Here is a 733,844-nt window from a genome sequence, read left to right as displayed (position 1 = left end):
TAGGCCGGGTGTGTAAGCGCAGCGATGCGTTGAGCTAACCGGTACTAATGACCCGTGAGGCTTAACCTTACAACGCCAGAGGCGTTTTTGAGAGAAAGATTTTCAGCTTGTTAACCGGATACAGTTGTGTCCTGCGGACTGAAGTCCGAAGGATTTTGCGCTGAGGCAAGGCGGCAACCGGGCGATACGAAGGAGCATACTGAAGTATGTGACGGAGTAGCGCGAGGGCGGCCAACGCAGCATCAGCACAAAAGACACAGGACAGAGCACAAAGAATTTGCCTGGCGGCTTTAGCGCGGTGGTCCCACCTGACCCCATGCCGAACTCAGAAGTGAAACGCCGTAGCGCCGATGGTAGTGTGGGGTCTCCCCATGCGAGAGTAGGGAACTGCCAGGCATCAAATTCGTTCCTTTTCCCCTGACAAGGAAAATGACAGGAACAGACGGCCATCAGCCAGTTGCTGACAGCTGTGAAAGAATCGGTGGAGCGGTAGTTCAGTTGGTTAGAATACCTGCCTGTCACGCAGGGGGTCGCGGGTTCGAGCCCCGTCCGTTCCGCCACTTAATTGGAAAGCCCTGACTTAACGGTCAGGGCTTTTTCCATTGCAGCAAATTCAACACGCAAAAATACACCGCGCTGATTCTCTTCGATCTCCCGGATCATTTTAACGATCGCTAATTCTTTGAATCTGAAGCGATAATCCTGCAATCGATCCCACTCTTCCCAATTGTGTGCGGGCAGATCCCGATCAGGCCTGCCCCTGTAGACATCAGGTACGCCACGGTTGCTCAGCTGTCCACTCACTCAGAAAATCGATAAAAGCGCGCACACGCTGGCTTACGCCAATATCACTGTAGTAAACAGCATGGAAGGGCATCTCGACCGGCAGACGCTGATCGGCCAACACTTCCACCAGTTTTCCCTCAGCAACTTCACGATCGATCATATAGTCCGACAGGCAGGCAATACCATTACCGGTAAGACAGAGCTGCTTAATCGTCTCTCCGCTGTTAGAGGAGATAGCCCAGCTAATATCATAGAGTTCGCCGCTTTCACGGGAGACGGGCCAGCGATTGAGTCGTGGGGAATCATCAAAGCCAAGACAGTGGTGGTTATCCAGCTCAGCCACCGTTTGCGGTGTGCCATGCTCACGGAGATAGGCGGGGGAAGCAACCATCTTGCGAAAGCTCCTGAACAGCAGCCGGGCGCGCAGCGTTGAGTCGGTCAGATTGCCGGCGCGAATGGCGATATCCACTTTCCGCTCAATCAGATTGATAAAACTCTCTGAGGAGATCAAAGAAAGAGTCACGTCAGGATAGCGCAGACGAAAGGGTTTAATCATCGGCATCAGCAAATGCAGAATCACCGGCGTCGCGGCATCAACGCGCAGTAGTCCTTTAGGCGCCTGTAAACTCTCGATCAAATCGCTTTCTGCCGTGGTCATCTCCTGCAAAAAACGTTGAACATGGCGAAAATAGCGTTCGCCCTCCTGAGTAAGCGCCAGCTGCCGTGTTGTGCGGGTCAGCAGGGCAATACCCAGCTTGCTCTCCAGCTTTTTAACTGTCCTGCTGACGGCAGAGTTAGCCATTTTCAGCTGTTCAGCAGCGCGACTGAAACTTCCACTTTCTACAACGCTGACAAACACTTTTAGTTCATCAGAAGATGCCTTCATTCTTCCTCCCTGCAGTCACATGGCCATTAAGCCAGTTTATGACTGATAATGCTGTTATAACCAGTACAGGAGCCGTTAACGATGACATCGGGGATGTCACCGCCTGATCTGCCTCGTTTTGCTTAGCGAACTTAAAAGGGCTGCTTTATTCTGGAAAAGGTGATGAATTCTGACATTCACCTGCATCCATTGAAACCCCGGTCTAAAATCCCTATAACAGACAGGTGTTAACTGTATTTTGAATCATCAGCCAGGCGGGAAAGTGCGCAAAAAAACTTATGCAATGCGATATGTAGCAGGACAACCAGTGGAACAGATCTTTCCACCTGGCGCGATGCTCCATCTCGGTCAGGCACTGCCACCCGGCGCCCCCTTGCCCGCGCACCCAAACCTCAAAGTTCTGGTGTGGAACATCTTTAAGCAGCAACGCGCAGACTGGATGTCGGTACTGGAAGGATTTGGTAAAGATGCGCACCTGGTATTACTGCAGGAAGCGCAGACCACACCAGAACTGGTGGAGTTTGCCACCAGTAATTATCTTGCTGCCGATCAGGTACCTGCCTTTGTGCTGCCTCAGCATCCCTCTGGGGTGATGACGCTCGCCTCTGCGCACCCGGTCTATTGCTGCCCGTTACGTGAGCGTGAGCCTCTGCTGAGGCTGTCAAAATCGGCACTGGTCACGGCGTATCCGCTGCCCACGGGTGAAATGCTGATGGTCGTGAACATCCATGCGGTAAATTTCAGCCTGGGCGTCGACGTCTACAGTAAACAGCTGGGGCCAATCGGGGAGCAGATCATGCATCACCAGGGGCCGGTGATTATGGCCGGGGATTTCAATGCCTGGAGCCGTCAGCGTATCAATGCCCTCTACCGTTTTGCACAGCGAATGAAGCTGGAAGAGGTGATGTTCACTGCCGATCACCGCCGTAAAGCCTTTGGTCGCCCGCTGGATTTCGTCTTCTATCGCGATCTCAGGGTGAGTGAGGCATCCGTACTGGTGACGCGCGCGTCCGACCATAACCCCTTACTGGTGGAGTTCAGTTCAGGAAGCTAGTCCGGTGCATTAAGCGAGCCTGCAGAAGGGGAGGGAAGTCCGGCAGATGAGTAAACGATGGCGGATGAATAAAAGAAAAAGGCTGACAAATGTCAGCCTTTTCAACGTATCAGGTATCAGGTGTTGCGTTATTATTCACAAACAGCGTTAAGTTATCGCCGGGTTGAATATCTTTCGCACTGTCCAGCACACTGTTCCAGCGCATCACGTCTTTGATATTAACGCCGTGATGACGGGCAATACTGTCAAGAGAATCACCCTTACGAACACGATAGGTGATGCTGTTGCCGTTATCAGCCAGTCGGGTGCCATTCGAACCAATGGTCAGAGTCTGACCCGGTCGGATATCAGCACCGCGCAGGTTGTTATCCTGCTTCAGTGTCGAGACGCTAACGCCAAGTTTTGAGGCGATACCAGAGAGCGTATCACCCCGTCGCACTTTGTACCCGCCACTCGCACTGGCTTTCGCAAGCTGAGTAGGTTGTACCGCTGCGATGTCACCGGAAGCCAGTGAGTTACGCAGTTTCGCGACGTTCGACTTCGGCACCATAATATAGTGTGGGCCGTTTGGCGCTGTTGCACCGCCTTTGTAACCGGTATTGAAGCTCTTCAGTTTCGTGAGCGACATACCCGCCATTTCGGCAGCCTGCGTCAGCTGTATCTGCTGACCCACTTCCACTCGCGCCAGAGCACGACTTTCATTAGGTGTCGGCAGTTTGATACCGTAACGCTTGTTATTTTTGAGCAGTTCACTCAGAGCTAACATTTTAGGCACATACACGGTCGTTTCGCGTGGCAGCGATAAATGCCAGAAGTCAGTCGGCTTACCGCGCGCCTTGTTCTGCTTTATCGCTTTGAGTACACGTCCTTCACCACTGTTGTACGCTGCGATGGTTAATAACCAGTCGCCGTCAAACATGGTGTTAAGACGCTGCATCATATCCAGCGCAACTTTCGTGGATGCGACCACATCACGTCGCCCATCGTAATACTGGTTCTGTTTCAAACCATAGTTTCGACCTGTTGCAGCAACAATCTGCCAGATACCAGCGGCATTGGCGGATGAAGTTGCCCGGGGGTCAAAAGCGCTCTCCACTATGGGTAGCAGTACCAGTTCCATCGGCATTTTACGTTTCTGTATCTGCTCGACTATCCAGTACATGTACGGCTCTGCCCGTAATGTTACATCGTGGAGATAGCTCTTATTTTTTAAAAATTTACTTTTTTGTTCGCGGATTGCCGGGTTTTCCGGAATCCCCATCTTCAACTCGTCACTAATGAAACTCCAGAGATCTGCGTCTGCTGCGAGGCCAGTTCCATCTTCCTGCCATCGCGGCGACAAAAACTCGTCTCCGTACTTTCCATTTTCACCTTGACCAGCTGAAGACAGACTCTGTGCATGCTGTACCGGGATATTGGCATCGTTCCTGGACGCCTGACATCCTACCAGCAAGACTGAGGCGAGTAAGATCGCTTTAGCCTTCATGTGTGTGTCAATAGTTCGCTTAAAAGACGAGCAACTATACGTGACGACTTTTCACAACACAACCCGAAAAATCAAAAAGCGTCTTTCTTCTCGCGTAGAACGGCAAATGAACGCCATACGGGTTCATCAGTAACGTTAACGTTTAATGCCCTTTGTAAATCAACATCTTGCGTGCGAAGAAATAAATTTATTGTCCGTTCGTGCGCCAGTTTTGTGGGCAAACTAATGCCATTTTCAGCGCGTAAGTCCTTAATTTTCTGATATTCGGCCGTTATTTGTGGGTCATGGGGCAGAATAGCCGCAGCAAACTTCAGATTGGATAAAGTATATTCATGTGCGCAGCAGACTAATGTTTCACCTGGAAGCTGGTTAAGCTTTTGAAAGGAATCATACATCTGCTCTGCCGTGCCCTCAAAAAGGCGTCCGCAGCCGCCCGAAAAGAGTGTGTCACCGCAGAAAAGATAAGGTGAGCTGTAATATGAGATATGTCCTAAAGTGTGACCAGGGGTATGGATCACCTCAAACGTCAGGCCCAGTACCGTGACCTTATCGCCTTCGCTGACGATGGTTCTGGCCCCTTTAGCCGCAGTTTCCTGGGGACCATAGACCTCAAGCTGAGGGAAATGCTCGCACAGTGTTTTCACTCCGCCTGTGTGGTCGTTATGGTGGTGAGTCAGCAGAATAGCGACCGGCTGCCAGCCGTTGGAGGCCATTTTTTCTAACACCGGTTGGGCTTCGCCGGGATCGACAATCAGGCATTTACCGTCATCATCAGTCAGCGTCCAGATGTAGTTGTCCTGCAACGCAGGAATACTGGTAAGATTCATCATCACCTCTCGCAGGTCGTAGGAAAAGGAAGAGCGTAAAGCATGAAGCCCGCTAAATCACGCCAGATTCTGAACGCACCGCTGTCATGGCGCGATATGCCGTGGGGAGATTATTTCCGCGACGCGCTAACGCAGCAGCTTCAGCCTTACCTTGGAAAGCTTTATGGCTTTCATATGCTTAAGCTTGGCAACCTCAGCGCAGAAATCAACACCGAAAACTGTGCTATTTCACATCAGGTCAATGTTGGCAGGGAAGGTGATCTGTTACAGGTGCTGGCTGACCCGATGCAACTGCCGTTTGAGTCGAAGTCGATCGATGCCTGTTTGCTGGCCCATACGCTCGCCTGGAGCCAGGATCCTCACCGGGTGTTACGTGAAGTAGATAGGGTGTTAATTGATGATGGCTGGATGATTATCAGCGGCTTCAATCCATTCAGCCTGCTCGGCGTGAGTAAGATGGTGCCGGGCCTGAACCGCAAAGCCCCCTGGAGCGGACGGATGTTCAGCCAGGTGCGGTTAGTCGACTGGCTGGGACTGTTGAATTATGAGGTAGTCTATCGCACCCGCTTTCAGGTGCTGCCGTGGCATCGGCAGGGCGGAAAACTGATAAGCGCCCACTTACCGGCGCTGGGCTGTCTGAATATTGTGGTGGCACGTAAACGCACCTTCCCGCTGCTGCCGACCCGGGCTAAGAAGAGTATGAGCACCAGCAAGATCCGCCAGACGGTCAATGCCACACGCCAGTTCCGGCAGGCAGAGGATCAGGATTCGGTTTTATAACCGATATCCTCAAAAGCGGGATTTTCAGCTGCGCTGCGGGCCAGCACGTCGCAGCGCTCATTTTCCGGATGTCCGGCATGGCCTTTAACCCACTCCCACTGAATCTTATGGGTGCTGAGTGCTAAGTCGAGACGCTGCCAGAGATCGACATTCTTCACCGGCTTTTTGTCGGCGGTTTTCCAGCCACGCTTTTTCCAGTTATGGATCCAGCTGGTAATTCCCTGACGCACATACTGACTGTCGGTACTGAGCACCACATCGCACGGCTGAGTCAGCGCTTCCAGTGAGACAATCGCCGCCATCAGCTCCATCCGGTTATTGGTGGTAAGGTGATAGCCCGCGCTGAAGGTTTTCTCATGCTGACCGTAGCGTAAAATCGCCCCATAACCGCCGGGACCGGGATTTCCAAGACAGGATCCATCGGTGAATATTTCTACCTGTTTGCGCATCTCTGGTAGACTTCCTCTCAAAAACGCTAAGTCTGACATAAAACGGGTCTTATGAGCACTGCAAATAACCGCCAGATCGTTCTCGATACTGAAACCACCGGCATGAACATGATCGGGGTACATTATGAGGGGCACCGCATCATTGAGATTGGTGCGGTAGAGGTGATCAACCGTCGCCTGACCGGTAACAATTTCCATATGTATCTCAAGCCCGATCGGCTGGTCGATCCCGAAGCCTTTGGCGTACACGGCATTGCCGATGAGTTCCTGGCCGACAAGCCTGCCTTCAGCGAGATTGCCGATGAGTTTCTCGACTACATTCGCGGTGCTGAATTAGTGATCCATAACGCCCCGTTTGATATCGGCTTTATGGACTACGAGTTTGCAAAGCTGAACCGCGGCATTGAGAAAACCGAAACCTTCTGCAAAATCACCGACAGTCTGGCGCTGGCGCGCCGTATGTTTCCCGGCAAGCGCAACAGCCTTGATGCGCTTTGCTCGCGTTACGAAATAGACAACAGCAAACGAACCCTGCACGGCGCACTGCTCGATGCCGAGATTCTGGCTGAAGTCTTCCTGACGATGACCGGCGGACAGACTTCACTCTCCTTTTTATCGGAAAGTGAAAGCGCCCGACAGGCGCAGGGAGAGAGCATCCAGCGCATCGTGCGTCCCACCTCTGCACTGCGCGTGGTCACGGCCAGCGATGAAGAAGTGGTTGCCCATGAGTCACGTCTGGATCTGGTGATGAAAAAGGGTGGCAGCTGCCTGTGGCGCGGCTGAATTACGCATTTTTGTGGATAAAATCAACGGCAAGCTGAAAAAAACAGCAAACGATTTGTTCGCCTGGAAAAAGCGTTGACGTCGCAACAGGCTGCCATTACTATGCGCCTCGTTCCCGACGGGGAACAAAGCGCGGGGCGGTAGTTCAGTTGGTTAGAATACCTGCCTGTCACGCAGGGGGTCGCGGGTTCGAGCCCCGTCCGTTCCGCCAATCTCTTTAAAAAAGCCGATTCAGAAATGAATCGGCTTTTTGCTGTCTGCTATTCAGCGGTGGCCTGGTTCTTCTGCGGCATCACCTCGCCTTGCCAGCGGGCACCATCCTCCGCCTCACGATCTTCACGGGCGATAAAGCGATAGCAACCTGCCGCCAGACCGGCGCCAATAAACCAGCTGAAATTCGCCACCTGATGCAGGGAAGGGATAAAGCTAATCACCAGGCAAATCGCCACCGATGGCAGCAGCGCGCCAATCGCTTTAGGGTTAAAGCCACCGCGATACCAGTAACGGCCTGCTGGCGTATCGTTAAACAGATCGTCGACCGAGATACGTCCACGTTTAATCAGATAGAAATCGGTCAGCAGAATCCCGAACAGCGGCCCGATAAACGATCCCAGCACATCCAGCGTATAGTGAATCAGCTCAGGAGACTGGAACAGATTCCACGGCGTTAACAGCACCGACCCCACCGCGGCGATCATCCCGCCGGTACGGAAACTGATTTTCTGCGGTGAACAGTTGGAGAAGTCAAAAGCGGGCGAGACGAAGTTCGCCACGATATTGATGCCGATGGTAGCGGTAATCATGGTCAGCAATCCAATCGCGACCGCCAGATCGTTGCCGACCATGCTTACGGTTTCGATGGGATCGGTAATCATTTTGCCAAACAGCGACTGGGTGCCCGACACAATCACTACCGTCACCACCGAGAACAGCAGAAAGTTAAACGGCAGTCCCCAGCGGTTGCCGCGACGGATCTCTGACATGCTTTTGCCGTAGCGTGAAAAGTCACCGAAGTTCAGCAGCGGTCCGGAGAAGTAAGAGACCACCAGCGCCGTCGCTGTAATCATCTGCCACGTCTGCTCGCCTGCGGTCAGCGATTTGCTGGCGAGAGTAAACGAGATCCCATCGAAGCCGGTCTTGTATACAATCCAGCCCGCCAGCGCCACCATCACCACATAGACCGCCGGTCCGGCGACATCAATAAACCGTTTGATGGCGTTCATGCCATGCCAGAACACCATCGCCTGCAGTAACCACATAATGCCGAAGCAGCACCAGCCCAGCAGCGACAGACCAAGCCAGTGCGGCACGGTCATCGACGTCAGTGACGGCGCGAACTTCAGCAGCACTAGCATCAGCGCATTCGCCGCGAGATAGGTCTGGATGCCATACCAGGCGAACGCGATCAGGCCGCGTATCACCGCCGGGATATTGGCACCAAACACCCCAAACGCCTGACGGCAGATCACCGCATAGGGGACGCCCGCCATCTGGCTCGGTTTCGCCACCAGATTCGCACAGATTTGCACGATGCAGATCCCCGCCAGCAGGCAGAGCAGCACCTGCCAGCTGGCTAATCCCAGCGTGAAGAAGCTGGCGGCCACCACATAGCCGCCCATGCTGTGCACATCCGACATCCAGAAAGAAAAAATATTGTACCACGACCAGTTCTGATCGCGAGTCGGTGCCAGGTCGTCGTTACAGAGTCGTGGGCTGTAACGGGCGTTGGCTTCAGAGGCCGTACTGGCCACCGTTGATTGATTTGGCATGAAACCTGCTCCTCTACCCGAGAGTGGAATGAATAATCTGGTAAGGCGGTATTGCAGGATCCAGGCCAGATCTCTTTTCTTGTATACAATATTTATTTTTCACGTATACGATATGTGGCGTACAGCAAGCGACCGGAGCGGGTAATGACGAGTAAAACAGGACAGCGAGACGCCACCAGGCTGCAGGATAAAGATGAAGGGATTTACCAGGCATTGATGAACGCCATTGTTGAGCATCAGCTGCCGCCGGGCAGTAAATTGCCGGAAGAGGCGCTTTCCGGGGTCTTTGGCGTGAGCCGCACCGGCATCCGCAAAGTGCTGCAACGCCTCGCGGCGGTGCAAATGGTCACTCTGACGCCCAAACGTGGTGCGCAGGTCTCCACACCCGGCGTTGAAGAGGCGCGGGATATCTTCTCAACCCGCAGTTTAATGGAGTGCGCTAATCTGCCAGTGGTCCTGGCCCATTTGCAGCCCCCGCATCTGGTGGCGCTGGAGCAGCTCATCGCGCAGGAGAATCAGGCGCACGCCGATCATGATGGCCCGGCAGCCATCCGGCTGTCAGCGGCCTTTCATATTCAGTTGCAGGCGATCTCCGGGAATCAGGTGCTCACCGGCATGGTGACCAGCCTGACGCAGCGCTCATCACTGGTGATTGCCGCCTATGGCGCACCCTGGCAGCGTGGCTGCCGCTGTGACGATCATGCGAATCTGCTTCAGTTACTGCGTGCACGTGCGCTGCAGCCGCTGACGCAGGCGCTACAGCATCACTTTGAGCACATCGTCTCCAGCCTGCACTTTGAGCGCAGCGGGGAAACGCTGCCCGACTTTTCCCGACTGTTTGCCGCAGGCTCTGGAGCTGCCTCATGAGCCTGATTCAGGTTATTAACCCTAATACCAGCCCGGCGATGACCGAAACTATCGGTCAGGCCGCGCGTGCGGTCGCCGCACCGGGCACCGAAATTCTGGCTGTTTCACCGTCGCAGGGCGTGCCTTCCATTGAAGGGCACTTCGATGAGGCGATCGCCGCCATCGGCGTACTGGAGCAGATTAAACTGGGCAGAGCGCAGGGCGTCAGCGGCCACGTCATTGCCTGCTTTGGCGATCCGGGTTTGCTGGCGGCACGCGAGCTGGCCAGCGGACCGGTGATCGGCATCGCGGAAGCGGCGATGCATACGGCCACGCTGCTGGCGACGCGTTTCTCCATTGTCACCACGCTGCCGCGCACCCTGGTGATTGCGCGTCATCTGCTGCAGCAGTATGGCTTTACCCATCACTGTGCCGCACTGCATGCCATCGATCTGCCGGTACTGGCGCTGGAAGATGGCAGCGGCCTGGCGCAGGAAAAAGTGCGGCAGCGCTGCATTCAGGCGAAGCGGGAAGATGGCAGCGGGGCGATTGTGCTGGGCTGTGGCGGAATGGCGACGCTGGCCGGGGAGCTGACCCGGGAGCTCGGCCTGCCGGTGATCGATGGCGTCAGCGCGGCGGTGAAGATGGTGGAGTCGCTGGTGGCGCTTGGTTTTGGCACCAGCAAACATGGAGATCTGGCCTGGCCTTTGCAGAAACCTCTCTCAGGTGCGTTTCAGCATCTAAACTAACGGAACTTTCCCGAATCAAAACAGGTGGAGTGATGACTGACGCTGCAGAGAAGAAAGAGTACAGCTTTAACAAAAACTATCCGCGCGATTTAATCGGTTATGGCGCTCATCCGCCGCACGCCGCCTGGCCCAACAACGCCCGTGTGGCGGTGCAGTTTGTTCTGAACTACGAAGAGGGCGCAGAAAACAGCGTGCTGCACGGCGATACCGGCTCAGAGCAGTTCCTCTCCGACATCATCGGGGCAGCCAGCTATCCCGATCGCCACATGTCGATGGAGTCGCTGTATGAGTACGGCTCACGCGCCGGTTTCTGGCGTATCCACAACGAATTCCAGAAACGCGGTCTGCCGTTAACGGTTTTCGGCGTGGCGATGGCGCTGGCGCGTCATCCGGAAGTCGTCGAAGCGATTAAACAGGCTGACTACGATGTGGTCAGTCACGGCTGGCGCTGGATCCACTATCAGGGCATGGATGCAAAAACCGAACGCCAGCATATGCAGCAGGCGGTCGATGTGCTGGTTGATCTGTTTGGTAAAGCGCCGACCGGCTGGTACACCGGCCGCGACAGCCCGAATACCCGTCGGCTGGTGGTGGAGCAGGGCGGTTTTAGCTATGACAGTGACTACTACGGCGACGATCTGCCTTTCTGGACCCAGGTCACCTGTCAGGATGGAACGGTTAAACCGCACCTGATTATCCCCTATACCCTGGAGTGCAATGACATGCGCTTTGCCTCGCCGCAGGGATTTAATACCGCGGAACAGTTCTTTACCTATCTGCGCGACAGCTTCGATGTGCTGTATGAAGAGGGCGAAACCGCACCGAAGATGATGTCGATCGGTATGCATTGCCGCCTGCTGGGTCGTCCTGGCAAATTCCGCGCGCTGCAGAATTTTCTCGATCACATCCAGCAGCATGAGGATGTCTGGATCTGCACCCGTCAGCAGATCGCTGACCACTGGATCAACACGCACCCGGCACCTTAAGCCGGTTCCGGCGCTCGCCCCGCGTTGATCGGGCGAAGCGCCGGACGATGTCAGCTCATCAGGCTGACCTGCGCCGCCACGATGCACCAGCCGTGGGGCATACGTACCCAGGTCTGCTGCTGACGGCCAATTTTATCGCTGCCGGTGCGGGTAAATTCGGTGCTGCAGACCGCATAATCCTCGCCAAAGGTGGTGATCACGGTGTTTCGCAGCGTCCGGTTCAGCCCGGCTGAAGGACGCGCGGCGCGGAAGGCACGAATCTCATCAATGCCATACAGATTCTCACCCGCGCCGAGGCGCACGGTTCGCGGGTCGTGCCAGAACAACGCATCCAGTTCGGCCACGTCATTGCTGACCAGCGCCTGCTCGTAGCGGTAAAACTGCGCCGTCACCTCGGTGACTACCTGCGGTAAATTAATCTCTCTGTTCATCAGGCTCCAGCCATATTGATTTGCGGTATCGTAATGCCGCGTTGTTCCAGTGCCCAGGCGGCACGTAACACCGCCTCTTCATTAAATGGACGGGCGATAAGCTGTAATCCAATCGGCAGACCGCTTCGGGTCGCCAGCGGCACGGTACAGACCGGCAATCCCAGGAAGGAGATCGGCTGCGTCAGCATACCCATGCTCGCCTTAGCGGGCAGCGATTCCCCCTGAATCGACAGGGTCTGCTGACCGATGGTGATCGCGCTGCAGGGTGTCGCCGGCGCTATCAGCACATCAAACCGATCAAAAAGCGGCAACACCTGCTGCTGGAAATGGCGGCGGAAACGCTGCGCCTGCACGTACCAGGCACCTGGCATCATGGCACCGGCCAGCAGACGCTCGCGTGAATTAGGTTCAAACTGCTCAGGCGTCTGGCGCAGGGCGGGCAGATAGTGATTGCCGCCTTCTGCCGCGGTCATGATAAACGCCGCCGAGCGTGCCAGCTCAGCGTCCGGCATCAGCACCTCTTCCTGTGCATCAAGTGCTGCCGCGACCACCGCGACGGCAGCGCGGGCATCCTCATCGCACCAGCGGGCAAAAAAGCCACCCAGTACGCCGCAGCGCAAGGCTTCGCTGCCCTGTGACAGCCCCGGTAGCGTCGCGGCCAGCGGGCGATCGGCCTGAAACGCATCGGTGTGGTCTGCGCCCTGCAACAGATCATATACCAGCGCCAGGTCTTCAACCCGCCGCGCCAGAGGACCGATGTGATCGAGGCTGGCGACAAACGGATGGCTGCCGCTGCGTGACAACCGGCCAAAGGTCGGCTTAAGACCAAAAATACCGCACAGCGACGCGGGCACCCGAATCGAGCCGTTGGTGTCGGTGCCCAGTGAAAAGTGGACCAGACCGGCGGCCACGGCAGCCGCCGAACCGCCTGACGAGCCGCCAGCCACGCGGCTGAGATCGCGCGGATTGTGCGTCGCGCCGTAGTGGCTGTTTTCGGTGGTAAAACCATACGCGTAGGCATCCATGTTCAGCATGCCAGACAGCAGCGCACCAGAGCGACGCAGTTTATCGACAGCAAACGCATCTGCACGTGCCGCCGGCCGGTCGCTGAACAGGCTGGCACCGGCCAGGGTAGTGTGACCCGCCACATCAAACAGGTTTTTTACCGCATACGGGATGCCCGTCAGCGGTGGCAGGGTTTCGCCGCGCTGCCGCTGCGCATCAACATCCGCCGCTTCTTTTAACATGCGCGGCCCGGTCACTTCCGTCCAGGCATTCAGCGCCGGATTATGCTGCTCAACCGCCTGCAGCGTGCGCTTTGCCACTTCCAGCGCACTGATTTCACCCTGCTGAATCGCCCGCTGCAGGGTCTGAATCGAAACGTCACCTAATCTCATGCCTGGTATACTCCTGCCACTTCAAGCCGGTCATCCAGCGGAAACGCCATCAGCGGCGCGGCCATCTCCGCGATACGCGACAGCTGGATCAGCAGTTCAGCGCGGCGGGCGTCATCCAGTTCCAGTTGCAGTATCTGCTCCATATGGCCGATGTAGCTGGCCCAGTCGTGTTGATTCATGATTCGCTCCTGTTAAAAACCGGCGGCGCTGCCGTTACTGCGTGGATCGCTTGCGCCCTCAAACATGCCGTTGCTGTGGCGCACAATGGCGCCCGCATGGCCCACGGATTCGCTGAAGTCCGGCAGCAGCTCCACCTCATGTCCCCACAGACGCAGCATCAATACCGTTTCGTCGTCAAAACGGCCTTCCAGTTTCAGCGAGTCTGATGATTGCCCCCAGGTCCGGCCCAGCAGCCAGCGCGGCGCACTGACTGCCTGTTGTAACGGCAAGCCCTGAATCACATGGCGGGTAAAAATCGCCGCCTGAGTCTGCGGCTGTCCATCCCCACCCATCGCGCCATACACCAGCGTCCGGCCATCTTTCAGCCGTGCGGCGGCGGGATTCAGGGTATGAAACGGTTGCTTACCGGGTGCCAGGGCCAGCAGATGGTCAGGATCGAGGCTGAAAGCGGCGCCGCGGTTCTGCCAGGTGATACCCGTGCCGGGCAGCACCACACCACTGCCAAATTCGTGATAAATGCTCTGAATAAAGGAGACGGCCAGGCCGCTGCTGTCCATCACGCCCATCCAGACCGTATCGCCCGGCCCGCGTCCGTTTCCCCATGCCGCCGCCTCTCCATCGGTGATCTGGCTGGCGAGTGTGGCAAGGTGATCGCTGTCCAGCAGCGCCTGCAAATCTTCCGTGACGTGACGCGGATCGGTGATGTGTTTGTCGCGCAGTGCAAACGCTTTTTTGGTGGCTTCCACGATACGGTGCACCGTCTGCGCATCGTCAGCCTCCGCCATCTCCAGCCGATCGGTGATGCCCAGGATCGCCAGCGACACCATGCCCTGCGTTGGCGGGGTGATATTCCAGATGTCACCTTCGCTGTGGGAGAGATGCAGCGGCGTCGTGCGGCGGGCGCGATGCTGCTGCAGATCGGCCAGCGTCACCGGCATGCCCAGCGTGGCCATCTCATCGGCCATATGGTGAGCCAGCGTGCCGCGATAAAAGCTGTCGAGCCCCTCTTCAGTAAGCTGGCTGAGGGTGTTTGCCAGGGCGGGCTGGGTAAAACGGCTGCCTGGCTGCGGCACGTTGCCGTCAGGCATAAAGGTGGCGCTGAAGCCGGGCTGATGCTGCAATTCACTGCGGAACGTCGCGGTGGCGGCGCTCTGTGAGGCAGTCACCGGAATACCGTCGGCGGCGTAGCGAATCGCATCGCGCAGCAGACGTGCCAGCGGCAGCGGTGGGGTGCCCATCTCAGCCGAGAGATTCAGTGCCTCCTGCCAGCCGCTGACCGTACCGGCCACGGTCAGCGCCGCTTTCGGCCCGCGATGCGGAATCTTAGGGTGATCGGCGTAGAAATCGTGATGAGCCAGCGAACCGGCTGCGCCGCTGGCGTCGATAGCGACAGGATCGCCGCCGGGCGGCAGAATCAGCCAGAAACCATCACCGCCCAGTCCATTCATATGCGGGTAGACCACGGCGATGGTCGCGGCAGCGGCCACCATCGCTTCAATGGCATTACCGCCATCACGCAGTACCGCGAGCGCGCTTTCACTCGCCAGATGGTGTGGCGTCACCGCCATCCCCTGCGGGGCCATATTGCTTTGAATCATCTTTTTCTCGTTATCCGGGTGACAGAACCGATAACAAAGCAAGAGCTGTTCCAGTTTTCACCCTGAGCTGACAATGCGCCGGTTAACCTGGCGCAAATTGTGCTAGCTTCTGCTGAAACAAAAGTTACAGGACGGGTTATGAAACAGCTTGATGAACGACTCAGGAGTCACTATCCCCAGCTCTCCCCGCAGGAGCAGCGTATTGCCGACTTCGTGTTTGACCACTTCGATGACCTGATCAGCTACAACAGTGCCGAGCTGGCGCGGCTCAGTGGCGTGTCGAAAGCCACGGTCAGCCGGCTGTTTAAGCGTCTGGGCTATGAAAAATACAAGGATATGCGTGATGAGTTACGCATCCTGCGCCAGAGCGGCATGCCGCTGACCGATAATCGTGATGCGGTGCAGGGCAATACGCTGCTGGCGCGACACTACAAGCAGGAGATGGCTAACCTGACGCAGTGGGTGAACAGTCTGGATGCCCGGCACTTTAATGAGGTTATCCAGCAGCTGGCGCAGGCAAAACGCGTCTTTATCATCGGCATGCGCAACGCCTATCCGGTGGCACTGCATCTGCGACAGCAGCTGGTGCAGGCGCGTTCGCAGGTACATATCCTGCCTCAGCCGGGCCAGACGCTGGCTGAGGAGCTGGTGGATATTACGCCGGAGGATATGGTGGTCGTGATGGCCTTCCGTCGTCGTCCCCGCATCATTCGCCCGCTGATGCAGCAGTTGCAGGATGCCGGTATCCCGCTGCTGGCGCTGTGTGAGCCGCAGGCGCAGACGGTGATTGCGCTGGCGCGCTGGCAGCTCTGTACGCCGCTGGACAGCGTTTCCGCCTTCGACAGTTATGGCTCCGCCATGAGTCTGGTTAACCTGATTGCCAATGCACTGCTGCATGAAATGCTGGCACAGGGACGCCAGCGCATTCATCAGATCGCCGACCTTTACCAGCAGTTTGATGAGCTGGAGCACCGCTAAAAGGCACCGTTTTGGTGCTTTGCCCCATTTCAGAACAGACCTTCCCCCGGCGTAGTCGTCCCGATTACGCCAGATTTCAGCTGAAGCTTTGCCGCTTAACCCTTTTTCTGTGGCCGTCAGGATTGGCACATTAGTTGCAGATTGCATCTCAAAGAATCTTTTGTTTCACGTTAATCTCACCGGGGTGCATAATGAAAAAAGTTTTGATGGCGGTTGCGACAGCGGCATTACTGATGGCACAAGCGGGAAGCGCGCTGGCCGATCAACTGCAGGACATCCAGAAACGCGGCGTCATTCGCATCGCCGTGCCGCAGGATTTCCCGCCGTTTGGCTCGGTTGGCACCGATCTGCAGCCGCAGGGGTATGACATCGACACGGCCAGATACCTGGCAAAACAGATGAAACTTAAGTTGCAGCTGGTGCCGGTCAGCAGTGCCAACCGCGTGCCTTATCTGCAAACCGACAAGGTCGACCTGGTGATCTCCAGCATGGGTAAAAATGCCGAGCGGGAAAAAGTGATCGACTTCACCCGCGCCTATGCGCCGTTCTTCCTGGGCGTATTCGGGCCGAAAGGCGATGAAATCAAAGCGGCGTCTGCCCTGAGCGGCAAATCGATTGGCGTAACACGCGGTGCGGTAGAGGACATGGTGCTCAGTGACGTTGCGCCGAAAGATGCACAGGTGAAACGCTACGAAGATAACAACACTACCTTGTCTGCGTATCTCTCCGGTCAGGTGCAGTATGTGGCGACCGGCAACCTGGTGGTCGCCGCCATTGCCCGCCAGAATCCGGCCAAAGCGCCGGTGGCGCAGTTTATGCTGAAAGATTCTCCCTGCTATATCGGCCTGAAGAAAGATCAGCCGGCACTGAAAGCGAAAGTGAATGCGCTGATTGAGCAGGGCATCAAAGATGGCACCCTGAATAAACTGTCAGAAGAGTGGCTGAAAGCGCCGCTGCCCGCCAACCTCGGCACCTGAGGAAAGATTCATGACCGGGCAACTTAACTTTCCCGCCCTGTGGCCCTACTGGCCGGAGCTGCTCTCCGGTCTTTGGGTCACCGTTCAGCTGACGGTGCTGGCGACCACCGGTGGTGTGGCGCTGGGCATTGCGGGCGCCGCGCTGCGCAGTGGCAGACCCAGCTGGATGAGCCGCCTGTGGGGCATCTATGTCGAGCTGATCCGCAACACGCCGTTTGTGGTGCAACTGTTCTTTATCGTTTTCGGTCTGCCTGCGCTGGGGCTGAAACTCACTGCTGGCGAGGCGGCGCTGCTGGCGATGCTGATCAACCTCGGGGCGTATAGCACCGAGATTATTCGTGCCGGAATACAGGTGACACCCAAAGGGCAGTGGGAAGCGGGACGAGTGCTGGGATTAACCCGCAGCCAGACGTTTCTGCGGGTGGTCTTGCCGCCCGCGCTGCAGCGCATTTATCCGGCACTGGTAAGCCAGTGCATCATCGTGATGCTGGGTTCGTCGGTGGTGTCGCAGGTCTCCTACGAGGAGCTGACCTTCGCCGCCAACCTGATCCAGTCGCGCACCTTCTTAAGTTTTGAGGTCTATCTGGTGACCACGCTGATCTACCTGGCGTTGTCGATTGCGATGCGCCATCTGCTGCTGGCGATTGGCCGTAAATGGTTTGGAGTGCAGCCATCATGATGACGACCTTTACCGACTGGGACATCCTGCGCAACCTGCTGCTGGCGGCACGCTGGACCCTGTTGCTGTCGCTGGTGGCCTTTGTCGGCGGCACGCTGGTGACGCTGCCGCTGCTGTTTATGCGCCTGCTGCAACGCAAATGGTTAACGCGGCTGGTACGCGGTTACACCGCGCTGTTTCAGGGCACGCCGCTGCTGATGCAGCTGTTTCTGGCGTTTTTCGGTGTCGGCCTGTTCGGCATTGATGTTGCACCCTGGACGGCGGCCTCGCTGGCGCTGACCTTCTACACCAGCGCCTTTCTGATCGATATCTGGTACGGCAGCATCCGCGCCCTGCCAAAAGGCCAGTGGGAAGCGTCGCGCTGTCTCGGCCTGACCTTTGGTCAGACGTTGTGGCGGGTCATTGCGCCGCAGGCGATCCGCATCGGTATTGCCCCGACGGTGGGGTTTGCTGTCCAGGTGATCAAGGGCACCGCGCTGGCGTCAATTATCGGGTTCATCGAGCTGACCAAGGCGGGCACCATTCTGAACAACGTGACCTATCAGCCGTTTAAAGTCTTTGGGCTGGTGGCGCTGGGCTACTTCCTGATGTGTTATCCGCTGTCTCGCTACAGCCAGTATCTGGAGAAAAAATTCAATGCCGCTCATCACCATTAATCAGGTGCAAAAATATTACGGCGACAACCATGTGTTGAAAGGCGTGGATCTGGATATCGACATGGGCGAGGTGATCTCAATCATCGGTCGCAGCGGATCGGGCAAAAGCACGCTGCTGCGCTGCATGAACGGGCTGGAAGGCTATCAGGAGGGCAGCATCAAGCTCGGCGGTATGACGATTACCGATCGCGACTCGCAGGCGCGTGAAATCAGCCGCTCGGTCGGGATGGTGTTTCAGAGCTTCAATCTGTTCCCGCACATGACGGCACTGGAGAACGTGATGCTGGCGCCGCGCCGGGTGCTGAAAAAAAGCGAGGCCGAGTGCCGGGCGCTGGCGGCGCAGATGCTGGAGAAGGTCGGGCTGGGCGAGCGTCTCAACTACTATCCTGCCAGCCTCTCCGGCGGTCAGCAGCAGCGCGTGGCGATCGCCCGTGCACTGGCGATGACGCCGAAAGTTTTACTCTGTGATGAGATCACCTCCGCGCTCGATCCCGAGCTGGTGGGCGAAGTGCTCAAAGTTCTGGAGCAGCTGGCGTCAGAAGGGATGACGCTGATCCTCGTCACGCATGAAATGAGCTTCGCCCGCGACGTGGGCGATCGTGTGGTCTTTATGCATCAGGGGCGCGTCTGGGAGCAGGGCGACAGTAAGACGCTGTTTGCTCAGCCGCAGTCACCGGAGCTGAAGCAGTTTATCTCTTCGGTTCGCCTCTGATTCTGAAAAAGGAAATTACGATGGATATCAATCACTACCCACAACTTAACCCGCCACAGCGTCTGCTGATGGGGCCAGGACCGATCAATGCCGATCCACGCGTGCTGCGCGCCATGTCGAGTCAGTTGCTGGGGCAGTACGATCCCGCGATGACCCACTACATGAATGAAGTGATGGCGCTCTATCGCGGCGTGTTTCGCACAGAGAACCGCTGGACACTGCTGATTGACGGCACCTCCCGCGCCGGTATCGAATCGATTCTGCTGTCATCGATCCGGCCTGGCGACAAAGTGCTGGTACCGGTGTTTGGCCGCTTTGGTCATCTGCTGTGCGAAATTGCCCGCCGCTGTCGGGCGGAAGTGCACACCATTGAAGTGCCGTGGGGCGAAGTCTTTACTCCCGACCAGATTGAAGATGCGATCAAAAAAGTGCGGCCGCGCCTGCTGCTGACCGTGCAGGGCGACACCTCAACCACCATGCTGCAGCCGCTTGAGCAACTGGGTGCGATCTGCAAACAGTATGGCGTACTGTTCTACACCGATTCCACCGCGTCGCTGGCGGGTAACGCGCTGGAAACGGACGCCTGGGGACTCGATGCCGTATCCGCGGGGATGCAGAAATGCCTGGGCGGTCCATCGGGTACCTCGCCGATCACGCTGAGTGCAGAGATGGAAGCGGTGATCCGCAAACGCAAATGCGTAGAGCAGGGGATCCGCACCGAGGCGCATCAGGATGGCGAAGAGGAGATGATCTACTCCAACTATTTTGATCTCGGCATGATCATGGATTACTGGGGGCCGGAGCGGCTCAACCACCATACCGAAGCGACCAGTGCGCTGTTTGGCGCGCGCGAGTGCGCCCGGCTGATCCTGCAGGAGGGGCTGGACAACGGCATCGCCCGCCACAAGCTGCACGGTGAAGCATTGCTAAAAGGCATTCAGGGGATGGGGCTGGAGACCTTCGGCGACCTGAAACACAAAATGAACAACGTGCTGGGCGTGATGATCCCGTCTGGCGTAAACGGCGATCAGGTGCGCAAGCTGATGCTGGAAGATTTCGGCATTGAGATTGGCACCTCGTTTGGCCCGCTGCATGGCAAGGTGTGGCGCATCGGCACCATGGGCTACAACGCGCGTAAAGATTGCGTGATGCAGACTCTCTCCGCGCTGGAAACGGTGCTGACCTATGTCGGCTATCGCACGCCGCAGGGTGCCGCGGCGCAGGCCGCCTGGGATCACTACGGGAGCCACGCATGATGATGAGCGCCAGCGAAGCCCAGGCCGCTGCACAGCGCGTTATGGCGCGCTGCGATGCGCTGGCGGCGATCAGCGAAACGGCCGAGGGGCTGACCCGCGTCTACCTCTCACCCGAACATCTGCGCGCCAACGCCTGTGTCGGTGAGTGGATGCAGGCGGCGGGGATGCAGGTGTGGCAGGATGAAGTGGGCAATATCTGTGGGCGCTACGAGGCGGCAGAAGCGGGTGCACCCGCGTTACTGCTTGGTTCGCATCTCGACACGGTGCGCAACGCCGGTCGCTATGACGGCATGCTGGGCGTGCTCAGCGCCATTGAAACCGTACAGTGGCTTAACGAAAATCAGCGCCGCTTACCGCTGGCGATTGAAGTCATTGGCTTTGGTGACGAAGAGGGCACCCGTTTTGGCATTACGCTGCTCGGCAGTCGTGGCATTACCGGCAGCTGGCCGCAAAGCTGGGTGACGCATCCTGACGGCAACGGCATTACCGTGGCGCAGGCGATGGCGGATGTCGGGCTCGACAGCGACAGGATCGCATCTGCGGCGCGGCGGGTTGAGGATATCGTCGGTTATCTTGAGCTGCACATCGAGCAGGGCCCCTGCCTGGAGCAGGAGGATCTGGCGCTCGGTGTGGTCACGGCCATCAACGGTGCGCGCCGCCTCAACTGCCGTTTCACCGGTGAAGCGGGCCATGCGGGCACGGTGCCGATGACCCACCGCAAAGATGCGCTGGCTGCTGCTGCCGAGTGGATGGTGTTTATTGAGCAGACCACCCGTGAGCAGGATCCGCAACTGGTGGCTACCGTCGGTACGATTAACTGCGCGCCGGGAGCGGTCAATGTAATCCCTGGCGAGGTATCGCTGTCGCTGGACGTGCGCGGTCCGCTGGACAACCCGCTGGAGACACTGCTCTCCAGTCTGTTAACCCAGGCGGAGGCGATTGCGCTGCGGCGTGGACTCCGCTTTGAGTCGAACGAATATTATCGCATCGGTGCCACCGCCTGTGACTCCGCGCTGCAACAGGCGCTGAGTCATGCGGTGGAAACGGTGCAGGGGCGCAGCCTGTCACTGCCGAGCGGTGCGGGGCACGACGCCATCGCTATCGCTGAACGCTGGCCGGTCGGCATGCTATTTGTGCGTAACCATCGCGGTATCAGCCACCATCCGGCAGAGTCCGTGGCGGTGGCTGATGTGGCGCCCGCGCTGCAGGCTTATTTACAGGCGGTCTCGCTGATTGCTGAACGGAGCTGAACATGGAATTAGCCGCATTTAATCAGCTGTCGGCTGATGAGGCGCAGGCGGCCATCCGGCATTGTGTTGCCATTCCGCACTGGCAGCAGTCGCTGGTGGCGGCGCGGCCTTTTGACACCCTGGATGCGCTACGGGCAACCGCCGATGCGCTGGCCCGCCAGTGGCAGCGGCCTGAGCTGGAGGCCGCACTGTCGGCGCATCCCCGCATTGGCGAACGCGCGAACGGTGCGGATAAAGAAGCGGCACTTTCACGGGGAGAGCAGTCCGCCATGCAGCAGGCCGACAGCGCTTTGCAGCAGGCAATGCAGCAGGGGAATCAGGCGTATGAAACGCGTTTTGGCCGGGTGTTTCTGATTCGCGCTAAAGGGCGCAGCGGCGAGCAGATGCTGGCAGAGTTGCAGCGTCGGTTGCAGAATAGCGATCCTGCCGAGCAGCAGGAGGCGCTGGATCAGCTGCGTGAAATTACCCTGTTACGCCTGAAGGAGACGATTCAATGAGTACTGTTACTACCCATATTCTGGACACGGCGCTGGGCAAACCGGCCAGCGGTGTAGCGATTTCACTTGAGCAGAACAGCCCGGAAGGGTGGTTTCCGGTTTCACAGGGTGAAACCGACAGCGACGGGCGTCTGAAAGATCTCACGCCCGAGCCGCTGACGCCGGGCCACTACCGTTTAACGGCAGAAATCGGCGACTATTTTGCTGCCGCCGGTCGGGATGCACTCTACGTCAGCGCGCAGATCGATTTTATGATTGCCGAAGCGGGCAGCCATTTTCACCTGCCGTTTCTGATTTCGCCCTGGTCCTGGTCAACCTATCGCGGCAGTTAATGGGCGGTCTGACTTCCCGCCCGCCATTCACAGCGAAAAGCGATCCGCATCCTGCCAGGCCGGGAAGCGCTCGCGATAAGCATTCAGTGCGTCCAGCGACAGCTCTGCGTCCAGCCTGGCGCGCTGGTGCGGCTCAGCCCCACTGAGGATCTCACCCTGCGGTGAAATAATCTGGCTGTCGCCGCTGTATTCATGCTGATTGCCGTCGCTGCCGACGCGGTTACAGCCTGCCACATAAGCCTGATTTTCAATTGCCCGCGCCAGCAGCAGTGCCTGCCAGTGCAGTGCACGCGGTGCAGGCCAGTTGGCGACATAGAGCGCCAGATCGTAATCGTTGCGGTTGCGCGAGAAGACCGGGAAACGCAGGTCGTAACAGATTTGCGGCAGGATGCGCCAGCCGCGCCACTCAAACACCTGACGCTGTTCGCCAGGCAGATAGTGGTGATGCTCGTCCGCCATGCGGAACAGATGGCGCTTGTCATACTGATGCAGCGTGCCGTCCGGCTCCACCAGCAGGAAGCGGTTTACCGCGCCGTGTTCGGTCTGAATCGCCGCACTGCCGCCGACCAGGGCATCGTTGCGACGGGCATGCTGATGCAGCCACTCCACCACCTGCGCCTGTGGCAGCGAGCTTTTCGCCGCTTCCATTGCAAAGCCGGTGGTAAACATCTCTGGCAGTAAAATCAGATCGCGCCCAGTGAGTCCATCCAGTTGCTCGTCAAAATGGCGCAGGTTGGCCTCGCCATCCATCCAGCTCAGCGTCTCCTGCAGTAACGTGATTTTCAAAGCTGACATAAGCGCTCCGCGGCGGCATCTAATGTCGCCGGCTGTTTGGCAAAACAGAGGCGGATCAGTTTATGAGGAAAGGGATCGGCGCAGAACACCGACAGAGGAATCGCGGCAACGCCCACTTCGCGGGTCAGCCACTGGCAGAAACTGACATCATCCAGATCGGAGATGGCGCTGTAATCGACCAGCAAAAAGTAGGTGCCTTCGCAGGGGAGTACCTTAAAGCGGCTGCTGCTTAGCGCCGTTGCCAGCCGATCGCGGCGGTCGCGATAAAACGCCGGCAGCTCAAGATAGTGCTCCGGATGCTCACGCAGCATATCGGCAATCGCCAGCTGCGCCGGTGTATTCACGGAGAAAGTCAGATACTGATGCACCTTGCGCAGTTCAGCGCTGATCGCGGCAGGGGCAATGCAGTAGCCCACTTTCCAGCCGGTCATATGGAAGGTCTTACCAAACGACGACACCGCGAGAGCACGCTGGCGCAGTTCGGGATGTGCCAGCACGCTGGCGTGGCCTGCCTGATCGAAGCAGATGTGCTCATAGACTTCGTCGCTCAGCACATAGACCGGCCGCGCAGCAATCGCCTGCCACAGCGCGGCGAAATCCTGCTGCTGCCAGACGGTGGCGGAAGGATTGTGCGGCGTATTCAGGATCACCAGCCGGGTTTTATCACTCAGCAGGGCAGCAAACGCCTGCCAGTCCACCCGGAAAGCGGGCGGCTGCAGCGTAATGCGTTTCATCACGCCGCCCGACAACTCTACCGCAGGCGCATAGCTGTCGTAGCTGGGATCAAAGCAGATCACTTCATCGCCCGGCCGCACCAGCGCGGTAATCGCCGCATAGAGCGCTTCGGTTGCGCCTGCCGTCACCGTAATCTCTGTTTCGACATCAGGACGATAGTCATAGAGCCGCGCGGTTTTCTCTGCAATCGCCTCACGTAACGGCAGCGCACCGGTCATCGGCGCATACTGGTTCGCGCCCTGGCTGACGTGATACGCCAGCCGCTGCTGCAGATAGTCCGGGCCGCTAAAATCAGGAAAGCCCTGAGAGAGATTGATAGCGTTATGCTGCTGCGCCAGCGCACTCATCTGGCTGAAAATGGTGGTGCCGAGCAAAGGGAGTTTACTCTCGGGGATCAGGTTGTGCTGCGTCATGATGTCAGGCCTTAAGCGCGAAGATTGATGCGGTGTCACCCGGTGTTTGTGCCACTATAAACAGGATGATAGTATTTGGCAATCAAGACGCTTAGATGGCTAAATGCGTCATGCTCCACACCTCAGCTTCGTTAGCTTCGTTTGCTTACCCCGGTCACTGACAAGTGTCAGCTCCCGGGGATGCGCGCACTTGCTGCCTTGCTGAGATGCGGATCATCTGGCAGGACCCGGAGAGTATGGTTCAGCAGTCGGGCACGTTTGCTAACTGTTTAAGATTTTCAACCTGTTGTAATTTTATAGCCATTATCGTTATCTGGGCTGAGCCACCCGAGATCACATTTCACCGCAAGGAACTTTTATGTCGCAGAGTCTTCCATTAGATCAGCTGGTCGCCGCCTGTCACTGGATTGGCGAGAAAGGCTGGGCACCGGCCACCGGCGGAAATATGTCGGTGCGCCGCGATGAACATGTCTGCCTGCTGAGTGAATCGGGCAAAGATAAAGGCACGCTGACGCGGGATGACTTTATCGAGGTCGATATTGCCACCAGCCAGTCGCTCTCTGGCCGTAAGCCGTCGGCAGAAACCGGTCTGCACACGATGATCTATCGACTCTTTCCCGAGGCGGGCGCGGTGCTGCATACTCACACCGTGAATGCGACGGTCCTGTCGCGGGTGGAGCAGGGCGCGGCGCTGCTGCTGCACGGCTATGAGATGCAAAAATCATTGAGCGGCCAGCACACCCATCTGGATACGCTCGCCATTCCTGTGTTCGACAACAGCCAGGACATTGCGGCGCTGGCGTCAGAAATTGAAGATTACGCCGCCCGCTTTCCGCTGCGTTACGGCTTTCTGCTGCGCGGTCACGGCTTAACCTGCTGGGGCCGGGATGTCAGCGAAGCACGCCGTCATCTGGAAGGTCTGGAATTTTTATTTGAATGTGAACGTCAACGTCGCCTGCTGGAGAGAGCATGATTCGCGCCATTGTTACGGATATCGAAGGCACCACCAGCGATATCCGTTTTGTACATAACATCCTGTTTCCCTACGCCCGCCAGCATCTGGCGAGTTTTTTGCGTGAAAATGCGCATCAGCCCGAGGTCGCCGCAGCGCTGCAGTCGGTACGTGAGGAGGCTGGTCAGCCGCAGGCCGACCTGGATGCGGTGACAGAGATTCTGCTGGGGTTTATGGACCAGGATCGCAAATCAACGGGCCTGAAAGCGCTGCAGGGCATGATCTGGCGCGATGGCTATGTTAACGGCAGTTTTACCGGCCATCTCTATCCTGACGTCCTGCCAGCACTGACCCGCTGGAAGGCGCAGGGCATTGAACTGTATGTATATTCCTCCGGCTCGGTTGCGGCGCAGAAATTGTTATTTGGCTACAGCGACGAAGGTGATATTACTGACCTCTTCAGCGGCTATTTTGATACGCACGTGGGTGCCAAACGCGAAGTCGCAGCCTATCGCGCTATCGCCGCTGAAATTGGTCAGCCAGCGGAGCAGCTGCTGTTTCTCTCCGATATTCATCAGGAGCTGGATGCCGCCGCTGAGGCGGGCTGGCAGACGCTGCAACTACTGCGTGGCGATGCGGACGGCGAGAGCCGCCATCGTCAGGTGACGGATTTTTCCCAGATTAACCCGGAGTCAATTTAGGATGAGCGCACTGACTATTTTTACCGACCGCGAAGCCAGCCAGCCGGTGTGGCACAGCACCGACGCGGAAGAGATTCGTGAACGCCTGAGCACCAAAGGCGTCCGTTTTGAGCGCTGGGAAGCCGATCGCGATCTGGGTGAAAATCCGGATCCCGAAACGGTGATCAACGCCTATCAGCATGCGATCGATCGGCTGGTGGCAGAGAAGGGCTATCAGAGCTGGGATGTGATCAGCATGCGCGCCGATAATCCCCAGAAAACCGTGCTGCGCGAGAAGTTCCTCTCTGAACATACACACGGCGAAGATGAGGTGCGTTTCTTTGTTGAGGGTGCCGGACTCTTTTGTCTGCACCTGGATGGCGAGATCCTGCAGATCCTCTGCGAAAAAAACGATCTGATCTCGGTACCAGCGGGAACACCACACTGGTTTGATATGGGATCGTCACCGCACTTCACGGCTATCCGTATTTTCGATAATCAGGAAGGCTGGGTAGCGAACTTTACCGGCGATAAGATTGCGGATGCCTATCCGCGTCTGGCGTAAACCGCCCGTCGTTTTCGCAAGGCGTTTGCCGCTCACGGTAAACGCCTTGCAGACCGTTATTGTGGCTGGAAAATGCCACCCTGAACCTGGTCAGGCGTGACTACCCCGGTGTCCAGTACCCAGCCGCTGATCAGGGTGGCGGGCGTGACATCAAACGCCGGGTTATAGACCTTCGCCGCTTCCGGCGCCCACTGCACGCTGCCAAAACTGCCGGCAACGCCCGTTACTTCACTGGCGGCGCGCTGCTCAATAGGAATCGCTGCGCCGTCCGGACAGCAGCGATCCAGCGTGGTATGCGGGGCCGCCACGTAAAACGGAATCTGATGATAATGGGCCAGCACCGCCAGGCTGTAGGTGCCGATTTTATTCGCCACATCGCCGTTGGCGGCAATGCGGTCAGCGCCTACCCATACGGCATCGACCTCTCCACGGGCCATCAGGCTGGCGGCCATGGAATCGGTAATCAGGGTGTAAGGAATCGCCAGCTCGCCCAGCTCCCAGGCGGTTAACCGGCCGCCCTGTAACAGCGGACGGGTTTCATCAACCCAGACATTCTTAATCAGCCCCTGCTGATGGGCGCGGGCAATCACGCCAAGGGCGGTGCCCACACCGGCGGTGGCGAGTCCGCCGGTATTACAGTGGGTCAGCAGCTGGCTGCCGGGTTTCACCCGCGTACAACCCGCGTCAGCAATGGCGTCACACAGCTGCTTATCTTCCTGCACCAGTCGCCAGGCTTCTTCTGCCAGCGCGGGGGCAAAGTCCGGCTGCGCCAGCGCCAGTTTCATCCGGTCCAGATTGTTCATCAGATTGACCGCGGTAGGGCGGGCGGCGCGCAGGGTCTCCAGTGCCTGCGCCAGTTCAGCGCGCGTCTGCCCCTGTTCTGCCAGCAACGCCAGCAGCAGCGAGGCGGAAAGGCCGATCAGCGGCGCACCGCGCACCCGCAGCGCATGAATATGTTCAATCAGCTGGGGCACGCTGTGCGCGGACAGCCAGTTCTTTTGCTGCGGCAGTGCCTGCTGATCCAGAATCCAGAGCTGATTGTCACGAACCTGTAAGCTGGTGGTTTGAAGTGTCTGCATTGTGGGTGAAATCCATGTTGCGTTAATGATACCTATTGTGCCAACATGCTGAACGGATGTATAGACGTCTGAACGGCTTATTACACCCAGGTTATCCCCCTTCGATTGATGAGGAACAGGCAATGTCGCAATACCGTACCTTTACTGCTGCTGATGCTGTGGAATATGCCCGACAATTTGGCGGCGTGGACAATCCTGCCGCGCTGAGCAGCGCAGAAGAGATTGGTGATGGCAACCTCAACCTGGTGTTTAAAATTTATGACGATCAGGGCAACAGCCGGGTAGTGGTCAAGCAGGCGCTGCCCTATGTGCGCTGTGTGGGTGAGTCCTGGCCGCTGACGCTGGATCGGGCGCGGCTGGAAGCGCAGACCCTGGTCGAACACTACAAATATTGTCCGCAGCACACGGTGAAGATCACCCATTACGATGCGGAGCTGGCGGTGATGGTAATGGAAGATCTCTCCAGTCATCGCATCTGGCGCGGCGAGCTGGTGAAGGGCGCTTACTACCCGGAAGCGGCTCAGCAGTTAGGCGACTATCTGGCACAAACCCTGTTTCATACCTCCGATTTCATCCTGCATCCGCACCAGAAAAAAGCGGAAGTGGCGCGTTTCATTAATCCGGAAATGTGTGAAATCACCGAAGATCTTTTCTTTAACGATCCCTATACCGACCATGAGCGCAATAGCTATCCCGAAGCGCTTGAACCGCTGGTCGCCAGCCTGCGTAATGACGATGCACTGCGGATTGCGGTGGGCGGCCTCAAGCATCGCTTCTTTGCCCACGCTGAAGCGCTGCTGCATGGTGATATTCACAGCGGATCGATTTTCGTTGCTGATGGCAGCCTGAAAGCGATTGATGCGGAATTCGGCTATTTTGGCCCCATCGGTTTTGATGTCGGCACCGCCATTGGCAACCTGCTGATTAACTACTGTGGCCTGCCGGGTCTGCTGCCACCGCGTGAGGCCGTCGATGCACGCGAGCAGCGCCTCAGCGATGTGCACACCCTCTGGACCACTTTTGCCTCGGGCTTTCTGGCACTGGCGGCTGAGAAAACCCGTGATGAGGCGCTGGCTTATCCAGGCTATGCGGAGGCGTTTCTGCGTAAAGTATGGGCCGATACCATCGGTTACTGCGGCACCGAACTGATTCGCCGCACGGTGGGGATGTCACACGTGGCGGATATGAAGCTGATTGCCGATCCGGCGATGCGAACCGACTGCATCCGTAATGCAATTAATCTGGGACGCACGCTAATTCTGGCGGCCGATCATGTAGAAGATGTGGATGCGCTGATTGCCCGCATCCGTCAGGCAGGATAAAAAAGCCGAGGTGATGTTTGATGCCAGTCAGTTAAGCGACAGGTGATAACGCAGTCTGGTGCCGCTCAGGGGCTGGCGGTCCTCGCGCCGCTGCGCGGTTCCTTCACTTCATTCGCCTGCCTGACGGACCGTCGGGGATGGCACATCCTGTGCCGCCCCGCCTTTCGCCCGCGTCCTGCGGGCTCTCCTGGCAGACTCATTCTGTTCAGCGCTGCGGATTGCCTGCCCCTGCCCGCCACCGGCCTGCTCTGAAACTTCAGTGTGTATTGTTAAAAAGGGCACGAGAGTGGAGGCCTGCGCGCCTCTGCTGCTGAAAGGGCTATCCGCAGCGCTGAGGCGTGACGGTGGGCCAGAAGTCCACGCCGGGAAGCGTGGACAGGTCGGGGCCGGCCAGGGAGGGCCGATCCCCGAACGGTTCGTCGGCACGACGTCAAAGCCGAAGGTACCGCGTGAGCGGCGCGAGGACGGCCCGGCAGCAGCAGAGGTGCGCTGGCCCGCACTGCGGCTCGTTCGCCCGGAAAAAAAGCTGCCACGTTTGACCGTGACAGCCTTTACAAATCTAATCTTAACTGTTCAGCATTACGACGTGATGTCGGCTTTCCTCTTCTGACCCTATTCCCTGCGCTTTGGGCTTAATTATTGCGGTCAGATTTCCCCTGAGCCGGTGCTGCAGAGCAACGCTAAACCTATGCCGCCTCACTCGCCCGCGACGCAGCCTGAGGGGCTTTCTCTGGCACCGGTACTGCCAGCGCATCCGCCTCAAACTCATCGACGTTAATCGAACGCAGGCGGCTGGCCTCAGCACGCTGCAACACTTCAGCCTCTTTAGCATCAATCCAGCCCTGCTCCAGCGCGCGCTTCGCCAGCGCATCCAGCCGGGTAAAAGAGAGGTGCTGCTTCGTCTGTTTGCACAGCCTGTCATGGATCACTTCTGCCGCCATCACATCCTGCAACGCCTGTTCCAGCTGACCGGCAGGGTTGTGCTCGCTGGGCGTCAGGTACATGCCACGGCCCAGACGGCTGCGGGTAGCTGACGGCTGTTGCAGCAGTTTTGCCAGCTGATGGTCCAGACGGTCAGACGGAGCAGGGCAGTGATGACCGCCTGCAAAAATAGTCATCCGCAATGCGCCCGCGACCAGACGGTTCGGGAAGTTACGCAGCAGATCGTCCATCGCGACTTCCGCCTGATGTAACGCATCCTGCACGCCCCAGTGCACCAGCGGCAGATCGGCTTCGTTGCGGCCTTCATCGTCATAGCGTTTCAGCGTCGCCGAAGCGAGATAGAGCTGGCTCAGCACATCGCCCAGACGCGCCGAGATACGCTCACGACGTTTCAGGCTGCCGCCCAGCACCGCCATCGACACATCAGAGAGCAACGCCAGGTTGGCACTGATGCGGTTCAGATGCTGATAGTAACGACGGGTGCCATCGCGGGTCGGGGTGGCGCTGGTGCGTCCGGCGGTTAAGCCCAGCCACAGGCTGCGCATGGTGCTGCTGCCGACATGACCGATGTGGCTGAACAGCGCCTGATCAAACGCGTTAACATCGTTGCTGGCTGCTGCCGCCATCTCCTGCAGTACATAAGGATGGCAGCGAATCGCACCCTGTCCGAAGATAATCATGCTGCGGGTCAGAATATTAGCGCCTTCTACCGTGATGGCGATAGGCGCACCCTGATAGGCGCGGGCCAGGAAGTTGCTGTTACCCAGCATAATGCCTTTACCGCCGGCAATATCCATGGCGTCGATGATGGCGCGCTGACCGCGATGGGTGCAGTGATATTTCACAATCGCCGACAGCACTGCCGGTTTTTCACCCTGCATAATACCGGCGGTAATCAGCGTGGCCGCCGCATCCATCACGTAGGCGTTACCGGCAATGCGCGCCAGCGGCTCTTCAATTCCTTCCATCTTACCGATTGAGACGCGGAACTGACGACGGATATGGGCATAGGCGCCTGTCGCCAGCGCCACACTTTTCAGGCTGCCGGTTGAGTTCGATGGCAGCGTAATGCCGCGACCCACAGACAGACACTCCACCAGCATCCGCCAGCCCTGACCGGCCATTTGTGGGCCGCCGATAATATAGTCAATCGGTACAAAGATATTATTGCCGCGTGTCGGCCCGTTCTGGAACGGCACGTTAAGCGGGAAGTGGCGATGGCCAATCTCCACGCCGGGCGTGTTGGTCGGGATCAGCGCACAGGTAATGCCAGGATTTTCGTTATCGCTGAGCAGATGATCCGGGTCGGAGAGTTTAAATGCCAGCCCCAGCACGGTGGCGATCGGCGCCAGCGTAATATAGCGCTTGTTCCAGGTCAGCCGCATGCCCAGCACCTGCTGACCCTGCCACTCGCCCATGCAGACCACGCCGGTATCGGGGATGGCTCCGGCATCTGAGCCCGCTTCCGGACTGGTCAGCGCAAAGCAGGGGATCTCATCGCCGCGTGCCAGCCGGGGTAAATAGTGATTTTTCTGCTCTTCAGTGCCGTAGTGTTGCAGCAGTTCGCCCGGACCTAATGAGTTAGGCACGCCCACGGTAATCGCCAGAATCCCGGAGACGCCCGACAGTTTTTGCAGCACGCAGGCCTGCGCATAGGCGGAGAAATCGAGTCCGCCATACTCTTTTTTGATAATCATCGCGAAGAAACGATGCTCTTTCAGATAAGCCCACAGTTCCGGCGGCATATCGGCCAGCTCATGGGTGATCTGGAAATCGTTGGCCATGCGGCACGCTTCTTCAACCGGACCATTGAGAAAAGCCTGCTCGTCGGCAGTCAGGCGCGGCTGCGGATAGTTGTGCAGCTTCTGCCAGTCTGGTTTGCCCTGAAACAGATCGCCTTCCCACCAGGTGGTGCCCGCATCGATCGCTTCTTTTTCGGTGCGTGACATCGGCGGCATCACCTGCTGGAAGCGCTGAAACATCGGCTTTGAAAACAGGCTGCGGCGCAGTGACGGCAGGTTGAACGGCAGCAGGATGATCGCCAGCGGCAACAGTAACCATGGCGTCCAGAGGTGAGCAAAAGCCATCGCAGCAGTCCACAGCAGCAGAATCGCGCTGCTGAGCCGCAACGACAGGCGGTGATAGAACAGGGCGCCAATCAGCGCCACCGTGGCAAGTATCGAGACAACCATCATAATGAACCGCTCCAAGTAGTAAGAGGTCTGACCTGTTATGTAGAGAGGTTTAGAGCAGTTGGGTTGATTTATCAATTTGTTTACATCGCAATTACAACCTGCCTCACAAAAACCGATTTCTGTCCATTTTTGCATCACCCGCTGCAGTGATAATCGCCGCCACTGCCTGGCCAGCCATGGCATGACGCTTTGCGCTGACCGGCCATTCCGTTAAACTTGCTGCGATTAACCTCTCCTAAAAAAGGACATCCCTATGTACCAGGACATTATCCGCTCTGAGCTTAATGAAGCTGCTGATACGCTGAATAAATTCCTCAGCGACGAGGCCAATATCCATGCGATCCAGCGTGCGGCGGTGCTGCTGGCTGACAGCTTTAAGGCGGGCGGCAAGGTGCTTTCCTGCGGTAACGGCGGTTCACATTGCGATGCGATGCATTTCGCTGAAGAGCTGACCGGTCGCTACCGCGAAAATCGTCCTGGCTATCCGGCGATTGCCATCTCTGATGTCAGCCATCTCTCCTGCGTCAGTAATGATTTTGGTTATGACTATGTCTTTTCACGCTATGTGGAAGCGGTAGGGCGTCCGGGCGATGTGCTGCTGGGCCTCTCAACTTCCGGTAACTCTGCCAATATCATTAAAGCGATTGAAGCTGCCCGTGCGCAGGGGATGAAAGTGATCACCCTGACCGGTAAAGATGGCGGTAAGATGGCAGGCAGTGCCGACATTGAAATCCGGGTGCCACACTTTGGTTATGCCGATCGCATCCAGGAGATCCACATTAAAGTGATCCACATCCTGATGCTGCTGATCGAAAAAGAGATGGTGAAGTAACTGCGCTGGCCTCCCGCCTGACGGGAGGCCGCTTACTCTAAGGCGGTGGCTATGTGCGAATTGCTCGGGATGAGCGCCAATGTTCCCACGGATATCTGTTTCAGCTTTACCGGTCTGGTTCAGCGTGGCGGTGGAACCGGGCCTCACAAAGATGGCTGGGGCATTACCTTCTACGAAGATAAAGGTTGTCGTACGTTTAAAGATCCGCTGCCGAGCTTTAACTCGCCGATTGCGCGTCTGGTGCAGGAGTATCCGATCAAATCGCATTCGGTGGTGGCGCACATCCGCCAGGCGAATCGCGGGCAGGTGTCGCTGGAAAATACCCACCCGTTTACCCGTGAGTTGTGGGGCCGTAACTGGACCTATGCGCACAACGGGCAGCTCAGGGGCTATCGGCAGCTGGAGACTGGCACATTCCGGCCGGTGGGCGAAACGGACAGTGAGAAGGCGTTCTGCTGGATCCTGCATCAGCTGGCGACGCGCTATCCGCGTACACCCGGCAACTGGCCTGCTGTATTTCGTTTTATCGGGGAGCTTGCCGGCACGTTGCGGCAGAAGGGCGTGTTTAACATGCTGCTGTCAGACGGCCGTTATCTGATGGCCTTTTGCTCCACCAATCTTTACTGGATCACCCGTCGCGCACCCTTTGGCCGGGCGCAGTTACTGGATCAGGATGTGGAGGTCGATTTTCAGCAGCACACCACGCCGCATGACGTGGTGACGGTGATTGCTACGCAGCCACTGACGGCCAATGAAACCTGGCAGCGGATCGTGCCAGGTGAATGGGCGTTATTCTGCCTTGGAGAGCGCCAGGAATGAACGTGAAGCGGCTTCGGGACTGGCTAAAACCGGTGCCGGGCTGCTGTTCATCACATATTTACCGCTGGCGACATTAACCATCGGCGGCTGATGATATTTAGCAAAGTAAGCGTATCCCGGCTGCAGCTGCTGCCAGAAACTGGCATAGGTGGAGTAGCGGTGACGCTGCATATTGCTGTCGGTCATGCGGAATGGATAGATGCTGATGCTGATATCCTGCTGGCCGTTACGCAGTGCGGCATTCACATAGGTAAAAATCTCATCCATATAGGCGTTAGTCATGGCATAGCAGCCAATCGACTTACAGTCGCCATGAATCATCAGGTAATTGCCGCTGTAGCCCTGATTACGATCGTACTGATTCGGAAAGCCGATGTTGATCGCGCGATAAAACCGGCTATCCGGCTTCAGCTGATTCAGCTTCACGTTGTAAAAACCTTCCGGGCTTTTGAAATCGCCTTCACGGCGTTTCGGGCCAAGGCCGCCAGAAAAGTTACAGATGCGGTAGGTGTCCAGCAGGCGGTATTCGTTACCGATTTTGCCGTAGAGTTCGAGCGTGCGTTCTTCCTTGAAGATCTGGATATAGACCGGGGTGCCAAGTAACTGCTTCTTTAATTCTTTGCTGACCGGTGCCGTTGAGACGGGTTCGGGTGTCATTGCCATGCTGAGGGCTGGCAGTAAAATCATCGCAAACAGGAGTGCGATTTTGCCCATGCTGTGTGTACCTTGAGGTGAAGAGAACATGACGCAAAATGTGCGTCTCTGTTTGCATTATCGGAACTGTCCGCTACCGCAGCGCAACATTAAACATTGTCTGTTTTTTTAGCAAGACGGCGTCAGCCAAATTCGCGATTTACTGAAAGATATTCGGCCAGAAATTTGTAAACTTTAATCGTCAGCGCGACAAATATTGCAGTTACCCCTGCCAACTGTATACTTATCCAGTGCCGGAGGGGGTATGCGTAAAATCATTCATGTCGATATGGACTGCTTCTATGCCGCGGTGGAGATGCGTGATAATCCCCAGCTGCGCGACATCCCGATAGCCATTGGTGGCAGCCGCGAGCGTCGCGGCGTGATCAGCACCGCCAACTATCCGGCGCGCAAATTTGGCGTGCGCAGCGCGATGCCAACCGGCATGGCCCTCAAGTTATGCCCGCATCTGCGTCTGCTGCCAGGACGCTTTGACGCCTATAAAGAAGCCTCCGCGCAGATCCGCGACATCTTTACCCGTTATACGCCGCTGATTGAACCGCTCTCCCTTGATGAAGCTTACCTGGATGTCACCGACAGCCCCCACTGTCACGGCTCTGCCACGCTGATGGCGCAGGCGATCCGTGCCACCATCTACCGTGAAACCGGGCTTACCGCCTCAGCGGGCATCGCCCCGATTAAATTTCTGGCGAAGATCGCCTCTGACCTCAATAAGCCGGACGGGCAGTTCGTGATTACCCCGCCGGAGATGTCCGGTTTTCTGCTGACCCTGCCGCTGGCGAAGATCCCTGGCGTCGGCAAGGTCTCGGCCAAAAAGCTGGAAGAGATGGGGCTGGTAACCTGTGGCGACGTGCAGAAGGCAGACTTAGCGCTGCTGTTAAAGCGCTTTGGCAAGTTTGGCCGGGTGCTGTGGGAGCGCAGCAATGGCATTGATGACCGCAGCGTGATCGTTGAGCGCGAGCGTAAATCGCTGGGGGTTGAACGGACGCTGGCGGAAGATATCAGCGACTGGGATGCCTGCCTGGAAATTATCGATTTTCTCTACGCCGAACTGGAACGCCGGCTGACGCAGATCCGACCTGACAAGCAGGTGGCGCGACAGGGCGTCAAACTGAAGTTCAGTGATTTTCAGCAGACGACCCAGGAGCATATCTGGCCGGTGCTGAATAAAGAGGACATGATTGCCATCGCCCGTAAAACCTGGGATGAGCGTCGTGCCGGGCGCGGCGTGCGGCTGGTGGGATTACATGTGACTATGGTGGATCCCCAGCTGGAGCGTCAGCTGCTGCTGGGTCTGTAACCGTCAGCCTCACCGACCGGCAAGGCTGACATCCGATTACTTCTTATATTTCGCCGCCAGGGTCGCAAACCACGGGGCAACGAAATCCTCATTGCTGCCCCAGCCCGGAATGATCTTGTTCAGTGACGCGACGTTCACCGCGCCAGGCTGGCTGTTAAGCTGCTGCTGAGAGATCGATGCCGCTTTAAACTGATAAGTCGCTGGCGTCTCTTCACCGGCAATTTTCTTCGCCACCAGACGCATATTCACCGCGCCAATAGTTTTAGGATCCACCGCTACCGTCTGCACCCACGGGCTGTTTTTCTCGCGCATCAGCTGCAAATCCTGGTTCGAAACATCAATGCTGTAGAGCTTGATCTCGGTACGGCCATTCTCCTGCAGCGCTTTGTAAGCGCCCTGGCTGAAGGCGTCCCAGGCACCCCAGATGGCGTCGATTTTGCCTTTCGGGTATTTCGCCAGAATCGCGCCAATTTTATTGGCGGTGTCGCCCTGAACGTCAGTTGAAACCGCACCAATCGACTCAAGCTGATGAATGCCCGGATTCTCTTTCAGCAGTTTTTCATACACCACCTGACGGCGTTCCATCGGCGGGAAACCGGCAACCCATAGCTTGACGATGTTCGCCTTGCCGTTGAAATCATGGATGAGCTGGCCCAGCGACAGCTGCGCCAGTGAAGCGTCATCCTGCGCGGTGACGGTCACGCCCGGGATCGGGCTATCCACCGGCGTATCAAACACCGACAGCTTAATGCCTGCATCGGCAATGCGCTTCACCAGTCCGCTGGCGTAGGGCGCTTTACCGTGCGACAGCACGATGCCGTCATATTTCTGGCTGATCGCCTGATTCACGAAATCCTGGAAGCGCGCATCGTCGCCGTTGCTGAGGAAGGTGCTGACCTTGAAGCCAAGCTGGCGACCCTGCTGAATGGCACCGGCAACAAACTGGGTGGTGTTGTCATCGGAGCCGAGATTGCGGATCACCGCAATACGGATCGGGCCATCATGACTGGCGATAGCCGCAGGCACCGGCGTGACGGTATCCGCGAAGGCGGCGCTGGCGTTCAGCAGGCTCAGGGCCAGCAGCGAGAGTGTTATTTTTTGCATTGTTATCAACTCCGGTAAACGCGCCTCAGCGGCGCTGGATATAGGTGATCGCCAGTGCTAAAGCCAGCACCAGCCCTTTAATAATGTCCATGGCGTAGTAGGGAACAGAGAGCATCACCAGACCGTTCTGCAGCACGCCGAGGATCACCGCACCGACCAGCGTGCCCAGCGCATTCGGCTTGCCGGAGCCCGCCAGTGAGAAGCCGATCCACGCCGCAGCGACCGCGTCCATCAGGTAGCCGCTCCCGGCATTAACCTGCGAGGAGCCGATACGCGAGGCGAGCAGAATGCCGCCCAGACCGGCCAGCAGTGAGGCGATCACATAAGCCAGCACCCGATAGCGGGTGGTGCGGATGCCGGAGAGGCGCGCCGCTTCCGGATTGCCGCCCAGCGCATACATCCGGCGACCATGTTTAGTCAGTGAGAGCGCCAGCTGCGCGGCGACGGTGACGACCAGCATGATGATGACGATGGTGGGCACCTGGCCGAGCAGGCCAAACGCCGCCGGAATGGTGCCTTCCGCCATATCACCGCTCGGCAGCACCATGTTCTCGGTGATCGATCCGCCAAAGCTGTAGGTCATCGCCACCCCCTGAATCACAAACAGTGTCGCCAGCGTTGCCAGCATGTCGGGGATGCGCAGGATCACAATCAGAAAGGCGTTAAACAGCCCGACCAGGGTGCAGAGCGCCAGGGTGAGCAGGATGGCGGTGGTAGTGCCGAAGCCGTACCAGACAAACAGAGAAATCACCAGCGCATTGGCCAGCGAGGCGGTCGATCCGACCGACAGATCAAAGCCGCCAACGGTCAGCGAGATCGAGACGCCGATCGCAATCACCGTGACAATGGCAATTGAGCGCAGAATATTGATGATGTTGTTGGGTTCAAGGAAGCTGTCGGAGGCGAGACCAAAGGCGGCGATCAGGACCACCACCGTGAGCAACATGCCCCATTTATAGAGAAAGTCGAACAACTGGTGACGCCACGGCGAGGCTGTCAGATTCAGGCTGGTTTCTTTGCTGCTCACGCAGGGGTTCCTCCGGTGGAATAGAGCAAAAGCGTCTCTTCGGTGACGTCGCGTGCAGCCAGCTCGGCCACAATGCGTCCATCCCAGAGCACGCAAATCCGGTCGCATAAACCGACCAGTTCAGAAAACTCTCCCGACGCGTAAATGATGCCTTTCCCATCGCGCGCCAGGTTATCGATCAGGGTGAAGAGTTCGGTTTTGGCTTTGATATCGACGCCTTTCGTCGGCTCATCGAAAATCAGCACGTCGGCGTTGTTGCGCAGCCATTTGCCTATCGCCACTTTCTGCTGATTGCCGCCGGAGAGACGGCGCAGCGTCTGTGCCGGACCGGTGGTGCGCACCTGCAATTGCTGGATAACCTGCTCCGCCCAGCGCCATGCCTGGCGATGACCAAACAGGCTCCAGCGCGAAAAGCTGTCGTCTGCGCTGACGCTGAGGTTCATTGCCACCGACTCATCAATAAAGATCCCCTCTTTGCGCCGCTCCTCCGGCACCAGCGCCATGCGGCGACTGACGGAGTCATGCGGCGAACGGGGCTGCCACGGCTGGCCATGCAGTTCACCGCGACTGACGCGGCTTTTGCTGGCACCAAACAGCGCCTTACAGAGTTCGGTTTTACCGGCACCGGCCAGGCCTGCAATGCCCAGAATTTCCCCTTTGTGCAATCGTAGCGAGATATCCTGCAGCAGTTGCTCATCATGAAGACCGTCAATCGCCAGCAGCAGCGGCTGAGCCTGCCGCGCACGGCGTGCCGGGAAGATATCGGTGAGCTGATGGCCCAGCATCTTCTCCACGATCTGCTCACCGCTCAGTGCCGCCATCGGGCCGGTTTCGATCAACCGGCCATCACGCAGCACCGTCAGCTGGTCACAGATTGCTTTCAGTTCATGGATGCGGTGAGAGATAAACACCACGCCGATGCCGCTGGCCTGCAGGCGACGCACCACAGCAAACAGCCGCTCACTTTCATGCTGATCCAGCGGGGCAGTGGGTTCATCCAGAATCAGAAAGCGGCAGTGGTGCGACAGCGCGCGCGCCAGCAGAATTTGCTGCTTTTCAGCCAGGGTGCAGCGCTCCACCAGCCGGTTGACGTCCAGCGCCACGTCGAGCTGAGCCAGCAGCGCCCGCGCCTGACGCCGAACCTCGCCCCAGCGATAGCGGTGGCCAGGCTCTGCCAGCCGATCCAGCAGAATGTTTTCCGCGACGCTGAGCTGCGGCACCAGCGCCACGTCCACTTCCTGCTGAACCAGATGGATACCCAGCCGTTTCGCATCACGCGGCGTACGGATGGAGACCGGCTCACCATCCAGCAGGATCTCGCCGCTGTAGTGGCTGTGCGCACCGGAAAGGATCGCCATCAGTGTTGACTTGCCCGCGCCGTTAGCGCCGGTCAGAGCATGTACTGAATGGCCGTCACTGCGGAAATCCACCGACGATAGCGCGGCAAACCCGCCAAAAGCGATGGAGATGTTACGCATCTCAAGGCAGTTTAACCCTGGCATGTCATTACTCTCCTGAAGAATCACTGGCCGCATTTTTTCCTGAACCTTCAGGCGCGGCAACAGCCGAAAGCGCATAAGCTAGCACGAAATCTTATTAGCCATCCAGACATCCGGACATAATGGCGGCTGTGACCAGCGAAGCGCGGGAAAGCGGCGGAATAACGGGGTAAAGGACGGAAAAGGCAGCGAATTATGCTGGAGGAAAGTCACAGGCATAAAAAAACCAGGCCGGAGCCTGGTTTACTTTTTTTGTGACAGAATTACTTTTCTGGCACCACATTCAGCAGGGTGGTCAGCAGTTTCCAGTAAAGGCCAACGCTTTCGATGTGAACCTGCTCATCCGGCGAGTGCGGCCCGGTGATGGTCGGCCCAATCGATACCATATCCATCTCCGGATACGGTTTTTTGAACAGACCACACTCCAGACCGGCGTGGATCACCTGAATGTTCGGGGTCTTATCAAACAGCGCGATATAGGTCTGACGGGTCAGCGCCATAATGGCGGAGTCCGCATCAGGCTGCCAGCCTGGGTAGCCGCCTTTCGCTTTGGTCTGTGCACCGGCCAGCTGGCCCAGTGAGGTCAGCATCTGCACCACATAATCGCGGCCGGTGTCGATCAGCGAACGGATCAGGCAGTTGATCTCTGCATGATCGGCTTCCATGGTCACCACACCGATATTCAGTGAGGTTTCTACTACGCCTTTCGCCACGTCGGAGTTGCGGATCACACCGTTTGGCATGCTGTTGAGCAGGTTCAGGAAGCGATCGCGGCTGTCAGCGTTCAGAGCATCACCCTGATGCGCCAGCGGCTCAGTGACCAGGGCGATGTTCGGCTCTTTGATGCCGTGCTCATTTTTGATGGCGCTCAGGAAGTGCGCCGCCGCTGATTTCAGCGCATCCGCTTTGTGGCTCTCGACCGCCACGGTAACGAAGGCTTCACGCGGGATCGCGTTGCGCAGCGTACCGCCGCTGAAGGCCAGCAGACGCAGATCCAGTTCAGCAGCGTGTGCCGCCAGGAAGCGCGCCAGCAGTTTGTTGGCGTTGCCGAGGCCCATATGAATATCGGCACCGGAGTGACCGCCACGCAGGCCTTTCAGCGTCAGCTTCAGGGTCTGGAATTCAGCAGGCACCGCTTCACGGGTCAGCGGCAGGGTGGTGACGAAGTCGATACCGCCCGCGCAGCCCATGTAGATCTCACCTTCTTCTTCGGAGTCGGTGTTGATCAGGATTTCTGCCTGCAGCCAGTTGGGTTGCAGACCGAATGCGCCATCCATACCGGTCTCTTCAGTCATGGTCAGCAGCACTTCCAGCGGGCCATGCGTCAGGCTGTTGTCAGCCAGTACTGCCAGCGCAGAAGCCATACCGATGCCGTTGTCCGCGCCCAGCGTGGTGCCGCGCGCTTTCACCCACTCGCCGTCAACCCAGGGCTGAATCGGATCTTTGGTGAAGTCATGAACGGTGTCGTTATTTTTCTGCGGCACCATATCCAGATGCGCCTGTAGCGCAACCGGGGTACGGTTTTCCATGCCTGCGGTGGCGGGCTTACGAATCAGGATGTTGCCGACCTGATCGCGCTCACACCAGAAGCCTTGCTCTTTGGCCCAGCCGACGATGTAACTCGCCAGCGCTTCTTCGTGAAAAGAGGGATGGGGAATAGAGCAGATCTTAGCGAAAATATCCCACAGCGGCTGTGGAGAGAGTTGAGACAATTCAGACACGACAGGTCTCCTGTGTCAGTGTACCGGCGAGGCCGGACATCGCGAGTTTCCAGTGAAAAATCGCCGTCAGAGAATCTGACGAGCCAGGCCCGAGAATATCACTGTTTTCTACCGGGTGCGCTCTCAGACGCGCTAAAAAGCCGCAACCAGTGCGCGGGTGCTGGTTTTTAGTGCGTCAACTCCTTATAATCTCGCGCAACCTTTTCCCCGTTGCACATTTTTACGCCACCTCGGTTGGCTGGGATTTCTATTCTATGAGCGAAAAATACGTCGTTACCTGGGACATGCTTCAGATTCATGCCCGTAAACTGGCCCAGCGCCTGCTTCCTGTTGAACAGTGGAAAGGCATTATCGCGGTGAGCCGCGGCGGTCTGGTACCGGCTTCGCTGCTGGCACGTGAACTGGGTATCCGCTACGTCGATACCGTCTGCATCTCCAGCTATGACCACGATCATCAGCGCGAAATGAAAGTTCTGAAGCGCGCAGAAGGCGACGGTGAAGGCTTTATCGTGATCGATGACCTGGTAGATACCGGCGGCACCGCCCAGGCGATTCGCGAGATGTACCCGAAAGCGCGTTTCTGCACCATTTTCGCTAAACCGGCCGGTCGCTCACTGGTTGATGATTATATTGTCGATATTCCGCAGGATACCTGGATCGAGCAGCCGTGGGATATGGGTGTGGTCTACATCCCGCCGATTGTTAAAAACTGATTGATACACATCAGACAACGCCCGGTTTTCCGGGCGTTGTGCTTTCTGTGCCTCGCAGCCCGAATTGCCGTACAGTACACTTAGCCATCGCCGTTTCTGTTGCAGGAGAAGTGAGTATGTCGAGCAAAAATCTCAGCGAGGAGTTGTTCAAACCGCGCTTTAAACATCCTGAAACCTCATCCCTGGTTCGCCGCCACCATCATGCTACTTCGGATGTCCACTCAGCCCTGGATGGTGACAGCCAGCGTGGCTGGTATCGTATGCTGAATAAGCTGATGTGGACATGGCGTGGCCTGACGCCGCAGGAGATCAGCGAAGTGCTGGCTCGGATTGCCATCAGCAATGTTGAACATACGGATGAGACGCTGCTCGACACTGTAATCGGTTTTCGCGGCGGCAACTGGCATTTCGAATGGTGTAAACAGGCGGGTATCTGGCAGCAGAAAGCGCTGGAGGCCACCGACGACAGCGAGGCGGGCGACTACTGGCTGCACGCGGCGCATCTCTACAGCGTTGCGGCCTATCCCTATATAAAAGGGGATGAGCTGGCCGACCAGGCGCAGACGCTGGCGAACCGCGCCTATGAAGAGGCGACTCAACGCCTGCCGGGCGAGCTGAAACCGCTGACGTTCGCCATTCAGGGTGGCAGCCCGGTTAACGGCTTTCTGCACATGCCGCCTGACGTTGAAGCGCCTTATCCCACCGTGCTGTTCTGTGGCGCGCTCGACTCATTACAGAGCGATCACTATCGCCTGTTCCATGATTACCTTGCACCGCGCGGCATCGCCATGCTGACCATTGATGTGCCGTCGGTAGGCAACTCGGTGAAATGGACGCTGAGTCAGGACACCAGCTTTCTGCATCAGCAGGTGCTGCGCGATCTGAAAAACGTGCCCTGGATCGACCATACCCGCGTGGCGGCGTTTGGTTATCGCTTTGGCGCTAACGTGGCCGTACGACTGGCCTATCTGGAATCGCAGCGGCTGCGTGGGGTCGCCTGTCTTGGCCCGATTGTGCATGCGCTGCTGACGCAGACAGCGTTGCAGGATGAGATCCCGGATATGTATATGGATATGCTGGCGAGCCGGCTGGGCATGGCAACCGCTTCTGACAGTGCGCTGCGTACCGAACTCAATCGATATTCGCTGAAAACTCAGGGATTGCTGGGCCGCCGGACGCCGACACCCATGCTGTCGGGCTACTGGCAAAACGATCTTTTCAGCCCGGAAGAGGAGAGCAAGCTGATCGCTAACTCTTCGTCAGATGGCAAAGCGTTGCTGATTCCGGTGAAGCCGATGATGGCCAGTTTCGACAAGGCGCTGAATGAAATTTGCGACTGGCTGGAGAAGCGTTTAAAAAGGTAACTGGCAAAATTTACAGTATTTGCTACAACTAGTAGCGGAATTCTTCCGGGCTGCCGTTAAGCGAAACATGACATCCCCTGGCCGTCCGGAAAATCAAGGCTGTATAGCGGTCAAAATCTATGGAGATTCAGCATGACGTTACCAAGTGGTCATCCCCGCAGTCGCCTGCTTAAGCGCTTTACGGAGCTTGGGCCTTATATTCGCGATGGGAAATGTGGCGAAACCCGGTTCTTTTTCGACTGCCTGGCTGCCTGCGTTAATGTGAAACCGGCACCGGAACTGCGTGAGTTCTGGGGCTGGTGGATGGAGCTGGAAGCGCAGGCTGACCACTTTACCTATGTCTACCATATCGGTCTGTTCGATAAAGAGGGTGACTGGTCGGTGGCAACCATCAAAGGCAAAGAGAATACGGCGCGCGTGGAAGAGACCTTACGGAATTTCCATACCCGTCTGAAAGCGATGCTGAAAGAGTTCGAGCTGGATCTGATTCCGGCCAGCGATTTCGATGAGAAACCGGTGAAGCTGAGCGCCTGATTGGGTGTTTAGAGATTAAAGGGTGAGTTAAAACGCTTGCCCACAAACTGCTGACAAATCTCAAGTAGGGTGAATCTGGCAGCAACGAATAAGCTCAACACGCAGGGAACATGGGCAGAAGAGGAAAGCGTCCCGCGCCAGGGACAAAAACGCCGGGAGCGTTTTTGAACAACGCAAAGCGTTGGCCCGGCAACGGGCGCACCTCAGGGATGAGGTGCGTAATCGCGCGGGCCGAGCCTGTCAAGGATGACGGATTTTGCGTCTTTCCGATCTGACCGTGTTCCCTGCGCCAGCTCGATCTCATAGCAGAGCGGGCCAGATGCTGTTAACAAGCAAAGGGCGCGTTGAAAAACGTGCCCTTTTTCATGCTCACACATTCTGTAGCTTATGCTGTGCGGCATTAGCCTGAAATCAGAACTGGTAAGTCACACCCATCGCGACCACGTCATCGTTGTTAATCGACAGCGCGTTGTCATCATCCAGCTGGTTGATTTTGTAATCAACGAAGGCGGACATATTTTTGTTGAAGTAGTAGGTCGCGCCCACGTCGATATATTTCACCAGATCCGCATCGCCGATACCGTTTTCGATATCTTTGCCTTTGGTCTGTACATAGCCAATGGAAGGACGCAGGCCGAAATCAAACTGATACTGCGCCACCAGTTCGATGTTCTGCGCTTTGTTGGCTGCGCCCGCGACGGTAGCACCGGTGTTACGGTTGGTGCCGCTGATTGGTGTCATGTTGCGGGTATCGGTATAGATCGCCGCCAGGTAGACGCTGTTGGCATCATACTTCACGCCTGCACCCCAGGAATCCGCACGGTCACCGCCGCCATAGGCGCGTGCCTGCTGCTGGTTGGTACGGTCAGAAGAGGTGATGGCACTCATCAGGCTCACACCGGAATCACCCAGGGCATAGCCCAGTGAGGCGCCGTAGCCGTCGCCATTCTGACGGTTGATGTCGGTGCGGGTGTTGGCGCTGGTGGCGTCGTTTTTACCCTGATACTGCAACGCAAACTTCAGCCCATCGACCAGACCAAAGAAGTTGTTGTTGCGGTAAGTCGCCACACCGGTTGCACGCTGAGTCATAAAGTTATCGGAACGGGCTGTACCGTCACCGCCGAATTCCGGGAACACGTCGGTCCAGGCCTCAACGTCATACAGCACACCGTAGTTACGACCGTAATCGACCGAACCATACTGCGAGAATTTCAGACCAGCAAACCCAAGGCGGGTTTTGTTGCCATTGTTGGCGTCGCTGCCTTCGGAGTTATTGACGTTGTACTGATATTCCCACTGACCATAACCGGTCATCAGGTCGTTAATCTGTGTCTGACCCTTAAAGCCGATACGGGTATAGGACTTGTCTCCATCCTGGCTGGCATTATCGCTGATGTAGTGCTCAGCTTTAACTTTGCCGTATAAGTCCAGTTTGTTGCCATCTTTGTTATAGATTTCGGCAGCCTGCGCGGCGGATGCCAGCGTCAGCGTGGAGAGGATCATGGCCAGTGTGCTTTTCTTCATTTGCTATCAATCCCAATGTGAACGCCGTAAAAAAATGAAAGTTTTTGTAAAGCACGGACTTTTTACCCGTCGGCGATGAAGTTTTTATGACACTTTTCATGATTTCTTGTTAACCCTGAACTTTTGGTCTACGTCCTTGTCCGCGTAAATTCATGCTTTTCCCCTGCTGGCTGTTGGCTTCCTTATCGACTCCTGTTAAAACGTCCTTTCGTAAAAATTTTTCACTACGGCAGGAAATATGAGTGGCAGTCAGACCTTAGTGGTCAAGTTGGGTACCAGCGTTCTCACCGGCGGCTCCCGCCGGCTGAATCGGGCGCACATGGTGGAACTGGTTCGTCAGTGTGCGCAGCAGCACGCGGCGGGCCACCGCATTGTGATTGTGACCTCTGGCGCGATGGCCGCCGGACGCGAACATCTGGGTTACCCCGAACTGCCACCCACCATCGCCTCAAAGCAGCTGCTGGCTGCGGTGGGGCAGAGCCGTCTGATTCAGCTGTGGGAACAGCTGTTCTCAATCTACGGTATCCATATTGGTCAGATGTTGCTGACCCGTGCCGACATGGAAGATCGCGAGCGCTTCCTGAATGCCCGCGACACGCTGCGCGCACTGCTGGATAACCACATTGTGCCGGTGATCAATGAGAACGATGCCGTTGCCACCGCTGAAATCAAAGTGGGTGACAACGACAATCTCTCGGCACTGGCGGCGATGCTCGGCGGTGCCGACAAGCTGCTGCTGCTGACCGACCAGCAGGGACTGTTCACCGCCGATCCGCGTAACAATCCTGAGGCTGAGCTGATCAGTGATGTCCATGTGATTGATGATGCGTTGCGTGCCCTGGCGGGCGACAGCGTATCGGGTCTCGGCACCGGTGGCATGTCGACCAAGCTTCAGGCGGCGGATGTCGCCTGCCGCGCCGGTATCGATGTGATCATCGCCTCAGGCAGCCGCAGCGGCGTGATCAGCGATGTTATTGACGGCAAGCCGGTCGGTACGCGCTTTCATGCGCAGCAATCGCCGCTGGAAAATCGTAAACGCTGGATTTTCGGTGCGCCTCCGGCAGGTGAACTCACCGTCGATGATGGTGCGCTGGCAGCAATTATTGAACGCGGCAGTTCGCTGCTGCCGAAAGGGATCCGTGCTATCCAGGGGAATTTCTCGCGTGGGGAAGTGATCCGTATCCGCAGTTTGCAGGGCAGGGATATCGCGCATGGTGTTTCACGCTACAACAGCGACGCGATGCGGATGATTGCCGGTCATCACAGCCAGCAGATCAGCGAAATCCTGGGCTATGAATATGGCCCGGTGGCGGTTCACCGCGACGACATGATCGTCAGTTAAGGAGCGGACAATGCTAGAAGAGATGGGAAAAGCGGCGCGCGCCGCAGCTTACACCGTGGCCGATCTGTCGACTGCAGAGAAAAATCAGGTTCTGATGACCATTGCCGACCGTCTGGAGGCGGAAAGCGCAGACATTCTGGCGGCCAATGAGCTGGATTTAGCCGATGCGCGTCAGAACGGTATGAGCGCCGCGCTGCTGGACCGGCTGACACTCAATCCGCAACGCCTCGGCAGCATCGCCAGCGATGTGCGCCAGGTCTGCCAGCTGGCCGATCCGGTTGGACAGCTAATTGACGGCGGTCAGCTCGACAGCGGGCTGCGCATTGAGCGTCGTCGCGTGCCGCTGGGCGTGGTGGCCGTAATCTACGAGGCGCGTCCCAATGTCACGGTGGACGTCGCCACTCTGTGCCTGAAAACCGGCAACGCCGCCATTCTGCGCGGCGGTAAAGAGACCTGGCGCACCAATGCGGCCACCGTCCGGGTGATCCAGAACGCGCTGAAACAGCACGGTCTGCCTGCGGCGATCGTTCAGGCGATCGAAAATCCGGATCGCGAGCTGGTGAATCAGCTACTGAAGCTGGATCGCTACGTCGATATGCTGATCCCGCGTGGCGGAGCCGGGCTGCACAAGCTGTGCCGGGAAAACTCCACTATTCCGGTGATCACCGGCGGCATCGGCGTTTGTCATATCTATATTGATGAGACGATGGAGATCGAACCTGCACTTGATCTGATCGTCAACGCCAAGAAACAGCGTCCCAGCGCCTGTAACTCACTGGAGACGCTGCTGGTGGATCAGGCGATTGCCGATCGTTTCCTGCCCGCCTTCAGCGCGCGTATGGCACAGGAAGCGATTGCGCTGCATGCTGACAGCAACGTGCTGGCGCAGCTGCAGCAAGGCCCGGCATCGGTCACGCAGGTGAATCCGCAGCAGTACAATGATGAGTGGCTGTCGCTGGATCTTAACGTCAAATTAGTGGCGGATATGGATGAGGCGATCGATCACATCCGTACGCACGGCACGCAGCACTCGGATGCCATCCTGACCCGTAATACCCGCAACGCCGCGCGTTTTGTCCGTCAGGTCGACTCCTCAGCGGTCTATGTCAACGCAAGCACCCGCTTCACCGATGGCGGACAGTTTGGCCTGGGTGCCGAAGTGGCGGTCAGTACCCAGAAACTGCATGCCCGTGGCCCGATGGGATTAGAGGCGCTGACGACCTATAAATGGATAGCATGGGGCGACGATACGCTCCGGCCATAACTGCCATAATTTTTAACAAAGCGGGAGTCTTTCAGAGACTCCCGTTTTTTTTAGCTCCATTTTCCGGTCCAGTGAAAGATAGAGCTTTCTGCGCATCAGCTTAATTTCCGTTCCGATCTCGTCACTACTGGCCATTATTCTGGCTGATATTCACGCAATTTTTTACGGAACATTCCTGAAAGCCGGGGCTGTACGCGGCCTGAGGCAATATTTTTTGTCCAGCCGCGGGCTGAAGCGGATAATGATTATCAGGAGTGCTTGATAAAGCGGTTAGGTAGTAAACGAGCGGTAATATAAAATGAACTGGTAGCAATAATGAAAATAACATCCAGTATCTCTTCTATGGCTGATTATTAACTAATGGTTAAAAAAGAAAGTACAAGACAAGCTTTCACCGCCAGGCTGATAGCGGCCTGTGAGAGTGCCGGCATTGCCGGACATGGACGAAACAAACAGGTTGCCAGGGCTCTGCAGCAGCAAGGCTGTAAGATTTCAACGCCGGGAGTGTGGAAGTGGTTTAACGCGCAGTCAGTGCCGGATGGCGGCAATTTACTGGCTCTCAGCCATCTGCTGGGCGTCAGGGTTGAGTGGCTGCAATACGGTATGGAACAACCTGCTGAACCGGTGACGCTAAGTGCGCTCACCGGTCAGAAGAATGTGTTTCGGATTGATAGCCTCGACATTGGTCAGCGAAGTGCTGCAGGCCTGCCCGCGCGTGATGAGTTTGTCGAGACTATCCAGGCGATCGAATATGGTCTGGATGAGGCGCGGGTGCTGTTCAACGGGCGCCCGGCGGAAAACATCCGGTTAATCGCTATCAACAGTGACTCCATGGCTGACACCTTTGCGCCGCGCGATCAGCTGTTTGTGGATATCAGCGTGCGGATGTTCGACGGCGACGGCATCTATATTTTCACCCTCGATGAGCAGCTCTATCTCAAGCGCCTGCAGCTGCAGCATAAGAAAATCGCTGTAATATCAGATAATAAGCGTTATGAAACCTGGTATCTCAATCATGATGACGTCACCAGCCTGAAGGTACTGGCCAAAGTGATCATGAGCCAGGCGCGACATTATCAAATCCTCGGTTAAGGCCACTTCTGCCGGTTTTTTCAGGAAGGCTGAAAAAAAAATAATCGGCATAAATTCATAAATTTAACCAGCGGTAAATAAAAAATTAACCAACAGTGTTTGATAAAGCATAAGAACCTGTTAATAATTTGGATATGGATGAACGAAGCAGTTCTTTCAGGGACGAGCCGCTCTTAAACAATTGAGGCGCTGCACAAGCGCGAATCATACCACCACAAAGTTAGTGAACTTTGGGATGGGGTGGATGCGCAAAATGCAGCGTCGTCAGATGCCGTTTATTTCCCCTCGCTTACTTTCCACCTGACTGCTGATGCAGCCGGGCGGCAAGCGTGCGACCGTGATACGCGACATTCGGGCCCGTTCGGTTCGCCGAAAGCTCGCGCCTGCCACCCCATCGCCAAAGACTCATTCACAGGAGGAGTTATGGCGATAATTCACTATGGCAAAAGCGTTTTTATAGGCAACGCACGTACTCGTCGCCACCGGCGGCGCCAACCTCTCAGCAGCCTGACACAGAGCATCGACGAGGCCCTGAACTTCCCAACTGAAACACCCACCCTGAGACGTGCAGAGCAAATCTGCCAGCGTCAGGTCGCCCCGCGCGTTGACCGCGCAATTACTGCACCCCGCGTCACCAGTCAGGAAACACCCAGTTTCGACAATTGCTGTCTTCCGCACGTTCATCTCTACGCCGTGAGCTGAAACGCGCAGAAAACGCATTTTTCCGTTCCGGCTAACTCTTCGCTTTCTCCAGTTCTCACTGGGCGCAATTTGCTGAATTACTGTTCAGTTTTGCTGCAGGGTCAGTAAGGCCTTCTGCTGCGCCGTGCTGAGAAATGATCAGCGAGCGTTATGTATTTCTTTTCACAAGGCTGAGTTGCTTTAACCCGTCATTGAGGAGTCGTTATGAGCCAGATAATCGCAGTACTGAATTTTGAAGAGGGGTATGTCGACACGCCTTATCTCGACACGCTGGGCTTTCCCACGGTGGCCGGCGGCATTCGAATTGGACCCAAGGGGGCGTCTCTGAGTAATTACGCTTTCCGCGTGCCACGGCGCGTCGGTGATGTCTGGAAGCAGTGCATTCTTGAAAACAAAATTCAGGAGATGCAGGGCAGGGAGCTGCTGCGTAATGCGCTGGCGAAGTGCAACGACGCCCGCACCGACGTGCTGCTGAGCATGGCTTATCAGCTGGGCGTCGAGGGCGTCCTGCAGTTCAAAAACATGCTCAGCGCGATCGTGGCTGAACAGTTTAATGATGCGGCTGACGCGATGATGAACAGCCTCTGGGCCCGTCAGACGCCGGGCCGCGCCAGACGTCACGCGGAGATGATGCGCAGCGGAACCTATGCGGTTTACAGGGGGTTGCTATGAGATGGCTCATGTTTCTCACCGCCGTGCTGACGGCAATCATCATTCTGCTGCTGCTGCAGCGCTTTACCACCCTCCAGTTTGTCTCTCATGCCCGTCTGCTTTTCAAAACCTGGTCTGTCTGGCTTGCGTCGCTGGGTTCCATGCTCAGCGCCTGGGCGCAGTCGTTTCCTTCGGCCGCCGTTGATGCCTGGAGCGCACTGCCCGAAGACGTTAAAGCGATTCTGCCGCACAACTACCTCGGGCTGGTGGGCGCCTTCATGGTGGCGATGGGGGTGATTGCACAATTTGTTCGTCAGAAAAACCTGCTCAATGCGAAGGAGCAGTCTGAAGGAGCGAAGCCATGACTCTGATTACCACCTTACTGGGCGGCAGCTGGCACTGGATCGCCGCGCTGGCTGCGGTCATCGCGGCGCTGGGCGCCAGTTATTTCGGCGGCAAGAAAATCGGCAAAGTGCAGCAAAAAGCGCGTTCTGACGTCGATAACGCGCAACAGGAGGCGTCCCGCGTCACCGCGGTAGCGCAACAGCAACAACATAACCGCGAGGAGGCTAACCGTGTGGCGACTGACAACCATAGCCTTGATGACGCTGCTGCTCGCGACAAGCTGCAGCAGTCGAAATACCACAAACCCTGAGCCGGTGGCGATCACCGACTCTGCCTGCGTACTTTTTTCCCCTCTTTATACCTACGGCGATGACGCGCAAAAAATGGACGTTCGTACGGTGCGCGCCATCAACACCCACAACGACATGTGGGACTCCCTTTGCGGCCATCCGGCTGTGGCTAAGTAGTGCGCTGATTTCAGCGCGATATCTCTATGATCCTGAGGAGGATTCTATGATCGAAGTTAACTCTTTTGCTGAACTGCGTACCACTGTTCCACCAAAATCAGGTGAAGTCGCGAGCCTTAAACGCTATTACGATAAGGACTCCAGCTTCCGTGGCGGCGCAGACTTTGTCGGTTTTCTCAGCACCACTCCGCTGAAAGATGATGGCGGTACGGTGGCGGTGGGTAACGGTTTCTACTGGAAGCGCACCATCAACGATCCCGCCGAAGTGAACATTCTGCACTTTGGCGCGAAAGGGGATGGCGTGACCGATGACACTGAAGCCTTTAAGCGGATGCTGGCATGGACACAATCCTACAACGCCTACGCGAAAGCGATTCCGGTGCGTTTTCCGGGGGGCCGCTTCCTGATTTCACCCATCGATATCAGCGATACGGAGTTGTCGTTTTTTGGTCTGGCAGGCGATGATATCGAGCTCGGCTCGGCACCGCGTACCACCATTGTTTCTGATAAAAGCGCGAAAACCGTGTTTAAGGTTAATGCGCGTCGAATCGTCATTAAAGGCATCTGCTGGCATGGACAGGCTAACGCCGGGACTGTCGACACCACGGCCAAAGTCACCGTCACGCCTGAACAGTGCAGTAACACGCAGCCGTTCTTTGAAAATACCATTGTCGGAGGCCAGATCGTCAATATCTTCTGCTTCAAGGCGCAAAGTACCGGGGGAACCGTCTTTAAGCTGCAGGATACGCTCGACAGTAAGTTCGATCAGATTTACAGCTCCAATACCTTTTCACGGGTGTTTGATGTCGGCTGGTCAAACACACCGAAGGGGAACTGGGACCACTCAACCGCCATTGAGCTGTGTAATGCCAACTTCCAGTCGGGCTATGGCGACGCGACGCTCTATATGCCACGCGTCACACAGGGGCTCATGCGTAACGTCTGGATTGAGCACACGACTAACCCAGGAGATCTGTCGGATGGCGGCTGGAACATCGAAACGCTCAACATTGAAGATTGCGGCACGCCGCTCAATCTCAATAATGCCCGCGTGGTGATGCGTCATATCAACCTGCAGGCGGGGGCGAAAATCACCAATGATCTGGCCGGAAGTAAGTGGTTATCGACCTTCGAATATGGCTATCGTCGGGATGAGAACTACGGCACGTTCATGACCGGTTCGCTGCGTGCCGGCTACTACAGCGGCTATAAAGTGGTGAACAACACTGATACCGACAACTGGTATCGGCTGGGGCAGCTCTATTTCCCGGCGCCTAACCAGCAATGGGTAATGGAGCTGATCGGGAAAGCGGATGCGACCACGCCCTCCGGCACCGCCGGTTCGCCGGTTAATGTGGTGGGCACCGGTAAAACCCTGATCAACCTCCAGCGACTGGAGACGGTCTGGGCCGATGCTTACCATATGGGGCAGCCTTCCGTGCTGGACATTCGTTATGGCCGGGTAGGGACCACCTATGCCGTAATCTGGGTCAAGCTGAGAGCGAACAGCGGCGAGACCATGTTCAACCTGAAGACGACCGGTCCGACCCGCTTCGATACCGGTTCCTGCTCGCTGTTCCAGGCTGATATGTCGGTGGTTACGGACATCACCAAAATCAGCAACCTGAAACCCGCTGCACGTTTTGGCATGCACAACGGGCTGGCGGGCATCGGGGCCAACGAAAAAGGGGTGGTTACGCTGGCTACTGCTGCGGGTACGCCGACTAATAAGACCGCTCCGACCGGTTTTGTGCTGATCAATATCAACGGCGTTGACCGTAAGGTTCCTTACTACGATTGATGATCGGCATGTTTTGGGCGAGGCTCCGGCCTCGCCCTTTTTTGATCTGACATTATCTCCGCTTCTTTTTACGTCGCCGGGAAAGTCACAGTTGCATTGTGAAGCCAGACAGTCTCCCTGACACAGCCTTTCGCCTTCATCCTCGTCAGCGGGCTGATTGCGATTAATTTGAATTACGGCTTGCGTCACTTTAAGAAGTGTGGCCTAATGAATCGTCGGTTTGATTAACAGACACTATCAAAGTAAGTAACCAAAGCAGTTCTCATCTCTAAGTTTGTCGCGAGACATCCCTTCTTTTTGAGTCTTCTCTTACGTTCTGATTAAAATCTGTTCTCAGGCCATTATGTATGCCGGAAGGCTCGATATATTAAGGATTTAAGCATGTCTAACAAAATTCGCGGTACCGTTAAGTGGTTTAACGCAGAGAAAGGCTTCGGTTTCATTTCTCCTGCAGACGGCAGCAAAGATGTATTCGTACATTTCTCTGCAATCCAGGGCACCGATTTCCGTTCATTAGATGAAGGTCAGCAAGTTGAATTCACAGTAGAAAATGGCGCCAAAGGCCCAGCTGCTGCGAACGTTGTTGGTCTCTAAGGACTGAAAATTACTTTTAAATGTCCTCACTGTAGTGGCTCACAGTTTCGTACATCACATTTTGATGTTACAAGAGCCAACCCGCATGGAGCGAAATGCATTTTCTGCAAATCTGTCGTGGTTCAGGTGAACCTGGCAAGGATTGCAATTCAGAGCCAGCTTCGCGCCCTCTGATTAAGGCTAGTGAGCTTTATAGCGTTGTTGCATTTACAGTAATAAAAGGCTGCCTCTGGCAGCCTTTTTTGTTTCTGCGTTACCTCCTTCTTAAACCTCAAACCTCAAACCTTTGCCTCTTTACCTTCCTGTTTACTTTCACTTTCCCTGTTTAACTTTTACCGCTAACCGCTAACCGCTAACCGCTAACCGCTAACCGCTTCCCGCTCTGTTGCCTGTAACCTATCCGCCCTTATCGTCACCATTCTTAAACTGGCCCGCCGAAGCAGGCCGTTGAGAGGGATTAACGCAGTACGGGTTGCAGTGAGAGCTTGCCGGTATTAAACACGCTCATCGCCTGTGCCATACGCTCTGCCTGATCCTGCAGCGCTTGTGAGGCGGCTGACGCTTCCTGTACCAGCGCGGCGTTCTGCTGCGTCACCGCTTCCATCTGGGTAATCGCCTGATTGATTTCATTGATGCCGCTGCTCTGCTCGCTGCTGGCAATGGTGATTTCGCTCATGATGTTTGCCACGCTCTGCACGCTGTTCACCACTTCGCCGATAGTTGAACCGGCGTGTGTCACCAGCTTGCTACCTTCATCGACTTTAGCGACGGAATCTTCAATCAGTACCTTAATCTCTTTGGCCGCTGAGGCTGAGCGCTGCGCCAGATTACGCACCTCACTCGCCACCACCGCAAAGCCACGACCCTGTTCACCCGCGCGTGCCGCTTCAACCGCGGCGTTGAGGGAGAGAATATTGGTCTGGAAGGCGATGGAGTCGATAACGCTGATGATATCGACAATTTTTCGTGAGGAGAGGGCGATCGCTTCCATCTTCTCAATGACCTGCTCCATTACCACGCCACCTTCACGCGCCACGCTGGAAGTGGTTGAAACCAGGTGATTGGCTTCACGCGCGTTGTCGGCATTGTGTTTCACGGTCGACGTCATCTGCTCCATGGCAGAGGCGGTCTCTTCCAGCGAACTGGCCTGCTGTTCGGTTCGGGTCGAAAGATCAAGGTTCCCGCTGGAGATCTGATTAGAGGCCACCGCAATAGTGTCGGAGCCGGTACGCACTTCGGTCACAATCGACAGCAGATTATCGTTCATCCGTTGCAGCGCCTGCATCAGGACGCCGGTTTCATCGCGTGAGGTCACCTGCATCTGTGAACTCAGATCGCCTGCGGCAACGCGTTCAGCAACGTCAACCGCTGCAACCAGCGGACGCACAATAGAACGGGTCAGGAAGTAGCCCAGCAGAATAGACGCCAGAATCGCCAGCGCGGAGAAAATCAGCGTAATGGAGATAGCCGACTGACCATTTTCCACAATACCCTGACCTTCACTGCGCAGCTGTGCGTCCTGAGAGTTGGCAAAATCCACGGCATCCTGAAGGAATTTGTTCTGGGTGGCGGTCATCGATTTCAGGACATAGGTGCTGGCAGCCTCAAAATCGCCCGCCTTCACCAGGGTGATCAGCTCTGCTTTAACTTTCTCAAAAGCCTGGGAAGAGGCCAGCAGACCGGCGATCTTTTTCTTGCCGACCGGCGTGACCTGAATATCTTCGATCCTTTTCATTGCGCTGTTGGTGCGTTGCGTGGCTTCATCCAGCTGACCATAACGCTTCACATTCATTTCCGGACGTGTCGTATCGATCACCATGCCGCGCAGGTATTTGATCTGATCGTTGACGCCATCGCGCACATCAAATGCCAGTCGTACTTTCACATAACGATCGTCAACGATCGAGGCGATCGCCGTATTAATGCTGTTAATCCTGGTTATGGATGTCACGCCAATCACTATCAGTAACGTCACAATAATACCGAAGGCTGCTGCGAGCCGCATTCCCACCTTCATATTCTTGATACTGAACATGTTCTCTTCCCCGTTTTATTATTAATCAATTTGTTAGCAAAACTCAGGTTTCCTGCTGTTGTGCGCAGTGCCTTGCTGATGTCTGTGGTCACAGCCGCAGGCAAAAAGGTGATCTCGCGCATACTGTTATCGGAGCACGAAGTTGTACCTTTAATAATTTTTAAGTAATAACGCCGGGTGAATAAATAGTCAGTAAAAATCATCAGAAATGGTTAAGTAATAACCAGAGGAAATTCAGACAAAAAAAAGGGCTGTCAGCAGTGATGCTGACAGCCCGATCCAGACAAGGATGAATGGATTCAGAAAACTAAGAAGTAGAGGCCTGTCCAGAACGCGACGCTTAATGTGACGGCGCTAATCCAGGCCAGCTGGCGTAAACGGCCACGCAGCACCTTTTGACGGGAAGGCGTAGCAGGTGCAGGCGTAACGGGTAAAGTTTCAATGTGCATAGTCGGTTCCTGATCAGGTCAGCCATTCCGCTGGCTAAAAAGTAAAAGCGTGCCGGGCATTCTTAGCGGCCCGCATTCGCTTAGCGGGCAGTGTCGAGAACGTTGAAAATCACGTCTGACAGCTCATTCAACTCAAACTTCGCCACATAACCGTCGGCACCCACTTTGCGCACATGATCTTCGTTGGCGCTGCCAGAGAGTGAGGAGTGAATGACGACCGGCAGAGCCTTGAGGATCGGGTCACGCTTGATGTTGCGGGTCAGCGTAAAACCATCCATCTCTGGCATTTCCAGATCGGTCAGCACCAGGGCGATTTTGTCGTGAATCGATTCGCCGGCAGCCTGCGCTTCCTGGCTCATCAATTTAATTTTTTCCCAGGCATCCAGACCGGTGTTAAACATCAGCGCCGGAATGCCCATACTCTTCAGACCCTGCTCCAGCAGCTGACGCGCGACTTTGGAATCTTCTGCCACAATCGCCACCGCACCTGGGCGGTAGTTGAAGGCACGCGGTCTGGCCGCTTCCGGTTCGACGCCGCGCACCGATGGGATGATGTCATACAGGATTTGCTCAACGTCCAGCACCATCGCCAGCTCGTTGCTCTGCTTGTCACTGTCCAGGCAGGCGATGCTGGTAATGTTGCGGCCGCCGATACCGGCTTCGGCGGTATGCACCTGGCTCCAGTCGAGACGCACAATGTTCTCAACTGACTCCACGGCAAACGCCTGGGTGTTACGGGCATACTCGGTAACCAGCAGCAGGTTAAGACCGGTTTCCGGCACACAACCCGCCACGGCAGGCAGGTCGATGACCGGAATGAACTGGCCACGAATACTTGCCATACCCAGCAGCGGCGAACGCATGCCTGCGGCTTTGGTGATAGTTGGCATCGGCACAATTTCACGCAGCTTGAAGACGTTAATGCCAAACAGTTCAGACTTGCCTTTCAGCTGATCGGAACCTAAGCGAAACAGCAGCAGCTCAAACTTGTTCGATAACGCGAGGTTCGCTCTCTCATCGATCTCTTTCTGAAAATTATCCATGGTTGCCTCTGCATTAACGCAGCTGGTGAAATAGGGTGTGAACAGGTTATCGGCAGCAAACGGAAAAAGGTGAGAAGAGAAGGGTGAAATAAAACGGACGCCAATTAATGTGCCAGGATTAACCCTGAAGGTTCAACATGGACACCTTTCCAATAAAGGAGTGTGAAATGAAAAAAGTGATTTTGGCGTCGTTGCTGGTGATGATGAGTGCGGGTGTTTCGGCCGAAGAGGGCGGATACAAAGCGGGCGATACGCCACCACCGCAACACAAGCAGGATGCCGGCTATAAAGGTTCAGAAGATACCGGTCAGACGCATATTGATCAGATCCGCGATTTCCGTCAGGGCGGATATGTGACGCTGGAAGGTTACATCCTGAAGAAAGAGCAGGGCGAACGGTATCAGTTCCGTGACAACACCGGCACCTTACCGATTATCGCGCCGAAGAAGACCTTTGATGGTAAAACCTACACCGCAGAAGACAAAGTACGCGTCAGTGGCAAGGTACAGGGCAAAGGGGATAAAACCACGCTGCATGTGACCCAAATCGAAGAGCCGTAACAAACCGGGCGAGATAATCTTCTCGCCCGTTTTATTTAGTCCTTCAGCAGAATCGCCCGGCAGGTTTTGCCTTTGATTTTGCCCTGCTTGAGTTTAACCAGCGCATTTTTGGCCTGATTCGCCTCAATCGCCACGTAGGCGTGGGTCGGCGTCAGGACAATTTTGCCGATCTGCTCGGCACGATAACCCGCTTCACCCGTCAGCGCGCCCAGAATATCTCCCGGACGTATCTTGGCTTTACGGCCACCATCAATGCATAAGGTCATCATAGCTGCAGGCAGCGGCTTGCTGCTGCCCTTTTTCAGCGTGCTGGCAGAGACCCACGGCAGCTTCTGCTGCAGGAAATCTTCCAGCGCATGCGCGCGAGCCATCTCATCGGCAGCAACCAGGCTGACCGCGACGCCATGTTCGCCCGCACGCGCCGTACGACCAATACGGTGCAGGTGAATTTCAGGGTCCCAGGCGAGCTGATAGTTAACCACCATCGCCAGCGATTTGATGTCGAGTCCGCGTGCAGCGACGTCGGTGGCGACCAGCACGCGACCACTGCCGTTAGCGAAGCGGATCAGCACGCGTTCACGATCGCGCTGCTCCAGATCGCCATGCAAGGGCAGGGCGCTGATATCACGCGCGTTAAGCGCCGCGGCGACATCATCACATTCACGTTTGGTGTTGCAGAAGACCACACAGGATGAGGGCTGGCGATCGCTGAGCAGAGCTATCAGCAGACCCAGTTTTTCATTGTGGCTGGCTTCGAAAAACTGCTGATCGATTGAAGGCAGTTCGCTGACATCTTCTGTCACCACGCTCAGTGCATCACGCTGAAAGCGGGTGCTGATAGCCGTAATGCCGTCTGGCCAGGTGGCGGAAAAGAGCAGCGTCTGGCGCGAGGTGGGCGTCGCTTCAATGATCGTTTCCATATCATTCAGGAAACCCATCTCCAGCATCCGATCGGCTTCATCCAGTACCAGCGTGCTGAGCTGGTCCAGCTTGAGGTTTTCGCGGTTAATGTGGTCGAGGATACGACCCGGCGTGCCGACCACGATATGGGGCGGATGCACCAGCGAATCACGCTGTGCGCTCATCGGCTGTCCTCCACACAGAGTGAGAACTTTGATGTTGCGGGTGAAGCGCGCCAGCTGGCGCAGCACATTGCCTACCTGATCCGCCAGTTCACGGGTCGGACAGAGAATGAGTGCCTGGGTCTGAAAGCGGGCGCTGTCGATATGGTGCAGTAAACCAATACCAAAGGCAGCCGTTTTACCGCTGCCGGTTTTCGCCTGCGCGCGCACGTCGCGTCCCTGCAGAATGGCGGGCAGCGTAGCGGCCTGCACGGGCGTCATGCTGGTGTAGCCCATCTCGCGCAGGTTTTCGAGCTGGCTGTCGGGAAGCGAATTGAGGGTAGAAAAAGCGGTCACGGGCGCGGCCTCTGAGGCTGAAAGTGTAGGGCATTATTGCGGGGCAAGTCTGGCAGAAAGCACGCCTGACAGCAACGGGAACCTCGATGGTTAGCAGTATGAAACTATATCTGTCAGAGGGCTTAGGAATAGACTGAAGTTTACGGGAAAAAGGTGGTTTATTTTTATAGATTAACCCCGACTCAATATGATTGTTCCAGGATGACGATCCTTTGAGGCCAGTGGTTATTTGATAAGTAGCCGTTTTTAAATATTTATTTCATTGTTAATCAGATAAATCCTTAACTACTACTCCAGTAATAGAATTAATCATTAAAAAATATCACCACTGGTGCCGATAAAAATCCTGAGCTAATTGCTTTATATTTAGCGCGCCATATTCCTGGTACAACGACCGGTAGAGGGTATTTGCATTGAGTAATCGCATCCAGGGACCACATGAAAATGTGCTTAAAATAGTAGGCCGCGCCGTACTGACACTGCATGTTCATGGAGAGAGCTTATCGGCTGATAAGATCGCTTCGATGATTGCGTGTTATGCGGAAGATGAGCCCTGTGATCAGGAAGATCGTCGCTTATACGCGCTGGCAATGGAACTAATGTCGAATGATAAATGGGCCAAAAGCGCGTAACCCGCACTCCGCTCAGGTAAATGCAGAGCCTCCCTTGTGGAGGCTCTGTTGTTTTTGGGGGGAGTGGGTTTGCGTTGTGGGGCAGGTACTGGCTCCCGGCGCTTTAGGTAAGGTGGTCGTCTGTAACCGGGCCGGAGCCAGCTCGATCTCTCCGCATTTGCTGAGAAGGCTCAGCGCGGTCGATTACGCACCTCATCCCTGAGGTGCGCCCGTAGCCGGGCCAACGCTTTGCGTCGTTCAAAAACGCTCCCGGCGTTTTTGTCCGTGGCCCGTGATGCTTTGCTACAGGCATATGCTCCCTTCGCTTCACGTCCGGCAGATGCTTCCCGTTTCAGGACCGTCGCTGCTGGTAAACCACGGGTACTGAGAATCTATCAGCAATAAACAAGCTTAAAGCGCAGGGAAGCCGGTCAGAAGAGGAAAGCGTCCCGCGCCAGGGACGGCGCGGGCCGAGCGGCCATGGATGGCTTAAGCGCCTTTCCGATCTGACCGGTTTCCCTGAGCCGGCTCGATCTCTCCGCATTTGCTGAGAAGGCTCAGCATGGTCGATTACACACCTCATCCCTGAGGTGCGCCCGTAGCCGGGCCAACGCGTTGCGTTGTTCAAAAACGCTCCCGGCGTTTTTGTCCGCAGCCCTGCTGTTTCAGGCCGGGGCCAGCGCAAACACTGGTTTACCGCGTGAGAAGGTCGCGACGACTGGCGAAATTCGTGCCACGGCTTCGGCGGAACAGCTCGCCGCCACCAGCATCATGCTCGCTTCATCGCCCGGTACTGGCCACTGGCGGTCACCCTGGGCTGTCAGCGGCAGCCGATCGTCTGTGGCGATCGCCAGCGCCCGCGACAGCGAGAACTCATCCGATCCCCGATAGAGCTGCGCATAGAGATTCGCTTTTTCCAGCATGCTCCCGGTGCCAAACGGTGACCAGTGATCGATAACGCTGTCGGTGCCGGTCATCACCTTCACGCCCGCTGCCTGTAATTGCGGAATCGGCATGGTCAGCTTGCCGATCGGCAGCGTAGAGGCGACGCTGAACTGCTGCTCCGCCAGCCCTGCGATCATCTTATCCAGCGTACTGCCGGACAGGGTCGCCAGCGCAAAACCGTGGCTCAGCGTCACTTTGCCCTTCAGCGCTGGATTCTTTGCCACGGTGTCAATCATGTACTGAATCGCCGCCACGCCAGCAGGTGAGGTTTCATGCAGATGTATATCCACGCCGCGCTGATAGTCGAGCGCAATCTGGAACATCGCATCCAGTGACTTCTCCATGGCACCATCGACATTGGTGGGGTCCAGGCCGCCGACATACTCAACGCCGTGCTGCATCGCCTCGCGCATCAGCCCATCAACCTGCGAGTGCAGCAGGCCGTGCTGTGGAAAGGCCACAATCTCGCAGGGAAAGGCGGGGTGACGGGCTAATGCCGCCTGCAGATGCTCCAGACTTTGCAGGCCGCTGACCGGATCGATATTGCAATGGCTGCGGGCGCGGGTGGTGCCTTTGGCGTGCAGCAGAGCGATCAACCCTTCGGCGCGCGCCTGAGAGTGCGGCAGCAGTTGCGGAATCAGCACCTGTTCACGCGCAATCATGTCCATGATGGTTTTGCCCTGACGGGGACGCGGAGCCTGCCACGGGCCGCCGTAGAAGGTTTTATCAAGGTGGATATGCATATCCTGGGTGGCGGGCAGCAGCAGGGCATCCTGTGCATCCCACGACGGCAGGGTGCTGTCACCCTGACCCGCGGGTGTCAGCTGGTCAATTTTACCGTCGCGCACGCTGATGTCGTAACGCCCGGTCCGGGTCGCAACGATCTCATCATCCTCACGGATAAAGCCCTCCTCCAGCCGCACATTGCGCAGCAGATAGTGATCCTGCCGGGGCAGGGCGGCGGGCTGGTCGGGATTGATGGAGGACAAAGGTGATGGCGTGGCGGCACTGGCCTGGCCGAGACCGGCGGCCAGCAAGCCGCCTGCGGCGGTCCATCGGACGCCCTGCCCAAGGAAATCACGGCGGCTCGGCGAAGAGGAAATAGGCATCAGAGGCTCCTGCAAAGTGAACAAGGTCTTAATCTGACAAACGACGCTTCACCCTGCTGCGTTATTTTCCACTGACGACTATTCGATATCTCACTGCCAGCGCAGCTGGCTGAAGGTTGCCAGGGATTCCGCCAGCTCGCGCTGCAGCGGATCCTGCGGATGACGACAGAACAGCGCCAGTTCGAAGGTATCAATCACCGGCAGACCCTGTTCCGGGCCCAGTACACGATGTTGCGGCAGGCGGCAGCTGGCGGGCAGTAATGTCAGCCCCAGACCCTGCGCACTGGCGGCGGCCAGCGCGACCAGGCTGGCGCTGCTGTAACTAATGCGCCAGCTACGGCCCAGTGCGTCGAGCGTCTGACACACCTCATCGCGATAGAGCCCCTGCTGGGGAAACAGAACCAGCGGTACCGGCGTCTGCTCAAAGCAGGGCCACTCTGCGCTATCGAGCCACAGCAGGGGTTCAGGACGCGACGCCAGCGGACGCTCGCCAGCGGGCTGTTTAATCAGCATGATATCGAGCTCTTCACGCTGCCAGGCGCGACGCAGCTCCACCTGCATGCCGCTCATCACGTCCAGCCGAAGTTGCGGATGGTCGCGACTGAAGTGCGCCAGCAGACCGGCCGTGGGCGCCGCGAAATCTTCCGGCACGCCAAGACGCAGCACACCGTCGCGCCACTGGTCACTTAGCACATCGTGCGCTTCCCCATTCAGGGCGATAATCCGCCGGGCGTAGCCTAAAAGCTTCTCGCCCTCTTCGGTTATCTGCACCTGATGCGAGGAGCGGTTCAGCAGCTCTTTGCCGACCATCTCCTCCAGCCGTCGCACCTGCTGGCTGACGGTGGATTGCGACAGGTGCACCCGGTCAGCGGCGCGGGTAAAGCTGGCGGTTTCGCACACCGCGACAAAGCTGAGCAGCTGTTGCGGAGTAAACATTGGCTGACGATTCATATTTCCACTACCTGGCAGAGTAATATTTCATTTCCAGATAGTAGCGACTGCTGCCAGGCTGGCAACTTTTAACTGTGTGGATCTCAGATGAAGAGAGAGAACAACCTGCTGCTGGCGGCGCTGGTGCTGGCCGGGCTCAATATGCGACCGCTGATGACCTCGGTTAGTCCGTTACTCGGCGAGCTGAGGCAGAGCATCGGTCTGTCGCCGCTGGCGGCATCGCTGTTGCCTGCGGTGCCGATGATGATGATGGGTGCCATTGCGTTAGTCAGCGCCCCGCTGATGCAGCGCTTTGCGGTACGTAAACTGCTGCTGGGTGGCCTGTTGCTGCTGTTGCTGGCGCTGGTGAGTCGGCTGTTTGTGGCTGACGGAGGCTGGCTGGTACTGAGTACTGTGCCGGGAGGGGCGGGCATTGGCATTGTGCAGATGGCGATGCCGGGATTGATCCGTCAGCGATTTGGCAGCCGCAGTGCCGGCGTGACCGGACTGTGGGCAGCGGCGCTGATGGGCGGCGGTGGGATTGGCGCGGCGATCTCGCCGTGGCTGAATGGGCAGCTTGGCTGGCAGGGCGCGCTGAGCAGCTGGGCGCTGCCGGTGGTGCTGGCCATCCTGCTTTGGCTGTTTATCACCACCCCACGTGCAACCCGGACAGAGGCCGCCGCTCTGCCTTCGCTGTGGCGGAAAACCCGCGCCTGGATGCTGGCGTTGAGCTTCGGTCTGGTGAACGGCGGATATGCCATCTGTGTCGCCTGGCTGCCCGATTTTTATCATCAACTCGGCTGGAGCGCACAGGCGGGCGGGTCACTGCTTGGCATGATGATCGGCTGTCAGGTCACGGGTGCGCTGCTGCTGCCCTTGCTGGCGCGGGGCCGCGATCGCCGTCCGCTGCTGCTGCTGACACTGGCGATGCAGTTCAGCGGCATGCTCGGTTTCCTGTTTGCGCCACAACTGGCACCGTGGCTCTGGGCGGGGATTGCGGGCTTCGGGCTGGGCGGGGCATTTCCGCTGGCGCTGGTGCTGGCGCTGGATCATCTGGAGCAGCCGCAGGCTGGCGCGCGGCTGGTGGCTTTTATGCAGGGCGTCGGCTTTATTATCGCGGGCAGCATGCCGTTTATCGCCGGGCAGTTGCATGCGCTCACCGGTCACTTCACCAGCGTCTGGTTATTGCAGGCGGCGGTCACGCTGCTGTTAATCGTGCTAAATCTGCGTTTCCATCCGCGCAGCTATCAGCACGCCTTTCCGGAGGTGAATCGCTGATTTTGGTCCGACCAATACCGGCAATATTTTTCTCTGGTTCACACTCCGGGAAAATTCGCGCATCTTCTGTTGCCATAGGTTAACAATGCGTTAACTATCTGTTGCCATAAGCCCCGACAGAGCGGTTTGGTCTGACCAATCCGGGGCAGATGGCACCAGCGCTGCGGCTGCGTGCCACGTCACCTTTTCCTCTGGAGATACTGGCATGCAGATCTGGCAACAAAACTACGATCCGCTGGGTAATATCTGGCTTTCAAGCCTGATCGCACTGATCCCGATTCTCTTTTTCTTCTTTGCGCTGATTAAGCTGAAGATGAAAGGCTACCTGGCGGCCACCACCACCGTGGTGCTGGCGCTGCTGGTGGCGCTGTTTCTCTATCAGATGCCGGTTGCACAGGCGCTGGCCGCCGTGGTGTATGGCTTTCTCTATGGCTTGTGGCCGATTGCCTGGATTATTGTCGCCGCGGTGTTCGTCTACAAGATCTCAGTCAAAACCGGCCAGTTCGACATTATCCGCGCCTCTATCCTGTCGATTACTCCCGATCAGCGTCTGCAGATGCTGATTGTCGGCTTCTCGTTCGGGGCGTTTCTGGAAGGGGCTGCGGGCTTTGGTGCGCCGGTGGCGATTACCGCCGCGCTGCTGGTGGGACTCGGCTTTAATCCGCTCTACGCCGCCGGGCTCTGCCTGATTGTGAACACCGCGCCGGTGGCCTTTGGCGCGATGGGCATCCCGATTATTGTGGCGGGGCAGGTGACCGGGCTGGACAGTTTTGCCATCGGCCAGATGGCCGGACGCCAGCTGCCGCTGCTGACCCTGATTGTGCTGTTCTGGATTATGGCGATCATGGATGGCTGGCGCGGAGTGAAAGAGACCTGGCCGGCGGTGGTCGTGGCAGGGGGATCGTTTGCCATTGCCCAGTTCCTCAGCTCCAACTTCCTGGGTCCGGAGCTGCCCGATATTATCTCGTCGCTCGCCTCGCTGATTTCGCTGACGCTGTTCCTGCGGGTCTGGAAGCCGGTTCGCATCTTCCGCTTTGCCGATGCAGAGGCGAAACAGGGCGATCCGTTGCTGCCACCGCAGAAGTATCGGCTGGGGCAGGTGATCCGCGCCTGGATGCCGTTCCTGTTTCTCACCGCCACCGTCACGCTCTGGAGTATCCCGCCGTTTAAAGCGCTGTTCGCCAAAGGCGGCGCGCTCTATGAGTGGGTGCTGGCTATGCCGGTGCCGATGCTGAATGAGCTGGTGGCGCGGATGCCGCCCGTGGTCGGCACTGCAACCCCTTATCCGGCCATCTTTAAGCTGGATCTGGTGTCCGCCACCGGCACCGCCATTTTAATTGCGGCGATCATGGCGATGATTTTCCTGCGCATGAAGCCAAAGGCAGCATTGCAGACTTTTGGTGAAACGCTGAAAGAGCTGGCGCTGCCGATCTACTCTATCGGGATGGTACTGGCCTTTGCCTTTATCTCGAATTACTCCGGGCTGTCTGCGACGCTGGCACTGGCGCTGGCGCACACCGGCCACGCTTTTACCTTCTTCTCACCGTTCCTGGGCTGGCTGGGCGTCTTCCTGACCGGATCAGACACCTCATCGAATGCGCTGTTTGCTGCTTTACAGGCCACGACCGCGCAGCAGATTGGCGTCTCCGATATTCTGCTGGTGGCGGCCAACACCACCGGTGGCGTGACCGGTAAGATGATCTCGCCGCAGTCGATCGCTATCGCCTGTGCGGCGGTCGGGCTGGTGGGTAAAGAGTCCGACCTGTTCCGGTTTACCGTTAAACACAGCCTGATTTTCACCTGTATGGTCGGTGTGATAACCACGCTTCAGGCCTACGTCTTCCCCTGGATGATCCCATGAGCAGCAATGCCGATCCGCTGGTGACGCGCCTGCGGGCCTATATCACCGAACATCAGCTCGAGCCGGGCATGCGCCTGCCCGCCGAGCGGCAGCTCTCTGCGGAGCTTGGCGTCTCGCGCTCCTCGCTGCGTGAAGCCATACAACAGTTGATCAGCAACGGCATGCTGATTAGCCGACGCGGCGGCGGCACCTGGATCCGTCAGCAGCTGGCGCCCTGGTCGGAACAGCGCATCGTCGAGCCGATTCGCCAGCTACTGCGCGACGATCCCGACTACCGCTACGACATTCTGGAAGCGCGCCATGCCATCGAGGCCAGCACCGCCTGGCACGCCGCACTGCGCGCCACCGACGCCGACAAAGAGAAGCTGCAGTACGCTTTCGACGCCACCCTGAAGCTGAAAGAGAGTGACGATCCCGATCTCGCCGCCCAGGCGGATGTGCGCTTCCATCTGGCGATTGCTGAGGCGTCGCACAACGTAGTGCTGTTGCAGACCATGCGTGGTTTTTTTGAGCTGCTGCAATCGTCGGTAATGCAGAGCCGTCAGCGCATGTATACCCAGCCCGCGATTTTCGCCCGCCTGACTGAACAGCATCAGGCGCTGCTCGATGCGATCCTCACTGGCGATGCCGACGCTGCGCGCCAGGCGGCGATGCAGCATCTGGGATTCGTGCACACCACCATGAAAAGCCTGCATGAAGATGAAGCGCGTCAGGCGCGCATCACCCGCTTACCGGATAACGACACACGCAACCCAAAGGAATCTGACTGATGATTATCTCCGCTGCCAGTGACTATCGCGCGGCCGCGCAACGTATCCTGCCGCCGTTCCTGTTTCACTATCTTGATGGCGGTGCCTATGCCGAGCACACCCTGCGTCGCAACGTAGAGGATCTCTCGGATGTGGCGCTGCGCCAGCGCATTCTGAAAAATATGTCGGAACTGAGTCTTGAAACCAAACTGTTCAATGAAACCCTGTCGATGCCGGTTGCGCTGGCACCGGTCGGCCTGTGCGGCATGTATGCCCGCCGGGGTGAAGTGCAGGCGGCGCGCGCGGCAGACCTGAAAGGCATTCCGTTTACCCTGTCGACGGTCTCGGTCTGCCCGATCGAAGAGGTGGCCCCGCAGATTAAGCGCCCCATGTGGTTCCAGCTCTATGTGCTGCGTGACCGCGGCTTTATGCGCAATGCGCTGGAGCGCGCCAAAGCCGCCGGTTGCTCCACGCTGGTGTTTACCGTGGATATGCCCACGCCGGGCGCGCGCTATCGCGATGCGCACTCCGGGATGAGCGGCAATCACGCGGCGCTGCGTCGTTACTGGCAGGCGGTCACCCATCCACAGTGGGCGCTGGATGTGGGTCTGCAGGGGCGCCCCCACGATCTGGGGAATATCTCCACGTATCTGGGCAAGCCTACCGGGCTGGAAGATTACATCGGCTGGCTGGCGAATAATTTCGATCCCTCTATCTCGTGGCGCGATCTGGAGTGGATCCGCGAGTTCTGGGATGGGCCGATGGTAATCAAGGGCATTCTCGATCCGGAAGATGCGCGTGATGCGGTGCGCTTTGGCGCCGATGGCATCGTGGTCTCTAATCACGGCGGACGCCAGCTGGATGGCGTGCTCTCCTCGGCGCGTGCGCTACCGGCCATTGCCGATGCGGTAAAAGGTGACATCGCCATTCTGGCGGACAGTGGCATTCGCAACGGGCTGGATGTGGTGCGGATGATTGCGCTGGGCGCAGACAGCGTGCTGCTGGGACGGGCATTTATTTATGCGCTGGCAACCCACGGTCAGCGCGGCGTAGAAATCCTGCTGACGCTGATTGAAAAAGAGATGCGCGTTGCCATGACCCTGACCGGCGCGAAGTCGATCGGTGAAATTACCCGCGATTCGCTGGTGCAGGCGGAAGCGTTACTGGCACCGCAGAGCACACCGCCACGTCCCCGCGCGGTGAGTTGAGCCTGCGAAAATGAATGTATTGTCTATACTTAGCTTCTTTACCAACAGGAGGAACGACATGACCATTCATAAGAAAGGTTCGGCGCATTGGGAAGGCGATATCAAAGGCAAAGGCACCGTCAGCACCGAGAGCGGCGTGCTGAGCCAGCAGCCTTATGGCTTTAACACCCGTTTTGAAGGCGGCAAAGGCACCAACCCGGAAGAACTGATTGGTGCAGCGCATGCAGCCTGTTTCTCTATGGCGCTGTCGCTGATGCTGGGCAACGCGGGTCATCCGCCGGAAAGCATTGATACCACGGCCGACGTGTCGCTGGACAAAAAAGGCGATGGCTTTGCTATTACCAAAGTGGCACTGACCAGCACCATCTCTCTGCCAGGCATTGATGAGTCGACCTTCGACGAGATCATCAATAAAGCCAAAGCGGGCTGCCCGGTTTCTCAGGTACTGAACGCGGAAATTACGCTGGATTACACCCTGAACAACTGATGCCGGTAACGGGTCGCCTTTTGGCGGCCCGGGCGTTATGCTATGCCTCACCGGTCCTGTTGCTGACCGGAACAGATGCGCCTTCTGGCGCATCTTCGCTTTCTGACCAGAGGAAACTGAGGTGACGAGATACCGGGCAGCCAAAAAGTACTGGAAGATGGTGCTGGTTCTGTTGTGCATCTGTGGCGCGCTGCTGCTGATTCGCTGGGCTGCCATGATCTGGGCCTGAACAGATGAAGGGGATTGGCCGCCACACGCTGGGCATATTATTAATGGTGATTATTGTGCTGGAAGCGGTTCACTATCTGCTTACTGCCTCATGGCTGCCGTGGCGATAAACGCGCTCAGACAAAGGCATCCTCGCGCCTTTTAGCCCGCACATCGCTGCGCGCAATGCGATAAGCCTTGCGCGGATCGCCCACCACAAACTCAAAGGTTGGCGTGTAGTAAAATGGCAGCCAGCCGCCATAGCTGCTCTCCCACTCCCAACGGACGGGGCAGGGCCACAGAATGCCATCATACAAAAGATAGTAAACCCAGCGTCCACCAGGACGACGGGGGCGTGATGTTTTCATGGGATTCACAACGATAATGGTTAACAACAGCTTATATTTTGTACGCTAAAGCGTCAGCTTGCAACGTTACAGCCCTGCTTTATTGAACCTGGCCCTGAATTAGCGATGTACTTCGCCGCACAGCAGTACCACATTCGGTCTGACTTTATGAATGCGGTTCGCCATCGTTTCACAGTCGACCTTCGTCGGATAGATGCGCTCTGATACCGGCAGCGCCTCGCAGGCATCGTAGCCGCATGCGCTCACTAACAACACAAATCCTATCAACATAGATCCTCTCCTTTACACGGTCTGGTGGTCCGGACTGTGGTGCTTTTTATCCCTTTTTAACATCCAGTATAGACAAACGTGCCGGGGCGGCATTGTCAGTGTGAGCTATGGTCCGCCAGCCAGGGTGTGATGCGGCGGCCTGTAAGGTGTGTCAGAAGGGGCGGGCCTGGCGCTAGCCTGCGAAATACCAGGCGGGCAGCAGCGCAATCAGGTTATTCAGCGTGTGCAGGAAGATGGGCAGCGCCAGACTGTTACTCCGCAGCCGGGCGTAACAGAGCAGTAGCGAAAACAGCGTCAGGGCGATAAGGGTCTGCCAGTGCACATACTGCGTATGCATCACCGCAAACAGCAGTGAGGTCAGCAGCATACAGGCAAAGCGGCTCCGTGGCGCCCACAGCAGAAAGCCCTGCAACAGAAAACCGCGGAACAGCACCTCTTCAAACACCGGTGCGAGCAGCACGGCGGTGAGCAGCAGGATCAGCAGCGAATTACGTCCCTGCTGGGCCTGCATCACCAGCCATCCTTCCGGCTGCATGAACTGCATTTGTGCGGCCATCAGAACAAATAGCGCGCCAGTAAACAGCAGAGTTTGCAGCGTGCAGAGTTCACCCAGCGGCAGGTCTGTACGGCGCTGGCAGTAAAAGCGGTAAAGCGGATAGATAACAGCAAATTCAAACAGGCAGAGCACCGGCACCAGCAGGCCGTCATTACGCAGCACGCTGTAATTAGGGAACAGCGTGATCAGCATGGTAACCAGGTAATAGACCACAAAGCTGCCGACGTAGAACAGCGTCAGTGTCACTCTGTCGGAATTGGTATTCATAGGCGACTCTGCCAGCGAAGGTTAGCGCATAGTAGCAATGCACCAGATCGCTGTCGAGTCAGCCTGTAACACAATATTTAAGCGCAAAATGTTAACCGCAGACTAAACACCCGCGCGCGTGAGCCGATAACTGAGGAAACTAATCTGGTCAGCACTGCATGTTGTATTGCAGGCCCGTCATCTCAAACTCTGACTGTGTAGTGAGCACTCTTAATGACTTCTAACCCTCCGGCGCCACCCTCGCCTCCATTCAGTCATGCCGCTGAAGACCGCACTGTCCGCTTTACGCGGCGCAGCCTGCGCACGCTTTCGCTGCTGCTGTTTGGCGTGCTGGTGCTCTCGATGCTGATGGTGCTGACAATTGCGCAGCGGCAAAACAGCGTATCGGTTGAGCATGACCAGTTGCTGATGCAGCAGGCGTGGAAAAATCGTCAGGAGGCGATGGTCACGGATATCCGGGACTATGCGTTCTGGGGCGAAGCCTGGCGCAATCTCCATGTCAGGGTCAACAAAGTCTGGGCTTATGACGAAGAGAACTTTGGTCCGGGCCTCTACGAAGAGTATCACTATGAGGGCGTATTCGTGGTCGACGGCAACGGTCACACCACGTACAGCGTCATTAATGGGCAGCTGGTGGATACGCCGCTGGAAGCCTGGCTGGGAAAAGAGACCCCAGCGCTAATTGCGGCGGCACGTCAGCGCAACGACGCGGCGATAACCCGTGATGCACTGATTAATCATCTGCCCGCCATTGTGGTTGCCGCCCCCATCGGCAGCGGCAAACTGACGAATATGCCGCCGATGGCGGGGCCAGCGTCAGTCATGGTGTTTGTGAATCTTTTCACCCCTGCCAAATTACAGGCGCTGGGCGCCACGCTGGATGTGCGCGAACTGCGCCTGCCCGTCAGTGCAGGGGATGCCCTGCGTGAACCGCGGATGGTGCAACCGTTACCCGGCGGCGATCTGATTGTGCTGCGCTGGACGCCAAAGATGCCTGGCATGGGCCTGGTCTGGTTTCTGTTGCCACTGCTGATGCTCATGGCGATCATCATAGGCATAATCACCCATCGCGTCAGCCGCCATGCGCTCTCTAATGCGATTCTTTCTGACCGGCGCTTTGCCCTGCTGGCGATCAGTCAGCAGGAGCTGGCCAACAGCGAAGCGCGGTTTCGCGATCTCGCTGAGGCAGCGTCAGACTGGATCTGGGAAACGGACGAAGAGGGTCGCCTCATCTACCTGTCAGCGCGCTTTCAAACCGTGACCGGCCACGATATTACACACTGGCTGGGCCGTCACATCGATCACCTCCTGACGCATCCCAGCCATTCGCTGGTCGCCTGGCTGCAGCGTCAGGAGGAGGAGGGGCAACAGATGCCACTGCGCTGTCAGTTTATGTCGGCGCACGGCAACCGCCGTATCGGCCAGCTGGTCGCGAAAACAATCTGGCATGAGGCGCGACGTATCGGGTTTCGCGGCACGGTATCGGACATCACTCAGAGCATGGAAGCCGAGGCGCGCATTCATTTTTTGTCGCGTCACGACGTCTTAACCGGCCTGTCGAACCGCGTACAGCTGCAGGAGTTTCTGACGCTACACCTAGAGCTGCCTGATGGCGCTGCGCCGCTGACGCTGATTACCCTCGATCTCGATCAGTTCAGGCCGATTAATGAAACCTGGGGCCATGCGGCGGGCGATGAGGTGCTGAGCCAGATAGCGCAGCGTCTGAAGCGCTGTATCGGCCCGCAGGAGCTGGTGGCGCGGCTGAGTGGCGATGAGTTTGTGCTGGTATTGCGTGAAACGAACCGTGAGCGGGTCGATCAGCGTTGCGCACAGCTGGTGCACGAGGTTCAGCAGCCCATCAGCACCGGCCAGCATGTTCACTATCTCACCGTCAGCATGGGGATTGCGTGTGTACCGCAGGATGCCAGCCATCCGGAAGCGCTGCTGCAAATGGCGGATATCGCGCTGAATGAAGCGCGCGAAGCGGGACGCAATCAGTGGGTCTGGTATGCCAATGAGATGGCCAGTCAGCGTGAGGATAAGCGTGAAATGGCGCGGCGGATTGAGAAAGCGCTGAAGAACAATGAATTTCGCCTGCACTACCAGCCCCGCTATCAACTGCTGACGGGTCAGCTGGCAGGTGCTGAGGCGCTGATTCGCTGGCAGATTGCGCCGGATGAGTGGATTACCCCCGATCACTTTATTCCGCTGGCGGAAGAGAGCGGTCTCATCGCCACCATCAGCGACTGGGTGTTGATGCGCGCGTGTGAGGATGCGCTGGGATGGGGGGGCGATCGCTATGTTTCGGTTAATATTTCGCCCATGGAGTTCCGCACCAGCGATTTAGTGCAGCGGGTTGCGGATGTGCTGGCGAAAAGTGGCCTGCCGGCTACGCGGCTGGAGCTGGAGATCACGGAGAACGTGACCTTTGAACATCCGCAGCATGCGCTGGAGGTGATGCAGGGTTTACGGTCACTCGGGGTAAGGTTAACCGTTGATGATTTCGGCACCGGCTATGCGGCCCTGGGCTACCTGAAGACCTTCCCGTTTAATGGGCTGAAGATCGATCGCTCCTGGATGAAAGATTTCCCGGAGTCGCAGCAGGCACAATCGGTGGTCGCGGGGATTATTGCGCTGGCACGCGCCTTTGCCCTGACAATTACGGCTGAAGGGATTGAGACAGAAGCGCAGCTGAATCAGCTTAAACAGCTTTCGTGCGAAGAGGGGCAAGGCTACTTCCTCGGTCGACCGATGCCGCTGGCTGCATTCAGTACGCTTCTGGAAAGAACCGCGCAGAACCAGGCTGAACCCGTTTAACGGACTTTGACCGCCACGGCGGTCATCAGCATTGCGCAGACGACAAAAATAATCAGTTCCATCATGACCTCCACAGGACTAAGACTATTCTTAATATTGTAGTTTCCTGGAGTGCTTTTTTTAGGCAATGAGTGCGATTAATCTTAAAAAATGATCGGTGCCGCGACCCGTTTAATGCTGCTGTAACAACTTTACTTTTTAGGGGTTCAGGTCAGCAGGTGCGCTTTGCTACTCTTGGGGCAGGGTTTTACACGTCCAACAGGAGAATAAACGTGAAATTTTATGGAAAAGGGCTGCTGGTAGTGGGGCTGTTTGCATTAACCGCCTGTCAATCTGCCTCTAAGCCCGATACCGCCAGTGTGGCGCAGGATCCGGAAGCTGACCGCTGTGGTGCCTCTCAGTATCAGAATTATGTCGGTAAACCGTTAACCGCGCTGCAGGGTCAGCACTTCGAACAGAAGGTCCGCGCCATTCCCTATAATTCTGCCGTCACCATGGACTTCAACCTTAATCGGCTGAACTTCCTGGCTGACAAAAATGGCAATATCAGCTCAGTTTATTGTGGTTAACGGCAAAGATGTCATAGGTTTGTCATAACGGCAGGCGAGGATAGCAGCGCGTTTAAGAAACTTCCTCGTCACACAATAGATAGTGCTCGTCTTGTTTATTCCCGCCCCGGCGGGAATTTTTTTAGCGGCTTCGGGCCGTAACAGGAGCAGAGAAGATGAAACGCATAATCGGGGCACTTCTGCCCGCATTGTTACTCAGCAGCACACTGGCGCAGGCTTCCAGTGAAGAGGCCTGGCAAAAGAGCCGTCAGGTGATGGTGCAGGCCTGCATTAACGCCAGTCATCTGAGCAAAGTAAAGGTGCTGGGCGAGGCGATCGAGTATGACGACAACACGGGCTACAGCGCACTGTTGCTGGAAGGACGCTATCCCCAGCCGCAGATGAAAAATAAGCGTGGACGGGAGCTGTGCCTGTTTCAGCGCAGCAGCGGACGGGCCAGTATCAGCGAAGCGGATAAATTGCGTTGGGTGAAGTAGGTGGTGGGTTTACGCCTCCGGCTGCGTGTCGATTAACTGCGCCAGCAGGGTGCGATAACGCTGCAACTGCGTCTCGTCGCCTTCCACTTCCAGTTTATCGATAACCCGTGCAATAAGGGCTTTATTGGTGGCGGGTTCTCCCGCTTCCATTATTTCACGCAGAATCACCGCCAGCAGATCGGACTCAGGCGGTATTCGCCAGTCCGGGCTGTTAAAATAGTCGCTGATAGCACGGCTGGCGCTGTCAGGTTGTACTCTCATTACCCACCTCCGCTAAAACAAGACTCCCTCCCTTACACCTGAGCATAAGGGCGTATAACCATGAAATAAGCTGGTTCGCCTCAGCGTAGCCGGACGGTCTGCACCGTTTTTTGCGGAGGATGTCGCGCCGATTAAAAAGATTGCTATACCGCCGCGGCTGGCGGTTTTTTAAACATAGAAGCGGGGTGAAGAGTTGTCAGTAACAGAATGACATATTTTTCTATATTGACGGGGCGGGTCAGGGAAGATTGCGTCCGGCCAGACCATCGCCCGCGTGCTTCGCGCTAAAAACCCGGCGGGCTGGAAAATTTGCGCCGGTGATTGCGCTGAATCAAAGAGGAATCCGGTCTTTTGCCATTTGTGCCATGTTTTGTCGGTCACGCTGAGAATAGCCGCGTTAGACTGAGCATTCCCTCTCTTTAAAATATCTGCTCATGCCACGCACTATAGAACCCTGGAAGATAAACCTGATCTCGGTCTGGTTTGGCTGCTTTTTTACCGGCCTGGCCATCAGTCAGATCATCCCGTTTCTGCCGCTCTACCTTGAGCAGCTTGGCGTAACCGGTGGCGAATCACTGAGCCTCTGGTCGGGTCTTACCTTCAGTATCACCTTTTTGGTTTCGGCGGCCGTAGCCCCGCTGTGGGGCAGTCTTGCCGATCGTAAAGGCCGTAAGCTGATGCTGCTGCGCGCCGCTTTTGGCATGGGCGTGGTAATTCTGCTACAGGCTTTTGTCACCGAAGCCTGGCAGTTGCTGCTGCTGCGTGCCCTGATGGGGCTGACCTCCGGATATATTCCCAACGCCATGGCGCTGGTGGCCGCTCAGGTGCCGCGTGAACGCAGCGGCTGGGCGCTGAGCTGTGTCTCAACCGGCCAGATTGGCGGGGTGATTCTGGGACCGATGCTGGGCGGGCTGCTGGCAGACTGGGTCGGTTTGCGTACGGTGTTTATTGTCACCGCAGCGCTGCTGATGGTCAGCTTTCTGGTGACGCTGTTCCTGATCAAGGAGACCGGTTACACCCCGGTGAGTAAAAAGGAGAAGCTCAGCGGACGCGAGGTTTTCCGCTCGCTGGATAATCCAAAACTGATGCTCTGCCTCTTTTTCACCACCATGGTGATCCAGATGTGCAACGGATCGGTGAACCCGATCCTGACGCTCTTTGTGCGGGAACTGGCACCCACCGCTGAGAATATCGCTTTTCTTAGCGGGGTCATTGCCGCGCTGCCTGGCGTCTCTGCACTGCTGGCCGCGCCTCGTCTGGGACGACTCGGCGATCGCATCGGCACGCAACGTATCCTGCTGGCAACGATGGTCATCTCGCTGCTGCTGTTTATCGCCATGTCGTTTGTCACCAGCACGACACAGCTGGGGGTATTACGTTTTCTGCTGGGCTTTGCCGATGGCGCGATGATGCCCGCGGTGCAGACGCTGCTGGTGCGTCACTCGCGTGACAACATCACCGGCCGGATCTTCGGCTACAACCAGTCCTTTATGTATCTCGGCAATGTCGCGGGTCCGCTGCTGGGCGCCGCGGTGTCGGCGGTGGCCGGTTTCCGCTGGGTCTTTTTTGCCACCGCCGTGGTCGTGCTGATTAACGTGCTGTTTCTGAAGCGCTTTTACCGGCGTCCGAAGACAGCGCTGCCCGCGTCGGCTGGCAAATCGTCAGTTCAGCCTGCCAGCGCTGCTGAGTCAGTAAAAACTCAGGACTGACGCTGGGGCTCCAGGAGTCATCGCCGCCGACACCCATGTGGCAGGCATCCAGATGCAGCCAGCAGCCCGCTTCCGGACGCAGATGGTGGCGGTGTGATGCCTCCCGCAACTGCTCCAGGCTGAAACGGCTCAGTGAGAAAGCGAAATCGCCGCTGACCTGCCAGCTGCCGCTGTCGAGCTGACGGGTGCCGCAGCGCAGACCGTTCTCACCCGGGAAAACATAAGGCGTTGAGAGCTGATCCAGCGGCAGCTCCCAGCGGGAAAACTGCGCGGCCAGCTGGCGATCGGGATAGTTTTCATGCGGACCCAGGCCGAGCCAGCTCACCTGTTGTGGTATCTGCGTCAGCTCACAGCGTAATCCGATGCGCGCGGGCGGCGGCAATCCACGCGACTGCTCAACGGAAAGCTGCAACTGCAACTCACCCTGCGCATTGATCAGATAACGTTTACGGCTGATAAAGGCGATCTGGCCATGGGCGAGCCAGCTGTGCAGCGTCTCAATCTGCACCGCCTGTGGCAACGCATTCGCCGTCATCGACACCAGCTGGCTGCTCATCTGGTCATAACCCGCTGCTTTCCAGCGCTCGACCCAGGCATTGGGATCAACCCGTTCCGCTTCGCTGGTGCCGATGTCATTGTCCAGCGGGGCGCGAATAAAGCAGTCCTGAAGCGGTGAAAGCAGTGTGGGCTGTTCATCCACAAACCACTGCGTCAGTTCGCCGCTGTGGCGTGAAAAATGCCAGCGTTGCTGCTGATGGGTGATGACAATCTCACGGGTATCATCGTGCAGGCCCGGTGCGTGGCCGCTCTCCGGCTTTGATGGCAGCGCCAGCGATGAGGGCAGCGCCCATTGGTGCCAGGCGACACGCCAGCCAGCGGTGCTCCATTGGGTCGGTTGAATCTGATGAACCGCGACGTTCAGCCAGCATTCGCCCTGTAATGCTGGCGGTGACGGCAGCGTGATCCGCTGCTGGCCCTGTGGAACGATATCCAGCGGCACTTCTCCTTCCGTTACTACACGACCCGCCTGTTCGATGCGCCAGCGCAGCACTTCGTTGTCACTGTGGCGGAACAGATAGTCGCTGCTGACCGTAAAGCTCAGCGGATCGCCGGGATCGACGGCAAACTGCCAGAACTGCTGGGCGCACTGCGCCTCATAAAGCGCCGGATGCGGCGTGCGATCGGCAAATACCAGCCCGTTCATACAGAACTGACGATCGTTGGGTTTATCGCCAAAATCGCCGCCGTAGGCCTGCCAGGGTTCGCCCTGATCGTCATAGCGGGTCAGGCTCTGATCAACCCAGTCCCAGACGAAGCCGCCCTGCAGACGCGGAAACTGGCGGAAGGCCTGCCAGTACTTAGCAAAACCGCCAAAGCTGTTGCCCATGGCATGCGCGTACTCACACAGGATCAGCGGACGCGTCTCACCCGGCAGACCGATCCACTTTTTCAGCGACCATTTCGGCACCGCCGGGAAGGGCTGATCTTCATCAACCCTGGCATACATCGGGCAGATGATATCGGTAGCAGCGGTATCCGCACCGCCGCCTTCATACTGAACCGGACGGGTTGGATCGCTGCTTTTTACCCAGCGGTAGAGCGCATCGTGTGTGGCACCATGTCCTGACTCATTGCCCAGCGACCAGATAATAATGCTGCAGTGATTACGATCGCGCTGCACCATGCGCGTCACGCGTTCGCTATAGGCGGCAAACCAGCGGGGATCATCGGAGAGCCGGTTCATCGGCTGCATGCCGTGGGTTTCGATATTGGCCTCATCCACCACATAAAGCCCATACTGATCGCACAACCGGTACCAGAGCGGATGATTAGGATAGTGTGAACAGCGCACCGCATTAAAATTGTGCTGCTTCATCAGCTCGATGTCGCGGCGCATCGTCGCCTCATCCACCACCTGACCGCGCTCCGGATGATGTTCATGACGGTTGGTGCCGCGGATCAGCAGCGGCTTGCCGTTCAGACAGAGCAGTCCGTTGTCGATGGTGACCTGACGGAAGCCGACATCATAGGCTTCCACCTCGATCAGCTGTTGATTCTCATCCAGCAGCGCCAGCGTGGCGCGATAGAGGTGGGGTGTTTCGGCACTCCACAGCGCAGGCTGTTCCACCGGCAGGCTGAGCAGGGCGCGTTCGGGATAGTGACCCCGCTCGTCAATAATGGCACTGCCCAGCGGCTGCTGACATTGAGCAATCTGCTGGTCACCCTGCCACAGCGTCAGGCGCAGCTGATAGCGCGAGCTGACGTCAGCTGGCAGAGCAACACGGACCCGGGCACGCAATTCGGCACGGTAAAACTCCGGGCTGAGCCGGGTTTCCAGCTGAACATCGGCCAGATGCACCTGCGGTTTATGCAATAACGTGACGTCACGGAAAATACCGCTCATTCGCCACATATCCTGATCTTCCAGATAACTGCCGTCGCTCCAGCGCAGCACCATTACTGCCAGCCGGTTTTTGCCCGGCCGCAGATAAGGCGTCAGGTCGAATTCAGCGGGCAGACGACTGTCCTGAGAGTAGCCAATCCAGTGTCCGTTGCACCACAGGTGAAAGGCCGAGTTTACGCCGTCAAAAATGATGCGTGTCTGCCCATTATCCAGCCAGGCTGCGTCAGTGCTGAATGTGAGCGAGTAACATCCGGTTGGATTCTCTGTGGGTACCAGCGGAGGATTGACCGGAATCGGATACTGCACGTTGGTATAAATGGGGGCATCGAAGCCGTGCATCTGCCAGTTGGCCGGAACCGGAAGGGTCGTAGTGTCCGGCAGATCCTGCAGTAACCAGCTGGCCGGGACCGCTTCAGGCTGCGTAAAATAACGGAAACCCCACTCTCCGTTGAGGCTCTGCAGTGACGCCGAGGGGCTGTCATCCCGCGCGGCTGCTTCATCTCGCCAACTGGCGAATGGCGGGTGCGCATCCAGCCGATGCAGCGAGGTCACGACCGGATTTTCCCAGTCGCGCCGGGAGAGGATGTCACTGAAAGCAGCCTGAGAGAGAGTCATGTTTATATCCTGTAAATGTAATGCGCTCACAATGCGCAAAATTACGCCGCCTGTAAAGTGTTCACCCTCCCGATTTGCACAAATAATTTGTGCTGTAATCCAGCCGGGATGTTGAGATTGTGCCGCCTTAATGGTGGTAAATCGTTAAGCCTGGTCAGCAAAGATGAATAGTCGCCGGATGCGGAAGAATCTCACTTGTCGCCATGCAGGTGGCTCCATACACTCAGCCCGATTTCATCACCCTGAGGTAGATATGGTACGAATCTTTAAGCTGGCTGCCGTTGTGGCATTGGTTACTGCATTAAGCGGATGTATTTTCCCGCCTCCAGTCGACGGTGGCGGTGGCTGGGGCGGACACGGCGGCGGACCAGGCCGCGGATTTGTCGATCCTCGCTAAGCAAAAGACCGATTTCGGGCGGGCGAAACGTTTGACCATAGCGTTGATTGCAGGGAAAACGTTTCGCTCGCAAGGTTAGCCGGAATCGTCTGAGCAGACGGTGAGGAATGCGGGCTAACTCACTGAAAAAAGTAGCGGTTACCCTCTGTTTTTTTAGCCAGCGTGGTGATAATTTCAGCTTTTCTCCACCGCTGAGATAACAGCATGAAAAACCTGATTGCTGAATTGCTGGTAAAGCTGGCTGAAAAAGAGGCGACAGCCAAAGAGCAGATGGCGCAAATCGAAGCGCTGGAGATTGTTGTTACCGCGCTGGTTCGCAAGCTGGAGCCGCAACAACATCTGGCTATAACCACCAGTATTGAGACCGCAATAGACAATGTGGCCGATGCCGGAGATGAAAATGCGCAACTGCTGCGCAATTACATCGAAAAGTTACTCCGCCATCCTCGTCAGTAACAATCCCAGTGCCAGACTGGAATGGGATCTTCACATCACTTTGACCTGAAACATTTTCCGCTTTGCTTATTCGCTGCCAGAATAACAAAGGACAATCCACTGTGGAGATAACAAGATGAAAGTCGGTTTAATGGCGATGATGATGGCGGGCCTGCTGGTCAGTGGACTGGCCGGTGCGGCGGAAAAGACCCCGCAGCAGGAGAAGATGACGATGTGTAACCAGCATGCTAAATCACAGGATCTTAAAGGGGATGCGCGCAAAACCTTTATGAGTGAATGCCTGAAAAAGGATAGCAAGCTGTCGCAGATGTCACCGCAGCAGATGAAAATGAAAAGCTGTAACGGCGAAGCTGGTGATAAAAAACTGGCGGGCGATGCGCGTAAAACCTTTATGAGCCAGTGCCTGAAAAAAAGCTGATTATCCCCACGGCCACGCAGGTGGCCGCTTCTCCTTCCCGCGCAATGCTGATTAAATTCCCTTCTATAACAGCATGTTAACCTTCTGATAAGCATTCATCGCCAGGCTTCCCGGTTCTTTTGCCACACTTACTGTTTGTGGGGATTTGCGCAGCACTCTGTTTTGCCGCGCAGCACAAGACAAGAACCGTTAAAGGAGCCATGTCGTGAACTATCAATTTACCGTCGACCTGAACGATCTGCCCCAGCGCCAGCCGGTTAAAAAAACGCTCGGCGAGGTGGAAGTGTTGCTGATCCGCGAAGGCGACAATGTACGTGCTTATCAGGCGAAATGCCCGCACGCAGGCGCGCCGCTGGAGCAGGGCGCGATTTGCGGCGATCGGCTGGTCTGTCCTTGGCACAAAGCCGCGTTTAATCTGGCCAGTGGAAAAATGTGTGAACCGCTGGCGTTAGCCGATCTCAAACAGTATCCGCTGCGCATTGAAGAGGGCCGGGTGCTGGTGAATCCGAAAGCGATGTCCGCCGCGGCGCCGATTGGCAGTGGGGCAGAAGCACCGGTCTATGTGGTGCTCGGTGGTGGGGCGGCGGGCAGCGCGGCGCTGTGGCGTCTGCGCCATGAAGGCTTCAAAGGCCGCGTGATTCTGGTTGAGCGGGAAGCGGATGCGCCTTACGACCGCACCGCGCTGACCAAATTTGTGCCGTCGGGCAAAATGGATATCAGCGAGGTGCCGCAGCTGCTGAAAGCGGATGTGATGGATCACGTTGAACGACTTCAGGCTACCGTGAGCCGCCTGGATGCCCAGCAGCAACGGCTGATCTTTGAGGATGGCGAGACGCTCGCCTTCGACAAACTGCTGATAGCCAGCGGCGCGACGCCAGTCCGCCCCGATTTGCCGGGCAGCGATCTCGATGGGGTCCATCTGCTGCGCAGCAAAGCGCAGACCGATGAGCTGCTTCAGGCGGTGGATGCCAGCCATAAAATCGTGATTATCGGCAACAGTTTTATCGGCACCGAACTGGCGTCGGCGCTGCGTAATCGTGACATTGACGTGACGATAATCGCCCGACAGGCGTTGCCCTTTGCTAAACAGTTTGGCGATCAGATTGGCCGCTATTTCTATCAGCTGCATGAGCAGAACGGCGTGAAGTGGGTGCAGGGCGAGATCGAAGCCTTACAGGGCGACCAGCGGGTGAGTGGCGTGCAGCTCAAGGGCGGACGGTTGCTGGACGCGACGGTGGTGCTGTTTGCCACCGGGGTTAAACCGGCTACCGACTTTATCCACGATCTCCCGCTGGCAGAGGATGGCAGCCTGCAGGCGGATGAGCAGTTGCGGGTCGCTGACAATATCTGGGTGGCGGGAGATATCGCCACGTATCCGTCGGCGCAGGGGCCGCTGCGCATTGAACACTATCGCGTCGCGCATCAGCAGGGACAAACCGCCGCATGGAATATGCTGGACCAGACCGTCGCGTTTGATCGTGTGCCGTTCTTCTGGACTACGCAGTATGGCACCCGTTATGAGTATCTGGGCCATGCCAAAGAATGGGATTCATTCCAGCTGCTCGGCTCGCTGGAGGATAAAAAGTTTATGGCGTTTTATGGCCAGCAGGGGAGGCTGGCGGCAATCTGCTCATGCGGCATGTATACGCTGACCGCTGAGCTGGTGGAGCGGATGCAGCAGCCGATGACGTTTGCCGACGCGGTGGCGCTCTGTCAGGAACAGATCCGTTAATATCTGTTAAGCTGGAGGCAAGGCGGGCCAGCGTGCGGGGCCGCCTTGCGCAACAACACTCACTCTGTTAGCTGCGGCTCAGTTTCTCTGACTTCGCCATGCACTGCAGCATCGCTTCCATCACCGCCGAGCGCATGCCTTTCTCTTCCAGCACTTTCACCGCTTCGATGGTGGTGCCGCCCGGAGAGCAGACCATATCTTTGAGTTCAGCCGGATGTTTTCCGGTGGTCAGCACCATCTGCGCCGCCCCTTTCACCGCCTGTGCAGCAAACTGATAGGCCTGAGCGCGTGGCATGCCGCCCAGTACGGCCGCATCGGCCATCGCTTCGATAAACATAAACACGTAGGCCGGCGCAGAACCGCTGACGCCGACCACGGAGTGAATCAGATATTCATCCACCACGGCCGCTTTGCCGAAGCTCTCAAAAATCGCTATCACCTCGTCGATTTCCGCCTGCTCAACCAGCACGTTGGGCGTGACCGAGGTCATGCCTTCGCTGACCAGCGAGGGAGTATTCGGCATCGCACGGACAATTTTACGATCGTAACCCAGCACCGATGAGAGCGAATCGAGCGTCACCCCAGCCGCAATCGACACCACCAGCGCCTCTTTTTTCAGGCTGCCTGTCAGCTCTTTTAAGACTTTCAGAATGACATTGGGTTTGACCGCGCCGAACAGGATGTCCACTTCACGCGCCAGCGCTTCAGCGCTCTCTGCTGCGTTGATGCCATACTGCTCTGCCATCGCCTGGTTGGTCTCTGCTTTGCGATCGTAAACGAAGATATCAGACGGGGCGATTTTGCCGCTGTTGACCAGTCCGCCGATAATGGCTTTAGCCATATTTCCCCCGCCGATAAACCCGATTTTCTTTGCCAGCATCGCCATCTCCTTAGGACATTATTCGTTTTTCTCAGTGAGCTAGCTTACTTCAGCCAGCCTGAATAACAAGTCAGCAGGGCGCAGGCTGGAAAGCACGCCGCAAATAAAATTTGCCATTTAAGGGGAACCCGGCAAGATCTTACTCTTCTCTGACTGTAAGGAATCATGATGTTTATCTGGGTCGATGCCGATGCCTGTCCGAATGTAATCAAAGAGGTGCTCTACCGCGCAGCCGACCGCACCGCAACTACCATCACTTTTGTGGCGAACCAGTTTCTGCGTGTGCCGCCCTCACCGTATCTGCGCACCCTGCAGGTGCCTGCCGGATTTGATGTGGCGGACAATGAGATCGTCAGACGTTGTCAGCCAGGCGATCTGGTGATCACCGCCGATATCCCGCTGGCAGCAGAGGTGATTGAGAAGGGTGCGGCGGCGCTGAATCCGCGCGGCGAGCGTTACTCACCGGCGACGATACGTGAACGCCTGACGATGCGGGATTTTATGGATACCCTGCGGTCAAGCGGCGTGCAGACCGGCGGCCCCGCGGCGATGAGTCCGCGAGACCGCCAGCAGTTTGCAAATGAGCTGGATAGCTGGCTCACCCAGCAGAAACGCTGAAGTTAAACGAAGCTATCGTCGTCGTAATCGTTGCCGCCAAAATCATTGAGATCGCTGTTGTCGGCATAATTACTGTCCCAGCCTGTATTCTGGTCGAGGAAGGCGTTGTCGTTACCGCCGTTAAAGGTATCGGCATTGTCATCGCCACCGTTGAAGGTGTTGAGATTGTCATTCACATCGGGCAGGGGTGGCTCATTGATGATATTCACAATCTCTTCCGGCTGTGAATGGTGGAACATGCTGGTCAGCATATCGGCCATCACCACACCGCCCGCCACACCCACAGCTGTCTGCAGTGCGCCGCCGAGGAAACCGGTGCCGCGTGGTGCAGGCGCTTGTGCAGGCGCATATTGCGGCTGAGCCGGTTGCTGTGGCGCACTGTTCCACGGTGACGATTGCTGTTGCTGCTGCACAGGCGGCTGCTGACGCGAACCGCTGCCAAACAGCCCGGACAGAAAGCCGCCGCTGCTCTGTGCAGGTTGCTGCTGCTGTTGCTGGGCCAGCTGGCTTTCCAGCGCCGATACTTTCTCATTGAGTTTTTTCAGCGCCGCTTCCTGAATCAGGATCGCCTGCGCCATGTAGTAAGGCGCGCCCGGCTGCGCCTGCAGATGCTGGTTAATCAGTTGTTCGGCAGCGGCATCGCGTGCCACGGTCTGGCTTTCAGCCTGTTTCAGACGGCTGAACAGCCCTTCGATCAGTTGTTGTTCTTCGCGTTGCATGATGACTCTCCTGTGGCGATTGTTACCAGTATATGTGGGCGCCAGCGTGAAAAGTAAAATCGGGGCAGTAAGCAAATATTGCCGACGCATTTTAGCCGCTCTTTTGCGGAGTTTTTATCGCTCTGTTACGGCCCTGATGCACAAAACGTGCATGCATTTCCCCTTGAAAACACAAAGATTGTCGCTGTTCAGGGGACGAAAATGCGTAAATCGTGCCTGACAGGTAGAGGCCATAATAATTTCCAGTTATTATGCGTCGCATTAATAAGCTCACCATGCAGCCGCATCGCGCGGTCAGGCGGAGGAACGGCCCTGATGTCACTACCCATCTTTTTGATTGGCGCTCGCGGTTGCGGCAAAACCACGGTCGGCGAGGCGTTGTCGCGGGCGCTGGGCTACGCCTTTACGGATACCGATCACCATCTGCAACTCAGCACGCAGCGGAGCGTGACGGAGATTGTGGCGGAGGAAGGCTGGGAAGGTTTCCGCGCCCGTGAAACGGAATCGCTCAAAGCGGTAACGGCACCCGGAACCGTCATTGCCACCGGCGGCGGCATGATTCTGGCTGAAGAGAACTGTCGTTTTATGCAGGAGCAGGGCCAGGTGATCTGGCTTAGCGCGTCCCCCGAGGTGCTGGCAGAGCGGCTGGAAAGTGAACCTGAAGCGGCCCAGCGTCCGACCTTAACCGGCCGTCCGATTGCTGATGAGATGAGTGATGTGCTGCGTGAACGTGCGCATCTCTATCAGGCTGCGGCCCATCATCAGGTAAATGCGATGCAATCGCCCGAGTGCGTGGTAGAGGAAATTCTGCTGTCACTCTCTCTGGCGCGCGCCAGCTAACCCTCAGATTTTTCCCGCTTTGATCCCGCTTCAGACGGCATTGTCTATACTTATCCTATGACAGGCAGCGGCCTGTCCTGTGGAATGTTATTCAGACAAGAGGGACACAGTATGCCGACCAGACCACCGTATCCACGTGAAGCGAAAGTTGTGCCAGTTGAAAAGGGCACTGAAGGTAATAAAGTAACCTCTTACGAATTGCGTGCTGATCATCCCAAACCGAATTCATTAATCAGTGAGCACGAAACGGAAGAAGAAGCGCGTGACGCTAAAGCGCGCTACGAAGACGTTGAAAAAGAGTAAAGCTTCACTGCTGGCAGGGACGCCAGCCTGTTACACCGGATAACTGCTTATTACTGACCCGCCTGACGCTGTGCCTGAACCACGCCTCTTTTTACTCCTACCTGCAGTCGATCGGGTTATTTAAGAAGCGAAATTGACGCAGATTTACTGTCGAATGCTCTCTGCGTATGCTTCTGTTCTGCACTCTCCTTGTCTCACCAGATAAAGCCCCGCTAATCATTTTTATCCCCTTATTTTCTCTGCTGCCGATCTCTGTGTGAGTCAAATTGTCGCTTGACCGATTCAGCGCCACGCTTTATTTTCATCAAACCAACAGAGGAACTTAGTTCCATATAGTGGAACACGTAACATGACCACACTTGAAAATGCTGCCGCCGTACTTCGATTGTTTCAGCACAAAGGTGTGACGCAGGGGCATGTTGGTCTCTCATTCAGTGAGGTGGTTGAGGCGTTAAACCTGCCAAAAAGCACCGTTTCGCGTCTGCTGGCCACCATGGAAAGTCAGGGGCTGCTGGAGCGGAATGCGGATACGCGCGGTTATCACATTGGTCGCGTATTGCTGGCTGCCGCCGGACATTATCTTTCGGCACCGCTGGTTGACAGCGTTTCAGCGGCGATGGTCAGGCTGGCTGCGAAGACCGGCTGCATGGGTTACGTGTCGAAGCTCGACGGGCGGGAAGTATTAGTGATGCGTATGTTTCATGGGCGTCACTTTACGCAGATGGTCACGCCGCCGGGCAGTCGGATGCCGGCTGCCGCGACCTCAACCGGCCGGGCGCTGTTAGCGCAGTTAAGTGATGAAGAGGTGCTGGCGCGCTTCCATGATCAATGGCAGGTCGCATCAGCGAACTCGCCGCAAAGTCCTGAGGCACTCTGTGCCAGACTGGCTGAGATCCGCCAGCAGGGTTGGTCACTGGCCCGAAATGAATCGCTGCCAGGCATCAGCTCGCTGTCAGTTATTGTTCATAACAAACATCATGGCGAAACGGTGGCACTCTGCCTGTCGTTTCCGTCTATGGAGTCTGAACCGGGTTTCCCGTCAGAGCTCCTTGAAGCATTACGCGCAACGGCCACTGAGATGACCGAAAAATATGGCGCGTAACTTCACACCGTTTTTATCGGCGTAGTACTTTCGCCACACCAGGGAAAACAAAGGCCTTCGGGCCTTTTTCTTTCAATCTGATCGCCACGCTTTACGCAGCACTCCGGTTGCCTGTGTCCGTCTCTCATTGCCTCCTGTATCGGTTCAGCATGCGGAGGGACGACCATCTGCAGTGGCTGTTGCAATCTCTGTGCGCATCAGAGCAGTGAAACTGATAACCGGCGTAAACCGGCCAGCAGGCGGGTAGACGTTATTTCATTTCTTCTGGACAAGGACTGGCGGGGACGTATGGAACGGGTAAATCCGATTAAGCACGTTGGCGTGGCACTGGTTTTAATTCTTCTTTCCATCGCGGGTGCCATTATTGGCATTCAGCTGATTACCACCATTGGCGTAACGCCTAACACCTCTATTATCGGCGCGCTGTTTGCCATGTTGCTGGCGCGTATTCCGCTGCAGGCATTTCGCCGTTATCGTTCAATTGAAATCCAGAACCTGGCGCAGACCGCCATCTCTTCAGCCACCTTTGGGGCGGCGAACAGTCTGTTGATGCCGATTGCCGTGCCCTGGGCGCTGGGTGAACCGCAACTGGTCCTGCCGCTGTTCTGTGGCGTCAGCGCCGCGATGCTGCTGGATGCCTGGCTGCTCTATCGGCTGTTTGATACCCGCGTCTTTCCGGCCAGTAATGCCTGGCCACCGGGCGTTGCGGCAGCAGAAGCGATCAAAGCGGGTGATAAAGGCGGACGCCAGGCGTGGCTGCTGGTGCTGGGCATCGTGGGTGGCGTCGTCGGTGCCATGCTGAAGATCCCGATGTCCGCCTTCGGCACCGCGTTTATCGGCAATATCTGGGCGCTGTCGATGCTCGGCATCGGTTTTCTGCTGCGTGCCTATGCGCAGCCGGTGGCCGGTATTGATATTAATGCGCTCTATATTCCGCATGGCGTGATGGTCGGTGCCGGTCTGGTAGCGCTGATTCAGGTCGTGATGGTGATTCGCAGCCGCAAAAATGATGCGCTGGTGGTAAGCCGCAATGGCAATGAGGTGCAGCGGGCGCTGGGTTTCGGCAGCGTGGGTTACATCGTGATTTCGGCGCTGCTGGCGCTGGCGGGCGGCCTGTGGAGTGAGATGGGCATCGCGATGCTGCTGCTGTTTGTTCTTTATGCCGCGTTTGCTGCTTTCGCCCATGAACTGATTGTCGGCATTGCCGCTATGCACTCCGGCTGGTTCCCGGCCTTTGCCGTGGCGCTGATTACGCTGATTATCGGCATTCTGATCGGCTTCCCACCGCTGGCGCTCTGCCTGCTGTGCGGCTTTACCGCCGCCACCGGTCCGGCGTTCGCCGATATGGGTTATGACCTGAAGGCAGGCTTTATCCTGCGCGGCAACGGTGCCGATCTGCAGCAGGAGCTCTGGGGACGTCGTATTCAGCTCATCGCAGCTATGATCGCCTTTGTTGTGTCGATTCCGCTGGTCTGGTACGCCCATACCTTCTTCTTTGCTGACAACCTGCTGCCGCCTGTAGCGCGGGTGTATGCCAAAACCATTCAGGCGGGTGCTGAGCCAGGTATCGCCGGTAATCTGCTGATGTGGGCGATTCCGGGTGCGATTATTCAGTTGATCGGCGGGCCGAAACGCCAGCTGGGCGTGCTGCTCGCCACCGGTTTATTAATTAATAACGCCATGGCGGGCTGGGCAGTAGTGGTGGGGATCGCCTTACGCATCATAATCATCCGGATCTGGGGCGAGCGGGGCCGGTCGCCTATGGAGGTGATGGCGGCAGGCTTTATTGCCGGTGATGCCCTCTACAGCTTCTTTCATTCGCTGTTTGCCAGCAGCAGCAAGAAATAAAAGGATAAAGCATGAGTTTGCAGCAGACCCTGGCGGTTTTTGAGTTACTGGATAGCGCCCACATTGACGGACAGCAGGTGGTGGATCTCTTCGCGGCGTATCCTGATGTTGATGCCCGCTTTACCCGTGTCTCCGGTCCCAAAGGCCGCACCGATTTTGTGCGCATTGATATTCCGGGGACGCAGGGCAAATCAGGCGGCGGCAGTGCACCGACGCTGGGGATTATTGGTCGCCTTGGTGGCATCGGCGCTCGTCCTGGTCGTATCGGCATGGTGTCAGATGCGGATGGCGCGATCGCGGCCGTTGCCAGCGCGCTTAAACTGGCGCAGATGCAGAGCAAAGGCGACAGGCTCGATGGCGACGTCATCATTACCACCCATATCTGCCCGGATGCGCCAACGCGGCCGCATCTGCCGGTCGATTTCATGGACTCGCCGATTGACGATGTCACCATGAATGATAATGAAGTGGTGGCGGGTGTGGATGCGATTCTGTCAATCGACACCACCAAAGGTAACCGCATTATCAACCACAAAGGCTTTGCCCTGTCGCCGACGGTGAAAGAGGGCTACATCCTGCGGGTTTCGGAGGATCTGCTGCGCATCATGGAGATGACCAGCGGCCGTCCGGCGGTGACCTTTCCCATCACCACGCAGGATATTACACCTTACGGCAATGGGGTTTATCACCTCAACAGCATTCTGCAACCTTCTACCGCCACGGATGTGCCGGTGGTGGGGGTGGCGATCACCGCCGAGTCGGTGGTGCCGGGCTGCGGAACCGGCGCCAGCCATGAAGTGGACATTGCGGCAGCGGCGAAGTTTGCCATTGAGGTGGCCAAGGAGTTTGGTCGTGGAACCTGTCACTTCTACGACGCCGAAGAGTATGCGCGGCTGATTTCACTCTATGGCAGCCTGGCGCATCTGCGTCACCGGAATCACTAAGATGACGAAACCACTGGTAACGCTGACTATCGGCCAGTCTCCGCGCAGCGATATTCTGCCGCTGCTGCGGCAGCATCTGCCGGATGCGCTGACCGATCACGCCGGTTTACTGGATGGACTCAGCGCGGCAGAGATTGCCGCACGCTTCGCGCCAGCAGCGGGCGACCGGGTTCTGGTGTCGCGGCTGCAGAGTGGCGAACAGGTGCGGCTGGCGGCCTCGAAAGTGGAGCAGGGATTGCAGCGCAAAATCAGTGCGCTGGAGCAGGCGGGCTATGTGACCATTCTGCTGCTCTGCACCGGTGAATTCAGCCGGCTCCGCACCCAGCGTGCGCTACTGCTGGAGCCGGATCGCCTGATTCCACCGCTCATCTGCGCCATGGTGCAGCAGCAGCGGGTCGGCATTGTCGTGCCGGTTGAGGAGCAGATTGTTGAGCAGGCAGGTAAGTGGCAGCAACTGCCCGCGCAGCCCTGCTTTGCGGTCGCCAGTCCCTATCAGGGCGATCAGGCAACCTTCGCCGATGCTGCAAACAGTCTGAAAGCGCAGGGCGCAGCGCTGGTGGTGCTCGACTGTATGGGTTATCACCAGCAGCATCGGATAGGGTTACAGCAGCGGCTGGGCGTACCGGTTCTGCTCTCTAATCAGCTGGTGGCGCGCCTGGCGGCGGAGTTGCTTCCCTGAGTGAAGAGATCACAAACGGCCATCATTTCGCGTGACAGATCAGCGGGTTCCCTTCTACACTGCCAGACACACAACATGTGCTCTGGAGAACTATTATGCTCAACGTTAGTGAGTATTTTGACGGAAAAGTTAAGTCTATCGGTTTTGACAGTGCGAGCACCGGACGTGCCAGCGTGGGCGTAATGGCTGAAGGCGAATACACATTCGGTACCGGCCAGCCGGAGGAGATGACCGTGGTCAGCGGCTCGCTTAAGGTATTACTGCCAGGTGAAACCGAGTGGAAATGGTTTGAAGCGGGTTCGGTGTTTAACGTGCCGGGTCACAGCGAATTTCATCTGCAGGTTGGCGAGCCAAGTTCCTATCTCTGCCGTTACCTGAAAGATTAAAAACATGGCCGCTTAGCGGTAATGCTGGTCAGTTAAGATTAGATTTGTAAAGGCTGTCACGGTCAAACGTGGCAGCTTTTTTGTCAGGGCGAGCGTGCCGCAGTGCGGGCCAGCGCACCTCTGCTGCTGCCGGGCCGTCCTCGCGCCGCTCACGCGGTACCTTCGGCTTTGACGTCGTGCCGACGAACCGTTCGGGGATCGGCCCTCCCTGGCCGGCCCCGAACTGTCCACGCTTCCCGGCGTGGACTTCTGGCCCACCGTCACGCCTCAGCGCTGCGGATAGCCCTTTCAGCAGCAGAGGCGCTCAGGCCTCCACTCTCGTGCCCTTTTTAACAATACACACTGAAGTTTCAGAGCAGGCCGGTGGCGGGCAGGGGCAGGCAATCCGCAGCGCTGAACAGAATGAGTCTGCCAGGAGAGCCCGCAGGACGCGGGCGAAAGGCGGGGCGGCACAGGATGTGCCATCCCCGCCGGTCCGTCAGGCAGAGAAATGGAGTGAAGGAACCGCGCAGCGGCGCGAGGACCGCCAGCCCCTGCCCGGCACCAGACTGCGGTATCACCTGTCGTTTAACTGACTGACATTACCGCTTAGCGGTCCTTTTTTTGGCGAATATCGTCTGTCAGGATGATTCTGCCGGTGACTGATTAACGCTGGGCTTCGCCGCCGAGCGCTTCTACCAGATTGCTGGTCAGTGCGGCCAGTTCGCTGGTCATCAGAATAAAGTCCGCATCAAAGCGCTGTGCAAAATCTTCGCGGTCAATATCGTCGTTCTGGTCGCGCAGCGTGTCGCTGAACTTCAGACGCTTCACTGAACCATCATCGGCCAGCACGAACTGAATGCGCTCCTGCCAGTCGAGCGCCAGTTTGGTTACCAGCTTGCCCGCTTCGATGTGGTTGGCGATCTCATCGCACACCAGATCCTGTTTCTTGCAGCGGATAACGCCGCCATCTTCCAGCAGCGCTTTCAGCTCCGCTTCATCCATCAGGGCGAATCCGGCAGGCAGCTCGCCTGAACGTACCCATTCTGTCAGGGTCAGTTCAATCGGGCTTTCCAGCGTCAGCGGCACCACCGGCAGTGAGCCCAGGCTTTTGCGCAGTAGCGCCAGGGTATCTTCCGCTTTTTTTGCGCTGGCACAGTCAACCATAATCAGGTTGTTGACCGTGTCGATCCACAGGTAGGTCTGGCTGAAACGGCTGAAGGCGCGCGGCAGCAGGCTGTGCAGCACTTCATCTTTCAGCGAATCTTTTTCGGTCTTTTTGAGCTTGCGGCTCTGCTCAGATTCCAGCTTGTCGATTTTCGCTTCCAGCGCCTGTTTCACCACCGGCGAAGGCAGGATTTTCTCTTCTTTGCGGGCGCAAATCACAATCTGGCCTTTGTTTTCATGGGTCAGCGCATCGCTGCGGTTGCCCATCGGCGAGACCCAGCCGGTCTTGCTCATATCCTGACTGCCACACGGTGAAAACGTGAAGGCGTCGAGCTGCTTTTCCATCTCATCTGCGGACAGCGGAATGTCACGATTCAGACGATAAACCATCATATTTTTAAACCACAACATCGGGATTCCTTACCGTGGCGCGATCGGGCGCACAAGTCTGCGAGAGTCAGCGCGCATGATAGCGAAACATCGGAGTGGTTTCATTGCCTTTCCGGCAGACGCCTTTTACTGTATCTCTCACCTGAACGAATAACGAGGACGTAATCTTGCGCATAGGCATAGATCTGGGTGGCACCAAGACAGAAGTGATCGCATTGTCGGATAAGGGAGAGGAGCTGTTCCGCCACCGGGTGAATACCCCGCGTGATGACTATCAGGCAACGGTGCAGGCGATTGTCGATCTGGTCACGCTGGCGGAGCAGAAAACCGGCGAAACCGGCACGGTCGGCCTCGGTATTCCCGGCACGCTTTCGCCCTACAGTAAGCGGGTAAAAAATGCCAACTCCACCTGGCTCAACGGTCAGCCGCTGGATAAAGATCTGGCGCAGGCGCTGAACCGGGAAGTGCGTATCGCCAACGACGCCAACTGCCTGGCGGTGTCGGAAGCGATCGACGGTGCCGGTGCCGGACAGTCGCTGGTGTTTGCCGTGATCATCGGCACCGGATCGGGCGCCGGTGTGGCGATCAACGGTGAGTCGCGTATCGGGGGCAACGGCAATGCCGGTGAGTGGGGCCACAATCCGCTGCCGTGGATGGATGAGGATGAGCTGCGCTACCGTCAGGAAGTGCCCTGTTATTGCGGTCAGCAGGGCTGCATAGAGACCTTTGTTTCAGGCACCGGTTTTGGTATCGACTATCAGCGGCTGAGCGGCGTGCATCGCAAAGGTGCGGAGATCGTCTCGCTGCTGGCGCAGCAGGATCCGATCGCCGAACTGGCGATGAGCCGCTATGAGCTGCGGCTGGCAAAATCGCTGGCGCAGGTGGTGAACCTGATCGATCCCGATGTGATTGTACTGGGCGGTGGGATGAGCAATGTGGATCGTCTCTATCAGACCGTGCCGGTGCTGATGAAGAAGTGGGTATTTGGCGGGGAGTGTGAAACGCCGGTGCTGAAGGCGCAGCATGGCGACTCCAGCGGCGTACGCGGTGCGGCGTGGCTCTGGCCGCTTAACGGCTGAGTTACCCGAGCATCCGCTGACGATTCAGCGCCAGAGAGACCCGGCGCTGAATCGTTAACCCAAGGCACTCACCCGCGCCGCTTTTATTCGCCGACCAGCATACTGTCCTGCGGCGCCCGATCGCGCTGCGCTTTGGTGGCGAGGAAGTAGAGATAGCCTGCCAGCATGATGGCGAAAAACAGCGCGCCAATCACCGGATTAAACCACAGCATCGCCAGCAGACAGACTACCGACAGCAGCAGGGCGATGCCCGGAACAATCGGATAGCCCGGCGCGCGGAAACTGCGGACCATCTCCGGCGCGCTGCGGCGCAATTTAAACAGACTTAGCATACTCATGATGTACATCACAATCGCGCCAAATACCGCCATGGTGATCATCGCCGCCGTCAGCGTCATCCCCTGCAGATTAATCACGCCATCGCTGTAAATTGCCGCGATACCCAGCACGCCGCCGAGAATAATCGCCCGATGCGGGGTCTGGAAACGCGACAGTTTGGCCAGAGAAGGCGGCAGATAGCCCGCGCGTGCCAGGGCAAAAAACTGCCGTGAATAGCCGAGGATGATGCCGTGGAAGCTGGCAATCAGGCCAAACAGTCCAATCCACACCAGCATATGCATCCAGTTAGAGTGTTCGCCGACAATCATTTTCATCGCCTGCGGCAGCGGATCGTTAATGTCGGCAAGTTTGCGCCAGTCGCCCGCGCCGCCCGCCATCAGCATCACACCTATCGCCAGCACCACCAGCGTCAGAATTCCGCTGATGTAGGCGCGGGGAATGGTCCGGGTCGGATCTTTCGCCTCTTCGGCCGCCATCGCCGTGCCTTCAATGGCCAGGAAAAACCAGATGGCAAAAGGAATGGCGGCGAAAATCCCGGAGAAGGCGGGCAGTCCGAAGCTGTCACTGCCTGCCCAGCCGTGCGCGGCGAAGTTCGCCAGGCTGAAGCCGGGTGAAACCACACCCATAAACACCAGCAGTTCAATCACCGCCAGCACCGTCACAACCAGTTCAAACATCGCCGCCAGTTTTACGCCGAGAATATTCAGCGTCATAAACACCAGGTAAGCCCCGACCGCCGCAGTCTTCGGGTTCAGTTCGGGATACTGCACGTTGAGATAAGCCCCAATCGCCATGGCAATCGCCGGTGGCGCAAAGACAAACTCAATCAGCGTCGCCAGACCGGCAATCAGTCCGCCGGTTTCGCCAAAGGCGCGGCGACTATAGGCAAATGGCCCGCCTGCATGGGGGATCGCGGTGGTCAGTTCGGTGAAGCTAAAAATAAAGCAGGTATAGAGCGTGGCGATCAACGCGGTGGTGACCAGAAATCCCAGCGTGCCCGCCACGGCCCAGCCGTAACTCCAGCCAAAATATTCGCCTGAAATGACCAGGCCAACCGCAATCCCCCACAGATGCAGGGTGCCCAGAGTGGGCTTGAGTCTGTTTGTCATACTGTTATCCCCGTCGTTGTTGGCTTCGCGCGGCGTTACACCGCCATTACGCTACAGTAAGGGGATAATGCCGTTGCATTACTCGCCACGACTTGACGCGGGCGCAGTGACTTCTGTCCTCCACGGTCAACTCACAGGCAACAACCGGGCCAGCTGCACGCTGCGGTCAACTTTGTCTCTTCCGGAGTCAAGCAGCTCACCTTCTGGCAACGCATGCTGAGATAACGCAAGTGACAAGGAGCCGGACTGATGAGCGCTAAACAATATGACAACCTGACTGATTCCCAACTTACCCTGATGGCACAGCAGGCACTGGCCTGTTATCCCGCCGCGCTGCAGGGCCAGCTCAGCCTGCTGTGCCGCTCAGAGAACGCCACGTTTCTGCTGCAGGCGGCAGGCCGGCGTTATGCGCTGCGGCTGCATCGCGGCGATTATCATCAAAAAGCGGACATCGTCAGCGAACTGCTGTGGCTTGATGCACTGCGCGAAACCGGCATCATGGTGCCGGAAGCGGTGCCGGACAAAGAGGGCGAAACCGTGCTGACGCTGCGGCTGCCGGAGGGCGGTGAACGCTACGTGGTGCTGTTTCACTGGATCGACGGAGAGATGCCGACCACCGACGTCGATCCCCGCGCTTTTCAGCAGCTCGGCCAGATCACCGCGCGGCTGCATCAGCACAGTAAACAGTGGCAGCCGCCTGCGGGTTTCCAGCGCATCATCTGGGATCACCACACCATGACCAGCGCAGAGAGTCACTGGGGACGCTGGCAGGATGCGCCGGATCTGAATCCTGCCGATCACGGCGTGGTAGAGCAGGCGATAAGCCAGGTCGGCGCGGCGATGACGCAGTTCGGTAAAGGATCGGATCGCTATGGCCTGATCCACGCCGATCTGCGGCTGACCAATCTGCTGCTGCACAAGGGCGAAACGCGGGTGATCGATTTCGATGACTGCGGGATAGGCTGGTATCTGCACGATCTGGCGGCGGCGATCAGTTTTGTTGAGCATCATCCGCGCGCGCCAGAGTGGATCGATCACTGGATCCGCGGCTATGAGCAGGTGGCGCATATCAGCGATGCGGAGATGGCCATGCTGCCCGCGCTGTTAATCCAGCGTCGTATCCAGCTCACCGCGTGGGTGGGATCACATGCCGAAACCGAAATGGCGCGCAGCCTGGGATCGGCGTGGGCCAGCCACTCGGTCCGCCTCTGCCGCCGTTATCTGGAAGGTGAGCAGCTGCCGGTCGGCGTCTGATGCACCAGCGGCGGGCGTCGCTGCGCCGCCGCAGTGCCCTGCGCGTAACCTGCACGCCGCCCGGACAGCCCGCAGGCGGAGCGTCGGGCATCAGGGACCTGGTATGGAAATTGCTCGGATAGAAGTGACGGGTGATCCACCTGAATTCTGACTGAGGCGACCATGAATCCGACACTGATAAAGCCCGATGCGTTTGCGGCCTGCTCGGCAGCGGCGGGGGCAGGCAATCACGGCGTGCTGGCAGCAGCGGCGACTGGCTTAAGCGACTTTATTCATACCCAGGGCGGCGATGTTGATCGCATCTTCGGCATCAGCGGCATCGATCCGGAGCGCCTGGCCAGTCCGACGCTCAGCCTGGGGCTGGTTAACTACTGTCGGGTGCTGGAAGAGGCGGCGCGTCACTCCGGTTTTGATAACTTCGGTTTGCACTACGGCAGGCAGTTTAAACCGCAGTCATTAGGCCTGATCGGCTACATCGGTTTGTGCTCCGCCACGCTGGAACAGGCGCTGCATAATGTGGTCAACGCATTTCCCTGGCATCAGCACGACACCTTAACCCGGCTGGTGGATAAGGGAGAGTGCTGGCGGCTGGATTATCAGGTGCGACATGGCGCGATCCTGTCGCGCCGTCAGGATGCGGAGCTGACGCTGGGGATGTTTATGAATCTGATCCGCCACGTGGCGGGCAGACACTGGGCACCGCGCGAAGTCCACTTTGAACATCCGCGTCCCGGCCAGTGGCACGATCACTGCAAAGTGTTTGATGCCCCGGTCTGGTTCGATCAGCCGTTTAATTCACTGGTGATCCCCAAACGCGATCTGCAGCGCGCCATGCCGGAGAGCGATCCGATCCTGTTAATGGTGATGCAGGATGCGATCCGACGGCTTAACCGTGTGACGTCACAGCAGAGCATGATTGAGCAGGCGCGTTCGCAGGTTAATTTATCGCTGATGCAGGGTGAGCCGGTGCTGGAAGAGGTGGCGGATAAGCTCGGACTGTCGAGCTGGTCACTGCAGCGGCGGCTGCGCGAAGAGGGCAGCAGCTTTACCGCGCTGGTCGATCAGGTGCGCTGCGAAATGGCGACACACTATTTGCAGCAGAAGCAGCTGCCCATCTCTGAGATGGCGCTGCTGCTGGGCTACTCGGAAGTCAGCGCGTTTTCACGCGCGTTTCGTCGCTGGTTTGGCATCAGTCCGCGCCAGTGGCGTCAGGAAGGTCTGGCCAGCTAACCGCGCGGCGCAAAGCCGAACCACGCCGGTTGTCCAGGCTCCGGCGGCGGCGGCAGATCGCGGGTCTGCGCGACCAGTTGCCAGGCGCGCAGGCAGAGCGCTTCATCACCCTGCGTCTGGGTCACCGCATAATGTCTGCTGTGTGGTTGCCACTCCATCCGTACCAGACATTGCTGACCGGCGTAACGCGCCGCATCGCTGAACTGCCGGTTCAGTACTGGCTGCATTTGATTAGTCCAGTGACAGGATTGGCTGTCAGGATCTTTCGACGGCTGACAGAGGTTTGCCACGCTATCCCGTTGCTTTTCCACAGGATGCTGACAGGCGCTGAGCGATATTGCAATAATCACTCCCGGCAACATTCTCATCGTTATATTAATTAAATTCATTTAACTGGCCAACTTTCCTTAAAGATCTTCCGGTCTGCTGCCGACAGTCTACAGACCGGCATCATGAATGCTATGGCATTACTCCGACTGTCGATAGAACCAGAATTTACCGCCCTGGCGCCCGCTATCCCTGCGGCAGTTCCAGCTGGCTGTAACCCAGCCCATTCATCTTGCGTACTTTAATCTGAACCGGAATGCGCTCTTTCATCGCTTCCACGTGGCTGATCACCCCAATGGTTTTGCCACTGGCGTTGAGTGCATCGAGTGCGTCCAGCGCGGTGTCGAGCGTCTGCGCATCCAGCGTGCCAAAACCCTCATCCAGAAACAGCGATTCGATGCGCGTTTTGTGGCTGACCAGATCCGACAACGCCAGCGCCAGCGCCAGACTCACCAGGAAGCTCTCACCACCCGACAGCGTGCGGGTATCGCGCGCCGCATCGGCCTGCCAGGTATCGACCACATCCAGCTCCAGCAGATCCTGCGCCCGTCGCTGCAGCAGATAGCGGCCATGCAGCCGATCGAGCTGACGGTTAGCCAGGGCCACCAGGTGATCCAGCGTTAAGCCCTGGGCGAAGCGCCGGAATTTATCGCCGCTGGCGGAGCCAATCAGATCGTTGAGCAGGCTCCACTGCGCCAGCGTCACACCATCCTGTTCAATCTGCGTCATCAGGCTTTGCTGGCGCACACGAAGGCTGGCATCGCTGTGCAGCTGCTGCTGAATCTGACCCTGCTGGCTGGCGTTGTCGCGCAGTGTCAGCCGTAACTGCTCCAGCTGTTGCGCCAGCGCCTCGGCGGATTCCGGCATCGCAGCGGGTTTCGCCTGCTGATGGAGACTGAGCCGTTGGCGCAGATCCGCCAGTCGCGCCTGCTGCTGCTGGCATTGCTGATCGAGCTGCTGCAACTGCTGACGCAGTTGCACTGCGGTCTGCTCATCCAGCAGCGCCGCGCGCAGGCTGGCTTCATCCGCAAATCCGGCGCTCTCCAGTGCCTGCTGCAGCGCGCTTTCCGCCTCTGCCAGTTTGCTATTGAGCGTCTGCCGCTGATTTTCCAGCCCCGAAAGCTCACCCTGCAGGCGACTGACCTCGGCCTGCGCCTGTTGCAGGGCAGTGAGCTGCTGTGCCAGTTGTTCATCAGCCTGCTGAACGCGGGCCTGTATCTGCTGACGGGCGTGGGTGACCTCGCGGTCGCCAAACAGCGCGAGACGCTGCTGGCGCATCTCGCTGAGCTGCGTCTGGCGCTGGTTTTGCTGCTGCTGACGAGTGGTGAGCTGCTGCTGCTCCAGTTCTGCCTGCTGTTGCAGGGCAGTGAGCTGGGTTTCCCCCTTTAACAGCTGCGGTTGCAGGTTTGCTAGCAACCGCTCACTTTCCTGCCAGCGCTCCCAGCGCCGCTGCTGTTCTGTCAGCCACGCATCGCGATGGGCGGCGTCGGGCAGGGCAAGGTTGTGTGCACTGAACTGCTGCTCCAGACGACTCTGCAATTGCGCCATGGCCTGCTGTTCCTGCTGCTGACGCTGTTGCAGCGCATCCAGCGCCTGTTGCAGGCTGGACAGCGACTGCTGCGCCAGCTGTTCTGCCTGCAAATGCTGCTGCCAGGCCTGTGACTGCTGAAGATAGTAATCTTTTGCGGCCTGACGCGCCTGTTCTGCGGCTTCCTGCGCCTGTCGCTGTTGCTCAAGCTGGCTTTCACGCTCGCTTTGCTGCTGCTCCCACGCGGTTAAGGCATCCCGATCGGCGAGCGGGAAGGTAAGTGCCAGCTCACTGCTCAGCGCCTGCCATTGCTGCTCAAGCCGATCGAGCTGTTGCTGCATCTCCGCGATCTCATCGCGCAGGGTCTGCTGCTGCACGGCTGACTGTTTCAGCTGTTCGCTTTTTGCCGTGCCCGCTTCGCGCAATGCCTCGGTTTGTTGTTGCAGTGCAGCCCGGCGCTGCTGGTTAGCACTTACTTCCAGCGTGCTGTAGGCCTCAACGGCGGGATGCGTGCAGGAGCCGCACAGCGGACAGGGCTGATCGACGGCGAGCCGGGCGCGGTAATCGCTGAGATCGACAATCTGCTGCTCCAGCGCGCAGATTTTTTCGACATCATCCAGCTGCTGTTTCTCGCGTTTCCACGTCTCGCGCAGCGCCTGGAGTTCCGCTTCACTTTGCTGATGCGCTTTTGCGAGCGCGATAAGCCGCTGCTGGCGCTGGTCCAGCTGCTGGTGCAGCGGCTGCCACTGGGTTGAAAGCAGCAGCAGTTGCTGACGAGCCGGACGGCTGTTCTGCAACTGGCTTAATGCCTGACGCAGTGCGGCAGGCGAATGCTGTTCCTGTAGCGAAGTTAGTACTTGCTCCGCCTGCGAGAGCGCCTGGCGGGCCTGTTGCTCCGCCTGCTGGCGCGGGAGCGCCTGTTCTGCCTGCTGCTGCTGTTCCGCCTGCTGGGTAGCGATCTGTCGCTGCTGCTGCTCGCGCTGTTGCGCCAGTCCGGCCAGGGTCGCTTCACGCTGCGCCAGCAGGGCAAAGTTCTCCTGCCACACCGGCAGCGAAGCGCCCCATTGGGCGAGATCGGCAAGCTGCTGGCGTAACTGATGCTGTTCGGCAATCGCCTGCTGCCATGTCTCAACCTGGCGCTTCTGCTCTGCCAGGCTGGCCTGTGTCTGATCAGCATGCTGCTGCTGTCGGGCATTTTCCTGCTGCTGCTCCGCAAGCTGCTGCTGCAGTGCGCTGATCCGCTGATCCAGCGGCAGCACCTGTTCTGTCAGCAGACTTTCCTGCTGCTGCTGTTCCTGCAGCGCCTGCTGGCGGGCACTCTGGGTGGCCGCGTAGTGCTGCTGATGCTGCTGCTGTTGGGTCTGCGCCTGCTGCTGCGCCGCCGTGAGTTGCTGACAGCGGCTCACGACCTGCTGCTGTTCGGTGCGTAACGCGTCGCGCTGCTGCAGTTTTACCCGCAGCTTTTCAGCCGGTTCGCTGCGTGCCAGCCGCTGACGATCGGCCTCTGCCGCCTGGGATGCAGCCTGGGCCTGCTGCAGCGCGACGTCAGCCTGCGCATCTTCCTGCTGTAACTGCTGCGCCTGCTGTTGCCACTGCTGCTGTTGCTGCGCCTGCTGATAGTGCGCGCTGAGCTGCTGTTCCGCATCGGTCAGATCGGTGAGCTGCTGTTGCAGCGCGGCGCGTGCGTCGCTATCCAGCAGCGCCATCGCTCCCGCCTGGCTGCGCAGCAGATCCAGCTGGGTTTTTGCCTCTTTGTGGCGCTCGTAGATGGCGGCGGAAATCAGACCGTAAATTTCGGTGCCGGTCAGCTCCTCAAGCAGTTCCGCGCGCTCACTGGCTTTGGCGTTGAGAAAGGCGGCGAACTGGCCCTGTGACAGCATCATCGAGCGGGTAAACCTTTCAAAATCTAGCCCGGAGAGGGTTTCGATCAGCTTCAGCTTGTCACCGACTTTATCGGCAACAATAGTGTTGTCAGCGCAGCGTGCCAGCTCAACGCGCGGCGCCTGAAGTTTGCCGTCAGCAGTGCCGCGCGCGCGGTTCTGGCTCCAGAAGGCGCGCCAGGCTTCTCCTTTGATCTCAAACTCCACCTCGGCCAGACATTCGGCACAGTCGCGGGTCATCAGCGCATTCTGGCTCTGTGAAATTGCGCCCAGGCGCGGAGTCTGGTGATAGAGCGCCAGGCAGATGGCGTCCAGCAGGGTGGTTTTACCGGCGCCGGTGGCACCGGTAATGGCGAACAGGCCGTTGCTGGCGAAAGGTTCGGCGCGAAAATCGATGAACCATTCACCGCGCAGGGCATTGAGGTTTTTGAACCGTAGCGTGAGGATCTTCATTGGGTCTCTTCCATGGCGGCCAGCGTCTGGCGGAACAGGGTGGTCATCTCGGCGATTTGCGCCGGTTGCAGCTCCTCATCCAGCGCCAGCCGGCGGGCAAAGACCTCCTCCACCTTCAGCTCACTCAGGGTTTCGTTGTCGAGCCGCGCCAGGCTCTGTTGCCGCTGTTCACGGCTGCGGCGGAGCAACAGGACTTCGACCGGCAGCGTGGCGGTCAGGGTTTCTACCTGACGCTGCAGATCGCTGAGGTACTCCTGGGTGGTGACTTCGATGTCGAGCCAGGTCGGCTTCTCCTGCTCTGCCGTGCTGAAGGCATTTAACTGTTCTGCAATCTGCGCCAGCGATCCTTTCAGCACCTGCATCGGCTGCGCCTGTGGCACCACCAGCGGCGTGACTGATTGCAGGCCGCTGGTGGTGAGTTCCAGCAGGAAGACGCTTTTTTCTGTGCCCAGCTCATCAAAGCTCAGCGGAATCGGTGAGCCGCTGTAGCGGATATGCTCGCTGCCCGCGACGCGCTGAGCGCGATGAATATGCCCCAGTGCGATATAGTCAGCCGCGGGAAACGCGCTGGCCGGGAAGGCATCCAGCGTCCCGATATAGATGTCGCGCACTGAATCGCTCTGGCTGACGCCGACGGTGGTGAGATGGCCGGTGGCGATAATCGGCAGTGCATGGCCCAGCGCCTGGGCGGCGGTGAATCGCTGCTGATAGTGGTGGGCGATCGCTTCCAGCAGCGAGGTCTGCTTGTCGCGTCCCGACTGACCTGCCCGGCTGCGCAGGATATCGCGCGGCCGCAGATAGGGAATCGCACACAGCAGCGCGCCCGGCTGGCCCTGGCGGGTGTTGAGCAGCAGCACATCATCCTTCTCCTGCGGGGTGGCGATCACCCGGGTATTGAGGCAGGCGAGCAGCTCACGCGACTCATTCAGCGTGGCAACGGAATCGTGGTTTCCCGCCAGCACAATCAACTGACAGCCGCTGGGCTGCAGCGCCACCACAAAGCGGTTGAACATTTCGCGGGCGTAGCTGGGCGGTGTACCGGTATCAAACAGATCGCCTGCGATGATCAACGCATCCACCTGATGCTGTTCAATCTGGATCAACAGCCAGTCGAGAAATGCCTGATGTTCGGCTGCCCGACTTTTGTTGTAGAAGAACTGCCCCAGATGCCAGTCCGCAGTATGAATGATGCGCATGATGAGTCCCTGCCGTTGTGATTCGCCCGGCGATTATACTGGCTCTGCGGCCAAAGCAAAAAATTGTCGCTGCGCTGTCATAAATGATTACCAGTGAGGTTACAGGCAGGTTATGTTTTTCATAAAAGTGTCACAAATCTGACGCATAATGGCGCCGCGAATCTCAGTGACATCCGTCATAATCAGCAGGAGTAATAATGGCTAAGCGCATTTTGGTTGTGGAGGATGAAGCCCCCATCCGTGAAATGTTGTGTTTTGTTCTGGAGCAGAACGACTATCAGCCAATCGAGGCGGAAGATTATGACAGCGCCGTTGGCAAGCTGATTGAACCCTGGCCCGATCTGATTTTGCTGGACTGGATGTTACCCGGTGGCAGCGGTATTCAGTTTATCAAACATCTGAAACGCGAGGCGATGACACGCGATATCCCGGTGATGATGCTCACCGCGCGCGGCGAAGAGGAGGATCGGGTGCGCGGCCTGGAAGTGGGTGCCGATGATTACATTACCAAGCCCTTTTCACCTAAAGAGCTGATGGCGAGGATCAAAGCGGTGATGCGCCGTATTTCGCCGATGGCCGTGGAAGAGGTGATTGAGATGCAGGGGCTGAGTCTGGACCCCTCCTCACATCGCGTGATGTCCGAAACCACGCCGCTGGAGATGGGGCCTACCGAATATAAGCTGCTGCACTTCTTTATGACCCACCCGGAACGCGTTTACAGCCGCGAACAGCTGCTGAACCACGTCTGGGGCACCAATGTGTATGTGGAAGATCGTACTGTCGATGTTCACATCCGCCGTTTACGTAAAGCGCTGGAAGTGTCCGGCCACGATCGCATGGTACAAACCGTTCGCGGAACAGGGTATCGTTTCTCTGCCCGCTACTAAACGGAGCCTTTACCGTGCTGGAACGCCTCTCCTGGAAGAGATTACTGACAGAACTGCTGCTGGTCTGTCTGCCCGCAGTGCTGCTGGGCCTGCTGTTCGGCGGTCTGCCCTGGTGGCTGCTGCTGAGCGTGCTGACGGTGCTGTTGTGGCATTTTCACAATCTGATGCGGCTGTCGCACTGGCTGTGGCTGGACCGCACCATGACGCCACCGGCCGGGCGTGCCAGCTGGGAACCGCTGTTTTATGGTCTTTACCAGATGCAGCTCCGCAACCGGCGGCGGCGGCGTGAACTGGGCAATCTGATTAAGCGTTTCCGCAGCGGTGCCGAGTCGCTGCCGGATGCGGTGATCCTGACCACCGAAGAGGGCACCATTTTCTGGTGTAACGGCCTGGCGCAGCAGCACCTGGGTCTGCGCTGGCCGGAAGATAATGGCCAGAACATCCTCAATCTGCTCCGTTATCCGGAGTTCTCGCGCTATCTTCGCCAGCGTGATTTCGACAAGCCGCTGACGCTGGTGCTGAACAACAAACTTCATATGGAGTTCCGCGTCATGCCCTACAGCGAAGGGCAGTGGCTGCTGGTGGCGCGTGATGTCACGCAGATGCATCAGCTGGAAGGGGCGCGCCGCAACTTCTTTGCCAACGTCAGCCATGAATTGCGCACACCGCTCACGGTGCTGCAGGGCTATCTGGAGATGATGAACGACTCGGTGATGAGCGAGCCTTCGCGCAGCAAAGCGCTGCACACCATGTCGGAGCAGACGCGCCGCATGGACAGCCTGGTCAAACAGCTGCTGACGCTGTCGCGCATTGAAGCCGCGCCCGCAATCGATCTGAAAGAGAAGGTCGATGTGCCGGTGATGCTGAAACTGCTGCAGCATGAGGCGGCAACGCTGAGTGGCGGCCGTCACGACATCCATTTCCATACCGATCCCCATCTGAAAGTGTTCGGCAACGATGAACAGCTGCGCAGCGCCATCTCCAATCTGGTTTACAACGCGGTAAACCACACACCGGATGGCACGCGAATTGATATCAGCTGGCTGCGCGGCAAACAGGGGGCTATCTTCCGGGTGTGCGACAACGGGCCGGGCATCGCCTCAGAACATATTCCGCGTCTTACCGAGCGTTTCTACCGGGTCGATAAAGCGCGTTCGCGTGCGACCGGCGGCAGCGGGCTGGGGCTGGCGATAGTGAAACATGCTCTGAGCCACCATAACGCCCGGCTCGATATCACCAGCGTGCCGCACAAGGAGACCTGTTTTACCTTTACGCTGCCAGCGAGGTTGATTGTCAGCAGCGTGATGCAGGAGAATGCCGTTCATTAATCGCTGCCGGATCTCCCTGATGCGCATCCTTCTTTTGTTGATCGTTACTCTGCTGCCGGGCCTGGCACTGGCCCAGCCCGGCGCGCTCTCCGGCAATCTCAGCAGCGTCGGATCGGATACGCTGGGTTATCTGATGACGCTGTGGGGCGAGGATTTCAGTCGCCAGGCGCCGGGCGTCAATGTCCAGGTTCAGGCCTCCGGATCTTCTACTGCGCCGACCGCGCTGGCGGCGGGTGCAGCACAACTCGGTCCGATGAGCCGCCCGATGCAGGCAGATGAACGCCAGGCCTTTGAGGCGCGCTACGGTTATCCGCCGCTGGCGGTTCCGGTGGCTATGGATGCGCTGGTGGTAGTGGTGAATCAGCGCAATCCGCTGCAGCAGATTGAACCGCGAAAGCTCGATGCCATCTTCTCGATTACCCGTCTGTGTGGCGCACACAGCGTGCCGCTGCGCTGGGGCGATCTCGGCTTAACCGGCGCGCAGTGGAGCAAACGGCCAATTCAGCGCTATGGACGTAACTCCGCCTCCGGCACATGGGGTTTCTTCAAGCAGCAGGCGCTGTGCAAAGGTGATTTTCGCAGCGACGTGGCGGAGTTTCCCGGCTCGGCCGCAGTGGTGCAGGCGGTGGCCGGTAATTCTCGCAGCATCGGCTACGCCAGTTTTGGCTTTCATCTCAGCGGCGTAAAAATGCTGGCGGTGATGAATGATCAGGGGCAGGCGATTACCCCGGATGCCGAGGCCATCCGCAGTGGCCGTTATCCCTGGGCGCGCCCGCTCTATCTCTATGTGAATAAAGCGCCCGGCAAACCTTTGCCGCCGCTGGTGGCCGCGTTTCTGGAGCAGGTACTTTCGGCGCAGGGACAGCGGCGGGTCAGCGAAGCGGGCTATCTGCCGCTCTCTGACAGTCAGATGACGCAGGCGCGCGCCGCGCTGCGCTAATCCCCCGAACGTGAATTTTTTTCATCATCACTGAATTTTCTTCAGTTGCAGAAGAAAGCCGCCCATGCCACTCTGTGTTCAGACATGTAGCCATCCAGATGGCTATTTATATCAGGATGTAACTATTTCCTGCCGTCATTACCGGCAGGGGAGACAGGAGTGATCATGCAAAGAGAAACCGCCCCGTTCCGTGCCGATACCGTTGGCAGCTTTCTGCGTCCCGCCGCCATTAAGCAGGCGCGCGAACAGTTTGCAGCCGGAGAGATCGATGCGGCGGCCCTGCGTCAGGTTGAAGATGAGGCGATTCGCGATGTGGTGGCGAAACAGCGGGAAAACGGTCTGAAAGTGGTCACTGATGGCGAGTTTCGTCGCGGCTGGTGGCACTTCGACTTCTTCTATGGCCTGAATGGCGTAGAGCGCTATGAAGCGGAGCAGGGCATTCAGTTTAATGGCGTGCAGACCAAAGCGCATGGCGTGAAAGTGGTGAGCAAACTCGGTTTCCCGGCGGATCATCCGATGCTGGCGCATTTCCGCTTCCTGCAGAGTATTGCCGGTGATGCGGTGCCGAAGATGACCATTCCCAGCCCCAGCGTGCTGCACTTCCGTGGTGGCCGCAAGGTGATCGACGCGGAAGTCTATCCCGATCTGGCAGACTACTTCGACGATCTGGCGCAGACCTACAAAGCAGCTATTCAGGCGTTTTATGACGCGGGCTGCCGCTATCTGCAACTGGATGATACCGTCTGGGCTTACCTCTGTTCTGAGGATCAGAAGCGCGATATCCGGGCGCGTGGCGACGATCCTGACCAGCTGGCACAGACTTATGCTCAGGTGTTGAATAAAGCGCTGGAAGGTAAACCTGCCGATCTGACCGTGGGTCTGCATGTCTGTCGCGGCAACTTCCGCTCAACCTGGATCTCTGAAGGCGGCTATGGGCCGGTCGCAGAAATCCTGTTCGGCAGCGTCAACGTGGATGCCTTCTTCCTGGAGTATGACAACGCCCGTTCCGGCGGTTTTGAACCACTGCGTTACATTAAGCCAGGTCATCAGCAGGTGGTGCTGGGCCTCATCACCACGAAAGTGGGTGAACTGGAAGATCCGGCGCAGGTGAAAACCCGGCTGGAAGAGGCGGCGCAGTATGTCAGTCTGGATCAGATCTGCCTCAGTCCGCAGTGTGGTTTTGCCTCAACCGAAGAGGGCAACAGCCTGACCGAGGCGCAGCAGTGGCAGAAGATTCGCTTAGTGGTCGATATCGCGAATCAGGTCTGGTAGTGCTGTAACGTTGTGCAGACAGGCGCGTAAAACGCGCCTTTTGTGTATCTTCAGGCCCGTTTATGCGGGGATTTCTCGCGCTCTGTCTATTGTTTAGGCACATCATCTTGTGTGCCTGCTGCAAAAATTAACGCTATCCACTGCCTTTTGAAAAAATGGCGGCATAACCTTCTGGTTTTCCGATCCCGTATTGCCTTTCACCGCTATAAACGTTTTACTTAGCGCCGTTGTCGATCCATCCCTCTGTGAACAGAATAAAAGCAGCTCAAATCACCTGTGCTTTACCCTGCGACGAGCATAATGCGCTGACATTGTCAGCCTGGTCGCGGTTTACACGCAGCGAGGGGACAACACTAACCCAACTTCCACCGCAACATCAGTGACAGGCCGTATGACACATCGTTTAACTTCGAAGGACATTCTCGCGCTGGGCTTTATGACATTCGCCCTGTTTGTTGGCGCGGGCAACATCATTTTCCCGCCCATGGTCGGTATTCAGTCTGGCGAACACGTCTGGACTGCCGCGATTGGTTTTCTGATTACCGCAGTCGGTCTGCCCGTGATGACCGTGATCGCGCTGGCCCGCGTCGGCGGCGGCGTGGATGCACTCAGCACCCCGATTGGCAAGGTCGCTGGCATCGTGCTGGCCACCGTTTGCTATCTGGCTGTCGGGCCGCTGTTTGCCACACCGCGTACGGCAACGGTCTCGTTTGAGATGGGTATTGCCCCGCTGACCGGTGATGGCGCGCTGCCGCTGTTTATCTATAGCCTGATTTACTTCACGCTGGTGATTGGCGTATCGCTCTATCCCGGCAAGCTACTCGACACGGTAGGGCACTTCCTTGCGCCATTAAAAATTATTGCGCTGACCGTGCTGGGCGTTGCTGCCCTGGTGTGGCCTGCTGGCGGCACGGTTCCGGCTACCGCTGATTATCAGCGTGCGGCCTTCTCCAGCGGTTTCGTCAATGGCTATCTGACCATGGATACGCTGGGCGCGCTGGTATTTGGTATCGTGATTGTCAACGCCGCCCGTTCGCGTGGCGTCGATAATGCCGCGCTGCTGACCCGTTATACCGTGCTGGCAGGGTTAATCGCCGGTCTGGGCCTGACGCTGGTCTACCTCTGCCTGTTTAAGCTGGGCGCGGGCAGCGGTGCGCTGGTGGATCAAAACGCTAACGGCGCAGCGATTCTGCACGCGTATGTTCAGCACACCTTTGGCAACATGGGCAGCTTCTTCCTTGCCGCGCTGATCTTCGTCGCCTGTATGGTGACCGCCGTAGGCCTGACCTGTGCCTGTGCGGAATTTTTTGCGCAATACCTGCCGTTATCGTATAAAACGCTGGTGTTTATTCTGGGTCTGTTCTCCATGGTGGTGTCGAATCTCGGCCTGAGCCACCTGATTCAGATCTCCATCCCGGTACTGACGGCAATTTATCCGCCCTGTATCGTGCTGGTGGTGCTGAGTTTCACTCTCAACTGGTGGAATAAGAGCAGCCGGATTATCGCGCCAGCCATGTTAATCAGCTTGCTGTTCGGTATTGTTGATGCGATTAAAACCACCGGGTTTAAAGATTTGCTGCCCGCTTTCAGTCAGAATTTGCCGCTGGCCGATCAGGGTCTCGCCTGGTTGCCGCCGTCGTTGGTGATGCTGCTGATTGCCGCTGTTGTTGATCGGGTGAAAGGGCCGGAACAGGTGACCGTTCACTCGTAGCAGAGAGCACTGATTTTTCTTTAACCACGGGCCTGCCCGTGGTTTTTTCATTTCACAGGTACAGGTTGTTATGCAAGAAACCAACAAGCTCAAACGCGGACTGAGCACGCGCCACATCCGCTTTATGGCGCTGGGATCGGCGATTGGCACCGGGCTGTTCTACGGTTCCGCTGACGCGATAAAAATGGCCGGACCGAGCGTGCTGCTCGCCTATATCATCGGCGGGGCAGTGGCTTACATCATCATGCGCGCACTGGGTGAGATGTCCGTTAACAATCCTCAGGCCAGCTCCTTCTCACGTTACGCGCAGGACTATCTTGGGCCGATGGCAGGCTACATCACCGGCTGGACGTACTGTTTTGAAATCCTGATTGTGGCGATTGCGGATGTCACGGCGTTCGGCATCTATATGGGCGTCTGGTTCCCTGAGGTGCCTCACTGGATTTGGGTGCTGAGCGTGGTGCTGATCATCGGTGCCGTCAATCTGATGAGCGTGAAGGTGTTCGGCGAAGTGGAGTTCTGGTTCTCCTTCTTCAAAGTCGCCACCATTATCGTGATGATTCTGGCCGGTTTCGGCATGATCATCTGGGGGCTCGGCAACGGCGGCCAGCCGACCGGCATCCACAATCTCTGGACTAACGGCGGCTTCTTTGCGCACGGCGTAGTCGGTATGCTGCTGTCGCTGCAGATGGTGATGTTTGCCTATGGTGGCATCGAAATCATCGGTATCACCGCCGGTGAAGCGAAAGATCCGGAGAAGTCGATTCCGCGCGCCATCAACTCGGTGCCGTGGCGCATTCTGGTGTTCTACGTCGGCACGCTGTTTGTGATTATGTCGATCTACCCGTGGAATCAGGTAGGAACTTCGGGCAGCCCGTTTGTGCTGACCTTCCAGCATCTGGGCATTGCGGCGGCCGCCTCTATCCTCAATTTTGTGGTGCTGACCGCGTCACTCTCGGCGATTAACAGCGATGTGTTTGGCGTAGGCCGCATGCTGCACGGGATGGCGCAGCAGGGACATGCGCCGAAGGTCTTTATGAAGGTCTCTTCGCGCGGGATTCCGTGGGTGACGGTGGTGGTGATGATGTTCGCCATGCTGATTGCGGTTTATCTCAACTACCTGATGCCGGAAAAAGTCTTCCTGGTGATCGCCTCGCTGGCGACCTTTGCAACGGTGTGGGTCTGGATCATGATTCTGCTGTCGCAGATCGCGTTCCGTCGCAAAATTGGCAAAGAGGCTGCCAGTAAGCTGCAGTTTGCGCTGCCAGGCGGCAGCTGGACTGCTGGCGTCGGCGTAGCCTTCCTCTGCTTTATTATCGGTCTGATTGGCTATTTCCCCGATACCCGCATTTCCCTCTATGTCGGTATGGTGTGGATAGTGGTGCTGCTGCTGGGCTATAAGCTGGTTCGTAAAGTCCGCTAAGGATGTTTTCCATGCTGGCTGGAGTGAGACTGTTGAAGCCCGGCTGCAGATAATGCTGCGGCTGGGGCTGTTTTTTTGGCCTCCCTGATCGGGTTTTGTCTGAAGGCGTTCGTCAGCGCCCGGAGGGGAATTCTGGCCGCGAGCCTGGCCACTGGCGCAGGGGAGTGAAAGTAATGGTCATCGGGCGTTAGCGGGACTATCGTTCAGGCGCGCAGACGGGCGTAACCGGCCGTCCATCTGTAGTGATCGATATCGATGTGGCGCTTATGACAGTCAATCCGCGCTTTATTTCGCTGGATTGACGCCTGCAAATGCGTCTCAGGCTCTATTCGTATCAACAATAATGCTGATTTACTAATTGCCTGACCGCCCCTATCTTGTTAACTGTCCGTGCCAGCATTAATTCGGCAACACAAATAACAAGTCATTCAGGGACAAACCATGTTCAACAAGCCCTCACTAAAGAGTCTGCTGTGCCTGCACTCTGTGTGCTGCATACTCCTTACAGCAATTCTGCTTTCCACAGTGACCGGCTTTGTGCTGAGGAACCAGGCAGAACAACGTCTCCTTGAATCCAGCACGGCATATGCACGTAAACTGGCCAACACTGCCGATAACATGTTCCGGACGGCCCAGAAGGAACTGGCTTTCAGCGCCGCACAGATAACCAGCTACAGGGATTTGCAGGTTCTGCAGCATGAAACCGACAGGCTACGTCTGCAGTCAGACATGTTCAGTTCCGTGCTGGCCCTGTCGCCCGAGGGGCGGGTCGTGGCCGCTTCTCCCTTAAATTTCATTCCATCCGGTACGTCGCTGAGTGTGGCGTCCGGGCAGCTGGAGGCCGTAAAAAAAGGCCCTTTTGTTTCTGACCCACTCACCCCCTATACGGGAAACTATCTCGTCTTTTTGTCGAACCCGGTCTATTCGCCGTCAGGCGAATATCTGGGGTATCTGGCAGGCTCAATCTATCTGACCAGGAGCAGTATGCTGAGCCGTCTTCTGAACCAGCACTTCTATGCTGATAAGACGACTGTCAGCATTGTTTCCGATACCGGTGAAGTGGTTTACTCCGCGGATGAGGCTCTGACCGGAAAAAGCATCAACCTGAGTGCGGATCTGTCGGCGCAACTGAAACAGAAAAAATATGGCGCAGTGAAAACCCTGTTTAATCAACAGAGTTGCCTGCTGGGTTATTCGGACGTTGTGAAAACGAACTGGCATGTATTCGTCTGCGTTTCATCTGACGTGACGAGCGCAATTCTCAACCGCATCGTAAGTGATGTGATCCTCTACGGGCTGGTGCTGGCGCTTCTGTTGGTCGTTGTGAGTCTTTACATCTCCGCCAGAATTTCACAGCCACTCGAAAATCTGGCCCGCCTGACCAGCTCAGGCGCGATCGGGCGATTATCAGGAAAAATGGACGGAATTAAAACGTGGTACAAAGAAGCTGACAGGCTAAAAAAAGCATTTCAGGCTTATTCAGCAGCCATCGATAAAACATTTTCTATACTGCGCGATGATGCTCTGACGGATCATCTGACGAAATTACACAACCGGCGGGGCTTCGATCAACTCACGGCACCTTTTGTCGGGGGACAGGGTTCACACAGCCTGGCTCTGTTTGATATCGACCACTTTAAACAGGTTAATGATCAGTTCGGACACGATACAGGGGACGAGGTACTGGTGGCCGTATCAGATCTATTAAAAAAAGGATGCCGTACTCAGGACATCATCTGCCGGTTTGGCGGTGAAGAGTTTGTCATTTTTTTTCCAGACACAACGCTGACCGAAGCCGGATTGGTTGTAAACCGTATACGTGAAAACATTGCAAACGCGCAGTTTCCCGCAGTGAAGCACATTACGATTTCAGCAGGCGTTTGTGAGCTCGCTCACGATGGCGATGACAGAGAAAAAGCGCTGGTTGTGGCAGACCACCTTCTGTACAGGGCCAAGCATGAAGGCCGGAACCGGGTGGTGACCCAGGCACATTCGGTTCACTCACCCTGAGGTACGTTTTTATGATCCGCTTCAGTCGAATGCAGAGTCCGCGTGTAGTTACCCGTCAGCCTGGCCGTTAATTGCTTCTCTCACAGATGAAAAGCGGTGTGTTTTCGGCATAAAAAATCCAGGCATCTTTACCATAAGGCCTGATCTTGAGTACCAGCGGCATATTGTTATCTGTAAAAAAGTCGGGTAACCATTTCTTCTGATCGGAAAGGCTCATCGTCATCTGAGGGGAGTTCATGATCAGCTCAGACCTGAAGTAGTAAAAAAATTGGTTCTGTAAGTATGAAAATGAAATCGTTTTACTCAGATAAGATTTTGTTTCATTTTTATCATATAAGATCCCAGACATTGAAAGAACGCCTTTTCCGTCAAGAAGGGTTTGCGTAATAAGTAAGTCCATCCGGTCCTGCTTCCATTGATAGGACACATCAGCTGTACAAGAAATGGTGTTTTCACCGTTCCTGCTGAATGGCGCGAAAGAATAGATGACAATGCACAAGATAATCAGGAGGATAACTTTAATCATTATTCAGTTTCTTCACAAAGTAATACGAACGGCAATTTGCTCTGACATGTCCATTCAACGGATGCTCGCAGTTAAAATAAGAAAGACTGTCTGCATGTTTGAATGCGGTAAGGTAGATATAAGGTGCTATACTGCAATTTAATTTCATCTCATCAACCTGTTCCTTCACCTCATCCTTTATCAGCCACCCATCCGCATTATTGAAGATTATGCAGCCTTTGTAGTTAGTGCTGTAAATAAACACAGTGTCATTATGATTCGGTCCGGATCTGAAATATAAAAAAGACGAAAAAAAAAGTGCCAAAAAAAGCATAAAGGTTGCGATCATCATTTTTTTTGACTTAAAAAAAGCTGAAAAAAACGGATGTTGTGTCAGGGGTGAATATGAAGAAATCTTGTTTTCAGAATCTGATTTTTGCTCATTCTGAGTATTCCTCATTCTTTCATCAGGGAGGCTGTGCTCTGGCATTTCATTGCCGCCGGCGGAGAGAGAGTGGGCACTTTCCGACTCAGTGCTGACAGATGTAAAGGAAAAAAGACTTTCTCTCTCAACGGTTGTCTGTGGAGAAAGGAGAAACCCCTTCCGCGGCATGGTCCGGATGATATCTTCCTGAAGACCGGCTTTATTCAGCGCGCGTCTCAGCGCCGAGATATTCTGATAAAGAGTCGTTGAGGCCGGTTCCGTACCAAACCGACGCCATACATAGTCATAGAACTGTTGATGTGTGACAAGTTGCCCTACATTATCAATGAGAAGTTCCAGACACAGTGATGCGGATGCGCTGATAACCGCCGGGTTGCCCCTGCCGGTAATTCTTTTTTTATCCGGTTCAAATATCAGAAAACTGTTAAGAGTGATTTTTCTGCTCAAAGCATTCTCCACCAGTGAAAGAAATAAAGACCCCGCATAAAACATACGGCTAATGCGCAGGTGAAAGTTTTGTGAAATAGAAAAATTGTAAGCCTGAAGCTAATCAGATCAGTTTAAATAAGTATATCACATCTTTTTATTGCAAATTTATTTTTATGTTTTGCATGATTTTTTATGTGGGTACTGCAAGTAACTCATTGTTTTTTATGAATATAATATTGAATATAAAATTCATATAAATTTAAACAAGATTAGAGAAATTCAAAGGTGTGTTTATCTCACTTCGCTCGTAAGATGCTTTCGCTGGCTTAATTGTGTCTATGGATTTAAGTGCCCTGACAGTATTAACCATGTTGGATTTTCTCTCTCCTGGTTTATTTACTCAGGCATCAGTCAGCATGTCTATTAACAGAAAAAAATTTCAAGGAGTACTGGAATGTTTAAAAAAACTTTATTGACCGGGTTCGTTGCCCTGACCGCATTATCGGCCAGCAGTGTATATGCAGCACAGGAAAACAGTATCCGCTTCAAAGGTGAAGTTTCTGCCCAGACGTGTAACGTCAGCGTCAACGATTCAACTTCAGCTGCACCTGTTATCTTGCTGCAGACGGCAAAGGTCAGCGATCTTTCCGCGACGGGGAATACGTCTACACCCACAAATTTCAGCATGAAGCTGACAGGATGTACGGATCCTAAAACAGCGACTCAGGACATTAAAATTCATTTTGCATCATCCAATGTTGATGCTTCCGGTAACCTGAAAAATATTGCAACTGACTCTCCGGCAAGTAACGTCGCGATTCAGTTACTGGACCCTGACAATAATGTCATTGATTTAAAATCAGGCGAAGCAACTGCTAAGGCATTCTCGCTCAATCCGAATGAAACCAGCGGAGAAGCACAGTATACCGCTCGGTATATTGCTACCGGTGGGGCTGCAACAGCCGGTAAGGTTGAAGCGACCGTTCAGTACGCTATCAGTTATCTTTAAAAACTGCGCCCCGCGTTTTCGCGGGGCTGGAATAAATTATGAAACTTGTGACTTATCTGAAAATAATTTCAGTTTTCTTTTTTTTAATCAGTGGCGTAACTCAGGCTGCGGTAGTCATGAATGCTTCGCGTATTGTGATGGCGGGTACGCTTGAGAAGACCATTATGTTTGATAACACCAGTGACAATCCGTTTATTGTTCAGGTTGAATCGGATAATAAAGACAAACCAGATTTTGTTGCCGTGCCGCCTGTTTTTAAAATTAAAGAGAAAGGGGGGCAGACGGTAAAAGTTAAACTGTTATCCAGTGAGTTGCCTCAGAATAGAGAGTCGCTCTTTTATCTGGACTTTACTCAGATTCCGGGCGTCAGGAAAAATGAAAATGACGATGACCGGCTGAATATCATCATCCGGAGTCGGCTGAAAGTTATTTACAGACCGGCTGCAGTCAATGCTTTTTCTTCGAAAGATGAAAATAAAGTTTCATACCGATTGCAGGGAGAAGCTTTAGTGATCAGCAACAAATCGCCGAATATTCTATCCATCAGAGATATCAGCAATGGAAAGCGGATCCTGGCAGAAAAATTGACGCTATTGCCGGGTGACGATTATTCCGCAGTCCTCAAGGGCGATCGTCTTAGTGGTCCGCTTAATGCGGTGATGATCAATGATTATGGCACGCCAGTAAATTTCCTGATTAAAGATAAATGATGTGATGTTGTTACGAAAATGAAAATCAGAATTTATTACCTGCTTATTTCTCTCTGCTCGTTTTCTATTTATGCGGAAGAATATGAATTCAGCCCCGCCATGCTCAGTGCGGGCGGCCTGAGCGATATTTCCGCATTGTCAGGAGAAGACACATTTTATAACCCCGGTGAATATGACGTTTCTGTTTACATAAACGATAAATTATTTTCAAAAAAGTCGCTGACTTTTGAACGGAAAGGTAAGTCGCTGACGCCGTTATTTACAGGTGAGTTTATCAACAGTTTACCTCTTAAAAAGAAGCCAGAAGCCCTGGTTAATGACAGAAAATACGCGCTTGAAGCTGTTCTGCCGGAGGTAAAGACTTCGCCCGACCTTTCTTCTCTGCGGGTAAACATTACTGTGCCTCAGTCTCTGCTGGTATACCGTCCGGATGATTATATTCCCTCAAGTGAGTTTGAGGCAGGCAGTACCGCCTTATTTTCGAATTACACGGTCAACCAGTATGAGTCACATAGCACCCATACAGGCGGAGTGAGTTCGACGTATGTTGGACTTAGCAGCGGCTTTAACGCAGGAAAGTGGCAGTTCCGGCAGCAGGGGAATTTCAACCGTAACCGTTTTGGGTCCAGATGGCACTCCTCACGCCTGTACGCCAGTCGGGGCTTGCCGTCACTGCGAAGTGAGCTGCTGCTAGGCCAGCTCAGTTCGGGCTCTGATGCATTCAGCGGGCTCGGTTTTACCGGTGTAAGTCTCAGGACCGATAACCGCGTGTTACCCCCTTCCATGGTTCAGTATGCGCCGACGGTGAGAGGTACAGCGAGAACCAATGCGAAAGTCGAAGTCTTTCAAAAAAAATACAAAATCTATGAGACGACTGTTCCACCGGGTAACTTCAGAATTGATGACCTGGCACCGGCTTTCTACGGTGGAGACCTCAATGTCAGGGTGACGGAAAGTGACGGAAGCCTCACTGAGTATTCAGTACCTTACTCTACACTACCGGGTTCCGTCCGCCCCGGACGCCTGGACTATAGCTTTTCAGCCGGCGAGATCAATGATTACAGCCGTGACAACCAGTTTACCGAGCTTTCCGTCAAGTATGGCGTTTCTAATGCGGTAACGGCAAACAGCGGGTTACGTATCGGCAGTGGTTATCAGGCGGCCAGCGGTGGGGCCATCTATTCTTCGTCACTCGGTGCATTCGGTTCTTCTGCAACCTGGTCCAATGCGCGACTCAGAAATGGCAGCGCCACGCAGGGGTGGATGGTGAATACCGAGTACAGTAAAACGCTGGGTCCGGTTGGCACCACCATCAGTTTTGCCGGCTACCGGTATTCCACCCGTGGCTACCGGGATCTTCAGGATATCGTTGCCCTGAACAACTCGGACACCCCGCTGTCGTCGGTGGAGGGGGGAACGTACATGCAAAAAAACCGTCTTCAGCTCAATGTCAGCCAACCGCTAGGTTCACTGGGCAGCATTTACGTTTCCGGCTCATCGCAAAATTACTATGACGGACGAAACAAAGACACCTCTTATCAGGTGGGATACAACACGGCATTGCCTTACGGCATTCACATGGATTTCAGTATTTCCAGACAGTACCGCACCCGGATTTCTGACGCGCAGAGATGGGGAGTACCTGACGAAAAACGGCACAAGGAATATTACAAAGACACCCAGTTTGCGCTGAATTTTTCTGTGCCTATCGGGCGTGATACCCGTAATACAACCCTGTCTGCGTCATACATCAATAGTAATAGTGAACACAGCTACCAGACCTCGCTGTCCGGCAGCGCAGGTAAAGACAACACGACCCAGTGGGGTGTGAATTACAGTCGCGACCGCTCAGGAAACAGTTCGGGTCTGAATCTGGCGACCATTCTGCCCAAAGCCAACGTGAGTGGAACGGTCTCAAAATCTCCGGGAAACTGGCAGGCATCCGGTTCGATGAGCGGTGCCATCGCGTTGCACAGTGGCGGGATCACACTGGGGCATACCGTGAGTAACACGTTTGCCATTGTGGAAGCAAAAGGGGCAGAGGGCGCCACGGTACTCAATGGCCAGAACATTAAAATCGACAGTTCAGGTTATGCAATCGTTCCTTCGCTGATGCCTTACAGACGTAACAACATCAACCTTGATGCGCCGGAAGGGGCATCCGCGGATGTCGATATTATTGACAGCCAGCACGTTGTGACGCCATACGCGGGTTCCGTCAACCGGGTGGTCTTCAAAACGCGCCAGGGCATACCGGTCATGATGCAGCTCAGGCGGGCGAATGGCAGCTATGTCCCCCTGGGGTCAGATATTTTCGATTCCGGTGTAAATAACGTTGCAACGGTAAGCCAGGCCGGTAATACCTATCTGCGGCTGGAAAACCGTCAGACACTGACCGCCCGGTGGGGCAGCGCGCCCGATGAACAGTGCACCATCCGTTATACGCCTGTAGATACTCAGTCCACGAAAGCGCTGAATTATATTACCGCAGTCTGTCAATAAGGCCTTATGCATGAAAAAGTATGCAGTCATTTTTTCCCTGCCGATCGTGGCGTTTTTTACATCGTCAGCCTTCGCCACATGCCAGCCTGTCTATAAAGCCAGACAGGGCGATGACAGTAAAGGCGGTGTGCCTCTGATTTTTGGTTCAATAAAACTTCAGCCCGCGGAGTTTATGCCAACTGGACTGATTGGCTCCACTACGGCCACGGTAGGGCAGGCTCAATCCTTGCCTGAAGGGGAGAACCAGCTGTTATACACCTGTGATCTTGCCGATCAGGGACAGACCTATGAGTATTTTGCCACTAACGGCGACAGTAACGTGGGGGGCAATATCAGCGCGGGAGAGGGCGTCTATCAGACCTATTTTCCTTTTATCGGCATCAAACTGATTCGTGACAGTGACGGTAAGGTGTTCTCAAGGTACTGGCAGCATTCACCAATTGAAGGGCACCGGGAGGGTAACAAGCTCAACTTTTATGCCCGTGACTTCAGCGGTGTGACGGCAGAAATTTACCGCTTACCATCCACAATGAGAGGAGGCGATCCGGTTGCGCATTGGGGATGTAATGGCCCTGCGGATGATTCCGCCAGCGGTATTGCATATACCTGTCCCCAGCCCAACGGCTATACGGTTTTTGTCGGGCCGGGCTGGAACGACAAAAAAAATATCACTATCCCAGGTGCTGACAGTAACACGAACTGGGACGGGTTCAGTAACTGGAACTGGATTGGCTTTGGGATGCAATACTCTACGGCAAACACGTTCGTGCAAACGCCCTGGGGATGTCGCGTCTACAGCTATACAAATCCTGTCATTTTACCGCCAGTCACTGTCACTGCGTTGAAGTCTGATTTTGAAACAATAGGTAAGGACTTTACTGTAACCTATCGGTGCGGTGGAGCGCTCGTTAATGGCTTTATCAACCGGAATGCAGGTGTTGGACCTGATAAAATTTCGGTCGCATTCAGCACTGATCATCCTATGTCCGGGAACAACGTTTTGTGGTCACGTTATGCGTTATCGGATAATTATGGACAGGATGGATATGCGTCAAACGTCGGCATAGGTGTGTCTGTTGCCGGTAAGACGGTCGGATTTATAACCAACGCATACACTAATGATTATACAAAAGGCTGGTTTTCTCTTCTGGATGGGGAAATCTCGCGTTCTCAAAATACCCCCACTCAGGTAGATATCACGTCTCAGTATTTCGCATTCTATGGCATCGTTGACCCCGCAAAACCTGTCACGCCTGGGAAAATAGATGCGACGGCGCATATTATTGTGAGGTACTGGTGATGAGATATTTTTTATATTGGGTGAGTTTTATTTTTCTGTTTAATGCGGCGGAACTCCATGCCACGATTATGCCGTTGCAGGACAGGGTGCTGTTCAGCAGCAAGGACAGCGGCAGGCGCCTGCTCATCGTCAACAACGACAGTCAGGCGCCGGTGTTACTTCAGAGCTGGGTTGATGATGGAAGCGCCGGCGATATTAATAAAGAAAAAAATTACCCTTTTGCTATTATTCCAGCAGTCGCCAGGATGACACCGGGTAAAATTCTGAACCTTAAGATACTGCCGACGGAAAAAATACTTGATTTACCCCGTGATCGTGAGTCCGTATTCTGGATAAATCTCTATGAAATTCCGGGTGTCAAATCTTCTCAGCAGGAGAAAACGGCCAATAAAATAGAAGTCGGATTAAACACCCAGCTGAGAATTACCTATCGGCCTTTCAATAGCAGTATGGACATTAACAGTATTGGCGGCGCTATAAACGTCCGCATTGCCGACAACGGTCATTCACTCGAGCTGAGTAATCCTACGCCCTATTTTGTGACGCCTGTTTCATTAAAAGTTACGTCATTGGCTGGAGAGCAGTCACTAAAACTGGGCATGGACAGAATGATTGCTCCTTATGAAAATAAAGGTTTTAGTTTGCCTGAAGTAATAAAAAATAAAAAAATGACCGTTGAATACACGCTGGTCGATGACGTCGGAAAAGAGGCCGTTTTCACTAAAAACCTGAATTAGTTTTCACCTTATATACGCTGGTTCCAGACTGGCAGAATAACGCTGTTTACAGCTTTTACAACATTATTTAATCCGTTTTAAGCAATGGAGGAACTGTGACGTTTATGGATAATACCCAACGCTGCATGTCATTTACTGAGAATGAAGTCGCTGTCACCTGGTTCTTTATGACCGGCATGACCCTGAAGCAGATAGCCGAATGGTTAGGGCTGACTGAGAAGTCCGTTAGTTATTACAAAAGAAGGGTGATGAGGAAAATAGGAGTAAAAAACAATAATGAATTTATTATGTGGTATCTGGGGAATCGATCGATATATCAGGACAGTGCCGCGGAATTCAGTATTCTGCGCAGAAGTGTTCCTGACTCCCGTAATCAGCAGGTAAGGGATTAACAGGTTGATTTTAAGGAGGCAATTAAATTCAACCTTACTATTTTCCAGGCCGGGTATGTAGCTTCAGGCGAGAGCGCGTGTGGGTACATGGGCACAGGGGGAGAAGACAGAAAGAGAGAAATAAAAAACGGCGAAACCAGTCGCCGAAATACTCAAGAATTACAGGAAAATAGTTAATAAAGGGATGATTGACGGGTCTATCGTAAAACAAAACGAGTGGCGCTGATAGTCAGGCGATTTAAATAAGAAAAGGTCGGAATGGCGTTAATTAACAGCGGTTAACATTATTCAGGCCGCGTTGATGCTGCGGCCTGAATTTGATTAGCCACAGACTCAGGGCAATATAACCGAAACCGGCAGCACAGCGCTGTTATCCAGCTTTTTTCGTAGCTGAGTCAGCGTGGATTGATAAGGGCAGAGCAGGCCGACATCGGTGATTCTGCAGTCATGCTGATGCCACTCCTGACGTAATAACGGATGTTTATCATCAATCGGTTGCAGCTGACGAATCCCATCCAGACTCTGCGCCTGGAAATAGAGCCGCAAAAAACGTTCGCCGCTGTGGGTGTCGCGCCAGCGCTCCAGCACCAGACTACTGCCCGGTGGAATGTTGCCGCGTGAATAGCCTGGCAACTGCCAGCTAAAGCCCATCAGGGTGCGCACCATCGCAATATTGGTGTCATGTGCCACCAGAATCAGCCAGCGGCCCGGCGCGCTATCGGAAGCAATCGCCTCCAGCAGGGCGTTGAGCAATATTGAGCCACGGCGCTGTGCCTGATAGAGCACGTCGTTGCTAAGATCGTAGTTTGCGCTCAGCAGCGGCAGCAGCGTGGTGATCTGTGCGGCCGAGGTGATGTGTCCCCAGGCGAGCTGGTCCAACGGCAGGTTTTCGCTGTAGCCCAGTCGCAGCGTCTCCACCATGCTTGCCATCACACTCAGCCCGTAAACGTATGTGTTGCCGTTACGGGTTTGCCGGAACGACCAGGGCGCATCAAAGAGGGGGCAGTCAGTCGCGGGCGGGCAGACGGCGGCTTTCAGCTGCTGAATGGCGGGTTGCAACTGCTGTTGCAGCCGCGCCAGATCGCCCGCTTTCTGCTGCTTAGCCGCCAGCTCCTGAGCAGGATCGCTCTGGGTGATCGTCAGCTTTTCACTCTGAAACAGGGGATCGACTTCGCCCGCTACGTGATGCACCGGCACGCCGCAGCCGGGAAAGGCCCCGTCAGTCAGCGCTGCGGCCGTGGCACGGGTGCGCTGCAGCGGACTGGCGCGCACGTAGACCTGTGCCGCATCAGGACAGCCCGCGCCCAGCAGGCCGAGCTGGCGATAGTGCTCGCCTTGCCAGCGTCCTTTATTGACCACCGCGCTGTAGCCATGACCGGTCAGCTCACCATCGGCGGTGGTCCACTGCGTCCAGGGTTGCTGGCTGGCGGCTTCAATCTCTTTACGATTGCCGGGGGTGGGCGGACGGACACCGTGACGGCTCAGTTCGACCACTTTCTCCAGCTGGTAATCCGCCGCCTGTGACACCGGACTTAACAGCCAGAGAGAACAGAGGATCAGCGCGCAGCGGTACAGGCCTGGCAGCGTCATTTACTCCTCCAGCGCGCGATTATCGGTCAGCGCTTTGATTTTTGGATAAAGAGTCGCATTGGCCAGCAACACCGGGTTGCCGTTTTTGAGTCCTTCGTTGCGCAGATAATCATTAGTAACGCCGCCCGCTTCGCGCATCAGGACGATGCCCGGCAGACTATCCCAGGGATGCATATGCGCTTCATAGTAGCCAATCAGTCGCCCGGCGGCCGCCCAGGCGCTGGTCAGCGCGCCAGAACCGATGCGGATAAACATGCCACCCTGTTCAGTTAAGCCGCTAATCAGGCGCGAGACGCTTTCGGCAGGGGTGCGACTGGAGTTGCTGATGCCGAGCAAACCCTCGTTGAGATGCGTCGCGCTATGAACCTGCAAACGGCTCTCATTAACCCACGCACCCTGACCTGCTCGTGCGTGAAACAGCTCCTGATGATTGGGATCGCAGACCACGCCGATCACTGGTTCGCCGTCACAGACCACCGCCAGCGAGACGCACCAGTTAGGCAGGCCGTTGACGAAGCAGGCGGTGCCGTCGATGGGATCGACCACCCAGATAAAGGGCGCGCCCTGAACCTCACCGCCGCTCTCTTCGCCATAGACAGCATCGTCAGGAAAGCGCTCAGCGATTAATGTCTTAATCAATGCCTCAACGTTACGATCAGCCTCGCTGACCACGTCCTGCAAATCCCTTTTGTGTTCCACCACCAGTGTCTGACGCTGCTGATACCACGAATAAGCCCGGCTGGCCGCCGCACGGGCGATGTCGCAGGCGTAACGGTAACGCGCGTCAATTTCAGAATGCGAAGCGGATGACATCTTTTCCTCTTATGTCTTTTGGTCAAAACGAACGGAAGGCACGCCTGAACAGGCGGTCTGGCTGTGATATTTACTTAACTATTGTTAAGAAAGGCTTCATTAAGCCGCAGATAGGCAGCAATGGCAAGATGATGCGGGGGTCGGGTTAGGCGCTTTCCCGGCGGACGAAAGCTGGCGTCCGCCAGCCCGGCAGCAGAGGATCGTGTTTTACAGGGTTCTGCTGGTCGCCAGCGCCATTAAACGCGGATAAAAAACAAAAAACAGCGCTTCCAGCTGATCATAGTGTTGCGTGAAATCGTGGTAGGAGTCGCGCAGGGCCGCCAGGCGTGGACGGCGGCTGGCCATGCCGTGCAGCACCCGCTCCAGCCGCGCGGGCTGGGCATAATGCTCAAACCAGCGCTCGCGCCACATCACCGCGTTGAGTTCCTGAAACTCGATGGGGGTGTCTGTCAGTTGCGGCATGATCTCGCGCTCGGCGGCGGCAGAAAAGTGCACCAGGGTCTGGCCGGGCGTGAAGTGCTGCCAGTGCCGGGCCAGAAAATGGTCCCAGATGACGTCCAGCGTAATGGGTGCCACGCGATAGGTTTCGGCACGGAATAGCTGACGGGCGCTGCGCACTTCCGGCAGCGCATCGGTCATCACATCGAGACGACGGTGCATCAGAATGCCGTCCGCGACGGGCGCAGACCAGTGCTGGTGCGGGTTGCCACGCACAAAATCGGCCATTAAATTGCCGAGTAAGGAGCTGTCGGCCAGCTTAGCCAGATGGAGATGAGCAAGAAAGTTCATGCCGCATTATAGGCTGAACTGCCTTTGCGCAGCCAGTTGTTCAGAATTGGTCGATTTTCCGCTAAACTGTGCCGCCTGTTTTTGCCTGAGAAAGAACTCTTTCATGCGTGTCGCCGATTTTGCTTTTGAACTGCCCGAATCCCTGATTGCTCACTATCCCCAGGCGCAGCGCAGCGGCTGTCGTCTGCTGTCGCTCGATGGTCCCAGCGGGACGCTGTCGCACGGTGTGTTCACCGACGTGCTGGATAAGCTGAATCCGGGCGATCTGCTGGTGTTCAATAACACCCGTGTGATTCCGGCGCGCGTCTTTGGCCGCAAAGCCAGTGGCGGCAAAATCGAGATGCTGGTGGAGCGGATGCTTGACGACAAGCGTGTGCTGGCCCATGTGCGCGCCTCGAAAGCGCCGAAGCCGGGAGCAGAACTGCTGCTGGGCGAAGACGAGAGCGTCAAAGCGACGATGGTGGCGCGTCACGATGCGCTGTTTGAGATTGTGTTTGATGATGAGCGCGCGGTGCTCGACATCCTCAACAGCGTTGGCCATATGCCTCTGCCGCCTTATATCGACCGTCCGGATGAAGAGGCGGATCGCGAGCTCTATCAGACAGTTTACAGCGCCCGTCCGGGTGCCGTTGCGGCACCGACCGCCGGTCTGCATTTTGATGAACCGCTGCTGCAGGCGCTGAAAGAGAAGGGCATTGAGATGGCGTTTGTGACGCTGCATGTCGGTGCAGGAACCTTCCAGCCGGTGCGCGTCGACACCATCGAAGAGCATCACATGCATGCTGAATATGCCGAAGTGCCGCAGGAGGTTGTTGATGCGGTGCTGGCCTGTAAAGCACGCGGCAATAAAGTAGTCGCTGTCGGCACCACCTCTGTCCGTTCGCTGGAGAGCGCCGCCAAAGCGAGTCAGGATGCCCTGATTGCGCCGTTCTTCGACGATACCCAGATTTTTATCTATCCGGGCTATGAGTATCAGGTGATCGATGCGCTGATCACCAACTTCCATCTGCCCGAATCGACTCTGATTATGCTGGTCTCGGCGTTTGCCGGTTATCAGCACACCATGGCCGCGTACCGCGCAGCCGTGGCTGAGCAATATCGTTTCTTCAGTTATGGTGACGCGATGTTTATCAGCAAAAATCCGCAGGCGCCGCTGGAAAAAGTGGGCGACTGATTTATTAACCGATAGCCGGAATCGACTGAGAGCGACTGAAGGTTATCTGCATCGGACTGTTTCTCCGATGGAGGCTTTGTGAAATTTGAACTTGATACCACAGATGGGCGCGCACGCCGTGGCCGTCTGATTTTTGATCGCGGTGTGGTGGAAACCCCTGCGTTTATGCCTGTTGGCACCTATGGCACCGTTAAAGGCATGACGCCGGAAGAAGTGCAGGAGACCGGCGCGCAGATCATTCTGGGCAATACCTTCCACCTCTGGCTGCGTCCGGGTCAGGAGATCATGAAACTGCATGGCGATCTGCATGACTTTATGCAGTGGAAAGGGCCGATCCTGACCGACTCCGGCGGCTTCCAGGTCTTCAGCCTGGGCGACATCCGTAAAATCACCGAAGCGGGCGTGCATTTCCGTAACCCGATCAACGGCGACCCGATCTTCCTCGATCCGGAAAAATCGATGGAGATTCAGTATGACCTCGGTTCCGACATCGTGATGATTTTCGATGAATGTACGCCCTATCCGGCGGACTGGGACTACGCCAAACGCTCGATGGAGATGTCGCTGCGCTGGGCGCAACGCAGTCGTGACCGTTTTGACAGCCTGGGCAATAAAAATGCGCTATTTGGCATTATTCAGGGCTCGGTTTACGAAGATTTACGAGATGTCTCGGTGAAAGGTCTGGTAGAGATTGGCTTTGATGGGTACGCTGTGGGCGGCCTGGCGGTGGGTGAGCCTAAGCAGGACATGCACCGTATTCTTGAGCACGTCTGTCCGCAGCTTCCGCAGGATAAACCGCGTTATCTGATGGGTGTCGGCAAGCCAGAAGATCTGGTTGAGGGCGTCCGTCGCGGCGTCGATATGTTTGACTGCGTGATGCCGACCCGTAATGCCCGAAATGGTCATCTGTTTGTGACCGAGGGTGTGGTGAAAATCCGCAACGCCAGATACAAAGATGACACTGCGCCACTGGATGCGGAGTGTGATTGTTACACCTGTCGCAATTATAGCCGCGCCTACTTGTATCATCTCGACCGTTGTAACGAAATACTGGGCGCGCGTCTGAACACTATCCACAATTTGCGCTATTACCAGCGCCTGATGGCAGGTTTACGCCAGGCCATCGAAGAGGGTAAATTAGAGCGCTTTGTAAACGAGTTCTACCAACGGACGGGCAAAGAAGTTCCGCCTTTAACGTCTGATAATTCATCAATGAGGGAAATTTAATGAGCTTTTTCATTTCTGACGCCGTGGCCGCAGCAGGCGCACCGTCTCAGGGAAGTCCGTATTCTCTGGTGATCATGCTGGTGGTGTTTGGTCTGATTTTCTATTTCATGATCCTGCGTCCGCAGCAGAAACGTGCGAAAGAGCACAAGAAGCTGATGGATTCCATCTCTAAGGGTGATGAAGTGCTGACCAGCGGTGGCCTTGTAGGCCGCGTAACAAAAGTCTCTGACACGGGCTACGTAGCTATCGCGCTGAATGACACCAATGAAGTCGTCATTAAACGTGATTTCGTCGCCGCCGTGCTGCCTAAAGGCACTATCAAGGCGCTGTAATTCTTTCTTCCCTAAGGGAACTGCCGTGTTAAATCGTTATCCTTTGTGGAAGTACGTGATGCTGGTCGTCGTGATTCTCGTCGGCCTGCTCTATGCGCTTCCCAACCTGTATGGTGAGGATCCGGCCGTTCAAATCACTGGTGCGCGCGGAAGCGCCGCCAGTGAGCAGACGTTGGATCAAATTCAGTCCGCATTAAAACAAGACAATATCCAGAGCAAATCTGTTGCGCTGGAAAATGGTGCGATTACCGCGCGCTTCAATAATACGGATGTGCAGTTACGCGCCCGTGAAGCGATCATGAAAGCGCTGGGTGAAAACTACGTTGTTGCGCTGAACCTCGCGCCAGCCACGCCTCGCTGGCTGTCGATGCTGTCAGCAGAACCGATGAAACTCGGTCTCGATCTGCGTGGTGGTGTGCACTTCCTGATGGAAGTGGACATGGACACCGCACTCGGCAAACTGCAGGAGCAGAATGCTGACTCGCTGCGTAGCGACCTGCGCACCAAAAGTATCCCTTACACCACCGTCAACAAAATCGCGAACTACGGCGTGGAAATTCGTTTCCGTGACGCAGCCAGCCGCGATGCGGCGATCTCCTGGCTGACCTCGCGTCATCAGGATCTGGTGATCAACAGCAGCGGCAGCGATGCCCTGCGTGCCACCATGAGCGATGCTCGTCTCAGCGAAGCGCGTGAATATGCGGTTCAGCAGAACATTACTATTCTGCGTAACCGTGTGAACCAGCTGGGCGTGGCTGAACCGCTGGTACAGCGTCAGGGTTCCGATCGCATCGTAGTTGAGCTGCCGGGTATTCAGGATACGGCACGCGCTAAAGAGATTCTGGGTGCAACGGCGACGCTGGAATTCCGTCTGGTAAACACCAGCGTGGATCCAACCGTAGCGGCCAGTGGTCGTGTACCGGGTGACTCTGAAGTTAAAGACATGCGTGATGGCCAGCCGGTGGTGCTCTACAAGCGGGTGATCCTGACCGGTGACCATATCACCGACTCGACTTCCAGCATGGATGAGTACAACCAGCCACAGGTGAACATTTCACTGGATGGCGCAGGCGGTAACATCATGTCGAACTTCACCAAGGACAACATCGGCAAGCCGATGGCGACTCTGTTTGTGGAGTACAAAGACAGTGGTAAGAAAGATGCCAACGGCCGTTCAATTCTGGTGAAACAGGAAGAGGTGATTAACGTCGCCAACATCCAGTCTCGTCTGGGGAACAGCTTCCGCATCACCGGTATCAACAACCCGAACGAAGCGCGTCAGCTCTCGCTGCTGCTACGTGCCGGTGCGTTGATTGCGCCCATCCAGATTGTGGAAGAGCGTACTATCGGGCCGACCATGGGTCAGCAGAATATTACTCAGGGTCTGGAAGCCTGCCTGTGGGGTCTGCTTGCGTCGATCCTGTTTATGGTGGTGTTCTACAAGAAGTTTGGTCTGATAGCGACCAGCGCGCTGCTGGTTAACCTGGTGCTGATTGTCGGCATTATGTCGCTGTTGCCGGGTGCGACCCTGACCATGCCGGGTATTGCCGGTATCGTGTTAACGCTGGCGGTGGCGGTGGATGCCAACGTGCTGATTAACGAACGTATTAAAGAAGAGCTGCGTAACGGGCGCTCGGTTCAGCAGGCAATTCATGAGGGCTATAAAGGCGCCTTCTCCAGTATTGTCGATGCGAACGTGACCACCCTGATCAAAGTTATCATTCTTTATGCAGTCGGCACCGGTTCGATCAAAGGCTTTGCTATTACCACAGCAATTGGTATCGCAACCTCAATGTTCACCGCGATTGTCGGTACCCGTGCCATTGTTAACCTGGTTTACGGTGGCAAACGCATCAACAAGCTGTCTATCTGAGGAGTGCGTTGTGGCACAGGAATATAACATTGAGCAGTTGAACCACGGGCGTAAAGTCGTCGACTTTATGCGCTGGGATAAGCTGGCCTTCATCATTTCGGGACTGCTGATTCTCGCCGCGATTGCTATCGTGGGTGTGCGTGGTTTTAACTGGGGCCTCGATTTCACCGGTGGTACGGTGATTGAGATCGCGCTGGAAAAACCGGCCGATCTTGAAGTCCTGCGTGGTGATCTGGTGAAAGCGGGCTTTGACGAGCCGCTGGTGCAGAACTTTGGCAGCAGCCGTGACGTCATGGTGCGTATGGCACCGGTTACCGGCCCGGCGGGCACCGAGTTAGGCAATAAAGTGGTGTCGGTGATTAACCAGACCACCCAGCAGAATGCTACCGTTAAGCGCATTGAGTTCGTGGGTCCGAGTGTGGGCAGCGACCTGGCGCAGGCGGGTGCGATGGCGCTGTTGTCCGCGCTGATTGCGATTCTGATCTACATCGGTTTTCGCTTTGAGTGGCGTCTGGCGCTGGGTACCGTGCTGGCGCTGGCGCATGACGTGATCATCACCTGCGGCCTGCTGGCGCTGTTCCGCATTGAAATCGACCTGACGATTGTTGCCTCACTGATGTCGGTGATTGGCTACTCGCTTAACGATAAAATCGTGGTGTCGGACCGTATTCGTGAAAACTTCCGCAAGATCCGTCGCGGCAGCTCTTACGATATTACTAACGTGTCACTGACCCAGACGTTAAGCCGTACGCTGATTACCTCGCTGACCACGCTGGCGATGATCCTCATCCTCTTCGTGTTTGGTGGTGCGCTGCTGAAAGGCTTCTCACTGACCATGCTGATTGGTGTGACGATTGGTACGATTTCATCAATTTATGTCTCTTCGGCGCTGGCGCTGAAGCTGGGCATGAAGCGTGAACATATGCTGGTGCAGAAAGTCGAGAAAGAGGGCGCCGATCAGCCTTCTATCCTGCCTTAATCGCCGCAGAGAAATAAAAACGGGCAGCCATGTGGCTGCCCGTTTTTTTTTGCACCTGTGATCAGATCAGGGTGCAGCAGGGGAGGTCTGGGCAGGTGCGTCGCCGGTGACGTTATGCACGCGGACATAACCTGATTGATCCGGCGTGAGGCCGCTGAGTCGCAGCGGTATGCTCACCGAATGCTGGGGCAGCAGCGAGGCAGGCACCGCTATCGTCTGACTCAGACTGCCGTTACTCAGTGGTTTACCGGTTGCCGAATCGAGTTCGCCCCAGTTCACCGTAGCGTGCAGGGCGGGCAAGGGGCGATCGTCCATTGAGCGTACCGTCAGGGTTGTCCGCGAGCCGCTGGCTTCAGCGGTGACAGGCGAGAGCGACAGTCGCAGCGTGCCGAGCTGGGTTTGCAGTGCCACCGGCGTGTTCGCCTGCGGGATCAGCCACGCGCCTTGCTGCGAATGGCTGTTTAACTGCCCCTGAATCTCCAGCGCGCTGGCCTGCGTGGTCAGGTGCTGCATCTGCTGATTAAGCTGACTCACTTCCTGATGCAGCTCTCTGACCTGCGGGTTGCTGGCGCTACTGCTGCAACCGCTCAGCGTCACCAGAGAGAGCGCCACCGGAACCCAAACCATCCTGCTCATAAGTTATCCTTGTCCGTTATTTTGGAATACGTAAAACCTGGCCAGGATAGATCTTATCAGGATGAGAGAGCATTGGCTTATTCGCTTCGAAAATCTTGTTGTATTCGTTGGCATTTCCATAAACCTGTTTGGAAATTGCGCTCAGCGTGTCGCCTTTTTTCACGGTGTAAAGTTCTGACTCGGCCGCGCTGTCTGTCACGGTCACCTTATCTTCCACTTTGGTGATGCCTGCAACGTTACCGGCTGCGATCAGAATCTTCTCTTTCAGCTCCTGGGAAAGGCCATCGCCCGTCACGGTCACGGTATCGCCGTTGACCTTCACATCCACTTTGTCGCTGTCGGGTAACCCGAGCTTGTTGATGTGATCCTGCAGCTTTTTATTCTGGTCATCGCCGCCATTCACGGCATCCCATAATTTTTCACCGGCTTCTTTCACAAAATTAAACAGACCCATACAACCTCCAGTGTGTTAGTGGATATACGCCGTCTTTCGGCTCTATAAGCGTAGACCCTTTTGCCGTCGCTGATATTTAACATCATTTATGCTGTGCGTGGTGGCACAGGAAAGGCACGGAAGAGATTTTGTTGATTCGCAGTTCGCGTTACACTGTCTGGCCCATCTCTCTCGCGTCAGGAAACGTCATGCATTGCCCATTCTGCTCCGCTGTGGACACCAAAGTGATTGATTCTCGTCTGGTTAGTGAAGGCTCTTCGGTGCGCCGCCGCCGCCAGTGTCTGATGTGTCATGAGCGTTTTACCACCTTCGAGGTGGCGGAACTGGTGATGCCACGCGTGGTGAAAAGCAATGACGTGCGCGAACCCTTTAATGAAGACAAAATGGCCAGCGGGATGATGAAAGCGCTTGAGAAGCGTCCGGTCAGCGCCGATGCGGTTGAAAGCGCCGTAAACCATATTAAAACCCAGCTGCGTGCCACCGGTGAACGTGAGATCCCCAGTAAGCTGATTGGCAATCTGGTGATGGATGAGCTGAAGAAGCTCGATAAAGTCGCCTACATCCGCTTTGCCTCGGTTTACCGCAGCTTTGAAGACATTCGTGATTTTGGCGAAGAGATCGCCCGGTTACAGGATTAAACCATGGATGAACTTTATATGGCGCGTGCGCTGGAACTGGCGCGACGCGGCCGCTTTACGACGATGCCGAACCCCAATGTGGGCTGCGTGATTGTGCGCGATGGCGAGGTGGTCGGTGAGGGCTGGCATCAGCGCGCCGGTGAACCGCATGCTGAAGTCCACGCCCTGCGCATGGCGGGCGAGAAAGCGCGTGGCGCAACCGCCTATGTCACGCTGGAGCCCTGCAGCCATCATGGCCGTACGCCACCCTGCTGTGATGCGCTGATCGCCGCTGGCGTTACCCGTGTCGTGGCCGCCATGCAGGATCCGAATCCGCAGGTAGCGGGGCGCGGACTGCACCGTCTGCATCAGGCGGGCATTGAGGTCAGCCACGGTCTGATGATGCCGGAAGCGGAGGCGCTGAATCGCGGTTTCCTCAAACGCATGCGCACTGGCTTCCCCTGGATCCAGCTCAAGCTGGGTGCCTCACTGGATGGCAGAACGGCAATGGCCAGCGGCGAAAGTCAGTGGATAACCTCGCCGGCTGCCCGTCGTGATGTGCAGCGCCTGCGTGCGCAGAGCGCCGCCATTCTCAGCAGCAGCGCCACGGTGCTGGCGGACGATCCTTCCCTGACGGTACGCTGGTCTGAACTCAATGCGGAGAGCCAGGCACTGCTTGATGAGCAGCAACTGCGTCAGCCGGTGCGGGTGATTATCGACAGCCAGAATCGCGTGACGCCGCAGCATCGGCTCATTGAGCAGCCAGGCGAAACCTGGCTGATGCGTCATCAGCCCGATCAGCAGAGCTGGCCCGCTGACGTGACGCAAATCGCTGTTCCGCTGCGCGAACAACAGCTGGACCTGGTGGCGATGATGATGCTGCTGGGACAGCGACAGATTAACAGCGTCTGGGTTGAAGCGGGCGCAACGCTGGCCGGTGCCCTGTTGCAGGCCGGACTGGTCGATGAACTGATTGTTTATCTGGCGCCTAAGCTATTAGGTCATGAAGGACGCGGGCTGTGTCAGCTGCCGGGACTGAGCCAGCTGGCTGACGCACCTGCCTTCCGTTTCAGTGATGTCCGCCAGGTCGGTGACGATTTACGCCTGACCCTGACACCACAATAACACGGTCGGAAAAGCGAGAGCACGCCGCCCAAGAGTATGATAGAATCCGCCCCCCTGCGCGGGGCCAACCAAACCCCTGAAAGGATAAGTATGAAAGTTATCGAAGCTGCTGTTGCAACGCCTGAGGCCAATGTTGCCATCGTTATCGCGCGTTTTAACAACTTCATTAATGACAGCCTGCTGGATGGCGCAGTTGACGCCCTGAAACGTATCGGCCAGGTCAAAGATGACAATATCACCGTAGTCTGGGTGCCTGGTGCATACGAACTGCCTCTGGCAGCACGCGCGCTGGCCAACACCGGCAAATATGATGCGATTATCGCACTCGGTACGGTTATTCGTGGTGGCACTGCGCACTTCGAATATGTGGCGGGTGAAGCCAGCTCCGGTATCGCCAGCGTTGCCATGAACAGCGAGATTCCTGTCGCGTTTGGCGTGCTGACCACTGAAAGCATCGAGCAGGCCATTGAGCGTGCCGGCACCAAAGCGGGTAACAAAGGTGCTGAAGCGGCTCTGACTGCGCTCGAAATGATCAACGTATTGAAAGCCATTAAAGCCTGATTTTTGTAAGGGGAATTTTGTGAAACCTGCTGCTCGTCGTCGCGCCCGTGAGTGCGCTGTTCAGGCGCTTTACTCCTGGCAGTTGTCGAATAACGACATTGCCGATGTGGAATACCAGTTTCTGGCGGAACAGGACGTCAAAGACGTCGACATTACCTACTTCCGCGAACTGCTGTCCGGTGTGGCGACCAACAGTGCGTATCTGGATGGACTGATGAAGCCCTATCTGTCGCGTCAGCTCGAAGAGCTGGGCCAGGTAGAAAAAGCTATCCTGCGCATCTCGCTGTATGAGCTGAGCAAACGTAATGATGTGCCTTATAAAGTGGCCATCAACGAAGGGATTGAGCTGGCGAAAGTCTTCGGTGCCGAAGACAGTCATAAATTTGTTAACGGCGTGCTTGATAAAGCCGGTCCACAAATTCGACCCAATCGCAAATAAACAAAAAGGCCGGCTTGCCGGCCTTTTTTCATGAAGGGTTAAGCGGAACGCAATTATGTCTTGTGGTGAATTTGAACTCATCGCACGCTACTTCAACCGCAGAACACGCAGCCGCCGTGATGTCGAACTCGGCATCGGTGACGATTGTGCGTTACTTAGCGTGCCGGAAAAACAGACGCTGGCGATCAGCACCGATACCCTGGTCGCGGGTGTGCACTTCTTACGGGATATCCATCCTGCCGATCTGGGTTACAAAGCCCTGGCTGTGAATCTCAGCGACCTTGCTGCCATGGGCGCCGACCCTGCGTGGCTGACACTGGCCTTAACGCTGCCGCAGGTCGATGAGAGCTGGCTCTCTGCCTTCAGCGAAAGCCTGTTTGAACTGCTGGAATATTACGACATGCAGCTGGTCGGCGGCGACACCACCCGTGGCCCGCTGAGCCTGACGCTGGCGATTCACGGTCTGGTGCCGCAGGGCCGTGCCCTGAAACGTTCAGGCGCGAAGCCGGGTGACTGGATTTACGTGACCGGTACGCTGGGTGACAGCGCGGCGGGCCTGGCGCTGCTGCAACATCACTGCCGCATCAGCGATCCGGCGGTGCATGAAGCGCTGATTAAACGTCATCTGCGTCCTATGCCGCGCATTCTGCAGGGCCAGGCGCTGCGTTCGCTGGCCTCCTCAGCGGTGGATCTTTCCGACGGCCTGATTTCCGATCTCGGCCACGTGCTGAAAGCCAGCGGCTGTGGCGCACGGCTTAATCTGGATGCGTTGCCCCTTTCGGCTGCGCTGCGCGACCATTTCGACCCTGAGCAGGTCCTGCGCTGGGCGCTGAGTGGCGGAGAAGATTACGAACTCTGCTTTACGGTGCCCGAGGTCAATCGCGGCGCGCTCGATGTGGCGCTGGGTCACCTGGGCGTGCCCTATACCTGCATCGGACAGATGGCGCCGGAGTCGGAAGGCTTAACGCTGCTGGATAATGGCAAGCCCGCCACATTCCGTCATAAAGGGTTTGATCACTTTGATGCTAAATAACGACGTGGCGAAGAGTCGCCTGCGGATGAGCAATCCCTGGCATCTGCTGGCGACCGGTTTCGGCAGCGGATTAAGCCCGGTCGTGCCTGGCACCATGGGATCGCTGGCGGCCATTCCGTTCTGGTGGCTGATGACCTATCTGCCGCAGGATCTCTATTCGCTGGTGGTGCTGGTCGGTATCTGCGTTGGCGTCTATCTCTGCCATCGCACCGCTAAAGATATGGGCGTACACGATCACGGCAGTATTGTCTGGGATGAGTTTATCGGCATGTGGATCACGCTGATGGCGATTCCGGTCAACAGCTGGCAATGGGTTCTGGGTGGCTTTGTGCTGTTCCGTATTCTTGATATGTGGAAGCCGTGGCCGATTCGCTGGTTTGACCGCAATGTGCATGGCGGCATGGGCATTATGGTGGATGACATTATTGCTGGCGTGATTTCCGCTGCCATGCTGTATGGCTTTGGGGTCTGGCTGGCAGGTTAACTGCCAGGGCTCATCACACCGCGACAGAAGGTGACGCCCGGGCAGGTCGTCTCCTTCTCTGATTTTATTCGAATCCTACCGGCTGATGCGGCTGATAGACCTCTTCCAGCAGTGCAACTTCCTCGTCACTCAGCGTGACATCCACCGCCTTCACCAGATCCTCAAACTGCTCAGCACGCGACGCACCAATAATCGGTGCCGTGACGGCAGGCTTGCTCAGCAGCCAGGCCAGAGCCACCTGCGCCCGCGTTACACCTTTATCTTCCGCCACCTGCGCCAGCCGCTCTGCAATCACAGCATCATTCTCTTCGGTATTGTCATAGAGCGACGCCATCACTTTGTCAGAGGCGGAACGCGCGGTATTTTCCCCCCACGGGCGGGTCAGCTTACCGCGTGCCAGCGGACTCCACGGCAGCACGGCAATCTGCTCTTGCAGGCAGAGCGGATGCATTTCACGCTCCTCTTCGCGCTGAATCAGGTTGTACTGATCCTGCATGCTGACAAAGCGATGCCAGCCCTGTTCCGACTGCATCTGCAACGCCTGAGCAAACTGACTGGCGTGCATCGACGAGGCACCGATATAACGTGCTTTGCCAGACTGCACGACTTCATGCAGCGCTTCCAGTGTCTCTTCCAGCGGCGTCTCATAATCCCAGCGGTGAATCTGCAGCAGGTCGACATACTCCATGCCGAGACGCTGCAGGCTGTCATCAATGGATTGCAGAATATTCTTGCGCGACAATCCCTGTGACAGATTGGTCAGCGGGAAATAGACTTTGGTGGCGACCACGATCTCTTCACGGCGGGCAAAGTCTTTCAGCGCCCGGCCCAGGATCTCTTCGCTGCTGCCATCTGAATAGCTGTTGGCGGTATCGAAAAAGTTGATCCCCGCGTTCAGCGCCTGCTGGATCAGCGGACGGCTGCTCGCTTCCGGCAGCGTCCAGGCATGGTTGCCGCGCGTGGGTTCGCCATAAGTCATGCAGCCAAGACAGAGACGCGACACCTGTAGATCGGTGGTACCCAGTTGAATCGTTTTCATGGTGGAGGCTCCTGCGAAAGTGCAAAGGTCTTAGCATAGCAGGATGTTGCGCTCCCCGAGGGGGGAGCGCAGAGAGGGGAGGTTACTGCGCCAGCCAGTGGGCGATCTGCTGCTGAATGCCCTCCGCGTCCAGCAGATAGTCATGACGCACTTCATCCTGCGTCCCCTGCGGGATGAACTCATCAGGCAGACCGATGTTCAGCACCGGAACAGCCAGACGTTTCGCCATGACAAACTCATTGACGCCACTGCCGGCGCCGCCTTTGATGGCGCCTTCTTCCAGCGTAATCAGCGAGTCGTGCGTGGCGGCGAGCTCGGCGATCAGCGCCTCATCCAGCGGCTTCACAAAGCGCATATCGACCAGAGTCGCATTCAGCGCTTCCGCCGTGGCGGCTGCTTCCGGCAACAGGGTGCCGAAATTCAGAATCGCCAGCTTTTCACCCTGACGTTTCACCACGGCTTTACCCAGCGGCAGGCTCTGCAGCGGTGCCAGTGGCGTGCCGACACCGGTGCCGCGCGGATAGCGCACTGCACTTGGACCATCCTGATAGTGATAGCCGGTGTAGAGCATCTGCCGACACTCATTTTCATCGCTGGGGGTCATGATCACCATATCCGGCACGCAGCGCAGATAGGCGAGATCAAACGCGCCCTGGTGAGTCTGACCATCCGCGCCAACAATACCACCGCGATCGATAGCAAACAGGACCGGCAGTTTCTGGATGGCGACGTCATGGATCAGCTGATCGTAGGCGCGCTGCAGGAAGGTGGAGTAGATAGCAACAATCGGTTTATAGCCGCCAATCGCCATACCGGCAGCGAAGGTCACGGCGTGCTGCTCGGCAATCGCCACATCGAAATATTGTTTCGGAAATTCGCGTGAGAAGGCCACCATGCCGGAGCCTTCGCGCATTGCTGGCGTAATCGCCATCAGTTTCGGATCGTCGGCGGCCATTTCGCACAGCCAGTTACCGAAGATTTTAGAGTAGCTCGGCAGGCCTTCTGCGCTTTTTGGCAGTTCGCCAATCGCAGGATCAAATTTAGGCACGGCGTGCCAGGCAATCGGATCTTCCTCTGCCGGGGCGTAGCCTTTGCCTTTCTTCGTCATGATATGCAGGAACTGCGGCCCTTTCAGGCTGCGCATGTTGCTCAGCGTATTGACCAGCGTCAGCACATCGTGCCCATCTACCGGGCCGATATAATTAAAGCCCAGCTCTTCGAACAGCGTGCCCGGCACGACCATGCCTTTGAGATGCTCTTCGGTGCGTCTTACCAGCTCTTTAATCGGTGGCAGGCTGGTCAGCACACGCTTGCTGCCTTCGCGCAGTCGCGCGTAGGTTTTACCCGACAGGATCTGCGCCAGACGGTTATTCAGCGCGCCGACGTTTTCGGAGATCGACATCTCGTTGTCGTTGAGGATCACCAGCATGTCCGGCTTAATATCACCGGCGTGGTTCATCGCCTCAAACGCCATGCCAGCGGTGATGGCGCCATCGCCAATAATACAGGCGGTGCGACGACCCTGACCTTCACGTTCTGCCGCCGCGGCCATGCCGAGACCGGCACTGATGGAGGTTGACGAGTGACCGACGCTCAATACGTCATATTCACTTTCGCCGCGCCATGGAAACGGGTGTACGCCATTTTTCTGACGAATCGTACCGATGCGATCGCGGCGACCGGTCAGAATTTTATGGGGATAAGCCTGATGACCCACATCCCATACCAGATGGTCAAAGGGGGTGTTATAGACATAATGCAGCGCAACCGTCAGTTCGACCACGCCCAGACCCGACGCAAAATGGCCGCTGGAGCGGCTTACACTGTCTAACAGATACTGACGCAGTTCATCACAGAGCGCAGGCAACTTCTCTTTCGGCAGGGCGCGCAGCTCCTGAACCGTGTTTGCCAGCGCCAGTGTCGGGTATTTAGCAATATCAAAACTCATCAGAGACTCATTATGGAAGTTATTTGTCGCGTTCAATTATGAAGCTCGCCAGCGCCTGCAGTGCTGTAGTGTTATAAGAGTGCGCAGCGAGCATTTCTAACGTATCAAGTGCTTCCTGATACAAATCCCGCGCTTTAGCTTGGGCATTTTCAAGGCCTAACAGTGAAGGATAGGTGCTTTTTCCCAGATGCTGATCGGCACCCTGGCGTTTTCCGATCACCGCTGTGTCACCGATCACATCCAGAATGTCGTCCTGCACCTGAAACGCGAGACCAATGGCCTCTGCATAGCGGTCGAGCAGCGGCAGGGCTTCACGGCCAGCATCACCCGCCGTTAAGGCGCCTAATCGTACCGCTGAACGGATCAGCGCGCCGGTTTTATGACGATGGATCTGCTCCAGCTGGTCCAGATCCACAGATTTACCTTCCGCCGCTAAATCAAGCGCCTGTCCGCCACACATGCCGGCCACGCCGCTGGCTTTCGCCAGTTCAGAGAGCATCATCAGACGATATTCAGCGCTGACACCGGGCATTGCTTCGTCGGCCAGAATTGAAAAGGCCAGCGTCTGCAGGGCGTCGCCCGCCAGAATCGCGGTATCTTCGCCATATTTAATGTGACAGGTTGGCTGCCCGCGACGCAGTGCGTCGTCGTCCATTGCGGGGAGATCGTCATGAATCAGAGAGTACGCATGAATGCATTCAACCGCGGCGGCGGGGGCATCCAGACTCGCCGGGTCGGCGTGGAGCATTTCGCCGGTAGCGTAGACCAGAAAAGGACGCAGGCGTTTACCGCCTAATAATGCCCCATAATGCATGGCATTCACCAGAGGAGAACTCTGAAAAGGAAGTGGCTCTATAAAACGCGTCAGCGCGGCGTTAACCTGCTGCTGATACGCGTCGAGTAATCGGGCGAAATCCATTAGCTGTTTTCCGGCGTGAAAGCAGTGAGGTCGGCATCTTTATCATCGTTCAGCAGAATACGGACCCGCTGTTCAGCCTGCTGCAGCGTCTGCTGGCCAGTCCGCGCCAGCTGCACGCCGCGCTCAAATTCGTTCAGGGCTTCTTCCAGCGGCAGTTCACCACTTTCCAGACGGCTGACAATCTGCTCCAGCTGCTGCAATGACGTTTCAAAGCTGGCTGGCTGTTCGGCTTTTTTCGGCATATTTCGTGTCGACTCACGGTTGGGACATTATCTCGCAATCGGTCATGGTAGCTGAGACCCTATGATTAGCAAAATAATCAATGCGGCGGCTGATGAAGAAGCAGTCACCTGACAAAGGTGATATACTCCCGCGCCTCGGATGCGGTTGCGCCTTGCAGCCCGCAATTTTGTGATTTTACCAGCTAAGTGCTGCCTGTTTTAGCACTTATTTGCCCAACGAAGCTGTGTCGCCGCCATGAAGTTTATCATCAAGTTATTTCCTGAAATCACCATCAAGAGTCCGTCGGTGCGTTTGCGCTTTATCAAGATTCTTGCCAGCAATATCCGCAACGTCCTGAAAACCGTTAGCGACGAAATCGCCGTTGTGCGTCACTGGGATCACATTGAAGTGCGTTCGAAAAATCCGGTGCTGCGGGACATTATTCCCGATGAGCTGACGCGCATTCCGGGGATTCATCACGTTTTAGCGGTTGAAGATCGTGAGTACACCGATATTCATCACATCTTTGAACAGACTTTAGTGCAGTATCGCGACAGCCTTGAAGGGAAGAGCTTCTGCGTGCGTGTTAAGCGTCGTGGTAAGCATAGCTTCAGTTCACAGGATGTGGAGCGCTATGTTGGCGGTGGTCTGAATCAGCATATTGAAAGCGCCCGCGTACAGCTTAAAAACCCGGACGTGACGGTGAATCTTGAAGTTGAAGAGAATCGTCTGACGCTGGTGACTGCGCGCTACGAAGGTCTGGGCGGTTTCCCGATCGGCACGCAGGAAGATGTGCTGTCGCTGATTTCCGGTGGCTTTGACTCCGGCGTCTCCAGCTATATGCTGCTGCGTCGCGGCAGCCGCGTACATTACTGCTTCTTTAATCTTGGCGGTGCCGCCCATGAGATTGGCGTCCGTCAGGTTGCGCACTATCTGTGGAATCGTTTTGGTCGTTCACACCGCGTGCGGTTCGTGGCGATCAATTTTGAGCCGGTAGTGGGTGAGATCCTCGAAAAAGTGGATGACGGTCAGATGGGTGTGGTGCTGAAGCGCATGATGGTGCGTGCCGCCTCGTCGATTGCTGAGCGCTACGGCGTGCAGGCGCTGGTTACCGGTGAAGCGGTGGGTCAGGTGTCGAGCCAGACGCTGACCAACCTGCGCCTGATTGATAACGCCTCTGATACGCTGATTCTGCGTCCGCTGATCTCTCATGACAAAGAGCACATCATCAGGATTGCCCGTGAGATTGGCACCGAAGATTTCGCCAGCACCATGCCGGAATATTGCGGTGTCATCTCAAAAAGCCCGACCGTGAAAGCGGTGAAAGAGAAGATCGAGGCTGAAGAGCAGAATTTCGACTTCACGATTCTGGATCGGGTCATTGAAGAGGCGACCAACGTCGATATCCGTACCATCGCTGAGCAGACAGAAGAGGAGGTGGTTGAAGTTGAGACTGTCGCCCTGCTGAGCGAGAACGACGTGGTGCTGGATATCCGCTCTATTGATGAGCAGGAAGAGAAGCCTCTGGCACTGAAAGCTACGGAGGTGAAGTCGCTGCCGTTCTACAAACTCAGTACGCAGTTTGGCGATCTCGATCAGAACCGGACCTGGTTGCTCTACTGCGATCGTGGTGTGATGAGCCGTCTGCAGGCACTCTATCTGCATGAGCAGGGCTTTAAAAACGTGAAAGTCTACCGCCCGTAGTGACGCCTCAGAGCCAGTCAGCGCCTGTTCAGGTCTGACTGGCTGCATTGTCTTAAAACAGATTGTTCAACTCAGCGTGTTTACGCCTGATAGTCATAAATGCCGGGAGCAAGCACCAGCTGTGCGGCCACTTCGCGCGCCATCTCTTTTCCCACCAGCAGATCGATCAGCTTTAGCGCAAAATCCATTGCCGTGCCTGGCCCCTGGCTGGTCAGCAGATTGACGCGGGGATCCCAGACCACACGCCGCTCCATCCACTTGTCTGACGGAATGGTCTCTTTTAAGCCGGGAAAGCCAGTCATGTTACCGACCGGGAAGAGATCGTGGGGGATGAGTACCGTGCCTGCTGCTGCGCAGATAGCGGCGACGATCCTTTCATTGAGGTGAAACTGGCGTACCGTTTCGACTAACAGCGGACTGTCACGGAAGGTTTCGGCGCCTTTCAGGCCGCCGGGCAGGACGATGGCGGCGAAATCATTGTCGGCGACTTCAACCAGCGTCACGTCAGCCAGCAGACGAACACCGCGTGAGCAGACGATCTCCCGGTTGCCGTCGCTTTCGACGCTGGCGGTGACGACGTTCAGCCCGGCCCGTACCAGCAGGTCGATGGTGGTGACGGCTTCGGTTTCTTCACTGCCATGTGCCAGGCAAACCAGCACTGATGCGTTCGCGGTCATAATGGGACTCCTTGCGTTTTACAATGTCATACAGACGGGTATTCTCCGTCAGCACCAGGCCGTGCGTCCGGGCGCGGCGCAGCAGAAAACCGCTGATATAGTCGATTTCGGTAAGACGCTGGGCGCGTATGTCCTGCAGCATCGAAGAGGTGTTGGCCGCGGTGCTTTCAATCACGTCGAAGATGATGTCCTGCAGGCTTTCGCTGGCAACGTTCTGACCTTCGCGCTCCATGACCCAGCTGATCTCTTCGCACAGTTGCGCGATCTGCTCCGGATAAGCGCGCAGGGCACCGTTCTGGCACTCATACTCCACGCTAAGCGGATTGATGATGCAGTTCACTGCCAGCTTGCGCCAGCAGGCCGCCCGGATGTTGTCATGCCAGGCGACATCAGGCAGGGCATGATGCAGGATATCGGCGAGATCGCTGTAAGCGGCGCTTTTGCGGTTACCGGGGCCGATGTGGGTAATGCCACTGGCGATGTGTTTAATAACGGTGCCGTCGCGCATCGCCGCATGGGTGGTGACGCCGCGCAGCAGCGGCTGAGTCAGCCCTTTCAGCTCTTCCAGCGTCCCCATGCCGTTGTGCAGCAGGAGCACCGGGCAGTTTTCTGGCAGCACGCTTTCCAGGTTTTTCACCGCGGGCGAGACCTGCGGGGCTTTGAGCGTAACCAGCAGCAGCTGGCTTTCTGCCAGAAACAGCGGATCGTTGGCGATAAACGTGCGGTTCGAAATGTTACCCTGTGGATCAATCACATTGGCTGAACAGTAGGGCTGCGGCACCCGCAACCATCCCTGCACCTCATGTCCCTGGCGGGCAAGGGTTGTCATCCAGATCTGACCCAGAGCGCCGCAACCTAACACGGTAATTTTCATGCTGCCTCCCGCTGGCGGGCTATCCATCTATTATTTACTGTCACACTGTCATTATAGCGTTGTGTGCAGCCTGATTTTATTTAGCACCTTAAGACGCGTATTATGCATGTCACTTTAGCGTCAGGAGAAGAAGAGATGCCATCTTTCGATATCGTTTCAGAAGTCGATCTGCAGGAAATTCGCAATGCGGTGGAAAATGCCAACCGTGAAGTGTCTACCCGCTTCGATTTCCGCAACGTGAGCGCCGAGTTTGAGCTCAACGAAAAGAATGAAACCATCAAAATCACCAGCGAGTCCGATTTTCAGGTTAAGCAGCTGGTGGATATTTTGCGTGAGAAGTTACTGAAGCGCGGGATTGAAGGCGGTGCTTTAGAGGTGCCGGAAGAGATTGAGCACAGCGGCAAAAGCTGGGCGGTCGATGCCAAACTGAAAAAAGGCATTGAAAGCGACGTGGCGAAGAAGCTGGTGAAGCTGATCAAAGACAGCAAGCTGAAAGTGCAGACCCAGATTCAGGGTGAAGCATTGCGTGTAACCGGCAAAGCGCGTGATGATTTGCAGGGTGCGATGGCAATCGTGCGCGGCAGCAATCTGGGGCAGCCATTCCAGTTTAAAAACTTCCGCGATTAAGCGGGGGCCGGCTGAATTTCAGCATGAATGCAGTGATAAAAACCCGGCTAAGGCCGGGTTTTTTGTTGTTGAGTTTGGGTGGGCTTCTGTCGCTTTAAACAAGTCGAAATTCTGGAGAGAGTTGGGAGCTGTAGGGCGTCTGTGCGATCGCGCGCTTGCTCAGGGAGCCTGTGCCTTTCGCAAAGACGCAAAAGCGCCATCCATGGCGGCTCAGCGCGGGCGATTACGCACCTCATCCCTGAGGTGCGCCCGTAGCCGGGCCAACGCGTTGCGTTGTTCAAAAACGCTCCCGGCGTTTTTGTCCCTGGCCCGCGATGCTTTGCTACAGGCACAGGCTCCCATCGCCTTGGATTTATGAGTTGTCTGTAAGAAGGCTTGTGCCGAGTTTGGCGCGGTTGAGCCTATGCTGGCCCCCTTGCTTTGAGTTTATAAGCTGTCTGAAACCAGGATTGAGTTGGATTTGAGTCTATTAACAGATTCAAATCCTGGGGGAACTTAGCAGCAACTCAAAAGCTCAGGGGCGCAGGGAACACGGTCAGAGGAGGAAAGCGTCCCGCGCCAGGGACGGCGCGGGCCGAGCGTGCCATGGATGGCGGCTTTTGCGACTTTCCGATCTGACCGTGTTCCCTGAGCCAGCTCGATCCTGAAGCGAAACGAGCTGACGTTATCACTAAACTTTTTAAGCTAACAACTACCCAGCAGAGCTTCCAGCTCAGGGCGGCTGGTAACCTTGCTATCAATTTTGATGTAGGCGCTTTTCTCTTCGGGCACGATAAACACAGAGTTAACGCCCGGCTGCGCTTTCAGGCGCTGCTCCAGATTCGGCACGGCCAGTGCGGCATCACTCAGCACGATGCGCAGGCTGCTGACATAAGGCGGTTCCTGCATTGTCATGCTGACAAACAGCCAGGCTGCGGCCACCATCGCGCCAACCAGGAATACGGTCTGCGCATCGAAATGACCAAATACCCAGCCACCCATGCTGCCGCCAACGGCCACGCCCAGGAACTGGCTGGTGGAGTAGATCCCCATCGCCGTGCCTTTGTAGCCCGCAGGCGACTCTTTACTGATCAGCGAAGGCAGAATCGCTTCCATCAGGTTGAAGGCGAAGAAGAAGAGCTGAACTCCCACCACCAGCGTCCAGAAATGTCCTTCCGCGCCCCACAATACGATCTCGGCAATGACAATCATCCCGACGCAGCCGACAAAGACACGCTTCATGCGGCGCTTCACTTCGGCATAAATGATAAAGGGTACTACGCCGGCAAAAGCGATCAGCATGGTGGAGAGATAGACTTTCCAGTGTTCGGGAGCCGGGAAGCCTGCCTGTTCAAACTGCCCCGGCAACGCGACAAAGCTCGACATCAGCAGGACGTGCAGGCAGAAAATACCGATATTAAGCTTCACCAGACGTGGGTTAGCCAGCACTTTGCGGAAGCTGCCTTTAACCATGCCTGATTCACGGTTCAGAACATGATGGGAGGCCGATGGCACCACCAGCAGAGTGATCACGATACCCAGCGACGCCAGAATCGCAATCATCCAGAACAGCGCATGCAGGCCCAGTGCGTGAGTAACAATCGGGCCGACCACCATGGCGATCGCGAAGGTAACGCCAAAACTGATGCCGATAAACGCCATCGCTTTGGTGCGGTTCTGCTCACGGGTTAAATCGGATAACAGCGCCATCACGGCAGCGGCAATCGCGCCTGAGCCCTGAAGTGCACGGCCCAGAATAATGCCCCAGATGGAGTCGGTGCAGGCAGCAATAATACTGCCCAGGACAAACAGCAACAGTCCGCCAACGATCAGCGGCTTACGCCCGATGCGATCGGAGAGCAGACCAAAAGGAATCTGAAATATCGCCTGGGCAAGGCCATAAATGCCGATTGCCAGGCCAATTAAGGTTTCACTCGCGCCCTGTAATGCCATGCCATAAGTGGTCAGTACCGGCAGGACCATAAACATTCCCAGCATGCGCAGGGAAAAGACCGTACCGAGGCCCCATGTGGCGCGCAGCTCCACCGGAGTCATTTTATTATCGTTCATTCCAACCTCTGTTAATGTGCTGCATTTATTCTAGGGGGCGGGGCAGGGCGGGTAAAACAATAGTTTTTAAGCAGTGGTAACAAAAAGAAAGGGCGCGAAAATCGCGCCCTTTTCATGCTGTATCGGTGCCGGTTACCAGACGTAAGTCAGCAGGTCCTTCGAGGCCGGAGCCATCGAATCCACCGACATCATCACGCTCAGTGCGGTGATGGTCACGATAGAGAAGACAAACAGTTTACGCGCCCAGACACGGTCATCAGCGGTTTTATAACCCGATAACGCCATGCCCAGCCACCAGACGCTGACCGCAGCAGCCACCACCAGATATTTGTAGCCCGCGTAGCCTCCCAGCGTCAGCATCAGCGTGGCAATCATAAACGCCAGGATATAGAGCGTAATATGATTTTTAGCCACGGAAATGCCTTTCACCACCGGCAGAACCGGGATGTTCGCTGCCTGGTAATCTTTAAAGCGGAAGATGGCAATCGCGTACGAATGCGGCATCTGCCACAGGCTAAAGATCGCCAGCAGGATTAATGCGCCAGCATCAAACTGGTTAGAGACCGCGCAGTAGCCGATAACCGGCGGCGCAGCACCCGACAGACTGCCAATCAGCGTACCGTAAACGGAATTACGCTTCATGTAGAGACTGTAGATGCCCACGTACACCACGAAGCCCATCACCGCCAGCCACATGGCCAGCGGATTAGCACCGAAGTAGAGCAACGCAAAGCCAGCAATACCCAGCACAGTGGCATAAACCAGGCTTACTTTCGCGGAGATGAGGCCTTTTACCAGCACCCGATTCCTGGTTCTCTCCATCTTGATGTCAATGTCGCGGTCGATCACGTTGTTAAACACACAACCCGATGCAACCACCAGTGACACGCCCACCAGGGTGATGAGAAACAGGGCGTAATCCGTGTTGCCTTTGGAAGCCAACAGAAATCCGCCGATCACAGAAATTAAATTCCCGAAAATAATTCCTGGTTTTGTAACTTGCAGGTATTGCTTAAACATTACGCGTGACTCTTTAGTGAGGCATCATGTTGTAGTTGAGGTTCCACATGATCCACAGTGAGCCTACTACGACAATCAGGATGATGATGGCCGAGAAGACAATGGCTACCATGTTCCAGCCACCCTCAGATTTGCTGTCTAAGTGCAGGAAGTAGACCAGGTGAACCAGCACTTGAATCACCGCACATACCAGAACAACACCAAGGATAGTACCGTGAGATGCACTGCCATCCATTACCATCCAGAACGGGATCGCCGTCAGGATGATAGAGAGGATGAAGCCGATCATGTAGGACTTCACGCTACCGTGTGAAGCGCCATGTTCGTTAACAGAATGACTCATTACATGGCTCCCATCAGGTAAACAACGGTGAAGACGCAAATCCAGACCACGTCCAGGAAGTGCCAGAACAGGCTCAGACACATGATACGGGTGCGGTTAGTCGCGTTCAGGCCACGTTTGGAAATCTGGAACATCAGAACCAGCATCCAGATCAGACCTGAGGTCACGTGCAGACCGTGGGTACCGACCAGCGTAAAGAAGCCAGACAGGAAGCCACTGCGATCCGGACCAAAGCCTTCAGCAATCAGGTGATGGAATTCATAGATTTCCATCCCGATGAAGCCCAGACCGAACAGGAAGGTCAGCGCCAGCCAGCCGATAACGGCACCTTTTTGCTCCTTGTTCATGGAGATAACAGCCATGCCGTAAGTGATCGAACTCAACAGCAGCAGGGCGGTTTCTACCAGAACAAACGGCAGCTCAAAGATATCTTTACCTGCCGGGCCACCGGCAGTGTTGTTGACCATGACAGCATAGGTCGCAAACAGGGTTGCGAAGATAATGCAGTCACTCATCAGGTAGATCCAGAAGCCAAAGACTTTATTGGCTCCTGCATCGTGATGCCCATGCTCCGCATGGGCGTCGTGGTGATGTTTAATCAGAGTTTCAGTTGACATTATTTCAGACCTGCTTTGCTGATTTCGTCAAAGTGCTGGTTCTCAATCTTCTGAACTTCGGCAACTGGAACGTAGTAATCCACGTCTTCGTCGAAGCTCTTCACGATCCAGGAAACGATCATGCCGAGGAATGAAACACCCGCCAGCCACCAGATATGCCAGATCAGCGCGAAACCCATTACCGTTGCAAATGCGCAGATGATAATTGCGGCACCGCTGTTTTTCGGCATATGAATCTCTTCATAAGATTCCGGCTGTTTGTACGCTTCGCCTTTCTCTTTCATTTCCCAGAAAGCGTCACGCTCATGCACATGCGGGATGACAGCAAAGTTATAGAACGGTGGTGGTGAAGAGGTTGCCCACTCCAGCGTACGACCGCCCCATGGGTCACCCGTCACATCACGGTTCTGATCGCGGTCACGTACCGAGACGTAGAACATGGTCAGCTGACACAGAATACCCAGCGCAATCAGACCGGCACCGCCCGCAGCTACCACCAGTAAGGTGTGGAACTGTGGATCGATATCCTGGCTCAGACGACGTGTCATACCCATGAAGCCCAGTGCGTACAGCGGCATAAAGGCAACGAAGAAGCCAATGATCCAGAACCAGAATGCGCGCTTGCCCCAGGTTTCATTCAGGGTGAAGCCAAATGCTTTCGGGAACCAGTAGGTCACGCCCGCCATACAACCGAACACCACACCACCGATGATAACGTTATGGAAGTGTGCAATCAGGAACAGGCTGTTGTGCAGAATAAAGTCAGCACCCGGAACGGCCAGCAGTACGCCGGTCATACCCCCTACAGAGAAGGTTACCAGGAAGCCAACGGTCCACAGCATGGCAGAGTGCATCTGAATGCGGCCCTGATACATGGTGAACAGCCAGTTAAAGATTTTAACCCCGGTCGGAATCGCGATGATCATCGTCATGATACCGAAGAAGGCGTTAACGTTGGCACCCGCACCCATGGTGAAGAAGTGGTGCAACCAGACGATAAACGACAGCACGGTAATGGCGATGGTCGCCCACACCAGTGAGGTATAACCAAACAGACGTTTTTTGGAGAAGGTCGCGGTAATTTCTGCGAACACACCAAACACCGGCAGTACCAGGATATACACTTCCGGATGGCCCCAGACCCAGATCAGGTTGACGTACATCATCATGTTCCCGCCCATTTCATTGGTGAAGAAATGGAAGCCGAGATAACGATCAAGGGTCAACAGCGCCAGGGTCACGGTCAGAACCGGGAACGCAGCGATGATCAGGACGTTGGTGCACAGCGCGGTCCAGGTAAATACCGGCATTTTGAACAGGCTCATGCCCGGTGCACGCATCTTCAGGATGGTCACGAAGAAGTTAATACCGGTTAAGGTCGTACCAATACCTGAAAGCTGAAGGCTCCAGATCCAGTAATCGACCCCGACCCCGGGACTGTACTCCGCGCCGGAGAGCGGCGGATAAGCCAGCCAGCCGGTCTGTGCGAACTCGCCCACACCCAGAGACAGGTTAACCAGGATCACACCGACCGCAGTAAACCAGAAGCTCAGGTTGTTCAGGAACGGGAACGCAACGTCACGTGCACCAATCTGCAACGGAACCGCGATGTTCATCAGGCCAACCACAAACGGCATCGCCACGAAGAAGATCATAATCACGCCATGCGCGGTAAAGATCTGGTCGTAGTGGTGCGGTGGCAGAATGCCCGCTTCACCGGCCGAAGCCATAACCTGCTGGGTACGCATCATAATGGCATCAGCGAAACCACGAATCAGCATGACGAACGCCATGATGATGTACATGATACCCAGGCGTTTGTGGTCGACTGACGTCAGCCATTCAGACCACAGATATTTCCACTTACCAAAATAGGTGAGCGCAGCAACCAGCGCTGCACCACCTATCAGGATAGCGGCAACCGTAACCATGATAATCGGCTCATGGTACGGCACTGCATCAAGTGTTAATTTTCCGAACATCGTATTATTCCTCGGCTCCCGCGGAAGCGGCGTGACTCATGTCCATACCTTCATGTTTTGGCATGTCCATTTTCCCGTGGCTCATCTTGAACTTGTCGATGACTTGCATGAACAGTTTCGGATCAGCTGAAGAGAAATATTCCACCGGGTGATTTTCGCTTGGCACAGCCACTTTCTCGAAATCATCCATGGTGTTCAGCGTGTTAGGGGCTGCTTTAACTTTAGCCACCCACTGCTGGAATTCCGCATCGTCTTTGGTTGCAATGGCTTTAAACTTCATTCCAGAGAAACCACGACCACTGAAGTTCGCAGAGATACCGTCGAAAATTCCCGGCTCATTTGCAATCAGATGCAGCTTGGTCTGCATACCAGCCATCGCATAAATCTGGCTGCCGAGCGTTGGGATGAAGAAAGAGTTCATGACGGAGTTAGACGTGATTTTGAAGTTCACCGGAGTATTTGCCGGGAAGGCAATCTGGTTCACGGTCGCAATACCCTGTTCCGGGTAAATGAACAACCATTTCCAGTCCAGTGCAACCACATCGATCTCAACCGGTTTCACATCAGATTGCAGCGGTTTGCTGGGCTCCAGTGCGTGGGTTGATTTCCAGGTCAGCACGCTGAGGAAGAGAATGATCAGGATCGGAATGGTCCAGACCACGGCTTCCACTTTGTTAGAGTGTGACCAGTTAGGGCTGTACTTCGCATTCGTGTTGGACGCCCGATATTTCCAGGCAAACACCACGGCCATCAGGACTGCGGGGATGACGACGATCAACATCAGGCCAAAGGCAGTCAGTATCAGCGAACGTTGCTCCAGTGCAATCTGTCCTTTGGGATTTAACAATGCACTATCGCAGCCACTCATTAATAAAGTGCCTGCAATTAATGACAAAATCCCCAAACTTTTATTGTATTTACTGAGTCTCATTTAACGACCTCAATGACAAAGGGCTCTATTGTCGTTTAAGTGTGCGCGCATTTTACGGGAAGGTTTATGCAGTGTAAACCAGCTTAAGGATGTGTCAGATACGTGTTGACACCTTTTGCTAAGGGTGTCACAGATGTTGCGCCAGGTGACAAATAATTAACGCAGACAAGCAGTTGGCATCAATATAACAAAAACCAATGGAAGTAACCGTAAAAAAATCAGGGAAAGGAATAACCCTTACTTTTAACTCCCAAATATTTAACAAGTCTGCATCATTTGCGCGATGAAATTTAACTAAAGTAATTGCTCACCGGTTTTTAGTATTTCCGCTACGCCTCCTCAGGTCATATTGTTATTTTTAAAAAATAACACGCGATGATAAATGGCGGCGACTTATCGGGGTGTCATAAAATAAGCCGCAGCCCGTAAACCTATCGATTTCACTTAAGCATCTGATGCAGGCAACGCAGGGGGTCTCTTCAGCGCCCGATAGTCCAGCAACACTCCCGAAAGCACCGCCAGCAGGGAGAGTGTTATACCCAGTTCAAACAGGCGGGTAAGCAGCGGTGTCAGCGCCGTCACGCCCAACGCATTCAGTGCCAGAGCCACCAGCCAGAGCGCCAGCACGCCGCATCCGGCTGCAAACAGACGATTAGTCCAGCGATAGCCATGAGGATAGTAGCTACGTGTCAGAAAATTGCCACTTTGCTCGACCTGATTCAATGTTTGTCGGCAAAAAGCCAGCAGCACCAGGCCTGGCAGACCCGCCATCACCGTGAAAGCATAAAAGGTCGGCCAGCCCCAGAGTTCCACCAGCCACCCCGCCGCCGGGCCAACATAGACCCGACCCACCGCTGAGAGCGCCGACAACAGTGCGAACTGGGTAGCGGAGAACGACTTATTGCACAGCGTCATTAACAGCGCCACAAAGGCCGCGGTGCCCATGCCGCCACAGAGATTTTCAACAAAGACCGCGCTGGCCATGCTCCACAACTGTTTATCGGTCACCGCCAGCAGCCAGTAACCAAAGTTCGAGACAGCCTGCAGCAGACCGAAAATCATTAGCGCCCGGAACAGGCTCAGACGCTGCATCAGTACGCCGCCATAGAGCGCGCCAATAATGGTCGCCAGCAGACCCAGCGTCTTGTTGACCAGACCGACGTCACCGGCGTTGAAGCCCACGCCGCGAATCAAAAAAGTGGTGGTCAGCGAGGCGGCAAACGCATCGCCCAGCTTGTAAAGAATAATCAGGGTAATCAGCAGCCAGGCGTTGTTGCGCTGAAAGAAATCTTTTAGTGGATCGACCACCGCCTGACGCAGTGAATGGGGTGTGGAGATACGGGTATCTGGCTCGCTCGCCACCAGCGTGGCGATAATGCCCGGCACCATCATCAGCGCCATCAGCCAGTAGGTTGCCTGCCAGCCGAGGTAGCGGTCAGCCAGCCACAACGCCAGCCCGCCGGAAATCAGCATTGCCAGTCGATACCCCAGCACGGTAATCGCCGCACCGCTGCCACGCTCTTCAGGCGGCAGGATGTCCGTTTTCCATGCGTCAAAAACGATGTCCTGTGAGGCGGAGCAGAAGGCAATCAGCACGGCCAACGCGGCCATCAGGGTAAGATCGCGTCCCGGTTGCAGAAATCCCATCGCGATTATCCCGCCAACCAGCGCCAGCTGACTGACCAGTAACCAGCCGCGACGCCGGCCCAGAAACGGCGGCGTATAGCGGTCCATCATCGGTGACCAGAGAAACTTAAAGACATAGGCCTGGCCGACCAGCGAAAAGAAGCCGATGGTTTTCAGGTCGACATTTTCCACCGTCATCCACGCCTGCAACGTGCCCGATGTCAGGGCCAGCGGCAGTCCGGAAGCAAAACCAAGAAGCAGCAATACGGCGGCGTTTTTCTGGCTGAAGAGGCGAAGATAGTGGTTCATGCGGATCCTGCAGATAACAAAAAGCCCTGCGCAAGGCAGGGCAGAGGAGAGACTGAATTAACGGGCGTTCTGCTTGATGAAGTCGTTGACGCTGGTGTCCTGAGCCATATCCGCGATCACATCGCTCATAGTGGCGTTCACCGCGTTGGTAATCTTCTGGTTATTGGCGTTGAACGCGCCTTCTACGCTGTAAGTCTGGCGGTAGTTTTTAACCTGTTTGTTGCCGTTTTTCGCTGTTGCGATAATAGAGATGTCCGCTTTGGTGGTGATGCTGTAGCGCACATTGCCCTGAGTGACGTCGGCATAGAGGTTGTTCACCACAATCTGCAGATCGACCGCGCCATTAGGACCAATCATATAGCCGCGTGCTGTCATCTGCTTCTCCAGCACTTCCTGCAGCAGGAAGCGCAGGTCACGCGATGACGTTAAGGTCACTAACTGACCATCACGGTTTACTTTTGCCAGCGCCTGATCTTTACGCTGGTCGGCACCGTTGATGCTGACAGTCACGCCCATCAGGCCTGGGTCCTGCTGCGGTAACTGAATTTTAGGCTGGATAGTCAGGGTATTATTGCTGGTTGCACAGCCGGCTAAAATGAACGCAGCCAACAGTGGGAATAACAGTTTTTTCAACATACTTTTTCTCGTTGGTGTCAGGGGGTTGGTTTGCAAAAACTGCGGTCATCATAGCATTGCCCGGCAGTGAAAAAAGCCCTGTTGCCGGGGAAATTGTGTCTGAAACCGTTTTAAGCCTCTTCTCTGACAGGTCGGTTTGCTGTTCGTTTCAGCTGCGTTATTATGCGTGCCGGAAGCGGCCTGACATAAAATGCAATATTTAGCGTCGGCTTGCGGGTAAGCGCACTAAAAGCGACTAATATTGAATGAGATGGGGCACTGCGCTCGCCATTGAGGAGTAATAGCCATGATCCGCGAACAAATAGAAGAAAAGCTGCGTGTGGCGTTTCAGCCAGCTCATCTGGAAGTGCACGACGAAAGTTACCGGCACAATGTTCCTGCCGGATCGGAAAGTCACTTCAAAGTGGTCATCGTGAGCGACTGCTTTGCAGGCCAGCGCTTTCTGGCGCGTCATCGCCTGATTTATGGCGAACTGGCCGCTGAGTTAGCGGGCAGCGTACACGCCTTAGCCCTGCATACTTACACCCTGAAAGAGTGGGAAGGGTTGCAGGATACCGTACTGGCTTCGCCTAACTGTCGTGGTGCCGGAACACTCGCCTGATCTCCCTTCTCTGAAACGGCCTGCGGGCCGTTTTTTCTATTATTTAGCGAAAAACGCGATCCCTGGCTCAAAAAAGCAGCAAACCTGCTGAAAAGTGGTGAGTTAGCATCCTCGACTCATTCCAGCGATGCCGCTATAATGCTGCGTCTATTTTTCCGGAATGTCTTCGGGACGCTTCTGGTAACAGGGATCAGGTTCTCTTCACGGAAGCCGTCCCGGTTGTTGGATACGGCGCATTTCACTATGTGTGGTGTCTGAAGTTGACCGAGCACGTGATTTTTTGAGGTAACAAGATGCAAGTTTCTGTAGAAACCACTCAGGGCCTGGGCCGTCGCATTACGATTACTGTCGCTGCTGACAGCATCGAAAGCGCTGTAAAAAAAGAACTGGTTGACGTTGCCAGGAAAGTTCGCATCGATGGTTTCCGTAAAGGCAAAGTGCCGATGAACATCGTGGCACAGCGTTACGGCGCTTCTGTCCGTCAGGACGTGCTGGGCGAGCTGATGACGCGCAACTTTGTTGACGCCATCATCAAAGAAAAAATTAATCCGGCTGGCGCACCGAACTACGTGCCAGGCGAATACAAAGAAGGTCAGGATTTCACCTACGCGGTTGAATTCGAAGTCTATCCGGAAGTTGAGCTGAAAGGCCTGGAAAACATCGAAGTCGAAAAACCTGTCGTTGAAGTAACTGATGCTGACGTTGATACCATGCTGGACACTCTGCGCAAGCAGCAGGCCAACTGGATCGAAAGCGACGCTGCAGCAGGTCCGGAAGATCGTGCCACTATCGATTTCAACGGTTCTGTGGACGGTGAAGAGTTCGAAGGCGGCAAAGCCTCTGATTTCGTTCTGGCCATGGGCCAGGGCCGCATGATCCCAGGCTTTGAAGAAGGCGTTGTGGGTCACAAAGCGGGCGAAACTTTCACTATCGACGTGAAATTCCCGGACGACTACCACGCAGAAAACCTGAAAGGGAAAGATGCGAAGTTCGAGATCGTGCTGAAGAAAGTTGAAACGCGCGAACTGCCAGAGCTGACTGAAGAGTTCATCAAACGTTTCGGCGTTGAAGATGGTTCAGTTGCCGGTCTGCGTACTGAAGTGCGTAAGAACATGGATCGCGAGCTGAAAGGCGCTATCCGTAATCGCATCAAAACTCAGGCAATCGACGGTCTGGTTGAAGCGAACGAAATCGACGTGCCAGCTGCGCTGGTTGACAGCGAAATCGACGTTCTGCGTCGTCAGGCTGCACAGCGTTTCGGTGGCAACGAACAGCAGGCGCTGGAACTGCCACGCGAACTGTTCGAAGAGCAGGCTAAACGCCGTGTGGTTGTCGGTCTGCTGCTGGGCGAAGTGATTCGTACCCACGAGCTGAAAGCTGACGAAGCGCGCGTAAGCACCATGATCGAAGAGATGGCTTCTGCGTATGAAGATCCGCAGGAAGTGATCGAGTTCTACAGCAAGAATAACGAGCTGATGAACAATATGCGCAACGTTGCGCTGGAAGAGCAAGCGGTTGAAGCGGTCCTGGCGAAAGCTAAAGTGACCGAGAAAGAGACCAACTTCCAGGATCTGATGAATCAGACCGCTCAGGCCTGATCACGCATTTAACCGTCTGTGCTAAGCCCGTGACTGCAAAGTCGCGGGCTTTTTTGTGTTTTGCGTCCGGATAGCCACTCTTCGCCGCTATTTGTTTAATAAACAGGCGAATTATTCACGCATCGCTTTTTCCGGGTTAGCGAACAGGGAAAAGATTGTTATGCTTGAAACATGCGTGCAGCATCCCCAGATACAGGGAGTATGCAGAAATAAGAGTGAGGCTGGCTGATTAACCGTCCTGAAGGTGTCGGAAAAAGGCGCGGCGTGGAGTTTCCCGCGCGTCTTACGTAGAATCGGTACAGAATGTTGCCAATGAAATTTATCCAGGAGACGGTAATGTCATACAGTGGCGATCGTGAATATACAGCACCGCACAATGCGCTGGTGCCAATGGTGGTTGAACAAACTTCGCGTGGTGAGCGTTCTTACGACATCTACTCCCGTCTGCTTAAAGAGCGCGTCATTTTTCTGACTGGCCAGGTCGAAGACCACATGGCTAATCTGATTGTGGCGCAGATGCTGTTTCTGGAAGCTGAAAACCCGGAAAAAGATATCTATCTCTACATTAACTCGCCAGGCGGTGTCATCACGGCCGGTATGTCGATCTACGACACCATGAAATTTATCAAACCGGATGTCAGCACTATCTGTATGGGTCAGGCCTGTTCTATGGGTGCTTTCCTGCTGACGGCGGGGACCAAAGGCAAACGTTTCTGTCTGCCAAACTCACGTGTGATGATCCACCAGCCGCTGGGCGGTTATCAGGGTCAGGCGTCAGACATCGAGATCCATGCGCGCGAAATCCTTAAAGTTAAGCAGCGTATGAATGAGCTGATGGCTGAGCACACCGGTAAAACGCTGGAAGAAATTGAGCGTGACACCGAGCGTGACCGTTTCCTCTCTGCAAATGAAGCGGTAGAGTATGGATTAGTCGATTCAATTCTGACGCATCGCCAATAAGACCCGACTTACCGTTGTCCCTGGTCTATAGTTAACAGGACAACGGTACTATTATGGGTTGAATGAATTTCGGCCGTCTCTGCACGGCCTGAGCCGTACGCGGGTATGGCCTGAGAACAAGAAGAGGTTAACTGATGACAGATAAGCGCAAAGACGGTTCAGGAAAGTTGCTGTACTGCTCTTTTTGCGGCAAAAGCCAGCATGAAGTGCGAAAGCTGATTGCCGGGCCGTCAGTGTATATCTGCGATGAGTGTGTTGACCTGTGCAACGACATCATTCGCGAAGAGATTAAGGAAGTTGCCCCGCATCGTGAACGTAGTGCGTTGCCAACCCCACATGAAATTCGCCATCACCTCGATGATTATGTCATCGGTCAGGAAAGAGCGAAGAAAGTGCTGGCGGTTGCGGTTTACAACCACTACAAGCGTCTGCGCAACGGCGATACCAGCAATGGTATCGAGCTGGGCAAAAGCAACATTCTGCTGATTGGCCCGACCGGTAGTGGTAAAACGCTGCTGGCAGAAACGCTGGCACGCTTGCTGGATGTGCCGTTTACCATGGCTGATGCCACCACGCTGACTGAAGCCGGTTACGTGGGTGAAGATGTTGAAAACATCATCCAGAAACTGCTGCAGAAATGCGACTACGACGTACAGAAAGCACAGCGCGGCATCGTTTACATCGATGAAATCGACAAAATCTCACGTAAGTCTGATAACCCGTCGATTACCCGTGACGTGTCAGGCGAAGGCGTACAGCAGGCACTGCTTAAACTGATTGAAGGCACCGTGGCTGCCGTTCCCCCGCAGGGTGGACGTAAGCATCCGCAACAGGAATTTTTGCAGGTTGATACCTCTAAAATTCTGTTTATCTGCGGCGGCGCATTTGCCGGCCTGGACAAAGTGATTGCCCAGCGTGTTGAAACCGGATCCGGTATCGGCTTCGGCGCGACTGTGAAAGGGAAATCGCAGAAAGCCAGCGAAGGCGAACTGCTTGCGCAGTGTGAACCAGAAGATTTGATCAAATTTGGTCTGATCCCTGAGTTCATCGGTCGTCTGCCTGTTGTTGCGACCCTGAGCGAGCTGAGCGAAGAAGCGCTGATTCAGATTCTGCGTGAGCCTAAGAACGCCCTGACCAAACAGTACCAGGCGCTGTTTAACCTGGAAGGCGTTGAGCTGGAGTTCCGTGACGAGGCGTTAACCGCCATTGCTAAGAAAGCGATGTCACGTAAAACCGGTGCACGTGGTCTGCGTTCAATTGTAGAAGGTGCGTTACTGGAAACGATGTATGACCTGCCTTCCATGGACGACGTGGAAAAAGTAGTGATTGATGAATCAGTTATTGAAGGTCAGTCTGAGCCCATGTTGATCTACGGTAAGCATGAAGCCCAGGCATCTGGCGAATAATTAAACAGATCGTCCATCTTGTCGTAATAAAAAAGGGGAAAATGTTTCCCCTTTTGCTTTTCTCGCCTCTGTGACGTTGAATGTCGGACAATCATCCCCATATACTCAGATACCTGTGGGTTTAACTGCATACCTGCCTGATGCGGTTCCCATCACCTGGCGGACATTAAACAAAGAGAGAGCTCTATGAATCCTGAGCGTTCTGAACGCATTGAAATCCCCGTGTTGCCGCTGCGCGACGTGGTGGTTTATCCGCACATGGTAATTCCGTTGTTTGTTGGCCGGGAAAAATCAATTCGGTGCCTTGAAGCCGCAATGGATCATGATAAAAAAATCATGCTGGTCGCACAGAAAGAGGCTTCAACGGATGAACCTGGCATTAACGATCTCTTCTCAGTAGGGACCGTTGCATCAGTATTACAAATGCTGAAACTGCCGGATGGCACCGTCAAAGTCCTGGTCGAAGGTTTACAGCGCGCCCACATTACGACGCTGGCCGATAACGGTGACCATTTTGTGGCACAAGCTGAATATCTGGTTTCGCCAGAGATCGAAGAGCGCGAGCAGGAAGTGCTGGTGCGCACGGCGATCAATCAGTTTGAAGGCTACATCAAACTCAACAAAAAGATCCCACCCGAGGTTTTAACCTCGCTGAACAACATTGACGATGCGGCCCGCCTTGCCGACACCGTCGCAGCACATATGCCACTGAAGCTGGCAGACAAACAGTCTGTGCTGGAGATGTCCGACGTCAACGAACGTCTGGAATATCTGATGGCGATGATGGAATCTGAAATCGATCTGCTGCAGGTTGAGAAGCGCATTCGCAACCGTGTTAAGAAGCAGATGGAGAAGAGCCAGCGCGAGTACTATCTGAATGAGCAGATGAAGGCGATTCAGAAAGAGCTGGGCGAGATGGACGACGCGCCCGACGAGTACGAAGCGTTAAAACGCAAAATCGACGCGGCAAAAATGCCGGAAGAAGCGCGCGAGAAAGCGGAAGCTGAGCTGCAGAAGCTGAAGATGATGTCCCCGATGTCCGCTGAAGCAACCGTGGTTCGCGGCTATATCGACTGGATGGTGCAGGTTCCGTGGAACGCGCGCAGCAAAGTGAAGAAAGATCTGCGTAAAGCGCAGGAGACGCTGGATACCGACCATTACGGGCTGGAGCGCGTGAAGGATCGTATTCTTGAGTATCTTGCGGTTCAGAGTCGCGTCAGCAAAATCAAAGGGCCGATTCTGTGCCTGGTCGGACCGCCAGGGGTAGGTAAAACCTCTCTCGGTCAGTCGATCGCCAAAGCGACCGGACGCAAATATGTGCGTATGGCGCTGGGTGGCGTGCGTGATGAAGCTGAAATCCGCGGTCACCGTCGTACTTACATCGGCTCTATGCCGGGTAAATTAATCCAGAAAATGGCGAAAGTCGGGGTTAAAAACCCACTGTTCCTGCTGGATGAAATCGACAAAATGTCCTCTGACATGCGCGGCGATCCGGCTTCAGCGCTGCTGGAAGTGCTTGATCCTGAGCAGAACATTGCGTTCAACGACCACTATCTGGAAGTCGACTATGACCTTTCTGATGTGATGTTCGTTGCTACATCGAACTCAATGAACATCCCGGCACCGCTGCTGGACCGTATGGAAGTAATTCGTCTGTCGGGTTACACCGAAGATGAAAAACTGAACATCGCTAAGCAGCATCTGCTGACCAAGCAGATTGAGCGCAATGCCCTGAAAGCCAATGAAATTACGGTTGAAGACAGCGCGATTGTGGGCATTATCCGTTACTACACCCGTGAAGCCGGTGTGCGTAGCCTTGAGCGTGAGCTGTCGAAATTGTGCCGTAAAGCGGTGAAATCACTGCTGATGGACAAGACGAAAAAGCACATCAACATCAATGGCGAAAACCTCAAGGATTTCCTGGGCGTTCAGCGCTTCGACTACGGTCGTGCGGACAGCGAAAACCGTGTGGGTCAGGTAACGGGTCTGGCATGGACGGAAGTGGGTGGCGATCTGCTGACCATCGAAACCGCCTGCGTACCAGGTAAAGGCAAGCTGACTTACACCGGTTCTCTGGGTGAAGTGATGCAGGAGTCGATTCAGGCTGCGCTGACCGTGGTGCGTGCCCGTGCCGAGAAGCTGGGCATCAATGGTGACTTCTACGAAAAACGTGATATTCACGTTCACGTCCCTGAAGGCGCTACGCCGAAAGATGGTCCAAGTGCCGGTATCGCCATGTGTACTGCGCTGGTCTCCTGTCTGACCGGTAACCCGGTGCGGGCGGATGTGGCGATGACCGGTGAGATCACCCTGCGTGGTCAGGTGCTGCCGATTGGCGGGCTGAAAGAGAAACTGCTGGCAGCGCACCGTGGTGGCATTAAAACCGTGCTGATCCCTGACGACAACAAGCGCGACCTGGAAGAGATTCCACAGAACGTGATTGCCGATCTGGAGATTCATCCGGTGAAACGCATTGAAGAGGTGCTGAATCTGGCACTGGAAAATGCGCCATACGGTATGCAGGTCGTAACAGCAAAATAGTGATTAACGGCAAAAACCGTTAAAAAGCGGAGCTGGCAAGGCAATTGGCGCTTGCCAGCTTTTTTTTGTGCCGTTAATTTAGGTGGCTGCCGACGCGACGTTCTCAGAGAAATTCCGTTGTTTCGGCTCCACAGGCTTGATATAACTTGCTGCGCGTTCGCACCCTGCCGGATGCAGGGTACGATGTGAAATAATAAAAGAGGGGATGAAGAGAGTGAATAAGTCACAATTGATCGACAAAATTGCTGCCGATGCTGATATTTCTAAAGCTGCAGCGGGACGTGTTTTAGATGCATTTATGGGCTCAGTTTCAGATGCGCTGAAAGACGGTGATGAAGTGGCTCTGGTAGGTTTCGGCACATTCTCTGTGCGTGACCGCGCTGCACGTACTGGCCGCAACCCGCAAACCGGTAAAGAGATCACCATCCCGGCCGGTAAAGTACCAGGCTTCCGTGCTGGTAAAGCATTGAAAGACGCTGTCAATTAATAACAACGAATAGATTCATTGACGCATTTTCTTCAGTGGATTAGAGGACGATTAACCCGTTCTCATGTAACATACGGGCACATCAATCAGATGTGCCTTTTTTGTTTTAACCGGTGAGAATCGGGCCGTAAGATGGACCTGGACCGGATTGAGACTGCCAGCTAAGCCAGCAGTTGCGTGAGTCGCCAGCCAATGGCGAATTGCGACCGAGCTTTACATTCACACTACAGCGGAGTGTTGCCATACCATGATGGACAATTTACGCGCGGCGTCGAACCATGTCGTGCTCAAGATTATTTTGGGGCTGATTATCCTCTCCTTTGTGCTGACGGGCGTTGGCAACTATCTGATTGGCGGTAATAACGACTATGCGGCCAAAGTTAACGGCCAGGAGATTAGCCGGGGACAGCTGGAGCAGGCGTTCAACAGCGAGCGCAGTCGTCAGCAGCAGATGCTGGGCGATCAGTTCTCACAGCTGGCCAGCAACGATGGCTACATGCAGCAGATTCGGCAGCAGGCGCTGTCGCAGCTAATCGATCAGGCGCTGCTTGATAGCTACATCAAAGATCTCCACCTCAGCATCAGCGACGATCAGGTGAAGCAGGCTATCTTCAATCAGCAGGCTTTTCAGACCAACGGTAAATTCGACAATGCCAAATATCTGAGTCTGATCAGCAATATGGGCTTCAGCGCCGACCAGTATGCCGAAGCGTTGCGTAAGCAGCTCTCCAATCAACAGCTGATCAATGCCGTGGCTAACACCGACTTCACGCTGAAAGGCGAAGCCAGCAAACTGGTGGACCTGGTTTCACAGCAGCGTGAGATTCGTCAGGCGACGCTGGACGTCAATGCACTGGCGGCGAAGCAGGCCGTTACTGACGACGAAATCAGTCAGTATTATCAGCAGCATAAAACCAGCTTTATGGCACCAGAGCAGTTCCGTGTCAGCTACCTCCTGATGGATGCAGCCAGCATGCAGCAGGATGCCAGCGAGGCCGATATTCAGGCCTGGTACGACCAGCATAAAGCGGACTATTCGCAGCCACAGCGTACGCGCTACAGCGTCATTCAGACCAAAACTGAAGCCGATGCCAGTGCGGTCCTGGCGCAGCTGAAAGCGGGTGCCAGCTTCGCTGACGTGGCAAAAGCCAAATCCATTGACCCGATCTCGGCGCGTAAGGGCGGCGATATGGGCTGGCTGGAACCCTCTACGACGCCGGATGAGCTGAAAAATGCCGGTCTGACTGAGAAAGGCCAGATGTCAGGCGTGATCAAATCTTCAGTGGGCTTCCTGGTGGTTCGTCTTGACGATATTCAGCCAGAGCAGGTTAAGCCACTGGATGAAGTGCGCAGCGCCATTGCAGCGAAAGTGAAGCAGGAGAAGGGCGTTGATGCCTTCTACAAAGTGCAACAGAAAGTCAGCGAAGCGGCCAGCAATGACAATGAGTCACTGGCGGGTGCAGAGCAGGCTTCTGGTCTGAAAGCGAAAGAGACTGGCTGGTTCAGTCAGGATACGCTGCCAGATGAGCTTAACTTTGATGCGGTGAAGCAGGCGATCTTTAATGGCGGTCTGGTCGGGCAAAACGGCGCGCCGGGCAACAACTCCGATATCATCACTGTCGATGGCGACCGTGCCTTTGTGCTGCGTATCAGTGAGCATAAACCGGAAGCGGTAAAACCGCTTGAGCAGGTTAAGGCGCAGATCACTGACACGCTTAAGCATGATAAAGCGACGCAGCAGGCGAAAGCTCAGGCCGATAAGCTGCTGGCCGATCTCAAAGCCGGTAAGCAGGATGCGCTGACTGCCGCAGGTCTGACGCTGAGCGCCAGCAAGACCGTTGATCGCAATGCGCAGGATCCGGTGGCACAGACTGCCTTTAACCTGCCTCAGCCTGCGGAAAATAAACCTTCCTGGGGTGTCAGCGAAGATATGCAGGGCAATGTGGTACTGGTGGCGGTTGATAAAGTTAAAACCGGCAGCATGCCGCAGGCGCAGATTGACGAAATGGTCAAAGGCGTCACGCAGAATAATGCGCAGCTGGCGTTTGAAGCATTACTGCAAAACCTGCGTAAAGAGGCCAAAATTAAGTACGGCGCTGCCGCACAAATGCAGTAAGCCTCGCAGAAACTGCGCAACGACTGTAACAATCAAAGGCCGCATTCGCGGCCTTTTCCATTTCTGAAATCCCGCTTTTGAGCCTTGTGTGCAGTAGTGCCACTCTGTCGCTGCTGTTTACACACAAGGAGAAACACAGCATGGCTAAACCTAAACTCGTTGCCTTTTATCTTTCACTCGCGCTGGGCGGCGCACTCTGTCACAGCAGCGTCTCTGCGGCACCTGAACCTGTCAGCGCAGCCGTCACGCAGAGCTCACATCCTGCGTCGAAGCCGGAAGCCGCCGCGCAGCCACAGCAGGAGCAGGTCAGCATCAATGAAGCAACAGCCGAACAGCTCTCTGCCGTTATGAATGGGGTGGGGCTGAAAAAGGCGCAGGCAATTGTGAGCTATCGCGAACAGTACGGACCGTTTAGCGCAATTCAGCAACTCAGTGAAGTGCCGGGCATCGGCAATGCGTTGATAGAGCGAAATGCGGCCCGGCTGAAATTGTGAAGCAGTACACATCTGTGATGCTTAACCCACGATAGACAGGCGACTCTGCTAAAGTGAACAGGTCCAACCAGTTAATTCACAGCAGCAGGAGAGCATGATCATGCAGACCACCATAAAAGTGCGCGGCTATCATCTGGATGTCTATCAGCACGTCAATAATGCGCGCTATCTTGAGTTTCTGGAGGAGGCGCGCTGGGAATGGCTGGAAGAGGTGGAAGCATTCCACTGGTTGCAGGAACAGAAACTGGCTTTTGTGGTGGTAAACATCAACATCAACTACCGTCGCCCGGCCGTGCTGGGCGACGTACTGACTATCGACAGTGAGATCACGCAGTTGAATGGCAAAAGCGGCATTATTGCGCAGCGGGTTTTGCTGGCAGGGCAGGAGACCGTGGTGGCGGATGCCGCACTCACTTTTGTCTGTATTGATTTACGGACTCAGAAGGCGGTTGCGCTGGAAGGGGAGTTGCGCGAGCGACTGATGCGTCTGATGGCATGAGTCGATAAAAAGGCGGCAACCCGGATTCTCTGCCGCCACGTCAGACACTCTTAGTTAAGACCGCTTTTTGCTTTCATTGCCGCCATTACGCCAGCACGATCGTTGAGATAACCCTGCAGGCCATTGGCCCGTAAATGACAGGCTGCACACTCACCACATCCATCACCTTTCACGCCGTTATAGCAGGTCAGCGTCTGCTCGCGTACCAGCGCAAGCTGCTGCCAGTAATCCGCCAGCGCCCAGGTTTCCGCTTTATTGAGCCACATCAGCGGCGTCTCAAAACGAACATCGCGCGCCATGCCCAGCGACACCGCATGGTTCAGCGCTTTGACAAACTCATCGCGGCAATCGGGATAGCCGGAGAAATCGGTCTCACAGACACCAGTGATCACCGCTTCCGCTTCGACCTGATAAGCGTAAACCGAGGCCAGCGTCAGAAAGAGAATATTGCGTCCCGGCACAAACGTACTGGGTAATCCACTGGCCTCGGGATTATAAGCCGGCACCGGAATGTTATCCCGCGTCAGGCTGCTGACGGCGAGTTCGTTCAGCATGGTGACATCCAGCACTTTATGCGCGCGCGCGCCCAATTTAATCGCCAGGTCGCGGGCCACATCGATCTCTTCCCGATGGCGTTGTCCATAGTCGAAAGTGACGCAATGAACGTCATCATATTGCTGTAATGCCTGAATCAGGCAGGTAGTGGAGTCTTGTCCACCGCTGAAAACTACAACAGCGCGTTTCATGGTGTTTTCCTGATAATTAATTTTGCGCTTATGGTAATGCCTCAGTCCGCCGCTGAACAGCTGCATGGCAGATCAATGGGCGGCGGGATCCATGCGCGGCTGAAATCGAACCAGCCCAGCGTATTCAGTTCAATCCCTTCAACGCCCGGCGGCGCGTAGATTTGATAGCGATAATTGAACAGTGGCAGCAGGATGCCGCCCGTCATCAGCTGATGATAAAGCTGATGCAGCGAGCGGGCACGGGTTTCGTCGTCAGCAATTTGCTGGATAGCCAGCAGTTGCGCCTGAATCTCTTCGCCCTGCAGTGTGGGCCACAGCGGCCGCCATAGCGGGTCAGTCTGTAACCAGCTGGCCAGCGTAAAGACCGGCGCATCACCAATCAGTCTGTCGCCCATCACGATATCCGCCTCATCAAGCGGGTCGATGCCGTGCCAGTTTTTTACCGGATGAAAAACTACCTTCAGGGTGCAGCCGTGCTGTTTTAACAGTGCAACCAGCGCCTGTGACATCTGATGCAGCTCAACCGGCAACTGATAATGCAGCGTCAGGGTTGCCGGTAAGGGAACCCTGACAGCATCAATCAGCGGCACACTCCAGCCAGGTAACAACTCTTTACTGGGAGTGATGAGTCCCTCATCCAGAGGCAACCGGCTGACAATGCCGCTTTGCTGGATCAGCTGGAAAAGCGTGCACGCCTGATCAGGGGTAAATCCGGCTCGCGGCCGGCAGACCAGATAACAGAAGCCGAGGCTGATACTGCTGCTGACCGGTTGCAGCGTCCTGAGCTCTGTGGCATCGCCTATCGCAATCTGCACCGGATGACGACAGCTGCTGCCGAGAGCGGGATCAAACAGCTGAGGGGTAATCCAGTACTCCACCGCCTGCAGCAGAGGACGCTGCAGATGCCAGCGCGCGTGACTTTCAATCCTGACCAGTTCGGTGCTGAAGTGCCTGAGTTTCCACGGCCCGCTGCCCGTGGCGGGATCGATGGGATGGGGCAGCAGGCACAACAAGTGGGCGAGCCGATGGGGCAGCCAGAAATCAGGGCGTCGCAGTACGAAACGCACCGCAAGCGGATGGGGCGCATCCACGCTGACCACATCGGCCAGCAACACACTGACGCGCCTATCTCGCAACAGCTGGTGGAACTGCGCCACCAGTTGTGCGGCCTGCAGAGGCTCGTCGTTGTGCCACATCAGCTGAGGCCGTAACCAGAATAACCAGCCAGATGACGCCTCGTCATATTGCCAGTGATGCGCCAGATCGCCGACCGGCTCATCCTGCTCAAAGCGGGTCAGACCGGAATAGATCTGGCGAGCCAGGTGCTGTTCGGCCCGACCAGTAATCTGGCGCGGCTCTGTGCTCTCCATCGGACGATAGTAGGGGATGCGCAGAACCGGCGTATCGTTCTGCCACTGTCCACCCATTAATGGCCGCAGCATATTGATCAGCCTTTCCGGCGGCAGATCCAGCAGCTGCAAGGCCTCAGCGGCGTCTCCGGCGTCGAGCTGTTGTTGCAGCAACTGCTGCCGTAATTGTTCAGGTGAGCGCAGAAACACTATTTGTCCCTGTTTGCCACGGCCTGGCTCGCCGCGCCAGCTGAGCCAGCCTGCATGCTGCCACTGTGACAGCAACGTGCGCAGATGACGCTCGCTGCAGATACAGTGGCGGGCCATCTCCGCCACGCAGGTTTGCTGTGGGGCGCCCTGACTCTGCTGCCACAGACGCTGGAACTGATTAAGACGGTTAAGCTGGCGCATGTTAAACCCGGAACAGTTTTTTAAAAGTATTCACTATTAGTTCCGCAATTAACAGGCAATAGTGGAGTTCATCTTTCAGCAGGAGGTAAATCATGGTGCGTTTAGCCGCGTTCGATATGGATGGCACATTATTGCTGCCGGATCATCAGCTGGGTCAGCAGACGCTGGATAGCCTGCAGGCGTTGCATCTGCGTGGCGTTAATCTGGCGCTAGCGACGGGCCGCCATCTGCTGGAGATGCAGATCTTACGGGAAAAAATGACACTGCCCGCGTGGCTGATTACCGGTAATGGCACTCGTGTACACGACAGGCAGGGCAATCTGATCTTTGCGCGTGATCTGCCCTCTGCGGTCGCCGAAGAGGTGATCCACCGCCGCTGGGATACGCCCGCCACCCTGCATGTTTTCAACGATCAGGGGTGGTTTACCGATCACCCACAGCCTGAACTGCTGGTGGCCCATCAGATCAGCGGATTTGGCTATCAGCTGTGCGATCTTAAAAGGTTGCCCGCGCATCAGGTGACAAAAATCTGCTTTATCGATCAGCATCAGCGCCTCTGTCAGCTAAAAACAGAGCTGGATGCCGCACTGGGCGAGCAGGCTAACATCTGCTTCTCTGCTGTGGATTGTCTGGAGGTGTTACCCGCCAGCTGCAATAAAGGCAGCGCGCTGGCACTGTTATGTGACCATCTGTCGCTGACCATGGCGGAGTGTATGGCGTTTGGTGATGCGATGAACGATCGCGAGATGCTGGCGCAGGCCGGACAGGGTTTTATCATGGGCAATGCGATGGCGCAGCTGAAAGCCGCGCTACCGCATCTGCCGGTATTAGGGCATTGCGAGACACAGGCGGTGTCTCACTATTTAAATCACTGGCTGGCAACACCCGACCTCGCGTATTCCCCCGAATGCTGAGGATTGCCGTGAACCGGACAGGATGTCCGGTTTTTTATTCCAGCTCGCGCTGCCATGGCGTGATATCGCCAATATGTTTTGCCACCCACTCAGGCTGATAGTAGCTATCGGGATAACGTTCGCCGCTGTCGCACAGCAGTGTCACCAGTGCTCCCTGCTGATTCGCTGCCCGTAAGCGTTTTGCCACCTGCATCATGCCCCAGAAATTGGTGCCGGTAGAGGCGCCAGGCTTGCGTCCCAGAATCTTTTCCAGTTTCAGCATGGCGGCCAGCGTTGCACCATCCGGCACTTTGATCATTTCGTCGATCACGTCAGGCATAAACGACGGCTCCACTCGCGGACGGCCAATTCCTTCGATCATGCTGCCGCGCGCGCTGGTCAGGGTGGCATCACGCTTCTGCCAGTAATCAAAAAACACCGAATGCTGCGGATCAACCACCAGTAGTTTAGTTTCCAGTCCCTGATAACGGATATAGCGGCCCAGCGTGGCTGAGGTGCCGCCGGTGCCCGCACTCATGATTATCGTATGGGGAATCGGATAAGGTTCATGCTCCATCTGACGGAAAATGCTCTCTGCAATATTGTTATTGCCGCGCCAGTCGGTGGCACGTTCAGCATAGGTAAACTGATCCATAAAATGGCCATTGAGCTCCCGCGCCAGCCGTTCAGATTCAGCATAGAGCTGGCAGGGATCTTCAACAAAATGGCACTGTCCGCCATAAAAAGTGATCTGCTCAATTTTACGCTTCGCTGTGCTCGCCGGCATCACCGCAATAAAGGGCAGACCCAGCAGCCTTGCGAAGTACGCCTCAGAAACGGCAGTGCTGCCTGACGAGGCTTCGATAATCGGCGTATCCTGTTTAATCCAGCCGTTGGAGAGGCCGTAGAGGAACAGGGATCGTGCCAGCCGGTGTTTAAGACTGCCACTGGGATGGGTACTTTCATCTTTCAGATAGAACCAGATACCGGGAAAGTCCGCCAGATCGAAACGGATCAAATGGGTCTCAGCCGATCGTTGAAAATCAGCGTTAATTTCGTTGATAGCGTGGCGAATCCAGCAGGTGTGCATCTCAGGCGTCCGGTAAAAAAGTGATGCGGCTATTTTATGGCACGTGCAGGAAAAAGAGATTGCACAATTACCGCTAAAATGGCGGTAATGGAGAAAATGATTCTCCCGGAGCCGCGAATGTTAGATAAAACTGACCTTAAATTGCTCTCACTGCTGCAGCATGACTGCACGCTGTCGCTGCAGGCGCTGGCGGATGCCGTCAACCTCACCACCACACCCTGCTGGAAGCGCCTGAAAAAGCTTGAAGATGATGGCATTATTCGCGCACGGGTGGCGTTGCTGGATGGAGATAAAATCGGACTGTCACTGACGGCGTTTATGTTTGTTAAAACGCAGCAGCACAGCCGCGACTGGTATCAGGCATTTGTCTCGGTGGTGAGCAGCATGCCGGAGGTAATGGCCTTTTACCGTATGGCAGGCGAGTATGATTACCTGCTGCGCATTCAGGTGGCCGACATGAAAAGCTATGATGCTTTCTACAAGCGAGTAGTGAATGGGGTGCCCGGCCTGATTGATGTGACATCCAGCTTCGCCATGGAAGAGATTAAATACACCACGGCTTTACCTGTCGCCCCCTGAGGGCCTGAGATTGAGAGCAGCGTTGTGCGATTATTCAGTCAATTAAGTTGGTATTTTCTGCGGGAGTGGCGGCGCTATCTGGGCGCGGTCCTCCTGCTGATTGTTATTGCTATTCTGCAGCTGCTGCCACCGCATGTGGTCGGGGTGATTGTCGATGGCGTGACGCGTGACAACATGAGCACCAGCCGCATCATGATGTGGATTGGGATCATGCTGGCAACGGCGGTGGTGGTCTATCTGCTGCGCTATGTCTGGCGCGTGCTGCTGTTTGGTGCCTCCTACCAGCTGGCGGTTGAGCTGCGCGAAGATTTCTATCGCCAGCTGAGTCGTCAGCAACCGGCATTTTATCTGCGTCACCGCACCGGCGACCTGATTGCGCGCGCCACCAACGACGTGGATCGGGTGGTGTTTGCGGCCGGAGAAGGGGTTCTGACGCTGGTCGACTCGCTGGTCATGGGCTGCGTGGTGCTGCTGGTAATGAGCACGCAGATCAGCTGGCAGCTGACGCTGCTTGCGCTGGTGCCGATGCCCATTATGGCCATCGTGATCCATCGCTACGGTAATCAACTGCACCATCGCTTTAAGCTGGCACAGGCCGCCTTCTCCAGTCTCAACGATCAGACGCAGGAGAGCCTGACCAGCATCCGGATGATTAAATCCTTTGGCCTTGAACAGCATCAGTCGCAGCAATTTTCCGATATCGCCCGCGATACCGGTGAAAAAAACCTGCGCGTGGCGCGGGTCGATGCCCGTTTCGACCCCACTATCTATATCGCTATCGGCTTCTCAAACCTGCTGGCGATTGGTGGCGGCAGCTGGCTGGTCTGGCATGGAGAGATGACGCTGGGGCAGCTCACCAGCTTTGTGATGTATCTCGGCCTGATGATCTGGCCGATGCTGGCGCTGGCGTGGATGTTTAATATTGTTGAACGCGGCAGCGCCGCCTGGAGCCGCATCGGCGCGCTGCTGGCGGAAGCGCCAGCGGTGGAAGATGGCGATAAGTCACTGCCATCTGAACCGGGCACGCTGCAGGTCGCGATTCGTGCCTTTAACTATCCGGCCAGCGTGGGTCCGGTCTTAAGCGATGTCAGCTTCCAGCTGAAACCCGGCGAGATGCTGGGGCTGTGCGGACCAACCGGCAGTGGCAAAAGTACGCTGCTTAGCCTGATTCAGCGCCACTTTGATATTCAGCAGGGCGACATCCGTTATCACCAGATCCCGCTGCCGCAGTTGCGGCTGGATAGCTGGCGCAGCCGTCTGGCCGTGGTCAGCCAGACACCGTTCCTGTTCTCAGACAGCGTGGCGAACAATATTGCGCTGGGGAAACCGGGCGCAACCCAGCAGGAGATTGAGCATGCCGCCACGCTGGCCTGCGTTCATGACGATATCCTGCGTCTGCCGCAGGGCTATGAAACGGAAGTCGGGGAGCGCGGTGTGATGCTGTCGGGTGGACAGAAGCAGCGTCTTTCGATTGCCCGGGCGCTGCTGCTGAATGCGGAAATCCTGATTCTGGACGACGCGCTTTCTGCGGTGGATGGCCGTACCGAACACGAAATCCTGCATAACCTGCGCATCTGGGGGCAGGGACGCACGCTGATTATCAGCGCGCACCGCTTATCGGCACTGACGGAAGCCAGTGAAATCCTGGTCCTGCAGCAGGGCAGAGTGGCGCAGCGGGGTGACCACGACGCCCTGACCGGCAGTGCTGGCTGGTATCGGGACATGTACCGTTACCAGCAACTGGAAGCGGCGCTGGATGATGATGAAAATGAGAAAGGAGTGCCGCATGGCTAAGTCTGCACGCTTGTGGCCTACCCTGAAGCGTCTGCTGAGCTACGGTAAGCCGTGGCGTAAATCCCTGTCGCTGGCGGTAGGGATGCTGTGGATCGCTGCCGCGGCGGAAGTGACCGGACCGGTGCTGGTCAGCTATTTTATCGACAACCTGGTGGCGAAACATCAGATGCCCTGGGGAGTGGTCGCCGGACTGGTGGTCAGTTTTATCCTGCTACAGCTGCTGGCCGCCGGGCTGCACTACTGGCAGGCGCTGTTGTTTAACCGAGCCGCTATCGGCGTGGTACAGCGGTTACGCAGTGACGTGATGAATGCCGCACTCTGTCAGCCGCTGAGTGCCTTTGATACCCAGCCGGTCGGGCAGATTATTTCACGCGTGACTAACGACACCGAAGTGATCCGCGATCTCTACGTCACGGTGGTTTCAACCGTGTTGCGCAGTGCCGCACTGGTCGGCGCCATGATGGTGGCGATGTTCAGCCTTGACTGGCGCATGGCGCTGGTGGCGATGATGATCTTCCCGCTGGTACTGGTGGTGATGTTCATCTATCAGCGTTACAGCACGCCCATTGCCCGTCGGGTTCGCAGCTATCTGGCAGACATCAATAATGGCTTTAACGAAGTGATCAGCGGTATGAGCGTGATCCAGCAGTTTCGTCAGCAGGCGCGATTTGGTGAGCGAATGGGCGAAGCGAGCCGCTCTCACTATCTGGCGCGAATGGAAACGCTGCGTCTGGATGGTTTTCTGCTGCGTCCGCTGTTGAGCCTGTTTTCAGCGATGGTGTTGTGTGGGCTGCTGATCCTGTTTAGTTTCTCGATGCCTGGCGTGTTTGAAGTGGGGGTACTCTATGCCTTTATTACCTATCTGGGGCGTCTGAATGAGCCGCTGATTGAGCTGACCACTCAGCAATCAATGCTGCAGCAGGCGGTAGTTTCAGGTGAGCGTATTTTCGAACTGATGGATGCTGCACAGCAGCAGTATGGTGCCGATCAGCAACCGCTGGCTTCAGGTCGTATCACCCTGAACAATCTGAGCTTTGCCTACCGTGAAAACCGCGATGTGCTCAGTGATATCAATCTTGAGGTTGCCCCACGCGAGTTTGTGGCGCTGGTGGGACATACCGGCAGCGGTAAAAGCACGCTGGCGAACCTGTTAATGGGTTACTACCCGGTAACGCGTGGCGAGATCCGCATTGATGATCGACCCATCAGCAACCTGAGCCATGCCGTGCTGCGGCGCGGTATCGCGATGGTGCAGCAGGATCCGGTGGTGCTGGCCGATACGCTGCTGGCGAATGTGCGGCTGGGACGCGACATCAGCGAAGAGGCCGTCTGGACGGTGCTGGAACAGGTGCAGCTGGCTCCGCTGGCGCATGCGTTGCCGGAGGGAATACATACCCGGCTGGGCGAGCAGGGCAATAATCTGTCGGTCGGGCAGAAACAGCTGCTGGCACTGGCCCGGGTGCTGGTTGATTTGCCGCAGATACTGATCCTCGACGAAGCGACGGCCAATATTGATTCCGGCACCGAGCAGGCTATTCAGCAGACGCTTGAGACGCTGCGCCAGCACAGCACGCTGGTGGTGATTGCTCACCGCCTCTCAACGATTATTGAAGCAGACAAGATTCTTGTGCTGCATCGTGGTCGTGTGGTTGAGCAGGGTACGCATCAGCAACTGCTGGCGATGCAGGGACGTTACTGGCAGATGTATCAGCTGCAGCAGGCAGGTGAAGATCTGGTATCGGGCGTCGCTGTAACAACTGAAGGCTGAGTTGCACCTTTTTTGCGCACCTTTATCAGATTAATCTGTATAAATGCACTCCTTTGACGCCTGAAGCACCAAAGGAGTGCAGCCCTCCGCTGCAATTTCCCCTGTACGGCCTCTCTGTTTCCCATCCTCTTTAAAGCATCCCTTGTCGCGTCTCGCCTGAACAACGTATTACCGTCATTTTCACACTCTGGCACAGGCTTTGCTTATATCCCTGCGTGTCCGTAAACGTTACCTATTTACTCGCTGGAGGGGATCCAATGAAGCTGGTTACCGTCGTAATTAAGCCATTCAAGCTGGAGGATGTACGTGAAGCTTTATCCTCTATCGGCATTCAGGGACTGACCGTCTCCGAAGTGAAAGGTTTTGGCCGTCAGAAGGGCCATGCAGAGCTTTATCGTGGCGCAGAGTACAGCGTGAACTTCCTGCCTAAGGTCAAAATTGATATCGCTATTGCCGACGATCAGTTAGACGAAGTGGTGGATGTCATCAGTAAAGCGGCTTACACCGGCAAAATTGGCGACGGTAAAATTTTCGTAGCTGAACTGCAGCGCGTCATCCGTATTCGTACCGGCGAGACCGACGAAGCCGCTCTGTAATAAAGACTCAGTACTGTGATGGGATGGAATAAAAATGAATAAAATTTTCGCTAAGTTGGGCCTCACCAGCCTGGCACTGTTACCCTCACTCGCAATGGCTGCGCCTGCCGTTGCGGACAAGGCTGATAACGCATTTATGATGATTTGCACCGCGCTGGTGCTGTTTATGTCAATTCCAGGTATCGCGCTGTTTTACGGTGGTTTGATTCGCGGTAAAAACGTGCTGTCGATGCTGACCCAGGTTGCCGTCACCTTCTCACTGGTCTGCGTATTGTGGATGGTTTACGGCTATTCACTGGCGTTCAGTGAAGGCAACGCATTCTTTGGCAGCTTTAACTGGGTGATGCTGAAAAACATTCAGCTGACCGCCGTCATGGGCAGCTTCTATCAATATATTCATGTCGCGTTCCAGGCCTCGTTTGCCTGTATCACGGTGGGCCTGATTGTTGGTGCTATCGCAGAACGCATCCGTTTCTCTGCCGTACTGATTTTTGTCGGCGTCTGGCTGACCCTGGCTTACCTGCCTATTGCACACATGGTGTGGGCTGGCGGTTTCCTGGCACAGGATGGCGCGCTGGACTTTGCTGGCGGCACCGTGGTGCATATTAACGCCGCTGTCGCCGGTCTGGTGGGCGCTTATCTGGTGGGCAAACGTGCCGGCTTTGGTAAAGAGGCCTTCAAACCACACAACCTGCCAATGGTATTCACCGGCACCGCCATTCTGTATGTCGGCTGGTTCGGTTTCAACGCCGGTTCTGCTTCTGCAGCAAACGAAATCGCGGCGCTGGCCTTCCTGAACACCGTTGTCGCCACAGCGGGCGCCGTGTTGTCATGGACCTTTGGCGAGTGGGCGGTACGTGGTAAGCCTTCGCTGCTGGGTGCCTGTTCAGGCTTTATTGCCGGATTAGTAGCGATTACGCCTGCCTGTGGTTACGTCGGCGTCGGCGGTGCATTAATCATCGGCCTGGTCGGCGGACTGGCGGGACTGTGGGGCGTGACCACCCTGAAAAAATGGCTGCGCGTGGATGATCCCTGCGATGTGTTCGGCGTGCATGGCGTGTGCGGCATTGTCGGCTGTATCCTGACTGGCGTGTTTGCCTCCTCTTCACTGGGCGGCGTAGGCTACGCAGAGGGGGTCACCATGGGCCATCAGGTCTGGGTACAGCTCTTCAGCGTGGGCCTGACTATCGTCTGGTCGGGCGTTGTCGCCTTCATCGGCTTCAAGCTGGCTGATTTGATTGTCGGTCTGCGCGTTCCGGAAGAGCATGAGCGTGAAGGTCTGGATGTAAACAGCCACGGCGAGAATGCTTACAACCAGTAACGGATGGGCAGTGAAAAGATCAACCGGGGGCGAGTAATCGCCCCCTTTTTTTATTCGCTGCGCTGACGCATCACCCCTTCCTGAACCGTTGAGGCCACCAGCACACCCTGCTGATTGTAGAACTCGCCCCGGACAAAACCCCGTGCGCCTGACGCCGAAGTACTGACCACGCTATAGAGCAGCCATTCACTGAAGTCGAACGGGCGGTGGAACCACATTGAGTGGTCGATAGTGGCGACCTGCATGTCCGGCTCTAAAAAGCCTTTGCCGTGCGGCTGGAGCGCGACCGGCAGGAAATTGAGATCGGAAGCATAGCCGAGCAGATACTGATGGATACGCAAATCGTCGGGCAGTGGGCCGGTGGCACGGATCCAGACCTGGCGCTCCGGCTTATCCACATGGCCCCGGAGAGGATTGTGAATCTGTACCGGGCGGATCTCCAGCGGACGCTCAGCAATGAATTTTTCACGTAGCTTTTCTGGCAGCAGATGCGCCATTTTCTGCGCCATCGCCTGTTCAGTTAACAGATTCTCTGGCCCCGCCACCTGTGGCATCGGATTCTGATGTTCAAAGCCGCTTTCCGGTGACTGGAACGAGGCGGTCATATAAAAAATCGGCTGCCCATTCTGAATGGCACTGACCCGCCGGGCACTGAAACTTTTGCCATCACGCAACGTTTCAACATCATAAATAATCGCTTTCTGACTATCGCCGGGCCGCAAAAAATAGCTGTGAAAAGAGTGAATAATGCGATCTTCCGCCACGGTTTGCTTTGCGGCATACAGCGCCTGACCCACCACCTGACCGCCAAACACCTGACGAAGGCCAATATCTTCGCTCTGGCCGCGATATAAACCCTCTTCCAGTTTTTCCAGATTTAATAAATTCAGCAGATTTTGCAGTGCCTGACTCATGGCGCATTCCTCAATATAGTGACCTGCTCAGTGTGAAAGATCGGACCAGTTGACGTCAATCAGACTTTCTACATTGTCGGTGCCAGGCAAAATTTCATTTTTGTGCCAACATTAAGGACATACGGCGAGTGAAGCGCTGTAAGCAGGATTCGCTGCCGACAATCATTTTGATCAAATGGAGACGACATCAATGAAACTCAGGCATGTGTTCAGTGGAGTAGTTATGGCGGTTGCTGTTGTAGGATGCGCCGACAAGAGTAAACCCGTGCCAACGCCAACTCTGGGTTCTGCAGTTGCAGGACAGACGGCGGCGATTGCGCAGCCTAACGTAAGTGGTTCAGTCTTTATCCGCCAGCGCATTGCGCTGCCGCCGGATGCGGTATTAACCGTGACGCTCTCTGATGCGTCCGTCGCCGATGCACCATCAAAAGTGCTGTCGCAGCGCGTGGTGCGAACCGAAGGCAAACAGGCACCGTTCCAGTTCGTGCTGCCGTTTAACCCAGCCGACATCAAGCCTGATGCACGCATTCTGTTAAGCGCAGCCATCTCAATCGACGGTAAGCTGGCCTTTATCACTGAAGGCGTGAAGCCGGTGATTAACCAGGGTGGCACCAAAGCAGAGCTGCTGCTGGTACCGGTACCGTCTATGGCGATGCCAACCCAGCCGGGCGCAGCGACCACCGTTCCTTCGACCTCACCGACTCAGGTGACGCCGTCTGCTGCGGTTCCTGCTCCAACCCGTCTGTAAACTCTTTTCGGGGCGACATAGTCGCCCTTTTTTCCCTGTCTAAACTCGCCAGCGATAAGTCTCGAGATCGAGCTGTCCGTCGTCACTCACCTCTATGCCTTCCGCCTCCAGTGCATCCCGCTGCCGCAACAGACGGTCACCCTGAAGAGAAATTGTGCCGTGTCGGTTTACGACGCGATGCCAGGGAAGGGTAGTGCCCTCGGGTAAGCGGCTCAGCACGCCACCGACCTGACGCGCCGCGCGCGGAGAACCGGCCAGTAGCGCCACATCGCCATAGGTGGTGACGCGGCCAGCCGGAATAGCGGCAACAATTTGCCAGATGCGTTGCTGGAAAGTGTCTGGCTGATTCATGTACTTATTTCATCAGGAAAAAGGGTTTTAACTTTAGCACGGGGAAAAGGCGGAGAAAGCGTAAAAGCGGTGGTTGTTCAAGAAAACAACGGTTGTCCCGACTACGCTTGCAATTGCCACCTCCTTCCCAGATAATGCCCCCGCTCTCGTAAAGAGGGCTTGTCAATGGGGGCCCTGTTGGTTCTCCCGCAATGCTAGCTTGTGAACTCGGTCAGATCCGGAAGGAAGCAGCCGTAGCAGGTGACGCGTGTGCCGGGATGTAGCTGGCAGGGCCCCCACCACTTTGTCCCTTCGATATTCTCCCCCTAAGCTGCAGACAGGCAAAACCCGCCTGGGCCGATCCTTTGCCGGCAGGCAGGATTATCCGGTACTTTATTGGGGTAAAACTGAGCTGTAAGCGATCAGATTAACGGACAAATTTCCATACTGAACCCGGGACTTTATCGTAGAGCTTGTTCATCGTCAGTTCCGCCAGGCGATGGTCAGCTGCTGAGTAAAATACCGCTAATTCATCTTCCGGTAATTCATACTTATTTTTTTCAATCACCCTTTCCAGGGTATCAAGAGAGCGGCAGCGCCGCAGTCGCATCAAATAATCGGTTTTAGTCAGGGTTTTGTTCATAAATAAACCGTTCTCATGTCTTTACTATAATGAATGGCTCGGTTGCTGGAGAAAAGCGCACTCTTCAGTGAACAGATTAAATAAGCGTTTTGCTGAACGTTGCCACCGCTGAAGATCCGGACTATTGACACCATAATTGCTGAATAGCATAAAAGTATCATCAAGATATTCATCGATTTGCGAAATCAGCGCTTCATCTTCAACGTGCTTAATTTTGTAATTCATGGTGAAAGAGGCGATATGCTCAATCAAATCGTTAAGCTGTAGATTGCTTTCAGAAGTGGGATCATTAACCCAGCCATGATGACTGTCGGTTAATGTTGCCATGCTGTCGTCAAACAGACTCTCACAAAGGTATTTAAGCTGGGCAATATCATGCCGTTTCGGTGAGTATTCGTCCATCTTTTTCCCCTCCATAGCTAGCACAGTTGCCGCAGGGCGGCGAGAGAAGATCACGCGGCCAGGAAGCGATTATTCGGGCAGTTATTAAACGGGATACCTTAAAGATAGTGTAAAACCATTAGTTCTGCTCACCTCCATTACTAAATATTACAATTCATCGCCAGGGGAGGGTTGCTCATTGTCGATCACATCAAACTCAAGTGCACCGGGCTTAATGTGAAAGTTTACCTGTTCTGACTGCGTCACGGTTTCATTTAGATCCAGGCAGGGACTAAATAAATTCCAGTCAAAATCGTAAAGTAATTTAAAACTATTCAGATCCTGGTATTCAACCGAAATGATTTTTAAACTGCCTGGAACTAACCGGGCATTTTGTGAGTACCAGCGTAAATCCCCTACCAGCAAATCGGTTATTTTGAGAATATTCCGCTGAACAATCTCTGCTATTTTTGCGCAGTCCGATTCACCCGCGGCAATATCACATTCAATGCGTGACAGCATATCTGTTCCACTTATAACCGTTAATAAACCTATCATTGGTTTTCTGCAACTGGTTTGCAAGTCAGTTGAGCACAAAACTCTCAGTTTCTGAGATTTGCCAGACGCAGCCGCAGGCCTTACCGCCAGCGCGGGTCTGCCAGTGTGTGCAGCTGATATTTATCTTTTGATACACAATCCCACATTCAACAGAGAGCAACATCAGGTATCTTTACTGTTATGTTATAACATTATGGTGAAGTAATGCGTCAGAGTGGACTACTTATGTCACTGGGCGGGCGGCTGGGAGTAGTACTGCTATTTATCACGCTGCTTGCTGTGGCAATAAAATGGGGGATCAGCACATGATCCTGTTTAACGCACTTCGCGCGGGCTACCAGGGACAGGTTGTGACCCCGGCTATTACCGGCCAGCTCGCAGCAGGCTCGATGACTGCGCTGGTCGGCGCGAACGGTAGCGGCAAATCAACCCTGTTAAAAACCATTGCTGGCTTACTGCCACCGATAGCCGGGCGCTGCGAGCTGCAGGTTGCACGCCGGGATATCGGCTGGTTGCCGCAGCGCACCGAACTTGAGACCCGCTTTCCCCTGACGGTATTTGAACTGGTCTCTATTGGCTGCTGGCCACGCTGCGGCTGGTTTGGCGGCATTAACCGGATACTGCGTCGGGAGATCTGGCAGGCGCTGGAAGCGGTTCAGATGAGTGATTATGCGGATGCGCAGCCCGCGACGTTATCCGGTGGACAACTGCAGCGGGTATTGTTTGCGCGGCTGATGCTGCAGCGCAGCCAGCTCTGGCTTCTGGATGAGCCATTTAACGGCATTGACAGCCAGACGGTGACGCTACTGATGTCGATCCTTGAGCAGCAACAGCAGGCCGGAACAACCCTGCTGGTGGTGCTGCACGATCGTCCGCTGGTGGCGCGCTACTTCAGTAACGTGATGTCGATGGATGAACGTGAGGTTAACTGCACCTGCCTGCCTGCTTCCTCTCTGGGGAGTCGTGCGCCGTGACCCTGATTCAACCCTTTATTGAGTTTGGTTTTATGCGACGCGCGCTGGTGGCCTGTCTGGCGCTGGCCGTCAGCGCCACGCCGCTCGGGGTATTCCTCTCCCTGCGACGTATGAGCCTGATTGGCGATGCCTTATCACACGCGGTGCTGCCCGGTGCCGCCATTGGCTATCTGATCTCCGGATTGTCACTGGTCGCGATGGGTGTTGGCGGCCTGATCGCTGGTTTAGCCGTGGCGCTGCTCTCTGGCGCGGTCAGTCGCTACACGCCGCTGAAAGAGGATGCCAGTTTTGCCGGGTTCTATCTGGGTTCACTGGCGCTGGGCGTCACGCTGGTTTCATTACGCGGCTCAAGTGTGGATCTGCTGCACGTTCTGTTTGGCTCGCTGCTGGCTGTAGACAACGCAGCGCTGTTGCTGGTGGGCGGCATCGCTGCCTTTACGCTGATTCTGCTGGCGGTGATCTATCGTCCGCTGGTCATCGATGCATTTGACGGCGACTTCCTGCGTGCGCAGGGAAAATGGAGCGCGCCGCTGGTGCATGGTCTGTTTTTAATGCTGGTGGTGCTGAATCTGGTGGCGGGTTTTCAGGTGCTGGGCACCCTGATGTCAGTGGGTTTAATGATGTTGCCCGCCGCCAGCGCCCGCTTCTGGAGTCGCCATCTCGCCGCGATGCTGGTTATCGCCATTTTCATGGCAATGATTTCGTCGCTGGCCGGGCTGATGCTCTCCTGGCACTTCTCATTGCCGGCGGGTCCCGCTGTGGTGCTGAGCGCCGCCATGCTGTTTTTTTTCTCCATTCTTACAGGGCCGTGCGGCGGAATTTTACGCCGCCATTAATCTTAAGGGGTATCTATGAAAAAATTACCGGTTAGCCTGGCGCTCGCTGCGCTGTTTGCCACGCCTCTGGCGATGGCCAAAACGGTGGATGTCGTGGCGAGCTTTACCGTGCTGGCTGACATCGCTAAGCAGGTCGGCGGCGATCATGTAAAGGTTAAAAGCCTGGTGGGGCCGAATGGCGATCCTCATACTTTTGAACCGACACCGCAGGACAGTCAGGCGCTGGCGAAGGCCGATGTGGTGTTTGTCAGCGGACTGGGACTGGAAGGGTGGATGGATCGGCTGGTCAGCGCCTCAGGGTATCGCGGTCAGCCCGTTGTCGCCTCAACCGGTGTCACCACTCGCAGCATGGAGGAGGAGGGTAAAACCGTTACCGATCCTCACGCCTGGAACAGCATGCAGAACGGCGTTATCTACGCGACCAACGTGATGAATGCGCTGGTCAAAGCCGATCCTGAAGATGCTCCGGCCATTCGTCAGCGTGGACAGAATTACATTCAGCAACTGCAGGCGCTGGATCGCTGGGCAAAAACCGCCTTTGACGCTGTGCCAGCCGATAAGCGTAAAGTGCTGACCAGTCATGATGCGTTTGGTTACTTTGGACAGCGATATGGCGTGACTTTCCTGGCGCCGGTAGGGTTCTCTACTGAGGCGGAAGCGAGTGCCAGCAACGTGGGTAATTTAATCACCCAGCTGAAGCAGCAGCACATCAACCGCTATTTCATCGAGAACCAGACCGACCCGCGTCTGGTAAAACAGATTGCCAGCGCCACCGGGGCTGAGCCGGGTGGTGAGCTCTACCCGGAAGCGTTATCCACGGCCTCTGGCCCGGCAGCCACCTATCAGGCGGCTTTTAAACACAACGTGAATGCGATGCTGAAGAGCATGCACTAAGCATAAAAAAGGCCGGGCAAGCCCGGCCAGTCATCACGACACAAACTAGCGTTTTTTCTTTCTTCCCTGAACTGCTTTAAACCGCGGGTTCGATTTACAGATCACGTAAATACGGCCTTTGCGGCGGACCACTTTACAATCCCGATGGCGATTTTTTGCTGAACGCAGCGAGCTTAATACCTGCATGATCCTCTCCTCTATTTCTTTCCAAGAAAGCGCCCGAAACGCTGGTTAAAGCGCGCGGTGCTGCCCTCTTTGGCAAAATCTTTCTGTTTGCCGGTGTAAAACACATGTGAGGCAGACGACACATCCAGGGTGACGTAGGGCAGCGTTTCGCCTTCGAACTCCACGGTGCGATCGGTTTTGATGGTTGATCCGATTTTGAACCAGACATCAGCCGATGTGTCATGGAAGACCACGTGACGATAGTGAGGATGAATATTCGCTTTCATAATGCACACCTATGTAATGTTATACTATAACAATATTATGCGATGCACAGGCCAGGATTGCAACTGTCCGTGAGACAGGAAAAGCAAAGGGTCAGGAAGTGAGAAGGGCTGAATCGCAGGCATAAAAAAAGGCCGCTTGCGCGGCCTCAGATGATTTACAGCTTAGTGAGTCTGGTTATGCTCAACCGGATGACTGTTCGCTGACTCTTCTTTTTTCTTGCCAAAGCGGCGGCGTACCACCACAAAGAAGACAGGAACGAAGAAGATCGCCAGTATGGTCGCGGTGACCATACCACCGATAACACCGGTACCTACGGCGTTTTGCGAACCGGAACCGGCACCGGTACTGATCGCCAGCGGCAGTACCCCGAGAATAAACGCCAGTGACGTCATCAGGATAGGACGCAGACGCATACGGCACGCTTCCAGCGCAGCTTCAATCAGCCCTTTACCCTCTTTATCCATCAAATCTTTAGCAAATTCGACGATAAGGATGGCGTTCTTGGTGGAGAGGCCGATGGTTGTCAGTAACCCCACTACGAAGTAGACGTCATTACTCAGGCCACGCAGGGTGGTAAAGATCAGTGCACCAATGACCCCGAGCGGGACAACCAGCATAACCGAGAATGGAATCGACCAGCTCTCGTACAGTGCGGCGAGACACAGGAAGACCACAATCAGCGAGATAGCATAGAGCGCAGGGGCCTGGTTGCCTGACAAGCGTTCCTGATAGGACATACCGGTCCAGTCATAGCCGATACCGGCAGGCAGTTTCGCCGCCAGCTCTTCCATCAGGTCCATTGCCGCACCCGAGCTTTTGCCTGGCGCAGCCTGTCCCAGGATTTCCATCGCAGGCAGACCGTTGTAACGCTCAAGGCGCGGTGAACCATATTGCCATTTCGCTGACGAGAAGGCAGAGAAGGGCACCATGGTTCCGCTGCTGTTGCGCACGTACCATTTACCAATGTCGTCCGGCAGCATGCGGGCGTCCGCTTTACCCATGACGTAAACTTTCTTCACGCGACCGCGGTCAATGAAGTCATTGACGTAGGAACCGCCCCAGGAAGCTGCCAGCGTGGTGTTGATATCACTCAGTGATACGCCCAGCGCCTGTGCTTTCTCCTGATCGATCGTCAGCTTGTACTGCGGCGTATCTTCCATCCCGTTAGGACGGACGCCAACCAGCGTATCAGGATGCTGGGCAATCATGCCGAACAGCTGATTACGCGCTTCCGTCAGCTTATCGTGGCCAAGGTTATTCTGGTCGATCAGCTCAAAGTCGAAGCCGGTCGCGTTACCCAGTTCAATAATGGCTGGCAGGTTGAAAGGAATGACCATTGCATCTTTGATCGCGCCCAGCGCCTGCATGGCACGGCCAGCAATCGCCGGTACTTTCATGTCGCTGCCGGTACGCTCATCCCACGGCTTGAGACTGACGAAGGCGATACCGGTGTTCTGTCCACGACCGGCAAAGCCGAAGCCGTTAACGGTAAACACCGATTTAACCGTGTCTTTCTCCTGGGTCAGGAAGTAATCCGTCACCTGATCCAGCACTTTCTGCGTACGTTCCTGGGTTGCACCAGCAGGCAGCTGCGCCTGAGCCAGCAGCAGACCCTGATCCTCTTCCGGTAAGAATGAAGAGGGCAGGCGCACAAACAGAAACGCCATACCGACCACGATCACCAGATAGATCACCATATAGCGACCCGTACTGCGAACCATGTGACCCACACCATCCACATAGTGGTTGGTGCTTTTGTCGAACATGCGGTTGAACCAGCCGAAGAAACCGGTGGTTTTACCGTGCTCGCCTTTTTTAATCGGTTTCAGCATGGTGGCACAGAGTGCCGGCGTCAGAATAAAGGCGACCAGCACCGACAGCGCCATTGCCGAAACGATAGTGATGGAGAACTGACGGTAGATAACACCGGTCGAACCACCAAAGAACGCCATCGGAATAAATACGGCAGCCAGCACCAGCGCGATACCGACCAGTGCGCCCTGGATCTGCTCCATAGAACGCTTAGTCGCTTCTTTTGGCGGTAATCCCTCTTCCGCCATTACGCGCTCAACGTTCTCGACCACCACGATGGCGTCATCCACCAGCAAGCCGATGGCCAGCACCATCCCGAACATCGTCAGGGTGTTTATCGAATAGCCAAAAGCGCTGATAACGGCAAACGTACCCAGCAATACCACAGGGACCGCGATGGTAGGAATGAGCGTGGCGCGGAAGTTCTGCAGAAACAGATACATGACCAGGAACACCAGCACGATCGCTTCGATCAGCGTTTTCACCACTTCGAAAATCGAGATCTTAACGAAAGGCGTGGTGTCATACGGATAGACCACTTTCAAACCGGCCGGGAACGTCGGCTGCAATTTGGCCAGTTCTTCTTTCACCGCATTGGCGGTATCCAGCGCATTCGCACCGGTGGCCAGCTTGATACCGATACCGGATGCAGGCTTGCCGTTATAACGGGCAACAATTTCGTAGTTTTCCGCGCCAAGTTCAATCCTTGCCACATCACGCAGACGAACCTGAGAACCATCTTCATTCACTTTCAGCAGGATTTTGCCGAATTCATCGGTAGAGGTGAGACGGGTTTGCGCAATGATCGAGGCGTTAAGCTGCTGTCCCGGAACCGGAGGCGTACCGCCCAACTGACCGGCAGCAACCTGGGTGTTCTGCGTATTCAGGGCGCTGATAACATCAACCGGCGTCAGGTTGTAGTTGTTCAGCTTGTGCGGATCCATCCAGATACGCATCGCGTACTGCGCACCAAATACCTGGGTATCACCCACGCCTTTGGTACGGCTGATCGGGTCTTTGATGGACGATGAAATAAAGTCAGAAATATCATTCTGCGTCATATTGTCATCGTCGCTGATGAAGCCCGCTACCATCAGGAAGCTACTGGAAGATTTCTTAACCTGAATCCCCTGTTGCTGTACTTCCTGCGGTAACAGCGGCGTCGCCAGCTGCAGTTTGTTCTGCACCTGAACCTGCGCGATATCGGCATCTGTTCCTGACTCAAAGGAGATCGTCAGGGTCAGCGTACCGGATGAGTCGCTGCTTGAGGACATATACATCAGTCCATCAATGCCGTTCATATTTTGTTCGATGACCTGGGTCACCGAGTCCTGCAGCGTTTTAGCATCTGCACCAGGGTAGGTGGCCTGAATCTCAATCGCCGGCGGTGCAACATTGGGATATTGCTCAATCGGAAGTTTGAGAATCGATAGCGCACCGACCAGCATAATGATGATGGCGAGCACCCACGCAAAGATGGGCCGATCGATAAAGAACTTAGCCATGAATCAACGGCTCCTGTTATGACGATGACTTGTCAGACTGCGGCTTTGAATCGGGTGCCGCTTTCGCATCGTCTGAGACTTCTTGTGGGGTAACCTGTGCGCCCGGCTTGGCTCGCTGCAGACCCGTGCTGATCACACGTTCACCCGCTTTAACACCGTCGGTGACTAACCACTTGTCGCCAATCGCCTGAGAGGTGGTGACCTGACGAGCTTCCACTTTGTTATCTGCACCTACCACCATGACCGTTGCCTGACCCGTTGGGGTACGGGCTACCGCCTGTTGCGGAACCAGCAACGCATTAGGATTGGTACCTTCATCCAGACGAGCGCGAACAAACATGCCCGGTAACAGCGCATGGTTCGGGTTCGGGACAATGGCGCGCAGGGTGATAGAACCCGTGGTTTCATCAACGGTAACGTCAGAGAACTCCAGCGTACCTGTCTGTGGATAGCTGTTGCCGTTCTGCATCAGCAGGGTCACGTTGGCTTTGCCATCGTTCTGCTTCAGCTGACCCGACTCCAGTTCTGAACGTAAGCGCATGAAATCTTCGCTCGACTGGGTAACGTCGACATACATCGGGTCAAGTTGCTGCACAGTGGCCAGGGCGGTGGTTTGTGCGTTTTGTACCAGCGCACCTTCCGTTACTGACGATTTGCCGATGCGGCCACTGATAGGCGAGGTGACTTTGGTATAAGCCAGGTTAATGCGGGCCGTTTCTACATTGGCTTTTGCTACCTGAACCGCAGCATCGTTTTGCGCGGCCGTGGCAACGGCGGTGTCGTAATCCTGCTGACTGATATATTTGGTGCCGAGTAAAGGCTTATAACGTTTGACGGTCAGCTGAGCGATGCGTGCATTGGCCTGCGCCTGAGTTAAGTCACCTTTGGCGCTGTCATAGGCGGCCTGATAGGTAGCAGGATCGATCTGATAAAGAGACTGACCCGCTTTGACATCGCTGCCTTCAACAAAGTTACGCTTCAGAATGATACCGGAAACCTGCGGACGGACTTCGGCGACACGATATGCCGAGGTGCGGCCAGGTAATTCAGTCGAGATTTTCAGGGGTTCAGTTTTCAGTGTTACAACCCCCACTGCTGGCGGTTGCTGGGCGGCTTGTTCGGATTTATTGTTGTCACATCCTGTTAACAAAAAGCTGCCTGATAGCATCAGGACGGCCGCCAGAGGCGATAATCCTCTGATTTTATTCATAAATAAACCTCTAGTGTCCGATATCAATTGGTCAATGGATCACAAACTGAAAAACCCATTGCTGTGTCAAGTCGCAGGTCATGCTATGGTACATACATTCGCAAATGTATGTAAACTTACCTGTTTGTAAAAAAAGCCCCTTATGGCACGAAAAACCAAAGCGCAAGCACTTGAAACGCGACATCAAATTCTTGATGCCGCCATTGTTCTGTTTTCGCAGCAGGGCGTTTCAGCCACTTCTCTGGCGGATATTGCAACCGCTGCCAGCGTCACGCGAGGGGCCATCTACTGGCACTTCAAAAATAAAGCCGATGTATTACATGAAATATGGCTTCGTTGTGATGCTGGTCTGGACGATGTGGAACTTGAGTATCAGACAAAATACCCTGGCGATCCACTCTCTGTGTTGCGAGCGATGCTGGTCTATATCTTTGACGCGACAGCAAAGGATCCGCAGCGCCGCGCCTTGATGGAGATCATTTTCCACAAATGTGAATTTGTGGGCGAAATGTCGGCGCTGAAGAATATGCAGCAGAGCTTACTGCTGGAGTGCTACGACAAAATTGAAGATGTGCTGCGCCAGTGTATCGAAGCCGGACAACTTCCGGGCAGTCTCAGCACGCGTCAGGCCGCTCTTATCCTGCGCGGTTACGTCAACGGTATGATGGAAAGCTGGCTGTTTGCGCCGGACAGTTTTGATTTAGCCGGAGACGCGCCGACGCTGGTCAATGCCTTTATCGATATGCTGCGCCTCAGTCCGACGCTGACTGCCCACCACTAAGCCGATGGGCGATCACGCTTGTTTTCGAAATCGCGCTGCACCATGGCCAGCGCTGAGAGCACGGTTTCTACCGGCAGTTGATGCTCTTCCAGTAGTTGAATCAGATCAACTGCCAGTTTGACGTCGTCAGGGGCATTTTCCAGTGACATCTCTTCTCCTAAATACGTAGTCGGGCCGCGACCAGCAGCATCACTAATGCACCGAGAATCGCCATGCCCAGTGCGCCAATATGCAGCGTTGCCAGGGTGCCCAGTTCAAAATAGGTGGAGATATAGCCGCCAATCAGTGCACCGATCATCGACAGCGTCAGGGTAGCAACCAGGCCGCCCGGTGGTCCCGGCATCAGCAGACGCTTCAGCAACCCCAGCAGTAAACCGCTTAACAGCCACACAAGTAAAGCCATGGTTCTTCTCCGCGCCGAATCACACCCAGTATAGGAGCGCTTTTGTCACGCTGCGCTTTATTCGCTGCCGCGCAACGAAGAGGCCCATTCGACAGAGCGAATCGCCTGCCGACAGCGTGCCAGTCGCTGCTCTAACGTTTCCAGATCCTGTTTCAGCTGATGCTGTACCGCCAGCGTTTCGGCCAGCGCCAGGCGCTGCTCACGCTGATCGATCATTGCCAGTAAACGCCGTTCAAATTCACGGTACTCCTGATATTTTGCGGCGCGTGGGTTCCTGATGGGCTGTTCGCGTCGGGTACGCAGCTGTTGCGTACTCGCCTCGCGTTGCAGGGCGGCAATCTGATCGACCAGGCGTTCAGCCAGCCACGCACTACGGGCCAGATCGTGGCTGCTGTCGCAGAGCCGGGCAAAATTCTGTTCCACTTCCAGCAGGTAATCAGCCAGCCGCGTGCCTTTGGTGCGAAACAGCTGAGTATCAAAACGTGGCAGACGGCAAACCCCATCTGAATGGCAGGCGAGTTCCTGCCGCAGGGCGATAAGGAGCTGTTGCAGACGCTGTTGTATGGCGATCGCACTCATCGCGTCACGCTCAATTGTGCTAACGTACGCTGATGAGGAAAGAGTTGGGCGGCATTCATGCAACGCATTCTGTTATTAACCCTCGGCTGGCTGGCGATTGTGCTGGGGACGCTGGGCATTGTATTACCTTTATTACCTACCACGCCATTCATGCTGCTGGCGGCCTGGTGTTTTGCCCGTTCATCGCCGCGTTTTCATCACTGGCTGCTGTGGAAATCGCCATTTGGCCGCTATCTGCGTCACTGGCAGCAGCATCGCGCGATGCCGCCAGGGGCTAAAGTACGCGCTATCTGCCTGATCGTCGCCACCTTTAGTCTCTCACTCTTCCTGGTGCATCAGCTCTGGGTACGCATCATGCTGCTGATCATGCTGGCGGCGCTGCTGCTGTTTATGTGGCGTATTCCGGTGGTGGCAGAAGCAGCGGACGCACCGCCGCCGCCGCGATAAAGTTGCATTTAGCCGGTCATTTGCTTAGATTTGGGCGTCTTCGTGCGTGGCTTCCCTTTGTGAATTGACTTCCGCTGAGCCTGTTATCAGGTATTAGCGCTTTTGAAGCTGCGCGAAACAGAATTTTTTACCAGGCGTATCATTATGACCGACACTGCGCAGCAGCTTGAATTCATTAAAAACAGCATTAAAAGCATTCCCGATTATCCTAAGCCAGGCATCCTGTTCCGCGATGTCACCAGCCTGCTGGAAGATCCCAAAGCCTATGCCGCTTCGATTGCGCTGCTGGTTGAGCGTTACCGTAATAAAGGCATCACTAAGGTGGTGGGGACGGAAGCGCGTGGTTTCCTGTTTGGTGCACCGGTGGCGTTAGGCCTCGGCGTCGGTTTTGTTCCGGTGCGTAAGCCCGGCAAACTGCCCCGTGAAGTCTACAGCGAATCCTATGAGCTGGAGTACGGCACCGATAAGCTGGAATTGCACAAAGATGCCATCCAGCCAGGCGATCTGGTGCTGGTGGTTGACGACCTGCTGGCGACCGGCGGGACGATTGAAGCGACCGTTAAACTGATTCGTCGTGCAGGTGGTGAAGTTAAAGACGCGGCTTTCATTATTAATCTGTTCGATCTGACCGGAGAAACGCGTCTTAATGCCATGGGCGTTGAGAGCTACAGCCTGGTTAAATTCCCCGGCCACTAAGCCACTCTTTCGGCCTTGCCACCCGGCGAGGCCGTCACGCCTTCGGCGTCAAGATAACGAGTGCCAGCCAAAAGCGTAGCTGATAGACTACTGCAATCTTATACAGGGGTTGCAGAGCGTCTGCGCTCATCTTTCCATCCAACTTCGTCGAACTCCACATGAGCTATCAGGTACTTGCGCGAAAATGGCGTCCCCAGGCTTTTGCTGATGTTGTCGGTCAGGAACATGTTCTGACGGCGCTGGCGAATGGATTGTCTCTGGGACGCATCCATCATGCTTATCTCTTCTCCGGCACCCGCGGAGTAGGGAAAACCACTATTGCGCGTCTGCTGGCCAAAGGCCTTAACTGCGAAACCGGTATCACTGCCACCCCCTGTGGTCAGTGTGATAACTGCCGTGAAATTGAGCAGGGCCGCTTTGTCGATCTGATTGAGATTGACGCCGCATCGCGTACCAAAGTTGAAGATACCCGCGATCTGCTCGACAACGTGCAGTACGCCCCGGCGCGTGGCCGCTTCAAAGTCTATCTGATCGATGAAGTGCATATGCTGTCGCGTCACAGCTTCAATGCGCTGTTAAAGACGCTGGAAGAGCCCCCTTCACACGTTAAATTCCTGCTGGCGACCACCGATCCGCAGAAACTGCCGGTGACCATTCTCTCGCGCTGCCTGCAGTTCCACCTCAAAGCGCTGGATGTCGATCAAATCCGTCAGCAGCTTGAGCATGTTCTGAAGCAGGAACAGATTGAGAGTGAAACCCGGGCGCTGCAGCTGCTGGCGCGGGCTGCCGATGGCAGTATGCGCGATGCGCTGAGCCTTACCGACCAGGCCATCGCCATGGGGCAGGGCGCGGTGACCAGCAGTACGGTCAGCGTCATGCTCGGCACGCTGGATGATGAACAGCCGCTGGGGCTGCTGGAAGCGCTGGTCGACGGTGACGGTCAGCAGGTGATGAATCTGTTGAGCCAGGCCGCGTCACGGGGTGTGGAATGGGAAGCGCTGCTGGTAGAAATGCTGCGCCTGCTGCACCAGATTGCGATGGTGCAACTGCTGCCGACCTCGCTTAATGACGATGATGAGAGTAACGCCCTTCGCTTGCGTGAACTGGCGCGGGTGGTGCCGCCCGCCGATCTGCAACTCTATTATCAGACTCTGTTGATGGGCCGCAAGGATCTGCCGATTGCGCCCGATCGTCGCATGGGTGTGGAGATGACGCTGCTGCGTGCACTGGCGTTTCATCCTAAAGCTGCCGTAGCTGAACCCATTGCGCGTCCCGCATTAACTCAGCAGACGGCGCCTGTCGCCCCTGCGCAGACATCACCGGCAGCATCCGGGCCATCGCCGTTAGCACGGCAACCGGCAGCACAGCCAGCCTCACCGTCACCTGCCGCTGCGCCGCCGTCGCACACCGCGTCGCCCGTCGCGCAGCAGACTCAACAGCAGATGCCGGAGCAGACGCAGCAGCAGGTTGCTGCTCAGCCGCAGATGGCCGCGCCCGATGCTGCACCGCAGCATTCGCCGTCGCCAGATGTCACACCTGACACCGCACTCTCCAGTTCCACCAGTCAGCTCCTGCAGGCGCGCACTCAGTTGTTGCGTCAGGGAGCGAACAAGCCAAAAAAGCGTGAGCCGGCAGCGCCAGGTGCGCGGCCGGCCAACTCCGCGCTGGAGCGGCTGGCCTCGGTCACCGAGCGCAGTCAGCAGCGTATCCGCGATCGCGAGCCTGCCGCCCCGGTAAAAGAGGAAGCGTACCGCTGGAAAGCGGTTAATCAGCCGGTGGAAGTGGCGGAGCCGGTGGCGACGCCAAAGGCCTTGCGTTCTGCGCTGGAGCATGAGAAAACCCCTGAGCTGGCGGCGCGTCTGGCCGAAGAAGCGCAGCAGCGCGATCCCTGGGCCGCAGAGATTGCGATCCTGCCGCTGCCGAAACTGGTGCAGCAGCTGGCGTTAAATGCCTGGAAAGAGACCACCGAAACTGGGGTCTGCCTGCATTTGCGTAGCAGCCAGCGTCACCTTAATTCACCGTCGGCGCAGCAGGTATTAAGCGATGCGCTGAGTCAGCATGCCGGGCAGAGAGTTGAACTCTCGGTAGTTGAAGACGATAATTCATCGGTGTTGACGCCACTTGAATGGCGTCAGGCCATTTACGAAGAGAAACTGGCGCAGGCGCGTCAGTCGATCACCTGTGATACCCACATCCAGACGCTGCAGCGCTTTTTTGATGCCGATCTGGATGAGGAGAGTATCCGACCTGTTTGAACACGCTGCTGCTATCTTAACGATAGCGTTGTAGCCTCAGCTGAGAGAGAAAACTATGTTTGGTGGTAAAGGCGGATTGGGCAACCTGATGAAACAGGCCCAGCAGATGCAGGACAAAATGGCCAAGGTTCAGGAAGAGATTGCCGCGATTGAAGTGACCGGTGAGTCTGGTGCTGGCCTGGTAAAAGTCACCATTAACGGCGCGCACAACTGCCGTCGCGTGGAAGTCGATCCCAGCCTGCTGGAAGATGACAAAGATATGCTGGAAGATCTGATTGCAGCCGCGTTCAACGATGCGGCACGTCGCATTGATGAAACCCAGAAAGAGAAGATGGCTTCTGTCTCTTCAGGCATGCAGCTGCCACCAGGCTTTAAGATGCCGTTCTGATGCAAACCAGTCCACTGCTTGAATCTTTGATGGAGTCGCTGCGCTGTCTGCCTGGCGTTGGGCCGAAGTCGGCGCAGCGCATGGCGTTTCAGCTGCTGCAGCGCGATCGCAGCGGTGGCATGCGGCTGGCGCAGGCGCTGACCCGGGCGATGTCGGAGATCGGACACTGCGCCGATTGCCGGACATTTACCGAGCAGGAAATTTGCACCATCTGCGCCAATCCACGGCGTCAGCAGAATGGTCAAATCTGCGTGGTGGAAAGCCCGGCGGATATTCACGCCATTGAGCAAACCGGCCAGTTTGGCGGTCGCTACTTTGTGCTGATGGGACATCTCTCGCCGCTCGACGGCATCGGTCCGGCTGATATTGGCCTGGATCGTCTGGAGCAGCGACTGGAGAGTGAAACCCTGCAGGAAGTGATCCTCGCCACCAACCCAACGGTGGAAGGCGAGGCGACCGCGAACTACATCGCGGAACTCTGTGGTCAGTATGGCGTCGACGCCAGCCGTATCGCGCACGGCGTACCGGTGGGCGGTGAGCTGGAGATGGTTGATGGCACCACGCTGTCCCATTCACTGGCGGGCCGCCAGAAGTTTAAATTTTAATCACTTGCCGGTGTTGTGACAGACACCGGCTTGAAAATCTCCCTGTCACCCCCACATCAACCTCAACGTTTGTTCAACCTGTTTTGTTGAGGTAGCAATGACCATGAAAGGACAAGAGACCCGTGGCTTTCAGTCGGAAGTAAAACAACTTCTGCACCTGATGATCCATTCTCTCTATTCAAACAAAGAAATTTTCCTGCGTGAGCTGATCTCCAACGCCTCGGATGCGGCAGACAAACTGCGCTTCCGTGCCCTGTCAGATTCCAGCCTGTATGAAGGTGATGGCGAGCTGCACGTTCGTCTCTCTGTTGATAAGGACAACCGTACCATTACGCTCAGCGACAACGGTATCGGTATGCGTCGCGATGAGGTCATTGAGAACCTCGGGACTATCGCCAAGTCAGGCACCAAATCTTTCCTTGAATCCCTGGGCTCCGATCAGGCGAAAGATAGCCAGCTGATTGGTCAGTTCGGTGTCGGTTTCTATTCTGCATTCATCGTGGCGGATAAAGTCACTGTGCGTACCCGTGCCGCGGGCGCGTCAGCCGAAGAAGGCGTGTTCTGGGAATCCGCAGGCGAGGGCGAATATACCCTGGCTGAAATTGAGAAAGCCGATCGCGGTACCGAGATCACCCTGCATCTGCGCGAAGGCGAGGATGAGTTCCTGGATGCATGGCGCGTGCGCAACATCATCAGCAAATATTCCGATCACATCGCACTGCCGGTTGAGATCGAAAGCAAAGATGAAGAAGGCGAAGGGACACACTGGGAGAAGATTAACAAAGCCCAGGCGCTGTGGACCCGCAACAAATCTGAGATCAGCGACGAAGAGTACAACGAGTTCTACAAGCATATCGCCCACGATTACAGCGATCCGGTCGCCTGGAGCCACAATCGGGTGGAAGGTAAGCAGGAATATACCAGCCTGCTCTACATTCCGGCGCGTGCGCCATTCGATATGTGGAACCGCGATCAGAAACATGGCCTGAAACTCTACGTGCAGCGCGTCTTTATCATGGATGACGCTGAGCAGTTTATGCCGAACTATCTGCGCTTTGTGCGTGGCCTGATTGACTCCAACGATCTGCCGCTGAACGTCTCCCGTGAGATCCTGCAGGATAGCCGCGTGACCCAGAGTCTGCGCGCCGCGCTGACGAAGCGTACCCTGCAGATGCTGGAAAAACTGGCAAAAGATGACAACGAGAAATACCAGACCTTCTGGAATGAGTTTGGTCTGGTGCTGAAAGAGGGCCCGGCGGAAGATCACGCTAACCAGGAGACGATCGCTAAGCTGCTGCGTTTCGCCACCACTCAGAGCGAAGGTTCGGCACAGACCATTTCGCTGGAAGATTACGTCAGCCGCATGGTGGAAGGTCAGGAGAAGATTTACTACATCACCGCTGACAGCTATGCCGCCGCGAAGAGCAGCCCGCATCTGGAACTGTTCCGCAAAAAAGGCATTGAGGTGCTGCTGCTCTCCGATCGCATCGACGAATGGATGATGAGCTATCTCACTGAGTTCGATGGTAAAACCTTCCAGTCAGTCAGCAAAGCGGATGAATCGCTGAGCAAGCTGGCGGATGAAGAGACCGAAGAGCAGAAAGAGGCGGAAAAAGCGCTGGAGCCTTTTGTTGAGCGGGTGAAAACTCTGCTGGGCGAACGTGTGAAAGAGGTGCGTCTGACGCATCGCCTGACCGATACTCCGGCGATTGTCACCACCGACGCCAACGAGATGACCACGCAGATGGCGAAGCTGTTTGCCGCGGCCGGACAGGAAGTGCCGGAAGTGAAGTACCTGTTCGAAATCAACCCGGATCATCCGCTGGTGAAACGTGTTGCGGATACGCAGGATGAAGCACGCTTCGGTGAGTGGATTGAGCTGCTGCTGGATCAGGCCTTGCTGGCCGAGCGCGGCACGCTGGACGATCCTAACCAGTTTATCCGCCGCATGAACCAGTTGCTGACCGCATAACGGCAACAGGCCGGTGGTTTTCACCGGCCTCAGACGGCTGATAAAGCCACAGCATCAAGCCGGTGACCCTCACCGGCTTTTTTTATGGTTTTGCGGCATCCTGCAGCCAGTCGCGAAACAGGCTGATCTCCGTATCGTGCCGACGGCTCTGTTTTGTCATCATCCATGTGGCCCGCTCGACGCGTACAAAGCCAAGCGGCGCAAGCAGCGTGCCATCCTCCAGCTCTTTGCGTACCAGCAAACGCGGTGCCATCAGGACGCCAAGACCACTTCGTGCAGCCTGAATCCCCAGTGTCAGACTCTCAAAATGCTTTCCGCCGTTAAAGCGGCCGCTGACCCCTGCTTTGTCCGCCCACTCTGACCAGGCGTGCAGCCGGGTATCCGCATGCAGCAGGGGCATCGCGGCCAGATCCTCGCCGACCCGCAGTTGCGAAGCAAAGTGAGGTGCGCAGAGCGGTCCAATCTCATCCTCGCTGACCAGCGTGGCGTCTATGTCAGATTCAGGTGGCTCGCCGTGACTGAGGATCAGCACATCCACATGTTCGCTGCGCAGTTGCGAGATCTGCGTCAGCGGCTGGAAGTGAACTTCAATCTCCGGATAGCGTTGATAAAAGCTGGCGATACGGGGGATCAGCCATTGCGACAAAAAGCTGGGGGCGCAGGAGACCCGAATCTGCTGAAGCAGCCCGGTACGAATGCTTTCGCAGCTGCTGCGCAACTCACTGAACGCCTGCTGACAGCTCAGCAGCAGACGTTCACCGTGTGAGGTCAGTTTCACGCGGCCATGGCTGCGGACAAAAAGTGGTTTGCCCATCCAGCTCTCCAGCTGGCGAATCTGATGGCTGATGGCGCTGTGCGTAACATGCAGATGTTCAGCCGCCACGCTAAAACTGCTGTGTAAGGCTGCCTGGTGAAAATAGTGCAGCGCTCTCAGTGGCGGCAGTCCGTTCATCCTCTTCCCCTGTGCAAAAATCTAACAGGGATTGTCAATTTATATCATTTTAAAGTCCAGCCGCATTGACCTACTCTGTAGGGCAAATTCTGGCGGGTTGACTCAGCCTTATATCTGTGATTTTTCAGGGTATTCCGCCTCGCTTAACCAGCGTTCACGCCGCACACTCCCCGAAGCGAGACAACCATGGCACACCGCTCTTTATCCTCTGAAACTTCAGCAGAGGCGCGCCATCGGTTACGCCTGGCGCTCTCACGTTTTTACCGGCTGGAGCAGTTCGATCTCTTCTTCGCGCCCTCGCTGCATGTGGCGCAGGTCCTTCTTTCTCAGCTCTTTCTGCGGCAGGAGCAGGCGCGCAATCAGCACCGTTACGCCTCGCACTTTCCGGTAACCGAACTCAACATCCTGCCAGCAGTTCCGCTGATCGCGGGCAGCATCATGCTGGTACCGCATGTCGAATTGCCCAATGGCCGCGTGCGTCCGCTGCGGGATTGCCAGAACCAGGGTGTGACGGAGGCGAGCGAGAGTTTTGCCAGCGTGCTGCATCAGAAACTGATCGACGAAGCCCATCTGTTTGTCACCCGACTGGATCGCCACGCTGAGATCTGCAGCGATCTGGTGCTGGTGGCGTTGCGGACCCATGACTTCAGTACGCTGGTGCGCAGCGAACTGCGGCTTTTCGAACAGGGGCTGACCCTGACCGCCACGCATGAGGCACTGCGCCGCTTCGACGATCCGCACTGGCGGCCTTACAATGCCGCCACCGTCGATGCGCTCTCCCTGTCAGACCCGCTGCCGCTGAACTCCTGCCATCAGCCCGGTTTGCCGTTTGCCAGCTTTAATGTCCCGGCCTCCGTGATCACATCGCTTTCAGATGCGGAAGATGTGGTGAAATGGCCGCAGCAGGCGCGGCTGCTGCTGAATGCTAACGTGCGCGGCAGCGGCAAAAAAAGCGTGAATATGACCCATCATCTGAGCCGACGACTGCAATTCCTGCTCGGCTCAGGCGGTAAATCTGAAAAAGCGTCCGGCAGGCCAGGCGGGTAGGGGGCAGGGCCAAAAAGCAGCTCAGGTCGCCCTGCGCGATCCGCGCCCTTCCTTGTGATGAGCGGGTCATAATGGTATGTTCTTTCGCTTCTAAGATAGATCAATGCGATTCGCAAGGGGATTTACGCAATGCGTATTATTCTGCTCGGAGCTCCGGGCGCAGGTAAGGGGACTCAGGCCCAATTCATCATGGAGAAGTATGGCATTCCGCAAATCTCCACCGGCGACATGTTGCGTGCAGCAGTAAAAGCAGGCAGCGAGCTGGGCAACCAGGCGAAAGCCATTATGGATGCTGGCAAACTGGTGACCGATGAGCTGGTGATTGCGCTGGTCAAAGAGCGTATCACCCAGGAAGACTGCAAAAACGGTTTCCTGCTGGACGGTTTCCCGCGCACCATTCCTCAGGCAGATGCAATGAAAGAGGCCGGGATCACCGTTGATCACGTGCTGGAGTTCGCCGTACCGGATGAACTGATCGTTGAGCGTATCGTGGGCCGTCGCGTTCACACGCCATCAGGCCGCGTTTATCACGTCACTTTTAATCCACCGAAAGTGGAAGGCAAAGATGATGTGACCGGCGAAGAGCTGACCATGCGTAAAGACGATCAGGAAGAGACCGTGCGTAAGCGCCTGGTGGAATATCATCAGATGACCGCGCCGCTGATTGCTTACTACAGCAAAGAAGCGGAAGCGGGCAACACTGCCTATCACAAAATCGACGGCACCCGTAAGGTGACCGAAGTCAGTGCCGAGCTGGCTAAGATCCTGGGCTAAGTTCACAGGGGCCGGTATTACTGGCCCCTTTTGCAGTAATCGCTTTTACCTCCCACTAATTCCGCTACAATTTCCCCGTTTTCACGCATCCCCGTTGTTATCAAGGAACTCAAATGAGGCAAGATAAGGCCGGCGTGTTATTGGTTAATTTAGGTACGCCAGACGCGCCCACCACACCTGCAGTTAAACGCTATCTGAAACAGTTTTTAAGCGATCCGCGCGTGGTCGATGCGCCGCGCTGGCTCTGGTGGCCGGTTCTCAATGCCGTTATTCTGCCGTTTCGCTCGCCGCGCGTCTCTAAGCTCTACTCATCGGTCTGGATGGAAGGCGGTTCACCGCTGCTGGTTTACAGCATGCGTCAGCGCGATGCGCTGGCGGCACGGGTCGATATGCCCGTCGAGGTGGGCATGAGCTACGGTAATCCCAGCCTGAAAAGCGCGGTTGATAAGCTAATGGCGCAGGGCGTGACCCGCCTGATTGTGCTGCCGCTCTATCCACAATTCTCCTGCTCCACCGTGGCGGCAGTGTGGGATGGCCTGACCGCGGTATTCAAAGATTACCGCTCGCTGCCTGATGTGCAGTTTATCCGCGACTACGCCGAACATCCGGCCTATATCGCCGCGCTGAAAGCGACGGTGGAGCGATCCTTTGAGCGGCACGGTCAGCCCGATCTGCTGGTATTATCCTTCCACGGCATTCCGCAGCGTTTTGCTAACGAAGGCGATGACTACCCGCAGCGCTGTGCGGATACCACGGCGGCCCTGGTCAAAGCACTTGGCCTGCGTGACGATCAGTACATGATGACCTTTCAGTCGCGTTTTGGTCGTGAGCCGTGGCTGATGCCCTACACCGATAAAACCATGGAAAGCCTGCCCGCTAAAGGGATCAAACATGTTCAGGTGATGAGCCCGGGCTTCTCGTCAGACTGCCTGGAGACGCTGGAAGAGATCAGTGGTGAAAACTGCGAAATCTTCATGCATGCCGGGGGTGAGAAGTTTGAGTATATCCCTGCGCTGAACGCCGATGAGGCGCATATCGACATGATGGTGCAACTGGTCGACGCACGCCGTTAAAGCGCAGGCGGAGAGTGTGATATCATTCTCTGCCTGTTTTTCCAGACGGCACCTCCCGATGAAATTTCCCGGCAAACGCAAATCCAAACACTACTTTCCTGTCAGCGCACGCGATCCCCTGTTACAGCCCGCCCAGCACGATGTTGATGCAGGCAGCTGGGTGGTGGGTATCGACCAGACGCTGGTGGATATCGAAGCCAAAGTCGATGACGCTTTTCTCGCACGTTATGGCCTGAGTGCCGGGCACTCGCTGGTTATCGATAATGCCGTCGCGGAAGCGTTGTACAACGAGCTGATGCAGGAAGCGCTGATCACCCATCAGTTTGCTGGTGGCACCATCGGTAACACGCTGCATAATTTCTCGGTGCTGGCCGATGACCGCTCCGTGCTGCTGGGCGTCATGTGCAATAACATCCAGATTGGCGGCTACGCCTATCGCTATCTCTGTAACACCTCAAGCCGGGTCGATCTTAACTATCTGCAGGGCGTGGATGGCGCCATTGGACGCTGCTTTACGCTGATTGGCGAACATGGCGAGCGAACCTTTGCTATCAGCCCCGGCCAGATGAACCAGCTGCATCCGGATAACGTACCGGAAGAGGTGATCGCCGGAGCCTCTGCGCTGGTACTGACCTCCTATCTGGTGCGCTGTGCCGAAGGTGAACCGATGCCACAGGCAACGTTACGGGCGATTGAGTATGCCAAACGCCACAACGTGCCGGTGGTGCTGACGCTGGGCACCAAACATGTGATTGGCGACAATCCTCAGTTCTGGCGCGATTTCCTGCGCGAGCATGTCAGCATCGTGGCGATGAATGAAGAGGAAGCGCTGGCGCTGACCGGCGAAAGCGATCCGCTGCTCGCCGCCAATATGGCGCTGGACTGGGTCGATCTGGTGCTGTGTACTGCTGGCCCGATTGGGCTCTATATGGCGGGTTACACCGAAGAAGAGTTCAAACGCAAAACCAACCATCCGCTGCTGCCTGGCGCGATTGCTGAATTCAACCAGTATGAGTTCAGCCGGGTGATGCGCCAGCAGGATTGCCAGCAGCCGCTGCGCATTTTCTCGCACATCGCGCCTTATATGGGCGGACCGGAAAAGATCATGAACACCAACGGCGCCGGAGATGGTGCGCTGGCGGCGTTACTGCATGACATCACCGCCAACAACTATCACAGCCTGAATGTGCCGAACTCCAGCAAACATGCGCGTCCTTACCTGACCTACTCATCGCTGGCGCAGGTATGTAAATATGCCAACCGCGTCAGCTACCAGGTGCTGAATCAGCATTCGCCGCGTCTGACCCGCGGCCTGCCGGAGCGGGAAGACAGTCTGGAAGAGTCTTACTGGGATCGGTAAAGCTGGCAGCTGCCGCGCATAAAAAAGCCCTTCTGAAGAGAAGGGCCTTAGAAGACTGGCAACGTCTGGCTCGGTTAGCGATGAGATCGAGCCTGCTCAGGGAACACGGTCAGATCGGAAAGTCGCTTAAGGCATCCCTGGCCAACGCATTGCGTTGTTCAAAAACGCTCCCGGCGTTTTTAGTACGCACCTCATCCCTGAGGTGCGCCCGTAGCCGGGCCAACGCTTCGCGTTGTTCAAAAACGCTCCCGGCGTTTTTGTCCGGGCGGCGGGACGCTTTCCTCTTCTGCCCGTGTTCCCTGCGTGTTGAGTTTATTCGTTGCGGTAAAATTCACCCTGATTTTGATAGATCAGTAGGCTGCCAGGTTTTGCTTAACACGAATCAGCGCACGACATCGCAGGGCTGTAAATCTTCGCCCTGGGTCATCTCATCCTGCAGTATTTGCAGCATACTGCTGGCAATCTCACGTTCACCCATCACCACACGGGTGGCACCCCGTTCCATGATGTACTCGACTTCATCGTCATAGTGGGCGCGGGCGATAATCTCGATATTCTGATGTTTTTCACGCGCGGCTGTGACTACTTCACCCGCTTCATAGCCATTCGGAATAGTCAGTAACAACCAGCGGGCGCAGTCGAGTCGGGCCAGTTCCATCGTGTCAGCGCGGGCTGCATTACCCAGCACCGCCTTAATACCGCGCTCGCGCAGCGCTTCAACACGGGCGCGGGAGTTTTCAACTACCACCAGCGGAACATTGGCTTCAAGCAGCTTCTGACCAATCAGACTGCCCACCCGGCCGTAACCCACAATCACCGCGTGATTGCAGAAATCCACCGGGATCTGCTTCTCTTCTTCAATCGCCTCTTCCAGCGTCTGCTCTTCCATCGTCTCCGTTTTCGCCAGGAAACGCTCCAGCAGGGTAAACAGGATCGGATTAAGCATAATCGACAGGATGGCGGCGGCCAGCACCAGGTTGCGGCCCTCGTCAGTCAGCAGGCCCAGCGAGATACCCAGACCGGCCAGAATAAAGGCGAATTCACCAATCTGCGCCAGACTAACCGAAATGGTCAACGCTGTACGACGTGAATGGCCGAGCAGCGATACCAGCAGCCAGGCGGCGACCGATTTACCCACCACAATAATCACCAGCGCGCCCAGCACTGCCAGCGGCTGCGTCACCAGAATCGACGGGTCAAACAGCATGCCGACCGAGACAAAGAACAGCACGGCAAAGGCATCACGCAGCGGCAGCGTATCGCGCGCGGCGCGGTGGCTCAGTTCCGACTCGTTCAGCACCATACCGGCAAAGAAAGCGCCCAGCGCAAACGAAACATCAAAGAATTCAACAGCACCAAAGGCGATGCCCAGCGCCAGCGCTAATACCGCCAGAGTAAACAGCTCACGCGAGCCGGTGGCGGCGCTGCGGGCGAGGATCCAGGGGACGGCACGCCGTCCCACCACCATCATCAGCACCATAAAGGCGGCGACTTTGCCGATGGTCCACAGCAGGTCCCAGGCCAGCAGTCCGGCACTGGCGTTGCCCTGTTCCATCATGCCGGCAATCGCAGGCAGCAGCACCAGTGTCAGCACCATCACCAGATCTTCAACAATCAGCCAGCCAATCGCAATCTGCCCGCGCTGGCTATCGATCAGTTGCCGCTCTTCAAGCGCGCGCAGTAACACCACGGTACTGGCGGTAGAAAGGCAGAGACCAAACACCAGGCCGGTCATCCACGACCATCCCATTGTCCACGATAAGCCCATTCCCAGTAACGTCGCGACCGCGATCTGTGCGATGGCACCGGGAATGGCTATCGACTTTACCGACATGAGATCTTTCATGGAGAAGTGCAGGCCGACACCAAACATCAGCAGAATCACGCCGAGTTCTGCCAGTTCAGGGGCCAGATTGGTATCGGCAACAAAGCCGGGGGTAAAAGGGCCAGCCAGCACGCCTGCCATCAGGTAGCCAACCAGGGGCGAAATACGCAGGCGGTTTGCCAGCATCCCAAGGAGAAATGCCAGAACCAGTGCTCCGACAATGGTAGTGATCAACGGTGTGGTGTGATGCATGCCTGTCTCCTTGTATACAAATGTATCCGCTTGTAACAAATGAGTTTAAAACAAAATCTATTCTTTCGCTGAGCAATTTGCGGGAATACCCTAAAAAAGCAGGAAAAAAAGTCAAATGCACAATCGAAAGGGTGTTTTTGTTCATTATCCATAATATTGGCTGATTTGACGGTTTAAAGCGGTCCGGGTAAATAAAAATTAGCATCCCTAAATGCCGTGGGTATGACACAAATAAGGGTTAAATGCGCGCACAGACAGGGTAAAGCCCGTCAGCGGCACTTTTGCAGGGGTATACAACTGGTTAACATCAGGCCTGGCTACCCGTTCTGGCTTATCCGGAACAAACCAGTCTGACGCGGGCACGGCCTTACGGCTATTGTCATGCTCAGCAAAAGCGGTCCGGAGATAAAAAGAGCGGCAGACAGAGACAGGCGAATGTGCGTTGGCCTTGAGTTCGCCGGGGGAATGTGCGACACAGTGGGGCAAACCGGCAGAAAATCGGGCCAGACGGCAAATTAAGGAGAATCACAGTGTTGTTATCTAAATGGACAGGGGCGGGCGTGGCACTACTGGTGGCCCTGATGCCGCTGTTTTCACAGGCCGCCCAGGCCGATCGCACCTATCGTTTCAGCCTGCTGCACACCAATGATGAGCATGGTCATTTCTGGTTTACTGAGCAGGGTGAATATGGTCTGGCGGCGCAGAAAACCTTAATGGATACGATGCGCTACGATGTGCAGTCCAGAGGCGGCGGCGCATTGATTCTCTCTGCCGGTGATGTGAACACGGGCGTACCGGAGTCCGATGAGCTGGACGCTGAACCCGATTTTCGCGCGATGAACCTGATTGGCTATGATGCCATGGCGCTGGGCAACCATGAGTTCGACAAGCCCATCGCGGTCCTGCGCAAGCAGGAGAAGTGGGCGCGATTCCCGCTGCTCGCCGCCAACGTTTATCAGAAAAGTACCGGTCAGCGCCTGTTTAAGCCCTGGGCGGTATTCAATCGTCTCGGGCTGAAAATTGCGGTGGTCGGGCTGATCACCCCGGACACGGCGAAACTTGCCAATCCGGCGGGCCTGACGGATACCGAATTCCGCGATCCGATTGCGGAGGCGGAGAAGGCGGTTGCCGAACTGCGCGCCACAGAGAAGCCGGACGTGATTGTCGCGCTGACCCACCTTGGTCATTATGACGACGGTAAGCATGGCAGCAATGGCATTGATGACGTCACCCTGGCGCGCAGCCTGCCTGCCGGCACCATCGATCTGATTGTGGGTGGTCATTCGCATGATGCGGTCTGCATGGAAAAAGAGAACGTCAGCGTCAAAAATTATCAGCCGGGCCAGCCCTGCAAACCCGATCAGCAGAACGGGATCTGGATAATGCAGGCGGATAAATGGGGCAAATATGTCGGACGTGGTGACTTCACCTTCCGTAACGGGCAGGTGACGCTGGAGGCTTATCAGCTGGTGCCGGTCAACCTTAAACATCAGATAAAGAACGCGGATGGCAGCGAAACCTGGCTCACCTGGCAGGAAGAGATCCCGAAAAACACCGCCATGATGAAACTGCTGATGCCATTCCAGAAACGGGCTGAGGCGAAGTTAACCGTGAATGTCGGCAGCGCCGACGGCAGCTTCAGCGGTGAAAAAGAGCAGGTTCGCTTTGAGCAGACGAATCTTGGCCAGCTGATTCTGCGCGCACAGATGGCGCACACCAAAGCCGATTTTGCGGTGATGAGCGGCGGTGGTATTCGCACCTCGCTGAAATCGGGCAAGCTGAGCTGGCGTGACCTGCTGCAGGTCCAGCCGTTTGGCAATCAGGTGGTCTCGGTCAGCCTGACCGGGGCGGAGATCAAAAAATATCTGGATGTGGTCGCCAATATTCAGCCTGACTCAGGCGGCTACGCCCAGTTTGCCGGTATCAGCCTGACCGCAGACGGTAAACATGTCAGCGACGTCAGCATTAACGGTAAACCGCTGCAGGATGCGCAGCATTATCGCATGGCAACCAACAGCTTCAATGCGGCTGGCGGCGACGGTTATCCGCGTCTGGATAATCATGCGGGTTATCTCAACAGCGGGGCAGTCGATGCGCAGGTGTTGCGTGACTGGATCAAGACGCACTCGCCGGTCAAAGCCAGCGACTATCAGCCGAAAGGGCAGATTGTGCATCTGACCGATGAGCAGATCCGGGCGCGGGATGAAGCTGCGGAAAAAGCGCGGAAGCGTAACTATCCAAAAATGATCCTGGCGTGGATCTGGCCGTGGGGGAATGAAACAGCCGCCACGCATTGAACTGACCGGGAGGCGCTTGCGCCTCCCGTTTTTCTTACGCCCGGCAGGGGTGACGTCTGATCCAGCGCTCGCGCAGTTTGTCCCACACCCAGTTGTAGGCCATGGTGTAGGGCAGGAAGAAGAGGAAAAAGGCCACTTCGACCAGGAAAGCCTGACCCAGAGAGATATCCAGCATCCAGGCGGCAATGGGCAGACCAATCAGGATAAATCCACCTTCAAACCCCAGCGCATGTAATACACGCACGCCCGGGCTACGTTTCTGGCCTGGCGCATAGAGGCGATCAAATCCGCTGTTGTAAATCATGTTCCATAGCATCGCGACCGTAGAGAGCATAATCGCCAGCGATCCCATCTGAAACAGCGGTTTATTCATTGCCCATGCCGCCAGCGGCGAAACGGTGAGAATCGCCAGTGTTTCAAAGCAGACAGCATGAAGAATACGTTCTTTAAGTGAGCGGGTACGCATTGTGAGTTCTCCTTCAATAATGCGGCGCATTTTCACACGTCGGAATGCTAAGATAAAATGAACACCTATCGAAAAAAGCGATGGTTCAGATGCGTTACTCCCCGGAATCCCTTGAGGCTTTTATGCAGACTGTGGCGAGCGGTTCTTTCTCTGCCGCTGCGCGCGCGCTGGGTAAAAGTCAGTCCACCATCAGCGCGGCGGTAGCCAGTCTTGAAGACGATCTCGGTTTTGCGCTGTTTGAACGGGCAGGTCGTCAGCCGGTCCTCACCGAGCAGGGACGCCGCGTTATTCCTCAGGTTCAGCAGATCCTGGCGGCCAGCGAGCGGCTGGATGCGCTGGCGATACGTCTGTCGCAGGGCGTTGAACCCCGGCTCAGTTTTGCCATGTCAGACTTCTGGCAAACCGATCATCACGAGCATCTGCTCAGACAATTTGATGCCCGTTATCCGGAGATTGAACTGGAGGTCATGATTGCCGAGGATGGTGATGTGCTGGATCTGCTGCAGGCCGGACGGGTACATCTGGGCGTGGTGCGGGCACAGCCCAATCTGCCGGTGGATATTGCCGTGGCGCGACTGCAGGTGGAAGCGCAGATGGCGGTCTTTTTACATCGCGATCATCCGCTGGCTCAGCTTAAGACCCTGAGCGAAAGCGAGCTGGAAGGGGTTCGTCACCTGCGATTAAATACCTGGGTTGAGGCATCTGAACCCGCGCCAATGGGGCGCATCTGGTCGGCACCGACCTATCTGTTACTGCTGGAGATGGCGGAGCAGGGATTTGGCTGGACGATTCTGCCGCGCTGGCTGGTGAAACAGTTTGGTCATGGCGTTCTGAAAGAGTTGTCGATGCCGGGCTGGCCGCAGCATATCGCCATTGAGGTGGTCTGGTCACGCCGTACGCCGCCCGGTCCGGCGGGTCGCTGGATGATCGATCAGCTCTGCGCCCAGCCTCGGGTTTAGTCGTGGCGGGCGATATCCGCAAACGGAGCGTCCAGCAGTCGTGAAAGATCCCGGGGAGCCAGTTCGATATCCAGTCCACGCTTGCCGCCTGAGATAAACATGGCGTCAAACGCGCTGGCTGAGTGGTCGATCACCGTAGGCAGCCGTTTTTTCTGGCCCAGCGGACTGATGCCGCCCACCAGATAGCCCGTGACCCTCTGCGCCAGCTGTGGGTCGGCCATATCCGCTTTCTTCGCGCCCAGCGCTTTTGCCACTTTCTTGAGATCCAGTTGCGTAGATACCGGCGTAATCGCCACTGCCAGCTGTTTCGCCTCGCCATTCAGCGCCACCAGCAGCGTCTTATAGACCTGGCGCGCATCCAGATTGAGTTTACGTACCGCTTCGTCACCAAAATGGGTTTCGCTGCTGTCATGCTCATAGGGATGCAGGGTGAAGCTGACTTTTTGTTTTTCCAGCAATTTTACGGCGGGCGTCATACAGGTTCCTTACTAAGAATAATCTTATTACGCAGAATCGTGGAAAAAGGTGGCGAAACTTTGTTCTTTGAGTGAAAATTAGCCGCGCGCCAGCAATCTGATTGCTGAGCGATAACCAAAATCATAAACAAATTCCTCTTTGACGGGCCGATAATATTATCGGCTCTCTTTTTTTCAGGGCTTCTTCAGCATCTCAGGCAGGTTATCTTCGCCGTAGAGATGCAGAGCACCGACCGCTACCACATAGTTTCCTGCTGATAATCCCTGAAGCCGGTCACACCACTGCGCATTTCGCTGACCGATCAACGTATCATTCAGCGCCTGGCTGAAGGTGGCGGACAGGGTGATTTCCGGCTGGCGTGGCGGCGTATCGAGCCACCAGCTCACCATCATCTGCAGCAGGCGCGCATTGGTGTGCCAGTGCAGCAGCGTATCCTGCAACAACGCCATGCCGTCATCCGGCAGCGCAGTCAGCAGGGCGATCTGCGCCTCTGCGCCTTCCAGTTCAATCACCGGTTTGTTCAGACCTTTCGCGGCCTGCAACAGCTGATAATCGATGCCGTAGTCAGGTCGCAATCCCAGCCTTTGTGCCTGCTGCGCCTGTAACATCAGCGCCACCTGCCAGGCGGGCAGATTATCAAACAGGCTCAGATTGAGGCTCATCTCCTGACAGAGTGCAGTGAGCGTTTGCATCGCGTGGCTATCCAGCCGGGTGGAGAGCGCAGGACGATCGCCGTGGTGATCAAAGGGTGAACCACCCTGAGTAATATCCGCTTCCACAATCAGTGCATCCGCCTGCTGCAACTGACGCAGCAGACGGGCGGGCAACGGCTGCATGTCGCGCGTCCCCATGTGGATGCTGCCGACCAGATGCAGTTGACGATCGCCAAGCCGGACATCCATCGCAGGCCAGCGGTAACTGGCGGGAAAAAGTTGGCTGATAAAGCCGCGCAGTGAGCGCCAGATGTTGCCTGTCATTCCCGGTCCTTTGCGATTCAAAACCCCATGCTAGCGACTTCAGCGCGCGAAAAACAGCGCTGAAACGGCGATTACTCGCGCGGTGGCCGGTAACGCAGCAGGCGGTTAGCATTGCTGACCACGGTAATGGAGGAGAGCGCCATCGCTGCACCCGCCACAATCGGGCTGAGCAGGGTACCGGTCAGCGGATAGAGCACACCCGCTGCCACCGGAATGCCGATGCTGTTATAGATAAATGCCCCAAACAGATTCTGCCGGATATTGCGCAGCGTCGCGGAAGAGAGCGCTAACGCGTCCGCCACGCTGTTCAGGTCGGCACGCATCAACGTGATGCCCGCGGTTTCCACCGCCACATCGCTGCCGCCACCCATGGCAATGCCCACATCGGCCTGCGCCAGTGCGGGCGCGTCATTGATGCCATCACCCACCATCGCGACGCGACGGCCCTGCTGCTGTAAGTGTTCAATTGCAGCTGCTTTACCTTCCGGCATCACGCCCGCAATCACTTCATCAATACCGACCTCGGCAGCAATGGCGCGCGCGGTATTTTCATGATCGCCGGTCAGCATAATGAGGCGATAACCCTGCTGATGCAGTCGCTTCAGAGCTGCGCCGCTTTCCGGTCGAAGCTGATCGCGCAGCGCGATAAGCCCGGTTAGCTGGCCCTGCTCAGCCAGTAACACCGGCGTTGCACCCTGTTGCGTCAGCCGCGCAATCTCTGCTTCCGCCGCCTGGTAATCGACGCCGTTATCCTGCATCAGCGCGGCATTACCCAGCAGCAGCGTTCTGCCATTCATACTACCGCTGACCCCTTTGCCGCGTATTGTACGAAATTGCGCTAACAGAGGCGGCTGGGTCAGTTTCGCTTCGGCGACAATCGCTTTCGCCAGTGGATGACCCGAGGAGAACTCCAGCGCAGCTGCTGTCGCTAACACTGATTCACGGGTGGCATCGCCCCAGACCTGCACGTCACTGACCTGCGGCTTGCCGGAAGTAAGTGTGCCGGTTTTATCAAACACCAGGGTGTCGATTTGACTGGCGCGCTGCAAGGCATCGGCGTCGCGCACCAGCACCCCCAGCTCGGCGGCGCGGCCAACACCGGCAATAATCGACATCGGCGTCGCCAGGCCCAGCGCACAAGGACAGGCGATAATCAGCACGGTTGTCGCGATCACCAGCATGTAGGCAATTTGTGGCTGCGGTCCGAACAGATACCACACTGCGCCGCTGAGCAGTGCGATCAATACCACCACCGGGACAAAAACGGCGGAGATGCGATCCGCCAGACGGCCCACATCCGGTTTACTGCTCTGTGCCTGACGCACCAGCCGGATAATGCGCGACAGGGTGGTGTGATTGCCCGTCGCCCGGGCAATAAATTCTACCGAGCCATCCTGCACCAGGGTGCCGGCAAAGATGGCTGCGCCCGGGGTCTTGCTTTGCGGCACCGCTTCGCCGGTCAGCATCGCTTCATCAAACCAGGCTTCACCGGTAGCGATCTCGCCATCGACCGGCACCCGATCGCCGGTGACCAGCCGCAGCGTCATGCCGGGCTGCACTTCGCTGACCGGAATCAGCCTGTCGCCCTGTTGATCAACCTGCCGCGCCTGGGCTGGCGTCAGATCCAGCAATCTTTCCAGCGCTTTAGAAGATCGCTGGCGCGCCCGCTGCTCCAGGGCATGCCCCAGATTGATCAGGCCCAGGATCATGACGCTGGCTTCGAAATAGAGATGGCGCGCCTGTGGCGGGAAAAAGTCGGGCCACAGCACCACGCTAAAGGAGTAAATCCAGGCGGCGCCTGTGCCGAGTGCCACCAGCGTATCCATGGTGGCGCTGCCATTGCGTAAACTGCGCCAGGCACTGCGATAAAAATGGCTGCCGGTGACGATCATGACCAGCAGAGTCACGATGCCCAGCGTCAGCCAGACGCCGTGGTTGTGGTCGGTGAGCATCATGTTGTCGCCCACCATGCCCCAGATCATCAGCGGCAGGCCAAACGCCAGGGCGACAGCAGCCTGCCAGCTGAAACGCCGCATCGCGCTGCGGGCGCTGAGCTGCTGCTTCTCTCGTCGCTCCTGCTCGTCATCCACCACCTGTGCGCCGTAACCCGCGGCATCGACGGCCGCTACCAGCTGCTGCGGATCAGCGTCGCCCAGCACCAGCGCACTGCGTTCGCCGAGATTGACGCGCGCCTGGCTGACGCCTGCGACCTGCTGCAGCGCTTTTTCCACCCGGCTCACGCAACTGGCGCAGGTCATGCCCTCAATCAGCAGCATATGGGTGGGGAGGGTAGTTTCTGCCGGACGGGAAGCAGTCTCCGTTGTCAGCGCCTCCGGCGGCGGCTCTGATGCTGTCAACGGTTCAGACTTTGGGGAAGCGTCCGCGGTTTTCAGCGTCGCGTTATAACCCGCCTGCTCCACGGTGGCGATTAGCGCGGCCGCATCTGCGTGACCGGAAACCTGCGCTTCCTGTTGAGTCACGTCGGCCTGGTCAACATCATCGCGTTGTTCCAGTGCCTCTTTGACACGTTTGACACAGTGGCCGCAGGACAAGCCGTCCAGTGCCAGAGAAATAGTGTGTGACATAATCAACTCCTTCTGTAATCCCATTTGACCGATTGGTCATTTTCGATTCATGCTTAAGCATAAACCTTCCATCAAGGGGAAGGTCAAGGGGACGAAAATGAACATCAGCGATGTGGCAAAAAAGACCGGACTGACCAGCAAGGCGATTCGTTTTTACGAAGAGAAGGGGGTGGTGACGCCGCCGTTGCGCAGTGAAAATGGCTACCGCAGCTACAATGGACACCATCTTGAGGAGCTCAACCTGTTACGTCAGGCGCGACAGGTTGGCTTCACGCTGGATGAGTGTCGTGAGCTGGTGGCGCTGTTTAACAATCCGTCGCGCCACAGTGCCGATGTAAAAGCCCGTACTCTGCAGAAAGCGGAGGAGATTGCGGCGCATATTGAAGAGCTGCATGTCATGCGCGCTCGCCTGCTGGCGCTGGCAGAGGCCTGTCCCGGCGATGACGGCGCCGAATGTCCTATTATCAACAATCTGGCCGGGTGCTGCGGTCAGCGTGGCTGAATACGCAGCGTAATCCCCTCAATGCCGGTTACGACCACTGCTGTGCCCGCAGGCAGATCCTGCTCCGCCTCAACCCGCCAGCTGCTGTCCCCGATCCGCACATGGCCGGTGCGGTTATGCAGTGCGGTATCCAGCGTCAGCTGCAACCCGATCATCTGACTGCCGCGCTGGTTCAGGGCATTGGGTTTCTGACGCGCTTCACGGTGGCGCATCCAGCGATACCACAAAAAGACGCAGATCAGCGTCAGCACGGCAAACAGAGAGCCCTGCGCCGTCCAGCTCACCGGCACAAACCACTCAATGAGGCCGACGATGACCGCCGCCAGCCCGCTCCAGAGCAGGTAACCGCTGGTGCCCAGCATCTCAGCCGCCAGCAGTAACCCACCCAGCGTCAGCCAGAACCAGTGCGGATGCGCGATAATATCGACCAGCATCAGCGTTTCGACTCAGTGCGTGATTCCTTCAGCAGTTCACCGATGCCCGCAATCGAACCCAGCAGACTGCTCGCCTCCAGCGGCATCATCACCACTTTGCTGTTATTAGCTTCACCGATTTTTTGCAGCGCATCGGTATATTTCTGCGCCACAAAGTAGTTAATGGCCTGAATATCACCTGATGCGATCGCTTCCGAGACCATCTTAGTGGCGTTAGCTTCCGCTTCAGCCTGACGTTCGCGCGCTTCTGCCTGCAGGAACGCCGAGGTCCGTTCACCTTCTGCTTTGAGGATTTGCGACTGCTTATCCCCTTCAGCGCGCAGGATCGCCGCCTGTCGCACCCCTTCGGCTGTCAGAATATCGGCGCGTTTAGTTCGCTCCGCTTTCATCTGCGCATTCATCGCGCCAATCAGCTCCTGCGGCGGACGCACATCGCGGATCTCGATGCGGGTGATCTTGACGCCCCACGGATTGGTCGCTTCATCCACGATATGCAGCAGGCGGGTGTTGATGCTGTCGCGCTGTGACAGCATTTCGTCCAGCTCCATGCTGCCAAGCACGGTACGCATATTGGTCATGGTCAGGTTAAGAATCGCCTGCTCAAGATTGCTGACTTCATACGCGGCACGCGCGGGATCAACGACCTGAATAAAGCAGACCGCATCGATGGTGACGTTGGCATTGTCTTTAGAGATGATCTCCTGCGAGGGAATATCCAGTACCTGTTCCATCATGTTGATCTTACGACCGACACGATCCATGAACGGCACCACCAGGCTTAATCCTGGCTGCAGGGTGCGGGTATAACGGCCAAAGCGCTCAACCGTCCATTGAAAACCTTGTGGCACGATCTTGACGGTGGCCCAGACCGCCACCAGCGCCAGAATAATCAGGGCAGGAATTACAGTTATCATACAACCTCCGCGTTGTCAGATTAACGGGCCGAGTCGCTTCGGCCCGGGGTGCTGCCGCTTAGTAGAGCAGGGAATAGAGCTGACGACGATAACGCGCGGCAAGTGCATCGCCGGTGCCCAGCGCCGCCAGAATCTCCTGCAGCATTTTACGCGCCTGGCCATCAGCGGCATTAAGATCGGATTTCAGGAAGCTGAACAGCAGTTCCAGTGCTTCTTCATTACGACCCACCTGATGGAGCTGTAACGAGAGTTTAGCAGCCAGCCCGGCGTTAGTCGGGTCAGCCTCCAGCTGGGATTGCAGCTGCTGAATCTCCGGCGTATCCGCTGCCTGTTTCAGCAGATCGATCTGCGCCATCAGGCTCTGATAGCGGGTATCCTGATCCTGCAATGGCACCACTTTCAGCACCGCTTCCGCTTCATCGCTGCGGTTCAGGGTAATCAGTACGTCAGCCAGCAGGAAACCGATCTCGCTGGACTGGTTGCTCAGCTGCCACGCATCCTTTAACAGTGGCAGCGCCTCCAGCGGTTTACCTTCCTGCATCAGCGCCATCGCCTGCTGCGCTTTCAGCTCTTCTTCGCGCGGCAGGACTTTTTCCAGCAGGGCGCGGATCGCTTCTTCCGGCTGTGGACCCTGGAAGCCATCAACCGGCTGACCATCCTGGAACAGATAGACGGTCGGGATTGAACGCAGACCAAACTGCGACGCCACCCTTTGCTCTTTGTCGCAATCCAGTTTTGCGAGAATAAACTGACCCGCGTACTCCTGCGCAAGGCGCTCCAGCACAGGCGTCAGATCCTGACAGTGCTGGCTGCGCTCAGACCAGAAGTAGAACAGCACCGGCAGCTGCATCGACTGCTCAAGGGTCTGCTGCAGGTTAGATTCGTTGATGTCGATGATAGAAGCTTGTGGTGACATGGATAAGTCTCTTTGCAAAAAGTGTTCTAAGAATATGGGGCCAACTGGCCCGGCTTCAAGCGCTATTGCGCATGGCTGATTAATGGCTGCGCAAAATGCGATCCAGCATCCAGCCGGGCAGTAACCGTTTTAGCAGGCTCATTATGTGTGCGACCAGTGTCACCGGATAGCGTAAACGCGGATGTTTACTCTCGAGTGCATGACGAAGTTTAGGCAGAATGGCTTCCGGTGGCAGGGTAAAACGTGCCGCGATGCCGGGGTTACGCACCGGGTTATGCTGTTCGCCCTGCGTCACATTGTCGGTAAAACGGGTCTGAATCGGACCCGGTTCAATCAGGCTGACCCGAATACCGCGGCTGCGCACCTCAAGCCGCAATGCATCGCTCCAGGCTTCCAGCGCATATTTACTGGCGGCATAGGCACCCCGGCCTGGCGTGGAGATCAGCCCCAGCACCGAGCTGGTATTAATAATGCGGCCATCGCCGCTGGCCTGCAACGCGGGCAACAGACGCAGTGTCAGCTGATGGACGCCGAAAAAGTTGCTGGAAAACTGCTGTTCCAGCTGCTGGCGGGAGAGAGTGTGCAGCGGGCCATAGAGTCCAAATCCGGCGTTGTTAAACAGCGCCGTCAGACGGTTATCGCAGAGCGCGAGCACTGTGTCGGCGGCCTGATCCACACTTTGCGGATCGTCGAGATCCAGTTGCAGCCCGGTAAAGCCCAGTGTTTCCATGCGGGCGACATCCTCTGCTTTACGGCAGGCGGCGATCACCCGGTAGCCCCGCGCCAGTAAATCGTGAGCGGCAACCAGGCCAATACCGCTGGAACAACCTGTAATCAGAATGTTTTTTTGCACAAATTCATCCCCTTCGAATCTCATGTTTTTTTAATAAGCTGTTATTTCTTCTGCATGTATACCTGATTGCAATGAGTCAGCATTTCACGTTTCTCTTTTATCTTCCTCCTGATTTACCAGGAGTCTGCCGTGAAAAATGAGTGATTACGATAACATCTTAATAATGATCAGACCCAGACCGGGCATAAAGTCTCTGCCATTTTGATGTTACTGGTTTTGCTTACATCATCTGGCGAAATGACAGATCTGGCGTGGCACAGGAGGAAATTCTGGCTGGCGGGTAAACTCAAGAAATCGTCTGGAAGCACTCATGAACTTTAGTTATTATTCGTACAGATTCAGGACCGCAGGGATGATATATGGACATTAAACAGGCTGCACTGGGAATTCTCGATGGGATATCTTCCATACCAAATACAGCTTACATGGGTATGGTCAGAAGTTGGGAGGGGAGCGGACTCGCAGGGCAGAGTGCTAAACAAAGAAATCAGGCTGAGACGGAGCGTTTTTTCTATATGCTCAAAAGCCTGGGTAATGCTGAGTCACCTTTACGCAGACTAATTACTCTTGTTTTCACCTGGTTTTATCAAAAGCTTGATGATGAAGGAAAGGAGGCTGTTAACAATAAATTGGGGTACGGCGCTGGAAGCATTGCAGGACGAACAGCCGGGCAAATTACATTGGCACAGACAACAGCAAGTATGATGTTGCGTCGGTTGGCTATTGACGAGGCATACAGGCATTTCATCCGATTCAGTGCTTCAGCCTCTCTAAACGTGGTGATGTTACAGGGGATAATTGAAGAGTCAGCAAGAGCGTCAAGAAGGATGAAAAACAAATATCCGGCTACGCACGCCAGGGTATCAAAAGAGAATTTAGATATGGTTTATTTCCTCGTTGAACGACAATTAGAGCCTTACCTTGTGTTCATCGAAGGACATCCTATTAATTGTAAAGGAATACAAGATGAAATTTGTAAAATCGTTAATGTCCCACGCAATTGAAGGAACCATTACCTTTTTGTCTGTGATTTTTGCTATGGGTTCTTTTTTCTGGTTTGAAAGCACATGGCTGAAACTTACCGGGTGTATCGGAGCATTAATAGTTGGCTATGTGATTTCATACGGAGCGGCGAAAATCAGAGGTGGCTGAACCTGAATTGCTGCTGTGATTTTGCAGCTATTAATAATTTTGCAGCTACTAATAATTGAGTTGAGTAGTTCTGGCTCAATGTTTTATTTAATGGTGAGATCGTTTTGTACTAACCTGCCACCAGAACGCCACAGACGCCCGCTGCGCCACACAAAAGCGCGGTCATCACACTTGATAACCCTATATAGATCATCCTCACAGCGCGGCACATGTAAAGCCGCTGTCACCACTTTGCCGCCAATAACAAAAAAACCGATATTAAATTATTGATTTAAATAATTTATTATATGCGGCAAAGTGCTTTTTCATTTCTTTACCCTTTTTGCGCATCCAGGCGCGCTACGGCTGCTTAACTAAGGGGGCCAGGTCTTTTGCCATTAACTGGGCGATAAAAGGCTGGGCATCAGGATTAGGATGAATGCCATCCTGCTGCATCCACTCGGGTTTCAGATAAACCTGTTCCATGAAAAAGGGCACCAGAGGAATGTTATGCTGCTGCGCTAATCCGGGATAGATGCCGCTGAACGCTTCGGTGTAGCGGCGGCCATAGTTGGCAGGCAGACGAATCTGCATCAGCAGCGGCTTCGCATTGGCGGCTTTAACATCGTCGATAACTTTACTCAGATTCTGCGCGATAGCGTCGGGCGGGAAACCGCGCAAACCATCGTTACCGCCCAATTCGATTAACACCCATTGCGGCTGATGCTGTTTTAATAGTGCGGGCAGGCGCGCCAGCCCCTGTGCAGCCGTATCACCGCTGATACTGGCGTTGATCACTTTAGGTTTTTGCTGCCACTGCTTATCGAGCAGGCTGGGCCATGCCGCGGTGGCAGACATGCGATAGCCCGCACTCAGGCTGTCGCCCAGTACCATCAGCGTATCTGCAGCAGCAAGACGCGACACCAGCAGAAGAATCAATAACAGGAAGGGATAATGCCAGCGGAAAACATTGTTGAAGTTCATCATCTTACTAAGTCCGTCGGTCAGGGAGAGCATCAGTTAACCATCCTTACCGGAGTTGAGTTGGTTGTCAAACCAGCTGAGACCATTGCGCTGATTGGCGAATCCGGTTCCGGCAAGTCAACCCTGCTCGGAATTCTGGCCGGGCTGGACGATGGCAGCAGCGGCGAAGTCCATCTGCTGGGGCAGCCACTGCACCAGATGAACGAAGAGCAGCGTGCGGCCCTGCGTGCCCGGCAGGTCGGCTTTGTATTCCAGTCATTTATGCTGGTGCCAACCCTGAATGCCCAGGAGAACGTGCAGCTGCCTTCGCTGCTGCGCGGCGACAGCGACCGTCAGAGCCGTGAACAGGCGAGAGAGCTTCTGACGCTGCTCGGACTGGGTGAACGTCTGCATCATCTGCCCGCCCAGCTTTCAGGCGGCGAGCAGCAGCGCGTGGCGCTGGCCCGCGCCTTCAGTGGCCGTCCTGGTCTGCTGTTTGCCGATGAACCGACCGGCAATCTCGATCGTAAAACCGGTGACCGCATTGCCGATCTGCTGTTTTCCCTTAACCGCGACTTCGCCACCACGCTGATTCTGGTGACGCATGACGAGCAACTGGCGGCGCGCTGCGATCGTCGCCTGCGGCTGCGCGACGGTAAATTGTGGGAGGAGCAATGATCTGGCGCTGGTTCTGGCGCGAGTGGCGTTCGCCCTCGCTGCTGATTGTCTGGCTGGCCCTGACGCTGGCGGTCGCCTGCGTGCTGGCGCTGGGGTCGATCAGCGATCGCATGGAAAAAGGGCTGAATCAGCAGAGCCGTGATTTTATGGCCGGCGACCGTACGCTGCGCAGCAGTGATGCAGCGCCAGAAGCCTGGCTGGCAAAAGCGGCTGAAACCGGTCTGACGGTGAGCCGTCAGCTGACCTTTATGACCATGACCTTTGCCGATCAGTCACCGCAGCTTGCCTCAGTAAAAGCGGTGGACGATCGCTACCCGATGTTTGGCACGCTGCAGACGCAGCCACCGGGGCTGAGGCCGCAGGCGGGTACTGCGCTGGCGGCACCGCGCCTGATGGCGCTGCTGAACCTGAAAGTGGGCGACACGCTGGAAGTGGGTGACACCCAGCTGCGCATCAGCGGCGAGGTGATCCAGGAGCCGGATGGCGGCTTTAACCCGTTTGAGATGGCGCCGCGTCTGCTGATCAATCTGGCGGATGCCGCCAAAACCGGTGCGATTCAGCCAGGCAGTCGCATCACCTGGCGCTATAAGTTTACCGGTAATCCCGATCAGCTGGCCAGCTATGACCGCTGGATTGAACCGCAGCTGAAGGCGGACCAGCGCTGGATCAGCGTAGAGAACTCGGAAGATGCACTGGGCCGTTCGATGCAGCGCGCGCAGCAGTTCCTGCTGCTCTCGGCCTTGCTGACGCTGATGCTGGCGATTGCGGCCGTGGCGGTCGCCATGAGCCACTATTGCCGCAGCCGCTACGATCTGGTGGCGGTGCTGAAAACCCTGGGTGCGACGCACGGCGCGTTGCAGCGGCTGATCATCGGTCAGTGGCTGGCGGTACTGCTGCTGGCGGCGATTGCCGGTGGCCTGGTGGGGCAGGGCGTTGAAGCGATCCTGATGGCGATGCTGAAACCCGTGCTGCCTGCCAGCTTACCGGCGGCCAGCGTCTGGCCATGGATCTGGGCGGTGGGATCGCTGTTTGTGATTTCGCTGCTGGTGGGTCTGCGTCCCTATCGTCTGCTGCTGGCGACGCAGCCGCTGCGGGTGTTGCGGCGCGATGCGGTGGCGAACCTCTGGCCGCTGAAGATCTATATTCCGGTGATGATTGCTGTTGTGGTGACGCTGTTAGCGCTGCTGGTTGGCGGCAGTAAAATGCTCTGGGCGCTGCTGGCGGGTGTGGTGGTGCTGGCGGGATTGCTGGCACTACTCGGCTGGGGAACCCTGCTGCTGCTGCGTCGGCTGGTAGTGCGCAACCTGGCGTTACGACTGGCGATCAACCGGCTGCTGCGCCAGCCCGGCATGACGCTGAGCCAGCTTGCGGCCTTTTCGCTGTCGTTCATGCTGCTGGCGCTGCTGCTGGTAATGCGTGGCGATCTGCTGGATCGCTGGCAGCAGCAGTTACCGGCGGATAGCCCGAACTTCTTCCTGCTGAACATGACGGCAGATCAGGTGCCGCAGGTGCGTGATTTCCTGCAGTCGCATCAGATCACGCCCGGGACCTTTTACCCGATTGCGCGGGTACGGCTCAGTGAACTCAACGGTAAACCGGCCGATCCGAAGCTGGATAATGCCCTGAACCGTGAACTCAACCTGACGGAACTGGCCGATCGCCCGGATCATAATCCGCTGGTGGCAGGCAACTGGCCACCCAAAGCGGGTGAAGTGTCGATGGAAGTGGAGCTGGCCGATCGGCTGGGGCTGAAGCTCGGTGATACCCTGACGTTCGATGGCGATACGCAGACCTTCAGCGCGCGCATTACCAGCTTGCGTAAAGTGGACTGGGAAAGCCTGAAGCCGAACTTCTTCTTTATCTTCCCGCCGGGCGCGCTCGACAGCCAGCCGCAGACCTGGCTCACCAGCTTCCGCATGGAGGCGAATCCTGTTCTGCTGGCGCAGCTTAACCGTGCTTTTCCAGCGCTGAGTCTGCTGGATATCGGCAGCATAATGCGGCAGATCGGCCAGGTGCTGGCGCAGGTCAGCCAGGCACTGGAGATCATGGTGGTGCTGGTGACCGCCTGTGGCGTGCTGCTGCTGCTGGCGCAGATTCAGGTTGGTATGCGTCAGCGGCGTCAGGAGCTGGTGGTCTATCGCACGCTGGGTGCCGGTAAACGCCTGCTGCGCACGACGCTGTGGTGTGAGTTTGCGCTGCTCGGCGTGGTCTCCGGCGTGGCGGCGGCGATGGGGGCAGAAGCGGCGTTATGGGGATTACAGACAAAGATTTTCGATTTCCCTTGGCAGCCTGACTGGACCCTGTGGCTAGCGCTGCCGTTGTGTGGCGCGCTGCTGTTATCGCTGTGCGGTGGCTGGCTGGGGATCCGATTACTGAAAGGGAAGGCGCTGTTCAGGAAGTTTGATGCGGCGTGAGGGAGTGTAGGCATAAGGCTGCACTAAGCCCGCCTTTGACCTTCATCCAGATCGCACCCATCACCAGCAAGCGGGTAACGGGAAACGAAGAGCAAAGCGTCACGCGCCAGGGATGGCGCGTGCCGAGCTGGCAGGGATGCCGTTTTTGCGTCTTTGCGATCGTTTCCCGTTACCGGCGTCTCCCTCTGACTTAAAGGCGACTGCTCAATCGCTCTAAGCTGCCTGGTAAAGCCATCATCAGACTCAGGTGCGGGAAACTACAGCTTTTCAACCGCCCAGGCGATGCCGCTGGCGTACGCTTCCGGTAGCTGCGGCACCAGCGCGTTAAGGGCAGCACTGAGCCGTTCTGTATCGCTGTCGGTCAGATTCAGATGGCCCACTTTACGACCCGGACGCACCTCTTTGTCATACCAGTGCAGATGCACCAGCGGCTGCTGCAGCCAGCTCAGATTCACGTCGGTGCCAATCAGATTGACCATCGCCGACGGCGCAAACACCACCGGCTGCGGCAATGCCAGGCCAAGAATGGCGCGCAGATGCAGCTCAAACTGGCTGATCGACGCACCGTTCTGCGTCCAGTGCCCACTGTTATGGACGCGCGGCGCCAGCTCATTGATCAGCAATCCCTCTGGCGTAATGAAACACTCCATCGCCATTACGCCGACGTAATTCAGTTCCTGCATGATCGCACTCAACATCGCTTCGGCCTGCTGCTGCTGTGTCTGATCCGCCTGCGGCAGCGCAACGCTGGTGCGCAGAATGCCATCCTGATGCAGGTTATGCGTCAGCGGATAGAACACTACCTGGCCATCGTGACCGCGCGCCCCCACCAGTGAGACTTCACCGGAAAAGTTGATGCCCTGCTCAACGATGCATTCGCCGTAGCACGCCTCCGGCAGGGTGTGAGTCTCATCGGCACGCAGACGCCACTGACCCCGGCCGTCGTAACCGCCGGTGCGGCTTTTCACAATCGCTAACTCGCCCAGCGAGTCGAACACCGCTGGCCATTCGCTTTTATCCGCCAGCAACTGCCACGGCGCGGTGGCCAGTCCCAGCTGATCCAGCAGCTGTTTCTGCGTCAGACGATCCGCCAGACGCGGAAAGATATCGCGGTTAACAAAGGCCGGATGGCTGGCCAGCTCACGCGTCAGCGCCGTCTCCGGCCAGCGTTCGATTTCGGCGGTGATCACGCTGTCGGCGATAGGGAGCGCGGTGGGATCGGCATCCAGGCCCACCGGATACACCGCGATGCCCAGGGGTTCACCCGCCTGACGCAGCATACGACCTAACTGGCCGTTGCCCAGTACGCAAACCGGCTTCATGCATCCACCCGCGGATCGGGATGGTTCAGCACCTCATCGGTCTGGCTCTGACGCCAGGTGGTCAGGCGTAACGCCAGCGCACTGTCATGCAGCGCCAGAATCTGCGCCGCCAGCAGCGCGGCATTGGCTGCGCCCGCCTTGCCAATCGCCAGCGTACCGACCGGAATACCGCGCGGCATCTGCACAATCGAATAGAGGCTATCGACGCCGCTCAGTGCTGCGCTCTGCACCGGCACACCCAGCACCGGCACCAGCGTTTTTGCCGCCAGCATACCCGGCAGATGTGCCGCGCCACCTGCGCCAGCAATAATCACCTGAAGACCCTTGTCGGCTGCCGTTTCGGCGAAGCTGAACAGTTTATCCGGGGTGCGGTGCGCAGAGACCACTTCAACATCAAAAGGGACGTCCAGGCTGGAGAGGATTTCAGCGGCGAACTGCATGGTGGCCCAGTCACTTCTGGAACCCATAACAATGGCGATGCGGGCCGGGGCGTTGGATGACATGGGGTCAACTCCTGTGAATGAACAAACAGACCTGGCCGGGCGGACAGGTTTTGAAGGGCACCGAGAATAGCATGAGAAGCACGCAAGGAAAACGGTTGCGTCGGGCTTAAGGTCGTGGATTTAACCGCAGATTAAAAGTCGAAATGGATAAGCTGAATGCCACTGGCGTCGAGCTGGATCATGGAACCCCGGCTGTGCCAGGCACCCAGCACTGCGCGTTGCGCCGTTTCACCCTGCAGGCTCAGCGTATGAATCGCCGGGCGATGAGTGTGACCGTGGATTAACAGCGGCACCTGCTGACGCAGCATAGTGGCGACGACTGCTTCCTGATTCACATCCATGATGGTCTGGGATTTATGCTGGTTGGCCTGTTTACTGTCGGCGCGCATCCGGGCAGCAATGCGTTTACGGATCCACAACGGCAACGCGAGAAACAGCCGCTGGATCCAGGGATTATGCACTTTGGCCCGAAAACGCAGGTAACCCGCATCGTCGGTACAGAGCGTATCGCCGTGCATGATCAGCAACCGATGGCCGTAGAGCGTCAGCACCTGCTCTTCCGGCAGCAGCGTCATGCCGCAGGCCTGCGCGAAGCGTCGGCCAATCAGGAAGTCGCGATTGCCATGGATAAAGTAAACCGGAACCGGCAGGGCGCGCAGGGCGCGGGCCACCTGCTGATGCAGCGCATTGGGATCGTCGTCGCCAATCCAGGCTTCAAACAGATCGCCGAGAATATAGAGCGCGTCGCAGTGGGGCGCTTCGCGCTGTAAAAAATGCAGAAAACCGGCGGTAATCGCCGGTTCTTCCTGACACAGATGGAGATCTGCGATAAACAGCGTGCGCGACATTACTCGCTGACGGTCACTTTCTGGATAACGACGTCGTCTTTTGGCACATCCTGGTGCATGCCGCTGCGGCCGGTAGAGACCGCTTTGATCTTCTCGACCACATCCATACCTTCAACCACTTCAGCGAATACGCAGTAGCCCCAGCCCTGAACGCTTTCGTCACGGAAGTTCAGGAAGTCGTTGTCAGCTACGTTGATGAAAAACTGTGCGGTCGCAGAGTGCGGCGCAGAGGTACGTGCCATTGCCAGCGTACCTTTGGTGTTTTTCAGGCCATTGCTGGCTTCGTTCTGAATTTCGTCTTTAGTTTCTTTCTGCTTCATGCCCGGCTCGAAGCCGCCGCCCTGAATCATAAAGCCGTTGATTACGCGGTGGAAAATGGTGTTGTCGTAAAAACCTTCACGGCAGTAATCCAGGAAGTTCTTTACGGTTGCCGGCGCTTTATCATCGAAAGTTTTGATTACGATATCGCCATGGTTCGTCTGGAAAGTTACCATTTTTGTCGTCCTGTAAAGGTTGTCATCAGTTGCTGAGGTCGCTCTGTCGATGGGCGTCCCCCTTTTTGTCGACCGTTCTTATATCATAATTTCCAATGACGCGTCAGCAGCGCGGCGCAGTTGGCTTGCTTTGCGTCGCGCGAGCGATAAAAATACGGCACAATGTCTGGATACTTAAAAGTGCCAACCACACGCGAAAACGGAACCGTTCAATGCTTAAGATTTATAACACCCTGAGTCGACAGAAAGAGGAATTCAAACCCATTCATGCCGGTAAAATCGGGATGTATGTTTGCGGCATCACGGTGTATGACCTCTGTCACATTGGTCATGGGCGGACGTTCGTGGCGTTTGACGTGGTGGCGCGCTACCTGCGTTACCTCGGTTATCAGCTTAATTATGTACGTAACATCACCGACATTGATGACAAAATCATCAGGCGCGCCAACGAAAACGGCGAGAGCATCGAAACCCTGACTAACCGCATGATTGGCGAGATGCACAACGACTTCGCTGCGCTGGGGATTCTGCCGCCCGATGAGGAGCCGCGCGCTACCCGTCACATCGCTGAGATTATCGAGCTGGTGGAAACATTGATCGCTCGCGGTCACGCTTATGTGGCGGACAATGGCGACGTGATGTTCGATGTGCTCAGCGACACCGATTACGGCGCGCTGTCGCGTCAGGATCTGGAGCAGTTGCAGGCGGGCGCGCGTGTTGAAGTCGCCGACGTGAAGCGCAACCCGATGGACTTCGTGCTGTGGAAAATGTCCAAAGCGGATGAGCCAGCCTGGTCATCGCCGTGGGGCAACGGTCGTCCCGGCTGGCACATCGAGTGCTCGGCAATGAACTGCAAACAGCTGGGCACCCATTTCGATATCCACGGCGGCGGCTCAGACCTGATGTTCCCGCACCATGAAAATGAAATCGCCCAGTCGAGCTGCGCCCATGACGGTCCTTACGTCAACTACTGGATGCACTCCGGCATGGTGATGGTTGATCGCGAGAAGATGTCCAAATCGCTCGGTAACTTCTTCACCGTGCGTGACGTGCTGCAACATTATGATGCGGAGACGGTGCGTTACTTCCTGATGTCCGGTCACTATCGCAGCCAGCTTAACTACGGCGAAGATAACCTGAATCAGGCGCGTGCGGCGCTGGAGCGTCTCTATACGGCACTGCGTCACACCGACAGCAGCGTGCCTGCCCACGGCGGCGAAGCGTTTGAAGCGCGGTTCCGCAGCGCAATGGATGATGATTTCAACACCCCGGAAGCCTATTCGGTGCTGTTCGACATGGCGCGTGAAGTGAACCGCCTGAAAAGTGAAGATGGCGCTTCAGCGCACGGGCTGGCGTCGAAGCTGCGCGAGATGGCCAACGTGCTGGGCATTCTGCAGCAGGACCCTGAGTTGTTCCTGCAAAGCGGCGCGCAGGTCAATGACGAAGAGGTTGCCGAGATTGAGCACTGGGTGAAAGCCCGTGCCGATGCGCGCGCCGCCAAAGCCTGGGCGGAAGCGGACATCGCGCGCGACAAGCTTAACGCGCTGGGTGTCATCGTCGAGGATGGGCCACAGGGCTCCAGCTGGCGTCGAAAATAAACCGGAGAGGGCGAGCAATCGCCCTTTTTTATTATGGCGATTGAACAGATTCAGATCCGCGGCTTCCGCTCGATACGTAACCTGACGCTGTCGCTGCAGCAGCTGAATGTGGTGAGCGGTCCTAACGGCTGCGGTAAATCCAACCTCTACAAAGCGGTGCGGCTGCTGCATGAGGCGGCCAGCGGTCGCCTGGCACTGGCGCTGGCTGAAGAAGGCGGCATTCAGAAAGCGATGTGGGCGGGCGGCTTACGCCGGGGCGATCGCCGACACGATCCAAAGCGCCTGGAGCTGGCCGTGGTGATGGATGACATGGATTACCAGCTGGAGATTGGCTTTCCCGAGCCGCTGGTGACCAGCCTGTTTAATCTCGATCCGCTGGTGAAGCAGGAGCGACTCTGGCTGAGCGGTCAGCAGCGCCGTCCTTCCGCCTGTATTATGCAGCGCGAAAATCAGACTGCCTTTCTGCACAACGTTGAGGGCGAGCGCGTCGCCTATCCGGCGGTGCTGCATCCCGAAGAGTCGCTGTTTGGTCAGCTTGGCGAACCGCATCGCTATCCGGAGCTTTCGCAGTTGCGCGAACGTCTGCAGCAGTGGCGCTTTTACCATGAGTTTGCGGTCTGGCCTGGCTCACCGATACGGGCACCGCAGATTGGCGTGCGTGCGCCGGTGCTGAGCCATGATGGCAGCAATCTGGCGGCGGCCTGGGCGACCATTGTTGAGCGTGGTCATTCCGAACTCCTGTCTGAGGTGATGGAACAGGCGTTTCCCGACAGCCAGTTTGATGTCGATGTGCAGAATGGCCGTTTCCAGATGCTGATGTCGCGCCAGGGCATTCTGCGTCCGCTGGAGAGCGCCGAGTTTTCTGATGGCACGCTGCGGTTTCTCTGTCTGGTTGTCGCACTGCTCAGCCCGCGTCCGCCTGCCTTTATGGCACTGAATGAGCCGGAAAACAGCCTGCATGAAGATCTGTTGCCTGCGCTGGCGCGCTTAATCGCCGAAGCCAGCGAGTTCAGTCAGCTCTGGATCACCAGCCATTCACCCCGGCTCGCGACGTTGATAGCGCAGCATACGGCGGTGAATCATATTGCACTGGAACAGCGGGAAGGGGAGACATGCGTAAAGGGGGATGAGCGGGTGTAACAGCGTCCCCGCAGGGACGCCCGGAAATTACTCGACCACAGTAATGCGGAAACCCGCGAATTCCACGGTCTGACCGGCTACGATTTTGCAGCGCTTGCGGGTTTCTACCGCACCGTTGACCTTCACTTCACCCTCGGCAATCACGACTTTCGCCTGTGCGCCGCTCTGAACCCAGCCTTCCAGTTTCAGCAGGTCACACAGATCGACGTGCGGGAATTTACCCAGTGAAAAACTTGTCATTTAAACCACCTCTTTATCATGAAACTCTTCGCACGCCTGCAGCGTGTTTTGAATCAGTGTTGCTACTGTCATTGGACCCACACCGCCCGGCACCGGGGTAATGTAGGAGGCGCGCTCGGATGCACTGTCAAAATCAACATCGCCCACCACTTTGCCGCTCTCCAGCCGGTTAATGCCCACGTCGATGACGATGGCGCCCGGTTTGATCCAGTCACCCGGAATAAACCCTGGCTTACCCACTGCAACGACCAGCAGATCGGCATGCTCAACGTGATGGCGCAGATCTTTGGTAAAGCGATGGGTGACGGTCGTGGTGCAGCCCGCCAGCAGCAGTTCCATGCTCATCGGACGACCAACAATGTTGGATGCGCCAACCACCACGGCATTCAGACCGTAGGTGTCAATATTGTAGCGCTCCAGCAGCGTCACGATACCGCGTGGCGTGCAGGGACGCAGGGTTGGCGCACGCTGACACAAACGACCGACGTTATAGGGGTGGAATCCATCGACATCTTTATCAGGCGTGATGCGCTCCAGCACTTTGACATTATCAATGCCGGCTGGCAGTGGCAGCTGCACCAGGATGCCATCGATTTCGTCGTCCTGATTGAGCGCATCAATCAGCTCCAGCAGCTCAGCTTCGCGGGTCGTGGCAGGCAGATCGTAGGAGCGGGAGTGGAAACCGACTTCTTCACAGGCGCGGCGTTTGCTGGCCACGTAGATCTGTGATGCCGGGTTTTCACCCACCAGAACCACTGCCAGACCCGGCGCGCGTTTTCCGGCGGCCAGACGCTGCTTCACTTTTTCCGCAACCTCAACGCGCACCTGCTGCGCAATCGTTTTACCGTCAATAATTTTTGCTGCCATCAGAGAGGAAATCCACTGTGTTGTGTTGAATCGGGGAAGGGGGGTATTTTGTCAGAAGCGCGGCGCGCTGTCAGTTACAGTTTCAGCCGCGTATGTGCTTTCCGGCTTTTTCGTCGCGACGAGTGCCAGCCTGCATGCGTATGATATCTGCAGGACAATCCGGGGACGATGTAATGATTTGGATAATGCTTGCTACTCTGGCGGTGGTGTTTGTCGCTGGATTTCAGCTGCTCACCGCTGGCTCACGCCATGCCGCTCAGCGGCTCAGCAAACGGCTGCAGCTGCCACCGGTACAGGTGGAATCAATGATCTCTATGATGGGGAAAGAGGCGGCGAAAGAGTTTACCGACTATCTCAGCAAGGATAATGAAACGCACCTGCATAATGGCGCAGCGGTACTGCTGATCTGGCAGGTGTTCATTGTTGACGGCAGTGAGGAGAATAGCCAGCGCTGGCATGCGATTCTCAGTCGAGCCGGTTTTCCACCGCTTATTAGCCGCCAGCAGCTGCTGCTCGCGCTGGGCTTTCTGCGCCAGCTGGAGCCGGACATCCAGGCGCTGCATGCACTTCGTGAGCAATACAATGCGCGTTTCACATCACAAGGGATTGAGCTGGAAGGAGAATTTACCGACAACAGTAAACTCGTGTCGCTCAGCGAATGGCGCAGGCGTCACTGACGCCAATTGGTCATTACCGCAGCACTTCGCTGCGGAGAAACGGCAAAAACGTTGACGTACCCGCTTCCCGACGTATAATCCGTGCCATCTCCATGCGCCCTTAGCTCAGTTGGATAGAGCACCGGCCTTCTAAGCCGTAGGTCACAGGTTCGAATCCTGTAGGGCGTACCAAATAAAATCAACGAGTTATCACCTCCCTCCGACTACCAGATTTTCCACATGGGACAGATTTGGGACACGACTGCCAAAAATCGCATCAATTTGCCGTGCATGCTCCGTTAAATGGTTAGGTGCAAGGTGCCCATATCGCTGGACCATTTCAATGCTTTCCCAGCCGCCCATTTCCTGCAGTGCAGATAATGGAACACCGGCCTGAATTAGCCAGCTTGCCCAGGTATGCCGCAAGTCGTGAAACCTGAAGTCCTCAATGCCAGATCGTTTCAGTGCTGCGCGCCACGCAGTGTTTGAATCGACTCGCATCTTCCTGACGCTTGCCGTAGTCGTGCCGTCATTCCTCTTCACCGATTCGGTGTGAACAAATACCCAATTGTGGTGCCGGCCGATTTGTCGTCTCAGGACTGATTCAGCCAGGTCATTCAGCGCTACGCCAATAGCTCTGCCTGACTTACTTTCTTCCGGGTATATCCACGCCACTTTCCGCTGCAGGTCAATCTGCTACCACTTCAGGTCAACGATGTTTGAGCGGCGCAATCCTGTTGCCAGTGCAAACTCTACGGTAGACTTGAGCGGCTCAGGACACTCATCAATCAGTCGCCTTGCCTCAGCGGGTTCGAGCCACCGTACCCGCTTATTTCTTTCCTGCGGCACTTTGATAACCGGCGACTTCTCGCCCCACTTCCACTCACGTTCTGCTGCGCGCATCAGCGCCTTCATTAATGCCAGGTGCTTTGCCCTGGTGGAGGTGGAAACGGCAGTCGGTTTGTACTCCCCGATATCCAGTCCTGTCTTCGCCATCGATACGGCGCGCTGGTCCCATCTCTCCTTTGCCTTACGGTTGGTCATCCTGCTGACCGCGGCGTAAATCTTCGCCTCGCTGATATCCTTCAGCAATACCCCCTCAAAATGCATGAGCCAGAATCCGATCCGGCCCTTATCAGCATCGAGTGATTTCTTGTGCGCTTTCTCTTCCAGCCAGCGCAGGCATGCTTCTTCAAACGTCACGTCAGGGAAATCACCCAGCCGCTCTATTCGCCATAACACAGCCTTTCGCCGGTCGTGAAGCTCCTGTGCTTGCTTTCGGTCCTCTGTGTCACGATATTCCTTAATGCGCTTCCCGCCTGGAGTCGTGTAGCTCCCATACCAGATGGTACCTCTGCGGAAGATCGACATGATTTATTCTTCTCATGTGCAAGCCGGACACAAGCGGCGCTGGCCTTCCTGGTATGCTGTGGCGTAGTTGGCTGGCAGGCATATAGAGGGACGCTATCTGATGTCACATTCGGCCTCTTTTTTGGTTTCGCCACTGCGGGTTATATCGGGGCAAAGAAAATCGCCTCAGACAAAGACATCAACGAGCAGAAAATTGACGCTGGTATTGATCCGGAGAAAAAGTGATGACGACTATCGAGATGATCATCAGCGGCATTGGCGTTCTGATTGCTCTGGTTGCTGGAGCATTCGGTATTGGTCATTCCAAAGGGAAGACTAAAGCTGAAACGGCCGCCACAGAGCGAGAAACCAAATCCGCCATCGAGTCACAGCAGGCAGTAACAAGACGCCAGCAAGACACCATCAAATGAGCTGCAGATGTACAGGATACTGTTTCTCGCATGCCTGGTAGCGCTGTTGACGGCGAGCTGCTCCGTGACTGGACCCGCAAGGACTGAGGTGATTGATACATCCTGTAACTGGGTGAAGCCAATTATTCTGACAAGGGCTGACCTACTGGCTTTGGATGACGCCACAAAGCAGGCCATCCTGACCCCACAACAAGACGTGGAAAGCCAACTGCGGAACTGTGACCCAATGAGTGGGTACTCAATCTACAACATCCTCTCTGATGCCTGCATCGGCGCGCTGGTAATGACCTGGATAGGTTATGGATTTACCTGCGGCAGGAGCGGCGACACCGCACCGAATTAAGCCGCATGCAGCAGCGGATCATCACCGAAGTGAAGAACAGCCTTAGAAAGTAGCCTTTACTAAGCTCATCGCTAGTAGTGCTCTAGCCAGCAGAAGCAAACTTAAAAAATTTAGTGCAGCCTGTCATTTTTAATGGGTTGAATTGAGTGGTCACATTAGCCATTATCCTAATTCGTTACCTCTGAGGATAAAAAATGGCTACTCCACTGGACGAAGCATCGAAGCAAATATTAGGGACTCTTTTTGCAGAGTTTACCGAAAAAGATTATGGCGCAGAAGATTTAAAGAAAGGCTATGAAGGTCCTAGGATTGAGTTGGTTGCTACGGCTGTATGTAATTCAGAAGAAGTCACTAAAGTTGATTTTGAGATCGCCTTTTCTGATTTAGAAAAGCAGGGATACATTAAAACAGGTCCAATGGCAGTTTATGATAATGATCCCAACTCTGGCGTGATCATTATCGGTATGTATAGCAAAAAAGAATACGTTTACCTTACAGAGAAGGGCTACAAGTCAGCTAGGCAGCCGCCTAACAAGCCGAGAAACGTGCAAAGGGTGGTGACCAATATTCACATCAGCGGCGGCGAGATAGGCAACTTACAATTAGCATCAGGTGAGACTGTCACTCAGACAATGAATAACACTGTTGACGGTAGTAATGACGTAGTAATGAAGCTCATTCAAATATTGGAACAGCAAGGAAAGCCTGTAACTCAAGAGCAGATAAGTGATGTAAAAGCAGCAGTTAGCCAGGCAGAAGAAGGGAATGCGGGGTCTGCGAGGCAACTATTGACTAAGGCATTCGGTTCGATGTGGGAATCAGCAAATCAAGTAGCATGGCCTCTTGTTGCCGAAATAGTTAAAAAAAGTATGGGCTTTTAAAAAGCCAATAATAAACATAGGGTCGCTGATGCGGCCCTTTATATTGGGGTGAATATGGCAACACCAGATTGGGAGGCCATCGAATCAGCTTACCGGGCTGGTTTGATGTCTATCCGCGAAATAGCTTCACAGCATGGTATTACTCACGGCGCGATAAACAAGCGCGCAAAACGTGACGGATGGGAGCGCGACCTCAAGGCGAAGGTAAAAGCCAAGGCAGATGCGCTGGTATCCAAATGTGAAGTATCCAAGCAGGTATCCACTGAAACGGCTAACCACACTGGCCTCTTTTCGTATCTAATTCTTTAAGTGCATTTCTGAAGGCGCTATTAGCTTTTCCGGTGAGCGAAATGGCTTCTCTAATGGATTTTTCTTGTATTTCTACATCGTCATTACTGTTGATGGAAGAGTTTAACGCAGCGCCGATGTCGTAAGACAAATTGGAAAGCTTATCCGGCGCGTATGCGGCCATATCTATGGCGGCCGATGCCAAAGGTTGCGCTAAATTCCTTAAAATCTCGTTATTGCGATGCCTCATATCCGGAGAGTATGAAAAGTGAATCCAGGCTTTCAAAAACGTAGAATATTTTTCCCTTAAGTTTTCCTCTTGATGATCTATGCGAATTATGCAGGCGTTTTTATATGAAATGTTTGCCTGCTGATAATTGCCTAACCATCCAAATATTGCCGTTACCGCTGCCCCAGCTAAAGCACATAGAACAGGGAATATAGAAGTAATAAATACCGATTTCGACTTAGTAGACATGATCCCTCCATTAAAAAACACAAAGTTAACATTTTTTATATCCAACCTATAGCTGGCCGGGCCAGCACACATCCATTCAGGAGAATGTATGCCACTTAAGTATCAGCTTACCGCTGAGGAATACGCACAGCTCGATGAGGTCAAACAGGCGTTTTACGCGCTGCAGGGTGATGTCTATATCTGCCAGATTGACGGCTTACCTCAGCCTGAAGATGTTAGTGGACTGAAGCGCAAGAACGAAGAATTGCTAGCAGAGAAGCGAGCCAGCGATGAGCGCTGCCGCGCTGCAAAAGAAGAGGCGCGCCGCAAGGAAGAAGAGCGCCTGGCTGCTGAAGGTAATTTCCAGCAGCTGTACGAAAGCTTTCAGACTAAAACAGCGGAATGGGAGCAGCGTTACAGCCAACTGGAGCAGTCTATTCATCAGCGCGACATCAACCTGGGGGCCACGCGAATTGCCACGGCGATTGCAGACGGCGATTCGGCAGGTGTAGAAGGTGGCGTCGGAAATGGTGTGCTTACGGCAGAGCTCACGTGCAGAAACCTCGGCTTCGGCCTCGCGGAGAATACTGATGATCTGTTCATCGGAAAAACGCTTCTTCATGGGGATGTCCTCATGTGGCTTATGAAGACATTACTAACTTCGCGGTGTGTTAATTAACGGGGAGCAGGTTAATGTCTCTCAGGATTGAATGAAAATAACGAGCATAGTTGAAATTTTTTAATTAACCTAACTTGTTAGATACAAAAGTGTTGATTGGTGGTTTTTGTCATAATTAGTATTTGATGTTGATATTGATAACATTAAAAAATAATTCAAAAAAGTCACAAAAGAAGACGAAATATACTCTGCTTTTGTTAGTGAAGGTGATGAGGTTGTTAAAGAATAATATAACTTAAAAATTATAAAGTAGGCTGTCTTTCCTAAGGTCGCCCGTTTTAACTATGATTCCGGCTGATGAAAATATACATTTTTATTTTAGTGCTACTCTACCGTCTGAATTCTGGATGTAAGTTTTATCTCCTATATTTATAAATGTTTTTCCATTAACGCTCCCTCTTATAATTAATGCTATGCTGTTATATACACATTTCTTATGCTCGCCATTAGTATCATCAAAGCAGGTATAGTCATCAATTGAACCATCTCTGGTTCCTGTTGGTAACTTTTCATAACCATCGAAGTTCATGATGATAACAGTGAAGTTATCTGGGGTATTGATAATATGATATTTATTCTGAAGCGAATCTTTGTTTTCTAACCACCATTTTAGTTTTCCTTCTGTAGTCATCGGTAAATGTTCTACAAAAACTGCACCATTATCAACTCTGACTATTTTTGCTGGTCTTACAGCAATCCATATGCAATATACTGATATTAACAAAATCAGAACTGCTCCAATCCTTTTGTATTTAAACATTGGTTTCTCCTGTCAATGTTATAGTTGCTCCGGAATTTGTGAAAAATGGCTTTTGAGCTAAATGCTTAGCCCTCTGTAGAACGAACCATATTCTAAAGAAACTAATTGAGTTGAATTTAGCTTTTAAGATATCTTCTTTATCTAAGCCAAAATGGTCTTGTGCTCTGTATTTGATAGTCGCAGTATATTTATTGCCCTGGAAGGTCAGGCTTTCTATAGAAATTTCTGTGCTGTTTATGTCATGGACGGTAATGCCCATGCCATTGACAAAATCTTTCCATCTTGTGTATTTTGGTAAACGACTTTTAGATAATACATTTGAAAAATGTTCTTTCGTCAATTGTGACTTATTAAAATCAAATTGCTCGATAGTGTTTTTAATTATGGATAATGTGCTATCGATAGAGTTGTCACTCAAAATGAGATTTCTGTAGGCATTATCCATAAACGGATGCTGAAAATCATTTCCATTACTACGTTGCATGTGATTGAAAAGATTTATGATCAAGCCCTGGTATGGTCCTCGGAAAGAAAAGGCATAGGACTGAGAGCGTAGCTCATCATATAACAACGCAATGGCTTTTTCTCTACTAACTGGCTGTATAGAATTAGTAGCAGGATGCTGATAGGAGGGACCAAAAGTAGTCCAGTCGATGAAAGTTGATACTTGCCCGAGATGATAATGCTTTTTCAGTATATCAGCATCCATGTCGCCACTTTGCATGTCATCAGCATTTCTGTCATTGAATCTTTTTTTTGTAGTGAAGATGATAAGTTTTTTGTCGATTCCTTTCATTCAAAATCAATCCCTTTCAGTCAAATGATTAAGTATTATACATTTTCTATTTGTGAGGTAAATTAAGAATTTTATTAATATTTACTATGTTCAGAGTCATTTACGCCCACATAATCATGCAGTGATGAACCTTGAATATCAAGGCGTTCAGCCAGGTTAATTTATTCGGATGTCTATTAGCATCTATTGAAAGTCACACTCATCTGGTGTGCAATCCCGTTCTGATCTGCTTCCCTCTAACCGGCACCATAGGCCACCGCGGGTTCAGCCCCTTGAGGTACTTGTGGATACCGTCGATGAACAGCGTCTTGAATGTCGCTTCGTTATCGTTGGTTAGCTTTGCGATATAGCCAGACACCGATAAAGGCCAGCAGAGCAGAAAGCACCGCCTTAAGTGCAATCACTGTGAATTCGAAACTATCCATAGCGCCTTCACCATCACCGCTAATGTGGCCTTCTACCAGGGATCTGATGATGCTTTCAGGTATGAGAAACCAGGTTGCGGAGAAGATTATAATAAATATCAGTATTTTCATCGCACTACACACTTTGTGAAATCAGGAACATCAATGCGGCCGTATGCTGGTAATCCTCCTTTCATAAAGCCACGTCCCATTCTTACGGCTCCTTGATAGCAGCCCTGATATCCCTTCCGACTAACGAGTCTATTGGTTATCCCTTCTGTACAGCGCCCACTCCTCGATGCGCTCTCCGCCTGGCAGAGTACAGTAACCTGATTCACCATCCGCGCCCTTCACTATGTCCAGCTTGCCGCCCATCTTTTCACAATACACAGAGGCTGGGTTAGCCATGCCCACAGCGTGTTGTCTGTCATTATGGGGTACACAGGCTGTGAGTAATAAAATGGTCGCTGCGATTGTAATTGTTTTCATTTTTAACCTTATCTGAAGAGATTGATGAGGGTTAATCGTTATATCCACGCTGCTTCATCTCGCGCTGGTTTTTCTGTTTAATTAAACGGCTATTGTGACCCTGTGTAGCCATTGAAATCAGATCATAACCTGGGCTTAATCCCGCCAGTTAGTGTGGATTTATACATACATCGTGTTCATTAAGTGCATCACCTCTATCCCTTACCTTTGGGATCGCATCTCATCAGGTTACAGCCAGAGCTGCGTTGGCCCCATCAACCGGCTTTCAGCAGCTGCATTGCTGGCCGCTTATTCGTCAGCTGTAACAGGCGCATTGATAGAGCACTTAAGGAGGGGCAGCCATCGCGGGATTAACGGGTTACACCACAGCAATGACAGTAGCCTAGACAATTTCATCGGGCGGTACCGGTGCCGCCCATGTAAAGAGGAGGGTTAGCATGGCTCAGGTACACTGTGCTATATTTTGCTCGTATCGCAACGGCATTCAGGATGAATCAGATGAGCGAATTTGAGCAAGAACTCTATAATAACGGCTTCTCCGATAAAGAGATCGGTAAACTCAAAAGTATTATAAAAAAAGACGAGTCAAAAAAAGATACACTTCAAAGCCTCGTGATTGATCTAAGTAAACGCTTCTGGGGCGGAGTCATTGCTCTTATTATTTTGATGCTTATTGGGCTGGGTGGCATTTTCAATGCAGATGCTTCAAATGCTATTCCATATATTGTTGTTCTGACGTTTGCATTTCTTGTGATCTATTTTGTTACACCTCTCAACCTAGCATGGAAATCATATAAATTTACCAGAGAATGTAAGCGCTAATTTTTATCCAAAGTTAGTTATCTGATTCCTGTTTCTGGCACTTATTTATAGTAGTACGATCCTTACAGGAACATAGTGTGTACATCGATAATCTGTATTTTTCGATAACAATCTGATAATAAACATTTAATAATTCTTCAGAAATCATTCCAATCTATAGATTATCTGTAATCTCATTATAAAAGGCGATTAAAACGGGGGAGCGCTACGCTAGCGGGGCAAAAGATCCTTTAAATATAGAAACGCGGATAATTATTGCCAGCAATACTGATCTGCCGCTCCCCAACCAGAAGCGGCATCCTTTTACCTCAACGCCACTAACCCGCAACCACACCCGACAAAGCCAGAACCTGCTTCTGTTTCCTGGCGGGCAGCTTATTCAGCTGCGCTAACGCGTTAACCAGCTGCTCATCGACCGGCTCTGGTGGTTTGACCGTCAGCACAATACGGCCCGCCGTGACTTTTACTTCTACTTCGGTGCCGGTGGTAAATCCGGCGGCAGCCAGCCACTGGCCTTTCATGATAATCGACGGAATACGCGCGTAACTGGGATACCGGCTGGCGTAACTCACCGTTAATTTGCGCTGGGAAGCGGAAGGGGCTTCTGAATTTAAACCAACTGCATTACACTCTGACTCAGTCATGATCTCTATTCTCACTCAATAGTGGTTGTGATTAGCGATACAGGAGTGCTCCAACACCTCTGTATCGCGCTAAATACCTGTACATATAATCAACTATTGCAGGAAAAGTCCAGCTGAAAATCGATGTAAATCAGTGACTTTAATCATCTGATAAACAGCGAATTTTACGATAACGATCTCAAAAAAATGCAATTAACTGAAAGCAATCGCCGTTCGGAATATACGAAAGAAAACAGGCGAGATCTCGTCATAAATATCTGCCATTAGCCGCATCCAGTAAGCCCGCTATCAGTAACAGGTGCTTAACCCGCAGTGTGCTTAAGCAGAAAGTCGATTAACGTTTTTACTCTTTTCGTTTTACCCGCGCTTTTAGGATAATAGAGATAAACCGGCGGATAAGTTTTCCAGTAACGCTCCATCACCGGAATAAAAGCCTCTTTATCCGGCTGTAAATTATGAACCGGTTCAAACAGTCGCCCGATACCCAGCCCGTTGCGAATGCCATCAGCCATCACCTCAATATCATTACTCATCAACTGACCCGGCATCTCAACGGTCAGCTGTTCGCCATGATGATCCAGAATCAGCGGCAGAATACGATTATTGGTGATAAACCGGTAACCGATAAGCCGGTGCTGATGCAGGTCAGACGGAGACTCTGGAATACCGAACGCTGCCAGATAGGCAGAAGAGGCATACAAACCTTCGCGAAACGGCTTCATCAGCGGTCGCGCCACCACGCCACCTTCCAGAATGTCGCCAAACCGGATCCCCAAATCAAAGCGTTCATCAATGATGTTCACGGTGCCATCGTATACCGAAATTTCCAGCTGAATACCGGGATATTGCTGGCAGAAAGCGGCCATCGCAGGTTTCAGCACCAGCAGATAAGCAAAGCGCGAAAGGGTGATTCTGACCAGTCCCGACGGTTCCTGATTCTGGTCACGGATGCTTTCCAGCGATTTTTCCAGCGAGGCTACCGCTGCTGAGGTTTGTTCCAGCAGCTGCTGTCCGGCATCGGTCAGCTCAATCCGGCGCGTGGTTCGCACAAATAGCGGATGACCGATGTGCGCTTCAAGCAGCTTCAGCGCCTTACTGACAGAGGGGGGAGTAATCTCCAGTTTGCGAGCAGCCGATGAAATATTTCCTTCGCGGGCAATGCTCTGGAAGATGCGTATCTGATTATAGATGGCGTTGTTCACGGGATAATCCTGACACAATCGGGCTGCTTATTATTAGCCGCAGGCTAAATATCTTTGAGTCAATAGTGGCCTAATCTTCACTAAATCGCGAGCATATACTCCTTATCAGTTCCCCCTGGCCGTGAATCTCAGGAGATTGATATGCGAATTTTGTGTCTGGATAAACCCGCGCCCGAAGCCACGCTGGAAAAGTATCACCCTCATCTGACTGCCGAAGCTTTCCATGCCTGGAGTCTGTATAAATCCGGTGCGCTACGCGATATTTACTACCGACAGGATCGACCCGGCGTCGCGATTTTCCTTGAATGCGACTCGGTGGAACGGGCCCAAAGCCTGCTGGCTGACTTTCCGCTGGCAAAAGCCGGTCTGCTGAGTTTTGACTGCATCCCGTTAGGTGCATTCACCAACTGGGAAAGCCTGTTCGCTGCGGAGTATAAGCCTCAGCAAGAGGGCGCCACCCAATGATCAGTCGCAAACCGCTACCGTGTGTTGTCACCAGTCATCCGACAGGTGTCAGGCAGGCGGCGCAGTAAAAACGCCGCGTGAAGCGCTAACGGCAGGAAAGGCGGATGCCGTAGCGAGTGGATTTGATTAAACGGTGCCGGACGGCAAAAAGTACCCAGCGCGTGATGGCATCGCCAACGCCTTGCCATCTGTTAAAAAAAGATGATTAAAAACTGAAAATGAAAAATATATTAATTATTTCCGGTCATCCTGACCTGAGCCATTCGGTCGGTAATGCTACCATTCTTAATGAAGTCGCTTCTGCGCTGCCTGATGCTGAAATCCGTCGTCTGGATGCACTTTATCCGGACAACAACATCAATGTCAGCGCCGAACAGGATGCACTGCTGAAGGCAGATATTATCGTCTGGCAATTTCCCTTCTCATGGTATTCGCTGCCAGGGCTCATGAAGTTATGGCTGGATGACGTATTTGTTCATGGGTTTGCGCACGGATCGACGGCCAGACTCGGCGGTAAAAAACTGATCCTCTCCTTCACCACTGGCGCACCGCAGGCGTTATACGCGGCAGATGGCGTCTTTGGTCATCAGCTGGAGGATTATCTGATTCAGTTTGAAACCACCGCCCGGCTCTGCAATCTGGAGATGCAGAAACCGGTTTATACCTGCGGGATAAGCTATGCCAGTCGTAATGAAACTATTATCACGCAGCAAATTGCTGCAGCAAAGCAACACGCGTCGCAACTCATTGCTCAGCTCAATACGGAACTCACAACGGCTTAATAGCCAGATGAAACAGAAATCGCGCCGGTTAATGCACCGAATGAATCGCAAATCACCTCATCCGATAATTAAGGCAGACCGTGAACAATATTACCGCTCTGACTCTGACTCTGCTGATGGCCGGCCCGGCATCGGCAGCCGCTTTAACAGAACCCACAAATCGTGTCATTAATCTGCATGAAATGGAAATTAAGGCCGGGAAAAACGGACAGTACGATGAAGTTGCCAGAGATAATATTACCCGTTCGCTGGCAGAGCAACCAGGTACGCTGGCGATGTATTCACTGAAACATAAAGAAAATGCTCATCAGGCTTATATGATTGAAATTTATGCGAGTGAAGAGGCATACCAGCAACATCTCAGTTCAGAGCCGTACCGGTCTTTTATTACACGCGCACCTGATCTTATCGGCCAGAAAAAGAGCACTGTGCTGGAGGCGCAGTTTCTGGGTGATAAACCCTTCGTACAGAATAAAGAAACCATCAATAACCTGGTGATTGTTGACGTGAAACCGGCCGATCAGCAGGCATTCCGCGATATTGTGCTGCCTGAAATGGCAGAGTCACTGAAGGTGGAACCGGGCGTACTGGCGATGTATGCCGCGACCGATGCAAAAAACAGATATCGCTGGTTCTTCTATGAAATCTACGCCAGTGACGCCGCCTATCAGCAACACCGCGAAACGCCCCATTTTCGCGACTATATCCGGCTGACAGCTGAGATGACCGACCGCAAAGAGGCGATCCCCGTGGTGCCAGCTCTGCTGAAAAACCGTGGCGCTCTTAATGCTTTTGTTAACTGACCTTTACCAGGAAGCTGATCAGAGGATGAAAAAAGTGATTGCCGCCGCCGCGATCTCCATGATGCTGGCCGACCTGGCCGCTGCTGAACCCAAAAGAGGTGAAACTATGTTGAACGTCAATCCATCCAGCCTTTCGGTTGCCGACATTGAGTCCGTCTCTCCCGCACTGGCTCGTTTCGGACGTGAAGCGATAACCGATGATCTCTGGAAACGCGACGCACTTTCGATCCGTGACCGCAGTATCGTCACGCTTGCCATTCTCATCGCCCGCAACCAGCCTGCTGAGTTACAACATTACGCCGGTGTGGCGCTCGATAGTGGCGTTACGCCTGCTGAAGTCTCCGAAATTATCACTCACCTGGCGTTCTATTCCGGCTGGCCTAATGCGATGTCCGCAATTGCGGTGACCAAAAATGTGTTTCAGGCGCGAGGCATTGGTGCCGATCAACTGGCCGAAGCCTCTCCGGCACTGCTGCCACTGAATCAGACAGCAGAACAGCAGCGTTCTGCAACGGTGGAGAAAAATGTGGGGCCGATCTCGCCCGGGCTGGTCAGATTCACCGCCGATCCGCTGTTTCTCAATCTGTGGCAGCGGCCAGCGCTACAGCCTCGTGACAGAAGTCTGGTGACGGTCAGCGCACTGATTGCTTCGGGACAAAGTGCGCAAATTAGCTACCATCTCAACCGGGCGATGGACAACGGATTGACGGCTGAAGAAGCGGGCGAGATTATCACTCAGGCCGCGTTCTATGCTGGCTGGCCAAATGCCTTTTCAGCGGTTCCGGTGGTGGGGGAAGTGCTGCGGGATCGCGCAGCAAAACAGGAATAACCCGCAGCGGGTGAGGAGCTCAGGTTTTACTTCACCCGCCGTTTCTTATGCCCGCCGGATACCGACAGAGATCCGGCAAAGTGCTGCGCCATTCTGGTGGTTTTTTCCCTCCCGGCGCAATGCCATGATGACCGCTCTAAACCTTCCACTTACGACCACCCGCCACCGGGCATAAAAACAGGGAGCACCGCGTCATGGAAAGTAAAAATCTGACAGATATTGCTGAAGACGTTTCAGGCGGTGTGAAATATAAAGCAGTAATAAATTAAAGATGGGCAGGGCAGGAGGCGGAAATTACATTGCGGAATAAATAAAATAAGCCGTGGCGGGCGCCACGGCTAATGTTTTATGCAGACTGCCACTCACTTTCAACATCCGCTTTGGCTTTAGAAAGGATGACTTTATTATCATCAACTTCTTTCACCCAGCTGAATGGAATAATGTGGTGTTTGCCGCCCGCTTCAGGATCGCTTTTCGCCAGCTTAATTTTGTCGTCGCCTTCGAAGTGGTCGACAATCCCGACATGTTCGCCATTCACATCAACAACCTGCGCGTGATCTAAAATTTCTGATTTATCTACCATGGTGGCTTAATCCTTATATTTAATGAGTTCAGTTGCCCTCAGACAAAACAAGCCTGGTTGTTAAATGCTGTTTTCGCCAGGGGATTAACAAAATGAAATAGTTCAGTGAACTGGACCTGGTCGCAGTTATTTATTTCCGGCAAGAGAATAAAGGGTATATAAGCGAAACCGCAAACAGAGTCGGAGTATCTGCAGCCATGGGTCTGCTGACCTCACTGCCTGCCACATCGGCATCATCAGATTTGCCGCAATCGTCTGCCGCCTGTTCACCAATCAACGCTAAGATAATCAGGTCAATCGCCACGCCGCAGATCGGCCAGCACGCGGGCGGTTTAACTTACCCAAAGGAGTGCCTATGACAGCAGTCAGTTCCATTACCACTGAAGGTGGCGTCTGGATTAATCAGCCGCCGGTACACAGCCTGGATGGCGATACGCTGAGGTTCGAAACCGCGCTGAACAGCGATTTCTGGCAGCGTACCTGGTACGGCTTCGAACGGCACAGCGGCCACGCTTTTGGCTTCTGGGTGGAACACAACTTTACCGTTCAGGTGCAGGTAAGGGCGGATTTCAGTCAGCTCTACGATCAGGCCGGGCTGTTTATTCAGGATAACGAAACGCACTGGGTTAAGGCGGGCATTGAGTTTAACGATGACCAGCCCGCCATTGGCAGCGTGGTGACGCGCGAGTTTTCCGACTGGTCTACCGGTGTGTTTCCCGGCGATGCGCGCCAGTTCTGGCTGCGCGCCACGCTGGAAAACGCGGCCTTAAGAATTCAGTACTCTACCGACGGCGTGAACTGGCCGCTGTTACGGCTCTGCCCGTGGCCCGGTCAGGCGCGGCGGTTTGTCGGAGTGATGGGCTGCTCGCCTGAACGTGAAGGGCTGGCGATGAGTTTTACGGACTTCGCTATTACTCCACCGCTCGGCAAAGCACTGCACGATCTCTCCTGAGCCAGGCGGCGCATTGCATATCGTCGCAGAATCGGCTTAATTGTCAGGTCAGAATTTGCGGTGACGCGTCGCCCGTGCAAGACGACGCCTTTACAGGGAAAGCTATGCGTTGCGCCACCTCGTTTATCCCGCTGCTGGTCATCAGTTGCTGCGCCGGATGGACACAGCAGGCCACTGCCGATACCGTCTGGCTGAATAATGGCGATCGGCTGACCGGCACGATTCGTTATCTCAGCGACGGCAAGCTGGCGATAGAGACACACTACGCCGGTACCGTCACGCTGGACTGGAGTGCGGTCAGTACGCTTGCCAGCGAGAATCCGGTGAATGTCGAAAACAAAAAGACCGGCGAACATTATCAGGTGCGGCTCTCCTCATCCGATCCCGGCTATGTCTGGGTGGAACGCAACGAGCAGGAGCAGCAGGTTTCGCTGCGGCGCATTGATGAGTTTATGAAAGCCAAAGTCCGCAGCGATCAGCTCGCCTGGACCGGCAACATCGATGCGGGCGTGAAAGTCAAAAAAGCCTCGACCAAAACTGACGACTACAGCTTCGCGCTCAACACGAAACTGAACCAGGGAAAATGGCGTCACGATATCGGTGCGACCTACAATCGCGAGCAGGAAAACGAGAACATCAATACCGATAACTACAGCCTGCGCTACGCCTTTGACTATCTGGTCAGAGAGCAGTTCTTCTGGCAGACCCGCGCCACCTACAAGCGCGACTGGGTGGAGAATCTGTCACGTCAGGCGCTAATCGGCACCGGTCCGGGTTATCAGTTGTGGGATACCGAACTGAGCGCGTTTTCACTCTCGGTGCTGGGTGGTGCCTTTGAGTATGGCTACAGCGATGACCGGGAAGAGCGGCACTTTGGCGGTTCGCTGCGCTGGAACTATCAGCGCTATCTGCTGGGCAAGTCGGTCACGCTTTACAGCAATGGCGATGTTGGCCATTCGCTGGATGATGACGGCGTATTTATGCTGGATGCTGAAGTCGGGCTGCGCTACAGCCTGACTTCGTGGTCAACGCTGCACGTTGGCTATCACCGTAATCTGGTCAGCGGCATACCCGATACCCTGAACGAAGGCATTTTCTCCACCGGATTAGGGCTGAAGTGGTAAGCCGCTGATCGAACAGCGTCGCAGCAAATCCTTACGGTTTTTATCCGGTTACAGGCGCGGGATTGGCTAAGCTGCATGTATTGTCACAACGGGAAAGCAGAAGATGATCGTAAGCAGCAGGGTGTATCGTCCGGGATGCGCGGGCGAAGAGGTCGAAGTCGATGATATCAGTGAAGTGATCAAAGAGCCTGAGGCGTTTATCTGGCTCGGGTTGTGGCAGCCAGACGCTGAGTTTATGGCGAAGATTAAAGAGGAGTTCGGCCTTCATGAACTGGCGGTTGAGGATGCACTCAATGCCCATCAGCGACCTAAAATTGAACATTATGGCGAATCGCTGTTTATCGTGGTGAAAACGGTGTGCGCTAAGGATGACAGCTGCGAACTGGGCGAAACGCATCTTTTTGTCGGAAAAAACTTCCTGATCAGCATCCGTCACGGTGCCTCTGAAAGCTACACCCCGGTGCGGCAGCGGGCGGCTGAAAACCCGGCGCTGCTGAAGTTTGGTCCCGCTTATCCGCTCTACTGCCTGCTCGATTTTATTGTTGATCGCTATGCCGAGCTCTCTACCTCGCTGAATGAACGGGTCGGACAGATGGAGAACGATCTCTTCACCAGTGAATTTGATCGCAAGTCGGTGCAGTCGGTCTACACCGTGCGGCGTCATCTGCTGAAACTGCGCAATGCGGCGCTGCCCGTGGAGGAGATCTGCAATCAGCTGATCCACCTGCATGAAGATCTGATTCCGCGCCCGCTGCGCGCCTATATCCGTGACGTGCAGGATCACGCCCGCCATGTCGTCACCGACGCGGAAGATATGCGCGAAATGCTGACCAGCGCCATGCAGGTCAATCTGGCGCTGGTGACGGTGCAGCAGAATGAAGTGGTGAAAAAGCTGGCAGGCTGGGGTGCGATCCTGGTGATCCCGACCGTGGTCTTCAGTATGTATGGCATGAACTTCGAGCATATGCCGGAGCTGAAGTCGCTGTATGGCTATCCGCTGGCGGTGGGGCTGACCCTACTGGCCTGCGGCGGGCTGTGGGCCAAACTGCGTCGCTCCGGCTGGCTGTAAACGGCAGGATGCGGTGCCAGATTGTCCCGCTGAAAAGGTCACGACCCGCCAGATAGTGAACTGATACTGTCTGGCTATGCTTAACGCAGCGTGCAGTTTTTGTTCCTGAGCCAACAGTGTGTGAGGTCACGGTGAAAAAAGAGGATAGCAGCGGTCAGGCAGTACCGATTCAGGAAAACCTCCGCTGGATACGCCTTGAATGTCTGATTCAGCGTATCGGTGAATACGTCCTGATTGCGCTGGTGATTCTGGGTGCGTGCGGACTCTTTTCCAAAGGCGTGCTGAGTAACGGCAGCGCCCGCTCGCCGGACGGGACCATCCAGGTGGAGTATGAACGGTTTGGCCGGGTTGAGAGCAATATGGATATGCGCATTCGCTACAACGCACCGGTAACCGATCGCTTTACCGTTACGATTGGCGGTGGTGCCCTGGATAACCTGCAAATCCAGACGCTGCAGCCTCAACCGCTGGAGGCGGTGACGATTGGCAGCGATCTGCGGCTGACCTTTTCGGCCCGCAACACCGGACCGGATCACGCGATCTGGCTTGGCCTGCAGCCGCGCAATGCGGGCCGCATTCACGTCACTATTCATGGTGACGGCCATGCTCCGGCCCGTTTTACCCAATGGATTTATCCCTGACAGAGGCGCTTTATGGAAACGGTATTACGTGCCGCAGCGATCTACCTGGTGCTGATGGTCGTGTTCAAAATTGCCGGCAGACGCACTCTGTTGCAGATGACCTCTTTCGATCTGATTCTGCTATTGATCATCAGTGAAGCAACTCAGCAGGCGCTGCTGGGCGACGATTTTTCTGTTACCGGCGCGGCGCTGACTATTATCACGCTGGTAGCGATTGATATTGTGCTGGGCAAACTGAAAAGTCGCTTTCCGGTGGTGGAGCAGGTGATCGATGGCGGCCCGGTGATCCTGGTCGAGAATGGTAATCTGCTGACTGACCGCATGAAGATGACCGGCATCAGTCCTGATGATGTGCTGGAAGCGGCGCGCTCCGGGCAGGGTCTGGAGCGATTTGATCAGATTAAATATGCGGTGCTGGAGGTTAACGGCCATATCTCGATTATTCCCAGAGCCGATAAAGAGTCCTGAGGGGCGTTCGCCCTGACAGGAGAGCGCCCGTGCCGGAGCCGCGCAGGTTACACACGCCTGAGATATCCTCATCCCCTTGCTGCAGCAGGCCTTGGATGCATTACAGATCCTCATTGCGTCACGCTGCGCTTGTTATGCCGCTTCCCTTGTAATCCTGTCGATTTCGTTCAGACTGAGTATTCCACTCATGCTTTATCATCAGAGCTGGCCTGACTATCAATCAGCGTTATGCTTTTACAGTCAGGATTAAATGAATGAATTTACGCGATTTACCTTCTACCCGGTTACCGGCTGGCATATTGGTCCCCTGAACACTCATCAGGCACTGGTAGTGAAATTCGGTTATATCGATCCCGATGCCCCGCGTGAAAAGGGCCCGCAGGAGACCCTGTTTCTGGGTCTGACCCTCGACATGGCGAAAAAGCTGGTCGCCAATCTTTCCGAACACATCGACTACGCTGAAAAAAAGAGCACCCAGCACTAGTTTCTCACCGCGATCGGTACCGCGCCCACCGTCGGGCTATTTTGCTGCGCTGTCGCCCGGTGCATAAACCCGCAGTGCACTGGCGATCAGGCGAAAATGCGCGGGTGTCTGACCGATAATCTCACCATCTGCATTGATGTAATGGGGACGGCGCGTCTCAATCGTCAGCTCCGTGGCGCTGAATGCCCGCACGTTACGCCAGCGACCGTGAGTGCCGCGCCGCAGAAAGGGCAGCAGCGCAATGAGCTGCCAGCTATGCTGCAGCTCCAGACTGTAGACATCCAGTAACCCATCGTCCGGAGCGGCACGCTGTTCCACTGTCATGCCGCCCCCATAAAAGCGTCCATTGCCCACCGACACCTGAACCGTTTTGATCGGCGTCCGATGGCCCTGATGCACCAGCGTAGCGCTGAAGGGACGGCTCTGCCGCAGCACCCGCAAAGCCGCCAGGGCATAACCGCCCACTCCCCAGCGTTTTTTCGATTCCGCCGTGAGGTTGCGCGCCAGTTCCACCGAAAAGCCGATGCTGGAGACGTTCAGAAACAGGTGCTGATTCACTTCACCCAGGTCCACTGCGCGCAGCTGCCCGTCAGCGATAATCTTTATCGCGGACTCCAGGCTGGCAGGAATGCCCAGCGTGCGGGCAAAATCATTGGCGGTGCCCAGCGGTAAAATGCCCAGCGGCAGGCCGGTCTGCATCAGCCCCGGCGCGGCCGCATTAAGCGTGCCGTCGCCACCGCCGACGATCACCGCATCAACGCGATGGGCATACGCCGCGATTAATTCGCTGTAGCTGCGGGTATTATCTCCGGCCGGTTGCAGCAGGGTGAACCCGGCCTGAGCCAGCAGCGACTGTGCGCGGCTGGCCTCAGCGCGTCCTTTGCGCGAGCGCTGATTAATCAGCAGCAGGGCAGTTTTCTCCTGTTGAGACATACTTTTGCGTTATCCCGATGTCAAAATGGCTGTAACGAGACGGCAAGTACAGCACTGGCCTGACCGGTGAACAACCCTGCTTGCGCTACTTTACGTAACCTGTTGAGTGCCATAAGCGGCGATAAAGATCGTCTACACTGCTAAGGGTCAGATCCACACTGAGGAGTTGCGATGACAGAACACGAATTCAGAAAATTGTTAGCCGAACAGGGTTTTGACGAGCCTCTGTTGATTGAGCGTGCAGCCGCCGCCCAGCTTGATAATCACGTACATCCCTTTGAAGCACTGGCACTGATTCTGAGTGGTGACATCACCATCAGTACCGAACAGGGCGATACCACCTATCATCCCGGTGAGACATTTCATCTGCAGCCCAATGAACTCCATCGTGAGGCGTTCGGGTCGCAGGGCGTACGCTATCTGGCGGGACGTAAATATGAGTGACTGGCAATCAGCATGAAGGTTTCTGACGACCTGTTTACCCGGCTGTCACGCTCGCCGTTCCGTCAGCGCTTTCGTCTGGGACGCGCGGAATATGATTATGCGAGCAGCAAAGGCGAGCCGGTATTGCGCCAGCACGCCGCTGAGTTTGTGGCACAGCGGCTGGCGCCTGCGCAGCCTGAAAATGATGGCAAGCAGACGCCGATGCGCGGCCACCCGGTGTTTATCGCTCAGCACGCCACCGCAACCTGCTGTCGTGGCTGTCTGAGTAAGTGGCACAACATCGGACAGCACCAGCCGCTGAGCGCGGAGCAGCAGACCTATATAGTGACGGTGTTGCTGCAGTGGATCACCCATCAGATGCAGCAGCCTGCACCGCCTGCTCGCGTCAGCCGAAGCCAGCCGAAACCGGACAACGATCCGCAACTCGCACTTTGGTAATGGACGAAAAAGCTACAACCGGCGGCTTTTTCTGGTGAAAACTGGCCCTTTTTCATTCCTGGTTTATTCTTAAATCTTTCCTGGGAACACTATGCCAGGATTAAAACCTACACGGCAACGATTCATACAGAGGGAATTATGAAGAAATCAATTATTGCACTGTCTGCTATTTTGCTGGCCTCGCCGGTATTTGCTGCTACCACTACAGATAACACCGTTGCGGAAGCGCATAAAGGCGCCGATACCGCGAAGGAAAAACTGCATCAGACCCAGAACGAAGGCAAAGAGCTGAAGCTGAAGTCTGAGCATGCCGCTGAAGGCAAAAGCGATACCACCGGCAGTAAAATCACCGAAGGTACGCAGAAAGGCTGGCACAAAACCAAAGAAGGCACTGAGAAAGGCTGGGATAAAACCAAGCAGGGTGCTGAAGATCTGAAAAACAAAGCGACTAACTAATTCGCGGCTGTTCTCAGGTTAAAAAAAGAACCCACCGAAAGGTGGGTTTTTTTTATGGTTGGGAAATTCTGGCTTTGGATTGCTGCTGGATCGAGCCTGCTCAGGGTACTGGGTCAGATCGGAAAGACGCAAAGGCCGTCGTCCATGACATGCTCGGCCCGCGCCGTCCTGGCGCGGGACGCTTTCCTCTTCTGACCCAGAACCCTGCGCGTTGTGAGCTTATTCATTGCTGTCAGAGTAAAACTGATTCAACCAGGTAAGCTGTCTGTAACCCACTGAAAAGTAGGTTTTTTATGGTTGACTCAGATTACGCTTTCTTTTCCGCTGTTTCTTTCTCCGAGGCGGCTAACGCCGCGACTTTCCTTTCCGTCTCTGCAGCCGCATCGGCGGAGGCCGCCGCCGCTTCAGCCGCAGCCTCTGCCGCGGTATCAGACTGTTTCTTGCCTTCTTCGATAAACTCTTCGTCGATGGCTTCGATGTTTTCGCGGTTATCGCGTCCGGAGAGCAGGTTCCAGCAGGCGATAAACAGGGCGGCAATCACCGGACCGATAACAAAACCGTTGATGCCGTAAATCTCCATGCCGCCCAGCGTGGCGATCAGAATCAGATAGTCAGGCATTTTGGTGTCTTTGCCGACCAGCAGCGGACGCAGGATGTTATCCACCAGTCCGACGATCACTACGAAGAAGCCCACCAGGAACAGCCCTTTCCACAGTGCACCGGTGGCGAAGAAGAAGATCGCCGCAGGCACCCAGATAATGGCGGAACCGACTGCCGGAATAAGAGAGAGGAAGGCCATCAGTGCGCCCCATAGCAGGCTACCGTCTATACCGGTAAACCAGAATGCCAGCCCACCGAGAATACCCTGAACAATACCGACCACCACCGTGCCTTTCACCGTCGCGCGCGCCACGGCCGCAAACTTCACCATCAGGTGATGCTTCACGTAGGTTGAGAGCGGCAGCGCTTCCAGGATCAGATGCACCAGATAGGAGCCATCTTTCAGCAGGAAGAACAGCAGATAAAGCATCACGCCAAAGCCGACGGTGAAGCTGAACGTCCCTTTACCGATGATAAAGGCGCTGCCTGCCACATACTGACCGCCCTTAAGGGCAAACGAGGAGAGCTTCTGCTGAATCTGTTCGGCGTTATCCAGGTTGTTTTCAGCCAGATAATGTTTTGCCCAGCGCGGCAGATGCTGCAACAGATCGGCGAAGACCGCCGGGAACTGCGCCGAATTGGTCTGCAGTTTGTGATAGACCGCGTTGGTTTCGACCACCAGCGATGAGGCGATAATAGCCAGCGGCGTGAACACAATCAGACAGATACAGAGCAGGGTAATCAACGCGGCCAGGCCATTGCGTTCGCCCATTCGGACCCGCAGATACGTTTTCAGCGGATGGAAAATCACCGCCAGAATCGCCGCCCATAAAATCGGCGAGAAATAGGGCGAAAGCACCTCGAAAAAACCGAGGGTGGCGATAGCCAGAATCAAAATGAAAAACCCGATGTTCAATCCTTTAAAACGCATGGAAAAACCTCATCTCGAACAACTCTGATAAACCCGACGCGCGAATTTTCTGTGTCTGGCTTTGCTTATGCGGCGGCCTCGTCACTGATTATCGGTCAGGCTTTGCTTTTTAAACGCTGCTGATGACAGCATCATGCTGGCTAACTCTTTGAAAGGTCTGGCAGAAGTGATGAACGGGCAATGTGCGTTCGCTGCGTGACTTCCTATAGGTAACACGCTGCAACTGACAGCAGCGCGCTGAATCCTACATTAGCGTAGCGGTTTCGACCATTATTGGTAGGTCAGAGACTCATGATCCCGGGGGATGCTGCCGATAACAGTATTAACTGGATAAAAAACAGGCAATGAAAAATGAGTAAACAGAGCGTCTTAATCGTGCTGCTGACGCTGGTATTAAGCGGCTGCGCCACCAAGCAGTATCCGCAGGCATCCGCGGTCACCCCGGAAGAGACGGCGATGCTGAATTGCAGCGCGCTGGATCAGGAGCTGGTGAAAGCGCACAGCGTGCAGAGTGATATTGAGCAGACCGGCCAGTTCGATGCACTGACCGTGCTGGGCTTTGTCGGGGATTTCGGGCTGGGCAATGGCATTGCGAAATACAATGCCAGCCAGAAGGCGGAGCGGCGACTGACGCAGTTACAGTCGCTGAAAGCCGCGAAGTGCAGCCAGCGGCTTTCGTAGCGACTGCGCCGGGTCAGCCGAGCGTCCGTTCGCTGACATGCTGCAGCCGGACATTTTCGGCGGCGCGTTTACCGGCAAGGAAGGCGTGATCCGAGTTGTAATATTCCCACTCGCTGTAGCGGCCTGACAGATGAATGTCCTGGGTCAGCAGCCACTGGCGGATCAGCGCCACGTTAGCGCTGCGCGCATGGTCATAGACCACGTAGGCGTAAGGCATATCGACCTCTGAGGCGCAGAGCAGCGGATCGTCCGCGGTGATCATGCCAACTCTGATGCAATCCTGACGGCAGCGCTCAATCAGCGCATCCCCCGCCAGCGGCAGCGGGTTGGCCGCGTTATAGGTGATTTCGCAGGTTAAGCCGAAACCGCCCGGCGGGTTGCAGTGCGGACTCGCATTGCCCTGCACAAAGATGCGATGAAACAGCGTATCGCCAGGATAGTAAATCCAGTGCTTTTCGGTCAGGTCAGCGCGGCCAATCCCCAGATTAACGCAGCGCACCGAGACAAACTGCAACTGCTGCGCCGCCCATTGCACACTCTCCGGCACCTCATCGCCCATCAGTTTAATCAGCTCCGGCAGCGGCATGGTGCTGATTAATTGCTCATAACGGTAGTGGCGACCATCCGCCAGCAGCGCGACGTGCGCCTGCGGGTAGAGGCGGGTCAGGGTGGCGTCAGTTTCCAGCGTACATTTCAGGTGCGGCAAAAAGCCGGACATCAGCGCCTGGAAGCCACCGCGCAGCGGATAGCCGAAACGGGCATTGGGGCCAACCGGTTTCGCCAGCGGTTGCAGTGCGCCATCAATGATCTGCGCCAGATCGGGCAGCGGTACGCGTCCGCCCAGCCATGAAGTTTCCATATCGGTCAGCGGCACCTTCCACAGTTTCTGGTTGTAGGGCAGGGCAAAGTGACGCGCGATGCCTTTGCCCCAGGTGCGCATAATGAAGTGCTGGAAATCCTCTTCGCCTTCCACCACGCCTGTGCTGCTGCCCTCATCGGGGATCGCGCCATCTGCGCAGCAGTCCCGCCGTGCCCGCGCCCGATCCAGTGGCACCGCGGCGGCGGCCGTTTCGCCATAACGCGCCTCGATAGCGCCCAGCACGCACTCTTTTACCACCTCGACCGGCAAGCCGTGCAGCGCGGACTGGAAGGGATAGCGGGTATAAACGCCGTCGCTGTAGACCCAGGCTTCACGCGCCTGCCAGTGCAGGTTGTCGCCCAGCAACATCTCATACAGCTGCAAGACGTAGGGATCCTGCGAGAACATAATGTGACCGGCATAGTCGAAGGTAAAACCCTGATCGTCAATCGAGCGGCACCAGCCGCCAGGCGTGGCATTTTTCTCCAGCAACACTGCGCCTTCGCCATAGTGATAACCGGCGCTCAGCCCGGTTGGCCCGGCTCCGATAATCAGGCAGGGCACGGCTTCACTCTCCAGCATCAATGGGGTTAACGGCGTGATATTCGCCTGCGCGCTGCCCTGGCTAGCCGACCTTATTGCGGGCTGACGCTGCGTCAGCGCCTGCTGGATCAGTCCATGAATCTGTTCAGCGGTGCGATCCCATGAGGTGGCATCGACCTTTGCCTGCATCCGTCCCGCCAGCGCCAGCCGTTCTGCGGCACCAATCGCCATTGCCTGTTCACAGGCGGCAATAAATTCCGCGTGGCTCTCTGCCACCGCCACTTCCTCTGCGTAATGCCGCGCTACGTCAATAATCGCGGTACTGACAATCGGCAGCTGCGCCGCCATATACTCCAGCACCTTGGTCGGTGAGATGTAGCGCGTCGAGGCATTGATGGCAAACGGCATCAGACAGACATCCCAGCCCGCCAGAAACTGTGGCAGCGCCTGATAGGGCTGCTGGCCGAGCCAGTGAATATTGTCGCGCTGCGGCAGGCTGGCGGGATCAATTTTTACCACCGGGCCAACCATAATGATCTGCCATTCGGGGTGGCTGTCCGCCAGCGCCGCAATCAGCGGCAGGTCTATGCGCTCATCCAGCACGCCGTAATAGCCAAGACGCTGTGCCGGAATCGCATCCTGCATCGGATGACGATTGCTGCGATCGCGCGCCTGCTCAAAATGAATAGCATCAACGCTGCTGGGAAAGCAGTAAACCTGAGGATGTTTGTCACGCTTCGCTTCATAGAGGCTGGTGCCGCCGGTAAAGACCAGATCGGCGCGGGTCATCAGCGCGGATTCGCGCTGCTGTAGCTGGCGCGGTGCATTCTGAAAAGCGGAAAGCTCATCCATGCAGTCGTAAATCACCAGTGACGGATCAAAAGGGGTCAGCAACGGCAGCGCCATCGGCGTATAGAACCAGATCAGCGGCTGTTCATCTTCCTCCAGCAGCGGCGTCAGCAGCAGCAGCAGCGAGGCGATCTGGCTGTCGTGGAAACCAGGCGCGTCGCTGTCGGTATGCGGCTGGATCACCGTGATGTTAGCGGCAGGCGAGCTCTGATGCAGGCCCTGTGGCCCCGCCTGCCAGACCGGCTCTTCGACAAACAGCACGCGATAGTGCTGTGCCAGTCGTGTCAGTAGCTGCTGCGGACGCTGAAAAACAAATCCCCAGCGTAAATGGCTGAAAACAATGAGAACAGGTGGTTTCATAGGGTGCTCCTGACAGGGGTGTTTTGAGGAGTGGATGTGCTGCAAAAAGCGCTGCGCCTGACGTAATGCGTCGGCATAAGGCTGCTGTAGCTGGCGGGCATAGGGATCGGCCCCCAGCAGATCGAGATCCCACAAACCGCTGCGGGTCCAGAAAGTCGTCTCCTCCCATAAGGGACGATCGAGGATCGGATAGAGGCAGATGCCGTGCAGCTCAACGCCTGCCAGTTGCGCCTGCGCAACCTGCGCGGCGATCTCAAGGATCCAGCTTCCGCGTCCGCTGCCGACGTGGCTGGTTTCCGCCAGCAGCAGTGGCCGCTGATAACGCTGCCAGACCTGCTGCAGCATCCGATGCAGCGGCAGGCGTCGGCTGTCGCCCAGATGCCAGTAAAGCCGCCGGTTTGATCCCTGCTCCCACTGATTGTCGTGGTAGTAATTCACGCCAATCAGATCGAGATAGCGTGGGGCGCCGCCCAGTTCCGGGTTAAGCCTGCCGCTCAGCATGTCCCACGCCTGAAACTGGGTGTCACACATCTCACGTGCCAGCACATCGCTGGCCGGATCGGCGGGATCGGGCACGATATGGATCAGTGGATCACAGTGCAGCAGACGGGCTCGCGGATCGGCCAGCCAGATGGCATCACAGGCTGCCAGCGTAGCGCGCACCAGCTGCTGCTTGGCGGCATCCGCCCGATCCGCCTCAGCGATCGCCTCACAGGTGAACAGCCCTACCGAGATACCCCAGCTGACAAAGGAGATCTCATTCATCGGAGAGTAGACTGGCGCCTGCTGATACCAGGGGGCCAGGAAGCGGGCCAGTGCGCCACAGAAGGCGGCGAAACGGCTGACAAAGTCGTGGTCAAACAGGCTGACGCCAGCGGGCCAGCCGTAGTGGCAGATTGTCCAGCTCAGCTGAATGCCCTGCTGCTCTGCGGCCTGCATCCGGGCCGCGACCGTCGAGAAGTCATAGCGGCCATCGTGCTCACATAACCGCCAGCCGACGCTTTCGCGCACTGTGCGAATGGAAAAGGGGGCCAGCGCGGCATAATCTTCTGCTGCACGCGCCTGATGCTGGTTAAGATCGTTCATCGACAGCGCAAGGCCGGCAGGATTGATATGATCGGCACCTTCGTAGCCGGCCTGCCAGAAACTGGAAAAGGGCGTCATGGCATCTCCCGAAAAAAAGCAACACGCTTCCCGCTGACGAGCCGTCGTGAAACGGGTCAGGGCGTCAGGGTATGCATTGCAGACTGATCGATCTGACCACTCTGAACGGACGGGCGATCCATGCCATAAGCCACAGACACTGAGTTGCAGGCATCAGGGCCTGTCGCGGTGTGGACGAGTGAGATAGCAGGTATAGGCCAGTGACGCTATCGGCAGAAAAAGGCTGGCTTCTCTGGATGTTGAAAGGTTTTGCGGAAGCCTTACTGGAAAGTATAGGCAGTAAGGTTTTGTTCGCAATTTATTGAAGTAAAAGAAAAAAGCGCAGCGGTAAAAATTATCCAGCCAGAAACAGGAAGTTTTAGCATGCGGTTTTGCGAACGGCCCGATAAGCGCAGCGTGAATAGTGTCAGCGCCATTTTCAGCTTTGTTAACCTTTTCCTCAACATGCAGAGAGGTCAGACTCGCCCACTTTCGCGTTACAGCTTCGCTTGCCTTTTGGCGGGCTGGCGACAAGATTTACTTATCACTGGCCTGAATCTGCGGGTCATCAACGGGTGATGCGACGATGCGCGCCCCCTAAAACAGGATGTTTTACAGACTATGTTCTCATTCGACTGGCACCGTTTCTTACTTAACGATCAACCGGCCACCTTTTTGTTTGAGGTGGTGGTACGGGTCATGATCGCTTATCTGGTGGTGTTCACCTTTCTGAAAGTCTCAGGACGACGCGGCGTGCGCCAGCTGTCGTTGTTCGAGTTGGTGGTGATCCTGACGCTGGGTTCCGCGTCCGGTGATGTGACATTTTACGATGATGTGCCGGTGCTGCCGGTCATTATGGTGTTTGTAGTCCTGCTGGCGCTCTACCGCTTCACGACCTGGCTGACGGCGCACAGCCCGCGCTTTTCACGGCTTATTCAGGGCGACGTGATTACCCTGATTAAAGAGGGATTGTATGTGCTGGAGAGTCTGGATCGACTGAATATTTCCGAAGATGAGTTTTATATGGAGTTGCGCCAGAGTGGTGTGGAGCATCTGGGGCAGATCCGGCTGGCGCTGGTGGAGGTCGATGGTCAGCTCAGCCTCTATTTCTACGATGACGATGAGATGCGCGCCGGGTTAAGCGTACTGCCCCCAGAGCACCGGCAGGATTACAGCACTGTGCCGGTCAGCGCGCTCTATGCCTGCACCCATTGCGGCCAGACGCAGATCATTGAGGCTGAGCAGCAGGCTGTCTGCCCGCGCTGTCAGCGACAGCGCTGGTCCGCGGCACTGACCGTGCGTCGTTTGCATTAATCGCCAGCATCCGCTCCGCGTTCAGGACTTGTGGCGTTTGCATCAGCCGGGTTAACGTCGGCGAAGCAGGCGCTGAGCGGGCGCTTTTGCTGTCCCCCGGCAGCGAAATTATCCGCACTTAGCCAGGCACTCAGGGCGCGCTGAACATCCGGCCATTCACGGTCAATAATTGATAGCCAGTCGGTATCGCGATTACGCTGTTTACGTGTCATCACCTGACGAAAACGGCCCTCAAAGCGGAACCCCAGCCGTTCTGCTGCGCGTCGTGATGCGATATTGGTTGAATCACAGCGCCACGCCACTCGCCGATAGCCGAGCGAGAAAGCCTGTTGCAGCAGCAGATAAATCGCCTCGCTGCCAATGACACTGCGCTGCATCAGCGGCGACCAGGTGACGTGACCGATTTCAACAGTGCCGTGTCCCGGCTCAATGCTGGCGAAGCAGACCACGCCGCAGGGCTGCTGATTTGGCGAGCAGACCGTGAAGGACACCAGGGCCTCATCCGCCACTTTATCCGCAATCCAGTGCTGCATCCGCGGCAGAGAGGCGGGCCGCTCTGCGCTCAGCCAGGTCCAGTCGCGATCATCCGGTGCCAGCATAAATGCCTGCAATAGCGGTTCTGCATGATCGATGCTTAGCGGCAGGAGAAGGCAGTGCTGACCCGTGAGTGGCATACAGGGTGGTCTGGTGACCGGTTGCCAGTCGGGCAGAGCCTCACCGACCGGCTGATCAAACTGATTGAGGTTCAATAGCATTCTCCTGAAAGAAAACGGACGGTTAGCCGGGAAACTTATGATGCCGGGCTGACGGACTATCCTGAACCGCGGTTAAACCCGTCGCAGCTTGTTCCCGCTTACCACATAACTTTGCCTGTTACTGACAGAAAATGAAAACCCTTCGGGCAGCATAGCGGCACCATTACCAAAGAGGTGTGCGTATGAAAGTGAGGCTGGCCAGTGCATTACTGTTTTTGCTGTTATCGTTTGGCGCGTTTTCACAACAGGTGATCAGCGAAAGTCATCCCCATTCACGCAGTGCGCGATGGCTGGAGCAGGGCAGTCAGGTTGATACGGCGGATTCGCCGGATGAACATCTGCTGGAGAGGCGGGAGTGGCGAAGCAGCCTGCAACGCAAGCCGTTCTGAGATGAGCTCCCCGGCGGAGAATAGCCGGGGAGCCAGGGGTTAAGCGTTTCAGACCCATTGTGAAATTATATTGTGGCCTGTGTCGCTGCCATGCCAGGCACCAGAATCACCTTGCGGCACTCCTCTTCGCGTTTGGCGAAAATATCGTAGCCACGCGCAGCATCTTCCAGCGGCAGATGGTGGGTCACAATCTCTTCCGGCGTCAGATGACCCTGTTCGATCAGCTTCAGCAGGTCGGGCAGATAAGCGTGTACGTGGGTCTGTCCCATCTTAAAGGTCAGCCCTTTGTCAAAGGCGTCACCAAACAGGAAGCCGTGAATGAATCCGGCATAGACGCCCGGCACGCTGACGATACCGCCACGCCTTACTGCGGCAATACACTGACGCAACGCTTTACCGCTGCTGCCTTCCAGTTTGAGATTGGTGAGCACGGTTTCGGTCATGCTGCCTTTTGCCTCGAATCCTACTGCATCAATCACTGCATCCACACCGCGATTTCCGGTGCTGTGTTCGATAATCCAGCCGGCCGGGTCATCGATCTCATCGAAGTTAATCGGGATAACACCGTAGCGCTCACGGGCAAAGTTTAAGCGGTAGTTGTTGTGGTCGATCATGTAGATCTGTTCGGCACCCTGCTGTCGGGCGCAGGCGGCACTGAGCAGGCCAACCGGTCCGGCACCGAAAATCGCCAGGCTGGAGCCGGGTTTCACCTCGGCGTTTTTCACCGCCTGCCACGCGGTGGGCAGAATGTCTGACAGGAACAGCACTTTCTCATCTGACAGCACCGACGGCACTTTAAACGGGCCGGTATTGGCTTTCGGCACCCGGACATATTCCGCCTGTCCACCAGGCACACCGCCATAGAGTTTGCTGAAACCAAACAGGGCCGCGGGCGGCGTGATGTTTTTCCGGTTCAGGATGGCACCCCGTCCGCTGTTGGTATTTTCACAGGCAGCATACTGGCTCATCAGGCAGAAAAAACAGTCGCCACAGGCGATAACAAACGGGATCACCACCCGATCGCCTTTGGCCACGGCGGTCACTGCGCTGCCTGCTTCAACCACTTCGCCCATAAACTCATGACCAAAGATATCTCCGTGCCCGGTACCGGGGATTTTGCCGCGGTAAAGGTGCAGGTCTGAACCGCAAATAGCGGTGGCGGTCACACGCAGAATAATGTCATCTGCGGCTTCCAGACCCGGATCGGGCACGTTATCGACGCTGACTTTATGGGGGCCGTGATAAGTTAATGCTTTCATCTGTTCATCTCCTGATGATTAGGGACGGCGGCCAGACCAGAAGGCATGGCCACGCACGGGAAAGACTCAGGAAACCTGAAATCGAAACCTGCCTGAAGTGTAGTAATCCTTTAAGGAGTAAGCAGAGCGGTGCAGCCGGCTGGTCAGTTTCAGCCGGGCTGACAGGGCGGCTGCACCTGCGTTGTGGCGACCGTCACGGCTCGGGTGTCGGGTTGCCAGAGAGCGAGGTCGGCAAACGCACGACGATAAACCGTGTCGATTTGTGCCGGAACCTGTTCGATGTAGTGCCAGGCATGCTCACGCGTTTCACCGGTGAGCTGCTGCAGATAGTGCCGCGCGTCGTCCAGCGTCGGGATCTGGCCTTCGACACCCGCCATGCGGGCAGGCAGACCGGTCCAGATCAGACCTTCTATGCCTTTGGTCTTAGCCCACTCTGCCAGTGGTCCCGCTGAGGTCGCTGTCACCGTCATCATCCCGATGCCATCGATACGGCTGTCCGGAATGGCTTCACGGAGGCGCAATGCGCCGCAGGCGCTCTCAAGTGAGGCGGTATTCAGCCAGGCCCAGTACACCGGCACCGGGCTGGCGTTAAGGCAGATCGCGGTCGACAGCTCGCCGCCGTCAGCGATGCGCACAAACTCAATCGGTAGCTCAGGACCATCATGATGCCACTGACTGGCCACCGGCAGTGCGCCAGCTTTCCAGATTAACGATCCCCATCCGAGGCAGGCAATTTTCATTCTCTTCTCCTGTGCACCTGTCGGCGTGATCGCGACAGAATCTGTTTAAGCGTAGCCCGTTGCGCTGAACCGTTACAGGGATCACCTTTTTAGGGGCGGTAAAACCGCCACAAAGATGGCATGATCGCCGCGCATTCACTTTGCACAACCTGACGATTTTTTCAGCAATCCATGCGTGTTTTTCTGCACGGCTTGAACTTTTATCGTCAGGTAGTGTAAAAAGTGGCGCACGCAATCGATTACCTATGCACGGACGGGTCAGCATCACGTTGACTGATCCGGTTGCAGCTGAGGCGCAGAGTGGGGCGGACATTTGCCTGCCTGGCGGCTCAGGTTACTGGCGGCTTTTAAAACGGAAGATCTGATGAAAACCACGCAAACTGGCACGCTGGGCGCGCTTGAGAGTGACGTCGATACGGGATGGCGTAAAACCGACACCATGTGGATGCTGGGTTTATACGGCACGGCGATTGGGGCGGGTGTGCTATTCCTGCCTATCAATGCTGGCGTCGGCGGGCTGATCCCGCTGATCATCATGGCGATACTGGCGTTTCCGCTGACCTTTTTTGCGCACCGCGCCCTGACCCGATTCGTTCTCTCCGGTAAAAATCCGGCCGGGGATATCACCGAGGTGGTCGAGGAGCATTTTGGTGTTGGTGCGGGCAAGCTGATTACGCTGCTCTATTTCTTCGCTATCTACCCGATTCTGCTGATGTACAGCGTAGCGATCACCAACACGGTTGAGAGCCTGATGGTGAATCAGCTCGGCCTGGTGCCGCCACCGCGTGTGCTGCTGTCGCTGCTGCTGATTGTCGGACTGATGACCATTGTGCGTTTCGGCGAGAAGATGATTGTCAAAGCGATGAGCGTGCTGGTTTATCCCTTTGTGGCGGTGCTGATGCTGATGGCCTGCTATCTGATCCCGCACTGGCACGGCGCTGTGCTTTCGACCCTGAACGTTCAGCCCGCGGGCAGCAGCCTGTGGATGACGCTGTGGCTGGCGATTCCGGTGATGGTCTTCTCCTTTAATCACTCGCCGATTATCTCCTCATTCGCGCTGGCAAAGCGGGAAGAGTATGGCGATGCCGCAGAGAAAAAGTGTTCGCGCATTCTGGCCTGCTCGCACCTGATGATGGTGGTGACGGTGATGTTCTTTGTCTTCAGCTGCGTGCTGAGCCTGTCGCCTGAAGATTTACACGCCGCCAAGGCGCAGAACATCACCATTCTTTCCTATCTGGCGAACCATTTTAAGGTGCCGATGATCGCCTGGCTGGGACCGCTGATTGCCATTGTGGCGATCACGAAATCGTTTCTCGGTCACTATCTTGGTGCGCGCGAAGGATTTAACGGCATGGTTAATAAGGCGCTGCGCAGTCGCGGCAAAACCATCGCGCCCGCCAGACTGAATCGCCTGACTGGACTCTTTATGCTGCTGACGACCTGGCTGGTGGCAACGCTGGATCCCAATATTCTCGGCATGATTGAGACGCTTGGCGGGCCGGTCATTGCGATGATTCTGTTCCTGATGCCGATGTACGCTATCCAGAAGGTACCCGCGATGCGGAAGTACAGCGGTCACATCAGCAATCTGTTTGTCGTGCTGATCGGACTGATTGCCATCTCCGCAATCTTCTATTCGCTGGTGAAGTAACACTTAGCGCAACAGGCGCATCTCAATCCCCCTGGGATGCGCCTGCCATTCTGCCCGCCCTTCGCCATTCTCTCTATGCACCTCCACGTATTCAGCGATATCGCTCCCTGATTTAAGCCCGCTGCCGCGTTGTTAATGCCGCCTCTCAGACGCATCTGGTTAGCAATAGTTACATTTGGTACTTATCAGCATGGTAGAGTTAACGCGAATAATTATTATTCCCTAAAAGGACAGGAGAAAAATGAAAATCGGGATAGTTGCTGCCACCACACTTTTACTGTCAACCACCTGTGCGGCTACCACCTATCCGGTCACGGTGACCGATATGGATGGTCAGAAAATTACGCTGCAAAAAGAGCCGCAGCATGTGATTTTACAGGATGGGCGTGACGTGATGGCGCTGGCATTACTGGATCGCCAGAACCCGTTTCAGCGTGTCGTTGCCTGGAACAACCTGCCGAAAAAGCAGGATACCCAGACCTGGGACCTGCTGAAGCAGCGCTGGCCGCAGGCGGCATCGATTGTTGATATGGGCTTTAACGATCAGGGGCAGGTCAATCTGGAGAGCGTGCTGGCGAAGCAGCCCGATCTGATGATTGCGCAGCTGCGCGCCAAACCGGCCCTGACGCAGTCAGGCGTGCTCGCCACCCTGAAAAATCTCCATATCCCGGTGCTGTTCCTTGATGTTGAACTTCATCCGAAAGAGAACACCCTGAAGAGCGTGAAAGTGCTGGGCACCGTTCTGAATCGCGAAGCCGAGGCGAAAGCTTACGCCGATTTTTACCAGCAGCGCTGGCAGATGCTTCAGCAGAAGATTGCGCAGGTGCCGCACAAGCCAACCGTGTTTATTGAACCGATTGCCGGTAACAGCGACAACTGCTGCTTTACACACGGTCATAACGGCTGGGGCGCGCTGGTGGAAGCGGTCGGTGGCAAGAATATCGGTTCTGCACTGCTGCCCGGCAGCTCAGGATTTGTGTCGCTGGAGAAGATTATCGCCATGAAGCCGGACGTCTATATCATGACCGGCTCTAAACGCCCGAACAGTAACGTGCTGCCGTTTGGTTACGGTGCCAGTCAGACCGACGTGACCGCCACCTTTAACCGCCTGCAGAGCCGCACCGGTCTGGAGCAGATCGAACCGGTGAAACAGAAACGGGTGTATGGCGTTTATCACCATTTTTATAATCACCCTTACAACATTATCGGCATGGAAATTCTGGCAAAAGATCTCTATCCGGGAGTGTTCCGCGATCTGGACCCGACGGCTGATTACCACCACATCGTGACGCACTTTACCGGGTTACCGGATGCGCCAGTGATCCTCAGCACGCCATAACCGCAAAAATGTCAGGGTGCGTTTCAGCATCCTGACTTTTCATCGGCCATCATCCGTCAACCAGAGCGTGATTTTCAGACAGCGCAGGTTGCCCGGTTAACCTCTGGATTGCGTCAGCAACGTTGTCATCGCATGTCCTGTGTTAAGAAAGCGCTAAGCAAGCGTAATAGTGTGTAAGTTACCGGATTTTAAGACTTTTACAGATGTCTCCCGCCACAATTATTGCCATGATGCCGATCAACGGTGCCTGAACAGCCGTTATTTTCGGAGGCAGTATCATGAAAAAAACAACATTAACGCTTATCGCTTCACTTTTAACATGCAGCACACTCTTTTCTCAGGCCTCACGGGCAGACGATCGTGATGACGCGCACCGCAAGCCTGTGCCGCATCAGAACGGTGACCGTCGTGCTGACAATCGCGGTTCTGACCAGAATCAGGAGCGTGGCAACAACCGTCATGACAGCGTCAATCATCGCCCGGATCAGGACAACAACGGTCGGGGCAGAGAGGCACGTAATGACCGCGATCATTTCGCCTGGCAGGGACACGACTTCCGTCGCGGGCATCCTGTCCCGCAGGCGTACCGCGGCGACCATTACCGCGTAGCCGACTGGCATGAGCGCGGTCTGCGTGAACCACCGCGCGGTTATCACTGGGCAAACATCGACGGCAACTATGTGCTGATTGCTGCTGCAACCGGGGTAATTACCGCGCTGGTGCTGAACAGCGCCCTGAACTGATCCCCAGGGGATGGCTGCGGCCATCCCTCTTTCTTTCCGTTTTGCTGCGCCAGCGGCTATCCTGACACTCCACGCTGAAAATTCCCTGTGTAAGGAGTCATGATGACGACGGTTAAGATGGTTGCGGTAGATATGGATGGCACCTTTCTGGACGATAACAAGCAGTACAATCGATCCCGCTTTCTCGACTGCTATCAGCAACTCACCGCCCGTGACATCAAATTTGTGGTGGCCAGCGGCAATCAGTATTACCAGCTCAAATCCTTCTTCCCGGAGATCGCCAGCGATATCGCCTTTGTAGCCGAAAACGGCGCATGGATTATCGATCGTGATGAGGAACTGTTTTGCGGTGCCTTTGAACGCCGCGATGTTGACGCGGTGATCGATACCCTGCAAAACGGCGACTATCCGGGTCTGCGTTACCTGCTGTGTGGCCGGGAGAGCGCCTGGTACTTCGACGGCATGGAAGAGAACTGGCTGAAGAAGATGCGCCATTACTGTCACCGGCTGAAGCCGATTCATCATCTGGATGAGGTACAGCATGACCGGCTGTTTAAGTTCGCGCTGAATCTCTCTGATGACTATATCGAGCCACTGATGGCGGATATTGAACGTCTGCATCAGGGGCGGGTGGCAGCGACCTCAAGCGGTCACGGCTCGGTGGATTTGATCGTGCCGGGGAATCATAAAGCGCACGGTCTGGATCTGCTGGCACAACGCTGGGGGATCGCGCACGACCAGGTGCTGGCCTTTGGTGATGGCGGTAACGATCTGGAGATGCTCAGACAGTCTGGCTTCAGTTTTGCCATGGACAACGCGCCACAGCGGGTGAAACAGGCGGCACGCTATGCCGCGCCTTCTAACAACGAGCAGGGCGTGCTGCAGGTGATTGAGCAGATGCTGGCAGGTGAGGGGCCTTTTAGCGCCATGCAGGCTTAGCCGTCTGGCGCTGCGATTAAGCCAGGGCGGTTAGCGCCGTGATTCAGCCAGCCGCCTGGCTCAGAGAGCGGGTGCAACAGGATAGCGCTGAGGAGCAGCAAAGCCGGGCGATGCTGGCAGGCCCGGTTGTGCCTGGTCAGTGAAGGCGGGCAACGCGGCTCCTGATCACGCCGTGATTTCCCAGGCCTGCGCGATCATCATCTGCATCTGCTCGCGGCTGTAATTCACCAGCGAATTTTTGCTGTTGGCTCGCGCCAGAATCCACTCCACCTCGGCGCGGCTCAGTGAAGGGCCATCCTGCCAGAACGGCGTGATCGCCTGCTGCTGCAGCCACTGTTTCAGAAACTGCGCCGGTGAGTCCGTGGTTTCGCTAAAGAGCTGCGGGTGCAGTTCCGCCATCAGCTTACGCTGCAGAGGCTGTTCGTTGTCGGACAACAGATCCAGGAACGGAAACAGCAGACGTCCGCACACTTCACCGTGATGGAACGGCTTTATCGCGCCCAGTTCCCCTGCAATACCGTGGATTACCCCCAGACCCGCACTGCTGAGACTGACACCGCCCAGCCACGACGCCATCATCATCGCTTCCCGTGCCGCGTCGCCAGCAGCATCCTCACGATTAAGTGCAGGCCAGGCCTGAACAAACTGACGCAGGCCGGTCAGCGCCAGCTGTCGGGTAAAGAGGTTGCCTTTGCCGGAGAGATACGCTTCGAACAGGTGGGTAAACGCATCAATACCGCAGGTTGCCAGCACCCGGTCAGGCGCACCTTTCAGCAGATCGGCATCGAGAATTGCCACCTCCGGCACAAAGACCGGGTGACGCAGTGACGCTTTTATCTGAATGTCACGCTGGTCAGTCACCACCGCATTTTGCGTCACTTCACTGCCGGTGCCGGCAGTGGTCGGAATAGCAATCAGCGGCAATGTGATGGGCTGAACCGCGGTGTCACCCACTTTTTCCAGATAGCGGGCGGTTGGCAATGGGTGTTGTACCATCGCACTAAACGCTTTCGCCGCATCCAGCACGCTCCCGCCGCCAATCGCGACGACCCGATCGACATGACCGCGCCAGCGCGCAACCCAGCCATCAATCTCGGCGGGTGAGGCTTCATGACTGACAATTTCATAGCCAATAATATGATCGTTGAGTCCGGCTTTTAGCCGGGCATATGCGGGGCCTTGCAGAAAAGATTGTCCACAAAACAGCAGAGTAGGCTGTGACCGGGCGGCCAGCAGCGGCACCAGTTTATCCAGGCTGCCCCGGCCAAAGAGGGTTCGTTGATTACTGTACAGCTCACTCAGGTTCTCACTCACCAGCGCATCCTTTTTACATTTCGCTAAAATCTGAGTGTAACGAAAAGCAAGGCGCCGGGACTGGCAAACTTTCTGATAACGCATTGGCAAAAAGTTGATCACCTTCGCAAAACAGAAATTCACCCCCGACGGGGTGGTGCTTTCCTGCTGATGTTACCCTTAACATGTTATCGGTAACAGCGTTTGTCGGGATGTGTAAACATCTTACAGCGCACTGTTTTGTAGCCCTCAGGGGATCATGATAATAAACCGACACTGAATGATGTTCAGTGCACAAGGTGGAGAAAAGCTATGCCATTACTCTATGTGGCGATTGGCGTCGCGTTACTGCTGCTGCTGATGATTCGCTTTAAGCTTAATGGATTTATCGCGCTGATCCTGGTGGCGCTGGCGGTCGGTGTGATGCAGGGCATGCCGGTTAATAAAGTGATTACCTCAATCAAAGCGGGCGTGGGTGGCACACTGGGCAGCCTGGCGCTGATCATGGGCTTTGGTGCCATGCTCGGTAAATTGCTGGCCGACTGCGGCGGTGCGCAGCGTATTGCCACCACCCTGATTGAAAAATTCGGCACTAAGCATATTCAGTGGGCGCTGGTGCTGACCGGTTTTATCGTCGGATTTGCGCTGTTCTATGAAGTCGGCTTTGTACTGATGCTGCCACTAGTGTTCAGCGTTGCGGCGTCGGCACGTGTGCCGCTGCTCTATGTCGGGGTGCCGATGGCGGCTGCCCTGTCAGTGACGCACGGCTTTCTTCCGCCGCATCCTGGCCCGACCGCAATCGCGACGCTGTTTAACGCTGACATGGGTAAAACGCTGCTGTTTGGTACGCTGCTGGGTATTCCTACGGTGATTCTGGCGGGTCCGGTCTACGCCCGCTTCCTGAAAGGCATCGACAAACCGATTCCTGAGGGTCTCTATAACCCGAAAACCTTTACCGAGGCGGAAATGCCTGGGTTTGGCGTCAGCGTCTGGACGGCACTGGTACCTGTGGTGCTGATGGCGCTGCGTGCGGTGGCAGAGATGCTGCTGCCTAAAGGCCATGTGCTGCTGCCCTATGCGGAGTTCTTTGGCGACCCGGTGATGGCGACACTGATTGCGGTGCTGATTGCAATCTTCACCTTTGGACTGAATCGCGGTCGCACGATGGAACAGGTCATGGATACCCTGACCGACTCGATCAAAATCATCGCCATGATGTTGTTGATCATCGGCGGTGGCGGTGCCTTCAAACAGGTGCTGGTGGACAGCGGCGTGGATAAATACATTGCCAGCATGATGCATTCTACTCAGCTGTCGCCAATCTTTATGGCCTGGTCGATTGCCGCGGTGCTGCGTATTGCTCTGGGTTCTGCCACGGTAGCGGCCATTACCGCCGGGGGAATTGTGGCACCGCTGATTGTTACCAGCGGCGCCAGCCCGGAACTGATGGTCATCGCCGTAGGGTCCGGCAGCGTGATCTTCTCGCACGTTAATGACCCGGGCTTCTGGCTGTTCAAAGAGTATTTCAACCTGACGATTGGCGAAACCATCCGCTCCTGGTCGGCGCTGGAAACCATTATTTCGGTCTGTGGTCTGGTGGGTTGCCTGCTGCTCTCCTGGGCGATTTAACCTCTGGCCGCTGGCAAGCCTGCCAGCGGCTCTCTGCTTTCGCGTCTCTCCCGCTGCCTCTTTGAGCTTTGAACATCCCGTCGCGCTTGCTGCCCCTGTTGCCGGTTAAACCGGGATGTGCGGGACAGACAGCATAAAAAAGGCCGCAAGGTGCGGCCTGACAGAGAAGATTCAGTCTGAATCTGCCACGTTAATGAGGCGGTTCAAAACCGGCTTTCACCATCTGTTCCCGCAGCGCGTGTGCAATGTCACGGTTGCCACCGGTAACGGGGTAGATAACGTTATTCACCACATCATCAAGGTAGTGCTCGTCAAACTCCTGCAGAGAGAGCTGCGTGCCGCCTTCATCGTTGATGGCGAAAGTCCCTTTGATGTGGTTACCGCTGTTTTTTGCCTTGAGGCTGTAGCGGCCCATGCTGGTATTAATCGTGCTCATAAGATCTCCTCGCGACTCATTTTCAATCTCATCACTCTTGAGGCCTGCCTTGCCGCCTAAATTTTAGCCAGGAGTGTTCTGTAAAACGAAGAAAGAGAGCCGTTAAAAAGTGGTGTTGCGATCGTTATCTCAGAATTTAAATAAAGCTCAGGGTTGATGAACTTATGACCAGTTGAGCCGTAAGTGAAGCGGCAGGGCGCATTTTCCTGTCTATAATGCTTACAGGAAAAGTGTTTAATTGGTGAGGGGAAAGGAAATGAAAATTATTCTGTGGATTATTGCGATCATTTTTATCGTGGGATTACTGACCCTGACAGGGGTGTTCAAACTGATTTTCTGATATCTGTTAACGCTTAAGCAACAGCGGGCACCTAATCAGGTGCCCGCAATGTTTTCTGGCTGGCCGACAGAGCGTCTGTAATGGGATCCATCGGCGTATTGGGCAGCAGATCCTGTGAGCCCAGAGGTTTCTTACAGTATGCGCAGCAGGCACCATGAAAGTTTCGCTGGCCCTCGCGGTAATCAGTAAAAACGAATCGGGCGCTTCCACATTGACCGCAACGTATCTTCATCACCATCCTGTGTCTCCCCCTCCTTTTACTCAGCATTAACGGATGCCTGTGCCTGACCGGTTAAGCGGACTTTATCTATTGCGCGGCAATATTATTTCGCACTGCGATAAGAAAAGTAGTTTCTTATGCTTTTGATTGTTTGTTGCCAAATGCGCATCCGGCCACTAAAAAGCATTTCATTGATCCAGATCAGTGTTTATTAGTTGTTGGCTAAAATATCCGCGAATAGCCTGCCATGACTGATGATAATGGCATAGCCGACTCATTTTTTTTGGCGAGGGAGCGGGATCTGCGCCAGTGAATTTAAGATTTATCGTACAATAAATAGCCACTGGCAGGACGCAGGCCTGAAAAAGCAGAAAAACGGGTTTAAGGTCATGGGACTTACCGTCCGGATGATAGAAAAAAATTGACCTTTTACCGGCGTAAACGTCATTAAGAACAGGAATATATCTTAATCAGATTTTTCTTTTAAACGTCAGTAACGTAACCGCTTAAAATTAAAAAGGGTTTCGTTTCCAGCAGGTTAGCGACCGATACCTGCTCTGCGCCTGATACGCGTTGAGCGATGTTTCGCAAGTCGAAAAGCAGGAAAGTGTGATGGATGTACAGAATGTCGATATTTATCACTTTTTCATCAAATCATGCTGGACAAATCCCTCAGCAATTGCTGTACTAGACCCCGACACAGTTTAGTGTCCATTTTTCATGTAAAGGTAATATAGATGTCTAAGATCAAAGGTAACGTTAAGTGGTTTAATGAATCTAAAGGATTCGGTTTCATTACTCCTGAAGATGGCAGCAAAGATGTATTCGTACATTTCTCTGCAATCCAGAGCAACGGCTTCAAAACTCTGGCTGAAGGTCAGCGCGTAGAGTTTGAAATCACCGACGGCGCTAAAGGCCCATCTGCTGCTAACGTTATCAGTCTGTAAGTTAACAGTCAGAATTCTAAAAACCCGCCTTATGGCGGGTTTTTTTATGGCTGTAATCTGCGCTTCATCCCCCCTGTCGTACTCTCACTCTCGGCGTGTTGCCGCACAAACTGCGCGGCGGTTCACACTAAATAACCGTAACATATTTATAACAACCCGATATGCAGCTTTTTGGCTTGCGACGCTATATAACTGTGCGACAGAACCCGGTGAGTGAGGAGGCAGGATGAACATACGTCAGGCAGAGTTGAAAGACAGTTTTGCGTTGAGTGCATTACTGAGCGAGTTAGGCTACGGCGGCACTGAAAGCTTCATTGAACAGCGCCTGGCGCAGTTATGCAGCGATCCCAGTGAAGCGCTGTTGGTGGCTGAACATGGCAGTCAGGTGCTGGGGTTTCTCTCCTTACATTTTATTCCTCAGCTGGCGCTGGCCGGTGATTTCGCCCGCATCAGCTATTTCTGCATTGCAGAAGGTGAGCGCAGTAAAGGCGTCGGCCAGCAGCTGATTCAGCATGCTGAAATGCTGGCGGCTCGTCGTGGCTGCGATCGCATGGAAGTCCATTGCCATCAGTCACGTCTCAAGGCGAACCAGTTCTACGCCCGTGAAGGCTATGTTGAATCCCCCTGTTATCTCATCAAAGATCTGCAAGCGAGTTAAATTCCCGTCCGCTGGCGATGACCAGCGCCCCGGCAATCATCTCCCGCTGTTCATCCCTGAGGCTGGCGATACTGACGCGAATAAATTGGGTTGGGCCGAGCCGACAGCGCTCGCCTGGCACGACCGCAATACCGCGGGCAGCCAGCGTGATCATGGCAAACTGCTCTGAAGTCACCGGAATATAGAGGCTTAATCCGTCGCGAAGCGGCAGATCAAGCCCACGCTGTGCCAGCGCCGCGAGCAACGCTTCACGCCGTTGCCGGTAGGTCGCGCGTGCGGTGGCGATCTGCCGTTGCGTTTCCTCATCCTCCAGCAGCCACGCCACCGCATCCTGCAGAATGCGGCTGGTCCAGCTGACGCCAAAATTTCGCCATGACTGAATGCGCCTGACCATCTCCGAGGTGGCAGAGAGCACTGCCAGCCGCAGGTCCGGTCCATAGGCTTTGGAAAACGAACGGACGTGCAGCGTGCGTTCAGGAAAGATTGAACCCAGGCTCCAGCTCGCCTCCGCGGAGAGATCGCCAATACCATCATCCTCAACGATCAGTGTGTTGCTCTGTTGCAGAACCTGCGCCATTGCCTGACGTCGCGCCGGGCTGATGCTGTTCCCGGTGGCCGAGTGGGTGCGGGGCTGATAGATCAACATTACCGGTGCCTGCTCCAGCAGAAGAGAAAGAACCTCTGGCAGCGGGCCTTGATCATCACACGCCAGCGGCAGAATCTCTGCGCCGACGTTATCCAGTATATCGAGCAGCCGGGTCGCGGTCGGATCTTCAATAATCACGCGGTCTCCCGGCGAGACCAGGGTTTGCACCAGCAGATTCATCGCGTCAAAACCGCCATCTGTCGCCAGAAACGCCTCTGCAGCATAGGGCCAGCGCGGCGCGATCGCCTGAAGCAGCGGCGCGGAAATCGCCTCACGGGTGTAGCTGTTGAGCTGCGGTGAGTGCAGGGCCGCCTGCAGCGCACGCTGCAGGTCAGGCAGCAGGGCGGGGTCGGGCGCGGCGAGGGTCAGATCGGCGCGGATGTTATCACCGTAGTTGCCGATCTTCTCAAAGCGAATCGGACGCGGCATCACCGTATTACTACTGACCCAGACACCACTGCGCCCCTTGCCCGCCAGCACTTTCTGCTTTCTTAGTTGCGCCCAGGCAGCAGAAACGGTTGCCGGGCTGACACCCAGCTGCTCCGCTATCTCCCGCACCGCAGGCATCTGCATACCTGTCGCGATCTGTCCGTCACGAATCAGCGCGGAGGCTGCCTGTGCAATGCCTTTCACTGAAGGCGATTTTATCTGGCTGCAAAACCAGTTGAGGTCGACGCTCTCTGTCATAAGAAAATACTTTGTTCAGTAACAAATTAATGATTGTTCAGGTAAGTATTCCGGATCTAGTATCAAATTCAAGCACTATTTTATGCCCCGTCCCGACGGTGCAGCGTAAACGGAGAGATCATGGCAAGGCTACTCATCAGACTGGCGGTACGCGACTGGGACTACTTCACCCCGCTGGCGCTGGGCGATATCAGACCAGAAGGTTTTGAACTGCAGATCGACCGCGTCGGCACACTTGTGAATGATCTGGCGACCAGCCCCGACTATGACGCGGGCGAAGTCTCCTTCAGCCGCTATGCTCAGGGCCGGGCCAGAGGAGACGAAACACTGCTTGGCCTGCCACACTTCCTGATGCGCGGCTTCCGCCAGCGCTGCATTATCACCAGCAGCAGCAGCCCCATCACCACGCCTGCGCAGCTGAAAGGTAAGAGAATCGGCGTCACCGGCTGGCAGGATTCGGGCAATACCTGGACACGCACGGTGCTGCGTGAAGCAGGCGTCGAAATCGATGATGTGTTCTGGTATGCCGGTCGTCTTACTGCCGATCATCCGATTGTCGATCGGCTGGCGGGATTTGGCCGCCCGGGCCGCATTGAACCCGCGCCTGACGAACGACCGCTGATAGAGATGCTGCAGGCGGGTGAGCTGGATGCCATCTTCACGCCATTTATGCCGGAGGGCTTTTTCCTGCCGGGTTCAGGATTACGGCAGCTACAGACCGATTTTTATCAGGCGGAACGGGACTACTTTAATCGTGTCGGCTATGTGCCAGGCATCCACATTCTGGCGCTGAAACCGGCACTGGCGGCGGAGCATCCGTGGCTACCAGCGGCGTTAAGTGAGGTCATCGATCGCTCTTACCGGCTGTGGATGCAGAAAAGAGAGAAATATGCCGACACCACGCCGTGGCTGCTGGACGATTTGCGACGCACTGCGCAGGAATTGCCCGCTGACTGGAATCAGAATGGTTTTAGCGTTAACAGAAAGATGATTGCGGACTTTGGTCGCGAGCTCTATGAGCAAGGGCTGACTCACCAGGTACTGACGCCGGAAGCAATGTTTCCGGCCGCTGCGGGAGAAGAGAAATGATGAAAGTAGCACTGGGACAATTTGCGGTGAGCCGCGAATGGCAGGAGAACGCCCGTATCTGTCTGGACTTAATGCAGCGGGCAGCAGAAGGTGGCGCCGATCTGCTGGTACTGCCGGAAGGGGTGCTGGCACGTGATATAGCCGACCCCGATTTAGTGCTGAAGGCGGCGCAGCCGCTGGATGGTCCTTTTCTGAGCCAGCTGCTGGCCGCCAGCAAGCACACTGCGCTGACCACCATGATGAGCATTCACGTTCCCACCGGCGAGCAAAAAGCGCTCAACGTGCTGGTAGCGATCCGCAACGGTGAGATCATCGCCGCCTATGAAAAGCTGCATCTGTACGATGCCTTTGCGATGCAGGAGTCGCAGCGGGTCAATCCCGGCCACGTCATTCCGCCGCTGATTGAGGTCGCGGGTATGAAAGTCGGATTAATGACCTGCTATGACGTGCGCTTCCCGGAGCTGGCGCGTCGGCTGGTGCTGGATGGTGCAGAGGTGCTGGTGCTGCCTGCCGCCTGGGTTAAAGGTCCGCTGAAAGAGATGCACTGGGAACTGCTGACCCGCGCCCGCGCGCTGGAGAACACCTGCTATATGGTGGCGGTGGGGGAGTGCGGCCCGCGCAATATCGGCAACAGCCTGGTGGTCGATCCGCTGGGCGTAGCGGTGGCGAATGCGGCGGAATCGCCGGCGCTGCTGTTTGCCGATCTCGATCCTGAGCGCGTCGCCTATGCCCGCCGGGTTCTGCCGGTACTGGAAAACCGGCGCTTTGCCCGTCCCGAACTCAACTGATCCGCTGAACCAGGAATCCATTATGACGAAGAGAGCAACCGCCTTAATCGTGGCGCTGGGGCTGACTGCATCCCTGGCGCAGGCTGCCGACGCTATTCCGGTGCAAAAAGTTGACCAGGCCCTGCATGACAGGCTGCCGGATGAGATCAAAAAATCGGGCAAAATGATTTCAGTGAATAACGGTTCATTTCCGCCCTATGAAATTGTGAATGGCCCGCACTCAATGGAGGGCGCGTCGGCCGAATTAACGACTGCACTGGCACAACTGCTGGGTGTGAAGATCGAGCATGCGACGGTGAGTGGTTTATCGGGCGTACTCACCGGCATCAATGCGGGTCGTTATCAGCTGGCAATTGGGCCGATTGGTGATTATCCGGACCGTCAGCAGAAAGTGGATTTCATCGATTTTGTGCAGGAGTTCGTGGTGTTCGGCGTGCAGAAGGGCAATCCGGCCAGAATCAATCAGCTGGACGACACCTGCGGCAAGCGCATTGCTGTCATGGCCGCTGGCTCTGCGGAACAGGTTATCCGTAAGCAGTCAGCCCGGTGTGTGGCCGACGGGAAACCGGCCGTGACGGTGCAGGCCTTTACCGATCAGCCTTCATCAATTCTGGCGGTACGCTCTAAACGCTCCGATGCGTTCTTCTCATCACAGGCGCCGCTGACTTACTTTGTTAATCAGGCGAAAGGGCAGCTTGAGCTAGCGGGCAAAGGGCAGAAAAACGGCTTTGGCGATATTTTCCAGGGCACGGTGGTGCCGAAAGGCTCGCCGCTGGGTCAGGTGGTGCTGGATGCCTACAAAGAGCTGTATCAGAACGGGACGTATGCGGCCATCATGAAAAAGTGGCAGCTTGAGGGCAACATGACCACCGCACCCGGACTGAATCTGGCGAAAGAGGCCAGCAAATGAGCCCGCCGCGCCATCTGCACAGCGGTGACAGAGGCGAGGCACAGCTGCGCGACGTGGCGTTCGCTCGCAGCGCCCCCACTTACGGACGCTGGATCAGCTGGATTTTAGTGCTGGTGATCGGCACCAATCTGTTGTGGCTGGTGGCGACCAACCCTAACTTTGAATGGCAGGTGGTGCTCAAGTGGTTTACTGAAGGATCCGTGCTCAAAGGGTTGCAGGTCACTCTGGGGCTGACAGTGGTGTCGATGGTGCTCGGCACGCTGCTCGGTCTGCTGCTGGGCGTCTGGCGGCTCTCTGAGAACCGGTTGCTGCGCGGCATTGCCGGACTCTATATCTGGTTCTTTCGTGGCACGCCGCTGCTGGTACAGCTGATCTTCTGGTACAACCTTTCTACGCTGTTTCCGGCGCTGTCGCTGACGCTGCCGTGGACCGATATCACGCTGGCTAGCTGGAATACCAACGATCTGATAACCCCGCTGACGGCCGCTATTGCCGGGCTGGCGCTGAATGAAGCGGCCTATATGGCGGAAATTATTCGCGCCGGTCTGCTGTCGGTGGATAACGGTCAGGTAGAGACTACCCAGGCCTTTGGCATGAGTCGTTCACGGGCGCTGCGGCGCATCATCATTCCGCAGGCGATGCGATCGATTATTCCGCCTACCGGCAACCAGTTGATCAGCATGATCAAGGCGACGTCGCTGGTCAGCGTGATCGCAATGGGCGATCTGCTCTATTCGGTGCAGGCGATCTACAACCGTACCTTCGAGATCATCCCGATGCTGATGGTGGCGGTGATCTGGTATCTGCTGATCACCTCGATCCTCAATCTGGGCCAGTCCGCCATCGAGCGTTACTACGCGCGTGGCACTCGTCGGGTGGCCAGCGCCCCCAGACGCGCCACCATCGCGGCTAACGTGCAACCCCAGCAGGAGGAGCAATGAGTCAGCGTGAACCCCTGGTCTGCGCCCGCAACGTGCAGAAGAATTACGGCGACAATCAGGTTCTGAAAGGGATCGATCTGGATGTCTGGCCCGGTGAAGTAGTGGTGATCCTCGGGCCATCTGGTTCCGGTAAATCCACGTTTCTGCGCTGCATCAATCATCTTGAAGAGATGAACGCCGGATCGATTCGGGTCGGCGATGAGCAGATCGGGTATGTACTTAAAGGGCATGTGCTGCACCGGTTGTCGCCACGCCAGATCGCCCGTCAGCGTCAGAAAATTGGCATGGTGTTTCAGCAGTTCAATCTCTACCCCCATATGACCGTGCTGCAGAACATCACTGAAGCGCCCATCGGCGTGCATAAATTCCCGCGTCAGGAGGCGATGGCCCATGCCCGATCGCTGCTGGCGACGGTGGGGTTAAGCGATAAAGCGGACGCCTGGCCACGTCACCTCTCGGGCGGACAGCAACAGCGTGTGGCGATTGCGCGGGCGCTGGCGATTAAGCCGCAGCTGATGCTGTTTGATGAGCCGACCTCCGCGCTCGATCCGGAACTGGTGGGCGAAGTGCTGGCGACCATGCGTGCCCTGGCCGACCAGGGATTAACGATGATTGTGGTGACTCATGAGATTAGCTTTGCGCGGGAAGCCGCCGATCGCGTGGTTTTTATGGATGGGGGGGTGGTGGTGGAGCAGGGCACGCCTGAAGAGGTGATCGCGAATCCACAGCATCCGCGCACCCAGGCGTTCCTGAGTCGCTTCATCTGAGATCTTACTCTGTTACAGATTCCAGTTGTCGCCGCAGGCAAACTGCGCGTAAATATCAGTCACCGTGATTCGATAAAGTTGAAAGGTTAAATATGGAAGGTATCAGTATTGCCAAGCTGCTGATTATCGGTGCGCTTATCGTACTGCTTTTTGGTACCAACAAGTTGCGCTCACTGGGTGGCGATCTGGGCTCCGCAATCAAGGGCTTTAAAAAAGCCATGAAAGATGAAGATACCAGCGCAACCCGAACTGCGGCTGAAGACGTGCCGGCAGAACGCGTCGTTCATAAAGATTAATCGGTTATTTGCTGCAAATAACTGTTACTTTTTATTTCAGGCACAGATAAAAAAACCAGACTGGAGACAGTCTGGTTTTTTGTTTTTCGGGCTTTCTAAAGCAAAAGCGTGCTTATTTCACTTCTTCGCCTTTGGCCTGCATATCCGCATGATAGGAAGAACGGACAAACGGACCGCACGCGGCATGGGTAAAGCCCATTGCCATCGCTTCTTCTTTCATCTCATCGAACTCAGCCGGGCTGACGTAGCGCTGAACCGGCAGGTGGTGGCGGCTCGGCTGCAGATACTGGCCCAGCGTCAGCATGGTGACACCGTGGCGACGCAGATCGCGCATCACCTCAACGATTTCGGCATTGGTTTCGCCCAGGCCCACCATCAGACCCGATTTTGTCGGGATGTGAGGATGCGCCTCTTTGAAACGTTCAAGCAGCTTCAGTGACCACTCGTAGTTCGCGCCCGGACGCACCTGGCGGTAGACTCGCGGTACGTTTTCCAGATTGTGGTTAAACACATCCGGTGGCGTCGCGGTAAGAATCTCCAGCGCGCGATCCATACGGCCACGGAAGTCCGGCACCAGCGTTTCGATTTTGATCGTCGGATTTTTTTCGCGAATCGCGCTGATGCAGTCGGCAAAGTGCTGTGCGCCACCATCACGCAAATCATCGCGGTCAACCGAGGTGATCACCACGTAGCGCAGGCCCATATCGGCAATCGTCTGCGCCAGTTTAGCGGGTTCGTTAGCGTCAGGGGCATTGGGGCGGCCATGTGCCACATCGCAGAACGGACAACGACGGGTACAGATTGCGCCAAGGATCATAAAGGTGGCGGTGCCGTGGTTGAAGCATTCGGCGAGGTTAGGACAGGATGCCTCTTCACAGACTGAGTGCAGCCCGTTTTTACGCATCGCGGCCTTAATGCCCTGAATACGACTGGAGTCAGCTGGCAGCTTGATTTTCATCCATTCCGGCTTACGCAACATCTCCTGCCGTTCAACAGCCACGGTTTTCACCGGGATCAGCGCCATTTTGTCTGCGTCACGATATTTGACGCCGCGTTCCATCTGAATTGGTTTACTCATAAATCAGCAGGTTCCGGTCGGATTGCGATTTGAAAGCGTTCCCACTCAAACCGGGAAGGCTGCTTTCAACTTTATTTGAAAAAAGTGCAAAAATTATATCATCACATCGCCTGCGAAGCAGCCACAGTCAGCGCGGATAAGTTACATATTTGTAAATTCGCATTCTGCGTTAAGGTTTAACAGGGAGATCCCCTGAAATCCATTCAACATTTTCATAACCTGACAGCCGCGCAAACGCGCTGACCAGCGGAGAGTGTACCTGCTCCGTCGTCACCTCTGGCTGGAAATTTTTCAACTGGGTCATGCTCATGCCGGCGTAACCACAGGGATTGATGCGCAGGAAGGGCGACAAATCCATAGCAACATTCAGCGCCAGACCGTGAAACGAGCAGCCTTTACGGATGCGTAATCCCAGTGAACAGATCTTCTCTTCCCCGACGTAGACGCCAGGTGCATCAGCACGGGCGCGGGCGCTGACGCCAAACTCTGCCAGGGTGGCGATAACCGTCTCTTCCAGAATGGTCACCAGCTGGCGTACGCCGAGCTTACGGCGTTTTACATCGATCAGGACGTACATCACCTGCTGTCCTGGCCCGTGATAGGTGACCTGACCCCCACGGTCACTCTGCACCACCGGGATCTCGCCTGGCATCAGCAGATGCTCTGCTTTGCCCGCCTGACCCTGAGTAAAGACCGGAGGATGTTCAACCAGCCAGATTTCATCACGACTCTGGTCGTTGCGCTGGTCGGTATAGTGATGCATGGCGTCGGAGACAGATTGCCAGTCGCGCAGACCTGACTGGCGGACAAGAAGAGTTTCAACTGACAAAACGAAAGCCCGCTAAAGGAAATAACGCTGAGGATAACGTCGGCAAACCGTCAGGCAGAGGCGCCTTGCCGACCCGTAAATTACAGTACCATCCGCACAATTTCGATGTTGCCCAGCTCTTCGTACAGGCGTTCTACCTGCTCGATGTGGGTGGCGGTGATAGTGATGTTGACGGAGTGATAGTTGCCTTTGCTGCTCGGCTTAACTTCAGGGCTGTAGTCGCCTGGCGCATGGCGTTGCACCACTTCAACCACTTGATCAACCAGCTCCGGTTGTGCCAGACCCATTACTTTGTAGGTAAATGGGGTAGGAAATTCGAGCAGCTCATTCAGTTTGGTTTTCATATTAACTCCGGTGCATAAAAAACAGGCTCCCGCCTGAGCGGGAGCAACATAATATCGTGTAATGGGGGCGAAGGGGTGATTTTTCAATCACCCGCCACGCTTAACCGAACCAGTGATGGAACATCAGCTTGATGTAATCAACGATACGGCCAAAGAAACCTCCTTCAGAGATCTCGTTCAGCACCACCAGTGGACGCTGTTCGATAGTCTTGCCATCCAGCTGGAAGTTGATGCTGCCGACCACCTGATTTTTCTTCAGTGGTGCATGCAGTTCCGTGTTGGTCAGCACATAGCTGGCTTTCAGATCTTTCATGCGGCCACGTGGGATGGTCAGGTAAGCATCTTTTTCCACGCCCAGCTGCACACGGTCGTTATCGCCGAACCAGACTGGCTCAGAGGCGAACTCTTTGCCCGCTTTCAGTGGCGCCACGGTTTCAAAGAAACGGAAGCCCCAGGTCAGCAGTTTCTTACTCTCGGTCTCACGGCCTTTATAGGTATGACCGCCCATCACAGCAGAAATCAGGCGCATCTGGCCTTCAGTCGCAGACGCCACCAGGTTGTAACCGGCTGAGTTGGTATGACCGGTTTTGATGCCGTCCACATTCAGGTTGGTATCCCACAGCAGACCGTTACGGTTCATCTGACGGATATTATTGAAGGTGAACTCTTTCTCTTTATAGACAGCATACTCTTCCGGCACGTCACGGATCAGCGCCTGACCGATCAACGCCATATCGCGCGCGGAGCTGTACTGACCTTCCGCGTCCAGACCATGAACGGTCTGGAAGTGGGTATTCTGCAGGCCAATCGCTTTGACGTAATTGTTCATCAGATTAACGAACGCATCCTGGCTGCCAGCGACATAGTCAGCCATCGCAACACAGGCATCGTTACCGGACTGCAGCACAATCCCACGGGTCAGCTGAGAGACCGGCACGCGGTCGCCTGGCTTCAGGAACATCAGCGAGGAGCCTTTGAACACCGGGTTGCCGGTCGCCCAGGCATCCGGGCCGACGGTGACCATATCGTCCTGATGAATTTTACCCGCTTTAACGGCCTGACCAATGACATAGCTGGTCATCATCTTGGTCAGACTGGCAGGATCGCGGCGTGCATCGGCATTTTTCTCTGCCAGCACTTTGCCTGAGTTGTAGTCGATAAGGACGTACGCTTCGGCATCAATGTCCGGCACGCCCGGAATCATGGTCTTGAGATTGACGTCATCAGCAATAGCAGCATGGCTGAGAGAGAAAGCGATCAGTGATCCCACTGTCAGGCGTTTCAGCAAACGAGATGATTTCAGCGTGTTCATGTGTAGGACTACAACATCCGTGAGTTTGAGGTTGAAAATGTCACTCATCATACCCAATGCCAGATTAACTGGCACCGGACGTGATGATTGGGTTGTTAGCAGACGTAACGTGCAGCTGTCTGACAAACGGTTCAGCGACGCGTGTTAGTAATAAATGAGGCGGCCTGGCCTTCACTGCTCAGACGCTGTTGCAGCGCAGCCGCTTCGGCGCGGGAGGCGTAACCGCCGAGCTGAACGCGATACACATTGTTGCCCGCGTCTTCTACCTTACCGGGCACGCCATAACGCTGGCTCAGGCTTTTCATCATCTGCTGGGCACGCGCCGGGTCATTCAGCGCACCGACCTGCACCACATATCCGTCGGCACCACCACTGCTGGCTGCAGGCGCGGCGCTGGCTGCTGCGGGAGCAGCATTGCTGACTGCCGGTGCGGAACTGGCGGGTGCGGCGGCTGGCGGTTCATTACCTTCCAGTACGCCGGTTGCTAATGGCTGGGGTGCACCAAGAAAGCCGCTGCTCTGCACCGGCGCGCCCATGTTGTCACCGCTTTGCAGCGTACTGTTGCTGATGGCCTCAACATTTTGCGCAGGCGGCTCTGAGGGGGCTGCGCTGCCGCCGTTCATCACCGCGCCACCACTCAGGTCCGGACGGGCAGGCAGAGAGTAGCTCTGTTTTGCCACGACGGTCCCGATGGTGCCGGGGCCAGAGAGCGTGCCGTCTGGGGCGACCTTGATGTAATCAACCCGCACGCGCGAATTGTTGGAGATATTCAGGCGGTCACCGGCAGCCCGCGACAGGTCGATAATGCGTCCTGGCGTGTAAGGGCCGCGATCGTTAACGCGCACCACAATCTGACGGCCATTCGCGATATTGGTCACGCGCACATAGCTCGGCAGCGGCAGAGTAGGGTGGGCCGCGGTCAGCGCATCAGGATCGTAGGCTTCGCCGGTGGCGGTGCGGTTGCCCTGCGCCTCTTCACCGTACCAGGTGGCCAGGCCGACTTCACTGTAGTTCGACGGATCTTTGATGACGCGATAATTTTTGCCGTTCACGCTGTAATCCTGGCTGGTGCCCGGATTGATCGGCTCATAACGTGGCTCAACGCCTGGAATCTCCACCACCGGTCCATTGTAAGCCGGTTGCGGCGGCGCCGTATTTTGGGATTCCGGCGTGGTACAGGCCGCCAGAACCAGTGATGCCAGTGCAACGCCAAGCCATTCCTTACGCATCTGCAGCCTCTTAGACACTTTTAGATAACATTTTTCGGTGAGTGTGGATCGACATCACAATGCCAAATCCCGCCATAAGCACGATAAGCGCGGAGCCGCCATAACTGACCAGCGGCAGCGGCACGCCAACTACCGGTAAGATACCACTAACCATGCCAATGTTAACGAAAACATAAACGAATAAAATCAGCATTAAACCGCCCGCCATTACCCGGCCAAAGGTGGTCTGCGCCCGGGCTGCCACCACCAATCCCCGCATGATCAGCAGCAGATAAAGGGCCAGCAGCAGCAGCACGCCAACCAGGCCTAACTCTTCGGCCAGAACCGCAAAGATAAAGTCAGTATGACGTTCCGGCAAAAACTCCAGCTGAGACTGGGTGCCCTGCAGCCAGCCTTTACCGCGCAGGCCTCCTGAGCCAATAGCAATTTTCGACTGGATAATGTGATAACCCGCACCCAGCGGGTCCGTTTCCGGGTCGAGCAGCATCATCACGCGGTCACGCTGATAATCGTGCATCAGGAAAAACCACAAAATCGGGATAAAGGCGGCGACCAGCAACACGGCTACGCCAATCAGTTTCCAGCTCATACCCGAGAGGAACAACACAAACAAGCCGGAGGCGGCAATCAGAATCGAGGTGCCGAGATCGGGCTGTGCCGCCACCAGCAGGGTGGGCAGGAAGATCAGAATCAGCGCAATGCCGGTATTTTTCAGCGTTGGCGGACAGACATCGCGGTTAATAAAGCGCGCCACCATCAAAGGCACCGCTATCTTGGCAATCTCAGAGGGCTGAAAACGCACAAAGCCGAGATCGAGCCAGCGTTGAGCGCCTTTACTGATCTGCCCAAAGGCATCCACCGCCACCAGCAGAATGACACAGACAATATAAAGATAGGGCGCCCAGCCTTCATAGACGCGCGGCGGTACCTGCGCCAGCACAATCATGATGACCAGCCCCATCGCGATCTGACCGAGTTTACGCTCCATCATGCCGGGGTCCTGACCACTGGCGCTCCAGATCACCACAGCGCTGTAGGTCAGCAGGCCGAGAATGATCAGCATAAACAGCGGATCGATGTGGATGCGCATCCAGATCGAACGTTTCTGCGGACTATCTTGCATCGACATGTTTATTCACCTTCATAACCGGGCGGCACAGGAGCGGCGTCCGGCAGGACTGTATTGTTATCACCCAACATAATGTGATCCAGAATCTGGCGCATGACGGTGCCGACAGCCGGACCGGCGCCACCATTTTCCAGGATAATGGTCACGGCGACCCGAGGTTTGTCATAAGGGGCAAACGCGGTCATTAATTTATGGTCGCGTAATCGTTCAGCAATTTTATGGGCGTTATAGGTTTCGTTCTCTTTCAGGCCAAAGACCTGAGCCGTACCGGACTTGGCGGCGATTTTATAGGGCGCATCGGCGAAGCTCTTGTGCGCGGTGCCGTTGGGCCGGTTCGCCACGCCATACATGCCATCTTTGGCAATTTCCCAGTAGCCGGAATGGATATCACCAATCGGGGCTTCAGGCGGCTGGCGATAGGGCACCAGGGTGCGGCCTTCGCGGGTGGCGCGCAGCATATGCGGCACCTTGACGACGCCGTCGTTGATCAGAATCATCATCGCTTTGTTCATCTGCAACGGCGTAGCGGTCCAGTAACCCTGTCCGATCCCCACCGGAATGGTATCGCCCTGATACCACGGCTTTTTAAAGCGTCTCTGTTTCCAGTCACGGGTCGGCATGTTACCGGCGCTCTCCTGCGGTAAATCGATGCCGGTACGGCTGCCGTAACCAAATTTATTCATCCACTCCGACAAACGGTCGATGCCCATGTCATAGGCAACCTGATAGAAGAAGGTGTCGGCAGACTCTTCCAGCGCTTTGGTGACGTTCAGACGCCCGTGGCCCCATTTTTTCCAGTCGCGGAAGCGTTTTTCTGAACCAGGAAGTTGCCACCAGCCAGGATCAAACAGGCTGGTATTACGGTTAATCACGCCAGCACTCAGGGCAGAGACCGCCACATAAGGTTTAACCGTCGAAGCCGGTGGATAGGCAGCCTGAATCGCACGGTTATAGAGCGGACGGTTTTCATCTTCCAGCAGGCCGCGGTAATCCTTACTGGAAATACCGTCGACAAACATGTTGGCGTCATAGCTGGGCGTTGAGACCATGGCGAGGATTTCGCCGGTGCGTGGATCGCTGACCACGACGGCCGCGCGACTGCCCGCCAGCAGGGTCTCGACATATTGCTGCAGTTTGAGATCGATAGTCAGATAGATATCACGGCCTGCCTGAGGGGACTCCTCATGCAGCTGGCGAATGACCCGGCCACGGTTGTTGACCTCAACCTCTTCAAAGCCGGTTTTGCCGTGCAGCAAATTTTCGTAATAGGCTTCAATGCCCAGCTTACCGATGTCGTGCGTCGCGGCGTAGTTAGGCCATATGCCCTCTTTGTCGAGGCGTGCAACGTCACGATCGTTGATTTTTGAGACGTAGCCGACCACATGCGTCAGTGTGGCACCGTAAGGGTAGTAGCGGCGCTGGTAACCTTTAACTTCCACGCCGGGGAAGCGGTACTGATTGACCGCAAAGCGCGCGACCTGCACGTCATTCAGACCGGTTTTAACCGGGATAGAGGTGAACCGACGCGAGCGTTTACGCTCTTTCTGGAAGTTTTCGAGGTCGTCGTCAGTCAGCTCAAGAATCGGGCGTAAGTTTTCCAGGGTCTGTTGCAGATTATCAACTTTTTCCGGAACCAGTTCTGCCTGATAAATAGTGCGGTTCAGCGCCAGCGGCGTGCCGGTACGATCGTAAATTATGCCGCGGCTGGGGGCCACAGGCACCAGTTTGATACGGTTCTGGTTGGAGCGGGTGCTGTAATCATCAAAGCGAAGGATCTGCAGGTGGTAAAGGTTAACCACCAGTACTGAAGAGAGCAGTAAGATACCGACGAAGGCGATAAAGGCCCGACGGACAAAGAGTTTCTGTTCGGCGCTGTAATCGCGAAAGGCGTTGCTTTGTAATTTCATCCGCTACTTGTCATGTCTGATGTGGGCTGATCGGTCATTCACGATGATAAGGATGATTTGTCGTTATGCTCCAGGCCCGATACAGACTTTCGGCTACCAGCACGCGCACCAGCGGATGGGGCAACGTCAATGCTGACAGTGACCAGCTCTGCTCTGCCGCCGCTTTACAGGCGGGGGCCAGGCCTTCAGGCCCGCCAATCAGCAGGCTGACATCGCGACCATCCAGCTTCCAGCGTTCAATCTGCTGTGCCAGCTGCGGGGTTTCCCACGGATGACCAGGAATATCCAGCGTGACGATGCGATTGCCTTTGCCGACCGCCGCTAACATCGCTTCACCCTCTTTTTCAAGAATGCGTTTGATATCAGCATTTTTACCGCGTTTACCTGCGGTCACTTCGGTCAGCTCAAGCGGCATATCTTTCGGGAAGCGGCGCAGATATTCCATAAAACCGGTCTGCACCCAGTCAGGCATTTTCGTGCCGACGGCAACAAGTTGCAGTTTCACCGATTAGCCCCAGAGTTTTTCCAGCTCATACAGCTGGCGACTCTCTTCCTGCATCACATGCACGATGACATCACCCAGATCGACCACGACCCAGTCTGCCGCGCTTTTACCTTCAATGCCTAATGGCATCAGGCCTGCTAAACGCGACTCCTGCTCTACGTGTTCTGCGATCGAAGTCACATGACGCGTGGAGGTGCCGGTGCAGATGATCATGAAATCGGTGATGCTGGATTTGCCCTGAACGTCGATGGTGACAATGTCCTGGCCTTTGAGATCATCAATCTTATCAATAACGAACTCTTGGAGTGCTTTACCTTGCAAAAGGTTCCCCTTGGAATCTGGTGGTAACGAGCCGGCTGTAAGCCCGGAGAGTGCAGCCAAAAAATTAAGCGGCGTAGTATAGCATGCCCGGATCAGTCGCGATATAAGCCTTCGCGGTCGATATAATCGATAACCGCAGCGGGCAACAGATCGTCGCAGGGCTGATTCTGGTGGCGACGGCGGCGAATTTCCGTGGCCGAAATGTCATAGAGAGGGGTGTCCGCCAGCCAGATATGGCCTGCGGGCTGCTGATGCAGCTGCCGGATATCCTGAGCGAGGTGTTGCTCAAGCCAGCGCTGCATGTCAGGCGAGTCGAACCGGGTCGGATAGCCGGGGCGCTGGCACACCAGCAGATGGCAGAGTGACAGCAGATCCTGCCAGCGATGCCATTTTGATAAGCTCAGCAATGAATCCTGACCAATAATAAATCCCAGCGGCTGCTCTGCACCGCGTTCGGTGCGCCAGGCTTCCAGGGTGGTCACGGTCCAGGACGGCGTGTCGCGTTCCAGCTCGCGGGTATCGATCTCAAACAGCGGCAGGTCGCGGATAGCGCAGCGCAGCATAGCAACCCGCTGAGCAGCGCTGGCTTCCGGTTGCGGACGATGCGGCGGCACATTGTTGGGCAGCAGCGTCACACGCTGCAGGCCGGTCTGTTGCGCCAGCACTTCGACCGGGCGCAGATGGCCAAAATGAATCGGATCAAAGGTGCCGCCAAACAGTGCGTGTAACTCAGACATGGGCAAAGCTCGTCGGAAAAGCACGACTGCTGAGCAGCAGCGTCAGGGTCTGTAACTGCGGCCACACCGGCTGTCCATAATCCTGCTTCAGGGTGATTTCAATCTGACTCAGCAGATGAATGGCGCGTTGCAGACGCGTGGCATCCACTCGTTGCAGCGCGTCGGTAAACAGCGCACGGCGATTCTGCCAGATGCGCTGCTGATCCATCAGCGTACGCAGCGGCTGCGCTGTCTGGTGGCGTTGCAGATGCAGCAGCGTCAGCAGATCACGCTGCAGCGTACGCAGCAGTATCACCACTTCGCTCTCTTCTTTCTCCAGCTGATGCAGAATATGCAGGGCGCGGCGGCTTTTTCCCGCCAGCAGGGCATCCACCCAGTGGAAAGGAGTAAAGTGCGCGGCATCACTGACCGCCTCTTCAACCCGGGGCAGGGTCAGCTTGCCGTCGGGCCACTGCAGCGAGAGCCGCTCCAGCGCCTGCGCCAGCGCCAGCAGATTGCCTTCGTAGCAGTAACACAACAGTTGCACGGCCGCGTCATCTACCGATAACTTCAGCGCCTTAGCACGATTAACGACCCAGCGTGGCAGTTGCGCCTGTTCAGGCGTCTGACAGGGCACCAGTACCGCAGAGGCGGACAACGCTTTAAACCAGGCGCTGTTTTCCTGCGCTTTGGTCAGCTTCGCCATCCGGCAGATCAGCAGAATATCGGCGTGCAGCAACTGCGACAGCTTAACCAGCTGTTCTGCCATCGCGGCGTTGGGGCCATTATCGGGGAATTGCAGCGTCATGGTCTGACGCTGAGCAAACAGACTCAGTGACTGGCAACTGACAAACAGGCTCTCCCAGTCAGTCTGTGCATCCAGCGTAAAACTAAAATGTTCTTCGAATCCCTGCGCGGTTGCGGCGACGCGAATCGCATCTGAACTTTCCTGCAGCAGCAGCGGTTCGTTACCGGCTAACAAATAACAGGCGCGCAGCCCCTCACGGAGCTGCGCGCTGAGTTGCTCAGGATAAATCCTGATCATTGCAGGCTGGTAGCAGAGGAAGTGGGCGCTTCCTGTGAACCCTGACCCGGCACCGGAATCACTGACGCCGGTAAGGTCTCTTTGCTGTTGATCTGCGCGGCGTGTACCGTCAGCAGTTTACGTACCAGCTGCTCAGCAGCACGCTGACGCATCTCCTGCGTAATCAGATCCTGCTCGGCATCTTTTGCCAGCGCAGCGTTAGGGTTATCGAAGAACGAGCGATAAACCGTGGTGCTGATAGGATAGATACCTTTGCCCGGCAGCAGCACCTGTGCGGTGAGGGTCATCACCAACTGATACTCGGCAGTGGTGCCGCTGATAAAGACCGAAGCCGTGTTACGGCCCGAGGATTCAGGCCCCAGGCGCAGCGTTGGAATATCGGTGCGATTCTGTTTGCTGTCTTCAACAATTTTGACATCGTTGATACGCAGCTGCTGACGCACAGTACGCGCCAGCGGCCCATAAGGATCGCCGGTTGAAACAATCAGGGTTTTCAGTTCGCTGGGCACCTGAGTGGTGCCGCGCGGATGAAAACCACAGCCAGCGGTGATCACCACCGCCAGCATGACAAACAGCCTGATAATCGGATGTCGCACAGTTCCTCCTGAACTTAACCTACGACCAGGTTAAGCAGTTTGCCCGGTACATAAATGACTTTACGGATAGTCACGCCGTCCAGATACTTCGCTACCAGATGCTCCTGCGCAGCGCGTGCCTGAACCTGTTCCTGTGTTGCATCGGCTGGCACGGTGATTTTACCGCGCACTTTACCGTTAACCTGAACCACTACCAGCAGCGAATCTTCAACCATAGCGGCTTCATCCGCAACCGGCCAGCTCGCTTCATCGATAGTGCCTTCGCCACCCAGCGTCTGCCACAGAACATAGCAGGCGTGCGGGGTAAACGGATAGAGCAGACGGACGATGGCCAGCAGCGCTTCCTGCATCAGGGCGCGATCCTGCTCGCTTTCCTGCGGGGCGCGTGCCAGTTTGTTCATCAGCTCCATGATCGCCGCAATGGCGGTGTTGAAAGTCTGACGACGGCCAATATCATCTGCCACTTTGGCGATGGTTTTGTGCAGATCGCGACGCAGCGATTTCTGCTCGTCATTCAGGCTCTCCACATCCAGTGCCACGGTCGCACCTTTCTGTGTGTGCTCGAAGACCAGCTTCCAGACACGTTTCAGGAAGCGGTTCGCCCCTTCAACGCCCGACTCCTGCCACTCCAGCGTCATATCCGCCGGTGAAGCAAACATCATAAACAGACGCACGGTATCCGCGCCGTAACGCTCAACCATCAGCTGTGGGTCGATGCCGTTGTTTTTCGACTTCGACATTTTGCTCATGCCCGCGTAGATCACTTCGCGGCCCTGCGTGTCTGTGGCTTTAACAATGCGGCCTTTCTCATCCCGCTCAACCTCAACGTCAACCGGTGAAACCCAGTTACGCTCGCCGTTGGCACCAAGGTAGTAGAAGGCGTCAGCCAGCACCATGCCCTGGCACAGCAGACGTTTGGCTGGCTCATTGGAGTTCACCAGGCCCGCGTCACGCAGCAGCTTGTGGAAGAAGCGGAAATACATCAGGTGCATGATGGCGTGTTCAATACCGCCCACATACTGATCGACCGGCAGCCAGTAGTTTGCCGCTGCCGGATCCAGCATGCCTTCCTTGTAGCTGGCGCAGGTATAACGCGCGTAGTACCAGGAAGACTCCATGAAGGTGTCAAAGGTGTCGGTTTCACGCAGGGCAGGCTGGCCGTTTACCGTGGTTTTAGCCCACTCCGGATCCGCTTTGATTGGGCTGGTAATGCCATCCATCACCACATCTTCCGGCAGGATCACCGGCAGCTGGTCTTCTGGTGCAGGCATGACGGTGCCATCTTCCAGCGTCACCATCGGGATAGGGGCACCCCAGTAGCGCTGACGGGAGACACCCCAGTCGCGCAGGCGGTAGTTCACTTTACGCACGCCCACGCCTTTTGCCGCCAGCAAATCCGCGATGGCGTTAAAACCGGTGGCGTGATCCATGCCGTTAAACTCACCTGAGTTGAACAGCGCACCTTTGTCAGTCATCGCCGCGATGCTGACATCAGGAATGGAACCATCCAGATTCAGGATGACCGGCTTAATCGGCAGATCATATTTAGTGGCAAACTCCCAGTCGCGCTGATCGTGCGCCGGAACCGCCATCACAGCGCCGGTGCCATATTCCATCAGTACGAAGTTGGCAACCCAGACCGGGATAAGCTCGCCGGTCAGTGGATGAACAACAGACAGGCCGGTCGCCATGCCTTTCTTCTCCATGGTCGCCATATCGGCTTCGGCCACTTTGGTATTGCGGCATTCAGCGATAAAGTCAGCCAGCGCCGGATTATTGACCGACGCCTGGGTCGCCAGCGGATGGCCTGCGGCAACAGCAACATAGGTTGCGCCGATAAAGGTATCCGGGCGGGTGGTGTAGACAGTGACCTTCTCTTCGCTGTCAGCCACATCGAAGGTGATTTCGACACCTTCAGAGCGGCCAATCCAGTTACGCTGCATGGTTTTGACCTGCTCAGGCCACTCTTCCAGCGTATCCAGATCGTTTAGCAGCTCCTCCGCATAATCGGTGATTTTGATAAACCACTGCGGGATCTCTTTACGCTCAACTTTGGTGTCGCAGCGCCAGCAGCAGCCGTCAATCACCTGCTCGTTCGCCAGCACCGTCTGATCGTTCGGGCACCAGTTCACGGCAGAGGTCTTTTTATAGACCAGGCCTTTTTCATACAGTTTGGTAAAGAACCACTGTTCCCAGCGATAGTACTCTGGCTGGCAGGTTGCCAGTTCACGACTCCAGTCATAGCCAAAGCCCAGCAGTTTGAGCTGGTTTTTCATGTAGGCGATATTGTCGTAAGTCCACGGGGCCGGAGCGGTGTTGTTTTTCACCGCAGCGCCTTCCGCAGGCAGGCCGAAAGCATCCCAGCCAATCGGCTGTAGTACGTTTTTGCCGAGCATACGCTGATAACGCGCGATTACGTCGCCGATGGTGTAGTTACGAACGTGGCCCATGTGCAGGCGGCCAGAAGGATAGGGCAACATGGAGAGGCAATAGTATTTCTCTTTACCTTCCTGCTCAGTCACTTTAAACGTTTCGTTTTCATCCCAGTGCTGCTGCACACGGGATTCAATTTCTTCCGGGCGGTATTGCTCTTGCATGGCTGCCTGTGGTCCTTTATGAAAAACATTTTTCTGGCTCTAAGATCCGCATAGCATACCCATAAGGCCGCGTATCAACAACACTTCCCACTTTTGCCGGCACGATTTCTGCCGAAAGCGTCAGAGCCTTCACCCTTTTGTAATTCACTGTACAGACGACACGGCAAAAGCAACATTACGACTAAACTTAGTTCAGCGAGGGTCTGCATAAAGGAGAACAAAATGAATAAAGTGGCTCAGGAATATCGCGAGTCGTTAGCCGTATTGACCGAACGTCTTCGTCAGGGCGATCGTAACCTTGATGAGCTGATTGCCGGGCGACGAAGCCAGTTGCTGGTGCGTGATGATATGACGGAACAGGAGATTGACCAGGCGCTCAGCTCAGTGCGCCGTGATCTGGGCGAGTTTGCACGCAGCTACACCGATGTGGAAGAACCGCTGGCGGACTCACTGTTTATGCGCATCATCCGCGAGAGCGTCTGGAAAGAGCTGGCGGATATCACCGATAAAAGTCAGCTGGAGTGGCGAGAGGTCTTCCAGGATCTGCATCATCACGGGGTTTATCAGAGCGGGGAAGTGGTGGGGCTGGGCAATCTGGTCTGTGAGAAATGCCAGTTCACCCGGGCAATCTACACGCCTGAAACGCTGTCACGTTGTCCGGAATGCGGCAACGATCAGTTCCAGCGTCAGCCGTTTGAACCCTGATAGTGCGGCGTAGCTAAATGAAGCGGGCCACCCTGGGTGACCCGCCTGTTCGTCAGGTTTAGTGCAGGATTTTTGCGAGGAAATCTTTAGCGCGCTCAGACTGTGGGTTATTAAAGAAGTCATCTTTGTTGGTGTCTTCGATAATTTTCCCTTCATCCATAAAGATCACGCGATTGGCAACCTTACGGGCGAAGCCCATCTCATGGGTCACCACCATCATCGTCATCCCTTCCTGTGCCAGTTCAACCATCACATCCAGCACTTCGTTGATCATTTCCGGATCCAGCGCGGAGGTGGGTTCATCAAACAGCATCGCGATAGGGTCCATGCAGAGCGCTCGCGCAATCGCCACACGCTGCTGCTGACCGCCTGAGAGCTGGCCGGGAAACTTCTCAGCATGGGCGGAAAGACCCACACGCTTCAGCAGCTTCAGCCCTTTATCGCGGGCTGCCGCTTTGTCGCGCTTCAGCACTTTTACCTGCGCCAGAACCAGGTTGTTGATAATGCTCAGATGCGGAAACAGCTCGAAGTGCTGGAACACCATCCCGACCTGGCTGCGAAGCTGCGCAAGATTAGTCTTTTTGTTATTCACCTCGGTGCCGTTCACCGCAATCACGCCCTGCTGAATCGGCTCAAGGCCGTTCACCGTTTTGATCAGCGTTGATTTACCGGAGCCGGACGGGCCGCACACCACCACCACTTCACCGGTTTTGACGTCGGTTGAGCAGTCGGTCAGCACCTGAAAGTGACCATACCACTTAGAAACATTTTTCAGGCTAATCATTTAAACCGTCCTTTTTCTTTTTAGATAGCTGACCAACAGCGATGCGCTCAGGCTGATAACGAAGTAGACCAGACCTGCAAACAGAACCATTTCAACCTGGGTGCCATCACGCTCACCAATGGTGGACGCGGTACGGAAGAAGTCCGCCAGGCTTAAGACATAAACCAGCGAGGTATCCTGGAACAGCACGATACCCTGCGTCAGTAACAGCGGAACCATGGCGCGAAACGCCTGTGGCAGGATGATCAGTCGCATTGCCTGCCACTGCGTCATGCCCAGCGCCAGAGCCGCACTGCCCTGTCCACGCGAGATACTGATGATGCCGGCGCGAATAATTTCAGAGTAGTACGCCGCTTCGAACAGCGAAAAGGCGACCATGGCTGAAATCAGTCGGATATCCGTTTTGGGCGACAGGCCCAGCACCTGCTGCAGAAAACTCGGCACGACCAGATAGAACCACAGCAGCACCATGACCAGCGGCACTGAGCGGAACAGGTTGACGTAAATTTTAGCGAACCAGCTGATAGGCTTAAACGTCGACAGGCGCATCACCGCCAGCAGAGTGCCCCACAGGATGCCGAAGACCACGGCGGTAATCGTGATCTTAAAGGTGATCACTAAGCCATTAAGCAGATAGGGCAGGCTGGGTGTAATCGAACTCCAGTCAAACTCGTACATTACTTGCCTCCCGCATTGCCTGGCAGCCGGACTTTGCGCTCGACCAGACTCATCAACAACATAATCACCAGGTTAATCGCAACGTAGGCCAGCGTAATGGCGGTAAAGGATTCATAGGCGTGGGCAGAATAGTCGAGCAGTTTGCCCGCCTGCGCCGCCATATCGACCAGACCAATGGTGGAGGCGATAGCGGAGTTCTTCACCAGGTTCAGCATTTCCGAGGTCATCGGCGGCACAATCACGCGATACGCATTCGGCAGCAGCACATAGCGATAGGTCTGCGGCAGGGTTAAGCCCATCGCCAGACCGGCATTCTTCTGTCCACTCGGCAGTGACTGAATCGCTGCGCGCACCTGCTCGCAGACGCGGGCGGCGGTAAACAGGCCAAGACAGATCATCGAGGAGAGGAAGAACTGAATGTTGGGATCCAGCTCAGACTTAAACCACATGCCAAGCTTTTCGCCCACCAGCTCGGGCGCCACCAGATACCAGAAGAAGAACTGGACGATCAGTGGGATGTTACGAAACAGTTCGACATAGCAGGTGCCAATGGTCGACAGCAGGCGATTAGGCACGGTGCGCAGAATGCCGAAAAATGAACCCACGCAGAAGGCGATAATCCAGGCGCAGCAGGAGACGGCAATTGTCACCTGAAAACCGGACCACAGCCAGCCGAGGTAGGTCGTGTTACCGAACGGGGCCTGTTCGAGGAATATGCCCCAGTTCCAATCGATACCCATAACGAGCTCCGGAAAAAAAGGGTAGCTAAGCTACCCTGAAGATTGATGAACGGCGTTTTATTTCCTGACTCAGGGGAACGACCCGTGTCAGTCTGTCTGTCCATGCCGCGGTTTCAGCAATCGAGAGGGCAGCCAGGCCGCCCTTGTTATACCCGTCGTCTTTCAGGCTGCATTTTTGTTGGCTACATTCACTCACCCGAATAACTTACCGGAGTAGGCTCATCGGGAGTCATTTTTCTGCTGCCTCAATGCAATCTGAAATCCATTGGGTATTTTTTTGTTAATTCAGTGCTTTATCATTTGGTGTTTTGAACAGCGCTTTCATGTCATCAGAGAGCTCAAAGTTCATGTTCAGGTTCTTTGGTGGAATCGGCTGTTTGAACCAGGTGTCGAACCATTTTTCTGCCTGGCCAGAGGTCTGGGCTTTAGCAATGGTTTCATCCACCAGCGCTTTGAACTGCGGATCATCTTTACGCAGCATGCAGCCATAGGCTTCTTTTGACTGTGGCGTGCCCAGAATTTCCCAGTTGTCCGGCTTTTTGGCTTTGGCGCGTTCGCCTGCCAGCAGGGCATCATCCATCATAAAGGCCACGGCACGACCGGTTTCCAGCGTACGGAAGGAGTCACCGTGATCTTTTGCGCTGATGATGCGCAGATCCAGTTTCTGTTCGTCGTTGAGTTTGTGCAGCAGCACTTCAGAGGTGGTACCTGAGGTCACCACTACGGTTTTGCCTTTCAGGTCAGCGAAATCTTTGATCGGGCCATCTTTCTTCACCAGCAGACGGGTGCCGATAACAAAAATAGTGTCTGAGAAGGCGGCCTGTTTCTGGCGCTCAAGGTTATTGGTGGTCGAGCCACACTCATAATCGTAGGTGCCGTTTTGCAGCAGCGGAATACGGTTTTGTGAGGTGATCGGGATCATTTTGACCTGCAGATCAGGCTTGTTCAGCTTTGCTTTAATCGCTTCAACGATGGCGTTTGAGTAAGCCTGTGAGTAGCCGACGACTTTTTGCTGGTTGTCATAATAAGAAAAGGGAACTGATGATTCGCGATGCCCGACCACAATGACGCCATTGTCATTGATCTTCTTCAGGGTGCCGCTGAGATCTTCCGCCTGGGCCGCTCCCGCCGCTGCGCTGATCAGCAGAAGAGATAATGCCACTTTGCGTAGTTGCATGTTCCAACTCCTTCGTATGAAAAAGGCACAGGATATAACCTGCGCTGATTATGATGTTGTGTCTGTTTTCTGCTGCGTTTCTGCTCATTCTGCGGTTTAAACGGGCGCAGAAGAGTCATTAACATAGCGGATTGTTAACGCAATGAAACAAAAAAGTTTCTTTTTTGCGAGGTGATACGCACCAAAAAAAGGCAATTTTTTCACCCTGCGCGTTAATGGTGCAGCAGCGTCAATTGTTTTGGTGCAATCCGCCCGGCATCAGCGCCTGCAATCAGCCTGTTTGCGAAAAGCAGTGAAACATTTTGCAATCATCGTGCCAGAAAGAGGTAATGGGTTAGAAAGACAGCAGAGTGTGCGGCGTGGGGAGTGAAAAAAACCGGAGAGTCACCATGAAAAAGGCGAAGCACGTGCTTCGCCTTCAGTGAGCACAGGAGGGGAGGTTATCGACGACGGCGCAGGAGTGCTATCACCGCCGCCAGCAGCGTCAGTGACCACACTGGCCAGATGCCAGCCCGCGCATACGGGGTTTCTCCCTGCGTTGGCGTAACCTTGCTGGTCAGCACATCGCGGGTAAACTGCGGCAGCATGGCTTCCACATCACCACTGGCATTGACCACCGCCGTCACACCATTATTGGTGCTGCGCAACAGCGGACGTCCCAGTTCCAGCGCACGCATCCTCGCCATCTGGAAGTGCTGCCATGGGCCGATAGAGTGACCAAACCAGGCATCGTTCGAAACGGTCAACAGGAAGTTGGTGTCGGGATGGAAGTTGGCCCGCACCTGTTCACCCAGCACGATCTCATAACAGATGGCGCTGGTCAGGTTATAGCCCGCCACGCTGAGTTGCGGCTGGAGGTAGTTGCCACGACTGAATGCCGACATCGGCAGATCGAAGAACGGGGCCAGCGGACGCAGCAGATCGGCCAGCGGCACAAATTCGCCAAACGGCACCAGGTGATTCTTCTGGTAACGATTGCCGCTGAAGTAGTTGTACGGCGCTTTACCGCCCAGCACGATTACGGTGTTGTAATCGTGATATCGGTTCTGCTCCAGCCGGGAGTCCACAATGCCGGTGATCAGCGAACTGCCGCGCTCACGCAGTTCGTCATCCAGCGAACGCAGGAACGGCTGCTGATTACTCTCCAGATCGGTAATTGCCGATTCAGGCCAGATAATAATCGGCGCTTTGCCCATCAGCGGCTGACTCAGACCGTTGTATATGCGCAGGGTAGTGAGCAGCTGCTGCGGATCCCACTTCATCGATTGCGGGATGTTTCCCTGCACCAGCGCCACCTCGACGGCCCGCTCGGGCATCGGCTGAACCCACTGGATGTAGCGCAACGGCCATGGCAATGCCAGCAGCAGCAGCGCTGCTACCAGACTTCTGACGTTGCGCTGTTGCAGGGCATAAGCCAGCAGGCCAGCCACCACCATCAGCAGGAAGGTCAGCGTCTCTACGCCCGCCAGTGGGGCCAGGCCTTTTAACGGGCCATCGATCTGGCTGTAACCAAACTGCAGCCACGGAAAGCCGGTCAGCACCCAGCCGCGCAGGAACTCGGTGATCTGCCACAATGCCGGTGCCGCCAGCGCCAGGCGCCACAGCGTCGTTCGCGGCCAGATGCGATTCAGTACGCCGGCAAACAGCGCCGGGTAGATCGCCAGATAAGCCGCCAGCAGCGCTACGATAAAGACATTGACCGGGCCAGGCATGCCGCCAAAGGTGGCGACACTGACATAAACCCAGTTGATGCCACTGCCGAACAGACCTAAACCCCAGACAAACCCAATGGCGCTGGCCTGCGGGCTGGAGCGGTTAAGAGTCAACAGCTGTAAACCACACAGCGAGAGCAGTGCAGCGGGCCAGAAATCGTAGGGAGAAAAGGCGAGGGTGCCAAGTGCACCCGTTATTAAAGCCAGCAGCAGGCGAACCCGCTGACGCGGGTAGAGTGAGGCTAAAGCCATAGACTTATTCGTCTTCCAGTTGAGGTTGTGGCGAATTTTCCGGAATAGTCACGTGAACCTGGATGATGCGGCGGCTGTCAGCCATCGCCACCTTGAACTGGTAACCCTCAATCTCGATGCTTTCACCGCGAGCGGGCAGATGACCGAAGCCCTGCATCACCAGACCACCAATGGTGTCGACTTCATCGTCGCTGAACTGGGTGCCAAACACCTCGTTGAAATCTTCAATGGCGGTCAGTGCGCGCACCGTAAAGGTGTGACGGTTGAGCTGACGGATATCACGATCTTCTTCGTCGTCATACTCATCTTCAATTTCACCGACGATCAGCTCCAGGATGTCTTCAATGGTCACCAGACCGGAGACACCGCCAAACTCATCAATGACGATCGCCATGTGGTAACGCTGGGAGCGGAACTCTTTCAGCATCCGGTCGACACGCTTACTTTCAGGCACAACCACCGCAGGACGCAGCACTTTCTCAATGCTGAAAGGCTCAGATTCGCTGCTCATAAACGGCAGCAGATCTTTCGCCATCAGAATCCCTTCCACATGATCTTTATCTTCGCTGATCACCGGGAAACGAGAATGGGCGGATTCGATGATGACATCCAGACACTCTTCGAGGCTCTGATTACGTTTCAGGGTGATCATTTGCGAGCGCGGGATCATGATGTCACGCACGCGCTGCTCCGCAATATCCAGTACCCCTTCGAGCATGTCGCGGGTGTCCTGGTCAATCAGCTCTTTGTTATTCGAGTCGCGGATCAGCTCCAGTAGCTCATCACGGCTTTTTGGTTCACCGTGAAAGAGTTGGTTGATCAACAGGGAGAAAAATCCCTTTTTACTACTGGGTGCATCGCTGTTTTGAGAATGGTCGTCGCTCATGGCGGTTTTTATAGATCTCTCTGGTGAGGAATAGGTGCTGTCAGTAGCCTGTACTGACAGCAGGATTGACTGAATTCAGGATTCAGGCGTCTTCTTTCTCCGAAATGTACGGATCAGGATACCCAAGAGCAAGCATTATCTCGGTCTCCAGCCCTTCCATCTCGTCTGCTTCGTCGTCTTCAATATGGTCGTAACCCAGCAGATGCAGCGTGCCGTGTACCACCATATGTGCCCAGTGGGCTTCAGCGCTTTTACCCTGTTCAGCGGCTTCCTGCTCAACGACCTGGCGGCAGATGATCAGATCGCCCAGCAGCGGCAGCTCAATGCCTGGCGGTGCTTCAAACGGGAAAGAGAGGACGTTGGTCGGCTTGTCTTTGCCGCGATAAGTCAGATTAAGCTCATGACTCTCAGCTTCATCAACCAGACGCACCGTAACTTCGCTTTCCGGCTGAAAAGGGGTGACAGCCGCTGACAGCCAGCGATGAAACTGGCTTTCATCAGGCAGGTCAGCGGTGTTGTCACAGGCGACCTGCAGGTCGAGAATCACCTCGCTCATTTGCTCTCCTGCGTGGCGCTCTGTGCAGCCAGTGCTTCACGTTTACGCTCTTCGGCCTGCTGGTCACGACGGGTCTGATCGGCCGCTTCCCAGGCTTCATAGGCAGTGACAATGCGGGCAACTACCGGATGGCGCACCACATCTTCGCTGTGGAAGAAGTTGAAGCTGATCTCTTCAACGTCCGCCAGCACCTCAATGGCATGACGCAGGCCTGACTTGACGTGACGCGGCAGGTCAATCTGGGTAACGTCGCCGGTAATCACCGCTTTAGAGTTAAAGCCGATACGCGTCAGGAACATCTTCATCTGCTCGATGGTGGTGTTCTGGCTCTCATCAAGAATGATAAACGCATCGTTCAGGGTACGACCACGCATGTAGGCCAGCGGGGCGACTTCAATGACGTTGCGCTCCATCAGCTTTTCCACCCGCTCGAAGCCGAGCATTTCGAACAGCGCATCGTAGAGCGGACGCAGATAAGGGTCGACTTTCTGGCTCAGATCGCCTGGCAGAAAGCCCAGCTTTTCACCCGCTTCGACGGCAGGGCGGGTCAGCATGATGCGGCGAATCTCCTGACGCTCCAGCGCATCCACTGCCGCGGCTACCGCCAGATAGGTTTTACCGGTACCAGCCGGGCCGACACCAAAGGTGATATCGTGGTCGAGCACATTAGCGATGTACTGGGCCTGGTTTGGAGTGCGCGGCTTGATCACACCGCGTTTGGTCTTGATATTGACCGCTTTACCATACTCCGGCACGCTCTCAGCGGTTTGCTCCAGTACCCGGCTCTCTTTGATCGCCAGGTGAATCTGATCAGGCTCGATATCCGGGATGTCGCCACGCACAGGCGCGGTATCGACATAGAGGGTTTTCAGAATATCTGCTGCGGCATTCACGCAAAGTGGACGTCCTGACAGCTTAAAAACGTTGTCGCGACGATTGATCTCAATGCCCAGACGACGTTCAAGCTGTTTTACATTATCGTCGAAAGGCCCACACAGGCTCATCAGACGACGGTTATCAGCCGGTTCAAGGGCGATTTCACGAGTTTCGATATTCAAACGAATCCTTTGGGTCACTCAGGGCCAGTTATGGGATGTGTCTGACGCACCGTTAAACTTAACCGGATGCACCATAACGAAATTATTTATGCCGTAACGCCTGGGCGCAAGCTTATGGAGAGATATTTGGGCGACACTTTCAGAAAGCAAGTGGTGCAAAGTGAAATTGGCGACAACGCGATGCGCGCTGCCGCACAGTAAAGCGGGCATCACGGCTGGAACAGACTCACGCCGATTTCATTTTCTTTACGGGTACGGGCGATCACGGACGCCGGGCTTTCCGCCATGCGCAGCCCCATCTCTTCTTCAGTACGCACCAGTTTGCCGCGCAGCGAGTTGGTGTAGACATCGACAATTTCAACATCCACAAAGCGGCCGATCATTTCAGGCGAGCCTTCGAAATTTACTACGCGGTTATTTTCGGTGCGGCCAGAGACTTCCATCACGTTCTTGCGGGAGATGCCTTCCACCAGAATACGCTGCACTGTGCCCACCATGCGGCGACTGATCGCCTGCGCCTGCTGGTTAATGCGGTCCTGCAGGATCCACAGACGCTGCTTTTTCTCCTCTTCGCTGACATCATCCGGCAGGTCAGCGGCGGGCGTGCCGGGACGGGCAGAGTAGATAAAGCTGAAGCTGACGTCGAAATTGATCTCGGCGATAAGCTTCATGGTCTGCTCGAAATCCTGCTGAGTTTCGCCGGGGAAACCAATGATGAAGTCAGAGCTGATCTCAATATCCGGGCGCGCCGCGCGCAGCTTGCGGATAATCGCCTTATACTCCAGCGCGGTATGAGCACGCTTCATCAGCGTCAGAATACGGTCTGATCCACTCTGAACCGGCAGGTGCAGGAAGCTCACCAGTTCCGGCGTATCGCGGTAGACCTCGATAATGTCATCGGTGAACTCAATCGGGTGGCTGGTGGTGAAGCGAATGCGGTCGATACCGTCGATGGCGGCGACCAGGCGCAGCAGCTCAGCGAAGGTACAGATTTCACCATCAAAGGTGGCACCACGATAGGCGTTAACGTTCTGGCCAAGCAGGTTAACTTCACGCACGCCCTGCGCCGCCAGCTGAGCGATCTCCAGCAGAATGTCATCGCTCGGACGGCTCACTTCCTCGCCACGGGTGTAAGGCACCACGCAGAAAGTACAATATTTGTTGCAGCCTTCCATGATGGAGACAAAGGCCGTCGGGCCGTCTGCGCGCGGTTCCGGCAGGCGATCAAATTTCTCGATTTCCGGGAAGCTGATGTCGACCACCGGGCTTTTGGTGCCGCGCACGGTGTTGATCATCTCCGGCAGGCGGTGCAGTGTCTGCGGACCAAAAACGATATCCACGCAGGGCGCACGCTGGCGGATATGATCCCCTTCCTGCGACGCCACGCAGCCGCCCACGCCGATAATCACATCCGGGTTGCGCTCTTTGAGTTTTCTCCAGCGTCCCAGCAGGTGGAATACTTTCTCCTGCGCTTTCTCACGAATAGAACAGGTGTTAAGCAGCAGAATATCCGCCTCTTCAGGAACCTCGGTCAGCGTATAGCCGTGCGTACTGTTCAGCAGATCAGACATCTTGGATGAATCATACTCATTCATCTGACATCCCCAGGTTTTGATATGCAGTTTTTTTGTCATCGCGCTAACCATTGATTCAGTGCAGTGAAGTGCGGGGCGCGTATTGTAATGCTTTGATGCTGTTGTGACCAGCCTCAGGGCTTTTCTGCCAGCAATCCGGTTTTCCGGTACACTTTGCTTTATTCAGACCCGTGTTGCGCAGGCTGGCGGGAATAAGAGAGGGACATAAGCAATGCAGGATAATCAGTTTGATGTAGTGATTGTTGGCGGTGGCATGGTCGGTGCGGCGCTGGCCTGTGGACTGACGCAGCAACATTTTCGCGTTGCGGTCATTGAGCGTGCCGAACCCGCGCCTTTTGATGCCGACAGCGATCCCGATCTGCGAATTTCGGCGATTGGGTCATCCTCGGTGGGGTTGCTGAAGCAGCTCAACGTCTGGCCACGGGTAGAGGCGATGCGCAGCGCGCCCTATCGCAGGCTGGAAACCTGGGAGTGGCAGACGGCGCAGGTGAGTTTTGATGCGGCCTCGCTGGGGCTGCCCGAGCTGGGCTTTATGGTCGAGAACAGCGTTCTTCAGCGGGCGCTATGGGAGGAGATGCAGTCGCTGGGCGTGACCTGCTATTGCCCGGCCACACTGGAGAACCTGCAGCCAGAAAATGGCGGCTGGCGCATCGACCTCAACGACGGCGTTGCCTTACACGCCCGCCTGGTGGTTGGGGCTGATGGCGCGAACTCTCAGGTGCGACAGATGGCCGGGATCGGTATTCATGGCTGGAGCTATGCGCAATCCTGTTTACTGATCAGCGTGACCTGCGAACATCCGGCAGGCGATGCGACCTGGCAGCACTTTACGCCTCAGGGACCGCGCGCCTTTTTACCGCTGTATGGCAACCGGGCCTCGCTGGTCTGGTATGACGCGCCTGCAAGAGTCCGCCAGCTACAGGCGATGCCGATGGCCCAGCTGGAAAAAGAGATAGCCAGCCACTTCCCGGCGCGGCTGGGACGTTTTAAAGCCTATGCGGCTGGCGGCTTCCCGCTGGTACGGCGTCACGCTTCACGGTATGTCCTGCCAGGACTGGCGCTGGTCGGTGATGCCGCGCATACCATTAATCCGCTGGCCGGGCAGGGCGTGAATCTGGGCTATCGCGATATTGATGCGTTGATTAATGTGCTGGTCAGCGCACGCGGTGCGGCGGAGGATTGGGCATCCGAGCGCGTATTGCAGCGCTATCACCGGCAACGTCGTAAAGACAATATGCTGATGCAGGGCGGCATGGATCTGTTCTATTTTGCCTTCAGCAATCAGCTGGCACCGCTGCGGTTTGCACGTAATCTCGGATTGATTGCCGCCGAACATTCCGGGGTACTGAAGCGGCAGGTATTGCGCTACGCGCTGGGGTTATAGCAGATTGCGCATGTTGGCTCGCCATACGGCGGGCCTGCAATCAGGAAATCAGGAAATCAGGAAGGGGAACGACAAAAACAACAAAGCCCGCAAAAGCGGGCCAGGTTGTGCAATTTGGCTGGGGTGCAGGGATTCGAACCCCGGAATGCTGGTATCAGAAACCAGTGCCTTACCGCTTGGCGACACCCCAATAATGGTGTTTTTCAAATTGTCTTTTGTATGGCTGGGGTGCAGGGATTCGAACCCCGGAATGCTGGTATCAGAAACCAGTGCCTTACCGCTTGGCGACACCCCAATTATATGGTGGCTACGACGGGAATCGAACCTGTGACCCCAGCATTATGAGTGCTGTGCTCTAACCAGCTGAGCTACGTAGCCAAATTGTACTGCATTTCAATGATGGCTGGGATACCTGGATTCGAACCAGGGAATGCCGGTATCAAAAACCGGTGCCTTACCGCTTGGCGATATCCCATTCGTCCGTTCTCAGCCTCGAGAATCATCGAAATTGGCTGGGATACCTGGATTCGAACCAGGGAATGCCGGTATCAAAAACCGGTGCCTTACCGCTTGGCGATATCCCATCCACGCTGCCGAATAATGAAATGGTGCGGGAGGCGAGACTTGAACTCGCACACCTTGCGGCGCCAGAACCTAAATCTGGTGCGTCTACCAATTTCGCCACTCCCGCAAAAAAAGATGGTGGCTACGACGGGAATCGAACCTGTGACCCCAGCATTATGAGTGCTGTGCTCTAACCAGCTGAGCTACGTAGCCATCTTTTTTTCGCGTTACCTTCATCGGCGTTGCGGGGCGCATTATGCGGAGTTGACCAGACAGCGTCAACAATTTTTTTACCGTTTTTTGCCAGATAATCGCTGTTTGACTGGCTTATAACCAGCCTGGGTGTTTATTCGGCAATTTTTCAGTGAATACAACGCTAATCGTAAAAAAAATGGGCCACAACGGGCCCATTCTGGTTGCTTTCAGCCGGCTTATTTATAGGCTGACTGATGCACACCCACGGCACGACCAGAGGGATCATCCATGTTTTTAAACGCTTCATCCCATTCAATCGCTTTGGCAGAAGAACAGGCGACCGATGGACCGCCAGGCACACACTCTGCCGCGCTCGCCAACGGGAACAGCTCTTCAAAGATCTCACGATAGAGATAGGCTTCTTTCGAACCCGGCGTGTTGAACGGGAAGCGGAAGTGAGCGGTAGCCAGCTGCTGATCGCTGATTTGCTTCGCAGCCACTTCTTTCAGTGAGTCGATCCAGCTGTAACCCACGCCATCCGAGAACTGCTCTTTCTGACGCCACGCCACGCTCTCCGGCAGGTAAGAGGAGAAACATTCACGCAGAATGTGCTTCTCCATTTTACCGTTGCTGCCGCACATTTTATCGGCCGGGTTGATTCGCATCGCCACATCCAGGAATTTTTTATCCAGGAACGGTACGCGGGCTTCAACGCCCCAGGCGGACATCGCTTTGTTGGCACGGGCGCAGTCGAACATATGCAGCGCCTGCAGTTTACGTACGTTTTCTTCGTGGAACTCTTTGGCGTTTGGCGCCTTGTGGAAATAGAGATAGCCGCCGAAGACTTCATCTGCGCCTTCGCCCGACAGCACCATCTTAATGCCCATCGCTTTAATTTTACGCGACATTAAGTACATTGGCGTAGAGGCACGAATGGTGGTGACGTCATAGGTTTCAATGTGATAAATCACATCGCGAATGGCATCCAGACCTTCCTGCACGGTGAAATGAATTTCATGGTGTACGGTGCCCAGATGCTCCGCCACCGATTTCGCCGCTTTTAAGTCGGGTGAACCTTCCAGTCCTACCGCGAAGGAGTGCAGCTGTGGCCACCACGCATCACTTTTATCCTGATCTTCAACCCGCTTCGCCGCGTAACGCTTGGTCACGGCTGAAATGATGGAAGAGTCCAGACCGCCTGACAGCAGCACGCCGTAAGGCACATCTGACATCAGGTGGCTTTTCACGGACTCTTCCAGCGCATGTTTCAGGCCAGCGGCGTCGGTGGTGTTGTGCTCAACGTTTTTATATTCCATCCAGTCGCGCTGCCAGTAACGGCGGATCTCGCCATCGGTGCTGGAGAGGTAGCTTCCCGGCGGGAACTCTTTGATTGAACGGCAGGCAGGTACCAGCGCTTTCATTTCTGAAGCAACAAACAGGTTGCCATGCTCATCGTTACCCATATAGAGCGGGATGATGCCGATGTGGTCGCGACCAATCAGGTACGTTTTTTTAACGGTGTCATAGAGGATAAAGGCGAACATGCCTTCCAGCTCATCAAGGAAATCGACACCTTTCTCCTGATAGAGCGCCAGAATCACTTCACAGTCAGAACCGGTCTGAAACGCGTAGCGATCGCTGAGTTCAGCGCGCAGTGCCTGATGGTTATAAATTTCGCCGTTAACTGCCAGTACGTGGGTGTGATCGGCGTTGTACAGCGGCTGTGCGCCATTGTTAACGTCAACAATTGAGAGACGTTCATGCGCCAGAATAGCATGGTCATCGGCGTAGACGCCTGACCAGTCCGGGCCGCGATGACGCATTAAGCGTGAACATTCCAGCGCTTTTTTGCGCAGCTCAACAGGATCGGTTTTCAGATCCAGCACACCAAAAATTGAACACATAACTGACTCCTGAGCTCACCTTACGGCGATGTTATCTTTTGCGTTTGTCCGGCAGCCTGATGCTGCGTGATACATAAGAAAATGCGCTATTTGGTGCATTCAATGCAAGAGGAATCGTGATTTACTGATAAAAAGATTGCTTGCATGGCAATAAAATTGAATAAACGATAATTTTAATGCCGTTTCGTTGATGGATCAGCAATAAAATAGCTTTTGTGAGCAGAAATCAGGCAGTAAAAGTGGGATATATAGCGCAAAAAGAGGTGACGCATCACAGATTAGCCGGATGCGTCATAAGAGAAATGAATCAGAACAGGTCGATATCGGCCACAGAAGGGTAGATCCAGTCCGGACGGAACGGCATGGCATCGATATCACTCAGCGTCGAGACGCCGGAGAGCACCAGCACAGTCTCCAGACCCGCCTGAAAACCGGCCAGAATATCGGTTCGCAGATTGTCGCCGACAATCACGGTCTCTTCCGAGTGGGCCTGCATTTTGTTCAGCGCGGCGCGCATGATGTAGGGGCTGGGCTTGCCGACAACAAACGGGCGACGGCCTGATATCTTCTCAATACCCGCACAGAGTGCACCACAGGCAGGAATAAAACCGCGCGCATGGGTATCCGGATTGGTGGCGATAAAGCGAGCGCCATTAGCCACGAAGAAGGCCGCTTTATGCATCATGTCCCAGTTAAACGAGCGCGTCTCTCCGACAATGACAAAATCGGGATTCACATCGGTAATGGTAAAGCCCGCTTTGTAGAGTTCATGAATCAGTGCGCCCTCACCAATCACATACGCCTTTTTGCCCTCCTGACGGCGCAGGAAGTCGGCGGTTGCCATTGCGGAGGTATAGAAAACGGAGTCGGGCACCTCGACACCGGCCGAGGCAAAGCGGTTTGCCAGATCCTGCTCGGTTTGCGAGGGATAGTTCGTCAGCACCACCAGCGGCATCTCTTTGGCCAGAATGCGCTGTAAAAACTCCTGTGCGCCGGGAACGGCCGTGTTGTCGTGCATCAGCACGCCATCGATATCACAAATTACGCTTTTAATGGTCATAGTCAGATCCGATATGGCCCGCCACAGCAGCGGGTTAGCTTAGTCTTCCAGAAGATGTTGCAGCAGAATGCCGTTAAGCATGGCACGTTTAGCGAGCGCAAAGGCGCCAATAGCGGAACGATGATCCAGGGTGGAACGCACGACCGGCAGATTTTTACGGAAGGCCTCTAATGCCTGAGTATTAATGCAGCCCTCAATCGCGGGCAGCAGCACTTTTTCTGCTTCAGTGATCTCACCCGCCAGCACCACTTTTTGCGGATTAAACAGGTTGATCGCAATCGCAATAGCTTTGCCAAGATAACGGCCAACGTGCTCAACCACTTCGCAGGCCAGTGCATCACCCTGATTGGCCGCTTTGCAGATGTGGGATATCTGGCACGCCTCCAGCGTCAGTACGCTGGGATAGCCCTGATTCAGCAGATGGCGTACCCGATTTTCAATGGCGCCGTTGGCGGCAATGGTTTCAAGGCAGCCAAAGTTGCCGCAGTGACAGCGCTCGCCAAGCGGGTCGACCTGAATATGGCCGATCTCGCCAACGTTGCCGTTGCTGCCGAGAAAAATATGGCCGTTGGCAATAATGCCGGCGCCCGTGCCACGGTGTAAACGCACCAGAATCGAGTCAGCACAGTCGCGGCTTGCACCGAAATAGTGCTCGGCCAGCGCCAGGCTGCGAATATCATGACCCACAAAACTGGTAACGTTAAAACGTTTTTTCAGACTGGCGACCAGCGGCCAGCGGCTGACAGAGATGTGTGGCATATAGCGGATCACGCCGTTAATCGGATCGACCAGACCTGGCAGGATCACTGAAATCGCGATCAGCTCGCGAATTTTACGCTGGTGCTGCTCAATGAAGCTGCTGATGGCGTTAAACAGCGCATGTTCCAGCGTCTCCTGAGTGCGTTCCGGCAGCGCATAATCTTCCTGCGCCAGCGATTTACCGCTGAGGTCAAACAGAGTCAGGGTGGCGTCGTTGCGTCCGAGGCGGACGCCGATGGTATGGAAATGGCGGGTTTCAGTGATAATGGAGATGGCGCGGCGACCACCGGTAGACGCCTGCTGGTCTACCTCTTTGATCAAGCCGCGCTCAATCAACTGACGGGTAATTTTGGTGACGCTGGCGGGCGCGAGCTGGCTAAGTTCGGCAATCTGAATGCGCGATATCGGCCCCTGTTGATCAATCAGCCGGTAAACCGCTGCACTATTGAGTTGCTTAACAAGATCGACATTTCCTATTTGTGACTGGCCGCCAGTGGTCATTCAGTGCTTACTCGCTCAGGACGTCGTCTCCGTTGACAAACGTCTTTATGATTTTAAAGTCGCGCGTAAACACAGTCAGGTTCGCGATTTTTCCTGCTTCGATCGAGCCTGACTGCCTTTCCACGCCCATCGCCCGTGCCGGGTAGAGTGTTGCCATGCGCAACGCTTCGTCCAGTGCGATCCCTGCATGCTCAACGCTGTTTTGTACCGCTTCAATCATCGTCAGGGCAGAACCACTTAATGTGCCGTTTTCGTCGACACAGAGCCCATCGCGATAATAGATTGTTTTGCCTGCAAAAATGAACTCGCTTATGTCCGCGCCAGCCGGTGCAGTGGCATCCGTGACCAGCACCAGTTTGTCGCCTTTGATGCGTTTTGCATTGCGCACGTTAGCGTAATGTACATGTAAACCGTCCGCAATAATGCCGCAGTATACATCAGGCGAATCAAACAGCGCACCGATAAGCCCGGGTTCACGTCCGGCAAAGGTGGGCATGGCGTTGTAGAGGTGCGTCGCGAAACTCACACCAGCAGAAAAGCCCGCTTTAGCCTCTTCATAGGTCGCATTCGAGTGACCGGCTGAGACAATAATCCCGGCATCAGTCAATTGACGAATCACATCGCTACCCGCATTTTCAGGGGCAAGCGTGACTTTGGTGATGACGTCCGCGTTGTCACACAGGTACTGCACCATCGCCGCATCCGGCAGGCGGATCAGCGCCGGATCGTGGGTGCCTTTTTTCGCTTTGCTCAGCCAGGGCCCTTCCAGATGCAGACCCAGCGCCTGATTCTGATGTTTCTGCAGGTAGGCGCGCATGGTTTCAATCGCCCGCTTCATCAGGGCGTCGCTGCTGGTTATCAGCGTTGGTAAAAAGCTGGTGCAGCCAGACTTTTCATTGGCGCGCTGCATCGTTTCCAGCGTTTCAATGCTGAGCGCCTCAAGGCTGTCGTTGAATTGCACGCCACCGCAGCCATTGAGCTGGAGATCGATAAAGCCTGGCGCAATATTCGCCCCTGCCATATCCCGCTGCTCCATATCCGCCGGGAGCGCTTCACGCGGACAGACGCGCGCAATACGCCCATCGGCAACCACCACCGCGTGATTATCCAGAACCTCATGGCCACTGTAGATTCGACCGTTAACTAATGCGTACATCTTTCTTCTCCCGTCCTGGCCTGCTGTCACTCAGAGTAACAGCAGGGCATGACAATGTTCTGTTACACGCCTTTCATATTTTCCGCTTCCATTTCGCGGAAATATTTCACGGTTTTCACTTTCAGTTCCATGGTGGCCGGCTCATCGCACACTACCACCGATTTCGCGTGCAGCTGCAGGCAGCTGATGGTCCACATATGATTAACGTTGCCTTCAACCGCCGCCTGTAATGCCTGCGCTTTAACATGGCCGGTAACCAGAATCATCACTTCCTCTGCATCCAGCAGCGTACCGACGCCGACCGTCAGCGCATATTTAGGCACCTGATCAACGTCACCGTTAAAGAAGCGGGAGTTCGCCACGCGGGTGTCATGGGTCAGGGTTTTAATGCGGGTACGGGAAGCGAGAGAGGAAGCCGGTTCGTTAAAGGCGATATGACCGTCGTTGCCAACGCCGCCCATGAACAGGTGAATTTTACCCAGCGCGCGAATTTTCTCTTCGTACTGACGACATTCTGCGTCAATATCGGGGGCATTACCATTCAGCAGGTTGATATTTTCCGGTTGAATATCAACGTGATCGAAGAAATTTCGATACATGAAGCTGTGATAGCTCTCAGGATGCTCTTTTGGCAGGCCAACATATTCATCCATATTGAATGTCACGACGTTTTTAAAACTGACCTGGCCCGCTTTGTGCATATCAATCAGGTGTTTGTACGCTTCCAGTGGTGTACCGCCGGTTGGCAGCCCCAGGACAAAAGGTTTATCCGCCGTCGGGTTAAACGCATTGATACGATTAACAATATGTCGGGCGGCCCATTTTCCCACCTGGGTTGGTGTCGCTAAAGGAATCAGTCTCATGTTTCACCTCAATTGAAAATAGAAAGGGGATGGCTAAGCCGTTGCGTGAGTCACCAATCTGAACAGATGATTCATTGTCGCCATGGCCAGCGCATAATTCAATATTTCGGATCATAAAATAAGTTTACGGTCATAGCCAGATGTTGCCGTATGAAACGATGTTTTTTAGTGATAAAAATCACATTTACCAGGCTTTTAATTTGCGAGGCGAATTAATTTATCATTACACTTCGCTGCGTGATATGAAGTGTATTAACGATCTTTGCAGCTGACATAACAACATTAAGCAGCGCAAAGCGACAAGTCAGGCTCATAGGGGGAAGGGGATATGTTAGGTTACTTACAAAAGGTGGGGCGCGCACTGATGGTGCCGGTAGCAACCCTGCCAGCAGCAGCGATATTAATGGGCGTGGGCTACTGGATCGATCCAGACAGCTGGGGCGCAGGTAATGCGCTGGCGGCATTGCTGATCAAGTCGGGTGCTGCCATCATTGAAAACATGTCAGTGCTGTTTGCGATTGGTGTCGCGTATGGCATGTCGAAAGATAAAGATGGTGCGGCAGCCCTGACCGGCTTTGTGGGATTCCTGGTAGTCACCACGCTCTGCTCACCGGCCGCGGTGGCGATGATACAGAAGATGCCGGTTGACCAGGTGCCTGTGGCGTTTGGCAAAATTAATAACCAGTTTGTCGGTATTCTGGTCGGTATCCTGTCGGCGGAGGTCTATAACCGCTTCAGCCACGTCGAGCTGCCGAAAGCACTCTCCTTCTTCAGCGGACGGCGACTGGTGCCGATTCTGGTCTCGTTCCTGATGATCCTGGTCGCCTTTATCCTGATGTATATCTGGCCGGTTATCTTTAACGGTCTGGTGGGCTTTGGTGAACATATCCAGAAGCTCGGCTCTGCCGGTGCCGGTATCTACGCCTTCTTTAACCGCCTGCTGATTCCGGTCGGTCTGCATCACGCCCTGAACTCGGTGTTCTGGTTCGATGTTGCGGGCATTAATGACATTCCTAAATTCCTTGGCGGTGCACAGTCACTGGCTGATGGCTCGGCAACTGTCGGCATCACCGGTCGTTATCAGGCGGGCTTCTTCCCGATCATGATGTTTGGTCTGCCGGGTGCTGCGCTGGCTATCTACCACTGTGCACGTCCTGAGAACCGCGTCAAAGTGGGTAGTATCATGCTGGCCGCGGCGTTTGCTGCCTTCTTTACGGGTATTACCGAACCGCTGGAGTTCTCCTTCATGTTCGTGGCACCCGTGCTTTATCTGATCCACGCCGTCCTGACCGGTATTTCTGTCTTCATCGCTGCCAGCATGCACTGGATTGCCGGATTTGGTTTCAGCGCCGGGCTGGTGGATATGGTGCTGTCGACCCGTAATCCGCTGGCGACACACTGGTACATGCTGATCCCGCAGGGTCTGGTCTTCTTCGTTATCTATTATGTGGTGTTCCGCTTTACCATCAAAAAATTCAACCTGATGACGCCGGGCCGCGAGCTGGCGGTTGATGGTGATGAAACTGATGGTTATGACGTTAACGTTGATAAAACGGATAACGGTGAAAGTGCCACAGAGTCACTGGCGCGCCGTTACATTGGGGCGATTGGTGGTTCAGCTAACTTAACCAGCATCGATGCCTGTATCACCCGTCTGCGTCTTAACGTGAATGACTCGGCGCAGGTGAATGAGGCGGTTGCTAAGCGTCTTGGCGCGTCCGGTGTGATCCGTCTTAACAAACAGAGCGTGCAGATCATCGTGGGTACCCAGGCAGAAAGCATCGCTTCGGCCATGAAAAAAGTGCTGACCAAAGGTCCGGTCGCTGCAGCGGCTACCAGCAGTGCGCCGGCCGAGCCGGATGTTAAACCGCAGGCGGTGCTGAACAGTGAGAAGCAGGTCATCGCCACGCTGCTGGCGCCGGTCAGCGGTGAAGTCGTGGCGCTGGATGATGTGCCGGATGAAGCCTTTGCCAGCAAAGCGGTGGGTGACGGTCTGGCGATCAAGCCCAGCGACAAATGGGTAGTGGCACCGATTGCCGGTACGCTGGTGAAAATCTTTAACACCAACCACGCCTTCTGTCTGGAAACCGACAATGGCGTGGAGATTGTGGTGCACATGGGGCTGGATACCGTGGCGCTGGAAGGTAAAGGCTTCACCCGTCTGGTTGAAGAGGGGGCCAGCGTGGTCGCCGGTCAGCGAGTACTGGAGATGGACCTTGAATTCCTTAACGCCAATGCCCGCTCAATGGTGAGTCCGGTCGTGGTCAGCAACAGCGACGATTTCGCCGGTCTGACTTTACTGGCACAGGGTCAGGTAATAGCAGGGGAAACCCCGCTGTATGAAGTGAAAGGCTAATCCCCGCAACAGAACCCCACAGGCAGGAAGCGATTCCTGCCTTTTTTGTTTTAAAGGCTTAACAAACGGTTGTTTCCCTCAGACGCTTTGTGGATCATACTCCGTTACTTCGTGGTACAAATCACCCGTTATTCGTATTGAGGATTTTTGAGATGAGTGAGGCTGAAGCCCGCCCAACTAACTTTATTCGTCAGATCATTGACGAAGATTTGGCGAGCGGTAAGCACAGCAGCGTGCATACCCGTTTTCCGCCGGAGCCCAATGGCTATCTGCATATTGGTCATGCGAAATCGATCTGTCTGAATTTTGGCATCGCCCAGGATTATCAGGGGCAATGCAACCTGCGTTTCGACGATACCAATCCGGTTAAAGAGGATATGGAATTCGTTGAATCCATCAAGCGTGACGTTCAGTGGCTGGGTTTTGAGTGGAGCGGTGAGGTCTGTTACTCATCAAACTATTTCGATCAGCTCTACAACTATGCCATCGAGCTGATTTCCAAAGGACTGGCCTACGTTGATGAACTGAGTCCGGATGAGATTCGTGAATATCGCGGCACCCTGAAAGAGCCGGGTAAAAACAGCCCTTATCGCGATCGCAGCGTGGAAGAGAATCTGGCGCTGTTTGAGAAGATGCGAAACGGTGAGTTTGCCGAAGGCACCGCCTGTCTGCGCGCCAAAATCGACATGGCCTCTAATTTCATCGTGATGCGCGATCCGGTGCTTTACCGCATCAAGTTCGCGGAACACCACCAGACCGGCAATAAGTGGTGCATCTACCCGATGTATGACTTTACCCACTGCATCTCCGATGCGCTGGAAGGCATTACGCACTCGCTCTGTACGCTGGAGTTTCAGGACAACCGCCGTCTCTATGACTGGGTGCTGGACAACATCACAATTCCGGTTCATCCGCGTCAGTATGAATTCTCGCGCCTGAATCTGGAGTATGCGGTGATGTCGAAACGTAAACTCACTCAGCTGGTGACCGAGAAGCACGTAGAAGGGTGGGACGATCCGCGCATGCTGACCGTTTCAGGTCTGCGTCGTCGTGGTTACACCGCCGCTTCTATCCGTGAGTTCTGCCGTCGTATTGGCGTGACTAAGCAAGATAACATCGTGGAGATGGCTTCGCTGGAGTCCTGTATCCGTGATGATCTTAACGAGAATGCGCCCCGCGCCATGGCGGTTTTAGATCCGCTTAAAGTGGTGATCGAAAACCTGCCAGCAGGCCATAGCGAAATCGTCACCATGCCAAATCATCCGGGTAAACCGGAGATGGGCACGCGTGAAGTGCCGTTCTGCCGCGAGATCTGGATCGATCGCGCGGATTTCCGTGAAGAGGCGAACAAACAATATAAGCGTCTGGTGCTGGGCAAAGAAGTCCGCCTGCGTAACGCCTATGTGATTCGTGCTGAGCGGGTCGCCAAAGATGAAGCGGGCAACATTACCTGCATCTACTGCACCAGCGATGTTGATACGCTGAGCAAAGATCCAGCCGATGGCCGCAAAGTCAAAGGCGTGATTCACTGGGTTTCTGCGGATCACGCGCAGCCAGCTGAGTTCCGTCTGTATGATCGTCTGTTCAGTGTGCCAAACCCGGCTGCTGCAGAGGATTTCCTGGCGGTCATTAATCCTGAGTCACTGACCATCAAAAACGGCTTTGTTGAACCCAGCCTGCGCGATGTGGAACCGACAACACCGTTTCAGTTTGAACGTGAAGGTTATTTCTGCGCCGACAGCGTTTACTCGAAACCGACGCAACTGGTGTTTAACCGCACCGTCGGTCTTCGTGATACCTGGACCAAAACGGGCGAATAAATTTTTTGGGGCTGACCTCATAAAATGACAAAAGGGCGATTTATCGCCCTTTTTTATTGCCCCGATTTTTACCATCGCCGACGTTTATTCTGCACTAACCACAACCGGTTCAATACCGCCTTGTGGGAGTAATCTGAGTTTAAAAAAATTAATCAATTTCAGGATGTGAATTGTCAGCTTTCAGGTAGGCTATCCGCTCTCAGAGGTTGCAAAGCGGGTTACAGAAGGAAAAAAAATGACAGTTCTCGCCCAGGAAGCCAAACACAGTGTCGTCGTTTTACATCAGCTCATTGAACGTATTTTTAATCAGCCAGCCGGATCTGACGACAGTTTCCAGCTGCTGATGTCCTATTTTCATCCTGAATTTCGCATGGTGACCCCACAGGGCAAAGAGTACAATCTGAACGAGGTCGAGGATCTTTTCCAGCAGTTACAAGGGCAGCGGGAAGGGATGCGCATTGCCACCTGTGAACATGTCATTCTCTCTCATCATGAAAAAGAGATCGTCGTACAGTATCGCGAAATGCAGATGATGAACGGCAATAACCAGAGCCGCATTTCGCTGGCCATTCTGGATTGCAGCAGCTCCATTCCACGCTGGCGCTATCTGCAGGAGACGCTGGTCGCGTGAGGTGAGGGCAGAAAACAGACGAAAAAAAACCGGTGAATTCACCGGTTTTTTTATTTCAGGCCGCGCCAGCGTTACTGGTCGTGCAGCGTTTCGTCTTCACGGCAATCGCCCAGCGTACAGTGTCCATAGAGATAGAGGCTGTGGTTGGTCAGCTTGATGCCATGGCGGGTCGCGATTTCACGCTGACGCGTTTCAATCGATTCGTCGCTGAACTCGATAACCTTGCCGCAATCCAGGCAGATCAGGTGATCGTGGTGATGCTGCTGCGTCAGTTCGAAGACAGACTTGCCGCCTTCAAAGTTGTGACGAGTCACAATACCGGCATCATCAAACTGGTTCAGAACACGGTAAACGGTCGCCAGGCCAATCTCTTCGCCAATGTCGATCAGGCGTTTATACAAATCTTCCGCACTGACGTGATGGCACTCAGGTTCCTGAAGCACTTCCAGAATTTTCAGTCTGGGCAGCGTTACTTTCAGGCCAGCCTTCTTTAATGCGGTGTTGTTGTCAGTCATGCGGATTTTGTCCTGTTACTAATATTCACTTTTGTGGCTTATCGCCTTGAATGTCGATCTGTGCTCATTCTCATTTGCGTCTCATTATAGAACTGAAGCGATGAAATGAAAACCAGAGGGCGTGTCTGAATCATCATGGGCTATTGGGGATTCGTCACCGGGCCGGGGAAGATTCTGACAGAGGTCTGTTAGCACATCACTTAGTCTTGCCGCCTGAGAAAATAAGCGGAAGATCGATGCGGGTATTCTACAGATTAAACGGAGAAAGTTAAAAAAATGTGGCTATTATTTCTATAGGCATTTTCATTGCCTCAATGTGAGCTGGCGCTCACATTGAGGCGGGCAGGATCAGGCTTCGATGATCTCTTTCAGCTGCAGTTCATCAAAAATCTGCTTAACCCACTGGTCAACACGCTGGCTGGTCAGCTCAGGCTGGCGATCTTCGTCAATGGCCAGACCCAGGAAGTGGGTATCATCGGCCAGGCCTTTCGAAGCTTCGAAGTGATAGCCTTCAGTTGGCCAGTGTCCGACAATCACGGCACCGTGCGGTTCGATAATGTCGCGAATCGTGCCCATGGCATCACAGAAATACTCTGCGTAATCTTCCTGGTCGCCACAGCCAAACAGCGCAACCAGCTTGCCGTTAAAATCGATCTCTTCCAGCGTCGGGAAAAAGTCATCCCAGTCGCACTGCGCTTCGCCGTAGTACCAGGTCGGAATACCCAGCAGCAGGATATCAAACGCTTCCAGATCTTCTTTTGTGCTTTTTGCGATGTCATGGACTTCTGCAACATCTGTACCCAGCTGTTTCTGGATCATTTTTGCAATGTTTTCGGTATTGCCGGTATCGCTGCCGAAGAAGATGCCTACGAGTGCCATGAGTAAAATAACCTCTTAAATCCTGATGATGAGATGTGTGCCGCAGCACATTTCAGCGAATAATAGCAGACGAGAGAAAACCGGTGAACGGTTAAAGCCCCGACATTTGCCTCTGCGTGCGATTTGCCCGCATTAATCCAGTTTGAGCTGTGCCAGTAGCATCTGTTCAATCAGTTCGCTACGGCTGAGATTGCGCTGTTCTGCCAGCGTATTGAGTGCATCGACGGCGTCACTGTTCATTTTCAGTTCGACACGACGAAGCCCGCGTCCTTTGTCACGTTTCAGTTGATTGCGCTTGTTAATGCGCAGCTGTTCATCACGCGAAAGCGGACTGGTTTTGGGTCGACCAGGGCGGCGCTCATCAGCAAAGAGATCGAGCGTCGTGCGGTCAGTCTGTTCTTTTGCCATGGCTTAGTAAAACTGAATGGGGGCGGGCGCCAGACACTCACCGCGCAAATTATAAATTATTGGCCATTGCCGCAGCAAAACTGACCCGCGGCAAAATTTTAGCGCGCCATCATACTTCACGCTTACGCCGGACGCCAATCCTAAACCTTTGCCGCCATCTATTTGCTTTTAAAGCGCAAAAAAGCGACGGACACTGCGCAAAACGGCATCGGGTTTCTCTGCATGAACCCAGTGTCCTGCGCCACCGATCACATGCGCCTGAGCGGCCGGGAACTGCTGCAGCAACGCATCGCGATAGCTGTTATCCAGATAGCTGGAGTCGCCGCCGCGAATAAACAGCGCCGGGTGATTCCAGGCGGGAACCGGCTGCCAGCCAGATATTGTGGTGTAGTTATCCCACAGCACCGGAACGTTGAAGCGCCACTCCCCCTCCTGGAAGGATTTCAGCAGGAACTGGATCACCCCTTCTTCCTCGATCAGCGTTCGCATGACCTTCGCCGCCTCGCTGCGGGATGAGACGCCCGCATCGGTGACGGCACGAATGGCGGCAAATATCTGGTCATGACGGCGCGTCTGGTAATCCACCGGGGCGATATCGATCATCACCAGGCGCTCAATGCGTTCCGGCACCAGCGCGCTCATGGTCATGGCGATTTTACCGCCCATCGAGTGTCCGATCACCGCGACGCGATCAATGCCATGTGCATCCAGTGTTTCGACCATATCCTGCGCCATTACAGCGTAGTTCATCTCGTCAGATCGTGGTGAAAGTCCGTGGTTGCGGACATCTACCTGCAGCAACGGACCGGCATCTTTCAGCCCGCGCGCCAGCACGCCAAGGTTATCGAGACTGCCAAACAGACCGTGAATAAGCAGGATGGGCAGAGAATCAGCAGGGGATTGTTCAGTTTGCAGACGGGCGTTCAAAATCATAGCAAAGTTCTTAAGTTTGAGACCTGAGCTTAGGTTATCATGGTTTCACCTTTTCAGGCGCGCCGGTTCCGGCGGCATTAGGACATATTCTGACTTTTGCCCGTAAACCGTTTGATTGCTAACAACCCGCCTGACTTTAACTTTATAATCCTGATGTTAGAACCCACACACCCTTTGAATTGCCTGACTATACTCAGAGCTTTTCAGGAAACAGGTGGTTCTGTCATGAGAAAGAACCGTACGGAATAAGATGAAAACGATCGAAGTTGACGAAGAGCTCTACCGTTATATTGCCAGCCACACGCAACACATTGGTGAAAGCGCATCCGACATTCTGCGTCGTATGCTGAAGTTCACGGCCGGTCAGACTGCACCCGCTTCGCCTGCACAGCCAGCCTCAAAAGATGCAGCGAAAGAGTCCCAGCCTGCGTCTGTGGGTTCGCGCCCGCAGGATCGTGTCCGCGCGGTGCGCGAGCTGCTGCTTTCCGATGAATATGCGGAGCAGAAGCGGGCGGTGAATCGCTTTATGCTTATCTTGTCAACGCTCTATCGTCTTGATACCGCAGCCTTTGCTGAAGCTACTGCATCTCTGCAGGGCCGCACCCGCGTCTATTTTGCAGGTGATGAGCATACGCTGTTGCAGAATGGCACCCATACTAAGCCGAAGCATGTGCCCGGCACGCCGTACTGGGTGATCACCAACACCAATACTGGTCGTAAATGCAGCATGATCGAACACATCATGCTCTCGATGCAGTTCCCTGCGGAACTGACCGAGAAAGTTTGCGGCACCATTTAAAACTTAAGCGTCAGGGAGCAGCGCCAATGGCCAATCACCCACGTGCCGGGCAACCCGCCCAGCAGAGCGATTTGATTAACGTTGCACAATTAACGTCACAATATTATGTCCTGCAGCCCGATGTGGCGAACCCGGAACATGCGGTGAAATTTGGCACTTCCGGCCATCGCGGCAGTGCAGGGCGTCAAAGCTTCAACGAGATGCACATTCTGGCGATCGCTCAGGCGATTGCCGAAGAGCGTAAAAAGAATGGTATCACCGGGCCTTGCTACGTCGGTAAAGACACCCATGCGCTGTCTGAACCCGCCATCCTGTCTGTTCTGGAAGTGCTGACGGCGAACGGCGTTGATGTGATTGTGCAGCAGGATAATGGCTATACGCCGACCCCTGCGATCTCGAATGCGATTCTTGAGCACAACAAAGCGGGTGGCGCGCTGGCTGACGGCATCGTGATTACGCCGTCGCATAACCCACCAGAAGATGGCGGCATCAAGTACAACCCACCTAACGGCGGACCTGCTGATACTAACGTTACCAAAGTGGTGGAAGATCGTGCCAATCAGCTGATCAAAGATGGCCTGAAAGAGGTGAAACGTCTGCCGCTGGAGCAGGCGATGGCCAGCGGTCATGTGGTCGAGAAAGATCTGATCCAGCCTTATGTTGAAGGTCTGGCAGAGATTATCGACTTCCAGGCGATTCAGAAAGCGGGCCTGAAGCTGGGTGTGGATCCACTGGGTGGTTCCGGTATTGCTTACTGGCAGCGTATTGCTGAGCACTACAAGCTGGATCTGACGCTGGTGAATGACGCGGTCGATCAGACCTTCCGCTTTATGCATCTGGATAAAGATGGCGTGGTCCGCATGGACTGCTCGTCTGAAAGCGCAATGGCAGGCCTGCTGGCTTACCGTGACAAGTTCGATCTGGCGTTCGGCAACGATCCCGATTATGACCGTCACGGCATTGTGACCCCAGCGGGTCTGATGAATCCAAACCACTATCTGGCGGTGGCGATCAACTATCTGTTCCAGCACCGCCCACAGTGGGGTCAGGATGTTGCCGTGGGTAAAACCCTGGTCTCCAGCGCCATGATTGACCGTGTGGTCAACGACATTGGTCGCAAGCTGGTGGAAGTGCCGGTTGGTTTCAAATGGTTTGTTGATGGTCTGTATGACGGCAGCCTCGGTTTCGGTGGCGAAGAGAGCGCAGGCGCTTCATTCCTGCGTTTCGACGGTACGCCGTGGTCTACGGACAAAGATGGCATCATCATGTGTCTGCTGGCCGCTGAAATTACTGCAGTGACCGGTAAAAACCCGCAGCAGCACTATGACGAACTGGCAACGCGCTTTGGCGCACCAAGCTACAACCGTCTGCAGGCATCAGCCACCTCAGCGCAGAAAGCCGCGCTGTCGAAGCTGTCACCGGAGATGGTCAGCGCTGATACCCTGGCGGGTGATCCTATCACCGCTCGTCTGACTGCCGCGCCAGGTAATGGTGCATCTATCGGCGGTCTGAAAGTGATGACGGAGAATGGCTGGTTTGCTGCCCGTCCTTCAGGCACCGAAGACGCTTACAAAATCTACTGTGAAAGCTTCCTGGGCGCTGAACACCGCGCGCAGATTGAGAAAGAAGCCGTTGAGATTGTCAGCGAAGTGCTGAAAAACGCCTGATTAGTCGGGCAGATGAAAGATACGCTCGGTACCATTAAGGTTGCTGGTAAAGTCCAACCCGGCTAGCTGTTGGATCGTGCCAGCACAGGAAACAGGATCAGATCGGAAAGACGCAAAAGATGTCATCCATGACAGCTCGGCCCGCGCCATCCATGGCGCGGGACGCTTTCCTCCTCTGACCCTGTTCCCTGCGCCTCGGGGTTTATCCGTTGCGGTCAGTATTTGCTCAGATTTGAGTTTGTTTGCAGTCATGAAAGGCGCCTCTGGCGCCTTTTTTTATGGCATAAAGCGATAGCCGATCCCGGTTTCCGTCAGCAGATGAGCCGGTTGTGTCGGATTGGCTTCCAGCTTCTGGCGCAGATGTCCCATATAGATGCGCAGATAGTGGCTGTGCTCAACCGCATTGGGTCCCCAGACCTGGCTCAGCAACTGCCGCTGCGTCAGCACCTTGCCGGCATTGTTAAGCAGAATACTCAACAGACGAAATTCAATCGGGGTAAGGTGAATCTCGCTGCTGCCGCGCTGTACCCGTCGTGCGGCGAAATCGACGCTGACGTCGGCGAACGTCACCCTGGCATCCGGCTGCTGGCCACTATGACGACGCAGCGCAACCCGGACGCGCGCCAGCAGTTCGCCAATGCCAAAGGGTTTAGTCAGATAGTCATCTGCCCCCGCATCCAGTGCGGCGATCTTATCCTGCTCATCGCTGCGCGCTGACAGCACAATCACCGGTATGGCGCTCCACTGGCGCAGGTCACGAATGAAATCGGTGCCATCTCCATCCGGCAGACCCAGATCCAGGATCACTAAGTCCGGCTTGCGGGTCGCCGCTTCAATCAGTCCGCGTTGCAGTGTATCGGCATCAAACACCTTAAGGGCTTCATTTTCCAGCGCCAGCCGGACAAAGCGCCGGATCTCTTTTTCATCTTCAACGATCAAAACCGTGGTCACGCAATACCTGCCTTGAGTGGGGACCGAAGCGCTACTTTATCAACATTTTATGCTGGCGTCCGCGACCATAATCTGTCGGCCCTTTCAACGCTAACGCAACCAGGCGGTAACCTTTTTGTAACTTAATTACAGGTTAATTCTTAAACAGCAAAAATAGCGGCAAATAAGTGGTCAGATGAGTAGTAAAATTACACAACCTGGCGTAAAGTTGAACACAGATCACATTCACACTATTTCACTTACCGGGAGGAGAAACCATGTATCGGGCTTATCCACGTTATAAAATTATTGCGCGACGTACGCTGGTGGTTCTTCTCGGCGTACTGGCGCTTCCTGTTATGCTGTTTCGACAGGATCGGGCACGTTTCTACAGCTATCTGCACCGCGTCTGGTGTAAGACCAGCGCCAAGCCGGTCTGGCTGGCGCAGGCTGAAGCGGGTGGTGGCGCGTTCTGGTGATTTCCCCTGCCGCAAAACAGGCCTGGTCAACTGACCGGGCTTTTTTTTGCGTTTTTTCTGAGAATAAGCGATCCGGAATCCCGTTTTAACCCTTTATTCCTGACCATTTTACGCTACACTTAAACCTCTACAAGATTTCGGAGGTTGTACAAGTATGAGCAACAAAATCCCCGTTGGAATCAGTGCATGCCTGCTCGGCGACCGCGTCAGATTTGATGGTGGGCATAAGCGTCTTACTTTTGCGACCGACGATCTCACCCCATTTGTCCGTTTTGAGCCCATCTGCCCTGAGATGGCGATTGGTCTGCCAACGCCGCGCCCGGCATTGCGTCTGGTGAAGCAGGGCGATGATGAGCTGCATCTCTGCTTCAGCAAAGATGGCGGAGAAGAGGTTACGACGCAGATGCGTGACTGGTCTGCTGAGCGGGTAAAATCGCTGCATCACCTCTGTGGCTATATCCTCTGCGCCAAATCACCCAGTTGTGGCATGGAGCGGGTGCGGGTCTATGAGCCCGATAACAACAATAACCGCAAAGCAGGCACCGGTATTTTTACTGAATTCCTGCAGCGCGAGATGCCCTGGCTGCCGCTGGAAGAAGATGGTCGTCTGCACGATCCCGCCCTGCGTGAGAACTTTATCGGTCGTGTCTGCGCGCTGCATGAATTTAATCAGATGTGGGAAAGCGGTCTGACCCGGCATGGACTGATCGCCTTCCACAGCCGTTACAAGCTGATGATGCTGGCGCATTCGCAGGAGAAATACCGCGAGCTGGGACCCTTTGTCGCCTCCATGAGCCAGTGGGAGTCGCTGGACGCCTTTGCCTTTGAATACCGCAATCGCATGATGGAACTGATGTCACGTCCCGCCTCACGTCGCAATCACACCAATGTGCTGATGCATGTGCAGGGCTACTTCCGCACGCATCTGAGTTCACCGCAGCGCCAGGAGCTGGCAACGCTGATTGACCGCTATCGTCAGGGCACACAACCGCTGCTGGTGCCGATTACCATTCTCAAACACTACATGGCGGAGTACCCGCACCCGTGGCTGGCCCAGCAACGCTATTTCGATCCCTATCCCGAAGCCTTGTGCTTACGCTACGGACAGTAATACAGGAGGAGTATGACCACCCATCTGGTCTGGCTGCGTAACGATTTACGCGTCAATGACAATCTGGCGCTGCACGCCGCCTGCCGCGACAGCGATGCAAAAGTGATTGCGCTCTACCTTGCCACGCCAGCACAGTGGCAGCAGCATGACATGTCACCGAAGCAGGCGGCGTTTATCCACGCCAGTCTGTTGCAGGTGCAGCGTGCGCTGGCGGAGCGGGGCATTGAACTGCACTACCAGGCGTGTCACGCCTTCAGCGACAGTATTGATGCGCTGCTGCAGTTCTGCGCTAAGCAGCAGGTCGATCAGCTCTTCTACAATTACCAGTATGAAGTTAATGAACGCCAGCGCGATGCGGAGGCTGAAAAGCGTCTCGACGACGCGGGCGTGATTTGCCAGGGCTTTGATGACAGCCTGTTGCTGCCGCCCGGCAGTGTGCAGAGCGGCGATCGCTCGATGTATAAGGTGTTTACCCCGTTCAGCAAAGCCTTTGTCCGCCGCTTGCAGCAGGGGCTGCCTGAGTGCGTGCCTGCGCCGAAAGCGCGCGAAGGCGCACCGCTGAAAGCTACCCCGATTCCCGCCTTTGACTATCCAACCGAAGCCTTTAATCAGGATCTGTTTCCGCCAGGCGAAGCGGCGGCATTGAAGCGGTTGCGCCATTTCGCCACGCAACCGGTTATCGACTATCCCGCTAAGCGCGACCTTCCGGCGCTGGACGCCACCAGCCGTCTGTCGGTTTATCTGGCGACCGGCGTACTGTCGCCACGTCAGTGCCTGCATCGCGTGCTGCATGAACATCCCGATGCGCTGGACAACAGCCGCGCGTTCACCTGGCTGAACGAGCTGATCTGGCGTGAATTCTACCGTCATCTGCTGGTTGCCTGGCCGGCGCTGTGCCGACACAAGCCGTTTATCGACTGGACGCGAAACGTTGAATGGCAGCGTAACGACGCACATTTCGACGCGTGGAAAGCGGGTAAAACCGGCTATCCGATTGTCGATGCCGCAATGCGTCAGATGAAGGCGCTGGGCTGGATGCACAACCGCTTACGGATGATCACCGCCAGTTTCCTGGTCAAAGATCTGCTGATCGACTGGCGTGAAGGTGAACGCTATTTCATGCAGCAGCTGATTGATGGTGACCTGGCTGCGAACAACGGCGGCTGGCAGTGGGCGGCCTCGACCGGCACGGATGCGGCGCCCTATTTCCGCATCTTTAACCCGACCACGCAGGGCGAGCGCTTCGATGAGAAGGGGGATTTTATCCGTCACTATCTGCCTGAACTGGCCGGGGTCCCTGACAGTGATATTCACCAGCCCCATGTCTGGGCGGAGAAGCATCATAAGAAACTCGATTATCCGGCACCAATCGTGGATCATAAGGTGGCACGTAAAAAGACATTAGACGCCTTTGAGCGCGCCAAGAGCGCAGCCTGAGGCCTCGAAGGAGCCTGAATGAACCATTACGAATTAGAGACGCTGATCAATCAGCAACTCGATAGCCACAGTTTCAGCGATTACGCCCCCAACGGTTTGCAGGTTGAGGGACGCAGCGAGATCAAAACGATTATCACCGGCGTCACTGCCTGTCAGGCGCTGCTGGATGAGGCGGTGGCGCGTCAGGCCGATGCGATTATTGTCCATCATGGCTATTTCTGGAAAAGTGAACCGGCCGCGATTAAAGGTATGAAGCGCCGTCGTCTGCGGACCCTGCTGGCCAACGATATCAATCTCTATGGCTGGCACCTGCCGCTCGACGCGCATCCTGAATTAGGCAACAACGCCCAGCTGGCGAAACTGCTGGATATCGAAGTGCGCGGCGAAGTGATGCCGCTGGTGTTCTGGGGTGAGCTGGCTGAGCCCCTGTCCGGCGAGCAGCTGGCCCGCCGAATTGGTGAGCGGCTGGGACGTGAACCGCTGCATTGTGGTGACAACGCGCCAGCGCTGATCCGTCGCATTGCCTGGTGCAGCGGGGGCGGGCAGGGCTTTATCGACCAGGCGGCGGCGGCGGGCGTCGATGCCTTTATCACCGGTGAAGTCTCTGAACAGACTATTCACAGCGCGCGTGAGCAGGGGCTGCATTTCTTTGCCGCAGGCCATCACGCCACCGAGCGCGGCGGCGTAAAAGCGCTGGGCGACTGGCTGGCGCAACACCACGATCTTGATGTGACCTTCATCGATATCCCCAATCCTGCCTGACACTCTCCCTTGTCCTGCGCGCCTGCGCAGGACCTAAATCTGTTGACACATCCCTGTCACTTTCGCATAACTGTTTGCTTTACGTAGATAAGCAATGGGCTGCACCGGGCATCCGGTCAGGTCGGCCAGGCGCGATCTCAACTGAGCGGGAGGTAGCTGTTGCAACGAGCACGGTGTTATTTATTGGGTGAACGCGCTGTCGTGCTGGAGCTGGAACCGCCGATCTCACTGGAGAGCCAGCAACGAATCTGGGGACTGAATCAGCGACTGCACGACTATGCCAGCGTGCTGGAGGTGATCCCCGGCATGAACAACATCACCCTGATCCTGCGTGATCCCCAGCAGAGCGCGCTGGACGCAATAGAGCGGCTTCAGCGCTGGTGGGAAGAGAGTGAAGCGCAGTTGCAGGAGTCGCGTCAGGTGGAGATCCCGGTGATCTATGGCGGCGAGTCTGGCCCCGATCTGACGGTGGTGGCGGAACACGCCGCGCTGACGCCCCGTCAGGTGGTTGAGCTGCACAGCAGCAGTGACTATGTGGTCTTTTTTATCGGCTTTCAGCCCGGTTTTCCCTATCTGGGCGGACTGGATCCGCGCCTGCACATCCCGCGGCGTGCTGAGCCCAGGGTTGCAGTGCCCGCCGGCTCGGTAGGCATCGGCGGCAGCCAGACCGGCGTCTATCCGCTGGCTTCGCCCGGCGGCTGGCAGCTGATTGGCCAGACGCGCACCGCGCTGTTTGATCCCCTGCAGCAACCGCCCACGCTGCTCCGTCCCGGTGACAGGGTTCGCTTTGTGCCGCAACAGGAGGGCGTATGTTAAACATTCTGCGAGCCGGCCTGGCCGCCACTATTCAGGATGCGGGCCGTTACGGCTGGCGTCAGTATGGCATCAGCCCTGGCGGTGTGCTGGATCATCCCGCGATGTTCACTGCCAATGTGCTGGTGGGCAATGACCCCGACAGCGCGGTGCTGGAGATGGTGCTCGGCCAGTTCAAAGCGGAGTTTACCCGCGATGGCTGGTTTGCGCTGACCGGCGCAGGCTGCCATGCGGAGCTTGACGGCCAGCCGGTCTGGACGGGCTGGCGCACGCCGGTGAAACGGGGGCAGCTCCTGTCACTGGCGATGCCGCAGCGCGGTATGCGCAGCTATCTGGCAGTGCAGGGCGGTTTTGATATCCCCGCGATGCTCGGCTCTGCCAGCACCGATCTAAAAGCAAAATTTGGCGGATTTCAGGGGCGAGCCTTGCAGGATGGCGATCAGCTCCCGCTGGGTAAACCGACCCGCACGTTTGACCGTAAAGTCGGGGTGCGGCAACTGCTGTGGGGCAACCGCATCCGCGCACTACCTGGCCCGGAGTATCACGAGTTCAGCCGCGAAGCGCAGCAGGCGTTCTGGCGCACCGCATGGAAACTCAGCCCGCAAAGTAACCGGATGGGATACCGGCTTGAGGGACGCAAGCTTGAGCGCGAGAGCCCGCGCGAGCTGCTGTCACACGGCGTGATGCCAGGTGTGATTCAGGTGCCGCCGAACGGACAGCCTATCGTGCTGATGGCGGATGCCCAGACCACCGGCGGCTATCCGCGCATCGCCTCGGTTATCGAAGCCGATCTCTATCACCTGGCACAAATCCGGCTGGGTGAGCCGATTCATTTTATTCACTGCACCCTGCCGGAAGCGATGCTGGCACGTCAGCATCAGCAACGCGCACTGGACCAGATGAAGTGGGGACTCAATGAAAATTGATTTAAACGCCGACCTGGGCGAGGGCTGCGCCAGCGATCAGGCGCTGCTGCAACTGGTGAGTTCCGCCAACATCGCCTGTGGCTTTCACGCAGGTGATGCGCAGACCATGCTGCAGTCGGTGCGCTGGGCACAGGCATCCGGCGTCGCGATTGGTGCACATCCCGCTTTTCCCGATCGGGAGAACTTTGGCCGCAGCGCCATGCAGCTGCCGCCGGAAACGGTCTACGCCCAGATGATCTACCAGATTGGTGCGCTGAAAAGTCTGGCGGAAAGCGAAGGTGCGCGGCTGCTTCATGTTAAACCGCATGGCATGCTCTACAACCAGGCTGCGGCCGATCCGGTGCTGGCGGACGCCATTGCCCGCGCCATCAGGGCGGTCGACAGCCAGCTGATTGTGGTGGGACTGGCTAACAGCGAATCGATTCGTGCGGCGGCGCACTACGGCTTACGCACGCGGGAAGAGGTGTTCGCCGACCGTGGCTATCTCAGTAGCGGTGCGCTGGTGCCGCGCAGCGAGCCGGGCGCGCTGATTGAAGATGAACAGCAGGCTATCAGTCAGACGCTGACGATGGTGCAGCAGGGCAAAGTAAAAAGTATCACCGGAGAATGGGTTGCGGTGAATGCACAGACCGTCTGCTTACATGGCGACGGCGCGCACGCCCTGCAATTTGCACAGCGGTTGCGTGATGCGTTTGCCGATCAGCAGATTCGTGTCACCAGCAACTGAATAACCACACTTAGCCCGGCGTATGCCGGGTTTTTCAACTCTGAGGGAAATCCATGGATAGTGCAGTAAATCTCTGGCCATTACTGGGCATCGCCGCCATCGTCGTCGGCTTCCTGTTACGGTTCAATCCGGTGCTGGTGGTGATTGTCGCCGGGTTTGTGACCGGTCTGGCCGCGATGATGCCGCTGGCGGACATTCTGGAAAAGCTCGGGGCGGGTTTTCTTAACACCCGCAACCTGCCGCTGATCCTGCTGCTGCCGCTGGCGGTCATTGGCCTGCTGGAGCGTCACGGACTGAAAGAGCGGGCGCAGGCGTGGATTGCACAGATCAAAACGGCAACCGCCGGACGGCTGCTGATCGTCTACCTGTTTGTGCGCGAAATCACCGCCGCGCTGGGGTTAACCAGTCTCGGCGGACATCCGCAGATGGTGCGTCCGTTGCTGGCACCGATGGCGGAAGGAGCAACTGAAAGCCGCTATGGCGAGATCTCACCTGAGCTGCGCCATCGGCTGCGCGCGATGTCAGCGGCGACCGATAATGTCGGCCTCTTCTTTGGTGAGGATATCTTCGTGGCGTTTGGCGCAATTATCTTTATGCATAACTTTATGCAGGAGTCCGCCGGGATTCAGACCGAACCGCTGCACATCGCCTTATGGGGCATTCCGACTGCCGTCGCCGCGTTCCTGATCCACTCGGCACGTCTGGTACGGCTGGATCGGCAACTGGCGCGAGAGCTGCAGCAGCTGAACCGTCAGGCGCTGAAAGCCAAAGGAGGTGAGTAATGTTCCAGCAACAATATCTGATGTGGCTGGCGGGCATTATCCTGCTGGTAGTGGCGGTGCTTTCCTGGCGTGACAGCGCGAATCCACGTCGCTTTACCACCGGACTGTTCTGGGCTTTGTATGGCCTGGTTTTTCTGGTCGGTGACTGGACGACGCAACTGATGAGCGCCTGGATGGGTTCAGATGCGGCGGGCACCCGTATGCTGCACATCGGCATCGGTGTCATTGTGGTGGTGATGGCGCTGATTGCCGGGTTTGGCGGTGTCAGGCTGGGTCGCTATCATCAGCGCAGCGATGAAGAGAAACAGGCCAGTGCGCTGCGTCTGCGCAATAAACTGTTTCTGCCTGCACTGTCGATTCCGGTCGTGACCGTGGTCGGTGTGCTGGCGTTTAACCATATTCCCGGTTTGCAGGATGCGGTGTTCGGCCCCGGTAACCACGCTACGCTGGTGACGCTGTTTTCAATGATGGTCGGCTGTGTGATTGGCTGGCTGGTGGCGTTAAAACTGACCCACGAGAAACCGGTGCAGTCGATGCAGGAGACCCGTCGCCTGCTGGATTCGATTGGCTGGGCTTTTATCCTGCCGCAGATCCTCGCCACCCTGGGACTGCTGTTTACCAGCGCGGGCGTGGGCAGCGCCATTTCGCATCTGACAGAAACCTGGCTGGCGGTAGATAATCGCTTTGTCGCGGTCACCGTCTATGCCGTCGGGATGGCGCTGTTAACCATGATCATGGGTAATGCTTTTGCGGCGTTTCCGATAATCACCGCAGGCGTCGGCATCCCGATTCTGGTGTTGCAGCACGGCGGAAACCCGGCAGTGATGGCGGCAATTGGTATGTTCTCCGGCTACTGCGGTACGCTGATGACGCCGATGGCGGCCAACTTCAATATCGTCCCGGCAGCGCTGCTGGAACTGCCCGATCGTAACGCGGTGATCAAGGCTCAGATTCCGACCGGTGTGCTACTGTTAATCGTTAATATTTTCCTGCTCTATTTCCTGATGTTCCTGTGAGGTTGCATGAAAACTGTCCTGATGACCGCCTTTGAACCTTTTGGCGGTGAAACGATTAACCCTTCATGGGAAGCGGTGCGCGCACTGGAAGGTAAACAGATTAGCGGGGCGACGATAGTGATCCGCCAGTTGCCGGTGGTATTCAGCGACGTACTCAGGGTGTTGAATCAGGCGCTGGAAGAGGTGAAACCGGATGCGATTCTGTCGGTGGGGCAGGCGGGCGGCCGTAGCGACATTACCGTTGAACGTATTGGTATTAATGTCGATGACGCCCGTATCCCGGACAACGCCGGTCATCAGCCGGTGGATGAGCCCGTTGTAGCAGGTGGCCCGGCAGCCTATTTTTCCCGTCTGCCCATCAAAGCGATTGTGGCGGCGGTGCGTGAAGCGGGGATCCCCGCTTCAGTGTCGCAAACGGCGGGCACCTTTACCTGTAACCGCGTAATGTACGGCCTGCTGCACTGGCTTGAGCAGCATGACAGTCCGGTGCGGGGAGGCTTTATCCATATTCCTTATCTGCCTGAACAGGCGGCGCAGCATCCGGGCGCACCGAGCATGGCGCTGGCGTCCATTATTCAGGCGCTGGAAATTGCGGTAAAGGTCACGCTGGAGACCGGCGAGGATATCAGACAGGCTGGCGGCGCTACCCATTAAGAGGATGAACGATGCCTGAAGGACCGGAAATTCGCCGCGTGGCGGATAAACTTGAAGACGCCATTGTGGGTCAGCCGTTAACGGAAGCGTGGTTCGCGTTTCCTCAGCTCAAAACCTATGAACCGGCATTGATTGGTGAGCAGGTTAATGCGATTGAGACGCGGGGTAAAGCGCTGCTGACTCATTTCAGCAATGGCCTGACGCTCTACAGCCATAACCAGCTTTATGGTGTCTGGCGCATTGTAAAACCTGACACCGAACTGAATTCCACCCGTCAGTTGCGGGTGCGACTGGCGACGGCGGGCAAAGCGATTCTGCTCTACAGCGCCTCTGATATTGAGCTGCTTAATGCGGATACGCTGGCGGCACATCCGTTTCTTAATCGTATCGGACCGGATGTGCTGAACAGCGCGCTGACAGTGGAAGAGGTGAAAGAGCGGCTGCTGTCACCCCGTTTCCGGCGGCGGCAGTTCAGTGGTCTGTTGCTGGATCAGGCTTTTCTGGCCGGGCTGGGAAACTACCTGCGTGCCGAAATTCTCTGGCTGGCACAGTTGCTGCCAAATCATCGGGCGCAGGATCTCAGTAACGATCAGCTGACTGCTTTCAGCGAAGCGCTGCTTTCAGTGCCGCGCCATGCCTATCGGATGCGTGGAACCATGAAGAAATATCATGAGGAAGCGGCGTTTCAGTTTGAGGTGTTTCATCGACAGGGCAAAAAATGCCGGCGCTGCGGCACTGTGATTGAGAAGGGCACGCTCTCATCACGGCCTTTTTACTGGTGTCCGGGTTGTCAGAGATAGGGGCGACCGCATTGGCGAACAAAACAGGAAAAGGTTCTTACTGCAAACAGCTGACAAACTCGAATCCGGGTGAGTCCAGCCGCTACGAAGAAGTCTGACGCGCAGGGAATACGGTCAGAGGAGGAAAGCGTCCCGCGCCATGGACAAAAACGCCGGGAGCGTTTTTGAACAATGCAACGCGTTGGCCCGGCAACGGGCGCACCTCAGGGATGAGGTGCGTAATCGCGCGGGCCGAGCGGCCATGGATGGTTTAAGCGACTTTCCGATCTGACCGTGTTCTCTGCGCAGGCGCGGTATCACAGCCAACCGCCCCCGGCTTTAAAGCAACATCAGGCGGAGATCCCTCTCCGCTATCCACTGAGCCTTACTTTTTCAGCTGTGAGCTGAATTCGCGCTCGGTATAACCGGTGTAGAGCTGACGTGGACGGGCAATCTTCATGCCTTCGTCGTGCATCTCTTTCCAGTGTGCAATCCAGCCAACGGTACGGGCCATCGCGAAGATCACCGTAAACATGGAGGATGGAATACCCATCGCTTTCAGGATAATACCGGAGTAGAAGTCCACGTTTGGATAGAGTTTACGCTCGATGAAGTACGGGTCGTTCAGCGCAATGTGTTCCAGCTCCATCGCCACTTCCAGCAGGTCATCCTTCATACCCAGCTCATTCAGGACTTCATGGCAGGTATCGCGCATCACGGTCGCGCGTGGATCGTAGTTTTTGTAAACGCGGTGACCAAAGCCCATCAGACGGAAGGAGTCATTTTTGTCTTTGGCGCGTTTAACAAATTCCGGAATATGCTCAACGGTGCTGATCTCTTCCAGCATACGCAGGGTCGCTTCGTTGGCACCACCGTGCGCCGGTCCCCACAGGGAGGCGATCCCGGCGGCGATACAGGCAAACGGATTCGCGCCGCTTGAACCAGCGGTACGAACGGTAGAGGTTGAGGCGTTCTGCTCATGGTCAGCATGCAGGATCAGGATGCGGTCCATGGCGCGTTCCAGCACCGGATTCACTTTGTACTCTTCGCACGGCGTGGCAAACATCATGTGCAGGAAGTTACCCGCATAGGAGAGATCGTTGCGCGGATAGACAAACGGCTGGCCGATAGAATATTTGTAACACATCGCTGCCATGGTCGGCATTTTAGAAAGCAAACGGAACGCTGCGATTTCGCGGTGGCGCTCAATGTTTACATCCAGCGAATCGTGGTAAAACGCAGCCAGTGCACCAGTGACACCGCACATTACCGCCATCGGATGCGAATCGCGACGGAAGCCGTGGAACAGGCGGGTAATCTGCTCATGAATCATGGTGTGGCGGGTAACCGTGGTACGGAACTCATCAAACTGTTTCTGGTTTGGTGCTTCGCCGTTCAGCAGGATGTAGCAGACTTCCAGATAGTTAGAGTGGGTCGCCAGCTCAGAAATAGGGAAACCACGGTGCAGCAGGATACCTTCATCCCCATCGATAAAGGTGATTGCAGATTCGCAGGACGCGGTAGACGTAAAACCGGGATCGAAGGTGAACAGGCCACTTGAACCCAGAGTGCGGACATCAACGACATCCTGGCCCAGCGTACCTTTCAGCACGTCCAGTTCAATAGATGTTCCATCTTGCAGGGTTAGCGTTACTTTTTTATCTGTCATTTTCGTCTCCATAGCGCCTTATGTAGGTAAGGATCTTTAGACACCTGAAACGCGTTCATGTTGCGGTTGGCAAAACTACACAGTATCACTCTGCGGGGGTAAAACGGGTGCAGGGTACAGAGTGAGCGGCGCGTTCCCAGCGGGAACCGGTGAGCCATGGACATGCTGCATATCGCGGTTGTTAAAGATCCGGTCAGGACATAACTTCTTGGTAACCAATAACCTGATGCTTTTTAATGCTCATTATCGCAATGTTACATAACTTGCGCTTAGGGGAAAGTGTATCCCCATAACTTTTGCGCATCATAGGAATTTACAGGCTTAGTTTGTAACTGAATTGTTGAACTATTGTCAAATCAGATAATTAAAATTGTATCAATTGTGAAAATCGTGAGTAGGATCACTGTTCCACCTAAAATATACCAAAGAGTTTGTAGGGGAATTGTAATCAGAATGTGATCCTCCTATACTCCAGGCAGGTCTCCGGAACACCCTGACACCAGGAGCCACCCAGCGTTTACTACCGCGTCAATTAACACTGGATGTTGCTTTTTTGGTGACGGTTAAAGTCTGCCACGCGTTGTGATTAGACTCCGCCTCAGGTCCGGAGGAAGCAAAATAAAAAAGAGCTGTGTGGGCAAAACCGTGAAAAAACAAAGACCTGTCAACTTGGATCTCTCGACGATCCGGTTTCCCGTTACTGCAATATCGTCCATTCTTCACCGCGTCTCCGGCGTAATCACATTGGTTGCCATTGGCATCCTGCTGTGGCTGCTCGGTCTCTCTCTCTCCTCTCCTGAAGGTTTCCAGCACGCTGCGTCCATCATGGATGGCTTCTTCGCGAAGTTCATTATGTGGGGCATCTTAACGGCGCTGGCCTATCACGCGGTGAGCGGGATTCGTCATATGTTGATGGATTTTGGTTATCTGGCCGAAACGCTGCAGGTTGGTAAGCGTTCCGCTCATATGACTTTTGTGATCACTGTCGTGCTGGCAATTCTGGCGGGAGTCCTCGTATGGTAAGCAATGCATCCGCATTGGGTCGCAACGGCATTCAGGACTGGCTGCTGCTGCGGGCAACTGCAATTCTCATTACGCTCTACATCGTCTACATCCTCGGTTTCGTGGTGATGACAGACACGCTGACTTATGACCTGTGGCGTGGCTTCTTCGCTTCCGCATTCACCAAAGTGTTCACGCTGCTGACGCTGTTCTCCATTCTGATCCACGGCTGGATTGGCATGTGGCAGGTGTTAACAGACTACGTTAAATCACTGCCAACCCGCTTGTTGTTGCAGTTTGTGATTGTCGTGGCGCTGTTGTGGTATGCGATTTATGGATTTGTTGTGGTGTGGGGTGTGTAAATGAGTTTGCCAATCAGAGAGTTCGATGCCGTGGTAATCGGCGCAGGTGGCGCAGGAATGCGAGCCGCACTGCAAATCTCCCAGGGCGGCCAGAGCTGTGCCCTGTTATCTAAAGTTTTCCCGACCCGTTCCCACACCGTATCTGCGCAGGGTGGTATTACCGTTGCGCTGGGTAATACCCATGAAGATAACTGGGAATGGCACATGTACGACACCGTCAAAGGTTCCGACTATATCGGCGACCAGGACGCGATTGAATATATGTGTAAAACCGGACCGGAAGCGATTCTGGAACTGGAACACATGGGTCTGCCTTTCTCGCGTCTGGAAGATGGTCGTGTCTATCAGCGTCCGTTTGGTGGCCAGTCAAAGAATTTCGGTGGCGAGCAGGCGGCGCGTACGGCGGCTGCGGCTGACCGTACCGGTCACGCATTGCTGCACACCCTTTATCAGCAGAACCTGAAAAACAAAACCACTATCTTCTCTGAGTGGTATGCACTGGATCTGGTGAAAAACGCCGATGGCGCAGTCGTGGGTTGTACCGCTATCTGCATCGAAACCGGCGAAACCGTTTATTTCAAAGCGAAAGCGACCATTCTGGCCACCGGCGGCGCGGGCCGTATCTACCAGTCCACCACCAATGCACACATCAACACCGGTGACGGCGTAGGTATGGCACTGCGTGCGGGCGTACCGGTGCAGGATATGGAGATGTGGCAGTTCCACCCAACCGGTATCGCCGGTGCGGGCGTGCTGGTCACCGAGGGCTGCCGTGGTGAAGGCGGCTATCTGCTGAACAAACATGGCGAACGCTTCATGGAGCGTTATGCGCCGAACGCCAAAGATCTGGCGGGCCGCGACGTGGTGGCGCGCTCAATGATGATTGAAATCCGTGAAGGTCGCGGCTGTGATGGCCCGTGGGGTCCACATCTCAAACTGAAACTGGATCATCTGGGTAAAGAGGTGCTTGAGTCACGTCTGCCTGGCATCCTTGAGCTGTCACGCACCTTTGCGCACGCCGATCCGATTAAAGAGCCGATTCCGGTCATTCCGACCTGCCACTACATGATGGGCGGCATTCCGACCAAAGTGACCGGCCAGGCACTGCGCGTCAATGAGCAGGGCGAAGATGTAGTGATTCCTGGCCTGTTCGCCGTCGGTGAAATCGCCTGTGTATCGGTGCATGGTGCCAACCGTCTGGGCGGTAACTCACTGCTCGACCTGGTGGTCTTTGGCCGTGCAGCGGGTCTGCATCTGCTGGCGAGTATTCAGGAGCAGGGCGACCTGCGTGATGCCACAGAAGATGAGATCGCCGGGGCGATGGCGCGTTTCAACCGCTGGGAAAACAACACCACGGGTGAAGATCCGGTTGAGATTCGTAAAGCGCTGCAACGCTGCATGCAGAATAACTTCTCGGTATTCCGTGAAGGCGAAGCGATGGCACAGGGTCTGGAAGAGCTGAAAGAGATTCGCCAGCGCCTGAAGTCAGCGCGTCTGGATGACCGCTCACCGGATTTCAACACCCAGCGTATTGAGTGCCTGGAGCTGGATAACCTGATGGAGACGGCCTTTGCCACGGCGGTAGCGGCTAACTATCGCACCGAAAGCCGCGGTGCGCACAGTCGCTTCGACTTCCCGGATCGTGATGATGAAAACTGGCTGTGCCACAGTCTTTATGTCCCGGAAACCGAAAGCATGACGCGCCGTGAGGTGAACATGCAGCCGAAACTGCGCGCGGCCTTCCCGCCGAAAGTGCGTACCTACTAATTTCGGAGACGATCATGAGACTCGAGTTTTCAATTTATCGCTACAATCCGGACGTCGATGACAAACCGCGCATGCAGGATTACACCCTGGAAGCGGAAGATGGTCGCGACATGATGCTGCTGGACGCACTGATTCGCCTGAAAGAGAAAGATCCGACCCTGGCGTTTCGTCGCTCCTGTCGTGAAGGCGTCTGCGGTTCCGATGGCCTGAACATGAACGGTAAAAACGGACTGGCCTGCATTACGCCCGTCTCGGCGCTGGGCAACGGCAAACAGAAAATTGTTATCCGTCCGCTGCCAGGTTTACCGGTGGTGCGTGACCTGGTTGTAGACATGAGCCAGTTTTATGCACAGTATGAGAAAATTAAGCCTTTCCTGTTGAATAATGGGGAAAATCCGCCAGCTCGTGAACATCTGCAGTCGCCGGATGAGCGTGAACACCTGGATGGCCTGTACGAATGTATACTCTGTGCCTGCTGCTCAACCTCATGCCCATCATTCTGGTGGAATCCTGAGAAGTTCATCGGTCCTGCTGGCCTGCTGGCCGCGTACCGCTTCCTGATTGACAGCCGCGACACCGAAACCGAGGCGCGTCTCGACAATCTGAATGATGCTTTCAGCGTATTCCGCTGCCATAGCATCATGAACTGTGTGAGCGTATGTCCGAAAGGGCTGAACCCGACGCGCGCCATCGGCCATATCAAGTCGATGCTGCTGCAGCGCGGCGCATAAGCAGTTTCTGCCGGGAACCTCAGGTTCCCGGTGTTTTACGGAAGCCTCTGTAAGCGCGGTGATTACCACGTTTACAAAGGTTCCCTTACGGGCCACGCGCGCTGCGCAAAGTGCTCGTATCGCTGAACTCACTACGGCAAACCGCGAAAGCGGCAACAAATGAAACCTCAAAAAAGCATAGCAATGCTTAAGGGATCACAATGCAGAACAGCGCGATGAAGCCCTGGCTGGACTCTTCCTGGCTGGCCGGCGCGAATCAGTCTTACATAGAGCAGCTCTATGAGGATTTCCTGACCGATCCTGACTCTGTCGATGCAGTGTGGCGCTCGATGTTCCAGCAGTTACCGGGCACCGGAATGAAACCTGAGCAGTTTCACTCCACCACACGTGAGTACTTCCGTCGCCTGGCGAAAGACGCATCTCGTTACACCTCATCTGTCTCCGATCCTGAAACCAACTCCAAGCAAGTAAAAGTGCTGCAGCTGATTAACGCGTTTCGTTTCCGCGGTCATCAGCACGCCAATCTTGACCCGCTTGGTCTGTGGAAACAGGACCGGGTAGCCGATCTCGATCCCGCTTTTCACGATCTGACCGAGGCCGATTTTCAGGAAAGCTTTAACGTCGGCTCTTTTGCCATTGGCAAAGAGACCATGAAGCTGGCCGAACTGTTCGAGGCGCTGACTCAGACTTACTGCGGCTCGATCGGTGCAGAATATATGCACATCAACAACACTGATGAGAAACGCTGGATTCAGCAGCGCCTTGAGTCAGTCGCGGGCCGTGCAGCCTTCAGCAATGAAGAGAAAAAAGGTTTCCTGAAAGAGCTGACCGCGGCCGAAGGGCTGGAAAAATATCTCGGAGCGAAATTCCCGGGTGCCAAACGCTTCTCGCTGGAAGGCGGCGATGCACTGGTTCCGATGCTGCGCGAAATGATCCGTCATGCCGGTAAGAGCGGAACCCGTGAAGTCGTATTGGGTATGGCGCACCGTGGCCGTCTCAACGTGCTGATCAACGTGCTGGGTAAAAAGCCACAGGATCTGTTCGACGAGTTCGCCGGTAAGCACAAAGAGCATCTGGGCACCGGTGACGTGAAGTACCACATGGGCTTCTCGTCTGACGTGGAAACCGAAGGCGGCCTGGTTCACCTGGCGCTGGCGTTTAACCCGTCGCACCTGGAGATCGTCAGCCCGGTAGTCATGGGTTCAGTACGTGCCCGTCTGGATCGTCTGGATGAGCCAGCCAGCAATAAAGTCTTACCGATCACCATTCATGGTGATGCGGCCGTGATTGGCCAGGGCGTGGTTCAGGAAACTCTGAACATGTCACAGGCGCGCGGTTATGAAGTGGGCGGTACCGTTCGCATCGTCATCAACAACCAGGTTGGCTTCACCACATCCAACCCGAAAGATGCGCGTTCTACCCCTTACTGCACCGATATCGGCAAAATGGTGCTGGCACCGATTTTCCACGTCAATGCTGACGATCCGGAAGCGGTCGCGTTTGTGACCCGTCTGGCGCTCGACTATCGCAACACCTTTAAGCGTGATGTGTTTATCGATCTGGTCTGCTATCGCCGTCATGGTCACAACGAGGCGGATGAGCCAAGTGCGACCCAGCCGCTGATGTACCAGAAAATCAAAAAACACCCGACGCCGCGTAAAATCTATGCCGACCGTCTGGAAGGTGAAGCCATTGCCACGCAGGAAGATGCGACCGAAATGGTCAATCTCTACCGTGACGCGCTGGATGCGGGTGAGTGCGTGGTGCCGGAATGGCGTCCAATGAGTCTGCACTCCTTTACCTGGTCACCTTACCTGAATCATGAGTGGGATGAACCTTACCCGGCTCAGGTCGACATGAAACGTCTGAAGGAGCTGGCGCTGCGTATCAGCCAGGTGCCTGAAGAGGTGGAAGTGCAGTCGCGTGTTGCCAAAATTTACAACGACCGTCGCCTGATGGCTGAAGGCGAGAAAGCCTTTGACTGGGGCGGCGCGGAAAACCTGGCATATGCCACGCTGGTTGATGAAGGCATTCCGGTGCGTCTGTCGGGTGAAGATACCGGTCGCGGAACCTTCTTCCATCGTCACGCGGTAGTCCATAACCAGGCGAACGGCTCAACCTATACCCCTCTGCACCACGTGCACAGCGGACAGGGTCAGTTCAAAGTGTGGGACTCCGTGCTGTCAGAAGAGGCGGTGCTGGCCTTTGAATATGGTTATGCCACCGCAGAGCCGCGCATCCTGACCATCTGGGAAGCGCAGTTTGGTGACTTCGCCAACGGCGCACAGGTTGTTATCGACCAGTTCATCAGCTCCGGTGAGCAGAAATGGGGCCGGATGTGTGGCCTGGTGATGCTGCTGCCGCACGGTTATGAAGGTCAGGGGCCAGAGCACTCCTCTGCGCGCCTGGAGCGTTATCTGCAACTCTGCGCTGAGCAGAACATGCAGGTCTGCGTGCCGTCTACCCCTGCGCAGGTTTACCATATGCTGCGTCGTCAGGCGCTGCGCGGTATGCGCCGTCCGCTGATTGTGATGTCGCCGAAATCACTGCTGCGTCATCCGCTGGCTATCTCCACGCTGGATGAACTGGCTAATGGCAGCTTCCAGCCTGCGATTGGCGAAGTCGATGATCTGGATCCGCAGGGCGTGAAACGCGTCGTGCTGTGCTCCGGTAAAGTCTATTACGACCTGCTGGAGCAGCGTCGTAAAAATGAGCAGACCGATGTGGCTATCGTGCGCATCGAGCAGCTCTATCCGTTCCCGCATCACGCGGTACAGGAAGCATTAAAAGCGTATGCTCACGTGCAGGATTTTGTCTGGTGTCAGGAAGAGCCACTGAATCAGGGCGCCTGGTATTGCAGTCAGCATCATTTCCGTGAAGTTGTGCCGTTTGGTGCCACCTTACGTTATGCAGGCCGCCCGGCATCCGCCTCACCGGCCGTGGGTTACATGTCCGTACACCAACAACAGCAGCAAGACCTGGTTAATGACGCGCTGAACGTTAATTAATTAAAAGGAAAGATAATGAGTAGCGTAGATATTCTCGTTCCCGACCTGCCTGAATCGGTTGCCGATGCCTCTGTGGCAACCTGGCATAAAAAACCAGGCGATGCAGTCACTCGCGATGAAGTGCTGGTCGAAATCGAAACTGACAAAGTTGTACTGGAAGTGCCAGCCTCTGCGGACGGTATCCTGGAAGCCGTTCTGGAAGAAGAGGGCGCCACCGTCACTTCCCGCCAGATCCTGGGTCGTCTGAAAGAGGGCAACAGCGCCGGTAAAGAGAGCAGCGCGAAGTCTGAAAGCAAAGAGTCTACCCCGGCTCAGCGTCAGACTGCGTCACTGGAAGAAGAGAGCAACGATGCGCTCAGCCCGGCTATCCGCCGTCTGATTGCAGAGCACAATCTTGATGCCTCGCAGATCAAAGGCAGCGGTGTCGGCGGTCGTCTGACCCGTGAAGATGTTGAAAAACATCTGGCCAACAAACCGCAGGCTGCCAAAGCCGCTGCGCCAGCTGCTGATGCGGCCGCCGCGCAGCAGCCAGTGGCTAACCGCAGCGAAAAACGCGTGCCGATGACCCGTCTGCGTAAGCGTGTTGCCGAGCGTCTGCTGGAAGCGAAGAACAGCACCGCGATGCTGACCACCTTCAACGAAATCAACATGAAGCCCATCATGGATCTGCGTAAGCAGTATGGTGAGGCCTTCGAGAAGCGTCACGGTGTACGTCTGGGCTTTATGTCCTTCTACATCAAAGCGGTTGTTGAAGCGCTGAAACGCTATCCGGAAGTGAATGCTTCTATCGATGGTGAAGATGTGGTTTACCACAACTACTTCGACGTCAGCATTGCGGTCTCTACGCCACGTGGTCTGGTTACACCGGTCCTGCGTGATGTTGATGCGCTGAGCATGGCGGACATCGAGAAGAAAATCAAAGAGCTGGCAGTGAAAGGCCGTGACGGCAAGCTGACAGTTGAGGATCTGACCGGCGGTAACTTTACCATTACCAACGGCGGCGTCTTTGGTTCACTGATGTCCACCCCGATCATCAACCCACCGCAGAGCGCCATCCTGGGCATGCACGCCATCAAAGATCGCCCGATGGCGGTCAATGGTCAGGTTGTGGTGCTGCCGATGATGTATCTGGCGCTCTCCTACGACCACCGTCTGATCGATGGCCGTGAATCAGTTGGTTATCTGGTTGCAGTGAAAGAGATGCTGGAAGATCCGGCGCGCCTGCTGCTGGATGTCTGATTTTCACCGGGCGCGCCTTGCCGCGCGCCCAACCTCATTACTCTTTTCAGACCTGAATGGATAGAACATCATGAACTTACACGAATACCAGGCGAAACAACTGTTTGCACGGTATGGCATGCCGGCACCAACGGGTTACGCCTGTACTACACCACGTGAAGCGGAAGAAGCAGCCTCTAAAATTGGCGCAGGCCCGTGGGTAGTTAAATGTCAGGTTCATGCCGGTGGCCGCGGTAAAGCGGGCGGTGTGAAAGTGGTTAACAGCAAAGAAGAGATTCGTGCTTTTGCTGAAAACTGGCTGGGCAAACGCCTGGTTACCTATCAGACAGACGCAAACGGCCAGCCGGTAAACCAGATTCTGGTTGAAGCGGCGACCGATATCGATCAGGAGCTCTATCTGGGCGCTGTGGTCGATCGCGCAACACGTCGCGTAATTTTCATGGCCTCAACTGAAGGCGGCGTGGAAATTGAAAAAGTGGCGGAAGAGACCCCGCACCTGATCCACAAAATGGCGCTGGATCCACTGACTGGCCCGCAGCCTTATCAGGGCCGTGAGCTGGCGTTCAAACTTGGCCTGACCGGCAAGCTGGTTGGCCAGTTCACCAAGATCTTCATGGGCCTGGCGACACTGTTCCTGGAGCGCGATCTGGCGATGGTTGAGATCAACCCGCTGGTGATCACCAAACAGGGCGACCTGATCTGCCTGGATGGCAAACTGGGTGCCGATGGCAATGCCCTGTTCCGTCAGCCAGAGCTGCGCGAAATGCGCGATCCAAGCCAGGAAGATCCGCGTGAAGCCCATGCGACACAGTGGGAACTGAACTATGTTGCGCTGGAAGGCAACATCGGTTGTATGGTTAACGGCGCAGGTCTGGCGATGGGCACCATGGACATCGTTAAACACCACGGCGGTCAACCGGCCAACTTCCTTGATGTCGGCGGCGGCGCAACCAAAGAGCGCGTGACCGAAGCCTTTAAAATCATCCTGTCTGACGATGCGGTTAAAGCCGTATTCGTTAACATCTTCGGCGGCATCGTACGCTGCGACCTGATTGCCGACGGCATCATCGGCGCAGTCGCTGAAGTGGGTGTGAACGTGCCAGTTGTGGTACGTCTGGAAGGTAACAACGCCGAGCTGGGCGCCCAGAAACTGGCGGACAGCGGTCTGAACATCATTGCAGCAACCAGCCTGACAGACGCCGCACAGCGTGTTGTTGCTGCCGCGGAGGGTAAATAATGTCCATTCTGATCGACAAAAACACCAAAGTCATTTGCCAGGGTTTCACCGGTGGCCAGGGGACTTTCCATTCTGAGCAGGCGCTGGCATACGGCACCCAACTGGTTGGCGGCGTGACGCCAGGCAAAGGTGGCACGACCCATCTCGGCCTGCCGGTGTTCAACACCGTTCGCGAAGCGGTAGAAGCAACCGGCGCGACCGCCACTGTGATCTACGTTCCGGCTCCTTTCTGTAAAGATGGCATCCTGGAAGCAATCGACGCGGGCATCAAACTGATCATCACCATCACCGAAGGCATCCCGACCCTGGATATGCTGACCGTGAAAGTGAAGCTGGATGAAGCAGGCGTGCGGATGATCGGTCCAAACTGCCCAGGCGTTATCACCCCAGGCGAATGTAAAATCGGCATCATGCCGGGCCACATTCACCAGCCGGGCCGCGTCGGTATCGTGTCACGTTCAGGCACCCTGACCTATGAAGCGGTTAAGCAGACCACGGATATCGGCTACGGCCAGTCAACCTGCGTTGGCATCGGTGGTGACCCGATCCCAGGCTCTAACTTCATCGACATCCTGAAAATGTTCCAGGATGATCCACAGACTGAAGTTATCGTGATGATCGGTGAGATCGGCGGTAGCGCAGAAGAAGAAGCTGCAGCCTTCATTAAAGAGCACGTGACCAAGCCGGTTGTAGGCTACATTGCTGGCGTCACCGCGCCAAAAGGCAAGCGTATGGGCCATGCTGGCGCCATCATTGCCGGTGGTAAAGGTACAGCAGATGAGAAATTTGCTGCGCTGGAAGCGGCAGGCGTGAAAACTGTCCGCAGCCTGGCGGATATCGGTGACGCAGTTAAAGCCGTATTACCTGCTAAATAAGTCAGCGTCATCTGAGACTAAGCCACCTTCGGGTGGCTTTTTTTATGCCTGTAAATGAGAGCTATAACGCAGGAAGCTAAAGAGAAGAGTGCGCGGTTAAATAACCGGTCTGCGGCTCATCACGTTAAGGAAAAGTGTCAAAGGTAAATTATTTCTTCGCGCTTTATTTCATTACTGACATCTCATTAACAAGAAACCTACCTGACTCTATCTGGAAACTTAATGCGTTAATCCAGATCAATTAATCGCGACTTATATCCAACTATATCTCTGGCAAAGCGCAACGCTAAGGGCGTAAATTGCGCTGCATCAATCCAGCCTTTTACACAAATTTTCAAACGTCTGCTCAACCCGGGATAACACCCGCTTTCCTCCTGTTAAAGCACGCGTTAACGAAAGCGCTGATTGACAATTTTCTGAGCTGCTTCATTCGCTACTCGCCTGTTCGGGCAGCTCACAGACCTGTTCTGCGGGTAATAAAAAACTGGAATCAATAAACAGTCGTTGCTGACTCTGATTGCGTTCGATCTGTTCGCGCGCGTGACGGAGACAAAGCGAGGAGCAAGGAGTCCTTATGTTAGATATCGTCGAGCTGTCGCGGTTACAGTTTGCCTTAACGGCGATGTACCATTTTCTGTTCGTCCCTTTAACGCTGGGTATGGCGTTCTTGCTGGCGATCATGGAAACGGTATATGTCCTGAGCGGCAAACAAATCTATAAAGATATGACGAAGTTCTGGGGCAAGTTATTCGGTATTAACTTTGCGCTGGGTGTCGCCACCGGCCTGACCATGGAATTTCAGTTCGGGACTAACTGGTCATATTACTCTCACTACGTTGGCGATATCTTCGGCGCGCCGCTCGCCATCGAAGGTCTGATGGCGTTCTTCCTGGAATCCACCTTTGTTGGCCTGTTCTTTTTTGGCTGGGATCGCCTGGGCAAAGTGCAGCACCTCGCCGTCACCTGGCTGGTGGCGCTAGGCTCAAACATGTCGGCGCTGTGGATTCTGGTGGCTAACGGCTGGATGCAGAATCCGATCGCCTCTGAGTTCAACTTCGAAACCATGCGCATGGAGATGGTCAGCTTCTCAGAGCTGGTGCTGAACCCGGTCGCGCAGGTGAAATTCGTTCACACCGTGGCAGCCGGTTACACCACCGGTGCAATGTTTATTATGGGCATCAGCGCCTGGTACATGCTGAAAGGTCGTGACTTCGCCTTTGCTAAACGCTCGTTCGCTATCGCAGCCAGCTTTGGCATGGCGGCGGTGCTGTCAGTCATCGTTCTTGGCGATGAGTCAGGTTACGAAATGGGTGACGTGCAGAAAACCAAACTGGCCGCTATCGAAGCGGAGTGGGAAACCCAGCCGGCACCGGCGTCGTTTACCCTGTTTGGCCTGCCCGATCAGGCAACTCAGGAGAACCGATACGCAGTACAGATCCCCTGGCTGCTGGGCCTGATCGCCACCCGATCTACCGATACGCCGGTAACCGGCCTGAAAGATCTGATGGCACAGCATGAAGTGCGCATCCGCAACGGCATGAAAGCCTATGCCCTGCTGAATGAGCTGCGCGGTGGCAGCCAGGATCCGGCGGTGCGTGACGCGTTCAACAGTCACAAACAGGATCTCGGCTACGGTCTGCTGCTGAAGCGTTATACCGACAACGTGGCTGATGCAACCGAAGCGCAGATTAAACAGGCGACGCAGGACTCTATCCCGCGTGTCGCCCCGCTCTATTTTGCCTTCCGCATCATGGTGCTGTGTGGCGTACTGCTGCTGGGCATTATCGCGCTGGCGTTCTGGAGCGTACTGCGTAACCGCATCGGCAAAAATCGCTGGTTACTGAAAGCGGCGCTGTTTGGTATTCCGCTGCCGTGGATCGCTATCGAATCAGGCTGGTTTGTGGCGGAGTATGGTCGTCAGCCCTGGGCTATCGGTGAAGTTCTGCCGACTGCGGTAGCCAACTCCTCCCTGACCGTTGGCGATCTGCTGTTCTCCATGATCCTGATCTGCGGACTCTACACAATGTTCCTGGTGGCTGAGATGTACCTGATGTTCAAATTCGCCCGCCTTGGGCCGAGCAGCCTGAAAACCGGGCGTTATCATCATGAGCAGATCACGGCAATCACCCAGCCGGTACAGGGATAAGGAGAGCGACTATGTTTGATTATGAAGTTCTGCGCTTTGTCTGGTGGCTGTTGATTGGCGTGCTGCTGATTGGCTTTGCCGTCGCAGATGGTTTTGATATGGGTGTCGGGATGCTGACACGCATTCTGGGCCGGAATGATACTGAACGTCGTATCATGATTAACAGTATCGCCCCACACTGGGACGGTAACCAGGTCTGGCTGATCACCGCAGGTGGCGCGCTGTTTGCCGCCTGGCCGATGGTTTACGCGGCAGCCTTCTCTGGCTTCTACGTGGCGATGATTCTGGTGCTCGCGTCGCTGTTCTTCCGTCCGGTTGGCTTCGATTACCGTTCGAAGATTGAAGACAATCGCTGGCGCGGTGCCTGGGATTGGGGGATTTTCATTGGCAGCTTCGTGCCGCCGCTGGTGATCGGCGTAGCGTTTGGCAACCTGTTACAGGGCGTGCCGTTCCATGCCGATGAGTATCTGCGCCTGTTCTATACCGGTAACTTCTTCCAGCTGCTGAATCCGTTTGGTCTGCTGGCAGGTGTGGTCAGTGTGGCGATGATTCTGGCGCAGGGTGCAACCTATCTGCAGATGCGCACTACCGGCGAACTGCATCTGCGTTCACGCACCGCAGCACAACTTGCCGCCCTGGTGATGATGGTCTGCTTTATCCTGGCGGGCGTCTGGGTGAAATATGGTATCGATGGTTATGTGGTGACCAGCACCATGGATCACTTCGCTGCTTCTAACCCACTGGGCAAAACCGTGGTGCGCGAAGCGGGTGCCTGGATGGTCAACTTCCAGAACCATCCTGTGCTGTGGCTGTTCCCGCTGCTGGGCGCTGTGCTGCCGCTGCTGACCATACTCTGCTCGCGGGTTGAGAAGGGCGCCTGGGCGTTCCTGTTCTCCTCACTGACGCTGGCCTGCGTCATCATGACAGCCGGCATTGCAATGTTCCCGTTCATCATGCCATCCAGCACGGTGCCGGGTATGAGCCTGACCATGTGGGACGCAACGTCCAGCCTGCTGACGCTGCAAACCATGACCGTTGCCGCCGCTATCTTTGTGCCGATCATTCTGGCCTACACCACCTGGTGCTACTGGAAGATGTTTGGTCGTATCACCAAAGAGCATATTGAAAGCAACAGTCACTCACTCTATTAATTAAGGAGACGTCGCATGTGGTATTTTGCCTGGATTCTCGGCACGTTGCTGGCCTGTGCCTTTGGTATCGTGACCGCGCTGGCGATTGAGCACATTGAAGCGCAGGATGAGCCTCACTGATGCGAACGCTAATTCGGATGCTGTATGATCTGATGGATAAGGGCCCGTTACGGGCCCTTTCACTGCTGCTGGCGCTGCTGACCGCAGGCGGCGTGATGTGGGATCCGACACGCTTTGCCAATCAGGCAGGCCAGTTACCGGCTCTGCAGGGGCTGGTGCTGATCTGGGCGGTCTGCAGTGGGGTAATCCACGGTGTGGGCTTCCGGCCAAAGCAAACCCGATGGCAGGCGCTGTTTGCCCCGTTACCCGCCATGCTGGTGCTATTTATTGCGCTTTACCGTTTTTATCTTTAAGACCCCGCCTCATCGGCGCTGTCAGTGAATTTTTGTCAGCGTCTGGTCAATTAATCTCCCTGAAATCGTTCCGTTTGTTACGGAGCGATAATTATTTTCGCCTGGCTCTGACGAGCCATTCCCAACCCCAATTCTCTTGCGTATAGTAACAACGTTTAAAACGAGGCCGGGATGTAGAGTGAGTACAACGCTGTTTCGCTGGCCGGTTCGGGTCTACTACGAAGATACTGATGCCGGTGGTGTGGTTTATCACGCCAGCTATATCGCTTTTTATGAACGAGCACGTACTGAAATGTTGCGACAGCACCATTTCAATCAGCAGACGCTGTTAGAACAGCAGATCGCTTTTGTGGTACGGCGTATATCGGTGGACTATCTGGCGGCGGCGCGTCTTGATGACCTTCTGGAGATCCAGAGCGAGGTCACATCAATGACACGGGCTACCATGACGTTCACTCAGCGTATCGTGAATACTGAAGGCAAAGTGCTCAATGAGGCAGAAGTCCTGATTGCCTGCATTAACCCACATCTAATGAAGCCGATTGCGCTTCCCAAGTCTATTGTCGCGGAGTTCAAGCAGTGACTGACATGAACATTCTTGATTTGTTCCTGAAGGCGAGCCTTCTGGTCAAACTTATCATGTTGATTTTGATCGGCTTTTCTATTGCCTCCTGGGCCATCATTATTCAGCGCACACGTATTCTGAATGCGGCGGGAAGAGAAGCGGAGGCGTTTGAAGACAAATTCTGGTCCGGCATCGAACTCTCGCGCCTCTATCAGGAGAGCCAGGAGCGCCGGGAAGAACTGGGCGGTTCGGAGCAGATTTTCTATTCCGGCTTTAAAGAGTTCGCCCGCCTGCATCGCGCCAACAGCCATGCGCCGGAAGCGGTCATTGATGGTGCGAGCCGTGCGATGCGCATCTCGATGAACCGTGAGCTGGAAGCGCTGGAAAACCACATTCCATTCCTCGGCACCGTCGGTTCTATCAGCCCTTATATCGGACTGTTCGGCACCGTCTGGGGGATCATGCACGCCTTTATCGCACTGGGTGCCGTGAAGCAGGCAACCCTGCAGATGGTTGCACCGGGTATCGCTGAAGCGTTGATTGCGACCGCTATCGGTCTGTTTGCCGCGATTCCGGCGGTGATGGCGTACAACCGTCTGAACCAGCGCGTGAACAAACTGGAGCAGGGCTACGACAACTTCATGGAAGAGTTCACTGCCATTCTGCATCGCCAGGCTTTCTCCAGCGATAGCGCTAAGTAAATAGAGGTTAATGATGGCCAGAGTACGTGGTCGCAAACGCCGCGACCTGAAGTCGGAAATCAACATCGTTCCGCTACTGGACGTCCTGTTGGTGCTGTTGCTGATCTTCATGGCAACGGCGCCCATTATTACCCAGAGCGTGGAAGTGGATCTGCCTGATGCGACCGATTCGAAAACCGTTGCCAGCGATGATAATCCGCCGGTGATTGTCGAAGTAGCGGGCGTGGGTCAGTACAGCCTGGTCGTGGATCACGATCGTATGGATCAACTTCCACCAGAGCAGGTCATCAGCGAAGCGCAGCGTCGACTGGAAGCGAATCCTAAGACGGTCTTTTTGATCGGGGGCGCGAAAGAGGTGCCTTACGATGAAATTATTAAAGCGCTCAACCTGCTGCACCAGGCGGGTGTTAAATCTGTCGGTTTGATGACGCAGCCGATTTAAAATCGAACCGTTTTTTGGGAACCGAGTGTGTCGAAGGCAACCGAGCAAAACGAGAAGTTAAAGCGCGCGATAATCATTTCGGTGATTCTGCATATCGTGCTGATCGCGCTGCTGATTTGGAGCTCGTTTAATGAGCACATTGACGCCAGCAGTGCGGGTGGCGGAGGCAGTGATATTGATGCAGTGATGGTCGATCCCGGTGCCGTCGTGAGTCAATACAATCGTCAGCAGAACCAGCAAAGTGACAGCCAGCGGGCTGAGCAGCAGCGTAAAAAGCAGGCGCAGCAGCAGGCTGAAGAGCTGCAACAGAAACAGGCTGCTGAACAGCAGCGTCTGAAAGCGCTGGAAAAAGAGCGTTTAGCCGCGCAGGAAACCGCGAAAGAAGAGGCGAAACAGCAGGCTGAGCAGCAGAAAGCTGCCGAAGACGCTGCTAAGCAGGCGCAGGAGCAGCAAAAAACGGCGGAAGCGGCGGCTACCAAAGCCAAAGCGGATGCAAAAGCTCAGGCAGATGCGCAGGCAAAAGCCGCGGCTGAGCAGGCGAAACAGGCCGCAGCCGAAGCAAAGAAGCAGGCTGATCAGCAGGCGAAAGCCGCCGCTGCCGCTGCTGCAAAAGAGAAAGCCGTTGCGGAAGCGAAGGCGAAATCTGAAGCAGATGCAAAAGCCGCGGCTGAGGCCAAAGTGAAAGCGGCGGCGGATGCCAAAGCCAAAGCGGCTGAAGAGGCTAAAGAAAAAGCAGCTGAGGCCAAAGCAAAAGCCGCAGAGGCAGCGAAAGAGAAAGCCGCAGAAGCCGCAAAAGAGAAAGCGGAAGCAGCTAAAGAGGCCGCCAAAGAGAAGGCGGAAGTTGCCGCGAAAGCGAAAGCCGATGCCGCGGCGAAAGCCAAAGCCGATGCTGCCGCAAAGGCCAAAGCGGATGCTAAAGCCAAAGCCGCCGCCGATGCGGCCAACGACAGCGATGTCGATGATTTGCTGGGTGGACTCGCTTCCGGTAAAAATGCACCGAAAAGCGGCACCTCTGGCGGCGCAGCAGGGCAGGGAAACCAGAAGAAAGCGGGTGCATCAGGCGCGGAAATCAACTCCTACATGGGTCAGGTTGTGAGTGCGATTCAGAGCCGATTCTATGATGCGGATCTGTATCGCGGAAAAACCTGTGATTTGCGGATTAAACTTGCGCCTGATGGCTTGTTGATTGATGTTAAGTCAGAGGGTGGCGATCCCGCGCTCTGTCAGGCCGCGATTGCTGCCGCAAAACAGGCACGTATTCCGAAGCCGCCTTCGCAGGCGGTCTACGAAGTGTTTAAAAACGCCCCAATGCGTTTTAAACCGCAATAATGCAGTAACGGGCGGCAAGTTGATCTATGTTTAGCGTGCCGTACTTAAGTTGTACTCGTGGTTTCCAGGAACAGTGCCAATTATCGTGGACTGAGGTTCAGATAAGGGAGATAAAATGAAGCAAGCTCTTCGCGTTACGTTAGGCTTTTTTATCCTGCTGTGGGCAGCCATGCTGCATGCAGAAGTTCGAATTGAGATCACCCAGGGTGTCAACACTGCGCGCCCGATTGGCGTGGTGCCGTTTAAATGGGCCGGTGCTGGCGCAGCGCCGGAAGATATCGGCGGCATCGTTGCAGCTGACCTGCGCAACAGTGGCAAATTTAATCCACTGGATCGCTCGCGTCTGCCACAGCAGCCTGCCAGCGCGCAGGAAGTTCAGCCTGCCGCGTGGAGTGCACTCGGCATTGATGCCGTGGTCGTCGGTCAGGTCGCGTCTAACCCGGATGGCAGCTATCAGGTTTCGTACCAGTTGGTCGACACCGGCGGTGCTCCCGGTACCGTGCTGGCTCAAAACAGTTATAAAGTGACGAAGCAGTGGCTGCGTTATGCCGCTCATACGGCCAGTGACGAAACGTTCCTGAAGCTGACCGGCATCAAGGGCGCTTTCCGTACCCGTATCGCCTATGTGGTGCAGACCAACGGCGGCCAGTTCCCGTATGAGCTGCGCGTTGCTGACTACGATGGTTACAACCAGTTTGTTGTGCACCGTTCACCACAGCCGCTGATGTCGCCAGCCTGGTCTCCGGATGGCAGCAAAGTCGCTTACGTGACCTTTGAAAGCGGCAAATCTGCGCTGGTGGTACAGACGCTGTCGAACGGTGCTATCCGTCAGATCGCCTCCTATCCACGTCACAACGGTGCCCCAGCGTTCTCGCCGGATGGCTCTAAACTGGCGTTCGCGCTCTCTAAAACCGGCAGCCTGAACCTCTATGTGATGGATCTGGCCTCAGGTCAGACGCGTCAGATTACCGATGGTCGCTATAACAGCACCGAACCAACCTGGTTCCCGGACAGCCAGACGCTGGCTTACACCTCCGATCAGGCTGGTGCTCCACAAATCTACAAAGTCGGACTTAACGGTGGCGCGCCACAACGTATTACCTGGGAAGGCGGTCAGAACCAGGATTCGGATGTTGCGACAGATGGTAAGTCTATGGTGATGATTAGCACCAACGGTGGTGCTCAACACGTCGCCAAACAGGATCTGGAAACGGGAGCCGTTCAAACGTTAACGGACACGTTCCTGGATGAAACGCCGAGCCTGGCACCCAATGGCACAATGGTAATCTACAGCTCTACTCAGGGTATGGGTTCCGTGTTGCAGTTGGTTTCTACCGACGGCCGTTTCAAAGCGCGTCTTCCGGCAACTGATGGACAGGTAAAATTTCCTGCCTGGTCGCCGTATCTGTAATGTCTGACAGTTCAGACATCACAAACAATAAACAATAATGGGATTTTGAAATGCAACTGAACAAAGTGCTGAAGGGTTTGATGCTGGCTCTGCCGGTTCTGGCAGTAGCGGCTTGTAGCTCACACAAGAACAACAACAATGACCAGACTGGCATGGGCGCTGATGGCGGCGCTTACGGTGCAAATTCTGGCATGAACGGCAACGGCGGCAACATGTCTTCTGACGAGCAGGCTCGTCTGCAGATGCAGCAGCTGCAGCAGAACAACATCGTGTACTTCGGCCTGGACAAGTATGACGTTCAGTCTGATTACGCACAGATGCTGGATCAGCATGCAACCTTCCTGCGCAGCAACCCGTCATACAAAGTGACCATCGAAGGTCATGCGGATGAGCGCGGTACGCCGGAATACAACATCGCCCTGGGCGAACGTCGTGCTAACGCGGTTAAAATGTACCTGCAGGGCAAAGGCGTGTCGGCTGATCAGATGTCTATCGTATCTTACGGTAAAGAGAAGCCAGCCGTTCTGGGTCATGACGAAGCAGCGTATTCTAAAAACCGTCGTGCCGTTCTGGTCTACTAAGAGAATCACATGGTTAGTAACTTCAGACATCACCTGTTGAGTCTGTCGTTACTGATTGGCGTAGCGGCCCCCTGGGCCGCTAATGCCCAAGCGTCAATCAGTAGCGTTGGCTCCGGCTCGGTCGAAGACCGTGTCACCACTCTTGAACGAATTTCTAATGCCCAGGCTCAGCTGATGCAGCAATTGCAGCAGCAGATGAGCGATAACCAGCGTGATATCGATGCGCTGCGTGGGCAAATCCAGCAAAACACGTATCAGTTGAATCAGGTGGTTGAGCGGCAGAAGCAGCTTTACCAGCAGATTGACAGCCTGAGCAGTGCCAGCACCAGCGGCGGTCAGCAGGCAGCGGGCAGTAATGCCGCAGCGGATACCGGCGCAGCAGCAACCGCAGGCGCGGCAGCATCAACGGATAGCGCACCTGCTCAGACCGGTGACGCTAACAGCGATTACAATGCGGCTGTGGCGCTGATTCTGGAGAAGAAACAGTATGATCAGGCGATTAGCGCGCTCCAGGCGTGGGTAAAACGTTACCCGGATTCGACCTATCAGCCGAACGCCAATTACTGGCTGGGACAGCTGAACTATAACAAAGGCAAAAAGGACGACGCGGCTTACTATTACGCCACGGTAGTGAAAAACTATCCGAAGTCGCCGAAAGCTGCAGAAGCGTTGTTGAAAGTGGGCGTCATCATGCAGGAGAAAAAAGACACAGCGAAAGCTAAAGCGGTCTTCCAGCAGGTGATCAAACTTTATCCAGACACCGAATCTGCTAAGCAGGCGCAAAAACGTCTGACCAGTCTGTAATCTGTACGGTTCAGGCCAGATATCGTGTGATTTCTGGTCTTGCCGTATGAAAGGTAAGCAACTGAAGCATTTAGCAGAAATAAGAGTTGCGCTACCCCGCTAAATCAGTAATATATGCCGCCGTTGCCGGGACACATTGCAAAGTGTCTGGTAAGCCTGAAGATGGGTCGTTAGCTCAGTTGGTAGAGCAGTTGACTTTTAATCAATTGGTCGCAGGTTCGAATCCTGCACGACCCACCATCTTCCTCAGACGCGCTTTTACCGCGCAGTTTTAAGAAGAACACTTCAGCATTGCTTCACAACCTAAGATGGGTCGTTAGCTCAGTTGGTAGAGCAGTTGACTTTTAATCAATTGGTCGCAGGTTCGAATCCTGCACGACCCACCATCTTATCTCAGCCGCCTGGCGTGTTGAACGGTTGTAAGCCCCCAGCGGGTCGTTAGCTCAGTTGGTAGAGCAGTTGACTTTTAATCAATTGGTCGCAGGTTCGAATCCTGCACGACCCACCAATTAAGAAAAAAGCGCCCTCAGGGCGCTTTTTTTGTTTATGCGGCACGGCGTTCCCCGTGCAGGGTGAGAACCTGCAGCAGGTTCGACTGAATCGCCAGGCGATTCAGGCTGATGCGACAGCATCACCCGAAGGGCGAGGCCCCGGATGGGCCGAGGCAATCCTGCACGACCCACCAATTAAGAAAAAAGCGCCCTCAGGGCGCTTTTTTTGTTTCTGCGGTATCTGATTACTTTTTCAAAGCAAAACGTGATTGGTTTTTGAAGTTGTGAGCAAACTCCGGCCCGTTCCGCTGTGAGATCGAGCCTGCGCAGAGAACAGGGTCAGATCGGAAAGACGCCAAAGCCAATCCATGACATGCTCGGCCCGCGCGATTACGCACCTCATCCCTGAGGTGCGCCCGTAGCCGGGCCAACGCGTTGCGTTGTTCAAAAACGCTCCCGGCGTTTTTGTCCCAGGCGCGGGACGCTTTCCTCTTCTGACCCTGTTCCCTGCGCGTTGAGCTTTTTCGTTGCGGTCAGATTCAGTCGGGTGCGAGTTTGTAAGCAGTCTGGAAGAGGCTCTGCATTTTTAGTTTCTGCGATACCGACTATGCAGGTCAGGGCAGACTATCTGCATCCTTACATCAACCGTCACGGCTTTTTCTTTGCCTTTGCCACTGCCAGGCTCTCCCAGATATGCATCACTGCATAGCTGCGCCAGGGACGCCACGACTGCGATCGCGCCTCCGCTTCTTTCGATGACATGCCGCCCAGGTTATTCCGGATGGCAATATCCTCTTTGGGAAAGGCATCCGGCCAGCGCAGGGCGCGCATCGCGATGTAGTGCGCGGTCCAGGGACCAATACCCGGCAGGCTGACCAGTTTTTTGATGACCTCGTCTGGCGCCTGAGCGGCACTGAGACGCAAATCTCCGCTGGCGCAGGCATTTGCAAAGGCGATGATGGCGCGGGAGCGGGCGGCACTGACAATCCCCATCGGCGCGACATCGTCTACCGTCAGTCCGGCGATGCGTTCAGGATGGGCGGTGTAGCGGGTCAGATCGGCGAACGGCGTCTCACAGGGTTCGCCAAAGGCGGCGGCAAAACGGCTGCTGACCGTGGTGGCCGCTTTGACCGTCACCTGCTGGCCGATAATGGCGCGCACGCCCAGCTCAAAGGCGTCGAATGCGCCAGGCACACGCAGACCCGGATGCGAGATCAGGCTGGGTGCCAGCAGTGGGTCCTGCGCCAGACAGGCGGCGATACGCTGCGGCTGTGCGTCGAGATCGAACAGATCGCGCAGACGGCGCAGCAGCAGAGGCAGAACCGGCGTCAGCGAGGTGGAGAGCGTCACCTGCAACGCATTCTTTTGCGGCAGATGCGAAACAGAAACCCAGCCCCGGCAGCGACCCAGCACCACAGTGCGTCGCCAGCTGCCATCTTCCACCGCCTCGACCTCTTTCATCAGATGCGTCTGCAAAAACCAGAGCATCGCCGCCCAGTCGTAGGGAGGGCGATAGGCCAGCCGCAGCGTCACGCGGTCGCCGGGCTGCGCGCACTGAGTGCCCGTATCGTCCCTGCGCAGCGCGCCTGGCGTCATGCGGTAACGCGCCTGGAAGACATCATTAAAGCGCCGCAGGCTGCCAAAGCCGCTGGCATAGGCAACGTCAATAATCGGCAGCCGGGTTTCGGTCAGCAGCTGTTTAGCCAGCAGCATGCGCCGCGTCTGCTTCAGTTCCAGCGGCGAGACACCCAGCTCCTGCTGCACGATACGGCGCAGCTGACGCAGGCTGATACCGAATTCAGCGGCAATCGCCTCCAGTCCTTCACGTTCCTCCAGCATGCCTTCCTCGATACGCTGAACCAGCCGCTCTGCCACACGATGCGGCTGATCAACCGGCGCATTACCGGGTGCCAGTTCGGGCCGACAGCGCAGGCAGGGGCGAAAGCGGGCTTTCTCCGCCGCTTCGGCGCTGCTGAAGAAAAGGCAGTTCTTCTGCATCGGCGCTTTGACCGGGCAGACCGGACGACAATAGATACCGGTTGAGGTCACGCCAACAAAGAAAACGCCGTCAAAGCGGGTATCACGAGAGGTCAGCGCCTGATAGGCAATGTCGGGATCGAGCATGGCAGTTCTCCGGTAAATAAGCGCAGCCTACACCGGTGAATCCCGGCAGACTGGCTGTTTTCGGACAGCACAACAGTTTATCGCCATGACCGAAAACAGCCAGTCAGGCTGATGAAAAGTGCGATAATAGGCGACAGAACCGTGACGGGAGAATCACCATGTACTACTTCAAACCGATAGTCACCCCGGTGGGTGAACTGAAACTGGTCGCCAGCGATAGCGGCCTGGCGGGTATTTTGTGGGAAAACGACGATCCAAAACGCACCCGGTTTTTGCCGCAAACGCGCGATGACGATCATCCCATTCTGATCGAAACTGAGCGTCAGCTCAGCGAATACTTCACCGGTGCTCGTCGCTGCTTTGAGCTGACGCTCGATTTTGTCGGCACTGAGTTTCAGAAAAAAGTCTGGCAGGCGCTGGTGGCTATCCCGTTTGGTGAGACGCGCAGCTACAGCCAGATTGCGCGGGAGATCGGCCATCCGCTGGCGGTGCGTGCCGTCGGGGCGGCCAATGGGCGTAATCCGCTCTCAATTGTCGCACCGTGCCACCGCGTGATTGGAGCCAACGGCAAGCTGACCGGCTTTGCGGGCGGACTGGATATCAAAGCCTTTCTGCTGGCACTGGAAGCGCCGCAAAAACCGCTGGTACTGGCAGATGAAACGCAGCCCGGCAGGGTCGGCGCTGTGATGCAGACAGAATAAATATCGCACGACACAGCCAGGCTTTTCCGCTATCTTGTTTAGCATATAAAACACGATGGCGGATTCTACGCCATAAGTCGCCGGAACAGGCGATTTTCGTTAATTAGACAAAACGAGAGCTGTGTCATGAGTGTGATGTTCGATCCAGAAAGCGCCGTTTATCCCTTTCCGCCCAAACCCGCTCGCCTGAGTGACGACGAGAAGGCGTTCTACCGTGAGAAAATTAAAGCGCTGCTGAAGGCGCGAAACGCGGTGATGGTGGCGCACTACTACACCGATCCGGAAATTCAGGCGCTGGCAGAAGAGACAGGCGGCTGCGTTTCCGACTCGCTGGAGATGGCACGCTTTGGCAGCAACCATTCGGCGACGACACTGCTGGTGGCGGGCGTGCGCTTTATGGGGGAAACCGCCAAAATCCTCAGCCCGGAGAAAACCGTACTGATGCCGACGCTGCAGGCGGAGTGCTCACTGGATCTCGGCTGCCCGATTGAAGAGTTTAACGCCTTTTGCGACGCCCATCCCGATCGCACCGTGGTGGTCTACGCCAATACCTCGGCGGCGGTAAAAGCGCGGGCCGACTGGGTGGTGACTTCTAGCATTGCGGTCGAGTTGATTGAGCACCTCGACAGTCTGGGCGAAAAAATTATCTGGGCGCCGGATCGCCATCTTGGCCGCTACGTTACCCAAAAATCGGGCGCGGACGTGCTCTGCTGGCAGGGCGCGTGCATTGTGCACGACGAGTTCAAAACCCAGGCGCTGCAGCGTATGAAAGCGCTCTATCCCGACGCGGCAGTGCTGGTGCATCCTGAGTCACCGCAGGCGATTGTCGATCTGGCCGATGCGGTCGGCTCGACCAGCCAGCTGATTCAGGCCGCCAAATCCCTGCCACATCCGCAGATGATTGTGGCGACCGATCGCGGCATCTTCTACAAAATGCAGCAGGCGGTGCCGGATAAAGAGCTGCTTGAAGCGCCGACCGCCGGTGAAGGTGCCACCTGCCGCAGCTGTGCTCACTGTCCCTGGATGGCGATGAACGGCCTTAAAGCCATCGCAGAGGCGCTGGAGTCGGGTGGGGTGGAACATGAAATTCAGGTGGATGAGACGCTGCGTGAGGCGGCGTTACTGCCGCTTAATCGCATGCTATCCTTTGCAGCGGAACTTAAACTCAACGTGAAGGGAAACGCGTAAGCGTTTTCCGGACAGGTGCTCAGCATGGACTTCTTCAGCACACATAATATTCTGGTTCACATTCCTCTGGGTGCCGGAGGCTACGATCTCTCATGGATTGAGGCTATCGGCACGCTGGCGGGCTTACTCTGCATCTGGTTTGCCAGCCTGGAAAAAATCATCAACTATCCCTTTGGCCTGATTAACGTCACGCTGTTTGCGGTGATTTTCTTTCAGATCCAGCTCTACGCCAGCCTGCTGCTGCAGCTCTTCTTTTTTGCCGCCAATATCTACGGCTGGTACGCCTGGAGTCGGCAAACCTCCGATCATCAGGCGGCGCTGAAAATCCGCTGGCTGCCGCTGCCTAAGGCGCTGGCCTGGACGGCGGGCTGTGTGATTGCGATTGCGCTGATGACCCTCTATATCGATCCGGTGTTTGCGCTGTTAACCCGTGCGGCCGTCACGCTGATGAACGGCGTTGGCCTGTCGGTGGCGATGCCCGCGCTGCAGCCGGATGCGTTCCCGTTCTGGGACTCCTGCATGATGGTGTTGTCGATTGCGGCGATGGTGCTGATGACGCGCAAATATGTTGAGAACTGGCTGCTGTGGGTCATCATCAACGTGATTAGCGTGATGATTTTTGCCCGTCAGGGCGTCTATGCGATGTCGCTGGAGTATGTGATTCTGACGCTGATTGCGCTGAACGGCTCGCGCATGTGGATCCGCAGCGCGCGGCAACAGGGTTCCCGCGCGCTGTCGGCTCAGTGAGTGTGCGCTTCGCCTTTAGCGTGAGCATGCTCATGGTCGTGTGAATGGCTGTGATCATGGCCGGTGGCGGCAGCGCCGCTTAAGCCGAGTTCACACTCGGCACCGGCACAGGGCTGATACTCCATCTGCACGGTCGCATGCGCAATCTGATAGTGCTGGCGCAGATAGTCGTGGATACGATGCAGCAGCGCATCGTGATCGTAAGGCGGGATCACCTGCGCATGCAGCGTCAGCAGCGGCTTTTCGCCCACCTGCCACAGATGCACATGGTGAACATTGCGCACCTCTGCGATGTTCAGGGTGAGATCACGTATCAGCCGGTTCACATCCAGCGAACGCGGCGCCCCTTCCAGTAACTCCTGCAGACTCTCACGCAGCAGCGCCCAGGCGCTGCGCAGCACCAGCAGTGACACCAGCAACGACAGAATCGGATCGATTGGGGTCCAGCCGGTCAGCATAATAATCACCGCCGCGACAATCGCACCCACCGAGCCAAGCAGGTCGCCCATCACATGCAGCGCCGCGGCCCGCACGTTGAGATTCTTCTCTTCGCTGCCGTGATGCAGCAGCCAGAACGACAGAATATTGGCCAGCAGGCCGCCAATAGCAATCCCCAGCATCAGGCCGCCGGTCACCGGTTGCGGGTCGGCAAAGCGGCGCACCGCCTCCCAGACGATCAGTGCGGTAATGCCCAGCAGCGCAATGGCGTTAACAAATGCGGCCAGCGTGGTCAGACGCAGCAGGCCAAAGGTGTGGCGTGCATTGGGTTTACGGCGCGAGAACTGCACCGCCAGCAGCGCCATCAGCAGCGCTGCGGCATCGGTCAGCATATGCCCGGCGTCCGCCAGCAACGCCAGTGAACCCGAGAGCCAGCCGCCAATCACTTCAGCCACCATAAAGACAACGGTCACCCCGAAGGCGGCCGCCAGACGCGTGCGATTACTATCCTGCCCGCTATGAGTGTGGGTATGTGCCATAAGATTCCAGTTTTTTCAGTAACCTGTTTGCTAATAATATCAGTAATTGCCACGTCTCAGACGTGTCCTGATGCTGTTTTGCCTGCTCCGCCAGTTGCTGGCTGAGCTGTGCGCCATGCTCCAGCCCCACCAGTAACCAGCTTCCTTTCATCCGGTGCGCCGCTTCGGCGAACGGCATCCACGCCTCGCGCTCGCGTGCTTCGCGCATCACGGCCAGATCCTGCGTCACCGTGTTGTGCAGCGTCTGGCTCAGACGGCGGAGGAATTTCTCATTCTGCTGCGCCAGTTGCCACAGATTATCATCCAGCGCCGCCAGCGGATCTTCCTGCCACTCTGCCAGCAGCGCGCTGAGATCGGCTAACTGCACCGGTTTTATTATTACCCGCTCCCGCGCCTCCAGCGGTCGTGACAGCAGCTGGGCATCCGCGGAGCAGAGCACCCGCATCGCCTGACGCTTCCGCTGACGGTCACGCCGCCGCAATATCCGCAACAGCAGTGTGCCGTCAGGCCGCGGCATCATCTGGTCGATAAACAGCAGGTCATAAGGCTGCTGCGCATCGGCCTGCAGCAGCGCGCGTCCCTGCTCAAAGATGTCAGCCTGAATCGCAAAACGCGACAGCTGCTGCTGCATCACCAGCAGATTGGTCGGATGGTCATCGACAATCGCCACCCGCAGCGGTGGAAGGTCGGGCAGGGCGGTTTCATCCACGTGGTTTGCTGGTGCGCAGACCGCCAGTGGCAGCGTCACGGTGACCTGGGTGCCGTGACCGGGTTCAGAGGCGAGCCGGATGTCGCCGCCCATCCGCTGCACCATTTCCCGGCAGATAAACAGCCCCAGGCCGCTGCCCTGCACTGAAACCGATTTACCGGACGGTGCCTGATACCAGGGATCAAACAGCTTCTGCTGTTCCTCTGGCGGAATACCGCTGCCGCTGTCGCTCACCGTCAGAATCAGCTGTTGTTGCTGTGCGGCCAGCGTCAGGCGAATCGCGCCGTGGCGGGTAAATTTCAGCGCATTGGTCATCAGGTTGTTGACCACCTGCTGCAGGCGATCGGCATCGATCATCACGGCATCAGGCAGCGGCGTCAGCGCATCGACGATCAGATGCGGGCCGTCTTCGCGCATTAACGGGTGATAAAAGTGCTGCTGCTGATTGAGCCACTGCGCCAGCGCCAGCGGACGGGGCGCCAGGGTAAAACTGTTGCTCTCGATGCGCGCATGATCCTGCAGATCATTCAGCAACGTCAGCAGCGACTGCGCACTGCTGTGCAGCAGCGTCAGGTTCTGGCTGCTGTGCTGCTGCTTCTCCAGCTCCAGCAGTCCGAGGATCGCCTGCATCGGCGTGCGCAGCTCATGGCTGACGGTCGCCAGGAACTGGCTCTTCATCGCATTGGCGTGCTCAGCCTGTTCACGCTGCTGACGCTCCCGGCGCTGTTGCCAGTAGCGGCGCGCCAGCAGCAACAGCAGCAGCGCAATGGCCGCACCTGCCACCGCCAGCACCATCATCGGCAGCGAACGCATCACCATCACGCTGCCGGGCTGTGGCGGGGTTGACCAGCTGTCGCGCATCTGACTCTGTGTGTCAGCCGGGATCTGCTGCAGCGCGCGATCCAGCAGGGTGCGCAGCACCGGCTGGTCAGGCGTCACACCCAGCGCGATCGGCCAGGCGATGTCGCTGGCGGCAAAGGCGAGATGGATGCGCGCATCATCGCGGCTGGCGATACGCCAGCGGGCGGAGAGCACGTTATCCACCAGCGCATCGATCTGCCCCTTTGCCAGCGCGTCATAGAGGCTATTACGATCGGCAAACTGCTGCGGCTGCAGATCCGCAGGCAGCAGACGCAGCGCCAGGTCATCCTGCAACACGCCGACCCGCTTGCCGCGCAGGTCGCGCCAGTGCGCCAGCGTATCGGGCTGCAGGCTGTAGATGCCCCACAGTGCGCGCCACACCGGCAGCGAGGTGCTCTGCATCGCATCGCCGTTCAGCGGCTGCATCAGCTGCAGCATCGCCTGCTGCTTACCGATCAGCGTGTTCGCCTGACGCGGATTGCTGACCCACACCGGTTCAAACTGCAGGCCGGTGCTCTGAGCTATCGCTTTCAGCAAATCCACGCCATAGCCTCTGGCGGTCCCGCTGGCATCGCGATAACTCCAGGGATAGTTGTCCGGTTCGGCGGTGTAAGTAATACGCGGATGATCGGCAATCCAGGCGCGTTCAGTGGGGCTGAGCATCAGGGTCTGCGTATCCTGATAGCGCGGCAGGGTACTGCTCCAGCGCGCCTGCAGCGTGTTCATCAGTTCTGCTGGCAACTGACGCAGGCTCTGATTAATCCAGCTGATAAGCTCCGGATCGCGGGAGACCGCGCGCAGGTTGAGCTGTCCGGCCTCGATGTGTGAGGCGATCTGATAAATCTGGCCCTGTTGCAGCTGGCTCAGCAGAAAACCGGCGCTGGTCTCATCCGCCACCACATAATCATTCTGCTGATTCAGCAGGGTATAGAGCGCTTGCAGATCACTGCTGTAGCGTCGCCAGCTGTGGCGGGCCGCCAGCGCAGGCGGCAGTTGTGCCAGCGTGCTTTCGCTGATCGCCAGTTGGGCATTCTGGCTGTTAAACATCACGGCACGCTGGTTTTGCTGATTGCGGTAGACCCGAAGCGGGCTGCTGTACCAGTTATCGCTGCTCAGCGCGCCGGCTGGCAGGGGAGAAATCCACATGCCAAGCGCAAAATCGATCTGGCCGCTGTTCAGCGCCTGCATCAGATGCGGCTGATCGCTGTAGAGGTTGAGGCTGAACTGCGCGCCAGTCAGCTGGCGCAGGGCGGAAAGATAGTCAGCATTGATGCCATACAGGTCGTTGCCGATGCGCATCGCCCAGGGGGCGTGGTTCTCTTCCAGCAGGCCAACACGCAGAATTTTGCCCTGCATGGTTTCCGCGTGTGTCACCGGCAGCATCATCGGCAGATTGATGCTGCTCACCGGACGCACCTCAGCCAGAACGGAGCCGCACAGCAACAGCAGCATCAGCAGGAGAGTTCTCACTGCTGCGCCTTCCACAGGTCAGCCAGTTCCACCACCGAACGGGCGCCGGTTTTTTCCAGAATGTTCTTTTTATGGGTGCTGACCGTTTTATTACTGATGTGCAGCTGGGCGGCGATTTGCAGATTGGACAGGCCGCTGGCCAGCAGCGCCAGAATCTGACGCTCTTTCTGGGTCAGCGGGAGTTCCGGCTCATCATCCATCACCGGAAACGCCGTCTGACCGCCCAGCACCGCCAGGATAGCGCTAAGCAGCTGCGCCATGCGCTGGCTCTTCACCACATAACCGGCGGCACCCAGCGCCTGGGCACGACGCACATAGTGGCGGGTCTGCTGAGCAGAGTAGATCAATACCGGACAGTCGGGGCGATGGATCTTCAGGCGACGCAGGAACTCCAGCCCATCGCTATCCGGCAGGCCAATATCCAGCACGATGATGTCCAGTGGCTGCTGAAGCAGGGGACGGGCGGCTTTTTCACTGCTGGCAGAGAGGAGCTGAACCGGAATAGGCGACTGGCTCAGAGCGGCTTCAAGTGCCACTTCAACCAGCGGATGATCGTCAATCAGAAGCAAAACGGCCATGAAGGATTTCCTGTAAAATTCACAGGATTAGCATAGCGGAAGAGTGGGACAGAGGGGAGAAAAACCAGGAGAGCGTCAGCTCTCCTGGCTAAACAGAATTACTGGGTGGTGCCGTCGGTTTTGGTATCTACGTCACCGCCGCCCACTTTAGTCTGAACTTTTTTATTGATGTTCGGACATTTACCATCTTTACACTGGGCGTTCTGGTCCATTTCGTTAGCAGACATATTACCATGGCTGGTGGTGCTGCCAGACGTTGCAGGATTGGTATCGTTGCCAGTGTTATTAATTTTGCTGTTATCGACATTATTTGGCGGCAGATTCTCTTTCGCTCCGCCCGCTGCTGCACCTGCACTGGCTGCCTGATTCGATGTACCGTTATTGCTGCTGCTGTCTGCAGCCAGTACCGCACCGCTGCTCAGTGTCATTGCTGCTGTCAAAAAGAGTAAGGCAAACTTTTTCATCATTATGCTCCCGTTAATAAATGAAGATGCTTTAAGCCCAGAGGTGCAATTTCGGGTAAGAAAATCCCTGACGAAATATAATTCGCCGGTTGGCTTAAACAGGGTGATTTAATTTTGTAAGCGGGACGTTCCTCAGTGCTTACCATTAAAAAGTCTAGTCGCTAACCTGATTAATGCAAATATCACCCGCACATTTAACCCGCAGCGGGAATTTACACCCCAGGCGCTTCGGGCTACATTGGGCAGGTTGTGTCCGGCGGGCGCCGGGCCAGAAATAATATGGAATCAGTATGAATTACCAGAACGATGACTTACGCATCAAAGAGATTAAAGAGCTGTTACCTCCGGTTGCGCTGCTCGAAAAATTCCCGGCGACCGATCGTGCTGCACAGACCGTTTCACAGGCCCGTCAGGCGATTCATCAGATCCTGCAGGGCAAGGACGATCGCCTGCTGGTGGTGATCGGCCCCTGCTCAATTCATGACACTGAAGCGGCAAAAGAGTATGCCGACCGCCTGCTGGCGCTGCGTGATGAGCTGAAAGGCGAGCTGGAAGTGGTGATGCGGGTCTATTTTGAAAAGCCGCGCACCACGGTGGGCTGGAAAGGGCTGATCAACGATCCCTACATGGATAACAGCTACCAGCTCAACGACGGTCTGCGTCTGGCGCGTAAACTGCTGCTGGATATTAACGACAGCGGCTTACCGGCGGCGGGCGAGTTTCTGGATATGATTACCCCGCAATATGTGGCTGACCTGATGAGCTGGGGCGCGATTGGCGCGCGCACCACGGAATCCCAGGTACACCGTGAGCTGGCGTCCGGTCTCTCCTGTCCGGTCGGCTTCAAAAACGGCACCGATGGCACCATTAAGGTGGCGATCGATGCCATCAACGCGGCGGGATCGCCGCACTGTTTCCTGTCTGTGACGAAGTATGGTCACTCCGCCATTGTGGAAACCAGCGGCAACGGTGACTGCCATATCATTCTGCGCGGCGGCAAAGAGCCGAACTATAGTGCGCAGCATGTTGCAGAGGTCAAAGAGGGCCTGGCAAAAGCGGGTCTGCCACAGCAGGTGATGATCGATTTCAGCCACGCCAACAGCAGCAAGCAGTTCCAGCGTCAGATGGTTGTGGCAGACGATGTCTCACAGCAGCTGATTAATGGTGAGCAGGCGATTGTCGGTGTGATGATTGAGAGTCATCTGGTGGAGGGCAACCAGAGCCTGGAGAGCGGCGAGCCGCTGGTCTATGGCAAAAGCGTCACCGACGCCTGTATCGGCTGGGAAGATACCGACAAGGTGCTGCGTCAGCTGGCAGCAGCGGTTAAACAGCGCCGCGGTTGAGTGGGATAACTGACAAGGTCTGACCCGGTTCGCGTTGAGGATTGTGCCTCTGACCGTATTCCCTGCGCTTTGAGCCAATCAGTTGTTGCCTGGCTCATTGATCTCTTTATTCTGACAACGAACACAGTGCACAGCGTCCGTGCGCGCAGCCCAATAAAAAAAGGCCAGACTTTCGTCTGGCCTTTTTGCATTTCAGCGAGAAATTACTTCGCTTTACCCTGATTCGCAACGGCTGCAGCTTTCGCGGCAATCTCGTCCTGGTCGCCCAGGTAGTAGCGTTTCAGCGGTTTGAAGTTTTCATCGAACTCATAGACCAGCGGTACGCCGGTAGGGATGTTCAGTTCGAGGATTTCATCTTCGCTCAGGTTATCCAGATATTTCACCAGCGCACGCAGTGAGTTGCCGTGTGCGGCAATGATCACTTTCTCACCGCTTTTGATGCGCGGCAGAATGGTGTCGTTCCAGTAAGGGATAACGCGGTCGATGGTCAGCGCCAGGCTTTCGGTGGTTGGCAGCTGCTCTGGGGTCAGTTTCGCGTAACGCGGATCATGGCCCGGGAAGCGCTCATCTGAACGATCCAGCTCTGGCGGAGTAACGGCAAAGCCGCGACGCCACTGCTTAACCTGCTCATCACCATATTTGGCAGCGGTTTCCGCTTTATCCAGACCCTGCAGCGCACCGTAGTGACGCTCGTTCAGACGCCAGGTTTTCTCAACCGGCAGCCAGGCCTGATCCAGCTCATCCAGCACATTCCACAGCGTGTGAATGGCACGCTTCAGTACTGAGGTGTAAGCGAAATCGAAAACAAAGCCCTCTTTTTTCAGCAGCTGACCTGCTGATTTGGCTTCGCCACGACCTTTCTCAGAAAGGTCAACATCATACCAACCGGTAAAGCGGTTTTCGTTGTTCCACTGGCTTTCGCCGTGTCGCACCAGAACCAGCTTAGTTACAGCCATAGCTTAACTCCTTAATACTGTGATGTTTCTGTGAGATTGGAAACCTGCTGCTGCCCGCCTGACACGCGAGCTGATTGCGCCATACCATAACGGAAAAGCGGGCAGCGCGTAAGCCTGTGTGTGACGCACTGCGCGTTTTTCAGCCGGAGGCTCAGCGTGGCGTGAAGCGATAACGCGTCACGGATTCCCAGCGATCTCCCGGCTGCAGCCAGCAATCAGGCTGAGGCCATTCATCATGATTAGGCGAATCCGGTAAAAATTCGCTCTCCAGCGCAATACCCTGAAATGCAGTATAGCTCGCCTGTTCACGGGCACGGGTGCCCGCCAGGTAGTTGCCGGAGTAGAACTGCAACGCCGGTGCCGAAGTGGTCACGCTGAGCTGCAGTCTGCCATCTTCCGACCAGAGTTCTGCCGCAGGCTGAGTGTCGTCGCCTGCGCTGTTGAGCAGAAACGCATGGTCATAGCCCTTCACCGCTCGCTGGTCGTCGTCTGCCAGAAACTCCTGTGCCACGACTTTGGCCTCGCGGAAATCAAAACTGGTTCCGACAACCTCTTTCAGCGGCGCATTCGGGATGCCTTCGCTGTCGACCGGCAGATAATGGTCGGCGTGCAGTTGTAAGCGATGCTGGCGGGCGTCGCCATGATGCGCATCAAGGTTAAAGTAGGCGTGGTTAGTCAGATTGACCGGGCAGGGCTGATCGCAGCGCGCTTCATAGCTAATGCTCAGGCAGTTCTGGTCATCCAGCTGATAGCGCAGATCGGCAATCAGATTGCCGGGATAGCCCTGATCGCCATCGGGCGAATCAATGCGGTAGTGCACCTCGCTGTCAGACTGGCTGACAATCTGCCAGCGGCGCTTATCAAAGCCTTCCGGTCCGCCATGCAGCTGATGTGCGCCCTGGTTCGGCACCAGCTGGCGGTTCAGTTTATTCAGTTTTGCCCCGGCGATGCGGTTAGCGTAGCGGCCGACCGTCGCGCCCAGATAGGCATCCTGATGCAGATAGTCAGAGGGCGTGGTGCAGCCGAGCAGCGCTTCACGCACCGTGCCATCCTGCATCGGCACGCGGGCGGAGAGCCAGGTCGCGCCCCAGTCCATAAAGGTTGCCAGCATGCCGTTGGCATTGCGCAGCACCGTTATGCGCCACGGCTGACCGTCGGGCGCATGGGAGTTGACGTCGTTCAGCATTGGCCAGCTCCTTCAGAGGCTTTGCAGACGTAGAAGGTCTCTTTGATGCCGGTTGCTGCTTCATACTGCTCCGCTACGGCGGCTTTGACCTGATCGACCAGATCCAGTGGCATCAGCGCGACGATACAGCCACCAAAGCCGCCGCCGGTCATACGCACGCCGCCGCGCTCACCGATCTGCGCTTTCACGATCTCTACCAGGGTATCGATCGGTGGCACGGTGATCTCGAAGTCGTCACGCATCGAGGCGTGAGATTCGGCCATCAGCTGGCCCATACGGGTCAGGTCGCCCTGCGTCAGCGCATCGGCTGCTTCCAGGGTGCGGGCGTTCTCGGTCAGAACGTGACGCACGCGTTTTGCCACCTGCGGGTCGAGCTGCGCCTGTGCCGCTTCAAACTCGACCAGTTCAACGTCACGCAGTGCCTTCTTATTGAAGAAACGCGCGCCCGCTTCACACTGCTCACGACGCGTGTTGTATTCGCTGCCAACCAGGGTACGACGGAAGTTGGAGTTGATGATCACCACCGCGATATCTTCCGGCATCGACACCGGACGCGTGCCCAGCGTGCGGCAGTCGAGCAGCATGGCGTGATCTTTCCGGCCCAGCGCGGAGATCAACTGGTCCATGATGCCGCAGTTACAGCCGACGAACTGGTTTTCCGCTTCCTGACCATTCACGGCAATGGCGGCGCCATCCAGCGGCAGATTATAGAGCTGCTGCACCACGGTGCCGACCGCCACTTCCAGCGACGCAGATGAGCTGAGGCCCGCGCCCTGAGGCACGTTGCCGCTGATCACCATATCGATACCGCCGAAATCGGCATGTCGCTGCTGCAGATGTTTCACCACGCCGCGCACATAGTTGGCCCACATCGGTTCCTGCAGGCTGACGATCTCTTCATCGAGAGAGAATGTGTCCTGCGCATTTTCATAATCCGCCGCGACCACCCGAATCTGGCGATCGTCACGGCGGGCACAGGCAATCACCGTCTGGTAATCGATGGCGCACGGCAGCACGAAGCCGTCGTTATAGTCGGTATGCTCGCCAATCAGGTTAACGCGGCCCGGTGCCTGAATGGTATGCGTAGCGGCGTAACCGAAGGTGTCAGAGAAAAGCTGCTGCGTGATGGTTTTTAAGCTCATTGTTGTGCCTCACGGAAGTGAACGTCGCTGACAGAACGCAGACGTTCCGCCGCCTGTTCCGCCGTTAAATCGCGTTGGGTTTCGGCCAGCATTTCATAGCCAACCATAAATTTACGCACCGTTGCTGAGCGCAGCAGCGGCGGATAGAAGTGAGCATGCAACTGCCAGTGATCGTTGGCTTCGCCGTTAAACGGCGCGCCATGCCAGCCCATGGAGTAGGGGAATGAGCACTGGAACAGGTTGTCGTAGCGGCTGGTCAGCAGCTTCAGCGCCAGCGCCAGGTCGGTACGCTGCGCCTCATTGAGGTCGGTAATTCGTTTGACGTGCGCTTTCGGCAGCAGCAGGGTTTCAAACGGCCAGGCGGCCCACCACGGCACCACCGCCAGCCAGTGATCGGTTTCCACCACGGTGCGGCTGCCATCCTGCTGTTCGCGAGCCAGATAATCGACCAGCATCGGCGAGCCATGTTTAGCGAAATAGTCGCGCTGATGATCATCTTCACGCTGCGCTTCATTCGGCAGGAAGCTGTTGGCCCAGATCTGACCATGGGGATGCGGGTTGGAGCAGCCCATAGCCGCGCCTTTGTTCTCAAACACCTGCACCCACGGATAGTGCTGACCCAGATCGGCGGTCTCTGCCTGCCAGGTACGCACCACCTCTTCCAGTGCGTTCAGCGACATCTCTGGCAGGGTTTTGCTGTGATCGGGCGAGAAGCAGATGACCCGACTGGTGCCGCGTGCGCTTTCACAACGCATCAGGATATCGTCGCTCTCGGGCGCGTCTGGCGTGTCGGTCATCAGCGCAGCAAAGTCATTGGTAAAGACGTAGGTGCCCGAATAGTCCGGGTTTTTGTCGCCGGTGATGCGGGTGTTTCCGGCACACAGGAAGCAGTCCGGATCGTGCGCCGGTAACGTATTGACCGCCGGGGTTTCCTGCGCGCCTTGCCACGGACGTTTGGCCCGATGAGGTGAAACTAAAATCCATTGATCAATCAGTGGATTGTAACGGCGATGCGGGTGATCGACCGGGTTGAATTTTTCCATGTTAGATCCTGGTAAGCGTCAAAAGCCAAAGAGGCATTGGTAAAAAGTAGCACATCAGCGCGCCCGAAAGCGTGATCAAGTCTGGATAAATGGTATCGTTTACACAAGCTGAATATTCTTATTTCGTGGCATTGTGTGCGGATGTATAGCGTGAAAGGTGATAGGGAATGGTAGCGCTTACACAAGGGCGCTTTAAAACGCCGCAGCAGCGGCGTGGGGTGACGCGTTACATGAGCCTTAGTGCAGGGTTTCCTGCTGATAGTGATAGCCGCCGTCATGGGCGATAAAGCTCAGGCGATGTGTAATGCAGGCGGGCGCATCTTCCGCGTGATGCGAAACAAACAGCAGCTGAGTCCGTCCCTCGCCAATCAGCACATCGACAAAGCGCCGCACCAGCTGGCGGTTAATCGGGTCGAGCCCCTGTAGTGGCTCATCCAGTATCAGCAGCGTCGGATGCTTAACCAGCGCGCGGGCAATCAGCACCAGCCGCTGCTGTCCCCATGAGAGCGAGTGGAACGGCGCATCGGCCTGTCCGTTATCCATCCCCAGCAGTGCCAGCCACTGCTGCGCCAGCGCTTTTTGCCGGTCAGAAGCCGCCTGATAGAGACCAATAGAGTCGAAGAAGCCCGACAGGATCACCGTGCGCACATTGGTGCTGACGCGGTAATCGAGATGCAGGCTGCTGCTGACATAGCCAATATGCTGCTTGATATCCCAGATGGTTTCACCACTGCCGCGACGGCGGCCAAACAGGGTTAAATCATTGCTGTAGCCCTGAGGATGATCGCCGGTCACCAGGCTGAGCAGGGTCGATTTTCCGGCGCCGTTCGGGCCGGTAATCTGCCAGTGCTCGCCGGCGTTGACCTGCCAGTTCAGCCCCTGAATTACTGGCTTATCGTTATACGAGACGGTGCCGTTGCGCAGGATAACGCGCGGCGCATCATCCGCCAGCGATGGCAGCTGATCCGGCGCATCCGCCTCAGGTAACGCCATTCCCATCAGCTGTTCACTGTGTGCCAACTGCGCCACCAGCGCTTCCGTTAAAATGGCCTGGCGTGGCCCGCTGTGGGTGAGGGTGCACTCCGCCAGCACGCCAACCTGCTGAATGAAATCGGGAATATCGTCAAAGCGATTGAGCACCAGCACCAGGGTAAATGTCGGTTGCTGCAGGCCGCGCAGCGTGTCGGTCAGGCTGGCGCGCGACGCCACATCCAGCCCGTCAAACGGTTCATCCAGAATCAGCAAATCGGGCTGGTTCATCAATGCCTGACAGAGCAGTGTTTTGCGGGTTTCGCCGGTAGAGAGATATTTGAAGCGGCGTGAAAGCAGCGCTTCGATGCCGAACTGCTGTGCCAGCTGCTCGCAGCGCTCGGGCTGCTGCACCTCCGCCTGAATCACCTCTGCCACGGTCAGGCCGGTATCCTCTTCACCTTCGCTGAGCATATCGGTGTTGTTGCGCTGCCACTCCTGCGCCACCAGGGTTTGTAGCTGCTCCAGCGACAGCCGGACCGGCCGTCTGAAGTCGCTGCTGACTGAACCGGCCAGCGGCGGCAGTTCTCCAGAGAGTGCGCGCGCCAGTGATGATTTGCCGCTGCCGTTGGCTCCGACAAACGCCCAGCTTTCGCCGCGCTGCAGTTCCACCTGATTCAGGCTCAGTATCCGGGTATCGCTAAGACGAAATGTGCCTTGCGAAATGTGCAATGAAGCCATGTTCTGTTCCATTTTTTGCATCGTGTCACTGAGTTGTAACCATTGCCCGTAATGAAGTCAAATCAACGGCTAGAGCAGGGTGGCGACGATGGCGTGTTCCGCATTGAAACTGGCGATCACGGCGTCGCCGGGCTGCAGCCTAAGTTGCTGCAGCTGATCTTTGCTCAGGGTCGCGCACAGGGTTTCGCCGCTGGCGAGCTTCATCAGCACTTCACTCATCTGCTCGCCGGGTTCGATGGCACTGACCGTCGCTGCCAGCTGATTGTCATCCTGTGCGGCGTCACGACTGATGCGGATCCACGGCGCCTTGATCAGCACCAGCACCTCTTTACCGGCGGCCAGTTGCAGGCGATCGGCGCTGCGCTGGGTCAGCGCCACATTAAGCTGCGTGACGCCATCGGCCAGTTGAATCAGCAGATGCTGGACCACCTGCTGCGCATCGTTACTGACGACAGTGCCAAACAGCTGGTTACGGGCGCTGGTCTGCAGAGAGAAACGGGCGATGGCCGCCAGCAGACTGTCGAGCGGTAACGTATCCTGCTGCAGCGCATCAAAGGCTTTCTGCTGGATCTGCTCCATCAGTTGGAACAGCTGAATCAGGCGTTCACCGTAGCGGGTGAGCGTTGCACCGCCGCCGCCTTTGCCACCGGTGGCCCGCTCCACCAGCGTTTCATCCGCCATCTGGTTCATCTCATTAATCGCATCCCAGGCACTTTTGTAGCTGATACCGGCCAGCTTCGCACCCTGACTGATCGACCCGGTCTGCTGTACGCGTTTCAGCAGCTCAATACGTCGCGGATCGGCAAACAGTTTCTGTTGTAAACGGATATGAAGGGACAGTTCGGCTTCCATGACAGCTCCGGCAAAGGGTTAAGGCGAAGGCCGATGATAGCGGCGTTTTGTGACCAAAGTAAAAGCACGAAAAGGGCTGCGCAAAATTTTGCTGACCCGTTACAATCTCTTTTTTGTTAGCAGAGTGAGACTCTCCATGCTGGAATTACTTAAAAGCCTCGCCGTTGCCATACTGATGGTGCCTGTCGTGATGGCGCTGATGCTGGGCATGATTTATGGCCTGGGTGAAGTGTTTAACGTCATCTCTAAAATTGGTCATCGCGAAAAATCCTCAGCCCGTTCGCACAATTAATTGCTGCCACGCCCGCCATCTGCGCGGGCGTGGTCGTTTTTATCTCTCCTGATTTAACCTTTTGTTCCCCCTGCCGATAATTTACTGAACCTCACTGACATTGCGCTATATTATCCGCTACACAACGAATAGCCGGAGAAAATCATGTCATTTAAACACTATCGCTGGGGCGTCGCGGCCCTGATCACCGTTTCGCTGGCCGGGCAGGCTGTGGCCGCCGACAACATCACTGTGTTTGCTGCGGCTTCACTGACCAACGCGATGCAGGATATTGCCAGCCGTTACAAGCAGGAAAAGGGGGTGACGGTGGTCTCTTCGTTTGCCTCCTCTTCAACGCTGGCGCGCCAGATTGAGCAGGGTGCTCCTGCCGATCTCTTTATCTCTGCCGATCAGCAGTGGATGGATGATGCGGTGGCGAAAAAAAGTGTGATTATCAGTAGCCGCTATACCCTGCTGGGCAACGATCTGGTATTGATTGCGCCACGCAGTGCCGCCGCGAAAGCGGTGACGCTGGACCCGCAGACTGACTGGAAAACCTTGCTGCACGGTGAGCGTCTGGCAGTCGGCGATCCGGACCACGTTCCTGCGGGCATCTACGCCAAAGAAGCGCTGCAAAAGCTGGGTGCCTGGGAAGGCGTTGCGCCTTCGTTAGCGCCAGCCAATAATGTGCGGGCAGCGCTGGCGCTGGTCGAGCGTAATGAAACGCCCTATGGCATTGTCTACGGGTCCGACGCGGTCGCCAGCGACAAAGTGCAGGTCGTCGGGCATTTTCCGGCAACCAGCCATAAACCCGTAGAATATCCGATGGCGATCGTGAACGATCACGACAACGCTGCCGTTAAAGCGTTTTATGATTATCTGAAAGGGCCTCAGGCCGTGGCTATCTTTAAACATTACGGATTCACACCGACGAAATGATACTCAGCGATCCCGAATGGCAGGCGGTACTGCTTAGCCTTAAAGTCTCTGGCATAGCCGTGATAGGCAGTCTGCCGTTTGGCATCCTGCTGGCCTGGATTCTGGTGCGCTGCCGTTTTCCTGGTAAAGCGCTGCTCGACAGCCTGATTCACCTGCCGCTGGTGCTGCCACCGGTGGTGGTGGGTTATCTGCTGCTGATTAGCCTTGGGCGGCGCGGCATCATAGGCGAAAAGCTTTATGACTGGTTCGGCTTCAGCTTTGCTTTCAGCTGGCGGGGTGCCGCACTGGCCTCTGCTGTGATCGCTTTTCCATTGATGGTGCGCGCCATCCGGCTGGCGCTGGAGGCGGTGGATTGCCGGCTGGAGCAGGCGGCGCGCACGCTGGGCGCCGGACGCTGGCGGGTCTTTTTCACCATTACGCTCCCGCTGACGTTGCCAGGCGTGATCGTCGGTACGGTGCTGGCGTTTGCCCGATCGCTGGGCGAGTTCGGCGCCACCATCACCTTTGTGTCCAATATTCCCGGCGAGACGCGCACGCTGCCGCTGGCGATGTTTACCCTGATAGAGACACCGGGTGCGGAAGGGGCGGCGGCACGGCTCTGCGTCATCGCGATCGTGCTGGCGCTGGCGTCACTGCTGGCGTCGGAATGGCTGGCACGTGCAGGCCGTAAGCGGATGGGAAACTGATGCTATCACTCAACATTATGCAGCAGCAGGGCGATCACGTGCTGGAGGTCGACCTGCAGATCCCGGCCAAAGGGATCACCGCTATTTTCGGCGTGTCAGGTGCCGGAAAAACCTCCCTGATCAACGCGATCAGCGGGCTGACCCAGCCGCAGCGGGGACGGATCCAGCTGCACGATCGCCTGCTGTTTGATGCAGAGCAGAAGATTGCGCTGCCGCCGGAAAAACGGCGTATCGGTTATGTATTCCAGGATGCGCGGCTGTTCCCGCACTATCGGGTTCGTGGCAACCTGCAATATGGTATGGCACCTAAGATGAAAGCGCAGTTCGACAGTCTGGTCTCTCTGCTGGGTCTGGAGGCGCTGCTGCCGCGCTTTCCGCTATCGCTGTCGGGCGGGGAAAAGCAGCGGGTCGCGATTGGCCGTGCGCTGCTGACCGCACCGGATATGCTGCTGCTGGATGAGCCGCTGGCGTCACTGGATCTACCACGCAAACGTGAACTGATGCCCTATCTGCAAAAGCTGGCGAAGCAGGTTGATATTCCGATGCTCTACGTTTCGCACAGTCTGGAGGAGATCCTGCAGCTGGCTGATAACGTGCTGGTGCTGGATGCGGGCAAGGTCAAAGCTTTTGGTCCGCTGGAGCGGGTCTGGAGCAGCAGCGCGATGCGGCCCTGGCTGCCGGTGAGTGAATTGACCAGCGTGCTGCGGGTGCAGGTGCTGGAACAGCATCCCGACTATCCGATGACCGCGCTGTCGCTGGGCGATCAGCACATCTGGGTCAGCCGGGTGAATCAGCCGGTTAAAACTCCGCTGCGTATTCGCATTGCCTCGGCCGATGTCTCGCTGGCGCTGCAACCGCCGCAACACAGCTCGATCCGCAACATTTTACCGGCACAGGTGGTGGAATTGCTGGAGGTCGGGGACCAGGTTGAGGTAAAGCTGCGCATCGGCATCAGCGAACTCTGGGCGCGCATCACGCCGTGGGCGCGGGATGAGCTGGGCATCCGGCCGGATCAGTGGCTTTATGCCCAGATCAAAAGCGTCTCGGTGACGCCCTGATTACAACACGTACTGATAGAGGGTATCGGCAATACCGGTTTCAAGGTTGGTGCCGATCACCATTTTCGCCCGCGCTTTGATCGCCTCATCGGCATTACCCATCGCCACGCCCAGTCCGGCCGTTTCCAGCATGCTGAGATCGTTATAGTTATCACCGAACGCGATCACATCGGACATACTCAGCCCCAGTGATTCAACCCACTGCGCCAGTCGTTTGCCTTTGCTGTTGCCGCCTTTGGCGATATCCACCTGATCGTGCCACGACCATTCGCAGGCCAGTCCCAGTTCCGCTTCCACCCTGGTGGCGAACTGCTGCAGTTCCGGAATGTTGTTGTGCGACAGGGCAAACTTCCAGATCGAACCGGCGTCGCGTGCCGCCTGGGCTAAGTCGGGCACCTGGCGGAACAGTGGACGCTGGTGGGCGGGCAGCGATTCGGCCCACTTCAGGGTGCGCATCACGTGGCCGGTCGGGGTCTGATAGAGCATCGCATCATCCACGTAGAGCAACCCGTGAATCTGCTGCTGATTCAGCATCTCAATCACCTGCAACGCCAGCTGCGGGTCGAGGGGATCGGACGCCAGCACCTTTTTCGCCTGGTAATCATACAAATAGGTGCCATTACAGCAGATTGCGGGTGTATCCAGCTGTAACGCCTGATAAAAAGGGTGGATAGCGCAGTGATGGCGTCCGGTCACGATAGCGACATGAACGCCCGCCTGGCGTGCCTGATTTAGCGCTTCGATTGACTGCGGCAGAATCGTTTTGGCTGGGGTCAGCAGCGTGCCGTCGAGGTCGAGGGCAATTACACGGTAGTTCATTAATCCTCTCGTTTTTCCTGGTTTGCAGGTGCTGAAGTCTACACCTCACCACGGCCTGGAGACAAAAAACAGGGCACAAATGATCCCAGCGCAGGGCAATAAAACAGGCTACAGTGATTCACAGATCATGATCAGGCAGCAAAAAAGGAGAATGCATGAAACAAGTTGTCTACACCGCCAGTCCCGAGAGCCAGCAGATCCACGTCTGGCAGATGAATGATGAGGGCGGGCTGACGTTGCTTCAGGTGACCGATGTCGCCGGCCAGGTTCAGCCGATGGTGGTGAGTCCGAACCGCGATTTTCTCTATGTCGGTGTGCGTCCCAATTTCCGCGTGCTGGCGTTTCGCATTGCCGCCGATGGCACGCTGACCGAAGCGGGTCAGGCGCCGTTGCCCGGCAGTCCGACTCACATTTCCACCGATCGCCAGGGCAGGTTCCTGTTCTGCGGCTCCTACAATGATGCCTGCGTCAGCGTCAGCCCGATTGGCGATGACGGCATTCCGCAGGCCCCGCTGCAGGTGATCAGCGGACTGGATGGTTGTCACTCGGCCAACATCGATAATGACAACAAGACGCTCTACGTGCCGGCTCTGAAGCAGGATCGTATCTGTCTGTTTACGCTGGGCGAAGATGGTCAGCTGACGCCGCGTAAACAGACGCAGGTCACGACGGTAGAAGGCGCTGGCCCGCGTCATATGCAGTTCCATCCGGGCGGCCAGTATGCTTACTGCGTGAATGAGCTCGACAGCACGGTTGAGGTGTGGGCATTAAATACGGGCGAAGGCGAAGCAGAAAGCGTTCAGACGCTGGATATGATGCCGCCTGACTTCAGCGGTACGCGCTGGGCAGCCGATATTCATCTGACGCCGGATGGCCGTTTCCTCTATGCCTGCGATCGCACCAGCAGCACGCTGGCAGTCTTCAGCGTCAGCGACCTGGGCGATGAGCTGACCCTGGAAGGGTTCCAGCCGACGGAAACGCAGCCGCGCGGATTTAACATCGATCACAGCGGACGCTATCTGGTAGCGGCGGGACAGAAATCTCATCACATCGAAGTTTATGCGATTACCGAACCGAAAGGGCTGTTAAAGCCGCTGGGACGTTATGCGGTGGGGCAGGGCCCGATGTGGGTTGTGATTCATCAGTTACAGGCGTAACCCGCTACGAAAAACGCCTCTCCTGTCAGGGAGAGGTATGAGATAGTTGACGAAGTCTGCCGCAGCCCAGCTGTGAGATCGAGCAGACACAGGGAACGGCGTCAGATCGGAAAGACGCAAAAACCGCCATCCATGGCACGCTCTGCCCCCGCGATTACGCACCTCATCCCTGAGGTGCGCCCGTAGCCGGGCCAACGCTTTGCGTTGTTCAAAAACGCTCCCGGCGTTTTTGTCCCTGGGCGTGGGACGCTTTCCTCTTCTGACGCCGTTCCCTGCGTTTTGAGCTAATACGTTGCTGCCAGGTCACCCAGCCTTGGGTTTGCCAGTAGTCTGGCGTGATGAATTACTGATAATTCACGGTCAGCGAGGCGCTCGCCAGTGCGTGGAAATGTACATTAAAGCCGACCATTGCGCCACTGGCGCCTTCATCTACTTCAATCGTCTCCACATCCAGCGCATGCACGGTGAAAATGTAGCGATGGGTTTCGCCCTGTGGCGGCGCCGCGCCACCGTAGCCCGCCTGACCGAAATCGGTACGGGTCTGGATTGCGCCTGCTGGCAGTGACGCTTTGCCGGAACCGGCACCCTGCGGCAGTGACGTCGTGCTGGCCGGAATATTCGCTACCACCCAGTGCCACCAGCCGGAACCGGTCGGGGCATCAGGATCGTAGCAGGTCACTACAAAACTTTTGGTGCCTTCCGGTACCGCTTCCCAGGCAAGATGGGGAGAGATATTCTCGCCCTGATAACCCATGCCGTTGAAAACATGTTTTTCAGGCATCTTCTCGCCGTCATTAAAATCCTGACTAAAAACGCGCATCACATCTCCTTAATTGTCGATGAATAGCCTGTCATCATAACTAAAAGTGTCGCCAGTGCCAGCGGTCAGCCCGCTTCAGGCGGCAAAATGTTGAGAATGCTCCAGCGCGCCGCCAATCGCCTGCACCAGCCTGCTCAGCGCCTGCGGCGTGATGATGTAGGGTGGCATCAGGTAGATCAGCCGGCCAAAAGGCCGGATCCAGACGCCCTGTTCAACAAAGAACTGCTGCAGCGCCGCCATATTAACCGCCTGATGGGTTTCCACTACGCCAATCGCGCCCAGCACGCGCACATCGGCCACCTGCGGTGAACTGCGCAGCGGCAGTAGCTCAGCCCGTAACTGCTGTTCGATCGCCGCCACCTGGCGCTGCCAGTGACCTTCCGCCAGCATGGTCAGGCTCTCCGCCGCGACCGCGCAGGCCAGCGGATTGCCCATAAAGGTCGGGCCATGCATAAAGCAGCCCGCCGCGCTGCGACTGATGGTGTCCGCGACCTCGCGGGTAGTCAGAGTCGCCGCCAGCGTCATCATGCCACCGGTCAGCGCTTTGCCGACGCAGAGAATATCCGGGGTAATGCCCGCATGCTCGCAGGCGAAGAGTTTGCCGGTACGGCCAAACCCGGTGGCGATCTCATCTGCAATCAATAGCACGCCATAGCGATCACAGGCTTCCCGTACCTGCTGCAGATAGCGCGGATGGTAGAAACGCATGCCGCCCGCACCCTGCACAATTGGCTCCAGAATCACCGCTGCCAGTTGCCGGTGATGCTGTTCTATCAGCCTGGCGAAATCATCGAAATCAGGCTGGTGCCATTCATCATCAAAGCCGCAGGCCGGGGCCGCCGCAAAGTGATGCTCGGGCAGATAGCCGCGCCACAGGCTGTGCATCGAGTTCTCGGGATCGCACACCGACATCGCTGCAAAGGTATCGCCGTGATAGCCGCGTTTCAGCGTCAGGAACTGCTGACGCGTCTCGCCACGCCCCAGCCAGTACTGCAGCGCCATCTTCATCGACACTTCCACCGCCACCGAGCCTGAATCGGCCAGGAAGACGCACTCCAGCGCCTCAGGCGTCATCGCCACCAGCTGACGGCAGAGCGCCACCGCCGCAGGATGGGTAATGCCGCCAAACATCACGTGCGACATCTGTGTGACCTGCTCTGTCAGCGCCCGGTTCAGGCGCGGATGGTTGTAACCGTGGATCGCCGCCCACCACGAGGACATCCCATCCACCAGCTCACGGCCATCGGCCAGTTGCAGCTGAAAACCCTGTGCGGCGACCACCGGGTAGCAGGGCAGCGGATCCTGCATCGAGGTGTAGGGATGCCAGATATGCTGGCGGTCAAAGCGGGCATCGTCTGAGGAGAAAACGGGGATAGTCATCGGAGTTGTAAACCAAAATAAAAAAATATAGTTTACAAGTATAACCCTGCTTTTCGTCGGGATGACACCCTTTTTGGAGTAAGTAATGGCTCAACGCTGGACAATTGCACAGGCGCAAGCGCTGTTTGATCAACCTTTTCTTGAACTGATGTTTAAAGCGCAGCAGGTGCATCGGCAGCACTTCGATCCGCGCCAGGTGCAGGTCAGTACCCTGCTGTCGATTAAAACCGGCGCCTGTCCGGAAGATTGTAAATACTGCCCACAGAGCGCGCGCTACAAGACCGGCCTGGAGTCGGAGCGGCTGATGGAAGTGGAAGAGGTGCTGACCTCAGCGCGTCAGGCCAAAGCCGCCGGTTCAACCCGTTTCTGCATGGGTGCCGCGTGGAAAAATCCGCACGAGCGCGATATGCCCTATCTGGAGAAGATGGTGGAAGGCGTGAAGGCGATGGGAATGGAAACCTGCATGACGCTGGGCACGCTCAGCGACCACCAGGCGCAGCGACTGGCGGGCGCGGGTCTCGATTTCTACAACCATAACCTCGACACCTCACCGGAATTCTACGGCTCCATCATCACCACCCGCAGCTATCAGGAACGTCTGGATACGCTGGGCAAAGTGCGCGACGCCGGCATCAAAGTCTGTTCGGGTGGCATTGTCGGCCTGGGCGAAACCGTTAACGACCGCGCCGGTCTGCTGGTGCAGTTAGCCAACCTGCCAACGCCGCCGGAGAGTGTACCGATCAATATGCTGGTGAAGGTCAAAGGCACGCCGTTGGCGGATAACGATGATGTGGAACCGTTCGATTTTATCCGCACCATCGCGGTGGCGCGCATCATGATGCCGACCTCTCATGTGCGCCTCTCAGCGGGCCGTGAGCAGATGAGCGAGCAGACCCAGGCGATGTGCTTTATGGCCGGGGCGAACTCGATTTTCTACGGCTGCAAACTGCTGACCACGCCGAATCCGGAAGAGGATAAAGACCGCGTGCTGTTCCGCAAGCTGGGTCTTAACCCGGAGCATACTCACACGCAGCACGGCGATCAGCAGCAGGAGCAGCAACTCAGCGAGCAGCTATTCCATGCCGACACTGAACAGTTCTACAACGCGGCGCTGTAATGGGCTGGCAGCAACGTATCCGTCAGGCGCTGACGCAGCGCCGGGCGGCCGATGGCTGGCGGCAGCGACGGGTGATCGATCAGCAATCGACCCGCACGCTGCACAGCGGCGGCCGCAGCTATCTCCACTTCTCCAGCAATGATTATCTCGGCTTAACCCAGCATCCGGCGGTGATTGCGGGCTGGCAACAGGGCGCGGCGCAGGCGGGCGCAGGTGCCGGTGCTTCAGGGCATGTCACCGGTTATCACCGTCAGCACGCCGATCTTGAGGCGCAGCTGGCCGACTGGCTCGGCTACGACCGTGCGCTGCTGTTTATCTCTGGCTTTGCGGCCAATCAGGCGGTCATTCATCTGCTGGGCGAGAAAAACGATCGCATCCTGGCCGATAAACTCAGCCACGCCTCGCTGCTCGACGCCGCCAGCCATAGTCCGGCACAGCTACGACGTTTCCATCACAACGCGCCGGAGAGCCTGGCAGCCCGGCTCGCCTCTCCCTGTGAGGGCGAAACGCTGGTGGTGACGGAAGGTATTTTCAGCATGGATGGCGACAGTGCGCCGCTGGCCGCCCTGGCGCAACAGACGCGCCAGGCAGAGGGCTGGCTGCTGGTGGATGATGCGCACGGCATTGGCGTGGTGGGTGAGCAGGGGCGCGGCAGCTGCTGGCAGCAGGGCGTTAAACCGGAACTGCTGGTGGTCACCTTTGGTAAAGCCTTTGGCGTCAGCGGTGCCGCGCTGCTGTGCGACGCAGCCACCGCCGACTATTTCCTGCAGTTCAGCCGACATCTGATCTACTCCACCGCGATGCCCGCGGCGCAGGCGAGCGCGCTGCAGGCGGCGCTGCGTGAAGTTCAGCAGGGCGATGCCCTGCGGCAGCAACTGCAGCAGAACATTGGCCATTTCCGGCGCGGTGCGGCCTCGCTGCCGTGGCAACTGATGGACTCCGGCAGCGCGATTCAGCCGCTGCTGGTGGGCGAAAATGGTGATGCGATGGCGCTCTCCCAGCGGCTGGCTGAGGCGGGCTGCTGGGTCAGCGCGATCCGGCCACCGACCGTGCCGCCGGGGACGGCCCGGCTGCGCATCACCCTGACCGCGGCTCATCGCCCCGAGGATATTGACCGGTTACTGGAGGCGCTGCATGACGCTGCGGGTTGACAAACAGGCGGTGGCACGCGCCTTTGGCCGGGCGGCCAGCCATTACGATGCCCATGCTGCGCTGCAACGCCTCAGCGGCGATGCCCTGCTTGCACTGGCGCCCGCACAGAGCGGTCTGCAGCTGCTGGATGCCGGTTGCGGCACCGGCTGGTACAGCAGGCTGTGGCGCGAACGTGGCAAACAGGTGACGGCGCTGGATCTCTCTCCGCAGATGCTGCAACAGGCGCGGGACAATGACGCGGCGCAGCACTATCTGGCCGGTGATATCGACGCGCTGCCGCTGGCGGATAACACGATTGACCTGGTGTGGAGCAACCTGGCGGTGCAGTGGAGCGAGGATCTGCCCGGCGCGCTGAGCCAGTTCCGGCGGGTGCTGCGGCCCGATGGCACGCTGCTGTTTTCCACTCTGGGCGACGGTTCGCTGCAGGAGGTTCATGAAGCCTGGTCCCATCTGGATGCGCTGCCTCACGCCAACCGCTTTCTCAGCGAGCCACAGATTGCGGCGGCTTGCCACGCAGAGCACCTGCGCTGTACCTCAGAGGTGGTGACCCTGCATTTTCCCGATGCGCTCAGCGCCATGCGCTCCCTGAAGGGGATTGGCGCGACCCATCTGCACCAGGGGCGTGACGGGCAGGTATTAACCCGACAACGGCTCAACCAGTTAGAGGCGCACTGGCCGCGCGATCGGCACGGCTATCGCCTGAGTTACCATTTAATCTATGGAGTAAGTGCATCATGAAACGCCTGTTTATCACTGGCACCGACACCGAGGTCGGTAAAACCGTGGCCAGCGGCGGGCTGCTGCAGGCGGCCGCCGCAGCGGGCTATCGCTGTGCGGGCTATAAGCCGGTTGCCTCAGGCTGTGAGATGACACCAGAGGGCATCCGTAACAGCGATGCGCTGGCGCTGCAGCGCTACAGCAGCGTGCCGTTAACCTATCAGCAGGTCAATCCGCTGGCGTTTCTTGAGCCGACATCGCCGCACATCGTCAGCGCCGAAGAGGGCAGGCCGATTACCCATCTGGCGCTGTCGGCGGGTCTGGCGGCGCTGCAACCGCTGGCTGACTGGATTCTGGTAGAGGGCGCGGGCGGCTGGTACACCCCATTGTCGGAGACGCACACTTATGCGGACTGGGTGGTCAGCGAAAAGCTGCCCGTGATTCTGGTGGTGGGGATTAAGCTCGGCTGCATCAATCACGCCATGCTCACCGCTGACGCGGTGCGGGCAAGCGGCCTGCCGCTGGTGGGCTGGATCGCCAACACCGTCGAACCACCGGGTAAACGCTATCAGGAGTATCTCACCAGCCTGAAAAACAGGTTACCTGCGCCCTGTCTGGGCACCATCCCGTTTCTCACCGATGCGGCGCAGCAGGCGTCCTGTGGTCACTACCTGACGCTGCCCGAGTAACCGCCTGGCCTGGCTATTTTATTTGTCGTGCTGAATCCGGGCAGTGCTCACCATTTTCGCGCGCTGTGTACACGCTCCGGTGGTTCTGCGCGCTCCGTCTCCAGCCTGCCTGCAACACTTACGCCCGGTGGGGCAGGCGCTGAGTGTCAGGCTACCGTCAGCCATTTATCGACGGTGTGGTCATCGAGCTGTTCCATGCTGCCCTGCGCCACATTGCGGCCGCGGTGCAGCAGCAGGAAATAGTCCGCCACGCGACGGATCAGCGACAGGCGCTGCTCCAGCAGCAGGATGGTCAGCCCGTAGTCGAGGTTAAGCCGACGGATCAGATTGCCCATCTCCTCTTCCAGCCACGGCGACATCCCGTCGGTCGGCTCATCCAGAATCAGCAGTTTGGGCTGCAGCACCAGCGCGCGCGCCAGGGCCAGCTGTTGCTGCTGATCGATCGGCAGATCGCCGCTGCGCTGCTGGCGCAGAGAGTAGAGCGCCGGGAAGAGGTCGAACACCATTTCGGGAATGGCGCGATGCCGATCACGCTGGCTGGCACCCGCCAGCAGGGCAATCAGCAGATTATCTTCCACGCTCATCTGGGTAAAAATATGGCGGCCCTGCGGCACATAGCCAATCCCCATCTGCGCCCGCTGTTCAGCCGGTTGCAGCAGCAGATTTTCCGGCGGCGAGCCATCCTCTTTCCAGGAGATAGAGCCGCTGTTAATTGGCAATCTGCCCATGATGCAGTTTACCAGCGTGGTTTTACCCATGCCAGGTCGGCCCAGAATGCCGGTGCAGGTGCCAGGCGACAGATCCAGGTCCACATCCCACAGAATATGGTTTTGACCGTAAAATTGATTTACCGAACGTAAACTCAGCATCTGACACTCTCCTTCCCGATCGTTAGCCTGATTGCTTCCGCGCTCTGTCGTCTGGCAAACAAGTCATCAGCAACGGCAGCCTCGCCATTGCAGCACAGTGCGCGTTTCGCGCGGTGACGCCACTGAACTCCTGCAATTCCCAGGCCAGATCTAAAAACGGCCCTGTTTCCTGCCGGAGCGCCGCGTGTCAGGGAAGAAAGGTGAGAAAAACTTATCAATTCCCCACGGTGACCACGCGCCTGCACTTTTGCAGTGCCCTGGAGCGCTGTTTCTGGTGCAGACGTACTGTAACGTGGCAGGAAGTCCGATTAAGAATCTTAGTATGAGGCGTGCAAATTTGCGTACGGCACCCGGTGACAGATTAAAATTGCAGAATAATCGGTCAGCAGGCAACGCGAAATTTAACGCAAAAAAAATTATTTTCACGGTAGTGAGAAGGCAGGGAAAAATTATACACAGCTGATGGCGTCGGGGCTGCCATCACTTATCCACCATTCCTGTGGATAACCTTGTGCATTAGGTAATGAAAACCAGTTGGAAGCGAGGAAATACGCGGCCTGGTAACATAATGACGAGAATCTGGCCTCATAGCCTTATGTCAGTAAAATCAGTTGTTTATCAAAAAACAAGCCTGAGAATTATCTGTCAGGTAACCGTACTGTAATTTTGTGACACTCTATTGACAAATGTTAAATCAGATCCCTTCCTGGGGATAACATTGCGCAACAAGCTGAGCGATAACGCTGCCAGCCTGCAGGGACATCAGGTGCCATCCTGCTGGCGTTAACATTGCACCAATACTGTTTTTATATCCAGTATTATTTTCTGGCAAAATCACCATAGCAGAGTAAAATAAGTGCCTGCCCGCCGACTTCTCCAGCAGGAACTGCATTCATGAGCAAAGCCTTTAAATTGAACTCCGCCTTTAAACCTTCGGGCGACCAGCCTGAGGCGATACGTCGCCTGGAAGAGGGGCTGGAGGATGGACTGGCCCATCAGACCTTATTAGGCGTAACCGGCTCCGGTAAAACGTTTACCGTCGCCAACGTGATTGCCGACCTCAACCGTCCGACCATGGTGCTGGCACCCAACAAGACGCTGGCCGCCCAGCTCTATGGCGAGATGAAAGAGTTTTTCCCGGATAACGCCGTCGAGTTTTTCGTCTCTTACTACGACTACTACCAGCCTGAAGCCTATGTGCCGAGCTCCGACACCTTTATCGAAAAGGATGCGTCGGTGAACGAACATATCGAACAGATGCGTCTGTCGGCCACCAAGGCGCTGCTGGAACGGCGCGATGTCATTGTGGTGGCGTCGGTTTCGGCTATCTACGGTCTGGGCGATCCCGATCTCTATCTGAAAATGATGCTGCACCTGACCCGCGGCATGATTATCGATCAGCGCAGTATTCTGCGCCGTCTGTCAGAGCTGCAGTACACCCGCAACGACCAGGCGTTCCAGCGCGGCACCTTCCGGGTGCGCGGCGAAGTGATCGATATCTTCCCGGCGGAGTCGGACGATATTGCGCTGCGCGTCGAGCTGTTTGACGAAGAGGTTGAGCGTCTGTCGCTGTTTGACCCGCTGACCGGCCAGATCGATTCGGTCGTGCCGCGCTTTACCATCTACCCCAAGACGCACTACGTCACGCCGCGTGAGCGTATTCTGCAGGCGATGGAAGATATCAAAGTCGAGCTGGCGGACCGCCGCCGGGTGCTGCTGGAGAACAATAAGCTGCTGGAAGAGCAGCGCATTACCCAGCGTACCCAGTTTGACCTGGAGATGATGAGCGAGCTGGGCTACTGCTCCGGCATCGAGAACTACTCACGCTACCTCTCCGCACGCGGACCGGGCGAAGCGCCGCCGACGCTGTTTGACTATCTGCCCGCCGACGGCCTGCTGGTGGTGGATGAGTCGCACGTGACCATTCCGCAGATTGGCGGCATGTATAAAGGCGACCGGGCGCGTAAAGAGACGCTGGTGGAGTATGGCTTCCGCCTGCCGTCGGCGCTGGATAACCGTCCGATGAAGTTTGAAGAGTTTGAGGCACTGGCCCCGCAAACCATCTATGTTTCGGCGACGCCGGGCAAATATGAGCTGGAAAAGTCGGGCGACGAAGTGATCGATCAGGTGGTGCGTCCTACCGGTCTGCTGGATCCGATCATCGAAGTGCGTCCGGTCGGTACCCAGGTCGACGATCTGCTGTCAGAAATCCGTCAGCGCGTGGCGATCAACGAACGTGTACTGGTGACGGTGCTGACCAAACGCATGGCGGAAGATCTCACCGAATATCTGTCTGAGCATGGTGAGAAGGTGCGTTATCTGCACTCCGATATCGACACGGTAGAGCGTATGGAGATTATCCGCGACTTACGTCTGGGCGAGTTTGATGTGCTGGTGGGCATTAACTTACTGCGTGAGGGGCTGGATATGCCGGAAGTGTCGCTGGTGGCGATTCTCGATGCGGATAAAGAGGGCTTCCTGCGCTCCGAACGCTCGCTGATTCAGACCATTGGCCGTGCGGCGCGTAACATCAACGGTAAGGCGATTCTCTACGGGGATAAAATCACGCCGTCGATGGCGCGCGCCATTGAAGAGACCGAGCGCCGCCGTGAGAAACAGCAGCTGCACAACGAAGAGAATGGCATCGTGCCGCAGGGCCTGAATAAGAAGATCACCGATATTCTGGAACTGGGCAAAAACGTGGTGAAAACCCGCGGCAAAGCGAAACCAGCCCGTCCTGGCGAAGCCCAGGCGCTGGCCGATTTCCAGCTGTTAACGCCGCAGGCTCTGCAGAAGAAGATCCACGAGCTGGAAGGGCAGATGCAGCAGCATGCGCAGAACCTGGAGTTCGAACAGGCGGCCAACGTGCGCGATCAGCTGCATGAACTGCGAACGCTGTTTATTGCGGCCTCGTAGCGCCGTTAAAGCCTTGAATGGCGTGTTCCAGCGCCACCCGTAACAGCTGGCGGTCGTGACGATATTGGATATCGGCGGCCTCCAGCGGTTCACGGACAATCAGCCGGTTTTCAATGCCACGGGTGTCCACCGCCGGGCTGACGACCAGCGCATCAATCACCCGCTTGCCGATATAACGCTCCATCATCTGCAGCTTATCAGCCACTGAGAGACTGGCGGCGGCAGGACTCAGCTCGCGGCCCAGATTGCCGATAAAAACCATAGTGGCAGGCGTGCGACGCAAGGCCTGCGCCATCTCTTCCATCAGCAGAATCGGCATCAGGCTGGTGTAAAAGCTGCCGGGTCCAATCAGGATCAGATCCGCTTCACCAATCGCCTGCAGCGCTTCCCGCGTTGGCTGGACGTTGGGATGCAGCATCAGCTCCTGCGGCGGCTGCTTCATCTCGTCAATTGCGGTTTCGCCATAAACCATGTTGCCTTCAACATCCATCGCCACCAAATCCACCGGCTGCTCCGACATCGGGATTAAAAAGGCGTCGACCTTCAGCAGGTTACGGATAATGTTGATCGCTTCCAGCGGACGAACGCTGAGATGATCCAGCGCCCGCAGCATCAGATTACCCAGGTTGTGTCCGGCCAGTTCGCCATTACCGGCAAAACGGTACTCAAACATCGCCGAGGCGACGCTGGGTTCTGCAATCAGCTGGTTAAGGCAGTTACGCATATCGCCCCAGGCGATGCCGCCTTCTGAGCGACGAATACGGCCGGTTGATCCGCCGTTGTCGGTGGTGGTGACGATGCCGGTGAGACGCGAGCCCAGCGAGGAAAGGGCAGACATGACGCGGCCTAAACCGTGTCCGCCTCCCAGTGCCACAACGCGATCAAGATCGGCCAGTGTGCGATTCATACTTCTCCTTAATATCCCTTCGCGTGGCGTGGCTCTAATCGCTAAGCCCGCGCGGATGACTTACGTCAAAATCTGGATCGCATTTTAACGTATCCTGTCGCGAAAATGCGGTGAAAATTCGATATGTATAAGAATATATAGCGAAAACAGCAAATGGAAGAGTGACGAAAATCACGCTACCATCATGCTTACCGCGCTGATCAACGGGTCAGCGTACACTCAAGCCTGAATGCCTACGTCTGCGGATAGGGGGTTCAGGCCGTAGCCATCGAGCTGCCAGGGTGCAGGAAGAAATGACTGCATCTCCCAATCTGGAAAGGTGTTCTGGTGTCACAATTTACTGATGCATACGCGCGTAAGTTCTATTACCTGCGCCTGTCGGTCACGGATGTCTGTAATTTCCGCTGTACCTACTGTCTTCCTGACGGCTACAAGCCGCAGGGAATTCGTAACAAAAGCTTTCTCTCGCTGGATGAAATCCGCCGCGTCACGCGGGCCTTTGCCGCTGCCGGAACGGAAAAAGTGCGGCTGACCGGCGGTGAGCCATCGCTGCGCCGCGATTTCACCGACATCATTGCGGCGGTGCGCGAAAACGCCTCCATTCGCCAGATCGCGGTAACCACCAATGGCTACCGGCTGGCACGTGACGTGAAACAGTGGCGTGACGCGGGGTTAACCGCACTCAACGTCAGCGTCGACAGCCTGGATGCCCGTCAGTTTCACGCCATTACCGGTCAGGATAAATTCCATCAGGTCATGAGCGGTATTGATGCTGCCCTCGACGCCGGTTTTCGCCAGGTCAAAGTCAACAGCGTGCTGATGCGCGATCTCAACAGCCGTAATCTGGCTACGTTCCTCGACTGGATCCGCACCCGTCCGATTCAGCTGCGCTTTATCGAACTGATGGAGACCGGCGACGGCGGCACGCTGTTCCGCGATCAGCACGTTTCCGGCATGGTCATCCGCGATCAGCTGATCGCCCAGGGCTGGCAGCGTCGGGAGAGCGGACGCAGCGACGGCCCGGCGCAGGTCTTTTACCATCCCGATTATGTCGGCGAGATTGGTCTGATCATGCCCTACGCCAAAGATTTCTGTGCCAGCTGCAACCGTCTGCGCGTTTCGGCGCACGGTAATCTGCACCTTTGCCTGTTTGGTGACGGCGGTGTGCCGCTGCGCGATCTGCTGGCGTCAGACGACCAGCAGGCCGAACTGCAGGCGCGCATCGCCAGCAGCCTGGGGCAGAAAAAGCAGACGCACTTTCTGCATCAGGGCAACACCGGCATCACACAGAATCTCTCTTACATTGGCGGCTAATTTCAGGAGGCAGTATGGGTAAACCAGCCAGCGAATTTCAGGCAGTGCAGATTGCGGTGATGACCGTGTCAGATCGTCGCGATGCCAGTGACGATACCTCCGGCGACTATCTGCGCGAAGCCGCAGTGGAAGCGGGGCATGAGGTGGTCGATCACGCCATCGTGCCGGATAATCTCTATCGTATTCGCGCCACCGTGTCGCGCTGGATCGCCAGTGAAGATGTTCAGGTCGTGATTATTAATGGCGGAACCGGCTTTAACCTGAAAAACAGCACGCCGGAAGCGCTGCTGCCGCTGTTCGACCGCGAGATTGATGGATTTGGCGAACTGTTCCGGATGATCTCCTATGAAGAGATTGGCGGTTCGACATTGCAGTCTCGCGCGATTGCCGGTCTGGCTAATCAGACGCTGATCCTGGCCGTGCCGGGTTCCACCAGCGCCTGCCGCACCGCCTGGGAACGCATTATCGCTGACCAGCTTGATGCGCGCACCGCGCCCTGTAATTTTGTCTCACATCTCAAGAAACGGTAAGTATGTCTCAACTCACACACATTAACGCCGCGGGCGAAGCGCACATGGTGGATGTCTCCGCCAAGGCGGAAACCGTGCGCGAAGCGCGGGCAGAAGTGCTGGTGCTGATGCAGCCGGAAACGCTGCAGATGATTATCGAAGGCAGTCACCACAAAGGGGATGTCTTTGCCACCGCGCGCATCGCCGGTATTCAGGCGGCGAAACGCACCTGGGAACTGATTCCGCTCTGTCATCCGCTGATGCTGAGCAAAGTGGAAGTGAACCTGGAGGCTGAACCGGACCACAGCCGGGTCCGCATCACCACGCTCTGTCGCCTGACCGGCAAAACCGGCGTGGAGATGGAAGCGCTGACGGCCGCGTCGGTTGCCGCGCTCACCATCTACGACATGTGCAAAGCGGTGCAGAAAGATATCGTTATCGATCAGCTGCGGTTAATCAGCAAGAGCGGTGGCAAAAGCGGCGATTTCCAGGCGGTCGCGCATGATTAAGGTGCTGTTTTTCGCCCAGGTACGTGAGCTGACCGGCACCTCATCGCTTGAGGTCGGTGCTGATTATACGGATGTGGCCGCGCTGCGCAGTGCGCTGGCAGATCGCGATGACCGCTGGGCGCTGGCGCTCGAGTCGGGCAAGCTGCTGGCGGCGGTGAATCAGATGCTGGTACCGATGAGTCATCCGCTGCACGCCGGTGATGAAGTGGCCTTCTTCCCGCCCGTGACCGGAGGCTAAGATGGAAACGCAGATTCGCGTCGGCCCCGCGCCCTTTGATATGGCGGAAGCGTATCGCTGGCTGGCGGCCTGTGATGAAGATGGTGCGGTAGTGACCTTTACCGGCAAAGTCCGTAACCACAATCTGGGCAACGACGTCGCGGCACTGACGCTGGAGCACTATCCCGGCATGACCGAAAAAGCGCTGCAGGAGATTGTTGATGCGGCGCGCGAACGCTGGCCGCTGCAGCGCGTCACGGTGATCCATCGCGTGGGCGAACTGTTTCCCGGCGATGAAATCGTGCTGGTGGGCGTGACCAGTGCCCATCGTGGCAGCGCCTTTTCCGCTGCAGAGTTCATCATGGATTACCTGAAAACCCGCGCGCCGTTCTGGAAGCGAGAAGCGACAGAGCAGGGCGATCGCTGGGTGGATGCCCGCGACAGCGACCACCAGGCGGCTCAGCGCTGGGACTAAGCTGCATTAACGGCTTAGCGGGCAGAAGTGTCTGCGCCCGCTGAGCCGTTAACCGCAGACACGCCGCGGCCCGCATCCCCGGACATCACGACGCTTAGCGCGGGATTAAGGCTGCTTTAGCTGCTCAGCCGCCCCAAACCCGGTCTGACCGTGGCTGTGTTCGCCGCCGCCGGCGGTGCGCTTCAGCTGGATGACCTGGCCCTGTTGCCAGGCATTGGCACCTGCCGCGGCAGGATGCGCCACGATATCCGCACGCTGGGCGCGGATTTTTTTGCTGTCGACGTCAAAACGACGATCGCGGTCCGCCAGCAGTCGCGAGTCCATCTGACCATCCTCCGTAAAGCCCATCATCAGCGCCGGAATGCCGATCGGCAGCGTTTTGTCGCGATCGGTATGCCAGGTGTGCCAGGTTTTCCCGTAGGTGTTCACAATGCGCTTCATCAGGGCGTGGTCGGCGGCTTCCGGTAAGCCTGGTGCAATCAGCGTGCCCGATTTCACCTCATACTGATGGCTGTGCCAGAGCTTCTTCTCTTCGGGCGGCAGGGTGTTAAACAGCCGTTCGCTGATAATGTACTCCACGCCCATCAGCCGTGCATCGCGCGTGTTGCCGTCGTAAATCACCGCCTGCATCACATCGTCGTTCAGCACGGTGACATAGTGGTGCGCCTCCATCTGACCGTTCTTATCGCCGTTATAAAAATGGAATCCGTCAAGATAGGTGTTGATGGCGTCGATGGGCGGACGTGACTGCATCACGCTGGCGCCGGTCTCCAGCACCTTAAGCGAGGAGGAGGTGGGGGCGCCCGGAGATTTTACCTGGGCAGGCGTATTATTGGCGCCGCAGCCGGTTAATAACAGGCTGAACGCCGCAACAGGCCAGAGTTTAAACATCGTAAGTTCCTTTAACGGTAAAAAAGATAACCTTAGTTCAGTTCTCGCCTGCCTGTGAAACTCTGGCAATGGTAGAGTAGAGCTTTGGTTCATTCTGAGGACAGGCATGTCATCCACCCCGATTCTGCAACGTCTGACACTGGTCGCCGCACTGGTGCTGGCAGGTTGTAGCAGCAAGAAAACCCCTGAGGCGCCGGTGCGGCAGCCTGAAGATGTCAAAGCGCAGATCCAGCGGCTGCTGCCGTCGCACGTCAGCAATAAAGCGGCGTGGAGCGACGATATCTACACCACCTTCCGCACTCAGCAGATCGATCCCAGCGCCAGCAACCTCTGCGCGGTGATCGCCGTGGCGGATCAGGAGAGCAACTTCAGCGCCGAGGCCGCCGTGCCGGGTCTGCCAAAAATCGCCTGGGGCGAGATCAATCGCCGTGCGGCGCAGGTGCACGTTCCGGCATTCCTGGTGCGTACCGCGCTGCAGATCAAATCGCCCACCGGTGAAAGCTACGCCGCCCGGCTGGACAAAGTGCGCAGTGAGAAAGAGCTGAGCGCTATTTTCGATGACCTGATCGATATGGTGCCGATGGGCCAGACGCTGTTTGGTAATCTCAATCCAATCCACACCGGCGGGCCGATGCAGGTCAGCATTGCGTTTGCCGAAGCGCATGCCAAAGGCTACCCGTGGCCGATCGATGGCACCATCCGGCGTGAAGTCTTTACCCGTCATGGCGGGATCTACTTCGGGACGATGCACCTGCTCGGCTATCCGGCTGACTACAGCCAGCCGCTCTACCGCTTTGCCGACTACAATGCGGGCTGGTATGCCAGCCGCAATGCGGCCTTCCAGGCGGCGGTGTCGCGCGCCACCGGCATGAAGCTGGCGCTGGATGGCGATCTGATTCTTTATGGATCGGATGCGGCGGGCGGCACCGAACTGGCGGTGCGCACGCTGTCGAAGCAGATCGATATGAGCAACAGTGACATTCGCCGCGATCTGGAGAAAGGGGAGAAAGCGTCGTTCAGCGACAGCGAACTCTGGAAACAGGTCTTTACCCTGGCGGATAAAATGGCGGGTAGAAAGTTACCGCGTGAAATGCTGCCGGGCATCAAGCTGGAAAGCCCGAAAATTACCCGTAATCTCACCACGGCGTGGTTTGCGCAGCGTGTCGACAGCCGTTATCAGCAGTGCCTGTCGCGACGTTAAGCGGCATGTTGTGGCGCAGTTGAGCTGAGCTGTGCCACACTTAGAGCCAGTTCCGGGCGACTTTTATTGTTATTCTGGCCCTGAACTGTGCGCATCCTCATAAGGCCGTATGAGCCCGTGGCGGTTGTGTCGCGCTGTCGCTGGCCCAACGGGCTGAAACAGAAACAACGTATGCCTGCCAGACCAGGTTATTCATCCGGTTCCCTGTGTGGGGCCGGTCCTAATCCGTTTAACAAGAGGTGCATCATGGACCGATATCCACGAAATGATTCCATCGTTCAATCCGCATCTCGCGGTTTACAAGCCTATATGGCGCAGGTCTATGGCTGGATGACCTGCGGTCTGTTACTGACGGCGTTTGTCTCCTGGTACGCTGCGCGCACGCCAGCGATCATGGAGCTGGTGTTTGCTAACCGCATCACCTTCTTCGGACTGATTATCGTGCAGCTGGGGCTGGTCTTCTTCCTGTCAGGCATGGTGCATCGCCTGAGCGGGGCCGTGGCAACCGGGCTGTTTATGCTCTACTCGGCGCTGACCGGCCTGACCATGGCGAGTATCTTCCTGGTTTACACTAACTCCTCGATCGCCAGCACCTTCTTTATCACGGCGGGGATGTTTGGCGCGATGAGCTTCTACGGCTATACCACCAAACGCGATCTCAGCCGTTTTGGCAGCCTGCTGTTTATGGCGCTGATTGGCATCGTGCTGGCGTCGCTGGTGAACTTCTGGCTGAAAAGCCCGGCGCTGATGTGGGCGATTACCTACATCGGGGTGGTGGTGTTTGTGGGGTTAACGGCCTATGACACGCAGAAGCTGAAAAATATCGGTGAGCAGATCGATGCCCGCGATACGGAAAACCTGCGTCGCTACTCGATTATGGGCGCACTGACGCTGTATCTCGACTTTATCAACCTGTTCCTGATGCTGCTGCGGATTTTCGGCAACCGCCGTTAAGCCTGAGGGAGTAGCGGGGGAGGCGCACTGTCTGCGCCTCCCCTTTTTTATTACGACTTCTGCAACTTCTGCTCGTTCTTCTGACGCAGATGCTTCGCCCGACTCTCCAGCCCCAGATAGAGCACCAGCGCTAACAGCAGCGGCAGGATAAAGTAGAGCACGCGATAAGCCAGCAGCGCCGCAATGATAGTGCCATGCGAAGCGTGCTGACCGCTGAGTAAGGCCAGGAAGACCGCTTCCAGTACGCCAATGCCCGCCGGAATATGAATGATTACCCCGGCAATACTGCTGATCAGCAGCACGCCCAGCACCATCGGATAACCGACGTCTCGTCCCAGCAGCAGCCAGATAATCGCCCCCATCACCATCCAGTTGGCACAGGAAACCGCAAATTGCAGCAGCGCCATGCGCAGCGAGGGCAGCTGCAGCGTCTGGCCTTTTACCGTCCAGCGACGCTGCTTTGAGAAGGCACAGGCCCAGAGGTAGACCGCCACCAGCACCAGCAGAGCGCCACCAATCAGCCGCAGGGTGGTTTCACCAATAAACCAGCCGCTGGGGATCGACACCATGCCCGCACTGAATACCACGCCCGCCAGCAGAATATAGCCCAGCCAGTTAGTGGCGATGCTCAGAGAGAAGATGCGGGTGATGGTGCCGCTATCCAGCCCTAACCGTGAATAGAGCCGGTAGCGCATCGCGACGCCACCCACCCAGGTGCTCAGCGTCAGGTTGAAGGCGTAACAGATAAACGACACCAGCATCACCTGCCGCTTCGCCAGCTTATGGCCGCAGTAAGCGCGTCCAATCAGGTCATAGCAGCCATATACCAGGTAACTCAGCACCACCAGTCCGGCGGCGGTCAGTACCACAAAGCGGTTGTAGTTAACGATGACGTCATAAACATCTTCCCAGTTCACTTTGCGGGCATAGACCACCAGCAGAACCACCACCGCGATGAAAAAGAGTACGGTGAGGATTTTTTTCGCCAGTTGCCAGCGTGGATGTTTTTTTGCCATCAGGATTTTGCTCCCGGGTTATCAGTTTCAACGCGATCCTGCGTCTCCATTTCAGGCTGTACCGGCTCACCCACCTGGGCCAGCAGCGGCGTATGCGCCGGCAGCCAGCCAGCGATGGCCGGGAAATGGCGCAGGAAGTGGAATACCACCACGCTTTTACTCAGTTGCCACCAGTTGCGCGGCGGTAAGCGATCTTCCTGCACGCGCTGGCAATCGTTGGCCAGCAGCGCTTCCAGGTTATCACGCAGCGTCTGGTTAAACGGTCTGTCGTGGATGATCAGATTGGCTTCAAGGTTAAGTGACAGGCTAAGCGGATCGAGATTGCTGGAGCCGACGGTGGCCCAGTAGTCGTCTTTTACCGCGATCTTGCCGTGCAGCGGGCGACGGATATATTCGTAAACTTCAACGCCGCCATCGACCAGATAGTTGTAGAGCAGCTCCGCGCCCACTTTCACAATCGGCATATCCGGTTCGCCCTGCACAATCAGTCGCACCCGGACGCCACGCTGCGCGGCGTTGCGCATCTCACGCAGCAGCCGGTAACCCGGGAAGAAGTAGGCATTGGCGATAATCACATCCCGCTTCGCCTCACGCAGCATCTCCAGGTAGTGGACTTCGATGTCGTCACGATGCTCGTCGTTATCGCGATAAACATAGAGCACCTGAGCATCGCCTGGCGTGGCGTTGACCGCCGGACGATGAGAGCGCGATCCCCACCAGCGGCGGGTATTCTGTTCGCTGCCAATCGCCTGTTGCAGATAGCGGGCGATGTCACCCACCACCGGGCCTTTGACCTGTACCGCATAATCCTGTTTCGCTTCCGGGCCATAATCCGTGTTGTGCTCGGCCGAGAAGTTAATGCCGCCCACAAAGGCCACCACGTCATCCACCACCACGGTTTTGCGGTGCAGGCGGCGGAAAACGTTGGTGCGCATCCCCATCACCAGCGGACGCGGATCGTAATAGATGAAACGCACGCCAGCGCTGGTCAGGCTGTTAACAAATTTGTCGGAGAGTTCGGCAGAGCCATAACCATCGACCATCACTTCGACCCGCACGCCGCGCTGGGCTGCCGCCAGCAGTTCGCGGTGCAGGGCGTTGCCCACGTCATCCTCAAACAGAATAAAGGTTTCGATTAATACCGTACGTTCCGCCCGCTGAATGGCGCCAAAGACCCGCGGGAAAAACGCTTCGCCATTTTCCAGCAACAGCAGCCGGTTGCCTTCCTGCCAGCTAAAATTCATAGGTGAATCTCCACCGCCAGCGGCGCATGGTCGGAAAGATGGGACCAGGGCTTGCGCGGCAGCGCCCACGGATGACTGACGGTGGCGTTGCGGACATAGATGCGGTCGAGCCGCAGGATCGGGAAGCGCGCCGGGAAGGTGCGCGCCGGGCGTCCGGTTTTCATACTGAATACCTCTTTCAGGCCTGCGCCATGTTTCAGAATGGAGTTAGCGCGTCGCTGCCAGTCGTTGAAATCGCCCGCCACCACCACCGGCGCGTCGGGCGGCAGTGAGTTAACCATTTCACATATTTTCTTCATCTGCGCGTGACGATGGGCCACTTTCAGACCCAGATGAACGCAGATGACATGCAGCGTGCCGTGCGGCTCGGGCAGGGCGATCTGGCAGTGCAGCATGCCGCGATTTTCACTGCCCGCCACCGAGATATCCCGGTTCTCATAGTCGGCGATCGGGAAGCGAGACAGCACCGCATTGCCGTGATGCCCCTCCGGATAGACCGCATTACGCCCATAGGCGAAATCGTTCCATATGGTGTCGGCCAGAAACTCATAATGAGGAGAATCGGGCCACTCCTCATGGTTAATGGAGTGGATGGCATGCGTGCCCATCACCTCCTGCAGAAAGACCACATCCGCCTCCGTTGCGCGAACGGCGTCGCGTAATTCGGGCAGGATGAAGCGGCGATTGAAAGGGGCGAAACCCTTATGTGTATTGATCGTCAGGACTTTTATTGAAAATCCTTGCTTGTTTTGTGGCATACTCGCGACGCACTCCTTTTCATCATCAATAGAATCAAAGTGTAGTCTTTGTCACAAATGGGTGGTGAAAGAGGGCGAAAATTAGGGCGTTATCCGAAAATTGTTTTACATTGAGGAAATCGTTTCCGGCTTGTGCCGGTAGCACTTGGGCGACCTGTTGGGTCTGCCAGGAGAACTGAATGAAATGGTCTAATCGTATTCAAATTATCACGGGTCAAACGTTGTTGCATATTGCTATGCATCTGCTGGTGATCGCTGCACTGATCTGGGGCTGGAAGCACAAAGCGCTGGTTGATGTCTGCAGTACGCTGGTGGCGATGTACGCACTGGTTTTTGTTGCCATGCTGGTGACACAGCGCATTGCCCGTTTACGTACTCTCGGCGATTATCTTGAAGAAGCGACCACCACTTACTACTTTGGCGCCGCCATGATGACACTGTTCCTGGTGTCGCGGATTTACCACAACAACCTGCTGCTGGCGTGTCTCGGCGTAGTGATGTTGCTGGGTCCGGCGCTGGTCTCGCTGCTGGTGAAAGAGCCACCGCGACGAATCGAAAACAAACGTAGTTAAGTTGAAGGCCACCGGAAGGTGGCCTTCCTGTTTTCAGGCGGTTAAGTTGTGTCAGGAAATGTGAGCTATCTCGCACACTTCTCTTAAAGCTGTTACACTCGCCCGCTTACGCATCGTAGTTTGCGCCCTTTTCACGCGTCAGCCCTGGCTGGCGTCACTATCCCTCTGAAAACTACACCGTGAATCACGGTCAGAGCGGACCGGAGTAAATCACTTAATGTCTTTTGACTCTCTCGGCCTGAGTGCCGATATTTTGCGCGCGGTCGCCGAACAAGGCTACAGCGAACCCACACCTATCCAGCGCCAGGCGATTCCTGTTGTGCTGGCAGGCCGCGATCTGCTGGCGAGCGCCCAGACCGGCACCGGCAAAACAGCCGGCTTTACCTTACCGATGTTACAAAAACTCTCTGCCACTGCCACGCCCATCCGCGGTCGTCGCCCGGTGCGCGCCCTGATCCTGACCCCAACCCGTGAGCTCGCGGCGCAGGTCGGCGAAAACGTCAGCGACTACAGCAAATATCTCTCGCTGCGTTCCATGGTGGTGTTTGGTGGCGTCAGCATCAATCCACAGATGGTAAAACTGCGTGGCGGCGTCGATATCCTGGTGGCAACGCCTGGACGCCTGCTGGATCTGGCACAACAGAATGCGGTTGACCTGTCACAGGTCGAAATTCTGGTGCTGGATGAAGCGGACCGTATGCTGGATATGGGCTTTATCCACGACATCCGTCGCGTACTGGCGCGTCTGCCGGCCAAACGTCAGAACCTGCTGTTCTCTGCCACCTTCTCTGATGAGATCAAAGGCCTGGCTGAGAAACTGCTGACCAACCCGGAAATGATTGAAGTGGCTCGCCGCAACACCGCCTCCGAGCAGGTCGCGCAGCAGGTGGCTTTCGTTGATAAGAAGCGTAAGCGTGAATTGTTGTCTCAGCTGATTGGCGAAGGCAACTGGCAGCAGGTGCTGGTCTTCACCCGGACCAAACACGGCGCGAACCACCTTGCCGAGCAGCTGGGTAAAGATGGTATCTCCGCTGCCGCGATCCACGGCAACAAGAGCCAGGGTGCACGTACCCGTGCGCTGGCCGACTTTAAGTCAGGCGGAATTCGCGTCCTGGTTGCCACCGATATCGCGGCCCGTGGCCTGGATATCGAAGAGCTGCCACACGTCGTGAACTATGAGCTGCCTAACGTCGCCGAAGATTACGTTCACCGCATTGGTCGTACCGGCCGTGCGGCGGCAACCGGTGTCGCACTGTCACTGGTCTGCGTCGATGAGCATAAACTGCTGCGTGATATCGAACGTCTGCTGAAGCGTGAAATCCCGCGTCTGGCCGTTGAGGGTTATGAACCCGATCCGAGCATCAAAGCGGAGCCGATCATCAACGGTCGTCAGCAGCAGTCTCGCGGCGGTGCAGGCGGCGGTGGCGGCGGCCGTGGTCGCAGCCAGGGCGGACAGGGTGCAGGCGCATCGCGCTCATCTTCATCCGGCGAAAAGCGTCCTCAGGCGCGTCGTCAGAGCCAGGCCGCTCCTCAGGGCGATAGGCCCGCAGCCCGTCCGCGTCGTCCGGCAGCAGCGAAGCGTACCGGAAACGTCTGAGTATGAGGGTTTTACTGGCACCGATGGAGGGCGTGCTGGATTCACTGGTGCGCCAGCTGTTATCGGAAGTAAACGACTACGATCTCTGCATCACTGAGTTTTTGCGCGTGGTCGATCAACTGCTGCCGGTAAAATCTTTCTACCGTCTCTGCCCCGAACTGCATAACGCCAGCCGCACGCCTTCCGGCACGCGGGTGCGTATGCAGCTGCTGGGGCAGCATCCCGAATGGTTAGCCGAAAACGCCGCACGTGCGGTGGAACTGGGCTCATGGGGTGTGGATCTCAACTGTGGTTGTCCTTCTAAACTGGTCAACGGCAGCGGAGGCGGCGCAACTCTTCTTAAAGATCCCGATCTGATCTATCGCGGCGCGAAAGCGATGCGTGAAGCGGTGCCTGAAGATTTGCCGGTAACGGTAAAAGTTCGGCTCGGCTGGGACTCCAGCGCCCGCAGTCTGGAGATTGCCGATGCGGTGCAACAGGCCGGTGCCAGCGAGCTGGCGGTGCATGGACGAACCAAAGAAGAGGGCTACCGTGCAGAGGCGATTAACTGGCAGGCGATTGGCGACATTCGTCAGCGGCTGCGCATTCCGGTGATTGCCAATGGCGAAATCTGGGACTGGCAAAGCGCGCAACACTGTATGGCGGTAACCGGCTGCGATGCGGTGATGATTGGCCGTGGCGCACTGAACATCCCCAACCTGAGCCGGGTAGTGAAATATAACGAACCGCCGATGGCCTGGCCTGATGTGGTGCGGTTATTACAGAAATACAGCCGGCTGGAAAAGCAGGGCGATACCGGCCTCTACCACGTGGCGCGTATCAAACAGTGGCTCGGTTATCTGCGTAAAGCCTATGGCGAAGCCGATGGCTTATTCAGCGAAATCCGTGCGTTAAAATCGTCGGGCGACATTGCACAGGCGATTGATCGTCACGCGCATGTTCATGGTTTGTGATAAAAAATCAGGCGACCCTTTAGCGGCCTGACGGTATAGTGGGAAAAATTTCCTGGACCCCTTGCCTGCTATGTCTGACTCCGCTGTGTTGAGCAACAGCCAGCTCAACAAACGAATCCTCTCCGTTATTATCTTCACCTTCTTCTGCTATCTCTCTGTCGGACTGCCGCTGGCCGTGCTGCCAGGCTTCGTCAAAAATCATCTTGGCTTCAGCTCCTTTATCGCCGGACTGATTATCAGCATTCAATACTTTGCGACGCTGCTCAGCCGTCCGCAGTCGGGCCGTCTGGCCGATCGCCTTGGGCCAAAGCGGGTGGTGATGCTGGGACTGCTCTGCTGCGGCATGAGCGGGGTGCTGACTATCGTGGCCGCACTGCTGAGCGGCTGGCCGTGGCTGAGTCTGGCGCTGCTGGCCATCGGGCGGTTGTTTCTCGGCGTGGGTGAAAGCTTCAGCAGCACCGGCTCAACCCTGTGGGGCATGAACATCGTCGGGCCAATGCAGACCGCGCGCGTGATCTCCTGGAACGGTGTTGCGACCTATCTGGCAATGGCCGTCGGTGCACCGCTGGGCGTGCTGCTGAACAGTGAATTTGGTATGAGTGGATTTGCCGGGCTGATTGCGCTGATGGGCGTGGCGGGCTATCTGATGGCCAGCCGCAAACCGGCGGTGACGGTCAGTGTGGGCGAGCGCATTCCGTTTCACCGCGTCTTCTCCCGCGTCTGGCTCTATGGCCTGGCGCTGGGCTTCGGCACCATCGGTTTTGGCGTTATCGCCACCTTTATCACCCTCTATTTTGCCAGCCGTGACTGGCAGGGCGCGGCCTATGCGCTGACGCTGTTCAGCCTGGGTTTTGTGCTGGTGCGTCTGGGGTTTGGTCGCTTTATTACCCGTTTCGGCGGGCTGCGCGTGTCGCTCTTCTCTTTCCTGCTGGAGTGCCTGGGACTGCTGATTATCTGGCAGGCGGACAGCGCCTGGCTGGTAGGGGCGGGCGCATTCCTCACCGGCAGCGGATTTTCGCTGGTCTTTCCGGCGCTGGGCGTTGAGGCGGTTAAACGGGTTGAGCGTCAGGATCAGGGCTCTGCGCTGGGCACCTATTCCGCTTTTCTCGATCTGGGCCTGGGCTTAACCGGCCCGGTGGCGGGATTGCTTATCGGACACTGGGGGATGCAGTCAGTCTATCTGGCGGCGGCGTTGATGGTGCTGGGAGCGCTGCTGATTACCCTGCGGCTTTACTGGCAGCAGCGGCTTATCGCCTGAATGACGATAAGCCGTAGACCGTTAAAAATGGCTGAACGCCCAGTAGAGCAGGGCAGAGAGCAGAATAGATACCGGCAGCGTTAAAATCCAGGCGACGGCCAGGTTACGCAGCGTCGAGAGCTGCAAGCCGGAACGGTTCGCCGCCATAGTGCCCGCTACGCCGGATGAGAGCACGTGAGTGGTGGAAACCGGTAAACCGAAACCGTCTGCCGCGCCAATGGTCATCATCGCCACCAGTTCGGCGCTGGCGCCCTGGGCATAGCTCAGATGGGTTTTACCGATTCGTTCTCCCACTGTGACCACAATCCGGCGCCAGCCGACCATGGTGCCCAGTCCCAGCGCAATCGCCACCACCACTTTCACCCACATCGGAATAAAGCGGGTGGCGCTGTCGAGTTCCGTTTTCACAGCCTTGAGATTGCGTTCCGTCTCCTGCGGCAGTCTGACCTCGGCGCTCTGCAGATGCTTGATCGATTCTGACGCCAGATACATCTGGTTGCGGGTATTGGTCACCGCCTGAGCTGGAATGTTTTCCATTGAACCGTAACGACGAATCTCATCACCGACTTCGCGCAGCGTCATCGCCAGCGCGGGCAGCACGTCGGGATTCATGCTGTTGCTGCCAACAAAGCCAGTCAGTACCTCACGGGCCGGAGGAGGGTTCGCCGAAGCGGGTTGCAGTTGCAGCAGTTGATGGGCGGTCACTTCGTTCAGCGCCGCGACGCGCGGGATCTGATCGGGTGGCAGCGATCGGTTCAGGGCGTAGGCGATCGGCATGGTGCCCACCAGGATCAGCATAATCAGCCCCATCCCTTTCTGACCATCGTTGGAGCCGTGCGCAAACGACACGCCGGTACAGGTCAGGATCAGCAGGCCGCGGATCCAGACCGGTGGCGGCTGATTGCTTTCCGGCGCCTGATAAAGCTGGCGATTGCGGATAAACAGTTTCATCACCCACAGCAGCAGCCCGGCGCAGACAAAGCCGACCACCGGCGACAGCAGTAGTGCATAGCCGACCTTCAGTGCCTGATCCCAGTCAACCCCGCTCAGACCGCTGCGTCCGTGCAGCATCGCATTGGCAACGCCGACGCCGATGATCGAGCCGATCAGCGTATGGGACGACGACGACGGTAGCCCTAAATACCAGGTGCCCAGGTTCCAGATAATCGCTGAGAAGAGCAGCGCATAGACCATGGCAAACCCGCTGCCGCTGCTGGCCTGCAGGATCAACTCCACCGGCAGCAGTGAGATAATGCCAAACGCCACCACGCCGCTGGAGAGCAGCACACCCAGAAAGTTACAGAAACCGGACCAGACCACCGCGACGCCGGGCGTCAGCGAATGGGTGTAGATCACGGTCGCCACGGCATTGGCGGTATCGTGAAAGCCATTCACGAACTCAAAGCCGAGCGCAATCAGCAGAGCCAGCCCCAGCAGAAAGAACGGCAGATAGCTGGTGACCGGCATATTGGTCTCTTCAACATCGCTGACCAGATTGAGGCCAGCGAACGCCAGTCCGGCAACCAGCAGAATAAAGAACAGCGGTTTACTGAAACGGCTATTTTTGCCGTTGAAATCGGGGCGACCTCGGGCTGATGAGGAGGAGAGACTGTTTTCGCTCATGGTGTACCTCTGGTGGCTGATGCCGGATGCTGATTTGCACCGGGTCAACGCAGTGTGATACGCGCTTTATATGACAGATTAATGATCGTCGGACGGGGCATTCTGAGCGGAGTGCGGGGAAAAACGCGGAAACGCAGGCAATAAAAAAGCCAGCGACAGGCGCTGGCTTCTGCAAGCAGGGCGGCAATTACGAGCTGGTATTGGCCGCGGCTGCAGGGGCTGCTGGTGTTACCGGAGCGGCCGGTGAGGCTGGCTCAGTGGCCGGCTGCTGTGGCTGCGCGGCATCACTGTTTGCACCCTGAGAGGTGACTGGCGTCATTGGCTCTTCCTGTGGCACAGCCTGCGGGTTTTCCGGCATCGGAACTGGCGCAGTCTGGATGTTGTTCTCCACGCCGTTCACTTTTACTGGCATACCGGTACGGCCCTGAATCGCGCCATTAACCTGATCCTGATTGACGCTGGCATCAACCAGAACTTTGCTCACCGCCTGATTCAGCGTAATCGGCACCAGCTCACGCGAGTTGAACTGCTCTTCGGTGGTCGACAGCGGGTTATGCACTTCTACATACCGTGAACCGTCTGGCTCCACGGTCGCTTTTACCGGCTGATCAACGAACTGTACGCGCGTACCGACCGGCACGTTCTGATACAGCCATTTGATATCGTCAGCGCGCAGACGCACACAACCATGGCTCACGCGCAGGCCGATACCGAAGTTGGCGTTGGTGCCGTGAATCGCATAGAGGCGACCGATATAGAGCGCATACAGGCCCATCGGGTTGTCCGGGCCTGGCGGGAAGACCGCTGGCAGGGTTTCACCGCGCGCCGCGTAATCCGCATGCATGCCTTTGGTTGGCGTCCAGGTCGGGCCATCTTTTTTACGTTCTACCGCTGTGGTCCAGTTAATCGGGGTATCTTTACCCAGTTCACCGATACCAATAGGCAACACCACCACGGTTTTGCTGCCTTTCGGATAGTAGTAAAGACGCATCTCCGCGCTGTTAATCACAATGCCTTCACGCGGTGCGTCCGGCAGGATCAGCTGCTGTGGGATGATCATTTTGCTGCCAGCCTTAGGCAGATAAACGTCAACGCCCGGATTGGCTTCCAGCATATTGCTGAGGCCCATCTGGTACTGCGCCGCAAAAGCTTCCAGCGGCAGTTTGCTGTCTTCAGGGACAGTAATTTCGATATTTTCGCCGATCAGACGACTGTTGGCCGGCGGTAACGGGTAAACCACAGCAAAGGCTGACTGGCTGAAGGCCGCCAGAGCCAGTGCGATTGAAGCGAAAGCGCGAATGATTTTCATATTTTACAATTCTTTATCGCCATATTTCAGGCTGTTCAGTGTGTCGAATTCATGCTGGCCAATGTGACCTGCTGCGCATTATATGTTCATTAATCTGACGTTGTGAATCGGGATTTTAACCTGCCTGCAATACTTTACGTAAATTCACCGCGGATGTTAGCGCATTTCCGGAAAGCAGGGCGCTAAAAATGGGGCTTTCCGGGCTTATCGCTGACTAAGGTTGCCACTGTGTTTGTTCGCCGCTGAGTTTGCGGTTCAGGAAAAAGGCGGCACTGATTAACGCCAGATGGGTCAGCGCCTGCGGCGTGTTGCCCAGCGCATGGCCGTGGCTGTCAAACTCCTCCGCGTAGAGGCCCAGTGGATTGGCGTAGCTCAGCAACTTTTCAAATTCAAAATGCGCTTCCTGAATCCGGCCCGCGCGCGCCAGACACTCGACATACCAGAAGGAGCAGGCTCCGAACGACCCTTCTGAGCCTTTCAGGCCATCGGCGGGCGTCTCATGCGTATTGTAACGGCGCACCATACCGTCGCTGACCAGATTGGTTTTGATCGCATCCAGCGTGGCAATCCAGTCCGGGTCGGTGGCTCCCACAAAACGCACCAGCGGCATCAGCAGCATTGAGGCGTCGAGATGCTCGCCATGACGGGTCGAAGAGAAGTGACCCCGCTCACTGTTCCAGAAGTTAGCCCAGATATCCTCGCGGATCTCCCGGCGCGCCCGATCCCAGCGTTCATAAGGCATCGGCAGCGATCGCTTCATGCCCAGACGCAGCGCGCGATCCATCGCCACCCAGCACATCAGACGCGAGTGCAGGAAATGTTCCGGTTCACCGCGCATCTCCCAGATACCGGCATCGGGCTGATCCCAGTTATCACACAGCCAGTCGATCATTTTGACGACATGTTCCCAGCCGCGCTGGGAGATCGCCTCACCATATTTATTGGCCAGATAGACCGCATCCATCAGCTCGCCATAGATGTCGAGCTGGGTCTGCTGCCAGGCGTCATTGCCGATGCGCACCGGACGGGAGTCGGCATAGCCGGAGAGATTCAGCAGCTCCATCTCGTGCAGTTCGGTGCCGCTGTCCAGCCGGTACATGACCTGCAGGCGCATCTCATCGTGATGGCTGTTTTCAACGCAGCGACCAACCCAGTGGGTAAAGTGTTTGGCTTCATCGATATAGCCCAGCCGCATCAGGGCATACATGCTGAACGAGGCGTCACGGATCCAGGAGGCGCGATAGTCCCAGTTGCGTTCACCGCCCAGCTCTTCGGGCAGGCCAAAGGTCGCTGCCGCCGCAATAGAGCCGTGCTGATGTGAGGTCAGCAGTTTGAGGACCAGCGCCGAACGCTGCACCATTTCGCGCCAGCGTCCCTGATAGTTACTGTGGGCGCTCCAGCGTCGCCAGTAGTTCAGCGTCTCTTCAAAGCAGTGTTCGGTGGTCAGCGCTTCGATATGCGCATCATCCACGCTGCCAAATTCAAACTGCGCATGTTCACCGGGTTGTAACGTGAAGAGGGCGGTCGCGCTCTCATCCTCCAGCGTCATCGCCACGCTGGCGGCGAGGCGCAGCGACGGCTGGCCCTCGGCATGAAAATCGATACAGCCGTTGTGCGCCTCTGCACGGGTCTGCGCCCGGGCGTAGTCGTGACGCGGTGAACAGCGCAGGCTAAAGGTCGCGCTGCCGCGAACCATTTTGACCCGCCGGATCAGACGCGGCAGCTTGTCCTTGTCATCACAAATCGGCATGTAGTCGGTGATCTCCGCCACGCCTTCATCATCCAGCCAGCGGGTCTGCAGGATGTTGGTATCGGGCAGGTAGAGCTGCTGACGTCGCGCATTGGGCCAGTCCGGGGCCAGGGAGAAAAGCCCGGCATCATCGCTGTCGAGCAGGGCGGCAAAGACCGACGGGCTGTCGAGTTCCGGCCAGCAGAGATAATCAATGGTGCCATCATTCGCGACCAGTGCGCAGGTGCGCAAATCTCCGATCACGCCATGGTCTTCAATCTTACGTTTTACCTTACTCATCCTCATCTCCCTGTCAGTGTCCATCCTAACTATAGCTGAGCCATCTGATGCGGCTTCGTTTGGGCACAGATGGTTAACGTACGGTTGAATGAGGCAGGGAAGGGGTGAGGGCGGGTGAGACATGGGAAATCGCCAGCAGGGTCGCCTGGCGCTGCTCAGCGTCGGCGACCCTTACCACCGGTCAGCTCACTCTCATAGACGATGGCGTCTGCTGGCGAATCCGTGGTTCATTTATTCCTGATCGGCACGACGATTGTGCCAGCGGCGGATCACCCAGCGCAGCGCAAAGGCGAATACCACTGCGCCGACCAGCCACAGCAGATGCTTCAGATGCTGGTCGAGTTTATGCAGCCACGGCGCGATGATGCCGCCCGCGAAATAACCCAGGGTGACAAAGATCAGCGCCCAGATGGCCGCCCCGATGACGTTAAGAATAAAAAATTTCATCGGATTAAGGCGGCTGGCCCCGATGATGATTGGGCCAATCAGTCGAAAGCCATACATAAAGCGCACGCCAATCACAAACAGGCTGGGACGGCGTTTAATCAGGCGGTTCGCCTTGACCACTTTATCCTGATGCTTTTTAAAGCGGCGCAGGATCTGTGTGCCCCAGCGGCGACCGACCCAGTAGAGCAGTTGATCGCCGACAATACCGCCACCCATTGCGGCCAGCACCACTCCCACGTAATGCAGCAGCCCCTCATGCGCGGCGACGCCGCCCAGCAACGTAAATGTTTCCCCCTCGGCGATACAGCCAATAAAAAGTGCCAGATAACCGTACTGCGTAATTAATGCGTTGATATCCAGATGCAAAATGACCCTCCCTGTTCAGTGACTGTTTCTTCAAGTCTATACGCGATTTGGCTTCGCTTCCGCCCGTGCCTCATGGGTCCGTTTATTTATGCTGTTTTTTTGTCCGATCACCACGAAAGTTTCGCTGCCGTTTATACTTGAGAGGACGCTGCCCCCAAAGACGGATGCATCATCGGGCGGCCCACTGCATCAGAGGAGTGAATCTATGAATCATGTCTGGGGTCTGCTGGCGCATCCGAATCAGGAAATGCGTCATATCAAGCAAGAGAATGAGAGCGTATCGCACCATTACACCCACCATGTTCTGCTGATGGCGGCGATTCCGGTGATCTGCGCCTTTATCGGTACAACTCAGCTGGGCTGGAATCTGGGCGAGGGGCAATATGTGCAACTCAACCTATTGACCGGGATTGGGCTTGGCATTCTGTTCTATCTGATTATTCTGGGTGGCGTCGCGGTAATGGGACGCGTGATTCACTGGATGGCACGTGATTATCCGCAGCGCCCCGGCGTACAGCGCTGTACGGTGTTTGCGGGCTATGTGGCCACGCCGCTGTTTCTCAGCGGGCTGGTGGCACTCTATCCGCTGGTCTGGCTCTGCGTGCTGGCGGGCGCCCTGGCGCTGCTCTACACCGGCTATCTGCTCTATATCGGTATTCCACTGTTTCTTAATATCGACCGCGAAGAGAGTCTGCGTTTTTCCGGTTCAACGCTGGCCATCGGCGTGCTGGTATTTGAAGTATTACTGGCATTAACCGTGGTGCTGTGGGGATATGGACCGCATCTGTTCTGACCGACCGCTGCCGCCGCTCTGGCGGCAGTTCTCTTTTTACGCCCGGAAACACTCTCACCAGGAAATTTCTTAACCTTACGGGTATGATATCGCCGCCAGCCCGCGCTCCGACCTCACTGAAGCGGGCGGCCTGTGTCGGTCTGACACAGTACATATTCATAACCGGGTTTTTTCTACGATGCCTGCAAAAATTCGTTCTACCCTGCTTTCGCTGGCGCTGCTCGTTTCAGGGCAGATTGTTTCACTGCCGGCGCAGGCGACGACGTCGCTGTCGCAACTGGCGCCGATTGCTCAGCCGCAGATCGCCTCTGGCAGTGCGATGATTGTCGATCTCACGACCAATAAAGTGCTGTTTTCAAGCCACCCTGATCGGGTCAGGCCCATTGCCTCCATCACCAAGCTGATGACTGCTATGGTGGTGCTGGATGCGCATCTGCCGATGAACGAGATGATAACCGTCGATGTCAGCCAGACGCCGGAAATGCGGGGTGTATTCTCACGCGTTAAGCTCAACAGCCAGATCAGCCGCCGGAATATGCTGCTGCTGGCGCTGATGTCCTCGGAAAACCGCGCCGCCGCCAGCCTGGCTCATGCTTATCCGGGCGGCTATAACGCCTTTATCCGGGCGATGAACGCGAAAGCGCGGTCACTGGGCATGAAACAGACCCGCTACGTGGAGCCAACCGGCCTGTCGACGCAAAACGTCTCCAGCGCGCAGGATCTGGTTAAATTACTCAAAGCGACGCGGGAATATCCGCTGCTTGGTGCGCTCAGCACCACTAAAGAGGAGACGGCGGTGTTTGCCCATCCGAGCTATGCGCTGCCGTTCCGCAACACCAACCATCTGGTCTATAAAGATGACTGGCATATTCAGCTAACCAAAACCGGTTACACCGATGAGGCTGGCCACTGCCTGGTGATGCGCACCATGATTAATAATCGTCCGGTGGCGCTGGTGGTGCTGGATGCCTTTGGCAAATATACCCACTTCGCCGACGCTAACCGTCTGCGCAGCTGGATTGAGACCGGTAAAGCGGCGCCGGTGCCGGCTGCCGCACTGGCCTATAAAAAACAGAAGTCGGGCCAGGTTGCCAGTAATGGGGCCAGCAGCGCCGACGTTGAGTAGAATATAGCCGGTGTGACGCGCTGCGGACACTGGCATTACCTGCAGGCTGAGCGGGTATCCGGGATGATGCAGGCAGAGGCGTACAGCGATTTTCACGCTTCTGTCTGCACCGAATTAGCCCGAAAAATGCCCGTTATTCCTATATTGCCATCCCTTGCAAAGCCCTACACTACGCGCGACTGGCGAGGGAAGATCGCCTGATTTAAGCTGCCGGAATCTTACTCATATGTTTAAGCTACGATCCTTTTTTGCATTGTTAATGCTGGCGCTGGTGGCGTTTGCCCCGGCGCTGACGCTGGCCGCGGATGATAAGGCCACTGCTGCTCAGGAACAGGATGCGCCGCCGAAGCTGAATGCTGCGGTTGAACTGCCGAAAATGCAGAAGATCCTCGATAAAATCAAAAGTCAGGTCTCCGTTGATGCTGGCGAAAACAAGCTGACTCAGCTGAATGAAATGGCGCTTGAGCTCTCGGGCAGTGCCGACACGCTGGGCCAGGCGCTGCTCCCCGATCGCCAGCAACTGGAAGCCCAGTTGCAGGTTCTGGGGCCGGCACCTAAAGCCGACAGCGGCGTAAAAGAGACGTCGGAAGTCACGCGCAAGCGTAACGCGCTGGAGAGTCAGAAAAGCAAACTCGACGACCAGATCAAACAGGCCGAAGGCATTAAAAATGGCGCGCTGATGCTCTCCTCGCAGATTGTTAACCTGCGCCGCGATCAGCTGAAAAGCCAGCTGGCGCTGAACTCCGGCACCATTCTGGGGCCGCGCTTCTGGTCACCACTGCTCAATAGTCAGGATCTGGATGGCGAGAAAATCGGTGAATTCCTGCAGGAGTTGCAGGACACCGCGGCACTCTCATGGGAGCCAGGCTGGCGCGTGGGCAGTGTCTTCTGGCTGCTGGCTGCGATGCTGGTGATGACGGCTGGCCGTCGTTACAGCGAAGAGTTTCTGGCCTGGATCAGCATTCACAAACTGCCGGAAGGGAAGCTGCGCCGCAGTTTCCTGGCGGCAGCGATAGCCCTGACCACCCTGGTGGCTGTCGTCCTCACCTTTAACTTTATCGCCCTGGCCTTTACCCGCCGTGATGAGGTTTCTGAAAACGTTCAGGACTTTGTGGATCAACTGGTTCGGCTCAGTGTCTTTTGTGGCCTGATTGCCGGACTGGGACGCGCTTTCCTCTCTACCCGCCGACCCAGCTGGCGGTTACCGACCATCTCCAATGAAGTGGCGATGGCGTTAAAACCGTTTCCACCGATTACCGCCGTGCTGGTCTTTATCTTCCAGACGGTCGAAGCGTTTAACTACAGCGTCGGCACCAGCCTGAATACCACCATTTTTGCCAACGGGCTGACGGCACTGCTGATTGGTACTACCGCGCTGGCGATCAGCATGCGCACCAACCGGGTTCGTCGCCGTATGACCCAGGCGGGCACACCACCAGAGGCTCGTTCTACGCTGGTCGGACTGATCCAGATGGGCCTGACGCTGACCGGCATCGCCATTCTGGTGTCGCTGCTCATCGGTTACGTCACGCTGGCGCGCTTCCTGAGTTATGAAGTGATCTGGTGCGGCCTGCTGTTTGGTTCGTTCTACTTCCTCAGTCATCTGCTCAACGATGGCTGTGAGAGCCTGTTCTCGACCAGTAACGCAACCGGTCGCCGCATTCAGAGTTCGCTTAACATCAATGAGCGTCATCTGCAGCAAACGGCTACGTTGCTGACGGCCATCGGTAAAACCTTCCTGGTGCTGGTTGTGGCGCTGGCGCTGGTCAACGGGACCTTTGCCTCTTCAACGCCGATTGAACTGCTGCAAAAAGTGATTGAGTTCTGGGGCGGTAAAGGGCTTGAATCCCTGAATATCGTCCCGGCGCATATGGTGAATGCGATTATCTGCCTGATCGTCGGCATCTATGTGCTGCGAACGGTGCGCCGCTGGCTCGACACTGATTTCCTGCCGAAAACCACCATGGATGTGGGCATGCGGGTGTCGCTGGTGACGCTGTTCAGCAACATCGGTTATGTACTGGTCATCCTGCTGACGTTGTCGATCATGGGTCTGCAGTGGAATAAGCTGGCCTGGATCGTCAGTGCCTTGTCGGTAGGTATCGGTTTTGGCTTACAGGAGATTGTGAAGAACTTTATCTCGGGGCTGATTCTGTTGACCGAGCGGCCAGTGAAGGTTGGCGATCTGGTGAGCATTAGCGGTATCGAAGGGGATATCCGCCGGATTAACGTGCGCGCCACCGAGATCCAGCTGGGCGATAAATCCACGGTGATTGTGCCGAACTCGCAGTTTATCTCGCAGAACGTGCGAAATGCCACCATGGGTAATGCGCAGGGGGTGGTCACGATTACGCTGACGTTCCCGCTCGACATCGATCCGGCGAAAGTGCGCGATATCCTGCTGGAGGTCTACAACGAAAATGAACGCATTCTGGAGACGCCAGAGCCATCCGTTTCGTTTAAAGATCTGACTCAGCAGGGAATTATACTGAGCGTCACCGGTAACGTGGCGGGTCAGCGCCAGATCGCAGGGGCGAAGAGCGATCTGCTGTTCGATATTCTGACGCGTCTGCGTAAAGAGGGCATTCTGCTCTCCACACCGCAAACCATGATTATCGAGCGCCGTCAGCAGATGGCGGGTGCGGAGCCGGTCCCCGAAGAGAAGCTGGTTTAGGTGTGAAAGGGCCGACTGCTGTCTAATGCTGATCAGTTAAGATCAGATTTGTAAAGGCTGCCACGGTCAAACGTGGCAGCCTTTTTTTCTGGGCGAGCGAGCAGCAGCGGCGCTCAGGCCTTCACTATCGTGCCCTTTTTAACAATACACACTGAAGTTTCAGAGCAGGCTGGGGCCGGGCAGGGGCAGGTAATCCGCAGCGCTGAACAGAATGAGTCTGCCAGGAGAGCCCGCAGGACGCGGGCGAAAGGCGGGGCGGCACAGGATGTGCCATCCCCGGCGGTCCGTCAGGCAGGCGAATGAAGTGAAGGAACCGCGCAGCGGCGCGAGGACCGCCAGCCCCTGCCCGGCACCAGACTGCGTTATCCCCTGTCGCTTAACTGACTGCCATTAGACTTCTGTCGGCCTTTTTCATATTCAAACGCTGGCTTCTCAGCCCGTTCACACTTCGCTTTCTACAGGGATTCAACGCGGCTGGTGTGCTGCCCGTCTCGGCTCACCGAGCGAATTGCCACCGCACCGCTGACCTGCGGCGGTCTGGTGGCATCGTAGCGCTGCCAGTTTGTGCCGTTGTCCAGGCTGTACTCCAGCGTAACGCCCGGTAAGGCCACGTTCATCGACAGGATGCCATCAACGATTCTGGCTCCCGGCACCGGCAGGCGATAATCGATGCCCGCCTTATCCAGCTTCGCCAGTTCCCGCTGTCCCAGCAGATTGGCAAATCGCTGCCAGTCATTCAGACGCGCCTGCTGATCGACCAGATGGGTTTTGCCACCCGCATACTCCTGACCCGCCTTGTAATCCTGCTCCCAGCTGGCGCGGTGCCAGCTTCGTTCCGCTACTGCAAACAGGCGAGGGTAGATCATGTGCTCCATTTGAGCATCAGTGCGCACCGTTTCGCTCCACAGCTGGGCCGAAATGCCGTAAGCACCGCTCCAGGGCTTCTCTGATTTGGCGCTGAAAAAGTTGCCATCGCGATCCACCGAGGTTTCAGCATTCTGCGGCAGGTTATCCGGCGCGAAGCCAAAGATTTTGCGCTCGTCGTTGAAGCGCGTGCCCCAGTAATAGCCGCGTTCCAGCGGGTTAACTTCATACGGAAAATCCAGATAGAGATAGTCGGGGCTGGAGATCACCACGTCGTAGCCTTTCTGTGACCAGTCGCTGGCTGTGTCAAAACCGCCCCAATAGAGGGTGTCCCAGAAGTTGACCGCGACGCGCGGTGTGGCAAAGGCTGCTGAATCTTTGGCATGTTTTAAACCATCCTGCCAGGCCTGCATTTTGCCAATACCGTGTCGGTTAACGATGTCACTGACGGTCAGGGCAAAGTAGCTCGGCAGGTGCGCCAGATCGTCCACTTTGCCGCTCTTCACCAGCGCCTGACAAACCTGCGATTTCGCCCACGGCAGATCTTCTTTACTCCAGTCGCGCAGACCGGTGCCCGGTTTAGGGTCGCGTTTATCCGAGTAGCCAGCACCCAGCCGGATATTCTTCGCTTCGTCACCGCCAAAATGCCAGACGCCGAGCGGCTGTCCCGCTTCCCGGTGCATCGCCTGAACTTCACCGATCACTTTATCGACAAACCGCTGTGAACCCGCAATGCAGGGATTGAGATAGCTGGTGCGATCATAGAGCTGCACCGAGGTGGTATTGGAGTCGTCGGTGGGATCGATCAGGCGATACGCACTGGCCTGTTCAGACTGTCCCTCCTTCATCAGCCGCTGATAGCGCGCTTCCATGGCGATGACGGCGGCACGGGCATGGGCGGGCATATCAATTTCCGGGATCACCTGGATGTGACGGGCCTGGGCATACTTCACAATCTCGATGTAGTCGGCACGACTGAAATAGCCGCTGCCGTTGTTATCGCTGAACGGACCGGAACCGAGCTGCGGCAGCAGGCAGCGCTGTTCGCTCAGGTCATGGCAGCGTTTAGCCCCCACGTCAGTCAATTCCGGTAAGCCGGGAATCTCAATCCGCCAGCCCTCATCATCACTGAGGTGAAAGTGGAAGCGGTTCATCTTCCATGCCGCCATCTGATCAAGCAGCCGCATCACTGCCTGCTTAGTGTGAAAGTTGCGGGCAACGTCAAGAAACGCGCCGCGATAGGCAAAGCGTGGCGCATCATGGGCTTCCAGCGTGGCAATACGCGGCGCGCCTTCGGTGGGTATCAGCGAGAGAATCGACATCAGACCGTAGAACGCACCGGCAGCATCGTAGCCCACCACAATGGCACGGCGTGGGGTGATATCCAGATCGTATGCGCCCGGTTTAGCCTGTTTGCCGCTGAAGTGACCCGGTTTGATCTGCGTCCTGATGGCAAATCCATCAGGATCTTCTTTCAGACCAAGCAGGGTCAGACGCTGCTTTACCGCCTCACCGGTTTCACGGGTCAACCCGGTCAGAGACAGACTGACGCCACGGCTGAGATCGGCATCCTGCGGACGAAGTTTCACCTCAAGCGGCGTGGGTGTGATTTGACCGCGCAGCGCGGAAGCGGGCAGGGTGGCAACATCGCTGTTTTTATCAAACCGGCTGGCGGGTTGCATCAGGATATTCCGGTCATCGGCACTGCGTCGCCAGTTATCCCCCAACGGCAACACAAACTGGCTGGGATCTTCATGATCGGTGCTGGCAATAATTTTGGGGGTGGCCTGCCCGGACGTCACATACCAGCGCGGCATCACATCCGTGGCAAACAGCTGCCAGTATTCGTTAACGATCGGAATCTGCACCGATTCGCCCGCGCCAATGCCGGTGAACTTCTCAGTCGGCTCCAGCCGGGTCAGGTCGCCGACCAGATGGGTCATTTTAAACTGTTCGTTATCGACCCGCAGCGTCTGGTGGACGTTGCTCATGTAGATTGCCCAGTGTTTATCGGTCAGGGCTGGGCCGTTATTGGTCAGGGTAATGGTGGCGCGATTGCAGGCGGCATAGTCGGCACCCAGCGCGGCGCAGTCGGTGCCATGCAGGGCGGCCTGATTATCGTTCACCTGATAAGTGACGCCAAACTGGCTGATCTGATTCACCACCTGCTGCGCTGACGAGCTGGCGTGGCCTGTGGCTGCAGCGCCCAGCAGAGTGAGCGCGATAAGGCTTAACTTAAACATATTGATTCATCCTTGCTGCTGAAGAGATATCCGGGAGTCTGCAGGGCGTCAGAACAGTGTAAACGGCACGATAACCATAAATTTGATGTCCTTCTCGTCCTGAAAAATGTTGCCGTAACCGCCGCTGTAACTGGGCAGATTGCTGTGATTGTCGTAGCGGGTGTAATGCAGTTTAAACAGGGTATCTTTGGCGCGCCCCTGCTGGATTTGATAGATCAGATCAAGGTTCCAGGCGGACTCTTTCAGCCGCTGGCTCTGGTCAACGGTGGGCAGCGTGGCGGGTCTGGCATCCCAGCCCCAGACGTACGATGCGCCTACTTTCCATCCCGCCAGCTGCCACGGCGTTAAGTCGAGCATCGCCCCGGCAAAGATCGCTTTTTCGCCATTGGCGTTCCAGTCGGAACGGGCATCCCACCAGATATCCAGTCGTCCATTGGAGCTGGCGTAGCCTGGCGTCATGCGCTGCAGGAAGAAGCCCTGATTCCCCTCTGCTTTGACCCAGCTACCTTCGAGTCGCAGATCAACCGGGCCGACGGTATAGCCGACCGTGATCGCCTGTAACCAGGCCAGGCCGTCATAGACATCACGGGGATTGGCGGCACCGCCCGCTACTTTGTCGTGCGCCCCGTAAAACTGATAGCTGGTGTAGAGTGCATTGCCGCCGGGCGTGGCTGACCACGAGGCTTTGGCAAAATATTGATCCATATAATCCGCCGCCTGGCCAAATGCGCCCTCAAGCACCAGGTTATTTTTGAAGTCATATTTCATACCGAACGAATGCAGGTAGCTGACAGATGTTTTGCCATCAGCCTGGCGAAAATTATATAAATCACGATACCAGGGCGCTTTATATTTGTCGCTCCACATCCAGGAGAGTGATAATGCACCGGCCTGCTGGAAATCATACAGCGCACCGACTTCGACGCCGCGATAGGTTCCGGGTAAGAAACTCCAGTGTGGCGCAATAATTGTCTGGCCGGTTGGCTGAATATAACCGGCACGCAACCAGTAATCGTTATATTTTAATTTCAGTGCGGCTTTATAAACAGAAGCACCGCCGCTGTCGCCATTCCACTTTTCATCCCAGCGGGTACGCGCCTTACTGAAGCCAATTTCATTGGGTGCGGCGGGGCCGCTGTTGGAAAGCTCAGCAGCACCGAAAATCGCGAGGTCCAGACCAATCCACTCTCCGGCATAGCCGGACTGATAGTCGAGATTACTGTTGAGCGAGGCATGATGTAAATTAGCCCGATACTGCCCCTGATATTCACTGGCGGGATTGGTGTCTCTGCGATCTCGCTGACGCTGCCAGTAAAAAACATTACCTTTAAGCGATGAGTCCTCAATAAATCCGCTGGCGTAAGCCGGTGATGAACTTATTGCAGTTAACGCTATTAATGCGGTGGCTATTTCAACTAACGCTAATGCGTAATTAATTTTTCGCATGATTATTCCTCCCTGAATGCAATCCGGATAATTAAGCAGAATATTATTATTGTGGCGTTAATCTATTTTTCGCGACGCGAATTATCAATTGGCAGCGTGGTGATTTGTGAACTATTGCGCAGAACCCGATGAGATAAAATAAAGCAGGTGCAATATGGGAGGGGAGATTAATTTTCTGATGAAAATGTTAGCTATTGGCAGGACTGTTGCAATGGGAAGCTGGTGGTGCGAACGGGCCTCCCGGTTGTATGACAATCAGCCTGCTCAGATAAGCAGGCTAATCCATAAGGCGATTAAACCTGCTTCACCGCCCATCCCTTTTGCTTACTGGTTTTGCCAATCCCAGGATTGAAGCTGTTGGTGGGATCGAGCTGGCGATAGAACGCCGCCAGCTGCGGTTTGGCCTGATAAAGATGTCCGACGTTATGTTCAGCGGGATATTCCGCGCCCCGCGCCTGAAGAATCTCCAGCATCTGCGCTTTGAGCGCATGCACATCGACGCCTTTTCTGACGATGTAATCCTGATGAAACACATGACAGAAGAAGTGACCATAGTAGAGACGATGGCTCAGCGAGGCGCGGATCTCATCGGGCAGGGTTTCGAACCAGTCCGCATCGTTACGACGCAGGGCGATATCCAGCGCCAGAATGTCCTCGACCTCATCAGAATGCACCGCGTGGTAGCGCACCGCCGCACCCGCCGCTGCGAAGCGATGCAGAAAGGCGTGCGCACCTTCTTTGCCTTCACACTCGAAGAATTCGCCACCGCCTTCACGGAAGTAGTCGCGCAGATAGTTACGCGCTTCCGCCACGCCGTCGCCAGACATCTTCAGCATCAGATGGTGTTCATATTTATCGCGATACTGCTTCATGCGTTTCGGCAGATGCGCCGGGAACAGTTTACTCAGGCGCTGCAACAGGCGATCGCTGAAGTGCGGTTTAACGAAGGAGAGTTTGCTCAGCCAGGCATCAACCCGCCCCTTCAGCGTGAAAAACAGCGGCATCTTGTCGGTGCCCAGCTTGTCGATCATCAGGAAGGTATCTTTGCCGTAGACTTCCGCAATGTCATAGATGTCGCGGTGCATATATTCGCCCGCCACCGGCAGATGGGTGAAATGCGCCAGCATGTGACGGCGGATATCGCTGAGAACGCCGGGTTCGTTGGTGCCGATGTAAAACACCTGCTGCTGCGGTTCGCTGGCGAAGGTATCGAGTCGCACCGCGAAGACCGCCAGTTTCCCGGCACAACCGGATGCTTCAAACAGGCGACGCGCATCGGCGTTATAGCGGGCGGGCGTATCCGCATCTACTTCACGAACCCGGTCGGCATATTCATGATCGGATGCGTGACGGCCATCGTGCTGCACATCCTTGGGCTGCCAGCGGTCGTCATCCAGCCGCCCCAGAATCTCTTCCGGTGACGTCCCAAGATCGATACCGAGATGGTTCACCAGCTTCAGTTTTCCCTGCGCATCAATCTGGGCAAACAGCGCCATTTCACTGTAGGCCGGTCCGCGCTTTATCAGCGATCCGCCGGAGTTATTACAGATGCCGCCCAGCACCGAGGCACCAATACAGGAGGAGCCAATAACCGAGTGGGGTTCACGCCCCAGCGGCTTCAGCGCTTTTTCCAGCTGATAGAGTGTGCTGCCGGGGAACGCCAGCACCTGCTGGCCTTCGTCGATCAGCTGAAGCTTGTCCAGCCGCAGGGTGCTGACAATCACCAGCGGACGATCGTAATCGTCGCCATGCGGCGTCGAGCCTTCGGTCAGGCCGGTATTCGCCGCCTGCATCAGGATAATGACATCGGCATTCACCAGCGTTTGCAGTACCCGCCAGAGCTCCAGCAGCGTACCAGGAAACGCCACCGCCAGCGCCTCGCCTTCGCCGGAGCGAAAGCCTTTGCGATAGCGCGCGGTCTGTTCAGGTTCAGTCAGCAGATGGGTAGGGCCGACCAGGCGGCGCAGGTCAGAAAGCAGGGCAGAGGTTTGTATCATGAGCAATTCCCTTGTCTTATCAGTGCGTCCTAACTGTAGCACGTCAACTCACCTCAACGCAGTGTGACAGCGGCAGCTACCTGCTATTCTCATCTTGTGGCACACTGCCGCCTGTTTATTCGATATTGCGCAGTTACTTAAGAGAACCCAACCTGATGAAATGGATTTACTCTGTTAGTCTCGCTGTCTCCCTCGCGATGCAACCGGCATTGGCTGAGACAGTGCCAGGTAACCACCCGATGACCGAACAGGCGCGGGATGCCTTCGTCAACCAACTGCTTAAAAAAATGACGCTGGACGAGAAGATCGGCCAGCTGCGTTTAATCAGCGTCGGACCTGATAATCCGAAAGAAGTGATTCGCGACATGATTCAGAAGAGTCAGGTTGGCGCGATTTTTAATACCGTAACCCGTCAGGATATCCGCGCGATGCAGGATCAGGCGATGCAGCTCAGCCGCCTGAAGATCCCGCTGTTTTTCGCCTACGACGTTATTCATGGTCAGCGCACCATTTTCCCGATTCCTTTGGCGCTGGCGTCGAGCTGGGATCTGGATGCGGTGAAAGAGGTGGGGCGTGTCTCTGCCTATGAAGCGGCCGACGATGGCCTGAACATGACCTGGGCGCCGATGGTGGATGTCAGCCGTGAACCGCGCTGGGGCCGTGGCTCTGAAGGTTTCGGTGAGGATACGTATCTCACCAGCGAAATGGGTCGCAGCATGGTGCAGTCGATGCAGGGCAAAAGTGCTGCCGATCGCTACAGCGTGATGACCAGCGTGAAGCACTTCGCGCTCTACGGCGCAGTGGAAGGCGGACGCGATTACAACACCGTGGACATGAGCCCGCAGCGCATGTTTCAGGACTATCTGCCGCCCTATAAAGCCTCACTGGATGCCGGCAGCGGCGGCGTGATGGTGGCGCTGAACTCGATCAATGGCGTACCCGCCACGGCGGACAGCTGGCTGCTGAAAGATCTGCTGCGCGATAAGTGGAAGTTCAAAGGCATCACCATCAGCGACCACGGCGCAATTAAAGAGCTGATCAAACATGGCGTCGCCAGCGATCCGCAGGAAGCGGTGCGCATCGCCCTGAAGTCGGGTGTCGATATGAGCATGAGCGACGAATATTACAGCAAGTATCTGCCCGCTCTGGTGAAGAGCGGCGACGTCACCATGGCGGAGATTGACGATGCGGCGCGCCATGTGCTCAACGTCAAATATGACATGGGCCTGTTTAACGATCCCTACAGCCATTTAGGTCCGAAAGAGAGCGATCCGCAGGACACCAATTCGGAAAGCCGTCTGCACCGGGCTGAAGCGCGCGACGTCGCGCGTAAAAGCATCGTGTTGCTGAAAAACCGCCTGGAAACGCTGCCGCTGAAAAAATCGGGCACCATTGCCCTGATTGGTCCGCTGGCAGACAGCCAGCGCGACATTATGGGCAGCTGGTCCGCCGCTGGCGTGGCGAAGCAATCCGTTTCGCTGCTGCAGGGCATGCGCAATGCCACCGAAGGCAAGGCTACGCTGCTCTATGAGAAGGGCGCCAACGTCACCGACAACAAAGGGATTCAGGACTTCCTGAACCTCTATGAGCAGGCGGTTTCCGTGGATACGCGTTCACCGCAGCAGTTGATTGATGACGCGGTCGCCAAAGCGAAACAGGCCGATGTGGTAGTTGCCGCCGTGGGCGAAGCGCAGGGTATGGCGCACGAAGCCTCCAGCCGCAGCGACCTGGTGATCCCGCCGAGCCAGCAGAAGCTGTTAGCGGCACTGAAAGCCACCGGTAAGCCGCTGGTGATTGTGCTGATGAACGGACGCCCGCTGTCAGTGGTGAATGAAGATCGGATGGCCGATGCGATGCTGGAAACCTGGTTCAGCGGCACCGAAGGCGGCAACGCCATCGCCGATGTGCTGTTCGGCGACTACAACCCGTCGGGCAAGCTGCCGGTTTCCTTCCCGCGTTCAGTGGGTCAGATTCCGATCTACTACAACCATCTGCCAACCGGTCGTCCTTACAACTTTGCTAAGCCGAACAAATACACCTCGCACTACTACGACGCGGCTAACGGTCCACTCTATCCGTTTGGTTACGGCCTGAGCTACACCACTTTCACCGTGTCGCCGGTAAAAATGTCCTCACCGACCATGCCGCGTAACGGCAGCATTGAAGCCAGCGTGACCGTGACCAACAGCGGTAAACGCGATGGCGCGACGGTGGTACAGATGTACCTCAACGATCCGGTCGCTTCCATCAGTCGTCCGGTGCAGGAGCTGCGTGGCTTTAAGCGCATCATGCTGAAAGCAGGCGAGTCGCAAACCGTGACCTTTAAAATTGACGTGGATGCGCTGAAGTTCTGGAACCAGCAGATGCAGCATGTTGCAGAGCCCGGCAAATTCAACGTGATGATTGGACTCGATTCCGTTCGTACCGAGGATGGGCAGTTCAACTATTTATAACCGTCAGCCTTTCCCCTGACGTCAGGGGAAGGTGATGCGGCGCGTCGTTAGCGTCCTGCTACGGCGCGCCGCGTCATATCCACTATCAGAGCCATCATGATTAATCTGCGTGACCGCATTCAGCAGCAGGTATTCCGCCTTAACGGCCTGTCGATGAATGAATTTGATCTCTCTCAACCGCCTGGCGATCCCGGCCTGTTTGGCCCGGACAGCGTGATCTGGCGCGTCCACGGTGACTTCACCTCCATGATGTGCGGCGGGATCAGCGCGCTGCTGTTGCAGATGCTGCATCCGGCGGCACTGGCGGGCGTCTGGGATCACTCTAATTTCCGTGAAGATATGATGGGCCGCCTGCGGCGCACCAGTCAGTTTATCGCGGTGACCACCTACGGTAATTCGCAGGATGCACAGACGCTGATTGACCGGGTGAAACGCATTCACCTGAAAGTCAGCGGCGTTGATAGCGAAGGCAAACCCTATGCCGCCAGCGATCCGCATCTGCTGACCTGGGTGCATGTGGCGGAGACCAGCCGTTTTCTGGCCGCCCATCTGCGCTACAAAAATCCACACCTCAGCCGCGCCGGGCAGGATCAGTACTATCAGGAAGCGGCGCAGATTGCCGAAGCGCTGGGGGCGGAGAAGGTACCGAAAAGCGTTGTTGATGTTGCGGATTATCTGCAACAGATGCGTTCAGAGCTGCGCTTTGATCATCGCACTGCCGAAGTGACGCGATTGCTGATGAATGCTCCCGCACCCAGCTGGCAGGCAAAACCGGTGATGAAAATCATGCTGAAGTCAGGGTTCGGGCTGATGCCAGCCTGGGCGCAGGCAATGTCCGGTACGGAGATCGGCCGCTTTCAGCAGGCAATCATTGACCGGAAGATTAATGCGATAGCGGTGGGGTTAAGGTGGTCAATTCAGCGCGGAGCCTGGTATCGGGCGATGGTGCGGATGGGAAGGGATGTGGGGTGAGATGTTCACTGGTAAAAGGGTGGATTGCTTTAGCGCATAAAGGATTACTCAACCGCAGTGTTAGATATCGGGGCCTGGGCAGGTGCTTTTGTGCAGACGTTAACTTATTGGGGGTTAGTTACAACAGGCTGATTGGGGCAGATACTAACATCCGTTTTGTGCCAGCGACGGAAGTTGCCGCATGAGAGACATACGCGTATATAATTGCGGTAGAATGAATGCACATTTTATGGATGAAAGGTGAAGCACCATGAAAGTTAGTGAGGCAGATTTGCTAAAGTCGGGTTTTACTGATGCTGATTTGAAAAAAATTAAAAATAACCTTGAAAGCTATGGCGGTACTCTGGGGGAAGCCGTAGCGGATTTAAAAAACAGATTCAGGGTGCTGTTATGGATTATTTCTGGCTGCACGTTAGTCTTTATATTTCTTCTGTGTTTCTCCACTAAAACATATATTTTAGGCGGAGGCCTGTCTCTGCTAATCGGGGTAGTCATAGTGACGTTTATTCAACCGCCAATGCTGGCCTGGAAGTCATGGCGTTACTGCCGGTTGAATAAAGAGTTAGCGTGATTGCTCGTTTAGGCTGAGTAAATCAAATATCACTTTAGCTTTAACACCCCAGCCAACGATTTTCATGGTCAGCTTCGGACGGCTCATAGTGTCAACTTTACGGAAGTAATCACGGGGCATCCATCTGAACAGCCGCCATGCGCCAGGCTTTCTCGCCAGCCCCCTAATGCTGTAAATATCGGCAGTAAGCGTTACCGTATTATAAAAAGCCAGTCCTGACTCTGGCTTAAAACCCATAAATTCAGCAGCTTGCATTGCACCATCGGCAAACATGCCTTCTGTGTTCTCGCCAGAGAGGCGCGGAATGAGTTCTTTAGACAGCCCATTAAGCCCGTCCATAACGAGAACGGCACCGGCCAGTGCGCCGAGTGGCGTCATTGTCGATATCATCAAAGCACCGCCGACAACAGCAAAACCTGAAATTACAACATGAACAGCGGAAATCATGTAACCCACAATTTTGTTGTTTTCACGCACAAACTCCACTTTGGCGTAGAGTTCTGCTGTCTTTGAACGCAGCAATTGTCCCTGCTCTTCAAGATTTTCTGTCTCTGACCTAAGGTGCTTAACGCACTTCATGCATTCTTCATCAGATTTTGCCTGCCGGGCGGCGGCGAACTGCCGGTCAATAACCGATTTTATTTCCTGGACAAACTGCATCCGGGTTAGCCCATCCCTGAGATAGAAAGCTGACAACCTGTTAGCTGTATCGATAAGTTTCCTGGCTTCAAGGTTGACCATTGTTTCAGCCCAGGCTTTATTCCTCCCGCCTGAGCGCATTATTTCAAGCAATGCTGCGTCCATTTTTTATCTCCCTATACATTACATCATCGATAATACTCTCTGATTATCAGCTGTAAACAACTAAAGGCCGCTCCATTGGTAATCAGCGATGCCATAATAATAAGCAGCAGGCGACTACTCAAGCGATCGCCAGGATAAGCTGATCAATTGCGTCTGCAGCAAATGACTATAAATGGGTTAAAGATTTATACAGTCGGCCAGAAATGTAATTAACGGTTAAGGTAAAAAGGATATTTAATAAACACCGTTATGCTGAATTAAACATACGATTCTGGAATGGCTTGCCCACTTCTCCTGAGTGTCCTCAATATGAGTATTTATTCCGAACTTACGCTCCTCGCTCATAGTGGTCTCTGATACTAACAACGGCCACTCTTCCAAAGCGCAGCACTTCACCAAAAACCCTCACCACACCTCCAACTCCCACACTTTGAGACTATTACCCTTGTCTCAGATAGCCGCAGCCAGGATCCTGCTCTATTCTCGGGGAAAATGGATTCCTCCAGGCTTTGTCGAGGCACTATGACGTACAAATCCCTGATTGCTGAAGTCCACAATCAGCAGCGCACCCTGACCGCTATTGTCGAACAGGATGAGCGCACTGCCTATTTTTACATCTGGCCAACCGACCTGTTCCGCAGCCAGTATGCGGTACGCGGCTGCTGGCTACGAAACCTGCTGCCGGCACCGGCGCAGGAAGATCGCGAGGCGATGGAGCAGGGCATTGCGCCGCTGCTCAGCGCCGAGTATTGCCGTAATCTGGAAGCGGAACCCGCGCTGGATCCGGCGGGTCTGCAGGTGCTGTGGGAGCCGAGCGATGATGGCGCGGCGCTGTGGTATTACGGCCAGCTGCTGGCGGTGATCCCCGGCTGGAGCCTCTATCAGGAGAAGCAGGTGAGCTTCTCCGCGGGCTGCATCAAAAAGAACCGGCTGACGGCACCGCTGGGATCGGCATCAACCAATGACTACTACGCCCGTGCAGAGCATCAGCGTCAGTTCTGGCGCGAATGGCACGACGGCAGCGAGTGGGATAAGGTGCAGAACGATCTGATGGCCTGCTATCAGGCGCGCTTTGGCGAGTCAGTGAAGTATTACGCTATCGATCAGGGCAGCTGGCCGCCGATGGCAATCTCCCAGCACTGGCATCAGGGCGTCTGGTATTTCCTGACCATCGGCATGAGCATCCGGCCGATGCCGCAGGTCGATTATCTGTTTGATGAACTGGCACCGCAGTATCGCCGCATTGAACTCGGCATGGCGGTTGACGGTGAAGTCATGACCGAAGGCAACGCGGTGCAGATGGCCAGCGCGCTGGCGGAATTCGTGCATCTGCCGTGGGCGCGACTGACCTGGCTGGGTGAGGGCCATACGCTGGCGTCGGAAGTGGCACCCGTTGGCTTTGAAAGCTTCCTGCTGGCCAATGAGCTGGCAACCGAACAGGCGCAGTTCTCGCTGCCAAAACGCGACGGCGATCGCCCGACTCTGCTCTGGACTACGCCGATTACTGAAACGGAACGGCAGTTCGCGCAGGCGGATGAACATGGTGGTCAGAAGTTACGTGAATTGTTAACGGCGGATGGCAATAATCACATCTTCCGCCCGCGCCAGCAGGTCGTCAGTTCAGAAGAGTAGGCCAGCAATAATGCGCCTGTTCGCCCATTCCCCGGCGCCCGCCGGGGATGTGATAGTTTCTATGTGAAATTAAATTTTTACAAAAATCAAACATTTCTCAAATATGTGATCCTGCTCATCTCAAGTTCCCGCTTGCCGCGCCGTTAAACCCGATCAGGCAATCGCGCCGCACCAGGTTCAGGGGAACGAAGATGTTTAAAACAACACAATCCCGCTTCACCGCAACAATGATCGCGTTCTTTGTTGCGCTTTTACTCGTTACAGTCTGGGTTATTAATCAGTTTGTCGCGCCACAGCTGGTCGATAGCGAAAGCCGTCTGGTTCGCTATCAGGTGGATTCGCTGGCTTCCGGTATCGTTGAACAGATGAACCGCGTTCAGGCCCAGCAGCGCGCCATTACCGAAGCCGCATCCGTCATGGACAGCGCCACCATCGACACCCTGTTACCGACGCTGGTTAACCAGTATCAGGACAGCAATGTGTTTGGTGGCGGGATCTGGCCACTGCCAAATCGTCGTGACCCGGCCAAAGAGAAGGACAGCAGCTTCTTTGCCCGTAATGCCAGCAATGACTTGCAGGTGAACACCTACTGGAACTCCGACGCGGCTGACAAATACTGGGAGCAACCCTGGTACAAAGATGGCATGGCTGCTCCTAAAGGCCAGTGTGCCTGGGCAAAAGCCTATCAGGATGCCGCCAGCCCGCAGCCGCGCACCAACTGCGCTATGGCCATCTACAAGAACGGCACGGCCTGGGGTGTCGCCACCATCGACGTGACGCTGGGGTTCTTTAACCAGCTGGCGAAGCAGATGGGTGAAACCATTCAGGGCAACGTCCTGATCGTCGAAGCCGATGGTAAAGTCGTGGGCAATGGTGCACTGGTGAATGCCGCACCGAAGCTGGAGAACCTGGCTGACGTGCAGATGCCGATGGCAGCACCGCTGAAAACGCTGCTTAACGGTGTTGGCAATCAGCCGCTGGAAACCACCTATGACAGCAGTGAAGGCGAGCAGACGCTGTTCGTGCAGGCCATTCCAGGCAGCCCGTGGTATCTCGCCAGCAGCCTGCCAACCAGCCTGCTGAAAGCGCAGTCGCATAACATGCTGACCCGCCTGGGTCTGGTGCAGATCCCTCTGGCGGTGATCCTGCTGCTGGTGTCGCTGGGCTTTGTCCGCGCCATGATGAAACGTCTTAACGTGCTGAACAGCAATATCGAAGCACTGTCGACCGGTGGTGCCGATCTGACTCAGCGTCTGCCAGCCAGCAACAGCCCGGAGTTCAACGCCGTCGCGCAGAGCTTTAACCAGTTCATCAGCTATCTGCAGGGGCTGCTCCAGCAGGTGGGCGACAGCGCGCTGGCGATCACCGCCGCGTCGCGGGAAATTGCCAGCGGCAACGCTAATCTCTCCTCCCGTACCGAAGATCAGGCCAGTTCGATTGTAGAAACGGCCGCGTCGATGGAGCAACTGACCGGCACCGTGCGTCAGAACGCCGATAACGCCACCCACGCTAACCAGCTGGCAGGCGATGCCTCGCAGGTGGCCGCACGTGGCACCGAAGTGGTCCGTCAGGTGGTGACCACCATGGGCGAGATTCATCACTCATCCCGTAAAGTGGTCGATATCATCAGCGTGATCGACAGCATCGCATTCCAGACCAATATCCTGGCGCTGAACGCCGCAGTAGAAGCCGCACGGGCCGGTGAACAGGGTCGCGGTTTTGCGGTGGTGGCATCAGAAGTGCGCAACCTGGCACAGCGTTCAGCCAACTCGGCGCGTGAGATTAAAAAGTTAATCGAAGAGTCGGTGGCGAACATCGATACCGGCAGCGCGCTGGTCGAGCAGGCGGGTCAGACCATGGATGAGCTGATGAAGGGCGTGAGCAGTGTGACAACGCTGATGAGTGAAATCATGTCAGCCAGCCGCGAACAGAGCCTGGGCATCGAACAGGTTAACGTTGCGATTACCCAGTTGGATGGCACCACACAGCAGAACGCCGTGCTGGTGGAGCAGGTTTCTGCTGCCGCGCAGGCGATGGAATCGCAGAGCACCCAGCTTGAGCGGGTGGTTCAGAGCTTCCGACTGTAATCCCTCTCCAGGCCAGCCTTGCTGGCCTGATTTTCTCCCTGCTTCATCCGCTTATCTCCGCCTGACCCGGGTAAAAAATCCTCGATGATCCGCCCAAACCGATAATTCTGTGCCAGAATAGTTGGGAATAATCTCAAGGAAACGCCATGTCTGCTATTGAAGTTATCCTCGTTGACCACCTCGATCGTCCCACCGGCAAGATGGAAAAGCTGGAAGTGCATGAAAAAGGATTACTGCACCGCGCGGTGACGGTCTACGTCTTCAATTCCCGGCAGGAGCTGTTGCTACAACGGCGTGCCAGCGATAAATATCATTGTGGTGGCTTGTGGAGTAATACCTGCTGTGGTCATCCTTATCCCCATGAATCAACCCGCGACGCCGCCGAGCGCCGCCTGCGTGAAGAGATGGGGATGGTGGTGACGCTGACGCCGGTGTTTGAGCTGAGCTACAACCTGAAACTGAGCAATGGCCTGACTGAACATGAGTATGGTCACGTCTTCTTTGCCGTCTGCGACAGCCTGCCGCAGCTGAATCCGCAGGAAGCGGATGCCTGGGATTATCGCCCGATGGCGCTGATTGAGCAGCAGATGCAGCAGCAGCCACAGCAGTTCACACCGTGGTTTTTGCATACCTTCCCGCGCATCCCGGACTATCTGGAGCAGTTTCCTTTCCCGGAAGTCACCGCATAAAAAAACCGCACTAAGGTGCGGTTTCAATGCTGGCCGGAGAAGTCGGGCCGGGGTAAACAATGCGCCAGGGTTATAAGCCCGTTTGCTCCCTGAGCCGGCGCGCTATCCACGTCCTGACCATTGATTATCGCTGCAGCTCGAAATCTTCCGCATCCACATCATAACCCGACGGTTCCCAGCGGATCGCCAGCAGCGCCAGCAGGCCCGCCAGTGGTGCCAGGAAGATCACCCAGAACACGCCGGTGCCCAGCGCCGCGACCAGCACCGGAAACAGAAACAGCGAAACGGTAGAGCTGCCGCGCATCAGCGTCTGGTTAAAGCCGACACCCACGCCGCGCAGCGACGTCGGATAGCTCAGCGACGCAAAAGTCATGGTATGCGAACCCGGCCCGAATCCCTGTCCAAACAGGAATAGCGCCAGCATGCCGATCGCCAGCGCGGCTTCCTGACCGCCTTCCGGACGACCAATCAGCGCCAGCCCGAGCAGCGCCACGCACTGACAGGCATAACCCGCCACCGACATCTTCCACGCCCCGAGGCGCGGCACCAGCCGCACTGCCAGTATCCCGCCGACAAAGGCAAACAGCAGATTCAGCGCCAGCGACACCAGAATGGTGGTAAGCATTGACTGGGCAAAGAAGCTGGAGATGATCACCGGCAAGCCAAACGCCACCGCGTTATAAGCAAAAGATGAGGCAATGGAAGTGATGGTCGCCAGCAATGTACGGCGGCGATAAACGCCCTGTAACAACGCACCATAGTTACGCCAGCTCGCCTTGCGCACCGGCGTAGCAGGCGTCAGCGCGACGTCGGGCGCCACCTGGGCATTAATACTCCACGCACTGCGTAAAATCGCCGCGGCACCTTTCAGGTCGCCCTGATTCGCCGCCCAAACCGGGGATTCGCTCATGTAACGGCTACGGATGGCGATGATGATAATCGCCGGAACGGCACCAAAACCAAGGATTAGACGCCAGAGCCAGTCGGTGTGGCTTTCGGGTAACACGGCATAGAGCAGCAGCACCAGCAGATAAGAGATACTGATTGCCGCATACCAGGTTGGGCACCACATCGCCACGCTAGCCGCTTTATTTCCCTTGCCACGCAGTCTGGAAAACTCCGCCAGAAACGCCATCGCCACCGGCAGATCGATTCCGACTCCCAGGCCCATCACAAAACGCGCGCCGGCCAGCACATACTCATTGGGGGCAAACGCACAGGCGATAGCCGCCACCACGAAAAAGAACATATCGGCCATAAACACCCGATAACGGCCAATTTTATCCGTGAGATAGCCGCCGATCAGTGCGCCGATAATGGCCCCGAAGGTGATTGCCGAGGCGACCATGCCGGTGCCGGTCGGGGTGAGATTAAATTCGCGCGTGATGTCTTTGATGCCAAAGGCCAGCGCACCCAGGTCGTAGGCGTCAAGGAAGACGCCCCCCAGCGCAATCGCCACCACAATGCGGGCATTATTACGGGCGCTGTCGCCACTGTTCACTAATCGGGAGACGTCAGCTGCGCTGCGGATCCACTGTGTTTCGCCACCGGGCGAACTCCCTGCTGTTGCCACGTGGGCGGAAGAGGTCAGGTCGGACATGATGTTGTGCGTCTTTTATTATAAAAACAGATTTCGGAGAATAGCCGTTTAGACGCCCAGACGTAAATTCATTTAGGTTATATGAGATGAATTTATAATCTCAAATCGTTATCAATTTGCGATAAAGTCAGCTGCATCGCCGCTGCGCCAGGCTACGCTATTAGGGCAGATAATTTCCGCTGCACGCCTTGCCAGCCTCCCGCAGAGTGGCAGGAGGGCAGCCTGAACGCGCAGGCGCACAACGCCTTGTTAATCATCACGCACGAACAAAACGTAAAAACAACACACTGCGATAAGGAAAAAGCCATGGTCAGAATTCGGGGTTGGATGGGCGTCAGCGCTTTGCTGCTCAGCATGGGGATAGCACAGGCGGCGGACCCGGTGCGGGTCGGCTCAAAAATTGATACCGAAGGATCGCTGCTGGGCAATGTGATTCTTCAGGTGCTGGAAAAGCATGGGGTAAAAACCGTCAATAAAATTCAGCTCGGCACCACGCAGGTGGTGCGCGGTGCCATCACGGCGGGCGAACTTGATATCTATCCGGAATATACCGGCAACGGTGCATTTTTCTTCAATGATGAGAAAGACAGCGCCTGGAAAAATGCCACCGAAGGCTACGAGAAAGTGAAGAAGCTGGATGCGGAGAAAAACCATCTGGTCTGGCTGACGCCCGCTCCGGCTAATAACACCTGGACCATCGCTGTGCGAAAAGATCTGGCTGAAAAAAATCAGCTCAACTCTCTGGCGGACCTCAGCGCCTGGCTGAAAAAAGGCGGCACCTTCAAACTGGCGGCCTCAGCAGAATTTATTGAACGCAGCGATGCCTTACCCGCCTTTGAAAAAGCCTATGGCTTTGATCTCAAGCAGGACCAGCTGCTGTCACTGGCTGGCGGCGATACCGCTGTTACCATCAGCGCAGCGGCACAGCAGACTTCCGGCGTAAACGCGGCGATGGCGTACGGCACCGACGGTCCGGTAGCGGCATTAGGTCTGCAGACGCTCAGCGATCCTAAAGGGGTTCAGCCGATTTATGCGCCGACGCCAGTGATCCGTGAATCGGTACTCAAAGCCTATCCACAGATTGCAGAGTGGCTGAAGCCGGTGTTCAGCGCGCTTGACGAGAAGACGCTGCAACAGCTCAACGCCAGAATCGCGGTCGACGGTCAGGATGCCAGCAGCGTAGCGACCGAATGGCTGCAGCAGAAAAAGCTGCTGTAACCGATGCAGATATCGCGGGAAGCGATACGCCGTCCGGTTGAGCAGCCGGTGGCACTGCTGCTGCTGACGCTGCTGACTCTGGCGCTGGTGGCATTGCCGTTTCTGAACTTCGCCCCGAACCGCCTGGTGGCGGGTGAACCGCTGATGGGCTGGCAGATTAGCCGCTTCGGGCTGTTGCTGCTGCCGCTGGTGACGCTGTGGCTGCTGCTGTGGCGGCATCCGACCCGCATCACGCTGATGCTGGCGCTGCTGGCGGCAGAACTGATGCTGGCGGCGATTATCTGGCTCAGCGGTCATCAGGCCACTTTACTCAGCCAGCAGGGCAGCCGACTGGCGCGCACCAGCTTTGCCAGCGGATTGTGGTGCAGCGGCGCGCTGATTCTGCTGCTGATCACCGATCAGGTGCGGCAACTGACCCGCCATCGGCTGGCACAGCTGCTGCTCAATCTGCAGGTCTGGCTGTTGCCGCTGCTGCTGCTGTTCAGTGGCCAGCTCAGCGATCTCTCCCTGCTGAAAGAGTATGCCAACCGCCACGCGGTGTTTGATGCCGCGCTGAGCCGTCATCTCACCCTGCTGGCGGGAACGGTGCTGCCTGCGCTGATGATTGCGCTGCCGCTGGGCGTCACGCTGTTCCGGCGGCCTGGCTGGCAGGGTGGGGTGTTCGGCGTGCTGAATGTGATTCAGACTGTTCCCTCGGTGGCGCTGTTTGGTCTGCTAATTGCGCCGCTGGCCGGACTGGCTCAGCAGTTTCCGTGGCTCGGCGACTGGGGCATCAGCGGCATTGGGATGGCTCCGGCGCTGATCGCGCTGGTGCTTTACGCCCTGTTGCCGCTGGTGCGCAGCGTGGTGGTGGGGCTGCAACAGGTGCCGCACGAGGTGCGTGAGAGTGCACGTGGCGTCGGCATGAGTGGCTGGCAGCAGTTTATTGCGGTGGATGTGCCGCTGGCGCTGCCGGTCTGGCTGGCGGGCCTGCGGGTAGTGGTGGTGCAGACGCTGGGCATGGCGGTGGTTGCGGCGCTGATTGGCGCGGGCGGCTTTGGCGCGATTATTTTCCAGGGACTGCTAAGCAGTGCGCTTGATTTGGTGTTGCTGGGTGTGATCCCGGTGATTGCGCTGGCGGTGGTCATCGATGCGCTGTTCCGCCTGCTGATCTCACTGCTGGAGAGAAAAGATGATTGAGTTTGACGGCGTTTCCCGCGCGTTTAACGGTAAAGCGGCGGTGAAAGATCTGTCGTTACAGGTGGCGAAAGGGGAATTTTGCGTGCTGCTTGGCACCTCCGGTTCGGGCAAATCGACCACCCTGAAGATGATCAACCGGCTGGTGGAGTTTGACAGTGGTGAAATCCGCTTTGCCGGAGAGTCGATTCGTCAGCTCGATGCCCGCACGCTGCGGCGGCGCATGGGCTACGCGATCCAGTCGATTGGCCTGTTCCCGCACTGGACGGTGCGGAAGAATATCGCCACGGTGCCAGTGCTGCTGGGCTGGCCCCGGGCACAGGTCAATGAACGTATCACGGCGCTGCTGGCGCTGCTGAATCTCGATGCGCAGCTGCTGGACCGCTATCCGCATCAGCTCTCGGGTGGGCAGCAGCAGCGCATCGGCGTGGCGCGGGCGCTGGCGGCGGATCCGGAAGTGTTACTGATGGATGAGCCGTTTGGTGCACTCGATCCGGTGACGCGCGGGGTGCTGCAACAGGAGATGTTGCGCATTCATCAACTGTCGGGCCGCACCATCGTGCTGGTGACGCATGACATCGACGAAGCGCTGACGCTGGCAGACCGTATTGTGCTGATGGATAACGGCGAGATTGTTCAGCAGGGCAGGCCGGTGGAGCTGCTGACCCAGCCGAAAAATGATTTTGTGCGCGACTTCTTTGGCCGCAGCGAAATGGGAGTACGGCTGCTGTCGCTGGAGCAGGTCGGTAATGCCGTGCGGCGCGGCGAGTGGCTGCCGGGCGAACCGATAGCTGCGGCACTGACGCTGCGCGATGCCCTGTCGCAGTTTATCGCCCGGCGTACCGATAAACTGCCGGTCATTGACGATCAGCAGCGGCCGCTGGGCGTGCTCCACTTTGGCGATCTGCTGCAACTGCGCGAGGATTTAACATGCGCAGGCTAAGGGATCCGCTGCTGTGGCTGGTGCTGTTCTACGGCGCGCTGCTGACCCTGATGCCTTACAGCGGGCCGCTGTTTCACCGCTGGTTTCCCGAACTGGCGCGGCCTCTCTATCAGCAGGAGAGCTTCTGGCAGCTGACGCTGGCGCATCTGTTTCTGGTGATCACCGCCAGCCTGCTGGCGATTGTGATTGGCATTGGCAGTGGTGTGCTGGTGACGCGGCGGGCGGGGCGGGCCTTCCGGCCGCTGATGGAAACCATTGTGGCGGCAGGGCAGACGATTCCGCCTGTGGCGGTGCTGGCGATTGCGGTGCCGGTGATGGGATTTGGGGCCTGGCCCGCAGTCGTGGCGCTGCTGCTCTACGGATTGCTGCCGATTTTACAGGGGACGCTGGCGGGTATTGATAGCGTACCGGCCAGCAGTCGGGAGATCGCCATCGGGGTCGGCATGAGTAGCTGGCAACGGCTGTGGCAGATTGAGCTGGCGCTGGCTGCGCCGGTCATCATCGCCGGGATACGCACCTCGGTGATCATCAACATCGGCACCGCTGCCATCGCCTCGACGGTCGGCGCGAAAAGTCTGGGATCGCCGGTGATTATCGGCTTAAGCGGCTTTAATACAGCCTATGTCATTCAGGGGGCATTACTGGTGGCGCTGCTGGCGATAGTCAGCGATCGCCTGTTTGAACGCCTGCAGCGCTGGCTTAGCGTGAGTGAACGATGAGAGAGTATCCCACCAGCATCAGTCCGCCGGTGCCGCCTGCCGCCATAATAAAAAACAGCGTGGCGAAGAAAGCTTTTTTACAGTTCATGGGTAAAACCTGAGCTCGTTAACAGTGAGGCGGGGATAATAGCGCGCGCAAGGCAGCAGGCAAAGTGCCCGGCGTGCGTTTTTGTTATCAGGCGGGATCGTGCAACCGCACGGCATAGCCCTGTTCCTGCCAGTGTGACAGCTGTTCCTGCTGGCGGCGGGTCAGTTTTTTACCGGTAAAGACAAACATATTCATGCCGGGAAAGAGTTCAGGACGCGGTAAATCCAGCGGTTCTGCCAGCACATCAATCCGCCAGCCATGCTGCGACAGACGCCAGCCTTCCAGCCAGATGCGGGTACGATCGTCGATACCCCAGCCAATAATCAGCGCATCTTTACCCGATTTTTTGCGGCTGCCGGTCAGGCAGAACGCGACATAATCGATCAGCAAACCATCCAGCAGACTGCACATGGTGCGGGCGGTGTTCTGATCCAGACTCAGCTTCTGGCGCACCGGCATAAAAACATGATCGATCAGCGCATCAATCGGATGTTCGCGACCAATCGCGGCAATTTTATTACGAAGTTTAGCGGGTCTGACGTGACGCAGGACGCTGATCAGCTCATCCTGGAGTGTGGTCCAGCCGTCATGGGCATCAACATCGCCACCTTCCAGCAGTGCCTTAACTTTACCGACCGGCACGCCGCTTTCAATCCAGCGCATGATCTCTTCGATGCGATGAACATCCTCTTCGTCAAACTGACGATGTCCGCCTTCGGTACGTTGCGGCTTCAGTAAGCCATAACGACGCTGCCAGGCGCGCAGGGTGACTGGGTTTATGCCACAGCGCTCGGCGACGTCACCGATACTGTATAAGGTCATAAATTCCTCTTTCGATTGGTCTGAGTGCAATTACCATAACGAAGCCGACTAAGTTGTACAATACATTTCTCGATGTACAACTTGACTGATACGCCGTTTCTCCGTTATATCTCATAAAAGAGAATTTTTCCCAAATATGAGAAATCACCATGTCAGAGCTGAATACGGAGCAACGACTGGCGGTGAGGCTGGCAGAATTACGCCTGCAACGCGGCTGGTCGCTGGATGAACTTGCTGTCGCAACGGGCATCAGTCGTGCGTCATTATCGCGCATTGAGCGAAGCGAGACCAGCCCTACTGCTGCGCTGCTTAACCGTCTGTGTGTTGCCTACGGATTAACGATGTCGCGCCTGCTCAGTGAAGTGGAGGAGGAGTCCAGTTTGCTGATCAGAGATGACCAGCAGCCCGTGTGGCAGGATGAATCCAGCGGATTTATTCGCCGGAATGTCTCACCCCCTGCGCTTCATTTCCGATGCGAACTGATTGAGGGCAAATTACGGCCTGGTGCACGTATAGATTACGATGCGCCACCCATTCAGGGTCTGGAGCAGCATATCTGGCTACGCGAGGGCGGCCTCATCGTCACGATGGGGGCGCAGCAGTGGGCGCTGAAGCCCGGTGATTGCTTACGTTTTCATCTGGTCGGGAAATCGGCTTTTGAGGCGCACCTGACTGACGGCGCGCGCTATTTACTGGTGGTGGCGAAACCATGATCGATTACACAATACTTCGCGCCGACGAAGCGCAACCGCAATTGGATGAACTCACGGCGGTGCTGCAGGCCTGTGTGGCAGACGGCGCCAGCGTCGGTTTTATTGATGCTGAAGACGAAGAGGTGATAACGCGATTCTGGCAGCAGCGGATCGCCGGTCTGGCAGACGGCGACAGCGAACTATTCGTTGCGCGGCAGCACGGTCGCATCGTGGGCACGGTCATTCTCAGTGGCAGCGCGATGCCTAATGGCCGACACCGGGCGGAGATCAGCAAACTGCTGGTGCATCCGCAGGCGCGCCGTCAGGGCATCGCGCGTGAGCTGATGCAGCGCGCTGAGCAGCAGGCCCGTGCGCAGGGCAAAACGCTGCTGGTGCTGGATACGCGCAGCGGCGATGTCGCCAGCGATCTCTATCGCTCGCTGGGCTGGCAGGTAGCGGGGTCGATCCCGTTTTATGCCGAATCCACCGCAGGCGTGCTGGATGCCACCACCTATATGTACAAAGTGCTGGCGTAGCCAGCCGCTAGCTCATGCGGCTGGCCTTTCTTCGTGCCGGACCGGCCCGGGTTGACGGGCTGCCCGCACGACCCTGAAACGGGCAACTGCTGAAATTTACGACGTCGCACGAAAAATTCGGCGCGAAAGCTGACGCCAACAGGATACTGTGTAAAAATACAGGCCATATTTTCGGTGTGGTAACGCAAATCATGGCCCTGACAGCCGCAGTAAAAAGCCAGATAGCGCAGTGGTATAAAGCGCTTCAGCAGCAGGTGCCTGATTTCATCCCGCGTGCGCCGCAGCGCCAGATGATCGCCGAAGTGGCGAAGTGCCTGGCGGGCGACGATTCGCGCCATCTGGCGGTTGAAGCGCCAACCGGCGTGGGCAAAACCCTCTCTTATCTGATCCCGGGCATCGCCGCCAGCCGCGCCCAGGAGAAGCGGCTGGTGATCAGCACCGCCAACGTGGCGCTGCAGGATCAAATCTTCACCAAAGATCTGCCGCTGCTGAAAAAAATCATTCCCGATCTCACCTTTACCGCCGCCTTTGGTCGCGGGCGCTATGTCTGTCCGCGTAATCTGGCGGCGATGGCGGCTGATGACGATGAGCAGGGCGATCTGCTGCTTTATCTGGACGATGACGCCGTCAGCAGCACTAAAGAGGAGCAGACGCAGTGTGGCCGGTTGCAGAAATCGCTGGATCGCTATCAGTGGGACGGCCTGCGCGATCACAGCGACGAGAACGTCAGCGACAGCCTGTGGCAGCGGCTCTCCACCGACAAAGCGAGCTGCCTTGGCGCACACTGTCGCTGGTATCGTGAATGCCCGTTCTTTGTGGCGCGGCGCGAAATCGAGCAGGTGGATGTAGTGGTGGCGAACCATGCGCTGGTCATGGCCGCAATGGAGAATGAGTCGGTGCTGCCACCGGCAAAAAACCTGATGCTGGTACTGGATGAAGGGCATCACCTGCCGGAAGTGGCCCGCGATGCGCTGGAGATGAGCGCCGACATCACGCCGGGCTGGAGCAGCCTGCAGCTTGACCTCTTTATCAAGCTGGTAGAGAGCATTATGACGCAGATGCGGCCAAAATCGCCGCCGCCGCTGGCTAACCCGGAGCGGCTGAAAGCGCACTGCGATGAGCTGCGCGAACTGCTGACGATTACCGCTCAGGCGCTGAATCCGCTGCTGCCACCGCATAACCAGCCGGGCGAATTCCGCTTTGTGCTGGGCGCGTTGCCGCAGGAGCTGCTGGATCTCTGCGCCCGGCTCTTTAAGCTCAGCGATGCGCTGCGCGGCCTGAGTGAAGGTTTGATTAATGCGCTGAGCGAGCAGACCGGCAAGGTGGATGTGGTGCGACTGCATCGCAATCTGCTGCAGCTCAATCGCCAGTTTGGCTGGTTCGAATCGGTCAGCAAACTGTGGCGGCTGGCGGCGATGGAAAAAGCCTCTGGCGCGCCGGTGTCAAAGTGGATCACCCGCGAGCTGCGTGAAGGTCAGGCGCACCTGCTGTTTCACTGCGCTGGCATCCGCGTCAGCGACCAGCTGGAGAAGATGCTGTGGCGTAAAATTCCGCACGTGGTTGTGACCTCCGCCACGCTGCGATCGCTTAACAGTTTCAACCGCCTGCAGGAGATGTCGGGACTCAGCGAGAAGGCGGGCGACCGCTTTGTGGCGCTGGACTCCCCGTTTAACCACGTGGAGCAGGGCAAGCTGGTGATCCCGCAGATGCGCTATGAGCCGCTGATGACGCACGAAGCGGAGCATATCGCGGAGATGGCCGGTTTCTTCCGGCAGCAGATGGCGGAGAAAAAGCACAAAGGCGTGCTGGTGCTGTTTGCCAGCAACCGGGCGATGCAGCAGTTTGTCGCCTGTCTGCCCGACCTGCGCCTCTCAATGCTGGTTCAGGGCGATCAGCCGCGCAGCCGCCTGGTCGATCTGCATCGTCAGCGCGTCGCCAAAGGGGAAACCAGCATCCTGATTGGCCTGCAGTCGTTTGCCGAAGGGCTGGATCTTAAAGGCGATCTGCTGAGTCAGGTGCATATCCATAAAATCGCTTTTCCCCCGGTAGACAGTCCGGTAATTTTGACCGAAGGCGAGTGGCTGAAAAGCCTGAAACGCTATCCGTTTGAGGTGCAGAGCTTACCCAGCGCCTCTTTTACCCTGATTCAACAGGTCGGACGCCTGATTCGCAGCCATCAATGTTATGGCGAAATCGTCATTTACGACCGCCGTCTGCTGAGCAAATCTTACGGCAGCCGGCTGTTAGCGGCGCTGCCGATCTTCCCGATTGAGCAGCCGGAAACGCCAGAGCCGGCAGCGATACCGGCCACCGTGGTGCCAAAAAACACGGTGCGTAAACGACGTCCCACGCGGCGCTGAGCCGCGCACTTAACCGGAAGCGAGTGATGGAACTGAATAAAATCATTAAAGAGATTGGTCGCGGTAAAAATCATGCCCGCGATATCGACTTTGATACTGCCGTGGCGCTCTATGGCGCGATGCTGGCGGGCGAGGTGCCGGACCTGGAGCTGGGCGGCATTCTGATTGCGCTGCGTATTAAAGGCGAAGGCGAAGCGGAAATGCGCGGCTTTTATCAGGCGATGCAGGCGCAGATGATGCAACTGCAGGCGCCGGAAAACCGCCCGATGCCGGTTGTGATCCCCAGCTACAACGGAGCGCGTCGGCAGGGCAATCTCACGCCGTTGCTGGCGCTGTTGCTGGTAAAACTTGGCTTCCCGGTGCTGGTGCATGGCGTCAGCGACGACGCGACGCGCATCACCAGTGAAGCGGTGTTTGCCGCGCTGGGTATTACCCCCGTCACCACCGCAGAGGCGGCGCAGGCAAAACTCGATCAGGGCGAACTCGCCTTTATCACCATCGATCATCTCTGCCCGCCAATGGCGAAACAGCTGTCGCTGCGCTGGCGAATGGGCGTGCGTAACAGCGCGCATACGCTGGCAAAACTGGCGACCCCGTTTGCCGAACGTGCGGCGCTGCGTCTGTCGAGCGTGTCGCATCCGGAGTATGTGCCGCGTGTGGCGAAATTCTTCAGTGACATCGATGCGCCTGCGATACTGCTCAATGGCACCGAAGGGGAGGTCTATGCCAATCCACAGCGCTGCCCGGCGATCAGCATGATTCAGGGCGCAGGCGCGGAAGCGGAAGTGTGGGTTGAGCGTCAGCCCGAAGTGGCCGTTGAACTGCCGGCCGATAAGACGGCAGAGGTAACCGCGCGCTGGATTGAGCAGGTGCTGAATCAGCAGCGGCCGGTGCCCGCATCACTGCGACTGCAGCTCGCCTGCTGCCTGCGCGCCAGCGGCCAGTGCGACTCGCTGGCGGCGGCAGAGCAGCAGATCCTCGCCGCCGGTTACTGACTCAGGCTGCTGGCAGCGCCTGTTCAACCAGGTTCTGCCAGAAAGTAATGCCAATTGGCAGCAGCGCGTCGTTGAAGTCATAGCGGGCGTTGTGCAGCGGGGCGGAAGGCGTGTCGCCATCCGCGCCCAGCCAGAAGTAAGCACCCGGACAGGCCTCCATCATGCAGGCAAAATCTTCAGACGCCATCGACGGATTAACCTGCCACTGAACCTGTTCGGCCCCCAGCGTCGCCAGCGCCACCTCGCGTACCTGCTCAGCCGGGGCCGCATGGTTGGCGGTCACCGGATAGCCCGGTAACCACTCAATCTCACCGCTGACGCCAAACGGACGTGGCAGGGTAGCGACAAACTCATCAATCAGCCCGCGCACTTTTTCGCGCACGCTGGTCTGCAGGCAGCGCACCGTGCCGCGCAGCACAATCTGTTCCGGGATCACGTTGATCGCTTCGCCACCGTGGATCTGCGTCACGCTGACCACCGCCGAGGCGAGCGGCGAGAGGCGACGTGACGGAATCGTCTGCAGCGCCAGAATCAGCTCAGCCGCCACCACCATTGGATCGGCACCGCTTTCCGGCATCGCCGCGTGGCAGCTTTTGCCGTGCAGGGTAATCTCAAACGAATCCAGCGACGCCATCATGGCGCCAGGGTTAACCGCCAGTGACCCCAGCGGCAGGCCCGGCCAGTTGTGCATCGCATAGATCGCATCCATCGGGAAGCGCTGGAACAGTCCCTCTTCCACCATTTTGCGCGCACCGCCCAGGTTCTCTTCGGCAGGCTGAAAAATGAAATGTACCGTGCCGCTGAACTGGCGTGTGGTGGCCAGCTGTCGGGCGGCGGCCAGCAGAATGGCGCTGTGACCGTCGTGCCCGCAGGCGTGCATCACGCCAGGGGTGGCGGAGCGCCATTCAGTGTCGCCTTTTTCCGTAATCGGCAGCGCATCCATATCCGCACGCAGCCCGATAACCGGGCCGGGACCGTTTTCCAGCGTGCCGAGCACGCCGGTGCCCGCCAGACCACGAAACACCTGCAATCCCGCCCGCTCTAACTCATCAGCGATAAACTGGCTGGTTTGCTGTTCCTGGTAACCTAATTCGGGGTGGCGATGAAACTCACGGCGCCAGCGCAGGGCATCTTCAAGCAGGGCAGGGGAAAGGGTCATGCAGAGTCGCGCTCCATACAGAATGAGAAGATTTCACTTTAGAGGTCGGGTGGCGCTGCGTCTATCGCCGGCAGGACGAAATCTGGCTATAGGCTAAATCAAAATGGAATAAGTAATAAGGAAGTGATGTCCGGGCAGGGCTTCAGAAGGGAAAAACGCGAAGAAAACGGGGCAAGTCGCTGCCCGCCCCGTTCAGCGTATTACTTCTGCATCGGCAGGTTCAGTTCATGCTCTGCCGCGCAACTTTGTGCCAGCTCATAACCCGCGTCGGCATGACGCATCACGCCGGTGGCCGGGTCATTCCACAACACCCGACCCAGACGCGCATCCGCCTCTTTGCTGCCATCACAGACAATCACCATACCGGCGTGCTGCGAGAAGCCCATACCGACACCGCCGCCATGATGCAGGCTGACCCAGGTCGCGCCGCCTGCGGTATTCAGCAGCGCGTTGAGCAGCGGCCAGTCTGAGATCGCATCCGAGCCATCCTTCATCGCTTCGGTTTCACGGTTAGGTGAGGCAACCGAGCCGCAGTCGAGATGGTCGCGGCCAATCACCACCGGCGCTTTCAGCTCGCCGTTGCGCACCATTTCATTGAACGCCAGACCGGCAAGATGCCGTTCGCCCAGTCCCAGCCAGCAGATACGTGCTGGTAGTCCCTGGAAGGCGATGCGCTCCTGCGCCATATCCAGCCAGCGATGCAGCGTTTTGTGGTGCGGAAACAGTTCTTTGAGTTTTGCGTCGGTCTTGTAGATATCTTCCGGATCGCCGGACAGCGCCACCCAGCGGAACGGGCCTTTTCCTTCGCAGAACAGCGGACGGATGTAGGCCGGTACAAAGCCAGGGAAGTCGAAGGCGTTGCTGACACCCTCATCCAGCGCGACCTGACGGATATTGTTGCCGTAGTCCACGGTCGGGATGCCCATATGACAGAAGTCGAGCATTGCCTGCACGTGGACCGCCATTGAGGCACGCGCCGCTTTCTCCACTGCCTTCGGCTGTGAGACGCGTTCCTGCTGCCAGCGCGCCAGATCCCAGCCAGCCGGCAGATAGCCATTAATTGGATCGTGTGCCGAGGTCTGATCGGTCACGATGTCCGGTTTTGGCCCGCCCGCCCGGGCGCGTTTCACCAGCTCCGGCAGGATCTCGGCGGCATTGCCCAGCAGCCCGACCGAAATCGCTTTTTTCGCCGCGGTCGCTTCGCTGATTAACGCCAGCGCTTCATCCAGCGTGGTGGCTTTGTAATCTACATAGCGGGTACGCAGGCGGAAATCGATGCGCGACTCCTGACACTCAATCGCCAGCACACAGGCCCCGGCCAGAACGCCCGCCAGCGGTTGCGCGCCGCCCATGCCGCCCAGCCCGGCGGTGAGGATCCAGCGTCCGCTGAGGTCGTTGTTGTAGTGCTGACGTCCCGCTTCCACGAAGGTTTCGTAGGTGCCCTGCACGATGCCCTGCGCGCCGATATAGATCCAGGAACCGGCGGTCATCTGGCCGTACATCATCAGGCCCGCTTTATCCAGCTCATGGAAGTGATCCCAGGTCGCCCAGTGCGGCACCAGATTGGAGTTCGCCAGCAGCACGCGGGGTGCATCCGCGTGGGTGCGGAAAATGCCGACCGGCTTGCCGCTCTGGATCAGCAGGGTTTCATCCGGCTGCAGTGCCCGCAGCGAACGCAGGATCTGCTCGAAGCACTCCCAGTTACGCGCCGCCTTACCGATGCCGCCATAAACCACCAGATCTTCCGGCCGCTCGGCAACATCGGGATCGAGGTTGTTCTGAATCATGCGGTAAGCGGCTTCAATCAGCCAGTTTGCGCAGTGCAGCGTAGTACCGTGAGGCGCGCGAATTTCACGTGCCACAGCCTGAGAAAGAGTTTCGCTCATGAAAGATTCCTTAATTCAAGAAGTTGGGCGCATGCTCGGCAGCAGCGCGGTCAATGCCTGAGGCCAGTCAGTGCGGCTTGCCCACTGACGCATTGCCTCGATATCGGGAGCCAGCAGACGATCCTCCTCAAGGAAGGCGACCCGCTCGCGAATGGTGTCGATGGCCTGCTCAATCAGCGCAGAGCTTTTCAGCGGCCGGTTGAATTCAATGCCCTGTGCGGCGGCCATCGCCTCAATGCCGACTACCGCGGCGCTGTTAAAGCACATGCTGCCGAGGCGGCGGGCGGCGTAGGTTGCCATCGAGACGTGATCTTCCTGATTAGCGGAGGTCGGCAGGCTGTCGACGCTGCCCGGATGGGCCAGCGATTTGTTCTCAGAGGCCAGGGCTGCGGCGGTCACCTGGGCGATCATAAAGCCGGAGTTCACGCCGCCGTCGCGCACCAGGAAGGGCGGCAGGCCCGACAAGCCGCTGTCCAGCAGCAGCGCCAGCCGCCGCTCGGAGATGGCCCCGACTTCGGCAATCGCCAGCGCCAGGATGTCCGCAGCAAAAGCCACCGGCTCGGCGTGGAAGTTGCCGCCGGAGATCACATCGCCGCTGTCGCTGAACACCAGCGGGTTGTCAGAGGCCGCGTTCGCTTCGATTTCCAGAATCCGCGCGGCGTGGCTGAAGTTGTCCAGGCAGGCACCCATCACCTGTGGCACGCAGCGGATGGAGTAGGGATCCTGAACGCGGCCGCAATGCGTATGCGACAGCACTATTTCACTGCCCTCAATCAGGGTGCTGACGGCAGCGGCGACCGCAATCTGACCATGCTGACCGCGCGCCTGATGGATACGGGCGTCGAACGGTTTTAGCGAGCCTTTAATCGCCTCCAGCGACAGCGCACCGGCCATCAGACCAGCGGCAAACAGGTTTTCACCCTCAAACAGGCCGCGCAGCGCCAGCGCAGTTGAGACCTGGGTGCCGTTAAGCAGCGCCAGTCCCTCTTTCGGGCCGAGTACAAACGGCGACAGACCTACGCTTGCCAGGCCTTCGGTTGCCGGGATCAACTCACCCCTGAGCCGGACCTGACCTTCGCCCAGCAGCATCAGGGACATGTGCGCCAGCGGCGCCAGATCGCCGGAGGCACCGACCGAGCCTTTTTCCGGGATGCAGGGCATGACACCCGCATTGAACAGCGCCAGCAGCGCCTCAACCAGTTCGATTCGCACGCCAGAGTGACCGCGTGCCAGGCTGATGATTTTGGTGGCGACCACCAGGCGGGTAACATTGTCGGGCAGCAGATCGCCCAGCCCGACGCTGTGTGACAGCACCAGATTACGCTGCAGATCCGCCAGCCGGCTGGCCGGGATTTGCGTCTGCGCCAGCTTGCCGAAGCCGGTATTAATGCCATATACCACGTTGCCAGAGGCGACAATCGCATCCACGGTCTGCTGCGCCGCCGCAATTGCCTGACGCGCGGGCTCATCAAGCGTCAGCGTGACGTTTCCCTGATAGATAGCGCGTAATGTGGCGAGGTCCACCTCGCCTGGCACCAGGCGCAAAACCTGAAACGAACCTGACATAGTCTACTCCTGTCTATACAAGTGTGCTGGTGTGGCTAAACTGCTCTCCTTGCCCTGATCCAGCGGAATAATACGAGTGAAACATAAGCGTTAATTCTTGTCTATGCTTGTCTATACAATCAAAGAGAGCAAGCAAGTGCCGTGCCAGGCCGATCACAAAAATCGATTGCCCGTCCGCTGCGGGTTGACTATTTAGCGCTACTCAGAGGCTGCACCATCAGGATGCGCAGGCTGCACCATTGGGGAACCGCGCAGCGTACTGGATGTATATACATTCACACGGTGAGACAGTAAACTTAGGGGACTTTCAGCATAAGGAACAGCAAATGGTTGAGCATACGGCACTGGCACAACTGGCGGCGGCAATGAGCGATGAGCCTGCCCCGATTTATCAGCGGGTGAAGCAGGCCATCGTCAGCCAGATCCGTGAAGGGTTGTGGAAAGCGAATCAGCGTGTGCCATCAGAAAGTGAACTGGTTAATGAACTGGGCGTCAGCCGCATGACCATTAACCGGGCGCTGCGTGAACTCACCAGCGAAGGCTTTCTGGTGCGGATGCAGGGCGTTGGAACCTTCGTGGCGGAGATGAAAGGCTACACCGCCATGCTGGAGGTGCATAATATCGCCGATGAGATCGCTCAGCGCGGCCATCAGCACAGCTGCAAAATCCTCGCCTTCGGCCAGGACAAAGCCGATCCTGAGCAGGCGGCGGTGCTGGGACTGACCACCGGGCAGACGCTCTATCATTCGCTGATTGTGCATTACGAAAATGACCTGCCGGTGCAGCTGGAGGACCGTCTGGTCAATCCGCTGGTCGCACCCGATTACCTGACGCAGGATTATCAGCAGATGACGCCTTACACCTATCTGATGCGCGTCGCGCCGCTGACGGCGGGCGAGCACATTGTTGAAGCGGTGTTGCCCGATGCGCGTCAGCGTAAACATCTGTCGGTGGATGAGCACGAACCCTGCCTGCTGATTCGCCGTCAGACCTGGAGCGACACTAAAATCGTGACCTATGCGCGGCTGCTCTATCCCGGCTCACGTTACAAATTACTGGGCCGCTTCAGAGGACACGGTTAAGACGGGTAAACAGCAGCCGGGCATCGGTATCGCACGGGCTGAGTGCTGTTTCTTCATCGACCCACCACGCGCCCTGCTGCGCAGTCAGCCGTTCCCCGTCAGCCGTCTGCCAGGCGCCAGCCAGCACCCAGGCAACGCCATGCAGAGTGCTGACCGGCGTGGTCACCATCTCCACCGCTGCCTGCCATTCCCCGCGCCGCGTCATAATATTAAAATCTTCGCTGACGCTGCCCTGCAGCTTTGCCGTTAAGGCGAGTTCGCCGGCAAACGCCCAGGGCTGCTGAGGCGTCAGTAAGTGCTGCACGCCCGGCGCGGTCAGCAACACCGGATCGCCATGCAGCAGGGTAATCACCCGGTCAATGTCAGGAAAGGCTGAGAAGGGACCATCCTGCGCCAGCGTCGCAATGCTGGCGCGCCAGCCGAAGCGCTCCGCGCCGGGTGGAAAGCTGATGATTTCGCGGGTTTCGCCGCCGCCGTTGCGCCAGCGGCTGACCGCCAGCTCCGCGTACGTGAACCGGGCGATCATCGCAGCGCCTCCATCGCCTGAGCAAAGCGGGCGGCACACGCCGTCTGGTGCGGATGCACCCCATCTTCTACCACGGCTTTACCCGCCACATAAACGTCCCGAATCTGATCGCGCTGCCCGGCAAAGAGCCAGCGGTTGAGGACGGCGTGCGACCCGACGCTGCCGAGCCACGCCTCATCCCGCAGCACCAGCCAGTCGGCACGTTGTCCCACCGCCAGCGTGCCCTGCTGAATGCCACACGCCTGCGCACCGCCCGCTGCTGCCTGTTGCCACAGCAGATCGCCTACCGACGGCTGGCCGGGCAGGGTAATCCGGTTGCGGCGCTGGTCGCGCAGTCGCTGAGCATACTCCAGCCAGCGCAGCTCTTCCTGGGCGCTCAGCGAGACGTGACTGTCAGAGCCGATGCCCCAGCGTCCGCCCTGCGCGATGTACTCCACTGCCGGAAAGATGCCGTCACCGAGGTTGGCTTCGGTGGTCGGGCAGAGACCCGCCACTGCGCCACTGCGGGCGAGACGCGCCAGCTCACTCTCATCCAGATGGGTGGCGTGGATCAGGCACCAGCGCGCATCCACCTCAAAGCGGTTCAGCAGCCAGGCCACCGGACGCTCGCCGCTCCACGCCAGCGAGTCATTCACCTCTTTCTGCTGTTCAGCCACATGGATATGTACCGGCAGTGTCAGATCACTGGCCGCCAGCACGTCCTGCATCTGGCTTTCACTCACCGCCCGCAGTGAATGGAAACAGAGGCCACGGTTCAGCAGTGGCCTTTGCTGCTGCCACGTATCAAGCCGCGCCTGCTGTTGCAGATAGCGGTCGGTCTGCTGGATAAAACGCTTCTGACCCGCCGACGCTGGCTGGCTGCCGAAGCCGCTGTAGCTGTAGAGCACCGGCAGCAGCGTCTGGCCGATACCGGCGATCTCCGCCGCTTCAATCAGCTGTTGCAGCATCGCATCATCACTGTAGGGCGCACCCTGTGTGTCGTGGTGCAGGTAGTGAAACTCTGCCACCTGGGTGTAGCCGCCTTTCAGCATCTCGATGTAGAGCAGGGCGGCAATATCGCCCACCTGTTGCGGCGTCAGGCGCTGCACCATGCGGTACATCAGATCCCGCCACGTCCAGAAACTGTCCTGAGGATCGCCCGCTACTTCAGCCAGACCCGCCATGGCACGCTGGAAGGCGTGCGAGTGCAGGTTGGCGATTGCCGGGATCACCTCGCCGTTGAGCCGGATAGCCTGATCAGCGTGGCTATCCGGAGTAATAGAGTCGATAAAACCGGCCTGATTGACCGTGATACGCACCTGCTGCTGCCAGCCCTCCGCCAGCAGGGCACGCGAGGCAAAAAAAGTCGCCATGGTTGATCCTCATCGGATGTGGTTGTATATACATATACATACTTTGAGGCACAGTGTAAACGGCGGAGGCATGAGGTAACGATGGCAGAAGAGATGCGCGTAGAGACGGTGTGGACCGGGGCTGACCTGGTCACCATGCGTGACGGAAAGTACCATCTTATCCCGCAGGGGGCGCTGGTGGTGCGGGCGGGCAGGCTGGTGTGGGTCGGGCCGCAGGCGGAGATGCCCGCGTTCGTCGCCGATCAGCATCATCATCTGCCGGGCGGCATCGTGACCCCGGGGCTGGTGGATTGTCATACTCACCTGGTGTTTGGCGGCGACCGCAGCCAGGAGTTTGAACAGCGCCTGAATGGCGTCAGCTATGCAGAGATTGCCGCGCAGGGCGGTGGCATCCTCTCAACCGTGCGCGCTACCCGCGCCGCCACTGAAGAGGAACTGGTGGCATCGGCTCGCTGGCGGCTAAACCGCCTGCTGGCCGAGGGCGTCACCACCGTGGAGATCAAGTCTGGCTATGGCCTGGATGAAGAGAGCGAACTGCGGATGCTGCGGGCGATTCGTCAGCTGGGAGAGAGCGTAGCCGCTGACGTCCGTGCCACCTGTCTGGCGGCACATGCTTTTCCGCCGGAGTTTAAGCACGACCCGGATGGCTGGGTCGATATCATCTGCGAACGGCTGCTGCCGCAGGTGCAGGCACTGGGACTGGCGGATGCGGTGGATGCGTTCTGCGAGCATCTCGCCTTTTCACCGCAGCAGGTGGCGCGGGTGTTTGACCGTGCAGTGGCGCTTGGCATGCCGGTGAAACTGCATGCGGAGCAGCTCTCGGCGTCAGGTGGCGCAGCACTGGCGGCGCGCTATGGGGCGCTCTCTGCCGACCACCTTGAATATGCCACCGAGGAGGATGCCATAGCGATGGCACAGCATGGCACCGTGGCGGTGCTGCTGCCTGGTGCATTTTATCTGCTGCGGGAGACGCAGCGTCCGCCGGTGGATCTCTTCCGGCGCTATGGCGTGCCGATGGCGCTGGCCAGCGATGCCAATCCCGGCACCTCGCCTGCGCTGTCGCTGCGTCTGATGCTTAATATGGGCTGTACCCTGTTTGGCATGACGCCGGAAGAGGCGCTGGCGGGCGTCACGCTGTGGGGGGCAAAAGCGCTGGGGCTGGCTGACAGTCACGGCTCGCTGGAGGCGGGAAAAGTGGCGAACTTCGTTCACTGGCCGCTGGCCCGTCCGGCAGAACTGGTTTACTGGCTGGGTGGTGAACTGCCCTGTACCGTTATCTATCGTGGAGAACCGCAATGAACCCTTTCCATTTTACCCAGGGCAGTCTGCCGCTGCTGGTCAGCATTCCCCACGCCGGTACCGAGCTGACGCCCGACGTGGAAGCCGGACTGAGTGAGGCCGCGCGCGGCTTACCCGACACCGACTGGCATATTCCCCTGCTGTATGATTTTGTGCGTGATCTCGGGGCCAGCGTGTTAATCGGCCGCTACTCCCGCTTTGTGGTCGATCTCAATCGCCCGCCCGATAACCAGCCGCTCTACACCAGCGCCACCACCGGCCTGTTCCCGGAAACCCTGTTCGACGGTACACCGACCTTTGCACCAGGCAAAACACCCGACGACACGGCGCGTCAGGGCTACATCGATCAGATCTGGCAGCCCTATCATCAGCAGATTCAACAGGAGCTGGCGCGGCTCAAAGCGCAGCATGGCTATGCGCTGCTGTTTGATGCCCACTCTATCGCCAGTGAAATTCCCCGCCTGTTTGACGGCCGTCTGCCCGATATCAACATCGGCACCAACGACGGCGCAAGCTGCACGCCTGCAATGAGTGCGGCGCTGGAGGCCGTGTGCGCGGCGCAGAACGACTACAGCTGGGTGATTAACGGGCGCTTTAAAGGCGGTTACATCACCCGTGCCTACGGTCAGCCGCAGCAGCAGATTGAGGCGGTCCAGCTGGAGCTGGCGCAGCTCAACTATATGGATGAAACCCCACCTTACGCCTGGCAGCAGGCGCGTGCCGCCCGGTTGCAGAACGTGCTTAAGGCACTGATCCACGCCATGCTGGCGCAGGCTAAATCGCAATAAAACTCACCAGAGCGATGCGCCACTCCGGTGCATCGCTGCCCTGATTGGGTGCAGCGTCAGGCAGGTCGCCTGCCCGCTCCCAGACTCCCGCCGCCTTTTTCCGCCTCTGCAGAGCTGGCATAACCTTTGCTTGGTTGTATGTACAAGTGCAGCAGCACCGCCATCTGCGTAATAAATTCTGTCTGGCTCACAAAACGATAAAGCCGGCAATGAACTGCGCTGCGTTAACTTGTATATACATGACATATCATCCTGTGAAATTTATGTTAAATCTCGTCAGGGCGATCACCAGGCCGCTACTTTCAGGAGAACCGTATGACGCACCCTCTGACTCTTCGTCGTTTATGTCTCACTACGCTGGTTTCCAGCCTGCTGCTCTGTGGCGTCAGCGCCCAGGCCAAAGAGTGGAAGTCGATCACCATTGCCACCGAAGGCAGTTATGAACCCTGGAACCTCACCCTGCCAGGCGGCAAGCTGGGCGGTTTTGAACCGGAGCTGATGGCCGATCTCTGCCAGCGCATGGCGATACAGTGCAAGCTGGTGGTGCAGAACTGGGATGGAATGATCGCCGGTCTGAATGCCGGAAAATATGACGTGATCATGGATGCAATTGTGATCACCCCCGATCGCAAGAAAGTGATCAATTTCACCGTGCCCTACGCCTCAACGCCCGCCACCTTCATCACGGTGAAAGGGTCGTTGCTGCCTGCCGACAGTAAGATCATCAAACTCACCGACGATGAGAAAACCGTGGAGCCTGCCATCGCACCCCTGAAAGCGGCGCTGAAGGGCAAAACCATCGGTATCGCCTCCGGCACCGTCTACACGCCGTTTATCGACAAGTACTTCAAAGAGGTGGCGGATGTGCGGGAATACACCAGCTCAGCCGATGCGATCCTCGATTTGCAGGCGGGGCGAATTGACGCAGTGTTTGACGATGTGACCTTTGCGCAGTCGATGCTGGCGCGACCGGATAACCGTAACCTCAGCTTTAGCGGTCCGCAGCTGGGCGGCCCAATCTGGGGTGAGGGCGAGGCGATGGGCGTGCGCATGGCAGACAACGATCTGAAAGCCCGGCTGGATCAGGCGATCAAAGCCGCGCTGGCCGATGGCACAGTGAAAAAGCTGAGCGAGAAGTGGTTCAAAACTGACGTCACACCCTGAGTGAGGTAACTGATGATAAGCCTGCTGAGTTTTGGCCCGGAGGGCTGGGGACGGTTGATTCTGAGTGCCACGCTGACGACGTTGCTGCTCTCATTTGCCGCGCTGCTGGTCGGTGCGGTAGTGGGATCGGGCGTCGCCGCTGCGAAGTTATCCACGCACCGCGCGGTGCGCTGGGCAGGGGAAGGCTACTCGGTGATCTTTCGTGGCATTCCTGAGCTGCTGGTGATCTACCTGTTCTACTTCGGCGGATCGGGATTGATCACGCAGATCGGACAACTGTTTGGCGCGGACGGGTTTATCGAAGCGCCGCCGTTTCTGATCGGGGCGCTGGCCATCGGGCTTATTTCCGGCTCTTACCAGGCGGAAGTCTATCGTGCCGCACGGCTGGCCCTGGCGAAAGGGGAGATCGAAGCCGCTGTCGCTATTGGTATGCCGCGCTGGCGCATCCGGCAACGCATCCTGCTGCCGCAGGTAGCGCGCTATGCGCTGCCCGGCCTGTCAAACGTCTGGCAGATGAGCCTGAAAGACTCGGCGCTGGTGTCAGTGACCGGCATTGTCGAGCTGATGCGGGCCAGCCAGATTGCGGCCGGCTCCACCCGTGATTACTTCTCCTTTTATCTGGTGGGCGGTGCCTGTTATCTGCTGCTGACGCTGCTGTCGAACCGCGCCTTTCTGCGGGCTGAATCCCGTCTTGGTCGCGCCTGGCAAAGCCGCACCGCTGCACAGCATTAAGGAGATTTATGATCGATTTCGCGTTCCTCACTGACACCTTCCTGAAACTCAGCGCCGCGTTGCCGGTTACGCTGGGCCTGTTTATCAGCGCCTTCCTGTGCGGCGGCGTGCTGGCGGTGGGTATTCTGGCGCTACGCATGAGCCGCTGGCGTCTGCTGAGTGCTTTTGCCCGTGGCTACATTCTGGTGTTTCGCGGCTCGCCGCTGATGATCCAGCTGTTTCTGATCTACTACGGTCTGGGGCAGTTTGGTGTGATCCGGCACAGTCTCTTCTGGCCGTTTCTGCGTGAGCCCTTTACCTGTGCGGTGCTGGCACTGTCGCTCTGCACCGCCGCCTACACCGCGGAGATCCTGCGCGGCGCGCTGCTGACTGTGCCGCCCGGTCAGGTGGAGGCGGGGATGGCGTGCGGCATGTCGCGCGGGCTGCTGCTGCGGCGCATTATCGCGCCGGTGATGCTGCGTTATGCGCTGCCCGCTTACTCCACCGAGGCGATTCTGCTGGTGAAGTCGACCGCGCTGGCCAGTCTGGTCACGGTCTGGGATGTCACCGGGGTGGCGCAGCAGATTATCCAGCGTACTTACCGCACCATGGAGGTGTTTCTCTGTGCGGCGGCGATCTACCTGATCCTCAACTTCATCATTGTGCAACTCTATGCCCTGCTGGAGCGGCGCCTGACGCCGGTTCATAAACCGGAAAAAAAGCCGTTACCGGCCGCTAAGCCGATTCCTGGAGGAAAATAAACATGTCTGAACTGCCACCCGTCACGCTGTCGGCCAGCGATATCCATAAATCCTTTGGCGCCATGGAGGTGCTAAAAGGCATCTCGCTGCAGGCGCACCAGGGCGATGTTATCTCAATACTCGGTGCCAGCGGCTCGGGAAAAAGTACGCTGCTGCGCTGCATTAATCTGCTTGAGACGCCTGATGCGGGCGTGGTCAGCGTGGGCGGTGAAACCATTGAGATGAAGCGCCACGCCCGGGGACACCAGCTGGCGGCTAATCCGCGTCAGATTGAGCGGCTGCGCTCCCGGCTCGGCATGGTGTTTCAGAGCTTTAACCTCTGGTCGCACCTGACCGTGCTGCAGAATGTCATTGAAGGGCCGCACTACGTCCTCAAGCGCGATAAAAAAGCCTGTATTGCCCAGGCGGAACAGCTGCTGGATCGGGTCGGTCTGCTGAATCGCAAAGATTTCTATCCCGCCCAGCTTTCAGGCGGTCAGCAGCAGCGGGTGGCGATCGCCCGGGCGCTGGCAATGGACCCGGAGGTGATGCTGTTTGATGAGCCAACTTCGGCACTCGATCCGGAACTGGTAGGCGAGGTGCTGAAGGTCATGCGCAGCCTGGCGGAAGAGGGCCGCACCATGCTGGTGGTGACCCATGAGATGGGTTTTGCCCGCAACGTCTCTAACCGGGTGGTGTTTATGCATCAGGGCACTATTGATTGTCAGGGCACGCCAGAGGCGATGTTTGGCGAGGCGGGATCGGCGCGCTTTAAGCAGTTTATCTCCAGTCATCATCAGGTGGAGCCGGTGGTATGAGCGACGTAATACGTCAGACGCTGGTCTGGGGCGATGGCCCGCTGAGATGGCAGGCGCTGGTGCAGGTCGCCCGGCACGGCGCCACCCTGACGCTGAGCGACAGTGCCTGGCAGCGAATTGCGCAGAGCCGTGAAATCGTCGGTAATATCGTGGCGGCGGGGCAGGTGGCTTACGGCATCAATACCGGGCTGGGGGCGTTGTGCAACATCACCCTGTCTGAAGATGAACTGAGCCAGTTGTCGCGCAATACCCTGCTGAGCCATGCCTGTGGCGTCGGGCCGGTGCTGGCAAAACCCGAGGTCCGCGCCATTCTGTGCGCTGCGATTGCGAACTACAGCCACGGCAAATCGGGTGTTTCAGTGGCGCTGGTGCAACAGCTGCTGGCGCTGCTAAACCTACAGATTACCCCACAGGTACCGTCGCAGGGATCGGTGGGGTATCTGACCCACATGGCGCATATCGGCCTGGCGCTGATTGGCATCGGCGAGGTGGAGTGGAAGGGCGAAATCGTTCCGGCGCAGCAGGCGCTGGCCCAGGCGGGATTAGCCCCTTACCGGCCTGGTGCCAAAGAGGGGCTGAGCCTGGTCAACGGCACGCCCTGCATGACCGGCTTAGCCTGTCTGGCGCTGGACGATGCCGAACGGCTGCTGGACTGGGCAGACGTCACCGGTGCGATGAGCTTTGAGGCGCTGCGCGGTCAGCTGGTGGCGTTTGACCCTGAGGTGCTGGCGCTGAAGGCCAGCCCGGGGATTCAGCGCAGTGGCGAACGCCTGCGCCAGTTGCTGAGTGACAGCCCGCTGCTGAAAGCCAGCGTTGGCATCCGGACTCAGGATGCACTCAGTCTGCGCTCGATGCCGCAGGTGCACGGCGCCTGTCGCGATCAGTTTAGTCACGCTGTCCGTCAGGTGGAGAACGAACTCAACGCCTGTACCGACAATCCGCTGGTGCTTGGGACGCCGCAGGCCTGGCGCGTGGTGTCACAGTCCAATCCGCATGGCGAGTCGGTGGCAATGGCCTGCGACCTGCTGGCGATTGCGATGGCGGAGCTGGGCAGCATCGCCGAGCGACGGCTTGATCGGCTGGTGAATCCGCTGGTCAGCGGCCTGCCACCGTTTCTGGTGGCCGAGCCGGGCGTCAATTCCGGCATGATGATTGCGCAGTACGTGGCGGCATCACTCTGCGCGGAGAACCGTCAGCTGGCGCAGCCTGCGGTGCTTGATAACTATGTCACTTCAGGATTACAGGAGGATCATCTGAGCCTCGGCACCGGCTCGGCGCTGAAGCTGCTGAAACTGGTCAGCAATGTTGATCACATTATCGCGATTGAGTATCTGCTGGCGGCGCAGGCGCTGGAGTTTCACGGTGAGTCACAGCTGGCAGCAGGCACGCGGCGCGCCTGGCAGCATTTGCGGCAGGTTGTTGAGCGCTGGCAGCAGGATCGCTGGCTGGCACCCGACATCGCCTGCGCGGTAGCTCAGATTAAAGCGCACCGGGCCGATGCGCTTGTGGGGTGAGGATTACCTGCGGCGTGCGTCCGGACGGACTAAATCAAAACGTTGCGCTTCGCTGATGCCGTAATAGGCGCTGGGGCCGCCCGCGCGCAGAATCGGCTCGGCTTTAGCGGTCTGATAAATGCCCTCTTCCAGCAGCGATTCATCGATGTGAATCGCCACCGCTTCCCCCAGCACCAGCCAGCTGTCGATCAGATTGCCGCTGGCATCCTGCAGCTGAATCAGTTGCGTCAGGCGGCACTCGAAGTTGACCGGGCTCTCTGCCACCAGACTGGCGCTGACCTGTGAAGCCGCCAGCGGCGTTAAACCGGCAAAGGCGAACTCATCCTGATCGGCAGGCAGCGAGGCGGAACTTTCGTTCATCGCTTCCGCCAGCGGACGCGTCGCCAGGTTCCAGACAAACTCTTTGGTCTCAGCAATATTTCTCACGCTGTCTTTCCAGCCACTACTGGCGAAACCGATAATCGGTGGATGATAGTTGAAACAGTTAAAGAAGCTGTAAGGTGCCAGATTGTGCTGGCCGCTGCTGCTCACTGAGCTAATCCAGCCGATCGGGCGCGGCCCGATAATGGCGTTCAGCGGATCGTGCGGCAGACCGTGACCAGCACGGGGTTGATAGGAATAGCGTTTCCGGGTCATAACTTCTCCAGCAGGGAATTTTATTTATCTTAGCCCGACAGCATCGCCCGACGGAATCGGAAAGAGGTAAGCGGATGGTGCGGGTTTATTTTCCGCCGCCTACAGCGTATTGTACGCGCGCCTGAATAATTGAGAGAACGTATGAAAAAGTCAGCCAGCACGTCGCCCTTCCACGCCCGCAATCGCCATCAGGGCGAATACGATTTTGCCGCGTTAACCGCTGCCCATCCGCCGCTGAAAGCCAAAGTCCGGCCCAATGGGTATGGCGTGCAGTCCGTGGATTTCGCGGACCCGGAGGCGGTGATGCTGCTGAACCAGGCGCTGATCAAACTATTTTACGACATCGACTGGCAGCTGGCTCCCGGCTCACTCTGCCCGCCCGTGCCGGGACGCGCCGATTATCTGCACTACCTTGCCGATCTGCTGGCGCTGGATAACAACGGCGTGATCCCAACGGCGGACGTTCTGGATGTCGGCTGCGGTGCAAACTGCATCTATCCGCTGATTGGCGCGGCAGAATATGGCTGGCGCTTTACCGGCACCGAAGTCGATGAAGCCGCCATCAAAGCCGCTAACCGCATTGTTGCGGCCAATCCGCGCCTGACGCGCCAGATCCGTCTGCGTCGTCAGAAAAACAGCGATGCAGTGCTGGCTGGTGTGGTCAGTAAAACTGAATTTTTCAGTGCAGTAATGTGTAATCCGCCGTTCCACGCGTCGGCGGAAGAAGCGGTATCGGGATCGCAGCGTAAGGTCCGCAATCTCGGACTGGATAAGAGTGCGCCGCTCAACTTTGGCGGCCAGCACAATGAGCTGTGGTATCCCGGTGGCGAAAAAGGTTTTATCGGCAAGATGATCGCCGAGAGCGTGGCGTTTAGTCGTCAGATCGGCTGGTTTACCTCGCTGGTGTCGCGCAAAGAGAACTTACCGGCGCTGGAAAAACAGCTGCAGGCGCTCGACGTGGCGGAGATGCGCGTGGTTAATATGGCGCAGGGTCAGAAGCAGAGTCGCTTCCTGGCGTGGAGTTTTATGCCTGCCGCCCAGCGCACTAAACTACTGAGTCGCCTGGGGAACTGAGGTGTCGCTTTACATGGGTAACAGGTGTATCTGTGGGCGAAGAGTAAAATAGAACGGGCCGCGATGCGGCCCGTTTTGATTGTTGACAACGCCCGACTCGGTGGAGGTAAGACCGAGCTGGCACAGGGAACCCGGTCAGATCGGAAAGACGCAAAGGCTGTCATCCATGACACGCTCGGCCCGCGCCGTCCCTGGCGCGGGACGCTTTCCTCTTCTGACCGGGTTCCCTGTGCTTCGGGTTTATTCGTTGCTGCCAGATTTACCCTGGTTTGGATTGTCATCAGTTTTAACGGGCCGCTTAGCGGCCCATTTTGATCAGGAGACGTGCTGCAGGAATTCGCGCAGACGCTCGCTCGGTGGGTTGCTGATCAGGCTGTCGGGATCGCCATCTTCCGCAATCCGGCCTTTATCGATAAAGATCAGCCGTGAGGCCACCTTCTGTGCGAAGCCTACTTCGTGCGTCACAATCACCATCGTCATGCCTTCTTCCGCCAGATCCTGCATCACCTTCAGCACTTCGTGACGCAGTTCCGGGTCGAGCGCTGAGGTTGGCTCATCAAACAGCATCATTTTCGGCTTAACTGCCAGTGCACGGGCAATCGCCACGCGCTGCTGCTGGCCGCCGGAAAGCTCAGACGGAAAGTGGTGCGCGCGCTCGGCGAGGCCCACTTTGCCCAGCAACTCACGCGCCAGCTGGCGTGCCGCCTCTTTGCTGGCACCGCGCACACGGATAGGACCAAAGGCGACGTTATCCAGCGCACTCATCTGTGGGAACAGATGAAACTGCTGAAACACCATGCCCGCTTCCTGACGAATCAGGCGGTCATCGACTTTCGGATCATTGACGCGCAGGCCATCGACAATCAGTTCGCCACTGGTGATCTCTTCCAGCTTGTTAATACAGCGCAGCAGGGTTGATTTACCGGAACCGGATGGGCCGATAATCACCACCACTTCGCCCTGGTTAATCTTCAGGTCAATATTGTGCAGCACCTGGGTCTGGCCAAAATGTTTGGAGACATCTTTAAATTCAATCACAGGATTTTCACCCTTTTCTCAATGCGGCGCAGCACAAAGCTCAACACCAGCGTAATAACCAGATAGATAATCGCGACGGCGCTCCAGATTTCCAGCGCGCGGAAGTTACCGGCAATAATCTCCTGACCCTGACGGGTCAGTTCAGCCACACCAATAACGATAAACAGCGAAGTATCTTTGATGCTGACAATCCACTGGTTGCCCAGCGGTGGCAGCATGCGGCGCAGCGCCAGCGGCATAATCACGTAGCGCAGCGTCTCGCGGCTCGATAGGCCAAGCGCCAGTCCGGCTTCGCGGAAGCCCTTGTTGATCGACAGCACGGCACCACGGGTAATCTCGGCAATGTAAGCGCCGGAGTTAATCATGATGGTCACCACCGCCGCGCTGAAGGGATCAATGCGCAGGTCGGGGAACGCCATCGGCAAAGCAAAATAGATAAACATCACCTGCACCACGATAGGGGTGCCGCGAATGATTTCGATAAACACCAGTGCGATGTTATTGGTGATCCAGCCACCGTAAGCGCGGGCAAAGCCCGCTACCAGGCCGATGAAGAGGCCGCCAACCAGTCCAATAATTGAGATAATTAAGGTCAGTTTAGCGCCTTCAAGCAGCGCCGGCATGGCGGGCCAGATGACGCTCCAGTCAAACTCCATGGTGTCACTCCAGATATGTTGCGATGGAAAAAAGCAGGGAAAAAGTTTCCCTGCTGAAATCAGATAACGGTCAAATTATTATTTAGGTTCGGTGCCGAACCATTTTTTATAGAGCGTGTTGTAGGTGCCGTTCTCTTTCAGGGTTTTCAGTGCGCCGTTTACTTTTTCACGTAAATCGTCGCTGCCTTTCGGGAAGGCGATACCATACTGCTGCGCTTCAATTGAATCGCCTACCGCTTTAAAGCGGCCTTTACCGGCGGTATGGATGAAGTAAAGGATGTTTGGCGTGTCGTGCAGCACGGCGTCCGCACGGTTGGTGCCCAGCTCCATATAGGCGCTGTCGATATTCGGGAACTGACGCAGATCTTTGGATTTGATGTTGGCTTTCGCGTATTCCACGGAGCCGGTGCCGCTTTTCACTGCGACCACTTTACCGTTCAGATCGCTGATGCCTTTGATGTCGTTTTCATTGTTACGCACCATCACCTGCAGACCGCTTTTGTAATAGCCGTCAGAGAACTCAATCGCTTTTTTACGTTCCTCGGTAATGGTGATACCCGCCAGTGCCAGATCGACATTGCGCGTTTGCAGTGCAGGGATAATGCCGCTGAAGTCCATTGGCTTCAGGGTGTAATCGAGCTTCAGCTCTTTCGCAATGGCATCCCACAGATCCACATCGAAGCCGACATATTTATCACCCTGTTTAAATTCAAACGGAACAAAGGCGGTATCCGTGGCGACGACCAGCTTTTTGTCTGCTGCAGTGGAAGAGAGAGAGAAGGCCAGCGCCAGCGCGGCCACAGAAACTTTTAACAGTGACTTCATCATTTTTCCTTTTTTTACTACCAGGCGGCAGGGCCTGCGTTTGCGGCTTGTCATATGAAAGAATTATGCCAACTTTGCAAAATCCGCGAAATCAGAGAGTTAAATAACATAGCTGACACGATTTTGCAGTTAATTCTGCCATTGCACCAGTTTGGTGCTCAGTTTTGGTGCAGGTGGCTGTTTTGGTGCAAGCGGTAGTGTGCCTCAGATGTTAAGGCTGTGAAGCGGAGGAGGGAAGAACTGTTAACAGGGTCATAAAAATGCGGTAACACAGACGTAAAAAAGGCGGGTTTCCCCGCCTGACAGACTGCATTGAGTCTTATTCGATGTTCGCTTCGATAAACCACAGGAATTTATCAAGGTCACGTGATGCCGCAGTAAAAATATCAGCGGTATCTTCGTCTTTCACTTCAGTGATTGCTTTACGGGTGTCATTCGCGACAACGCTGTAACGGTCTGCCAACGCTTTCAGATGATCCTGAACGCTGTGAATATTAAGCGGATAGCTCTTCAGCGGAGTCGTATCGTTAACGACCTGCGTGGTGCCCAGTGCCACGCCACCCAGCTGAACCACACGCTCGGCAATAGTATCCTGATGATCGGTAATCGCGGTGCGGAAGCCGTCCAGCATCTCATGCACACCGATAAAATTAGCACCGCGCATGTTCCAGTGCGCCTGCTTAGTGATCAATGACAGGTCAATAAACTCGACTACCAGACGGTTTAACACCGCGATGGTGGCTTTTTTATCGTCTTCGGCCACATCATTGCGGGTATAAATCAGGTCAGAAGATTTAGTTTTAACCAATTTAGCGGTACTCATCGTTTCAGTCCTCTCTTTGATGGTTGTCCTAATCAAGTACCGGATAAGTATAGCAGCGCTTTTCAGCTTTGCAGAAACGACTTTGTCGATGGATGAAATAGCGTGCGTCTTTAGTCAGAGCAGAGCTGGGCTAAGAAGGTTAATGCCATGTTAAAATATAAAACCAAATAAATAGCTATTTAAATCATGTTGTTATTCTATTATGTAAATAACTGGTAAGTGTCTGTTTCAAAATAGGCAACTCAGGAAGGAGCGAAGATTAGGAATAATTCTCATGATGAGCATGATTATTATTTAGCCCCGCCTGCAGGCGGGGCGGATAGCGTTTATTTTTGGATATCGTCTGATAATTCAACGCTGTTTAACTGACTCTTTTTCGGCCGCATGGTCAGCGTTGAACCTGCCGAGGCGATGATGATCGCCAGCAGCGCCAGCCACTGAAGCCCGGTCAGGGTTTCCCCCAGAAACAGCATGCCTGAAAAGGCAGCCATGGCGGGTTCCAGACTCATCAGCGTGCCGAAGATGCGCGCCGGTAAGCGGGTGAGGGCGATCATCTCCAGCGAATAGGGGATGGCGCTGGAGAGCAGGGCAACCAGCAACGCGATCGGCATAACTGCCCATGTCCAGATACCACTTTCTGCGAACGTCAGCCCCAGCGGTACAAAAATCACTGAGGCAATCAGCGACCCGATAGCCACTGTCGCCGGGCCATGTTCTGCGCCTGCCCGCTGTCCCGCCAGGATATAGATCGCCCAGCAGGCGCCTGCGCTCACTGCCAGCGCAGCGCCCAGCGGATCAATCGCAGTCATGCCTGTGCCAAAAGGCAGCAGGAACCACAGACCAATCACGGCCAGCAACACCCAGACAAAATCCAGTGGCCGGCGCGATCCGAATAGCGCCAGCGCCAGTGGGCCGGTAAATTCCAGTCCCACCGCCACACCCAGCGGCACGGTACGAATCGCCAGATAGAACGTGAAATTCATTGTGCCCAGCGCCAGTCCATACATCAGGAGTGGCAGACGTTGCTCCCGGCTAAAGCGTAAACGCCAGGGTTTGAAGATAATACAGAGTATCAGGGTGCCAAATCCCAGACGCAGCGCGGTGATGCCGGTAGCGCCAACGGCAGGAAACAGGCTTTTCGCCAGCGAAGCACCGCCCTGAAGCGACAGCATCGCAATCAGCAGCACGGCAATCGGCATCACTATCGGGGCAAGGTTTTTAGAAGAGGGAGAGGCAGACATCCTGTGTACTTTTCCTGGTCATCAACGTAATGAGTCAGCCAGTGTAAAGGAAATAGCAGGCAAAAAATCACGGAATGGAGTTTTAAATTTCTCTCAACTGAGCGATTTTTGGCCAGAATCAGGGCCATTTAGGTAAAGAAATGTCAGGTTTTTTTAGGATTTAACTTAAAGAACGAAATGAGCACAAAATGATTATTGCAGAAAGATGACGGATTTTATAAGAAAAATGAATGACATAGGTTGTCGCATTAACTTCCTGTTACACCAAACATTCTGTTAGACAACAAAATCCGGGCAGAGTTTCTCGCTATTTTTTGTTATATTTTCAGCGTTGTCAGGAGAGAAGTATTTTCACATTTGAGGTGGTTATGAAAAAAATTGCATGTCTTTCAGCATTAGCCTGTGTACTGGCAGTATCTGCAGGTTCAGCAATGGCACAGAGCACCGTAACTGGTGGCTATGCTCAGAGCGACTATCAGGGCGTAGCTAACAAAGCTAACGGCTTCAACCTGAAATACCGCTACGAAGACGGTTCTAACCCACTGGGTTGGATCGGTTCATTCACCTACACAGAAAAAGATAACACCGATTCTGGCATTTATAACAAAGGCCAGTACTACGGTGTGACCGGTGGTCCTGCTTTCCGTCTGAACGACTGGGCAAGCATCTACGGTGTTGTGGGTATCGGCTACGGTAAATTCCAGCAGAACGATACTTCATCACGCGATAAAACTGATTCAAGCGACGTAGGTTTCTCTTACGGCGCAGGTCTGCAGTTTAACCCAGTTCAGGACTTCGCAGTTGACGTTGGTTACGAGCAGAGCCGTATCCGTAACGTTGACGTTGGCACCTGGATTGCTGGCGTAGGTTACAGCTTCTAAGTTTAGCTTAGCTGACCTGCAAAAAAGCGGCCCCTTGTGGGCCGTTTTTTATTGTGCTGATTTACTCACCCTTCTTTCGTATCTGCACGTTTCCCGACTTTTCCGGATCGCTGTAGCCGATCAGCAGCCATGCTGGTTGAAGCCGCAGGTCATATTGATTCGATGGGGAAACAGGAAAAAAAGAGAGCAGAAAGGGAGAGTGCGCCTCTCAGCCAGCGGCTGAAAGGCATAGAATCAGGATTAGCCGCGCCAGATCAGATTCTGACAGCGACGATCGTCAGGCTTATGGCCCAGCAGTTTTTCCAGCAACATCAGACGCAGTGTGAACGGTGAACGCGTCAGCAGGCACAGCCAGGATTTCATCTCCGTGGTTGTTTTCTTCTCAGCCTGGAAGCATTTACTGCAATCTAAGCAACATTTCAGGGTGCTCATAGAATCACCTCCCAATCATTGTCGACGCGGTAGTCAGCAGCCTGCGGTGAGAGGCGTCATCATCACCGGAGCAACAGAGGATCAACTGGGATCGCTCTTTTGCTGCTTACATTATCGTCAAATATAGCACTGGCTATATCCTTTAGCCAAGGCTAATGACGAAAAATTTGAGCTTCTTTGCGGCTGGTTTACAATGAGCGCAGCTAAATCCGTACAGCAGTGACAGTACGGGAAAAAATAATGAGGAAGCTGAATGAGTCGTCGTGCTAAAAGCGTGGTTTCTGCGCCAAAAGGACCACTGAAAGATATTGAAGAGCATGTCGAAGGTTTTCGGCAGGTGCGTGAAGCGCATCGTCGGGAATTAATTGATGACTACGTTGAGTTAATCTCTGATTTGATTGGTGAATTTGGCGAAGCGCGTCAGGTTGATATGGCGGCCCGCCTGGGCGTTTCACAACCTACCGTAGCGAAAATGCTGAAGCGGCTTGGCAGTGCCGGGCTGGTTGAACAGGTGCCTTACCGCGGTGTCTTTCTGACCGGTGAAGGGGAGAAACTGGCAGAGGAGAGTCGCGCCCGTCATCACATTGTTGAAAGTTTTCTGCTGGCGTTAGGCATCAGTCCCGAAACTGCCCGACGTGATTCAGAAGGGATTGAGCATCACGTCAGTGATGAAACGCTGGCCGTATTTAAGAAATTCTCCGAAACCCGCTAACGCTAAGGCGTACCTTCATCATGCCTCAACTGCTTCGATCTTTTTTGCATGACTCTGTTTTGCATTTATTAATCGTGATTGGTGTAGTTCTGGCATTTCTGGCGGATTTTCGCTGGGCCGATCTGCCCGGTGCCGTAGACTGGCATACCATTATTACGCTCACCGGATTGTTGATCCTGACCAAAGGGCTGGAAACCAGTGGCTACTTTGACGTGCTGGGGGGACGACTGATTGCGCGTTTCCGGCACGAACGTGCGCTGGCGCTGTTTATGGTGCTGGCTGCCGCGTTGCTCTCTACGTTTCTGACCAATGATGTGGCGCTGTTTATTCTGGTGCCGCTGACGCTGACGCTGCGAAAGTTCTCTCACTTACCCATCTCGCGACTGATCATCTTCGAAGCGCTGGCGGTCAACGCCGGATCCCTGCTGACGCCGGTCGGCAACCCGCAAAACATTCTGCTGTGGAGCCACGGCAAACTAAGTGTTGTCGCGTTTATTGTGCAGATGCTGCCGCTGGCCGCCTGGCTGCTGCTTAGCCTGATGGTATTAACCTGGTTCAGCTTTTCAAAGCGGTCGATTGATAAGCATGACAACCCGGAACAGCCGCAGTGGCAGAAGCCGCTGTTTATTGTCAGCGTGGTGCTATACCTGCTGTTTATCGCCGGCCTGGAGCTGGAAATCACCGGTTGGGTCCTGCTGCTGATTCTTGCCACGTTCCTGGTGATGGCGCGTCCAGTGCTGCTGCGCATCGACTGGAGCCTGCTGGCGGTGTTTATCGCCATGTTTATTGACGTCTTCCTGATGACGCGTCTGCCGGTGATGCAGGCTCACTTTGATGCGGTTTCTCATTTCGGTCAGGGGCAGCTCTACCTGCTGGCGATTGGTCTGTCACAGGTGATCAGCAACGTTCCGGCGACGATTCTGCTGCTGCAAAAAGTCCCGCCTGGAGATGTGCTGGCCTGGGCGGTCAATATTGGCGGTTTCGGCCTGCTGCCGGGTTCGCTCGCTAACCTGATTGCCCTGCGTATGGCGAAAGATCGGGCCGTCTGGTGGCATTTCCATCTCTTTTCTCTCCCTCTGCTTGCCTGGTCGATGGCCAGCGGCTGGCTGCTGTTGCGGCTGCTTAATTAGGCCCGACGCATCCTGCTACCCGCCACAGGTGGCAGGATGTGCGCCATTTCTCAAGTTTCGTAAAGTTGCGCTGGATTTTGTCAGTTTCCGATATAAGGTTAACAGGACCTTTATGCCCGGGAATTAGGGCCTTAGCCAGTGATGGGAACTATGAGCGAGAATAACCAACGCGATCCACACCAGCAGGACGCAGAGAATGCGACGGATAAAAACCGTCAGTCAGAGGAAAATCAGGACAACGACCAGCAGCCTGAGCGTAAACGCCCCGGTAAAAAGCCACTGATTATTCTGGCGGTAGTGGTGGTGATTATGCTGATTGTCGGCTTCTGGTTCTGGTTCACTACCCGCAATATTGAAACCACCGACGACGCCTTTACCGAAGGCGATGCCGTTACCATTGCGCCTAAAGCCTCCGGCTATGTCGTGAAGCTGCTGGTGAAAGATAACCAGCGGGTGAAGAAGGGCGATCTGCTGGTGGAGATCGATCCCAGCGACAATCGTGCCCAGCGTGAACAGGCTAATGCGCAGCTCGGTTTAGCTGTCGCACAGCTGCATCAGGCGCAGGCTCAACTGGCGCTGTCAAAGGTACAGTATCCGGCACAGCGCGATCAGGCGCTGGCGGATCAGGCGAAAGCCGAAGCGAATCTGCTCAATGCGCAGGCGGATTATCGTCGCCAGCGCGGCGTCGACCCGCGTGCGACCAGTCAGCGTAATATCGACAGCGCATCCGCGCAGTTACGTTCAGCGCAGGCGCAGTTACAAAGCGCGAAAGCACAGGTTGAAGTGGCGTCACAGGTTGCTCTGCAGATTCGCCAGCAGGAGACCAATGTTGAAGCGCGTCAGCAACAGGTTGAGCAGGCGAAGGCGCAGTTAAGCACGGCCGATCTTAATCTCTCCTATACCCAGGTTCGCGCGCCCTATGACGGGTTTGTCACCAAGCGTAACGTTCAGCTGGGCACACTGGTGCAGGCGGGATCGTCGCTGTTTTCGCTGGTCTCGCCTGAGATCTGGGTCACCGCTAACTTCAAAGAGTCTCAGCTGCAACACATGAATCCTGGCGACAAAGTTGAAATCAGCGTCGATGCCTGGCCGGATATGAAGCTGGAAGGGCATGTCGACAGTATTCAGATGGGCTCTGGTTCACGCTTCTCGACTTTCCCGTCAGAAAACGCCACCGGTAACTATGTGAAAATCGTTCAGCGCGTGCCGGTGAAAATCGTCATCGACAAGGGCCTTGATCCGAACCATCCTCTGCCGCTGGGTCTCTCTGTTGAACCGAAGGTAACGGTGGAATGAGTACGGCGCAGAGCTGGAAACCCGCCAGTAATCCGTGGTTAGTGGCGATCACGGTCACGCTGGCGGTGTTTATGGAGATCCTCGACACCACCATTGTTAACGTGGCGCTGCCGCATATCGCCGGTTCGCTCTCCTCCAGTTACGATGAGTCAACCTGGGTGCTGACCTCCTATCTGGTGGCGAACGGCATTGTGCTGCCTATCTCTGCGTTCTTCAGCCGACTGTTTGGCCGTAAACAGTTTTTCCTGATCTGCATCGTGATGTTTACCATCTGCTCCTTCCTGTGCGGCATCGCTACCGAACTGTGGCAAATCATTCTGTTCCGCGTGCTGCAGGGCTTTTTTGGTGGCGGATTGCAGCCGGTTCAGCAGTCTGTGCTGCTGGACTACTTCAAGGCGGAAGATCGCGGCAAGGCATTTGGGCTCTCCTCTATCGCCATTATTGTCGCGCCGGTGATTGGTCCGACATTAGGTGGCTGGATTACCGACAACTACAGCTGGCGCTGGGTGTTCTTTATCAACATTCCGGTCGGCGTACTTACCGTGCTGGCGATCTATCAGCTGCTGGAAGATCCACCGTGGGAGCGTAAATGGGCCAAAGGTAAACTGAAGATCGACTATATCGGTATCAGCCTGATTACCTTAGGACTGGGTTGTCTGCAGGTGATGCTGGATCGCGGAGAGGATGAGGACTGGTTTGCCTCGCACTTTATCGTGCTGTTCGCCATTCTGGCCTTGATTGGCATCGTCGGTGCCATCTACTGGCTGATGTATGCCCGTAAGCCAGTGGTCGATATTCTGGTGATGAAAGACCGCAACTTCTGGGTCGCCGGGCTGTTGATGGCGGGGATGGCGATGATTCTGTATGGCAGCTCCGTAGTGCTGCCACAGCTGGCGCAGCAGGATCTGGGGTACACCGCCACTTGGTCAGGTCTGGTGTTGTCGCCTGGCGCGGTGCTGATTGTGCTGACCATACCGCTGGTGCTGAAACTGATGCCAATCGTTCAGACGCGCTACATCATTGCCTTTGGCTTTAGCTGTCTGGCCGTGGCGTTTCTCTACTCCGCCACCTTAACGCCCAACGTCGATTTCACCACTTTGGTGTTGATGCGCAGCGCACAGTCAATCGGGCTGGGTTTCCTGTTTGTCCCGCTGACGACTATCGCCTTTGTCACCATTCCGCAGCGGCTTAATGCTGACGCCTCGGCGCTGTTTACCATGTTCCGTAACGTGGCCGGATCGATTGGGATTTCACTCTCGACCGCTGCCATTACCGAGCGCGAACAGGTGCGGTCAGCGCACATGGTGCATAACATGACGCCGCTGAATGAGCCGTTCAACATTACGCTTCAGCACTGGGCGCAGGCGATACGCGACTTTACCTCGGCGGTGGGCGATCCCGTCACGCTGGCAACCGGTCAGCTCTATCAGGAGATGATTGCGCAGTCGCGTATCCTCGCTTACATCGATGTCTTCTCAGGCCTGAGTATTGTCGCCCTGATTTTGATTCCATTTTGTTGGCTGTTGTCGCCGATTAAGAGCGAAGGCAGTGCAGGAGCACACTAACATGAAGGTTTTTTACACTCATCGCCTGAAACCCCTGAGTTTACTGCTGGCCCTCGGGCTGGCGGGCTGCGCCGTCGGACCTGACTATCAGGCGCCGAAACCTGCCGTGCCGGGTGGCTACAACACCCTGGATTCGCAGGAGGCGTCAAAGCCACAAAACGCCGCGATTAATTCACGCTGGTGGCGCAGCTTCAATGATCCGCAGCTCGACAGTCTGATTGAACGGGCGATTGCGGGCAACCTGAGCCTGCAGCAGACGGTGCTGCGCATTGCCGGTGCACGTGAACAGCTGACGCAGGCGCAGGGCAGCCTGTTCCCCACCCTGGGCGGTTCAGCCAAAGTGACGCGTCAGCAGCTCGGGCTGGAAGGCTTGCTGAAATCCAATGGCGCAACCGATCAGCTCGACAGCAACGTGGCCAGCCAGCTCAATGGATTGACCCAGCCGGTTACCCTCTATCAGGGCAGCTTCGATGCCAGCTGGGAGCTGGATCTGTGGGGCAAAGTGCGCCGTCAGGTTGAGGCAGCTAATGCCCAGCAGCAGGCAGCGATAGAACAGCGCAACGATGCGCTGGTCTCACTGGAGGCCGAAGTGGCGCGAGCCTGGCTGCAGCTGCGTGGCGCGCAGAGCACGATTCAGACGCTGCAACAGCAGATTGAGGTGGCGCAGCAGACGACCGAGCTGACCCAAAGCCAGCAGCGTAATGGCCTGGCCCCGCTGACCGATGTGGAAAATGCGCGTGCCCAGCTCAGCACGCTGCAGGCGCAGCTGCCGCAGTATCAGTCGCAGGCACGGCAGGCGATGAATGGGTTAGCGGTGCTGCTCGGCAAGACGCCGGGGGCGCTGGATGCTGAACTCAGTACGCCAAAAGCGTTACCCCCGCTGCCACAGTTTGTCCCGGTAGGCATTCCTTCTACGCTGGCACGTCGTCGTCCTGATATTCGTCAGGCTGAAGCGACGCTGCATGCACAAACCGCTGAGATTGGGGTTTCTGTCGCGCAGCTTTTCCCGAGCCTGTCACTGACCGGCCAGCTGGGCGTGCGCAACACCGATGTCAGCTATCTGGATAACTGGAGCAGCCATTTCTACAGTTATGGCCCGTCGTTATCGATTCCGATTTTCCAGGGCGGACAGCTGGTGTCGAGCGTGAAGTTAGCGCGGGCACAGCAGGCCAGTGCCGCGCTGGATTATCGCCAGACGGTGCTGACGGCGTTGCAGGATGTGGAGAATGCGCTGGTCAGCTATCGCGCCGATCAGCAGCGGGTCACCGCGCTGGATGAGACAACCGGTGCGCTTCAGCGCGCCTTTGATCTCGCCAGCGACAGTTATCGCCAGGGGCTCTCGACCTTCCTGGAGGTGCTGGATGCGCAGCGTCAGCTGGCTCAGGCAGAGGAGCAGGCGACACAGGCGCGGATGCAGAGTGCACTCGATTTAGTGGCGCTCTATAAAGCGCTGGGCGGCGGCTGGGAGACTTACCAGAACGTGGATATGCCGCAATATCCGGTATTTGGCCCGGCCACGCAGGCGAATTAGTTATCCGGCGGTAGCTGCCTCTGCGCAGTTACCGCTTTATCTCTCCTCCGGCAGCGTTAAACCGATGCTGCCTTTCTCTCCATGTTGTTCATCATGATCTAACTCGTTGATAAAGAGAGCTTCTCAGCATCACTGGAACGGGTGCAGCCAGCAGAAAATAAAACAGTGGTAATCGCAGGGTTATTATCAGCGTCTCCGGCGAGCGATTATTTTCATGTTGCTGGCACTTTCCGCATTCAGGTTTTTGAGCTCTGTCACCTTTCTCAGTTTATTTCTTTGACGTTTTTTTAAGGCAACTTACGACTGAACGAGTGGGGGCGCGTGAGGCTATTCAATCAGCCTGAGCCGGGCGGAACTGTTATTGCGCAGCTAAGCGATCTGCGAATAATCCGACTCTGCTATAAATCGCAGCGGCAAAAATGGTTAACAGGTGGCAAAGGGCATAATTAAAAAAGCTACCAGAGCGTTAATTCTTTTGCGCTATTTAACGGTGCCGGGGGTGGCTTTTTAAGCATAATCTGTAAGCTGGTGTGACTGGGGTCACGGGCAGGCACATTTTTAATCTGTTATCTCCGGCCCGTAAGCGTAAATAATGAGGCTGCATGGCCCGCATTTAGTTGATAGCGTTAACTGCCTTATGCCGGGATAATCTGCCTGAAATCGTTTTCAACTCCTGAGTAAAAGTGCCATTTGTTGTTAATTCAGCGTTAATAAAAGGTCAGGCACGCCCGATTTTAATAGCTCTGTTTTGCCCGAATTAATACTTAGGAATTATCTGTAGCGTAAAAATAATTTATTTTTTTATTTGAATTAGGTAGTCTTGGCGCTACAGTTTTATTAACCCCCCTTAATCAAGGACATTGTGATGAGTGACGCATTTAAGGTACTGAACAATATTCGCACATTACGTGCCCAGGCTCGTGAACTGCCACTGACCGATCTTGAAGAGATCCTGGAAAAATTAACGGTTGTTGTTACTGAGCGCCGTGAAGAAGCAGAAGCGGAAGAGACGCAGAATCGCGAAAAAGAAGAAAAGCTTTCTAAATATCGCGAAATGCTGCTGGCTGACGGCATCGATCCTAATGAATTATTAGGTGCACTGGAAAGCGGGAAAAAACGTACCAAGCGTGCGCCGCGTCCGGCTAAATATTCTTACACCGACGAAAATGGTGAGCAGAAATCCTGGACTGGCCAGGGCCGTACCCCGGCAGCGATTAAAAAAGCGCTGGATTCCGGTAAAAGCCTGGACAGTTTCCTGATCGATTGATCGACACAATCCTTGTAAGTGGGAGCCGGGGGGCCATCATGGCCTTCCGGCTTTTTTATTTCTGCCGGGATATCAATCACCCCGCAAGGAATCCACGGCTGACGCTGGCGTGCGCTGCGTCACATCTGGCATAATAGCCGCCGTTTTTTCATCCATTCTCTTCACAAAGGTCAATGCCGTGTTAGTTAGCAGCAATATCACCATGCAGTTTGGCAGCAAGCCACTGTTCGAAAATATCTCCGTTAAATTTGGCGGCGGTAATCGTTACGGTTTAATCGGTGCGAACGGCAGCGGAAAATCCACCTTCATGAAGATTTTGGGTGGCGATCTGGTGCCTTCAGGCGGCAATGTTTCTTACGATCCCAACGAGCGCATCGGTAAGTTGCGTCAGGATCAGTTCGCCTTTGAACAATTTAGCGTACTGGACACCGTTATCATGGGTCACCATGAGTTATGGGAAGTGAAGCAGGAGCGCGACCGTATTTATTCTTTGCCAGAAATGAGCGAAGAAGAGGGGTATAAAGTCGGCGATCTTGAGGCACTTTACGGTGAGATGGACGGCTATAGCGCGGAGTCTCGTGCCGGTGAGTTATTACTCGGCGTCGGCATTCCGGTTGAGCAGCATTATGGCCCGATGAGCGAAATTGCGCCGGGCTTTAAATTACGTGTGCTGCTGGCGCAGGCGCTGTTTTCTAATCCTGATATTCTGTTACTCGATGAACCGACGAACAACCTGGACATCGATACTATTCGCTGGCTGGAGCAGGTGCTGAACGAGCGTGACAGCACCATGATTATCATTTCGCATGACCGTCACTTCCTTAATATGGTCTGTACGCACATGGCTGATTTGGATTATGGCGAGCTGCGGGTTTATTCCGGTAATTATGACGAATATATGACCGCGGCGACCCAGGCGCGTGAACGTCTGTTATCCGATAACGCCAAGAAAAAAGCGCAGATTGCTGACTTACAATCGTTCGTCAGTCGTTTTAGCGCCAACGCCTCTAAATCGCGTCAGGCGACATCACGCGCTAAGCAGATGGATAAAATTAAACTGGATGAAGTGAAAGCCTCCAGCCGCCAGAACCCGTTTATCCGCTTTGAGCAGGACAAGAAGTTGTTCCGTAATGCGCTGGAAGTGGAAGGTTTGACCAAAGGATTTGATAACGGTCCGCTGTTTAAGAATTTAAATCTGCTGCTGGAAGTGGGTGAGAAGCTGGCAGTGATCGGTGCCAACGGTATCGGTAAATCAACACTGTTAAAATCGCTGGTGGGTCAGCTGACGCCAGATAACGGCAGCGTTAAATGGTCAGAGAATGCACGTATTGGTTATTACGCTCAGGATCACGCCGATGATTTTGCCAATGACCTGACGGTATTTGACTGGATGAGTCAGTGGAAACAGCCTGGCGATGATGAGCAGACCATTCGCGGTATTCTGGGTCGCCTGCTGTTTTCGCAGGATGATATTAAGAAGCCGGCCAAAGTGCTTTCCGGTGGAGAGAAGGGTCGTATGCTGTTCGGTAAGCTGATGATGGAAAAACCGAACATTCTGATTATGGATGAGCCGACCAACCACCTCGATATGGAGTCGATAGAATCGCTCAATATGGCGCTGGAGATGTATGAAGGCACGCTGGTGTTTGTTTCACACGACCGTGAATTTGTCAGCTCGCTGGCAACCCGCGTGATAGAGCTGAAAGCAGACCGCGTGGTGGACTTCACCGGTAATTACGAAGATTACCTGCGGAGTCAGGGTATCGTCTGATTGAAACGGGGTGGCGCAGGCCACCCTGTTTTTTTTGGTGGCAATGAATGAGTTATATGCTTTTAGCTTGTTAGATGGTGTGGGTTGGGCAGGATGCCAGGCTCAGGGATTATCTGGCAGCAACGCATATACTTAAGGCGCAGGGAACACGGTCAGAGGAGGAAAGCGTCCCGCGCCATGGACAAAAACGCCGGGAGCGTTTTTGAACAACGCAACGCGTTGGCCCGGTACGGGCGCACCTCAGGGATGAGGTGCGTAATCGCGCGGGCCGAGCGCCCATGGATGGTTTAAGCGACTTTCCGATCTGACCGTGTTCCCTAAGCAGGTAAAAACTTCACCACGGTGCGGGCTTCATGAAGCACAGGCGTTCCTGCCGACGCTACGCGCTACCACCACACACTTCACAGTGCGCATCCTGCGCCACCTTCATGCTGCGGAACTCCGCGCTCATCGCATCGTACATCAGCAACCGGCTGGTGGCGGGCGTGCCAAATGCCGTCAGCACTTTAATCGCTTCCATCGCCTGCATCGCACCAATCACGCCAACCAGCGGAGCCATGACGCCCGCTTCCACGCAACTCAGGGTTTGTTCCCCAAACAGGCGGCTGATGCAGCGATAGCAGGGTGTGCCGGGCTGCCAGTTGAATACGCTGATCTGACCTTCCATCCGAATCGCGGCGCCGGAGACCAGTGGCACCCGCTGCTGACGACAGAGCCGGTTAAGCTGCTCACGCACTGCAACGTTGTCAGTGCAGTCCAGCACCACCTGCTGCCGGGCGATCAGCGCCAGCAGCGCTGCATCGTCCAGCTGTCCATTAACCGGATGCAGCTGGCAGTGCGGATTGATGGCGGCCAGGCTTTGTGCGGCGGAGTCCACTTTGGCGCGGCCAATGTCAGCATCGTGATGCAGGATCTGCCGTTGCAGGTTGGAGTGCGACACGGTATCGAAGTCGAGCAGCGTCAGGCTACCGACACCGGCAGCCGCCAGATAGGGCGCAGCGGCGCAGCCGAGTCCGCCCAGCCCCACGACCAGCGCATGACTCGCTTTCAGCCGCTCCTGACCGTCGAAATCAAAGCCGCGCAATACAATCTGCCGGTTGTAGCGCAGCATCTCCTCATCGCTTAATTTAGGCAGCATTTACGCCTCCAGCAGGGCGTTGAACGGTTCCACCTCGACCCATTCGCCCGGTTCAACATTGCCGCGATCCCGTTCCAGCACAATAAAACAGTTTGCCTGGGCGAAGGAGCTGAAGACGTGTGAACCCTGCATCCCCGTGGTTTCCACCTCCAGTTCGCCCTGTGCGTTCTGTCGCAGGATGCCGCGCTGGAAATCGAGCCGGCCTGGTGACTTTTTCAGCCGCGAGGCGCAGCGCACTTTCTGACGTGGCGGCAATGCTGATTTTTGCTGGCCGGTGAGGGTGGCAAGCAGCGGCTGAACGAGCTGATAAAAGGTCACGGCGGCGGAGACCGGATTCCCTGGCAGGCCGCAGAACCAGCTGCTGTTGAGGCGGCCAAAGGCAAATGGCTTGCCAGGCTTGATCGCCAGCTTCCAGAAGCTGATGGCACCAAGCTCTTCCAGCATCGTTTTGGTGAAGTCCGCTTCGCCCACCGAGACGCCGCCGGTAGTAATCACGACATCCGCCTGCCGATCGGCCTCGGTGAAAGCAGCACGCAGTGCGGCCGGGTCATCTTTGATGATGCCAAGGTCGATGACTTCGCAACCCAGCTTATGCAGCATCAGTGATACCGCAAAGCGGTTGGTGTCGTAGATCTGGCCTTCGGCCAGCGGCTCGCCTACCGGCTGGAGTTCATCACCGGTGGAGAAGATAGCGACCCGCAGTTTTCGCAGCACGCTGACCTGTGCGATACCCAGTGAGGCGAGCAGTGGCAGCTCCGCGGCACCCAGACGCGTTCCCGCTTCCAGCACCACGGTGTCTGGCTGAATATCATCGCCGATGAGACGAATATTCTGTCCGGGACGGACCGGCGCGGTGATCATAATCGCATCACCCTGTCTTTCGGTCTGCTCCTGCATGACTACTGCTTCACAGCCTGCGGGCACCGGCGCACCGGTCATGATGCGAATCACGCTGCCCTGCGGCCACTCACCGCTAAACGGTGCGCCGGCAAAGGCTTTACCCGCCACTGGCAGCGGCTGACCGCTGCTGGCGTCTGCCAGCCTGACGGCGTAGCCATCCATCGCAGAGTTATCAAATGGCGGCACGGCAATCGGTGAAGTCACCGCTTTGGCGGTGATACGCCCGACCGCTTCGGCCAGCGGCACGCTAAGAGAGTCGGTGACGGGCGTCAGCTGTGACAGCATTTTTTGTTGTGCCTCCTTAAGGGAGATCAAGCCTGCAGTAAAACTTTCCATGGATATTCCAGCCTGGTTATCTCAGATGCTGCCTATTATGGTGGGAATTAGCCGCTGAGTCACATCGGTGTCGGCCTGACTTGCCTGTTGTTGTGGCCAAAGTGAAATATGGCGGTAAGAAAAGGTTATAACCACAGGAACAGTTTCCGCTTTACAACACTTAGCAGGCTTTCTATAGTCAAAAATCACCAAAAATGGGTGAAAACCATTTTAAATCAGTGTTTTTCGTCCTGATGCAACCACAGGGTAGATCGTTATGGTCAATGCAGTGATCGCCATTCATGGAGGCGCCGGTGCCATTACGCGCTCAGCAATGAGCGCCGAAAAAGAGCACCTCTATCGTCAGGCGCTACACGATATTGTCACTCAGGGCCAGCAGATACTGGCTCAGGGCGGCAGCGCACTCGATGCGGTGACCGAAGCGGTGCGGCTGCTGGAAGAGTGCCCGCTGTTCAACGCCGGTAAAGGCGCGGTATTTACCCATCAGGGCACCCATGAACTCGATGCCTGCATCATGGATGGCCGCACCCTGAGTGCAGGGGCGGTCGCGGGCGTAACGCGGGTACGGAATCCGGTGCTGGCGGCACGTGCCGTGCTGGAACATAGCGAGCATGTCCTGTTTATCGGCGAGGGCGCAGAGCAGTTTGCTGAGGCGCACGGGCTGGAAACGGTCACGCCTGATTACTTCTCGACCCCGGAACGCTGGGAGCAGTTGCAGCGCGCGCTGAACAGCGATACGGCGGTGCTGGACCATGATGGTGCCGCGCACAGCGATGACCCGCTCGACCCGGACCGTAAGTTTGGTACGGTGGGGGCCGTCGCGCTGGATCTTGAGGGCAACCTCGCGGCCGCCACGTCAACGGGCGGTATGACCAACAAGCAAGCCGGGCGGGTCGGCGACTCGCCGCTGCCGGGCGCAGGCTGCTACGCCAGTAACGACAGCGTGGCGGTCTCCTGTACCGGCACCGGTGAAGTCTTTATGCGGACGCTGGCGGCCTATGATGTGGCAGCGCAGATGCGCTATGCAGGGCGATCACTGCAGCAGGCCACGGTTAATGTCATTCATGACAGTGTGCTGGAGCTGGGCGGCAGCGGGGGGCTGATTGCCGTCGACCGCGCAGGCAACGTAGCGCTGCCGTTCAACAGCGAAGGGATGTATCGCGGTGTGGCGCGGGTTGGCGAAGTGGCAGACGTCGCTATCTATCGCGAAAATTAAGGAGCAGAGATGAGCGACAGGCAAACGTTACCGCCGCTGGCCCCTGAGCAGGTCCTGGCGGTGCGCGATCTCAATGTGCGTTTTCAGCACGAAACTACCGTCACTGACGCGGTGCGTCATTTGTCACTCGATCTGTTTCGCGGCGAAACGCTGGCGCTGGTGGGGGAGTCAGGCTCGGGGAAATCAGTGACCTCGCTGGCGCTGATGCGGCTGATTGAGCAGGCTGGCGGGAGGGTCAGCGGCGAGGTGCTGTTGCGGCGTCGCAACGGCGACGTGCTGGATCTGATGCGCGCCTCAAAAGGTCAGATGCGCCGGGTGCGCGGTGCGGATATGGCGATGATCTTTCAGGAGCCGATGACCTCACTGAATCCGGTCTTCTCCGTGGGCGAGCAGATCGCGGAATCCATCCGTCTGCATCAGGGCCTGAGCCACGCCGGCGCGCTGGCCGAGGCGCGCCGGATGCTGGATCTGGTACGAATCCCCGATGCGCAAAATGTATTATCCCGCTTCCCGCATCAGCTGTCGGGCGGGATGCGTCAGCGCGTGATGATCGCCATGGCGCTCTGCTGCAAACCGGCCCTGCTGATTGCCGATGAGCCGACCACCGCGCTCGACGTTACCATCCAGGCGCAGATTCTGCAGCTTATCCGCGTGCTGCAAAAAGAGATGCAGATGGGGGTGATTTTTATCACTCACGATATGGGCGTGGTCGCCGAAATGGCCGATCGGGTTCAGGTGATGTATCGCGGCGAAGTAGTAGAAAATGCCCCTGTAGCCAGTCTGTTCAGCGCCCCGCAGCAGCCCTATACCCAGGCGCTGCTGGCGGCGGTGCCAAAGCTCGGTTCGATGCAGGGCCAGCCCCTGCCAGCCAAATTTCCGTTGCTGCACAGCGATGCCGTTGATGACGTACCGCAGGATACGGTTCGCCGCCTGCAGCCACCCATTTTGCAGGTGCGCGATCTGGTCACCCGCTTTGATATTCGCGGCGGCCTGCTGAACCGCGTCAAAAGCCGGGTGCATGCCGTCGAAAAAGTCAGTTTTGATCTCTATGCCGGTGAGACACTGGCGCTGGTGGGGGAGTCTGGCTGTGGTAAATCGACCACCGGACGATCGCTGCTGAAGCTGGTTGCCAGTCAGGGTGGCACCCTGACGTTTGACGGGCAGCGGATAGACCATTTGTCGGGTGCCGCGCTGGCCCATCTGCGACGCGACATTCAGTTTATCTTCCAGGATCCCTACGCCTCGCTCGATCCCCGGCTGACGGTTGGCTTCTCCATTATGGAGCCGCTGCTGGTCCACAAGGCGATGCCGCGGCGTGAGGCGGAGCAGCGCGTCGCCTGGCTGCTGGATAAAGTGGGTCTGCTGCCGGAACATGCTCAGCGCTATCCCCATGAATTTTCCGGCGGCCAGCGTCAGCGCATCTGTATAGCTCGCGCGCTGGCGCTGAATCCCAAAGTGGTGATCGCCGATGAGTCCGTTTCGGCGCTGGATGTGTCAATTCAGGCGCAGATAATTAATCTGATGCTCGACCTGCAGCGCGAGTTTGGCATCGCCTTCCTGTTTATTTCTCACGATATGGCGGTGGTGGAGCGTATCAGCCACCGCGTGGCGGTGATGTATCTCGGTCAGATTGTCGAGATGGGGCCGCGTCAGGCGGTGTTTGAGCAGCCTCAGCACCCTTACACCCGAAAACTCATGGCAGCGGTGCCGGTAGCCGATCCGGCTCACCGGCGTCGCGAACGAGCCTTACTGGTCGATGAGATCCCCAGCCCGATTCATGCGTTAGGGGATGAACCTGAAGTGGCGCCGCTGATGGAGGTGGCACCGGGCCATTTCGTCGCCCGCCACGTTATCAGTGCGACCTGAACAGTGACGATGTCGCCCCGGCGACCAACCCGACAGGGATTACAGGAGAACAAGATGCAGATTACGATGCGTAAAGGGTTACTGGCGGCTGGCGTGTTAAGCAGCGCAATGGCATTGCCCGCCTGGGCAGCACAGGATGCGGTGATTGCCGTCGCGTCCAACTTCACCACTCTCGATCCCTATGACGCCAACGACACGCTGTCGCAGGCGGTCGCGAAATCCTTCTATCAGGGCCTGTTTGGCTTTGATAAAGAGATGAAGCTCACCAACGTGCTGGCTGAGAGCTATCAGGCCAGCGCCGACGGCCTGACCTATACCATTAAGCTGCGTTCCGGAGTTAAATTCCAGGATGGCACTGACTTCAATGCGGAAGCGGTAAAGGTCAACCTCGATCGCGCCAGCAATCCGGATAACCATCTCAAGCGCTACAACCTGTTTAAACATATCGCCAGCACCGAAGTGGTGGATCCAACTACGGTAAAAGTAACGCTGAAAGAGCCGTTCTCCGCCTTTATCAACATTCTGGCCCATCCGGCGGCGGCGATGATTTCACCCACCGCGCTGAAAAAATATGGCAAAGAGATCGGTTTCCATCCGGTAGGAACCGGCCCGTTTGTGTTCGAAACCTGGAACCAGACCGATTTTGTGAAGGTGAAAAAGTGGGACGGCTACTGGAAGCCGGGCTATCCGAAGCTGGACAGCATTACCTGGCGACCGGTGGTGGATAACAACACCCGCGCGGCGATGCTGCAGACCGGCGAAGCGAACTTTGCTTTCCCGGTGCCCTATGAGCAGGCAAAACTGCTGGAGAAGAACAGCAAGCTTGCTGTGGTAACCACGCCATCGATTATGCAGCGTTACATCAGCCTTAACGTCACTCAGAAGCCGTTCGATAATCCGAAGGTGCGTGAAGCGCTGGAATATGCCATCAACCGTCAGGCGCTGGCGAAAGTGGCGTTCTCCGGTTACGCCACGCCTGCTACCGGCATCGTGCCGCCCACCATCGACTTCGCTCAGACCTATCCGGCCATCAGCTACGATCCGGCCAAAGCGAAAGCCCTGCTGAAAGAGGCGGGTTACCCGAACGGGTTTGAAACCACGCTCTGGTCGTCACACAACCACAGCACCGCGCAGAAAGTGTTGCAGTTCACCCAGCAGCAGCTGGCGCAGGTTGGCGTGAAAGTTAAAGTTACGGCGATGGATGCGGGTCAGCGTGCCGCTGAAGTAGAAGGCAAGGGCCAGAAAGAGAGCGGCGTGCGCATGTTCTACACCGGCTGGTCCGCCTCCACCGGCGAAGCGGACTGGGCACTGACGCCACTGTTTGCTACTACGGCCTGGCCACCGGCGATCTTCAATACCGCGTTTTACAGCAATCCTAAGGTCGATAAAGATCTGGCAGATGCGCTGAAAACCACTGACCGTGCCGAGAAAGCGCGTCTCTACAAAGATGCGCAGGATACCATCTGGCAGGATCACCCGTGGATCCCACTGGTGGTTGAGCAGCTGGTTTCTGCCAACAGCAAAAACCTCAGCGGTTTTTATGTGATGCCCGATACCTCATTCAATTTCGATGAGGCAACTCTGAAGTAACGGAGCCGGCCAGCCCGCGAGGCTGGCCGCAGCTGCAGGATGTTGCATGTTTAACTATTTTCTCAAACGACTCTTTGGGCTGATCCCCACGCTGCTGATTGTGGCGGTGCTGGTGTTCCTGTTTGTTCACCTGCTGCCGGGCGACCCGGCGCGTCTGATCGCCGGGCCGGAAGCCGATGCCTCGGTGGTGGCGTTGGTGCGTCAGGAGCTGGGACTCGACCTGCCGCTTCCGCAGCAGTTCTGGCACTTTATGCTGAATGCGCTGCAGGGCGATTTCGGCCAGTCGATGGTCTCGAAGCGGCCGGTCGCGGAGGAGATCGCCTCACGCTTTATGCCGACCCTGTGGCTGACGCTGGTCAGCATGATCTGGGCCGTGATTTTTGGCATGGCAATCGGCATCGTTTCTGCTGTCTGGCGCAATCGCTGGCCCGATCGACTGGGGATGACGCTGGCGGTGTCGGGCATTTCGTTTCCCGCCTTTGCGCTGGGCATGCTGCTGATGCAGGTCTTCTCAGTTGAACTGGGATGGCTGCCAACCGTCGGTGCAGAGAGCTGGAAACATTACATTCTGCCCTCCATCACCCTGGGTGCGGCGGTGGCGGCGGTGATGGCGCGCTTTACCCGTGCCTCGTTCGTGGAGGTGATGCAGGAAGATTATATGCGGACCGCCCGGGCCAAAGGGGTGCGCGAGTCGCTGGTGGTGGTCAAGCATGGCCTGCGCAACGCCATGATCCCGGTGGTGACGATGATGGGGCTGCAGTTTGGTTTCCTGCTGGGGGGATCGATCGTGGTCGAGGTGGTGTTTAACTGGCCGGGCCTGGGGCGACTGCTGGTCGATTCCGTGGCGATGCGTGACTACCCGGTTATTCAGGCGGAAGTTTTGCTGTTTTCACTGGAGTTTATTCTGATCAACCTGTTTGTCGACATGCTCTATGCGGTGATTAATCCCGCTATTCGCTTTAAGGAGTCGCGATGAAAAACTGGCGACGCGAAGCGGCACTGAAAACGATGCCGCTGATTGCGGAGAATCGGGTGCGAACGCCGTGGCGTGAATTCTGGCGGCGTTTCAGAGGGCAGCCGGTGGCGCTGCTGGCCGGGCTGTTTGTGCTGGTACTGATTGTGCTGGCGGTTATTGCCCCGTGGATTGCGCCGTTCGACGCAGAGAACTACTTCGATTATGACCGGCTCAATGACGGCCCCTCGCTGATGCATCTGTTTGGCGTCGATTCGCTGGGGCGTGACATTTTCAGTCGGGTGCTGGTCGGCACGCGGATTTCCCTGATTGCGGGCTTCTTTTCGGTAGTGATCGGCGCGCTGATCGGCACATTCTTTGGTCTGTTAGCCGGCTATTACGAAGGCTGGTGGGACCGCATCACCATGCGTATCTGCGATGTGCTGTTTGCCTTTCCCGGCATTCTGCTGGCGATTGCGGTGGTGGCGATTATGGGCAGCGGCATGAGTAATGTGATTGTGGCAGTCGCTATCTTCAGTATCCCGGCTTTTGCCCGGCTGGTTCGCGGCAATACGCTGGTGCTGAAGCATCAGACCTATATTGAGTCGGCACGCAGCATCGGCGCTTCTGACTGGACTATCCTGATGCGGCATATCCTGCCCGGCACGGTATCGCCGATTGTGGTCTATTTCACCATGCGGGTCGGTACCTCAATCATTACCGCGGCCAGCCTGTCATTTCTGGGGCTGGGCGCACAACCGCCTACGCCGGAGTGGGGGGCGATGCTGAATGAGGCGCGGGCCGACATGGTTATCGCGCCTCACGTGGCAATTTTCCCCAGCCTGGCCATCTTCCTCACCGTTCTGGCATTTAATTTACTCGGAGACGGGCTGCGCGACGCACTTGATCCTAAACTAAAGAGATGAAACCTTTCGATTATGATCAGGACTTCAGCACTATCGACTTCCGCCAGCACCCCGAGCTTTATCAGGTCGGGCGTGGTGAGCAGGGCGTGCTGATGGTCGAGCCTTATAAAGGCGAAATACTGCCACACTGGCGTTTTCGTACCGTTCCCATTGCTGAAGAGTCGGCTGAGAAAATCATGGCGCTGTTTGAGGAGTATCGGCGCAAAGATGATTTTGTCGGCATGGATATGGCGCGTAAATTTATTCAGATGGGGTATACCCGTGCGCGCCGTTACAGCAACCACAAGGGCGGACGTAAGTATGACGCAGATGGCAAGGAGCTGCCGCGCGGCGTCAACGAGGAAAAAGCCGCGGCGGCGGCTGTTTTCAAAGGCTACTGGGACAAACTTCGTGCAGATGAAGACTATCTGCGACGTAAAAAAGCGCATCAGCAGCAGTATGGCTAAGCGTTAATCCTGCTCTCCCGGCAGCCGCTACCCCCTGCCGGGGTTGTTTTAATGACCCCGTCCTGCTCAATCCTATCCCTCATTTCTTGCCTGCAACGGTTCTGGCGCAGCGCCCGTGCTGACAGATGCGCAGCCGTTTCGCCACGCCCTAAAACACCATAGCCCGCCACGCTTGCCAGATAAGGTCAGACGGCAGCAGAAGAGAAATCTTTTCTGCTGGCGAGCCGGGGGCGTAAAGTAGTGAAAAAACGCGTAAAAGCCGATCCACAGCACAGGCAAAAAAACGGGCGGTTCAAACCGTGCTTTTTCCAATAACTTCCCGTGCTATAAAAAGAAATTGGCTGCGGAGCCTCTGACTGATGAACAAGCGAAACGCTGACAGTGGCCGCTGTTTAGAGCATCCGGTAAAAGGCGGGTTGATATTCACTTGTTTTCATTAATAATAAACGGGCAAACCCCACTGAGGGGGCTATGCCCCTCAGGTAATGAAATGGATAATGTGAGAGCTAAATAATGAAAGAGATCATCAACGGATTTCTGAATTTCCAGCAGAATGTGTTTCCTGAAAGGAAGGATCTTTTCAAAAGCCTGGCATCAAATCAAAATCCGAAAGCGCTGTTCATCTCCTGTTCAGATAGCCGTCTGGTGCCTGAACTGGTGACGCAACAGGAGCCAGGAGAGCTGTTCGTTATCCGCAATGCGGGCAACATCGTTCCCTCATTTGGCCCGGAGCCAGGCGGTGTCTCCGCCACTATCGAATATGCGGTGGTCGCGCTGGGCGTCTCCGACATCATCATCTGTGGTCACTCTAACTGTGGTGCCATGAACGCCATCGCCTCCTGCGCCTGCATGGATACCATGCCTGCGGTTGAGCACTGGCTGCGCTATGCCGATGCGGCAAAAGCGGTGGTTGAGCAGCGTGAGTATGACTCGCCAGAGAAGAAGCTGAACGAGATGGTCAAAGAGAACGTCATCGCCCAGCTGAACAACATGAAAACCCATCCTTCCGTCTCCGTCGCGCTGCGTAACGGTAAGCTGCGTCTGCACGGCTGGGTTTACGATATCGAAAGCGGCACCATTATGGCGCTGACCCAGGGGGGCAAACAGTTCATCACCCTGTCTGAGAATCCTGACACCTGCTTTGAGTAATCTTTTTCGCCCGCTGTGCTCTGCAGCGGGTTTTCCTGCTATTTATTCTGCATAACAGCGTAAAACCGCCTCTGTTATTCTGCATTTCCCCTCTGGCTTATCTATGCTTGCTTAAACCTTCCTGATACAAGCGAGTTGATGATGCGTAAAACTTCCGTTGCTGCTCTTCTGGCGGTCTCTGCCGTGCTGCTCAGTGGTTGTACTTCTCATGTTGCTGATAAGCAGCAATATTCAGGTTTTTTAAGCGATTACAGCCAGTTGCAACCGACGTCGTCAGCCAGTGGTGAACCGACTCTGCGCTGGATATCACCCGACTATCAAAGCAGCCATTATAAAGATGTGCTTTATACATCGCTGATCTACTACCCGGCGGCGCACCCCACGCCACGCGTCACTCAGCAAACGCTGGATCAGGTGCTCAGTTACACCGAGATCCAGCTAAAAGGCGCGATAGCCACCCGCCTGCCGCTGGTGAATCAGGCTACGCCGCATACCCTGAAGGTAAGGGCCGCCATTACCGCCGTGTCAGCAGAAAATCAGGGCGTGCAGTTTTATGAAGTGGTACCGGTTGCCGCGGTCGTTGCCAGCACCATGGCGGCGTCAGGGCATCGTACTCAGAACAGCGAACTGTTTCTGGAGATAGAAGCCAGCGATGCGGTGACGGGCAAACCGATGATCCGGGTGGTTCGCAAAGCCTTTGGCAAAACGGTCAGTAACAGCAATACGCCGATCACCTTTGACGAGCTGAAGCCTGGGATCGATACGATGGTGCGTGACACGGTAAGTTTTAACGCGCCCTGACTCTGACGGGCGACAGCAGAGCGCTGTCGCCCTGATTAATCTTTTGTAAATCCTCAACATCATTGCAGAGGGGCTGACTACGCTTAAGGGCATTCTATCCCGTCAGGAGATCGTTATGGCCCGTTTCTCAACTGCCTTGTTGCTAAGTGGCTCCCTGTTCTGTACCGCCCCCCTGTTTGCCGCCGACGTAAAGGTCGAGGTATTACAGGATAAGTTACAACATCCATGGTCCGTCGCCTTCCTGCCCGACAACAAAACGCTGCTGATTACCGAACGTAGCGGACAACTGCGCAGCTGGAGCCCGGAGAGCGGCCTGTCGCAGCCGATCCAGGGCGTGCCAAAGGTCTGGGCAGAACGGCAGAGTGGCCTGCTGGACGTGGTGCTGGCACCCGATTTTGCCACCAGTCGTCGCGTCTGGCTTAGCTATACCGAAGCGAACAGCAGTGGCAAAGCGGGCGCGGTGGTAGGCGTGGGCACGCTGAGCAAGGATAACCGGCAACTCAGCGATTTCCGCGAGGTGATTCGGCAGACGCCGATGCTCTCCAGCGGCAACAACATCGGTACCCGGCTGGCGTTTGATACCCAGGGCTATCTCTGGATCGCCTTCGGCGATAACTTTGCCAGCAGCGCTGCGCAGGATCTCGATAAGCTGCAGGGCAAACTGCTGCGGCTCAACGCCGATGGCAGCGTGCCGGACGATAACCCGTTTGCGAAACAGCGCGGCGCACGGCCAGAGATCTGGGCCTATGGTTTGCGTAATCCGCAGGGGCTGGCGCTTAACCCCTGGACCGGCAAGATATGGGAAAATGAACATGGCCCGCGCGGCGGCGATGAAGTGAATATCATGGAGCGGGGCAAGAATTACGGCTGGCCGCTGGCAACCTACGGCATCGACTATAGCGGTGACAAAGTGCCGGAGTCACAAGGCACACAGGTTGCGGGTACCGAACCGCCGCTTTATCACTGGAAGGATTCTCCGGCCATCAGCGGCATGGCGTTCTACAATAGCGCCCGTTTTCCGCAGTGGAAAAACTCGCTGTTTATCGGCGCTCTGAAAGAGAAAAACCTGATTCGTCTGAGTATCAACGGCGAGAAAGTGGTGGAAGAGCAGCGTCTGCTGGACGATCAGAAGGCGCGCATTCGCGATGTGCGGCAGGGGCCGGATGGCTGGCTCTATGTGCTGACCGATGAGGCCAATGGCAAGCTGCTGAAAGTGGGATTAGCGCAGGACGCTGGTGCGTCCCGCGGCTAAGAGCCTGTCCCCGGGCTATTTTATTGGTCAGTCTGGGCCTGGGCAGTGCTCACACAGGCTGCTTTAGCAACCTGAACGCCCGTCAGGGCGGCCCTGAAGGGGCGAGCGCAGCGAGTAATCCTCACGGACTACGTGTCCGTTTCGGTTGTGCCGCGCTGTCCGTGTCCAGGCTGCCAGCAACAGTTACGCCTGATGGACCAGGCTCTGAGTCAGCGCGCCCAGTGATAAACCTGCCAGCCGCGGTTTAACGCTTCCTTGTGTAACTGTTCGTCAGGGTTGATGACATGGGCATGATCGGCCTGTTCCAGCAGCGGCAGGTCGTTCATCGAATCGCTGTAGGCCCAGGTGCGGTCAAAGGCCTCGTCCTGCTGCAGCGCTTTCCAGTCACCCAGTCGCGTGACTTTGCCCTCTTTATAGGTCATGGTGCCGTAAGTGTTGCCGCTGTAGCGCTCGTCCACGATTTCAACGCCAATCGCCAGCGCGCCGCAGGCACCCAGCTTCTCTGCAATCGGCACCACCAGATGCTCGCCGCTGGCGGAGATGATCATGACCTTGTCGCCACGCGCCCGGTGCCACTCAATCCGCTCGCGGGCTGCAGGATAAACGCGTGGCATGATGTCGCGGTGAATGAAGCGGCGCACCCAGCCTTCAACGGTAAGCGTGGCCATGCCCGCCAGGGGGGAGAGTGTTTTATTCATATACTCTTCAATCGACAGCGTACCGGCATAGTACTGGCTCATTAATGCCTGTTCCTGATCAATCAGTTCACTGGGAGCGAATCCCTGTGATACCAGCCAGCGCAGCCACAGGCTGGTGCTGTCTTCACAAATGAGTGTTTCATCCAGATCAAAAAGGGCTAAGTCCATGGTCGGTCTCCTCGGCTGACTGGCGTTCAGGTTAACTGATATTTGTGACGGGCTTAACTCTTCTGCGAAAAATCGGAATTTCACGCAGTTTTGATAGCGACAGAAGCGGGGAAAAGCGGCACGCGCGCGGCACTTATGCCAGGGTTACTCTACTAAACTCTAAAAAACTTTACGATTCGACGGTTTTTTTCGCTGCCGTCAAGGGTTAGCGTTTGAGTGAGAATTTTCTGCCCCTGGAATTTCGATTTAACAAGGACAATCCGGCCAAGCCCATGACAAACACTCGCTTCACATCTCGCCTGCGGCACCTTGCTGCCACTTCATTACTGATTCTTGCCCCCGTCAGCGTTTTTGCTGAGCAGGCTCCCGCCGCGCCAGGCATTGATGCTAAAGCGTGGATTCTGATCGACTACGCCAGCGGTAAGGTGTTAACCGAATCCAGTGCCGATCAGCGCCTCGACCCCGCCAGTCTGACTAAAATGATGACCAGCTATGTTGTGGGTCAGGCGATTAAAGCGGGCAAAATTAAGCCGGATGACCTGGTTACCGTCGGACAGGATGCCTGGGCCACCGGCAACCCTAAGCTGCGCGGCTCGTCGCTGATGTTCCTCAAGCCGGGCGATCGTATTCCGGTGCATGAGCTGAATAAGGGAATCGTGATCCAGTCCGGCAATGACGCCTGTATTGCGCTGGCGGATTATGTGGCGGGCAGTCAGGATTCGTTTATCGGCCTGATGAACAACTACGTGAAGGCGCTGGGACTGCAGAATACCCACTTTATGACGGTACACGGTCTGGATGCAGAAGGGCAGTACAGTACCGCGCGTGACATGGCGCTGATTGCTCAGGCGCTGATCCGCGATGTGCCCGAAGAGTACGCGCTGAATAAAGAGAAAGAGTTCACCTTCAATAATATTCGCCAGATCAACCGCAACCGCCTGTTGTGGAGCACCAATCTCAAGGTTGATGGCGTCAAAACCGGCCACACCTCAGGCGCGGGGAATAATCTGGTCGCTTCAGCAACCGAAGGGGATATGCGTCTGATCTCGGTGGTGCTGGGCACCGCCAGCGATGCGATTCGTTTCCGCGAAAGTGAAAAGCTGCTGACATGGGGCTTCCGTTTCTTTGAAACGGTCACGCCGATTAAAGCGGATGCACCGTTTGCGCAGCAGCGGGTCTGGTTCGGTGATCGCAGCCAGGTCAATCTGGGCGTAGCGAAAGATGCTGCGCTGACCATCCCTAAAGGGCAGATGAAGAATCTGAAGGCGAGTTTCAGACTCACTACGCCGCAGCTGGAAGCCCCGCTGAAGAAGAATCAGGTAGTCGGCACCATCGATTTCCAGCTGGACGGGAAAACCATTGAGCAGCGGCCGCTGGTGGTGATGCAGGATGTGCCGGAAGGCGGGTTCTTCAGCCGGATGATTGATTTCGTGATGATGAAATTCAATGGCTGGTTCGGGAAGTGGTTTTCATAAGTAAGCAGGGACGCTGATATGTTCCTCTCAGACGAGCGCTGTTTCTAAAACAGGATCTAACCGCAACGCATTAGCTCAGCGCGCAGGGAGCTGGGTCAGAAGAGGAAAGCGTCCCGCGCCAGGGATGGCGCGGGCCGAGCATGCCATGGATGGCGGTTTTTGCGTCTTTCCGATCTGACCCAGTTCCCTGCGCAGGCTCGATCTCACCGCTGTCAGGTGCAGTTTTTTTCCGACAGCTTCAGGGACGCTAACGCGTCCCTTTCTTAATCCTGCGTCCAGCCTTTGCGAATCGGCACGGCAAATAGCGACCGATAGAGTGGATTGATTACCGCCAGCATCCGCTCGCCATAGAACTGCCACGCCAGATGCGAAGCCAGACAGCTCAGCAGACCCACCAGGAACCCGCCCAGCATATCCATTGGCCAGTGAACGCCAAGGTAGACCCGCGACCAGGCAATAGCGCAACCGGCCACCATCAGAACCACACCTGACCAGAGGCGATGCCAGAAGATAAAGGCCAGTGCAAAGGTGAATATCGTGGTGCCGTGATCGCTGGGATAGGAGTCATCGGCGGCGTGATGCAGGAACTGATAACCAAAACCGATAGCGAAAGGGCGGGGATGCGGCAACAGCTGGCCCACAGACCAGGAGATCGCCAGCGCATAGATCAGCGCCATACCGGTTTTCAGTACCAGCACCCGCTGCGAAGACACCTGATCACGCGGTCCCCAGAGCCACATCGCTACGATTAACAGCGGCACGATGGCGATCAGATCTTTGGCAAAAAACGTCGCCAGCTGCAGTAACCAGGCGGGTGAAGCCGGTGTGGCATTAATGGCAGTAAACAGTGAATGGTTCAGCTCTTCCATTTCGGGATAAATTCCTCAGCAGACAGTCCGGTTAACGGCAGCTGGCAGCATCCCGCCAGCCCGGCCCGATAACAGCGGCAAAAAAAACGGTCAGCGACAACTCGCTCACCCAATCAGTCAGCACAAATTGCTAACTAAACAGCGGTCTATCCTGCTTTTTACCGTTTTGTTCGTCTATAGAAAGGCTCTTAATCTGCCGTTGAGTTGTGTAACGGTTTAAGTTTTATGACACATGCAGTTGTGAATCAGGCGGGGAATGGCGGGCAGGGACGAAAAAAGGGCATAAAAAAACCCGCCGGGAAAAAGACCAGCGGGCTCCACAATTTGGGGATTTCAAAGAAAAGCAGTGGCACTTATTATGACTATCCCTTAACAATAAAGTTCTGGACGCAGGCAAAAAAATTTTATAGGGGCAATATCGGCCAGATAATCACAATCAGCGTTCCCGCCAGCGTCAGCAACACGTTGGCGATGGCATAGGTCCCGGCATAGCCCAGCGCCGGGATATTGCTGCGTGCCGTATCACTGATGATCTCCATGGCCGGTGCGCAGGTACGTGCGCCCATGATGGCGCCAAACAGCAGGGCGCGGTTCATCCGCAACACATAAGCACCAAACAGATAGCAGATGATCACCGGAATCAGGCTGACCAGCAGGCCGCACAGCAGCATCAGCGCACCATCGCTGCTCAGGCCGTGATTAATGCCGCTACCGGCACTCAATCCCACACCCGCCATAAACACCATCAGACCGAACTCTTTCACCATAGTGAGCGCGCCCTGCGGAATATAACCAAAGGTCGGATGGTTGGCACGCAGGAAGCCGAGCATAATACCGGCAAACAGCAGGCCCGCTGCGTTACCAATACCAAAACTGAAATTGCTGAACTGGAAGGTGATCAGACCAATCATCAGACCCACGATAAAGAAGGCGCAGAAGGCTAAAAGATCGGTCATCTGACTGTGAATCGCGATAAAGCCAATGCGATCCGCCACGCTTTTCACTCGTCGTGCCTCGCCGCTGACCTGCAGCACATCACCTTTGTTCAGCATGATACTGTCGTCGATCGGCATCTCTATCTGACTGCGTATCACCCGGTTCAGGAAGCAGCCGTGATCGGTGAGGTTTAACTTGCTGAGGCGTTTATTTACCGCATTGTGGTTTTTCACCACGATCTCTTCAGTGACGATGCGCATATCCAGCAGGTCGCGGTCAAAAACCTCTTTGCCGTTGCGGAAGCTGGGGTCGAGCCGGGCGTGAGCATCGGGATAGCCCACCAGCGAGATATCATCACCGAGCTGTAACACCGCATCGCCATCGGGACTGGCGAGAATGCCGTTGCGGCGGATGCGCTCAATGTAGCAACCGGTCTGCCGATAGATACCCAGTTCGCGCAGGTTTTTGCCGCCGCTCCATGCCACCAGTTCCGGACCGACGCGATAGGCGCGGATCACCGGCAGGAAAACTTTGCGCTGGCTGTCCGCATCCAGACCGCGTTCCCGGGCGATCTGCTGGGCGCAGGTGGGCAGATCCTGATGTTGCAGACGGGGCAGATAACGTGCGCCGAAAATCAGACTGACCAGGCCTATCAGATAGGTCACGGCATAACCGAGGCTCAGCTGATCCTGCATCAGTCCAAGCTGCTTCGGATCGCTGATGCTTTGCCGCAGGGTATCGCCCGCCCCGACCAGCACCGGCGTTGAGGTCATCGACCCGGCCAGCATGCCGGCGGTGAGACCGATATCCCAGCCAAAGAGTTTGCCCAGTCCCAGCGCCAGCAACAGTGCGCTGACCACCATGACGATGGCGAGCATGAAATAGTTTTTGCCGTCGCGAAAGAAAATGGAAAAAAAGTTGGGACCGGCTTCGACGCCGACACAAAAAATAAACAGCATAAAGCCCAGACTCAATGCATCGGTATTGATCGTAAAGTGCTGCTGGCCTAATAAGAGCGAAACCACTAATACGCCAATCGAATTTCCCAGCTGAACCGAGCCCAGACGCAACTTACCCAGACAGAGGCCGAGCGCTAAAACGACAAACAATAACAAAATGTCATTTCCGCTTAACAATCCTGCGACGTTAATATTCACTGTTTAACTTCTTGTTAACATGTAACCTATTGAAGAATAGCCTGTTTTTCGCTATCGTGAGCAGGCCGTTGAGGTGCTGTTGCATCAGTACTGCAAATGGAACCTTTACCGCGGCGCTATTCTAATCACAAATATCTTTCACAGCCATTGGCTGTTTTCATTCGTTGCCACAGCGAACTGTTTCTTTTTATTTCCATCTGAACGCATCAGGGTTATCAGCAGGTTATTGTCGGGGTTACTTTTAATCAGTGGGGTGGTATGCCGCAGCGTTCTTATCTCTGGACTACCCGCCTGTGCGGCGTGGTGTTGTACAGTCTGGTGTTTGTCTTTACCTGTCATTTCTGGCAGGTCGGTCCCGGCCCGCTTCGTGGTCAGCCCGAATTACTGCTCTTTATGTTGCCCGGTATTGTGATGGCATTGGTGCAGGTGAAAAGCCCGTTAAAAAGCACCCTGCTGATGGGACTGTGGGGAACGTTACTGGCAGCACTGCTGTTAAACAGCAGCCTGTTTATCCACAGCAACGCACTCTTTGTGGTCGCATGGAGCCTCAGCGCGCTGTTCTGGGCAGGCTGCGGGGCCTTGCTGGTACGGTTGATGCAGATAGTGATGGCATCACTCAATTAAACAGTGTTGGGCGATGGATGACCGGCAGAGCGTAAAAAGGCGAGACAGGAAAACCTGGCTCGCCTTTTTCATTCCGGCTATCAGCGCTTACGCGGCAAATCCCAGATTCTCTTTGGTCCAGGCCGCAAACTCGGTGTAGCCACCGATATGTTTTTCGTCAACGAAAATCTGTGGCACGGTGCTGACCGGTTTACCGGCGCTCGCTTCCAGGTCGGCTTTAGTAATGCCTTCTGCGTTAATATCGACATACTGGTAGCTAAAATCATCACGTTCAGCGGTTAGTTTGTCGGCCAGTTCATGGGCACGCACACAGTAGGGACAGCCCGGACGACCAAAAATAACAGCAATCATTGAGAACTCCTTGCAGCGACTATTATGTGATGTGTATCACACAATGAAACAGAGAATGGCAACCATGATGCCCGCTCGTATCGCTTAAGGAAAGCAGGATTTGCCTGTTAGTCTGATGCCCGCACGCTATCGCTGCCCGGTCAGGAAGCCTCTGAATCAGAGGCTTTTTCGCGCCGGCAGCCCGTGTATCTCGCGCAATTTTTGGGTTGTTGACCATAATTGACGCTCAGTCAGCCGCTAAGGCAGGAGGATATCATGCAGAGTGTAGCCAGATTACCCCGGTTTGTGGTGGTGCTGGAGGCGGCTGGCGGCCTGTTAGTCGTGGCCGCGCTGCTGCTGATCAACCACTGGCTTCCGCTGCCAGACAAGGCGGATGTAAAAACGCTGGCCACTGTGCTGTTTATTGCTGGCGTGGTTCTGATGCTGCCTGCTGCCTGGCTGTTAATGTGGCGCACCGCGAAAGCGATAGCACCACAGCTGTTTAATCAAACTGACAAAAAAAGATAATGTTGCTGGAGACTTTATGACACCGACCATTGATTTACTGTGCAGCCATCGTTCAATCCGCGCCTTTACTGACCAGCCGGTCAGCGAAGCACAGCGTGAAGCGATTATTACTGCGGCGCAATCGGCGTCCACATCCAGTTTTTTACAGTGTTCTTCCATTATCCGTATCACCGACAAAGCCCTGCGCGACAAGCTGGTGACGCTGACGGGCGGACAGACCTGGGTCGCGGATGCGCCTGAGTTCTGGATCTTCTGCGCTGACTTTAATCGCCACCTGCAGATTTGCCCTGATGCGCAGCTGGGTCGTGCCGAGCAGTTGCTGCTGGGCTGCGTCGATACCGCGCTGATGGGTCAGAATGCCATGGTCGCAGCGGAATCGCTGGATCTGGGCGGCGTCTTTATCGGCGGAATCCGTAACAGTATCGTGGAAGTAACCGAACTGCTGGGCCTGCCGAAATTTGTTCTGCCGTTGTTTGGTTTTTGCCTGGGCCATCCGGAGTCAAAGCCGGACGTCAAACCGCGTATGCCGCACGCGATGCTGGTGCATGAGAACCGCTATCAGCCGCTGGATCCGGCGGTACTGGCCGAATACGATAGTCGCACAGAGCTCTATTATCAGCAGCGCGACAGCAACCAGCGCAGCGAAACCTGGAGTGAGCTGATCCAGCGCCTGATCATTAAAGAGACGCGTCCGTTTATGCTCGATTATCTGCATCAGCAGGGCTGGGCCACGCGTTAAGCCAGTAAGGGAGAGCAGCGATGAAGATAGCTATCCTGTCACGTGATGAGACGCTCTACTCCAGTCGGCGACTGCGTGAGGAGGCCGCCGCGCGCGGCCACCAGGTTCAGATCATCGATCCGCTCTCCTGCTATATGAATATTAATCCCGCCTCACCGGCGGTTCACTACTGTGGTGAACCGCTGGGCCATTTTGATGCGGTTATCCCGCGGATCGGCAACCCTATCACTTTTTATGGCACGGCCGTGCTGCGACAGTTTGAGATGTGCGGCAGCTATCCGCTGAATGAGTCCGCCGCCATTACCCGCACCCGTGACAAATTGCGCTCGCTGCAGCTGCTGGCACGGGAAGGCATCGACATGCCGGTCACCGGCTTTGCCTCCTCACCCGATGACACCGCTGATCTGATCGCCCTGGTCGGCGGTGCGCCGCTGGTGGTCAAGCTGGTGGAGGGCACCCAGGGCATTGGCGTGGTGCTGGCGGAAACGCGGCAGGCGGCAGAAAGCGTTATCGATGCCTTTCGCGGCCTGAATGCCCATATTCTGGTGCAGGAGTTTATTAAAGAAGCGCAGGGTCGTGATGTTCGCTGTCTGGTGATTGGCAATCAGGTGGTGGCAGCGATTGAGCGGGTGGCGAAAGAGGGCGACTTTCGCTCTAATCTGCATCGCGGCGGCAAAGCTTATCCGGTCGTCATTACGCAACAGGAGCGGCAGATCGCCGTGAAAGCGGCGGCTACGCTCGGGCTGGAAGTGGCGGGCGTCGATATTCTGCGCGCCCATCGCGGCCCGCTGGTGATGGAAGTTAACGCCTCGCCCGGTCTTGAAGGCATTGAAACCAGCAGTGACCTTAACATCGCCGCCCTGATGATCGAACGGATTGAGCAGCAGGCCATCCCCGGGCTCCGTCCTAAAACCGCTGGCTGACACGCGCTTTTCAGCGGTTTTCATGGCATCGTCGCGCATTTTTCCGTAAGCTAAGTCGCCTGTTTATCACCCCACTGGGATTTTACGATGGATTCTCTTGTCGTTCCGGATATCGACCTGCTGCGTCGCTGGCTGGATCAGCAAAATATCACCTGGTTCGAATGCGATGCCTGTCAGGCACTTCATCTGCCGCACATGCAAAACTTCGATGGGGTGTTTGACGCCAAAATCGATCTGGTCGACAACGTCATTCTGTTTTCGGCGCTGGCTGAAGTGAAGCCGACGGCGCTGATTCCACTGGTTGGCGATTTGTCGCAGATCAATGCCAGTTCGCTGACGGTGAAAGCATTTATCGACATTCAGGATGATAATCTGCCGAAACTCATTGTCTGTCAGTCAATGATTACCACCGCCGGGTTAACCTTTGGTCAGTTCTCGCACTTTATGAAACAGAGTGAAGAGCAGATCTCCATGGTGATCCTGGAAGCCTTTGCCAACAATCTGTTAATCGTGGGCGAAGAAGAAGAGCACGTTCCGGTGACCAGCGTTCATTCTGTGCTGCACTAAGCCCGACATGGTCACACACTGAGCCGTCCCTGAGACGGCTTTTTTATGCCCGCCATCCGCTGCCGCGATAATTTTTTATTCTGCATTTTGCCCTTTAACGCCAGATATTAGTCGTGGTTTATGCCATCAAAGCCGAACCTCATAGCTCAAACATGCATAAAATATCGCTTTCAGGCGTTTTTTACGCTGGGGTCTGGTGAAGCCTGACCGGGGGGGCTATGCTTGCGGGGCTGTAACAGGCGCGTAACTGCGCCTCAGCTATAGGTTTTTGCTATTAAACTCCCGCTGAATAATGATTCATTGTGTCACTGACGTCTTGTACAGAACGCAATGCAGGGATCTCTGGTTTGCAGCGTTGTAATGACCCGCTCAGGAGGATGGAAAAATATGTTCAACTCACGTCAGAAATGGCTGTCAGCTGTGGTAGCTGCTGCGCTAATGGCCGCATCGGCCAGCAGCATGGCGGAAGATAAAACGCTGCACGTCTACAACTGGTCCGATTATATTTCGCCAGATACCGTGCCGAACTTTGAAAAGCAGTCCGGCATCAAAGTGGTCTACGATGTGTTTGACTCCAACGAAGTCCTGGAAGGCAAACTGATGGCGGGCAGCACCGGCTATGATGTGGTGGTGCCATCCTCCAGCTTCCTGGCGCGTCAGCTGCAGTCCGGGGTATTCCAGCCGCTGGATAAGAGCAAACTGCCTAACTACAAAAACCTCGATCCGGCGCTGATGGAGAAAGTGGCGCAGCACGATCCGGGTAATAAATATGCCATTCCTTATCTGTGGGGCACCACCGGTATCGGCTACAACGTCGACAAGGTCAAAGCCGCACTGGGTGCCGATGCGCCGGTCAACAGCTGGGATCTGGTGCTGAAGCCGGAAAACCTGGAGAAGCTGAAAAGCTGCGGCGTCTCCTTCCTGGATGCGCCAGAAGAGATTTTCGCCACGGTGCTCAATTACCTGGGCAAAGATCCCAATACCTCTGATGCCAAAGAGTATTCCGGCGCGGCCACTGACCTGCTGCTGAAACTGCGTCCGAATATCCGCTACTTCCATTCGTCGCAGTACATCAACGATCTGGCCAACGGTAATATCTGCGTCGCCATTGGCTGGTCGGGCGATATTCTGCAGGCGAAAAACCGTGCTGATGCGGCGAAAAATGGCGTGCATCTGGGCTACAGCGTACCGAAAGAGGGCGCACTGGCCTTCTTCGATATGATGGCGATCCCGAAAGATGCGAAAAACCTCGATGGTGCTTACGCCTGGCTGAACTACATCATGGATCCGAAAGTGATCGCCGATGTCTCCAACAAAATGAACTACGCCAACGGCAACAAAGCGTCGCTGCCGCTGATCAATGCCGACGTCCGCAACAACCCGGGTATCTTCCCGACGCCAGAAGCGATGTCGAAATTGTTTGTGCTGAAAGTCCAGGATCCTAAACTGGATCGTGTGCGTACGCGCGCATGGACTAAAGTAAAAAGTGGTAAGTAATTCGTCCTTAACGGATTGACCTGTCATGTATCAGCAACAGAGGCGCGGTGTCGGCCTCTGTTGTGCCATTTTTAGCGGCAAATTTTGTCGCCATGTTCCGCCTGGCTCCGGAGAGAACCTTTGTGAACGATGCCATTCCCCGTCCTCAAAATAAAACCGCAAAGGCGTTAACGCCACTGCTGGAAATTCGCAATCTGACCAAATCCTTTGACGGGCAACACGCCGTGGATGATGTCAGCCTGACAATTTATAAAGGTGAGATCTTTGCCCTGCTGGGCGCATCGGGCTGTGGTAAATCAACGCTGCTGCGCATGCTGGCCGGTTTTGAGCCGCCAACCAGCGGGCAGATTGTGCTGGATGGCCAGGATCTGTCCCACGTTGCTCCCTATCAGCGCCCGATCAACATGATGTTCCAGTCCTACGCGCTGTTTCCCCACATGACGGTGGAGCAGAATATCGCCTTTGGTCTGAAACAGGATCGGCTGCCGAAAGGGGAGATCACCAGCCGGGTAGCAGAGATGCTGGCGCTGGTGCATATGCAGGAGTTTGCTAAACGCAAACCGCACCAGCTCTCCGGTGGTCAGCGTCAGCGTGTGGCGCTGGCCCGCAGCCTGGCGAAACGGCCGAAACTGCTGCTGCTGGATGAGCCGATGGGGGCACTGGACAAGAAGCTGCGCGACAGGATGCAGCTGGAAGTGGTCGATATTCTGGAGCGTGTTGGCGCCACCTGTGTGATGGTGACGCACGATCAGGAAGAGGCGATGACCATGGCGGGCCGTATCGCGATTATGAATCGCGGCAAGTTCGTACAGATTGGTGAACCGGAGGAGATCTACGAGCATCCTACCAGCCGCTACAGCGCGGAATTTATCGGTTCGGTTAACGTCTTCGAAGGCTTACTGCGTGAACGTCAGGCGGATGGCCTGGTGATCGACAGTCCCGGCCTGATGCATCCGCTGAAAGTCGACTCCGATGTCTCGGTGGTGGATAACGTTCCGGTCCATGTCGCACTGCGCCCGGAAAAAGTGATGTTGTGCGATGAGGTGCCTGCCGATGGCTGTAACTTTGCGGTGGGTGAAGTGGTCCACATCGCCTATCTCGGCGACCTCTCTATCTTCCATGTCCGTCTGCACAGCGGACAGATGATCAGCGCACAGTTGCAAAACGCACATCGCTACCGCAAAGGGTTGCCGACCTGGGGTGATGAAGTCCGCCTCTGCTGGGAATGCGACAGCTGCGTGGTGTTGACGGTTTAAGGAGCGGCTATGAGCCAGATTTTCCAACGCGCTAAAGCGCCTGCCCGACTGGTCGGCACGCCGCTGCAACGCTGGGCCACGCGGATAAAAATGCAGCATGGCCGCAAGCTGGTGATCGCCTTGCCTTATGTCTGGCTGGTGCTGTTGTTTCTGCTGCCGTTTCTGACGGTGCTGAAGATCAGCTTCGCGGACATTGCGCGTGCGATTCCCCCCTACACCGAGCTGGTGAGCTGGGCTGATGACCAGTTCAGCATTGTGCTCAATTTCGGCAACTACCTGACGCTGACCGACGATCCGCTCTACGTCGATGCCTATCTGCAGTCGCTGAAAGTGGCAGCGATCTCCACGGTGATCTGTCTGCTGATTGGCTACCCGCTCGCGTGGGCCGTGGCGCACAGCAAGCCATCCATGCGCACCATTCTGCTGCTGCTGGTGATCCTGCCGTCATGGACCTCATTTCTGGTCCGCGTCTACGCCTGGATGGGGCTGCTTAACAACAACGGTATTCTGAACCGGTTCCTGCTGTGGCTGGGGGTGATCGATCATCCGCTGGTGATCCTCTACACCAATACAGCGGTCTATATCGGTATCGTCTACTGCTATCTGCCGTTTATGGTGCTGCCAATCTACACCGCGCTGACCCGCATTGATTACTCGCTGGTGGAAGCCTCACTGGATCTGGGTGCGCGTCCGCTGAAGACCTTTTTCAGCGTGATTGTCCCGCTGACCAAAGGGGGCATTATCGCCGGATCGATGCTGGTGTTTATCCCGGCGGTGGGGGAGTACGTGATCCCTGAACTGCTGGGTGGCCCTGACAGCATCATGATTGGCCGTATCCTGTGGCAGGAGTTCTTTAACAACCGCGACTGGCCGGTGGCCTCCGCGCTGGCGGTTATCATTCTGCTGATCCTGATTCTGCCGATCATCTGGTTCCACAAGCATCAAAACCGTGAAATGGGAGAGAAGGCATGAATAATTTGCCAACCATTCGCTCACCCTGGCGTACCGGTATTCTGGTCTGCTGCTTCCTGTTCCTCTATGCGCCGATGCTGCTGCTGGTGGTTTACTCCTTCAACAGCTCACCGCTGGTGACGGTGTGGGAGAGCTTCTCGTTCCACTGGTACAGGGTGCTCTTCCAGGACAGCGCGATGATTGACGCCGTGCTACTGAGTCTGAGTATTGCCGGTCTCTCCGCCACCATGGCGGTGGTGCTGGGCACGCTGGCGGCGGTAATTATCGTGCGATTTGGTCGCTTCCGTGGCCACAATGGTTTTGCCTTTATGCTGACCGCGCCGCTGGTGATGCCCGACGTCATCACCGGACTGTCGCTGCTGCTGCTGTTTGTGGCAATGGGCAACGCCTTTGGCTGGCCGAGCGAACGCGGCATGCTGACCATCTGGCTGGCCCACGTCACCTTCTGTACCGCCTATGTGGCCGTGGTGATTAACTCGCGTCTGCGTGAGCTGGACCGCTCCATCGAAGAGGCGGCGATGGATTTAGGCGCAACGCCGCTGAAGGTCTTTTTTGTGATTACCGTGCCCATGATTGCACCGGCTATTGTGACCGGCTGGCTGCTGGCGTTTACCCTGTCACTCGACGATCTGGTGATTGCCAGCTTTGTGACCGGGCCGGGTGCCACCACATTGCCGATGGCGATCTTCGCCACCGTGCGACGCGGCGTTAACCCGGAAATCAATGCGCTGGCTTCATTGATCCTGTTTGTGGTCGGTTTAGTGGGTTTTATCGCCTGGCGGGTGATGGCACACGAAGAAAAACAACGTTTAAGCGATATTCAGAAAGCTAAACGTGGCTGAAATCCGTAACCTTTGCCACTATATGAACGGGCCGGTCTGACCGGCCCGTTTTTCGATCAGGTGGAGTCACGGACTATGTCAGAAATCTTCAAAAGCAGTGCCACGCTTTCAATCGCGCCGGTTCCGGTGACGGTTGCGGGCATTGCTATTATTGCGACCCGCTGCCTGAGCGTCCTGATGCTGGCAAACGAGCTGGGTTACAGTGAACTCGCCAACTTTGTTCACCGCAGCGCCCAGTCCTGGGACGCGACACTCATCTTTGTCGCCAGCCAGCTGATCTTCCTGTTCGAACTGCGCTGCGCCTTTACCCTGATGCGCGGCAGTAACCGTGGACGCTGGGGCTATGTGGCGACGCAGGTGATTGTGCTCAGCTATATGCTGGTCGCCTCGCTGGGCTGGATCTACCCCGAGATTTTCAGCATTGATGGCGACAATAACGTCCAGATTATCCACCATACCCTGTCGCAGAAAATCCCCGATCTGCTGGTGCTCCTGCTGCTGTTTCTGCCTGCCAGCAGCCGCGCTTTTTTCAGGAAGCGATGATACAATCGCGTTCCGCCCGACCCGATCGTTAAGGCTTTACCATGCACTGCGCGCTTTATGACGCTAACCGTTGCCGCTCCTGTCAGTGGCTGGAAAAACCCTATCCCACTCAGCTGAACGACAAACAGTCGATGCTGGAACAGTTACTGGCTGAGCAGCCGGTCGCTGCCTGGTTGCCGCCGGTCACCTCACCGCAGCAGGCATTTCGTAATAAAGCCAAAATGGTGGTGAGTGGCAGCGTAGAGCGTCCGGTGCTGGGATTAATCCATCGTGATGGTGAAGCTGTGGATCTGTGCGATTGTCCGCTCTATCCCGCCAGCTTCCAGCCGGTTTTTGCTGCACTTAAGCCCTTTATCGCCCGTGCCGGACTGACGCCCTATAACGTGGCGCGCAAACGCGGCGAACTCAAATTCCTGCTGATAACCGAAAGCCAGCAGGGTGGCGTGATGCTGCGCTTTGTCCTGCGTTCAACCGCGAAACTGGAACAGCTGCGCGCCGCATTGCCGTGGCTGCAACAGCAACTGCCGCAGCTGGCGGTGATCTCTGCCAATATTCAGCCGGTGCATATGGCGATTCTGGAGGGGGAAGAAGAGATTGCGCTGACGCCCGCGCAGTCGCTGGCAGAGAACTTCAACGGCGTGCCGCTGTGGATCCGCCCGCAAAGCTTCTTCCAGACCAACCCGCAGGTTGCCAGCGCACTCTATGCCACCGCGCGCGACTGGGTCAGGGCGCTGCCGGTCAACAGCATGTGGGATCTCTTCTGCGGCGTGGGCGGTTTTGGTCTGCACTGCGCGACAGCGGAGATGGAACTGACGGGCATTGAGATCAGCGCCGAGGCGATTAAATGCGCCCAGCGTTCCGCTGAGATGCTGGGGCTGGAAAAAGTGCAGTTTGCGGCGCTGGATTCTACGGCGTTTGCGACCGGACGCGACGCGGTGCCGCAGCTGGTGCTGGTTAATCCACCGCGTCGTGGAATTGGTGAGGCGCTGTGTGACTATCTCAGCCAGATGGCTCCGGATTATCTGCTCTATTCAAGCTGCAATCCGCAGACCATGGCGCAGGATATTGCCCGACTGAGCGCCTATGAGGTGACGAAGGTGCAACTGTTCGATATGTTTCCCCACACCGCCCATTTTGAAGTGCTGACGCTGTTAACCCGCCGTCAGCACGAGTCCGGGAAAGCATCGGCAGAGGCTGCCTCAGCCGGTAATTACTCCGGGAACCACTTCTGATTAAGCTGCTGCCAGCTGCCGTTGGCTTTCAGTTCGTTCAGCGCCTGATTGAACTGATCGCGAAGCGCCGTATTGCCTTTACGCACGGCAATGCCGAGACCGGTGCCAAAGTAGTCCGCATCCGTAACATGTTCACCGACAGTGGCGAGATCCGCATTGGTCTTCAGCCACTGATTCACCACTGCGCTGTCGCCAAACACGCCATCCAGCCGGCCACTCTTCATATCCAGAATCGCATTCTGATAGCTGTCATAGGCCACCACTTTCACTTCCGGATGCTTATCCTGCAGGTACTTCTGGTGAGTGGTGCCGTTTTCCACGCCGATGCGTTTGCCCTTAAGCTCAGCAAAGTTGCTGAACTGGCCTTTACGGGCGATCACGATGGCGGAGTTAGCGTAATAAGGCTGGGTAAAATCGACCTGCTTGCTGCGCTCAGTGGTGATATCCATGCCGGAAATCACCGCGTCATAGCGGCGGAACTTCAGTGACGGGATCAGGCTGTCGAAAGCATTGTTGGTAAAGGTACACTCCGCTTTCATCTGCTGGCACAGCGCTTTGGCCAGATCGATATCGAATCCCACCAGGTTATTTTCCCGATCCAGGGATTCAAACGGCGGATAAGTCGCTGAAGCGGCGAAGCGAATCTTTTCCGCTGCCTGGGCGGTAAGTGCCAGCGAAGCCAGCGCAGCGGCAACAATCCATTTTTTCATTTATGATTCCTGTGATGTGGTCAGCCAGAGAAGGCGATACCCTGCCATAAAATGCATTTTTATGCAATTAGTGTGATTTTTCAGGCGAAAAGGGCGAGGGGCCTCGCCCGGATATCAGTTACGTCGTTCGAAGGCCAGGGCGCGCTTTTCGATCAGCCGCATCATCAGCGTCAGCAAACCGTTAACGCAGAGATAAACCAGACCCGCCGCGGCATAGACCGTGATGTCGTAGGTGCGGCCATAGAGCAACTGACCGTGGCCCATGACTTCCATCAGGGTGATGGTGTAGGCCAGCGAGGTGCCTTTGAACACCAGCACCACTTCATTGGAGTAGGAGGAGAGGGCGCGTTTAAATGCATACGGCAGCAGAATGCGCAGGGTATCTTTGCAGCTCATGCCGAGCGCGGCACACGATTGCCACTGTCCGGAAGGAATCGCACGCACCGCACCGTAAAACAGCTGCGTGGTGTAAGCCGCGCTGTTCAGCGACAGCGCCAGCATCGCGCACAGCCAGGGCTGCGACAGTAAATGCCACAGCCAGGGGATCTGCTGGATCGAGGGAAACTGTCCCGGACCGTAATAGATCAGGAAAATCTGCACCAGCAGCGGTGTGCCGGTAAACAGCGTAATAAAGCCTTTGACCAGCGGGTTGAACACCGGCGTTTTCAGCGACAGCACCACGGTGAAGAGCAGCGCCAGCAGCAGGGCCACGACCAGCGAGGCTGCCGTCAGCGTCAGGCTGGTATGCAACCCTTTCAGGAGTTCAGGCAGATAGGCCAGCATTAGCTGTTCCCCCGTTCAAAGCGGGTGGTGCGCAGTTCGATGCGGCGTAACACCGCCTGGCTGAAGAGCGTGATCACTAAGTAGATAGCGGCCGCCACCAGGAACCAGGTAAACGGCTCCTGCGTGCGGGTGGCGATACTTTTGGTTTGCAGCATCAGATCGTTGACGCTAATCAGCGAGACCAGCGCAGTATCTTTCAGCAGCACCAGCCACTGATTGCCCAGACCGGGCAGGGCGTGACGCCACATCTGCGGCATAATCAGCCGGAGAAAGATGGCCGATTTTTTCATGCCCAGCGCCTGACCCGACTCCCACTGACCCATCGGCACCGCTTTCAGCGCGCCGCGCAGCGTCTGCGAGGCATAGGCGGCATAGAGCATCGCCAGCGCTATCACACCGCACAGGAACGGACTGACGTCGAAGTTTTCAATTTCAACCTGAATCGGTAACTGAAACAGGCCGAAATTCAGGGTGAAGCCGTCAGAGAGGGTGAGCAGCAGCTGTGAGGCGCCAAAATAGATAAACAGCACCACCAGAATTTCCGGCAGGCCGCGGATCAGCGTTACCAGGCCGGTGCCAATCCACGCCAGCGGTTTCAGGCGCAGTGACTCCCAGCCAGCGAAAATCATCGCCAGCACCAGGCCAGCGATGAGAGCACAAACAGCAAGGCCGACGGTCATGCCGGCGGCGCTTGCGAGGGTCATCATTTCATTCATCAGAGATTACTGCTGGAACCATTTGCTGTAGATGGTTTTGTACGTGCCGTCTGCTTTGATCTTATCCAGCGCGCCATTGAACTTGGTTTGCAGATCGGTGTTACCGGTACGTACCGCAATGCCCAGGCCGGTACCAAAGTAGGCTTTGTCCGTGACTTTCTCACCAACGGCAGCCAGCGCGGCATTCTGCTTCAGCCATTCGTTGACGACTGCGGTGTCACCGAACACAGCATCAATACGGCCATTTTTCAGATCCAGCACCGCATTCTGATAGCTGTCGTAAGGAACGGTGGTGATCTCGCTATGTTTCTCAGTCAGGTATTTCTGATGCGTGGTGCCGTTCTGGACGCCAACCCGCTTGCCTTTCAGCGCTTCCACGCTGGCGACTTTGCCTTTCTGGGCAACAAACAGCGCGGAGTTGTCGTAGTAAGGCTTGGTGAACAGGACCTGTTTTTCACGATCTGGTGTGATATCCATGCCCGCCATCACCGCATCAAAACGACGGAATTTCAGGCTTGGGATCAGGCTGTCGAACGCCTGATTGGTGAAGGTGCAGGTCGCATCAATCTCTTTACACAGCGCATTGGCCAGATCGACATCAAAGCCCTGAATCTTGTTGTCCGCATCCACAAACTCAAAAGGAGGATAAGAGGCTTCGGTCGCAAAACGAATCGTCTGTGCCGCCGTAGCGCTCAGGCTAAAACCAGCAAGCAGTGCAGCAAGTACCATTTTTTTCATTTTTAGCATCCTGACTTAGTGCGAAAGATAGTGAGCAAACGCCTCGGTTTGCGGCTGTGTAAAGCGGCTGGCATCGCCCTGTTCCACAATGTGACCGTTCTCCATATAGACGACGCGGCTGGCCGTTTTACGTGCCACCTCCACTTCATGGGTCACAATCACCTGGGTAATGCGGGTCTGGGCCAGTTCGCGAATGATACTGACAATCTGTGCGGTAATTTCAGGGTCCAGCGCGGCAGTCGGCTCATCGAACAGCAGCACCTGCGGCTCCATCATCAGCGCGCGGGCAATCGCCACACGCTGCTGCTGACCACCGGAGAGATGCAGCGGAAAGCGATCGCTGTAGGGCGTCAGGCGCAGCCGGTCAAGCAGCTTGTCGGCGCGGGCGCGGGCGTCACTTTTGCTGAGGCCCAGTACCCGGCAGGGCGCTTCAATCAGATTCTGCAGCACGGTAAGATGCGGCCAGAGATTGTACTGCTGAAACACCATACCGACGTTCTGACGCAGTTCGCGAATCGCAGCATCGGAGGGTTTCTGGCTGAAGTCGAACTGATTACCGGCAATCTGCAACTGACCTGAACGCGGTTGCTCCAGCAGGTTAAGCACCCGCAGCAGCGAACTCTTACCCGCACCGCTGGGACCCAGCAGCACCAGGGTCTCGCCTTGCGGACACTCAAGGTTAATGTCGAACAGCGCCTGATGAGCACCGTAGAAGCAGTTTATTGCGTTTAGTTGAATACTCATGCGCCAGATTTGAATAGCTATTAGTGTCGCGGATTTTAACGTCACCAGAATAGTTATGCAAATAAGGTGGGTTAAAATTTCTAAAACAGCAGGCTAACCGCAAAAGCTTAGCACAATATCATGCACTGCCTGGGAGCAGCGCGCTGCAGCGGGACGGGCGGCGGAAATAAAAAAAGCGCAGCGCCCGGGGGCGACTGCGCTTCTCTGAACGGTTAAGCCTGAGGTTATTTTTTCGATTTCTCAAGCATCTGGCTCAGGCTGCCACCCTCTGCATGCGCAGGGTTGGCCATGTAGCGCACATCATCCACCACCCAGCAACTGCCCTGATGGATCATCAGCACTTCATCCTGCCACTGCTTGCCGTCGCGGCTCAGGTCGACCCGCAGCGGGATGTTGCGTGCATCGCGGTTCGGAATGGTGGAAGCATCAGCGACGCTGGCGGCGGTCGGACCCTGTGACAGGCTGGAGAAGAGATCGCCATTGCGCCACTGTGCGCCTGCATTGCTGCCGCTGGCCGCCTGCAATGAGTGGTACAGCGCATCACTCAGGTAAGGGCGATATTTTGCCAGGGTGTTGCTGTCGGGCAGACCCTGCGTAGGCTGTTCGATACGCAGGTCGTAAAACTGCTGGGCCACCTGGTCAGGACCGCCTTCAATGCACGGTGCGGTACGTGGGCCATTATCCTTAATCACTGGCTCAACGGTGGTACAGGCGCTGAGCAGCAGGGCCGCCGGGATCATTAGCGCAAACGCGTTGTTTCTCATCTCGATTTCCTTATGGTTCTCTGGCAAGGTGCCCTTTTTAGCATAGAGTATAGCCGTGCTTTTTAGTCGAAAGAGCCTTAGCCCGGTTTTCAACAAGGAGAATGCGATGAAATTTTCAACAACCCCCACGCTGGAAGGTCACAGCATCAGCGAATATTGTGGCGTCGTCACCGGTGAAGCGATTCTGGGTGCCAACATCTTCCGTGACTTTTTCGCTGGCATCCGTGATGTGGTCGGTGGCCGCTCCGGTGCTTACGAGAAAGAGCTGCGTAAAGCGCGAGAGATCGCGTTTGAAGAGCTGGAGGAGCAGGCAAAAGCGCTGGGCGCCAACGCAGTAGTCGGTATCGATATTGATTACGAAACGGTCGGCAAAGATGGCAGCATGCTGATGGTGAGCGTCAGCGGCACGGCGGTGATCATTCGTTGAAACGGTGGCTGTGGCTGATACTGTCGCTGCTGCTGGCGGGCTGCCAGTTCGGGATAGAATCCCGTGACGGCTACTGGGCCGATCTGCGGCATCCGGCGCAGGGCGCGCGACCGCGGGTGAAGGTGATTGTGATCCACTACACCGCCGAAGATTTTTCTTCGTCGCTGGCGACCCTGACCGATCGGGAAGTCAGCGCCCACTATCTGATCCCCCGCCAGCCGCCACAGCGCGCCGGGAAAGGTGTTATCTGGCAACTGGTGCCGGAGCAGCAACTCGCCTGGCATGCCGGCCCAAGCTTCTGGCGCGGAGCCAGCCGCATCAATGACACATCGATTGGTATCGAACTGGTGAACCAGGGTTATCGCCGGACCCTGACCGGTCTTGAATGGCAGCCGTTTACCGCCGAGCAGATCACCACGCTGGAGGCGCTGCTGCGCGATATTGCACAGCGCTACGGCATCACACCGGAAAATATTGTCGGTCACAGTGATATCGCGCCGCAGCGTAAGCAGGATCCCGGCCCACTCTTTCCGTGGCATCAGCTGGCCCTGCGCGGAATGGGTGCCTGGCCCGATGCCGGACGAGTGCAGTTTCATTTAGCGGGTCATGATCCGCACGCGGTGGTACCCGTGGAGCCACTACTGGAAAGTTTGCAGCGCTATGGCTATCCGGTGACGGCAGAGATGAGCGCGCGTGAACAGCAGAGGGTAATCGCCGCATTTCAGATGCATTTCCGGCCTGCGGATTATCGCGGGCAGCCCGATGCAGAAACCGCCGCGATAGCTGCCGCGCTACTGGATAAATATGGCGCGGCGCAATAGCGGGTTATTGGTGTAAAAACGCCTTCCAGTGGGCGACGACCTGCGCCAGTGCCGCACGATCAGCATCCAGATGGGTGACCAGACGGGTGCGGGTTCCTGCGCTGATTAACACCCCGCGCGCCTTCATCCACTCACCTAATGGTTTGACCTGGGCTTCCGGCACCGCCACAAACAGCATGTTGGTCTGCTGATCGATGACCTGAACGCCCAGCTCATGCAACTGCTGTCCCAGCCAGGCGGCATTGTCATGATCCTCCTGCAGCCGCGCCACATTGTGTTCTAACGCATAGAGACCCGCCGCTGCCAGAATACCGGCCTGGCGCATGCCGCCGCCGGTCATTTTACGCCAGCGACGTGCGCGCTCAATCAGCGCCGTGTCGCCACACAGCAGAGAACCGACAGGCGTGCCCAGACCTTTAGAGAGACAGATGGTCAGGGTGTCGCAGTAGCGGGCAATCGCCGCCAGCGTGGCCTGCTGCGCGACTACCGCATTGAAAATGCGTGCGCCATCAATGTGCAGCGCCAGCTGGTGCTCGCGGGTAAAGGTCCACGCCTGTTCCAGATACGCCAGCGGCAAAACTTTACCGTGATGCGTGTTCTCCAGACTCAGCAGGCGGGTGCGGGCAAAGTGAATATCGTCCGGCTTGATGGCGGCCGCTACTACGTCGAGCGGCAGCGTACCATCGTCGGCGGCCAGAATCGGCTGTGGCTGAATACTGCCCAGTACCGCCGCACCGCCCGCCTCATATTTGTAGTTGTGCGCCTGCTGACCCACGATATATTCATCGCCGCGTTCGCAATGGCTGAGTAGCGCCACCAGATTCGCCTGGGTGCCGGTCGGGAAAAACAGCGCCGCTGCTTTGCCGCTCAGCCGTGCGGCTTCCGCCTCCAGCGCATTTACGGTGGGGTCGTCACGGTAGACGTCATCACCGGTTTCGGCAGACATCATCGCGCTTAACATGGCGGCGCTGGGCCGGGTTACGGTATCACTGCGTAAATCGATCACCCTATGCTCCTGAACGTGGCGGAAGAAAAAAAAGGCGGGCATCGCGCCCGCCTGGATGGAGTCTCTGTTTTACCGCAGCCAGTTGGTTTTCGCCAGTTCTACCACCTCATCACCGCGACCATTCATGATGGCGCGCAGCATGTAGAGACTGAAGCCTTTAGCCTGCTCCATTTTGATCTCGGGCGGCATCGCCAGTTCCTCTTTGGCGGTAATGACATCCACCAGCACCGGGCCATCGTGGGCAAACGCCTGCTCCAGCGCGCCATTGAGATCAGATGCCTTTTCCACCCGGATACCCCGGATACCGCAGGCCTCGGCGATAGCGGCAAAGTCAGGATTCTCCAGCTCGGTGCCATCGGTGAGATAGCCACCCGCTTTCATCTCCATCGCCACAAAGCCCAGCACGCTGTTGTTGAAGATCACCAGTTTGACCGGCATTTTCAGTTGCGCCAGCGAGATAAAATCCCCCATCAGCATGCTGAAGCCGCCGTCGCCACACAGTGCCACCACCTGACGATTGCGATCAATCGACTGCGCGCCCAGCGCCTGTGGCATCGCGTTCGCCATTGAGCCGTGGTTAAACGAACCCAGCAGGCGACGTCTGCCGTTCATCTTCAGATAGCGCGCCGCCCAGACGGTCGGTGTCCCGACATCGCAGGTAAAGATGGCGTCATCACTGGCGTAGTGGCTGATCTGCTGTGCCAGATATTGCGGATGGATCGGCTGCTTATCGTTGGGCTGCGCCAGTTCGTCCAGACTTTTGCGCGCCTCGCCATAGTGCTTAACCGCGCTGTCGAGATGGCTGCGATCGCTTTTGTGTGTCAGTTGCGGCAGCAGCGCCTGCAGTGTGCTTTTCACATCGCCGACATAGGCCTGATCGACGTGACAATGTGACCCAAGGCTGCCCGGATTGATATCAATCTGGATGATTTTAGCCTTTTCCGGATAGAAGGCGCGATAGGGAAACTGCGTGCCCAGCAACACCAGCGTCCCGGCATTCATCATGGCGTGGAAACCGGATGAGAAACCGATCAGACCGGTCATGCCGACATCATAAGGGTTGTCATATTCGATGTGTTCTTTGCCGCGCAGCGCATGGACGATAGGGGCTTTCAGCGCTTCTGCCAGCGCTACCACCTCCTGATGCGCTCCGGCGCAGCCACTGCCGCACAGCAGCGTAATATCGCTGGCTTCGTTCAGCGTCTGCGCCAGCTGCACCAGTTCGGCGGGCTGTGGCAGGACTTGCGGCAACTGTGGCGGATACCATTCCGCGCTGGCGCTCTCTGGCGCCAGTTTAAGCGCGACATCCCCAGGCAGCACCACCACCGAGACACCACGATTCAGAATCGCTTTACGCATCGCGATGCCCAGCACCTGCGGGAGCTGCTCAGGGTTCGAAACCAGTTCGCAGTAGTGGCTGCATTCGCGGAACAGCTCCTGCGGATGGGTTTCCTGAAAATAGCCGCTGCCGATTTCGCTGGAGGGAATATGTGCCGCAATCGCCAGAACAGGAACGCGGTTACGATGGCAATCGAATAGACCGTTGATCAGATGTAAGTTGCCTGGCCCACAGGAGCCGGCGCAGACCGCCAGTTCACCGCTGATGTGCGCTTCCGCGCCCGCTGCGAATGCGGCGACTTCTTCATGGCGCGTCGGCATCCATTCAATGGTGCCCATGCGATTAAGACTGTCGCTCAGGCCGTTAAGGGAATCCCCGGTGACGCCCCAGATGCGTTTTACGCCCGCGCTTTCCAGCGTTTTGGCGACCAGCGCCGCGACGGTTTGTTTCATGCTCTTCTCCTTTGTCGGCCCGCCCTGAAGAGTGACGTGACCAGAACCGAAAAAAGAAGCGTAGACGACACGGCAGAAAAGCAGGCGTGAAAAAATGCGCTGGCAGAGCTCAGCGCATATCAGACAGGATTCAGGCGGAGAAGAGGGCGATAAGAATCGGGGCCAGCAGGCTCATCACAAAGCCGTGCACAATGGCGGCCGGGACGATCTCATTGCCGCCCGCCCGCTGCAGCACCGGCAGGGTAAAGTCCATTGAAGTGGCGCCACACAGGCCGAGTGCGCTGGAGCGATGACGGCCAATCAGCGCCGGAATGAGCATGATTGCCAACAGTTCACGTATCAGGTCGTTGAAGAAGGCGGCGCTGCCGATGACCGGACCAAAAGCTTCGGTCATCAGAATGCCGGAGAGAGAGTACCAGCCAAAACCACTGGCTAACGCCAGACCGGTTTTCAGCGGCACGCCCAGCAGCAACGCCGCAATCATGCCGCCGATAAGCGCGCTGACCAGCACCACGCTGGCAACCAGCAGGCCACGACGGTTCAGGATAATCTGACGCAGCGTCATGCCGCTGCCGCGCAGCTGAATGCCAACCAGAAACAGCAGGAAGATCAGCGCATATTCGCTGGCCGTTGAGGCGTGGTGCAGCAGTGGCCACTGGGTCAGGCCAAGCAGAAAACCGATGACAACCACGCCGCACAGCTTCAGAGAGTCCAGCGCCATATGCAGCCGCGAGGGCAGTTTCTCCTGCCGGTGCGCATGCTGCCAGGGGGCATATTTTTCCAGCCCGCGCAGCGCCAGCAGGTTGCACAGCAGAATGCAGAAGGCCGCTACCAGCGCGGTGTGAAATACCGCCAGCAGATTGCTGCTCAGGTTGTCGAGAAAGGCCAGGCTGATGCCCATAAAGAACAGAATGACGTAAACCATCCAGCCCAGCAGCTGATTGACCCGGCGCAGGGTTGAAGTTTGACGGAACGGTAGCAGCCAGCCGGCGATCAGCGGCAGAAGAATAATCAGGAGTCCGGAGTACATAGCGATAAGGGCCATCCATGGTGGAAGAGGCCACACGCTAGCGAAAAAGCGTAACGGAGTAAACCCTGAGAAAGCGGCTTGACCGGCTCGCTGGCGGCAACCATGCTGTTTATAAACTGAGGATGGACGCCTATGATTCTGGAACATATCGACATTCGCGGTTTCCGCGGCATCAATAAGCTCTCACTGCCTTTAACCCAGACCAATCTGCTGATTGGTGAGAACGCCTGGGGCAAATCCAGTCTGCTGGATGCCCTGAGCCTGTTACTTTCGCCCCATGAACCGGCCTATGTTTTTACCGAGGCTGATTTCCATTTCACCCCAGGCGATGTGACCGATGCGATGCGCCATCTGTCGGTGGTGTTCCACTTTCGCGATGACGGCAACGACCCGGATGCGGTGCTGTCGACCTTCTGGCAGCGTGATGCTCAGGGCCAGCGTCAGCTCTGTTACAGCGTCAGCGCCACCTGGCGTGACAGCGGTATCGAAACCCGCCGCCGTTTTGTTGACCTGAACTATCAGCTGTTACCTGAGCAGAACTGTGCGGCGGCCATCGATCTTTTGCTGAAACGGTATCCGGTTCTGCGATTGCGCGATGCGCGTTTCAGTAAGCGGACGCGGAGTAGTGCACCGCTCCCCACCGCACATCCTGAGCTACTGGCGGGTATGGAGACGCTGGTGCGCGATCTGGAGCACCATCCGCAACAGCTCAGCGATGAGGTGCTGCGGCAGGGGCTGAAGACGATGCAGCAACTGATGCAGCACTACTTTCTGGTGCAGCCGCCCGATGCGGGCAACGAGGTCAGGCTACGGGACCCGCAGACGCGCGAGGGGGGACAGGGATGGCGGGCGCTGGATCACCTGAATCAGCTGATTGCCGGAACCGACTCCCGCAGCCGTCAGCTGATACTGCTGCAGATGTTTACCCTACTGATTGAGGCACGAGGAGACGTCCCGCTGGCCGCCGGTGCACGCCCGCTGCTGCTGATTGAAGATCCGGAAACCCGGCTGCATCCGATTATGCTGTCGGTAGCATGGAATCTGCTGAGGCTGCTGCCGCTGCAAAAAATCGCCACCACTAATTCGCCGGAGCTGCTGTCGCAGGTGCCGGTGGAAAACGTCTGTCGTCTGGTGCGTGGACCCTCGCGCGTAGCGGCCTGGCGCATCGGTCCGGAGGGACTGAGTGCCGAAGAGAGCCGGCGCATCGGCTTCCATATTCGGGTCAACCGGCCTGCCGCGCTGTTCGCCCGTTGCTGGCTGCTGGTGGAGGGAGAAACCGAAGTCTGGATCATGAATGAGCTGGCGCAGCAGTGCGGTTACAACTTCGCCGCTGAAGGCGTGAAGGTGATTGAGTTTGCGCAGTCGGGGTTAAAACCGCTACTGAAGTTTGCCCGGCGCATGGGTATCGCCTGGCATGTCCTGACTGACGGTGATCAGGCGGGGAATAAATATGCCAGTACGGCACGCACTCAGTTACAGCCGGGTGAACCGGAGCCGCGTTTTCTGACGCAGTTACCGGCGCTGGATATGGAAAATTTTCTCTATCAGCACGGCTTTCAGGATGTCTATCATCAGATGGCGCACCTGCCGTTAAACGTTCCGATGAGTTCCAGGCGTATTATTACTAAAGCGATTCACCAGAGCTCCAAGCCGGAACTGGCGATCGCAGTGGCTACGTCGGCGGCGGAACGCGGGCCAGAGGCCATCCCGCCATTGATGCGGCAGATGTTTGCCCGGGTGATTGGACTGGCGCAGGGCCAGGCAGATTAGGTGACATCGAACAGGAAAATGCCAGCGGCACTGGCTGGCATTTTTGGGTCTTTGTTCAGAAAGGCGATATGTGTCAGGCCACAGCCTGCACCTCGACCGGCACGATCAGGCTGGCGTGATTGCCTTTCGGGCCTTCGTGGACATCGAACTGAACCTGCTGGCCTGCCTTAAGCGTGCGGTAGCCTTCCATCTGAATGGTGGAGTAGTGCGCAAAAATATCTTCGCCACCGCCAATCGGACAGATAAAGCCAAAGCCTTTGGAATTGTTGAACCATTTAACTGTGCCCGTCTCCATGCTTTTACTTCCCTCGCAAGACATTTTATAAGTAGGTGAGGTCATCGAAGCTGTGAGTCGGATTTGATTAAAACTCAATCAGCCTGTGCAGCTAGAATGTAGAGAAAGCGCGGCTGACGTCAAGCAAACCACCGGGCCAGGTGGGGAAAAAATCATCAAAATTTGAGGCAGTTAACGCTATTGCGAATTTTGTGATGCAGGTCGCGCAGGGGAATTTCTGAATAAATTTTCAGCAGCGGCATGCGGCTTGACAGGCATGTTAAACTCTCAATATGTAGCTACTTAAAGGCTAAAAGCAAAATCTCAACGGAACACTATGGCAAACGCAAACGACTGGCTTAACTTTGAACATCTGGCCGACGATAAAGTACGTGAAGGGTTAAAGCCGCCTTCTATGTATAAAGTCATTCTGAATAATGACGATTATACACCTATGGAATTTGTTATTGACGTTGTACAAAAGTTCTTTTCTTATGATGTTGAACGTGCAACGCAGCTGATGTTGAAAGTTCACTATCACGGCAAGGCGATCTGTGGTGTATTTACTGCAGAAGTCGCCGAAACAAAAGCGGCCCAGGTGAACAACTATGCACGGGAAAATCATCATCCGTTGCTGTGTACGCTGGAAAAGGCCTGAACCCGTCTCCATATAGGAAACAGGTAAGGGCGATAATTGGGGGAGGTGCCTAATGCTCAATCAAGAACTGGAACTCAGTTTAAATATGGCTTTCGCCAGAGCGCGTGAGCACCGTCATGAGTTTATGACCGTCGAGCATCTGTTACTGGCGTTGCTCAGTAACCCGTCGGCCAGAGAGGCACTGGAAGCCTGTACGGTGGACATTGTGGCTCTGCGGCAGGAACTCGAAGCCTTCATCGAACAAACTACGCCCGTGCTGCCTGCCAGCGAAGAGGAGCGTGATACACAACCCACGCTTAGCTTCCAGCGCGTCCTGCAGCGTGCGGTTTTCCATGTCCAGTCATCCGGTCGCAGCGAAGTCTCCGGTGCGAATGTGCTGGTCGCCATTTTCAGCGAGCAGGAGTCGCAAGCGGCTTATCTGCTACGCAAACATGAAGTGAGCCGCCTTGATGTGGTGAACTTCATCTCTCACGGTACGCGTAAAGATGAGTCCGGCCAGGCGCCAGGCGCAGAAAATCCGGTTAACGAAGAGCAAGCAGGCGGGGAGGAGCGTATGGAAAACTTCACCACCAATCTTAATCAGCTTGCTCGCGTCGGTGGTATTGATCCACTGATTGGTCGCGATAAAGAGCTGGAACGTACCGTTCAGGTGCTATGTCGTCGCCGTAAAAATAACCCGCTGCTGGTGGGTGAGTCGGGTGTGGGTAAAACCGCCATTGCTGAAGGTCTCGCCTGGCGCATAGAGCAGGGCGATGTACCGGAAGTGATGAAAGACTGCACGATCTACTCGCTGGATATCGGTTCGTTATTAGCCGGCACCAAGTACCGTGGTGACTTTGAAAAACGTTTCAAAGCGCTGCTGAAGCAGCTGGAGCAGGACGAACACAGCATTCTGTTTATCGATGAGATCCATACCATCATCGGTGCGGGTGCTGCATCCGGCGGCCAGGTCGATGCTGCGAACCTGATCAAACCTCTTCTTTCCTCTGGCAAGATTCGGGTGATGGGTTCCACCACCTATCAGGAATTCAGCAACATCTTTGAAAAAGACCGTGCCCTGGCACGTCGCTTCCAGAAGATCGATATCACGGAGCCTTCACCAGAAGAGACCGTGCAGATCCTGAATGGCCTGAAGACCAAGTACGAAGCGCATCACGATGTGCGCTATACCGCTAAAGCGGTGCGCGCAGCCGTGGAACTGGCGGTGAAATATATCAACGACCGTCATCTGCCTGACAAGGCGATTGATGTGATTGATGAAGCGGGTGCGCGTGCGCGCCTGATGCCAGCCAGTAAGCGCAAGAAAACCATCAACGTCTCTGACATTGAAACGGTGGTGGCTCGTATTGCCCGTATTCCTGAGCAAAGCGTGTCAGCAAGCGACCGCGATACGCTGAAAAATCTGGGCGATCGTCTGAAGATGCTGGTGTTTGGTCAGGACAACGCCATTGAGGCGCTGACGGAAGCGATCAAAATGAGCCGTGCAGGTCTGGGTCAGGATCGTAAGCCGGTCGGTTCCTTCCTGTTTGCCGGGCCTACCGGTGTCGGTAAAACGGAAGTCACCGTGCAGCTGGCGAAAGCGCTGGGCATTGAGTTGCTGCGCTTTGATATGTCCGAGTATATGGAGCGTCACACCGTCAGCCGTTTGATTGGTGCGCCTCCGGGTTATGTCGGCTTTGATCAGGGCGGCCTGCTGACGGATGCGGTGATTAAGCATCCTCATGCGGTGGTGTTGCTGGATGAGATTGAGAAAGCACACCCGGATGTCTTCAACCTGCTGCTGCAGGTGATGGATAACGGTATGCTGACCGACAACAACGGTCGCAAAGCGGACTTCCGCAATGTGGTGCTGGTCATGACCACTAACGCCGGTGTCCGCGAGACTGAACGTAAGTCGATTGGCCTGATTCATCAGGACAACAGCACCGATGCCATGGAAGAGATCAAAAAGATGTTTTCTCCAGAGTTTCGTAACCGTCTCGACAACATTATCTGGTTCAGTCACCTGTCACCAGAGGTGATCCATCAGGTGGTCGACAAGTTCATTGTCGAGTTGCAGGCGCAGCTGGATGCCAAAGGCGTGTCGCTGGAAGTCAGCGATGAAGCACGCGACTGGCTTGCTGAGAAAGGCTATGACAAAGCGATGGGCGCTCGTCCGATGGCGCGCACCGTGCAGGACAGCCTGAAGAAACCGTTAGCCAATGAACTGCTGTTTGGTTCGCTGGTGGATGGCGGCTCGGTGTCAGTGGCGCTGGATCGTGAGAAAGGTGAACTGACCTATCACTTCCTGAGTGCTGAAAAACGCAAAACCGAAGGCACTGTGCATTAATCACCTGCTGCAGATATGAAAAAGGCCGGATTAAAATCCGGCCTTTTTTTTCGCTGCAAATTGCAGAGCGATGAGATTACTGCAAATTAGCGACTACGGAAGACAATGCGGCCTTTGCTCAGGTCGTACGGGGTCAGCTCAACGGTCACTTTATCACCCGTCAGGATGCGGATGTAGTTTTTGCGCATTTTACCGGAGATATGAGCAGTAACCACGTGTCCGTTCTCAAGTTCTACGCGGAACATGGTGTTAGGTAACGTATCCAGTACGGTACCTTGCATTTCAATATTGTCTTCTTTGGCCATCGAATCCTCTGGGTGTACTACCTTTCAGTTGAACCGGCAAGATAATGCCCAATTCAACGATTTATGTAAAGAACCGTCGGCGATTTTGCCAACGCTTTGCCGGGGTGCACGTCAGTCGCGCGCATCCGGTAAAATTAGGGTGTTTATGTGACGTCTGCGGGGGATTAGCGGGCTAAGAATCTGTATCAACCGGTTACACGCGCACGATTGAAAACAGTTCCGAGAGTGCGTTGAGATTCCCAGCCTGGCAATTCCGGCTCGTTATTGCGAAGCGCGGACGACATACCAAACTCGACCATTATACCACTTAATACGCCTTTATGTGTGCAAAACATCTCTGTGCGACTAAAAAAGGGTTTGTGTCTGCCAGCAGCCATCGCTGACAGGCTGGCACGCAAGGCTTTGTACATATTGCAGATAGTCAGCGCGCGGTATCTCCTGCGCCCCCAAAGAGGCCGTATGAGGGTTAAGTACCTGACAATCCACCAGACGGCCCTGATGTCTGAGGAAATGCTGACAAAATACCCAAAGTGCGGTTTTTGACGCATTCTGCTGACGGCTGAACATTGATTCGCCGCAGAAGATTTGCCCCATCGCCAGCCCATACATGCCACCTGCCAGCTGATGTTCGTCCCATACTTCAATGGAGTGGGCGTGGCCCAGTTCATACAATCGCAACCAGGCGCGCTTCATTTCAAAGGTGATCCAGGTGCCTTCCTCACGACCGGCGGCACAGCCCTCGATCACCTCGGCAAATGACTCATTCATCGTCACCCGATAGGGCGAACGGCTGTGGAAACGCTTCATGCTCCGGCTGAGATGAAACTGCTCAGGCAACAGCACTGCACGGGGATCGGGCGACCACCAGAGAATCGGGTCGCCAGAAGAAAACCACGGAAAGATGCCGCGCTGATAAGCGTTAAGTAACCGGGCAGGGGAGAGATCACCCCCCATGGCCAGCAGGCCGTTTGGCTCGCGCAGCGCCATCTCCGGTGGGGGAAATTGCAAAGATTCCCGTGACAGTTGTACCAGTCTCATCGCGTTTTGTTACCTATCAGCATTTCGCTAAGACTATAGCGCAATCCGCTGCCGGAAACGCCAGTACCGACCCGCTTTTGAGATTAATTCGGCATGACTTCCCTGTTCCACAATCACGCCATTATCCATCACGCAGATGCGATCCATCTGCTCCAGGCCGCTGAGCCGGTGGGTGACCATTATTACGGTCTTGCCAGCGGTCAGCCGCTGCAGCAGGGTGAGGATATGCTGCTCGGTTGTGGCATCCAGTCCTTCGGTGGGTTCATCCAGCAGCCAGAGATCGCCGTTATGCAGTAACGCACGCGCCAGCGCCAGCCGACGCAGTTCGCCGCCTGACAGCGGGCGACCGCCTTCTCCCATCCAGGCGTTTAATCCTTCCGGGCTCTCAAGCAGGCGCTGCAGGCCGACGTCATTCAGCACGCGGCTTAACTGCTCATCAGTAGCATCGGGACAGGCCAGCAGTAGGTTATCACGCAGGCTCTGACTGAAGAGATGAACCCGCTGAGTCACCACGCTGATGCGCTGACGCAGCGCTGGCTCTGACCATGCGGTGATCGGCAGGTCATTCAGGCTGATAACACCGTGCTGGCTATCCCAGCCACGGGTTAACAGCGCCAGCAGAGTGGATTTGCCGCAGCCGGTCGGCCCCAGCAGTGCAATGTGTTCACCGGCTGCCACCTTAAGGGTAAAGCGGTTCAGCACCTTATCCGGGCGGTCGGGATAGCTGAAGTCGAGCTGATCGATAGCAACCGCGAGTCGTCCTGGCCGGGCGTCTGAATCTGCCGGAAAGGTGATAGCGGGTGACTGATCGATAATGTCATTGACTCGCTGAGCGGCATTTATCACCTGCGACATGGGCAGAAAGGCCCCTGCAACCGGTGCCAGCGCCTCGAAAGCAGCCAGCGCGCAAAACACCACCAGGGCAATCAGCGAGCCGGGCAACTGCTGCTGGCTGATTGTCGCCGCACTGAGCCAGAGCAACAGTGTGACGGTTACGCCGCTGATCAGCAGCAGCAGGCTCTGTGCCGCAGCCTGCAAGCGCTGTTGCTGGCTCTGAGCCTGCTGCCAGCGCTGTTCATCTTCATCAAGTTGCTGACGCCAGTCCCGCGAGGCACCGTACAGGGTGAGCTCAGCCTGAGCCGCCAGCCACTGCATCAGCTGTAAGCGCCAGCGGGCGCGCCCACGGGCAATCGCGCCGCCTGCGGGCGATCCCAGACGGTAAAACAGCGCTGGCATCACCACCAGCGTACTCAGCATGATGCCGCCCAGCGTCAGTGCCAGCTGAAGATCGATGAAGCTCATTCCGAGGGTAACCACGACAATCACCACCAGTGCGCCGATCAGCGGCGAGATGACGCGCAGATAGAGGTGATCCAGCGTATCGACATCGGCCACGAAGCGGTTGAGCAGGTCCGCCTGCCGGAACCGCGAAAGCTGGCCTGGCGAAAGGGCCATCAGGCGGCTGAAGGTGTGGACACGCAGATGCTGAAGAACCCTGAATGTTGCATCGTGGCTGACCAGCCGTTCAGCATAGCGTGCGGCAGTGCGAATGATGGCGGCGCCACGTACGCCTGCCGCAGGCAGCATATAGTTGAAGGTATAGAGACCGGCTACGCCTGCCACTGACGAGGCGGCCAGAAACCAGCCTGAAAGCGTCAGCAGGCCGATGCTGGCCAGCAGGGTAACAATCGCCAGCACGATGCCCAGCACCAGGCGATAAGGGTGGCGCAGCCAGAGACGAAGAAAAGGACGCAAGGCGGACATCAGCGAATCTCCTGTTGACGATGCTTCAGCATCTCACTGAAAGCACCCGGCTGTTGCGACAGCTGCTGCCAGTTACCCTGTTGCACCAGCTTACCGGCTTCCATTACCCAGAGGGTCTGCCAGTGACTTAGCGTATCAATCTGATGGGTTATCATCAGCGTGGTCTGGCGGGCTGCCGCCTGGTTCAGCGCCAGCATCACATGACGTTCACTGAGCGCATCCAGGCTGGCTGCGGGTTCATCGAGCAGCAAAAAATGCGAGGATTTATAGAGTGCGCGCGCGACCGCGACCCGCTGCGCCTGACCCACCGACAGCTGATTACCGCCATCGCCTGGCAGGGTGTCAATGCCCTGGGGCAGCCGAGGCAGGAACTCATTAATGCCGCACGACTCCAGCAGCGCCGCAAAACGCTCGTCATCCCAGGCCGCATTCATCACGATATTGTCGCGCAAGGTGGCGGCCGGTAACTGAGGATTCTGTCCTACCCAACTGAGTTGCTGATGCCAGTCACTCCGTCGTATATCGCGAAGTTCAACGCCATTCGCTTTCAGCGAACCCTGATAAGGCAGAAAACCGAGCAGGGCGTTCATCAGGGCCGTTTTACCTGCCCCGCTTTGACCGACCAGCGCAATCTGTTCGCCAGGGACGACAGTAAAAGAGAGCGGGCCGCACAACACCTGACCATCAGGCGCACAGACACGCAGATCTTCGGCGGTAAGTGCGATTGAGCGATCGGCAGTGAAGGGCAACTGGCCTTCCTGCGGCGCGGTGGCAGGCGTCGCCTGCATAAAGGCTTCAAGGGCATCGGCACCGCCTACAGCCTGGGCTTTGGCGTGATAGAAAGCGCCGAGATCGCGCAGCGGCTGGAAAAACTCCGGGGCGAGGATCAGCACCAGAAAGCCGGCAAACAGCGTCACGCCCTGGCCGTAATCACCAAAATGCAATTCGCCCAGATAGGAGAAACCAAAGTAGACGGCCACCACGGCAATCGCCAGCGAGGCAAAAAACTCCAGCACGGCAGAGGAGAGAAAGGCTAAGCGCAGCACTTCCATGGTGCGCTGGCGAAAATCGGTGGTGGCGGCGGCAACCGCCTGCTGCTCCGCTGCGCCACGATGAAACAGCCGCAGCGTCTCTCTGCCGCGCAGGCGGTCGAGAAAGTTACCGCTCAGGCGGGCCAGCACCAGGAAGTTCCGGCGGTTGGCCTCGGCCGCACCCATCCCGACCAGCGCCATAAACAGCGGAATCAGTGGCGCGGTGGCAAACAGGATCAGACCCGCCGTCCAGTTGAGCGGAAAAATAGTCAGCAGAATGCAGCAGGGGATCAGCACCGCCAGGGTCATCTGCGGCAGATAGCGCGCGTAATACTCCTGCATCTCTTCGATCTGCTCCAGCAGCAGCGTCGCCCAACTGCCGGCTGGCTTTCCCTGAATCCACGCCGGCCCCAGATCAGACAATCGGTCTAATACCTGCTGACGTAAAGCCTGACGGATAGCCTGTCCGGCACGATAACCGGTCAGTTCACGGGCATAGTTAATCAGGGCGCAGAGCACAAAGCAGAGCAGTAACAGCAGGATGCTGACAGTCAGGGATTCACGCGGCTGCTGGTCAACAATCAGAGCCTGCAGCAGCGAGGCCAGTAAACCCGCCTGAGCAATGATCAGAAGTGCACTTGCCATGCCCAGCAGGGTGTTGAGTCGCAACCAGCGACCGGCGAAATGACGTTGCTGACGAAGCCAGCGGGTAAGATGCTGCTGCCGCGATTTGTCCATGCGAGACCATGATGAATGTCGATGACGGGTGAAAATGGAAAGACATTTCCATCTCTTCAGGCGCAAGAATCTAGCATGAGAGCAATAAAAAAGGCGACGGAAAAACCGTCGCCTGGAACATTTGAGATCAGAGGGTTAACAACTTACTGATCGTTTTTAACCAGTCCGTCAAGAAAGCGCTCAGCGTCTAACGCGGCCATACAGCCGGTGCCGGCAGAGGTAATCGCCTGACGATAGATATGGTCCATCACATCGCCTGCCGCAAAGACGCCAGGGATGCTGGTCTGAGTGGCGTTGCCGTGCAGACCTGACTGAACTTTGATGTAACCGTTCTCCAGCGCCAGCTGACCCTCAAAAATGGCCGTATTCGGGCTGTGTCCGATAGCAACAAAAAGACCCGCCACCTCCAGCGCTTCTGTCTCATCACTGTTCTGGGTAGAACGCAGTGTCAGACCAGTGACACCCATCTGATCGCCCACCACTTCTTCCAGCGTGCGATGGGTGTGCAGCACGATATTGCCATTGCGCACTTTTTCCATCAGGCGGTCGATCAGGATCTTCTCTGCGCGGAAGCTGTCACGACGGTGAATAAGGTGCACTTCAGCCGCAATATTCGCCAGGTAGAGCGCCTCTTCCACAGCCGTGTTGCCACCGCCAATCACCGCGACTTTCTGGTTGCGATAGAAGAAGCCGTCACAGGTTGCACAGGCAGAGACGCCTTTGCCTTTAAAGGCCTCTTCGGAAGGCAGACCGAGGTAGCGCGCTGACGCACCGGTGGCGATGATCAGGGCATCTGCCGTGTATTCGCCGCTGTCACCCGTAAGGCGGAACGGACGGTTCTGCAAATCGACGGTGTGAATGTGATCGAAAATGATCTCAGTATTAAATTTTTCGGCATGCTCATGCATCCGCTCCATCAGCGATGGACCTGTCAGATCGTGCGGGTCGCCCGGCCAGTTCTCCACCTCGGTGGTAGTGGTCAGCTGTCCGCCTTTTTCCAGACCCGTAATCAGTACCGGGTTCAGGTTGGCGCGTGCAGCATAAACGGCTGCGGTATAACCCGCTGGGCCGGAGCCCAGAATGAGTAACTTACTGTGTTTGGCCGTACTCATGCGTTCCTCAGTTTCATTCGGCTGACATAGCCTGCGATTGTAGGGAATATCCGGCGACAATGACAAGGCTTAGGCAATTTTGTTAACGATAGCTGCAAACGGCGTAGACGATGAGCGACGGTTTTGCCTGGCCAATGCGCCAAAAGGGGGCAAAACTCGGGTTAGAGGGGTGCAATAGTGGAAAAATAGTCATTTAAAAACAGATACCCAGCGGACTGTCTGGCATCTTGTCCTGAATTTGGTGATTTTACTTTGACAATCGCCTGCGCTTTTGCGAAAACATTATCAGAAGCGAATAACATTTATCGGAACAAAACAGGTTTTCATCGCCCGTTTTGCACGTAACGCCGAATAAAAGCAGCCTGATATGGATAATGACGCATGCTGTGGACAGACAACATGCGTCATATCGATAGGTGTCAGAACACAGGCTCTGTTAGCTCACTTCAGAAATGCCCCGAACAATGAGCGTTTTCAGGGCGTGGCAGGTAAAGGGAAGGAATTAAGAGAGACAATAATAATGGTAGACAATAAGAAACGCCCCGGGAAAGACCTCGACAGAATTGACAGGAACATTCTGAATGAACTTCAGAAAGATGGTCGCATTTCAAACGTAGAGCTTTCCAAACGCGTAGGCTTATCGCCTACGCCATGTCTTGAACGCGTGCGTCGTCTCGAACGTCAGGGATTTATTCTTGGCTACACCGCGCAGTTGAACCCGCACTATCTGGATGCGTCGCTGCTGGTGTTCGTTGAGATTACTCTGAATCGTGGTGCACCGGATGTGTTTGAGCAATTTAACGCCGCTGTGCAAAAACTTGAGGAAACTCAAGAGTGTCACCTCGTTTCCGGCGATTTCGACTACCTGCTGAAAACGCGCGTACCAGATATGTCAGCCTACCGTAAGCTGCTGGGTGAAACCCTGTTGCGCCTGCCGGGCGTAAACGACACGCGTACGTATGTGGTGATGGAAGAGGTTAAACAGAGCAATCGACTGGTGATCAAAACTCGCTGATGCGGGGCAGGTGCAAAACCTGTGAGATTTCGGTACACTCCTGTGCATTCATACAGGATCAGCGTCGGGCTCGCCCGGCGCTGTTGCTTCTTACTTTACAGGCACCTGGAGAGTCCTCTTGAGCCAGGAATATACAGAAGATAAAGACGTTTCGTTACAATCGATGAGCAGTGGACGTCGTCTGCTGGAAGCAATGCTCATTCTGGTGGCGCTGTTTGCCATCTACCTGATGGTTTCTCTGGTCAGTTTTAACCCTTCCGACCCGAGCTGGTCGCAAACGGCCTGGCATGAACCTATCCATAATATCGGCGGCAGCGTCGGTGCCTGGCTGGCTGACACCTTACTCTTCATCTTTGGTGTGATGGCGTATGCCATTCCGCCCGTCATCCTGGGACTGTGCTGGATTGCTTTCCGTCAGCGCGACAGCCAGGACTACTTTGACTACTTTGCCGTCGGGCTGCGCTTAATTGGCGTCCTCGCGCTGGTGGTGACGACCTGTGGTATGGCGGCGCTGAACGCCGATGATATCTGGTACTTTGCCTCGGGCGGCGTGATCGGCAGCCTGGTCAGTAATGCTATTGCACCCTGGTTCAGTCCGGCTGGCGGCACGCTGATGCTGCTCTGCGTCTGGGCGGCGGGCATTACCCTTTACACCGGCTGGTCATGGCTCACCATTGCAGAAAGAATTGGTGGCGTAGTCATGGGCGTACTGACGTTTGCCAGCAACCGCTCTCGTCACGATGAACCCTGGCAGGAAGAGGATGACGAGCGGGACGCGCGTGAATACGCGGATGTGCCTGAGCTTCATGCCGCCGATCAGGATGATGATGTGCTGCTTTCTGCCCCACGTGCAGCTGCTGAGCCTGCGGCGTCACAGCAGGATCCGCTGCTGGCTAAAGCTGCAGCAGCCACCAGTGCGGCAGTCGCGGCCACCGCTGAAGCCGCCGAGGTGACCCTCGCCCCTGCAGCCACGGTGACGCCAGCATCTGTCGCTGCACCTGCTGCTGCGGTTACAGCTTCGGCGCCTGCCGCGTCAGCGACATCCATCCCTGCATCGCCGTCTGCACAACCTGCGCCTGCGTACGCACAGAGCGCGCCAGCTCCGCAGAGTGTGGCGAATTCCCCGACGCCGGCGCAGAGTGCTTCTGCACCCGCAGACTCACCACCGCTTTATCACTTTGAAATGCCAGACGACGCTCCGGCTACGCCGTCGTTCAGTGCTTACGACGATGATGAACCTAAAATGGGTAACTGGCGGGATACGTCAGCCATCCCTGCGGCATCGGCGGCAGCGGCATCCGCTGCAACGGCAGCCCAGGCAACAACGCGTACTGCGCCTGTTTTTGATTTAGCCCCTGAAACCAATCTCAATCCGCAGGTTAAACAAGGTATCGGCCCGGCACTGCCGCGTCCTAACCCGGTAAAACTGCCAACCCGTCGTGAGCTGGCCTCTTATGGCATTAAGCTGCCTTCTCAGCGCATGGCAGAAGAGAAAGCGAAAACGGAAGAGACCGAACCGGTTAGTGCTGGCTCCGTTTCCTCTGCTCCGGATGCTGAAGAGGCGCTGCAGCAGGCTGAATTGCGACAGGCTTTCCAGTCTGAACAGCAGCAGCGTTACGGCACCAGCTGGCAGCAGGACGAGGAAGATGAACAGGATGCACAGCAGCAGGATGCACTGGCGCGTCAGTTCGCCGAGCAGCAACAGCAGCGCTATGAGCCAGAAGTGAAAAAAGAGCCGGTATTAAATATTGATACCGCCTCAGCGTTTGATTTTTCACCGATGAAAGATCTGGTGGATGACGGTCCTTCTGAACCGCTGTTTACCATTGCGGCGACGCCAGAACCTGAAGCCCCAGCGGTTTCACACGAACCCTGGCAGCAGGTGAGTGAAGTTTCAAGACCTCAGGCTCCGGCTCATGTTCCTGCACCAGCCAGCTTTGCTCCGGCAGAGTCTGCCTATAGCGCCCCGGCAGCACCGTCTGAACCTGACTATGCTGCGCCTGCGGCAACCTCTGCGCCCGCTTATGGTGCCCCTGCGGCTCCTCAGGCTCCGGCGTACGCTGCGCCTGCCTATGGCACGCCAGCGGCAGCGCCGGTTCAGCCGGTGGAAGAGGCGAAACCTTCACTGCATGACAGCCTGATTCATCCGTTCCTGATGCGCCATGAGCAGCCGCTGGAGAAACCTTCCACGCCACTGCCTTCGCTGGATCTGCTGACCGCACCGCCTGAAGAGGAAGAGCCGGTTGATATGTTCTCGCTGGAGCAGACTGCCCGTCTGGTGGAGTCGCGCTTAGGCGATTATCGCGTCAAAGCGGAGGTGGTCGGTATCTCGCCTGGCCCGGTTATTACCCGTTTCGAACTCGACCTGGCACCGGGCGTGAAAGCGGCGCGTATCTCCAACCTGTCCCGCGATCTGGCGCGTTCGCTGTCGACGGTAGCGGTTCGTGTGGTGGAAGTGATCCCAGGCAAACCCTACGTGGGTCTGGAACTGCCAAACAAGCATCGTCAGACCGTCTATCTGCGTGAAGTGCTGGATTGCCCTAAATTCCGCGACAACCCTTCACCGCTGGCCGTCGTGCTGGGCAAAGACATTGCCGGTCAGCCGGTGGTGGCCGATCTGGCGAAAATGCCACACTTACTGGTCGCCGGTACCACCGGTTCCGGTAAATCTGTGGGCGTGAACGCCATGATTATCAGCATGCTGTATAAGGCGACGCCGGAAGAAGTTCGCTTCATCATGATCGACCCGAAAATGCTTGAGCTGTCGGTCTATGAAGGTATTCCGCATCTGCTGACCGAAGTGGTCACAGACATGAAGGATGCTGCCAATGCGCTGCGCTGGAGCGTCGGTGAAATGGAGCGTCGCTACAAGCTGATGTCGGCGCTGGGCGTGCGTAATCTGGCGGGCTACAACGAAAAAGTGGAACAGGCCGAAGCGATGGGTCGTCCGATTCCCGATCCGTTCTGGAAGCCGGGCGACAGCATGGATATGACGCCGCCGGTTCTGGAGAAGCTGCCTTATATTGTTGTGATGGTCGATGAGTTTGCTGACCTGATCATGGCAGTCGGTAAAAAGGTGGAAGAGCTGATTGCCCGCCTGGCACAGAAAGCCCGTGCTGCCGGCATCCATCTGGTACTGGCGACACAGCGTCCATCCGTGGATGTCATTACCGGTCTGATCAAAGCGAACATTCCGACGCGTATCGCCTTTACCGTTTCCAGCAAAATTGACTCACGTACCATTCTCGATCAGGGCGGCGCGGAGTCACTGCTGGGTATGGGTGACATGCTCTACATGCCGCCAAACTCCTCGCTGCCGATTCGTGTTCACGGTGCGTTTGTTCGTGACCAGGAAGTGCATGCAGTGGTTCAGGACTGGAAAGCGCGTGGTCGTCCGCAATATATCGACAGCATTACGGCGGGCGAAGAGAGCGAAAATGCCGGTGGCATCGACAGTGATGAAGAGCTCGATCCGCTGTTCGATCAGGCGGTCGGTTTTGTGGTCGATAAGCGCCGTGCGTCGATTTCAGGCGTTCAGCGTCAGTTCCGCATCGGCTATAACCGCGCGGCACGTATCATTGAACAGATGGAAGCGCAGGGCATCGTTTCTGCACCAGGACACAATGGTAACCGTGAAGTGCTGTCGCCACCGCCACACGATATGTAGTGGCTAAATGTTTTGAAACACAACGCAATGAGCCAGTTCCGACTGGCTCATTGTTTTTATGCGGTTAAACCCCATATCTGAATCAGCTTTCGGTTTTTTCCTCTGTTCTGATGGCGGAACGGCGGCCAGGCTTAATGCAGTTATCGATGGGAACGTTTAAATAAGGAATTGAAGCAGATGAAATTACGCGTAATCGCTCTGGGCCTGTTGGCCACCTTTTCTTCAGCCAGCGTTCTGGCTGATGCTTCCAGTGATCTGCAACAGCGCCTGAACAAGGTCAGCAGCTTCCACGCCAGCTTCACCCAAAAAGTGACCGACAGCAGCGGCGCGAATGTGCAGGACGGCGAAGGCGAATTGTGGGTAAAACGTCCCAGCCTGTTTAACTGGCACATGACCGCGCCGGACGAAAGCATCATCATCTCCGACGGTAAATCGCTGTGGTTCTACAACCCGTTTGTTGAGCAGGCGACAGTCAGCCTGTTGCAGAATGCGACCAGCAACACGCCCTTTATGCTGATTGCCCGCAACCAGTCAAATGACTGGAAGCAGTACAATATCAAACAGCAGGGTGACAATTTTGAACTGACACCTAAGAACAGCGACGGCAACCTGAAACAGTTCACCATCCAGGTGACGTCCAGCGGGACCATCAACCGCTTCAGTGCTATCGAGCAGGATGGCCAGCGCAGCGATTACCAGCTGAAAAGCCAGCAGAATGGCGCTATCAGCCCGGATAAATTCACGTTCACACCGCCAAAAGGCGTGACGGTGGACGACCAACGTCAGTGAGGTCACGGTGAGTAACCTGTCCCTGGATTTTTCCACCGAAAATTTCAAACCTCTGGCCGCGCGTATGCGGCCAGAAACATTGAAACAGTACATTGGTCAGCAGCATCTGCTGGGCGCAGGCAAACCTCTGCCGCGCGCGATTGAAGCAGGGCACCTGCATTCAATGATCCTGTGGGGACCTCCCGGGACCGGCAAGACCACGCTGGCTGAGATCATTGCCCATTACGGTAACGCCGATGTGGAGCGTATTTCGGCCGTCACCTCCGGCGTAAAAGAGATCCGTGAGGCGATTGAGCGGGCCCGTCAGAATAAACATGCCGGGCGGCGCACGATCCTGTTTGTGGACGAGGTCCATCGGTTCAACAAGAGCCAGCAGGATGCCTTTCTGCCCCATATCGAAGATGGCACCATTACCTTTATTGGTGCGACCACCGAAAACCCCTCTTTTGAACTTAACTCTGCGTTGTTGTCACGCGCCCGCGTTTACCTGCTGAAATCACTAACCCTGGAAGATATTGAGCAGGTGCTGGATCAGGCGATGCAGGATAAAGCGCGAGGTTATGGGGACAGTGACATCGTGCTGCCGGACAACACACGCAGGATGATCGCTGAACTGGTTAATGGTGATGCACGTCGGGCGCTGAACACGCTGGAGATGATGGCTGATATGGCCGAAATCACCGCATCAGGTCAGCGAGAACTGACGCCGCAGCTGCTTAACGAAGTCTCTGGTGAGCGATCCGCGCGGTTTGATAATAAAGGCGATCGTTTTTACGATCTGATTTCTGCACTGCACAAATCGGTACGCGGCTCCGCACCGGATGCGGCGCTCTACTGGTATGCGCGCATTATCACTGCGGGCGGCGATCCGCTCTATGTGGCTCGTCGGTTGCTGGCAATCGCCTCCGAAGATGTCGGCAACGCCGATCCGCGCGGTATGCAGGTGGCGATTGCGGCCTGGGATTGCTTCACGCGCGTCGGTCCGGCAGAAGGGGAGCGTGCGATTGCCCAGGCCATTGTTTATCTGGCTTGCGCGCCTAAAAGTAATGCGGTCTACAACGCGTTTAAAGCCGCAATGCGTGATGCGCGCGACCATCCCGATTACGATGTGCCGGAACATCTGCGCAATGCCCCGACTAAGCTGATGAAAGAGATGGGCCTGGGTAAAGAGTACCGTTATGCCCATGATGAAACCAACGCCTATGCCGCGGGTGAAGTCTATTTTCCGCAGGAACTGGCCAGCGCGCGCTATTACACCCCAACCCAGCGCGGGCTTGAAGGCAAGATTGGTGAAAAGCTAAGCTGGCTGGCTGAGCAGGATCAAAATAGCCCGACAAAACGCTACCGCTGAAACAGACGTTACGGTAATGTGGGCAATGTTTTCAACGCATTCCGCTGGAATGCGTCCCTTCTTTCAACCAACTTTTTATACACAGGATAAGCATGCTCGATCCCAATCTGCTGCGTAACGAGCCAGACGCAGTCGCAGAAAAACTGGCACGCCGGGGATACAAACTGGATGTGGAAACGCTGCGTTCGCTTGAAGAGCGTCGCAAAGTGCTGCAGGTGGAAACAGAAAATCTGCAGGCAGAGCGTAACTCCCGATCCAAATCCATCGGTCAGGCCAAAGCACGTGGGGAAGACATCGAGCCGCTGCGTCAGGAAGTGAACGCGCTGGGCGAACGCCTGGATGCCGCAAAAGCAGAACTGGATGAACTGCAGAATCAAATCCGTGACTTCTCACTGGCACTGCCGAACATTCCGGCCGATGAAGTGCCGCTGGGCAAAGATGACAGCGAAAACCAGGAAGTGAGCCGCTGGGGTACCCCGCGCGAGTTCAGCTTCCCGGTTAAAGATCACGTTGAGCTGGGTGAAGCGGCTAAAGGCCTGGATTTTGCGTCTGCCGTGAAACTGACCGGTTCACGCTTTGTGGTCATGCAGGGGCAGATTGCCCGCCTGCACCGTGCACTGAGTCAGTTTATGATTGACCTGCACACCGAGCAGCATGGCTACCTTGAAACCTACGTGCCTTATCTGGTTAACCACGAAACGCTTTACGGTACCGGACAGCTGCCTAAGTTTGGCGAAGACCTGTTCCACACCCGTCCGCTGGAAGAGGAGTCAGACAGCAGCAACTATGCGTTGATTCCTACTGCGGAAGTGCCGCTGACTAACCTGGTGCGTGATGAGATCCTCGAAGAGGATAGCCTGCCGGTTAAACTGACTGCGCATACGCCGTGCTTCCGTTCTGAAGCGGGTTCTTACGGTCGTGACACGCGTGGCCTGATCCGTATGCACCAGTTCGACAAAGTTGAGATGGTGCAGATCGTCACGCCGGAGCAGTCAATGGATGCCCTGGAAGAGCTGACCGGTCACGCTGAGAAAGTGCTGCAGCTGCTGAACCTGCCATATCGTAAGGTTTTACTCTGCACCGGCGATATGGGCTTTGGATCGACTAAAACTTACGATCTGGAAGTCTGGCTACCGGCGCAGAATACCTATCGTGAAATTTCATCCTGTTCCAACATGGGTGATTTCCAAGCGCGTCGTATGCAGGCGCGTTGCCGCAACAAACAGGATAAGAAACCGCGTCTGGTTCATACCCTGAATGGCTCAGGGCTGGCCGTAGGCCGTACCCTGGTGGCGGTGCTGGAAAATTATCAGCAGGAAGATGGCCGCATCACTGTGCCTGAGGTTTTACGCCCCTATATGAATGGCGTCGAAATTATCGGCTAAGCAACAGTAACTCTCTGAACCCGGCCATGGCCGGGTTTTTTTATGTTATTGCTCCGGAAAAACTCTTCTGTCAGGCCTCATTTTAATCACAAATAAACGTTATCGATATCAGCCAGGCCGGAATGGCTAAAAACCTAGTTTTTCATAGAGATAGCATTTAGCGACCTGCCGCTTCTTACGATTGTAACCCACTGAAGATTAGTAAATTAAATTGTCGCACAGCAAAATGTGCTGCCGTTAAAGTTCGCCCATTGACTTTAAAAAGGCCAGTGGCAAACTGCGCGCAATTTCCTTCATTTGCTCTGGTTTCTATCCCCTATGTCAACCTGGTCACGCCCCGTGATATTGCTGCTTTGCGGCCTGATGTTAATGACGGTCGCAATCGCCGTGCTGAATACGCTCGTTCCACTGTGGCTGACGCATGACTTACTGACAACCTGGCAGGTGGGCATCGTAAGCTCCTCCTATTACACCGGTAACCTCGCAGGAACTCTGCTGGCTGGCTGGTTAATCAGGCATTACGGCTTCAACCGCAGCTACTACCTGGCTACCTTGATGTTTGCCGTCGCAACCCTGTGCCTGGCGATGATGTCGGGTTTCTGGGCATGGAGTTCAATGCGTTTCATCGCCGGTGTCGGCTGTGCGCTGATGTGGGTGGTGGTCGAGAGCGCACTTCTGTGCAGCGGAACGGTACGTAATCGGGGACAGCTGCTGGCGGCCTATATGGTTGTCTATTACATAGGCACCGTGACAGGCCAGTTGCTGGTCAGCAAACTGTCTACGGAATTACTCAGCGTGATCCCGTGGGTGACGTCGCTGGTCTTCTGCGCCGTGCTGCCGCTGGTCTTTACTCGCGTCTCCGCCAGCGGTGAAGCGACAGAAGCCGCTCCGGCCCGCATCTGGCCGATGCTGCGTCGCCGTAGCTCACGCCTGGGCATCAATGGCTGCATTATCTCTGGCATCCTTCTGGGCTCGCTTTATGGCCTGATGCCGCTTTACCTGTCACATCAGGGAATGAGTGATGCCAATGTGGGTTACTGGATGGCGTTGCTGGTCAGCGCAGGCATTGTGGGCCAGTGGCCCATTGGCCGTCTGGCCGATCGTTTTGGTCGCATGCTGGTGCTGCGAGTCCAGGTCTTTGTAGTTATCCTGGGTGCGATGGCCATGTTAACCAATGCCGCGATGGCACCAGCGCTGTTTGTTCTGGGGCTGGCAGGCTTCACACTCTATCCGGTGGCGATGTCCTGGGCTTGCGAGACGGTCGCACATCATGAACTGGTAGCGATGAATCAGGCACTGCTGATGAGTTATACCGTGGGCAGTCTGGCTGGACCGGCAATGACCTCTGTTCTGATGCAGAATTATTCTGACCAGCTGCTGTTCGTGATGATCGCTGCTGTGGCGCTGATTTATCTGGTGATGCTGCTGCGCAAAGCGAATCATCAGGCTACGCCAGTGGCACATGCCTGATCGCTGAACAGCAAAAAGGGAGCGTTAAGCTCCCTTTTTTTGTGGCAGATTCTTCAGTACATCACTTCGTGGCCATAGCTGGCGAGAATGTTTTTCACGCGATCCATTGTCTCTTTGCTCGGTGGCTTCACCCCGTCCAGCTTGTACTCTTCACCCATCGCAATCCATTTATGCTTACCCAGCTCATGATAGGGCAGCAATTCAATCTTCTCAACGTTCTCCATGTCACGCGTGAATTCACCCAAGCGATGCGCGGTGTCATCATCGTCGGAATAGCCGGGCACCACGACAAAACGGATCCATGTCCGTTTGCCTTTTTTCTGCAGGTAACGGGCAAAGTCCAGCGTACGGTGATTGGAGACACCCACCAGAATCTGATGCACGTCGTCATTCATCTGTTTCAGGTCGAGCATCACTAAGTCGGTAACGTCGAGCAGTTCATCGATCACCGGATCATAGCGGCGTACGAAGCCGTTGGTGTCGAGACAGGTATGAATACCTTCGGCCTTGCAGGCACGGAACCAGTCGCGCACAAATTCAGCCTGGAGAATGGCTTCACCGCCTGAGGCCGTGACGCCGCCACCAGAGGCGTTCATAAAATGGCGATAGGAGAGTACATCCGCCATCAGCGCTTCGACGCTGATCTCTTTGCCACCGTGAGTATCCCAGGTGTCGCGGTTGTGACAGTAGAGGCAGCGCATCAGGCAGCCCTGGAAGAAGGTGATAAAACGGATACCGGGACCATCGACGGTGCCGCAGGATTCAAATGAGTGGATACGACCGTTAACTGACATTGCGATGTTTTCTCCAGTAAGTCTGCCGGGACAGACGGCGCAATCTCTGTTGCGCTCAGGGCAGGAAATCGATTCTGGTGGGAACCTTGATGGAGATGACCACCAGAACAGACTTTTAATTAAAAGGCTCCGCGAGGAGCCTTTTTTATCAGGTAGAGCAGTAATTACAGTGACTTAGTGAAGGTTCGGGTAATCACATCCTGCTGCTGCTCTTTAGTCAGTGAGTTAAAGCGCACAGCGTAACCGGAAACGCGAATGGTCAGTTGCGGATATTTCTCTGGATGTTCCATCGCATCCAGCAGCATTTCACGGTTCATAACGTTAACGTTGAGGTGCTGACCGCCTTCGATGCTGGCTTCGTGATGGAAGTAACCATCCATCAGACCGGCAAGGTTGGTTTTCCGCACGTTATCATCTTTACCCAGCGCGTTTGGTACGATTGAGAAGGTATAGGAGATACCATCTTTCGCATAGGCAAACGGCAGTTTCGCGACGGAAGTCAGTGAGGCAACTGCACCTTTCTGGTCACGACCATGCATCGGGTTAGCACCTGGTCCAAACGGCGCGCCAGCGCGACGTCCATCTGGTGTGTTACCGGTTTTCTTACCATATACCACGTTCGAGGTAATGGTCAGAACAGACTGAGTTGGCACGGCATTACGATAGGTGTTCAGCTGCTGAATTTTCTTCATGAAGCGTTCAACCAGATCGCAGGCCAGGTCATCTACCCGTGAGTCGTTGTTACCGAACTGCGGATATTCGCCTTCAATGTCGAAGTCGATGGCCAGACCATCTTCGTCACGAATTGGTTTCACTTTGGCATATTTAATGGCAGAAAGTGAATCCGCAGCGACGGAGAGACCCGCGATACCACAGGCCATAGTGCGGTAGACATCCCGATCATGTAAGGCCATCAGCGCCGCTTCGTAGCTGTATTTATCATGCATGTAGTGAATGATGTTCAGCGAAGTCACATACTGTTTTGCCAGCCAGTCCATGAAGTGATCCATACGCTCCATGACGGTGTCGAAATCCAGTACGTCGTCGCTGATTTTGTCGCCTTTCGGTCCAACCTGCATTTTCAGCTTTTCATCCACGCCGCCGTTGATTGCGTAGAGCAGCGTTTTCGCCAGGTTGGCACGTGCGCCAAAGAACTGCATTTGTTTGCCGACAATCATCGGGCTCACGCAGCAGGCGATTGCGTAGTCATCATTGTCGAAATCAGCACGCATCAGGTCATCGTTCTCATACTGCAAAGATGAGGTATCGATAGAGACTTTAGCGGCATATTTTTTGAAATTAATTGGCAGTTTTTCTGACCACAGGATGGTCATGTTCGGCTCAGGTGAAGGACCCATGGTGTAGAGAGTATTCAGGAAGCGGAACGTACTTTTTGAGACCAGGGTACGACCATCAACGCCCATACCAGCCAGGGATTCCGTTGCCCAGATTGGGTCACCTGAGAACAGCTCATCATATTCAGGTGTACGCAGGAAGCGAACCATACGCAGTTTCATCACCAGATGGTCAATCAGTTCCTGAGCCTGCTCTTCAGTCAGTTTACCGGCTTTAAGGTCACGTTCGATATAAACATCAAGGAAGGTTGAGACGCGGCCAAATGACATGGCAGCACCGTTTTGTGATTTAACTGCAGCCAGGTAGCCATAGTAAGTCCACTGTACTGCTTCAACCGCATTGGTAGCCGGACCGGAGATGTCATGGCCATATTTTGCTGCCATCTCTTTAATCTGGGCCAGCGCATGATGCTGATCAGAAATCTCTTCACGCAGACGAATAGTCGCTTCCAGATTAACGCCATTCTCTAAATCTTCCTGCAGTGAGGCGAACTGAGCGAATTTATCCGCCATCAGGAAATCGATGCCGTACAGCGCCACACGACGATAGTCACCGATAATACGGCCACGGCCATAAGCATCAGGAAGGCCGGTCAGGATACCTGATTTACGGCAGCGCAAAATGTCCGGTGTATAAACATCGAACACGCCCTGGTTGTGCGTTTTGCGATATTCGGTGAAGATTTTTTTCAGTGAAGGGTCGAGTTCACGGCCATACACTTTGCATGACCCTTCGACCATTTTGATGCCGCCATAAGGAATGATGGCGCGTTTTAATGGCGCTTCGGTCTGCAGACCAACAATTTTTTCCAGTGGCTTAATGATGTAACCCGCGTCGTGCGAGGTAATGGTTGAGGCGAGATCGGTGTCGAAGTCGACTGGCGCGTGGGTGCGGTTCTCAATTTTGATGCCTTCCAGCACGCTTTCCCACAGTTTGGTGGTCGCTTCGGTGGCACCCGCCAGGAATGACTCGTCACCTTCATATGGGGTGTAGTTTTTCTGAATGAAGTCGCGCACATTGACGCTATTCTGCCATTCGCCTTCAGCAAATCCTTCCCATGCTGAAGCCAGTTTTGCATTAAGTTCGGTCATAATATACCTGCCTTATATGAGGAGACTTTACGGTCGGGCACAGCCAACTTCCTGTGCCGTCAAAAATGCGTTTAATGAACCTGGTCACCTTTACGGAGATAGATAACCCAGTAGGTCAACCCAACCAGAACGCCGCCGCCGATAATGTTTCCGATGGTCACGGGAATCAGGTTGTCGATAATAAAGTTACTGAGGGTCAGCGAGTGAAACTGTGCCGCCGTGGTGCCAGCTGCCTGCCAGAATTCAGGTGTCGCGAAGTCACGAATAGCAATGGCATAGGGTATAAGAAACATGTTGGCGATACTGTGTTCGAAACCGCTTGCGACAAACATCGCAACAGGCAGAATCATCACGACCAGCTTATCGGTCAGGGTGCGGCCTGAGTAACTCATCCAGACGGCGAGACAGACCAGCAGATTGGCCAATGTACCCAGACAAACCGCCTCTATGAAGGTGTGATGCATCTTGTGGTCGGCGGTTTGCAGGACATTTAATCCCCAGGCACCATTCGCGACCATGTGCTGTCCGGCAAACCACATCAGGGCGACAAAGAAGAGTGCACCTGCAAGGTTACCGGCGTAAACGTTAATCCAGTTGCGGGCCAGCTGTCCCCAGCTGATGCGGCCACTGGCTTTGGCGACAACGATTAATACAGTAGAGGTAAAAAGGTCGGCACCACATACCACGACCAGCATTAAGCCGAGTGAAAAGCAGATACCTCCAATCAGTTTGGCTATGCCATAGGGCATCGCGCCGCTACCGGTGGTCGCTGTAATATAAAAAACGAATGCGATTGAGATAAATACGCCGGCGTTTATTGCCAGAAAGAAGGTCGTAAAAGGATGTTTGGTTGCTTTATAGATACCCGCGTCTTCGGCCACTTTCGCCATCGCGGCGGGTAATAAAAGATTAAAAGGGTTGTCAGTTTTCACACTAACTTACTCCTGAAGTTGTCTGAAAAAATACTAACAAAGGAGTATAGGTCAGTAATTGATATGGATCATGTTTGCCAGGGTGGTAACCCACTGGTCGCAAATTAATGAGAAAATAATGAGCTAACCAACTGAATATAAACAAATAAATTTATTTTAAAAATACAAAAATATTTTAATATAAAGTGATGCGCCACTTTTTTTGTTCAGGCTGTGTTATTAATTAATGGCTTATATGTTAATTAAAATGATGTGATGTAATAGGAAGGAATTTTAAAGTAGCTAATGTTTCATAGAGAAAGTGGGGAATGATGGCACCAGATAAATCCAGTGCCATGGTTAGCCGTCTGCTTTCAGTCTGACGCGTTATGGCTTACGCGTTTTTCCAGTAGTGACGTTTGGCGTTTTGCAGTTTTTCGTAGGCGGCAAGCAGAGACTGATGGGCAGGGAAGGCCTGCAGCTCATCATCAACAGCCTGAAGGCCATTAAACGGATTCTCACCACTGATCGCGGCGGAGGCTGCTTCCATTGCGCTCTCACCATACATCCGCAGGAAAGCGTGATGATACTGCAACGGATCACGCTCATCTTCCATAGCCAGTAACAGCAGGGTCTGCAGGCAACGATAGTAGTTAGCGCGCTCTGGCGTAAAGATTGAGCTGTTAAACTCCATCGTCCATTCTGTCCAGATCAATGCCTGATCCAGATCGCCGCCCGCCAGCGCCAGCATCGCTTTTAATTCGCCAACACGCAGCGTGTACCAGCCATTATCTTTACCGGTCGCCAGACCCAGCAGCTCACGAACGCGGGTGAAGTCATCAAAGCCTTCATCATCAAGCTGTCCAATCAGATCCAGATACTCTTCCGGGTTCCAGTTGCTGTCAGGCAGGGCCAGCAGGGTTTCACGCATGCCCGCTCCCATGCTGTTGTTCGCCAGGAACAGATCTTCTGCCGGGTAGATATCAGACATGCCTGGCACGATGATGCGGCAGGCATAGACACCCAGATGCTCGTAGTCTGCAATATAGACTTCCTGATCTTCCGAGGCGAAGATTGCCATCAGCGTGGCGAATTCCTGTTCGGTGCTGCCCGCGAATGACCAGTCGACAAAAGGATAATCCGCAGTTTCTTTAAACAGATCCCAGGAGATCAGGCCGCTTGAATCGATGAAGTGTGTTTCAAGGTTGGCATGCTCAGCCACTTCTTCGTCATCAAAGGTCGGTGGAGTAAACACATCCAGATCTTTGAGGCTTCGGCCCTGCAGCAACTCGGTAACGGTACGCTCCAGCGCCACACCGAAATCAGGGTGAGCACCAAATGAGGCAAAACAGGTTCCGTTGGTTGGGTTAAACAGCACCACGCAGATAACCGGATATTTACCGCCGAGAGAGGCGTCATAAGCGAAAATCGGGAAGCCTTCCGCTTCAAGACGTGCAATGGCTTCGATCACCTCAGGATAACGCTGCATCACGTCATCAGGAATCGCAGGCAGGCTGATCGCTTCAGCAATAATGCGGTTTTTAATATAGCGCTCAAACACTTCAGACAGCCCCTGAACACGCGCTTCGTTCGCGGTATTACCTGCCGACATGCCGTTTGAGACATAGAGGTTGCCGATAATATTCATCGGGATATAGACAGTCTGCTGGTCGGACTGACGGGTAAAGGGCAGGGCGCAGATACCACGTTCAGTATTCCCGGACTGCAGATCAATCAGGCCGGAAGCCGTCAGGGCATTATCGGGATCGTAAAATGCGCGCAGGCGTGGATCCAGAATACCTTCAGGTAAGGACTCATCATCAGGTAACGCAAACCATTTTTCATTGGGATAGTGAACAAAATCGCCGTTAGCGATCTTTTTTCCCAGCCAGAAGTCAGCAAAGAAATAGTTAGTTGAGAGACGCTCGAAATACTCGCCAAGCGCGGAGGCCAGCGCCGCTTTTTTACTGGCGCCCTTGCCGTTGGTAAAACAGAGCGGGCAATCGCGGTCGCGGATATGCACTGACCAGACATGGGGGACAGGATTCAGCCAGGATGCTTCTTCAATGTTAAAGCCAAGATCCTGCAGCTTGTTCTGGAAACGCGCAATGGAGTCTTCCAGTGCGGCATCTTTGCCCGGGATAAATGTTTGCGTCATAGTGCCGCTCTCTCAGTTGTCATAGGGTGCGTAAAGCGCGCAATGATACGGATTTTGCTAACAGACCGCTATCAGGGCGGGACATTTTTACCGGCTTACTTTACCGGCTTAGTTTTCATCACTTTCGCTCTAAGGCCAAACGCGAATTAATGGCGCTGGATAAAGCCTCACAAAATTCCGCGCAGATTTGCATTGGTAACATAACCTCCGGCGAGCCAGATTCAGAAAATGTGACCGCTCCCTGATTTATGATTGCAGCTATCAGAATGCAGTGATAAAACCGGATGGTTATTCATAACCGTTCGATATGACAGTGGTGAGGGGAAATGACGCAAGTTTATAATTTTAGCTCTGGCCCGGCGATGCTACCGGTTGAAGTGCTTCGTCGTGCAGAACAGGAACTGACGAACTGGCGCGGTCTGGGTACCTCTGTAATGGAGATCAGTCACCGCAGTAAAGAGTTTATTCAGGTGGCTGAAGAAGCGGAGCAGGACTTCCGTGATCTGCTAAAAATACCGTCGAATTACAAAGTTTTATTCTGTCATGGCGGGGCGCGTGCGCAGTTCGCTGCCGTACCGGGAAATCTGCTGGGTAAAGCGACCAGTGCCGACTATGTTGATGGCGGTTACTGGGCGCATAGCGCAATAAAAGAAGCGGAAAAGTATTGTTCCCCACGCACGCTTGATGTCAAAACAACGCGCGACGGTAAACGAGCCATCCTGCCGATGAGCGAATGGGAGGTGAGTGAGACGTCCGCTTACCTGCATTTCTGCCCGAATGAAACCATTGATGGCATCGCGATTGACGAACAGCCCGACTTTGGCAGTAAAACCGTTGTTGCTGATTTCTCATCCACCATTCTGTCACGCCCTATCGATGTGAGTCGTTACGGTGTGATTTATGCGGGTGCGCAGAAAAATGTGGGCCCGGCCGGATTAACGCTGGTTGTCGTTCGCGAAGATCTGCTGGGTCAGGCGCACACCTCTGTGCCCTCAATCCTCGATTACAAAGTGCTGGCCGATAACGATTCGATGTTTAACACCCCGCCGACTTTTGCGTGGTATCTCTCAGGGCTGGTGTTTAAATGGCTGAAAGAGAAGGGCGGTGTGGCTGAAATTGATCGTATCAATCAGGCAAAATCTGACCTGCTTTATGGCGTAATCGATCACAGTGGCTTCTATCGTAATGATGTGGCAACAGAAAACCGCTCACGCATGAACATCCCTTTCCAGCTGGCCGATGCTTCACTCGATGCGCTGTTCCTGGAAGAGTCGTTTAAGGCGGGATTACACGCGCTTAAAGGCCATCGTGTAGTAGGCGGTATGCGCGCCTCTATTTATAATGCGATGCCGCTGGAAGGTGTGAAGGCCCTGACCGATTTCATGGTCGATTTTGAACGCCGTCACGGCTGATTATTAAGATATCAGCATTGATGCTGATGCCAGACCTCGTCACACGGCGAGGTCTCTGTATTTTTTGAGGATTTCGTTTCACATGCAGGACTCCCTGACTCTCCAACCGATTGCGCGCGTCAACGGCACGGTAAATCTGCCCGGCTCAAAGAGCGTTTCCAATCGTGCATTGCTGCTGGCTGCTCTGGCTAAAGGTACAACCCGTCTCACCAACCTGCTCGACAGCGACGACGTTAAGCACATGCTGAATGCGCTGACCGCACTTGGCGTAAGCTATACGCTTTCCAGCGATCGCACCCTGTGTGAAGTGACGGGAAATGCCGGACCACTGCACGCATCTCAACCGCTGTCACTGTTTCTGGGCAATGCCGGAACCGCAATGCGTCCGCTGGCCGCGGCGCTTTGTCTGGGCCAGCACGATATCGAACTGACCGGCGAACCCCGCATGAAAGAGCGTCCAATCGGGCATCTGGTTGACGCACTTCGTCAGGGCGGAGCAACCATTGAGTACCTGGAAAACGAAAACTACCCGCCGCTGCGTTTACGCGGTGGTTTTACCGGGGGTGAAGTCAGTGTGGATGGCAGCGTTTCCAGCCAGTTCCTGACCGCGCTGCTGATGACCGCGCCGCTGGCACAGCAGGATACCTGCATCACCATCAAAGGTGATTTGGTGTCGAAACCTTACATCGATATTACCCTTAATCTGATGCAGTGCTTTGGCGTCGAGGTTGAGAATCAGAACTATCAGCGCTTCCTGATCAAGGGACAGCAACAGTATCAGTCGCCGGGTGATTACCTGGTTGAAGGCGATGCCTCTTCCGCTTCCTATTTCCTGGCCGCTGCCGCTATAAAAGGCGGAACGGTTCGCGTCACCGGGATTGGACGCCAGAGTGTGCAGGGTGACATCCGGTTTGCTGACGTGCTGGAAAAGATGGGCGCGACGATTGAGTGGGGCGATGATTACATTGCCTGTACGGCCGGCAAACTGCAGGCCATCGATATGGACATGAACCATATTCCGGATGCTGCAATGACCATCGCGACTACGGCGCTATTTGCAGAGGGCACCACCCGGTTACGCAATATTTATAACTGGCGGGTAAAAGAGACCGATCGACTGAGCGCAATGGCCACAGAGCTGCGTAAAGTCGGGGCAGAAGTCGAAGAGGGCCATGACTACATCCGCATTACGCCGCCAGCGACGCTGATTCATGCGGATATTGGCACCTACAATGACCACCGCATGGCGATGTGTTTCTCTCTGGTTGCACTTTCTGATACCCCGGTGACCATTCTCGATCCTGGCTGTACTGCAAAAACCTTCCCGGACTATTTCGTTCAACTGGCTAAAATCAGCCAGAGCGCCTGATATCTCCCTTTCCGGTGCGGTTCGCACCGGAACTCCCCTGATTTTATCTGGCTGTAACAGGCCAGAGATCCTCTGAATTGACTAAGATTACGAACCTGATCAGTGCGAAAGGGTAACCAAGCCGTGCTATGCAGCGTATAATGCTAGTCATTAATGGTGACCGAAAGGTCAGGAAGCACGCAGCAACAGGAGGGAATAATGACAGTAACTGCCCCGGTCATAACTATTGATGGGCCAAGTGGAGCGGGAAAGGGAACCCTGTGCAAAGCGATGGCGGAATCGCTGCAGTGGCATCTGCTGGACTCCGGTGCTATTTATCGCGTGCTGGCGTTGGCCGCATTGCATCATCAGGTGGAGATTGAATCTGAAGAAGCGCTGGTGCCGATTGCCGCTCACCTGGATGTGCGCTTTGTGTCACAAAATGGTGAAATGCAGGTCATACTTGAAGGTGAAGATGTCACCGGTGAAATCCGTACTCAGGAGGTCAGCAACACCGCTTCTCGTGTTGCCGCTTTTCCCCGGGTACGCGAAGCGTTATTGCGCCGCCAGCGCGGTTTCCGCGAGATGCCTGGCCTGATTGCTGATGGCCGTGATATGGGCACCGTGGTTTTTCCGGATGCGCCAGTGAAAATTTTCCTTGATGCCAGCCCGGAAGAGCGTGCTCAGCGCCGTATGCTACAGTTGCAGGATAATGGCTTTAATGTTAACTTTGACCGCCTTTTAGCCGAGATAAAAGAACGCGACGACCGCGATCGTAATCGCGCAATTGCGCCTTTAGTAGCCGCTGGCGATGCATTGGTTCTGGACTCTACCGAGATGTCTATCGATCAAGTCATTGAAAAAGCGCTACAATATGCCCGCGAGAAGCTGGGTATTACGGCTTAACTGAATCTACCACCCTGTACCATGGATCCGGTGCCGGGCATGTGAAACAACCCCATCCGACATGAAGTCAGATGGACGTTAAATTGAAGAATCCTGAAGATTATCAATATGACTGAATCTTTTGCTCAACTATTTGAAGAATCCTTAAAAACAATCGAAACCCGCCCGGGTTCTATCGTTCGTGGCATCGTCGTTTCTATCGACAAAGATGTCGTTCTGGTTGATGCGGGTCTGAAATCTGAATCTGCAATTCCTGCAGAGCAGTTCAAGAACGCAGCCGGCGAACTGGAAATCCAGGTAGGCGACGAAGTTGATGTTGCTCTGGATGCAGTGGAAGACGGCTTCGGTGAAACCCTGCTGTCCCGTGAGAAAGCTAAGCGCCATGAAGCATGGATCACGCTGGAGAAAGCTTACGAAGACGCTGAAACTGTTACCGGTGTTATCAACGGCAAAGTTAAAGGCGGCTTCACAGTTGAGCTCAACGGTATCCGTGCGTTCCTGCCAGGTTCACTGGTAGATGTGCGTCCGGTGCGCGATACGCTGCACCTGGAAGGCAAAGAGCTTGAATTCAAAGTGATCAAGCTGGATCAGAAACGCAACAACGTCGTGGTTTCACGTCGTGCGGTTATCGAATCCGAAAACAGCGCAGAGCGCGATCAGCTGCTGGAAAACCTGCAGGAAGGCATGGAAGTCAAAGGTATCGTTAAGAACCTGACTGACTACGGTGCATTCGTTGATCTGGGCGGCGTTGATGGCCTGCTGCACATCACTGACATGGCATGGAAACGCGTTAAGCATCCAAGCGAAATCGTCAACGTGGGCGACGAAATCACCGTTAAGGTGCTGAAGTTCGACCGCGAGCGTACCCGTGTTTCTCTGGGTCTGAAGCAGCTGGGCGAAGATCCATGGGTTGCTATCGCTAAACGCTATCCGGAAGGCACCCGCCTGACCGGTCGTGTTACCAACCTGACTGATTACGGCTGCTTCGTGGAAATCGAAGAAGGCGTTGAAGGTCTGGTACACGTGTCTGAAATGGACTGGACCAACAAAAACATCCATCCGTCTAAAGTTGTTAATGTAGGCGACGTGGTTGAAGTTATGGTTCTGGACATTGACGAAGAGCGTCGTCGTATCTCCCTGGGTCTGAAGCAGTGTAAATCTAACCCATGGCAGCTGTTCGCTGAGACGCACAACAAAGGCGATCGTGTTGAAGGTAAAATCAAGTCAATCACTGACTTCGGTATCTTCATCGGCCTGGATGGCGGCATCGACGGTCTGGTTCACCTGTCTGACATCTCCTGGAACGCGACTGGCGAAGAAGCCGTTCGTGAGTACAAAAAAGGCGACGAAATCGCTGCCGTTGTACTGCAGGTTGATGCAGAGCGCGAGCGTATCTCTCTGGGCGTTAAACAGCTGGCAGAAGATCCGTTCAACAACTACATCACTTTGAACAAGAAAGGTGCCATCGTCACCGGTAAAGTGACTGCAGTTGATGCTAAAGGTGCTACAGTTGAATTAGCAGACGGCGTTGAGGGTTACCTGCGCGCTTCTGAAGCTTCACTGGACCGCATTGAAGATGCAACTCTGGTTCTGAACGTTGGCGACGACGTTGAAGCTAAGTTCACCGGCGTTGATCGTAAAAACCGTGTCGTAAGCCTGTCTGTCCGTGCGAAAGACCAGGCTGATGAGAAAGAAGCTATCAATACTGTTAACACCAAACAGGAAGAAGGCAATTTCTCTAGCGCTATGGCTGAAGCGTTCAAAGCGGCTAAAGGCGAGTAATCGGCCTGAAGCACCGGGTGGGCAACCACCCGGTTTCGGTAAAAGCTGTCATACATTCCCATAGGGATAAACCGGAGGTTACATGACCAAGTCAGAACTGATCGAAAGACTGGCGGGACAGCATACTCATATACCGGCGAAAGTCGTTGAGGATGCAGTAAAAGAGATGCTTGAGCACATGGCCACTACGCTGGCACAGGGCGAACGCATCGAAATCCGGGGATTCGGCAGCTTTTCTTTGCACTATCGCGCTCCGCGTACTGGACGTAACCCGAAAACGGGTGACAAAGTGGATCTGGAAGGTAAATACGTTCCCCACTTTAAGCCGGGCAAAGAGCTGCGCGATCGCGCAAATATCTACGGCTAAGCCGATACCGAACCAGATAAACGACATCTCCGGATGTCGTTTTTTTTTGCCTGCGATTCAGGCTCAGACCTGACATCCGGATTGCTGTCATCAACACTGCAACACCGCACTCTCTTTGTGAGAGCGCTCCAGCCTGCCTGATCATCCGCTGTTACTTTCATCTCCTTTGCCCAGAATAATCGAACTGAATCAATGGATACGATTATGCTGACATGGACCGTTCTGGCGCGACTGGCGATCGTTGCAACGTTACCGCTAATGCTGATGGCCCGGCTGCCTTCCGGTGAGGTGATGTGGGGCTTCCTCCTCACAGGACTGGCTCTGCTGCATTGCCCTTACCAACCCGTCCGTCTGGCCGGTATTACTCTGCTGTTGCTGGCATGGGCCTGTAACGACGCCCGTCTGATAGTGCGGGATATCGAAAAGTTCTCGGCGCGTCCTGCCACCTACACCCTTCAGATCAGTGAACTGCGGAAAGAGCGGAAGCAAATCCGGGTTCGTCTGCTGAAAGAGGAGGGCAGGATGATTTTTCCGCCTCGCTTTGCCTGGATCTGGTTTGATGCTGATCCGGAGGTCTACTGTCCAGGACAACGCTGGACGATGCAACTACGTCTGCGACCGGTACATGCCCGCCTTAATGAGGGCGATTTTGATGCGCAGCGTTTTGCACTGGCTAATAATACGCCGCTTCAGGGACGAATCCTTAAGCAGACTGCGGTAAGCGATCGCTGTGATAGCCGCTGGCGATTTATTTTATGGCATCGTGACAGGACCCGTGCAATGCCTGCACGTGCAACGCTGGAGGCACTGGCTTTTGGCATTCGGGATGAGATGAGCCAGCAGACGCGTCAGCTACTGCGGGATACCGGTACCGCGCATCTGATGGCGATATCGGGCATGCATATCGCCCTGGCCACCAGCACCGGCTGGATGATTGCGCGTGGGGTGCAATTTATCTTGCCAGCCCGTTATATCAGCTATCTTTTCCCCCTCATCGTGAGCTGGCTGTTTGCTGCAATCTATACCTGGCTCTCCGGTGCACAGCCTCCCGCAGAGCGTTCGCTGCTTGCCCTGACGCTATGGGCGATAACACGGTTTGCGGGTGTTCAGCTGAATAGCTGGCAGGTCTGGACGTTCTGTATTGCGTTGCTGCTGGTAACCGACCCGCTGACCGTGCTCTCTGACAGCTTCTGGCTCTCGGTACTGGCTGTGGGCATGCTGCTGGTCTGGTATCACTGGTTCCCGCTGCCTGCGGCGTTCCGTCGGCAACGGCGCTGGATTCCGGTACAGTTGCTGCATTTACAGGCGGGCATGATGATTTTAATGGTGCCGTTGCAGGTGGCGATTTTCAACGGCATCAGCCTGACTGCGCTGGTGGCGAATGTTGTCGCGATTCCGGTCGTCTCGTTTATTACCATGCCTCTGGTGACGCTCGCCCTGCTGCTGCCGGTGGCGCATTTATCTGGCATCTTCTGGGGAGCGGCCGATCTCTCTTTACGTGCACTGTTTCATTGCCTGACGTTGCTGCCACCAGGCTGGTGGCCGCTGAGTGGCACAACCTGGGTTACAGTCATGGTATGGGGCGGTCTGATTCTCTGGCGTGCGCAACTCTTTTTCTCTCTGCCGTTAAGCAGCGGCGCCTTAGCGCTGGCAATGATACTGAGTCGCCAGCCAGAACAGGAGCAGGGCTGGCGCATCGATATGCTGGATATCGGGCACGGTCTGAGTCTGGTGATCAGCCAGGGCGACGAGGCCGTGATGTATGACACCGGCCCGCGCTGGCAGAACGATAATGCAGGGAGTCGGGTGATCATTCCGTGGCTGGAGCGCAGGCAGTTACGATTAAAACAGGTCATCCTGAGTCATAAACATCTGGATCATACTGGCGGGCTGGAGGCGATTACTCAACGCTGGCCAGCGGTTGAAGTCAGAAGTGCGCTGGCTGATGAGGCACACTTACCCTGCGTACGGGGCACGCAGTGGCGCTGGCGGCAGCTCCACTTTCGGGTGGTCTGGCCGCTGACGGCCCCCCTGCCGGGCGGAAATAATGACTCCTGTGTGGTGATCGTCGATGATGGTCAGGTTCGTCTGATGTTAACCGGTGATATTGAAGCGAAAGCGGAACGCCAGCTGGTGGCGCTGGAGAAGCAGGGGTTGAAGGTCGATATTCTGCAGGTCCCGCACCACGGCAGCCGGACGTCGTCGACCTCATTGCTGCTGCGTAAAGCCGCAGGCCACACCGCTATCGCCTCGCTGGCACGCTACAATGCATGGCGTATGCCCGCGAAAAATGTGCTGGAAAACTATCGAACGGCCGGTTTTCACTGGCTGGATACGGGCCAGTCAGGACAAATCAGTATCAGGATAGAGCAGGGCAGAGCGCAGGTTTCCACCCTGCGGGAACAATTAATGCCCCGTTGGTATCATCAGTGGTTTGGCGTCAAACGCGAATCCAGGTAGAATGGCCGGCTATTTCCAACAGCGTGAATAAATAATGCATCAAGATAAAGATCTCTCTACGTGGCAGACGTTTCGCCGACTCTGGCCGATGATCGCGCCTAATAAAGCGGGATTAATTGCGGCCTCAGTCGCCCTGATTATTAATGCTGCGGGCGACGCCTTAATGCTCTCACTGTTGAAACCGTTACTGGATGATGGTTTTGGTAAAGCTGACAGATCGGTGATGCTGTGGCTGCCGTTAGTGGTTATTGGCCTGATGCTGGTACGCGGAGTCACCAGTTATATCTCCAGCTACTGCATCTCCTGGGTCTCTGGCAACGTCGTGATGAATATCCGCCGTCGTCTGTTCAGCCATATGATGGGCATGCCGGTTTCGTTTTTCGACCAGCAGTCAACCGGCACCCTGTTGTCACGCATTACTTACGATTCTGAGCAGGTCGCCTCCTCTTCTTCGGGCGCGCTGGTCACCGTAGTGCGTGAAGGGGCTTCCATTATTGGCCTGTTTATCATGATGTTCTACTACAGCTGGCAGCTGTCGCTGATCCTGATTGTACTGGCACCTATCGTCTCCTTTGCTATCCGCACCGTTTCTAAGCGCTTCCGCACCATCAGCAAAAGTATGCAGAACACTATGGGGCAGGTGACAACCAGCGCCGAACAGATGCTGAAAGGGCACAAAGAAGTGCTGATTTTTGGCGGACAGGACATTGAATCGGAGCGCTTTTCCCGCGTCAGTAACCGGATGCGTCAGCAGGGAATGAAACTGGTTTCAGCCTCCTCCATTTCCGATCCGATTATCCAGCTGATCGCGTCGCTGGCACTGGCTTTTGTGCTCTATGCCGCCAGCTTCCCCAGCGTCATGGATACCCTGACAGCCGGTACCATCACCGTGGTCTTCTCCTCGATGATTGCCCTGATGCGCCCGCTTAAGTCTCTGACCAACGTCAACGCCCAGTTCCAGCGTGGGATGGCGGCCTGTCAGACACTGTTCTCTATTCTGGATAGTGAGCAGGAAGTGGATAACGGTACGCGCGAAATCACCCGTGCTAAAGGGGATATTGAATTCCGTGATGTCACCTTTACCTACCCAGGCCGTGAAATTCCGGCACTGCGTAATATCAATCTGTCGCTGCCGGCAGGAAAAACGGTGGCGCTGGTGGGCCGTTCCGGTTCCGGTAAGTCTACGATGGCGAGCCTGCTGACCCGCTTTTATGATATCCAGCAGGGCGAAATCCTGCTGGACGGTCATGATCTGCGTGAGTACAGCCTGCGCTCATTGCGTAATCAGGTGGCGCTGGTGTCACAGAATGTGCACCTCTTCAACGACACGATTGCCAATAACATCGCGTATGCCCGCAGTGAGCAATACAGTCGTGAAGAGATCGAGCAGGCGGCCACCATGGCGCATGCCATGGACTTTATCAATAAAATGGATAAGGGCCTGGATACGATGATTGGCGAGAATGGCGTGCTGTTATCTGGCGGTCAGCGTCAGCGTATTGCCATTGCCCGTGCGTTGTTACGTGATTGCCCGATCCTGATCCTCGATGAAGCCACCTCGGCGCTGGATACCGAGTCTGAACGCGCGATTCAGTCTGCACTGGATGAGTTGCAGAAGAACCGTACCTCGCTGGTGATTGCGCACCGACTCTCTACCATCGAGAAAGCGGATGAAATCGTGGTAATTGAAGATGGCCAGATTGTTGAACGCGGTACGCATCAGGTGCTGTTAGCAGAACGCGGTGCCTATGCACAGCTGCACAAGATGCAATTCGGCCAATGATTGAACGTATCTGGAGTGGTCGCTCACCGCTATGGCTGCTGCTATGGCCATTCAGCCTGCTGTATGGTGCGATCACGGCCCTGATACGCTTCAGTTACAGGCGCGGCTGGCGTAAAAGCTGGCGTGCGCCTCTGCCGGTCGTGGTGGTAGGTAACCTGACTGCTGGCGGGAATGGAAAGACGCCGGTGGTCATCTGGCTGGTCGAGGCGTTACAGCAGCGCGGCCTGCGCGCTGGCGTGGTCTCCCGAGGATATGGTGGCAAGGCGGACCACTATCCCTTGCTGGTCACGGCGCAGACCCCCACCGAACAGGCCGGGGATGAGCCGGTATTGATCGCCCAGCGCACCGGGGCGCCGGTCGCGGTCGCCCCTCAACGGCGTCGGGCGATTGAGGCGTTACTGAAACAGGGTTCGCTGGATGTGATCATCACGGATGATGGCCTGCAACATTACGCCCTGCAGCGCGATCGCGAGATCGTGGTGGTTGATGGGGTCCGTCGTTTTGGTAATGGCTGGTGGTTGCCTGCCGGTCCGATGCGTGAACGTGCCGATCGTCTGCAGCAGGTCGATGCCGTGATCATTAACGGCGGCGAAGCACAGCCCGACGAGATTGCCATGCAACTTCAGCCCGGGCTGGCCACCAATCTGCTGACCGGTGAAACCTGCCCGCCGGAGCAACTGTGTGCGGTAGTCGCCATGGCCGGTATTGGTCATCCCCCGCGTTTTTTCACCACGCTGAAACAGCAGGGTATAACGCCGGTCGCAGAGATCGCCTTTGCCGATCATCACGCCTACAGCAAAGATGAACTGACCCGATTACTCCAGGCGGGGCAGCAACTGCTGATGACCGAAAAAGACGCGGTGAAATGCCGTCACTTTGCCCAGCCTGACTGGTGGTATTTGCCGGTCGATGCCCGTTTGACCGGTAACGCCGTGACGCCGTTACTGGATGACATTGAACAACTCTGTCGCCATATTTCCTGATACCCGCCCCCGTTCAGGTGAAGCCTGATAAGGAAGAGGATGAACAGTACGCATTCACTTTCGTTACAGCAAGCACGCCACCTTCATCTCGCCGCGCAGGGCCTGCTGCGAACTCCGGCAAAACGTGCTGTTTATCAGGATCTGATTGACTGCATTTCCCGCATGTCGCTGCTGCAAATCGATACCATTCATGTGGTGGCCCGCAGTCCGTATCTGGTGCTGTTCAGTCGCCTGGGGAACTATCCTCAGGTATGGCTGGAACAGGCTCTGGCACAGGGCGAACTCTTTGAGTACTGGGCGCACGAAGCCTGCTTTATTCCCCGTGCCGATTACCGACTTCTTCGTCATCGCATGCTGTCGCCGGAACGTCTGGGCTGGAAATACAATGCGCAATGGGTCGCTGAGCACCAGCAGGCCATTGCCGAATTACTGCAGCAGATCAGAGACAACGGCCCGGTACGCGCCGCCGATTTTACCCATGCCGATAACCCGAAGTCAGGCTGGTGGGCATGGAAACCGCACAAACGTCATCTGGAGAATCTCTTCAGCGCCGGTGAGCTTATGGTCACCGAACGCCGTAATTTTCAGCGCGTCTACGATCTGCGCAGCCGCGTAATGCCTGACTGGCAGGATGCGATACATGGCATCAGTGAAGCGGAGGCAACCCGTCAGATGCTGATGAACAGCGCCCGCAGCTTAGGGGTTTTCCGCGCGGCCTGGCTGGCGGATTACTACCGCCTAAAGCGGGCACCCGTGAACGACTTTATCGCTGACGCCCAGGCTGCGGGCGATCTGGTCGCCGTCAATACAGAGGGACTGGGTGAGATGTGGCTGCATCGTGACTACGTGCCGTTGCTGGAGACACCGCTGCAGGCGACGCACAGCGCGCTGCTGTCGCCGTTTGATCCGGTAGTCTGGGATCGCAAGCGTGCGCGGGAGCTGTTCAATTTTGACTACCGTATTGAGTGCTATACCCCGGAGGAAAAACGTAAATTTGGCTATTTTGTTTTGCCCATCCTCCATCGCGGCCAGATAAAAGGGCGGCTGGATGCCCGCATGCTGCGTCAGGCAAAACAGCTGGAGATTAAAAATATCTGGCTGGAGGAGAAGACCCGCGTTACGGCGCGATTTTTGCTGGATATCCGGCGTGCTATCGAACGCTTTGCGACGTGGCAGGGTGCTGAAAGTGTCGCTATCCTGCAGGCACCCGACGCGCTTAACGATCAGTGGCCAGCCCTGTGGACGCTGGATTAATCAATTTTGCGGCAGCCGCTGCGGGATAGCGTTTTACCCCATCCCGCACGCGCCGCGCTATGGTATGCTTGAATCCTTAAGCATTCGGTCCCTGATGGAGGACATATGGATCATCGTTTACTCGAAATCGTTGCCTGCCCGGTTTGCAATGGCAAACTCTACTTCAACAATGCTCAACAGGAGCTGATCTGCAAACCTGATGGCCTGGCCTTCCCGGTCCGGGACGGCATTCCGGTGCTGCTGGAAACCGAAGCCCGCACGCTGTCAGTTGAAGAGATTCATCCATGAGTTTCACCGCTATCATTCCTGCGCGTTATGCGTCAACCCGCTTACCCGGCAAGCCGCTGCTCGATATCCACGGTAAACCGATGGTCGTGCATGTAATGGAGCGGGCCCGTGAATCGGGTGCCAGCCGGGTCATTGTTGCCACCGATCATCCCGACGTGGCGCAGGCAGTGGAAGCGGCAGGCGGCGAAGTCTGCATGACGCGCGCCGATCACCAGTCTGGCACTGAGCGACTGGCGGAAGTGATCGAAAAATATCAGTTTGCCGATGATGAAATCATCGTAAACGTGCAGGGCGATGAGCCGATGATTCCGGCCGAGATTGTGCGTCAGGTGGCGACCAATCTGGCGGGGTCGGCGGCCGGGATGGCGACGCTGGCGGTGCCGATCACCGATGTGGAAGAAGCTTTTAATCCGAATGCGGTGAAAGTCGTCATGGATGTGAATGGCTACGCGCTCTATTTTTCACGGGCGACCATACCCTGGGATCGTGAACGGTACGCCGCATCGCGCGAGCAGATCGGTGATACGCTGCTGCGCCACATTGGCATCTACGCCTACCGTGCTGGTTTTATTCGCCGCTATGTCGCCTGGGCGCCTTGTCCTCTGGAACAGATTGAGCTGCTCGAGCAACTGCGTGTTTTATGGTACGGCGAAAAAATTCATGTCGCCGTCGCGAAAACCATTCCCAGTGTGGGTGTGGATACGCCAGACGATCTGCAACGCGTTCGTGATGCCATGCAGGCCTGACAAATGGGGAGCCTGTCTCCCCGTTTCAGCGCAACGTTCTTGATCCGCCGCTAAACTTATCTCCAACACTTCCTTCAGGATATTGTGATACTCATCTGAGGAGGATGCCGCATGGAACAGCTTAAATCGGAACTCACGCTGGCGCTGGGTGAAACCATCAGCCGCCTCGAAATGATCAGTGAACATCCACCCACCCGGCTTTATGCGTTATACGATCGGGACGGGCGCCCCATGCCGGTGGTGGCGAAATATTTTCGTCATCAGGGCCGGGCGGCGATGGAAGCCAGAAAGCTGGCGCTGCTGGGCCAGGCCGGACTGATCGCCGTGCCAGCGGTCTATGGTCTGGTGATGAGCCAGCAGCCGCCGGTGCATGAAATGCTCCTGCTGGCGCGACTGAATGGCGTGACGGCGGAAGCGCCTGCGCGGGATGCTCAGCGCTGGCAACAGTTTTGCGAACAGGTGGTCGAGGGAGTGCTGGCCTGGCACCGGCTCGACAGCCATGGCCTGGTCGGTACGGTGGACAGCACGCAGCAGAACAGCTGGCCCGCCTGGTATGCACAACGGGTTGAAGTGCTATGGGCGACCCTGAGCTATCTGCGTCCTCCAGCCTTTACGCTGGAAGATCGTCAGATTCTGTTTCGCTGCCGGGCACGACTGGCGCATCTGTTTCGCGGCTTCGACGATCCCTGCGTGATGGTTCACGGCAACGTTCAGCTGCAGAGCATGCTGAAAGATAGCCGCAGTGACCAGTTAATCGCGATGACACAGCCGGGCACCATCCTCTGGGCACCCCGTGAATACGATCTTATCCATCTGGATACCTCGCCTGCCGAAACGGCGCTGCTGCACAGCTACCTGCAACGGGCGCCGGTTTCAGAGGGTTTTGTCTGGCGTCGGTGGGTTTATCAACTGTGGGACTGCATTGAGCATCTGGTACAGACCGGCACGTTTAATCGTCCGCGTTTTGACCATGCACGCGCGCAATTACTTCCCTGGCTCGGCTGAGTCCGACTCCTCGCCTTTCAGCCGTTGCAATAGTGTGCCAAGCGTTTCGTAGACCGCACGTTCGCTGTGACTCAGCCAGATCGATGAGGGTATCGCCCGCTCCCATCCATTCAGCGGTGACGTAATCGCCAGCTGATTCGCGGGAGCGGCCATTGGCTTCAACCCGATCGCGTGGAAAAAGCGTATTGCGCGCGGCATATGATTCGCGGATGTGACCAGCAGAAACGGGCGATCGCCCACCACGGTTTTGACCGCCTGCGCTTCATCCGCGGTGTCGCGGGGCTGGTCGAGAATCTGAACATGTTCGCGGGGAACGCCCAGACTTTCCGCCACCTGTGCCGCTACCCAGGCGCTACTCTTTGGATTGGTGCCGCCCGCTGCGCCGGTAAAAATCAGCTTCGACTGCGGATTCCGCTGCCACTGACGAACGCCTTCTGCCACGCGCGGCAGACTGTTATTCAGCAGGTTCGAGCTGGGTGCCCACGCCGCGTTAAAGGTGTAGCCTCCACCCAGCACCACAATGAACTCCACCTTCTCTGATCCGTTCCAGGTCGGATAGCGGCTATCCAGCGGCAAAAGCAGACGATCGGCCAGCGGTTGCAGGCTCAGCAGCAGCAGTAACAGCCAGCTGACGGAGATCACGGTTTTGCCGCTTTTCTGCCAGCCAGTAAACCAAAGCAGTAAAATGCCAAGCGCCATCAGCAAAAGCAGAAACGGCAGGGGTAAAAGCAGCCCGCCGATAACTTTTTTAAGGGTAAATAACATCAAAAAAGAGTCCTGTTGTCCGAAAATAGAGCACCCGGAAGGGAAGATGGGGATGAAAGGTTCATTCTTCTGGTGCCTGTGACAAAATAGCACAAGTCTCACCGCAGCATACCGGAGCGCATGCCATGCAGGATCGTAACTTTGACGATCTCGCGGATAAATTTTCGCAAAATATTTACGGCACCACTAAAGGGAAGATACGCCAGGCCATCCTCTGGGATGAGCTGGAGAAGATACTGCCCGGTCTGTCACCGCACCCGCTGTCGGTGCTGGATGCTGGCGGCGGTGTCGGCCAGGTCTCCAGCGGGCTTGCTGCGCAGGGCCATCAGGTTCTGCTGTGCGACCTGTCCAGCGAGATGCTGCGCCGGGCCGGGGAAAATGCGGCGGCGCAGGGTGTGAGCCACAACATGCAATTCAGACAAATTAGCGCTCAGCAGGTGGGTGAACATTTGGATAAGCCGGTGGATCTGGTATTGTTCCACGCTGTGCTTGAGTGGGTCGCTGAACCGGAGAAGGTGCTGAAAGCGCTGTACGATCTGCTGCGTCCGGGGGGCGTCATGTCGCTGATGTTTTACAATCTGCACGGCCTGACATTGCGCACCTTAACGCTGGGTAACTTCGGCTATCTGCGCACCAACCTGACCAAACGCAAAAAGCGAACGCTGTCGCCTGACTATCCGCGCGACCCCGAGCAGGTCTATCGCTGGCTGGAGGCGTGTGGCTTTGTGATTGAGCAGCGTGCCGGGATCCGGGTGTTCAGTGACTACATGAAGCCGCCGAAGGGCGAGCCAAAAAGCGACGACGAAATTATTGAGATGGAGCGGCGTTACTGTTGTCAGGAACCCTTTTTGAGCTTAGGGCGCTACATCCACGTGACCGCGCGTAAACCCGGGCAGAAGGACGAATTATGAGTGAATTTTCCCAGACGGTACCTGAACTGGTCTCCTGGGCGCGCAAAAATGACTTTTCCCTTGCGCTGCCAGTGGAACGTCTGGCCTTTTTGCTGGCTATCGCCACCCTCAACGGTGAGCGGATGGATGGCGAAATGAGCGAAGGCGATCTGATTGATGCTTTCCGTCACGTCAGCAAAGCTTTCGAACAAACCCATGAAACCGTATTGGTTCGTGCCAACAACGCCATCAACGACATGGTGCGACAGCGCCTGCTCAACCGTTTTACCAGCGAAATCACGGAAGGCAATGCCATCTATCGCCTGACGCCGCTGGCGATCGGCATCACCGACTATTACATCCGCCAGCGTGAGTTCTCGACTCTGCGCCTGTCGATGCAGCTGTCGATTGTGGCCAATGAGCTTAAGCGGGCAGCCGATGCCGCGCAGGAAAACGGTGATGAGTTTCACTGGCACCGCAATGTTTTCGCGCCGCTGAAATATTCCGTGGCGGAGATCTTCGACAGCATCGATATGACCCAGCGTCTGATGGATGAACAGCAGCAGGCGGTTAAAAATGATATCGCCGAACTGCTGAACAAAGACTGGCGCGCGGCCATCTCCAGCTGTGAAATGCTGCTTTCTGAAACCTCAGGAACGCTGCGTGAACTGCAGGATACGCTTGAAGCCGCGGGCGACAAACTTCAGGAAAATCTGCTGCGCATTCAGGATGCCACGCTGGACAGTCCCGATCTGGGCTTTGTCGATAAGCTGGTGTTTGATCTGCAAAGCAAACTCGACCGTATTACCAGCTGGGGCCAGCAGGCGATTGACCTCTGGATCGGCTATGACCGCCACGTCCATAAATTTATTCGTACCGCCATCGACATGGATAAAAACCGCGTCTTTGCGCAGCGCCTGCGGGTATCGGTGCAGAATTACTTCGACGCGCCCTGGGCGCTGACCTATGCCAACGCCGACCGCCTGTATGACATGCGTGATGAGGCGCTGACGCTGCGTAACGACGAAGTGATGGGTGAACTGCCGCCGGAGATGGAGTACGAAGAGATCAACGAAATCCGCGAACAGCTGGCAGCGATGATTGAAGAAGCGCTGCAGGTCTACAAATCGCAACAAAAACCGCTCAACCTCGCGTCAGTGATGCGCGACTACCTGGCCCAGTATCCCCGAGCCCGCCATTTCGATCTGGCGCGTATTGTGGTGGATCAGGCGGTGCGCCTTGGCGTAGCGGAAGCTGATTTAGCCGGTTTGCCTGTGGAATGGCAAGCCATCAATGATTACGGAGCCAAGGTGCAGGCACATGTCATCGACAAATATTGAACAAGTGATGCCGGTTAAGCTGGCACAGGCACTGGCCAACCCGATTTTTCCCGCGCTGGACAGCCAGTTACGCGCCGGACGCCATATCGGTATCGAAGAGCTGGATAATCACGCTTTTCTGATGGACTACCAGTCGTTTCTCGAAGAGTTTTACAGCCGCTATAACGTTGAGTTAATCCGTGCGCCGGAAGGCTTTTTCTATCTGCGTCCGCGTTCAACCACGCTGATTCCGCGTTCCGTGCTCTCTGAACTGGACATGATGGTCGGGAAGATTCTCTGCTATCTCTATCTCAGCCCGGAACGACTGGCCAATGAAGGTATCTTCACCCAGCAGGAGCTGTACGACGAACTGCTCTCTCTGGCCGATGAGAACCGCCTGCTGAAGCTGGTCAACCAGCGTTCAACCGGTTCGGATCTGGATCGCACCAAACTGCAGGAGAAAGTGCGCGCCTCTCTGAGCCGCCTGCGTCGCCTTGGCATGGTGTGGTTTTTCGGCAACGACAGCAGCAAGTTCCGCATCACGGAATCGGTGTTCCGCTTTGGTGCCGACGTGCGCGGCGGTGATGACGCCCGTGAAGCGCAGCTTCGTCTGATTCGTGATGGCGAGGCCATGCTACTGGAAAACGCGACAGCACCGGTCGACACCGATGACGGTGAAGGACAGGAAAGCGACGCGAGTGAGAACGCAGAGGAAGAACAGGCATGATTGAGCGCGGAAAGTTTCGTTCGCTTACGCTGATCAACTGGAACGGCTTTTTTGCCCGTACTTTTGATCTCGATGAATTAGTGACCACGCTGTCAGGCGGTAACGGTGCGGGTAAGTCCACCACGATGGCGGCATTTGTCACCGCGCTGATCCCCGATTTAACGCTGCTGCACTTCCGTAACACCACCGAAGCGGGCGCGACATCAGGATCCCGTGACAAGGGTCTGCACGGTAAACTGCGGGCTGGCGTCTGCTACTCCATGCTGGATGTGGTGAACTCACGCCATCAGCGTGTCGTGGTCGGTGTCCGTCTGCAACAGGTCGCCGGACGCGATAAAAAGGTCGATATTAAGCCATTCAGTATCCATGGCCTGCCCACCGACACCAACCCAACCGATATGCTGACGGAAGTGCTTAACAGCCGTCAGGCACGCGTATTACCGCTGAACGAAGTCAAAGAGCGGGTTGAGGCGCAGGAAGGGGTACAGTTCCGCGCCTATAACTCAGTCACCGATTATCACGCCATGCTGTTTGATCATGGTGTGGTGCCGCGTCGTCTGCGCTCTGCCAGCGATCGCAGCAAGTTTTATCGTCTGATTGAAGCCTCGCTGTATGGCGGTATCTCCAGCGCCATCACCCGATCGCTGCGTGATTACCTGCTGCCTGAAAACAGTGGCGTGCGCAAAGCGTTCCAGGATATGGAAGCCGCGCTGCGCGAGAACCGCATGACGCTGGAGGCGATCCGCGTTACCCAGTCTGACCGCGATCTCTTCAAGCATCTGATCTCCGAGGCGACCAGCTACGTTTCGGCTGACTATATGCGCCACGCCAACGAGCGTCGGGGACACCTCGACAGCGCGTTACAGCTGCGCAACGAGCTGTTCAGCAGCCGCAAGCAGCTCGCCACCGAGCAGTATCGTCATGTTGAGATGGCGCGCGAACTGGCTGAGCACAGTGGTGCAGAAAACGATCTTGAAGTCGATTATCAGGCCGCCAGCGATCACCTGAACCTGGTACAGACGGCGATGCGTCAGCAGGAGAAGATTGAGCGCTACGATGCGGATATCGAAGATCTGACGCTGCGGCTGGAAGAGCAGACCGAAGTGGTCGCCGAAGCGCGTGAAATTCAGGAAGAGAATGAAGCGCGGGCCGAAGCGGCTGAGCTGGAAGTAGATGAGCTGAAAAGTCAGCTGGCCGATTTCCAGCAGGCGCTCGACGTGCAGCAAACCCGCGCTATCCAGTATCAGCAGGCATTGCAGGCGCTGGAGCGCGCCCGCACGCTCTGCCAGCTGCCCGATCTGAGCATTGAAAATGCGGCTGAATGGCAGGAAAGCTTCCAGGCAAAAGAGGAAGAGGCGACAGAACGGTTGCTGCGCCTGGAGCAGAAGCTGAGCGTAGCGGAAGCGGCGCACAGTCAGTTTGAACAGGCGCTGGCGCTGGTGACCAGCATTGCCGGTGACGTGACCCGTCAGGACGCCTGGCAAACCGGCCGCGAACTGCTGCGTGATGCCAGCAACCAGCGTCATCACGCCGAACAGCTCTCTTCGCTGCGTCTGCGTCTCAATGAGCTGGAGCAGCGTCTGCGCGAACAGCATGAGGCGGAACGTCTGCTGGCGGAATTCTGCAAGCGTCAGGGGCAGCATTATGAAGCGGATGCGCTGGCAGGCCTGCAGCAGGAGCTTGAAGCACAGATTGAACAGCTGAACAGCAGCGTCTCCGACGCCGGTGAGCAGCGCATGATGATGCGCCAGGAGCTGGAGCAGCTGCGTGAACGCATCACCAGCCTGACCGCCCGTGCGCCACACTGGCTGGCGGCGCAAGAGATCCTGACTCAGCTCAGCGAACAGACCGGCCAGGCGCTGAACAGCAGCCAGGACGTCACCGAATATATGCAGCAGCTGCTGGAGCGTGAGCGTGAAACCACCGTCGAGCGCGACGAAGTGGCCGCTCAAAAACGTGATATCGAGCGGCAGATTGAACGTCTTAGCCAGCCAGGCGGTGCGGAAGATGCGCGCCTGACCCAGCTGGCAGAACGGTTTGGCGGCGTGTTGCTGTCAGAGATTTACGATGATGTGACGCTGGATGATGCGCCTTACTTCTCGGCGCTCTACGGTCCGTCGCGTCATGCGATTGTGGTGCCGGATCTCTCCCGCGTTCGTGAGTTGCTGGATGGTCTGGAAGAGTGTCCGGAAGATCTCTACCTGATCGAGGGTGATCCGCAGTCGTTCGATGACAGCGTCTTCAGCGTCGATGAACTGCAGAATGCGGTGGTGGTGAAGGTGGCAGAGCGTCAGTGGCGCTACTCCCGCTTCCCGAAAATACCGCTGTTTGGCCGCGCGGCGCGTGAGAATCAGCTGGAGCTGCTGCACCTTGAGCGCGATAAGCTGGCCGAACGCTACGCCACGCTGTCGTTCGACGTGCAGAAAACGCAGCGTCTGCATCAGTCATTCAGCCGCTTTATCGGCAGTCATCTGGCCGTCGCCTTTGACGCCGATCCGGAAGCGCAGATCCGTCAGCTGGGCGCGCGCCGGGGTGAGCTGGAGCGCGCGCTGAATCAGCATGAGAGCAACAATCAGCAGCAGCGTCAGCAGTATGAGCTGGCCAAAGAGGGCGTATCACAGTTAAACCGGCTGCTGCCACGCGTCAATCTGCTGCTGGACGACACGCTGGGCGATCGCTGCGAAGAGATCCGCGAGCAGGTCGATGCGGCACAGGAAGCGGCGCGCTTCCTGCATCAGCATGGCGCTAAGCTGGCGAAACTGGAACCGATCATCGCCGTGCTGCAGAGCGATCCGGAACAGCATGAGCAGTTACAGGCGGATTATCAGCAGGCGCAGCAGCAGCAGCGCAACGCCCGTCAGCAGGCCTTTGCCCTGACAGAAGTGGTGCAGCGTCGCGCCCACTTCAGCTACGACGACTCGGCCAGCATGCTCAACGGCAACAACGACCTCAGCGATAAGCTGCGTCAGCGTCTGGAGCAGGCTGAGGGCGAACGCAGCCGCAGTCGTGATCGCCTGCGTGAACATCAAGCGCAGCTGACGCAATACTCCCAGGTGCTGGCCTCGCTGAAAAGCGCCTATGACGCCAAGCGTGACATGCTCAAAGAGCTGCAGCAGGAGATGCAGGACATTGGCGTCCAGGCTGACAGCAGCGCGGAAGAACGCGCGCGTGTTCGCCGTGACGAGCTCTACACGGCACTGAGTCACAACCGCGCACGCCGCAATCAGCTGGAGAAACAGCTTACCTTCTGCGAAGCGGAGATGGATAACCTGCAGAAGCGACTGCGTCAGCTGGAGCGTCAGTATCATCAGGTGCGTGAACAGGTGGTCAGCGCCAAAGCGGGCTGGTGTAACGTACTGCGTCTGGTGAAAGAGAATGGCGTTGAGCGTCGTCTGCATCGCCGTGAACTGGCCTACCTGAGCGGCGATGAGCTGCGCTCTATGTCGGATAAAGCGCTGGGTGCGCTGCGTCTGGCGGTGGCGGACAACGAACATCTGCGCGACGTGCTGCGACTGTCGGAAGATCCAAAACGTCCGGAACGTAAAATTCAGTTCTTTATTGCGGTTTATCAGCATCTGCGCGAGCGTATTCGTCAGGATATTATTCGGACTGACGATCCGGTCGAAGCGATTGAGCAGATGGAAATCGAGCTGAACCGTCTGACGGAAGAGCTGACGGCACGTGAGCAGATGCTGGCAATCAGTTCGCGCAGTGCGGCCAACATCATCCGTAAAACGATCCAGCGTGAACAGAACCGTATCCGCCAGCTCAACCAGGGCCTGCAGACCGTCAGCTTTGGTCAGGTACGCAGCGTGCGGCTCAACGTGAACGTGCGTGAAACCCACGCCATGCTGCTGGATACGCTGTCGGAAGAGCACGAGCAGCATCAGGATCTCTTTAACAGCAATCGGCTGACCTTCTCGGAGGCGCTGGCGAAGCTCTACCAGCGTCTTAATCCGCACATTGATATGGGGCAGCGTACGCCGCAGACCATCGGTGAGGAGCTGCTGGACTACCGCAACTATCTGGAGATGGAAGTGGAAGTTAACCGTGGTTCCGATGGCTGGCTGCGCGCAGAGAGCGGGGCGCTCTCAACCGGTGAAGCGATCGGTACCGGGATGTCCATTCTGGTGATGGTAGTGCAGAGCTGGGAAGAAGAGTCCCGTCGTCTGCGCGGCAAAGATATTTCGCCATGCCGACTGCTGTTCCTTGATGAAGCGGCCCGTCTGGATGCCCGCTCCATCGCCACGCTGTTTGAACTCTGTGAGCGACTGGAGATGCAGCTGGTGATTGCAGCACCGGAGAATATCAGTCCGGAAAAAGGCACGACCTACAAACTGGTGCGTAAGGTGTTTAATAACACCGAGCATGTGCATGTGGTCGGTCTGCGTGGTTTTGCTGCCGATCCTTCGCCGGTGCGGGCGGGAAGCGACGCAGATGCGCTGCCCGATTTAACCGCTGAAAATTCGCAGGCGGAAACGTAGTCAAAAACTGAACCATTCGTTAATCTGGTTACGGCATTTGTCGCATGAGGCAAATGCCGTTTTTGTTTGTATACTCACATGATGAGTCACAGCGCGGTCGCAGTGGATACAGGGAACACTGCGAAGTTGAAAAACAAGGGGGCAGGGATGTTGCTGGTAAAAAAATTAAATCATCATCGCGTTCTATCATTGTTAGCGCTGGCGCTAACCGTTGTTCCATTTACGCTACCGCAGGCCGCTGTTATCGCCGCTTTGCCCGGGACAACGCAGGCGGCTATCTCCGTTTCCGAAAGTCAGCAACGCATCCGGCAGGCGTTTTCCAGCGCCGATCAGCCGTTTTATCTGGCACCGCTGGCGACGCTCTATGCATCCCGCCATATGCAACCGCTCTGGCAGGATCCCCAGGCGATACAAAAATTTCAGCAGCAGCTGGCTGAAGTGGCGCTTTCTGGTGTTCAGCCACAGTTCACGCGCTGGATTGAGCGTCTGACTAACCCGGCGATCACCGGCTTTGCCCGGGATGTCGCGCTGTCCGATGCGATGCTGGGCTATCTGCAATTTGTTTCTAATGTGCCGACGCAGGGTGAAACCTGGCTTTACAGCAATGTTCCCTACCGGCTGACACAGCCGTCGGTGGCGGTCGTGAATCAGTGGCAGAATGCGGTCAATGCAGGATCGGGCAACACGTTTATTGCGTCACTGCAGCCGCAGCACCCGCAGTATCAGCCGATGCACGCCGCGCTGAAAACCCTGCTAGGTGATAAACAACCCTGGCCGCAGCTGAAAAGCAGTGAAACGCTGCGCCCGGGACAGGTCAGTGACGATGTGCCGGCGCTGCGTGAAATCCTGCAGCGCAGCGGCATGTTAACGGCGCAGGTTAATGCACCTGCACCGGATGACGATGCGGTGCCGGTGGCCGCCTCACCAGTGACCCACAGCGACCAGCCGGTTGCGGTCAGCCCTTCTGCCGCGCCAGTCACCGATTTGTCTGCGCCTTCACTGCAATCGCCGGGTAACGTTCAGAGTCAGACGCTGGAAGGGAACACCGCCAATGTCTATGACGAGACGCTGGTGGCGGGTGTGAAGCGTTTCCAGCAGTGGCAGGGACTGGATGGCGACGGTGCTATCGGTGCCAGAACGCGGCAGTGGCTTAACGTCTCTCCGCAGATGCGTGCTTCGTTGCTGGCGCTGAACATTCAGCGACTGCGCCTGCTGCCGGACGATATGCACAACGGCATTATGGTGAACATCGCCAACTACTCGCTGATTTATTACAACAACGGTAACAAGATCCTCTCATCACGGGTCATCGTCGGGCGTCCGGATCGCAAAACGCCGTTGATGCGCAGCGCGCTCAATAATGTGGTGCTGAACCCGCCGTGGAATGTGCCAACCACGCTGGTGCGTAAAGATATCATTCCTAAAGTGAAGCAGGATCCGACCTATCTCTATAAGCATGGCTATACCCTGCTGTCGGGCTGGAGCGCTGACGCTGAAGTGATCGACCCCAGCATGATCGACTGGCGCATGGTCACCGCTTCATCGTTCCCCTATCGGTTGATTCAGGCACCGGGTGTGGCGAATGCGCTGGGCCGCTATAAATTTAATATGCCCAGCTCAGATGCGATCTATCTGCACGACACGCCGAACCACAACCTGTTCCAGCGCGATATCCGCGCGCTCAGCTCAGGCTGCGTCCGGGTAAATAAAGCGTCGGAACTGGCAGGCTTATTACTGCAGGACGCGGGCTGGAACGATGCCCGCATCTCCAGTACGTTAAAAGAGGGTGACACCCGCTACGTGCCCATTCGGCATCGTATTCCGGTCAATCTCTATTATCTGACGGCGTGGGTCGCTGATGATGGCAAACCACAGTTCCGCACAGATATTTACAATTATGATGACACCGCGCGTTCGGGCAGCCAGGCTTTGAGTCGGGCTGAGCAATTGCTGCTCTAGTGATTGATTTTAAATCGTTAGCGGCGGGCCGGTTATTCAGAAAAATATTATCAAATGGCGATTCCTGCAGGGATCGCCACGCAAACAGGTTGCAGATGGGTTGACGCTCTACTGAGAGAAAGTTATGGTTCGGGCTGTGCGCTTTTTGCACATTTCTATGGCTTCACTCTCAGGTAAATCGTTACATGTCTACTATTGATTCTTTTCGTCGCAAACTACTGCTGTGCGGTAGCGCCGCCGCCGGTCTGGCATTATTACCCGCTTCTGCAAGGGCCTCGCTTTCTACCTCTCGCCCGCGTGTATTGATGCTTAATAATCTTCATACCGGTGAAACCCTTAAAACTGAGTTTTTTAATGGTAAGAGTTACGACAAGGATGAGTTGTCACGATTAAATCACTTTTTCCGTGACTATCGCGCCAATAAAGTGAAAAGCATCGATCCGCACCTGTTTGATCAAATCTTCCGCCTGCAGGCGCTGCTGGGAATGCGTAAACCGATACAGCTGGTTTCGGGCTACCGTTCACTGGCAACCAACAACATGTTACGTGAGAGCGGTCCTGGGGTGGCAAAGCACAGCTATCATACCAAAGGCCAGGCAATGGATTTCCATATCGAAGGGGTTTCTCTGGCCAATGTACGCAAAGCGGCGTTATCTCTGCGTGCGGGTGGTGTAGGATATTATCCCCGCAGTAACTTTGTACATATTGATACCGGGCCGATCAGGCACTGGTAATGACACCGGCAACGCTGCGTGAGCCGGTCATGGAGCGTTATGAATTACCACATTATTCCTGTTACCGCGTTTGCCCAGAACTGTTCAGTTATCTGGTGCGAGTCCACTCGTGAATCCGCGCTGGTTGATCCAGGCGGCGATGCCGATCTGATCAAAGAGACGCTGGAACAACGCCAGCTTAAACCTTCCCGGATTCTGCTGACCCATGGGCACCTTGATCACGTCGGGGCCGCCGTCGAGTTGGCTGCCTTCTGGCAGATTCCGATTGTCGGACCACAAAAGCGTGATGCATTCTGGCTGGAGGCGCTGCCTACCCAGAGCCGGATGTTCGGACTTGATGAATGCGCGCCTTTTACCCCCGATCGCTGGCTGGAAGAGGGGGAGAGCGTACAGGTAGGGCTGACCACGCTGGAAGTCCTGCATTGTCCGGGCCATTCGCCTGGCCACGTGGTGTTCTTCGATCGGCCAGGAAGGTTACTGATTTCAGGTGACGTGATTTTTAATGGTGGTGTGGGACGCACAGACTTCCCGCAGGGCGATCATCAACAGTTAATCGATGCTATCCGCACGAAACTGCTGCCGCTGGGCGATGATGTCACTTTTCTGCCCGGTCACGGCCCGATTTCTACGCTGGGGCATGAACGCATCAGCAATCCTTTCCTGCAATAAAAAATGGGCCAGCAGGCCCATTTTTCAATTCGGTCATCCTGCTTACAGCACGGCGACAATGGCTTCGCACAGCGCCGACATATTGTCTGGCGTCATGCCCGCCACATTCACACGCCCTGAGTTCACCGCGTAGACGCCAAACTCTTCACGCAGGCGAATGACCTGGTCTTTGGTTAAGCCACTGAACGAGAACATGCCGTTCTGCTTAATAATAAAGCTGAAGTCGCGCTGTGCGCCTTTCTCCGCCAGCGTGTTTACGAAGAGCTGGCGCATGCGCTGAATGCGCTGACGCATGTCCGACAGCTCCTGCTCCCAGATGGTACGCAGGGTATCGTTGCCCAGAATGGTGGCGACGATGGCGGCGCCATGTGCCGGCGGATTGGAGTAGTTCGCGCGAATGGTGTACTTCACCTGACTGAACGCGGTATCAGCCACACTCGCATCGGCGGCAACCAGCGTGATGGCACCGACACGCTCGTTATACAGGCCGAAATTCTTGGAGTAAGAGCTGGCGACGATCAGTTCCTGATGCGAGGCGGCAAAAATACGCAGGCCTTCAGCATCTTCCTCCAGACCACGGGCAAAACCCTGGTAAGCGAAGTCGAACAACGGCAGCCAGCCGTTGGCCTGTGACAACTGCGCCAGCTGTTGCCACTGCTCAGCAGTCGGGTCGATACCGGTCGGGTTATGGCAGCAGCCGTGGAACAGCACCACATCGCCTGGCTGAACCTGTTTCAGTGACGCGACCATGCCATCGAAATCCAGCGTATGGTTTGCCGGGTCGTAATAGTGGTATTCACAGACCTCAAGACCGGCAGCGTTAAACACGTTGTTGTGATTCGGCCAGCTCGGATTGCTGATCCAGACCCGCTTCACCGATGTTTGCGTGGCGAGGAAATCGGCTGCAACGCGTAGCGCGCCTGTACCACCCGGTGTCTGAGCCGTGCGAGCGCGGCCAGCGGTGATTAGCGGGCTCTGGTTGCCGAACAGCAGGGCCTGTGTGCAACGGGCAAAATCAGCCAGACCATCAATACTGAGATAGTTTTTGGTGGTTTCATTTTCCAGCAGATATTGCTCAGCTTTTTTAACACTGGTCAGCACCGGGGTCTTGCCGGTTTCGTCTTTATAGACGCCGATACCCAGATTGATTTTTTCCGGGCGGTCGTCAGCACGAAACAGATCGGCCAGCCCAAGAATAGGATCGGCGGGTGCAGCAGAGATCGATTCAAACATGTGTCAGGTCCATTAGCGTGAACTTTAGCGAAAAGAGCTCTCAGGTTAGCGTCCGGCCAGGCAAATGCCAACCGTTTGCGAGACAAATTCATACATTTTGCGGTGCGGATTGCGCGACGGGGAAGTACAGACGTTTTAGCGGAGTAGAAGGGCGTGAGGAAACAGAGTTCTGGTGAATAACAGCCATAAAAAAACGGGACCGTAGCCCCGTTTTTCAACATGTTTAAGCAGGATTAGAACTGGTAAACCAGGCCTACACCAACCACGTCGTCTGAGTTCATACCCAGTGCGTTGTCGTCATCCAGCTGGTTGATTTTGTAATCAACATAGGTAGACATGTTTTTGTTGAAGTAGTAAGTCGCGCCAACATCGATGTATTTGTACAGGTCAGCATCGCCCACGCCTTCAATATCTTTGCCTTTCTGCTGCACGTATGCGATGGATGGACGCAGACCGAAGTCAAACTGATACTGAGCAACTAACTCAATAGTCTGGCTTTTGTTAACATAGGCAGTGCCATTAGTGGTTGAGCCAGGGAGAGCGCCAGCGGCGGTGTTAGGTACGGTAGCGTCATAAAATGAAGAGTTACGGCCTTCGCCATACATTGCCGCCAGGTAAACGTTGTTCGCATCATATTTCAGCGCAGTTGCCCAGTTCTCTGCACGTTTGCCCTGACCGATTACGTTACCGTTCGCGTCAGTAGTACCCGCTGCCTGTGCATTAGTACGGTCGCTGCTGCTGTATGCACCAACGATGCCTACACCGATTGGTGAGGTGTAAGAAGTTGAGAACGCGTAGCCGTCGCCGTTAGAACGACGCACACCGTCGCTGTTACCGTCACGATCGTTTTTACCCTGATACTGAGCAGCAAAGTCCCAGCCATCAACCAGACCGAAGAAGTTGGTGTTGCGGTAGGTCAGCAGGCCGCCGCTACGACCGTTCATGAAGTTATCTGAGTTACCCCAGTCACCACCAAATACTGGCAGCATATCGGTCCAGCCGATTGCATCGTAAACCAGACCGTAGTTACGGCCGTAGTCGATTGAACCTGCATCGCCGAATTTCAGACCGGCAAAGCCCAGACGGGTTTTGTTGCCGTCTTGTGCGTCAGAACCTTCAGAGTTGTTCGCCTGAACGTTGTATTCCCATTGGCCGTAACCGGTCAGCTGGTCATTAATCTGGGTTTCGCCTTTGAAGCCGAAGCGCACATAAGACTCATCGCCATCATCACCAGCGCTATCAGAGAATTGGTGACGCGCATCCACTTTACCGTACAGGTCCAGTTTGTTGCCGTCTTTGTTATAGATTTCTGCAGCGTTTGCTGCGCCAGCTACTAACAGAGCAGGGATAACCACTGCAAGAATATTGCGCTTCATCATTATTCATTACCCTCATTGGAGTTATTTGTACACCTGCCACTGCCGTCAGGAAATCTTTACAGAACCCTGAACGAAGTTTGGTGTCTTCCTGTGTCTGCACGCATCTTTCCATCCCACCCGCCGTAATTCTAGCGCTTAAATGCTACTAAACTCGTAATCTTGTTTCAGTAAGAAAATATGTATTACAAAATGTAAAAAACACGGAACTTTGTGAGAGAACTCAAAATTTACAAAAATAAAAAAAGGCCGGCAGTGCCGACCTCGTTATATATATGAATTTCTTATATTTAATGCCGAATATCAGAAACTCGCGTTGCGTGGGGTGCGCGGGAAGGGGATTACGTCCCTGACATTTTGTACGCCGGTGACATAGGCGATTAAACGTTCAAAGCCTAATCCAAAGCCAGAATGTGGCACGGTACCGTAGCGACGCAGGTCACGATACCACCAGTAATCTTCTTTATTCAGACCCATCTCTTCCAGACGCGCATCCAGGACATCCAGACGTTCTTCACGCTGTGAACCGCCAATGATCTCACCAATGCCTGGCGCCAGAACATCCATCGCCGCCACGGTTTTGCCATCGTCATTCAGGCGCATATAGAACGCTTTAATGTCTTTCGGATAGTTTTTCACCACCACCGGCGCTTTAAAGTGTTTCTCCGCCAGGTAACGTTCATGCTCAGAGGAGAGGTCAATACCCCAGGAAACCGGGTTTTCGAAGGTCTGACCGCAGTTCATCAGGATCTCAACCGCATCGGTGTAATCCACCTGCGCGAAATCGGTGGTGATGAAACGCTGCAGGCGCTCAACCGCCTCTTTATCTACCCGCTCAGCAAAGAAGGCCATGTCATCGGCACGCTCTTCCAGCACCGCGTTGAAGACATACTTCAGCATTGATTCGGCCAGTGCAGCGGCATCATCCAGTGAGGCAAAGGCGATTTCCGGCTCCAGCATCCAGAATTCCGCCAGATGGCGGCTGGTGTTGGAGTTCTCTGCGCGGAACGTCGGACCGAAGGTGTAGATCTTCGACAGGGCGCTGGCATAGGTTTCGCCATTCAGCTGACCTGAAACGGTCAGGAAAGCCTCTTTACCAAAGAAATCTTCGCTGAAGTCAACTTTGCCCTGATCGTTACGCGGCAGGTTTTCCATATCCAGCGTAGAGACACGGAACATTTCGCCGGCACCTTCGGTATCGGAGGCGGTAATCAGCGGCGTCGAGACCCAGAAATAGCCATTTTCATGGAAGAAGCGATGCAGCGCCTGCGCCAGGGTGTGGCGAACGCGGGCGACCGCGCCAATCAGGTTGGTGCGCGGACGCAGGTGAGCCACTTCGCGCAGATACTCGATGCTGTGGCGTTTCGCCGCCATCGGGTAGCTGTCGGGATCTTCCACCCACCCTACGACTTCCAGGCTGGTCGCCTGAATCTCAAACGCCTGGCCCTGACCCGGCGAGGCCACCACTTTACCGGTGACGATAACGGAACAGCCCGTGGTCAGACGCAGCACTTCATCCTGATAATTATTCAGAGAATTATTGACGACAGCCTGAACGGGATTAAAGCAGGAGCCGTCATAGACAGCGATGAAGGAAAGACCGGCTTTGGAATCTCTTCGGGTACGCACCCAACCACGTACGGTGACTTCACTGTCAACCGCGACGCGACCGTGCAGTACGTCCGCTACAGGCACTACGCTCATAAATATCTCTCTATATAGAAGAAGTGAGTAAAAAAGTTGCCCCATCCGGGGTTTTGCTATGTTACTTGCGAGTCTTCAGGAAACAAGCAAAATTCAGGGGGAAAGCAGATTTATTACAGCAGAGGCGGGGCGTATCAACGCCCCGATAAGAAGAGGATTAACTCGCTTTTTTCACCAGCGGCAGATCAAAAGCTTTACGCAGGGCTCTGACAAAGGCTTTATCCTGGCAGATAGTTTTGCCCGGGCTGTCTGAGAGTTTCGCCACCGGCTTGCCATTGCACTGCACCAGTTTGATAACGATGTTCAGTGGCGTCACGCCCGGAATATCGCAGGTGAGGCGGGTACCGATGCCGAACACGACGTTAATCCGCTGGCCAAAGTGGCGGTAAAGCGCCAGCGCTTTGTCGAGATTTAAGTTGTCAGAAAAGACCAGGTGTTTGCTTTGCGGATCGATACCCAGCTTCTGGTAGTGGGCGAGGGCTTTCTCGCCCCATTCGACCGGATCGCCGGAGTCGTGGCGCAGTCCCTGGTAGCGGCGGGCAAACACCGGACCGAAATCACGCAGAAAGGCGTCCATAGCGATGCAATCGGTCAGGGCGATGCCCAGCTTATCGTCATACTCATCCAGCCACGCCTGCAGCGCAGCGCGCTGGCTGTTGGCCAGTACCGGACTGATCTGCTGGAAGGCCTGGAACCACTCATGCGCCTGTGTTCCCACTGGCGTCAGTGACAGACGGCGCGCCAGATCATAGTTACTGGTGCCAATCAGCCACGGAAATTCCTGTTTCAGCGTTGAGACGATCGACTGCTGCACATCCTGCGAATAGCGACGACGGGTGCCAAAATCCATCAGGCGGAAGCGTGACATATCAAGGTCAGCCACCTGGGCTTTAAAGTCGCCGAGTTTCTGATGTAAGTGGTCAAGTGCCTGCTGAGTAGTGACCTGCGGCGTGCGATGACGATGCACAATCTCACTGATCAGCGCCAGCAGCGGCACCTCCCACATGATCACTTCTCGCCACGGCCCCTGAATACGGAGTTCCAGCTTGCCATGATGATTACGCACCTCAACCTGATCCGGGTTATAGCGGAACTGGCGTAACCAGCTGAGGTAATCCTGCCGGAAGAAGGGAAGGTGAGACAACCAGGTCGCTTCATCATCAGTCAGCGCCAGGTGTTGCATTGCGGTTATCGCGTCACGAATTTCGTCAGCGTAGAGACCCAGCAGTTCGTCGCCGCGGCAGCGAAACTCCGCCGCCACCGTTATGTCATGATAGCGGTGGAAAACGGCCTGCTGCATATGGAGCTTATAGGCGTCCGTATCCAGCAGCGAGGTCAGTATCGGGGAAGCATGTCCTGTCATGGCGCGTTTCAGCATCCTGTTCGGTGGCGCAGAGCCCGGTGTTGTACACAGTCATAAAGACGCAAAAGTATAATTCACTATCTGAAGCCGATCACAGCATATTTCAGACGGGCGGGTCGAGGCCAATCTGTGCCATTGTTAACAAAGTGTAGCCATTTCACCCTTTAGGTGCATTGTGCGTGGCAAGCTTGTAGTAACAAGCTTAGACTTTGCCGGTAAACTTATAACAACGCGAGACGCAATATGACGCAACAGCCCCAAATCAAGTATCGCCACGACTACCGTGCGCCTGAGTACACCATCACCGATATCGATTTAACTTTTGAACTGGATGCGTCCACCACCCGCGTAACGGCCATCAGCCAGGTTAAACGACTGGGCGACAGCCAGGCTGAGCTGCGACTGGACGGCGAAGCGTTAACGCTGATTGCGCTGGAGGTCGACGGGCAAGCCTGGACGGCCTTCCGTGAAGAAGAGGGCGCACTGGTCATCAGCCAGCTGCCGGAAAGCTTCACCCTGAAAATTATTAACGATATTCATCCGGATCAGAACACCGCGCTGGAAGGGCTGTATAAATCGGGCGAGGCGCTCTGCACCCAATGTGAGGCTGAAGGCTTCCGTCATATTACCTGGTATCTCGATCGCCCCGACGTGCTGGCGCGCTTTACGACCACCATCTATGCCGACGGTGAGCGCTATCCATTCCTGCTCTCCAACGGTAACCGCATTGACAGCGGCCGGGATGAGCAGGGTCGCAGCTGGGTGAAGTGGCAGGATCCGTTCCCGAAACCCTGCTACCTGTTTGCGCTGGTGGCGGGCGATTTCGACGTGCTGCGCGACAGCTTCACCACCCGTTCAGGACGTGATGTGGCGCTGGAGATCTTCGTCGATCGCGGTAACCTTGACCGTGCCGACTGGGCGATGACCTCGCTGAAAAACAGCATGAAGTGGGATGAAGAGCGTTTCGGTCTGGAGTATGACCTCGACATCTTTATGATCGTGGCGGTGGACTTCTTCAACATGGGCGCCATGGAGAACAAAGGCCTTAACGTCTTCAATGCCAAATATGTGCTGGCTAAAGCGGAAACGGCGACGGACAAAGATTACCTGGGCATTGAAGCGGTTATCGGTCACGAATATTTCCATAACTGGACCGGTAACCGCGTGACCTGCCGCGACTGGTTCCAGCTCAGCCTGAAAGAGGGACTGACAGTGTTCCGCGATCAGGAGTTCAGCTCTGATCTAGGTTCACGCGCGGTGAATCGCATTGATAACGTGCGTATCGTACGCGGTGCGCAGTTCGCCGAAGATGCCAGCCCGATGGCACACCCGATCCGTCCGGATCAGGTCATCGAGATGAACAACTTCTATACCCTGACGGTGTATGAAAAAGGGTCAGAAGTGATCCGTATGATGCACACCCTGCTGGGTGAAGAGAATTTCCAGAAGGGCATGAAGCTCTATTTTGATCGCCACGACGGCAGCGCCGCCACCTGTGATGATTTTGTTCAGGCGATGGAAGATGCCTCGAATGTTGACCTGTCGCAGTTCCGCCGCTGGTACAGCCAGTCCGGTACGCCAGTGCTGACGGTGCGCGACGATTACAACCCGGAGCTGGAGCAGTATACGCTGCACGTCACGCAGCACACGCCTGCGACTGCCGATCAGAAAGAGAAGCTGCCGCTGCATATCCCGCTGGATATTGAACTCTACGATGGCGAAGGCAAGGTGATCCCGCTGCAGAATAATGGTCATCCGGTGCATCATGTGCTGAATGTCACCGAGGAGTTCCAGACCTTTATTTTCGATAACGTCTACTTCCAGCCGGTGCCGTCGCTGCTGCGCGAATTCTCTGCTCCGGTTAAGCTTGATTACAAATGGAGTGATGCTCAGCTCACCTTCCTGATGCGTCATGCACGCAACGACTTCTCCCGCTGGGATGCGGCTCAGAGCCTGCTGGCGACCTATATCCGTCTGAATGTCGCCCGCTATCAGCAGGGCCAGCATCTGTCACTGCCGCTGCATGTCGCCGACGCCTTCCGCGCGGTGCTGCTGGATACCGACTGCGACCCGGCGCTGACCGCGCTGATCCTGACACTGCCGTCGGAAAATGAGATTGCCGAGCTGTTTGATACGATCGATCCGCAGGCGATTGCGCTGGTGCGTGACGCGCTGCAACGCACGCTGGCACGCGAACTGGCCGATGAGTTTTTTGCGATCTACAACGCCAATCAGCAGCCTGAATACCGCGTGGAGCATGACGCGATTGGTCAGCGCAGCCTGAAAAATATCTGCCTGACCTATCTCGCCTTCAGCGATGCGCAACTGGCGGATAAACTGGTGCAGACGCAGTATCACCAGGCGACCAACATGACCGATGCGCTGGCGGCGCTTTCTGCTGCGGTTGCGGCACAGTTACCGTGCCGTGATGCGCTGCTGGCAGCTTACGATGAGCGCTGGCATCAGGATGGTCTGGTGATGGACAAATGGTTTGTGCTGCAGGCGACCAGTCCGGCCGCTAACGTGATGCGCAATGTGCGTCAGCTTCTGAATCATCGCTCCTTCACCATGAGTAATCCGAACCGTGTTCGCTCGCTGGTGGGTGCCTTTGCCTCGGCTAACCCGGCCGCCTTCCATGCTAAAGATGGCAGCGGGTACAAGTTCCTGGTGGAGATGCTTACCGACCTTAACACCCGCAATCCGCAGGTTGCGGCACGGATGGTGGAGCCGCTGATTCGCCTGAAACGTTATGACGAAGGCCGTCAGGCGATGATGCGCCAGGCGCTGGAGCAGCTGCTGGAGCTGGATAAACTTTCTGGCGACCTCTACGAGAAAATTACCCGGGCACTGAACGCCTGATAATTAAAAAGGGGAGTGTCTGAGACACTCCCCTTTTTTAGCGCTGCTGCGCGTAACGAACCGGCTGCGGTCGTTCCGTACGCTGCATGACCCGATCCAGAACCTCTGCTTCCAGCTCGGCCAGCCGTGCCGATCCGCGACGGCGAGGACGGGGCAGATCCACCAGCAGATCCAGCCCGATCTGACCCTCTTCGATCAACAACACGCGATCTGCCATCACCACCGCTTCACTGACATCATGCGTGACCAGCAGTACGGTAAAGTGATGCTGCTGCCACAGTGACTCAATCAATCCCTGCATTTCAATGCGGGTCAGGGCATCCAGCGCCCCCAGCGGTTCATCCAGCAGCAGTAAACCGGGCCGGTGGATCAGCGCTCTGGCCAGTGCGACGCGCTGTTTCTGGCCGCCGGAGAGGGCGGCTGGCCACTCATCAGCCCGATCGGCGAGGCCTACCGCCGCCAGCGCATCCAGCGCCGCGCTGCGCCATTCGCGTCCGCGCAGACCCAGCCCGACGTTATCGATCACTTTTTTCCACGGCAGCAGTCGCGCATCCTGAAACATCAGGCGGGTATCTTCACGAGCCGACTGCAGCGGCGCATTGCCTGCCAGCAGTTCACCGCTGGAGCTCTGTTCGAGACCGGCCAGCAGGCGCAGCAGCGTGCTTTTGCCACAGCCGCTGCGACCCACCACCGCCACAAACTGACCTGAGGGAATATGCAGGTCAATCTTATTCAGAATGGTGCGGCTGCCATACTGTTTGCTGACGCCGTTAACGCCAACCGGGGTGCCGGTGTTGAGGCGCGCCGGTGAGAGAGTCTGGCTCATGCGTTCTCCTCCTTCAGTTGATAAGCGGGATGCCAGCGCAGCCAGACACGTTCAAGTAACAACGCGGCGACATCCGCCAGTTTGCCGAGCAGGGCGTAAAGAATAATGGCGACCACCACCACATCGGTCTGCAGGAATTCACGCGCGTTCATGGCCAGATAGCCGATACCCGCGTTGGCAGAGATGGTCTCTGCCACAATCAGCGTCAGCCACATCAGGCCCAGCGCGAAACGCACGCCGACCATGATATTGGGCAGCGCGCCGGGTAGGATCACCTGAATAAACAGGCTCCAGCCGGAAAGGCCATAGCTGCGCGCCATCTCAACCAGCCCGCGATCGATGTTGCGGATGCCGTGATAAGTATTCAGGTAGATCGGGAACAGCGTCCCCAGCGCCACCAGAAAGATCTTGGCGGACTCATCAATACCGAACCAGAGGATTACCAGCGGGATCAGCGCCAGATGCGGCACATTGCGCAGCATCTGTACCGAGGTATCCAGCAGTCGTTCACCGGTTCTGGAGGTGCCGGTAATCAGCCCGAGCAGCAGGCCGATAGAGCCGCCGATACTGAAGCCGATCAGCGCCCGCCAGCTACTGATCGCCAGATGCTGCCAGAGTTCACCACTGGCGGTCAGCTGCCAGAAGGTGGTCACAATTTTCTCCGGTGCGGGCAGAATACGGGTCGACAACCAGCCGGTTTGCGAGGCAATCTGCCACACCACGACCAGCAGCGTCGGCAGCAGCCAGGGCACCAGCGTATCAGCAAGGCGTTTTCGGGTTCTGGTCATCATGCTCTCCTCAGCCCCGGGCGACTTTTTTCTCAGGGGTAAAATCGTTGGCTACCGCTTCACCGTGTGCCTGAACCACGCGCGGCTGGGGCACCAGTGGAACCTGCAGGTCAAGATGCGGGAACAGCAGTTCGCCGACGCGATAAGCCTCTTCTAGGTGCGGATAACCCGACAGGATGAAGGTCTCAATGCCCAGCGCTTCATACTCTTTGATGCGTGCGGCCACGGTCGGGCCATCGCCGACCAGCGCGGTCCCGGCTCCGCTGCGCACCAGGCCGACGCCTGCCCACAGGTTAGGGCTGATTTCAAGCTTGTCGCGGCGACCGCCATGCAGCGCGGCCATCCGGCGCTGCCCCACAGAGTCTGCCCGCTGGAACGCCGCCTGCGCTTTCGCGATGGTGGCGTCATCCACATTGGCAATCAGTTTGTCTGCGGCCTGCCAGGCCTCTTCATTGGTTTCACGCACGATCACATGCAGACGGATGCCGAACCGGACGGTGCGTCCCTGGGCTGCCGCTTTCGCACGCACCTGATCAATCTTCTCTTTAACCTGCGCAGGGGGTTCGCCCCAGGTGAGGTAGACATCGACCTGTTCGGCCGCCAGTTCCTGGGCGGGTTCAGAAGAGCCGCCAAACCACAGCGGGGGACGAGGCTGCTGCACCGGTTTAAACATCAGACGCGCACCGCGAACCTTCACGTGCTTGCCTTCATAATCGACGGTTTCGCCTTCCAGCACCCGACGCCAGACGCGGGTAAACTCGGCGGATTCCGCGTAACGCTCGCGGTGATCCAGGAACACACCGTCGCCCGCCAGCTCTTCCGGATCGCCGCCGGTCACCAGATTAAACAGCGCACGTCCGTTAGAAAGACGGTCCAGCGTAGCGGCCTGACGCGCTGCCTGGGTTGGTGAAATCACCCCAGGACGCAACGCCACCAGGAATCGCAGGCGCTGCGTCACCGGAATCAGCGAGGCGGCAACCAGCCAGGCATCTTCACAGGAGCGGCCGGTCGGGATCAGTACGCCACCAAAACCGAGGCGGTCAGCGGCCTGCGCCACCTGTTGCAGATAGGCGTGATCAACCGGTCGCGCCCCTTCGGCGGTACCAAGATAGTGGCCGTCGCCATGCGTCGGCAGGAACCAGAAAATGGATACGCTCATTGTTGCTCCTTATTGCGTCACGGTATGCGGATGCCAGATGCGATCCTGAATCGTCACTTTTACTGGCAAGAGATGATTGGCATAGAACAGGTCAGCGGTGCGCTGCTGAGCTGCGGCAGTTTCGGCACTGACCGGCGAAATGCGGGTGGGTGGCCGATGGCTGAGGTAGCTGGCGATAACCGGTTCCGGCAAGCCCATCGCCTGTGCCAGTAACGTGGTGCTCTGCTGACGCTGGCTGATTGTCAGCGCGTCAGCAGAGCTGAAGGTGTCGAGCACCTGCTGAATAAACGCGCCATGGGCTTCGGCATAGCTGCGGGTCGCTAAATAGAAGGAGCCGGTCAGGTTAAGGGAGCTGCCATCAATCAGCAGGCGCGAATTCCCCTGCAGCAGCACCGATGAATAGTAGGGGTCCCAGATTGCCCAGGCATCAACGTCACCCTGCTGGAAGGCGGCGCGCGCATCGGCGGGAGTGAGATAAACCGGCGTGATGTCTTTAAAGGTCAGACCCGCCTGCTGTAAGGCACGCAGCAATAAATTATGTGAGCTGGAGCCTTTCTGGAAAGCGACTTTTTTCCCTTTCAGATCCGCGACCTGTTTCAGCGGGCTGCTTTTCGGCACCAGAATCACTTCTGCTTTGGGTTTGGGCGGCTCCGCGCCAACATAGAGCAGATCCGCGCCCGCGGCCTGGGCAAACAGCGGGGGAAGATCACCGGTACTGCCCAGGTCGATGCTGTTGATGTTCAGCGCTTCCAGCATTTGCGGACCTGCAGGGAACTCGATCCACTTAATCCGGGTATGGGGAAAACGCTTCTCCAGTAACTGATGTGACTTCGCCAGCACCATGCTGACCGAACCTTTCTGATAGCCGATGCGAATCTCAGACGGATCGGATTCGGCGGCCTGTACCTGAAGGCCGGCCAGCAGAAGTCCGGCCACCAGCCACTTTCCTAATCTCAGCTTCATCGATCGCTTCCTTATACCGCTTGCGCAACGGGGTGGTGGTGACGGGTCAGTGCCAGCCAGAAGGCGGAGACGGCCTCATCCAGGCGCTGTGACAGTGAATCCTGCAGTTCGGGCTGACGGTCGTAATGACTGATCTGATGATCCTCGGCATAAACACCATGCAGGATCTCCTGCGCCTTTAAGGCGTTGAGCACCGGCTTCAGGGCGTAGTCCAGCGCCAGCATATGACCGGCACTGCCGCCGCTGGCCAGCGGTAACACGACTTTGTGTTCCAGTGCGCGTTCAGGCAGCAGATCGAGCAGCGTCTTCAGCGCACCCGAAAACGACGCTTTATAGATAGGTGTCGCAATAATCAGTCCATCAGCCGAAGCCAGATCGTCACGCAGGGCGAGAAGCGCAGGTGCATCAAAACGCGCATTGATTAAATCGTCAGGCTGAAAGTTGTGAATATTCCACGGAATGACTTCAATACCACGCGCCTCCAGCTTGTGCTGACACAGCGTCAGCAGTGAGGTTGAGCGGGAGGGGAATCGTGGGCTGCCTGCCAGCGTAATAACTCGCATCATCACTCCTTATAACTAAAAGTTATTGATTATCAAATGTTGAGAACTTATGCCTTCATACTGTCAGAGCAGGGGAGTGGGCTTAAATGATTTATCCGGCAAAGTAAGGGTGAAATCTGCAAATAGAAGGCGTTGCGACAGATGTCAGCATCGCCGCTTCCGATAATTCTTAAATTAAGCGCTGACAGCGGAACAATTCATTAAGGGGCATGATACGAGATCGTCAAAATGTGTCGGTTGAGCAGAAAAAATATCTTTCGTCTGATTGCTTAATCATTTTTTCTGAGAGTGGCGCGGCCATAAAGCGCAACGGCTGACAAAATAGCGCTGCGAAGCAGCACAGAATCAGCTTATCTGCGGCAGCCTCTGCCAAAGATTAAGATTTATTGCAGAAAGCAAACTGTAATAATAATGAAGGAATGCTGAACTTATTCATCGTTTCAGATGTTCGCTTACAGATTTCTGAATCTGGTTACGTCTGCTTTGCAGGGCTAATTTAAATCGATCCTCAACGGTTTTAACATTACTGCGGGCTATAGATGCACTTTCGTTAAGAGTGATGCTCACATGAAACATTAAGATGATTTTTACGGCTGGTCTTTTTTCGCATTACAGGTTTAAGATAATCGGGCTCAATGAAAGCAATCATAATAATCGCGCCTTACTCTTTTCGACGTTTCGCCTCTGGTCAGAACCTGCATCAGGCAGGTGAATCGTATTGTCATTTTCTAACAGCAGAGAATTGCATATGTCTGACATCCTGTTATCCGTTATTATTCCAACCTACAATGTTGAGAAATATATTGTAGAGTGCGTCGATTCGTTATTACGCCAGGTTAAAGCGCCCAATGAAATAATCATTGTGAATGATGGATCTACTGATGGAACATTAGCCTTAATTGAACAGAATTATGCGCACCTTTCTCAGGTGAAAGTGATCACCATTGAAAATGGCGGCCTCGGCAATGCACGGGACACCGGCATTGCACTGGCAAAGGGTCAGTTTCTCTTTTTCTGTGACCCGGATGATGTCGTGGTTGATGGCCTCGTCACTGAGCTGGCAATGGTGGCGGAGAAGCATCCTGAAACGGATCTTTTCTGTTTTAACTCCTGCGTCTATGAAGATGGCCACATTGATATCACCTCGCCAAAAGTGAAGCATGACCAGTTTGGCCAGCAGAAACCACAGGAGGTCTTTCTGCGCCTGCTGCGTAATGGCAGATATACCTCTGCCGTCTGGAATTACGCCTTAAGAAAAAGCGTCATTGAACAGCATAAGTTGCGCTTTGTACGTCGGATTCATGAAGACCACAACTTTACGCTCTCCGTGTTTATGAAATGCCAGCACGCATGGGTCAGCCGTCAGGTCTATTATAAGCAGCGCATCCGCAGTGGTTCACTGACCAACAGTACCAAAGGCAATGAGTTTTTCTATCAGCGCTATGACGCTTTTATGCATGCTTATAATACGTTAACCAGTTCGCTCCCTAAATCAGCCTGGCGTAGTTCGCTGGAAAAATCTTATTTACTTCACTCGTTCCGTCTGATGATCTATTTGTCTCTCTATAATAAAACGCCGGTGCCGGAATATGTCTGTAATGCCATTCGCTTTATGGGTCGTAATGTAAAATCAGAAAATCTTAAAGAGTGGTTGTTGTTTAATCGCCCGGAACTCTTTATTGCGCTGCAGCATTACAAGGTTAAAAAAGAGCTTAAGCGCGCAGCCTGATTCTGAAAAATGTGAAGCGATATTGTTTATGCCTTAGCGAAATGAGAAGGTGAGACATGCAATGTGTATAAGGTTGTTGCGACATGGCAAAAGTACTCGATAAAAGTCTGGTTATTAATATTTTCTCGCTGCTGGCTTACCGTGGCGCATCGTTTCTGTTTCCGCTGGCCACGCTGCCCTATCTTGCCCGCGTTCTGGGCGTAGAGCAGATGGGTACGCTGGCGCTGGCGATCGCCTGCGTCCTCTATTGCAGCACCATCTCCGACTGGGGATTCAATGTCTTTACCACCAAAGATATTGCTCACCATCGTGATGACAAAGAACGCGTTAGCCAGCTCTTCTGGTCAACGTTTAACGCCAAGCTGATGCTGCTGGTGGTCACCAGCGGCACGCTGCTGACTGCGACGTGGTTCAATCCCTCCTGGCATCCTCTGTTCTTCATCATTCTGGCGAACTGCACCACGCTAGTCGGCTCGCTGTTTTCATTCGGCTGGCTGATGCAGGGCTTTGAGAAGTTGGGTAAGACGGCGATGATCGCCACCTTCGGTAACTTCTGTGCGATTCCGCTGACCTTTTTGCTGGTGAAATCTCCGCAGGATACCTGGCTGGCTGCCCTGATCCCTGGCGCGGTCTCCATTATCAGCGCGGCGATTACGCTGAAGTTTGTGCTGGAGATGAAAGTCATAGGCCGCTATCGCTTTGAACCACGCGAAATCAAACAGCGCATCACCGACAGCATGGATGTATTTATCGCCATTGCCGGCGCTAACCTTTTCAACAGCGTCAACGTGGTGATTCTCGCCACCTTTGCTTCTACTTACATGGTCGGGATCTACAACGGCGCCGATCGCCTGCGTAAAGCGGCCAACTCTGTGCCGGAGCAGATCGGCAGCGCCTTCTTCCCGCGCGTCAGCCACCTGTTCGGCCGGGATAAACGGGCCGCGATTGCCGCGACACGCAAAAGCCTGCTGCTGTCGTTTTCCCTGAGTCTGTCGATTGTAATCTTCACCTGGTTCTTTGCTGACCTGGTGGTCTCAATATTGCTGGGTAAAGACTTTATCCAGTCAGCGGATGTGCTGCGCGTCTTTGTGCTCTGCTTCCTGTTTGGCAACATTGCCTACCCGGCTGGATTACAGATTCTGATCCCACATGGTCTGGCCCGCCAGCGTATGTGGGTGATGATGGCCGCTGGTGTGGTTAACGTGCCGCTCTGCTGTTTCCTGGCGTGGAAGTTTGGCGCAATCGGTGCCGCATGGTCGATGGTCGGGGCTGAAGCGTTCGTCTGTCTCGGTATTTTTGGCATCATGCAACGTCACGGCATCCTGCGGGAATATCTCTTTCCCTCTGAGGTGAAAAATCAACCCGTAAACGATTCCGCCGCGTAAGATCAAAGCATTTTCAGTTAACTTCACGCTTCCCCGCTGTTCGATTTACTTTTGCGCCAGAGCACTTTACCATTCTGGCGCACAATTTCCCGTGCACCGACTTTCACGATCGCTTCCGTCCTTCAGGAGAGTGCATGTTTTATCCTATCGTCCGACCGGCGCTGTTTAAACTTGATCCCGAACGCGCACACGAACTCACCTTTCAGCAACTGCGTTTTATGAACGGCACCCCACTGGAGATGTTTTATCGCCAGAATCTGCCGTCGCGTCCGGTCACCTGTATGGGACTGACCTTTAAGAATGCCCTGGGCCTGGCAGCGGGTCTGGATAAGAACGCAGAGTGCATCGATGCGTTTGCGGCGATGGGCTTTGGCTTTGTTGAAGTCGGCACCGTCACGCCGCGCGCCCAGGTGGGGAACGATAAGCCACGCATGTTTCGTCTGGTGGAAGCGGGCGGAATTATCAATCGGATGGGGTTTAATAATCTGGGTGTTGATCACCTGGTTGAAAACGTGAAGAAAGCGCGCTTTAACGGCGTGCTGGGGATCAATATCGGTAAAAATAAAGATACGCCGGTCGAGCAGGGCAAAGATGATTATCTGATCTGCATGGAAAAGGTTTATGCCCACGCCGGTTATATCGCCATCAATATTTCCTCACCTAACACCCCAGGTTTACGTTCGCTGCAATATGGCGAGGCGCTGGATGATCTGCTTTCTTCCATCAAACAGAAACAAAAAGAGCTGGAACAGCGTCATCTGAAATATGTTCCGCTGGCCGTAAAAATTGCGCCCGATCTCTCTGAAGAAGAGTTAATTCAGGTCGCGGACAGTTTAATTCGTCATCAGATTGATGGCGTGATTGCCAGCAATACCACGCTCGATCGTTCGCTGGTGAGCGGTCTTAAGCATGCTGAGGAAGCGGGTGGGTTAAGTGGACGGCCAGTGCAGTCGCGCAGCACGGCGGTGATACAGCGCCTCTCTCAGGAACTGCAGGGACGGTTGCCGATTATTGGCGTAGGCGGGATCGATTCTCTGACGGCAGCGCGTGAAAAAATCGCCGCCGGGGCAACACTGGTTCAGATTTATTCAGGCTTTATTTATCAGGGGCCAGGCTTAATTAAAGATATCGTCACCCATCTCTAAGACAATTCTCACAATCATTGGCCGGGGGGTTTATTTATCCCCTCGGCTCGTTTATATTTTGTCCTGTTGCACGCTTTTTCAGCTTTTCCTTATGTTTCTTTTTTCGCTGAATTCTGCGTGATTTTTGGCGCAGCGGTAAATACAGGGCACACGATGAAAATTAAACCCGATGATAACTGGCGTTGGTATTTTGACAGCAGCCACGACCGAATGATGCTCGACCTGGCAGACGGTATGCTTTTTCGTTCCCGTTATTCCCGCAAAATGCTCACGCCGGATGCCTTCACTGAATCGGGTTTTTGTGTCGATGACGCCGCCCTTTATTACACCTTTGAAGAGACCTGCCGTCAGTGCAAACTCAGTGGCAGCCATCGCGCCGAACTGGTGTTAAATGCGCTGGTCGCTGCACGCTTCCTCAAGCCACTGATGCCAAAAAGCTGGCATTTCGCCTCTTATGCCCCGGCAATGCAGCCCCGTCCCGGTGAAATGGTACAGGTTACGCTGGCAGAAGAGGGAACGCAGGCACGACTGCTGGTGGTTGAGAGTGGCGATAATGCGGCGCTCTGCCTGCTGGCGCAGCCGGGATTGACGCTGGCCGGAAAAAACATGGTGCTCGGCGATGCCATCAAGGTGATGAACGATCGCCTGCAGCCCCTGTATCAGGATGTCGCGCCGCGCTACGCCCGCGCAGTCTGACTACCTTAGTTCTACATCGCCAGCCGGAATACAGCTGCAGCTCAACAGCGTGCCGTCCTGACGCAGGGCGCTCTGTTTCAGCGCCTTAACCTCACCCGCGACCAGACTCAGCTTGCAACTGCCGCACAGTCCCGCCCGACAGGAGTAGGGGATCCGGAAGCCCTGCATCTCCAGCTGATCCAGTAATACCTGCTGATTATCCCCGGTGAACGTCTGACCCTGAAACGTGATAGCCACGGCATCTGGCGCCTGCTGCTTTGGTTTCAGTGTTTCGACCACTTCACCGGCACCATAGCTGCGCGGTGCATGACGTTTCAGAACAATCATCTCATCACCAGCGCGCACCACCCCACTGTTGCGCGCCACTAAGTTCAGACCGAAATCAATATCCCCGCTGCCATCCAGGGCGGTGCGGAACGTCTGCAGCGTGGCCAGCGGATGACCGGCAGGATGCTTAACGCCGGTCTCGGTGCTGACAGTGGTGAGCACGCAGCGACTGCATGGCTTAGGCACCTCGAATATCACGTCGCCAATCTGAATCTCCGCCCAGCTGTCTTCATCCCATGCGGCAGCGCCGCTGACGACCAGATTCGGACGAAACTGTTCGGCACGGACGCTGGCCGGGCAGCGCTGTTGCAGATCATGCAGCGACGCGTTGTTGATCAGCAAAAACGGAAAGCCGTCGGCAAAGCTCAGCGGAATATGATTAAACGCTTTAACCCGGCGGCTGGGTTGCGGCCCGACCCAGCGCAACTGAACCTCACGCGGAAAGAACTGGCTCAGCCATTGGTTAATCGCAGGCGGCGCTATGCGCGCGGTGAAATGATTTCCCCAGACTTCGGTGGGGTGATCCTGCTCATCGAAATCGCTGAAGCGGATCAGGGAGTGACTGCCATCCGGGGCCGTCAGCAGCAGGCCATCCGGTAAAATCGCGGGCGTGAAGCGCACCATCTCCGGGTGCTGACGCGCGGTAATAAAGGTGCCATCAGGTTCGGTCACCATAAACAGACGATCAAATGCCAGTCCGCTGTCAGTGACCAGCGCGTGTGACAGCGCTAATCCCCGCATCGACTTCACAGGATGAATAAATAAGCGGGAAAGCGTGATCATGGTGTTCTCCTTGAACCCGACGCGCAGCACAAAAGAAGCTAACTTTATGACATAGGTCTCCGATTCGCTATAATGCGCGACAATTTTCTCAAGAGTTAAAAAGTGACGATATGAATTCTCTGTTTGCCAGCACGGCGCGTGGGCTCGAAGAGCTGTTAAAAAGTGAGCTGGACGCGCTGGGCGCGCAGGATTTGCAAGTAGTGCAGGGAGGCGTTCACTACGAAGCCGACGATCGCACCATGTACCAAAGCCTGATGTGGAGTCGTTTAGCATCACGCATCCTGTTGCCGCTGGGAGAGTTTGGCGTCTACAGCGATCTGGATCTCTATCTGGGTGTGCAGAGCGTGGACTGGCCGACGATGTTCGGCAGCGACAAAACCTTTGTTGTGCATTTCAGCGGCACCAACGATTCGATTCGTAACAGCCAGTTCGGCGCGCTGAAAGTTAAAGATGCCATCGTGGACAGCTTTACCCGTCAGAATCTCGAACGACCCAACGTCGATCGTGAGCAGGCAGATATCCGTGTCAACGTCTGGCTGAATGACGATCGCGCCAGCATTGCGCTTGATCTCAGCGGCAGCTCGCTGCATCAGCGTGGTTATCGCCAGCAGACCGGTCAGGCGCCGTTAAAAGAGACCCTGGCGGCGGCCATCGTGCTGCGTTCTGGCTGGGAGCCGACGACACCGCTGATCGATCCGATGTGTGGTTCCGGTACGCTGCTGATTGAAGCCGCACTGATTGCCTGCGATCGTGCGCCTGGCCTGCTGCGCAAGCACTGGGGCTTCACCGCCTGGAGCCAGTTTAACGCTGCGTTGTGGCAGGAGGTTAAAACTGAGGCGCAGAACCGTGCCCGCACTGGCACGGCTGCCACCCAGGCGCGCTTCTTTGGCTACGACAATAATGGTCGGGTGCTGGAGTGGGCGCAGGCGAATGCCCGCCGCGCTGGCGTCTTTGAACTTTTCACCTTCGGCCAGCAGGATCTGCTGAAGCTGACTAATCCGGTCGATCCGGCGGTTCACGGTACGGTGCTGAGTAATCCTCCTTACGGTGAACGTCTGGAGAGCGAACCAGCCCTGATTGCGCTGCACAGCCAGCTCGGACGTCTGATGAAGCAGCATTTTGGCGGCTGGAACCTGTCGCTGTTCAGCGCCTCGCCAGAACTGCTGAGCTGCCTGCAGCTGCGTGCCGATCGCCAGTTTAAAGCGAAGAACGGTCCGCTGGATTGCGTGCAGAAAAACTATAAGCTGGCGGTTAACAGTCATGAAAGCGCCGGACAGATTGCGGAAGATTACGCTAACCGCCTGCGTAAAAACGTGAAGAAACTGGAGAAGTGGGCGCGTCAGGAAGGCATTGAATGCTACCGTATTTATGATGCCGATCTGCCAGACTACAACGTTGCTGTCGATCGCTATGGCGACTGGGTGATTATCCAGGAGTACGCGCCACCGAAAACCATCGATCCTGATAAAGCGCGTCAGCGTCTGTTCGATGTCATCAGCGCAACGCTGAGCGTGCTGCAACTGCCTGCCGACCGTCTGATTATGAAAACGCGTGAACGCCAGAAAGGCAAAGCGCAGTATCAGAAGCTCAGCGAGAAGGGCGACTATTTCGAAGTTAAAGAGTTTAATGCGCGTTTCTGGGTGAATCTGACCGACTATCTCGATACCGGCCTGTTCCTCGATCACCGCATTGCCCGTAAAATGCTGGGCCAGATGAGTCAGGGCAAAGATTTCCTGAACCTGTTTGCCTATACCGGTACCGCCAGTGTGCATGCCGGTCTGGGTGGCGCGCGTTCAACCACTACGGTAGATATGTCGCGTACCTATCTGGAGTGGGCGGAGCGCAACCTGCGTCTCAACGGACTGACCGGGCGTCAGCATCGTCTGATGCAGGCCGACTGCCTGAGCTGGCTGAATGAGAGTGACGAGAACTTTGACCTGATCTTTATCGATCCGCCAACGTTCTCCAACTCAAAACGTATGGAAGAGAGCTTCGACGTTCAGCGCGATCATATGATGCTGATGCGTAACCTGAAGCGCCTGCTGCGTCGCGGCGGCACCATCATGTTCTCCAATAACAAACGCGGTTTCAAAATGGACATGGATGGCCTGAAATCACTGGGCCTGCAGGCGCAGGATATTACCCAGAAAACGCAGTCGCAGGACTTCGCGCGTAACCGTCAAATTCACAACTGCTGGCTGATCACTCACGCCGGTAAGGAATAAGCTTACATGTCATTAATCAGTATCCACGGCGCTTATCTCTCCTTCAGCGATGCGCCGCTGTTAGACAATACCGAACTGCACATCGAAGAGAACGAACGCGTCTGTCTGGTGGGCCGTAACGGTGCGGGTAAATCCACGCTGATGAAAATCATCAATGGCGAACAGCCACTGGATGATGGCCGCATTATTTATGAAACCGATCTGGTCGTGGCGCGTCTGCAACAGGATCCGCCGCGCAATATTACCGGTTCGGTGTATGACTTCGTGGCCGAGGGTGTTGAAGAGCAGGCTGAGCATCTGAAAGCCTATCACGCCATTTCCCATGTGGTGATGGAAGATCCCAGCGATAAAAACCTCAACGAGATGGCGCGTCTGCAGAGCATTCTCGACCATCAGAATCTGTGGCAGCTGGAGAGCCGCATCCATGACGTGCTGGAGCAGATTGGTCTGCAGCCCGATACCGAGCTGTCATCACTCTCGGGCGGCTGGCTGCGTAAAGCGGCACTGGGTCGTGCGCTGGTGAGTAACCCGCGCGTCCTGATGCTGGATGAGCCAACCAACCACCTCGATATCGAAACCATCGACTGGCTGGAAACGTTCCTGAAGAACTTCACCGGCAGCATCATCTTTATTTCCCATGACCGTTCGTTTATCCGCAACATGGCGACGCGCATTGTCGATCTGGACCGGGGCAAGCTGGTCTCCTGGCCAGGCAACTACGATCTCTATCTGGAAGGCAAAGAGGAAGCGTTGCGCGTTGAAGAGATGCAGAACGCGGAATTTGACCGTAAGCTGGCGCAGGAAGAGGTGTGGATCCGTCAGGGCATCAAAGCCCGTCGTACCCGTAATGAAGGTCGTGTGCGTGCGCTGAAAGCGCTGCGTCGTGAACATTCAGAACGTCGCGAAGTGATGGGCAAAGCCAACATGCAGGTGGGCGAAGCGTCCCGTTCCGGCAAGATTGTCTTTGAGCTGGAAAATGTCGACTACGCGGTCGATGGCAAAGTGCTGGTTAAGGACTTCTCAACCCAGGTACAGCGTGGCGACAAAATTGCGCTGATCGGGCCAAATGGCTGCGGGAAAACCACCTTACTGCGCCTGATGCTGCAGCAGCTGAAAGCTGACCATGGCCGCGTGCATTCCGGTACCAAGCTGGAAGTGGCCTACTTTGACCAGCATCGCGCTGAACTGGATCCGGATCGCACCGTGATGGACAACCTGGCCGAAGGCAAGCAGGAAGTACTGGTCAACGGCAAACCGCGCCACGTACTGGGCTATCTGCAGGACTTCCTGTTCCATCCAAAACGTGCCATGACGCCGGTGCGCGCCCTTTCGGGCGGTGAACGAAACCGTCTGCTGCTGGCACGCCTGTTCCTGCGTCCCAGCAACCTGATGATTCTGGATGAACCGACTAACGACCTTGACGTCGAAACGCTGGAACTGCTGGAAGAGCTGATTGATGGTTATCAGGGCACCGTGTTACTGGTGAGCCACGATCGTCAGTTCGTCGATAATACCGTTACCGAGTGCTGGATTTTTGAAGGCAACGGTGAGATTGGTACCTTCGTTGGCGGTTATCATGATGCTCAGCAGCAGCGCGCCGCCTACCGGCAGCACAAGGCGGCAGCACCGGCGAAAGCGACGGGCAACGCCTCTAAGCCTGCAGCCGAGAAGGGTGATGCGAAGCGTAGCGTGAATAAACTCAGCTACAATCTGGCGCGTGAGCTGGAACAGCTGCCGCAAAAACTGGAGCAGCTGGAAGCGCGTATCGGAGAACTGCAGGCGAAGATGAGTCATCCCGACTTCTTCAGCCAGGCACACGATCAGACGCAACCGGTGCTGGATAATCTGGCTCAGACTGAGCAGGAGCTGGAAACCGCTTTTGCGCGCTGGGAAGAGCTAGAGTCACTGAAAAACGGCGCGTAGGGCAGGGCTAACGGATGTGTTCAGCAGTGAAAAGTAACGCGTGGATGCTCTGTCCACAATGCGATTTAATGATTAAACTGCCGGACATTCCCGTTGGCAGCCGTGCGTCATGCCCGCGCTGCCACACCTCCCTGACGGCCAACTGGCACGAACCGCGTAAACGGCCAACGGGCTATGCGCTGGCAGCGCTGTTTATGCTGCTGCTGGCGAATCTGTTTCCTTTTGTCTCAATGAAGGTGGCAGGGCTGACCAGCCAGATCACGCTGGCCCAGATACCTCAGGTGATGGTGACGGAAGATTACAGCAGTCTGGCGACGCTGTTCCTTCTCTTTGTGCAGGCGGTTCCGGCCTTCTGCATGATCACCATTATCCTTCTGGTCAATCGGGTCCCGTTGCCGACTGGACTCAAAACTGGTCTGGCACGTATTCTGTTTCAGCTGCGTAACTGGGGCATGGCAGAAATCTTTATGGCGGGCGTGCTGGTCAGTTTCGTCAAGCTGATGGCCTATGGCGAGATCGGCCTGGAGACCAGCTTCTGGCCGTGGGTTCTGTTCTGTCTGCTGCAGTTGCGGGCCTTTCAGTGCGTTGATCGACGCGGCTTGTGGGACAGTCTGTCACCCCGACCTGCGCTGCCCCATCCGCCCGAAGTGGGCATCAGTGGTTTAGAGCAGGGTCTGCGCTCCTGTCCCTGCTGTACGGCCATTCTGCCGGAAGCAGAGCATAAGTGTCCCCGCTGCGGCGTCACGGCCGAGGCACGGCGTAAGCACAGCCTGCAGTGGACGCTGGCGCTGTTGTTCACCTCCATACTGCTTTATATCCCGGCCAACCTGTTGCCGATTATGGTGACGGAAACCCTCGGCACTGCCTATCCCTCCAATATCATGGCGGGGGTGATTGTGCTGTGGGGTGATGGCTCCTATCCGGTGGCGTTGGTGATCTTTATCGCCAGTATCATGGTGCCTACGCTGAAAATGCTGGCGATTGGCTGGCTTTGCTGGGATGCCAGCGGACGCGGACAGCGTGACAGCCACAGGATGCACAAAATTTATGAAGTGGTCGAATTTGTTGGCCGCTGGTCAATGATCGACGTGTTTGTTATTGCCGTGCTCTCTGCGCTGGTGCGCATGGGGCAATTAATGAATGTTTATCCCGCGTGGGGGGCAGTATTGTTTGCAATGGTGGTGATTATCACCATGATTGCTGCCATGACCTTTGACCCGCGATTAACCTGGGATCGTGTACGCGAAAACAATATGAAGGAGTCGCGCCTTGACGGAAACTAATCACGGCCATGCAAAGGTGGAACAGATTAAGCGCTGGTCGCCGGTCTGGATTGTCCCCATCGTTACGCTGTTAATCGGCGGATGGATCCTCTTTTATCACTTCAGCCATCAGGGGCCGGAAGTCACCCTCATCACCGAAAACGCCGAAGGCATTGTTGCGGGTAAAACCACGATTAAAAGCCGCAGTGTGGATGTCGGTGTGGTGGAAAGCGCGGTGTTAAGCGACGATCTTCACCATGTGGAAATCAAAGCGCGCCTGAATTCAGGCATGGAAAAACTGCTGCACAGCGACAGCGTTTTCTGGGTGGTGAAACCGCAGGTGGGTCGCGAAGGGATCAGCGGTCTCGGTACTCTGTTATCCGGTGCCTATATCGAATTACAGCCGGGCACTAAAAGCCAGGCACCCGAGCAGTTTAAGCTGCTGGATGCGCCGCCGTTAGCGCCACCGGATGCCAAAGGGATTCGCATCGTGCTGGACAGCAAGAAAGCGGGCCAGCTCAATCCGGGGGATCCGGTGCTGTTCCGTGGCTATCGCGTCGGTACGGTCGAGACCAGTGCTTTTGATACCGAAAAACGCATGATGACCTATCAGCTGTTTGTCGCTGCGCCTTACGATCGCCTGATTACAACCAACGTTCGCTTCTGGAAGGATAGCGGCATCGCCGTGGATATGTCCGCTTCAGGAATGCGGGTGGAAATGGGATCGCTGACCACGCTGTTCAGCGGCGGCGTCAGTTTTGACGTGCCGGATGGCTGGGAGCTGGGTCAGCCTGCGCAGAATAAGTCTGATTATCATCTGTTTGACGATCAGCGCAGCATTCAGGATTCGCTCTACACCAACCATATTGATTACCTGATGTTCTTCACCGACTCCATCCGTGGTCTGCAGGCGGGTGCGCCGGTTGAATTCCGCGGCATTCGCCTGGGTACCGTCTCAGAAGCGCCATTGATGAAAGCCGGTCTGGACCAGGCGCTGAACAATGATTACCGCGTGCCGGTGCTGATTCGCATCGAGCCGGATCGCTTTATCAGCCGACTGGGTGAGAACTTCGATCTGCAACAGCATCTGCAGGATGGTAAAAAACGTGGCCTGCGTGCGACGCTGAAAACCGGCAGTCTGTTGTCGGGTGCGCTCTATGTCGATCTCGACTTCTATGACAATGCACCGCCTTACAAAGGTCCGCAGAAAGTCTCTGGCTATGAAGTTATCCCAACGGTCAGCGGTGGCCTGAGCCAGATTCAGCAGAAGCTGATGGCGGCGCTGGATAAGATCAACAGTCTGCCACTGAACGGTATGGTCAATGAAGCGACAGGCACGCTGAAAGAGAGCCAGAAAACGATGCGTGATCTGCAGCGCACCATCGACAACATCAACAAAGTCACCGCCAGTCCGGCTATGAAAACCCTGCCGGAAGACCTGCAGCAAACATTGCGCGAGCTGAACCGCAGCATGAAAGGCCTGCAGCCAGGTTCACCAGCCTACAGCAAGCTGGTGGGGGATATGCAGCGCCTGGATAAGGTTCTGCGTGAACTCCAGCCGGTGTTAAGAACGCTTAACACCAAGAGCAATGCGTTGGTATTTGAGGCAAAACCGGGACAGGATCCCCAGCCGAAGAGGGCGAAACAGTGAATAAAGGATTGATACTTTGTGCCGCGCTGGTGTTGAGTGCGTGCAGTAGCAGCGTTGACAATACCTGGTATCAGCTGCCCTCCGGGGCGGCTTCCATGCAGGTCAGCAGCAGCCAGCTGAATGAAGCGCAACCGATGTTATGGGTGCAGCAGGTGACGGTGCCGGACTATCTGGCAGGCAACGGACTGGTTTATCAGACCAGCGATGTCAAATACGTTATCGCCGCGAATAATCTCTGGGCCAGCCCGCTCGATCAGCAGTTGCAGCAGACATTGATCACTAACCTGAGCAAGGCGCTGCCAGGCCGGCTGGTAGCCGGTTCACCTTTAGGCGCGCAGCACGATACGCTGAATGTGACCGTGACAGGCTTTCAGGGACGCTATGATGGCAAAGCAGTCGTCAGTGGCGAATGGACGCTGGAACATCAGGGCCGGCTGACCAAACAGGCGTTTAACCTGGTACTGCCGCAGACCGAAGATGGCTACGATGCGATGGTCAGAACGCTGGCGGCGGGCTGGCAACAGACAGCACAGAAGATTGCCAATAGTGTGGTTGCGTTAAATTAAGATTGATGTGAATAAATAAGCTAAGCCCCTGACCGATTGTCGTGCTTTTTCGACAGGGGTCAGGGGCTTTTTTATTAGCTTAATCAGAAAGATAGTGTTGTCGCATGCATCACAGAACGTCATTATTTTTACCGATTAAGGTCACATTTATGACACTGGCATGAAGATTGGGCATTGATCTTTGGGTGCGCAGGAGGTAGAACATAAGGGTGGTTGAACATTAATTCACCACTTTTCTTTCCACCAGATTCCACAGACCTTACATGAGGGACACGGAGTATGAAGAGACAGAAACGAGACCGCCTCGAACGCGCCCATTCACGTGGTTATCAGGCAGGCATTACTGGACGCTCAAAAGAGATGTGTCCGTATCAGTTGATTGACGCTAAGTCTCACTGGTTGGGAGGTTGGCGACAAGCCATGGAGGACAGGTCGGTAGCTGCATAACCGGATGTCACTGAAAAGGGAATATAACCTCCGCCATGCGCGGAGGTTTTTGTTTCCGGGGGAAACACTTAGAAAGCGGCGGTATCTTTAAACAGGCCGACTTTAAGATCGCTGGCGGTATAGATCAGATTACCGTCAACCAGCACTTCACCATCTGCCACGCCCATAACCAGTTTGCGGTTAATAACGCGTTTGAAGTGAATGCGGTAAGTCACTTTCTTCGCATCTGGCAGGACCTGACCGGTGAATTTCACTTCACCCACGCCCAGCGCACGACCTTTACCTTCGCCGCCCAGCCAGCCCAGATAGAAACCAACCAGCTGCCACATGGCATCAAGGCCCAGACAACCCGGCATCACAGGATCGCCTATAAAGTGACAGCCGAAGAACCAGAGATCAGGATTGATATCCAGCTCCGCTTCAACAAAGCCTTTGTCATATTTGCCGCCGTCTTCGGTCATTTTGACCACGCGGTCCATCATCAGCATGTTGCCGGATGGAAGCGGCGGACCATTTTCGCCAAACAGTTCACCACGACCTGACAGAATCAGATCTTCTTTGGTATAGGATTCGCGTTTATCTACCATGTTTTCAATAAGCCTTGTTTTAGTGAATCACGAATATTAGCGAACAGTTGTACGCTGAGCAAATCGGATTAACGGTGGTTGAACCAGTTAAGCCAGCGCAGCGCCCAGGGACGTTGCGGACCGTCCGGCTGGTTGAACAGGCTAATGCGTTCCTGGATGGTATTCAGCAGGCAATCGCCCAGGCCATCCTCGGTACTCCAGATTTTACCGGTCAGCAGCGGTAGCGCTTCATCGGCACGGTCAATTGCCCAGATATGGAAATGACCCTGTTCAACCGCACTGACAACCGCCTGGCTGAGGCTGAGATGACGGACATTGCTGGCGGGAATAATCACACCCTGCTGACCTGTCAGTTCTCGCTGATGGCAGATATCAAAGAAGCCTTCGATTTTCTCGTTCAGTCCGCCCACCGGTTGTACGTTGCCGAACTGATCAACCGAGCCGGTCACCGCAATTTGCTGATTGATGGGCTGATTAGCCAGCGCGCTGATTAAGGCACAGAGTTCAGCCAGCGAAGCGCTATCACCATCCACCTCGGAGTAAGATTGCTCAAAGACCATTGAGGCCGAGAAGGGCAGTTGCTGATCGAGTTCCAGTTCGGCAATCAGGTAAGCCTGCATAATCATCATGCCTTTGGCATGAATATTACCGCCCAGCTCCGCTTTACGCTCGATATCCATGAATTCACCATCGCCGGGATGTACCACGCAGGTAATACGCGATGGATCGCCCCAGGCACGGGGATGGCCAGGATATTCAACGACCGACAGGCCATTAATCTGACCAACCACTTCGCCTTCGGTTTCAATCAGAATCTGTCGCAGCAGGATCTCGTCACGCATCCGCTCATTAAGATAATTCTCGCGCCACAAACGCGCTTCCAGCGCATCACGCAGCGCTTCAGCGTTCAGTTCATCGCCCATCAGGGCCGATTCGCGCATCTGGCGTTGTAGCCAGCGGGGGCAGAGTGGCAGCGTTTCCTGATCGCCGCTGTAGCGGACGCCTTCTTTAATCAGTTCTGGCCAGAAGTCCGCTTCCGGCTGGGGCAGACCCGCCTGTTGCGCCAGTTCGATGTTCCAGCGACACCAGGCAAGCATGTCATCTTCATCCAGAATCTGAATATTCTCTTCAAATTCAGTATAGATGGCCATTTCGTGAGCTTCGGGATCCAGCTCCTGAAATTCTGCCAGCGCTTCCCGATCGCCACACAGGACCAGTTTCAGATTGAGCGGCAAGGGAGGAATCGAGACTGGCAGCGGCCGGCGTTCATCCTGAGATGTCCACTCAGCATAGCCCTGCTCAACACACTTCTTCAGGCGCAACCAGAGAATCGGCTGCGTCATCAGGCTACGCAGTGAAAGCAGCAGCGTGCCGCCATTAGCACGATGGATCAGGCCCGGTTCCAGCTGGATGCGATCTTTATACTGGCGCACGCAGCCAAACAATTGCTCCATCTCAGTCCATTCAGCAAAGTGAATACCACCCTGACTGGTGAATGGGCGTTGAGGATCGGAGGGGGGCTGGAGCGTGACGTTGTCGGCCATGATATGGTAATCACCGCCGAATAGAGTGGTACTGTCGGCCATAACCCGCTCTGCGGCCTGGGCAATGAATGTCAGATAATCGCGATTCTCCTGGCTACGAACCAGCAGTAACGGGAACCCCTGCGTCTGATGGTGTAAGTGCGCCAGTGCATTCAGCAACCGGGGCTGTACCGTTGCCAGAGCATCAGTTTCTTCATCAGCAATTCGGGAGAAAACGGATTGGTATTGCGCGCTATCTGGCTGTAAGGTCTGCCACGTAAGTTGAGTGCTGGTCAAAATAATCGCATTTGTCTGTTTTAAGAAAAGCGAGATTATACAGGATTCACCCTTGTTAAGCACTGCAGACTTCCTGTTGAAGATGTGATGGTGACAGCATGTTTTTCGTTGCTGCATCCGGGAAAAAAGCTGTTATTCTTAGTTCGTTACGTGATCACGATGAGATTCCGATGAAATACCAGCAACTCGAAAATCTTGAATGTGGATGGAAGTGGAAATACCTGGTGAAAAAACATCGGGAAGGTGAACTGATCACGCGTCACCTTGAGTTAAGCGCGGCGCAGGCAGCAGTGGATAAGCTGCTGGCAATGGAAAATAATCCGGTTACAGTGAATGAATGGATCGCAGAACATATTCACGCTGATCTGGATAACCGACTGAAGCAGACCATCCGTGCCCGACGAAAACGCCATTTCAACGCTGAACATCAGCATACGCGAAAAAAATCGATAGACCTGGAGTATCTGGTCTGGCAGCGACTGGCAGGTCTGGCACAGCGGCGCGGCTGCACGCTCTCTGAAACGATTGTTCAGCTGATAGAAGATGCAGAACGTAAAGAGAAATATGCCACTCAGATGTCGAGCCTGAAGCAGGATTTGCAGGCGATTCTGGGTAACTCCGGTTCAGAGAGCGAATAATCGGGCAGGGCAATCAAAGCCTTCATCTCTCAGTCCGGTTTTATTACCGGCATAAAAAAACCCCGCCTTAGCGGGGTTTTTTATTACGTGTAAACTTAAGCCTGTGGCTGAGTTACAACGTCTTTGATACCTTTAACGTCGATTTCTACACGACGGTCCGGCGCCAGGCAGTCGATCAGGGCATTACGGCCTTTCACGCTGTCACAGGTGTTGCCGGTAACTGGGTTAGATTCACCCATGCCACGTGCAGAGATCTTGTTAGAAGGAATACCTTTAGATACCAGGTAATCTACGACTGACTGAGCACGTTTCTCAGACAGTTTCTGGTTGTACTGCTCTGAACCGATGCGATCGGTGAAGCCCAGTACGACAACGGAACCATCTTTAGGATCCATTGAGCTCAGCTGGCTGTACAGCTGATCCAGAGCCTGCTGGCCTTCTGGCTTCAGGGTAGATTTGTTGAAGGTGAACAGAACGTCAGACTTCAGAGTGAAACGCTTAGTTTCAACAACTGGAGCTGGTGCTGGAGCCGGAGCTGGCGCCGGAGCAGCGACGTCATCCTGACCGAAGCGGTATGAAACGCCTACGCTCAGCATGCCGTTGTCTGGACGAGTACCAACGGTCTGTGCATCACCGATGTTGTTAACCCACTGGTAATCCAGACGGGTAGCCCAGTTTTTGGTCAGCGCATATTCAACACCAACAGCAGCCAGCGGAGATACGCCGGTGTCGTGGTCGCTGATGCGGCCAGTAGTTGGGTTAGTCTGCGTTGAGTCTGCACGCCATACCATGCCGCCCAGACGAGTATACACGTCCAGATCGTCATAGATTGGGTAGCTCAGTTTAGCAGCCAGCTGAACGCCCTGTGCTTTGAATGCGCCGTTAGTCACGTTGCCTTTGTTAGGCATGCGACCCAGCCAGTCATAGCCCAGCTCGAAGCCCAGGTATGGATTTGCCTGGTAACCAACGAATGCACCTGCACCCAGCTGGCTTTCATGAGTTGGACCGTCATTGTTTTCGTAACCGTTACCGTAGTAACCAGTGTCGTGATACTGAGACCAGCCCAGTTTAGCACCGGTGTACCAGGTGTCATCTTTCGGAGCGGCCTGCGCTACGGTAGCGAAGCCAGCCAGTGCCACTGCAATTGCGATAGCTGTCTTTTTCATTTTGCGCCTCGTTATCATCCAAATAGGCAATGAGCAAAAAGGTTGCTCTTGGTTTAAATCCTTCGCCGGGTCAAAACGCTCGCTTATGACTCTACCGCAAAAAACGGAGGTTATTGAGCACCCTGGCGAGCTAAAGTCTACAACGAGATTGGAAACTTACAAGTATGATGTGAGGCGCTTATGTAAAAAAACAGCGATTTATACACAATTTCTAACAATTAGGCTGGTCTTATTGCCGCGGCAAAAAGCCCTAAAAACTTGCTAAACCATTGTCAACGCTCGAACTAACAGAATCAGTGGTTTAGCTGCGACAGATAAGAAAAATAGCTTGGGAAACTTCTGATTTTTACTTAATGAAACAAATCCGACTGAATTTTTATCGCAGTTTGCGGTCTGAGAGGCGCTTCTGATGTCCCGCTTGCACGCAAAATCAATCCTAACGCTTCACCCTCTGCCGCCGCATTTTCAAGTTGACGTCGTTCATCTTCGTCAAGATCGTAAGGAATCCATGCCAGAACGACACTGTAATTTCCTGTACGCAATGCTTTAACCATCGCTTCAACCGCATTCAGACGTTCAGAATCGGCGATATGCATACTTTTATCCAGTGGTAATCCTGATTCCTGCAGCCAGGTGCGATTCAGTTTATATGCCGGTGTTAACCACAACTGCCAGCGCGATTGCTGACTCAGCTGCTGCAATAAAGGCAACAGCAACATCTGCATCATACCGGGCTGTTCGCTGTAGCGTAACTCAGTAATTCCACCGCCCTGAGAGGCCGGAACGGAAGAGGACGCATAATGATGAGCATAGCGTGAATTATTAGGATGTTGTGTTCGCATAAGTTAATCACCAGCAGTGGACTGTATGAATATACAGTACTGTCATCCTGGATAAAGATCAACCCAAATTTCTGAAAACGCCTCGCAAAATCGCGACAAGATTAGTTGAAACGCTATTTATTCATTGAACCCGTTGACGCTTTTTTTTATCTTCTAATTACCTGATACCCAAGGTAATTTACGATATATTTCTTACATGGAGGTGGTGCAATGAAAAAGGTGAATCCGGTTGTAGAGCGCTCCAGAGCGCGCCTGGCCCCATTAGGAACAATAGAGTCGCGCACCCAGTTCGGAGGCTATGCCCTGGCTGTAGAAAGTGTGGTTTTTGCCTTAATTAATAAAGACGAACTCTATCTGCGTGCCAGTGAACCTCTGCGGGAATACCTTACAGATCGTCCGCTGCAACCCCTGATTTTTCGCAAGCGGGGCAAGCTGGTGAGTCTCAATTACTTTCGGGTCGATGAGGCGTTGTGGCGCGACCCTGACCATCTGCTGGCGCTCTCCGCTGCCTCTTTAGAAACGGCGCAGCTGGAGTTGCAGGACCGACAATCCTCACCGCGGTTAAAAGATCTGCCAAATCTCAGCGTACGTATGGAGATGATGCTGTACGAGGCGGGCGTCATGAGCGTCAATCATCTCTACCAGATGGGGGCTAAACAGTGCTGGCTGAAGCTAAAAGCGATCAACCAGCACGTTGGGTTCCAGACATTACTTGCGCTGCAGGGGGCCATCACGGGCCACCATGCCGCCGCGCTGCCGCAGGCGACACGGGCGGAGCTGAATGCGTGGTTCCAGCGCACGCTTTTATCAAACCCCAATCTCAGAAACGGCGAAGGCTAATCAGTGATTAGCGTGCGGCGCAGGCGAGCCACATCGGGCATTAATGCCACCAGCAGACCGAGTTGCTGGAGCACCAGCGGCGCACGCGTATCCGCATCTGCGGCCAGCTGGCTGATTCGCTGAGCCAGTTGATGGCGCATCGTTTCTACGTGCTCATCGCTGACAACTTCCGTCTGCAGCACATCCTCCACATAGCAAACCGTATCATCCAGCAATGTCAGCAGTTCGGGTGCGGTAATTTTATCGCGGTGAGCGCCCAGCGCAGAAATGTAACTCAGAAACGAATGGTTGGAGCAAAGCAGCTGAAAAGCCGAATCGCGCAGCTTCTGGCTGGTGCGACTTTCACTGCTCATGTTTGAGACCACTGACGCCAGTTCAGCATCCGCGTTATGCGCATCACGCCGTGCAATGCGATAGGCGAGACGGTTATCTTTGCCCTGATGATATTGCTCCATGATCGCGTCCAGATAGCGGCAATTCGCTTTCAGCGTTCGTTCTGCCACGGCAGGTAACTGACGAAAGCGCCAGTCAGGCCAGATAAACGCGACAGCCAGCCAGGCCAGCCCACAGCCCAGTAGGGTATCCACTACCCGCGGCAGGGCAACTTCAAATCCTTCACCCAGCAGGTTAAAGCAGAGCAGCACCAGCAGAGTGATAAACAGCGTGGCCTGTGCATACTGCACCTGCCTGAAAGCGAAGAACAGTACGCCCGTGATCACTATCAGGATTAACTGACCTTCAATCGAAGGCACCAGCCATAAAACGGGCAGACCAATCGCAATCCCCGCCAGCGTTCCGCCGATGCGCAAGGCCAGTCGTCGCTGCGTTGCATTGTAGTTGGGCTGGCAGACAAACAGGCTGGTCAGCAAAATCCAGTATCCCCGCTCCAGCCCGGTTACCTGAATAAAACCATATCCAATACAGAGCACCACAGACATCCGAACCGCATGCCGGAACAGCGCCGATGCGGGCGAGAGGTGTCGGCTGAAGCGCAGCCGGATATCACTCCAGCCACTCAATCCTTCGCGTGACAGCAGATTGTCACTGTGCTGAGGATCTTCACCGGCCAGCGTCTGTTCTGATTCGATCGAAGCAAGCTGTGCGTCGATGGCGCGCAGGTTGCGCAGCAGCCAGAAAAGAGCACGGGTATGCGTAGCGTCAGGATCATGCTGCTCCAGACGTTCTATCGCTTTCTGTAATCGTTCAAATGCACGCTCAAAACGGCTGTCATGCACCCACCTTTGACGCATCAGAATGCAATGTGCCAGCTGGCGACAGGCCTGAGCCTGCATATTCAGCAGGCGCTGAAAGCGAAACAGAATTTCGTTGTAGCGCCAGTCGCCGCGCAGCAGATGATATTGCAGATGGGAAGAGCTGGCCCGTTCATGAATATCCTGCGCCACAAAGTAGTAGTGCAGACTACGGCGGGTGCCGCGCGACCCGCGATCGCCGCGCAGGCGACTCTGCAGTGTGGTCTTGGTCAGATTAAGTTGCGCCACTAACTGGCTGTTGACCATCGCCGCATCAATAAACGCGGCATCATCCTGATCGCCCGCGTCGGGATCGAAAAGATTCGCTTTGGCATCAAGGTAACGCGCCAGTTGTGAAAAACTTCCGGCCAGTTGCTCCTGCACCGGCCGGACCGGAAACATCAGATGGCCCAGTAATGTCAGCAGGTTGTACCACAACGCGCCGACCAGCAGCAGCATCGGCTGCATATACCACTGGCTGAACAGTCCGATGCCGAGCATGGTATAGACCGCAATCAGCAGAGCACCAAAGGCGATAGTCGCATAGCGCTGGCCAAGAGCGCCCAGCAGAATAAAGCCCCAGGTCGAGATTGCCAGCCCGATAATAAAGGCGAACGGATAGGGAAACAGTAACTCGACTGAAACCGAGGCGATGCAGAAGCAGAGCAGGGTAATCAGCAGATTCTTCAGGCGACCGGCCAGGCGATCATCGAGATCGGCCAGCGCAGCAGCGACCACGCCCAGGGTCAGAGGGATCGTCCACTCAATCTGATGCAGCCACCAGGGAATGGCGGCGCAGCCACTCAGTGCAAACAGGATCCGCAGCAGATAGCGCCACGTACTGTTAAACAGATATTTGCGCCAGCCTGGCACGGCATCAGACATCATATTAGTAGCGGCGGACATTGGCTTCGCGCGCGGCACGCGCCTCTTCCACCGACACCACCCGACGGCCAACCGGCCAGAGCGCGATAGCGGCGATCTTAAAGTTCGCAATCCCTACCGGAATACCGATAATACTGATGCACTGCACAATCCCCACGGAGATGTGCGAAAGGCAGAGCCACCAGCCAAAGAAAATCAGCCAGAAGATATTCAGAAAGGTGCCGCCGGTATTCAGAATATGACTCTTACTTTCCGGACGCAGCACATCAACATGCACCGCCTCGTTGCCAAATGGCAGCAGCGAGAGTTTGGTGATTTCCCAGCAGGAGCGGGTCAGCGGCAGGGTAAAAATCAGCACGATGCTGATTAACGTGGCAAACAGCCAGCTCAGGGTGGTGAAAAAACCGCCCAGAACAAAATTAAGAATATTTAAAACGGTGCGCATGATCTTCTTTTCCTTTTGCATTCCGCAAGATGTGACGCCAAGTTTAGCCTGTTTTAAGGCTGGAGCGCTAAGGGTCTGACAGGTAAACTCCCCCTAATCCTATTCTCTGACGTTGGTGTCGGCGTGGAACTGAAAGCAACCTCGATGGGCAAACGGCTTGCCCAGCATCCTTATAATCGTGTCCGTTTGATGGCGGCAGGCGTCGAAGTCAGCGGCGATAAGCATGAGTATCTGATCCCCTTTAACCAGTTACTGGATATCGCCTGCAAGCGCGGGCTGGTGTGGGGCGAGCTGGAGTTTTTGCTGGCCGATGAAAAAGTGGTCCGCCTGCATGGCACGGAATGGCAGGAAACGCAGCGCTTTCACCACTATCTGCTGCAGGCCTGGCAGAGCTGGAGTCTGGAGATGAGCGCAGTGTGCCGCGAGGTGCTGCAGGCGCTACGCGACGAAATCGAGGCGTTTGGCGCGCAGGATCGCTGGCTGAATCGCCACGAGTTGCAGGCGCTGAAAACCAACATCCTCAAACAGTTCGATGCGTTGCCGATGCCGCTCTCACGATTAAAAGATTTTGCTGACTGCCGGGACAACTGGCAATTCTGTCAGCGCTGGCTGGAGCAGGGCGAAACGGCGTTGCGGCAGCGAAACCGTGACTGGACGGCCGCCATGCTCACCCGCTATCAGGATTTCTTTGCCAGCGTCGAGAGCACGCCACTCAATCAGTCGCAATGTGAGGCGGTGGTTAATGGCGAGAATTCTCTGCTGGTGCTGGCAGGCGCGGGCAGCGGTAAAACCTCGGTGCTGGTGGCTCGTGCAGGCTGGTTAATGCAGCGCAAGCTGGCCAGCGCCGATCAAATCCTGTTACTGGCATTTGGCCGCCAGGCGGCTGAAGAGATGAACGCACGTATCCAGTCGCGGCTCTCCGCCGCTGACATCCAGGCGCGGACTTTCCATTCTCTGGCGCTGCATATTATTCGTGAAGGCAGTAATAAGCAGCCGGTTATCAGCAAACTTGAGAGTGATGCCGATGCGCGTCGCACGCTGCTGATCCAGCAGTGGCGGCAGCAGTGTCATGAGAAGAAGGCGCAGGCAAACGGCTGGCGTCAGTGGCTGCGTGATGAACTGGAGTGGGAGTTACCCGAGGGGCCATTCTGGGAGGACGACAGGCTGGCAAACCGGCTGGCGTCACGGCTGGAGCGCTGGCTTGGTCTGATGCGCATGCATGGCGGTGCGCAGGCAGCGATGATCGCCGACGTACCCGAAGAGATCCGGGATCTCTTCAGTAAGCGCATCAAACTGATGGCACCGTTGCTGAAAGCGTGGAAGAGCGCATTAAAAGAGGAGGGCGCGGTCGATTTCTCAGGTCTGATTCACCAGGCGATTGCCATTCTGGAAAAAGGACGGTTTATCAGTCCGTGGAAACACATTCTGGTGGATGAATTCCAGGATATCTCGCCTCAGCGTGCCGCGTTACTGAGCGCATTGCGCCAGCAGAATAAGCGTACCGCACTATTTGCTGTTGGGGATGACTGGCAGGCCATCTACCGCTTTAGTGGGGCGGAGATGACGCTGACGACGGCATTCCATCACTATTTTGGTGAGGGAGACCGCTGCGTACTGGACACAACCTACCGTTTCAACGACCGCATCGGCGACATTGCCAACCGGTTTATACAACAAAATCCGCAGCAGCTGGCAAAACCGCTGAACAGCATTACCAAAGGCAATAAAAAGTCGATTTCGCTGCTGGCGCAGGATCAGCTGGAAGCCTTGCTGAACAAACTCAGCGGTTACGCGAAGCCTGATGAGCGAATTCTGCTGCTGGCGCGTTATCACTATCTGCGGCCGGATTTACTGGATAAAGCCAGAACCCGCTGGCCGAAGCTTAATCTGGAATTTATGACGATTCATGCCAGCAAAGGTCAGCAGGCAGATTACGTCATTTTGCTGGGATTACAGCAGGGTAAAGAGGGCTTCCCGGCAGAGGCGCGCGAATCGATTATTGAACAGGGCTTATTACCGCAGCCAGAAGCGTTCCCTGATGCAGAAGAGCGCCGTCTGGCCTATGTGGCACTGACGCGCGCGCGTCAGCAGGTTTTTCTGATGTTCGATAAGGCAGCGCCGTCACCGTTTGTCGATCACTTCCGCGAGCTGGGTGTGCCGGTGCTGCGTAAAGCCTGAGTTACTTCAGACGATCGGCCAGATAGCGCTGATAGTCGGGGATCATAATCTCTACACTTTGCGCAAACAGTGGCGACTGAATGATAAAGTCAGCCGTGGAACGGTTAGTGGCTACCGGGATATTCCATACGGTAGCCAGACGCAGCAGTGCTTTGACATCCGGATCGTGCGGCACTGCGTTGAGGGGATCCCAGAAAAAAATCAGTGCATCGATCTTCCCTTCCGAAATCAGCGCACCCACCTGCTGATCGCCGCCCATCGGGCCGCTCAGCATGGCTGTCACATTCAGACCCGTATCGCGATTGATCAGATTCCCGGTAGTGCCGGTGGCATAGAGGATGTGCGATTCCAGCGCGGGCTGGTTTTGTTTCACCCAGTCAAGCAGGGCGGCTTTGCAGTGGTCGTGGGCGACCAGCGCGATATGTTTTGTGGTGCCGAGGGTACGAACAGTCTGTTCCATAAAGGCGTCCTGGTAAGGCTCATGCGCAAGAAGAGAGAGCACGAGTGTACCTCTGGCCTTTCGACTCTATCAACTCGTACGTAGCATTTTGACCAGCGTCAGAAGCTGCTGACGCGTGGCTTCATCGAAGCGGTGAAACCAGCGGTGCAGCGAGGGCAGTTCGGCCTGAGTAGTCCAGTCCAGATCGGCGGTAAGCCGGACGGAAGAGGGCGTTGCAGAAGGGGTATTTGCAAACCGCGGCACAGAGGCAATCTGGCGGGTGCGATTATAATTCAGCATCGCTTTTTCCATATCTGCGGATGTGGTGACCGGCAGGTGGTCGCGCACGCTGGTAATCTCCGTGCCTTTTTCATCCACCAGCTGAAAGTTCAGGCTACGGTCAAAATGATAACGCTCGCGTTTTGTCTCCAGCGCAGGCAAGCGAATGGTAATGGTTTTGGCAACCGCGGTGAACGTGACGATCATCGGTACCGACTGATAAGCGATGACGTTCTCATTCTGACCTTTGCGCTGCTGCTCGACCCGAAACAGAAACTGATGCTGACCGCGGTCCAGCTCCAGGCTGTCTGCGCCTTTGAGGAGGGAGCCTGAAATTTTTCGACCATCCAGCACCAGCAAATCGATCTGAGGATCGAGCTTTAATGTGATGGCAGAACAGGACGCCGAAACGAGGAGGGTAATTAACCCCGTTACAGCCAGCGACAGCTTCATTTCAACTCCGGTAACTGAAGACACAAAGGATGGTGTGTAGCAAATTCTTACATTATGGCAGTTAATTTACATTTAAACATATTTATTCGTGCGCGGGTTCAATTAATTTCGCTGAGGACTTACCCGCTAAAGGGCACGCCAATCTACACTCAACACTGGCCTGAAAGGAGTTAAACATGAACGATCAGACAATTCGTGAGGTGCTGACGCGCACCCAACGTATCGCCTTAGTCGGAGCAAGCGATCGCCCCGAACGTCCCAGTTACGGTGTGATGAAATATCTGCTCGACCAGGGATATGAGGTGATCCCGGTCAGCCCGAAACTGGCAGGGAAAACGCTGCTGGGGCAGCAGGGGTATGCCAGCCTGGCGGATGTACCGGGCAAGATTGATATGGTGGATGTCTTTCGCAATTCTGAAGCCGCGTGGGGCGTGGCGCAGGAGGCTATCGCCGTGGGGGCAAAAACATTATGGCTGCAGCTGGGTGTGATTAATGAGCAGGCGGCGGTACTGGCACAGGATGCGGGCATGACGGTGATTATGGATCGCTGCCCGAAGATTGAAATTCCGCGTCTGGGAATAACGCGTCAGAAATGATGAGTGTGGCGGCAGAGCGTGCCGCCACAGATTAATGTCGCAGATGAGGTGCCTGTAATTGCTGACGTACCGATGCTGCCAGCTCATCCATTGAAGGCTGCTCAGGGTGTTCAATGCTGGTTTCGCCGGAAAGCTGAATCTCAGCAACATAGGTATGTACCTGATCGCCTTCCTCATCTTCCATCACCACATGATACCAGGGCGCGGTGCGCATTTTCTCTTCCGCGCCAACATCTTCAATTTTAGGCTCATCTAACGAGTATTCAGGATCGACATCGACGATAACGCCCAGTACGCCGGACAAACGATGACGAACCTGCTGACCAATACCAAATTTACTGGCAATCATTGTGACCTCCCAAAAAAAAGCTCTCTTACCAATATGGGGGCAGGAGCCGTTTTTTCAAGTCACATGACGCGGCAGGCGAAACCTTTCAGGTAGAGACCTTCCGGATAGCTGGCGATCACCGGATGATCTGCGGCCTGGCGGAACTGCTCAATAAACTGCACTTCACGGCCCGCATCCAGCGCGGCATCGGCGATGATCTTCTGGAACAGATCGGTGGCCATCAGACCGGAGCAGGAGAAGGTCATTAATACGCCGCCCGGATTCAGTAACTGAATGGCGAGCATATTAATGTCTTTATAGCCGCGACAGGCGCCCATCAACTGGCTTTTGTTTTCGACGAACTTTGGCGGATCCATAATGATCAGATCAAATTTCTCGCCACTGTCACGATAACGGCGCAGCAGTTTGAAAACATCATCACGCTCAAATTGCGCGCGGGAGAGATCCAGCTCATTGAGTTCAACGTTCTGACGGGCAACGTCCAGCGCCTCCTGGGAGGTATCCACGCTGATCACTTCTTTACAGCCACCCATCAGCGCCGAAACCGCGAATCCACCGGTGTAAGAGAAGCAGTTAAGGACGCGGGCATCCTGTGCGTAACGACGCGTGGCGAGACGGCTGTCACGCTGATCAAGGTAATAGCCGGTTTTGTGACCGCCCTGGATATCCACCAGCAGCTTCATGCCATGTTCAGTAATCGGCAGCAGCGGCGGCGGCAGTTCACCGGTAACGGTGCCCTGCGTCAGCGCCAGACCCTCTTTCTTACGAACGGCGACGTCAGAACGGTCATAGATGGCGCAGCCAGGGAAACAGTGCTGCAGGGCGGTGATGATCGCTGCACGCTGATATTCTGCGCCTGCTGAGAGCAGTTGCATCACTAAAAAGTTGCCAAAGCGGTCAATGGTGACGCCCGGTAAACCATCAGATTCACCGGCGATCAGGCGATAGCTGTCCAGACCATCGCGGACCGCCAGCCATTCGCGCCACTGCTGCGCCTGTTCAAACCGGCGGACAAAGAAGGCGATATCGATGGATTCATCGGCCTGCCAGCTCCAGACGCGGGCGCGGATCTGCGACTCGGGTGAATAAGCGGCGCGAGCCAGCCATTTACCGTTGCTGTCACAAACGTCAATGGTTTCACCCAGTTGCGCTTTACCTTCCAGACGCGCAACGGCACCTGAAAAGACCCATGGATGGCGACGGAGCAGGGACTTTTCACGTCCCTTTGCGAGAATCAATCTGACTGTCATAGTTTGCTATGCTTACCTGAAAAAATGAGGCGCCATTGTCCGGTGGATAACGGGAAATTGCAACGAACAGCAGCAGGAGAGAATAATGTCAGCAGCCTGTTTTAAAGCATGGGTTCATGGCCGCGTCCAGGGCGTCGGGTTTCGTTACAGTACTCAGGCAGAAGCCAGGACGCTGGGCGTACTGGGCTATGCGCGAAATCTGGATGACGGCAGTGTCGAGGTGCTGGCCTGGGGTGAGGCGGAGCAGGTCGATGCGCTGATCGCCTGGCTTAAAGCGGGCGGGCCACGCAGCGCGCGCGTTGAAAAGGTGCTGGTGGAGCCGCACCAGCCCGCGGAGCCGCCCCGCGATTTTACGACCGGTTAATTACAGACATTTCGCCGGTTTAGGCAGGCCGGCGATTTTCGTCGCCTGTTTAGCCGGCCCTTCAGGGAACAGGCGGAACAGATAGCGGCTATTGCCTTTCTCTTCGCCATATTTCTGCGCCATCGCCTTCACCAGCATTCGCACGGCGGGTGAGGTGTTATATTCCAGATAAAAGGCGCGCACAAAATGGACCACTTCCCAGTGTGCTTCAGTCAGGGTCAGGCCTTCCTGCTCAGCGATGTGGACAGCCAGTGCTTCACTCCAGTCGCCGGGATGCTTCAGATAGCCTTCGGCATCGACGGCGATTTCGTTACCGTTTAAATTCACGTGACATCCTCTTAGTAAATGACGGCGCAGTTTATCAAACCTGGCGGGCAGTAAAAGCAAAAACCCCGCCGAAGCGGGGTTTTACAGGCTACTGTCACTGCGGATTAGTTACTGCGGGCAAACCCCAGCAGGCTCAGCAGGCTGACAAAGATGTTATAGAGCGAAACATAGAGGCTGACCGTCGCCCGGATGTAGTTGGTTTCGCCACCGTGAATGATGTTGCTGGTTTCCCACAAAATCGCACCGGCTGAAAACAGAATGAACAGGGCGCTGATGGCCAGATGCAATGCAGGCAGCTGCAGGAAGATGTTGGCTACCACAGCAACCAGCAACACAACGAAACCTGCCATCATCATGCCGCCGAGGAAGGACATATCACGACGGGTGGTCAGCACGTAGGCCGAACAGCAGAAGAACACCAGCGCCGTGCCGCCCAGCGCCAGCGCTATCACGTCACCCATGCCTGCGGTTAAGAATGAGCTCAGGATAGGCCCCAGGCAATAACCCAGGAAGCCGGTAAAGGCAAAAGCGGCCAGAATGCCCATCGGGCTGTTAGCCAGACGGTAGGTTAAAAACATCAAGCCATAGAAGCCAACCAGCATCAGGATTAAACCCGGCGCAGGCAGGGCCAGCAGGGTGCTGGCGGTAGCCGTAACGGCCGAGAAGGCCAGGGTCAGTCCGAGAAGAAAATAGGTATTGCGCAGAACTCTGTGCGTAGACAGCAGTGAGGACTGCGATGAGGTGACAATTCTTTCCATGTTGCGCTCCTTTAAGCAGAACACCAAATATGTGCCGAGAATACGCAGGCCATTAAAGAGGGAAAAGGCGTTTTACCCTTCTTTACGCGCTAAACTGCTAATTGTTTGAGCAGAGTGGCGATTTTGACACCGAAAAATCACAATCTGGCTGTTTTTCAGGCGAATAGACAGATAGGTGCTTTACATCCCTAAACGGGGTGTTTATAGTGCGCGTCATTGCGGAGGGGTGGCCGAGCGGCTTAAGGCAGCGGTCTTGAAAACCGCCGATGGGAAACCATCCGAGAGTTCGAATCTCTCCTCCTCCGCCACTTTATCTGCCCTGGGCAATAAAGCGGCAAAAATAGATGTTTTGCCAATGCAGTACATTTTCAAAACGGAGGGGTGGCCGAGCGGCTTAAGGCAGCGGTCTTGAAAACCGCCGATGGGAAACCATCCGAGAGTTCGAATCTCTCCTCCTCCGCCACATTTTACAGGCCAGCACGCAGTGCTGGCCTGTTTCGTTTCTGCTCTCTCTGTAACTTCTTCCTGTCTGAAAAAAGCGTGCCACTCTCTGTGACGCGTGGCTGCGCATTCATCTCTCCGGTGCATCTCTGCTATAGTCCACTCACCGTTTTTGCAAACATCTGGCGCTTTTCTGAGGCGAGCTGAGTTACACTGTTGATTACATCGCTCTGAGGCGAGCTAATGGGTTGATAGCCAGAGTGTTTCTTTACTGAATGAATGGAATAGGCACAATGATCAAGAAACTGAGTCTTTGCGCATTGTCAGTGCTCGCTGCATTGCCGGTCGGAACGGTAGCATTTGCTGCTGAGGGTGATATGCAGCTGCAACAGGTGCTGATGTTAAGTCGTCACAATCTGCGTGCACCGCTGGCTGATAATGGCAGCGTGCTGGCGCAGTCGACCAAAAAAAGCTGGCCGCAGTGGGATGTTCCCGGCGGACAGCTGACCACGAAAGGTGGTGTGCTGGAAGTCTACATGGGTAACTACACCCGTCAGTGGCTGGCACAGCAGGGCCTGGTGAAGAACGGCAGCTGTCCTGACAGCAATAACGTCTTTGTTTACGCCAACAGCCTGCAGCGCACTGTGGCCACCGCCCAGTTCTTTGTTAATGGCGCCTTCCCGGGCTGTGACGTCGCTGTTTCTCATCAGGATGAAATGGGCTCCATGGATCCTATCTTCAATCCGGTTATTACAGATGGCAGTGAAGCATTCAATAAGAAAGCGCTGGCTGAGATGGCCGCTGCGAATGAAAAACTGTCGCTGAAGCCTGCCTTCCAGCGCCTGGAAAAGATTGTTGACTACAAAGCATCGCCTGCCTGCAACAATAAAAAGCAGTGCGATCTCAGCAGTGGTCAGAACACCTTCAGCGCTGAAAATGGTAAAGAACCGAATGTCAGTGGCCCGCTGAAAACGGGGAATTCCCTGATGGATGCGTTCACGCTGCAATATTACGAAGGTTTTCCGCTGGATCAGGTTGCATGGGGTCAGATCAAAACGCCTGAGCAGTGGAAAGAGCTGTCAGCGATTAAAAATGGTTACCAGGATGCGCTGTTTACCAGCCCGGACATTTCCCGTGAAGTGGCGGCACCGCTGGTGGACTACATCCGCAGTCAGTTAGTGGACCAGGACAAAGCCAACGCGCCAAAAATTACGCTGATGGTAGGCCATGACTCAAACATCGCCTCGCTGCTGAGCGCGTTGCAGGTCAAGCCTTATGAACTGCCTGATACCTTCGAAAAAACGCCGATTGGCGGTCAGGTTGTTTTCGAACGCTGGCATGATGCCAAAAATGATAAAGACCTGCTCAAAGTTGAGTATGTCTATCAGAGCGCCGATCAGCTGCGCAACGCAGACGTGCTGAGCCTGAAGAACCCACCGAAGCGCGTTACGCTGCAGCTGGCGGGTTGTGAGACCGATGCAAACGGCTATTGCAGCTGGGATCAGTTCTCTCAGGTGCTGAATGCTGCGCTGCAGGGCACGCCAATGCAGCCAGCGGCGGCACCACAACCGGCAGCCCAGTCTGACGACGACAGTGCGAAAGCCGCAGCGACCAATGATGCTGCTGCTGATAAGGCTGAAGCGGATAAAGCGACCGCGGCGAAAGAGAAGGCTGACGCCGATAAAGCTGCCGCTGAGAAGTCTGAAGCCGATAAAGCCGCCGCTGAAAAAGCAAAAGCGGACAAGGCAGCAGCCGATAAAGCCGCAGCCGAGAAGGCAAAAGCGGATAAGGCAGCAGCGGATAAAGCCGCCGCTGAGAAGGCAAAAGCAGACAAGGCAGCAGCGGATAAAGCCGCCGCTGAGAAAGCGAAAGCGGACAACGCGGCAGCGAAATCAGCCAGTGCCGATAAAGGTGCGGCTGACCAGGCTAACGCCTCGAACACGCCTGCAACAGCGCACAACGACGAATCAAAGTCAGCAGCTGTGGCAACTCAGTAATCGTGCTATCCGGCTGATAATAAAAAACCCCGTCGAGACGGGGTTTTTTTATGGCTGTAAGGCGATTAACCCGCCACGACCACCAGTTTCTGGTTAGCAAACTCTTTGATGCCCAGATCAGACAGCTCACGGCCATAACCTGAACGTTTCACGCCACCAAAGGGCAGTTCCGCTGAGGTGTCGCTCTGAGAGTTGATAAACACCATGCCGGTTTCAATGGCGGAGGCCAGTTTACGACCGCGTGCAATATCGCGTGTCCAGACCGAGCCGCCCAGACCATAGTGAGAGTCGTTCGCCAGCGCCACAGCCGCCTGATCGTCCCCTATGACATAAACCTGCGCGACCGGACCGAAGAACTCCTGATAATAGGCGGGATTATCCGGGGTAATGCCAGTGAGAATGGTTGGCTGATAGTAGCAACCTGCACCTTCAACGGCTTTGCCGCCCGTGACCAGTTTTGCGCCATTGGCGACGGCTTCGTCTACCTGTTTCACCAGGCGGTCACGCGCGTCAGCGGAGGAGAGCGGGCCAAGCGTGGTCTTCTCATCCAGCGGATCGCCCAGCGTAGCGGAACTCAGTGCAGCGCTGAACTGGCTGATAAAGCGATCGGCAATCTTCTCATGCAGAATAAAACGTTTTGCGGCGGTACAGACCTGTCCGCAGTTGCTGAGGCGAGCCTGCACGCCCTGACGTACCGCTTCATCAAGATCGGCATCATCCAGCACCACAAACACGTCATTGCCACCCAGCTCCAGCGTCGATTTCTTAAGATGCTTACCGGCCTGCTCAGCCACGGCGCTGCCCGCGCGCTCGGATCCGGTCAGGGCGACACCCTGTACGCGGTCGTCAGCAATCAGATCGGCGACCTGATCGGTGGAGATGAACAGGTTAGTCCAGGCCCCTTCAGGTGCACCCGCTTCACGAACCAGCTTCTCAAAGACATCGGCACAGTGCGGCACGATATTGGCATGTTTTGCCAGCACCGGGTTACCCAGCGCCAGGTTAGGTGCCAGCACGCGCATCAGCTGATAGTAAGGGAAGTTCCACGGCTCGACGGCGACTAAAACGCCAATCGGGTGATACTCAACCCAGGCTTCGCCCAGATCGCTGGGATAGGACTGCGGCTGCAGAATACGTTCCGCATTCTCTGCGTAGTAGCGGGCAATCTGCGAGCAGATTTTCACTTCTCCGCGGCTCTGACCAATCAGTTTACCCATCTCTTTACTGGCGATGGTGGCCAGTTCTTCCGCGCGGCTATCAATCAGGTCAGCCAGTTTTTTCAGTACCTGCAGACGCGGCTGAATATCACCTTTGCTCCATGAAGAATGGAAAAGGCGATCGGCCACTTCGAGGGCATGGCTGACGGCGGCTTCATCGTGTGACGGCCAGCTTTTCAGCAACTGGTTGTTTGCGGGATTAATGCTTTGATAGGAAGACATAGCGTACTCCTTGGTGAGCTAAAAATTGAGGGCGGGAAAGTCCCGCCCCTGAATCAGACGTTCTTACGTTCTACGGGCTTGTCATCCCAGGTCAGGAGATCTTTATCGGTTTTTTCAAAGGCGCGAATCAGCACGTCATCACTGCCTTGCTGACGCCAGATCTCTTCTGCCAGTTTTTCATCGTAGTTAGCCACTTCGAAAATGGCCTCGGCAATTTCAGGGGAGGTATGACGCAGACTTGCCCATTCGCCAACGTGATGTGCTTTCGATTGTTCAGTAGACATACTTTTCTCCTTTGATTAAATCAGTCCTGCAGTTTGACGGTCAGTCCGGCAACATGTTCGCCCTGAAAACGGGCGATATTCAGTTCCGCTTCGGTAGGCTGACGCGAACCATCGCCGCCCGCCAGGGTGGTGGCTCCATAAGGCGTTCCACCGCGAACCTGTGAAATATCGAACAACTCTTTGGTTCCGTAGCCGATTGGCACAATCACCATGCCGTGATGCGCCAGGGTGGTCCAGACAGACGTGATGGTCTGTTCCTGTCCGCCGCCGGTGCCGGTTGAGGTAAAGACGCTGGCAACCTTGCCAAACAGCGCGCCTGACGCCCAGAGTCCGCCGGTGCGATCCCAGAATGTCCGCATCTGTCCGGCCATGTTGCCGAAGCGGGTCGGGGTACCGACGATAATCGCGTCATAGTGCGGCAGCACCTCAGGCGTGGCTTCTGCTGCCTGCTGATCGGTTTTGCCGCCCACCTGGGCAAAGCGATCGGCCTCCATCGTTTCTGGTACCCGCAGGATATCCACTTCCGCGCCGGGAACCCGACGAGCGCCTTCTGCAACCGCGTTCGCCATTGTTTCGATATGTCCGTACATCGAATAGTAGAGCACCAGAATCTTAGCCATTGATCTCTCCAGATGGTTTTGACGTCCAGAAAAAGTATAGAAGAGCTTTCGTTTTACGCAGGCGATGCCGAAGCCGGAACGGAGGTGTCGGGCAATAAATCAGCAGCTAATCGGTTGTAAGTCGGCAGAGTGTTCGTTGTTTAGCCAAATTTCTGGTGATTACTCTGTTGCTAAATGTGACTGGCGGACGAGTGAAAGGATAATCTGGCTATTATTTAAACATGGGCTGAGCTCGGGTTTCGGGCCGTCAGCCCTCTGTTTTTAATTCTTAATTATCGCACTACGCGACAGGAGCAAATCATGACAACACATCGTGGGGGTTCTGGAAATTTTGCTGAAAACCGTGAACGTGCCGCAGAAGCGGGACGTAAAGGGGGAAAAAACAGCGGCGGTAATTTTAAAAACGATCCGCAGCGCGCCGCGCGTGCCGGGGAGAAAGGGGGACGCAGCAGTCCTAAAAAACCGGACGCATAACCCCACACTGCCGCCGGTTGAGACCGGCGGTTAACGTCGTTGCTTTTCCCCCTCGCTCTCCCCACAATATTGTCCGGACACATCATCAGGTGAATTATGTCGGACACACTCCGCGGTTTAACCCTGCGCCTGACGCGGCAGGAGCTGGTATTACTTTTCATAACCATGATCTGGGGCGGCACCTTTCTGGTGGTGCATCGTGCGATGCAGCACTCCGGCCCGTTCTTCTTTGTCGGCCTGCGTTTTGCCACCGCGGCACTGCTGCTGGCGCTCTTTTTCCGCCGCTATCTGGCAGGCATGACCTGGCTGGAGGTGAAAGCGGGCGCGCTGATTGGCCTGTCGATCGCCGGGGGCTATGGTCTTCAGACGTGGGGAATGCAGACCATTTCCAGCAGTCAGTCCGCCTTTCTCACCGCGCTCTATGTCCCTGTCGTGCCGTTGCTGCAATGGCTGTTTCTGCGCCGTCCGCCGGGATTGATGTCGTGGCTGGGGATTGTACTGGCGTTTACCGGCCTGCTGCTGGTGGCCGGGCCGCAGGATGGTCGCATCACTCTGAATGCAGGTGAAATAGCGACGCTGATCAGTACCCTGGCGATCGCCGCCGAGATCATCTTAATCAGCCGCTATGCCGGTAAGGTCGATGTGCGCCGTGTGACCCTGATCCAGCTGGCGGTGGCATCGCTGTGCGCCTTTGGTCTGATGATCCCCAATGGGGAAACGGTGCCTGCCATCTCAACGCCGCTGCTGCTCAGCGCGCTGGGGCTGGGTGCGGCCAGCGCCCTGATTCAGGTCACCATGAACTGGGCGCAACGCAGCGTTTCGCCAACCCGCGCTACGGTGATTTATGCCGGGGAACCAGTCTGGGCTGGCGTCGTGGGGCGTATTGCGGGTGAGCGCCTGCCTGCGCTGGCGTTGCTGGGCGGCGCGCTGATCGTCTGCGGGGTGATCGTCAGTGAGCTGCGGCTGAAACGAAAAAAAGCGGTGCAGCCTGCTGCCACACCGCTGGAGTAGGTCGTTAACCCTGCTGTCGCGCCAGTGGCTTGTCCTGCTTTGCCGCACTGCGTCGGCGCAGAATCGCATTGAGGATAATCGCGCCAAAGGTGGCGGTACCGATACCCCCCAGTGTGAAAGAACCGATTTTCAGCGCGAAATCACCGGCACCGAGCACCAGTGTGGTCGCCACCATGATCAGGTTACTGTTCTGGCCTAAATCAACATGGTTCTGTACCCAGATGCGGGCACCCGCTACCGCAATCAGCCCGAACACCACAATGGATGCGCCGCCAATCACCGGGGCCGGAATAGTGTGGATCAGCGCACCAAACTTCGGCGAGAAACCGGCGAGGATGGCGATAACCGCCGCGGCGACAAACGCCAGCGTAGAGTAGACTTTGGTCACCGCCATCACCCCGATATTTTCGGCATAGGTGGTAACGCCACTGCCGCCGATCGATCCGGAGAGCATGGTGGCCAGGCCATCGCCAACAAAAGCGCGTCCCATGTAAGGATCGAGATTGCGTCCGGTCATGCCCGCCACCGCTTTCAGATGCCCGAGGTTTTCAGCCACCAGAATGATCGCCACCGGGGCGATCAGCACCATCGCCTGCAGATCAAAGGTGGGTGCAGTGGTGTGCGGCAGACCAAACCAGGCAGCCTGTGACAGCAGCGTAAAATCGACCGGCTTACCCAGCCCCAGACCGTTGGTCAGCAGTGCATAGATCGCCCAGGCCAGAATCAGGCCGACCAGAATCAGCAGTCGCTGAATCATCCCGTGGGTAAATACCGCTACCAGACCAATGCAGAGTACGGTCATCACCGCAACCCAGCTGTCGAACGACGAGGCGGAGACGCTGTGAACCGCAATCGGGGCCAGATTCAGCCCGATAGCCATCACCACTGCACCGGTCACGACCGGCGGCATCAGATTTTCAATCCAGCGCGTGCCGGACTTCATCACCACCAGACCAATCAGCGTGTAGAGCAGGCCGCAGGCTATCACGCCGCCCAGCGCCACGCTGAGATTGGGATTCAGCCCCTGACCGCTGAAGCCGGTTACCGCAATGACCACGCCGACAAAGGCAGCGCTCGACCCGAGATAACTGGGCACCCGACCGCCGGTGATAAAGAAGAACAGCAGCGTGCCTATACCCGAGACCAGAATGGCCAGATTGGGATCCAGCCCCATCAGCAGGGGCATCAGCACCGTTGCGCCAAACATCGCTACCGCATGCTGTAAACCCAGCACCAGCGTCTGCCCCAGAGGCAGGGTCTCATCCGGGGCGATAATACCGTTTTCTGTTAATGCCGACTTCTTTTGCCATTGCGGAAACCAGGATCGTGCCATCGTCTACTCCAGAGCGTTATGAATGCCGGTGGGATTCAGGGAAGCGTTAACAGGCATCCTGCCGCAACAGGGGATGGTATCCCCGGTCAAACCACGCCAGACCGTGGGTGTCATCATTGCGCACTAACCCCACGACTTCGCAGAACAGCGTGTCATGCGTACCGACGCTGAAAATCTGAGTAATGCGACAGTCAAAGGACGCGACGGCGCCGCTCAGCACCGGCGAGCCGGTCACGGCCGTTGACCACTCAGCGGCAATAAAACGATCAGCCATTGGGGTTTTGCCGCCGAACAGATTGGAGAGCGTTTCATGGCCCGCCGCCAGCGTATTGACGCAGAGCTGCATATTTTCGCGGAACACCGGGTAAACCGAGGCAGAGCGGTTAAGGCAGACCAGCAGCGTCGGCGGCGAATCCGTGACGCTGCACACCGCCGAGGCCGTAAAGCCTGCGCGTCCGGCCGGGCCTTCAGTGGTGATGATGTTGACCGCAGCACCCAGCCGCGACATCGCATTACGAAACTCAGTTTTCTCAACGGCAGGGGTAAGGGTATCCAGGCTCATCGTGTTCTCCGCGAAAAGGTTATCCGACGACGCGCTGCAGCGGCTGCACGTCATCAGTCTGATCCAGCCACTGCAGCAGCAGGGCATTAAAGTTTTCGGGGGCGGTGACGCTCATGGCGTGGCCGCCCCAGGCCATCATCTGTTCAGTCGCATTGGGCAGGGCCGCGGCCAGCTCAGTTGAGCAGCTCCACGGCACCAGCAGATCGTCCTGGCTGGCGATCACCAGTACCGGTTGTGGAATGGCAGCAGCCCGCGCGCTGAAGTCGGCGCTCATCAGGGCGTGCAGCCGGCGCATCAGATTTTCCATCCCCTGAAAATGTGCGACGTGATGGCTATCTTCCTGCTCCAGCCGCGTCTGATGCTGCGCCATCCACTCCGCAGGATAGAGAAACAGCGGCTGAGCGCGGACAAATGCCTCGACGCCGACGTTGAGCAGCAGGTCCTGGCGTACCTGAAAGCAGCGACGGGTATGGGGATGCAGCGCCAGCCAGCCATTGATCACCGCGATCCGTTCGATCCGATCCGGATAATCCAGCGCCAGCTGCATCCCCATCAGACCGCCAAGCGCGTGACCGATCAGGCTGAAGCGCAGGATGCCGTGCTGCGCCAGCGCGGCGGCCAGTTCTGACGCCATCATCGCCATGCTGTAGCCTTCCGGCAGGCTGTCAGCGCTGCGACCGGTGCCGCGCTGGTCATAGGTCACCACCCGATAGCGTGCCGTTAGCGCGGCCAGCTGCGGCTGCCAGAAACCTGCCACGCCGCCCAGACCGGATGAGAGCACCAGTGTCGGTGCATCGGGATTTTGCAGACCCAGAATATCCAGCTGCATCAGACCTCCGCTTTGCCGATGTGCGCCACGCTGGCGATCTCAATCAGCGCATCAGGCTTGACCAGACCGCACTGAATACAGAAGCGCGCCGGTTTTTCGCCGGGAAAGAACTCGGCATAAACCTGATTCACCGCGGCGTAGTTCGACCAGTCGGTGATAAAAATCGAATTAAACGTCACATCGGTCATGCTGCCACCGGCGGTCTCGATCACCTTTTTAATGGTTTCCAGCACGTGGCGGGTCTGCGCTGCGGCATCACCCACATGCACCACGTTGTTGTCAGCATCAAACGGCAGCGTACCCGAGACATAGACCACGCCATCCGCCAGCGTGCCGGGAACGAACGGGGCAATGGGGGTGGAGGTGCCTGGCGGAACAATAATACTTTTCGGCATAGCGTCGTCCTTATCGTGGATTAGCGGGCATTCAGGCTTTCGCAGAAGGTATCGACATCCGATACCCAGCCAAAAAAGGTTTCGATATTGAACAGGGCAGCCTGCTGAGCAAAGGGCGGGCCGGCCTGATAAGTGGCGTCTTCCAGCACCACGCCGAAGTACTCCAGAAAGAAGCCGTCGCGCAGCGTCGATTCAACGCAGACGTTGGTCGCGATGCCGGTAAACATCAGATGACGGATCCCGCGGCTGCGCAGCATGCTGTCGAGCGGGGTGTTATAGAAGCCGCTGTAACGTGATTTCGGCAGCACGATGTCACCGGGTTGCGGCACCAGTTCATCGACCAGCGCGTAATCCCAGCCGCCTTTTGACAGCAGCGACCCCTGCAGTTCAGGCCGTTTACGCATGGTTTTCAGGGCATTCGATTTGTGGAAATTGGGGGAACCGGCGTCGCCCGCTTCTACATAGTCACTGTCCCAGCCGTTCTGGAACCAGATGATCTGAACGCCTGCCGCACGGGCCGCCGTCACCGCCTGATGGATTTTCGCAATCACCGGCTTGGTGGCGGAAACATCGAAGCCCGCCAGATCGAGATAGCCGCCTTCAGTGGCGTAGGCGTTCTGCATATCCACGACAATCAGCGCGGTCTGGCCAGGCGGAAAGGCGATCGGCTCTGGCCGCGCCGGCAGTTCAACCTGGGGAACATCCGGCGTGTGAGCACAATAAACGGTAGCCATCATGCCACCTCCTGCTGTGCGTCGAGCAGGGCGCTGCGACAGGCCATCAGCGGCTGAATGTGCTGCCCGAAGTTCTCGATACCCTGCAGGAAGTCATCAAACGTCAGCAGCACGCCGTGGGTGCCTTCGACCTGCGCAACCTCATCCAGCATCCGCGCCACGCTGGCATACGACCCCACCAGGGTGCCCATATTGATATTGACTGCCGAGGTCGGATCCGCCATCTGGCGCACATTGGTGTCGCTGCCCGATTTGGTGTCCTGCTGACTCTGAGTGGTGAGCCAGGAGAGCGCCTCTTCATCCGCACCGGCTTTGTAGTGTTCCCACTTCGCCCGCGCTTCTTCGTCCGTTTCAGCAGCGATGATCATAAACAGCACATAGGAGCCGACATCGCGGCCCGCTTTTTCAGCGGCCTGCTTCATGCGAATCGAGGTAGAGCTGAACGCGGCAGGCGTGTTAACACCTTTACCAAAGCAGAAGTTGTAATCGGCGTGCTGAGCAGAGAAGGCCATACCGGCATCGCTCTGTCCGGCGCAGATCACCTTCATCGGGCGCTGCGGCTGCGGACTCACCCGGCAGTCGTTCATGGTGAAGAACTCACCTTTAAAGTCCGATTTTCCGGTGCCCCACAGGTCGCGCAGCACGGTAACGTATTCGGTCAGATAAGCGTAGCGGCTGCTGAAGTACTCATCGCCAGGCCACATTCCCATCTGTTCATATTCCGGCTTCTGCCAGCCGGTCACCAGGTTGACGCCAAAGCGACCGCCTGAAATGGAATCGATGGTGGAGGCCATGCGCGCCACAATCGCCGGAGGCAGCGTCAGGGTGGCGGCGGTGGCGTAGATCTCAATGCGTGATGTCACGGCGGCCAGGCCTGCCATCAGGGTGAACGACTCGAGATTATGATCCCAGAACTCGGTTTTTCCGCCGAAGCCGCGCAGTTTGATCATCGAGAGCGCAAAATCGAAATGGTAATGCTCTGCTTTCAGCACGATCGCTTTGTTCAGTTCAAAAGTCGGCATGTACTGCGGCGCATTGGACGAAATCAGCCAGCCATTGTTACCAATCGGAATAAAGACGCCTATCTTCATGTGAAACCTCGTTGCGATGGGGGAAAGGTGTTTCACGCGCTGCACTGCATCCTGCATCGTCCGTGTGGGCCGCGCTCAGTCACAATTCTGCAAACTGTGTGCCACTTTTTTTATTCTTTTAGATAACAATGAGTTAAAATTAACCCGAAAGAGGTAAGTGGAGTAACTGGTCCATTTCAGACCGTCTGGTCAAAATTCGCTGCACGTTTTCCATGCAGGCTGAGCAAAAAAGGTGCAGGGCGCGGATTGGGCAGCGATGAATCCCTTTGCTATGATGCGCTGACACCAGAAGGATGAGGTAAACGTGTGAATACCGATGAAAAAAAGCCAACGCGACGTTCGCGTGCGGTCGCAGCGAAGCGGGCCGCCATACTGGAAGCGGCATTAACCTTCTTCTCACAGTTTGGCATTCACGGCACCAGCCTCGATAAGGTGGCCGAGCTGGCCGATGTCTCTAAAACCAATCTGCTCTACTATTTTCCCTCTAAAGAAGTGCTGTATGTGGCAGTGCTTAAGCAGATTCTGGATGTCTGGCTGGCACCGTTGCGCGCGCTGGCGCACGATCAGGATCCATTGGTCGCGATTCGTCGCTACATCCGGCTGAAGCTGGAAGTGTCGCGCGATCATCCTCAGGCTTCCCGGCTCTTCTGTCTGGAGATGTTGCAGGGTGCTCCGCTTCTGAAAGGGGAGCTGGCAGGCGATCTTAAGCAGCTGGTGGATGACAAAGCGGCAATTATTGAACGCTGGATTGATGAAGGACGACTGGCGGGCGTACAGCCGCAGCATCTGATCTTTATGCTGTGGGCCACCACGCAGCATTACGCCGATTTTGCCACTCAGGTTGAGGCCGTTACCGGCCAGACGCTCAGCGATCCGGCGTTTTTCGATCAGGCTGTTGATAACGTGCAGCGCATGATCATCGAAGGGATTCGCGTACGCTAATTCAGGATACATCCACGGTTCAGGTACGGAGTTAATCAATGGATTCTGTTTCGCAGCTGGTGCTGGGTGCCTCAGTCAGTGTCGCAGTGATGGGACGTCGGGTGCCGGTCTGGCAGGCCGCGCTGGTGGGCGGCGTCTGCGGCACCTTACCCGATCTCGATGTCTTTCTTGATCATGGCGATGCGATACGCAACATGACCCTGCATCGCACGGAAACGCATGCGCTGCTCTGGCTCACGCTGCTCTCGCCACTGATTGCATGGCTGGTGGCGGGTCTGTTTCGCCAGCGGGTGAAGTGGGCAGCATGGTGGCCTGCCATCTGGCTGGCGCTGATTACCCATCCGCTGCTCGATTTGATGACGATGTATGGCACCCAGCTTGGCCTGCCGATCACCGATTATCCTTATGCCATCGGCAGTATCTACATCGTCGATCCACTCTATACCCTGCCGCTGCTGGCAGGCCTGGGCGTCGCGCTCTGGCGGCGCAGTGATAAAGGGCTGCGCGGAAACCGGCTCGGGCTGATGCTGAGTACCCTTTATCTGGTCTGGAGTGTGGTGATTCAGGGCGTCGCAGGCTGGCAGATCAGAGCGTCGCTGGCGGAGCAGGGTATTCCGCACAATAAAGTGCTAGTGACGCCCACGGCCTTTAATACGCTGGTATGGCGCAGCGTGATTATGACGCCGGATCGCTATGGCGAAGTTTACTGGTCGCTGTTGTCGCCCTCACGGCCACTGCAGGTGGCGTGGTACCCGCGTCATCCTGAACTATTCGACGCCTTTCGGGGCAGCTGGTATGCAGAACGTGTCGCCTGGTTCAGCCACGGCTTCTACGCGCTGCGTGAGCAGGACGGGCAGACGACGATTGCCGACCTGCGCATGGGCGAAGGCGATAAGTATACCTTCACCTTTGGTCTGGGCACGCCTCAGCAGCCCGATCCCCGGCCGCAGCGCTTACCTTATGAACGCCCCTCTTTATCCGCCATTTTCTCTGCGCTGGGCGATCGCCTGTAAAAAAAAAGCCCGGTCATCTGACCGGGCTTTTTTCATGATATTACCGATTAGCGGCTACGACGATTACGCAGCATCCAGCCCACACCCAACAGGGCAAACCAGAGTGGCGTAACCATCAGCGCCTGGCGCGTATCTTCCTGCAGCGTCAGCAGCACCAGCACAAATGCGAAGAATGCCATGCAGACCCAGCACATGAATTTGCCCAGCGGCATCTTAAATGCCGACTCCGCATGGCGCTGCGGATGCTTTTTACGGTAGGCCAGATAGCTGCACAGAATGATGGTCCAGACGAACATAAACAGAATGGCCGAGACGGTGGTCACCAGCGTGAAGACCTTCATCACATCCGGGATCAGGTAGATCAACGCCACACCAATCAGCAGGCACAGGCAGGAGAAAAACAGGCCGGTAGTCGGCACCGCACGGGCAGAGAGTCGGCCAAAGGCGCGGCTGGCCACACCCTGCTGCGACAGGCCATAGAGCATACGGCTGGTGGAGAAGATGCCGCTGTTGGCTGAGGAGGCGGCAGAAGTCAGCACCACAAAGTTAACGATACTCGCAGCAGCAGGCAGACCAATCAGAACGAACATCTCAACAAACGGACTGCGATCGGCCATCACCTGGGTCCAGGGCGTTACCGCCATAATCACCATCAGCGCCAGCACGTAAAACATAATGACCCGCAACGGAATCGCATTAATCGCGCGCGGTAACACTTTATGCGGATTGTGGGTTTCAGCCGCTGCCGTGCCCACCAGTTCAATGCCGACAAAGGCAAACACCGCAATCTGGAAGCCGGCAAAGAAGCCGCTGAGGCCTTTCGGGAACATGCCGCCGTGATCCCAGATGTTGCTGAGTGACGCTGTGCCGCCGCCCGGTGAGGGGTAGTGAATCGATACCAGCACAATCCCGGTTACGATCAGTGCCACAATGGCGACGATTTTAATGATCGCAAACCAGAACTCCATCTCGCCAAACAGCTTGACGGTGGCAATATTGAGCGCCAGAAAAACCACCACGCAAAGCAGGGCGCTCATCCAGATCGAGAAGCCCGGAAACCAGAGCTGGAAATAGGCGCTGATTGCCACCACGTCGGCAATGCCGGTTACCACCCAACAGAACCAGTAGGTCCAGCCGGTAAAGTAGCCGGCCCACGGGCCAAGCAGATCAGCGGCAAAATCGCTAAAGGATTTGTACTCAAGGTTGGAGAGCAGCAGCTCCCCCATGGCGCGCATCACAAAGAACAGCATAAAACCGATGATCATATAGACAAAAATGATCGAGGGGCCAGCCAGGCTGATGGTTTTACCTGAGCCCATAAACAGGCCGGTACCGATAGCGCCACCAATGGCGATCAGCTGGATGTGACGATTGTGCAGATTGCGCTGGAGTTTATCGGGCGTCTCGTGGGTGCTTGCGGTTTCTTTAGATTGATCAACCATAGAATTGTCTTTCCTGTCGTGATGTTGTGTTCAGCTCTGCTGGCTGTTAGTCAAGGCGTCTGCCTGAGGGCAAGTCGGCATAAGATAGAGGAAGAGAGCCGGAATCGGGTAACGCTTTTTTACCAATTGTGATGCCTGCCGTCCCGGAAGCGGCAATAAAGCGCGATTTTGTTCAAACCTTCGTCAGCCTGGGTAATTATTCATCACGTTATGTCAGTCAGGCGGCGTGAAGGGCGATGCGCTTCTACACTTTTTGTTTGCTAATCATCATGCTGCGAGAGGGACTATGCGCACGCTTATCCTGTTTTTGCTATTGCTTGCGCTGGGATGGGTCAGCTTACCCTGGCTTAAGCAGCATCTGCCGCCGCAGTTTAATCCCTTTACGCCACTCTCTGTTACCGATCCGCCGGGCTGGATGACGCAGATTAAGATGAAAAGGCTGGCCAGCGATCCTGACGCATGTCTGGCGGTGATGCGCCGCGCTCAACAGGCGGGCTGGGTCAGCTTCAGCGAGCGTCCGGACGTCACGGGTCACTGTCCGCTCAGTCATCCGCTGCGGGTTCAGAAATTTGGCCCGGTCAGCCTCAGCAGCAGCTTTCTGGCCAGCTGTCCTATGGCCGTCGCCAGCACCATGTATGCTCTGCGCAGTCGTGAACAGACCGCCAGAGAGATGCACAGTCCACTGGTACGAATTACGCATGTCGGCAGTTACGCCTGCCGTAATATTTATCATCGTGCCCAGGGGCGGCTCAGTGAACATGCCACCGCCGATGCCTGGGATGTGACAGGCTTTCAGCTGGCTGATGGCCAGCGGCTTGAGGTCAGTCGTCACTGGCAACAGCCGGAAGAAAAAGCGGCAATGCTTCATACGCTGTGGCGTGGCGGCTGTGAGGTATTCGGCAATGCGCTGGGGCCGGACTATAACGCCGCTCACGCCTCACATTTTCATCTGGGTATGCGAGGTGCAGGCTACTGCCGATAAATCATCAGACAGGATTAATACCGTGTTTGATTAAGAAATGTTCTTATGGTGCCAGTAAAACCCATCCAGTTATCATTGCTGAACCTGATCCCTTACTGAAATAGTCTGACAACAGTTCAGGATGCTCCTAAAAAAACCGATTTCAGGGCCATCTGTAAGAATAAAACGATGCCTGCGGGATAAAACCCTTGTGCAGATTCTCAGCCTCATTTGCTCAGCGCCTGTTGGCGGCATGATGAAATTATTTCATGATTACGCTGGCAGAAATAAGGGAAAGGTATCGCATAAATAAAGCGTGCGTGATTGAGAAAAGAACGGATTTTCCTGCAAATTTATTTTCATATGATTTAGTTGCGTGACTATCGGGAAAGTGATTTAACTGATTAAAATAGAGTCAGTGTTGAGCATTACGCCATAAATAGTGATCTCCGCCACGTATTGCGGTCAGACAGCAAAGTAAGTAAACGAGACTTTTACGGACGCGCTGTCCTGGATCAGGTATTTGCAGTCAGATAAGTCGATAAACCACAGCAGCATGTGAATCGACTGGCACAGAGCACGGTCGGGCAGGAGAGAGCAGAAAAGGTTTATTAAACAGCACATCGTTACGCTTACAGGGCTGCCACTGAAAACCGGGACAGGTCTGTCACCGGCAAGCGCGTGGCGCGGTCAGCAAGCCGGTTAGCGGCCTCAACAGACGCCACAGGGGCTGCGGGGTCGTCTGACGAAACCGGTCCTGATGCTGCAAAGAGAGAGCCGGGCTTATTTCCTGATAAAAAATATGTCAGAAATTTGTCACTGCCGCTTCGCTTATAACGGAGTAATTAACGCCTTGTTTACTCGTTATTTACCCAACAATCAGCATCGCGATTCAATATTTTCAGCAGACGTTTCGGGTATGAGATAAAATTGCACTGGAGGTCAGGGATTGAAATCCTATCAGAAAAATCTTATTCTCCTGGGGTGATTGAAATTGCTGTGATCGGCCTCACCTTGTAAAGGCAGGAACACTTTTTCACTCCGCTCCAACGGTGAAAGGTTAAATGCGCTGTAGATCGCGACAGATTCGTCCTGAACGATAAATTAATTTTCTTCTGCAAATTTATTTTATCCGATGAATCCGAATGAATATTACCGGAAGGGCGAGTGAAATTAACGCTGAGGCAATATGAGCACTGAAAATTATTTCGCCTGGCGACATGAAGCGAAAGAACAATTTCAGGCATTAACGGTTTCTTCTGAATTGAAGCCGTTATTGCAACAATTTACTGAATCATTAGGCTTCGATTATTTTGCCTTTTTGATTCAGCACCCGGTGCCTTTTAACCGACCGCGCATTCATTTACATAGCACCTATCCCAGATTATGGGTTAAACGCTATGAGAAGCAGAATTATTACGCTGTCGATCCGGTGCTCAGGTTGTGTCAGCGACCGGGCAAAGGCATGGCGTGGACGGAGGAACTCTTCGCCGACGCCGGCAATTTGTGGCATGAGGCGAGAGAATATGGGCTGCAGAGCGGATTTTCTTGCTCTGCAATGGCACCAAATCGCGTCATTGGTATATTATCTATATCGTCGCAACAGCCCATTTCTGTCCAGCTCTGCCATGCTGAGCTGGAGGTGAAACTACACCTTTTAGCGGAACTAAGTCTGGATACGCTGGAACGCTTTAGCGATGATGCAATGATGGTACTAAAAAAAGAGTTTAGTCAGCGCGAGCTGGAAATTTTGAAATGGACAGCTGAAGGAAAAACGGCGGTCGAAATTTCACTTATTTTATCCATCTCTGAACATACCGTTAACTTTCACCAAAAAAATATGCAAAAGCGTTTCAATGTTTCCAATAAAACGCAGATTGCCTGCTATGCAGCGGCAATCGGACTGATCTGAACATAAAGCAACGGCTACACTTCGCCGTTCCTTTGCACAGGTCTGTTGTCTACCCTGCGCCGGGACTTTGCCAGGCTGGCGCAAAGAAATCATTGCAAACATGGGGATGTCAGAGGCGCATGATGAAAATAGTGCAAACGCAATTAAAGGATATGCCATCCTCTTTGCTTGCCGAACTCGGCAGCTACCGATACAGCGTCTTTGCGCGCGGCGAAGGGTGGTCAATTCCGCCACGCCTGAGCACGCCAGGACAGGAATATGATCGCTACGATCGTTCAGATGTCACCTGGCTGATCGCATGGAATGCGCGGGAGGGCATCAGCGGCTGTGCGCGTCTGATGCCCTGGTTCGAACCTGAACTGAGTGAAGGCATCGTACTGCCTTTCAGCCATGAGAAAGTGTGGGAAATGTCGCGCTTCTCGGCACGGCTGGATGTGGACGCTGAACTGCCACTGAATATTCTCTGGCACGCCGTGCAGCTGGCAGAATTGAACGGTATGGAATACATCATCAGTTCGGCAACGCCGATGCTGGAGAAGATGTTTGAAGAGCATCAGGTGGTGTATGAGCCGCTGACGCCGGGACTTATTCTGTCAGAAGATAATCTGTTTGCGATCCGTATTCCGGTGGTTCAGCCAGCGCTGGCTGAAAAGTATCGGGGAACGCGGCGCTTTAGTCCGGAAGAGGTGCTGCCTACGCTGGGCGTTTCGGTTAACTGGCAGGCGCACAGTTAATTAATTTGCCCCCGCGGCTGTGGGGGCAAGCAAGCTTACTGACGGTAGGCTGTTTTGATCTGCTTAATGGTATTGCTGAATACTTCCGCCTGAGGCTTGTCGCCCAGCGTCTGTACATAGCGTTCCATGTTGATAATCACTTTGCCGGCATCAGCCTGGCCCATACCTTTCAGGATCAGGGTGATCATCATCTTCAGACCCGCGATTTCATCCGCTAATTTCCGGGCTTCCTGCGAAGTTGCAAAATCTTCATCGCTCATGCGTTTCTCCTTGGTGAATGACAATGTGTCGGCAATCTGTCCGAACAGCAGTGCGTGAGTATATCACAGGGTCAGTAAGTTGCTGGAGCAGCCGGTTCGCTTCGCTATAAACAGCTGGTTTGTCCAGTACAACTAATCAATCGCTGAAAGTAATTACAGGTGTTGCCGGGCCAGATATCACAAGGGCCTGCAGCGATAAGGCACAGCAAAGTCTGGTGTTAATACCATGAAATAGTAAGAGTTTAAGGATTATTCAGTACGCCTGTCGGTTGTAAGAAATCTCTGTTATTGCTGGCTGCACGGGGCTGGAAATCGTTATGCGAAGCGTCGACTGTTTTGCTTTGTTGATGTGCTTTTGAGGTAAAAGCGGGTATGATTATCGCCTGTATTCGTTAATTGATTCCTCTTTTTTTAGCCTCTGGAGTTTCCCCGTTGATCAGTGTGCTTCTTGTTGATGACCATGAACTTGTCCGTGCCGGAATCCGTCGCATCCTGGAGGATGTCAAAGGTCTGGCCGTGGTCGGAGAGGTCAACTGTGGCGAGGATGCCGCTAAGTGGTGCCGTGCCAATCAGGTTGATGTGATCCTCATGGATATGAACATGCCGGGCATCGGTGGACTGGAGGCGACGCGCAAAATCGTGCGTTACAATCCCGATATCAAAATCATCATGCTGACCATTCACACGGAAAATCCGCTGCCTGCGAAAGTGATGCAGGCGGGGGCTGCAGGCTACCTCAGTAAAGGGGCTGCGCCGCAGGAGGTGATCAATGCGATTCGCTCGGTCAATGCCGGACAGCGCTACATCGCTTCAGATATCGCTCAGCAGATGGCGCTGAGCCAGATTGAGCCACAAAAAGCGGAATCCCCCTTCAGCTGTTTGTCGGAAAGGGAATTGCAGATTATGCTGATGATCACCCGTGGACAAAAGGTGACGGAAATTTCCGAGCAGTTAAATCTCAGTCCTAAAACCGTTAACAGTTACCGCTACAGGATGTTCAGCAAGCTGAATATCAGTGGCGATGTAGAGTTAACGCATCTGGCCATTCGACATGGCCTCTATAATGCGGAGCCGTTAATCAGTAGTGAATGACGTTTTTGATTCCAAAGCCTTTCTGAGTACGGTAACCAGCAAGCCCGGTGTTTACCGCATGTATGACGCCTCAGGCACCGTCATCTATGTGGGCAAAGCCAAAGACCTGAAGAAGCGTCTGACCAGCTACTTCCGCACTCAGGTCGGCAGCCGCAAAACCGAAGCGCTGGTTAGTAATATCCAGCACATCGATGTCACCGTAACCCACACCGAAACCGAAGCGCTGCTGCTTGAGCATAACTACATCAAGCTCTACCAGCCGCGCTACAACGTGCTGCTGCGCGACGATAAATCTTACCCCTACATCTTTCTTAGCAGCGATACTCATCCGCGACTGGCGATGCACCGTGGTGCAAAGCATGCCAAAGGCGAATACTTTGGCCCGTTCCCCAACGGCTATGCGGTGCGTGAAACGCTGGGGCTGCTGCAAAAAGTTTTCCCTATCCGCCAGTGCGAAAACAGCGTCTACCGCAATCGCTCCCGGCCCTGTCTGCAATATCAGATTGGTCGCTGTCTGGGTCCCTGTGTCGCGGGACTGGTCAGTGAGGAGGAGTATGCACAGCAGACCGATTACGTGCGCTTGTTCCTGGCGGGGAAAGACGATCAGGTTCTCAACCAGCTGGTCAAACGGATGGAAGAGGCGAGCACGGGCCTGCGCTTTGAAGAGGCGGCACGCCTGCGCGATCAGATTCAGGCTGTGCGACGGATCACCGAAAAGCAGTTTGTCTCGAATCAGAGTGATGACCTTGATGTGATGGGTGTGGCTTATGAAGCGGGCATGGCCTGTCTCCACGTGCTGTTTATCCGTCAGGGCAAAGTGTTAGGCAGCCGCAGCTACTTCCCGAAAGTGCCCGTCGATACCGATCTGGCTGAGGTCGTTCAGACCTTTGTCGGGCAGTTCTACCTGCAGGGTAGCGAGGCACGTACGCTGCCTGGCGATATTCTGCTGGACTTTACCTTGCCAGAGCGTGAACTGCTGGCAGAGTCCCTCAGTGAGCTGGCCGGGCGTCGGGTGAGTATTCAGAGCAAGCCGCGCGGGGATCGCGCCCGTTATCTCAAACTGGCGCGCACCAACGCCGCGACGGCGTTAACCACGCGTCTGTCACAGCACTCCACAATTCATCAGCGGCTGATGGCGCTGGCGGAGTTTCTTGAGCTGGACAAAATTAAACGCATGGAGTGTTTCGATATCAGTCATACCATGGGTGAGCAGACCATCGCCTCCTGCGTGGTGTTCGACCAGAATGGTCCGCTGCGTGCCGATTATCGTCGCTACAACATCAGCGGCATTACACCGGGTGATGACTACGCCGCCATGAATCAGGTGCTACGCCGCCGTTATGGTAAAGCCATTGAAGAAGATAAGATTCCGGATGTGATTCTGATCGATGGCGGTAAGGGCCAGCTGTCTCAGGCGAAGCAGGTCTTCGCGGAACTGGATGTGCCCTGGGACAAAAGCCGGCCGATTTTACTCGGCGTAGCGAAAGGCAGCGATCGTAAAGCCGGACTGGAGACGCTGTTCTTTGAAGCGGAAGGTGAGGGCGTTTCGCTGCCACCCGATGCGCCAGCGCTGCATGTGATCCAGCATATTCGTGATGACGCTCACAATCATGCCATTTCAGGCCACCGTAAAAAACGGGCCAAAGTAAAGAACACCAGCGCACTGGAAAGCATCGAAGGGGTGGGGCCGAAACGGCGTCAGCAACTGCTTAAGTACATGGGTGGCCTGCAACCGCTGATGAACGCGTCGGTGGAGGAGATCGCCAATGTACCCGGTATCTCACATGCTCTGGCAGAAAAAATATACTACTCGTTGAAACACTAGCATTGAAACGGGGGGGGCAATGTAGGAACATAGGCTAAATTCTACCTATATCCAGACAGTTACCGGCATATGCAATTAAACATCCCGACGTGTCTCACCCTGTTTCGAGTCGTGCTCATCCCGTTCTTTGTGCTGGCTTTCTATCTGCCGTTCACCTGGGCGCCGCTGGCGACTGCACTGATTTTTGTTTTTGCTGCCATCACCGACTGGTTTGATGGCTTTCTGGCGCGCCGCTGGAAGCAGACAACACGCTTTGGTGCGTTTCTCGATCCGGTAGCGGATAAAGTGATGGTGGCCATTGCGCTGGTGCTGGTGGCGGAATATTTCCACGCCTGGTGGATTACACTGCCCGCCGCCACCATGATTGCACGCGAGATCATTATCTCTGCGCTGCGTGAATGGATGGCGGAGATTGGTAAACGCAGCAGCGTGTCGGTTTCCTGGATTGGTAAAGTGAAAACCACTGCCCAGATGTTCTCACTGTTTGCCTTGCTGTGGCGTCCTGATGCCACCGTCGTAGCGATTGGTGTGGTGGCGTTATACATTGCTGCCGTGCTGACTTTCTGGTCTATGTTCCAGTATTTAAGCGCCGCGCGCGGTGATCTGCTCGAACCGTGATCGATACGATTTAAAAAGCAGCAAACGGACGCGCTGTGAGGATAATTTTATTGACTCATTGCGTCATCTAAGTAGAATGCATCGCATCGAACGGCAGCCAGGCTGCCAGAAGATAAATAAAATCAGCAGGTTCGACGAAATTGCTGAATTGCGGGAATAGCTCAGTTGGTAGAGCACGACCTTGCCAAGGTCGGGGTCGCGAGTTCGAGTCTCGTTTCCCGCTCCAGATTCGCAGGTCAGGTTAACCTGACGGCACATCAGTTTAAGGCGCGTTGGCAGAGTGGCTATGCAGCGGATTGCAAATCCGTGTACCTCGGTTCGACTCCGGGACGCGCCTCCAGTTACACCCTGCCCGGGTGGTGAAATCGGTAGACACAAGGGATTTAAAATCCCTCGGCTGTAAGGCTGTGCGGGTTCAAGTCCCGCCCCGGGCACCATATTTCTGCCGAAGAAAATCTAATAAAATAAAAGCAATATGCAGTAATGTCGTAACCGCCCAAGGGCGGTTTTTTTGTGCCTGCTATCTGGCGGATACGGCGACTGCAACCTCTGTTTAGCGGTATAAGCCGGCATCAGCCCCGGGAGCTGAACACCAGCTCATCATCAGTGTCACTTACCAGCACCATCCGTTGCGCCTCACCACTGGAAGAGACAAAGGTCACTTCATGGCCGATGCTGATATCATCAAAGGCCTCAGTCGGCTGTGACTGCTTCCGGATCTCCAGTACCATCCGCGAGGGGTAGGGTTTATCATTAACCGTATCAATATGATAATTGGCGGTAAAATTCAGTTCGGGTTGATCAACCACGTAAAATTGTCCTGACGGCATAGTCTTGACCTCTGCAAAATGTTGGCCATAAGTCCCGGTCGGAACAGGCTGCCTGAAACTTAAGGTTAGCTGAATAATCAATGCCTACAGGCGGCGGCGCCTCTTTTTTGATTTCATACGACGGTTGCAAAAATACCTGCCGCTTGCGCTTGTCTGGTCAGAGAGTCGTACTACGCTTCTTGTTCACACAGCGCGGCTTTTCCAGGCACGCCATTCGGGCATGGTATAAAGGTATTACTGCAACTCTTAACGGGTTGACGATGCGGGTTCAACTCCTGCTGCCCGGTCCCTCTCCTGCATCTACGTTAACGCCAGCCTTATCCCTTTTGGGTTTCTGCCGATCCATCCCAATTACATCCGATTTCACTCATTTTTGCGGCCTGTGTCGAACTCTGTAACCTGTTGAAACGTTGTGGTTTACCGTATTGTGGTGGCTATTGTTTGCCGTCGCAGAGAATTAATGCCAATGATTACACCTTCCACACCTGACTTAACTGAACCGGCGGTCCCTCCGGTTATCGGTGTTGTCGCCAGCCAGTTGCTCAATCCGTATCAACAAAAAATGCTGGACGAAGTGATGCGCCAGCTTAACGCGCGCGGTGTTATCTCGGTGCTACTGAGTGCCGAAACCGACGTCACACTGACCGCACTCATCCGGCAGGCTACACCACTCGGGCTGCGTGGTTTGCTGTTACTCCCCGGTAACCGCGTTACTGATGCCTGCAATTTGCCAGTGCTTCAGATTGACGCTGAGCCTGAACTGCAGGCGGATGCACTGCGGGCGGGTGAGGTGACAGCGGAATTATTGCTTAAACAGGGGCATCAGCGGTTTGGCTTTATGCAGGCTCAGCCAGGCGAACTGGCGCAAAAACAGGGCTATCGCGCCGCCCTGCTGGCGGCGGGCACGGCGTTGAACGCCGAACTGACTGTGGGCAGTGATGATCGTGACTGCGCTTATCAGGCGATGATGTCTTACCTGAAAAAGACACGTGCTGCTGAGCGTATCCAGGCACTCTTCTGTGAAAGCGATCTGATGGCCTTTGGAGCAATGCAGGCGATTCGGGATTTTGGTCAGGGTATCCATCTGGCAGTGGCAGGTTTTGGCGATAGTGAAGAAGCCCGCAGCTCAACCTGGCATCTTACCAGCTGGTCACCTGACATCCGGCAGATCGCTGGCCGCGCGCTGGATCGCTGGCTGGGACAGCAGGCAGGCAACAGCAGTGCTGAAGAGCAGGAGCAATTACAGCGGCGTCACTCTCACGCAGGCAAAGTGCTGCCGGGTGAGATGTCAGCCTGCGGCTGCGCCTTCCGGCATTAACCAGCCCGCAACGCAGGCTGGCAGAATAATGTCAGGCCTGCGGTTGTCCTGCCGGGCCGCTGCCGCCGGGTGCGCCCACCGGCTGCTGCCCGCCAGGTGGTGGCGGTGGCGGGGCATCTCTGCCCGGTGGCGGCGGTGCACAGGCCGTAAGCGTGGCGAGGATAGCCAGTGTGGATAACAGATAAGCAGTACGTTTCATCGTAATTCCCCGATCAGGTAAGCGGAACGTTGAGTATAGAGAATTGCAACAAAACCGCCCGGACAGGACTAAATCATCAATACGCATGGCAAATTGTCGACGATTATTTGAGACGCCTCGCAACTCGTGCATGCTGGCAATGCGTTTCAGGCCGGAGCGCGCTAAGGTAGCGCTTCATTTAAGAGGAGTCGTTATGAATGGCATGATGAAGTTCGTCCGCGGGTGGCTGGTGTTCTGTGTACTGTGGGGCGTATTCATGTGGTTTATGTCATGGCATCAGCAGGGCAAAGAGCCTGGTCTGGCGATTCTGACAAGTCTCTACGCCGGTTTAATCTACCAGGCGCTGATTACCATGGTTGGCCGCTACCGCGCGCGGCGGCAACAGGCTGAGTGAGTTCTGCTGCCGGAGAGGCAGCAGAACGGCGTTTTTAGCCGAAATTACCGGTCAGACGCTGATGGAAGTCCGTGCTGCGTGGATCCAGCCCCTCAATGGTCACCTCTGCACCATAACGCTGATAGCGATACTCAATGCCGTCCAGCGCCGCGACGCTGGACGCATCCCAGATTTGCGCGTGCGTTAAATCGATAGTGACCTTTTTAGGGTCATGGGCATAATCGAAATGCTCAAACAGATCGTTGCTGCTGGCGAAAAAAAGCGGGCCGCGCACCACATAGCGCACCGACTCGCCATCTTCGCTCAGCTGACGCTCCGCATGAATAACGTGCGCAATACGGCGGGCAAACAGCAGCATAGCCAGGATTACCCCAGCCAGAACGCCCAGTGCCAGATTACCTGTCCAGACAGTCACCGCTACCGTCAGCACCATAATCAGCGTCTCTGACCACGGCATACGTTTCAGGGTAGCGGGTTGCAGGCTATGCCAGTTAACGGTTTTCACGGCCACCACCATCATGATCCCGGCCAGTACCACCATCGGGATTTGCGCCATAATCCGGCTCAGTCCGGTCACCAGTAACAGCAGCACCAGACCGGCGGCCACGGTGGAGACCCGGCTGCGCGCCCGGCCCAGCTCAACATTGACGATGGTCTGACCTATCATCGCGCACCCGGCGATACCGCCATAAAAACCCGCTAGAATATTCGCCACGCCCAGGCCCCAGGATTCACGACGCTTACTGGAGGGGGTATCGGTCAGGTCATCGACCAGTTTGGCGGTCAGCAGTGACTCCATCAGCCCGACAAAGGCGATGCTCAGGGCCGTGGGCCAGATAATCTGCAGGGTCTGCAGGTTAAGTGGCACCAGCAGGCTGTTAAAACCGGGCAGACCGGGACTCATCGGCCCTTCATCGCCCACGTTCGGCATGCGATAGCCCATTAGCAGCGCGACGGCAGTTACTACCACAATGGCAACCAGCGGTGAAGGAACACTTTTTATCAGACGCGGCAACAACAGCACGATAGCCAGTGTGACGGCAAAGAAGATCCACACCAGTGATGACTGTCCCCAGACGTGCGGCACCTGAGCAAAGAAAATCAGCACCCCGAGCGCATTCACAAATCCCAGCATCACCGAACGGGGAATATAACGCATCATGCGCGCCAGACCGGCCACACCAAACAGAATCTGAATGACGCCGCCCATCACCACCGCAGGCAGAATATATTCAACGCCATGCAGATGGACCATCGGCCCGATAACCAGCGCCACTGAACCCGCAGCCGCTGTTACCATCGCAGGACGTCCGCCCAGTATCGACAGAGTCAGGCAGAGCACCACCGAGGCGACGAGGCTGACTTTAGGGTCTACACCGGCAATAACGGAAAAGGAGATCACTTCAGGGATCAGCGCCAGCGCGGTAATCACCCCGGCCAGGCATTCGCGGGTCAGCAGCGCAGGCGAACGCAGAACGCGCCCTACGCTGATATCGCCCGCCACAACGTCGGTTGCGGCAATATCATTGGTTTGAGTCATAAAGGATTGCAGGCTCTTTAGTTATTTTGCTCCCGCGCGAGGGGCGGGAAGATCAGGATAAACACTGAGGGGCAGATAGTACCGGGCGACTGGCGAAGATACCAGAAAAAGGCGGATGACTCCTTCCGTGGAGTCGATGCTACAGTGAAAAATCGTCCGGGGTTTTATGGACCACCAGTTCAAGCAGCTGTCGGTAGATATCCAGTAATTCCCTGTCGCTTTCCAGCTCCAGCCGATGAATAAGCTTTGAGATAATCGCTTTATTGTTCACTGGCATGCCTGACTGCAAAATTTCTGCAACCAGGATACCCAGCATCTCCATCTCGCTGGCGGGTTTATTGGCGGCAGGATTAAAATAATCAGCAATTTCCTGATTGGTCCGGGGAAGAATATATTGCATGTGTAAGCCCTTCAGAACAGCCCGATTCCGGTTCGGATGTCAGGACAAAAGCGATCAAAAAAACCACCGCATGGACAGATGCGATGGTACCAGTGTCACAAATTGAACAGAAAAAATAACCTCTGAAGGTGGAAATCCACTGACACCTTCAGAGGCGACGCAAGTGCATCATTCGTTACAGAGTCGCATGACAACTCGTGGCAGTAAACTTATACAATGAAGCCCAATCTGTACAATCGGATTCTTTAACAAAATGTGCTATTTGACACTTATCAGCAGCTTATAAGGACTATTCCGAAACGAAAGCTGTACAAGTAACCTGTACAAATGGCGGGGCCGAGGGGCGGGAGGGGAAAAAAAGGAAGCCATGACCAGCTTCCCGCAAAAAGATTAGCTGAATAGCGCCAGTTTTGCCGTCAGCTTTCGCAGGGCTTTTTTATCGCCGACGATGGCGACGCCCAGCAGGCGCCACTGCTGACGCGGTTGCTGTCGCAGGACGGCGCTCAGCGCCTGATAATCGGTAGTGGTCTGGCCCTCTTCCGGAAACAGCACCAGATCGTATTCAGCCTGTTCGCACTGTTCCCGCAATGCACTGAGCTGTTCATCAGTCGCGGCCAGCACCGGAATCCCGGTGGTGATCAAACCGGGAGAAGGGCGCCTGTCAGCATCCTCCAGGGTGTCGCCAACCAGCGCCGGATGTCGCTGTCCCAGGGTTAATGCCATCACGGCGGCAGCATTGGTGGCTTTGCCAGGCGGCAGAGCGGCATTGAGTATCATTACACAGCGTGGGTCTTGCATTGCGCTTCTCCTGACTAAAAAAAAGCATTGTGGCAAGTGGCTTAACCCAGGTCTGGAAGATTTGTGCAGGCGTGCTGATAACGGGAAGGGGTAAGCTGGCAGGCGCGTTTGAACCAGCGGCCCAGGTGACTCTGATCGGCGAAACCCAGCGCGGCTGCCACATCGGCGACGGGCTGGCCCTGCGCCAGCTGACGACGCGCCTGGCTCAGCCGCCACTGCACCAGCCAGGCGTGGGGCGGCAAACCCCAGTGAGCCTGGAACAGACGCGATAACCGGAAGCGATCCACCTGCAGATGCTGCGCCATCTGCTCCAGACCGGGATTATCCGCATGATGGGCAATCAGCCAGTCACGCGACTGCAGTGCCAGCCGGGCATCTTTATCCGGGGGCTGAGCGGGCAGTGACCACTGCCGGTGCGGGATGAGCTGCCCAAACATCCGGTCCAGCGCCGCCTCTTTGATGATGTCGGGATGGTTGTGCCACAAGGCATCAAACGCATGCCAGACGGCATAAGCCAGTGGACGCTCGTCGCGCAGCGTGGCGGCAAAACGTAGCTCACGCAGTGAGGGTTTATCAGCCAGCATCGGAGCCAGGTGCTGCGCAATCTGCTGCGGCGAAAGATAGAGCATCCGGTAGGTAAAACCGCTGTCGTTGATGGCATCACCATCATGCAGCTCCTCCGGCTCCAGCATAAAGACCGTGCCTGGTCGGCTCTGATGCTGTTTGCGCCGTGAATGAAACTGCTGTACACCTTGCTCGGTCACGCCAATCAGATAACTGTCGTGCCAGTGAGGATCATAGGCGTGTCCGGTAAAATGGGCGCGTAGCGCCTCAATACCGCTGACGGCGTCACGGCGCAGATCGACCCAGTTTGCTGATGCCTGTTTCATGTTATCCGGCTCCCGGTTGCGGCCTCTGGACATTCTGCCGCGATCCACTAATTTTTAACAGACCGGACGCTTTTCATTGGCGTTTCGCTTTGCGTATAATAACGTCACCACTCAATTAGAACTCTTACTATTAGGCTGCTAACATTTGTCTCAGCACACGCGTACCTTTACCCACTTATTGCATCTGACCGCACATGCCTGGCGCCTGGCGGTGGATCGTCACCTTAAAGATAGCGGCTTAAGCATGAGCAGCTGGATGGCCATCGGGCTGATTGCCAGTGAGCCGCAACGCATGACCCAGACCGAGCTGGCACAGCTGCTGGGGCTGGAAGATGCCAGCATGGTACCGCTGGTGGATCGGCTGGTGAAACAGTCACTGCTGATGCGGGTACAGCCGCCAGAAGATCGACGTAAGCGTCACCTGGTGCTGACTGATAAGGGTAACGAAGCGTTCGCCAAAGTGAAAACCGAGGCTGACGCACTCCGTACTGAAATGCTGGCCGATATTGACCCTCAGGATCTGGCCGTGACCGAGCGCGTATTGCAACAACTCCTGAGCCGCATGGGAAGTATGTAGCAGTGGCAAAGCGAAATCCCTACGCTGCACGCGAGTGGTTGCCGCACGAAAAACCGATGCTGCCGGGATCGCCCTCGACGCCGCTGCATCCGATGCCAAAACGCCTGGCGTTTGGCCTGATCGGTTTACTTATTTCGCTGACCGGTGCGCTGAGTAACGCGCTGGTCACGGCGAATCTGGTCAACCTGCAGGGTACCTTTGGTGCCTGGTCGAATGAGATTGCCTGGCTGCCCGCGGTCTACGTGATGGGAAATATCTCTATTAACCTGCTGCTGGTGAAATTCCGCCAGCAGTTTGGCCTGCGTGTCTTTACCGAGGCGTTTCTGGTGCTGTATGTACTGGTGGCGTTTTTCCATCTCTTCGCCAACGATCTCAGTTCGGCAATCATTGTGCGCACCGCTCACGGTATGGTGGCGGCGGCGCTCAGCTCTCTGGGCATCTACTATCAGGTACAGGCCTGGCCTGCGAAACATCGCCTGAAAGCGCTGGTGATTGGCCTGACGGTATCGCAACTGGCTATCCCGCTGGCCCGCTTATTCTCTTCGGAATTGCTGCAGCTCAACGAGTGGCGCGGTCTCTATCTGTTTGAACTCGGTCTGGCGCTGATTGCGCTGGGCGGGGTACTGCTGGTGAAACTGCCACCGGGCGATCGCATCAAAACCTTTGAAAAGATGGATTTCGTCACCTTTATCCTGCTGGCACCCGGTATGGCGTTGCTGTGCGGCGTACTGACGCTGGGCCGTATTGAGTGGTGGTTTACCACGCCCTGGCTCGGTATCTGTACCGCGATCGCCCTGACGCTGATTGTCGCTGCGATTGTCATTGAGCATAACCGGCGCAACCCGCTGATCAATACCCGCTGGCTCAGCAGCGGCATGATGGTGCGGCTGGGCATTGTGATGATCATGATCCGTATCGTACTGGCGGAACAGAACACCGGTGCAATCGGCTTTCTGCAGCAGATTGGCTTGCAGAACGATCAGATGCGCGGTCTGGCGCTGGCGATCATGGCCGGGGTTATTGCGGGCATTGCCGCCAGTGCGCTGACTATCAAGCCCAATCATCTCAACTGGCCGATTGTCACCTCGCTGGTGGTGATGATTATCGCCTCGCTGATGGATGCGCAATCCAGTCCGCTGACCCGCGCCAGCAATATGTATTTCAGCCAGTTTCTGCTGGGCTTCAGCAGCGCCTTTTTCATGGCGCCCGCGATGCTGATGGGTATTGGCAGCGTGGTGACTCAGCCGAAAAATCTGGTGAGCTTTGTGGTGCTGTTTGGCATGAGTCAGAACCTCGGCGGGCTGATCGGTTCCGCTATTCTTGGCACGTTTCAGGTCTGGCGGGAAAAATATCACTCCAGCCTGCTGGGCGATCAGCTCTCACTGCTCGATCCCAACGTCACCGAACGGCTCAGCCAGTATAATGCGCTGTTTAATTCGCTGGTGGGTGACGACGTTCTGCGCGGCGCGCAGAGCACCAGCCAGTTACAGGTAATCGCCACGCTGCAGGCCAACGTGCTCGCTTATAACGACACCTACCTGTTAACTGCCGCGCTGGCACTGGTCACCCTGATGTGGGTGATCTGGCGTTTGACCCGTCGTCGATATCTTGACTGGCGTCAGGCGCAATTTAACCTGCGTGAGCAGCAACAGCTGGCCGCATTACAGGAATCAACGGAGAAACAATGAGTCAGCAGGATGAGCTTCAGGCGGCGGAACGCGAACGCGCGAATCGCCGCCGTATTCTTTCTATCGCCGCAGGCAGCGGCATTGTGGTGATTGGTGTACTGGTTATTCTTTATGCCTGGCAACTCTGGCCCTTCACCAGCGCAATACAAAGCACCGAGAATGCCTATGTGCGCGGTCAGGTGACCTTTATCAGCCCGCAGGTTAATGGCTATCTCACCTCAGTCGAGGTGATCGATCTGCAGCCGGTGAAAAAAGGGCAGTTGCTGATGACGATTGACGACCGTATCTATCGCCAGCGGGTGCATCAGGCGCAGGCGCAGCTGGCGATGAAGCAGGCGGCGCTGAACAATAACCTGCAGCAGCGTCGCAGCGCAGAAGCGACCATCCAGAGCAATAAAGCGGCACTGGAGAATGCCAAAGCACAGGCGCTGAAAAGCGGCTTCGATCTGAAGCGTGTCGAAAATCTCACGGCGGATGGATCCCTGTCGGTGCGCGAGCGCGATGCCGCCCGGGCCGCAGACGCCCAGACGCAGGCGCAGGTACGTCAGGCTGCGGCGCAGATCGCCGTCGCCCAGCAGAATCTGCAAACCGTCATCGTTAACCGTGACGCGCTGAAAGGCGATGTCGACAGCGCCCGCGCCGCGCTGGAGCTGGCGGAGATCGATCTGGCGAATACCCGGATTACCGCGCCCGATGATGGCCAGCTCGGCCAGCTGGCGGTGCGCACCGGCGCCTATGTCACGGCAGGTACGCGCCTGACCTCGGTGGTGCCTAATCACAAATGGATTATCGCGAATCTGAAAGAGACCCAGCTGGCAAATATTCGTCCTGGCCTGCCGGTGACGATTCGGGTCGATGCGCTGGATGGCAAACGCTTTACGGGTCAGGTTGAATTTATCTCTCCGGCCGCAGGCTCAGAGTTCAGCGCGATTTCGCCCGACAACGCCACCGGTAACTTCGTTAAAATTGCGCAGCGCATTCCGGTTCGCATCCGCATCAATGACCAGGATATGCATCAGTTACGCCCGGGTATGTCGGTCGAAGTCAACATCGACACTGCCGCACAACCCGCTGGTGAGGGCGCGCCATGATACGGCGCGGCTTAATGGTAAGCGCACTGGCACTCCTTCTGACCGGCTGTGCCACGCAGGTTGAAAAGGCACCGGCCTCTCTGCCGATCCCTGACGCCTGGCGCAATAGTGTCGGGCCATCTGCTGCGCCGGAGGCGGAGTGGTGGCGCGCTTTTCATGATGAAAATCTCAACCGGCTGGTGACGCAGGCGCTGCGCAATAACCCCGATATCCTCACGGCGCGATCCCGGGTTGATCAGTATCGCGCCCAACTGCGCGCCACGCAGGGCGATAACTTTCCGACCCTGAGCGCCGGTGTGGCCGCGACCCGGGAGCGTACGCTCTCGTCAGTGACCGGCCAGCCCTATGAAACCGATATTTTTCAGGGCTTATTACAGGCGAACTACGAGGTCGATCTCTGGGGAGCACGCAGCAGCAGCATCACAGCATCGCAGGCGAGTCTAGCGGCGCAGCAGGCCGCTGCGTCTGCCGCCGAGCTGACCATCGCCAGTTCGGTGGCGTCAGGTTATCTCAACCTGTGCGCGCTGGATGAGCAGTTACGGGTCACGGAGGCAACGCTGGCGACCCGCAACAATTCGCTGAAGCTGGCACAGCGTCAGTTTGAAACCGGCTACACCTCCAGGCTGGAGTGGATGCAGGCCGCCTCGGAATATCAGTCGGCCAAAGCGCAGATGCCTCAGTTGCAGCACCAGATCACCCAGCAGGAGAATGCGCTGAGCCTTCTGGTGGGTATGAACCCGCGCAGCATCGCCCGTCGTCAGCAGTTTGACCAGATTTCACCGCAGCGGATGCCGTCACTGCTGCCATCCGAGCTGCTCAATCGCCGTCCGGATATTGTGCAGGCTCAGCGCCAGTTACTGGCCGCAGATGCCAGCCTGGCATCGTCGCGCGCTAAGCTGCTGCCTGGGCTTAACCTCACCGCGACCGGCACCCTGCAGAGTTCGGTGCTGCACCAGTTAGCGGATGATCCGTTCCGGCTGTGGAGCGTGGGCGGCAGCATCCTGGCACCGCTGCTGAACCGTGAAGCGCTGACGGCGCAGGTGGATGTCTCAATGGCGACGCGAAATCAGGCACTTTATGGCTATGAAAAAGTGGTGCGCAACGCCTTCTCGGAAGTTAACGATGCAATAGACGCCATCAGGCAGCGTGAGGCACAACTTCAGGAGCTGCAAAAGCAGGAAGCCTATGTGACGGAGGCGCTGCGCATTGCCCGCAATCGCTATCAGAACGGCTACGCCTCCTATCTGGATGAACTGGATGCGCAGCGCACCCTGTTTTCAACGCAGCTGAATCGGGTGACTGTCAAAAATAACCTGCTGCTGGCGCAGATCGATCTCTACCGCGCGCTGGGCGGTGGCTGGACACCCGCCTCCACACAGTAATCCCCAGACCGATCCAGCCGCAGCCAGAGTTTCTGCGGCCGGGATCGGCCTCTGCGCTGTCGCGGCGACTGCGTATATTCCCCGCTTTAATCCCCCAAATAACCCCCTAAAACCCATGCATACTTCTGCTTACCTGTCTTTACATTCGGTGGTATCATGCGCGGGTTTTAAGCCAGCCAGATGGAAAAGCGCACTGAAAGCTTAGCCTGCGCGAGACGGATTATCCGTTTAACTTACTGATATAAAAATAAAAGAAGGGATTCATCATGAATAAAAAAACTATTTGCACGCTGGCCGTGGTCGCTGCGTTATTAACCGGCTGCGCGCGCACTGCACCGATTCATAACGTGAATCAAACGCTCACTCAGCGTTACAGCGACAACCAGATGAAACTGGCGATCATTGAAGCGGGTATTGGCCGGAAATGGGTGATGACTCCCGTTTCGCCTGGCGTGATCAATGGTCGTCTGGCCCAGCGTGATTTCGTGGCGACTATTCGCATCACGTATACCAGCCAGAACTACCGCATCGATTATGTCAGCAGTGAGAACCTGAAAGCGGAGCAGGGCGAGATCCACAATAACTACAACCGCTGGATTGCCAATCTCGATCAGGATATTCAGTTACGACTCTCTGCTCTTGCCGCTCAGTAATGCGTGCGCTGTCGCAATGATGTGTCGACAGACGATCAAAGCATAAAGATCTCCGGCAGCCGGCCGACAAATCAGATGAGCTGCTATTGCTGAACCACTGAGTAACCCTCTACCGTGAAGGCCTGATGCGGAATCGGCAGAGGGTTTCCCGGACGCACTTTTTTTGCAGAGGGCCGGGATGACGCCCCGATGAACGCCGACGCCACACATATGACAAAAAGAGTGTTGAGATGAGACTCGCTTACTCACTGGTCGACTGGCAGGCTCTGGCTCCAGGATTACACGGGGGCGAGGGCTGGCAGCACTGGGCGCAACAGGGCACCGTCATAGACCCTAAAGAGGCGATGGCAAAGCCGCAATTTTTACCGATGATGACTGCACGTCGTCTGAGCGGCGGCAGTCGTGCGGCGGTAGAGTGTGGGCTGGCGCTGCTCGCGCGTCAGCAGGTTGACGCTATCGTGTTCACCAGTCGTCATGGTGAACTGGAACGTAATCTGCGTATCCTCACTACGCTGGCCGATCAGCAGTCAATGTCACCCACGGATTTTGCCATGTCAGTTCACAATTCGGCGGTCGGCAGCCTGACTATTGCAGCCAAAGCACCACTGGTCTCCACCTCAATCGCCGCCGGAGTCGACTCGTTTCAGCAGGGATTGATCGAAGTCAGCGCGCTGCATCAGGCGGGTTATCAGCAGGTACTGCTGGTTGATTTCGACGGCATCGTGCCTGACTACTATCTGCCGTGGCTGCCGGAGCAGCGTGTGAACTTTCCCTATGCGGTGGCGCTGCTGCTGCGCCCGGGCGACCAGCTGCACTGCACTGGCCGTGCTGGCAGAGAGGAGAGGGCAGAAACAGGGTTACCGCAAAGCCTGCGCTTTCTGCAGCAGTGGCTGGCGGAATCGCCCACCTTCAGCCTGCCGGGCGAACGCCTGACATGGCACTGGGAGATTCATCATGGCTGATTGTTCACAACCGGCGCACTACAGCGGCAGCCGCATGAACTATTGCTGGCGGCTGGTGATGACGGCGGTGAGTTTTACGCTGTTTGGCATAGGCGGACTGCTGCTGTCGCTGATTGGCTTCAACCTGCTGCTGCTGGTACAGCGCGATTCGCTGCGCCGCCGCCTGCTGGCCCGACGCGCTATCGCCTTTAGCTTCCGTTGCTTTCTGCGATTCTGCCGGATGACCGGGGTCTATGACTACCGGATTGAAGGCGCAGAGCTGCTGCAACAGGATCGCGGATGCCTGATTGTCGCTAATCATCCATCACTGATCGACTACGTGATGATCGCTTCGGTACTGCCAGAGATGGATTGTCTGGTTAAAGCCGATCTGCAAAAGAACCCCTTTATGCGCGGGGTGATCCGCGCCGCGGACTATCTGATCAACAGTGAAGCGGAGACGCTGTTGCCGGACAGCCAGCAGCGACTGGCGCGCGGCGACAATATCCTGATCTTTCCGGAAGGCACCCGCACCCGCTACGGTCATCCACTGACTCTGCAGCGCGGGGCAGCCAATATTGCGGTGCGCGCCGGATGCGATCTGCGTGTGGTTCACATCACCTGTAGCCAGCGTATGCTCGATAAACAGAGCCGCTGGTATCAGATTCCGCCGGTTAAACCACTGTTTACCGTGCGTGTACAAACGCGAATCGACAGTCAGTCGTTTTGTGAAAGCAATCCCGACGCGCAGCCGCTGGCCGCGCGTCGCCTGACCCGCCATTTACAGCAGGCGCTGGTCCCCCAGAACAGGTAAGACGAAAACCGGTATGGATTCATTAATTAACGATATCAAACAGATGATTATCGACACGCTGAACCTTGAAGATCTCAGTCCCGATGATATAGAGACCGACGCTGCACTGTTTGGCGACGGACTGGGGCTGGACTCGATTGATGCACTGGAACTTGGCCTGGCAGTGAAAAATCGCTACGGCGTGGCGCTGTCCGCTGAGAGTGAAACCCTGCGCGCCCACTTTTTCTCTGTTGCGACGCTGGCTGCGTTCGTCAACCAACAGCGCGGCTGAAAGCGGAGACAACCTTATGATGAACAAAGAACAGATCTATCAGGAAGTGGCTTCGCTGCTGACCAGCCTGTTTGAAATTGCGCCTGAGGATATCCATCCCGAGGCACGTCTGTATGAAGATCTCGAACTCGACAGCATTGATGCCGTCGATATGGTGGTTCATCTGCAAAAACGTACCGGCCGTAAAATTAAACCGGAAACTTTCCGCGCAGTGCGCACCGTGCAGGATGTGGTGGATGCCGTGGAACAACTGATGCGCGAAGACGCCTGATCCCGCCGTGCCTGCTGCTACGCTTCGCCTGCTGAATCTGCTTACGCTGCTGGCCTGGCCACTGCTGGTCTGGCTGGCGCTGACCCAGCCGCGCTGGCAGGGGCTTTTCTGGCTGCTGGCACTGCTGTTTGGCCTGCGCTGGCTACAGCTGCGTCGTCAGAAAAACGCCATGGGCGCGGTCATGGGCTGGCTGGCGCTGCTCGGTGCACTGCTCTGTGTCAGCAGCCAGCTATTACGCACTCAGCATCTGCTGCTGTGGTATCCGGTGGCGGTCAATCTGGCGATGCTGCTGGTGTTTGGCGCCTCACTCTGGAGTGCGATGCCGCTGGTGGAACGCATCGCCCGGCTGCGTGAGCCCGTGCTTCCCCCTGCGGCAGTGCGCTATACCCGCCGCGTCACCCAAATCTGGTGCCTGTTTTTTATCGGCAACGGCAGCATGGCGCTCTATACCTGTTTGCTGGGCGATCTGCGGCTCTGGACGCTGTGGAATGGCGGCATAAGTTATCTGTTAATCGCAGCGTTGATGAGTGCTGAATGGCTGGTACGTCAGCGCGTGAGGCGAAAAGCATGAGAGTGGCCGACTGGCTGACGGGAGACGATCGCGAGGTTGCCTGGCGCGGCGATCAACGTTTGATGCTCAGCGCGATGCATCGTCAGGTCGTGGCGCTCCGCCAGCGCTTGGCAGCACAACCGGGCAGCCACTGGGCGCTCTGTTTTGATGACAGTTACCGTTTTTGTGTGGCGCTGCTGGCATGCTGGTATGCCGGTAAAACGCCGGTGATGTCGGGTCACTGCCGCGCCGCGCTGCTGGATGAGAGGCAGGATCGGCTGGATGGCGTGCTGTGCGACATGCCGCTGGCGGTCAGCCTGCCGCTGCTGGCGTGGGACGACGCAGAAGCGCAGGGGCAACTGCCGCCGCTGCCGGAGAGTGCAGAACTGGTGCTCTTCACCTCGGGATCCACCGGCGCACCGCGTCAGGTAGTGAAGTCGCTGGCGGTGATGGAGCAGGAGAGTCGCTGGCTCAGCAGCCTGTGGGCCGAACCGTTGCGGGGGTGCCGGGTCATCGCCTCGGTCAGCCATCAGCATCTCTACGGTTTATCGTTTCGACTTTTCCTGCCGATGACGCTCAGGCTGCCGTTTGCCGCCCAGCCGCTGTTTTACGGTGAACAACTGGCCCAGCTTCCGCGCGACGTTCGCTATGCCTTTATCAGCAGCCCGGCCTTTTTATCGCGGCTGGACAGCACGCTGAAAGCGCCCGCCTGTGAACTGATTGTCTCTGCCGGTGGCGCACTGCGCGACTCTGATGCGGAGCAGGTCTGGCAGCGCTTTGGCTGTCAGGTCAGTGAAATCTACGGCAGCACCGAAACCGGCATTCTGGCCTGGCGTCAATGCGATCGGGCGGAGGCGCCTTGGCGCCGCTTCCCGCAGGTCAGGCTGGAGCAGGTGACGCCCGATCGCTGGCAGGTCTGGTCGCCGCTGATTGCCGGTGACAGCGGGCTGCAGCTCGACGATCGACTGACTATGCAGCCGGACGGCGGATTTCAGCTTGCAGGACGCCACGATCGCATCGTAAAAATCGGTGACAAGCGCATCTCATTAAGCGAGTTAGAGCGCCGTCTGACCGACCTGCCGGAAATCGAGGATGCCGTGGCGCTGGTGGTCACGCGTCATGAGCGTCAGGCGATTGGCGTCGTGCTGGCGCTGAACAGCGCACTGGATGAGGCGGCTCTGCATCAGCGCAGGCAGCATTGGAAACGCCAGCTGCAGCGCTGGCTGGAACCGCTGGCGATGCCGCGCTACTGGCGGATTGTGGCCACTATTCCGGTGACCACCCAAAGCAAACGCGCCTGGCCGCAAATAGAGGAACTTTTTCATGTTGCCGATTGAACGCAGCCGGGAGCTGCGGGCTGACAGCGTCACGCTGACCCTGCAGATAGATGCCGGACTCTTCTGGTTTCAGGGCCACTTTCCGCATCTGCCCATTCTGCCCGGTGTGGCTCAGCTCGACTGGGTGATGCACTACGGCGTATCACTGCTTGCGCCCGGCAAAGAGTTTGCCGCCGTTGATAACATTAAATTTCAGCAGCCGGTATTACCCGACTCGCTATTGCAACTGCATCTGGACTGGGACGCTGAAAAATCCCGCCTGAGTTTCCGTTACAGCCTGCTGAAGAACGACGGCGAGCAGATCGCCAGCAGCGGGAAGATCGCGCTGTGTTAAGCGCCCCGTTTTCACCCTGCGTGGTGATCCCCTGCTACAACCACGGCGCGATGATGGCGTCAGTGCTGGCACGGCTGGCACCCTTTAATCTGCCGGTAATCGTGGTGGATGATGGCAGCGATGCGGCCACACAGCTTCAGCTGGCGACGCTGCACGCCCCGCAGCTCAGCCTGCTGCGACTCGACAGCAATCAGGGTAAAGGCGCGGCGGTGATCCACGGACTGCGGGCCGCGGCGGCACGCGGCTTCACCCATGCGGTGCAGCTTGACGCGGACGGCCAGCATCAGGCGGAAGATCTGCCGCTGATGCTGGCGGAAGCGGAGCGTTATCCCGACGCGCTGATCTCCGGTCAGCCGCTCTATGACGACTCGATCCCCAAATCACGCCTTTATGGTCGCTACATCACCCACTTCTGGGTCTGGATTGAAACGCTGTCGCTGTCGATCCGCGACAGCATGTGCGGCTTCCGCGTCTATCCCCTGGCCGCGACGCTGGCGCTGTGCGATCGCCGGGCCATCGGTCAGCGCATGGATTTTGACACCGAGATCATGGTGCGGCTCTACTGGCAGGGAACCCGCAGTCGCTTTATCCCGACCCGCGTCACCTATCCGGCCAGCGGGCTGTCACACTTCGATGCGCTCTACGACAACCTGCGCATCTCCTGGATGCATACCCGGCTGTTTTTCGACATGCTGCCGCGCATTCCTCGTCTGCTGGCGATGCGTAAACCGCCAACGCACTGGTCTGCGGAAACGGAGCGGCGCGGACAGTGGGGATTACGTTTTATGCTGGCGGTCTATCGCTACGGCGGGCGTCTGCCCTTTACGCTGCTACTCTGGCCGGTAGTGGCGGTCTACTGGCTGAGCGGTCAGCGCGCGCGACGCGCTTCCCGGCAGTGGCTGGCGCAGGTCACTACCGCCGCTCAGCAGCAGCAGATTGCGTTACCGCCACGGCTTAACAGCTACCGCCATTTCCTGCGGTTCGCCGGGGCAATGCTGGATAAAGTGGCCAGCTGGCGCGGCGATCTGCGCTGGGGACGTGATATCGATTTTGCGCCAGGCGCAGAAGCGGTGATCCGCACACCCACGCCGCAGGGCAAGCTGATTCTCGCTTCCCATCTTGGTGACATTGAAGCCTGTCGCGCGATGGCGCAGCAGGTCAGCGGACTGGTGATTAATGCGCTGGTGTTTACCGACAACGCCCGGCGTTTTCGGGCGGTGCTGGAAACCATCGCCCCGCAGGCGGGGGTGAATCTGATGCCGGTGAGCGATATCGGGCCGGAGACCGCTATCCTGCTGCAACAGAAGCTGGATGCGGGCGAATGGGTGGCGATTGTCGGGGATCGCACCGCGGTCAATCCGCAGCGCGGCGGCGAGCGGCGGGTGATCTGGAGCGACTTTCTGGGCCGCGCCGCGCCCTTTCCACAGGGGCCGTTTGTACTGGCGGCCGCGTTGCGCTGTCCGGTGCTGCTGATGTTCGCCCTGCAGCAACAGGGTAAACTGCGTATTCACTGTGAGCCCTTCGCCGATCCGCTGCTGCTGCCGCGTGCGCAACGTCAGCAGGCACTGCAACAGGCGGTCGATCGTTACGCAGCGCGGCTGGCCCATTACGCACTGCTGGCGCCGCTCGACTGGTTTAACTTTTTCGATTTCTGGACGCTGCCTGATCAACAGGCGCACCACAAGGAGTCTGACCATGACTGAACATCATGCTGAAGTCGTGCTGACCGTCTCATTCCACGACTGCGATCCCATGGGCGTGGTCTGGCACGGCAACTATTTCCGCTTTTTCGAAGTGGCGCGTGAAGCCCTGCTGCGCAGCATTAACTACAGCTATGGCGAGATGGCCGCCAGCGGCTACGTCTGGCCGGTGGTCGATACCCGGGTCAAATACCGCCAGCCACTGCGCTGCGAAGAGACGATCCGCGTCAGCGCCCGGATTACGGAATATGAGAACCGTCTGCGCATCGACTATGAAGTGCGAAATGCTGCCGGCCAGATCACCACCAAAGCGCATACTCTGCAGGTGGCGGTGGAGCAGGAGAGTCAGGCGTTGTGCTTTGTTTCACCCGATATTTTACTGGAACGTTTAGGAGTGAAAGGATGCTGAAAATTGTGCTTACCAGCCTGCTGCTGTGGGCCAGTGCCGCCAGCGCGGTCACGCTGGATCAGCTGCAGCAGCGTTTTGCCAGCCAGCCTGTGATTCGGGCAGACTTTATCCAGACGCGCACCATTTCCGGCATGCGTCAGCCGCTGGTCTCGCACGGGCAGATGCTGATCGCTCGCGAGCAGGGCTTATGGTGGCATCAGCAGACACCCTTTGTGATGACGCTGCTGCTGGATGATAAACGCATGGTGCAGAGCCTTAGCGGCCAGAAGCCTCAGGTGATCACCGCCGACAGCAACCCGCAGATGTTTCAGTTCAACCATCTCTTGCGGGCGCTGTTCCAGGCCGACCAGAAAGTGCTGAACGAGAACTTCAGCGTGGCCTTCAGCGATCGCGGCAACGGAGCCTGGACGCTGGAGCTGACGCCCAAAGCAGCGCCGCTCAACAAAATCTTCAACCGTATCTCGCTGGCGGGCAGCGCCTTCCTGGACAGTATCAATCTGGATGATAAGCAGGGCGATAAAACGCAAATAGAGCTCAGCAACACCCGAATTGAACCGCCGCAGTTAAGCGACGAGGAGCAGGCGCGTTTTGCCGGGCCGTAACGATCGGCTGCTGGCCCTCCTGTGGCTGGCCCTCTGTCTGCTGCTGGCGGCTGCGCTCTCTTTTTTGCTGCCGCGCAGTCAGCTCAACAGCAGCGTGCTGGCGCTGCTGCCGCAGCAGAATCTGGGGGCGGCACCGCCTGCGCTGCAGCAGGGCTTTATGCAGCGGCTGGATCGCCAGCTGGTGTGGCTGGTTTCACCCGGTGAGCAGGACGATCCCCAGGTCGCCGCCTGGTGGCTGGCCCAGCTGCGCGCGCTGCCTGACCTGAAACAGGTGCAGGGTGATCTCGACGGGCAACAGCAGCAGCAGTGGGGCCGCTTTGCCTGGCAACACCGTAACGGCCTGATCGATGAGGTGACGCGCGACCGCTTGCAGAACGGCGGCGAGGCGCAGGCTGACTGGCTGCTGGCGCAGCTCTTTTCGGCCTTCTCTGGCGTCAGCAGCAAAGAGTTGCAGGGCGATCCCCTGATGCTGGTGCGGGGTTCGCAGCTGGCGCTGGCACAAAACGCCGGGCGCATGACGCTGCATGATGGCTGGCTGACAGTAAAAGATGCACAGGGTCAGCAGTGGTATTTTCTGCATGGCGAACTGGCGAACAACGCCTTCAGTATGCAGCAAAGTCATGCGCTGGTTACCCGACTCAGCGCGCTGGAGCAACAGCTTAAAAGCCGCTGGCCGCAGGCGAAACTGCTGACGCGTGGCACGGTGCTGTTCAGCGACAACGCCAGCCAGCGTGCGCAGCATGACGTTAAAACGCTGGGCAGTGTGACGCTGGGTGGCGTCGTCCTGCTGGTGCTGCTGGTCTTTCGCTCACTGCGCCCGCTGTTGCTGACGGTCACGTCTGTGGCCATCGGCGCGATGGCGGGCACGGTGATGACGCTGCTTTGCTTCGGTGAACTGCATCTGATGACGCTGGTGATGAGCCTGAGTATTGTCGGCATCTCTGCGGATTACACGCTCTATTATCTCACCGAGCGCATGGTTCACGGCGATCAGCAGACGCCGTGGCAGAGCCTGCGAAAAGTCCGCGGCACGCTGCTGCTGGCGCTCGGGACCACCGCCATCGCCTGGCTGCTGATGCTGCTGGCACCGTTCCCGGGGCTGCGGCAGCTGGCGGTGTTTGCCGCCAGCGGATTAACGGCTTCCTGTCTGACGGTGATTCTGATCTATCCGTGGCTGGTACGCGGATTACCGGTGCGTCCGGTGCCGCTGATGGTGCCGCTGGCGCGCTGGCTTGCCGCCTGGCGTCGCCAGCGCGGGCTGCGCGTCGGATTACCGGTGGCGATGGCGATCTTCGCGCTGGCCGGTATCGCCCAGTTAAAGGTGGATGATGACATCGCTCATCTGCAAAGTGCGCCTGCGCATCTGCTGGAGCAGGATCGCCAGCTGGCAACCCTGACCGGACAGCGCGCCGATCAGACCTGGTTTGTGGTCTGGGGCGATGACGCGCAGCAGACGCTGCAGCGGCTGGAAAAACTGGCACCGGATCTGCAACAGGCGCAGCAGCAGGGCTGGCTGCAGCACTATCGTCTGCTGCCGCTGACGTCGCTGGCGCAGCAACAGCGGGATCTTCAGCTGTTGAAACAGGCAGTACCGGATATTACGGCCCGCCTGCAGCAGGCGGGTATCACGCTGCCGGCACCGGATCTGACCCCGATGCCGGTAACACCAGAGGCGTGGCTGGCGAGTCCGCTGAGTGAAGGCTGGCGACTGCTGTGGCTGACGCTGCCAGACGGGCGCAGCGGTGTTTTGATCCCCACCAGCGGCGTAAAAAACAGCGCTGCACTCGCGGAGCTGACCAAACAGCATCCGGGCGTCAGCTGGATTGACCGTAAATCAGGTTACGATTCGCTGTTCAGCTTCTGGCGCACCCTGCTGAGCGGGTTACTGGCGCTGGCGCTGCTGCTGATCACCCTGAGTTTTGTCCTGCGACTGGGGTTAAAGGCGGGCTTACGCAGCGCGCTGCCGTCAGTGCTGTCGCTGGCGATGGCGCTGGCAACGCTGGGCTGGATCGGCGCGTCGCTGAATCTGTTTGCCCTGCTGGCACTGATTCTGGTGCTGGGCATCGGCATTAATTACACGCTCTTTTTCAGCAACCCGCAGGGTACGCCGCTGACCTCGTTGCTGGCGGTGTCGCTGGCGATGATTACCACCTTACTGACGCTGGGTATGCTGGTATTCAGCAGCACCAGCGCGATTGCCAGTTTTGGCACAGTGTTATGCAGCGGCATCTTCAGCGCTTTCCTGCTGTCGCCGCTGGCGATGCGACCCACCCGATCAAGGAGTAAACGATGATCCGCGCCGCTCTTATTCTGCTGACGGCTCTGCTTCTCAGCGCCTGTGCCGGACCTGCACCCGACAGCAGCCGTCCCACCGCCTGGCTGAAACCGGGCGTGAAGGTGACGCTGCCACCGCCGGGCATCCGTCCCGCCTTCCAGCAGCAGCAGTTGCTGACCGGACAGGTGAAAGGCCAGAGTCAGTCACTGCTGGTGCTGCTCAGCGCCGATGAACAGCAAATTGATCTGGCCGGACTCTCCTCGGTGGGTATTCGTCTGTTCAGCCTGCGCTACGATGCCAGCGGTATTCACACCCAGCAGCTGATGCCGCTGCCGCAGATGCCGCCTGCCAGTCAGGTGCTGGCGGATATTATGCTCAGTTACTGGCCACGGGAGCTGTGGCAAAAACAGCTGCCGCCAGGCTGGACGTTGCAGGATCAGGGGTTAAAGCGACGGCTGATCGATGCCGATAATAAGCTGGTTACAGAAATCGATTATCTGCAACGCGGTAATCAGCGCCAGCCCATCAGCATTCAGCAGCATGCGTTTGGCTATCAGATCCGCATTCAACATCTGGACGGCTCATGATTTACATCTCTGCCATCGGCATGCTGAATGCCCTGGGGAACAACACTCAGCAGATTGCGGCCAGCCTTACCAGGGGTGAGGCACCCGGCATGCAGCTGCGTCATGGCTGGCTGAGCGGCGACCGCGCCTGCTGGCTTGGCAGGGTTGAAGGCGATTTGCCATTGATTCCTGCTGCCCTGAGCGCGCACAACACCCGTAATAACCAGCTGCTGCTGGCCGCGCTGGCGCAAATCCGTCCGGCGCTCGATGCGGCGATTGCGCACTATGGTGCCAGCAGAGTGGCAATTGTGTTGGGAACCAGCACCTCGGGCGTGGATGAGGGCGATCAGCAGATTGGCGGCAGTCAGTCCGGTTATCACTATCAGATGCAGGAGCTGGGCGATCCCTCCCGTTTCCTGGCTCACTATCTGCGCCTGGATGGCCCGGCCTATACCATTTCAACCGCCTGCTCCTCCAGCGCCCGCGCCATTATCAGTGGTGAGCGGCTGATCGCGGCGGGGCTGGTGGATGTGGCGCTGGTGGGCGGTGCGGACTCGCTGAGCCGGATGCCGATCAACGGATTCGACAGCCTGGAGTCGCTCTCTGAACGTCGCTGCGCCCCTTTCAGCCGCGATCGCGACGGCATCTCGATTGGCGAAGGGGCCGCACTGATGCTGCTGACGCGGGAACCGCAGCCGCTGGCGCTACTGGGAGCTGGCGAATCGTCTGACGCCTGGCACATGTCTGCTCCCCATCCGCAGGGCGAGGGCGCTGAACGGGCGATGCGTATGGCGCTGCAACAGGCGAATTTGTTGCCAGAGCAGGTGGGTTATATCAATCTGCACGGCACCGCGACGCCGCTTAACGACCAGATGGAAGCCGCCGTGATTCAGCGCCTGTTTGGCAATGCGGTGCCGTGCAGCTCGACCAAACATCTGACCGGCCATACGCTCGGCGCGGCAGGAGTGTGTGAAGCCGCTCTCAGTGCGCTGATCCTGCAAAACAATCTGCCGCTGCCCGCGCAGGATTTCAGTGAGATGGCGCCGGATGAGACGCTGCCGGATTGCGGATTGTTATTACAGCCGCAGGCGCTGCAACGGCCGGTCATCGCTTCTAACTCCTTCGCCTTTGGCGGCAACAACACCTGTCTGATTCTGGGACGCCAACATGGTTATTAATTCTCCCGCGGCACGCTGGCTGCCGCATGCTGCGCCGATGCTGCTGCTTGATCAGCTGATCGCCGTTGATGATGAGCAGGTCCACTGTCAGGTGTCGACCTGCGCCGGTGGCGTACTGACACCGTTTCTGACGCCTCAGGGTGAACTGCCCGCCTGGTTTGGCGTCGAGATGATGGCGCAAACCGTGGGCGTCTGGTCGGGCTGGCATGCAAAGCAGGGCGGCGCCACCCTTATCCCGCCCGGCATGCTGCTGGGCGGACGCGGCTGGCGGGCAGAGCGATCCCTCTTTCCCGCCAGTGTTACGCTGGATATCAGAATGACGCTGCTGATGCGCGATGACCGCATGGGCAGCTTTGAGGGCGACATTCATTACGGCACCCAGCGGCTTGCCAGCGGTCGTCTGAATACGTATCAACCCAATGAAGCAGAATTACAGCAATTGATGTCACAAGGAAATCAGCCATGACAGATTCGGTATTAGTGACGGGCGCCAGTAAAGGGATTGGCCGCGCGATTGCGTTGCGTCTCGCCCAGGATGGCTATCAGGTTATCGTCCATTTCAACCGTGACCGCGCAGGCGCTGAGCAGTGCCTGCAGCAGATCGAAACCGCAGGCGGCAGCGGCCGTGTGCTGGGATTTGATGTGGCCGATCGGGCGGCAACCCGCGCTGCGCTGGAGGCGGATATTGAGCAATATGGCGCCTATTATGGTGTGGTGAGCAACGCCGGTATCACCCGCGATGCGGCGTTTCCTGCCCTGACGGATCAGGAGTGGGACAGCGTCATCCACACCAATCTCGACAGTTTTTACAATGTGATCCAGCCCTGCGTGATGCCGATGATCGGTCTGCGGCGCGGCGGCCGCATTATCACCCTCTCGTCGGTGTCGGGGATAATGGGTAATCGCGGTCAGGTGAACTACAGCGCGGCGAAAGCGGGCATTATTGGTGCCACTAAGGCGCTGGCGATTGAGCTGGCGAAACGCAAAATCACCGTTAACTGCATTGCGCCAGGCCTGATTGATACTGGTATGGAGGGGCTGGAACCTCAGGTGATTGAGGAAGCGATGAAGATCGTGCCGATGAAGCGCATGGGCGCGGCTGAAGAGGTCGCCGGACTGGCGAGCTATCTGATGTCCGATATCGCAGGCTACGTAACGCGTCAGGTCATTTCTATAAACGGAGGCATGCTGTGATCCAGCGGGTAGTCGTAACCGGCATGGGCGGCGTAACCGCCTTTGGTGAGTCCTGGGCTGAGGTTTCGGCACGGATCCGTGCGGGCCGCAATGCGGTGCGCTTTATGCCGGAGTGGCAGATCTACGACGGGCTGCATACGCTGCTCGGCGCACCGGTGGATGACTTTGTGCTGCCGGCGCACTATACCCGCAAGCGCATCCGCGCCATGGGCCGCGTTTCGCTGCTGGCAACGCGCGCGACCGAGCTGGCGCTGACCCAGGCGGGCCTGATTGACCATCCGGTGCTGACCAGCGGAGAAACGGGTATCGCCTACGGTTCTTCCACCGGCAGCACCGGGCCGGTCAGCGAGTTCGCCACCATGCTGACCGAAAAGCACACCAACAATATCACCGGCACCACCTATGTGCAGATGATGCCACACACCACGGCCGTCAATGCCGGGCTCTTTTTCGGCCTGCGCGGCCGGGTGATCCCGACCTCCAGCGCCTGTACCTCTGGCAGCCAGGCGATTGGCTATGCCTGGGAAGCGATTCGTCACGGGTATCAGACGGTGATGGTGGCTGGCGGCGCAGAAGAGCTCTGTCCGTCGGAAGCCGCGGTGTTTGACACCCTGTTTGCCACCAGCCAGCGTAATGACGCGCCGCACACCACACCTGCACCTTTTGATCAGCAGCGCGATGGTCTGGTAATTGGCGAAGGGGCGGGCACGCTGATCCTTGAGTCGCTGGAACATGCCCTGGCACGCGGTGCAACGATCTACGCCGAGCTCACCGGTTTCCATACCAACTGCGACGCCGCCCATATTACTCAGCCGCAGCGGGAAACCATGCAGATCTGCATCGAGCGGGCGTTGCAAAGCGCCGGTATCACGGCCGCAGACGTTGGTTATGTAAATGCGCACGGCACCGCCACTGAACGGGGTGATATGGCCGAAAGTCTGGCGACGGCGGCGGTGTTTGGCGAAACGACGCCGATCTCCTCGCTGAAGTCCTATTTTGGCCATACGCTGGGTGCCTGTGGGGCGCTGGAAGCCTGGATGAGCATTGAGATGATGCGGGAAGGGTGGTTTGCGCCAACCCTGAACCTGACGCAACCGGCAGCAGATGGCGGCCAGCTGGATTACATCATCGGTGAGCCGCGTGAGATTGAAACCGACTATATCCAGAGCAACAACTTTGCCTTTGGTGGCATTAACACTTCACTGATCTTCAAACGCTGGCGCGGCGTCTGATCTCAGGCCCGTGCCGCGCTGGCACGGGCCAGTTTATTTTTCGGACGAAAGAACCGGACGATAATCAGCCTTTCATCTACACTGTCACTCACCGCATCACTCCCGGCGGCCCATGTTTTTCACAGGATAGTTATGTCTTTACCCTTGCCACCCGACGATCACGATGAGCCAATTCGCCAGTCACTTGACGATGCGCACTTTGCGATAGTGGTGCTTGCGGTGACCTCGGTAACGCTTATAATCTTTGTCCTGATGATTACGCTCTGGATGAGCTGACACGCACAGGGATTCAACGGATTGAATAAGGAGAAGGCGATGGACTCCGGAGATGACAAATTAATCGCAATTATCGGTTTGCTGGCGGCCTGCCTGATCGGGGTGACCTTCCTGTTTACCATGGTCTGGCTGACCGACGTACGTCATCCTGCCGATCCCTCTCTCGACGTTCGCTCCTGTTACCCTAAAAAGCCATCTTCTCAGCACGTCTGATTTCGTGTCGCAAACTTAATCTGCTGACTGCGCAATACCAGCGCCAGCGGCTCATGCAGATTACGGTTGCCATTGGGATCGGCTAATCCCAGCAGCGGGCCAGGGGAACGCCGGTCATCGGCCCAGGCGGGATACTCCACTACCGGATAGAGCGAAATCCCCTCCACCGCAATGCCCTGATCCAGCGCCAGCGCCACGTTTTCACTGATCTCCTGCAGCCAGGGGGCGCGCGCTTCACCCTCAGCGCCGGTTTCGGCAATCAGCATCGGACGCTGGTAGCGCTGCCAGCACTGCGCCAGCAGGATATGCAGCGGCACACGCTCCGGATCCTCCAGCGACATCGGCTGGTCGGGGAAAAACCAGTGGTTATCGGGATAGTAGTTCAGGCCGAGGATATCCAGGCAATCTTCACTGCCGCCTAGCTCCTTATCGACGCGACCGGCCAGCATGTCCCAGGCTTCGAACTGCGCCTGATGCTGCGCATCGGCATAGGGTTTGCTGTCCGGATTATCGGGATGATGAGCGATCTGCACCAGCGGGTCAGTCAGCACAAAGCGCGCCTCCGGATAGACCTCGCGAATGGCATGTATCGCCGCCAGCGAGGCGCGGACCAGCTGGCGCTTCAGCTCTTTACCACGCTGCGCCGCATGAGGATTAAACCAGGCCACATCCGCCCCGGCCCATGACCAGAATGAGATTTGATTAACCGGTGTAAAGAAGGGGCGTTCGATGCCCTGATCGCGCATCAGTTGTGCCATCGCACGGGCGAAACGACTAAAATGGTCAACAAATTCGGCTTTCCAGATATTAAGATGATCGGGATAACCGAAATGAGCCAGCTCCCAGATGATCTCCATCTGCTGACGTCGCGCGGCGTCGACCATTGGCAGAAAGCTCTGCCAGTCATACTGGCCAGGGATCTTTTCGATCAGATGCCAGCGCGCACCGTCGCGGGCGGTGAGCAGATGCTGCTCAGCCAGGGCGGCATAATCTTTTTCCAGCAGCATATCGTGTCCGCTGCTGATCACCATATCCAGCCGTTTACCGGGCGTACGGCAGGCAGTGGAACAGGGGAAACTGCCCTGGAAAAAGCTGCGAAACAGGCTGGGATGATAGCGCTGGCGGGCATCTGTAAGGGATTGATGAGACATATTCCTCTCCTGCCGGGATAATGCCGGTCACAGATCGTCCGGTTAAGTCTAGACTAAAAAACGCCCGTGACCCCTCACTAACTCAGAACAGAGGAATAGCATCAGAGGTCGGACCGGGGAATAATAAAAATAACTGCATTTTACAGGGAAATGTCATGACCGAAGCGTTTGAGCTCTCCCAGCCATTGGAACGGTCCAGCTGGCTGGAAACACAGCTGGAGCCAGAGTGTCTGCGCCATCCGGGTCTGAGCGGCGTCCATCAGCTGAGCGACGGGCTGGATGCTTTTGCTGCCCGCTATCTGCTGATGCAAAAAGCGGAGCGTTCACTCGATATCCAGTATTACATCTGGCAAAACGATCTCTCTGGCCGGTTGCTGTTCAGCGCCGTGCTGGAAGCTGCCCGACGCGGCGTGAAAGTGCGGCTGCTGCTGGATGACAACAATACGCCGGGCCTGGACGACACGCTGGCCCAGCTCAACCGCCATCCCAACATTGAGGTGCGGCTGTTTAATCCGTTCTCGTTTCGCACCCTGCGCGCGCTGGGTTATCTCACCGACTTTGCCCGTCTGAACCGCCGCATGCACAACAAAAGCTTTACGGTGGATGGCGTCACGACCGTGGTCGGTGGGCGCAATATCGGCGACGAATATTTCGGCACCGGCAATGAACCGCTGTTTGCCGATCTCGACGTCATGGCAATAGGCCCGGTGGTTAAAGAAGTCGCAGAGGATTTTGAGCGCTACTGGCGCAGTAAGCCGGTCTCGCCGCTGCAGCAGGTGCTGGATGAAGAGGAGCCGGAAGAGGACAGTGTGAGTCTGCCAGCAGAATGGCGTCACAGTGAACCGGTGCAGCGCTATCTTCAGCGGCTGGAAAATTCTTCGCTGCTACAGGAGCTGGAAGAGGGCACGCTGGCTCTGACCTGGGCAAAAGCGCGCCTGCTGAGCGATGATCCGCGTAAAGGGCTGGGCAAAGCGCGTGCCAGAAGCCTGCTGCCGCAGCGAATGCTGGAGGTGATAGGCACGCCGCAAAAGCAGTTCGACATCATCTCGGCCTATTTCGTGCCGACCCGCGCAGGGGTCGCTCAGCTGCTGTCGCTGAAGCGCAAAGGGGTAAAAATTGCCATTCTGACCAATTCGCTGGCGGCTAACGATGTGTCGATTGTCCATGCCGGCTACGCTAAGTGGCGTAAAAAACTGCTGCGTCATGGTATTGCCCTCTATGAGCTGAAACCGCAGGCGGGCGTGCCTGATGCCCCGCACGACCGGGGATTAACCGGTAACTCCGGCTCCAGCCTGCATGCCAAAACCTTCTCAGTGGATCAACAGACGCTGTTTATCGGCTCGTTTAACTTCGATCCCCGTTCAGCGGTGCTGAATACGGAAATGGGACTGGTGATTGAGAGTGCGGCGCTCGCCGGAGAGACGCATCAGCGTTTCAGCCAGTCAATGCGCGATCGGGCATGGACGCTGCGGCTGGATAAGTGGGGCAGGGTAAACTGGCTGGAGTATCCGGGTGAGCCGCAGCAGATTGTGCATAAACACGAGCCGGGCTGCTCCTGGTGGCAACGGCTGCAGGTGCGGTTAGTGTGGCGACTGCCGATTGAGTGGCTGCTTTAAGCTGGACCTTGCCTGGGTACAGGCGCTGGCTCAGGAAGCATACGCCCTCCGCAAAGACGCAAAACCCGCCATCCCTGGCGGGCTCAGCGCGGGCGATTACGCACCTCATCCCTGAGGTGCGCCCGTTGCCGGGCCAACGCGTTGCGTTGTTCAAAAACGCTCCCGGCGTTTTTGTCCCTGGCCCGCTATGCTTTGCTACTGGCGTATGCTCCCATCGCTTTAAACTCTTAAGCTGTCTGTGAGACACATCATTTATAGCCTGACCTCACTTATGGCCCGAGGTCACTGATCGCCTGTCATTGTGCTTGTTTACGCTCAAATTTCCCCGAGAACAGGAACCGCAGCAGCGGGATGCGCAGGTGAATCTCATACAGCAGAAACGCGATGCCAAACACCATCAGCAGGCCAACGAAGAAGCCCAGCGTGTTATTTTCAATCCGTGGCGTCACGTAAATGCCATACAGTAGCGTCAGCGGATGGTGCACCAGATAGATAAACAGTGACGCATTGACCAGATACATAATGCGCGGCGAATGTGAATTCAGCAGCTTATGACCAAAGCAGAAGCAGACATTCAGCATGCAAATGCCCATCAGCGTCGAGATAATCGCATCCAGCTCATACAACCAGCCCTCACCGCTGCTCAGTCGCTGGTTGGCGCAATAGGCCGCAAACATCAGCAGCGCACCGACCCACATCACCAGATTGAAGCGGACAAACAGCTGCTTCAGCGGGGGATGTTTCCACGCCAGCGCTCCCAGCATAAAGAACGGCAGATAGAAGAGTGTCTGCATCACTATGATGCTAAACAAACCATCCATCAGCCACGCAGGCTGGAAAATAAACACCAGACGCCGGAACACGCACCAGAGCAGTGCCCACGCCAGTACGCCCGCCGTCAGCGATCCCCAGCCAACCCGCGAATAATCAATGGTGCGATGCTGATCGCGCAGCCAGCGGAAGGTCACCATCCCCAGCGTGGTCAGCATCACCAGCACCACCAGGAACCACAGGTGTGAAATCAGCTCCCACATCAGGTTATTAAACTTCTGATAGGGCGTGAAACGGGGCCAGTCAGCCAGCTTATCCGTCCACTCTTTCAGCATAAAAAATTGCGGCAGCGTCAGCAGCGGAATGGCGGTCAGCATTGGGATACCTACCCGTTCCAGACGCACCTTCAGGAAGCGACGTGGCTGATAGCGCAGATACAGCATGTAGGAGAAATAGCCCGAAATGACGAAAAACACCTGCATACGAAACGCATGAATAAAATCATTCAGCAGCGTCAGCCATAACGACGCTTCATGACTGTTTACTGCCCATTTCTGCGCAGAGTAGATGAGGGAAACGTGAAACGGCACCCCCAGTAACATCAGATACGCGCGGATGGAGTCGAGGAAGTATTCACGTTCAGGTTTTACAGTACTCATAAAGTTCCAGTTCGTTAGTACGTTTAACCGGTTTCACCCTGAAACCGGATTATGCTCTGTGAAAATTCTACCTGGGATAAACCAGGTATACTATCAGTGGAATCCGTAGTGTCTAATTGTCCTAAAAGCAGGGTTAAGCCTGACGAAATGCGGGAACAATGTTGCGCATAAGCTGTCGGAAAACCGAATAATCCTTTAAGATAAACGGGTTTGATTTAAGCACACGAAAGGGGGGGATGTGCTGACTAAAGAAAAAAATAAAGCCGGACTGATGAAGGTACGCTGGATTGGTACTGCAGTTCTGCTGGCGTTGTACGCCAATAACAGTTGGGCGTTTAACATCGACGATGTTGCCAAACAAGCCAAAGCGTTGGCAGGGAAAAGCTTCGAAGCGCCTAAAAGCAATTTACCCTCTCAATTTCGTGAAATGAAATTTGCTGATTATCAGCAGATCCAGTTTAACCACGATAAAGCGTATTGGGGCAAACTGCGCACGCCGTTCAAGCTGGAGTTTTATCATCAGGGAATGTATTTCGATACCCCGGTGCAGATCAACGAAGTGACCGCCAGCGCGGTGCGCGAGATTAAATACAACCCCGATTATTTTAATTTCGGTAATGTAAAACATGACGCAGATGCGGTAAAAAACCTCGGTTTTGCCGGTTTCAAAGTACTTTACCCACTCAACAACAAGGGTAAAAACGATGAGATCGCCAGCTTCCTGGGCGCGAGCTATTTCCGTGTCATCGGTGCCGGTCAGGTTTATGGCCTGTCGGCGCGTGGACTTGCCATCGATACGGCGCTGCCGTCCGGTGAAGAGTTCCCGCGCTTTAAAGAGTTCTGGATTCAGCGTCCTAAACCACAGGACAAACAGCTGGTGATCTACGCACTGCTCGATTCGCCGCGTGCGGCGGGTGCGTATCGCTTTGTGCTGCATCCGGGTGACGCTTCAACGGTTGATGTGCAGTCAAAAGTTTACCTGCGTGATAACGTCGGCAAACTGGGTGTTGCACCGCTGACCAGTATGTTCCTGTTTGGTCAGAACCAGCCATCGACGGTGAACAACTTCCGTCCGGCACTGCATGACTCTGACGGTCTATCTATCCACAACGGCAACGGGGAGTGGATTTGGCGTCCGCTGAACAATCCGCGTCATCTGGCAGTGAGCACCTTCACCATCGAGAATCCGAAAGGGTTTGGTCTGCTGCAGCGTGGGCGTGACTTTAACAACTATCAGGATCTTGATGACCGCTATGATCTTCGTCCAAGCGGCTGGGTTGAGCCAATAGGCGACTGGGGTAAAGGCCGGGTTGAACTGGTTGAAATCCCGACGGCAGATGAAACCAACGACAACATCGTTGCGTTCTGGACGCCGGAGACGCTGCCAGAGCCTGGCAAAGAGATGAACTTCAAATATCGTCTGCACTTCTCGCGCGACGAAAACCAGCTGCACTCCGATGATACCGCCTGGGTCAAAAATACCCTGCGTTCAGCGGGTGACGTGAAGCAGTCTAATCTGGTGCGTCAGCCGGATGGCACCGTGGCTTTCACCATCGACTTCGTGGGTAAAGACATGAGCAAGATGGCGGAAAACAGTCAGGTGGCACCGCAGGTCAGCGTGGGTAAAAATGCTGATGTGGTTGAGCAGAGCGTACGTTATAACCCGGTCACCAAAGGCTGGCGTCTGGTGTTGCGTCTGCGTGTGAAAGATGCCAAGCAGTCCACCGAAATGCGTGCGGCCTTGATTAGCGGCGACAAGACATTGACGGAAACCTGGAGCTATCAGTTACCTGCCAATGAATAAATCGACTTTTACACCTCAACGTTATGTGGAATCTCTGCCGCTGGATGCGGCAGGGAAGGCCCGACTGAGCGTCTCATTGCAGAATGCCAGCGAGTTCCACTTCATCCATGATGTGCTGGGCAGGGATGTCGCAGCCAGTGACCGTCCCGACGATGCGCCGTTAAAATCGGTCTCATCGCGGGTTGAAATGGCCTGGCCCGATTCGCTGGCCGAAGGTCAGCAGTTGGGTAAAGATTACCTCGACCGCACCACGCTGAAGGCGATGCCGAAGGTCAAACGCTCACTGATGTTCCCGGAAGCCTGGCGTACCAACCCGGTCGCCCGTGCCTGGGACTCACTGCGTGGACACAAATCGGTGCCGCGTTATAGCAATGCCGAAGAGCGGCGTGCCGAGGAGAAGTGGCGTCATGTCGGTTCAATTCGCCGCTACATTCTGCTGATCCTGACCATTTTCCAGACCGTGGTCGCCACCTGGTACATGAAGAGTATTCTGCCGTATCAGGGCTGGACGCTTCTGGATCCGATGGAGATGATCAATCAGAACTGGCAGCAGTCAGTGATGCAGATCCTGCCTTATTTGTTGCAGACCGGCATCCTGTTCCTGTTCGCCATACTTTTCTGCTGGGTCTCTGCTGGTTTCTGGACGGCCCTGATGGGCTTCCTGCAGCTGCTGATTGGACGTGATAAATACAGTATCTCTTACTCAACGGTCGGAGATGAACCGCTTAACCCGGAACATCGTACCGCGCTGATTATGCCGATCTGTAATGAAGACGTTGAGCGTGTTTACGCCGGTCTGCGTGCGACCTGGGAGTCGGTGGTTCGTACCGGTAACGCTGAACACTTCGACGTCTACATCCTCAGCGACAGTTACGATGCGGATATCGCGATTGCCGAACAGAAAGCCTGGATGGAACTGGTGCGGGATGTTGGCGGGGCAGGCAAGATTTTCTATCGCCGTCGTCGTCGTCGCGTGAAGCGTAAAAGCGGAAACATCGATGACTTCTGCCGTCGCTGGGGCAGCAACTACAGCTACATGGTGGTGCTGGATGCCGATAGCGTCATGAGCGGAGAGTGTCTCACCGGTCTGGTACGCATGATGGATGCCAACCCGAATGCCGGGATCATCCAGTCGTCGCCGAAAGCATCGGGTATGGATACGCTTTATGCGCGCTGTCAGCAGTTTGCGACCCGCGTCTACGGTCCGTTATTTACCGCCGGTCTGCACTTCTGGCAGCTGGGCGAGTCTCACTACTGGGGTCACAACGCCATTATCCGCGTGAAACCCTTTATTGAGCACTGTGCCCTGGCACCGTTACCGGGAGAGGGCTCCTTTGCGGGTTCAATCATGTCGCATGACTTCGTAGAAGCTGCGCTGATGCGTCGTGCCGGTTGGGGCGTCTGGATTGCCTATGACCTGCCGGGATCCTATGAAGAACTGCCACCGAACCTGCTGGATGAGCTGAAACGTGACCGCCGCTGGTGTCACGGCAACCTGATGAACTTCCGCCTGTTCCTGGTGAAAGGGATGCACCCGGTTCACCGTGCAGTGTTCCTGACGGGTGTGATGTCCTACCTCTCGGCTCCGCTGTGGTTTATGTTCCTGGCGCTCTCCACTGCCCTGCAGGTAGTGCATACGCTGATGGAACCGACCTACTTCCTGCAACCGCGGCAGCTCTTCCCGGTCTGGCCGCAGTGGCGTCCGGAACTGGCAATAGCGCTGTTCTCAACCACTATGGTGCTGCTGTTCCTGCCGAAAATGCTGAGTGTCGTGTTGATCTGGTTTAAAGGATCGAAGGCCTACGGCGGACCTCTGCGGCTGCTGGCTTCACTGGTGCTGGAAACGCTGTTCTCGGTGCTGCTGGCACCAGTGCGTATGCTGTTCCATACGGTGTTTGTGGTCAGCGCCTTCCTCGGCTGGGAAGTGGTGTGGAACTCACCGCAGCGTGATGACGATGCGACACCGTGGAGCGAGGCGTTTAAACGTCACGGTTCGCAGATGGCATTGGGTCTGGTGTGGGCGATTGGTATGGGACTGCTGGATCTTAACTTCCTGTGGTGGCTGGCACCGATCGTCTTCTCACTGATTCTGTCGCCGTTTGTCTCGGTCATGTCGAGCCGCGCAACGCTGGGCATTAAGAGCAAGAAAGCGAAGCTGTTCCTGATCCCGGAAGAGTACTCACCGCCGCAGGAGTTGGTGGATACCGATCGCTATGTGGTACTGAACCGTGAGCGCGCGCTGGAAAATGGCTTTATGCATGCCTTATTCCATCCTGCCTTCAACGCGCTGGCAACGGCACTGGCCACATCGCGCCACAAGCAGAGTCAGTTACTGGACTATGCGCGTGACCGTCGGGTTGATCAGGCGCTGAGCGATGCGCCGGATAAACTGGGCCGCGAACAGCGTCTGCAGTTGATCAGCGATCCGGTGGTGCTGGCCCGTGTTCATACCCGACTGTGGGAAGATGCGGACAAGTATCATCAGTGGGTTGAGAGTTATCAGAAACTCACGCTCAACCCCAACGCGCTGGCAAACAACGCGTAATCTGAAAAAGCGGCAGCGATGCCGCTTTTTTTATCGGATTAAAACAGCGATTCGCTGATAAATTTATTGCTGGCAGTCACCGCGAGCAGCGCGTGACGATCTCAATGGCTGTTTCTTCATGGCGGATATGTGTGGTGAAAGGGTGCTTAAAGGCGGCTGTTATCGTCGCGGCTGTGCTCTGCTTAAGCGGATGCGGCAGTATTATCAGCCGTACCATTCCCGGGCAGGGGCACGGTAATCAGTACTATCCCGGCGTACAGTGGGATGTTCGCGACAGCGGATGGCGGGTCCTGACGATCCTCGACCTGCCGCTGTCGCTGGTGGTTGATACCCTGTTGTTACCGGTGGATGCCAGCCACGGTCCTTACGAGTAACTGCGATCGGAATCGCTGTTATCATCTTCCCACTCTTGCGCGGCGGCTTCACCCTCTTCGGTGTCCAGCGGCGGCTCCAGCTGGAACTCGCCGTCATCCCACTCGTGCAGGGTATTTTCTGCTAACCACTCCTGACGTAGTTCAACTTCGTCAAAATCTGCATCAAAAATGGCCTGTGCCGCTTCACCGCTACGATAAGGCAGACATTCGCCTGCTTCACCTTCTTCTGCCATGAATTCAGCCTGCCACATGATATCGCCATCCTGCATCACATACTTTTGCAGACCAAACTGGCTGATTGATGCATCCCCTTCCTCAAGCTCCGGGTGGTTAGCGAGGAACTCTTCACGTGCAGCATCGATGGCTTCCTCTAAGGTACTGTACATGCTCATCGCTCTTCTCCTTCACGGGTCTTTGACTATGGATTTATTTGATTTCAGTGAAGGATAGACGAAATCTGAAGGAGGGAAAGGTCAGGCCGGTGCAACTGGCGGGAAATAAGCCATTTCCCGCCAGTCAGGGTCAGATCATCTTTTGCGGGAAATGCAAAACCGGTTGAACGGACTCATGAATCACGGGGGCTGAGTAGCGGATACAACATTTTATACATGGCTTAACTTTCTTAAAATTAATTCTGGCGATGGAGAGGGCCTGACTCAAATTATATAACGTGCCGATAAATATGACCTCTTCTTTATCAGGCATACGCTTGCACCCTTTACGATGAAGAAAGTGATAATTTTCCTGATCGGTACCGATTGTAACGTAATAGTAGAGACCTTTGTTCATATTAACTGTCCCATTAGAGGTTTGCTGTGTTGTCTTTTTTATAATTCTGGCCAGAGCCCTTAAAGGCCTGACTGTTACAAACGAAACTACCGATAAGCATTAATGAGTTCAAATTCCATAATGGTCTATCGGGGTGTTAAAAAAATGTAAAATGGAATATAAGCTAAATCAGCAAGGCAATCGCTTGTAAAATAAGTTAATTTTTATCGATTCATAAGCGGTGAGACACCGTTAAGACCAGCTAAATAGGATTAGGCCTGGCGTGCAGAATAATCAGCGCCATAACAGATTTAATAGCACTCGCTGCAATATTAATTAATAAATAGCGAAACAGGCTGAATGCCGCCTGCCGTCCTGTTAATTGATTAGCTTTTTTAAATTTAAACAGAGAGAAATTATATTATGAATATAGGTGTTTATTAATTACTGGACCTGCGGTTTCGCTTACAGGCTGAGTCAGCCATGAGTGATTTATTTAAGAGGGGAGTAAAACGCGCTAAATGCCTGACAGACATTTAGCGCGAACAGATTAATAACGGGAGGGTTCGCCCTCGGGGCGCGTTTTAAAGCGGCGGTGGAGCCACATATACTGTTCAGGTGCTAGCAGCACACCCTCTTCAACAACCTGATTCATTCTGGTTGCGGTTGCGACATCACTTTCCAGCGTAAATTCGCCGCTGATGTCAGGCAGTATCATCAGTTCATAGCCGCGACCCCCAGGCAGACGACGCGGCACAAAAGGGATGACAGCCGGTTTACCGGTGCGGATCAGCAGATGGGTGCCCACCGTTGTGGCCGCTTTTTCCACGCCAAAGAAGGGGACAAAGACGCTGCTGCGCGGGCCATAATCGTGGTCGGGCGCATACCAGATAATGTCACCCTGTTTCAGTGCGCGGATCATTCCTTTGAGATCTTTACGATCGAGCATGCTTTTATTTGACCGCATCCGACCTTTGACCTGAAGCCAGTCGATCAGTTTGTTGTCATTCGGGCGATAGACGCCAATGCCAGGGTTATGGATACCAAACATGCGTGCACCAATCTCCAGCGTCAGAAAATGCATGCCGATAAGCAGCACGCCGCGCTGGCTATCGCGCGCCTGCTGAATATGCTCCAGCCCCGACGGCGTATGCCATTTATTGATGCGCCAGTCAGGCCAGAACCACGCCATACCGGTCTCAATTAATCCCATGCCGACCGATTCGAAATTGTGTTTAACCATCGCTTCGCGTTCATTTACCGGCATATCCGGAAAACTTAATTCCAGATTACGCCGGGAAATACTGACGCGGTGTTTCATAAAACGCATCCCAATGCGGCCAATATTACAGCCGAGAACATAAAGCAGGGGATAAGGAAGTAGCACCAAAAGATAAAGAGAAGCGACACCCAGCCAGGTCAGCCAATAGCGCGGGTGGAGCAGTTCTCGTGAAAACTGAGGCAACTGAGTCATGTGAAGGTTAATTTTCCTGCGTCGCGCACCGTGCGGTGCTGATATCTCGTTGATTTACGCCATTGTGCCAGTTTTTGACGTGCGCTTAAATATCACTATCGGAACGTGCCATCAATGAACAAAGGTTAATAGTCCAATGTTGCTGCAAAAAACGGCAACAGGCGATCAATCTGGTCACTGGCCTTTGCATCCCGGTGAAATCAGGTATCATGTGCGCGCTAAATTTCTTCTATTGATAACAGGACGAACACCATGCCAGTGTTACATAACCTCGTTTCCAATAAAGAGCTGAAGGCGCGCATGCTGGCTGAAACCGAGCCGCGCACCACTGTCTCTTTTTATAAATATTTCCAGATTGCCGATCCCAAAGCATTCCGTGACGCGCTCTATCTTGGCCTGACAGCTCTTAAGGTCTTTGGTCGCGTCTACGTGGCCCACGAAGGCATCAATGCGCAGATCAGCGTGCCAGCCAGCCAGTATGAAAAGATGAAAGAATGGCTGTATGGCTTTGATCCGGCGCTGAACAACCTGCGGATGAATATTGCGCTGGATGATGATGGTAAATCGTTCTGGGTGCTGCGTCTGAAAGTGCGCGACCGCATTGTCGCGGACGGTATCGAAGACGACAGTTTTGATGCCAGCGATGTGGGTCAGTATCTTAAAGCGGCGGACGTAAACGCCATGCTGGACGATCCTGACGCCCTGTTCGTGGATATGCGTAACCACTACGAATATGAAGTGGGTCGCTTTGATAATGCGCTGGAAGTGCCTGCTGACACCTTCCGCGATCAGCTGCCGATGGCGGTTGAGATGCTGCAGGATCAGAAAGACAAAAAGATCGTGATGTACTGCACCGGCGGGATCCGCTGTGAAAAGGCCAGTGCCTGGATGCGGCACAACGGCTTTGAAGATGTCTATCACATTGAGGGCGGTATCATCGAGTATGCCCGACGTGCCCGTGAGCAGGGATTACCGGTACGTTTCAAAGGCAAAAACTTTGTTTTTGATGAGCGGATGGGTGAGCGGATCTCTGACGATGTGTTGTCGAACTGTCATCAGTGCGGCGAACCCTGTGATACCCACGTTAATTGTGTCAATGACGGTTGTCATCTGCTGTTTATTCAGTGCAAAAGCTGCGCGGAGAAGTTTGAGAACTGCTGTAGCCCGATCTGCCAGGAAGAGGCGAAGCTCTCACCGGAAGAGCAGCGCGCGCGTCGGGCAGGACGTGAAAATGGCAACAAAATCTTTAACAAGTCGCGTGGCCTGTTAAACATGACCATTCCCTCGCCGCTGAAGAAATAAGCGTGGCCGCCTGAAGTCAGCTTCAGGCGGCTTACTGTTTTACTGGCGTACACCCTCAACCGAAATCATCAGCTGAACCTTCTGCGAAGCTGGCCCCAGATCTTTGGTGATGTTGAAATCTTTCAGTGCAATTTCCCCTTCAGCCTCAAAGCCAGCGCGGTAGCCGCCCCACGGATCTTTACCTTCACCCAGCATTTTCGCCTCGAGCGTTACCGGTTTGGTCACGCCATTCAGCGTAAGATCGCCAGTAATCTTCAGCTCATCACCCTCTTTTTCCACCGCTGTGGATTTGAACGTGGCCTGCGGGTTTTTGCTGGTGTTCAGGAAGTCGGCACTGCGCAGGTGCTTGTCACGTTCAGCATGGTTAGTATCGATGCTGCTGGTGTTAATGGTGACGTCGACTTTATCTGCGGCAGGATTCTTCTCATCAAAGGTAAAGCGGCCATCAAAATCCTTAAAGGTGCCGTAGAGCCAGCTGTAACCCAGATGCTGGATACGGAACTGAATAAAGGCGTGCTGGCCCTCTTTATCGATTTTGTAGTCAGCGGCAGAGGCGGTGAGTGAGCCGAGCAGCAGACTGGCACCGGTCATCGCCAGCAGGGTCTTTTTAAACATATTATTTATCCTTTTCAGAGGGAGAGGTGAAACGCAAACCCGACATCCGTTTTAAGGTGATATCGCGATCGATAAAGTGATGTTTTACCGCAGCCAGCCCATGCAGCAGTGACAGGACCACAACCGTCCAGGCCAGCCAGAGGTGAATGTCGCCCGCAAGATCAGCCTGTTCGCCAGCACCGCTGAACAGCGCGGGCAGGGTGAACCAGCTGAATACCGAGATGGGTTTGCCATCGGCGGTGGAGATCAGATAGCCGCTGATCAGAATCGCCAGCAGCAGGGTATACAGTAACAGGTGGGCCACCACCGAACTGATGCGTACCAGCGGGGAATAACTGCTAAGCGGTTTTGGCGGCGGTGAAATAACGCGCCACAGCAGGCGAACGATCAGCGTCAGCAACAGGATCACGCCGATGCTTTTATGGATCTCAGGCGCGTCGTGATACCAGCTGTCGTAATAGCCGAGGCCGACCATCCATAATCCCAGCGCAAACATGGCGTAAATTGCCAGCGCCATCGACCAGTGCAGCAGCACGGCAACCAGGCCAAACTGATGAGATGAATTACGTAATAACATAATGAGGTTTTCATGAAGTAATAATCTGAAATAAGCATCCACATTATGAAATATAAAAGCAATCATCCTTACGCTTCTATAACTTTAATTTTATATTGTGAAAAGGTTGAATAAATCAGGTGTGAAATGCGCAATATTACTGAATGAGTTATTTGTGAGGCGCTGGTCGTTAACTAAAAAGAGCCGGAATTAACCAAAAGGGCGAAATATATTCTGACTTTATGTCAGTAAGAGTCAATTTTCGTCAAAGTCTGTCAGTCGGGCGGCATCAGGCTGATACCACCCTTTATCGAGTCAGAAACGTGAGAGGCGGAAGGGTGTCAGATCAAAAGAGAACGGTTTTTGCTGGGCAAATTCTGCAGCCAGTTCGCCCAATACGCTGGCGAATTTAAACCCGTGTCCACTGAGCCCGGTAATTAACAAGCGGTCTGGTTCACCCGGCAGGGTATCAATTATAAAGTCTTCATCCGGGCTAAAATCGTAGCTGCAGGCTTCGCCATGCAGACAGACACCGACGCCAGGTAAAAACTGACGGAGGAATCCAAAAGCTTCGCTGCCATCGGCCGCCACCGCGCCAAAAGGCTTACGATCCTCAGGCTGCTGCATCAGCTGACCGCCATCATGACGACCCACTTTCAGGGCGTTGTTATCCGCCGGGAAGCCATAAAACTGGCTGCCATCGCCCATTTCCACCGTAAAACCGGGAAACTTATTGTTCTCACTGTAGCGGCCATCTGCCTGATACCAGGCGAACACCTTGCGGGTGGGCGCGACCGGCAGGTCAGGAACTAATTTGCCAACCCATGTGCCCGCACTGATCAACATTTTGCGGCCCCGGTAGACGCCATCCAGGGTAGTGACCTGCTGCAGATCGCCATCGCGACCCAGCTCTGAAACCGGGCAGTTAAACAGCTGCGCGCAGCCCGCCTGCTCCGCCAGCTGGATCCAGCTGCGTACCGCCTGTTCACATTTCAGATAGCCGGACTGCGGCTCAAATACGCCCAGATAGCCCTCAGGCACATTGATTTGTGGCCAGCGCTTGCGCACGTCATCTGGCTGCATCACCTCAATATTGAGCTGCCAGCGGGTCGCGCTGTCGATGACGTTCTGAATAAACGGCGACTGATTCGGGGCGAGGTTAAGTACGCCACTGCGATGCATGATGCGCTCACCGGCACGCTGTTCCAGCTCATCCCACAGCGTTTGCGCCCGCAGGACCAGGGGAACATAGCGTTCACCTTCACCATAGGCGTGACGAATCAGCCGGCTCTCGCCATGATGTGTGCCCTGATTATGGGGAGGATGGGCGCTGTCGATCATTAACACTGATAAACCCGCCTGGGTGGCATAGTAGCCTGCCGCCGCGCCCACGGAACCGCTGCCAACGACGATAAGATCATAAATCATGGTAACTACGCTCTAAGAGACAGATAATCAAAAGCATACCAGAAACAGAAACGAAAAAGGCACCCCTGAGGGCGCCTCTTTGATGCGGCAGAAATTAATGCTTTTTGAGGAGTCGTTCTATCTGCTCGGCTGATTCTATCTTGGCGATGCCTGCTTCGAGGATCGAGATAAATTGCCTTGCCACATCCGTTGTCAGCCAGTATGTCGGGCCAACATCCGCTTCTTCTTCTTTTTGATCCTGCGACGACAACGAGTGCAGGCGGATCATCATGGCGTCATAGCTGTCAACGGTACTGATATCCCAGCCCACCAGTGGGTGAGTCTGTATAACATCTTTTCTTCTGTCCATTATAACCTCCTTATTACTCGTTAAACGAAGTGCATGATGAGGTTCAATGCGGCTTTTTTATTCCAATAGCGAAACAATTATAACAGTAAACGAGGGTATCACTGTTTAAAAAATGCCGTGAGTCAGCTTCTCACAGAATATTTGCGTTTGAAAGGCGGGCGTAAAAAAATAAAATGCCTGACGGGCAGGCATTTTTATCAGCAGTCAAAAGACAGGCAAAAAGCGGGCTTAGCCGCGTGAGCGGACTCAGAGAGCCGGCGTTTCTGGCACTACGCCGCCGCCGCGTTTTTGCAGTGTTTCTGCCAGACGGGCAAAGTGCTGCTGAAGCTGCTCATCATGGTTTTGATTTTGGGCTTCCAGCGACAGATTGTGTACCAGTAGCTGACTGGCACGATCGTCAAGACAGAATATCAGACTGGAAAAGGCATTTTCCAGCACCGTTAAACGACGCTTCTGATCACCAATCAGTGCTAACAACTCACCAAAGGTCATCGCCTCTTCCGGTTTATCAGTAGTCATGGTGTCGCACCTCCTGTTATGCGTGACGAGCGCAAGGATAGGGCATTGATCATTAAGAGTCTAGATGCAGGACGGGGTAAGTGCGAGAGGGGAGAAAAGATAAAAAAACCGGGTGGCGACACCCGGAAAAAAAGCACAGTGGCGGTTAATCAGTATTGAACCAGTCGTCAGCGCTTTCCCACGTCTGCTGCAGGATCTCGCTGATCTGGTCGCGCGTCTCTTTTCCACCGCCCAGCACGCTGAGATTATTGGCACTGGCATAACGTACCTTGACGTGATTGGTCGAGTCAGGGAACTGTTCATCAATGCGGCGCGATAATTCATCGCTCAACGCTTCTATCGCACCAGCAGGAAGAGGTCGGGTATTTGATACGGTAATTTCAACGCGCATAACAGCCTCCGTTTAAGATACTGTATATATTTACAGTATCAGCAGGCCGGAGGCAAGTAAAATTATGCGATGCGCCAGTTTAGTGTTTCACCCGCCAGGAACGGCACCAGTGAATGGCTGCCGAGCGCGATGGACTCTGGCACCTGCCAGGACTCACGCACCAGGGTAATCGTCCCTTCATTCAGCGGCAGGCCGTAAAAACGCGGGCCATTCTCCGAACAGAACGCTTCAAAATGTTCCAGCGCGTTCAGCTCTTCAAAAACGGTGGCGTAAGCGGGTAACGACGCTGGCGCATTAAATACCCCCGCGCAGCCGCAACTGGCCTCTTTGAGATGACGCAGATGCGGTGCTGTGTCGGTGCCGAGGAAGACGCGCGGATGACCACTCGCCACTAATTTGCGCAATGCTTCCTGATGCACGTTGCGTTTAAGAATCGGCAGGCAATAGAGGTGCGGACGAATACCGCCCACCAGCATGTGATTGCGGTTAAACATCAAATGCTGCGGGGTAATGGTCGCGCCCAGCGTCTCATCGGCGGCGGCAACATATTCTGCGGCGTCCTGAGTGGTAATGTGCTCCATCACCACTTTCAGTGCCGGAAACTGGCTGCGCAGCGGCACCATAACCGTTTCGATAAACCGGGCTTCGCGGTCAAAAATGTCGACATGCGCATCGGTGACTTCGCCGTGGATCAGCAGTGGCATACCGAGCTTCTGCATCCGCTCCAGCACGCGGGCAATGGAGGCGATATCGGTAACGCCATGGCTGGAGTTCGTCGTAGCGTGCGCCGGATAGAGCTTAGCCGCGGTAAACAGACCGGAGGTGAAACCGCGCTCAAGCTCATCAGGATCAAGCGAGTCGGTCAGATAGCAGGTCATCAGCGGCGTAAAGGCGTGTTCGGCGGGCAGCGCCGCCAGGATGCGATCGCGGTACGCTTCACCTGCTGCCACGCTGGTCACCGGTGGCACCAGGTTAGGCATCACAATGGCACGACCATTCACCGCGCTGGTATAGGGCAGGACCGTGTTGAGCATCTCATCGTCGCGCAGATGAATATGCCAGTCGTCAGGGCGACGCAGGGTAAGTTGCTGAGGTTGTGCTGTCATCAGTGAAGCTCCGGCAGAAGGGAAACAAAAGGCGTGTTTTGGCCGGGGTCTAAGCATAAGGATTCAGGCAACCGTTTGCACCTGCTTTTTATGCTGATAAAGAAAATCCGCTGCCCAACAGGGTAATGCTGGTCAGTTAAGATTAGATTCGTAAAGGCTGTCACGGTCAAACGTGGCAGCTTTTTTCCGGGCGAGCGAGCCGCAGTGCGGGCCAGTGCACCGCTGCTGCTGCCGGGCCGTCCTCGCGCCGCTCACGCGGTACCTTCGGCTTTGACGTCGTGCCGAAGAACCGTTCGGGGATCGGCCCTCCCTGGCCGGCCCCGAACTGTCCACGCTTCCCGGCGTGGACTTCTGGCCCACCGTCACGCCTCAGCGCTGCGGATAGCCCTTTCAGCAGCAGAGGCGCTCAGGCCACCACTTTCGTGCCCTTTCTGACAACATTCACTTAAGTTTCAGAGCAGGCCGGTGGCGGGCAGGGGCAGGCAATCCGCAGCGCTGAACAGAATGAGTCTGCCAGGAGAGCCCGCAGGACGCGCGCGAAAGGCGGGGCGGCACAGGATGTGCCATCCCCGGCGGTCCGTCAGGCAGGCGAATGAAGTGAAGGAACCGCGCAGCGGCGCGAGGACCGCCAGCCCCTGAGCGGCACCAGACTGCGTTGTCACCTGTCGCTTAACTGACTGGCATTACTGCGTAAAGGGAATAACCAGTTCGCCAGGTTTCACTTCCAGTCCTTTGGCAAATTTCTTCGCCAGCGACTCGCCTTTGCTGCGGTCGGCGCTGAGCACGTAAGCCGGCTTTTGATCAAAGTAGTTTTTCAGCGACTGATTCAGATAAGGCGTCAGCGTTTTCATAATGGAGGCCATTTTTTCCGGAGCAACCTGCGCATCAACAATTTCCAGATCGCGCAGATAGATTGCACCCTGCTGCTGGTCATAGACCGGCTGAGCACGCATCTTCAGTTGCATATCGGCCTGCTGCGGACCAAACAGTGACGTCACATTGATTTTAGCATTGCCAGAGAGCGTCACTTTACCTGGCTCTTCACGGCCAATCTGACTGGTCAGGTTGTTCAGGACGATGTGCGCATTAACCAGCCCGGAAACGCCAATATCTTTCTCATAGTTGTTGTGCTTCTGCAGCGCCTGGTTTACTTCCTGTTCGCTGATGGTGTATTGCGTCAGTTGATTACAGCCGCTCACCAGCAGCGCGATCAACAGGGCAGTCAGCCCGAAAAAAGCCTTTTTCATCGATCTTTATCCTGAATATCAGAGCCAATAAACAGGCCATAGCCTGCCTGAATGCATAGCGGGTGTCATCAGGAAAGAGATGAGAAACGCCGCAGCGTCTCTCATCGGGAGGGGTTAGTGAGCTATTGAGGAGAGCAGATTCACCTGGGTCTGTTTGGCCATGTTATCGCGGTAGTCAGCGACCCGGCTCGGCCAGTCGATTCCGGCCACCAGCGTCAGAGAGCGCAGCAGCGGGAAGAGATTAAAATCATCTTCGGACAGCTCGCCATTCACCGCATTGGGCTGGGCGATTAATTTGTCCAGCTTGCGCAAATCGTCGCTGACGTTTTTAATCAGGCCGGCAGAATGACTTTTCAGCGTGTCGAAATCACCGATGCTCGCCTGCTTTTTGTTGCGGAAATAGTCACGCGCCTCCGGCGTCGCAAATTCGGCAAACGCCGCCTCTGCAATGCGCGGCAGCAGCAGTTTATTGACATAGCTGTTCATGTGACGCAGCCAGTCGCCGATCGCCGGATTCAGCGCGCCGATGATCAGCGGTTCGCCATCCTGCTGATCGACATAGTGTACGATCTCCATACTTTCAGACATCGCGCTGCCATCCTGCTTCTGCAGAATGGGCGCCATTTTCTGTCCGATCAGTCGTTTCGGCGTCTCTTCATCGTCGTTGAGCATTACCACCAGCTCAACCGGTTTGTTTTTCAGGCCAAAAATCATTCGTGCTTTAACGCAGAAAGGGCAGTGGTCGTAGATATAGAGCTTCATCCTGATCTCCCGGGTTTTACAGGTTTAATGTTTAACAGAGTGAATCAATTCATCCTGCTTTCGGGCTCGTAAAAAGTATGGAAGAGATTACTCCACAGGGCAAACCTGCCTGTCAGGCGCGCTGCAGGATCCGCTGGTGATGCCGCCTGCAGCAGGGGTTATCCGCGGTGCGACCCGAGCAAAATCAGCCTCTTTATCACTAAACCGCTGTAACGTTTTACCGCAGCCCAGGCGGCGGTTATAGTGAAAGCCGGGTAATGACGGCTCATCTCTATCAGCCATTGATTTCAGGAGTCAGGATGTTTGGCTATCGTTCTGCCGCGCCCAGGGTGCGATTAACCACCGATCGGCTGGTGGTCCGTCTGGTTCACGAGCGTGATGCCTGGCGAATGGCAGATTACTACGCGGAAAACCGCCTGTTTTTAAAACCGTGGGAGCCGGTGCGTGATGACAGCCACTGCTACCCCTCGGGCTGGCAGGCGCGGCTTGGGCTGATTTCCGACATGCATAAGCAGGGTTCGGCCTTCTATTTCATTTTAATGGACAGCGATGAAACCGAAGTGAGGGGAGTGGCGAACTTCAGCAACGTGTTGCGCGGATCCTTTCATGCCTGTTACCTCGGCTATTCACTGGGTGAAAAGTGGCAGGGGCAGGGGTTCATGTTCGAAGCGTTGCAGGTGGCAATCCGCTATATGCAGCGCCAGCAGCATATTCACCGCATCATGGCTAACTACATGCCGCACAACCAGCGCAGCGGCGATCTGCTGGCGCGACTCGGTTTTGAGAAAGAGGGTTACGCGAAAGATTATCTACTGATCGACGGACGCTGGCAGGATCACGTGCTGACAGCCTTAACCCTGCGGGAATGGACGCCTGACCGGCGTGGATAATAATGAGGATGCGAGCATGAAGATGACTTTATCGGCGCAGGCGATGCGCGTGCTGGGCTGCCTGCTGGAGAAGCAGGTCACCACGCCGGAACAGTATCCGCTGTCGCTGAATGGCGTGGTGGTGGCCTGTAACCAGAAATCGAACCGCGAGCCGGTGATGGAGCTGAGCGAAAGTGAGGTACAGGATCAGCTCGATCAGCTGGAAAAACGGCATCTGATCACCGCCAGCAGCGCCGCCGGGCAGCGGGTCGTGAAATATGAGCAGCGTTTCTGCAACTCCGCGTTTGGCACGCTAAAGCTTAACAGCGCAGAAGTCGCTCTGCTGACGCTGCTGTTACTGCGCGGGCCCCAGACGCCAGGCGAGCTGCGTACCCGCAGCGGCCGTCTGCACGAGTTCAGTGATGTCAGCGAAGTTGAGCAAACGCTGGAAGGATTGATGCAGCGCGACGACAGTGCTCAGGTGATCCGTCTGTCGCGTGAACCTGGCAAGCGCGAAAGCCGCTTTATGCATCTGCTGGGCGATGAGCCTGACCAGCCGCAGGCCGCAGACGCGTCGGAAGAGCAGGGCGAACTGGCGGCGCGCGTCGCAACGCTGGAACAGCAGGTTGCAGCGCTTCAGACACAACTCACCCAACTGCTGCAACCGGAGAGCTGAGATGACCTTACGTATTGGCATGGTGGGATTAGGCGGTATCGCGCAGAAAGCCTGGCTGCCGGTGCTGTCGGCGGCGACGGACTGGACCCTGGCTGGAGCGTTTTCCCCGAACCAGGCCAAAGCCCGACCGGTCTGTGACAGCTATCGCATGCCATGTTTTGGTTCGCTGAATGAATTAGCCGCTGCCTGCGACGCGGTCTTTGTCCACAGCAGCACCGCCACGCACTATGAAGTGGTCAGGGCGCTGCTGCTGGCAGGAAAGGATGTCTGCGTCGATAAGCCGCTGGCTGAAACCCTGGAACAGGCTGAGGCGCTGGTGGCGCTGGCGGAAAAACGGCAGCGTAAACTGATGGTGGCGTTTAACCGGCGGTTTGCCCCGCGCTATCAGCAGCTACGGGCGGAGATGGCGGACGCCGCTTCTCTGCGGATTGAAAAGCACCGTAGCGACAGCGTCGGGCCACAGGATCTCCGCTTTACCCTGCTCGATGACTATCTGCATGTGGTGGACACCGCCCTCTGGCTGGGCGGGAAACCCTTTCGCCAGGTTCAGGGACGCATCGACACCAACGAACAGGGGCAGATGCTCTATGCTGAGCACCATTTCGCTGTTGAGGGCTTGTCGATTACCACCAGCATGCACCGGCGCGCAGGCAGTCAGCGCGAGCGGGTAAGCGCAGTATGTGACGGTAAGTGCATCGACATCAGTGAGATGCGCGACTGGCAGGAAGAACGGCGTGACGGGCTGCTGATTACGCCACCGCCCGCCTGGCAGAGTCATCTGACCCAGCGCGGTTTCAGCGGTGCGGCTCGCCATTTCATCGACTGCGTACAAAATCAGACGAAGCCTGAAACCAGCGGTGAGCAGGCGCTGATGGCGCAGCGTGTGGTGGAAAAATTGTGGCGTGAGGCGACGCAGGAATAACGCCTTGTAACACTCCGTGCTGGTCATTTCCCTCCGTGGCAGTAGACTGTCGCCGGGCATCTTCTGGGTGCCCGCGCTAATTCTCCTTTTTTGCCGATTCTTTTCAGGATGCGCCGTCAATTATGAATTTGTTGAAATCGCTGGCAGCGGTCAGTTCTATGACCCTGTTTTCCCGCGTACTGGGCTTTGCCCGTGATGCCATCGTGGCGCGGGTGTTTGGCGCCGGAATGGCGACCGATGCGTTCTTTGTTGCGTTTAAACTTCCCAATCTGCTGCGGCGTATTTTTGCTGAAGGCGCCTTTTCTCAGGCCTTCGTGCCCATTCTGGCTGAATATAAAAGCAAGCAGGGCGAAGAGGCGACGAAACTGTTTTTGGCTTACGTCTCGGGCCTGCTGACGCTGGCGCTGGCGCTGGTCACGGTGGCGGGCATGATTGCTGCGCCCTGGGTCATCATGGTGACGGCCCCCGGCTTTGCCGACAGTCCCGATAAGTTTGCGCTCACCAGCTCGCTGCTGCGGGTGACCTTTCCCTACATTATGCTGATTTCGCTGGCGTCACTGGCGGGTGCGGTGCTGAACACCTGGAACCGCTTCTCGGTACCGGCCTTTGCACCGACCCTGCTGAACGTCAGCATGATTGGTTTTGCGCTGTTTGCCGCGCCGCACTTCCACCCACCGGTAATGGCGCTGGCCTGGGCAGTGGTAGCAGGTGGCGTGCTGCAACTCGGCTATCAGTTGCCACACCTGAAGAAACTCGGGATGCTGGTGCTACCACGCCTGAATCTGCGTGATGCGGGCGTCTGGCGGGTCATGCGTCAGATGGGACCTGCCATTCTGGGCGTTTCTGTCAGTCAGATCTCGCTGATCATCAACACCATCTTCGCCTCGTTTCTGGTCTCAGGTTCGGTCTCCTGGATGTACTACGCGGACCGCCTGATGGAGTTCCCCTCGGGGGTGCTGGGCGTGGCGCTGGGCACCATTCTGCTGCCGTCGCTGGCCAAAAGTTTTGCCAGCGGCAACCATGATGAATATTCCCGGCTGATGGACTGGGGTCTGCGCCTCTGTTTCCTGCTGGCGCTTCCCAGCGCGGTGGCGCTGGGCATGCTCTCCGGCCCGCTGACCGTGGCGCTGTTCCAGTACGGCAAATTCACTGCCTTTGATGCACTGATGACGCAGCGCGCCCTGATCGCCTACTCCGTCGGACTGATGGGGCTGATCGTGGTCAAGGTGCTGGCTCCGGGCTTCTATTCCCGTCAGGACATCAAAACGCCGGTTAAAATCGCGATTATCACGCTGATCATGACGCAGGTAATGAACCTGGCGTTTATTGGTCCGCTGAAACACGCCGGTCTGTCACTGTCGATTGGGCTGGCAGCCTGTCTGAATGCGTCGCTGCTCTACTGGCAGCTGCGTAAGAAGAATATCTTTATGCCGCAGCCGGGCTGGAGCAGCTTCCTGATCCGCCTGCTGATAGCCGTAGTGGTGATGGCAGGTGCGCTGTTTGCCATGCTGCAGTGGATGCCAGCCTGGGAGCAGGGATCGATGCTGTGGCGGCTGCTGCGCCTGGCCGCGGTCTGTGGTGTGGGCGGCGGGGCTTACTTCCTGGCGCTGGGACTGCTGGGCTTCCGGTTGCGCGACTATGCGCGTCGCACCGCTGTGTAAAGCTTGCCGCAATAAATAAATTCAACGCGCAGGGAACAGGGGCAGAGGAGGAAAGCGTCCCGCGCCATGGACAAAAACGCCGGGAGCGTTTTTGAACAACGCAACGCGTTGGCCCGGCAACGGGCGCACCTCAGGGATGAGGTGCGTAATCGCGCGGGCCGAGCGGCCAGGGATTGGCTTTAGCGTCTTTCCGATCTGCCCCTGTTCCCTGTGCAGGCTCAATTTTAAAGCTCATCATGGTGAAGGAAAAAACGCACCAATAAAAAATCCCGCACCAGGCGGGATTTTTTTTCGCTACTTTCCGGTTCAGGCTTTGCGACTTAACGTCGCCTGGCCTTTACCCATCCCATCCGGGCCGTAAAAGGCCTGGGTCTGATGCGGCTTCAGCACGTCAAGCGCATCCTGGGTGTAGCGGATCTGGTGTTGCAGCAGCAGGCCGTTATGAACATTGGCATCCTGCAGACGACGGCTATGCTGCTGGATAGTGTCCCAGCGGCGCGCCATGTCGTTCTGACCACGATAAGGTGCCGATGTCGCCTGACTCTGTTCAGCGGTGCGGCGCATCTCATCCAGATAGTTCAGCGTACTGAGCAGCGCGCTTTTATCTTCGGTAATACGCTGCAACAGATTGCTGTTAATGTTTCCGGCTGCCAGCTGCTGCTGCTCTTCTTCCAGCACGGCTGACAGCGACGCCAGCACATCCTGCATCTTATCTAAGGTGGTCTGCAAATTACTCATGGGAACTAATTACCCTCTAAATACGCCTTGGTGTCGGCAATCAGCGCATCGGCGATTTTGCCGGTATCCATCTTCAGTTCGCCATTACGAATGGCGGTTTTCAGTTGTTCAACGCGCTCGACGTTAATATCTTTGCTGCTCGGCTGCATCAGCTGCGACTGCGCGCTGCTCAGGCTGACCTGGGCTGCTGCAGGGGTCGTGGCTGCTGCCACCGGGCTGGCGCTCTGGCGCACTTTGCTGCTGCCGGACTCACTGCTATCGCGGCTCTGTACGGTGCTGGCGGGTTTCAGAGGTTGCGTTCTGTCAATGCTCATGTTCGGGCTCCTGTACGGTCAGGGGAAGTCTGCCACCTGAATCAGAATAGCGTTATCGCTTCGTTGATTCTTCTATCGGCAGCACTACTGGCTTCTTTAACACTTTACAGCGTTATAAGAATATTCCCATCCTCGCGTACCTTACCGCTGACAATCTGGCCATTTCCCATCCTGACCCGGACCGACTGCGATCGGGCGGCGTTATTCAGCGCCTTGCCCTCACCGCTGGCGTCAAAGCCGTCACCGCTGGCAATCACCATCACATTCTGACCCGCCTTCACACGCCACGGCTGACGCAGCGTGGAGGGATTAATCGGCTGTCCTGGCTGGATATCGCGCAGCACCACGGCGTCTGCCACCGAGTCCGCATTCAGCAGGGCGCGGGCAGGCAGAGTATCGAGGCGGCCGGTCTGCAGAGTGAAATCACTCTCGCTCACGCTACTGCCCTGGCTCAGCAGCCGGTTCGCCACCAGATAGGAACCGGTGACCTGCACCTGAACCTGAATATAACGGCGGTTCTCGCCACAGTTTGCCGCCACGCTCATATTGCCCCACAACCGGCTGTTGCCGGGCAGGGTGAACTGTGGCGCCTCACAGGCTGGCCACTGTTCCTGCGGCGTGCGTACCACCACGACCATGCCATCAGCATGCTGGGCGTCACGCGCTTTAAAAAATTGATTCAGTTGTGCATTGAGATCCCCGGCGGAAACCGGCAGGGCGATCGCGACCAGCAGGCTGGTCAGCAGGGTCAGATATCGACGCATTGTGCATTTCCTCACTGATGATGGCGACGAGTGTACTCCCTTAAGAAAAATCCTTAATTGTCAAAATAGCGGTCATTTGAGGCCTTATTCAGACGATGACCCCTTGCGTTTTCAAATTAAGCTGCGAGCTCGAAATTCTCATACGCGGAGGAAACATGCTCGACAAACTGGATGCGGCGCTGAAATTTGGTACGGAGGCCCTCAACCTGCGTGCTCAACGTCAGGAGATCCTGGCGTCAAATATTGCCAACGCCGATACCCCTGGTTATCAGGCCCGGGATATCGACTTTGCCAGCGAGCTGAGTCGGGTGATGTCCAATGGTCGTGCGGAAGGCAGCAGCATGGCGTTAAAAGTCACGTCAGCTCGCCATATTGAAGCACAGACAAACGGCGTGCCATCAATGGATATGCTTTATCGCATTCCTGACCAGCCTTCTGCCGACGGCAACACCGTAGATATGGACCGTGAGCGTACGCAGTTCGCGGATAACAGCCTGAAATATCAAACCGACCTCACCCTCATCAGCAGCCAGATCAAAGGCATGATGAGCGTGTTACAAGGACAATAATTATGGCCTTGCTGAATATTTTTGACATTGCCGGTTCAGCGATGACCGCGCAATCACAGCGATTAAACGTCAGTGCCAGTAACCTGGCGAACGCCGATAGCGTCACCGGCCCCGATGGCAAGCCTTACGTGGCAAAGCAGGTGGTTTTCCAGACCGATGCGGCACCAGGCTCAGCCACCGGCGGCGTGAAAGTGGCAAGAGTCGTGGATGACCCTACACCGGCCAAGCTGGTCTATGACCCGGGTAATCCGATGGCAGATGCCAAAGGCTACGTGAAGATGCCGAACGTGGATGTGGTCTCTGAAAGCGTCAACACCATGTCGGCGTCACGCAGCTACCAGGCCAACGTCGAAGTGCTCAACACCGTGAAGTCGATGATGATGAAAACCCTGACGATCGGGCAATAACGGAGAAAAATTATGGCTATCGCGGTAGGCGTTAACGAAAGACTGGACCCCACGGTCCTTAGCTCTTCTAACACCAGTGGCACCGGCAACAATGCGCAGGATCTGCAGAATCAGTTCCTGACCATGCTGGTGACGCAGTTAAAGAACCAGGATCCCACCAATCCAATGGATAACAGCCAGCTCACCACGCAGCTGGCACAGATCAATACCCTGAGCGGCATTGAAAAACTGAATACCACGCTGGGATCGATCTCCGGCCAGATCAGCACCAGCCAGTCGCTGCAGAGCTCCACGCTGATTGGGCATGGCGTAATGGTCAATGGCGGACAGGTTCTGGTAGGCAACGGCACCACAACGCCATTTGGCGTTGAGCTGGCCTCCGCCTCAACCGGCACATCGGCCACCATTAAAGATGCCAGTGGCACGGTGATCGACACCGTCGATCTGGGCGCGCTGAGCGCTGGCGTGCACACCTTCTCGTGGGACGGCAAGCTGACAGATGGCTCTGTCGCCCCGGATGGTAAATACAGCGTTGCGATTGCCGCAAGCAATGGCAACGCACAACTGGTGGCACAACCGCTTAACTACGCCTACGTCAATGGGGTGAGTACTGCGAACAACACCACAAAACTGGATCTCGGCACCATGGGCTCCGCCACCCTTGACGACGTACGTCAGATTCTCTGATTAACCTGTAGACAGGAAACAAACACATGTCATTTTCCCAAGCGGTCAGCGGCCTTGGTGCTGCTTCAAGTAACCTTGATGTCATCGGTAACAACATTGCCAACTCCGCCACTGCGGGCTTTAAATCGAGCACCATCGCGTTTGCCGATATGTTTGCCGGTTCTAACGTCGGCCTCGGCACCAAAGTTGCTGCGGTAATCCAGAACTTTAACGACGGCGCTACCACCACGACCAGCCGTGGCCTGGACGTTGCGCTGAGCGGTAACGGCTTCTTCCGTATGACCGACAGCAGCGGCGGCGTCTTCTATTCACGCAATGGTCAGTTAACGCTGGATGCCAACCGTAACCTGGTCAACACCCAGGGTCTGAACGTGACCGGCTATCCGGCCAGCGGTTCACCGGCCACAATCCAGTCAGGTGCTAACCCGGTGGCGCTGCGTATTCCTACCGAGCAGATGTCAGCCCGCGCGACCACTACCGCCGGTCTGGTTGCCAACCTGAACTCAACGGACAAAACGCCATCTGTGGCCACCTTCTCGACGGCGAACGCAGACAGCTACAACAAGAAAACCACGGCAACCGTGTTCGACTCGCAGGGTAATGACCACGCGCTCGACATGTATTTCGTGAAAGACACCACCAGCAACAGCTGGACCGTGCGCACCATTGATGGCAACACCGGCAGTTCAGCGGGTGACTTCAGAATGGCGTTTGACACCAGCGGTAAGCTGACCAGCGTCTCTAAGCTGGATGCCACCGGCGCTGTCGTCAGCACGACTACCGATGGCACCGTCGGCCTGACACTGAACGTGGGCGGAGCCAATGGCGCAGTCGCCAATCAGCCGATCAACCTGAGCATGCTGGGCAGCCTGCAGCAGAACACCGGCGCCACCACCTTTGGCAGCCCGACCCAGGATGGTTATGCACCTGGCGATCTGACCAGCTACGCGATCAATGATGACGGCACCATCACCGGCAGCTACTCCAACAAGAAAACCCAGCTGCTGGGTCAGATTGTTCTGGCGAGCTTCTCTAACCCGGAAGGTCTGCAGTCACAGGGTGACAACGTCTGGTCTGCGTCAAGTGCATCCGGTCAGGCAGCAATCGGTCTGGCGAATACCGGCACCTTTGGTTCACTGACGGCTGGCGCACTGGAATCTTCCAACGTCGACATGAGCAAAGAGCTGGTGAACATGATCGTCGCGCAGCGTAACTATCAGGCGAATGCGCAGACCATCAAAACTCAGGACCAGATTCTCAACACGCTGGTTAACTTACGTTAATTCGCTAACAGGATTGCCATATGGATCACGCGATATATACCGCGATGGGCGCGGCCAGCCAGACGCTGGATCAGCAGGCGGTTACCGCCAGCAACCTCGCCAACGCCTCTACACCGGGTTTTCGTGCACAGCTGAATGCGCTGCGCGCCGTGCCGGTGAGTGGCTGGTCGCTGCCAACCCGTACGCTGGTCGCCGCCTCGACACCGGGCGCCGACATGAGTCAGGGCGCGATGGATTACACCGAGCGTCCGCTCGATGTGGCGGTGCAGCAGGATGGCTGGCTGGCGGTGCGTACCGCTGACGGCAGCGAAGCCTATACCCGCAACGGCAATATGCAAATCAGTCCGACCGGTACGCTGACGGTTCAGGGCAATCCTGTGATGGGCGATGGCGGTCCGATTGTGATCCCGCAGGGCACTGAAATCACCATTGCAGCCGACGGCTCGATCACCGGGCTGAATGCCGGTGATTCACCGAACGCCACGGTTCAGCTGGGCAAGCTGAAGCTGGTCAGGGCAACCGGGCAGGAGCTGCAGCGCAGTGATGACGGCATGTTCCGGCCTACTGCGTCGACGCAGGCGACCCGCGGTGCCGCGCTGCAGGCTGATGCCACCATGCAGGTGATGCCTGGCGTGCTGGAAGGCAGCAACGTCAAACCGGTAGAAACCATGGTCGATATGATCGCCAACGCCCGACGTTTTGAGATGCAGATGAAAGTCATCACCAACGTCGACGAAAATGAACAAAAAGCCAACCAGCTCCTGAGCATGGGCTAAGGCACGAGGATAACAACATGATTCGTTCTTTATGGATCGCTAAGACCGGTCTTGATGCGCAGCAGATGAACATGGACGTCATTGCCAACAACCTGGCAAACGTCAGCACCAACGGCTTTAAGCGTTCACGTGCCGTGTTCGAAGATCTGATGTACCAGACCATGCGCCAGCCGGGCACCCAGTCATCAGAACAGACAACGCTGCCATCGGGTTTGCAGATCGGTACCGGTGTACGTCCGGTGACCACTGAACGTCTGCATACGCAGGGCAACCTGTCGCAGACCAGCAACTCAAAAGATATCGCCATTAACGGCCAGGGTTATTTTCAGATTCAGATGCCGGATGGCACCTCTGCTTATACCCGTGACGGCGCGTTTCAGGTTGATCAGAACGGCCAGCTGGTGACCAACTCCGGTTTCCCGGTACAGCCAGGCATTACCATTCCGGCTAACGCCACCAGCATCACGGTGTCGCGTGACGGTGTGGTCAGCGTAACGCAGCAGGGACAGGCCCAGGCCGCGCAGGTCGGTCAGTTAACCCTGAGCACCTTTATGAATGACGCCGGTCTCGATAGCGTGGGTGAAAACCTCTACAAGGAAACGCAGGCATCGGGCGCTCCGACGGACAGCACGCCAGGCCAGAACGGCGCGGGCCTGCTCTATCAGGGCTATACCGAAACCTCGAACGTTAACGTAGCGGAAGAGCTGGTCACCATGATCCAGACGCAGCGCGCCTACGAAATCAACAGCAAGGCGATCAGTACCTCTGATCAGATGCTGGCGAAATTAACTCAGCTTTAATCCCGAACAGGGCCAGCGCGTGCTGGCCTGGATGACAGACATTAATAAGGTCGTGACGCCGTGGCGAAGCAACAGATTCTCAAGCCTGGACATTGGTTAGTCGCCTCATTGCTGCTAACTCTCAACGGATGTGCCCTGGTCCCGCGTACCCCGCTGGTCGAAGGTGCAACTACAGCGCAACCAATGCCGTCCGCGCCACCGGTGGTCAACGGCTCTATATTCCAGGGCGTCGCGCCGCTTAACTACGGCTATCAGCCGCTGTTTGAGGATCGCCGTCCACGCAACATTGGCGATACCCTGACCATTACGCTGCAGGAAAACGTCAGCGCCAGCAAGAGCTCCTCAGCCAATGCCAGCCGCGATGGCAGCAACAGCTTTGGTGTGAGCGCGGTGCCGACCGGTCTGGCAGGCCTGGTGGGTGCAGGTGGTGAAAAAGCCAACCTCAGCGCCGAAGGCAAAAATGATTTCGCAGGTAAAGGCGGCGCATCCGCCAATAACACCTTTACCGGCACCATTACCGTCACCGTGGATCAGGTGTTGTCAAACGGCAACCTGCACGTGGTCGGTGAAAAACAGATCGCCATTAATCAGGGCACGGAGTTCATTCGCTTCTCGGGCGTGGTCAACCCACGCACCATCAGCGCCAGTAACGCCGTGTTATCTACCGCTGTCGCCGATGCACGTATTGAGTACGTCGGAAATGGTTACATCAATGAGGCGCAGACCATGGGTTGGTTCCAGCGTTTCTTCCTGAACATCTCGCCGATGTAAGAGGTTTCAATGAAAAAGTTAACGCTGTTACGCGCCGGGCTGGCGCTGCTGCTGGGCGTCAGCCTGCTGGCAAAAGCCGATTTGATTCGTGATTTAACCACGGTTCAGGGCGTTCGTGATAACCAGCTGCTGGGCTACGGCCTGGTTGTGGGGCTGGATGGCACCGGTGACCAGACTACCCAGACGCCATTTACTACCCAGACAGTGAGCAACATGCTGTCGCAGCTTGGTATTACCGTTCCCACCGGGACCAACATGCAGCTGAAGAACGTGGCGGCCGTCATGGTCACCGCAAAACTGCCCTCGTTTGCCCGTCAGGGTCAGAACCTGGATGTGGTGGTCTCGTCACTGGGTAACGCCAAAAGCCTGCGCGGCGGCACGCTGTTAATGACGCCGATGAAAGGGGTCGATAACCAGGTTTATGCGCTGGCGCAGGGTAATATCCTTGTCGGTGGCGCGGGTGCGTCAGCGGGCGGCAGCAGTGTTCAGGTTAACCAGCTGAACGGTGGCCGTATCACCGGCGGTGCAACCGTTGAGCGTGAACTGCAGAGCAACTTTGGTACGCAGAACACCATTAACCTGCAGCTTAACAGCGAAGATTTCTCAATGGCGCAGCGTATTGCTGATGCTATTAACGCCCGTGGCGGCTACGGCGCAGCACAGCCGCTGGATGCCCGTACCGTGCAGATCCGCGTGTCGCCTAATAATGGTGCGCAGGTACGTCTGCTGGCTGAGATCCAGAACATTAATGTGTCTATCCCGGTTGAAGATGCCAAAGTCATCATCAACTCCCGTACCGGTTCGGTGGTAATGAACCGTGAAGTGACGCTGAATCAGTGTGCGGTCGCGCAGGGCAATCTGTCGGTGACGGTTAACCAGCAGCAGAACGTCAGTCAGCCTGATACCCCACTGGCCGGTGGTCAGACGGTGGCGACGACGCAGACTCAGATCGATCTGCGCCAGACCGGCGGTGCGCTGCAACGCGTCAACGCCAGCGCCAACCTGAACAACGTGGTGCGTGCGCTGAATGCGCTGGGTGCGTCACCTATCGAACTGATGTCAATTCTGCAGTCGATGCAGAGTGCCGGCTGTCTGCGTGCCAAACTGGAAATTATCTGATGGCTGATATGCAATCTCTGACGAGTTCGGCTTTCGACAGCCGTTCCCTGAATGAACTGAAACGCCAGGCCAGCAACGATCCGAAAGGACAAGCGTTGCAGGTGGCGCGTCAGGTCGAAGGGATGTTTGTACAGATGATGCTGAAGAGTATGCGCGAGGCGTTGCCGCAGGACGGCATTATGGGCAACGAGCAGACCAAACTCTTTACCTCTATGTATGATCAGCAGATTGCACAGGAGATGGGGAAGCGCGGCCTGGGCCTGGCGGAAACCATCGTCAAACAGATGCAGCCCGCCACCGCGCCGGATGAAAAAGCCGGTACGGTGCCGATGAAGCTGGATAACAGCTTTATTCTCAGCACCAGCGGGGCAACACCACTGCCCACGCAGCAGCTGGAGCAGATTGTGCGTAAGGCAATGCCGCGTCTGCCGCCGGTCGCTTCACCGACGGGTCTGCCCAGTGACAGCCGCGAGTTTATCGCCCAGCTGACGCAACCGGCGCAGGCTGCCAGCCAGCAGAGTGGCATTCCTCATCACCTGATTCTGGCGCAGGCTGCGCTGGAGTCGGGCTGGGGCCAGCGTCAGATCCTGACCCGCGACGGCAAACCGAGCTACAACGTGTTCGGGATTAAAGCCAGCGGCGACTGGAAAGGTGACACCACCGATATCATGACCACCGAATATGAGCAGGGCGAAGCGAAGAAAGTGCGTGCCAGCTTTCGCGTCTATAACTCCTATTTCGAGGCGCTGACCGACTACGTCAAACTCCTGACCAAAAACCCACGCTATGCGGCGGTGACGAACGCCTCAAGCGCAGAGCAGGGTGCGCAGGCCTTACAGGCGGCCGGTTATGCCACCGATCCAAAATATGCGCAAAAGCTGGTGGGAATGATTCAGCAATTCAAAAGTATGGGCGACAAAGTCGTCAAAGCTTACAGTCAGGATATGGGCGACCTGTTCTGATCATTGCGCCTCAAGTTTCACTTTAGCAAGCCGATAACATCCCTATAGCCAGAAGCGTTTTCGCCTGCTGGCGCCCACTTTGATGTCTGCCAGCCCGGTTGACGGGGAACGTAAGGAACCGAGATGTCCAGCATAATTAACTCCGCGATGAGCGGATTGAGTGCCGCGCAGGCCGCTCTGAGCACCACGAGTAACAACATTTCCAATTACACCGTGGCGGGCTATTCACGTCAGACCACGGTACTGGCGCAGGCGAACAGTACCCTGCAGGGCAATAGCTATTATGGTAACGGCGTGAATATCACCGGTGTACAACGTGAATATGATGCGTTTATTGCTACGCAGCTGCGCGGTTCCAGCGCGAACTACAGCGCGGTAAGCACCCAGCACAGCCAGATTTCTAACATTGACGATCTGCTGTCGACTTCGACTACCAGCCTGTCGACCTCGCTGCAGGGCTTCTTTACCAACCTGCAGAACGTGGTCAGCAACGCCAACGATCCGTCGGCGCGTCAGTCGATGCTCAGCAATGCGCAGGGGCTGGTCAGCCAGTTCCAGACGTCAGCACAATACCTGAACAATATGCAGAACAGCGTCAATGCCGATGTCGATTCCAGCATCAAGCAGGTCAATACCCTCACCAGCCAGATTGCCGATCTGAACAAACAGATTGGCAAACTGAGCACGGCAAACGGTGCCGCACCTAACGATCTGCTCGATAAGCGCGATCAGCTGGTGAATACCCTGAATAACGTGGTTGGTGTGACGGTATCGCAGCAGGATGGCGGCTACACGGTTGCGATGGCCAATGGCCTGACGCTGGTGAACGGCGACAAATCTCACGATCTGGTGGCGATGCCCTCCAGCAGCGATCCGACACGCACTACCATCGGCTATGTCGATAAGCAGGCGGGCAACGTCGAGATCCCGGAAAAGCTGATCACCACCGGTTCGCTGGGCGGTCTGCTGGCGTTCCGTACTCAGGATCTGGATCTGGCACAGAACCAGCTGGGTCAGTTAGCGGCGGCGTTTACCACCAGCTTCAACGATGTCCACAAGCAGGGCTTCGATAGCAAAGGCAATCAGGGCGTCGATTTCTTTAATATCGGCAGCCCGATCGTGGTGGGCAACAGTAAAAACAGCACCGCCGCGTCCGTCACCGCTGAGTGGACCGATACCAGTGCACTGAAAGCATCCAATTACACCGTGAGTTATGACGGCAATAACTGGACCGCGACCCGCGCCTCAGACAGTACGGCCGTTACCATCACGCCAGGTACCGATGCCAGTGGCAACACCACGCTGAGCTTTGACGGTCTGAAACTGACCGTCGCCGGCACGCCTGCACCTGCTGCCAAAGACAGTTTCCTGGTGAAGCCGGTCCAGAACGCCATCAACGATATGTCAGTCGCAATCACCAGTGAATCGCAGGTGGCCGCCGCGGGTGCTGTCGGTGGTGAGAGTGATAACCGTAATGCGCAAAAACTGCTGAATCTGCAGGATGTGAAACTGGTCGGCGGCAACGCCACGCTGTCTCAGGCCTACGCCACCATCGTCAGTAGTGTGGGTAACAAAACCAGTTCACTGGAAACCACCAGCACCACTCAGAAAAGCGTGGTCAGTCAGCTGACCCAGCGCCAGCAATCGGTCTCTGGGGTAAACCTCGATGAGGAGTACGCCAACCTGACCAAATATCAGCAATATTACATGGCCAATGCGCAGGTGCTGCAGACTGCCAGCACCGTGTTTAATGCATTGATCAATATTCGCTAAGGGCAGGAGATAACATGCGAATCAGTACCAATATGATTTTTGAGCAGCAGGTGCGTGGCATCACTGACTCACAGGCCTCCTGGCTGAAATCAGGCCAGGAGCTCTCCAGCGGCCGCCGTGTGAATAATCCTTCGGACGATCCGATTGCCGCGTCTCGTGCTGTCGTGTTGTCACAAACCCAGCAGCAGGGAAAGCAGTATGCGCTGGCGCGTACCTTTGCCGAGCAGGGTCTGTCACTGGAAGAGAATACGCTGAAAGGTGTCACCGATGGGATCATTGCTGCGCAAGGGCTGATCGTCAACGGTTCAACCGGTACGCTGAGCGACGATGACCGTGGTTCGATTGCTACCCAGCTGGAGGGTATCCGCGCCCAGTTGCTGAACCAGGCAAACAGCCAGGATGCCAATGGCCGCTATATTTTTGCCGGTTATAAAACTGACAGTGCGCCATTTGTGGATGCGGCAGGCACCGGCGTCGGCTATGCAGGCGGCACCGAGGCGATCACTCAGAAGGTCGATACCAGCCGTACCATGACTGTGGGCCATACCGGTGACAATATCTTTATGGCGATCTCCGGCAATGCCACCAAAGAGCCGGATGGCAGCGCCAGCGAAACGAATGTGTTTAAGATGCTGGATAGCGCCATTGCTGCGCTGAAAGTGCCGCAGGATGATGCTGACGCCGCAACCAAACAGACCTTCCAGGCGGCGATGGATAAAACCAACCGTGGCCTGGGTAACTCGCTGAATAATGTCTTAACCGTGCGTTCTGAGATTGGTACCCAGCTTTCAGAGATCGATACGCTGAATGCCCAGGGCGATGACCGTAGTGTGATTTACAGCTCGCAGATGAGTGACCTGGTTAACGTGGATTTAACCGAAGCGGCTTCTAACTACACCATGCAGCAGACGGCATTACAGGCGTCCTATAAGACCTTTACGGACATGTCTAAGATGTCGCTGTTCCAGATGAACTCGTAGTCTGACCTGAAATTTTGAGCGTACTTTAACCGGATGCGCTTACTTTTTCCCACCCTCCCGCTAAAGGAGGGTGGGATTTTTTTGCCTGCGATTCAGCCGGTGGCGGGAACCATAGAAATTAGACCGGGTTGATTTACAGCGACAGGCTGCTCGCATAACAGACCTGCTTTCACGCCACACACGCACTTTCCTGATTCCTGATAAGCGAGGAGGGGAGGTTAATTATCCTCTGTCCGCTGGCGGGCAGAATCGCAGGCATAAAAAAACCCCGGCTTGCAGGCCGGGGTTCAGTTCACAACAGCTTATGCGTTACGGCTTGGTCGCCGGGGCTGTGGCATGATGTGTGGCGCTATGACCACCCGCAGAACCGCGACCGTCGAACTCATACGGTGCACGCACCCAGTCACTGTGCGGTGCCGGTTCTGACTGCCAGACTGGCGCAGGCGCTTTAGTCATCGGCGCAGAGGCAAAATGCTTCCAGCGCGTACCGTCATTCGGCACTGAGGCAGTTGCAGGCTCGGATGCCGTTGCAGGCACTGATGCAACAGGTTCGGCCGCAGTCACCGGTGCTGCAGGGGCGACATCGCGTGCGGCTACCGGAGCATGAGGTTCACGAACTGGCGCTGTTTCAGCTTCAGCAGCGACCGGCGCATTCAGAACTTCTTCAACTTCTGCTGCGATCGCTTCGCTGACGTCGGTAGCCGATTGCTCAGCAACCTCTGCAGGCTGTGCTTCTTCTGCAACCTCTGCAGGCTGTGCAGTCTCAACCGCAGGTGTCACAACCGGCGCTTCGGTGACAGGCTCAGCAGGCACGGCTTCGGCTGCTACCGCTTCCGCTTTTGCTTCATCTGCCGCCGGAACAACGGAGGGCTGCTCGTCAACCGGCGCGTCGATAGCACGGGTGTCGTCAGTGTTCACGACCGGCACTGGCGTTTCTGCCTGCGGCTCGGCCTGTTGCACTGGCGCCTCCTGAGCAACAGACTCAACAGCGGCAGCAACGGGCAGCGCACTGGTGGCGTCTGCTGTCTCTTCGCGGTTGTACGCTGGCGTCTCGTGAGTCACATTCTGAACCTGCTCTTCGCTGGCCTGGCTCACCGGGTAACGGATCCAGACTTTACCGGATGCCATCTCTGGTGATGCAGCTGCAGCGGCCAGCGGCATTGCTGACTGAGTCGGATAACGCTCATCACGGTAACGACGACGACGCTGTCCGCTGACGCGCAGATGACGAGGCGAACGACGTGAACGACGCGGCATATTGGCGTTATCACGGTTGTCGTTGTCATCCTGCTCTTCACCCTGCGGTGCCTGGAACTCAGGCTGCGGCTGAGCCACGTCTGTCTGCTGAGGCTGACGCACTTCAGCCGGCTGGGCAAAGTCGCTGGCTTCGGCTGGCATAGGTGGACGGTTATCATCAACACGCACCTTCTGGTTCAGCTGACGCGGCTTGCGACGCGGCATAACCTGTACGCGCTCATCATCCTGCGGCTCGGTCACGTCCGGAACGTCGGCTACCACTACCGGCTGCTCAGCCACTTTGGCGGCTTCTTCACCGGCGCGTTTCTCTTCCTGACGACGACGCTGACGCTCAGCACGCTGTTCACGGCGCTGTTGCTGCTGCTCATCACGCTGCTGGCGCGCTTCTTCGCTCAGTGCCGGACGCTCTTCACGCACTTCACCAGCCTGGGACTGACGCTTGTTACGGCGATTATCGTTACCCTCGCGCGGCTCGCGATTTTCACGTGGCTCGCGACTTTCGCGCGGTTCACGACTTTCACGAGGTTCGCGGTTTTCACGAGGCTCACGGTTTTCGCGTGGTTCACGGCCTTCACGCGACTGCGCGTTATCTCCGTTGCGCGGCGTACGCTCACGACGATTATTGTTACGACGGTTGTTATTGTTGTTGCGGCGCTCGCCACGGCCGTTGCCGTTTTCCTGCTCGCTTTCAGGCGCTTTCTGCGGTTCTGCAACCTCAGTGGCCACGGGTGCAGCGGCAGGGGCTTCTTCGCCTGCGAACATTTTTTTCAGGCCACCAAGCAGACGGCCAAAGAAGCCGGTGCTGACGGTAGCAGGCGCAGCCACAGCAGGTGCTGCTTTTGCGGCTGGCTGGGCTTCAGCGCGTTGCGCTTCTGGCTCAACTTCTACCGGTGCCGGAGGCGCATCAGGCATTACAAACGCGGCCAGAGCAGGCTGCTCAGGACGACGACGTTCAGCATGTTCCTCTTCCGACGGCATCGCCATTTCGGCTTCATGCAGCTTCGGCAGATGATAGCTCAGGGTCTGCGTCTCTTCGCCTTTGCGCACGCGCAGCACGGAGTAGTGTGGGGTCTGCATCTTGTCATCAGGAACGATGATAGCCCGCACGCCACCCTGGCGTGTTTCAATAGCGTTAACCGCTTCACGTTTTTCATTCAGCAGGTAAGAGGCCACCTGAACCGGAACAATGGCGTGAACTTCTTTGGTGTTGTCTTTCAGCGCTTCTTCTTCAATCAGACGCAGGATCGACAGCGCCAGTGACTCGTTATCACGGATGGTGCCGGTGCCGCTACAGCGTGGGCAGACGTGATGACTGGATTCACCTAATGACGGGCTCAGACGCTGACGGGACATCTCCAGCAGGCCGAAACGTGAAATGTGGCTGATCTGAATGCGGGCGCGGTCCTGACGGACAGCTTCACGCAGACGATTCTCAACCGCGCGCTGATGGCGTACCGGCGTCATATCGATGTAATCGATAACGATCAGGCCGCCCAGGTCACGCAGACGCAGCTGACGAGCAATCTCATCGGCCGCTTCAAGGTTGGTGTTGAACGCCGTCTCTTCGATATCACCGCCGCGTGTTGCACGTGCTGAGTTGATATCGATAGCGGTCAGCGCTTCGGTACTGTCGATCACAATCGAGCCACCGGAAGGCAGGCGGACTTCACGCTGGAAAGCGGATTCGATTTGCGATTCGATCTGATAGTGGCTGAACAGCGGGATTTCACCGGTGTAGAGCTTAATTTTGCTGCTGAAGTCCGGACGGCCCAGCGCAGCGATATGCTGACGCGCCAGTTCCAGTACTTTCGGGTTATCGATAAGGATCTCACCGATGTCCTGACGCAGATAGTCGCGGAAGGCACGCACAATCACGTTACTTTCCTGATGGATCAGGAACGGAGCAGGGCGGTTTTCAGCGGCTTTCTTGATCGCTTCCCAGTGTTTTAGACGGAAGCTTAAATCCCACTGCAGCGATTCGGCTGATTTACCGACGCCCGCAGTACGGACAATCAGGCCCATGCCTTCCGGCAGTTCCAGCGCCGACAGGGCTTCTTTCAGCTCGGTACGATCGTCACCTTCGATACGGCGAGAGATACCGCCTGCACGTGGGTTGTTCGGCATCAGTACCAGATAGCTGCCCGCCAGAGAGATAAAGGTGGTCAGCGCAGCGCCTTTATTGCCGCGTTCTTCTTTATCGATCTGAACAATGACTTCCTGACCTTCACGCAGCACGTCTTTAATATTCGGACGACCATGCGCGTTATAGCTGGAGGGGAAGTATTCGCGGGAGATTTCTTTTAACGGGAGGAAACCGTGACGCTCTGCGCCGTAATCGACAAACGCAGCTTCAAGGCTGGGTTCAATGCGAGTGATTTTACCTTTGTAAATGTTGGCTTTTTTCTGCTCGTGTCCAGGACTTTCAATATCCAGATCGTACAGACGCTGACCGTCAACCAGGGCAACGCGCAACTCCTCCTGCTGAGTTGCGTTTATTAACATTCTTTTCATCGTGACTTACTCGTTATTCTTTCATGAGTGATTACAGCTGCGGGCATAGTTACCCTGGACGAGTATCAACCGATGGCCCCGTGACTTAGTGCAATGTCGTCAACCTCACGGCTGTCGACCGCGCGAGGGGCGCAAATAACGTCGGTGGCCTGTTTTTCATAAGGGAAAACAGCACCAGATAGTGGAAATGCCTGAGAGAATAAAGAAAACCCGTGCATCCCATACTGTTGTCCAGGCCGCAACCCGCAGCCCGCTAAGTGCCTGATTTCGCATTACGTCTTACGCCATTGCTGCGTGTCTGCTCAATCCGGCAAAATGACAATTTCGCTCTTTTTCTGCCCTGAAATGGTTCAGGTAAGAAACTCAAGCATTATTCCATTGCTAACCTTCATATAGCAAGGCGACTTTAGCCAGCTTGTGAAGTTTCTTTACATTTAAATCGCTAATGTGTCGGACAAAACAGCGCTTTGCTGAAAAAGCCAGCAGAGAGGCGACCTGCCGTCACATCAACTCCAGAGTTAAGCACAGAAAAAGGGGTGGCGCTATCAGGGGACACTATTTAGAATCGCCGCCATGAAAACAGAGAATCCCGGCGTACATTTTGTCGCCATCACGGCTGAAAATGCCGGACAACGCATTGATAACTTTTTGCGCACCCAGCTCAAGGGTGTGCCCAAAAGCATGATTTATCGCATCGTTCGCAAAGGCGAGGTGCGGGTGAATAAAAAGCGCGTCAAGCCAGAATATAAGCTGGAGGAGGGCGATGAGGTGCGCATTCCGCCGGTTCGGGTAGCGGAACGCGACGAAGATGCCGTTTCCCCCAAACTGGCGAAAGTGGCGTCACTGGCCGATGCCATCCTGTTTGAGGATGAGTCGCTGCTGGTGATGAACAAGCCTTCCGGCACAGCCGTGCATGGCGGTAGCGGACTCACCTTCGGGGTGATTGAAGGGTTACGTGCCCTGCGACCGGAAGCACGCTTTCTGGAGCTGGTGCATCGCCTGGATCGTGACACCTCCGGCATTCTGCTGGTCGCTAAAAAGCGTTCGGCGCTGCGCTCCCTCCATGAGCAACTGCGCGAAAAGGGGATGCAGAAAGATTATCTGGCCCTGGTGCGCGGCAACTGGCCGTCACACCTGAAGGTGGTTCAGGCGCCGCTACTGAAAAACATCCTGCAGAGCGGTGAGCGCGTGGTGCGCGTCAGCAGCGAAGGCAAAGCCTCAGAAACCCGCTTTAAAGTAGAAGAGCGGTTCGAGTTTGCCACGCTGGTGAAAGCGAGCCCGGTCACCGGTCGTACGCATCAGATTCGCGTCCATACGCTGCATGCCGGGCATCCCATTGCCTTCGACGATCGCTACGGAGAACGTGAGTTTGACAGTCAGCTGGCGGCAACCGGTTTAAAACGCCTGTTCCTGCATGCTGCGGCGCTGACCTTTACGCATCCCGGCACCGGCGAAGTGATGCGGGTCGAGGCGCCACTGGATGATGGCCTGAAGCAATGCCTGCTTAAGCTGCGTCAGCGGAAAGCGTAATCTCTCCGGCATCAGTTCGTTAAAGGATTGATGCCGGCCTGCTGCAACATCTCATTGAGCGCGATCAACGGCAGCCCGACCAGCGTATTGGGATCGCGTCCCTCCAGCCGATCAAACAGACAAATCCCCAGACCTTCACTTTTAAAACTGCCCGCACACTGAAGCGGCTGCTCCTTTTCCACATAGCCGCTGATTTCAGCGTCAGTTAACGTGCGGAAATGAACCACAAAGGGCTCACAGCAGTGCAGCAGCGTGCCACTGGCCGGATGAAATAGCGCCAGACCGGTATAAAAGGTAATGGCTTTTCCGCTGGCGGCACGCAGTTGCGCCCGCGCATTCTCAGCCGTGTGAGGCTTACCGGCGATTGCGCCATCCAGCACGCAAACCTGGTCGGAGCCGATTATCCAGTGGCTGGGATACGTTTTTGCCAGCGCCTGCGCTTTAGCCACGGCAAGACGGGTCACCAGCACTTCAGCGGTTTCATCGGGCTGAGGTGACTCATCAACCTCAGGCGCGGCGGTAATAAAAGGCAGGCCCAGTTTATGCAGTAATGCCTGCCGAAAGGGCGAGGTTGAAGCTAAAAGAATCGATGGCGTCATTTTTTTTCAATAGTGATAGCGAATTGGTGACAGTCATTTTAAACTGTGCGCCGCACTGGATGCGAATAGTGGTTGAAAGATGCTGTTTAACGGCCTTTTTCTTTGACTCTATGACATTACAAAGTTAATATGCGCGCCCTATGCAAAAGGTAAAATTACCCCTAACGCTGGACCCTGTCCGCACTGCTCAGAAGCGCCTTGATTATCAGGGTGTCTACACATCTGTACAGGTGGAGCGTGTGGCCGAGTCGGTCGTTAGTGTGGACAGTGATGTGGATTGTGCCATGTCGTTTGCGGTTGATAACCAACGTCTGGCAGTACTGACGGGTACTGCTGAAGTACAAGTGACGTTGCGTTGCCAGCGCTGCAACCAGACCTTTCCTCATCACGTAAAAGTGAGTTACTGCTTCAGCCCTGTCTCTTCTGAAGAGCAGGCCGAGGCATTGCCGGAAGCGTACGAGCCGGTCGATGTCAACGAGTTTGGTGAGATCGATCTGCTGGCGGTTGTCGAGGATGAAATTATTCTCGCGCTGCCGGTCGTTCCGGTGCACGATTCTGAACACTGTGAAGTGTCCGAGGCGGACATGGTCTTTGGTAAACTGCCTGCAGAGGTGGAGAAACCAAATCCATTTGCCGTATTAGCCAGTTTAAAGCGTAAGTAATAGGAGTAAGGTCCATGGCCGTACAACAGAATAAACCCACCCGTTCTAAGCGTGGTATGCGTCGTTCACACGATGCGCTGACCACTGCTGCTCTGTCAGTAGATAAAGTTTCTGGCGAAACTCATCTGCGTCACCACATCACTGCGGACGGTTACTACCGCGGTCGCAAGGTTATCGTTAAGTAAGTTTCTTGCTTAGCAAGGCGATACCTTGACACGTTTGACCCTGGCGATTGATGCCATGGGCGGGGACTTCGGTCCCTGCGTGACAGTGCCTGCAGCATTGCAGGCACTGGCCTCTCATTCGGAACTATTCCTTCTTCTGGTCGGACACCCCGACACTCTCATGCCATTGCTTGCCAAAGCGGATTCCTCCCTGATGGGGCGTTTGCAGGTCATCCCTGCCGAATCGGTTATTGCAAGTGATGCGCGGCCCGCTCAGGCCATCCGCAACAGTCGCGGCAGCTCAATGCGTGTGGCACTGGAGATGGTTAAAGAGGGACGTGCGCAGGCCTGCATCAGCGCCGGGAATACCGGTGCGCTGATGGGGCTGTCGACACTCTTATTAAAACCGCTGGATGGCATTAAACGTCCGGCGCTGATGTCCGTTTTACCGCACCAGCAACAGGGTAAAACCGTGGTGCTGGATCTGGGCGCAAATGTGGGCTCAGACAGTGCGATGCTGGTGCAGTTTGCTGTAATGGGGTCGGTAATGGCTGAGCATGTGCTTGGTATTGCACGGCCCCGTGTCGCGTTGCTCAATATTGGTCATGAAGAGACCAAAGGGCTGGAAACGATCCGCGACGCCGCGGCAGTGCTGCGAGAATCACCGCAAATCAACTATATTGGTTACCTTGAAGGTAACGAACTGCTCACCGGTAAAACGGATGTGATGGTCTGTGACGGTTTTGTCGGAAACGTCACGCTGAAGACTATGGAAGGCGTGGTAAGAATGTTTCTTTCTCTGCTGAAGTCATCAGGGGAAGGTAAAAAACGGTCATGGTGGCTTCAGTTGCTGGGACGCTGGATTCAGAAACGTCTGACGAAGCGCTTCGGGCATCTCCACCCTGACCAGTACAATGGCGCTTGTCTGTTAGGATTGCGCGGAACAGTGATCAAGAGTCACGGTGCGGCAAATCAACACGCCTTCGCTGTGGCGATAGAACAGGCAGAGCAGGCGGTGAGGCAGCAAATTCCCGAGCGAATTGCTGCGCGCCTTGATGCTGTATTAGCCAGGAGTGACAAAGCCTAGATGTATACCAAAATTATCGGTACGGGCAGTTATCTGCCAAGCCAGATCCGCACCAATGCCGATCTGGAAAAAATGGTGGAGACGTCGGACGAGTGGATTGTTACCCGTACCGGCATCCGCGAGCGTCGTATTGCTGCGCCTGACGAAACCGTCGCCACCATGGGATTCAGCGCGGCGCAACGCGCCCTTGAAATGGCAGGCATTGAAGCGAACGATGTTGGGCTGATTATTGTCGCCACAACCTCTTCCAGCCATGCCTTCCCCAGCTCTGCCTGCATGATCCAGCAAATGCTGGAAATCAAAGACTGCGCGGCGTTTGACCTCGCTGCCGCCTGTGCAGGTTTCACCTATGCACTGAGCGTGGCCGATCAATACATCAAAAATGGCGCGGTGAAACATGCGCTGGTGATTGGTGCTGATGTCCTGGCACGCGCACTTGATCCGGAAGATCGCGGCACCATCATCCTGTTTGGCGATGGTGCAGGCGCGGTCGTGCTGGGTCAGAGCGAAGAGCAGGGGATCATCTCTACCCATCTTCATGCTGATGGTCGCTATTCACAGCTGCTGACGCTGCCTTATCAGGATCGTGCGCATCAGGATCAGCCCGCTTATGTCACCATGTCAGGCAACGAAGTCTTCAAGGTTGCCGTCACCGAGCTGGCTCACATCGTTGATGAAACGCTGCAGGCCAATAATCTCGATCGTGAAATGCTGGACTGGCTGGTGCCGCATCAGGCGAACCTGCGCATTATCAGCGCCACCGCGAAAAAACTCGGCATGACCATGGATAAAGTGGTCGTCACACTGGATCGTCATGGCAATACCTCTGCCGCATCGGTGCCAAGCGCACTGGATGAAGCGGTCCGTGATGGCCGCATCAAACCCGGACACCTTATTCTGCTGGAAGCCTTTGGTGGTGGATTCACCTGGGGTTCTGCGCTGGTTCGCTTTTGATTGACAGGAACGAAAAATGACGCAATTTGCATTTGTTTTCCCCGGTCAGGGTTCACAGACCGTGGGCATGCTGACTGAATTAGCGGCAACGTATCCGCTGGTAGAAGAGACCTTCCGTGAAGCCTCTGACGCGCTGGGATATGATCTGTGGCAATTAGTAAGTCAGGGTCCGGCTGAAGAGCTGAACAAAACCTGGCAGACTCAGCCTGCACTGTTAGCTGCCTCCGTGGCAATCTACCGTGTCTGGCAGCAGCAGGGCGGTGAACAGCCAGCCCTGATGGCTGGTCACAGCCTGGGTGAATATTCAGCGCTGGTTTGCGCGGGTGTGCTTAACTTTGCGGATGCAGTGAAGCTGGTTGAACTGCGCGGCAAACTGATGCAGGAAGCGGTGCCTGAAGGCACTGGCGCGATGCAGGCGATTATTGGCCTGGATGACGCGGCTATCCGCAAAGCCTGTGAAGAGAGCGCGCAGGGTCAGGTTGTCTCACCGGTTAACTTTAACTCGCCGGGCCAGGTGGTTATTGCGGGTAACAAAGAAGCCGTTGAACGTGCGGGTGCCGCCTGTAAAGCAGCGGGCGCTAAGCGTGCCTTGCCACTGCCGGTCAGCGTTCCTTCTCACTGCGCACTGATGAAGCCTGCGGCCGATAAACTGGCGGTGGCGCTGGAGAGCATCACCTTTAACGCGCCTGCGGTACCGGTGATCAACAACGTCGATGTGAAAGCTGAAACCGATGCTGCGGCCATCCGCCATGCGCTGGTCCGTCAGCTCTACAGCCCGGTTCGCTGGACCGAGAGCGTGGAAGCGATGGCAGCACAGGGCGTGACGCAGCTCCTGGAGATGGGGCCAGGTAAAGTCCTGACCGGACTGACGAAACGTATTGTCGATAGCCTGACAGCGGCTGCCGTTAACGATACTGCATCCCTGACGGCTGCACTCGGTAAGGAATAAGAGGAAAATCATGAGCTTTGAAGGTAAAGTTGCGCTGGTTACCGGCGCGAGTCGCGGCATTGGTCGTGCGATTGCAGAAACACTGGCGGCACGCGGTGCTAAAGTGGTAGGAACTGCAACCAGCCAGAGTGGCGCCGACGCCATCAGTGCTTACCTTGGCGACAAGGGCAAAGGCCTGTTACTGAATGTGACTGACGCTGACTCAATCAGCACTGTTTTAGAGAATATTCGTGCTGAATTTGGCGAAGTGGATATTTTAGTCAATAATGCAGGCATTACGCGTGATAATCTTCTCATGCGCATGAAGGACGATGAGTGGGAGGATATCCTGGATACCAACCTCACATCGGTATTCCGCCTTTCCAAGGCGGTCCTGCGTGCCATGATGAAAAAGCGCGTGGGCCGTATCATCACCATTGGTTCCGTTGTTGGAACTATGGGTAATGCGGGCCAGGCAAACTATGCGGCAGCAAAAGCGGGTTTGATTGGCTTTAGCAAATCACTGGCGCGCGAAATCGCGTCACGTGGCATTACCGTCAACGTCGTGGCTCCAGGCTTTATTGAGACTGACATGACGCGGGCACTGAACGAAGATCAACGTTCCGGTATTTTGGCGGAAGTTCCTGCGGGTCGCTTAGGCGATGCTCAGGAAATCGCCAATGCTGTGGCATTTTTAGCCTCTGACGAAGCAGCCTACATCACAGGTGAAACGCTGCACGTCAATGGCGGAATGTACATGGTCTGATAAATCACGAAATGATTTGCTTTATTTGCGGTTAGAACCGCAAAATAACGCAAAATCGTGGTTCGACCAGCCGGGATTTTGTTGCATCTTTTTCACCATTTTATACACTACGAAAACCATCGCGAAAGCGAGTTTTGATAGGAAATTAAATAGTATGAGCGATATCGAACAACGCGTTAAGAAAATCATCAGTGAGCAGCTGGGTGTGAAAGAGGAAGAAGTCACCAACTCTGCATCTTTCGTAGAAGACCTGGGTGCCGATTCTCTTGATACCGTTGAGCTGGTGATGGCTCTGGAAGAAGAGTTTGATACTGAGATTCCAGACGAAGAAGCTGAGAAAATCACTACCGTTCAGGCAGCGATCGACTATATCAATAGCCATAAAGGCTAATGAATATCTTCAGGCGGTCGCTCGACCGCCTGATTTTTTTGTTTGTCCCACATAGTTCCCTATTTCCCCTCCCTGGAGGACGAACGTGTCTAAGCGTCGTGTAGTTGTGACTGGTCTTGGCATGTTGTCTCCTGTCGGCAATACCGTAGAGTCTACCTGGAGTGCTCTCCTTGCCGGTCAGAGCGGCATTACCCTGATCGACCATTTTGATACCAGTGCTTATGCAACACGTTTTGCAGGTCTGGTAAGAGATTTTAATTGTGATGACTACATCTCGCGCAAAGATCAGCGCAAGATGGATGCCTTCATCCAGTACGGCATTGTGGCCGGTATGCAGGCCATGCAGGACAGTGGTCTGGTTGTTACCGACGAAAATGCAAGCCGTATGGGCGCAGCAATTGGCTCCGGCATCGGTGGTTTAGGTCTGATTGAAGAGAATCATACTTCACTGGTCAACGGCGGCCCGCGCAAAATCAGCCCATTTTTTGTGCCTTCAACCATCGTTAACATGGTGGCGGGTCATCTCAGCATCATGTATGGCCTGAAAGGTCCAAGCATCTCTATCGCGACAGCCTGTACCTCTGGTGTGCATAACATCGGTCATGCCGCACGCATCATCGCCTATAACGATGCTGATGTGATGCTGGCGGGTGGCACAGAGAAAGCCAGTACGCCATTAGGCGTCGGTGGCTTTGGTGCAGCACGTGCTCTCTCAACCCGTAATGAAAACCCGCAAGCGGCCAGCCGCCCGTGGGATAAAGATCGTGACGGTTTTGTGCTGGGTGACGGCGCTGGCATTGTGGTACTCGAAGAGTATGAACATGCGAAGAAACGTGGTGCGAAAATCTACGCGGAAATCGTAGGTTTTGGTATGAGCAGCGATGCCTACCACATGACTTCACCACCAGAAGATGGATCAGGCGCCGCCGCGGCAATGATCAACGCATTGCGCGATGCTCAGCTTACGCCAGAGCAGATCGGCTATGTCAACGCGCACGGCACCTCCACGCCAGCGGGTGATAAAGCGGAAGCGCGGGCGGTGAAATCGGTCTTTGGGGCAGCAGCCAGCAGCGTGATGGTGAGCTCGACCAAATCAATGACCGGGCACTTACTGGGTGCGGCAGGCGCGGTTGAATCGATCTACTCGATTCTGGCGCTGCGCGACCAGGCCATTCCACCGACCATTAACCTCGACAATCCGGATGAGGGCTGCGATCTCGACTTCGTGCCCCACACCGCGCGTCAGGTTCCCGGTCTGGAGTACACCCTGTGTAACTCCTTCGGTTTCGGCGGAACCAACGGTTCGTTGATCTTCCGTAAAGTGTAATCGTTGTTGATTGCTAAAAAGGCCCGCGATGCGGGCCTTTTTTTATCCTGCAGAATGCGCTGAAATCACGAGTCACGCTCAGGAGAGAACCATGTGGATTAACGGGTTAAAACAATCGATGCTGGCCGCCAGCGACCGCGGCCTGCAGTTTGGGGATGGCTGTTTTACTACCGCCGCGGTGCGTCAGGGTAAAATCGTGCTGCTGGAAAGTCACATTCAGCGCCTCAAAGAGGGCTGTGAGCGGTTATGGATTGATGGCGTCGACTGGCTTCAGCTTGAGACTGAAATGCGACAGGCCGCGCAGCAACAAACCCAGGCGGTGCTAAAAGTGATTATCAGCACGGGCAGCGGCGGACGGGGCTACAGCCGGCGCGGCTGTGGTGAACCCACGCGAATTGTCTCGCTGGCGCCCTGGCCGCAACACTACGCCGATTTACAGCAGCGTGGCGTGTCACTCCTGCTCAGCCCGATCCATCTGGCACGTAATCCACAGTTTGCCGGTATCAAGCACCTTAATCGTCTGGAGCAGGTGATGATCAGAGCTCATCTTGACCAGACAGACGCCGACGAGGCACTGGTGCTTGACACTGAAGGTTGGGTGGTGGAATGCTGTGCGGCCAATTTATTCTGGCGTCAGGGCTCGCAAATTTTTACGCCTGATCTGTCAGCGTCGGGCGTGGATGGCATTATGCGGCGAAGTCTGATGGCGCAACTTGCGGCCGAAGGCCAGGCTTGCCAGGTAATAAAAAGCGAACCGGCGCAGCTGCTGGCCGCCGATGAAGTGGTGATATGTAACGCGCTGATGCCGGTCCTGCCGGTCCGACAGATAGAAGCGGTAGAGTTTACTGAGCGTTCGCTGTTTAATCAGTTGCGCGCAAGCTGTGAAAAGATAATGGATGCATCATGATTCGAAGTAAAAAAATCGTCGTCAGCCTGCTGGCGATCGTGGGTCTCGCGGCTGTGCTGAGTTACTGGCAGGTTAAGCGGTTTGCGGCCACCCCGTTAACCCTGCAGCAGGAAACGATCTACACGCTGCCTGCCGGCACGGGCCGGGTCGCACTTGAAGCGCAGCTGGAAGAGCAGAAGATTATTCCGCACAGTATCTGGTTTGGCGCGCTGCTGCGTCTGGAACCTGAACTGGCGACCTTCAAGGCGGGTACCTATCGCCTTGAGCCGACCATGACGGTGCGTTCGCTGTTACAGCTGCTGGCCAGCGGTAAAGAGGCGCAGTTCCCGGTGCGGTTCGTGGAAGGCCAGCGGCTGAAAGAGTGGCTGAGTGAGCTGCGCAAAGCGCCTTATATCCGGCATACCCTGAAAGATGATCAGTTCGCCACCCTTGCCAGCGCACTAAAAGTGGAGCCTGAGCAGCTGGAGGGCAACTTCTTCCCGGATACCTGGCTCTACACGGCTAATACCACCGATATGGCGCTGCTGCAGCGCGCTCATGAGCGGATGAAAAAAACCATTGCTGAGGTGTGGCAGGGACGGGCGGATAATCTGCCCTATAAAACCCCACAGGATCTGGTGACCATGGCCTCAATCATTGAGAAAGAGACCGGCGTCAGCGAAGAGCGCGCGCGCGTAGCCTCGGTATTTATCAATCGCCTGCGCACCGGTATGCGGTTACAGACCGATCCCACCGTCATCTATGGCATGGGCGACAGCTATAACGGGACGCTGACCCGCAAAGATCTTGAGACGGCCAGCGCTTACAATACCTATATCATTAACGGTCTGCCGCCGGGTCCGATCGCCATGCCGGGTAAAGCCTCTCTGCAGGCAGCGGCTCATCCCGAGAAAACCAACTATCTCTACTTTGTTGCGGACGGCAAGGGCGGCCATACCTTTACGACTAATCTTGCCAGCCATAACAAGGCGGTGCAGGTTTACCGGCAGACGCTAAAGGAAAAAAATGAACAGTAAGTTTATCGTCATTGAAGGCCTGGAAGGCGCCGGCAAAACCACCGCGCGTGACGCCATCGTCGCCACGCTGCGTGCCCGTGGCATTCACGATCTGGTCTTTACCCGTGAGCCTGGCGGAACGCCGCTGGCAGAACAGCTGCGGGTGCTGGTTAAGCAGGGTATTGAGGGCGAGCAGGTTACAGATAAAGCGGAACTGCTGATGCTCTATGCGGCGCGGGTTCAGCTGGTGGAAACGGTCATTAAACCGGCGCTGGCGCGCGGTGCCTGGGTGATCGGCGACCGTCATGATCTCTCTTCTCAGGCTTATCAGGGGGGCGGACGTGGACTTGACGCCGATCTGATGCAGACACTGCGTGATACCGTGTTAGGTGATTTCCGCCCCGATCTCACGCTCTATCTTGATGTGACACCCGACATCGGTCTGCAGCGCGCCCGTGCGCGCGGTGAGCTGGATCGCATTGAGCAGGAGTCATTGCGCTTCTTTGAACGCACCCGCGCGCGCTATCTGGCGCTGGCAGCGGAGGACCCCACCATCATCACCATCGATGCTACACAATCACTGGGCGATGTGACAGCGTCACTTCAGGCGGCGCTGGATGGATGGCTGGCGGAGCAGGCGTGATGAACTGGTATCCGTGGCTGAATCAGCCTTATCGCCAGGTGATTGGCCAGCATCAGGAGAATCGCGCTCACCATGCGTTGTTGATCCAGGCGATGGCAGGTATGGGCGATGAGGCGCTGGTCTGGGGGATGAGCCGCTGGCTGATGTGCCAGCAGCGGGATGGCCTGAAAAGTTGCGGGCAGTGTCACGGTTGCCAGCTGATGCAGGCCAATACCCATCCTGACTGGTATCGGCTTGAGGCGGAGAAGGGCAAAAGTACCCTGGGCATCGACGCGGTGCGGCAGGTAACGGAAAAAATGTACCACTTTGGTCAGCAGGGCGGCGCGAAAGTGGTCTGGCTGCCGGATGCCGCGCAGCTTTCGGAAGCGGCGGCCAACGCCTTGCTGAAAACGCTGGAAGAGCCGCCAGCCAACAGCTGGTTCTTCCTCAGCAGCCGGGATCCCTCGCGCCTGCTGGCCACGCTGCGCAGCCGCTGCATGGCGCTGCATCTGACGCCGCCGGACGAAGGACAAAGCCTGCTCTGGCTGAAGAAGCACGCTGCGCACGACGAACAGATGCTGCTGGCGGCTCTGCGTCTGAGCGCAGGTGCACCCGGTGCGGCGCTGAGCCTGCTGGAAAACGGACCGTGGCAGGCCCGGCAGAAGCTCTGCGATGCGCTGTCCGCTGCGTTGCAGCAGGACATCCTGCAACTGCTGCCTGCGCTGAACGCCGACGACGCGGCAGCGCGTATCGGCTGGCTGCTCTCTTTGCTGCTGGATGCAATAAAGTGGCAGCAACATGCAGGTCAGTGGCTGAGTAATATCGATCGTCAGGATGTGGTGCAGTTGCTGGCCGGATACTTTTCTGCCAGCGCGCTCAACAGCAGCCTCCAGGATTGGATGCGCTGTCGCGAGCAGCTACTGCATGTGGCATCGGTGAATCGCGAATTATTGCTGACCGATCAGCTTCTGAGCTGGGCGGACAAACAGAAGCCCGCGCTTGTCGGCTAAACCTATCTGAGAGTAATTATGTTTATTGTGGATTCCCATTGCCATCTTGATGGCCTGGACTATGAAAAGAACCATCGTGACCTGGATGATGTGATCGCCAAAGCGGCGGCGCGTGATGTGAAATTTATGCTGGCAATCGCCACCACGCTGCCGGGTTTTCATACCCTTAAAAGTCTGGTCGGCGAACGGAAAAATATAGCGCTCTCCTGCGGTGTGCATCCGCTGAATCAGGAAGAGGCCTATGATGTTGAGGAGTTTCGTCGGCTCTCTGCCGATCCTCAGGTGGTGGCTCTGGGAGAAACCGGGCTGGATTATCACTATCAGCCAGAAACAAAAGATCAGCAGCAGCGCTCGTTCCGGGAACATATCCGTACCGGTATTGCGCTGAACAAACCGATCATTGTTCACACCCGTGATGCCCGCGAAGATACGCTGGCGATTCTGCGTGAAGAGCAGGTTGAACGTTGCGGCGGCGTGCTGCACTGCTTCACTGAGGATCAGCCCACCGCAGCAAAACTGCTGGATATGGGCTTCTACATCTCTTTTTCCGGCATCGTCACATTCCGCAATGCCGAGCAGTTACGTGAAGCCGCACGCTATGTGCCGCTGGATCGGATGCTGGTGGAAACGGATTCGCCTTATCTGGCCCCGGTGCCTTTCCGTGGTAAAGAGAATCAGCCCGCTTATACGCGCGATGTTGCCGAATATCTGGCTGTACTAAAAGGGGTGGATTTAGAAACGCTGGCAGCCACAACAACCCAAAACTTCTCAACGCTGTTTCATATCCCGATGAGCCAGCTGGGCGCCTGATCAGCTATTATTTCAGCCTCTGTAATTAATCTGTAACCTGCGTATATGACCCTGTTTTTTCAGACAGGGTCAGCTTTTTATCGCCGATTACTGGTGCGGATCAGTAAGAAATTTCGTAAAGTGCGCCCTTGTGATTGTCGAAACGTGATACCCGTCAAAGTAACAAATCGGGAATTATTTTACCCTTCGTAATAAATCAAAAGGCGGTCACCGCCAGCCCGGCAAAGAATCCTCCCTCTTTGCCACGCGCACTGCGCAAATATGCACTCTTACTCAGGAGCTTCACGCTATGTTCAAAAATGCTTTTGCCAACCTTCAAAAGGTCGGTAAATCGCTGATGCTGCCGGTATCGGTTCTGCCGATTGCCGGTATTTTGTTAGGGGTCGGTTCAGCCAATTTCAGCTGGTTACCTGCAGTGGTTTCGCATGTGATGGCAGAAGCGGGTGGATCGGTGTTCGCCAACATGCCGCTGATTTTCGCTATTGGTGTGGCGCTGGGCTTTACCAATAATGACGGCGTTTCGGCGCTGGCAGCGGTTGTTGCCTATGGCATCATGGTGAAAACCATGGCGGTGGTTGCCCCGCTGGTGCTGCATCTGCCTGCGGCGGAGATCGAGGCTAAACACCTCGCCGACACCGGGGTGCTGGGCGGTATTATCGCCGGTTCCATCGCCGCTTACATGTTTAATCGCTTCTACCGCATCAAGCTGCCAGAATATCTGGGCTTCTTTGCCGGTAAGCGTTTTGTGCCGATTATTTCCGGTCTGGCAGCTATCATTCTCGGCGTGCTGCTCTCCTTTATCTGGCCACCGATAGGTTCCGCGATTCAGGAGTTCTCGCAGTGGGCAGCCTATCAAAACCCGGTTGTCGCCTTTGGTATTTATGGCGTAATTGAACGTGCGTTGGTGCCATTTGGTCTGCATCACATCTGGAACGTTCCTTTCCAGATGCAGATCGGTGAATACACCAATGCGGCAGGTCAGGTGTTCCACGGTGATATCCCGCGCTATATGGCGGGTGACCCGACCGCAGGTAAACTCTCTGGCGGCTTCCTGTTCAAAATGTACGGTCTGCCAGCGGCAGCGATTGCTATCTGGCATTCAGCGAAGCCTGAAAATCGCGCTAAAGTGGGCGGTATCATGATCTCCGCCGCGCTGACCGCATTCCTGACCGGTATCACCGAACCGATTGAATTCTCATTCATGTTCGTGGCACCAATCCTGTATGTGATCCATGCGCTGCTGGCGGGTCTGGCATTCCCAATCTGTATCCTGCTTGGGATGCGTGATGGCACCAGCTTCTCTCACGGTCTGATCGACTTTATCGTGCTGAGCGGCAACAGCAGTAAAATCTGGCTGTTCCCGATTGTTGGTATCATCTATGGTCTGGTTTACTACACCATATTCCGTGTACTGATCGCGAAGCTGGATCTGAAAACACCTGGCCGTGAAGAGAGCAGCAGCAGCGAGCAATCTACCGCGACTGGTACAGAGATGGCGGGCAAACTGGTGGCGGCGTTTGGTGGTAAAGAGAACATCACCAACCTGGATGCCTGTATCACCCGTTTACGTGTCAGCGTCGCCGATGTGGCGAAAGTGGATCAGACTGAACTGAAAAACCTCGGCGCCCGTGGCGTGGTGGTTGCCGGTTCCGGTGTGCAGGCGATTTTCGGGACTAAATCCGATAACCTGAAAACCGATATGGATGATTACATCCGCAGCATGTAATGATTTACAGCGATGAAAAAGCCCCGCTTAGCGGGGCTTTTTTTTGGCCGGGATTCAGAGGTAAACGCGCAGATACTCTGTCAGGCAGAGCAGGGCCATCGCCTGGCCGTAGGGCATCGAGGTCAGAGGAACCGTGCGGTAGTAATCCAGATCCTTGCCCATTGCGGTTCCAAAGGAGACCTGTTTTAACTCGCCATCGTCATCAATATTGGCAATCACGCCGCGCAACGCTTTTTCTGCCACCTCGCGATACTCCGCGGGCAGATAACGCTTGCGAACCCCTTTCAGAATGCCATAGGCAAACCCGGCGGTGGCGGAGGCTTCCGGGTAGCTGTGCGGATCATCAAGCAGGGTGTGCCACAATCCGCTGCTGTGCTGACACTCCCTGAGCGCTTTAACCTGGGTCTCCAGCACCTGCTGCAGAAAACGGCGGGTAGCGTGATGCTCAGGCCAGTTCATCATCTCCAGGAAGTCGGGAATGACAATCGTCACCCAGCTGTTACCGCGCGCCCAGCGTGCATCAGCAAAGTTATGGCGGCCGTCAAAGTTCCAGCCGTGGAACCATAAGCCGGTTTTGCGATCCATCAGAAACTGGGTGTGCAGCAGGAACTGATAACTCGCTTCTTCAATCCACTCATCGCGCTTCAGCAACTGGCCAATTTTCGCCAGCGCCATTACGCTCATCATCAGCGTATCGTCCCAGAGCTGCTGCGGGTTTTCGTTGTTATAGACAATGTGCTGCAGGCCGCCCTGTTCGGTACGCGGCATCTCATACATGACCCATTCTGCCCAGCGCTCCAGCACCGGCACCCAGGCCGGGTTCCCGGTCTCTTCGTAACGGTAGGCCAGCGTCAGAAAAGGACAAACGGTATTCACATTTTTGGTCGGCGTGCCTTCCTCCAGACGCTGCGTAAACCACTCATCAATAATGGCCAGCGTCTGCTGGTCACCGGTCTGCTGATAGTAGTGCAGCATGCCATACAGACCGATGCCGTGTGTCCATTCCCAACCCGCCCAGCCTTTGGTATCAATCACCCGGCCATCGTCCAGCCGTAATAAAAATTCGCCTGTCTCATCGGTGATGTTAACCAGATTCTGTGTCAGCTTTTGAATCAGCTGTACCAGTTCGCTGCGTGGCAACAGATGCTCGGGCTGGCACAATAATTTGCTGTGTTTAACGGGAAATACAGTCATGGTTTATTCCTGTCGTTTTAAGGTCGGGTTTAAAGAAGGGTTTAAAGTGGGATGTGCGGACAATTTTTCCGGCGCTGGCTTATTACGATTAAGGAAGCCAATGTTGTTGTTGCCCCAAAGATTTTCGTAAGGCATGCCAGCCAGCGTTTCTACAATTCCGCGTGCTTCCGGCGTGATGCTTTCCGGCACGATGCGGCCCGCGTCGCGCATCTTCAGCGTCTCCTGGCGCAGCACAGTGTGGGTCTGCAGATTAAGCTTAAAGCGCAGTGACACGATAAAGCCGCAGGCCAGCACGGCCACGGTACCGACGCTGAGAATCGCCAGGATAGTGTGGCTGACGCCGGGTACCTGGGTCGCCTGTCCAGAGACAAAGCCGGAGAGCTGCAGCACGATACCGACCAGCATGACTGCGCCAGCCTGCGACGCTTTACGCGTCAGGGTCATGATGCCGGCAAAAATTCCTTCACGGCGCTGTCCGGTGATCACCTCATCCACATCGGCGATATAGGTATAGGTGTTCCACGGCACATAGTTGATGCCGCCACGTCCCAGGCCTGCCAGGGCAGAGATCACCAACAGCAGCGACATGTTGTCGTTCATTCCGGCATACCACAATCCAGCGTAGGAGAGCGCCGCCAGGCCAAACAATATGGCCACCAGACGGTAGGCGGGCGCGGGTCCCATGCGGATGCAGAGCGGAATCATCGCCATCACGGCAATAAACTGCAGCACCGCCATGGTGCCCATCAGGCTGGAGGCGACCTGAGCGCTCTGCATCAGCACAAATACCACATACCAGGTAAAGACGGCGTTAAACACATCCTGGGCGATATAGCCGCCGAGGTACATGCCAAGGTGCTGGCGGAAGATGCGGATGCGTAAGGTTGAAGCCAGCTCGACATAGAGCCGCTTGAGATTCTGCATCAGCGTCAGCTGCTGCTTTTCCTGTTCTGCACGGCGTGACTCGGCGGAAAAGTCATCGGGGTGACGCTCCCAGGTAAAACACCACACCAGCGTCAGCACCAGCGCGCAGATTACCGAAAACACCAGGCTGGCGTAGAAGAAGGAGAGAGGATTATCTTTGCCCAGCATACCCAGCAAAATACCGGGTAAAAAGGCAGCCAGAATGGCCGACAGCTGTGCCAGGCCGATGCGGGCACCGGAGAAGCGGGTTTTCTGTTTGAAATCGTCGGTCATTTCCGGCACCAGCGTTTCATACGGCACCAGGATCATGGTGTAGACGATATCAAACAGCAGATACGTGCAGAGATACCACCAGAAACTCATGTCGCTGAGCCACATCAGGCTATAACTGAATACAGAGGGTATGCCGAGCAGGATAAAGAATTTGCGGCGGCCAAAGCGTTTGCCCAGCCAGGTCGAACCGAAGTTATCGGTCAGAAAGCCCATCAGCGGACTGACTATCGCATCCAGCACGCGGGCAGCGGCAAAGATCAGCGTGGCCTGAATCGGGGTTAACCCACAAAAGGTGGTGTAAAAATAGAGCAACCAGGCGGCGGTCAGCGCCGTGGTGCCTGCTCCAAGAAAATCTCCGGAACCGTAGGCCAGATAGTGGCCAAGACCAATTTTACGTGAGCGCATGTCTGATGCTCCTTGATGTTTATGGCGGTTTATCCCTGGTGACGCCGGTCATCTCACCCGGACTGGTTAGCAAAGTAGAACTGACGGGGCGGCTAAACCTTCGCAATTTGGCAAGTGCTGGCGCTGAAGTGGCAGTCATACAAAGAAAAGGGTGGCGAAATTCTAATTTATAAAACAGCGTTTCATTTTCTGGTGTGGCAGGGGCGTTGTTAGCATTCTGAACAGCGTGCGGGTTACGGAGAGAGGGTGCTGCTGCAAAGGCAGGCGAACAATGCAAGAAAAGTGGTCCTGAGGTTGAAAGAAAACAAATTTCTCCCGCATACTGATTGATTAAGACTCAGGCTAAAGGAATTGCACCATGGCAGAAGAAACCATTTTTAGTAAAATTATCCGCCGCGAAATCCCCGCTGATGTGGTTTATCAGGATGAGCTGGTCACTGCCTTCCGCGACATTTCGCCCAAAGCGCCGACCCATATTTTAATCGTGCCGAATGTGCTGATCCCAACGGTCAACGAGGCGGAAGCGGCGCATGAGCATGCGCTGGGACGTATGTTTACTACCGCGGCGAAAATCGCCCGTCAGGAAGGTATCGATCAAAATGGTTATCGTCTGATTGTGAACTGCAATCAACATGGTGGTCAGGAGGTTTATCACATTCATATGCATCTGCTGGGCGGTGAACCGCTGGGACCGATGCTCTCTAACTGACCTGATAACGGAAGCGTGCTATGCGATCCTGGCTGACTGGCCTGCCGATCCTGCTCTGCCTGACGGCCTGCAGCAGTGAAAAACCGATGATCAATACGTCACAGTCGCTGGTGATGGAGTCCTCTGTGTTGTCGGCAGGGATCATTACCGATGAACCGACGCTGGATGAGAACGATGGACTGAAGCGTGCCACCAGCGTGCTCTATAATCAGCGCGAAACACCGGTTGTTGTGCACTATCGTTACTACTGGTATGACGACAAAGGGCTGGAAATCACCCCGCAGGAACCGGCGCAGACCGTTACCGTTCCGGCGCAGGGCAGCATTATCGCCACTTCGCAACTGGGTAACCTGACGGCCAGCAAGGTTCGTCTTTATCTCTATCTTTAAGGATTTTCTACGTGATACGCAGTGTTAATCGTACCGGAGCGCTACTGATGGCGCTCATTCTGACCGGCTGTGTCGTGAAACAGCAGCAGCCTGCACCGGTTGAACCGACCCAGCCTGTGGAGCCGGTGCAGCCCGTTCCACAACCTGAACCGGTGCCGCAACCGCAGCCTGTGCCGCAGCCACCGAAACTGGTTACTATCAACTGGGATGCCAGCGTTCAGCCGCTGGTGGCGCAGATGTTACAGGCCGCCAGCGCCGAGCCGGGCAGCGTGTTGCTGGTGGATCGGGTTAAAAACAGCACCAACGGTGCGCTGCAAAGCGAGAAAGCGACGGCAGCTATCCAGAATGCGCTGAATAACAACGGCAAATTCACCCTGGTTTCTGCTGACCAACTGGCGCAGGCCAAGCAGACGCTGGGATTATCGCCGGATGACAGCCTGAACTCGCGCAGTAAAGCGATTGGCCTGGCGCGTAACGTTAACGCTCAGTATGTGCTCTACAGCAACGCGCGTGGCGATGTCAAAGCGCCGACGCTGCAAATGCAACTGATGCTGGTCCAGACAGGCGAGATCATCTGGTCCGGCAACGGCATTGCACAGAATTAATCCCGCTTTCCAGCGGATGATTCAGCAGGTCACCGGCGAACCAGAAAAGACATCCTTTATCCCGCTTGCCGGTCTGACCGGGCACAGCCAGAAGATTGTCAGCCCGCGCGGAACCTTTATCGCGCGGGCGGCACCGCAACCGGTTATTCCGTTTGTGGATCGGCAGCGCGAATTCCGTCTGTTACGCAAACTGCAAGCCAGCGGAGTGGCACCGCAGCCCGTGGCGGGCCATCGTCAGGGGATTATCCTGACCTGGTGCGCAGGCGAAGCGCTGGATGAACACCGTTTCAGCCAGCAGCGTCCACAGATCGTGGCACTGCTACAGCAGCTGCATCAGCAGCCGCTGACCGGCTATCGTCTGCAGTTGTTGCCGCTGTTATGGCGCTACTGGCAGCTCACTCCACAGCGGCATCACCGCTGGTTGTGGGCGCTCAGACGTCTGACGCAGCAGGGTGAACCCCAGCCGCTGCGGCTGGCTCCGCTGCACATGGATCTGCATGCCGGAAATGTCATACAAGGTCCCGAAGGTCTGCGTCTGATCGACTGGGAGTATGCCGCCGATGGCGACGTGGCGCTGGAGCTGGCGGCTGTCTGTGCCAGCGATCCGCAGCACCAGGCCGAGTGGCTGGCTGAGTATGCCGCGGCGATGCAGCTGCCGCTCACCGCGCTGGTGCAGCAGGTCAGACGCTGGCAGCCCTGGCTGCAGTTGCTGATGGCCAGCTGGTATCAGCTCCGTGCCGGTCAGCGTGACGACGACACATTACAACAGCTGGCTCGACAGAGCTGGGAACAGATTTAATCGCGTTACGCAGGTGCGTTTCGCTACAGGATTCATGATATGAGATCAGATTTACCCGGCCCCCTGATGCTTGACGTCGAGGGTTATGAACTGGATGGCGAAGAGCGCGACATCCTGCAGCATCCGCTGGTGGGCGGTTTAATTTTATTTGCCCGAAATTATCATGATCCCGCACAGCTGGCTGAGCTGGTGCGGCAGATCCGCGCCGCCTCTCACACCCGGCTGGTAGTGGCGGTGGATCAGGAGGGCGGTCGCGTGCAGCGTTTCCGTGACGGCTTCACCCAACTGCCTGCCATGCAATCTTTTGCTGCGTTGCACGACCTGGATACCGCCGGTGAACTGGCGCAACAGGCGGGATGGCAAATGGCAGCCGAGATGATCGCCATGGATATTGATATCAGCTTTGCGCCGGTACTCGATATTGGTCATATCAGCGCCGCGATTGGCGACCGTTCTTTCCATGCCGATCCGGCCATCGCCCTTGACGTCGCCCGCCGCTTTATTGCCGGGATGCACGAGGCGGGCATGAAGACTACGGGTAAACATTTTCCGGGTCACGGTGCGGTGAGTGCGGATTCGCATAAAGAGACCCCACGCGATCCGCGGGACGAAAAGACGCTGCGTGAACATGACATGGCAATCTTCAGCAAGCTGATTACCGAACAGGCACTGGACGCCATCATGCCGGCACACGTCATCTACTCCGAAGTTGATCCGCTGCCCGCCAGTGGTTCGCCATACTGGCTTAAAACCGTGCTGCGTGAGCAACTGGGCTTTGACGGTATTATTTTCTCCGACGATCTGTCGATGGAGGGCGCTGCGGTGATGGGCAGCTATCCTGAGCGGGCGCAGCAGTCCCTTTCCGCGGGCTGTGACATGATTCTGGTCTGCAATCAGCGTCAGGGTGCCATCAGTGTACTGGATAACCTGATCCCGGTCGGGTCAGAGCGGGTTACACAGCTGTATCATCAGGGCAGGTTTACCCGCGATGAACTGCGGGGAACGCATCGCTGGAAAAACAATGCTCAGCAACTGAGTGCGCTTCAGGAACGCTGGCTGGCTCATAAGGCGTCGTGGTAAGCAGTGACTGCCCGGCGCTATCACTACCTTGAGGATTATCATGATCATCTATCTGCACGGTTTTGATTCCAACAGTCCGGGCAATCACGAAAAAGTGCTGCAACTGCAATTTATCGATCCTGACGTCAGGTTGATCAGTTACAGCACCCGCCATCCCAAACATGACATGCAGTTTCTGCTAAAAGAGACCGATAAGATGCTGACGCTTTCTGACGACGACCGGCCGCTGATTTGCGGCGTCGGACTGGGCGGCTTCTGGTCAGAGCGCATTGGATTTCTGTGCGGCATCCGGCAGGTGATTTTTAATCCCAACCTCTCGCCGCAGGCGAACATGGAAGGGAAGATTGACCGGCCGGAGGAGTATCAGGATATCGCAACGAAGTGCGTCAGCGATTTTCGTGAGCGTAATCGTGATCGCTGTCTGGCCATTCTCTCCCGTCACGATGAGGCGCTCGACAGCCAGCACATTGCTGACCAGCTGCATCCGTTTTATGAAATTGTCTGGGATGAGACGGAAGGGCACAAATTCAAAAATATATCCCCACATCTTAAGCGGATAAAAGCTTTTAAAACATTAGGTTAAGCAGCAAAGGCACCGCAAGGTGCCTGTTTTTATTACGTAATTATCTGAGTTTTATTTTCCCGCTTTGATGTATATCAATATTCTTATGTTCTCCTCTTCCCGCCATGCTATTCTCCCAGCAGATTGCGATTTTAACTTCGCCAACCCTATGTTTCTTAAGGTTTAATTTAACCTTTGGTTAACTTTTGGTTCACAATTTGAGGGGGTCTTTGTTGACTACGTCTGTTAAGAAAATTGTTATTGTCGGAGGGGGAGCGGGCGGCCTGGAAATGGCCACGCAGCTGGGCCATAAACTGGGTCGTAAAAAGAAGGCCGAGATTATCCTGGTTGATCGTAACCACAGTCATTTGTGGAAGCCGCTGCTGCACGAAGTGGCGACCGGCTCAATGGACGAAGGCATTGATGCATTGAGCTATCTGGCTCATGCCCGCAATCACGGTTTTGAGTTCCAGCTGGGTTCGCTTACCGATATCGATCGCACCCGAAAAGTGATCCGCCTGGCCGAAGTGCTGAATGCGCAGGGCGAAGTGCTGGTGCCACAGCGTGAAGTGGCCTACGACCAGCTGGTGATGGCGCTGGGCAGCACCTCGAATGATTTCGGTACGCCGGGCGTCAAAGATCACTGCATCTTCCTGGATAATCCGCATCAGGCGCGTCGTTTCCATAACGAAATGCTCAACCTGTTCCTGAAATTCTCCGCCAGCGAAGGCCGGGTCGAGAAAGTTAACATCGCCATCGTGGGCGGCGGGGCAACAGGCGTTGAGCTGTCAGCTGAATTGCATAACGCGGTGAAACAGCTGCACAGCTACGGCTTCAAAGGCCTGGGGCGCGAAGCGCTGAATGTGACGCTGGTGGAAGCGGGTGAACGTATCCTGCCTGCACTGCCACCACGCATCTCTGCTGCGGCACATCAGGAGCTGACCAAGCTGGGCGTTCGCGTGCTGACGCAGACCATGGTCACCAGCGCCGAGCGTAATGGCCTGAATACCAAAGGCGGTGAATTTATCGAAGCCGATCTGATGGTCTGGGCGGCTGGGATTAAAGCACCCGACTTCCTGAAAGAGATTGGCGGACTGGAAACCAACCGCATCAATCAGCTGGTGGTCAAAGAGACGCTGCAAACCACGCTGGACGATGACATCTACGCGATTGGCGACTGCGCCTCCTGCGCCTTGCCGGGCGGCGGTTTTGTACCACCGCGCGCCCAGTCAGCGCATCAGATGGCTTCACGCGCCATGGACAACATTCTGGCGCAGCGTGACGGTAAACCGCTGAAAGCCTATGTCTATAAAGATCATGGCTCGCTGGTATCGCTCTCCCGCTTCAGTACAGTCGGCAGCCTGATGGGCAACCTGATGCGTGGCTCAATGATGGTGGAAGGGCGCATCGCGCGCTTTGTCTACATCTCGCTTTACCGTATGCACCAGATTGCGCTGCACGGCTACTTCAAAACCGGTCTGATGATGCTGGTCGGCAGTATTAACCGGGTTATTCGTCCCCGGCTGAAGCTGCACTAAGCAACAGCAATAACGCTGGCTAATTAATGGTAAGCCTCCTCCTTTATGAGGGGGCTTTTTTTATGTCCTGGAGAAGCCCCTGAAACAGACGCTGGCGCAGGAGAGTGCGATATCGACTAAAGCAAAATGCATTCATAATTTTGACTAAAGTAAAATTTTATGAGCATGGCAGGGTAGTATGTTGGTGATGCCTGAAATGCGTACCATTAATAACAAGAGAGTAACCGTAAGAATATTTGCTATAGCCAGAAAACTTTTCAGGTAACGAGTTCGGCTACTTCAGTTCCGTCGTTAGCCCGGCTACAAAGCTGGTCTCTGACGCGCTGAACGAATGGCTAATTCCTTGTTATTCATTGGCTAAAAATATCCGTCTCTGCGCCTTTAGCTAATCCCGGCGATTCGCCGGACTCAGCAGCCCCTGAACTACGGATAATTACTGGTACTTTTTTAAATTGCCTGTCTCACTAACTTTTGTAAGTTTAGTGTAAGTTTTTCTGCAATTTTTCTTGTGGTTTTTGATTCCAGCGGCATAATGTGCGCAGGAAAGCAGTCATATACATTTTGTTACAACTTAACCACATGGATCGGTTATGCAGCCCCAAAAAAATGGAGTTTTAACAACGCTGGCACCTCTGCTTTGCGCTCTGCTGATTACCACCCTGCCAGTTTGCACTGTGCAGGCGGCACCGGGTGATGAGCAATTACAGCATCAGCAGGAGCAACAAAAAGCGCGTCAGCAGCGGCTGATGCCACAGGTGCCTGATGTGCGTCTCTCAGAAACGGTTCCGGCACCTTCCCACCTGACGTTCCCGCAGGAAACACCCTGTTTTGTTATTCAGCAGGTCAGTCTGTCCGGGCAGGAGGTGCTGCCGCACTGGGTGCCTCTGCAGCGTCTGGCCAGTCAGGCCAATGGTCATTGTCTCGGCGTGAAAGGCATCAGCCAGTTAATGAGCACGCTGCAAAACCGGCTGATCAATCATGGCTGGGTCACTACGCGCGTGCTGGCTCCGCAGCAGGATCTGCGCCAGGGCGTGCTGCAACTTCTGATAGTGCCTGGCAAAATCCGCAGTGTGGAACTGTCACCCTCATCATCCCGCTATGTCAGCCTGTGGCCGACATTACCCGCCCATGCAGGCAATCTGCTGGATTTACGGGATATTGAACAGGGGCTGGAAAACCTGCAGCGTCTGCCGACGGTGGAAGCGCATATGGCGCTCCGTCCAGGCCTCAATCCGGGTGAAAGTGACATCGTGATTGAACGCACGCAGCGCCGTTTCTGGCGACTCGGCGCATGGCTGGATGATTCCGGCACCGAAAGTACCGGGCGCTATCAGAGCGGGATGATGCTGGCGCTGGATAACCCGACCTCTCTCAGCGATCTCTTCTACCTGACCGCCAGTCGCGACCTGGGATTTGCTGGCAGAAAAAGCAGCAAAAGCCTGTCGGGACATTACTCGGTGCCTGTGGGCTACTGGCTGTTTGGCCTTACCGCCAGCGACTACGACTACCATCAGACAGTCGCCGGTTACAGCCGCGATTTTCTCTACGCCGGAAAGAGCCGCTCGCTGGATGTGCAGGCCAGCCGGGTGATCTACCGCAATGCCGCCGCCAAAACCACCGTCAGCGCCGATGTGCTGGTTAAAGAGTCGCGCAACTTCATCAACGACACCGAAATCAGCAGCCAGCAGCGCCGTACCAGCGCATGGCGACTCGGCCTGTCGCACCGGCACTATATCGGTCCGGCGACGCTGGACGCCGGTGTCAGTTATCAGCGTGGTACGCGCTGGTTCGGTGCGCTGCCCGCCTGGGAGGAGTCATATCAGGACTCTACCTATGCCACCGCGCTTTCTAAAATCCTGACCTGGCAGGCGGGACTCACCACGCCGTTCGCGCTGGGAAATCAGCGTTTAAGTTACAACATCCAATATCGTCGCCAGATGAGCAACACCCCGCTGACACCGCAGGATGAGTTCGCGATTGGCAACCGCTGGACGGTGCGCGGTTTTGATGGTGAGCGCACCCTCAGCGCCAGCCGGGGCTGGACCGTTCAGAACACGCTGGCCTGGCAGACGCCGCTGCCCACTCAGGAGCTTTATCTGGGTGCCGACTATGGCGAGGTGGGCGGCAACAGTGCCTCCCAGGGTGGACCTCTGGGACGACATCTGGCGGGCGGCGTCATCGGATTGCGCGGCGCGATCACGCCCGCCAGCCTGAGCTACGACTTTTTTGCCGGGATTCCTCTGTCGAAACCGGACGGCTTCAAAACCGATCCTGTCACCTATGGTTTCAGCGTGAACTGGAACTACTAAACCTTTTATCGATATTGCTGACAATGGACTGTGCGCATTATGAATAAACTCTGCTATCGCCTTATCTTCAACCGGGTTCGCGGCATGCTAATGGTGGTGTCTGACATCACCCGTAGCGGCTATTCAGGTGTTGCCCGAAGCCCGAAGCGCACCTCATATGCAGAGGCGAGGGTGCGGATCTCACCGCTCAGCTTTGCACTCTGGCTGGCAGCGGGCGTGGTCAGTCTGCCGGTGCAGGCCAACATTGTGGCAGACAGCAGCGCGCCGGGCAGCCAGCAGCCTACCGTCATGGCCACCGCAAATGGTCTGCCGCAAATCAACATTCAGACGCCCAATAGCCAGGGTGTTTCCCGCAATCAGTACAGCCAGCTCGACGTTGACGCGCGCGGCGCAATCCTGAACAACAGCCATCAGAACACGGCTACTCAACTGGGTGGCATGGTAGCGGCTAACCCCTGGCTGTCAAAGCAGGAAGCCACGGTTATCCTCAACGAAGTCAACAGCCGTAATCCAAGCCAGCTTAACGGGTTTATCGAAGTAGCCGGTAAACGGGCTGCGGTAGTCATTGCAAACCCGTCAGGCATTACCTGTAACGGCTGCGGATTTATTAACGCCAGCCGCAATACGCTGACCACCGGACAGGCGCTGATTGAAAACGGCCAGCTCAAAGGCTTCGATGTTAATGGCGGCCGAATCAATATCGAAGGTCAGGGCCTGAATGACAGCGATGCTGACTACACCCAGATCATTGCGCAGTCGGTAGCGGTTAACGCAAAAGTTCATGCCCGCGAACTCAATGTGGTCACAGGCAGGAACCAGGTTGCGACCGAAGGTACCGTCACTACGGTGAAAGCGGATAATGGGACGACACGGCCTGAGTTTGCGCTCGACGTCGCAGCTATTGGCGGCATGTATGCCCATAAAATCACCCTGACCGGCACTGAAAAGGGCGTTGGCGTGCGTAATGCCGGTGAACTGGGAGCCAGCGCCGGTGAACTGCACCTGACCGTGGATGGCAGACTGGAGAACAGCGGCACGCTGCAAAGTCAGGCCGCGCTGCAGATCGCCAGCAATGGCGACCAGGAGAACCGCGGCAACATCGTGTCACAGCAGGATGTCACGCTGGCCTCCAGCGGCACGCTGCGCAACAGTGGGCTGGTGAGCGCAGGCCGTAACGCGACGCTCTCCGCCAGCACCATTGAGAGCACCGCTGAAAGTACGCTGGCGGCAGGCGTTGGCGGCAATGAGACGCTGAGCCAGCCCGGTAATTTGCTGCTGACGAGCCAGGGTGAGCTTAAGGCGCGGGGTAAAAACCTGGCGCACGACCAGATTCAGGCGCGGGGCAGCCGGGTCGATCTCGCCGGGAGCCAGACCTCAGCAGATGCCATCGCGCTGACCTCTACGCAGGCGGATATCAGCACCCAGGGCGCCACGGTGGCGGGCCGTACACTCGGGATTCAGGCTGCGACGGCGCTTAACAATGATGACGGCAAACTGGCGGCCGGCAGCCTTGCTGTCGCGGCACAAAACGTCAGTAACAATCGCGGCCTGCTGCGCCAGCAAAACCGCGAAGCCCTGACGATCTCCACGGGGTCGTTGCTCAACAATCAGGGCACGCTGAGCAATGAAGGCGATACCCGGCTGCAGGCAGAGCATATTGAAAACCGCAGCGGGCTCATCGCAGGTAACGGTGACTTACTGCAGCTGGATACGCCATGGCTGGATAATCAGGGCGGCACCGTGCAGCTGGCGGGTAATAACAGCGCGCTGAACCTTAATGCGACTCGTCTGGAGGGTAATCAGGGCAATCTGCTGTCAGCGGGTGCGTTAACGCTCAGCGGCGACAGGCTCGATCTCTCACAGGCACACACCCAGGCAGAGGCGCTGACGCTGACGGCGGGCACGCTGGATCACCGTCAGGGTCTGCTGTCGCAGCGTGGCGCTGGTGAGATGGCGATCGCGGTTTCGGGTGACACAGACAACCGTGGTGGACGGATTGAGAGCGGCGGTAATCTGAATCTTGCCTCAGGTAGCCTGGATAACAGTGGTGGCACGCTGCTGGCTGCGGGCAGCGGCGATCTGCAACTGCAGGTTCAGGAGACCCTGACGAACGCGCAGGGTGCGCTGCAGGCCAGTCGCAATCTGCAACTCACCAGCGCAAGCCTGAATAATCAGCAGGGCCTGATTGCTTCAACTGGCGGTGACGCTGCGCTGATGACCCGTGAGGCTATTGATAACACCCAGGGTCGCATCGAAGCGGGTCAGCAGGTCACTTTGCGCAGTCAGGCGCTGGATAATCAGCGTGGAACCCTGCTCGGCCGCGGCGTGACCATCGACACGCAGCAGGGTGAAATGAACAATACTGGCGGTAACCTGGTCGCCCGTACCGATCTCAGCATTTCCAGCGGGACAACGGACAATCACAGCGGTCTGATCCAGTCAGGCGGCGATCTGACACTTGATACCCACGGACAGGCGCTGATTAACCGTGACAGCGGTAAAGCAGGAATAATCAGCGGTGGCGCACTTGCCCTTAACAGTGGCGACCTGGATAACCAGAACGGCGTCATCGCCGCTGCCTCGGCGGCCAGCATCAGCAGCGGCCTGCTGACCAACATTGACGGCACACTGATGTCTGATGGGGCGCTGACGCTGAAGACCGGCGCGCTCGACAATCAGCGAGGCTTATTACAAGCGGGTCAGGCGCTCTCACTGGATACTCACGGCGCGCAGCTGAACAACAGCGCCAGCGGCGATCGCGGGGGCATTGTGGCGCGCGGCAATCTGCAACTCTCAACCGGAAAGTTAGCCGGTGATCACGGCGTCATTCAGGGACAAAACCTGGTGATCGATACGCAGGGCCAGGCCGCTGATTTCAGGTCTGCTCTGATCAGCGCCAGCGGCGAACTATTGCTGAGCAGTGGCGCGCTGGATAACAGCGGCGGGCGACTGCAGTCCGGCGGTGATATGCAGCTTAATACACACGGAGAGGCGCTGAATAATGCGGCATCAGGCGGCGTTATTGCGGGGGCTAATCTGCATATCAGCAGTGGTGATCTTGATAACAGCACGGGCTCGCTGGTCTCGGCGGGCACTATGCGGCTCACCAGCGGTGGACTGAACAACGTCGATGGGATTATTAATGCCGATCATGGATTAACGCTGGAAAGCAGCAGCGTGGATAACCAGCGCGGCCTGCTTCAGTCGGGTGAGGCGCTGTCCGTCAACACCCAGGGCGGCGAACTGAATAACCGCGACAGCGGCGAACGCGGTGGCATTGTTGCAGGCGGCGATCTGCTGCTCTCCAGCGGCCAGATTGATGGCCGTAGCGGGGTGATGCTGGGACAAAATATTCGCATCGATACTCATCAGCAGACCTTCGACCACCAACAGGGTCAACTGGGTGCTAAAGGCACCCTGCAACTGGATAGCGGACTCCTCAACAACCGGGCAGGCAGGATTGAGTCGGGTGGCGATCTGCAACTGGACACCCACGGCAACAGCCTGATCAACCGTGACAGCGGAGCCGCAGGCGGCCTGTTCAGTGCGGGCATGCTGAAGCTCTACAGCGGCGCATTGGATAATCTGCGCGGCTTCATCACCGGTCATAGCGGCGCGCAGGTTGTGACGGGCGATATCAACAACCAGTCCGGCACGCTGACGGGCGGCAAAGGGCGGCTCGATCTCACCAGCGGGGAGCTGCAAAACCAGGGTGGCCTGTTACAGGCTGGCAGCGACATGACGCTGGACACTCAGGGTCACGCCCTGATCAATCGCGACAGTGGTGACCAGCGCGGTATCGTTGCCCTCAACAGTCTGGATCTGCGCAGCGGGGCAATTGATAACCAGACGGGTTTCATTGCAGCGGGACAGCAGGCATCACTCAGCGCCAGTGAACTGAACAACAGCCAGGGGCAGGTCGCAGGCAATGGCGGGCTGACTTTCAACGGTCAGGCGCTGAACAACAGTGACGGTAAACTGCAGTCGGCGGGGGATATCACCCTCACCACGGCAGGTCAGACGCTGACTAACCAGCGCGGACTTATTGCCGGTGCCGGTAACCTCAATATTGAAAGTGGCGCGCTGGATAACCAGCAGGGACAGATCCAGGGTGGCACCGATCTGACGCTCAATGCGGGACAAAATGCGCTGCTTAATCAGGCGGGCAAACTCCTTTCGGCAGGTACGCTATCGCTGATGGCGGGTCAGTTGAACAACAATGACGGGGTGGTGCAAAGCGTCGGCAACGGCACCCTGTCACTGAGCCAGCAGCTGGATAACCGTAGCGGGATGATTCAGGGCGGCCAGCAGATGACGATCACCACGCCATCGCTGATCAACCGTGATACACGACAGAGCGGTAAAGGCATTGAAGCGGGCAGTTTAACCATCGAAACCGGCACGCTGGACAACAGTCAGGGTGCTCTGCGCGCAAAACAGAGGCTGGCGCTTACCGTGCAACAGGCACTGGATAACGTCAGCGGGCTGATCTCGTCAGCGGATACGCTGACTATTCAGGACTCAGCCCAGGGGCAGGCGCTCGCCATCAACAATCAGCAGGGCACGCTGATTGCTGATAAAGAGGCGCAGATCAACGCAGCTTCCCTGAGTGGCGACGGACAGGTGTTGTCGCAGGGGAATCTTGGCATCACGCTGGCAGGTGATTTCCATAACCTCTCAGAGGTCAAAGCTAACGGCACGCTGCGCCTGACGGCGGGCGGAAACGTGACCAACGATGGCACCCTCGCTGCTCAGCAGGCGCTATTCCTTACCGCGCAAAATATCAGTAATCAGGCAAATGGCGAGATCAGCGGCGGGCAGACCGAAATTACTGCAGCCGACACCCTGAACAATCGCGGTCTGATTGACGGCGGACTGACACACCTGGTTGCGGGCGTCCTGAATAACAGCGGCACCGGCCGTATCTATGGCGATCACATTGCCATTGCGGCTACGCTGCTCAACAACCTCAGTGAAGCGGGCAAAGCAGCGGTGATTGCGGCGCGGCAGCGACTGGATATTGCGGCTGGCACGCTGAACAACCGCGACCATGCGCTGATCTACAGTGATGGCGATCTGCACATTGGCGGCCAGCTGGATGCGAATAATCAGGCCACCGGACAGGGGCAGCAGCTCAACAATGACGGGGCAACAATTGAGGCCGGGCAGGATGCCACGATCAGCATGGCGGAAATCAACAATACCAACCGCCACCTGACCACGCAGGTCGTTACGACCGAAGATAGCCAGCATCACGACGCGGTGCTAAAAGGCCACACCGATCGTTTTGACTGGGCCGACGTGGATACCAGCAAAAAAAACAAATATGGCGTGCACACGGCAAAAATGCCGGATGGCACCAGCGGCAGCGAGTTTTATGAGTATGACTACCGGCGGATAGTGAAAGAAACCCAGATTCTGGAGAGCGATCCGGGCAAGATTCTGTCGGGCGGTAACATGACCTTTAGCGCCGGTCGTCTTAACAACCACGACAGCCAGATTGTCGCGGGTGCTGTGCTCGGCGGTCAGATAGGCGAGCTGAATAATCAGGCGACAAAAGGAACGCGCGTTACCACGGACGACGGGAAATCGGTTCGCTGGTACGCGAAGAAGAAGAAAAAGAAACTGGGTGGAACCAAAACGTCGCAGGGCAAAGATAAGAAAAACTACCGCCCGGCGCCCGTGACGGAAACCATCGATCTGCAAACGCTGAGCTGGCAGGCGAATGCCGCGCCGCAGGGAAATGGCTATCAGACCGGCAACCGCCAGCAGCAGGGCGTCACAGCGCAGGCTGATCGCATCGGCACACCTGCTCTCCAGCAGGCGGTTGCGGCGGTTGCGCTGAGTGCCACGGATAGCGGCAGTGCGTTACTGCCAGCCGGATTACGCTATGACAGTGCGCTGACGCTGGACAAGCTCGGCAGCCTCAAAGACCGGCCACTGCTGTTACCTGCCGGGCAACAATTCTCGCTGACACTGCCAGCAACGGTCGTCGACGGACAGACGATTACGCCGGTGATCCGCGCCGTCTCACCTGACATTCGGCTGCCGGATAACAGCCTTTACCAGCTGCAACCTGGCAGTGACAGCCATTACCTGGTCGAGACCGATCCGCGCTTTGTAAATCAGAAGCAGTGGCTCAGCAGCGACTATATGCAGAACGCTCTGACCACCGACAGCAGCCGGATCCTGAAGCGGCTGGGCGATGGTTATTACGAGCAGCGACTGGTGCGCGATCAGATTATCCAACTGACCGGCAACCGCTATATCAGCGGCTACGGCAGCGATGAAGATCAGTATCGCGGACTGATGAATAATGGGGTAGCCTTCGGCAAAGCCTACGACCTGGAACTCGGTGTGGCGCTGACCCCGGCGCAGATGGCGCTGCTCACCAGCGATATCGTCTGGCTGGTGAATCAGACCGTGACGCTGCCGGATGGCACACAGCAGACCGTGCTGGTACCGCAGGTTTATGCGAAGGTGAAAGAGGGTGACTTAACCGGCGACGGCGCGTTGATCGGGGGCGGTAGCGTGGCGCTGAATGCCCGCAACGACATCACTAATAGCGGGACCATTAAGGGCCGCGACGTGACGCAGCTGACGGCGCAGTCGCTGACCAACAGCGGCTACATCAGCGGCAACACGATCAATCTCACCGCCCGTCAGGATATCACTAACCTGGGCGGCGTCATCAGCGGTGATAAGCAGGTGTCGCTGCTGGCCGGACGGGATATTACCAGCCAGTCAACGCTGCGCGGCGACGGTACCGACCGCTGGATAGATCGTCCGGCCGGTATCTACGTGCAGGGCACCGACGGTGCGCTGACGCTGAGCGCGCTGAACAACATCACCCTGGCCGCCAGCGATATCGGCAACGCCGGAGAGAAGAGCACCACGAAGATTCAGGCGGGCAATGACCTGACGCTCGGCACCCTCAGCACGCAGCACACTGAAAATGACAGCTGGAACAGCAGCAACTACCGTCGCCTGTCACAGCAGAGCGATGCCGGGTCACGCATCACCGCTGGCGGCGCGCTGCAGCTGAGTGCCGGACAGGATATCCGCGCTACGGCAGCGGACGTCACGGCGGGCGGGGCACTGACCGCCAGTGCCGGACGCGACATCGTGCTCAGCGCGGGCAACAGCCGCACCGATCTCACCGAACACAGCAGGCAGTCAAGCAAAGGGCTGCTGTCGGGCAGCAGTCTGGAGACCCACGACGAACTGCACAGCAGCGAGGCGCTCAGTACTACGCTGAGCGGCGACAGCGTCCGGCTTCAGGCGGGCCGCGACATTGCAGTAACTGGCAGCAACGTCGCCGGTACGCAGGATGTGGCGCTGACCGCGGGTAACGATCTTAATCTCAACAGCGCGACCACCAGCCAGAATGATGTGAAGGGTAAACGTGAAACCCATTCAACCGGGCTGGATCGCACGACGCTGACCAGCGGAGGCGATTTAGCACTTCAGGCCGGACGCGATCTCAATAGCCAGGCGGCAGGCATTGCCGCAGACAAAGACGTCACCTTGCAGGCGGGGCGTGATGTCAATCTGCTGGCGGCTGAAACCAGTTCTGGTAATAGCTACAAATCCGGTAAGAAGGTTGAGATTAATGAGTCGGTACGCCAGCAGGGCACTGAAATTGCCAGTGGTGGGAGTACGACGGTTAAAGCGGATCAGGATGTTAACAGTGAAGCGGCTCAGGTTACGGCCAGCGGTAATATCGCAGTGGGTGCCGGACGCGACATCAACCTGACCACCGCCACTGAAAGCGATTATGCCTACAAAGAAGAGACCAAAACCAAAAAAGGATTTTTGAGTAAAAAGACCACGCATACCATCAGCGAAGACAGTGACACCCGTGAAAATGGCACCTTACTGAGCGGCGATAATGTCACGCTTAATGCGGGCAACAATTTACTTGTCCAGGGTTCTCAGGTCGTGGGCGATGGCACGGTAGCGCTCAGGGCCGGTAACAACGTGGATATCGTTGCTGCGACCAACACGGACTCAACCTGGCGTTTTTCGGAAACTAAGAAAAGCGGCCTGATGGGAACCGGTGGCATCGGCATCACTGTAGGCAGTAGTAAATCGGTCCATGACTTACGTGACAAGGGCACCACCCAGAGCCAGAGTGCCAGCACCGTGGGCAGTACGGGCGGTAATGTCAGCATTATTGCGGGCGGACAGGCTCATGTCAGCGGCTCAGATCTGGTGGCGGGACGTGACCTCGCCATTACCGGCGACAGCGTGATCATCGATCCGGGTCATGATAAACGGACTCATGATGAACTGTTTGAGCAGAAGAAGAGCGGGCTGACACTGGCGCTCTCCGGGGTGGTGGGTGAAGCCATTAATAACGCGGTCGCGGCGGCGCAGACATCGAAAAAAGAGAGTGACGGTCGCCTTGCTGCCCTGCAGGCTACCAAAGCCGCGCTTTCAGGCGTGCAGGCCGTGCTGGGCGGGCAACTGGCGGAAGCGAGCGCCGATCCCAACAACGGCCTGGGCGTCAGCCTTTCCCTGACCACACAGAAATCAAAATCGCAGCAGCATCAGGCGTCCGACAGCGTCACCGGATCCACGCTCAATGCCGGTAAGAACCTCTCCATTACCTCTGCCGGTAAGGGCCGTGGCGAGCACAGCGGCGACATTCTTATCGCCGGCAGCCAGCTGAAAGCCGCAGGTGACAGCAGCCTCAATGCTGCCAGGGACATTGTGCTGAGCGGGGCGGCCAACACTCAGGAAAGCAGCGGTAAAAACAGCAGCAGCGGCGGCGGCGTGGGCATCAGTTTTGGTGCCGGACAGGGCAGCGCGGGTATCAGCATTTTTGCCAGCGTTAACGGTGCCAAAGGTAAGGAGAGCGGCAACGGTACGCGCTGGTCTGAAACCACCCTGGACAGCGGCGGCAGGGTAAGCCTGAACAGTGGAAGAGATACCACGCTCAACGGCGCGCAGGTCAGCGGTAATCAGGTGACGGCCGATGTGGGCCGGGATCTGACCATCACCAGCCAGCAGGACAGCGACCGTTACGATTCAAAACAGACCAGCTACGGCGCGGGCGGCAGCTTTACCTTTGGCTCAATGTCGGTGTCCGGCTATGCCAGCGTCAATCAGGACAAAATGCACAGCAACTTTGACAGCGTGCAGGAGCAGAGCGGTATCTATGCCGGTAACGGCGGCTTTGACATCACCGTCGGCAATCATACCCAGCTGAACGGTGCAGTGATTGCCAGCCAGGGCGATGCGGCAGACAACCGTCTGGATACCGGTACGCTCGGCTTCACCGATATCGGCAATGCGGCGGACTACAGGGTCAGCCACAGCGGCGGCAGCATCGCGCTGTCCAGCGGTGGCGGCATGGGTGCGCAGATGCTGTCCAGCGTGGCGTCCAATGCCGCCAGCACGCTGCTGTCGGGCCTGAACAACAACGGCCATGCCGAAGGCACCACGCAGTCGGCGGTGGCAAACGGCACCGTGATCATCCGCGACCGGGTCAACCAGAAGCAGGATGTGGCAGACCTCAGCCGTGACACCGAACATGCCAACGACAGCATCAGTGCGATCTTTGACAAAGAGAAAGAGCAGAAGCGGCTTCAGACGGCTCAGTTAGCCGGTGAAATCAGCGGTCAGATGACAAATATCGTCACGACCATGGGCGATATCAAAGGGCTTGAGAAGGCGCAGAGTGCGAAGAACGCTGAGACGCTGCCCGCCGGAGCAACTGAAAAACAGCGGGGAGAGTGGCTGGAGAAAATGCGTGATTCGCCAGAGTATCAGGCGGAGATGAAGCAGTGGGGTATTGGCAGTACATCTCAGAAGGTCGCACAGACGGTCGGCAGCATCCTGACGGGGCTGGTGACCGGCAATGCAGGCCAGGCGGTCGCAGGCGGCCTTAATCCGTGGGCAGCTCAGCTGATTAAGAAGGAAACGACCGACGCTTCCGGCAACGTTGACGTGGCAACCAATGCCATGGCACATGCGGTGTGGGGTGCGGTATCATCGCAGATGTCCGGGGGAAGTGCGGCGGCCGGTGCGGCGGGCGCGTTCAGCGGCGAGCTTGCCACACGCTATATTGCAGAGAAGTACTGGGGCGCGGACACGCCAGAGAAGATAGCGGCGCTGGGACAGGAAGACCGCGAGCAGCTGAGCCTGCTCGGCACGCTGGCGGCAGGACTGGCGGGCGGCATGGCGGGCAACAGCAGTGCTGCGGCGACGAGTGGCGCGATTGCCGGGAAAAATGCGGTGGAGAATAACTTCCTGGGCGCGACCTCTTCCGTCAAACTCGACAAAGCCGTTGAGAAAATTAAGAACGGCGATAAATCGCTGGCTGCCGCAAATGAACTGCTGAAGCTGGAAAATGCCGATAAGCGCAGTGATGCGCTGGTCTCCAAATTCACCAAAGACCCTTCGCAGATGAACAGCACTGAACGCGCTGAACTGGCGGGTTATCTGCGGGTTTATGCTGCTGAAATGGAGATTGAATATGGCGCAGCAGTCTCGCAGGAACTGGTTAAAGGCATGCTGTCGGGGCAGGATTATATAAAACGCAATCCTGACTCAGAAGCGATGTCCAAAGCGCAGACCATTATGAATACCTGGGGTTATCATAAATCGAATGCAAGTATTGGAGATACACCGCTGATATTTGGTGGCAGTGTACTGGGTACCACAATAAAAGAAGGAATGGCGCTTAATGCGGCAATTGGTGTGGGCGTTAATACAGGTGTTCAACTTACTGGAAAAGATCCGTTCAGTTATGTGGATGCGATTATGGCTGGGGTGACAGCAGCCGCTACGACGGGTAAAGGAATCGGCGCATCTGCGGGAATAAATATGGGGGGAGCGGCTATCGGAAGCGGAATAAAAGGGGAAAATCCGACTAATTCTATGGTAGGTGCAGGAGCGGGTACTATCATTGGTGGTGTCGGAGGAGAAGTAATAAAAGGAGCTGTCTCAAAACTCGGAAAAGATACTGTATCTGATTTAACAGGTGCAGTTATCGGTGGTTACATCAGTGAGAAATCAGGAAATGCTGTAAAAGATACTCTTGATAAGAAGGATAATGCTAATGTTAAAAAATAACCTTGTTATCTTAATTAAACTGATATTGATTTGCCTGGTTTTATTTTTAATTGCTGATATTGCATCTGAACTTCTTTCATCTTCAATAATTTATTTTAAGAAGGGGTTTTTCTCATTTAGTTGGAGCAATGCTTTTGAATCCTTCTTGGAGTCTGGATATGTCGGCGGCCTTATTTTGGGTGTTGGGATCTGGATAAAGATGTGGTTAAAAGAAAGAAAAGACCGGAAGGCTTCACCTGAATAAACCCACCAATCCCGGCCTTCGCACCGGGATTTTCCCTTTAACGGTCAGTTACCGCCCCGCTTCTTCGGCTTCGCCATAACCTGAATCACGTCCATCAGCTCACGCTGCTTACGGGCGGAGAGCTTAGGGCAGAGCTGGCGCAGGGCCTGTATCACCTCCGGTTCGGGTGGCGGTACTTCCGCCGTCAGCACCAGACATCCGCGCTACGGCAGCGGACGTCACGGCGGGCGGGGCACTGACCGCCAGCGCCGGACGCGACATCGTGCTCAGCGCGGGCAACAGCCGTACTGATCTCACCGAACACAGCAGGCAGTCGAGCAAAGGGCTGCTGTCGGGCAGCAGTCTGGAGACCCACGACGAACTGCACAGCAACTGGCAGAGCGTGGCCGAGCAGACCGGCATCTTTGCCGGGAAGGGCGGCTTTGACGTGACGGCGGGTGAGCACACCCGGCTGAACGGCGCGGTCATCAGTTCCACCGCGACCGCCGATAAGAACCGTCTTGACACCGGCACGCTGGGCTTCAGCAACATAGAGAACCACGCGGACTATAAAACCGAGCATCAGAGCGTGGGCATGAGCACCGGCGGCAGCATCGGCAGCCAGTTCGAAGGCAACATGGCGAACGGTCTGCTGGCGGGGCTGAACGGCAGCGGCAGCGCCTCGTCGGTGACGAAGGCGGCAGTGAGCGACGGCACCCTCATTATCCGGGATAAGGCGAAGCAGACGCAGGACGTGGCGGACCTGAGCCGCGACGCGGCGGGTGCGAATCCGGGGCTGGATAAAATCTTCGATAAGGAGAAAGAGCAGCGGCGGATGGAGACGGCGCAGCTGCTGGCGGAAATCGGCAGTCAGGCGGGCGACATCGCGCGGACGCAGGGCGAGATTGCGGCGACGAAAGCGGCCACGGAGAAGATGAAGAATATCTCGCCGGGCCAGAAGAAGGACGCCGAAGCGCAGTGGCGGAAAGCGAACCCGGGTCAGGAGCCGACCGCGGCCGACATCACCGGACAGGTCTATCAGACGCTGTACAACCGGGAGATGCTGGCCGGCGGAATGGGAACCGGCGGTTCGGTGCAGCAGGGTATCAGCGCGGCGACGGCGGCGATACAGGGCCTGGCGGGGGGCGATTTGAAAGCCGCACTGGCTGGCGGTTCGGCCCCTTACCTTGCAGAACTGATTAAGCAGAAAGCGCCGGATGAGGCCAGTCGTATTATGGCACATGCTGCGGTGGCCGGAGTCATCGCTGCGGCACAGGGTAATTCAGCGGCAGCAGGTGCGGCGGGCGCGGCTACCACCGCCGCGATGGGTGAAGCCATCAAAAATGTTCTGTACGGTGACGTGCAGGTCAGTCAGCTTAGCGAACAGCAGAAGCAGACGCTGGTTGCGCTGGGAACGGTTGCGGCGGGTCTTGCAGGTGGTCTGGCTGGAGAGACTACGGCGGACACGGTAGCCGGAGCGCAGGCGGGCCAGAACGAAATCAGCAATAACATGGTCAGCATGGGCATGTTGCAGATGATGCAGGCTAAATCGTTGCTGGATGCGGCGACAGTGGCCGAAGCGGGCCAGGGCGGCGCAAATGAACAGGCGGCACTGGCGCTGACCAAAAAGGTAAAAGCAGGGCTGGACGCGACCTGCCTGGCGAATACCAGCTGTGTGATAATGGCTGTGGTTACGGCACAGCAGCACACTAACGGAGCAGGCAGCAAAACCGAAACCGTACCGGTTAATGATGATTTGACGGGTGGTAAGCTGGTCAATCCGGCACAGGATGAAAAGAAAGGAACGTCGCTGGTTACGCCGGATCAGTCTGGTGAGCAGGGATCCAGCATTACCGGAAATACGGATGGTATGCCGGATACGGGAGGCAATACCACGGTTACACCGATTTCTGAACAGAATAAAGATGATCTGGCTTATCTGGCTGAAGGGGACAAGCCTGCAAATCTTTCTCCTGAAGGGGCTGGTCGCTCAGGTGCTTTTAATGAGGCGAAGAGACAGTCTGGTATACCAGTGAGTCAGAGCCCCAATAAGGTATCCCCTAATATAGACAAGCGTGGTAATCCTCAACCAGGTTATATATATGAATTTATAGTTCAAAAACCGGGAGGAGGTACGCAAAAAGTTTATATAAGAGATGATGCTGGAGGCCATTTCTTTGGAGTCGATGATCCTCAAAATCGAGGCTCACATTTTAACGATCCTGCAGGTAACCACTATGACTACTGATGTTGTTATTAGATATGCTGAAGATATAAATGAAAAAAATGAGGTTACAGATTTTAACTTATTTTCAATAAGCGGCAAGGGTATCTCTGCAGTGAGCTGGGAATTACCCAATGCGCCACTAAAGAAATTTGGTGAGGGTTTATTGAAAAAAATGGTAGAGAGTTATTCTGCAGGTGTTAGCGATGAAGACATATACACATTTGTCGTTTTATCAGCGGAGCAACCTGATAGCGTAATTGTTAACCACAGAAAAACCTGGGGTTTACTTAATGTTAGAGGTGTTAAAGTTAATGGGGTTGAGGAAAAAAAAGATGTGATAGTTAAGGGAAGTGAAGGGTTGATTCTTTCCGGCTTAGGTTCTGTTAAATCAAATAGCTTGGGAGTAATTGAAAGCTTAATTAATAGCGGCGAGAAGGTGTTTTTTTCAACCATCCAATCAACTAATGTAAATATGACTGCTTCCATACCGAGGCAGATAACAGAATGGATGAGTAATATCTGGATAAATAATGGTGTTGTTTTTTTTGCATTGGGGCGTTATGACGAACCTGATTGTGAAATTGTTGCTTTAGGCCAAAAAAGAAACCTGCAAAAACTTAAGTACACCTGACGTTAAGGCGGTGGACATCGCCAGGACACAGGGGCAGATTGCGGCGACGAAAACAGCCACTGATAAGCTGAAAATGATAACGCCAGAGCAGAAGAAGGATGCAGAGGTGTAGTGGCAGCACGCTGGGCGCGGGCGGTAACCTGGCCATCACCGCCACAGCCGCACAGCCGGGCAGCGCGGGCAACATCCTCGTGCAGGGCAGCCAGCTTCAGGCGGGCGGCGACCTCGGGCTGACGGCGAAAAACGACATCAGCCTGCTTTCAGCGCAGAACAGCGAGCGCACCGACAGCACTAACAGCAGCAAGGGCGGCAGCCTGGGTATCGGCCTGACCGCCGGGTCGGGCGGCTACGGCATCAGCGTTTCAGCCAGCGTCAACGCGGGCAAAGGCCGGGAGAACGGCAACGGGCTGACCCATACCGAGACTACACTCACGGCGGGCAACGGGCTGAGCCTGAACGCCGGGCGCGACACCACGCTGACCGGCGCACAGGTGCGCGGGGACAGCGTGAAGGTGGATACCGGCCGCAACCTGACGCTGACCTCAGAACAGGACAGCGACCGCTACGACAGTAAGCAGCAGAACGCCAGCGCGGGCGGCAGCTTCACCTTCGGCTCGATGACCGGCTCCGCGAGCGTCAACCTCAGCCAGGATAAGATGCACAGCAACTGGCAGAGCGTGGCCGAGCAGACCGGCATCTTTGCCGGAAAGGGCGGCTTTGACGTGACGGCGGGTGAGCACACCCGGCTGAACGGCGCGGTCATCAGTTCCACCGCCACCGCCGATAAGAACCGTCTCGACACCGGCACGCTGGGCTTCAGCAATATTGAGAACCACGCGGACTATAAAACCGAGCATCAGAGCGTGGGCATGAGCACCGGCGGCAGCATCGGCAGCCAGTTCGAAGGCAACATGGCGAACGGCCTGCTGGCGGGGCTGAACGGCAGCGGCAGCGCCTCGTCGGTGACGAAGGCGGCGGTGAGCGACGGCACCCTCATTATCCGGGATAAGGCGAAGCAGACGCAGGACGTGGCGGACCTGAGCCGCGACGCGGCGGGTGCGAATCCGGGGCTGGATAAAATCTTCGATAAGGATAAAGAGCAGCGGCGGATGGAGACGGCGCAGCTGCTGGCGGAAATCGGCAGCCAGGCGGGCGACATTGCGCGGACGCAGGGCGAGATTGCGGCGACCAGAGCGGCCACGGAGAAGATGAAGAACATCTCGCCGGACCAGAAGAAGGATGCCGAAGCGCAGTGGCGCAAAGCGAATCCGGGTCAGGAGCCGACCGCGGCCGACATCACCGGACAGGTCTATCAGACGCTGTACAACCGGGAGATGCTGGCCGGCGGAATGGGAACCGGCGGCCCGGTGCAGCAGGGCATCAGCGCGGCGACGGCGGCGATACAGGGGCTGGCGGGCGGCAACATTGCCCAGGCGGTGAGCGGGGCGGCCGCACCTTATCTGGCGGAGCAGATACATACGCTGACGACCACGAAAGGCCCGGACGGCAAAGAGGTGGTGAACGTTCAGGCGAACCTGATTGCGCACGCGGTAGTGGGCGCGGTGACGTCATACGCGTCGGGTAATCCTGCACTTGCGGGTGCTTCTGGCGCGGCGATGGGCGAATATATTGCGCAGCAGATGTATCCGGGAGTTAAGCGCGAAGACCTGAGTGAGGAGCAGCGGCAGACCATCAGCGCGCTGGGGACGCTGGCGGCGGGCCTTGCGGGCGGCGTGGCCGGAGACAGCACGGGCGGTGCGGTGGCGGGCGCGCAGGCGGGTAAAAATGCGGTTGAGAATAACTGGCTGCACGTTAACGAAAAGACAGAGCTTGAGATAGCGAAGCAAAAACTCAGGAGCAACGACCCGGCAGAGCGTGAGCAGGCACAGCAGAAGATAAACGACCTTCGTGAGAAAGACATCAGTCGTGATAAGAAAGTGATGGATGCCTGTGGTAATGGCAGGGCTGCCAGTCCCGGATGTGCTTCGGCAAGGCTCGAAGCTTATTCGGCCAAAAATGAGTATGAAACCGGAAACTACAATAACAAAGTCAGCGATATGTATCCGGATGCTTACGGGCAGATCGTCAGCCTGCTGAATATCACCAGTGTTGATGCGCAGAATCAGCAGCAGGTTAAGGATGCGATGGTTAACTATGCCATGACGCAGTTTGGTCTGGACAAGGCAAAGGCCGAGCAATACGTCTCGACTTATGATGGGATGAAAATTGTTGCCGCTTCGATGACGCCGGTAATAGGTTCTGCTGCGGCCAGTAAGATAGAAGCTCTGGCTGGTAAACAACGGTTGTCTAATAGTTTTGAAGTTAGCTCACTTCCAGATGCTAATGGGAAAAATCACATCACTGCTGTAAAAGGCGATGCAAAAATACCTGTTGATAAAATTGAACTGTATATGCGTGGAAAAGCGTCTGGTGATTTGGAGTTATTGAAGAAAGAATATAACTCATTAAAGGATTTGCAGATTAGCAATCAGAAAGAGTTTGCTAAAACACTTGGTGCGAGAGAGAAACTTAACAAGCTCAATGATCAAATTTATAATGTTGAAAGATCACAAGAAATGGCTCGAGTTTTGAATAATGCAGGGATACAAGATAATGCAAAGAACAATGCCATGATTATGGATAACTTATTGAATTCTGCGAGTGGTGTTACACCATCTAATCGAGAAACATCTATTGTAGTCTCTGGTCCAGGTGGAAATGTCAGGATATATGCGACGTGGAAACTTCTACCTGATGGATCAAAGCGATTAGCTACTGTTAAAACAGGAGCATTCAAATGATAAGCAATAAGGACAAAGAAGCTTTAATAAAAGGTATAAACAGCTATTTAATTAATGGCTGTGCCGATATTGAATCTTTTGAAGATCCAGTTAGAGAGGTGGTTGATTACCTCAATGCTCTTTTTTCAATAGATATTGGATTAGCTGAAGATATGTGTAAAAAGACACTGAAGACAAAGCATGTTGACAGTTCTTTTTTTAAAGCGCTCTGTCTTAATGATTTACTTTTATCTGAGGATGAATGGTCGTTTGCATTTAATTATCTTTTAAATGAAACTGAAAGCGTAAGCATTCCTGAGCTTGAAAAGGCGCTGTTCTATTTTTACTGTGCAAAAAATGAGACAGATCCTTATCCTGCACCTGAGGGATTATTCAAAAAGCTAATGAAAAGATATGAAGAATTGAAAGATGATCCTGATGCAAAATTTTACCATCTTCATGAAACGTATAATGATTTTGTAAAAGCTTACTCATTAAGTCACTGAAGAAATCCCGGCCGCACAGCGCCGGGATTTGTTATCTGCCGATCACTCCCCAGCCAGCCGGATAATCAACTGTCCCGGCCCGGTGATCACCTCGATCTTCTGCCCGGTAGTAAAACCCAGTGCTTCCAGCCAGCGGCCTTTGATGGTGAGCTGCGGCAGCGGGTTCGGCTGGCCCTTATTAGGCCGGTATCCAACTTTGTAATAATGTGCCTGCGTTCCGCTGGCGGCGGTTGTGGGCGTGCGGGTTTCTGACTTATGATGCGTGTCAGCCATGATCAACTCCTCCATAGTTGGTTGTGGTCAGCGGGCTGTTGGTGTTCCACCACCTTCAGCCCGCGCTAAAAAATCTCTCGTTATGTGCTTCCTGTTCCGTTTTTACCTGTTTAAATATACACCTCCTGCCGCGTAAACTCGCTGAAAGCTGAGTAATAAATTGCGAGCTGTCTCTGAAAACCAGATAGTTTTTCTCCGGTCTGGCTTTCGTTCATTTTTTCTTCCTGTAGCCTTCTGTATTAACTGTTACGGGTGGCCTTTCATGCTGTAAATCCGCGTTAACCCGCTTGTATTCTGTCTTCTGGGTTACGCCCATATATCCACCAAAACCGGTAATAAGGGTTGCGACATGACACAGTTTCGACGTGACAGCGCGTGAGCACACCTGGCAGAACGGTGCGGTGATAGACTCCACTGCCACCGCCGATAAGAACCGTCTCAACACCGGCACGCTGGGCTTCAGAAACATTGAGAACCACGCGTACTATAAAACCGAGCATCAGAGCGTGGGCATGAGCAGACCACCAGCGGCAGTATTGGCAGTCAGCTTGAAAGTACCGCTTTTTGGGAAAATACAGGTGTTATCTTTCCGAATGCTTTCATTGTTTTCAGGGGTGGGGTAAATAGAACTGTAACTTAGTCTTTTAACGGGTTGTGGATATAAAGGTCAGTTAATAATCTGCGTTAATGGATTGTATAAGGCAGGATAATTTTCTGGATCTATGTGCAGTAATGGTTTTCAGGGGTTTTTGCTTTTTTATGGCAACTCGGTCTTGATACCTCTAATTCTTTTTGGTCTAATAGTGCCATTAAGAATTGATTGATAACTAACCGCCAGGATGAATCCTGTGGTCAAATTATTTACTTAACCTAAATTAAACGGCCGAAGTGCCATTTAATAAGGTTGGTGTTTAAGTTTTACATTGACTCAGGCCAGCCAGTTTTAAAAAAAACCGGGTATGAATAGATGCTCTCCGACCGATCTGAACATCAGGCGCGGAGCGCTACATGAAATTCCTGTCCGATACAGATGGATTGATAAAAACTCTATCCTGTCCGTCGGGTATTGGTGATTCAGGGAGCGAAGTCCTGCATTAAGCGCAGGGAAATAATGTTAAATTATGAAAAGGAATTAATTACATGACCTCTAAAATGACAATGCTGGCATTACTGTGTGGCGGTCTTCTCGTGGGCAGCAATGCGCTGGCTGATAATCACACCGTCTCGGTTGGATATGCACAAAGCAAGGTTGAAGACTTTAAAAATATCCGTGGCGTCAACGTTCAGTATCGCTATGAATGGGAGTCTCCTCTCAGTGTGATTGGCTCATTCAGCTACATGAAAGGCGATGAAAGTTTTTCTGAGCGAGAAGATTTTTATGGCGATGTCAGCGGATATGATGGAAAAACCAAAGTGAAATATTACTCACTGATGGCAGGTCCTGCATATCGCATCAATGACTACATCAGCTTCTATGGATTAATTGGTGTTGCCCATACCAAAGTGGATGAGAACGTGACTTATCCCGGAGTCTACTCCGAAGAATATAGCGAAAATAAAACCTCTTTTGCCTATGGCGCTGGCGTTGTCGTGAATCCTATCAGCAACCTCTCTGTGAGTGTTGGCTATGAAGGTACTCGCGTAAAATATAACGAAGATGTTGCCATCAATGGTTTTAACATCGGCATCGGATACCGTTTCTGATTCAACGCTAAAAACCGCAACCCTGGTCATCTGGTCAGGGTTGTTTTTTTGCACTCTGGAAAGGACCGTTCTTTATAAAGGTCGAATCAGGCAGTTCTTCGATACACTTAAAATAGTACCTGATCCTGTCTGACCAAAGACGTCGATCTTCTGAATTAACCGGTTTGAGTTTTGTTAAAACAAAGAAAAACAATTACAGCTTCAGGGGGCGAGAATGTTATGCATTAAATGTCAGGAAGCAGAAGAGAATAAAGAATCAGGCTTTTGTGATAATTGTGAAAAAAAAGAAGAGGGCAGGATTAATGGCTTATTATATCTGCCAGCTTTAGGCTTGATTATTGGTTTTTTTACGATGCTGTATAATGATTTTTGTATTGTTTCGTTGATTGCCAACACTTATCAGAAACAAGGTGTGGTTAATAGTTTTAGTGTTTTATTATTAGCGCTGTCCATTATTAATGCTCCCGTAACAGTGCTGGCTTGCTGGTTCTTCTTTAGGAAGAAAGTAAAAACCAGATACGTGATGATAACGTACTATTTATACGGTCTTATCTTTGCGAGTTTTTGCACGCTTTATCCTGCTTTGGTTTTTCACATAAACATTACGCAGCCTGCTATCAATATGCTGGCTCGGGCCTTAATCAGTTGTCTGATATGGGTACCATATTTTATTTTTTCCAGCAGGATTAATAAAGTCTTTGTGCATTAATACGGTCAATATTTTTTGTCACAAAATAAACGATGGATAACGCAACACCTGCCTCGTTATAGTACCAATAAAATAACCAGTTCCAGTCTGTGTCAGTTAAATTAAGGATAATAAAGAATGGCTGCAAAAATTTTGATCACCGGATTGATAGCACTATTATTGAGTGGTTGCACGGCAGGCTTCAGACCTTCACTGGATGATTATAAAGGGCAGGATGCGGCCCGAATCCGGGTGGGTTCAGAGGGCAATACGGCACTTCAGTTCTATGAAAAACAGAGTTCAGGTTGCTATAAAAAAATGCTGGAACGCCGTATCACTTCTGGTTTTGCCATTCTGGGCATCCCCGTTACAGGTAATAAACGGATAGGTATGCCAGCGTCGTCTGAAAACAAGGGTGCTTTCATCAATGAATTTACCCTGAAGCCAGGACAAATGATTCGTGTCATTCACTACTGGACAGAGGCTGGGTACCATCAGAACACTCAAAAATCGGCCACTGTTGAATTTATTCCTCAGGCTAACCATGACTACGATATTGTAGTCAGAGGGTCCGAATATTCAGGCGATAGCGTTTCCATCAAAGACCTTACCCCCAATGGCACCATTGTGGGCTGGGGCGAAGTGAAGGTATGCCCATCCGAGAGCATTTTTGATTAGTTTCCTTTTTCTTCATTCCTGAAGCCTGAGTGCTTCAGGAATGAATGTTCCCGATAACGGTACATAAACTCGATGCTTTTGGGTAACGATGGAAAGGCCGTTGCCATAACGGGCAGTCAGGCTTTGCTTAAAGCATATAAAATTATATACCGTTGATTTAATTGGTTTAATTTCCTTAGCGAAAAAGCATCATTAATAACGTTCCCTACCTCAGAACTCTCCTAAAAACTGGTCCTGATAGCAAAGTGACCAATTTCCTCCATTTATCTGATGTTGCATTTTCGGTCCATCTGTAAAACTTCATCTCAACAAACACGGCGCGTCGCGCACGCCGGTTATACCTCAGTTAACGAGGATGCTTTAGCAGCAGGATTGCGCGGTAACACTTTTCAGGAGGAACTTCCTGTGAATAAATCAATGTTAGCGGGTATCGGTATTGGTGTGGCAGCAGCTCTGGGTGTTGCAGCCGTAGCAGGCATGAACGTGTTTGATCGCGGTCCTCAATATGCTCAGGTACTGTCTGCAACGCCAATCAAAGAGAGCATTAAACAGCCTCGTCAGGAGTGCCGTAATGTCACTTTGACTCACCGTCGGGCCGTGCAGGATGAAAACCGTCTTGCTGGGTCTGTATTAGGTGCAGTGGCAGGTGGAGTGCTGGGTCACCAGTTTGGTGGCGGTCGCGGCAGAGATGTGGCGACAGTAGCAGGTGCGGTAGCGGGTGGTTATGCCGGTAATCAGGTCCAGGGCGGACTGCAGGATCGGGATACCTACACCACAACCGAACAGCGCTGCAAAACCGTTTACGACAAACAAGAGAAAAAACTGGGATATGACGTGACCTATAAAATAGGCGATCAGCAGGGTAAAATCCGTATGGAAAATGACCCCGGCACGCGTATTCCACTGGATCGCAATGGTCAGCTGGTTCTCAACGGCGATCAGGCGTAATTGGGCAAAGCTTTGCCGCTCACGCGGCCACACAGCACAACGTAATACAGCAGTAATGAAAAAGGCGCATCTCAGGATGCGCCTTTTTTTTGCTGCAAACTAACCGGCGCTTAACCGGTTAGCTCATCAACGCACGGGCAGGGTGTTACGCCTGCCGTTGAGCCAGTTGCGAAACGAATCCCTGCACCCACTCAAGCCGCACCTTTCTTTCCGATAGCTCACGGGTAAACCGCAGTCGCGTCGGACCGTCCAGCTTCCACTGCTGAGGCTCTTTCTGCAGCAGGCCTATCAGCCATGCCGGATCCACGTTGTTCTTCGGCGCAAAATCGAAATAACCGCCTTTGTCGCTGGCTTCGATCTTACGCAGACCGACAGCGCGGGCTTTCAGCCGGATAATCGCCACATCCAGCAGGTTACGCGCCGGATCGGGCAGCAGGCCAAAGCGGTCGATCATCTCAACCTTCAGCTCCTGCAGCTCCTCTTCAGCCTCCGCGCTGGCGATGCGTTTATAGAGTGAAAGACGGGTACTGACATCCGGGATAAAGGTCTCGGGCAGCAGGGCGGGCATCCGCAGCTCCACCTCGGTCTGGTTGCTGGTGAGATCTTCCAGTGACGGCTCGCGACCCGCTTTCAGCGCCTCGACCGCATTCTCCAGCAGCTCCATATAAAGCGTGAAGCCCAGCGTCTCCATCTGTCCGCTCTGCTCATCACCCAGCAGTTCGCCAGCACCGCGAATCTCCAGGTCATGCGTTGCCAGGGCAAAACCGGCGCCCAGATCTTCCAGTGAAGCGATCGCCTCCAGCCGCTTATGCGCATCGGCGGTCATCGACTTCGGATGCGGCGTTAACAGCCAGGCATAAGCCTGATGATGCGAACGTCCGACGCGACCACGCAGCTGATGCAACTGCGCCAGGCCAAAGTGATCGGCCCGCTCAATGATGATGGTATTGGCGGTCGGAATGTCGATACCGGTTTCGATAATGGTGGTACAGACCAGCACGTTGAAACGCTGATGGTGGAAATCGTTCATCACCCGTTCCAGATCACGCTCACGCATCTGACCATGGCCAATCGCGACACGCGCTTCCGGCACCAGTTCGCTGAGACGCTGCGCCGCTTTCTCGATATTTTCAACGTCATTGTAGAGGTAGTAGACCTGTCCGCCACGCAGAACCTCACGCAGGATTGCTTCGCGGATCACCAAATCGTCAAATTCACGGACAAAAGTTTTCACCGCTAAACGGCGGGCAGGCGGCGTGGCGATGATCGAGAGATCGCGCATGCCGCTCATGGCCATATTCAGGGTGCGAGGGATTGGCGTTGCGGTCAGCGTCAGAATGTCCACATCGGCGCGCATCGCCTTGATGCGCTCTTTGTGACGCACCCCGAAACGGTGCTCTTCATCGACAATCAGCAGACCAAGATCGTGCCATTTGAGATCGCTCATCAGCAGCTTATGGGTGCCGATTAAGATGTCGATCTTGCCATCGCTGGCCTGTTCCAGCACCTGCGCCTGCTCTTTGGCAGTACGGAAACGGGAAAGCATCTCAATGCGAACCGGCCAGTTGGCGAAGCGATCGCGGAAGTTATCGTAATGCTGCTGTGCCAGCAGGGTGGTCGGCACCAGCACGGCCACCTGTTTATGGTTCTCAATCGCCAGAAACGCCGCGCGCATGGCTACTTCGGTTTTACCGAAACCAACGTCGCCGCACACCAGACGGTCCATCGCCAGCGGCTCGCACATATCACTTAGCACCGCGTTGATCGCCTGCGCCTGGTCCGGGGTGGTTTCAAACGGGAAGCTTTCGCAGAACAGCTGATACTGCTCGCGATTATGCTTAAAGGCAAAGCCGGTTTTGGCGGCGCGCTGAGCATAGATATCCAGCAGTTCAGCCGCCACATCACGCACTTTCTCAGCCGCTTTCTGCCGTGCGCGTGACCAGGCATCGCTGCCCAGTTTGTGCAGTGGTGCATTATCGTCGGCACCGCCCGCGTAGCGGCTGATCAGGTGCAGCGATGAAACCGGCACATAAAGTTTGGCGTCGTTGGCGTAAGAGAGCATCAGGTATTCCGCCTCAATGCCGCCAGCTTCCAGCGTGGTGAGGCCGATATAACGACCCACACCGTGTTCCAGATGCACCACCGGCTGGCCGGGATGCAGCTCCGCCAGGTTACGGATCAGAATGTCCGGATTGATAGTGCGACGGGTATCCTGACGGCGACGGCTGACGCGTTCGCCCAGCAAATCGCTTTCGCAAATCAGCGCCCGGTTGCCCTGGGTATCAATAAAACCGCGCTCGCTGGCGCCGATCATCAGTCGGAAACGCTCTTCGCCGGTCTCATCGAAGCGGTGCACCGGCTGAGGACGCAGTTTAATCCGGGCCAGCAGATCCTGCAGGCTCTCACGGCGGCCTTCACTTTCGACCGAGAAGACCACGGTGCCGCTGAAGGTTTCAATAAACTGACGCAGATGATCCAGCGGCGCTTTTGCCTGCGCCTGAACGGTCAGATCAGGCAGCGGGGTATAACCGAGGTTGGTATTCGCGGCTTTGGCGGGCAGCACCTCATTGGTCATCTGGATGCGCGGCCAGGCTTTCAGCTCTCCCATTAATGCATCCGGACGCAGCCACAGGGTGACCGGCTCCAGCAGTGGACGCATCGGATCAACGCGGCGATTTTCATAGCGCGCCTCGGCATCCTGCCAGAAGCGGCTGGCGCTGCCTTCAAGATCGCCGCAGTTCACAATCAGGGTATTGTCGGGCAGATAGCTGAACAGGCTGGGTAACGGCTGCTCAAAAAACAGCGGCTGCCAGTATTCGATGCCCGCTGGCAACGTGCCTTTGCTGACCTGCTGATAGACATGCTCCGACTCACGGCGCACATCAAACGTTTCACGCCAGCGGCTGCGGAACAGCTCAATGGCGGCTTTGTCGCTGGGAAACTCATGCGCAGGCAGCAGGTTAATTTCGGGGACCGCTTCCAGCGTGCGCTGACTGTCGACGTCGAACAGGCGCAGGCTGTCGATCTCATCATCGAAAAAGTCGATGCGGTAGGGCTGATCGCTGCCCATCGGGAACAGATCGAGCAGGGCGCCGCGCGTGGCGTATTCACCGTGCTCCATCACCTGATCGACATGGCGATAACCGGCCTGCTCAAGCTGGTCGCGCAGCCGGTCGCGTGACAGTTTTTGTCCCTGCTTCATCACCAGCGCATGGCCGTGCAGGAAACTGTGCGGGCAGACGCGCTGCATCAGGGTGTTGACCGGCATGATCAGCATACCGCGCTGCATCACCGGCAGCTGGTAGAGGGTCGACAGGCGGGCGGAGATAATATCCTGATGCGGCGAAAAGCTGTCGTAGGGCAGCGTTTCCCAGTCGGCAAGGTGCGCCACCGGCAGATCGGTAAACTGGCGGATTTCATCCAGCAGACGCAGAGCGGTTTGGGTATCGGGTGTAATCATTAACACCGGACCAGCATGTCGTTCGGTAATGCTGGCACACTCCACCGCGTGCGCCGCGCCTATGAGCTGGCCGAGCTGACGGTGATCGCCGGATTTAACGGGCAGGGTATAACGAGTCTGTTCGGGCATGGGATCTCGGGGTTGCTCCATTTTTCCAGGACGTAATCATTCCATATTATGTCAGGGGGATCACCTCTGCGGCACAATTTTCCTGCCGCGCCGTGCTGAACCAGGGGATCGTTCAGCCATTACCGGGCGTCAGCGGTAATCGTGCGGATAAAGAGAGGATAGACGGAGTCTGGCAAGGGATCAGAAAAAACCGCCGTCGCCATGCAGCGACGGGGTTAAACGGGCATTTTATTTTATGGATTGCTGTGTGTAATGCATGCGTGGGCGGTCGATATTCGCCCAGGATAACTCCTGCTCAGGATGATAGCTGAGGTTACCGTCGTCCCACTTTACGTAGTAGCCGGCTGGTGCGTTTCCCTGCTCAAAGACGTTGATGATTTCGCCTCTGATCTCCCCGGATTTATGTTTAACGATGCTGCCTTTGGGAAATTTCAACATGGTCGCTACCTCATACTGCCCGGCAATAAATCACCCGTGATCATGGTACTGATTGTAGTCTACCCCCCTGGACGCTGAATAATCAGCCAATAAGCGGCGGCTTTATCGGCTATTCCGCTGCTTTGGCGCGGAATGTGACGCATCCGGATGCAACTTTGCTGCCGACTCAGAGGGTTAGAGGTTTCATAAAGCCAGCCGCTCCTTTATCATCCCACTACCTATTTTCAGGCAACGGCTTACTGGATTCCATGTATCAACCTGTCGCGCTATTTATCGGTCTGCGTTATATGCGCGGACGAGCATCGGATCGCTTCGGTCGCTTTGTCTCCTGGCTCTCAACGATTGGCATTACGCTCGGCGTGCTGGCGATGGTCACCGTGTTGTCGGTGATGAACGGTTTTGAGCGTGAACTCGAAGGCAATATTCTTGGCCTGATGCCTCAGGCGCTGATCACCAGCGACAAAGGCAGTCTCAATCCACAACAGCAACCCGCCACTTCGCTGAATCTGCAGGGTGTCAGCCGTATTGCGCCGCTGACCACCGCCAATGTGGTGCTGCAAAGCCCGCACAGCGTCTCCGTTGGCGTGATGCTGGGCATTGAGCCGGCTGAAAAAGATCCGCTTACCCCTTTCCTGGTCAATACCCGGCAGAGCGTGCTGCAGGCCGGGCAGTATAATGTCATCCTCGGTGAACAGCTGGCATCCCAGCTTGGCGTAAAACGTGGCGATCAGCTGCGTCTGATGGTGCCGTCGGTCAGCCAGTTCACCCCGATGGGACGCGTGCCAAGTCAGCGTCTGTTTACCGTAGCGGGCACCTATGCCGCTAACAGCGAAGTCGATGGCTATCAGATTCTGGTCAATCTTCAGGATGCGTCGCGCGTGATGCGCTATCCGGCCGGTAATATTACCGGCTGGCGACTGTGGCTGGATAAACCGCTGTCGGTCGACAGTCTGAGTCAGCAGACACTGCCTGCGGGCCTGGTCTGGAAAGACTGGCGTGAGCGCAAAGGCGATCTCTTCCAGGCGGTGCGTATGGAGAAGAACATGATGGGCCTGCTGCTGAGCCTGATCATCGCCGTGGCTGCCTTTAACATCATCACTTCGTTAGGCCTGCTGATCATGGAGAAGCAGGGCGAAGTGGCGATCCTGCAAACCCAGGGCCTGACGCGCCGGCAAATAGTGGCGGTGTTTATGGTGCAGGGTGCCAGCGCCGGTATTATCGGCACGCTGCTCGGCACGCTGCTCGGTGTCTTGCTGGCCAGCCAGCTCAACAACTTAATGCCGGTGATTGGCCTGTTCCTTGATGGTGCCGCATTGCCGGTTGATATTAATGTGTGGCAGGTGGTCACCATCGCCCTCAGCGCCATGATTGTGGCGCTGTTGTCTACGCTCTATCCTTCGTGGCGCGCTGCCGCCGTTCAACCTGCTGAGGCTTTACGTTATGAGTAACACTCCTTTGTTGCAGTGCCGCGACCTGTGCAAACGCTATCAGGAAGGCAGCGTGCAGACCGATGTGCTGCGCAATGTGGCTTTCAGCCTCCAGCCCGGTGAACTGACTGCGATTGTCGGCAGCTCCGGTTCCGGTAAAAGTACGCTGCTGCATCTGCTCGGCGGCCTGGATGCACCGACATCGGGCGACGTGGTGTTTGATGGACAGTCACTGAATGCCATGTCCTCGTCAGCCAAAGCGGAGCTGCGTAACCGCGAGCTGGGCTTTATCTATCAGTTCCACCATCTGCTGCCGGACTTCAGCGCGCTGGAGAACGTGGCGATGCCGCTGCTGATTGGCAAAACGGCTAAAACGGAAGCACAGGATCGCGCCCGTGAGATGCTGGCCGCGGTCGGGCTGGACCATCGCGCCGCGCACCGGCCTTCTGAACTGTCAGGCGGCGAACGCCAGCGCGTGGCGATTGCCCGGGCGCTGGTTAACCGCCCACGGCTGGTTATGGCGGATGAGCCAACCGGTAACCTTGATGCACGCAACGCCGACGCCATTTTTGAATTACTGGGCGAACTGAATGTGCGTCAGGGCACCGCGTTTCTGGTGGTGACCCACGATCTGATGCTGGCAAAACGCATGACGCGTCAGATGGAGATGCGTGATGGTCAGTTAAGCGATCAACTCACCATGGCAGGAGCGGTGTAATGGGTTCGTCGTTATCCCTGTTGCTGGGCCTGCGCTTTAGTCGTGGCCGCCGTCGTGGCGGCATGGTGTCGCTGATTTCGGTGATCTCCACCATCGGTATTGCGCTGGGCGTGGCGGTGCTGATTATCGGTCTGAGCGCCATGAATGGTTTTGAGCGTGAGCTGAACAACCGCATTCTGGCGGTGGTGCCGCATGGCGAGATCGAGGCGGTCAATCAGCCGTTTCAGCACTGGCAGTCGATGATTGCCCCGATTGAAAAGGTGCCCGGCATTGCGGCGGCAGCGCCTTATGTGAACTTCACCGGCCTGATTGAGAGCGGTGCCCGGCTGGAAGCGCTGCAGGTAAAGGGTGTTGATCCGGCACAGGAGCCGCG

General features: G+C 56.0%; 687 protein-coding genes, 19 tRNA genes, 1 rRNA gene, 2 other RNA genes, 7 pseudogenes, 1 riboswitch and 1 other annotated feature (1 of these 718 running past the window's edge). Of the genes and pseudogenes, 431 read left to right on the top strand and 285 right to left on the bottom strand.

Going from position 1 to position 733,844, the window contains the following annotated elements:
• Positions 1–280 precede the first annotated feature (280 nt).
• A 5S ribosomal RNA gene (gene rrf, locus ACVKSX_RS09100) occupies positions 281–396 on the top strand.
• A gap of 87 nt (positions 397–483) precedes the next feature.
• Positions 484–560 (top strand) — tRNA-Asp (locus ACVKSX_RS09095).
• Position 561: 1 nt separating this feature from the next.
• Here the strand turns inward: ACVKSX_RS09095 and ACVKSX_RS09090 are convergent.
• On the bottom strand, positions 562–804 hold the full coding sequence (locus ACVKSX_RS09090; protein ID WP_155740593.1) for a hypothetical protein: 243 nt from the start codon (positions 802–804) through the stop codon (positions 562–564).
• Positions 770–1,672 carry a DNA-binding transcriptional regulator YafC gene (gene yafC, locus ACVKSX_RS09085; RefSeq protein WP_010671136.1) on the bottom strand — a complete coding sequence of 301 codons (903 nt, stop codon included), beginning with the start codon at positions 1,670–1,672 and terminating at the stop codon, positions 770–772. Before yafC ends, ACVKSX_RS09090 begins: the two co-directional genes overlap by 35 nt.
• A 262-nt stretch (positions 1,673–1,934) precedes the next feature.
• Here yafC and ACVKSX_RS09080 point away from each other — a divergent pair, with 262 nt between their 5' ends.
• Positions 1,935–2,726: an endonuclease/exonuclease/phosphatase family protein gene (locus tag ACVKSX_RS09080; RefSeq protein WP_010255114.1), complete on the top strand. Its 792-nt coding sequence runs from the start codon at positions 1,935–1,937 to the stop codon at positions 2,724–2,726.
• A gap of 109 nt (positions 2,727–2,835) precedes the next feature.
• Here ACVKSX_RS09080 and mltD read toward each other — a convergent pair whose 3' ends face one another.
• Entirely contained in the window at positions 2,836–4,212 is a 1,377-nt protein-coding gene (gene mltD, locus ACVKSX_RS09075; protein WP_022625195.1) for a murein transglycosylase D, read from the bottom strand.
• A 71-nt stretch (positions 4,213–4,283) separates the two neighbouring features.
• Positions 4,284–5,039, bottom strand: coding sequence for a hydroxyacylglutathione hydrolase (gene gloB / locus ACVKSX_RS09070; protein ID WP_010255119.1), 756 nt, complete (start codon positions 5,037–5,039; stop codon positions 4,284–4,286).
• A gap of 42 nt (positions 5,040–5,081) precedes the next feature.
• Here gloB and ACVKSX_RS09065 point away from each other — a divergent pair, with 42 nt between their 5' ends.
• Positions 5,082–5,819 (top strand): class I SAM-dependent methyltransferase, encoded by a 738-nt coding sequence (locus ACVKSX_RS09065; RefSeq protein WP_010255122.1) that lies wholly within the window; start codon positions 5,082–5,084, stop codon positions 5,817–5,819.
• On the opposite strand, the gene rnhA is transcribed toward ACVKSX_RS09065, so the two are convergent.
• Positions 5,801–6,268, bottom strand: coding sequence for a ribonuclease HI (gene rnhA, locus ACVKSX_RS09060; RefSeq protein WP_010255125.1), 468 nt, complete (start codon positions 6,266–6,268; stop codon positions 5,801–5,803). The genes ACVKSX_RS09065 and rnhA overlap by 19 nt on opposite strands.
• Before the next feature lie 51 nt (positions 6,269–6,319).
• On the opposite strand from rnhA, the gene dnaQ reads away from it, so the two are divergent.
• The gene (dnaQ, locus tag ACVKSX_RS09055) at positions 6,320–7,051 is read left to right on the top strand and encodes a DNA polymerase III subunit epsilon (protein ID WP_010255127.1); all 732 of its coding nucleotides are present in this window, start codon (positions 6,320–6,322) and stop codon (positions 7,049–7,051) included.
• Positions 7,052–7,185: 134 nt separating this feature from the next.
• Positions 7,186–7,262, top strand: a tRNA-Asp gene (locus ACVKSX_RS09050).
• A 49-nt stretch (positions 7,263–7,311) separates the two neighbouring features.
• Here ACVKSX_RS09050 and ACVKSX_RS09045 read toward each other — a convergent pair.
• A complete protein-coding gene (locus ACVKSX_RS09045; protein ID WP_033756668.1) occupies positions 7,312–8,820 on the bottom strand; it encodes an NCS1 family nucleobase:cation symporter-1 in 1,509 nt (502 codons plus the stop codon).
• 144 nt (positions 8,821–8,964) lie between these two features.
• Here ACVKSX_RS09045 and ACVKSX_RS09040 point away from each other — a divergent pair, with 144 nt between their 5' ends.
• Genes ACVKSX_RS09040 through puuE form a run of 3 tightly spaced genes read left to right on the top strand, consistent with a single transcriptional unit; the run spans position 8,965 to position 11,401 of the window.
• Positions 8,965–9,687, top strand: coding sequence for a GntR family transcriptional regulator (locus ACVKSX_RS09040; RefSeq protein ID WP_010671140.1), 723 nt, complete (start codon positions 8,965–8,967; stop codon positions 9,685–9,687).
• Positions 9,684–10,415, top strand: a complete 732-nt coding sequence (gene hpxA / locus ACVKSX_RS09035; RefSeq protein ID WP_346441257.1) for an allantoin racemase — start codon at positions 9,684–9,686, stop codon at positions 10,413–10,415. Before ACVKSX_RS09040 ends, hpxA begins: the two co-directional genes overlap by 4 nt.
• 32 nt (positions 10,416–10,447) lie before the next feature.
• Positions 10,448–11,401, top strand: coding sequence for an allantoinase PuuE (gene puuE, locus ACVKSX_RS09030; RefSeq protein WP_010255138.1), 954 nt, complete (start codon positions 10,448–10,450; stop codon positions 11,399–11,401).
• A 50-nt stretch (positions 11,402–11,451) separates the two neighbouring features.
• Here puuE and hpxZ read toward each other — a convergent pair whose 3' ends face one another.
• Genes hpxZ through ACVKSX_RS09010 form a run of 4 tightly spaced genes read right to left on the bottom strand, consistent with a single transcriptional unit; the run spans position 11,452 to position 15,007 of the window.
• Positions 11,452–11,832 (bottom strand): oxalurate catabolism protein HpxZ, encoded by a 381-nt coding sequence (gene hpxZ, locus ACVKSX_RS09025; RefSeq protein WP_010255141.1) that lies wholly within the window; start codon positions 11,830–11,832, stop codon positions 11,452–11,454.
• On the bottom strand, positions 11,832–13,229 hold the full coding sequence (locus ACVKSX_RS09020) for an AtzE family amidohydrolase (RefSeq protein WP_323170636.1): 1,398 nt from the start codon (positions 13,227–13,229) through the stop codon (positions 11,832–11,834). Before ACVKSX_RS09020 ends, hpxZ begins: the two co-directional genes overlap by 1 nt.
• On the bottom strand, positions 13,226–13,408 hold the full coding sequence (gene hpxX, locus ACVKSX_RS09015; protein WP_003852562.1) for an oxalurate catabolism protein HpxX: 183 nt from the start codon (positions 13,406–13,408) through the stop codon (positions 13,226–13,228). The genes ACVKSX_RS09020 and hpxX overlap by 4 nt, the downstream gene beginning before the upstream one ends.
• A gap of 12 nt (positions 13,409–13,420) precedes the next feature.
• Positions 13,421–15,007 (bottom strand): gamma-glutamyltransferase family protein, encoded by a 1,587-nt coding sequence (locus tag ACVKSX_RS09010; protein ID WP_033771016.1) that lies wholly within the window; start codon positions 15,005–15,007, stop codon positions 13,421–13,423.
• Positions 15,008–15,145: 138 nt separating this feature from the next.
• Here ACVKSX_RS09010 and hpxU point away from each other — a divergent pair, with 138 nt between their 5' ends.
• The 9 genes from hpxU (at position 15,146) to uraH (ending at position 22,344) form a co-directional block, all read left to right on the top strand.
• Complete coding sequence (gene hpxU, locus ACVKSX_RS09005) at positions 15,146–15,985, top strand: MurR/RpiR family transcriptional regulator HpxU (RefSeq protein ID WP_311973389.1); 840 nt, start codon at positions 15,146–15,148, stop codon at positions 15,983–15,985.
• 191 nt (positions 15,986–16,176) lie between these two features.
• The gene (locus ACVKSX_RS09000; RefSeq protein WP_010671145.1) at positions 16,177–16,962 is read left to right on the top strand and encodes a transporter substrate-binding domain-containing protein; all 786 of its coding nucleotides are present in this window, start codon (positions 16,177–16,179) and stop codon (positions 16,960–16,962) included.
• A gap of 10 nt (positions 16,963–16,972) precedes the next feature.
• Complete coding sequence (locus ACVKSX_RS08995) at positions 16,973–17,641, top strand: amino acid ABC transporter permease (RefSeq protein ID WP_010671146.1); 669 nt, start codon at positions 16,973–16,975, stop codon at positions 17,639–17,641.
• The gene (locus ACVKSX_RS08990) at positions 17,641–18,297 is read left to right on the top strand and encodes an amino acid ABC transporter permease (RefSeq protein WP_061901729.1); all 657 of its coding nucleotides are present in this window, start codon (positions 17,641–17,643) and stop codon (positions 18,295–18,297) included. The genes ACVKSX_RS08995 and ACVKSX_RS08990 overlap by 1 nt, the downstream gene beginning before the upstream one ends.
• Positions 18,278–19,009 (top strand): amino acid ABC transporter ATP-binding protein, encoded by a 732-nt coding sequence (locus ACVKSX_RS08985; protein WP_010671147.1) that lies wholly within the window; start codon positions 18,278–18,280, stop codon positions 19,007–19,009. The genes ACVKSX_RS08990 and ACVKSX_RS08985 overlap by 20 nt, the downstream gene beginning before the upstream one ends.
• Before the next feature lie 20 nt (positions 19,010–19,029).
• A complete protein-coding gene (locus ACVKSX_RS08980) occupies positions 19,030–20,265 on the top strand; it encodes a pyridoxal-phosphate-dependent aminotransferase family protein (protein WP_010255157.1) in 1,236 nt (411 codons plus the stop codon).
• The gene (hpxK, locus tag ACVKSX_RS08975) at positions 20,262–21,515 is read left to right on the top strand and encodes an allantoate amidohydrolase (protein ID WP_022625186.1); all 1,254 of its coding nucleotides are present in this window, start codon (positions 20,262–20,264) and stop codon (positions 21,513–21,515) included. The genes ACVKSX_RS08980 and hpxK overlap by 4 nt, the downstream gene beginning before the upstream one ends.
• 2 nt (positions 21,516–21,517) lie before the next feature.
• The gene (uraD, locus tag ACVKSX_RS08970; RefSeq protein WP_163640688.1) at positions 21,518–22,012 is read left to right on the top strand and encodes a 2-oxo-4-hydroxy-4-carboxy-5-ureidoimidazoline decarboxylase; all 495 of its coding nucleotides are present in this window, start codon (positions 21,518–21,520) and stop codon (positions 22,010–22,012) included.
• Positions 22,009–22,344 (top strand): hydroxyisourate hydrolase, encoded by a 336-nt coding sequence (gene uraH, locus ACVKSX_RS08965; protein ID WP_009091913.1) that lies wholly within the window; start codon positions 22,009–22,011, stop codon positions 22,342–22,344. The genes uraD and uraH overlap by 4 nt, the downstream gene beginning before the upstream one ends.
• 27 nt (positions 22,345–22,371) lie before the next feature.
• Here the strand turns inward: uraH and ACVKSX_RS08960 are convergent, their stop codons facing one another.
• On the bottom strand, positions 22,372–23,139 hold the full coding sequence (locus ACVKSX_RS08960; protein WP_052272053.1) for an amidohydrolase: 768 nt from the start codon (positions 23,137–23,139) through the stop codon (positions 22,372–22,374).
• On the bottom strand, positions 23,127–24,287 hold the full coding sequence (locus ACVKSX_RS08955) for a pyridoxal phosphate-dependent aminotransferase (RefSeq protein ID WP_172608346.1): 1,161 nt from the start codon (positions 24,285–24,287) through the stop codon (positions 23,127–23,129). Before ACVKSX_RS08955 ends, ACVKSX_RS08960 begins: the two co-directional genes overlap by 13 nt.
• A gap of 358 nt (positions 24,288–24,645) precedes the next feature.
• Here ACVKSX_RS08955 and ACVKSX_RS08950 point away from each other — a divergent pair, with 358 nt between their 5' ends.
• The 3 genes from ACVKSX_RS08950 to ACVKSX_RS08940 are packed head-to-tail and all read left to right on the top strand — an operon-like array spanning position 24,646 to position 26,484.
• Positions 24,646–25,260, top strand: a complete 615-nt coding sequence (locus tag ACVKSX_RS08950; RefSeq protein ID WP_010671154.1) for a methylthioribulose 1-phosphate dehydratase — start codon at positions 24,646–24,648, stop codon at positions 25,258–25,260.
• Entirely contained in the window at positions 25,257–25,940 is a 684-nt protein-coding gene (mtnC, locus tag ACVKSX_RS08945) for an acireductone synthase (RefSeq protein WP_050680068.1), read from the top strand. Before ACVKSX_RS08950 ends, mtnC begins: the two co-directional genes overlap by 4 nt.
• 1 nt (position 25,941) lies before the next feature.
• Complete coding sequence (locus ACVKSX_RS08940; RefSeq protein WP_010671156.1) at positions 25,942–26,484, top strand: 1,2-dihydroxy-3-keto-5-methylthiopentene dioxygenase; 543 nt, start codon at positions 25,942–25,944, stop codon at positions 26,482–26,484.
• A 56-nt stretch (positions 26,485–26,540) separates the two neighbouring features.
• Here ACVKSX_RS08940 and mtnA read toward each other — a convergent pair whose 3' ends face one another.
• Positions 26,541–27,563 carry an S-methyl-5-thioribose-1-phosphate isomerase gene (gene mtnA, locus ACVKSX_RS08935; protein ID WP_033771024.1) on the bottom strand — a complete coding sequence of 341 codons (1,023 nt, stop codon included), beginning with the start codon at positions 27,561–27,563 and terminating at the stop codon, positions 26,541–26,543.
• 122 nt (positions 27,564–27,685) lie between these two features.
• On the opposite strand from mtnA, the gene mtnK reads away from it, so the two are divergent.
• Positions 27,686–28,885, top strand: coding sequence for an S-methyl-5-thioribose kinase (gene mtnK / locus ACVKSX_RS08930; RefSeq protein WP_033771026.1), 1,200 nt, complete (start codon positions 27,686–27,688; stop codon positions 28,883–28,885).
• 686 nt (positions 28,886–29,571) lie between these two features.
• Here mtnK and fadE read toward each other — a convergent pair.
• On the bottom strand, positions 29,572–32,022 hold the full coding sequence (gene fadE / locus ACVKSX_RS08925) for an acyl-CoA dehydrogenase FadE (RefSeq protein WP_010255176.1): 2,451 nt from the start codon (positions 32,020–32,022) through the stop codon (positions 29,572–29,574).
• 253 nt (positions 32,023–32,275) lie between these two features.
• Between fadE and lpcA the strand changes: the two genes are divergently transcribed.
• Positions 32,276–32,854, top strand: coding sequence for a D-sedoheptulose 7-phosphate isomerase (lpcA, locus tag ACVKSX_RS08920; RefSeq protein WP_010255178.1), 579 nt, complete (start codon positions 32,276–32,278; stop codon positions 32,852–32,854).
• Between the two features lie 51 nt (positions 32,855–32,905).
• Entirely contained in the window at positions 32,906–33,673 is a 768-nt protein-coding gene (locus ACVKSX_RS08915) for a class II glutamine amidotransferase (protein ID WP_010255181.1), read from the top strand.
• Here the strand turns inward: ACVKSX_RS08915 and dpaA are convergent.
• A complete protein-coding gene (gene dpaA, locus ACVKSX_RS08910) occupies positions 33,644–34,387 on the bottom strand; it encodes a peptidoglycan meso-diaminopimelic acid protein amidase (RefSeq protein ID WP_010255183.1) in 744 nt (247 codons plus the stop codon). The two genes, ACVKSX_RS08915 and dpaA, sit on opposite strands and share 30 nt — an antisense overlap.
• A 244-nt stretch (positions 34,388–34,631) precedes the next feature.
• On the opposite strand from dpaA, the gene dinB reads away from it, so the two are divergent.
• Positions 34,632–35,687 carry a DNA polymerase IV gene (gene dinB / locus ACVKSX_RS08905; protein ID WP_010255185.1) on the top strand — a complete coding sequence of 352 codons (1,056 nt, stop codon included), beginning with the start codon at positions 34,632–34,634 and terminating at the stop codon, positions 35,685–35,687.
• Between the two features lie 36 nt (positions 35,688–35,723).
• Here dinB and ACVKSX_RS08900 read toward each other — a convergent pair whose 3' ends face one another.
• From ACVKSX_RS08900 to pepD, 4 genes are all read right to left on the bottom strand, one after another.
• Entirely contained in the window at positions 35,724–36,791 is a 1,068-nt protein-coding gene (locus ACVKSX_RS08900; RefSeq protein WP_010255186.1) for a sugar ABC transporter substrate-binding protein, read from the bottom strand.
• A gap of 25 nt (positions 36,792–36,816) precedes the next feature.
• On the bottom strand, positions 36,817–37,818 hold the full coding sequence (locus ACVKSX_RS08895) for an ABC transporter permease (protein WP_346461942.1): 1,002 nt from the start codon (positions 37,816–37,818) through the stop codon (positions 36,817–36,819).
• A complete protein-coding gene (locus ACVKSX_RS08890; protein WP_010671161.1) occupies positions 37,815–39,320 on the bottom strand; it encodes a sugar ABC transporter ATP-binding protein in 1,506 nt (501 codons plus the stop codon). The genes ACVKSX_RS08895 and ACVKSX_RS08890 overlap by 4 nt, the downstream gene beginning before the upstream one ends.
• Before the next feature lie 260 nt (positions 39,321–39,580).
• Positions 39,581–41,038, bottom strand: a complete 1,458-nt coding sequence (gene pepD / locus ACVKSX_RS08885; RefSeq protein WP_354438537.1) for a beta-Ala-His dipeptidase — start codon at positions 41,036–41,038, stop codon at positions 39,581–39,583.
• 254 nt (positions 41,039–41,292) lie between these two features.
• On the opposite strand from pepD, the gene gpt reads away from it, so the two are divergent.
• The 3 genes from gpt (at position 41,293) to crl (ending at position 43,649) form a co-directional block, all read left to right on the top strand.
• Positions 41,293–41,751: a xanthine phosphoribosyltransferase gene (gpt, locus tag ACVKSX_RS08880; protein WP_031590376.1), complete on the top strand. Its 459-nt coding sequence runs from the start codon at positions 41,293–41,295 to the stop codon at positions 41,749–41,751.
• 116 nt (positions 41,752–41,867) lie between these two features.
• The gene (frsA, locus tag ACVKSX_RS08875) at positions 41,868–43,115 is read left to right on the top strand and encodes an esterase FrsA (RefSeq protein WP_061901724.1); all 1,248 of its coding nucleotides are present in this window, start codon (positions 41,868–41,870) and stop codon (positions 43,113–43,115) included.
• A 132-nt stretch (positions 43,116–43,247) separates the two neighbouring features.
• Complete coding sequence (gene crl, locus ACVKSX_RS08870) at positions 43,248–43,649, top strand: sigma factor-binding protein Crl (protein ID WP_003851176.1); 402 nt, start codon at positions 43,248–43,250, stop codon at positions 43,647–43,649.
• A gap of 411 nt (positions 43,650–44,060) precedes the next feature.
• Here the strand turns inward: crl and ompC are convergent, their stop codons facing one another.
• The gene (gene ompC / locus ACVKSX_RS08865; protein ID WP_010255197.1) at positions 44,061–45,173 is read right to left on the bottom strand and encodes a porin OmpC; all 1,113 of its coding nucleotides are present in this window, start codon (positions 45,171–45,173) and stop codon (positions 44,061–44,063) included.
• Positions 45,174–45,411: 238 nt separating this feature from the next.
• On the opposite strand from ompC, the gene proB reads away from it, so the two are divergent.
• The 10 genes from proB to ymcF all read left to right on the top strand — a co-directional run bounded on the left by proB (position 45,412) and on the right by ymcF (position 53,605).
• A complete protein-coding gene (proB, locus tag ACVKSX_RS08860) occupies positions 45,412–46,515 on the top strand; it encodes a glutamate 5-kinase (protein WP_010255198.1) in 1,104 nt (367 codons plus the stop codon).
• Positions 46,516–46,525: 10 nt separating this feature from the next.
• Positions 46,526–47,779, top strand: coding sequence for a glutamate-5-semialdehyde dehydrogenase (gene proA, locus ACVKSX_RS08855; RefSeq protein WP_033766601.1), 1,254 nt, complete (start codon positions 46,526–46,528; stop codon positions 47,777–47,779).
• 360 nt (positions 47,780–48,139) lie between these two features.
• On the top strand, positions 48,140–48,871 hold the full coding sequence (locus tag ACVKSX_RS08850) for a S24 family peptidase (protein ID WP_064689895.1): 732 nt from the start codon (positions 48,140–48,142) through the stop codon (positions 48,869–48,871).
• 423 nt (positions 48,872–49,294) lie between these two features.
• A complete protein-coding gene (locus ACVKSX_RS08845; protein WP_071785064.1) occupies positions 49,295–49,573 on the top strand; it encodes a transcriptional antitermination N peptide in 279 nt (92 codons plus the stop codon).
• Between the two features lie 204 nt (positions 49,574–49,777).
• A complete protein-coding gene (locus tag ACVKSX_RS08840; RefSeq protein ID WP_010255203.1) occupies positions 49,778–50,245 on the top strand; it encodes a lysozyme family protein in 468 nt (155 codons plus the stop codon).
• On the top strand, positions 50,242–50,589 hold the full coding sequence (locus ACVKSX_RS08835) for a DUF7940 domain-containing protein (RefSeq protein WP_010255205.1): 348 nt from the start codon (positions 50,242–50,244) through the stop codon (positions 50,587–50,589). Before ACVKSX_RS08840 ends, ACVKSX_RS08835 begins: the two co-directional genes overlap by 4 nt.
• Entirely contained in the window at positions 50,586–50,879 is a 294-nt protein-coding gene (locus tag ACVKSX_RS08830; protein WP_010255207.1) for a hypothetical protein, read from the top strand. Before ACVKSX_RS08835 ends, ACVKSX_RS08830 begins: the two co-directional genes overlap by 4 nt.
• A 203-nt stretch (positions 50,880–51,082) precedes the next feature.
• A complete protein-coding gene (locus ACVKSX_RS08825) occupies positions 51,083–52,837 on the top strand; it encodes a glycosyl hydrolase family 28-related protein (RefSeq protein WP_033766603.1) in 1,755 nt (584 codons plus the stop codon).
• A 381-nt stretch (positions 52,838–53,218) separates the two neighbouring features.
• Complete coding sequence (cspE, locus tag ACVKSX_RS08820; RefSeq protein ID WP_003854408.1) at positions 53,219–53,431, top strand: transcription antiterminator/RNA stability regulator CspE; 213 nt, start codon at positions 53,219–53,221, stop codon at positions 53,429–53,431.
• 3 nt (positions 53,432–53,434) lie between these two features.
• The gene (gene ymcF, locus ACVKSX_RS08815; RefSeq protein ID WP_085978710.1) at positions 53,435–53,605 is read left to right on the top strand and encodes a cold shock small protein YmcF; all 171 of its coding nucleotides are present in this window, start codon (positions 53,435–53,437) and stop codon (positions 53,603–53,605) included.
• A gap of 283 nt (positions 53,606–53,888) precedes the next feature.
• On the opposite strand, the gene ACVKSX_RS08810 is transcribed toward ymcF, so the two are convergent.
• The 3 genes from ACVKSX_RS08810 to ACVKSX_RS08800 all read right to left on the bottom strand — a co-directional run bounded on the left by ACVKSX_RS08810 (position 53,889) and on the right by ACVKSX_RS08800 (position 56,958).
• The gene (locus tag ACVKSX_RS08810; protein WP_010255214.1) at positions 53,889–55,466 is read right to left on the bottom strand and encodes a methyl-accepting chemotaxis protein; all 1,578 of its coding nucleotides are present in this window, start codon (positions 55,464–55,466) and stop codon (positions 53,889–53,891) included.
• Between the two features lie 299 nt (positions 55,467–55,765).
• Positions 55,766–55,915: a hypothetical protein gene (locus ACVKSX_RS08805; RefSeq protein WP_022625169.1), complete on the bottom strand. Its 150-nt coding sequence runs from the start codon at positions 55,913–55,915 to the stop codon at positions 55,766–55,768.
• A gap of 80 nt (positions 55,916–55,995) precedes the next feature.
• A complete protein-coding gene (locus ACVKSX_RS08800) occupies positions 55,996–56,958 on the bottom strand; it encodes a chemotaxis protein (protein WP_010255217.1) in 963 nt (320 codons plus the stop codon).
• A 167-nt stretch (positions 56,959–57,125) separates the two neighbouring features.
• Here ACVKSX_RS08800 and ACVKSX_RS08795 point away from each other — a divergent pair, with 167 nt between their 5' ends.
• Complete coding sequence (locus tag ACVKSX_RS08795) at positions 57,126–57,518, top strand: YgiW/YdeI family stress tolerance OB fold protein (RefSeq protein WP_033785405.1); 393 nt, start codon at positions 57,126–57,128, stop codon at positions 57,516–57,518.
• 35 nt (positions 57,519–57,553) lie between these two features.
• On the opposite strand, the gene dbpA is transcribed toward ACVKSX_RS08795, so the two are convergent.
• From dbpA to ACVKSX_RS08780, 3 genes are all read right to left on the bottom strand, one after another.
• Positions 57,554–58,936 (bottom strand): ATP-dependent RNA helicase DbpA, encoded by a 1,383-nt coding sequence (gene dbpA / locus ACVKSX_RS08790; protein WP_167423921.1) that lies wholly within the window; start codon positions 58,934–58,936, stop codon positions 57,554–57,556.
• Between the two features lie 1,276 nt (positions 58,937–60,212).
• Positions 60,213–61,601, bottom strand: a complete 1,389-nt coding sequence (locus ACVKSX_RS08785; RefSeq protein WP_354438536.1) for an amidohydrolase — start codon at positions 61,599–61,601, stop codon at positions 60,213–60,215.
• Positions 61,602–61,691: 90 nt separating this feature from the next.
• Positions 61,692–62,552 (bottom strand): LysR family transcriptional regulator, encoded by an 861-nt coding sequence (locus ACVKSX_RS08780; protein WP_010255227.1) that lies wholly within the window; start codon positions 62,550–62,552, stop codon positions 61,692–61,694.
• 87 nt (positions 62,553–62,639) lie between these two features.
• Between ACVKSX_RS08780 and ACVKSX_RS08775 the strand changes: the two genes are divergently transcribed.
• The 6 genes from ACVKSX_RS08775 (at position 62,640) to yniD (ending at position 68,343) form a co-directional block, all read left to right on the top strand.
• A complete protein-coding gene (locus tag ACVKSX_RS08775; RefSeq protein WP_354438535.1) occupies positions 62,640–63,809 on the top strand; it encodes a cyanate transporter in 1,170 nt (389 codons plus the stop codon).
• A gap of 205 nt (positions 63,810–64,014) precedes the next feature.
• A complete protein-coding gene (gene lldP, locus ACVKSX_RS08770; RefSeq protein ID WP_010255230.1) occupies positions 64,015–65,670 on the top strand; it encodes an L-lactate permease in 1,656 nt (551 codons plus the stop codon).
• Positions 65,667–66,440 (top strand): transcriptional regulator LldR, encoded by a 774-nt coding sequence (lldR, locus tag ACVKSX_RS08765; RefSeq protein ID WP_010255231.1) that lies wholly within the window; start codon positions 65,667–65,669, stop codon positions 66,438–66,440. The genes lldP and lldR overlap by 4 nt, the downstream gene beginning before the upstream one ends.
• Complete coding sequence (gene lldD, locus ACVKSX_RS08760; RefSeq protein ID WP_354438534.1) at positions 66,440–67,627, top strand: FMN-dependent L-lactate dehydrogenase LldD; 1,188 nt, start codon at positions 66,440–66,442, stop codon at positions 67,625–67,627. The genes lldR and lldD overlap by 1 nt, the downstream gene beginning before the upstream one ends.
• Before the next feature lie 58 nt (positions 67,628–67,685).
• The gene (locus ACVKSX_RS08755) at positions 67,686–68,114 is read left to right on the top strand and encodes an OsmC family protein (RefSeq protein ID WP_022625164.1); all 429 of its coding nucleotides are present in this window, start codon (positions 67,686–67,688) and stop codon (positions 68,112–68,114) included.
• A gap of 121 nt (positions 68,115–68,235) precedes the next feature.
• On the top strand, positions 68,236–68,343 hold the full coding sequence (gene yniD, locus ACVKSX_RS08750; protein ID WP_022625163.1) for a small membrane protein YniD: 108 nt from the start codon (positions 68,236–68,238) through the stop codon (positions 68,341–68,343).
• A 115-nt stretch (positions 68,344–68,458) separates the two neighbouring features.
• On the opposite strand, the gene ACVKSX_RS08745 is transcribed toward yniD, so the two are convergent.
• The 3 genes from ACVKSX_RS08745 to ACVKSX_RS08735 all read right to left on the bottom strand — a co-directional run bounded on the left by ACVKSX_RS08745 (position 68,459) and on the right by ACVKSX_RS08735 (position 69,782).
• Positions 68,459–68,689 carry a hypothetical protein gene (locus ACVKSX_RS08745; protein WP_029519422.1) on the bottom strand — a complete coding sequence of 77 codons (231 nt, stop codon included), beginning with the start codon at positions 68,687–68,689 and terminating at the stop codon, positions 68,459–68,461.
• 99 nt (positions 68,690–68,788) lie between these two features.
• Positions 68,789–68,959 carry a hypothetical protein gene (locus ACVKSX_RS08740; RefSeq protein ID WP_003850083.1) on the bottom strand — a complete coding sequence of 57 codons (171 nt, stop codon included), beginning with the start codon at positions 68,957–68,959 and terminating at the stop codon, positions 68,789–68,791.
• Positions 68,960–69,131: 172 nt separating this feature from the next.
• The gene (locus tag ACVKSX_RS08735) at positions 69,132–69,782 is read right to left on the bottom strand and encodes a CPBP family intramembrane glutamic endopeptidase (protein WP_010255238.1); all 651 of its coding nucleotides are present in this window, start codon (positions 69,780–69,782) and stop codon (positions 69,132–69,134) included.
• A gap of 213 nt (positions 69,783–69,995) precedes the next feature.
• Here ACVKSX_RS08735 and ACVKSX_RS08730 point away from each other — a divergent pair, with 213 nt between their 5' ends.
• From ACVKSX_RS08730 to ACVKSX_RS08720, 3 genes are all read left to right on the top strand, one after another.
• Positions 69,996–72,599 (top strand): bifunctional diguanylate cyclase/phosphodiesterase, encoded by a 2,604-nt coding sequence (locus ACVKSX_RS08730; protein WP_354438533.1) that lies wholly within the window; start codon positions 69,996–69,998, stop codon positions 72,597–72,599.
• A gap of 272 nt (positions 72,600–72,871) precedes the next feature.
• Positions 72,872–73,168, top strand: coding sequence for an I78 family peptidase inhibitor (locus tag ACVKSX_RS08725; RefSeq protein ID WP_052272152.1), 297 nt, complete (start codon positions 72,872–72,874; stop codon positions 73,166–73,168).
• A 155-nt stretch (positions 73,169–73,323) separates the two neighbouring features.
• Positions 73,324–73,644 carry a hypothetical protein gene (locus ACVKSX_RS08720; protein ID WP_010255244.1) on the top strand — a complete coding sequence of 107 codons (321 nt, stop codon included), beginning with the start codon at positions 73,324–73,326 and terminating at the stop codon, positions 73,642–73,644.
• 9 nt (positions 73,645–73,653) lie between these two features.
• Here ACVKSX_RS08720 and ACVKSX_RS08715 read toward each other — a convergent pair whose 3' ends face one another.
• On the bottom strand, positions 73,654–73,905 hold the full coding sequence (locus ACVKSX_RS08715; RefSeq protein WP_010255246.1) for a biofilm development regulator YmgB/AriR family protein: 252 nt from the start codon (positions 73,903–73,905) through the stop codon (positions 73,654–73,656).
• Between the two features lie 434 nt (positions 73,906–74,339).
• On the opposite strand from ACVKSX_RS08715, the gene ACVKSX_RS08710 reads away from it, so the two are divergent.
• Positions 74,340–75,614 (top strand): multidrug efflux MFS transporter, encoded by a 1,275-nt coding sequence (locus ACVKSX_RS08710; RefSeq protein WP_354438532.1) that lies wholly within the window; start codon positions 74,340–74,342, stop codon positions 75,612–75,614.
• Here ACVKSX_RS08710 and ACVKSX_RS08705 read toward each other — a convergent pair.
• The gene (locus ACVKSX_RS08705; RefSeq protein ID WP_354438531.1) at positions 75,496–78,633 is read right to left on the bottom strand and encodes a beta-galactosidase; all 3,138 of its coding nucleotides are present in this window, start codon (positions 78,631–78,633) and stop codon (positions 75,496–75,498) included. The genes ACVKSX_RS08710 and ACVKSX_RS08705 overlap by 119 nt on opposite strands.
• 601 nt (positions 78,634–79,234) lie before the next feature.
• On the opposite strand from ACVKSX_RS08705, the gene iraP reads away from it, so the two are divergent.
• From iraP to ACVKSX_RS08690, 3 genes are all read left to right on the top strand, one after another.
• Positions 79,235–79,486 (top strand): anti-adapter protein IraP, encoded by a 252-nt coding sequence (gene iraP, locus ACVKSX_RS08700; RefSeq protein WP_010255252.1) that lies wholly within the window; start codon positions 79,235–79,237, stop codon positions 79,484–79,486.
• Between the two features lie 115 nt (positions 79,487–79,601).
• Positions 79,602–79,904 carry a PsiF family protein gene (locus tag ACVKSX_RS08695; RefSeq protein WP_010255256.1) on the top strand — a complete coding sequence of 101 codons (303 nt, stop codon included), beginning with the start codon at positions 79,602–79,604 and terminating at the stop codon, positions 79,902–79,904.
• Positions 79,905–80,109: 205 nt separating this feature from the next.
• The gene (locus ACVKSX_RS08690; protein WP_010255260.1) at positions 80,110–81,636 is read left to right on the top strand and encodes an FAD-dependent oxidoreductase; all 1,527 of its coding nucleotides are present in this window, start codon (positions 80,110–80,112) and stop codon (positions 81,634–81,636) included.
• Between the two features lie 67 nt (positions 81,637–81,703).
• Here the strand turns inward: ACVKSX_RS08690 and proC are convergent, their stop codons facing one another.
• Complete coding sequence (proC, locus tag ACVKSX_RS08685) at positions 81,704–82,516, bottom strand: pyrroline-5-carboxylate reductase (RefSeq protein WP_010255263.1); 813 nt, start codon at positions 82,514–82,516, stop codon at positions 81,704–81,706.
• Between the two features lie 168 nt (positions 82,517–82,684).
• On the opposite strand from proC, the gene ACVKSX_RS08680 reads away from it, so the two are divergent.
• Complete coding sequence (locus ACVKSX_RS08680) at positions 82,685–83,134, top strand: YaiI/YqxD family protein (RefSeq protein WP_010255266.1); 450 nt, start codon at positions 82,685–82,687, stop codon at positions 83,132–83,134.
• 2 nt (positions 83,135–83,136) lie between these two features.
• On the opposite strand, the gene ACVKSX_RS08675 is transcribed toward ACVKSX_RS08680, so the two are convergent.
• The gene (locus tag ACVKSX_RS08675) at positions 83,137–83,853 is read right to left on the bottom strand and encodes a DUF2076 domain-containing protein (protein ID WP_010671175.1); all 717 of its coding nucleotides are present in this window, start codon (positions 83,851–83,853) and stop codon (positions 83,137–83,139) included.
• 315 nt (positions 83,854–84,168) lie between these two features.
• On the opposite strand from ACVKSX_RS08675, the gene aroL reads away from it, so the two are divergent.
• From aroL to ppnP, 7 genes are all read left to right on the top strand, one after another.
• Positions 84,169–84,693: a shikimate kinase AroL gene (gene aroL, locus ACVKSX_RS08670; RefSeq protein WP_010255270.1), complete on the top strand. Its 525-nt coding sequence runs from the start codon at positions 84,169–84,171 to the stop codon at positions 84,691–84,693.
• A 111-nt stretch (positions 84,694–84,804) separates the two neighbouring features.
• Positions 84,805–84,996, top strand: coding sequence for a YaiA family protein (locus tag ACVKSX_RS08665; protein WP_010255272.1), 192 nt, complete (start codon positions 84,805–84,807; stop codon positions 84,994–84,996).
• Between the two features lie 349 nt (positions 84,997–85,345).
• Positions 85,346–86,098, top strand: a complete 753-nt coding sequence (locus ACVKSX_RS08660) for an IclR family transcriptional regulator (RefSeq protein WP_010255274.1) — start codon at positions 85,346–85,348, stop codon at positions 86,096–86,098.
• Positions 86,099–86,386: 288 nt separating this feature from the next.
• Positions 86,387–87,946, top strand: a complete 1,560-nt coding sequence (locus ACVKSX_RS08655) for an OPT/YSL family transporter (protein WP_052272146.1) — start codon at positions 86,387–86,389, stop codon at positions 87,944–87,946.
• A gap of 11 nt (positions 87,947–87,957) precedes the next feature.
• On the top strand, positions 87,958–88,890 hold the full coding sequence (locus tag ACVKSX_RS08650) for a DUF1177 domain-containing protein (protein ID WP_010671177.1): 933 nt from the start codon (positions 87,958–87,960) through the stop codon (positions 88,888–88,890).
• 1 nt (position 88,891) lies between these two features.
• Positions 88,892–89,569 (top strand): AroM family protein, encoded by a 678-nt coding sequence (locus ACVKSX_RS08645; protein WP_354438530.1) that lies wholly within the window; start codon positions 88,892–88,894, stop codon positions 89,567–89,569.
• A gap of 95 nt (positions 89,570–89,664) precedes the next feature.
• Positions 89,665–89,955, top strand: a complete 291-nt coding sequence (gene ppnP / locus ACVKSX_RS08640) for a pyrimidine/purine nucleoside phosphorylase (protein WP_009091800.1) — start codon at positions 89,665–89,667, stop codon at positions 89,953–89,955.
• Between the two features lie 645 nt (positions 89,956–90,600).
• On the opposite strand, the gene rdgC is transcribed toward ppnP, so the two are convergent.
• Entirely contained in the window at positions 90,601–91,512 is a 912-nt protein-coding gene (rdgC, locus tag ACVKSX_RS08635; RefSeq protein ID WP_022625153.1) for a recombination-associated protein RdgC, read from the bottom strand.
• 146 nt (positions 91,513–91,658) lie between these two features.
• Here rdgC and mak point away from each other — a divergent pair, with 146 nt between their 5' ends.
• A complete protein-coding gene (mak, locus tag ACVKSX_RS08630) occupies positions 91,659–92,570 on the top strand; it encodes a fructokinase (RefSeq protein WP_010255298.1) in 912 nt (303 codons plus the stop codon).
• 83 nt (positions 92,571–92,653) lie between these two features.
• Here mak and eat read toward each other — a convergent pair whose 3' ends face one another.
• Entirely contained in the window at positions 92,654–94,018 is a 1,365-nt protein-coding gene (gene eat / locus ACVKSX_RS08625; RefSeq protein WP_354438529.1) for an ethanolamine permease, read from the bottom strand.
• 249 nt (positions 94,019–94,267) lie between these two features.
• Between eat and ACVKSX_RS08620 the strand changes: the two genes are divergently transcribed.
• Both ACVKSX_RS08620 and qhpR read left to right on the top strand, forming a co-directional pair.
• Complete coding sequence (locus ACVKSX_RS08620; protein WP_354438528.1) at positions 94,268–95,272, top strand: phosphotransferase enzyme family protein; 1,005 nt, start codon at positions 94,268–94,270, stop codon at positions 95,270–95,272.
• A 162-nt stretch (positions 95,273–95,434) separates the two neighbouring features.
• The gene (qhpR, locus tag ACVKSX_RS08615) at positions 95,435–96,502 is read left to right on the top strand and encodes an AraC-like transcriptional regulator QhpR (RefSeq protein WP_163850660.1); all 1,068 of its coding nucleotides are present in this window, start codon (positions 95,435–95,437) and stop codon (positions 96,500–96,502) included.
• On the opposite strand, the gene ACVKSX_RS08610 is transcribed toward qhpR, so the two are convergent.
• The 3 genes from ACVKSX_RS08610 to sbcD form a co-directional block, all read right to left on the bottom strand.
• A complete protein-coding gene (locus tag ACVKSX_RS08610) occupies positions 96,499–96,891 on the bottom strand; it encodes a cell envelope integrity TolA C-terminal domain-containing protein (protein WP_154209614.1) in 393 nt (130 codons plus the stop codon). The two genes, qhpR and ACVKSX_RS08610, sit on opposite strands and share 4 nt — an antisense overlap.
• A 124-nt stretch (positions 96,892–97,015) precedes the next feature.
• Positions 97,016–100,690 (bottom strand): AAA family ATPase, encoded by a 3,675-nt coding sequence (locus tag ACVKSX_RS08605; RefSeq protein WP_354438527.1) that lies wholly within the window; start codon positions 100,688–100,690, stop codon positions 97,016–97,018.
• On the bottom strand, positions 100,687–101,886 hold the full coding sequence (sbcD, locus tag ACVKSX_RS08600) for an exonuclease subunit SbcD (protein WP_249654359.1): 1,200 nt from the start codon (positions 101,884–101,886) through the stop codon (positions 100,687–100,689). The genes ACVKSX_RS08605 and sbcD overlap by 4 nt, the downstream gene beginning before the upstream one ends.
• A gap of 197 nt (positions 101,887–102,083) precedes the next feature.
• On the opposite strand from sbcD, the gene phoB reads away from it, so the two are divergent.
• The 7 genes from phoB (at position 102,084) to ACVKSX_RS08565 (ending at position 111,457) form a co-directional block, all read left to right on the top strand.
• A complete protein-coding gene (gene phoB, locus ACVKSX_RS08595) occupies positions 102,084–102,773 on the top strand; it encodes a phosphate response regulator transcription factor PhoB (RefSeq protein ID WP_003852491.1) in 690 nt (229 codons plus the stop codon).
• A gap of 14 nt (positions 102,774–102,787) precedes the next feature.
• A complete protein-coding gene (gene phoR / locus ACVKSX_RS08590; protein WP_010255313.1) occupies positions 102,788–104,101 on the top strand; it encodes a phosphate regulon sensor histidine kinase PhoR in 1,314 nt (437 codons plus the stop codon).
• Positions 104,102–104,120: 19 nt separating this feature from the next.
• The gene (locus tag ACVKSX_RS08585) at positions 104,121–105,041 is read left to right on the top strand and encodes a PstS family phosphate ABC transporter substrate-binding protein (RefSeq protein ID WP_122889177.1); all 921 of its coding nucleotides are present in this window, start codon (positions 104,121–104,123) and stop codon (positions 105,039–105,041) included.
• 165 nt (positions 105,042–105,206) lie between these two features.
• A complete protein-coding gene (locus tag ACVKSX_RS08580; RefSeq protein WP_010255320.1) occupies positions 105,207–106,313 on the top strand; it encodes a cobalamin-independent methionine synthase II family protein in 1,107 nt (368 codons plus the stop codon).
• Positions 106,314–106,704: 391 nt separating this feature from the next.
• Positions 106,705–108,024 (top strand): branched-chain amino acid transporter carrier protein BrnQ, encoded by a 1,320-nt coding sequence (gene brnQ / locus ACVKSX_RS08575; protein ID WP_010255323.1) that lies wholly within the window; start codon positions 106,705–106,707, stop codon positions 108,022–108,024.
• Positions 108,025–108,094: 70 nt separating this feature from the next.
• Positions 108,095–109,447 carry a proline-specific permease ProY gene (proY, locus tag ACVKSX_RS08570; RefSeq protein ID WP_010255326.1) on the top strand — a complete coding sequence of 451 codons (1,353 nt, stop codon included), beginning with the start codon at positions 108,095–108,097 and terminating at the stop codon, positions 109,445–109,447.
• A 441-nt stretch (positions 109,448–109,888) separates the two neighbouring features.
• On the top strand, positions 109,889–111,457 hold the full coding sequence (locus ACVKSX_RS08565) for a sensor domain-containing diguanylate cyclase (protein WP_354438526.1): 1,569 nt from the start codon (positions 109,889–109,891) through the stop codon (positions 111,455–111,457).
• Positions 111,458–111,524: 67 nt separating this feature from the next.
• Here the strand turns inward: ACVKSX_RS08565 and ACVKSX_RS08560 are convergent, their stop codons facing one another.
• Positions 111,525–111,983 (bottom strand): hypothetical protein, encoded by a 459-nt coding sequence (locus ACVKSX_RS08560; RefSeq protein ID WP_010255330.1) that lies wholly within the window; start codon positions 111,981–111,983, stop codon positions 111,525–111,527.
• A complete protein-coding gene (locus tag ACVKSX_RS08555; RefSeq protein ID WP_010255333.1) occupies positions 111,976–112,899 on the bottom strand; it encodes a winged helix-turn-helix domain-containing protein in 924 nt (307 codons plus the stop codon). The genes ACVKSX_RS08560 and ACVKSX_RS08555 overlap by 8 nt, the downstream gene beginning before the upstream one ends.
• A 391-nt stretch (positions 112,900–113,290) precedes the next feature.
• Between ACVKSX_RS08555 and ACVKSX_RS08550 the strand changes: the two genes are divergently transcribed.
• The 6 genes from ACVKSX_RS08550 to ACVKSX_RS08525 all read left to right on the top strand — a co-directional run bounded on the left by ACVKSX_RS08550 (position 113,291) and on the right by ACVKSX_RS08525 (position 119,486).
• A complete protein-coding gene (locus tag ACVKSX_RS08550) occupies positions 113,291–113,845 on the top strand; it encodes a fimbrial protein (protein WP_010255336.1) in 555 nt (184 codons plus the stop codon).
• A 38-nt stretch (positions 113,846–113,883) separates the two neighbouring features.
• A complete protein-coding gene (locus ACVKSX_RS08545) occupies positions 113,884–114,555 on the top strand; it encodes a fimbrial biogenesis chaperone (protein ID WP_354438525.1) in 672 nt (223 codons plus the stop codon).
• A gap of 18 nt (positions 114,556–114,573) precedes the next feature.
• Positions 114,574–117,057: a fimbria/pilus outer membrane usher protein gene (locus ACVKSX_RS08540; protein WP_354438524.1), complete on the top strand. Its 2,484-nt coding sequence runs from the start codon at positions 114,574–114,576 to the stop codon at positions 117,055–117,057.
• A gap of 10 nt (positions 117,058–117,067) precedes the next feature.
• Entirely contained in the window at positions 117,068–118,357 is a 1,290-nt protein-coding gene (locus ACVKSX_RS08535; RefSeq protein ID WP_022626130.1) for a fimbrial protein, read from the top strand.
• Positions 118,357–119,094 carry a fimbrial biogenesis chaperone gene (locus tag ACVKSX_RS08530; protein WP_354438523.1) on the top strand — a complete coding sequence of 246 codons (738 nt, stop codon included), beginning with the start codon at positions 118,357–118,359 and terminating at the stop codon, positions 119,092–119,094. Before ACVKSX_RS08535 ends, ACVKSX_RS08530 begins: the two co-directional genes overlap by 1 nt.
• Before the next feature lie 104 nt (positions 119,095–119,198).
• Positions 119,199–119,486 carry a helix-turn-helix transcriptional regulator gene (locus ACVKSX_RS08525; protein ID WP_010255342.1) on the top strand — a complete coding sequence of 96 codons (288 nt, stop codon included), beginning with the start codon at positions 119,199–119,201 and terminating at the stop codon, positions 119,484–119,486.
• 333 nt (positions 119,487–119,819) lie between these two features.
• On the opposite strand, the gene ACVKSX_RS08520 is transcribed toward ACVKSX_RS08525, so the two are convergent.
• The 3 genes from ACVKSX_RS08520 to ACVKSX_RS08510 all read right to left on the bottom strand — a co-directional run bounded on the left by ACVKSX_RS08520 (position 119,820) and on the right by ACVKSX_RS08510 (position 122,678).
• A complete protein-coding gene (locus ACVKSX_RS08520; protein WP_354438522.1) occupies positions 119,820–121,076 on the bottom strand; it encodes a histidine-type phosphatase in 1,257 nt (418 codons plus the stop codon).
• The gene (locus ACVKSX_RS08515; protein WP_064689915.1) at positions 121,077–121,889 is read right to left on the bottom strand and encodes an inositol monophosphatase family protein; all 813 of its coding nucleotides are present in this window, start codon (positions 121,887–121,889) and stop codon (positions 121,077–121,079) included.
• Positions 121,890–122,096: 207 nt separating this feature from the next.
• The gene (locus tag ACVKSX_RS08510; RefSeq protein ID WP_064689916.1) at positions 122,097–122,678 is read right to left on the bottom strand and encodes an ACP phosphodiesterase; all 582 of its coding nucleotides are present in this window, start codon (positions 122,676–122,678) and stop codon (positions 122,097–122,099) included.
• A gap of 103 nt (positions 122,679–122,781) precedes the next feature.
• Between ACVKSX_RS08510 and queA the strand changes: the two genes are divergently transcribed.
• The 5 genes from queA (at position 122,782) to secF (ending at position 128,263) form a co-directional block, all read left to right on the top strand.
• Positions 122,782–123,852: a tRNA preQ1(34) S-adenosylmethionine ribosyltransferase-isomerase QueA gene (gene queA / locus ACVKSX_RS08505; protein ID WP_010671194.1), complete on the top strand. Its 1,071-nt coding sequence runs from the start codon at positions 122,782–122,784 to the stop codon at positions 123,850–123,852.
• Between the two features lie 78 nt (positions 123,853–123,930).
• A complete protein-coding gene (gene tgt, locus ACVKSX_RS08500) occupies positions 123,931–125,079 on the top strand; it encodes a tRNA guanosine(34) transglycosylase Tgt (RefSeq protein WP_010255351.1) in 1,149 nt (382 codons plus the stop codon).
• A complete protein-coding gene (gene yajC / locus ACVKSX_RS08495) occupies positions 125,079–125,411 on the top strand; it encodes a preprotein translocase subunit YajC (RefSeq protein ID WP_010255353.1) in 333 nt (110 codons plus the stop codon). Before tgt ends, yajC begins: the two co-directional genes overlap by 1 nt.
• Before the next feature lie 25 nt (positions 125,412–125,436).
• Positions 125,437–127,284: a protein translocase subunit SecD gene (secD, locus tag ACVKSX_RS08490; protein WP_010255355.1), complete on the top strand. Its 1,848-nt coding sequence runs from the start codon at positions 125,437–125,439 to the stop codon at positions 127,282–127,284.
• 10 nt (positions 127,285–127,294) lie between these two features.
• Positions 127,295–128,263, top strand: a complete 969-nt coding sequence (gene secF, locus ACVKSX_RS08485) for a protein translocase subunit SecF (RefSeq protein ID WP_010255357.1) — start codon at positions 127,295–127,297, stop codon at positions 128,261–128,263.
• 66 nt (positions 128,264–128,329) lie between these two features.
• Here the strand turns inward: secF and ACVKSX_RS08480 are convergent, their stop codons facing one another.
• Together ACVKSX_RS08480 and lysM are read right to left on the bottom strand one after the other, a co-directional pair.
• The gene (locus tag ACVKSX_RS08480; RefSeq protein WP_354438521.1) at positions 128,330–128,899 is read right to left on the bottom strand and encodes a SadB/YajI family lipoprotein; all 570 of its coding nucleotides are present in this window, start codon (positions 128,897–128,899) and stop codon (positions 128,330–128,332) included.
• Positions 128,900–128,915: 16 nt separating this feature from the next.
• Positions 128,916–129,353 (bottom strand): peptidoglycan-binding protein LysM, encoded by a 438-nt coding sequence (gene lysM / locus ACVKSX_RS08475; protein WP_010671197.1) that lies wholly within the window; start codon positions 129,351–129,353, stop codon positions 128,916–128,918.
• 188 nt (positions 129,354–129,541) lie between these two features.
• Between lysM and nrdR the strand changes: the two genes are divergently transcribed.
• The 6 genes from nrdR to pgpA all read left to right on the top strand — a co-directional run bounded on the left by nrdR (position 129,542) and on the right by pgpA (position 133,612).
• Entirely contained in the window at positions 129,542–129,991 is a 450-nt protein-coding gene (nrdR, locus tag ACVKSX_RS08470) for a transcriptional regulator NrdR (RefSeq protein WP_009091750.1), read from the top strand.
• A gap of 3 nt (positions 129,992–129,994) precedes the next feature.
• Entirely contained in the window at positions 129,995–131,095 is a 1,101-nt protein-coding gene (gene ribD, locus ACVKSX_RS08465; RefSeq protein WP_031592195.1) for a bifunctional diaminohydroxyphosphoribosylaminopyrimidine deaminase/5-amino-6-(5-phosphoribosylamino)uracil reductase RibD, read from the top strand.
• A 90-nt stretch (positions 131,096–131,185) separates the two neighbouring features.
• Positions 131,186–131,656, top strand: a complete 471-nt coding sequence (gene ribH, locus ACVKSX_RS08460; RefSeq protein ID WP_010255369.1) for a 6,7-dimethyl-8-ribityllumazine synthase — start codon at positions 131,186–131,188, stop codon at positions 131,654–131,656.
• Between the two features lie 19 nt (positions 131,657–131,675).
• The gene (nusB, locus tag ACVKSX_RS08455; RefSeq protein ID WP_010255372.1) at positions 131,676–132,095 is read left to right on the top strand and encodes a transcription antitermination factor NusB; all 420 of its coding nucleotides are present in this window, start codon (positions 131,676–131,678) and stop codon (positions 132,093–132,095) included.
• A gap of 55 nt (positions 132,096–132,150) precedes the next feature.
• Entirely contained in the window at positions 132,151–133,128 is a 978-nt protein-coding gene (gene thiL / locus ACVKSX_RS08450; RefSeq protein WP_010255374.1) for a thiamine-phosphate kinase, read from the top strand.
• Positions 133,118–133,612: a phosphatidylglycerophosphatase A gene (gene pgpA, locus ACVKSX_RS08445; protein WP_031293112.1), complete on the top strand. Its 495-nt coding sequence runs from the start codon at positions 133,118–133,120 to the stop codon at positions 133,610–133,612. The genes thiL and pgpA overlap by 11 nt, the downstream gene beginning before the upstream one ends.
• A 64-nt stretch (positions 133,613–133,676) precedes the next feature.
• Here pgpA and ACVKSX_RS08440 read toward each other — a convergent pair whose 3' ends face one another.
• The 4 genes from ACVKSX_RS08440 to xseB form a co-directional block, all read right to left on the bottom strand.
• Complete coding sequence (locus ACVKSX_RS08440; RefSeq protein ID WP_010255378.1) at positions 133,677–134,651, bottom strand: aldo/keto reductase; 975 nt, start codon at positions 134,649–134,651, stop codon at positions 133,677–133,679.
• Between the two features lie 82 nt (positions 134,652–134,733).
• The gene (gene dxs / locus ACVKSX_RS08435; RefSeq protein WP_010255380.1) at positions 134,734–136,599 is read right to left on the bottom strand and encodes a 1-deoxy-D-xylulose-5-phosphate synthase; all 1,866 of its coding nucleotides are present in this window, start codon (positions 136,597–136,599) and stop codon (positions 134,734–134,736) included.
• Between the two features lie 19 nt (positions 136,600–136,618).
• Positions 136,619–137,518 carry a (2E,6E)-farnesyl diphosphate synthase gene (gene ispA / locus ACVKSX_RS08430; RefSeq protein ID WP_033785424.1) on the bottom strand — a complete coding sequence of 300 codons (900 nt, stop codon included), beginning with the start codon at positions 137,516–137,518 and terminating at the stop codon, positions 136,619–136,621.
• Positions 137,518–137,760: an exodeoxyribonuclease VII small subunit gene (gene xseB / locus ACVKSX_RS08425; RefSeq protein WP_010255382.1), complete on the bottom strand. Its 243-nt coding sequence runs from the start codon at positions 137,758–137,760 to the stop codon at positions 137,518–137,520. Before xseB ends, ispA begins: the two co-directional genes overlap by 1 nt.
• Positions 137,761–137,995: 235 nt before the next feature.
• Here xseB and thiI point away from each other — a divergent pair, with 235 nt between their 5' ends.
• A complete protein-coding gene (thiI, locus tag ACVKSX_RS08420; RefSeq protein WP_323168949.1) occupies positions 137,996–139,444 on the top strand; it encodes a tRNA uracil 4-sulfurtransferase ThiI in 1,449 nt (482 codons plus the stop codon).
• Positions 139,445–139,524: 80 nt separating this feature from the next.
• On the opposite strand, the gene yajL is transcribed toward thiI, so the two are convergent.
• Both yajL and panE read right to left on the bottom strand, forming a co-directional pair.
• Positions 139,525–140,121, bottom strand: coding sequence for a protein deglycase YajL (yajL, locus tag ACVKSX_RS08415; protein ID WP_010671202.1), 597 nt, complete (start codon positions 140,119–140,121; stop codon positions 139,525–139,527).
• The gene (panE, locus tag ACVKSX_RS08410) at positions 140,075–140,995 is read right to left on the bottom strand and encodes a 2-dehydropantoate 2-reductase (RefSeq protein ID WP_033756769.1); all 921 of its coding nucleotides are present in this window, start codon (positions 140,993–140,995) and stop codon (positions 140,075–140,077) included. Before panE ends, yajL begins: the two co-directional genes overlap by 47 nt.
• Positions 140,996–141,130: 135 nt before the next feature.
• On the opposite strand from panE, the gene ACVKSX_RS08405 reads away from it, so the two are divergent.
• Entirely contained in the window at positions 141,131–141,622 is a 492-nt protein-coding gene (locus ACVKSX_RS08405; protein WP_003852530.1) for a YajQ family cyclic di-GMP-binding protein, read from the top strand.
• Positions 141,623–142,306: 684 nt separating this feature from the next.
• Here ACVKSX_RS08405 and ACVKSX_RS08400 read toward each other — a convergent pair.
• The 8 genes from ACVKSX_RS08400 to ACVKSX_RS08365 form a co-directional block, all read right to left on the bottom strand.
• Positions 142,307–143,671, bottom strand: a complete 1,365-nt coding sequence (locus ACVKSX_RS08400; RefSeq protein ID WP_010255391.1) for an MFS transporter — start codon at positions 143,669–143,671, stop codon at positions 142,307–142,309.
• Between the two features lie 132 nt (positions 143,672–143,803).
• The gene (gene cyoE, locus ACVKSX_RS08395; RefSeq protein WP_010255394.1) at positions 143,804–144,691 is read right to left on the bottom strand and encodes a heme o synthase; all 888 of its coding nucleotides are present in this window, start codon (positions 144,689–144,691) and stop codon (positions 143,804–143,806) included.
• 13 nt (positions 144,692–144,704) lie between these two features.
• Positions 144,705–145,034 (bottom strand): cytochrome o ubiquinol oxidase subunit IV, encoded by a 330-nt coding sequence (locus ACVKSX_RS08390; RefSeq protein ID WP_008924889.1) that lies wholly within the window; start codon positions 145,032–145,034, stop codon positions 144,705–144,707.
• On the bottom strand, positions 145,034–145,651 hold the full coding sequence (locus tag ACVKSX_RS08385; RefSeq protein WP_009091720.1) for a cytochrome o ubiquinol oxidase subunit III: 618 nt from the start codon (positions 145,649–145,651) through the stop codon (positions 145,034–145,036). Before ACVKSX_RS08385 ends, ACVKSX_RS08390 begins: the two co-directional genes overlap by 1 nt.
• Positions 145,651–147,633, bottom strand: a complete 1,983-nt coding sequence (gene cyoB, locus ACVKSX_RS08380) for a cytochrome o ubiquinol oxidase subunit I (protein WP_010255400.1) — start codon at positions 147,631–147,633, stop codon at positions 145,651–145,653. Before cyoB ends, ACVKSX_RS08385 begins: the two co-directional genes overlap by 1 nt.
• A gap of 4 nt (positions 147,634–147,637) precedes the next feature.
• Complete coding sequence (cyoA, locus tag ACVKSX_RS08375; RefSeq protein WP_010255402.1) at positions 147,638–148,564, bottom strand: cytochrome o ubiquinol oxidase subunit II; 927 nt, start codon at positions 148,562–148,564, stop codon at positions 147,638–147,640.
• Positions 148,565–149,008: 444 nt separating this feature from the next.
• Positions 149,009–150,499 carry a muropeptide MFS transporter AmpG gene (gene ampG / locus ACVKSX_RS08370; RefSeq protein WP_157351645.1) on the bottom strand — a complete coding sequence of 497 codons (1,491 nt, stop codon included), beginning with the start codon at positions 150,497–150,499 and terminating at the stop codon, positions 149,009–149,011.
• 57 nt (positions 150,500–150,556) lie between these two features.
• Positions 150,557–151,135, bottom strand: coding sequence for a lipoprotein (locus ACVKSX_RS08365; RefSeq protein ID WP_010255406.1), 579 nt, complete (start codon positions 151,133–151,135; stop codon positions 150,557–150,559).
• A 286-nt stretch (positions 151,136–151,421) separates the two neighbouring features.
• Between ACVKSX_RS08365 and bolA the strand changes: the two genes are divergently transcribed.
• The 9 genes from bolA (at position 151,422) to ACVKSX_RS08320 (ending at position 161,837) form a co-directional block, all read left to right on the top strand.
• Complete coding sequence (bolA, locus tag ACVKSX_RS08360) at positions 151,422–151,736, top strand: transcriptional regulator BolA (RefSeq protein WP_008924895.1); 315 nt, start codon at positions 151,422–151,424, stop codon at positions 151,734–151,736.
• A 293-nt stretch (positions 151,737–152,029) separates the two neighbouring features.
• Positions 152,030–153,334 (top strand): trigger factor, encoded by a 1,305-nt coding sequence (gene tig / locus ACVKSX_RS08355; protein WP_010255408.1) that lies wholly within the window; start codon positions 152,030–152,032, stop codon positions 153,332–153,334.
• A gap of 336 nt (positions 153,335–153,670) precedes the next feature.
• Positions 153,671–154,294 carry an ATP-dependent Clp endopeptidase proteolytic subunit ClpP gene (clpP, locus tag ACVKSX_RS08350; protein WP_010255410.1) on the top strand — a complete coding sequence of 208 codons (624 nt, stop codon included), beginning with the start codon at positions 153,671–153,673 and terminating at the stop codon, positions 154,292–154,294.
• A gap of 134 nt (positions 154,295–154,428) precedes the next feature.
• Positions 154,429–155,700 carry an ATP-dependent protease ATP-binding subunit ClpX gene (gene clpX / locus ACVKSX_RS08345; RefSeq protein ID WP_010671205.1) on the top strand — a complete coding sequence of 424 codons (1,272 nt, stop codon included), beginning with the start codon at positions 154,429–154,431 and terminating at the stop codon, positions 155,698–155,700.
• Positions 155,701–155,886: 186 nt separating this feature from the next.
• Positions 155,887–158,241 carry an endopeptidase La gene (gene lon / locus ACVKSX_RS08340; protein ID WP_010671206.1) on the top strand — a complete coding sequence of 785 codons (2,355 nt, stop codon included), beginning with the start codon at positions 155,887–155,889 and terminating at the stop codon, positions 158,239–158,241.
• 214 nt (positions 158,242–158,455) lie between these two features.
• Positions 158,456–158,728 carry a nucleoid-associated protein HU-beta gene (gene hupB / locus ACVKSX_RS08335; protein WP_009091701.1) on the top strand — a complete coding sequence of 91 codons (273 nt, stop codon included), beginning with the start codon at positions 158,456–158,458 and terminating at the stop codon, positions 158,726–158,728.
• A 247-nt stretch (positions 158,729–158,975) separates the two neighbouring features.
• Positions 158,976–160,844 (top strand): peptidylprolyl isomerase, encoded by a 1,869-nt coding sequence (gene ppiD, locus ACVKSX_RS08330; RefSeq protein WP_022626118.1) that lies wholly within the window; start codon positions 158,976–158,978, stop codon positions 160,842–160,844.
• A 140-nt stretch (positions 160,845–160,984) separates the two neighbouring features.
• Positions 160,985–161,338, top strand: coding sequence for a ComEA family DNA-binding protein (locus tag ACVKSX_RS08325; RefSeq protein WP_010255849.1), 354 nt, complete (start codon positions 160,985–160,987; stop codon positions 161,336–161,338).
• Positions 161,339–161,438: 100 nt separating this feature from the next.
• On the top strand, positions 161,439–161,837 hold the full coding sequence (locus tag ACVKSX_RS08320) for a YbgC/FadM family acyl-CoA thioesterase (protein WP_010671209.1): 399 nt from the start codon (positions 161,439–161,441) through the stop codon (positions 161,835–161,837).
• 50 nt (positions 161,838–161,887) lie between these two features.
• Here ACVKSX_RS08320 and queC read toward each other — a convergent pair whose 3' ends face one another.
• Together queC and ACVKSX_RS08310 are read right to left on the bottom strand one after the other, a co-directional pair.
• On the bottom strand, positions 161,888–162,583 hold the full coding sequence (gene queC, locus ACVKSX_RS08315; protein ID WP_052272157.1) for a 7-cyano-7-deazaguanine synthase QueC: 696 nt from the start codon (positions 162,581–162,583) through the stop codon (positions 161,888–161,890).
• A 41-nt stretch (positions 162,584–162,624) separates the two neighbouring features.
• On the bottom strand, positions 162,625–164,343 hold the full coding sequence (locus ACVKSX_RS08310; RefSeq protein ID WP_354438520.1) for an SgrR family transcriptional regulator: 1,719 nt from the start codon (positions 164,341–164,343) through the stop codon (positions 162,625–162,627).
• Between the two features lie 92 nt (positions 164,344–164,435).
• On the opposite strand from ACVKSX_RS08310, the gene cof reads away from it, so the two are divergent.
• Positions 164,436–165,257, top strand: coding sequence for an HMP-PP phosphatase (gene cof, locus ACVKSX_RS08305; RefSeq protein WP_062758247.1), 822 nt, complete (start codon positions 164,436–164,438; stop codon positions 165,255–165,257).
• 34 nt (positions 165,258–165,291) lie between these two features.
• Here the strand turns inward: cof and ACVKSX_RS08300 are convergent, their stop codons facing one another.
• Entirely contained in the window at positions 165,292–166,326 is a 1,035-nt protein-coding gene (locus ACVKSX_RS08300) for a PLP-dependent cysteine synthase family protein (protein ID WP_122889137.1), read from the bottom strand.
• Between the two features lie 117 nt (positions 166,327–166,443).
• Here ACVKSX_RS08300 and ACVKSX_RS08295 point away from each other — a divergent pair, with 117 nt between their 5' ends.
• The 5 genes from ACVKSX_RS08295 (at position 166,444) to amtB (ending at position 172,384) form a co-directional block, all read left to right on the top strand.
• Entirely contained in the window at positions 166,444–166,905 is a 462-nt protein-coding gene (locus ACVKSX_RS08295; RefSeq protein WP_031592177.1) for an Lrp/AsnC family transcriptional regulator, read from the top strand.
• A 24-nt stretch (positions 166,906–166,929) separates the two neighbouring features.
• Positions 166,930–168,699, top strand: a complete 1,770-nt coding sequence (locus tag ACVKSX_RS08290; protein WP_010255867.1) for a SmdA family multidrug ABC transporter permease/ATP-binding protein — start codon at positions 166,930–166,932, stop codon at positions 168,697–168,699.
• The gene (locus ACVKSX_RS08285) at positions 168,692–170,467 is read left to right on the top strand and encodes a SmdB family multidrug efflux ABC transporter permease/ATP-binding protein (protein WP_010255871.1); all 1,776 of its coding nucleotides are present in this window, start codon (positions 168,692–168,694) and stop codon (positions 170,465–170,467) included. Before ACVKSX_RS08290 ends, ACVKSX_RS08285 begins: the two co-directional genes overlap by 8 nt.
• 257 nt (positions 170,468–170,724) lie before the next feature.
• Positions 170,725–171,063: a P-II family nitrogen regulator gene (gene glnK, locus ACVKSX_RS08280; RefSeq protein WP_003850469.1), complete on the top strand. Its 339-nt coding sequence runs from the start codon at positions 170,725–170,727 to the stop codon at positions 171,061–171,063.
• 34 nt (positions 171,064–171,097) lie between these two features.
• Positions 171,098–172,384, top strand: a complete 1,287-nt coding sequence (gene amtB, locus ACVKSX_RS08275) for an ammonium transporter AmtB (RefSeq protein WP_010255877.1) — start codon at positions 171,098–171,100, stop codon at positions 172,382–172,384.
• Between the two features lie 50 nt (positions 172,385–172,434).
• Here the strand turns inward: amtB and tesB are convergent, their stop codons facing one another.
• The gene (gene tesB, locus ACVKSX_RS08270) at positions 172,435–173,298 is read right to left on the bottom strand and encodes an acyl-CoA thioesterase II (protein ID WP_010255880.1); all 864 of its coding nucleotides are present in this window, start codon (positions 173,296–173,298) and stop codon (positions 172,435–172,437) included.
• A gap of 190 nt (positions 173,299–173,488) precedes the next feature.
• Here tesB and ACVKSX_RS08265 point away from each other — a divergent pair, with 190 nt between their 5' ends.
• Complete coding sequence (locus ACVKSX_RS08265) at positions 173,489–174,046, top strand: YbaY family lipoprotein (RefSeq protein WP_010255881.1); 558 nt, start codon at positions 173,489–173,491, stop codon at positions 174,044–174,046.
• Positions 174,047–174,085: 39 nt separating this feature from the next.
• Here the strand turns inward: ACVKSX_RS08265 and ACVKSX_RS08260 are convergent, their stop codons facing one another.
• The gene (locus ACVKSX_RS08260; RefSeq protein WP_033756781.1) at positions 174,086–174,397 is read right to left on the bottom strand and encodes an MGMT family protein; all 312 of its coding nucleotides are present in this window, start codon (positions 174,395–174,397) and stop codon (positions 174,086–174,088) included.
• Between the two features lie 175 nt (positions 174,398–174,572).
• On the opposite strand from ACVKSX_RS08260, the gene ffs reads away from it, so the two are divergent.
• Positions 174,573–174,669: signal recognition particle sRNA small type (ffs, locus tag ACVKSX_RS08255), an RNA gene on the top strand.
• A gap of 134 nt (positions 174,670–174,803) precedes the next feature.
• Here the strand turns inward: ffs and ACVKSX_RS08250 are convergent.
• The 3 genes from ACVKSX_RS08250 to ACVKSX_RS08240 all read right to left on the bottom strand — a co-directional run bounded on the left by ACVKSX_RS08250 (position 174,804) and on the right by ACVKSX_RS08240 (position 175,922).
• Complete coding sequence (locus ACVKSX_RS08250; protein WP_003850458.1) at positions 174,804–175,019, bottom strand: HHA domain-containing protein; 216 nt, start codon at positions 175,017–175,019, stop codon at positions 174,804–174,806.
• Between the two features lie 24 nt (positions 175,020–175,043).
• Positions 175,044–175,421: an Hha toxicity modulator TomB gene (gene tomB / locus ACVKSX_RS08245; RefSeq protein ID WP_003850455.1), complete on the bottom strand. Its 378-nt coding sequence runs from the start codon at positions 175,419–175,421 to the stop codon at positions 175,044–175,046.
• Positions 175,422–175,568: 147 nt separating this feature from the next.
• Positions 175,569–175,922, bottom strand: a complete 354-nt coding sequence (locus ACVKSX_RS08240) for a hypothetical protein (protein WP_010255885.1) — start codon at positions 175,920–175,922, stop codon at positions 175,569–175,571.
• 341 nt (positions 175,923–176,263) lie between these two features.
• Here ACVKSX_RS08240 and ACVKSX_RS08235 point away from each other — a divergent pair, with 341 nt between their 5' ends.
• From ACVKSX_RS08235 to ACVKSX_RS08225, 3 genes are read left to right on the top strand one after another with little or no spacing between them, the layout of a single operon-like run.
• Positions 176,264–176,932, top strand: a complete 669-nt coding sequence (locus ACVKSX_RS08235; RefSeq protein ID WP_033766689.1) for a metal ABC transporter ATP-binding protein — start codon at positions 176,264–176,266, stop codon at positions 176,930–176,932.
• Positions 176,929–177,768 carry a metal ABC transporter permease gene (locus tag ACVKSX_RS08230; RefSeq protein ID WP_010671217.1) on the top strand — a complete coding sequence of 280 codons (840 nt, stop codon included), beginning with the start codon at positions 176,929–176,931 and terminating at the stop codon, positions 177,766–177,768. The genes ACVKSX_RS08235 and ACVKSX_RS08230 overlap by 4 nt, the downstream gene beginning before the upstream one ends.
• 15 nt (positions 177,769–177,783) lie before the next feature.
• Positions 177,784–178,662, top strand: a complete 879-nt coding sequence (locus ACVKSX_RS08225) for a metal ABC transporter substrate-binding protein (protein WP_287060029.1) — start codon at positions 177,784–177,786, stop codon at positions 178,660–178,662.
• 45 nt (positions 178,663–178,707) lie between these two features.
• Here the strand turns inward: ACVKSX_RS08225 and ykgO are convergent, their stop codons facing one another.
• The 4 genes from ykgO to ACVKSX_RS08205 form a co-directional block, all read right to left on the bottom strand.
• Positions 178,708–178,848 (bottom strand): type B 50S ribosomal protein L36, encoded by a 141-nt coding sequence (gene ykgO / locus ACVKSX_RS08220; RefSeq protein ID WP_010255896.1) that lies wholly within the window; start codon positions 178,846–178,848, stop codon positions 178,708–178,710.
• An 11-nt stretch (positions 178,849–178,859) separates the two neighbouring features.
• On the bottom strand, positions 178,860–179,114 hold the full coding sequence (locus tag ACVKSX_RS08215; protein ID WP_010671219.1) for a type B 50S ribosomal protein L31: 255 nt from the start codon (positions 179,112–179,114) through the stop codon (positions 178,860–178,862).
• Positions 179,115–179,276: 162 nt separating this feature from the next.
• On the bottom strand, positions 179,277–182,432 hold the full coding sequence (locus tag ACVKSX_RS08210) for a multidrug efflux RND transporter permease subunit AcrB (RefSeq protein WP_010255902.1): 3,156 nt from the start codon (positions 182,430–182,432) through the stop codon (positions 179,277–179,279).
• Between the two features lie 16 nt (positions 182,433–182,448).
• A complete protein-coding gene (locus ACVKSX_RS08205; protein ID WP_010255904.1) occupies positions 182,449–183,642 on the bottom strand; it encodes an efflux RND transporter periplasmic adaptor subunit in 1,194 nt (397 codons plus the stop codon).
• Between the two features lie 142 nt (positions 183,643–183,784).
• Between ACVKSX_RS08205 and acrR the strand changes: the two genes are divergently transcribed.
• Positions 183,785–184,423, top strand: coding sequence for a multidrug efflux transporter transcriptional repressor AcrR (gene acrR / locus ACVKSX_RS08200; protein ID WP_010255906.1), 639 nt, complete (start codon positions 183,785–183,787; stop codon positions 184,421–184,423).
• Here acrR and rsmS read toward each other — a convergent pair.
• The 3 genes from rsmS to priC are packed head-to-tail and all read right to left on the bottom strand — an operon-like array spanning position 184,420 to position 185,405.
• Positions 184,420–184,572 (bottom strand): pleiotropic regulatory protein RsmS, encoded by a 153-nt coding sequence (rsmS, locus tag ACVKSX_RS08195; RefSeq protein WP_010255907.1) that lies wholly within the window; start codon positions 184,570–184,572, stop codon positions 184,420–184,422. The genes acrR and rsmS overlap by 4 nt on opposite strands.
• An 8-nt stretch (positions 184,573–184,580) precedes the next feature.
• Positions 184,581–184,826 carry a GlsB/YeaQ/YmgE family stress response membrane protein gene (locus ACVKSX_RS08190; protein ID WP_307380742.1) on the bottom strand — a complete coding sequence of 82 codons (246 nt, stop codon included), beginning with the start codon at positions 184,824–184,826 and terminating at the stop codon, positions 184,581–184,583.
• A 57-nt stretch (positions 184,827–184,883) separates the two neighbouring features.
• Positions 184,884–185,405, bottom strand: coding sequence for a primosomal replication protein PriC (gene priC, locus ACVKSX_RS08185; protein ID WP_010671220.1), 522 nt, complete (start codon positions 185,403–185,405; stop codon positions 184,884–184,886).
• A 57-nt stretch (positions 185,406–185,462) separates the two neighbouring features.
• Between priC and ACVKSX_RS08180 the strand changes: the two genes are divergently transcribed.
• The 6 genes from ACVKSX_RS08180 (at position 185,463) to htpG (ending at position 191,768) form a co-directional block, all read left to right on the top strand.
• Positions 185,463–185,852 (top strand): DUF454 family protein, encoded by a 390-nt coding sequence (locus ACVKSX_RS08180; protein WP_010255914.1) that lies wholly within the window; start codon positions 185,463–185,465, stop codon positions 185,850–185,852.
• 144 nt (positions 185,853–185,996) lie between these two features.
• A complete protein-coding gene (gene apt, locus ACVKSX_RS08175; RefSeq protein ID WP_010671221.1) occupies positions 185,997–186,548 on the top strand; it encodes an adenine phosphoribosyltransferase in 552 nt (183 codons plus the stop codon).
• Between the two features lie 158 nt (positions 186,549–186,706).
• Positions 186,707–188,803, top strand: a complete 2,097-nt coding sequence (gene dnaX, locus ACVKSX_RS08170) for a DNA polymerase III subunit gamma/tau (protein WP_033771084.1) — start codon at positions 186,707–186,709, stop codon at positions 188,801–188,803.
• Positions 188,145–188,206, top strand: a sequence feature (DnaX frameshifting element). (Overlaps the previous gene by 62 nt.)
• A 55-nt stretch (positions 188,804–188,858) precedes the next feature.
• A complete protein-coding gene (locus tag ACVKSX_RS08165) occupies positions 188,859–189,191 on the top strand; it encodes a YbaB/EbfC family nucleoid-associated protein (RefSeq protein WP_003850423.1) in 333 nt (110 codons plus the stop codon).
• On the top strand, positions 189,191–189,796 hold the full coding sequence (gene recR, locus ACVKSX_RS08160) for a recombination mediator RecR (protein WP_003850420.1): 606 nt from the start codon (positions 189,191–189,193) through the stop codon (positions 189,794–189,796). Before ACVKSX_RS08165 ends, recR begins: the two co-directional genes overlap by 1 nt.
• A gap of 97 nt (positions 189,797–189,893) precedes the next feature.
• On the top strand, positions 189,894–191,768 hold the full coding sequence (htpG, locus tag ACVKSX_RS08155; protein WP_029519428.1) for a molecular chaperone HtpG: 1,875 nt from the start codon (positions 189,894–189,896) through the stop codon (positions 191,766–191,768).
• Positions 191,769–191,850: 82 nt separating this feature from the next.
• Here htpG and ACVKSX_RS08150 read toward each other — a convergent pair whose 3' ends face one another.
• Positions 191,851–192,720 (bottom strand): LysR substrate-binding domain-containing protein, encoded by an 870-nt coding sequence (locus tag ACVKSX_RS08150; protein WP_022626103.1) that lies wholly within the window; start codon positions 192,718–192,720, stop codon positions 191,851–191,853.
• A 186-nt stretch (positions 192,721–192,906) separates the two neighbouring features.
• On the opposite strand from ACVKSX_RS08150, the gene ACVKSX_RS08145 reads away from it, so the two are divergent.
• The 4 genes from ACVKSX_RS08145 (at position 192,907) to ACVKSX_RS08130 (ending at position 196,974) form a co-directional block, all read left to right on the top strand.
• Complete coding sequence (locus tag ACVKSX_RS08145) at positions 192,907–193,767, top strand: DUF6024 family protein (RefSeq protein WP_010255933.1); 861 nt, start codon at positions 192,907–192,909, stop codon at positions 193,765–193,767.
• 129 nt (positions 193,768–193,896) lie between these two features.
• A complete protein-coding gene (gene adk, locus ACVKSX_RS08140) occupies positions 193,897–194,541 on the top strand; it encodes an adenylate kinase (protein WP_010671225.1) in 645 nt (214 codons plus the stop codon).
• Positions 194,542–194,654: 113 nt separating this feature from the next.
• Entirely contained in the window at positions 194,655–195,614 is a 960-nt protein-coding gene (gene hemH / locus ACVKSX_RS08135) for a ferrochelatase (RefSeq protein ID WP_022626102.1), read from the top strand.
• A 58-nt stretch (positions 195,615–195,672) separates the two neighbouring features.
• Complete coding sequence (locus ACVKSX_RS08130; RefSeq protein ID WP_010255936.1) at positions 195,673–196,974, top strand: inosine/guanosine kinase; 1,302 nt, start codon at positions 195,673–195,675, stop codon at positions 196,972–196,974.
• Between the two features lie 382 nt (positions 196,975–197,356).
• Here ACVKSX_RS08130 and ybaL read toward each other — a convergent pair whose 3' ends face one another.
• Entirely contained in the window at positions 197,357–199,051 is a 1,695-nt protein-coding gene (ybaL, locus tag ACVKSX_RS08125) for a YbaL family putative K(+) efflux transporter (protein ID WP_010671227.1), read from the bottom strand.
• Between the two features lie 530 nt (positions 199,052–199,581).
• Between ybaL and ushA the strand changes: the two genes are divergently transcribed.
• Entirely contained in the window at positions 199,582–201,348 is a 1,767-nt protein-coding gene (ushA, locus tag ACVKSX_RS08120) for a bifunctional UDP-sugar hydrolase/5'-nucleotidase UshA (protein WP_307380726.1), read from the top strand.
• A gap of 34 nt (positions 201,349–201,382) precedes the next feature.
• Here ushA and ACVKSX_RS08115 read toward each other — a convergent pair whose 3' ends face one another.
• Positions 201,383–201,814, bottom strand: coding sequence for a multidrug/biocide efflux PACE transporter (locus ACVKSX_RS08115; protein ID WP_187496206.1), 432 nt, complete (start codon positions 201,812–201,814; stop codon positions 201,383–201,385).
• Positions 201,815–201,903: 89 nt separating this feature from the next.
• Between ACVKSX_RS08115 and ACVKSX_RS08110 the strand changes: the two genes are divergently transcribed.
• Positions 201,904–202,773: a LysR family transcriptional regulator gene (locus ACVKSX_RS08110; RefSeq protein WP_010671230.1), complete on the top strand. Its 870-nt coding sequence runs from the start codon at positions 201,904–201,906 to the stop codon at positions 202,771–202,773.
• Here ACVKSX_RS08110 and ybaK read toward each other — a convergent pair.
• The 3 genes from ybaK to copA form a co-directional block, all read right to left on the bottom strand.
• A complete protein-coding gene (ybaK, locus tag ACVKSX_RS08105) occupies positions 202,770–203,249 on the bottom strand; it encodes a Cys-tRNA(Pro)/Cys-tRNA(Cys) deacylase YbaK (protein ID WP_010259070.1) in 480 nt (159 codons plus the stop codon). The genes ACVKSX_RS08110 and ybaK overlap by 4 nt on opposite strands.
• A gap of 174 nt (positions 203,250–203,423) precedes the next feature.
• Positions 203,424–204,227: a TraB/GumN family protein gene (locus ACVKSX_RS08100; protein WP_354438519.1), complete on the bottom strand. Its 804-nt coding sequence runs from the start codon at positions 204,225–204,227 to the stop codon at positions 203,424–203,426.
• A 71-nt stretch (positions 204,228–204,298) separates the two neighbouring features.
• Complete coding sequence (gene copA / locus ACVKSX_RS08095) at positions 204,299–206,812, bottom strand: copper-exporting P-type ATPase CopA (RefSeq protein WP_187507107.1); 2,514 nt, start codon at positions 206,810–206,812, stop codon at positions 204,299–204,301.
• 97 nt (positions 206,813–206,909) lie between these two features.
• Here copA and cueR point away from each other — a divergent pair, with 97 nt between their 5' ends.
• Complete coding sequence (cueR, locus tag ACVKSX_RS08090; protein ID WP_010671233.1) at positions 206,910–207,314, top strand: Cu(I)-responsive transcriptional regulator; 405 nt, start codon at positions 206,910–206,912, stop codon at positions 207,312–207,314.
• Here the strand turns inward: cueR and ACVKSX_RS08085 are convergent.
• The 4 genes from ACVKSX_RS08085 to ACVKSX_RS08070 all read right to left on the bottom strand — a co-directional run bounded on the left by ACVKSX_RS08085 (position 207,302) and on the right by ACVKSX_RS08070 (position 210,431).
• Complete coding sequence (locus ACVKSX_RS08085) at positions 207,302–207,748, bottom strand: NfeD family protein (RefSeq protein WP_010671234.1); 447 nt, start codon at positions 207,746–207,748, stop codon at positions 207,302–207,304. The two genes, cueR and ACVKSX_RS08085, sit on opposite strands and share 13 nt — an antisense overlap.
• Positions 207,748–208,662, bottom strand: a complete 915-nt coding sequence (locus ACVKSX_RS08080) for an SPFH domain-containing protein (protein WP_010259065.1) — start codon at positions 208,660–208,662, stop codon at positions 207,748–207,750. The genes ACVKSX_RS08085 and ACVKSX_RS08080 overlap by 1 nt, the downstream gene beginning before the upstream one ends.
• 58 nt (positions 208,663–208,720) lie before the next feature.
• A complete protein-coding gene (locus tag ACVKSX_RS08075) occupies positions 208,721–209,578 on the bottom strand; it encodes a thioredoxin family protein (protein WP_010259064.1) in 858 nt (285 codons plus the stop codon).
• A gap of 79 nt (positions 209,579–209,657) precedes the next feature.
• The gene (locus ACVKSX_RS08070) at positions 209,658–210,431 is read right to left on the bottom strand and encodes an SDR family oxidoreductase (RefSeq protein WP_179257114.1); all 774 of its coding nucleotides are present in this window, start codon (positions 210,429–210,431) and stop codon (positions 209,658–209,660) included.
• Between the two features lie 359 nt (positions 210,432–210,790).
• On the opposite strand from ACVKSX_RS08070, the gene ACVKSX_RS08065 reads away from it, so the two are divergent.
• Together ACVKSX_RS08065 and ACVKSX_RS08060 are read left to right on the top strand one after the other, a co-directional pair.
• Entirely contained in the window at positions 210,791–211,435 is a 645-nt protein-coding gene (locus ACVKSX_RS08065) for a hypothetical protein (RefSeq protein WP_033779638.1), read from the top strand.
• The gene (locus ACVKSX_RS08060) at positions 211,398–211,583 is read left to right on the top strand and encodes a hypothetical protein (protein WP_135980156.1); all 186 of its coding nucleotides are present in this window, start codon (positions 211,398–211,400) and stop codon (positions 211,581–211,583) included. The genes ACVKSX_RS08065 and ACVKSX_RS08060 overlap by 38 nt, the downstream gene beginning before the upstream one ends.
• Positions 211,584–211,922: 339 nt before the next feature.
• Here ACVKSX_RS08060 and tesA read toward each other — a convergent pair whose 3' ends face one another.
• A complete protein-coding gene (gene tesA / locus ACVKSX_RS08055) occupies positions 211,923–212,549 on the bottom strand; it encodes a multifunctional acyl-CoA thioesterase I/protease I/lysophospholipase L1 (RefSeq protein WP_010671236.1) in 627 nt (208 codons plus the stop codon).
• On the opposite strand from tesA, the gene ybbA reads away from it, so the two are divergent.
• Positions 212,517–213,203 (top strand): putative ABC transporter ATP-binding protein YbbA, encoded by a 687-nt coding sequence (gene ybbA / locus ACVKSX_RS08050; RefSeq protein WP_010259059.1) that lies wholly within the window; start codon positions 212,517–212,519, stop codon positions 213,201–213,203. The genes tesA and ybbA overlap by 33 nt on opposite strands.
• A complete protein-coding gene (ybbP, locus tag ACVKSX_RS08045; protein ID WP_089414507.1) occupies positions 213,200–215,617 on the top strand; it encodes a putative ABC transporter permease subunit YbbP in 2,418 nt (805 codons plus the stop codon). Before ybbA ends, ybbP begins: the two co-directional genes overlap by 4 nt.
• Positions 215,618–215,874: 257 nt before the next feature.
• Here the strand turns inward: ybbP and purK are convergent, their stop codons facing one another.
• The 4 genes from purK to ppiB form a co-directional block, all read right to left on the bottom strand.
• Positions 215,875–216,939: a 5-(carboxyamino)imidazole ribonucleotide synthase gene (purK, locus tag ACVKSX_RS08040; RefSeq protein WP_354438518.1), complete on the bottom strand. Its 1,065-nt coding sequence runs from the start codon at positions 216,937–216,939 to the stop codon at positions 215,875–215,877.
• A complete protein-coding gene (purE, locus tag ACVKSX_RS08035) occupies positions 216,936–217,442 on the bottom strand; it encodes a 5-(carboxyamino)imidazole ribonucleotide mutase (protein WP_010259054.1) in 507 nt (168 codons plus the stop codon). Before purE ends, purK begins: the two co-directional genes overlap by 4 nt.
• Before the next feature lie 131 nt (positions 217,443–217,573).
• Positions 217,574–218,290, bottom strand: a complete 717-nt coding sequence (gene lpxH / locus ACVKSX_RS08030; RefSeq protein WP_192072491.1) for a UDP-2,3-diacylglucosamine diphosphatase — start codon at positions 218,288–218,290, stop codon at positions 217,574–217,576.
• Positions 218,290–218,784, bottom strand: coding sequence for a peptidylprolyl isomerase B (gene ppiB, locus ACVKSX_RS08025; protein WP_033756818.1), 495 nt, complete (start codon positions 218,782–218,784; stop codon positions 218,290–218,292). Before ppiB ends, lpxH begins: the two co-directional genes overlap by 1 nt.
• A gap of 212 nt (positions 218,785–218,996) precedes the next feature.
• Here ppiB and cysS point away from each other — a divergent pair, with 212 nt between their 5' ends.
• Positions 218,997–220,382, top strand: a complete 1,386-nt coding sequence (gene cysS, locus ACVKSX_RS08020) for a cysteine--tRNA ligase (RefSeq protein ID WP_010259051.1) — start codon at positions 218,997–218,999, stop codon at positions 220,380–220,382.
• A gap of 33 nt (positions 220,383–220,415) precedes the next feature.
• Positions 220,416–221,522 carry an AAA family ATPase gene (locus tag ACVKSX_RS08015; protein WP_010671239.1) on the top strand — a complete coding sequence of 369 codons (1,107 nt, stop codon included), beginning with the start codon at positions 220,416–220,418 and terminating at the stop codon, positions 221,520–221,522.
• Between the two features lie 27 nt (positions 221,523–221,549).
• On the opposite strand, the gene ybcJ is transcribed toward ACVKSX_RS08015, so the two are convergent.
• Positions 221,550–221,762, bottom strand: a complete 213-nt coding sequence (gene ybcJ / locus ACVKSX_RS08010; protein ID WP_003849455.1) for a ribosome-associated protein YbcJ — start codon at positions 221,760–221,762, stop codon at positions 221,550–221,552.
• Positions 221,763–222,629, bottom strand: coding sequence for a bifunctional methylenetetrahydrofolate dehydrogenase/methenyltetrahydrofolate cyclohydrolase FolD (folD, locus tag ACVKSX_RS08005; RefSeq protein WP_010671240.1), 867 nt, complete (start codon positions 222,627–222,629; stop codon positions 221,763–221,765).
• A 173-nt stretch (positions 222,630–222,802) separates the two neighbouring features.
• Between folD and ACVKSX_RS08000 the strand changes: the two genes are divergently transcribed.
• Together ACVKSX_RS08000 and ACVKSX_RS07995 are read left to right on the top strand one after the other, a co-directional pair.
• On the top strand, positions 222,803–223,306 hold the full coding sequence (locus tag ACVKSX_RS08000) for a DUF1198 family protein (protein ID WP_029519430.1): 504 nt from the start codon (positions 222,803–222,805) through the stop codon (positions 223,304–223,306).
• 94 nt (positions 223,307–223,400) lie between these two features.
• Positions 223,401–223,477 (top strand) — tRNA-Arg (locus ACVKSX_RS07995).
• Positions 223,478–223,495: 18 nt separating this feature from the next.
• Here the strand turns inward: ACVKSX_RS07995 and ACVKSX_RS07990 are convergent.
• Positions 223,496–224,656 (bottom strand): annotated as a pseudogene (locus tag ACVKSX_RS07990) (tyrosine-type recombinase/integrase).
• Positions 224,657–224,880: 224 nt separating this feature from the next.
• On the opposite strand from ACVKSX_RS07990, the gene ACVKSX_RS07985 reads away from it, so the two are divergent.
• The 3 genes and pseudogenes from ACVKSX_RS07985 to ACVKSX_RS07975 all read left to right on the top strand — a co-directional run.
• Positions 224,881–225,066 carry a hypothetical protein gene (locus ACVKSX_RS07985; protein ID WP_242458835.1) on the top strand — a complete coding sequence of 62 codons (186 nt, stop codon included), beginning with the start codon at positions 224,881–224,883 and terminating at the stop codon, positions 225,064–225,066.
• A 537-nt stretch (positions 225,067–225,603) separates the two neighbouring features.
• A complete protein-coding gene (locus ACVKSX_RS07980; protein WP_022626084.1) occupies positions 225,604–226,290 on the top strand; it encodes a hypothetical protein in 687 nt (228 codons plus the stop codon).
• A gap of 54 nt (positions 226,291–226,344) precedes the next feature.
• A pseudogene (locus ACVKSX_RS07975) lies at positions 226,345–226,557 on the top strand (hypothetical protein); the annotation flags it as partial.
• Between the two features lie 4 nt (positions 226,558–226,561).
• Here ACVKSX_RS07975 and ACVKSX_RS07970 read toward each other — a convergent pair.
• From ACVKSX_RS07970 to ACVKSX_RS07940, 7 genes and pseudogenes are all read right to left on the bottom strand, one after another.
• Positions 226,562–227,056, bottom strand: coding sequence for a hypothetical protein (locus tag ACVKSX_RS07970; protein ID WP_022626083.1), 495 nt, complete (start codon positions 227,054–227,056; stop codon positions 226,562–226,564).
• A 478-nt stretch (positions 227,057–227,534) separates the two neighbouring features.
• Positions 227,535–227,657 (bottom strand): annotated as a pseudogene (locus ACVKSX_RS07965) (transposase); the annotation flags it as partial.
• A gap of 370 nt (positions 227,658–228,027) precedes the next feature.
• Positions 228,028–228,474: a DUF943 family protein gene (locus ACVKSX_RS07960; protein ID WP_022626081.1), complete on the bottom strand. Its 447-nt coding sequence runs from the start codon at positions 228,472–228,474 to the stop codon at positions 228,028–228,030.
• Complete coding sequence (locus tag ACVKSX_RS07955) at positions 228,467–229,270, bottom strand: DUF3289 family protein (RefSeq protein WP_064689933.1); 804 nt, start codon at positions 229,268–229,270, stop codon at positions 228,467–228,469. The genes ACVKSX_RS07960 and ACVKSX_RS07955 overlap by 8 nt, the downstream gene beginning before the upstream one ends.
• Positions 229,271–229,469: 199 nt before the next feature.
• Positions 229,470–229,619, bottom strand: a pseudogene (locus ACVKSX_RS07950) (LexA family transcriptional repressor); the annotation flags it as partial.
• Entirely contained in the window at positions 229,594–229,806 is a 213-nt protein-coding gene (locus ACVKSX_RS07945) for a hypothetical protein (protein ID WP_033779622.1), read from the bottom strand. The pseudogene ACVKSX_RS07950 and the gene ACVKSX_RS07945, both read right to left, overlap by 26 nt.
• Positions 229,807–229,935: 129 nt before the next feature.
• Positions 229,936–230,163 carry a putative hemolysin gene (locus ACVKSX_RS07940; RefSeq protein ID WP_089414547.1) on the bottom strand — a complete coding sequence of 76 codons (228 nt, stop codon included), beginning with the start codon at positions 230,161–230,163 and terminating at the stop codon, positions 229,936–229,938.
• Between the two features lie 498 nt (positions 230,164–230,661).
• Here ACVKSX_RS07940 and ACVKSX_RS07935 point away from each other — a divergent pair, with 498 nt between their 5' ends.
• Complete coding sequence (locus ACVKSX_RS07935) at positions 230,662–230,985, top strand: hypothetical protein (protein WP_124889764.1); 324 nt, start codon at positions 230,662–230,664, stop codon at positions 230,983–230,985.
• 317 nt (positions 230,986–231,302) lie between these two features.
• Here the strand turns inward: ACVKSX_RS07935 and ACVKSX_RS07930 are convergent, their stop codons facing one another.
• Positions 231,303–231,629 carry a SymE family type I addiction module toxin gene (locus ACVKSX_RS07930; RefSeq protein ID WP_323169951.1) on the bottom strand — a complete coding sequence of 109 codons (327 nt, stop codon included), beginning with the start codon at positions 231,627–231,629 and terminating at the stop codon, positions 231,303–231,305.
• Positions 231,630–231,931: 302 nt separating this feature from the next.
• Positions 231,932–232,831 carry a LysR family transcriptional regulator gene (locus tag ACVKSX_RS07925; RefSeq protein ID WP_010259037.1) on the bottom strand — a complete coding sequence of 300 codons (900 nt, stop codon included), beginning with the start codon at positions 232,829–232,831 and terminating at the stop codon, positions 231,932–231,934.
• A 141-nt stretch (positions 232,832–232,972) separates the two neighbouring features.
• Between ACVKSX_RS07925 and ACVKSX_RS07920 the strand changes: the two genes are divergently transcribed.
• From ACVKSX_RS07920 to ACVKSX_RS07905, 4 genes are all read left to right on the top strand, one after another.
• Positions 232,973–233,296, top strand: coding sequence for a superoxide dismutase (locus ACVKSX_RS07920; protein ID WP_187512295.1), 324 nt, complete (start codon positions 232,973–232,975; stop codon positions 233,294–233,296).
• A 218-nt stretch (positions 233,297–233,514) separates the two neighbouring features.
• Positions 233,515–234,078 carry an NAD(P)H-dependent oxidoreductase gene (locus ACVKSX_RS07915; RefSeq protein ID WP_187512296.1) on the top strand — a complete coding sequence of 188 codons (564 nt, stop codon included), beginning with the start codon at positions 233,515–233,517 and terminating at the stop codon, positions 234,076–234,078.
• 80 nt (positions 234,079–234,158) lie between these two features.
• Positions 234,159–234,881, top strand: coding sequence for a putative quinol monooxygenase (locus tag ACVKSX_RS07910; protein WP_307380685.1), 723 nt, complete (start codon positions 234,159–234,161; stop codon positions 234,879–234,881).
• A 25-nt stretch (positions 234,882–234,906) separates the two neighbouring features.
• On the top strand, positions 234,907–235,710 hold the full coding sequence (locus tag ACVKSX_RS07905; RefSeq protein WP_122889115.1) for a carboxymuconolactone decarboxylase family protein: 804 nt from the start codon (positions 234,907–234,909) through the stop codon (positions 235,708–235,710).
• 346 nt (positions 235,711–236,056) lie between these two features.
• Here the strand turns inward: ACVKSX_RS07905 and ACVKSX_RS07900 are convergent, their stop codons facing one another.
• Positions 236,057–236,293, bottom strand: coding sequence for a DUF2171 domain-containing protein (locus tag ACVKSX_RS07900; protein WP_003854080.1), 237 nt, complete (start codon positions 236,291–236,293; stop codon positions 236,057–236,059).
• Between the two features lie 355 nt (positions 236,294–236,648).
• Between ACVKSX_RS07900 and ACVKSX_RS07895 the strand changes: the two genes are divergently transcribed.
• The 6 genes from ACVKSX_RS07895 (at position 236,649) to ACVKSX_RS07870 (ending at position 241,031) form a co-directional block, all read left to right on the top strand.
• The gene (locus tag ACVKSX_RS07895; RefSeq protein WP_307380682.1) at positions 236,649–237,245 is read left to right on the top strand and encodes a DUF1349 domain-containing protein; all 597 of its coding nucleotides are present in this window, start codon (positions 236,649–236,651) and stop codon (positions 237,243–237,245) included.
• A gap of 104 nt (positions 237,246–237,349) precedes the next feature.
• Complete coding sequence (locus ACVKSX_RS07890) at positions 237,350–238,369, top strand: DUF481 domain-containing protein (protein WP_033771097.1); 1,020 nt, start codon at positions 237,350–237,352, stop codon at positions 238,367–238,369.
• 103 nt (positions 238,370–238,472) lie between these two features.
• Positions 238,473–239,438 carry a magnesium and cobalt transport protein CorA gene (locus tag ACVKSX_RS07885; RefSeq protein ID WP_010259025.1) on the top strand — a complete coding sequence of 322 codons (966 nt, stop codon included), beginning with the start codon at positions 238,473–238,475 and terminating at the stop codon, positions 239,436–239,438.
• Positions 239,439–239,554: 116 nt separating this feature from the next.
• Positions 239,555–240,079 carry a hypothetical protein gene (locus ACVKSX_RS07880; protein WP_354438517.1) on the top strand — a complete coding sequence of 175 codons (525 nt, stop codon included), beginning with the start codon at positions 239,555–239,557 and terminating at the stop codon, positions 240,077–240,079.
• Positions 240,080–240,091: 12 nt separating this feature from the next.
• Positions 240,092–240,547 carry a DUF421 domain-containing protein gene (locus ACVKSX_RS07875; RefSeq protein WP_010671255.1) on the top strand — a complete coding sequence of 152 codons (456 nt, stop codon included), beginning with the start codon at positions 240,092–240,094 and terminating at the stop codon, positions 240,545–240,547.
• 250 nt (positions 240,548–240,797) lie between these two features.
• Positions 240,798–241,031, top strand: a complete 234-nt coding sequence (locus tag ACVKSX_RS07870; protein ID WP_061901683.1) for a hypothetical protein — start codon at positions 240,798–240,800, stop codon at positions 241,029–241,031.
• A 36-nt stretch (positions 241,032–241,067) separates the two neighbouring features.
• On the opposite strand, the gene ACVKSX_RS07865 is transcribed toward ACVKSX_RS07870, so the two are convergent.
• Positions 241,068–241,964, bottom strand: a complete 897-nt coding sequence (locus ACVKSX_RS07865) for a lipid kinase (protein WP_010671256.1) — start codon at positions 241,962–241,964, stop codon at positions 241,068–241,070.
• A 171-nt stretch (positions 241,965–242,135) separates the two neighbouring features.
• Here ACVKSX_RS07865 and ACVKSX_RS07860 point away from each other — a divergent pair, with 171 nt between their 5' ends.
• The 3 genes from ACVKSX_RS07860 (at position 242,136) to ACVKSX_RS07850 (ending at position 243,302) form a co-directional block, all read left to right on the top strand.
• Complete coding sequence (locus ACVKSX_RS07860) at positions 242,136–242,408, top strand: cupin domain-containing protein (RefSeq protein ID WP_010259018.1); 273 nt, start codon at positions 242,136–242,138, stop codon at positions 242,406–242,408.
• A 12-nt stretch (positions 242,409–242,420) separates the two neighbouring features.
• Entirely contained in the window at positions 242,421–242,846 is a 426-nt protein-coding gene (locus tag ACVKSX_RS07855) for a DUF4186 domain-containing protein (protein ID WP_167422901.1), read from the top strand.
• 138 nt (positions 242,847–242,984) lie between these two features.
• Complete coding sequence (locus ACVKSX_RS07850) at positions 242,985–243,302, top strand: hypothetical protein (RefSeq protein WP_010259015.1); 318 nt, start codon at positions 242,985–242,987, stop codon at positions 243,300–243,302.
• A gap of 307 nt (positions 243,303–243,609) precedes the next feature.
• Here the strand turns inward: ACVKSX_RS07850 and ACVKSX_RS07845 are convergent, their stop codons facing one another.
• Positions 243,610–244,833 carry an AI-2E family transporter gene (locus ACVKSX_RS07845; protein WP_010671259.1) on the bottom strand — a complete coding sequence of 408 codons (1,224 nt, stop codon included), beginning with the start codon at positions 244,831–244,833 and terminating at the stop codon, positions 243,610–243,612.
• Positions 244,834–245,184: 351 nt separating this feature from the next.
• Between ACVKSX_RS07845 and ACVKSX_RS07840 the strand changes: the two genes are divergently transcribed.
• Positions 245,185–245,514: a hypothetical protein gene (locus tag ACVKSX_RS07840; protein ID WP_010259013.1), complete on the top strand. Its 330-nt coding sequence runs from the start codon at positions 245,185–245,187 to the stop codon at positions 245,512–245,514.
• A 13-nt stretch (positions 245,515–245,527) separates the two neighbouring features.
• On the opposite strand, the gene ACVKSX_RS07835 is transcribed toward ACVKSX_RS07840, so the two are convergent.
• Positions 245,528–249,289, bottom strand: a complete 3,762-nt coding sequence (locus tag ACVKSX_RS07835) for an NAD(P)-binding protein (protein WP_284672387.1) — start codon at positions 249,287–249,289, stop codon at positions 245,528–245,530.
• Between the two features lie 600 nt (positions 249,290–249,889).
• Between ACVKSX_RS07835 and ACVKSX_RS07830 the strand changes: the two genes are divergently transcribed.
• Positions 249,890–250,582, top strand: a complete 693-nt coding sequence (locus ACVKSX_RS07830; RefSeq protein ID WP_010259010.1) for a DUF421 domain-containing protein — start codon at positions 249,890–249,892, stop codon at positions 250,580–250,582.
• Here ACVKSX_RS07830 and ACVKSX_RS07825 read toward each other — a convergent pair.
• Positions 250,579–251,331: a GNAT family N-acetyltransferase gene (locus ACVKSX_RS07825; RefSeq protein WP_284672386.1), complete on the bottom strand. Its 753-nt coding sequence runs from the start codon at positions 251,329–251,331 to the stop codon at positions 250,579–250,581. The genes ACVKSX_RS07830 and ACVKSX_RS07825 overlap by 4 nt on opposite strands.
• 188 nt (positions 251,332–251,519) lie before the next feature.
• Between ACVKSX_RS07825 and ACVKSX_RS07820 the strand changes: the two genes are divergently transcribed.
• Positions 251,520–251,726, top strand: a complete 207-nt coding sequence (locus tag ACVKSX_RS07820; RefSeq protein WP_010259007.1) for a hypothetical protein — start codon at positions 251,520–251,522, stop codon at positions 251,724–251,726.
• Positions 251,727–251,791: 65 nt separating this feature from the next.
• Here the strand turns inward: ACVKSX_RS07820 and ACVKSX_RS07815 are convergent, their stop codons facing one another.
• The gene (locus ACVKSX_RS07815) at positions 251,792–252,985 is read right to left on the bottom strand and encodes a zinc-dependent alcohol dehydrogenase (protein WP_010259005.1); all 1,194 of its coding nucleotides are present in this window, start codon (positions 252,983–252,985) and stop codon (positions 251,792–251,794) included.
• A gap of 149 nt (positions 252,986–253,134) precedes the next feature.
• Positions 253,135–253,725 carry a hypothetical protein gene (locus ACVKSX_RS07810; RefSeq protein ID WP_033766672.1) on the bottom strand — a complete coding sequence of 197 codons (591 nt, stop codon included), beginning with the start codon at positions 253,723–253,725 and terminating at the stop codon, positions 253,135–253,137.
• 364 nt (positions 253,726–254,089) lie between these two features.
• Here ACVKSX_RS07810 and ACVKSX_RS07805 point away from each other — a divergent pair, with 364 nt between their 5' ends.
• The 4 genes from ACVKSX_RS07805 to ACVKSX_RS07790 all read left to right on the top strand — a co-directional run bounded on the left by ACVKSX_RS07805 (position 254,090) and on the right by ACVKSX_RS07790 (position 258,397).
• Positions 254,090–255,376: an HAAAP family serine/threonine permease gene (locus tag ACVKSX_RS07805; protein ID WP_010671264.1), complete on the top strand. Its 1,287-nt coding sequence runs from the start codon at positions 254,090–254,092 to the stop codon at positions 255,374–255,376.
• 241 nt (positions 255,377–255,617) lie between these two features.
• Entirely contained in the window at positions 255,618–256,715 is a 1,098-nt protein-coding gene (locus ACVKSX_RS07800) for an ABC transporter substrate-binding protein (RefSeq protein ID WP_284672385.1), read from the top strand.
• Between the two features lie 278 nt (positions 256,716–256,993).
• Positions 256,994–257,458 carry an RcnB family protein gene (locus ACVKSX_RS07795; RefSeq protein WP_284672384.1) on the top strand — a complete coding sequence of 155 codons (465 nt, stop codon included), beginning with the start codon at positions 256,994–256,996 and terminating at the stop codon, positions 257,456–257,458.
• A gap of 102 nt (positions 257,459–257,560) precedes the next feature.
• Complete coding sequence (locus ACVKSX_RS07790; RefSeq protein WP_111533516.1) at positions 257,561–258,397, top strand: Cof-type HAD-IIB family hydrolase; 837 nt, start codon at positions 257,561–257,563, stop codon at positions 258,395–258,397.
• 165 nt (positions 258,398–258,562) lie between these two features.
• On the opposite strand, the gene ACVKSX_RS07785 is transcribed toward ACVKSX_RS07790, so the two are convergent.
• On the bottom strand, positions 258,563–259,711 hold the full coding sequence (locus tag ACVKSX_RS07785; protein ID WP_354438516.1) for an iron-containing alcohol dehydrogenase: 1,149 nt from the start codon (positions 259,709–259,711) through the stop codon (positions 258,563–258,565).
• A gap of 291 nt (positions 259,712–260,002) precedes the next feature.
• Between ACVKSX_RS07785 and gntT the strand changes: the two genes are divergently transcribed.
• Entirely contained in the window at positions 260,003–261,319 is a 1,317-nt protein-coding gene (gene gntT / locus ACVKSX_RS07780) for a gluconate transporter (protein ID WP_010258995.1), read from the top strand.
• 190 nt (positions 261,320–261,509) lie between these two features.
• Here the strand turns inward: gntT and ACVKSX_RS07775 are convergent, their stop codons facing one another.
• The gene (locus ACVKSX_RS07775; protein ID WP_010258994.1) at positions 261,510–261,755 is read right to left on the bottom strand and encodes a hypothetical protein; all 246 of its coding nucleotides are present in this window, start codon (positions 261,753–261,755) and stop codon (positions 261,510–261,512) included.
• A gap of 256 nt (positions 261,756–262,011) precedes the next feature.
• On the opposite strand from ACVKSX_RS07775, the gene ACVKSX_RS07770 reads away from it, so the two are divergent.
• From ACVKSX_RS07770 to ACVKSX_RS07760, 3 genes are all read left to right on the top strand, one after another.
• Positions 262,012–262,095: a small membrane protein YohP gene (locus ACVKSX_RS07770; RefSeq protein WP_019105993.1), complete on the top strand. Its 84-nt coding sequence runs from the start codon at positions 262,012–262,014 to the stop codon at positions 262,093–262,095.
• Positions 262,096–263,052: 957 nt separating this feature from the next.
• On the top strand, positions 263,053–263,262 hold the full coding sequence (gene cspE / locus ACVKSX_RS07765) for a transcription antiterminator/RNA stability regulator CspE (protein ID WP_006118399.1): 210 nt from the start codon (positions 263,053–263,055) through the stop codon (positions 263,260–263,262).
• 226 nt (positions 263,263–263,488) lie between these two features.
• Positions 263,489–263,920, top strand: a complete 432-nt coding sequence (locus ACVKSX_RS07760; protein WP_010258992.1) for a GNAT family N-acetyltransferase — start codon at positions 263,489–263,491, stop codon at positions 263,918–263,920.
• Here ACVKSX_RS07760 and ACVKSX_RS07755 read toward each other — a convergent pair.
• Entirely contained in the window at positions 263,898–265,253 is a 1,356-nt protein-coding gene (locus ACVKSX_RS07755) for an aminotransferase-like domain-containing protein (RefSeq protein WP_033771120.1), read from the bottom strand. The genes ACVKSX_RS07760 and ACVKSX_RS07755 overlap by 23 nt on opposite strands.
• Before the next feature lie 120 nt (positions 265,254–265,373).
• Between ACVKSX_RS07755 and ACVKSX_RS07750 the strand changes: the two genes are divergently transcribed.
• The 6 genes from ACVKSX_RS07750 to tatE all read left to right on the top strand — a co-directional run bounded on the left by ACVKSX_RS07750 (position 265,374) and on the right by tatE (position 270,044).
• Positions 265,374–266,342, top strand: coding sequence for an ABC transporter substrate-binding protein (locus ACVKSX_RS07750; RefSeq protein ID WP_022626059.1), 969 nt, complete (start codon positions 265,374–265,376; stop codon positions 266,340–266,342).
• Entirely contained in the window at positions 266,342–267,130 is a 789-nt protein-coding gene (locus tag ACVKSX_RS07745) for a deaminated glutathione amidase (protein WP_132499506.1), read from the top strand. Before ACVKSX_RS07750 ends, ACVKSX_RS07745 begins: the two co-directional genes overlap by 1 nt.
• Positions 267,131–267,152: 22 nt before the next feature.
• The gene (locus ACVKSX_RS07740) at positions 267,153–268,040 is read left to right on the top strand and encodes an ABC transporter substrate-binding protein (RefSeq protein ID WP_010671270.1); all 888 of its coding nucleotides are present in this window, start codon (positions 267,153–267,155) and stop codon (positions 268,038–268,040) included.
• The gene (locus ACVKSX_RS07735) at positions 268,037–268,981 is read left to right on the top strand and encodes an amino acid ABC transporter permease (protein ID WP_089414485.1); all 945 of its coding nucleotides are present in this window, start codon (positions 268,037–268,039) and stop codon (positions 268,979–268,981) included. The genes ACVKSX_RS07740 and ACVKSX_RS07735 overlap by 4 nt, the downstream gene beginning before the upstream one ends.
• Entirely contained in the window at positions 268,978–269,748 is a 771-nt protein-coding gene (locus ACVKSX_RS07730; protein WP_045140679.1) for an amino acid ABC transporter ATP-binding protein, read from the top strand. Before ACVKSX_RS07735 ends, ACVKSX_RS07730 begins: the two co-directional genes overlap by 4 nt.
• 92 nt (positions 269,749–269,840) lie before the next feature.
• Complete coding sequence (tatE, locus tag ACVKSX_RS07725; RefSeq protein ID WP_010671272.1) at positions 269,841–270,044, top strand: twin-arginine translocase subunit TatE; 204 nt, start codon at positions 269,841–269,843, stop codon at positions 270,042–270,044.
• Between the two features lie 112 nt (positions 270,045–270,156).
• Here tatE and lipA read toward each other — a convergent pair whose 3' ends face one another.
• The 13 genes from lipA to leuS form a co-directional block, all read right to left on the bottom strand.
• Positions 270,157–271,122 carry a lipoyl synthase gene (gene lipA / locus ACVKSX_RS07720; protein WP_010258979.1) on the bottom strand — a complete coding sequence of 322 codons (966 nt, stop codon included), beginning with the start codon at positions 271,120–271,122 and terminating at the stop codon, positions 270,157–270,159.
• 169 nt (positions 271,123–271,291) lie between these two features.
• Entirely contained in the window at positions 271,292–271,951 is a 660-nt protein-coding gene (gene lipB, locus ACVKSX_RS07715) for a lipoyl(octanoyl) transferase LipB (protein WP_029519432.1), read from the bottom strand.
• Positions 271,952–272,031: 80 nt separating this feature from the next.
• Entirely contained in the window at positions 272,032–272,295 is a 264-nt protein-coding gene (gene ybeD / locus ACVKSX_RS07710) for a DUF493 family protein YbeD (protein WP_003854030.1), read from the bottom strand.
• Positions 272,296–272,395: 100 nt separating this feature from the next.
• Positions 272,396–273,607, bottom strand: a complete 1,212-nt coding sequence (dacA, locus tag ACVKSX_RS07705; RefSeq protein ID WP_010258977.1) for a D-alanyl-D-alanine carboxypeptidase DacA — start codon at positions 273,605–273,607, stop codon at positions 272,396–272,398.
• Positions 273,608–273,738: 131 nt separating this feature from the next.
• Entirely contained in the window at positions 273,739–274,836 is a 1,098-nt protein-coding gene (gene rlpA / locus ACVKSX_RS07700) for an endolytic peptidoglycan transglycosylase RlpA (RefSeq protein ID WP_354438515.1), read from the bottom strand.
• Positions 274,837–274,846: 10 nt separating this feature from the next.
• Complete coding sequence (gene mrdB, locus ACVKSX_RS07695) at positions 274,847–275,959, bottom strand: peptidoglycan glycosyltransferase MrdB (RefSeq protein ID WP_010258973.1); 1,113 nt, start codon at positions 275,957–275,959, stop codon at positions 274,847–274,849.
• An 8-nt stretch (positions 275,960–275,967) separates the two neighbouring features.
• Positions 275,968–277,872 (bottom strand): peptidoglycan DD-transpeptidase MrdA, encoded by a 1,905-nt coding sequence (gene mrdA / locus ACVKSX_RS07690; RefSeq protein ID WP_010258971.1) that lies wholly within the window; start codon positions 277,870–277,872, stop codon positions 275,968–275,970.
• A 34-nt stretch (positions 277,873–277,906) separates the two neighbouring features.
• Entirely contained in the window at positions 277,907–278,377 is a 471-nt protein-coding gene (gene rlmH, locus ACVKSX_RS07685; RefSeq protein ID WP_010258969.1) for a 23S rRNA (pseudouridine(1915)-N(3))-methyltransferase RlmH, read from the bottom strand.
• A 3-nt stretch (positions 278,378–278,380) separates the two neighbouring features.
• Complete coding sequence (gene rsfS, locus ACVKSX_RS07680) at positions 278,381–278,698, bottom strand: ribosome silencing factor (protein WP_010258968.1); 318 nt, start codon at positions 278,696–278,698, stop codon at positions 278,381–278,383.
• A gap of 92 nt (positions 278,699–278,790) precedes the next feature.
• Positions 278,791–279,435, bottom strand: coding sequence for a nicotinate-nucleotide adenylyltransferase (gene nadD / locus ACVKSX_RS07675; RefSeq protein ID WP_010671275.1), 645 nt, complete (start codon positions 279,433–279,435; stop codon positions 278,791–278,793).
• Complete coding sequence (holA, locus tag ACVKSX_RS07670; protein WP_010671276.1) at positions 279,428–280,459, bottom strand: DNA polymerase III subunit delta; 1,032 nt, start codon at positions 280,457–280,459, stop codon at positions 279,428–279,430. Before holA ends, nadD begins: the two co-directional genes overlap by 8 nt.
• Entirely contained in the window at positions 280,456–281,055 is a 600-nt protein-coding gene (gene lptE / locus ACVKSX_RS07665) for an LPS assembly lipoprotein LptE (RefSeq protein ID WP_010258965.1), read from the bottom strand. Before lptE ends, holA begins: the two co-directional genes overlap by 4 nt.
• Before the next feature lie 14 nt (positions 281,056–281,069).
• Positions 281,070–283,652: a leucine--tRNA ligase gene (gene leuS, locus ACVKSX_RS07660; RefSeq protein WP_124889779.1), complete on the bottom strand. Its 2,583-nt coding sequence runs from the start codon at positions 283,650–283,652 to the stop codon at positions 281,070–281,072.
• Between the two features lie 222 nt (positions 283,653–283,874).
• Here leuS and ACVKSX_RS07655 point away from each other — a divergent pair, with 222 nt between their 5' ends.
• Complete coding sequence (locus ACVKSX_RS07655; RefSeq protein WP_010258963.1) at positions 283,875–284,357, top strand: zinc ribbon-containing protein; 483 nt, start codon at positions 283,875–283,877, stop codon at positions 284,355–284,357.
• 58 nt (positions 284,358–284,415) lie between these two features.
• Here the strand turns inward: ACVKSX_RS07655 and ACVKSX_RS07650 are convergent, their stop codons facing one another.
• The 9 genes from ACVKSX_RS07650 to miaB form a co-directional block, all read right to left on the bottom strand.
• Positions 284,416–285,141 carry an amino acid ABC transporter ATP-binding protein gene (locus ACVKSX_RS07650; RefSeq protein WP_010258962.1) on the bottom strand — a complete coding sequence of 242 codons (726 nt, stop codon included), beginning with the start codon at positions 285,139–285,141 and terminating at the stop codon, positions 284,416–284,418.
• Positions 285,142–285,819, bottom strand: a complete 678-nt coding sequence (gene gltK / locus ACVKSX_RS07645; protein ID WP_010258961.1) for a glutamate/aspartate ABC transporter permease GltK — start codon at positions 285,817–285,819, stop codon at positions 285,142–285,144.
• The gene (locus tag ACVKSX_RS07640; protein WP_010258960.1) at positions 285,819–286,559 is read right to left on the bottom strand and encodes an amino acid ABC transporter permease; all 741 of its coding nucleotides are present in this window, start codon (positions 286,557–286,559) and stop codon (positions 285,819–285,821) included. The genes gltK and ACVKSX_RS07640 overlap by 1 nt, the downstream gene beginning before the upstream one ends.
• Positions 286,560–286,839: 280 nt before the next feature.
• Positions 286,840–287,736 (bottom strand): amino acid ABC transporter substrate-binding protein, encoded by an 897-nt coding sequence (locus tag ACVKSX_RS07635; RefSeq protein WP_010258958.1) that lies wholly within the window; start codon positions 287,734–287,736, stop codon positions 286,840–286,842.
• A 440-nt stretch (positions 287,737–288,176) separates the two neighbouring features.
• Positions 288,177–289,700 (bottom strand): apolipoprotein N-acyltransferase, encoded by a 1,524-nt coding sequence (gene lnt, locus ACVKSX_RS07630; RefSeq protein WP_010258955.1) that lies wholly within the window; start codon positions 289,698–289,700, stop codon positions 288,177–288,179.
• Positions 289,701–289,704: 4 nt separating this feature from the next.
• Positions 289,705–290,586: a CNNM family magnesium/cobalt transport protein CorC gene (corC, locus tag ACVKSX_RS07625; RefSeq protein WP_008925004.1), complete on the bottom strand. Its 882-nt coding sequence runs from the start codon at positions 290,584–290,586 to the stop codon at positions 289,705–289,707.
• 82 nt (positions 290,587–290,668) lie between these two features.
• Positions 290,669–291,142: an rRNA maturation RNase YbeY gene (gene ybeY, locus ACVKSX_RS07620; RefSeq protein WP_022626053.1), complete on the bottom strand. Its 474-nt coding sequence runs from the start codon at positions 291,140–291,142 to the stop codon at positions 290,669–290,671.
• The gene (locus tag ACVKSX_RS07615) at positions 291,139–292,200 is read right to left on the bottom strand and encodes a PhoH family protein (RefSeq protein WP_010258952.1); all 1,062 of its coding nucleotides are present in this window, start codon (positions 292,198–292,200) and stop codon (positions 291,139–291,141) included. Before ACVKSX_RS07615 ends, ybeY begins: the two co-directional genes overlap by 4 nt.
• Before the next feature lie 209 nt (positions 292,201–292,409).
• Complete coding sequence (gene miaB / locus ACVKSX_RS07610) at positions 292,410–293,834, bottom strand: tRNA (N6-isopentenyl adenosine(37)-C2)-methylthiotransferase MiaB (protein WP_010671281.1); 1,425 nt, start codon at positions 293,832–293,834, stop codon at positions 292,410–292,412.
• 172 nt (positions 293,835–294,006) lie between these two features.
• On the opposite strand from miaB, the gene ubiF reads away from it, so the two are divergent.
• Positions 294,007–295,179 carry a 3-demethoxyubiquinol 3-hydroxylase gene (gene ubiF, locus ACVKSX_RS07605; protein WP_354438514.1) on the top strand — a complete coding sequence of 391 codons (1,173 nt, stop codon included), beginning with the start codon at positions 294,007–294,009 and terminating at the stop codon, positions 295,177–295,179.
• Positions 295,180–295,294: 115 nt separating this feature from the next.
• Here the strand turns inward: ubiF and ACVKSX_RS07600 are convergent.
• The 12 genes from ACVKSX_RS07600 to nagB form a co-directional block, all read right to left on the bottom strand.
• Positions 295,295–295,369: transfer RNA gene (locus ACVKSX_RS07600), tRNA-Gln, on the bottom strand.
• Between the two features lie 30 nt (positions 295,370–295,399).
• Positions 295,400–295,474: transfer RNA gene (locus ACVKSX_RS07595), tRNA-Gln, on the bottom strand.
• A gap of 6 nt (positions 295,475–295,480) precedes the next feature.
• A tRNA-Met gene (locus ACVKSX_RS07590) sits at positions 295,481–295,557 on the bottom strand.
• Positions 295,558–295,579: 22 nt separating this feature from the next.
• Positions 295,580–295,654: transfer RNA gene (locus tag ACVKSX_RS07585), tRNA-Gln, on the bottom strand.
• 34 nt (positions 295,655–295,688) lie between these two features.
• Positions 295,689–295,763 (bottom strand) — tRNA-Gln (locus tag ACVKSX_RS07580).
• A gap of 22 nt (positions 295,764–295,785) precedes the next feature.
• Positions 295,786–295,870, bottom strand: a tRNA-Leu gene (locus ACVKSX_RS07575).
• Positions 295,871–295,879: 9 nt separating this feature from the next.
• Positions 295,880–295,956 (bottom strand) — tRNA-Met (locus tag ACVKSX_RS07570).
• A 218-nt stretch (positions 295,957–296,174) separates the two neighbouring features.
• Positions 296,175–297,842: an asparagine synthase B gene (asnB, locus tag ACVKSX_RS07565; RefSeq protein WP_010671283.1), complete on the bottom strand. Its 1,668-nt coding sequence runs from the start codon at positions 297,840–297,842 to the stop codon at positions 296,175–296,177.
• Positions 297,843–298,149: 307 nt separating this feature from the next.
• Positions 298,150–298,902, bottom strand: a complete 753-nt coding sequence (locus ACVKSX_RS07560; RefSeq protein ID WP_010260664.1) for an HAD-IIA family hydrolase — start codon at positions 298,900–298,902, stop codon at positions 298,150–298,152.
• 39 nt (positions 298,903–298,941) lie between these two features.
• Positions 298,942–300,162 carry a DNA-binding transcriptional regulator NagC gene (nagC, locus tag ACVKSX_RS07555; RefSeq protein WP_010260667.1) on the bottom strand — a complete coding sequence of 407 codons (1,221 nt, stop codon included), beginning with the start codon at positions 300,160–300,162 and terminating at the stop codon, positions 298,942–298,944.
• A gap of 7 nt (positions 300,163–300,169) precedes the next feature.
• Positions 300,170–301,318 (bottom strand): N-acetylglucosamine-6-phosphate deacetylase, encoded by a 1,149-nt coding sequence (nagA, locus tag ACVKSX_RS07550; protein ID WP_060679664.1) that lies wholly within the window; start codon positions 301,316–301,318, stop codon positions 300,170–300,172.
• 62 nt (positions 301,319–301,380) lie between these two features.
• Positions 301,381–302,181, bottom strand: coding sequence for a glucosamine-6-phosphate deaminase (gene nagB / locus ACVKSX_RS07545; protein WP_010260676.1), 801 nt, complete (start codon positions 302,179–302,181; stop codon positions 301,381–301,383).
• A gap of 328 nt (positions 302,182–302,509) precedes the next feature.
• On the opposite strand from nagB, the gene nagE reads away from it, so the two are divergent.
• The 3 genes from nagE (at position 302,510) to ACVKSX_RS07530 (ending at position 306,988) form a co-directional block, all read left to right on the top strand.
• Positions 302,510–304,537 carry an N-acetylglucosamine-specific PTS transporter subunit IIBC gene (gene nagE, locus ACVKSX_RS07540; RefSeq protein ID WP_033779582.1) on the top strand — a complete coding sequence of 676 codons (2,028 nt, stop codon included), beginning with the start codon at positions 302,510–302,512 and terminating at the stop codon, positions 304,535–304,537.
• A 152-nt stretch (positions 304,538–304,689) separates the two neighbouring features.
• Positions 304,690–306,357, top strand: a complete 1,668-nt coding sequence (gene glnS, locus ACVKSX_RS07535) for a glutamine--tRNA ligase (protein WP_191924563.1) — start codon at positions 304,690–304,692, stop codon at positions 306,355–306,357.
• A 235-nt stretch (positions 306,358–306,592) separates the two neighbouring features.
• A complete protein-coding gene (locus tag ACVKSX_RS07530) occupies positions 306,593–306,988 on the top strand; it encodes a hypothetical protein (RefSeq protein WP_354438513.1) in 396 nt (131 codons plus the stop codon).
• Between the two features lie 71 nt (positions 306,989–307,059).
• On the opposite strand, the gene fur is transcribed toward ACVKSX_RS07530, so the two are convergent.
• From fur to ybfF, 4 genes are all read right to left on the bottom strand, one after another.
• Positions 307,060–307,503: a ferric iron uptake transcriptional regulator gene (gene fur / locus ACVKSX_RS07525; protein WP_009091454.1), complete on the bottom strand. Its 444-nt coding sequence runs from the start codon at positions 307,501–307,503 to the stop codon at positions 307,060–307,062.
• 348 nt (positions 307,504–307,851) lie between these two features.
• Positions 307,852–308,382 carry a flavodoxin FldA gene (gene fldA, locus ACVKSX_RS07520; RefSeq protein WP_010260687.1) on the bottom strand — a complete coding sequence of 177 codons (531 nt, stop codon included), beginning with the start codon at positions 308,380–308,382 and terminating at the stop codon, positions 307,852–307,854.
• 132 nt (positions 308,383–308,514) lie between these two features.
• A complete protein-coding gene (gene ybfE, locus ACVKSX_RS07515; protein WP_010260688.1) occupies positions 308,515–308,790 on the bottom strand; it encodes a LexA regulated protein in 276 nt (91 codons plus the stop codon).
• A gap of 168 nt (positions 308,791–308,958) precedes the next feature.
• Positions 308,959–309,723, bottom strand: coding sequence for an esterase (ybfF, locus tag ACVKSX_RS07510; protein ID WP_050680189.1), 765 nt, complete (start codon positions 309,721–309,723; stop codon positions 308,959–308,961).
• A 250-nt stretch (positions 309,724–309,973) separates the two neighbouring features.
• Between ybfF and seqA the strand changes: the two genes are divergently transcribed.
• Both seqA and pgm read left to right on the top strand, forming a co-directional pair.
• Positions 309,974–310,522 carry a replication initiation negative regulator SeqA gene (seqA, locus tag ACVKSX_RS07505; RefSeq protein ID WP_010260690.1) on the top strand — a complete coding sequence of 183 codons (549 nt, stop codon included), beginning with the start codon at positions 309,974–309,976 and terminating at the stop codon, positions 310,520–310,522.
• Between the two features lie 26 nt (positions 310,523–310,548).
• Positions 310,549–312,189 (top strand): phosphoglucomutase (alpha-D-glucose-1,6-bisphosphate-dependent), encoded by a 1,641-nt coding sequence (gene pgm / locus ACVKSX_RS07500; RefSeq protein WP_258992525.1) that lies wholly within the window; start codon positions 310,549–310,551, stop codon positions 312,187–312,189.
• A 276-nt stretch (positions 312,190–312,465) separates the two neighbouring features.
• On the opposite strand, the gene kdpE is transcribed toward pgm, so the two are convergent.
• Positions 312,466–313,140 carry a two-component system response regulator KdpE gene (kdpE, locus tag ACVKSX_RS07495; protein ID WP_010260694.1) on the bottom strand — a complete coding sequence of 225 codons (675 nt, stop codon included), beginning with the start codon at positions 313,138–313,140 and terminating at the stop codon, positions 312,466–312,468.
• A 257-nt stretch (positions 313,141–313,397) separates the two neighbouring features.
• Here kdpE and ACVKSX_RS07490 point away from each other — a divergent pair, with 257 nt between their 5' ends.
• From ACVKSX_RS07490 to nei, 11 genes are all read left to right on the top strand, one after another.
• Positions 313,398–313,598, top strand: coding sequence for a DUF2517 family protein (locus tag ACVKSX_RS07490; protein ID WP_010671290.1), 201 nt, complete (start codon positions 313,398–313,400; stop codon positions 313,596–313,598).
• Between the two features lie 154 nt (positions 313,599–313,752).
• On the top strand, positions 313,753–314,709 hold the full coding sequence (locus tag ACVKSX_RS07485; RefSeq protein WP_354438512.1) for a YbgA family protein: 957 nt from the start codon (positions 313,753–313,755) through the stop codon (positions 314,707–314,709).
• Between the two features lie 12 nt (positions 314,710–314,721).
• Positions 314,722–316,146, top strand: a complete 1,425-nt coding sequence (phrB, locus tag ACVKSX_RS07480) for a deoxyribodipyrimidine photo-lyase (RefSeq protein WP_187494328.1) — start codon at positions 314,722–314,724, stop codon at positions 316,144–316,146.
• A gap of 18 nt (positions 316,147–316,164) precedes the next feature.
• Positions 316,165–316,908, top strand: coding sequence for a type 2 GTP cyclohydrolase I (locus ACVKSX_RS07475; RefSeq protein WP_010260703.1), 744 nt, complete (start codon positions 316,165–316,167; stop codon positions 316,906–316,908).
• Between the two features lie 159 nt (positions 316,909–317,067).
• A complete protein-coding gene (pxpB, locus tag ACVKSX_RS07470) occupies positions 317,068–317,724 on the top strand; it encodes a 5-oxoprolinase subunit PxpB (RefSeq protein WP_354438511.1) in 657 nt (218 codons plus the stop codon).
• Entirely contained in the window at positions 317,718–318,647 is a 930-nt protein-coding gene (pxpC, locus tag ACVKSX_RS07465) for a 5-oxoprolinase subunit PxpC (protein WP_010671294.1), read from the top strand. Before pxpB ends, pxpC begins: the two co-directional genes overlap by 7 nt.
• Complete coding sequence (gene pxpA / locus ACVKSX_RS07460; RefSeq protein ID WP_010260713.1) at positions 318,637–319,374, top strand: 5-oxoprolinase subunit PxpA; 738 nt, start codon at positions 318,637–318,639, stop codon at positions 319,372–319,374. The genes pxpC and pxpA overlap by 11 nt, the downstream gene beginning before the upstream one ends.
• Before the next feature lie 53 nt (positions 319,375–319,427).
• Positions 319,428–320,156, top strand: coding sequence for a DUF969 domain-containing protein (locus ACVKSX_RS07455; protein WP_010671295.1), 729 nt, complete (start codon positions 319,428–319,430; stop codon positions 320,154–320,156).
• Positions 320,156–321,172: a DUF979 domain-containing protein gene (locus tag ACVKSX_RS07450; protein ID WP_031592206.1), complete on the top strand. Its 1,017-nt coding sequence runs from the start codon at positions 320,156–320,158 to the stop codon at positions 321,170–321,172. Before ACVKSX_RS07455 ends, ACVKSX_RS07450 begins: the two co-directional genes overlap by 1 nt.
• A 6-nt stretch (positions 321,173–321,178) precedes the next feature.
• Positions 321,179–321,826 carry a pyroglutamyl-peptidase I gene (gene pcp, locus ACVKSX_RS07445; RefSeq protein ID WP_010671296.1) on the top strand — a complete coding sequence of 216 codons (648 nt, stop codon included), beginning with the start codon at positions 321,179–321,181 and terminating at the stop codon, positions 321,824–321,826.
• Between the two features lie 11 nt (positions 321,827–321,837).
• Positions 321,838–322,626: an endonuclease VIII gene (nei, locus tag ACVKSX_RS07440; RefSeq protein ID WP_010671297.1), complete on the top strand. Its 789-nt coding sequence runs from the start codon at positions 321,838–321,840 to the stop codon at positions 322,624–322,626.
• Between the two features lie 364 nt (positions 322,627–322,990).
• Here the strand turns inward: nei and ACVKSX_RS07435 are convergent, their stop codons facing one another.
• Positions 322,991–324,274 carry a citrate synthase gene (locus ACVKSX_RS07435; RefSeq protein WP_010260725.1) on the bottom strand — a complete coding sequence of 428 codons (1,284 nt, stop codon included), beginning with the start codon at positions 324,272–324,274 and terminating at the stop codon, positions 322,991–322,993.
• A 633-nt stretch (positions 324,275–324,907) separates the two neighbouring features.
• Between ACVKSX_RS07435 and sdhC the strand changes: the two genes are divergently transcribed.
• From sdhC to ACVKSX_RS07320, 23 genes are all read left to right on the top strand, one after another.
• A complete protein-coding gene (sdhC, locus tag ACVKSX_RS07430; protein ID WP_029519433.1) occupies positions 324,908–325,297 on the top strand; it encodes a succinate dehydrogenase cytochrome b556 subunit in 390 nt (129 codons plus the stop codon).
• Positions 325,291–325,638 (top strand): succinate dehydrogenase membrane anchor subunit, encoded by a 348-nt coding sequence (gene sdhD, locus ACVKSX_RS07425; protein WP_009091417.1) that lies wholly within the window; start codon positions 325,291–325,293, stop codon positions 325,636–325,638. The genes sdhC and sdhD overlap by 7 nt, the downstream gene beginning before the upstream one ends.
• Entirely contained in the window at positions 325,639–327,405 is a 1,767-nt protein-coding gene (gene sdhA, locus ACVKSX_RS07420; protein ID WP_022626042.1) for a succinate dehydrogenase flavoprotein subunit, read from the top strand.
• 14 nt (positions 327,406–327,419) lie between these two features.
• A complete protein-coding gene (locus tag ACVKSX_RS07415) occupies positions 327,420–328,136 on the top strand; it encodes a succinate dehydrogenase iron-sulfur subunit (RefSeq protein WP_010260736.1) in 717 nt (238 codons plus the stop codon).
• Between the two features lie 200 nt (positions 328,137–328,336).
• A complete protein-coding gene (sucA, locus tag ACVKSX_RS07410; protein WP_010260738.1) occupies positions 328,337–331,144 on the top strand; it encodes a 2-oxoglutarate dehydrogenase E1 component in 2,808 nt (935 codons plus the stop codon).
• 15 nt (positions 331,145–331,159) lie between these two features.
• Positions 331,160–332,383 (top strand): 2-oxoglutarate dehydrogenase complex dihydrolipoyllysine-residue succinyltransferase, encoded by a 1,224-nt coding sequence (gene odhB, locus ACVKSX_RS07405; RefSeq protein WP_010260740.1) that lies wholly within the window; start codon positions 331,160–331,162, stop codon positions 332,381–332,383.
• A gap of 70 nt (positions 332,384–332,453) precedes the next feature.
• On the top strand, positions 332,454–333,620 hold the full coding sequence (gene sucC / locus ACVKSX_RS07400) for an ADP-forming succinate--CoA ligase subunit beta (RefSeq protein WP_003853151.1): 1,167 nt from the start codon (positions 332,454–332,456) through the stop codon (positions 333,618–333,620).
• Positions 333,620–334,495, top strand: a complete 876-nt coding sequence (gene sucD / locus ACVKSX_RS07395; protein WP_010260744.1) for a succinate--CoA ligase subunit alpha — start codon at positions 333,620–333,622, stop codon at positions 334,493–334,495. Before sucC ends, sucD begins: the two co-directional genes overlap by 1 nt.
• Before the next feature lie 574 nt (positions 334,496–335,069).
• Positions 335,070–336,641 carry a cytochrome ubiquinol oxidase subunit I gene (gene cydA, locus ACVKSX_RS07390; RefSeq protein WP_010260749.1) on the top strand — a complete coding sequence of 524 codons (1,572 nt, stop codon included), beginning with the start codon at positions 335,070–335,072 and terminating at the stop codon, positions 336,639–336,641.
• Positions 336,642–336,652: 11 nt separating this feature from the next.
• Positions 336,653–337,792 (top strand): cytochrome d ubiquinol oxidase subunit II, encoded by a 1,140-nt coding sequence (cydB, locus tag ACVKSX_RS07385; RefSeq protein WP_022626041.1) that lies wholly within the window; start codon positions 336,653–336,655, stop codon positions 337,790–337,792.
• 15 nt (positions 337,793–337,807) lie between these two features.
• Positions 337,808–337,912, top strand: coding sequence for a cytochrome bd-I oxidase subunit CydX (gene cydX, locus ACVKSX_RS07380; RefSeq protein WP_010260755.1), 105 nt, complete (start codon positions 337,808–337,810; stop codon positions 337,910–337,912).
• Positions 337,912–338,205 carry a cyd operon protein YbgE gene (gene ybgE, locus ACVKSX_RS07375; RefSeq protein WP_022626040.1) on the top strand — a complete coding sequence of 98 codons (294 nt, stop codon included), beginning with the start codon at positions 337,912–337,914 and terminating at the stop codon, positions 338,203–338,205. The genes cydX and ybgE overlap by 1 nt, the downstream gene beginning before the upstream one ends.
• A gap of 178 nt (positions 338,206–338,383) precedes the next feature.
• Complete coding sequence (gene ybgC / locus ACVKSX_RS07370) at positions 338,384–338,788, top strand: tol-pal system-associated acyl-CoA thioesterase (RefSeq protein ID WP_010260759.1); 405 nt, start codon at positions 338,384–338,386, stop codon at positions 338,786–338,788.
• Positions 338,785–339,471, top strand: coding sequence for a Tol-Pal system protein TolQ (gene tolQ / locus ACVKSX_RS07365; RefSeq protein WP_010260762.1), 687 nt, complete (start codon positions 338,785–338,787; stop codon positions 339,469–339,471). Before ybgC ends, tolQ begins: the two co-directional genes overlap by 4 nt.
• A 13-nt stretch (positions 339,472–339,484) precedes the next feature.
• Positions 339,485–339,913, top strand: a complete 429-nt coding sequence (gene tolR / locus ACVKSX_RS07360; protein ID WP_010260764.1) for a colicin uptake protein TolR — start codon at positions 339,485–339,487, stop codon at positions 339,911–339,913.
• A 27-nt stretch (positions 339,914–339,940) separates the two neighbouring features.
• Positions 339,941–341,242, top strand: a complete 1,302-nt coding sequence (gene tolA, locus ACVKSX_RS07355; RefSeq protein WP_354438510.1) for a cell envelope integrity protein TolA — start codon at positions 339,941–339,943, stop codon at positions 341,240–341,242.
• Positions 341,243–341,357: 115 nt separating this feature from the next.
• Positions 341,358–342,653: a Tol-Pal system beta propeller repeat protein TolB gene (gene tolB, locus ACVKSX_RS07350; protein ID WP_163637347.1), complete on the top strand. Its 1,296-nt coding sequence runs from the start codon at positions 341,358–341,360 to the stop codon at positions 342,651–342,653.
• A 50-nt stretch (positions 342,654–342,703) separates the two neighbouring features.
• A complete protein-coding gene (gene pal, locus ACVKSX_RS07345; protein WP_010260771.1) occupies positions 342,704–343,234 on the top strand; it encodes a peptidoglycan-associated lipoprotein Pal in 531 nt (176 codons plus the stop codon).
• A 9-nt stretch (positions 343,235–343,243) separates the two neighbouring features.
• Positions 343,244–344,038 carry a cell division protein CpoB gene (cpoB, locus tag ACVKSX_RS07340; RefSeq protein WP_010260773.1) on the top strand — a complete coding sequence of 265 codons (795 nt, stop codon included), beginning with the start codon at positions 343,244–343,246 and terminating at the stop codon, positions 344,036–344,038.
• Between the two features lie 164 nt (positions 344,039–344,202).
• Positions 344,203–344,278, top strand: a tRNA-Lys gene (locus ACVKSX_RS07335).
• A gap of 70 nt (positions 344,279–344,348) precedes the next feature.
• A tRNA-Lys gene (locus ACVKSX_RS07330) sits at positions 344,349–344,424 on the top strand.
• 46 nt (positions 344,425–344,470) lie between these two features.
• Positions 344,471–344,546 (top strand) — tRNA-Lys (locus ACVKSX_RS07325).
• A 43-nt stretch (positions 344,547–344,589) separates the two neighbouring features.
• Positions 344,590–344,723: non-coding RNA, RtT sRNA (locus ACVKSX_RS07320), on the top strand.
• Positions 344,724–345,177: 454 nt separating this feature from the next.
• Here ACVKSX_RS07320 and ACVKSX_RS07315 read toward each other — a convergent pair.
• Positions 345,178–346,653 (bottom strand): AlkA N-terminal domain-containing protein, encoded by a 1,476-nt coding sequence (locus ACVKSX_RS07315; RefSeq protein WP_022626036.1) that lies wholly within the window; start codon positions 346,651–346,653, stop codon positions 345,178–345,180.
• A 158-nt stretch (positions 346,654–346,811) separates the two neighbouring features.
• Between ACVKSX_RS07315 and ACVKSX_RS07310 the strand changes: the two genes are divergently transcribed.
• The 3 genes from ACVKSX_RS07310 (at position 346,812) to pnuC (ending at position 349,289) form a co-directional block, all read left to right on the top strand.
• Positions 346,812–347,354 carry a methylated-DNA--[protein]-cysteine S-methyltransferase gene (locus tag ACVKSX_RS07310; RefSeq protein ID WP_346441175.1) on the top strand — a complete coding sequence of 181 codons (543 nt, stop codon included), beginning with the start codon at positions 346,812–346,814 and terminating at the stop codon, positions 347,352–347,354.
• Between the two features lie 126 nt (positions 347,355–347,480).
• Complete coding sequence (nadA, locus tag ACVKSX_RS07305) at positions 347,481–348,542, top strand: quinolinate synthase NadA (RefSeq protein WP_022626034.1); 1,062 nt, start codon at positions 347,481–347,483, stop codon at positions 348,540–348,542.
• 24 nt (positions 348,543–348,566) lie between these two features.
• Positions 348,567–349,289, top strand: a complete 723-nt coding sequence (gene pnuC / locus ACVKSX_RS07300) for a nicotinamide riboside transporter PnuC (protein WP_033785474.1) — start codon at positions 348,567–348,569, stop codon at positions 349,287–349,289.
• Here the strand turns inward: pnuC and zitB are convergent.
• The 4 genes from zitB to ACVKSX_RS07280 form a co-directional block, all read right to left on the bottom strand.
• Positions 349,283–350,266: a CDF family zinc transporter ZitB gene (zitB, locus tag ACVKSX_RS07295; RefSeq protein ID WP_124889785.1), complete on the bottom strand. Its 984-nt coding sequence runs from the start codon at positions 350,264–350,266 to the stop codon at positions 349,283–349,285. The genes pnuC and zitB overlap by 7 nt on opposite strands.
• The gene (locus ACVKSX_RS07290) at positions 350,244–353,288 is read right to left on the bottom strand and encodes a hybrid sensor histidine kinase/response regulator (protein WP_354438559.1); all 3,045 of its coding nucleotides are present in this window, start codon (positions 353,286–353,288) and stop codon (positions 350,244–350,246) included. The genes zitB and ACVKSX_RS07290 overlap by 23 nt, the downstream gene beginning before the upstream one ends.
• Positions 353,289–353,302: 14 nt before the next feature.
• Positions 353,303–353,884: a response regulator transcription factor gene (locus tag ACVKSX_RS07285; protein ID WP_033756983.1), complete on the bottom strand. Its 582-nt coding sequence runs from the start codon at positions 353,882–353,884 to the stop codon at positions 353,303–353,305.
• Positions 353,885–353,982: 98 nt separating this feature from the next.
• The gene (locus tag ACVKSX_RS07280; protein ID WP_022626030.1) at positions 353,983–354,351 is read right to left on the bottom strand and encodes a YbgS-like family protein; all 369 of its coding nucleotides are present in this window, start codon (positions 354,349–354,351) and stop codon (positions 353,983–353,985) included.
• Positions 354,352–354,638: 287 nt separating this feature from the next.
• On the opposite strand from ACVKSX_RS07280, the gene aroG reads away from it, so the two are divergent.
• Positions 354,639–355,691: a 3-deoxy-7-phosphoheptulonate synthase AroG gene (aroG, locus tag ACVKSX_RS07275; protein WP_010669658.1), complete on the top strand. Its 1,053-nt coding sequence runs from the start codon at positions 354,639–354,641 to the stop codon at positions 355,689–355,691.
• A 203-nt stretch (positions 355,692–355,894) separates the two neighbouring features.
• Here aroG and gpmA read toward each other — a convergent pair whose 3' ends face one another.
• From gpmA to modE, 6 genes are all read right to left on the bottom strand, one after another.
• Positions 355,895–356,647, bottom strand: coding sequence for a 2,3-diphosphoglycerate-dependent phosphoglycerate mutase (gene gpmA / locus ACVKSX_RS07270; protein ID WP_003851893.1), 753 nt, complete (start codon positions 356,645–356,647; stop codon positions 355,895–355,897).
• A gap of 151 nt (positions 356,648–356,798) precedes the next feature.
• Complete coding sequence (gene galM / locus ACVKSX_RS07265) at positions 356,799–357,833, bottom strand: galactose-1-epimerase (RefSeq protein ID WP_163799244.1); 1,035 nt, start codon at positions 357,831–357,833, stop codon at positions 356,799–356,801.
• Entirely contained in the window at positions 357,827–358,975 is a 1,149-nt protein-coding gene (gene galK / locus ACVKSX_RS07260; RefSeq protein WP_033771167.1) for a galactokinase, read from the bottom strand. Before galK ends, galM begins: the two co-directional genes overlap by 7 nt.
• Positions 358,972–360,018, bottom strand: coding sequence for a galactose-1-phosphate uridylyltransferase (gene galT, locus ACVKSX_RS07255; protein WP_022626027.1), 1,047 nt, complete (start codon positions 360,016–360,018; stop codon positions 358,972–358,974). Before galT ends, galK begins: the two co-directional genes overlap by 4 nt.
• A 237-nt stretch (positions 360,019–360,255) precedes the next feature.
• Complete coding sequence (gene modF, locus ACVKSX_RS07250) at positions 360,256–361,728, bottom strand: molybdate ABC transporter ATP-binding protein ModF (RefSeq protein WP_157351717.1); 1,473 nt, start codon at positions 361,726–361,728, stop codon at positions 360,256–360,258.
• A 69-nt stretch (positions 361,729–361,797) separates the two neighbouring features.
• Positions 361,798–362,580 carry a molybdenum-dependent transcriptional regulator gene (gene modE / locus ACVKSX_RS07245; RefSeq protein ID WP_354438509.1) on the bottom strand — a complete coding sequence of 261 codons (783 nt, stop codon included), beginning with the start codon at positions 362,578–362,580 and terminating at the stop codon, positions 361,798–361,800.
• A 136-nt stretch (positions 362,581–362,716) separates the two neighbouring features.
• On the opposite strand from modE, the gene ACVKSX_RS07240 reads away from it, so the two are divergent.
• The 4 genes from ACVKSX_RS07240 to modC all read left to right on the top strand — a co-directional run bounded on the left by ACVKSX_RS07240 (position 362,717) and on the right by modC (position 365,534).
• Positions 362,717–362,872, top strand: a complete 156-nt coding sequence (locus ACVKSX_RS07240; protein ID WP_010260183.1) for an AcrZ family multidrug efflux pump-associated protein — start codon at positions 362,717–362,719, stop codon at positions 362,870–362,872.
• A 144-nt stretch (positions 362,873–363,016) separates the two neighbouring features.
• Entirely contained in the window at positions 363,017–363,790 is a 774-nt protein-coding gene (gene modA, locus ACVKSX_RS07235) for a molybdate ABC transporter substrate-binding protein (protein ID WP_354438508.1), read from the top strand.
• Positions 363,787–364,476, top strand: a complete 690-nt coding sequence (gene modB / locus ACVKSX_RS07230) for a molybdate ABC transporter permease subunit (RefSeq protein ID WP_284672373.1) — start codon at positions 363,787–363,789, stop codon at positions 364,474–364,476. Before modA ends, modB begins: the two co-directional genes overlap by 4 nt.
• Positions 364,476–365,534: a molybdenum ABC transporter ATP-binding protein ModC gene (gene modC, locus ACVKSX_RS07225; RefSeq protein ID WP_033785481.1), complete on the top strand. Its 1,059-nt coding sequence runs from the start codon at positions 364,476–364,478 to the stop codon at positions 365,532–365,534. The genes modB and modC overlap by 1 nt, the downstream gene beginning before the upstream one ends.
• Here modC and ACVKSX_RS07220 read toward each other — a convergent pair whose 3' ends face one another.
• Positions 365,535–366,353 (bottom strand): pyridoxal phosphatase, encoded by an 819-nt coding sequence (locus ACVKSX_RS07220; protein ID WP_010260198.1) that lies wholly within the window; start codon positions 366,351–366,353, stop codon positions 365,535–365,537. It lies immediately after the preceding gene.
• Positions 366,354–366,508: 155 nt separating this feature from the next.
• On the opposite strand from ACVKSX_RS07220, the gene pgl reads away from it, so the two are divergent.
• Positions 366,509–367,510, top strand: a complete 1,002-nt coding sequence (pgl, locus tag ACVKSX_RS07215; RefSeq protein ID WP_010669667.1) for a 6-phosphogluconolactonase — start codon at positions 366,509–366,511, stop codon at positions 367,508–367,510.
• A gap of 343 nt (positions 367,511–367,853) precedes the next feature.
• Here the strand turns inward: pgl and ACVKSX_RS07210 are convergent, their stop codons facing one another.
• On the bottom strand, positions 367,854–368,330 hold the full coding sequence (locus tag ACVKSX_RS07210; protein WP_008925045.1) for a kinase inhibitor: 477 nt from the start codon (positions 368,328–368,330) through the stop codon (positions 367,854–367,856).
• A gap of 75 nt (positions 368,331–368,405) precedes the next feature.
• Positions 368,406–369,710 carry an adenosylmethionine--8-amino-7-oxononanoate transaminase gene (gene bioA / locus ACVKSX_RS07205; protein ID WP_061704217.1) on the bottom strand — a complete coding sequence of 435 codons (1,305 nt, stop codon included), beginning with the start codon at positions 369,708–369,710 and terminating at the stop codon, positions 368,406–368,408.
• 85 nt (positions 369,711–369,795) lie between these two features.
• Between bioA and bioB the strand changes: the two genes are divergently transcribed.
• Genes bioB through bioD form a run of 4 tightly spaced genes read left to right on the top strand, consistent with a single transcriptional unit; the run spans position 369,796 to position 373,385 of the window.
• Positions 369,796–370,827 (top strand): biotin synthase BioB, encoded by a 1,032-nt coding sequence (bioB, locus tag ACVKSX_RS07200; protein ID WP_022626019.1) that lies wholly within the window; start codon positions 369,796–369,798, stop codon positions 370,825–370,827.
• The gene (gene bioF, locus ACVKSX_RS07195) at positions 370,827–371,978 is read left to right on the top strand and encodes an 8-amino-7-oxononanoate synthase (RefSeq protein ID WP_033771178.1); all 1,152 of its coding nucleotides are present in this window, start codon (positions 370,827–370,829) and stop codon (positions 371,976–371,978) included. Before bioB ends, bioF begins: the two co-directional genes overlap by 1 nt.
• A complete protein-coding gene (bioC, locus tag ACVKSX_RS07190; RefSeq protein ID WP_031593835.1) occupies positions 371,962–372,717 on the top strand; it encodes a malonyl-ACP O-methyltransferase BioC in 756 nt (251 codons plus the stop codon). Before bioF ends, bioC begins: the two co-directional genes overlap by 17 nt.
• Positions 372,714–373,385: a dethiobiotin synthase gene (gene bioD, locus ACVKSX_RS07185; RefSeq protein ID WP_010260220.1), complete on the top strand. Its 672-nt coding sequence runs from the start codon at positions 372,714–372,716 to the stop codon at positions 373,383–373,385. The genes bioC and bioD overlap by 4 nt, the downstream gene beginning before the upstream one ends.
• A gap of 146 nt (positions 373,386–373,531) precedes the next feature.
• Here bioD and ACVKSX_RS07180 read toward each other — a convergent pair whose 3' ends face one another.
• On the bottom strand, positions 373,532–374,254 hold the full coding sequence (locus tag ACVKSX_RS07180; protein ID WP_354438507.1) for an ABC transporter ATP-binding protein: 723 nt from the start codon (positions 374,252–374,254) through the stop codon (positions 373,532–373,534).
• A gap of 694 nt (positions 374,255–374,948) precedes the next feature.
• Positions 374,949–375,146: a hypothetical protein gene (locus ACVKSX_RS07175; protein WP_022626015.1), complete on the bottom strand. Its 198-nt coding sequence runs from the start codon at positions 375,144–375,146 to the stop codon at positions 374,949–374,951.
• A gap of 2 nt (positions 375,147–375,148) precedes the next feature.
• Here ACVKSX_RS07175 and uvrB point away from each other — a divergent pair, with 2 nt between their 5' ends.
• Positions 375,149–377,170: an excinuclease ABC subunit UvrB gene (uvrB, locus tag ACVKSX_RS07170; RefSeq protein WP_010260230.1), complete on the top strand. Its 2,022-nt coding sequence runs from the start codon at positions 375,149–375,151 to the stop codon at positions 377,168–377,170.
• Here uvrB and ACVKSX_RS07165 read toward each other — a convergent pair.
• Positions 377,154–378,077 carry a gluconeogenesis factor YvcK family protein gene (locus ACVKSX_RS07165; protein ID WP_354438506.1) on the bottom strand — a complete coding sequence of 308 codons (924 nt, stop codon included), beginning with the start codon at positions 378,075–378,077 and terminating at the stop codon, positions 377,154–377,156. The two genes, uvrB and ACVKSX_RS07165, sit on opposite strands and share 17 nt — an antisense overlap.
• 204 nt (positions 378,078–378,281) lie before the next feature.
• Positions 378,282–378,415: riboswitch (molybdenum cofactor riboswitch) on the top strand.
• Here ACVKSX_RS07165 and moaA point away from each other — a divergent pair.
• From moaA to moaE, 5 genes are all read left to right on the top strand, one after another.
• Positions 378,405–379,391, top strand: a complete 987-nt coding sequence (gene moaA, locus ACVKSX_RS07160) for a GTP 3',8-cyclase MoaA (RefSeq protein ID WP_022626014.1) — start codon at positions 378,405–378,407, stop codon at positions 379,389–379,391. (Overlaps the previous riboswitch by 11 nt.)
• Positions 379,392–379,405: 14 nt before the next feature.
• Complete coding sequence (gene moaB / locus ACVKSX_RS07155) at positions 379,406–379,921, top strand: molybdenum cofactor biosynthesis protein B (RefSeq protein WP_010669676.1); 516 nt, start codon at positions 379,406–379,408, stop codon at positions 379,919–379,921.
• 2 nt (positions 379,922–379,923) lie between these two features.
• The gene (gene moaC / locus ACVKSX_RS07150) at positions 379,924–380,409 is read left to right on the top strand and encodes a cyclic pyranopterin monophosphate synthase MoaC (protein ID WP_010260240.1); all 486 of its coding nucleotides are present in this window, start codon (positions 379,924–379,926) and stop codon (positions 380,407–380,409) included.
• Complete coding sequence (gene moaD / locus ACVKSX_RS07145; RefSeq protein WP_354438505.1) at positions 380,402–380,647, top strand: molybdopterin synthase sulfur carrier subunit; 246 nt, start codon at positions 380,402–380,404, stop codon at positions 380,645–380,647. The genes moaC and moaD overlap by 8 nt, the downstream gene beginning before the upstream one ends.
• A gap of 1 nt (position 380,648) precedes the next feature.
• Positions 380,649–381,101 carry a molybdopterin synthase catalytic subunit MoaE gene (gene moaE / locus ACVKSX_RS07140; RefSeq protein WP_010260246.1) on the top strand — a complete coding sequence of 151 codons (453 nt, stop codon included), beginning with the start codon at positions 380,649–380,651 and terminating at the stop codon, positions 381,099–381,101.
• A 105-nt stretch (positions 381,102–381,206) separates the two neighbouring features.
• On the opposite strand, the gene ACVKSX_RS07135 is transcribed toward moaE, so the two are convergent.
• Positions 381,207–381,992 carry an OBAP family protein gene (locus ACVKSX_RS07135; RefSeq protein WP_022626011.1) on the bottom strand — a complete coding sequence of 262 codons (786 nt, stop codon included), beginning with the start codon at positions 381,990–381,992 and terminating at the stop codon, positions 381,207–381,209.
• Between the two features lie 106 nt (positions 381,993–382,098).
• Here ACVKSX_RS07135 and ACVKSX_RS07130 point away from each other — a divergent pair, with 106 nt between their 5' ends.
• Together ACVKSX_RS07130 and ACVKSX_RS07125 are read left to right on the top strand one after the other, a co-directional pair.
• Entirely contained in the window at positions 382,099–383,193 is a 1,095-nt protein-coding gene (locus ACVKSX_RS07130) for a DUF1615 domain-containing protein (protein WP_010669679.1), read from the top strand.
• 246 nt (positions 383,194–383,439) lie between these two features.
• Positions 383,440–384,147, top strand: coding sequence for a Bax inhibitor-1/YccA family protein (locus tag ACVKSX_RS07125; RefSeq protein WP_010260256.1), 708 nt, complete (start codon positions 383,440–383,442; stop codon positions 384,145–384,147).
• A 50-nt stretch (positions 384,148–384,197) separates the two neighbouring features.
• Here ACVKSX_RS07125 and ACVKSX_RS07120 read toward each other — a convergent pair whose 3' ends face one another.
• From ACVKSX_RS07120 to ACVKSX_RS07110, 3 genes are read right to left on the bottom strand one after another with little or no spacing between them, the layout of a single operon-like run.
• A complete protein-coding gene (locus tag ACVKSX_RS07120) occupies positions 384,198–385,163 on the bottom strand; it encodes a lysylphosphatidylglycerol synthase domain-containing protein (RefSeq protein ID WP_033757029.1) in 966 nt (321 codons plus the stop codon).
• Positions 385,163–386,407, bottom strand: coding sequence for a cardiolipin synthase ClsB (clsB, locus tag ACVKSX_RS07115; RefSeq protein ID WP_010260263.1), 1,245 nt, complete (start codon positions 386,405–386,407; stop codon positions 385,163–385,165). The genes ACVKSX_RS07120 and clsB overlap by 1 nt, the downstream gene beginning before the upstream one ends.
• Positions 386,404–387,165, bottom strand: a complete 762-nt coding sequence (locus ACVKSX_RS07110) for an endonuclease/exonuclease/phosphatase family protein (protein ID WP_061901646.1) — start codon at positions 387,163–387,165, stop codon at positions 386,404–386,406. Before ACVKSX_RS07110 ends, clsB begins: the two co-directional genes overlap by 4 nt.
• Before the next feature lie 179 nt (positions 387,166–387,344).
• Here ACVKSX_RS07110 and ACVKSX_RS07105 point away from each other — a divergent pair, with 179 nt between their 5' ends.
• The 4 genes from ACVKSX_RS07105 to ACVKSX_RS07090 all read left to right on the top strand — a co-directional run bounded on the left by ACVKSX_RS07105 (position 387,345) and on the right by ACVKSX_RS07090 (position 391,545).
• A complete protein-coding gene (locus ACVKSX_RS07105) occupies positions 387,345–387,737 on the top strand; it encodes a YbhQ family protein (RefSeq protein ID WP_010669681.1) in 393 nt (130 codons plus the stop codon).
• Between the two features lie 217 nt (positions 387,738–387,954).
• The gene (gene rhlE, locus ACVKSX_RS07100; RefSeq protein ID WP_022626008.1) at positions 387,955–389,334 is read left to right on the top strand and encodes an ATP-dependent RNA helicase RhlE; all 1,380 of its coding nucleotides are present in this window, start codon (positions 387,955–387,957) and stop codon (positions 389,332–389,334) included.
• Positions 389,335–389,336: 2 nt separating this feature from the next.
• Positions 389,337–390,287, top strand: coding sequence for a tRNA dihydrouridine(16) synthase DusC (gene dusC, locus ACVKSX_RS07095; RefSeq protein ID WP_010260276.1), 951 nt, complete (start codon positions 389,337–389,339; stop codon positions 390,285–390,287).
• A gap of 70 nt (positions 390,288–390,357) precedes the next feature.
• A complete protein-coding gene (locus tag ACVKSX_RS07090; protein WP_010260279.1) occupies positions 390,358–391,545 on the top strand; it encodes an MFS transporter in 1,188 nt (395 codons plus the stop codon).
• A gap of 21 nt (positions 391,546–391,566) precedes the next feature.
• On the opposite strand, the gene ACVKSX_RS07085 is transcribed toward ACVKSX_RS07090, so the two are convergent.
• From ACVKSX_RS07085 to ACVKSX_RS07070, 4 genes are all read right to left on the bottom strand, one after another.
• Complete coding sequence (locus ACVKSX_RS07085) at positions 391,567–393,168, bottom strand: inorganic phosphate transporter (RefSeq protein WP_060679790.1); 1,602 nt, start codon at positions 393,166–393,168, stop codon at positions 391,567–391,569.
• A gap of 187 nt (positions 393,169–393,355) precedes the next feature.
• Positions 393,356–394,477, bottom strand: a complete 1,122-nt coding sequence (locus ACVKSX_RS07080) for a L,D-transpeptidase family protein (protein ID WP_354438504.1) — start codon at positions 394,475–394,477, stop codon at positions 393,356–393,358.
• A 214-nt stretch (positions 394,478–394,691) separates the two neighbouring features.
• Positions 394,692–396,506, bottom strand: coding sequence for a glycoside hydrolase family 15 protein (locus ACVKSX_RS07075; RefSeq protein ID WP_010260291.1), 1,815 nt, complete (start codon positions 396,504–396,506; stop codon positions 394,692–394,694).
• Between the two features lie 231 nt (positions 396,507–396,737).
• Complete coding sequence (locus ACVKSX_RS07070; RefSeq protein ID WP_010260294.1) at positions 396,738–397,319, bottom strand: DedA family protein; 582 nt, start codon at positions 397,317–397,319, stop codon at positions 396,738–396,740.
• A gap of 205 nt (positions 397,320–397,524) precedes the next feature.
• On the opposite strand from ACVKSX_RS07070, the gene ACVKSX_RS07065 reads away from it, so the two are divergent.
• The 3 genes from ACVKSX_RS07065 (at position 397,525) to ACVKSX_RS07055 (ending at position 401,912) form a co-directional block, all read left to right on the top strand.
• A complete protein-coding gene (locus tag ACVKSX_RS07065) occupies positions 397,525–398,112 on the top strand; it encodes a Yip1 family protein (protein WP_010260296.1) in 588 nt (195 codons plus the stop codon).
• 178 nt (positions 398,113–398,290) lie between these two features.
• Complete coding sequence (pbpG, locus tag ACVKSX_RS07060; protein WP_010669685.1) at positions 398,291–399,238, top strand: D-alanyl-D-alanine endopeptidase; 948 nt, start codon at positions 398,291–398,293, stop codon at positions 399,236–399,238.
• A gap of 226 nt (positions 399,239–399,464) precedes the next feature.
• The gene (locus ACVKSX_RS07055; RefSeq protein WP_010260302.1) at positions 399,465–401,912 is read left to right on the top strand and encodes a DUF3772 domain-containing protein; all 2,448 of its coding nucleotides are present in this window, start codon (positions 399,465–399,467) and stop codon (positions 401,910–401,912) included.
• Between the two features lie 455 nt (positions 401,913–402,367).
• On the opposite strand, the gene ACVKSX_RS07050 is transcribed toward ACVKSX_RS07055, so the two are convergent.
• The 3 genes from ACVKSX_RS07050 to dld all read right to left on the bottom strand — a co-directional run bounded on the left by ACVKSX_RS07050 (position 402,368) and on the right by dld (position 408,462).
• Positions 402,368–405,019, bottom strand: a complete 2,652-nt coding sequence (locus ACVKSX_RS07050; protein ID WP_354438503.1) for a beta-N-acetylhexosaminidase — start codon at positions 405,017–405,019, stop codon at positions 402,368–402,370.
• A gap of 48 nt (positions 405,020–405,067) precedes the next feature.
• Positions 405,068–406,465, bottom strand: a complete 1,398-nt coding sequence (gene chiP / locus ACVKSX_RS07045; RefSeq protein WP_159227198.1) for a chitoporin ChiP — start codon at positions 406,463–406,465, stop codon at positions 405,068–405,070.
• 293 nt (positions 406,466–406,758) lie between these two features.
• A complete protein-coding gene (dld, locus tag ACVKSX_RS07040; RefSeq protein WP_010260312.1) occupies positions 406,759–408,462 on the bottom strand; it encodes a D-lactate dehydrogenase in 1,704 nt (567 codons plus the stop codon).
• Between the two features lie 155 nt (positions 408,463–408,617).
• On the opposite strand from dld, the gene bglX reads away from it, so the two are divergent.
• The 3 genes from bglX to ACVKSX_RS07025 all read left to right on the top strand — a co-directional run bounded on the left by bglX (position 408,618) and on the right by ACVKSX_RS07025 (position 412,458).
• Complete coding sequence (gene bglX / locus ACVKSX_RS07035; RefSeq protein WP_354438502.1) at positions 408,618–410,915, top strand: beta-glucosidase BglX; 2,298 nt, start codon at positions 408,618–408,620, stop codon at positions 410,913–410,915.
• A 96-nt stretch (positions 410,916–411,011) separates the two neighbouring features.
• Positions 411,012–411,887: an oxygenase MpaB family protein gene (locus tag ACVKSX_RS07030; RefSeq protein WP_033779532.1), complete on the top strand. Its 876-nt coding sequence runs from the start codon at positions 411,012–411,014 to the stop codon at positions 411,885–411,887.
• 250 nt (positions 411,888–412,137) lie between these two features.
• A complete protein-coding gene (locus ACVKSX_RS07025) occupies positions 412,138–412,458 on the top strand; it encodes a hypothetical protein (protein ID WP_031591701.1) in 321 nt (106 codons plus the stop codon).
• Here ACVKSX_RS07025 and ACVKSX_RS07020 read toward each other — a convergent pair.
• Positions 412,450–413,262, bottom strand: a complete 813-nt coding sequence (locus tag ACVKSX_RS07020; protein ID WP_062758111.1) for a DUF4225 domain-containing protein — start codon at positions 413,260–413,262, stop codon at positions 412,450–412,452. The genes ACVKSX_RS07025 and ACVKSX_RS07020 overlap by 9 nt on opposite strands.
• 522 nt (positions 413,263–413,784) lie before the next feature.
• On the opposite strand from ACVKSX_RS07020, the gene ACVKSX_RS07015 reads away from it, so the two are divergent.
• From ACVKSX_RS07015 to idi, 3 genes are all read left to right on the top strand, one after another.
• A complete protein-coding gene (locus ACVKSX_RS07015; protein WP_033766757.1) occupies positions 413,785–414,894 on the top strand; it encodes a suppressor of fused domain protein in 1,110 nt (369 codons plus the stop codon).
• A gap of 191 nt (positions 414,895–415,085) precedes the next feature.
• Positions 415,086–416,981 carry a methyl-accepting chemotaxis protein gene (locus ACVKSX_RS07010; RefSeq protein ID WP_033779530.1) on the top strand — a complete coding sequence of 632 codons (1,896 nt, stop codon included), beginning with the start codon at positions 415,086–415,088 and terminating at the stop codon, positions 416,979–416,981.
• 146 nt (positions 416,982–417,127) lie between these two features.
• Positions 417,128–417,670 (top strand): isopentenyl-diphosphate Delta-isomerase, encoded by a 543-nt coding sequence (gene idi / locus ACVKSX_RS07005; protein ID WP_050679469.1) that lies wholly within the window; start codon positions 417,128–417,130, stop codon positions 417,668–417,670.
• Positions 417,671–417,794: 124 nt separating this feature from the next.
• Here idi and ACVKSX_RS07000 read toward each other — a convergent pair whose 3' ends face one another.
• Positions 417,795–419,270, bottom strand: a complete 1,476-nt coding sequence (locus tag ACVKSX_RS07000; protein ID WP_132498877.1) for an MFS transporter — start codon at positions 419,268–419,270, stop codon at positions 417,795–417,797.
• Positions 419,271–419,576: 306 nt separating this feature from the next.
• Between ACVKSX_RS07000 and osmF the strand changes: the two genes are divergently transcribed.
• The 4 genes from osmF to ACVKSX_RS06980 are packed head-to-tail and all read left to right on the top strand — an operon-like array spanning position 419,577 to position 423,326.
• The gene (osmF, locus tag ACVKSX_RS06995; RefSeq protein WP_022625994.1) at positions 419,577–420,488 is read left to right on the top strand and encodes a glycine betaine ABC transporter substrate-binding protein OsmF; all 912 of its coding nucleotides are present in this window, start codon (positions 419,577–419,579) and stop codon (positions 420,486–420,488) included.
• A 3-nt stretch (positions 420,489–420,491) separates the two neighbouring features.
• Positions 420,492–421,667, top strand: a complete 1,176-nt coding sequence (locus ACVKSX_RS06990) for an ABC transporter permease (protein WP_191917189.1) — start codon at positions 420,492–420,494, stop codon at positions 421,665–421,667.
• The gene (locus ACVKSX_RS06985) at positions 421,660–422,607 is read left to right on the top strand and encodes an ABC transporter ATP-binding protein (RefSeq protein ID WP_010254263.1); all 948 of its coding nucleotides are present in this window, start codon (positions 421,660–421,662) and stop codon (positions 422,605–422,607) included. Before ACVKSX_RS06990 ends, ACVKSX_RS06985 begins: the two co-directional genes overlap by 8 nt.
• Positions 422,595–423,326 (top strand): ABC transporter permease, encoded by a 732-nt coding sequence (locus ACVKSX_RS06980; RefSeq protein WP_010669716.1) that lies wholly within the window; start codon positions 422,595–422,597, stop codon positions 423,324–423,326. The genes ACVKSX_RS06985 and ACVKSX_RS06980 overlap by 13 nt, the downstream gene beginning before the upstream one ends.
• 175 nt (positions 423,327–423,501) lie before the next feature.
• Here ACVKSX_RS06980 and ACVKSX_RS06975 read toward each other — a convergent pair whose 3' ends face one another.
• On the bottom strand, positions 423,502–424,236 hold the full coding sequence (locus tag ACVKSX_RS06975) for a MerR family transcriptional regulator (protein WP_010254274.1): 735 nt from the start codon (positions 424,234–424,236) through the stop codon (positions 423,502–423,504).
• Between the two features lie 149 nt (positions 424,237–424,385).
• On the opposite strand from ACVKSX_RS06975, the gene ACVKSX_RS06970 reads away from it, so the two are divergent.
• The 4 genes from ACVKSX_RS06970 (at position 424,386) to ybiB (ending at position 428,819) form a co-directional block, all read left to right on the top strand.
• Positions 424,386–424,949, top strand: a complete 564-nt coding sequence (locus ACVKSX_RS06970) for a helix-turn-helix domain-containing protein (RefSeq protein ID WP_010254278.1) — start codon at positions 424,386–424,388, stop codon at positions 424,947–424,949.
• On the top strand, positions 424,946–425,464 hold the full coding sequence (locus tag ACVKSX_RS06965) for a GNAT family N-acetyltransferase (protein WP_010254281.1): 519 nt from the start codon (positions 424,946–424,948) through the stop codon (positions 425,462–425,464). The genes ACVKSX_RS06970 and ACVKSX_RS06965 overlap by 4 nt, the downstream gene beginning before the upstream one ends.
• Positions 425,465–425,655: 191 nt before the next feature.
• On the top strand, positions 425,656–427,824 hold the full coding sequence (dinG, locus tag ACVKSX_RS06960; protein ID WP_010254283.1) for an ATP-dependent DNA helicase DinG: 2,169 nt from the start codon (positions 425,656–425,658) through the stop codon (positions 427,822–427,824).
• Between the two features lie 26 nt (positions 427,825–427,850).
• Positions 427,851–428,819: a DNA-binding protein YbiB gene (ybiB, locus tag ACVKSX_RS06955; protein ID WP_010254284.1), complete on the top strand. Its 969-nt coding sequence runs from the start codon at positions 427,851–427,853 to the stop codon at positions 428,817–428,819.
• Between the two features lies 1 nt (position 428,820).
• Here ybiB and ACVKSX_RS06950 read toward each other — a convergent pair whose 3' ends face one another.
• The 3 genes from ACVKSX_RS06950 to hutH all read right to left on the bottom strand — a co-directional run bounded on the left by ACVKSX_RS06950 (position 428,821) and on the right by hutH (position 433,430).
• Positions 428,821–429,978 carry a M20 aminoacylase family protein gene (locus ACVKSX_RS06950; RefSeq protein ID WP_191913750.1) on the bottom strand — a complete coding sequence of 386 codons (1,158 nt, stop codon included), beginning with the start codon at positions 429,976–429,978 and terminating at the stop codon, positions 428,821–428,823.
• A gap of 200 nt (positions 429,979–430,178) precedes the next feature.
• Positions 430,179–431,864 carry a urocanate hydratase gene (gene hutU, locus ACVKSX_RS06945; RefSeq protein ID WP_033757077.1) on the bottom strand — a complete coding sequence of 562 codons (1,686 nt, stop codon included), beginning with the start codon at positions 431,862–431,864 and terminating at the stop codon, positions 430,179–430,181.
• A 15-nt stretch (positions 431,865–431,879) separates the two neighbouring features.
• On the bottom strand, positions 431,880–433,430 hold the full coding sequence (hutH, locus tag ACVKSX_RS06940) for a histidine ammonia-lyase (RefSeq protein ID WP_033771219.1): 1,551 nt from the start codon (positions 433,428–433,430) through the stop codon (positions 431,880–431,882).
• 326 nt (positions 433,431–433,756) lie between these two features.
• Here hutH and hutC point away from each other — a divergent pair, with 326 nt between their 5' ends.
• Positions 433,757–434,512, top strand: coding sequence for a histidine utilization repressor (gene hutC, locus ACVKSX_RS06935; RefSeq protein WP_187496012.1), 756 nt, complete (start codon positions 433,757–433,759; stop codon positions 434,510–434,512).
• Here hutC and ACVKSX_RS06930 read toward each other — a convergent pair.
• Together ACVKSX_RS06930 and ACVKSX_RS06925 are read right to left on the bottom strand one after the other, a co-directional pair.
• Positions 434,496–435,038 (bottom strand): HutD/Ves family protein, encoded by a 543-nt coding sequence (locus ACVKSX_RS06930; protein ID WP_033757082.1) that lies wholly within the window; start codon positions 435,036–435,038, stop codon positions 434,496–434,498. The genes hutC and ACVKSX_RS06930 overlap by 17 nt on opposite strands.
• Entirely contained in the window at positions 435,035–436,390 is a 1,356-nt protein-coding gene (locus tag ACVKSX_RS06925; RefSeq protein WP_062758097.1) for a formimidoylglutamate deiminase, read from the bottom strand. The genes ACVKSX_RS06930 and ACVKSX_RS06925 overlap by 4 nt, the downstream gene beginning before the upstream one ends.
• Positions 436,391–436,471: 81 nt before the next feature.
• Here ACVKSX_RS06925 and hutI point away from each other — a divergent pair, with 81 nt between their 5' ends.
• Both hutI and hutG read left to right on the top strand, forming a co-directional pair.
• Entirely contained in the window at positions 436,472–437,689 is a 1,218-nt protein-coding gene (gene hutI / locus ACVKSX_RS06920) for an imidazolonepropionase (RefSeq protein WP_187501248.1), read from the top strand.
• Complete coding sequence (gene hutG, locus ACVKSX_RS06915; RefSeq protein WP_010254308.1) at positions 437,686–438,477, top strand: N-formylglutamate deformylase; 792 nt, start codon at positions 437,686–437,688, stop codon at positions 438,475–438,477. Before hutI ends, hutG begins: the two co-directional genes overlap by 4 nt.
• Here hutG and ACVKSX_RS06910 read toward each other — a convergent pair.
• Positions 438,464–438,598 carry a hypothetical protein gene (locus tag ACVKSX_RS06910; RefSeq protein ID WP_254920053.1) on the bottom strand — a complete coding sequence of 45 codons (135 nt, stop codon included), beginning with the start codon at positions 438,596–438,598 and terminating at the stop codon, positions 438,464–438,466. The genes hutG and ACVKSX_RS06910 overlap by 14 nt on opposite strands.
• A 194-nt stretch (positions 438,599–438,792) precedes the next feature.
• Between ACVKSX_RS06910 and ACVKSX_RS06905 the strand changes: the two genes are divergently transcribed.
• From ACVKSX_RS06905 to ACVKSX_RS06885, 5 genes are read left to right on the top strand one after another with little or no spacing between them, the layout of a single operon-like run.
• Complete coding sequence (locus ACVKSX_RS06905; protein ID WP_031591733.1) at positions 438,793–439,641, top strand: transporter substrate-binding domain-containing protein; 849 nt, start codon at positions 438,793–438,795, stop codon at positions 439,639–439,641.
• A 12-nt stretch (positions 439,642–439,653) separates the two neighbouring features.
• Positions 439,654–440,373, top strand: a complete 720-nt coding sequence (locus ACVKSX_RS06900; protein WP_132498854.1) for an ABC transporter permease — start codon at positions 439,654–439,656, stop codon at positions 440,371–440,373.
• An 8-nt stretch (positions 440,374–440,381) separates the two neighbouring features.
• Complete coding sequence (locus tag ACVKSX_RS06895; protein ID WP_172608452.1) at positions 440,382–441,113, top strand: ABC transporter permease; 732 nt, start codon at positions 440,382–440,384, stop codon at positions 441,111–441,113.
• A gap of 2 nt (positions 441,114–441,115) precedes the next feature.
• Positions 441,116–441,910 (top strand): ABC transporter ATP-binding protein, encoded by a 795-nt coding sequence (locus ACVKSX_RS06890; protein WP_022625980.1) that lies wholly within the window; start codon positions 441,116–441,118, stop codon positions 441,908–441,910.
• Entirely contained in the window at positions 441,907–443,424 is a 1,518-nt protein-coding gene (locus ACVKSX_RS06885; RefSeq protein ID WP_354438501.1) for an HAL/PAL/TAL family ammonia-lyase, read from the top strand. The genes ACVKSX_RS06890 and ACVKSX_RS06885 overlap by 4 nt, the downstream gene beginning before the upstream one ends.
• 3 nt (positions 443,425–443,427) lie before the next feature.
• Here ACVKSX_RS06885 and ACVKSX_RS06880 read toward each other — a convergent pair whose 3' ends face one another.
• A complete protein-coding gene (locus ACVKSX_RS06880) occupies positions 443,428–444,060 on the bottom strand; it encodes a flavin reductase family protein (protein WP_022625978.1) in 633 nt (210 codons plus the stop codon).
• Between the two features lie 141 nt (positions 444,061–444,201).
• Between ACVKSX_RS06880 and rlmF the strand changes: the two genes are divergently transcribed.
• Positions 444,202–445,134 carry a 23S rRNA (adenine(1618)-N(6))-methyltransferase RlmF gene (gene rlmF, locus ACVKSX_RS06875; RefSeq protein WP_010254323.1) on the top strand — a complete coding sequence of 311 codons (933 nt, stop codon included), beginning with the start codon at positions 444,202–444,204 and terminating at the stop codon, positions 445,132–445,134.
• A 315-nt stretch (positions 445,135–445,449) separates the two neighbouring features.
• On the opposite strand, the gene glnQ is transcribed toward rlmF, so the two are convergent.
• The 5 genes from glnQ to rhtA form a co-directional block, all read right to left on the bottom strand.
• Positions 445,450–446,172 carry a glutamine ABC transporter ATP-binding protein GlnQ gene (gene glnQ, locus ACVKSX_RS06870; protein ID WP_010254327.1) on the bottom strand — a complete coding sequence of 241 codons (723 nt, stop codon included), beginning with the start codon at positions 446,170–446,172 and terminating at the stop codon, positions 445,450–445,452.
• Positions 446,169–446,828 (bottom strand): glutamine ABC transporter permease GlnP, encoded by a 660-nt coding sequence (gene glnP, locus ACVKSX_RS06865; protein WP_022625976.1) that lies wholly within the window; start codon positions 446,826–446,828, stop codon positions 446,169–446,171. Before glnP ends, glnQ begins: the two co-directional genes overlap by 4 nt.
• A gap of 78 nt (positions 446,829–446,906) precedes the next feature.
• Positions 446,907–447,653, bottom strand: a complete 747-nt coding sequence (gene glnH / locus ACVKSX_RS06860; protein ID WP_010254333.1) for a glutamine ABC transporter substrate-binding protein GlnH — start codon at positions 447,651–447,653, stop codon at positions 446,907–446,909.
• Positions 447,654–447,972: 319 nt separating this feature from the next.
• Positions 447,973–448,476 (bottom strand): DNA starvation/stationary phase protection protein Dps, encoded by a 504-nt coding sequence (gene dps, locus ACVKSX_RS06855; RefSeq protein ID WP_010254336.1) that lies wholly within the window; start codon positions 448,474–448,476, stop codon positions 447,973–447,975.
• 326 nt (positions 448,477–448,802) lie between these two features.
• Positions 448,803–449,717 carry a threonine/homoserine exporter RhtA gene (gene rhtA / locus ACVKSX_RS06850; protein WP_191913754.1) on the bottom strand — a complete coding sequence of 305 codons (915 nt, stop codon included), beginning with the start codon at positions 449,715–449,717 and terminating at the stop codon, positions 448,803–448,805.
• A gap of 368 nt (positions 449,718–450,085) precedes the next feature.
• On the opposite strand from rhtA, the gene ompX reads away from it, so the two are divergent.
• Positions 450,086–450,598: an outer membrane protein OmpX gene (ompX, locus tag ACVKSX_RS06845; RefSeq protein WP_010254344.1), complete on the top strand. Its 513-nt coding sequence runs from the start codon at positions 450,086–450,088 to the stop codon at positions 450,596–450,598.
• A gap of 240 nt (positions 450,599–450,838) precedes the next feature.
• Here the strand turns inward: ompX and ACVKSX_RS06840 are convergent, their stop codons facing one another.
• Positions 450,839–451,030, bottom strand: coding sequence for a hypothetical protein (locus ACVKSX_RS06840; RefSeq protein WP_061901628.1), 192 nt, complete (start codon positions 451,028–451,030; stop codon positions 450,839–450,841).
• 253 nt (positions 451,031–451,283) lie between these two features.
• Between ACVKSX_RS06840 and mntR the strand changes: the two genes are divergently transcribed.
• The 7 genes from mntR to ACVKSX_RS06805 all read left to right on the top strand — a co-directional run bounded on the left by mntR (position 451,284) and on the right by ACVKSX_RS06805 (position 460,302).
• Positions 451,284–451,742, top strand: coding sequence for a manganese-binding transcriptional regulator MntR (mntR, locus tag ACVKSX_RS06835; RefSeq protein ID WP_010254350.1), 459 nt, complete (start codon positions 451,284–451,286; stop codon positions 451,740–451,742).
• A gap of 20 nt (positions 451,743–451,762) precedes the next feature.
• Complete coding sequence (locus ACVKSX_RS06830) at positions 451,763–452,872, top strand: SLC13 family permease (RefSeq protein ID WP_022625975.1); 1,110 nt, start codon at positions 451,763–451,765, stop codon at positions 452,870–452,872.
• 150 nt (positions 452,873–453,022) lie between these two features.
• Positions 453,023–454,168, top strand: coding sequence for an HlyD family secretion protein (locus ACVKSX_RS06825; RefSeq protein ID WP_010254357.1), 1,146 nt, complete (start codon positions 453,023–453,025; stop codon positions 454,166–454,168).
• Complete coding sequence (locus tag ACVKSX_RS06820; protein WP_010254360.1) at positions 454,165–455,733, top strand: DHA2 family efflux MFS transporter permease subunit; 1,569 nt, start codon at positions 454,165–454,167, stop codon at positions 455,731–455,733. The genes ACVKSX_RS06825 and ACVKSX_RS06820 overlap by 4 nt, the downstream gene beginning before the upstream one ends.
• A gap of 1 nt (position 455,734) precedes the next feature.
• The gene (locus ACVKSX_RS06815; RefSeq protein ID WP_052270853.1) at positions 455,735–457,264 is read left to right on the top strand and encodes an efflux transporter outer membrane subunit; all 1,530 of its coding nucleotides are present in this window, start codon (positions 455,735–455,737) and stop codon (positions 457,262–457,264) included.
• Between the two features lie 865 nt (positions 457,265–458,129).
• Complete coding sequence (locus ACVKSX_RS06810; protein WP_003850507.1) at positions 458,130–458,531, top strand: H-NS family histone-like protein; 402 nt, start codon at positions 458,130–458,132, stop codon at positions 458,529–458,531.
• Between the two features lie 178 nt (positions 458,532–458,709).
• Complete coding sequence (locus ACVKSX_RS06805) at positions 458,710–460,302, top strand: ABC-F family ATPase (RefSeq protein WP_010254366.1); 1,593 nt, start codon at positions 458,710–458,712, stop codon at positions 460,300–460,302.
• A 379-nt stretch (positions 460,303–460,681) separates the two neighbouring features.
• On the opposite strand, the gene moeB is transcribed toward ACVKSX_RS06805, so the two are convergent.
• A complete protein-coding gene (moeB, locus tag ACVKSX_RS06800) occupies positions 460,682–461,440 on the bottom strand; it encodes a molybdopterin-synthase adenylyltransferase MoeB (RefSeq protein ID WP_354438500.1) in 759 nt (252 codons plus the stop codon).
• Positions 461,441–462,676, bottom strand: a complete 1,236-nt coding sequence (gene moeA, locus ACVKSX_RS06795) for a molybdopterin molybdotransferase MoeA (protein WP_354438499.1) — start codon at positions 462,674–462,676, stop codon at positions 461,441–461,443.
• Positions 462,677–462,932: 256 nt separating this feature from the next.
• Between moeA and ACVKSX_RS06790 the strand changes: the two genes are divergently transcribed.
• The 9 genes from ACVKSX_RS06790 to ACVKSX_RS06750 all read left to right on the top strand — a co-directional run bounded on the left by ACVKSX_RS06790 (position 462,933) and on the right by ACVKSX_RS06750 (position 472,874).
• Positions 462,933–463,892 carry an isoaspartyl peptidase/L-asparaginase family protein gene (locus ACVKSX_RS06790; protein WP_137227878.1) on the top strand — a complete coding sequence of 320 codons (960 nt, stop codon included), beginning with the start codon at positions 462,933–462,935 and terminating at the stop codon, positions 463,890–463,892.
• A gap of 9 nt (positions 463,893–463,901) precedes the next feature.
• The gene (locus tag ACVKSX_RS06785) at positions 463,902–465,758 is read left to right on the top strand and encodes a dipeptide ABC transporter ATP-binding protein (protein WP_137227879.1); all 1,857 of its coding nucleotides are present in this window, start codon (positions 463,902–463,904) and stop codon (positions 465,756–465,758) included.
• 54 nt (positions 465,759–465,812) lie between these two features.
• Entirely contained in the window at positions 465,813–467,348 is a 1,536-nt protein-coding gene (gene gsiB, locus ACVKSX_RS06780; protein ID WP_010669736.1) for a glutathione ABC transporter substrate-binding protein GsiB, read from the top strand.
• Between the two features lie 46 nt (positions 467,349–467,394).
• Positions 467,395–468,324 (top strand): glutathione ABC transporter permease GsiC, encoded by a 930-nt coding sequence (gsiC, locus tag ACVKSX_RS06775; protein WP_010254376.1) that lies wholly within the window; start codon positions 467,395–467,397, stop codon positions 468,322–468,324.
• Positions 468,321–469,226, top strand: coding sequence for a glutathione ABC transporter permease GsiD (gene gsiD / locus ACVKSX_RS06770; RefSeq protein ID WP_010254377.1), 906 nt, complete (start codon positions 468,321–468,323; stop codon positions 469,224–469,226). The genes gsiC and gsiD overlap by 4 nt, the downstream gene beginning before the upstream one ends.
• On the top strand, positions 469,223–469,672 hold the full coding sequence (locus tag ACVKSX_RS06765; protein WP_010254385.1) for a DUF4385 domain-containing protein: 450 nt from the start codon (positions 469,223–469,225) through the stop codon (positions 469,670–469,672). The genes gsiD and ACVKSX_RS06765 overlap by 4 nt, the downstream gene beginning before the upstream one ends.
• 513 nt (positions 469,673–470,185) lie before the next feature.
• Positions 470,186–470,821: a carbonic anhydrase gene (locus ACVKSX_RS06760; protein ID WP_010254395.1), complete on the top strand. Its 636-nt coding sequence runs from the start codon at positions 470,186–470,188 to the stop codon at positions 470,819–470,821.
• A 141-nt stretch (positions 470,822–470,962) separates the two neighbouring features.
• Positions 470,963–471,622 carry a DUF3313 domain-containing protein gene (locus ACVKSX_RS06755; protein WP_022625967.1) on the top strand — a complete coding sequence of 220 codons (660 nt, stop codon included), beginning with the start codon at positions 470,963–470,965 and terminating at the stop codon, positions 471,620–471,622.
• Positions 471,623–471,737: 115 nt separating this feature from the next.
• Entirely contained in the window at positions 471,738–472,874 is a 1,137-nt protein-coding gene (locus ACVKSX_RS06750; RefSeq protein WP_010254401.1) for a PQQ-dependent sugar dehydrogenase, read from the top strand.
• A 209-nt stretch (positions 472,875–473,083) separates the two neighbouring features.
• Here ACVKSX_RS06750 and ACVKSX_RS06745 read toward each other — a convergent pair whose 3' ends face one another.
• A complete protein-coding gene (locus ACVKSX_RS06745; protein WP_022625965.1) occupies positions 473,084–473,740 on the bottom strand; it encodes an HAD family hydrolase in 657 nt (218 codons plus the stop codon).
• 272 nt (positions 473,741–474,012) lie between these two features.
• Here ACVKSX_RS06745 and ACVKSX_RS06740 point away from each other — a divergent pair, with 272 nt between their 5' ends.
• Positions 474,013–475,215: a serine hydrolase gene (locus ACVKSX_RS06740; protein ID WP_010254406.1), complete on the top strand. Its 1,203-nt coding sequence runs from the start codon at positions 474,013–474,015 to the stop codon at positions 475,213–475,215.
• Between the two features lie 263 nt (positions 475,216–475,478).
• Here ACVKSX_RS06740 and ybjG read toward each other — a convergent pair whose 3' ends face one another.
• Positions 475,479–476,084, bottom strand: coding sequence for an undecaprenyl-diphosphate phosphatase (gene ybjG, locus ACVKSX_RS06735; RefSeq protein ID WP_010254408.1), 606 nt, complete (start codon positions 476,082–476,084; stop codon positions 475,479–475,481).
• A gap of 404 nt (positions 476,085–476,488) precedes the next feature.
• Positions 476,489–478,177 carry an aspartate:alanine antiporter gene (locus ACVKSX_RS06730; protein WP_010254410.1) on the bottom strand — a complete coding sequence of 563 codons (1,689 nt, stop codon included), beginning with the start codon at positions 478,175–478,177 and terminating at the stop codon, positions 476,489–476,491.
• Between the two features lie 258 nt (positions 478,178–478,435).
• Here ACVKSX_RS06730 and ybjM point away from each other — a divergent pair, with 258 nt between their 5' ends.
• Positions 478,436–478,801 carry an inner membrane protein YbjM gene (gene ybjM / locus ACVKSX_RS06725; protein ID WP_163762855.1) on the top strand — a complete coding sequence of 122 codons (366 nt, stop codon included), beginning with the start codon at positions 478,436–478,438 and terminating at the stop codon, positions 478,799–478,801.
• Positions 478,802–478,888: 87 nt separating this feature from the next.
• Here the strand turns inward: ybjM and ACVKSX_RS06720 are convergent, their stop codons facing one another.
• Positions 478,889–479,152, bottom strand: a complete 264-nt coding sequence (locus tag ACVKSX_RS06720) for a GrxA family glutaredoxin (RefSeq protein ID WP_010254413.1) — start codon at positions 479,150–479,152, stop codon at positions 478,889–478,891.
• Positions 479,153–479,407: 255 nt separating this feature from the next.
• Between ACVKSX_RS06720 and ACVKSX_RS06715 the strand changes: the two genes are divergently transcribed.
• The 10 genes from ACVKSX_RS06715 (at position 479,408) to rlmC (ending at position 488,230) form a co-directional block, all read left to right on the top strand.
• Positions 479,408–479,659: a DUF1418 family protein gene (locus tag ACVKSX_RS06715; RefSeq protein ID WP_191921159.1), complete on the top strand. Its 252-nt coding sequence runs from the start codon at positions 479,408–479,410 to the stop codon at positions 479,657–479,659.
• Between the two features lie 16 nt (positions 479,660–479,675).
• Positions 479,676–480,398: an oxygen-insensitive NADPH nitroreductase gene (gene nfsA, locus ACVKSX_RS06710; RefSeq protein WP_010254415.1), complete on the top strand. Its 723-nt coding sequence runs from the start codon at positions 479,676–479,678 to the stop codon at positions 480,396–480,398.
• A 20-nt stretch (positions 480,399–480,418) separates the two neighbouring features.
• Positions 480,419–481,321, top strand: coding sequence for a 30S ribosomal protein S6--L-glutamate ligase (gene rimK / locus ACVKSX_RS06705; protein WP_010254416.1), 903 nt, complete (start codon positions 480,419–480,421; stop codon positions 481,319–481,321).
• Between the two features lie 87 nt (positions 481,322–481,408).
• Positions 481,409–481,888, top strand: coding sequence for a YbjN domain-containing protein (locus ACVKSX_RS06700; RefSeq protein ID WP_022625960.1), 480 nt, complete (start codon positions 481,409–481,411; stop codon positions 481,886–481,888).
• A gap of 387 nt (positions 481,889–482,275) precedes the next feature.
• A complete protein-coding gene (gene potF, locus ACVKSX_RS06695) occupies positions 482,276–483,385 on the top strand; it encodes a spermidine/putrescine ABC transporter substrate-binding protein PotF (protein WP_010254418.1) in 1,110 nt (369 codons plus the stop codon).
• 122 nt (positions 483,386–483,507) lie between these two features.
• Entirely contained in the window at positions 483,508–484,641 is a 1,134-nt protein-coding gene (gene potG, locus ACVKSX_RS06690; protein WP_010254420.1) for a putrescine ABC transporter ATP-binding subunit PotG, read from the top strand.
• Positions 484,642–484,650: 9 nt separating this feature from the next.
• Entirely contained in the window at positions 484,651–485,613 is a 963-nt protein-coding gene (gene potH / locus ACVKSX_RS06685; RefSeq protein WP_010254421.1) for a putrescine ABC transporter permease PotH, read from the top strand.
• Positions 485,610–486,455, top strand: coding sequence for a putrescine ABC transporter permease PotI (potI, locus tag ACVKSX_RS06680; protein WP_010254422.1), 846 nt, complete (start codon positions 485,610–485,612; stop codon positions 486,453–486,455). The genes potH and potI overlap by 4 nt, the downstream gene beginning before the upstream one ends.
• 75 nt (positions 486,456–486,530) lie before the next feature.
• A complete protein-coding gene (locus ACVKSX_RS06675) occupies positions 486,531–486,998 on the top strand; it encodes a YbjO family protein (protein ID WP_010254423.1) in 468 nt (155 codons plus the stop codon).
• A 41-nt stretch (positions 486,999–487,039) separates the two neighbouring features.
• Positions 487,040–488,230 carry a 23S rRNA (uracil(747)-C(5))-methyltransferase RlmC gene (rlmC, locus tag ACVKSX_RS06670; protein ID WP_307380482.1) on the top strand — a complete coding sequence of 397 codons (1,191 nt, stop codon included), beginning with the start codon at positions 487,040–487,042 and terminating at the stop codon, positions 488,228–488,230.
• Here rlmC and ACVKSX_RS06665 read toward each other — a convergent pair.
• From ACVKSX_RS06665 to ACVKSX_RS06640, 6 genes are all read right to left on the bottom strand, one after another.
• On the bottom strand, positions 488,209–488,940 hold the full coding sequence (locus ACVKSX_RS06665) for an arginine ABC transporter substrate-binding protein (protein WP_115758268.1): 732 nt from the start codon (positions 488,938–488,940) through the stop codon (positions 488,209–488,211). The genes rlmC and ACVKSX_RS06665 overlap by 22 nt on opposite strands.
• 114 nt (positions 488,941–489,054) lie before the next feature.
• Positions 489,055–489,723: an arginine ABC transporter permease ArtM gene (gene artM / locus ACVKSX_RS06660; protein WP_307380479.1), complete on the bottom strand. Its 669-nt coding sequence runs from the start codon at positions 489,721–489,723 to the stop codon at positions 489,055–489,057.
• The gene (artQ, locus tag ACVKSX_RS06655) at positions 489,723–490,439 is read right to left on the bottom strand and encodes an arginine ABC transporter permease ArtQ (RefSeq protein WP_010254430.1); all 717 of its coding nucleotides are present in this window, start codon (positions 490,437–490,439) and stop codon (positions 489,723–489,725) included. The genes artM and artQ overlap by 1 nt, the downstream gene beginning before the upstream one ends.
• Positions 490,440–490,445: 6 nt before the next feature.
• Positions 490,446–491,177 (bottom strand): arginine ABC transporter substrate-binding protein, encoded by a 732-nt coding sequence (gene artJ, locus ACVKSX_RS06650; RefSeq protein ID WP_022625956.1) that lies wholly within the window; start codon positions 491,175–491,177, stop codon positions 490,446–490,448.
• A 15-nt stretch (positions 491,178–491,192) separates the two neighbouring features.
• Positions 491,193–491,921: an arginine ABC transporter ATP-binding protein ArtP gene (artP, locus tag ACVKSX_RS06645; RefSeq protein WP_010254433.1), complete on the bottom strand. Its 729-nt coding sequence runs from the start codon at positions 491,919–491,921 to the stop codon at positions 491,193–491,195.
• Positions 491,922–492,145: 224 nt separating this feature from the next.
• The gene (locus ACVKSX_RS06640) at positions 492,146–492,685 is read right to left on the bottom strand and encodes a lipoprotein (RefSeq protein WP_010254434.1); all 540 of its coding nucleotides are present in this window, start codon (positions 492,683–492,685) and stop codon (positions 492,146–492,148) included.
• A 106-nt stretch (positions 492,686–492,791) separates the two neighbouring features.
• Between ACVKSX_RS06640 and ACVKSX_RS06635 the strand changes: the two genes are divergently transcribed.
• Both ACVKSX_RS06635 and ACVKSX_RS06630 read left to right on the top strand, forming a co-directional pair.
• Positions 492,792–493,112, top strand: coding sequence for a heavy metal-binding domain-containing protein (locus tag ACVKSX_RS06635; RefSeq protein WP_003849304.1), 321 nt, complete (start codon positions 492,792–492,794; stop codon positions 493,110–493,112).
• Positions 493,109–493,933, top strand: a complete 825-nt coding sequence (locus tag ACVKSX_RS06630) for an N-acetylmuramoyl-L-alanine amidase (protein ID WP_307380473.1) — start codon at positions 493,109–493,111, stop codon at positions 493,931–493,933. Before ACVKSX_RS06635 ends, ACVKSX_RS06630 begins: the two co-directional genes overlap by 4 nt.
• 4 nt (positions 493,934–493,937) lie before the next feature.
• On the opposite strand, the gene ltaE is transcribed toward ACVKSX_RS06630, so the two are convergent.
• From ltaE to ACVKSX_RS06615, 3 genes are all read right to left on the bottom strand, one after another.
• Entirely contained in the window at positions 493,938–494,939 is a 1,002-nt protein-coding gene (gene ltaE, locus ACVKSX_RS06625) for a low-specificity L-threonine aldolase (RefSeq protein WP_354438557.1), read from the bottom strand.
• A gap of 69 nt (positions 494,940–495,008) precedes the next feature.
• Positions 495,009–496,730, bottom strand: coding sequence for a ubiquinone-dependent pyruvate dehydrogenase (gene poxB, locus ACVKSX_RS06620; protein WP_061901623.1), 1,722 nt, complete (start codon positions 496,728–496,730; stop codon positions 495,009–495,011).
• A gap of 130 nt (positions 496,731–496,860) precedes the next feature.
• A complete protein-coding gene (locus tag ACVKSX_RS06615; RefSeq protein WP_354438498.1) occupies positions 496,861–497,760 on the bottom strand; it encodes a lysine exporter LysO family protein in 900 nt (299 codons plus the stop codon).
• Positions 497,761–497,892: 132 nt separating this feature from the next.
• Here ACVKSX_RS06615 and ACVKSX_RS06610 point away from each other — a divergent pair, with 132 nt between their 5' ends.
• On the top strand, positions 497,893–499,530 hold the full coding sequence (locus ACVKSX_RS06610) for an ATP-dependent endonuclease (protein ID WP_354438497.1): 1,638 nt from the start codon (positions 497,893–497,895) through the stop codon (positions 499,528–499,530).
• 73 nt (positions 499,531–499,603) lie between these two features.
• Here ACVKSX_RS06610 and cspD read toward each other — a convergent pair whose 3' ends face one another.
• The gene (gene cspD, locus ACVKSX_RS06605; protein ID WP_010254451.1) at positions 499,604–499,825 is read right to left on the bottom strand and encodes a cold shock-like protein CspD; all 222 of its coding nucleotides are present in this window, start codon (positions 499,823–499,825) and stop codon (positions 499,604–499,606) included.
• A 316-nt stretch (positions 499,826–500,141) separates the two neighbouring features.
• On the opposite strand from cspD, the gene clpS reads away from it, so the two are divergent.
• Both clpS and clpA read left to right on the top strand, forming a co-directional pair.
• Entirely contained in the window at positions 500,142–500,462 is a 321-nt protein-coding gene (gene clpS / locus ACVKSX_RS06600) for an ATP-dependent Clp protease adapter ClpS (protein ID WP_010254453.1), read from the top strand.
• Positions 500,463–500,514: 52 nt separating this feature from the next.
• The gene (gene clpA, locus ACVKSX_RS06595; RefSeq protein WP_010254457.1) at positions 500,515–502,791 is read left to right on the top strand and encodes an ATP-dependent Clp protease ATP-binding subunit ClpA; all 2,277 of its coding nucleotides are present in this window, start codon (positions 500,515–500,517) and stop codon (positions 502,789–502,791) included.
• Positions 502,792–502,877: 86 nt separating this feature from the next.
• Here clpA and infA read toward each other — a convergent pair whose 3' ends face one another.
• The 5 genes from infA to trxB all read right to left on the bottom strand — a co-directional run bounded on the left by infA (position 502,878) and on the right by trxB (position 508,779).
• Positions 502,878–503,096 (bottom strand): translation initiation factor IF-1, encoded by a 219-nt coding sequence (gene infA, locus ACVKSX_RS06590; RefSeq protein ID WP_002211347.1) that lies wholly within the window; start codon positions 503,094–503,096, stop codon positions 502,878–502,880.
• 345 nt (positions 503,097–503,441) lie between these two features.
• Positions 503,442–504,134, bottom strand: coding sequence for a leucyl/phenylalanyl-tRNA--protein transferase (gene aat / locus ACVKSX_RS06585; RefSeq protein ID WP_191917177.1), 693 nt, complete (start codon positions 504,132–504,134; stop codon positions 503,442–503,444).
• Positions 504,135–504,167: 33 nt separating this feature from the next.
• Positions 504,168–505,898 (bottom strand): heme ABC transporter ATP-binding protein/permease CydC, encoded by a 1,731-nt coding sequence (gene cydC / locus ACVKSX_RS06580; RefSeq protein WP_354438496.1) that lies wholly within the window; start codon positions 505,896–505,898, stop codon positions 504,168–504,170.
• The gene (cydD, locus tag ACVKSX_RS06575) at positions 505,898–507,667 is read right to left on the bottom strand and encodes a heme ABC transporter permease/ATP-binding protein CydD (protein WP_354438495.1); all 1,770 of its coding nucleotides are present in this window, start codon (positions 507,665–507,667) and stop codon (positions 505,898–505,900) included. Before cydD ends, cydC begins: the two co-directional genes overlap by 1 nt.
• Positions 507,668–507,810: 143 nt before the next feature.
• Positions 507,811–508,779, bottom strand: coding sequence for a thioredoxin-disulfide reductase (gene trxB, locus ACVKSX_RS06570; RefSeq protein ID WP_003849329.1), 969 nt, complete (start codon positions 508,777–508,779; stop codon positions 507,811–507,813).
• A 520-nt stretch (positions 508,780–509,299) separates the two neighbouring features.
• On the opposite strand from trxB, the gene lrp reads away from it, so the two are divergent.
• The 6 genes from lrp to ACVKSX_RS06540 all read left to right on the top strand — a co-directional run bounded on the left by lrp (position 509,300) and on the right by ACVKSX_RS06540 (position 518,456).
• On the top strand, positions 509,300–509,794 hold the full coding sequence (lrp, locus tag ACVKSX_RS06565; protein WP_006118610.1) for a leucine-responsive transcriptional regulator Lrp: 495 nt from the start codon (positions 509,300–509,302) through the stop codon (positions 509,792–509,794).
• A gap of 118 nt (positions 509,795–509,912) precedes the next feature.
• Complete coding sequence (locus tag ACVKSX_RS06560) at positions 509,913–513,461, top strand: DNA translocase FtsK 4TM domain-containing protein (protein ID WP_266093606.1); 3,549 nt, start codon at positions 509,913–509,915, stop codon at positions 513,459–513,461.
• Between the two features lie 177 nt (positions 513,462–513,638).
• The gene (lolA, locus tag ACVKSX_RS06555) at positions 513,639–514,250 is read left to right on the top strand and encodes an outer membrane lipoprotein chaperone LolA (RefSeq protein WP_003849334.1); all 612 of its coding nucleotides are present in this window, start codon (positions 513,639–513,641) and stop codon (positions 514,248–514,250) included.
• Positions 514,251–514,257: 7 nt separating this feature from the next.
• Positions 514,258–515,601, top strand: coding sequence for a replication-associated recombination protein A (locus tag ACVKSX_RS06550; RefSeq protein WP_033757131.1), 1,344 nt, complete (start codon positions 514,258–514,260; stop codon positions 515,599–515,601).
• Between the two features lie 92 nt (positions 515,602–515,693).
• Entirely contained in the window at positions 515,694–516,986 is a 1,293-nt protein-coding gene (gene serS / locus ACVKSX_RS06545; protein WP_010254930.1) for a serine--tRNA ligase, read from the top strand.
• Between the two features lie 318 nt (positions 516,987–517,304).
• Positions 517,305–518,456 carry an MFS transporter gene (locus tag ACVKSX_RS06540; RefSeq protein WP_010254932.1) on the top strand — a complete coding sequence of 384 codons (1,152 nt, stop codon included), beginning with the start codon at positions 517,305–517,307 and terminating at the stop codon, positions 518,454–518,456.
• A 53-nt stretch (positions 518,457–518,509) separates the two neighbouring features.
• Here the strand turns inward: ACVKSX_RS06540 and pflA are convergent, their stop codons facing one another.
• From pflA to ycaO, 4 genes are all read right to left on the bottom strand, one after another.
• A complete protein-coding gene (gene pflA / locus ACVKSX_RS06535; RefSeq protein ID WP_010669755.1) occupies positions 518,510–519,250 on the bottom strand; it encodes a pyruvate formate lyase 1-activating protein in 741 nt (246 codons plus the stop codon).
• A gap of 164 nt (positions 519,251–519,414) precedes the next feature.
• On the bottom strand, positions 519,415–521,697 hold the full coding sequence (pflB, locus tag ACVKSX_RS06530) for a formate C-acetyltransferase (protein ID WP_010254936.1): 2,283 nt from the start codon (positions 521,695–521,697) through the stop codon (positions 519,415–519,417).
• A gap of 71 nt (positions 521,698–521,768) precedes the next feature.
• Complete coding sequence (focA, locus tag ACVKSX_RS06525) at positions 521,769–522,629, bottom strand: formate transporter FocA (protein WP_010254939.1); 861 nt, start codon at positions 522,627–522,629, stop codon at positions 521,769–521,771.
• A gap of 373 nt (positions 522,630–523,002) precedes the next feature.
• Entirely contained in the window at positions 523,003–524,766 is a 1,764-nt protein-coding gene (gene ycaO / locus ACVKSX_RS06520; protein ID WP_010254940.1) for a 30S ribosomal protein S12 methylthiotransferase accessory factor YcaO, read from the bottom strand.
• A 326-nt stretch (positions 524,767–525,092) separates the two neighbouring features.
• Here ycaO and serC point away from each other — a divergent pair, with 326 nt between their 5' ends.
• From serC to ACVKSX_RS06460, 12 genes are all read left to right on the top strand, one after another.
• Positions 525,093–526,178, top strand: coding sequence for a 3-phosphoserine/phosphohydroxythreonine transaminase (serC, locus tag ACVKSX_RS06515; RefSeq protein ID WP_235764911.1), 1,086 nt, complete (start codon positions 525,093–525,095; stop codon positions 526,176–526,178).
• 82 nt (positions 526,179–526,260) lie between these two features.
• A complete protein-coding gene (gene aroA, locus ACVKSX_RS06510) occupies positions 526,261–527,547 on the top strand; it encodes a 3-phosphoshikimate 1-carboxyvinyltransferase (protein ID WP_010254943.1) in 1,287 nt (428 codons plus the stop codon).
• A gap of 198 nt (positions 527,548–527,745) precedes the next feature.
• Positions 527,746–528,432, top strand: coding sequence for a (d)CMP kinase (gene cmk, locus ACVKSX_RS06505; RefSeq protein ID WP_010254946.1), 687 nt, complete (start codon positions 527,746–527,748; stop codon positions 528,430–528,432).
• Between the two features lie 108 nt (positions 528,433–528,540).
• Entirely contained in the window at positions 528,541–530,214 is a 1,674-nt protein-coding gene (gene rpsA / locus ACVKSX_RS06500) for a 30S ribosomal protein S1 (RefSeq protein ID WP_003849352.1), read from the top strand.
• Positions 530,215–530,296: 82 nt separating this feature from the next.
• On the top strand, positions 530,297–530,581 hold the full coding sequence (gene ihfB, locus ACVKSX_RS06495) for an integration host factor subunit beta (protein WP_003849360.1): 285 nt from the start codon (positions 530,297–530,299) through the stop codon (positions 530,579–530,581).
• 204 nt (positions 530,582–530,785) lie between these two features.
• Positions 530,786–533,041 carry a DNA internalization-related competence protein ComEC/Rec2 gene (locus ACVKSX_RS06490; RefSeq protein WP_191919019.1) on the top strand — a complete coding sequence of 752 codons (2,256 nt, stop codon included), beginning with the start codon at positions 530,786–530,788 and terminating at the stop codon, positions 533,039–533,041.
• Positions 533,042–533,075: 34 nt separating this feature from the next.
• On the top strand, positions 533,076–534,824 hold the full coding sequence (msbA, locus tag ACVKSX_RS06485) for a lipid A ABC transporter ATP-binding protein/permease MsbA (RefSeq protein WP_010669759.1): 1,749 nt from the start codon (positions 533,076–533,078) through the stop codon (positions 534,822–534,824).
• On the top strand, positions 534,821–535,807 hold the full coding sequence (lpxK, locus tag ACVKSX_RS06480; RefSeq protein ID WP_354438494.1) for a tetraacyldisaccharide 4'-kinase: 987 nt from the start codon (positions 534,821–534,823) through the stop codon (positions 535,805–535,807). The genes msbA and lpxK overlap by 4 nt, the downstream gene beginning before the upstream one ends.
• 39 nt (positions 535,808–535,846) lie before the next feature.
• A complete protein-coding gene (locus ACVKSX_RS06475; protein ID WP_187499904.1) occupies positions 535,847–537,061 on the top strand; it encodes a winged helix-turn-helix domain-containing protein in 1,215 nt (404 codons plus the stop codon).
• A 105-nt stretch (positions 537,062–537,166) separates the two neighbouring features.
• On the top strand, positions 537,167–537,349 hold the full coding sequence (locus ACVKSX_RS06470) for a Trm112 family protein (RefSeq protein WP_003849374.1): 183 nt from the start codon (positions 537,167–537,169) through the stop codon (positions 537,347–537,349).
• Positions 537,346–538,095: a 3-deoxy-manno-octulosonate cytidylyltransferase gene (gene kdsB / locus ACVKSX_RS06465; protein WP_010254955.1), complete on the top strand. Its 750-nt coding sequence runs from the start codon at positions 537,346–537,348 to the stop codon at positions 538,093–538,095. Before ACVKSX_RS06470 ends, kdsB begins: the two co-directional genes overlap by 4 nt.
• A 111-nt stretch (positions 538,096–538,206) precedes the next feature.
• On the top strand, positions 538,207–539,100 hold the full coding sequence (locus ACVKSX_RS06460; protein ID WP_033771276.1) for a fructosamine kinase family protein: 894 nt from the start codon (positions 538,207–538,209) through the stop codon (positions 539,098–539,100).
• Here the strand turns inward: ACVKSX_RS06460 and elyC are convergent.
• Positions 539,080–539,865, bottom strand: coding sequence for an envelope biogenesis factor ElyC (gene elyC, locus ACVKSX_RS06455; protein WP_354438493.1), 786 nt, complete (start codon positions 539,863–539,865; stop codon positions 539,080–539,082). The two genes, ACVKSX_RS06460 and elyC, sit on opposite strands and share 21 nt — an antisense overlap.
• 125 nt (positions 539,866–539,990) lie before the next feature.
• On the opposite strand from elyC, the gene cmoM reads away from it, so the two are divergent.
• The 7 genes from cmoM to ACVKSX_RS06420 all read left to right on the top strand — a co-directional run bounded on the left by cmoM (position 539,991) and on the right by ACVKSX_RS06420 (position 550,647).
• Positions 539,991–540,776: a tRNA uridine 5-oxyacetic acid(34) methyltransferase CmoM gene (gene cmoM / locus ACVKSX_RS06450; RefSeq protein ID WP_354438492.1), complete on the top strand. Its 786-nt coding sequence runs from the start codon at positions 539,991–539,993 to the stop codon at positions 540,774–540,776.
• The gene (gene mukF / locus ACVKSX_RS06445) at positions 540,773–542,095 is read left to right on the top strand and encodes a chromosome partition protein MukF (protein WP_010254963.1); all 1,323 of its coding nucleotides are present in this window, start codon (positions 540,773–540,775) and stop codon (positions 542,093–542,095) included. The genes cmoM and mukF overlap by 4 nt, the downstream gene beginning before the upstream one ends.
• Positions 542,076–542,801: a chromosome partition protein MukE gene (mukE, locus tag ACVKSX_RS06440; RefSeq protein WP_010254966.1), complete on the top strand. Its 726-nt coding sequence runs from the start codon at positions 542,076–542,078 to the stop codon at positions 542,799–542,801. The genes mukF and mukE overlap by 20 nt, the downstream gene beginning before the upstream one ends.
• Entirely contained in the window at positions 542,798–547,285 is a 4,488-nt protein-coding gene (mukB, locus tag ACVKSX_RS06435) for a chromosome partition protein MukB (protein ID WP_354438491.1), read from the top strand. Before mukE ends, mukB begins: the two co-directional genes overlap by 4 nt.
• A gap of 147 nt (positions 547,286–547,432) precedes the next feature.
• Positions 547,433–549,244, top strand: coding sequence for a L,D-transpeptidase (gene ldtD, locus ACVKSX_RS06430; RefSeq protein ID WP_010254970.1), 1,812 nt, complete (start codon positions 547,433–547,435; stop codon positions 549,242–549,244).
• Between the two features lie 185 nt (positions 549,245–549,429).
• Positions 549,430–549,978: a YcbK family protein gene (locus ACVKSX_RS06425; RefSeq protein ID WP_010254972.1), complete on the top strand. Its 549-nt coding sequence runs from the start codon at positions 549,430–549,432 to the stop codon at positions 549,976–549,978.
• 39 nt (positions 549,979–550,017) lie between these two features.
• The gene (locus tag ACVKSX_RS06420; protein ID WP_089414409.1) at positions 550,018–550,647 is read left to right on the top strand and encodes an MBL fold metallo-hydrolase; all 630 of its coding nucleotides are present in this window, start codon (positions 550,018–550,020) and stop codon (positions 550,645–550,647) included.
• 42 nt (positions 550,648–550,689) lie between these two features.
• On the opposite strand, the gene ACVKSX_RS06415 is transcribed toward ACVKSX_RS06420, so the two are convergent.
• The 4 genes from ACVKSX_RS06415 to pncB all read right to left on the bottom strand — a co-directional run bounded on the left by ACVKSX_RS06415 (position 550,690) and on the right by pncB (position 556,323).
• A complete protein-coding gene (locus tag ACVKSX_RS06415) occupies positions 550,690–551,880 on the bottom strand; it encodes an amino acid aminotransferase (protein WP_033757161.1) in 1,191 nt (396 codons plus the stop codon).
• Positions 551,881–552,113: 233 nt separating this feature from the next.
• Positions 552,114–553,259: a porin OmpF gene (gene ompF / locus ACVKSX_RS06410; protein WP_033779477.1), complete on the bottom strand. Its 1,146-nt coding sequence runs from the start codon at positions 553,257–553,259 to the stop codon at positions 552,114–552,116.
• A gap of 300 nt (positions 553,260–553,559) precedes the next feature.
• Positions 553,560–554,960: an asparagine--tRNA ligase gene (gene asnS / locus ACVKSX_RS06405; protein WP_010254981.1), complete on the bottom strand. Its 1,401-nt coding sequence runs from the start codon at positions 554,958–554,960 to the stop codon at positions 553,560–553,562.
• Positions 554,961–555,117: 157 nt separating this feature from the next.
• Positions 555,118–556,323 carry a nicotinate phosphoribosyltransferase gene (gene pncB / locus ACVKSX_RS06400; protein WP_354438490.1) on the bottom strand — a complete coding sequence of 402 codons (1,206 nt, stop codon included), beginning with the start codon at positions 556,321–556,323 and terminating at the stop codon, positions 555,118–555,120.
• 243 nt (positions 556,324–556,566) lie between these two features.
• On the opposite strand from pncB, the gene pepN reads away from it, so the two are divergent.
• Positions 556,567–559,182, top strand: coding sequence for an aminopeptidase N (gene pepN, locus ACVKSX_RS06395; protein WP_033766848.1), 2,616 nt, complete (start codon positions 556,567–556,569; stop codon positions 559,180–559,182).
• Between the two features lie 37 nt (positions 559,183–559,219).
• Here the strand turns inward: pepN and ssuB are convergent, their stop codons facing one another.
• Genes ssuB through ssuE form a run of 5 tightly spaced genes read right to left on the bottom strand, consistent with a single transcriptional unit; the run spans position 559,220 to position 563,481 of the window.
• The gene (gene ssuB, locus ACVKSX_RS06390; protein ID WP_010254985.1) at positions 559,220–560,008 is read right to left on the bottom strand and encodes an aliphatic sulfonates ABC transporter ATP-binding protein; all 789 of its coding nucleotides are present in this window, start codon (positions 560,006–560,008) and stop codon (positions 559,220–559,222) included.
• Positions 560,005–560,796, bottom strand: a complete 792-nt coding sequence (gene ssuC / locus ACVKSX_RS06385) for an aliphatic sulfonate ABC transporter permease SsuC (RefSeq protein WP_010254987.1) — start codon at positions 560,794–560,796, stop codon at positions 560,005–560,007. Before ssuC ends, ssuB begins: the two co-directional genes overlap by 4 nt.
• Before the next feature lie 10 nt (positions 560,797–560,806).
• On the bottom strand, positions 560,807–561,955 hold the full coding sequence (ssuD, locus tag ACVKSX_RS06380; RefSeq protein ID WP_022625932.1) for an FMNH2-dependent alkanesulfonate monooxygenase: 1,149 nt from the start codon (positions 561,953–561,955) through the stop codon (positions 560,807–560,809).
• A gap of 9 nt (positions 561,956–561,964) precedes the next feature.
• The gene (locus ACVKSX_RS06375; protein WP_010254990.1) at positions 561,965–562,918 is read right to left on the bottom strand and encodes a sulfonate ABC transporter substrate-binding protein; all 954 of its coding nucleotides are present in this window, start codon (positions 562,916–562,918) and stop codon (positions 561,965–561,967) included.
• 11 nt (positions 562,919–562,929) lie between these two features.
• On the bottom strand, positions 562,930–563,481 hold the full coding sequence (gene ssuE / locus ACVKSX_RS06370) for an NADPH-dependent FMN reductase (RefSeq protein WP_010254991.1): 552 nt from the start codon (positions 563,479–563,481) through the stop codon (positions 562,930–562,932).
• Between the two features lie 748 nt (positions 563,482–564,229).
• Here ssuE and ACVKSX_RS06365 point away from each other — a divergent pair.
• The 4 genes from ACVKSX_RS06365 to ACVKSX_RS06350 all read left to right on the top strand — a co-directional run bounded on the left by ACVKSX_RS06365 (position 564,230) and on the right by ACVKSX_RS06350 (position 568,436).
• Positions 564,230–565,210: a glycosyltransferase family 2 protein gene (locus tag ACVKSX_RS06365; protein ID WP_062757337.1), complete on the top strand. Its 981-nt coding sequence runs from the start codon at positions 564,230–564,232 to the stop codon at positions 565,208–565,210.
• 83 nt (positions 565,211–565,293) lie between these two features.
• Entirely contained in the window at positions 565,294–566,595 is a 1,302-nt protein-coding gene (locus ACVKSX_RS06360) for a flippase (protein ID WP_010254996.1), read from the top strand.
• A 134-nt stretch (positions 566,596–566,729) separates the two neighbouring features.
• Entirely contained in the window at positions 566,730–567,740 is a 1,011-nt protein-coding gene (gene pyrD, locus ACVKSX_RS06355; RefSeq protein ID WP_062757339.1) for a quinone-dependent dihydroorotate dehydrogenase, read from the top strand.
• Positions 567,741–567,893: 153 nt separating this feature from the next.
• Positions 567,894–568,436 (top strand): cell division protein ZapC, encoded by a 543-nt coding sequence (locus tag ACVKSX_RS06350; RefSeq protein ID WP_033757182.1) that lies wholly within the window; start codon positions 567,894–567,896, stop codon positions 568,434–568,436.
• Here ACVKSX_RS06350 and ACVKSX_RS06345 read toward each other — a convergent pair whose 3' ends face one another.
• Positions 568,437–569,546, bottom strand: a complete 1,110-nt coding sequence (locus ACVKSX_RS06345) for a YcbX family protein (RefSeq protein ID WP_010255007.1) — start codon at positions 569,544–569,546, stop codon at positions 568,437–568,439.
• 110 nt (positions 569,547–569,656) lie between these two features.
• On the opposite strand from ACVKSX_RS06345, the gene rlmKL reads away from it, so the two are divergent.
• From rlmKL to rmf, 6 genes are all read left to right on the top strand, one after another.
• Positions 569,657–571,771 (top strand): bifunctional 23S rRNA (guanine(2069)-N(7))-methyltransferase RlmK/23S rRNA (guanine(2445)-N(2))-methyltransferase RlmL, encoded by a 2,115-nt coding sequence (gene rlmKL / locus ACVKSX_RS06340; RefSeq protein WP_010669780.1) that lies wholly within the window; start codon positions 569,657–569,659, stop codon positions 571,769–571,771.
• A 6-nt stretch (positions 571,772–571,777) separates the two neighbouring features.
• On the top strand, positions 571,778–573,694 hold the full coding sequence (locus ACVKSX_RS06335; protein ID WP_031592840.1) for an ABC transporter ATP-binding protein: 1,917 nt from the start codon (positions 571,778–571,780) through the stop codon (positions 573,692–573,694).
• 14 nt (positions 573,695–573,708) lie between these two features.
• Positions 573,709–574,977: a membrane integrity-associated transporter subunit PqiA gene (pqiA, locus tag ACVKSX_RS06330; RefSeq protein ID WP_010669781.1), complete on the top strand. Its 1,269-nt coding sequence runs from the start codon at positions 573,709–573,711 to the stop codon at positions 574,975–574,977.
• On the top strand, positions 574,964–576,607 hold the full coding sequence (pqiB, locus tag ACVKSX_RS06325) for an intermembrane transport protein PqiB (protein WP_010255015.1): 1,644 nt from the start codon (positions 574,964–574,966) through the stop codon (positions 576,605–576,607). The genes pqiA and pqiB overlap by 14 nt, the downstream gene beginning before the upstream one ends.
• Positions 576,604–577,173 carry a membrane integrity-associated transporter subunit PqiC gene (gene pqiC / locus ACVKSX_RS06320; RefSeq protein WP_022625928.1) on the top strand — a complete coding sequence of 190 codons (570 nt, stop codon included), beginning with the start codon at positions 576,604–576,606 and terminating at the stop codon, positions 577,171–577,173. Before pqiB ends, pqiC begins: the two co-directional genes overlap by 4 nt.
• 279 nt (positions 577,174–577,452) lie before the next feature.
• Positions 577,453–577,620 (top strand): ribosome modulation factor, encoded by a 168-nt coding sequence (rmf, locus tag ACVKSX_RS06315; RefSeq protein WP_008925875.1) that lies wholly within the window; start codon positions 577,453–577,455, stop codon positions 577,618–577,620.
• Positions 577,621–577,688: 68 nt separating this feature from the next.
• Here the strand turns inward: rmf and fabA are convergent, their stop codons facing one another.
• Together fabA and ACVKSX_RS06305 are read right to left on the bottom strand one after the other, a co-directional pair.
• Complete coding sequence (gene fabA, locus ACVKSX_RS06310; protein WP_009091047.1) at positions 577,689–578,207, bottom strand: bifunctional 3-hydroxydecanoyl-ACP dehydratase/trans-2-decenoyl-ACP isomerase; 519 nt, start codon at positions 578,205–578,207, stop codon at positions 577,689–577,691.
• A gap of 68 nt (positions 578,208–578,275) precedes the next feature.
• Complete coding sequence (locus ACVKSX_RS06305; protein ID WP_187501365.1) at positions 578,276–580,144, bottom strand: AAA family ATPase; 1,869 nt, start codon at positions 580,142–580,144, stop codon at positions 578,276–578,278.
• A gap of 53 nt (positions 580,145–580,197) precedes the next feature.
• On the opposite strand from ACVKSX_RS06305, the gene matP reads away from it, so the two are divergent.
• Positions 580,198–580,665 (top strand): macrodomain Ter protein MatP, encoded by a 468-nt coding sequence (gene matP, locus ACVKSX_RS06300; protein ID WP_138919647.1) that lies wholly within the window; start codon positions 580,198–580,200, stop codon positions 580,663–580,665.
• Positions 580,666–580,760: 95 nt separating this feature from the next.
• Here the strand turns inward: matP and ompA are convergent, their stop codons facing one another.
• Positions 580,761–581,831 carry a porin OmpA gene (gene ompA, locus ACVKSX_RS06295; RefSeq protein ID WP_010255028.1) on the bottom strand — a complete coding sequence of 357 codons (1,071 nt, stop codon included), beginning with the start codon at positions 581,829–581,831 and terminating at the stop codon, positions 580,761–580,763.
• A 350-nt stretch (positions 581,832–582,181) separates the two neighbouring features.
• On the bottom strand, positions 582,182–582,673 hold the full coding sequence (sulA, locus tag ACVKSX_RS06290) for an SOS-induced cell division inhibitor SulA (RefSeq protein ID WP_010255031.1): 492 nt from the start codon (positions 582,671–582,673) through the stop codon (positions 582,182–582,184).
• Positions 582,674–582,883: 210 nt separating this feature from the next.
• Here sulA and ACVKSX_RS06285 point away from each other — a divergent pair, with 210 nt between their 5' ends.
• Positions 582,884–583,513, top strand: coding sequence for a TfoX/Sxy family DNA transformation protein (locus ACVKSX_RS06285; RefSeq protein WP_010669784.1), 630 nt, complete (start codon positions 582,884–582,886; stop codon positions 583,511–583,513).
• On the opposite strand, the gene yccS is transcribed toward ACVKSX_RS06285, so the two are convergent.
• Positions 583,510–585,669, bottom strand: a complete 2,160-nt coding sequence (yccS, locus tag ACVKSX_RS06280) for a YccS family putative transporter (RefSeq protein WP_022625924.1) — start codon at positions 585,667–585,669, stop codon at positions 583,510–583,512. The two genes, ACVKSX_RS06285 and yccS, sit on opposite strands and share 4 nt — an antisense overlap.
• The gene (locus tag ACVKSX_RS06275; protein ID WP_010255036.1) at positions 585,653–586,093 is read right to left on the bottom strand and encodes a YccF domain-containing protein; all 441 of its coding nucleotides are present in this window, start codon (positions 586,091–586,093) and stop codon (positions 585,653–585,655) included. Before ACVKSX_RS06275 ends, yccS begins: the two co-directional genes overlap by 17 nt.
• Positions 586,094–586,216: 123 nt before the next feature.
• Between ACVKSX_RS06275 and helD the strand changes: the two genes are divergently transcribed.
• Positions 586,217–588,271 (top strand): DNA helicase IV, encoded by a 2,055-nt coding sequence (helD, locus tag ACVKSX_RS06270; RefSeq protein WP_182500402.1) that lies wholly within the window; start codon positions 586,217–586,219, stop codon positions 588,269–588,271.
• Between the two features lies 1 nt (position 588,272).
• Here the strand turns inward: helD and mgsA are convergent, their stop codons facing one another.
• Positions 588,273–588,731, bottom strand: a complete 459-nt coding sequence (gene mgsA / locus ACVKSX_RS06265) for a methylglyoxal synthase (protein WP_010246657.1) — start codon at positions 588,729–588,731, stop codon at positions 588,273–588,275.
• A gap of 69 nt (positions 588,732–588,800) precedes the next feature.
• Positions 588,801–589,442, bottom strand: coding sequence for a YccT family protein (locus tag ACVKSX_RS06260; RefSeq protein ID WP_010669788.1), 642 nt, complete (start codon positions 589,440–589,442; stop codon positions 588,801–588,803).
• 176 nt (positions 589,443–589,618) lie between these two features.
• Here ACVKSX_RS06260 and ACVKSX_RS06255 point away from each other — a divergent pair, with 176 nt between their 5' ends.
• Positions 589,619–590,038: a CoA-binding protein gene (locus ACVKSX_RS06255; protein ID WP_010669789.1), complete on the top strand. Its 420-nt coding sequence runs from the start codon at positions 589,619–589,621 to the stop codon at positions 590,036–590,038.
• A gap of 31 nt (positions 590,039–590,069) precedes the next feature.
• Here the strand turns inward: ACVKSX_RS06255 and hspQ are convergent, their stop codons facing one another.
• Both hspQ and rlmI read right to left on the bottom strand, forming a co-directional pair.
• Positions 590,070–590,387 carry a heat shock protein HspQ gene (hspQ, locus tag ACVKSX_RS06250; protein WP_010246651.1) on the bottom strand — a complete coding sequence of 106 codons (318 nt, stop codon included), beginning with the start codon at positions 590,385–590,387 and terminating at the stop codon, positions 590,070–590,072.
• A 59-nt stretch (positions 590,388–590,446) separates the two neighbouring features.
• Entirely contained in the window at positions 590,447–591,637 is a 1,191-nt protein-coding gene (rlmI, locus tag ACVKSX_RS06245) for a 23S rRNA (cytosine(1962)-C(5))-methyltransferase RlmI (RefSeq protein WP_064690097.1), read from the bottom strand.
• Between the two features lie 85 nt (positions 591,638–591,722).
• Between rlmI and yccX the strand changes: the two genes are divergently transcribed.
• Complete coding sequence (yccX, locus tag ACVKSX_RS06240) at positions 591,723–592,001, top strand: acylphosphatase (RefSeq protein ID WP_010246647.1); 279 nt, start codon at positions 591,723–591,725, stop codon at positions 591,999–592,001.
• On the opposite strand, the gene ACVKSX_RS06235 is transcribed toward yccX, so the two are convergent.
• Positions 592,002–592,328, bottom strand: coding sequence for a TusE/DsrC/DsvC family sulfur relay protein (locus ACVKSX_RS06235; RefSeq protein WP_187510897.1), 327 nt, complete (start codon positions 592,326–592,328; stop codon positions 592,002–592,004).
• Between the two features lie 104 nt (positions 592,329–592,432).
• Positions 592,433–593,086: an FtsH protease modulator YccA gene (yccA, locus tag ACVKSX_RS06230; protein ID WP_003850014.1), complete on the bottom strand. Its 654-nt coding sequence runs from the start codon at positions 593,084–593,086 to the stop codon at positions 592,433–592,435.
• A gap of 220 nt (positions 593,087–593,306) precedes the next feature.
• Between yccA and ACVKSX_RS06225 the strand changes: the two genes are divergently transcribed.
• From ACVKSX_RS06225 to agp, 3 genes are all read left to right on the top strand, one after another.
• Positions 593,307–593,394, top strand: a tRNA-Ser gene (locus tag ACVKSX_RS06225).
• A 67-nt stretch (positions 593,395–593,461) separates the two neighbouring features.
• A tRNA-Ser gene (locus ACVKSX_RS06220) sits at positions 593,462–593,549 on the top strand.
• A gap of 271 nt (positions 593,550–593,820) precedes the next feature.
• Positions 593,821–595,524 carry a bifunctional glucose-1-phosphatase/inositol phosphatase gene (gene agp / locus ACVKSX_RS06215; RefSeq protein ID WP_187510896.1) on the top strand — a complete coding sequence of 568 codons (1,704 nt, stop codon included), beginning with the start codon at positions 593,821–593,823 and terminating at the stop codon, positions 595,522–595,524.
• 65 nt (positions 595,525–595,589) lie between these two features.
• Here agp and ACVKSX_RS06210 read toward each other — a convergent pair whose 3' ends face one another.
• The 3 genes from ACVKSX_RS06210 to wrbA are packed head-to-tail and all read right to left on the bottom strand — an operon-like array spanning position 595,590 to position 597,867.
• A complete protein-coding gene (locus ACVKSX_RS06210) occupies positions 595,590–596,963 on the bottom strand; it encodes an NAD-dependent succinate-semialdehyde dehydrogenase (protein ID WP_033771306.1) in 1,374 nt (457 codons plus the stop codon).
• Between the two features lie 53 nt (positions 596,964–597,016).
• Positions 597,017–597,247 carry a YccJ family protein gene (locus tag ACVKSX_RS06205; protein WP_010669794.1) on the bottom strand — a complete coding sequence of 77 codons (231 nt, stop codon included), beginning with the start codon at positions 597,245–597,247 and terminating at the stop codon, positions 597,017–597,019.
• A gap of 20 nt (positions 597,248–597,267) precedes the next feature.
• A complete protein-coding gene (gene wrbA / locus ACVKSX_RS06200; protein WP_022625914.1) occupies positions 597,268–597,867 on the bottom strand; it encodes an NAD(P)H:quinone oxidoreductase in 600 nt (199 codons plus the stop codon).
• A 300-nt stretch (positions 597,868–598,167) separates the two neighbouring features.
• On the opposite strand from wrbA, the gene ACVKSX_RS06195 reads away from it, so the two are divergent.
• The gene (locus ACVKSX_RS06195; RefSeq protein ID WP_010246636.1) at positions 598,168–598,341 is read left to right on the top strand and encodes a con-10 family general stress protein; all 174 of its coding nucleotides are present in this window, start codon (positions 598,168–598,170) and stop codon (positions 598,339–598,341) included.
• A 96-nt stretch (positions 598,342–598,437) separates the two neighbouring features.
• Positions 598,438–599,352, top strand: a complete 915-nt coding sequence (locus ACVKSX_RS06190; RefSeq protein ID WP_010669796.1) for a DMT family transporter — start codon at positions 598,438–598,440, stop codon at positions 599,350–599,352.
• A gap of 4 nt (positions 599,353–599,356) precedes the next feature.
• Here the strand turns inward: ACVKSX_RS06190 and rutG are convergent, their stop codons facing one another.
• The 6 genes from rutG to rutA are packed head-to-tail and all read right to left on the bottom strand — an operon-like array spanning position 599,357 to position 604,296.
• Positions 599,357–600,685 carry a pyrimidine utilization transport protein G gene (gene rutG, locus ACVKSX_RS06185; RefSeq protein ID WP_010669797.1) on the bottom strand — a complete coding sequence of 443 codons (1,329 nt, stop codon included), beginning with the start codon at positions 600,683–600,685 and terminating at the stop codon, positions 599,357–599,359.
• 46 nt (positions 600,686–600,731) lie between these two features.
• A complete protein-coding gene (rutF, locus tag ACVKSX_RS06180) occupies positions 600,732–601,247 on the bottom strand; it encodes an NADH-dependent FMN reductase RutF (protein ID WP_354438489.1) in 516 nt (171 codons plus the stop codon).
• A 19-nt stretch (positions 601,248–601,266) separates the two neighbouring features.
• On the bottom strand, positions 601,267–602,076 hold the full coding sequence (gene rutD, locus ACVKSX_RS06175) for a pyrimidine utilization protein D (RefSeq protein ID WP_354438488.1): 810 nt from the start codon (positions 602,074–602,076) through the stop codon (positions 601,267–601,269).
• A complete protein-coding gene (gene rutC / locus ACVKSX_RS06170; protein ID WP_033779453.1) occupies positions 602,076–602,471 on the bottom strand; it encodes a pyrimidine utilization protein C in 396 nt (131 codons plus the stop codon). Before rutC ends, rutD begins: the two co-directional genes overlap by 1 nt.
• 20 nt (positions 602,472–602,491) lie before the next feature.
• A complete protein-coding gene (rutB, locus tag ACVKSX_RS06165; protein WP_010246624.1) occupies positions 602,492–603,205 on the bottom strand; it encodes a pyrimidine utilization protein B in 714 nt (237 codons plus the stop codon).
• On the bottom strand, positions 603,205–604,296 hold the full coding sequence (gene rutA, locus ACVKSX_RS06160) for a pyrimidine utilization protein A (protein WP_010669800.1): 1,092 nt from the start codon (positions 604,294–604,296) through the stop codon (positions 603,205–603,207). The genes rutB and rutA overlap by 1 nt, the downstream gene beginning before the upstream one ends.
• 306 nt (positions 604,297–604,602) lie before the next feature.
• Here rutA and rutR point away from each other — a divergent pair, with 306 nt between their 5' ends.
• Both rutR and ACVKSX_RS06150 read left to right on the top strand, forming a co-directional pair.
• Positions 604,603–605,238, top strand: coding sequence for an HTH-type transcriptional regulator RutR (rutR, locus tag ACVKSX_RS06155; RefSeq protein ID WP_003849991.1), 636 nt, complete (start codon positions 604,603–604,605; stop codon positions 605,236–605,238).
• 38 nt (positions 605,239–605,276) lie between these two features.
• Positions 605,277–606,251 carry a metal-dependent hydrolase gene (locus ACVKSX_RS06150; RefSeq protein WP_354438487.1) on the top strand — a complete coding sequence of 325 codons (975 nt, stop codon included), beginning with the start codon at positions 605,277–605,279 and terminating at the stop codon, positions 606,249–606,251.
• Positions 606,252–606,298: 47 nt separating this feature from the next.
• Here the strand turns inward: ACVKSX_RS06150 and cycA are convergent, their stop codons facing one another.
• Positions 606,299–607,693 (bottom strand): D-serine/D-alanine/glycine transporter, encoded by a 1,395-nt coding sequence (gene cycA / locus ACVKSX_RS06145; protein ID WP_022625909.1) that lies wholly within the window; start codon positions 607,691–607,693, stop codon positions 606,299–606,301.
• A gap of 286 nt (positions 607,694–607,979) precedes the next feature.
• Here cycA and ACVKSX_RS06140 point away from each other — a divergent pair, with 286 nt between their 5' ends.
• The 3 genes from ACVKSX_RS06140 to ACVKSX_RS06130 all read left to right on the top strand — a co-directional run bounded on the left by ACVKSX_RS06140 (position 607,980) and on the right by ACVKSX_RS06130 (position 611,300).
• On the top strand, positions 607,980–608,675 hold the full coding sequence (locus tag ACVKSX_RS06140) for an extensin-like domain-containing protein (protein WP_010669801.1): 696 nt from the start codon (positions 607,980–607,982) through the stop codon (positions 608,673–608,675).
• A 1,168-nt stretch (positions 608,676–609,843) separates the two neighbouring features.
• Positions 609,844–610,566 (top strand): transcriptional regulator SdiA, encoded by a 723-nt coding sequence (sdiA, locus tag ACVKSX_RS06135; RefSeq protein WP_045140567.1) that lies wholly within the window; start codon positions 609,844–609,846, stop codon positions 610,564–610,566.
• A 122-nt stretch (positions 610,567–610,688) separates the two neighbouring features.
• Positions 610,689–611,300 carry an acyl-homoserine-lactone synthase gene (locus ACVKSX_RS06130; protein ID WP_029518973.1) on the top strand — a complete coding sequence of 204 codons (612 nt, stop codon included), beginning with the start codon at positions 610,689–610,691 and terminating at the stop codon, positions 611,298–611,300.
• A 35-nt stretch (positions 611,301–611,335) separates the two neighbouring features.
• On the opposite strand, the gene ACVKSX_RS06125 is transcribed toward ACVKSX_RS06130, so the two are convergent.
• The gene (locus ACVKSX_RS06125) at positions 611,336–611,560 is read right to left on the bottom strand and encodes a DUF2594 family protein (RefSeq protein WP_003849983.1); all 225 of its coding nucleotides are present in this window, start codon (positions 611,558–611,560) and stop codon (positions 611,336–611,338) included.
• A gap of 432 nt (positions 611,561–611,992) precedes the next feature.
• On the opposite strand from ACVKSX_RS06125, the gene uvrY reads away from it, so the two are divergent.
• The 6 genes from uvrY (at position 611,993) to ACVKSX_RS06095 (ending at position 615,532) form a co-directional block, all read left to right on the top strand.
• Positions 611,993–612,652: a UvrY/SirA/GacA family response regulator transcription factor gene (uvrY, locus tag ACVKSX_RS06120; RefSeq protein WP_010246608.1), complete on the top strand. Its 660-nt coding sequence runs from the start codon at positions 611,993–611,995 to the stop codon at positions 612,650–612,652.
• Positions 612,645–614,477 carry an excinuclease ABC subunit UvrC gene (uvrC, locus tag ACVKSX_RS06115; RefSeq protein WP_354438486.1) on the top strand — a complete coding sequence of 611 codons (1,833 nt, stop codon included), beginning with the start codon at positions 612,645–612,647 and terminating at the stop codon, positions 614,475–614,477. The genes uvrY and uvrC overlap by 8 nt, the downstream gene beginning before the upstream one ends.
• Before the next feature lie 69 nt (positions 614,478–614,546).
• Positions 614,547–615,095: a CDP-diacylglycerol--glycerol-3-phosphate 3-phosphatidyltransferase gene (gene pgsA / locus ACVKSX_RS06110; protein WP_010246604.1), complete on the top strand. Its 549-nt coding sequence runs from the start codon at positions 614,547–614,549 to the stop codon at positions 615,093–615,095.
• 150 nt (positions 615,096–615,245) lie between these two features.
• Positions 615,246–615,321, top strand: a tRNA-Gly gene (locus ACVKSX_RS06105).
• A 40-nt stretch (positions 615,322–615,361) separates the two neighbouring features.
• Positions 615,362–615,435: transfer RNA gene (locus ACVKSX_RS06100), tRNA-Cys, on the top strand.
• Between the two features lie 10 nt (positions 615,436–615,445).
• Positions 615,446–615,532 (top strand) — tRNA-Leu (locus ACVKSX_RS06095).
• A gap of 135 nt (positions 615,533–615,667) precedes the next feature.
• Here ACVKSX_RS06095 and ACVKSX_RS06090 read toward each other — a convergent pair.
• A complete protein-coding gene (locus ACVKSX_RS06090) occupies positions 615,668–615,904 on the bottom strand; it encodes a hypothetical protein (protein WP_010246484.1) in 237 nt (78 codons plus the stop codon).
• Between the two features lie 235 nt (positions 615,905–616,139).
• Here ACVKSX_RS06090 and ACVKSX_RS06085 point away from each other — a divergent pair.
• Positions 616,140–616,212, top strand: a tRNA-OTHER gene (locus ACVKSX_RS06085).
• A gap of 179 nt (positions 616,213–616,391) precedes the next feature.
• A complete protein-coding gene (locus ACVKSX_RS06080; RefSeq protein ID WP_022625902.1) occupies positions 616,392–617,243 on the top strand; it encodes a substrate-binding domain-containing protein in 852 nt (283 codons plus the stop codon).
• Between the two features lie 31 nt (positions 617,244–617,274).
• On the opposite strand, the gene ACVKSX_RS06075 is transcribed toward ACVKSX_RS06080, so the two are convergent.
• Complete coding sequence (locus tag ACVKSX_RS06075) at positions 617,275–617,442, bottom strand: hypothetical protein (RefSeq protein WP_010246480.1); 168 nt, start codon at positions 617,440–617,442, stop codon at positions 617,275–617,277.
• A 193-nt stretch (positions 617,443–617,635) separates the two neighbouring features.
• Between ACVKSX_RS06075 and ACVKSX_RS06070 the strand changes: the two genes are divergently transcribed.
• Complete coding sequence (locus ACVKSX_RS06070; RefSeq protein WP_354438485.1) at positions 617,636–617,836, top strand: DUF6404 family protein; 201 nt, start codon at positions 617,636–617,638, stop codon at positions 617,834–617,836.
• Between the two features lie 34 nt (positions 617,837–617,870).
• On the opposite strand, the gene ACVKSX_RS06065 is transcribed toward ACVKSX_RS06070, so the two are convergent.
• From ACVKSX_RS06065 to ACVKSX_RS06050, 4 genes are all read right to left on the bottom strand, one after another.
• Positions 617,871–619,376, bottom strand: a complete 1,506-nt coding sequence (locus tag ACVKSX_RS06065) for a SulP family inorganic anion transporter (RefSeq protein WP_022625901.1) — start codon at positions 619,374–619,376, stop codon at positions 617,871–617,873.
• Positions 619,377–619,515: 139 nt separating this feature from the next.
• A complete protein-coding gene (locus ACVKSX_RS06060; RefSeq protein ID WP_010246474.1) occupies positions 619,516–619,776 on the bottom strand; it encodes a biofilm/acid-resistance regulator YmgB/AriR in 261 nt (86 codons plus the stop codon).
• A gap of 390 nt (positions 619,777–620,166) precedes the next feature.
• Positions 620,167–620,574, bottom strand: a complete 408-nt coding sequence (locus ACVKSX_RS06055; protein WP_010669809.1) for a DUF2000 domain-containing protein — start codon at positions 620,572–620,574, stop codon at positions 620,167–620,169.
• Between the two features lie 41 nt (positions 620,575–620,615).
• A complete protein-coding gene (locus ACVKSX_RS06050; RefSeq protein WP_167432693.1) occupies positions 620,616–621,464 on the bottom strand; it encodes an AraC family transcriptional regulator in 849 nt (282 codons plus the stop codon).
• A 145-nt stretch (positions 621,465–621,609) separates the two neighbouring features.
• Between ACVKSX_RS06050 and ACVKSX_RS06045 the strand changes: the two genes are divergently transcribed.
• From ACVKSX_RS06045 to ACVKSX_RS05935, 23 genes are all read left to right on the top strand, one after another.
• Positions 621,610–622,041 (top strand): MarR family winged helix-turn-helix transcriptional regulator, encoded by a 432-nt coding sequence (locus ACVKSX_RS06045; RefSeq protein ID WP_010669811.1) that lies wholly within the window; start codon positions 621,610–621,612, stop codon positions 622,039–622,041.
• Between the two features lie 2 nt (positions 622,042–622,043).
• A complete protein-coding gene (locus ACVKSX_RS06040; protein WP_029518976.1) occupies positions 622,044–623,729 on the top strand; it encodes an MFS transporter in 1,686 nt (561 codons plus the stop codon).
• Positions 623,726–624,820 carry an HlyD family secretion protein gene (locus tag ACVKSX_RS06035; protein ID WP_052270890.1) on the top strand — a complete coding sequence of 365 codons (1,095 nt, stop codon included), beginning with the start codon at positions 623,726–623,728 and terminating at the stop codon, positions 624,818–624,820. The genes ACVKSX_RS06040 and ACVKSX_RS06035 overlap by 4 nt, the downstream gene beginning before the upstream one ends.
• Positions 624,817–626,202: an efflux transporter outer membrane subunit gene (locus ACVKSX_RS06030; RefSeq protein ID WP_174819586.1), complete on the top strand. Its 1,386-nt coding sequence runs from the start codon at positions 624,817–624,819 to the stop codon at positions 626,200–626,202. The genes ACVKSX_RS06035 and ACVKSX_RS06030 overlap by 4 nt, the downstream gene beginning before the upstream one ends.
• 266 nt (positions 626,203–626,468) lie before the next feature.
• Positions 626,469–626,855, top strand: coding sequence for a hypothetical protein (locus ACVKSX_RS06025; protein WP_010669813.1), 387 nt, complete (start codon positions 626,469–626,471; stop codon positions 626,853–626,855).
• A 230-nt stretch (positions 626,856–627,085) separates the two neighbouring features.
• Entirely contained in the window at positions 627,086–627,817 is a 732-nt protein-coding gene (locus ACVKSX_RS06020; RefSeq protein ID WP_191913805.1) for a beta-ketoacyl synthase chain length factor, read from the top strand.
• The gene (locus ACVKSX_RS06015; RefSeq protein ID WP_354438484.1) at positions 627,810–628,610 is read left to right on the top strand and encodes a lysophospholipid acyltransferase family protein; all 801 of its coding nucleotides are present in this window, start codon (positions 627,810–627,812) and stop codon (positions 628,608–628,610) included. Before ACVKSX_RS06020 ends, ACVKSX_RS06015 begins: the two co-directional genes overlap by 8 nt.
• Positions 628,611–628,623: 13 nt before the next feature.
• Complete coding sequence (locus tag ACVKSX_RS06010) at positions 628,624–628,881, top strand: phosphopantetheine-binding protein (RefSeq protein ID WP_010669816.1); 258 nt, start codon at positions 628,624–628,626, stop codon at positions 628,879–628,881.
• A gap of 16 nt (positions 628,882–628,897) precedes the next feature.
• On the top strand, positions 628,898–629,152 hold the full coding sequence (locus ACVKSX_RS06005) for an acyl carrier protein (RefSeq protein WP_010246453.1): 255 nt from the start codon (positions 628,898–628,900) through the stop codon (positions 629,150–629,152).
• Between the two features lie 7 nt (positions 629,153–629,159).
• Positions 629,160–629,723, top strand: coding sequence for a COG4648 family protein (locus ACVKSX_RS06000; protein WP_045140530.1), 564 nt, complete (start codon positions 629,160–629,162; stop codon positions 629,721–629,723).
• Complete coding sequence (locus ACVKSX_RS05995; protein ID WP_354438555.1) at positions 629,720–631,039, top strand: AMP-binding protein; 1,320 nt, start codon at positions 629,720–629,722, stop codon at positions 631,037–631,039. Before ACVKSX_RS06000 ends, ACVKSX_RS05995 begins: the two co-directional genes overlap by 4 nt.
• On the top strand, positions 631,026–631,373 hold the full coding sequence (locus ACVKSX_RS05990; RefSeq protein WP_033757236.1) for a 3-hydroxyacyl-ACP dehydratase FabZ family protein: 348 nt from the start codon (positions 631,026–631,028) through the stop codon (positions 631,371–631,373). Before ACVKSX_RS05995 ends, ACVKSX_RS05990 begins: the two co-directional genes overlap by 14 nt.
• Positions 631,367–633,076 (top strand): glycosyltransferase family 2 protein, encoded by a 1,710-nt coding sequence (locus ACVKSX_RS05985; RefSeq protein ID WP_354438483.1) that lies wholly within the window; start codon positions 631,367–631,369, stop codon positions 633,074–633,076. The genes ACVKSX_RS05990 and ACVKSX_RS05985 overlap by 7 nt, the downstream gene beginning before the upstream one ends.
• The gene (locus ACVKSX_RS05980; RefSeq protein WP_010246444.1) at positions 633,069–633,482 is read left to right on the top strand and encodes an acyl-CoA thioesterase; all 414 of its coding nucleotides are present in this window, start codon (positions 633,069–633,071) and stop codon (positions 633,480–633,482) included. Before ACVKSX_RS05985 ends, ACVKSX_RS05980 begins: the two co-directional genes overlap by 8 nt.
• Entirely contained in the window at positions 633,476–634,084 is a 609-nt protein-coding gene (locus tag ACVKSX_RS05975; protein WP_052270895.1) for a LolA family protein, read from the top strand. Before ACVKSX_RS05980 ends, ACVKSX_RS05975 begins: the two co-directional genes overlap by 7 nt.
• The gene (locus tag ACVKSX_RS05970; RefSeq protein WP_354438482.1) at positions 634,071–636,377 is read left to right on the top strand and encodes an MMPL family transporter; all 2,307 of its coding nucleotides are present in this window, start codon (positions 634,071–634,073) and stop codon (positions 636,375–636,377) included. Before ACVKSX_RS05975 ends, ACVKSX_RS05970 begins: the two co-directional genes overlap by 14 nt.
• Complete coding sequence (locus tag ACVKSX_RS05965) at positions 636,374–636,946, top strand: DUF3261 domain-containing protein (RefSeq protein WP_022625891.1); 573 nt, start codon at positions 636,374–636,376, stop codon at positions 636,944–636,946. Before ACVKSX_RS05970 ends, ACVKSX_RS05965 begins: the two co-directional genes overlap by 4 nt.
• Positions 636,943–638,103, top strand: a complete 1,161-nt coding sequence (locus ACVKSX_RS05960; protein ID WP_163798254.1) for a beta-ketoacyl-[acyl-carrier-protein] synthase family protein — start codon at positions 636,943–636,945, stop codon at positions 638,101–638,103. Before ACVKSX_RS05965 ends, ACVKSX_RS05960 begins: the two co-directional genes overlap by 4 nt.
• Positions 638,093–638,569, top strand: coding sequence for an ApeP family dehydratase (locus tag ACVKSX_RS05955; RefSeq protein WP_010246435.1), 477 nt, complete (start codon positions 638,093–638,095; stop codon positions 638,567–638,569). The genes ACVKSX_RS05960 and ACVKSX_RS05955 overlap by 11 nt, the downstream gene beginning before the upstream one ends.
• Positions 638,566–639,297, top strand: a complete 732-nt coding sequence (locus ACVKSX_RS05950) for a 3-ketoacyl-ACP reductase FabG2 (RefSeq protein WP_060679923.1) — start codon at positions 638,566–638,568, stop codon at positions 639,295–639,297. The genes ACVKSX_RS05955 and ACVKSX_RS05950 overlap by 4 nt, the downstream gene beginning before the upstream one ends.
• Positions 639,294–640,529: a beta-ketoacyl-ACP synthase gene (locus tag ACVKSX_RS05945; RefSeq protein ID WP_010246431.1), complete on the top strand. Its 1,236-nt coding sequence runs from the start codon at positions 639,294–639,296 to the stop codon at positions 640,527–640,529. Before ACVKSX_RS05950 ends, ACVKSX_RS05945 begins: the two co-directional genes overlap by 4 nt.
• Before the next feature lie 132 nt (positions 640,530–640,661).
• Positions 640,662–640,805, top strand: coding sequence for a hypothetical protein (locus ACVKSX_RS05940; protein ID WP_010246429.1), 144 nt, complete (start codon positions 640,662–640,664; stop codon positions 640,803–640,805).
• A 39-nt stretch (positions 640,806–640,844) separates the two neighbouring features.
• The gene (locus ACVKSX_RS05935) at positions 640,845–641,018 is read left to right on the top strand and encodes a hypothetical protein (protein ID WP_354438481.1); all 174 of its coding nucleotides are present in this window, start codon (positions 640,845–640,847) and stop codon (positions 641,016–641,018) included.
• Here the strand turns inward: ACVKSX_RS05935 and ACVKSX_RS05930 are convergent.
• Positions 641,006–642,169, bottom strand: coding sequence for a glycoside hydrolase family 1 protein (locus ACVKSX_RS05930; protein ID WP_010246425.1), 1,164 nt, complete (start codon positions 642,167–642,169; stop codon positions 641,006–641,008). The two genes, ACVKSX_RS05935 and ACVKSX_RS05930, sit on opposite strands and share 13 nt — an antisense overlap.
• A 155-nt stretch (positions 642,170–642,324) precedes the next feature.
• On the opposite strand from ACVKSX_RS05930, the gene ACVKSX_RS05925 reads away from it, so the two are divergent.
• Positions 642,325–643,785, top strand: coding sequence for a phospholipase D family protein (locus tag ACVKSX_RS05925; protein ID WP_010669827.1), 1,461 nt, complete (start codon positions 642,325–642,327; stop codon positions 643,783–643,785).
• Positions 643,786–644,081: 296 nt separating this feature from the next.
• Here the strand turns inward: ACVKSX_RS05925 and mdoC are convergent, their stop codons facing one another.
• The gene (gene mdoC, locus ACVKSX_RS05920) at positions 644,082–645,215 is read right to left on the bottom strand and encodes a glucans biosynthesis protein MdoC (RefSeq protein ID WP_010246421.1); all 1,134 of its coding nucleotides are present in this window, start codon (positions 645,213–645,215) and stop codon (positions 644,082–644,084) included.
• A 268-nt stretch (positions 645,216–645,483) separates the two neighbouring features.
• Between mdoC and ACVKSX_RS05915 the strand changes: the two genes are divergently transcribed.
• From ACVKSX_RS05915 to ACVKSX_RS05905, 3 genes are all read left to right on the top strand, one after another.
• Entirely contained in the window at positions 645,484–647,019 is a 1,536-nt protein-coding gene (locus ACVKSX_RS05915; RefSeq protein WP_354438553.1) for a glucan biosynthesis protein G, read from the top strand.
• Positions 647,012–649,564 (top strand): glucans biosynthesis glucosyltransferase MdoH, encoded by a 2,553-nt coding sequence (mdoH, locus tag ACVKSX_RS05910; RefSeq protein ID WP_010669828.1) that lies wholly within the window; start codon positions 647,012–647,014, stop codon positions 649,562–649,564. The genes ACVKSX_RS05915 and mdoH overlap by 8 nt, the downstream gene beginning before the upstream one ends.
• A gap of 134 nt (positions 649,565–649,698) precedes the next feature.
• Entirely contained in the window at positions 649,699–649,938 is a 240-nt protein-coding gene (locus tag ACVKSX_RS05905) for a YceK/YidQ family lipoprotein (RefSeq protein ID WP_033767370.1), read from the top strand.
• Here ACVKSX_RS05905 and ACVKSX_RS05900 read toward each other — a convergent pair.
• The 3 genes from ACVKSX_RS05900 to ACVKSX_RS05890 form a co-directional block, all read right to left on the bottom strand.
• Positions 649,929–650,330, bottom strand: coding sequence for a MysB family protein (locus ACVKSX_RS05900; RefSeq protein ID WP_010246413.1), 402 nt, complete (start codon positions 650,328–650,330; stop codon positions 649,929–649,931). The genes ACVKSX_RS05905 and ACVKSX_RS05900 overlap by 10 nt on opposite strands.
• Before the next feature lie 130 nt (positions 650,331–650,460).
• A complete protein-coding gene (locus tag ACVKSX_RS05895) occupies positions 650,461–650,727 on the bottom strand; it encodes a hypothetical protein (RefSeq protein WP_010669830.1) in 267 nt (88 codons plus the stop codon).
• A 529-nt stretch (positions 650,728–651,256) separates the two neighbouring features.
• A complete protein-coding gene (locus ACVKSX_RS05890) occupies positions 651,257–652,180 on the bottom strand; it encodes a Kdo(2)-lipid IV(A) acyltransferase (RefSeq protein WP_010246409.1) in 924 nt (307 codons plus the stop codon).
• A gap of 252 nt (positions 652,181–652,432) precedes the next feature.
• On the opposite strand from ACVKSX_RS05890, the gene trhO reads away from it, so the two are divergent.
• The gene (trhO, locus tag ACVKSX_RS05885; protein WP_010246407.1) at positions 652,433–653,482 is read left to right on the top strand and encodes an oxygen-dependent tRNA uridine(34) hydroxylase TrhO; all 1,050 of its coding nucleotides are present in this window, start codon (positions 652,433–652,435) and stop codon (positions 653,480–653,482) included.
• A gap of 39 nt (positions 653,483–653,521) precedes the next feature.
• Here the strand turns inward: trhO and ACVKSX_RS05880 are convergent, their stop codons facing one another.
• The 9 genes from ACVKSX_RS05880 to grxB form a co-directional block, all read right to left on the bottom strand.
• A complete protein-coding gene (locus ACVKSX_RS05880) occupies positions 653,522–654,097 on the bottom strand; it encodes a YceI family protein (protein ID WP_022625884.1) in 576 nt (191 codons plus the stop codon).
• A 1-nt stretch (position 654,098) separates the two neighbouring features.
• Positions 654,099–654,674: a cytochrome b gene (locus tag ACVKSX_RS05875; protein ID WP_029519566.1), complete on the bottom strand. Its 576-nt coding sequence runs from the start codon at positions 654,672–654,674 to the stop codon at positions 654,099–654,101.
• Positions 654,675–654,968: 294 nt separating this feature from the next.
• Positions 654,969–656,081, bottom strand: a complete 1,113-nt coding sequence (solA, locus tag ACVKSX_RS05870) for an N-methyl-L-tryptophan oxidase (RefSeq protein ID WP_022625882.1) — start codon at positions 656,079–656,081, stop codon at positions 654,969–654,971.
• Between the two features lie 94 nt (positions 656,082–656,175).
• Positions 656,176–656,430, bottom strand: coding sequence for a biofilm formation regulator BssS (bssS, locus tag ACVKSX_RS05865; RefSeq protein ID WP_010246399.1), 255 nt, complete (start codon positions 656,428–656,430; stop codon positions 656,176–656,178).
• Between the two features lie 246 nt (positions 656,431–656,676).
• Positions 656,677–656,949 carry a hypothetical protein gene (locus tag ACVKSX_RS05860; protein WP_010246397.1) on the bottom strand — a complete coding sequence of 91 codons (273 nt, stop codon included), beginning with the start codon at positions 656,947–656,949 and terminating at the stop codon, positions 656,677–656,679.
• 145 nt (positions 656,950–657,094) lie between these two features.
• Positions 657,095–657,340 carry a DNA damage-inducible protein I gene (gene dinI / locus ACVKSX_RS05855; RefSeq protein ID WP_010246395.1) on the bottom strand — a complete coding sequence of 82 codons (246 nt, stop codon included), beginning with the start codon at positions 657,338–657,340 and terminating at the stop codon, positions 657,095–657,097.
• A gap of 62 nt (positions 657,341–657,402) precedes the next feature.
• Positions 657,403–658,446, bottom strand: coding sequence for a dihydroorotase (gene pyrC / locus ACVKSX_RS05850; RefSeq protein ID WP_163762923.1), 1,044 nt, complete (start codon positions 658,444–658,446; stop codon positions 657,403–657,405).
• Between the two features lie 683 nt (positions 658,447–659,129).
• Positions 659,130–659,693 carry a lipoprotein gene (locus ACVKSX_RS05845; protein ID WP_010246390.1) on the bottom strand — a complete coding sequence of 188 codons (564 nt, stop codon included), beginning with the start codon at positions 659,691–659,693 and terminating at the stop codon, positions 659,130–659,132.
• A gap of 114 nt (positions 659,694–659,807) precedes the next feature.
• On the bottom strand, positions 659,808–660,455 hold the full coding sequence (grxB, locus tag ACVKSX_RS05840) for a glutaredoxin 2 (protein ID WP_354438480.1): 648 nt from the start codon (positions 660,453–660,455) through the stop codon (positions 659,808–659,810).
• Between the two features lie 299 nt (positions 660,456–660,754).
• Between grxB and rimJ the strand changes: the two genes are divergently transcribed.
• The 4 genes from rimJ to murJ all read left to right on the top strand — a co-directional run bounded on the left by rimJ (position 660,755) and on the right by murJ (position 664,583).
• Complete coding sequence (gene rimJ / locus ACVKSX_RS05835; protein ID WP_010246386.1) at positions 660,755–661,345, top strand: ribosomal protein S5-alanine N-acetyltransferase; 591 nt, start codon at positions 660,755–660,757, stop codon at positions 661,343–661,345.
• Between the two features lie 16 nt (positions 661,346–661,361).
• Entirely contained in the window at positions 661,362–662,000 is a 639-nt protein-coding gene (locus ACVKSX_RS05830) for a YceH family protein (protein ID WP_187511872.1), read from the top strand.
• Between the two features lies 1 nt (position 662,001).
• Entirely contained in the window at positions 662,002–662,922 is a 921-nt protein-coding gene (locus ACVKSX_RS05825) for a Gfo/Idh/MocA family protein (RefSeq protein WP_132498401.1), read from the top strand.
• A gap of 122 nt (positions 662,923–663,044) precedes the next feature.
• Positions 663,045–664,583: a murein biosynthesis integral membrane protein MurJ gene (gene murJ / locus ACVKSX_RS05820; RefSeq protein ID WP_010246379.1), complete on the top strand. Its 1,539-nt coding sequence runs from the start codon at positions 663,045–663,047 to the stop codon at positions 664,581–664,583.
• Between the two features lie 306 nt (positions 664,584–664,889).
• Here the strand turns inward: murJ and flgN are convergent, their stop codons facing one another.
• From flgN to flgA, 3 genes are all read right to left on the bottom strand, one after another.
• Positions 664,890–665,321, bottom strand: a complete 432-nt coding sequence (gene flgN, locus ACVKSX_RS05815; RefSeq protein WP_010246377.1) for a flagellar export chaperone FlgN — start codon at positions 665,319–665,321, stop codon at positions 664,890–664,892.
• A gap of 5 nt (positions 665,322–665,326) precedes the next feature.
• Positions 665,327–665,635 (bottom strand): flagellar biosynthesis anti-sigma factor FlgM, encoded by a 309-nt coding sequence (gene flgM, locus ACVKSX_RS05810; protein WP_010246375.1) that lies wholly within the window; start codon positions 665,633–665,635, stop codon positions 665,327–665,329.
• 104 nt (positions 665,636–665,739) lie between these two features.
• Positions 665,740–666,399: a flagellar basal body P-ring formation chaperone FlgA gene (gene flgA, locus ACVKSX_RS05805; protein WP_010246373.1), complete on the bottom strand. Its 660-nt coding sequence runs from the start codon at positions 666,397–666,399 to the stop codon at positions 665,740–665,742.
• Positions 666,400–666,554: 155 nt separating this feature from the next.
• Here flgA and flgB point away from each other — a divergent pair, with 155 nt between their 5' ends.
• The 11 genes from flgB to flgL all read left to right on the top strand — a co-directional run bounded on the left by flgB (position 666,555) and on the right by flgL (position 676,526).
• Entirely contained in the window at positions 666,555–666,968 is a 414-nt protein-coding gene (flgB, locus tag ACVKSX_RS05800) for a flagellar basal body rod protein FlgB (RefSeq protein WP_009090882.1), read from the top strand.
• 2 nt (positions 666,969–666,970) lie between these two features.
• Positions 666,971–667,375, top strand: a complete 405-nt coding sequence (gene flgC, locus ACVKSX_RS05795; RefSeq protein WP_013357440.1) for a flagellar basal body rod protein FlgC — start codon at positions 666,971–666,973, stop codon at positions 667,373–667,375.
• A gap of 12 nt (positions 667,376–667,387) precedes the next feature.
• Positions 667,388–668,062, top strand: a complete 675-nt coding sequence (gene flgD, locus ACVKSX_RS05790; RefSeq protein WP_061901582.1) for a flagellar hook assembly protein FlgD — start codon at positions 667,388–667,390, stop codon at positions 668,060–668,062.
• 26 nt (positions 668,063–668,088) lie between these two features.
• Positions 668,089–669,345: a flagellar hook protein FlgE gene (flgE, locus tag ACVKSX_RS05785; RefSeq protein ID WP_033766926.1), complete on the top strand. Its 1,257-nt coding sequence runs from the start codon at positions 668,089–668,091 to the stop codon at positions 669,343–669,345.
• Positions 669,346–669,365: 20 nt separating this feature from the next.
• A complete protein-coding gene (locus ACVKSX_RS05780; protein ID WP_010669843.1) occupies positions 669,366–670,121 on the top strand; it encodes a flagellar basal body rod protein FlgF in 756 nt (251 codons plus the stop codon).
• Between the two features lie 17 nt (positions 670,122–670,138).
• On the top strand, positions 670,139–670,921 hold the full coding sequence (gene flgG, locus ACVKSX_RS05775; RefSeq protein ID WP_003849881.1) for a flagellar basal-body rod protein FlgG: 783 nt from the start codon (positions 670,139–670,141) through the stop codon (positions 670,919–670,921).
• A gap of 60 nt (positions 670,922–670,981) precedes the next feature.
• On the top strand, positions 670,982–671,692 hold the full coding sequence (locus ACVKSX_RS05770; protein WP_029518984.1) for a flagellar basal body L-ring protein FlgH: 711 nt from the start codon (positions 670,982–670,984) through the stop codon (positions 671,690–671,692).
• A 9-nt stretch (positions 671,693–671,701) separates the two neighbouring features.
• The gene (locus ACVKSX_RS05765; protein WP_010669845.1) at positions 671,702–672,811 is read left to right on the top strand and encodes a flagellar basal body P-ring protein FlgI; all 1,110 of its coding nucleotides are present in this window, start codon (positions 671,702–671,704) and stop codon (positions 672,809–672,811) included.
• Entirely contained in the window at positions 672,811–673,773 is a 963-nt protein-coding gene (flgJ, locus tag ACVKSX_RS05760; protein ID WP_111533670.1) for a flagellar assembly peptidoglycan hydrolase FlgJ, read from the top strand. Before ACVKSX_RS05765 ends, flgJ begins: the two co-directional genes overlap by 1 nt.
• A gap of 123 nt (positions 673,774–673,896) precedes the next feature.
• A complete protein-coding gene (gene flgK, locus ACVKSX_RS05755) occupies positions 673,897–675,546 on the top strand; it encodes a flagellar hook-associated protein FlgK (protein ID WP_010246355.1) in 1,650 nt (549 codons plus the stop codon).
• A gap of 14 nt (positions 675,547–675,560) precedes the next feature.
• Positions 675,561–676,526, top strand: a complete 966-nt coding sequence (flgL, locus tag ACVKSX_RS05750; protein ID WP_033766930.1) for a flagellar hook-associated protein FlgL — start codon at positions 675,561–675,563, stop codon at positions 676,524–676,526.
• A 309-nt stretch (positions 676,527–676,835) separates the two neighbouring features.
• Here flgL and rne read toward each other — a convergent pair whose 3' ends face one another.
• Positions 676,836–680,294 (bottom strand): ribonuclease E, encoded by a 3,459-nt coding sequence (gene rne, locus ACVKSX_RS05745; RefSeq protein ID WP_346457812.1) that lies wholly within the window; start codon positions 680,292–680,294, stop codon positions 676,836–676,838.
• A gap of 573 nt (positions 680,295–680,867) precedes the next feature.
• Here rne and rluC point away from each other — a divergent pair.
• Positions 680,868–681,824, top strand: coding sequence for a 23S rRNA pseudouridine(955/2504/2580) synthase RluC (gene rluC, locus ACVKSX_RS05740; RefSeq protein WP_354438479.1), 957 nt, complete (start codon positions 680,868–680,870; stop codon positions 681,822–681,824).
• A gap of 11 nt (positions 681,825–681,835) precedes the next feature.
• On the opposite strand, the gene ACVKSX_RS05735 is transcribed toward rluC, so the two are convergent.
• Positions 681,836–682,423 (bottom strand): Maf family protein, encoded by a 588-nt coding sequence (locus ACVKSX_RS05735; RefSeq protein ID WP_052270907.1) that lies wholly within the window; start codon positions 682,421–682,423, stop codon positions 681,836–681,838.
• A 140-nt stretch (positions 682,424–682,563) separates the two neighbouring features.
• Here ACVKSX_RS05735 and yceD point away from each other — a divergent pair, with 140 nt between their 5' ends.
• From yceD to ptsG, 14 genes are all read left to right on the top strand, one after another.
• The gene (yceD, locus tag ACVKSX_RS05730; RefSeq protein WP_010246346.1) at positions 682,564–683,085 is read left to right on the top strand and encodes a 23S rRNA accumulation protein YceD; all 522 of its coding nucleotides are present in this window, start codon (positions 682,564–682,566) and stop codon (positions 683,083–683,085) included.
• 14 nt (positions 683,086–683,099) lie between these two features.
• Positions 683,100–683,270, top strand: a complete 171-nt coding sequence (gene rpmF / locus ACVKSX_RS05725; protein ID WP_003849870.1) for a 50S ribosomal protein L32 — start codon at positions 683,100–683,102, stop codon at positions 683,268–683,270.
• A gap of 25 nt (positions 683,271–683,295) precedes the next feature.
• Positions 683,296–684,336, top strand: coding sequence for a phosphate acyltransferase PlsX (plsX, locus tag ACVKSX_RS05720; RefSeq protein ID WP_022625870.1), 1,041 nt, complete (start codon positions 683,296–683,298; stop codon positions 684,334–684,336).
• A complete protein-coding gene (locus ACVKSX_RS05715; RefSeq protein WP_010246341.1) occupies positions 684,337–685,290 on the top strand; it encodes a beta-ketoacyl-ACP synthase III in 954 nt (317 codons plus the stop codon).
• A 16-nt stretch (positions 685,291–685,306) separates the two neighbouring features.
• The gene (fabD, locus tag ACVKSX_RS05710; RefSeq protein WP_010669852.1) at positions 685,307–686,239 is read left to right on the top strand and encodes an ACP S-malonyltransferase; all 933 of its coding nucleotides are present in this window, start codon (positions 685,307–685,309) and stop codon (positions 686,237–686,239) included.
• Positions 686,240–686,249: 10 nt separating this feature from the next.
• Positions 686,250–686,984 carry a 3-oxoacyl-ACP reductase FabG gene (gene fabG, locus ACVKSX_RS05705; RefSeq protein ID WP_010246337.1) on the top strand — a complete coding sequence of 245 codons (735 nt, stop codon included), beginning with the start codon at positions 686,250–686,252 and terminating at the stop codon, positions 686,982–686,984.
• 154 nt (positions 686,985–687,138) lie between these two features.
• Positions 687,139–687,375, top strand: coding sequence for an acyl carrier protein (gene acpP / locus ACVKSX_RS05700; protein ID WP_003849865.1), 237 nt, complete (start codon positions 687,139–687,141; stop codon positions 687,373–687,375).
• 85 nt (positions 687,376–687,460) lie between these two features.
• The gene (gene fabF, locus ACVKSX_RS05695) at positions 687,461–688,702 is read left to right on the top strand and encodes a beta-ketoacyl-ACP synthase II (RefSeq protein ID WP_010246329.1); all 1,242 of its coding nucleotides are present in this window, start codon (positions 687,461–687,463) and stop codon (positions 688,700–688,702) included.
• A gap of 91 nt (positions 688,703–688,793) precedes the next feature.
• The gene (gene pabC, locus ACVKSX_RS05690; RefSeq protein WP_340278193.1) at positions 688,794–689,609 is read left to right on the top strand and encodes an aminodeoxychorismate lyase; all 816 of its coding nucleotides are present in this window, start codon (positions 688,794–688,796) and stop codon (positions 689,607–689,609) included.
• Positions 689,606–690,625, top strand: coding sequence for a cell division protein YceG (gene yceG / locus ACVKSX_RS05685; RefSeq protein WP_010246324.1), 1,020 nt, complete (start codon positions 689,606–689,608; stop codon positions 690,623–690,625). Before pabC ends, yceG begins: the two co-directional genes overlap by 4 nt.
• Complete coding sequence (gene tmk, locus ACVKSX_RS05680; RefSeq protein WP_163639602.1) at positions 690,615–691,247, top strand: dTMP kinase; 633 nt, start codon at positions 690,615–690,617, stop codon at positions 691,245–691,247. The genes yceG and tmk overlap by 11 nt, the downstream gene beginning before the upstream one ends.
• A complete protein-coding gene (holB, locus tag ACVKSX_RS05675) occupies positions 691,247–692,236 on the top strand; it encodes a DNA polymerase III subunit delta' (protein ID WP_354438551.1) in 990 nt (329 codons plus the stop codon). The genes tmk and holB overlap by 1 nt, the downstream gene beginning before the upstream one ends.
• 18 nt (positions 692,237–692,254) lie before the next feature.
• Positions 692,255–693,046 (top strand): metal-dependent hydrolase, encoded by a 792-nt coding sequence (locus ACVKSX_RS05670; protein WP_033757273.1) that lies wholly within the window; start codon positions 692,255–692,257, stop codon positions 693,044–693,046.
• A 289-nt stretch (positions 693,047–693,335) separates the two neighbouring features.
• A complete protein-coding gene (ptsG, locus tag ACVKSX_RS05665) occupies positions 693,336–694,772 on the top strand; it encodes a PTS glucose transporter subunit IIBC (RefSeq protein ID WP_010669858.1) in 1,437 nt (478 codons plus the stop codon).
• Positions 694,773–694,826: 54 nt separating this feature from the next.
• On the opposite strand, the gene bglB is transcribed toward ptsG, so the two are convergent.
• Both bglB and ACVKSX_RS05655 read right to left on the bottom strand, forming a co-directional pair.
• Positions 694,827–695,966: a beta-galactosidase BglB gene (gene bglB / locus ACVKSX_RS05660; protein ID WP_010246314.1), complete on the bottom strand. Its 1,140-nt coding sequence runs from the start codon at positions 695,964–695,966 to the stop codon at positions 694,827–694,829.
• Positions 695,967–695,969: 3 nt separating this feature from the next.
• On the bottom strand, positions 695,970–697,568 hold the full coding sequence (locus ACVKSX_RS05655; protein WP_022625862.1) for an MFS transporter: 1,599 nt from the start codon (positions 697,566–697,568) through the stop codon (positions 695,970–695,972).
• 358 nt (positions 697,569–697,926) lie between these two features.
• Here ACVKSX_RS05655 and hinT point away from each other — a divergent pair, with 358 nt between their 5' ends.
• From hinT to ACVKSX_RS05600, 11 genes and pseudogenes are all read left to right on the top strand, one after another.
• Positions 697,927–698,277, top strand: a complete 351-nt coding sequence (hinT, locus tag ACVKSX_RS05650) for a purine nucleoside phosphoramidase (RefSeq protein WP_009090851.1) — start codon at positions 697,927–697,929, stop codon at positions 698,275–698,277.
• Positions 698,278–698,297: 20 nt separating this feature from the next.
• Entirely contained in the window at positions 698,298–698,666 is a 369-nt protein-coding gene (locus tag ACVKSX_RS05645) for a YcfL family protein (protein ID WP_010246307.1), read from the top strand.
• 11 nt (positions 698,667–698,677) lie between these two features.
• Positions 698,678–699,271, top strand: a complete 594-nt coding sequence (gene lpoB, locus ACVKSX_RS05640; protein ID WP_022625861.1) for a penicillin-binding protein activator LpoB — start codon at positions 698,678–698,680, stop codon at positions 699,269–699,271.
• A 16-nt stretch (positions 699,272–699,287) separates the two neighbouring features.
• Positions 699,288–700,070 (top strand): thiamine kinase, encoded by a 783-nt coding sequence (gene thiK, locus ACVKSX_RS05635; protein ID WP_064690121.1) that lies wholly within the window; start codon positions 699,288–699,290, stop codon positions 700,068–700,070.
• A gap of 39 nt (positions 700,071–700,109) precedes the next feature.
• Complete coding sequence (gene nagZ / locus ACVKSX_RS05630) at positions 700,110–701,150, top strand: beta-N-acetylhexosaminidase (protein ID WP_022625859.1); 1,041 nt, start codon at positions 700,110–700,112, stop codon at positions 701,148–701,150.
• Positions 701,151–701,190: 40 nt separating this feature from the next.
• Positions 701,191–701,733 (top strand): alpha/beta hydrolase YcfP, encoded by a 543-nt coding sequence (gene ycfP, locus ACVKSX_RS05625; protein WP_010246299.1) that lies wholly within the window; start codon positions 701,191–701,193, stop codon positions 701,731–701,733.
• Between the two features lie 212 nt (positions 701,734–701,945).
• Positions 701,946–703,250 carry an NAD(P)/FAD-dependent oxidoreductase gene (locus ACVKSX_RS05620; RefSeq protein ID WP_010246297.1) on the top strand — a complete coding sequence of 435 codons (1,305 nt, stop codon included), beginning with the start codon at positions 701,946–701,948 and terminating at the stop codon, positions 703,248–703,250.
• Between the two features lie 590 nt (positions 703,251–703,840).
• Positions 703,841–705,559, top strand: coding sequence for a ShlB/FhaC/HecB family hemolysin secretion/activation protein (locus ACVKSX_RS05615; RefSeq protein WP_354438478.1), 1,719 nt, complete (start codon positions 703,841–703,843; stop codon positions 705,557–705,559).
• A gap of 39 nt (positions 705,560–705,598) precedes the next feature.
• Positions 705,599–713,104, top strand: a pseudogene (locus tag ACVKSX_RS05610) (two-partner secretion domain-containing protein); the annotation flags it as partial.
• A 36-nt stretch (positions 713,105–713,140) separates the two neighbouring features.
• Positions 713,141–715,846, top strand: a pseudogene (locus ACVKSX_RS05605) (hemagglutinin repeat-containing protein); the annotation flags it as partial.
• A gap of 781 nt (positions 715,847–716,627) precedes the next feature.
• Complete coding sequence (locus ACVKSX_RS05600; protein WP_163850050.1) at positions 716,628–716,885, top strand: hypothetical protein; 258 nt, start codon at positions 716,628–716,630, stop codon at positions 716,883–716,885.
• A gap of 44 nt (positions 716,886–716,929) precedes the next feature.
• Here the strand turns inward: ACVKSX_RS05600 and ACVKSX_RS05595 are convergent, their stop codons facing one another.
• On the bottom strand, positions 716,930–717,076 hold the full coding sequence (locus tag ACVKSX_RS05595; RefSeq protein WP_163850052.1) for a SymE family type I addiction module toxin: 147 nt from the start codon (positions 717,074–717,076) through the stop codon (positions 716,930–716,932).
• On the opposite strand from ACVKSX_RS05595, the gene ACVKSX_RS05590 reads away from it, so the two are divergent.
• The 4 genes and pseudogenes from ACVKSX_RS05590 (at position 717,052) to ACVKSX_RS05575 (ending at position 723,008) form a co-directional block, all read left to right on the top strand.
• Positions 717,052–719,112 carry a VENN motif pre-toxin domain-containing protein gene (locus ACVKSX_RS05590; RefSeq protein ID WP_435530755.1) on the top strand — a complete coding sequence of 687 codons (2,061 nt, stop codon included), beginning with the start codon at positions 717,052–717,054 and terminating at the stop codon, positions 719,110–719,112. The genes ACVKSX_RS05595 and ACVKSX_RS05590 overlap by 25 nt on opposite strands.
• Positions 719,102–719,722, top strand: coding sequence for a hypothetical protein (locus tag ACVKSX_RS05585; protein WP_354438476.1), 621 nt, complete (start codon positions 719,102–719,104; stop codon positions 719,720–719,722). The genes ACVKSX_RS05590 and ACVKSX_RS05585 overlap by 11 nt, the downstream gene beginning before the upstream one ends.
• A 113-nt stretch (positions 719,723–719,835) precedes the next feature.
• Positions 719,836–722,523 (top strand): annotated as a pseudogene (locus ACVKSX_RS05580) (hemagglutinin repeat-containing protein); the annotation flags it as partial.
• A complete protein-coding gene (locus ACVKSX_RS05575) occupies positions 722,520–723,008 on the top strand; it encodes a hypothetical protein (RefSeq protein ID WP_354438475.1) in 489 nt (162 codons plus the stop codon). The pseudogene ACVKSX_RS05580 and the gene ACVKSX_RS05575, both read left to right, overlap by 4 nt.
• 42 nt (positions 723,009–723,050) lie before the next feature.
• Here the strand turns inward: ACVKSX_RS05575 and ACVKSX_RS05570 are convergent, their stop codons facing one another.
• Positions 723,051–723,281 (bottom strand): SymE family type I addiction module toxin, encoded by a 231-nt coding sequence (locus ACVKSX_RS05570; protein ID WP_187505376.1) that lies wholly within the window; start codon positions 723,279–723,281, stop codon positions 723,051–723,053.
• 1,140 nt (positions 723,282–724,421) lie between these two features.
• Here ACVKSX_RS05570 and ACVKSX_RS05565 point away from each other — a divergent pair.
• From ACVKSX_RS05565 to ACVKSX_RS05550, 4 genes are all read left to right on the top strand, one after another.
• Positions 724,422–724,985: an Ail/Lom family outer membrane beta-barrel protein gene (locus tag ACVKSX_RS05565; protein WP_187510876.1), complete on the top strand. Its 564-nt coding sequence runs from the start codon at positions 724,422–724,424 to the stop codon at positions 724,983–724,985.
• A gap of 214 nt (positions 724,986–725,199) precedes the next feature.
• The gene (locus tag ACVKSX_RS05560) at positions 725,200–725,694 is read left to right on the top strand and encodes a DUF2569 domain-containing protein (protein ID WP_354438474.1); all 495 of its coding nucleotides are present in this window, start codon (positions 725,200–725,202) and stop codon (positions 725,692–725,694) included.
• A gap of 117 nt (positions 725,695–725,811) precedes the next feature.
• Complete coding sequence (locus ACVKSX_RS05555) at positions 725,812–726,351, top strand: hypothetical protein (protein ID WP_022625854.1); 540 nt, start codon at positions 725,812–725,814, stop codon at positions 726,349–726,351.
• Between the two features lie 405 nt (positions 726,352–726,756).
• Positions 726,757–727,299, top strand: coding sequence for a glycine zipper 2TM domain-containing protein (locus ACVKSX_RS05550; protein ID WP_003849847.1), 543 nt, complete (start codon positions 726,757–726,759; stop codon positions 727,297–727,299).
• A gap of 145 nt (positions 727,300–727,444) precedes the next feature.
• On the opposite strand, the gene mfd is transcribed toward ACVKSX_RS05550, so the two are convergent.
• Both mfd and ACVKSX_RS05540 read right to left on the bottom strand, forming a co-directional pair.
• A complete protein-coding gene (gene mfd, locus ACVKSX_RS05545; protein ID WP_010669864.1) occupies positions 727,445–730,888 on the bottom strand; it encodes a transcription-repair coupling factor in 3,444 nt (1,147 codons plus the stop codon).
• A 228-nt stretch (positions 730,889–731,116) separates the two neighbouring features.
• The gene (locus ACVKSX_RS05540) at positions 731,117–731,326 is read right to left on the bottom strand and encodes a hypothetical protein (RefSeq protein WP_003849845.1); all 210 of its coding nucleotides are present in this window, start codon (positions 731,324–731,326) and stop codon (positions 731,117–731,119) included.
• A gap of 248 nt (positions 731,327–731,574) precedes the next feature.
• Here ACVKSX_RS05540 and lolC point away from each other — a divergent pair, with 248 nt between their 5' ends.
• The 3 genes in view from lolC to lolE are tightly spaced (each overlapping or abutting the next) and all read left to right on the top strand, a layout consistent with a single transcriptional unit that may run on beyond the window.
• Complete coding sequence (gene lolC / locus ACVKSX_RS05535; protein WP_010246284.1) at positions 731,575–732,774, top strand: lipoprotein-releasing ABC transporter permease subunit LolC; 1,200 nt, start codon at positions 731,575–731,577, stop codon at positions 732,772–732,774.
• Entirely contained in the window at positions 732,767–733,471 is a 705-nt protein-coding gene (gene lolD / locus ACVKSX_RS05530) for a lipoprotein-releasing ABC transporter ATP-binding protein LolD (RefSeq protein ID WP_010246282.1), read from the top strand. Before lolC ends, lolD begins: the two co-directional genes overlap by 8 nt.
• Positions 733,471–733,844, top strand: partial view of a lipoprotein-releasing ABC transporter permease subunit LolE gene (gene lolE, locus ACVKSX_RS05525; protein ID WP_022625849.1) — the 5' portion only. It continues 871 nt past the right edge of the window; 374 of the gene's 1,245 nt are visible here — the first part of the coding sequence; its start codon is at positions 733,471–733,473; its stop codon lies beyond the right edge, outside the window. The genes lolD and lolE overlap by 1 nt, the downstream gene beginning before the upstream one ends.

Source organism: Pantoea sp. PvP021 (genome assembly GCF_054056055.1).
The sequence above is the reverse complement of the archived record's forward strand: the minus strand, read 5'-3'. Positions and strand labels throughout refer to the sequence as shown.

What these genes read in the sequence shown, in the direction of transcription:
- yafC (WP_010671136.1), bottom strand. Translation starts at nt 1,672, where the DNA reads ATGAAGGCATCTTCTGATGAACTAAAAGTGTTTGTCAGCGTTGTAGAA.
- mltD (WP_022625195.1), bottom strand. Translation starts at nt 4,212, where the DNA reads ATGAAGGCTAAAGCGATCTTACTCGCCTCAGTCTTGCTGGTAGGATGT.
- gloB (WP_010255119.1), bottom strand. Translation starts at nt 5,039, where the DNA reads ATGAATCTTACCAGTATTCCTGCGTTGCAGGACAACTACATCTGGACG.
- ACVKSX_RS09065 (WP_010255122.1), top strand. Translation starts at nt 5,082, where the DNA reads ATGAAGCCCGCTAAATCACGCCAGATTCTGAACGCACCGCTGTCATGG.
- rnhA (WP_010255125.1), bottom strand. Translation starts at nt 6,268, where the DNA reads ATGCGCAAACAGGTAGAAATATTCACCGATGGATCCTGTCTTGGAAAT.
- dnaQ (WP_010255127.1), top strand. Translation starts at nt 6,320, where the DNA reads ATGAGCACTGCAAATAACCGCCAGATCGTTCTCGATACTGAAACCACC.
- ACVKSX_RS09045 (WP_033756668.1), bottom strand. Translation starts at nt 8,820, where the DNA reads ATGCCAAATCAATCAACGGTGGCCAGTACGGCCTCTGAAGCCAACGCC.
- ACVKSX_RS09040 (WP_010671140.1), top strand. Translation starts at nt 8,965, where the DNA reads ATGACGAGTAAAACAGGACAGCGAGACGCCACCAGGCTGCAGGATAAA.
- hpxA (WP_346441257.1), top strand. Translation starts at nt 9,684, where the DNA reads ATGAGCCTGATTCAGGTTATTAACCCTAATACCAGCCCGGCGATGACC.
- puuE (WP_010255138.1), top strand. Translation starts at nt 10,448, where the DNA reads ATGACTGACGCTGCAGAGAAGAAAGAGTACAGCTTTAACAAAAACTAT.
- hpxZ (WP_010255141.1), bottom strand. Translation starts at nt 11,832, where the DNA reads ATGAACAGAGAGATTAATTTACCGCAGGTAGTCACCGAGGTGACGGCG.
- ACVKSX_RS09020 (WP_323170636.1), bottom strand. Translation starts at nt 13,229, where the DNA reads ATGAGATTAGGTGACGTTTCGATTCAGACCCTGCAGCGGGCGATTCAG.
- hpxX (WP_003852562.1), bottom strand. Translation starts at nt 13,408, where the DNA reads ATGAATCAACACGACTGGGCCAGCTACATCGGCCATATGGAGCAGATA.
- ACVKSX_RS09010 (WP_033771016.1), bottom strand. Translation starts at nt 15,007, where the DNA reads ATGATTCAAAGCAATATGGCCCCGCAGGGGATGGCGGTGACGCCACAC.
- hpxU (WP_311973389.1), top strand. Translation starts at nt 15,146, where the DNA reads ATGAAACAGCTTGATGAACGACTCAGGAGTCACTATCCCCAGCTCTCC.
- ACVKSX_RS09000 (WP_010671145.1), top strand. Translation starts at nt 16,177, where the DNA reads ATGAAAAAAGTTTTGATGGCGGTTGCGACAGCGGCATTACTGATGGCA.
- ACVKSX_RS08995 (WP_010671146.1), top strand. Translation starts at nt 16,973, where the DNA reads ATGACCGGGCAACTTAACTTTCCCGCCCTGTGGCCCTACTGGCCGGAG.
- ACVKSX_RS08990 (WP_061901729.1), top strand. Translation starts at nt 17,641, where the DNA reads ATGACGACCTTTACCGACTGGGACATCCTGCGCAACCTGCTGCTGGCG.
- ACVKSX_RS08985 (WP_010671147.1), top strand. Translation starts at nt 18,278, where the DNA reads ATGCCGCTCATCACCATTAATCAGGTGCAAAAATATTACGGCGACAAC.
- ACVKSX_RS08980 (WP_010255157.1), top strand. Translation starts at nt 19,030, where the DNA reads ATGGATATCAATCACTACCCACAACTTAACCCGCCACAGCGTCTGCTG.
- hpxK (WP_022625186.1), top strand. Translation starts at nt 20,262, where the DNA reads ATGATGATGAGCGCCAGCGAAGCCCAGGCCGCTGCACAGCGCGTTATG.
- uraD (WP_163640688.1), top strand. Translation starts at nt 21,518, where the DNA reads ATGGAATTAGCCGCATTTAATCAGCTGTCGGCTGATGAGGCGCAGGCG.
- uraH (WP_009091913.1), top strand. Translation starts at nt 22,009, where the DNA reads ATGAGTACTGTTACTACCCATATTCTGGACACGGCGCTGGGCAAACCG.
- ACVKSX_RS08960 (WP_052272053.1), bottom strand. Translation starts at nt 23,139, where the DNA reads ATGTCAGCTTTGAAAATCACGTTACTGCAGGAGACGCTGAGCTGGATG.
- ACVKSX_RS08955 (WP_172608346.1), bottom strand. Translation starts at nt 24,287, where the DNA reads ATGACGCAGCACAACCTGATCCCCGAGAGTAAACTCCCTTTGCTCGGC.
- ACVKSX_RS08950 (WP_010671154.1), top strand. Translation starts at nt 24,646, where the DNA reads ATGTCGCAGAGTCTTCCATTAGATCAGCTGGTCGCCGCCTGTCACTGG.
- mtnC (WP_050680068.1), top strand. Translation starts at nt 25,257, where the DNA reads ATGATTCGCGCCATTGTTACGGATATCGAAGGCACCACCAGCGATATC.
- ACVKSX_RS08940 (WP_010671156.1), top strand. Translation starts at nt 25,942, where the DNA reads ATGAGCGCACTGACTATTTTTACCGACCGCGAAGCCAGCCAGCCGGTG.
- mtnA (WP_033771024.1), bottom strand. Translation starts at nt 27,563, where the DNA reads ATGCAGACACTTCAAACCACCAGCTTACAGGTTCGTGACAATCAGCTC.
- mtnK (WP_033771026.1), top strand. Translation starts at nt 27,686, where the DNA reads ATGTCGCAATACCGTACCTTTACTGCTGCTGATGCTGTGGAATATGCC.
- fadE (WP_010255176.1), bottom strand. Translation starts at nt 32,022, where the DNA reads ATGATGGTTGTCTCGATACTTGCCACGGTGGCGCTGATTGGCGCCCTG.
- lpcA (WP_010255178.1), top strand. Translation starts at nt 32,276, where the DNA reads ATGTACCAGGACATTATCCGCTCTGAGCTTAATGAAGCTGCTGATACG.
- ACVKSX_RS08915 (WP_010255181.1), top strand. Translation starts at nt 32,906, where the DNA reads ATGTGCGAATTGCTCGGGATGAGCGCCAATGTTCCCACGGATATCTGT.
- dpaA (WP_010255183.1), bottom strand. Translation starts at nt 34,387, where the DNA reads ATGGGCAAAATCGCACTCCTGTTTGCGATGATTTTACTGCCAGCCCTC.
- dinB (WP_010255185.1), top strand. Translation starts at nt 34,632, where the DNA reads ATGCGTAAAATCATTCATGTCGATATGGACTGCTTCTATGCCGCGGTG.
- ACVKSX_RS08900 (WP_010255186.1), bottom strand. Translation starts at nt 36,791, where the DNA reads ATGCAAAAAATAACACTCTCGCTGCTGGCCCTGAGCCTGCTGAACGCC.
- ACVKSX_RS08890 (WP_010671161.1), bottom strand. Translation starts at nt 39,320, where the DNA reads ATGCCAGGGTTAAACTGCCTTGAGATGCGTAACATCTCCATCGCTTTT.
- gpt (WP_031590376.1), top strand. Translation starts at nt 41,293, where the DNA reads ATGAGCGAAAAATACGTCGTTACCTGGGACATGCTTCAGATTCATGCC.
- frsA (WP_061901724.1), top strand. Translation starts at nt 41,868, where the DNA reads ATGTCGAGCAAAAATCTCAGCGAGGAGTTGTTCAAACCGCGCTTTAAA.
- crl (WP_003851176.1), top strand. Translation starts at nt 43,248, where the DNA reads ATGACGTTACCAAGTGGTCATCCCCGCAGTCGCCTGCTTAAGCGCTTT.
- ompC (WP_010255197.1), bottom strand. Translation starts at nt 45,173, where the DNA reads ATGAAGAAAAGCACACTGGCCATGATCCTCTCCACGCTGACGCTGGCA.
- proB (WP_010255198.1), top strand. Translation starts at nt 45,412, where the DNA reads ATGAGTGGCAGTCAGACCTTAGTGGTCAAGTTGGGTACCAGCGTTCTC.
- proA (WP_033766601.1), top strand. Translation starts at nt 46,526, where the DNA reads ATGCTAGAAGAGATGGGAAAAGCGGCGCGCGCCGCAGCTTACACCGTG.
- ACVKSX_RS08850 (WP_064689895.1), top strand. Translation starts at nt 48,140, where the DNA reads ATGGTTAAAAAAGAAAGTACAAGACAAGCTTTCACCGCCAGGCTGATA.
- ACVKSX_RS08845 (WP_071785064.1), top strand. Translation starts at nt 49,295, where the DNA reads ATGGCGATAATTCACTATGGCAAAAGCGTTTTTATAGGCAACGCACGT.
- ACVKSX_RS08840 (WP_010255203.1), top strand. Translation starts at nt 49,778, where the DNA reads ATGAGCCAGATAATCGCAGTACTGAATTTTGAAGAGGGGTATGTCGAC.
- ACVKSX_RS08835 (WP_010255205.1), top strand. Translation starts at nt 50,242, where the DNA reads ATGAGATGGCTCATGTTTCTCACCGCCGTGCTGACGGCAATCATCATT.
- ACVKSX_RS08830 (WP_010255207.1), top strand. Translation starts at nt 50,586, where the DNA reads ATGACTCTGATTACCACCTTACTGGGCGGCAGCTGGCACTGGATCGCC.
- ACVKSX_RS08825 (WP_033766603.1), top strand. Translation starts at nt 51,083, where the DNA reads ATGATCGAAGTTAACTCTTTTGCTGAACTGCGTACCACTGTTCCACCA.
- cspE (WP_003854408.1), top strand. Translation starts at nt 53,219, where the DNA reads ATGTCTAACAAAATTCGCGGTACCGTTAAGTGGTTTAACGCAGAGAAA.
- ACVKSX_RS08810 (WP_010255214.1), bottom strand. Translation starts at nt 55,466, where the DNA reads ATGTTCAGTATCAAGAATATGAAGGTGGGAATGCGGCTCGCAGCAGCC.
- ACVKSX_RS08805 (WP_022625169.1), bottom strand. Translation starts at nt 55,915, where the DNA reads ATGCACATTGAAACTTTACCCGTTACGCCTGCACCTGCTACGCCTTCC.
- ACVKSX_RS08800 (WP_010255217.1), bottom strand. Translation starts at nt 56,958, where the DNA reads ATGGATAATTTTCAGAAAGAGATCGATGAGAGAGCGAACCTCGCGTTA.
- ACVKSX_RS08795 (WP_033785405.1), top strand. Translation starts at nt 57,126, where the DNA reads ATGAAAAAAGTGATTTTGGCGTCGTTGCTGGTGATGATGAGTGCGGGT.
- ACVKSX_RS08785 (WP_354438536.1), bottom strand. Translation starts at nt 61,601, where the DNA reads ATGCCTATTTCCTCTTCGCCGAGCCGCCGTGATTTCCTTGGGCAGGGC.
- ACVKSX_RS08780 (WP_010255227.1), bottom strand. Translation starts at nt 62,552, where the DNA reads ATGAATCGTCAGCCAATGTTTACTCCGCAACAGCTGCTCAGCTTTGTC.
- ACVKSX_RS08775 (WP_354438535.1), top strand. Translation starts at nt 62,640, where the DNA reads ATGAAGAGAGAGAACAACCTGCTGCTGGCGGCGCTGGTGCTGGCCGGG.
- lldP (WP_010255230.1), top strand. Translation starts at nt 64,015, where the DNA reads ATGCAGATCTGGCAACAAAACTACGATCCGCTGGGTAATATCTGGCTT.
- lldR (WP_010255231.1), top strand. Translation starts at nt 65,667, where the DNA reads ATGAGCAGCAATGCCGATCCGCTGGTGACGCGCCTGCGGGCCTATATC.
- lldD (WP_354438534.1), top strand. Translation starts at nt 66,440, where the DNA reads ATGATTATCTCCGCTGCCAGTGACTATCGCGCGGCCGCGCAACGTATC.
- ACVKSX_RS08755 (WP_022625164.1), top strand. Translation starts at nt 67,686, where the DNA reads ATGACCATTCATAAGAAAGGTTCGGCGCATTGGGAAGGCGATATCAAA.
- ACVKSX_RS08745 (WP_029519422.1), bottom strand. Translation starts at nt 68,689, where the DNA reads ATGAAAACATCACGCCCCCGTCGTCCTGGTGGACGCTGGGTTTACTAT.
- ACVKSX_RS08740 (WP_003850083.1), bottom strand. Translation starts at nt 68,959, where the DNA reads ATGTTGATAGGATTTGTGTTGTTAGTGAGCGCATGCGGCTACGATGCC.
- ACVKSX_RS08735 (WP_010255238.1), bottom strand. Translation starts at nt 69,782, where the DNA reads ATGAATACCAATTCCGACAGAGTGACACTGACGCTGTTCTACGTCGGC.
- ACVKSX_RS08730 (WP_354438533.1), top strand. Translation starts at nt 69,996, where the DNA reads ATGACTTCTAACCCTCCGGCGCCACCCTCGCCTCCATTCAGTCATGCC.
- ACVKSX_RS08720 (WP_010255244.1), top strand. Translation starts at nt 73,324, where the DNA reads ATGAAACGCATAATCGGGGCACTTCTGCCCGCATTGTTACTCAGCAGC.
- ACVKSX_RS08715 (WP_010255246.1), bottom strand. Translation starts at nt 73,905, where the DNA reads ATGAGAGTACAACCTGACAGCGCCAGCCGTGCTATCAGCGACTATTTT.
- ACVKSX_RS08710 (WP_354438532.1), top strand. Translation starts at nt 74,340, where the DNA reads ATGCCACGCACTATAGAACCCTGGAAGATAAACCTGATCTCGGTCTGG.
- ACVKSX_RS08705 (WP_354438531.1), bottom strand. Translation starts at nt 78,633, where the DNA reads ATGACTCTCTCTCAGGCTGCTTTCAGTGACATCCTCTCCCGGCGCGAC.
- iraP (WP_010255252.1), top strand. Translation starts at nt 79,235, where the DNA reads ATGAAAAACCTGATTGCTGAATTGCTGGTAAAGCTGGCTGAAAAAGAG.
- ACVKSX_RS08695 (WP_010255256.1), top strand. Translation starts at nt 79,602, where the DNA reads ATGAAAGTCGGTTTAATGGCGATGATGATGGCGGGCCTGCTGGTCAGT.
- proC (WP_010255263.1), bottom strand. Translation starts at nt 82,516, where the DNA reads ATGCTGGCAAAGAAAATCGGGTTTATCGGCGGGGGAAATATGGCTAAA.
- ACVKSX_RS08680 (WP_010255266.1), top strand. Translation starts at nt 82,685, where the DNA reads ATGTTTATCTGGGTCGATGCCGATGCCTGTCCGAATGTAATCAAAGAG.
- ACVKSX_RS08675 (WP_010671175.1), bottom strand. Translation starts at nt 83,853, where the DNA reads ATGCAACGCGAAGAACAACAACTGATCGAAGGGCTGTTCAGCCGTCTG.
- aroL (WP_010255270.1), top strand. Translation starts at nt 84,169, where the DNA reads ATGTCACTACCCATCTTTTTGATTGGCGCTCGCGGTTGCGGCAAAACC.
- ACVKSX_RS08665 (WP_010255272.1), top strand. Translation starts at nt 84,805, where the DNA reads ATGCCGACCAGACCACCGTATCCACGTGAAGCGAAAGTTGTGCCAGTT.
- ACVKSX_RS08660 (WP_010255274.1), top strand. Translation starts at nt 85,346, where the DNA reads ATGACCACACTTGAAAATGCTGCCGCCGTACTTCGATTGTTTCAGCAC.
- ACVKSX_RS08655 (WP_052272146.1), top strand. Translation starts at nt 86,387, where the DNA reads ATGGAACGGGTAAATCCGATTAAGCACGTTGGCGTGGCACTGGTTTTA.
- ACVKSX_RS08650 (WP_010671177.1), top strand. Translation starts at nt 87,958, where the DNA reads ATGAGTTTGCAGCAGACCCTGGCGGTTTTTGAGTTACTGGATAGCGCC.
- ACVKSX_RS08645 (WP_354438530.1), top strand. Translation starts at nt 88,892, where the DNA reads ATGACGAAACCACTGGTAACGCTGACTATCGGCCAGTCTCCGCGCAGC.
- ppnP (WP_009091800.1), top strand. Translation starts at nt 89,665, where the DNA reads ATGCTCAACGTTAGTGAGTATTTTGACGGAAAAGTTAAGTCTATCGGT.
- rdgC (WP_022625153.1), bottom strand. Translation starts at nt 91,512, where the DNA reads ATGTTGTGGTTTAAAAATATGATGGTTTATCGTCTGAATCGTGACATT.
- eat (WP_354438529.1), bottom strand. Translation starts at nt 94,018, where the DNA reads ATGACAAACAGACTCAAGCCCACTCTGGGCACCCTGCATCTGTGGGGG.
- ACVKSX_RS08620 (WP_354438528.1), top strand. Translation starts at nt 94,268, where the DNA reads ATGAGCGCTAAACAATATGACAACCTGACTGATTCCCAACTTACCCTG.
- qhpR (WP_163850660.1), top strand. Translation starts at nt 95,435, where the DNA reads ATGAATCCGACACTGATAAAGCCCGATGCGTTTGCGGCCTGCTCGGCA.
- ACVKSX_RS08610 (WP_154209614.1), bottom strand. Translation starts at nt 96,891, where the DNA reads ATGAATTTAATTAATATAACGATGAGAATGTTGCCGGGAGTGATTATT.
- ACVKSX_RS08605 (WP_354438527.1), bottom strand. Translation starts at nt 100,690, where the DNA reads ATGAAGATCCTCACGCTACGGTTCAAAAACCTCAATGCCCTGCGCGGT.
- sbcD (WP_249654359.1), bottom strand. Translation starts at nt 101,886, where the DNA reads ATGCGCATCATTCATACTGCGGACTGGCATCTGGGGCAGTTCTTCTAC.
- phoB (WP_003852491.1), top strand. Translation starts at nt 102,084, where the DNA reads ATGGCTAAGCGCATTTTGGTTGTGGAGGATGAAGCCCCCATCCGTGAA.
- ACVKSX_RS08585 (WP_122889177.1), top strand. Translation starts at nt 104,121, where the DNA reads ATGCGCATCCTTCTTTTGTTGATCGTTACTCTGCTGCCGGGCCTGGCA.
- ACVKSX_RS08580 (WP_010255320.1), top strand. Translation starts at nt 105,207, where the DNA reads ATGCAAAGAGAAACCGCCCCGTTCCGTGCCGATACCGTTGGCAGCTTT.
- brnQ (WP_010255323.1), top strand. Translation starts at nt 106,705, where the DNA reads ATGACACATCGTTTAACTTCGAAGGACATTCTCGCGCTGGGCTTTATG.
- proY (WP_010255326.1), top strand. Translation starts at nt 108,095, where the DNA reads ATGCAAGAAACCAACAAGCTCAAACGCGGACTGAGCACGCGCCACATC.
- ACVKSX_RS08565 (WP_354438526.1), top strand. Translation starts at nt 109,889, where the DNA reads ATGTTCAACAAGCCCTCACTAAAGAGTCTGCTGTGCCTGCACTCTGTG.
- ACVKSX_RS08560 (WP_010255330.1), bottom strand. Translation starts at nt 111,983, where the DNA reads ATGATTAAAGTTATCCTCCTGATTATCTTGTGCATTGTCATCTATTCT.
- ACVKSX_RS08555 (WP_010255333.1), bottom strand. Translation starts at nt 112,899, where the DNA reads ATGTTTTATGCGGGGTCTTTATTTCTTTCACTGGTGGAGAATGCTTTG.
- ACVKSX_RS08550 (WP_010255336.1), top strand. Translation starts at nt 113,291, where the DNA reads ATGTTTAAAAAAACTTTATTGACCGGGTTCGTTGCCCTGACCGCATTA.
- ACVKSX_RS08545 (WP_354438525.1), top strand. Translation starts at nt 113,884, where the DNA reads ATGAAACTTGTGACTTATCTGAAAATAATTTCAGTTTTCTTTTTTTTA.
- ACVKSX_RS08540 (WP_354438524.1), top strand. Translation starts at nt 114,574, where the DNA reads ATGAAAATCAGAATTTATTACCTGCTTATTTCTCTCTGCTCGTTTTCT.
- ACVKSX_RS08535 (WP_022626130.1), top strand. Translation starts at nt 117,068, where the DNA reads ATGAAAAAGTATGCAGTCATTTTTTCCCTGCCGATCGTGGCGTTTTTT.
- ACVKSX_RS08530 (WP_354438523.1), top strand. Translation starts at nt 118,357, where the DNA reads ATGAGATATTTTTTATATTGGGTGAGTTTTATTTTTCTGTTTAATGCG.
- ACVKSX_RS08525 (WP_010255342.1), top strand. Translation starts at nt 119,199, where the DNA reads ATGGATAATACCCAACGCTGCATGTCATTTACTGAGAATGAAGTCGCT.
- ACVKSX_RS08520 (WP_354438522.1), bottom strand. Translation starts at nt 121,076, where the DNA reads ATGACGCTGCCAGGCCTGTACCGCTGCGCGCTGATCCTCTGTTCTCTC.
- ACVKSX_RS08515 (WP_064689915.1), bottom strand. Translation starts at nt 121,889, where the DNA reads ATGTCATCCGCTTCGCATTCTGAAATTGACGCGCGTTACCGTTACGCC.
- ACVKSX_RS08510 (WP_064689916.1), bottom strand. Translation starts at nt 122,678, where the DNA reads ATGAACTTTCTTGCTCATCTCCATCTGGCTAAGCTGGCCGACAGCTCC.
- queA (WP_010671194.1), top strand. Translation starts at nt 122,782, where the DNA reads ATGCGTGTCGCCGATTTTGCTTTTGAACTGCCCGAATCCCTGATTGCT.
- yajC (WP_010255353.1), top strand. Translation starts at nt 125,079, where the DNA reads ATGAGCTTTTTCATTTCTGACGCCGTGGCCGCAGCAGGCGCACCGTCT.
- ACVKSX_RS08480 (WP_354438521.1), bottom strand. Translation starts at nt 128,899, where the DNA reads ATGAGCAGGATGGTTTGGGTTCCGGTGGCGCTCTCTCTGGTGACGCTG.
- lysM (WP_010671197.1), bottom strand. Translation starts at nt 129,353, where the DNA reads ATGGGTCTGTTTAATTTTGTGAAAGAAGCCGGTGAAAAATTATGGGAT.
- nrdR (WP_009091750.1), top strand. Translation starts at nt 129,542, where the DNA reads ATGCATTGCCCATTCTGCTCCGCTGTGGACACCAAAGTGATTGATTCT.
- ribD (WP_031592195.1), top strand. Translation starts at nt 129,995, where the DNA reads ATGGATGAACTTTATATGGCGCGTGCGCTGGAACTGGCGCGACGCGGC.
- ribH (WP_010255369.1), top strand. Translation starts at nt 131,186, where the DNA reads ATGAAAGTTATCGAAGCTGCTGTTGCAACGCCTGAGGCCAATGTTGCC.
- thiL (WP_010255374.1), top strand. Translation starts at nt 132,151, where the DNA reads ATGTCTTGTGGTGAATTTGAACTCATCGCACGCTACTTCAACCGCAGA.
- pgpA (WP_031293112.1), top strand. Translation starts at nt 133,118, where the DNA reads ATGCTAAATAACGACGTGGCGAAGAGTCGCCTGCGGATGAGCAATCCC.
- ACVKSX_RS08440 (WP_010255378.1), bottom strand. Translation starts at nt 134,651, where the DNA reads ATGAAAACGATTCAACTGGGTACCACCGATCTACAGGTGTCGCGTCTC.
- dxs (WP_010255380.1), bottom strand. Translation starts at nt 136,599, where the DNA reads ATGAGTTTTGATATTGCTAAATACCCGACACTGGCGCTGGCAAACACG.
- ispA (WP_033785424.1), bottom strand. Translation starts at nt 137,518, where the DNA reads ATGGATTTCGCCCGATTACTCGACGCGTATCAGCAGCAGGTTAACGCC.
- xseB (WP_010255382.1), bottom strand. Translation starts at nt 137,760, where the DNA reads ATGCCGAAAAAAGCCGAACAGCCAGCCAGCTTTGAAACGTCATTGCAG.
- thiI (WP_323168949.1), top strand. Translation starts at nt 137,996, where the DNA reads ATGAAGTTTATCATCAAGTTATTTCCTGAAATCACCATCAAGAGTCCG.
- yajL (WP_010671202.1), bottom strand. Translation starts at nt 140,121, where the DNA reads ATGACCGCGAACGCATCAGTGCTGGTTTGCCTGGCACATGGCAGTGAA.
- panE (WP_033756769.1), bottom strand. Translation starts at nt 140,995, where the DNA reads ATGAAAATTACCGTGTTAGGTTGCGGCGCTCTGGGTCAGATCTGGATG.
- ACVKSX_RS08405 (WP_003852530.1), top strand. Translation starts at nt 141,131, where the DNA reads ATGCCATCTTTCGATATCGTTTCAGAAGTCGATCTGCAGGAAATTCGC.
- ACVKSX_RS08400 (WP_010255391.1), bottom strand. Translation starts at nt 143,671, where the DNA reads ATGAACGATAATAAAATGACTCCGGTGGAGCTGCGCGCCACATGGGGC.
- cyoE (WP_010255394.1), bottom strand. Translation starts at nt 144,691, where the DNA reads ATGTTTAAGCAATACCTGCAAGTTACAAAACCAGGAATTATTTTCGGG.
- ACVKSX_RS08390 (WP_008924889.1), bottom strand. Translation starts at nt 145,034, where the DNA reads ATGAGTCATTCTGTTAACGAACATGGCGCTTCACACGGTAGCGTGAAG.
- ACVKSX_RS08385 (WP_009091720.1), bottom strand. Translation starts at nt 145,651, where the DNA reads ATGTCAACTGAAACTCTGATTAAACATCACCACGACGCCCATGCGGAG.
- cyoB (WP_010255400.1), bottom strand. Translation starts at nt 147,633, where the DNA reads ATGTTCGGAAAATTAACACTTGATGCAGTGCCGTACCATGAGCCGATT.
- cyoA (WP_010255402.1), bottom strand. Translation starts at nt 148,564, where the DNA reads ATGAGACTCAGTAAATACAATAAAAGTTTGGGGATTTTGTCATTAATT.
- ampG (WP_157351645.1), bottom strand. Translation starts at nt 150,499, where the DNA reads ATGAACCACTATCTTCGCCTCTTCAGCCAGAAAAACGCCGCCGTATTG.
- ACVKSX_RS08365 (WP_010255406.1), bottom strand. Translation starts at nt 151,135, where the DNA reads ATGTTGAAAAAACTGTTATTCCCACTGTTGGCTGCGTTCATTTTAGCC.
- bolA (WP_008924895.1), top strand. Translation starts at nt 151,422, where the DNA reads ATGATCCGCGAACAAATAGAAGAAAAGCTGCGTGTGGCGTTTCAGCCA.
- tig (WP_010255408.1), top strand. Translation starts at nt 152,030, where the DNA reads ATGCAAGTTTCTGTAGAAACCACTCAGGGCCTGGGCCGTCGCATTACG.
- clpP (WP_010255410.1), top strand. Translation starts at nt 153,671, where the DNA reads ATGTCATACAGTGGCGATCGTGAATATACAGCACCGCACAATGCGCTG.
- clpX (WP_010671205.1), top strand. Translation starts at nt 154,429, where the DNA reads ATGACAGATAAGCGCAAAGACGGTTCAGGAAAGTTGCTGTACTGCTCT.
- lon (WP_010671206.1), top strand. Translation starts at nt 155,887, where the DNA reads ATGAATCCTGAGCGTTCTGAACGCATTGAAATCCCCGTGTTGCCGCTG.
- ppiD (WP_022626118.1), top strand. Translation starts at nt 158,976, where the DNA reads ATGATGGACAATTTACGCGCGGCGTCGAACCATGTCGTGCTCAAGATT.
- ACVKSX_RS08325 (WP_010255849.1), top strand. Translation starts at nt 160,985, where the DNA reads ATGGCTAAACCTAAACTCGTTGCCTTTTATCTTTCACTCGCGCTGGGC.
- ACVKSX_RS08320 (WP_010671209.1), top strand. Translation starts at nt 161,439, where the DNA reads ATGCAGACCACCATAAAAGTGCGCGGCTATCATCTGGATGTCTATCAG.
- queC (WP_052272157.1), bottom strand. Translation starts at nt 162,583, where the DNA reads ATGAAACGCGCTGTTGTAGTTTTCAGCGGTGGACAAGACTCCACTACC.
- ACVKSX_RS08310 (WP_354438520.1), bottom strand. Translation starts at nt 164,343, where the DNA reads ATGCGCCAGCTTAACCGTCTTAATCAGTTCCAGCGTCTGTGGCAGCAG.
- cof (WP_062758247.1), top strand. Translation starts at nt 164,436, where the DNA reads ATGGTGCGTTTAGCCGCGTTCGATATGGATGGCACATTATTGCTGCCG.
- ACVKSX_RS08300 (WP_122889137.1), bottom strand. Translation starts at nt 166,326, where the DNA reads ATGCACACCTGCTGGATTCGCCACGCTATCAACGAAATTAACGCTGAT.
- ACVKSX_RS08295 (WP_031592177.1), top strand. Translation starts at nt 166,444, where the DNA reads ATGTTAGATAAAACTGACCTTAAATTGCTCTCACTGCTGCAGCATGAC.
- ACVKSX_RS08285 (WP_010255871.1), top strand. Translation starts at nt 168,692, where the DNA reads ATGGCTAAGTCTGCACGCTTGTGGCCTACCCTGAAGCGTCTGCTGAGC.
- glnK (WP_003850469.1), top strand. Translation starts at nt 170,725, where the DNA reads ATGAAGCTGGTTACCGTCGTAATTAAGCCATTCAAGCTGGAGGATGTA.
- amtB (WP_010255877.1), top strand. Translation starts at nt 171,098, where the DNA reads ATGAATAAAATTTTCGCTAAGTTGGGCCTCACCAGCCTGGCACTGTTA.
- tesB (WP_010255880.1), bottom strand. Translation starts at nt 173,298, where the DNA reads ATGAGTCAGGCACTGCAAAATCTGCTGAATTTATTAAATCTGGAAAAA.
- ACVKSX_RS08265 (WP_010255881.1), top strand. Translation starts at nt 173,489, where the DNA reads ATGAAACTCAGGCATGTGTTCAGTGGAGTAGTTATGGCGGTTGCTGTT.
- ACVKSX_RS08260 (WP_033756781.1), bottom strand. Translation starts at nt 174,397, where the DNA reads ATGAATCAGCCAGACACTTTCCAGCAACGCATCTGGCAAATTGTTGCC.
- ACVKSX_RS08250 (WP_003850458.1), bottom strand. Translation starts at nt 175,019, where the DNA reads ATGAACAAAACCCTGACTAAAACCGATTATTTGATGCGACTGCGGCGC.
- tomB (WP_003850455.1), bottom strand. Translation starts at nt 175,421, where the DNA reads ATGGACGAATACTCACCGAAACGGCATGATATTGCCCAGCTTAAATAC.
- ACVKSX_RS08240 (WP_010255885.1), bottom strand. Translation starts at nt 175,922, where the DNA reads ATGCTGTCACGCATTGAATGTGATATTGCCGCGGGTGAATCGGACTGC.
- ACVKSX_RS08235 (WP_033766689.1), top strand. Translation starts at nt 176,264, where the DNA reads ATGATCCTGTTTAACGCACTTCGCGCGGGCTACCAGGGACAGGTTGTG.
- ACVKSX_RS08225 (WP_287060029.1), top strand. Translation starts at nt 177,784, where the DNA reads ATGAAAAAATTACCGGTTAGCCTGGCGCTCGCTGCGCTGTTTGCCACG.
- ykgO (WP_010255896.1), bottom strand. Translation starts at nt 178,848, where the DNA reads ATGCAGGTATTAAGCTCGCTGCGTTCAGCAAAAAATCGCCATCGGGAT.
- ACVKSX_RS08215 (WP_010671219.1), bottom strand. Translation starts at nt 179,114, where the DNA reads ATGAAAGCGAATATTCATCCTCACTATCGTCACGTGGTCTTCCATGAC.
- ACVKSX_RS08210 (WP_010255902.1), bottom strand. Translation starts at nt 182,432, where the DNA reads ATGGCTAAGTTCTTTATCGATCGGCCCATCTTTGCGTGGGTGCTCGCC.
- ACVKSX_RS08205 (WP_010255904.1), bottom strand. Translation starts at nt 183,642, where the DNA reads ATGAATAAAATCAGAGGATTATCGCCTCTGGCGGCCGTCCTGATGCTA.
- acrR (WP_010255906.1), top strand. Translation starts at nt 183,785, where the DNA reads ATGGCACGAAAAACCAAAGCGCAAGCACTTGAAACGCGACATCAAATT.
- rsmS (WP_010255907.1), bottom strand. Translation starts at nt 184,572, where the DNA reads ATGTCACTGGAAAATGCCCCTGACGACGTCAAACTGGCAGTTGATCTG.
- ACVKSX_RS08190 (WP_307380742.1), bottom strand. Translation starts at nt 184,826, where the DNA reads ATGGCTTTACTTGTGTGGCTGTTAAGCGGTTTACTGCTGGGGTTGCTG.
- priC (WP_010671220.1), bottom strand. Translation starts at nt 185,405, where the DNA reads ATGAGTGCGATCGCCATACAACAGCGTCTGCAACAGCTCCTTATCGCC.
- ACVKSX_RS08180 (WP_010255914.1), top strand. Translation starts at nt 185,463, where the DNA reads ATGCAACGCATTCTGTTATTAACCCTCGGCTGGCTGGCGATTGTGCTG.
- apt (WP_010671221.1), top strand. Translation starts at nt 185,997, where the DNA reads ATGACCGACACTGCGCAGCAGCTTGAATTCATTAAAAACAGCATTAAA.
- dnaX (WP_033771084.1), top strand. Translation starts at nt 186,707, where the DNA reads ATGAGCTATCAGGTACTTGCGCGAAAATGGCGTCCCCAGGCTTTTGCT.
- ACVKSX_RS08165 (WP_003850423.1), top strand. Translation starts at nt 188,859, where the DNA reads ATGTTTGGTGGTAAAGGCGGATTGGGCAACCTGATGAAACAGGCCCAG.
- recR (WP_003850420.1), top strand. Translation starts at nt 189,191, where the DNA reads ATGCAAACCAGTCCACTGCTTGAATCTTTGATGGAGTCGCTGCGCTGT.
- htpG (WP_029519428.1), top strand. Translation starts at nt 189,894, where the DNA reads ATGACCATGAAAGGACAAGAGACCCGTGGCTTTCAGTCGGAAGTAAAA.
- ACVKSX_RS08150 (WP_022626103.1), bottom strand. Translation starts at nt 192,720, where the DNA reads ATGAACGGACTGCCGCCACTGAGAGCGCTGCACTATTTTCACCAGGCA.
- ACVKSX_RS08145 (WP_010255933.1), top strand. Translation starts at nt 192,907, where the DNA reads ATGGCACACCGCTCTTTATCCTCTGAAACTTCAGCAGAGGCGCGCCAT.
- adk (WP_010671225.1), top strand. Translation starts at nt 193,897, where the DNA reads ATGCGTATTATTCTGCTCGGAGCTCCGGGCGCAGGTAAGGGGACTCAG.
- hemH (WP_022626102.1), top strand. Translation starts at nt 194,655, where the DNA reads ATGAGGCAAGATAAGGCCGGCGTGTTATTGGTTAATTTAGGTACGCCA.
- ACVKSX_RS08130 (WP_010255936.1), top strand. Translation starts at nt 195,673, where the DNA reads ATGAAATTTCCCGGCAAACGCAAATCCAAACACTACTTTCCTGTCAGC.
- ybaL (WP_010671227.1), bottom strand. Translation starts at nt 199,051, where the DNA reads ATGCATCACACCACACCGTTGATCACTACCATTGTCGGAGCACTGGTT.
- ACVKSX_RS08115 (WP_187496206.1), bottom strand. Translation starts at nt 201,814, where the DNA reads ATGCGTACCCGCTCACTTAAAGAACGTATTCTTCATGCTGTCTGCTTT.
- ACVKSX_RS08110 (WP_010671230.1), top strand. Translation starts at nt 201,904, where the DNA reads ATGCGTTACTCCCCGGAATCCCTTGAGGCTTTTATGCAGACTGTGGCG.
- ybaK (WP_010259070.1), bottom strand. Translation starts at nt 203,249, where the DNA reads ATGACGCCCGCCGTAAAATTGCTGGAAAAACAAAAAGTCAGCTTCACC.
- ACVKSX_RS08100 (WP_354438519.1), bottom strand. Translation starts at nt 204,227, where the DNA reads ATGACAGGCAACATCTGGCGCTCACTGCGCGGCTTTATCAGCCAACTT.
- copA (WP_187507107.1), bottom strand. Translation starts at nt 206,812, where the DNA reads ATGTCACACACTATTTCTCTGGCACTGGACGGCTTGTCCTGCGGCCAC.
- cueR (WP_010671233.1), top strand. Translation starts at nt 206,910, where the DNA reads ATGAACATCAGCGATGTGGCAAAAAAGACCGGACTGACCAGCAAGGCG.
- ACVKSX_RS08085 (WP_010671234.1), bottom strand. Translation starts at nt 207,748, where the DNA reads ATGCTGGTCGATATTATCGCGCATCCGCACTGGTTCTGGCTGACGCTG.
- ACVKSX_RS08080 (WP_010259065.1), bottom strand. Translation starts at nt 208,662, where the DNA reads ATGATAACTGTAATTCCTGCCCTGATTATTCTGGCGCTGGTGGCGGTC.
- ACVKSX_RS08075 (WP_010259064.1), bottom strand. Translation starts at nt 209,578, where the DNA reads ATGTCACCACAAGCTTCTATCATCGACATCAACGAATCTAACCTGCAG.
- ACVKSX_RS08065 (WP_033779638.1), top strand. Translation starts at nt 210,791, where the DNA reads ATGGACATTAAACAGGCTGCACTGGGAATTCTCGATGGGATATCTTCC.
- ACVKSX_RS08060 (WP_135980156.1), top strand. Translation starts at nt 211,398, where the DNA reads ATGAAATTTGTAAAATCGTTAATGTCCCACGCAATTGAAGGAACCATT.
- ybbA (WP_010259059.1), top strand. Translation starts at nt 212,517, where the DNA reads ATGCCAGCGGAAAACATTGTTGAAGTTCATCATCTTACTAAGTCCGTC.
- tesA (WP_010671236.1), bottom strand. Translation starts at nt 212,549, where the DNA reads ATGATGAACTTCAACAATGTTTTCCGCTGGCATTATCCCTTCCTGTTA.
- ybbP (WP_089414507.1), top strand. Translation starts at nt 213,200, where the DNA reads ATGATCTGGCGCTGGTTCTGGCGCGAGTGGCGTTCGCCCTCGCTGCTG.
- purK (WP_354438518.1), bottom strand. Translation starts at nt 216,939, where the DNA reads ATGAAGCCGGTTTGCGTACTGGGCAACGGCCAGTTAGGTCGTATGCTG.
- purE (WP_010259054.1), bottom strand. Translation starts at nt 217,442, where the DNA reads ATGTCATCCAACGCCCCGGCCCGCATCGCCATTGTTATGGGTTCCAGA.
- lpxH (WP_192072491.1), bottom strand. Translation starts at nt 218,290, where the DNA reads ATGTCGCGCACGCTGTTTATCGCAGATCTCCATCTGTGTCAGGAAGAA.
- ppiB (WP_033756818.1), bottom strand. Translation starts at nt 218,784, where the DNA reads ATGGTAACTTTCCAGACGAACCATGGCGATATCGTAATCAAAACTTTC.
- cysS (WP_010259051.1), top strand. Translation starts at nt 218,997, where the DNA reads ATGCTTAAGATTTATAACACCCTGAGTCGACAGAAAGAGGAATTCAAA.
- ACVKSX_RS08015 (WP_010671239.1), top strand. Translation starts at nt 220,416, where the DNA reads ATGGCGATTGAACAGATTCAGATCCGCGGCTTCCGCTCGATACGTAAC.
- ybcJ (WP_003849455.1), bottom strand. Translation starts at nt 221,762, where the DNA reads ATGACAAGTTTTTCACTGGGTAAATTCCCGCACGTCGATCTGTGTGAC.
- folD (WP_010671240.1), bottom strand. Translation starts at nt 222,629, where the DNA reads ATGGCAGCAAAAATTATTGACGGTAAAACGATTGCGCAGCAGGTGCGC.
- ACVKSX_RS08000 (WP_029519430.1), top strand. Translation starts at nt 222,803, where the DNA reads ATGATTTGGATAATGCTTGCTACTCTGGCGGTGGTGTTTGTCGCTGGA.
- ACVKSX_RS07985 (WP_242458835.1), top strand. Translation starts at nt 224,881, where the DNA reads ATGACGACTATCGAGATGATCATCAGCGGCATTGGCGTTCTGATTGCT.
- ACVKSX_RS07980 (WP_022626084.1), top strand. Translation starts at nt 225,604, where the DNA reads ATGGCTACTCCACTGGACGAAGCATCGAAGCAAATATTAGGGACTCTT.
- ACVKSX_RS07970 (WP_022626083.1), bottom strand. Translation starts at nt 227,056, where the DNA reads ATGTCTACTAAGTCGAAATCGGTATTTATTACTTCTATATTCCCTGTT.
- ACVKSX_RS07960 (WP_022626081.1), bottom strand. Translation starts at nt 228,474, where the DNA reads ATGTTTAAATACAAAAGGATTGGAGCAGTTCTGATTTTGTTAATATCA.
- ACVKSX_RS07955 (WP_064689933.1), bottom strand. Translation starts at nt 229,270, where the DNA reads ATGAAAGGAATCGACAAAAAACTTATCATCTTCACTACAAAAAAAAGA.
- ACVKSX_RS07945 (WP_033779622.1), bottom strand. Translation starts at nt 229,806, where the DNA reads ATGAAAATACTGATATTTATTATAATCTTCTCCGCAACCTGGTTTCTC.
- ACVKSX_RS07940 (WP_089414547.1), bottom strand. Translation starts at nt 230,163, where the DNA reads ATGAAAACAATTACAATCGCAGCGACCATTTTATTACTCACAGCCTGT.
- ACVKSX_RS07935 (WP_124889764.1), top strand. Translation starts at nt 230,662, where the DNA reads ATGAGCGAATTTGAGCAAGAACTCTATAATAACGGCTTCTCCGATAAA.
- ACVKSX_RS07930 (WP_323169951.1), bottom strand. Translation starts at nt 231,629, where the DNA reads ATGACTGAGTCAGAGTGTAATGCAGTTGGTTTAAATTCAGAAGCCCCT.
- ACVKSX_RS07920 (WP_187512295.1), top strand. Translation starts at nt 232,973, where the DNA reads ATGCGAATTTTGTGTCTGGATAAACCCGCGCCCGAAGCCACGCTGGAA.
- ACVKSX_RS07915 (WP_187512296.1), top strand. Translation starts at nt 233,515, where the DNA reads ATGAAAAATATATTAATTATTTCCGGTCATCCTGACCTGAGCCATTCG.
- ACVKSX_RS07905 (WP_122889115.1), top strand. Translation starts at nt 234,907, where the DNA reads ATGAAAAAAGTGATTGCCGCCGCCGCGATCTCCATGATGCTGGCCGAC.
- ACVKSX_RS07900 (WP_003854080.1), bottom strand. Translation starts at nt 236,293, where the DNA reads ATGGTAGATAAATCAGAAATTTTAGATCACGCGCAGGTTGTTGATGTG.
- ACVKSX_RS07895 (WP_307380682.1), top strand. Translation starts at nt 236,649, where the DNA reads ATGACAGCAGTCAGTTCCATTACCACTGAAGGTGGCGTCTGGATTAAT.
- ACVKSX_RS07890 (WP_033771097.1), top strand. Translation starts at nt 237,350, where the DNA reads ATGCGTTGCGCCACCTCGTTTATCCCGCTGCTGGTCATCAGTTGCTGC.
- ACVKSX_RS07885 (WP_010259025.1), top strand. Translation starts at nt 238,473, where the DNA reads ATGATCGTAAGCAGCAGGGTGTATCGTCCGGGATGCGCGGGCGAAGAG.
- ACVKSX_RS07875 (WP_010671255.1), top strand. Translation starts at nt 240,092, where the DNA reads ATGGAAACGGTATTACGTGCCGCAGCGATCTACCTGGTGCTGATGGTC.
- ACVKSX_RS07870 (WP_061901683.1), top strand. Translation starts at nt 240,798, where the DNA reads ATGAATGAATTTACGCGATTTACCTTCTACCCGGTTACCGGCTGGCAT.
- ACVKSX_RS07865 (WP_010671256.1), bottom strand. Translation starts at nt 241,964, where the DNA reads ATGTCTCAACAGGAGAAAACTGCCCTGCTGCTGATTAATCAGCGCTCG.
- ACVKSX_RS07860 (WP_010259018.1), top strand. Translation starts at nt 242,136, where the DNA reads ATGACAGAACACGAATTCAGAAAATTGTTAGCCGAACAGGGTTTTGAC.
- ACVKSX_RS07855 (WP_167422901.1), top strand. Translation starts at nt 242,421, where the DNA reads ATGAAGGTTTCTGACGACCTGTTTACCCGGCTGTCACGCTCGCCGTTC.
- ACVKSX_RS07850 (WP_010259015.1), top strand. Translation starts at nt 242,985, where the DNA reads ATGAAGAAATCAATTATTGCACTGTCTGCTATTTTGCTGGCCTCGCCG.
- ACVKSX_RS07845 (WP_010671259.1), bottom strand. Translation starts at nt 244,833, where the DNA reads ATGCGTTTTAAAGGATTGAACATCGGGTTTTTCATTTTGATTCTGGCT.
- ACVKSX_RS07840 (WP_010259013.1), top strand. Translation starts at nt 245,185, where the DNA reads ATGAGTAAACAGAGCGTCTTAATCGTGCTGCTGACGCTGGTATTAAGC.
- ACVKSX_RS07835 (WP_284672387.1), bottom strand. Translation starts at nt 249,289, where the DNA reads ATGACGCCCTTTTCCAGTTTCTGGCAGGCCGGCTACGAAGGTGCCGAT.
- ACVKSX_RS07830 (WP_010259010.1), top strand. Translation starts at nt 249,890, where the DNA reads ATGTTCTCATTCGACTGGCACCGTTTCTTACTTAACGATCAACCGGCC.
- ACVKSX_RS07820 (WP_010259007.1), top strand. Translation starts at nt 251,520, where the DNA reads ATGAAAGTGAGGCTGGCCAGTGCATTACTGTTTTTGCTGTTATCGTTT.
- ACVKSX_RS07815 (WP_010259005.1), bottom strand. Translation starts at nt 252,985, where the DNA reads ATGAAAGCATTAACTTATCACGGCCCCCATAAAGTCAGCGTCGATAAC.
- ACVKSX_RS07810 (WP_033766672.1), bottom strand. Translation starts at nt 253,725, where the DNA reads ATGAAAATTGCCTGCCTCGGATGGGGATCGTTAATCTGGAAAGCTGGC.
- ACVKSX_RS07805 (WP_010671264.1), top strand. Translation starts at nt 254,090, where the DNA reads ATGAAAACCACGCAAACTGGCACGCTGGGCGCGCTTGAGAGTGACGTC.
- ACVKSX_RS07800 (WP_284672385.1), top strand. Translation starts at nt 255,618, where the DNA reads ATGAAAATCGGGATAGTTGCTGCCACCACACTTTTACTGTCAACCACC.
- ACVKSX_RS07795 (WP_284672384.1), top strand. Translation starts at nt 256,994, where the DNA reads ATGAAAAAAACAACATTAACGCTTATCGCTTCACTTTTAACATGCAGC.
- ACVKSX_RS07790 (WP_111533516.1), top strand. Translation starts at nt 257,561, where the DNA reads ATGACGACGGTTAAGATGGTTGCGGTAGATATGGATGGCACCTTTCTG.
- gntT (WP_010258995.1), top strand. Translation starts at nt 260,003, where the DNA reads ATGCCATTACTCTATGTGGCGATTGGCGTCGCGTTACTGCTGCTGCTG.
- ACVKSX_RS07775 (WP_010258994.1), bottom strand. Translation starts at nt 261,755, where the DNA reads ATGAGCACGATTAATACCAGCATGGGCCGCTACAGCCTCAAGGCAAAA.
- ACVKSX_RS07770 (WP_019105993.1), top strand. Translation starts at nt 262,012, where the DNA reads ATGAAAATTATTCTGTGGATTATTGCGATCATTTTTATCGTGGGATTA.
- cspE (WP_006118399.1), top strand. Translation starts at nt 263,053, where the DNA reads ATGTCTAAGATCAAAGGTAACGTTAAGTGGTTTAATGAATCTAAAGGA.
- ACVKSX_RS07760 (WP_010258992.1), top strand. Translation starts at nt 263,489, where the DNA reads ATGAACATACGTCAGGCAGAGTTGAAAGACAGTTTTGCGTTGAGTGCA.
- ACVKSX_RS07755 (WP_033771120.1), bottom strand. Translation starts at nt 265,253, where the DNA reads ATGACAGAGAGCGTCGACCTCAACTGGTTTTGCAGCCAGATAAAATCG.
- ACVKSX_RS07750 (WP_022626059.1), top strand. Translation starts at nt 265,374, where the DNA reads ATGGCAAGGCTACTCATCAGACTGGCGGTACGCGACTGGGACTACTTC.
- ACVKSX_RS07745 (WP_132499506.1), top strand. Translation starts at nt 266,342, where the DNA reads ATGAAAGTAGCACTGGGACAATTTGCGGTGAGCCGCGAATGGCAGGAG.
- ACVKSX_RS07740 (WP_010671270.1), top strand. Translation starts at nt 267,153, where the DNA reads ATGACGAAGAGAGCAACCGCCTTAATCGTGGCGCTGGGGCTGACTGCA.
- ACVKSX_RS07735 (WP_089414485.1), top strand. Translation starts at nt 268,037, where the DNA reads ATGAGCCCGCCGCGCCATCTGCACAGCGGTGACAGAGGCGAGGCACAG.
- ACVKSX_RS07730 (WP_045140679.1), top strand. Translation starts at nt 268,978, where the DNA reads ATGAGTCAGCGTGAACCCCTGGTCTGCGCCCGCAACGTGCAGAAGAAT.
- tatE (WP_010671272.1), top strand. Translation starts at nt 269,841, where the DNA reads ATGGAAGGTATCAGTATTGCCAAGCTGCTGATTATCGGTGCGCTTATC.
- lipA (WP_010258979.1), bottom strand. Translation starts at nt 271,122, where the DNA reads ATGAGTAAACCAATTCAGATGGAACGCGGCGTCAAATATCGTGACGCA.
- ybeD (WP_003854030.1), bottom strand. Translation starts at nt 272,295, where the DNA reads ATGAAAACCAAACTGAATGAGCTGCTCGAATTTCCTACCCCATTTACC.
- dacA (WP_010258977.1), bottom strand. Translation starts at nt 273,607, where the DNA reads ATGAACACGCTGAAATCATCTCGTTTGCTGAAACGCCTGACAGTGGGA.
- rlpA (WP_354438515.1), bottom strand. Translation starts at nt 274,836, where the DNA reads ATGCGTAAGGAATGGCTTGGCGTTGCACTGGCATCACTGGTTCTGGCG.
- mrdB (WP_010258973.1), bottom strand. Translation starts at nt 275,959, where the DNA reads ATGCAAGATAGTCCGCAGAAACGTTCGATCTGGATGCGCATCCACATC.
- mrdA (WP_010258971.1), bottom strand. Translation starts at nt 277,872, where the DNA reads ATGAAATTACAAAGCAACGCCTTTCGCGATTACAGCGCCGAACAGAAA.
- nadD (WP_010671275.1), bottom strand. Translation starts at nt 279,435, where the DNA reads ATGTCTGAGTTACACGCACTGTTTGGCGGCACCTTTGATCCGATTCAT.
- holA (WP_010671276.1), bottom strand. Translation starts at nt 280,459, where the DNA reads ATGATCAGGATTTATCCTGAGCAACTCAGCGCGCAGCTCCGTGAGGGG.
- leuS (WP_124889779.1), bottom strand. Translation starts at nt 283,652, where the DNA reads ATGCAAGAGCAATACCGCCCGGAAGAAATTGAATCCCGTGTGCAGCAG.
- ACVKSX_RS07655 (WP_010258963.1), top strand. Translation starts at nt 283,875, where the DNA reads ATGAATAAAGTGGCTCAGGAATATCGCGAGTCGTTAGCCGTATTGACC.
- ACVKSX_RS07650 (WP_010258962.1), bottom strand. Translation starts at nt 285,141, where the DNA reads ATGATTAGCCTGAAAAATGTTTCTAAGTGGTATGGTCACTTTCAGGTG.
- gltK (WP_010258961.1), bottom strand. Translation starts at nt 285,819, where the DNA reads ATGTACGAGTTTGACTGGAGTTCGATTACACCCAGCCTGCCCTATCTG.
- ACVKSX_RS07640 (WP_010258960.1), bottom strand. Translation starts at nt 286,559, where the DNA reads ATGGGTATCGATTGGAACTGGGGCATATTCCTCGAACAGGCCCCGTTC.
- ACVKSX_RS07635 (WP_010258958.1), bottom strand. Translation starts at nt 287,736, where the DNA reads ATGCAACTACGCAAAGTGGCATTATCTCTTCTGCTGATCAGCGCAGCG.
- lnt (WP_010258955.1), bottom strand. Translation starts at nt 289,700, where the DNA reads ATGGCTTTAGCCTCACTCTACCCGCGTCAGCGGGTTCGCCTGCTGCTG.
- corC (WP_008925004.1), bottom strand. Translation starts at nt 290,586, where the DNA reads ATGAGCGACGACCATTCTCAAAACAGCGATGCACCCAGTAGTAAAAAG.
- ybeY (WP_022626053.1), bottom strand. Translation starts at nt 291,142, where the DNA reads ATGAGCGAGGTGATTCTCGACCTGCAGGTCGCCTGTGACAACACCGCT.
- miaB (WP_010671281.1), bottom strand. Translation starts at nt 293,834, where the DNA reads ATGACAAAAAAACTGCATATCAAAACCTGGGGATGTCAGATGAATGAG.
- ubiF (WP_354438514.1), top strand. Translation starts at nt 294,007, where the DNA reads ATGCAGGATAATCAGTTTGATGTAGTGATTGTTGGCGGTGGCATGGTC.
- asnB (WP_010671283.1), bottom strand. Translation starts at nt 297,842, where the DNA reads ATGTGTTCAATTTTTGGTGTGCTGGATCTGAAAACCGATCCTGTTGAG.
- ACVKSX_RS07560 (WP_010260664.1), bottom strand. Translation starts at nt 298,902, where the DNA reads ATGACCATTAAAAGCGTAATTTGTGATATCGATGGCGTGCTGATGCAC.
- nagC (WP_010260667.1), bottom strand. Translation starts at nt 300,162, where the DNA reads ATGACCACTGGCGGCCAGTCACAAATAGGAAATGTCGATCTTGTTAAG.
- nagA (WP_060679664.1), bottom strand. Translation starts at nt 301,318, where the DNA reads ATGTACGCATTAGTTAACGGTCGAATCTACAGTGGCCATGAGGTTCTG.
- nagB (WP_010260676.1), bottom strand. Translation starts at nt 302,181, where the DNA reads ATGAGACTGATTCCTTTAGCGACACCAACCCAGGTGGGAAAATGGGCC.
- nagE (WP_033779582.1), top strand. Translation starts at nt 302,510, where the DNA reads ATGTTAGGTTACTTACAAAAGGTGGGGCGCGCACTGATGGTGCCGGTA.
- glnS (WP_191924563.1), top strand. Translation starts at nt 304,690, where the DNA reads ATGAGTGAGGCTGAAGCCCGCCCAACTAACTTTATTCGTCAGATCATT.
- ACVKSX_RS07530 (WP_354438513.1), top strand. Translation starts at nt 306,593, where the DNA reads ATGACAGTTCTCGCCCAGGAAGCCAAACACAGTGTCGTCGTTTTACAT.
- fur (WP_009091454.1), bottom strand. Translation starts at nt 307,503, where the DNA reads ATGACTGACAACAACACCGCATTAAAGAAGGCTGGCCTGAAAGTAACG.
- fldA (WP_010260687.1), bottom strand. Translation starts at nt 308,382, where the DNA reads ATGGCACTCGTAGGCATCTTCTTCGGCAGCGATACCGGCAATACCGAA.
- ybfE (WP_010260688.1), bottom strand. Translation starts at nt 308,790, where the DNA reads ATGGCAAAAGAACAGACTGACCGCACGACGCTCGATCTCTTTGCTGAT.
- ybfF (WP_050680189.1), bottom strand. Translation starts at nt 309,723, where the DNA reads ATGATTTTGAACGCCCGTCTGCAAACTGAACAATCCCCTGCTGATTCT.
- seqA (WP_010260690.1), top strand. Translation starts at nt 309,974, where the DNA reads ATGAAAACGATCGAAGTTGACGAAGAGCTCTACCGTTATATTGCCAGC.
- pgm (WP_258992525.1), top strand. Translation starts at nt 310,549, where the DNA reads ATGGCCAATCACCCACGTGCCGGGCAACCCGCCCAGCAGAGCGATTTG.
- ACVKSX_RS07490 (WP_010671290.1), top strand. Translation starts at nt 313,398, where the DNA reads ATGTATCGGGCTTATCCACGTTATAAAATTATTGCGCGACGTACGCTG.
- ACVKSX_RS07485 (WP_354438512.1), top strand. Translation starts at nt 313,753, where the DNA reads ATGAGCAACAAAATCCCCGTTGGAATCAGTGCATGCCTGCTCGGCGAC.
- phrB (WP_187494328.1), top strand. Translation starts at nt 314,722, where the DNA reads ATGACCACCCATCTGGTCTGGCTGCGTAACGATTTACGCGTCAATGAC.
- ACVKSX_RS07475 (WP_010260703.1), top strand. Translation starts at nt 316,165, where the DNA reads ATGAACCATTACGAATTAGAGACGCTGATCAATCAGCAACTCGATAGC.
- pxpC (WP_010671294.1), top strand. Translation starts at nt 317,718, where the DNA reads ATGTTAAACATTCTGCGAGCCGGCCTGGCCGCCACTATTCAGGATGCG.
- pxpA (WP_010260713.1), top strand. Translation starts at nt 318,637, where the DNA reads ATGAAAATTGATTTAAACGCCGACCTGGGCGAGGGCTGCGCCAGCGAT.
- ACVKSX_RS07455 (WP_010671295.1), top strand. Translation starts at nt 319,428, where the DNA reads ATGGATAGTGCAGTAAATCTCTGGCCATTACTGGGCATCGCCGCCATC.
- ACVKSX_RS07450 (WP_031592206.1), top strand. Translation starts at nt 320,156, where the DNA reads ATGTTCCAGCAACAATATCTGATGTGGCTGGCGGGCATTATCCTGCTG.
- pcp (WP_010671296.1), top strand. Translation starts at nt 321,179, where the DNA reads ATGAAAACTGTCCTGATGACCGCCTTTGAACCTTTTGGCGGTGAAACG.
- nei (WP_010671297.1), top strand. Translation starts at nt 321,838, where the DNA reads ATGCCTGAAGGACCGGAAATTCGCCGCGTGGCGGATAAACTTGAAGAC.
- ACVKSX_RS07435 (WP_010260725.1), bottom strand. Translation starts at nt 324,274, where the DNA reads ATGACAGATAAAAAAGTAACGCTAACCCTGCAAGATGGAACATCTATT.
- sdhD (WP_009091417.1), top strand. Translation starts at nt 325,291, where the DNA reads ATGGTAAGCAATGCATCCGCATTGGGTCGCAACGGCATTCAGGACTGG.
- sdhA (WP_022626042.1), top strand. Translation starts at nt 325,639, where the DNA reads ATGAGTTTGCCAATCAGAGAGTTCGATGCCGTGGTAATCGGCGCAGGT.
- ACVKSX_RS07415 (WP_010260736.1), top strand. Translation starts at nt 327,420, where the DNA reads ATGAGACTCGAGTTTTCAATTTATCGCTACAATCCGGACGTCGATGAC.
- sucA (WP_010260738.1), top strand. Translation starts at nt 328,337, where the DNA reads ATGCAGAACAGCGCGATGAAGCCCTGGCTGGACTCTTCCTGGCTGGCC.
- odhB (WP_010260740.1), top strand. Translation starts at nt 331,160, where the DNA reads ATGAGTAGCGTAGATATTCTCGTTCCCGACCTGCCTGAATCGGTTGCC.
- sucC (WP_003853151.1), top strand. Translation starts at nt 332,454, where the DNA reads ATGAACTTACACGAATACCAGGCGAAACAACTGTTTGCACGGTATGGC.
- sucD (WP_010260744.1), top strand. Translation starts at nt 333,620, where the DNA reads ATGTCCATTCTGATCGACAAAAACACCAAAGTCATTTGCCAGGGTTTC.
- cydA (WP_010260749.1), top strand. Translation starts at nt 335,070, where the DNA reads ATGTTAGATATCGTCGAGCTGTCGCGGTTACAGTTTGCCTTAACGGCG.
- cydB (WP_022626041.1), top strand. Translation starts at nt 336,653, where the DNA reads ATGTTTGATTATGAAGTTCTGCGCTTTGTCTGGTGGCTGTTGATTGGC.
- cydX (WP_010260755.1), top strand. Translation starts at nt 337,808, where the DNA reads ATGTGGTATTTTGCCTGGATTCTCGGCACGTTGCTGGCCTGTGCCTTT.
- ybgE (WP_022626040.1), top strand. Translation starts at nt 337,912, where the DNA reads ATGCGAACGCTAATTCGGATGCTGTATGATCTGATGGATAAGGGCCCG.
- tolR (WP_010260764.1), top strand. Translation starts at nt 339,485, where the DNA reads ATGGCCAGAGTACGTGGTCGCAAACGCCGCGACCTGAAGTCGGAAATC.
- tolB (WP_163637347.1), top strand. Translation starts at nt 341,358, where the DNA reads ATGAAGCAAGCTCTTCGCGTTACGTTAGGCTTTTTTATCCTGCTGTGG.
- pal (WP_010260771.1), top strand. Translation starts at nt 342,704, where the DNA reads ATGCAACTGAACAAAGTGCTGAAGGGTTTGATGCTGGCTCTGCCGGTT.
- cpoB (WP_010260773.1), top strand. Translation starts at nt 343,244, where the DNA reads ATGGTTAGTAACTTCAGACATCACCTGTTGAGTCTGTCGTTACTGATT.
- ACVKSX_RS07315 (WP_022626036.1), bottom strand. Translation starts at nt 346,653, where the DNA reads ATGCTCGATCCCGACATTGCCTATCAGGCGCTGACCTCTCGTGATACC.
- ACVKSX_RS07310 (WP_346441175.1), top strand. Translation starts at nt 346,812, where the DNA reads ATGTACTACTTCAAACCGATAGTCACCCCGGTGGGTGAACTGAAACTG.
- nadA (WP_022626034.1), top strand. Translation starts at nt 347,481, where the DNA reads ATGAGTGTGATGTTCGATCCAGAAAGCGCCGTTTATCCCTTTCCGCCC.
- pnuC (WP_033785474.1), top strand. Translation starts at nt 348,567, where the DNA reads ATGGACTTCTTCAGCACACATAATATTCTGGTTCACATTCCTCTGGGT.
- zitB (WP_124889785.1), bottom strand. Translation starts at nt 350,266, where the DNA reads ATGGCACATACCCACACTCATAGCGGGCAGGATAGTAATCGCACGCGT.
- ACVKSX_RS07290 (WP_354438559.1), bottom strand. Translation starts at nt 353,288, where the DNA reads ATGCTGCTGTTGCTGTGCGGCTCCGTTCTGGCTGAGGTGCGTCCGGTG.
- ACVKSX_RS07285 (WP_033756983.1), bottom strand. Translation starts at nt 353,884, where the DNA reads ATGGCCGTTTTGCTTCTGATTGACGATCATCCGCTGGTTGAAGTGGCA.
- ACVKSX_RS07280 (WP_022626030.1), bottom strand. Translation starts at nt 354,351, where the DNA reads ATGATGAAAAAGTTTGCCTTACTCTTTTTGACAGCAGCAATGACACTG.
- aroG (WP_010669658.1), top strand. Translation starts at nt 354,639, where the DNA reads ATGAATTACCAGAACGATGACTTACGCATCAAAGAGATTAAAGAGCTG.
- gpmA (WP_003851893.1), bottom strand. Translation starts at nt 356,647, where the DNA reads ATGGCTGTAACTAAGCTGGTTCTGGTGCGACACGGCGAAAGCCAGTGG.
- galM (WP_163799244.1), bottom strand. Translation starts at nt 357,833, where the DNA reads ATGCTGAACGACGTCAACTCCCATGCGCCCGACGGTCAGCCGTGGCGC.
- galK (WP_033771167.1), bottom strand. Translation starts at nt 358,975, where the DNA reads ATGAGCTTAAAAACCATCACGCAGCAGCTTTTCTCTGACACCTTCGGT.
- galT (WP_022626027.1), bottom strand. Translation starts at nt 360,018, where the DNA reads ATGGAAAAATTCAACCCGGTCGATCACCCGCATCGCCGTTACAATCCA.
- modF (WP_157351717.1), bottom strand. Translation starts at nt 361,728, where the DNA reads ATGGCTTCATTGCACATTTCGCAAGGCACATTTCGTCTTAGCGATACC.
- modE (WP_354438509.1), bottom strand. Translation starts at nt 362,580, where the DNA reads ATGGAAGCCGAACTGTCCCTTCATATCCGTTTACAACAGAAACTGTTT.
- ACVKSX_RS07240 (WP_010260183.1), top strand. Translation starts at nt 362,717, where the DNA reads ATGCTGGAATTACTTAAAAGCCTCGCCGTTGCCATACTGATGGTGCCT.
- modA (WP_354438508.1), top strand. Translation starts at nt 363,017, where the DNA reads ATGTCATTTAAACACTATCGCTGGGGCGTCGCGGCCCTGATCACCGTT.
- modB (WP_284672373.1), top strand. Translation starts at nt 363,787, where the DNA reads ATGATACTCAGCGATCCCGAATGGCAGGCGGTACTGCTTAGCCTTAAA.
- modC (WP_033785481.1), top strand. Translation starts at nt 364,476, where the DNA reads ATGCTATCACTCAACATTATGCAGCAGCAGGGCGATCACGTGCTGGAG.
- ACVKSX_RS07220 (WP_010260198.1), bottom strand. Translation starts at nt 366,353, where the DNA reads ATGAACTACCGTGTAATTGCCCTCGACCTCGACGGCACGCTGCTGACC.
- pgl (WP_010669667.1), top strand. Translation starts at nt 366,509, where the DNA reads ATGAAACAAGTTGTCTACACCGCCAGTCCCGAGAGCCAGCAGATCCAC.
- ACVKSX_RS07210 (WP_008925045.1), bottom strand. Translation starts at nt 368,330, where the DNA reads ATGCGCGTTTTTAGTCAGGATTTTAATGACGGCGAGAAGATGCCTGAA.
- bioA (WP_061704217.1), bottom strand. Translation starts at nt 369,710, where the DNA reads ATGACTATCCCCGTTTTCTCCTCAGACGATGCCCGCTTTGACCGCCAG.
- bioB (WP_022626019.1), top strand. Translation starts at nt 369,796, where the DNA reads ATGGCTCAACGCTGGACAATTGCACAGGCGCAAGCGCTGTTTGATCAA.
- bioF (WP_033771178.1), top strand. Translation starts at nt 370,827, where the DNA reads ATGGGCTGGCAGCAACGTATCCGTCAGGCGCTGACGCAGCGCCGGGCG.
- bioC (WP_031593835.1), top strand. Translation starts at nt 371,962, where the DNA reads ATGACGCTGCGGGTTGACAAACAGGCGGTGGCACGCGCCTTTGGCCGG.
- bioD (WP_010260220.1), top strand. Translation starts at nt 372,714, where the DNA reads ATGAAACGCCTGTTTATCACTGGCACCGACACCGAGGTCGGTAAAACC.
- ACVKSX_RS07180 (WP_354438507.1), bottom strand. Translation starts at nt 374,254, where the DNA reads ATGCTGAGTTTACGTTCGGTAAATCAATTTTACGGTCAAAACCATATT.
- ACVKSX_RS07175 (WP_022626015.1), bottom strand. Translation starts at nt 375,146, where the DNA reads ATGCAGTTCCTGCTGGAGAAGTCGGCGGGCAGGCACTTATTTTACTCT.
- uvrB (WP_010260230.1), top strand. Translation starts at nt 375,149, where the DNA reads ATGAGCAAAGCCTTTAAATTGAACTCCGCCTTTAAACCTTCGGGCGAC.
- ACVKSX_RS07165 (WP_354438506.1), bottom strand. Translation starts at nt 378,077, where the DNA reads ATGAATCGCACACTGGCCGATCTTGATCGCGTTGTGGCACTGGGAGGC.
- moaB (WP_010669676.1), top strand. Translation starts at nt 379,406, where the DNA reads ATGGGTAAACCAGCCAGCGAATTTCAGGCAGTGCAGATTGCGGTGATG.
- moaC (WP_010260240.1), top strand. Translation starts at nt 379,924, where the DNA reads ATGTCTCAACTCACACACATTAACGCCGCGGGCGAAGCGCACATGGTG.
- moaD (WP_354438505.1), top strand. Translation starts at nt 380,402, where the DNA reads ATGATTAAGGTGCTGTTTTTCGCCCAGGTACGTGAGCTGACCGGCACC.
- moaE (WP_010260246.1), top strand. Translation starts at nt 380,649, where the DNA reads ATGGAAACGCAGATTCGCGTCGGCCCCGCGCCCTTTGATATGGCGGAA.
- ACVKSX_RS07135 (WP_022626011.1), bottom strand. Translation starts at nt 381,992, where the DNA reads ATGTTTAAACTCTGGCCTGTTGCGGCGTTCAGCCTGTTATTAACCGGC.
- ACVKSX_RS07130 (WP_010669679.1), top strand. Translation starts at nt 382,099, where the DNA reads ATGTCATCCACCCCGATTCTGCAACGTCTGACACTGGTCGCCGCACTG.
- ACVKSX_RS07125 (WP_010260256.1), top strand. Translation starts at nt 383,440, where the DNA reads ATGGACCGATATCCACGAAATGATTCCATCGTTCAATCCGCATCTCGC.
- ACVKSX_RS07120 (WP_033757029.1), bottom strand. Translation starts at nt 385,163, where the DNA reads ATGGCAAAAAAACATCCACGCTGGCAACTGGCGAAAAAAATCCTCACC.
- clsB (WP_010260263.1), bottom strand. Translation starts at nt 386,407, where the DNA reads ATGAATTTTAGCTGGCAGGAAGGCAACCGGCTGCTGTTGCTGGAAAAT.
- ACVKSX_RS07110 (WP_061901646.1), bottom strand. Translation starts at nt 387,165, where the DNA reads ATGCCACAAAACAAGCAAGGATTTTCAATAAAAGTCCTGACGATCAAT.
- ACVKSX_RS07105 (WP_010669681.1), top strand. Translation starts at nt 387,345, where the DNA reads ATGAAATGGTCTAATCGTATTCAAATTATCACGGGTCAAACGTTGTTG.
- rhlE (WP_022626008.1), top strand. Translation starts at nt 387,955, where the DNA reads ATGTCTTTTGACTCTCTCGGCCTGAGTGCCGATATTTTGCGCGCGGTC.
- dusC (WP_010260276.1), top strand. Translation starts at nt 389,337, where the DNA reads ATGAGGGTTTTACTGGCACCGATGGAGGGCGTGCTGGATTCACTGGTG.
- ACVKSX_RS07090 (WP_010260279.1), top strand. Translation starts at nt 390,358, where the DNA reads ATGTCTGACTCCGCTGTGTTGAGCAACAGCCAGCTCAACAAACGAATC.
- ACVKSX_RS07085 (WP_060679790.1), bottom strand. Translation starts at nt 393,168, where the DNA reads ATGAGCGAAAACAGTCTCTCCTCCTCATCAGCCCGAGGTCGCCCCGAT.
- ACVKSX_RS07080 (WP_354438504.1), bottom strand. Translation starts at nt 394,477, where the DNA reads ATGAAAATCATTCGCGCTTTCGCTTCAATCGCACTGGCTCTGGCGGCC.
- ACVKSX_RS07075 (WP_010260291.1), bottom strand. Translation starts at nt 396,506, where the DNA reads ATGAGTAAGGTAAAACGTAAGATTGAAGACCATGGCGTGATCGGAGAT.
- ACVKSX_RS07065 (WP_010260296.1), top strand. Translation starts at nt 397,525, where the DNA reads ATGAATCATGTCTGGGGTCTGCTGGCGCATCCGAATCAGGAAATGCGT.
- pbpG (WP_010669685.1), top strand. Translation starts at nt 398,291, where the DNA reads ATGCCTGCAAAAATTCGTTCTACCCTGCTTTCGCTGGCGCTGCTCGTT.
- ACVKSX_RS07055 (WP_010260302.1), top strand. Translation starts at nt 399,465, where the DNA reads ATGTTTAAGCTACGATCCTTTTTTGCATTGTTAATGCTGGCGCTGGTG.
- ACVKSX_RS07050 (WP_354438503.1), bottom strand. Translation starts at nt 405,019, where the DNA reads ATGTTTAAGTTAAGCCTTATCGCGCTCACTCTGCTGGGCGCTGCAGCC.
- chiP (WP_159227198.1), bottom strand. Translation starts at nt 406,465, where the DNA reads ATGCGAAAAATTAATTACGCATTAGCGTTAGTTGAAATAGCCACCGCA.
- dld (WP_010260312.1), bottom strand. Translation starts at nt 408,462, where the DNA reads ATGATACAAACCTCTGCCCTGCTTTCTGACCTGCGCCGCCTGGTCGGC.
- bglX (WP_354438502.1), top strand. Translation starts at nt 408,618, where the DNA reads ATGAAATGGATTTACTCTGTTAGTCTCGCTGTCTCCCTCGCGATGCAA.
- ACVKSX_RS07030 (WP_033779532.1), top strand. Translation starts at nt 411,012, where the DNA reads ATGATTAATCTGCGTGACCGCATTCAGCAGCAGGTATTCCGCCTTAAC.
- ACVKSX_RS07025 (WP_031591701.1), top strand. Translation starts at nt 412,138, where the DNA reads ATGAAAGTTAGTGAGGCAGATTTGCTAAAGTCGGGTTTTACTGATGCT.
- ACVKSX_RS07020 (WP_062758111.1), bottom strand. Translation starts at nt 413,262, where the DNA reads ATGGACGCAGCATTGCTTGAAATAATGCGCTCAGGCGGGAGGAATAAA.
- ACVKSX_RS07015 (WP_033766757.1), top strand. Translation starts at nt 413,785, where the DNA reads ATGACGTACAAATCCCTGATTGCTGAAGTCCACAATCAGCAGCGCACC.
- ACVKSX_RS07010 (WP_033779530.1), top strand. Translation starts at nt 415,086, where the DNA reads ATGTTTAAAACAACACAATCCCGCTTCACCGCAACAATGATCGCGTTC.
- idi (WP_050679469.1), top strand. Translation starts at nt 417,128, where the DNA reads ATGTCTGCTATTGAAGTTATCCTCGTTGACCACCTCGATCGTCCCACC.
- ACVKSX_RS07000 (WP_132498877.1), bottom strand. Translation starts at nt 419,270, where the DNA reads ATGTCCGACCTGACCTCTTCCGCCCACGTGGCAACAGCAGGGAGTTCG.
- osmF (WP_022625994.1), top strand. Translation starts at nt 419,577, where the DNA reads ATGGTCAGAATTCGGGGTTGGATGGGCGTCAGCGCTTTGCTGCTCAGC.
- ACVKSX_RS06990 (WP_191917189.1), top strand. Translation starts at nt 420,492, where the DNA reads ATGCAGATATCGCGGGAAGCGATACGCCGTCCGGTTGAGCAGCCGGTG.
- ACVKSX_RS06985 (WP_010254263.1), top strand. Translation starts at nt 421,660, where the DNA reads ATGATTGAGTTTGACGGCGTTTCCCGCGCGTTTAACGGTAAAGCGGCG.
- ACVKSX_RS06980 (WP_010669716.1), top strand. Translation starts at nt 422,595, where the DNA reads ATGCGCAGGCTAAGGGATCCGCTGCTGTGGCTGGTGCTGTTCTACGGC.
- ACVKSX_RS06975 (WP_010254274.1), bottom strand. Translation starts at nt 424,236, where the DNA reads ATGACCTTATACAGTATCGGTGACGTCGCCGAGCGCTGTGGCATAAAC.
- ACVKSX_RS06970 (WP_010254278.1), top strand. Translation starts at nt 424,386, where the DNA reads ATGTCAGAGCTGAATACGGAGCAACGACTGGCGGTGAGGCTGGCAGAA.
- ACVKSX_RS06965 (WP_010254281.1), top strand. Translation starts at nt 424,946, where the DNA reads ATGATCGATTACACAATACTTCGCGCCGACGAAGCGCAACCGCAATTG.
- dinG (WP_010254283.1), top strand. Translation starts at nt 425,656, where the DNA reads ATGGCCCTGACAGCCGCAGTAAAAAGCCAGATAGCGCAGTGGTATAAA.
- ybiB (WP_010254284.1), top strand. Translation starts at nt 427,851, where the DNA reads ATGGAACTGAATAAAATCATTAAAGAGATTGGTCGCGGTAAAAATCAT.
- ACVKSX_RS06950 (WP_191913750.1), bottom strand. Translation starts at nt 429,978, where the DNA reads ATGACCCTTTCCCCTGCCCTGCTTGAAGATGCCCTGCGCTGGCGCCGT.
- hutU (WP_033757077.1), bottom strand. Translation starts at nt 431,864, where the DNA reads ATGAGCGAAACTCTTTCTCAGGCTGTGGCACGTGAAATTCGCGCGCCT.
- hutH (WP_033771219.1), bottom strand. Translation starts at nt 433,430, where the DNA reads ATGTCAGGTTCGTTTCAGGTTTTGCGCCTGGTGCCAGGCGAGGTGGAC.
- hutC (WP_187496012.1), top strand. Translation starts at nt 433,757, where the DNA reads ATGGTTGAGCATACGGCACTGGCACAACTGGCGGCGGCAATGAGCGAT.
- ACVKSX_RS06930 (WP_033757082.1), bottom strand. Translation starts at nt 435,038, where the DNA reads ATGATCGCCCGGTTCACGTACGCGGAGCTGGCGGTCAGCCGCTGGCGC.
- ACVKSX_RS06925 (WP_062758097.1), bottom strand. Translation starts at nt 436,390, where the DNA reads ATGGCGACTTTTTTTGCCTCGCGTGCCCTGCTGGCGGAGGGCTGGCAG.
- hutI (WP_187501248.1), top strand. Translation starts at nt 436,472, where the DNA reads ATGGCAGAAGAGATGCGCGTAGAGACGGTGTGGACCGGGGCTGACCTG.
- hutG (WP_010254308.1), top strand. Translation starts at nt 437,686, where the DNA reads ATGAACCCTTTCCATTTTACCCAGGGCAGTCTGCCGCTGCTGGTCAGC.
- ACVKSX_RS06910 (WP_254920053.1), bottom strand. Translation starts at nt 438,598, where the DNA reads ATGCCAGCTCTGCAGAGGCGGAAAAAGGCGGCGGGAGTCTGGGAGCGG.
- ACVKSX_RS06905 (WP_031591733.1), top strand. Translation starts at nt 438,793, where the DNA reads ATGACGCACCCTCTGACTCTTCGTCGTTTATGTCTCACTACGCTGGTT.
- ACVKSX_RS06900 (WP_132498854.1), top strand. Translation starts at nt 439,654, where the DNA reads ATGATAAGCCTGCTGAGTTTTGGCCCGGAGGGCTGGGGACGGTTGATT.
- ACVKSX_RS06895 (WP_172608452.1), top strand. Translation starts at nt 440,382, where the DNA reads ATGATCGATTTCGCGTTCCTCACTGACACCTTCCTGAAACTCAGCGCC.
- ACVKSX_RS06890 (WP_022625980.1), top strand. Translation starts at nt 441,116, where the DNA reads ATGTCTGAACTGCCACCCGTCACGCTGTCGGCCAGCGATATCCATAAA.
- ACVKSX_RS06885 (WP_354438501.1), top strand. Translation starts at nt 441,907, where the DNA reads ATGAGCGACGTAATACGTCAGACGCTGGTCTGGGGCGATGGCCCGCTG.
- ACVKSX_RS06880 (WP_022625978.1), bottom strand. Translation starts at nt 444,060, where the DNA reads ATGACCCGGAAACGCTATTCCTATCAACCCCGTGCTGGTCACGGTCTG.
- rlmF (WP_010254323.1), top strand. Translation starts at nt 444,202, where the DNA reads ATGAAAAAGTCAGCCAGCACGTCGCCCTTCCACGCCCGCAATCGCCAT.
- glnP (WP_022625976.1), bottom strand. Translation starts at nt 446,828, where the DNA reads ATGGAGTTTGACTGGAGCGTCATCTGGCCCGCCATGCCGGCGCTGCTT.
- glnH (WP_010254333.1), bottom strand. Translation starts at nt 447,653, where the DNA reads ATGAAGTCACTGTTAAAAGTTTCTGTGGCCGCGCTGGCGCTGGCCTTC.
- dps (WP_010254336.1), bottom strand. Translation starts at nt 448,476, where the DNA reads ATGAGTACCGCTAAATTGGTTAAAACTAAATCTTCTGACCTGATTTAT.
- rhtA (WP_191913754.1), bottom strand. Translation starts at nt 449,717, where the DNA reads ATGTCTGCCTCTCCCTCTTCTAAAAACCTTGCCCCGATAGTGATGCCG.
- ompX (WP_010254344.1), top strand. Translation starts at nt 450,086, where the DNA reads ATGAAAAAAATTGCATGTCTTTCAGCATTAGCCTGTGTACTGGCAGTA.
- ACVKSX_RS06840 (WP_061901628.1), bottom strand. Translation starts at nt 451,030, where the DNA reads ATGAGCACCCTGAAATGTTGCTTAGATTGCAGTAAATGCTTCCAGGCT.
- mntR (WP_010254350.1), top strand. Translation starts at nt 451,284, where the DNA reads ATGAGTCGTCGTGCTAAAAGCGTGGTTTCTGCGCCAAAAGGACCACTG.
- ACVKSX_RS06830 (WP_022625975.1), top strand. Translation starts at nt 451,763, where the DNA reads ATGCCTCAACTGCTTCGATCTTTTTTGCATGACTCTGTTTTGCATTTA.
- ACVKSX_RS06825 (WP_010254357.1), top strand. Translation starts at nt 453,023, where the DNA reads ATGAGCGAGAATAACCAACGCGATCCACACCAGCAGGACGCAGAGAAT.
- ACVKSX_RS06820 (WP_010254360.1), top strand. Translation starts at nt 454,165, where the DNA reads ATGAGTACGGCGCAGAGCTGGAAACCCGCCAGTAATCCGTGGTTAGTG.
- ACVKSX_RS06815 (WP_052270853.1), top strand. Translation starts at nt 455,735, where the DNA reads ATGAAGGTTTTTTACACTCATCGCCTGAAACCCCTGAGTTTACTGCTG.
- ACVKSX_RS06810 (WP_003850507.1), top strand. Translation starts at nt 458,130, where the DNA reads ATGAGTGACGCATTTAAGGTACTGAACAATATTCGCACATTACGTGCC.
- moeB (WP_354438500.1), bottom strand. Translation starts at nt 461,440, where the DNA reads ATGCTGCCTAAATTAAGCGATGAGGAGATGCTGCGCTACAACCGGCAG.
- moeA (WP_354438499.1), bottom strand. Translation starts at nt 462,676, where the DNA reads ATGGAAAGTTTTACTGCAGGCTTGATCTCCCTTAAGGAGGCACAACAA.
- ACVKSX_RS06790 (WP_137227878.1), top strand. Translation starts at nt 462,933, where the DNA reads ATGGTCAATGCAGTGATCGCCATTCATGGAGGCGCCGGTGCCATTACG.
- ACVKSX_RS06785 (WP_137227879.1), top strand. Translation starts at nt 463,902, where the DNA reads ATGAGCGACAGGCAAACGTTACCGCCGCTGGCCCCTGAGCAGGTCCTG.
- gsiB (WP_010669736.1), top strand. Translation starts at nt 465,813, where the DNA reads ATGCAGATTACGATGCGTAAAGGGTTACTGGCGGCTGGCGTGTTAAGC.
- gsiC (WP_010254376.1), top strand. Translation starts at nt 467,395, where the DNA reads ATGTTTAACTATTTTCTCAAACGACTCTTTGGGCTGATCCCCACGCTG.
- gsiD (WP_010254377.1), top strand. Translation starts at nt 468,321, where the DNA reads ATGAAAAACTGGCGACGCGAAGCGGCACTGAAAACGATGCCGCTGATT.
- ACVKSX_RS06765 (WP_010254385.1), top strand. Translation starts at nt 469,223, where the DNA reads ATGAAACCTTTCGATTATGATCAGGACTTCAGCACTATCGACTTCCGC.
- ACVKSX_RS06760 (WP_010254395.1), top strand. Translation starts at nt 470,186, where the DNA reads ATGAAAGAGATCATCAACGGATTTCTGAATTTCCAGCAGAATGTGTTT.
- ACVKSX_RS06755 (WP_022625967.1), top strand. Translation starts at nt 470,963, where the DNA reads ATGCGTAAAACTTCCGTTGCTGCTCTTCTGGCGGTCTCTGCCGTGCTG.
- ACVKSX_RS06750 (WP_010254401.1), top strand. Translation starts at nt 471,738, where the DNA reads ATGGCCCGTTTCTCAACTGCCTTGTTGCTAAGTGGCTCCCTGTTCTGT.
- ACVKSX_RS06745 (WP_022625965.1), bottom strand. Translation starts at nt 473,740, where the DNA reads ATGGACTTAGCCCTTTTTGATCTGGATGAAACACTCATTTGTGAAGAC.
- ACVKSX_RS06740 (WP_010254406.1), top strand. Translation starts at nt 474,013, where the DNA reads ATGACAAACACTCGCTTCACATCTCGCCTGCGGCACCTTGCTGCCACT.
- ybjG (WP_010254408.1), bottom strand. Translation starts at nt 476,084, where the DNA reads ATGGAAGAGCTGAACCATTCACTGTTTACTGCCATTAATGCCACACCG.
- ybjM (WP_163762855.1), top strand. Translation starts at nt 478,436, where the DNA reads ATGCCGCAGCGTTCTTATCTCTGGACTACCCGCCTGTGCGGCGTGGTG.
- ACVKSX_RS06720 (WP_010254413.1), bottom strand. Translation starts at nt 479,152, where the DNA reads ATGATTGCTGTTATTTTTGGTCGTCCGGGCTGTCCCTACTGTGTGCGT.
- ACVKSX_RS06715 (WP_191921159.1), top strand. Translation starts at nt 479,408, where the DNA reads ATGCAGAGTGTAGCCAGATTACCCCGGTTTGTGGTGGTGCTGGAGGCG.
- nfsA (WP_010254415.1), top strand. Translation starts at nt 479,676, where the DNA reads ATGACACCGACCATTGATTTACTGTGCAGCCATCGTTCAATCCGCGCC.
- rimK (WP_010254416.1), top strand. Translation starts at nt 480,419, where the DNA reads ATGAAGATAGCTATCCTGTCACGTGATGAGACGCTCTACTCCAGTCGG.
- ACVKSX_RS06700 (WP_022625960.1), top strand. Translation starts at nt 481,409, where the DNA reads ATGGATTCTCTTGTCGTTCCGGATATCGACCTGCTGCGTCGCTGGCTG.
- potF (WP_010254418.1), top strand. Translation starts at nt 482,276, where the DNA reads ATGTTCAACTCACGTCAGAAATGGCTGTCAGCTGTGGTAGCTGCTGCG.
- potH (WP_010254421.1), top strand. Translation starts at nt 484,651, where the DNA reads ATGAGCCAGATTTTCCAACGCGCTAAAGCGCCTGCCCGACTGGTCGGC.
- potI (WP_010254422.1), top strand. Translation starts at nt 485,610, where the DNA reads ATGAATAATTTGCCAACCATTCGCTCACCCTGGCGTACCGGTATTCTG.
- ACVKSX_RS06675 (WP_010254423.1), top strand. Translation starts at nt 486,531, where the DNA reads ATGTCAGAAATCTTCAAAAGCAGTGCCACGCTTTCAATCGCGCCGGTT.
- rlmC (WP_307380482.1), top strand. Translation starts at nt 487,040, where the DNA reads ATGCACTGCGCGCTTTATGACGCTAACCGTTGCCGCTCCTGTCAGTGG.
- ACVKSX_RS06665 (WP_115758268.1), bottom strand. Translation starts at nt 488,940, where the DNA reads ATGAAAAAATGGATTGTTGCCGCTGCGCTGGCTTCGCTGGCACTTACC.
- artM (WP_307380479.1), bottom strand. Translation starts at nt 489,723, where the DNA reads ATGCTGGCCTATCTGCCTGAACTCCTGAAAGGGTTGCATACCAGCCTG.
- artQ (WP_010254430.1), bottom strand. Translation starts at nt 490,439, where the DNA reads ATGAATGAAATGATGACCCTCGCAAGCGCCGCCGGCATGACCGTCGGC.
- artJ (WP_022625956.1), bottom strand. Translation starts at nt 491,177, where the DNA reads ATGAAAAAAATGGTACTTGCTGCACTGCTTGCTGGTTTTAGCCTGAGC.
- artP (WP_010254433.1), bottom strand. Translation starts at nt 491,921, where the DNA reads ATGAGTATTCAACTAAACGCAATAAACTGCTTCTACGGTGCTCATCAG.
- ACVKSX_RS06640 (WP_010254434.1), bottom strand. Translation starts at nt 492,685, where the DNA reads ATGAGAAACAACGCGTTTGCGCTAATGATCCCGGCGGCCCTGCTGCTC.
- ACVKSX_RS06635 (WP_003849304.1), top strand. Translation starts at nt 492,792, where the DNA reads ATGAAATTTTCAACAACCCCCACGCTGGAAGGTCACAGCATCAGCGAA.
- poxB (WP_061901623.1), bottom strand. Translation starts at nt 496,730, where the DNA reads ATGAAACAAACCGTCGCGGCGCTGGTCGCCAAAACGCTGGAAAGCGCG.
- ACVKSX_RS06615 (WP_354438498.1), bottom strand. Translation starts at nt 497,760, where the DNA reads ATGTACTCCGGACTCCTGATTATTCTTCTGCCGCTGATCGCCGGCTGG.
- ACVKSX_RS06610 (WP_354438497.1), top strand. Translation starts at nt 497,893, where the DNA reads ATGATTCTGGAACATATCGACATTCGCGGTTTCCGCGGCATCAATAAG.
- cspD (WP_010254451.1), bottom strand. Translation starts at nt 499,825, where the DNA reads ATGGAGACGGGCACAGTTAAATGGTTCAACAATTCCAAAGGCTTTGGC.
- clpS (WP_010254453.1), top strand. Translation starts at nt 500,142, where the DNA reads ATGGCAAACGCAAACGACTGGCTTAACTTTGAACATCTGGCCGACGAT.
- clpA (WP_010254457.1), top strand. Translation starts at nt 500,515, where the DNA reads ATGCTCAATCAAGAACTGGAACTCAGTTTAAATATGGCTTTCGCCAGA.
- infA (WP_002211347.1), bottom strand. Translation starts at nt 503,096, where the DNA reads ATGGCCAAAGAAGACAATATTGAAATGCAAGGTACCGTACTGGATACG.
- aat (WP_191917177.1), bottom strand. Translation starts at nt 504,134, where the DNA reads ATGAGACTGGTACAACTGTCACGGGAATCTTTGCAATTTCCCCCACCG.
- cydC (WP_354438496.1), bottom strand. Translation starts at nt 505,898, where the DNA reads ATGTCCGCCTTGCGTCCTTTTCTTCGTCTCTGGCTGCGCCACCCTTAT.
- cydD (WP_354438495.1), bottom strand. Translation starts at nt 507,667, where the DNA reads ATGGACAAATCGCGGCAGCAGCATCTTACCCGCTGGCTTCGTCAGCAA.
- trxB (WP_003849329.1), bottom strand. Translation starts at nt 508,779, where the DNA reads ATGAGTACGGCCAAACACAGTAAGTTACTCATTCTGGGCTCCGGCCCA.
- lrp (WP_006118610.1), top strand. Translation starts at nt 509,300, where the DNA reads ATGGTAGACAATAAGAAACGCCCCGGGAAAGACCTCGACAGAATTGAC.
- lolA (WP_003849334.1), top strand. Translation starts at nt 513,639, where the DNA reads ATGAAATTACGCGTAATCGCTCTGGGCCTGTTGGCCACCTTTTCTTCA.
- serS (WP_010254930.1), top strand. Translation starts at nt 515,694, where the DNA reads ATGCTCGATCCCAATCTGCTGCGTAACGAGCCAGACGCAGTCGCAGAA.
- ACVKSX_RS06540 (WP_010254932.1), top strand. Translation starts at nt 517,305, where the DNA reads ATGTCAACCTGGTCACGCCCCGTGATATTGCTGCTTTGCGGCCTGATG.
- pflA (WP_010669755.1), bottom strand. Translation starts at nt 519,250, where the DNA reads ATGTCAGTTAACGGTCGTATCCACTCATTTGAATCCTGCGGCACCGTC.
- pflB (WP_010254936.1), bottom strand. Translation starts at nt 521,697, where the DNA reads ATGACCGAACTTAATGCAAAACTGGCTTCAGCATGGGAAGGATTTGCT.
- ycaO (WP_010254940.1), bottom strand. Translation starts at nt 524,766, where the DNA reads ATGACGCAAACATTTATCCCGGGCAAAGATGCCGCACTGGAAGACTCC.
- serC (WP_235764911.1), top strand. Translation starts at nt 525,093, where the DNA reads ATGACGCAAGTTTATAATTTTAGCTCTGGCCCGGCGATGCTACCGGTT.
- aroA (WP_010254943.1), top strand. Translation starts at nt 526,261, where the DNA reads ATGCAGGACTCCCTGACTCTCCAACCGATTGCGCGCGTCAACGGCACG.
- cmk (WP_010254946.1), top strand. Translation starts at nt 527,746, where the DNA reads ATGACAGTAACTGCCCCGGTCATAACTATTGATGGGCCAAGTGGAGCG.
- rpsA (WP_003849352.1), top strand. Translation starts at nt 528,541, where the DNA reads ATGACTGAATCTTTTGCTCAACTATTTGAAGAATCCTTAAAAACAATC.
- ihfB (WP_003849360.1), top strand. Translation starts at nt 530,297, where the DNA reads ATGACCAAGTCAGAACTGATCGAAAGACTGGCGGGACAGCATACTCAT.
- ACVKSX_RS06490 (WP_191919019.1), top strand. Translation starts at nt 530,786, where the DNA reads ATGCTGACATGGACCGTTCTGGCGCGACTGGCGATCGTTGCAACGTTA.
- msbA (WP_010669759.1), top strand. Translation starts at nt 533,076, where the DNA reads ATGCATCAAGATAAAGATCTCTCTACGTGGCAGACGTTTCGCCGACTC.
- lpxK (WP_354438494.1), top strand. Translation starts at nt 534,821, where the DNA reads ATGATTGAACGTATCTGGAGTGGTCGCTCACCGCTATGGCTGCTGCTA.
- ACVKSX_RS06475 (WP_187499904.1), top strand. Translation starts at nt 535,847, where the DNA reads ATGAACAGTACGCATTCACTTTCGTTACAGCAAGCACGCCACCTTCAT.
- ACVKSX_RS06470 (WP_003849374.1), top strand. Translation starts at nt 537,167, where the DNA reads ATGGATCATCGTTTACTCGAAATCGTTGCCTGCCCGGTTTGCAATGGC.
- kdsB (WP_010254955.1), top strand. Translation starts at nt 537,346, where the DNA reads ATGAGTTTCACCGCTATCATTCCTGCGCGTTATGCGTCAACCCGCTTA.
- ACVKSX_RS06460 (WP_033771276.1), top strand. Translation starts at nt 538,207, where the DNA reads ATGGAACAGCTTAAATCGGAACTCACGCTGGCGCTGGGTGAAACCATC.
- elyC (WP_354438493.1), bottom strand. Translation starts at nt 539,865, where the DNA reads ATGTTATTTACCCTTAAAAAAGTTATCGGCGGGCTGCTTTTACCCCTG.
- cmoM (WP_354438492.1), top strand. Translation starts at nt 539,991, where the DNA reads ATGCAGGATCGTAACTTTGACGATCTCGCGGATAAATTTTCGCAAAAT.
- mukF (WP_010254963.1), top strand. Translation starts at nt 540,773, where the DNA reads ATGAGTGAATTTTCCCAGACGGTACCTGAACTGGTCTCCTGGGCGCGC.
- mukE (WP_010254966.1), top strand. Translation starts at nt 542,076, where the DNA reads ATGTCATCGACAAATATTGAACAAGTGATGCCGGTTAAGCTGGCACAG.
- mukB (WP_354438491.1), top strand. Translation starts at nt 542,798, where the DNA reads ATGATTGAGCGCGGAAAGTTTCGTTCGCTTACGCTGATCAACTGGAAC.
- ldtD (WP_010254970.1), top strand. Translation starts at nt 547,433, where the DNA reads ATGTTGCTGGTAAAAAAATTAAATCATCATCGCGTTCTATCATTGTTA.
- ACVKSX_RS06425 (WP_010254972.1), top strand. Translation starts at nt 549,430, where the DNA reads ATGTCTACTATTGATTCTTTTCGTCGCAAACTACTGCTGTGCGGTAGC.
- ACVKSX_RS06420 (WP_089414409.1), top strand. Translation starts at nt 550,018, where the DNA reads ATGAATTACCACATTATTCCTGTTACCGCGTTTGCCCAGAACTGTTCA.
- ACVKSX_RS06415 (WP_033757161.1), bottom strand. Translation starts at nt 551,880, where the DNA reads ATGTTTGAATCGATCTCTGCTGCACCCGCCGATCCTATTCTTGGGCTG.
- ompF (WP_033779477.1), bottom strand. Translation starts at nt 553,259, where the DNA reads ATGATGAAGCGCAATATTCTTGCAGTGGTTATCCCTGCTCTGTTAGTA.
- asnS (WP_010254981.1), bottom strand. Translation starts at nt 554,960, where the DNA reads ATGAGCGTAGTGCCTGTAGCGGACGTACTGCACGGTCGCGTCGCGGTT.
- pncB (WP_354438490.1), bottom strand. Translation starts at nt 556,323, where the DNA reads ATGACAGGACATGCTTCCCCGATACTGACCTCGCTGCTGGATACGGAC.
- pepN (WP_033766848.1), top strand. Translation starts at nt 556,567, where the DNA reads ATGACGCAACAGCCCCAAATCAAGTATCGCCACGACTACCGTGCGCCT.
- ssuB (WP_010254985.1), bottom strand. Translation starts at nt 560,008, where the DNA reads ATGAGCCAGACTCTCTCACCGGCGCGCCTCAACACCGGCACCCCGGTT.
- ssuC (WP_010254987.1), bottom strand. Translation starts at nt 560,796, where the DNA reads ATGACCAGAACCCGAAAACGCCTTGCTGATACGCTGGTGCCCTGGCTG.
- ssuD (WP_022625932.1), bottom strand. Translation starts at nt 561,955, where the DNA reads ATGAGCGTATCCATTTTCTGGTTCCTGCCGACGCATGGCGACGGCCAC.
- ACVKSX_RS06375 (WP_010254990.1), bottom strand. Translation starts at nt 562,918, where the DNA reads ATGAAGCTGAGATTAGGAAAGTGGCTGGTGGCCGGACTTCTGCTGGCC.
- ssuE (WP_010254991.1), bottom strand. Translation starts at nt 563,481, where the DNA reads ATGCGAGTTATTACGCTGGCAGGCAGCCCACGATTCCCCTCCCGCTCA.
- ACVKSX_RS06365 (WP_062757337.1), top strand. Translation starts at nt 564,230, where the DNA reads ATGTCTGACATCCTGTTATCCGTTATTATTCCAACCTACAATGTTGAG.
- ACVKSX_RS06360 (WP_010254996.1), top strand. Translation starts at nt 565,294, where the DNA reads ATGGCAAAAGTACTCGATAAAAGTCTGGTTATTAATATTTTCTCGCTG.
- pyrD (WP_062757339.1), top strand. Translation starts at nt 566,730, where the DNA reads ATGTTTTATCCTATCGTCCGACCGGCGCTGTTTAAACTTGATCCCGAA.
- ACVKSX_RS06350 (WP_033757182.1), top strand. Translation starts at nt 567,894, where the DNA reads ATGAAAATTAAACCCGATGATAACTGGCGTTGGTATTTTGACAGCAGC.
- ACVKSX_RS06345 (WP_010255007.1), bottom strand. Translation starts at nt 569,546, where the DNA reads ATGATCACGCTTTCCCGCTTATTTATTCATCCTGTGAAGTCGATGCGG.
- rlmKL (WP_010669780.1), top strand. Translation starts at nt 569,657, where the DNA reads ATGAATTCTCTGTTTGCCAGCACGGCGCGTGGGCTCGAAGAGCTGTTA.
- ACVKSX_RS06335 (WP_031592840.1), top strand. Translation starts at nt 571,778, where the DNA reads ATGTCATTAATCAGTATCCACGGCGCTTATCTCTCCTTCAGCGATGCG.
- pqiA (WP_010669781.1), top strand. Translation starts at nt 573,709, where the DNA reads ATGTGTTCAGCAGTGAAAAGTAACGCGTGGATGCTCTGTCCACAATGC.
- rmf (WP_008925875.1), top strand. Translation starts at nt 577,453, where the DNA reads ATGAAGAGACAGAAACGAGACCGCCTCGAACGCGCCCATTCACGTGGT.
- fabA (WP_009091047.1), bottom strand. Translation starts at nt 578,207, where the DNA reads ATGGTAGATAAACGCGAATCCTATACCAAAGAAGATCTGATTCTGTCA.
- ACVKSX_RS06305 (WP_187501365.1), bottom strand. Translation starts at nt 580,144, where the DNA reads ATGCAGCAACGAAAAACATGCTGTCACCATCACATCTTCAACAGGAAG.
- matP (WP_138919647.1), top strand. Translation starts at nt 580,198, where the DNA reads ATGAAATACCAGCAACTCGAAAATCTTGAATGTGGATGGAAGTGGAAA.
- ompA (WP_010255028.1), bottom strand. Translation starts at nt 581,831, where the DNA reads ATGAAAAAGACAGCTATCGCAATTGCAGTGGCACTGGCTGGCTTCGCT.
- sulA (WP_010255031.1), bottom strand. Translation starts at nt 582,673, where the DNA reads ATGCGAACACAACATCCTAATAATTCACGCTATGCTCATCATTATGCG.
- ACVKSX_RS06285 (WP_010669784.1), top strand. Translation starts at nt 582,884, where the DNA reads ATGAAAAAGGTGAATCCGGTTGTAGAGCGCTCCAGAGCGCGCCTGGCC.
- yccS (WP_022625924.1), bottom strand. Translation starts at nt 585,669, where the DNA reads ATGTCCGCCGCTACTAATATGATGTCTGATGCCGTGCCAGGCTGGCGC.
- ACVKSX_RS06275 (WP_010255036.1), bottom strand. Translation starts at nt 586,093, where the DNA reads ATGCGCACCGTTTTAAATATTCTTAATTTTGTTCTGGGCGGTTTTTTC.
- mgsA (WP_010246657.1), bottom strand. Translation starts at nt 588,731, where the DNA reads ATGGAACAGACTGTTCGTACCCTCGGCACCACAAAACATATCGCGCTG.
- ACVKSX_RS06260 (WP_010669788.1), bottom strand. Translation starts at nt 589,442, where the DNA reads ATGAAGCTGTCGCTGGCTGTAACGGGGTTAATTACCCTCCTCGTTTCG.
- ACVKSX_RS06255 (WP_010669789.1), top strand. Translation starts at nt 589,619, where the DNA reads ATGAACGATCAGACAATTCGTGAGGTGCTGACGCGCACCCAACGTATC.
- hspQ (WP_010246651.1), bottom strand. Translation starts at nt 590,387, where the DNA reads ATGATTGCCAGTAAATTTGGTATTGGTCAGCAGGTTCGTCATCGTTTG.
- rlmI (WP_064690097.1), bottom strand. Translation starts at nt 591,637, where the DNA reads ATGACAGTCAGATTGATTCTCGCAAAGGGACGTGAAAAGTCCCTGCTC.
- yccX (WP_010246647.1), top strand. Translation starts at nt 591,723, where the DNA reads ATGTCAGCAGCCTGTTTTAAAGCATGGGTTCATGGCCGCGTCCAGGGC.
- yccA (WP_003850014.1), bottom strand. Translation starts at nt 593,086, where the DNA reads ATGGAAAGAATTGTCACCTCATCGCAGTCCTCACTGCTGTCTACGCAC.
- agp (WP_187510896.1), top strand. Translation starts at nt 593,821, where the DNA reads ATGATCAAGAAACTGAGTCTTTGCGCATTGTCAGTGCTCGCTGCATTG.
- ACVKSX_RS06210 (WP_033771306.1), bottom strand. Translation starts at nt 596,963, where the DNA reads ATGTCTTCCTATCAAAGCATTAATCCCGCAAACAACCAGTTGCTGAAA.
- ACVKSX_RS06205 (WP_010669794.1), bottom strand. Translation starts at nt 597,247, where the DNA reads ATGTCTACTGAACAATCGAAAGCACATCACGTTGGCGAATGGGCAAGT.
- wrbA (WP_022625914.1), bottom strand. Translation starts at nt 597,867, where the DNA reads ATGGCTAAGATTCTGGTGCTCTACTATTCGATGTACGGACATATCGAA.
- ACVKSX_RS06195 (WP_010246636.1), top strand. Translation starts at nt 598,168, where the DNA reads ATGACAACACATCGTGGGGGTTCTGGAAATTTTGCTGAAAACCGTGAA.
- ACVKSX_RS06190 (WP_010669796.1), top strand. Translation starts at nt 598,438, where the DNA reads ATGTCGGACACACTCCGCGGTTTAACCCTGCGCCTGACGCGGCAGGAG.
- rutG (WP_010669797.1), bottom strand. Translation starts at nt 600,685, where the DNA reads ATGGCACGATCCTGGTTTCCGCAATGGCAAAAGAAGTCGGCATTAACA.
- rutF (WP_354438489.1), bottom strand. Translation starts at nt 601,247, where the DNA reads ATGAGCCTGGATACCCTTACCCCTGCCGTTGAGAAAACTGAGTTTCGT.
- rutD (WP_354438488.1), bottom strand. Translation starts at nt 602,076, where the DNA reads ATGCAGCTGGATATTCTGGGTCTGCAAAATCCCGATGCACCGACACTG.
- rutC (WP_033779453.1), bottom strand. Translation starts at nt 602,471, where the DNA reads ATGCCGAAAAGTATTATTGTTCCGCCAGGCACCTCCACCCCCATTGCC.
- rutB (WP_010246624.1), bottom strand. Translation starts at nt 603,205, where the DNA reads ATGGCTACCGTTTATTGTGCTCACACGCCGGATGTTCCCCAGGTTGAA.
- rutA (WP_010669800.1), bottom strand. Translation starts at nt 604,296, where the DNA reads ATGAAGATAGGCGTCTTTATTCCGATTGGTAACAATGGCTGGCTGATT.
- ACVKSX_RS06150 (WP_354438487.1), top strand. Translation starts at nt 605,277, where the DNA reads ATGGATTCTGTTTCGCAGCTGGTGCTGGGTGCCTCAGTCAGTGTCGCA.
- cycA (WP_022625909.1), bottom strand. Translation starts at nt 607,693, where the DNA reads ATGGTTGATCAATCTAAAGAAACCGCAAGCACCCACGAGACGCCCGAT.
- ACVKSX_RS06140 (WP_010669801.1), top strand. Translation starts at nt 607,980, where the DNA reads ATGCGCACGCTTATCCTGTTTTTGCTATTGCTTGCGCTGGGATGGGTC.
- sdiA (WP_045140567.1), top strand. Translation starts at nt 609,844, where the DNA reads ATGAGCACTGAAAATTATTTCGCCTGGCGACATGAAGCGAAAGAACAA.
- ACVKSX_RS06130 (WP_029518973.1), top strand. Translation starts at nt 610,689, where the DNA reads ATGAAAATAGTGCAAACGCAATTAAAGGATATGCCATCCTCTTTGCTT.
- ACVKSX_RS06125 (WP_003849983.1), bottom strand. Translation starts at nt 611,560, where the DNA reads ATGAGCGATGAAGATTTTGCAACTTCGCAGGAAGCCCGGAAATTAGCG.
- pgsA (WP_010246604.1), top strand. Translation starts at nt 614,547, where the DNA reads ATGCAATTAAACATCCCGACGTGTCTCACCCTGTTTCGAGTCGTGCTC.
- ACVKSX_RS06080 (WP_022625902.1), top strand. Translation starts at nt 616,392, where the DNA reads ATGATTACACCTTCCACACCTGACTTAACTGAACCGGCGGTCCCTCCG.
- ACVKSX_RS06075 (WP_010246480.1), bottom strand. Translation starts at nt 617,442, where the DNA reads ATGAAACGTACTGCTTATCTGTTATCCACACTGGCTATCCTCGCCACG.
- ACVKSX_RS06070 (WP_354438485.1), top strand. Translation starts at nt 617,636, where the DNA reads ATGAATGGCATGATGAAGTTCGTCCGCGGGTGGCTGGTGTTCTGTGTA.
- ACVKSX_RS06065 (WP_022625901.1), bottom strand. Translation starts at nt 619,376, where the DNA reads ATGACTCAAACCAATGATATTGCCGCAACCGACGTTGTGGCGGGCGAT.
- ACVKSX_RS06060 (WP_010246474.1), bottom strand. Translation starts at nt 619,776, where the DNA reads ATGCAATATATTCTTCCCCGGACCAATCAGGAAATTGCTGATTATTTT.
- ACVKSX_RS06055 (WP_010669809.1), bottom strand. Translation starts at nt 620,574, where the DNA reads ATGCAAGACCCACGCTGTGTAATGATACTCAATGCCGCTCTGCCGCCT.
- ACVKSX_RS06050 (WP_167432693.1), bottom strand. Translation starts at nt 621,464, where the DNA reads ATGAAACAGGCATCAGCAAACTGGGTCGATCTGCGCCGTGACGCCGTC.
- ACVKSX_RS06035 (WP_052270890.1), top strand. Translation starts at nt 623,726, where the DNA reads ATGAGTCAGCAGGATGAGCTTCAGGCGGCGGAACGCGAACGCGCGAAT.
- ACVKSX_RS06030 (WP_174819586.1), top strand. Translation starts at nt 624,817, where the DNA reads ATGATACGGCGCGGCTTAATGGTAAGCGCACTGGCACTCCTTCTGACC.
- ACVKSX_RS06025 (WP_010669813.1), top strand. Translation starts at nt 626,469, where the DNA reads ATGAATAAAAAAACTATTTGCACGCTGGCCGTGGTCGCTGCGTTATTA.
- ACVKSX_RS06020 (WP_191913805.1), top strand. Translation starts at nt 627,086, where the DNA reads ATGAGACTCGCTTACTCACTGGTCGACTGGCAGGCTCTGGCTCCAGGA.
- ACVKSX_RS06015 (WP_354438484.1), top strand. Translation starts at nt 627,810, where the DNA reads ATGGCTGATTGTTCACAACCGGCGCACTACAGCGGCAGCCGCATGAAC.
- ACVKSX_RS06010 (WP_010669816.1), top strand. Translation starts at nt 628,624, where the DNA reads ATGGATTCATTAATTAACGATATCAAACAGATGATTATCGACACGCTG.
- ACVKSX_RS06005 (WP_010246453.1), top strand. Translation starts at nt 628,898, where the DNA reads ATGATGAACAAAGAACAGATCTATCAGGAAGTGGCTTCGCTGCTGACC.
- ACVKSX_RS05995 (WP_354438555.1), top strand. Translation starts at nt 629,720, where the DNA reads ATGAGAGTGGCCGACTGGCTGACGGGAGACGATCGCGAGGTTGCCTGG.
- ACVKSX_RS05990 (WP_033757236.1), top strand. Translation starts at nt 631,026, where the DNA reads ATGTTGCCGATTGAACGCAGCCGGGAGCTGCGGGCTGACAGCGTCACG.
- ACVKSX_RS05980 (WP_010246444.1), top strand. Translation starts at nt 633,069, where the DNA reads ATGACTGAACATCATGCTGAAGTCGTGCTGACCGTCTCATTCCACGAC.
- ACVKSX_RS05975 (WP_052270895.1), top strand. Translation starts at nt 633,476, where the DNA reads ATGCTGAAAATTGTGCTTACCAGCCTGCTGCTGTGGGCCAGTGCCGCC.
- ACVKSX_RS05965 (WP_022625891.1), top strand. Translation starts at nt 636,374, where the DNA reads ATGATCCGCGCCGCTCTTATTCTGCTGACGGCTCTGCTTCTCAGCGCC.
- ACVKSX_RS05960 (WP_163798254.1), top strand. Translation starts at nt 636,943, where the DNA reads ATGATTTACATCTCTGCCATCGGCATGCTGAATGCCCTGGGGAACAAC.
- ACVKSX_RS05955 (WP_010246435.1), top strand. Translation starts at nt 638,093, where the DNA reads ATGGTTATTAATTCTCCCGCGGCACGCTGGCTGCCGCATGCTGCGCCG.
- ACVKSX_RS05950 (WP_060679923.1), top strand. Translation starts at nt 638,566, where the DNA reads ATGACAGATTCGGTATTAGTGACGGGCGCCAGTAAAGGGATTGGCCGC.
- ACVKSX_RS05940 (WP_010246429.1), top strand. Translation starts at nt 640,662, where the DNA reads ATGTCTTTACCCTTGCCACCCGACGATCACGATGAGCCAATTCGCCAG.
- ACVKSX_RS05935 (WP_354438481.1), top strand. Translation starts at nt 640,845, where the DNA reads ATGGACTCCGGAGATGACAAATTAATCGCAATTATCGGTTTGCTGGCG.
- ACVKSX_RS05930 (WP_010246425.1), bottom strand. Translation starts at nt 642,169, where the DNA reads ATGTCTCATCAATCCCTTACAGATGCCCGCCAGCGCTATCATCCCAGC.
- ACVKSX_RS05925 (WP_010669827.1), top strand. Translation starts at nt 642,325, where the DNA reads ATGACCGAAGCGTTTGAGCTCTCCCAGCCATTGGAACGGTCCAGCTGG.
- mdoC (WP_010246421.1), bottom strand. Translation starts at nt 645,215, where the DNA reads ATGAGTACTGTAAAACCTGAACGTGAATACTTCCTCGACTCCATCCGC.
- mdoH (WP_010669828.1), top strand. Translation starts at nt 647,012, where the DNA reads ATGAATAAATCGACTTTTACACCTCAACGTTATGTGGAATCTCTGCCG.
- ACVKSX_RS05900 (WP_010246413.1), bottom strand. Translation starts at nt 650,330, where the DNA reads ATGAGCATGTACAGTACCTTAGAGGAAGCCATCGATGCTGCACGTGAA.
- ACVKSX_RS05895 (WP_010669830.1), bottom strand. Translation starts at nt 650,727, where the DNA reads ATGAACAAAGGTCTCTACTATTACGTTACAATCGGTACCGATCAGGAA.
- ACVKSX_RS05890 (WP_010246409.1), bottom strand. Translation starts at nt 652,180, where the DNA reads ATGACTCAGTTGCCTCAGTTTTCACGAGAACTGCTCCACCCGCGCTAT.
- trhO (WP_010246407.1), top strand. Translation starts at nt 652,433, where the DNA reads ATGCCAGTGTTACATAACCTCGTTTCCAATAAAGAGCTGAAGGCGCGC.
- ACVKSX_RS05880 (WP_022625884.1), bottom strand. Translation starts at nt 654,097, where the DNA reads ATGTTTAAAAAGACCCTGCTGGCGATGACCGGTGCCAGTCTGCTGCTC.
- ACVKSX_RS05875 (WP_029519566.1), bottom strand. Translation starts at nt 654,674, where the DNA reads ATGTTATTACGTAATTCATCTCATCAGTTTGGCCTGGTTGCCGTGCTG.
- solA (WP_022625882.1), bottom strand. Translation starts at nt 656,081, where the DNA reads ATGATTTATGATCTTATCGTCGTTGGCAGCGGTTCCGTGGGCGCGGCG.
- bssS (WP_010246399.1), bottom strand. Translation starts at nt 656,430, where the DNA reads ATGGACAGAAGAAAAGATGTTATACAGACTCACCCACTGGTGGGCTGG.
- ACVKSX_RS05860 (WP_010246397.1), bottom strand. Translation starts at nt 656,949, where the DNA reads ATGACTACTGATAAACCGGAAGAGGCGATGACCTTTGGTGAGTTGTTA.
- dinI (WP_010246395.1), bottom strand. Translation starts at nt 657,340, where the DNA reads ATGCGCGTTGAAATTACCGTATCAAATACCCGACCTCTTCCTGCTGGT.
- pyrC (WP_163762923.1), bottom strand. Translation starts at nt 658,446, where the DNA reads ATGACAGCACAACCTCAGCAACTTACCCTGCGTCGCCCTGACGACTGG.
- ACVKSX_RS05845 (WP_010246390.1), bottom strand. Translation starts at nt 659,693, where the DNA reads ATGAAAAAGGCTTTTTTCGGGCTGACTGCCCTGTTGATCGCGCTGCTG.
- grxB (WP_354438480.1), bottom strand. Translation starts at nt 660,455, where the DNA reads ATGAAGCTCTATATCTACGACCACTGCCCTTTCTGCGTTAAAGCACGA.
- rimJ (WP_010246386.1), top strand. Translation starts at nt 660,755, where the DNA reads ATGTTTGGCTATCGTTCTGCCGCGCCCAGGGTGCGATTAACCACCGAT.
- ACVKSX_RS05830 (WP_187511872.1), top strand. Translation starts at nt 661,362, where the DNA reads ATGAAGATGACTTTATCGGCGCAGGCGATGCGCGTGCTGGGCTGCCTG.
- ACVKSX_RS05825 (WP_132498401.1), top strand. Translation starts at nt 662,002, where the DNA reads ATGACCTTACGTATTGGCATGGTGGGATTAGGCGGTATCGCGCAGAAA.
- murJ (WP_010246379.1), top strand. Translation starts at nt 663,045, where the DNA reads ATGAATTTGTTGAAATCGCTGGCAGCGGTCAGTTCTATGACCCTGTTT.
- flgN (WP_010246377.1), bottom strand. Translation starts at nt 665,321, where the DNA reads ATGAGTAATTTGCAGACCACCTTAGATAAGATGCAGGATGTGCTGGCG.
- flgM (WP_010246375.1), bottom strand. Translation starts at nt 665,635, where the DNA reads ATGAGCATTGACAGAACGCAACCTCTGAAACCCGCCAGCACCGTACAG.
- flgA (WP_010246373.1), bottom strand. Translation starts at nt 666,399, where the DNA reads ATGCGTCGATATCTGACCCTGCTGACCAGCCTGCTGGTCGCGATCGCC.
- flgB (WP_009090882.1), top strand. Translation starts at nt 666,555, where the DNA reads ATGCTCGACAAACTGGATGCGGCGCTGAAATTTGGTACGGAGGCCCTC.
- flgC (WP_013357440.1), top strand. Translation starts at nt 666,971, where the DNA reads ATGGCCTTGCTGAATATTTTTGACATTGCCGGTTCAGCGATGACCGCG.
- flgD (WP_061901582.1), top strand. Translation starts at nt 667,388, where the DNA reads ATGGCTATCGCGGTAGGCGTTAACGAAAGACTGGACCCCACGGTCCTT.
- flgE (WP_033766926.1), top strand. Translation starts at nt 668,089, where the DNA reads ATGTCATTTTCCCAAGCGGTCAGCGGCCTTGGTGCTGCTTCAAGTAAC.
- ACVKSX_RS05780 (WP_010669843.1), top strand. Translation starts at nt 669,366, where the DNA reads ATGGATCACGCGATATATACCGCGATGGGCGCGGCCAGCCAGACGCTG.
- flgG (WP_003849881.1), top strand. Translation starts at nt 670,139, where the DNA reads ATGATTCGTTCTTTATGGATCGCTAAGACCGGTCTTGATGCGCAGCAG.
- ACVKSX_RS05765 (WP_010669845.1), top strand. Translation starts at nt 671,702, where the DNA reads ATGAAAAAGTTAACGCTGTTACGCGCCGGGCTGGCGCTGCTGCTGGGC.
- flgJ (WP_111533670.1), top strand. Translation starts at nt 672,811, where the DNA reads ATGGCTGATATGCAATCTCTGACGAGTTCGGCTTTCGACAGCCGTTCC.
- flgK (WP_010246355.1), top strand. Translation starts at nt 673,897, where the DNA reads ATGTCCAGCATAATTAACTCCGCGATGAGCGGATTGAGTGCCGCGCAG.
- flgL (WP_033766930.1), top strand. Translation starts at nt 675,561, where the DNA reads ATGCGAATCAGTACCAATATGATTTTTGAGCAGCAGGTGCGTGGCATC.
- rne (WP_346457812.1), bottom strand. Translation starts at nt 680,294, where the DNA reads ATGAAAAGAATGTTAATAAACGCAACTCAGCAGGAGGAGTTGCGCGTT.
- rluC (WP_354438479.1), top strand. Translation starts at nt 680,868, where the DNA reads ATGAAAACAGAGAATCCCGGCGTACATTTTGTCGCCATCACGGCTGAA.
- ACVKSX_RS05735 (WP_052270907.1), bottom strand. Translation starts at nt 682,423, where the DNA reads ATGACGCCATCGATTCTTTTAGCTTCAACCTCGCCCTTTCGGCAGGCA.
- yceD (WP_010246346.1), top strand. Translation starts at nt 682,564, where the DNA reads ATGCAAAAGGTAAAATTACCCCTAACGCTGGACCCTGTCCGCACTGCT.
- rpmF (WP_003849870.1), top strand. Translation starts at nt 683,100, where the DNA reads ATGGCCGTACAACAGAATAAACCCACCCGTTCTAAGCGTGGTATGCGT.
- ACVKSX_RS05715 (WP_010246341.1), top strand. Translation starts at nt 684,337, where the DNA reads ATGTATACCAAAATTATCGGTACGGGCAGTTATCTGCCAAGCCAGATC.
- fabD (WP_010669852.1), top strand. Translation starts at nt 685,307, where the DNA reads ATGACGCAATTTGCATTTGTTTTCCCCGGTCAGGGTTCACAGACCGTG.
- fabG (WP_010246337.1), top strand. Translation starts at nt 686,250, where the DNA reads ATGAGCTTTGAAGGTAAAGTTGCGCTGGTTACCGGCGCGAGTCGCGGC.
- acpP (WP_003849865.1), top strand. Translation starts at nt 687,139, where the DNA reads ATGAGCGATATCGAACAACGCGTTAAGAAAATCATCAGTGAGCAGCTG.
- pabC (WP_340278193.1), top strand. Translation starts at nt 688,794, where the DNA reads ATGTGGATTAACGGGTTAAAACAATCGATGCTGGCCGCCAGCGACCGC.
- yceG (WP_010246324.1), top strand. Translation starts at nt 689,606, where the DNA reads ATGATTCGAAGTAAAAAAATCGTCGTCAGCCTGCTGGCGATCGTGGGT.
- tmk (WP_163639602.1), top strand. Translation starts at nt 690,615, where the DNA reads ATGAACAGTAAGTTTATCGTCATTGAAGGCCTGGAAGGCGCCGGCAAA.
- holB (WP_354438551.1), top strand. Translation starts at nt 691,247, where the DNA reads ATGAACTGGTATCCGTGGCTGAATCAGCCTTATCGCCAGGTGATTGGC.
- ACVKSX_RS05670 (WP_033757273.1), top strand. Translation starts at nt 692,255, where the DNA reads ATGTTTATTGTGGATTCCCATTGCCATCTTGATGGCCTGGACTATGAA.
- ptsG (WP_010669858.1), top strand. Translation starts at nt 693,336, where the DNA reads ATGTTCAAAAATGCTTTTGCCAACCTTCAAAAGGTCGGTAAATCGCTG.
- bglB (WP_010246314.1), bottom strand. Translation starts at nt 695,966, where the DNA reads ATGACTGTATTTCCCGTTAAACACAGCAAATTATTGTGCCAGCCCGAG.
- ACVKSX_RS05655 (WP_022625862.1), bottom strand. Translation starts at nt 697,568, where the DNA reads ATGCGCTCACGTAAAATTGGTCTTGGCCACTATCTGGCCTACGGTTCC.
- hinT (WP_009090851.1), top strand. Translation starts at nt 697,927, where the DNA reads ATGGCAGAAGAAACCATTTTTAGTAAAATTATCCGCCGCGAAATCCCC.
- ACVKSX_RS05645 (WP_010246307.1), top strand. Translation starts at nt 698,298, where the DNA reads ATGCGATCCTGGCTGACTGGCCTGCCGATCCTGCTCTGCCTGACGGCC.
- thiK (WP_064690121.1), top strand. Translation starts at nt 699,288, where the DNA reads ATGATTCAGCAGGTCACCGGCGAACCAGAAAAGACATCCTTTATCCCG.
- nagZ (WP_022625859.1), top strand. Translation starts at nt 700,110, where the DNA reads ATGAGATCAGATTTACCCGGCCCCCTGATGCTTGACGTCGAGGGTTAT.
- ycfP (WP_010246299.1), top strand. Translation starts at nt 701,191, where the DNA reads ATGATCATCTATCTGCACGGTTTTGATTCCAACAGTCCGGGCAATCAC.
- ACVKSX_RS05615 (WP_354438478.1), top strand. Translation starts at nt 703,841, where the DNA reads ATGCAGCCCCAAAAAAATGGAGTTTTAACAACGCTGGCACCTCTGCTT.
- ACVKSX_RS05600 (WP_163850050.1), top strand. Translation starts at nt 716,628, where the DNA reads ATGTTAAAAAATAACCTTGTTATCTTAATTAAACTGATATTGATTTGC.
- ACVKSX_RS05585 (WP_354438476.1), top strand. Translation starts at nt 719,102, where the DNA reads ATGACTACTGATGTTGTTATTAGATATGCTGAAGATATAAATGAAAAA.
- ACVKSX_RS05575 (WP_354438475.1), top strand. Translation starts at nt 722,520, where the DNA reads ATGATAAGCAATAAGGACAAAGAAGCTTTAATAAAAGGTATAAACAGC.
- ACVKSX_RS05570 (WP_187505376.1), bottom strand. Translation starts at nt 723,281, where the DNA reads ATGGCTGACACGCATCATAAGTCAGAAACCCGCACGCCCACAACCGCC.
- ACVKSX_RS05565 (WP_187510876.1), top strand. Translation starts at nt 724,422, where the DNA reads ATGACCTCTAAAATGACAATGCTGGCATTACTGTGTGGCGGTCTTCTC.
- ACVKSX_RS05560 (WP_354438474.1), top strand. Translation starts at nt 725,200, where the DNA reads ATGTTATGCATTAAATGTCAGGAAGCAGAAGAGAATAAAGAATCAGGC.
- ACVKSX_RS05555 (WP_022625854.1), top strand. Translation starts at nt 725,812, where the DNA reads ATGGCTGCAAAAATTTTGATCACCGGATTGATAGCACTATTATTGAGT.
- mfd (WP_010669864.1), bottom strand. Translation starts at nt 730,888, where the DNA reads ATGCCCGAACAGACTCGTTATACCCTGCCCGTTAAATCCGGCGATCAC.
- ACVKSX_RS05540 (WP_003849845.1), bottom strand. Translation starts at nt 731,326, where the DNA reads ATGTTGAAATTTCCCAAAGGCAGCATCGTTAAACATAAATCCGGGGAG.
- lolC (WP_010246284.1), top strand. Translation starts at nt 731,575, where the DNA reads ATGTATCAACCTGTCGCGCTATTTATCGGTCTGCGTTATATGCGCGGA.
- lolD (WP_010246282.1), top strand. Translation starts at nt 732,767, where the DNA reads ATGAGTAACACTCCTTTGTTGCAGTGCCGCGACCTGTGCAAACGCTAT.